General features: G+C 70.5%; 799 protein-coding genes, 10 tRNA genes, 1 other RNA gene, 1 pseudogene and 1 riboswitch (2 of these 812 only partly in view). Of the genes and pseudogenes, 356 read left to right on the forward strand and 455 right to left on the reverse strand.

The annotated features are described in order from the left end of the window. The 4 genes from pstS to pstB form a co-directional block, all read left to right on the forward strand. Positions 1–732, forward strand: the 3' portion of a protein-coding gene (gene pstS / locus ABG085_RS13565; protein ID WP_347976260.1) for a phosphate ABC transporter substrate-binding protein PstS. Its footprint begins 378 nt before the window's first position; only the last 732 of its 1,110 coding nucleotides appear in the window; its start codon lies beyond the left edge, outside the window; the stop codon is at positions 730–732. A gap of 76 nt (positions 733–808) precedes the next feature. Beyond that, a complete protein-coding gene (gene pstC / locus ABG085_RS13570; RefSeq protein ID WP_163620556.1) occupies positions 809–1,753 on the forward strand; it encodes a phosphate ABC transporter permease subunit PstC in 945 nt (314 codons plus the stop codon). 1 nt (position 1,754) lies between these two features. Beyond that, complete coding sequence (gene pstA, locus ABG085_RS13575) at positions 1,755–2,861, forward strand: phosphate ABC transporter permease PstA (RefSeq protein ID WP_347976261.1); 1,107 nt, start codon at positions 1,755–1,757, stop codon at positions 2,859–2,861. A 31-nt stretch (positions 2,862–2,892) separates the two neighbouring features. After that, positions 2,893–3,672 (forward strand): phosphate ABC transporter ATP-binding protein PstB, encoded by a 780-nt coding sequence (gene pstB, locus ABG085_RS13580; protein WP_163620554.1) that lies wholly within the window; start codon positions 2,893–2,895, stop codon positions 3,670–3,672. A gap of 155 nt (positions 3,673–3,827) precedes the next feature. On the opposite strand, the gene ABG085_RS13585 is transcribed toward pstB, so the two are convergent. The 7 genes from ABG085_RS13585 to ABG085_RS13615 all read right to left on the reverse strand — a co-directional run bounded on the left by ABG085_RS13585 (position 3,828) and on the right by ABG085_RS13615 (position 10,184). Next, complete coding sequence (locus tag ABG085_RS13585) at positions 3,828–4,715, reverse strand: aminodeoxychorismate lyase (protein ID WP_347976262.1); 888 nt, start codon at positions 4,713–4,715, stop codon at positions 3,828–3,830. Between the two features lie 615 nt (positions 4,716–5,330). Next, positions 5,331–5,969 carry a DNA-directed RNA polymerase subunit beta gene (locus ABG085_RS13590; protein WP_347976263.1) on the reverse strand — a complete coding sequence of 213 codons (639 nt, stop codon included), beginning with the start codon at positions 5,967–5,969 and terminating at the stop codon, positions 5,331–5,333. An 81-nt stretch (positions 5,970–6,050) separates the two neighbouring features. After that, on the reverse strand, positions 6,051–6,458 hold the full coding sequence (locus tag ABG085_RS13595; RefSeq protein ID WP_347976264.1) for a VOC family protein: 408 nt from the start codon (positions 6,456–6,458) through the stop codon (positions 6,051–6,053). Between the two features lie 65 nt (positions 6,459–6,523). Next, the gene (locus ABG085_RS13600; protein ID WP_347976265.1) at positions 6,524–6,931 is read right to left on the reverse strand and encodes a helix-turn-helix transcriptional regulator; all 408 of its coding nucleotides are present in this window, start codon (positions 6,929–6,931) and stop codon (positions 6,524–6,526) included. A 53-nt stretch (positions 6,932–6,984) separates the two neighbouring features. Next, positions 6,985–7,812: an anti-sigma factor gene (locus ABG085_RS13605; RefSeq protein ID WP_347979198.1), complete on the reverse strand. Its 828-nt coding sequence runs from the start codon at positions 7,810–7,812 to the stop codon at positions 6,985–6,987. Then, positions 7,812–8,414, reverse strand: coding sequence for an ECF RNA polymerase sigma factor SigK (sigK, locus tag ABG085_RS13610; RefSeq protein WP_347976267.1), 603 nt, complete (start codon positions 8,412–8,414; stop codon positions 7,812–7,814). Before sigK ends, ABG085_RS13605 begins: the two co-directional genes overlap by 1 nt. A gap of 39 nt (positions 8,415–8,453) precedes the next feature. Continuing rightward, positions 8,454–10,184, reverse strand: coding sequence for a cytochrome c biogenesis protein CcdA (locus ABG085_RS13615; RefSeq protein ID WP_347976268.1), 1,731 nt, complete (start codon positions 10,182–10,184; stop codon positions 8,454–8,456). Positions 10,185–10,390: 206 nt separating this feature from the next. Here ABG085_RS13615 and ABG085_RS13620 point away from each other — a divergent pair, with 206 nt between their 5' ends. Both ABG085_RS13620 and ABG085_RS13625 read left to right on the forward strand, forming a co-directional pair. Further along, positions 10,391–11,053 carry a fasciclin domain-containing protein gene (locus ABG085_RS13620; RefSeq protein ID WP_347976269.1) on the forward strand — a complete coding sequence of 221 codons (663 nt, stop codon included), beginning with the start codon at positions 10,391–10,393 and terminating at the stop codon, positions 11,051–11,053. Between the two features lie 192 nt (positions 11,054–11,245). Continuing rightward, positions 11,246–12,697, forward strand: a complete 1,452-nt coding sequence (locus tag ABG085_RS13625; protein WP_347976270.1) for a protein kinase — start codon at positions 11,246–11,248, stop codon at positions 12,695–12,697. A gap of 604 nt (positions 12,698–13,301) precedes the next feature. On the opposite strand, the gene ABG085_RS13630 is transcribed toward ABG085_RS13625, so the two are convergent. From ABG085_RS13630 to ABG085_RS13650, 5 genes are read right to left on the reverse strand one after another with little or no spacing between them, the layout of a single operon-like run. Beyond that, the gene (locus tag ABG085_RS13630) at positions 13,302–13,607 is read right to left on the reverse strand and encodes a hypothetical protein (protein ID WP_347976271.1); all 306 of its coding nucleotides are present in this window, start codon (positions 13,605–13,607) and stop codon (positions 13,302–13,304) included. Then, entirely contained in the window at positions 13,604–14,053 is a 450-nt protein-coding gene (locus ABG085_RS13635; protein ID WP_347976272.1) for a GNAT family N-acetyltransferase, read from the reverse strand. The genes ABG085_RS13630 and ABG085_RS13635 overlap by 4 nt, the downstream gene beginning before the upstream one ends. 28 nt (positions 14,054–14,081) lie before the next feature. Further along, positions 14,082–14,753: a DNA alkylation repair protein gene (locus ABG085_RS13640; RefSeq protein WP_347976273.1), complete on the reverse strand. Its 672-nt coding sequence runs from the start codon at positions 14,751–14,753 to the stop codon at positions 14,082–14,084. Then, a complete protein-coding gene (locus ABG085_RS13645) occupies positions 14,746–15,336 on the reverse strand; it encodes an isochorismatase family protein (protein ID WP_347976274.1) in 591 nt (196 codons plus the stop codon). The genes ABG085_RS13640 and ABG085_RS13645 overlap by 8 nt, the downstream gene beginning before the upstream one ends. After that, positions 15,333–17,699, reverse strand: a complete 2,367-nt coding sequence (locus tag ABG085_RS13650) for an efflux RND transporter permease subunit (RefSeq protein WP_347976276.1) — start codon at positions 17,697–17,699, stop codon at positions 15,333–15,335. Before ABG085_RS13650 ends, ABG085_RS13645 begins: the two co-directional genes overlap by 4 nt. A gap of 90 nt (positions 17,700–17,789) precedes the next feature. Between ABG085_RS13650 and ABG085_RS13655 the strand changes: the two genes are divergently transcribed. Further along, a complete protein-coding gene (locus ABG085_RS13655; RefSeq protein ID WP_347976277.1) occupies positions 17,790–18,746 on the forward strand; it encodes an EamA family transporter in 957 nt (318 codons plus the stop codon). A 115-nt stretch (positions 18,747–18,861) separates the two neighbouring features. Here ABG085_RS13655 and ABG085_RS13660 read toward each other — a convergent pair whose 3' ends face one another. Together ABG085_RS13660 and ABG085_RS13665 are read right to left on the reverse strand one after the other, a co-directional pair. Then, positions 18,862–19,257: a hypothetical protein gene (locus ABG085_RS13660; RefSeq protein WP_347976278.1), complete on the reverse strand. Its 396-nt coding sequence runs from the start codon at positions 19,255–19,257 to the stop codon at positions 18,862–18,864. Between the two features lie 57 nt (positions 19,258–19,314). Then, a tRNA-Thr gene (locus ABG085_RS13665) sits at positions 19,315–19,387 on the reverse strand. A gap of 267 nt (positions 19,388–19,654) precedes the next feature. Here ABG085_RS13665 and ABG085_RS13670 point away from each other — a divergent pair. The 3 genes from ABG085_RS13670 to ABG085_RS13680 all read left to right on the forward strand — a co-directional run bounded on the left by ABG085_RS13670 (position 19,655) and on the right by ABG085_RS13680 (position 22,334). Continuing rightward, positions 19,655–20,557 (forward strand): MetQ/NlpA family ABC transporter substrate-binding protein, encoded by a 903-nt coding sequence (locus ABG085_RS13670; RefSeq protein ID WP_347976279.1) that lies wholly within the window; start codon positions 19,655–19,657, stop codon positions 20,555–20,557. 87 nt (positions 20,558–20,644) lie between these two features. Continuing rightward, positions 20,645–21,682 (forward strand): ATP-binding cassette domain-containing protein, encoded by a 1,038-nt coding sequence (locus ABG085_RS13675; RefSeq protein ID WP_347976280.1) that lies wholly within the window; start codon positions 20,645–20,647, stop codon positions 21,680–21,682. Further along, complete coding sequence (locus tag ABG085_RS13680) at positions 21,675–22,334, forward strand: methionine ABC transporter permease (protein WP_347976281.1); 660 nt, start codon at positions 21,675–21,677, stop codon at positions 22,332–22,334. The genes ABG085_RS13675 and ABG085_RS13680 overlap by 8 nt, the downstream gene beginning before the upstream one ends. A 30-nt stretch (positions 22,335–22,364) precedes the next feature. On the opposite strand, the gene ABG085_RS13685 is transcribed toward ABG085_RS13680, so the two are convergent. The 9 genes from ABG085_RS13685 to ABG085_RS13725 all read right to left on the reverse strand — a co-directional run bounded on the left by ABG085_RS13685 (position 22,365) and on the right by ABG085_RS13725 (position 32,049). Further along, a complete protein-coding gene (locus ABG085_RS13685; protein ID WP_347979199.1) occupies positions 22,365–23,888 on the reverse strand; it encodes an alpha/beta hydrolase in 1,524 nt (507 codons plus the stop codon). 65 nt (positions 23,889–23,953) lie between these two features. Then, positions 23,954–25,156 carry a DNA polymerase III subunit delta' gene (locus tag ABG085_RS13690; RefSeq protein WP_347976282.1) on the reverse strand — a complete coding sequence of 401 codons (1,203 nt, stop codon included), beginning with the start codon at positions 25,154–25,156 and terminating at the stop codon, positions 23,954–23,956. A 152-nt stretch (positions 25,157–25,308) separates the two neighbouring features. Then, the gene (gene tmk / locus ABG085_RS13695) at positions 25,309–25,992 is read right to left on the reverse strand and encodes a dTMP kinase (RefSeq protein WP_347976283.1); all 684 of its coding nucleotides are present in this window, start codon (positions 25,990–25,992) and stop codon (positions 25,309–25,311) included. Beyond that, positions 25,989–28,709, reverse strand: a complete 2,721-nt coding sequence (topA, locus tag ABG085_RS13700) for a type I DNA topoisomerase (protein ID WP_347976284.1) — start codon at positions 28,707–28,709, stop codon at positions 25,989–25,991. Before topA ends, tmk begins: the two co-directional genes overlap by 4 nt. Positions 28,710–28,776: 67 nt before the next feature. Beyond that, entirely contained in the window at positions 28,777–29,094 is a 318-nt protein-coding gene (locus tag ABG085_RS13705; protein ID WP_347976285.1) for an Rv3654c family TadE-like protein, read from the reverse strand. Between the two features lie 156 nt (positions 29,095–29,250). After that, positions 29,251–29,706, reverse strand: a complete 456-nt coding sequence (locus ABG085_RS13710; RefSeq protein WP_347976286.1) for a TadE family type IV pilus minor pilin — start codon at positions 29,704–29,706, stop codon at positions 29,251–29,253. After that, positions 29,703–29,951 carry a DUF4244 domain-containing protein gene (locus ABG085_RS13715; RefSeq protein ID WP_347976287.1) on the reverse strand — a complete coding sequence of 83 codons (249 nt, stop codon included), beginning with the start codon at positions 29,949–29,951 and terminating at the stop codon, positions 29,703–29,705. Before ABG085_RS13715 ends, ABG085_RS13710 begins: the two co-directional genes overlap by 4 nt. 122 nt (positions 29,952–30,073) lie before the next feature. Continuing rightward, on the reverse strand, positions 30,074–31,114 hold the full coding sequence (locus tag ABG085_RS13720; RefSeq protein ID WP_347976288.1) for a type II secretion system F family protein: 1,041 nt from the start codon (positions 31,112–31,114) through the stop codon (positions 30,074–30,076). Beyond that, a complete protein-coding gene (locus ABG085_RS13725) occupies positions 31,099–32,049 on the reverse strand; it encodes a TadA family conjugal transfer-associated ATPase (protein ID WP_347979200.1) in 951 nt (316 codons plus the stop codon). Before ABG085_RS13725 ends, ABG085_RS13720 begins: the two co-directional genes overlap by 16 nt. Before the next feature lie 806 nt (positions 32,050–32,855). Here ABG085_RS13725 and acs point away from each other — a divergent pair. Beyond that, entirely contained in the window at positions 32,856–34,850 is a 1,995-nt protein-coding gene (gene acs / locus ABG085_RS13730) for an acetate--CoA ligase (protein WP_347976289.1), read from the forward strand. A gap of 199 nt (positions 34,851–35,049) precedes the next feature. Here the strand turns inward: acs and ABG085_RS13735 are convergent, their stop codons facing one another. Both ABG085_RS13735 and ABG085_RS13740 read right to left on the reverse strand, forming a co-directional pair. Beyond that, positions 35,050–35,517: a RidA family protein gene (locus tag ABG085_RS13735; protein ID WP_347976290.1), complete on the reverse strand. Its 468-nt coding sequence runs from the start codon at positions 35,515–35,517 to the stop codon at positions 35,050–35,052. Between the two features lie 2 nt (positions 35,518–35,519). Further along, positions 35,520–35,735 carry a DUF4177 domain-containing protein gene (locus ABG085_RS13740; RefSeq protein WP_163619321.1) on the reverse strand — a complete coding sequence of 72 codons (216 nt, stop codon included), beginning with the start codon at positions 35,733–35,735 and terminating at the stop codon, positions 35,520–35,522. A gap of 109 nt (positions 35,736–35,844) precedes the next feature. Between ABG085_RS13740 and ABG085_RS13745 the strand changes: the two genes are divergently transcribed. The 5 genes from ABG085_RS13745 to ABG085_RS13765 all read left to right on the forward strand — a co-directional run bounded on the left by ABG085_RS13745 (position 35,845) and on the right by ABG085_RS13765 (position 42,206). Then, a complete protein-coding gene (locus tag ABG085_RS13745; protein WP_347976291.1) occupies positions 35,845–38,670 on the forward strand; it encodes a transglycosylase domain-containing protein in 2,826 nt (941 codons plus the stop codon). Beyond that, positions 38,670–39,602, forward strand: coding sequence for a metallophosphoesterase (locus ABG085_RS13750; RefSeq protein WP_347976292.1), 933 nt, complete (start codon positions 38,670–38,672; stop codon positions 39,600–39,602). Before ABG085_RS13745 ends, ABG085_RS13750 begins: the two co-directional genes overlap by 1 nt. A 94-nt stretch (positions 39,603–39,696) precedes the next feature. Beyond that, the gene (locus ABG085_RS13755) at positions 39,697–41,283 is read left to right on the forward strand and encodes a hypothetical protein (RefSeq protein ID WP_347976293.1); all 1,587 of its coding nucleotides are present in this window, start codon (positions 39,697–39,699) and stop codon (positions 41,281–41,283) included. Positions 41,284–41,301: 18 nt separating this feature from the next. After that, a tRNA-Pro gene (locus ABG085_RS13760) sits at positions 41,302–41,375 on the forward strand. A 54-nt stretch (positions 41,376–41,429) separates the two neighbouring features. Then, on the forward strand, positions 41,430–42,206 hold the full coding sequence (locus ABG085_RS13765; RefSeq protein WP_347976294.1) for an HAD-IIB family hydrolase: 777 nt from the start codon (positions 41,430–41,432) through the stop codon (positions 42,204–42,206). Between the two features lie 131 nt (positions 42,207–42,337). On the opposite strand, the gene ABG085_RS13770 is transcribed toward ABG085_RS13765, so the two are convergent. Both ABG085_RS13770 and ABG085_RS13775 read right to left on the reverse strand, forming a co-directional pair. Beyond that, on the reverse strand, positions 42,338–43,735 hold the full coding sequence (locus tag ABG085_RS13770) for an alpha-hydroxy acid oxidase (RefSeq protein WP_347976295.1): 1,398 nt from the start codon (positions 43,733–43,735) through the stop codon (positions 42,338–42,340). Positions 43,736–43,746: 11 nt separating this feature from the next. Then, positions 43,747–44,523 (reverse strand): FCD domain-containing protein, encoded by a 777-nt coding sequence (locus ABG085_RS13775; protein WP_347976296.1) that lies wholly within the window; start codon positions 44,521–44,523, stop codon positions 43,747–43,749. A 179-nt stretch (positions 44,524–44,702) separates the two neighbouring features. On the opposite strand from ABG085_RS13775, the gene ABG085_RS13780 reads away from it, so the two are divergent. After that, positions 44,703–45,533, forward strand: a complete 831-nt coding sequence (locus ABG085_RS13780; protein ID WP_347976297.1) for a DUF1295 domain-containing protein — start codon at positions 44,703–44,705, stop codon at positions 45,531–45,533. An 18-nt stretch (positions 45,534–45,551) separates the two neighbouring features. Here the strand turns inward: ABG085_RS13780 and ABG085_RS13785 are convergent, their stop codons facing one another. The 5 genes from ABG085_RS13785 to ABG085_RS13805 all read right to left on the reverse strand — a co-directional run bounded on the left by ABG085_RS13785 (position 45,552) and on the right by ABG085_RS13805 (position 50,108). Next, positions 45,552–46,199 (reverse strand): thymidine kinase, encoded by a 648-nt coding sequence (locus tag ABG085_RS13785; RefSeq protein WP_347976298.1) that lies wholly within the window; start codon positions 46,197–46,199, stop codon positions 45,552–45,554. 51 nt (positions 46,200–46,250) lie between these two features. Beyond that, positions 46,251–46,688 (reverse strand): pyrimidine dimer DNA glycosylase/endonuclease V, encoded by a 438-nt coding sequence (locus tag ABG085_RS13790; RefSeq protein WP_347976299.1) that lies wholly within the window; start codon positions 46,686–46,688, stop codon positions 46,251–46,253. Positions 46,689–46,694: 6 nt separating this feature from the next. Further along, on the reverse strand, positions 46,695–48,194 hold the full coding sequence (locus tag ABG085_RS13795) for a malate:quinone oxidoreductase (protein ID WP_347979201.1): 1,500 nt from the start codon (positions 48,192–48,194) through the stop codon (positions 46,695–46,697). A 169-nt stretch (positions 48,195–48,363) separates the two neighbouring features. Continuing rightward, positions 48,364–49,434 carry an aspartate-semialdehyde dehydrogenase gene (locus ABG085_RS13800; protein ID WP_347976300.1) on the reverse strand — a complete coding sequence of 357 codons (1,071 nt, stop codon included), beginning with the start codon at positions 49,432–49,434 and terminating at the stop codon, positions 48,364–48,366. Positions 49,435–49,538: 104 nt separating this feature from the next. After that, complete coding sequence (locus tag ABG085_RS13805) at positions 49,539–50,108, reverse strand: dihydrofolate reductase family protein (RefSeq protein ID WP_347976301.1); 570 nt, start codon at positions 50,106–50,108, stop codon at positions 49,539–49,541. A gap of 97 nt (positions 50,109–50,205) precedes the next feature. Between ABG085_RS13805 and ABG085_RS13810 the strand changes: the two genes are divergently transcribed. Next, entirely contained in the window at positions 50,206–50,787 is a 582-nt protein-coding gene (locus ABG085_RS13810) for a TetR family transcriptional regulator (protein WP_347976302.1), read from the forward strand. Positions 50,788–50,912: 125 nt separating this feature from the next. Here ABG085_RS13810 and ABG085_RS13815 read toward each other — a convergent pair whose 3' ends face one another. Continuing rightward, positions 50,913–52,199, reverse strand: a complete 1,287-nt coding sequence (locus ABG085_RS13815; protein ID WP_347979202.1) for an aspartate kinase — start codon at positions 52,197–52,199, stop codon at positions 50,913–50,915. A 215-nt stretch (positions 52,200–52,414) separates the two neighbouring features. On the opposite strand from ABG085_RS13815, the gene ABG085_RS13820 reads away from it, so the two are divergent. After that, entirely contained in the window at positions 52,415–52,903 is a 489-nt protein-coding gene (locus tag ABG085_RS13820; protein WP_347976303.1) for a hypothetical protein, read from the forward strand. Positions 52,904–52,939: 36 nt separating this feature from the next. On the opposite strand, the gene ABG085_RS13825 is transcribed toward ABG085_RS13820, so the two are convergent. From ABG085_RS13825 to ABG085_RS13835, 3 genes are all read right to left on the reverse strand, one after another. Further along, the gene (locus ABG085_RS13825) at positions 52,940–53,869 is read right to left on the reverse strand and encodes a DMT family transporter (protein ID WP_347976304.1); all 930 of its coding nucleotides are present in this window, start codon (positions 53,867–53,869) and stop codon (positions 52,940–52,942) included. 146 nt (positions 53,870–54,015) lie between these two features. Next, positions 54,016–54,609, reverse strand: a complete 594-nt coding sequence (gene recR / locus ABG085_RS13830; protein ID WP_194413307.1) for a recombination mediator RecR — start codon at positions 54,607–54,609, stop codon at positions 54,016–54,018. Positions 54,610–54,612: 3 nt separating this feature from the next. Next, positions 54,613–56,937 (reverse strand): DNA polymerase III subunit gamma and tau, encoded by a 2,325-nt coding sequence (locus tag ABG085_RS13835; RefSeq protein ID WP_347976305.1) that lies wholly within the window; start codon positions 56,935–56,937, stop codon positions 54,613–54,615. A gap of 64 nt (positions 56,938–57,001) precedes the next feature. Further along, a riboswitch (TPP riboswitch) is annotated at positions 57,002–57,096 on the forward strand. Between ABG085_RS13835 and thiM the strand changes: the two genes are divergently transcribed. The 3 genes from thiM (at position 57,087) to thiD (ending at position 60,057) form a co-directional block, all read left to right on the forward strand. Then, entirely contained in the window at positions 57,087–57,905 is an 819-nt protein-coding gene (thiM, locus tag ABG085_RS13840; protein WP_347976306.1) for a hydroxyethylthiazole kinase, read from the forward strand. It overlaps the preceding riboswitch by 10 nt. Beyond that, entirely contained in the window at positions 57,902–58,582 is a 681-nt protein-coding gene (thiE, locus tag ABG085_RS13845; RefSeq protein ID WP_347976307.1) for a thiamine phosphate synthase, read from the forward strand. The genes thiM and thiE overlap by 4 nt, the downstream gene beginning before the upstream one ends. Next, positions 58,579–60,057: a bifunctional hydroxymethylpyrimidine kinase/phosphomethylpyrimidine kinase gene (gene thiD / locus ABG085_RS13850; RefSeq protein WP_347976308.1), complete on the forward strand. Its 1,479-nt coding sequence runs from the start codon at positions 58,579–58,581 to the stop codon at positions 60,055–60,057. The genes thiE and thiD overlap by 4 nt, the downstream gene beginning before the upstream one ends. A gap of 111 nt (positions 60,058–60,168) precedes the next feature. Here the strand turns inward: thiD and ABG085_RS13855 are convergent, their stop codons facing one another. The 4 genes from ABG085_RS13855 to pta all read right to left on the reverse strand — a co-directional run bounded on the left by ABG085_RS13855 (position 60,169) and on the right by pta (position 67,032). Next, entirely contained in the window at positions 60,169–62,694 is a 2,526-nt protein-coding gene (locus ABG085_RS13855) for a glycosyl hydrolase family 65 protein (RefSeq protein ID WP_347976309.1), read from the reverse strand. Beyond that, complete coding sequence (locus tag ABG085_RS13860) at positions 62,691–63,422, reverse strand: HAD-IA family hydrolase (protein WP_347976310.1); 732 nt, start codon at positions 63,420–63,422, stop codon at positions 62,691–62,693. Before ABG085_RS13860 ends, ABG085_RS13855 begins: the two co-directional genes overlap by 4 nt. Before the next feature lie 114 nt (positions 63,423–63,536). Next, positions 63,537–64,772 (reverse strand): acetate kinase, encoded by a 1,236-nt coding sequence (locus ABG085_RS13865; RefSeq protein WP_347979203.1) that lies wholly within the window; start codon positions 64,770–64,772, stop codon positions 63,537–63,539. A 115-nt stretch (positions 64,773–64,887) separates the two neighbouring features. Further along, positions 64,888–67,032 (reverse strand): phosphate acetyltransferase, encoded by a 2,145-nt coding sequence (gene pta, locus ABG085_RS13870; protein WP_347976311.1) that lies wholly within the window; start codon positions 67,030–67,032, stop codon positions 64,888–64,890. A 102-nt stretch (positions 67,033–67,134) separates the two neighbouring features. Here pta and ABG085_RS13875 point away from each other — a divergent pair, with 102 nt between their 5' ends. Next, a complete protein-coding gene (locus ABG085_RS13875; protein WP_347976313.1) occupies positions 67,135–67,806 on the forward strand; it encodes an NUDIX domain-containing protein in 672 nt (223 codons plus the stop codon). Positions 67,807–67,844: 38 nt separating this feature from the next. Here ABG085_RS13875 and ffs read toward each other — a convergent pair. Beyond that, positions 67,845–67,941: signal recognition particle sRNA small type (ffs, locus tag ABG085_RS13880), an RNA gene on the reverse strand. A 223-nt stretch (positions 67,942–68,164) separates the two neighbouring features. Between ffs and ABG085_RS13885 the strand changes: the two genes are divergently transcribed. The 4 genes from ABG085_RS13885 to ABG085_RS13900 all read left to right on the forward strand — a co-directional run bounded on the left by ABG085_RS13885 (position 68,165) and on the right by ABG085_RS13900 (position 72,849). Continuing rightward, a complete protein-coding gene (locus ABG085_RS13885) occupies positions 68,165–69,187 on the forward strand; it encodes an AAA family ATPase (protein WP_347979204.1) in 1,023 nt (340 codons plus the stop codon). 7 nt (positions 69,188–69,194) lie between these two features. Next, a complete protein-coding gene (locus ABG085_RS13890) occupies positions 69,195–70,454 on the forward strand; it encodes a DUF58 domain-containing protein (protein ID WP_347976314.1) in 1,260 nt (419 codons plus the stop codon). Further along, positions 70,441–72,720, forward strand: coding sequence for a DUF3488 and transglutaminase-like domain-containing protein (locus tag ABG085_RS13895; protein WP_347976315.1), 2,280 nt, complete (start codon positions 70,441–70,443; stop codon positions 72,718–72,720). The genes ABG085_RS13890 and ABG085_RS13895 overlap by 14 nt, the downstream gene beginning before the upstream one ends. A 41-nt stretch (positions 72,721–72,761) precedes the next feature. Beyond that, positions 72,762–72,849, forward strand: a tRNA-Ser gene (locus ABG085_RS13900). A 95-nt stretch (positions 72,850–72,944) separates the two neighbouring features. On the opposite strand, the gene ABG085_RS13905 is transcribed toward ABG085_RS13900, so the two are convergent. Then, on the reverse strand, positions 72,945–73,223 hold the full coding sequence (locus ABG085_RS13905) for a hypothetical protein (RefSeq protein ID WP_347976316.1): 279 nt from the start codon (positions 73,221–73,223) through the stop codon (positions 72,945–72,947). Positions 73,224–73,599: 376 nt separating this feature from the next. On the opposite strand from ABG085_RS13905, the gene ABG085_RS13910 reads away from it, so the two are divergent. The 3 genes from ABG085_RS13910 (at position 73,600) to ABG085_RS13920 (ending at position 76,274) form a co-directional block, all read left to right on the forward strand. Further along, the gene (locus ABG085_RS13910; RefSeq protein WP_347976317.1) at positions 73,600–73,875 is read left to right on the forward strand and encodes a hypothetical protein; all 276 of its coding nucleotides are present in this window, start codon (positions 73,600–73,602) and stop codon (positions 73,873–73,875) included. Between the two features lie 186 nt (positions 73,876–74,061). Then, on the forward strand, positions 74,062–74,874 hold the full coding sequence (locus tag ABG085_RS13915; RefSeq protein WP_347976318.1) for an alpha/beta hydrolase: 813 nt from the start codon (positions 74,062–74,064) through the stop codon (positions 74,872–74,874). Continuing rightward, positions 74,871–76,274 (forward strand): diguanylate cyclase, encoded by a 1,404-nt coding sequence (locus ABG085_RS13920; protein ID WP_347976319.1) that lies wholly within the window; start codon positions 74,871–74,873, stop codon positions 76,272–76,274. Before ABG085_RS13915 ends, ABG085_RS13920 begins: the two co-directional genes overlap by 4 nt. Positions 76,275–76,378: 104 nt before the next feature. Here the strand turns inward: ABG085_RS13920 and ABG085_RS13925 are convergent, their stop codons facing one another. From ABG085_RS13925 to ABG085_RS13975, 11 genes are all read right to left on the reverse strand, one after another. Beyond that, positions 76,379–77,725: a protein kinase gene (locus tag ABG085_RS13925; protein ID WP_347976320.1), complete on the reverse strand. Its 1,347-nt coding sequence runs from the start codon at positions 77,723–77,725 to the stop codon at positions 76,379–76,381. A gap of 177 nt (positions 77,726–77,902) precedes the next feature. Beyond that, positions 77,903–78,433: an ABC transporter substrate-binding protein gene (locus tag ABG085_RS13930; RefSeq protein WP_347976321.1), complete on the reverse strand. Its 531-nt coding sequence runs from the start codon at positions 78,431–78,433 to the stop codon at positions 77,903–77,905. 247 nt (positions 78,434–78,680) lie between these two features. Continuing rightward, positions 78,681–79,097 (reverse strand): arsenate reductase ArsC, encoded by a 417-nt coding sequence (locus tag ABG085_RS13935; protein WP_347976322.1) that lies wholly within the window; start codon positions 79,095–79,097, stop codon positions 78,681–78,683. Positions 79,098–79,141: 44 nt separating this feature from the next. Next, complete coding sequence (locus tag ABG085_RS13940; RefSeq protein ID WP_347976323.1) at positions 79,142–80,041, reverse strand: metalloregulator ArsR/SmtB family transcription factor; 900 nt, start codon at positions 80,039–80,041, stop codon at positions 79,142–79,144. 68 nt (positions 80,042–80,109) lie between these two features. Then, on the reverse strand, positions 80,110–80,280 hold the full coding sequence (locus tag ABG085_RS13945; protein WP_301112894.1) for a hypothetical protein: 171 nt from the start codon (positions 80,278–80,280) through the stop codon (positions 80,110–80,112). Positions 80,281–80,372: 92 nt separating this feature from the next. Next, the gene (locus ABG085_RS13950; protein ID WP_347976324.1) at positions 80,373–81,806 is read right to left on the reverse strand and encodes a glycosylase; all 1,434 of its coding nucleotides are present in this window, start codon (positions 81,804–81,806) and stop codon (positions 80,373–80,375) included. After that, entirely contained in the window at positions 81,803–82,849 is a 1,047-nt protein-coding gene (locus tag ABG085_RS13955; protein ID WP_347976325.1) for a glycosyltransferase, read from the reverse strand. Before ABG085_RS13955 ends, ABG085_RS13950 begins: the two co-directional genes overlap by 4 nt. Further along, positions 82,846–83,979 (reverse strand): glycosyltransferase, encoded by a 1,134-nt coding sequence (locus ABG085_RS13960; protein WP_347976326.1) that lies wholly within the window; start codon positions 83,977–83,979, stop codon positions 82,846–82,848. Before ABG085_RS13960 ends, ABG085_RS13955 begins: the two co-directional genes overlap by 4 nt. Positions 83,980–84,133: 154 nt before the next feature. Beyond that, on the reverse strand, positions 84,134–85,153 hold the full coding sequence (locus ABG085_RS13965; protein ID WP_347976327.1) for a glycosyltransferase family 4 protein: 1,020 nt from the start codon (positions 85,151–85,153) through the stop codon (positions 84,134–84,136). A 163-nt stretch (positions 85,154–85,316) separates the two neighbouring features. Beyond that, positions 85,317–85,829 carry an N-acetyltransferase family protein gene (locus ABG085_RS13970; RefSeq protein WP_347979205.1) on the reverse strand — a complete coding sequence of 171 codons (513 nt, stop codon included), beginning with the start codon at positions 85,827–85,829 and terminating at the stop codon, positions 85,317–85,319. Next, positions 85,829–87,142 carry an NAD(P)-binding domain-containing protein gene (locus ABG085_RS13975; RefSeq protein ID WP_347976328.1) on the reverse strand — a complete coding sequence of 438 codons (1,314 nt, stop codon included), beginning with the start codon at positions 87,140–87,142 and terminating at the stop codon, positions 85,829–85,831. Before ABG085_RS13975 ends, ABG085_RS13970 begins: the two co-directional genes overlap by 1 nt. 86 nt (positions 87,143–87,228) lie before the next feature. Here ABG085_RS13975 and ABG085_RS13980 point away from each other — a divergent pair, with 86 nt between their 5' ends. Together ABG085_RS13980 and ABG085_RS13985 are read left to right on the forward strand one after the other, a co-directional pair. Next, positions 87,229–87,579, forward strand: coding sequence for a metalloregulator ArsR/SmtB family transcription factor (locus tag ABG085_RS13980; RefSeq protein ID WP_347976329.1), 351 nt, complete (start codon positions 87,229–87,231; stop codon positions 87,577–87,579). After that, positions 87,576–88,265 carry an MIP/aquaporin family protein gene (locus tag ABG085_RS13985; RefSeq protein WP_347976330.1) on the forward strand — a complete coding sequence of 230 codons (690 nt, stop codon included), beginning with the start codon at positions 87,576–87,578 and terminating at the stop codon, positions 88,263–88,265. The genes ABG085_RS13980 and ABG085_RS13985 overlap by 4 nt, the downstream gene beginning before the upstream one ends. Positions 88,266–88,280: 15 nt before the next feature. On the opposite strand, the gene ABG085_RS13990 is transcribed toward ABG085_RS13985, so the two are convergent. After that, complete coding sequence (locus tag ABG085_RS13990) at positions 88,281–88,805, reverse strand: TetR-like C-terminal domain-containing protein (protein WP_347976331.1); 525 nt, start codon at positions 88,803–88,805, stop codon at positions 88,281–88,283. Positions 88,806–88,895: 90 nt separating this feature from the next. Between ABG085_RS13990 and ABG085_RS13995 the strand changes: the two genes are divergently transcribed. After that, the gene (locus ABG085_RS13995; protein ID WP_347976332.1) at positions 88,896–89,609 is read left to right on the forward strand and encodes an MBL fold metallo-hydrolase; all 714 of its coding nucleotides are present in this window, start codon (positions 88,896–88,898) and stop codon (positions 89,607–89,609) included. 27 nt (positions 89,610–89,636) lie between these two features. Here the strand turns inward: ABG085_RS13995 and ABG085_RS14000 are convergent, their stop codons facing one another. From ABG085_RS14000 to ABG085_RS14020, 5 genes are all read right to left on the reverse strand, one after another. Further along, complete coding sequence (locus ABG085_RS14000) at positions 89,637–91,031, reverse strand: FAD-binding oxidoreductase (RefSeq protein WP_347976333.1); 1,395 nt, start codon at positions 91,029–91,031, stop codon at positions 89,637–89,639. A 135-nt stretch (positions 91,032–91,166) separates the two neighbouring features. Then, positions 91,167–91,658 carry a bifunctional nuclease family protein gene (locus ABG085_RS14005; protein ID WP_163619229.1) on the reverse strand — a complete coding sequence of 164 codons (492 nt, stop codon included), beginning with the start codon at positions 91,656–91,658 and terminating at the stop codon, positions 91,167–91,169. Between the two features lie 87 nt (positions 91,659–91,745). Next, positions 91,746–92,609, reverse strand: coding sequence for an alpha/beta hydrolase (locus ABG085_RS14010; RefSeq protein ID WP_347976334.1), 864 nt, complete (start codon positions 92,607–92,609; stop codon positions 91,746–91,748). Beyond that, a complete protein-coding gene (locus ABG085_RS14015; protein ID WP_347976335.1) occupies positions 92,609–93,850 on the reverse strand; it encodes a glycosyltransferase in 1,242 nt (413 codons plus the stop codon). Before ABG085_RS14015 ends, ABG085_RS14010 begins: the two co-directional genes overlap by 1 nt. A gap of 69 nt (positions 93,851–93,919) precedes the next feature. Further along, positions 93,920–94,996 carry a class I SAM-dependent methyltransferase gene (locus tag ABG085_RS14020; RefSeq protein WP_347976336.1) on the reverse strand — a complete coding sequence of 359 codons (1,077 nt, stop codon included), beginning with the start codon at positions 94,994–94,996 and terminating at the stop codon, positions 93,920–93,922. 121 nt (positions 94,997–95,117) lie between these two features. Here ABG085_RS14020 and ABG085_RS14025 point away from each other — a divergent pair, with 121 nt between their 5' ends. Beyond that, complete coding sequence (locus ABG085_RS14025; RefSeq protein WP_347976337.1) at positions 95,118–97,907, forward strand: AAA family ATPase; 2,790 nt, start codon at positions 95,118–95,120, stop codon at positions 97,905–97,907. A 24-nt stretch (positions 97,908–97,931) separates the two neighbouring features. On the opposite strand, the gene ABG085_RS14030 is transcribed toward ABG085_RS14025, so the two are convergent. Further along, positions 97,932–98,237: a monooxygenase gene (locus ABG085_RS14030; RefSeq protein WP_347976338.1), complete on the reverse strand. Its 306-nt coding sequence runs from the start codon at positions 98,235–98,237 to the stop codon at positions 97,932–97,934. Positions 98,238–98,380: 143 nt separating this feature from the next. On the opposite strand from ABG085_RS14030, the gene ABG085_RS14035 reads away from it, so the two are divergent. The 3 genes from ABG085_RS14035 (at position 98,381) to ABG085_RS14045 (ending at position 100,589) form a co-directional block, all read left to right on the forward strand. Next, positions 98,381–99,412, forward strand: a complete 1,032-nt coding sequence (locus ABG085_RS14035) for an LLM class flavin-dependent oxidoreductase (RefSeq protein WP_347976339.1) — start codon at positions 98,381–98,383, stop codon at positions 99,410–99,412. A 121-nt stretch (positions 99,413–99,533) separates the two neighbouring features. Continuing rightward, entirely contained in the window at positions 99,534–99,890 is a 357-nt protein-coding gene (locus ABG085_RS14040) for an SPW repeat protein (RefSeq protein ID WP_347976340.1), read from the forward strand. A gap of 84 nt (positions 99,891–99,974) precedes the next feature. Next, positions 99,975–100,589: a helix-turn-helix domain-containing protein gene (locus ABG085_RS14045; protein ID WP_347976341.1), complete on the forward strand. Its 615-nt coding sequence runs from the start codon at positions 99,975–99,977 to the stop codon at positions 100,587–100,589. A 42-nt stretch (positions 100,590–100,631) separates the two neighbouring features. Here the strand turns inward: ABG085_RS14045 and ABG085_RS14050 are convergent, their stop codons facing one another. Beyond that, positions 100,632–102,326: a Na+/H+ antiporter gene (locus ABG085_RS14050; protein ID WP_347976342.1), complete on the reverse strand. Its 1,695-nt coding sequence runs from the start codon at positions 102,324–102,326 to the stop codon at positions 100,632–100,634. A 192-nt stretch (positions 102,327–102,518) separates the two neighbouring features. On the opposite strand from ABG085_RS14050, the gene ABG085_RS14055 reads away from it, so the two are divergent. The 3 genes from ABG085_RS14055 to ABG085_RS14065 all read left to right on the forward strand — a co-directional run bounded on the left by ABG085_RS14055 (position 102,519) and on the right by ABG085_RS14065 (position 104,314). After that, positions 102,519–103,445, forward strand: coding sequence for an AraC family transcriptional regulator (locus ABG085_RS14055; RefSeq protein ID WP_347979206.1), 927 nt, complete (start codon positions 102,519–102,521; stop codon positions 103,443–103,445). Positions 103,446–103,580: 135 nt separating this feature from the next. Further along, entirely contained in the window at positions 103,581–103,904 is a 324-nt protein-coding gene (locus ABG085_RS14060; RefSeq protein ID WP_347976343.1) for an ATP-dependent DNA ligase, read from the forward strand. A 74-nt stretch (positions 103,905–103,978) separates the two neighbouring features. Next, positions 103,979–104,314: a cupin domain-containing protein gene (locus tag ABG085_RS14065; RefSeq protein WP_347976344.1), complete on the forward strand. Its 336-nt coding sequence runs from the start codon at positions 103,979–103,981 to the stop codon at positions 104,312–104,314. An 18-nt stretch (positions 104,315–104,332) separates the two neighbouring features. Here the strand turns inward: ABG085_RS14065 and ABG085_RS14070 are convergent, their stop codons facing one another. The 5 genes from ABG085_RS14070 to erm all read right to left on the reverse strand — a co-directional run bounded on the left by ABG085_RS14070 (position 104,333) and on the right by erm (position 108,610). Further along, positions 104,333–104,842 carry a GNAT family N-acetyltransferase gene (locus ABG085_RS14070; RefSeq protein ID WP_347976345.1) on the reverse strand — a complete coding sequence of 170 codons (510 nt, stop codon included), beginning with the start codon at positions 104,840–104,842 and terminating at the stop codon, positions 104,333–104,335. A gap of 94 nt (positions 104,843–104,936) precedes the next feature. Then, positions 104,937–106,025 carry a crosslink repair DNA glycosylase YcaQ family protein gene (locus ABG085_RS14075; RefSeq protein ID WP_347976346.1) on the reverse strand — a complete coding sequence of 363 codons (1,089 nt, stop codon included), beginning with the start codon at positions 106,023–106,025 and terminating at the stop codon, positions 104,937–104,939. 86 nt (positions 106,026–106,111) lie between these two features. Further along, complete coding sequence (locus ABG085_RS14080) at positions 106,112–107,098, reverse strand: alpha/beta hydrolase (protein WP_347976347.1); 987 nt, start codon at positions 107,096–107,098, stop codon at positions 106,112–106,114. Between the two features lie 46 nt (positions 107,099–107,144). Next, positions 107,145–107,723 carry a dihydrofolate reductase family protein gene (locus ABG085_RS14085; RefSeq protein ID WP_347976348.1) on the reverse strand — a complete coding sequence of 193 codons (579 nt, stop codon included), beginning with the start codon at positions 107,721–107,723 and terminating at the stop codon, positions 107,145–107,147. Positions 107,724–107,845: 122 nt separating this feature from the next. Then, positions 107,846–108,610: a 23S ribosomal RNA methyltransferase Erm gene (gene erm / locus ABG085_RS14090; RefSeq protein WP_347976349.1), complete on the reverse strand. Its 765-nt coding sequence runs from the start codon at positions 108,608–108,610 to the stop codon at positions 107,846–107,848. A 305-nt stretch (positions 108,611–108,915) separates the two neighbouring features. On the opposite strand from erm, the gene ABG085_RS14095 reads away from it, so the two are divergent. Then, positions 108,916–109,899 carry an LLM class F420-dependent oxidoreductase gene (locus ABG085_RS14095; protein ID WP_347976350.1) on the forward strand — a complete coding sequence of 328 codons (984 nt, stop codon included), beginning with the start codon at positions 108,916–108,918 and terminating at the stop codon, positions 109,897–109,899. A 33-nt stretch (positions 109,900–109,932) separates the two neighbouring features. On the opposite strand, the gene ABG085_RS14100 is transcribed toward ABG085_RS14095, so the two are convergent. Beyond that, positions 109,933–110,334 (reverse strand): PPOX class F420-dependent oxidoreductase, encoded by a 402-nt coding sequence (locus ABG085_RS14100; protein WP_347976351.1) that lies wholly within the window; start codon positions 110,332–110,334, stop codon positions 109,933–109,935. A 73-nt stretch (positions 110,335–110,407) separates the two neighbouring features. Here ABG085_RS14100 and ABG085_RS14105 point away from each other — a divergent pair, with 73 nt between their 5' ends. Continuing rightward, positions 110,408–110,983: a DUF2510 domain-containing protein gene (locus ABG085_RS14105; protein ID WP_347976352.1), complete on the forward strand. Its 576-nt coding sequence runs from the start codon at positions 110,408–110,410 to the stop codon at positions 110,981–110,983. Positions 110,984–110,989: 6 nt separating this feature from the next. On the opposite strand, the gene ABG085_RS14110 is transcribed toward ABG085_RS14105, so the two are convergent. Both ABG085_RS14110 and ABG085_RS14115 read right to left on the reverse strand, forming a co-directional pair. Further along, entirely contained in the window at positions 110,990–111,694 is a 705-nt protein-coding gene (locus tag ABG085_RS14110; protein ID WP_347976353.1) for a CoA pyrophosphatase, read from the reverse strand. A gap of 45 nt (positions 111,695–111,739) precedes the next feature. Next, on the reverse strand, positions 111,740–112,513 hold the full coding sequence (locus ABG085_RS14115) for an IclR family transcriptional regulator (protein ID WP_347976354.1): 774 nt from the start codon (positions 112,511–112,513) through the stop codon (positions 111,740–111,742). A 173-nt stretch (positions 112,514–112,686) separates the two neighbouring features. Between ABG085_RS14115 and ABG085_RS14120 the strand changes: the two genes are divergently transcribed. The 5 genes from ABG085_RS14120 (at position 112,687) to ABG085_RS14140 (ending at position 120,151) form a co-directional block, all read left to right on the forward strand. Beyond that, positions 112,687–113,622, forward strand: a complete 936-nt coding sequence (locus ABG085_RS14120) for a sugar ABC transporter permease (protein ID WP_347976355.1) — start codon at positions 112,687–112,689, stop codon at positions 113,620–113,622. Next, positions 113,619–114,512 carry a carbohydrate ABC transporter permease gene (locus ABG085_RS14125; protein ID WP_347976356.1) on the forward strand — a complete coding sequence of 298 codons (894 nt, stop codon included), beginning with the start codon at positions 113,619–113,621 and terminating at the stop codon, positions 114,510–114,512. The genes ABG085_RS14120 and ABG085_RS14125 overlap by 4 nt, the downstream gene beginning before the upstream one ends. A gap of 57 nt (positions 114,513–114,569) precedes the next feature. Continuing rightward, entirely contained in the window at positions 114,570–115,856 is a 1,287-nt protein-coding gene (locus tag ABG085_RS14130) for an extracellular solute-binding protein (protein WP_347976357.1), read from the forward strand. An 82-nt stretch (positions 115,857–115,938) separates the two neighbouring features. Continuing rightward, positions 115,939–118,206 carry an FAD-dependent oxidoreductase gene (locus ABG085_RS14135; RefSeq protein ID WP_347976358.1) on the forward strand — a complete coding sequence of 756 codons (2,268 nt, stop codon included), beginning with the start codon at positions 115,939–115,941 and terminating at the stop codon, positions 118,204–118,206. A 64-nt stretch (positions 118,207–118,270) separates the two neighbouring features. Beyond that, positions 118,271–120,151, forward strand: a complete 1,881-nt coding sequence (locus ABG085_RS14140) for an alginate lyase family protein (RefSeq protein WP_347976359.1) — start codon at positions 118,271–118,273, stop codon at positions 120,149–120,151. A 103-nt stretch (positions 120,152–120,254) separates the two neighbouring features. Here ABG085_RS14140 and ABG085_RS14145 read toward each other — a convergent pair whose 3' ends face one another. The 3 genes from ABG085_RS14145 to ABG085_RS14155 all read right to left on the reverse strand — a co-directional run bounded on the left by ABG085_RS14145 (position 120,255) and on the right by ABG085_RS14155 (position 123,465). Then, positions 120,255–120,842 (reverse strand): hypothetical protein, encoded by a 588-nt coding sequence (locus ABG085_RS14145; protein WP_347976360.1) that lies wholly within the window; start codon positions 120,840–120,842, stop codon positions 120,255–120,257. Positions 120,843–120,858: 16 nt separating this feature from the next. Then, positions 120,859–122,004: a zinc-dependent alcohol dehydrogenase gene (locus ABG085_RS14150; RefSeq protein WP_347976361.1), complete on the reverse strand. Its 1,146-nt coding sequence runs from the start codon at positions 122,002–122,004 to the stop codon at positions 120,859–120,861. A gap of 195 nt (positions 122,005–122,199) precedes the next feature. Then, on the reverse strand, positions 122,200–123,465 hold the full coding sequence (locus ABG085_RS14155) for a M18 family aminopeptidase (protein WP_347979207.1): 1,266 nt from the start codon (positions 123,463–123,465) through the stop codon (positions 122,200–122,202). A 294-nt stretch (positions 123,466–123,759) separates the two neighbouring features. Between ABG085_RS14155 and ABG085_RS14160 the strand changes: the two genes are divergently transcribed. Continuing rightward, positions 123,760–124,761, forward strand: coding sequence for a lytic transglycosylase domain-containing protein (locus ABG085_RS14160; protein WP_347976362.1), 1,002 nt, complete (start codon positions 123,760–123,762; stop codon positions 124,759–124,761). Between the two features lies 1 nt (position 124,762). On the opposite strand, the gene ABG085_RS14165 is transcribed toward ABG085_RS14160, so the two are convergent. After that, complete coding sequence (locus tag ABG085_RS14165; RefSeq protein WP_347976363.1) at positions 124,763–125,314, reverse strand: NYN domain-containing protein; 552 nt, start codon at positions 125,312–125,314, stop codon at positions 124,763–124,765. A gap of 59 nt (positions 125,315–125,373) precedes the next feature. Beyond that, positions 125,374–125,718, reverse strand: coding sequence for a DUF2200 domain-containing protein (locus ABG085_RS14170; protein WP_347976364.1), 345 nt, complete (start codon positions 125,716–125,718; stop codon positions 125,374–125,376). A gap of 381 nt (positions 125,719–126,099) precedes the next feature. On the opposite strand from ABG085_RS14170, the gene trpS reads away from it, so the two are divergent. Together trpS and ABG085_RS14180 are read left to right on the forward strand one after the other, a co-directional pair. After that, positions 126,100–127,134 carry a tryptophan--tRNA ligase gene (gene trpS, locus ABG085_RS14175; protein WP_347976365.1) on the forward strand — a complete coding sequence of 345 codons (1,035 nt, stop codon included), beginning with the start codon at positions 126,100–126,102 and terminating at the stop codon, positions 127,132–127,134. 67 nt (positions 127,135–127,201) lie between these two features. After that, the gene (locus tag ABG085_RS14180; RefSeq protein WP_347976366.1) at positions 127,202–127,996 is read left to right on the forward strand and encodes a glycosyltransferase family 2 protein; all 795 of its coding nucleotides are present in this window, start codon (positions 127,202–127,204) and stop codon (positions 127,994–127,996) included. On the opposite strand, the gene ABG085_RS14185 is transcribed toward ABG085_RS14180, so the two are convergent. Next, complete coding sequence (locus tag ABG085_RS14185) at positions 127,948–129,609, reverse strand: alpha-amylase family protein (RefSeq protein ID WP_347976367.1); 1,662 nt, start codon at positions 129,607–129,609, stop codon at positions 127,948–127,950. The two genes, ABG085_RS14180 and ABG085_RS14185, sit on opposite strands and share 49 nt — an antisense overlap. Positions 129,610–129,787: 178 nt before the next feature. On the opposite strand from ABG085_RS14185, the gene ABG085_RS14190 reads away from it, so the two are divergent. From ABG085_RS14190 to ABG085_RS14200, 3 genes are all read left to right on the forward strand, one after another. Further along, entirely contained in the window at positions 129,788–131,290 is a 1,503-nt protein-coding gene (locus tag ABG085_RS14190) for a SulP family inorganic anion transporter (RefSeq protein ID WP_347976368.1), read from the forward strand. A 73-nt stretch (positions 131,291–131,363) separates the two neighbouring features. Beyond that, positions 131,364–132,227 (forward strand): endonuclease/exonuclease/phosphatase family protein, encoded by an 864-nt coding sequence (locus tag ABG085_RS14195; protein WP_347976369.1) that lies wholly within the window; start codon positions 131,364–131,366, stop codon positions 132,225–132,227. Next, positions 132,224–132,814, forward strand: coding sequence for a hypothetical protein (locus ABG085_RS14200; protein WP_347976370.1), 591 nt, complete (start codon positions 132,224–132,226; stop codon positions 132,812–132,814). The genes ABG085_RS14195 and ABG085_RS14200 overlap by 4 nt, the downstream gene beginning before the upstream one ends. On the opposite strand, the gene ABG085_RS14205 is transcribed toward ABG085_RS14200, so the two are convergent. Beyond that, positions 132,777–133,289, reverse strand: a complete 513-nt coding sequence (locus tag ABG085_RS14205; RefSeq protein ID WP_347976371.1) for a metallophosphoesterase family protein — start codon at positions 133,287–133,289, stop codon at positions 132,777–132,779. The genes ABG085_RS14200 and ABG085_RS14205 overlap by 38 nt on opposite strands. A 123-nt stretch (positions 133,290–133,412) precedes the next feature. Between ABG085_RS14205 and msrB the strand changes: the two genes are divergently transcribed. The 4 genes from msrB (at position 133,413) to ABG085_RS14225 (ending at position 136,311) form a co-directional block, all read left to right on the forward strand. Next, complete coding sequence (msrB, locus tag ABG085_RS14210; protein WP_347976372.1) at positions 133,413–133,880, forward strand: peptide-methionine (R)-S-oxide reductase MsrB; 468 nt, start codon at positions 133,413–133,415, stop codon at positions 133,878–133,880. After that, positions 133,877–134,431 carry a peptide-methionine (S)-S-oxide reductase MsrA gene (gene msrA, locus ABG085_RS14215; RefSeq protein ID WP_347976373.1) on the forward strand — a complete coding sequence of 185 codons (555 nt, stop codon included), beginning with the start codon at positions 133,877–133,879 and terminating at the stop codon, positions 134,429–134,431. The genes msrB and msrA overlap by 4 nt, the downstream gene beginning before the upstream one ends. Positions 134,432–134,582: 151 nt before the next feature. Further along, on the forward strand, positions 134,583–135,551 hold the full coding sequence (locus ABG085_RS14220; protein ID WP_347976374.1) for a hypothetical protein: 969 nt from the start codon (positions 134,583–134,585) through the stop codon (positions 135,549–135,551). Positions 135,552–136,107: 556 nt separating this feature from the next. After that, positions 136,108–136,311 (forward strand): cold-shock protein, encoded by a 204-nt coding sequence (locus tag ABG085_RS14225; protein ID WP_026059428.1) that lies wholly within the window; start codon positions 136,108–136,110, stop codon positions 136,309–136,311. A 70-nt stretch (positions 136,312–136,381) separates the two neighbouring features. On the opposite strand, the gene ABG085_RS14230 is transcribed toward ABG085_RS14225, so the two are convergent. The 6 genes from ABG085_RS14230 to ABG085_RS14255 form a co-directional block, all read right to left on the reverse strand. Continuing rightward, the gene (locus ABG085_RS14230; RefSeq protein WP_347976375.1) at positions 136,382–136,999 is read right to left on the reverse strand and encodes a GyrI-like domain-containing protein; all 618 of its coding nucleotides are present in this window, start codon (positions 136,997–136,999) and stop codon (positions 136,382–136,384) included. Then, entirely contained in the window at positions 136,996–138,081 is a 1,086-nt protein-coding gene (gene gnd, locus ABG085_RS14235; RefSeq protein WP_347976377.1) for a phosphogluconate dehydrogenase (NAD(+)-dependent, decarboxylating), read from the reverse strand. The genes ABG085_RS14230 and gnd overlap by 4 nt, the downstream gene beginning before the upstream one ends. A gap of 182 nt (positions 138,082–138,263) precedes the next feature. Further along, the gene (locus tag ABG085_RS14240) at positions 138,264–139,121 is read right to left on the reverse strand and encodes an SDR family oxidoreductase (RefSeq protein ID WP_347979208.1); all 858 of its coding nucleotides are present in this window, start codon (positions 139,119–139,121) and stop codon (positions 138,264–138,266) included. 153 nt (positions 139,122–139,274) lie between these two features. Next, positions 139,275–140,975 carry an AarF/UbiB family protein gene (locus ABG085_RS14245; RefSeq protein ID WP_347976378.1) on the reverse strand — a complete coding sequence of 567 codons (1,701 nt, stop codon included), beginning with the start codon at positions 140,973–140,975 and terminating at the stop codon, positions 139,275–139,277. Positions 140,976–141,093: 118 nt separating this feature from the next. After that, positions 141,094–141,654: a PadR family transcriptional regulator gene (locus tag ABG085_RS14250; protein ID WP_163619164.1), complete on the reverse strand. Its 561-nt coding sequence runs from the start codon at positions 141,652–141,654 to the stop codon at positions 141,094–141,096. A gap of 132 nt (positions 141,655–141,786) precedes the next feature. After that, positions 141,787–142,281 (reverse strand): DUF427 domain-containing protein, encoded by a 495-nt coding sequence (locus ABG085_RS14255; RefSeq protein WP_347976379.1) that lies wholly within the window; start codon positions 142,279–142,281, stop codon positions 141,787–141,789. A 141-nt stretch (positions 142,282–142,422) separates the two neighbouring features. Here ABG085_RS14255 and ABG085_RS14260 point away from each other — a divergent pair, with 141 nt between their 5' ends. Further along, a complete protein-coding gene (locus ABG085_RS14260; RefSeq protein WP_347976380.1) occupies positions 142,423–143,031 on the forward strand; it encodes an NAD(P)H-dependent oxidoreductase in 609 nt (202 codons plus the stop codon). 31 nt (positions 143,032–143,062) lie between these two features. On the opposite strand, the gene ABG085_RS14265 is transcribed toward ABG085_RS14260, so the two are convergent. Continuing rightward, positions 143,063–144,481 carry an NAD(P)/FAD-dependent oxidoreductase gene (locus tag ABG085_RS14265; RefSeq protein ID WP_347976381.1) on the reverse strand — a complete coding sequence of 473 codons (1,419 nt, stop codon included), beginning with the start codon at positions 144,479–144,481 and terminating at the stop codon, positions 143,063–143,065. Positions 144,482–144,633: 152 nt separating this feature from the next. Between ABG085_RS14265 and ABG085_RS14270 the strand changes: the two genes are divergently transcribed. From ABG085_RS14270 to ABG085_RS14295, 6 genes are all read left to right on the forward strand, one after another. Next, complete coding sequence (locus ABG085_RS14270; RefSeq protein ID WP_347976382.1) at positions 144,634–145,458, forward strand: ATP-binding cassette domain-containing protein; 825 nt, start codon at positions 144,634–144,636, stop codon at positions 145,456–145,458. Then, a complete protein-coding gene (locus tag ABG085_RS14275; RefSeq protein ID WP_347976383.1) occupies positions 145,455–146,126 on the forward strand; it encodes an ABC transporter permease in 672 nt (223 codons plus the stop codon). The genes ABG085_RS14270 and ABG085_RS14275 overlap by 4 nt, the downstream gene beginning before the upstream one ends. After that, entirely contained in the window at positions 146,123–146,848 is a 726-nt protein-coding gene (locus tag ABG085_RS14280; RefSeq protein WP_347976384.1) for an ABC transporter permease subunit, read from the forward strand. Before ABG085_RS14275 ends, ABG085_RS14280 begins: the two co-directional genes overlap by 4 nt. Positions 146,849–146,873: 25 nt before the next feature. Further along, positions 146,874–147,788 carry an ABC transporter substrate-binding protein gene (locus ABG085_RS14285; RefSeq protein ID WP_347976385.1) on the forward strand — a complete coding sequence of 305 codons (915 nt, stop codon included), beginning with the start codon at positions 146,874–146,876 and terminating at the stop codon, positions 147,786–147,788. Positions 147,789–148,092: 304 nt separating this feature from the next. Further along, positions 148,093–149,370, forward strand: coding sequence for a hypothetical protein (locus ABG085_RS14290; RefSeq protein ID WP_347976386.1), 1,278 nt, complete (start codon positions 148,093–148,095; stop codon positions 149,368–149,370). A 12-nt stretch (positions 149,371–149,382) separates the two neighbouring features. Then, positions 149,383–149,703 (forward strand): hypothetical protein, encoded by a 321-nt coding sequence (locus tag ABG085_RS14295; RefSeq protein WP_347976387.1) that lies wholly within the window; start codon positions 149,383–149,385, stop codon positions 149,701–149,703. Between the two features lie 15 nt (positions 149,704–149,718). Here ABG085_RS14295 and ABG085_RS14300 read toward each other — a convergent pair whose 3' ends face one another. Beyond that, positions 149,719–150,123, reverse strand: coding sequence for a DUF3054 domain-containing protein (locus ABG085_RS14300; protein WP_347976388.1), 405 nt, complete (start codon positions 150,121–150,123; stop codon positions 149,719–149,721). Then, the gene (locus ABG085_RS14305) at positions 150,120–150,863 is read right to left on the reverse strand and encodes a sulfurtransferase (protein WP_347976389.1); all 744 of its coding nucleotides are present in this window, start codon (positions 150,861–150,863) and stop codon (positions 150,120–150,122) included. The genes ABG085_RS14300 and ABG085_RS14305 overlap by 4 nt, the downstream gene beginning before the upstream one ends. Before the next feature lie 282 nt (positions 150,864–151,145). On the opposite strand from ABG085_RS14305, the gene ABG085_RS14310 reads away from it, so the two are divergent. Beyond that, on the forward strand, positions 151,146–151,367 hold the full coding sequence (locus tag ABG085_RS14310; protein ID WP_347976390.1) for a hypothetical protein: 222 nt from the start codon (positions 151,146–151,148) through the stop codon (positions 151,365–151,367). Positions 151,368–151,485: 118 nt separating this feature from the next. On the opposite strand, the gene ABG085_RS14315 is transcribed toward ABG085_RS14310, so the two are convergent. Both ABG085_RS14315 and ABG085_RS14320 read right to left on the reverse strand, forming a co-directional pair. Beyond that, a complete protein-coding gene (locus ABG085_RS14315; protein WP_347976391.1) occupies positions 151,486–152,424 on the reverse strand; it encodes an SDR family oxidoreductase in 939 nt (312 codons plus the stop codon). Between the two features lie 181 nt (positions 152,425–152,605). Beyond that, positions 152,606–154,024 carry an amidase gene (locus tag ABG085_RS14320; RefSeq protein ID WP_347976392.1) on the reverse strand — a complete coding sequence of 473 codons (1,419 nt, stop codon included), beginning with the start codon at positions 154,022–154,024 and terminating at the stop codon, positions 152,606–152,608. 181 nt (positions 154,025–154,205) lie between these two features. Here ABG085_RS14320 and ABG085_RS14325 point away from each other — a divergent pair, with 181 nt between their 5' ends. From ABG085_RS14325 to ABG085_RS14335, 3 genes are all read left to right on the forward strand, one after another. Beyond that, the gene (locus ABG085_RS14325) at positions 154,206–154,820 is read left to right on the forward strand and encodes a DNA starvation/stationary phase protection protein (RefSeq protein ID WP_347979209.1); all 615 of its coding nucleotides are present in this window, start codon (positions 154,206–154,208) and stop codon (positions 154,818–154,820) included. 109 nt (positions 154,821–154,929) lie between these two features. Continuing rightward, the gene (locus ABG085_RS14330; protein WP_347976393.1) at positions 154,930–155,301 is read left to right on the forward strand and encodes a hypothetical protein; all 372 of its coding nucleotides are present in this window, start codon (positions 154,930–154,932) and stop codon (positions 155,299–155,301) included. A gap of 55 nt (positions 155,302–155,356) precedes the next feature. Continuing rightward, complete coding sequence (locus ABG085_RS14335; protein ID WP_347976394.1) at positions 155,357–155,962, forward strand: ArsR family transcriptional regulator; 606 nt, start codon at positions 155,357–155,359, stop codon at positions 155,960–155,962. 27 nt (positions 155,963–155,989) lie between these two features. On the opposite strand, the gene fdhD is transcribed toward ABG085_RS14335, so the two are convergent. Both fdhD and moaA read right to left on the reverse strand, forming a co-directional pair. After that, positions 155,990–156,907, reverse strand: coding sequence for a formate dehydrogenase accessory sulfurtransferase FdhD (fdhD, locus tag ABG085_RS14340; protein ID WP_347976395.1), 918 nt, complete (start codon positions 156,905–156,907; stop codon positions 155,990–155,992). Between the two features lies 1 nt (position 156,908). After that, positions 156,909–158,087 carry a GTP 3',8-cyclase MoaA gene (moaA, locus tag ABG085_RS14345; RefSeq protein ID WP_347976396.1) on the reverse strand — a complete coding sequence of 393 codons (1,179 nt, stop codon included), beginning with the start codon at positions 158,085–158,087 and terminating at the stop codon, positions 156,909–156,911. 232 nt (positions 158,088–158,319) lie between these two features. Here moaA and ABG085_RS14350 point away from each other — a divergent pair, with 232 nt between their 5' ends. From ABG085_RS14350 to ABG085_RS14370, 5 genes are all read left to right on the forward strand, one after another. Continuing rightward, positions 158,320–159,765, forward strand: a complete 1,446-nt coding sequence (locus ABG085_RS14350; protein ID WP_347976397.1) for a cytochrome ubiquinol oxidase subunit I — start codon at positions 158,320–158,322, stop codon at positions 159,763–159,765. An 18-nt stretch (positions 159,766–159,783) separates the two neighbouring features. Continuing rightward, positions 159,784–160,821: a cytochrome d ubiquinol oxidase subunit II gene (gene cydB, locus ABG085_RS14355; RefSeq protein WP_347976399.1), complete on the forward strand. Its 1,038-nt coding sequence runs from the start codon at positions 159,784–159,786 to the stop codon at positions 160,819–160,821. 172 nt (positions 160,822–160,993) lie between these two features. After that, positions 160,994–162,769, forward strand: a complete 1,776-nt coding sequence (gene cydD / locus ABG085_RS14360) for a thiol reductant ABC exporter subunit CydD (protein WP_347976400.1) — start codon at positions 160,994–160,996, stop codon at positions 162,767–162,769. Beyond that, the gene (gene cydC, locus ABG085_RS14365; protein WP_347976401.1) at positions 162,766–164,457 is read left to right on the forward strand and encodes a thiol reductant ABC exporter subunit CydC; all 1,692 of its coding nucleotides are present in this window, start codon (positions 162,766–162,768) and stop codon (positions 164,455–164,457) included. Before cydD ends, cydC begins: the two co-directional genes overlap by 4 nt. 48 nt (positions 164,458–164,505) lie before the next feature. Beyond that, positions 164,506–165,450, forward strand: a complete 945-nt coding sequence (locus ABG085_RS14370; RefSeq protein WP_347976402.1) for a capsular polysaccharide synthesis protein — start codon at positions 164,506–164,508, stop codon at positions 165,448–165,450. Between the two features lie 33 nt (positions 165,451–165,483). On the opposite strand, the gene ABG085_RS14375 is transcribed toward ABG085_RS14370, so the two are convergent. From ABG085_RS14375 to ABG085_RS14400, 6 genes are all read right to left on the reverse strand, one after another. Beyond that, entirely contained in the window at positions 165,484–167,034 is a 1,551-nt protein-coding gene (locus tag ABG085_RS14375) for an SDR family oxidoreductase (protein WP_347976403.1), read from the reverse strand. A gap of 66 nt (positions 167,035–167,100) precedes the next feature. Continuing rightward, positions 167,101–167,700, reverse strand: coding sequence for a GNAT family N-acetyltransferase (locus tag ABG085_RS14380; protein WP_347976404.1), 600 nt, complete (start codon positions 167,698–167,700; stop codon positions 167,101–167,103). Between the two features lie 502 nt (positions 167,701–168,202). Next, on the reverse strand, positions 168,203–169,294 hold the full coding sequence (locus ABG085_RS14385; RefSeq protein WP_347976405.1) for an ABC transporter ATP-binding protein: 1,092 nt from the start codon (positions 169,292–169,294) through the stop codon (positions 168,203–168,205). Beyond that, positions 169,291–170,124 (reverse strand): ABC transporter permease, encoded by an 834-nt coding sequence (locus tag ABG085_RS14390; RefSeq protein WP_347976406.1) that lies wholly within the window; start codon positions 170,122–170,124, stop codon positions 169,291–169,293. The genes ABG085_RS14385 and ABG085_RS14390 overlap by 4 nt, the downstream gene beginning before the upstream one ends. Beyond that, positions 170,121–170,927, reverse strand: coding sequence for a molybdate ABC transporter substrate-binding protein (gene modA, locus ABG085_RS14395; RefSeq protein ID WP_347976407.1), 807 nt, complete (start codon positions 170,925–170,927; stop codon positions 170,121–170,123). The genes ABG085_RS14390 and modA overlap by 4 nt, the downstream gene beginning before the upstream one ends. A 1-nt stretch (position 170,928) precedes the next feature. Beyond that, complete coding sequence (locus ABG085_RS14400; RefSeq protein ID WP_347976408.1) at positions 170,929–171,321, reverse strand: TOBE domain-containing protein; 393 nt, start codon at positions 171,319–171,321, stop codon at positions 170,929–170,931. Positions 171,322–171,442: 121 nt separating this feature from the next. Here ABG085_RS14400 and ABG085_RS14405 point away from each other — a divergent pair, with 121 nt between their 5' ends. After that, a complete protein-coding gene (locus ABG085_RS14405) occupies positions 171,443–172,300 on the forward strand; it encodes a PHP domain-containing protein (protein WP_347976409.1) in 858 nt (285 codons plus the stop codon). Positions 172,301–172,434: 134 nt separating this feature from the next. Next, a complete protein-coding gene (locus tag ABG085_RS14410; protein WP_347976410.1) occupies positions 172,435–172,722 on the forward strand; it encodes a DUF1905 domain-containing protein in 288 nt (95 codons plus the stop codon). A 17-nt stretch (positions 172,723–172,739) separates the two neighbouring features. On the opposite strand, the gene arfB is transcribed toward ABG085_RS14410, so the two are convergent. Further along, positions 172,740–173,177, reverse strand: a complete 438-nt coding sequence (gene arfB, locus ABG085_RS14415) for an alternative ribosome rescue aminoacyl-tRNA hydrolase ArfB (protein WP_347976411.1) — start codon at positions 173,175–173,177, stop codon at positions 172,740–172,742. Between the two features lie 209 nt (positions 173,178–173,386). Here arfB and ABG085_RS14420 point away from each other — a divergent pair, with 209 nt between their 5' ends. The 6 genes from ABG085_RS14420 (at position 173,387) to ABG085_RS14445 (ending at position 178,760) form a co-directional block, all read left to right on the forward strand. Further along, positions 173,387–174,586 (forward strand): FAD-dependent oxidoreductase, encoded by a 1,200-nt coding sequence (locus tag ABG085_RS14420; protein ID WP_347976412.1) that lies wholly within the window; start codon positions 173,387–173,389, stop codon positions 174,584–174,586. 89 nt (positions 174,587–174,675) lie between these two features. Continuing rightward, positions 174,676–175,824 carry a ThiF family adenylyltransferase gene (locus tag ABG085_RS14425; protein WP_347976413.1) on the forward strand — a complete coding sequence of 383 codons (1,149 nt, stop codon included), beginning with the start codon at positions 174,676–174,678 and terminating at the stop codon, positions 175,822–175,824. Continuing rightward, positions 175,821–177,065 carry a gephyrin-like molybdotransferase Glp gene (gene glp, locus ABG085_RS14430; protein ID WP_347976414.1) on the forward strand — a complete coding sequence of 415 codons (1,245 nt, stop codon included), beginning with the start codon at positions 175,821–175,823 and terminating at the stop codon, positions 177,063–177,065. The genes ABG085_RS14425 and glp overlap by 4 nt, the downstream gene beginning before the upstream one ends. Then, complete coding sequence (gene moaC / locus ABG085_RS14435) at positions 177,062–177,556, forward strand: cyclic pyranopterin monophosphate synthase MoaC (protein WP_347976415.1); 495 nt, start codon at positions 177,062–177,064, stop codon at positions 177,554–177,556. Before glp ends, moaC begins: the two co-directional genes overlap by 4 nt. Next, a complete protein-coding gene (locus ABG085_RS14440; RefSeq protein ID WP_347976416.1) occupies positions 177,556–178,527 on the forward strand; it encodes an NTP transferase domain-containing protein in 972 nt (323 codons plus the stop codon). The genes moaC and ABG085_RS14440 overlap by 1 nt, the downstream gene beginning before the upstream one ends. Next, positions 178,527–178,760: a MoaD/ThiS family protein gene (locus ABG085_RS14445; protein WP_347976417.1), complete on the forward strand. Its 234-nt coding sequence runs from the start codon at positions 178,527–178,529 to the stop codon at positions 178,758–178,760. The genes ABG085_RS14440 and ABG085_RS14445 overlap by 1 nt, the downstream gene beginning before the upstream one ends. Before the next feature lie 136 nt (positions 178,761–178,896). On the opposite strand, the gene ABG085_RS14450 is transcribed toward ABG085_RS14445, so the two are convergent. The 7 genes from ABG085_RS14450 to ABG085_RS14480 form a co-directional block, all read right to left on the reverse strand. After that, positions 178,897–179,337, reverse strand: coding sequence for a molybdenum cofactor biosynthesis protein MoaE (locus ABG085_RS14450; protein ID WP_347976418.1), 441 nt, complete (start codon positions 179,335–179,337; stop codon positions 178,897–178,899). Next, positions 179,337–179,816 (reverse strand): MogA/MoaB family molybdenum cofactor biosynthesis protein, encoded by a 480-nt coding sequence (locus ABG085_RS14455; RefSeq protein WP_347976419.1) that lies wholly within the window; start codon positions 179,814–179,816, stop codon positions 179,337–179,339. The genes ABG085_RS14450 and ABG085_RS14455 overlap by 1 nt, the downstream gene beginning before the upstream one ends. Positions 179,817–179,844: 28 nt before the next feature. Continuing rightward, entirely contained in the window at positions 179,845–182,481 is a 2,637-nt protein-coding gene (locus tag ABG085_RS14460) for an FdhF/YdeP family oxidoreductase (protein ID WP_347976420.1), read from the reverse strand. Between the two features lie 37 nt (positions 182,482–182,518). After that, entirely contained in the window at positions 182,519–182,992 is a 474-nt protein-coding gene (gene lepB, locus ABG085_RS14465; RefSeq protein ID WP_347976421.1) for a signal peptidase I, read from the reverse strand. 77 nt (positions 182,993–183,069) lie between these two features. Next, positions 183,070–183,756 (reverse strand): DUF305 domain-containing protein, encoded by a 687-nt coding sequence (locus ABG085_RS14470; protein WP_347976422.1) that lies wholly within the window; start codon positions 183,754–183,756, stop codon positions 183,070–183,072. A gap of 100 nt (positions 183,757–183,856) precedes the next feature. After that, positions 183,857–185,767: a hypothetical protein gene (locus ABG085_RS14475; RefSeq protein WP_347976423.1), complete on the reverse strand. Its 1,911-nt coding sequence runs from the start codon at positions 185,765–185,767 to the stop codon at positions 183,857–183,859. Between the two features lie 17 nt (positions 185,768–185,784). Then, positions 185,785–186,630, reverse strand: a complete 846-nt coding sequence (locus tag ABG085_RS14480; protein ID WP_347976424.1) for a hypothetical protein — start codon at positions 186,628–186,630, stop codon at positions 185,785–185,787. Between the two features lie 251 nt (positions 186,631–186,881). Between ABG085_RS14480 and ABG085_RS14485 the strand changes: the two genes are divergently transcribed. Then, positions 186,882–188,321, forward strand: coding sequence for an APC family permease (locus ABG085_RS14485; protein ID WP_347976425.1), 1,440 nt, complete (start codon positions 186,882–186,884; stop codon positions 188,319–188,321). Further along, positions 188,318–189,064 (forward strand): helix-turn-helix domain-containing protein, encoded by a 747-nt coding sequence (locus ABG085_RS14490; RefSeq protein WP_347976426.1) that lies wholly within the window; start codon positions 188,318–188,320, stop codon positions 189,062–189,064. Before ABG085_RS14485 ends, ABG085_RS14490 begins: the two co-directional genes overlap by 4 nt. Positions 189,065–189,152: 88 nt before the next feature. Here the strand turns inward: ABG085_RS14490 and ABG085_RS14495 are convergent, their stop codons facing one another. The 3 genes from ABG085_RS14495 to ABG085_RS14505 all read right to left on the reverse strand — a co-directional run bounded on the left by ABG085_RS14495 (position 189,153) and on the right by ABG085_RS14505 (position 192,652). Beyond that, entirely contained in the window at positions 189,153–189,809 is a 657-nt protein-coding gene (locus ABG085_RS14495) for a DUF305 domain-containing protein (RefSeq protein ID WP_347976427.1), read from the reverse strand. A 100-nt stretch (positions 189,810–189,909) separates the two neighbouring features. Continuing rightward, positions 189,910–191,982 (reverse strand): helicase HerA-like domain-containing protein, encoded by a 2,073-nt coding sequence (locus tag ABG085_RS14500; protein WP_347976428.1) that lies wholly within the window; start codon positions 191,980–191,982, stop codon positions 189,910–189,912. Between the two features lie 13 nt (positions 191,983–191,995). After that, on the reverse strand, positions 191,996–192,652 hold the full coding sequence (locus ABG085_RS14505; RefSeq protein ID WP_347976429.1) for a phosphatase PAP2 family protein: 657 nt from the start codon (positions 192,650–192,652) through the stop codon (positions 191,996–191,998). A 131-nt stretch (positions 192,653–192,783) separates the two neighbouring features. Between ABG085_RS14505 and ABG085_RS14510 the strand changes: the two genes are divergently transcribed. Next, positions 192,784–193,284, forward strand: coding sequence for a nitroreductase family deazaflavin-dependent oxidoreductase (locus ABG085_RS14510; RefSeq protein ID WP_347976430.1), 501 nt, complete (start codon positions 192,784–192,786; stop codon positions 193,282–193,284). A gap of 8 nt (positions 193,285–193,292) precedes the next feature. Here ABG085_RS14510 and ABG085_RS14515 read toward each other — a convergent pair whose 3' ends face one another. Continuing rightward, positions 193,293–194,660, reverse strand: a complete 1,368-nt coding sequence (locus ABG085_RS14515) for a multidrug effflux MFS transporter (RefSeq protein WP_347979210.1) — start codon at positions 194,658–194,660, stop codon at positions 193,293–193,295. A gap of 352 nt (positions 194,661–195,012) precedes the next feature. Here ABG085_RS14515 and ABG085_RS14520 point away from each other — a divergent pair, with 352 nt between their 5' ends. Both ABG085_RS14520 and ABG085_RS14525 read left to right on the forward strand, forming a co-directional pair. After that, positions 195,013–195,720 (forward strand): DUF3105 domain-containing protein, encoded by a 708-nt coding sequence (locus ABG085_RS14520; RefSeq protein ID WP_347976431.1) that lies wholly within the window; start codon positions 195,013–195,015, stop codon positions 195,718–195,720. A gap of 7 nt (positions 195,721–195,727) precedes the next feature. Further along, positions 195,728–196,402: a DUF305 domain-containing protein gene (locus tag ABG085_RS14525; RefSeq protein WP_347976432.1), complete on the forward strand. Its 675-nt coding sequence runs from the start codon at positions 195,728–195,730 to the stop codon at positions 196,400–196,402. Positions 196,403–196,518: 116 nt separating this feature from the next. On the opposite strand, the gene ABG085_RS14530 is transcribed toward ABG085_RS14525, so the two are convergent. The 3 genes from ABG085_RS14530 to ABG085_RS14540 form a co-directional block, all read right to left on the reverse strand. Then, entirely contained in the window at positions 196,519–197,496 is a 978-nt protein-coding gene (locus ABG085_RS14530; protein WP_347976433.1) for a carbohydrate ABC transporter permease, read from the reverse strand. Next, positions 197,496–198,836, reverse strand: a complete 1,341-nt coding sequence (locus tag ABG085_RS14535) for a sugar ABC transporter permease (RefSeq protein ID WP_347976434.1) — start codon at positions 198,834–198,836, stop codon at positions 197,496–197,498. Before ABG085_RS14535 ends, ABG085_RS14530 begins: the two co-directional genes overlap by 1 nt. A 96-nt stretch (positions 198,837–198,932) precedes the next feature. Then, positions 198,933–200,276, reverse strand: coding sequence for an ABC transporter substrate-binding protein (locus ABG085_RS14540; RefSeq protein WP_347976435.1), 1,344 nt, complete (start codon positions 200,274–200,276; stop codon positions 198,933–198,935). A gap of 243 nt (positions 200,277–200,519) precedes the next feature. Here ABG085_RS14540 and ABG085_RS14545 point away from each other — a divergent pair, with 243 nt between their 5' ends. Further along, positions 200,520–201,569: a LacI family DNA-binding transcriptional regulator gene (locus ABG085_RS14545; RefSeq protein ID WP_347976436.1), complete on the forward strand. Its 1,050-nt coding sequence runs from the start codon at positions 200,520–200,522 to the stop codon at positions 201,567–201,569. A 10-nt stretch (positions 201,570–201,579) separates the two neighbouring features. On the opposite strand, the gene ABG085_RS14550 is transcribed toward ABG085_RS14545, so the two are convergent. The 7 genes from ABG085_RS14550 to rplJ all read right to left on the reverse strand — a co-directional run bounded on the left by ABG085_RS14550 (position 201,580) and on the right by rplJ (position 209,288). Beyond that, a complete protein-coding gene (locus tag ABG085_RS14550) occupies positions 201,580–202,686 on the reverse strand; it encodes a Gfo/Idh/MocA family oxidoreductase (protein ID WP_347976437.1) in 1,107 nt (368 codons plus the stop codon). Next, positions 202,683–204,539, reverse strand: a complete 1,857-nt coding sequence (locus ABG085_RS14555) for a DUF6807 family protein (RefSeq protein WP_347976438.1) — start codon at positions 204,537–204,539, stop codon at positions 202,683–202,685. The genes ABG085_RS14550 and ABG085_RS14555 overlap by 4 nt, the downstream gene beginning before the upstream one ends. 199 nt (positions 204,540–204,738) lie before the next feature. Further along, a complete protein-coding gene (locus ABG085_RS14560; RefSeq protein ID WP_347976439.1) occupies positions 204,739–206,079 on the reverse strand; it encodes an extracellular solute-binding protein in 1,341 nt (446 codons plus the stop codon). 94 nt (positions 206,080–206,173) lie between these two features. Further along, positions 206,174–207,097, reverse strand: coding sequence for a carbohydrate ABC transporter permease (locus ABG085_RS14565; protein WP_347976440.1), 924 nt, complete (start codon positions 207,095–207,097; stop codon positions 206,174–206,176). Next, positions 207,084–208,010 (reverse strand): sugar ABC transporter permease, encoded by a 927-nt coding sequence (locus ABG085_RS14570; RefSeq protein ID WP_163631350.1) that lies wholly within the window; start codon positions 208,008–208,010, stop codon positions 207,084–207,086. Before ABG085_RS14570 ends, ABG085_RS14565 begins: the two co-directional genes overlap by 14 nt. Before the next feature lie 331 nt (positions 208,011–208,341). After that, a complete protein-coding gene (rplL, locus tag ABG085_RS14575; protein WP_163619019.1) occupies positions 208,342–208,728 on the reverse strand; it encodes a 50S ribosomal protein L7/L12 in 387 nt (128 codons plus the stop codon). A 44-nt stretch (positions 208,729–208,772) separates the two neighbouring features. Then, on the reverse strand, positions 208,773–209,288 hold the full coding sequence (gene rplJ / locus ABG085_RS14580; protein WP_109211493.1) for a 50S ribosomal protein L10: 516 nt from the start codon (positions 209,286–209,288) through the stop codon (positions 208,773–208,775). Positions 209,289–209,697: 409 nt separating this feature from the next. Here rplJ and fdhA point away from each other — a divergent pair, with 409 nt between their 5' ends. Together fdhA and ABG085_RS14590 are read left to right on the forward strand one after the other, a co-directional pair. Next, positions 209,698–210,918: a formaldehyde dehydrogenase, glutathione-independent gene (gene fdhA / locus ABG085_RS14585; protein ID WP_347976441.1), complete on the forward strand. Its 1,221-nt coding sequence runs from the start codon at positions 209,698–209,700 to the stop codon at positions 210,916–210,918. A gap of 55 nt (positions 210,919–210,973) precedes the next feature. Beyond that, complete coding sequence (locus tag ABG085_RS14590; protein WP_347976442.1) at positions 210,974–211,372, forward strand: heme-binding protein; 399 nt, start codon at positions 210,974–210,976, stop codon at positions 211,370–211,372. A 30-nt stretch (positions 211,373–211,402) separates the two neighbouring features. Here the strand turns inward: ABG085_RS14590 and ABG085_RS14595 are convergent, their stop codons facing one another. Continuing rightward, positions 211,403–212,038, reverse strand: coding sequence for a VOC family protein (locus tag ABG085_RS14595; protein WP_347976443.1), 636 nt, complete (start codon positions 212,036–212,038; stop codon positions 211,403–211,405). Positions 212,039–212,180: 142 nt separating this feature from the next. On the opposite strand from ABG085_RS14595, the gene ABG085_RS14600 reads away from it, so the two are divergent. Next, positions 212,181–212,888 carry a YqaJ viral recombinase family protein gene (locus ABG085_RS14600; protein WP_347976444.1) on the forward strand — a complete coding sequence of 236 codons (708 nt, stop codon included), beginning with the start codon at positions 212,181–212,183 and terminating at the stop codon, positions 212,886–212,888. A gap of 30 nt (positions 212,889–212,918) precedes the next feature. Here ABG085_RS14600 and ABG085_RS14605 read toward each other — a convergent pair whose 3' ends face one another. The 6 genes from ABG085_RS14605 to ABG085_RS14630 all read right to left on the reverse strand — a co-directional run bounded on the left by ABG085_RS14605 (position 212,919) and on the right by ABG085_RS14630 (position 220,850). Continuing rightward, positions 212,919–213,422: a 2'-5' RNA ligase family protein gene (locus tag ABG085_RS14605; protein ID WP_347976445.1), complete on the reverse strand. Its 504-nt coding sequence runs from the start codon at positions 213,420–213,422 to the stop codon at positions 212,919–212,921. 49 nt (positions 213,423–213,471) lie between these two features. Further along, entirely contained in the window at positions 213,472–215,403 is a 1,932-nt protein-coding gene (locus ABG085_RS14610) for an ABC transporter ATP-binding protein (RefSeq protein ID WP_347976446.1), read from the reverse strand. Then, positions 215,400–216,317: an ABC transporter permease gene (locus ABG085_RS14615; RefSeq protein WP_347976447.1), complete on the reverse strand. Its 918-nt coding sequence runs from the start codon at positions 216,315–216,317 to the stop codon at positions 215,400–215,402. The genes ABG085_RS14610 and ABG085_RS14615 overlap by 4 nt, the downstream gene beginning before the upstream one ends. Continuing rightward, on the reverse strand, positions 216,314–217,270 hold the full coding sequence (locus ABG085_RS14620) for an ABC transporter permease (protein WP_347976448.1): 957 nt from the start codon (positions 217,268–217,270) through the stop codon (positions 216,314–216,316). The genes ABG085_RS14615 and ABG085_RS14620 overlap by 4 nt, the downstream gene beginning before the upstream one ends. A 66-nt stretch (positions 217,271–217,336) precedes the next feature. After that, positions 217,337–219,001, reverse strand: coding sequence for an ABC transporter substrate-binding protein (locus ABG085_RS14625; RefSeq protein WP_347976449.1), 1,665 nt, complete (start codon positions 218,999–219,001; stop codon positions 217,337–217,339). Between the two features lie 64 nt (positions 219,002–219,065). Beyond that, complete coding sequence (locus ABG085_RS14630; protein WP_347976450.1) at positions 219,066–220,850, reverse strand: amidohydrolase; 1,785 nt, start codon at positions 220,848–220,850, stop codon at positions 219,066–219,068. 166 nt (positions 220,851–221,016) lie between these two features. Between ABG085_RS14630 and ABG085_RS14635 the strand changes: the two genes are divergently transcribed. The 3 genes from ABG085_RS14635 to ABG085_RS14645 all read left to right on the forward strand — a co-directional run bounded on the left by ABG085_RS14635 (position 221,017) and on the right by ABG085_RS14645 (position 224,102). Further along, positions 221,017–221,703 carry a TetR family transcriptional regulator gene (locus ABG085_RS14635; protein WP_347976451.1) on the forward strand — a complete coding sequence of 229 codons (687 nt, stop codon included), beginning with the start codon at positions 221,017–221,019 and terminating at the stop codon, positions 221,701–221,703. A 159-nt stretch (positions 221,704–221,862) separates the two neighbouring features. Next, on the forward strand, positions 221,863–223,626 hold the full coding sequence (locus ABG085_RS14640; RefSeq protein ID WP_347976452.1) for an MDR family MFS transporter: 1,764 nt from the start codon (positions 221,863–221,865) through the stop codon (positions 223,624–223,626). 11 nt (positions 223,627–223,637) lie between these two features. Further along, entirely contained in the window at positions 223,638–224,102 is a 465-nt protein-coding gene (locus ABG085_RS14645) for a MarR family transcriptional regulator (protein ID WP_347976453.1), read from the forward strand. 18 nt (positions 224,103–224,120) lie between these two features. Here the strand turns inward: ABG085_RS14645 and ABG085_RS14650 are convergent, their stop codons facing one another. From ABG085_RS14650 to ABG085_RS14685, 8 genes are all read right to left on the reverse strand, one after another. Next, the gene (locus ABG085_RS14650; protein ID WP_347976454.1) at positions 224,121–224,417 is read right to left on the reverse strand and encodes a Dabb family protein; all 297 of its coding nucleotides are present in this window, start codon (positions 224,415–224,417) and stop codon (positions 224,121–224,123) included. Between the two features lie 42 nt (positions 224,418–224,459). Next, the gene (locus ABG085_RS14655; protein ID WP_347976455.1) at positions 224,460–225,467 is read right to left on the reverse strand and encodes a sugar phosphate isomerase/epimerase family protein; all 1,008 of its coding nucleotides are present in this window, start codon (positions 225,465–225,467) and stop codon (positions 224,460–224,462) included. A gap of 26 nt (positions 225,468–225,493) precedes the next feature. Then, positions 225,494–226,351, reverse strand: coding sequence for a sugar phosphate isomerase/epimerase (locus tag ABG085_RS14660; RefSeq protein WP_347976456.1), 858 nt, complete (start codon positions 226,349–226,351; stop codon positions 225,494–225,496). A gap of 123 nt (positions 226,352–226,474) precedes the next feature. Next, the gene (locus ABG085_RS14665) at positions 226,475–227,686 is read right to left on the reverse strand and encodes a substrate-binding domain-containing protein (protein ID WP_347976457.1); all 1,212 of its coding nucleotides are present in this window, start codon (positions 227,684–227,686) and stop codon (positions 226,475–226,477) included. 2 nt (positions 227,687–227,688) lie between these two features. Beyond that, entirely contained in the window at positions 227,689–228,780 is a 1,092-nt protein-coding gene (locus ABG085_RS14670) for an ABC transporter permease (protein ID WP_347976458.1), read from the reverse strand. Further along, complete coding sequence (locus ABG085_RS14675; RefSeq protein ID WP_347976459.1) at positions 228,777–229,877, reverse strand: ABC transporter permease; 1,101 nt, start codon at positions 229,875–229,877, stop codon at positions 228,777–228,779. Before ABG085_RS14675 ends, ABG085_RS14670 begins: the two co-directional genes overlap by 4 nt. Then, positions 229,874–231,451, reverse strand: coding sequence for a sugar ABC transporter ATP-binding protein (locus tag ABG085_RS14680; RefSeq protein WP_347976460.1), 1,578 nt, complete (start codon positions 231,449–231,451; stop codon positions 229,874–229,876). The genes ABG085_RS14675 and ABG085_RS14680 overlap by 4 nt, the downstream gene beginning before the upstream one ends. After that, positions 231,448–232,554, reverse strand: a complete 1,107-nt coding sequence (locus ABG085_RS14685) for a Gfo/Idh/MocA family oxidoreductase (protein ID WP_347976461.1) — start codon at positions 232,552–232,554, stop codon at positions 231,448–231,450. Before ABG085_RS14685 ends, ABG085_RS14680 begins: the two co-directional genes overlap by 4 nt. A gap of 113 nt (positions 232,555–232,667) precedes the next feature. Between ABG085_RS14685 and ABG085_RS14690 the strand changes: the two genes are divergently transcribed. Both ABG085_RS14690 and ABG085_RS14695 read left to right on the forward strand, forming a co-directional pair. Continuing rightward, on the forward strand, positions 232,668–233,861 hold the full coding sequence (locus ABG085_RS14690) for an ROK family transcriptional regulator (protein ID WP_347976462.1): 1,194 nt from the start codon (positions 232,668–232,670) through the stop codon (positions 233,859–233,861). A gap of 206 nt (positions 233,862–234,067) precedes the next feature. Beyond that, positions 234,068–235,093, forward strand: coding sequence for an NADP-dependent oxidoreductase (locus tag ABG085_RS14695; RefSeq protein ID WP_347976463.1), 1,026 nt, complete (start codon positions 234,068–234,070; stop codon positions 235,091–235,093). A gap of 113 nt (positions 235,094–235,206) precedes the next feature. Here ABG085_RS14695 and ABG085_RS14700 read toward each other — a convergent pair whose 3' ends face one another. Continuing rightward, positions 235,207–236,097 carry a LysR family transcriptional regulator ArgP gene (locus tag ABG085_RS14700; RefSeq protein WP_347976464.1) on the reverse strand — a complete coding sequence of 297 codons (891 nt, stop codon included), beginning with the start codon at positions 236,095–236,097 and terminating at the stop codon, positions 235,207–235,209. 71 nt (positions 236,098–236,168) lie between these two features. Between ABG085_RS14700 and lysE the strand changes: the two genes are divergently transcribed. Then, positions 236,169–236,924: an L-lysine exporter gene (gene lysE / locus ABG085_RS14705; RefSeq protein WP_347976465.1), complete on the forward strand. Its 756-nt coding sequence runs from the start codon at positions 236,169–236,171 to the stop codon at positions 236,922–236,924. A 7-nt stretch (positions 236,925–236,931) separates the two neighbouring features. Here the strand turns inward: lysE and ABG085_RS14710 are convergent, their stop codons facing one another. After that, complete coding sequence (locus ABG085_RS14710; protein ID WP_347976466.1) at positions 236,932–237,285, reverse strand: DUF1801 domain-containing protein; 354 nt, start codon at positions 237,283–237,285, stop codon at positions 236,932–236,934. 59 nt (positions 237,286–237,344) lie between these two features. Between ABG085_RS14710 and ABG085_RS14715 the strand changes: the two genes are divergently transcribed. Continuing rightward, complete coding sequence (locus ABG085_RS14715; protein ID WP_347976467.1) at positions 237,345–237,620, forward strand: acylphosphatase; 276 nt, start codon at positions 237,345–237,347, stop codon at positions 237,618–237,620. Between the two features lie 29 nt (positions 237,621–237,649). On the opposite strand, the gene ABG085_RS14720 is transcribed toward ABG085_RS14715, so the two are convergent. The 15 genes from ABG085_RS14720 to gabT all read right to left on the reverse strand — a co-directional run bounded on the left by ABG085_RS14720 (position 237,650) and on the right by gabT (position 251,817). Then, the gene (locus ABG085_RS14720) at positions 237,650–238,465 is read right to left on the reverse strand and encodes an amino acid ABC transporter ATP-binding protein (RefSeq protein ID WP_347976468.1); all 816 of its coding nucleotides are present in this window, start codon (positions 238,463–238,465) and stop codon (positions 237,650–237,652) included. After that, complete coding sequence (locus tag ABG085_RS14725) at positions 238,452–239,123, reverse strand: amino acid ABC transporter permease (RefSeq protein ID WP_347976469.1); 672 nt, start codon at positions 239,121–239,123, stop codon at positions 238,452–238,454. The genes ABG085_RS14720 and ABG085_RS14725 overlap by 14 nt, the downstream gene beginning before the upstream one ends. A 72-nt stretch (positions 239,124–239,195) precedes the next feature. Continuing rightward, the gene (locus ABG085_RS14730) at positions 239,196–239,996 is read right to left on the reverse strand and encodes an amino acid ABC transporter substrate-binding protein (protein WP_347976470.1); all 801 of its coding nucleotides are present in this window, start codon (positions 239,994–239,996) and stop codon (positions 239,196–239,198) included. A 117-nt stretch (positions 239,997–240,113) separates the two neighbouring features. After that, positions 240,114–241,175, reverse strand: a complete 1,062-nt coding sequence (locus ABG085_RS14735; RefSeq protein WP_347976471.1) for a DUF561 domain-containing protein — start codon at positions 241,173–241,175, stop codon at positions 240,114–240,116. 121 nt (positions 241,176–241,296) lie between these two features. Further along, positions 241,297–241,989, reverse strand: coding sequence for a 50S ribosomal protein L1 (rplA, locus tag ABG085_RS14740; RefSeq protein WP_163619959.1), 693 nt, complete (start codon positions 241,987–241,989; stop codon positions 241,297–241,299). Positions 241,990–242,003: 14 nt separating this feature from the next. After that, complete coding sequence (gene rplK, locus ABG085_RS14745) at positions 242,004–242,435, reverse strand: 50S ribosomal protein L11 (RefSeq protein ID WP_347976472.1); 432 nt, start codon at positions 242,433–242,435, stop codon at positions 242,004–242,006. Positions 242,436–242,539: 104 nt separating this feature from the next. Then, positions 242,540–243,685, reverse strand: a complete 1,146-nt coding sequence (gene nusG / locus ABG085_RS14750; protein ID WP_347976473.1) for a transcription termination/antitermination protein NusG — start codon at positions 243,683–243,685, stop codon at positions 242,540–242,542. An 85-nt stretch (positions 243,686–243,770) separates the two neighbouring features. Continuing rightward, positions 243,771–244,040: a preprotein translocase subunit SecE gene (gene secE, locus ABG085_RS14755; RefSeq protein WP_163619996.1), complete on the reverse strand. Its 270-nt coding sequence runs from the start codon at positions 244,038–244,040 to the stop codon at positions 243,771–243,773. Between the two features lie 82 nt (positions 244,041–244,122). After that, positions 244,123–244,195: transfer RNA gene (locus ABG085_RS14760), tRNA-Trp, on the reverse strand. A 174-nt stretch (positions 244,196–244,369) separates the two neighbouring features. Beyond that, a complete protein-coding gene (locus tag ABG085_RS14765; RefSeq protein ID WP_347976474.1) occupies positions 244,370–244,807 on the reverse strand; it encodes a pyridoxamine 5'-phosphate oxidase family protein in 438 nt (145 codons plus the stop codon). Between the two features lie 208 nt (positions 244,808–245,015). Beyond that, positions 245,016–246,377, reverse strand: coding sequence for an NAD-dependent succinate-semialdehyde dehydrogenase (locus ABG085_RS14770; protein WP_347976476.1), 1,362 nt, complete (start codon positions 246,375–246,377; stop codon positions 245,016–245,018). 40 nt (positions 246,378–246,417) lie between these two features. Beyond that, positions 246,418–247,980 carry an APC family permease gene (locus ABG085_RS14775; protein WP_347976477.1) on the reverse strand — a complete coding sequence of 521 codons (1,563 nt, stop codon included), beginning with the start codon at positions 247,978–247,980 and terminating at the stop codon, positions 246,418–246,420. Next, positions 247,977–248,897, reverse strand: coding sequence for a universal stress protein (locus tag ABG085_RS14780; protein ID WP_347976478.1), 921 nt, complete (start codon positions 248,895–248,897; stop codon positions 247,977–247,979). Before ABG085_RS14780 ends, ABG085_RS14775 begins: the two co-directional genes overlap by 4 nt. After that, positions 248,894–250,255 (reverse strand): NAD(P)/FAD-dependent oxidoreductase, encoded by a 1,362-nt coding sequence (locus tag ABG085_RS14785; RefSeq protein ID WP_347976479.1) that lies wholly within the window; start codon positions 250,253–250,255, stop codon positions 248,894–248,896. The genes ABG085_RS14780 and ABG085_RS14785 overlap by 4 nt, the downstream gene beginning before the upstream one ends. A gap of 200 nt (positions 250,256–250,455) precedes the next feature. Next, the gene (gabT, locus tag ABG085_RS14790) at positions 250,456–251,817 is read right to left on the reverse strand and encodes a 4-aminobutyrate--2-oxoglutarate transaminase (RefSeq protein WP_347976480.1); all 1,362 of its coding nucleotides are present in this window, start codon (positions 251,815–251,817) and stop codon (positions 250,456–250,458) included. Between the two features lie 92 nt (positions 251,818–251,909). Between gabT and ABG085_RS14795 the strand changes: the two genes are divergently transcribed. From ABG085_RS14795 to ABG085_RS14820, 6 genes are all read left to right on the forward strand, one after another. Continuing rightward, positions 251,910–253,445, forward strand: coding sequence for a PucR family transcriptional regulator (locus ABG085_RS14795; RefSeq protein ID WP_347976481.1), 1,536 nt, complete (start codon positions 251,910–251,912; stop codon positions 253,443–253,445). Positions 253,446–253,593: 148 nt separating this feature from the next. Then, the gene (locus ABG085_RS14800; RefSeq protein WP_347976482.1) at positions 253,594–255,015 is read left to right on the forward strand and encodes an FAD-binding oxidoreductase; all 1,422 of its coding nucleotides are present in this window, start codon (positions 253,594–253,596) and stop codon (positions 255,013–255,015) included. Positions 255,016–255,376: 361 nt separating this feature from the next. Continuing rightward, positions 255,377–256,675, forward strand: a complete 1,299-nt coding sequence (locus ABG085_RS14805; protein WP_347976483.1) for a sugar ABC transporter substrate-binding protein — start codon at positions 255,377–255,379, stop codon at positions 256,673–256,675. An 80-nt stretch (positions 256,676–256,755) separates the two neighbouring features. Next, positions 256,756–257,616: a sugar ABC transporter permease gene (locus ABG085_RS14810; protein ID WP_347976484.1), complete on the forward strand. Its 861-nt coding sequence runs from the start codon at positions 256,756–256,758 to the stop codon at positions 257,614–257,616. Positions 257,617–257,695: 79 nt separating this feature from the next. After that, entirely contained in the window at positions 257,696–258,514 is an 819-nt protein-coding gene (locus ABG085_RS14815) for a carbohydrate ABC transporter permease (RefSeq protein WP_347979211.1), read from the forward strand. 53 nt (positions 258,515–258,567) lie between these two features. Continuing rightward, positions 258,568–259,731, forward strand: coding sequence for a family 1 glycosylhydrolase (locus tag ABG085_RS14820; RefSeq protein WP_347976485.1), 1,164 nt, complete (start codon positions 258,568–258,570; stop codon positions 259,729–259,731). A 49-nt stretch (positions 259,732–259,780) separates the two neighbouring features. On the opposite strand, the gene ABG085_RS14825 is transcribed toward ABG085_RS14820, so the two are convergent. From ABG085_RS14825 to ABG085_RS14835, 3 genes are all read right to left on the reverse strand, one after another. After that, a complete protein-coding gene (locus ABG085_RS14825) occupies positions 259,781–260,470 on the reverse strand; it encodes a TetR/AcrR family transcriptional regulator (protein WP_347976486.1) in 690 nt (229 codons plus the stop codon). A 65-nt stretch (positions 260,471–260,535) separates the two neighbouring features. Beyond that, positions 260,536–262,083, reverse strand: coding sequence for a glucoamylase family protein (locus ABG085_RS14830; RefSeq protein WP_347976487.1), 1,548 nt, complete (start codon positions 262,081–262,083; stop codon positions 260,536–260,538). A 263-nt stretch (positions 262,084–262,346) separates the two neighbouring features. Continuing rightward, positions 262,347–263,825 carry a helix-turn-helix domain-containing protein gene (locus ABG085_RS14835; RefSeq protein ID WP_347976488.1) on the reverse strand — a complete coding sequence of 493 codons (1,479 nt, stop codon included), beginning with the start codon at positions 263,823–263,825 and terminating at the stop codon, positions 262,347–262,349. Positions 263,826–264,149: 324 nt separating this feature from the next. Here ABG085_RS14835 and aceB point away from each other — a divergent pair, with 324 nt between their 5' ends. Beyond that, a complete protein-coding gene (gene aceB, locus ABG085_RS14840; protein ID WP_347979212.1) occupies positions 264,150–265,790 on the forward strand; it encodes a malate synthase A in 1,641 nt (546 codons plus the stop codon). 110 nt (positions 265,791–265,900) lie between these two features. Next, positions 265,901–267,496, forward strand: a complete 1,596-nt coding sequence (locus ABG085_RS14845; RefSeq protein ID WP_347976489.1) for an isocitrate lyase — start codon at positions 265,901–265,903, stop codon at positions 267,494–267,496. Between the two features lie 92 nt (positions 267,497–267,588). Here the strand turns inward: ABG085_RS14845 and ABG085_RS14850 are convergent, their stop codons facing one another. The 5 genes from ABG085_RS14850 to ABG085_RS14870 all read right to left on the reverse strand — a co-directional run bounded on the left by ABG085_RS14850 (position 267,589) and on the right by ABG085_RS14870 (position 271,813). Continuing rightward, entirely contained in the window at positions 267,589–268,221 is a 633-nt protein-coding gene (locus tag ABG085_RS14850) for a response regulator transcription factor (RefSeq protein ID WP_347976491.1), read from the reverse strand. Next, the gene (locus ABG085_RS14855) at positions 268,218–269,420 is read right to left on the reverse strand and encodes a sensor histidine kinase (protein WP_347976492.1); all 1,203 of its coding nucleotides are present in this window, start codon (positions 269,418–269,420) and stop codon (positions 268,218–268,220) included. Before ABG085_RS14855 ends, ABG085_RS14850 begins: the two co-directional genes overlap by 4 nt. Before the next feature lie 157 nt (positions 269,421–269,577). Beyond that, positions 269,578–270,414 (reverse strand): ABC transporter permease, encoded by an 837-nt coding sequence (locus ABG085_RS14860; RefSeq protein ID WP_347979213.1) that lies wholly within the window; start codon positions 270,412–270,414, stop codon positions 269,578–269,580. Between the two features lie 35 nt (positions 270,415–270,449). Further along, the gene (locus tag ABG085_RS14865) at positions 270,450–271,364 is read right to left on the reverse strand and encodes an ABC transporter ATP-binding protein (protein ID WP_347976493.1); all 915 of its coding nucleotides are present in this window, start codon (positions 271,362–271,364) and stop codon (positions 270,450–270,452) included. Positions 271,365–271,468: 104 nt separating this feature from the next. Then, positions 271,469–271,813: a hypothetical protein gene (locus tag ABG085_RS14870; RefSeq protein WP_347976494.1), complete on the reverse strand. Its 345-nt coding sequence runs from the start codon at positions 271,811–271,813 to the stop codon at positions 271,469–271,471. 170 nt (positions 271,814–271,983) lie between these two features. Between ABG085_RS14870 and ABG085_RS14875 the strand changes: the two genes are divergently transcribed. From ABG085_RS14875 to ABG085_RS14885, 3 genes are all read left to right on the forward strand, one after another. Then, positions 271,984–273,222: a pyridoxal phosphate-dependent aminotransferase gene (locus ABG085_RS14875; protein WP_347976495.1), complete on the forward strand. Its 1,239-nt coding sequence runs from the start codon at positions 271,984–271,986 to the stop codon at positions 273,220–273,222. Positions 273,223–273,763: 541 nt separating this feature from the next. Further along, on the forward strand, positions 273,764–274,648 hold the full coding sequence (locus ABG085_RS14880; protein ID WP_347976496.1) for a hypothetical protein: 885 nt from the start codon (positions 273,764–273,766) through the stop codon (positions 274,646–274,648). A 344-nt stretch (positions 274,649–274,992) separates the two neighbouring features. Beyond that, positions 274,993–275,121: a hypothetical protein gene (locus ABG085_RS14885; protein WP_347976497.1), complete on the forward strand. Its 129-nt coding sequence runs from the start codon at positions 274,993–274,995 to the stop codon at positions 275,119–275,121. On the opposite strand, the gene ABG085_RS14890 is transcribed toward ABG085_RS14885, so the two are convergent. The 6 genes from ABG085_RS14890 to ABG085_RS14915 form a co-directional block, all read right to left on the reverse strand. Beyond that, on the reverse strand, positions 275,118–276,254 hold the full coding sequence (locus ABG085_RS14890; protein WP_347976498.1) for a UDP-N-acetylmuramate dehydrogenase: 1,137 nt from the start codon (positions 276,252–276,254) through the stop codon (positions 275,118–275,120). The two genes, ABG085_RS14885 and ABG085_RS14890, sit on opposite strands and share 4 nt — an antisense overlap. A 3-nt stretch (positions 276,255–276,257) precedes the next feature. Then, on the reverse strand, positions 276,258–276,662 hold the full coding sequence (locus ABG085_RS14895) for a MaoC/PaaZ C-terminal domain-containing protein (protein WP_347979214.1): 405 nt from the start codon (positions 276,660–276,662) through the stop codon (positions 276,258–276,260). Between the two features lie 5 nt (positions 276,663–276,667). After that, entirely contained in the window at positions 276,668–277,117 is a 450-nt protein-coding gene (locus tag ABG085_RS14900; RefSeq protein ID WP_347976500.1) for a MaoC family dehydratase N-terminal domain-containing protein, read from the reverse strand. Positions 277,118–277,280: 163 nt separating this feature from the next. After that, the gene (locus ABG085_RS14905) at positions 277,281–278,087 is read right to left on the reverse strand and encodes a sulfite exporter TauE/SafE family protein (protein ID WP_347976501.1); all 807 of its coding nucleotides are present in this window, start codon (positions 278,085–278,087) and stop codon (positions 277,281–277,283) included. Then, complete coding sequence (locus ABG085_RS14910) at positions 278,084–278,950, reverse strand: DUF2510 domain-containing protein (RefSeq protein ID WP_347976502.1); 867 nt, start codon at positions 278,948–278,950, stop codon at positions 278,084–278,086. The genes ABG085_RS14905 and ABG085_RS14910 overlap by 4 nt, the downstream gene beginning before the upstream one ends. A 186-nt stretch (positions 278,951–279,136) precedes the next feature. Then, positions 279,137–281,230, reverse strand: coding sequence for a heavy metal translocating P-type ATPase (locus ABG085_RS14915; protein WP_347979215.1), 2,094 nt, complete (start codon positions 281,228–281,230; stop codon positions 279,137–279,139). 380 nt (positions 281,231–281,610) lie between these two features. Between ABG085_RS14915 and ABG085_RS14920 the strand changes: the two genes are divergently transcribed. Next, a complete protein-coding gene (locus ABG085_RS14920; protein WP_347976503.1) occupies positions 281,611–282,993 on the forward strand; it encodes an alpha/beta fold hydrolase in 1,383 nt (460 codons plus the stop codon). Positions 282,994–283,013: 20 nt separating this feature from the next. Here the strand turns inward: ABG085_RS14920 and ABG085_RS14925 are convergent, their stop codons facing one another. Then, positions 283,014–283,508 (reverse strand): GNAT family N-acetyltransferase, encoded by a 495-nt coding sequence (locus ABG085_RS14925; RefSeq protein ID WP_347976505.1) that lies wholly within the window; start codon positions 283,506–283,508, stop codon positions 283,014–283,016. 89 nt (positions 283,509–283,597) lie between these two features. Between ABG085_RS14925 and ABG085_RS14930 the strand changes: the two genes are divergently transcribed. Then, positions 283,598–284,206 (forward strand): rhomboid family intramembrane serine protease, encoded by a 609-nt coding sequence (locus ABG085_RS14930; protein ID WP_347976506.1) that lies wholly within the window; start codon positions 283,598–283,600, stop codon positions 284,204–284,206. A gap of 16 nt (positions 284,207–284,222) precedes the next feature. On the opposite strand, the gene ABG085_RS14935 is transcribed toward ABG085_RS14930, so the two are convergent. Genes ABG085_RS14935 through ABG085_RS14965 form a run of 7 tightly spaced genes read right to left on the reverse strand, consistent with a single transcriptional unit; the run spans position 284,223 to position 290,861 of the window. Further along, a complete protein-coding gene (locus tag ABG085_RS14935; protein ID WP_347976507.1) occupies positions 284,223–285,863 on the reverse strand; it encodes a CDP-alcohol phosphatidyltransferase in 1,641 nt (546 codons plus the stop codon). Continuing rightward, positions 285,860–286,609, reverse strand: a complete 750-nt coding sequence (locus tag ABG085_RS14940) for a dihydrofolate reductase family protein (protein ID WP_347976508.1) — start codon at positions 286,607–286,609, stop codon at positions 285,860–285,862. Before ABG085_RS14940 ends, ABG085_RS14935 begins: the two co-directional genes overlap by 4 nt. Further along, positions 286,606–287,559, reverse strand: coding sequence for a lysylphosphatidylglycerol synthase transmembrane domain-containing protein (locus ABG085_RS14945; protein WP_347976509.1), 954 nt, complete (start codon positions 287,557–287,559; stop codon positions 286,606–286,608). The genes ABG085_RS14940 and ABG085_RS14945 overlap by 4 nt, the downstream gene beginning before the upstream one ends. Beyond that, positions 287,547–288,389: an SAM-dependent methyltransferase gene (locus ABG085_RS14950; protein WP_347976510.1), complete on the reverse strand. Its 843-nt coding sequence runs from the start codon at positions 288,387–288,389 to the stop codon at positions 287,547–287,549. Before ABG085_RS14950 ends, ABG085_RS14945 begins: the two co-directional genes overlap by 13 nt. Further along, positions 288,386–289,399 carry a glycosyltransferase family 4 protein gene (locus tag ABG085_RS14955; RefSeq protein ID WP_347976511.1) on the reverse strand — a complete coding sequence of 338 codons (1,014 nt, stop codon included), beginning with the start codon at positions 289,397–289,399 and terminating at the stop codon, positions 288,386–288,388. The genes ABG085_RS14950 and ABG085_RS14955 overlap by 4 nt, the downstream gene beginning before the upstream one ends. Next, the gene (locus ABG085_RS14960; RefSeq protein WP_347976512.1) at positions 289,396–289,791 is read right to left on the reverse strand and encodes a 6-carboxytetrahydropterin synthase; all 396 of its coding nucleotides are present in this window, start codon (positions 289,789–289,791) and stop codon (positions 289,396–289,398) included. Before ABG085_RS14960 ends, ABG085_RS14955 begins: the two co-directional genes overlap by 4 nt. Continuing rightward, positions 289,788–290,861 (reverse strand): zinc-binding alcohol dehydrogenase, encoded by a 1,074-nt coding sequence (locus ABG085_RS14965; protein WP_347976513.1) that lies wholly within the window; start codon positions 290,859–290,861, stop codon positions 289,788–289,790. The genes ABG085_RS14960 and ABG085_RS14965 overlap by 4 nt, the downstream gene beginning before the upstream one ends. 20 nt (positions 290,862–290,881) lie before the next feature. Between ABG085_RS14965 and ABG085_RS14970 the strand changes: the two genes are divergently transcribed. Both ABG085_RS14970 and ABG085_RS14975 read left to right on the forward strand, forming a co-directional pair. After that, the gene (locus ABG085_RS14970) at positions 290,882–291,721 is read left to right on the forward strand and encodes a CDP-alcohol phosphatidyltransferase family protein (protein WP_347976514.1); all 840 of its coding nucleotides are present in this window, start codon (positions 290,882–290,884) and stop codon (positions 291,719–291,721) included. A 4-nt stretch (positions 291,722–291,725) separates the two neighbouring features. Then, a complete protein-coding gene (locus ABG085_RS14975) occupies positions 291,726–292,154 on the forward strand; it encodes a hypothetical protein (protein ID WP_347976515.1) in 429 nt (142 codons plus the stop codon). 84 nt (positions 292,155–292,238) lie between these two features. Here the strand turns inward: ABG085_RS14975 and ABG085_RS14980 are convergent, their stop codons facing one another. From ABG085_RS14980 to ABG085_RS14995, 4 genes are all read right to left on the reverse strand, one after another. Beyond that, a complete protein-coding gene (locus ABG085_RS14980) occupies positions 292,239–293,609 on the reverse strand; it encodes an MFS transporter (protein WP_347976516.1) in 1,371 nt (456 codons plus the stop codon). A gap of 166 nt (positions 293,610–293,775) precedes the next feature. After that, positions 293,776–293,946, reverse strand: coding sequence for a hypothetical protein (locus ABG085_RS14985; RefSeq protein ID WP_347976518.1), 171 nt, complete (start codon positions 293,944–293,946; stop codon positions 293,776–293,778). A 139-nt stretch (positions 293,947–294,085) separates the two neighbouring features. Next, the gene (locus ABG085_RS14990) at positions 294,086–294,292 is read right to left on the reverse strand and encodes a hypothetical protein (RefSeq protein WP_163619865.1); all 207 of its coding nucleotides are present in this window, start codon (positions 294,290–294,292) and stop codon (positions 294,086–294,088) included. Positions 294,293–294,388: 96 nt separating this feature from the next. Next, the gene (locus tag ABG085_RS14995; protein ID WP_347976519.1) at positions 294,389–294,910 is read right to left on the reverse strand and encodes an SRPBCC domain-containing protein; all 522 of its coding nucleotides are present in this window, start codon (positions 294,908–294,910) and stop codon (positions 294,389–294,391) included. 96 nt (positions 294,911–295,006) lie between these two features. On the opposite strand from ABG085_RS14995, the gene ABG085_RS15000 reads away from it, so the two are divergent. Beyond that, positions 295,007–295,483, forward strand: coding sequence for a helix-turn-helix domain-containing protein (locus ABG085_RS15000; protein WP_347976520.1), 477 nt, complete (start codon positions 295,007–295,009; stop codon positions 295,481–295,483). A 54-nt stretch (positions 295,484–295,537) separates the two neighbouring features. On the opposite strand, the gene ABG085_RS15005 is transcribed toward ABG085_RS15000, so the two are convergent. The 6 genes from ABG085_RS15005 to ABG085_RS15030 all read right to left on the reverse strand — a co-directional run bounded on the left by ABG085_RS15005 (position 295,538) and on the right by ABG085_RS15030 (position 300,294). Next, a complete protein-coding gene (locus ABG085_RS15005) occupies positions 295,538–296,206 on the reverse strand; it encodes a DUF4166 domain-containing protein (protein WP_347976521.1) in 669 nt (222 codons plus the stop codon). After that, the gene (locus ABG085_RS15010; RefSeq protein WP_347976523.1) at positions 296,203–296,829 is read right to left on the reverse strand and encodes an SRPBCC family protein; all 627 of its coding nucleotides are present in this window, start codon (positions 296,827–296,829) and stop codon (positions 296,203–296,205) included. The genes ABG085_RS15005 and ABG085_RS15010 overlap by 4 nt, the downstream gene beginning before the upstream one ends. 101 nt (positions 296,830–296,930) lie before the next feature. After that, positions 296,931–297,004, reverse strand: a tRNA-Met gene (locus tag ABG085_RS15015). A 36-nt stretch (positions 297,005–297,040) separates the two neighbouring features. Next, positions 297,041–297,112, reverse strand: a tRNA-Thr gene (locus ABG085_RS15020). Positions 297,113–297,174: 62 nt separating this feature from the next. Beyond that, positions 297,175–299,223 carry a peptidoglycan DD-metalloendopeptidase family protein gene (locus tag ABG085_RS15025; protein WP_347976524.1) on the reverse strand — a complete coding sequence of 683 codons (2,049 nt, stop codon included), beginning with the start codon at positions 299,221–299,223 and terminating at the stop codon, positions 297,175–297,177. Positions 299,224–299,490: 267 nt separating this feature from the next. After that, complete coding sequence (locus ABG085_RS15030; RefSeq protein ID WP_347976525.1) at positions 299,491–300,294, reverse strand: inositol monophosphatase family protein; 804 nt, start codon at positions 300,292–300,294, stop codon at positions 299,491–299,493. 226 nt (positions 300,295–300,520) lie between these two features. Between ABG085_RS15030 and ABG085_RS15035 the strand changes: the two genes are divergently transcribed. Beyond that, entirely contained in the window at positions 300,521–302,107 is a 1,587-nt protein-coding gene (locus ABG085_RS15035; RefSeq protein ID WP_347976526.1) for an NAD(P)/FAD-dependent oxidoreductase, read from the forward strand. A gap of 131 nt (positions 302,108–302,238) precedes the next feature. Here the strand turns inward: ABG085_RS15035 and ABG085_RS15040 are convergent, their stop codons facing one another. Further along, on the reverse strand, positions 302,239–303,231 hold the full coding sequence (locus ABG085_RS15040) for a hypothetical protein (protein ID WP_347976527.1): 993 nt from the start codon (positions 303,229–303,231) through the stop codon (positions 302,239–302,241). Between the two features lie 250 nt (positions 303,232–303,481). On the opposite strand from ABG085_RS15040, the gene ABG085_RS15045 reads away from it, so the two are divergent. After that, positions 303,482–304,651 carry a M14 family zinc carboxypeptidase gene (locus tag ABG085_RS15045; RefSeq protein ID WP_347976528.1) on the forward strand — a complete coding sequence of 390 codons (1,170 nt, stop codon included), beginning with the start codon at positions 303,482–303,484 and terminating at the stop codon, positions 304,649–304,651. A 232-nt stretch (positions 304,652–304,883) separates the two neighbouring features. Here ABG085_RS15045 and ABG085_RS15050 read toward each other — a convergent pair whose 3' ends face one another. From ABG085_RS15050 to ABG085_RS15085, 8 genes are all read right to left on the reverse strand, one after another. Continuing rightward, the gene (locus ABG085_RS15050) at positions 304,884–305,441 is read right to left on the reverse strand and encodes a YbaK/EbsC family protein (RefSeq protein WP_347976529.1); all 558 of its coding nucleotides are present in this window, start codon (positions 305,439–305,441) and stop codon (positions 304,884–304,886) included. 57 nt (positions 305,442–305,498) lie between these two features. After that, positions 305,499–305,583 (reverse strand) — tRNA-Tyr (locus ABG085_RS15055). A gap of 121 nt (positions 305,584–305,704) precedes the next feature. Next, positions 305,705–306,646, reverse strand: coding sequence for a PfkB family carbohydrate kinase (locus ABG085_RS15060; RefSeq protein WP_347976530.1), 942 nt, complete (start codon positions 306,644–306,646; stop codon positions 305,705–305,707). Continuing rightward, positions 306,643–307,143 (reverse strand): FBP domain-containing protein, encoded by a 501-nt coding sequence (locus tag ABG085_RS15065; RefSeq protein ID WP_347976532.1) that lies wholly within the window; start codon positions 307,141–307,143, stop codon positions 306,643–306,645. The genes ABG085_RS15060 and ABG085_RS15065 overlap by 4 nt, the downstream gene beginning before the upstream one ends. A gap of 108 nt (positions 307,144–307,251) precedes the next feature. Next, a complete protein-coding gene (locus ABG085_RS15070; protein ID WP_347976534.1) occupies positions 307,252–308,163 on the reverse strand; it encodes a bile acid:sodium symporter family protein in 912 nt (303 codons plus the stop codon). Between the two features lie 138 nt (positions 308,164–308,301). Next, on the reverse strand, positions 308,302–309,249 hold the full coding sequence (locus ABG085_RS15075; RefSeq protein WP_347976535.1) for a sugar ABC transporter permease: 948 nt from the start codon (positions 309,247–309,249) through the stop codon (positions 308,302–308,304). 1 nt (position 309,250) lies between these two features. Then, positions 309,251–310,870, reverse strand: coding sequence for an ABC transporter permease subunit (locus tag ABG085_RS15080; protein WP_347976536.1), 1,620 nt, complete (start codon positions 310,868–310,870; stop codon positions 309,251–309,253). 95 nt (positions 310,871–310,965) lie between these two features. Beyond that, positions 310,966–312,192, reverse strand: a complete 1,227-nt coding sequence (locus tag ABG085_RS15085; protein ID WP_347976537.1) for an extracellular solute-binding protein — start codon at positions 312,190–312,192, stop codon at positions 310,966–310,968. Between the two features lie 276 nt (positions 312,193–312,468). Between ABG085_RS15085 and ABG085_RS15090 the strand changes: the two genes are divergently transcribed. Further along, complete coding sequence (locus ABG085_RS15090; protein ID WP_194413071.1) at positions 312,469–312,957, forward strand: YajQ family cyclic di-GMP-binding protein; 489 nt, start codon at positions 312,469–312,471, stop codon at positions 312,955–312,957. Positions 312,958–313,061: 104 nt separating this feature from the next. After that, positions 313,062–313,343, forward strand: a complete 282-nt coding sequence (locus ABG085_RS15095) for a hypothetical protein (RefSeq protein ID WP_347976538.1) — start codon at positions 313,062–313,064, stop codon at positions 313,341–313,343. 20 nt (positions 313,344–313,363) lie between these two features. Here the strand turns inward: ABG085_RS15095 and ABG085_RS15100 are convergent, their stop codons facing one another. From ABG085_RS15100 to ABG085_RS15115, 4 genes are all read right to left on the reverse strand, one after another. Further along, positions 313,364–314,470 carry a peptidoglycan-binding domain-containing protein gene (locus ABG085_RS15100; RefSeq protein WP_347976540.1) on the reverse strand — a complete coding sequence of 369 codons (1,107 nt, stop codon included), beginning with the start codon at positions 314,468–314,470 and terminating at the stop codon, positions 313,364–313,366. 165 nt (positions 314,471–314,635) lie between these two features. After that, positions 314,636–315,250, reverse strand: coding sequence for a hypothetical protein (locus ABG085_RS15105; protein WP_347976541.1), 615 nt, complete (start codon positions 315,248–315,250; stop codon positions 314,636–314,638). Between the two features lie 57 nt (positions 315,251–315,307). After that, complete coding sequence (locus ABG085_RS15110) at positions 315,308–316,525, reverse strand: HupE/UreJ family protein (RefSeq protein WP_347976542.1); 1,218 nt, start codon at positions 316,523–316,525, stop codon at positions 315,308–315,310. 152 nt (positions 316,526–316,677) lie between these two features. Further along, positions 316,678–320,652, reverse strand: coding sequence for a metallophosphoesterase (locus ABG085_RS15115; protein WP_347976544.1), 3,975 nt, complete (start codon positions 320,650–320,652; stop codon positions 316,678–316,680). 303 nt (positions 320,653–320,955) lie between these two features. Between ABG085_RS15115 and ABG085_RS15120 the strand changes: the two genes are divergently transcribed. After that, a complete protein-coding gene (locus ABG085_RS15120) occupies positions 320,956–321,711 on the forward strand; it encodes an alpha/beta hydrolase (RefSeq protein ID WP_347976545.1) in 756 nt (251 codons plus the stop codon). Positions 321,712–321,765: 54 nt separating this feature from the next. Here ABG085_RS15120 and ABG085_RS15125 read toward each other — a convergent pair whose 3' ends face one another. Further along, positions 321,766–323,784 (reverse strand): histidine kinase, encoded by a 2,019-nt coding sequence (locus ABG085_RS15125; protein WP_347976546.1) that lies wholly within the window; start codon positions 323,782–323,784, stop codon positions 321,766–321,768. After that, positions 323,781–324,434, reverse strand: a complete 654-nt coding sequence (locus tag ABG085_RS15130; RefSeq protein WP_347976547.1) for a response regulator transcription factor — start codon at positions 324,432–324,434, stop codon at positions 323,781–323,783. The genes ABG085_RS15125 and ABG085_RS15130 overlap by 4 nt, the downstream gene beginning before the upstream one ends. A 172-nt stretch (positions 324,435–324,606) precedes the next feature. Between ABG085_RS15130 and ABG085_RS15135 the strand changes: the two genes are divergently transcribed. The 3 genes from ABG085_RS15135 to ABG085_RS15145 all read left to right on the forward strand — a co-directional run bounded on the left by ABG085_RS15135 (position 324,607) and on the right by ABG085_RS15145 (position 326,270). After that, positions 324,607–324,990, forward strand: coding sequence for a hypothetical protein (locus ABG085_RS15135; RefSeq protein ID WP_347976548.1), 384 nt, complete (start codon positions 324,607–324,609; stop codon positions 324,988–324,990). Further along, entirely contained in the window at positions 324,987–325,694 is a 708-nt protein-coding gene (locus ABG085_RS15140) for a hypothetical protein (RefSeq protein WP_347976550.1), read from the forward strand. The genes ABG085_RS15135 and ABG085_RS15140 overlap by 4 nt, the downstream gene beginning before the upstream one ends. Positions 325,695–325,766: 72 nt before the next feature. Further along, positions 325,767–326,270: a hypothetical protein gene (locus ABG085_RS15145; protein WP_347976551.1), complete on the forward strand. Its 504-nt coding sequence runs from the start codon at positions 325,767–325,769 to the stop codon at positions 326,268–326,270. 223 nt (positions 326,271–326,493) lie between these two features. On the opposite strand, the gene ABG085_RS15150 is transcribed toward ABG085_RS15145, so the two are convergent. From ABG085_RS15150 to ABG085_RS15170, 5 genes are all read right to left on the reverse strand, one after another. After that, positions 326,494–327,642: an alpha/beta hydrolase gene (locus ABG085_RS15150; RefSeq protein ID WP_347976552.1), complete on the reverse strand. Its 1,149-nt coding sequence runs from the start codon at positions 327,640–327,642 to the stop codon at positions 326,494–326,496. 103 nt (positions 327,643–327,745) lie between these two features. Next, entirely contained in the window at positions 327,746–329,119 is a 1,374-nt protein-coding gene (locus ABG085_RS15155; protein WP_347976553.1) for an FAD-dependent oxidoreductase, read from the reverse strand. Between the two features lie 100 nt (positions 329,120–329,219). Then, positions 329,220–330,275 carry a polyprenyl synthetase family protein gene (locus ABG085_RS15160; RefSeq protein WP_347976555.1) on the reverse strand — a complete coding sequence of 352 codons (1,056 nt, stop codon included), beginning with the start codon at positions 330,273–330,275 and terminating at the stop codon, positions 329,220–329,222. Positions 330,276–330,324: 49 nt separating this feature from the next. Then, positions 330,325–331,113 (reverse strand): bifunctional demethylmenaquinone methyltransferase/2-methoxy-6-polyprenyl-1,4-benzoquinol methylase UbiE, encoded by a 789-nt coding sequence (gene ubiE, locus ABG085_RS15165; RefSeq protein ID WP_347976556.1) that lies wholly within the window; start codon positions 331,111–331,113, stop codon positions 330,325–330,327. 10 nt (positions 331,114–331,123) lie between these two features. Next, positions 331,124–331,828 carry a DUF402 domain-containing protein gene (locus ABG085_RS15170; RefSeq protein WP_347976558.1) on the reverse strand — a complete coding sequence of 235 codons (705 nt, stop codon included), beginning with the start codon at positions 331,826–331,828 and terminating at the stop codon, positions 331,124–331,126. Between the two features lie 22 nt (positions 331,829–331,850). Here ABG085_RS15170 and ABG085_RS15175 point away from each other — a divergent pair, with 22 nt between their 5' ends. Next, positions 331,851–333,149: a chorismate-binding protein gene (locus ABG085_RS15175; RefSeq protein WP_347976559.1), complete on the forward strand. Its 1,299-nt coding sequence runs from the start codon at positions 331,851–331,853 to the stop codon at positions 333,147–333,149. A gap of 43 nt (positions 333,150–333,192) precedes the next feature. Here ABG085_RS15175 and ABG085_RS15180 read toward each other — a convergent pair whose 3' ends face one another. The 6 genes from ABG085_RS15180 to ABG085_RS15205 form a co-directional block, all read right to left on the reverse strand. After that, a complete protein-coding gene (locus tag ABG085_RS15180) occupies positions 333,193–334,635 on the reverse strand; it encodes a family 1 glycosylhydrolase (RefSeq protein WP_347976561.1) in 1,443 nt (480 codons plus the stop codon). 118 nt (positions 334,636–334,753) lie between these two features. Further along, the gene (locus ABG085_RS15185) at positions 334,754–335,650 is read right to left on the reverse strand and encodes a permease prefix domain 1-containing protein (RefSeq protein ID WP_347976562.1); all 897 of its coding nucleotides are present in this window, start codon (positions 335,648–335,650) and stop codon (positions 334,754–334,756) included. Beyond that, a complete protein-coding gene (locus ABG085_RS15190) occupies positions 335,647–336,000 on the reverse strand; it encodes a PadR family transcriptional regulator (RefSeq protein WP_347976563.1) in 354 nt (117 codons plus the stop codon). The genes ABG085_RS15185 and ABG085_RS15190 overlap by 4 nt, the downstream gene beginning before the upstream one ends. A gap of 114 nt (positions 336,001–336,114) precedes the next feature. Next, entirely contained in the window at positions 336,115–336,978 is an 864-nt protein-coding gene (locus ABG085_RS15195) for a polyphosphate kinase 2 family protein (protein WP_347976565.1), read from the reverse strand. A 95-nt stretch (positions 336,979–337,073) separates the two neighbouring features. Continuing rightward, positions 337,074–338,897 (reverse strand): 2-succinyl-5-enolpyruvyl-6-hydroxy-3-cyclohexene-1-carboxylic-acid synthase, encoded by a 1,824-nt coding sequence (gene menD / locus ABG085_RS15200; protein WP_347976566.1) that lies wholly within the window; start codon positions 338,895–338,897, stop codon positions 337,074–337,076. Between the two features lies 1 nt (position 338,898). Then, positions 338,899–339,405: a PLDc N-terminal domain-containing protein gene (locus ABG085_RS15205; protein WP_347976567.1), complete on the reverse strand. Its 507-nt coding sequence runs from the start codon at positions 339,403–339,405 to the stop codon at positions 338,899–338,901. Between the two features lie 102 nt (positions 339,406–339,507). Between ABG085_RS15205 and ABG085_RS15210 the strand changes: the two genes are divergently transcribed. After that, complete coding sequence (locus ABG085_RS15210; protein ID WP_347976569.1) at positions 339,508–339,816, forward strand: DUF4229 domain-containing protein; 309 nt, start codon at positions 339,508–339,510, stop codon at positions 339,814–339,816. A gap of 410 nt (positions 339,817–340,226) precedes the next feature. Here ABG085_RS15210 and ABG085_RS15215 read toward each other — a convergent pair whose 3' ends face one another. Continuing rightward, positions 340,227–341,210, reverse strand: coding sequence for a 1,4-dihydroxy-2-naphthoate polyprenyltransferase (locus ABG085_RS15215; protein WP_347976571.1), 984 nt, complete (start codon positions 341,208–341,210; stop codon positions 340,227–340,229). 89 nt (positions 341,211–341,299) lie between these two features. Here ABG085_RS15215 and ABG085_RS15220 point away from each other — a divergent pair, with 89 nt between their 5' ends. Continuing rightward, positions 341,300–341,689: a VOC family protein gene (locus ABG085_RS15220; RefSeq protein WP_347979216.1), complete on the forward strand. Its 390-nt coding sequence runs from the start codon at positions 341,300–341,302 to the stop codon at positions 341,687–341,689. A gap of 159 nt (positions 341,690–341,848) precedes the next feature. Here the strand turns inward: ABG085_RS15220 and ABG085_RS15225 are convergent, their stop codons facing one another. Both ABG085_RS15225 and ABG085_RS15230 read right to left on the reverse strand, forming a co-directional pair. Next, the gene (locus ABG085_RS15225) at positions 341,849–343,003 is read right to left on the reverse strand and encodes an AMP-binding protein (RefSeq protein WP_347976572.1); all 1,155 of its coding nucleotides are present in this window, start codon (positions 343,001–343,003) and stop codon (positions 341,849–341,851) included. Positions 343,004–343,106: 103 nt separating this feature from the next. Continuing rightward, positions 343,107–344,036 carry a 1,4-dihydroxy-2-naphthoyl-CoA synthase gene (locus ABG085_RS15230; protein WP_347976573.1) on the reverse strand — a complete coding sequence of 310 codons (930 nt, stop codon included), beginning with the start codon at positions 344,034–344,036 and terminating at the stop codon, positions 343,107–343,109. Between the two features lie 76 nt (positions 344,037–344,112). Between ABG085_RS15230 and ABG085_RS15235 the strand changes: the two genes are divergently transcribed. The 3 genes from ABG085_RS15235 to ABG085_RS15245 are packed head-to-tail and all read left to right on the forward strand — an operon-like array spanning position 344,113 to position 348,242. Then, entirely contained in the window at positions 344,113–344,658 is a 546-nt protein-coding gene (locus ABG085_RS15235; protein WP_347976574.1) for a hypothetical protein, read from the forward strand. Position 344,659: 1 nt separating this feature from the next. Beyond that, positions 344,660–347,773, forward strand: coding sequence for an ATP-binding cassette domain-containing protein (locus ABG085_RS15240; RefSeq protein WP_347976575.1), 3,114 nt, complete (start codon positions 344,660–344,662; stop codon positions 347,771–347,773). Between the two features lie 25 nt (positions 347,774–347,798). Then, positions 347,799–348,242: a hypothetical protein gene (locus tag ABG085_RS15245; RefSeq protein WP_347976577.1), complete on the forward strand. Its 444-nt coding sequence runs from the start codon at positions 347,799–347,801 to the stop codon at positions 348,240–348,242. Between the two features lie 48 nt (positions 348,243–348,290). On the opposite strand, the gene metH is transcribed toward ABG085_RS15245, so the two are convergent. From metH to ABG085_RS15265, 4 genes are all read right to left on the reverse strand, one after another. Beyond that, positions 348,291–352,040, reverse strand: coding sequence for a methionine synthase (metH, locus tag ABG085_RS15250; protein ID WP_347976578.1), 3,750 nt, complete (start codon positions 352,038–352,040; stop codon positions 348,291–348,293). 211 nt (positions 352,041–352,251) lie between these two features. After that, a complete protein-coding gene (locus ABG085_RS15255) occupies positions 352,252–353,049 on the reverse strand; it encodes an LLM class F420-dependent oxidoreductase (protein ID WP_347976579.1) in 798 nt (265 codons plus the stop codon). A 63-nt stretch (positions 353,050–353,112) separates the two neighbouring features. Next, positions 353,113–354,075 (reverse strand): permease prefix domain 1-containing protein, encoded by a 963-nt coding sequence (locus ABG085_RS15260; protein WP_347976580.1) that lies wholly within the window; start codon positions 354,073–354,075, stop codon positions 353,113–353,115. 1 nt (position 354,076) lies between these two features. Then, positions 354,077–354,412, reverse strand: a complete 336-nt coding sequence (locus ABG085_RS15265) for a PadR family transcriptional regulator (protein ID WP_347976581.1) — start codon at positions 354,410–354,412, stop codon at positions 354,077–354,079. Between the two features lie 98 nt (positions 354,413–354,510). Here ABG085_RS15265 and ABG085_RS15270 point away from each other — a divergent pair, with 98 nt between their 5' ends. Together ABG085_RS15270 and ABG085_RS15275 are read left to right on the forward strand one after the other, a co-directional pair. Further along, positions 354,511–354,675 (forward strand): hypothetical protein, encoded by a 165-nt coding sequence (locus ABG085_RS15270; protein ID WP_347976582.1) that lies wholly within the window; start codon positions 354,511–354,513, stop codon positions 354,673–354,675. A gap of 25 nt (positions 354,676–354,700) precedes the next feature. Continuing rightward, positions 354,701–355,702 (forward strand): o-succinylbenzoate synthase, encoded by a 1,002-nt coding sequence (locus tag ABG085_RS15275; RefSeq protein ID WP_347976583.1) that lies wholly within the window; start codon positions 354,701–354,703, stop codon positions 355,700–355,702. Positions 355,703–355,871: 169 nt separating this feature from the next. Here the strand turns inward: ABG085_RS15275 and ABG085_RS15280 are convergent, their stop codons facing one another. Continuing rightward, positions 355,872–356,510, reverse strand: a complete 639-nt coding sequence (locus ABG085_RS15280) for a TetR/AcrR family transcriptional regulator (RefSeq protein ID WP_347976584.1) — start codon at positions 356,508–356,510, stop codon at positions 355,872–355,874. A 134-nt stretch (positions 356,511–356,644) separates the two neighbouring features. On the opposite strand from ABG085_RS15280, the gene ABG085_RS15285 reads away from it, so the two are divergent. The 3 genes from ABG085_RS15285 to ABG085_RS15295 all read left to right on the forward strand — a co-directional run bounded on the left by ABG085_RS15285 (position 356,645) and on the right by ABG085_RS15295 (position 362,401). After that, positions 356,645–359,662 (forward strand): MMPL family transporter, encoded by a 3,018-nt coding sequence (locus ABG085_RS15285; protein WP_347976585.1) that lies wholly within the window; start codon positions 356,645–356,647, stop codon positions 359,660–359,662. Next, positions 359,659–361,716 carry a YhgE/Pip domain-containing protein gene (locus tag ABG085_RS15290; protein WP_347976587.1) on the forward strand — a complete coding sequence of 686 codons (2,058 nt, stop codon included), beginning with the start codon at positions 359,659–359,661 and terminating at the stop codon, positions 361,714–361,716. Before ABG085_RS15285 ends, ABG085_RS15290 begins: the two co-directional genes overlap by 4 nt. Before the next feature lie 181 nt (positions 361,717–361,897). Continuing rightward, entirely contained in the window at positions 361,898–362,401 is a 504-nt protein-coding gene (locus ABG085_RS15295; RefSeq protein ID WP_347976589.1) for a nitroreductase/quinone reductase family protein, read from the forward strand. 142 nt (positions 362,402–362,543) lie between these two features. Here ABG085_RS15295 and ABG085_RS15300 read toward each other — a convergent pair whose 3' ends face one another. The 7 genes from ABG085_RS15300 to ABG085_RS15330 form a co-directional block, all read right to left on the reverse strand. Then, on the reverse strand, positions 362,544–393,977 hold the full coding sequence (locus tag ABG085_RS15300) for a hypothetical protein (protein WP_347976590.1): 31,434 nt from the start codon (positions 393,975–393,977) through the stop codon (positions 362,544–362,546). Between the two features lie 333 nt (positions 393,978–394,310). Then, positions 394,311–395,393, reverse strand: coding sequence for a c-type cytochrome biogenesis protein CcsB (gene ccsB / locus ABG085_RS15305; protein ID WP_347976592.1), 1,083 nt, complete (start codon positions 395,391–395,393; stop codon positions 394,311–394,313). Positions 395,394–395,398: 5 nt separating this feature from the next. Continuing rightward, positions 395,399–397,105 (reverse strand): cytochrome c biogenesis protein ResB, encoded by a 1,707-nt coding sequence (locus ABG085_RS15310; protein WP_347979217.1) that lies wholly within the window; start codon positions 397,103–397,105, stop codon positions 395,399–395,401. A 79-nt stretch (positions 397,106–397,184) separates the two neighbouring features. Continuing rightward, positions 397,185–398,081 (reverse strand): cytochrome c biogenesis protein CcdA, encoded by an 897-nt coding sequence (locus ABG085_RS15315; protein ID WP_347976593.1) that lies wholly within the window; start codon positions 398,079–398,081, stop codon positions 397,185–397,187. Beyond that, a complete protein-coding gene (locus ABG085_RS15320) occupies positions 398,078–398,716 on the reverse strand; it encodes a TlpA disulfide reductase family protein (RefSeq protein WP_347976595.1) in 639 nt (212 codons plus the stop codon). Before ABG085_RS15320 ends, ABG085_RS15315 begins: the two co-directional genes overlap by 4 nt. After that, complete coding sequence (locus tag ABG085_RS15325) at positions 398,713–399,342, reverse strand: histidine phosphatase family protein (RefSeq protein WP_347976596.1); 630 nt, start codon at positions 399,340–399,342, stop codon at positions 398,713–398,715. Before ABG085_RS15325 ends, ABG085_RS15320 begins: the two co-directional genes overlap by 4 nt. Positions 399,343–399,410: 68 nt before the next feature. Further along, positions 399,411–400,091, reverse strand: a complete 681-nt coding sequence (locus ABG085_RS15330; protein ID WP_347976598.1) for a DedA family protein — start codon at positions 400,089–400,091, stop codon at positions 399,411–399,413. Between the two features lie 182 nt (positions 400,092–400,273). Between ABG085_RS15330 and aspS the strand changes: the two genes are divergently transcribed. Next, on the forward strand, positions 400,274–401,614 hold the full coding sequence (gene aspS, locus ABG085_RS15335; protein WP_347976599.1) for an aspartate--tRNA(Asn) ligase: 1,341 nt from the start codon (positions 400,274–400,276) through the stop codon (positions 401,612–401,614). Positions 401,615–401,699: 85 nt separating this feature from the next. After that, positions 401,700–402,521, forward strand: coding sequence for a tyrosine-protein phosphatase (locus ABG085_RS15340; RefSeq protein ID WP_347976600.1), 822 nt, complete (start codon positions 401,700–401,702; stop codon positions 402,519–402,521). A 228-nt stretch (positions 402,522–402,749) separates the two neighbouring features. Here ABG085_RS15340 and ABG085_RS15345 read toward each other — a convergent pair whose 3' ends face one another. From ABG085_RS15345 to ABG085_RS15360, 4 genes are all read right to left on the reverse strand, one after another. Further along, the gene (locus tag ABG085_RS15345) at positions 402,750–403,001 is read right to left on the reverse strand and encodes a glutaredoxin family protein (RefSeq protein WP_347976601.1); all 252 of its coding nucleotides are present in this window, start codon (positions 402,999–403,001) and stop codon (positions 402,750–402,752) included. 43 nt (positions 403,002–403,044) lie between these two features. Further along, a complete protein-coding gene (locus ABG085_RS15350; RefSeq protein WP_347976603.1) occupies positions 403,045–403,338 on the reverse strand; it encodes a rhodanese-like domain-containing protein in 294 nt (97 codons plus the stop codon). An 89-nt stretch (positions 403,339–403,427) separates the two neighbouring features. Next, the gene (locus ABG085_RS15355) at positions 403,428–403,526 is read right to left on the reverse strand and encodes an AURKAIP1/COX24 domain-containing protein (protein WP_003792170.1); all 99 of its coding nucleotides are present in this window, start codon (positions 403,524–403,526) and stop codon (positions 403,428–403,430) included. Positions 403,527–403,663: 137 nt separating this feature from the next. Next, positions 403,664–404,392 (reverse strand): SDR family NAD(P)-dependent oxidoreductase, encoded by a 729-nt coding sequence (locus ABG085_RS15360; protein WP_347976604.1) that lies wholly within the window; start codon positions 404,390–404,392, stop codon positions 403,664–403,666. Between the two features lie 156 nt (positions 404,393–404,548). Between ABG085_RS15360 and ABG085_RS15365 the strand changes: the two genes are divergently transcribed. After that, positions 404,549–405,532, forward strand: coding sequence for an RNA polymerase subunit sigma-70 (locus ABG085_RS15365; protein ID WP_347976605.1), 984 nt, complete (start codon positions 404,549–404,551; stop codon positions 405,530–405,532). Between the two features lie 203 nt (positions 405,533–405,735). Here ABG085_RS15365 and ABG085_RS15370 read toward each other — a convergent pair whose 3' ends face one another. Both ABG085_RS15370 and ABG085_RS15375 read right to left on the reverse strand, forming a co-directional pair. Beyond that, positions 405,736–405,927 carry a helix-turn-helix domain-containing protein gene (locus tag ABG085_RS15370; protein WP_163618319.1) on the reverse strand — a complete coding sequence of 64 codons (192 nt, stop codon included), beginning with the start codon at positions 405,925–405,927 and terminating at the stop codon, positions 405,736–405,738. 109 nt (positions 405,928–406,036) lie between these two features. Then, positions 406,037–406,966: a TetR/AcrR family transcriptional regulator gene (locus tag ABG085_RS15375; RefSeq protein WP_347976606.1), complete on the reverse strand. Its 930-nt coding sequence runs from the start codon at positions 406,964–406,966 to the stop codon at positions 406,037–406,039. Positions 406,967–407,071: 105 nt separating this feature from the next. Between ABG085_RS15375 and ABG085_RS15380 the strand changes: the two genes are divergently transcribed. Together ABG085_RS15380 and ABG085_RS15385 are read left to right on the forward strand one after the other, a co-directional pair. Beyond that, positions 407,072–408,004 carry an ATP-binding cassette domain-containing protein gene (locus ABG085_RS15380; protein WP_347976607.1) on the forward strand — a complete coding sequence of 311 codons (933 nt, stop codon included), beginning with the start codon at positions 407,072–407,074 and terminating at the stop codon, positions 408,002–408,004. Next, entirely contained in the window at positions 408,001–408,807 is an 807-nt protein-coding gene (locus ABG085_RS15385; RefSeq protein WP_347976608.1) for an ABC transporter permease, read from the forward strand. The genes ABG085_RS15380 and ABG085_RS15385 overlap by 4 nt, the downstream gene beginning before the upstream one ends. A gap of 165 nt (positions 408,808–408,972) precedes the next feature. On the opposite strand, the gene ABG085_RS15390 is transcribed toward ABG085_RS15385, so the two are convergent. Continuing rightward, complete coding sequence (locus ABG085_RS15390) at positions 408,973–409,383, reverse strand: metalloregulator ArsR/SmtB family transcription factor (RefSeq protein WP_347976610.1); 411 nt, start codon at positions 409,381–409,383, stop codon at positions 408,973–408,975. Between the two features lie 121 nt (positions 409,384–409,504). Here ABG085_RS15390 and ABG085_RS15395 point away from each other — a divergent pair, with 121 nt between their 5' ends. The 3 genes from ABG085_RS15395 to ABG085_RS15405 are packed head-to-tail and all read left to right on the forward strand — an operon-like array spanning position 409,505 to position 412,016. After that, positions 409,505–410,917, forward strand: a complete 1,413-nt coding sequence (locus ABG085_RS15395) for a potassium transporter TrkG (protein WP_347979218.1) — start codon at positions 409,505–409,507, stop codon at positions 410,915–410,917. Continuing rightward, on the forward strand, positions 410,910–411,581 hold the full coding sequence (locus ABG085_RS15400; protein WP_163618314.1) for a TrkA family potassium uptake protein: 672 nt from the start codon (positions 410,910–410,912) through the stop codon (positions 411,579–411,581). Before ABG085_RS15395 ends, ABG085_RS15400 begins: the two co-directional genes overlap by 8 nt. Before the next feature lie 42 nt (positions 411,582–411,623). After that, positions 411,624–412,016, forward strand: coding sequence for a nuclear transport factor 2 family protein (locus tag ABG085_RS15405; protein ID WP_347976611.1), 393 nt, complete (start codon positions 411,624–411,626; stop codon positions 412,014–412,016). A gap of 15 nt (positions 412,017–412,031) precedes the next feature. On the opposite strand, the gene proC is transcribed toward ABG085_RS15405, so the two are convergent. The 3 genes from proC to ABG085_RS15420 are packed head-to-tail and all read right to left on the reverse strand — an operon-like array spanning position 412,032 to position 414,599. Then, positions 412,032–412,874, reverse strand: coding sequence for a pyrroline-5-carboxylate reductase (gene proC, locus ABG085_RS15410; RefSeq protein ID WP_347976613.1), 843 nt, complete (start codon positions 412,872–412,874; stop codon positions 412,032–412,034). Next, positions 412,871–413,581 (reverse strand): GntR family transcriptional regulator, encoded by a 711-nt coding sequence (locus ABG085_RS15415; RefSeq protein WP_347976614.1) that lies wholly within the window; start codon positions 413,579–413,581, stop codon positions 412,871–412,873. The genes proC and ABG085_RS15415 overlap by 4 nt, the downstream gene beginning before the upstream one ends. Before the next feature lie 16 nt (positions 413,582–413,597). Continuing rightward, positions 413,598–414,599, reverse strand: a complete 1,002-nt coding sequence (locus ABG085_RS15420; protein ID WP_347976615.1) for an ornithine cyclodeaminase family protein — start codon at positions 414,597–414,599, stop codon at positions 413,598–413,600. A gap of 257 nt (positions 414,600–414,856) precedes the next feature. Between ABG085_RS15420 and ABG085_RS15425 the strand changes: the two genes are divergently transcribed. The 12 genes from ABG085_RS15425 to ABG085_RS15480 all read left to right on the forward strand — a co-directional run bounded on the left by ABG085_RS15425 (position 414,857) and on the right by ABG085_RS15480 (position 426,610). Continuing rightward, positions 414,857–415,780 carry an ABC transporter permease gene (locus tag ABG085_RS15425; RefSeq protein ID WP_347976617.1) on the forward strand — a complete coding sequence of 308 codons (924 nt, stop codon included), beginning with the start codon at positions 414,857–414,859 and terminating at the stop codon, positions 415,778–415,780. After that, positions 415,777–416,685 (forward strand): ABC transporter permease, encoded by a 909-nt coding sequence (locus ABG085_RS15430; protein WP_347976618.1) that lies wholly within the window; start codon positions 415,777–415,779, stop codon positions 416,683–416,685. Before ABG085_RS15425 ends, ABG085_RS15430 begins: the two co-directional genes overlap by 4 nt. Then, a complete protein-coding gene (locus ABG085_RS15435) occupies positions 416,682–417,692 on the forward strand; it encodes an ABC transporter ATP-binding protein (protein ID WP_347976619.1) in 1,011 nt (336 codons plus the stop codon). Before ABG085_RS15430 ends, ABG085_RS15435 begins: the two co-directional genes overlap by 4 nt. Next, positions 417,689–418,534 (forward strand): ATP-binding cassette domain-containing protein, encoded by an 846-nt coding sequence (locus tag ABG085_RS15440; RefSeq protein WP_347976620.1) that lies wholly within the window; start codon positions 417,689–417,691, stop codon positions 418,532–418,534. Before ABG085_RS15435 ends, ABG085_RS15440 begins: the two co-directional genes overlap by 4 nt. An 11-nt stretch (positions 418,535–418,545) precedes the next feature. Beyond that, on the forward strand, positions 418,546–420,084 hold the full coding sequence (locus ABG085_RS15445) for an ABC transporter substrate-binding protein (RefSeq protein ID WP_347976622.1): 1,539 nt from the start codon (positions 418,546–418,548) through the stop codon (positions 420,082–420,084). A gap of 84 nt (positions 420,085–420,168) precedes the next feature. After that, positions 420,169–421,392 carry an amidohydrolase family protein gene (locus ABG085_RS15450; RefSeq protein WP_347976624.1) on the forward strand — a complete coding sequence of 408 codons (1,224 nt, stop codon included), beginning with the start codon at positions 420,169–420,171 and terminating at the stop codon, positions 421,390–421,392. Continuing rightward, a complete protein-coding gene (locus ABG085_RS15455; protein ID WP_347976625.1) occupies positions 421,389–422,153 on the forward strand; it encodes an aspartate/glutamate racemase family protein in 765 nt (254 codons plus the stop codon). The genes ABG085_RS15450 and ABG085_RS15455 overlap by 4 nt, the downstream gene beginning before the upstream one ends. A 58-nt stretch (positions 422,154–422,211) precedes the next feature. Beyond that, entirely contained in the window at positions 422,212–422,610 is a 399-nt protein-coding gene (locus ABG085_RS15460; protein WP_347976626.1) for a metalloregulator ArsR/SmtB family transcription factor, read from the forward strand. A gap of 1 nt (position 422,611) precedes the next feature. After that, positions 422,612–423,286 (forward strand): SRPBCC domain-containing protein, encoded by a 675-nt coding sequence (locus tag ABG085_RS15465; RefSeq protein ID WP_347976627.1) that lies wholly within the window; start codon positions 422,612–422,614, stop codon positions 423,284–423,286. Between the two features lie 145 nt (positions 423,287–423,431). Continuing rightward, entirely contained in the window at positions 423,432–424,544 is a 1,113-nt protein-coding gene (locus ABG085_RS15470) for an alpha/beta fold hydrolase (RefSeq protein ID WP_347976628.1), read from the forward strand. Between the two features lie 75 nt (positions 424,545–424,619). Beyond that, positions 424,620–425,591 carry a cation diffusion facilitator family transporter gene (locus ABG085_RS15475; RefSeq protein ID WP_347976629.1) on the forward strand — a complete coding sequence of 324 codons (972 nt, stop codon included), beginning with the start codon at positions 424,620–424,622 and terminating at the stop codon, positions 425,589–425,591. 92 nt (positions 425,592–425,683) lie between these two features. Next, positions 425,684–426,610 (forward strand): LLM class F420-dependent oxidoreductase, encoded by a 927-nt coding sequence (locus ABG085_RS15480; RefSeq protein ID WP_347979219.1) that lies wholly within the window; start codon positions 425,684–425,686, stop codon positions 426,608–426,610. A 13-nt stretch (positions 426,611–426,623) separates the two neighbouring features. On the opposite strand, the gene ABG085_RS15485 is transcribed toward ABG085_RS15480, so the two are convergent. Both ABG085_RS15485 and ABG085_RS15490 read right to left on the reverse strand, forming a co-directional pair. After that, complete coding sequence (locus tag ABG085_RS15485; protein WP_347976630.1) at positions 426,624–427,334, reverse strand: DUF2306 domain-containing protein; 711 nt, start codon at positions 427,332–427,334, stop codon at positions 426,624–426,626. A 112-nt stretch (positions 427,335–427,446) separates the two neighbouring features. After that, on the reverse strand, positions 427,447–427,878 hold the full coding sequence (locus ABG085_RS15490) for a nucleoside deaminase (RefSeq protein WP_347979220.1): 432 nt from the start codon (positions 427,876–427,878) through the stop codon (positions 427,447–427,449). A gap of 99 nt (positions 427,879–427,977) precedes the next feature. On the opposite strand from ABG085_RS15490, the gene upp reads away from it, so the two are divergent. Beyond that, positions 427,978–428,610 carry a uracil phosphoribosyltransferase gene (gene upp, locus ABG085_RS15495; protein ID WP_347976631.1) on the forward strand — a complete coding sequence of 211 codons (633 nt, stop codon included), beginning with the start codon at positions 427,978–427,980 and terminating at the stop codon, positions 428,608–428,610. Between the two features lie 55 nt (positions 428,611–428,665). Here upp and ABG085_RS15500 read toward each other — a convergent pair whose 3' ends face one another. The 4 genes from ABG085_RS15500 to ABG085_RS15515 all read right to left on the reverse strand — a co-directional run bounded on the left by ABG085_RS15500 (position 428,666) and on the right by ABG085_RS15515 (position 434,916). Continuing rightward, positions 428,666–429,973 carry a type III PLP-dependent enzyme gene (locus tag ABG085_RS15500; RefSeq protein ID WP_347976632.1) on the reverse strand — a complete coding sequence of 436 codons (1,308 nt, stop codon included), beginning with the start codon at positions 429,971–429,973 and terminating at the stop codon, positions 428,666–428,668. After that, on the reverse strand, positions 429,970–430,527 hold the full coding sequence (locus ABG085_RS15505; protein ID WP_347976633.1) for a hypothetical protein: 558 nt from the start codon (positions 430,525–430,527) through the stop codon (positions 429,970–429,972). The genes ABG085_RS15500 and ABG085_RS15505 overlap by 4 nt, the downstream gene beginning before the upstream one ends. A gap of 239 nt (positions 430,528–430,766) precedes the next feature. Continuing rightward, complete coding sequence (locus ABG085_RS15510; protein WP_347976634.1) at positions 430,767–431,087, reverse strand: DUF3467 domain-containing protein; 321 nt, start codon at positions 431,085–431,087, stop codon at positions 430,767–430,769. A gap of 91 nt (positions 431,088–431,178) precedes the next feature. Then, positions 431,179–434,916, reverse strand: a complete 3,738-nt coding sequence (locus tag ABG085_RS15515) for an AAA domain-containing protein (RefSeq protein WP_347976635.1) — start codon at positions 434,914–434,916, stop codon at positions 431,179–431,181. A gap of 155 nt (positions 434,917–435,071) precedes the next feature. Here ABG085_RS15515 and ABG085_RS15520 point away from each other — a divergent pair, with 155 nt between their 5' ends. Beyond that, positions 435,072–437,150 carry an NAD(+) synthase gene (locus ABG085_RS15520; protein ID WP_347976636.1) on the forward strand — a complete coding sequence of 693 codons (2,079 nt, stop codon included), beginning with the start codon at positions 435,072–435,074 and terminating at the stop codon, positions 437,148–437,150. A 195-nt stretch (positions 437,151–437,345) separates the two neighbouring features. Here ABG085_RS15520 and ABG085_RS15525 read toward each other — a convergent pair whose 3' ends face one another. Continuing rightward, complete coding sequence (locus ABG085_RS15525) at positions 437,346–437,924, reverse strand: hypothetical protein (protein ID WP_347976637.1); 579 nt, start codon at positions 437,922–437,924, stop codon at positions 437,346–437,348. A gap of 212 nt (positions 437,925–438,136) precedes the next feature. Here ABG085_RS15525 and ABG085_RS15530 point away from each other — a divergent pair, with 212 nt between their 5' ends. Beyond that, on the forward strand, positions 438,137–439,639 hold the full coding sequence (locus tag ABG085_RS15530; RefSeq protein ID WP_347976638.1) for a lipase maturation factor family protein: 1,503 nt from the start codon (positions 438,137–438,139) through the stop codon (positions 439,637–439,639). A gap of 83 nt (positions 439,640–439,722) precedes the next feature. On the opposite strand, the gene ABG085_RS15535 is transcribed toward ABG085_RS15530, so the two are convergent. After that, positions 439,723–441,255: an MFS transporter gene (locus ABG085_RS15535; protein ID WP_347976639.1), complete on the reverse strand. Its 1,533-nt coding sequence runs from the start codon at positions 441,253–441,255 to the stop codon at positions 439,723–439,725. Between the two features lie 202 nt (positions 441,256–441,457). On the opposite strand from ABG085_RS15535, the gene ABG085_RS15540 reads away from it, so the two are divergent. Next, on the forward strand, positions 441,458–442,015 hold the full coding sequence (locus ABG085_RS15540; protein ID WP_347976640.1) for a nucleoside phosphorylase: 558 nt from the start codon (positions 441,458–441,460) through the stop codon (positions 442,013–442,015). Positions 442,016–442,128: 113 nt separating this feature from the next. On the opposite strand, the gene ABG085_RS15545 is transcribed toward ABG085_RS15540, so the two are convergent. The 3 genes from ABG085_RS15545 to ABG085_RS15555 all read right to left on the reverse strand — a co-directional run bounded on the left by ABG085_RS15545 (position 442,129) and on the right by ABG085_RS15555 (position 447,372). After that, entirely contained in the window at positions 442,129–442,977 is an 849-nt protein-coding gene (locus tag ABG085_RS15545) for a GDSL-type esterase/lipase family protein (protein ID WP_347976641.1), read from the reverse strand. A gap of 184 nt (positions 442,978–443,161) precedes the next feature. Then, complete coding sequence (locus tag ABG085_RS15550; protein ID WP_347976642.1) at positions 443,162–446,167, reverse strand: AAA family ATPase; 3,006 nt, start codon at positions 446,165–446,167, stop codon at positions 443,162–443,164. Continuing rightward, positions 446,164–447,372 (reverse strand): exonuclease SbcCD subunit D, encoded by a 1,209-nt coding sequence (locus ABG085_RS15555; RefSeq protein ID WP_347976643.1) that lies wholly within the window; start codon positions 447,370–447,372, stop codon positions 446,164–446,166. Before ABG085_RS15555 ends, ABG085_RS15550 begins: the two co-directional genes overlap by 4 nt. Positions 447,373–447,492: 120 nt before the next feature. Between ABG085_RS15555 and ABG085_RS15560 the strand changes: the two genes are divergently transcribed. The 3 genes from ABG085_RS15560 (at position 447,493) to ABG085_RS15570 (ending at position 449,114) form a co-directional block, all read left to right on the forward strand. Next, positions 447,493–448,053: a hypothetical protein gene (locus ABG085_RS15560; RefSeq protein ID WP_347976644.1), complete on the forward strand. Its 561-nt coding sequence runs from the start codon at positions 447,493–447,495 to the stop codon at positions 448,051–448,053. A gap of 3 nt (positions 448,054–448,056) precedes the next feature. Continuing rightward, complete coding sequence (locus ABG085_RS15565) at positions 448,057–448,788, forward strand: alpha/beta fold hydrolase (RefSeq protein WP_347976645.1); 732 nt, start codon at positions 448,057–448,059, stop codon at positions 448,786–448,788. Between the two features lie 110 nt (positions 448,789–448,898). Beyond that, a complete protein-coding gene (locus ABG085_RS15570) occupies positions 448,899–449,114 on the forward strand; it encodes a hypothetical protein (RefSeq protein ID WP_347976646.1) in 216 nt (71 codons plus the stop codon). A gap of 4 nt (positions 449,115–449,118) precedes the next feature. On the opposite strand, the gene ABG085_RS15575 is transcribed toward ABG085_RS15570, so the two are convergent. From ABG085_RS15575 to ABG085_RS15595, 5 genes are all read right to left on the reverse strand, one after another. Then, positions 449,119–449,565, reverse strand: a complete 447-nt coding sequence (locus tag ABG085_RS15575) for a DUF1622 domain-containing protein (RefSeq protein WP_347979221.1) — start codon at positions 449,563–449,565, stop codon at positions 449,119–449,121. Between the two features lie 56 nt (positions 449,566–449,621). After that, positions 449,622–450,311 carry a hypothetical protein gene (locus tag ABG085_RS15580; RefSeq protein WP_347976647.1) on the reverse strand — a complete coding sequence of 230 codons (690 nt, stop codon included), beginning with the start codon at positions 450,309–450,311 and terminating at the stop codon, positions 449,622–449,624. Between the two features lies 1 nt (position 450,312). Continuing rightward, positions 450,313–450,552 (reverse strand): hypothetical protein, encoded by a 240-nt coding sequence (locus tag ABG085_RS15585; protein ID WP_347976648.1) that lies wholly within the window; start codon positions 450,550–450,552, stop codon positions 450,313–450,315. Between the two features lie 113 nt (positions 450,553–450,665). Further along, a complete protein-coding gene (locus ABG085_RS15590; protein WP_347976649.1) occupies positions 450,666–450,959 on the reverse strand; it encodes a GNAT family N-acetyltransferase in 294 nt (97 codons plus the stop codon). A 63-nt stretch (positions 450,960–451,022) separates the two neighbouring features. Beyond that, the gene (locus ABG085_RS15595) at positions 451,023–451,460 is read right to left on the reverse strand and encodes a nitroreductase family deazaflavin-dependent oxidoreductase (protein ID WP_347976650.1); all 438 of its coding nucleotides are present in this window, start codon (positions 451,458–451,460) and stop codon (positions 451,023–451,025) included. Positions 451,461–451,932: 472 nt separating this feature from the next. On the opposite strand from ABG085_RS15595, the gene ABG085_RS15600 reads away from it, so the two are divergent. From ABG085_RS15600 to ABG085_RS15610, 3 genes are all read left to right on the forward strand, one after another. Next, positions 451,933–452,667 carry a winged helix-turn-helix domain-containing protein gene (locus ABG085_RS15600; protein WP_347976651.1) on the forward strand — a complete coding sequence of 245 codons (735 nt, stop codon included), beginning with the start codon at positions 451,933–451,935 and terminating at the stop codon, positions 452,665–452,667. A 51-nt stretch (positions 452,668–452,718) separates the two neighbouring features. Further along, positions 452,719–453,729, forward strand: a complete 1,011-nt coding sequence (locus tag ABG085_RS15605; protein ID WP_347976652.1) for a DNA-3-methyladenine glycosylase 2 family protein — start codon at positions 452,719–452,721, stop codon at positions 453,727–453,729. 149 nt (positions 453,730–453,878) lie between these two features. After that, a complete protein-coding gene (locus tag ABG085_RS15610) occupies positions 453,879–454,301 on the forward strand; it encodes a VOC family protein (RefSeq protein ID WP_347979222.1) in 423 nt (140 codons plus the stop codon). Between the two features lie 161 nt (positions 454,302–454,462). Here the strand turns inward: ABG085_RS15610 and ABG085_RS15615 are convergent, their stop codons facing one another. After that, positions 454,463–455,380, reverse strand: a complete 918-nt coding sequence (locus ABG085_RS15615) for an aldo/keto reductase (protein WP_347976653.1) — start codon at positions 455,378–455,380, stop codon at positions 454,463–454,465. A gap of 97 nt (positions 455,381–455,477) precedes the next feature. Here ABG085_RS15615 and ABG085_RS15620 point away from each other — a divergent pair, with 97 nt between their 5' ends. From ABG085_RS15620 to ABG085_RS15650, 7 genes are all read left to right on the forward strand, one after another. Continuing rightward, positions 455,478–455,702 (forward strand): hypothetical protein, encoded by a 225-nt coding sequence (locus ABG085_RS15620; RefSeq protein WP_347976654.1) that lies wholly within the window; start codon positions 455,478–455,480, stop codon positions 455,700–455,702. Between the two features lie 205 nt (positions 455,703–455,907). Continuing rightward, positions 455,908–456,093, forward strand: a complete 186-nt coding sequence (locus tag ABG085_RS15625; RefSeq protein WP_347976655.1) for a DUF1918 domain-containing protein — start codon at positions 455,908–455,910, stop codon at positions 456,091–456,093. Positions 456,094–456,195: 102 nt separating this feature from the next. Continuing rightward, positions 456,196–457,230 (forward strand): ABC transporter substrate-binding protein, encoded by a 1,035-nt coding sequence (locus ABG085_RS15630; protein WP_347976656.1) that lies wholly within the window; start codon positions 456,196–456,198, stop codon positions 457,228–457,230. Positions 457,231–457,310: 80 nt separating this feature from the next. Then, a complete protein-coding gene (locus tag ABG085_RS15635) occupies positions 457,311–458,264 on the forward strand; it encodes an iron chelate uptake ABC transporter family permease subunit (RefSeq protein WP_347976657.1) in 954 nt (317 codons plus the stop codon). Beyond that, positions 458,261–459,253 (forward strand): iron chelate uptake ABC transporter family permease subunit, encoded by a 993-nt coding sequence (locus tag ABG085_RS15640; RefSeq protein ID WP_347976658.1) that lies wholly within the window; start codon positions 458,261–458,263, stop codon positions 459,251–459,253. The genes ABG085_RS15635 and ABG085_RS15640 overlap by 4 nt, the downstream gene beginning before the upstream one ends. After that, a complete protein-coding gene (locus ABG085_RS15645) occupies positions 459,253–460,005 on the forward strand; it encodes an ATP-binding cassette domain-containing protein (RefSeq protein WP_347976659.1) in 753 nt (250 codons plus the stop codon). The genes ABG085_RS15640 and ABG085_RS15645 overlap by 1 nt, the downstream gene beginning before the upstream one ends. A gap of 40 nt (positions 460,006–460,045) precedes the next feature. Next, complete coding sequence (locus ABG085_RS15650) at positions 460,046–460,828, forward strand: siderophore-interacting protein (RefSeq protein ID WP_347976660.1); 783 nt, start codon at positions 460,046–460,048, stop codon at positions 460,826–460,828. 10 nt (positions 460,829–460,838) lie between these two features. On the opposite strand, the gene ABG085_RS15655 is transcribed toward ABG085_RS15650, so the two are convergent. After that, positions 460,839–462,998: an alpha/beta fold hydrolase gene (locus ABG085_RS15655; protein ID WP_347976661.1), complete on the reverse strand. Its 2,160-nt coding sequence runs from the start codon at positions 462,996–462,998 to the stop codon at positions 460,839–460,841. A gap of 106 nt (positions 462,999–463,104) precedes the next feature. Here ABG085_RS15655 and ABG085_RS15660 point away from each other — a divergent pair, with 106 nt between their 5' ends. After that, a complete protein-coding gene (locus ABG085_RS15660) occupies positions 463,105–463,848 on the forward strand; it encodes an SDR family oxidoreductase (protein WP_347976662.1) in 744 nt (247 codons plus the stop codon). A 227-nt stretch (positions 463,849–464,075) separates the two neighbouring features. Then, positions 464,076–464,822, forward strand: a complete 747-nt coding sequence (locus ABG085_RS15665) for an NAD(P)H-binding protein (protein ID WP_347976663.1) — start codon at positions 464,076–464,078, stop codon at positions 464,820–464,822. Positions 464,823–464,846: 24 nt separating this feature from the next. On the opposite strand, the gene ABG085_RS15670 is transcribed toward ABG085_RS15665, so the two are convergent. From ABG085_RS15670 to ABG085_RS15690, 5 genes are all read right to left on the reverse strand, one after another. Then, positions 464,847–465,680 (reverse strand): aldo/keto reductase, encoded by an 834-nt coding sequence (locus ABG085_RS15670; RefSeq protein WP_347976664.1) that lies wholly within the window; start codon positions 465,678–465,680, stop codon positions 464,847–464,849. 70 nt (positions 465,681–465,750) lie between these two features. Further along, on the reverse strand, positions 465,751–465,996 hold the full coding sequence (locus ABG085_RS15675; protein ID WP_347976665.1) for a hypothetical protein: 246 nt from the start codon (positions 465,994–465,996) through the stop codon (positions 465,751–465,753). A gap of 85 nt (positions 465,997–466,081) precedes the next feature. Beyond that, entirely contained in the window at positions 466,082–466,807 is a 726-nt protein-coding gene (locus tag ABG085_RS15680; RefSeq protein WP_347976666.1) for a M23 family metallopeptidase, read from the reverse strand. Between the two features lie 5 nt (positions 466,808–466,812). Further along, positions 466,813–467,748: a phosphotransferase gene (locus tag ABG085_RS15685; RefSeq protein ID WP_347976667.1), complete on the reverse strand. Its 936-nt coding sequence runs from the start codon at positions 467,746–467,748 to the stop codon at positions 466,813–466,815. Then, entirely contained in the window at positions 467,745–468,374 is a 630-nt protein-coding gene (locus ABG085_RS15690; RefSeq protein WP_347976668.1) for a TetR family transcriptional regulator C-terminal domain-containing protein, read from the reverse strand. Before ABG085_RS15690 ends, ABG085_RS15685 begins: the two co-directional genes overlap by 4 nt. A gap of 99 nt (positions 468,375–468,473) precedes the next feature. Between ABG085_RS15690 and ABG085_RS15695 the strand changes: the two genes are divergently transcribed. Both ABG085_RS15695 and ABG085_RS15700 read left to right on the forward strand, forming a co-directional pair. Next, positions 468,474–469,508 carry an agmatine deiminase family protein gene (locus ABG085_RS15695; RefSeq protein ID WP_347976669.1) on the forward strand — a complete coding sequence of 345 codons (1,035 nt, stop codon included), beginning with the start codon at positions 468,474–468,476 and terminating at the stop codon, positions 469,506–469,508. 124 nt (positions 469,509–469,632) lie between these two features. Then, a complete protein-coding gene (locus tag ABG085_RS15700) occupies positions 469,633–471,363 on the forward strand; it encodes an amidase (RefSeq protein ID WP_347976670.1) in 1,731 nt (576 codons plus the stop codon). Positions 471,364–471,429: 66 nt separating this feature from the next. Here ABG085_RS15700 and ABG085_RS15705 read toward each other — a convergent pair whose 3' ends face one another. Further along, complete coding sequence (locus tag ABG085_RS15705; protein ID WP_347976671.1) at positions 471,430–472,497, reverse strand: methyltransferase domain-containing protein; 1,068 nt, start codon at positions 472,495–472,497, stop codon at positions 471,430–471,432. 129 nt (positions 472,498–472,626) lie between these two features. On the opposite strand from ABG085_RS15705, the gene ABG085_RS15710 reads away from it, so the two are divergent. Together ABG085_RS15710 and ABG085_RS15715 are read left to right on the forward strand one after the other, a co-directional pair. After that, positions 472,627–473,643, forward strand: a complete 1,017-nt coding sequence (locus tag ABG085_RS15710) for a helix-turn-helix domain-containing protein (RefSeq protein WP_347976672.1) — start codon at positions 472,627–472,629, stop codon at positions 473,641–473,643. Positions 473,644–473,684: 41 nt separating this feature from the next. Next, entirely contained in the window at positions 473,685–474,752 is a 1,068-nt protein-coding gene (locus tag ABG085_RS15715) for a C45 family peptidase (RefSeq protein WP_347976673.1), read from the forward strand. A 55-nt stretch (positions 474,753–474,807) separates the two neighbouring features. Here ABG085_RS15715 and ABG085_RS15720 read toward each other — a convergent pair whose 3' ends face one another. Then, the gene (locus ABG085_RS15720) at positions 474,808–476,295 is read right to left on the reverse strand and encodes an MFS transporter (protein WP_347976674.1); all 1,488 of its coding nucleotides are present in this window, start codon (positions 476,293–476,295) and stop codon (positions 474,808–474,810) included. 114 nt (positions 476,296–476,409) lie between these two features. Here ABG085_RS15720 and ABG085_RS15725 point away from each other — a divergent pair, with 114 nt between their 5' ends. Together ABG085_RS15725 and ABG085_RS15730 are read left to right on the forward strand one after the other, a co-directional pair. Next, a complete protein-coding gene (locus ABG085_RS15725) occupies positions 476,410–477,057 on the forward strand; it encodes a TetR/AcrR family transcriptional regulator (protein WP_347976675.1) in 648 nt (215 codons plus the stop codon). A 9-nt stretch (positions 477,058–477,066) separates the two neighbouring features. Beyond that, positions 477,067–477,909: a hypothetical protein gene (locus ABG085_RS15730; protein WP_347976676.1), complete on the forward strand. Its 843-nt coding sequence runs from the start codon at positions 477,067–477,069 to the stop codon at positions 477,907–477,909. A 34-nt stretch (positions 477,910–477,943) separates the two neighbouring features. Here the strand turns inward: ABG085_RS15730 and ABG085_RS15735 are convergent, their stop codons facing one another. Both ABG085_RS15735 and ABG085_RS15740 read right to left on the reverse strand, forming a co-directional pair. After that, positions 477,944–478,417: a GNAT family N-acetyltransferase gene (locus ABG085_RS15735; protein ID WP_347976677.1), complete on the reverse strand. Its 474-nt coding sequence runs from the start codon at positions 478,415–478,417 to the stop codon at positions 477,944–477,946. Further along, positions 478,414–478,800, reverse strand: coding sequence for an HNH endonuclease (locus ABG085_RS15740; protein WP_347976678.1), 387 nt, complete (start codon positions 478,798–478,800; stop codon positions 478,414–478,416). Before ABG085_RS15740 ends, ABG085_RS15735 begins: the two co-directional genes overlap by 4 nt. A 103-nt stretch (positions 478,801–478,903) precedes the next feature. Here ABG085_RS15740 and pgi point away from each other — a divergent pair, with 103 nt between their 5' ends. Then, entirely contained in the window at positions 478,904–480,586 is a 1,683-nt protein-coding gene (pgi, locus tag ABG085_RS15745; protein WP_347976679.1) for a glucose-6-phosphate isomerase, read from the forward strand. A 246-nt stretch (positions 480,587–480,832) separates the two neighbouring features. Beyond that, on the forward strand, positions 480,833–481,732 hold the full coding sequence (locus ABG085_RS15750) for a phospholipase (RefSeq protein ID WP_347976680.1): 900 nt from the start codon (positions 480,833–480,835) through the stop codon (positions 481,730–481,732). Positions 481,733–481,813: 81 nt separating this feature from the next. Here the strand turns inward: ABG085_RS15750 and ABG085_RS15755 are convergent, their stop codons facing one another. Continuing rightward, on the reverse strand, positions 481,814–483,004 hold the full coding sequence (locus ABG085_RS15755) for a DUF4232 domain-containing protein (protein ID WP_347976681.1): 1,191 nt from the start codon (positions 483,002–483,004) through the stop codon (positions 481,814–481,816). A gap of 116 nt (positions 483,005–483,120) precedes the next feature. Further along, a complete protein-coding gene (locus tag ABG085_RS15760; RefSeq protein WP_347976682.1) occupies positions 483,121–483,825 on the reverse strand; it encodes a DUF899 family protein in 705 nt (234 codons plus the stop codon). Positions 483,826–484,153: 328 nt separating this feature from the next. Here ABG085_RS15760 and ABG085_RS15765 point away from each other — a divergent pair, with 328 nt between their 5' ends. The 4 genes from ABG085_RS15765 (at position 484,154) to ABG085_RS15780 (ending at position 487,389) form a co-directional block, all read left to right on the forward strand. Then, on the forward strand, positions 484,154–484,726 hold the full coding sequence (locus ABG085_RS15765; RefSeq protein WP_347976683.1) for a YdeI/OmpD-associated family protein: 573 nt from the start codon (positions 484,154–484,156) through the stop codon (positions 484,724–484,726). 1 nt (position 484,727) lies between these two features. After that, the gene (locus ABG085_RS15770) at positions 484,728–484,901 is read left to right on the forward strand and encodes a hypothetical protein (protein ID WP_347976684.1); all 174 of its coding nucleotides are present in this window, start codon (positions 484,728–484,730) and stop codon (positions 484,899–484,901) included. After that, positions 484,898–485,644 (forward strand): SDR family oxidoreductase, encoded by a 747-nt coding sequence (locus ABG085_RS15775; RefSeq protein WP_347976685.1) that lies wholly within the window; start codon positions 484,898–484,900, stop codon positions 485,642–485,644. Before ABG085_RS15770 ends, ABG085_RS15775 begins: the two co-directional genes overlap by 4 nt. A gap of 329 nt (positions 485,645–485,973) precedes the next feature. After that, the gene (locus ABG085_RS15780; protein WP_347976686.1) at positions 485,974–487,389 is read left to right on the forward strand and encodes a DUF222 domain-containing protein; all 1,416 of its coding nucleotides are present in this window, start codon (positions 485,974–485,976) and stop codon (positions 487,387–487,389) included. Between the two features lie 115 nt (positions 487,390–487,504). Here ABG085_RS15780 and ABG085_RS15785 read toward each other — a convergent pair whose 3' ends face one another. Then, entirely contained in the window at positions 487,505–489,118 is a 1,614-nt protein-coding gene (locus ABG085_RS15785) for a sodium/solute symporter (protein WP_347976687.1), read from the reverse strand. Beyond that, on the reverse strand, positions 489,118–489,498 hold the full coding sequence (locus tag ABG085_RS15790; RefSeq protein WP_347976688.1) for a DUF485 domain-containing protein: 381 nt from the start codon (positions 489,496–489,498) through the stop codon (positions 489,118–489,120). Before ABG085_RS15790 ends, ABG085_RS15785 begins: the two co-directional genes overlap by 1 nt. Before the next feature lie 197 nt (positions 489,499–489,695). Between ABG085_RS15790 and ABG085_RS15795 the strand changes: the two genes are divergently transcribed. The 4 genes from ABG085_RS15795 to ABG085_RS15810 all read left to right on the forward strand — a co-directional run bounded on the left by ABG085_RS15795 (position 489,696) and on the right by ABG085_RS15810 (position 493,670). After that, complete coding sequence (locus tag ABG085_RS15795; RefSeq protein ID WP_347976689.1) at positions 489,696–490,943, forward strand: histidine kinase; 1,248 nt, start codon at positions 489,696–489,698, stop codon at positions 490,941–490,943. Further along, on the forward strand, positions 490,940–491,683 hold the full coding sequence (locus ABG085_RS15800) for a LytTR family DNA-binding domain-containing protein (protein WP_347976690.1): 744 nt from the start codon (positions 490,940–490,942) through the stop codon (positions 491,681–491,683). The genes ABG085_RS15795 and ABG085_RS15800 overlap by 4 nt, the downstream gene beginning before the upstream one ends. A 158-nt stretch (positions 491,684–491,841) precedes the next feature. Continuing rightward, entirely contained in the window at positions 491,842–492,192 is a 351-nt protein-coding gene (locus ABG085_RS15805; protein WP_347976691.1) for a DUF485 domain-containing protein, read from the forward strand. After that, positions 492,189–493,670, forward strand: a complete 1,482-nt coding sequence (locus ABG085_RS15810) for a cation acetate symporter (protein WP_347976692.1) — start codon at positions 492,189–492,191, stop codon at positions 493,668–493,670. The genes ABG085_RS15805 and ABG085_RS15810 overlap by 4 nt, the downstream gene beginning before the upstream one ends. Positions 493,671–493,725: 55 nt before the next feature. On the opposite strand, the gene ABG085_RS15815 is transcribed toward ABG085_RS15810, so the two are convergent. Continuing rightward, the gene (locus ABG085_RS15815; protein ID WP_347976693.1) at positions 493,726–495,525 is read right to left on the reverse strand and encodes a DUF2207 domain-containing protein; all 1,800 of its coding nucleotides are present in this window, start codon (positions 495,523–495,525) and stop codon (positions 493,726–493,728) included. 42 nt (positions 495,526–495,567) lie between these two features. Here ABG085_RS15815 and ABG085_RS15820 point away from each other — a divergent pair, with 42 nt between their 5' ends. Further along, a complete protein-coding gene (locus ABG085_RS15820; RefSeq protein WP_347976694.1) occupies positions 495,568–496,008 on the forward strand; it encodes a MarR family transcriptional regulator in 441 nt (146 codons plus the stop codon). A gap of 128 nt (positions 496,009–496,136) precedes the next feature. On the opposite strand, the gene ABG085_RS15825 is transcribed toward ABG085_RS15820, so the two are convergent. The 3 genes from ABG085_RS15825 to ABG085_RS15835 are packed head-to-tail and all read right to left on the reverse strand — an operon-like array spanning position 496,137 to position 498,831. Next, the gene (locus ABG085_RS15825) at positions 496,137–496,871 is read right to left on the reverse strand and encodes an ABC transporter permease (RefSeq protein WP_347976696.1); all 735 of its coding nucleotides are present in this window, start codon (positions 496,869–496,871) and stop codon (positions 496,137–496,139) included. Beyond that, a complete protein-coding gene (locus ABG085_RS15830; protein ID WP_347976697.1) occupies positions 496,868–497,815 on the reverse strand; it encodes an ATP-binding cassette domain-containing protein in 948 nt (315 codons plus the stop codon). Before ABG085_RS15830 ends, ABG085_RS15825 begins: the two co-directional genes overlap by 4 nt. A gap of 20 nt (positions 497,816–497,835) precedes the next feature. Next, a complete protein-coding gene (locus ABG085_RS15835; RefSeq protein WP_347976698.1) occupies positions 497,836–498,831 on the reverse strand; it encodes a DUF2804 domain-containing protein in 996 nt (331 codons plus the stop codon). A 51-nt stretch (positions 498,832–498,882) separates the two neighbouring features. Between ABG085_RS15835 and ABG085_RS15840 the strand changes: the two genes are divergently transcribed. Beyond that, positions 498,883–499,467, forward strand: coding sequence for a thymidine kinase (locus tag ABG085_RS15840; RefSeq protein WP_347976699.1), 585 nt, complete (start codon positions 498,883–498,885; stop codon positions 499,465–499,467). A gap of 87 nt (positions 499,468–499,554) precedes the next feature. Here ABG085_RS15840 and ABG085_RS15845 read toward each other — a convergent pair whose 3' ends face one another. The 3 genes from ABG085_RS15845 to ABG085_RS15855 form a co-directional block, all read right to left on the reverse strand. Continuing rightward, the gene (locus tag ABG085_RS15845; protein WP_347976700.1) at positions 499,555–500,010 is read right to left on the reverse strand and encodes an Hsp20/alpha crystallin family protein; all 456 of its coding nucleotides are present in this window, start codon (positions 500,008–500,010) and stop codon (positions 499,555–499,557) included. A 225-nt stretch (positions 500,011–500,235) separates the two neighbouring features. Next, positions 500,236–501,825, reverse strand: a complete 1,590-nt coding sequence (locus ABG085_RS15850) for an L-serine ammonia-lyase, iron-sulfur-dependent, subunit alpha (RefSeq protein ID WP_347976701.1) — start codon at positions 501,823–501,825, stop codon at positions 500,236–500,238. Between the two features lie 104 nt (positions 501,826–501,929). After that, the gene (locus ABG085_RS15855) at positions 501,930–502,298 is read right to left on the reverse strand and encodes a VOC family protein (RefSeq protein ID WP_347976702.1); all 369 of its coding nucleotides are present in this window, start codon (positions 502,296–502,298) and stop codon (positions 501,930–501,932) included. 123 nt (positions 502,299–502,421) lie between these two features. Between ABG085_RS15855 and ABG085_RS15860 the strand changes: the two genes are divergently transcribed. From ABG085_RS15860 to ABG085_RS15875, 4 genes are all read left to right on the forward strand, one after another. Further along, complete coding sequence (locus tag ABG085_RS15860; RefSeq protein ID WP_347976703.1) at positions 502,422–502,595, forward strand: hypothetical protein; 174 nt, start codon at positions 502,422–502,424, stop codon at positions 502,593–502,595. Positions 502,596–502,803: 208 nt separating this feature from the next. Beyond that, complete coding sequence (locus ABG085_RS15865; protein ID WP_347976704.1) at positions 502,804–503,115, forward strand: hypothetical protein; 312 nt, start codon at positions 502,804–502,806, stop codon at positions 503,113–503,115. A gap of 13 nt (positions 503,116–503,128) precedes the next feature. Further along, complete coding sequence (locus ABG085_RS15870) at positions 503,129–504,421, forward strand: cytochrome P450 (RefSeq protein ID WP_347976705.1); 1,293 nt, start codon at positions 503,129–503,131, stop codon at positions 504,419–504,421. Between the two features lie 83 nt (positions 504,422–504,504). Continuing rightward, positions 504,505–504,714, forward strand: a complete 210-nt coding sequence (locus ABG085_RS15875; RefSeq protein ID WP_347976706.1) for a DUF2188 domain-containing protein — start codon at positions 504,505–504,507, stop codon at positions 504,712–504,714. 36 nt (positions 504,715–504,750) lie between these two features. Here the strand turns inward: ABG085_RS15875 and ABG085_RS15880 are convergent, their stop codons facing one another. Further along, entirely contained in the window at positions 504,751–504,894 is a 144-nt protein-coding gene (locus ABG085_RS15880) for a hypothetical protein (protein WP_347976707.1), read from the reverse strand. A 152-nt stretch (positions 504,895–505,046) separates the two neighbouring features. On the opposite strand from ABG085_RS15880, the gene dinB reads away from it, so the two are divergent. The 6 genes from dinB (at position 505,047) to ABG085_RS15910 (ending at position 512,357) form a co-directional block, all read left to right on the forward strand. Further along, complete coding sequence (gene dinB, locus ABG085_RS15885; protein WP_347976708.1) at positions 505,047–506,243, forward strand: DNA polymerase IV; 1,197 nt, start codon at positions 505,047–505,049, stop codon at positions 506,241–506,243. Positions 506,244–506,271: 28 nt separating this feature from the next. Then, a complete protein-coding gene (locus ABG085_RS15890) occupies positions 506,272–507,162 on the forward strand; it encodes a zinc-ribbon domain-containing protein (protein WP_347976709.1) in 891 nt (296 codons plus the stop codon). Positions 507,163–507,246: 84 nt separating this feature from the next. Beyond that, entirely contained in the window at positions 507,247–507,963 is a 717-nt protein-coding gene (locus tag ABG085_RS15895) for a nitroreductase family deazaflavin-dependent oxidoreductase (RefSeq protein WP_347976710.1), read from the forward strand. 99 nt (positions 507,964–508,062) lie between these two features. Continuing rightward, positions 508,063–508,785: a TMEM175 family protein gene (locus ABG085_RS15900; RefSeq protein WP_347976711.1), complete on the forward strand. Its 723-nt coding sequence runs from the start codon at positions 508,063–508,065 to the stop codon at positions 508,783–508,785. Positions 508,786–508,965: 180 nt separating this feature from the next. Beyond that, positions 508,966–511,170: an alpha/beta hydrolase-fold protein gene (locus tag ABG085_RS15905; RefSeq protein ID WP_347976712.1), complete on the forward strand. Its 2,205-nt coding sequence runs from the start codon at positions 508,966–508,968 to the stop codon at positions 511,168–511,170. Positions 511,171–511,310: 140 nt separating this feature from the next. Further along, positions 511,311–512,357, forward strand: a complete 1,047-nt coding sequence (locus ABG085_RS15910) for a LacI family DNA-binding transcriptional regulator (RefSeq protein ID WP_347976713.1) — start codon at positions 511,311–511,313, stop codon at positions 512,355–512,357. 111 nt (positions 512,358–512,468) lie between these two features. Here the strand turns inward: ABG085_RS15910 and ABG085_RS15915 are convergent, their stop codons facing one another. Then, positions 512,469–512,942 carry a hypothetical protein gene (locus ABG085_RS15915; RefSeq protein WP_347976714.1) on the reverse strand — a complete coding sequence of 158 codons (474 nt, stop codon included), beginning with the start codon at positions 512,940–512,942 and terminating at the stop codon, positions 512,469–512,471. A gap of 249 nt (positions 512,943–513,191) precedes the next feature. Further along, positions 513,192–513,866, reverse strand: coding sequence for a TetR/AcrR family transcriptional regulator (locus ABG085_RS15920; protein ID WP_347976715.1), 675 nt, complete (start codon positions 513,864–513,866; stop codon positions 513,192–513,194). Positions 513,867–513,980: 114 nt separating this feature from the next. Between ABG085_RS15920 and ABG085_RS15925 the strand changes: the two genes are divergently transcribed. Continuing rightward, the gene (locus ABG085_RS15925) at positions 513,981–514,199 is read left to right on the forward strand and encodes a zinc-binding dehydrogenase (RefSeq protein ID WP_347976716.1); all 219 of its coding nucleotides are present in this window, start codon (positions 513,981–513,983) and stop codon (positions 514,197–514,199) included. Between the two features lie 93 nt (positions 514,200–514,292). Further along, the gene (locus tag ABG085_RS15930; RefSeq protein ID WP_347976717.1) at positions 514,293–514,787 is read left to right on the forward strand and encodes a DUF6326 family protein; all 495 of its coding nucleotides are present in this window, start codon (positions 514,293–514,295) and stop codon (positions 514,785–514,787) included. Between the two features lie 152 nt (positions 514,788–514,939). On the opposite strand, the gene ABG085_RS15935 is transcribed toward ABG085_RS15930, so the two are convergent. The 9 genes from ABG085_RS15935 to ABG085_RS15975 all read right to left on the reverse strand — a co-directional run bounded on the left by ABG085_RS15935 (position 514,940) and on the right by ABG085_RS15975 (position 521,321). Beyond that, a complete protein-coding gene (locus ABG085_RS15935; protein ID WP_347976718.1) occupies positions 514,940–515,299 on the reverse strand; it encodes a hypothetical protein in 360 nt (119 codons plus the stop codon). Between the two features lie 75 nt (positions 515,300–515,374). Continuing rightward, positions 515,375–515,821, reverse strand: a complete 447-nt coding sequence (locus ABG085_RS15940) for a hypothetical protein (protein WP_347976719.1) — start codon at positions 515,819–515,821, stop codon at positions 515,375–515,377. 174 nt (positions 515,822–515,995) lie between these two features. Further along, positions 515,996–516,751: a hypothetical protein gene (locus ABG085_RS15945; protein ID WP_347976720.1), complete on the reverse strand. Its 756-nt coding sequence runs from the start codon at positions 516,749–516,751 to the stop codon at positions 515,996–515,998. A gap of 56 nt (positions 516,752–516,807) precedes the next feature. Further along, positions 516,808–518,112, reverse strand: coding sequence for a HAMP domain-containing sensor histidine kinase (locus ABG085_RS15950; RefSeq protein WP_347976721.1), 1,305 nt, complete (start codon positions 518,110–518,112; stop codon positions 516,808–516,810). Next, entirely contained in the window at positions 518,105–518,782 is a 678-nt protein-coding gene (locus ABG085_RS15955) for a response regulator transcription factor (RefSeq protein ID WP_347976722.1), read from the reverse strand. Before ABG085_RS15955 ends, ABG085_RS15950 begins: the two co-directional genes overlap by 8 nt. Before the next feature lie 146 nt (positions 518,783–518,928). Further along, entirely contained in the window at positions 518,929–519,618 is a 690-nt protein-coding gene (locus ABG085_RS15960; protein ID WP_347976724.1) for a metalloregulator ArsR/SmtB family transcription factor, read from the reverse strand. Further along, entirely contained in the window at positions 519,615–519,974 is a 360-nt protein-coding gene (locus ABG085_RS15965; protein WP_347976725.1) for a hypothetical protein, read from the reverse strand. Before ABG085_RS15965 ends, ABG085_RS15960 begins: the two co-directional genes overlap by 4 nt. Beyond that, positions 519,971–520,423, reverse strand: coding sequence for an OsmC family protein (locus ABG085_RS15970; RefSeq protein ID WP_347976726.1), 453 nt, complete (start codon positions 520,421–520,423; stop codon positions 519,971–519,973). The genes ABG085_RS15965 and ABG085_RS15970 overlap by 4 nt, the downstream gene beginning before the upstream one ends. 181 nt (positions 520,424–520,604) lie before the next feature. Then, complete coding sequence (locus ABG085_RS15975; RefSeq protein WP_347976727.1) at positions 520,605–521,321, reverse strand: SDR family oxidoreductase; 717 nt, start codon at positions 521,319–521,321, stop codon at positions 520,605–520,607. Between the two features lie 267 nt (positions 521,322–521,588). On the opposite strand from ABG085_RS15975, the gene ABG085_RS15980 reads away from it, so the two are divergent. Then, positions 521,589–522,368 carry a methyltransferase domain-containing protein gene (locus tag ABG085_RS15980; RefSeq protein ID WP_347976728.1) on the forward strand — a complete coding sequence of 260 codons (780 nt, stop codon included), beginning with the start codon at positions 521,589–521,591 and terminating at the stop codon, positions 522,366–522,368. Between the two features lie 81 nt (positions 522,369–522,449). On the opposite strand, the gene ABG085_RS15985 is transcribed toward ABG085_RS15980, so the two are convergent. From ABG085_RS15985 to ABG085_RS16000, 4 genes are all read right to left on the reverse strand, one after another. Then, on the reverse strand, positions 522,450–523,046 hold the full coding sequence (locus tag ABG085_RS15985) for a class I SAM-dependent methyltransferase (RefSeq protein ID WP_347976729.1): 597 nt from the start codon (positions 523,044–523,046) through the stop codon (positions 522,450–522,452). Positions 523,047–523,329: 283 nt separating this feature from the next. Further along, positions 523,330–523,402: transfer RNA gene (locus tag ABG085_RS15990), tRNA-Arg, on the reverse strand. Positions 523,403–523,518: 116 nt separating this feature from the next. Then, complete coding sequence (locus ABG085_RS15995) at positions 523,519–523,914, reverse strand: MmcQ/YjbR family DNA-binding protein (RefSeq protein WP_347976730.1); 396 nt, start codon at positions 523,912–523,914, stop codon at positions 523,519–523,521. Positions 523,915–523,945: 31 nt separating this feature from the next. Beyond that, the gene (locus ABG085_RS16000) at positions 523,946–524,575 is read right to left on the reverse strand and encodes an asparagine synthase (protein ID WP_347976731.1); all 630 of its coding nucleotides are present in this window, start codon (positions 524,573–524,575) and stop codon (positions 523,946–523,948) included. Between the two features lie 103 nt (positions 524,576–524,678). On the opposite strand from ABG085_RS16000, the gene ABG085_RS16005 reads away from it, so the two are divergent. Both ABG085_RS16005 and ABG085_RS16010 read left to right on the forward strand, forming a co-directional pair. Then, positions 524,679–525,545, forward strand: coding sequence for an SDR family oxidoreductase (locus ABG085_RS16005; RefSeq protein WP_347976732.1), 867 nt, complete (start codon positions 524,679–524,681; stop codon positions 525,543–525,545). Positions 525,546–525,677: 132 nt separating this feature from the next. Then, entirely contained in the window at positions 525,678–525,869 is a 192-nt protein-coding gene (locus ABG085_RS16010; protein WP_347979223.1) for a hypothetical protein, read from the forward strand. Between the two features lie 127 nt (positions 525,870–525,996). On the opposite strand, the gene ABG085_RS16015 is transcribed toward ABG085_RS16010, so the two are convergent. The 5 genes from ABG085_RS16015 to ABG085_RS16035 form a co-directional block, all read right to left on the reverse strand. Then, complete coding sequence (locus ABG085_RS16015; RefSeq protein ID WP_347976733.1) at positions 525,997–526,941, reverse strand: aldose 1-epimerase family protein; 945 nt, start codon at positions 526,939–526,941, stop codon at positions 525,997–525,999. Between the two features lie 220 nt (positions 526,942–527,161). Then, positions 527,162–528,673: an L-arabinose isomerase gene (araA, locus tag ABG085_RS16020; protein WP_347976734.1), complete on the reverse strand. Its 1,512-nt coding sequence runs from the start codon at positions 528,671–528,673 to the stop codon at positions 527,162–527,164. Between the two features lie 114 nt (positions 528,674–528,787). Continuing rightward, positions 528,788–530,395: an FGGY-family carbohydrate kinase gene (locus ABG085_RS16025; RefSeq protein WP_347976735.1), complete on the reverse strand. Its 1,608-nt coding sequence runs from the start codon at positions 530,393–530,395 to the stop codon at positions 528,788–528,790. Next, on the reverse strand, positions 530,392–531,195 hold the full coding sequence (locus tag ABG085_RS16030) for an L-ribulose-5-phosphate 4-epimerase (protein ID WP_347976736.1): 804 nt from the start codon (positions 531,193–531,195) through the stop codon (positions 530,392–530,394). Before ABG085_RS16030 ends, ABG085_RS16025 begins: the two co-directional genes overlap by 4 nt. Positions 531,196–531,411: 216 nt before the next feature. Beyond that, positions 531,412–532,410, reverse strand: coding sequence for a LacI family DNA-binding transcriptional regulator (locus tag ABG085_RS16035; protein WP_347976737.1), 999 nt, complete (start codon positions 532,408–532,410; stop codon positions 531,412–531,414). 59 nt (positions 532,411–532,469) lie between these two features. Here ABG085_RS16035 and ABG085_RS16040 point away from each other — a divergent pair, with 59 nt between their 5' ends. Genes ABG085_RS16040 through ABG085_RS16050 form a run of 3 tightly spaced genes read left to right on the forward strand, consistent with a single transcriptional unit; the run spans position 532,470 to position 534,900 of the window. After that, complete coding sequence (locus ABG085_RS16040; RefSeq protein WP_347976738.1) at positions 532,470–533,408, forward strand: oxygenase MpaB family protein; 939 nt, start codon at positions 532,470–532,472, stop codon at positions 533,406–533,408. Positions 533,409–533,461: 53 nt separating this feature from the next. Further along, positions 533,462–534,313 carry an NAD(P)-dependent oxidoreductase gene (locus ABG085_RS16045; protein WP_347976739.1) on the forward strand — a complete coding sequence of 284 codons (852 nt, stop codon included), beginning with the start codon at positions 533,462–533,464 and terminating at the stop codon, positions 534,311–534,313. Beyond that, positions 534,310–534,900 (forward strand): DUF1992 domain-containing protein, encoded by a 591-nt coding sequence (locus ABG085_RS16050; RefSeq protein ID WP_347976740.1) that lies wholly within the window; start codon positions 534,310–534,312, stop codon positions 534,898–534,900. The genes ABG085_RS16045 and ABG085_RS16050 overlap by 4 nt, the downstream gene beginning before the upstream one ends. Before the next feature lie 46 nt (positions 534,901–534,946). On the opposite strand, the gene ABG085_RS16055 is transcribed toward ABG085_RS16050, so the two are convergent. Then, positions 534,947–535,972: a LacI family DNA-binding transcriptional regulator gene (locus tag ABG085_RS16055; RefSeq protein ID WP_347976741.1), complete on the reverse strand. Its 1,026-nt coding sequence runs from the start codon at positions 535,970–535,972 to the stop codon at positions 534,947–534,949. A 162-nt stretch (positions 535,973–536,134) separates the two neighbouring features. On the opposite strand from ABG085_RS16055, the gene ABG085_RS16060 reads away from it, so the two are divergent. From ABG085_RS16060 to ABG085_RS16075, 4 genes are read left to right on the forward strand one after another with little or no spacing between them, the layout of a single operon-like run. Further along, entirely contained in the window at positions 536,135–537,433 is a 1,299-nt protein-coding gene (locus tag ABG085_RS16060; RefSeq protein ID WP_347976742.1) for a sugar ABC transporter substrate-binding protein, read from the forward strand. A 58-nt stretch (positions 537,434–537,491) separates the two neighbouring features. Continuing rightward, positions 537,492–538,424 carry a sugar ABC transporter permease gene (locus ABG085_RS16065; protein ID WP_347976743.1) on the forward strand — a complete coding sequence of 311 codons (933 nt, stop codon included), beginning with the start codon at positions 537,492–537,494 and terminating at the stop codon, positions 538,422–538,424. 11 nt (positions 538,425–538,435) lie between these two features. Further along, on the forward strand, positions 538,436–539,332 hold the full coding sequence (locus ABG085_RS16070) for a carbohydrate ABC transporter permease (RefSeq protein ID WP_347976744.1): 897 nt from the start codon (positions 538,436–538,438) through the stop codon (positions 539,330–539,332). Then, a complete protein-coding gene (locus tag ABG085_RS16075) occupies positions 539,329–541,311 on the forward strand; it encodes a beta-L-arabinofuranosidase domain-containing protein (RefSeq protein ID WP_347976745.1) in 1,983 nt (660 codons plus the stop codon). Before ABG085_RS16070 ends, ABG085_RS16075 begins: the two co-directional genes overlap by 4 nt. 1 nt (position 541,312) lies before the next feature. Here ABG085_RS16075 and ABG085_RS16080 read toward each other — a convergent pair whose 3' ends face one another. Further along, positions 541,313–541,603: a DUF4287 domain-containing protein gene (locus ABG085_RS16080; protein WP_347976746.1), complete on the reverse strand. Its 291-nt coding sequence runs from the start codon at positions 541,601–541,603 to the stop codon at positions 541,313–541,315. A gap of 11 nt (positions 541,604–541,614) precedes the next feature. Further along, positions 541,615–542,019: a cupin domain-containing protein gene (locus tag ABG085_RS16085; protein WP_347976747.1), complete on the reverse strand. Its 405-nt coding sequence runs from the start codon at positions 542,017–542,019 to the stop codon at positions 541,615–541,617. 73 nt (positions 542,020–542,092) lie between these two features. Between ABG085_RS16085 and ABG085_RS16090 the strand changes: the two genes are divergently transcribed. The 8 genes from ABG085_RS16090 to ABG085_RS16125 all read left to right on the forward strand — a co-directional run bounded on the left by ABG085_RS16090 (position 542,093) and on the right by ABG085_RS16125 (position 552,158). Beyond that, the gene (locus ABG085_RS16090) at positions 542,093–543,082 is read left to right on the forward strand and encodes a DUF5937 family protein (protein WP_347976748.1); all 990 of its coding nucleotides are present in this window, start codon (positions 542,093–542,095) and stop codon (positions 543,080–543,082) included. A gap of 144 nt (positions 543,083–543,226) precedes the next feature. Then, on the forward strand, positions 543,227–544,474 hold the full coding sequence (locus ABG085_RS16095; RefSeq protein ID WP_347976750.1) for an MFS transporter: 1,248 nt from the start codon (positions 543,227–543,229) through the stop codon (positions 544,472–544,474). Between the two features lie 312 nt (positions 544,475–544,786). Continuing rightward, positions 544,787–545,773 carry an ABC transporter substrate-binding protein gene (locus tag ABG085_RS16100; protein ID WP_347976751.1) on the forward strand — a complete coding sequence of 329 codons (987 nt, stop codon included), beginning with the start codon at positions 544,787–544,789 and terminating at the stop codon, positions 545,771–545,773. A 93-nt stretch (positions 545,774–545,866) separates the two neighbouring features. Next, positions 545,867–547,405, forward strand: coding sequence for a sugar ABC transporter ATP-binding protein (locus ABG085_RS16105; protein ID WP_347976752.1), 1,539 nt, complete (start codon positions 545,867–545,869; stop codon positions 547,403–547,405). Continuing rightward, positions 547,402–548,484: an ABC transporter permease gene (locus tag ABG085_RS16110; RefSeq protein WP_347976753.1), complete on the forward strand. Its 1,083-nt coding sequence runs from the start codon at positions 547,402–547,404 to the stop codon at positions 548,482–548,484. The genes ABG085_RS16105 and ABG085_RS16110 overlap by 4 nt, the downstream gene beginning before the upstream one ends. Continuing rightward, a complete protein-coding gene (locus ABG085_RS16115; RefSeq protein ID WP_347976754.1) occupies positions 548,481–549,500 on the forward strand; it encodes a sugar ABC transporter permease YjfF in 1,020 nt (339 codons plus the stop codon). The genes ABG085_RS16110 and ABG085_RS16115 overlap by 4 nt, the downstream gene beginning before the upstream one ends. A 49-nt stretch (positions 549,501–549,549) precedes the next feature. Then, positions 549,550–551,079, forward strand: a complete 1,530-nt coding sequence (locus ABG085_RS16120) for a sugar ABC transporter ATP-binding protein (RefSeq protein ID WP_347976755.1) — start codon at positions 549,550–549,552, stop codon at positions 551,077–551,079. Then, positions 551,076–552,158, forward strand: a complete 1,083-nt coding sequence (locus tag ABG085_RS16125; RefSeq protein WP_347976756.1) for a LacI family DNA-binding transcriptional regulator — start codon at positions 551,076–551,078, stop codon at positions 552,156–552,158. The genes ABG085_RS16120 and ABG085_RS16125 overlap by 4 nt, the downstream gene beginning before the upstream one ends. Here the strand turns inward: ABG085_RS16125 and ABG085_RS16130 are convergent. Together ABG085_RS16130 and ABG085_RS16135 are read right to left on the reverse strand one after the other, a co-directional pair. Further along, positions 552,155–553,213: a potassium channel family protein gene (locus tag ABG085_RS16130; protein WP_347976757.1), complete on the reverse strand. Its 1,059-nt coding sequence runs from the start codon at positions 553,211–553,213 to the stop codon at positions 552,155–552,157. The two genes, ABG085_RS16125 and ABG085_RS16130, sit on opposite strands and share 4 nt — an antisense overlap. A 129-nt stretch (positions 553,214–553,342) precedes the next feature. Beyond that, a complete protein-coding gene (locus ABG085_RS16135; RefSeq protein ID WP_347976758.1) occupies positions 553,343–554,095 on the reverse strand; it encodes a DUF1684 domain-containing protein in 753 nt (250 codons plus the stop codon). A 173-nt stretch (positions 554,096–554,268) separates the two neighbouring features. On the opposite strand from ABG085_RS16135, the gene ABG085_RS16140 reads away from it, so the two are divergent. Beyond that, on the forward strand, positions 554,269–554,643 hold the full coding sequence (locus ABG085_RS16140; protein WP_347979224.1) for a helix-turn-helix transcriptional regulator: 375 nt from the start codon (positions 554,269–554,271) through the stop codon (positions 554,641–554,643). Between the two features lies 1 nt (position 554,644). Next, positions 554,645–556,021 carry a permease prefix domain 1-containing protein gene (locus tag ABG085_RS16145; protein WP_347976760.1) on the forward strand — a complete coding sequence of 459 codons (1,377 nt, stop codon included), beginning with the start codon at positions 554,645–554,647 and terminating at the stop codon, positions 556,019–556,021. Here ABG085_RS16145 and ABG085_RS16150 read toward each other — a convergent pair. Genes ABG085_RS16150 through ABG085_RS16160 form a run of 3 tightly spaced genes read right to left on the reverse strand, consistent with a single transcriptional unit; the run spans position 555,961 to position 557,870 of the window. Beyond that, positions 555,961–556,998 carry a glycosyltransferase gene (locus ABG085_RS16150; RefSeq protein ID WP_347976761.1) on the reverse strand — a complete coding sequence of 346 codons (1,038 nt, stop codon included), beginning with the start codon at positions 556,996–556,998 and terminating at the stop codon, positions 555,961–555,963. The genes ABG085_RS16145 and ABG085_RS16150 overlap by 61 nt on opposite strands. A gap of 8 nt (positions 556,999–557,006) precedes the next feature. Beyond that, a complete protein-coding gene (locus ABG085_RS16155) occupies positions 557,007–557,354 on the reverse strand; it encodes a sugar ABC transporter ATPase (protein ID WP_347976762.1) in 348 nt (115 codons plus the stop codon). A 42-nt stretch (positions 557,355–557,396) separates the two neighbouring features. Beyond that, the gene (locus ABG085_RS16160) at positions 557,397–557,870 is read right to left on the reverse strand and encodes an SRPBCC family protein (protein ID WP_347976763.1); all 474 of its coding nucleotides are present in this window, start codon (positions 557,868–557,870) and stop codon (positions 557,397–557,399) included. 468 nt (positions 557,871–558,338) lie between these two features. Between ABG085_RS16160 and ABG085_RS16165 the strand changes: the two genes are divergently transcribed. Next, complete coding sequence (locus ABG085_RS16165; RefSeq protein WP_347976764.1) at positions 558,339–559,439, forward strand: DNA polymerase IV; 1,101 nt, start codon at positions 558,339–558,341, stop codon at positions 559,437–559,439. A gap of 16 nt (positions 559,440–559,455) precedes the next feature. Here the strand turns inward: ABG085_RS16165 and ABG085_RS16170 are convergent, their stop codons facing one another. The 6 genes from ABG085_RS16170 to ABG085_RS16195 form a co-directional block, all read right to left on the reverse strand. After that, positions 559,456–560,595 (reverse strand): alcohol dehydrogenase catalytic domain-containing protein, encoded by a 1,140-nt coding sequence (locus ABG085_RS16170; RefSeq protein ID WP_347976765.1) that lies wholly within the window; start codon positions 560,593–560,595, stop codon positions 559,456–559,458. 1 nt (position 560,596) lies between these two features. Continuing rightward, on the reverse strand, positions 560,597–561,322 hold the full coding sequence (locus tag ABG085_RS16175) for a phosphonatase-like hydrolase (RefSeq protein ID WP_347976766.1): 726 nt from the start codon (positions 561,320–561,322) through the stop codon (positions 560,597–560,599). Next, the gene (locus ABG085_RS16180) at positions 561,319–562,455 is read right to left on the reverse strand and encodes a TIGR03364 family FAD-dependent oxidoreductase (protein WP_347976767.1); all 1,137 of its coding nucleotides are present in this window, start codon (positions 562,453–562,455) and stop codon (positions 561,319–561,321) included. Before ABG085_RS16180 ends, ABG085_RS16175 begins: the two co-directional genes overlap by 4 nt. Next, positions 562,452–564,215, reverse strand: coding sequence for an ABC transporter permease subunit (locus ABG085_RS16185; RefSeq protein ID WP_347976768.1), 1,764 nt, complete (start codon positions 564,213–564,215; stop codon positions 562,452–562,454). Before ABG085_RS16185 ends, ABG085_RS16180 begins: the two co-directional genes overlap by 4 nt. Further along, positions 564,212–565,042, reverse strand: a complete 831-nt coding sequence (gene phnC / locus ABG085_RS16190; RefSeq protein ID WP_347976769.1) for a phosphonate ABC transporter ATP-binding protein — start codon at positions 565,040–565,042, stop codon at positions 564,212–564,214. Before phnC ends, ABG085_RS16185 begins: the two co-directional genes overlap by 4 nt. A 65-nt stretch (positions 565,043–565,107) precedes the next feature. After that, positions 565,108–566,037 (reverse strand): phosphate/phosphite/phosphonate ABC transporter substrate-binding protein, encoded by a 930-nt coding sequence (locus ABG085_RS16195; RefSeq protein WP_347976770.1) that lies wholly within the window; start codon positions 566,035–566,037, stop codon positions 565,108–565,110. A gap of 174 nt (positions 566,038–566,211) precedes the next feature. Here ABG085_RS16195 and ABG085_RS16200 point away from each other — a divergent pair, with 174 nt between their 5' ends. After that, positions 566,212–566,964 (forward strand): GntR family transcriptional regulator, encoded by a 753-nt coding sequence (locus tag ABG085_RS16200; protein WP_347976771.1) that lies wholly within the window; start codon positions 566,212–566,214, stop codon positions 566,962–566,964. Between the two features lie 6 nt (positions 566,965–566,970). Here the strand turns inward: ABG085_RS16200 and ABG085_RS16205 are convergent, their stop codons facing one another. From ABG085_RS16205 to ABG085_RS16235, 7 genes are all read right to left on the reverse strand, one after another. After that, positions 566,971–567,834, reverse strand: a complete 864-nt coding sequence (locus ABG085_RS16205; protein WP_347976772.1) for an EamA family transporter — start codon at positions 567,832–567,834, stop codon at positions 566,971–566,973. A 255-nt stretch (positions 567,835–568,089) separates the two neighbouring features. Continuing rightward, the gene (locus ABG085_RS16210) at positions 568,090–570,714 is read right to left on the reverse strand and encodes a S8 family serine peptidase (RefSeq protein WP_347976773.1); all 2,625 of its coding nucleotides are present in this window, start codon (positions 570,712–570,714) and stop codon (positions 568,090–568,092) included. Between the two features lie 158 nt (positions 570,715–570,872). Then, on the reverse strand, positions 570,873–572,534 hold the full coding sequence (locus ABG085_RS16215; RefSeq protein WP_347976774.1) for an FAD-dependent oxidoreductase: 1,662 nt from the start codon (positions 572,532–572,534) through the stop codon (positions 570,873–570,875). Continuing rightward, positions 572,531–572,878 (reverse strand): UBP-type zinc finger domain-containing protein, encoded by a 348-nt coding sequence (locus ABG085_RS16220; protein ID WP_347976775.1) that lies wholly within the window; start codon positions 572,876–572,878, stop codon positions 572,531–572,533. The genes ABG085_RS16215 and ABG085_RS16220 overlap by 4 nt, the downstream gene beginning before the upstream one ends. 103 nt (positions 572,879–572,981) lie before the next feature. Next, positions 572,982–573,833 carry a hypothetical protein gene (locus ABG085_RS16225; protein WP_347976776.1) on the reverse strand — a complete coding sequence of 284 codons (852 nt, stop codon included), beginning with the start codon at positions 573,831–573,833 and terminating at the stop codon, positions 572,982–572,984. A gap of 1 nt (position 573,834) precedes the next feature. Next, positions 573,835–574,533 carry an iron-containing redox enzyme family protein gene (locus tag ABG085_RS16230; protein ID WP_347976777.1) on the reverse strand — a complete coding sequence of 233 codons (699 nt, stop codon included), beginning with the start codon at positions 574,531–574,533 and terminating at the stop codon, positions 573,835–573,837. Continuing rightward, the gene (locus tag ABG085_RS16235) at positions 574,530–575,672 is read right to left on the reverse strand and encodes a 3-oxoacyl-[acyl-carrier-protein] synthase III C-terminal domain-containing protein (protein ID WP_347976779.1); all 1,143 of its coding nucleotides are present in this window, start codon (positions 575,670–575,672) and stop codon (positions 574,530–574,532) included. The genes ABG085_RS16230 and ABG085_RS16235 overlap by 4 nt, the downstream gene beginning before the upstream one ends. Positions 575,673–575,810: 138 nt before the next feature. Between ABG085_RS16235 and ABG085_RS16240 the strand changes: the two genes are divergently transcribed. Then, positions 575,811–576,806, forward strand: a complete 996-nt coding sequence (locus tag ABG085_RS16240) for an NADP-dependent oxidoreductase (RefSeq protein ID WP_347979225.1) — start codon at positions 575,811–575,813, stop codon at positions 576,804–576,806. Positions 576,807–576,835: 29 nt separating this feature from the next. On the opposite strand, the gene ABG085_RS16245 is transcribed toward ABG085_RS16240, so the two are convergent. Together ABG085_RS16245 and ABG085_RS16250 are read right to left on the reverse strand one after the other, a co-directional pair. After that, positions 576,836–578,215 carry an MFS transporter gene (locus ABG085_RS16245; protein WP_347976780.1) on the reverse strand — a complete coding sequence of 460 codons (1,380 nt, stop codon included), beginning with the start codon at positions 578,213–578,215 and terminating at the stop codon, positions 576,836–576,838. A gap of 181 nt (positions 578,216–578,396) precedes the next feature. Next, a complete protein-coding gene (locus ABG085_RS16250) occupies positions 578,397–579,008 on the reverse strand; it encodes a TetR/AcrR family transcriptional regulator (protein WP_347976782.1) in 612 nt (203 codons plus the stop codon). A gap of 159 nt (positions 579,009–579,167) precedes the next feature. Here ABG085_RS16250 and ABG085_RS16255 point away from each other — a divergent pair, with 159 nt between their 5' ends. From ABG085_RS16255 to ABG085_RS16290, 8 genes are all read left to right on the forward strand, one after another. Then, positions 579,168–579,758 carry a hypothetical protein gene (locus tag ABG085_RS16255; protein ID WP_347976784.1) on the forward strand — a complete coding sequence of 197 codons (591 nt, stop codon included), beginning with the start codon at positions 579,168–579,170 and terminating at the stop codon, positions 579,756–579,758. Beyond that, complete coding sequence (locus ABG085_RS16260; protein ID WP_347976785.1) at positions 579,755–580,336, forward strand: GNAT family N-acetyltransferase; 582 nt, start codon at positions 579,755–579,757, stop codon at positions 580,334–580,336. Before ABG085_RS16255 ends, ABG085_RS16260 begins: the two co-directional genes overlap by 4 nt. 102 nt (positions 580,337–580,438) lie before the next feature. Beyond that, positions 580,439–581,152 (forward strand): alpha/beta hydrolase, encoded by a 714-nt coding sequence (locus tag ABG085_RS16265; RefSeq protein WP_347976786.1) that lies wholly within the window; start codon positions 580,439–580,441, stop codon positions 581,150–581,152. A gap of 137 nt (positions 581,153–581,289) precedes the next feature. After that, positions 581,290–581,538 (forward strand): hypothetical protein, encoded by a 249-nt coding sequence (locus ABG085_RS16270; protein WP_347976787.1) that lies wholly within the window; start codon positions 581,290–581,292, stop codon positions 581,536–581,538. Positions 581,539–581,663: 125 nt separating this feature from the next. Continuing rightward, positions 581,664–582,593 carry an ABC transporter ATP-binding protein gene (locus ABG085_RS16275; protein ID WP_347976788.1) on the forward strand — a complete coding sequence of 310 codons (930 nt, stop codon included), beginning with the start codon at positions 581,664–581,666 and terminating at the stop codon, positions 582,591–582,593. Continuing rightward, positions 582,593–583,327: an ABC transporter permease gene (locus tag ABG085_RS16280; RefSeq protein ID WP_347976790.1), complete on the forward strand. Its 735-nt coding sequence runs from the start codon at positions 582,593–582,595 to the stop codon at positions 583,325–583,327. The genes ABG085_RS16275 and ABG085_RS16280 overlap by 1 nt, the downstream gene beginning before the upstream one ends. Further along, positions 583,324–584,562 carry a sensor histidine kinase gene (locus tag ABG085_RS16285; RefSeq protein ID WP_347976791.1) on the forward strand — a complete coding sequence of 413 codons (1,239 nt, stop codon included), beginning with the start codon at positions 583,324–583,326 and terminating at the stop codon, positions 584,560–584,562. The genes ABG085_RS16280 and ABG085_RS16285 overlap by 4 nt, the downstream gene beginning before the upstream one ends. Further along, on the forward strand, positions 584,555–585,184 hold the full coding sequence (locus ABG085_RS16290) for a response regulator transcription factor (RefSeq protein WP_347976792.1): 630 nt from the start codon (positions 584,555–584,557) through the stop codon (positions 585,182–585,184). Before ABG085_RS16285 ends, ABG085_RS16290 begins: the two co-directional genes overlap by 8 nt. 47 nt (positions 585,185–585,231) lie before the next feature. Here ABG085_RS16290 and ABG085_RS16295 read toward each other — a convergent pair whose 3' ends face one another. Both ABG085_RS16295 and ABG085_RS16300 read right to left on the reverse strand, forming a co-directional pair. After that, positions 585,232–586,014: an alpha/beta hydrolase gene (locus ABG085_RS16295; protein ID WP_347976793.1), complete on the reverse strand. Its 783-nt coding sequence runs from the start codon at positions 586,012–586,014 to the stop codon at positions 585,232–585,234. A 2-nt stretch (positions 586,015–586,016) separates the two neighbouring features. Further along, the gene (locus tag ABG085_RS16300; protein ID WP_347976794.1) at positions 586,017–586,913 is read right to left on the reverse strand and encodes a hypothetical protein; all 897 of its coding nucleotides are present in this window, start codon (positions 586,911–586,913) and stop codon (positions 586,017–586,019) included. Between the two features lie 108 nt (positions 586,914–587,021). Here ABG085_RS16300 and ABG085_RS16305 point away from each other — a divergent pair, with 108 nt between their 5' ends. Both ABG085_RS16305 and ABG085_RS16310 read left to right on the forward strand, forming a co-directional pair. Next, complete coding sequence (locus ABG085_RS16305) at positions 587,022–588,212, forward strand: histidine kinase (protein WP_347976795.1); 1,191 nt, start codon at positions 587,022–587,024, stop codon at positions 588,210–588,212. Continuing rightward, complete coding sequence (locus tag ABG085_RS16310; RefSeq protein ID WP_347976796.1) at positions 588,209–588,817, forward strand: response regulator transcription factor; 609 nt, start codon at positions 588,209–588,211, stop codon at positions 588,815–588,817. The genes ABG085_RS16305 and ABG085_RS16310 overlap by 4 nt, the downstream gene beginning before the upstream one ends. Before the next feature lie 60 nt (positions 588,818–588,877). Here ABG085_RS16310 and ABG085_RS16315 read toward each other — a convergent pair whose 3' ends face one another. From ABG085_RS16315 to ABG085_RS16325, 3 genes are all read right to left on the reverse strand, one after another. Further along, positions 588,878–589,651: a hypothetical protein gene (locus ABG085_RS16315; protein WP_347976797.1), complete on the reverse strand. Its 774-nt coding sequence runs from the start codon at positions 589,649–589,651 to the stop codon at positions 588,878–588,880. Further along, positions 589,648–590,529: an ATP-binding cassette domain-containing protein gene (locus tag ABG085_RS16320; RefSeq protein ID WP_347976798.1), complete on the reverse strand. Its 882-nt coding sequence runs from the start codon at positions 590,527–590,529 to the stop codon at positions 589,648–589,650. The genes ABG085_RS16315 and ABG085_RS16320 overlap by 4 nt, the downstream gene beginning before the upstream one ends. 116 nt (positions 590,530–590,645) lie before the next feature. Continuing rightward, positions 590,646–593,633 (reverse strand): DUF5107 domain-containing protein, encoded by a 2,988-nt coding sequence (locus ABG085_RS16325; RefSeq protein WP_347976799.1) that lies wholly within the window; start codon positions 593,631–593,633, stop codon positions 590,646–590,648. A gap of 124 nt (positions 593,634–593,757) precedes the next feature. Here ABG085_RS16325 and ABG085_RS16330 point away from each other — a divergent pair, with 124 nt between their 5' ends. Beyond that, on the forward strand, positions 593,758–594,648 hold the full coding sequence (locus ABG085_RS16330; RefSeq protein ID WP_347976800.1) for an AraC family transcriptional regulator: 891 nt from the start codon (positions 593,758–593,760) through the stop codon (positions 594,646–594,648). Between the two features lie 93 nt (positions 594,649–594,741). Here the strand turns inward: ABG085_RS16330 and ABG085_RS16335 are convergent, their stop codons facing one another. After that, positions 594,742–595,728, reverse strand: coding sequence for an aldo/keto reductase (locus ABG085_RS16335; RefSeq protein ID WP_347976801.1), 987 nt, complete (start codon positions 595,726–595,728; stop codon positions 594,742–594,744). A gap of 122 nt (positions 595,729–595,850) precedes the next feature. Between ABG085_RS16335 and ABG085_RS16340 the strand changes: the two genes are divergently transcribed. Both ABG085_RS16340 and ABG085_RS16345 read left to right on the forward strand, forming a co-directional pair. Further along, on the forward strand, positions 595,851–596,735 hold the full coding sequence (locus tag ABG085_RS16340; protein ID WP_347976802.1) for a helix-turn-helix transcriptional regulator: 885 nt from the start codon (positions 595,851–595,853) through the stop codon (positions 596,733–596,735). Positions 596,736–596,881: 146 nt separating this feature from the next. Further along, a complete protein-coding gene (locus ABG085_RS16345; protein ID WP_347976803.1) occupies positions 596,882–597,820 on the forward strand; it encodes a LysR family transcriptional regulator in 939 nt (312 codons plus the stop codon). A gap of 20 nt (positions 597,821–597,840) precedes the next feature. Here the strand turns inward: ABG085_RS16345 and ABG085_RS16350 are convergent, their stop codons facing one another. Beyond that, complete coding sequence (locus tag ABG085_RS16350) at positions 597,841–598,887, reverse strand: LacI family DNA-binding transcriptional regulator (protein ID WP_347976804.1); 1,047 nt, start codon at positions 598,885–598,887, stop codon at positions 597,841–597,843. 171 nt (positions 598,888–599,058) lie between these two features. On the opposite strand from ABG085_RS16350, the gene ABG085_RS16355 reads away from it, so the two are divergent. The 7 genes from ABG085_RS16355 (at position 599,059) to ABG085_RS16385 (ending at position 611,097) form a co-directional block, all read left to right on the forward strand. Further along, a complete protein-coding gene (locus tag ABG085_RS16355; RefSeq protein WP_347976805.1) occupies positions 599,059–600,357 on the forward strand; it encodes an extracellular solute-binding protein in 1,299 nt (432 codons plus the stop codon). A gap of 70 nt (positions 600,358–600,427) precedes the next feature. Next, positions 600,428–601,312, forward strand: coding sequence for a sugar ABC transporter permease (locus tag ABG085_RS16360; protein ID WP_347976806.1), 885 nt, complete (start codon positions 600,428–600,430; stop codon positions 601,310–601,312). Between the two features lie 5 nt (positions 601,313–601,317). Continuing rightward, a complete protein-coding gene (locus ABG085_RS16365) occupies positions 601,318–602,184 on the forward strand; it encodes a carbohydrate ABC transporter permease (RefSeq protein WP_347976807.1) in 867 nt (288 codons plus the stop codon). Then, positions 602,181–604,826: a family 78 glycoside hydrolase catalytic domain gene (locus ABG085_RS16370; RefSeq protein ID WP_347976808.1), complete on the forward strand. Its 2,646-nt coding sequence runs from the start codon at positions 602,181–602,183 to the stop codon at positions 604,824–604,826. Before ABG085_RS16365 ends, ABG085_RS16370 begins: the two co-directional genes overlap by 4 nt. Beyond that, positions 604,823–607,054, forward strand: a complete 2,232-nt coding sequence (locus ABG085_RS16375; RefSeq protein ID WP_347976809.1) for a glycoside hydrolase family 3 N-terminal domain-containing protein — start codon at positions 604,823–604,825, stop codon at positions 607,052–607,054. Before ABG085_RS16370 ends, ABG085_RS16375 begins: the two co-directional genes overlap by 4 nt. Positions 607,055–607,270: 216 nt before the next feature. Then, positions 607,271–609,631, forward strand: coding sequence for a glycosyl hydrolase family 65 protein (locus ABG085_RS16380; protein ID WP_347976810.1), 2,361 nt, complete (start codon positions 607,271–607,273; stop codon positions 609,629–609,631). A 455-nt stretch (positions 609,632–610,086) separates the two neighbouring features. After that, positions 610,087–611,097 (forward strand): GGDEF domain-containing protein, encoded by a 1,011-nt coding sequence (locus ABG085_RS16385; RefSeq protein ID WP_347976811.1) that lies wholly within the window; start codon positions 610,087–610,089, stop codon positions 611,095–611,097. Between the two features lie 39 nt (positions 611,098–611,136). On the opposite strand, the gene ABG085_RS16390 is transcribed toward ABG085_RS16385, so the two are convergent. The 10 genes from ABG085_RS16390 to ABG085_RS16435 form a co-directional block, all read right to left on the reverse strand. Continuing rightward, positions 611,137–612,855 carry an IlvD/Edd family dehydratase gene (locus ABG085_RS16390; protein ID WP_347976812.1) on the reverse strand — a complete coding sequence of 573 codons (1,719 nt, stop codon included), beginning with the start codon at positions 612,853–612,855 and terminating at the stop codon, positions 611,137–611,139. Between the two features lie 84 nt (positions 612,856–612,939). Then, the gene (ppk2, locus tag ABG085_RS16395) at positions 612,940–613,782 is read right to left on the reverse strand and encodes a polyphosphate kinase 2 (RefSeq protein ID WP_347976813.1); all 843 of its coding nucleotides are present in this window, start codon (positions 613,780–613,782) and stop codon (positions 612,940–612,942) included. 288 nt (positions 613,783–614,070) lie between these two features. Next, positions 614,071–618,390 (reverse strand): GH32 C-terminal domain-containing protein, encoded by a 4,320-nt coding sequence (locus ABG085_RS16400; RefSeq protein WP_347976814.1) that lies wholly within the window; start codon positions 618,388–618,390, stop codon positions 614,071–614,073. 27 nt (positions 618,391–618,417) lie between these two features. Further along, a complete protein-coding gene (locus ABG085_RS16405; protein ID WP_347976815.1) occupies positions 618,418–619,425 on the reverse strand; it encodes a glycosyl hydrolase family 32 in 1,008 nt (335 codons plus the stop codon). Then, a complete protein-coding gene (locus ABG085_RS16410; RefSeq protein WP_347976816.1) occupies positions 619,425–620,357 on the reverse strand; it encodes a carbohydrate ABC transporter permease in 933 nt (310 codons plus the stop codon). The genes ABG085_RS16405 and ABG085_RS16410 overlap by 1 nt, the downstream gene beginning before the upstream one ends. Before the next feature lie 5 nt (positions 620,358–620,362). Next, positions 620,363–621,322 carry a sugar ABC transporter permease gene (locus tag ABG085_RS16415; protein WP_347976817.1) on the reverse strand — a complete coding sequence of 320 codons (960 nt, stop codon included), beginning with the start codon at positions 621,320–621,322 and terminating at the stop codon, positions 620,363–620,365. 74 nt (positions 621,323–621,396) lie between these two features. Beyond that, complete coding sequence (locus ABG085_RS16420) at positions 621,397–622,686, reverse strand: extracellular solute-binding protein (RefSeq protein WP_347976818.1); 1,290 nt, start codon at positions 622,684–622,686, stop codon at positions 621,397–621,399. Positions 622,687–622,733: 47 nt separating this feature from the next. Further along, a complete protein-coding gene (locus ABG085_RS16425) occupies positions 622,734–623,816 on the reverse strand; it encodes a LacI family DNA-binding transcriptional regulator (protein WP_347976819.1) in 1,083 nt (360 codons plus the stop codon). Positions 623,817–624,141: 325 nt separating this feature from the next. After that, positions 624,142–624,233, reverse strand: a tRNA-Ser gene (locus ABG085_RS16430). Positions 624,234–624,399: 166 nt separating this feature from the next. After that, entirely contained in the window at positions 624,400–625,965 is a 1,566-nt protein-coding gene (locus tag ABG085_RS16435; RefSeq protein WP_347976820.1) for a multicopper oxidase domain-containing protein, read from the reverse strand. Between the two features lie 204 nt (positions 625,966–626,169). On the opposite strand from ABG085_RS16435, the gene ABG085_RS16440 reads away from it, so the two are divergent. Genes ABG085_RS16440 through ABG085_RS16455 form a run of 4 tightly spaced genes read left to right on the forward strand, consistent with a single transcriptional unit; the run spans position 626,170 to position 629,938 of the window. Then, positions 626,170–627,045: a metallophosphoesterase gene (locus ABG085_RS16440; protein ID WP_347976821.1), complete on the forward strand. Its 876-nt coding sequence runs from the start codon at positions 626,170–626,172 to the stop codon at positions 627,043–627,045. A gap of 3 nt (positions 627,046–627,048) precedes the next feature. Next, positions 627,049–628,110 carry an FAD-dependent oxidoreductase gene (locus ABG085_RS16445; protein WP_347976822.1) on the forward strand — a complete coding sequence of 354 codons (1,062 nt, stop codon included), beginning with the start codon at positions 627,049–627,051 and terminating at the stop codon, positions 628,108–628,110. After that, on the forward strand, positions 628,107–629,288 hold the full coding sequence (locus ABG085_RS16450; RefSeq protein ID WP_347976823.1) for a sensor histidine kinase: 1,182 nt from the start codon (positions 628,107–628,109) through the stop codon (positions 629,286–629,288). The genes ABG085_RS16445 and ABG085_RS16450 overlap by 4 nt, the downstream gene beginning before the upstream one ends. Next, positions 629,285–629,938: a response regulator transcription factor gene (locus ABG085_RS16455; protein ID WP_347976824.1), complete on the forward strand. Its 654-nt coding sequence runs from the start codon at positions 629,285–629,287 to the stop codon at positions 629,936–629,938. The genes ABG085_RS16450 and ABG085_RS16455 overlap by 4 nt, the downstream gene beginning before the upstream one ends. 7 nt (positions 629,939–629,945) lie before the next feature. On the opposite strand, the gene ABG085_RS16460 is transcribed toward ABG085_RS16455, so the two are convergent. After that, complete coding sequence (locus ABG085_RS16460) at positions 629,946–630,557, reverse strand: GNAT family N-acetyltransferase (protein WP_347976825.1); 612 nt, start codon at positions 630,555–630,557, stop codon at positions 629,946–629,948. Between the two features lie 210 nt (positions 630,558–630,767). Here ABG085_RS16460 and ABG085_RS16465 point away from each other — a divergent pair, with 210 nt between their 5' ends. The 3 genes from ABG085_RS16465 to ABG085_RS16475 all read left to right on the forward strand — a co-directional run bounded on the left by ABG085_RS16465 (position 630,768) and on the right by ABG085_RS16475 (position 633,825). After that, positions 630,768–632,729 (forward strand): AarF/UbiB family protein, encoded by a 1,962-nt coding sequence (locus ABG085_RS16465; protein WP_347976826.1) that lies wholly within the window; start codon positions 630,768–630,770, stop codon positions 632,727–632,729. Between the two features lie 101 nt (positions 632,730–632,830). Then, positions 632,831–633,253 (forward strand): hypothetical protein, encoded by a 423-nt coding sequence (locus tag ABG085_RS16470; RefSeq protein WP_347976827.1) that lies wholly within the window; start codon positions 632,831–632,833, stop codon positions 633,251–633,253. 104 nt (positions 633,254–633,357) lie between these two features. Continuing rightward, on the forward strand, positions 633,358–633,825 hold the full coding sequence (locus ABG085_RS16475; RefSeq protein WP_347976828.1) for a hypothetical protein: 468 nt from the start codon (positions 633,358–633,360) through the stop codon (positions 633,823–633,825). Positions 633,826–633,839: 14 nt separating this feature from the next. Here ABG085_RS16475 and ABG085_RS16480 read toward each other — a convergent pair whose 3' ends face one another. From ABG085_RS16480 to ABG085_RS16490, 3 genes are all read right to left on the reverse strand, one after another. Further along, complete coding sequence (locus tag ABG085_RS16480) at positions 633,840–634,331, reverse strand: helix-turn-helix domain-containing protein (protein WP_347976829.1); 492 nt, start codon at positions 634,329–634,331, stop codon at positions 633,840–633,842. Further along, on the reverse strand, positions 634,328–635,821 hold the full coding sequence (locus ABG085_RS16485) for an MFS transporter (protein ID WP_347976830.1): 1,494 nt from the start codon (positions 635,819–635,821) through the stop codon (positions 634,328–634,330). Before ABG085_RS16485 ends, ABG085_RS16480 begins: the two co-directional genes overlap by 4 nt. Positions 635,822–635,907: 86 nt before the next feature. Then, the gene (locus ABG085_RS16490) at positions 635,908–636,717 is read right to left on the reverse strand and encodes a metalloregulator ArsR/SmtB family transcription factor (RefSeq protein ID WP_347976831.1); all 810 of its coding nucleotides are present in this window, start codon (positions 636,715–636,717) and stop codon (positions 635,908–635,910) included. A 233-nt stretch (positions 636,718–636,950) separates the two neighbouring features. Here ABG085_RS16490 and ABG085_RS16495 point away from each other — a divergent pair, with 233 nt between their 5' ends. Both ABG085_RS16495 and ABG085_RS16500 read left to right on the forward strand, forming a co-directional pair. After that, positions 636,951–637,646: a dihydrofolate reductase family protein gene (locus tag ABG085_RS16495; RefSeq protein WP_347976832.1), complete on the forward strand. Its 696-nt coding sequence runs from the start codon at positions 636,951–636,953 to the stop codon at positions 637,644–637,646. Between the two features lie 277 nt (positions 637,647–637,923). Continuing rightward, complete coding sequence (locus ABG085_RS16500; RefSeq protein WP_347976833.1) at positions 637,924–638,370, forward strand: DUF6069 family protein; 447 nt, start codon at positions 637,924–637,926, stop codon at positions 638,368–638,370. Between the two features lie 18 nt (positions 638,371–638,388). On the opposite strand, the gene ABG085_RS16505 is transcribed toward ABG085_RS16500, so the two are convergent. The 5 genes from ABG085_RS16505 to serS all read right to left on the reverse strand — a co-directional run bounded on the left by ABG085_RS16505 (position 638,389) and on the right by serS (position 643,660). Beyond that, complete coding sequence (locus ABG085_RS16505; RefSeq protein WP_347976834.1) at positions 638,389–639,711, reverse strand: LCP family protein; 1,323 nt, start codon at positions 639,709–639,711, stop codon at positions 638,389–638,391. After that, positions 639,711–640,976 (reverse strand): LCP family protein, encoded by a 1,266-nt coding sequence (locus ABG085_RS16510; RefSeq protein WP_347976835.1) that lies wholly within the window; start codon positions 640,974–640,976, stop codon positions 639,711–639,713. The genes ABG085_RS16505 and ABG085_RS16510 overlap by 1 nt, the downstream gene beginning before the upstream one ends. A 56-nt stretch (positions 640,977–641,032) precedes the next feature. Next, positions 641,033–641,117 (reverse strand) — tRNA-Ser (locus ABG085_RS16515). 354 nt (positions 641,118–641,471) lie between these two features. Continuing rightward, positions 641,472–642,380, reverse strand: a complete 909-nt coding sequence (locus ABG085_RS16520) for an HAD family hydrolase (protein ID WP_347976836.1) — start codon at positions 642,378–642,380, stop codon at positions 641,472–641,474. Further along, on the reverse strand, positions 642,377–643,660 hold the full coding sequence (serS, locus tag ABG085_RS16525) for a serine--tRNA ligase (RefSeq protein ID WP_347976837.1): 1,284 nt from the start codon (positions 643,658–643,660) through the stop codon (positions 642,377–642,379). The genes ABG085_RS16520 and serS overlap by 4 nt, the downstream gene beginning before the upstream one ends. 132 nt (positions 643,661–643,792) lie before the next feature. Here serS and ABG085_RS16530 point away from each other — a divergent pair, with 132 nt between their 5' ends. Continuing rightward, complete coding sequence (locus ABG085_RS16530; protein WP_347976838.1) at positions 643,793–645,154, forward strand: diacylglycerol kinase family protein; 1,362 nt, start codon at positions 643,793–643,795, stop codon at positions 645,152–645,154. Positions 645,155–645,216: 62 nt separating this feature from the next. On the opposite strand, the gene ABG085_RS16535 is transcribed toward ABG085_RS16530, so the two are convergent. The 5 genes from ABG085_RS16535 to ABG085_RS16555 all read right to left on the reverse strand — a co-directional run bounded on the left by ABG085_RS16535 (position 645,217) and on the right by ABG085_RS16555 (position 652,030). Beyond that, positions 645,217–646,146: a carbohydrate ABC transporter permease gene (locus tag ABG085_RS16535; RefSeq protein ID WP_347979226.1), complete on the reverse strand. Its 930-nt coding sequence runs from the start codon at positions 646,144–646,146 to the stop codon at positions 645,217–645,219. A 35-nt stretch (positions 646,147–646,181) separates the two neighbouring features. Beyond that, positions 646,182–647,153 carry a sugar ABC transporter permease gene (locus ABG085_RS16540; protein ID WP_347976839.1) on the reverse strand — a complete coding sequence of 324 codons (972 nt, stop codon included), beginning with the start codon at positions 647,151–647,153 and terminating at the stop codon, positions 646,182–646,184. A gap of 195 nt (positions 647,154–647,348) precedes the next feature. Next, positions 647,349–648,719 (reverse strand): extracellular solute-binding protein, encoded by a 1,371-nt coding sequence (locus ABG085_RS16545; RefSeq protein WP_347976840.1) that lies wholly within the window; start codon positions 648,717–648,719, stop codon positions 647,349–647,351. A gap of 28 nt (positions 648,720–648,747) precedes the next feature. Further along, positions 648,748–650,514, reverse strand: a complete 1,767-nt coding sequence (locus ABG085_RS16550; protein WP_347976841.1) for a glycoside hydrolase family 13 protein — start codon at positions 650,512–650,514, stop codon at positions 648,748–648,750. A gap of 439 nt (positions 650,515–650,953) precedes the next feature. Then, positions 650,954–652,030, reverse strand: a complete 1,077-nt coding sequence (locus tag ABG085_RS16555; protein WP_347976842.1) for a LacI family DNA-binding transcriptional regulator — start codon at positions 652,028–652,030, stop codon at positions 650,954–650,956. A 46-nt stretch (positions 652,031–652,076) separates the two neighbouring features. Between ABG085_RS16555 and ABG085_RS16560 the strand changes: the two genes are divergently transcribed. The 3 genes from ABG085_RS16560 to ABG085_RS16570 all read left to right on the forward strand — a co-directional run bounded on the left by ABG085_RS16560 (position 652,077) and on the right by ABG085_RS16570 (position 655,386). Continuing rightward, on the forward strand, positions 652,077–653,432 hold the full coding sequence (locus ABG085_RS16560; RefSeq protein WP_347976843.1) for a deoxyribodipyrimidine photo-lyase: 1,356 nt from the start codon (positions 652,077–652,079) through the stop codon (positions 653,430–653,432). 92 nt (positions 653,433–653,524) lie between these two features. After that, positions 653,525–654,166: an NAD(P)-binding domain-containing protein gene (locus tag ABG085_RS16565; protein WP_347976844.1), complete on the forward strand. Its 642-nt coding sequence runs from the start codon at positions 653,525–653,527 to the stop codon at positions 654,164–654,166. 149 nt (positions 654,167–654,315) lie between these two features. Further along, positions 654,316–655,386 (forward strand): LLM class flavin-dependent oxidoreductase, encoded by a 1,071-nt coding sequence (locus ABG085_RS16570; RefSeq protein ID WP_347976845.1) that lies wholly within the window; start codon positions 654,316–654,318, stop codon positions 655,384–655,386. Between the two features lie 160 nt (positions 655,387–655,546). Here the strand turns inward: ABG085_RS16570 and ABG085_RS16575 are convergent, their stop codons facing one another. Continuing rightward, complete coding sequence (locus ABG085_RS16575; protein ID WP_347976846.1) at positions 655,547–655,990, reverse strand: pyridoxamine 5'-phosphate oxidase family protein; 444 nt, start codon at positions 655,988–655,990, stop codon at positions 655,547–655,549. Continuing rightward, on the reverse strand, positions 655,987–656,970 hold the full coding sequence (gene pheA, locus ABG085_RS16580; RefSeq protein ID WP_347976847.1) for a prephenate dehydratase: 984 nt from the start codon (positions 656,968–656,970) through the stop codon (positions 655,987–655,989). The genes ABG085_RS16575 and pheA overlap by 4 nt, the downstream gene beginning before the upstream one ends. A 215-nt stretch (positions 656,971–657,185) precedes the next feature. Here pheA and pgm point away from each other — a divergent pair, with 215 nt between their 5' ends. Then, positions 657,186–658,829, forward strand: coding sequence for a phosphoglucomutase (alpha-D-glucose-1,6-bisphosphate-dependent) (gene pgm / locus ABG085_RS16585; RefSeq protein ID WP_347976848.1), 1,644 nt, complete (start codon positions 657,186–657,188; stop codon positions 658,827–658,829). 93 nt (positions 658,830–658,922) lie between these two features. On the opposite strand, the gene ABG085_RS16590 is transcribed toward pgm, so the two are convergent. Then, positions 658,923–659,204 (reverse strand): GlsB/YeaQ/YmgE family stress response membrane protein, encoded by a 282-nt coding sequence (locus tag ABG085_RS16590; protein ID WP_347976849.1) that lies wholly within the window; start codon positions 659,202–659,204, stop codon positions 658,923–658,925. Positions 659,205–659,383: 179 nt separating this feature from the next. On the opposite strand from ABG085_RS16590, the gene ABG085_RS16595 reads away from it, so the two are divergent. After that, on the forward strand, positions 659,384–660,298 hold the full coding sequence (locus ABG085_RS16595) for a PmoA family protein (protein ID WP_347976850.1): 915 nt from the start codon (positions 659,384–659,386) through the stop codon (positions 660,296–660,298). Between the two features lie 504 nt (positions 660,299–660,802). On the opposite strand, the gene ABG085_RS16600 is transcribed toward ABG085_RS16595, so the two are convergent. Genes ABG085_RS16600 through ABG085_RS16610 form a run of 3 tightly spaced genes read right to left on the reverse strand, consistent with a single transcriptional unit; the run spans position 660,803 to position 667,772 of the window. Next, on the reverse strand, positions 660,803–663,358 hold the full coding sequence (locus ABG085_RS16600) for a glycoside hydrolase family 3 C-terminal domain-containing protein (protein ID WP_347976851.1): 2,556 nt from the start codon (positions 663,356–663,358) through the stop codon (positions 660,803–660,805). Next, positions 663,355–665,727 carry an alpha-xylosidase gene (gene yicI, locus ABG085_RS16605; protein ID WP_347976852.1) on the reverse strand — a complete coding sequence of 791 codons (2,373 nt, stop codon included), beginning with the start codon at positions 665,725–665,727 and terminating at the stop codon, positions 663,355–663,357. Before yicI ends, ABG085_RS16600 begins: the two co-directional genes overlap by 4 nt. Continuing rightward, positions 665,724–667,772 (reverse strand): beta-galactosidase, encoded by a 2,049-nt coding sequence (locus tag ABG085_RS16610; protein WP_347976853.1) that lies wholly within the window; start codon positions 667,770–667,772, stop codon positions 665,724–665,726. The genes yicI and ABG085_RS16610 overlap by 4 nt, the downstream gene beginning before the upstream one ends. Positions 667,773–667,885: 113 nt before the next feature. On the opposite strand from ABG085_RS16610, the gene ABG085_RS16615 reads away from it, so the two are divergent. From ABG085_RS16615 to ABG085_RS16625, 3 genes are read left to right on the forward strand one after another with little or no spacing between them, the layout of a single operon-like run. After that, the gene (locus ABG085_RS16615; protein WP_347979227.1) at positions 667,886–670,528 is read left to right on the forward strand and encodes a glycoside hydrolase N-terminal domain-containing protein; all 2,643 of its coding nucleotides are present in this window, start codon (positions 667,886–667,888) and stop codon (positions 670,526–670,528) included. Further along, on the forward strand, positions 670,522–671,511 hold the full coding sequence (locus ABG085_RS16620) for a LacI family DNA-binding transcriptional regulator (RefSeq protein ID WP_347976854.1): 990 nt from the start codon (positions 670,522–670,524) through the stop codon (positions 671,509–671,511). Before ABG085_RS16615 ends, ABG085_RS16620 begins: the two co-directional genes overlap by 7 nt. A gap of 25 nt (positions 671,512–671,536) precedes the next feature. Beyond that, a complete protein-coding gene (locus ABG085_RS16625) occupies positions 671,537–672,142 on the forward strand; it encodes a DUF624 domain-containing protein (protein ID WP_347979228.1) in 606 nt (201 codons plus the stop codon). 634 nt (positions 672,143–672,776) lie between these two features. Here the strand turns inward: ABG085_RS16625 and ABG085_RS16630 are convergent. The 3 genes from ABG085_RS16630 to ABG085_RS16640 are packed head-to-tail and all read right to left on the reverse strand — an operon-like array spanning position 672,777 to position 676,526. Next, the gene (locus ABG085_RS16630; RefSeq protein ID WP_347976855.1) at positions 672,777–674,525 is read right to left on the reverse strand and encodes an ABC transporter substrate-binding protein; all 1,749 of its coding nucleotides are present in this window, start codon (positions 674,523–674,525) and stop codon (positions 672,777–672,779) included. 32 nt (positions 674,526–674,557) lie between these two features. Next, a complete protein-coding gene (locus ABG085_RS16635; RefSeq protein ID WP_347976856.1) occupies positions 674,558–675,514 on the reverse strand; it encodes a carbohydrate ABC transporter permease in 957 nt (318 codons plus the stop codon). A gap of 10 nt (positions 675,515–675,524) precedes the next feature. Beyond that, positions 675,525–676,526 carry an ABC transporter permease subunit gene (locus ABG085_RS16640; protein ID WP_347976857.1) on the reverse strand — a complete coding sequence of 334 codons (1,002 nt, stop codon included), beginning with the start codon at positions 676,524–676,526 and terminating at the stop codon, positions 675,525–675,527. A gap of 331 nt (positions 676,527–676,857) precedes the next feature. Here ABG085_RS16640 and ABG085_RS16645 point away from each other — a divergent pair, with 331 nt between their 5' ends. Next, complete coding sequence (locus ABG085_RS16645; protein ID WP_347976858.1) at positions 676,858–677,877, forward strand: LacI family DNA-binding transcriptional regulator; 1,020 nt, start codon at positions 676,858–676,860, stop codon at positions 677,875–677,877. Here the strand turns inward: ABG085_RS16645 and ABG085_RS16650 are convergent. Then, positions 677,870–678,541, reverse strand: a complete 672-nt coding sequence (locus ABG085_RS16650) for a rhamnogalacturonan acetylesterase (protein ID WP_347976859.1) — start codon at positions 678,539–678,541, stop codon at positions 677,870–677,872. The genes ABG085_RS16645 and ABG085_RS16650 overlap by 8 nt on opposite strands. Positions 678,542–678,590: 49 nt before the next feature. On the opposite strand from ABG085_RS16650, the gene ABG085_RS16655 reads away from it, so the two are divergent. Next, positions 678,591–680,378, forward strand: coding sequence for an ABC transporter ATP-binding protein (locus ABG085_RS16655; protein ID WP_347976860.1), 1,788 nt, complete (start codon positions 678,591–678,593; stop codon positions 680,376–680,378). A gap of 118 nt (positions 680,379–680,496) precedes the next feature. Continuing rightward, complete coding sequence (locus ABG085_RS16660; protein ID WP_347976861.1) at positions 680,497–681,597, forward strand: Gfo/Idh/MocA family oxidoreductase; 1,101 nt, start codon at positions 680,497–680,499, stop codon at positions 681,595–681,597. An 88-nt stretch (positions 681,598–681,685) separates the two neighbouring features. On the opposite strand, the gene ABG085_RS16665 is transcribed toward ABG085_RS16660, so the two are convergent. The 6 genes from ABG085_RS16665 to ABG085_RS16690 all read right to left on the reverse strand — a co-directional run bounded on the left by ABG085_RS16665 (position 681,686) and on the right by ABG085_RS16690 (position 689,205). Continuing rightward, the gene (locus ABG085_RS16665; protein WP_347976862.1) at positions 681,686–684,406 is read right to left on the reverse strand and encodes a Tat pathway signal sequence domain protein; all 2,721 of its coding nucleotides are present in this window, start codon (positions 684,404–684,406) and stop codon (positions 681,686–681,688) included. Then, positions 684,403–685,047 carry a DUF1961 family protein gene (locus ABG085_RS16670; RefSeq protein ID WP_347976863.1) on the reverse strand — a complete coding sequence of 215 codons (645 nt, stop codon included), beginning with the start codon at positions 685,045–685,047 and terminating at the stop codon, positions 684,403–684,405. Before ABG085_RS16670 ends, ABG085_RS16665 begins: the two co-directional genes overlap by 4 nt. After that, positions 685,044–685,925 carry a carbohydrate ABC transporter permease gene (locus ABG085_RS16675; RefSeq protein ID WP_347976864.1) on the reverse strand — a complete coding sequence of 294 codons (882 nt, stop codon included), beginning with the start codon at positions 685,923–685,925 and terminating at the stop codon, positions 685,044–685,046. Before ABG085_RS16675 ends, ABG085_RS16670 begins: the two co-directional genes overlap by 4 nt. After that, complete coding sequence (locus ABG085_RS16680; protein WP_347976865.1) at positions 685,925–686,896, reverse strand: ABC transporter permease subunit; 972 nt, start codon at positions 686,894–686,896, stop codon at positions 685,925–685,927. The genes ABG085_RS16675 and ABG085_RS16680 overlap by 1 nt, the downstream gene beginning before the upstream one ends. Before the next feature lie 66 nt (positions 686,897–686,962). After that, positions 686,963–688,510 carry an extracellular solute-binding protein gene (locus ABG085_RS16685; protein WP_347976866.1) on the reverse strand — a complete coding sequence of 516 codons (1,548 nt, stop codon included), beginning with the start codon at positions 688,508–688,510 and terminating at the stop codon, positions 686,963–686,965. A gap of 56 nt (positions 688,511–688,566) precedes the next feature. Further along, entirely contained in the window at positions 688,567–689,205 is a 639-nt protein-coding gene (locus ABG085_RS16690) for a DUF624 domain-containing protein (protein WP_347976867.1), read from the reverse strand. 447 nt (positions 689,206–689,652) lie between these two features. On the opposite strand from ABG085_RS16690, the gene ABG085_RS16695 reads away from it, so the two are divergent. The 12 genes from ABG085_RS16695 to ABG085_RS16750 all read left to right on the forward strand — a co-directional run bounded on the left by ABG085_RS16695 (position 689,653) and on the right by ABG085_RS16750 (position 705,869). After that, positions 689,653–690,954, forward strand: a complete 1,302-nt coding sequence (locus tag ABG085_RS16695) for an extracellular solute-binding protein (protein WP_347976868.1) — start codon at positions 689,653–689,655, stop codon at positions 690,952–690,954. Between the two features lie 74 nt (positions 690,955–691,028). Further along, positions 691,029–692,024 (forward strand): sugar ABC transporter permease, encoded by a 996-nt coding sequence (locus ABG085_RS16700; protein WP_347976869.1) that lies wholly within the window; start codon positions 691,029–691,031, stop codon positions 692,022–692,024. After that, on the forward strand, positions 692,021–692,965 hold the full coding sequence (locus ABG085_RS16705) for a carbohydrate ABC transporter permease (RefSeq protein ID WP_347976870.1): 945 nt from the start codon (positions 692,021–692,023) through the stop codon (positions 692,963–692,965). The genes ABG085_RS16700 and ABG085_RS16705 overlap by 4 nt, the downstream gene beginning before the upstream one ends. Positions 692,966–693,021: 56 nt before the next feature. After that, positions 693,022–693,681, forward strand: coding sequence for a DUF624 domain-containing protein (locus ABG085_RS16710; protein ID WP_347976871.1), 660 nt, complete (start codon positions 693,022–693,024; stop codon positions 693,679–693,681). 50 nt (positions 693,682–693,731) lie between these two features. Beyond that, positions 693,732–695,858 (forward strand): beta-galactosidase, encoded by a 2,127-nt coding sequence (locus ABG085_RS16715; RefSeq protein ID WP_347976872.1) that lies wholly within the window; start codon positions 693,732–693,734, stop codon positions 695,856–695,858. Positions 695,859–695,892: 34 nt separating this feature from the next. Continuing rightward, positions 695,893–697,176: an extracellular solute-binding protein gene (locus ABG085_RS16720; protein ID WP_347976873.1), complete on the forward strand. Its 1,284-nt coding sequence runs from the start codon at positions 695,893–695,895 to the stop codon at positions 697,174–697,176. Between the two features lie 100 nt (positions 697,177–697,276). Continuing rightward, complete coding sequence (locus ABG085_RS16725; RefSeq protein WP_347976874.1) at positions 697,277–698,797, forward strand: alpha-N-arabinofuranosidase; 1,521 nt, start codon at positions 697,277–697,279, stop codon at positions 698,795–698,797. Beyond that, positions 698,794–701,109 (forward strand): beta-galactosidase, encoded by a 2,316-nt coding sequence (locus tag ABG085_RS16730; RefSeq protein ID WP_347976875.1) that lies wholly within the window; start codon positions 698,794–698,796, stop codon positions 701,107–701,109. The genes ABG085_RS16725 and ABG085_RS16730 overlap by 4 nt, the downstream gene beginning before the upstream one ends. Before the next feature lie 97 nt (positions 701,110–701,206). Then, on the forward strand, positions 701,207–702,409 hold the full coding sequence (locus ABG085_RS16735; RefSeq protein ID WP_347976876.1) for a Gfo/Idh/MocA family oxidoreductase: 1,203 nt from the start codon (positions 701,207–701,209) through the stop codon (positions 702,407–702,409). Positions 702,410–702,438: 29 nt separating this feature from the next. Beyond that, positions 702,439–703,656: a dihydrodipicolinate synthase family protein gene (locus tag ABG085_RS16740; RefSeq protein WP_347976877.1), complete on the forward strand. Its 1,218-nt coding sequence runs from the start codon at positions 702,439–702,441 to the stop codon at positions 703,654–703,656. Positions 703,657–703,765: 109 nt separating this feature from the next. Then, positions 703,766–704,647, forward strand: coding sequence for a sugar phosphate isomerase/epimerase family protein (locus ABG085_RS16745; protein WP_347976878.1), 882 nt, complete (start codon positions 703,766–703,768; stop codon positions 704,645–704,647). Between the two features lie 10 nt (positions 704,648–704,657). Further along, on the forward strand, positions 704,658–705,869 hold the full coding sequence (locus tag ABG085_RS16750) for a dienelactone hydrolase family protein (protein WP_347976879.1): 1,212 nt from the start codon (positions 704,658–704,660) through the stop codon (positions 705,867–705,869). Here ABG085_RS16750 and ABG085_RS16755 read toward each other — a convergent pair. The 5 genes from ABG085_RS16755 to ABG085_RS16775 all read right to left on the reverse strand — a co-directional run bounded on the left by ABG085_RS16755 (position 705,787) and on the right by ABG085_RS16775 (position 714,038). Beyond that, the gene (locus ABG085_RS16755; protein WP_347976880.1) at positions 705,787–708,873 is read right to left on the reverse strand and encodes a glycoside hydrolase family 38 C-terminal domain-containing protein; all 3,087 of its coding nucleotides are present in this window, start codon (positions 708,871–708,873) and stop codon (positions 705,787–705,789) included. The genes ABG085_RS16750 and ABG085_RS16755 overlap by 83 nt on opposite strands. Next, positions 708,870–710,720, reverse strand: a complete 1,851-nt coding sequence (locus ABG085_RS16760) for a glycoside hydrolase family 3 N-terminal domain-containing protein (RefSeq protein WP_347976881.1) — start codon at positions 710,718–710,720, stop codon at positions 708,870–708,872. The genes ABG085_RS16755 and ABG085_RS16760 overlap by 4 nt, the downstream gene beginning before the upstream one ends. 44 nt (positions 710,721–710,764) lie before the next feature. Next, positions 710,765–711,688 carry a carbohydrate ABC transporter permease gene (locus ABG085_RS16765; protein ID WP_347976882.1) on the reverse strand — a complete coding sequence of 308 codons (924 nt, stop codon included), beginning with the start codon at positions 711,686–711,688 and terminating at the stop codon, positions 710,765–710,767. Further along, entirely contained in the window at positions 711,685–712,554 is an 870-nt protein-coding gene (locus ABG085_RS16770) for a sugar ABC transporter permease (RefSeq protein ID WP_347976883.1), read from the reverse strand. The genes ABG085_RS16765 and ABG085_RS16770 overlap by 4 nt, the downstream gene beginning before the upstream one ends. Before the next feature lie 92 nt (positions 712,555–712,646). Next, positions 712,647–714,038 (reverse strand): extracellular solute-binding protein, encoded by a 1,392-nt coding sequence (locus tag ABG085_RS16775; RefSeq protein WP_347976884.1) that lies wholly within the window; start codon positions 714,036–714,038, stop codon positions 712,647–712,649. 193 nt (positions 714,039–714,231) lie between these two features. On the opposite strand from ABG085_RS16775, the gene ABG085_RS16780 reads away from it, so the two are divergent. Beyond that, the gene (locus ABG085_RS16780; protein WP_347976885.1) at positions 714,232–715,257 is read left to right on the forward strand and encodes a hydroxyacid dehydrogenase; all 1,026 of its coding nucleotides are present in this window, start codon (positions 714,232–714,234) and stop codon (positions 715,255–715,257) included. Positions 715,258–715,341: 84 nt separating this feature from the next. Further along, positions 715,342–716,400 (forward strand): substrate-binding domain-containing protein, encoded by a 1,059-nt coding sequence (locus ABG085_RS16785; RefSeq protein WP_347976886.1) that lies wholly within the window; start codon positions 715,342–715,344, stop codon positions 716,398–716,400. Positions 716,401–716,510: 110 nt separating this feature from the next. On the opposite strand, the gene ABG085_RS16790 is transcribed toward ABG085_RS16785, so the two are convergent. Then, complete coding sequence (locus ABG085_RS16790; RefSeq protein ID WP_347976887.1) at positions 716,511–718,847, reverse strand: DUF1349 domain-containing protein; 2,337 nt, start codon at positions 718,845–718,847, stop codon at positions 716,511–716,513. A gap of 207 nt (positions 718,848–719,054) precedes the next feature. Between ABG085_RS16790 and ABG085_RS16795 the strand changes: the two genes are divergently transcribed. The 7 genes from ABG085_RS16795 to ABG085_RS16825 all read left to right on the forward strand — a co-directional run bounded on the left by ABG085_RS16795 (position 719,055) and on the right by ABG085_RS16825 (position 727,180). Then, positions 719,055–720,131: a LacI family DNA-binding transcriptional regulator gene (locus tag ABG085_RS16795; RefSeq protein WP_347976888.1), complete on the forward strand. Its 1,077-nt coding sequence runs from the start codon at positions 719,055–719,057 to the stop codon at positions 720,129–720,131. After that, complete coding sequence (locus ABG085_RS16800; protein WP_347976889.1) at positions 720,128–721,732, forward strand: FAD-dependent oxidoreductase; 1,605 nt, start codon at positions 720,128–720,130, stop codon at positions 721,730–721,732. Before ABG085_RS16795 ends, ABG085_RS16800 begins: the two co-directional genes overlap by 4 nt. A 10-nt stretch (positions 721,733–721,742) precedes the next feature. Further along, a complete protein-coding gene (locus ABG085_RS16805) occupies positions 721,743–723,026 on the forward strand; it encodes a sugar ABC transporter substrate-binding protein (RefSeq protein WP_347976890.1) in 1,284 nt (427 codons plus the stop codon). A 15-nt stretch (positions 723,027–723,041) separates the two neighbouring features. Continuing rightward, a complete protein-coding gene (locus ABG085_RS16810) occupies positions 723,042–723,998 on the forward strand; it encodes a sugar ABC transporter permease (RefSeq protein WP_347976891.1) in 957 nt (318 codons plus the stop codon). Then, positions 723,988–724,917: a carbohydrate ABC transporter permease gene (locus tag ABG085_RS16815; protein ID WP_347976892.1), complete on the forward strand. Its 930-nt coding sequence runs from the start codon at positions 723,988–723,990 to the stop codon at positions 724,915–724,917. Before ABG085_RS16810 ends, ABG085_RS16815 begins: the two co-directional genes overlap by 11 nt. A 94-nt stretch (positions 724,918–725,011) precedes the next feature. After that, complete coding sequence (locus ABG085_RS16820; RefSeq protein ID WP_347976893.1) at positions 725,012–726,046, forward strand: LacI family DNA-binding transcriptional regulator; 1,035 nt, start codon at positions 725,012–725,014, stop codon at positions 726,044–726,046. Positions 726,047–726,145: 99 nt separating this feature from the next. After that, entirely contained in the window at positions 726,146–727,180 is a 1,035-nt protein-coding gene (locus ABG085_RS16825) for a LacI family DNA-binding transcriptional regulator (protein ID WP_347976894.1), read from the forward strand. Here the strand turns inward: ABG085_RS16825 and ABG085_RS16830 are convergent. Further along, positions 727,177–727,341 (reverse strand): hypothetical protein, encoded by a 165-nt coding sequence (locus ABG085_RS16830; RefSeq protein ID WP_347976895.1) that lies wholly within the window; start codon positions 727,339–727,341, stop codon positions 727,177–727,179. The two genes, ABG085_RS16825 and ABG085_RS16830, sit on opposite strands and share 4 nt — an antisense overlap. Positions 727,342–727,686: 345 nt before the next feature. Between ABG085_RS16830 and ABG085_RS16835 the strand changes: the two genes are divergently transcribed. The 5 genes from ABG085_RS16835 to ABG085_RS16855 are packed head-to-tail and all read left to right on the forward strand — an operon-like array spanning position 727,687 to position 733,654. Beyond that, a complete protein-coding gene (locus ABG085_RS16835; RefSeq protein ID WP_347976896.1) occupies positions 727,687–729,045 on the forward strand; it encodes a Gfo/Idh/MocA family oxidoreductase in 1,359 nt (452 codons plus the stop codon). Next, positions 729,042–730,094 carry an NAD(P)-dependent oxidoreductase gene (locus ABG085_RS16840; protein ID WP_347976897.1) on the forward strand — a complete coding sequence of 351 codons (1,053 nt, stop codon included), beginning with the start codon at positions 729,042–729,044 and terminating at the stop codon, positions 730,092–730,094. Before ABG085_RS16835 ends, ABG085_RS16840 begins: the two co-directional genes overlap by 4 nt. Further along, positions 730,091–730,993, forward strand: coding sequence for a 5-dehydro-4-deoxyglucarate dehydratase (locus ABG085_RS16845; RefSeq protein ID WP_347976898.1), 903 nt, complete (start codon positions 730,091–730,093; stop codon positions 730,991–730,993). Before ABG085_RS16840 ends, ABG085_RS16845 begins: the two co-directional genes overlap by 4 nt. After that, the gene (locus tag ABG085_RS16850; protein ID WP_347976899.1) at positions 730,990–732,162 is read left to right on the forward strand and encodes a mandelate racemase/muconate lactonizing enzyme family protein; all 1,173 of its coding nucleotides are present in this window, start codon (positions 730,990–730,992) and stop codon (positions 732,160–732,162) included. The genes ABG085_RS16845 and ABG085_RS16850 overlap by 4 nt, the downstream gene beginning before the upstream one ends. Positions 732,163–732,190: 28 nt before the next feature. Then, positions 732,191–733,654 carry an aldehyde dehydrogenase (NADP(+)) gene (locus ABG085_RS16855; RefSeq protein WP_347976900.1) on the forward strand — a complete coding sequence of 488 codons (1,464 nt, stop codon included), beginning with the start codon at positions 732,191–732,193 and terminating at the stop codon, positions 733,652–733,654. 671 nt (positions 733,655–734,325) lie between these two features. On the opposite strand, the gene ABG085_RS16860 is transcribed toward ABG085_RS16855, so the two are convergent. Further along, positions 734,326–735,462 carry a glycerate kinase gene (locus tag ABG085_RS16860; RefSeq protein ID WP_347976901.1) on the reverse strand — a complete coding sequence of 379 codons (1,137 nt, stop codon included), beginning with the start codon at positions 735,460–735,462 and terminating at the stop codon, positions 734,326–734,328. Positions 735,463–735,564: 102 nt separating this feature from the next. Here ABG085_RS16860 and ABG085_RS16865 point away from each other — a divergent pair, with 102 nt between their 5' ends. Both ABG085_RS16865 and galE read left to right on the forward strand, forming a co-directional pair. Then, entirely contained in the window at positions 735,565–736,257 is a 693-nt protein-coding gene (locus ABG085_RS16865; RefSeq protein WP_347976902.1) for a ThuA domain-containing protein, read from the forward strand. A 491-nt stretch (positions 736,258–736,748) separates the two neighbouring features. Then, the gene (gene galE, locus ABG085_RS16870; RefSeq protein WP_347976903.1) at positions 736,749–737,726 is read left to right on the forward strand and encodes a UDP-glucose 4-epimerase GalE; all 978 of its coding nucleotides are present in this window, start codon (positions 736,749–736,751) and stop codon (positions 737,724–737,726) included. Positions 737,727–738,096: 370 nt separating this feature from the next. Here galE and ABG085_RS16875 read toward each other — a convergent pair whose 3' ends face one another. Beyond that, the gene (locus ABG085_RS16875; RefSeq protein ID WP_347976904.1) at positions 738,097–739,089 is read right to left on the reverse strand and encodes a LacI family DNA-binding transcriptional regulator; all 993 of its coding nucleotides are present in this window, start codon (positions 739,087–739,089) and stop codon (positions 738,097–738,099) included. Between the two features lie 164 nt (positions 739,090–739,253). Here ABG085_RS16875 and galT point away from each other — a divergent pair, with 164 nt between their 5' ends. The 3 genes from galT (at position 739,254) to ABG085_RS16890 (ending at position 742,764) form a co-directional block, all read left to right on the forward strand. Next, positions 739,254–740,414: a galactose-1-phosphate uridylyltransferase gene (gene galT, locus ABG085_RS16880; RefSeq protein WP_347979229.1), complete on the forward strand. Its 1,161-nt coding sequence runs from the start codon at positions 739,254–739,256 to the stop codon at positions 740,412–740,414. Next, entirely contained in the window at positions 740,411–741,607 is a 1,197-nt protein-coding gene (gene galK, locus ABG085_RS16885; protein WP_347976905.1) for a galactokinase, read from the forward strand. The genes galT and galK overlap by 4 nt, the downstream gene beginning before the upstream one ends. Positions 741,608–741,921: 314 nt before the next feature. Continuing rightward, entirely contained in the window at positions 741,922–742,764 is an 843-nt protein-coding gene (locus ABG085_RS16890; RefSeq protein WP_347976906.1) for an alpha/beta hydrolase, read from the forward strand. A gap of 57 nt (positions 742,765–742,821) precedes the next feature. On the opposite strand, the gene ABG085_RS16895 is transcribed toward ABG085_RS16890, so the two are convergent. From ABG085_RS16895 to ABG085_RS16905, 3 genes are all read right to left on the reverse strand, one after another. Further along, the gene (locus ABG085_RS16895; RefSeq protein WP_347976907.1) at positions 742,822–745,638 is read right to left on the reverse strand and encodes a lamin tail domain-containing protein; all 2,817 of its coding nucleotides are present in this window, start codon (positions 745,636–745,638) and stop codon (positions 742,822–742,824) included. Between the two features lie 208 nt (positions 745,639–745,846). Then, the gene (locus ABG085_RS16900; RefSeq protein ID WP_347976908.1) at positions 745,847–748,135 is read right to left on the reverse strand and encodes a glycoside hydrolase family 3 C-terminal domain-containing protein; all 2,289 of its coding nucleotides are present in this window, start codon (positions 748,133–748,135) and stop codon (positions 745,847–745,849) included. 61 nt (positions 748,136–748,196) lie between these two features. After that, a complete protein-coding gene (locus tag ABG085_RS16905; protein ID WP_347976909.1) occupies positions 748,197–748,352 on the reverse strand; it encodes a hypothetical protein in 156 nt (51 codons plus the stop codon). A gap of 110 nt (positions 748,353–748,462) precedes the next feature. Here ABG085_RS16905 and ABG085_RS16910 point away from each other — a divergent pair, with 110 nt between their 5' ends. Beyond that, complete coding sequence (locus tag ABG085_RS16910; protein ID WP_347976910.1) at positions 748,463–749,125, forward strand: TetR/AcrR family transcriptional regulator; 663 nt, start codon at positions 748,463–748,465, stop codon at positions 749,123–749,125. A 102-nt stretch (positions 749,126–749,227) separates the two neighbouring features. Further along, a complete protein-coding gene (locus ABG085_RS16915; protein ID WP_347976911.1) occupies positions 749,228–750,727 on the forward strand; it encodes a carboxylesterase family protein in 1,500 nt (499 codons plus the stop codon). A 35-nt stretch (positions 750,728–750,762) separates the two neighbouring features. On the opposite strand, the gene ABG085_RS16920 is transcribed toward ABG085_RS16915, so the two are convergent. From ABG085_RS16920 to ABG085_RS16955, 8 genes and pseudogenes are all read right to left on the reverse strand, one after another. Then, positions 750,763–751,218 carry a DUF559 domain-containing protein gene (locus tag ABG085_RS16920; protein WP_347979230.1) on the reverse strand — a complete coding sequence of 152 codons (456 nt, stop codon included), beginning with the start codon at positions 751,216–751,218 and terminating at the stop codon, positions 750,763–750,765. A gap of 318 nt (positions 751,219–751,536) precedes the next feature. Continuing rightward, positions 751,537–751,653, reverse strand: a pseudogene (locus ABG085_RS16925) (type IV toxin-antitoxin system AbiEi family antitoxin domain-containing protein); the annotation flags it as partial. A gap of 469 nt (positions 751,654–752,122) precedes the next feature. Beyond that, positions 752,123–753,109, reverse strand: a complete 987-nt coding sequence (locus tag ABG085_RS16930) for an LLM class F420-dependent oxidoreductase (protein WP_347976912.1) — start codon at positions 753,107–753,109, stop codon at positions 752,123–752,125. 240 nt (positions 753,110–753,349) lie between these two features. Continuing rightward, on the reverse strand, positions 753,350–754,276 hold the full coding sequence (locus tag ABG085_RS16935) for a site-specific DNA-methyltransferase (RefSeq protein WP_347976913.1): 927 nt from the start codon (positions 754,274–754,276) through the stop codon (positions 753,350–753,352). A 295-nt stretch (positions 754,277–754,571) separates the two neighbouring features. Continuing rightward, a complete protein-coding gene (locus tag ABG085_RS16940) occupies positions 754,572–755,621 on the reverse strand; it encodes a biotin/lipoate A/B protein ligase family protein (RefSeq protein ID WP_347976914.1) in 1,050 nt (349 codons plus the stop codon). Between the two features lie 219 nt (positions 755,622–755,840). Then, positions 755,841–756,167, reverse strand: coding sequence for a hypothetical protein (locus ABG085_RS16945; protein ID WP_163617748.1), 327 nt, complete (start codon positions 756,165–756,167; stop codon positions 755,841–755,843). A gap of 189 nt (positions 756,168–756,356) precedes the next feature. Further along, positions 756,357–757,958 carry a glycoside hydrolase family 6 protein gene (locus tag ABG085_RS16950; protein ID WP_347976915.1) on the reverse strand — a complete coding sequence of 534 codons (1,602 nt, stop codon included), beginning with the start codon at positions 757,956–757,958 and terminating at the stop codon, positions 756,357–756,359. 199 nt (positions 757,959–758,157) lie between these two features. Continuing rightward, positions 758,158–759,009 (reverse strand): alpha/beta hydrolase, encoded by an 852-nt coding sequence (locus ABG085_RS16955; protein WP_347976916.1) that lies wholly within the window; start codon positions 759,007–759,009, stop codon positions 758,158–758,160. A 102-nt stretch (positions 759,010–759,111) separates the two neighbouring features. On the opposite strand from ABG085_RS16955, the gene ABG085_RS16960 reads away from it, so the two are divergent. Both ABG085_RS16960 and ABG085_RS16965 read left to right on the forward strand, forming a co-directional pair. After that, the gene (locus ABG085_RS16960) at positions 759,112–759,588 is read left to right on the forward strand and encodes a MarR family transcriptional regulator (protein WP_347976917.1); all 477 of its coding nucleotides are present in this window, start codon (positions 759,112–759,114) and stop codon (positions 759,586–759,588) included. Then, entirely contained in the window at positions 759,585–760,946 is a 1,362-nt protein-coding gene (locus ABG085_RS16965; RefSeq protein ID WP_347976918.1) for an MFS transporter, read from the forward strand. Before ABG085_RS16960 ends, ABG085_RS16965 begins: the two co-directional genes overlap by 4 nt. A gap of 40 nt (positions 760,947–760,986) precedes the next feature. Here ABG085_RS16965 and ABG085_RS16970 read toward each other — a convergent pair whose 3' ends face one another. Together ABG085_RS16970 and ABG085_RS16975 are read right to left on the reverse strand one after the other, a co-directional pair. Beyond that, complete coding sequence (locus ABG085_RS16970; RefSeq protein ID WP_347976919.1) at positions 760,987–763,434, reverse strand: glycoside hydrolase family 2 TIM barrel-domain containing protein; 2,448 nt, start codon at positions 763,432–763,434, stop codon at positions 760,987–760,989. Further along, a complete protein-coding gene (locus tag ABG085_RS16975; RefSeq protein ID WP_347976920.1) occupies positions 763,431–764,198 on the reverse strand; it encodes a TetR/AcrR family transcriptional regulator in 768 nt (255 codons plus the stop codon). Before ABG085_RS16975 ends, ABG085_RS16970 begins: the two co-directional genes overlap by 4 nt. A gap of 196 nt (positions 764,199–764,394) precedes the next feature. Here ABG085_RS16975 and ABG085_RS16980 point away from each other — a divergent pair, with 196 nt between their 5' ends. The 7 genes from ABG085_RS16980 to ABG085_RS17010 all read left to right on the forward strand — a co-directional run bounded on the left by ABG085_RS16980 (position 764,395) and on the right by ABG085_RS17010 (position 774,998). Next, positions 764,395–765,924, forward strand: coding sequence for an ABC transporter substrate-binding protein (locus ABG085_RS16980; protein ID WP_347976921.1), 1,530 nt, complete (start codon positions 764,395–764,397; stop codon positions 765,922–765,924). Between the two features lie 63 nt (positions 765,925–765,987). After that, the gene (locus ABG085_RS16985) at positions 765,988–766,929 is read left to right on the forward strand and encodes an ABC transporter permease (protein WP_347976922.1); all 942 of its coding nucleotides are present in this window, start codon (positions 765,988–765,990) and stop codon (positions 766,927–766,929) included. Further along, on the forward strand, positions 766,926–768,833 hold the full coding sequence (locus ABG085_RS16990; protein ID WP_347976923.1) for a dipeptide/oligopeptide/nickel ABC transporter permease/ATP-binding protein: 1,908 nt from the start codon (positions 766,926–766,928) through the stop codon (positions 768,831–768,833). The genes ABG085_RS16985 and ABG085_RS16990 overlap by 4 nt, the downstream gene beginning before the upstream one ends. Further along, a complete protein-coding gene (locus ABG085_RS16995) occupies positions 768,830–769,693 on the forward strand; it encodes an ATP-binding cassette domain-containing protein (RefSeq protein WP_347976924.1) in 864 nt (287 codons plus the stop codon). Before ABG085_RS16990 ends, ABG085_RS16995 begins: the two co-directional genes overlap by 4 nt. Before the next feature lie 91 nt (positions 769,694–769,784). Then, positions 769,785–772,208, forward strand: coding sequence for a glycoside hydrolase family 3 C-terminal domain-containing protein (locus tag ABG085_RS17000; RefSeq protein WP_347976925.1), 2,424 nt, complete (start codon positions 769,785–769,787; stop codon positions 772,206–772,208). 118 nt (positions 772,209–772,326) lie between these two features. Continuing rightward, positions 772,327–773,457, forward strand: a complete 1,131-nt coding sequence (locus ABG085_RS17005; RefSeq protein WP_347976926.1) for a serine hydrolase domain-containing protein — start codon at positions 772,327–772,329, stop codon at positions 773,455–773,457. Positions 773,458–773,489: 32 nt separating this feature from the next. Continuing rightward, on the forward strand, positions 773,490–774,998 hold the full coding sequence (locus ABG085_RS17010) for a family 43 glycosylhydrolase (RefSeq protein ID WP_347976927.1): 1,509 nt from the start codon (positions 773,490–773,492) through the stop codon (positions 774,996–774,998). A gap of 222 nt (positions 774,999–775,220) precedes the next feature. Here the strand turns inward: ABG085_RS17010 and ABG085_RS17015 are convergent, their stop codons facing one another. From ABG085_RS17015 to ABG085_RS17030, 4 genes are all read right to left on the reverse strand, one after another. Continuing rightward, positions 775,221–776,717 (reverse strand): DUF1593 domain-containing protein, encoded by a 1,497-nt coding sequence (locus tag ABG085_RS17015; protein ID WP_347976928.1) that lies wholly within the window; start codon positions 776,715–776,717, stop codon positions 775,221–775,223. Continuing rightward, positions 776,714–777,790: a nucleoside hydrolase gene (locus ABG085_RS17020; RefSeq protein ID WP_347976929.1), complete on the reverse strand. Its 1,077-nt coding sequence runs from the start codon at positions 777,788–777,790 to the stop codon at positions 776,714–776,716. The genes ABG085_RS17015 and ABG085_RS17020 overlap by 4 nt, the downstream gene beginning before the upstream one ends. Before the next feature lie 116 nt (positions 777,791–777,906). After that, positions 777,907–779,157, reverse strand: a complete 1,251-nt coding sequence (locus ABG085_RS17025; RefSeq protein WP_347976930.1) for a D-arabinono-1,4-lactone oxidase — start codon at positions 779,155–779,157, stop codon at positions 777,907–777,909. A gap of 27 nt (positions 779,158–779,184) precedes the next feature. Then, positions 779,185–779,922, reverse strand: coding sequence for an FCD domain-containing protein (locus tag ABG085_RS17030; protein WP_347976931.1), 738 nt, complete (start codon positions 779,920–779,922; stop codon positions 779,185–779,187). Between the two features lie 145 nt (positions 779,923–780,067). Here ABG085_RS17030 and ABG085_RS17035 point away from each other — a divergent pair, with 145 nt between their 5' ends. From ABG085_RS17035 to ABG085_RS17080, 10 genes are all read left to right on the forward strand, one after another. Then, entirely contained in the window at positions 780,068–781,381 is a 1,314-nt protein-coding gene (locus tag ABG085_RS17035; RefSeq protein ID WP_347976932.1) for an extracellular solute-binding protein, read from the forward strand. A gap of 73 nt (positions 781,382–781,454) precedes the next feature. Next, on the forward strand, positions 781,455–783,134 hold the full coding sequence (locus ABG085_RS17040) for a hypothetical protein (RefSeq protein WP_347976933.1): 1,680 nt from the start codon (positions 781,455–781,457) through the stop codon (positions 783,132–783,134). A gap of 98 nt (positions 783,135–783,232) precedes the next feature. Next, positions 783,233–784,654, forward strand: a complete 1,422-nt coding sequence (locus ABG085_RS17045; RefSeq protein WP_347976934.1) for an MFS transporter — start codon at positions 783,233–783,235, stop codon at positions 784,652–784,654. Continuing rightward, entirely contained in the window at positions 784,651–786,402 is a 1,752-nt protein-coding gene (locus ABG085_RS17050; RefSeq protein WP_347976935.1) for a dihydroxyacetone kinase family protein, read from the forward strand. The genes ABG085_RS17045 and ABG085_RS17050 overlap by 4 nt, the downstream gene beginning before the upstream one ends. Next, positions 786,395–786,880 carry a ribose-5-phosphate isomerase gene (locus ABG085_RS17055; RefSeq protein ID WP_347976936.1) on the forward strand — a complete coding sequence of 162 codons (486 nt, stop codon included), beginning with the start codon at positions 786,395–786,397 and terminating at the stop codon, positions 786,878–786,880. The genes ABG085_RS17050 and ABG085_RS17055 overlap by 8 nt, the downstream gene beginning before the upstream one ends. After that, entirely contained in the window at positions 786,880–787,746 is an 867-nt protein-coding gene (locus ABG085_RS17060) for a triose-phosphate isomerase family protein (RefSeq protein WP_347976937.1), read from the forward strand. Before ABG085_RS17055 ends, ABG085_RS17060 begins: the two co-directional genes overlap by 1 nt. After that, complete coding sequence (locus ABG085_RS17065) at positions 787,743–788,537, forward strand: TIM barrel protein (protein ID WP_347976938.1); 795 nt, start codon at positions 787,743–787,745, stop codon at positions 788,535–788,537. Before ABG085_RS17060 ends, ABG085_RS17065 begins: the two co-directional genes overlap by 4 nt. Beyond that, on the forward strand, positions 788,534–789,418 hold the full coding sequence (locus tag ABG085_RS17070) for a phosphogluconate dehydrogenase C-terminal domain-containing protein (protein ID WP_347976939.1): 885 nt from the start codon (positions 788,534–788,536) through the stop codon (positions 789,416–789,418). The genes ABG085_RS17065 and ABG085_RS17070 overlap by 4 nt, the downstream gene beginning before the upstream one ends. A gap of 2 nt (positions 789,419–789,420) precedes the next feature. Then, the gene (locus ABG085_RS17075; RefSeq protein WP_347976940.1) at positions 789,421–790,176 is read left to right on the forward strand and encodes an SDR family NAD(P)-dependent oxidoreductase; all 756 of its coding nucleotides are present in this window, start codon (positions 789,421–789,423) and stop codon (positions 790,174–790,176) included. Between the two features lie 71 nt (positions 790,177–790,247). Next, the gene (locus ABG085_RS17080) at positions 790,248–792,026 is read left to right on the forward strand and encodes a hypothetical protein (RefSeq protein WP_347976941.1); all 1,779 of its coding nucleotides are present in this window, start codon (positions 790,248–790,250) and stop codon (positions 792,024–792,026) included. 94 nt (positions 792,027–792,120) lie between these two features. On the opposite strand, the gene ABG085_RS17085 is transcribed toward ABG085_RS17080, so the two are convergent. From ABG085_RS17085 to ABG085_RS17100, 4 genes are read right to left on the reverse strand one after another with little or no spacing between them, the layout of a single operon-like run. Then, positions 792,121–794,208 (reverse strand): beta-galactosidase, encoded by a 2,088-nt coding sequence (locus tag ABG085_RS17085; protein ID WP_347976942.1) that lies wholly within the window; start codon positions 794,206–794,208, stop codon positions 792,121–792,123. Between the two features lie 3 nt (positions 794,209–794,211). Continuing rightward, positions 794,212–795,741: a DUF4038 domain-containing protein gene (locus ABG085_RS17090; RefSeq protein WP_347976943.1), complete on the reverse strand. Its 1,530-nt coding sequence runs from the start codon at positions 795,739–795,741 to the stop codon at positions 794,212–794,214. A 44-nt stretch (positions 795,742–795,785) separates the two neighbouring features. Then, positions 795,786–796,862: a LacI family DNA-binding transcriptional regulator gene (locus tag ABG085_RS17095; protein ID WP_347976944.1), complete on the reverse strand. Its 1,077-nt coding sequence runs from the start codon at positions 796,860–796,862 to the stop codon at positions 795,786–795,788. 1 nt (position 796,863) lies between these two features. Next, on the reverse strand, positions 796,864–797,721 hold the full coding sequence (locus tag ABG085_RS17100; protein WP_347976945.1) for an NAD(P)-dependent oxidoreductase: 858 nt from the start codon (positions 797,719–797,721) through the stop codon (positions 796,864–796,866). A 141-nt stretch (positions 797,722–797,862) separates the two neighbouring features. Between ABG085_RS17100 and ABG085_RS17105 the strand changes: the two genes are divergently transcribed. Together ABG085_RS17105 and ABG085_RS17110 are read left to right on the forward strand one after the other, a co-directional pair. Next, complete coding sequence (locus ABG085_RS17105) at positions 797,863–800,475, forward strand: family 78 glycoside hydrolase catalytic domain (protein WP_347976946.1); 2,613 nt, start codon at positions 797,863–797,865, stop codon at positions 800,473–800,475. A 374-nt stretch (positions 800,476–800,849) separates the two neighbouring features. Then, positions 800,850–801,827, forward strand: a complete 978-nt coding sequence (locus ABG085_RS17110) for a sugar-binding domain-containing protein (RefSeq protein WP_347976947.1) — start codon at positions 800,850–800,852, stop codon at positions 801,825–801,827. A gap of 342 nt (positions 801,828–802,169) precedes the next feature. On the opposite strand, the gene ABG085_RS17115 is transcribed toward ABG085_RS17110, so the two are convergent. From ABG085_RS17115 to ABG085_RS17130, 4 genes are all read right to left on the reverse strand, one after another. After that, positions 802,170–802,832, reverse strand: a complete 663-nt coding sequence (locus tag ABG085_RS17115) for an aspartate/glutamate racemase family protein (RefSeq protein WP_347976948.1) — start codon at positions 802,830–802,832, stop codon at positions 802,170–802,172. 21 nt (positions 802,833–802,853) lie between these two features. Next, positions 802,854–803,768, reverse strand: coding sequence for a carbohydrate ABC transporter permease (locus ABG085_RS17120; protein ID WP_347976949.1), 915 nt, complete (start codon positions 803,766–803,768; stop codon positions 802,854–802,856). Between the two features lie 2 nt (positions 803,769–803,770). Next, positions 803,771–804,652 (reverse strand): sugar ABC transporter permease, encoded by an 882-nt coding sequence (locus tag ABG085_RS17125; protein ID WP_347976950.1) that lies wholly within the window; start codon positions 804,650–804,652, stop codon positions 803,771–803,773. Between the two features lie 65 nt (positions 804,653–804,717). Continuing rightward, positions 804,718–806,061 (reverse strand): extracellular solute-binding protein, encoded by a 1,344-nt coding sequence (locus ABG085_RS17130; protein ID WP_347976951.1) that lies wholly within the window; start codon positions 806,059–806,061, stop codon positions 804,718–804,720. A 243-nt stretch (positions 806,062–806,304) separates the two neighbouring features. On the opposite strand from ABG085_RS17130, the gene ABG085_RS17135 reads away from it, so the two are divergent. From ABG085_RS17135 to ABG085_RS17150, 4 genes are all read left to right on the forward strand, one after another. Beyond that, positions 806,305–808,296, forward strand: a complete 1,992-nt coding sequence (locus ABG085_RS17135; protein WP_347976952.1) for a beta-L-arabinofuranosidase domain-containing protein — start codon at positions 806,305–806,307, stop codon at positions 808,294–808,296. 5 nt (positions 808,297–808,301) lie between these two features. Continuing rightward, on the forward strand, positions 808,302–809,558 hold the full coding sequence (locus ABG085_RS17140) for a RuBisCO large subunit C-terminal-like domain-containing protein (protein WP_347976953.1): 1,257 nt from the start codon (positions 808,302–808,304) through the stop codon (positions 809,556–809,558). Then, complete coding sequence (locus ABG085_RS17145; RefSeq protein WP_347976954.1) at positions 809,551–810,822, forward strand: four-carbon acid sugar kinase family protein; 1,272 nt, start codon at positions 809,551–809,553, stop codon at positions 810,820–810,822. The genes ABG085_RS17140 and ABG085_RS17145 overlap by 8 nt, the downstream gene beginning before the upstream one ends. Positions 810,823–810,956: 134 nt before the next feature. Continuing rightward, the gene (locus tag ABG085_RS17150; protein ID WP_347976955.1) at positions 810,957–813,338 is read left to right on the forward strand and encodes a transglycosylase domain-containing protein; all 2,382 of its coding nucleotides are present in this window, start codon (positions 810,957–810,959) and stop codon (positions 813,336–813,338) included. 7 nt (positions 813,339–813,345) lie between these two features. Here the strand turns inward: ABG085_RS17150 and ABG085_RS17155 are convergent, their stop codons facing one another. From ABG085_RS17155 to ABG085_RS17170, 4 genes are all read right to left on the reverse strand, one after another. Next, on the reverse strand, positions 813,346–816,534 hold the full coding sequence (locus ABG085_RS17155; RefSeq protein WP_347976956.1) for a glycoside hydrolase family 2 TIM barrel-domain containing protein: 3,189 nt from the start codon (positions 816,532–816,534) through the stop codon (positions 813,346–813,348). Between the two features lie 174 nt (positions 816,535–816,708). Continuing rightward, positions 816,709–817,716, reverse strand: coding sequence for a LacI family DNA-binding transcriptional regulator (locus tag ABG085_RS17160; RefSeq protein WP_347976957.1), 1,008 nt, complete (start codon positions 817,714–817,716; stop codon positions 816,709–816,711). Between the two features lie 117 nt (positions 817,717–817,833). Next, positions 817,834–820,659 (reverse strand): family 78 glycoside hydrolase catalytic domain, encoded by a 2,826-nt coding sequence (locus ABG085_RS17165; protein WP_347976958.1) that lies wholly within the window; start codon positions 820,657–820,659, stop codon positions 817,834–817,836. 64 nt (positions 820,660–820,723) lie between these two features. Further along, the gene (locus ABG085_RS17170) at positions 820,724–823,411 is read right to left on the reverse strand and encodes a family 78 glycoside hydrolase catalytic domain (RefSeq protein WP_347976959.1); all 2,688 of its coding nucleotides are present in this window, start codon (positions 823,409–823,411) and stop codon (positions 820,724–820,726) included. A 267-nt stretch (positions 823,412–823,678) separates the two neighbouring features. Here ABG085_RS17170 and ABG085_RS17175 point away from each other — a divergent pair, with 267 nt between their 5' ends. The 3 genes from ABG085_RS17175 (at position 823,679) to ABG085_RS17185 (ending at position 826,901) form a co-directional block, all read left to right on the forward strand. Further along, positions 823,679–824,986 carry an extracellular solute-binding protein gene (locus ABG085_RS17175; protein ID WP_347976960.1) on the forward strand — a complete coding sequence of 436 codons (1,308 nt, stop codon included), beginning with the start codon at positions 823,679–823,681 and terminating at the stop codon, positions 824,984–824,986. A gap of 83 nt (positions 824,987–825,069) precedes the next feature. Further along, positions 825,070–825,990 carry a sugar ABC transporter permease gene (locus ABG085_RS17180; RefSeq protein ID WP_347976961.1) on the forward strand — a complete coding sequence of 307 codons (921 nt, stop codon included), beginning with the start codon at positions 825,070–825,072 and terminating at the stop codon, positions 825,988–825,990. Then, positions 825,987–826,901, forward strand: coding sequence for a carbohydrate ABC transporter permease (locus tag ABG085_RS17185; protein ID WP_347976962.1), 915 nt, complete (start codon positions 825,987–825,989; stop codon positions 826,899–826,901). The genes ABG085_RS17180 and ABG085_RS17185 overlap by 4 nt, the downstream gene beginning before the upstream one ends. 30 nt (positions 826,902–826,931) lie before the next feature. On the opposite strand, the gene ABG085_RS17190 is transcribed toward ABG085_RS17185, so the two are convergent. Continuing rightward, positions 826,932–827,714, reverse strand: coding sequence for a nucleotidyltransferase domain-containing protein (locus ABG085_RS17190; protein ID WP_347976963.1), 783 nt, complete (start codon positions 827,712–827,714; stop codon positions 826,932–826,934). A gap of 263 nt (positions 827,715–827,977) precedes the next feature. Here ABG085_RS17190 and ABG085_RS17195 point away from each other — a divergent pair, with 263 nt between their 5' ends. The 6 genes from ABG085_RS17195 to ABG085_RS17220 all read left to right on the forward strand — a co-directional run bounded on the left by ABG085_RS17195 (position 827,978) and on the right by ABG085_RS17220 (position 835,168). After that, positions 827,978–828,349, forward strand: coding sequence for an L-rhamnose mutarotase (locus ABG085_RS17195; protein ID WP_347979231.1), 372 nt, complete (start codon positions 827,978–827,980; stop codon positions 828,347–828,349). Next, on the forward strand, positions 828,346–829,512 hold the full coding sequence (gene rhaI, locus ABG085_RS17200; protein WP_347976964.1) for an L-rhamnose isomerase: 1,167 nt from the start codon (positions 828,346–828,348) through the stop codon (positions 829,510–829,512). Before ABG085_RS17195 ends, rhaI begins: the two co-directional genes overlap by 4 nt. Before the next feature lie 105 nt (positions 829,513–829,617). Beyond that, the gene (locus ABG085_RS17205; RefSeq protein ID WP_347976965.1) at positions 829,618–830,502 is read left to right on the forward strand and encodes an alpha/beta hydrolase fold domain-containing protein; all 885 of its coding nucleotides are present in this window, start codon (positions 829,618–829,620) and stop codon (positions 830,500–830,502) included. A 32-nt stretch (positions 830,503–830,534) separates the two neighbouring features. Then, entirely contained in the window at positions 830,535–832,571 is a 2,037-nt protein-coding gene (locus ABG085_RS17210; protein ID WP_347976966.1) for a bifunctional aldolase/short-chain dehydrogenase, read from the forward strand. A 118-nt stretch (positions 832,572–832,689) separates the two neighbouring features. Continuing rightward, positions 832,690–834,108 carry a rhamnulokinase family protein gene (locus ABG085_RS17215; RefSeq protein ID WP_347976967.1) on the forward strand — a complete coding sequence of 473 codons (1,419 nt, stop codon included), beginning with the start codon at positions 832,690–832,692 and terminating at the stop codon, positions 834,106–834,108. Between the two features lie 70 nt (positions 834,109–834,178). Beyond that, positions 834,179–835,168, forward strand: a complete 990-nt coding sequence (locus ABG085_RS17220; protein WP_347976968.1) for a serine hydrolase domain-containing protein — start codon at positions 834,179–834,181, stop codon at positions 835,166–835,168. Positions 835,169–835,191: 23 nt separating this feature from the next. Here the strand turns inward: ABG085_RS17220 and ABG085_RS17225 are convergent, their stop codons facing one another. Genes ABG085_RS17225 through ABG085_RS17235 form a run of 3 tightly spaced genes read right to left on the reverse strand, consistent with a single transcriptional unit; the run spans position 835,192 to position 838,497 of the window. Continuing rightward, positions 835,192–836,580, reverse strand: a complete 1,389-nt coding sequence (locus ABG085_RS17225) for a Gfo/Idh/MocA family oxidoreductase (protein ID WP_347976969.1) — start codon at positions 836,578–836,580, stop codon at positions 835,192–835,194. 41 nt (positions 836,581–836,621) lie between these two features. Next, positions 836,622–837,533 (reverse strand): carbohydrate ABC transporter permease, encoded by a 912-nt coding sequence (locus tag ABG085_RS17230; RefSeq protein ID WP_347976970.1) that lies wholly within the window; start codon positions 837,531–837,533, stop codon positions 836,622–836,624. A gap of 46 nt (positions 837,534–837,579) precedes the next feature. After that, positions 837,580–838,497: a sugar ABC transporter permease gene (locus ABG085_RS17235; RefSeq protein WP_347979232.1), complete on the reverse strand. Its 918-nt coding sequence runs from the start codon at positions 838,495–838,497 to the stop codon at positions 837,580–837,582. Positions 838,498–838,811: 314 nt separating this feature from the next. On the opposite strand from ABG085_RS17235, the gene ABG085_RS17240 reads away from it, so the two are divergent. Both ABG085_RS17240 and ABG085_RS17245 read left to right on the forward strand, forming a co-directional pair. After that, positions 838,812–840,128 carry an extracellular solute-binding protein gene (locus tag ABG085_RS17240; RefSeq protein ID WP_347976971.1) on the forward strand — a complete coding sequence of 439 codons (1,317 nt, stop codon included), beginning with the start codon at positions 838,812–838,814 and terminating at the stop codon, positions 840,126–840,128. Between the two features lie 119 nt (positions 840,129–840,247). After that, a complete protein-coding gene (locus tag ABG085_RS17245) occupies positions 840,248–841,897 on the forward strand; it encodes a hypothetical protein (RefSeq protein ID WP_347976972.1) in 1,650 nt (549 codons plus the stop codon). Between the two features lie 7 nt (positions 841,898–841,904). Here the strand turns inward: ABG085_RS17245 and ABG085_RS17250 are convergent, their stop codons facing one another. Next, positions 841,905–843,317: a cellulase family glycosylhydrolase gene (locus ABG085_RS17250; RefSeq protein ID WP_347976973.1), complete on the reverse strand. Its 1,413-nt coding sequence runs from the start codon at positions 843,315–843,317 to the stop codon at positions 841,905–841,907. A 160-nt stretch (positions 843,318–843,477) separates the two neighbouring features. Between ABG085_RS17250 and ABG085_RS17255 the strand changes: the two genes are divergently transcribed. After that, complete coding sequence (locus tag ABG085_RS17255; protein ID WP_347976974.1) at positions 843,478–844,479, forward strand: LacI family DNA-binding transcriptional regulator; 1,002 nt, start codon at positions 843,478–843,480, stop codon at positions 844,477–844,479. A gap of 112 nt (positions 844,480–844,591) precedes the next feature. Here ABG085_RS17255 and ABG085_RS17260 read toward each other — a convergent pair whose 3' ends face one another. Continuing rightward, positions 844,592–845,599, reverse strand: a complete 1,008-nt coding sequence (locus ABG085_RS17260) for a LacI family DNA-binding transcriptional regulator (protein ID WP_347976975.1) — start codon at positions 845,597–845,599, stop codon at positions 844,592–844,594. A gap of 80 nt (positions 845,600–845,679) precedes the next feature. After that, positions 845,680–847,938 (reverse strand): glycoside hydrolase family 3 C-terminal domain-containing protein, encoded by a 2,259-nt coding sequence (locus ABG085_RS17265; protein ID WP_347976976.1) that lies wholly within the window; start codon positions 847,936–847,938, stop codon positions 845,680–845,682. A 235-nt stretch (positions 847,939–848,173) separates the two neighbouring features. Between ABG085_RS17265 and ABG085_RS17270 the strand changes: the two genes are divergently transcribed. After that, positions 848,174–848,356: a hypothetical protein gene (locus ABG085_RS17270; RefSeq protein ID WP_347976977.1), complete on the forward strand. Its 183-nt coding sequence runs from the start codon at positions 848,174–848,176 to the stop codon at positions 848,354–848,356. Positions 848,357–848,380: 24 nt separating this feature from the next. On the opposite strand, the gene ABG085_RS17275 is transcribed toward ABG085_RS17270, so the two are convergent. From ABG085_RS17275 to ABG085_RS17285, 3 genes are read right to left on the reverse strand one after another with little or no spacing between them, the layout of a single operon-like run. Next, positions 848,381–849,226: a transglutaminase family protein gene (locus ABG085_RS17275; protein ID WP_347976978.1), complete on the reverse strand. Its 846-nt coding sequence runs from the start codon at positions 849,224–849,226 to the stop codon at positions 848,381–848,383. 52 nt (positions 849,227–849,278) lie between these two features. Continuing rightward, entirely contained in the window at positions 849,279–850,211 is a 933-nt protein-coding gene (locus tag ABG085_RS17280) for an alpha-E domain-containing protein (protein ID WP_347976979.1), read from the reverse strand. Further along, positions 850,205–851,995, reverse strand: a complete 1,791-nt coding sequence (locus ABG085_RS17285) for a circularly permuted type 2 ATP-grasp protein (RefSeq protein ID WP_347976980.1) — start codon at positions 851,993–851,995, stop codon at positions 850,205–850,207. The genes ABG085_RS17280 and ABG085_RS17285 overlap by 7 nt, the downstream gene beginning before the upstream one ends. Positions 851,996–852,193: 198 nt before the next feature. Here ABG085_RS17285 and ABG085_RS17290 point away from each other — a divergent pair, with 198 nt between their 5' ends. After that, positions 852,194–853,924: a molybdopterin-dependent oxidoreductase gene (locus ABG085_RS17290; RefSeq protein ID WP_347976981.1), complete on the forward strand. Its 1,731-nt coding sequence runs from the start codon at positions 852,194–852,196 to the stop codon at positions 853,922–853,924. A 25-nt stretch (positions 853,925–853,949) separates the two neighbouring features. On the opposite strand, the gene rocD is transcribed toward ABG085_RS17290, so the two are convergent. From rocD to ABG085_RS17325, 7 genes are all read right to left on the reverse strand, one after another. Next, positions 853,950–855,176 (reverse strand): ornithine--oxo-acid transaminase, encoded by a 1,227-nt coding sequence (gene rocD, locus ABG085_RS17295; protein ID WP_347976982.1) that lies wholly within the window; start codon positions 855,174–855,176, stop codon positions 853,950–853,952. Between the two features lie 20 nt (positions 855,177–855,196). Further along, on the reverse strand, positions 855,197–856,093 hold the full coding sequence (gene ddaH, locus ABG085_RS17300; protein WP_347976983.1) for a dimethylargininase: 897 nt from the start codon (positions 856,091–856,093) through the stop codon (positions 855,197–855,199). 151 nt (positions 856,094–856,244) lie between these two features. Then, positions 856,245–857,264 (reverse strand): NAD(P)-dependent alcohol dehydrogenase, encoded by a 1,020-nt coding sequence (locus tag ABG085_RS17305; RefSeq protein ID WP_347976984.1) that lies wholly within the window; start codon positions 857,262–857,264, stop codon positions 856,245–856,247. A 1-nt stretch (position 857,265) separates the two neighbouring features. Next, entirely contained in the window at positions 857,266–857,481 is a 216-nt protein-coding gene (locus ABG085_RS17310) for a helix-turn-helix transcriptional regulator (RefSeq protein WP_347976985.1), read from the reverse strand. After that, positions 857,481–857,915, reverse strand: a complete 435-nt coding sequence (locus ABG085_RS17315; protein ID WP_347976986.1) for a hypothetical protein — start codon at positions 857,913–857,915, stop codon at positions 857,481–857,483. Before ABG085_RS17315 ends, ABG085_RS17310 begins: the two co-directional genes overlap by 1 nt. Before the next feature lie 133 nt (positions 857,916–858,048). Beyond that, a complete protein-coding gene (locus tag ABG085_RS17320) occupies positions 858,049–858,651 on the reverse strand; it encodes a GNAT family protein (protein WP_347976987.1) in 603 nt (200 codons plus the stop codon). A gap of 148 nt (positions 858,652–858,799) precedes the next feature. Continuing rightward, positions 858,800–860,998, reverse strand: a complete 2,199-nt coding sequence (locus ABG085_RS17325) for an alpha/beta hydrolase-fold protein (RefSeq protein ID WP_347976988.1) — start codon at positions 860,996–860,998, stop codon at positions 858,800–858,802. Between the two features lie 366 nt (positions 860,999–861,364). Here ABG085_RS17325 and ABG085_RS17330 point away from each other — a divergent pair, with 366 nt between their 5' ends. After that, positions 861,365–862,816, forward strand: coding sequence for an alpha/beta hydrolase-fold protein (locus ABG085_RS17330; RefSeq protein WP_347976989.1), 1,452 nt, complete (start codon positions 861,365–861,367; stop codon positions 862,814–862,816). A gap of 63 nt (positions 862,817–862,879) precedes the next feature. Here ABG085_RS17330 and ABG085_RS17335 read toward each other — a convergent pair whose 3' ends face one another. The 10 genes from ABG085_RS17335 to ABG085_RS17380 all read right to left on the reverse strand — a co-directional run bounded on the left by ABG085_RS17335 (position 862,880) and on the right by ABG085_RS17380 (position 874,542). After that, a complete protein-coding gene (locus tag ABG085_RS17335; RefSeq protein ID WP_347976990.1) occupies positions 862,880–863,899 on the reverse strand; it encodes a LacI family DNA-binding transcriptional regulator in 1,020 nt (339 codons plus the stop codon). A 12-nt stretch (positions 863,900–863,911) separates the two neighbouring features. Then, positions 863,912–865,291: a cellulase family glycosylhydrolase gene (locus tag ABG085_RS17340; RefSeq protein ID WP_347976991.1), complete on the reverse strand. Its 1,380-nt coding sequence runs from the start codon at positions 865,289–865,291 to the stop codon at positions 863,912–863,914. A gap of 49 nt (positions 865,292–865,340) precedes the next feature. Next, entirely contained in the window at positions 865,341–866,852 is a 1,512-nt protein-coding gene (locus ABG085_RS17345; RefSeq protein WP_347976992.1) for an alpha-N-arabinofuranosidase, read from the reverse strand. Between the two features lie 49 nt (positions 866,853–866,901). Continuing rightward, positions 866,902–867,828 carry a carbohydrate ABC transporter permease gene (locus tag ABG085_RS17350; RefSeq protein WP_347976993.1) on the reverse strand — a complete coding sequence of 309 codons (927 nt, stop codon included), beginning with the start codon at positions 867,826–867,828 and terminating at the stop codon, positions 866,902–866,904. Beyond that, positions 867,825–868,778, reverse strand: coding sequence for a sugar ABC transporter permease (locus ABG085_RS17355; RefSeq protein WP_347976994.1), 954 nt, complete (start codon positions 868,776–868,778; stop codon positions 867,825–867,827). Before ABG085_RS17355 ends, ABG085_RS17350 begins: the two co-directional genes overlap by 4 nt. Before the next feature lie 72 nt (positions 868,779–868,850). Next, positions 868,851–870,209 carry an extracellular solute-binding protein gene (locus ABG085_RS17360; protein WP_347976995.1) on the reverse strand — a complete coding sequence of 453 codons (1,359 nt, stop codon included), beginning with the start codon at positions 870,207–870,209 and terminating at the stop codon, positions 868,851–868,853. 195 nt (positions 870,210–870,404) lie between these two features. Beyond that, a complete protein-coding gene (locus ABG085_RS17365) occupies positions 870,405–871,358 on the reverse strand; it encodes a 3-hydroxyacyl-CoA dehydrogenase family protein (RefSeq protein WP_347976996.1) in 954 nt (317 codons plus the stop codon). Next, complete coding sequence (locus tag ABG085_RS17370; protein WP_347976997.1) at positions 871,355–871,816, reverse strand: ribose-5-phosphate isomerase; 462 nt, start codon at positions 871,814–871,816, stop codon at positions 871,355–871,357. The genes ABG085_RS17365 and ABG085_RS17370 overlap by 4 nt, the downstream gene beginning before the upstream one ends. Positions 871,817–871,819: 3 nt before the next feature. Next, positions 871,820–873,568: a dihydroxyacetone kinase family protein gene (locus ABG085_RS17375; RefSeq protein ID WP_347976998.1), complete on the reverse strand. Its 1,749-nt coding sequence runs from the start codon at positions 873,566–873,568 to the stop codon at positions 871,820–871,822. Next, positions 873,565–874,542 carry a sugar phosphate isomerase/epimerase family protein gene (locus ABG085_RS17380; RefSeq protein ID WP_347976999.1) on the reverse strand — a complete coding sequence of 326 codons (978 nt, stop codon included), beginning with the start codon at positions 874,540–874,542 and terminating at the stop codon, positions 873,565–873,567. Before ABG085_RS17380 ends, ABG085_RS17375 begins: the two co-directional genes overlap by 4 nt. 155 nt (positions 874,543–874,697) lie before the next feature. On the opposite strand from ABG085_RS17380, the gene ABG085_RS17385 reads away from it, so the two are divergent. Continuing rightward, positions 874,698–875,738 (forward strand): LacI family DNA-binding transcriptional regulator, encoded by a 1,041-nt coding sequence (locus ABG085_RS17385; RefSeq protein WP_347977000.1) that lies wholly within the window; start codon positions 874,698–874,700, stop codon positions 875,736–875,738. Positions 875,739–875,882: 144 nt separating this feature from the next. Here ABG085_RS17385 and ABG085_RS17390 read toward each other — a convergent pair whose 3' ends face one another. The 3 genes from ABG085_RS17390 to ABG085_RS17400 all read right to left on the reverse strand — a co-directional run bounded on the left by ABG085_RS17390 (position 875,883) and on the right by ABG085_RS17400 (position 880,744). Further along, a complete protein-coding gene (locus tag ABG085_RS17390; RefSeq protein WP_347977001.1) occupies positions 875,883–876,242 on the reverse strand; it encodes a hypothetical protein in 360 nt (119 codons plus the stop codon). A 178-nt stretch (positions 876,243–876,420) separates the two neighbouring features. Beyond that, positions 876,421–876,825, reverse strand: coding sequence for a DUF4259 domain-containing protein (locus ABG085_RS17395; RefSeq protein WP_347977002.1), 405 nt, complete (start codon positions 876,823–876,825; stop codon positions 876,421–876,423). A gap of 55 nt (positions 876,826–876,880) precedes the next feature. Further along, complete coding sequence (locus ABG085_RS17400; RefSeq protein ID WP_347977003.1) at positions 876,881–880,744, reverse strand: bifunctional proline dehydrogenase/L-glutamate gamma-semialdehyde dehydrogenase; 3,864 nt, start codon at positions 880,742–880,744, stop codon at positions 876,881–876,883. 185 nt (positions 880,745–880,929) lie between these two features. Between ABG085_RS17400 and ABG085_RS17405 the strand changes: the two genes are divergently transcribed. Continuing rightward, entirely contained in the window at positions 880,930–881,835 is a 906-nt protein-coding gene (locus ABG085_RS17405) for a LysR family transcriptional regulator (RefSeq protein WP_347979233.1), read from the forward strand. A 36-nt stretch (positions 881,836–881,871) separates the two neighbouring features. On the opposite strand, the gene ABG085_RS17410 is transcribed toward ABG085_RS17405, so the two are convergent. Beyond that, positions 881,872–882,477 carry a hypothetical protein gene (locus tag ABG085_RS17410; protein WP_347977004.1) on the reverse strand — a complete coding sequence of 202 codons (606 nt, stop codon included), beginning with the start codon at positions 882,475–882,477 and terminating at the stop codon, positions 881,872–881,874. 286 nt (positions 882,478–882,763) lie between these two features. Between ABG085_RS17410 and ABG085_RS17415 the strand changes: the two genes are divergently transcribed. Next, positions 882,764–884,650: a diguanylate cyclase gene (locus tag ABG085_RS17415; protein WP_347977005.1), complete on the forward strand. Its 1,887-nt coding sequence runs from the start codon at positions 882,764–882,766 to the stop codon at positions 884,648–884,650. Here the strand turns inward: ABG085_RS17415 and ABG085_RS17420 are convergent. Continuing rightward, the gene (locus ABG085_RS17420) at positions 884,642–884,944 is read right to left on the reverse strand and encodes a hypothetical protein (protein ID WP_347977006.1); all 303 of its coding nucleotides are present in this window, start codon (positions 884,942–884,944) and stop codon (positions 884,642–884,644) included. The genes ABG085_RS17415 and ABG085_RS17420 overlap by 9 nt on opposite strands. A gap of 42 nt (positions 884,945–884,986) precedes the next feature. Here ABG085_RS17420 and ABG085_RS17425 point away from each other — a divergent pair, with 42 nt between their 5' ends. Continuing rightward, a complete protein-coding gene (locus ABG085_RS17425) occupies positions 884,987–885,244 on the forward strand; it encodes a hypothetical protein (RefSeq protein ID WP_347977007.1) in 258 nt (85 codons plus the stop codon). Positions 885,245–885,334: 90 nt separating this feature from the next. Here the strand turns inward: ABG085_RS17425 and ABG085_RS17430 are convergent, their stop codons facing one another. Further along, positions 885,335–886,093, reverse strand: a complete 759-nt coding sequence (locus ABG085_RS17430) for an EAL domain-containing protein (protein WP_347977008.1) — start codon at positions 886,091–886,093, stop codon at positions 885,335–885,337. 184 nt (positions 886,094–886,277) lie between these two features. On the opposite strand from ABG085_RS17430, the gene ABG085_RS17435 reads away from it, so the two are divergent. After that, on the forward strand, positions 886,278–886,583 hold the full coding sequence (locus ABG085_RS17435) for an ATP-dependent DNA ligase (RefSeq protein WP_347977009.1): 306 nt from the start codon (positions 886,278–886,280) through the stop codon (positions 886,581–886,583). Positions 886,584–886,644: 61 nt separating this feature from the next. Then, positions 886,645–886,956 (forward strand): hypothetical protein, encoded by a 312-nt coding sequence (locus ABG085_RS17440; protein WP_347977010.1) that lies wholly within the window; start codon positions 886,645–886,647, stop codon positions 886,954–886,956. A gap of 24 nt (positions 886,957–886,980) precedes the next feature. On the opposite strand, the gene ABG085_RS17445 is transcribed toward ABG085_RS17440, so the two are convergent. After that, positions 886,981–887,541 (reverse strand): thioesterase family protein, encoded by a 561-nt coding sequence (locus ABG085_RS17445; RefSeq protein WP_347977011.1) that lies wholly within the window; start codon positions 887,539–887,541, stop codon positions 886,981–886,983. A 170-nt stretch (positions 887,542–887,711) separates the two neighbouring features. On the opposite strand from ABG085_RS17445, the gene ABG085_RS17450 reads away from it, so the two are divergent. Together ABG085_RS17450 and cofE are read left to right on the forward strand one after the other, a co-directional pair. Next, a complete protein-coding gene (locus ABG085_RS17450; RefSeq protein ID WP_347977012.1) occupies positions 887,712–888,218 on the forward strand; it encodes a GNAT family N-acetyltransferase in 507 nt (168 codons plus the stop codon). An 82-nt stretch (positions 888,219–888,300) separates the two neighbouring features. Further along, the gene (gene cofE / locus ABG085_RS17455) at positions 888,301–889,077 is read left to right on the forward strand and encodes a coenzyme F420-0:L-glutamate ligase (protein ID WP_347977013.1); all 777 of its coding nucleotides are present in this window, start codon (positions 888,301–888,303) and stop codon (positions 889,075–889,077) included. Positions 889,078–889,157: 80 nt separating this feature from the next. Here the strand turns inward: cofE and ABG085_RS17460 are convergent, their stop codons facing one another. The 4 genes from ABG085_RS17460 to ABG085_RS17475 form a co-directional block, all read right to left on the reverse strand. Next, positions 889,158–890,018, reverse strand: coding sequence for a hypothetical protein (locus ABG085_RS17460; RefSeq protein WP_347977014.1), 861 nt, complete (start codon positions 890,016–890,018; stop codon positions 889,158–889,160). Next, the gene (locus ABG085_RS17465; protein ID WP_347977015.1) at positions 890,015–890,755 is read right to left on the reverse strand and encodes a response regulator transcription factor; all 741 of its coding nucleotides are present in this window, start codon (positions 890,753–890,755) and stop codon (positions 890,015–890,017) included. The genes ABG085_RS17460 and ABG085_RS17465 overlap by 4 nt, the downstream gene beginning before the upstream one ends. Then, the gene (locus ABG085_RS17470) at positions 890,743–892,008 is read right to left on the reverse strand and encodes a histidine kinase (RefSeq protein ID WP_347977016.1); all 1,266 of its coding nucleotides are present in this window, start codon (positions 892,006–892,008) and stop codon (positions 890,743–890,745) included. Before ABG085_RS17470 ends, ABG085_RS17465 begins: the two co-directional genes overlap by 13 nt. 134 nt (positions 892,009–892,142) lie before the next feature. After that, positions 892,143–893,018, reverse strand: coding sequence for an LLM class flavin-dependent oxidoreductase (locus ABG085_RS17475; RefSeq protein WP_347977017.1), 876 nt, complete (start codon positions 893,016–893,018; stop codon positions 892,143–892,145). A gap of 61 nt (positions 893,019–893,079) precedes the next feature. Here ABG085_RS17475 and ABG085_RS17480 point away from each other — a divergent pair, with 61 nt between their 5' ends. Then, positions 893,080–893,769, forward strand: a complete 690-nt coding sequence (locus tag ABG085_RS17480) for a pentapeptide repeat-containing protein (RefSeq protein WP_347977018.1) — start codon at positions 893,080–893,082, stop codon at positions 893,767–893,769. A 210-nt stretch (positions 893,770–893,979) separates the two neighbouring features. Here ABG085_RS17480 and ABG085_RS17485 read toward each other — a convergent pair whose 3' ends face one another. The 3 genes from ABG085_RS17485 to ABG085_RS17495 form a co-directional block, all read right to left on the reverse strand. Next, positions 893,980–894,993, reverse strand: coding sequence for a cytochrome b/b6 domain-containing protein (locus ABG085_RS17485; protein WP_347977019.1), 1,014 nt, complete (start codon positions 894,991–894,993; stop codon positions 893,980–893,982). A gap of 831 nt (positions 894,994–895,824) precedes the next feature. Next, positions 895,825–896,790 (reverse strand): electron transfer flavoprotein subunit alpha/FixB family protein, encoded by a 966-nt coding sequence (locus ABG085_RS17490; protein WP_347979234.1) that lies wholly within the window; start codon positions 896,788–896,790, stop codon positions 895,825–895,827. Between the two features lie 13 nt (positions 896,791–896,803). After that, the gene (locus ABG085_RS17495; protein ID WP_347977020.1) at positions 896,804–897,580 is read right to left on the reverse strand and encodes an electron transfer flavoprotein subunit beta/FixA family protein; all 777 of its coding nucleotides are present in this window, start codon (positions 897,578–897,580) and stop codon (positions 896,804–896,806) included. Between the two features lie 177 nt (positions 897,581–897,757). On the opposite strand from ABG085_RS17495, the gene ABG085_RS17500 reads away from it, so the two are divergent. Then, positions 897,758–898,294: a MarR family transcriptional regulator gene (locus ABG085_RS17500; protein ID WP_347977021.1), complete on the forward strand. Its 537-nt coding sequence runs from the start codon at positions 897,758–897,760 to the stop codon at positions 898,292–898,294. 247 nt (positions 898,295–898,541) lie between these two features. Here ABG085_RS17500 and ABG085_RS17505 read toward each other — a convergent pair whose 3' ends face one another. The 4 genes from ABG085_RS17505 to ABG085_RS17520 all read right to left on the reverse strand — a co-directional run bounded on the left by ABG085_RS17505 (position 898,542) and on the right by ABG085_RS17520 (position 902,300). Then, the gene (locus tag ABG085_RS17505) at positions 898,542–899,402 is read right to left on the reverse strand and encodes an enoyl-CoA hydratase (protein ID WP_347977022.1); all 861 of its coding nucleotides are present in this window, start codon (positions 899,400–899,402) and stop codon (positions 898,542–898,544) included. 178 nt (positions 899,403–899,580) lie between these two features. After that, positions 899,581–900,480, reverse strand: coding sequence for a 3-hydroxyisobutyrate dehydrogenase (mmsB, locus tag ABG085_RS17510; protein WP_347977023.1), 900 nt, complete (start codon positions 900,478–900,480; stop codon positions 899,581–899,583). A 41-nt stretch (positions 900,481–900,521) separates the two neighbouring features. Continuing rightward, positions 900,522–901,703, reverse strand: coding sequence for an acyl-CoA dehydrogenase family protein (locus tag ABG085_RS17515; RefSeq protein WP_347979235.1), 1,182 nt, complete (start codon positions 901,701–901,703; stop codon positions 900,522–900,524). A gap of 222 nt (positions 901,704–901,925) precedes the next feature. After that, positions 901,926–902,300, reverse strand: a complete 375-nt coding sequence (locus tag ABG085_RS17520; protein WP_347977024.1) for a YciI family protein — start codon at positions 902,298–902,300, stop codon at positions 901,926–901,928. A 200-nt stretch (positions 902,301–902,500) separates the two neighbouring features. Here ABG085_RS17520 and ABG085_RS17525 point away from each other — a divergent pair, with 200 nt between their 5' ends. The 4 genes from ABG085_RS17525 (at position 902,501) to ABG085_RS17540 (ending at position 903,920) form a co-directional block, all read left to right on the forward strand. Further along, a complete protein-coding gene (locus ABG085_RS17525; RefSeq protein ID WP_163620097.1) occupies positions 902,501–902,677 on the forward strand; it encodes a hypothetical protein in 177 nt (58 codons plus the stop codon). A 68-nt stretch (positions 902,678–902,745) separates the two neighbouring features. Further along, complete coding sequence (locus ABG085_RS17530; RefSeq protein ID WP_347977025.1) at positions 902,746–903,114, forward strand: VOC family protein; 369 nt, start codon at positions 902,746–902,748, stop codon at positions 903,112–903,114. A 15-nt stretch (positions 903,115–903,129) separates the two neighbouring features. After that, a complete protein-coding gene (locus ABG085_RS17535) occupies positions 903,130–903,477 on the forward strand; it encodes a hypothetical protein (RefSeq protein WP_347977026.1) in 348 nt (115 codons plus the stop codon). Continuing rightward, on the forward strand, positions 903,474–903,920 hold the full coding sequence (locus tag ABG085_RS17540) for a hypothetical protein (RefSeq protein ID WP_347977027.1): 447 nt from the start codon (positions 903,474–903,476) through the stop codon (positions 903,918–903,920). The genes ABG085_RS17535 and ABG085_RS17540 overlap by 4 nt, the downstream gene beginning before the upstream one ends. Before the next feature lie 46 nt (positions 903,921–903,966). On the opposite strand, the gene pulA is transcribed toward ABG085_RS17540, so the two are convergent. The 8 genes from pulA to ABG085_RS17580 all read right to left on the reverse strand — a co-directional run bounded on the left by pulA (position 903,967) and on the right by ABG085_RS17580 (position 917,048). Then, positions 903,967–909,699 (reverse strand): pullulanase-type alpha-1,6-glucosidase, encoded by a 5,733-nt coding sequence (pulA, locus tag ABG085_RS17545; protein WP_347977028.1) that lies wholly within the window; start codon positions 909,697–909,699, stop codon positions 903,967–903,969. A gap of 251 nt (positions 909,700–909,950) precedes the next feature. Continuing rightward, the gene (locus tag ABG085_RS17550; RefSeq protein WP_347977029.1) at positions 909,951–910,697 is read right to left on the reverse strand and encodes an aminoglycoside phosphotransferase family protein; all 747 of its coding nucleotides are present in this window, start codon (positions 910,695–910,697) and stop codon (positions 909,951–909,953) included. A 35-nt stretch (positions 910,698–910,732) separates the two neighbouring features. Then, positions 910,733–911,911 carry a thiolase family protein gene (locus ABG085_RS17555; protein ID WP_347977030.1) on the reverse strand — a complete coding sequence of 393 codons (1,179 nt, stop codon included), beginning with the start codon at positions 911,909–911,911 and terminating at the stop codon, positions 910,733–910,735. Positions 911,912–911,971: 60 nt separating this feature from the next. Then, entirely contained in the window at positions 911,972–912,424 is a 453-nt protein-coding gene (locus ABG085_RS17560; protein ID WP_347977031.1) for a hotdog fold thioesterase, read from the reverse strand. Positions 912,425–912,428: 4 nt separating this feature from the next. Beyond that, positions 912,429–913,619: a bifunctional 2-methylcitrate synthase/citrate synthase gene (locus ABG085_RS17565; RefSeq protein WP_347977032.1), complete on the reverse strand. Its 1,191-nt coding sequence runs from the start codon at positions 913,617–913,619 to the stop codon at positions 912,429–912,431. A gap of 103 nt (positions 913,620–913,722) precedes the next feature. Then, positions 913,723–914,622: a methylisocitrate lyase gene (gene prpB, locus ABG085_RS17570; RefSeq protein ID WP_347977033.1), complete on the reverse strand. Its 900-nt coding sequence runs from the start codon at positions 914,620–914,622 to the stop codon at positions 913,723–913,725. A 97-nt stretch (positions 914,623–914,719) separates the two neighbouring features. Next, positions 914,720–916,246, reverse strand: a complete 1,527-nt coding sequence (locus ABG085_RS17575) for an MmgE/PrpD family protein (protein WP_347977034.1) — start codon at positions 916,244–916,246, stop codon at positions 914,720–914,722. Positions 916,247–916,256: 10 nt separating this feature from the next. After that, a complete protein-coding gene (locus ABG085_RS17580; RefSeq protein ID WP_347979236.1) occupies positions 916,257–917,048 on the reverse strand; it encodes a GntR family transcriptional regulator in 792 nt (263 codons plus the stop codon). 165 nt (positions 917,049–917,213) lie between these two features. Between ABG085_RS17580 and ABG085_RS17585 the strand changes: the two genes are divergently transcribed. The 4 genes from ABG085_RS17585 to ABG085_RS17600 are packed head-to-tail and all read left to right on the forward strand — an operon-like array spanning position 917,214 to position 920,781. Continuing rightward, the gene (locus ABG085_RS17585; RefSeq protein ID WP_347977035.1) at positions 917,214–918,137 is read left to right on the forward strand and encodes an ABC transporter ATP-binding protein; all 924 of its coding nucleotides are present in this window, start codon (positions 917,214–917,216) and stop codon (positions 918,135–918,137) included. Next, positions 918,134–919,753, forward strand: coding sequence for a polyketide antibiotic transporter (locus ABG085_RS17590; protein WP_347977036.1), 1,620 nt, complete (start codon positions 918,134–918,136; stop codon positions 919,751–919,753). The genes ABG085_RS17585 and ABG085_RS17590 overlap by 4 nt, the downstream gene beginning before the upstream one ends. A gap of 16 nt (positions 919,754–919,769) precedes the next feature. After that, on the forward strand, positions 919,770–920,240 hold the full coding sequence (locus ABG085_RS17595) for a helix-turn-helix domain-containing protein (RefSeq protein ID WP_347977037.1): 471 nt from the start codon (positions 919,770–919,772) through the stop codon (positions 920,238–920,240). 10 nt (positions 920,241–920,250) lie between these two features. Then, complete coding sequence (locus ABG085_RS17600; RefSeq protein ID WP_347977038.1) at positions 920,251–920,781, forward strand: ribonuclease H; 531 nt, start codon at positions 920,251–920,253, stop codon at positions 920,779–920,781. Positions 920,782–921,050: 269 nt separating this feature from the next. Here ABG085_RS17600 and ABG085_RS17605 read toward each other — a convergent pair whose 3' ends face one another. From ABG085_RS17605 to ABG085_RS17615, 3 genes are all read right to left on the reverse strand, one after another. Beyond that, positions 921,051–921,413: a VOC family protein gene (locus ABG085_RS17605; RefSeq protein ID WP_347977039.1), complete on the reverse strand. Its 363-nt coding sequence runs from the start codon at positions 921,411–921,413 to the stop codon at positions 921,051–921,053. A 140-nt stretch (positions 921,414–921,553) separates the two neighbouring features. Further along, positions 921,554–922,036, reverse strand: a complete 483-nt coding sequence (locus ABG085_RS17610; protein WP_347977040.1) for an NUDIX domain-containing protein — start codon at positions 922,034–922,036, stop codon at positions 921,554–921,556. A gap of 20 nt (positions 922,037–922,056) precedes the next feature. Beyond that, positions 922,057–922,746 carry the 3' portion of an aldo/keto reductase family protein gene (locus ABG085_RS17615; RefSeq protein ID WP_347977041.1) on the reverse strand. The gene runs 324 nt beyond the window's last position, so the window shows 690 of its 1,014 coding nt (coding positions 325–1,014); its start codon lies off the right edge, out of view; it ends in the stop codon at positions 922,057–922,059.

Raw genomic sequence — 922,746 nt, forward strand, 5'->3', positions numbered from 1 at the left:
ATCTCGCCGATCGCCGTCATCTTCAACATCGAGGGCGTCGACTCGCTCAACCTCGACGCCGCGACCATCGCGGGCCTGTTCGCCGGCACCATCACGAACTGGAACGACCCGGCGATCGCCGCCCTCAACGAGGGCGTGACGCTCCCCGACCTGGCCGTGACGCCGGTGCACCGCGCCGACGACTCGGGCACCACCGAGAACTTCACCGACTACCTCTTCCAGGCCGCCGGCGACGTGTGGACGAGCGAGCCCGACGGCGTCTGGCCGCTCTCGACCGGCGAGGCCGCACAGGGCACCTCGGGTGTCGTCTCGGCCGTCGCGGGAGGCAACGGCACCGTCGGCTACGCCGACGCGTCGCGCGCCGCCGAAGAGGGCCTCTCGACCGTCGCCGTCAAGGTCGGCGACGAGTTCGTCGAGTACTCGCCCGAGGCCGCCGCGGCCATCGTCGACGCTTCGCCGTTCGAAGAGGGCCGCACCGAGGGCGACCTCGCGATCGAGCTCGACCGCACCTCGGAAGAGGCCGGCGTCTACCCGATCGTGCTCGTCAGCTACATGATCGCGTGCCAGGAGTACGCCGACGCGGCGGTCGCCCCGATCGTCAAGGGCTACCTCGAGTACGTCGCCAGCGCCGAGGGCCAGGAGGCCGCCGCGGCGGCCGCCGGCAACGCGCCGATCTCAGACAGCCTGCGCGAGAAGGTCAACGCGGCGATCGAGACGATCGTCGCCGAGTAAGACCCCGGTACCCGGCTCGGTCGCACGGCGACCGGGCCGGGTATCACCCTGAGAAGACCCGAATCAGAAGGACACCATGACCACGACGACCGCCCCGGCCGCGGGCAAGGTCAAGCAGCGGCCGGGCGACCGCTGGTTCTCGGGAACCGCTCTCGCCGCCGGCGTGATGATCCTCGTCACGCTCGCCGCCGTCGCGCTCTTCCTGATCATCCAGTCCATCCCCGGTCTGACCGCCACCAGTGAGACGGCGAGCATCCTCACCGGGAACTTCTGGCAGTACGTCTGGCCGCTCGCGTTCGGCACGGTCTGGGCGTCCTTCCTGGCGCTGCTGATGGCCGTCCCCCTGGCCGTCTCGGTCGCCCTCTTCATCTCGCACTACGCACCGCGCCGCCTCGCGCAGGGTCTCGGCTACATCGTCGACCTGCTGGCCGCGGTGCCCTCCGTCGTCTTCGGCCTGTGGGGCATCCTCGTGCTGGCCCCCGCCGTGCAGCCGGTGTACGCGTGGCTCAACGCCAACATGGGCTGGTTCCCGCTGTTCGGCGGCACCGTCTCCAGCACCGGCCGCACGATCTTCACCGCAGCGATCGTGCTGGCGGTCATGGTGGTCCCCATCATCACCGCGATCTGCCGGGAGATCTTCCTGCAGACCCCGGTGCTCCACGAGGAGGCCGCCCTTGCACTCGGCGCGACGCGGTGGGAGATGGTCCGCATGGCCGTCTTCCCCTTCGGCCGCAGCGGCATCGTGTCCGCCTCGATGCTGGGGCTCGGTCGCGCCCTCGGCGAGACGATGGCGGTCGCCATGGTGCTGTCCGCGACCGGCGTCGTCACCTTCCAGCTCTTCACCTCGGAGAACCCCAGCACCATCCCGGCGAACATCGCCCTGACGTTCCCCGAGGCGTACGGCACCAATGTCAACGTGCTGATCGCGACGGGTCTCATCCTCTTCATCGTCACCTTCGCGGTCAACGCCATCGCACGATGGATCGTGAGCCGCCGCGAGGCATTCTCGGGAGCGAACTGACATGACCGTGACAACCGCTCCCCCGACGGCGCCGCAGCAGGTGCCCGTGCGCGAGACCCCGCGGCTGACCAGCGGCCGCCTGCCGGTGTGGGCTCCGTGGGCCATCCTGATCGGCAGCCTCGCGGTCAGCGCCGTAGTCTTCGCGATCCTCGCCATGGGTTCGGGTGAGGACTTCAGCATCGCAGGATGGGCCGTCGTCGCCGCCCTCGTGTACCTGGCCCTGATCGCCACGACCTCCTCGCTCGTGGAGGGCCGCCGCAAGGGCGTCGACCGGCTCGTGACCGGCGTCGTGACACTCGCGTTCCTCGTCGCGATGGTGCCTCTCGTGTCGCTGGCGATCACCGTGATCGTCAACGGCGTCGCGGGCCTCTCGGCCGAGTTCTTCTCCTCGTCCATGCGCAACGTCGTCGGCGAAGGCGGCGGCGCGCTGCACGCCATCGTCGGCACTCTGCTCATCACGCTCGCCGCGGCGATCATCTCGATCCCGATCGGCATCTTCACCGCCATCTACCTCGTGGAGTACGGTGCCCGGAACCGGCTCGCGCGCGGCATCACGTTCCTCGTCGACGTGATGACCGGCATCCCCTCGATCGTGGCAGGTCTGTTCGCCTACGCCGTGTTCGCGCTGATCTTCGGGCCCGGCATCCGCATGGGCATCATGGGATCGATCGCGCTGTCGGTGCTCATGATCCCCGTGGTGGTGCGCTCGACCGAAGAGATGCTGCGCCTCGTGCCGAACGAGCTCCGTGAGGCGGCGTACGCCCTCGGGGTGCCGAAGTGGCGCACGATCGCGAAGGTCGTGCTCCCCACCTCGATCGCGGGCATCACGACGGGCGTCATGCTGTCGATCTCGCGCGTCATCGGCGAGACGGCCCCGCTGCTCCTCACCGCCGGCGTCGCCACGTCCATGAACTACAACCTCTTCGAGGGCCGCATGATGACGCTGCCCGTCTTCGTCTACACGCAGTACATGAACGCGGGCATCCCCGTCCAGGCTTACCACGACCGGGCCTGGGCCGCCGCTCTCGTCCTCATCGTCATCGTGATGCTCCTGAACCTCATCGCGCGCCTCGTCGCGAAGGTCTTCTCGCCGAAGCTCGGCCGCTGAGCATCCCCACCCGAAAGAACCGACAGGAATCATGTCCAAGAGCATCGAAGTCAACGACCTCAACGTCTACTACAGCGACTTCCTGGCCGTCGAAGGCGTCTCGCTCAACATCGAGCCGCGCAGCGTGACCGCCTTCATCGGCCCATCGGGGTGCGGCAAGTCGACGTTCCTGCGCACCCTGAACCGCATGCACGAAGTCATCCCCGGCGCCCGCGTCGAGGGCGAGGTGCTGCTGGACGGCGACAACCTCTACGGCGCCAACGTCGACCCGGTGCTCGTGCGCCGCCAGGTCGGCATGGTGTTCCAGCGGCCCAACCCGTTCCCCACGATGTCGATCAAGGAGAACGTGCTCGCGGGCGTCAAGCTCAACAACAAGAAGATGTCCAAGTCGGACTCCGACGCGCTCGTCGAGAAGTCCCTCATGGGCGCCAACCTGTGGAACGAGGTCAAGGACCGTCTCGACAAGCCGGGCTCGGGCCTCTCGGGCGGCCAGCAGCAGCGACTCTGCATCGCGCGCGCGATCGCCGTGTCGCCCGAGGTGATCCTCATGGACGAGCCGTGCTCGGCCCTGGACCCGATCTCGACCTACGCCATCGAGGAGCTGATCGGCGAGCTCAAGAACGACTACACGGTCGTCATCGTCACGCACAACATGCAGCAGGCTTCGCGCGTGAGCGACAAGACGGCGTTCTTCAACATCGCCGGCACCGGCAAGCCGGGCAAGCTCATCGAGTACAACGACACCACCGCGATCTTCACGACGCCGTCGGTGCAGGCCACGGAGGACTACGTCTCCGGCCGATTCGGCTGAGCCGACGACATCCCATCGACGAAGCCCCCGCCGCTCGGCGGGGGCTTCGTCATCGCGCGGCCAAGGCGCGGGTCGGGCGGGCGGGTCCGTCGCGCGGGGCAGGCGGGTCCGTCGCGCGGGGCAGGCGGGTCCGTCGCGCGGGGCAGGTGGGCTGATCAGTCGCGCGGGCTGAGCAGATAGCGATTGAAGGATGCCGTGAGGTCGGCGTCGACCGGGACGGCGGCGTCGTCGATCGCTGTGATGGGCGCCGCGAGACGCACGCTCGACACCAGCCACGCGGCATCCGCCTGGCCCAGCGCGCTGATCGGAATCGTCGCATAGCCGGTCGCGAGACCCTGCTCCTCGAGATGGGCGAACAGGCTCAACTGCGTCGTGCCGTGGAGGATGCCGCCGTTGGGCGCCGGAGTGACGAAGCGGCCGTCGAGCCGCAGGATGAGCGACGCGGTCGGGGCTTCGAGGACGAAGCCGTCCGAGCTCACGAACACGGCGTCGTCGGCTCCGCGCCGCTTCGCCTCGCGGATCGCCGCCATGTTGACCGCATACGACAGCGTCTTGGCGCCGAGCAGCAGCCACGGGGCCTTCGCGGGCGTGTCGATGCCATACCCCCGATCGAGCGTCACCACGCGGATGCCGTGCTCGCGCGCGACGGTGTTGTCGGCGGCGGCCGCCACGGTCACCCAGGCCGTGGGCGCGGGGCCGTGCTCGACGCCGCGGCTCAGGATGAGCTTGATCACGCCCTCGCCGTGGCGCGGCGCGTGCTGCGCGGCGACGTCCACGGCCTCCCGCCACTGTTCGAGGTTCGGGGGCGCCAGGTCACAGATCCGGGCTGAGTGCGCGAGCCGCTCGAGATGCGCCTCCGTCTCCTGCGCGTGCCCGTCGACGACCCCGATCGACTCGAAGATGCCGTCGCCCCGCTGCGTGCTCAGCTCGCCGACGCTGAGTGCCGGTGCCGAGGGATCGATGACGCGGAACGTGTCGGCGAAGTCCGACCGGGCATCCTCTGCTGCCGAGGGGTCGATGACGAGCGCGAAGAGCAGGGCCATGCCCCGAGCTTAGAGCGCAGGGAATGCCACGCCGGTCTCCTCCGTTACACTGGATCAGCCGGGCCGCAGTAACCCCGGGCTCCATCTTCTGCCGCTCCGAGCGGCCTCGCGCCGAGAGGCGTTCTGCGGCCCGGCACTTTCGTACCCGGGGAGATGCGCACCGCCAGCGGTGCGGAACGCCTCTCCGCGCAGCGGCATCAGCACTGCGGCGTTCTGCGGCCCGGCACTTTCACGCCCGGTGTTCCGCGCACTTCTGTGTCGGACATCCGCCCGCCGGCGCTCGGTCGCTCGCTCCCTCGCTCGCGCGTGCTGGCGAGTGGCCAAGACCCGCGACCTCCAGCCGCGCATCCTGGCGAGTCGCCACGCCTACGCCGCCAGGCCCCTCCCCCGGCGGCTCACCAAAACCCACCACGCAGTCGCCCGTGCTGGCGAGTAGCCAAATCTCGCGACCTCAGCCGCGCATCCCGGCGAGTCGCCAAATCCGCCATCGCCGACCCCGCCCCGGCGGCTCGCCAAAACCCACCACCGCAGACGCGCATCCTGGCGACTCGCCAAGATCGGCGATCGGAAGGGACACGGCGATCCGCCCCGTCGCGGCTGGAGGAAACGGATTGCTCAGGTGAGGGCGTCGCGGCGCCACAGCGCGGCGCAGGCTGTCAGGTCGGCGGCGTAGTCCGAGAGCCGCAGGGCGCGCGTGGTGAACGCCGACGCACGCTCGGGCTCGGTCGCCTCGTAGTCGTCGGCGAGATGCGTCGCGCCGGACGCCTGCACGCGGCAGAATGCGGCGGCGCGGTCGAGCGCGACGGCGAAGTCCCCCTCGAACAGTCCCCGCAGGATGGTGTCGACCAGGGCGACGAGCTCGTCGGGGCCGGCGGGTGACGGCGCACCGGCGACCACATCATCGGCGGAGGCGAGCTCGGCACGGCCGCGCTCGTACAGGAGCGCGGCCGTGCGCGGGTCGTCGTGGATCATGAGCTGCACGAGGTACAGCCGCCAGAGCGCTCCGGGGAGCGACTTCGCCGGCGAGCGCGACCACAGTTCGGCGAGGTCGTCGATGCCGTGCTCGTCGGTGAACGCGACGAGCCGGTCGACGACGTCGCCGTCGGGGTCGGCGCGCACCCGGGCCAGCAGGGCGTGCGCGGTCGTGTGCGCGACGCGCGAGACCTCCGCCGGATCCTCGGCCGCGAACACACGGTCGAAGAGCTCCGCCGGTCGGCGGACGGGCTTGTGGAACTCCCTGGACGAATCGCTCATCCCGTCCAGGCTACTCGCCGCCACGAGCACGGGCTCCCGCTCGAGGGCAGCCGCCCAGGGCAGGCACATGACGCGGTCCCCTCAGACCTGGTTGATGCGGATGTGGTTGCCGGCCGGGTCGCGGAACGCGCAGTCGCGCGGTCCCCAGCCCTGCTCCTTGGGCTCCTGCAGCACCTCGGCGCCGAACGCGCGCAGCTGCTCGAAGGTGGCGTCGAGGTCGCTCGTGGTGAACACGTAGGGCCCCGGACCCGACCCCTTCACGATGAGGCGGTGCAGCGACTCGCCGTCATCCGGCGACCGGCCCGCCGTCGGGTCCGACACGACGAGCGACAGACCGGGCTGACCGGGGAAGCCGAAGCTCACCCAGCGGTGACCGTCGTAAGAGACGTCGTTGACGACCTCGAGACCGAGGCCGTCGCGGTAGAACGGGATGGCGGCGTCGACATCGTCGACGGTGATGGGGCTGTAGGCCAGCGCGATGTTCGTCATGCCTGCCACGCTAGAGGCCTCCCCAAGGGCGCGCTTCTCCGATCCTGCTCAGTTGACACGACCGGTCAGGCGTACCGGGTCGGGCGCGTGAGGATCTTCGCGACGCACAGCGGCATCGCCTCGGCGGCGTCATGCGGCCGGGACCGGTACGAGCTCGGGGTCTCCCCCACGATCTCGCTGAACGTCGAGCTGAACGAGCCGAGCGAGGTCGCACCGACGGCGGTGCAGGCATCCGTCACCGACGTGCCCTCGCGCAGCAGCGCCATGGCGCGCTCGATCCGCCGGGTCATGAGGTACGCGTACGGGGTCTCGCCGTATGCCGCCTTGAACTCCCGCGAGAAGTGCGCCGGAGACATCAGGGCTTTCGTCGCCATCGTCGGCACGTCGAGCGGCTGCGCGTACTCGCGATCGATGAGATCGCGCGCACGCCGCAGGTGCGCGAGGGTCTGGGTCGTCTGCACGGCGGAAACCACGGGTTTCACGCTACCCGGATCGTCCCGTCGCGCCAGCCCGTCCGCGGCCCGGTTCAGGCGGTGGGGATGACCACGATGGGTTCGGACGACGGCTCCCCGGTGGGTGAACCGCCCTGCGGCTCGATCGTCATCGCGATCACGTCGCCCGGCTCGACCTCACCGTCGAGCAATGCCGTCGCCTGGCCGTCCGCGGACTCGAAGGTGCCTGCCGAGACCGCGTCGCCGCCACGCACGAACCACAGCTCGAAGCTCTCGTCGTCAGCGATCTGCGGAAGTCCCTGCGAGACCACCACGACCTTGCCGACCGACTCCGACCAGTGCGCCGTCGCCGTGCCGCCGTCGGTGACCTCGACCGTGGTCGACTGGGCGTCGGGGGCATCCTCGATCTGCTGGAGCGCGACGACCTCTGCCGAGCGGTTGAGGTAGTCGTTGATGGTTGCCGCGCCGAGCCCGAGGGCGACCAGCAGCACCAGCGATGCGGCGAGCCCGAGGATCCCGCGGGTCCAGCGCCGCCGCGAAACCGCCTGGATGACGGCCGTCGCGGGCGGCGGCTCGGCCGCCGGCTGCTCGTCGCTCTCCGACCACGCCGCGACCGGTTCGGCGGCCGCGGCGGCGGCCGCGTCCATCGCGGGCCGCTGCGGGGTCGCCGGCAGCTGCGGGGTGGCCGCGACACGGGCGAGCAGGGTCGAGCGCAGGGTCAGCGGGGGCAGCGCGTCGGAGACGGTGTCGGCGAGCGCGGCGGCGGTCGCCGCATCCGTGTCCACCAGATGCTGCCACTCGGGGTGCCGGCGTCGGGCGGCCTCGAACGCCTCCCGGTCGGCGGGTGACAGCGCGTTCAGCGCAGCGCCGGCGGCGAGCTCGGCGAACTCCTCCTCGTTCATCACGCGGTCACCCCCATCTCTGCTCTCAGGCGGGTTAATCCGTCCCGCATCCTCGTCTTGATCGTCCCCAGCGGCGCTCCCACCAGGGCCGCGATCTCGCTCTGACTGTAACCCCCGTAATACGCGAGGGTCAGCGCTTCCTTCTGGGCGTCGGGCAGCGCTGACAGCGCCGTCGCCACCCGCTCCCCCTCGATGCGCAGCTCGACCTGCTCCGCCACCTCGTCATGGGCCACCGCGAGGTCGCGGATTCCCGCTCGCACGTCGCGATCGGTGCTCGACTGCGAGGCCCGCACACGGTCCACAGCCCGGCGGTGCGCGATCGTGAGCACCCACGATCTTCCCTGACCTCTGTTCGGAGCGAACCGCGATGCGGATTGCCACACCTCCAGGAACACCTCCTGCAGCACCTCTTCGCTCTGGGCCCGGTTGACGAGCACACGCAGGATCAGGCCGAAGACGCGCGGCGAGAGCAGGTCGTAGACCCGGGCGAACGCCGCCTGGTCGCCGCCGGCGACGCGCTGCAGCAGCTCTCCGATGCGATCAACGGGCTCCGTGCCGTCCTCCGGCACGTCGATCCCGTCGATCACCATGTCCACCAGCATGCCCTACGTCCCCTCCCGACAACCTGACCGCACGCGATGTCAGCCGAACGTGAACGAATAGACCTCGACGCCTGGCGACACGATCACCTCGAGCACCTGGCCGGACGCGACGGAGCCGTCCGCGACGGCGTACGACCTGGGCGTTCCCGACACCGCCAGCGCTTGCTCGCGGCCGCCGTCGAGCCGTACCCGCACCTCCCCTTCGCCCGCGAGCACCATGCGCACCTCATCCGCATGGAACTGCAGACGGATGCCGCCACCTGCCGCCGCGGCGGGCGTGGCGTACTGCGTCTCGATGCGCCAGGCGCCGTCGAGGGCGAACGAATCCGCCGGCTGCTCGGCGGGCAGCCGGTACTCGCCCTCGCCGGCACGGTAGGGCGCGTCACCGCCGTAGTTGACGTCCTTCGCCGAACCGAGGAACGTCTCGCGCGTGCGCGTGCCGGCATCCGGCGTGTCGTCGGCGATGTCGGTCGGATCCGGCAGCGCGACGTCGGGGTCGGCATCCTGCAGCAGCTCTCGGATGAGCTTCTCGGTCGCGGCGTAGTTGCCCTCGCCGAGTGAGATGTGCCGTACCGTGCCGGACGCGTCGATGAGGTAGTGGGCGGGCCAGTAGCGGTTCCGGTAGTTCGTCCACGTCGACAGGCTGTTGTCGAGCGCCACCGGATACGTGATCCCGAAGTCGCGGGCGCCCGCCGCGACATTGGCGGTGTCCTTCTCGAACGCGTACTCCGGAGAGTGGATGCCGATCACCCGCAGTCCCGCGTCGCGATAGGCCTCGTCCCACGCCACGACGTGCGGGATGCTCCGCTGGCAGTTGATGCACGAGTATGCCCAGAAATCGATGAGCACGACCCCGCCCTGCAGGTCGTCGAGGTCGATCGGAGCGCCTTCCGGCGTGTTCAGCCACGCGTCGATGCCCCGGATGCCCGGCGCCGCCCCGCAGGACTCGAGCTCGGCCGCGCCGTTGGTGCACTGGTCGAGCTCGCGGTTCTCGTCCGTCACGAGGCCGCCGAGATCGAGCGCCCGGCGCGCGTCGGGGTTGTCGGTGAGCTGCCGCTGGATGCCGGCCGTGTAGTCGGGCACGAGCCGCTGCAGCAGCTGCGGGACGTTGAAGACCAGCCCGACCGCGAGCGCGAGCATCGCCACGCCGGCGGCGATCCGGAGGCCTCGCTCGTGAGTGCGGAAGGCGCGGATGCGCTCGACCAAGCCCCGGCCCGCCAGCGCGAAGAACAGCAGCGGGATGGCGACGCCCACGGCGAAGGAGAGGGTCAGCACCACGGTGCCGACGTCGATGCGGCCGGTCGAGCCGGCCACGATGATCGCCGCCAGCACCGGTCCGGCGCACGGCACGAAAACGGTGCCGAGGGCCAGCCCGACGCCGTAGCCGCTCCCGGAGTTCTGCACCTCCGAGCGTCGCGCAAGACGCTGGAACGGCTTCTCGAGCACCCGCTCGAATCCCGGGACGAGCAGGCCGATTCCGATCAGCACGAGTACCGCGATCCCCGCCCAGCGCAGCACGTCCTGGGGCAGCCCGAGCGCGCCCAGCAGGAGCGAGCCCAGCAGGGTGACCAGCGTGAAGCTGGTGACGAGCCCGGCGATGACGAGGTATGGCCGCCAGCGCGACGCCGGGGCCCGCCCGTCGGCCGCCTCCGAGGCGAAGCGGGCGGACTGCGCGCCGCCGGTCAGGAAGATGACCGGCAGCACCGGCAGGATGCACGGCGAGATCCCCGTGATGAGCCCGCCGAGCAGACCGATGATGACGAGCTCCATGAATCCCCCTTGGTGTCGAGGGTTGTTCGCTCCGCGGGCCGCTTCGGATTGGACGAGCGACGCCGAGCGCCCAGCGGCGGCATCCGTATTCGTCCAATCCGTTCCGGGAAGCCCTCCGAACAGTCCGTGCAGCCGCTCCTGCGGCACGCTCCCCGCACCGGGGGCCACCAGACCGCGGTCGCACGACCGCATGGAGGAGGAAGACAATGTCTCGCATCACCAGGAAGCGCCTCTCGGCCGGACTCGCGCTCGCCGTCGCCGCGACCTTCGCACTGTCGGCCTGTTCGATGGGCGGCTCGGCGGCCGAGCCGTCGGCAGAACCCTCGACACCGGCCATGGAGGCGAGCGAGGAGCCGATGGCCGTCGATCCCGCCGCGAACCTCGTCGGCCCCGGCTGCGCCGCATATGCGGAGGCCGTGCCGGACGGCGACGGGTCGATCGAGGGCATGTCGGCCGATCCGGTCGCTGTCGCGGCATCCAACAATCCGCTGCTCACCACGCTCGTCGCCGCGGTCAGCGGCCAGCTCAACCCCGAGGTCGACCTCGTGGACACCCTCAACGGCGATGAGTTCACCGTCTTCGCGCCCGTCGACGAGGCGTTCGCTGCCATCGACCCGGCGACCATCGAGGCGCTGAAGACCGACACCGCGACGCTGACGTCGATCCTGACGTACCACGTGGTTCCCGGCCAGATCGAGCCGGCCGACATCGCCGGCATGCACACGACGGTGCAGGGCGCCGATCTCGAGGTGACCGGAAGCGGAGACGAGTGGATGGTCAACGATGCCACCGTCATCTGCGGCGGCGTGCAGACCGCCAACGCCACCGTGTATCTCATCGACTCGGTCCTGATGCCTCCGGCACAGTGACCGCCGCCGGCTTCGGCCGGCAGGGGGGCGGTGAGGCCGCCGACGTCTGTGGGGTGACGTCGGCGGCCTCGTCGTGTCTTGCACGCACTCGCGGGAGAGTCAAGGGTGTGGGCCCAAAAAGGTGCGCTGTCTAACGTGATTCCTGGGCCTGGGGTTGCGCCGGAGGGGTGCGGACGCCAGGTGGGAGGACACGTGACAGACTTGCGCGCGTCGGCGGAGTTGTCCACCGGCGAGATCTTGGACGATCGCTACGTCCTGCACGAGCGCATCGGCGAGGGCGGCATGGCACGCGTCTATCGCGCCGAAGACACCCACCTCCAGCGCTCGGTAGCGGTGAAGGTGTTCCGCGAACCCACCGACGGCGTCGACTCCGTAGAGCGTGCCCTGTCGGAGACGACCCTCCTCGCTTCTCTGAGTCACCATTCCCTCGTCACCGTCTTCGACGCGCGCGTGGGCACCGGTGAGACCAGCTACCTGGTCATGGAGCACGTCGACGGCATCACCCTGCGTGATCTCATCGCGCGCGGGCCCGTCGATCCGAAGATCGTGGCATCGATCGCGATCGACGTCGCGGAGGGCCTGCACGTCGCGCACGAGCACGGGGTCGTGCATCGCGACATCAAGCCCTCGAACGTGCTGCTGTGGTCATCTCCCCGGCCTGGCTGGGAGTGGCGGGCGAAGCTCGCCGACTTCGGCATCGCCTACCTGATGGACACGGCCCGTGTGACCACCCCGGGAGTCATCGTCGGCACGATGGCGTACGTGGCGCCGGAGCAGGCGCAGGGCGTGCCGCCGGCGCCGGCCGCCGACATCTATGCGTTCGGCCTGCTGCTGATCGAGGCGCTGACCGGCGAACGCCCGTTCGGCGATGCCGAAGGCATCGGCACGGTGGTGGCACGGCTGTCGTCGGCGCCCAGTATCCCCGAGTCGCTCCACCCGTCGTGGCAGGGCCTCCTGCGCGGGATGACGGCGATCCGTCCGGACGACCGCCCCACCGCGATCGAGGTGGTGACGGCCGCATCGCGCCTGGCGGCCATGGAGAACACCATCGCCCGGGAGAGTGCCGACCCCTCGACGGCGCCCGTCGCGATACCGGTCACCGACCCCACGCAGATCATTCCCCCGCTCGCACTCGCCGCGGGTTCCACGGGCACGCCCGAGCGCGGAGCGCTCCGCCGCGATGCGCGCGTGGCCGCCCTGGCGTCGGGGTCTTCGGCCGGGACCGGTGAGGCGGCCGAGGTCGCCCCCGCCCTGCCGGACGAGGAGCGACGCCCCTCGCGTCGTGCCCTGGTGATCGGTGTGGTCGTCGCGGCGGCGCTCGCGATCGCGCTCGCGCTCGGCACGGTGCTGCTCGCGAACAGCTGGGCCGCGGAACCGGACCCGGCGTCCACCCCGCCCGCGGAGGAGCAGGCTCCGCCCGTACCGACTGAGGAGGCCCCGGTCACGCCCACGGAGGAGGCTCCGGTGCAGGAGGCACCGGTCAGCGTGCCCGCTGAGCAGGCCCCGGCCGGCGACCCGCCGCCGGCCGACACCACTGGCGGCGGCGACGTCAATGACAACAGCGGCCCGGGCAACAACAACGGCAACGGCAACGGCGGCGGCAACGGCGGGCGCGGGAACGGCAACGGCGGCGGCAACGACTGAGCGCCGCAGTCAAGCTCCACTGAGGTCGCGCATGGCTCTCGACCGCCCGTCGGGGCGGGATGACTTGCGGTTGAACTCGGTCAGCGGCTGGTCCCGCCCGCATGAACCGCACTGCTTCCTCATCGCCTCCTGGTCCTTTCCCGCGACGTCTCCAGACGAGCGACCCACAGCCTAGAGACGGGCTCCGACGCTCCGACCATCCGCGTGGCCTTGCTAGGGTGGAGGCGCCCCTATAGCTCAGTTGGTTAGAGCAACGGACTTCAACACAACAAAATGGAGCGCCAGCGCCGAAATGCGCTGGATGACCGCCGCTATATGCTGGAACACCCTGAGAGCCCGAGGTACTCGCCAAGTGTCTGAACGACACCTGGCAGTGAAAATCCGAGGGATTGGGCAATCAGCAGGTAACCGCAAGGGAACCTCAGAGACTACACGCGGCGCACCTGACCGGTCCGGCCGAAGGTGAAGATATAGTCCAGACTGCAAGCCGGAGACGGTGGCTGGGGAAACTCAGTGCAGCAGGTTAATCCGTGGGTCCAGGGTTCGAGCCCCTGTGGGGGCACCACACCGCTCGAGCCGCCGGAGCACTTGGCCGGCCCTGTTCTCAGCGTGCGATCGCGGCGGCGATCAGCCAGACCACGATGCTGAGCACCAGCGCGATGAGCGGGTACCAGAAGGCGGTGCGCTTGCGCGACAGCGCGACGATCCCCGCGACGCCGCCGATCACCGCGAAGGCGAGCGGCAGGTAGCCGCCGAGCACGATGGCGAGCGTGTTGTCGTAGGTGCCGATCGCCCAGAGCAGTGAGACGAAGAAGAGCACCACCGCCCCGCCGATGGAGAAGCCGATGAGCAGCAGCGTCGCGACGAGGTCGCCGGTGGAGCGCTCGGCGGGAGCATCCGCACCGGTCATGACGCCAGTCCGATCTCGTAGTGCACGAATCCGGTCGACGTCGCGACGCCGTCGTAGAGCCCGCGGGCCGTGGCATTGGACTCCTGCGTGAGCCAGTACACCTTTGCCGCGCCCTGCTCACGGGCCCAGTCGCTGACGTGGGAGATGAGCGCACGCCCGGCGCCGGTCCCCCGGGTGTCGGGGCGCACGAACAGATCCTCGAGGTAGCAGTACGGGCCCGCCGACCAGGTCGCCGCGTGCGTCAGCCAGTGCACGATACCGATCGCCTCACCGGTTTCGTCTGTGGCCAGCGCGCCATGGATCGGGAACTGCGGATCGAGGAGGCGGTGCCACGTCAGCTCGGTCTGCTCGTCCGAGAGCTCCGATTCATAGAACGCGAGGTAGCCGCGCCAGAGCGGCAGCCAGGCATCGCGGTCAGCAGGGACGAGTGGGCGGATCGCGGTCACAAGACCAGAGGCTAGCGTGTGGTGCGCCTCACGTGAGGGCGGAGCGCGCGGTTCGCCGCGCGTGCGCACTCAGATCGTCGCCACGACGGGCGAGGAATTCCTCGAGCCGAACCCGGTCGATCCGCCCGATCTCGCGCAGCGCCACTCCCACGTTCGTCTGGACCAGGTGCTCGGGGTCCGCGGCGAGCAGCTCGCAGAGGGCGAGGGGATCGTCGAGGTCGCCGGCGCGGATGATCCAGAACGCCGCGGTGATCGCCGTACGACGGTGCCACCGATCCTCCGACCGGGCGAGGTCGAACAGCACGTCGCGGGGCTTGTCGAGCAGATAGCCGCCGACCACGCGCGGCGCCCCACGGTCGATGTAGTCCCACGTGTCGATGCGGTCCAGGCGCCGCATCCAGAGGTCGTACAGCGCGGCGCGGTCGGCATCCGTCGCTCGGGCCTGGAAGTCGAGGATCGACACCGCCACCACGCGCAGCTCGTAGACATCGGAGTCGAGCAGCCGGTCGACCTCGGCCAGCGGCATCCGTGCATTCGCCTTGGCGATGTCGAAGACGGTGCCCATGCGCACACCGATGACCTCGGTGCGCTCGTCGGTCATACGCCGCTGGATCTTCGCCCGCTCATCGGCGGATGCCGCGGCCTCGAGCGCTGCGCGGACGCCCTCGGCCGTCGGTGGTCCGCCGGCGGGGTCACTCACCGCCGTCGAGACCGGAGTGGCTCAGCTCCGCCCCCGCGTGCGCGAGCTCAGCGAGTGCGGCGTCGCTCGATTGCGGGGCGACTCCGGCGACGAGGTCGGTGATGACCCGGACATGCCGCCCGTGCTCGATGGCGTCGAGGGCCGACGCGCGCACGCAGTAGTCCGTCGCGATGCCCGTCACGTCGACGTCGACGACGCCGTGTTCCTCGAGCAGGTGCGCCACGGTCACCCCGTCGTCAGTCGTGCCTTCGAACAGCGAATACGCCGGCCTGCCCTGACCCTTCTTGACGTGGTGCGTCACCGCCGACGTGTCGAGCCCGGGGTCGTACTCCGCGCCCTCGGTGCCGCTCACGCAGTGCACGGGCCACGTGTCGACGAAGTCGGGCTCGGGGCTGAAGTGCCCGCCGTTGTCGCCCTCACCGTGGTGCCAGTCGCGCGAGGCGACGATGACGGCGTACTCCTCGGCGTGCGTGACCAGGTACTCCGAGATGCGCTGCGCAACGGCATCCCCACCCTCTACGCCGAGCGCACCGCCCTCGGTGAAGTCGTTCTGGACATCGACGATGAACAGCGCCTTGCTCATGATTCGAGCGTACGCCTGTACTCCTCACGGGTGAGAGGGTGTCCGTCGTCGGCCACGAGTTCGGCATCCGTCTCGATCGGCAGCGGGGCATCGACGGCCTGCGCCGCTTCGACGGGCTCAGCGACCGGTGCGGCAGGCTGATCCGACCCGGTCCCCGCGCTCGCAGAAGGACCGACTTCCGGCTCCTGCCGCGCGAGCTTCGACGGCCACCAGATCGCTCGTCCGATGTCGTACGACAGGGCGGGCACGAGGAGCGACCGCACGACGAAGGTGTCGAGCAGCACACCGAACGCGACGATGAAGGCGAGCTGCACCAGGAACAGGATGGGGATGACGCCCAGTGCCGCGAAGGTCGCCGCCAGCACGAGCCCCGCCGAGGTGATGACGCCGCCGGTCGCGACCAGGCCCCGCAGGATGCCCGGTCTCGTGCCGTGGACGAGGGACTCCTCGCGCACGCGCGACATCAGGAAGATGTTGTAGTCCACGCCCAGTGCGACCAGGAAGACGAATCCGTAGAGCGGCACGGCGGGGTCGGCGCCCGGGAATCCGAAGGCGGCATTGAAGACGAGCGCACTCACCCCCAGCGCGGTGGCGAACGACAGGATCACCGTCGCGATGAGCAGCACGGGAGCCAGGATCGACCGCAGCAGCAGCATCAGGATCAGGAGGATCACCAGCAGGATGACCGGGATGATGACGGTCCGGTCGCGGGTCGACGTGTCGTTGGTGTCGATGTCGGTGGCCGTCTCGCCGCCGACGATCGCCGTACCCTCACCGAGCGCCTCATCGAGGTCGGCGCGCAGCTCGCGCACCGTGTCCTCGGCGGCGACAGAGTCCGCGGCATCCGTCAGCGTGCCGATCACCAGCACGTCGCCCTCCGAGACCGTCGCCTCCGGAGCCGGCGTGCCGGGCGGGCCGACAGCCGTGAGAACCGGCTCGCCGTCCTCGACCTCGACGGCGGCCTGCCCGGTCGGGGAGTCATCGGAGGCGACCGCCACGGAGTCGATGCCGTCGGACGCCGCCAGCACCTCGACGGCGTCGGCGAGGTCGTCCTCGGGGACGATCACGTACACCGGAGAGCCGGAGCCGGCCGGGAAGTGCTCGGCGAGCACGTCCTGGCCGTCGCGGGCCTCTGACGACCCGAGGACGAGATCGCTCGTAGGCACGCCGTCTGCCTTGAGCTGAGTGATCCCGATCGCGCCGGCGAGGAGCACGATCGTGCACGCGATCCACACGACGCGCGCGTTCCGCGCCACGAACCGCGCCTGCCGCGGCCAGAGGCCCTTGACGGGCTGCGTCAGGTCGTCGGGGATCATCGCGATCGGCTGCTTCGGGATGAACGGCCAGAACGCCGCACGGCCGCAGAGCGCCAGCAGCGCCGGCAGGAACGTCAGCGCCGAGAGCACCGAGAACGCGATGCCGATCGATGCGATCGGCCCGAGCGCCCGGTTGGTGGCGAGATCCGACAGCAGCAGGCACAGCAGTCCTGCGATCACCGTGCCGCCGGAGGCCAGGATCGGCTCGAACGCTCCGCGCCACGCCGAGAGCGTCGCATCCCACTTCGACGCACCTGTCGCGATCGATTCGCGGAACCGCGCCACGTAGAGCAGCGCGTAGTCGGTGGCGGCGCCGATCACGAGGATGAAGAGGATGCCCTGCACCTGACCGTTGAGCACCACGATGCCGGCGTATGCCAGCCACCACACCGTGAGCAGCGCCGCACAGAGCGCGAACAAGGAGGTGAGGAGCACCAGGACCGGCAGCAGCGGCGAGCGATACACGATCACGAGGATCAGGAAGACGGCGAGCAGCGCCACACCCAGAAGCAGCCCATCGATTCCGAGGAAGCCCTCGACGAGGTCTGCCGTGAATCCCGCCGGTCCGGTGACCCAGCCCTCCAGACCGTCGGGCAGCTCGTCGGCGACGAGCGTGCGCATCTCGTCGACGATCTCGCCCACCTCGCCGGCGGCATCGATGGGAACGAAGATCTGCACGGCCTCACCGTCGTCCGAGAGGATCGGCGGTGAAACGCCTTCCTGGACCCCGTCGATCGCCGCGATGTCGTCGGCGAGCGCCTGTACGTCGGCGACGTCGTCCTCCGACAGCTCACCGTCGCCGGTCACGACCACGACGGCGGGGATGCTGTCGTCGCCGAGGAAGTCCGTCAGCCTCTCGTTGACCTGCGTGGCATCCGCATTCTCGGGCAGGAAGCTCGACCGGTCGTTGGTCGACACCTCGTCGACCTTGCCGAAGTACGGCCCGCCGATGGAGCCGGCGGTCAACCAGATCAGCACGAGGATGGCCGGGATCCCGATGCGCAGCCAGCCGGAAGGGCGGCGGTGAGCGCGGTGAGGCGAAGACATATCGCTAGCTTATCTAGCGAAATAGCTTTTCAGGAAACGAAGTTCGGGCATTCGCCCTGCGCGCTCGTCCCGCTCCTATGCTGAGTCGCGATGCTCTCCGCCGTCCTCGCCCTGATCGGCGCCGTGGTCTACGGCTCCGCGGACTTCCTCGGCGGGCTGGCGGCCCGGCGACTGCGCTCGATCGTCGTCACCGCCGTGGCGGCGCTTTCGGGGTTCTTGGCGCTGCTGCTGGTGCAACCTCTCGTGGGCGGAGTGTGGACGACCGCGGATGTCGCGTGGGGCGTCCTGGCCGGCGTCGTCGGCGTCGTCGCGGTCGCGCTGCTCTACGCGTGCCTCGCGATCGGCCCCATGAGCATCCTGTCGCCGCTGACCGCCGTCGTCTCGGCGATCGCACCGATGCTGTGGGGTCTGCTCGTCAAAGGCGATGCGCTGGCGCCGATCGGCTACGCCGGGCTCGCCGTCGCCCTCGTCGCAGTGGTCCTCGTCGGCTTCATCCCGGGTGAGAGGATCGTGCGGCCCACGGCACGCGGGCTCGCGATGGCGGTCGGCGCAGGTCTCGCCATCGGCGCCTTCCTCATCATCATCGACCAGACCTCCGCCGGGAGCGGTCTGATTCCCCTCCTGACCAGCCGCGCCACCAGCACGGTCGTCACCGTCGCCGTGGTCGGCGCGCTCGCCGTCGCAGCAGTCCGGCGCGGCGCGCCCGCGCGTTCCGTCCTGCACGTCTCCGGTGCGCAGCTCGGCGCCGCCCCGAGCGGTCGCGCCGATCTGGAGCACGCGACGACCGAGCCCCGGCCCACGGTCACGACGGCGCGTCAGGCGTGGTCGCTCGCGATCGCGTGCGGAATCGCGGATGCCGCCGCCAACGCCCTCATGCTCCTGGCGCTGCGGACCGGAGACCTGGCGGTGGTCTCTGCGCTGACGGCGCTCTACCCCGCCGGCACGATCCTGCTGGCGGCCATCCTGCTGCGGGAGCGCGTCGCCGTCGTCCAGTGGGTGGGCCTCGGTCTCGCCCTCGCCGCCGGGGGCATGCTCGCGGTCGCGTAGGCGACGTACCGCGTCGATGCAGAGAATCGGAGACTCTTCGCGACACGCCGGCGGGCGGCATCCGTTCTTCGGCGTGCCGTCGAGAACCTCCGACGCCGTGCGGGCGCCTCTGCGGTCAGCCGCGTGCGAACAGCATGACGAGCGACGTCACCAGAGCGACGACCCCGAGGCCGAGCATCCCGACGGCGAGCAGTGCCACCGCGCGCACGGCCGGCGATCCCTGCGTCAGCCGCATGCGGTTGCGGGACCCCCGGCGGATGAAGATGTCGGTCATGTCGGCGTCGCCGATGTGGTGTTCCTGCTCGTGGGTCAGATGCGCCTCGCCCACGCCGCCGTCCTCGTCGAACCAGCGCACCAGACGACCGTGCTCGGACGCTTCGACGACGGCCCGCACCGGTACCCAGGTGCCGTCGAACAGGTACATGATGAGCGCGACTCCGGCGAGCAGCGCCCCCACGCCGAACCCGATCCACGAGAAGATCTCGGCGAGGGCGTCGATCGCCTGGGGCACCGCACCACCGTCCTTCGCATACGGAAAACGGCCGCTCCCGCGGCCGTTCCGGTTCTGAGCCACCTAAGGGAATCGAACCCTTGACCTATTCATTACGAGTGAATCGCTCTGCCGACTGAGCTAAGGTGGCGCGCCTCGCTTGCGCGATGCACAAGCAACGATCTTACAGGGTCTGTGGAGCGCTCGCGAACACCGAGGGGTGCACCGCGGACGACACCGTGGCGCGGGGGGCGCAGCGACGCGGGCAGCCGCTCGGTGTCGACGTGTTACGACCGGGTTCGGACGAGCGGCGTACGCCACGTAGGTTCGAACGCGGTCCGCGACGAAGCGTGCGCGGTCCGGTGGATCGAGCACGCGGTCACCCGCCAGACGGGCCTCGATCCACAGGAGCACGCACATGTCCACGCCCAAGAAGCTCACCGCAGCAGCAGCACTCGCACTCCCCCTCGCCCTCCTCCTCGCCGGCTGTGCCGGAAGCGGGACGGATGCCGCGGCCGACGCCCCCGCCGGCGACGAGGTCGTGCGCATCGGCGTCGTCGGCGCCGGGGACCCCTACTGGGAGACCTACACCGAGGCGGCCGCCGAAGAGGGCATCGAGGTGGAGCTCGTCGACTTCAGCGAGTACACGCAGCCGAACCCGGCCCTGTCGGCCGGAGAGCTGGACCTGAACCAGTTCCAGCACATCATCTACCTCGCCACGTACAACGTGCAGAGCGACGACGACCTGCAGCCGGTCGGTGCGACCGCGATCTATCCGCTCGGTCTCTACTCCTCGCAGTACGCCTCGGTCGAAGACATCCCCGAGGGATCGACCGTCGCCGTGCCGAACGACGAGTCGAACCAGGCCCGCGGGCTTCTCGTGCTGCAGTCGGCAGGACTCATCGAGCTCGAGGACGGCGGGTCGGTGTTCTCCACCGTCGCCGACGTGCTCCCGGAGTCGAAGGTGAAGGTCGAGGCGCTCGACGCCGCATTCACCGCGACCTCCCTCCCCGATGTCGCGGCCGCGATCATCAACAACGACTTCGTCGAGGATGCCGGCCTGAGCTTCGAGGATGCGATCGCCACCGACGACCCGTCCGACCCGAGCGCGTTCCCGTACATCAACATCTTCGCCGCCAAGGCCGAGGACGCCGACAACCCGACGTACCTCAAGCTCGTGGAGATCTACCAGAACACGCAGGACGTGCTCGATGGCGTCGTCGAGGCGTCGGGCGGCACCGCGGTCCTCGTCCAGACGCCCGTCGACGAGCTCCTCACGTCGCTCACCGACGTCGAGGACGACATCCGCGCCAACTCGTAAGCCCGCCACACCGCGGCACTCGCCTGTGCGGCCCGCCGGCGCCTCGTGCGCCCGGGCCGCACACGCGCGTTCCGCCGAGGAGCACCCATGACCCTCATCCGCCTGACCGGCGTGACCAAGACCTTTCCGGCATCCTCCAAGGACGGCGCGCCCGTCGTCGCCGTCGACGATGTCTCGCTCGACGTCGCACCCGGCGAGGTGTGCGGCATCATCGGGTACTCCGGCGCCGGCAAGAGCACCGTGCTGCGCCTGGTGAACGCGCTGGAGACGCCGACCGCCGGCACCGTCGAGATCGACGGCCGCGACATCACGCACCTTCGCGAGCGGGAACTGCGCGAGCTGCGCGGCGACATCGGCATGATCTTCCAGCAGTTCAACCTCTTCGACTCGCGCACCGTGGCGAAGAACGTCGCCTACCCGCTCGAGGTTGCCGGTCGCCCGCGGGCCGAGATCGCGGCGCGCGTCGGGGAGCTGCTGCGCTTCGTCGGGCTCGCCGACAAGGCCCGCAACTACCCGGAGCAGCTCTCCGGCGGGCAGAAGCAGCGCGTCGGCATCGCCCGCGCCCTTGCGACGAGCCCGCGGATCCTGCTCGCCGACGAGGCGACCAGTGCCCTCGACCCCGACACCACGAAGGAGGTGCTCGCGCTCCTCGCCCGCATCAACGCGGAGCTCGGCGTCACGATCCTCGTCATCACGCATGAGATGGACGTCATCCGCACGCTCGCCGACCGGGTCGTCGTGATGGAGAACGGCCGCATCATCGAGAGCGGCGCCGTCTTCGACGTGCTCTCGGCGCCCCGGCACGCGGCGACACGCAGGTTCGTCGCCAGCATCATCGAGGACGTGCCCGTCGGCGACCAGCTGCGCACGCTGCAGGATCGCCACCCGGGGCGGATCGTGACGTTCACCGTGCGCGAAGGCGACGTCACCCAGGCGGACGTTTTCGCCGCTCTCTCATCGCACGGCGTGCGGTTCGAACTCATCCACGGCGGGATCAACGACATCGCGGGGCGCGTGTTCGGGCACCTCACCCTGGCACTGACCGGAGAGCCGGATGCCGTGCAGCAGGCGATCGCCGCCGCTTCGGCGTTCGCGCCACTCATCGAGGAGGACGCCCGTGGATAGGCTCGTCGATCTGCTTCCCGAGCTCTGGGCCGCAACGGCGGAGACGCTGTACGTGGTGTCGCTGAGCCTGGTGTTCGGCGGCGTCGCAGGCCTGTTCGTGGGGCTCGCGCTCTATGCGACACGACCGGGCAGCCTCTTCCCGAACCGGTTCCTGTTCGGGACCATCAACGTGATCGTCAACTTCTTCCGCCCGATCCCGTTCGTGATCCTGCTCGCCGCGGTGCAGCCGATCGCCCGCAGCCTCGGAATCCCCGGGATCGGACCGGAGTTCGGCATCTTCGCGATCACCATCGCCTCGCTGTTCGCGATCAGCCGCATCGTCGAGCAGAACCTGCTCACGGTGCGTCCCGGTGTCATCGAGGCGGCCCGCGCCACGGGGGCGAGCCGCTCACGGATTCTCCTGCGCCTGCTCCCCCGCGAGGCACTCGGCCCCCTGATCCTCGGCTACACGTTCATCGTGGTGGCGCTCGTCGACATGACCGCGATCGCCGGTGCGGTGGCGGCCGGCGGCCTCGGCGAGTTCGCGATCGTCTACGGCTTCAAGCAGTTCAACCCGTGGGTCACGTGGGCGGCGGTGCTGGTCATCATCGTGATCGTGCAGGCCGTGCAGTTCATCGGCAATGCGCTGGCGCGTCGCGTGCTGCGCCGCTGACGGCTGAGGCGATCGCGCCGCTTCCGGCTCCTAGTCGCAGCGCAGGCCGTCCTCGGGCGGCGTGCCGTCGAGCAGGTAGGTCTCCACTGCCGAGTCCACGCACGAGTTGCCCTTGTTGTAGCCGGTGTGTCCCTCGCCGACGCGCGTCACGAGAACGCCGGACGACAGCTGCTCGGCCAGTGACACCGACCACTCGTACGGAGTGGCGGGATCGTTGGTCGTCCCCACCACGACGATCGGAGCGGCACCCTCGGCGGTGATGCGCTCGCGGACGCCCGTCGCCGGGTACGGCCAGACCTCACAGGGATCGGGGCTGCTCCAGTACGGCGCGATGGTCGGCGCCTCAGCCGCCAGCAGCGCCAGGGCGTCCGCCTGCTGCTGCTCGGTCGCGTCCACGGGATAGTCCATGCAGTTGTACGCGCGGAAAGCCTCGGTCGAGTTGTCGAGGTATTCGCCGTCCTGCCGGTTGTAGTAGAAGTCGGCCAGCTGGAACGCGAGGTCGGCGTTGCCCTGGAGGACCTCGGTGAGCGCCATCGTCAGGTACGTCCAGCTGTCCTGGGAGTACAGGGCCGAGACGATCGTGGTCATGAGCGAGTCTGCGCCGAGCAGGCGGCCGTCCGCGTTGGGGATGGGGTTGCTGTCGACCTCGGCGAGGAGCGTGCCGAGGTCGGTCATCGCCTGGTCGACGCTTCCGCGGAACGGGCACTCGTCGTCGTTCAGGCAGTCGGCCATATAGGCGCGCAGCGCCGACTCGAACCCGATCCCCTGCGTGATGCCGACGTCCAGTCCCGGGATCGACGGATCGATGGCGCCGTCGAGCACGAGGCGTCCGACCTTCTCGGGGAACAGCTTGGCGTAGGTCGCACCGAGGAACGTGCCGTACGAGTAGCCCAGGTAGTTCAGCTGCTCATCGCCCAGCACGGCGCGCAGCATGTCCATGTCGCGCGCGGAGTTGTCGGTCGTGATGTAGGGCAGGATGCCGTCGCTGCTCGCCTCGCACGCCTCGCCGAACGCCGTGTGGCGTGCGAGCAGCTCGTCGGCCCAGGCATCCGTCCCGCGCTCGTTCTCGGGGATGTCGAACAGGTACGCGTCCATGTCCGCCGCGTCGTAGCACGTCACGGCGGTCGACTCGCCGACACCGCGGGGATCGAAGCCGATGACGTCGAACTGCTGACGCACCGGGTCGCTCACCGCGAACGACACCGAGTCGCGGATCAGCGCCACCCCGCTGGACCCCGGTCCGCCAGGATTGGTCAGAAGAGACCCGATCGGCTCACCGCCGCCCTCGGCGCGACTGCGGATCAGCGAGAGCTCGATCTCACCCCGCGACGGATCGGCCCAGTCCAGTGGTGCCGTGACGGTGGTGCAGTCGAAGTCGCCGCTGCAGGAGCTCCAGTCGAGCGTCTGGTCGTAGTACGGCAGGAGCTCGGCCGGTACGCCGTCGGTGTCGGCCGTCTTGCTCGTGGTGGGGCGGGGCGCCGCGTCGGGGATCATGCTGGAGAGGCAGCCGCTCAGGGCGACGGATGCCGCGACGAGGCCCGCCACGACGGCCACGGCCTTCGTCCAGGTGCCGAGCCTGCCGGACTGCGGAGAGCCGGGTCGGCGGGGGCGGGTCGTGTTCACGGGATCCTTCCGCTCGCGACGGTGACGAGCATGCTCTCGAGGGCGAGTGCGGGGGCGGCGTTGAGTTCGAGGTTCTCACGGGTGACGCCGATGCGGTCCACGACCGTCAGCGTGCGTTCCGGCGTCCAGGCCGCGGCGAGCGCACGCAGGTCGGACTCGAGTTCCCGGTTGATGAGCACGGCGTCCCGGCCGAACTGCAGCATCAGCACGTCGCGGAACATCGACTCCAGGTCGGTCAGCACGCGATCGATGCCGTCGCGCAGGCTGCGCGTGGCCCGGCGCTTCTGCTCATCCTCCAGGGCCGAGAGCTGCGAGCGCACCGCCGGCGGGATCGCCGCGCCCTCGGCGATGCCGAGCGTGCGCAGGAGCGAGGAGCGCTCGGCTTCGTCGCGTTCGGCCGTGAGCGCCTTGGCGTCATCGGTCGCGGCCGAGACGATCGCGCCGGCCACCTCGACCGCGTCGCCGACCCCTCGCACGGCCAGCACCCCTCGCAGGGTGGCGTCGCGGCGTGCCCGGGCTGCGGCATCCGTCGCCAGCCGCTGGGCCATGCCGATGTGACGCTGCGCGTGCCGGGCGGACTGCTCGGCGATCGCCGGATCCACGCCGCTGCGCCGCACGATCAGCTCGGCCACGTCGGCGATGTCGGGCTCGCGCAGGCGCAGGGTGCGCACGCGGGAGCGGATCGTGGGCAGGAGGTCGGCATCGCTCGGCGCACAGAGCACCCACACGGTGCGCTCCGGCGGCTCTTCGAGCGCCTTCAGAAGAACGTTCGAGGTGCGCTCGGCCATACGGTCGGCGTCTTCCATGACGATGACGCGGTACCGGCCGAGCGAGGGCGAGAAGTACGAGCGCTCCACGAGGGCGCGCGCGTCCTTGATCGAGATGATGACGCCTTCGGTGCGCAGCGCCGTGAGGTCGGGATGGGTGCCGGCCAGCACCTGCTGCATCGCGCGCTCATCGCCCGGCTCGGCGATGAGCGCCGCCGCGAACGCGTGCGCCAGCGTCGAACGGCCCGAGCCGGGAGGGCCCGTGATGAGCCAGGCGTGGGTCATCGAGGCGGGATCGGATGCCGCCTCCCGAAGTGCCGCGACGGCCTCCGGCTGCCCCCACACATCGCCCCACGGGACGGCCGCTCCGCCGTCCGCGGCGTCGCGCACGTCGCGCTCGTTCGCGTTGGCGGGCAGGGTGGGGGCATCCATCCCGCCCAGCCTAACCGCGAGGGCTGACAGCGGGCGCACGAGGTGCCCCGGCTATGCCGGGGCGGCGGGCGGCCGCGGGGCCTGGTCAGCCGGGGCGGCGCGCGCCGGGGCACTCCGCTCTATCGGGGCCGGCGCCCGCCCGGAGGACCCGGCTATGCCGGGGCGGCGCCGAGCAGCCGCGCGACACGCTCCCGCACGGCGGCGGCGAGCTCCTCGGCCGGCCGGGACGCGTCCAGCACGAGGAAGCGGCCGGGCTCGGCATCGGCGAGGGCCAGGAACTCCTCCCGTACGCGCGCGTGGAAATGCTCCTTCTCGGCCTCGAGCCGGTCGAAGGGCTTGTCGTCGGCGTCGAGCCGCGCGCGGGCCGTCGCCGGGTCGAGGTCCAGGAGCACCGTGACGTCCGGAAGCAGGCCCTCCGTCGCCCACAGCGAGAGGTCGCGCACCTCGTCTCGGCCGAGCACGCGTCCGGCGCCCTGGTAGGCGACCGACGAGTCGAGGTAGCGGTCCTGGATCACGACCTCGCCCCGGGCGAGGGCCGGGCGCACGAGCGTCTCGATGTGGTGGGCCCGGTCAGCGGCGTACAGCAGCGCTTCCGCGCGGGGCGCCACCTCGCCCCGATGGTGCAGCACGATGTCGCGGATGAGCACCCCGACCTCCGTGCCGCCGGGCTCGCGTGTGCGCACGACGGTGCGGCCGGCATCCGTCAGCCATTCCTCGAGAAGCGCCGCCTGGGTGGTCTTGCCGGCGCCGTCACCACCCTCGAACGTGACGAACAGCCCGGCGGTGGCCGGTCGGCCCTCGGCGGAACCGGATCGCGGGGCCGGGTCCGCCGTCACTTCTTCGCCGCGGGCTTGCGGGTCGTGGTCGTGCGCCGCGCGGGGCGCTTCGCCGGACCCTTCGCCCGCTTGTCGGCCAGCAGCTGCACCGCACGTTCGAACGTGACCTCCATCGCGTCCTCGCCGCGCGGGATCGTCGCGTTGGTCTCGCCGTCGGTGACATACGGCCCGAAGCGGCCGTCCTTGAGTTTGATCGCCTTGCCGCTGGTCGGGTCGGCCTCGAACTCCTTGAGGGCCGAGCTCGCGCCGCGCGCACCGTACTTCGGCTGCGCGTAGACCGCGAGCGCCTCGTCGAGCGTGATGTCGAAGATCTGCTGCTCGCTCTGCAGCGTCCGCGAGTCGGTGCCCTTCTTGAGGTAGGGCCCGTACCGGCCGTTCTGCGCGGTGATCGGCGTCTGGGTCTCGGGGTCGATGCCGACGGTGCGCGGAAGGTCGAGCAGCTGCAGCGCCGTGTCGAGGTCGATGGTGTCGACCGACATCGACTTGAAGAGGGACGCCGTGCGCGGCTTGGGTGCCGCCTCCTTCTTCGCGCCGCGCTTCTTCGGTGCCGGCTCGGGCACGGCGACCGCGACGACCTCGCCGGTCGCCTCGTCGACCTCTTCCGCCGTGGGCGGGTCGGTCTCCTGCACATACGGGCCGAAGCGGCCGTCCTTCACGACGACGAGCTTGCCGTTGGCGGGGTTCTCCCCCAGCACGCGGTCGCCCGCGACCGGGGCGTCGATGAGCTCCTGCGCCCGCGCCGGGGTCAGCTCGTCGGGGGCGAGGTCCTCGGGGATGTTGACGCGCCGCGGCTCGGCATCCGGATTCTCCTTGTCGGGCACCTCGAGGTAGGGGCCGTACTTGCCGAACCGGAGGGTGGCGACATCGCCGATGGGCGTCGAGTTGAGCGCGCGGGCGTCGATCTCGCCGAGGTTGTCGACGATGTTGCGAAGGCCCACCTGGTCGTCGGACCCGAAGTAGAAGTCCTTCAACCAGTCCTGGCGCTTCTGCTCGCCGCGGGCGATCGCGTCGAGGTCGTCCTCGAGCGCCGCGGTGAAGTCGTAGTCGACGAGGTCGGCGAAGTGCTGCTCGAGCAGGCGCACCACGCTGAACGCGAGCCAGCTCGGAATCAGCGCCTGACCGCGCTTGGTGACGTAGCCGCGATTCAGGATCACGTCGATGATGCTCGCGAAGGTCGACGGGCGGCCGATGCCCTTCTCCTCGAGCGCCTTGACCAGGCTCGCCTCCGTGTAGCGCGGCTTGGGGCTCGTGGAGTGCCCCTTCGGCTCGACGTCGCGCAGGCGCAGCACATCGCCCACGGCCATCGCCGGAAGCGCCTGGTCGTCGGACTTGTCGGCGTCGCTGCGCTTCTCGTCACGGCCTTCTTCGTACGCCTCGAGGAAGCCCTTGAACGTGTAGACGGTTCCGGATGCGGTGAACTCGGCGCGACGGGCACCGGCCGCGACCTCGAGGGTCACGGTGGTGGTCTCGTACTTCGCATCGGACATCTGGCTGGCCATCGTGCGCTTCCAGATGAGGTCGTACAGGCGCAGCTCGTCGCGGTCCAGCTGTCCCGTGACCTCGGAGGGGGTCCGGAAGGTCTCGCCCGACGGGCGGATCGCCTCGTGCGCCTCCTGCGCGTTCTTGCTGTTGTTGCGGTAGGTGCGCGGGTTGAGCGGCACCGATGCGTCACCGTACATCGCGACCGCCTGCTCACGCGCGGCCTGGATGGCCTGCGTCGACAGCGCGGTCGAGTCGGTGCGCATATAAGTGATGTACCCCTTCTCGTAGAGCCGCTGCGCGACGCCCATGGCGTGCTTGGCGCTCATCGAGAGCTTGCGACCTGCCTCCTGCTGGAGCGTCGAGGTCGTGAAGGGGGGCTTGGGGCTGCGGGTGCCGGGCTTGGACTCGAGGGCGGTGACGGATGCCTCACCCGCCGCTTCGATCGCGGCGGCGAGCTCTCGCACCTGCGCCTCGTCGAGCACGACCACGGCCTTCTTCAGCTGGCCCTTGTCGTCGAAGTCGGTGCCGCGGGCGAGCACGGCGCCGTCGACGCGCGCCAGACGCGTGGAGAACGACTCGTCGATGCCCTGCGGGCGGTTGGGTGCGGCGAGCGCCTCGATGTCCCAGTAGGACGCCGACACGAAGGCCATCCGCTCGCGTTCGCGATCGACCACGAGCCGCGTCGCGGCGGACTGGACGCGCCCGGCCGACGTGCCCTGCTGCACCTTGAACCAGAGCACGGGGCTGACGTCCCAGCCGTACAGGCGGTCGAGGATGCGGCGGGTCTCCTGGGCGTCGACGAGCGCGAGGTCGAGCTCGCGCGTGTTGCCGACCGCGGCCTGGATGGCGTCCTTGGTGATCTCGTGGAACACCATGCGCTTGACCGGCACCTTCGGCTTCAGCGTCTGCAGCAGGTGCCACGCGATGGCTTCGCCTTCGCGATCTTCATCGGTGGCGAGCAGGAGCTCGTCCGCCCCCTTCAGCGCGCGCTTGAGCTCGGCGACCGTCTTCTTGCCGCGTTCGCTCTCGACGTAGTAAGGGTCGAAGCCGTTCTCGACGTCGATCGAGTACTTCCCGTACGCCTGCTTCTTGTCTGCCGGGATGTCGCGCTTGTCCGCGAGGTCGCGGATGTGGCCGACCGAGCTCAGCACCTCGTAGCCGTCGCCGAGATACCCCTGGATCGACTTCATCTTCGTCGGTGACTCGACGATGACGAGCTTCTTGCCTTCTGCCAACGGGGGCGTCCTTTCTTCGACGCAAACCATACACGCCAGTTCTCGGTACCGGCGCTGTGAGCCCGGATCAGGGTGGCGGCCCCGCGCGGGCCGAGGACCGAGCGGTGACCGGTCCGAGCTGCAGCGAGACGGTGATCGTCGCCACCAGTTCGTCGAGATCGCAGGCGTCCACGACCGCTCCGAATGTGCCCGCGACCTCCGCCGCGCGGGCGCACGGGATGCCGGGAACCGCGCCGGACGCCGCATCCGCGGCCGCCAGCGCGCCGGCGTCCGCCGCCGACGCGAGACGCTGCCCCGCGACGGCCGCAGCTCCCACCACCGCGAGGCCGGACGTGAGGAGTGCTGCGGCCGCCACGATACCCGTGACGGCGATGGTTCCCGGCATCAGGCGCCGCTGCCGTATGTGTGGACACCCGGACGGGGCGGGCGCGCGGCTCCGCATCGAGCGGCATCATGCACGGGGTGCGTGGCGGGGCAGCCGCCGACGCAGGGTGCTCGGCGGAGGAGCCGGGCGCGCTCGCACCCGCTCACAGCCCGCCCCTCACAGTCCGCCGCCCAGGGCGCAGCCGGTGGCCCGGATCTGGAAGCCGAAGAGGGCGGATGCCGATGCGCTCACGCACACCAGGTCGCCGCGTGGGGCGATCTCGACAGATGCCCCCGCCACCGACGCCGACACGGCATCACGCGCCCGCTGATCGGACTCGCCACGGGCGCTCAGGCGTGCGGCGTCGGCGACCGCGTCCTGCAGCCGCACCTGGCGTGCTGCCCCGGCGAGCGCGCCGACGCCGAGGACGAGCACCAGCGCGATGGCGGGCAGCGCGACCGCGAACTCGGCGACGACCGCACCGGTGTCGGCACCGCGCCGCAGGCGCTTATCGGCACTGGGCCGCAGGCGCTGGTCGACACTCGGCCCTAGCCGCTTGTCGACACCCGGCCGCAGGCGCTTGCCGGCAAGGCGCCGCAGGCGCTGGTCGTCGCCCAGCCGCGGACGGGTCATGCCACCGTGAGTGCGCGGCGCACGAGCTCCGTCAGGATGCCACGCACCTCGTCGCTGCGCATGATGACGACCAGGAGACCGGCGAAGGCCACCGCCGCCATGGTCGCGATGGCGTACTCCGCGGTCGCGGCACCGGCATCGTCGGCCGATCCGTGGCCGTGGCCGTCGCCTCGCGGGAGGAACAGCCGCTCGGCGCGTCGGCGGGTGAGACGCGGCACCGGGGTGGTGGCCCAGAGGAAGGACATGTGGTTCTCCGTTCGATGGAAGGGGTGTGCGGGCACGGTCTGGGGTTCGGGTGCGATGAGGAGGCCTGAGCCATGCGATGGCGATCTCGTGGGGAGCAGATCTACGGCGGCCGGTGCGGTGGTCACAGCGAGACCGACATCGTGGACATGACGCTCAGCATCATCGGCGCGACGCCGAGAAGGAGGAACGCGGGCAGGGTGCAGACGCCGAGCGGAAGAAGCAGCCGCGAGGACAGCCGGGCGACGCGCAGTCGTCCGTCGATGCGGGCGCGGTGGCGCGCGTGGGCAGCCGAGGCGCGCAGCAGCTCGACCGCCGGCACGCCGGCGCTCTTCGACAGCGCCAGCACCGCATCCACTCCGTCGGCCTCGTGACCCAGTGCGGCAGCGTCTACCCCTGCCGCAGCATCGCCGCGCGGTTCGTCGCTGCGTGCACGCGGGCTGCTCAACACGTGAGCATCACGCACCACCGCACGCGCGCGATCGATCGAGACCCCACCGGTCAAGGCGATCGCGATCAGCTCGGCATCGAGGCCCGGCACGTCGCCGGCGGACTGCGCACTGCGGACCAGCCGCGCCGTCCAGCGTTGCGCGACCACGATGAGAACGCCGCCGCCGGCGAGGCAGGCGAGGCCCAGCGGGTTCGTGAACAGGGTCCCGAAGGTGTCGAAGCCGAGCGCGGCGCCCAGTCCCACGGCGACCAGCGGCAGCCAGCTCATGAGTCGCGCCGTGCCGGCCGGCTCGGCCAGCGCGACGCGTACGTCGTCGGCGGCCTCGTGCGCGTCGCGCAGCGCGACCGCCAGCCCGCGAAGGCACTCCGCAAGGGGCGCTCCGACCACCAGGGCGACCTGACAGGCGATCCCCACTTCACGCCAGGCGCCCGCCCCTGCACTCGCGATCGCCTGTGGCAGCGGCACCCCTTCGCCGATCGACGAGGCCACGTGCTCGGCCGCGGGATCGCCGCTGTGCGCGAGATGCTCCCACGCCCGTGCCGGAGACACCCCGGCCTGCAGCAGCACGGCGAGCCGCAGCACCGTCTCGGCGACGTCCGCCACCGGCGATGAGGACGACCGCTTCGGCAGCGACCGCCGGAGCGCCGCGACGCCTCCTCGCCCGCTCCCCCGCCCCGCGTGCGGCGCGTGTCGCTCGTTCATTCCGCGTCCCATCGCGCCTCCTCGATCGCGAGGCGGCCGTCGCCGCCCACCACCGGATGCCCGGCCGACGCGATCCGACGCGCGCCGTTCGCGCCTCGTTCCACGTGCAGCACCAGTCCGATCGCACTCGCCGCCTGCCGGGCGAGCGCCCGATCGTCGAGCCCTGCCAGTGCGCCGAGCGCCTCGAGCCGCGCCGGCACGTCGTGCAGGCTGTTCGCGTGCACCGTGCCCGCGCCGCCGTCGTGGCCGGTGTTGAGAGCGGAGAGCAGCTCGCGCACCTCGTCCCCACGGCACTCGCCGACCACGAGCCGGTCGGGCCGCATGCGCAGCGCTTCGCGCACCAGGCGCGCCAGGCCGATGCCACCGGTGCCTTCGATGTTCGGCTGACGCGCCTCCAGACGAACGTGATGGGGATGCGCGATGCGAAGCTCGGCGACGTCTTCGATCGTGACGATCCGCTCGTGCGGCGGCGCCTCCGCGAGCAGCGCGGCGAGCAGCGTCGTCTTGCCCGCGCCCGCAGCTCCGGAGACCAGCAGGTTCACGCGCCCGGCGATCGCCTCGCCGAGCCGGCGGCGGACGGCGTCGCCGAACATGCCGGTGCGCGCCAGATCGTCGAGCGTCGCGACGTCGAGGCGGGGCACGCGGATCGACAGCACCGTCCCCTCCGGCGCGATGGGCGGCAGCACCGCGTGCACACGGATGCCGCCCTCCAGCCGGACGTCCACGCACGGCGACGCGTCGTCGATATGACGCCCGCCCGCGCCGATGAGGGCGACCGCGAGATCGCGCACCTCTTCTTCTGTGGCGCGCCACTCTCGCGCCGAGACGACTCCGGCGCCGCGATCGACGAACAGCCCCTCAGCGCCGTTGACGAACAGGTCGGTGACGTCGGGGTCATCGAGGTATGCCGCGAACGGCGCGAGTGACGGATGCCGCTCCACGGGCATCCGCGGCCTCCGCGGGGCCGATCGGCGGTCGCCCGACTGCTCGCCTCCCCGGGGCGCGGCGGCCTCTCCCAGCACGGCCTCATGCTGGCGAGAGCGGATGACGGTCGCGCCGGCAGGCGCGTCGAGCCGCAGAGGCACCCATGGCTGCCGCGATGAGCTACCCACCGCCGCTCGCCTCGCGCGCCCGATCGGCACCTCGGCCGCCACGGCCCGCGCTGCGTCGGCCGCGGTACCGGCACCAGCGCTCGACCCGCGAACCGCGTCATCGAGCGGGCGGGCGGCCGCGCGTCCCGACGAATGCCGGGCCGCGGCATCCCATCGATCCTTCGTCACCGCAGCGGCGGAGACCCCGACGCGGGGTCGGGCGACGAAGGGTGCGGACATGCTTCGACGCTAGAAGCGCCGCACGCAGAGCACCGGTCGAGCCGGAGGATCCGTGGATGAGCGGCGCAGAACCCGGCCTGGGGAGGAACGGGCGCACGGCATCTCAGCGGGACCGCTCCCAGAAAAGAGAGGCGGCATCCCATGGGGGGAATGGGATGCCGCCAAGCGCGGGCCCGAATTCGGGGGGTGACGTCGGGCGCCGCAATGCCAGAATCGATGTTCGGCCAACGGTCAGCATATGCGAGGAAGGGGCCCTCACAAAACGAAAAGGAGAGGATTCTCACTGATATATCGGTCGAGTCCAACATTGCGGGCGCTACCCACTATCGGGGGTAGCCGGTTCCGGCACTGCTGGGTACATTTCCTGGCAGACTCGCCGGCAGCCGTCGGCCTTCCTCAAGCCCGCAAAGGAGCGCGCTCCCATGAGCGAACAGTCCCCCCTCACGCAGTCCGGCAGCAGCCAGATCGACCATCTCCTGAACGAGGATCGACGCTTCGCGCCCACCGCCGATTTCGCCGACAACGCGGTCGCCACCGCCCAGCTGTACGAACAGGCGAAGACCGATCGGCTCGGCTTCTGGGCCGAACAGGCGCGCGACCTCCACTGGCACAAGCCCTTCACCGAGGTGCTGGACTGGTCGAACCCGCCGTTCGCCCAGTGGTTCGCCGACGGCGAGCTCAACGTCGCCTACAACTGCCTCGACCGCCATGTCGAGGCAGGCAACGGCGACCGCGTCGCGCTGCTCTGGGAGGGTGAGCCCGGCGACGAGCGTCGCGTCACCTATGCCGAGCTCACCGACGAGGTGAAGCGGCTCGCGAACGTGCTCGAGGGTCTTGGGATCGGACAGGGCGACCGCGTCGCGATCTACCTGCCGATGATCCCCGAGGCGGTCGCCTCGATGCTGGCGGTGGCGCGCATCGGCGCCATCCACTCCGTCGTGTTCGGCGGCTTCTCCGCCGACAGCCTGCGTGCGCGCATCGACGACGCCGGCGCCAAGCTCGTGATCACCGCCGACGGCGGCTACCGCAAGGGCAAGGTCTCGCCTCTCAAGCCCGCGGTCGACATGGCACTCGGCGACCGGGGCACGGGGGCGCAGGAGACGGTCGAGCACGTCCTGGTCGTCAAGCGCGGCGACAACGAGGTCGACTGGACCGACGAGCGCGATCTGTGGTGGCACGATGTCGTCCCGGCCGCGTCCGGCGAGCACGAGGCCCAGGCCTTCCCGGCCGAGAACCCGCTGTTCATCCTCTACACGTCGGGAACCACCGGAAAGCCCAAGGGCATCCTCCACACCTCCGGCGGCTACCTCACCCAGTCGGCGTTCACCAACAAGGTCGTGCACGACATCCACCCCGAGACCGACGTCTACTGGTGCACGGCCGACATCGGCTGGGTCACCGGCCACTCGTACGTCACCTACGGTCCGCTCGCCAACGGCGTGACGCAGGTGCTGTACGAGGGGACTCCGGATGCCCCGCACCCGGGTCGCTGGTGGGAGATCGTGCAGAAGTACGGGGTCACGGTGCTCTACACGGCGCCGACCGCGATCCGCTCGTTCATGAAGCTCGGCCGCGCCATCCCCCAGCAGTTCGACCTGTCGTCGCTGCGGCTCCTGGGTTCGGTGGGCGAGCCCATCAACCCCGAGGCGTGGATGTGGTACCGCAAGATCATCGGCGGCAAGACGGCGCCGATCGTCGACACGTGGTGGCAGACCGAGACCGGGTCGATCATGATCTCGGCGCTCCCCGGTGTCACAGAGACGAAGCCCGGCTCGGCGCAGGTGCCGCTTCCCGGCATCTCCATCGACGTCGTCGACGAGGACGGCACGCACGTCGGCAACGGCAACGGCGGTCTCCTCGTCGTCACGGAGCCGTGGCCGTCGATGCTGCGCGGCATCTGGGGCGACCCGGAGCGCTTCGTCGAGACGTACTGGGAGAAGTTCCAGAAGCAGGGCTACTACTTCGCCGGCGACGGGGCACGCCTCGACGACGACGGGGACGTGTGGCTGCTCGGCCGCGTCGACGACGTCATGAACGTGTCGGGGCACCGCCTGTCGACCACCGAGATCGAGTCGGCGCTGGTGGCGCACGAGGCCACCGCCGAGGCGGCCGTCGTCGGGGCCTCCGACGAGACCACCGGGCAGGCCGTCGTGGCGTTCGTCATCATCAAGCAGTCGTACCTCGACGAGCACGATGTGGAGGGTCTCGGCCAGACGCTGCGGCAGTGGGTCGGCGAGCAGATCGGTCCGATCGCCCGCCCGCGCGACGTCTACATCGTGGGAGAGCTGCCCAAGACCCGCTCCGGCAAGATCATGCGCCGCCTCCTCCGCGATGTCGCCGAGGGCCGCGAGGTCGGAGACACGACGACGCTCGCCGACACCGCCGTCATGTCGGTGATCTCGGCCCAGGTCAAGTAGGACCCCGGTCGTTGAGCGAAGGGCGCTCTGGCGCCCGCAGACGAAACGCTCCGGGATTGTGCGGAGACTCCGGGCGTTTCGTCTCGCTCGTTCCTCGCTCGCTCAACGACCGACAGCGGGCGAACAGAAGAGAGCGGATGCCGCAGCCCTGGGCTGCGGCATCCGCTCTTCGTTCGCGTCGTCTGACCGCGATGGTGCGTCAGGCGTACGAGAAGACGACCTCGACCTCGACGGGTGCATCGAGCGGCAGCACCGGGACGCCCACGGCGGACCGGGCGTGCGTGCCGGCGTCGCCGAAGATGTCGCCGAGCACCTCGCTGGCGCCGTTGATGACGCCCGGCTGGCCCGTGAACTCCGGGACGGAGGCCACGAAACCGGTGACCTTCACCACGCCGGTAAGCCGGTCGACTCCGCCGACGGCGGCCGCGGCGGCGGCGATGGCGTTGAGGGCGCTCTGGCGGGCGTATCCCTTGGCGTCAGCCGCGGGGACGAGGCCTTCGCCATCCCCCACCTTGCCGGTCGCCGGGAGGGCGCCCGACACCATGGGAAGCTGGCCGGCGGTGTAGACGAGATCGCCGTGCGCCTTCGCCGGCACGTACGAGGCGACGGGCGGGACGACGCCGGGAAGGGCGATGCCGAGTTCGGCGAGACGGTCGCTCACGCTCATGGTCATGCCCCCTCGAACTGCTGGGCGGCCTGGGCCGCGGCATCCAGTCCGGCGTTCTGCTGTCCGCCCCCGGCGGGGCGCTTGAAGTAGGCGACCAGGCCGCCCTCAGGACCAGGAACGACCTGGACGAGCTCCCAGCCCTGCTTGCCCCAGTTGTTGAGGATCGCGGCGGTGTTGTGGATCAGCAGGGGCGTGGTGAGGTACTCCCACGTCGTCATCGCGACTCCTCGGGTATGCGGAAAGGACGGCAGGTGAAGGCTGGGAAACACCCCGGCGGGCGCACGTCTCTGAGGGATTCGCCCAGGTATCTCCCCTACGATCAACCCTATGCCTGATACCAAACGCACGGCCACAGGTGTGCTCGGCGGCCTCGCCGGGCTCGTAGGCCTCAGCGCCGCAGCCGGTGTCCTGATCGCCGCGACCGTCACCCCCGCGGTCGCCATCACGAGCACTGCGGCCGAGCGCGCGATCACGATGTTCGACAATCTGCCGAGCTCGCTCGAGATCGACAAGCTCATGCTGCCGAGCAACTTCTACTACACCGACCCGGCGAGCGGGCAGCCGCAGCTCATGACGCAGTTCCTCGAGCAGGACCGCACGCCGGTCAACTTCGACCAGATCAACCCCGTCATGTATGACGCGCTGCTGTCCAGTGAGGACCCGCGCTACTACCAGCACGGCGGCATCGATCTCATCGGAACCACCCGCGCGCTGCTCTCCAACGCCGGAGGTGCCGCGGAGACGCAGGGTGGCTCGTCGATCAGCCAGCAGTACGTCAAGAACGTGCTGATCCAGAAGTGCGAGCAGAACGCCGCCACGGAGTACGAGACGAACGACGCCGGCGAGGTGGTCATCGACGAGGCGACCGGTCTGGCGAAGGAGAAGGTCAGCCGCGATCAGGCGCTGCTCAACTGCTGGGTCGAGGCGACCACGGCCGAAGGGGCCGAGGGTTACAGCCGCAAACTGCAGGAGATGCGCTACGCGATCGCGCTCGAGCAGAAGTACTCCAAGAACGACATCCTGCTCGGCTACCTCAACATCGCCAACTTCGGCGGCATCACGTACGGCATCGAGGCGGCAGCCCGCCGGTACTTCAACACCACTGCCGCGAATCTCACCGTTGCGCAGGCGGCGACGCTCGCCGGCATGGTGCAGAATCCGAACAGCTACCGCATCGACAAGGTCGGCGGATCGATCACCAGCTCCGACGGAACGACCTTCAACAAGGCACCGGACGGCGTGATCGACGAGGGCGCCAAGCTCGGCGTGCTGGATGACCTCGTCGCCTCCGGTGACATCACGGAAGAGCAGAAGCTCGCCGCCGCCGACGGATACACCTCGACGAAGGTGCGCCAGCTGTACGTGCTGAGTCGCCTGCTCGAGGACGGCAAGATCACGCGCGAGCAGTACGTCGAGGCGGCCGCCTGGCCGATCACGCCCAATGTCGTCGAACCGAAGACCGGTTGCGGGAATGCCGGCGGGGCCGCGTATTTCTGCCAGTACGTCAAGTACGTGATCCTCAACGACCCGGCGTTCGGAGAGACCGTGGAAGCGCGCCAGGACACCCTGCAGCGCGGCGGACTCAACGTCTACACGACTCTCGACCCGCGCATCCAGGGCCCCGCCGAGCAGGCGATGGCCACGTACGCGCCGACCAGCATCCAGATGCGGCAGGGGACGACCCAGCCGGAGGCGGGCCGCTTCGGCTCGACCACGGTCAGCGTCGAGGCGACGACCGGACGCGTCCTCGCGATGGCCCAGAACACGAAGTTCAGCGAGGATGCCGCCAACGCCCCGGACTGGAACTTCTCGTCGCAGGTGTATGCCGGCGACCAGACCTTCGGTGCCTCGACCGGCTTCAGCGCGGGATCGACGTTCAAGCTCTTCACGCTTCTCGACTGGCTCGAGAAGGGTCACTCGGTCAACGAGACGCTCAACGGCACGCTGCGCATCTTCAAGAAGCTGACCGTGTGCGGCGAGACCTGGAACAACACCGCGACCAAGCCCACCGGCAACTTCGGCAAGGATCCCGGGCGTATCGGCACTCCGATGCAGTTCACGGCATCGTCGCTGAACACCGGCTACTTCGCGATGGCCGAGAAGCTCGACCTCTGCGACATCGGCAACGTCGCCACGAAACTGGGCGTCATCGATACCTTCAACAACGCGCCGGTCAAGATGAGCGGCCTGAACACCGTCATCGGGACGGCGAACGTGTCGCCCCTCGCGATCGCGGGAGCCTACGCGACGGTCGCCAACAACGGTACGTACTGCCAGCCGCAGGTGATCGACCGCGTGACCGATTCCGACGGCAACGAGCTGCCGAAGCCCGAGCGCACGTGCAACCCGGTCCTCGATCCGAAGGTGGCAGCGACCGCGGCCTACGCGCTGCAGGGCGTGATGAACGGCGGGACAGGAAGCCAGGGCAAGCCGCGCGACAGCGTGCCGCTCATCGGCAAGACCGGTACCCATGAAGAGCTCCAGTCGTGGCTGGTCGAGTCCAGCACCAAGGTCGCCACGGCGACCTGGGCGGGCAACGTCCAGGGAGGTGGGGACATCTTCAAGACCTCCAACAGCAACGGGGTGCGCCTCTCCGACATCCGCTACCGCATCACCCGGGACGTTCAGGGCGCCGCCAATGCCGCGTACGGCGGCGAGCGGTTCGCGAGCCCTGACAACGACCTCATCAAGGTGCAGCTGACCGAGCTCCCCAACGTCGTGGGCCAGACGATCGACCAGGCGACGAAGACGCTGACCGACGCCGGGTTCACGGTCCAGGTCGGCGGGCCGGTCGACTCCAACCAGCCGGCGGGAGTCGTCGGCGCCCAGAACCCGGGAGCCGGCAGGGTCCCCGGTGGCAGCACCGTCACGATCAACCCCAGCAACGGCGAGGGCCTCACAGTCCCCGACGTCTCGGGTCGCTCGCTGGAGGACGCCAAGAAGGCCCTGCGCAGCGCCGGCTTCGGAAACGTCGGCGACGGCACCTGCACCGCTGACGCCGCCGCCGGTGCCCAGACGAGGGCGACTGCGACCAACCCCGGCGCCGGCAGCGTCGTCAACCGCAACACGGGGATCCTCGTCGACTACACCGCCGCGGCCTGCGGTGGTGGCGGTGGAGGCCGCGGTCCCGGCGGCGGCGGTGACGACGACTAGTGCCGCCCGCAGCAACTCGCACCGCCCTCACCGTGCTCGGCACGGTGGGGGCGGTCGGTGCAGGAGCCGCGATCTGGGGCATCGGCATCGAGCGCTACCTCTTCACCGTCCGCTTCCACGAGGTGGCTGTGCTTCCGGCCGGAGCCGCGCCGATCCGGGTCCTGCACCTGTCCGACGCGCACATGGCGCCCTGGCAGCATCGCAAGCAGAAATGGATCGCTGCCCTCGCGGAGCTTCAGCCGGACCTCGTGGTCAACACCGGCGACAACTTGGGCCACGCCGAAGGGCTTCGCGGCCTGCGCGAGGCGTTCGACCCGCTGCGCGGCATCCCGGGGGTCTTCGTCCACGGTTCGAACGACCATGCCTCCCCTTCGCCGCGCAACCCGCTGAAGTACTTCACCGGGCCGTCGAAGGTGAAGCACACGTCCGAGCCCCTCGACACCCAGGCGCTCGACGACTACCTGACCGATGAGCTCGGCTGGCTCGATCTCAACAATCGTGTCGGGGCGCTGGATGCCGCCGGCCGCCGCATCGCCGCCTTCGGCGTCAGCGACGCCCACCGCGGGTGGGACAAGCCCGAGCTGCTCCCCGGGCTGCTGTCGGAGCTGCGCAGCGACGAGTCCGCCGACCTCACGATCGGTGTCACCCACGCGCCGTACCGGCGCGTGCTCGCCGAGTTCGTCGACCTCGGCGCCGACGCCGTCTTCGCGGGCCACACCCACGGCGGTCAGGTGCGTCTGCCCGGCTTCGGCGCCCTCGTCGCCAACTGCGACATTCCGCTGAAGCAGGCGCGTGGACTCAGCACGTGGACGCACGGCGGGCGCACCGTACCCCTGAACGTCAGCGCCGGTCTCGGGCACTCGATCTACGCGCCCGTGCGGTTCGCCTGTCGTCCGGAAGCGTCGCTACTGACCCTCGTTCCTGGCGCGTAGCCTCGGTTCCTCCCCAGAAGGAGGTCGCGGGCGCTGGTCCACAGATCCGCTCGACGGACACTCGCGCGGGCCGGCGCTCCCGCAGTCTCGGTGTGTGCCGAAGAATCGCCGACCGCCTCTGAACTCCGCACCGCGACCCCTTGTGCTGCGGGTGCTGTTCGCCCGACTGCCCCTGCCCGCCTACGTGCTGATCTTCCCTGTGCTGATCCTGCTCCTGGCCCTCGACGTCGTGGCGCCGCCGCGGGCCGACGCCGCCGAGCGGGGCGTGGGATTCGGCACGTGGGCACCTGTCTCGGCGTACGGCTGGCACGGCTCGATGCTCATCGACGGCGTGCACACCTACTGCATCACTCCGGGTGCACCCGCGCCGACCGGACCGAGCAGCGACCACGGGATCAGCGGCTCGGCCGCGGGACTGTCGCCGCAGCAGCTCGCCGGGATCAACCTGCTCGTGTCGAGCTACGGACAGACGCAGGATCCTGTGCAGGCCGCTGCGGTGGCATGGGCGGTCAAGGCCATCGCGAATCGCGAGGAGACGCTCCACGCCTTCGGGTATCGCGGCGATTCGCTGGCTGAGGCGATCCATTGGACGCTCTCCGCGCTCGCGCCGCAGCACGATCGGGCCGTGCAGGAGCGTGCGGTCGCCTACTACGACGAAGCGCTCCGTGCCGCACACACCGCGACGGCGGCGAGCGGGAGCCTGGTGTTCTCGACGGATGCCGCCGACCACCGCAGCGGCACGGTGCGGGTGGACGCCACGAGCGCCGCAACCGGGACGGTGACACTGGTCAACGCCGTCTTCGCCGACTCGGGGTCACCGACGCGCGACGGGGCGTCCGTGGGAAGCGCCTACTCGATCCGGACGGTGCCGCCGGCAGAAGGGCGCGCGTACGCGGTGAGCGGCACCGGGCGCTTCCGAGCCGGCCTCCCCGCTGCGGTGCGCCACTACACGACGCCGGGTGGGCAGGAGACGGCCGGCCCTGCCGGCGTGATCGAGTTCGAGGTCGCGGGATCCGACGCCGTCCCGCGCGTTCCGCCGTTCTCCCCCAGCATCTCGACGCGGGTGCCCGCGCGAGAGACGGCGGGAGGCCCGTACCTCGACGAGGTGACCTTCACCGCGGACGCCGGCTCATGGCCGCGCGCGGAGGACGGGTCATACCTGCCGGTGACCGCCGGCGCCGTCGTGTACCGCACGGACGTGGAGCCGGTGCCCGGCTCGCCGGTCCCGGCCGCGGCATCCGTCGTCGGCACCCTGCGCGTGACGACCGATCCGCTGATCGGTCCGATGGGCCCGTACACGGTCACCTCCCCGTGGGAGATGAACACGCCGGGCTTCTACACGGCGGTATGGAGCGTGAGCGCCGCCGACCAGGTCGCCGCAGTCGTCGCCCACACCGGGCCGGATTTCGTCTGGATGGAGCGCTTCGGCGAGCCGTCGCAGGTCGCCGTCGTCGCACCCCCGTCCGCCGCGTCGACGCCCCCACCGCCCGCGCCGACGGAGACTCCTGCGCCCGACGGAGAGGTCGCTGCGAACCCGCCGTCGGCCGCGCTCGCCGCCACGGGGACGGACACCGCCGCCGTCCGAGGGCCTGCGGCCATCGCCGTGGCGCTGCTCAGCATCGGCATCGCGATCGTCGCTTCCCGTCGACCCCGGTTCGGAGCACGCCCCGTGATCAGGTAGACTCATGGGGTTGTCAAACGGGGTGTGGCGCAGCTTGGTAGCGCGCTTCGTTCGGGACGAAGAGGCCGCAGGTTCAAATCCTGTCACCCCGACATCGGAGAGGCTCCGCCGGAAGGCGGAGCCTCTCGCATGAAAGGACGGACACCGTGACCGACAATAACCCGCCCCTTCTCGTCGCCTTCGACCTCGACGACACCCTGGCTCCGTCGAAGAGCCAGATCGACCGGCGCATCGGCGAGCTGCTCATCGCTCTGGCCGAGCGGGTCGAGGTCGCGATCATCTCGGGCGGCCAGCTGGCCCAGTTCACGACGCAGGTCGTCGACCGTCTTCCGGATGCCTCCGCCGCCGCCCGCTCGCGGATGCACCTGCTGCCCACGTGCGGCACTCAGTACTACCGCCTGACGGAGGACGACGTCGTCACCGTCTACAAGCGCTCGCTGACCGACGACCAGAAGTCCCGAGCGCTCGCCGCCGTCGAGGGGGAGGCCCGTCGCCTCGGACTCTGGGAATCCGAGACCTGGGGCGACATCCTGGAGGACCGCGGCTCGCAGATCACGTTCTCGGCCCTGGGTCAGCAGGCGCCCGTCGCAGCCAAGATGGCATGGGATCCGACCGGCGAGAAGAAGAACGCCCTGCGGGCGGCCGTGGCCGCACTGATCCCCGATCTCGAGGTGCGCTCAGGGGGCTCGACCTCGGTCGACATCACGGAGCAGGGCATCGACAAGGCCTACGGCATGCGTCAGCTCGCCGAGCAGACCGGCATCGCCCTCGACGACATGCTCTTCGTGGGCGACCGCCTCGACCCGGACGGCAACGACTACCCCGTCCTGGCGATGGGCGTCGCCTGCCACGCGGTGGAGGGCTGGGAAGACACCGCCGTCTACCTCGAGCAGCTCATCCCCACGCTCCCCGTCCGCGTCTGAGATCGCCGGAGCGCTCCATCGCCGAGCGGCGCCTCCTCGCGCGCCCAGCCCGCGTTCGTCCCACTCGTTCCCCCGCCCGCTCAACGACCGGTTGAGGCAGCGGTCGTTGAGCGAGCGGAACGTCGAATGGATCAGCCCTGAGGGCGCGACGAGGTGCCCTTCGACGCGGTGGTCTTCGCGGGACGGGATGCCGCGGCATCCGTCTTCCCGTTCGCCGTCGTCCGCGGTGCCCGCGCGGCCGGACCCGACGCGACGCGCACGCGCGGGGCGCCACCACCGGCGGCCTCGGCCGGAGCTCCCGCGAGCGGCATGAGGCGCGTGAGCTGCGTGACATGCCGCGGCTCGAGCTCGGCGAGGGTCGAGACGCCGAGGAGCTTCATGGTGCGCTCGATCTCGCTGCGCAGGATCTCGATCGTGCGGTCGACGCCCTGTCGTCCGCCCGCCATGAGGCCGTAGAGGTACGCGCGGCCGATGAGCGTGAACTTCGCGCCGAGCGCGATGGATGCCACGATGTCGGCGCCGTTCATGATGCCGGTGTCGACCATGACGGTGGCGTCCTTGCCGACTTCGCGCACCACCTCGGGCAGCAGGCGGAACGGGACGGGCGCGCGGTCGAGCTGGCGCCCGCCGTGGTTCGACAGGATGATGCCGTCGACGCCCGCGTCGATGAGCCGCTTCGAGTCGGCGACGTTCTGCACGCCCTTGACCACGATCTTGCCCGGCCAGATGTCGCGGATGATCGCGAGGTCGTCGTAGCTGATCGTCGGGTCCATCGCGGAGTTGAGCAGCTCGCCCACGGTGCCGCCCGTCGTCGAGAGGGAGGCGAACTCGAGCTTCGGCGTGGTCAGGAAGTCGTACCACCACCACGGCCGCGGGATCGCGTTGATGATCGTGCCGAGGGTCAGCTGGGGCGGGATGGAGAACCCGTTGCGCTTGTCGCGCAGGCGTGCGCCCGCGACGGGCGTGTCGACGGTGAACTGCAGCGTGTCGAAGCCGGCGGCCGCCGCGCGGCGCGCAAGGTTGTACGAGATCTCGCGGTCGCGCATGACGTACAGCTGGAACCAGTTGCGTCCGTGGGGGTTGGCCTTCTTCACGTCCTCGATCGACGTCGTGCCGAGGGTCGAGAGCGTGAACGGGATGCCGGCGGCACCGGCCGCACCCGCACCGGCCGTCTCGCCCTCGGTCTGCATGAGCCGCGTGAAGCCGGTCGGTGCGATGCCGAACGGTAGCGCCGAGGGACCGCCGAGGATCTCGGTCGACATGTCGACGTGCTCGGCCGGACGCAGGATGTCGGGATGGAATTCGACGTCCTCGAACGCCTGGCGCGCACGGGCGAGCGAGAACTCGCCCTCAGCGGCGCCGTCGGTGTAGTCGAAGGCCGCCTTGGGTGTGCGGCGCTTGGCGATCGTGCGCAGATCGTGGATGGTGAGCGCCGCCTCGAGCCGGCGTTTGCGACCGTCGAGTTCGGGCTTCTTGAACTGCATGAGCTCGAGCAGCTCTGCGGGCTTGGGGAGTTGGCGCTGGACCATGGGAGTGCCTTTCAGGAGGTCGGATCCGTGGCGGCGGGTCCGGGGACGGAATCGGCGGCGGCGCGCGCGAGGCCCGCCGAGGCGTAGTAGCCCACGATGTGGTCGTGGACGAGGGTGCGGGCACGGAGGGCGTCGCCCGCGTCGACGGCGTCGAGGATCGCGTGGTGCTCGCGGCGGAGGCGGTCGGCAGCGGCATCCCATTCCGCGATGCCGGCGGCACCGGCCTGGACGTACGACTCGATCGCCGTGCGCAATCCCGCCATCATGGCGGCGATCACGACGTTGCCCGACGCTTCGGCGAGGGCCAGATGCAGCTGGGCGTCGAGTGCCAGGAACTCCGGCGCCGTGAGGTCTGCGGCGTCCATCGCATCGAGGATGTCGCGGGCCCGGGTCGTCGTCAGCGCCGGGTCGGTCGCGACCGCGTCCACGACAGCGGACTCCAGTACGAGGCGGGTCGCCACGACGTCGTCGAAGGGGAAGCCCTGAGCGGCGACCTGCAGCCGCAGCAGCGCCGACATTCCCCCCTCGGGCGTCGCGATGATGATCGCGCCCGACGTCGGGCCGGAACCGGTGCCGGTGCGGATGAGCCCCATCACCTCGAGCACGCGCAGCGCCTCGCGGACGCTGGAGCGACCGACGCCGAGGGTGGCCGCGAGCTCACGCTCGGGCGCGAGCCGGTCGCCCGGGCGGAGCGTGCCGTCGAGCAGGTCCGTCTCGATCTTCTCGAGGACGACACGCCAGGCGCGCGCCGGCGCGATCGCCGGCGGCGGGGTGGGGGTTCCTGCCACGGATCTCCTCATCGATGTCGGATCCGCCTGCCCTCCTCGATGAAGGCCAGGTGTGGTTCGGTCAAGAAAACGTGTGGTTCGGTCAAGATCGCCTGTGGTCAGACCACGATAACGTGTGGTCCGACCACAGACAACCCACGGTGACGCGGGATGTCGTCCTGGAGCGCTACTCTGACCCCATGGATCCCCTCCCCCTCGTGCTCATCGTCGCGGGCGTCGCTGCCGCGTTCTGCTGGATCACCTCCCTCATCACCAACGAGACGTCATGGATCGACCGGATCTGGTCGATCGTCCCGGTGATCTACGTGTGGATCTTCGCCGCTGCCGCCCTCGTCACAGGCGTCGATGCGGCCCGGCTGGTCGTGATGGCCGTGCTGGTCACCGCCTGGGGTGTGCGGCTCACCTTCAACTTCGCGCGCAAGGGCGGCTACACCGGCATGGAGGACTACCGCTGGGCGGTCCTGCGCGGGCGCATGAAGCGGTGGCAGTTCCAGGTGTTCAACCTGCTCTTCATCGTCGGATTCCAGAGTGCGCTGCTGGTGCTCATCTCGCTGCCGGCGTTCATCGCGTGGCAGCATCCGGTGCCGTTCAACGGATGGGATGCCGCATTCGCCGTCGTCTTCGCCGGGTTCCTCGTCGGTGAGACCATCGCCGACCAGCAGCAGTGGGCCTTCCACCAGGCGAAGAAGGCCGCCGGCGGCGCGCTGGAGCCCGGGTTCCTGACGACAGGGCTGTTCGCGTACAGCCGCCACCCCAACTTCTTCTTCGAACAGGCGCAGTGGTGGGCGTTCTACGCCCTCGGCGCGGTCGCCCTCGTCGCCGACGGCGGCAGCTGGCTCAACTGGACCATCGCCGGCCCGGCGCTGCTGACCGTGCTGTTCATCGGTTCGACGGTGTTCACCGAGTCGATCTCGGCCGGGAAGTACCCCGCGTACCGCGAGTACCAGCGCACCACGTCGATGCTGCTCCCGTTCCCCCGTCGCCAGGGGCGCGCGCCGGAGACCGCCTGACCGCCGCCCCGCCGAGAGTCACTCCAGGCGTCCGCCGGACGCGCGGAGGTAGTCCTCGGCGCAGAGGGACTCGTACGTGATGCGGTCGGCGGTGAGCTCGTCGATCGCCACCTGGTCGCCGTCGAAGACGAAGCGTCCCCCGACCAGACGTGCGTTGAAGAGCGCCTTGCGTCCGCATCGGCAGATCGTTTTGAGCTCCTCGAGGCTGTGCGCGAGCTCCAGCAGCCGGGCCGAACCCGGGAACGCCTGCGTCTGGAAGTCGGTGCGGATGCCGTAGGCGAGCACCGGCACGCCGTCGAACACGACGATCCGCAGCAGGTCGTCCACCTGTTCGCGCGTGAGGAACTGCGCCTCGTCGATGAGGAGGCAGGCGACGTCGACGTCGTGCTCGAGCGCCTCGGGAACCAGGGTGTCCGCCGCCTCGGCCTTGACACGCGCGCGGTGCTCGGCGAACAGAGCCCGGATGTCGTCGTCGGGCCCCACGAGGAAATCAACGGTGCGCTTGACGCCGAGGCGGCTGTCGATCTGATCGGCGCCCTTCGTGTCGATCAGCGGCTTGGCCAGCAGCACGTGCTGGCCGCGCTCCTCGTAGTTGTACGCGGCCTGAAGGAGCGACGTCGACTTGCCGGAGTTCATCGCCCCGTAGCGGAAGTAGAGCTTGGCCACGGATCGAGCGTAGTCGCTGGCGAGGCGACGCCTCTGCTCCGGTGGGCCCCGTCAGAGTGGGGGCGCCGCGCGCTCCCAGGGCTCGATCGCACCCGGCCGCTCCACGAGACTGGGCGACGGCGCAGCGACAGCCGGAAGGCGGGGCAGCCAGGCCGGGTCGCGCAGCGTCACCTTCGCCCGCAGATGCGCGAGCTCGAAGGCGAGCTGACCGGTGGTGACCGGGATGCCGGGGTTCGCAGCATCCGTCCGCAGCACGCGCGATCCGTCGAACGAGTACCCGCGGGTCATCGCCTCGAGGCGCACCGCGCAGAGGTAGTGGCCGATCGCATCGAGCGGCTCGTCGGCCGCCCGGAAGCGTTCGAGCTGCGGATGCCGCGTGTAGCCGCGTGTCGTGCCGGTGAGCACCCGCTGCGCGAGGAGCCCTTCACGCCAGCACGCCACGAGTGGCGCGCGATCGAGGACCGAGGGGTGCAGCGACCACAGCCTCATGGCCGGCTAGGCGGTGAGCGCGAGCGTCTCCGCGGTCTCGCCGAGGAGCTCCTGCGCGACCTCGGGACGCGCGTTGAGCGTGTCGCCGTAGGTCGGGATGAGCTCGCGGAGGCGCGGCTCCCAGGCGTCGATGCGGTCGGGGAAGCAGGTCTTCAGCAGCCCGAGCATGATCGACACCGCGGTCGACGCACCCGGGGATGCGCCCAGCAGGCCCGCGATGGTGCCGTCGGCGCCGGTGACGACCTCGGTGCCGAACTGCAGCACGCCGCCCTTCTCGGGATCCTTCTTCATCACCTGGGCGCGCTGACCGGCCTGGATGATCTCCCAGTCCTCGTCCTTCGCGGTCGGCATGAACTCGCGCAGGCTGTCGACCTTCTTCGCGTGGTTCTTCAGCAGCTCGCCGACGAGATACGTGATGAGGCTGGGGTTGTCCCACGCGACCTTGAGCATCGGGCCGAGGTTGCCGGGCCGCACCTGACCGACGATGTCGAACCACGAGCCGGTCTTGAGGAACTTCGGGCTGAACGTCGCGAACGGGCCGAAAAGCAGCGATGCCTCGCCGTCGACGACGCGCGTGTCCAGGTGCGGCACCGACATGGGCGGAGCGCCGACGGATGCCTGCGAGTACACCTTCGCCTTGTGCTGCGCGACCACCGCAGGGTTCGACGTCTTGAGGAACTGTCCGCCGATCGGGAACACGCCGTAGCCCGAGATCTCGGGGATGCCGGAGCGCTGCAGCAGCTTGAGCGCCCAGCCGCCGGCGCCGACGAAGACGAACTTGGCGCGGATCTCGCCGGGTGTCCGGCCGACAGTGCGGCGGTACTTCACGCGCCACGTGCCGTCGGGCAGGCGCTTCAGGCGGCGCACCTCGGTGTTGATGCGCACGTCGGCGCCGTTCTCGGCGAGCCGGTCGATGAGCTGGTGGGTCAGCGCTCCGAAGTCGACGTCCGTACCCGCCGGCATGCGGGTCGCGGCGAACGGCTCGCCCTTGCGGCGCTTCTGCATCAGGAGCGGCGCCCACTGGTTGATGACGCGGGAGTCCTCGCTGTACTCGATGCCGGCGAACAGCGGCTCGTCCTTCAGCGCCTCGTAGCGCTTCTTGAGGTAGGCGACATCCTTCTCGCCCTGCACGAAGGTCATGTGCGGGGTGGAGTTGATGAACGTCGACGGAGCGTCGAGCACGCCGGCTTCGACGAGCGACGACCACAGCTGACGGCTCTGCTGGAACTGCTCGTTGATCGAGATCGCCTTGGCGGGGTCGACGGTGCCGTCCTTGCCCTCGGGCATGTAGTTCAGCTCGCAGAGCGCCGCGTGGCCGGTGCCGGCGTTGTTCCAGGGGTTCGAGCTCTCCAGCGCGACGTCGCTCAGCCGCTCGAAGACGGCGATCTTCAGGTCGGGCTGCAGCTGCTGCAGCAGGGTGCCGAGCGTCGCACTCATGATGCCGCCGCCGATCAGCAGAACGTCGACCGTCCCCGTGGGGAGGTCGCTGTCGTCAGGGCTGGGCAGGGCGTCGGAGGGCGTTTCGGTCACCCAACGATTCTAGTTCGGCCGGAAAGCACCCCTGACCGGGCGCCGGCTTCTCCCCGGAAAGTCCTGCCGTTCTTGCCGCAACGACAAGGCGAGCGGATGCCGAAGGCACCGGCATCCGCTCGCTCTCGCGTCGTCGAAGGGAAGGTCAGACGCTGGCGCCCAGGTTGGCCGCGACGAGCTCCGCGATCTGCACGGCATTGAGCGCCGCACCCTTGCGCAGGTTGTCGTTCGAGATGAACAGCACGAGGCCCTTGCCCTCGGGCGCAGACTGGTCGGCACGGATGCGACCCACGTACGCCGGGTCGGTACCGGCCGCCTGCAGCGGCGTCGGGACCTCCTCGAGCTTGACGCCGGGAGCGCTCGAGAGCACCTCGCGGGCGCGCTCGGGAGTGATGTCGCGGGCGAACTCGACGTTGATGCTCAGCGAGTGGCCGGTGAAGACCGGCACGCGCACGCACGTTCCGGCGACCCGCAGGTCGGGCAGCTCGAGGATCTTGCGGCTCTCGTTGCGGAGCTTCTTCTCCTCGTCGGTCTCGTTGAGACCGTCGTCGACGAGGCTGCCGGCGAAGGGGATGACGTCGAAGGCGATGGGGGCGACGTACTTCTCGGGCTGGGGGAAGTCCAGCGCCGAACCGTCGCGGGCGAGCCGCTCCACATCGCCCTGAGCGAGCACACCCTCGACCTGGCCCAGCAGCTCCTGGACGCCGGAGAGACCCGAACCGCTCACCGCCTGATAGGTGCTCACGATGAGCCGCTCGAGACCGGCTTCGTTGTCGAGCACCTTCAGCGCCGGCATGGCGGCCATCGTGGTGCAGTTGGGGTTCGCGATGATGCCCTTGCGCGCCTCGGCGATGGCGTGGGGGTTGACCTCGCTCACCACGAGCGGAACGTCGGGGTCCATGCGCCACGCGCTGGAGTTGTCGATCACGACGGCGCCCGCCTCGGCGAAGCGCGGCGCGTGCGCACGGCTGCCGGTGGCGCCGGCCGAGAACAGCGCGATGTCGATGCCGTCGAGCTCGGCGGTGGCGACATCCTCCACGGTCACGGCCTGGCCCTGGAAGACGATGTCGGATCCGGCCGAACGTGCGGTCGCGAAGGCGCGGATCTCGCGCACCGGGAACCCGCGCTCCTCGAGAATGTCGATCATCGCGCCGCCGACCTGGCCGGTGGCGCCGACGATGGCGACGGAGAGTCCTGAATCGGAGATGCGGGTCATGGTGTTCCTCAGCGTGGGCACAAGCGTGAAGCGGACGCGCGGGCGCCTTCGAACGCGCGGGGTTGCCCGATTCTACCGCCCTGCCGCAGAAGCGAGGTTCGCCGTTACCGTCTGCGGTATTCGTTCACGACCACACCGGTCTCGAACGCGCGGGACCGCTCCAACGCGAACCGGGTCGGCGCGTACTGGCCCGCGAACAGAGGAATGCCGTCTCCGGAGACGAACGGGTTGACCTTCAGCACCAGTCGGTCGATGAGATCCACCAGCTGTGCGGCGAGCACACCTCCCCCGCACAGCCAGATGTCGCCGCCGCGCTGCTGCTTGAGCGCAGTGACGATCTCCCGCGGGTCGTCGTCGGTGATCCGGACGCCATCTGCGCCGGCCGGCGCACCCTGCGTACGGGAGAACACGATCTGCTCGAGGTGCGAGTACGGGCTGGGCATGTCCGGCAGACCCACGGCGTAGGTGTTCCAGCCCATCAGAACCGTGGAGATGGTGCCCCGGCGAACGTCGAGTCCGAGAGCCTGGTGGATCGGCTCGGGGATGGTGTCGCCCCACTCGGGGGTGAGGACCTCGGCGTGATCGCCTTCGCTCAGGAAGGATTCGAAGCCGTGCGTCGGCGAAGCGATCCGGCCGTCCAGGCTGACGGCGACGTAGTAGACGAGTTCTCGCATGTTTCTTCTTTCACGACATGTGTAGTGGTTACTCGATCACTGTAGTGTGGTGCGCGGCCATTCACAACACCTGTCGTGAACCAGGTACAGTGCACGCATGGCTCGAAACGATGCCCGCCGCGCGGAACTGGCCGACGCCGCGATCGCAGTGGTGGCCGATGAGGGCATGCGGGGCCTCACCCATCGCGCCGTCGATGCGCGGGCGGGTGCGCCGGTGGGCACCGCATCCAACTACTTCCGGTCACGAGACGCGCTGACGGACGCCATCGTCACGCGGATCGGGGAGAGGCTCACTCCGTCCCCGGACGTGCACGAGGAACTCGCGGCGCGGTTCCCCGGGCCCGAGCTCTTCGCGGACTACCTCCGCGACATCGTCCGCCGACTGCTGGGCGACCGGCAGGTCGCGCTGGCACTGTTCACGCTGCGCCTGGAGGCGGCGCGCAACCCCACCATCGCCGACCGCTTGGGCCGGTGGATGCGCGCGGGCTTCGAGGCCGATGTGGACTTCAACCGCGACGCGGGCCTACCAGGGGAGGCGTTCGACATCGCGCTGTTCCACTACGCGATCGACGGATTGATCCTCGACCGGCTCACAGTGATGATCGACCCCGAGACCTCCACCGACGCGATTGTCGACGCCTTCGTCGATGGGCTGCTCCGCGACAGGATCTCCCCCTGATGCCCGTGGCCGGGCGCATCCGCAGCATCGCCTGATCCTCGAGCGGCTGGGCGGACGCCGCAGCCGGCGCGGTCAGCGGTCGAAGCCACCGCGGACGGCGATGGGGTGCAGGCGTCGCCCGCGAGTCAGCGGCCCGAGCCGGCGTAGACGGTCGCCTCGATGTCGCCGTCGAGCCCGTACGCGGTGTGGACGACGCGCGCGGCCTCGGCGAGATCGTCGCCGCGCACCACGACCGAGATGCGGATCTCGGAGGTCGAGATCATCTCGATGTTGATGCCCGCGACGCTCAGCGCCTCGAACAGCGTGGCCGAGACGCCCGAGTGCGTGCGCATGCCGGCGCCGACGACCGAGAGCTTGCCGATCTGGTCGTCGTGGACGAGGTTCTCGAACCCGATGTCGGACTGGTCGCCGGCGAGCGCCTTCAGCGCCGTGGCCGCGTCCGTCTTCGGGAGGGTGAACGAGATGTCGGTGCGCCCGGTGGCCGCCGCCGACACGTTCTGCACGATCATGTCGACGTTGGCCCCGGACTTGGCGATGACCTTGAAGATCTCCGCGGCTTTGCCCGGCACGTCGGGCACGCCGATGACGGTGATCTTGGCCTGGCCGAGGTCGGTGGCGACCCCGGCGACGATCGGCTCTTCCATCTCTTCTCCCTTTTCGCCCTGGGGAACGCTCATCCCCGGGCCGAGCACATAGGTCCCCACGCTCGAACTGAACGTGGAGCGGGCGTGGATCAGCACACGGTGGCGGCGTGCGTACTCGACAGCGCGGATGTACAGCACCTTCGCACCGTTGGCAGCCAGCTCGAGCATCTCCTCTGCCGACACGACGTTCAGCTTCTTGGCCTTCGGCACGACGCGGGGGTCGGCGGTGAAGATGCCGTCGACGTCGCTGTAGATCTCGCAGACGTCGGCCTCGAGCGCCGCCGCGAGCGCGACGGCCGTGGTGTCGGAGCCGCCGCGACCGAGCGTCGTGATGTCCCGCGTGTCGCGGTTGAAGCCCTGGAAGCCGGCGACGATGACGATCGCACCCTCGTCGAGGGCCTCGCGCAGGCGGATGGGCGTGACGTCGACGATGCGCGCGGAGCCGTGGTCGGCGGTCGTGATCATGCCGGCCTGGCTGCCGGTGAACGAGCGCGCCTCGAAGCCCATCGAGTGAATGGCCATCGCGAGCAGCGCCATCGAGATGCGCTCGCCGCTCGAGAGCAGCATGTCGAGCTCTCGTGGGGCCGGGATCGGGGCGACCTGCCCGGCGAGGTCGAGCAGCTCATCCGTGGTGTCACCCATCGCGCTGACGGCGACGACGACGTCGTGGCCGGCGCGGCGCGTGTCGACGATGCGCTTGGCGACGCGCTTGATGCTCTCGGCATCGGCGACCGACGATCCGCCGTACTTCTGGACGATCAGCGCCACATCGAACTCCACGGGTAAATGTCAAAGGCGAGAACGGATGCCGCACCCGAGCTGAGGGACTTCACCCAGGGATCCATCTTACGGACGCGCTCATGCGCGCCCGGCCATGTGTCGCGCGCGCCCCGCGTCGTCGGGCGCAGCCGCCACCGCGGGGCGGCGCGGGTGGATCCGATCCCGTGCGGCGCGCCGGCGAAGGCCGCCGCTAGCATCCGAGCATGGAGCAGATCGAAGCGTGGTCGGAGTTCAACGTGGCGATGGCCGGCGCGACGGCGGCCCTTGCCGGTCTCGTCATCGTGGCGGCCAGTGTCAACATCGGCGACATCATCAAGGAGGCCTCCCTGACGGCACGGCTGGCCGCGGGGATCTCCGGCCTCGTGCTCGCGCTCATCGGCTCGGCGATCGGGCTGATCCCGGGGGTCGGCCTTCTCCCCTACGGTGTCGCGATGATCCTGCTCGCGGTCGTGGCAGGCGTGTTCCAGGCGCAGGCGGCACGGCGAATCTTCGAGAATCGGCATCCCGCCAACCGACTTCGCACCGCCAAATCGGCCGTGGGCTTCCTCGCTCCCGTCGTCTATGTGATCGGCGGCGGGCTGCTGGCGGCGGGCCGGACGGACGGCCTCATGTGGTTCGCCCTCGGCTCGATCGTCGCGATCGTGGCCGCACTGCTGGTGTCGTGGATCGTACTCGTCGAAGTGCTCCGCTGACCGCGATCACGGATGCCGGCGCTCGCGGCGGCACGATCAGCTGGGTCCGATCGGCGGAAGGTCGGCCACCGGCTTGCGGGCTCGCACGACGCCGCCGGTGGCGGCGAGCCAGCACCCGGCGACGACCAGCGGGAAGCCGATCAGGAGGCCGAGCGTCAGCGGCTCGCCGAGGATGAGGGTGCCGAGCACGATCGCCACGACCGGGTTGACGTAGGTGAACAGGGGCGCGCGTACCGGACCGACGCGCGCGATCAGCGCGAAGAAGGTGATGAACGCGAGAGCGGTGCACAGCACCGCGAGAGCGATCAGCGACACGGTGCCTTCCACCGTCGGCACCTGGTGCTGGGTGAGGAACGCGATGGGCGTATAGAAGATGCCGACCGCGAGGAGGGCGAGCGTGATGGAGCCGAGGGACGGCACGTCACGCAGCTTCGTCGCGATGACGAACGGTGCGATCGCGTAGAGCAGGGCGACCAGGAGCACCTCGCCGACCGCGATGAGTCCGGCGCCGCCCTCGATGGAGAGCCCCGGTCCTGCCACGATGACGAACACCCCGATGAAGCCGATGAAGAGCCCGATGCTGCGGGCGGGGCTCAGCACCGAGCGGTCGCCGCCGCCGAAGGCGATGATCGCGGCGAACAGTGGGACCGTCGCGACGAGCAGGCCGGTCAGGCCGGAGGGAAGCGTCTGCTCGGCGTGGCCGAGGAGGAGGAAGGGCCCCGCCATCTCGATGGCGCCGAACACCAGCACCCAGCCGATCTTCGCGAACGCGGGGCGCAGCGCCTTCTGCCGGATGGCGAACGGCAGCAGCAGCAGCGCGCCGAGGAGCGTGCGTCCGGCCACCACCGCGGCAGGAGAGTAGGACTCCACGGCGATGCTGATGAACAGATACGGGATGCCCCACAGCACCGCCATCGCCGCGAACAGCAGCCACGCACGCGTGTCGAAGCGCTGCGAGGAGTTCATGTGGTGGTGCCTCTCCGTGAAGAAATGGAGCCCGCTGCGCGGATCGCCCGGCCCCGACGCTCGGGATTCCAGCATCGGGCGACCGAGCGGTGAAGGGCGAGGCGGCCGACCGCCAATCTACGGCGGAGTTCCGACATCCTCCCGGGTCAGACCGACCGTCGTCCTTCGAACGCGCGCCCGAGGGTGACCTCGTCGGCGTACTCGAGGTCGCCGCCGACCGGGAGACCCGAAGCCAGACGTGTGACCGAGATCTCGAGCGTGTGCAGCAGCCGACTCAGGTAGGTCGCCGTGGCCTCGCCCTCGAGGTTGGGGTTGGTCGCGAGGATGACCTCCTGCACCGTGCCGTCGGCGAGTCGCTGCATGAGCTGGGTGATGCGCAGGTCGTCGGGGCCGATGCCGGCGATCGGGCTGATGGCGCCGCCGAGGACGTGGTACAGCCCTCGGAACTCCCGCGTGCGCTCGATCGCGGCGACGTCCTTCGCGTCTTCCACGACGCAGACGAGCGTCTGGTTGCGGCGCGGGTCGCGGCAGATGGAGCAGCGCTCCTGCTCGGAGACGTTGCCGCACACCTCGCAGAAGCGCACCCTCTCGCGCACCACGCTGAGCAGCTCGGCGAGATGGGACACGTCGAAGTTGGGTGTCTGCAGGATGTGGAATGCGATGCGCTGCGCCGACTTCGGACCGATCCCGGGTAGGCGACCGAATTCGTCGATGAGGTCTTGGACGATGCCGTCGTACATGGGCTAGCTGAACCTCGTCGGCGGCTCGTAGGGCTCCTCGCGCACGAACGTGGCGCCGAGCACCTGACGCACCACCGCCTCGCCGTAGCGCTGGACGCTGCCCGGCCGGGACGACGAGGGGGTGCGCGTCGCGGCGACAGAGGTCAGAGGCGGTGCGATCGTCGGCGGCACCGGGACGTCGGCGATGGCCTCCGGCTGGTCATCCTCGTCGCCCTCGAGCGAAGGAGCGACCTCGGTGCGCGGAAGCACCTCGCCCTCGCGGGGTGGCGCCAGTGTCGCCACGCGCGTCGCCGCCGCCGCTTCTTCGGGCTCGTCGTCGACGGCGAACTGACCGGGCGTCTCGACGGGCATCGCCGCCGGGCCGGGGTCGGGCGGTGGAGCGTCGTCGTCGGAGGGGATCGCGGCGACGGCCCAATCGGTCACGGGTGCGGCCGCAGCTGAGGCGGCGGACGGCGCGGCGGGTGACGACGGGCGAGATGCGCGCGCCGATGCCGGCCGGCCGGGCGCCGAGCCGCCGGGCGCCGAGCCGCCCGGTGCGGCGCGCGATGCCGAAACGGGTGCCTGAGCCGACGCGAGTGCCTGAGCCGAAGCGGGCGCCTGCGGGGCCGCGGCCGGTGCGGTCGCCGACGCGCGCGGCGCGAGCGCCTCCGCGGCGGACGACGCCCGCTGATCCTCAGGCCCGGGAGCCGGCGCGGCGTGACCGCCCGCGGGCCCGGCCGAGCCACCCGAACCGCCCGCGGCGGGACCGCCCGGGCCCCCGCCGGCATCGTGACGGGCGATGTACTTCACACGGATGCCGAGCACAGCCTGAATCGCCTGGCGAAGGTCTTCGCTCGGGCCCTTGCCTGCGGCGAGCTGTTTGAACTTGACGACGTCGCTCTGGCTGGCGAACGCGAGCGTGAGCACGTCATCGTCGAGCGCCGCGGTGCGCGCGCCCGACGCCAACATCCACGAGGAGCGGCTGACGTTCTCGAGGTGACCGAGCACCTGCGGCCAGGCTGCTTGCAGCCGCTCGAGCGTGACCGGTCCGGCCGGCACCGGCGCCGGCTCGGCGGGCGCGCCGGCCGCCGGCGCGGACTGTGTCGCGGTGGTCGACGCGGGCACGGCGGCGGGCGCAGGAGCGGTGGTCGGCGTGGCAGCGGGCGCGGCGGCGGCAGGCGCACTCACCGCAGCGGGCGCGGCGACAGCGGCGGGCGCAGCCGCAGGTACCGCCGCAGGTCCGCCGCCTGCTCCTCGTGCGAGCACGCGCGCGACCATGAGCTCGAGCTGGAGCCGGGGCGAGGTCGCGCCGGTCATGTCGTCCAGCGTGGCGATGACGAGGTCGGCGATGTGGGAGAGCCGCGACGTCCCGAAGGCGTCGGCCTGGCGCTGCATGCGCTCGAGGTCCTCGGTGGACACCCCGCGCAGCACCGCGGCAGCGCCCTGACCGGTCGCCGACACGACGATGAGGTCGCGCAGACGCTCGAGCAGGTCGTCGACGAAGCGTCGCGGGTCCTGGCCGGTCTGGACGACGCGGTCGACCGCGGCGAAGGCCGCTGCGGCGTCGGAGCCGGCGAACGCGTCGACCACCTCGTCGAGCAGCTCGGCGTGCGTATAGCCGAGCAGCGCGACGGCGCGCGCGTACGTCACCTTCGCGTCCTCGGATCCGGCGATCAGCTGGTCGAGCAGCGACAGCGTGTCTCGGGGAGATCCGCCGCCGGCGCGCACGACGAGCGGCAGCACGCCCCGTTCGACGTCGACGCCCTCCTGCCCGCACAGCTGCTCGACGTACTCGAGCATGGCTGCCGGCGGCACCAGTCGGAACGGATAGTGGTGGGTACGCGAGCGGATCGTGCCGATGACCTTCTCGGGCTCGGTCGTCGCGAAGATGAACTTGACGTGGTCGGGCGGCTCTTCGACGAGCTTGAGCAGGGCGTTGAAGCCCTGCGGCGTGACCATATGGGCCTCGTCGAGGATGAAGATCTTGAACCGGTCGCGGGCGGGTGCGAACACGGCCCGCTCGCGCAGGTCTCGGGCGTCGTCGACGCCGTTGTGGCTCGCGGCGTCGATCTCGACGACGTCGAGCGAGCCGCCGCCGCCGCGGCCGAGCTCGACGCAGCTGTCGCACTCGCCGCAGGGCGTGTCGGTCGGTCCCTGCGCACAGTTGAGGCAGCGCGCCAGGATGCGCGCCGACGTGGTCTTTCCGCAGCCGCGGGGGCCCGAGAAGAGGTACGCATGCCCGACCCGGTCGCTGCGCAGCGCCGTCATGAGCGGTTCGGTGACCTGCGACTGCCCGATCATCTCGCCGAACGACTCGGGTCGGTAACGGCGATAGAGGGCGGTGGTCACTCCCCCAGCCTACGGCGTGACGCCGACATCGCGGTGGCTGGTCGCGCCGCCTGCTAGATTGCTCGGCAGTGACACGGGGTGCCCGCGCGGCGGGCTGAGAACACACCCGTCGAACCTGATCTCGATCATGCGAGCGAAGGGATGTCGCGATGAACGCGCGCACCGAGACCCACCTGTCCGCCCTCTTCCCGGCGGCCGCGCTGACGGCGCTGCGCGAGGCCCCGCCTCTGGTGCAGTGCATCACCAACGCGGTGGTGACGAACTTCACCGCCAACGCCCTCCTCGCCGTCGGCGCGGCTCCGGCGATGTGCGACATCCCGGGTGAGGCGGGGCTGTTCGCCGGCGTCGCCGACGGCGTGCTGGTCAACCTCGGCACCCCGACCGCGGAGCAGCGCGATGCCGCCCGCGAGGCCGTGCGGCATACGTCGCGGTGGGTGCTCGATCCCGTCGCGGTCGGCGTGCTCCCCGTGCGCACGGCTCTCGCGGCCGAGTTGCTCGAGCACCGTCCGGCGATCGTCCGCGGCAACGCCTCCGAGATCCTCGCGCTGGCCGGTGAGGGCGCCGGCGGTCGCGGCGTCGATGCGACGGACGGAACGGATGCCGCAGCCGGCGCCGCGCGATCGCTCGCGCTGCGCACCGGCGGCGTGGTCGCCGTGTCGGGCCCGGTCGATCTCGTGACCGACGGCGAGCGGGTCGTGCGGATCCACGGCGGCGACGCGCTTCTCACCCGCGTCACCGGCGGCGGCTGCTCGCTCGGCGCGGTGATGGCCGCGCTGCTCGGCGTGTGCGCCCCGCTCGAGGCCGCCGTGGCGGCATCCGCTCTCTACGCGGTCGCCTCGGAACGCGCCGCGGCGCGGTCAGAGGGGCCGGGGTCGTTCGCCGTGGCGTTCCTCGACGCGCTCGACGCCGTGGCGGCGGCGCCCGCCGAACTCGATGCGCGCGTCGCCGACGCGCTCGTGGCTCGATGACCCGCGCTGCCGGGAGCCTCGCGGTGCATCTCGTGACCGACGACCGCCTGCCGTTCGACCGGCTGCTCGACGTCGTCGACGCCGCGGTCGGGGCAGGAGTCGACGTGGTGCAGCTGCGCGCCAAGTCCGTCAGCGCGCGCGAGCTGCTGCGGCAGGCGGTGGTGATGGCGGACGTCGTCGACCGCCGCTGCCTGCTGCTGGTCAACGACCGTGTCGACGTGGCCGTGGCCGCGCGCGATGCCGGAGCGCGCGTCGACGGCGTCCACCTCGGCCAGGGCGACCTCCCGCCCGAGACGGCCCGACGCCTCCTCGGGGCGCACGCCATCATCGGATGGACGGCGAACTCGCCGGAGCACGCGGCCGCGGCATCCGCTCTGCCTTCGGGCGTGGTCGACTACCTCGGAGTCGGCGTGATCCGGCCGACCTCCACCAAACCCGACCACCCTCCGGCGCTCGGCATCGACGGCTTCGCCGCGTTCGCGACGAGCACGACCGCACCCTGCGTCGCGATCGGCGGAGTGCGTGTGAGCGACGTCGCCCCGCTGCGGGAAGCGGGTGCAGCGGGCATCGCGGTGGTCTCGGAGATCTGCGCGGCCGCCGATCCCGCAGCGGCCTCACACGCGCTCCGCACCGCCGCCGACGCGCGCACGCTCGGCGCCGAGGCGGTGGCGCGGTGAGCGGGTTCGTCACGCAAACCGCGACGGCGACGACGCCCCAGCGCGGGCAGGCGATCCCGCGCGTGCTGAGCATCGCCGGCACCGACCCGACGGGCGGCGCGGGCATCCAGGCAGACCTCAAGTCCATCGCCGCGCTGGGCGGCTACGGCATGGCGGTGGTGACCGCCCTCGTCGCGCAGAACACGCGCGGCGTGCGCGAGGTGCACGTGCCGCCGGTGGCGTTCCTCGTCGCGCAGCTCGACGCCGTGTCGGATGACGTCGAGATCGACGCGGTGAAGATCGGGATGCTCCAGTCGGCCGAGATCATCGGCGCCGTGCGCGAGTGGCTCGACCGCGTGCGCCCGCCCATCGTGGTGCTCGACCCGGTCATGGTGGCCACGAGCGGCGACCGGCTGCTCGACCCCACCGCCGAGGACGCGCTGCGCGCACTCGCGAGCGAGGCGGACCTCATCACTCCGAACCTCGCCGAGCTCGCCGTGCTCGTGCGTCGCCCACGAGCGACGACATGGGGGCAGGCGCTCGCCGACGCGCGGGCCCTGGCGAGCGCGACGGGAACGGCCGTGCTGCTCAAGGGCGGGCATCTCGACGACGCCGACTGCCCCGATGCGGTCGTCGCGGCCGACGGCGCGGTCCACGAGGTGGGCGGCATCCGCGTCGCGACCCGCAACACACACGGCACGGGCTGCTCGCTCTCGTCGGCGATGGCGACCCTGCGCGCGGACGGTGCGACATGGCCCGACGCCCTGGTGCGCGCGAAGACCTGGCTCACCGGCGCACTCGCGCACGCCGATGCGCTGGGTGTGGGTGAAGGCAGCGGCCCGATCGACCACTTCCATGAACAGCGGGTCGCGGCATCCCGCCCCGCCGCGTCGTGGTCGGCACAGGCGTGGGAGGCCGCCATCACCGTGCGCGCCGACGTCGACGCCCTCGACTTCGTCCGAGGGCTGGCGGACGGCAGCCTGCCGCGCGCGACGTTCCTGCGCTACCTCGCCCAGGACGCGCTCTACCTCGGCGAGTACTCCCGCGTGCTGGCGAAGGCGAGCGCGCTCGCGCCGAGCTCCGAGGAGCAGGCGTTCTGGGCGCGCGCGGTCGAATCCTCGATCGTCGAGGAGCGACGGCTGCACGAGTCGCATCTCGGGACGGCCGCGGACACACCCGCGCCGCAGACCCTGGCCTACACGAACCACCTGCACGCCTCGACGCGGTCCTACGGGGAGCTCGTCGCCGCGCTGCTGCCGTGCTTCTGGCTGTACACCGACCTCGGCCTCCGCCTGGCGGCCCGGCGCCACGACGGGCACCCGTACGACGACTGGCTCGCGACGTACGGCGACCCGGGGTTCACGGCCGCGACCGCGCGTGCGGCAGAGATCGCCGACGCAGCGGCGCGAGAGGCCGGACCGCAGGAGCGCGCGCGCATGAGCGCCGCGTTCGCCCGCTCGATGGAGCACGAGCGGGAGTTCTTCGCCCGCGTGTGACCATCGGGCGCACGGCGGGCGCCCGCCCGACAGGCAGGAGATCCGGCGGAAGCAGGACGAATCGCCTCGGATCGCCCTGTTCTCGCCGGATCTCCCGTTCGCGCGGAGCGGTCAGGCGTCCGCCCCGTGCTCGACGTCCGCCGCGCCCACGATGATCGGGATCGTGGAGGTGACGGTCGGCACCGAGGCCGACAGCAGCGATCCGTCCTCCCGGCGGGCGTCGCCGAGCTCGCGGAGCGACGGACGCCCGGCGATGACGGGACCCTGTCCGTCGAGGCGCGCGACGATCTCTTCGCCCGCGCCGACGACGTAGCCGACACCGCGCACGCTGAAGCCGACGGGCTCGCCCTCGGTCGCGCGCACGCGCAGCTCGTCGCGGGTGACGGTGACGACCAGGCGCGTGCCGTGCCAGTGCAGCACGAACTCGAGCGACGGCCACGTGGCGGGCAGGCGCGGGTCGAACGACAGCTCGCCGAAGTGGTCGCGCATGCCCCCGAAGCCCGAGACCAGCGCCGTCCAGACGCCGCCCGCGGACGCCACGTGCACGCCGTCGGCCGCGTTGTGGTGCAGGTCGCCGAGGTCGACGAAGATCGACTCCCGGAAGTACTCCAGCGCCAGATCCTGATAGCCGACCTCGGCCGCGAGGATCGCCTGCACGACCGCCGACAGCGTCGAGTCGCCCGTGGTCAGCGGGTCGTAGTACTCGAAGTCGGCGAGCTTGTCTTCATCCGAGAAGTGGTTGCCCTGGAGGAACAGCGCGAGCACCACGTCGGCCTGCTTGAGCACCTGGTACCGGTAGATGACGAGCGGGTGGAAGTGCAGCAGGAGCGGGCGCTTGTCGGGCGGCGTGTTCTCGAGGTCCCAGATCTCCCGCTCCAGGAACACGTGATCCTGTGGATGGATGCCGAGTCCCGGGCTGAACGGGATGTGCATGGCCTCGGCGGCCCGCTCCCACGCCTCGGGCTCGCCGGGCTCCAGCGCGAGACGGTCGACCATCTGGCGGTAGACCTCGCCGTCGACGTCGGCCATGTCGCGCACGGTGCGCGCCGCGAAGCGCAGGTTGAACCGCGCCATGACGTTCGTGAACAGGTTGTCGTTGACGACGGTGGTGTACTCGTCGGGGCCGGTGACGCCGTGGATGTGGAAGGTGTCGCCCTCGCCGTCGACCACCCCGTCGTTCGAGCGCCAGAAGCCGAGGGTCGCCCACAGCCGCGCCGTCTCGACAGCGATGTCGACGCCCTCCCGGTAGAGGAACTCGTCGTCGCCCGTCGCCCGCACGTACTTGGCGAGCGCATAGCTGACGTCGGCGTTGATGTGGTACTGCGCCGTGCCGGCGGCGTAGTACGCGGATGCCTCTTCGCCGTTGATCGTCCGCCACGGGAACAGGGCTCCCGCTTCGTTCAGCTGGAACGCGCGCCTGCGGGCGGCGGGGAGCATGAGGTAGCGCATACGCAGGGCGTTGCGCGCCCACAGCGGCGTCGTGTAGGCGAGGAACGGGAGGACGTAGATCTCGGTGTCCCAGAAGTAGTGCCCGGAGTAGCCCGACCCCGTCATGCCCTTGGCCGGAACGCCCTGGCCGTCCGCGCGGGCCGTCGCCTGCGCGAGCTGGAACAGGCACCAGCGCGTGGCCTGCTGCAGGTCGCCGTGGCCGCCGATGCGCACATCCGAGCGCTGCCAGAACTCTTCCAGCCATGCCCGCTGCCGCGCCTCGATCGCCCCGACGCCCTCTGCGAGGGCGCGGTCGAGCGTCCGACGGCAGCGGTCGACGAGCTCGCGCGAGGGCACGCCGCGGGAGGTGTGGTAGCTGACGAGCTTGGTGACCCGCACCGGCACCCCGGCCTTGGCCTGCACACGGAACACGTTCTTGGCGATGTCGGGTTCGATGAGCGTGCGCGAGGTGTACTCGTTCTCGGTCTCGACCAGGTGGTCGGCGATCACGGCGACGGTCATCCCCGAGTCGGTGGCGCGGTACGACAGCGCCGAGCGCAGCTTGTCCTGCCAGTACTCCTGCGGCTGCAGCACCCGCTCGTGGAGCTTCTCGGTCTTGCGCGGGTCGAAACCGGCGCGCCTCGGCGCGGTGGGGGTTCCGCCGTAGACGTCCTCCCCGTCCTGCCGGTTGATCATCTGGCAGCTGACGGTGACCGGGGCGTCGGCGTTGAGCACCGTGACCTCGATCGTCATCACCGCGAGGTGCTTCTCTTCGAAGGAGACGAGCCGCTCCATGTCGATGACGACGTCCTTGCCCGACGGCGTCATCCATCGAACATGCCGGCGGAGCACGCCGTCGCGCATGTCGAGAGCGCGCTCGTACTCGCGGATGTCGGCCACATCGAGCGACAGCGGCTCGTCGTCGACGTACACGCGCATGACCTTCGCGTCGGGCGCGTTGACGATCGCCTGTCCCACCTCCGCGAAGCCGTACGCCTGCTCGGCGTGGCGGATCGGGAACGTCTCGTGGAAGCCGTTGATGAAGGTGCCCTGCTCGTGCGCGAAGCGCCCTTCGGGGTGATTGCCGCGCAGCCCGAGATAGCCGTTGCCGACGGCGAACAGCGTCTCGGTGACGCCGGCGTCGTCGAGGTCATACGACGACTCGACCAGTCGCCACTCGTCGACGGGGAAGCGGTCGCGGTCGATCATCGTACGAATTCCTCCAGGTCCTGGACCACGACGTGCGCCCCGGCGTCGATCAGGTCCTGCACACCGACACCGCGGTCGACACCCACCACGAGACCGAAGCCGCCGGCCGCCGCCGAGCGCACGCCGCTGATGGCATCCTCGACCGCGGCGCTGCGAGCGGGCTCGACCTGCAGCATCCGTGCCGCCTCCACGAACACGTCGGGCGCGGGCTTGGAGGCGAGGTGGTCGCGTTCGGCGATGACACCGTCCATCACGACCGTGAAGCGATCACGGATGCCGGCTGCCGCCAGCACCTCTTCCGCGTTCTTGGAGCTCGACACCACCGCGGCGGGTGTGCCGGCCGCGGCGAGCACATCGAGCAGGCGCAGGGACCCCGGATAGGCCTCGATGCCCTCGGCGCGCAGCACGCGCTCGAAGACGGCGTTCTTGCGGTTGCCGATGCCGCAGACCGTGTCTGCGGACGGCGGGTCGGACGGATCGCCCCAGGGCACCTCGACGTCGCGCGAGCGCAGCAGGCTCGCCACGCCGTCGTAGCGCTTCTTGCCGTCGAGGTGGTCGAAGTAGTCGCGCTCGGTGTACGGCGGGGTGATGTCCCAGGCGGCGAAGAGCTCTTCGAACATGGTCTGCCACGCGTGCATGTGCACTTCGGCCGTCGGCGTCAGGACGCCGTCCAGATCGAAGAGCACAGCGTCGAACGCGGTCAGATCGGGCAGGGCGTCGTAGGCCACAGAACCTCCGGGAGCGAGTGCGGGTGAGCTCGGCACTCCACGATGCGTATCTCAGCGAGCGTGCCGTTCAGCAAGCGTAATGCGGTCGGGCGCCGGGTCGACACCCCGCGAGGGTTACGGGCGGGCGACGCTCAGGGTCTGGCGCGCGATCTCGAGCTCCTCGTCGGTCGGGACGACGAGAACCGTCACGGCCGAGGCATCCGTCGAGATGATCCGGATGCCGCGCTCGGCGCTCTCGTTGCGCGCGTGGTCGATCTCGACGCCCGCGAAACCGAGGGTCTCGAGCGCCCCCGCGCGTACGCCGGGGGCGTTCTCGCCGACGCCCGCGGTGAACGAGATGACGTCGGCGCCGCCGAGCTGGGCGAGGTAGGCCCCGGCGTAGGAGCGCAGCCGGTGGACGTAGACCTCGAAGGCGAGCTGCGCCCGCGGCTCACGGCGTTCGACGGCGGCACGGATGTCGCGCAGATCGTTGGATCCCGCAAGTCCCAGCAGTCCGCTGCGCTTGTTGAGGAGGTCGTCGAGGTCGTCGACGGTCATGCCGGCGCGCCGCTCGAGCTGGAAGAGCACGGCCGGATCGATGTCGCCCGAGCGCGTGCCCATGACGAGGCCCTCCAGCGGCGTGAAGCCCATCGAGGTGTCGATCGACCGGCCCCCGTCGATCGCGGTGACCGACGCGCCGTTGCCCAGGTGGAAGACGATCTGCTTGAGCTCGCCGAGCGGCCGCCCGAGGAATGCGGCGGCCGCTTCGCTGACGAACTTGTGCGACGTGCCGTGGAACCCGTACCGGCGGATGCGATGGGATGCCGCGACCTCCGCGTCGATCGCGTACGTGTAGGCGGCGGGCGCCAGGGTCTGGTGGAAGGCGGTGTCGAAGACGGCGATATGCGGCACATCGGGGAACGCCGTGCGGCCGGCCACGATCCCCGCGAGGTTCGCGGGGTTGTGGAGCGGTGCGAGCACCGAGAGCTCGTCGATGTTGATCTCTACCAGCGGGGTGATGAGCGTGGGCTCGAAGAACCGCGCGCCGCCGTGCACGACACGGTGCCCGACGGCGACCGGCGGAGTCTCGGAGAGCGACGGACCGTGCGCCGCGAACGCCTCGAGCATGACGGCGAAGCCGGCGGTGTGGTCGGGGATCGGCAGCTCGCGCGTGCGCGTCGCGTCGAGCACGGCGGGCGCCGGCCCGGTTGCGGACGCGAGGGCCGCCGCATGGACGGTGTGACGGGCGACGCCCACCGGTTCGCCGATGCGCTCGACGAGGCCTGACGCGAGCGTGCGCTCGGTGTCCATGTCGAGGACCTGGTACTTGAACGACGACGAGCCGCTGTTGATGACGAGCACCGGGGTCATGCGGGTCACTCCCGGATTCCGGTCGTTGAGCGAGCGAGGAACGAGGGAGACGAAACGTGCTCGAGACGCAGCTGCGTTTCGTCTCGCTTCGCTCGCTCAACGACCGAGAGTGGCATCATTCCCCCTGCGCCTGGATCGCGGTGATCGCGATGGTGTTGACGATGTCGTCCACGAGCGCGCCGCGTGACAGGTCGTTGATCGGCTTGTTGAGGCCCTGCAGCACCGGTCCGATCGCGACGGCCCCCGCCGAGCGCTGCACCGCCTTGTAGGTGTTGTTGCCGGTGTTGAGGTCGGGGAACACGAACACCGTGGCACGTCCGGCCACATCCGAGCCGGGCATCTTCGCCGCGGCCACGGCGGCGTCGGCGGCGGCGTCGTACTGGATCGGCCCCTCCACGAGCAGCTCGGGCGCGCGCGAGCGGACGAGGGCGGTGGCATCCCTCACCTTCTCGACGTCGGCACCCGACCCGGACTCGCCCGTCGAATACGAGAGCATCGCCACCCGCGGCTCGATGCCGAACTGCGCGGCCGTCGCGGCCGACGAGATGGCGATGTCGGCGAGCTGCTCGCTGGTGGGGTCCGGGATGACGGCGCAGTCGCCGTAGACGAGCACGCGGTCGGCGAGCGCCATCAGGAACACGCTCGAGACCACCGAGACGCCCGGGCGGGTCTTGATGATCTCGAACGCCGGGCGGATGGTGTGCGCGGTCGTGTGGACGGCACCCGAGACCATGCCGTCGGCGAGCCCCAGGTGCACCATCATCGTGCCGAAGTAGGACACGTCGGTCACCGTGTCCGAGGCCTGCCCGAGCGTGACGCCCTTGTGGGCGCGCAGCCGGGCATACTCCTCGGCGAACTTGTGGACGTGGACGGGGTCCAGCGGCGAGAGCACCTCGGCGGCCCGGATGTCGATTCCGAGCTCGATCGCGCGCGCCCGCACCTCGAACGGCTCGCCGAGGATCACCAGGTCGGCGATGCCGCGCTTGAGCACCGTCGCCGCCGCGCGCAGGACCCGGTCGTCGCCGCCCTCGGGCAGCACGATGCGCCGGCGCTGCGAGCGCGCGCGCTCGATGAGCTGGAACTCGAACATCAGCGGTGTCACGACCGTCGCGCGCGCGAGGCCGAACGCCACGAGCAGCTCGTCGGTGTCGACGCTCTGCTCGAACAGGGCGAGAGCCGTGTCGTACCGGCGCTGCGAGTCCGCGGCGAGGCGGCCGCGGGTGCCCATGATGCGCACCGCCGTCTCGTAGGTGCCGAGCTCGGTGGTGATGATCGGCACGCTCGAGCCGAGTCCGTCGATCAGCCGTGTCACCGGCTCGGGCAGCTCGAACCCGCCGTTGAGCACGATGCCCGAGATCGAGGGGAAGGTGCCGGAGGCGTTGGCCAGCAGGGTGGCCAGCAGCACCTCGGAGCGGTCGGCGGGGATGATGACGACGGCGCCCTCGAGCAGGCGGGGAAGGACGTTGACCATCGACATGCCGGCGACGACCACGGCGAGCGCTTCGCGGGTGAGCCGGTCGGGGTCACCTGAGAGCAGCTCGCCTTCGACCGAGCGCATGATGCCGCGGATCGACGGGGCCACCAGATGGCGATCCTCGGGGATGGCCCACACCGGAACCGGTGACGCCGGCACGGTCGCCTCTCCGCGGTGGGTGTCGACCGAGCGGCGGATCGCCGCGATGGTCTCTTCGGCGCTGTCCGCCTCTGCACGGTTGGCGACGACGGCGAACAGCTTCGCGCGGCCGTGACGCAGCTCGGCGAGCGCGAGGTCGGCGATCTGACCCATCTCGTCCGGCGTCCGCGGGAGCGATGACCCGAGCTGCTCGGGCTGCGTCTGGTTCTGCGCGGAGCGGCCGCCGAGCACGAGCAGCACCGGCGCGCCGAGGTTGGCGGCGATGCGGGCGTTGTAGGCGAGCTCGGCGGGGCTGCCGACATCCGTGTAGTCGCTCCCCACGATGACCACAGCCTCGCACTGGGCCTCGACCGCTTTGTAGCGCTCGACGATCGTCGCGAGCGCGGCATCCGGGTCCTGCCGCACGTCGTCGTACGTGACGCCGACGCAGTCGTCGTAGGGCAGGTCGACGCCGTCGTGGTCCAGCAGCATCTCGAGCACGTAGTCGCGTTCGATCGTGGAGCGTGCGATCGCCCGGAAGACGCCCACGCGCGCCGTCGCGTGGCTCAGCGCATCGAGCACGCCCAGCGCGACCGTCGACTTTCCCGAGTGGCCTTCGGCCGAGGTGATGTAGATGCTCTGAGCCACCCGACCAGACTATGGGGCGAGCAGGATTCCGCGCCCTATTGGGCGGGCGGGATGCCGCGGCAGGCTGACAACGGGATCATGGGGCGCGATTACGCTCGAGGCATGCCTGAGCCGCGCCCCGGAATCGACGTCCCCGATCACCGCGGCCGCACCGGCCTCGACCGGGCGGGACGCGACCTGCAGCGCAACCCGGACGTCCGCGTGACGGACGTCGAGGTGCTGGCCTCGGCATGGCACGTGCTGCGGCGGACCACACTGGAGTACCGCGACCCGGCGGGCCGGTGGGAGACGCAGCAGCGCGAGACCTACGATCGCGGCAACGGCGCCACGGTGCTGCTGTACGACCCCGAGCAGCGCACAGTGCTCCTCACACGCCAGTTCCGCTACCCCGTCTACGTCAACGACCACGCCGACGGCATGCTCATCGAGACCGCGGCGGGGCTCCTCGACGACGACGACCCGGCGACGGCGATCCGACGGGAGGCCGCCGAGGAGACGGGCGTCGAGGTGGGCGAGCTCGAGCACGTCTGGGACGTGTACATGAGTCCCGGCTCGGTCACCGAGCGCCTGCACTTCTTCGCCGCCCGGTACGACGGCTCGACCCGCACCGGCGACAGGGGCGGCCTGCAGGAGGAGGGCGAGCACATCGAGCTGCTCGAGATCGGCATCGACGAGGCGCTGGCGATGGTGCGCGAGGGGCGGATCCAGGACGCGAAGACCATCATGCTGCTGCAGTGGGCGGTGCTCGACGGCCCCTTCGCCGCCGGCCCCTGAGCCTGTTCGAACGCTCGGTCCATCGAAGCGCCCGGGAAAATTAAGACTCTCCGCGAACCCGGCAGAGCCTGGTTACCCTTGCTACGTTTCCGTCCTGGGGGAGTTGGCCTGGATGCCGCCTCGCGGAGAGCTTCTGACAGTCTACCCGGTCCGCGCGGGGGTCACGTCACACCATCAGGGTCGAGCGTCGGCGGTGCTGGTGGCGGCCGCATCCCTGTAGGACGACGACCGGCGGGCCGCGGCATCCAGCGTTCTCCCAGTGCCGCGGCGGGTGCACGGTGGATAGGATCGATCCGTGGGCGAGGACGCCCTCACCCACCCGCCCACCGCCCGCTCGCGGGCGGAACAGGAGGCCTCGATGGTCGACACCGCGACGGATGCCCGAACCGGACCGGAGGCGCTCGCGGGCGCGCTCACCGCCGAGGGATTCGCCCGCATCACGGACGCGATCCTCGCTGCGGTCGCCACGGTGATCGACGGCAAGCCGGACGCGGTGCGCAGCTCCCTGGTCTGCCTGCTCGCCGAGGGGCACCTGCTTATCGAGGACGTGCCCGGCGTCGGCAAGACCATGCTCGCGCGGGCCCTGGCGACCTCCGTCGATGCCACGGTCCGCCGCATCCAGTTCACGCCCGACCTTCTGCCGGGAGACGTGACCGGTGTGAGCGTGTTCAATCCCGTGGATCGCGAATTCGAGTTCAAGCCCGGTGCCATCTTCGCCAACATCGTCATCGCGGACGAGATCAACCGCTCATCCCCCAAGACCCAGTCCGCACTCCTGGAGGCCATGGAGGAGCGGCAGGTGACCGTCGACGGCCGGACGCACTTCGTGCCCGAGCCGTTCCTCGTCGTCGCCACGCAGAACCCCCTCGAGATGGAGGGAACCTACGCCCTTCCCGAGGCCCAGCGCGACCGCTTCATGATGCGCATCTCGATGGGTTACCCCGACGCGCGGTCCGAAGCGCTCATGCTCCGTCAGCGCGACACCGCGAACCCGCTCGACCAGCTCGCGTCGGTCGTCTCGGCCGACCAGGTGTCGGAGCTGATCGGATGGGCGCGGGCCGTGCATGTCGCCCCGGCGATCGAGGACTACGCGGTCGCCCTGGCCCAGGCCACGCGCACCCACAGCGACCTGCGACTGGGCGCGAGCCCGCGCGCGACCCTGCAGCTCGTCCGCGCGGCCAAGGTCTGGGCGGCGCTCGACGGGCGCGGGTTCGTCATCCCCGATGACATCACGGCGCTCCTGGCGGCGGTGTTCGCCCACCGCCTCATCCCGACGCGCGCCGCGGGCGGCGCACGCGGCGGCAGCGCGGCCGACGCGATCGCGACGATCCTCGAGCGCATCGCGGCGAACGTCCGGGTGCCGATCGCCTCCCGTCAGTGAGACGACGATGAGACGCCTGTGGCCGCTGACCGTCCGGGGAACCGGAGCGCTGGTCCTTGCGCTCACATGCTTCATCGTTGCGAACGAGGCCGGGATCGTCGAGCTGATGTACTTCGGCATCCTGATGCTCGCCGTCGTCGCGGCGAGCATCGCGTCGCTGTACGTCGGCAGTCGCACCGACGCCGTGACGCGATCCCTCACGCCCGAGGTCGCCTCCGTCGGGCGCGACGCACGGGTGTCGGTGCGCGTCGAGGTGCGCACCGCGCTCCCTACGGCGCCCGGCACCTGGCGCGACACCCTGCCGAAGGGCCTCCGCGGCAAGGCGGAGGGCGCCTTCCCAGCGCTCGGGTCAGGCCTGCGCGGAGGTGAGCGCGGGGGCGTCCGCAGCATCGACCTCGCCTACACCTTCACCGGCGCGCGGCGCGGCGTGCACTCGATCGGCCCGCTCACCGTGCGAACCTCCGACCCGTTCGGGCTCGCGCGGCGCACCGTCGTCTTCAGCCAGCGCACGCCGGTCACCGTCGCGCCGGCGGTCGTCGACCTGCCGCCGCTCGTCGACTACGCCGGCGCCACCGGCGGCATGCTGCACACCACGACGGATCAGCCCGGCCAGGGCGCCGACAACCTGGTCGCCCGGCCGTACGCCTCCGGCGACTCGATGCGCCGCATCCACTGGCGCGCGACGGCGCACCGCGACGAGCTCATGGTGCGGCAGGAGGAGCAGGAGTCCACGCCCGAGGCGACCGTCGTGCTCGACCGGGCGGCGCTGCGCTGGTCGCCCGAGGCCCTGCGCGCCCCGGGGGCCGACGCCGGCTTCGAATCCGGGGTCTCGGCATGCGTGTCCGCGGTCGCCCGGCTCGTGCACGACGGCTACGCCGTGGAAGTGCTCGACTCGGAGGGCACGGTGCTCGTCGACCGCATCGACGGCGGTGACATGACCGAGGTGGATGCGATGCTCGTCCACTTCGCGACCATCACGGCGCACCGCGATGACGCGCTCCCCCGACTGCCGCGTCTGTTCGCCGGCCTCTCGACGGGACCCATCGTGTTGATCGTCGGCCGGCTCGATCCGGCCGACGCCGTGACGCTGGGATCCGTCGCCCACCACAGCACCCTGCCCCTTCTCCTGACGGCGTCGCCCATGGGCGACGCGCTCGACATCGCGGCCGACCACGGCTGGCATGTCGCCACCTTCGGTCCCGATCGCGACCTGGGCGTCGCGTGGGCGAATGCGATCGGCCGCGGGGTGCATCATGTCTTCGGCTGAGGCGGCCCGCGTCGCGCGCGGACGCGGCGGCGAGCGCCTGCTGACGATCTCGATCCTCGCGGCGCTCCTGGCGGCGCTGCTGCCGGTGGTGCGCGTCATCGAGCCGGGATGGTGGCTCATCGGAGCGCTGCTGCTGGCGGCGATGGTGCTCGCTGCGGGTTACACCGCCCGTCGGTATCGCCTTCCGGCCGTCGCCGTGACCCTGATCGAGGCAGCGGTGTGGGTCGTGTTCATGACCTTGGTGTTCCTGCGCGACACCGCGCTGCTCTGGATCATCCCCACGACCGACACCTTCCGAGTGGCCCCTCAGCTGGTCGAGGCGGCGATGGTCGAGATCACCGTCGGCGCGGCCCCGCTCGAGCCGACCCTGTCGCTGGGGTTCGTCGTGGTCGGGGCGATGGGCCTGCTCACGATCATCGTCGACCATGTCGCGGTGACCGCACGGATGCCGCTGCTCGCCTCTGTCGGCATCGTCGCGGTGTCGCTCATCCCGGCGATCGCGGCACCGAGCGACGTCGACGTCATCGGATTCGTGTTCCTCGCGGTGACGATCCTCTTCCTCATCCGATCCGAGACGCGCTCGCGGGAGAAGCCGCTCGAGCGCGAGGCCGAGCGGACAGCAGGAGTCCCTGCGACGGCCCTCGGCATCGGCGCGATCGCGATCGTCGTCGCCGTGGTCGCGACACCGGTGCTGCCCCAGCCGGGTGCGCGGGCGGGAACCGGAATGGGACCGGGACCTGGGATCGACGCGACGCTGCAACTCGGCGACGATCTGCGCCGCCCGCAGGAGGCGGAGGTTCTCCGGCTGCGGACCGACGCGCCGTCGGTGCCCTATCTGCGCGCGACGACGCTGTCGCGATTCGAGGGCGGGGTATGGGAGCCTGACCGTGCCCAGACCATCTCGCTCGGCTCCGAGCGGGCCTTCGGCGCGGTGGATGCCGATGCCGACGTCCGCCTCGGCGACTACACGGCGAAGATCGACGTGGTCAACCTCGACTCGCCATGGGCGCCGGTGCCCTACCCGGCCGTCGGTGTCGACGGCCTCAGCGCGGGCCTGTGGGGGGCGGTCCCGTACAACCACACGGTGGCTTCCACGAACAGTTCGACCCAGGGGCAGGCCTACGAGGTCGCCTATGCGCCAGCGCGGCCTTCGCTCGAGCAGGTGCGAAACACCACCTCGGTGGGGTCGCAGGTGCGCGATGAGACCACGGAGCTGCCCTCCGACATCTCTCCGATCATCGGGGAGCTCGCGCAGCAGATGACCGCCGAGGCGACCACCGACTACGACCGGCTGACGGCGCTGCAGCGCTGGTTCCGCGGCGGCGACTTCAAGTACTCGTTGGAGGCCCCCGTCGAGGAAGGCTTCGACGGCAGCGGTGCTGAGGCCGTCGCCCGGTTCCTGGAGGTGCGCGAAGGCTACTGCGTCCACTTCGCGTCGGCGTTCGCGCTTATGGCCCGCACCCTGAACATGCCCTCGCGCATCGTCGTCGGCTACCTGCCGGGGACGCCCACCACCGAGAGCATCGACGGCCAGCCGGTGTTCTCCGTGTACAGCTCGCAGCTGCACGCCTGGCCCGAGGTGTACTTCGACGGCATCGGCTGGATCCCGTTCGAGCCGACGTCGGGCCTCGGGGTGCCGACGACGTTCTCGTCCGAGGCGGCGCTGCCGGGCCAGTCCACGAATCCGGATGCCGTGACCCCGCAGTCCAGCGCCACACCCACGGCGCCGGGCGACCAGGCCCAGATCGACCTCGAGGAGGAGCGTCAGAACGCGAGCGGCGGAGGTGCGGCAGCCGGCCTCGACCCGCTCCCGATCCTCGGCGTCGTGGCGGCGCTGGTGGTGCTCCTCGCACTCCCCTTCCTCATCCGCGAACTGCGCCGGCGTCAGCAGGAAGCCGCGGCCCGCAGCGGCGATGCGGCCGCGGCGTGGCAGTCCGTCCAGGAGGCGGCCATCGACGTCGGCATCGCGGTGCCGGCCAGCGAGACGCCTCGCGCGTTCGCACGCCGCCTGGTCGAGGAGCACGGAGCTCCGGCATCCGAGATGAACACGGTCGTCCTGGCGATCGAGCGTGCCAGCTACTCGCGTGCCGGCACGCGCTCGCAGTGGATGGGAGATGCCGCCGCCGCCGCGGCAGGCTCCGTGCGAGCGGCGCTGCTGGCGTCGGTGCCACCGTCGCGCCGCATCCTCGCCCTGCTCGCGCCGCGATCGCTCATCATCCGTCCGGGCAGCGTCTACGCGGGAAGCGCCCCGGTTCGGGCAGGGTAGCCGCGCAGGGTAGGATGGTCGGCGGCCCTCCGGGGCCGCCTGGAGGATTCGCCTAGTGGCCTATGGCGCACGCTTGGAAAGCGTGTTGGGTGCAAGCCCTCGGGGGTTCGAATCCCCCATCCTCCGCCATCTGCAATCCGTGTGCCCTCACGGCATCGCGACCCGTCCCGGCCTCTTGCCCCACGCAGGTCTGCGGACGGAGGCCAACCTGTCGCGGTCGGCTCTCAGTCGCTTCGACGCGCACCGCCGACCAGAATCGCGTCCACCTCGTCGAGCGCCGCCTGCAGCGTCGGCAACTCGACCGCTTCCGGGCGGCCCTTCACGCAGAGCAGGTAGACCACCGAATCCTTGCACTCGAGATAGGCGAGAACCCGCCCCGGGTCGTCGGGGTCAGCCTCGGGATCGCAGGCGATCCATCCTCCCTCTCCCACCCAGACCAGTTCCGGTCGGCGTCGCCGGGGTGATAGCGATGCAGTCCGTCCCGCGGGGGCGTTGGTGTGCATGAGCGTTCCTCCCAGTACTGACGACGTCGCGAGGGAATGCCGCCACCATCGGGGATGGGAAGCACCGCTGACGAGGGGGTTGACGAAACGCCGAACGAGCGGAATCGTCGTCCGGGGACGAGGCGACGCTGCTCAGGCCCCACCGTCATAGGCGGAGGCTCCGCCCGGGGACGTGGCGTGCGCGGCAGTGGTTGTGATCTGCGCGGTGGCGTGACTCGCGCGGGTGCCTCGTCGGACACGCTCGGCTGTGTATGACCCGTGCATATCGTCGTGCCCGGGGGTACGAGTGCTGCGCAGGCGTAGCGTCGACCCCAGCCGGGCCTCGCAACTCCAGGAGCGTTCGCTCACAGCTCGGGATCTCATTGCGAGGGCCGCGATGCTCATCAACAAGGTCCGCTTCGACGGACAGACCTTCCTTCTCGCGCCGGATCAAGACGTGGACGCGCTGAAGACGGCGATCGTCACTGCGGTGCGCGAAGGCTCGGATTTCGTAGACTTCGCAACCGTGGGACACGGCACCATCTCGCTGCTGGTGACGTCTTCGCTGCCCGTGCGATTCCAGGTCATCGAACGCACCGAGGAGCAACTCCAGCTTCTCGAGGCAGAGCCGCCGCCCTTCGACGAAGACGCCTGGATCGAACACGGTTTCTGATTCGCGCTGAACTCGACACCGGGCGACGCGCCAGACAGCGGGCTCGAGCCCGCGCCGTTCCCCCACCCCTCGATTCGCTCCCCGGACGCAATCGGTCGAAGGCCGAGCGTGTGTTCGATCGGCAAGCGTCTACGATTCTGCTGGGCGCCTCTTTGCGCGCGACGGCGAGTCGGAACTGGAGCACACATGGCGGTCCTCGGTACGCGCGACGCGCTGCGGCGGAACAATGTGACGGTTTCCGGCGCCGCCGGCGGCCGCGCCATGATCTTCGCGCACGGGTTCGGGTGCAGCCAGGCGACGTGGGATCTCGTCGCTCCGCACTTCGAGACCGACCACAAGGTGATCCTGTTCGACCACGTCGGTGCAGGAGGTTCGGACACGTCGGCGTACGACCCGGGCAAGTACGACTCGCTGCACGGCTACGCCGAGGACCTGCTCCAGATCCTCGACGCGCTGGACGTCACGGATGTGGTGTTCGTCGGTCACTCCGTCAGCGCGATGATCGGGATCCTTGCCGCCAACCGCGACCCCTCGCGCTTCGGCGCACTGGTGCTCGTCGGTCCGTCGCCCCGGTACGTCAACGACGGCTCGTATCGTGGCGGGTTCGAGCCGGACGACATCACGTCGCTGCTCGACTCCCTCGACAGCAATTACCTGGGATGGTCCCGCGCGATGGCTCCCGTGATCATGGGGAACCCGCAGCGGCCAGAGCTGGGCGATCAGCTCACCGCGAGCTTCTGCGCCATCGATCCGGAGATCGCGAGGCATTTCGCCCACGTGACCTTCCTCTCCGACAATCGCGCCGACCTTCCGCTGGTGACCGTGCCGACACTGGTGCTGCAGTGCAGCGCAGACGCCATCGCTCCGGTCGAGGTCGGGCGATACATGCACGCGGCGATCGAGGGCAGCACGCTGTCGGTGCTCGAGGCGACCGGGCATGTGCCGATCCTGTCCGCACCCGATGAGGTGGTCGCTCAGATCCGCGGGTATCTCGGGTGACGCCGACGAATGACCCCGGGTGGTTCCACCACGCCCCCTGCGGCCTGATCGCCACCTCGCTCGAGGGCGTCATCCTCGAGGCGAACGACACGATGCTCGACTGGACAGGCTTCAGCTCGGAACAGCTCCAGGGCCGATCGTTCGCGTCGCTCCTGGATCCCGGTAGTCAGCTCTTCTACGAGACCAGGCACGCGCAGGCCCTGCCCTTGCAAGGCCGGCTGAACGAGGTCGCGCTGACGATGATCGGTGCGGACGGCACCCCGCTGCACGTTCTGATCAATTCGACACGCGACAGCGCGGCGGGGCTGATCCGCATCGCGGTGTTCAATGCGTCCGGGCGCATCGAGTACGAGCGGGACCTCCTGCACGCTCGGCGGGCGGCGGAGTCGTCGGAGGCACGGGTCCGGGTCCTCCAGGAGGTGTCGCGCACCTTCGGCGTCAGCGCGAGCGACGAGGACGTCGCGCATTCCTTCGCCGAGGTCGCCCGAACGGCGTTCGCCGCGCGCGACGCGGGAGTGCTGCTGCTCGACGACGACGGCGAATTGGCTCTGGTCGGAGGCACCAATCCGCTGGCCGGGCTCGTTTCGCCGATCGTCAGCCTTCGCAACAGTCCGGACGTGGTCGTCGTCGACGAAGAGACCGCGACCCGAGAATTCCCGCAGCTCGCCACGGCATTGCGCGCGACCCGGCTGGCGGCGGTCAGCGTGATGCCGCTGCTGGACGACCACCGGCGGCTGGGGATCCTGGTCTGCTTCTTCGGGCGCGCCCGGCGGTTCGACGACCAGTTCTTCGATCTGCAGAAGGCACTGGGGCGCCAAGCGTCGCAGACGCTGGTGCGCGTGAGACTGCAGCGCCAATTGGCGTTCCTGGCGCTGCACGACCAGCTCACCGGCGTCGCCAACCGACAGCTTCTCGAGCAGAGCCTCGCGGAGGCCCTGGAAGCGGCATCCGCGCGCGATGAGCCACTTGCCGTGCTGTTCCTCGATGTCGACGATTTCAAGTCGATCAACGACCGGTTCGGCCACGCCGTCGGCGACATGGTGCTCGTGGAATTGGCTCTCAGGCTGAGCGCCGGAGTGCGCTCCGAGGATGTGGTGGGCCGGATCGGCGGGGATGAATTCGTCGCCATCTGCGCGAACGCCGACGAGGCCGCTGCGACGAGCATCGCCGAGCGCATCCTGCGTCTCACCAACGAGCCCATCACGATCGCTGCGGGGCAGATCTCGGCGTCCGTGAGCGTCGGCGTCTCGATGTTCCAGCCCGGGGTGCACCCACGCCCCGCCCCCGAGCAGCTGCTCGTACGCGCCGACCGTGCGATGTACGAGTCGAAGGGCGCCGGCAAGAACCGCTTCAGTTTCGAGACGCCGCTCCGACTGCTCCCCACCGACGGCACGGCGTGAGGGACCGCTGAGCCCGCGCTTTCGGGATCATCCCGGCCGAACGGCAGAGGAGTCGCGGCGGAGCCGCCGCCCCCGGAGGATTTTGACGGGGTGAGTGGAGGCGGTCAGTCGTCGCCTTGTTCGTCGTCGTCCTGCTTCTGCTGCTCCTCGAGGCGCTTCTGCTCATCCTCGGCCTGTTTGCGCTGTTCCTCCTCCAGCTTCTTCTGCGCTTCCTCGGCCTCCTTCCGAGCTTCTTCGGCCGCTTTGCGCTCCTCCTTCGTCATGCCCGGGTCATCGACGACGGTGTCGTTGCCGGTGTCCTCTGCCGGCGGCGGAGAGTCAGACGGGTCGGTGACAGCGGGCACGGGCGCAGGCGTATCCTGCGGCCCGCCCGGCGCGATCGCACCGATGACCACCGCGATCACGAGCGCGACGGCGGCGAGCGCGCCCCCGATCATGGCGAGCAGACGCCCCCGCCGACCTCCGCGCACGGGCGTCCCGCTTTGCGCAGAGGCGACCGGCGCAGACGGTCCCCCAGCGGCAGCCGCCGCACCCGCCGCGGGCGCGACCAACGTGGCAGCGGTGAGGGGGACAGTGGCCGTCGTGCCTGGCGCAGACATGTCGACCGCGCCGGCCGGATCGGTGAGCGTGCCTGCTGCGGCCGCCACCTCGGCCGCGGTCGGCCGGTTCTGCGGCTCGGCATCCAACATGCGCGTCAGGAGGTCACGCCAGCGGAGATCCAGCGCCGCGGGAATCGCCGGCGGGTTCTCCACGCGCGCCACCGCAGCGGCCATCCCACCTCCGTGAGGATGGGCTCGCTCTCCGGTCAGCGCTTCCAAGAGCACGAGGCCGAGTGAGTAGATGTCCGACGCCGGAGCGGGCTCTCCGCCACGGATCTGCTCGGGCGCGAGATAGGCGACGGTCCCGACGACCAATCCGGGCGACGTCAGTCGCGACGCGTCGAGCAGATAGGCGATGCCGAAATCGGCCAGCTTCGCACGCGGGCGGGAGCCGGGAAGCTGAGCCGGACTCAGCAGGACGTTGGAGGGCTTGATGTCGCGATGGACGACACCGGCCTGATGCACGACGTGCAGCGCCTCCGCGAGCTCGGCACCCAGGTGTGCCACCGCATCGGGCGGCAGCGGACCGCGCTCGGCAAGCCGAGAACCGAGCGTGGGCCCATCGACGAACTCCATCACCAGATACTCCGGCTGACCGGGGGTCAGTCGAGCGTCGAACAGCGTCACCAGAGACGGATGATTGAGGGAGGCGAGCACGGTCATCTCACTGCGAGCCCGCTCCGACGAGGCTCCGTCCACACCGGGGCGGATGAGCTTGATCGCTACGGTCCGGCCGAGGGCGACATCCTCCGCGCGATAGACCCGCGCCATGCCGCCTTCGCCGACGCACTCGCCCAGCCGATACCGGCCGTCCAGCAGCGCGGCCGGCTCATCGCTGTCGGCAGCTGTCATCGTTCCTCCCACCGCCCACGCGGAACGCGGGCATCAGCGAAACTAGTCGATCACCCGTCGCCGCGCGTACCCGTGACGCCCATCCTCCTGCTGTCGGCATGCGAGAACCCCGGCACGGGCGTTCGCTCGTGCCGGGGTTCTCGTGTGAATCAGGCGCGTTTGCCCAACCCTGCCGTCTTACAGGCCGAGGCCCGTCAGCAGGCGGTTCAGCAGTGCGCTGATCCCCGTCAGCGGACCGTCGCGATCGAGGAGACCAGCGACGGCACACAGCAGGTTGCCGAGCAGGTTGCCCGCACCGGGGACCGCTGTGATGTCGAGATGGATCTCGTCGAGGTCGATCACAAGGCCGAGCAGGTCAAGGTGCAGCGGTCCCAGATCGAGGTCCAGAATCGTGCAGGCGTCTCCCACCTGCAGGCTGTCGATCACTGCGGTGAACGGTTCCGCCGTGATCGTCTCACCGTTGAGCACACCGTCGATCACACCGGTGAGCTGGAGTTCGCCGTCGACGACCTCAGCAGTCAGGTCGCTGATCTCACCGACGAAACCGGCTCCGGTGACGTCCAGAGCGGTGGGTGCGACGGCCTTCTGCGCAACCGAGTGGCTCGCGACCGGCGGCGCTGCACTGGCGGCTGCCGCAGGCAGCACTCCGAGGGCGGCAGAAAGGGCGAGGGCGATTCCGGCGCCAGCAACTTTGCTTCTGCGCAACATGGTTTGCACTTCCTTTCGTAGGCGGCCCCGCCTCCCCCATCGGGCTACGAGACCATCGGAGTAGCCACGCTAGGCGACCCACCCGGTGAGGTGAGGGGGCTACCGATCATGAGAAGCGGCGGGTACTATCCCCGCATCGACGTCCGTCTGGGCTCACCGAACGCCGCGGAGGCCCGGTGTGCGAGACGCTCCGCGGCGCGGTGCAGAACCGGGGCCGACGAGAGAGATGCTCCCTGCGCGTGACCTGTCACGCAGCGCCGCGCGCAGGCACGATCTCGGTGAGCAGCGCCTCCACTCGGCTGCGGATCTCATCGCGGATCGGACGCACCGCCTCGATGCCCTGCCCCGCCGGGTCGTCCAGTTCCCAGTCCTCGTAGCGCTTGCCGGGGAAGATCGGGCAGGCGTCGCCGCAGCCCATCGTGATCACGACATCGGACTCCCTGACGGCGTCGACGGTGAGCACCTTGGGGGTGCTGCCGGCGATGTCGATGCCCTCTTCCGCCATCGCCTCGACGGCAACCGGGTTGATGGCATCCTTGGGCGCGGATCCCGCGGACAGCACCTCGACATCGTCGCCGCCGAGGGCGCGGAGGTACCCGGCGGCCATCTGCGAGCGGCCGGCGTTGTGCACGCAGACGAACAGGACGGTGGGCTTATCGGTCACGGTGGCCTCGCTTTCTCTCTCGGAAAGCATAGACCACCATCTATCTATACCGCGAGACCGGCCGATGAACTCTCGGCGACGAGCTCGTCGAGCAGGGCACGCACTCGGCGGTCGATGTCGTCCCTGATCTCTCGAATCCGGTCAGGCGACTTTCCGACGGGATCGTCCAGCTCCCAGTCGACGTAGCGTCGGCCCGGGTAGATCGGGCACGCATCGCCGCAGCCCATCGTGACGACGACGTCGGCCGCTCGCACGGCTTCGTCGGTCAAGGGCTTCGGGAACTCGTCCCCGAGCGGGACGCCGATCTCATCGAGCACCCTCACGATGGCGTTGCGCACGTCGCCTGCCGGCTCGGATCCGGCCGTCGTCACCAGCACTCGATCGCCGGCCAGCTGGCGGAGGATCCCGGCCGCGATCTGCGATCGACCCGCGTTCTGCACGCAGACGAACAGGACGGAGGGAACGGCGCCCGGCGTCCCCTGAGATCGCTTCAGAGCGTCGAGTCGCGCCGCGGCGAACGCGGCCGTCCGACTCGCCAGCATCGGCGACTGCGACCGGCTGGCCAGCAGCTCATAGCTCTCCGCAACCTTGGCGTGAACGGTCTCCGGGCCGAAGACGCCGCGATATCTGAGGGCGAGATCCGCCGCGATCCGCTCCAGGTCGGGGTCCGTCGCCGGCCGCACCGCATCGCCGAGCAGGGCGTCGACACGCCCCGCGTAGTCGGGGGCGATCGAGTACCAGACGCGGCGCCCGTCGGGCTCACGGACGACGATCCCCTCGTCGCGCAGTGACTTCATATGGTGGCTGATCGTCGGCTGCCGAAGCTCCAGCGCCTCCGCGAGACGACTCACGAGGGCTTTCCCCTCCTCCGAATCGCGGATCAGCCGGAGGATGCGGGCACGCGTCGGGTCCCCCAGCGACGTGAGGCTCCCCATCTGATCCATAGACAGCAGTCTATCCAGCCGTGTGGCCGGGCAGGTCCGCCCAGACCAGGCAGGTCCCTGAGCGTCGGTCAGGGGCGGCTGTTCCGGCGGCCGGCCGCCCGCCGCACGAAGCCGAAGATCAGGGTGCCGACGAAGAGGATGACGCCGATGATCCCGAGCCAGAGCAGTCCTTCAAGAGCGAACCCCACGACCGCGAGGATCGCCCAGACCACGAGGAGGATCACGATCACCGTCAGCATGACCTCAGGGTACTCCTGCCTCCCTCGCACGTGTCTGCGCGGTGATCGCCCAGCGCCCTCGATGCGCTCACGGACGGAGGGAGCTGATCACTTCATCGATCGCGATCGAGAAAGACGCGGATGCGGTCATCCCCGACGCCCACGGGAATCCACAGCCTCCCCCGATGTGCGATAGCCCCGCAGGAGTACACGACCCGCGGCACGTACCCGTCCCGCATCCTGCGCGCCGGCTGCAGGAGTGGCTCTCGCAGCCGCCCCACCACGCGAGACGGGTCATCGAGATCGAGCAGGATGGCGCCGAGCGAATAGGTGCGCAACGGCCCGACGCCGTGCGTGAGGACCAGCCATCCACTCTCGGTCTCGATCGGCGCGCCGCAGTTTCCGAGCTGAACGAGCTCCCACAGCTCGGTCGGGCGATGGACGATGCCCGCATCGTCCCAGATGACACCGTCGACCGACGTCGCGAGAGAGATGTTCTCGCCGTCGGTGCGGCTGAGAGCGAGGTGGAGACCACCGACGAGCCGGGGAAAGAGCGCCATCCCCTTGTTGTGGGCTCCGCTGCCGGTCAGGCGGTGGATGGTGAACTCACGGAGATCCGGCGATGTGATCAGGCGAGGCGCGATGTCGCGTCCGTCGTACGCGGTGTAGGTCGCGCGATAGCCGGTGACCCCGTCGGCACCGGTGAAGCGAACGAATCGCGCATCCTCCATGCCGTGGTTCTCCTCGGCATCGACGGGCAGGAGCATCCGTCCGCTCAGCGGCGCGGCGGGCGAGAACTCAGCCCGGTATGCGGACGCCGCCATGTCGCGCATCGCCTGCGTCGGCCAACGACTGTCGGGACGGGTCGAGAGCTGGTCCGGAAGCTCGAGGAGGGCGTACTCCAGCTCGGCCACGGAGAACCTTTCGGGAAGATTGCTCAGCACAGCACTGGCCAGGTCGGTGAGATGGCCTTCATGCTCGAGCGCGCGACCGAAGTGCTCTCGCGACCACTCGGCGCCCTGCACCAGGGGAAGCGTCAGGGGCGTCGAGCGCTGCTCGAACGTCCAGCCTTCATCGGCGTCGATCACCGCTTCGGCGAATCCGATGGACGAGACGTGCCCTTCTCCGATGCAGCGCAAGGCGATGGCCACGCGCAGTTCGTTCGGACCGAGCCCGTCCTGCGAGGGATGCTCGACGGCGCTGGGGTTGCAGAGGGCCGCCCCTTCGACGGCATACTCCGCCGTGAACGCAGCCCCCAGCACCGCTCCCTGAGCATCCGTGAGAGGGGCGTGGCCCACGATGCGGCTGGCGACGGCGCGAGCATTCGCAGCCAGGAGGTCTGCGACACCCGTGTGCCTGGCCGAGAGCTCCCGGACGACGTGCGCCGCCATCTGCTCCGTCAGGGCAGCCGGCACCGCGAGCACTCGCGCGATGATCTGCGCGACGCGCGAATGCGACGAGCGCAGTCCCTCTCCAGGGAGGAAGAACCTGGCCACGACCCGGGCCGGATCGTGATCGAGGCCCGCAGGATGCTCGCGGATCGTCACGGCGCCACCCGTTCCAGCACCCCGAGACGGGCCGCCTGCTGGTACGTCCCGAGGGCTGCGATCGTGGATTCCGCCCCTCGGTTCGCGTTGCGCCCGCCTGCTTCCAGTCCGTCGAAGCCCGCTCCCGACTCCAGTTCGATCATGGGCGTGAGGGCGTCGTTGTCGCCCGTGAACCACGCCCACGCCGCTGCGACGCCGTCGCGCCACGAAGGCTCCGCGGTGAGGTCGAAGGCCCGGGCGCACGCATCCGCGATCGCGGCCACCTCGATGGGCTGCTGATCGAACTGAACCGACCGCTGCGCGGGTCCGCGGCCGCCGACACCCGTCACAGACAGGTGGCCGTCACGTGTCTCGACATGAAGCAGGAACCGCAGCATCGCGAGGCCGCGAGCCACGACCCGAGGGTCGTCCATCGCCGTACCCCCGGCGAGGAGGGCTTCGGGGAGCGCGCCATTGCCGTAACGGAGGCGCGGCTCGGGCCAGGGCCAGCGGGGGTCGGGTGGGACGGCGATCGAAGCGACGCCGTCCAGCAGCAATGCGCGCGCACAGAGATCGTCGGGGTCTGCGCCGAGCACGTCCACCGCTCCCAGCGTCGCGAACGCCATCGCTCGCCCGTGCGGTGATCTCGTGGACGCGGCGCGGTGGAACGCGATTCGGGCGCGGGAGCGATCCGAGGGGCTCGGGAGGTCGACGGATGCCGCACCGAGCGCGCGCACTGCGCGACCCCACCAGTCGCCGAGCGCGGCAGCGTCTGTCCACGTGCCGCCGGCATCCATGCGGTTGTGCACCCGGCCGTCGACGTCGACAGCGGCCTCGAGGAATCGGAGATACGTGCTGACGAGCCCGTCCAGTTCCGCAGGGCGCTCGGTCTCACGCAGCAGAACGACGAGAGCGCGAGCGACATCGTCGACGCAGTAGCCGTGATCCGGGCGGGGCTCATCCAGGAGCGCGTGCTCGAACAGTCCGTGACGGTCCGACATGGCCAGAAGGTGGGCGAAGACCGGAGAGCCGGGCGCGGCCCGGTTGCTGTCCCGACCGATCATGCCGCGATCGCCACCATGCGGTCGGCCAGTGCGCGGTACTGCTCGGCGACCGCGGGCCACGAGGCATCCTGCGTGTCGCGCAGTGCCGCGTCGTGCATCTGCTGGGCCGTGGCGTCGGCCGCGAGGATCGTTCGGATGGCCTCCGACATCGACTGCGGGTCCTGATGCCGAGCGATCATGCCCGCTCCCCTGCTCAGCAGCTCGACGGCGTGCGGGAAGCCTGTCGCCACGACGGGCACTCCCGCAGCCACAGCCTCGATCAGCACGCCGGACGTCGCCTGGTCGCGTGAGTCGTATGGCAGCAGGACGACGTCGGCCAGGGCCACCTGCTCGGCGAGCTGAGCGTCGTCCAGGTAACGGTCGTCGAGTGTCACGACATCGGCCAGGTCGAGGTCGTCGATCAGCCGCTGCAGCGTTTCGCGGTAGCGCTCGCCTTCACGGGCGAGCACCTTGGGATGCGTCTGACCGGCTATGACGTACTCCACCGGGGCACCGGCATCCTGCATCTGCGCCAGGGCGCGGATGCCCCACTCGATGCCCTTGCCGGGCGAGAGGAGTCCCCACGTGAGGACGCGCTTCGGCCCGCCGTCCTTCGTCACGTGGGCCCCACGCGACACCGGCACGCCGTGCGGGATGACCCGCACCTTGGATCGCTTGACGCTGTAGGTCCGCATCAGGATCTCACTGGCGTTGTCGGTCATCACGACGACGTTCGCCGCCAACTTGCACACCGTGTCGAGGACGACCCGCTGGTGGGCGGTCGGCGCGGAGAGCACCGTGTGCAGCACGACGATCGCCGGTGTGTTCAGCGATCGGAGCAACGGGATGATCTCGTCGCCGTCCGGGCCGCCGTAGATCCCGTACTCGTGCTGGACGATCGCGGCGTCGCACTCGTCGAGCGCACGGACGGCCGCGCGCATGGTCACCCGGTTGCGTGCAACCAGCTCCACCGTGCTCGGGATCCGGCCGACCTCTGGGGCACCCCGATGGCTGCCCATCACGTCGAGCACCCGAACGATCGTGGGTGTGTCGGGCTCGCCCGCAGCGAGAGCACCGGCCAGCGCCTCGGTGAACGTGGCGAGACCGCAGCGTGTGGGCGGATAGGTGGAGAGAAAACCGAAGCGGGTCATGATGACCATCTCTGTCGGCCCGGTGTCGATCGACCCCGAGGACTCGAGACGTCTGCCGACGGCATCCCTCGTGGAACTACGCCAGCGTCGCCGCGGTTCGGTTTACGCGGCCGGTGCAGCATGGCCACGCTTTGGTTCGCACCCTACACCACGCTCATGTAGGACTTCGGGGCGAGCCGAGGACCAGGTCGTACACCGCGAGGTAGCCGTCGACCATGCGCTCTACGTCGAACCGCTCGCGGGCCCTGGCGCGCACGGCGACCCGATCGAGCGCCACCGCGCCGGCGACGCGGTCGACGGCCGCGGCGACATCGTCGACGACGAAGCCGGTGACCCCTTCGTCGATGATCTCCGGCATCGAACCACGCCGGTACGCCACGACGGGGGTCCCGCATGCCATGGCCTCCACGACCGACAGCCCGAAGGGCTCGTCGAAGTGGATGGGATGCAGCAGCACCGCGGCCGACGTGAGCACGTCTGCCCGCTCGGCCGGGCCCACCGATCCGCGGTACACGACTCTGTCTCCGTCGACGTGGGGCTCGATGCGCTCCGCGAAGTACGCGGCATCCTGCACGATCCCGCAGATCACCAGCCGGCGCCCGACGCGTGCGGCGATCTCGATCGCGTCGGCGATGCCCTTGTCGGGGTGTATGCGCCCGAAGACGACGAGGTCGTCGCCGGGCGCCGCCGAGCTGTCGAGTTCGGTCATGTCGATGCCGTGGTGGACCGTCGCGACGTAGTCGAGGGCCGGCGAGCGGTCGGCATCCGAGATCGAGACGAAGGCGGATGCCGACCCTTCGTACGCCGGCAGGATCGCCTCTCCTGAGAAGCCGTGGATCGTCGTCACCATCGGTGCCGCCCACTGCGCACCGAACACGAGCGGCAGCCAATCGAGCTGGTTGTGCACGATGTCGAACTCCGCGGACCGCTCCATCGCGCGGGCGACATGCAGCGCCTCCCAGACCCGACCATCCATCTGCGGATCCTCGGCGTAACCGTGCGGTGCCACGAAATCGAGCCGCGCCGACGTCTCGGAGTCGGCGGTCGCGAAGAGCGTGACCTCGACTCCCCGGCGCACCAGCCCCTCGGTCAAGAGGCTGGTGACGCGCTCCCACGGCCCGTAGTGGCGCGGCGGCGTGCGCCACGCGATCGGTCCGAGCATGGCGACCTTCATGGTCACAGCTCCGTGGCGGCGTGTGCGGGATTCCAGCCACCTCGGGCCTCGATCATGAGCCGAGGCTACGCCTGTGTGATGGATCAGCGAAGCGCCGCACGAGCGGTAGATCGCCCGCATCGGTGCCCGCTGAGGGGGCGACGCATCGTCGCGTCATCCATCGTCACTCGTTCTCGACCACAGTGCTGCGACGCTCGATGAGCAGCGTGTCGCGCCAGGCACCGACGTGCGGACCGGCGCCGGAACGGGCGATCCGCTCGCGTCGCCCGACGACCCGGAATCCGGTGACCTCGTGCAGCCGCAGGCTCCCGCCGTTCTCCGGGAAGATGCTCGACTGGATCGTCCAGACGCCCGACGCTTCTGCGGCCACGATGAACGCCTCCAGCAGCAGACGGCCGATCCCCTGTCCCCGCGCGCTGCGGTCGATGTACACCGAGTGCTCCACCACACCGCGGTAGGCCGGACGCGAAGAGACCGCCGAACCCGCGATCCAGCCGAGAACGAGACCGTCCGCATCAACGGCCACGAACCGCAGGTCGCGAAGCCTGCCCCCATCGAAAGCCTCCCACGTCGGCGTGGCCGTCTCGAACGTCGCCTCGCCGTCCTGGATCCCCTGTGCGTAGATCGCCTCGACGACCGGCCAATCCTCCGGCACCATCTCGCGCACACCGATCATCAACAGCATCCACCCCCGCTGCCGGTGTCGGTCGAGCAGACGCCCGTCGCCGGGAGGACGAGCTCCACGTTGGACGCGGATGCCGTGTCCCCCGCGAGCCAGGCAGTGACAGAGCGCACCTGCTCGTAGCCGGTCGCCAGCAGGAAAGTCGGCGCACGGCCGTAGGACTTCATGCCCACGATGAAGAAACCCTGCTCGGGGTGCGTCAGCTCGCGGAAGCCGTGCGGCTCGACGGTGCCGCACGAGTGGACGTTCGGATCGATCAGCGGAGCAAGTCGCCGCGGCGCCTCGACGATCTCGTCGAGATCGAGCCGGATCTCTCGAAGGATGTCGAGATTCGGGCGGAATCCCGTGGCGTTGACCACGACATCGGTCGCGTGGGTGACGACCTCGCCCCGGCGGTGCCCGACCAGCTCTACGCGATCCGCGGCGCGGGCGCCGCGGATGATCTCGAAGCCGTCGAGCACGGTGATCCGACCGTCGGCGACGGCTCGATCGACTCTGCTGCCCAGCCGGGCGCGGTCGGCGAGCTCGTCATCGGCCGAGGACGACACACGGACCGCTTGGGCGTTGCGGATCAGCCACGTGATCGTCGTGCCCGGCTCCTGCCGGCCGAGTTCGGCGAGGGCGAGAAGGGTGTTGGCGGCGGAGTGGCCGGCCCCGACGACCGTCGTGTGGCGGCCTGCGAACGTGGCGCGGTCGCGCCCGAGGACGTCGGGCAGCGCGGGCGTGACGGCATCCGCGATCTCTGACATGCCCAGCAGCTCCAGCCCGCTCGAGGAGAGGGAGTTGGGCGAGAGGTAGGTTCCGGAGGCGTCGATGACGGCGCGCGCGGGAATGTCTTCGACCTCGCCGTCCGCGGTGCGGATGCGCACGGCGAACGGCGTGGCGGCGCGCGCGCGGGTGCGCGTCCGGTCCATCCCCTCACGCGTGACGCCGATCACCTCGACGCTGAGGCGCACCCGCGTCGCGATCTCGTCGACCTCGGACAGCGGCGCGACGTACTTCTCGACCAACTCGGCGCCGCTCGGGGCGCGCTCCGGATCGGGAACCTCCCACCCGCTCCTTTCCAGCAGGCGACGGGATGCCGGATCCACGAGGTGCTTCCACGGTGAGAAGAGGCGGGTGTGACCCCACTCACGCACGCTGGCCGCGGCCTCCGCGCCCGCTTCGAAGACCACGAAGTCGATGCCGCGTTCGACGAGGTTCGCGGCAGCCGCGAGCCCGATCGGGCCGGCGCCGATGATGGCGACGGGAAGCGTCGAAAGCCGATCGGCTTCGACCACCCGGGGTGTCAGATCAAGCAGAGTCACAGCATCCTCCAACGGATATCGATGAACGTCGATACCGAGTGTGAACCCATCTATCGACATCTGTCAATATCGACTAGCCTCGATATATGACCACGATGCTCGAGGTGACCGATGTCACCGCCGCTGCCTGCTGCACGCCTCTGGTGCGCGAACCGCTGAGCGCGGCGGAGGCTGAGCAGCTGGCCACGACCATGAAAGCACTGGCCGACCCCGCACGACTGCGCCTGCTGTCCATCGTGGCAGCCTCCGAAGACTCCGAAGCCTGCGTCTGCGACCTGATCGAGCCGGTCGGCCTCAGCCAGCCCACCGTGTCGCACCACCTCAAGGTCCTCACCACCGCCGGCTTCCTGACACGCAGCAAGCGTGGCACGTGGGCGTACTTCAAGCTCGTGCCGGGCGCCCTCGACCGCATCTCGCAGCTCCTCGTCGCCTCGTGAGCGGCACCGCGCGCGCCGCCCTGGGCGAGTTCCTCGGCAGCGCGGGGCTCGCCGCCGTCGTCGTCGGGTCGGGCATCGCCGCGCAGCGGCTCTCGCCGGGCGATGTCGGCCTGCAGCTCTTCGAGAACGCGTTCGCAACGGCACTGGGACTCACCGTGCTGATCCTGGTGTTCGCGTCCGTCTCCGGCGCCCACTTCAATCCGGTCGTGACGGTGGTCGATATCCTCCTGCATCGCCGCAGCTGGTCGACAGTCGCCGTCTACCTGCCCAGCCAGGTGCTCGGATGCATCGCCGGTGCCGTCGTGGCGAACCTCATGTTCGCCGAGCCCGCCGTCGCCTGGAGCACGACCGACCGCTCCGGATGGCACCTCCTCCTCGCCGAGGCGGTCGCCACAGCGGGCCTGATCGTCGTGATCTTCGCTCTGGTGCGCACCGGCCGCGGCCAGCTCGCGGCACCGGCGGTCGGCGCCTACATCGGCGCCGCGTACTTCTTCACGTCATCCACGAGCTTCGCGAACCCCGCGATCACCGTCGGCCGCATGTTCAGCGACACGTTCGCGGGCATCGCCCCGGCCTCAGCGCTGCCGTTCATCGCCGCACAGCTCGTCGGCGCGGCCGTGGGATGGGGTCTCGTACGCGCGCTCTTCCCCGTCGCGGTTCCCGAGCCGGTCGTCGCGCACGGCTGAGACCGGGCGGCTCCGTCAGCCGTCGAGCCCCCGCCGCAGCGCGGCGAGACCGTACTCGAAGGCCGCGTCGACGTCGCCGCCGAGGCGGAACGCCCCGGCGAGCTCCATGTAGATGAAACCCGTGGCCCACGCCGTGACGAGGCGCGCGGCGTCGAGCGCGTGCTCATCCCCCGCGACCCCGGCGGCACTGTCCACCATGATGAGACCCGCGCGGTCGACCAGCTGCTGCGGCGCCGCCGCCGCGAAGATCAGCCGGAAGCCCTCCGGGCGTTCGTGGGCGAGCGCCCGGTAGGTGCGCGCCAGCGCTTCGAGGGACCGATCGGATGCCTCGAGCCGGCGCGTCAGGTCCTCCACGGTTGCGGCCGCGACGGCCTCGACGAGAGCCTCACGGTCGCGGACCCGCTTGTACAGCGAAGGCGCACGCACCCCCACCCTCTCCGCGACCCGCTGCATGGTGAGGCCGGCGGGACCCGACTCCTCGAGGATGTCGCGTCCCGCGGCGACGATCTCGGCGTATGACGTGCGCTCCGGCGTCGGCATGCGGCATCCTTCCGTTAGCTATTGACATTAGCCATCATAGCTACGTATCGTAGCCATGCAACCACGAATCCCCCACCCGGAAAGATGGCCATGAAGCTCGCGCCCCACCTGCACCGCATCGGCAACGACATCGTCGCCGCGTATCTCGTCGTCACGGACGATGGCGTCACCGTCGTCGACGCCGGCCTTCCCGGTCACTGGAAAGACCTGGTGCGCGAGCTCGATGGACTCGGCTTGTCGCCCGACGACGTGAAGGGCGTCGTCCTGACCCATGGCGACAGCGACCACATCGGTTTCGCGGAGCGCCTGCGCCGCGACCACGGCGTGCCCGTCTACGTGCACGAGGCAGACGCCCGGCGGGCCCGTACCGGCGACAAGCCCAAGGTCTCCACCGGCCCGATGAAGTTGGGCCCCACCCTCGGCTTCTTCGCCTACGCGCTGCGCAAGCGCGCCATGCCCACGACGTACGTGTCGGAGGTCGTCGAGGTGCACGACGGCGACGTGCTCGACCTGCCCGGATCCCCCGTGGTCATCGGGATGCCCGGCCACTCCCCCGGCAGCATCGCCGTCCACGTCCCCCTCGTCGGCGCCGTGTTCGTCGGCGACGCACTCACGACCCGCCACGTGCTCACCGGCCGCGAAGGCATGCAGCCGGCCCCGTTCACCGACGACCCGCACGAGGCATCCGCGTCCCTCGACCGCCTCGCCGGCGTGGCGGCCTCGTGGGTCCTTCCCGGCCACGGTGCGCCGTGGCAGGGCTCTCCGGCGGATGTCGCGGCCGCCGTGCGGAGCAGAGCGGCCTGAGCCGCCCCGCTCGGTACGAAGCCCAGGTCAGACCGGGCGGGCGGCGGCGAACAGGTTCGCCGGGTCGTAGGCGAGCTTGAGCTCGCGAAGGCGCGCCCACGCCGGGCCGAAGGCGGCCGAGCGGTCAGCGTCCGGCTCCTCGATGAACGTCAGCGCCAGGGCATCGATGCGCCACGGCTCGAGCGCTGCGACGCCCGCGTGCACGGCCGCCGTGGCGGCGGGAAGCGCCTCGGGGACCGGCACCATCGAGATGGCGTGCACCAGGTATTCGCCTGCCAATGACGCGATCGCCCCGCCGCCGGCCGGGCGGCGGGTGGCGGCGCCGCCGAGGTGTCGCATCTCCTGCACGAAGATGCCCGGCGTCGCCGCCGCGGCGACGAATGCCTCGACGGCCGCGTCGGGAAGGTCGCCGAGCATCGCGTGGTGGTTGGCCGACGGCGTCGGCTCGGGCGGGTCCATGTGCACGCCGATCAGCGCGGGCGCGGGGATGCGCGCGAAGGTGTCGATCTCGGGCTGCAGCGCACGCAGCGGCTCGAGCAGAGCAGATGCCGCGGCATCCGTGTCTTCGATGGCTCCATCGATCACGACCACCGAGCGCCCCGAGAGGAAGGGCGGGAGGTCGGGAAGCGGCGGCAGGTTCAGGATGCGCAGGGTCGTCGTGGCGGTCTCTGGTGCGGACTTCGTCCACTCCGCCCACGCACGGGACACCTCGGCAGCGTGCGTTGCGTCCCACAGCAGCATGCCGGCGAAGATGTCGGCGAGGGGAAGCAGGTCGATCTCCATCGCGACCACGACGCCGAAGGCGCCGGAGCCGCCGCGCAGCGCCCAGAAGAGGTCGGGGTGCTCGTCTTCGCTCGCCCGCACCAGCGTGCCGTCGGCCGTGACGACCTCGACGGCGCGCACCGCGTTGACAGCAAGACCGTGCGCGCGGGCGTAGAACGACAGACCGCCGCTGAGCATGTACCCGACGACTGACACGTCGCCGGCGCTCCCGTGCGGCGCGGTCAGCCCGTGCGGCGCGGCCGCCTCGAGCACGTCGTTCCAGAGCGAGCCGCCCAGCACGCGCGCGGTGCGCGCCGTGGCATCCACCTCGACGCCGCGGAGTCCCCGCAGCGAGACGAGCACGGTGTGGCGCAGGTCGGTGCCCGCGAGCGCGCCGGCGCCGTGACCGGTCGACTGCGGAGCGATGCGCAGCCCCGACAGTGCCACGGCGTGCACCATGTCGATGACGTCTTCGGCGGACGCCGGAAGCGCGACGGCGAACGGATGCTGCGCCACGGCGGTGTTCCAGGGCGTGCGCGCCGCGTCGAACCCGGCGTCGCCGGGAAGCAGCACTCGGTCGCCGAGCGCGGCTCGCAGCTCGGCTGCCGCCGCCCCGGCCGCAGCCCGAGGGACGTCGATCGCAAGGTCGTTGAGGGACATGGGGATGCCTTTCGGTGAGCGGATCGCGACGGAGGGTCTCGACCGGCTCCGTCGTCGGGCCCAGCGCATCGGGCGCGGGCCACCCCACTGATGAGCACGGCAGGTCACCCCAGATACATGGGCGACGACGATCTCTCAGCTCTCGAAGTCCTCGGGTTCGACCTCGTCGAGGAAGCGCTTGAACTCGTCCAGACGCTGCGACGCGTCGGTCTCGGTCAGCACGTCCGGCACGCCGGCCTCGGCCAGGACCTCGTCTGCGACCCACATCGGCGCGCCCACGCGCGAGGCGAGCGCGATCGCATCGGACGGCCTGGCATCGACGATGCGGTCGCCGAGCGCCGTGGACAGCGTGATCTCGGCGAAGAATGTGCCGTCCTCGATGCGGGTCACCTCGACCCGCGTCGCCGAGGCATCCAGCGCGGTGAGCATCAGGCCCATGAGGTCGTGCGCGAGGGGGCGGGGAACGTCGGCGTTCTCGACCGCGACCAGGATCGAGGTCGCCTCGAGCTGACCGATCCAGATGGGCAGCACGAGCCCGTCGCCCGGGATCTGATCGACCGGCTTGAGCAGCAGGACGTGCTGCCCGGAGGCGTCGAGCGCGACGCCGGCCACGCGAACCTGAACCATGACGCGCCTCCTCTCGCCGCGGCATCCGACTGCGCCATCTTTCGTCTGGCCATCGTAGGCACGGCCGGGCACCATCGGACAGAGGGGTCACAGGCGTGTGAGGAAATCACGCAGCAGCAGGTTGACCTTCACCGGGTCGCGCGCCTGGGGCAGATGCCCGCCACCGTCGATGACGACGAGGTCGGCGCCCGTGATCTCGGCGGCGATCGGTCCGCGCCGCGGGTCCTGGCACATGTCGAGCGATCCCGTGATCACCAGCACCGGGCATCGGACCGCCTCGCAGATCGCCCGCGACGACGGGATGTCCGCGGCGAGGTATGTGGATGCGTACTCGAGGATCAGCATGTCGGCGCCTGCCCCCATCGACCAGTCGACGCAGTCCTCCACCTGCTTCGTGGAGTGCGGCTCGGGGAACATCTGCCCGAAGAAGAACTGCGACCAGTCAGCCCAGTCCTGCTTCCAGTAGTGGCGGTTCTGCTTCTGCCAGCCTTCGTACGAGTCGCGCGGCGCGTCGAAGTCGAACGCGATCCGGTGCGGCAGCGGCTCCGTCAGCCGTACGCCGGGGTTGATGGCGCACGCCCCGAGCACCCGCTCGGGACGCTGGCCGGCCATGATCAACGCGTGCCCGGCGCCCGTGCACACGCCGACCAGCACCGCCTGATCGGCGCCGATCGCATCCAGCACGGCCCACTGGCCGGCGATCACCACGTCATCGTCCATCTGATCGGCCGCGACGGGCGTGCCGCTCAGCCCGTTGCCCGGCGGGTCGCTCACCACCACGCGGAAGTGCCGCGCCAGGAAGGGGATCTGCGCCTTCCACGCCCGGCTGTGCACGATCACGTCGGGCATGAGCAGGTACACGGTGGGCGCGCCGTCGCCGTACACCTCGTAGTGGACGGCGATCCCGTCGCGGTCGACGAAGCCGCTCGTCGTCGGTTCGAGCGCGCGCATCAGATCAGCTCCGCCAGCATCGCGGCCGCTCGCGCCGCACCATCGGTCTCCACGGGGCGATACGAGACATCGCGCGACACCTCGGCCACGAGCGCCGCGGCGAGCGTGTCGGGGTCGCTGGCCTCTGCATAACGGATGCCGCGCCCGGCGCCGTAGTTCTCCAGCCGGTGACGCACGTGGAAGTTCTGCTCGAAGTGGTTCTCGAGCGGCACGAAGAGGAAGGGACGCCGGGCCGCGGCCAGCTCCATGCACGTCGTGAGCCCGCCCTGGACGATCGCGACGTCGCAGGCGGCCAGCGCCCGATACAGGTCCGGGACGAATCCGCGCACCCGCACGCCCTGCCTGCGGGGCAGCGACGCCGGATCGATCCGCGGACCCGTGACGACCAGGAACCGCAGCGCCGGCAGCAGGCGGCGCGCGAGGGGCACGGCATCCATGACCCTGCCGAGCAGTGCAGCGCCCACTCCCGAGCCGCCGACAGTCACCACGCACAGCACGTCGTCGGGACCGTAGCCGAGCCTCGCGCGCGTCCCGGCGCGCTCGTCGTCGGTCGGTGGCACGAAGCCGGTGATGTACCCCGCGAAGTCGAAGTGCGCCGCCGTCCAGTCCCGGATCGCGGGCAGCCCCGGCCCGAACGGCGCGTCCACGACGTCGTCGGGGTTGCCGACGAAGATCGAGCGGTCGCGCAGCCGCCGGTAGCGCGCCCGCTGCTCGAGCATCTCGGCGTTGTAGTCGGCGGTGAGGGCGGCCTCGGCATCCCCGCCGCTCGGCATCGGCAGCCATCCGACGAAATCCGTGAGCCACGCGAACGCGAACCGCTTGAGCTCCGGGTTCTCGTGCAGGAAGTAGTCGACGTCCCATGCCTCGTCGCCGATCACCAGGTCGTAGTAGGTGTCGTCGACGGCGTCGTTGAAGACCATGAAGTTGTTCACGAGGATCTCGTCCATGCGCCGGATCGCCTGGAAGGCGTGGAGGTCGTGGTCGGCGGACTCGTCCTCGATGTGGGCCGATTCGTTGGCGAGGAGTGCGGATGCCGGGTGCACGAGTTCCCCGGCATCCGCCAGCACGCGTGTGACCGGATGCTGCGCGAGCCAGTCGATCTGCAGGTCGGGGTGCAGCGCACGGAGCTCCTGCGCGATGGCGACGTCGCGGCGGGCGTGGCCGAGGCCGATCGGGGACGACAGGAACAGCGCCCTGCGCGGACGGCGCTGCGCCCGCACCCAGGTGTGGCGATTGCCCATGGCGGCCATCTCCTCGCTCGAGGCCTCACCCGCATTCGAGGTCAGTCTGCTCCTGTCCCCACGGCCCCGTCAGGGCCGCGCCTCGATCACGCGGTTGAACGGCGTCTCGGCGACGCTGCGGAACCGGGTGAATCCAGCCGCGGCGGTGACGTCGCGGATGCGTGCCGGACCCGCCTGCGTGCCGAGGGCGAGACCGACGTCCTGCGAGAGCGACGACGGGGTGCAGAGCAGCGTCGAGAACCCGTAGTACGCGCGCCCGACGGGATTGAGGTTGTCTTCGACGTGGTCGCCGGCCATCGGCTCGACGATCATCCAGGTGCCGTCCTCGGCGATCGCCTCGCGTACCCGCCGTGCGGCGCCGACGGGGTCGCCCATGTCGTGCAGGCAGTCGAACATCGTGACCAGGTCGTAGCCGCGGCCCCCGAACCCCTGCGCGGACGCGACCTCGAAGCGCACGTTATCGACGCCCGCCTCCGCGGCGCGGGCACGCGCCGTCTCGATCGATTCGGCGTGGTAGTCGGAGCCGACGAAGGTGGAGTCGGGGAAGGCCTGCGCGAGCAGGATCGTGGATGCCCCGTGGCCGCAGCCGACGTCGGCGACGAGCGCGCCGGACTCGAGCTTCTCTCTCACTCCGTCGAGCGCGGGGATCCACGAATCCACGAGGTTGGCGTGATAGCTCGGGCGGAAGAAGCGCTCGCAGCCGAGGTGCACATCCGCGCCGTGCTGGTGCCAGCCGTAGCCGGCGCCGCTGCGGGCGGCGTCCACGATGTGCTCGGTGTCGTGGACGGTGCCGAGCGCGATCTGGAAGAACCCGGGAAGGAACGCCGGGCTGTCGGGATCGGTCATCGCGAGGGCGTGCTCGGGCGGGAGCGTGTAGCGCCTTGTCGCCGGGTCGTAGGTGACGTAGCCCCCCGCGGCCTGGGCGTTGAGCCACTCTCGCGCGTACGGCTCGGCGGTCTGCGTGCGCTCGGCCAGCTGAGCCGGCGTGCTCGCTCCGTTCTCCACGAGGTCGCGGTAGTACCCGAGCTTGTCGCCCATCACGACGAGTGCGGCGTTGAGGGTCGCGCCGACCTCGTCGACGGCGCGGAAGACGAAGCTCATCAGCTTGTCGGTGTCGATCTGGGCGGGTGAGGCGGTGAGAGACATCAGCGGCTCCTTCGGTCGGTGGCGACGGCGTGATCAGCCCTCACCTCGACGGTAGGAATCTGGCGCCGCCCCCGCGTCCGGGGACCCCCCTAGTCCGGACCCCGGTCGTAGACTCGGGTCCATGCTGGTGGGTCGGCGGGCCGAGCAGCAGGAGATCGCCCGGCTCGGGGCCGCTGCGCGTCTGGGGACGAGCGGCGTGCTCGCCGTGCGCGGCGAGGCGGGTGTGGGCAAGACCGCACTGCTCGACGACGCCGTCTCGCAGCTGCACGGCATGCAGGTGCTGCGTGCGACCGGGCTCGAGTCCGAGAGCGAGATCCCTTTCGCGACGCTGCTGCAGCTGCTGCGGCCGGCACTCGGGGCGCTCGAAGGCATCCCCTCGATGCAGGCGGATGCCCTCGCCGCCGCGCTCGCACTCCCCGGGGCATCGGGGCCGGCCGACGGGCGCGACCGGTTCACGATCGGCGCGGCGGTGCTGAGCCTGGTCTGCCGGTTCGCCGAGGACGGACCGGTCGCCGTCGTCGTCGATGATCTGCACCTGGCCGACGCGCCGTCGTCGAGCGCCCTCGTCTTCGCCGCGCGACGGCTCGCCGCCGATCCGGTGGTGGCGCTGTTCGGCTCGAGGAGCCCCGAGGGAGACGGGCTCGTCTCGGGCCTTCGGACGCTGACGCTCGGCGGCGTCGATCTCGACTCCGCGCGGATGATCCTTCAGCGCGCGCCCGGCGCCGCCGTCGCCGACGAACGGGTGCGCATGCTGCACCGCGCGACGGAGGGCAACCCGCTCGCCATGCTCGAACTGCGCGCCGCCGACCTCGGCGTGGTCGAGAGCCTCGACACCGGGCTTCCGCTCCGGGTGCCGCGTGCGGTCATAGACGCGTTCGGCAGGCGGCTGGCGACGTTGGATGCCGGCTGCCGTTCGGCCCTCCTCGTCGCCGCCGTGTGCGGCGCCGACCTCCGCTTCGTGACCGACGCGTGCGAAGCATACGGAGTGGACGTGGCGCGACTCGACGCGGCCGAGGACGCCGGGCTGATCGGGGTGCGCGACGGGCACATCGGGTTCCGGCATCCGCTGCTGCGCGCCGCCGTGTACTCCGGGGCGTCCGCACAGGAACGCCGTGCCGCGCACCGCGCCGCCGCCGAGGCCGCGTCACCCGGCGATGTCGACCGGCGAGCATGGCACCTGTCGGAGGCGACCTCGCATCCCGACGCCGCGATCGCCGGACTCCTCGCCGAGGCCGGCGATCACGCCGTCGCACGGGCCGCGTACTCCGTCGCCTCGGGCGCGTTCGAGCGCTCGGCGCGCCTCACTCCTGAAGCCGGCACGCGCGCCGCACGGCTGCTCCGTGCCGCCGACACCGCCTGGGAAGCCGGCGACGGCGAGCGCGCCGTGTCGCTCCTGGACCGGCGTGCGCGGGACGCCGTTCCGGAGGTGGCCGGCAACGCCGAGGGCGGGGGTGGGGCCGGCTCTGCTGCCGACGGCGTCCGGGAGATCGAGCTGCGTGCGTCGGTGGCGGCGCGCACCGGATCGCTGAGGGAGGCGCTCGACATCCTGCTGCGTGCGGCCGATCACGCGGCATCGGCGGATGCCGCGACCGTCGCGCTGGCGGACGCCGTGCACGCCACCTACTACCTCGGGGACGCCCGCACGGCGTCGGTGCTGGCCGACCGGATCGCCGCACTCCGGCCAGAGGTCGAGACGACGAGGGCCCATGCACTCGGGCTGATGGCGTCGGGAATGGCGAAGACGCTCGCGGGCCGCGGCGGTGCCGACGAGATCCGTGCCGCCGTGCCGCTCCTCGAGACCGACCCTGAGCTGGGGCGGGATCCTCGCCGCCTGTCGTGGCTCATGCTGGCGCCCCTGTACCTGCGCGACGCCACCAGCGGGGTGCGGCTTCGCGAGCTCGTCGACGAGGTGCGCGGCGCCGCCGGGATCGGCGCGCTGCCTGCGCTGCTCTTCCATGTCGCGGTCGACCAGGCCACGACGACCGCCTCCTGGGTGCGGGCAGAGGCGAACTTCGCCGAGGCCATCCGACTCGCCACCGACACGGGTCAGACGACAGAGCTCGCGATGTCGCTGGCGGGGCTCGCGCGACTGGACTCCCGTGCCGGCCGAGCGGACGCGTGCCGCGCCCACGGTGAGGCGGCACGGGCGCACTGCGCGGCGCGCGATATCCACGTGGGCGAGGCCTGGGTGGGCCACGCGCTCGGTGACCTCGAGCTCTCGCTGGGGCATCCGGGGGTCGCGGCGGAGCTCTTCGCAGATCTCATCCTGCTGCTGGCACGCCTCGGACTCGACGACGTCGACCTCTGGCCCGGTCCCGAGTACGGCGATGCCCTGGTGCGCGTCGGGCGCCGGGAAGAGGCGCTGACGACGGCCACTTCGTACCGCACGCGCGCCGCGGCGAAGGGGCAGCCGTGGGCTCGCGCCCGAGGCGACCGGGCGATGGGGATCGCCGCGGCCGAAGACGATGCCGACGACTGGTTCGCTTCGGCGCTCGACTGGCATGAGCAGACGCTCGACCGGTTCGAGACGGCGCGCACCCGCCTCGCGTACGGCGAGCGCCTTCGCCGGGCGGGTCGGCGGAAAGACGCGCGCGTTCAGCTGCGGGCGGCATTCGAAGACTTCACCGAGCTGGGTGCGTCGGTGTGGCGCGACCGCGCCGCGACCGAGCTCACCGCGACCGGCGAACACGTCCGCGCCACCATGGGGAACGCGGTCGAGGACCTCACGCCGCAGGAACTCCAGGTCAGCGTGCTGCTCGCAGAGGGCCGCACGACCCGCGAAGCCGCGGCCGCCCTGTTCCTCAGCCCGAAGACCGTCGAATACCACCTGCGCAAGGCCTATACGAAGCTCGGGATCGGCTCACGCGCCGAGCTGACGCAGGCGCTCGCTGAGGTGGTGCATCGGGACTGACAGGTCGCGTCGCCTGTGCGCCGCTCAGCGCGGCGGAATGCCGGTGAGCGCCGACAGACCGTCGTTGACGCCGTAGCTCCTCACCTCTATGTCCGTCACGCCGTAGCCCCGCAGCCGCTCGCTGTGGAAGGCGAGGTAGCGATCGGCATCTTCTTTGGTCTCGAAGAGGTAGGCGCCGCCGGCGATGCCGGTCTCGGCATCCTCGGTCCAGACCTTGAACACGAGGCCCTTCTCGCCCGCGATGTCGCGGGCCAGCTCGCCGAATGCGGTGACCGCCTCAGCGCCGAACGGCCCCGCCGAGGGGAATTCGAACACCAGGAGATGTGCCATGTTTCGTCCTTCCGTCGGTGCGCTTCCGAGGTCCAGGCAACCACGAGGCGCCGACAACTCTTCCCGCGTGACGCCGCATGACGCGGGCACGGGACCACTGCATTCACCGGAATGGATGCTGCGCGCGTACCGTTGCAGTCGACATGCAGCGCTTCGGAACCCTCTCGTTCGGACACTACGGCCCGCTGGGCGGCGGGCGGCAGCTCACTGCCGCCGACTCGATGCAGCAGGCGATCGACCTCGCCCAGGGCATGGACGAGCTCGGCGTGAACGGTGCCTACTTCCGCGTCCACCACTTCGCACGACAGCAGGCGTCGCCGATGCCGCTGCTCGCCGCCATCGCGGCACGGACGCAGCGCATCGAGGTCGGCACCGGGGTGATCGACATGCGCTACGAGAATCCGCTGTACCTCGCGGAGGAAGCCGCCGCCGTCGACCTCATCTCCGACGGCCGGCTCGCACTCGGCGTGAGCCGCGGATCACCCGAGACCGTCGTGCGCGGCTACGAGGCGTTCGGGTACACCGGGTCGGACGACCCACGCGGCGCGGACATCGCCCGCGAGCACTTCGACCTGTTCCTGCGCGCCATCGACGGTGAAGGCCTCGCCGAACGCGACGCTTCGTCGCCGTTCGGCGGCGGGGGCACGGGTTTGCAGCGCATCGAGCCGCACTCCCCCGGACTGCGGTCCCGCGTGTGGTGGGGCGCCGGCAACCGCGAGTCCGCCGAGTGGGCGGGCCGCACGGGCGTGAACCTGATGTCGTCGACGCTGCTCACCTCGGCGGACGGCCGGCCCTTCGACATCCTGCAGGCGGAGCAGATCGACGGATTCCGCGCCGCGTGGCGGGAGGCGGGCCACGCCGGCGAGCCGCGCGTCTCGGTGAGCCGCTCGATCTTCCCGATCACCACCGCCGAGGAGCGCATGTACTTCGGCGGACGCCAGGACGGCGACCAGATCGGCGTCATCGACGGCCTCCGCTCGACCTTCGGCAAGACCTATGCCGGCGAACCCGACGAGCTGGTCGAGCAGCTCCAGAACGACGCCGCCATCGCCTCGGCCGACACGCTCATGCTCACGATCCCCAGCCAGCTCGGCGTGGAGTTCAACCTGCGGATGGTCGAGTCGTTCGCGAAGTACGTCGCCCCCGCGCTCGGCTGGCAGCCGACCCGCGTCTGACGCCGCCGTACGGGGCGCAGCGGATCGTTCGGGAGTGATCTTGACCGGTCGGTCAGTCAGGAATAGCGTGGAATCGACCCCCGATCGGGAGCCATCACCGTCTCCGAAGGAGGAGATTCCGATGAACAAGTGGACTCGTTGGGAGGACTGGGTCGCCGTGGTCGTGGGCCTCGTCGCCGCAGTGGCGGCCCTGCTCATGCCGCCGATGGGCGCCTCCATGCCATGGATGCTGATCGTCGGCATTCTGCTGATCGCCGCCGGCGTCATGAACCTCGCGATGCCGGGAATGGTCGCGATGGAGTACGTGCAGCTCGCGCTCGGTGCGGTGCTGTTCGTCGCTCCGTGGCTGGGTGGTTACGCCGGCATGGATTCCGCAGCCGCCTGGATCTGCTGGGTCGGCGGGGGGGTCGTGGTGATCGTCGCGGCCCTCGCCATCCGACCGGCCATGCAGACGCACGACCGTTCCCTCCCGCACTGAGGTGCCCTCCCCACTGACGTGCGCCGTCGAGACGGGGGCGCCGGAGACCGCCGGCGACCCCCGCGCCTTCCCTGAGGACCCGAGATGACGCGAAGCAGGGAGAGCCGGATCCTCATCCTCGATGCGGCCGAGCACCTCTTCGCCGAGCGCGGCTTCGACGCGACCCCGACAGGGGCGATCGCCGACCTGGCCGGCGTGCCCAAAGGGCTGCTCTTCTACTACTTCCCCAGCAAGACCGATCTGCTGCGCGCACTGATGCGCGAACGGCTCGACCTCGATCCCATCGACACCTCCGCGCTGATCGCGGAGGGCGATCCCGCGCAGTCGCTGCTCAACGTCACGGGAAGGCTCCGCGAACTGCAGGGCGAGTCGGCGGTGCGCCGCGTCATCGTGTGGAGAGAGCACCGGACGCACCCCGAGGTACGTGCGAGACTGCGCGACTACCGCAGTCAGCTGCAGACGATCGTGGAGCGCGTGCTCGGCGCGAGCATCCTGCATCCGATCGCCGCGCGACGCGTGCGAATCGCGGCGGAAGCCTGGGTCGCGATCATCACGACCCCGACACTTCCTGCCCACTCCGGCGATGAGGAGTCCGGGTCGGCGGCGGCGGGCGACGAGCTCGCCGGCCCGGCCGATGCCGCCGACCTGCCCGCACTCGCCGATCTCATCTCGGCCGGCCTGCGTGAGCCCGCGGCCTGAACTCCGCCTTCACACGGCGGGCGACCGCCGTCGGCCGCGGGATCAGTCGAGCGCCTCGACGCCGGTGATGCGCAGCTCCTCCACGTCGAGCCTGGTCTGGATCTGCGTCACCACGGCATCGTCCACGGCACCCTCGCGGCGCAGCCGATACAGCACCTCGCGCTTGCGGTCCAGGAGCGCGATGCGCAGTCGCGAGTACTCCTCGTCTCTCTCGCGCGGGGACGGCAGCGGGGCGGGCGGTTCGAGCACGGCAGTGGCCGTCGCGGCTGCCTCGGCCTCAGCTTCGGTCCCCTCGATCATCGTGTCGAGTCGGGAGATCGTGCGGTCGACCTGCGCCTGCTCCCGCGCCTGCACCCGCTCGTTGTTGCGCTCGAGGTACTCGTAGTAGTCGCGGGTGAGACGGTCGCGGGTCTCCTCGCTCACGCCATGGTCCTGGGCGAGCTCCTTCATCGCGGTCAGGGCGGCGCCTGTGATCGCGCGCTCGGCGAGCTCGAGCTCCTGCTGCATCGCCGTGTCGTCGGGAAGCCGCGCCCATCGCACGACAGCAGGCAGGACGGGTCCCTGCACGAGGAGGGTCAGCAGGATGATTCCCGCCGTGACGAAGATGATCTCGTCGCGCCCCGGCATCGGGTCTCCGGCTGTCGTCGTGAGCGGCACCGAGAGCGCGATCGCCAACGACACCGCGCCCCGGAAGCCGGCCACCGCGCTGACGATCCGCGCACGGTAGGTGGTGCGTCGCAGTCGCTGGGATGGCCGGCGATCCAGCAGGCGGATGATCATGACCGACGTGGTCTGGAAGACGAACCTCGCGATGAGGAGCACCAGCCACGACGCCAGGGTGACCACCACCAGCCAGCCGATCTCGCGTCCGGGGATCTCATGGGCGACGGCCTGCACCTCGAAGCCGATGAGCACGAACAGGGAGCCGTTGAGGAGGAAGGAGCCGAGGGGCCAAGTCCACGCGGCCTGGCGGCGCGACGCCGCCGTGCTGATCCGCGGCGTGATGTACGCGACGATGAGTCCGGCCACGACGACCGCGAGCACACCGGATGCGTGGACGAGCTCGGCCAGCAGGAACGCGGTGAACGGCACGAGCAGCAGGGCGATGTTGAGGTTCAGCGTGTTCCTGATGCGCCGCATGACGAGATACGCCACACCCGCGACGACGACACCGGCTGCCGCGCCGCCCACGTATGACAGCACCACCAGGCCTGTGACGTCGAGCGGGGTGTACTGGCCTCCGGCGGCGACCCCGACGGCGACACCGTAGATGACCAGCGCGGTGCCGTCGTTGGTGAGACTCTCGGCCTTGAGGTTCATGAAGTTGCGCCGCGGAAGCATGCGCCCGAGTGCAGCGACCGCCGTGGCGTCTGTCGGGGCGACGGCGGCGCCGAGGATGAGCGCGGCGTTCCAGGGCAGTCCGAGGGCGTAGGCGACGCCGGCGACGGCGAAGGCGCTGGCGACGACGAGCGCCGTGCTCATGAGGAAGATGCCGCGGAAGTCGCGCCGGATGGAACGCAGCGACGTCGTCATGCTCTCCCAGAAGAGCAGCACGGGAAGGAACAGCAGCAGCACCGTCTCGGGCGGCAGCTCGATCTCGCGCACCTCGGGGATGAATCCCAGCGCGAGCCCCGCCACGACGAGCAGCAGCGGGACGGCCACTCGGAGCTTCGGGGCCAGGATCGCACCGGTGAGGACGGTGATTCCGAGCAGGACGGTGACCTCGAGTCCATTCATGCGGGCTCCCTTCGGTGCAATGATCATCCAACCGCACCGGGAGCGACCGGATTCCCGGATGCCGCGGCCGGGTGTCACATCGGATGCCGTGCGCGTGCGGCTGGTTCTGGACGTCGCACCCGCTCGGGTTAGAGTGTCGGCACCGGACACGGCGGCATGTGCCCGGGATGCCGGGAGGGGCAGTTGGGCGAAGTGTTGACGCTCGCGTCGCGGGACGTCGGCGACGTCGAGTCGACGTGGCGCCAGTTCGTGCCGTCGGCCACCCTCCAGCGAGTGGATCCCCGCACGTTCGCGTTCTCGTGGACGTCCGCCGCGACACCGGGCTTCTCGGTCGTCAAGTACCGGCTGAACGCTTCGGTGCAGTCCGCCATCGAACCGGACAGTCAGCTGATGGCCTGTCGTGTGGCCTCCCGCGGCGGCTGGGTCGGAACGCCCCGCGGCGATCTGAACGCCGGGCTGCCGTGGCTCGCGCTGGACGGGCCGACGAGCGCACGCTGGCACACCCGCGCCGACGTGCGCGCGTTCGTGTTCGACCGCGCCGTGGCCGAGGAGGAGGCACGCCGTCTGGCCGGCGACGACCGCTTCACGCTGCGCGCTGCGACGACGAGCTCCGCCCCGATCGCCCGGGATCTCGCCGGGCACTGGGAGCGTGTGTTCCAGCACGTCGCCGGGTCGTTCTTCGTGCCGGGACTCACTACTCCCATGATCGAGGCGGAGCTCCGGCGCCACGCGCTGCACGCCACCCTCGCGGCGTTCTCCCCCGCCTTCGGCGCCGCCATCGAACGCTCCTCGCAGCGGCGCGCCGCCCCGCGGAGCGTCCGGCGGGCGATCGCCTACATGGAGCAGCACGCGCATGAGCCGATCACGATCGACGACGTCGCCGCGGCATCCGGGATCTCCTCGCGCGGGCTCCAGTACGCCTTCCGCCGCGCCCTCGATCAGACGCCCACGGAGTACCTCAGACGCGAACGACTGGCCGGGGCGCATGCCGAACTGCAGCAGGCCGCGAGCGTCTCGGAGGTCGCACGGCGCTGGGGTTTCGCGAGCGCCTCGCGCTTCGCCAAGCATTATCGCGACGCGTACGGCAAGTCGCCGCGGCAGACCCTCCACGGCGGCTGAAGACCCTCCACTTCGGCTGCGTCGGGTTTTCGTTTTCCGTGCCCCGCTTTCGCAGGGCGGTCCGCGGTGAGCCGGCGTCGAGCGCGCTGTCGCAGAGTCTCTTCGAGCGGGCACGCGGCTCGCCGAGGGAGGCACGTGGGCAAGTTCATCTACGAGGGCGGCGTCCGCACGGAGTTCGACGATCGCGTGCTCTCGCACCTCCAGGTCGCCATCGGCACGAAGCTCCGCCGGAACGAGCCGTTCTATTTCACGTGGCACGGTGACCCCAGCACGGGTGGCGGACGGACGACCGTCTGGGTGCACGCGGCTGCGAGCCTGGTCTTCACGTACTACGGCGGACGGTCGGCGAAGATCAACCGGACCTGGCTCGAGGCGCTGATGCGCACGGCCAACTCGCCGCTCGGGCTGCAGGTCGTCGCCGAGCCGCCCGACGACGGCGGAGCCGAGATGCTCGCCTGACCATGCCGGCTCCCTGTCATCGGGACGACCCGCACCGGTAGACTCCGGCCATCCGAGGCGATGGAGGCATGCGGATGCACAGCACGGATCTGGCCGACCTGATCGACGACCTCATGGCGAAGGCACGGGTGGCATCCAGCGGCCGCGCGGCGCGGACGATCCGCGGCGGCCACGAGAACGCCCTCCGGGAGACCGTGATCGCGCTGCTCGCCGGGCACGAACTCTCCGAGCACGACAGCCCGCACGAGGCCACGCTGCAGGTGCTGCAGGGCCGAGTGCGACTGATCACGGGCGACGATGCGTGGGAAGGGGCATCCGGCGATCACCTCACCGTGCCGCCGCAGCGTCACAGTCTCGCCGCGCTCGAGGACTCGGTCGTCCTGCTGACCGTGTCGAACCGCGTGCCGTGACCGATCGACGCCGGCCGATCAGGCGTCGAGCGTCGCCGCGAGTGCGGCGAGCGCCTCTCCGGTGACGCGCTGCGTCGTCCAGTCACCCATCGGCTCCGCGGCGATCGAGCGGTAGAAGCCGAGCGCGGGCTCGTTCCAGTCGAGCACCGTCCACTCGAAGCGCGAGTACCCGCGCTCGACGCACACGCCCGCCAGCGACGCGAGCAGCGCCTTGCCGTAGCCGAAGGCGCGCCGGCTCGGGTCGACGAAGAGGTCCTCGAGCCACAGGCCGTGCCGCCCCGTCCACGTGGAGTAGGTGACGAACCAGATCGCGATGCCCACGATTTCGCCGTCCCGCTCCACGACGTGCGCGAAGACCCGCGGCTCGTCGCCGAACAGCGCGTCTTCGAGCGCCTCCACCGTGTTCTCGACGGCGTCCGGCTCGCGCTCGTACACCGCCAGCGCACGAATGCACGCCAGGATCCCCGGCTCGTCGCCCGGGCGGGCCTCACGAAGGACGGCGCCATCGGCGAGAGTACGAGGAGTCACGCCTTCGAGCGTACCGAGAAGGCAGCCGTCGCCACGCCTCGTCCCCCACCGCGCCGGGCCCGCAGCACGACGCCGGGCGGCGGCATTCGTCCGTTCACGGCAGTCCGGTCACGGATACGCCGAGCCATTCGGCCAGCTCGGCGATCTCGGCGCGCACCATGTCGGACTCCTCCGGCTCGAAGGGGAGGAACTCGTGCACCGCGTTCACCTGGAGCACCTCGCGATCGCGGTCGACCTCGGCGTCGAGCATCCCGACGAAACGGTCGCCCATCAGGATCGGATGGGCGAAGAAGCCGTAGCGGCGCTGGGCCTTCGGCTTGAACTGCTCGAGCACGTACGTGAACTCGAACAGCTCCTCGAGGCGTCGGCGATCGAACAGCAGGCTGTCGTAGGGATTGAGGAACGCCACTCGTCCGCCCGCATCGTCGTCGTCGAGCGCAGCGAGCGCCTCGGGATCGACGCGGTACGCCGTCGTGCTGCCTTCGACGACGGCAGGCTCCCCGGTGTCTTTCGCGACGCCGCTCCAGTACCGGTGCGGCTTGGCCAGCCCGGCCGACTGCAGGCGGCGCTCCGCGAGCAGCCGTGCGGCCTCCTCGTCGTCGTACGCGGGCACGCTCCGCGGGTAGACGCGCTCGGCGAGATCCCACCGGCGGCGACGACCCTCGCGCCCGACGATGGCCACCTCGCCCTGGCGCAGCAGGAAGTCCAGCATGTGCGGCACCTGATTCGTCCCCGACCAGCCGTCGGGTGCCCGGCTCACCTGCGCGGTGTCGGGGATGTCGCTCGCGAGCAGGGGTCCCTCGGCGCGCAGGCGGGCGAGGACGTCGGCGCGGAACCCCGCGTTCGCCTCGAGCCACTGCCGGCTGCTCTCGCGCTGCGGCCAGTGCCGCATGCCCGGCAGCATCAGCGGGAGCACGCTCATCGGGCGGAAGGTGCCGTCGAACTCGAACAGCAGACGGTCGTCCTCGACGACCTTGCGCAGCTGACCGGGCTCGTACGACCAGCCGATGCGCGACCAGAGCACGGTGTGCTCGCACGGCGCGATCGTCGCGGTGGGGTCGATCTTGATGTACCCGAGCTGCTCGGCGACCTCGACGACGTCGCCCGGTCGCTCGGCGTCGAGCAGCTGCGCGCGCACCACGATGCGGCGCGCCTGATCGCGGGGGAGCCGATGCGGGGTCATCCCTCGACCGTAGCCCGGCCCGGGTTCCTGACGCATCGACCGACGGGGAGATGCAGTGGAGTCGAGCGGGCGCCTGACCGGCGACGTCAGCCGGTGGTCTCCGGCTCGAGCTGGAGTGCGCCGCGCAGCACGCGCGCCCACTCGGCATGGAAGGCCCGCGACACCCCGGCCTTGCGGAACACCGCGTCGAAGCCGTGGAACGCCCCCGGCACGACGGAGAGCTCGCACGGCACGCCGGCTGCGACCAGCCGATCCGCGTACGCGACGTCCTCGTCGTGGAAGAGGTCGAGCGTGCCCACCCCGATCCACGCCGGCGGCAGCCCGTGCAGGTCTTCGCGCCGCGCCGGAACGACGGACGAGCGGATGCCGGCATCCGCGGCACCGTCCGGCGGATCGGCGTCCGCGCCGAGATAGGCCGACCACGCGAACCGATTGCTCGCGGGCGACCACATCCGGAGGTGACGCGTATCGATGTCGTCGCGCAGCGCCGTGCGGTCGTCGAGCATCGGATAGGCCAGCAGCTGGAACACGGGCTGGGGGCCTCCCTCGTCATGCAGCCGCTGCGCGAGTCCCGCAGCGAGGCCCCCTCCGGCACTCGCGCCGCCGACGGCGATACGGGTCGGGTCGACACCGAATTCGGCAGCACGGGCGACGACCTCGCGGAACCCCTCGACGAGGTCGTCGAGTGCCGCAGGCGCCGGATGCTCGGGTGCCAGGCGGTACGACGCCGAGAACACGGCGATTCCGAGCTCGCGCGCGAGGGCGAGGTTGGTGCCGTCGTCCTGCTGCGGTGTGCCGAGGACGAGCCCGCCGCCGTGGATCCAGAACAGCGCCGGCACCGGTGCTGCCGCCGCCGAGCCGGGCTCCTGCCGCGGCCGGAAGACCCGGTAGGGTCGTTCGCCTGCAGGCGTGCGGAAGGGCACCGTCGAGACGTCGACGTCGGGTTGCGGCTGAATGCCGGGTGGAGTCATCCGGAACATCCACAGGGTGCGGGGTCCGGCGCTGAAGAGCGGCAGCCATCGCACGGCGGCGAGGTCGGGGTGGAAGGGTTCGGGTGGGGTCTTCGTCGACACCGGACGATGCTATCCGGTTATGGAGTCATCCGCGCACGACGCGATATCACACATGGGTCACGAGCGATGTCGATCGTCCCGAGATCTGCTCCAGCTCGAGGGGTCCGACGCCCTCCAGCAGCCGCAGTCCGCCACCGACGACGCTCGGCGAGATCTGCAGCGCCAGCTCGTCGATCAACCCTGCCGCGAGATAGGCGTTGGTCGTCGACGGGCCGCCCGCGACGTGGATGGGCAGCTCGCCCGCAGCATCGCGCGCCCGATCGAGCGCCGCGTGGATGCCGTCGGTGACGAAGTGGAACGTCGTCCCGCCGTCCATCTCGATCGACGCGCGCGGGTAGTGGGTCAGCACGAAGACGGGGCGGTGGTACGGCGGGTTCGGCCCCCACCAGCCGCGCCAGTCGCGGTCCCACTCACCGCGGACGGGGCCGAACATGTTGCGCCCCATGATGAACGCGCCGGCCGCGACGATCGCCTCCATCTCGGCACGGTTCTCGTCGGGAGTCTCGAACATCCACCGGTGCAGCGCGTTCTCGGGCACCTCGCCGAACGGGCGCTCCTCGGTCTGGTTCACACCGGCGCCGATCCCATCGAGTGAGATCGACATCGTGGCGACGACAGGTGACATGCGGGACCTCCAGCGATCGACGGCGCGTGACGCCGCCCACGCTAGCGGCACGCACCGACGGTCCGACAGGCCTCACAGGGCAACGGCATCCCCGTTTCCGCACGCACCCCGCCGCCACCGCGTCATGACCGCACGGCCTCCCACAGCCCGGCCCACTGAGCCGGGCGCAGGTCGCGCGGCAGGGCGCCGGCACCGACACCCAGATCCGCGAGCGCCCGCCGCACACGAGGCCGGCCGAGCCCCGAGGAACGCTGCACGATCGCGGCGAGGTCGCCGCCGCGCCCGGTGAAGACCTCGCGCACGAATCGGTCGTATGCCGCGCGGTCGCGCGGATCGATGAGCGGCGAGCCGCGCCGGGTGATGCCGAGGATGCCGCCGTCGACGCTCGGCATGGGGCGGAAGTGCCGAGCGGGCACGCGGCCGTGCACCGCGAACTCGAACCACGGTGCTGCCTGGGCGCTCATCATGGTGCCCCCGCCGACTCCCGCGCGCTTGCGGGCGACCTCCCACTGGGTGAGGAGCACGGCGTGCCGCCACCGGTCTCGGGTGAGCAGGCGGCGCAGGATCGGCGTCGTCAGGTGGTACGGCACGTTGCCGACCAGCACCGGCCGGTCGAGCGGATGCCGGAGCGCGTCGGCGTGGGCGATCCGCGCGTGGGGCAGCCGTCGGCGCAGCCGCTCAACGCGCTGCTCGTCGATGTCGATCGCTTCGAGATCGCGACCGAGGCCGGCGAGGGGAACGGTGAGCGCACCGTCACCGGCGCCGATCTCGAGGATCGGCCCGCGGGTGTCGGCGACGAGTTCGACGATGCTGTGGATCGTCGGGCGGTGGGTGAGGAAGTTCTGGCCGAGTTCGTGCCGGCCACCGTGTACGGAACGGTTTCGCATGGGAGGTGCTCCAAGAAGTAGGGGGAGCACCCCGACGCAGGCGTCGATCGAGGAGGCCATGGACGGCCAGGGAGGACGCGCGGCCGGGGTGCGAGGACATCCCGGACGACGGCGCGCGTTACGCGAGAACCAGCGAGCGCGCCGTCAGGCGCGGCGGTCGCGAATGTAGAAGACGCACGCCGTCATCGGCGCGCTGCAGATCGTTCCCATGCGCTCCATCGTATCCGGCACATCCGGATAGCACTCGTGACCGGGCAGTCGCAATCCCCCGGCGCTCGTTCTCGGCCGTGCGTATCGTCGCGCGCATGACACGATTCGGATACACGCTGATGGGCGAGCAGAGCGGTCCTCGAGAGCTGGTCCGCTACGCACAGGCAGCGGAGGACGCCGGCTTCGACTTCGAGGTGTCGAGCGACCACTACTCGCCGTGGCTGGTCAGCCAAGGCCATTCCCCGCACGCCTGGACGGTCCTCGGAGCGGTCGCGCACGCGACATCCCGAGTGGAGCTCATGACCTACGTGACCTGCCCCACCATGCGCTACCACCCCGCCGTCGTCGCCCAGAAGGCGGCGACGCTGCAGCTGCTGAGCGAAGGCCGGTTCATCCTGGGCGTCGGGTCGGGCGAGAGCCTCAACGAGCACGTCGTCGGGCAGGGCTGGCCGAGCGTCGACACGCGCCAGGAGATGCTCGTCGAGGCGATCGAGATCATCCGCGAGCTGCACACGGGCGACCTCATCACGTACGTCGGCGAGCACTTCCGGGTGGATTCGGCCCGGATCTGGGACGTGCCCGACTCCCCCGTCGAGATCGGCGTCGCCGTCTCGGGCGAGGAGGGGATCGAGGCCTTCGCCCCGCTCGCCGATCACCTGATCGCCGTGGAGCCGCAGGTCGAGCTCGTCGAGCAGTGGGACGAAGCGCGTGGCGCCGAGGGCGCCGAGGGCGTGTCGCGCAAGATCGGCCAGGTGCCGGTGTCGTGGGATCCCGACAAGGATGCCGCGGTGCAGCGCGCGCACGACCAGTTCCGGTGGTTCGGCGGCGGGTGGCCGGTGAACGCCGAGCTGCCCACGCCGGCGAGCTTCGCTGCGGCGAGCCAGTTCGTCCGGCCGGAGGACGTCGCCGGGTCCATCGCCTGCGGCCCCGACCTCGACGAGCTCGCCGAGAGCGTGCGGCCGTTCCTCGACGCCGGCTTCACCGACATCGCCATCGTGCAGATCGGGGACGAGCAGCAGGAGCGATTCCTGGCGGAGGTCGCCGAGCCGCTCCTTGAGCGGATGCGCGCGCTCGGCTGACCCACAGCCGCTGTCGTCGCTGCTGAATCGTCGCTACTGCTTCGTCGCGCGCTCGATCGACATGACGAGGATCACACGGTCCGCCTTGTCGCGCGGCGGCGTCTGGCTCGAGTTGCCGTAGCGGTTCTGGAGTCGCACGTAGAAAGCGCCCTCCGGGTCGGGGACGACCTCGACCAGCCGGCCGGCCACCTCCAGGTAGTGGAAGGGGTGCTCGGGGTCGACCATCGACAGCGACATCGACGGGTTGTGCTGGAGGTTGCGGTACTTCTGCCGGTAGTTCGTGTGGGTGAACCGGACGTGCTCGCCGTCGAACTCGAACCACATGGGGTTCACCTGCACGGTGTCGTCCGGCCGGATGGTTCCGAGGTGCGCATACACCGGGAGTTCGAGGAGGTGGCGTCGGTCAGCGGGGAGGATGTCGTCGACGGAAGGCATGCGTCCAGTCTGGCGTGCCCCGGCCACTCGAGGCCGCTCGCCGAGGTTCCGTGTCACGAACTACTCTCGGTTCATGGCGACGCAACCCGCACCCGGGTGGTACGACGACGGCTCGGGCAAGCAGCGCTGGTGGGACGGCACGCATTGGACCGAGGAATACATCGATCTGCGCGCGCCCGACATCGAATTGCGGACGGATGCCGGACCCGCCGCGGCCGGACCGGCGCTGCCCGGCTGGTACGACGACCAGCGCGGACGCACGCGGTGGTGGGATGGACGCCGCTGGACGGCCGATGTGCGCTACAGCGGTCAGGAGCAGGACTTCGCCGGCATCGTCATCGATGGGCGATGGATCCACTTCGGCGACCTGAGCCAGCCGGTCGCCGAGGTCGAGGCATCCATCGACTCCGGCGATGCGCTGCTGCGGCGTCCTGCCTTCACGCGAGCGGCCGTCGAGCGGCGGATGTTCGGCGCGAACGGACCCATCACGCCGCGCACCATCAACCGCGCGATCAGCCGCATGGCGCCGCACGTGGTGATCGCGGGCGCGCACGTGTGGGTCGCGCCCTACGCCACCGCGCACGAGACGGAGGCCCGGCGCTTCATCGCCTGGGTCAACACGAGCGCGCAGCACTACCGGTACCGCTGACTCCCGTCATCCCGGCAGCACGAGGGGCAGCTCGCGGGTGTCATCCCACGGCTCGCTCCACCCGAGGCGGTCGAACAGCCCGTCGAGCACCATTCCGGTGAAGCCCCAGACGAGGTGCTCCCCCGTCGCATGCCGCACGAGGAATCCCGGGCCGCGCCATTCCTGCCCGTCGCGGCGGATCACCGTCACGCCGCGGTTGGCCGGGTCCAGCAGGTCGGCGACGGGGGCCCGGAACACGGCGGCGGATTCGGCCTCGTCGACGACGCGGACGGGAGACGGATGCCGCCACCAGCCCAGCACCGGCGTCACGAGGTGCCGCGAGAACGCGAGGGAGATGTCGGTGAGCTCGCCGAGCACGTCGACGCCGGCAGGGTCGAGGCCGGTCTCTTCGCGGGCTTCACGGAGCGCTGCCGCGACCGGCCCGTCGTCGCCCGGGTCGAGACGCCCACCGGGGAAGGCGACCTGCCCGGGATGCGCCCGCAGCGTCGTCGCACGCGACAGGAGCAGCACGTCGAGATCGCGCGACACCGCCTGCGCCTCGGCGTCGTGACCGCTGGGAAACGCGTCGAGGACGCCGAAGAGCATGAGCACGGCGGCCGGGCGGGCACTCGGCTGCGGCGGCAGGTCGATCAACGGTCTGCGGTCGCCTGTGGGATCGGCGAGGGCGGCGAGTTGCGCCCGCGCGCTCCGGGTGGTCGGTTCGGCGCGCATTGGTTCAGGGTACGCCCGGTCGACGACACCCGGATCGCCCGGAACTCAGCCGGCGGGACCCTGGTACCCGAGGCCGGAGCTGATGCGGTCCGCGGTCTCGATGACGATCCGGCCGAGCTCCGCCTCACGGGTCTCGAGATCGATGGTCGATCGCGGCCCCGAGATGGAGACCGCCGCGACGATCCGTCCGGATTGGTCGAGGATCGGCGCCGCCACCGACGCCCGGCCGAGCACGAACTCCTCGACCTCGGTCGCGTATCCGCGGCGGGCGATCAGGGCGACCTCCCTGTCCAGAGTCTCGTGAGTGGTGATGGTCGCCTCGGTGTAGCCGACGAGCTCGGGGAGCAGGGCGTGACGGGAATCGCGCGATGTGCCGACGAGGGTCGACTTCCCGATGCTGGTGGCGTGCAACGGCACCCGCTGCCCCATCAGGGTGTGCGATTTGGGTGAGAGCGGACCCTCGAAGTTGCAGAGATAGATGAGCTCGGCGCCGCGCAGCAGCGCGAGATTGACGCCGAGACCGAGCTTGCCGGCAAGCCCCTGGGCGATCTGACGACCGACCCGATGCACGCGATTCTGGTTGATCGCGATGCCTGCCAGCGTCAGCAGCTCCGAGCCCAGGAAGTAGAGCGTCGTCTGTGCATCGCGCTCGACCAGGCCGCCGGCCTCGAGGGTGGCGAGCAGGCGGGACGCGGTCGACTGACCGATTCCGGCCGCCCGGGCGACGTCGCCCACGCGCATCGGCTCACCGCTCGCGAAGGACTCGAGCACGGAGATCGCCTTCTCCACGCTCTGGTTCGCGCCCTTGTCAACAGCCATGTGTCCTCCGGTTCGTCGTCGGCCCGTGAGGCTCAGTAAACCACATCCATGCACATAGTGCACAGCAGTTGCGAATAGTGCGCGGCTCGTGCACTCTGAAGGCGGCGTCGAAGGATGGCGCCGAGCCGGCGGCTCAGAGATGACGCTCCGGTCCGACTCTGCGAAGGACGACGATGACCACTTCCCGCGTGGCAGCTCCCGACGCTGCCGCTCGGCGCACGCGAGGCACCCCGCTCAGCGAGCGCACCTTCCTGGCCTTCCTGCTGCTTCCCGGGATCGTGCTGCTGTGCGCGATCGTGCTGTACCCGCTCATCCGATCGCTGATCTCCGCCTTCTTCGACGAGAACCTGCTGTACCCCGGCATGACGTTCGTGGGGCTCCAGAACATCATCGGCGTCCTCACCACCGAGTTCGGCCCGCTGCTCACGCAGACCCTCATCTTCACCGTCGGGGCCACCGTGGCGCCGTTCGTCATCGGACTCGCGCTGGCACTGGTGCTCAACCAGACCTTCCGCGGTCAGCGGTTCCTCCGCGGCGCGTTCCTCATCCCCTGGCTGATCCCCGGCGTCGTCGTGTCCTTCCTCTGGATGTGGATCTTCGACGCGAACTACGGCGTGCTCAACGGCATCCTCCTGAGCATCGGGGTCATCGACAGCCCGATCGCCTGGCTGTTCCAGACGGACACCGCGCGCGTCGCGCTGATCGTCGCCAAGACGTGGAACACCTTTCCCTGGATCATGGTGATGCTCCTCGCCGCGCTGCAGACGGTCCCGGCCGAGCTCCACGAAGCGGCGGCGATGGACGGCGCCGGCACGGTGCGACGGTTCTTCACCGTCACCTGGCCGCACATCCGCGGCGTCGCCGGCTTGGTGGTGCTGCTCGAGTTCATCTGGAACTTCCAGCACTTCGACACGATCTTCGTCCTCACCGGCGGCGGACCGGCGGGTACGACGAACACCTTCGCGACCGAGGTGTACGACACCGCCTTCAAGGGATACGACCTGGGTCACGCGGGTGCGCTGGGCATCCTCTGGATGGCGCTGCTCACCATCCTCGTCGTCGTCTACGTCTGGCTCTCCGAGCGCGGCGAGAAGGGAGCCCGCGGATGACCACCATCACCGCCACACCCATCACGGTCCTCGCCGAGGAGGCGCCGCCTCCCGGCGCCCGGCGTCGGCGCCGCCGCGTCCGTTGGGGAACCTGGATCACTCTGGCCGTGATCTCGCTCTTCGGATTCGCGCCCGTGTACTGGCTCCTCGCCACCTCGCTCACGCCCAGCGATCAGGTGTTCGCGTTCCCGCCGACGCTGTTCCCCAAAGAGGTGACGTTCTCCCACTACGCGACGGTGTTCGGAAACGAGGCGATCTTCGTCTACTTCCGCAACAGCGTGATCGTGTCGGTGATCACCGCCGTGCTCTCGGTGATCGTGTCGATGTACATGGGCTATGCGTTCTCGAAGTACCGCTTCGCGGGCCGCAAGTCGCTCATGTACTTCGTGCTGTCGAGCCAGATGTTCCCTCAGGCGCTGCTGCTCGTGACGCTCTACCTCGTCTTCGCACAGTTCGGCCTGCTGAACACCTACCTCGCACTCATCCTCTCGTTCACCACCTTCACGCTCCCGCTGTGCGTCTGGATGCTGAAGGGCTTCTTCGATGCGCTCCCCGACGACCTGATCGAAGCGGCGCGCATCGACGGCGCAGGCCCGTGGCGCATCTTCCACTCGATCGTCCTTCCGCTCGCCGCTCCTGGACTGGTCGCGGCAGGGCTGTTCGCCTTCGTGCGCGGGTGGAACGACTTCATCTTCGCGCTCACCCTTGCCGGCCCCGACCGGCAGACCCTTCCCCCAGGCCTCGTCAACACCTTCATCTCGGAGGCGAGCACGTCGTGGCCCGCGCTCATGGCGGCCTCGCTCGTGGTCTCGGTGCCCGTCTGCATCGCCTTCATCCTCCTCCAGCGCTTCCTCGTCGGCGGGATCACCGCCGGTGCGGTCAAGGGCTGAACCCCACGTTCGTTCCTCTCCCACCATCACCCGATCGCATTGTTCGAAGGAGAACTCATGGCAAACGACATCTCGCGGCGGTCTCTGCTGCGCTACTCCGTGTTGGGGCTCGGCGGGGCCGCTCTGCTCGGCCTCGCGGGCTGCTCGACCGGAGTCGCCGGCGCCCCGGTCACGACGCCCGGCGCAGCGGAGCCGACAGACTTCGCGTTCGCGTCCTGGAGCCTGTCCGAGGAGGCGGCCAAACCCACGATCGAGGCGGCGCTCAAGAGCTTCTCGAGCGCCGAGGGCATCTCGATCGACACCAGCGCGTACCCGTATAACGAGTACCTCAATCAGCTCACCCTGCAGGTTCGGGGCGGGCAGTTCTCGGGTGCGGCACAGCTCGACGTCGCGTGGCTGTCGGCCCTCGCGGCACTGGGAAAGCTGACCGACCTCTCCGCATACACCGGCGGCCGCGGCTACACGGATGCCGCACTGGGCGCCGGCACGTCGGGCGGCAAGCAGCTCGGACTCCCCTGGACCATTGGCGCGATCGGTCTCATCGGCAACGCTGAGCTGTTCGACAAGGCGGGAGCCTCGCTCACGCCCGGAACGATCGACGAGTTCGAGGACGGCCTCCGCGCGTTGAAGGGCATCGGAGTGATCCCGTACGCCGCGAGCACCAAGGCCGCGCAGCTGAAGGACATCGTCGTGTGGATGCAGACGTTCGGCTCGCCGATCATCGAGGACGGGAAGTCGACGATCGGTGACGACGCGTCGGTCGAGGCTGTCGAGTGGTACAAGAAGCTGTACGACGACGGCCTGATCGCGGCCGACGTCGACCGCGCGGCGGCCCGCACCCTCTTCTCACAGGGCGCGACCGCACTCTACGACGATGCGCCGGTCGGCAAGTCGTCGGTGGTTTCGCAGTCACCCGATGCCACGCTCGGCGACAAGATGACCCCCATCGCGCGACCCGTCCTCAAGGCGGGATCCACGCCTCAGCACGTGCTGTGGGGCCACCTCGTCGTCGTCGTCGACGGCGAGGGCGCCGGCACCGCCGCCGACTTCGCGCAGTGGCTCACGAGCGACCCTGAGCAGAGCGAGGAGTACTTCGCGGCACTCGGGCTGCCCCCGACCACCGAAGCGGCACTGGCATCCGACACGGTCACCGCGAACGCGTTCGTCCAGGCCTTCACCGAAACCGTCACGTCCACCGCGAAGTCGAGCCCGCTGTGGGAGTACCCGTCCTACGCGCAGATGGAGACGGCGATCGCCGAGCAGGTCCAAGCGGTCCTGATCGGCCAGAAGTCGGCATCCGACGCGATGAAGACCGCCGGCGACACGATCACAGGCCTTATCTGAAACCCCCTTCTCTCCGCCGGCCCGGGGTCGTCCCCGGGCCGGCGACCTCACCTGCCCCCAACCGCTACCCGCCGAAGGAACCATGCGCACTCAGAACGTCGAAGCCGATATCACCGTGGTCGGAGGCGGCCTGGCCGGCGTCTGCGCCGCGATCAGCGCGGCGCGGCTCGGCAAGCGGGTGGCGCTCATCGGGAATCGACCGGTGCTCGGCGGCAACTCGTCGTCGGAGGTGCGGGTCTGGGTCGTGGGTGCGACCGGCCACGGCGTGCAGCGGTTCGCCCGCGAGAGCGGAGTCATCGGCGAGCTCTACGTCGAGAATCAGTACCGCAACCCCGAGGGGAACCCGATCATCTGGGACGAGGTGGTCTTCGACGCGGTCCGGGCCGAGCCGAACATCACCGTCTTCCTCAACACCGACGTGCGAGAGGTCGACGCCGCCGACATCGACGGCGAGCGCGTCGTCACCGCGGTCCGCGGATGGACGATGGGATCCGAGACCCTCACGACCTTCACGAGCCCCTACTTCCTGGACTGCACCGGCGACGGGCTCGTCGGCCACCTCGCCGGCGCCGAGTACCGCATCGGGCGCGAGGCGTCGCACGAGTTCGGCGAGTCGTGGGCACCCGAAGAAGCCGACGGTGAGCTGCTGGGGTCGACGATCCTCTTCTACACGAAGGATCTCGGCCGCCCGGTGGACTTCGTGGCCCCGGACTCCGCGAAGGACATCACGAAGACCCCGATCCCCACGTCGCGCATCCTGCGATCGGGCGACAAGGGCGCCCATTACTGGTGGATCGAATGGGGCGGCCATCTCGACACCGTCCACGACAACGAGATCATCCGCGACGAGCTGCGCTCGGTCATCTTCGGCATCTGGGACTACATCAAGAACTCCGGGAAGTTCGATGCCGCGAACCTCGACCTGGAGTGGGTCGGCTCGCTCCCGGGCAAGCGGGAGTACCGCCGCTTCCTCGGCGACCACATGCTGTCGCAGAACGACATCCTCGACCAGATCGATCACCCGGATGCCGTCGCCTTCGGCGGCTGGTCGATCGACCTCCACCCGGTCGAGGGCATGTACGCCACGAAGGCCGGCGCCCATCAGCGGTACTCGAACGGGATCTACGGCATCCCGTTCCGCAGCTACTACTCGCGCAACATCGCCAACCTGCTGCTGGCCGGCCGCGACATCTCGGCGACGCACGTCGCCTTCGGCTCGACGCGCGTCATGGCCACCTGCGGCGCGGGGGGCGAGGCTGCGGGCACGGGCGCGTCGCTCGCGCTCGACCTCGGCGTGCGTCCGCGCGAGCTGGCGACGGCGCACGTCGAGACCCTCCGCCAGACGATGCTGCGACAGGATGCCTCGGTCTTCGGCATCCGCAATTCCGATCCGTCGGATCTCGCGCGCCGTGCCGTCGTGACCGCGTCGAGCACGGCCCGCACGCTGGACCCAGCAGAGCTCGCGCCGGGCGCCCGCGAGACGCCGTTCGCGCTCGAGCGGGATCTCGGGATCCTGCTGCCCGTCGACCCGAGACTCGACCACGTCGACGTCCTCCTGCACACGGAGCGCGACGTGACGCTCGGTGCGTCGCTGTGGACGACGGGGCACCTGCAGAACGCCGTGCCGATCGACGAGCGCGCGCGCGTCGAGGTCGAGGTCCCGGCCTCGCCTGAACCTCAATGGGTACGTCTTCCGCTCAGCTGGAACCCGGATGAGCCCGAGAGCGTCGTGGTGGTGCTCGAGGCCGCCGAGGGCGTGGCGGTTGTGCTGAGCGATGCGCAGATCCCGGGCGTGCTCGCGCTCCCCCATCGCCCGCAGGCCGACGGCGACGCGAACGTCGCCGTCGACGAGTCAGAGAGCGTCATCGCGTGGCCCGCCATCCCGCTGCGCGGCCGCACACCCCGCGTGCGGGTGAGCCCGGCGACCGACGCGTTCGACGAATCCCGGGCCGTCGCCGGGTACCAGCGTTTCTACGGCGGTCCGAACCTCTGGATGTCGCTGCCGAGCGGTGCAGATCCCGAGACCGCGGAGTCCCTCACGCTCGAATGGTCGGAGTCGCAGCGAATCCGCAGCGTCCGTCTCGTCTTCGACGACGACACGGACGTCGAGCTCAACACGCTGCACCACCACCGCACGCCCGATCGCATCTTCCCCGAGCTCGTGCGGGACTACGTGCTCGAAGTGTGCGAGGACGGCGGCGGCTGGCGCGAGATCGTGCGTGTCGGGGCGAACCGACGTCGGCAGCGGGTGCACGAGACATCCGCCGACGACGTGCAGGCGCTCCGCCTGCGCGTGCTCGCCACGAACGGCGCCCCGCAGGCACGTGTGGTGTCGATCCGCGTCTACTGAACCGGCGCGGACCGCCGCGCGCACCGAGCTCGCACCTCGAAAGCCCAACAGAAGGAGGAAACCGATGATCAAGGCTCGATGGCGAGCTTCGCTCGCCGCTGTCGCCGTGCTCGCGTTGGTGGGAGCGGCGCAGCCGGCGCTCGCACAGACCGGCGAGGACGGCACGTTCCGCGACGATTTCGACACGCTCGGCAGCGCGTGGACGAGCGCCGCCGGCGACTGGCAGGCGTCCGACGGCGCCGCCCGCGTCGTGACGGCGGGCTCGACGCGCGGATCGGTGCTGGCACTGACCGAGCTGGGCCTCGAGCCCGTCAGCACGGCGACCGCGACGTTCCGCACCGAAGGCGGCGGCGCGACGGCGTGGGCCGGCTTCACCGTGCACCGCTCCGGCACCACCGACGACTACACGCAGTCGGGCTACACCGTCCTCGTCCGCAACAACGGCGAGCTCGCGGTGATCAAGGCGGCCGGCAACTCGGCCGTGACGTACCTGGGGGCGACTCCCACGGCGGCACGGCCGGGGACCGACTGGGTCACGGTGACGGCTCGCCTGGACGGCGACCGGTTGGACGTCTCGATGGGCGGGGCGGCGCAGCCGCTTCTCTCGGTGACGGACTCCTCGTTCGACGACGGCGGCTTCTCGCTCGCCGCCCACCGCGATGTTCGGATGGTCGTCGACTCCGTGGAGCTGACCGGCGTCGCGGAGCGCGACGAGCCGGCACCCGCGGACTGCATCGCGTGGTCGGGCGAGCCCGCCGCGACGGCCGAGCGCGGCCTCGTGCTGAACAGTCCCGAGCGCATCGCCGAGGTCGCCCGTCGCGCGGACCACGGCGTCGAGCCTCAGGCGTCCGGATTCGATCTCCTCATGGCCGACGTCGCCGCCGGGATGGCGCGCACGCCGGCACCGCCGGAGATCTTCTTCGTGCCGTTCTTCTACAACAACCCCACCGCCCACCGGGCGGCCCGCGATGGACTGCAGAACGACGCGAACACCGCCTATCAGCTCGCGCTGGCGTACCGACTCACGGGCGACGAGAGTTACGGCTCACATGCCGCCCAGTTCATCGACGCGTGGATGGCCACGGTCGACTGCGTGCGCACCGGCGAGGACTCCGCGTTGGCGTTCAGCTACCACTTCCCCGCGTTCGTGTTCGCGGCCGAGCTGCTCCGCGGCACGCCGGCGTGGTCGGAGCAGGGAGAGCGCGCGTTCGCCGGCTTCCTTGCGGAGACGGCGACTCCGGTCGCCGGCTCGATCCTCCATCGCAGCAACAACTGGGGCAGCTGGGCGCTCGAGCTGACCGCGGCGAGCGCGGCGTATCTGGACGATGCGGCGGCGATCGAAGCCGCTTACACGCGGGCCACCGAGCTGATCGAGCACCAGATCGACGCGAACGGCCACATGCCCGAGGAGGTCACCCGCAACAACGGCGTCGGCGACTACGGGATCTGGTACACGCACTTCTCACTGCTGCCGCTTCTCCTCACGGCGGAGACGCTCAACGGCCACGGCCGCGATCTGCACACGTACGTCAACGCGAACGGCACCGGCCTCGCCGATGCCGTCGCGGCCGCGAGCTCGTGGGTCGCCGACCCGGAGAGCTTCCCGTACTACACCGGCGACGTCGCGAAGCTCGCCAACGTGCGGACGATCGACTACCTCCGAGCGGTCGGTGTGACGGCCCACAGCATGAGCTATTTCGAGCTTGCCGCGAACCACTACCCCTCGGCGATCCTCGACGCCCTGCTCACGGAAGAAGGTGCCATGACGACGATCCATTCGGCGCCGCACCTCAGTCTCACGCACGGCGGACTCGCGGACCCGTCACGACCGGGCGGCGGCCATGGACGCGCGCCCGACCACGCGGGAGTGCCCGGTCCGCCCGATCACGCCGGCGTCCCGGGGATGCCGGGTCACGCCGACGGAGGCGGTCAGCTGCCGGACTGATCCCACCAGCGAGCGGACGAGTCGTCGGTGACGGAGGCCGCCGAGATGAGCGAACGCCCGGGAGACGCCGATGCGTCTCCCGGGCGCCACGCGTCGAGTCGTGTCAGCGCTGCTCCTTGCGCAGCAGGACGCCCCGGGACAGCCCTCGCACGAGACGGAAGGCGACGAGCGCCGTCACGACCCACGGCCCGAGCACCAGGATGGGATCGAGCCAGGCGTGCTTCAGGTCGGCTCGCCCGCGCCCGAAGCGCGAGGCGAAGGGCCGGTGACCGCGCTCGCCCAGGATGCCGCTCTGGGTGATCGGGTCGTCGGGCCGCCGCGAGAAGAGCGACTTCACGTGGGCCGTCGTCGAGTCGACGCGATCACCGAGCACGAGCAGCAGCCAGTGCGCGGTCTGCCCCTCGCTGTAGGTGTCGTACGCGTAGCGGCGCACCTTGCCTGCGACTCCGCGCAAGGGCTGCGCCGTGCCGAATACGGGCGTGAGCCGCTCATGCTCGACGGACTTCTCGCGTCCGCCGCGACCGGGCTGGTCCTCGGGCAGGTCCCAGTGCGCGCCGGTCTCGATGCCGGGCTGCTCCCGGGGCACCGCGGGGCGCTGGGCGGGGTCGGCGTCGGCTCCCCAGCCGGGGATGCGGGCACGCAGATCGTCGGGGCTGGCCGGGGATCCCGGCTTGTTCGAGGTGTAGGGCATGTCGTCCTCCCAAGTCTCAGGACGCCGGAACGATGACCGGCTTGATGATGTCGTCGAGCTTCGTCGAGAAGAGGTGGTACCCCTCCGCGATGTGGTCGAGCGGGATGCGGTGGGTGATGAGGTCGCTCGGCCGCAGGTAACCGGCCCGGATGTGCTCGAACAGCCGCGGCCACTGCCGCTTCACCGGTGCCTGGTTCATCCGCAGCGTGAGGCCCTTGTTCATCGCGTCGCCGAAGCGCACGGCGCTGAACATCGGCCCGTACGCGCCCATGACGGACACGGTTCCGCCCTTGCGGACGGAGTCGATCGCCCAGTTCAGCGCCACCGGCGAGCCGCCCTGCATCTTGAGCTTCGCCGACGTCACGTGCTGGATCACGTGACCGTCGGCTTCCGCGCCGACCGCGTCGATCGCGGCATCCGCTCCCAGCCCGCCGGTCATCCGCTTGAGCTCACGCACGATGTCGCCGACCTGCGTGAACGCCACCGTCTCGGCGTAGGCGAACTCCCGGGCTTTCTGCAGGCGGTAGTCCAGATGGTCGACGACGATCACGCGTCCCGCGCCCATGAGCCAGCAGGAGCGCGCCGCCGCCAGTCCGACCGGACCGGCGCCGAACACGACCGCGGTGTCGCCCTCCGCGATGTCGGCGAGCTGCGCGCCGAAGTATCCCGTCGAGAACGCGTCGGTGAGCAGCAGCGCGTCCTCGTCGGCGATGTCGTCCGGAATCACGGAGGGTCCGACATCCGCGAACGGCACGCGCACCATCTCGGCCTGTCCGCCGTCGTAGCCGCCGGTGGAATGGGAGTAGCCGTAGATCCCGCCGATCGCCGTGGCGTTCGGGTTCACGTTGTGGCAGTTCGAGAACAGCCCGCGCGCACAGAAGTAGCACGAGCCGCAGTAGATGTTGAACGGCACCATCACGCGGTCGCCGACGCGAAGCCTCTCGACCGACCCGCCCACCTGCATCACCGTGCCGATGAACTCGTGGCCGAACGTGTGGCCGATCCGGGTGTCGGGCATCATGCCGTGGTACAGATGCAGATCCGATCCGCAGATCGCGGCGAGCTCGACGCGGACAATCGCGTCATTGGGATGCTCGATCTTCGGCTCCGGCTTGTCCTCGACGCGGAGCTTGTACGGTCCGCGGTACGTCATCGCCTTCATGCGCTCCTCCTGGGTCTTTCACGACACCCTCAGGGAGCCCGGGCGAATCCGCGGAGGGGGTTGCGTTCTCGCGCTCGAAGTGTCAGGAGGGCGGGGAGTGCCCCGGGCACGGAATCGGAGGTCCTGCGCGACACGCCGCGCGGGGCACCATGCTCCGGCGTGTTCGCACAAATGCTCCGATTCTGTGCGCCCGCCTCAGCCGCGGAAGTACGCCTCGGCGACGCGGGCGAGGTCCCACAGGTCGCTGACCCCGGCGAGCTCTCGGGCCGAGTGCATGGAGAGGATCGGGATGCCGACATCCACGGTGCGGATGCCGAGGCGCGTCGCGGTGATCGGGCCGATCGTCGAGCCGCACGGCACCGCGTTGTTCGAGACGAACTCCTGGCTCGTGACACCCGCTGCCGCGCACCACCCGTTCCAGGCCGCGGCACTCGCGGCGTCGGTGGCGTAGCGCTGGTTCGCGTTGATCTTGAGGATCGGCCCCGACCCGAGCACCGGCTGCACGACCGGGTCGTGCTTCTCGGCGTAGTTCGGGTGCACCGAATGGCCCACGTCGCTCGAGACGCACCACGACGCCGCCAGGGCGCGCAGCTGCTGCTCGCGATCGGCGCCGAGCGACAGCCACAGCCGCTCCAGCACGTCGGCGAGGAACGGCCCGGCCGCTCCCGACCGCGTGCCCGAACCGACCTCCTCGTGGTCGAAGACCGCGAGCATCGCGATGTGGTCGGCGTCGTGCCCCTCGGCCGCCCGCTCCAGGGCGACCACTCCCGCGTGCACCGACGCCAGGTCGTCGAGGCGACCGGAAGCGAAGAAGACGTCGTCGTGCCCGAAGGTCGCACCGCGCGCGGAGTCCGCGGTGACGATGTCGTAGCCGCGGATGCGGGCGACGTCGACACCGGCCTGAGCAGCGAGCTCGCCGAGGATGTCGGCCGAGTCGGCAGATCCCAACCCCCAGACCGGCTGCGTCTGCGACTGCTTGTCGAGGGCGAGATGGTCGTTCGCCTCGCGGTCGAGGTGGATCGCCAGCTGCGGCAGGCGCAGCAGCGCGCCCGTCGCGGTCAGCACGCTGGTTCCGTCGTCGAGCACGAGCCGACCGGCGAGACGCAGCTCGCGGTCGAGCCAGGAGTTGAGGAGCGGTCCGCCGTAGATCTCGACGCCCGCCTGCAGCCACCCGAGCCGGCCGGTCGTCGGCTTCGGCTTGAGCTTGAACGCCGGGGAGTCGCTGTGCGCCCCGAAGACCCGCACCCCCGTCGCGGCGGTCGCCGTCGGCGGCACCACCCACGCGATCGCTGCGCCGTCGCGCACCACCACGAATCTCCCGCCCGCGGGAGCGGGCCAGCCGGCCGACTCGTCGAGGCGCGTGAAGCCCGCGCCCTCCAGGCGATTCGCGACCTCGGCGGCAGCGTGGAAGCTCGACGGCGACGCCGCCACGAACGCGGCGAGATCCTCGGCGTGGGCCATGGCGCCGGTGTTGACGGGAGCAGTGGATGAGGGCACGGGCGAGCCTCCTCGATAGCGGTGCAGGGGTTCTCCGATCGTAGTTCGGAGCGCTCTTCGGCCCGTTCACGGCGCAGGATGCGGGCCATTGATCTGGCCTTTTCGAGCAATCCGCTCACATGTAACGTTCAGGTAACGCACCGGAACCGTCCAGAAACGCCGGGGAGACTCGGGGACTTGTGTCCGCCCGAACGGGCACGAGGCGCTGCACGATGGCGCATTTCGCTGATACGGAACCGGTCTTTCATGCGCAACCACATGCCCCTCCTGCCCAACCGCCGCACTGTCCGCCGCGCCGAACGCCGCCTCCGCCGCCGCCCGGTGCTGCTGGCCGCGACGCTCGCGATCGGCGTGCTGGCCACCGCCGGGTTCACCACGGCGGCCCCCGCATCGCAGGCCGAGGCATCCGGATCCGGCCCCCGCTTCGCGCTGGCGTCGTACACGACGTCGGCTTCCGCGACCGCCGACAAGGCGCCTGCGGCGTCCGCCGTCGAGCGGACCGTGACCGAGGCGAATGACGCCGTGACGGCGGCGACGGCCGTCGCCGCGGACATCGCCGCGTCGGGTCTCGACGTCGGCACCCCCGACACCACCGTCGACACCTCCGGGCTCGAGGCCGCCGTCGTCCAGCTCGAGCGCGCCCAGTCGCTCCCGGCGATGTACTCGACGGACTTCGCGGATGCCGTGACCACCCTCACCGCGTCTGTGGGCGAGCAGACGCAGGGCCTGCGTGGCCGCCTCGACGCCGCCATCGCGCTCAAGGCGCAGCAGGAGGCGGAGGAGAAGGCGCGCAAGGAGGCTGAGGCCGCCGCCGCAGCCGCAGCTGCTGCCGCCAAGGCCGCCGCCGAAGCGGCTGCAGCCGAAGAGGCCGCCAAGAAGTCGTCGTCGTCTTCGTCTTCGGTTTCGTCGGCGCCGCGGCCGGTGTACGCCACCGGCGGCGCCGTGGGCGGCACCAGCCCCGCCGACGCGCAGGCCACGGCCCGCGCCATGCTCGGCAACTACGGCTGGGGCGACGACCAGTTCGGCTGCCTCGTGTCGCTGTGGAACAAGGAGTCGGGCTGGAACTACCAGGCCTACAACCGCTCGAGCGGTGCCTACGGCATCCCTCAGGCGCTCCCCGGCAGCAAGATGGGCAGCGCCGGCGCCGACTGGCAGACCAACCCCGCCACGCAGATCGCGTGGGGCCTGGGCTACATCTCGGGCCGCTACGGCACCCCGTGCGGCGCCTGGGGCCACTCGCAGTCGACCGGCTGGTACTGAGTCAGCGCAGGAACACGGCCGGGTCGAACTGCTCGATCGGGATGACGCGCACCCGCGGCAGCGGAGCGTCGAAGGCTTCGGCGTCGTACTCGATGTCGAAGAACTCGACGCCGGGGATGCCGGTGAACTCGGTGCTGCGGAACTCGTGGAACGCGACGACGCCCACGCGCCGCCCGTTCGTGGCGAGCCGCGCGAGATCCTCGGCGAAGTCGCGGTCGTGGCTGACGAGGGCGACGTCGTCGCCACGGTCGGCGAGCGCCCGCAGCGTCCGCTGGATCGCGATGTCGACGATCTTCTCGTCGGCCGGGCCTGAGAGCGGCACCGGCTGGTAGCCGAGCGCGAGGAGCGCCTGCACGAACGGCATCGGCAGGTGCGTGCTCGCGTTGAGGAAGAAGAGGCCCTTCGCGGGCCGTTCCCAGCGCTCCGAGATGAATGCCAGCAAGCGGTCCCACCGCGGCCGCTCCTCCGGAAGGGGACGACGGCCCAGGATCGATCCGCCGAGGGTGGCGTCGATGTTCTCGCCGTCCACCAGCACCCAGCTGCTGCGCTCCATGCCGTTCTCCTCGATCGGGGTCGCTCCGAACGTAGCAGGGCCTCCGATGCCGGGCTCACTCACGCGGTGCGCAGGATCTTCGCCATCGCCTTTCCGCGGGCCAGCTCGTCGACGAGCTTGTCCATGTAGCGGATCCTCTGCATCAGCGGGTCCTCGATCTCCTCGACGCGCATCCCGCAGATCACGCCGGTGATGAGCGGTGCGTTCGGATTGAGTTCGGCGTCGTCGAAGAAGTCCTCGAGCGTCGTGTGCTCGGCGATATGCCGCTGCAGGTCGGCGTCGTCGAAGCCCGTGAGCCACTCGATGACCTGGTCGAGCTCCTGGGTCGTGCGCCCCTTCTTCTCCACCTTCGTCACGTAGAGCGGATAGAGCACGGCGAAGCTCAGCGAGAAGATGCGGTGCATCCCGCCAGGATAATCGCGATGGATGCCGCGGGAGCCGCCGCGAGCGGCGGGGATGCAGCGACGGTCCCGGTGGGTAGCCCTCCCACCGGGACCATCAGCACGTTCGCGGGAGTTTTGAACGGCGACCCGAACGCCGATCCTCGACCGCTTCGCACGGCACTGCATTTTGTTACCCCTTCAGCGTAGGCAGAGGCATCCTCCGGCACCTGCCCGTTGACATGCCACTCGCCGGCTGGTACGGCTGAGGACATGCGTTTCGCCGTCTCGTCCTGGTGGTGGCTGCACCGGCAGCCGTAACGCACACACGCGCGGGCTGCACGGCAGCCCGCGGACCCATCGGCGGCATCCCAGTCCGTGCAGCTCCTCGGTCAAGGAGCAGACATGGACTCGTTCACCGCCACCGCGGGCCGCATGCCGCGGCTCCGCGCTCGCATCGCCCAGCATCCGGAGCGCTTTCGCGTGCTCACCGGCGAGCGGCCCACCGGCCGCCTGCACCTCGGGCACTACTTCGGCACGATCCGGGAGCGTGTCCGACTGCAGACGGCGGGCGTCGACACCTTCGTGATCCTTGCGGACTACCAGGTCATCACCGACCGGGACACCGCCGGCGATGTCCGTGAGAACGTGTACAGCGCGGTCATCGACTACCTCGCCGCCGGCTTGGACCCGCAGGTGACGACGATCTTCGCCCACTCCGCCGTCCCCGCGCTGAACCAGCTGCTGCTCCCGTTCCTCAGTCTGGTCTCCGAGGCGGAACTGCATCGCAACCCGACGGTGAAGGCCGAGCTTCGCGCATCCGGACGCGCCCTCAGCGGTCTGCTGCTGACGTATCCCGTCCATCAGGCCGCGGACATCCTGTTCTGCAAGGGGAATCTCGTACCCGTCGGCAAGGACAATCTGCCTCACGTCGAGATGACCCGGACGATCGCGCGCCGCTTCAACGAGCGGTACGGCGACGTGTTCCCTGAGCCGGAGGCGCTGGTGACCGACGCACCCGAGCTTCCCGGTTTGGACGGGCGGAAGATGTCCAAGAGCTACGGCAACGCGATCGAGCTCGGGATGACGGCCGACGAGACAGCCGCCGCGATCCGACGAGCCCGCACAGACGCCGACCGCGCCATCACGTATGACCCCGGACGGCGGCCCGGGGTCGCGGGACTGCTGGCCACCGCGGCCGTCGTCCTGTCGCGCACACCGGATGAGATCGCCGACGAGATCGGCACCGCCGGCGCCGGCGCGCTGAAGACGTTCACGATCGAGGCCGTCAACGAGTTCCTGCGCGAGCACCGCGCACGTCGCGCGGCACTCACCCCCGACGATGCCGCAGCCGTGCTGCGGCGGGGAAATGAGCGGGCGGACGCCATCGCGACCGACACCCTGACCGACGTGCGCTCCGCCATGGGCATGACCTACTGATCGCCGATGCAGGTCGCGGGTGTCAAGCCCTTTCTCGGCGGCGGGCCGGACCGGTGTACTTCAAGGCATGCCGGACGCCACGCGGATCTCGGTCGTCATCCCCGTGAAGGACGACGACACCGAGCTCGCGCGGTGCCTGGGCGCCCTCGCCCGCCAGACCGTCCCGGCGGACGAGGTCATCGTCGTCGACAACGGATCGACGGATGCCTCCGCCGCCGTCGCGCGCGCCTTCGGCGCCCGCCTGGTCCGGTGCGAGACCCCGGGCATCCCCGCGGCGAGCGCCGCCGGATACGACGCGGCAGGGGGCGACGTGATTCTGCGCCTCGACGCGGACTGCGTGCCCGATGAGTCATGGACCGCGGCGATGGCCGCCGCCTTCGCCGCCCGTCCCGACGTCGCCGCGTTCACCGGGGGCGCCCGCTTCATCGACGGTCCGCCGCCGCTCCGGGCACCGCTCGCGACCCTCTACCTCGGCGCCTACGCCGCCGTGATGATCCCCACCCTGGGGCATCTCCCCCTGTTCGGCTCGAACCTGGGGCTGCGTCGTGAGGCGTGGCTCGGCATCCGTTCGTCCGTGCATCGCGATCCCGAGCTGCACGACGACATGGACCTCGCGTTCCACCTCGGTGAGCGAGGCCGTATCCGCCGGCTGTCAGGCGCGCGGATGGGCATCTCGATGCGGCCGTTCGCCCCCGGAGGGGCGTTCGGCCGTCGCGCGGTGCGCGGGCTGCGGACGGTGCTGGTGCACTTTCCGCACGACTTCCCGCCGGTGCGCTGGACGCGGCGGCTGCTGCGCCGTGTCCGCGCCCGCCGCTACGACACGCGGCCGTCCCCCGGCCGTGACACGCGCAGCCAGCGGTAGCCGTACGCCGGCACCTCGAGCTCCACGGCTCCGCGCTCGTCGAGCGGGATGCGGTCCGAGCCCAGCAGATCCACGAGCCGGGTGCCCTCCGGCTCATCCTTCAGGGCGAAGGTGGTCGCTGCCGGCACGTCGCTGAAGTTGTGGATCGCGATCATCCGCCCGACGTCGGCCCGGAGGGAGTGCACCAGCAGCGCGTCGACGGGCTGTTCCAGCACCTCGAACGCCCCCCATCCGAGCTCGGGAGAGATCCGGTACCGCGAGATCAGATCGCGGAAGAAGTGCAGCAGGGACTCCCGGTCCTCGATCTGATCCGCGGCGTTGACGTGCTGCGGCGCATAGCCGTCGCCGGGCGGCCGGGCGATCAGCCGCGACGGCGCGGCCTGCGAGAACCCGCCGTTCTTCTCCGCGGTCCACTGCATCGGCGTGCGCACGGCGCTGCGCCCCGGGATGTCGATGTTCTCCCCCATGCCGAGCTCCTCGCCGTAGAAGAGCACCGGTGTGCCCGGCAGCGTGAACATGAGGCTGTAGGCCATGCGGATGCGCCGCGGGTCGCCGAGCATCGGGGGCAGCCGGCGGGTGATGCCGCGGCCGAACACGCGCTGCCGCTCGTCCGGCGCGAACGCGTCGAACACCTCCTCCCGCTCGACGTCGGTCAGCTTGTCGAGCGTCAGCTCGTCGTGGTTGCGCAGGAAGTTCGCCCACTGCACGTCGTCGGGAAGCTGCGGTCGTGAGGTCAATGCCGTGATGAGCGGCGCCGGATCCTGCCGCGCGAGCGACAGGTAGAACGCCTGCATGCCGACGAAGTCGAACTGCATCGACAGCTCGCTGGCGTCGCCCCCGCCGAAGTAGGCGACCTGCTGATCGTACGGCAGGTTCACCTCCCCCAGCAGGATCGCCTCGCTCGAGCGGCGCTGCAGGAAGCGCCGGAAGTCGCGCAGCAACTCGTGCGGGTCGGGGATCTCGGCCCCCGGCGGCATCTCGAGGAAGAATGGCACGGCATCGACCCGGAAGCCCGATACCCCGAGCTGCAACCAGAAGCCGATCACGCGGGCGAGCTCATCGCGCACCGCGGGATTCGCGATGTTGAGGTCGGGCTGGTGCTCGTAGAAGCTGTGCTGGTACCACTGCCCGGAGGCATCGTCCTTGGTCCAGATGCCGTCGGCCTCGCCGGGGAAGACCGTGTTCTTCTGCCCCTTGGGCGGTGGATCGTCGCGCCAGATGTAGAACTCGCGATATTGCGAGTTGACACTGCGCTTCGCCTTGAGGAACCACGGATGCCGGTCGGACGTGTGGTTGACGACCAGGTCCACGATCACCCGCATGCCGCGGTCGTGGGCGGTGCGGATGACCTCCACGAAGTCGCCGTGACTGCCCAGCCGGGGATCCACGCCGTAGAAGTCGGTGATGTCGTACCCGTCGTCGCGATCGGGCGTCGGATAGAACGGCATCAGCCACAGGCACGTCACCCCCAGCTGTGCGAGGTAGTCGATCCGCTGCGCGAGACCCTGCAGGTCGCCTGTGCCGTCGCCGTCGGAGTCGAGGTAGGTCTCGACGTCGAGGCAGTAGATGATGGCGCTCTTCCACCAGAGGTCGCTCGTGTCGGTGATCTTCATCGCTTCCCCCTCGGGCGGGGCAGGATGCCGCATGTCGCGGCATCCGGGAGCGCGTGAGAGTCCGTGGAATCCATGCCGCGAGTCTGCCGGGTGGCCCGCCTCCCCGGCAGGCCCTTGAGATCCCCCGCGGTGTTGGATACAGGCGCGGGCGGATCCCGCGCGGCTAGAGTCGTCACCCGTGTCAACCGTCGCCGAATCCGCCGATCGCTACCGCAGCGAGCCCACCGTGCTCCAGACGCTGCACCGGCCCCGCCTTCTCACCCGCGAGGTGCTCGCCGGACTCGTGGTGGCTCTCGCCCTCATCCCCGAGGCCATCGCGTTCTCGGTGGTCGCCGGCGTCGATCCGCGGGTCGGGCTCTTCTCGTCGTTCGTCCTCTCCGTCGTCATCGCGTTCACCGGCGGGCGCCCCGCGATGATCACCGCCGCCGCCGGTGCGGTCGCGCTCGTCATCGCCCCGGTCGCACGCGAGCACGGCTCGGACTACCTCATCGTCACGATCGTGCTCGCGGGTGTCATCCAGGTGCTCTTCGCCGTGCTCGGAGTCGCGCGGCTCATGCGCTTCATCCCCCGCAGCGTGATGGTCGGGTTCGTGAACGCGCTGGCGATCCTGATCTTCCTGTCGCAGGTGCCGCAGCTGATCGACGTGCCGTGGGCCGTGTACGTGCTGGTCGCCGTGGGCCTCGGCATCCTGTTCGTCTGGCCGCGGATCACGCGCGCCATTCCCGCACCGCTCATCGCGATCGTGCTGCTGACGGCCGCCGTCGTCGTGTTCGGGCTCTCAGCCGTGCCCAACGTCGCCGACCAGGGCGAGCTGCCGCGCAGCCTTCCCGAACTGCTCATCCCCCAGGTGCCACTGACGTGGGAGACCCTCCAGATCGTCGCGCCCTACGCCTTCGCCGCCGCGCTCGTGGGCCTCCTCGAATCGCTGATGACCGCGAAGCTCGTCGACGACATCACCGACACCCGTTCCCGCAAGACGCGCGAGGCGTGGGGCCTCGGCGTCGCGAACATCGCCTCGGCGTTCTTCGGCGGCACCGGCGGCTGCGCGATGATCGGCCAGACGATGATCAACGTGAAGACCTCGGGCGGCCGCACCCGCATCTCGACGTTCCTGGCGGGGGTGTGGGTGCTGGTCCTCGTGGTCGCCCTCGGCGACATCGTCGGCCTCATCCCGATGGCGGCGCTCGTCGCCGTGATGATCCTGGTGTCGGTCTCGACGTTCGACTGGCACAGCATCCGGCCCGCGACGCTGAAGCGGATGCCGCTGAGCGAGACGTTCGTGATGCTCGTGACGGTCGTCGCCACCGTCTGGACCCACAACCTCGCCATCGGCGTGGTGCTGGGGGTGCTCGCCGCGATGGTGCTGTTCGCCCGCAGGGTAGCCCACTTCACCACCGTGAGCCGAACGGTCGACGGCGATACCGCGCGGTACCGGGTCGACGGCGAGCTCTTCTTCGCATCGAGCAACGATCTGACCACGCAGTTCGAGTACGCCGCCGATCCGGCGCATGTGGTGATCGACCTGTCGCGCACGCACGTCTGGGATGCCTCGACCGTCGCCGCACTCGACGCCATCGTCACGAAGTACGAGCAGCGCGGCACCACCGTCACGCTCGAGGGCATGAGCGACGCCGCGGCGTCCTTCCACGGCCGGCTGAGCGGTGGGCTCGGCTCTGTGTGAGGGGCTGGTGCCCAGAGAGCAGCCAGGACGCAAGCCCCTCCCGCCTCGCTGCGCGATCTGCCTACGGTGAGGGATGCACCGACGAGACACGACGGTCGACGCGCAGCCCGCCGTGCCTGTCGTCGGACCCGTGGAACCTCCCGCCCTGCACGTCATGACCTTCAACATCCGGCGGCGGATAAGCGGCCACTCCTGGCGCCGGGCGGACCGCTGGCGGCATCGCGCGCCCGCGGTTCGGGCCCTGCTCGAGTCGGAGCAGCCGACGATCCTCGGCATGCAGGAGGTGATGCCGGATCAGGCCGCGGCCGTGCTCGGCGCGCTGGGCACCCGCTACCGGTTCGTCGGCCGGGGTCACGGCCCGCGCGGGGCCGGGGAGGGCTGCCCGGTCTTCTTCGACGCCGACCGCCTCGAACTCCTGGACTGGGAGCAGAGCGCGCTCTCGGATCACCCGCGCGCCGCCGGCTCCCGCTCGTGGGGCAACCTCATCCCCCGCATCGTGGTGACGGCTCGCTTCCTCGACCGCCGCACGGGAGTCGCGCTCACCGCGCTCAACACGCACCTCGATCCCTTCTCCCCGCGCTCGCGCGTGCGCGCGGTCGACGTGCTCCGGGCGATGGCAGGCCGGGGTCCCAGCATCCTGACCGGTGATCTGAACGCGGGTGAGACGTCCCGCACCCTGCGCGCGCTGCTCGACGACGGCGGACTGCAGGATGCCTGGACCGCCGCGGCTCGCCGGGTGACGGCATCCGTGGGCACGTTCGCCCACTACCGGCCGCCGCGTCCCGCGCGCCCGCGGATCGACTGGATCGTCGTCACACCGGACGTGCGGGTGGAGCGGGCCGCGATCAACACCTTCCGGCACCGCGGCGTGTGGCCGTCGGACCATCTTCCGGTCCAGGCCGTCGTGAGTGTCCCGGCGCGGCAGGACGCCGCGTGAAGGCGCGCTTCCTCAGGCCGCCGCAGGACGTGGCCGAGTGGGTGGCCGACGCGGTCCGCCTGCTCGGGCCGCTGAGCGTCGTCGCGGCCTTCGTCTGGTGGAGCCCATCGGACGCCGGGATCCTGGCGTTGACGCTGCTGGCGCTGGTCGTTCCCCGGTTCGTCGGCGTGCGCCCGGCATTCGACGTCGTCTTCTGCCTCACGGTGCTCGTCGCGGCCTGGAGCAACGTGCTCGGTTTCTACGAGACGGTGCCGGGATGGGACCTCGTCGTGCACTTCGTCTGCACGGGCGTGCTCGCCGCCACGGCCTACGTCGTGCTGGCGAGGCTGGCAGTCGTGCCGGCGCCCCTCGCACCGACGACCCGCCCCGTCACGCCGATCGTGGTGGTCACGAGTCTCGGCCTGTCGCTCAGCGCCGTCTGGGAGATGGCGGAATGGGCCGGCAAGACGCTCGTCGACCCCACGATCTTCGTGAGCTACCAGGACACGATCGGCGACATGGCGGCCGGCGGGCTGGGCGCGATCGTCGCCGGCCTGGTCGTCGCGGGGGTCAGGCTGGTGGAGCGGGAGCGAGCTCCACGAGCCTGACGTCGCGCAGCTCGCCGGCGTCGACCGTGGCCGTCATCATCGTGTGCGCGGGCTGGCGGCGGCGGTCGGTCGGCGACCCGGGGTTCAGCAGCCGCAGGCCGCCGGGCGCCACGGTGTCCCACGGGATGTGGCTGTGGCCGAACACCAGCACCTCCGTGTCGGGGAACGCCGCCGCCATCCGCGGCTCGCGTCGCTGCGACGGCCCCGTCTCGTGCACCACGGCGAACCGCACGCCCTCGATCGTGCGGCGTGCCACCTCCGGCAGGCGGGCGCGCAGATCCGGGCCGTCGTTGTTGCCCCACACGCCGAGCACCTCGCTGTGGCGAGCGAGTTCGTCGAGCACGGATGCCGAGACCCAGTCGCCCGCGTGGATCACCAGGTCGGCGGCGTCGGCGGCGTCGAGTACGGCATCGGGGAGACGCCGTGCACGCCCGGGGATGTGCGTGTCGGAGATCAGCAGGAGCCGTGTCGCCATGGACCGATTCTCGCGGGTCTGGAGAACTCGAAGCTCGCTCTCAGGTTCGCGGGACCAAAACCGGTGCGGCATCCGTTCTTCCTCTATGACGCCGCAGCCAGCGACGTCATCCGAGGAGGAATCGTGAGCAACGACTACCGCAAGACTCCCGAGGCGCTCAGCCGCCTCACCGACACCCAGTACCACGTCACGCAGGAGGACGGCACCGAGCCGCCCTTCCGCAACGAGTACTGGAACAACCACGAGCCCGGCATCTACGTCGACGTCGTCTCGGGCCAGCCGCTGTTCTCATCGACCGACAAGTACGACAGTGGAACCGGATGGCCGAGCTTCACCAAGCCGATCGAGCCGGACGCCGTCGAGACCAAGAAGGACTGGAAGCTGCTCCTGCCCCGCACCGAGGTGCGGTCGTCGGGCGCCGGCAGCCATCTCGGTCACGTCTTCCCCGACGGCCCACGGCAGGCGGGCGGCCTGAGATACTGCATGAACTCGGCCGCACTGCGCTTCGTGCCCGCCTCGTCGCTCGACGACGAGGGCTACGGCGCCTACCGACACCTCTTCACCGCCCAGAACCAGGAGCACACATCATGACCAGCGGTCCCTTCGACACCGGCGAGATCACCCGCACCCCCGGCACCGAGACGGCAGTCCTCGCCGGCGGCTGTTTCTGGGGCGTGGAGGACCTCATCCGCCGCCAGCCGGGCGTCCTCGACACCCGCGTCGGCTACACCGGCGGCGAGAACGCGCACGCGACGTACCGCAAGCACCCGGGTCACGCGGAGGCGGTGGAGATCGTCTTCGACCCCACGAAGACGACGTACCGCGACATCCTCGCGTTCTTCTTCCAGATCCACGACCCGTCGACGCTGAACCGCCAGGGCAACGACATCGGCTCGAGCTACCGCTCGGCGATCTTCCCGCTCTCCCCCGAGCAGGAGCAGGTCGCCCGCGAGACCATCGCCGACGTCGACGCGTCGGGGCTGTGGCCGGGCAACGCCGTCACCACGATCGAGCCCGCGGGCCCGTTCTGGGAGGCCGAGCCCGAGCACCAGGACTACCTGCTGCGCATCCCCAACGGCTACACGTGCCACTTCCCGCGTGCCGGCTGGGTGCTGCCCAAGCGCGCTGACGCCACCGCGTGACGACGGGCCTGGTCGGTGACCGGGCTCCGCAGGCACGAGACGACGACGGATGCCGCGACCCGACGGGTCGCGGCATCCGTGTATCTGAGCCTCCCGCCGTCTCCTCATGTCAGCATCGCCACCAGTACGCGGCGCAAGGAGATGAGCGATCGTGGCCGAAGCAGCGCAAGCGCCCCTGCGGACGGGATGGATCGGTGACACATCCTGGGCGACGTGGTCGGCGATCCAGCTGGCACGCATTCCGAACGCCGCCAGATCCCGAGCGGCCGAGCGTGAGCGCCGGGCCCTCCAGAAACCGCCGATCGGCCTGCTGCGCAGCGACGACGCCGACTTCCGTGCGGCGGCGCGCAAGGTCGCCGCATATGCGCCTCGACAGTTCGGCCGTCTGAACGAGGTGCTCCTGCGCGGGCAATTCGTGCTGCGCGGCGACGACATCGCGACGCTGGACGAGCTCGTGCGCGAAGCAGTGCGGATCGCGGCGCAGGGCTTCGCCCGCCCGGGATCACCGGCTGCCGACATCGCGGCGCTCGTGGCCCGACTCGATTACGCGGAGGACTTCCTGAAGCGCCGCGAGGGCGAGCTCGCGCGGCGCAGGTACGCGCGGGGCCTGCTGGGCGGCGTCATCCTGACCTTCCTCGTTCTCGGGCTGATCGGCGGCGGCGGTGCGGCCGTCATCACGCTCTGGCGAGGGGGGCCGATTCCCACGGAACAGGCCGATGCACTGCGGGACGTGCTGGTCGCCGTGGGGGCGGGCGCCGCCGGAGCCTGCGTCAGCGTGCTCCTGCGGATGCACAAGCTGGGCGATCTCCCGATCGAGGTCGCCGCCGGAGGCGCCGCGCGCTACCGCATCTTCCTCGGGTGGTTCTTCGCTGCCGCGGTCGTGTTCCTCCTCAAGAGCGGGATCCTGGCCGCGACGGTGTTCACCATCCCCGAGGGACGGGTCGAGAGCTGGTTCTTCTGGGGTTCCGTCGGATTCCTCGCGGGCTTCAACGAGCGGTGGGCGACCAACCTCATCTCCCGCAGTTCCCGCGACGGGTCGGAGGCGGCACCGCCGGCCGCAACCCCTCCGGTCGCGGGCTCGACCCCGGCGGCGGGCACCACCGGCGGGCGTGCGAAATAAGCCCCGCGGGAACGCAGATTCCTCGGCTCCGTCGATTCCGGTACCCACACGTCGGCACTGGACAGACGAGCGTGCTAACCTGGAACGCCCGATCGGGCTGTTTTGTCGACATCCTCTGCCATCAACGAGGAATGCAGAGCTTCCGACGTCCACCGCCGAGTGCGGCTTCACTCCCATCGATTTCCGTGCCCCTCTCCTCCTCGTGAAGGCGCACCTTCTGAAAGTTCCTTTGACCTCCGTCACTTCCACCGCAGCACCAGCACATCCCGTGCTCGCCTGGCACCAGGCCGACCCCGACGTCTTCGTCGCGACGGCCGCCGGCGAGTATGCCGGATTCGTCGCTGTCGGCTCCCACGGCTTCGAGGCACAGAGCGCCCTCGGGTCGCCGCTCGGCGTGCACTCCACGCACCCGCAGGCGTCCGCGGCGGTCGCCGCGTCGTTCGCCTCGCACACCGTCGCACCCGCGCATCATGCGCGCCACACACGTCCACTGCGCGCTCGCGCGAGTGGCACCCGCGGCCGTTCACACGGCCCACGAAAAAGAAGGAAAGACACGATGGCCACTGGCACCGTGAAATGGTTCAACTCGGAGAAGGGCTACGGCTTCATCGCTCCCGACGACGGTTCGGCCGACCTGTTCGCGCACTTCAGCGCGATCACCGGCGAGGGCTTCAAGGAGCTCCGCGAGGACCAGAAGGTCGAATTCGACGCCGAGCGTGGCCCCAAGGGCATGCAGGCAGCGAACATCCGGCCGCTTTGATCTGTCGTCAGCCGGGGCCGATCTCTTCGGCCCCGGCTGACTGCCGACAGTCATCCGGCCGCTCGACCGGCTACGCCGGTTCGACCGGCTGGCGCAGGATCGTCCGCAGGCGCTCCGCTGAGGTGCGCCGCGGATCCGCCAGATAGATCTCGTGGTGCAGCCCCCGCATGCGCAGGCCCGCATCGGGGATGAATCGGCGGTGCATCTCGTCGAGCACCGGGGCCTCGTCGTCGTACGAGCCGACGTGAAGCGTCTGGACGCACGTCCCCTCGCTCAGCTCCGCCATGCGCAGCTGTTCCAGAGCCGGTGACGCAGCCTTCGCGGCCGCCGCCTCCCGCGCCCGCTCGAAGTGCGACATCTCGATCCACTCGGGGACGAGGCTCATCATCGTCCAGCTCCAGCGCGACTTGTCGCGCGCCGTCGTGAACGTGGTCATGTCTTCCGACCACCAGAGCCCCTCGAGCGGCATCACGACGTAGTCCTGACCGAGCTCGACCTTGCTCAGGAATTTCAGCTTGTACGCGACGGTGAACACCGCTCCGACCGCGGAGCCGTACTCCTCCGAGGTGTTCGGGTCTCCATGGCCGTCGATCATGACGTACCGCATCGGCGGCACGTCCATGATCTCGAACGCCCCGCGCGGTGCCGTGTAGGCGCTGATCGACTTCTTCAGGTCGACCTTCGTCACGCCGGACCGACCTGCGCGGACCCGCCGCTCGAGGACTCCGACTTGCGTCCGCCCGCTTCGAGCACATCGCCCGCCGGCAGTTCCTGATGCCCGCCGAACTGCAGCCGCATGGCCGACAGCACCTGATTGGCGAACTGGTCCTCGTCCCTCGAGGCGAAGCGTTCGAACAGGGATGCCGCGAGCACCGGAGCCGGCACCCCGGTGTCGACGGCGGCCTTGACCGTCCAGCGGCCTTCACCGGAGTCCGAGACCCGCCCCGCAAGGCCCTCGAGCGTCGGATTGCCCTGGAGCGCCGCCGCGGTCAGGTCGAGCAGCCACGACGAGATCACCGATCCCCGCCGCCACAGCTCGGCGACCTTCGGGGTGTCGATCGTGAACTGATAGAACTCCGGCTCCTCCAGCGGGGCGACCTCTGCCGAGTGCTCGGCCTCCTGCACCCCGGCATCCGCGTGCTCGAGGATGTTCAGTCCTTCGGCGAGCGCCGCCATCACGCCGTACTCGATGCCGTTATGGACCATCTTGACGAAGTGGCCGGCGCCGGACGGCCCGCAGTGGAGGTAGCCCAGCTCTTCGGGGGCGAAGTCTCCGGTGCGGCCGGGTGTGCGGCCCGCCTCGCCGCTGCCGGGCGCGATGGTCCGGAGGATCGGCTCGATGCGCTGGAACGCCTCGTCGGGACCGCCCACCATGAGGCAGTACCCCCGCTCCAGCCCGAAGACGCCGCCGCTCGTGCCGACGTCGACGTAGTGGACGCCGGTGCCCTTCAGCGCCGCCGCGCGCCGCACGTCGTCGCGGTAGTTCGAGTTGCCGCCGTCGATGATGATGTCGCCGGGCTCGAGCAGCGCGGAGACCTCGTCGACGACCTTCCCGGTCAGCCCTGCGGGGATCATCAGCCAGATCGCACGCGGCGCCTCGAGCTGCGCCACCAGTTCCGCCAGGCTTCCCGAGCCCACGGCGCCCTCCGCCACCAGGCCCGTGACGACATCCGCGCTCACGTCGTACACGACGCATTCGTGGCCGTCTCGCATCAGACGCCGGACGATGTTGCCGCCCATCCGGCCGAGGCCCACCATTCCCAGCTGCATCGCCGCTCCTCCACTCGTCCGTCGAGCCGAGGCTCGACCATCCGTTCTCGCAGTCTAGAGAGCAGCGGCGGTGCACCGGCCGATGCCTGCGACCATCGCCGGCTCGGACCGATGCCGCCGCCGCGGTCCCGCGCCATCCTCGGCGGATCTCGACCTGCGCCCGCCGCTCGCGCGGGACACCGTCACGGGGTCGGCGATCCGCCGGTCACCGCGAGCGTCTCACCGGCGACATAGCTGGATTCCGCGGACGCGAGGAACACGTACGCCGGCGCGAGCTCGGCGGGCTGGCCCGCGCGACCCAGCGGCGTCTGCTCGCCGAAGCTCTCGATCTTCTCCTGCGGCTGTCCCTCGGTCACCTGCAGCGGAGTCCAGATGGGGCCGGGCGCGACCGCGTTCACGCGGATCCCCTTCGGGGCGAGCTGCTGCGCCAGCGCCTTGGTGAACGCGTTGATCGTCGCCTTCGTCGAGGCGTAGTCGACGAGGATCTCCGACGGCTTGTAGGCCTGGATGGAGGTCGTGTTGATGATCGTCGAGCCGGGCTTCAGGTGCGGAAGAGCCGCCTTCGTGATCCAGAACATCGCGTAGACGTTGGTCTTGAAGGTGTCGTCGAACTGGTCGTCGTCGAGCGTCGCCAGATCTTCGTTGAAGACCTGCTTGCCGCCGTTGTTCACCAGGATGTCGAGTCCGCCGAGCCCGTCGACGGCGCGCGCGACGAGGTCGCGGCAGTAGCCGGGGTCGCGCAGGTCGCCCGGCAGCGTGAGTGCCGTGACGCCGGCGTCCTGGATGAGCCCGGCGATGCGCTGGGCGTCCTTCTCCTCCTCCGGGAGGTACGACATCGCCACGTCGGCGCCCTCGCGAGCGAAGGCGATGGCCGTCGCGGCGCCGATGCCCGAGTCGGCACCGGTGATGAGCGCCTTGCGGCCGGCGAGGCGCTCGGAGCCGCGATAGGTCTCCTCGCCGAGATCGGCCTTCGGCTCCAGCTCGGCGTCGAGGCCCGGTTCCGGCTGATGCTGCTTCTTCGGATCGAAGGCGGCGTACATCTCAGCGGGGTTGGTGAACGTGTACTGGTCTCGTGTGTCGGTAGCCATGCCGTCACGCTAAGCAGAAGGCCGTGTCCACGCTCCGGGGTTGCGCGCTCGCGGCAGACCGGTTACACCCGGCTCGCCGTCGCCGACCGGACACGGCCGCAGTGCTCAGCCCTGCGGCCCCTGGCGGCCGGAGAAGCCCGCGAACAGGGCGTGCAGGAGCGGAAGCAGTGACGCGATCATCAGCACCGTGCCGACCGTGAGATCTTCGGCACGCAGCACCGCTCCGCTGATCAGCAGGCCGGCGAACAGCACGGCCGAGACGACGCGGCGGCCCATCCGCTCGAGACGCCTCAGCCAGCGGTCGAGCTTCGGCACGTCGGCGACGAGCCGGCCATCCTCGATCCGCGTCACCATGTCGTCGAGCCGCCGCGGCAGCCGAGCGACGACGCCCGCCATCGACGCCGCCTCCTGCACGACGGCTCTGCCCATGTTGCCCCGCTCGTCCTTCAGCAGGCGATCGGCATACGGCTCCACGGCATCCCAGACGTTGAATGCCGGGTCGAGCGAGCTGCACATCCCGCTCGTGAGGGAGACCGCCCGGATGATCAGCAGGAAGTTCTCGGGAAGCTGGAACGGCAGCGACCGCACGACGTCGCCGAATTCCTTCGCGAAATCGCGGAACTCCCGCGGGTCGACCTGCTGCAGCTCCGCGAAACCCATGCCGCCGAAGCGCGCGAACAGCGTGGTCATCGCGCGCTCGAGCTCGATGGTGTCGGCGGACGGGAGCAGCACGCCGACCGCCCGGATGCTGTCGATCATCTGCCGGCTGTTGCGCGAGGCCACCGCGATCATGAGCCGCTGCAGGCTGTGCCGCAGCGTGTCGGGCACCTCGCCCATCATCCCGAAGTCGATGAAGGTGAGGGTCCACGGATGCCGGGGGTCGCCGGCTGCGCGCGTCACCGGGGTCACGAAGATGTTGCCCGGGTGCGGGTCGGCGTGGAAGAAGCCCCGGAGGAACAGCTGATCGAACATCACGTTGGCGAACTCGACCGCGACGGCGGCCGGGTCGATCCCCGCCGCCCGCAGGCCCTCGATGTCGTTGATCTTGATCGCGGTGACGTCCTGCAGCGTCAGCACGCGGCGGGTGGTGCGCTCCCAGGCGATCTCAGGGGCCTCGACGCGCGGGTCGCCGGCGACGTCGGCGGCGAACCGCTCCGCGTTCTGGGCTTCGTGGAGGTAGTCGATCTCCTCGCGGCTGGTGTGTGCGAACTCCTCCACGAGCTGCGGCAGGTCGACGTGGTCGCGCACGACCTTCACCCGGCTGAGCCAGCCGGCCACGCGCCGGAGCGCGGCGAGGTCGACGTCGACGATCGCCTCGATGCCGGGCCGCTGCACCTTGACGACGACGTCCGCGAACCCGGTCTCGGCGGCGTCGGCCGGTGTCAATCGCGCGCGGTGCGCCTGGCCGAGGGATGCCGCGGCCACCGGTGTCTCATCGACCCACTCGAACGCGCGGCTCAGCGGCACGCCGAGCTCCGCCTCGGCGAGCTCCCGGATGGCCGGGAAGGCGACCGGGGGAACCTCGTCCTGCAGGCCCTCGAGCTCCTTCGTGATCTCGGGGGGCAGCACGTCGAGACGGGACGACAGGAACTGGCCCACTTTGATCATGAGCCCGCCGTACTGGACCGCCAGCACGTGGAAGCGGCGCGCGATCGTGCGCAGCCTGCGGGTGCGGCCGCGGGCGGCGAGTGCTCCGAACCCGAACCGGGGCAGGAACAGTTCGTACCACCACGCCTGGACCATGTAGCGCCCGGCGAACCGCAGGATCCGGCGGTAGCGGGCGCGCGGGTTCCCGACGTCGGCCATCGAAGCTCCTAGGCGGTGCGGATCAGGTCAGCAGTGGTGCCGCGATCCCGGCCGCCCGGAATCCCGTGCGCCGGTGGGCGCACGGGTCGTGGTGCTGTGCCGGCACCCGGCCGGCCCGTCAGTCCTGAGCGAGGATCGAGTAGAGCTTACGCCGCGCCTCGTCCAGCACTTCGACCGCCTGCGCCACCTGTTCGGGCGTGCCCCCGCGTCCGACCTGAGCGGCCGCCTGTGCGAGCTTGGCGCCCGCCTTGGGCAGGGCGCTGGTGCGCCCCGTGTCGCGGGAGCCGAAGGACTCCCACGGCGCGGACTGTCCGTCGGCGGCCGCAGCCTCGGCGCGTCCCGCCTCGGTGAGCGAGTACGTCTTCTTGCCGTTCGCCTCCTCCGCGGCCACGAGGCCTTCGTCGGCGAGGAGCTGCAGGGTCGGGTACACCGATCCCGGGCTGGGCTTCCAGGCGCCGTCGCTGCGCGCCTCGATCTCCTGGATGATCTGGTAGCCGTGCATGGGCTTCTCGGCGAGGATCGCGAGCACCGCGGCCCGCACGTCGCCGCGCCCGACGCGCGGCGAGAAACCGCGCTCGAAGGCATCCTTCAACTGGTCCATGGCATCCCACAGACTGCCGGGCAGACCGGATCCCTGACCACTGGGACGGGAACCGAATCCGGGGAACGAACCGCTCATGACGACCTCCTGAACGAGTGTGTGCCGATATGCCGACGATACCTAGCGATATATCGCTCGACAAGGGATCGGGCTGGGTGTTCCCTGTGCAGATCGCGATGACGGATGCCTCAGCGGGGACGGCGCCGAGCGTCACCACCCCATGGAGCCGGGTTCCCCCTTGAACGGCCCGACGATCTCCGGGGTGATCCACCCGCCGTAGAACCGGCCGGGCTGCGGCAGCACCTCGACGCCGTCGATCGCGCACATGTCCATCTCGCGGGGGTAGACGGCCACCCGGCCCTCGAGGGACGCGAACCCCTCGGCGGGGCTCGGATACGTCCACGCCGCGCGCGGCCGCAGCTGACCCCCGCCGCGCACGTCGAAGTACCGGGCGCCGCCCTTGAACTCGCAGTGCGACGATCCCTCGCCCGGCGTCAGTGCGCCGGCGGCGAACGCGGAGATCGGCAGGTAGTAGACCGGCGGATGACTCGTCTCGAGCACGCGGACGACATCGTCCGTATCGACGATCACCTCACCGCCGAGGCGGATCACGGCACGTCGGGCGACGTGTTCGACGCGCGGCGGACGCGGGTAGTCCCAGACGGACTCCTGGCCAGGGCCGACCGGCGATGGCTCGGGCCTCATGTGCCACCTCCTGAGGGAGCAGCGGTTGGAGGGCAAGGCTACCCCGGCGCGACCGCCACTCACCTGTGGGTGACCCTGTCAAGGCCTCGCCGAGGACGCCGCGGGTTCCGTAGCGTGCCCCACGACGCGAAAGGAATCGACATGCTCCGCGCACTCGCACTGAACTGCACCCTCAAGACCTCGCCGGATGCCTCGAGCGGCGAACTGCTCGCCCAGCAGGTCCTCGACGCCCTCGCCGACCACGACGTCGCCGGCGAGCAGATCCGGGTGGTCGACTTCGACGTGCGGCCGGGGGTGGAAGCCGACATGGGCGACGGAGACCAGTGGCCGGGGATCCGCGAGAAGGTGCTGGCCAGCGACATCCTGGTGTTCGCCACGCCCACCTGGATGGGACACCTGTCCAGCGTCGCCCAGCGCGTGCTCGAGCGCCTCGACGCCGAGCTGTCCGAGACGGATGACGAGGGGCGCGCGATCCTCGCGGGCAAGGTCGCGGTGACGGTCGTCGTCGGCAACGAGGACGGCGCGCACGCCATCACGGCCGACCTCTACCAGGCTCTCGGCGACGTCGGCTTCACGATCCCCTCGCAGGGCGGGGTCTACTGGAACGGCGAGGCGATGCAGACCACCGACTACAAGGACCTGCCCGAGACTCCGGAGAAGGTCGCGTCGACGACGAAGACCCTCGCCCGCAACGCCGCCCATCTCGCGGGGCTCCTGAAGGAGCGCCCGTACCCCGCGCCGCCGCAGTGATCGCGGGCGCCGCCGCCCGGGGTCGGCGCGTTCAGCGCCCGAACTCCTCGAGCCAGCGCAGCCACACCTCGCTGATCGTCGGATACGACGGCACCGCATGCCACAGGCGCTCGATGGGCACCTCGCCCACGACGGCGATCGTCGCCGCGTGGAGCATCTCGCCGACGTCCTGGCCGACGAAGGTCGCCCCGACGAGGACGCGCCGCTCCTCATCGACGATCGCGCGGGCCCGCCCGCGGTAGTCGTCGGCCAGTTCGCTCGAACCCGCGAGCCACGAGAGGTCATAGTCGATGACGCGGATGTCGAGCCCTGCGGCGCGTGCGGACTTCTCGGTATGCCCGACCGACGCCACTTCGGGATCGGTGAAGATCACCTGCGGCACCGCGGAGTGATCTGCCGTCGCGACGTGGGCGCCCCAGGGAGCATCGTCGACCTCCGCCGCCTGCGCACGCGCGGCGATGACATCGCCGGCGGCACGCCCCTGGTACTTGCCCTGGTGCGTGAGCAGGGCGCGGTGGTTGACGTCGCCCACCGCGTAGAGCCAGTCCACGCCGCGCACGCGCAGGGTGTCGTCGACGTCGAGCCACGAACCGGGCTCGAGCCCGGCGGTCTCGAGACCGATGTCGGCGGTGCGGGGCACACGACCTGTGGCGACCAGCACCTCGGCCGCGCGCACCTCCGAGCCGTCCGACAGCGACAGCACGACATCGCCGTCACCGTCGCGCGACGCGCGCTCGACCTCGACGCCGGTGCGGACGACGGCTCCGGCATCCGTCAGCGCCTTCGCGACCGCCTCACCCGCGAAGGGCTCGACGCCGCCCAGCAGGCCGGACCGCGCGATGACCGTCACAGTGGCGCCGAACGAGGTGAAGAGCGTCGCCATCTCGCTGCCGACGACACCGCCGCCCAGCACCACGAGGGATGCCGGCACGTCTTGCACGCCGGTGGCCTCGCGACTCGTCCACGGCTGCACGTCGCGCAGGCCGGGGATGTCGGGGAGCAGTGCCGCCGAACCGGTGGACACGGCGACCGCGTGGCGGGCGACCAGCACCGTCTCGACGCCGTCCGCGTCGGTCACGGTGACCTCGCGCTCCCCGGTGAGCCGCCCGTGCCCGCGGACGAGATCGATGCCCGCCCCGTGCAGCCAGTCGACCTGGGAGGTGTCGTCCCAGTGATGCACGAGCTCATCGCGGCGGTGCAGGGTCGCCGCCACGTCGATCGTGCCGGTCACGGCCTGCGCGGCTCCGCCGACCGCCCGCGCGGCCCGCAGCGCCGCACCTGGACGCAGCAGCGCCTTCGAGGGGATGCACGCCCAGTACGAGCACTCGCCGCCCACGAGCTCGCTCTCGACGACGACGACCGACAGCCCGCCCTGCGTCGCCCGGTCGGCGACGTTCTCGCCGACGGGGCCGGCACCGATCACGATGAGGTCGTACTCGCGCGAAGTCATGCGCCCCAACGTAGCCGCGTCCCGCGACACAGGCGAGACGGATGCCGCCGCGCGGCGTGGCCGGCGAGCATAGCGCAGATCACGGCATCCGTCGCGTCCGCCATGATGTCGCCGGCCTGTGGTTATGTGGGAACCCCGGCCGAAAGGGCAGCATGGCGATCGAATTCCGCGGGGTCTCGAAGCGGTACCCGGATGGCACCGTCGCCGTCAACGACTTCAGCGTGCTCATCCCCGCGCACAAGACCACGGTGCTCGTCGGCTCGTCGGGCAGTGGCAAGACGACGCTGCTGCGGATGATCAACCGGCTCGTCGAGCCGAGTGCGGGCGTCATCACCATCGACGACGAGCCCATCTCGGGTCGCGATCCGGTCGCCCTGCGCCGAGGCATCGGCTACGTCCTGCAGAACGCCGGCCTCCTCCCCCACTTCTCGGTCGTCGACAACATCGCGACGGTTCCCGTGCTCAGCGGCGTCCCCCGTGCGAAGGCGCGCGAGCGCGCTCTCGAGCTGATGGATGTCGTCGGCCTCGAGCGCGGACTGGCCAAGCGGTATCCGAGCCAGCTGTCGGGCGGGCAGCAGCAGCGCGTGGGAGTCGCACGAGCCCTCGCCGTCGACCCCAACATCCTGTTGATGGACGAGCCGTTCGGCGCCGTCGACCCGATCGTCCGCAGAGAGCTGCAGACCGAGACCCTGCGCCTGCAGGGCGAGCTCGACAAGACCATCGTCTTCGTGACCCACGACATCGACGAGGCGTTCCTGCTCGGCGACCAGGTCGTGATCCTCGAGAAGGGCGCGCGCATCGCGCAGATCGGCACCCCGAGCGAGATCATCGAGAACCCGGCGAGCGACTTCGTCGCCGACTTCATCGGCGTCGAGCGGGGCGCGCGTGCCCTGCGGGCCAAGCAGACGGCGCACGGCACGGTGCTCGTCGACACCGCGGGGCGCACGCAGGGCGTGCTCGTGGAGGACGAGCCGTGAACTGGGTGCTCGACAACCTCGATCTGATCGGGGCACTGACCGTCGACCACCTGCGCCAGAGCGCGGTCGCGATCCTCGCCGGATTCGTGCTGTCCATCCCACTGGGGTGGCTGGCGTTCCGGTACACCAGACTGCGAGGCACCGTGCTGACGGTGATCGGGCTCCTCTATACGATTCCGTCGTTCGCACTGTTCGCACTGCTGACGCTGTTCGGCGTGCCGTACCTGTCCGAGCTGAACCTCATCATCGCGCTCACGATCTACGCCGTCGCCATCATGACCCGTTCGGTGACCGAGGGGCTCGCCTCCGTCGACCCGGTGACGCGCTCCGCCGCGGTGGCGGTCGGCTTCGGCGCATGGCGACGGTTCTGGACGGTCGACTTCCCACTCTCGGGCCCGGTCGTGCTCGCGGGCCTGCGGGTGACCGCGATGTCGACCATCTCGCTCGCGACCGTCGGCGCCCTGATCGGCGTGGAGAATCTGGGCTATCTCTTCACCAACGGGTCGCAGCGTCGCATCATCGCCGAAGTCCTCGCCGGCGTCGTCGCAGTCGTGGTCATCGCCGTGGTCATCGACGGGCTGCTCATCCTGGCGGGGCGCGCGCTCATGCCTTGGACGCGGCGCATCTCGCCGCCCAAGCAGGCCCGCCTCCGGGTGGTGACGGCATGAACCTGCTGGCCGAGGCGCTCGCCTGGATCTTCGCGCCCGCCCGGCTGACCGGCTCGCTGCCGCTGCCGACGGCCATCGCCCAGCACCTCGCCTTCACCTTCGGCTCCGTGGCGATCGCCGCGGTGATCGCGATCCCGATCGGATGGCTCATCGGGCACACCGGCCGAGGGCGCGAGCTCGCGGTCTTCCTGTCCGGCGCCGCCCGCGCCCTCCCGGCCCTCGGACTGGTCGTGCTGCTGAGCCTGCTGCTGGGCGTGGCGTTCAAGACCGAGGCGGCCGTGGCCACCTTCGTGGTGCTCGCGATCCCCTCGATCCTCGCCGGCGCGTACGCGGGCATCGAGGCGATCGACCGGACCGTGATCGACGCCGGTCGCGCAATGGGAATGACCCAGTGGCAGATCCTGTTCCGGATCGAGATGCCACTAGGACTCTCGCTCCTCATCGGCGGGCTGCGCTCCGCGACGCTGCAGGTGGTCGCCACCGTCACCATCGGCGCCTACATCGGCGTGGGCGGGCTCGGCTACTACATCCTGCAGGGCATCGCGCTGCGCGACTTCGCCGAGATCCTCGGCGCGTCGATCGTGGTCGTCGCGCTGGCCCTGGTGCTCGACGGGCTCTTCGCCCTGCTCGCCCGCGTCGCCGTGCCTCGTACGGACGGCGCCCGTAAACCCTCTCAGGGCGACGTCCCCGCGCTCGCCCGCGCCCCGCAGTTCTCCCGCTGATCCCACCACACCGGAGGTAACGAAAATGTCCACAGCACGCACGCGCCTGACCGCGGCGCTCGCAGGGACCGCCATCGCGGCGCTCGCGCTCGCAGGCTGCGCCTCGAGCGACCCGCTGAACGACGACAGCACCGACACGGGCGACACCGGCGACTCGTCGGCCATCGTCATCGGCTCGCAGGCCTACTACTCGAACGAGATCATCGCCGAGATCTACGCGCAGGCCCTCGAGGCCGACGGCTTCGAGGTCGAGCGCAACTTCAACATCGGCCAGCGGGACGCCTACATGCCGGCCCTCGAGGACGGCGAGATCGACCTGTTCCCCGAGTACACCGGCAACCTGCTGCAGTACTTCGAGCCCGACACCACGGCGACGACCTCCGAGGACGTCTACGCCGCGCTGCAGGAGGCCCTTCCCGAAGGCCTGACCGTGCTCGACCAGTCCTCGGCGACCGACCAGGACTCGTACAACGTCACGGCCGCCTTCGCCGAGGAGAACGGACTGACCTCGATCGCCGACCTCGCCGGGATCGATGGGCTGGTGCTCGGGGGCGCGCCCGAACTGGAAGAGCGCCCGTACGGGCCGACCGGGCTCCAGGAGCTCTACGGCGTGACGGTGTCGTTCCAGGCCACCGCCGACACCACCGTCGACGAACTGGTCGCGGGCAACATCCAGATCGCGAACGTCTACAGCGCCGACCCGCGGATCGAGACGGAAGACCTCGTGACGCTGGAAGACCCCGAGGGACTCTTCCTCGCGTCGAACGTCGTCCCGGTCGTCAACGCCGAGATCGCCGACGACATCGCGGACGTCATCAACGCCGTGAGCGCAGCGCTGACCCCCGAGGGTCTCGTCGCACTCAACGTCGAATCCACGGAGGAGCAGCGCTCGCCCGAGGACATCGCGGCGGACTGGCTCGCCGACAACGGCCTCAACTGACCGGACGCCCGACAGCTCGGCGCCCCTCGTGGATCCCTCCGGATCCGCGAGGGGCGCCGTGCTTTCACCCGCGCGTCGGCCGATCCGCCTGGGCGCCGTCGCCGGCGTAGGGCAGACTCGGAAGCCCGAGAAGAGGAGCCGCATGTCCGATCCCCGCCCCCCGCAGCCATCGGGTGAGCAGTCATCGGGCGAGCAGCCATCCGGCGAGCGGCCGCCGAGTGACGCGGCGCCAACGGGTCCCACCGCGGACGGCGCGTCGCCACGCCCGTATACGTCACCCTCCGCGGATGCTCCGCAGTACGCGATGCCCGCCTACGCCGTCCCGCCGCAGCAGACCACGCCGGCACCCGGCGACGCTCGCTCCGCCCCGTCGCCTGGTGCTCCGCCGCTCGCACATGCGTACGCCACGCCCGCGTATGCCGATCCCGGCGCCGCTGCTCGACCCGGTACGTACGCGTACCCCACCGCCTACGCTGCGCCTCCCGCCGCTTACGCGGCTGCCGGCGCCGCAGCGGCCGCCGCCGCTCTGCCGCCCTACGCTCGCGCTGCGTCCGCCCCACCCCCGTCCTATCCGGGCGCGCCCGCCTTCGGCACGGCACCGGTGAATGGATCGCTCCCGCCCGCAGGCACCGACACCAGGCCGAAGGGGCTCGCGATCGTCGCGCTGTCCCTCGCGGGCGCAGGTGTGCTCCTGATGCTCGTCGCAGCAGTCCTGGGCTCGGCGGGAGTCGGCTGGCTGTCTCCGCTGCTGCTGTTCGTCGCCTTCGTGCTCTCACTGATCGCGCTGATCAGCCGCAGGCAGGGCGGCAAGGGCTTCGGAGTCGGCGCGCTGCTGCTCTCCATCCTCGGCGGGCTCCTCGCCCTCGTCGTCGCCGTCGCCTGGGTCTTCGGCGCGTTCACCGGCGCCTCCAGCGGTGGCGACGACGGCTACGACACGTACACCGAGGAGGAGTACTCGCTCCCCGGGATCGCCGCGCCGGGCACGGACGGGCAGCCCGATCCGGGCGCGCAGTTCGCCCCGCCGGTGCAGGCGACGGTGACCGAGACGGCGTTCGGACGCGGGTACGACGATGTCTGGTGGTACGCGGTGATCGTCGACAACCCCAACGCGGATTACGTGTTCGACGCGTATGCGGAGGTCCACGCCTACGCGGAGGACGGGTCGATGCTCGGATCAGCGCCGGCATACACGATGCTGCTCTCCGGCAAGACCGCCCTCGTGGGCTACTTCTTCGATCTGAGCGACGCCGAGATCGCGCGCATCGACGCCGACCTGCCCGAAGCCTCGCAAGCGACGCTCTCGCCCGGCACGGAGACCGGGTCGTTCGGCGTGGAGGTCGACACCATCCCGGCCGACGCGGACGGTCCCGTCGCCGTGACCGGAACAGCGAGCGCGCACTTCGCCGAGGATCAGGAGTTCGTCGCCGTCACGGCGCTGGTGCGGGCGGCCGACGGAACCATCGCCGCGGCCACCAGCACCTACCTGGACGCGGTCCCCGGCGACGGCACGCCCGTGGCCTTCGAGGCCTGGTTCGAGGACCTTCCCCCTGGTGCGACGGTGGAGGCCCTCGCCCACCGATGACCCTCCCCAGCCATGACGCCGTACCCTGTCGTCATGGACATGGGCGAGATCATGCTGTGGGGCTTCGGCACGCTGGCCGCCCTGCTGCCCGTGTACTTCCTCTGGTTCGCGTTCGACACCCACCGCAGGCGGAAGCGGGGCGAGGTGCCCGCGCATTCATCCGGCGGACTGCTCGGCATCGACGAGTTCTTCCATCCGAGCGCCGAGAACGCCCGGGCGGTGTGGGAGGCCGAGCAGATCACCCCCGCCCCGGCTCCGACGCCCGGAGACGGCCCGGGCGTCATCGACGGCAACCGCATCGTGATCGAGACGGGCCTGCGCAAGAACGGCTAGAGCTGCTGCCCCGACTCAGCGCCGGCGGGCGCGGCGAACGGCGGCGGCGATGATGCGCCAGCCGACGAGGGCCGCGAGCAGCGTCAGGGCGGCGACGACGATGAACGCGATCGCGGTTCCCTGACCGGATGCCGCGCGCAGCAGCATCCCACCGGCCACGGTGACCGCCCACACGCCGAGACCGGTCCGCACCGGCGCCGCCGGTGCGCGCCACGCCCGCGTGACGAGCCAGCCCGCCGCGAGGCCGGCGAGGAAGGGCCATGTCGTCTGTCCGAGGCCCGTCCACACGTCGGAGTCGTGGCTCGCACGGCCGACCGCGGCGAAGGCGATCACGAGCACGACGTCGAGGCCGAGCGCGACCGCCACCGCACGCCGGGAGGGCCGCTCGGTCGCACGCGCGGTCGGGGCGGCGGCCCTCATGCGCGCACCGCCGGCCGGGGGGCGAGGCCCGGCGTGAGCGCTTCTCGCTCGTCGAAGACGAAGCAGTCCCCGCTCCAGTGGTCGCCGCCGACCTGCTCGAAATAGCCGAGAATCCCGCCGTCCAGCTGGTAGGCGTCCACGCCGGACTCGCGCAGGTAGATCGCCGCCTTCTCGCAGCGGATGCCGCCCGTGCAGTAGCTCACGACGGTCTTGCCCTCGAGGTCCGCCGCGGCGGCGGCTGCGGCATCCGGAAACTGGGTGAACCGCTCGAGGCGCCAGTCCAGTGCGCCGTCGAACGAGCCGTAGTCCACCTCGAAGGCGTTCCGCGTGTCGAGCAGCACGACCTCGCGGCCCTCGTCGTCACGGCCCTGGTCGAGCCAGCGGCGCAGCGTCGCGGGCGCGACCGATGGCGCACGGCCCGATTCGGGGCGGATGGTGGGGTGGTCCATGCGGATGATCTCGCGCTTCACCTTGACGAGCATCCGGCCGAAGGGCTGCGTCTCGGACCAGCTCTCCTTCGTCCTCAGCGCCGCGAACCGCGGGTCCGCACGCAGCGCGTCGACGAAGTGGCGCACCGCATTCGCATCCCCTGCGAGGAAGAGGTTGACGCCCTCCTCGGCGAGCAGGATGGTGCCCTTGAGCCCGGCTGCCACCGCGCGGTCTCGCAGCACCGGCTTCAGCTCGGCGGCGTCGACGATGCGGGTGAACAGATACGCCGAGACGTTGAGAACGGATGCCACTCCTCCAGCCTACGGACGCCGCGGTGTGAGGGCGCCCACCGCCGAGAGCCACCGACGGATGCGCAGCGCCGCAGACCACGCGCGGTGGCCACACGCGGTTCGGTGCGGGGCGCCGAGGCCGCGGCGCGCGGCGGTCGCGGCATCCGTCCGACGCATCCGCTCGCCGGGTCCCGGTAGTCCCTCGGCCGCGGGAGGTCAAGACCCTGGCCACTGCGCCCGCGTGCACCGCAGGGTGGGAAGGTACCTCGGCGACGCTGTGCGCCCGAACCCCTGGAGGAGTCCATGACCGACCCCACGATCCCCGAACCGCTGCCGGGTCAGACGCCGCCGGGCGAGATGCCTCCGGGTGCGCCGCCGGACCAGCCGGCACCCGATCAGCCGACCCCCGATCAGCCTGGGCCTGACCACCCGGCGGAGCCGCCCGCGCCGTGGCCGGAGGAGCCGCTCGCGCCGCACCCGGCTGAGCCGTCGTTCCCGCAGACACCGGAGACGCCGTTCCCGTAGCCGCACTGCGCCGGGTTGCGCCCACCTCTGCCGGAGCAGCCCCGTTCACTTGCGCTGAACGTACGGGTTCAGGTGCCAGGGGCGTACATACAGCGCAAGCGAAACGATTCACCCGTCGTCAAGGAGCAGGCGTTGTGGTGCGCTCGGCGAGCAGTTCCTCGGCCAGCTCCCACATGCGGGCACCGTCCGCCTCGTCGGAGAGCCGGGGATACGGCCGCTGCGGCGCGGCGCGACCGCCGAAGTGGAAAAGCCCCGAAGGACCGAAGAAGGCCGGCGGTTCCTCCCCGGGAGCGGTCGCCGCGAGCAGCGCGCACTGCGCGGCCTGCGCCGGAGTTCCCCCGAGTCGCTCGCTGAGTGCCCGGCCGACGCCGTTGCCCCCGCGCGCCCGCATCGCCGGAGCGATCGCGGTGCCGGGCACGACGCCCGGATGGCTGAACCCGACCGACACGCCCGCCCCGCTGGCGCGCGAGCGCCGCGCCAGTTCGTATCCGAACAGCCCGAGTGCCACCTTCGAGCCGCCGTACGCCCGCAACGGGCGGTAGCGACGCTCGCTCTGGAGGTCGTCCCATCGCACCCTCGAGACGCCGGCCGCGAGGCTGAGCTGCACGGCGACCCGCGCGCGCCGCTCCTGCAGCAGGGGCAGCAGCGCCGTCGTGAGCGCGAAGTGCCCGAGGAAGTTCGTCTGGAAGTGCAGTTCGAACCCGTCGACACTCACGTGGCGCTCGGGATCCCCGAGCAGCACGATGCCCGCGTTGAGCACGAGGATGTCGAGCGGCACGCGCTCGGCGCCCAGCGCGTCGGCGAGCGCGCGGACCGTCTCCAGGCGCGCCAGGTCGAGGTCGCGCAGCGTCAGCCGCGCGTCGGGAACCGTCGTGCGGATGCTCTCGATCGCGCGTTCGCCCTTCGCGCGGTTGCGCACGGGCAGCACCAGCTCGGCGCCCGCGGCAGCGAGGCCACGCGCGATCTCGACGCCGACGCCGTCGCTCGCGCCGGTGATCAGCGCGGTGCGCCCGCGCAGGTCGGGCATCGCCACCGGCGCTGGGAGCGTGCGAGACATGGGGCTCTCCGTTCGGCTGTCCGTCTGGAGGAGGCCGGGCGGATGCCTGTGATACCCGGCGACGCCGCGCTCACTCCCCTATCGTGGCGCCGTCCACGCGTCGATGCCACCGTGCCGGGAGCCTGCGCTCCGAAGCCGAACGCCACCCGCCGTCAGGGGCGCGTGGCCGCGTGTGCTGCGCTCACGCCTCGCTCAGCGCGTCCGGCACGGTGAGCGGCGGCACGCCGGCCTCCACCGCGCGCCCGGCCTCGAAGAGGAGATCCTCTCCGAAAGAGCGGCCGATGAGCTGCACGCCGGTCGGCATCCCGTCCGCTCCGGGTCCGGTCGGGAGCGCCAGAGCGGGCAGCCCGAGGAAGTTCGCGGCGACCGTCAGCCACAGGTCGCGCCAGGCGCGGTCAGCGGGTTCCTGCCCGCCGAGGTCGTGGTCGGGCTCGCGCATGCGCGACGTCGACACCGGTCCGAGAAGCAGCGGAGTCTCCCGCTGCAGGCGGCGCCAGTCGGCGGCGATCGCGGCCCGCCGCGCCCATGCCTCGGCGTACTCGCGCGCGGTCTCGTAGGGGCGGGCGGCCGCCGTGCTGTCGTGCAGGAACGAGGTCGCCGAGCGTCCGAGCGGCTGCCCCAGCGCGGCGGGATCGAGCGAGATCAGCATGTCGGTGCACGACAGCCGGCGCCAGAGCACGGCGGCCTCCTCGAGGTGCGGAGCCTCGATGTCGACGACCTCCCAGCCGGCGTGGGCGAGGGATGCCGCGGCACGGTCGATCCCCGCAGCAACCTCGGGATCCACTGCGTTTCCGCCGGGATCGCGCACCACGCCGACCCGGCGGGGCAGGTGGGGCGATGGCGGCGGCGCGGCCACGGACATCGGGTCGTCGGCATCCCACCCTTGCAGCACGCCGAGAGCGAGGGCGGCGTCGTCGACGGTGCGCGCGAGGGGGCCGTTCACCGAGAACTGCTGGAGCGTGAGTGCGACCGACTGCCCGCGGACGGCCGCACGCGGCACCCGGCCCCGCGAAGGGCGCAGGCCGACGACGCCGGCTGCGTAGGCGGGAAGACGCAGCGAGCCGCCGAAGTCGTTGCCGAGCCCGAGCGCGCACATGCCCGTCGCAACGGCGACGGCGTCGCCGCCGCTGGATCCGCCGGCGCTGCGGTCGCGGTTCCACGGGTTGACGGTGCGCCCGAACAGATCGTTGTCGGTGTCCCACCGCATGCCGAAGTCGGGCATGTTGCCGCGGCCGACGGGCACCGCCCCGGACTCACGCAGCCGCCGCACGATCGTGGCGTCGCGCTCCGGGACGGCGTCGGCGAGCCCACGCCAGCCATTCGTCGTCGCCGACCAGGTCAGGTCGATGTTCTCCTTCACCGAGAACGGCACTCCCGCCAGCGGGCCGGGGTCGTCGCCGGCGGCGAGAGCGGCGTCGACGTCAGCGGCGGCCGCGCGGGCACGATCGGCGAAGACGACGCTCAGCGCGTTCACTTCCGGATTGAGACGGGCGATGCGCTCGAGGTGGCTTTCGACGACGTCGAGGGCGGATGCTTCGCCGGCGCGCACGGCGGCGGCGATCTCTCCGGCGGAGGCGGGCACGGGGTGGGGCGAGGTCATGGCGATCCCATCCCACCATGCAGCGAGGCCGGGCCGCGACTAGCACGCGTCGGCCGGGAGGGCAAGCCCCGCGCGTACCGGCCCCCGCCTGGTTAGCTTCTAGGCATCCGCAGAGCCGAGCGGGTCCATCGACGAGGGTTTGCCGCGGCGGGCCAGCACGGTCCCCCACGGCGTGAGCCTCATGAACGGAGCGACAGTGGCGACGACCACCGCGAAGAAGAGCACCTCGCAGAGCGCGGCGAGCAAGAGCAGCGCGAGCGGCACGGCCAAGAGCAGGCGCCGTACGGCGCGCGGCGGAGTGGGCGCGGCGCTCACCCCCGAGCAGAACGCCGAGCGCGGATTCACGGCGTCCGAGACGCTCAGTGAGAACCTGCAGAAGGTGCTCGTCGACCTCATCGAGCTCTCGCTTCAGGGCAAGCAGGCCCACTGGAACGTGGTGGGCCGCAACTTCCGCGACACCCACCTGCAGCTCGACGAGATCATCGAAGCGGCCCGGGAGTTCGCCGACACCGTCGCCGAGCGGATGCGCTCGCTGCACGCCCTTCCCGACGGCCGCAGCGATGTCGTCGCACAGACCACCACCCTGCCGGAGTTCCCGCAGGGTGAGATCGCGACCGAGGAGGTCGTCGATCTCATGACGGAACGACTGGACGACGTGGCCGCCACGTGCCGTGACGTCCACGATGCCGTCGACGAAGAAGACCCCACGAGTGCAGACATCCTCCACGCCGTCCTCGAGCGTGTTGAGCAGCTTTCGTGGATGGTGAGCGCGGAGAATCGCACCCCCAGGCGATGATCCCAGGCGCCCCGACGCTGCCCGCCTCCTCCCCCAAGGACCGGCGGGCAGCGCCATGTCATGCGACATGCGTGAGGTGGGCGGGCCGCGCGCCGCTAGAGTCGTGCCCATGGCATCAGGCAAGCAGCAGCAGCAGCCGGAACCCGAACTGCACGGCGGGGTCCTCGCGGGCAACGGCAGTCCCGTCCTGTGGGGCTGGCTCATCGGACTCGTCGTCTTCGCCTTCGTGGCGGTGCCGATCTCGATCGCGGTGCGCTTCGCCACCCACCCCGCGACGCAGCAGCTCTTCGGCGGGCGCCTCGAGGAGGCCAGCAGCGCCGGCTACTCGACGTTCTGGTGGATCATCGCGGTCTTCCTCTTCGCGGTGCCTGTCCTGATCGGGTGGGGCGTCGCCAAGCTGTCGGGCCGGACGCTGGGCATCATCGTCGCGATCCTGGCCGTGTTCTTCATCGCGATCCTGATCTTCGGCCAGCTCTTCTGATCCGTCCCGCACCCGCGCGACCCGATCGACGGCAGGCTCCCGCGATAATGGGTGCATGACGGCCGGGTACAGCGCGATCTCGAGCTACTCCCGTGTCGAGATCATGCACCTGCTCCAGGAGCGTCCGCACCGGGCGATCGCGGAGCTGGTCGAGGCGACGGGCCTTCACGCCAACACCGTGCGCGAGCACGTGCAGCGCCTCATCGACGCCGGCTACGTGATCGCCGAGACCGAGCGGCGCACCACGCGGGGGCGTCCGCGCGTGCTCTACTCGGCGGCGACCGGCGCGGGCCAGGCATCCAGCCCGGTGGCGATCCGCCGCGCCGAAGCCGCGGCGCGACGCGGAGACCTCCTGCGCCGCGTGTACGGATCGGACACGGATGCCGAGCTCGGCGCCGACGCCCTCCACCAGCTCGACGCGCTCGTGGAAGACCTGAACGAGGCCGGTTTCGACCCCGCCGTTGACGAACGCGGGCTCACCGTGGATCTGACGCCGTGCCCGCATGCGCCCGCGGCCGATCATCGCGGGGTCCTGTGCGGCGTGCACGTGGGCCTCATGGACAGCGTGCTGGCGCAGGCCGGCGGGCCGCTGCGGGTCGAGGGCATCGCCGCCTCGTGCGATCCGACCCAGTGCGTCGTGCAGCTCACCACGCGCGCCTGAGCCGGGTCTGAGCGCGGCCCGAGCGGGTCAGAGCTCGGAGGGCGCCGGGACGCGCACCCGCTCGGGGTGCGAGTACACGTTCATCGACGTTCCGCGCACGAACCCCGCGAGCGTGAGTCCCGAGGAGGCGGCGAGTTCGACCGCGAGCGACGACGGGGCAGAGACCGCGGAGAGGATCGGGATGCCGGCCATCACGGCCTTCTGCACGAGCTCGAAGCTCGCCCGGCCCGACACCTGCAGCACCGTTCCGGTCAGCGGCAGCCGGTCTTCGAGCACCGCCCAGCCGATCACCTTGTCGACGGCGTTGTGGCGGCCGACGTCCTCGCGGAGCACCAGCAACTCGCCCGACGCGGCGTCGAACAGCGCCGCGGCGTGCAGGCCGCCGGTCTTCTCGAACACCGCCTGCCCGGCCCGCAGCGCGTCGGGAAGAGTCGTGATCACGGCCGCGTCGACGGCTGCGGCATCCGTCGCCACGTCATAGCGCGACTGCTTCTCGATCGCCTCGATCGACGCCGTGCCGCACACGCCGCACGAGCTGGTCGTGTAGAAGTTGCGGGCGATGTCGGTGACCAGCGACTCGAGCCCCGGCGCGAGTGCGATGTCGAGCACGTTGTACGTGTTCTCGGTCGACGCCGGAGTGCCGACCGCCGCCGGACCGATGGTCAGCAGCGGGGTGGCCGCGGCCGGACCGGTGCCCGGTCCGCCGCAGTGGATGGCCGAGCGGAGGTCTCCGCGCGCGGCGATGACGCCCTCCGACACGAGGAACCCCGCGGCGAGCTCGAGGTCGTGCCCGGGGGTGCGCATGGTGACCGTCAGCGCCTCGCCGAGGATGCGGATCTCGAGCGGCTCCTCGACGACGAGGGTGTCCGCACGGCGGCGCACGGCGACGTCGCCGTCGTTCAGCGAGATGCGGGTGACCGGCGTGCGCGTGGTGAGGCGGCCCATGTCAGCCGCCGATGGCGTTCATCCCACGGGCCGGCTGCAGGAACGACGGATCGTTGATCGCGTGACCGGGCAGCTTGCCGCGGACGCAGGAGCGCAGCATCCCGTCGATGCCGGCGTCGACCGACGCTTCGACAGGCTCGGCGACCGATCCGGCCACCGGTCCCTGAGCTTGTCGAAGGATCGGCAGCACGTCGTACTCGGTGGTCGAGAACAGGCAGTTGCGCAGCTGGCCGTCGGCCGTCAGCCGCAGGCGGTCGCAGTCGCCGCAGAACGGCGCGGTGACCGACGCGATGACGCCCACCGAGTGCGGCCCGCCGTCGAGCGTCCACCGCGCGGCCGGGGCGCCGCCGCGACCCGGCACCGGGGCGAGCGTCCACCGTTCGGCGAGCGCGGCGAGGATCTCGTCCTGCGTCACCATGCGCGAGCGGTCCCAGGTGTGACCGGCGTCCAGGGGCATCTGCTCGATGAACCGCATCTGCGCGTCGTGGGCGATCGCGAACTCCACGAGCTCGACGAGCTCGTCGTCGTTGACGTCGCGCATCGCCACCGCGTTCAGTTTCAGCGGCCGGAGAGCGGATGCCGCAGCCGCCGCGATCCCCTCCAGCACATCGTCGAGCCGGTCACGCCGCGTCAGTTCATGGAAGCGGTCGCGCTGCAGCGTGTCGATCGAGATGTTCAGCCGGTGCAGCCCGGCATCGATCAGGCCGGGGAGGAGTTCGGGGAGGCGGATGCCGTTGGTCGTCATCGCGATCTGCACCGGGGCGCCCGTGGGGCCGGTGATCGCGGCGAGGCGACGGACCACCTCGACGATGTCGGCGCGCAGCAGCGGCTCGCCGCCCGTGAGCCGGAAAGTGGTGATGCCGTCGGCCGCGGCGACGCGCGCGATGCGCTCGATCTCGTCCAGCGTCAGGATGCTGGTGCGGGCGAGCCACTCGTTGCCCTGTTCGGGCATGCAGTACGTGCAGCGCAGCGAACAGCGGTCGGTGAGCGAGATGCGCAGATCGCGGTGCACGCGTCCGTGCGTGTCGACGAGCGGCGCGCCGACACCCGTGGGGGCGTCGGCCGGTGCATCGCCGGCGGCGAACACATCCCTGCCGACGCGTTCCGCGGGAACAGCTGTGCCCCCCGCCGCCGGAGACAGCAGGGACCGTCGCCCGATCGTGACCGGGATCGCGGTCACGCGGGCGCCTCCGTTCGCTGTTCCCGGCGCGCCATGATTCGAGGGTAGTCGCGCCGCACCATGCGCGGCTCCGGTGCAGCCCGTTTATTCACGGCGGGGAACGCTCGTCACGGGCGTCGATTGCTGGGAACCTGTGGGAGGAGACGGCTTCCGGGAGCCCTCGCCCTGTGGTCTGACCACATGTTACTGTGGTCAGACCACACGGAATCCCGTAGCGATCGGAGAACGCATCGTGGATCTGCTGGACCCTCTGCTGCTGGCGCGCTGGCAGTTCGGCCTCACGACGCTGTACCACTTCCTCTTCGTGCCGCTCACCCTCGGCATGGCGCTGACGGTCGCGATCTTCCAGACGGCCTGGTTCCGCACCGGCAACCTGAAATGGCTCCACCTCACCCGGTTCTTCGGCAAGATCTTCCTGATCAACTTCGCGATGGGCGTCGTCACCGGCATCGTGCAGGAGTTCCAGTTCGGCATGAACTGGTCGTCGTACTCACGATTCGTCGGCGACGTCTTCGGAGCGCCGCTCGCCTTCGAGGGCCTGATGGCGTTCTTCTTCGAGGCGACCTTCATCGGGCTGTGGATCTTCGGGTGGGACAAACTGCCCAAGGCGCTCCACCTCGCGAGCATCTGGATCGCCACGATCGGCGCCTGGTTCTCGGCGTACTTCATCCTCGCGGCCAACGCCTTCATGCAGAACCCGGTCGGCTTCAAGATGGCCGAGGACGGCTCGCGCGCCGAGATGACCGACTTCCTCGCGGTGCTGACCAATCCGGTCGCGCTGGCCGCCCTGCCGCACACCCTCTTCGCCGCCTTCATGATGACCGCGGGCGTCATCGTGTCGATCTCGGCCTGGCATCTGCTGCGCAGGCAGAACGTCGACATGATGCGGTCGTCGCTGAAGTTCGGCCTCTGGGGGCTGATCGCCGCGTTCGCGGGCGTCGCGCTCTCAGGCGACCAGCTGAGCCTGGTCATGGTGGCGACCCAGCCCATGAAGATGGCGGCCGCCGAGGCGACCTTCAACACCGTGTGCGGCGCGGATGCCTCGTTCTCGATCTTCACGCTCGGCACACCCGACGGCACGAGCGAGCTGTTCTCGATCCGCGTCCCCTACCTTCTCGCACTGCTGTCGACGCACTCGCTGGACGGCTGCGTCGAGGGCATCAACGACCTCAACATGCAGTACACGACCGAGCTGTTCCCGCAGTTCGCCGACCAGGTCGACGGCAACTTCGCGCCGATCCTCTGGGTCACCTACTGGGCGTTCCGCTGGATGATCGGCCTGGGCGGCGTGGCCGCGCTCGTCGCGGTGGCGGGCCTCTGGCTCACGCGCAAGAACGCCAAGCGCGAGGTCCCCGCGTGGGCCTGGCGGCTGGCGATCTGGGCGTGGCCGGCGTCCCTCCTGGCGATCCTCGTCGGCTGGGTCTTCACAGAGATGGGCCGCCAGCCGTGGATCGTGTTCAGCCTGATGCTGACCGAAGACGGGGTCTCCCCCTCGGTGCCGGGATGGACCGTGCTCATCTCGCTGACCGCGTTCACCGTCATCTACGCCGCACTGGCGGTCGTCGAGTTCGGGCTCATCGTGAAGACCTCTCAGAAGGGCCCCGATCCTCTGCCCGGCCCGGATGACCCCGACCCGCGGGAACTCGCGGTCGAAGACACCCCGACGACGGTCTACTAGGAGCCCAGGAGAAACGTCATGGATCTCGCCTACCTCTGGTTCTGGATCGTCGGATTCCTCTTCGTCGGCTACTTCGTGCTCGACGGGTTCGACTTCGGCGTCGGCATGTCACTGCCGTTCCTCGGCAAGAACGACGTCAGCCGCCGCCAGGTCATCAACACCATCGGCCCGGTGTGGGACCTCAACGAGACCTGGGTCATCGTCGCCGGCGCCTGCCTGTTCGCCGCCTTCCCCGAGTGGTACGCGACGCTGTTCAGCGGGTTCTACCTCGCGCTCCTGCTGATCCTGCTCGCGCTCATCCTGCGCGGGGTCTCGTTCGAGTACCGCCATCAGCGCGATTCGCTCCGGTGGAAGAAGAGGTTCGACACGATGATCGTCGTCGGCTCCGCCGTGCCCGCGTTCCTGTGGGGCGTCGCGGTCGCCAACATCGTGCAGGGTGTGCCGCTGGACGCGGACCACGAGTTCGTCGGCTCTTTCCTGACCCTCCTCAACCCCTACGGGCTGCTGGGCGGACTCACCACCCTGCTGCTGTTCTTCACGCACGGCGTGTACTTCGTGGCGCTGAAGACCGACGGCCAGGTCGCCGCCGACGCCCGCCGGCTGGCGGGCCGCTCGGGCCTTCTCACGATCGTCGTGGCCGCGGTCTTCCTGGTGTGGACCGTCGGCATGGCGTTCGGCCAAGATCGCGAGTTCGCCCTGGCCACGGCGGCCCTGTCAGCGGTGGCGGCGGTGCTGCTCATCGCGTCGTGGATCTCCAATGCGCGCGGCCGCGAGGGCTGGGCCTTCGGCTTCGGCGCGTTCACGATCGTGAGCGCCGTCCTCGCCGTCTGGTTCGCCCTGTTCCCGTTCGTGATGCCCTCGACCGGCGATCCGGCCGGGTCGCTCACGATCGAGAACGCCTCCAGCACCGACTACACGCTGACGATCATGTCCTGGGCGGCGCTGATCTTCCTTCCGCTCGTGCTCGCCTACCAGGGCTGGACGTACTGGATCTTCCGCAAGCGCATCACCCGCTCGCACATCGAGAAGGCCGCCGCCGCGGGGCCCACCCACTGACCTGTCGAGGACGGATGCCGCGGCCCGCGGCATCCGTCCCCCACGCCGTGGCGGTTCACTTGCGCTGAACGTACGCGAAACGCCGCGCATCCCGTACGTTCAGCGCAAGTGAACCGGGGGGAGGGAGGCGAACACGGAGAGTGCGGAGCGGATCGGTAGGGTCGAAGGAGCGATGGACGAGAACAACGGCAGCGGCCCGGCGCAGACCTCGGGCAAGCCCGTCGACCCGCGGCTGCTGAGGTACGCGAGCGCTTCGCGGTGGTTCTTCGTCGCGGTCGGTGCGATCGCCGTCGCCCAGACGGTCGTGATCGTCGCATTCGCCTGGCTGCTGACGCGCGCGATCACCGGAGCGATCGACGGGATGCCGCCGGCCGACCTCCTGCCCACGCTCGGCGCCCTCGCCCTCGTGGTCGCGCTGCGTGCCGTGCTGCTGTGGACCCGCGAGGCCGTCGCCGCCCGCGCCGCCGCGCGAGTGCAGACGCAGCTGCGCACGGCGCTGGTCTCGGCGATCGGCGTCCTCGGGCCGGAGTGGCTCGGTTCACGCAACTCCGCCGCCCTCGCGATCACCGCGGGGCGCGGCCTCGACGCGCTCGAGGCGTACTTCGGCCGCTACCTGCCGCAGCTGGTGCAGACGGTCGTCGCCACGCCCCTGATCATCGCCGTGATGTGGTGGCAGGACTGGATCTCGGGGCTCACGGTGCTGCTCACCCTCCCCCTCATCCCGATCTTCATGGTGCTCATCGGCCTTGCCACACGCGCGGTGCAGCAGTGGCAGTGGCAGACCCTGCAGCGCCTGGCGTCGCGCTTCGCCGACACCGTGCAGGGGCTGTCGACGCTCAAGGTGTTCGGCCGCCAGCACCGCGCCGCGGCATCCATCGAGCGCGTCACCGACGACTACCGCCGCGAGACCATGCGCGTCCTGCGGGTGTCGTTCCTGTCGGGGTTCGCGCTCGAGTTCCTGGCGTCGATCTCGGTCGCGATCGTCGCGGTGTCGATCGGGTTCCGCCTCATCGACGGGTCGCTCACACTCGCGGTGGGCCTGTTCGTGCTGCTGCTGGCCCCCGAGGCGTACCTGCCGCTCCGGCAGGTCGGGGTGCAGTTCCACGCGGCGGCCGAGGGCATCGCCGCGACCGACGATGTGTTCGACGTGCTGGACGCCGCCCGCCGGCGCTACGCCGGCCGGGCTCAGGCGGCGATCGGACAACCACCGCTTCCGGTGGTCGAGCGAGCCCGGAACGAGGGAGACGAAACGCCTGGGGCGCACCGGAATCCTCTGATCCCGCGCCCGACCGCGGGCGGGCTTCTCGAGCTCTCTGCCGTGCGCGTGCGCCGCGGAGACAGGATGCTGCGACCCGTCGATCTGCGGGCCGCCGCGGGCACCGTCACCCTGATCGAGGGGCCGAGCGGCGCCGGCAAGTCCAGCGTCTTCGCCGCGCTGCGGGGCGCAGCGCCGTTCGACGGCGCCGCGGCCTGGAACGGCGTCGACGTGCGTGACCTCGCGCCGGCCGAGTGGCTCGCGTGGGCGGGTCAGCACCCGGGTCTGCTCGCCGGCACCATCGCCGACAACGTCAGCCTCGGCGACCCGGCGCCCGATGCCGAGATCGTGCGGCGCGCATTGGACCTCGCGTGCGCCGGGGCCCTCGACCCCGCTCTCGAACTCGGCGTCCAGGGCGCCGGCCTGTCCGGAGGGCAGGCACAGCGCGTGGCGGTCGCCCGCGCCGTGTACCGGCACCTGCGTGGGAACGCGCAGGTGATCGCGCTCGACGAACCGAGCTCGGCGCTCGATCCCGACACCGAGGGCCGGCTGTGGCGCAGCATCCGGTCTCTCGCCGACGCCGGCGCGACAGTGCTCCTCGTCTCGCACCGCACGAGTGCGCGCGAGATCGCCGACGATGTCATCCACCTCGCCCTTCTACCGGCTCAGGGACCGGCCGAGGTGCCCGCATGAGCGGGCGCGACGGCACCGGCCCGCCGGTGAGCGCCACGCACGTGCTGCGCCGCGCGATGCCGCCGGCCCGGCGGTTCGGATGGGCGCTCGCGGCCGGGTTCGCGTCCGAGGCGTCCGCGGTGGCGCTGCTCGCGGTGAGCGCGTGGCTCATCGTGCGGGCGAGCGAGCAGCCGCCCGTGCTGTACCTGTCGGCGGCGGTGGTCGGCGTGCGGTTCTTCGCGATCTCGCGCGCCTCCTTCCGCTACCTCGAACGGCTCACCGGCCATGACGCCGCGCTGCGGCAGCTCTCCTCGACGCGCGCCGACCTCGTGCGCCGTCTCGTTCCGCTGGCGCCCGACGGCTTGGCCCGCACCCGCAGGGGCTCCGTGCTGGGCGCGCTCGTGGACGACGTCGACGAGTTGCAGAATCTTCCGCTGCGCGTCGTGCAGCCGCTCGTGTCGTCGGCTCTCGTCGCGCTCGGCGCCGTCGTGCTCGTGGCGTTCGTGTGGTGGCCGGCCGCGCTGACCCTGCTCGCATGCCTGGCCGTCGCGGCGGCGATCGCGACACTGTGGGGCTGGCTCTCGGGGGCCCGCGCCGAGCGCGACATCGCGCCGCTGCGCGCCGCCCTCGCCGACGCCGTGCTCGATCACATCGGCAGCCTCGACGTCCTCACGGCCTTCGGCGCCGAAGGGCAGAGCCGTGAGCGGATCGCCCGGGCCGACGCCGACCTGCGCCGCGCCGTGGTCCGTCGGTCCGGCGCCCAGGCGGGGACCACGGCCCTCGTCTCGCTGCTGGCCGGCGCCGCGTCGATCGCAGCGGTGCTCGTCGCCGCGCCGGGCGTGGCATCCGGCGCGCTCAGCGGGCCGTCGCTCGCCGTGGTGGTGCTGGTGCCGATGGCCGTGTTCGAGGTGTTCGCCGCCGTGCCGATGGCCGCCTCCGCCTGGCGTCAGGTGCGGGCCTCGGCCGAGCGCGTCGCGGGCGCGCTGCCCGCAAGGCCGCCGGCGGAACTCGCGCCCGAATCCCTCCCGGCCACGGGCGAGGCTCCGGAGCTGGGCGACGGCATCCGGCTCCAGGCGGCGAACGTGCGCTGGCCGGGCGCGGCGCAGGCATCGCTCCACGACCTCGACCTCGCGATCCGGCCCGGCGAGCGCGTTCTGGTCATCGGTGCGAGCGGGGCGGGAAAGAGCACGCTCGCGCACACGCTGGTGCGGTTCCTCGACACGGACGGCGACTACGAGATCGGTCCCCGATCGGTGCACGGCTTGTCGCCCGACGACGTGCGGCTGACCGTCGGCCTGTGCGAGCAGCATCCGATGCTCTTCGACGAAGACATCCGGCAGAACCTCCTGTTCGCGCGCGAGACCGCGACGGATGCCGAGCTCGAGGCGGCGCTCGCCCGCGTCGGACTGGACGCGTGGCTGCGTGAGCGCGGCGGGCTCGGCGCGCGCGTCGGGGAACGCGGGGCCCTCGTGTCGGGCGGTCAGGCGCAGCGCATCGCCCTGGCCCGTGCGCTGCTGCGGGGCTTCCCCGTCCTGGTGCTCGACGAGCCGACCGCGGGCGTCGACCCCGAGGCATCTGATCGACTTCTCGTCGACCTCCTGAGCGCCGTGCGCGACGACCAGGCGATGGTGCTGATCTCGCACGTCGCCGTGCCCGACGAGCTGGTCGACCGTGTGGTGCGCCTGGAGGACGGCCGCATCACGGCCTGAGCGGCGGCGCACCCCGTCGGCCCCGGAGCGAGCCCCTAGGCTCGGACCGTGAGCGACGGCATCCCGAACCCGTTCGAGGGGCTCGAGGCGCAGCTGCGGCGCGCCGACCGCTTCCGTGACGCCGTCGACCCCGTCGCCGCGATCGCCGCCTACCGCACGTTCACCGACTTCCTCCGGCCCCGCCTGCCGGAGCTCCGGGTCGCTGCGGGCCTGCCGGAGCACACCGGCACCCGCAAGGACGGCCGGCTCCTGGCTCACCGCGACGGCGGCCGCGTCGACCCGTCGGCGCTGAATCTCTACACGTTCTGGAACCGCCCGCTCGACACCGCACCCCCGCTCGTGCAGGCGTGCATCCGCGAGATGACCCGTCTCCACGCCGACCTCCCGACACCGCTGACCGTGCTCGACGGCAGGTCGGCGCGCGAGCTGGTGGAGATTCCGGATGCCGTGGCCGACGCTCTCGAAAGCGATCACCCCGCGCACTTCTCCGACTTCGTGCGCGTCAGCGTGCTGGATCGCCTCGGCGGCATCTGGGTCGACGCCACGTGCTGGGCGCCCGCCCCGCTTCCCCAGGCGGTCGCTCCGCTCCTCACCGCCGGCGCGCTGTATCCCCGCTGGACCCGCCGCCAGATCGGCAACTGGTTCATCGCCGCGGTGCCGTCGACCCCGCTCATCCGCCTGCAGCGGCTCGCGCTCGAGGCGTGGTGGGCGTCGGGGGGCGGCATCCCGGACTACTTCCTCTATCACCGCATCTTCGAGGTGCTGTTCGATCTCGTGCCCGAGTTCCACGGGCAGTGGGATGCCGCACCCACGCTGTCGAGCGCGGCAAGTCACCTGCTGCAGCTGGGCATGATGCAGCCGTGGGATCCCGACGCGCTGCGATTCGTCGCCGGGGCCTCGATCGTGCAGAAGCTCAGCTACAAGTACGACGCCGTGCCGCAGGGCTCGGTGCTCGACCGCCTGGTCTCGCGCCGCCCGATCCTCGCCGCGTGACGCTCGGCGCGACAGCACAGGCAGCGGCACGGGTCAGGGTTCGCCGACGGGGCCGCCCGCCGCGGCCGTCGCGGTGATGCGCCGCGCCATGCCCGCGAAGATGAACCCGTGGAACGGCAGGACGGCGAGCCAGTACAGGCGCCCGGCCAGACCGCGCGGGAAGAACAGGGCGCGCTGGTCGTAGCGTGAGCCGCCGCGCGCCTCGTCGGCGGACGCCCGCAGCTCGAGCCACGCGAGACCCGGGACCTTCATCTCTGCCCGGAGGCGCAGCATCCGCCCCGGCTCCAGAGCCTCGACGCGCCAGAAGTCGAGCGCATCGCCCACGGCGAGCCGGTCACGGCTGCGACGACCGCGCGCGAGGCCGATGCCGCCGACGAGGCGGTCCATCCAGCCGCGGACGGCCCAGAGCACCGGCGAGGAGTACCAGCCGTTCTCGCCGCCGATCCCCACGATGACGCGCCACAGCGCGTCGGGGGATGCCGGAGTGTGCGCGGTGCGGATGTCGCTGAACACCACGCGCCCCGCCCAGTCGGGGTCGTTCGGCAGCGGGTCGCTGGGGGCTCCCAGCACGCCGGCATCCTGCCAGCTGGTCTCGATCGCGTCGGTCTCGAGCTTGCCCAATGCCAGCTGCACCGCCGTCCGGTACGACGTGAGACCGCCCTCCGGCGGCGGGATGAGATCGTCGATGCCGTGGTCCTTGACGATGCACTCGTTCTGCAGCGACTCGACGAGGGGCCGTGCGATCGACCGCGGGATCGGTGTGACGAGGTTCACCCAGTGCGACGCCAGACGGGGGGTCAGCACCGGCAGCGCGGCGATCGCGCGCTGGCGGAGCCCCGCCTCGACCGCGTAGCCGTTCATCATCTGCCCGTACCGCAGCACGTCGGGGCCGCCGATGTCGACGGCGCGGTTCACGTCGGCCGGCAGGCGCGCGGCGCCCAGCAGGTAGTGCAGCACGTCGCGCACGGCGATGGGCTGGATGCGGTTGCGCACCCACCGCGGTGCGGGCATGTACGGCAGCACCTCGGTGAGATGACGCACCATCTCGAATGACGCCGATCCCGACCCGATCACGACGCCCGCCTGCAGCACGATCGTCGGCACGCCGCTCTCGAGGAACGTCCGCCCGACCTCGACGCGGGACTGCAGGTGCGGCGAGAGCGTCACGCCGGTCGGGTGCAGGCCGCCCAGATACACGATGCGACGCACGGATGCCGCGGCCGCCGCCTGCGCGACGGTCTCGGCGGCGCGCCGGTCGGTGTCGGCGAACCGCTTGCCGCCCGTCATCGAGTGGACGAGGTAGAACACCACATCGACGTCGCGCATGGCCTCCTGCACCGGGCCCTCGGCGGCAGCGTCGCCGCCGACGATCTCTACGCGGTCGCCCCAGGGGAAGGCCGACGCCCGGGCGGGGTCGCGGGCGAGCACGCGGACCGCGTAGCCGGCGTTCAGCAGTCGCGGCACCAGCCTCCCGCCGATGTACCCCGTCGCCCCGAGGACGAGGGCACGTGGCGCGGTGCCGTCGGGGCGCGTCAGCGCCAGGAGAGCCGGCTCATGGCCGGTCGGTGCCGAGACATCGTCCACGGGGGCAGACTACGCGGGGGCACCACAGAGCCGGACGGGTTGACGTCCGGTCGGCCGTGGCGTAGGTCAGAGGCGCGTCCCGAAGACCTGGGTGCCCTCGGGCGACGGCAGCGGCTCGAACCCGACGCGCGGGTAGAAGGCGATGGCGCCGGTGTTGTCTGCCGAGGCGACGAGGTGAAGCCCGGGCACCCCGGCCTGCCGGAGCGCGTCTTCGAGCGTCTCGATGAGCCGGCGGCCGAGCCCCTGGCCCTGTGTCTCGGGCAGGAGGTCGATGTGCAGGTGCGCCGGATACTCATCGCCGAACGGCTGCGCTCCGCCGGCGCGGGCGTAGGCATAGCGGAGGATGCCGTCCTGCCGGGAGCCGCCGGCCGGCTGGGGGCGCGGCCAGCGTTCGGCGTGCCGCGGCCACCACTCGGCCCGGAACCACTCCTCGAACGCGGCCGAGTCCGGAGCGCCCACGATGTAGCCGACGACGCGGCCGTCGTCCGCCTCGACCACGAAGGCGAACTCGGGGTGACGCGCGGCATAGGGCAGGACGAAGATCTCGGCCCAGAGATCGTCGTCGTCGAGGATGCCGGTGGCGTCGGCTCCGGCATCCGCCGTCTTCAGGCAGATGTCGACGAGAGCCGGTTCGTCACCGGGGCGGAAGGGGCGGATGCGCGTCACCGGGCGAGTCTATGAGATGCGCCGGACAGCTGTCGTGGCACCGGTCGTCGACGAAGCGTCCCGGCCCGGCGCGGTCCCTCGGCTCGAGGCGTTTCGTCTCAGTCGCTGGCGCTCCCTCGCTCAACGACCGATGCCTTTCTCCCGGTCGTTGAGCGAGCGAGGAACGAGCGAGACGAAACGCGCCGAGCGTGCCGGCGACTCAGTGCTCGACGACCAGTCGCACGTCGGCCGGGACCTTTCTCCCGGTCGTTGAGCGAGCGAGAAACGAGCGAGACGAAACGCGCCGAGTGTGCCGGCGACTCAGTGCTCGACGACCAGTCGCACGTCGGCCGGGACCTTTCTCCCGGTCGTTGAGCGAGCGAGGAACGAGCGAGACGAAACGCGCCGAGTGTGCGGGCGACTCAGCGCTCGAGGACCAGTCGCACGTCGGCCGGGACCTTTCTCCCGGTCGTTGAGCGAGCGAGGAACGAGCGAGACGAAACGCGCCGAGCGTGCGGGCGGCTCAGTGCCCGACGACCAGTCGCACGTCGGCCGGGACCACGCGCAGCGTGATCGTGTCTCCGGGCGCGAGCCCCGCGGCGCGATCGGCGGCGACGTCCACCGCGACGTCGGGATCGGCGGTGCGTATCCGCACCCCGGCCGGCGTCTGCTCGAGGCGCACGATGCGTGCTGTCCACTCCCCCGCGGCGCGGGGCGGCCCGTCGATCACTCCGACGGCGCTCGGCCGGAATACCGCAGCAAGAGACGGATGCCGCGGCCCGGCCGGGTGGGGCAGCACCAGTTCTCCGGCACGCCAGGCCGACTCCGCGGGTTCGAGGGTCCCGACGACGCGATTCAGCCCTGCGACGGCCGCAGTGAACCGCGTCGCCGGGGAGGCGAGAACTTCGCGGACCGGCCCGCTCTGCGTGACGCGGCCCTCCTCGAGCACGACGAGGCGAGTCGCGAGAGCGACCGCGTCCACCGCGTCGTGGGTCGCGACGACGGCCGTCGTGCGCGTCGCCGCGAGCTGCTGGTGCAGCAGGGCGCGCACGTCGCCCGCGGTCTCGGTGTCGAGGGACGTCAGCGGCTCGTCGAGCAGGATGGCCGCGGGTGACGTCGCGAGCGCCCGCGCCAGCGCCACACGCTGCTGCTGACCGCCCGACAGCTGTGAAGGGCGCCGTTCATCGAGGCCCTCGAGCCCGACACGTCGAAGCCAGCCGGCGGCCCCGGCCGCCGCCGCAGCCTTCGTGGCGCCGTGCACGCGCAGCCCGAACGCCACGTTCCCGTGTGCACTCAGGTGCGGGAAGAGGCGCGGATCCTGTCCGAGCAGCACCACCCCGCGCGCCGCCGGAGCCGTCCGGAGGGACGACGTGCGATCGGAGGTGCGCCGGTCGAGCAGCCGGCCGTGCAGCCGTACCTCTCCCTCGTCGAACCCGGTCAGCCCGGCGAGCACACCGAGCAGCGTCGACTTGCCGGCGCCGCTCGGCCCCATGAGTGCCACCACCTCGCCCGCCGGCACGCTGAGCGCCACATGGAGTGCGAACGCGCCGCGATGGACGCGGACGCGCACGTCGAGTCCGGCAGGCGCGGCGGCGGCCGTGCTCGCAAGGCTCATCGTGGGGCCTCCGCGCGCCAGGCGCGCACGAGCAGCAGCACGCCGACGGCGGTCACCAGCAGCAGCAGCGAGAGCGCCACGGCGGTGCCCTGCGAGACGCCGGCGCCGTTGAAGGCCGTGTAGATCGCGAGCGGCATGGTCTGGGTCACGCCCGGCGCGTTGCCGGCGAAGAGGGCCGTCGCGCCGAACTCGCCGATCGCGCGGGCGAAGCACAGCACGATGCCGGCGACCAGGCCGGGCGCGGCGAGCGGCAGCGTCACACGCGCGAGGATCGTCCATCGTCCGGCACCGAGGCCCGCCGCCGCCTGCTCGAAACCGGTGCCCGTCGAGCGCAGCGCCCCTTCCAGGGCGAGCACGAGGAACGGCAGCGCGACGAAGGTCTGCGCGAGGATGACGGCGGTGGTCGTGAACGGGATGCGGATGCCCCATTCGGCGAGGATCCCGCCCAGCCAGCTGGTGCGACCGAAGAGGAACAGCATCGCGACGCCGCCGACCATGGGCGGCAGCACGAGCGGCACCGTCACCAGAGCCCGCAGCACGGCCGCCGTCCGCACGGTGCTCCGCGCGATGAGCAGGGCGAGCGGCACCCCGAGGACGACGCACACCATCGTCGCGACGGCGCCGGTCGCGAGCGAGAGCCCGAGTGCCGACAGCGCTTCCGGAGACGTGATGTCCGTCCACAGCGTCGACCACTCGACGCGCAGCACCAGTGCGCCGAGCGGCAGCACCAGCAGCGCGAGCCCGATGAGCGCCGGGACGGCGAGTACGCGGGGCACGAACCCGGCCCGCTCCTCCTGCGTGCGGGGGTCGCGCGCCGCGGCGACGGTCACGGCGCTCCGAAGCCGAGATCGGAAAGCACCCGTCGGCCCTCGTCGCCGAGCACGAACCGGACGAAGGCGTCGGCGGCTCGCGGATTCGCCGCCTCCTTCAGCGCGACGATCGGGTACCGGTTGACCACGGCTTCACTCGCGTCGACCTCGATCGCCTCGACGGCACTCGTGGTCGAGGCATCCGTCAAGTACACCAGCCCCGCGTCGGCCTCGCCGGTCGCGACCTTCGTGAGGACGGCGGTGACGTTCTGCTCGTAGCTGTCGACGCTCGCCTTCACGCCGGCGTCCGAGAGGAGCGTCGTCGATGCCGCCCCGCACGGCACCTCGGCGGCGCACAGCACCACGGTCAGATCGGGGTCCGAGAGATCGTCGAGGCCGTCGACGTCGCCGGGATCCCCCGCGGGAACGACGAGCGTCAGCGTGTTGGTCGCGAACAGCTCCGGATCGCTCGCGAGGCCGCCCTCGACGACCTTCTGCATGTTCGGCTCGTCGGCCGAGGCGAAGACATCGGCAGGCGCGCCCTCGACGATCTGCGTCGCCAGCGTGGGCGACCCGTCGTACGTGAGGGGCTGCACGCGGAGCGACGGATGCCGCTGCTCGAACTGCGTCGCCAGCTCGTCGAACGCCGCCTGCAGCGACGCGGCCGCGTACACCGTGAGTTCTCCGGACAGCTCGGGGCCCGCCGAGGTCGTCCGCGGAGACGTCGCGTCCGGATCCCGATCGACGGCGCCGGCGCAGCCGGCGAGTCCGAGCGCGAGAGCAGCGAGGACCGCTGCGGCGCGAATGGTGGCCCCGCGGCGCACGTCAGGCCTTCGGGGTCTCGACGATCACGGTGGTCGCCTTGACCACGGCGACGGCGAGCGAGCCGGGTTCGAGCCCCAGCTCGCGCACCGCCTCGGACGACATGAGCGAGACCACGCGGTGCGGGCCGGACTGGATGTCGACCTGCGCCATGACGCCATCGAGCTGCACCCGCGTGACGAGCCCGACGAAACGATTGCGCGCGCTCGAGAGCACGTCGGCCGGGTCGCCGGGCGCCGCGGCGAGCTCGACGGCTCGTGCGGCGAGCGCGTCTCCGGGGATCTCGATGGGCGATGCCCCCGTCGTCGGCAGCGTCCCGGCGTCGATCCACCGGCGCACGGTGTCGTCGCTCACCGCGAGGAGCCGCGCCGCCTCGGAGATCTTGTAGCTGGCCACAGCGCCACATTATCACCGCATCTGCGGGGCATAGCCGAGTTGTTCGCCGCATTCACGGACAAGGACGCGAGGATATCAGCGCGTCGGCGGGGCACCCGCGGCCGGGAGTACTCTCGGCGAGATGACGGCGACTCTTCCGGCCGACGCCCACGTGCACAGCGAGTGGTCGTGGGACTGCGGCTCGGATCCGGCCTCGCAAGGCGCGATGGTCCGCATCTGCGAACGCGCGGTCCGAATCGGACTCCCGGCGATCGTGTTCACCGAGCACCTCGACTTCGAGCAGGACTGGAGAGTCGAAGACGGCGACATCGGAGTGCACGCTCAGAAGTACGTCGATGAGCGTGGCCATGTGCGGCTGCCCGAGTTCGACGTCGAGGGCTATCTCACGGCGATCGAACGGTGCCGCCACGACTTCCCCGACCTGCGCATCCTCACGGGCGTCGAGTTCGGTCAGCCGCATCTGCGAGACGCGCGCGCCGCCGACCTGCTCTCCCGTGGCGTGATCGATCGCGTCAACGGTTCGCTGCACATGCTCCCCTTCCAGGGCGTCTATCGCTCAGAGCCGACCACGTTGTATCGCCACATGCCGGCGGACGACGTGATGTGGAGCTACCTCGAGGAGGTCCCGCGGATGGTCGCCGGGTCGGATTCGTTCGCGGTGTTCACGCACATCGACTACGCCGTGCGCTCCTGGCCGGTCGCGACCGCGGGACCCTTCGATCCGCGCAGGTTCGAAGAAGGCTTCCGAGCCGCGATGCGCGCCGTCGCGGAGTCCGAACGCGCCCTCGAGATGAACACCCGCCGGCTCTGGCCGTGGATCCCCCAGTGGTGGGCGGACGAAGACGGGCGTGCCGTCACGTTCGGCAGCGACGCCCACGGCCCCGCCATGCTCGCCGCCCACTTCCCGGAGGCGATGGCCATGCTCGAGCACTTCGGATTCCGCCCGGGGGCGCGTCCCGAGGATTTCTGGATCCGCTGACCTGGAAGGGTCAACGAGGTGCACCCGGCGGGAAGAGCACTGTCGATCTGGACGACGTTCGATCGTCATCCCCGTGAAGGGCCTCCGCCGGGACCATACTCTTCACAGCTGCGGCGGCCGAGATTGGAGCCATCATGTCGGACCACACCGGACCCCTGGACATCCGCTTCACCGCCACGCTCGGCAAAGCTCAGCCGGGAGACACGTGGACCTGCGTGAAGCTGCCCGATTCCGCGACGATCTTCGGTACCCGCGGACTCGTCAAGGTGGCCGGCACCGTGGACGGGCACCCCTTCGAGGGCGCCTTCATGGCGCTGGGCGACGGGACGCACAAGCTGCCGATCAACGCCGAAGTCAGAAAGGCGATCGGCAAGACCGACGGCGACTCCGTGGACGTCCACCTCACCCGGCGCCGCTCCTAGCGTCGACGCCGGCGTCCTCATTCGGCGGGTGGTCGCCGCAGCCGCTTGACGTCGGTGCGCCGCTTCTTCTCGCCCAGGCGCCGTTCCTTGGCGCCCCGCGTCGGCTTGGTGGGTCGTCGCGACGGCGAAGGCGGCCGCAGAGCGTCCGCGACGAGCGCGGCGAGCCGTGCGCGGGCGGCATCCCTGTTCCGCAGTTGCGCGCGATGCTCGGATGCCGCGATCGTCAGCACTCCGTCCACCAGCCGGCCGCTCAGCCGCTCGAGGAGGCGCTCGCGCTGCAGTGGGGACAGCACCATCGAGCGAGAGACGTCCCACACCAGTTCCGCACGGGAATCGGCGGTGTTCACGCCCTGCCCGCCGGGGCCGGACGATCGGGAGAACCGCCAGGACAGCTCGGACTCGGGGATCGTGACCCCATGGCCCACCCGTAGACCAGGGCGATGAGGGGCAGGCATGCCTCCATCTTCCTCCCCCGACTGACCGCACGGCGGGGCGCGCTCCGGTCCGCTGACGGGTCCGACGCGGCATCTTCGTGCGACCGCGGTCGCCGGCGCAAGCCCCCTCGCTTCTTGCACGTGCCTGCCTAACCTCGCGTGCAGGGATATCTCAGACGCGGCACCCGCGGACCACGGTCCACGTGGGTCGCCATCCGAGGGGAGGCAACATGTCCGAGCAGCAGGCGCATCACCAGGTGGTGGTGATCGGCGGAGGCAACGGCGGCATCTCGGTCGCCGCGAGACTGCGTCGCTCCGGCGTGGCCGACATCGCCATCATCGAGCCGCGCGAGCAGCACCTGTACAAACCGCTGTTCTCGCATGTCGCCGGCGGCACCGCACGCGCCGGCATCACCGTCCGCCCGCAGCGAGAGGTGATGCCGAAGGGCGTGGAGTGGATTCAGGATGCCGTCACCGCCGTCCAGCCCGACGCGAACGCCGTCGTGCTCGAGAGCGGCGACCGCGTCACCTTCGACCAGCTCATCGTGTGTCCGGGCATCCAGCTGGACTGGGGCCGCGTGCCGGGGCTGACGGAAGCGATGCAGACGCCGGCGGCGGCATCCCATTACGAGTTCGAGCTCGCGCAGAAGGCCTCGTTGCTTCTGCGCGACCTGAAGGAGGGCACCGTCGTCTTCACGCAGCCCGACGGCCCGGCGTCCTGCGCGGGCGCCGCGCAGAAGCCGATGTATCAGGCGTGCGACTACTGGCGGGCCACGGGGGTGCTGGACAGGATCCGGGTCGTGATGGTGGTGCCGACCGAGACCGCGTTCCTGCCGCCGTTCGATCGCGAGCTCGAGCGCAAGATCGAGGAGTACGGCATCGAGCTGCGCACCCGCTCGGTGCTCCTCCGCGTGGACCCCGCGGCACAGGAGGTCGTGATCGGCGGTCCGGACGGCCCGGAGCATCTGCACTACGACGTGCTCAACGTCGAACCGCCGCAGTCGGCACCGGATTGGCTCAAGGCGTCGGCGCTGCCGGCACCGGGCTCATCGGGAGGGTTCGTGGAGGTCGATCCGCGGACGCTGCGGCATCCGCGCTTCCCACAGATCTGGGCTCTCGGCGACGCCGCCGCGACCACCAACTCGAAGTGCGGGGGCGCGCTGCGCAAGCAGACATGGGTACTGGCCAAGAACCTTTCGAGGGTGCTCCGCGGGAAGGAGCCGAAGGCGAGCTACGACGGCTACGCGGTATGCCCGTTCACGGTCTCGCGGTCGACGGTCGTGTGGGCGGAGTTCGATGATCAGGGCAATCAGAAGCCCACCATCCCGTTCTTCCGGCGGATGTACCGCGAGAGCCGGCTGTCGTGGGTGTTCGACCGGCACGTCTTGCCCTGGGTCTACTGGAATCTCATCCTGACCGGGCGAGTCTGACCCTGCCGGGCGCCGACCGCCGTCGGTGCGTCGGACGCGATCACGCGAGCGCCGGCCGACCCCCGATGCGCGCGGCGTAGCCTGTGGATATGGCCTTTCCCCCACTCGTCGAGCCCCTCGCCGAGCTGAGCGACGCCGAGCGCACGCGCACCGCGCGCCACCGCGTGCTCGCCGGCTTCGGCGACGTCGCGCAGCGCCGCCTCGCCGCCGCCCACATCGCCGTCGTCGGTGCCGGCGGTCTCGGCTCGCCCGCCGTGCTGGCGCTGGCGGCCGCAGGAGTCGGCACCCTCACCGTGATCGACGACGACCTGGTCGAGGCATCCAATCTGCAACGGCAGGTGATGCACCGGGTGAGCGATGTCGGCGCGGCCAAAGTCGACTCCGCCGTGCGGATCGCCGCCGACCTCTCGCCCGCCACCGTGGTGCGGCCGGTGCAGGCGGTGCTCACGCCGGCCAATGCCCGCGAGCTGCTCGCCGGCGCGCACGTCGTCATCGACGGCACCGACACGTTCGAGACCCGCGAGGCGGTCGCGGCCGCGTGCGAGGACCTCGGCGTGCCGCTCGTGTGGGGCGTCGTGCAGGAGTTCCACGCGCAGGCGACCGTGTTCTGGTCGGCGCCGCCCGCCGGCGCGGTGCCCGTCCGCCTGGCCGATCTCTACCCGCCGGATGCCGGACGCGAGGCCCCCACCTGCGCACAGGTCGGTGTGCTCGGCGCGCTCTGCCTGCAGGTCGGGGCACTCCTGGCCGCCGAGGCCATCAAGCTCGTCACCGGCATCGGCGAGCCGCTCCTCGGACGCGTGCTCGTGATCGACGCGCTGCGCGGCCGGACCGACGAGGTGCCGCTCCGCCCTGCCGCCACGCACCCGGAGCAGCAGCACGTCCCTGCCGCACCGCCGGCAGCGGCGACTCCCCCGCCCGCCGGCCCGCCGAGCATCCCGCAGCTGAGCCCGGCCGAAGCCCTCGCCGCGCAGCGCGCCGGCGCCGTGCTGCTGGACGTGCGCGAGCCTTTCGAGACGGCCCGCGGCGTCATCCCCGGCTCGATGCTGCTGCCGCTCGGCGACGTGCTCGCCGAACCGCGACGAGTGGATGCCTCCCGCGTGGTGGTGGTGTGCCAGGTCGGCATGCGCGCGCAGCGCGCGGCAGTGGCCCTGCGCGGCGCCGGCATCGAGGCATCCGTCCTCGCCGGCGGCATCGACGCGTGGACCCGCGACGGTGCGCGCACGGCGGTCGACGCATGAGCGGCTTGCGCACCGTCGAGGAGCACCTCGCCGACGTGCTCGCGGCGGCCGAGCCGCTGGAGGCCGAGCGCGTCCCGCTCGCCGCCGCCCACGGTCGCACCCTGCGCGAGCCGGTGCGTGCGGCCGTCGACATCCCCGTCTTCGACAACTCGGCGATGGACGGGTTCGCCGTCCGCTTCGCGGATGTCACGGATGCCGGCCCCGGCGCGCCTCGAACCCTCCGCGTCGTCGCCGACCTGCCCGCCGGCACCGACGCCGACCCGGCGCTCGCCCCGGGCGAGACCGCGCGCATCATGACGGGTTCGGCGGTCCCGACCGACGCGGACGCCATCGTGCCGTTCGAGGACACCGCCGGTGGGCTCGCGGATTCCCTCGGCTCGATCTCGGTGCGGAGCGCTCCGCGAGCCGTCGGCGCGCACATCCGACGCGCCGGAGAGGACGCCCGCGCCGGCGACGAGGTCCTGTCCGCCGGAGAGCTGCTCGGCCCCCTGCAGCTCGCCGCCGCGGCGGCCGCGGGCGTCGCCGAGGTCGTCGTCGTACGGCGTCCTCGCGTCGCGGTCATCTCGACGGGCAGCGAGCTCGTCGAGCCCGGCTCTCCTCTGCGGCGCGGCCAGATTCCCGAGTCGAACAGCGTGCTCCTCGCCGCACTCGCCGCGGAGGCCGGCGCCGAGGTGGTCCGCCGCGCCAGCGTTCCCGACGAGGGCGACGCGCTCGACGCGCTGCTGGCCGAGGTGACGGATCCGGGGTCGCCCGATCGCGCCGACGTCGTCGTCTTCTCCGGCGGCGTCAGCGCCGGCGCGTACGAGGTGGTCAAGACCACGCTCGCCGAGACCATGGTCTTCTCCAAGGTCGCGATGCAGCCCGGCAAGCCGCAGGGCTTCGGCCGTCTCGAGGCCGGCACGCTGCTGTTCGGGCTGCCGGGCAATCCCGTGAGCGCGGCGGTCTCGTTCGAGGTGTTCGTGCGGCCGGCGCTGCTGCGCCTGCAGGGTCGCCGGGCGATCGGCCGCCCGGTCACCGCGCTCCCGGCAGGAGCCGGCTGGCGGACCCCGCCGGCGCGGCGCCAGTACCTCCCGGTCACGATCGACCGCTCGGACCCGGCCGCGTGGCGCGCCCTTCCGGCGACGAGCGGCGGCTCCCATCTCGCCGGCGGACTCGGCCGTGCCGAGGCCTATGCCGTCGTGCCCGCCGAGGTCGATGCGGTGGCGGCAGGCGATGTCGTCGATGTCATGCTGATCTCATGAGCACGCCCGAACAGCCGACCTTCACCCACCTCGACGCCGCCGGGAACGCGCGCATGGTGGACGTCACGCTGAAGCAGCCGACCGTGCGCTCCGCCACCGCCCGCGCATTCGTGCGCTGCGCGCCGGACGTCGTCGCCGCCCTGCGCGACGGGTCGGTGCCGAAGGGCGATGTGCTGGCGGTCGCCCGGATCGCCGGCATCCAGGCCGCCAAGCGCACGCCCGAACTGCTGCCGCTCGCGCACGTCATCGGCGTCCACGGCGCCGCGGTCGATCTGGCCATCGAAGACGGCGGTGTCGCGATCGAGGCGACCGTGCGCACCGCCGATCGCACCGGCGTCGAGATGGAGGCGCTGACCGCCGTGTCGGTGGCCGCTCTCGCCGTCGTCGACATGGTGAAGGGGCTCGACAAGGGCACGTCGATCGAGAGCGTCCGCATCGTGACGAAGACGGGCGGCAAGAGCGGCGACTGGCACCGCCCGGACGAGAGCTGATGTCCGGTCACGACCCGCACTCGCCTCTCAGCCTCGGCGCGATCCTGCTGGCCGGCGGCCGCGGCACGCGCGTCGGCGGGGCCGTGAAGCCGCTCTTCGAGATCGGCGGCAGCACACTGCTGGCCGCGGCGGTGACGGCGGTGACGGATGCCGGAGCCCGGCCGATCACGGTCGTGGCACCCGTCCTCGACGAGACGCTCCCCGTGGACTGGGTGCGGGAGGACCCGCCCTTCGGCGGCCCCGCCGCGGCGGTCGTGGCGGCACTCGATGCGTGGCCGGCGGAGGCGGACCCCGCGTGGACGCTCGTGCTCGCCTGCGACCTGCCCGGCGTCGGCGAGGCCGTGCGCCGCCTCGTGGACGACATCCCGCTGCTCCCCGCCGACACCGACGGCGTGTGTCTCGGCGACGCGTCGAGCCGCCCGCAGTGGCTCACCGGCGCCTACCGCACGCGGGCGCTGCGGCAGGCGGCATCCGTTCTTCCCGATCGGGGACGCGACCTTCCGGTGAGGGCGATCGCCGACGAACTCGCGATCGCCGTCGTCGCGGCGCCCGACGACCTGACCCGCGATGTCGACACGTGGGAGGATCTGAAGGAGGCCCGCGCTCGGGCCGATCGCGCGCATCAGGTCGATCGCGCGCACCGGACCGATCGCGCACCGGGCCGCGCCGCACCGTCCACGCCCGGAGGAGTCGTCATGAGCGAGCAGTCCCGCACCCTTCCCCCCGAGGCCCTCGACGCCTGGGCGGCTGCCCTGCGCGAGCGGTTCGGGCTCGCGCCCGAAGACGTTCCGGTGTCGCTCATCCTCGATCTCGCGCGCGACGTCGCACTGGGAGTGGCGCGCCCGGCGGCGCCCTTCAGCGCCTTCGTGGCCGGTCTCGTCGCCGGCCGCAGTGGCGGGTCCCCCGCCGACATCGACGCCGCCGTGGCGGCGATCACAGCCCTCGCCCGCGACTGGGAGCACGAGGCCTGATGGCCGTCGTCCGCTACTTCGCCGCCGCGCAGGAAGCGACCGGCCGGGACTCCGAGCACCGCACCGAGACGACGCTGGGCGAGCTGCGCCGCGCCGTGTCCGAGGAGTTCCCGGGGCTGGGCGGCATCCTGCCCCGCTGCGCCGTGCTCGTCGGCGGCTCACGCGTCGACGACGACACGCCCCTCGGCGACGACGACCTGATCGACGTGCTGCCGCCGTTCGCCGGCGGCTGATCCGGCGACACAGCGTCGGAGACGTCCGACGACACGCCGCGAATGGATGCTGTCACCCGGCGTGGCACCAGAGACCACCGACGTTGTGCTCGGCGCTGCGGTGTTCAGGCCCTGCGGCGGTGCGGCGGTGCGGCGCTCAGCCCCCGAGGCCCAGCCAGGTGGCGGTGCCGTCGGACTCGACCTGCTTCTTCCACACCGGGAGATCGGTCTTGATCGTCTCGATGAGCGTGCGACACACCTCGAACGCCTCCGCACGGTGCGCGGAGGCCACCGCGATCACGACGGCCGCATCGCCGACCTGCAGCGTGCCCACCCGGTGCGAGACCGCGACCAGCGCACCGGACGACCCGATCGCCGCTGTCGCCAGCCGTTCGAGAGCGGCTTCGGCGTCGGGATGCGCGGAGTATTCGAGGGCGACGACGGCGGTGGCGGCATCCGGATCGTGATCGCGCACGCGCCCCACGAACGTCGTCACCGCCCCCATGCGCCGGTCGTCCACGGCGCGCAGGTGTGCGTCGAGGTCGAGCGGCTCGGCGCTGATGGCCGCGACCCGCACGGCGTCGGTCGACACGGTCATCAGTGATCCCCTCCGCCGAGCTGGTCGAGCACATGCCTCGCGACCGACAGGACCACCGGCATCCCCGATCCCACGCCACCAGGTGACCCCGGCAGGTTGATGACGAGCACCCCGTGCGGGTCGACGACGCCGGCGACGCCGCGGGTGAGCATGCCGGCGGGCTTCTCGGCGGCGCCGCGCCGCCGCAGCTCTTCGGCGATGCCCGGAACCTCGCGCGTCACCACCCGGGCGGTTCCCTCCGGCGTCTGGTCTCGCGGCGAGACGCCCGTGCCGCCCGTGGTGACGATCAGCTTCACGCCCGCGACCACCTCCGCGGTGAGCGCGCGCTCCACGCTGTCGGCGCCGTCGGGGACCACGACGGCGTCCGCGCAGTCGAAGCCCGCCTCCCGCAGCGCGGACACCGCGATCGGTCCGCTCGTGTCGGGGCGGGCGCCTTCGGCGGAGCGGTCGGAGACGGTGATGACGGCGGCGCGGGTCATGCCTCCAGCCTAGGCACGCGCCGCCTCGTCATGCGCGGCGCTCGAGCCGCACGACCACCGACTTCGAGGTCGGCGTGCCCGACACGTCCGCCACCGAGTCGAGGGGCACCAGCACGTTCGTCTCGGGGTAGTACGCGGCGGCGTTGCCCCGGGGCGTGCGGTAGGCGACGATGCGGAACTCCTCGGCGCGACGCTCCTGCAGCACCCCGTCAGGACCGCGCCACTCCGACACCAGATCGACGACGTCGTTCTCGGTGAAGCCGAGGGCGACGATGTCCTTGGCGTTCACCAGCACGACCCGCCGCCCGCCGTGGATGCCGCGGTACCGGTCGTCCTTGCCGTAGATCGTGGTGTTGTACTGGTCGTGCGAGCGCAGCGTCTGCAGCAGCAAGCGCCCACGCGGGATGCGCGGATACTCCAGCGGGTTCACCGTGAAGCGCGCCTTGCCGTCCACCGTCGCGAAGCGGCGCGCATCGCGCGGCCCGTTGGGCAGGTGCAGTGTGCGGCCCTTGTCGATGCGCTCCTCGTAGTCGTCGAAGCCGGGGATCACCCGCGCGATGTGGCCGCGGATGAGCGCGTAGTCCGCTTCGAGCGCCGCCCAGTCGGCGTGCGGGACGTTGGACGGATGCCGCAACCCGACAGGATCCGGACCATCGGTGCGAGCCTCCTCACGCGGTGACCGCTCGGGGTACCCGAGGTCGTGCCGCGTGGCGCCGGCACCGTGCGTCGCGTCGGCACCGTGCGTGGCGACGGCACCGTGCGTCGCGTCGGCACCGTGCGTGGCGACGGCACCGTGCGTGGCGACGGCAGCGTGCGTGGCGACGGCAGCGTGCGTCGCGGCATCTTGTGCGACGAGCGGAGGAGATGTGTCCAGCGGAGGATCGGATGCCGCGAAACCCTCCTCCGCTCGTGGCATCTCCTCCGCTCGTGACGATCTGCCGACCGCGGCGCTGTCTCCGAACACCAGGCCGCTCAGACGGGCGACGATCGCGACCTCGCTGAGCATCTCCTCGGACGGCGGTGCGAGGCGGCCTCGGGAGGCGTGCACCGCGCCCATCGAGTCCTCGACGGTGACCCGCTGCTCGCGGCCCCCGCGGCGGTCGCGGTCGGTGCGGCCCAGGGTCGGCAGGATGAGCGCCCGGCGCCCGGTGACCACGTGGGAGCGGTTGAGCTTCGTCGACACGTGCACGGTCAGCCCCACGCGGGACATCCCCGCCTCGACGACGGCGGTGTCGGGGGTCGCCGAGACGAAGTTGCCGCCCATGCTCATGAAGAACCGCACGCGGCCGTCGCGCATGGCGCGGATCGCCCCGACCGTGTCGAAGCCGTGCTCGCGCGGGGCGGCGAAGCCGAACTCCGCATCGAGCGCGTCGAGGAACGTCGCGGACGGCTTCTCGTAGATGCCGACGGTGCGGTCGCCCTGCACGTTGGAGTGCCCGCGCACCGGGCACACGCCGGCGCCGGGACGGCCGATGTTGCCCTGCAGCAGCAGCATGTTCACCACCTCGCGCAGCGTCGGCACCGAGTGCTTGTGCTGGGTCAGTCCCATCGCCCAGCAGACGATCGTCGACTTCGATGTGCGCACCGTCTCGGCCACCCGGCGCAGCGCCTTCTCGGGAAGGCCGGTGGCGGTGACGAGCTCCCGCCACGAGGCATCCGCCATCGCCTGGCGATAAGCCTCGAAGCCGCTGGTATGCGCCGCCAGGAACTCGTGGTCGAGCACACCCCCGTCGGTCTCCTCGGCCTCGAGCAGGTGCTTGCCGATGGCCTGGAACAGCGCCTGATCGCCGCCGAGCCGGATCTGCAGGAACTGGTCGGCGAGCTTCGTGCCCCCGAACGCCACGCCTCGCACCGTCTGCGGATTCTCGAACCGCAGCAGGCCGGCTTCGGGCAGCGGATTGACGGCGATGATCGTCGCGCCGCGCTGCTTCGCCTTCTCGAGCGCCGAGAGCATGCGGGGGTGGTTCGTGCCGGGGTTCTGCCCGGCGATGATCAGCAGGTCGGCCTCGTGGATGTCGTCGATCGAGACGGTGCCCTTGCCGATGCCGATCGTCTCGGTCAGCGCCGATCCGGATGACTCGTGGCACATGTTGGAGCAGTCGGGCAGGTTGTTGGTGCCGAGCCCTCTCACGAGCAGCTGATACAGGAACGCGGCCTCGTTCGAGGTGCGTCCGGAGGTGTAGAACACGGCCTCGTCAGGGTCGTCCAGCGTCCGCAGCTCATCCGCGACGAGGGCGAGCGCGTCGTCCCACGAGATCGGGCGGTAGTGCGACGCGCCCTCTTCGAGAAGCATCGGGTGCGTCAGCCGCCCCTGCTGCCCGAGCCACCAGTCGTCGTGGCCGCGCAGCTCGTCCAGCGAGTGGGCCGCGAAGAACTCCGGCTCGACGCGCCGCAGCGTCGCCTCCTCGGCGACCGCCTTCGCGCCGTTCTCGCAGAACTCGGCGATGTGCCGCTTGTCCTCCTCGGGCCACGCGCATCCGGGGCAGTCGAAGCCGTCCTTCTGGTTGACGCGCAACAGCGTCTGCACCGACCGGGCCACGCCCATCTGCTCGTTCGCGATCTGCAGCGCATGCAGCACCGCGGGCACGCCCACCGCGACCTTCTTGGGCCGCGACGCGCGCACGCGCGTCTCGTCGATATCGACTCTCGGGGGCTTCGTCGCCATACCTCCAGGCTATGCCTCGCGCGGGGCTCCGGGGCCCTCAGCCGCCCCACCATGCGCGCGCCGTACCGCGCAGGTCGTCTCGCGTCACGGCGCCGTGACCCGGGGCCGACACCGACGCCCGGGAGTCGACCGACGCGGCCCGGTTGTCGCCCATGACCCACACCGCACCTTCGGGCACGGTCACGCGGAAGGGGATGTCGCCACCCGGGCGGACGGCGCCGGCATAGGCCTCCTGGATCGGCGCGCCGTTGAGCAGCAGCCGGCCGGTTCCCGCCTCGCAGCACACCACCACGTCGCCCGCGACACCGACCACGCGCTTGACGAGGAGCGCGTCCGGTGTGCCCGACCATCCTTCACGGTCGATCAGGAGGACGACGTCTCCACGACCGGCTGGACTCCACCGGTCGAACAGCACCGTGTCGCCGCTGTGCAGGGTCGGGTTCATCGAGTCGTTGTGCACGGTCGCCACGCCGAAGGCCGCGGCGAGCGCGAGCGCTGCAGCGGTGGGCAACAGAAGGGCTGCGAGCCAGACGAGCGTGCGTCTCCTGCCCGCGGATCGACGGACCGCTGCGGAGCCGGCGACGACCGTCACGGCGCCTCGGCGAGCAGCGTCGACATCGCGGTGATCTCGCGCTGCTGTTCGACGAGCACGTGCTTGCCGGACGCGCGCACATACGCATTGGATCCCTCGCGGACCGCGCTCTCCGCCATCTCGAGGGCGCCCTCATGATGCGCGATCATCAGCTCGAGGAACATCCGATCGGCCGCCACGCCGTCGGCTGCGTCGAGCGCTGCGAGCTGCTCGACGCCGGCCATGCCCTTCATCTGCGTGTGCGGGTGATCGCCGCACCCGGTCGGCACCGCTCCGGCGGCGGGCTGTGCGCCACCGTGGCCGTCATGGCCGCCATTCGAACCGCCGGCGGGGATCGCACCGCGCCACGCGGTCTGCCATGCCCGCATCGTCTCGATCTCGGAGGTCTGGTCCGTCACGATGAACTCGGCGAGCGCCCGCGTGCGCTCGCGGACCCCGGAGGCGGCCAGGACCAGGCTGCTGAGCTCGAGCGCCTGTTCGTGGTGCGGGATCATGCCCTCGATGTAGCAATGGTCCTCGACGGTCGGGTAGGCGGCGGTGGAGGCATCCGCCCTCGTGCCGGCAGGGGCTGCCTGCGGCGCTGATTCCGGACTCGTCGTCAGGCTGAGCCCCACCGCGCCGACCGCCACGGTGGCCGTCGAAAGTGCCAGCACGACTCCGAGGGCGGCGATACGACTGCGCATGGACGAGTCCTCTCAGATCCGGATGCCGCGGGCCGGGCCCTCCGCGACACGGGGCGTTCCCGTGGGGCGACGCGACGAGCACGTCGCCCCACGGGTGGGGTCAGGCCGCGTGCACCTTGGCCGCCTGCTGGCGCCGGAGGTGCCACGACGTGGCCGCCAGTCCGGCGCCTGCCGTCAGGAGCAGGAGGCCCGACAGCGCCCAGTTGTTCGCGTCGGTGCCGGTCGTCGCGAGTGCGCCGAAGATGGCCGCGGGCGACGCGGACGCCACCGTGAACGACCCCTGCGCGACGGCCGACGAGGTCTGCCCGGTCAGGACCAGCGAGTGCTCGCCGGCGGGTGTGTCGGACGGCACGATGAACTGCACGCTCACCGCGCCCTCACTGTCGGCGACGAACGTGCCGACGTCGACGGGGTCGGAGTGCATCACGGCGCTCACGGTCTCACCGGGGGTGAAGCCGCTCGCCGTCGCGGACTGCGCCGCACCCGGCGCGACCTCGGCACTGTCGAAGGTCACCGGCGCCGCTGCGGGCGCCGTCGAGCCGCCGTTCCCGTTCCCGTTGCCGTTGCCGTTCCCGTTGCCGTTCCCGTTGCCGTTCCCGTTCCCGTTGCCGTTCCCGTTCCCGGACTCGGTGGGCGTCGGCGTGGGCTCCGTGGTCGGCTCCGTCGTGGGGGTCGGCGTCGGCGACGCGGTCGGCGTCGGCGTGATGTTGGGGTTGGGCACCCCGCGCATGTCGCCGTTGACCCACTTGCGGCCCTCGGGGATGTTCGGGTTCTGCGCCGCGAAATCACGCGGGTAGAGGGTGAAGCCCTGCCAGTGGATCGGCATGGGGCTCTGGTCCTCGTCGCGGTTGATGTGGTGGAAGCCGACGTTCACCCATGCCACGGGGTCCTCGAGCGTCTCGCCGTCGGCGATGTAGTCGGTGACCATCTGCCCCGCCTTCGACGGGATGAGGTTGTGGCTGGCGTGGATCTCGTCCGACTTGGCCGACGTGAACGCGATGTCGTAGTCGGTCTCGGGGTTGAGGTTGTAGGCCTGGTCCCGCGGCACGATGATCTCGTACGAGCGGGCGTGCCCGTCGGCGTTGATGCTCTCAGGGTTCACCACCCGATAGGCCTCGCGGTTCGAGCCCATCGTCTTGGTCTCGTTCGTGATCTGCGTGAGCTGCGTCTCGAGGATCGCCGTGTGACCGGTGTCGCCCGTGGTCCCGTACTCGCCGGTCGGGGTGGTCGCGAACTTCTCGACCTGCTGGGTGGCGCCGGAGTCGAGCCCGAAGTCCACGCGCCAGAACGCCGAGTGATAGTGGTTGACCGCGAAGTCCTCCTGGCCCGGGGCGATCGGCCACCCCTGGTTCACGACGTCGACGTAGTCGTTGGGCGACAGATCGCCGGTGGCACCGAGGCGCACCGAGATCTCACCGTCGTCGTGGAACCGGTACTCGGTCTGGTACTCGTACCAGCCGATGCGCGACACGCTGTGCAGCACGAGGTCGGTGCCCTGCGCCGCATACAGCGCGTCGCGCGCGATGTTGGAGCGGTACGCGAGCCCCGTATCCTCTTCGCCGATGCACACGGCGGGGATCTCACCACGGGTCGCGTCGACCCACGCGCTGTGCACCTCGCCGACCGGGCAGTCGACAGCCTCGATCGCCTGCAGGCGGCGCCCGCCGACCTGGTAGGTGGTCACGTCGTTGTACTCGGTGGCGCCGGTGTCGTACGGCACGTTGAGCTGGGCGAGCGCGATCGAGTCGAGCACGAGGATCGGTGACGCGTCGTCCCGCGGCTGGTAGGCGATCTTGTCGAGCACGAGTCCGCGGTAGGTGTCGAGACGCCAGCACATCTGCCAGCTGGATCCGGACTCGAGGGTCTTCGAGACGAGGGAGTCGCCGGAGCAGGATGCCTCGGTGACCGTCTGGGCGGAGGCCGCGGCCGGCGCGGCCAGCACGAGGCCACCCGCCAGCAGAGCCATCGCGGTGCCCGCGCCGAGCAGCCGGCGGAGGGGGTTTCGTTTCATCGGGAGGGTCTCCATGGTCATGAGATGGACAGGACGGCCCGCGTCGACAGGTTGACGACGTAGGTGCTGGTGGTGAGGAAGGCGCCGCCGTCGACCTGGGCGAGCAGCTGCACGCACCGGTCGACCCCGCACGACTCGGCGCCGAAGGAGCCGGCATCCGTGACGAACGAGTGGGCGGTGAGGATGACCTCGGCGGATGCCGGGGTCAGGGCGGAACCACCGGTGAGGGCGGCGAACTCGTCGACGACCGGCTGGGCCGCGTCCGATTCGAGCAGCAGCTCCCACGCGAGCGAGGTCTCGGCGTCCGTCGGAGCGGGCTGGGTGCCTGAAGCACGGTCCACGGACTCGACCGCGCCGCTCGTCGCGTTGACGATCATGCTGACCGTCTCGTTGGTGGCGTAGTCGTAGTACAGCGAGATCAGGCGCCGCTGTCGGTCGGTGTACGCCTGCGGGTCGGCCACGTCGGTGGAGAGGAACTGCAGTCCCGGCTCGCCGAACACGTCCTCGCCGGCCGCGAACGCCGCGTCCTGGGCGCCGAGGAACCGCACGTACTCGACCTCGGCTCCCGACAGCGCGTCGTAGGCGGCCGCGACCGTCGCGGGCTTGGCGACGTCCTCGGCCTTCTCGGGGGCGTCCTCGTCCGTGCTGTCGGCGGCGATGGGGGTGGATGCCGTGGTCTCGGGCGACGAGGTCGCCTGCACGGCGGTCTGGGTCGCGAAGACGAGCGCGACGGCGGCGGCCGCCGCCGCGGCTGCGGAGGCGATGCCCAGGACGCGCGGTGTGAGGAGTCGGCCGCGGATTGTCGGCCGCTGTCGCGAAGGGGGCGGCGAGTCCCCTTCGGGAGAGAGCTGTTGTTCGGTCACAGGATTCCTTTCGAGGGCGATGACGCGGCTCGCACCCGCGTCGGGCCGATTCTTCGCCTGCGCCGTTTCGCCGTCGTACGAGGCCGCGAACGCCGAGCGAAATCCTGATGAGACGACGCCGGCCGATCCCCGCCCCCTGATCCCAGGTGATGTCACGCGGTCGAAACACGAGCCGCCGTTTACGGCAACGCGCGCCCGGTAGCGTCGCGGCCAGCCGCACCGCGGCGAGCGCCGGGCACCGAGGAGGACGCGTGAGCACTGCACTCGCGGACGCGATCGAGCAGGCGCGGCCGAGGAACGACCTCGGGTCCAGCTCGCCATTCGCGGGCCTGCGCCGTCGCCACGCCCATACGATCGACGTCGTCGCGCAGTCCGTGGCGGCCACCGCGCCCGCCGGCGTCCTGCTGATCCACCCCGCCGCCGCCTACGCCCGCAGCGGATCGTTCGCGTTCCTCGACATCGCGATCACGATCACCCTCGTGGTGGGCGTCGGCCTGGTGATCGGCATGTTCGCCCGCCGCATCGCGAGCACGGGCTCGCTCTACACCTTCGCGGCGCGGGGCCTCGGCTCCCACGTCGGCCTCGTCACCGGGGCCGCCCTCGGCATCGGCTACCTCGCCGTCGCGATGAACACGCTGGCGTCGGGCTCGCAGCGACTGGCGAACCTCCTCAGCGGGGGCACCGCTCCCCCGTGGCTCGTGACCGTCCTCATCACGGTGTTCGGCGGGATCATCGCCCTGGCCGTCGCCCGCGGACTGCGGATGTCGACCCGCATGCTCCTGGTGCTCGAGTCGATCGCCGTGATGACGGTACTGGTCCTCTCGATCGCCGCTCTCAGCCTCACCCGGTGGGATCTCGGGCTGCTCGTACCCCGCGCCTCGGACTTCTCGCTCGAGGCGATCATCACGGGCGTCGCCTTCGCCCTCATCGGCTTCGTCGGCTTCGAGAGCGGGGCCGCCCTCGGGCCCGAGACGCGTCGTCCTTTCGCGGCGGTGCCGCGTGCCGTGATGGTGAGCGTCGGCGCGACGGGGCTCGTCATGCTGGTCGGGACGGCCGCGCAGCTGTCGATCGTGGCGGAGCGGCCGGGTGCGGCATCCCTCGCGGCCGTGACCGGCCTCTCCGGCCTCATCGACGTCATCGTGGCGATCTCATTCCTCGCCTGCGCCCTGGCGATGACGAACGCGGCGACGCGGCTCGGGTTCGCGATGAGCCGCGAGGGTCTGCTGCCGATGGTCTTCGGCCGGATCTCGGGCCGTGGCGTGCCCGCGGTCGCCGGCGTGCTGTTCACGGCGGTCGTGACAGCGGTGCCTGCCGTGATCCTGGCGGTCGGCGGCAGCCGGCAGGATATGCGGATCGTCACCTCGCCCGCGGCGATCATCGGCTTCGTGCTGTCCTACGCACTGGTGTGCGCGGCGGCGCCGGTGTTCCTCGCGCGGATCGGCGAGCTCACCGTGCGCGCGGTGGCCATCAGCGCACTCCCCCTCGCCGGGCTCTTGTGCGTGCTGGGCTTCTACCTCGCCGCGACGCTGCGCGACAACCCCGGCGGGCTGGTGTGGGCGGCCGGCATCCTCGCCCTCCTCGTCGGCGCCGGCTCGGTGCGGCTGGCACGTCACCCACGCGTGGCCGCACGGATCGGCGTACACGACTGGCCGGTCGACGCGGACTGCATCGAAGGGCCGGCGCGGACGTGAGCGGCGCGGGTCTCGCGGGCGACTCGCGGCTTCCGGAGAAGGGCCTCGGCCTCGCGCTGGAGATCCTCGAACAGGTCGCCCGTGACGACCGCGGCGCGTCGGCAGCCGAGATCGCCCGTGCCGTCGGCGCACCACGGGCGACGGTCTACCGCGTGGTCAATTCACTGGTCCGCGACGAGTACCTCGTGCGGCGGCCGGACTTCTCCGGGTTCCTCCTCGGCACCCGCGTGCTCGAGCTCGCCGCGATCGTGGGTGCCCGCACTCGACCGACCCACGCGGCCGTCGTGGATCGCCTCCGCAGCGAGACAGGAGAGGCCGTGCATCTGTTCGCCTTCCACGGCTCCGGGCTGCTGGTACTCGACGAAGACCCCGCGCAGCCGCTGTCGGACCCCGATGCGCTGCTGGCCGACCCGACCCGATCCGCCATCGGACACCTCTGGCTGGTCGCCCACCCCGACCGCCGTCTTCCGCGGGCGCCGTCCTGGCGGGTCGACGCAGCGTCCGGCGATGTCCGGGCCATCCGCGAGGCGTATGCGGTCCGGGGCTACACCGAGCAGGTCGCGCTGCTCGACTCCGACCGCGGGTGCCTGGCCGTGCCGATCCACGACGACGCCGCCCGCCCGGTCGGAGCGGTGACCCTGTCGACCTCGATCTCGCGCCTCTCCGTCGCCGCACGCCACGTCGGCGCGCTTCGCGGGGCGGCGCAGGCGCTCGCTCTGCTCGGCACGCTCAGCGACTGGTGACGCGCCGCCCATTCCCCCACGAGAACGCGCCGCCGTCGGCGCGAAGGCGGGAGCTGCCGCGGCCCGCGGCATCCGTCACCGCCGGCGATCAGGGCACGGCGCCGAGGATGCCGTCGATGGTCGCCGCGTCGGACGCGGACTGCTCGAGCACGCGCTCGGCCGACTCGACGACGTCCGGATGCGGGTCGCCGTCGAGGATCAGGGTGACCAGGGCCACCATGCCCGCGTTCTGATCACGCAGGATCTCGGCGAACCGCCGTTCGGCGTCGGGGTGCGGGGCGTCGACGAAGCCCTGCAGCGTGCTCCAGGACGGCATGCCCGGCATCTGGGCGTGGTCGGAACCGTGCCCGGCGCAGGGGCCGTCGGCGGGCGGCTCGAGCGGGCGGGCGTCGGCCCACGACAGATACCAGGCACGTAGGTCTTCGAGATCTTCGGCGTCGCGCGCGGCGATCCCGGCGGCGAACCCGAGGGCGCCCGCCTCGATGCCGTCCTTGCGCTGCAGCGTCTCGGCGAGCTCCAGCTCCTTGACCCGGTAGTAGATCATCGCCTCGACGTAGCAGTAGTCGTCGGCGGTCACCGGCGATGCCGCTTCCGATGACGTGGCCGGCACCGACGCCGACATCCCGGGGTCCGCCTCGCCCGCCGCGCCCGCGCCGATCCCCGACGCCACCGCCAAGGCGATGCCGGCTGCTGCGGTCGCCACAGCGAGCGTCAACGCGACGACGGCGACAGCTCTGCGGCGCACGGGAACCTTCCGGATCGGGAGGGATCCGCCCACGCCGCGGCGTCGGCACGCTTCGCGCTGCGCGAGCTCGGGAACGTGCGCCGGCGGGGATCGGGGCCCTTCAGCGCCTGCCGGTGCCGAAGATCCCGCGGATCACTCCCCCGAGGATAGTCTGCGTCGACTTGGAGTTCAGGATCTGGTCGAGCGGCGACTTCTGGGTCGATCGCGACGTGCGCGTCGTGCCCGCCGTCTTCTTGAGCAGCCGCTCGTACTCCTGCTGCGCCTTCTTCTCGGCCGCGGCGCTCGCCTTGTCGGCGGCGGCCTGCTGCTTGTCGATCGCGGCCTTCTGCTTCGCATACTCTGCCTCGGCCTTCGCCTTCGCGAGGGCCGCGTCCTCCGCGGCGGCGGCATCGTCGGCGGCCCTCATCTTGGCCGCCAGGATCTCTCGCGCGGACTCCCGGTCGATCGCCGTGCCGTACTTCGCGAGCAGGGTGGATGCCTTCACCGCGGCGTCGATCGCCGGATCGGGCGTCGGCGACATCAGCCCCTGCGGGGCGCGCAGCCGCGTCCACGCGACCGGGGTGGGGGCGCCCTTCTCGCTCATCACCGTGACGATGGCCTCGCCGGTGCCGAGCTCCTGCAGCACCCGCTCGAGGTCGTACCCCGACTTCGGGTAGGTGCCGACGGTCGCGCGCAGCGCCTTCGCATCGTCGGGCGTGAACGCGCGAAGGGCATGCTGCACGCGCGAGCCCAGCTGGGCCAGCACGTCGGAGGGCACGTCCTTGGGGGTCTGCGTCACGAAGAACACGCCGACGCCCTTCGACCGGATGAGCCGGACGGTCTGCACGATGGCGGCGAGGAAGTCCTTCGAGGCGTCCTTGAACAGCAGGTGCGCCTCGTCGAAGAAGAAGACGAGCTTGGGCTTGTCGGCGTCGCCCACCTCGGGGAGGATCTCGAAGAGCTCGGCGAGCAGGTACATCAGGAACGTCGAGAACAGCGCCGGCTTGTCGATCACCCCGGGCACCTCGAGCAGGCTGATGATGCCGCGGCCGTCGGGCGCCGTGCGGAGAAAATCGGCCACGTCGAACTCGGGCTCGCCGAAGAAGACGTCGGCTCCGGCATCCGCGAAGGTGATCAGCTCGCGCAGGATGACGCCCGCGGTCGCCGCGGACAGCCCGCCGAGCTCCTTGAGCTCTGCCTTGCCCTCATCGCTGGTGAGGTGGCTGAGCACCGCGCGCAGGTCCGACAGGTCCACGAGGGCGAGGCCGTTCGCGTCGGCGTAGTGGAACACGAGACCGAGGCTCGACTCCTGCGTGTCGTTCAGGCCCAGCACCTTGCTCAGCAGCAGCGGCCCGAAGCCCGACACGGTGGCGCGCACCGGCACGCCCTTGCCGATGCCGCCCAGCGCGAAGTACTCGGTCGCCGACGCCTCCGGCTTCCAGTCCTGCCCGATCGCCTGGGTGCGCGCGAGCAGCTTCTCGCTCGGCTCCCCCGGTGTCGCAACGCCCGACAGGTCGCCCTTGATGTCGGCGGCGAACACCGGCACGCCCTTTGCGGCGAGCTGCTCGGCCAGCCCCTGCAGCGTGCGCGTCTTGCCGGTTCCCGTCGCTCCCGCCACGAGCCCGTGGCGATTCATCATGCCGAGCGGAATGCGGATCTGCGCCGACGGCACCGGGTCGCCGTTGAGCAGGGCGCCGAGGTCGAGGGTGGCCTCCTCGAACGCGTAGCCGGAGGTGATCTTCTCGACGTCTTTCTGGTCGAGTGGGCGGGCTTCCGTGAGAGAGATGGCCGGTTGAGGAGTTTGTTCCTGCGTCGCCGGGGGCGAGCTGGGCGCTCGCGCGGGCCCCTGGCTCGTGCCGCCGGATGGTTCCCCCGCGTTCGCACTGCCCGCCGAATCCGTGTCTGCGGGCCCGTTCTGAACAGCGGGCGTCGGCTGCGCCGACGCATCCTCCGTGGGGCCGGGCGTCGGCTGCGCCGACGCGTCCTCCGCGGGGCGGGGCGCGGGAGTGCCGGTCGCCTTCGCCTTGGCGGCGGCGGCCTCGGCGGCGGCGAGCGCCGCCCGGGCCTGCGCGGCCTTCAGCTGGGCTTCGGCCGCGTCCGCCTCGGCGCGCAACCGCGCGAGCTCGGCCTCGGCGGCCAGGATGGCCGGATCGGTCGCGGTGACGTCGGGCGCAGGCGAGTCGGGCGCGGTCATGCGCTCAGCCTAGTCACGCGCGTTTGGCCGGGACGCCCGTTCCCTCGCGAGCCAGCGGAAGGGCGAAGGCGGCCGCCACGAGCAGCGCCGCACCCGCGCCGAGCAGGGCGCCGCCGACGGTGTCGCTCAGCCAGTGCGCATGCAGGTAGGTGCGACTGAACGCCATCAGAAGGACCCACACCGCACCCACCACTCCCACCCACACTCGCGGGAAGATCACCGTGGCCGCCACGGCGATCGTGGCTGCGTTGGCCACATGCCCCGACGGGTATGAGCCGTAGTCCGACAGGACGAGGATGTCTTCGGGGCGCACCCGCCCGAACGCGTGCTTGAGCACCTGCACCCCCGCGGCCGACACCGCCTCCGCCGCCAGGAAGTATGCCGCCGCCCAAGGGCGTCTCAAGAGGATGAGCCCGATCGCGCCGCCGATGGGCACCACGAGGATGCCCATCCAGCCGGCGCCGACGAAGTTCAGGACGTGCGAGAACCCGGCGACCACGGGATGCCACCAGTCGGCGACGAAGCTGTTCCACGCCGTGTCGATCGCGAACGGCTCTTCGCCGCGCGAGAAGATCCACCAGCCCAGCAGGCACGACAGCACCACCAGCACAGACCCGGCGACCAGGTAGGCGATGACGGGTACCGCCACCCGCCGCTCTGTCGTGGTCATCGCCCTATTCTGCCTGCCAGCCGGCCGTATGCACCTCATCCGGGCTTTTTCCGCGCGCCGCCGTTCGCACCACGACGCCCATCGGCCGCTCCGACCGTGAGCGCGTCTGCGGCGTCCGGCAGGATGGGATCATGCCAGCACGGGTCGTCGACATCGTCCGCGCCATCATCGCGCCCCTCACCCGCACGCGGGTGTTCCGGCGGGTGCTGGGGCCTCTCCTGCTGCCACCGGTCGAGCGCTTCGTGGCGTGGATCTCGCACGGCCGCGTGCAGGTGAGCGCGCTCCTCGTCCCCTCGCTGGTGTTGCACACCGTGGGCGCGAAGTCCGGCGAGCCGCGTGACGCGGCGCTGATGTACACGCCCGACGGGCAGGGACGCGCGATCGTCGCGGGCACGAACTTCGCCGGCGCGCGGCACCCCGCGTGGACCACCAATCTGCTGGCCCACCCGGATGCCGCGATCACCGTGCGCGGCCGGCGCATGCTCGTCCACGCCACCCCGGTGCCCGACGCCGAGCGCGACGCGGTGTGGACGCGCATCGAGGCCCAGTGGCCCGGCTACCGCAACTACGAACGCGAGTCCGGCCGCACCGTCCGCCTCTTCCGCCTGCAGCCGGTGGCCGCAGCGGACTGAGCACCGGGTCAGGGCGCGAGGCGCTCCACCGTCCGGGGGCGGACGATCAGCCACAGCGCCAGCACGCCGACCACCGCGCACCCGACCATCACCGAGGCCATCGTGGTGGCCGTGATGCCGGCATCCTTCGCGATCCACCCCACCAGCGGCGAGATGAGGCCTGCGACGCCGAAGTTGGTCGCGCCGACGATCGACTGCGCGGTGCCGGCCGCCTTGCCGTGGCGGTCGAGCGCCAGCACCTGCACGCACGGGAAGGTGAAACCGCACCCGGTCATGAAGACGAACAGCGGGACGATCGTGCCCCAGAGCCCGAGGCCCAGCTGGTCGGTGACGATGATGGCGGATGCCGAGACCACCAGCACCGCCGTCGACCACGCCATCACCCACTGCGGGCCGAAGCGGGCCGCCAGCCGCGATGCCGTCTGCACGCCCAGCACGACGCCGAGCGAGTTGACGGCGAACATCAGTCCGTACTGCTGGGCGCTCAGGCCGTAGCTCAGCTGGAACAGGAACGACGAGCTGGACAGGTACGAGAACAGGCCCGAGAACGTCATGCCGCCGATGATGAGCACGCCGATGAACACGCGGTCGCTGAAGACGCTGCGGTAGCGCTGCCAGACCGTGGTGGCGCCCCGCTCGTGGCGGCGCGCGGGCGGCAGGGTCTCGGGCAGGAACACGATGGCCGAGACGAGCATGATCGCGCCGTACACCGCCAGCACCACGAAGATGCCGCGCCACGGCATGACGGCGAGGAGGGCCGAGCCGACGAGCGGCGCGAGCACCGGGGCGACGCCCGAGACGAGCGCGAGGCGCGACAGCATGACCACGAGGCGGCGCCCGCCGAACAGGTCACGCACGATCGCAGCGGCCACCACGCCGCCGGCGGCGGCTCCCGCGCCCTGCAGCACGCGGGCCACCGACAGCAGCTCGAGTGTCGGCGCGAGGGCTGCGCCGACGCTGGCCACGACGTGCAGCGCGGTCACCGCCAGCAGCGGCAGCCGCCGGCCGACCTTGTCGCTCAGCGGGCCGACGATGAGCTGCCCCAGCGCGAAGCCGATCATCGTCCCCGTGAGGGTGAGCTGGATCATCGCGGCCGTGGTATCGAAGTCGGCCTCGAGCACCGGGAACGCGGGCAGGTAGAGATCGATCGTGAAGGGACCGAGGGCAGTCAGCGCGCCGAGCAGCACGATGTAGAGGACCCGACGGCGGTGCGTGATCGCATCGCCCGGGTGCAGCACGATCGGCGCGGTGGCCGGGTTGCTGCCGAGGGTGCGGATCGCGCCGGTGGACGTCGGGTGCGGGTGCGGGTGCGGCTGCGGTTCGTGCGGCGTGCGGGCCTGGAGCTTCTGGACGGGGATGGAGGCGGTGTCGAGCAACAGTGGGCTTCGTTTCGTGGCGAGGTTTCGACGGGCGGCGTAGGAGTACGGCATCGACACCGGGCGGTGCAGGCGCACGGAGGGGAACCGAGGGGAACGAGGAGTCCGGCGCTGCCGATCGGCACCAGGACACAGAAGACGACCGCAAGGTCGAATCGATTCGAGATCCCATGATAACGGATGCCTCCCCTCTGCCGCACCCGCGATCCGTCGCGGCTGGCCGCCGCTGTCGGCGGCTTCCCAGGGCCCCGTCACATGCGCTCGCATAGGATGGGCACAACCCGTCGTCCGCGCTCCCGCGGCAGTTCGCGGGCGCCCAGACCCCTGTTATCGATTGGCAGAGATCACGAGCATGACCCCGACCTCCGACAAGCGCGCGAGCGGCAACCCGGCCACGCAGGCGAAGATCGACCTCACCGTCAAGCAGCAGCGCGAGCAGAAGCGCCAGGAGAAGCTCGCCGAGTACCAGAAGCAGCTCGCCAAACGGCGGCGCAGCAAGCTCGTGTGGTGGATCGTCGGGTCCGTGGCGGCCATCCTCGTCATCGCGGCGATCGTGGCCTCGATCGTCTTCGCGCCGGCGCCCGCGCCGACCTACGACCGGGGCGACAGCGATGGCAGCGGCATCGAGGGCGTCGAGACGTTCACCAACACGGCGAACCACGTCGAGGGCGATGTCGAGTACCCCCAGACTCCCCCGGCGGGCGGCGACCACAACGTCGCATGGCTGAACTGCGGCGTCTACACCGAGCCCGTGCCCAATGTGAACGCCGTCCACTCTCTCGAGCACGGCGCGGTCTGGGTCACCTACGACCCGGCACAGGTGTCGGAAGAGGAGATCGCCCAGCTCGAGGACGCGCTCCCCTCGACCTACACGGTGCTCTCGCCGTACAACGACATGGACAGCCCGATCGCCCTCAGTGCGTGGAACGCCCAGCTCAAGCTCGACTCCGCCGACGACGAGCGCATCGAGGAGTTCATCACGGCGTACTGGAACAGCACGAACGCTCCCGAGCCGGGCGCGGCCTGCACCGGCGCGTTCGAAGCGCCGGGTAAGAAGTAGGCGCGGCGTGCCGGAGGAGACGTCGACCGGGGCTGCCCGGCGATGGCTCGTCCCCGCCGTCGCGCTCGTCCTGATCGCGGCGCTCGCCTTCGCGGTCGGACGCTTCTCGACGTTCGGTTCGCAGTCTGCCGCGGCCACCCCCGGCACGGCCTCTGCGGAGGCCGGATTCTCCCGCGACATGCAGGTGCACCACGCGCAGGCGATCGAGATGGCGATGGAGATCTACGGCAAGACCGAGGACGAGGAGCTGCGCACCCTCGCCTACGACATCGCCACCGGGCAGGCGGGTCAGCGGGGTCAGATGTACGACTGGCTCGTGCAGTGGGGCCTCCCCCAGCGCGGCGGCCCGATGATGCAGTGGATGAACGTGTCCGACGAGCACGCTCACGACGGCGCGGCCTCCGGCCAGCCGATGAGCGATGAAGAGGCGCACGCGGCCATGGGCATGGCGTCCACAGAAGAGATCGCCGCGCTGAAGGCCGCCACGGGGCAGGAGGCGGATTGCCTGTTCCTCGCGCTCATGATCCGCCACCACGAGGGCGCGATCCCGATGGCCGAGGCGCTCCTCGACCTCGGCACCGACCCTCGCGCACTCGAGGTGGCGCAGGCGATCGAGAACGGTCAGACCGCCGAGATCGACGCGATGCAGTCGATGCAGGCGCGCCTGGGCTGCTCGGGCTGACGCGGGCCGCGCCCGAATGCCGGCAGACAGCGGGGCGCTCGGAGAACGCGGCCCCAACCGCGTATGCCGCGCCCGACCTCGTGCGTCGGGTCGCGGCATCCGTCCGCCCTGGTGTGTCAGCCCTTCGTCGCGCCCGCCATCAGGCCGCGCACGAAGAACCTCTGCAGTGAGAGGAACACGATGAGCGGCACCGCCAGCACGAGGAACGCGCCCGCCGAGATCAGGAACCACTGATCGCCCCACGACCCGGACAGCGAGTTCAGTGTCTGCGTCATCGGCAGCGACGAGGATGGCGCGAAGATCGTCGCCACGAGCAGATCGTTCCACACCCACACGAACTCGAGGATCGCGAAGGACGCGAGCGCCGGGGTCGCCAGGGGCAGGATGATGCGGAAGAAGATCTGCCCGTGACCTGCCCCGTCGACCCGCGCCGCTTCGATCACGTCGGAGGGGATCTCGGCGATGAAGTTGTACAGCAGGAAGATCGCCAGCGGCAGGGCGAAGATGACGTGTGCGATCCACATCGTCGCGAAGCTGCGATCGACCTCCCGCATCTCGAGGCCCGGGAAGACCGCGACGTCGCCGATCTCCAGCCCGCGCGAGAACAGGCTGAGCAGCGGCACCAGGGCCATCTGGATGGGCACGATCTGCAGCGCGAAGACCGCCACGAACAGCACGCCCCGGCCTCGGAAGTCCATCCACGCGAACGCATAGGCGGCCAGCGACGCGATCGCCAGGGCGAAGATCGTCACGGGGATCGTGATCGCGAGCGAGTTGAGGAACGACTCGCCCAGCGTCAGCGCCGTGCCGCCGGAGGTGAGGGCGGCCTGGTAGTTCCCGAGGGTGAAGTCAGGGTTGGTGAAGACCGTCCACCATCCCGACGACGCGGAGTCCGCGCCTGGACGGAACGACGTGATGAGCAGCCCGAGGGTCGGGATCGTCCACAGGAAGGCGATCGCGACGGCGATCACCGTCGCCACGGGCGACGTCATGCGCTTCTGCGCCTGCGCCTCGTTGCGACGGGTCTCGCGCGCGACCTTGCGCGCCGCCGCCCGGTCGAGCTGCGGGGTCGTCTTGTCGTCGACGGCGGTCATCACCGCACCTCCCTCTGTCGGCGGAGCTGTCTGACGTTGTAGATGATCAGCGGCGTGACGAACACGAAGATCAGCACTGCGAGCGCTGCCGCATGCCCGTAGCTCTGGAAGCGCTGCTGCTGGTTCACCATCTCGAAGCCCAGCACCGTCGAGTTGGACCGGCCGCCGGTCATCACCGCCACGATGTCGTACAGCTTGAGGGCCGAGATCGTGATCGTCGTGAGCACGATGACGATCGCCGTGCGGATCCCGGGCACGGTGACGTTGGTGAACCGCTGCCACGCGTTGGTGCCGTCGAGCTGCGCGGCCTCCATCTGCTCGGCAGGCACCGCCTTGATGGCGGCCGACAGGACCACCATCGCGAAACCGGTCTGCGCCCACACGAAGGCGAACAGCAGGCAGAACGTGTTCACGAGCGGCCAGACGTCGAGCCAGCGGACGGGTTCACCGCCGAACGCCACGACGAGCGCATTGAGGGTGCCGATCTGCTCCCCCTGCCGGTAGTCGTAGACGAACTTCCAGATCAGGCTGATGCTCACCGGCGCGATCGCGAACGGGATGAACACCAGGATCTTGAGGATCCGGTCGCCGCGCGCACGCTCCATGAACGCGGCGTACGCGAGTCCGACGATCGTCGCGAAGATGGGCGCGAAGATCGCCCAGATCAGGGTGTTGATGATCGACCAGAACCCCTGCGGGTTCGTGAACGCCCAGACGTAGTTCTCCATGCCGACGAAGTTCTCGCCGCTCTTGTCGAAGAACGACTGGATGATCGTCGCGATCGAGGGATAGATGAGGCCGATCAGGATCAGGATCGCCGCGGGCGCCAGGAACAGCGTCAGCTGGTACAGATATCCGGCGCCTTCGCGCGCACGGTAGTCGGCGTAGAAGAGCAGGCCGCCCGCGATGAGCGCGATCGGGATCACGTAGATGACCGCGTTCTGGTACGGCCGCAGCATCATGAACGCCAGCACCGGGATCGCGAAGCACGAGATCAGCCTCAGCCAGAAGTAACCCGTGCCCTTGCGTGGCGCGTACTCGATGAGCACCAGGAGAATCGCGACGACGACGCCGAAGACCAGGAGGACGATCGGGATCTGGACGAGGGGGCTGAGGTTGCCGATCCACTGGAAGAACGAGTTGAACGAGAAGCCCAGCGACGTCGGCGGCGCGTCAGGGGCGGGCGGGCTCAGGAACAGGAAGACGACGAGGGCGGCGATCAGGATGAAGCCGATCGTGATCACGATGCGCGTCGTCGCACGCGACGGCGGCTTGTTGCCGCCTCTTTCGGGCGGCGGAGTCGCCTTTGCCTGCTCCGCCGATGTTGCGGTCTGAGACATGTTCTGCCTTCCCCCGTCGACGCCGACGGATGACATCACCCCGGGTGCCGGGTCCGCTCCGCGAGCGGTGCGGTCCCGGCCCCGAGGTGTGGTGCGTCAGTCGTCGTAACCGGACTGGATGTCTTCCAGGACCTGCGGCGTCGGCTTGCCGTCGATCCAGTCGACCATGCCACGCCAGAACGACCCCGAGCCGACCGTCAACGGCATCAGGTCGGAGGCGTCGAAGCGGAAGACCGTCTCCGGGTCCTGCACCACCGTCATGGCGTCGGTGAGGAACTTGCTCGACGCCAGCGACGGGTCCGCGCCGGTGTTCGCCGAGATGGCGCCGCCGAGTTCGACCCGCGCGTCCGCCCACTCCGGGGTCGACATGTACTCGGCCACAGCCTGCGTGGCGGCGTCGTCCGAGAAGACGGTGACGAACTCGCCACCGCCCGATACCGAGAACGGCTCACCCTCGAATCCCGGCATCAGGAACGCGTACACGTCCCCGTCCTCGGCAACCTCAGGCGTCCCGCCTTCCGCCGTCTGCACCGCCAGGAAGTTCGCAGTGAGGAACGACGCCTGGTGCGTGAGAGCGCAGGTGCCGTTGGCGACCGCCGAGGCGATCGGGTCGCCGAAGGCCGTCGAGTTGATGCTCTTCACGTCTCCGAACCCGGCGTTGACGTACTTCGGGTCGAGCAGGACCTTCGCGACCTCGTCGAACGCGGCCTCGATATCGGGGTCGGTGAACGGGGTGTCGCCGGCGGCCCAGCTGTCGTACACGTCGGCGCCGGCCTGACGCAGCACGAGGTCTTCGACCCAGTCCGTGCCCGGCCATCCGGATGCGGCCTCGGACGAGAATCCGGCGCACCACGGCGGCTGGCCGGTCTTCTCCTGGATCGTCGCCGTGAGCTCGAGCAGCTCCTGCCACGTCTCAGGGATCTCGACGCCCCACTCTTCGAAGCTCTTGGGCGAGTAGTAGACGTAGCCCTTGACGTTCGCGAGCATCGGAGCAGCGTAGAAGGTGCCGTCGACCGAGCCGTAATCCTTCCAGGCGGGCGCCCAGTACTCGTCGACGTTGGCCGCGACCTCTTCGGTCCCCTCCTGCACCTCGCCAGTGTCGACGAGCGAGCGGAACAGACCGGGCTGGGGCACGATGGCGATGTCGGGCGCCGAACCACCGGCGACCTTCGTCACGATGTTGCCCTCGAAGCCCTTGTCGCCGGTGTAGACGACCTCGATGCCGGTGTCGGCGGTGAATGCGTCGAACGACTTCTGCAGATTGTCAGCCTCAGAGCCGGTGATGCCGCCGGAGATCTCGACGGTCTCGCCTTCGAGCGAGCCGTCACCCGCGTCGCCCTCGTCTCCGCCCTCGGCGCAGCCCGCGAGAGTCAGTGCCGCGACGGTGGCGAGCCCCAGCGCGATGTAGCCGTGTCGACGACGTGATCGCAGTGCAGTCATGTTCGTCTGCCTCCTCTTCGAGTCGCGGAGCCGCAAGGCATTGCGGCGCCGCTCGTATGGATCGGGAACCGATTCCATATTCACGGTAGGGGATGCCGCAGGGCGACACAACGTCCCCGGATCACAACTCGGTAAACACCGACCACCGGGGTGGCGTTTGCGGGGCGATCACGGCACAATGAGGCCCGGAACCGGTTCCACAATCCAGACGACGGCGGTGTCGTCGGAGGGGAGGAGGATCCGATGGCGGGCATCTCGGAGGTGGCTCGCGCGGCAGGCGTCTCGAAGTCGACGGCGTCCCGTGCGCTCACCGGCTCGGGCTATGTCTCGGCGGCGACCCGCGAACGGGTGAGGGATGCCGCGGCCACCCTGGGCTACGTCCCCACGACGAGCGCGGTGAGCCTGGTGACCGGCCGCACCCAGACCGTCGGCGTCGTGATGCCCTCGCTCGACCGGTGGTTCTTCGCCCAGGTGCTCGAGGGGATCCAGGACGCGCTGCTCGAGCGCAGGTTCGACCTGGCCCTCTACGGCGCACCACCGGACTCTCCCGCACGGCGGGAGATGTTCGAGCACTTCCTCGCGAGAAAGCGGTTCGACGGGCTCATCGCCGTGGGGATCGAGCCGAGCGCCCGCGAGCTCGAGCGGCTGGTCGCGTTCGGCAAACCGGTCGTCGCCGTCGGCGGCTACGAGGTCGGCACGAACGGGGTGTCGATCGATGACGAGGCCGCCGCCCGCATCGCCACCGAGCATCTGACCGGACTCGGACACCGAGAGATCGTCTTCCTCGGCGGCGACCCCGACGGGCGCCGGACGAGCTTCGGCGACGGCCGGAGGCTGGACGGCTACCGCAGCGCCATGCGCGACGCCGGGCTCGCGGCATCCGTCCGTCATGTCCAGTCCGAGGCCACCATGCCCGGCGGCTACCGCGCGGCGGTCGAGCTGCTGGGCGACCGCCGCACGCGCCCCACGGCGATCGTCGGGGTGTGCGACGAGGCGGCGGTCGGCGCGATCATCGCGGCGCGCAGGCTCGGCATCCGCGTTCCCGAGCGACTGAGCGTGGTCGGCATCGACGATCACCCCTACGCCGAGATGTTCTCGCTCACCACACTGCAGCAGCGTCCGCACCAGCAGGGCCGCGCCGCTGTGCAGCTGCTGATGTGGCAGCTCGACGATCCCGGCGCCCCGACCCACCGGCTCTACGAGTCGTCGCCGCTCGTCGCGCGGAACTCCACCGCTGCGGTCGACGACGACGCGTCCGCGATCATCGGCGTCGGCCCACGCGGCACGGCCTGACCCCGCGGGGTCAGAGCAGGCCGAGGTCGCGGAAGGTGCGGCCCTCCCAGGCGACGCGTTCGACGGCATCTTCGACGCCGAGCACGGTGCGGAACGTCTCGTCGCCGGATGCCTCGACACGAACGAGTCGGGGATCGATCGGGGTCGCCGGAGTCCCGGTGACGACCTCCTCGAGCACGCGCGTGAAGGCGCCGGTGCGACCGAGGGGCGCGAGCAGGTCACTGCCGTCGCGGATGTGGGCGGCCAGGTCGTCGAGGAGCGAGGTCCGATCGAAGGCGTAGGCGCGAGGCAGCGCCGCACCGTCGCGATGGACGTGGAGCGTGTCGAGCGTGTAGAGGTACACGAGGAAGCCGTGCGTGCCGCGCACCAGCACATACGGCTCGTGCCGCCGGACGGCGGTGGCCGCAAGACCGGCCGCGATGCGCGTGCCGTCGCGCAGTTCGATCACCAGCGACGACGTGTCGTCGGTGTCGATCTCGTTCGCCCGGCGCAGATCCGCGTCGATCGCCACGACGTCTTCCGGGGCTGCGGCTCCGGCGACGGCGAAGGCCGTCGCCACGGCGTGGGCGAGCGGGTTCGTCACCACGCCATCGGCGATCAGGCGGCCGTCGAGCTGACGGTGACCGGCCCACGGCGCGCGGCGCCAGTACTGCTCCGACCGGGACCACTGACCCACCGCGCCGACGTGCACGAGGTCGCCGATGACACCGGACGCCAGGGCGTCGGCGGTCGCCGGCACACCCGCGCTGCCGAGCGACTGGAAGCCGACCTGCACGGCACGGGAGGCGGCATCCGCCGCACTCAGGAGCGCGTGGTGATCGGCGACCGAGGGCACCGGCGGCTTCTCGAGCAGCACGTGGGCCCCGCGGGCGAGCGCGAGCCGCGCGAGCTCGGTGTGGGTGGGAATCGGCGTGCTGAGCACGACGATGTCGAGATCGAGAGCGTCGATCATCGACGTCGCATCCGCGAACACACGGGTCGAGGAGGGCACGTCGCCGCCGCCCCGGGGGTCGGCGACGGCGACGAGTTCGAGGTCGGGGCGGGCCAGCACGGCGTCGACGTGACTGCGGCCGTGCCCGTGGACGCCGGCGACGCCGACGCGAAGCGGTGGCGTCACAGCCCCGCCTCGGCGCGGAGCGCCGGAAGGGCGGCTTCGACCGCGGCGGCGTCGGCGAGTTCGTCGTCGAGGACGTAGGCGGTCAGCTCGAGGTTGAGCTCACCCCCTTCGGGGATCGTGCGCGGCTGGTCCCACGCCACGGAGGGACCGGCGCCGAGGTACTCGGCGAAGCGGACGAACCACGGCAGGCGCTCCTCGCCCTGCGTGAGCACGACCGTCGTGCCGCGCTCGGGGAACGTGAACGCGAGCCAGTCTGTCGCCGCGCCGTGCACCTCCCGCTCGGTATCGCCCGCCGGGCTGAACACCCGGGCGATCTCGGGGGCGAACCGCCAGAAGATCCCGCCGTAGCCCGCGCCGTCTCGGCCGTTCGTCGCCGGCGAGCCGAAGGTGATGGCGTCGAGCGTCGCCTTGAGGTGGCTGCGCCACCGCAGCGCCCAGCCGCCGGCGAGCTCGGCGGATCGCAGCTCCCGAACCTCGACGAGCTGCGTGGTGCCGTGCTCGTCGACCCAGCTGAGCCGCTCGTCGAGCGAGTGCCCGTCGATGTGCAGGCGGTCACGGCGCTGCCGGCCGTGGTTGGGGACCATGATCGACCCCTCGCCGCGCACATAGGTGCGACCGCCCCAGTACGACGTGCCGTTGACATCGGCGATCGCGAGGCTCACCCCCAGGTGGTGCGGGTGGTCGGTCGGCTCGGTGACGGAGAGCGGCGTGCCGGCGCGCGAGATGACGGCGTCGAGGTACGGACGAGGTGAGAGCACCGAGTCGACGTTCGTCCCCTCCTCGTACTGGGCGACCACCGTCGACCCCAGCCGAAGCACGGGGCGGGCGGGACCCACCCAGCCGCTGGCATGGGATGCCGGACCGGAACTCTGACGCGGCACCAGGACGGGCCGATAGAACAGGGCGTGGCCGGCGTTCTCGCCGTCCAGTGCTTGACGCATGCGATTCCAAGCCTGCCGCCCGATCTCGATCCGAGGAACCGACATGGTCGTCAGCGGAGGGGCGGCGAAACGGGACTGGGGGATGTCGTCGATCCCGACGATGGAGAGCTGTTGCGGAACCTCGACGCCGACTTCGCGCAGGCGCGACATCAGCCCGAGGGCGACGAGGTCGTTGAAGGCGATCGCGGCGGTGGCACCCGTCTCGAGCACGGCGTCGGCGGCGTCGTAGCCCGCCTCCATGCTCGATCCGGCCGGGATCGTGAGGAACTCGAGGTCGGGGTACTCGCGGGCGAGCTCCCCGAGCCCCTGGGCGCGCTGCTCGTTGGCGTAGCTGAGGGCGGGTCCGGCGACATACGCGATGCGCCGGTGGCCGAAGCCCCGCAGGTGCACGCCGAGCTCTTTGACGGCGGCGGTGTAGTCCACCGAGAGCTGCGCCGCCGCGGTGTCGTCCACGCGGCGGTTGACCACCACGACCGGCGTCGTGCGCTGGATCAGCTCGCGCAGCTCGGCATCCGGCATCCGTGGCGACACCAGCACGAGGGCGTCGCACTTGCTGCGCGCCTCTCCGGCGATGTCCGCCTCGACGCCGACCGCCTCGGCGCTGTCGGCCACGAGCACGCGGTACCCGTCGCGCGCCGCAGCGACCGTGAGCCCCTTGAGCACGCCCTGGAACATCGGGTTCTCGAGGTCAGGCACCAGCAGCGCGATGGTGTGGCTGCTCCCCCGCACGAGGCTGCGCGCGGCCTCGCTGGGCGAGTAGTTCAGGGCGGCGACCGCACGGTTGACCTTCGCGACGATCGCGGGGTCGACGGTGGCGACGCCGTTGAGGACGCGCGACACCGATGCCTGCGACACTCCTGCGTGCTGCGCGACCTGCGCCATCGTGATCGGGCGCGCTGTGACCTCGCTCAACGGATCCCCTCCTCTCTCAATCTTGGGCGTCGACGAGCCCGGTGCGGCGCATTCGCGCGTGCGACTTCGACCCGGCGGCGGTCGCCGAGCGGTTCTTGGCATGCCCGCCCGGGACCGGACCCCTCATCACTTCGGTCCGGCCCCGTGCGGTTCTGGGGACGACGGGCCGCGCCTCGGGTGGACGCGGCCCGGCCGTCGGCTAGATGGCGGCGTCGTCGAGAGCCTGCTGCAGCTCCGCGATGAAGCTCTCAGCGGCGTCCTCGGGCGTCTGCTCGCCGAACAGCACGCGCTGGGTGTGCTGGTCGATGATCGTCTCGATCGCGCCACCGCCCGGCGGGGTCGCCGGCGGGGCGTCGCCGACGCGCGGCGCGATCTCGTCGAGGAAGTCCACGACCTCCTGGTTGACCTCGTCGAGCTTGGGCGTGATGTACTCGCGGATCTTCTCGTTCGCAGGCACGCCGCGTTCGGCGAGCAGCAGGTCGGCCGCTTCCTCGCTGTTCGAGAGGAAGTCGAGGAACAGCGCCACCTCGGCGGGGTACTCGGTCTTCGCGGAGGCCGACCAGAACATCGACGGCTTGTAGTACGCCGCCGCGCTCTCGCCCTCGTCGGGCGTCGGCACCATCAGCGGCTCGAGGTTCTGACCGCTCGCCTCGCGCAGCGCGGCGACCTGGTTCGACCACCACGGACCGAAGACCGACTGGTTCGTCGCCGTGAACGACTCGGCGAGGCCGGCCGACTCGCGCTCGATCGTGGCCGAGGGGTCGGGGGTGCCGCCCGCCTCGGTGACGTCGAGCAGGTTCTGCCACCACGCGGCCAGCGTCTCGGCGGATGCCGTCACCTCGGGCGAACCGTCCTCGGCGTAGAGGGACTCGCCGTGCTGGCGCAGCCAGTTGTTGAGTCCGCCGTCCTCGAAGCCCCAAGACTGCGAGCCGACCACGGCGCCGCCGCTCTTCGCGGTGACCTCCTCGGCGATCTCGTTGAGGTCGTCCCACGACCAGGTCTCGTCGTCGGGCAGCTCGATGCCGAGGCTCTCGAGCAGGTCGACGTTCGCCATGTAGGTGTAGGAGTTGATGCCGACGGGGATGCCGTACTGCGTGCCGTCGAGGGCACCGGTGCCGAGCACGGCATCGGGGAAGTCCTCGGTCGGCAGCTGGTCGCCGAGGGTGCCGAGGTCGAGCAGCACGCCGTTGGCGGCGTACGTCGACAGCTGCTTCTCGTCCATCTGGATGATGTCGGGGGCGTCGCCGGCGGCGACCGTCGTCGCGAGCTTGTCCCAGTAGCCCGCCCAGTCGGTGTACTGGGGCTCGATGGTGATGTTCTCGTGCTCGGCCTCGAAGGCCGCGATGAGCTCCTCGGTGATCCCGTGGCGGACGTCGTTGCCCCACCAGGTGAAGCTGAGTGTCACGGGCTCGTCTGACAGGGTCGGGCCGGTGTCGGCGGGAGCCTCCGTCGGTCCCGCGCACGCCGTCAGCGTCAGCATCGTCGCTGCGCCGACGGAGGTCAGCAGCAACCAGCGCGGTGCGGTTGTGGTGCGTCGCATGTCTTGCATCCTTTCGACCGAAGTCGGTGTGTGGGTGTTGGTGCGTGTGATGAGGGTGGGCACTGGGCCCGCGAAGGTGTGTGTGACGCGGACGTCACTTGATCCCGGTCGTCGCGATTCCCTTGATGAGGAACTTCTGGCCGAACAGGAAGATCAGGAAGATCGGGATGAGCGAGACGACGCTCATCGCGAACATCTGGGCGTAGTTGGTCGTGCTCTGGGCGTCTTCGAACGACCGCAGCGCGAGCGGGACGGTGTACAGCTCGGGCTTGGTCAGGAAGATCAGCTGCGAGAAGAAGTCGTTCCACGTCCAGATGAAGGTGAAGATGGCGGTCGTCGCGAGGGCCGGCACCATCAGCGGCAGGATGATCTGCAGGAAGATGCGCGGGTGGCCGGCGCCGTCGATCCGGGCCGCCTCATCCAGCTCCTTCGGGATGCCGCGGATGAACTGCACCATCAGGAAGATGAAGAAGGCATCCGTCGCGAGCAGCTTCGGCACGATCAGCGGCAGGAAGGTGTTGATCCAGCCCAGCTGCGAGAACAGCACGTACTGCGGCACGATGATGACGTGGATCGGGAGCATGATGCTCAAGAGCATCACCGCGAACCAGAACCGCTTGCCGCTGAACGGCAGCCGCGCGAACGCGTACGCGGCCATCGAGCACGACACCAGGTTGCCGATGATGCACCCGAGCACGATCAGCGCCGAGTTCCACATGTAGACGTTGAACGGATACGCCAGGGCGTTCCACCCGTCCACATAGTTCGAGACCTGGAAGCTGTCCGGGATGATGCTGGGGTCGCGGAAGATCTCCTCGTTCGGCCGCAGCGAGCTCACGACCATCCAGATCACCGGATAGAGCATCGCCAGCGCGAGCGCGATGAGCAGCGTGTGCCGCACGATGCTCGCCATCGGCTTGCGGAACGGGCTGCGCCGGCGGGCGCGCGGTGCGCGGCCGGTGACGATCGTCTCGGTCGCGAGCGGGGCCGTCATGGCGGCGTCGTCAATCTTGGTCATCGTAGAAAACCCAAAACCTCGAGGTCCAGAACATCAGGACGGTCAGAATGCCGACGATGACCAGCAGCAGCCACGCCATGGCCGACGCGTAGCCCATGTTGTAGTTGGTGAAGCCCTGCTGGTACAGGTACAGCGTGTAGAAGAGCGTCGAGTCGACCGGGCCGCCCGTGCCGCCCGAGACGATGTACGCCTGCGTGAACGACTGGAACGTGCCGATCAGCTGGAGCACCGCGTTGAAGAAGATGATCGGGGTCAGCAGCGGAATCGTGATGCGGAACAGCTGCTGCCGGCGGCTCGCGCCGTCGACGTCGGCCGCCTCGTAGTACATGGTGGGGATCTGGCGGAGCCCGGCGAGGAAGATCACCATCGGCGAGCCGAACGTCCACACGTTCAGGATCATCAGCGTGCCGAGCGCCGTGTCGGGATTGGAGATCCACCCCTGCCCCTGGATGCCGAAGACGGCGAGCACCTGGTTCACCAGGCCGTCGACCCCGAAGATCTGCCGCCAGAGGATCGCGATCGCGACGCTCGCGCCGAGCAGTGAGGGCAGGTAGAACGCCGAGCGGTAGAACGCGAGGCCGCGAAGGCCCCGGTCGAGCACGATCGCAAGGAACAGCGCGACCGCGAGCTGCAGCGGCAATGAGATGAACACGTAGCTGAACGTGACCTGCAGCGAGGTGGCGAGCCGCTCGTCGGTCAGCATCCGCGAGAAGTTCTCGAAGCCGATCCACTTCGGCGGGCTCAGCAGGTTGTACCGCGTGAACGACAGTCCGAACGATGCGACCATCGGGCCGATCGTGATCAGCGCCAGCCCGACGAACCACGGCGCCAGGAACAGGTACGCGGCCTTGTTCTGCTTCTTGCCGTCGGACTTCGCGGTCTTCAGCTTGCCGAGCTCGCTGACAGCGCTCATGCGTCTGCTCCACGGGCACGGCCTGGCGGCCGTGTTCTGGGGCGGTGCGTCGTCGTCACCGTGTCCTCCGGTCTCGTCTTCGAGGGTGAGAATGCGCTTTCTGGAATGCGCTTTCTCATTCTTGCCAGAACGGATGCCGAAGCGCAAGTCCTACAGAAAATCAGGTGTGATTCGAGACCGAACCGTGAGAAAGGGATTTCGCAGATTGCGCAGTCTCAGCCGCTGGTCAGACGTTCCCGAGGCATGACCAAGGCCCCGGATGCGGGGCATCCCGGGCATGACGAAGGCCCCGGATGCGAGCATCCGGGGCCTTCGTGATTCGCAGAGCGGGTTACTTGAGGGTAACCGTCGCGCCAGCCTCCTGGAGGGCGGCCTGAGCCTTCTCGGCGGTCTCCTTGTTGGCGCCCTCGAGGACAGCCTTGGGAGCACCGTCGACGACGGCCTTCGCCTCACCAAGGCCGAGCGAGGTGAGCTCGCGGACGACCTTGATGACCTGGATCTTCTTGTCGCCGGCGGCCTCGAGAACGACGTCGAACGAGTCCTTCTCCTCGACCTCTTCGGCGGGGGCACCACCGGCGGGGGCGCCGGCGGCCACGGCCACGGGGGCGGCGGCGGTGACGTCGAAGGTCTCCTCGAACGCCTTCACGAACTCGCTGAGCTCGATGAGCGTGAGCTCCTTGAACGCGTCGAGCAGCTCCTCAGTGCTGAGCTTTGCCATGATGATTCTCCTTGATAGTGGTTTTGCTACGCCGAGGCCCGATGTCAGGCCGCGGACTCCTGCTTCTCGCGCAGCGCGTCGACCGTGCGGACGGCCTTCGACGGGAGCGCGTTGAAGACGTATGCCGCCTTGGTCATCGAGGCCTTCATCGCACCGGCGAGCTTCGCCAGCAGGACTTCACGGCTCTCGAGATCGGCGAGCTTGTTGACCTCGTCAGCGCTCAGGGGGTTTCCGTCGAAGAAACCACCCTTGATCACGAGAAGAGGGTGTGCCTTGGCGAAGGCACGAAGACCCTTCGCGACGGAGACCGGGTCACCGTGCACGAACGCGATGGCCGACGGACCCTTGAGGTCGTCGTCCAGCGACGTGATCCCCGCGTTGTTCGCGGCGATCTTGGTCAGCGTGTTCTTCACCACGGCGTATTCCGCGTCCTGACGAATGCTGTTGCGCAGCTCCTTGAGCTGGGCAACCGTCAGACCGCGGTACTCGGTCAGCAGAACGGCGGTCGAGTCCTCGAAGTTCTTCGTGAGCTCGGCGACCGATGCTTCCTTCTGCGCCATGGCCACTCCTTGTGGTGTACGAGACGCTCCGCGGTGGCGGGGCGCCGGCCGGAGGCATCCGGTCATCATCTCGTCGCGGCAACAAAAAAGCTCCGGCGCAAGCGCACGGAGCGGGATTCCTGAATCCAGGAGAATCGTTCGTGACACCTGCGCGGGCCCCTGCGTTGCAGAGCTTCGATCTCCATGCGTTCGCACACACGTCGATGACCGGCGGTCTTCGGCTCCCACAAGGGTACGCGATCCCCTCGCTCCCGCCAAATCCGCGCCGCCCCCTGCCGGCAGTGCGGCACTCGCCCCGCGCTGCCGACGCCCGGCCCCGTTGCGCACGGCGTCGCCGAGGTACAGGCTCGCATCAGAACCGGCACGACCGAGTCGCGCGGTCATGCGCCGCGCGACGGAGAGGACGAAGATGTCCGGCAACAGGGCGGTCGCCTACAAAGGCCCCGGCGAGGTCGAGGTCGTCGACACGGATTACCCCACGTTCGAACTGAAGGACGGTCCGGGCGTCAACCCGGCGAACGTCGGCAGGAAAGTGCCGCACGGCGCGATCCTCAAGACCGTGAGCACGAACATCTGCGGTTCCGACCAGCACATGGTGCGCGGTCGCACGACGGCGCCTGCCGGCCTGGTGCTCGGCCACGAGATCACCGGCGAGGTGGTCGAAGTCGGCCCCGACGTCGAGTTCGTCAAGGTCGGCGACATCGTCTCGGTGCCGTTCAACATCGCGTGCGGCCGCTGCCGCAACTGCAAGGAGGGCAAGACCGGCATCTGCCTCAACGTCAACCCCGACCGGCCGGGCAGCGCCTACGGCTACGTCGACATGGGCGGTTGGGTGGGCGGCCAGGCGGAGTACGTGCTCGTTCCGTACGCCGACTGGAATCTGCTGATCTTCCCCGACCGCGACCAGGCCCTGGAGAAGATCCTCGACCTGACGATGCTCTCCGACATCTTCCCCACCGGGTTCCACGGCGCGTACACCGCCGGCGTCGGCCCGGGATCGACCGTCTACATCGCGGGCGCCGGACCCGTCGGCCTTGCCGCCGCGGTGGGGGCGCAACTGCTGGGCGCGGCGGTGGTCATCGTGGGTGATCTGAACGAGGACCGTCTCGCACGGGCACGATCGTTCGGCTGCGAGACCGTCGATGTGTCCGCCGGCGACCCCAAGGACCAGATCGAGCAGATCCTCGGTGTACCCGAGGTCGACAGCGGCGTCGACGCCGTCGGGTTCGAAGCGCGCGGACACGGAGCGGATGCGTCCCACGAAGCGCCCGCGACCGTTCTCAACTCGCTCATGGATCTGACCGCGGCGGGCGGTGCGCTCGGCATCCCGGGCCTGTACGTCACCGGCGACCCGGGCGGGATCGACGAGGCCGCGAAGGTCGGGTCGCTGTCGCTGCGCCTCGGACTCGGCTGGGCGAAGTCGCTCTCCTTCACCACCGGCCAGTGCCCGGTCATGCGCTACAACCGCCGGCTTATGATGGCGATCCTCCACGACAAGGTCGCGATCGCCGATGCCGTCGGCGCCACCGCCATAGGACTCGAGGACGCCCCGCAGGGGTATGCCGACTTCGACCAGGGGGCGGCGAAGAAGTACGTGCTGAATCCTCACGGGTACATCCCGTCCACCTGACCACGAGCGGATTCCTCGGTCGAGGCATCCGCTCGCCGACGAAAGGAACACCACCATGTCCGTCACCCTCGAAGACGCCCGTCGCGTCATCGCCGCCGCGGAGAAGCGCGCCGACGAGATCGGCCAGCCCATGAACATCGCCGTGGTCGACGCGGGAGGCAACCTGGTCGCCCACGTCCGCCAGGACGGCGCGTGGATGGGCAGCGTCAACATCTCGATCAACAAGGCCTGGACCTCGCGGGCATTCGACATCGAGACGAAGGCCCTCGGCGAGAACTCGCAGCCGACGCAGCAGTTCTACGGCATACACGCCACCAACGGCGGCAAGGTCGCGATCTTCGCCGGCGGCGTCCCCCTCTCCCGCGACGGCGCCGTCGTCGGTGCGGTGGGCGTCAGCGGCGGTTCGGGCGAACAGGACCAGACCGTCGCGGAGGCCGGCGCCGCCGCCTTCTGAGGCACTCGGGGCGGCCGCCGTGGTCGTGCGCTACTCGCGCCACGGGCAGAGGTCGACCTTGTGGCCGTCGGCGTCCGCGAGCGTCCACCACTCCGGCGCGTGGGTGTCGTCGACGATCACGCCGCCGGCGGCGAGCGCCGCCTCGAGGCGCTTCTCGATCACATCGCGCGGAGCGTTGACGTCGAGGTGCGACCTGCCGCGCAGCGGCTTGTCGACGGGCTGGAACCAGATGAGCGGCCCTCGGCCGTCGGCATCGAACAGCACGCCGTCGCGCACCTCGCGGAAGCCCGTCGCGGCCTTCCAGAACGCCAGCGCGGCGCGGGGATCGGGCGTCGCCACGGCGAGCATGAGGTCCTGCATCCGCTCGGTCTCGGCGCGGATGTCGAGCTCGCGGGCCGCCTGGGAGATCTGCGCGGCGAGCGCGGCATCCTTCGCCGTCAGGCCGCCCGCCGAATGGGTGAGCAGCCGCACGCGCACGGTGGCGTAGCGCACGTCGACGTCGGGATGGTGGTCGGCCGCCTCGGCGAGATCGGCGATCGCGGCGAACAGCTGCGCCCCGGCCGCGAAGCTGCCCGTGCGGAACAGGGCGAAGGCGCCGGTCACGCGGGGACGCCAGTCCTCGACACCCGGGAACGCGCGGAACTCGTCTGACGTGATGGTGCTCATGATCCCGAGGATGCCACCGCCACCGCCGAACGCAACCCCTCTCGCCGCACGGATGCCGCGACCGGCGACGTCGCGGGACGGACCCCGCGCCGCAGGTGCGTCGCAGGCGGCGGATGTCGGGTCGGCGGCGTAGCCTCGGAGGGTGAACCCCGAGCACGCCGCCGCACGCCCTTCGGCGCTCGCGGCGCATGCCCCGGACGTGGCCGCCCGCATCGTCGCGGACTCGCGGGACCGCGTCGCCTGGGTGCGTGCACGGTCGCGCGGCATCACCGCGACCGATGTGGCGAGCCTCACGTCCGACCGGGCCATCGGCCGTGCCGCCGACGCCAAGCTGCTCGGCTCGGGTTTCTCGGGCAACGCCTACACCGCGCACGGACGTGCGCGTGAGCCCGAGATCGCCGGGTGGGTCGCCGCGACCCACGGCATCCAGCCCTCGTCGGCGCTCTTCCACGCCGTCGTCGAGAAGCGGCACCTCGCGACCCCCGACGGCATCGCCGTCGACGGGACGGGCCGCATCACCCTCGCCGAGATCAAGACGACGAACAAGGCCTGGCGCAGCATCCCGCGCTCGTACCTGCGTCAGGTGTGGTGGCAGCAGCACGTGCTGGGTGCCGAGCGCACCCTCGTCGCGTGGGAGCAGCACGACGGCTTCGTGCCCGTCGGCGATGAGCCGCGCTGCGCGTGGGTCGATCGCGACGAGGCCGAGATCGCGAAGCTCGTGCGCCTGGCGACCGCCCTGATCGACGAGCTGTACCTGCGCACGATGCGCTCGCGTCAGCAGCCGGAACGGATGCCTCAGCCGCCGACCACGCCGCGCGAGCCGTTCCGCGCGCTCGCCCTCGCCGACTGACGCGGCGGGCCGCGCCGGCTCGGCCACGCGTCATCGGATCGTGGTCACGCGCCGGGCATCGGCGTCCCACACCCGCGCGCCCGTCGCCTGCCCGACGATGTTCGGCGCCTTGATCAACCGCATGGCTGTTGCGAGCCGCGCGGCCGTGAGCCCCCGGGCCAGAGTGATGTGCGGCGTCCACCGGTCGACCCCGGTGTTGGAGTAGTGCGGCTCGGGCCGGCCGGCGATCTCTGCGACGACGCGGTGGATCGCCAGGAGCGGCGTGCTCACGACGACATGCCGCGCGAGCACGTAGCGATCTCGATGACCCAGGAGCACGACTCCCGCGAGCTCAAGGGCGACCGGGAGCAGGTCGGCGATGTCGTCGAACGCCGACGGATCGAGCCGGTCCCGCACCGCGAGCGTCAGGTGTGGACGGTTGCTCGGTGCGGGATTGCGTCCCGAGCTCGGCAGATCGGCCCCGAGCAGCCGATCCCAGTCTTCCCGGACCGCGCGGTCGAGCTCGGCATCTGGAATCAGTTCGACGCTGAACACGCCTCCATACTCCTCGAACCGACCGTGCCGCGCGATGAAGACCCGGCGCTCACCGTGCCTGTCCCGACGCCTCGACCTTCGCTTCCTCCACCGACGCGGCTTCCACATCGTCGCCGGCGACCCCGTCCGGGGCTCCCGCATCGATGCCTGCATCCTCGACCTCGGCGCCCGCCCGCTCCGGATCCCAGCCGGGCTTCGGCACCGAGTCGATGAGCAGCCGCGTGTACTCGTGCTGCGGGTGGGCGAGCAGCTCGGCCGTGCGTCCGCGCTCGACGATCTCGCCGCGACGCATCACGACGGTCTCGTCGCACACCCGCCGGACGACCGCCAGGTCGTGGCTGATGAACAGCACCGTGAGTCCGCGCTCCCGCCGGATGCGATCGACGAGGTCGAGCACCTGTGCCTGCACCGACACGTCGAGCGCGCTCGTCGCCTCGTCCATCACCAGCACGTCCGGCTCGATCGCGAGGGCGCGCGCGATCGCGACGCGCTGCCGCTGCCCTCCCGACAGCGTCCGGGGCCTCGCCGCCGCGTGCTTCTCGCCGAGCCCCACCTGGGCGAGAAGGTCACGCACCCGCGACCGCGACTCGGACGCGCTGAGCCGCTTCTCGCCGCCCGCGGCGCCGTGCAGGCGCAGGGCGTCCTCGATCGCGCGGCCCCCGGTGATGCGCGGGTCCAGCGACAGATAGGGGTCTTGGAACACCATCTGCACGCTGCGCGCGTGCGCCAGTCGCTCACGGCGGCCGCGGGGAACCGCCGTGCGTGCACGTGCATCGATGCGGATGTCGCCGCGGTCGGCGCTCTCGAGGCCCACGATCATGCGCGCCAGCGTCGACTTGCCCGAGCCCGACTCCCCCACCACGCCGAGTGCGCCGCCACGCGGCACGGTGATCGTGGCATCGATCACCGCCTGCACGGGCTCCTTCCCGCGGCGGTGATAGGTCTTGGCGATCCCGATCGCCTCGAGCATCGGCGCGTGCACGGACGACTCGGTCCGAGCGGATGCGTCACCGCCGGCATCCGCCGCATGGCCGTGCACAGATTCGGAGCCTTTCGACGACACGCCGGTGAGTGGATGCCGGCGACCGGTCTGTCGGGAAGAGTCTCCGACGCTGTTCCCGGCCAGCGTCCGCGGGCTCGCGAAGAGCGTCGGGGTCGCGGCGACGAGGCGGCGGGTGTACTCCGCATGCGGGTCGCGCAGCACGTCGCGTGCGCGCCCCTGCTCGACGATGCGCCCGCCGCTCATCACGTAGACGCGGTCGCAGAGCGAGGCGGCGAGGTTGAGGTCGTGCGTGATGAAGAGCATGCCCATGCCCCGGCGTTCGCGCTGTTCGCTGAGCACGCCGATGATCTCGGCCTGCGTCGTGACGTCGAGGGCGGTGGTGGGCTCGTCGCACACCAGCAGTCGCGGCGACGTGGTGAGCGCCCCCGCGATCATGACGCGCTGCAGCATGCCGCCCGAGAACTCGTGCGGATACTGCCCCAGGTGCTCCTCGGGGCGCGGCAGGCGCACCGCGGTGAGCAGTTCGACGGCGCGTGCTCTCGCGGCATCCGCCGACCATCCCTCGGCCAGCCGCAGCGCCTCGGTCAGGTGGTCGCCGATGGTGCGCATCGGATTGATGCCGGCGCGCGGGTCCTGGAAGATCATGGCGGCGCCGTGGCGACGGAGCCCGCGCAGCTGGGGCGCGGTGGCGGTCAGCACGCCCGCCCCGCCGAGCACGACGTCGCCTGTGGTGACGGCGCGCGCGGGAAGGAGCCCGAGCACGGTGCGGGCCGTGAGCGATTTTCCCGAGCCGGACTCACCGACGAGGCCGACCGTCTCACCCGCGCCGACCGAGAGCGAGATGCCGTGGAGCAGCCGCGCGCCGTCGGCGAGGTCGAGCGTCAGATCACGGATGCCGAGCAGCGCGCCGCCGTGCAGCGCAGGCGGCTCGAGGGCTCCGGCCGCGGCCGGCTCGGCGACGGAATCGTGTTCGTTCATGCCGGGATCTCCCCTCCGATGCGGTCGGAGACCTCTTCCCCGATGATGTTGACCGCCACGACGACCACGACGACGGCGACCGCCGGCACGATCGCGGGCAGGAAGTGCCCGCCGATGAGCCCGGCCTGCGCCTCGTTGATCATCGCGCCCCAGTCGGCGGTCGGCGGCTGCACGCCGAGGCCGAGGAACGACAACGCCGCCAGTTCCGCCAGGACGTAGCCGAAGTTCAGCGTCGACTGCGCGCCGACGATCGGGGTGACGTTCGGCAGCACGCGGCGCAGCGCGATCCACGGCCCGGAGAACCCCTGAACGCGGTATGCCGCGACGTACGGCCGGTTCCGCTCCGTGGCGACGAGCGACCGGGTCAGCCGTGCCACGAACGGCGCGTAGGCAATGCTCATGGCGATGACCGGCGCCACCAGGCCCTTGCCGAAGAGCGCCACCGCCATGATGGCGATCAGCAGCGACGGGAAGGCGAAGAGCACGTCGAACACGCGACCGAGCGCGGCATCGATCCAGCCGCCGCGCCAGCCCGCGAGAAGACCGAGCAGGATGCCGAGCACGGTCGACGCGATCACCACGAGGAGCGGCCCGAGCAGCGCCGTGCGCGCGCCGTAGATCAGGCGGCTGAGCGTGTCGCGTCCGAGGCCGTCGGTGCCGAGCCAGTGCGCGGCGCTCGGCCCGGCGTTGACCGCGGCGAAGTCGACGGCGTCGGGGTTGTACGGGGCGAGGAACGGCGCGAAGATCGCGGCCAGTGTCATCGCCGCGACGACGCCCAGCGCGATCGCCAGGGTGAGGCCGGCGCGCCGCCGGCGCGGCGCTCGCAGCACACCGACGGCGAGCGTCGCCGGACTCGTGCGCTTCGAGAGCGCGGCCGGAGCGCCGGTCGCGGGCGGAGGGGTCGTGGAGATCATCGGGCACCGGCTCCGGCAGCGGATCGCGGATCGATCCAGGGTTCGAGGACGTCGATCACCGCGTTCACGAGCACGAACGCGGTGACGACCAGGAGGACGATCGCCTGCACGACCGGGAAGTCCAGGCGGTCGACCGACTGCACCAGCAGCGAGCCGATGCCGGCCAGGCCGAAGGCCGCCTCGACGATGGAGCTCGACACGAGAAGCCCGGCCACCAGCATCCCGCTGACCGTGAGAATCGGTCCGACGGCGTTGCGGAAGACATGACGCCGCACAACCGTGCCACGCCGGATGCCGCGGCTGATCGCCACCTCGACGTGCTCGCGGTCGAGCTGGTCGATCATCGACGAGCGGGTCACCTTGCCCACGAGCACGACGAACACGATGGCGAGGGCGATCGAGGGCAGCACCAGGTGGTACAGCGTGTCCCAGAATCCGTCGCCCGAGCCGAACGAGGGGAACCAGCCGAGCTGCACCGCGAACACCGCGATGAGCACGATCGAGCCGACGAACGACGGGACGGCGCCGAGCACGGTGAGCCCGATCAGGATCGAGCGGTCGGCGACGCGCCCCCGCGAGAGTGCGGCGAGCGCGCCCGCGGTCAGTCCGACGATCGCGATCATCGTCCCTGCCATGACCACGAGGCCGAGCGTGACCGGCAGTCGCTCGCCGAGCACGACGGTGACGTCCTGCCGGTACTGCAGCGAGCGGCCGAGGTCGCCGTGCAGAAGCCCTCCCACCCACGTCAGGTACTGCTGCCACGGCGGCAGGTCGAGTCCGTACTGCGCGGTGATCTGCGCCACGGCCTCGGCGCTCGGCTTGCGCCCGCGCAGCAGGAACGCCACGGGGTCACCCGGCACCAGGAAACGCGAGAAGAAGACGAGGACGGATGCCAGGAACAGCGTGAGCAGCAGACCTCCGAGCTTGCCGGCGATCCGGCGTACGGCGGTCATGATGCGACGCCGTCCGCGAACGAGGCCGGACGGGGCCCGGCAGTCCGGGCCGGGCTGCCACTCAGGTCACCGGGAGCCAATGGTCGCCGCCCACGGGTAGTAGAGGAACGCCACCGACGGTGCGACGCCGGTCACGCGGTCGCTCAGGAAGACGGTCGTCGGCCCCTCGAACAGCGGCAGCCAGGGCAGCTGCTCGTTCGCGATGCGCTGAGCCTGAGCCGTGATCCCGCTGCGCTGCGCCGGGTCGTCGATCGCCACCGCCTCGTCGACGAGCGCATCGAAGTCCGGATCGCTCCAGCCGCCGTAGTTGCTGAACTCCCCCGTTCGCAGCACGCCGTACATCTCGAGAGGGTCGGGACTCGAGAGGTACCAGGAGGTGTAGAAGAGGTCGACGCCGTCACGCGCGGCCGGGTCCGAGAACAGGGCGGTGTACGCGCTCGGGCTCACGGTCTGGATCGTCGCCTTCAGCCCGATCGCCTGCGCGGCCGCCGCCGCGCCCTGCGAGATCACCGCGAAGTCGTTGCCGAGGGGTGCCGTCGCGATGACGATCTCCTCACCGGCCACGCCCGCGTCGTCGATGAGCTTCTTCGCCGCCTCGAGGTCGTACGGGTACTCCTCGAGCCCGTCGAACGCGTCGTCGAGCGCCGCTTCGCTCGCGCCCACCCACACCGACTCGGTGGTGAGCGCGTTGGTGACCTCCCCGTAGCCCTGGGCAGCGGCATCCAGGATCCCCTGCCGGTCCATCGCCAGGAGCAGGGCCTCGCGCACGCGCTCGTCACCGAGCGGGCCTTCGAGATCGCTCACGATCAGGCTGCCGACGGCCGTGTTGAGCCCGAAGTAGACGTCGCCCTTGCCGGAGCCCTGCAGCTGCGCGATCGCGTCGGGCGGGAGCATCCAGCCGCCGTCCACTTCGCCGGACTTCAGAGCATTGACCCGGGCGTTGGGGTCGGTCATGAAGAGCACCTCGACCTCGCCCGCCCGGGCGCGAAGCGCCTCGTCCCAGTAGTCGTCGTACCGCGTCAGCGTGACCGATTCGCCGGACTTCCAGGCCGTCAGCTCGAAGGGCCCGGTGCAGTTCACGAGGCCGGTGGAGTTGCCGTAGTCGGCGCCCTTCTGGGCCAGCGTCGCGGCAGACTCGACGACGCCGGCCGAGCCGCCCATCGCGAGGTTGAACTGGGAGTCGGGCCGCGTCATCGTCACGGTGACCTGGCGATCGCCGGTCTGCTCGATCGCGGCGACGTTCTGATACGCCGAGTACCACGACGAGCCCACCTCAGGGTCGAGATGGCGGCTCATCGACGTGACGACGTCGGCGGCGGTGAGCGGCGTGCCGTCGTGGAAGGTGACGCCCTCGCGGATCGTGTACACCCAGGTCTCGGGCGACGGATGCTCGAACGACTCCGCAAGGCCCGGCGACAGTGTGTAGTCGGGATTGAGGCGCAGCAGCGACTCGCACACGTTCGCGAGCACCTGGTTGTCGGCGTAGTCGAACGCGTAGGCGTAGTCGAGCGAGTACGGCTCGGAATAGCTCACCCAGGTGAACGAGTCGATGTCACCGGACGGCGCAGCCGTCTGCGCGGTGAGCTCCCACTCGGGCGCGGTGGTCGCATCGGGCTCGGCCTCGCCCGGGCTGCACGCCGAGAGGACGAGCACGCCCACGAGGCCGGCAGCTGCCAGCGCGGCGGGGCGATGGACGGCGGATCGACGGGCGGTGCGTCGAGTGGGGATCATGGTGCTCCTCGGGTGCGGACGTCGGTGTCGGGTGGAGAAGGATCGGGTGCGATGCGTGGCCGGGTCAGCCGTGGCTCGCGACGTGCGTCGGGATGGCCCGCCCACCGGTCTCGGAGGCATCCGACGGGGCGTCGGATCCCGGCCATGCATCCTCGCGGGCGTAGACGCGCTCGCCGTCGATCCAGGTCGAGACGACCTGGCACGCGTACAGCTCCTCCGCCGGGACGGCGAACGGGTTGGGATCGACGACGACGAGGTTCGCCAGGTAGCCGGTGCGGAGGTATCCGGTGTCGTGGTCGCGGTGATTCACGTAGGCGGTGCCGGACGTGTACGCGGCGAGCGCCGACGCGAGATCCAGCCGCTGATGCGCGCCGCCCAGGGGCGCGGCGTCCGACAGCGGCGCGACCCGATTGACGGCGATGTGCACGCCTGCCAGTGGATCGGCGCTCGAGACCGGCCAGTCGCTGCCGCCGGCGAGGCGCACGCCGGCGCGCTGCAGATCGCCGAACGGGTACTGACGGGATGCCGCCGACTCGGCGAGGAACGGCAGTGTCAGCTCGTCCATCTGGTCTTCGTGACACGCCCACAGCGGCTGCATGTTCGCGACCGCCCCCACCGCCGCGAAGCGCGGCACGTCGGCCTCGTCGATGACCTGGATGTGCGCCAGGTGGTGACGCCCGTCCGTGTCGCCGTTCGCCGCGGCCGCCGCCTCGACCGCGTCGAGCGCCTCCCGCACGGCCCGGTCGCCGAGAGCGTGGAAGTGCAGCTGGAACCCGGCCGCATCGGCCGCGGTCGCATACTCGCAGAGCTTCTCGGCGGGGATGAACGACAGTCCGCGGTTCTCGGTGTCGTGCCCGTGACCGTCGCGGTAGGGCTCCAGCATGGCGGCCGTGTGGTTCTCGGCGACGCCGTCGACCATGAGCTTGATGGAGCCGAGCGAGAACCGATCCTCGCGGCCCAGCGCGGCGATCTCGTCGCGGAGGCGGATCATCTCGTGGAGCTGCTCGATGCCCTCGGCCCGCTCCCACCACTGCGCCCCGACGACGTGCGCCTTGAGCGTGCCCTCGGCGAGTGCCCGCCGGTAGGACGCGAGTCCGCCGGCGATCCCCGGGAAGTCACCGACGAGGGCGTCCTGCCATCCCGTGATGCCCTGCGCGAGCAGGTCTCGCTGCGCCCGCAGCAGCCCGGCGTACGCGAGGTCCGCGGAGACGGTCGGACGCACGGCGGCGAAGAGGTCGGTCGCCCCCTCGTGGAACGTGCCCGCGGGGAAGCCGTCCGCCTCTCGCTCGATGCGTCCGTCGGCAGGGTCGGCGGACGCGGCATCGATGCCGGCCACGCGCATGGCGGCGCTGTTCGCCCAGGACGAATGGTGGTCGCGGCTCGCCAGCAGCACGGGCCGGTCGGGCACGATGGCGTCGAGCGCGTCCCGCGGCGGTGCGCCGCCCGCGAAGTGATCCATCGACCAGCCGCCGCCGACGATCCATTCGGCGTCGGGATGGTCGGCGGCGTAGCGGGCGATGGTCGCGAGGGCATCGGCGGCATCCTCGGAGCCCGTGAGGTTGCACTGCAGCAGCTCGACGCCGCCCGACATCGGGTGGATGTGCGCATCCTGGAACCCCGGCGCCAGCAGCGCGCCGGCCAGGTCGACGACGTGGGTGTCGGGACCGATGAGCGCGGATGCCGCGTCCTCGCTGCAGACCGCGGCGATGCGTCCGTCCCGCACCGCGACGGCGAGACCGGTCAGCGCCTGCTGGGTCCCCGCAGTCACGAGGTCGGAGCTGAACAGCGCGCCTCCGGTGAACACGGTGTCTGCGAACGGCGTCTGTGCGTCAGCAACGGCAGCGGCCACGGAACTCTCCTTCGTCATCGATCGGGGTTGCTTGACGATAGGCGCATGTCATCGCCGCTGTCAACACCGTTGACCGCGCTGATGACACGGCCGGTAGGCTGGGCGCGTCACGGCGTCGAGACGCGGCTCCGTGGAACGATGGACGGCGAGGACGAAAGCGGGGATCATGGCGGCACGCAGCGGAGCGACCTCCGAGAAGGCCGGCGGCAGGCGGCTGGATCGAGCGACGATCATCAGCGCCGGTCTCGAGCTCGCCGAGACCACCGGCTCGGCATCCCTGTCCATTCGCGATCTCGGCGCGAAGCTCGGCACCGACCCGACCGCCGTCTACCGGCACTTCCGCAGCAAGGACGACCTCATGGGGGCGCTGCTCGACGAGCTCACCGTGCGCAGCCTCGCCGCGGTGACCGCGCCCCCAGAGGAATGGCAGGAGCGACTGCGCCAGTTGGCGTCCGCCACGCTCGACGAGCTCTCGCGCTATCCCACCATCGGCCAGGAAGCCATCGTGCTCACCACGCACGGGCCGGGCGAGCTCGATGCGATCGAGTTCATGCTGGACGCCTTCTCACGCGCCGGCCTCACGGGAGAGCACCTCGTGCAGCACTACGCCTTGATGGCGACACACGTCCTCTCATCCGCCGCGGGCGTTGCGCGGGCGCAGACCGCGCGTGCCACGTCGGCGCCCGCAGAGTCGAGTCCCTGGTTCGAGGGTCCTCTGCTGGTCGACCCCGTCCAGCACCCCCACATCGCACAGATCTCTCCGCAGCTGCTCGCTCTCGAGGATCGCGAGCTCTTCGCCCTCGGCGTGGAGTGGATCATCCGCTCCGCCGAACGCTCCGCCCTGTCCGCCTGAGCAGCGGCGGCACGTGCATCTGACCTTCTCCCGCACCGATAGTTGACGCACGTCAACCATCGGCGTATAGTTGACCCATATCAACTGTTGACCTGCGTCAACCACTCTTGCGTCATCGGCGCCGCACATCCTCGATCAACATCAGCGAGAAGGATTCCCATGGCTACGTCCACCCCCGCGACCGGGTCGGTCGCCACTGCCGCCGCCGGCAGCACGAACTCGGAAGAGAAGCGTCAACACCGCAAGGTGCTGCAGGCGCTCACGGGACTGCTGCTCGGCATGTTCGTGTCGATGCTCGCGTCGACCGTCGTCTCGACCTCGCTGCCCGTCATCGTCCACGATCTGGGCGGCGACCAGGCGGCGTTCACCTGGGTCGTCACCGCGACCCTGTTGACCACGGCGATCTCGACGCCCGTCTGGGGCAAGCTCGCCGACCTGTTCAACCGCAAGCTGCTGATCCAGATCGCGATCGTGATCTTCGTGCTGGCCACCGCTGCCGCGGGCTTCTCGCAGGACCCCGGCACGCTCATCGCCTTCCGCGCGGTGCAGGGCATCGGCGCCGGCGGTCTCGCCGCGCTCAGCCAGGTGATCATGGCCGACATCATCAGCCCGCGTGAACGCGGTCGCTACATGGGCCTGTTCGGCGCCGTGATGGCCGTCGCGACCGTCGGCGGCCCGCTTCTCGGCGGACTCATCACCGACACCATCGACTGGCGCTGGAACTTCTTCATCGCGCTGCCCTTCGCCGTCGCCGCGCTCATCATGATGCAGCGCACGCTGCACCTGCCGGCGCGCCCGAAGGTGAAGGCCCGCATCGACTACTTCGGCATCGTTCTGCTCTCGACCGCCGTGTCGCTGCTGCTCATCTGGGTCACCAACGCGGGCAAGGACTACGACTGGTGGAGCACCGAGACGATCCTCATGGTCGGCGGGGCACTCCTCGCCGCCGTGGTGTTCGTGATCGTCGAGCTGCGCTCCAAGGAGCCGCTGATCCCCCTGACGATGTTCCGCAACCGCACCTTCACGCTGGCGGTCATCGCGTCGATCTCGATCGGCATCGCGATGTTCGGCACCTCGGTGTTCCTCAGCCAGTACATGCAGCTCGCCCGCGGCGCCACGCCGACCGAGGCCGGCCTGATGACCATCCCGATGATCGCCGGCCTGCTGCTGGCGTCGATCGTGATCGGCGGCCTCGTCACCAAGCACGGCCACTGGAAGCCGTACCTGATCGTCGGCGGCGTGCTGCTGATCGCCGGGTCGTTCCTGCTGTCGACGATCGAGTACGACACCAACTTCGTGCTGGTCTCGCTGTACATGTTCCTGCTCGGCGCGGGCGTCGGCATGACGATGCAGAACCTCGTGCTCATCGTGCAGAACACCGCGAAGCCCAGCGAGATCGGCGTCGCGAGCTCGGGTGTCACGTTCTTCCGCAGCCTGGGCGGCACGATCGGCGTCTCGGTGATGGGTGCCGCATTGGCGACATCGGCGACCGACCTGTTCGCGCAGCGCAAGGAAGAGATCGGCGCGGCCATCATGACGCTGGGCGAGAAGGGCGCCGCCATCGCGGCGCAGCTCCAGTCGGGCACCATCCCGCAGGTGTCGGCCTTGCCCGAGGGGATCCGCGTGATCGTCGAGGACATCTACGCGCAGGCCATCGCCCACTCGTTCCTGATCGCCGTGCCGCTGGCCGTCGTCAGCCTGATCGCGATCATCTTCCTGCCGAACAAGCCGCTCACCCGCATGACGACGAGCGAGCGCGTGCAGGCCAGCGAGGCCGACCTCGCGACCGTCTCGGTCGCCGAGGGCATGGACGCGCTGACCGCCACGGCGACGGTGAAGACGCAGGATGCCGAGTCCTCCGCATCCGCTGCGCCCGAGCAGTCGCGCCCCGCGGCCGACGAGGCCCGGTCCACCCGGCGCTAATGTCGAACACGATGACCTCCCCCGACACTCGAGAGGCGCGCACCGAAGCGGTGCGCGCCCTCGAGGCGGAGTTCGGCGAGCTGATCAACCGCTTCCGGCGGATCATCACCGAGAACGCGAACCGCGTGAGCCCCGGCATGCTGCCCGGCGCCTACAAGGTGTTCACCACCATCGTCCGCCGCGAAGGCATCACCCTCTCGGCGCTCGCCGAGGCCCTGACGGCCGACAAGGGCCAGATCAGCCGAACGGTGCGCGAGCTCGAGCAGCTCGGCCTGATCGAGCGCACGCCCGACCCCGATGACGGCCGGTCGAGCCTGCTCTCCCCCACCCCGTTCGGATTGGAGCGCCTTGCAGAAGCCCGCGCGCCGCAGGAGAGCCTGCTCGTCGATGCCCTCGAGGAGTGGCCGGTCGACGACATCCTGAATCTGACCCGCCTGCTGCACGCCCTCACGCTCGGCGAGCGCCCGGCCTCCTGAGTCGGCGCCGGACGCCGGCTAGAGACGCGTGAAGTCGTACTCCTGGAACGCCTCGACCTCAGGCACCCACCGGCTCTCGACGAAGTCGACGTGCGCCGGGTGCGTGTTGTAGGCGTCATAGGCGTCCTGGTCGGCGAACACCATCGTGAACTGATGGGTGAGCTCGCTCTTCGGGCTCACCTGGCGGTTCACGGCGAACTCGGTGACGCCGGGGATCGCGGTCAGCGTCCGCCGGCCGGTCTCGACGAACTCGCGCTCCTCCTCGGAACCGGGCGCGTGGACCAGCCGGAAGACGACGGTGTGCTCGATGGACATGTGCTCCCCTGTGTGGTTGAGGACCGGTTGGTTTGAGAAGGCCTATTGGTTCGAGAAGGCGGCATCGAACGAGGCGTCCGGCGCCTTCCACAGCAGCGACCGCACGAAATCGAGCGCCTGTGCGGCCCCGTGCAGCCGGTCCATGCCGGCGTCCTCCCATTCGATGGAGATGGGGCCGGTGTAGCCGATCGCATCGAGCGCGCGGAACGAATCCTCCCACGGCACGTCTCCGTGGCCGGTCGAGACGAAGTCCCAGCCCCGTCGCGGGTCGCCCCAGGGCAGGTGCGAGCCGAGCACGCCCGCACGGCCGTTGCGGGGCCGCATCCGTGTGTCTTTGCAGTCCACGTGATAGATGCGGTCCTGGAAGTCCCAGATGAACCCGACGGGATCGATGTTCTGCCACATCATGTGCGACGGGTCCCAGTTGAAGCCGAACGCCTCGCGGTGGCCGATCGCCTCGAGGGCGCGCACCGAGCTCCAGTAGTCGTACGCGATCTCGCCGGGGTGCACCTCGTGCGCGAAGCGCACGCCCTCCGCGTCGAAGACGTCCAGGATGGGGTTCCAGCGGGCGGCGAAGTCCTCGAAGCCGCGCTCGATGACCTCCGCCGGCACCGGCGGGAACATCGCGAGGTACGGCCAGATCGACGACCCGGTGAATCCCACGACGACGTCGATCCCGAGCTTGCGCGCCACCCGCGCGGCGCGCTTCATGTCTTCGGCGGCGCGCTGCCGCACGCCTTCGGCATCGCCGTCGCCCCACACGTAGTCGCGCAGGATCGCCTGATGGCGGAAGTCGATCGGCGCATCGCACACCGCCTGACCTCCCAGGTGGTTCGAGATCGCGAAGGCCGTGAGACCGTGCCGGTCGAGGATCTCGCGCCGTGAGGCGACGTACGCGTCGTCCTCGTCGGCGCGCTTCAGATCGAGGTGATCGCCGGATGCCGCGATCTCGAGCCCGTCGTACCCCCACGACGCCGCGAGCCGCGCCACCTCCTCGAACGGCAGGTCGGCCCACTGCCCGGTGAACAGGGTGACGGGGTGCTCGGCCATGGACTCCTCCTCGAGTCGTACGACGGTCAGTGCTGCGCCTGGAGCGCGCTGAGGTACCTGAGCGACCGCTCCGCCAGGTCGTCCTGACTCGACGCGAGCGGGCGCCAGACCGACGCGGCCACGGCGATCGTGGCGTTCTCACCGGTGAAGCTCTCCAGCCCCAGGATGCCTTCATACCCGGCTTCGTCGAGCGCCGCCAGCGTCGCCGGCCAATCGGTGTGGTCATCCCCCACCGGTCCGCGATCGCTCCCGCACACCTGGACGTGCGCGATGCGCCCGGCGGCCGACCGGATGGCGGCCTCCGGGCGCTTCTCCTCGATGTTGAGGTGGTAGGTGTCGAGCGCCAGTCCGAGTCCGCTGCCGAGCAGCGGGCCCAGGGCGTCGAGCGCTTGCTCGACGGTGTTGATCACGCTCGTCTCGTAGCGGTTCAACGGTTCGACGGCGAGCGCGAGCCCCTCCGCGGCGGCCTCTTCGACGAGCGGCTCGAGATTGCGTCGCAGCTGGGCGACCACTTCGGTGCGCTGGTCGCCGGTCATGCGCCAGGTCACGCCGGTCGGGGCGTAGAAGGGACCGGCGACGACGGAAGCCCCGACCCGGCGGGCTGCGGCGAGACAGGTGCGCAGGTATGCCTGGGTGGCGGCGACGTTGCCCGCGCGATCCACGAGGGACCGGCCCGGCCCCATCGCGCCGATCACGACGGGCTGCAGCTGCAGCGACTCGAGCAGATCACCGGTGCGGCCGGCATCCCAGTCGCCCGCGTTCTCGAGCGGGAGCTCGATCGCCCCGAAGCCCATGCGCGCGATCTTCGGCGCGAGCTCGGCCAGGGAGTCGTCGGTCAGTGGCGAGGTCCACACCCACGTGTTGACACCGATCGTGCGCTGCATGCTCTTCTCTTCGTTCGTTCGGTGGGCAGCGAGACCGTGTCCCACTTCCTGTCGTTCCGACGACCCGGAAAGCGGTGTCATCGGGACATGATCGGCAGGAAGTGGGACACGGGGTGTCGCGGGTTACGGGATCTGGCGCTCCTGCCAGACATCGGGGTAGCCCGGCAGGTTCTCGCCGCCGAACTTCGCGTAGTGACCGTCGGGCATGCCGTCGTTCGCCTCGAGCCACTCATCGAGCTCGCCTGCCTCGATCGGCACCTGCGGGAGCACCCACTCCTTCGGGACCTCCTCGCCGGCGAAGATCTTCTGCGCCGCCAGGAGCGGCGTGCGCCACTGGAAGTTCGAGTACACCGGTGCAAGACCGGTCAGCTCCGTCTCCTTCCACTTGCGCAGGAAGCTCATCTCGTCCTCACCGGTCATGACCGGGTAGTCCACGCCGGCGTCCTCGAACGCCTCGATGGCGGCGACGGCGCCGTCACCGGCATCCATCCAGATGCCGTGCACGTCGCCCTTGGCGAGCTCGTCGCTGATGAAGCTCTTGATCTCGGCCGGGTCGGCGCCGGTGAAGTGGTCGACCGCCTCGATGCCGGCCTCTTCGAACAGGTGCTCGGCTGCCGCCCAGCGCTGCTCGAGCACGTCGACGCCCGGGAGGATGCGGAGGCCGATGACCTTGTCGCCCTCCTCCAGGTTGTCGATGAGGAACTCCGCCGTGTCGATGCCCCACGCGAACCCGCCGATGGGGTGGATGAACGTGACCGGGCAATCGGTCTCGACGCCGCGGTCGAACACGATCACCGGCTTGCCGGTGTCACACGCACGCTCGACAGCCGGCGTCATGGCCGCGGTGCTGTTGGGCGAGATGATGAAGACGTCGCAGTTGCCCTCGGAGATGAAGTAGTCGATGTCGGCGATCTGCGTGTCGTCGGAGTCCTGCGCGTCGCGGGTCTCCATCTCGCTGATGGCGCCGGCCTCCTGCAGCACCTCCAGCTGCTGGTTCATGGTGATCCAGCCGGTCTGGCGCCACGGGTTCGAGATCGACGCGTTGGCGAAGCAGGCCTTCTTCGGCCCGGTGCTCGCATACTGCGACGTGTCGACCATCTCGGCGTCGATGTACTGCAGGTACGGCTCGTCCTCCGGCCCTTCGGGCACGACTTCGCGCTGTGCCATCTGGGTGTCGAACAGCTCCTGGTCGAACCATTCGTTCGCGCCGCCGTCGTCGCTCGGCTCGGCCGAAGAGTCCGGCGGAGCCACGTTCGGATCGGTCGTGCAGCCGGCCAGGGCGAAGAGGCCGACGAGCGCCACCGATGTGGTGGCGATCTTCAGTGATCGTCGCATTGCTAGTCTCCTCTGTTTCTGTGGTGTGAGTTCTCAGCGACGCCCTCCGCAGCGAGGGCAGGTGATGCGGACACCTCGGCGCCCACGGGCGCGTCTGGTTTCTTCCCCAGGTCGGGAGAAGTCGGTGGGGCCCCGCCGCGGCGGCGGGAGCGGAATACGAGGCCCGAGTAGGCGACGGCGGCGATGATGATGACGCCCTGCACCGCGTCGCGCAGCGACGAGGGCACCCCGGCGATGTTGAGCAGCAGGAACAGCGCCTCGAGCACGAAGGCGCCGGCGACCGCGGCGACGATCCAGCCCCGGCCGCCGCCGAGCACGACCCCGCCGAGCACCACCGCGGTGATGGCGATGAACTCGTACCCGCGCCCGACGGAGGGATGCACGCCGGCGTAGCCGACCAGCAGCACGGCCGAGACCGTCGCCGAGAGCGCCGAGATCATGAAGGCGCGTGTGGTGACCCACCAGTCCCGGGCACCGGAGTAGCGCGCCGCACGGGCGTTGTCGCCGATCGCGATCAGCAGCTTGCCCAGCGGGCGCTTCGTGATCAGGATGCCGAGGGCGAGCCACGCGGCGAGGATCAGGACGGACCACGGAAGGAAGTCGATGAACGGGATGTCGCGGATGCCGCCGCGGCCGATCTGGCGGAAGCTGTCGGCGGGGTTCCCGGTGGCCGCGCCGCCGGTCCACCACAGCACCAGCCCCAGCAGAGCCAGCATCATCCCGAGGGTCACGATGAAGGACGGCACCTTGAGCAGCGTCGTCAGCAGGCCGTTCACCAGCCCGACGAACAGGCCGATCACGATCATGAGGCACAGCACGGGAATCGTGCGCGAGTCGTCCTCACCGACGAGGTTGCCCGCGATGATGACCTGCGCCGTGATGAGCGAGCCCTGCGACAGGTCGAACTCGCCGGCGACGATCACGAAGTACTGCCCGATCGCCACGATCGCCACGGGCGCGACGCGCTGGATGTAGCGCATGATCTGCCCGGGCTCGGCGAAGTCGGGGTTGAGCACGATGACCGCCGCGAGCAGGATCACCAGCAGGAGGAAGACCGCGCCACGGGGGCTGACGAGCGTGCGAAGGAAGTTCATCGCGTGCCACCTTCCGTCGTGGGACCGGCATCGGTCGCGCCCGCCTCCGCCTCGAGGGCGTGGGATGCCGCTGCCATCGCGGGCGCCGCGGCATCGGCCGCGGCATCCCCGCCCGTCCTGGTTCCGCCGGGACCGAAGCGGGCGCGGCGGCGCACGATGGCGCGGCGGCTGTACACGGCGACGGCCGCCACGATCACGACGCCGCGGACGACGTCCTTGAGGAAGGGATTGACCTGCATGACGCTCATCACGTTGTCGACGACCGCGAAGATCGCGACACCGCCGATCGTGCCCCAGATCGAGCCGCGCCCACCGAGCAGCAGTGTTCCGCCCAGCACCACCGCCGCGATCGACAGCAGTGCGTAGCCGCCCTGCTGCCCGACGGTGGGGCTGCCGACGCCGAGCCGGCTGGCCAGCAGCAGACCGGCGAGGCCGGCGAACACCGAGCAGAGCACGTGCGCGGCGATGAGCGGCGGGCGGGTTCGAACGCCCGAGAGGCGCGCGATCTCGGGATCGCCGCCGACCGCGAAGAGGTGCGCGCCGGTACGCGTGCGATCGAGCAGGAACCAGACGAGCACGGCGAGGGCGAGCATGATGATCGTCGACACCGGCACAGGACCCACACCGGTCGCGCCGATGGTCTGGAACTCCCACGGCACCGCACCGGCGCTGCCCTGGAAGTTCGTGTTGAGCACACCCTGCAGGATCAGCCCGACGCCGAGCGTCGCGATGAAGCCGTTGACCTTGAGCACGGTCACGATGAGGCCGTTGGCCAGGCCGATCGCCGCGCAGACGAGGAGTGTGAGCGTGACGGCCCACGGGATGTTCGCCGCGTTGCCGTTCATCGTCGTAGCGGCGATCAGGCTCGCAAGGCTCATGACGTAGACGACCGAGAGATCGAGCGAGGCGCCCAGGATGACCAGCGTCTGTCCGATGGCCACGAGGCCCAGCACGCTCATGCCGGTGAGGATGTCGCGGATGTTGCCGGGGCTGAAGAAGCTGCGCCCGACGGTGGCGACGAGGATCGCGCCGACGATGATGACGATGACGAGGATGCCGAGGACGATGGCGGTCTGGTCGACCCGGATGCGCTTCATCGCGCACCTCCCTCGGTCTCGATGCGGGGATCCGCGATCACGTCGTCCGGCGTCTCCTGCGATCCGGTGGCGGCGGTGAGCACCTCGTGCTCGGCCGAACCGGCCGGAAGCTCGGCGACGAGCTCGCCGTCGCGCATGACGAGGATGCGGTCGCTCATCCCGATGATCTCGGGCAGCTCGCTCGACACCATGAGCACGGCCTTGCCCTCGGCCGCGAGCGTGCGCATCAGCTCGTAGACGGCGACCTTCGCGCCGACGTCGATGCCGCGCGTCGGCTCGTCGAACAGCACGACCTGCGGATCGGTGACGAGCCACTTCGCGAGCACGACCTTCTGCTGGTTGCCACCGGAGAGGAAGCGCACCTCCTGATCGACTCCGCGAGATGACACCTCCAGAGAGCTCAGGATGCCGGGTACGGCCTTGCGCGCCGCTCCCGTACGCCCCGTGAAGACGCTGCGCACGACCAGCAGGGCGTTGTCGAGCACCGACTGCGACAGCGCCAGTCCCTGCGCCTTGCGGTCTTCCGTGACGAGAGCCAGGCCCGCCTTGACGGCCGCACGGGCGCTCTTGAGCCGCAACGACCGGCCGTCCAGGATCATCGTGCCCCGCGTGAAGGTGTCCACGCCGAAGATCCCCTCGACGAGCTCGGTGCGGCCCGAACCCTGCAGACCCGCCACGCCGACGATCTCGCCGCTGCGCAGCACCAAGCTGACACCGTCGACGTAGGCGTTGCCGCAGCCGCGGAGTTCGAGCCGCGGGGATCCGACCACGGTGCCCTCGACCGCACCCGGGAAGTAGGACTGGATCGGGCGGCCGACCATGCGGCGCACCAGCTCTGCGCTGGTGAGGTCGGCTGCGGCATCCGTCGACACCAGCGCGCCGTCCTTCAGGATCGTGATCCGGTCGCAGAGGTCGAAGATCTCTTTGAGGCGGTGCGAGACGTAGACCACGGCCACGCCGCGGGCCGTCAGCCGGCGGATGATCGCGTACAGCAGCTCGACCTCGTGGTCGCTGAGCGCCGCCGTCGGCTCGTCCATCGAGATGACGCGGGCGTCGAACGACAGCGCCTTCACGATCTCGACGATCTGCTGCTCGGCGACGGTCAGGGATCCCACGCGCGCCGCCGGGTCGATGAACGTGACGCCGAGGTCTTCGAGCAGCGCGCCGGTGCGACGCACCATCGCCTTCTTGTCGATGAAGCCCGCCCGGCGCGGTTCGCGACCGAGGAACACGTTCTGTGCGACGGTGCGCTCAGGCAGCAGGTTGAACTCCTGGAACACCGTCACGAGACCGGCGTCCATCGCCTGGCGGGGGTGCGTGTACGCGACCTCACGGCCCTCGAACTCCACGGTGCCGGCGTCGGACTGATGCACGCCCGCGATGATCTTCATGAAGGTCGACTTGCCGGCGCCGTTCTCGCCGACGAGGCCGTGCACCTCGCCACGACGGACATCCATGTCGATGCCGGTCAGCACGGGGACGCCGAAGAAGCTCTTCGAGATCCCGCGCGCGCGCAGCACGACGTCGGTCCCTCCCTGCGGCAGCGGGGTATCGGCGAGCATGGTCTCGCTCATGAGGTCACCTCGATCCAGGACTGTGAATGGGCCGCCTCCAGGACGGCCTCGGTGAGCACGGCGGCGCGCAGGCCGTCCGCGAAGGTGGGGAGGCCGTCCGGCGCCTGGCCGGCGATCGCGCTGTACACATCGGCGACGAAGCCGTCGAACGCGTCCTGATAGCCCATCGGATGCCCCGCGGGCACACGCTGCAGCCGGGCCGCGTCGGGATCGGCGGTGGCGGGGTCGCGCAGCATGAGCCGGGAGCCCTTGCGTGCGCCGATCCACAGCTCCTCGGGTCGCTCCTGATCGAAGCGGAGACTGCGCCGGCTGCCGTGCAGCTCGATGACGAGCGCGTTCTTGCGGCCCGGCGCCATCTGAGACACCAGCAGCGTGCCGAGAGCACCGGAATCGGTCTCGACGAGGAGGGCAGCGATGTCCTCGTTGTCCACGCTCCGGCCGGCCCGCTCGTGGAATATCCGGCGCGTGCGGGCGGCGAGGCGCACGATGCGCTCGCCGGCGACGAACTCGACCAGGTCGCACAGGTGCGAGCCGATGTCGGCGAAGGCGCGCGACGGACCGCCGGTCGCGGCATCCGCCCGCCAGTCGTCGTCGTTCTGCCGCAGCATCCAGTCCTGCAGGTATGAGCCGTCGAGCGTCAGCAGAGTGCCGATGCGCCCCGAGGCGACGCGCGCGCGGGCCTCACGCACCATCGGGTGGTAGCGGTACACGAACGGCACCGCGGCCACGACTCCGGCATCCTCCGCGGCGCGCGCGAGGGCCCGGGCGTCGGCGACGGTGGTCGCGAGCGGCTTCTCGCACACGACGTGCTTCCCCGCGGCGAGCGCTGCGGCTGCCAGCGGTGCGTGCGTGGCGTTGGGCGTGCAGATGTGGACGACGTCGACATCGGATGCGGCGAAGACCCCGGCCGCCTCGTCTTCGACCCGCGCGACGCCGAGCTCTCGGGCCACGGCCTCGGCGCGGCCGCGGCTGGAAGACGCGACCACGGTGAGCTGCGCGCCCGCGCGCCGTGCGGCAGCGGCGTGAACGCGCCCCATGAACCCGCCGCCCACGAGTCCCGTGCGCACTGTGTCGACATCGATGTCGATGACTTCCGTAGTCATCCCGTGATCATGTCACGGGGACGCCGACTTTTGCTAGCACTTCGACAAAAGTGATCAGGCCGTGATGTTAAGTCACTGGCTCCGGCACCAAAAGCGTGTGCTTTACTGTCGCCATGGTCGACGCAGTACGCGGCAGCGGCGCCGCCGGCAGCAACGGCGCGGGCGAGATCTTCCAGATCCTCCGCGACGGCCGCGCGCGCACGAAGGCCGAGCTCGCGACCCTCACCGGCCTCGCCCGCTCCACCGTCTCGAGCCGTGTCGACACCCTCCTGGCCGCCGGTCTGGTGCGGCCCGCGGGCGAAGCCGCCTCGACAGGGGGACGCCCGCCCGCCCGTGTCGCGTTCAACCCGATGGCGGGCATCGTGATCGCCGTGGACCTCGGCGCCACGCACGCCACGGTCGCACTCGCGGACCTCGCCGCCAACATCCTCACCACCAACACGCATCCGCTGGACATCGCCGACGGACCCGAGACGGTGCTCGACACCGTGATCGCCGAGGGCGCCGCGCTGCTCGAGGCGCGCGGCATCGCGGCGTCGCAGGTGGTCGGCGTCGGCATCGGGGTGCCCGGGCCCGTCGAGCACTCCACGGGCCGCCCGACGAATCCGCCCATCATGCCCGGCTGGGACCGGTTCGACGTGCCGCACTACGTGCAGCGCACCTTCGACGTGCCCGTCCTCGTCGACAACGACGTGAACATCCTCGCCCTCGGCGAGCAGGCCCTCAGCTGGCCGGGGGTCGCCGACCTCATCTTCGTGAAGGTCTCGACCGGCATCGGCGCCGGCATCATCTCGGGCGGTTCGCTGCAGCGCGGCGCCCAGGGCTCCGCGGGTGACATGGGGCACGTGCAGGTGCCCTACAGCCACGACTCCCCGCGGCCGCCGGGCGACCAGCGCGACCTCGAGGCGATCGCGAGCGGCACCGCGATCGCTGCCGACCTGCGCGCTCAGGGCATCGACGCCGCCGGAAGCTCCGACGTCGTGGCTCTCGTGCGCGCCGGCCATCCGGCGGCGATCACCGCGACACGGCAGGCGGGCCGCGAGGTCGGCGAAGTGCTCGCCACGGTGGTCAACATGCTCAACCCGTCGGTGATCGTCATCGGCGGCAGCGTGGCCCGCGCGGGCGAGCACCTGCTCGCCGGCGCCCGCGAGGTCGTGTACCGGCGCTCCATCCCGCTGGCGACGCAGCATCTGGGAATCGTGCAGTCTCAGGCCGACGAGACCGCCGGCGTCCTCGGTGCCGCGATCATGGTGATGCAGCAGGTGCTCTCGCCCGAGGCCGTCGAGCGCCGGGCGCCGCGAGCCTGACACCGGCGCACCGACGGGAGGACGGATGCCGCGTCCCGCGTCGGTGCGCGGCCGACGCTCGTCCGGCGGTGCGTCTCGTGAGCGCCGGTGCGTTCGCGGCACGGTAGCACCGGCGTAACACGGGTGAGACGAACGCACGGTTGACTGGGCTTCACCGGGTCACGATTCTGGTGCCGATGACGGCACGCCCGCGGAAGGAGTGCGTCATGAGGATCCGACCGCTGCGATCGACACCCGATGCGCCGCTCGCGCCGGTGGCTGAGCCGCCCGCGGCGATGCGGGCGGTGGTCGTGGATGCTCCGGGCGAACCGGACGCGCTGCGCGCGGCATCCGTTCCCGTCCCCTCCCCCGTCCTCAGCGAGCTGCTGGTGCGGGTGGTCGCCGCGGGGGTCAACCCGATCGATGCCAAGACGCGCGCCGGCGCCGGCGTGTCAGGTGCGATCGAGGCCTACCCGGCGACGCCGGGCTACGACTTCAGCGGAATCGTCGTGAAGAGCCCGTACGAGGCGCACGCCTTCCCGCCCGGCACCGAGGTGTTCGGCATGGCGTCGTTCCCGCGGACGGGCGGCACGTACGCCGAGTATGTCGTGGCGCCGTCGCTGTCGGTCGCGCGCAAGCCCGCGGCGCTCTCGCACGTCGAGGCGGCGGGGGTGCCGCTCGCCGCGCTCACCGCCTGGGGGCTGGTCGTCGAGACCGCGCACGCGCATGAGGGTCAGCGCGTGCTGATCCACGCCGGCGGCGGCGGGGTCGGCCACTTCGCCGTGCAGTTCGCCGCCTACTTCGGCGCTCACGTCACCGTCACGGCATCGGCACGCAACGCCCCGTGGCTGCGCGAGCTCGGCGCCTCGGTCGTCATCGACTACACGACGACGAGGTTCGAAGAGGTGGTGGGCGAAGTGGATGTCGTCATCGACCTGGTCGGCAACGTCGGCGGCGACACCGGCACCCGCTCGCTGACCGTGCTGCGACCCGGCGGGCTGTACGTGCTCGTGCCGACCGGCTCGTGGCCGGGCTACGCCGACGCCGCGGCCGACGCCGGGGTGCGGGCCACGTCGTACAAGGTCATCCCCGACGGAGGCGCGCTGGCGACCATCGCCCGCCTGCTCGACTCGGGCTCGGTGCAGGTGTACATCGAGCACGTCTTCGAGCTCGACGAAGCGCCCGAGGCGCACCGCGCGATCGAGACCGGCCACACCCGCGGCAAGGTCGTCCTCCGCGTCAGCGACGGCTGAGCGCGCCGTCCCCTTCACCCCTCCCCCGCCACGCCGCTGCCTGAATCGGTTCACTTGCGCTGGATGTACGCCAAAACGCCAGTTCGGCGTACGTTCAGCGCAAGTGAACGCCATCACGCCGACGCGAGCACGCGGCGGCCCTCGGTCACGATCGTCTCGGCGATCGCGTCGAGGAGCGGAGAGCGCAGGTTCCACTGCTGCCAGTGCAGCGCGACGTCGACGGGCGGGCCGCCGAGCAGCACGAGCTCTCCCCGGTCGAGCGCGTCGTGGGACTGGAAGCGCGGGAGCATGGCCCAGCCGAGTCCGAGCCGCACGGCCGTCGCGAAGTCGTTGGAGGCCGGCACGTAGTGCCGCGGCGGATGCGCGGGATCCACGCCCTGCTGCGCGAGCCACTCGTTCTGCAGGTCGTCGCGGCGGTCGAAGTCCACGAGCGGCGCCTCCGTCAGCGCCGCCCGGCGATCGCCTCCCAGCCACCGCTCGACGTATGACGGCGTGGCGACGGCCTCGTAGCGCATGGCGCCCAGCGCCGACGAGCGGCATCCTGCCACCGGCGCGGCGCGCGAGGTGACCGCACCCATCACGGTTCCCGATTCCAGCAGTCCGGCGGTGAAGTCCTGGTCGTCGCGATGCAGATCGAAGACGACGGGATGCCGCTCCGCCAGCCGTGCGAGCGGCTCGAGGAACCACGTCGCCAGCGAGTCGGCGTTGACCGCGAGCGGCACGCTGGTGAGCGCCGTCTCGCCGTCATCCGCGCCGAGCTCGGCGAGCGCGTCGTGCTCGAGCAGCGCCAGCTGGCGGGCGAGGCGGATCACCGACACACCCGCCTCCGTCGGCCGCACCGGCTTGGATCGCACCAGCACGAGACGCCCGAGCTGCTCCTCGAGCGCCTTGATCCGCTGGCTCACCGCCGACGGCGTGACGTGCAGGCGGCGGGCGGCCGCGTCGAGCGTGCCCTCGTCCACGACGACGGCCAGGGTCTCGGCGAGTTCGGATGGGATGCGCATCTTCAGTGTGGCTAATGGTACTGAAGATCCATGAGCTGGACTACGGAAGCCCCGGCTCGTACCGTCGAAGAGTGCTCACCCCTCTTCTCGCCGGCCTCGGACTCGGCTTCTCGCTCATCATCGCCATCGGCGCACAGAACCTCTTCGTGCTGCGCCAGGGCTTGCGCCGCGAGCACGTGTTCGCGGTGGCGGCGATCTGCGCGATCTCGGACGCGATCCTCATCGCCCTGGGCGTCTCGGGCATCGGCCTGGTGCTGGAGGCGGTGCCGTGGCTGGTCGATGTGGTCCGCTGGGCCGGCGCATTGTTCCTGGTGACGTACGGCGTGCTGGCCGCACGGCGCGCCTGGAAGCCCACGGGCGCCGCGCTCGGCTCGGGGGACGCGCCGGATGCCGGTGTCGACGTCGAGCCCGCGCTTCGCTCGGGAGCGCCGTCCACGGCTGCCTCCCGGCACGCCGACGGTCCCCACGACGCGCAGCCGGCCCACGGGTCGACCGTGGGGACGACCTCGCGTCGAGCCACTCCGGCCCGCACGGCGCTGCTCTCGGTGATCCTCACCTGCCTCGCGCTCACCTGGCTCAACCCGCACGTGTATCTCGACACGGTGTTCCTGCTCGGCACGGTCGCCAGCACGCACGGCGACGCGCGCTGGCTGTTCGCCGCCGGGGCGATCGCCGCGAGCCTGATCTGGTTCTTCGGCCTCGCCTTCGGCGCGCGACTGCTGAGCCGCTGGCTCTCGACTCCCCGCGCATGGCGCATTCTCGACGGGGTGATCGCCGTCGTGATGATCGCGCTGGGCGTCTCGCTCGTGCTCCCGACCGCCGGCTGATCGGGGCTCAGCCCTCGATCTGCTCCTTGCGGGCGGTCACGAGGGTGCGCACGACCTCGTCGGGCAGCGGGTGCTCCGGCTGATAACGGATCGTCCCCTTGTCCAGCCCGATCCCGGGATGCCCCGCCAGCGCGTCGGCGACAGCCGTCACCGCCGCCGGGCTGAACGGGTACACGCCGATGTGCTTCTTGGCGCGCATGACCGACACCAGCGGCTTGCCGCGGTACACCAGCGCCGGCATCCCGTATCCGAGCCCCTGTTCGGCGTCGGGGGCGACGTCGCGGGCGATCTCATAGATCCGCTCGACGGAGGACCGGTCGGCCGGGTCGAGTTCTGTGAGGAGGTCGTCGACGGTTCCCATTCCGGCATCCTGTCATTCCGCTCTCGCCCGCGACACCCCGCGCGCGGCACGATGGAGGCATGAGACGCGTGCACGTGATGGTTCGCGGCGAGGTGCAGGGCGTGGGGTACCGCTACACGATGCGCATGATCGCGCGGGACGCCGGGCTCGCCGGCTGGGTGCGCAACCGCGCCGACGGCTCGGTCGAGGCCGAGCTGGAGGGCACGCCCGACCAGGTCGACGAGGTGCTCGCCTGGATGGCCGAGGGACCGCCCGGCGCGCGCGTCGATTCGGCGACGGTGACGGATGCCGAGCCCACCGGGGAGCGCGGCTTCGAGGTGCGGCCGACCGGCTGACACGCACCCTGGGCGCGCTCGGCACGGCCTCAGTCGTCGAGCGGGTGGAGGATGCGGTCGACGAAGCGACGCGTGCGCTCCTCCTGCGGGTTGGTGAAGAGCTGCCTCGGGGCACCGCGCTCGACGATCACGCCGTGGTCGAAGAACAGCACCTCATCGGCGACCTGGCGCGCGAACCCGAGCTCATGCGTCACGATCACCATCGTCCAGCCCTCGTCAGCCAGTTCCTTCAGCACGACCAGCACCTCGCCGACGAGTTCGGGATCCAGCGCACTGGTCGGCTCGTCGAAGAGCAGCAGCTGCGGCCGCAGAGCGAGCGCGCGGACGATTCCGACCCGCTGTTGCTGACCTCCCGACAGCTGGAACGGAAAGGCGTCGCGCTTCTCCGTCAGCCCGACACGCTCGAGAAGTGCGTCGGCCCTGGCGATCGCGTCCGCCTTGGGCACACGATGGGCGTGCACCGGCCCCTCGATCACATTCTGGAGCACCGTTCGGTGCGGAAAGAGGTTGTGGTGCTGGAAGACCATCGCCGAACGGTCTCGCAGCGCCGCGCGATCGACCTTCGAGATGCGAGCCGAGAAGTCCAGCAAGGGGCCGCCGTCGAAGTCCACGACGCCCGCGTCAGGCGTCTCGAGGCCGTTGAGCGAGCGCAGGACGGTGGTCTTCCCCGACCCGCTCGGACCGATGAGCACCAAGACCTCGCCACGCCGCACGGAGAAGTCGACACCGTCGAGCACGCGATTCGAGCCGAAGCTCTTCGTGAGGCCGCTGACCTCCAGCAGAGGCCGATCGTCGGCCGGCGACGGCGGCGCGAGCGGATCGGCCGGGAACTCAGTGGGCGACATATCGGTCGAGCCTCCTCTCCACGGCGCTCTGCCCGGTCGAGAGGACCAGGCAGAAGATCCAGTAGATGAACGCGGCCTCCAGATAGATCACCATGAACTCGAACGTGAACGCAGCGATCTGCTGGGCCTCACGGAAGAGCTCCGAGACCAGGATCAGCGATGCCAGCGAGCTGTCCTTCACGAGCGAGATGAAGGTGTTCGACAGCGGTGGCACCGACACGCGCGCCGCCTGCGGGAGCACGATGCGTGCGAGCGTGCGCCCGTGCGAGAAACCCACCGTGTGCCCGGCCTCCCACTGTCCTTTGGGCACCGACAGGATCGCCGCGCGGATCACCTCGGCGGCGTATCCCCCGACGTTGAGCGAGAAGGCGATGATCGCGGCGGGCCACGGATCGATGACGACGCCGACCGATGGCAGCCCGTAGAAGATCACGAAGAGCTGCACAAGCAGCGGCGTGCCGCGGATCACCGAGATGTAGAACCTGGCGATGTTCGACACGACGGGGTTCGACGACAGCCGCATGAGCGCCACAGCGAGCGCCAGCACGAGTCCGATCGCGAACGAGGCCAACGCGAGCGGGATCGTGCCCGTCAGGCCTGCCCCCAGCAGCGGCAGGAATGAGTCCACCACCAGCGTCCAGGTGTTCCCGTCATCCATTGACGATCCCCTCCCCGCAGTCGGCGGGCCGCCCGCGCCGCATCCGACGGCAGGCGGTTCACGCCGGATGGCCTACTGAGTGACGTCGGCCCCGAAGTACTTGTCGCTGATCTCTGCGAGCACGCCTTCCTCACGCAGCTCGGCGAGCGCTTCATCCACCGCGTCGACGAGGGCGGTCTTGTCCTTGGTGAAGGCGAACGCGTTCCGTGCGGGGTCGTCCGTCTCCGCCGCGATCTTGAGACCGGTCGGGCCCTCGCTCTTCTCGTAGTCGAGGAAGGTGAGGTTGTCGTTGATCGTCGCGTCGACGCGCCCCTGCTGCAGCAGAGCGACGGCCTGAGCCCACCCCTCGACGGCCTCGACGGTGGCGCCGCTCTCCTGGGCGAGCTCGTACCAGTTGCTCTGGAGCGACTGGGCCGTGGTCTTGCCTTCGAGGTCGGCGAAGCTCGTGATCGAGTCGTCGTCCTCGAGCACGACGATCACGCCGGGCGAGACGGTGTACGGCTCGCTGAACAGGTACTTCTCCTCGCGCTCGGGGTTGATGGACACCTGATTCGCGATGACGTCGAAGCGCCCGGCGTCGAGGCCCGCGAAGATCGCATCCCACTGGGTCTCCTGGAACTCGACCTCCAGTCCGAGCTTGTCTGCGACGGCCTCGGCGATCTCGACGTCGAAGCCGACGAGCTCGCCCGACTCGTCGTGGAACGTGAACGGGCGGTAGGTGCCCTCGGTGGCAACCGTCAGCGTGCCGTCAGTCACGAGGCCGAGGTCGTCGCCTTCTGCGGTCGACGCAGGATCGGCGGAGCCGCCGCTGCACGCCGTGAGAGCAAGGGCGGCGGTGGCTGCGAGAACGAGGGCGGCGAGGCGACGCGGCATGAGTGGTTCCTGGGGTCGTGGCGGCGGAAGGGCGATCCGCGGGGACGTTCCAGTACAACACGGCCCACGGCGCCCTGGGCAGCCGTGTGACGCTCCGTTGCTGACCCGGGGGGCGTCTCACCGCGTGTCGGGGCCGCCGGGGAGGCCTTCCGCCAACTCAGCGAAGACCTCCGCCGCATCGTCGCTCGTCGATAGGCCGGCTGCCTGGCCCGCCCACAGTGACACGAGGTCGCCGTCGCCGCGTCGCCCGGCCTCCGCACGGAACTGCCCGGTGAGCCAGTTCTGCGGGGGGAACGGCGCGATGACGCCGGACGTCTCGATCGTGCGCATCGCGCGGTTCGGGATGCCGCGAGCCAGCCGGCCGCTCATCGCCCGCGTGAGAACGGTGGCGGTGTCCGCGGCACCCTGAATGGCTTGGCGGTGCGCGTCGGTCGCGGCCGACTGGCGCGTGCGGAGGAACGCCGAGCCGACCTGCACGCCCGCAGCGCCGAGTGCGAACGCGGCGGCGACGCCCCGCCGATCGGCGATGCCGCCCGCCGCGATCACCGGGACGTCCACCGCGTCGACCACCTGAGGCACGAGGGCGAACGTGCCGACGAGCGAGTGCTCGGCCGGTTGCCGGAACGAGACGCGGTGACCGCCGGCCTCTGCGCCGGTGGCGACGATCGCGTCGACGCCGGCAGCGCCGAGCGCGACGGCCTCCGCGACGGTGGTCGCGGTGCCGATGACACGGATGCCGCGGCTGCGGGCCGCGGCGAGGAGCTTCTCGGACGGCACGCCGAAGACCACGCTCAACGCCGCGGGCGCCGCATCCAGCACCGCGGTCAGCTGGGAGTCGAGGTCGGGCAGGAACTCGATCGGCGGCGTGGGAGGCACGAGGCCGACCTCGTCGTACAGCGGCGTGAGCGCCTCGATGGCGGGGGCCAGGTCGATTTCGCCCGGCGTGATCTCGTCGCCCGTCGGAAGCCAGAGGTTGACGGCGAACGGACGCGAGGTCGCGGACCGCAGTGCCGCGATGGTGTCGCTGATGCGGTCGGCCGAGTAGCCGTAGAGTCCGTACGATCCGAGTCCTCCGGCCTCGCTGACCGCAGCGGTCAGCTCGACCGACGACAAGCCGCCGAAAGGTCCCAGCACGATCGGCGCGTCGATCCCGAACAGGTCCTGCAGCGTCGTGGCCATACCCCGACGCTACCCCGCTCGCCGGTGGCTGGGCACCTGCGTGCGGCAGGACGAGAAGGGCGGTACGACGAAGGGGCCCCACCCGAAGGTGGAGCCCCTTGCGTGCGAATCCGACGACGCGTCAGACGATCGCGTTGACGTCCAGCGGGATGCCGGGGCCGAACGTGGTCGACACGGCACCCTTCTGGATGTAGCGACCCTTCGAGCTCGAGGGCTTCAGGCGCACGATCTCTTCGAGCGCGACCTTCAGGTTCTCGTCGAGCTGCTCCTCCGAGAAGGACGCCTTTCCGACGACGAAGTGCACGTTGGCGTGCTTGTCGACGCGGAACTCGATCTTGCCGCCCTTGATCTCCTCCACGGCCTTGGCCGGGTTGGGGGTCACGGTGCCGGTCTTGGGGTTCGGCATGAGGCCACGGGGGCCGAGCACCTTACCCAGTCGACCGACCTGGCCCATGAGCTCGGGCGTCGAGACGGCCGCGTCGAACGCGGTCCAGCCACCGGCGACACGCTCGATGAGCTCGGCGCCGCCGACCTCGTCCGCACCCGCGGCGATCGCGGCCTCAGCGGCCGGACCCGTCGCGAACACGATGACGCGGGCGGTCTTGCCGGTGCCGTGCGGGAGGATGACGGTGCCGCGCACCATCTGGTCGGCCTTGCGGGGGTCGACCGAGAGCTTCAGCGCGACCTCGACGGTCGAGTCGAACTTGGCCGAGCCGGTCTGCTTCGCGAGCGCGACGGCTTCGGTGGGGCTGTAGAACTTGTCTGCCTCGATCTTGGCAGCAGCGGCCTTGAAGGCCTTGGACTTGGTAGCCATGTTTCCTCTTCCCCTCAGTCCTCGACCGTGATGCCCATGGAACGGGCGGTGCCGGCGATGATCTTCGAGGCGGCCTCGATGTCGTTCGCGTTCAGGTCGGGCTGCTTCGCCTCGGCGATCTGACGCACCTGCTCCTTGGTGAGCTTGGCGACCTTGACCGTGTGAGGGGTGGCGGAGCCTCGCTGGACGCCCGCAGCCTTCTTGATGAGCTCAGCGGCCGGCGGGGTCTTCAGGATGAACGTGAAGCTGCGGTCCTCGTAGACGGTGATCTCCACGGGGATGACGTTGCCGCGCTGCGACTCGGTCGCGGCGTTGTACGCCTTGCAGAACTCCATGATGTTGACGCCATGCTGACCGAGCGCGGGCCCGATCGGCGGCGCCGGGTTGGCGGCGCCGGCGTTGATCTGAAGCTTGATCAGGCCGGTCACCTTCTTCTTCGGTGCCATTCTTCTTTCCTTTCATTCGAGCGGATGCCGTATGCCATCCGTTCTCCCGCGCACTCGGCGTTTCCGAGCAGCGGTTCCCCCGGGAAGACCCGGGAAGTCTTGTGTCAGAGTTTGGTGACCTGGTCGAAGCTGAGCTCGACCGGGGTCTCGCGCTCGAAGAGCGAGACGAGGACCGTGAGCTTGCCGCTCTCAGGCTTGATCTCGCTGATCGTGCCGGGCAGGCCCGCGAACGAGCCCTCCTTGATCGTGATGGTCTCGCCGACCTCGAAGTCGACCTCGGCCGGGATGACGCGGGTCGCGGCGGCGGCGCCCTTCTTGGCCGCACCGCCCTTGGCGCCGGCGACCTCCTTGACCTCGACGAGGCTCTTCAGCATGTTGAAGGCCTCCTCGAAGCGCAGCGGCGTCGGGTTGTGGGCGTTGCCGACGAAGCCGGTCACGCCGGGCGTGTGACGCACGACCGACCAGGTGTCCTCGTTCAGGTCCATGCGCACGAGCACGTAGCCGGGGATCCGGACGCGCGTGACCATCTTGCGCTGACCGTTCTTGATCTCGACGACGTCCTCCATCGGGACCTCGATCTGGTAGATGTCGTCCTCGACCTCGAGCGTCGACTTGCGCTGCTCGATGTTGGCCTTCACCTTGCGCTCGAAGCCGGCGTAGGAGTGGATGACGTACCACTTGCCCGGGAGGGTGCGCAGCTCGGCGCGGAACGCCTCGTAGGGGTCCTCGTCCTCGTCGTCCGAGTCCTCGTCGGCGTCGTCCTCGAGCTCGGGAGCCTCTGCGGCGTCAGCCGGGGAGACCGATGCCTCGACCTCGTCCACGACGGCGGCTGCGGCATCCACCTCTTCGACGAAGTCCTCGTCGAGCTCGGGCTCGTCCTCGTCGCCGTTCACGTCGGGACCGTCGTACGGGGTCACCTCGTCGGCGGCCTCGGCCGCGCGCTCGGCGACCTCCTCCGCGAGGGAGTCGTTGATCACCTCGGCTGCCGCCTCGGTCTCTGCCGTCTCGTCAAGATTGAGAGCGTCGTTCACGATCGCGTCCGCCTCCGGGTCGTCGATGTCGATGTCGTCCAGGTCGGCGTCGTCTTCGTCTTCGTCACCGTCGTCGACGATGTGGATCGCGACGTGCTCGGCGGCCTCGACGGACCGCTCCTCCGCCGCGAGGACGTTGCCCTCCTGGGCTTCGTCGTCCTCCGAGGACTGCTCTGCGGCGGTCGCCCAATCGGCGTCGTCGACATATCTTTCAGTCACGTGAGTTCTCTTCCGTTCCGTCCGCTGCCGGACCTGCGGTCCGCCCGTGTCGTGGCTCCTGGCATCAGGCCGAAGCGCTCGGGGATCAGGCGGGCACTCCGAAGACGTACGTCGTGATCCACACGAACAGCACGTCCAGGCCGTAGACGAGTGCCATCATGACGACGACGAAGCCGAGCACCACCGCCGTGTACTTCAGCAGCTCCTGGCGCGTCGGGGTGACGACCTTGCGGAGCTCGGCGAAGACCTGACGGACGAACAGGGCGATACGAGCGAAGACGTTGGGCTTCTTCTCGCGGGGTGCTGCCGTTCCCTCAGCGGGGACGACCTCGCCCTTCGGCTCGTCCTGAACCATCGATGCCACCTGATTACCTTCCGTGAGCCGACACGGGTCGACCACATTTTGTTATCAACGCAGGATGTGTTGCGCTGACGCGCAGGGCGGACAGGAATCGAACCTGCAACCTGCGGTTTTGGAGACCGCTGCTCTGCCAATTGAGCTACCGCCCTAGAGACCCGGAGGTCTCGTGAAACCCGCACTCTTCCCCTCTCACCGCGGTTTGAGGATCCGCGCCCGACAACGGGCACGGCGAAAGAATGCAGACTTCAACTGCACGTTCCAGTGTACGGCATGCCCGCAGGACCCGCGAACCGAGGGCACTCCCGGGCGGGGCGCCCGGCGGGTCAGTACTGCTGCACGCCGTAGCGGTCCGGCTCGGGCGCACGCTCTAACGCGCGGCCCGACAGCGAGGTCGGCTCGACGCGCACATAGGTGTACTTGAGCGTCGGAATCCAGGGGCGCAGGCCCAGCCCGTCCGCGCGCTCGACGTCCTCCGAGCGCTCCAGCGGATGGGCGCGACCGCGGAGGATCACGCTCCAGGCGTCGGTGTCGGTGTGGTCGTCGACCTCGAAGAGCACCTCGTCGTTGACGGTCAGCTCGAACAGCTTGCTGCCCTGGGCCGTGCGGAACAGCAGGCTCCGGCCGTCGACGACGTAGTTCACGGGGAAGATGTCGAGCACGTCGCCGACGTGCGTCACGAGGCGCCCGAGCTCCTGCGTGCGCAGGCGCTCCCAGCACTGCTCGTCGGAGAGGGCGACGACGGGATCCGGTGTGTCTGCCATGACTCCATCCTCGCGCTCCCGAGTGTCCTGCGACACCCCCGGATGGCGGCAGCGCGGAACGGCGGCGCCGGCCCGCCGCGAGCCGCGCGCCGCGCGCCGCGAGGCCGCGAGCCGCGAGACCGCGAGACCGCGAGACCGAGGACTCCCGCCGAGACCGAGAGCGATGCCCTGCGGTTCGACGGGAATCCCCTGTCTCGACGTCGGCGGGTCAGACGCCGACGCGGATGAGCTTCTTGTTGACGAACTCGTCGGCGGCGAGCAGCCCCATCTCGCGCGCCGTGCCGGAGCGCTTGACGCCGCCGAAGGGCAACCCCGGCTCGTCGGCGAGCACGACGTTGACGTAGACCATGCCGGCGTCGATCTTGTCGGCCACCCGCTTCGCCTGCTCCTCGTCCGTCGTGAAGACATACGACCCGAGGCCGTAGCTGGTGTCGTTGGCGAGCGCGACTGCGGCGTCCTCGTCGGCGACCCGGTAGACGACGCCGACGGGGCCGAAGAACTCCTCGCGGTACGCATCCATGTCGCTCGTGACGTCGGTGAGCACTGTACCGGGGTAGAACGCGCCGTCGCGCGTGCCGCCGGTCACGAGGGTGGCGCCCTGCGACACCGCCTTCTCGACCTGCTCGGCCAGGCGCTCCGCGGCAGTCAGCGACGAGAGCGGGCCGAGCACGGTGTCGTCGGCGAACGGATCGCCGACCTTAGCGCCCGACATCGCCGCCGTGAACTTCTCGAGGAAGGCGTCGTACAGGCCGTCGACCACGATGAAGCGCTTGGCCGCGTTGCACGACTGCCCGGTGTTGTCGAGGCGCGCGGCGACCGCGGCCTCCACGGCGCTGTCCAGGTCGTCGGTCGAGAGCAGGATGAAGGGGTCCGACCCGCCGAGTTCGAGCGCCACCTTCTTGAGGTTGCGCCCCGCGATCTCGGCGACCGCGGCACCGGCGCGCTCGGAGCCCGTCACCGACACGCCCTGCACGCGGCGGTCCGCGATGATGGTGGCCGCCTGGTCGTTCGTCGCGTAGATGTTCGTGTACACGCCCTCGAGCCCGGCGTCGGCGTAGATCGCCGCGATCGCGGCAGCCGATTCGGGGCACTGGGGCGCATGCTTGAGGAGGATCGTGTTGCCCACCACGATGTTGGGCGCCGCGAAGCGGGCGACCTGGTAGTACGGGAAGTTCCACGGCATGATGCCCAGCAGCACGCCGAGAGGCGTGCGGCGGATGACCGCGGTCCCCTCGCCGTCGATGTCGATCGGCTGGTCGCCGGTGATCTTCTCCGCGTGGTCGGCGTAGTACTCGGTGATGTCGGCCGCGAAGTCGACCTCGCCGAGTGCGGCCTCGAGCGGCTTGCCCATCTCGCGCACGATGATCGCGGCGAGGTCGTCGCGGCGCTCGCGGTGCAGGTCGGCGACTTTGCGGATGCGCGCGGCGCGCTCGGCGACCGGCTGATCGCGCCAGGTGCGGTAGGCGGCATCCGCCTGCGCGATCGCGGTCTCGAGAGCCTCGTCGGTGATGGTCGGATACGTGGCCAGGGTCTCGCCCGTGGCCGGGTTGACGACGGCGTAGTCGGTCATTCTTGCTCTCCGATCGGATGGATTGTGGTCAGTCTGCCTGTCAGCGGCGGGCGCGGCGAAGGCTTTCGGGGGCATCGATACCGAGTGTCTCACCGCGGAAGAACGCCGGACGCTTGATCGCCTGCCAGATCATGATCACGACACCGACCAGGATGACGGTCACCCCGAGCACGAACACCAGGCCGAGGCCGAAGATGCTCGATCCGCTGCCGTACGCCGGGTCCATCGAGTCGATGAGCGTCGTGACGAACAGCACCGCGAGGATCGCCCCGCCCACCAGCGGGAACAGGAAGGTGAAGAAGAAGCTGCGCACCGAGTCGAACCACTGCTTGCGGAAGTACCAGACGCACGCGAACGCGGTGAGGCCGTAGTAGAAGCAGATCATCATGCCGAGCGACAGGATGGTGTCGGTGAGGACGTTCTCGCTCACCACGCGCATGACGGCGTAGAACACCGACGCCACGATCGCCGAGACCACCGTCGCGTAGCCGGGCGTGAAGAAGCGGGGGCTCACGCGCGCGAACTTCTTCGGCAGTGCGCCGTAGTGGCCCATCGCCAGCAGCGTCCGCGCCGGGCCGACGGCCGTCGACTGCAGCGAGGCGGCCGAGCTCGACAGCACGGCGAGCGACACCAGGAACGCCAGCGGGCCGAGGATCGGATCGGAGAGCGCGAAGAACACGTTGGCCGAGATGTCCTCGTTCGCCAGCCCCAGCGGCCCGTTGCCGACGCCGGCGAACATGATCAGGCCGATCGAGAGCAGCAGGTACAGGGAGACCACGATGACGACGGTGAGCATCGCCGCGCGACCCGGGGTCTTCTCGGGGTTCTTGGTCTCCTCGTTCATGGTGAGGACGACGTCCCAGCCCCAGAAGATGAAGATCGAGAGCGACAGGCCGGCGGCGAACGCGCTGAACGTCGGCACCTCGAACGGGTTGAACCACGACCACGAGAACGCGGTCGGGTCGGGCGCCTCACCGTCGACCGCCTTGATGATCGCGACGACGGCGAAGAGCACGAGCACGACGACCTGGAAGCTGACCAGGACGTACTGGAACTTCTGCGTCGTCTGCATGTCGCGGTAGGAGACGAGCGTCGCGCCGAGCATGAACAGCAGGCACACTGCAACGTTGATGAACGGGTTGAACGCCAGGTCGGCGATGTCGGGGTTGCCCGTGAGCTGCGAGATCAGCAGGAACAGGAACTCCACCGCGATGCCGGCGAGGTTGGACAGCACGATCACGGTGGCGGCGATGAGACCCCACCCTGTCATCCAGCCGATCCACGGGCCGAAGGCCCGCACACCCCACGTGAACGAGGTGCCCGAGTCGGGCATCGCACGGTTGAGCTCGCGGTAGCCGAACGCCGTCAGCAGCATCGGGATGAAGCCGACGAGGATGATCGCGGGCACCTGGGTGCCCACCACCGCGACCGTCGGGCCGAGCGAGGCGGTGAGCGTGTAGGCCGGGGCGATCGTCGAGATGCCGATGACCACGGCGCCCACGACGCCGACGGCGCCGGCGCTCAGGCCCTTCTTGGACAGACCGCGGGCCTCGGCGGCGGAAGCCGGTGGCGCGACGGCGCCGGTGTGCTGGGAAGCGCTCATGCGCGTTCTCCTTCTTCGGCGCCGACGCGCGACAGTGCGCGGGCGCTCTCTTTGTCGTAGGTGCGGGGCACCACGACCATCGGGACGGGAAGCTCGTGCAGCATCTTGGCCGCGGTCGAGCCGAGGAACAGGCGCCGGTGCTGCGCGAGGCGGCTGGAGCCGACGACGGCGAGCTCGCCGGGCTCCCAGGCGAGGTGGGCGACGGCGTCTTCGATGCTCTCGCCGCGGGCGACGACCACCTCGGCGTCGAGGTCGGCCGGGAGCGCGTCGAGCGCCTTGCCCAGCACGTCGTCGGCGTGAGCCGCTCCGGCGATGCGGATCACGCCGGTGTCGACGCTGGCGGGCAGGTCCACCGACACCAGCGACAGCAGCCGCAGCGATGCGCCGGTCGCGGTGGCGATCGCGACGCTCGCGTCGAGCAGCGCGCTCGCGCCGGGGCGCGTGCCGATCGCGGCGGTGACGCGACTGACGCCGGTGACCTGCGTCCGGCGCGTGCCCTCGGGTGCGAGTGCGACCGCGACGTCGGCGGAGTGCAGCAGCTCGGTGGCGACGGTCCCCAGGCGGTGTCGGCCGCGGAGTCCTCCGTTGGCCGCGCCGACGACGATGAGGGATGCCTCGAACTCGTGCGCGGCCGCGATCAGGCCCTCGGCGAACGAGTCGCCGAACCGCACGTGCGAGCTGTGCGCCACGGCATCCGGAATCGACGTCGCCGCCTCGGCGAGCCACGTTTCGGCCTGCCCCTGGAGGTAGCGGTCGTAGCCGGCGTCGGGCGGGGTGATGACGCTGCGGTCCTCCCCCGGCAGGACGAGCACCAGGTCGAGTGCGCCCCCCGTCGCGGCGGCGAGACGCACGCCCAGCGCGACCGCGTCGGCTCCGGCATCCGTCGCGGTATAGCCGACGACGATGCGCGCGCTCATCGGCGCGCCGCCTCGACGATGTTGGCCGCGACCAGGCGACCCATGCGGATGGCGCCGTCGACGTGCTGGTAGCCGGCGCCGGCCATGTCGCTGCACGCGAAGTGGATCCGGCCGACGGGGGTGCGGAGGTCGGCGCCGTAGCGCGCCAGACCGCCCAGGTCGAAGCTGGCGGCGTACGCGCCGCGCGTCCACTCCTCGGCGCCCCAGTCGCTCTCGAAGTAGACGAGCGGGTTCTTGGCCTCGGGTCCGTAGTAGTGCGACAGCGACTCGAGGATGCGCTCCTTGCGCTCCTCGGCGGAGACGCGGAACAGGTCATCGGCGTTGCGGTCCGAGACGAAGCCGACGAGGGTTCCACGGTCGTCGCCGTGGTTGGTGTTGTCGTATGCCTCGTGCGAGATCTCGTACGGGCTGAAGGCGGTGCCCGACAGCCCCTGCTCGCGCCAGAACGGGCGGTCGTAGACGGCGTGCACCTTGATGACGAAGCCCATCGAGATGTGCTGGTGCATCTGCTGCTTCAGGCGAGGCAGCGCGGGCTGGAACTCGATCCACGGGTAGAGGATCGGCGCGTGCGCGAGGATGACGAAGCGCGCGCGCACCGCGAGGCCGTTGTCGGTGACGACGCGGACGCCGTCGTCGGACCAGTGCACCTCGGTGACCGGCTGACCGAGGATGACGTCCTCGCCCAGGCGCTCGGCGAGGAGCAGCGGAACCTGCTGCAGGCCGCCGACCACGCGCTCGTCGAGGATGAAGTCCGCGTCGACGAGGTGCGAGAAGCTGCCCGCGCTCGCCGCCATGAGCAGGGCCTGCAGCGCGGAGAACGCGTACGCGGGCTTCGTGAGCATGGCGCCGGCGATGAAGAGCGCGATGTTGTCGCGCGCCTCCTGGTCGTCGGTCTGCTCCTCGAGCCACGCCTCGAACGAGATGCGGTCCAGCGCCTCGGCATCGGGGTGCTCCCACGGCTTGTCGGGGTCGACCTGCGCGACGAGCCCGTCGAGCACGTCGATGAGCCGCACGATCTCCTTCTCGGTCTCGGGCGCGACCGGGAAGATCTCGCCCGTGAACCGCTGGAGCTCGCCGTCGCGGCCGATGTAGAGGGAGTCGCCCTCGCGGTAGCGGCTGTAGGTCTCGAGGCCCAGTTCGGCGAGGGTCTCCTTGAGCGCGTCCTGGTCGGGCGAGACCCACTGCCCGCCGACCTCGAGCATGGCGCCGTCGATGACGTCGGTCCAGAGACGCCCCCCGACGCGGTCGCGCGCCTCGAGCACGACGACCGAGAGGCCGGCCTTCTTCAGCTCGTTGGCGGCGGTGGTGCCGGCGGCGCCGGCGCCGACGATCACGACGTCGCGGGTCAGCTCGGTCATTCGGACTCCTTCGTCAGGCTCTGCGCCAGAGTGAGCGCGAGAGCGGGGGTGTGCAGCAACCGTGTCCCGAAATCCACCGCTCTGGGGCCCTGTTTCGGGTGAAACCGGGACATGAGGGCGAGAAATCGGGACATCGTGCCAGAGCGGGCGGGGATGGATGCCGCGGCCGGGCGGATCTGCACCGGCCGCGGCATCCGGAATCAGCTGTCGGCGAGCGCTGCCGCGACGACGTCCAGGCCCTCGTGGAGCAGGTCGTCGGTGATCGACAGCGGCGGCAGGAAACGGATCACGTTCCCGTAGGTGCCGCAGGTGAGCACGATGACGCCCTGTGCGATGGACGCCTTCGCGACCGCGGCGGTGAGCGCGGCATCTGGCTCGCCCGTCGCGGGGTCGACGAATTCTGCGGCGATCATGGCGCCGTGGCCCCGCACGTCGCCGACGCGCGGGTCGGCGGCCTGCAGCTGCTGCAGGCGTCCCTTGAGGAGCGTCTCGATCTCGCGCGCCCGCTCGAGCATGCCGTCGTTCTCGAACACGTCGATCGCCGCGAGCGCCGCAGCGCAGGCGATGGGGTTGCCGCCGTAGGTGCCGCCGAGGCCGCCCGCGTGGGAGGCATCCATGATCTCGGCCCGGCCGGTCACGGCTGCCAGGGGCAGTCCGCCGGCGATGCCCTTGGCGGTGGTGATGAGGTCGGGGACGATGCCGAACACCTCGCTCGCGAACATGCGGCCGGTGCGGGCGAAGCCGGTCTGGATCTCGTCGGCGATGAAGACCACGTTGTTGGCCCGGCACCAGTCGACGAGGGCGGGGAGGTAGCCCTCGGCGGGGACGATGAAGCCGCCCTCGCCCTGGATGGGCTCGATGATGACGGCGGCGAGGTTGTCGGCGCCGACCTGCTTCTCGATGACGGAGATGGCCCTCTTCGCGGCCTCGGCGCCGGTGAGCCCGTCACGGTACGGGTACGACAGGGGTGCCCGGTAGACCTCGGAGGCGAACGGCCCGAACCCGCTCTTGTACGGCATGGCCTTCGCGGTCAGCGCCATCGTGAGGTTGGTGCGGCCGTGGTAGCCGTGGTCGAACGCGACGACGGCCTGCTTGCCGGTGTACTTGCGGGCGATCTTGACGGCGTTCTCCACCGCTTCGGCGCCCGAGTTGAACAGCGCGCTCTTCTTCGCGTGGTCGCCCGGCGTGAGGCGGTTGAGGGCCTCGGCGACCGACACGTACGAGTCGTACGGCGCGATCATGAAGCACGTGTGGGTGAACTGGGCCACCTGCTCCTGCACCGCCTTGACGACTTTCGGGTGCGCGTTGCCGACCGTGGTGACGGCGATGCCCGAGCCGAGGTCGATGAGCGAGTTGCCGTCGGCGTCGACGATCACGCCGCCGCCGGCGGCGATGGCGTGCACCGGTGCCGTGTGGCCGACGCCCGCCGCGACGGCATCGGCCTTGCGGTCGATCAGCTCGAGGGAGCGAGGACCGGGGATGCTGGTGACCAGGCGACGCTCCTGCGGAAGGGTCGGACCGCCGAGGGGCGTTTCGGTGACGATGTCGGCTGCGCTGCTCATGGTGGGGAGCGTATGTCGCGCGCCGGAGAGCTCGCACCCGCCCGACTGTACATTCTGCTCACTCGTCTGTACGGCACGTACACTCGGGGACCATGGACGCCGATGCCCCCACCCTCCGTGCGCTGCTCGCGCGGCGCGATCTGCGGCTCTCACTGGCCGGGGACGATCTAGAGCCGGGCGCTCTGGACAGCGCACTGGACAAGGCGATCCGCTGGGTGCACAGCTCGGATCTCGCGGACCCGACGCCGTTCCTCTCGGAGGGTCTCGTCCTGCTGACCACCGGTACGCAGTTTCCCCACGGCGACGACGCGCCGGACGTCTACCGCGCGTACGTCAGCCGCCTCGCAGCCCGCGGCGTGGTCGGTCTCGGGTTCGGCACCGAGGTGGCGCGCGCCGGCATCCCGCCCGCCCTCGTGGACGCGTGCCGGGACGAGCGGATGCCGCTGTTCGAGGTGCCGTACCGCACGCCGTTCATCGCGGTGGCCCGCGCCAACGCCGAGGCGATCGCCGCCGAGGCCTACGCCCGCCGCAGCTGGGCGCTCGCCGCGCAGCGCGCCATCGCGCTGGCGGCACTGCGCCCCGACGGCCTCGGCGCCACCGTGGCCGAGCTCGCCAAGCAGCTCGACACCTGGGTGGGCATGTTCGACGCCGCCGGCGAGCTGGCGCGCGAGCACCCCGCCGGTGCGCTCGACGCCGACACGGCGGCTGCGCTGCAGCGGGAGGTGACGGGCGTGCTGCATCGCGGAGCCCGGGCCGGGTCGTCGCTGCACATCGGCGAGACGCCCTTCACGCTGCAGACCCTGGGCCGTGGCGGGCATCTCCGCGGCGTGATCGCGATCGCCGCCGGTGACCTCGATCAGGAGGGACGGGTCGTGGTCACCGCCGTCATCGCGATGGCGGGCCTCGCCCTCGAGCAGCAGCAGGGACTGGGTCGCGCCCGCAGCGCGCTGCGCGCGGGCCTGGTGCAGTCGCTCCTCGGCGGCGACCCAGGGCTCGCCCGGCGCACCTCCCGCGAGCTGTGGGGGCCGCTTCCGGCAGCGCCCGTCATCGTGGCGGTGACGGATGCCGCCGCAGCCCGCGTCGACGGCATCGCCGAGCTGCTCGAGCTCTGGGCCGACGAGAAGCGCGGTGGGCTGTTCTTCGGGCGCGGGGACGACGGACTCGTGCTCGTGGTGCCGGCGGACGACCCCTCGAGCCTCCACGACCTCGTCGACCGCTTCGACGTCCGCATCGGGATGTCGGACCCCGCGGCCTACGACACCTTCGCCGCCGCGCTCGGGCAGGCGCGCGTCGCCCGCGACCGCGGTGTGGGAGCCGTCACGGCCTTCGCCGAGGTCTCGCGCGGCGGCGTGCTGTCGGCCCTGACCGACGACGCGCGGGCGCTCGCGCGCGCCGAGCTGGCGCCGCTGTACGACCACGACGCCGCACAGGGGACCCACCTCGTCCAGACGCTGCAGGTCTGGCTCGACGCGGACTGCTCGCACGAGGCATCCGCTCAGTCCCTCGGCGTGCACCGCCACACCGTCCGCACCCGTCTCGCGCTCATCGAACGGGTGCTCGGCCGCGACCTCTCGTCGTTCGCGACCCGCGCCGAGCTGTGGGCGGCGCTGCGCGCCCTCGACGCCTGAGCCCCCTCGAGGCGTCCACGGGCCGTCTCGCTCGGCGTCGAGATCGGGCAAACTCGTTCTGGACGCCGGGGCACCCTGTCGCGGTCCGACCGATACTCGCGACAGATCATCGGGACGCCGCACGGGCAGGACGCGCGAGGATGGGCGCATGCCTCTGAGCCCCGTGCGCAATGGTGACGTGTCGTGGTGGTGGCGCGACCTCGGCGGCCTGCCGACCCCGAGACCGCCGCTGCCCGGCGACCTCGACGCCGACGTCGCGATTGTGGGCGCGGGCTACACCGGCCTCTGGACCGCGTACTACCTGAAGCGCGAGCAGCCGTCCCTGCGGGTGGTCGTGCTCGAGCAGCGGTTCGCCGGATTCGGGGCATCCGGTCGCAACGGCGGATGGCTCACGAACACCGTGACCGGCGGGCGCGAGCGCTACGCCGAGACCCATGGTCGCGACGCGGCGATCGCCCAGCAGCGCGCCCTCAACGAGACGGTCGACGAGGTCATCGCCGTCGCCGCCCGCGAGGGCATCGACGCCGACATCGTCAAGGGCGGCGAATTCGGCGTCGCCCGCACGCCCGCACAGCTCGCGCGCCTGCGGGCGAGCGCGGAAGCCGAGCAGTCGTGGCCCCATACCGATGTGGAGGTGATGGATGCCGCGGCCGCGGCATCCCGCATCCGCATCGCCGGCGCGCTCGGCGCCACCTGGCACCCGCACTGCGCGCGCGTTCACCCGGGCAAGCTCGTGCGCGGGCTCGCCGAAGCGGTCGAGCGACTCGGCGTGCCCATCTACGAGCAGACGCAGGTGCGCGAGATCTCGGCGGGACGGGCGGTCACCGACCGGGGCACGGTCCGGGCGGCGCACGTGCTGCGGGCGACCGAGGGCTTCACGGCCGACCTCCGCGGCGAGCACCGCACCTGGCTGCCCATGAACTCGTCGATGATCGTGACCGAGCCGCTGCCATCGGCGTTCTGGGAGGCCGTCGGCTGGAACGGCCGCGAGACCCTCGGCGACTTCGCCCACGTCTACATGTACGCGCAGCGCACCGCCGACGACCGCATCGCCTTCGGAGGGCGAGGCGTGCCGTACCGCTACGGGTCACGCGTCGACACCGACGGCACGACGCAGGAGCGCACGATCCGGTCGCTCGCGGGGCTGCTGCAGGAGTTCTTTCCTCAGGCCGCGGGCGCTTTCTCTTCTGAGGCCGCGGGCGCTTCGTTCCCGATCGCCCACGCCTGGGCGGGGGTCCTCGGAGTGCCGCGCGACTGGGCCGCGACCGTGGTCCACGACCGGGCCAGCGGCCTCGGCTGGGCGGGCGGCTACGTCGGGACCGGCGTGACGGCCACGAACCTCGCCGGCCGCACCCTCGCCGACCTGGTGCTCGAGCGCGACGCCGAACTGACCCGGCTGCCGTGGGTCGGGCACAGCGCGAAGCGCTGGGAGATCGAGCCGCTGCGCTGGACCGCCGTCAACGCGATCTACACCGCGTACCGGATGGCCGACCGGCTGGAGGCAGCCGGTCCCTCCGACCGCACCGCCTGGCCCGCCCACGTCGCGGACGTCGTCGCCGGGCGCCACTGACGCACGCGCGCCGCCGCACGGCGCCCCACAACCCGTCGCTCGGAACAGGTGTTCGGGCGCACGCAGGACGATCCGCCCGAAATCCCCCTGCCTCCGCCAGAACACCTGTTCTCGGGGACAGCCTGTGGCGACCTCCCCCGGCTGTCGGCGCCCGCCGCTAGCACCTCGCAGCATGCCGCGCCAGGCCGTTCGTCGGCGCGCCGGGCGGAGGCATCCTGCCTGATGAGGCGATTCTCATCCCTAATACCTTTCATGTGTCAGGTATTAGCGCTATCGTCAGAGGGCGGCGCCCTGTGCGCCGACACAGCGGAGGCAAGGACGCCGCGCGGAGCGGCGACGACCGATGGAGGCGTCAGGACCGATGACACGATCAGTACGCAGGACCTCACGATGGGCGGCGGTCGGAGCGACCGCGCTCGTGGGCGCGTTGGTGCTCGCAGGCTGCGGGCGCACGGACGACGGTGGTGGCGGAGGAGACGGCGGAGGCGGCGAGGCGATCGACGACTCCCCTGCGTCGGGCACCGTCGAGGTCTGGGCGATGGGCAACGAGGGCGAAGTCCTCGACGAGCTCGCCGCCCAGTTCGAGGAGGAGAACCCGGATGTCACGATCGAAGTGACGGCTGTGCCGTGGGAGAGCGCCCACGACCGCATCGCGACCGCGATCGCCGGCGGCGAGACCCCCGACATCACGATGCTCGGCACCACCTGGGTCGGCGAGTTCGCCGCGACCGGCGCCTTCGAGCCCACGCCCGACGGCCTGGTGGACGAGTCGTCGTTCTTCGAGGGCTCGTGGGACACCGCCGTCGTCGACGACGTCGCCTACGGCGTGCCGTGGTACGTCGACACGCGGGTGCTCTACTACCGCACCGACTTCGCCGAGCAGGCGGGTGTCGAGCCGCCGACGACGTGGGATGAGTACAAGGAGTTCACGAAGGCCCTGCAGACGGCCGGCGCCCAGTGGGGCGTCTCGCTGCCCCCGGGCGGATTCGACTCGTGGCAGTACGTGACGCCGCTGGCGTGGCAGCAGGGCGGCGACATCCTCAACGACGACGGCACCGAGTTCACGCTCGACAGTCCGGAATGGGAGGAGGCCTTCGCCTTCTACACCAGCTTCTTCGAAGAGGGCATCGCCGAACCGCGTCGCCTCGAGGGCGGCGAGATCGAGCAGGCCTTCATCAACGGGGAGGTCGGCGCCTTCTACAGCGGCCCGTTCCACGTGAGCCTGCTGCTCGACCAGGGCGGCGAGGAGTTCGCCGACAAGTTCGGGGTCGCCATGGTGCCGGGCGCCGACAGCCGCACCAGCTTCACCGGCGGCGGCAACCTCGCGGTGTTCGAAGAGACCGACAACCGCGACGCGTCGTGGAAGTTCGTCCGGTGGCTGAGCGAGCCCGAGACGCAGATCGAGTGGTACGACATCTCGACCGACCTCCCGAGCGTCCAGTCCGCCTGGGACGACCCGACGTTCGCCGAAGACCCGTACCTCAGCGTGTTCGGCGAGCAGCTGCAGGACTCGAAGGCGCCGCCGGCGATCGCGACCTGGGCGCAGGTGTCGGCTGTGATCGACCAGGAACTCGAGAAGGCCACGCGTGGTGAGACCACACCCGCCGACGCCGTGGCGACGATCCAGCAGCAGGCATCGTCGATCGGCACCGGAGAGTAGGCCCGAGCGTGGCCACTCTCGCACCGCCGGCCACTCGCCGTGGCGCTCCCCCTTCGGGGGCGTCACGGCGGGCCCGGCGCATGACCCTCACGGCGTGGCTGTTCGCCGCACCGTTCGTCGTGCTGTTCCTCGTCTTCATGGCGGGGCCGATCATCGCGTCGCTCGGCATGAGCTTCACCGACATGACGACGCGCGACCTGCAGACGCCGTTCCAGGTCGACCTCGTCGGGTTCGACAACTACGTGCGGCTCTTCCAGGACCCGCGGTTCCTGCGGTCCCTGGGCAACACGCTGACCTTCGTGATCGTGGCGGTGCCGCTGACCATCGCTCTGGCGCTGGTCGTCGCCCTGGCGCTCGACAAGGGCATCCGCAAGTTCCGCACCGTGTTCCGGGTGGGTTTCTACACGCCCGTAGTCACCAGCATCGTGGCGATCGCGATCGTGTGGCGCTTCATCCTCCAGCCCGACGGCCTGCTGAACGGCTTCCTCGCCTGGTTCGGCATCCAGGGTCCGGATTGGCTGCAGTCGACCACCTGGGCGCTGCCGTCACTCATCATGATGGCGGTCTGGCGCAACATCGGCACGCTCATGGTGATCTTCCTGGCCGCCCTGCAGGGCGTGCCCCGCGAGCACCACGAGGCGGCGATGGTCGACGGCGCGAACGCCTGGCAGCGCTTCTGGAGCATCACGATCCCCGAGATGAGACCAGCGCTGCTGTTCGCGGCGGTCATCACCGGCATCGGGTTCCTGCAGTTCTTCGAGGAGCCGTTCGTCATGACCCGCGGCGGCCCGCTCGACTCGACGCTGTCGACCGCGATGTACACCTACCAGCAGTTCGGCTTCGGCAACTACTCGTACGCCGCTGCCGCGAGCTACGTGCTGTTCCTCGCGATCGTGCTGCTCTCGCTGATCCAATTCCGCCTGCTCGGAAGGAGGGACTGACATGACCGCGGTCGCACCCGTGCCCGTCGCGGCGCCCGGCTCCGAGCCGGCGAGGCCGGCACGCCGCCGACGCCGCCGGATGGAGGGGCGCACCCGCTGGTGGCTGTACATCGTCCTCGGCCTCGGCCTGGTGGCGATGATCATGCCGTTCATCTGGATGATCCTCGGCGCGTTCAAGACCGATGCCGAGATCCGCCAGTACCCCACGGACTTCCTTCCCAAGGAACCCACGCTCGACAACTTCGTGACGCTGTTCGCGCGCCTCGACTTCGCGACGTTCTTCTTCAACAGCGTCGTCGTCGCCGTCTTCGTCACGCTCGGCAACATCGTCTTCTGCTCGATGGTGGGCTACGCGCTGGCCAAGCTCGAGTTCCGCGGCAAGAAGCTGCTGTTCGCGCTGGTGCTGTCGACGCTGATGGTTCCGGGCGTGGTCACCTTCGTCCCGCTGTTCGTCCTCACGGCGAACCTGGGGCTGGTCAACTCGTATCCCGGGCTGATCCTGCCGTTCCTCATCACCCCGCTCGGCGTGTTCCTCATGCGGCAGTTCATGCTGGGGCTCCCCGACGAGCTCATCGAGGCGGCGCGCATCGACGGCGCGGGCGAATGGCGCATCTTCCTGCGCGTCATCATGCCGCTGTGCGGGCCGGCGATCGCGACGCTGACGATCCTCACGTTCCTCGCGAGCTGGAACAACTTCCTCTGGCCGCTCGTCGTGGCGACGACCGAGGACATGTACACCCTCCCGGTGGCGCTCGCGCTGTACTCGGTCGGGCAGAACGCCGCACGGTACGGCCTCATGATGGCCGGCGCCGTCGTGGTCGTCGTGCCCGTGCTGATCGTGTTCGTCGCGCTGCAGCGCTACTTCGTGCAGGGCATCTCGCTCACCGGCATCAAGTGAGATGACGGATGCCGCGGCATCCGTCATCTCGAAACGAAAGGATCATCGACACGATGGACTTCCCCGAAGGGTTCCTGTGGGGCGCGTCGACCGCGGCGCACCAGATCGAGGGCGGCAACGTCAACTCGGACTGGTGGCAGCGGGAGTGGGGGCACCTGCCGGGGCCACCGGTCGAGGCGCCGTCGGGCGACGCGGCCGACAGCTACCACCGCTACCCCGAGGACATGGCGCTGCTCGCCGACGCGGGCCTGGCCGCCTACCGCTTCAGCATCGAGTGGGCGCGGATCGAGCCCGAGAAGGGCTGGGTCTCACGCGCGGCGATCGACCACTACCGCCGCATGGTGGCGACGGCTCGCGACCTCGGCCTCGAGCCGGTGATCACCCTCCACCACTTCACCAATCCGGCCTGGCTCGCCCGGGAGGGCGGGTGGCTGACGGATGCCTCGGTCGACGCGTTCCGGCGCTATGTCGAGGCCGCCCTTCCCGTGCTCGAGGACGTCGAGCTCGTCTGCACCATCAACGAGCCCAACATGGTGTCGGTGCTGGCCGACCCCGAGGTGGGCTTCCCGTCGATCGGCCTGCCGCCCGGCGTTCCGGACGTGACGGACCGGCTGATCGCCGCGCATCGGGGCGCGCGCGAACTCGTCCGGTCGGCGGGTGCGCGGGCGGGCTGGTCGGTCGCGACGCAGGCGTATCAGCCCGAGCCCGGCGCCGAGCAGGTCGCCGCGGACTACGGCCGATCGCGCGAGGACGTCTTCCTCGACGCCGCGGAGGGCGACGACTGGATCGGCGTACAGGCGTACACGCGCACGAAGATCGGGCAGGACGGTCCGCTCCCGATCGCCGACGACGCGGAGCGCACCCTCACCGGGTGGGAGTACTTCCCGCCGGCGGTCGGCGACGGCATCCGCAACGCCTGGGCGCGGGCGAAAGCCCCGGTGTACATCACCGAGAACGGCATCGCCACGGCCGACGACGCCCGCCGCATCGACTACACGACCGGGGCGCTCGAAGCGGTGCGGGAGTGCATCGCCGAGGGCATCGACGTGCGCGGGTATCTGCACTGGAGCGCCCTCGACAACTACGAGTGGGGCAGCTTCCGGCCGACGTTCGGGCTGATCGGCTGGGACCCCGAGACATTCGAGCGCCGGCCGAAGCCGAGCCTCGCGTGGCTCGGTCGGGTCGCGCGCGCGAACGGCCTGCCCGCCGGTCGCTGAGCAGGCCGAGCGAGACGAGACGACCCGGGCCGGCGCCCGTGCGCTGCGCTCAGAGCGTTTCGTCTCGGTCGTCTCGCGCTCGCTCGGCGGCCGGGTCGGGGACCCGGTGGGCGGGGGCCGGGTGGTCGGGGATCAGGTAGCCCCGGACGAACTCCTCGAAGAGCGGCACCATGTCGACCGACTCGTCGAGCAGCCACTGCAGCTGGATGCCGTCCATGACGGCGCTGATCAGGCGCGCCGCCAGGTCAGGGTCGACATCGTCGCGCACCTCGCCGGCCTCCTGGCCCGCGCGCAGGAGGTCCCCCGCACGCTGGGCCGTTGAGCGATAACGGTCGGCGAACTGCTCGTGCGAAGGATGCTCCGAGTCGGTCGCCTCGGCCGACACGATGGCGTACAGCGAGGTGAGCCCGCGCGTGGTCTTGTTGTACGCCACCACCCGTTCGGCCTGCTGGATGAGCGTGTGCTCGGCGGGGTCGCCCGCGGCGGCACGCACCTTCTCGTCGCGCTGGCGCAGCACCTCGGCGAACAGCTCCTCCTTGTCGGCGAAGTGGTGCATCAGCCCGGCCGGCGTGAGCCCCACGCGCTTGGCGATCTCGCGCAGGGATCCGCTGTGGAAACCGGTGCGGGAGAACACCGCCAGCGCCTCGTCGACGATGGCCTGCCGCCGCGCCTGCCCCTTGGCATAGCTGCCCCGCGGGCCGCGCGGCGCCGCCTTGTCGACCTGCTCGTCCGCGGTCACCCTTGCCTCCCGTCCGCGCCGGCGCCACACTCCGGCGGGTCACTCATCGCTGCCGCGGGCGCCGCTCACCACGTCGACCCGAAGTCCTGCTGGCGCATCGCGGGCCGCAGGAGCCGCTCCATGTCACGATCCACGAAGTAGTCCTTCAGCGTATCCCCGGTGAGGGCGTTGCCGATCGCCGCCATGATCATGGCCTGGTCGAGCGACAGGTACCGCTCGGCGATCGTGCCGCTGCCCGTCGCGACGGCGTCGTAGAAGCCCCCGGGGCCGTACGCGGCGAGGTCGGTCTCGATCCGGCTGAGGTTGTCGATGGCGCCTTCCCGGTCGTACGGCAGCGCGAGGAACGCCGCGTGCGGCGTGACGACGCCGTCGCCGTACTCAGGATCGGGGTTCGTGCCGGTGCTGCAGCCGGGGTGGTCGACGTCGATGTCGGTGTGCTCGACATCCGAGAAGTAGCCGTCCGAGCGCATGCCGGCGATGTCGACGCCGTACTCGGAGTAGCCGCCGAACGGGTTGCTCGCGGGCGAGAAGCCCCAATAGCCGTAGCCCGCGTCCTCCAGACCGTGGTGCTCCTGCACCGCGACCGTGATGGGGTGGTTGAGGCGCCACGAGCGCGGCCCCCAGGTCGTCTCGGGTACGAGCAGGTCGGGCATGAGCGCCTCGAACATGCTGCCGCCCCAGGCCGGCACGAACGACATGCCGGCGTAGGAATACACGCCCTCCCACACCTGGAAGCCGTCGTACGTGCGGTACTCACCCGTGGGCAGCTGCTCCTGCCAGTCCCAGTCGCAGCCCGGCGGCATGGTGCGGTGCGTGCCGTAGAGCGCGGTCGGCGGGATCTGTCCGTTGGCGATGCCCAGGTACGTCGCGATCCGGCTCTCGCTCACGGTCGTGTCGTAGTGGTGGCAGGTGTAGTACGCGGTCTCGCCGGAACCGTTGTACATCGGTGCCGCGACACTGCAGTCCGGGGGCGGCACCTCCCAGAACCCACCGCGGTTGGTGCCGGCCGGCAGCCCGGGAGCGCCCTCGGGGTTGAAGAAGGCCGAGAAGTCCATCGTCCGGTACAGCGCGTCCGCCTGGGCCGCGAGCGAGGGCTCCGCCTCGCGCACGATGCGCAGCGCCGAGGCCAGCCAGCCGTTGTCGACGGTGCTGAGGAACGGGTGCACCGGATCGCCGGAATCCGGCCACGTCGTGAGCTTGGCACCCGTCGCCGGGTCGTACCAGTTGTAGTACATGCCGCTGGCGTCGTTGCGCTCCAGCGTCTCGAGGGTGTCGAGAGTCGTCGCGATGCGGTCGTGCGCCTCGTCAGCGCCGATGATGCCGAGGTCGCGCGCGGTCACGGCCGACCACAGGTAGCCGCCGATGTTGGTGGGAGACGTGTAGGCGCCGACGGTCTGCAGGTCGCCCGTGACGTTGTCGGAGGGCAACCCCGTGGCCTCATCCGTCATGGCATCGAGAGATGCCCAGGTGTCTTCGGCCCACCGCTGCAGCGTCTCGTTGCCGGGTCTGCCGCCGCCGTCGCCCTGACCGCCGACTGCCTGGGCCGATCCGCCGACCGTCAGTCCCGCGACCACCAGTCCGGCCCCCGCCACCGTGCTCACCCATCGCTTCATCGCGCTCTCCTCGTCGAAAGCGGCTCCGTCGGACGGAACCGTCGGTGCGCAAAACCTAACACGCGGCAGGTATTGGCTGAACCCCCGGCATCCGGTCTCTCATGCGCTTCTCACGCGAAGGGACAGCGCCCAGCGCCCTTGCCCGGAACAGGTGTTCCGGCGCATGCAGGACGATCCCGCCGGGTTTCGCCTGTCTCCGCCAGAACACCTGTTCTCGGCAAACCTGCGTGGCGACGTGTGTGGCGAGCAGGTGCCGGGCGGCATCAGCGGGGAGCGTGGGCCTCGAGGAACTCGTACACGTCGGTCGTGTCGACGCCGGGGAACGACCCGGTCGGCAGGGTGGCGAGCAGGGTGCGCGGGGTGCGCACGTTGGGCCACGACTGCTCGCGCCAGGCGGCCTCGAGCTCGGCCGGCGCGCGGCGGCAGCACGCCTCGACCGAGTGGGTCGAGACGCCACGATTGGGTGTGTCGCGGCCGAGGAACCACTTGGTGTCGTCGAACCGCACGCCGACGCTCACCGAATGCGCGCCCTCGCTCGACAGCTCGACGCGCGCGGTGCACCAGTACGTGCCGTTGCCGGTGTCGGTGTACTGGTAGTACGGGTTGAAGTGGTCGTCGACGTCGAAGACGACGCGCGAGGTCCACTTGCGGCAGCACATCTGCCCTTCGATCGCGCCCAGGCGGTCGGTCGGGAAGTTGACGTCGTCGTTCTCGTACACCTTCGTGATGACGCCCGACTCGTGCACCTTGAGGAAGTGCACCGGCAGGCCCAGGTGCACGGTCGCGAGGTTCGTGAAGCGGTGCGCGGCGGTCTCGTACGACACCGAGTAGGCGTCCCGGAGATCCTCGATCGAGATCGAGCGGTCCTTCTTCGCCTCCTGCAGGAACGGCACGGCGTGCGCCTCGGGGATCAGGAGGGCCCCCGTGAGGTAGTTCGTCTCCACACGCTGGCGCAGGAAGTCTGCGTACGAGGTCGGCTCGCGGTGCCCGAGGATGCGACTCGACAGCGCCTGCAGCACCGCCGTGCGCGGGTCGCCCTTGGTCGTGAGGCGGCTCGAGAGGTACAGGCGGCCGTTCTTGATGTCGGCCACCGACCGGGTCGTCTGCGGCAGGTCGGACACATAGTGCAGCGTGAAGCCCAGGTGGGCGGCGATGTCGGATGCCGTGCGCTGCGTCAGCGGACCACCCGGGTGGTCGACGGCGGCGAGGAGCCTCCGCGCCTGCTGCTCCAGCTCGGCGAAGTAGTTGTTCTGCGTGCGCATGAGCTTGCGCAGCGCCACGTTCGCACGGCGGGCCTCCTCCGGCGTTGCCGCGCGCTCGTCGCGGAGACGCTCGATCTCACCCTGCAGCGCGAGCATCGCCTTCAGCGCCTCGGTCGGCACGGTCTTGCCGATGCGGAACGGCGGGATGCCGAGCGCCTGGAACGTCTGGCCGCGCATCGCCCGCTCGAGCGAGATCTCGAGCGTCGCGCGCTCGTCGAGCGGTTCGGACTCGAGGATCGCCTCGATCGACGAGCCGAGCGCCCGCGCGATCGACTGGAGCAGCGTGAGCTTGGGCTCGCGCCGGCCGTTCTCGATCATCGACAGCTGGCTCGGCGCGCGCTCGACGGCAGCGGCGAGCTCTTCGAGCGTCATGCCGCGGTCGGTGCGCAGCTGCCGGATGCGACGGCCGATGGTGAGGGGATCCACCTCTTCATCGTCGGGTACTTCACCGCGCAACTCGGGTGTGAACGTCGTCGTCATGAGCCGATTCTGTCACGAAAACAGAAATCCTCGAAAAGTTCACACGGCGAATCGTCGGTTCGACCCCCGAACTTCACCGCAGAGTGGTGTCACGACAAACCGACGGTTGATCCAGAACGCGGATCACGGAATGCCTCCACCCGGCCCACACGCCGGGTGCGGCATCCCACATCTCCACACTCCCCCCGGTCGTCGAGCGAGGGAGCGCCAGCGACCGAGACGGAACGCCTCGAACCCACCGAAGACGTTTCGACTCGCAAGCTCGCTCAACGACCGGGACCGCACAGACAGGACAGGGACATGACACCTGCAACCGCCACCCCGATGCGTACGCGCACCGGCCCCATCCCCACCCAGATCCACGAGCCGTCGATCGAGATCGCCGGCCGCATGCAGCCCCGGTACGACGAGGTCCTCAGCCCCGAGGCCATCGCGTTCCTCACCGAGCTGCACCAGCGCTTCGGCGCCCGCCGGCACGACCGCCTCGCCGACCGCATGCGCCGCCGCTTCGAGATCGGCAACGGGCACGACCCGCAGTTCCGCGACGACACCCGCCACATCCGCGAGGACTCCGAGTGGTCGGTCGCCGGTGCAGGTCCCGGACTCGAGGACCGCCGCGTCGAGATCACGGGCCCGACCGACCCGAAGATGACGATCAACGCGCTCAACTCCGGCGCGAAGGTGTGGCTCGCCGACCAGGAGGACGCCACCAGTCCCACGTGGAAGAACGTCATCGAGGGCCAGCTGAGCCTGCGCGACGCGATCCGCGGCGAGCTCTCGTTCACCAGCCCCGAAGGCAAGCGCTACGAGGTCACCGCCACCGAGACGCCAACCATCGTGATGCGGCCGCGCGGCTGGCACCTGCCCGAGCAGCACATCCGCTTCACCGACCGCACCGGCCGCACGATGGCCGCGTCGGGGTCGCTCGTGGACTTCGGGCTGTACTTCTTCCACAACGCCGAGCGACTGATCGCGAACGGCCGTGGGCCCTACTTCTACATCGCCAAGCTCGAGTCGAGCGAGGAGGCGAAGCTGTGGGACGACGTCTTCACCTTCAGTGAGAAGTACATCGGGATCCCGCACGGCACGATCCGGGCGACCGTGCTGATCGAGACCCTGCCGGCGGCGTTCGAGATGGAGGAGATCCTCTTCGAGCTGCGCGACCACTGCGCGGGCCTGAACGCCGGCCGCTGGGACTACATCTTCTCGATCATCAAGAACTACCGCGGCCGCGGTGCGCGCTTCGTGCTGCCCGACCGCAGCGAGGTCACGATGACCGTGCCGTTCATGCGCTCGTACACCGAGCTGCTCGTGCAGACGTGCCACAAGCGCGGCGCCTTCGCGATCGGCGGCATGAGCGCCTTCATCCCGAACCGGCGCGACCCCGAGGTGACCGCGACGGCGTTCGAGAAGGTCGCCGCCGACAAGAAGCGCGAGGCCGGCGACGGCTTCGACGGCACGTGGGTGGCCCACCCCGACCTGATCCCGGTCGCGCGGGCCGAGTTCGACGCGGTGCTGGGCGATCGCCCGAACCAGCTCGACCGTCAGCGTCCCGAGGTCCGTGTGAGCGCAGCCGACCTGATCGACGTGCACATCGGGCGTCCGGTCACGGCGGCGGGCGTGCACGCGAACGTCTCGGTGGCGATCCGCTACCTCGAGGCCTGGCTGCGGGGCCTCGGCGCAGTGGCGATCGACAACCTCATGGAGGATGCCGCGACGGCCGAGATCTCGCGCTCGCAGGTGTGGCAGTGGATCCACCAGGACCGCACCACGGACGACGGCACCGCGATCACCCGCGACTACGTCGAGGGCCTGATCTCCCAGGTGCTGGACGAGGTCCAGCGCAGCGAAGGCGACCGCTTCGACGACGCGGCGGAGATCTTCCGCGATGTCGCCCTCGGCCAGGACTTCCCGGCGTTCCTGACGCTGCCCGCCTACTCGCGCTTCCTGATCGAGACCGACTGACGCGTCATCCGTGTCCCGATTTCCCCCGCTTGCGACCGCGCGAGCGGTGGAGATCGGGACACGACGACCGCTTATCGGGACACGAACACCCCTATCGCAAAGGACACACCATGACCGCGTACGAAGACGACATCGAAGCCATCCAGGCGCTCAAGGAGCTGCACGGCTCCAGCTGGGACGCCATCGACCCCGAGTCCGCCGCTCGCATGCGGGCGCAGAACCGCTTCCGGACGGGACTCGAGATCGCCCAGTACACCGCCGACATCATGCGCCGCGACATGGCGGAGTACGACGCCGACTCGTCGGTGTACACCCAGTCGCTCGGGGTGTGGCACGGCTTCATCGGCCAGCAGAAGCTCATCTCGATCAAGAAGCACCTCAAGAGCACCAACAAGCGCTACCTCTACCTGTCGGGCTGGATGGTCGCCGCGCTCCGCTCGGAGTTCGGCCCCCTCCCCGACCAGTCGATGCACGAGAAGACCTCCGTGCCGGCGCTCATCGAGGAGCTCTACACCTTCCTGCGCCAGGCCGACGCCCGCGAGCTCGACCTGCTCTTCACCCAGCTCGACGGGGCACGTGCCGCCGGCGACGAGACCGCGGTGGAGTTCATCCAGTCGCAGATCGACAACTACGAGACCCACGTGGTGCCGATCATCGCCGACATCGATGCCGGGTTCGGCAATCCCGAGGCGACCTACCTCCTCGCGAAGAAGATGATCGAGGCGGGCGCCTGCGCCATCCAGATCGAGAACCAGGTGTCGGACGAGAAGCAGTGCGGCCACCAGGACGGCAAGGTCACCGTTCCCCACGAGGACTTCATCGCGAAGCTCAACGCGGTCCGCTACGCGTTCCTCGAGCTCGGCATCGAGAACGGCATCGTCGTCGCCCGCACCGACTCGCTCGGTGCCGGCCTCACCCAGAAGCTCGCGGTCTCCCAGCAGCCCGGCGACCTGGGCGACCAGTACAACTCGTTCCTCGACGTCGAAGAGATCTCGGAGGGCGATCTGGGAAACGGCGACGTGGTGATCAAGCGCGACGGAAAGCTGCTGCGCCCGAAGCGTCTCGCCAGCAACCTCTACCAGTTCCGCCCCGGAACCGGTGAGGAGCGCGTCGTGCTCGACTGCATCACGTCGCTGCGCAACGGCGCCGACCTGCTGTGGATCGAGACCGAGAAGCCGCACGTCGAGCAGATCGCCGGCATGGTGGACGCGATCCGCAAGGAGATCCCGAACGCGAAGCTCGTCTACAACAACAGCCCGTCGTTCAACTGGACGCTCAGCTTCCGCCAGCAGGCCTACGACCTGCTCGCTGAGCGGGGCGAGGATGTCTCGGCCTACGACCGCGGCGACCTGATGAACGTCGACTACGACGACACGGAGCTCGCGCGACTGGCCGACGAGAAGATCCGCACGTTCCAGCGCGAGGGTTCCGCGCGCGCCGGGATCTTCCACCACCTGATCACACTCCCGACGTACCACACGGCGGCGCTGTCGACCGATGACCTCGCCAAGGGCTACTTCGGCGACGAGGGCATGCTCGCGTACGTGAGGGGGGTGCAGCGCCGCGAGATCCGCGAGGGCATCGCCACGGTCAAGCACCAGAACATGGCGGGCAGCGACATCGGCGACAACCACAAGGAGTACTTCGCCGGCGACGCGGCCCTCAAGGCCGGCGGTCAGCACAACACGATGAACCAGTTCAGCTGAGTCCTGCCGCAAGACGGCAGAAGACGACGGATGCCGCGACCCAGCCGGGGTCGCGGCATCCGTCGTCCGTCCCCCGTCGTCCCGTCCCTCCGCTACCCGAGGAGGCCGCGCTCCATCGCAAGCGTCACCGCGCGCGTGCGGTCGGCGACGCCGAGCTTCTCGAAGATCTTCAGCAGGTGGGTCTTGACGGTGGACTCGCCGATGCCGAGCGTCACCGCGATCTGCTTGTTGCTCTGCCCGGTCGCGACGAGCCGGAGCACGTCGAGTTCGCGCGCCGTGAGCACGACCGCCGGCTCCGGCCGCCGCATCCGTTCGACCAGGCGCACCGCGACCTGCGGCGAGAGCGCCGACTGTCCGGCCGCCACCGAGCGGATGCCGGCCACGATCTCGGCCTGCGGTGCGGCCTTCAGCAGGTATCCCGACGCGCCCGCCTCGATCGCCGCAAGGATCTGGTCGTCGGATTCGTAGGTCGTGAGGATCAGGACGCGGGGCGCCGGGTCGCCGGCCTCTCCCCCGGCGATCCGCGCGGTCGCCGCGACACCGTCCACGCGGGGCATGCGCAGGTCCATCAGGACGACGTCGGGACGCGTCGCCGCGGCGAGCCGCACGGCTTCTTCACCGTCGGATGCCTCGGCCACGACCTCGAAGCCGGGTTCGTCCGAGAGGAGGCCCGACAGCCCGGCGCGCACCACGGGGTGATCGTCGGCGATGAGCAGCCGGATCATGCGACGCCTCCTGAGACATCGTCCACGGCATCCTGACCTGCCCTGGGAAGATGCACGCGCAGCGCCGTCCCCCGCCCCGCTGTCGAGTCGACCTCGAAGGTGCCCCCGGCCAGCGCGACGCGCTCCCGCATGCCGTCGAGACCGAACCCCGCGCCGGGCGCGGCGGGCTCGAACCCGCGGCCGTCGTCGGCGACCTCGAGGGCCGCGCCGCCCCCGGCGTCCACGCGGACGCGCACGCGCACCAGGTCTGCGGCGGAATGCTTCGCGGCGTTCGACAGCGCCTCCTGCAGGCAGCGCAGGAGCACGACCTGCGTCTCGCGATCGAGCTCGCCCGCCGCATCGGCGGTGTCGAGCTCGATCGCTGCACGGCCCTGAGCGCGGAAGCGCTCCACCAGCCGCTCGACCGCAGCGGCGAAAGCCGGCTCCCGGGGCACGGCGGCCGTGCGGGCGACAAGGGCCCGGGCCTCCGCCAGAGCGTCGCGGGCGACCTGCTCGACGGTCGCGATCGTCGCGGCCGCGGCATCCGTCTGCCCCTCTCGCGATTGCCGGCCGGCGCGCTCGGCGAAGATCACGAGGCCGGCGAGCGTCTGCGCGAGGGTGTCGTGGATGTCGCGGGCCAGCCGTTCACGCTCGGCCGAGGCGCCGCGCTCGCGGCTGAGGGCCTCCACCTGTCCCTGCGCGGCGGTGAGCTCGGAGAGCAGTCGCTCGCGCTCCTCGCCGTACTCGGCGATGCGGGCGATCCACAGGCCGATGGCGATCGCGAACGCCAGCGAGAAGACAGCGGTCGTCGCGCCTGCCAGCACCGAATCGGCATCGGCGCCGTTGCCGATGATCACGCCGACGAACACGCTGCCGGCGATGACGGCCGACCCGCCGATCCCCCGCTGCCGCGAATCGCCGATCACCCACACGAGCGGGTAGGCGAGCGTCTGCAGCATGGCCATGAAGGGCGCCGCGCCGACGCCGATGCCCACCGCGACCGCTGCGACGGAGAGGAACGCGGGGTAGCGCCACGCCGCGCGCGGCGGTTCGACGGCGGCGCGGCCCACGAAGGCGTAGCCCGCCACGAAGATCACGATCGCCGCGAGACTCACCGCGGTGCGGGCGGGCGTGGGCGGCGCGAAGAGGAACACCACCGCGAGGGCGATCACCGTCGCCACGATGGCGACGATCGCATCCCACCGCCGCTCACTCAACATGCTCCGCCACCCTCGCTTCCCTGCGTTCGTCTCCCCCGCCCCGCGTCGAACCTGCCGGGGCACGCACCGTCAGGCTAGCGGCGCGAGCCTGCCCCGCGCCCGGCGCGAACCGGTCCCGCGCGCGGGTAGAACCAGACTCCGCGGCGATCGGGCGAGGTCAGGCATCGCGGCGCATCCACCGGAAGGTGACGCGGGAGAGCACCAGCCCCACGACCAGCCACACGGCGAGCGCGATCACGACGCCGGCGAGATCCCACTCGCCGTTCTGCTCGAGCGCCGCGTACTCCTCGGGCAGGAACACGGCACGCATGCCCTGCGCCATCCACTTGAGCGGGAACAGCCCGGCGACGTTCTGCAGCCAGTCCGGCAGCTGCGAGAACGTCAGGTACACGCCGGAGATGAACTGCAGCGCGAGCGCGATCGGCACGACCACGGCCGTGGCGCTCTTGCCGGTGCGTGGCACTGCCGACAGGGCCACGCCGAGGAGCGCCGACGTGGTGATGCCCAGGACGAACACCCAGGCGAACGTCGCCCAGCTCTCGGCGGAGGTCGGAAGCTCCACGCCGAGCACCAGCGACGCGAACGCCAGGAGCAGCGCGGACTGCAGGACACCGGTCACCAGGACCTGCCCGATCTTGCCGAGGAAGTAGCTCACCGGCGACAGCGGCGTGCCGCCGAGGCGCTTGAGCATGCCTTCGGAGCGCTCGATCGCGATGTCCATCGCGAGGTTCTGGAAGCCCGACAGCAGCAGGCCCGCCGCGATCATGCCGGGAAGGTACAGCTGCGCCATCGGGATGGCCGGCACGCCGGGGGCGATCTGCACGTCGCCGTCCGAGCCGAAGGCCACGCTGAACAGCCCCAGCATGAAGATCGGGAACAGGAAGGTGAAGAACAGCGTGTCGCCCGAGCGGAAGTACTGCACCAGCTCGAAGCGGGCGCGCCAGACGCCCACCGCGAAGACGCTGCGCCGTCGTGAGTGATGCCGCGCCGGCATCGGCCGGCTCGGCGACGTGCTCCGTGTCGTGGTGCTCATCGCTCTTCCCCTCCGATCGCGACGGCATCGCCGATGCTGTCGACGGATGCCTCGGCCTCGGCGACGAGCGCCAGGTAGATGTCCTCGAGACTCGGCCGCACGATCTCGAGCTCGTCGGGCGCGCCACCGAGCCGGGCGGCCAGCGCCGTCGCGAACCCGAACGGGTCGGCGGTGCGTTCCTGCCGCGGCATCCCCTGCTCGTGCCACTTCACGATCGGCATCCGCGCCTCGTCGCCGCCGAACCCCGCGACCGGGCCGATCGCACGCATGCGCCCCGCCGCGATCACGCCGACGCGATCGGCGAGCTGCGCGGCTTCGTCGAGGTAGTGCGTGGTGAGCACGATCGTGGTGCCCTCTGCCTGCAGACCGCGGATGAGATCCCAGAACTCTCGGCGTGCGTGCGGGTCGAACCCCGTCGTCGGCTCGTCCAGGAACAGCAGCTCCGGCCGGCCGATGATGCCGAGCGCGACATCGACGCGCCGCTGCTGCCCGCCCGAGAGCCGCGAGATGCGCGTCTTCGCCTGGGTCTGCAGGCCCACGGCCGCGATCACCTCGTCGACGTCGCGCGGGTGCGGGTAGAACCCCGCGAACTGCCTCAGCTGCTCGCGCACCGTCGCCATACCGGACTGCGCCGTCGACTGCAGCACGATGCCCAGCCGCGCCTTCAGATCGAGCCCGCCCGTCGCCGGATCCATCCCGAGCACCTCGACATCACCTCCGGAGCGGCGCCGGTACCCCTCGAGGATCTCGACCGTCGTCGACTTGCCCGCACCGTTCGGTCCGAGCAGCGCGAAGGTCTCGCCTCGCTCGATCTCGAACGACACGCCGTCGACCACTGCTCGGTCGCCGTACGTCTTCCGCAGATCGCGCGCCCGCACCGCGACCGCGCCCGCACCCTCATCCGTCTGCATGCCTCCAGCCTCGCCGCCGCAGCAGACCGAGACCAGCCGTCATCCGCTGGAGCAGGCATCCCCCATTCGGTGGATGCCGAGGCCGCGGTGCGCCGGCGACCGGGTCAGCGTCCCGGCGCCGGAGTGGGCCCGGCTACCGTGACCGCGACGCCGGACGCGGCATCCGCTCGCTCTTCGGCGCGGAGCAGGCGCTGACCGCGGATGCCGCCCGCAAGCGCCCAGGCGAGCAGCCAGACGCCCGACCCGATGGTGATGACGGCGGCGGCGCGCAGGCCCGCCTCGGGATCCAGCAGCACGACGAGGGCGATGAGCGACAGCACGCCGCCGAAGATCGCGCCCGTGGCGCCGACCCTGGTGAGCACGCAGCCGCGCGCGAGCCACCACGCGATCCCGCCCGCAGTGACGAGCACGAGCGCGAGCACGACGGCTCCCCAGATCCAGGCGTCCACGAGGCACAGGCTACCGCGCACCGGTACAGCCCGGAAGGGCACGCTCCACGGAATGGGACGGGCCGCGCTCCGGACGCTCCGTCGCGCCTGTCGCGCATCGCGCACACTCTCGGGCCGCACGGGCGTGATTGGCCGCAGACCGCGACGCGCGCTCGGACTACGCTCGAACCGTGACAGAACGCGCCCCGCTCACCCGTACGCCCTCGCTCTCCCGCAAGCTCAGCGCCATCGCCGAGTCGGCGACCCTCAAGGTCGATGCCAAGGCCAAGGCCCTGCAGGCCGCCGGCCGGCCGGTCATCTCGTATGCGGCCGGCGAGCCCGATTTCGCGACGCCGCAGTTCATCGTGGATGCCGCCGCCGAGGCGCTGCACAACCCCGCCAACTTCCGCTACACGCCCGCCGCGGGTCTGCCGGCCCTGCGCGAGGCGATCGCCGCGAAGACGCTGCGCGACTCCGGCCTCGAGGTCGACCCCTCGCAGATCATCGTCACCAACGGCGGCAAGCAGGCGGTGTACCAGGCCTTCCAGACCGTGGTGAACCCCGGCGACGAGGTGCTGCTGCCGGCCCCGTACTGGACGACCTATCCCGAGGCGATCGCCCTGGCCGACGGCATCCCCGTCGAGGTCTTCGCCGGTGCCGATCAGCACTACAAGGTGACCGTCGAGCAGCTCGAGGACGCCCGCACCGACCGCACGGTCGCGCTCGTGTTCGTCTCGCCGTCCAACCCGACCGGGTCGGTGTACACCCTCGAAGAGACGCGGGCGATCGGCGAGTGGGCCGTCGAGCACGGCATCTGGATCATCACCGACGAGATCTACCAGAACCTCGTCTACGCGCCCGACGGCTCGGACGCTCCGGTGAAGGCCGTCTCGATCGTGGAGGCGGTTCCGGATGCCGCGGCCCAGACGATCCTCGTCAACGGCGTCGCCAAGACCTACGCGATGACCGGCTGGCGCCTCGGCTGGATGGTCGGCCCCAAAGAGGCGATCAAGATCGCCGGCAACCTGCAGTCGCACCTGTGCTCGAACGTGAACAACATCGCGCAGCGTGCGGCGCTCGCGGCCCTCACCGGCCCGCAGGACGAGGTCGAGCAGATGCGCCAGGCCTTCGACCGCCGCCGCCGCACGATCGTGTCCGAGCTGTCGAAGATCGACGGCGTCGAGGTCCCCACGCCGCTGGGTGCGTTCTACGCGTACCCCGACGTGCGCGGCCTCCTCGGCCGCGAGTGGGCCGGTTCGACGCCGACCACGTCGCTCGAGCTCGCGGACCTCATCCTCGAGCAGGCCGAGGTCGCGGTCGTCCCGGGCGAGGCCTTCGGCCCCTCGGGCTACCTGCGCCTGTCGTACGCGCTCGGCGACGACGCCCTCCTCGAGGGCGTCCAGCGTCTGCAGCGCCTCTTCGCCTCGTAGCCCCACACTCTCGAGCGAACGCGGATGCCTCGGTGCGAGGCATCCGCGTTCTTCGTTCGGTCCCGTAGGTCACCGCCTGCACCTCAGTCAGGTGTCCGCACCCGCGATTTTGGCGAGTCGCCAATGGTGCGCTCCGAGCGCCGCGAATATGGCGAGCGCCAGGGAGCGCCGAGTACAGAGCTGAGCAAAGGGGGGCGTTCCGCCAAAAACGACCACCGCAGACAGCTCTGTTTGGCGAGTCGCCAAGAAGCGCGGAACGCCGAGCTGAGCAAAGGGGCGGCAGGCCCCTCGCCAAGAACGACCACCGCAAACAGCTCTGTCTGGCGAGTCGCCAGGAAGCGCGGAACGCCGAGCTGAGCGAGCGCGGCAGGTCATTCGCCAGGAACGACCACCGCAGACGGCCGAATATGGCGAGTCGCCGAAAAGCCAGACAATGCATGGAGCGAGGGAGCTCTCCTCCCCAGGCGGGCACGCCCGCTGTTCGTCCGCAGAGTCGGGCAGACGGGCCGTCGTTGCGAGCGCCAGCATCGACCATCGACACATGAAGACGCCGTCGCTGCCACCGCACCTCGTGCCCGCGTTCACTCTTCGCGAAGGCCGAGAAGCCGGAGTCGCCGAATTGCAGCTTCGCAGCCGCAAGCTGCTGGCGCCGTTTCACGGAACCCGTGCTGTGCGTGAGGTGGACGGGTTCGTGCGCCTCCGGCTCCTCATGCGCGTCCTCCCTTCGCATGCCTTCGCCTGTGGCCCCACGGCGGCGGCCCTGCTGGGCTTCCCGTTGCCTGCCGCCGTTCGCCGTGACGCATTCGGCCGGCCGACCATCGCCGTGTCATATCCGCGAAACCGCATCCGGGGACGTGGTGTCCGCGGACGGTCATTGCAGATCGCGGAGACCGAACTCGAGATGCGGCGAGAGATTCGTGTGACCCGCAACACCCGGACGTGGCTGGACCTCTCCGCCGAGCTGGACCTGCCCGCCCTGGTCGCAGTCACTGACTTTCTGATCTCTCGCCGCCGACGCCGCTGCACGCGAGAGGAATTGGCCGCTGAGCACGCCGCTTCGCCGCACGCTCCGGGCGCTCAGAACCGTCGGCGGGCCCTAGACCTCTGTACGGAGCACTCGGAATCGCCACGCGAGTCGGAGCTGCGGTGCGCGCTCGAGCAGGCGGGATTGCCTCGCCCAGAGTGCAACGTCGAGATCTACGACGGTTCGCGTTTCGTCGCTCGCGTCGACATCCTCTATCGCGATCAGAAGCTGGTAGTCGAGTACCACGGGGACTACCACCGCGACCCCGACCAGTGGAGCCGCGACGAGATCCGGCGTGCCGAACTGGAATCCCTCGGATACCGCGTCACGGTCGTCACACGGCGGGACTTCGACGACCTGGCTGCGCTCGCAGATCGAATCCGCCGACTTCTGATGGCGTGAGCCGCGCGGACGAGTCGCCGCGGCCGGCGGGTTCCCGCCCGCCCAGTCGTGCCAGCGTCCTATCCGCGCGCTATGGCGACTCGCCAAGAAGCGCGCACCGCTGGCGTTTGTGGCGACTCGCCAAAACCACTCACGGAGGCCGGCAGCTCTGGCGACTCGCCAAAAACTCGGTGAAGTCGGGACCCCCCGACTGTTCGTGCGCACCGCCCGCTTCCGTGACTCGCCAGAAACGTCGTCCCGCAGCGGCATTTGTTGGCGACTCGCCACGAACGCGCCGGCATTCGTCGACCCGTCGCCCGCTCGTTCGTCGTCCTTGGTGAGGACGATCAACGAAAGGACACCCCATGGGACGGCGAATCGACCTGGTGATGGAGTGGGCGGCGGCGCTGGCGAACCTGATGCCCGCGCACCGCACGCTGCTGCTCGCAGACGACGAGGGGCACCGCGCGGACGGCGAAAGGGGCTGCGGCTAGAGCTCCACGTTGACCAGCACCGGCTCGGGCTGCAGGATCAGCCCGAACTCGGACTGCACGCGGCCCTGGATGAAGCGGGCGAGCTCGGCGAGCTCGGCGGCGGTCGCCGTGCCGCGGTTCGTCAGGGCGAGGGCGTGCTTCGTCGACAGGCCGGCACGCGAGCGGGGCAGCTTGAAGCCCTTGCGCACGCCGGCGTGCTCGATGAGCCATCCGGCACTGACCTTGACATCGGACTCGACGGTCGGCGCCGGCGGCACGTAGCCGTCGAAGCTCGCGAGCGGGATGACGAGCACCGGGTCGAGGTCGGGGTGCACCGGCCAGCGCGGGCACTCGTCGGGGAGCGTGCGGGCGAAGGATGCCGACACCACCGCGTTCTGGAAGAACGAGCCCGCACTGTACGTGTCGGGGTCGTCGGGATCGAGCACCATCCCCTTGCTGCGGCGCGTCTCGAGGATGCGCTCGCGGACCCACGCCAGTGTCACTTCGTCGTCGGGCCCGAGCCGCAGCGCGGTGCGCAGCTGGTCGCCGGCGATGCGGCGCGCCCCATGGCCGATCTCGGGGAGGTCGAGGGTGACCGTCAGGATCACCGCCCGCCGCGCGGGCGCCGAGCCGTAGTGGTGCTTCAGCACCGACGTGCGGAAGCCGAGCCCGAGCTCGGCGGCCGGCACCGTCGAGACCTCGCCGGTGGACTCGTCCAGCAGCTCGACTTCACTGAGCGTCTGAACGATCTCCTGGCCGTAGGCGCCGATGTTCTGCACGGGAGCGGCGCCGACGGTGCCGGGGATCCCCGACATCGCCTCGACGCCGCCGAGGCCCTCGGCCACCGCGTAGGCGACGAGCGCGTCCCAGTCGTGGCCCGCCTGCACGCGCAGGCGCACACGTCCGGCCAGGGGCGACGGCATCCGTTCGATGCCGTTCGTGAGCACGCGCACCACGGCGCCGTCGAACGGCTCGTCACCGGCGAGCAGGTTCGAGCCGCCGCCGAGCACGAGCCACTCGTCGCCGGACGCCCAGACGTCGCGGAGGGCGTCGACGAGCTCGTCGGTGGTGGGCGCGTCGATCATGCGGGTGGGCGTGCCGCCGGTGCGCAGGGTCGTGAGCCGCGACAGCGGGATCGGGGTGACGTCGGGCATGCGTCAGATCGTCCGCACGCGCACCTGCGCCTTGACCAGCACCGTCGCGCCGTTGAACGACACGGTGAGGTCGACGCGCGCCGACTCGTCGTCGACGGCGCCGACCTTCGCGACGACGGTCACGTCGGCTCCGGTCTCGGCGTCGACCACGACGGGCTTGGTGAACCGGACGCCGTAGTCGAGGATGCGGCCGGTGTCACCGAGCCAGGGCTCGATCGTGCCGACGGCGAGGCCCATCGTGAGCATCCCGTGGGCGAGGACGCCCGGGAGCCCCACGGCGGCGGCGACGTCGTCGCGGTAGTGGATGGGATTGAAATCCCCGGATGCCCCGGCATAGCGCACGAGGGACTCCCGCGTGAGATGCACCGTGCGCTCGGCGACGACGTCTCCGACGGTGAGGTTCGTCAGCGCGCTCACTGCTCGCCCTCCCCCACCAGCAGGATGGACGTCGCGGTGACGACGTGGTCGCCCGCGGCATCCGTGATCTCGGACTCGCTCGTCACCATGGCGGCCGCTCCCATCGCACGGATGCCGGTGACAGCGAGCTTCGCGGTCAGCTCGTCGCCCGCGACGATCGGCCGGGAGTAGCGGAACTTCTGCTCGGCGTGCAGCACGTTCTTGAGGACGATGCCCGAGTCGGGCTCACCGAGCAGCTGCTTCAGCGTGGACTCGGCGACGACGATGGCGAAGGTCGGCGGGGCGACGACATCGGGGTAGCCGAGCGCCTGCGCGGCGGCGGGATCGAGGTGCTGCGGGTCTTCGGCGAAGACGGCGCGCGCGAACTCGCGCACCTTCTCACGGCCCACGAGGTAGGGGGTCGTCGGCGGGAAGTCGCGGCCGACGAGCTCGGGGTTCACTGGCACCACGCCATCCTACCGAGCGGCTTCCGCCGGACCGGACGGGAGCGGGCCGGCGTCAGCCGTCGAGCCAAGGGATCCGCGGCGAGACCAGGGCCACCGCCCCCGGTTTCGGCGCGAGTGCTCTGTCTCGCCGGCGATCCGCTGGACTGACGCCGCGGACGGCCGGTCACGCCCGGCGCGGACGCCCGCGCCAGGCCCGCAGCGCCATCTGCACGGCGATCACCACGAGGTAGACGGCGAACAGCGCGTTGGCCACGAACGGGTCGAGGAGCACCGCGGCCCACGCGCCGAGCGCCGTCGTCGTGCACGCGGCGACACCCACGATCGCGGCGGCGACGAGGTCGACGTTGCGTCGACGCATGTTGCCGACAGTGCCCGACACGGCCGTCGGGATCATCATGAGCAGCGAGGTCCCCTTGGCCACGAGGTCGCTGGTGCCGAACAGCACCATGAGGGCGGGGACCACGATGATCCCCCCGCCCACGCCGATGAGGCCCGACAGGATGCCGGTGACCACGCCCAGGGCGACCAGTGCGGCGCCGCTCAGCACGGTGAGGGTGAGCTCGGCGTCGCGCGACGGGATCACGACGAAGAGGCTCACGATCACGGCGACGAGGAACCCGACGAAGGCCCACCGCAGCACCGTCAGCGACAGTCGCGGGAGCAGCCACGTGCCGATCTGCGCGCCGAACACGGCGCCGGCCGCGAGCAGCAGCGCCGGGATCCAGGCCACCGAGCCGTGCACGGCGTAGGAGATCACGCCCACGGCCGCCGTCGGGACGATCGCCGCGAGCGACGTGCCGGCGGCGAGGCGCTGGTCGAAGCGGAGCAGCAGCACGAGGAAGGGCACGATCACCGTTCCGCCGCCGACGCCGAACAGGCCGGAGAGCAGCCCTGCGAGCAGTCCGATCCCGACGCAGACGAGGTAGAAACGGAGGTCGTGCGGAGGGCGCTCGGTTTCGGGCGCGGTCATTCGTACGAGAGGTCGTCGATCACCCACGCGCCGTCGGCCTGGACGAGCGTGTAGTAGTACACCGTCGAACCCGGCGACGGGTCTGCCGGCTCGCCGTTGGCGTCGACGAGTGCCGTGAACGTCTCATTCGTCGTCACAGCGATCTCGTCGCCCAGAGTCTCGACGTCGGTGATCGTGACCTCGTAGTCCTCGAAGTTCTCGTCGAAGCGGACGGAGTCCTCTTCGAAGGTGACGCAGTCGGTGAAGCCGCTCTGGGTGCGGAAGTCTTCGGTGGTCGAGGCGGTGAACGTCTCGCAGTCGCCGTCCTGCCAGGCCTCGTCGTACAGCTCGACCGTGGCGACCGCTGAGCGCTCGTCGTCGGACTGGGCGCCGCCGGCCTGGCTGGAGGACGAAGTGGCCGAGAGGAAGAGCAGCGGGATGACCACGGCGGCCGCGATCACGATGCCGAGCAGCACCACGCCGAGAACGACCCAGACGATCCAGAGCTTCGACTTGCGCGGCTCGGTGGCTGCGGTGAATCCTCCGCCGGCAGGCGCACCGGGCGCACCGGGGTACATGCCCTGCGGGTATCCCGGGGCGGCAGGCGGATACTGCTGCGCGGCGGGGTAGCCGGGCTGGGCGGCGCCGTCGGGCTGGCCGGCCGGTCCGGGGACCGCGCCCGCGTCGACCTGCGCGGCGGTCTCGCTCGCTCCCACCGGCTGCTGCTGCTCGAATCCGAGCTGGGCGGCGACGATCTCCGCCTCCGTGGGGGCCGGCGACGACTCGGCGTCGGGCTGGGCGACGTGCTCCGTCCACTGCGTCCCGTCCCACCAGCGCAGAGCGCCGTGACCGTCGTCGTACCAGCCGGGAGGAGTCGTCTTCATTGTCAAACCCTATCGCCGCGCCCAGCGCCCGCCCACAGCGAGCCACAACTCCGCATGGACCGGATGTCACGTCGAGCCGTTCGCCGGATCGGCACCGTTCGCGTCCGTCGCAGTGCCCGACGAGGAGGAGTCGAGGCCCGCTGATGAGCGGATGCCGGCGGTTGCGGCATCCGCTCATCCACGGTGTCAGCGGTCGAGGACGGCCTGGGTGCTGCGCTCGGGGGTCAGGTCGAGCCGGCGCAGCAGCTGCGCGTTCACAGCGACCACGACGGTCGACAGCGACATCAGGATCGCGCCCACCGACATCGGCAGCACGAATCCGATCGGAGCGAGCACACCCGCCGCGAGGGGCACCGAGATCAGGTTGTACCCCGCGGCCCACCAGAGGTTCTGCGTCATCTTGCGGTAGCTCGCACGCGACAGTTCGATGACTGACAGCACCGACCGAGGATCGCTCGACGCCAGGATCACGCCCGCCGACCCGATCGCGACGTCCGTGCCGGCACCGATCGCGATGCCCACGTCGGCGCGGGCCAGCGCGGGGGCGTCATTCACGCCGTCTCCGACCATCGCGACCTTGAGGCCCTCGCCCTGCAGCTCCGCGACCTTCCGCTCCTTGTCTTCGGGACGCACACCGGCGAAGACACGGCGGATGCCGAGAGCCTCGGCGACCGCGCGGGCGACGGGCTCGGCATCCCCGGTGATCATGACCACCTCGACGCCGAGCTTCTGGAGCGCGGCGACGGCGTCGCGCGATTCGGGTCGGATCTCGTCGGCGAGTGCGAGCCCGCCGACGACCTCGCCGTCGCGCACGACATGGAGGATGATCGCCCCCTTCGCGCGCCACTGCTCTGCGGCGGCGACGTCCGCACCGCCCACCTCCTCGAGCAGGCGCGGGCCGCCCACGCGGACGACGTGCCCGTCGACGTGCGCGGTGATGCCGACCGCGGGCGACGACTCGAAGCCGGTGGCCGCGGCGAGCGCCAGTCCGCGCGCCTGGGCGGCACGGACGATCGCCCTGGCGAGCGGGTGCTCGCTGTCGGCCTCGGCGGATGCCGCCAGTGCCAGCACCGCGTCGGCGTCGAGCGCAGCGGGGGTGGAGGCGGTCGCGACATCCATCACCGTCGGCTCGCCCTTGGTGAGGGTGCCGGTCTTGTCGAACAGCACCGCGCCGATGGAGCGCATGCTCTCCAGCGCCAGCCGGTCCTTGATCAGCACACCACCGCGCGCGGCGCGCTCGGTCGCGATCGAGACCACCAGCGGGATCGCGAGACCCAGCGCGTGGGGGCAGGCGATCACGAGCACCGTGATGGTGCGCACGACCGCCTCGTCCGGCATCCCGAACGCACTCCACACCACGGCGGTGAGCGCGGCCACGCCGAGCGCGAACCAGAACAGCCAGCCCGCCGCGCGGTCGGCGAGGCGCTGTGCGCGCGACGTCGAGTTCTGGGCTTCGGCGACGAGCCGCTGGATGCCGGCGAGCGTGGTGTCGTCCCCCGTCGCGGTGACCTCCACCCGCAGCCCGGAGTCGGTCGCGACCGTGCCCGCGGTGACCTGGTCGCCCGTGGTGCGGGCTACGGGGCGGGATTCTCCGGTCACCATCGACTCGTCGAGGTCGGCGCGTCCGTCGACGATGCGACCGTCGGCCGGAACGCTGCCGCCGGGGCGGACGACGACGACATCGCCGACGCGCAGCTCGGAGGGCGGCACCGTCACGACGCGGTCGCCCTCGACGCGCTCGGCCTCGTCGGGAAGGAGAGCGGCGAGCGAGTCGAGCGCCGACGTCGTCTGCGCGAGCGAGCGCATCTCGATCCAGTGGCCGAGCAGCATGATCACGATGAGGAGCGCCAGCTCCCACCAGAACTCCAGCTCGTGGTGGAGCAGGCCGAGGCTCGCACCCCACGATGCGAAGAACGCCACGGTGATGGCGAGGCCGATGAGGAGCATCATCCCGGGCTTGCGGGCGCGGAGCTCCGAGACGGCGCCGGTGAGGAACGGCCAGCCGCCCCAGAAGTACATGACCGTCCCGAGCACCGGCGAGATCCAGCGCACGAGCGACACGTCGGGGAGCGTGTAGCCCAGCACCATCGCGAACATGCCCGAGAACAGGACGACGGGCACCGCCAGCACCAGGTTGATCCAGAACAGCCGCCGGAAGCGCGCGACGTGGTCGGCGCCGTGACCCGCGTGGCCCCCGTGCGCGCCGTGCGCGCCGTGCGCACCGTGGTCGGCGTGAGCCACTGCGGTGTGGTCGTGGGCGGAGTGGTCGGCGTGAGCCATGGCGCCGTGGTCGTGCGCGAGGTGGGCGTGGGGGTCGGCCGCCTGCGCGTGGTCGTGGTCGGCGTGCTGGTGGCCGGCTTGGCGCAGCCCCGGGTGGTCGTGGTCGGCACCCGTGGTGGGCGGCGTCATCGCCGCGTGGTCGTGTCCGGAGTGCGCGGAATGATCGTGGCCGGCGTGCGGCTGTTCGGCGTGCGCGACGGCGCTCAGGTCGCGGTCGCGATTCGGATCGGTCACAGCGGTTCTCCTCATCGGTACGATGTCATTCATACCCCCTAGGGGTATCAGAGTCAATCGTCGGCCACCTCGACGTATTCCCCTGTCGCGGATGTCGGAGGATCCCGCCACACTGGCTGCACCTCTCATCACGCGAAGGAGCGGACGTGGACATCATCCTGGTTGCAGGACTATGGATGGGCGGATGGGCGTGGTACCAGGTCGCACCCGCCCTCGAGGAGGCCGGCCACCGACCGGTCGCCCTGACGCTTCCCGGCATGGAGTCGGCCGACGCGGACCGCTCGGCGATCACTCTCGACGACCATGTCGCAGCCGTCGTGGCGGCGATCGACGCAGCGCCCGGCGAGAAGGTGATCCTCGTGGGGCATTCGGCAGGGGCCGGCATCGTCTATGCGGCAGCCGACGCCCGGCCGCACCGGGTGGCCCGGCTGATCCTGATCGGCGGCTTCCCGACGCCTGACGGCGCGCCGCTCCTCTCCGGCTATGAACCGGTCGGCGGCGAACTGCCGCTCCCCGATTGGAGCGAGTTCGACGAGGCAGACCTCCGCGACCTCGGTGAGGGCGGCATGGCGGCGTTCCGCGCGTACGCGATCCCCTCACCGGCCGGCGTGGTCACCGGCATCCAGCATCTGCACGACGACCGGCGCCGCGCGATCCCGGTCACCGCGGTGGCCACCGAGTACAGCGTCGCCGACCTGCGCTCCTGGATCGACGAGGGCGCCGCGCCCGTTCAGGAGTTCGCCACCATGGAGGACGTCACGTTCCTCGACCTGCCGACCGGGCACTGGCCGCAGCTGACCCGCCCGCAGTCGCTCGTGCGTCTCATCCTCGCCCAGCCGCCCCTCGGCGACGGCACGATCGCACCCGAGGTCGAGACGATCAGCGCGCAGACCTTCCACGCGTCCGAGGGCGTCGAGGACTGGCGCGTCCTCTACTGGGGTGCGCACGCGTTCTTCCGCGCCGGATCACTCGCGCAGGGCGCCCGCCTCGTCGCCGAGATCGTGCCGATCGCCGAGGAGCTCGATCACTTCCCCGACATCGACCTGCGCCCGGAGGGGGTGTTCGTCAAGACGTTCAGCCGGCCCGACGGGGCACTGAGCAGGGCGGATGCCGACCTTGCGGCATCCGTCTCCCGCGCCGCGCGTGACCTCGGCCTCGAGCCGGACCCCTCCGCGCTGACGGTCGTCGGCATCGCCGTCGCGCAGGGTCCCGACGCCCACGTGCGGCCGTTCTGGAGCGCCGCCCTGGGCTACGACCCGCTCGGCGCCGAGGACGCCATCGACCCGCTGCGTCGCAATCCGCACGTGTGGTTCCACCCGCTCGCGCCTCCGAAGCCCGGTCGCGGCCGCACGCACATCGACATCTCGGTGCCGCGCGACCAGGTGCAGGCGCGCATCGCCGCAGCGCTGGCCGCGGGCGGACGAATGACCGACGACTCCCACGCGCCCAACTACTGGACCCTGACGTCCCCCGACAACCACGGCGTCGACATCGCGGCGTGGACGGACGACTCGGACTTCCCCGGCTGAGAGCCTGCGGCGCCCCGCCGTCAGCGCACCATGCGTGCGTCGACGAGCGCCGGGATGCCCGGATACGCCTCCTCCACGCCATCGAATTCGAAGCCGTTGCGGCGGTAGAACGCGATCGCCCGCGGATTCTCCTTCGCGACCCACAGCACCGCGGGCTCGTCGCCGAGCACTTCGTCGAACAGCGCCTGACCCGCTCCGTGTCCGTATTCGGCCGCGAGCACGTAGAGCATGTAGAGCTGGCGCTCGCGCGGAGGGTCCTGACCCTCTGTCGCCGTGCTCGGACCGGCCGTCGCGAGCCCGATGATCCGGCCGTCGCGCTCCGCGACGCGGACGCGCCAGTCGTCTCGCGGATTCTCCAGCAGCCGACGCCAGAGCGCGCGGCGGGCCTCCACGTACTCCTCGTCGAAGAACCCCTCGGGCAGGAGATGCGTATAGGTCTCGCGCCACGTCACGACGTGGACATCGGCGATCTCCGCTGCTTCGCTCAGCTCCGGGACCCGCACGGTGAACGTCATCCCGCCATCCTGCCAGGCAGCACGGCACCGGCCCGAGCGCCGCGGACGTCCGTCACGCGGCACATTCCCGCGGATGCGACGATGGGCAGGTGACGAGCGCACCTTCAACGCCCTCCCGCGGCGGCACCATCGTGGCCCGGATCGCTCAGCCGCTGCTCCTGCTCGCGATCATGTGGGTCGTCCGCGTGCTCGACGATCTGCTGCCCGGCGACGCGAACGGCGAATTCGGTCTCCGGTCGTGGGCGCTCGACGGACTCGACGGCGTGCTGTTCGGCCCGGGGTTGCACGCGGGATGGTCCCATCTGCTCGCCAACAGCGTCCCGTTGGTCGTCCTCGGGGTGCTGGTCGCGCTGGACGGCGTCGGCCGGTTCTGGGCGGTGACGGGCATCATCGCCGTCGTCGGCGGGCTGGGCACCTGGGTCTTCAGCGCGCCGGGAGTCGTCACCGTCGGCGCGTCGGGGCTGGTGTTCGGGTACTTCGGCTATCTGCTGATCCGGGCCTTCGTCGCGCCGTCGCTCGGCCACGGCATCCTCTACGCGCTCATCGCCACCGCGGTCGCCGTCCTGTACGGCGGCAGCATGCTCGCCGGGGTCTTCGGGGCGCCCGCGGGGGTGTCGTGGCAGGCCCACCTCTTCGGCGCGATCGGCGGAGGCGTCGCCGCGATCCTGATGCGGCCGAGACGCGCCGTCGCACCCTGAGACGCCACGGACGCGCTCAGTGCGGAGACCGGAAGGCCGTGAAGAACCGGTCGCGGAAGGCATCCATCCGCCACACCGGTGAGTCGGCGGCGGGCTGCAGACCCGGCTCCCAGCCCCACGCTGTGATCGCGTCGAGCACGGCGGGGTCCTTCGTGATGATGCTGATCGGCACGTCGCGGTCGGCATCCTCTCCGCTGACGATCGCAGCCGGCTGATGATCGCCGAGCGCGACGACGACCAGGTTCGAGTCATCGACGTTCTCGAGGAACGAGAACATGGCGCCCAGGGCGTATTCGATCGAGAGTCCATAGAACCGCCGCACTGTCTTCGGGTCCTCCCAGACCTCATTCGCGGGTCGGCTCGCCTCGGGCTGCCCGGCGAAGATCGAGCCGTCTCCGATCTGCGACCACGCGACGAGCTCCGGCAGCGGGGCCCACGGCGTATGCGACGAGACCAGGTCGATCTCGGCCATCACCGGTTGGCCGGCAACGGCGAGCTCGTGGTCGGCGAAGTGCTTCCACGTGTACTGATCGGGGATGCGCGCGTATCCGAACCGGGGCCCGCGATAGCCGACGTTCGTCGCGTCCAGCAGTGTGCCGAACCGGTAGAAGTCCCGACCGACCGGCCAGTCCTGCGTGTTGGACGGCACGTCGCTGACCGTCCGCCACCCGCCGGCTGCGAAGGCACCGCTGAGCGTCAGGCGGTCGCTGCCCACCACCTCGGTGTAGACCGTCTGCGAGTCGATCCAGACTCCCGTCTGCAGCGTCGCGTGCGCGAGCCAGCTCGCACCGCCGTAGGTCGGCGAAGTCAGCCAGGCGCTCTCGGCGACATACCCTTCGGCGGCCAGCGTGCTCTCGCCCCGGCGCAGCAGCGCGTTGACGCCGTCCGACACGCCGTCGCCCTCCAGCGCGACCCTGCCGTAGCTCTCGATGAACGCGAACACGACGTTCTTGCCTCGGAGGGCGGTGAGCAGCTGGTCCGCGTCGACCTCGGCGAACGGGTCGTCGGCGATCGCCGTGGCGACGACCTCCCGCGCGTGCAGTGCAGCGACGGTCCGCGACACCGCCGAGCCGATGGCCCCGGTGGATGCCGCAGCCGCCGACGGGTTGGGCATGCCCAGCGGTGGTGCCAGGGCGGCGACGGCGACCCATCCGGCGGTCATGGCGGCGAGCGCGGCGCGGCCCCGTCCTTCGTCCCTGCGCACCGCGGCGTCCACGCGCAGCGCGGCCCACGCGAGCGCGGTCGCCACCCCCGCGACCAGGACGGCCGCCGCAGCGACGAGGGCGGTCGCGGGTGCCGCGCCGATGGCCGCCGCGACGACCCCGTACGCGTCGCCGAGCTGCTGCCAATCGAGGGGCACGAAATGGATGCCGAGCGCGGCCTCGTAGCCGACATCGATGCCCGCGAGCACCACCGCCAGGCAGACGAACAGCCCGAAGGCGGCCGCGAGCACGATGCGCGGCCGGGCCCACGGCACGAGCGCGAGGACGAGGAGGATCACGATCGACTCGACCGGTATCCGCAGCAGGGCGAGCACCGACCCTGCGACCAACGCCCCGGGTACGAGCGGCAGGACGAGAAGCACGGCGACGGCTGTGGCGACCGCGAGGCGGCCCCGCCATGCCCGCGACCCCGCGCCGGCGAGCGGACGGTTCACGGGCGTTCGGCGGCGACCGGCTCCCGCCCGGGTTCGGCGCTCTCGGGCTCGAGCATGCCGAACCGGTCGGAGAGGGCGTAGCGCAGCAGCACCACATCGCCGATCCGGCGGGTGTCCGCGAGCCGGGCCCGGCGCGAGGCGGTCCAGGGGAACGCTCCCGATCGCACGACCCGCGGCGCGCGGTCTTCACCGACGAAGAACGGCGCGACGACGAGATGAAGCTCGTCGACGAGGTCCGCGCCGAGGAACTGCGTCAGCACGGTGCCGCCGCCCTCGACCATGAGGCTCCGGACGCCGCGGTGCGCCGCGAGATCGTCCAACAGCGCGGCCATCATGACGCAGTCGTCGCCGAGTCCGACGACGATCGCGCGCTCGCCCAGCCGTTCCTGCAGCTGCGCCGCCCGGGACTGCGGGCAGTAGACGATCCGCGGCCCCTCCCCCGTCGTGAAGAAGGCGGCGTCGGCGGCCAGGTCGCCGCTCGAGGTCACCGTCACCTTCACGGGAGACTCCCGGCGCCCGGAGGCGAGCCGGCGCGCGCGCCGCGCGGCGTCCCGCACTAGCAGCCGCGGGTTGTCTCGGCGCACCGTCGAGGCGCCCACCATGATCGCGTCGTGCAGTGAACGCACATCGTCGACGCGGTCGAGGTCGGCCGCGTTCGACATCGCCAGCCGGTGCGGCTCAGCGCTGTCGAGATAGCCGTCGATCGACATCGCGCAGCTGAGGGTCACGTAGGGTCTCTCGCTCATACGGGTCTCCTCCTCTCGATCATGCTCCTCCGGCGAGACGAACGGAAGCGGTCCCCCAGGAGGGCCACGGCACCCGGCGCGACGGCGACGATCGTGAGCACGCCGAACGCCGTGGAGACGGCGACGCCGGCGCCGGCGCCCAGCCCGGCGAGCGCGAACGCGGCGGCGGCGACGGCCTCGCGCGGCCCCCAGCCTCCGACATTGACCGGGATCGCCGCAGCCGCGAGCACGATCAGAGCGACCACTGCGAGATCGGCCGGGTCGGCGTGGACGCCTGCGGCGAGCCCCGCCACCACGAACGTGGCGGTGTGTGCGGCCAGGACGACGACCGATGCCGCCGTGATCGCGAGCAGCGTCAGCGGCCGCGAGAGCACGGGCCGCAGCATCCGGTACTCGCGGGCCAGCGCGGCGCGCCCCCGCGGAGTGAGCGCCACGATGGCGATGCCGGCGACGATGAGCAGGGCGACCGCCCCGCTGATCCACGCGAGCGGGGCCAGCGGCGACGTCAGGCCGAGCGGCAGCAGGATCGCCAGCGTGAGGACGAGCTGCACGAGCTGCCCGGCGATGCGCTCGGCCGCCACCGCGCGGGCAGCGAGATCGAGGCGATCGTGCATGCGTCCCTGGACGTACGCGCGCTGCACGTCGCCCACAACGCCGCCGGGCAGCACCATGTTGAGGAACTGCGACCGGTAGTACGCGGCGAAGGCGTCGCCCCAGGCGAGCGGCAGCCCGAATCCGGTCGACATCATCCGCCACCGCCAGGCCGCCGCAGCGGTGGCGACCGCGGCGAGCGCGACGGCGGCGACGATCGTCCAGGGTGAGACCGCCGCGAGTCCGTCGAGAAAGGGCGCGGCGCCGACGACGGCGGCCGTCCCGACCAGCACCGCGAGCGCGGCCACGATCCGTGCACCGGATCGCAGACGCGGCGACATGCTCATCACCCAGGCCACGCCAGCAGGTCCTCGTGCGACACCATCACCCGCAGCCGGCCGGCGGCCGCCTGCGCCAGGCGAAGCCGGCGGTACGCCTCCGCGTCGTCCACCAAGTCCGGCCGCCATTCGACGGCGGCGTCGATCCACCCGTCCAGCCATTCGCTCGTCAGCGCGCTGTCTCGTCCCTTCAGGCGCCAGGGTGTCGGCACCGTGCGGACGTTCCATCCGGCGGCGGCGAACAGCTCGGCCGTCGCGGCGACGGCATCGGGTCCCAGCATCCGTCGCCCGTCGGCGTCCCGTCGCTGGTGGTCGTCGAAGGCGGCGCTGAGGACCTGTTCGACGGCATCCAGCCGCGCGGACGGGCGCAGCGTCACGACGCCTGTGACGGTGAGGCTGAAGAGCGCGGGAGTGTCCGCGGCGACGCATGCCGCGACGATGTGCGCGGCCTCCGCATGCGTGATGACGTCGAGGAGGGCGGATGCCGTCACCGCCGCTGCGCCGTCGAACGCATCCTTCGGCAGCTCGGCGAGGTCTTCGACGACGACGTCCGCGTCGATCCGACAGCCATCGGCGTCGACGACGGCATCGAGGTCCACGTGCTCGACGATGTCGGCGTCCCCGTCGCGCAGCACCCAGCGCTGCCGGCCAGGCAGCTGCGGTGCGAGCCAGCGGGTCATCGAGCCGGTGCCCGCGCCCAGGTCGTGGAGCACGAGGGGGGCGGCCGCGCTCGGGCGACGGGCGGCGAGCAGCCGGCCGAGTTCCCGGGCGAGCTCCGTCGACCGCGCGGCGTCGTCGGCCGGCGCCCGCAGTGCGAGCCAGTCCGGTGTCGCCGTCGACATCGAGGTCATGCCGCCTCCAGCACGTCGGCGACGCGCGCGACGGCGTCGCTCCACGTCGGCAGGGTGGCGCGGGCCGTGAGTGCTTCGCGCCGCAGTCGGGCCCGCAGCGGCGGGTCCGACATCCATGCCTCCAATGCCCCGGCCAGTGCAGCGGGGTCGTCGGGCGGCACGACGAGTCCGCCGCCGCCGGTGAGAGCCTCGGGGATCCCGCCGGTGTCGGCGCCGATGACGGGCAGTCCCCGCGCCCGCGCCTCGCCGATGGCCATGCCCCAGCTCTCGACACGGGACGGTGCGACAAGCAGCGCGCTGCGCTGATACGCCTCGGCGAGCGCATCGTCGTCGAGCACGCCGGCGATGCTGACCCTCCCGTCGAAGGCGGCGGCACGGTCGGCGATGGTCGCCGCGAAGTCCGGGAACGGCTCGGCGGATCCGACGACGGCGCACGTCCAATCGGCGGTCGGCAGCCGCGCGAGCGCATCGAGCAGCGTGTCCTGACCCTTGTGCGGCGCCAGCACCCCGACGCAGAGCAGATCGTTCTCGTCGCGCGGCGTGACGGCGTCGGCCCGGTCCACGCCAGGAACGGCGACCGTGACCCGCGAGGGACCGACCAGCCCTCGTCGAGCCAGCTCGTCCGCGGTCCAGTGACTCGTCACGACCACGGCGCGGGCGACCCCCAGCGCTCGTCGCTCCGCCTCGGCCGCGGCATTCGTGGCATCGGGGAAGGCCGTGACCACCATGTGCGCGAGCAGCACCACGCGCAGGCGCGGCGCGTGCTCCTCGAGCGCGGCGGGCGTCCATCCCCCCACGAGTCCGTCCACCAGCACCAGGGCACCGTCGGGCGCATCGCGGAGAGCGGATGCCGCAGCCGCCGCATCCGCCACCTCCTGCGTCGTCACCTCCCAGCCGCGCGCGCGCAGTCCGTCCCGGATGTGCCGGTCGTACACGTTGCCGCCGCTGACGCGACGGGGGTCGTCGACCCCTTCGGGGACGAGGAAGCGGACCGAGGGTCCGCTCGTCACAACGCCACCTCGTAGGAGGCCCAGGCGACATGGGACTCGTGCAGCGTCACCATGATGCCGGTCAGGGGCGACGCGCCGACCGCGCCGTCGCGCACACGCGCCGCGAGGCGGTCGCCCACGATCTGGCACAGCCGCTCGGTCGTGGTGTTCAGCCCCTCGAAGTCCGGCTCGTCGTCGAGGTTGCGGTATGTCAGCGCGCCGACGATCTCGCGGACCACCTCGCTCGCACGGCCGATGTCCACCACGACGCCATCGGCGTCGAGCTCGTCGGCGCGGAAGGTCGCGTCGACCAGGAAGGTGGCCCCGTGCAGCTGCTGCGCCGGGCCGAAGACTTCGCCGCGCAGGCTGTGGGCGATCATCAGATGGTCGCGGACGGTCACGCTGAAGGTCACTTCGACTCCCTTTCGTCGCTCAGCGCCTCACCGGCGCTGCTCCAATCGATCGTGTGGCACAGCTCGCCGGCCGTGCCCGCAGCGAGGGAGGCGGTGATCTCCGGCAGCTGTCGCCACGACGATCCTCCACCCAGCAGCAGATCGAATGCGGGATCTTCGAGCAGCCGGAGCGCCACCGCCAGCCGGTCACGGGTGGTGCGGCTGCCACGGCGACGCGGTGAGACGGCGCCGACCTGGCTGGAGCGGATCGTCAGCCGGCGCGAGTGGAAGTCGGCGCCGAGCTCGATCGGCACGGCCCGGCTGCCGTACCAGCTGGCGACGACCACCTCGCCGTCGGTGGGCGCCAGCCGCAGCGCGAGCTCGAGTCCCGTGCCGCTGCCGCTCGCTTCGACGACGACGTCCGGCTCGAGCGGCTGGTCCTCCGCGTCCGGGCCGAGCACGAACCTCACCCCGAGGGCTCGAGCGATCGCCGCCTTCGCCGGATCGACGTCGACGAGCGTGACGTCGGCGCCCGGGATGCCGCGCGCCACCCGCGCGATGGCGCATCCGATCATGCCGGCCCCGACGATGACCACGCGGTCGCCGATCAGTGGGGCGGCGTCCCACAGCACATTGACCGCCGTCTCGACCGCGCCGGCCAGCACCGCTCGACGGGGCGGGACGGATTCCGGCACGGCGACGAGCGCATCCGCCGCGACCACGTACCGCGACTGGTGCGGGACCAGGGCGAACACCGTGCGGCCCTGCAGCGATGCCGGGCCCTCCTCGACGGTGCCGACATTGAGATAGCCGTACTTCACCGGGAAGGGGAAGTCGCCGCCCTGGAACGGCGCTCGCATGCGGGTCCGCTCCGACTCCGGCACCTCGCCGCGGGCGACGAGCGCCTCGGTGCCGCGGCTCACACCGGTCCAGAGCGTCCGCACCGACGCCTCGCCCTCGGCCGGGCGTGGCAGTCCTTCGGACCGGAACTCGCCCTGCCCGGGACCGATCGTCCACCAGGCGATCGCGGCATCCGGAGCATCACTGTGAACCGCGGCGGGTGTCTGCGTCGTGTTCCCGGTGACCGCCATGAGGAATACACGGAGCGCGCATGGGAAAAGTTCAGTGGTCCGCAGGGCTTTTCGCCGCATGGGCTCAGCCGTGGTGGTGGGTCGCGGCCGGGACGGTGGGCCTCGTCGCGATCGGCGTGGCCGTGCCGCTGTCGGCCTTGGCCGTGACGGTGGGGTTCGCCTACCTGGTCGTTTCGACGATGCTGCTGACCGTCGCGCTGCGCCGTCGGGGCGCCGGTCGGTTCGGACCTGCGAACGCCGTCACCGCCACCCGCTCGACGCTCGTCGGCCTCGTGACCGCCCTGACGGTCGCTTCCCTGGAGGGCACGACCGGGCCCACGCCGCCGGACGCTTCGCTCGACGCGCCGGCGGCGGGCGGTGGGGCCGTGGGGACCACCGTTCTGCTGGTGTCTCTCGTGGCCTGCGCGCTCGCGCTGGACGGGGTGGACGGGTACGTCGCCCGCCGCACCGGCAGCGAGAGCGAGCTGGGCGCCCGCTTCGACATGGAGGTCGATGCCTTCCTGCTGCTCGTGCTGTCCGTGTACGACGCGCGGTATGTGGGCTGGTGGGTGCTGTCGATCGGTCTGCTGCGCTACGCCTTCGTCGTGGCGGGCGCGCTGCTGCCCTGGATGCGCCGGACCCTGCCGCCGAGGTACTGGCGCAAAGTGGTCACCGCGGCCTCGGGGATCGCCCTCGCGGTCGTCGCGGCGCAAGTGCTGCCGTCGACCGCCACCCTGGCCGTCGCCGCCGCGGCCCTCTTGCTGATGCTCGAGTCGTTCGGCCGCGACGTCACGTGGCTCGTGCGGATGAACCTCCGCAGCCGCGCCCTCGTTTCCCTCGAGAAGGCGTCGACGACCTCACCTCCACCGGAGAGCAGATAAGACCATGACCGAATCCACAGAGACCACCGGACGCGTGCTCTGGACCATGCGGATCCTCAGCGCGATCGCGCTCCTCGCGGCAGGTGGGATCCACCTGTTCCTCGTGTTCAACGGCGTCGGCGGCTTCCTGGGGGTGATGTTCGTCCTCAACGCCGTGGCGGCGCTCGTGCTCACGATCGGGATGGTGGCGCTGCACGGCCGCCTGTTGCAGGTGGCGACGGTGCTGAGCCTGCTCTTCCTCATCGCCACCCTCCTCGCGCTCATCCTCGCGCTGACCGTGGGGCTGTTCGGCATCACCTCCACCTGGGACTTCACCCTCGTGCCCGAGACCATCATCGTCGAGTCCATCGGGGTCGTGATCCTGGCGATCACGACCGTGCTCGTGCTGCGCCGGACCCCGGCCACAGCGGGAACGAGGCGGCAGGGCGTCTGAGCGCCGTCGCGCGCGCTCGGCTCGAGACGGCGGAACGCCCCGTCACAACGTGACGGGGCGTTCGACTGGCCGAGGACCCGCCGGTCAGGCGGAGGTGGGCACCTTCTCGGCGGCCAGCTGTTCCTCGTCGATGCGGTCGAGATCGTGCAGCGACGATCCCTTGGTCTCGCGCATCGACAGCGCGGCGATGAGCGTGACGCCCGCCGCGATCGCCAGGTACACGGCGACCGGGACGTACGACCCGGTGCTCGACAGCAGCGCCGTGGCGATGATCGGTGCGAGCGAGCCCGCGATGATCGAGGTCACCTGATAGCCCAGCGAAACGCCCGAATACCGCATGCGCGTCGGGAACATCTCGGACATGATCGCCGGCTGCGGCGCGTACATGAACGCGTGGATGAAGAGGCCGAGGCTGATCGCCGCGACGATGATCACGGGATTGCGCGTGTCGAACATGGGGAAGGCCACGAAGCCCCATGCGGCCGCGCCGACGGTGCCGATCAGGTACACCGGCTTGCGGCCGAGCCGGTCGGTCAGACCGCCGATGAGCGGGATGACGATCATGTGCACGATGTGCGCGATGACCAGGAGCCCGAGGATCTCGGAGGTGTCGACCTCCAGGGCGACCGCCAGGTAGGTGATCGAGAACGTCACGACGAGGTAGTACATGATGTTCTCGGCGAATCGCAGGCCCATGGCCGTGAGCACGCCGCGCGGATAGCGCTTGATCACCTCGAGCACACCGAAACGCACGGCCTTGGACTGCTCGACCTGCTTCTGGACCTCCACGAAGATCGGCGCGTCGGTGACACGTGTGCGGACGTAATAGCCGACGGCGACGATGACGACCGAGAGCCAGAAACCGATGCGCCAGCCCCAGGCGAGGAACTGCTCCTCGGTCAGGGTGCGGCTCAGGACGAGCAGCACGACGGTGGCCAGGAGGTTGCCGATCGGCACTGCGGCCTGCGGCCACGATGCCCAGAAGCCGCGCGTCTTGTTGGGCGAGTGCTCCGCGACCAAAAGGATCGCGCCGCCCCATTCGCCGCCCACCGCGAAGCCCTGCGCGAAGCGCAGAGCCACGAGAAGGGCAGGCGCCCAGTAGCCGATCATGTCGAACGTGGGCAGGCACCCCATGAGGAATGTGGCGATGCCCACGAGGATGATCGCGAACTGGAGCAGCTTCTTGCGCCCGTACTTGTCGCCGAAATGCCCGAAGACGATGCCGCCGAGCGGCCGGGCGATGAAGCCGACGGCGTAGGTGACGAACGCCGCGATGATCGGCGCGTACGGGTCGTCCGACGGCGGGAACATGATCTTGTTGAACACGAGTGTCGCCGCCGTGGCGTAGAGGAAGAACTCGTACCACTCGACGACGGTTCCGGCCATCGAAGCCGTGACGACCCGACGCAGACTCGATTGCTTCATCGTGTCTGGTGATTGCTGCGTGGATGCCATGCGCTGATACCTCCTTGTAGAGCGCGGACACGGCTGGGGGAAGCCGCTCTGCGGGACGATACCTGACGCGCGATTCAGGTTTCAAGGGGTCTCAAGCGGTTGTGGATGAGAAGTTCCGCCGAACTTCTCATTCCTTGCCTCCGCAGCGCTCCCTACAGCTCGGCCCTCAGTCCCACGAGGCGACCAGCATCCACTGGCCGTCCACCTCTTCGACGTCCATGACGCGCGTACGGTGATCCACGTCGCTGCGCGCGGTGAACCGCCAGCTCTGGAAGAGCAACCCGCCGTCCGACCGCGTCGGGGTGTCGATGATGCGCCAGCGTTCGCCATCGACCACGAGACGAACCGGCCGGTCATGCTCGCACCAGACTTGGACATCTTCTCGACTTGCCATCCTCATGACGTCCTCCTTGATCGAATCTATGTTCGATACTAGGACGCGCGCAAGGCGGCCCGCAAGACCGGGAGCGACGACCTCAGGCCGTGGCGGAGCCGGCGTCGGCGCTCGCTTCGACCGCGGCGAGATGGATCGCGGCGACACCCTCGCGCAGCGCGCCGACCGGCGCTTCGACGGTCTCGTAGTGCGACGTGAACCCGTTCTCGTCGACCACGGTGATCGTCACCAGCACGTGGCCTCGGCGCGGCAGCTGCGACGAGGTACGAGCGAGTCTTTTGGTCTTCATGTCGCCTCCGCGTCTCACCGTAACGGCAACCGCCGACACCCGCGCACTCCATGCGCGGGTGCCGGCGACTCCTACGGCGTGTCGGGCGCTACGCGGCTACCCCGCCGCGGCAGAGGCGCGCGAGGCGGCCACCTGACGGTGCAGCTCGTCGTGATCGTCCGTCGTCAGGGCCTCGTTCCCGTCGAAGACGTACGGAGCGCCCCGCCCGGTCTCGATCAGCGCCTTGAGGCTGCCGTTCACGAACATGCCCCAGGCGTTGGTGCAGATCTCGTAGCACTCGTCGTCCGCGGTGAGGCCTTCATGGGTGAAGACGACCTGGGTGCGGCCGTCCACCTCCGTGATGTCGAAGCGCACCGTGCTGCCGTTCCATTCCTGCTTGTCAGCGACGAAGTCGAGGTAGCTCCCCGTGACCAGCCACGAGACACGGCTGGCGGGCTCGAGCTCGGTCACCCGGAAGCCGCTGTAGTGCAGCCCCGGGACGACGTAGACGAACTCGTCGTCGACGGCCGTCGTCGAGCCGGTGATGCGTCCCCACCAGCTGGAGACGTCGTTGATCGCATCGAACGCCGCCTGCGGCGAGGCGTCGACGGTGATGGTGGTCGTGAAGTTGGCAGTCATGTGCATGCTCCTCTGCGTGCTGCTCGGGGGTGACTTGCGTGATGCAAGCGACCATAGCGCTGGCTGCTTGCATCACGCAAGTGTTAGATTCGAGGCATGTTGGGCAAGACGTATGACTCCCAGGTGTGCTCCATCGCGCGATCGCTCGAGCTGGTCGGCGAGCGGTGGAGTCTGCTCATCATCCGCGACGCCCTGTTCGCCGGCGTGACGCGCTTCGGCGACTTTCAGCACAACCTGGGGATCGCCAGCAACGTGCTCGCCTCCCGGCTGGAGTCGTTCGTGGCGAGCGGCATCATGGACCGTGACGGCGCGGCCGACTACGTCCTCACGCCGAAGGGCCACGACCTCGCGGTCGCGCTCATCGCTCTCACCGAGTGGGGAGACGAGTGGGCCTCCTCCGTCGAGCCGCCGATCCTGTACCGGCACTCCCGCTGCGACGGAGCGGTGCATGCCGCCGCCGCGTGCGAGTCGTGCGGCGTGGTTCCGGCCGACGAGATCGGGGTCCGCATCGGCCCCGGCATGCCGCCGGAGTACCTGGCCGCACGGCGGGGCGGTGCTCGCGCGAAGGCATAAGACGGATGCCGCGGCCGCAACTTCGAGCGCTACCCGCGGTTCACGCGGGCTGTGTCACGTGCGCGCCTCGTGCCGGCGGGGCTTGAGGCGCGCGGGCGCGTCGACTGCCGGCATCCATTCGCACTGGAAGCTGCCGCGATAGCCGAACAGGAAGCCGAACCAGCGGTTGTGCACCTCGAGGTCGACATGGAACCGCTCGTCGGCGTCGTCGTAGTACTCGCGCAGATGCGCGCGGCCGCTGAAGATCATCGGGAACCGGAAGCCGACCAGGCCTTCGTAGAAGCGCTGCGCACCGGAGGTCAGCAGCAGCCCACCGCGTTCGTCCACGCGCAGGTCGAGATCGACGGCGAGGTGCTGGTGCGTGCCGAGATAGTCGACGACACGCCCCTTGTCGAGGATCATCGTGGCGTCGAATCTGCGGCGGCGAGAGCCGATGCGGTACTCCCGGACGAAGGTGACGGTCTCGCGTCCGAGCGGGTCGCGATAGGGATAGTTCTCGATGACGAAGGGGACGTCGACGCCGGTGTCGGGGATCAGGATGTTGCGAAGCCGCCCGATCTGCAGGAACGGGATCGTCCACCACGGACCCCGCCGGATGATCGCCATCACGCCCCGGCCGACGCAGGCCTCCCCCGCGTCGAGGCCGACGCCGAAGCGCCGCTTCATCATCGGATGCAGGCGGTCGAAGTCCGCGCCGAGCGCGCGCTCGAAGATGGAGGTCATACCGCCGCTCCCGGGTCGGGCAGGGCCGCCAGCGTGGCGGGTGCATCCTGCAGATGGTCCGCGCGGCGCCGCCCGGACACCGGTGCGCGGCGGCAGCGCGCCGCACGAGGTCGATCCGCACGCCACCACCACAGCACGCTCCAGAAGGGCCACCGCTCGGGCGGGACGCCGGTCTCCAGCCAGATGCGGAGCCGGTCGAAGCTCCACGCCGTGGCCCAGCCGAGCAGAGGGCGGACGACGACGTCCAGGATGCCCCACCCGGGGCTGTAGTCGTACCCGGTGACGAACGTGATCCCCCGCTCGTGCGGGACATAGCGCCAGTACCCGCGTCCTGCCCGGATCGGCGACAGCGGATCGTCGGTGTGGAAGCGCAGCGCCGACGTCCGCACACCGTCCGGGCGCTGCGTCTCGCCGATGCTCACACCGGTCCCGCGGATGCTGTGCCCGGGCGCACGGCGTTCGTAGGCGAAGGTCGTGGCACCGGCATCCGTCACTCCGTCGGGCGTGATCCGGGTGAACCTGACATCCCACCGGACGTGCTCGGCGGGGTCTTGCGTGGCGGCCCACACCGCCTCGAGGTCGGCGGCGATCATCGTCTCCACATAGATGCCGCTGCGACCCACACGACGACGCTACGGCACGATCTCCGCTGAGCCGACTCGCCCACCCGTCGCACGGGCAAGAAGAAAGCCCCGGAGAATCGGCGAGATTCCGGGGCGATCCGTAGCAGGAGCGGGGCTTGAACCCGCGACCTCACGATTATGAGTCGTGCGCTCTCACCAACTGAGCTACCCTGCCGCACGGCATCCGTGGTCATTCGAATTGGATGCTGCGAGCCCCGAGTCAGGATTGAACTGACGACCCCTTCCTTACCATGGAAGTGCTCTGCCACTGAGCTATCGGGGCGTGCTGCCTGCGAGCAGGCAACTAGAAGAGGATACCAGAGGCCCGGCATCCTTCCGAACCGGTCAGCCCACCGTGTGGGTGCCGTCGGTGTACTGCTGAAGCCACGGCCACGGGTCGATGGCGGTGGTGCCGTTCTTCAGAAGCTCGAAGTGCGTGTGGGCCCCGTACGAGCGTCCGGTGTTGCCGGTGTGGCCGATCACGGTGCCGACGGTGACCCGCTGACCCGGGCTGACCTGCAGCGAGCCGTACTGCAGGTGCGCGTAGTGGCTCGAGATGAGCTGGCCGTCGACGATGTGGTCGATGGTCACGTGCACGCCGTAGGCGCCACCGGCCTCCGACGCGATGCGGACGGTGCCGTCGGCGATGGCCTGCACGGGGGCGCCGTTGCCGGGCGTGAAGTCGATGCCCTCGTGCATCCGGCCCGAGCGCATGCCGAACCCGTACGACATCGTCACACCCACCGAGAACGGCCACTGGATGTTCGAGTTCGGGTTGTTGCGGAACAGGTTCGAGAAGTTCTTGATGCCGGCCTCGGACGCCAGCTGGGCCGTCGTCGTGGTCGTGTAGTTGCCACTGCGCTCGAGGGTGTCGTTCTGGACGTCACCGGGAGCCACATAGGCCTGGATCTCGGCTTCGTCGATCACCGGTGCCGCGTTGTCGCCGAGGGCGACGACGGACAGCGATGCGTCGGTGCCGTGCATCGCGGCGACCGCCTCCGCCGGCGTGGTCATGGCGACGGCCATGAGCCCGACGATCCCCAGCACGCCCACCGAGAACGAGGCTGTGGCAGTGCGCTTGAACGCGGCGCCGCGGCGAGCAGGAGCGCTGCGGGTGGCCGCATGCGGGGCGGGCTGTGCGTCCCCCGCGGGCTGCGCGTCGGGCTGTGCCTGCTGGACGGGGGTCTCGCCCGTGAACGCGAACAGTCGCGAGGCGGCCTCGAATTCGTCGACATCGGATGCCGCGGGCTGAGGGATGGGCCCGGTGAGAGGTCCGACGCGCTCGGGCCGGGGCTGCTCAGCGTGCGTCGGCGCCGTCGGCGCGTCGGCCGGCCGAGCCGCGGAGGCGGAGGTCGGCGCGGCGGTCGTCGGCGACGGGACGTCGACGCGCGGCGCAGGAGCGGCAGGGGATGCAGCAGCCGGCGCCATCGGAACTGCGGGCTGGGTGGTCGTCTGGTGCGCGGCGGCGCGGCGGCGTCCGGGCACCGTCCGCGGCGGGACAGTGGTCTGCGCCTCGGCCTGGGGCGCTGCGGTCTGCGGCCCGGCGGTCGTCTGCGGCTCCGCGAGCGTCGGCTCGGCCTGCGCATGCGGCGCGGCGGTCTGCGCGGTGTGGACCGGTTCGGCCGCGGCCGTCGACGCGACGGTGGCTGCGGCGTCGGCCGCCAGAAGCTTCGCGAAGGTCTCGGCGATCCACGTGGAGGCGGTCTCGCCGGCGGGGGCCGGAGCGGCCGGCTCGGCGGCAAGGGTGACAGCCTCGACGGGGGCCGCAGCCTCGACGGCGGGTGAGAGCAGCTCGAACGGCTCGGCGGGCACGAGCACGGTGTCGAGCAGCGGTGCCGGCTCTTCGCGCGTGGGCAGCGCCGCCTCGAAGACGGCTGCCGCGCGCTCCGGCGCGGCGGGCGTCTGCGCGGCGATGGGCGGGACGTCGACGACGGGCTGCGCACCTGTCTGGATGCGGCGGGTGCGGCGGCTCACGTGCTCGGCGGGAGCGGCCGGCGCCGCCGGCACGGCGGCCCGGGCGCGGGCGCGAGGAGCGATCGGGTCGATGACCGGGCCGGAGGCCACGGGGACGTCGACCGACGACGGGGCCGGTGCCACGGGGGCCGGGGCGGCGAGCGCAGGGCCCGATGCCACGGGAGCGGAATCGACGTCGGGGAGCACGGGAGCGACAAGAGCGTCCGCGGCCGACAGCGACGGTCGCGGCGCCGGAACGTCGGACGCGGGCGTCACGTACGACGACGCCGGGGCCTGCGGGGCGGGCGGGGCTGCGGCATCCGTCCGCTTCGGGTCGACCGAGCGACCCCAGACCACCGCGGGGCGCTCGGGAGTCGCGCTCGCCGCCTGACGCCGCACTGTGGCACGGCCGGTCCCCGGGGTCTCCGACGTCGCCTGCACAGGCGTGGGAGAGGTACGGCTGGATCTGCGCGTGGGCGCAGGCTCAGCCAAAGGGGAGTCGAAAGGCAAAGCGGAGTCGGGCTCTCGGGTCGTGCCGCGAGGGGGGGTGCACGCAGCAAGGCGGTCGTTCGGGCTAGGACCACCTCCGCCGTTCGGGCGGCGAAGGTAACGATCGGGTAAACACTACCCCGGGCGTGCTGGGAATGCCATGTGCGACTTGGATTTCATGACGCGCGTTTCGTGAAAGTTCGATGAGAGACGCCCGCCTCAGACCAGTCCGGCCGCCTCTGCGAGGCGGTCGAAGATGGCCGGAGTCGCCGCCACGACCAGCGGTCCGCGGGTGCCGCCGTCAGGCTCAGCCCGACCGAAGCGGCCACCCGCCTCGGTCACGATCAACGAGCCTGCGGCGAGGTCCCACGGTGCCAGTCCGCGCTCGAAGTACCCGTCCAGACGCCCGGCGGCGACGAACGACAGGTCCAGCGAGGCGGCCCCGCCACGGCGCAGGTCGCGGGCGAGTGACGGCATCACCCGGGCGATCAGCTCGAGGTCGCCGGGGCGGGTGGCCGGGTCGTACCCGAAGCCTGTCGCGAGGAGCGCGCCCGCGGGTCCGACCTCGGGGTTGACGGCGAGCCGGCTCACGCCCAGCCACGCACCTTCCCCCCGTGCTGCGTGAAACACCTCCCCGCTGACCGGCGCGTAGACGACACCCGCGAGCGCCGTCCATTCCCGAGGGTCCGGCTCCCCGTGGACGGCCGCGATGCTGACGGCGTAGGTGGGGATGCCGTACGCATAGTTGACGGTTCCGTCGATGGGATCGACGACCCACGTCACGTCGCCGGCGCCCCGCTCGGCACCGGACTCCTCCCCGAGGAAGCCGTCGTCGGGTCGCGCGGCCTTCAGCCGTGCGCGGATCAGCGCTTCGACCTCGCGGTCGGCCTCCGTCACGATGTCGGCGAGCGCCGACTTGGTCGCGGCGATGGCGACACCGGCCTCGCGACGCACCCGGGCGAGCTCACCGGCTTCGCGGGCGATCTCCATGGCAAGGGATTCGAGGTCGTGCTCGAGGCTCATGCCTCCACGGTATCCGGGTCGGCCACGGCGACGCCCGCCTCCCGATGAAGCGCTGCCCCACAGGTCAACCGCGGCTCTACAGGAGGTTGGAACGACTCAACCTCCTGTGGAAACCCGGTTGACCTGTTGGGGTGAGGCGAGACCCATGTTCGGCGGCGCCTCGGGTCCGGCGGCAAACGGCGGGCGACGCTCGCGCGAGGGCGGGCGGCCTCGGTAGCGTGACCCCATGGCCGCTGCCGTCCGCTCCCCCGTGTACGACGCCGCCATCGTCGGAGGCGGCCACAATGCCCTCGTCGCCGCGGCGTACCTGGCCCGCGCGGGACGATCGGTCGTCGTGCTCGAGCGGCTCGACCACCTCGGCGGCGCCGCGGTGTCCCAGCAGCCGTGGCCGGGCGTCGCCGCACGACTGTCGCGCTACTCCTACCTCGTGAGCCTGCTGCCCCGCCGCATCATCGACGACCTCGGACTCGGCATCCACCTCCGGCGCCGGCGGTACTCCTCGTACACGCCCGATACACACGACCCTTCGCGAGGCATCCTGATCGACACGGCGGATGCCGCGGCCACCGCCGACGCCTTCGCCCGCGTCACCGGTGGTGCCGGCGAGGCGACGCGGTTCTCGCAGTTCTCCGAACGGCTCGAACCGGTCGCCCGGCTGCTCTTCCCGTCGATGACCGAGCCGCTGCGCCGAGGCGGAGAGGTTCGTGCCGCACTCGCGGACGACAGGCTCTGGCAGGCACTGTTCGAGCGCCCGCTGGGCGAGCTGCTGAGATCGTCGCTCGACACGGACATCGCCCGTGGCATCGCACTCACCGACGGACTGATCGGCACCTTCGCGTCGGCCGACGACGAGAGCCTGCGACAGAACCGCTGCTTTCTCTACCACGTGATCGGCGGCGGCACCGGCGACTGGGACGTGCCCGTCGGCGGCATGGGCAGCGTGTCAGCCGAGCTGGAGCGCGCCGCGAGAGAGGCGGGCGCCGAACTGCGCACCGGCGCCGAGGTGGTGGCGGTCTCGCCCGACGGCGCGATCACGCTCGACGACGATTCGACGGTGCACGCGCGACTGGTGCTGAGCGGCGTCGGCCCGGCCGTGCTCGCGCGGCTTCTCGCCTCCGGCGGCGCCGGCGTTGGGGCCGTACCCGCGCCGGAGGGCGCGCAGCTCAAGGTCAACATGCTGCTGCGGCGCCTCCCCCGCCTCCGCGACGATCGGGTGGCGCCCGAGGCCGCGTTCGCCGGCACGTTCCATGTCAACGAGACCATGTCACAGCTCGAGAGGGCGCATGCGACGGCCGTACGCGGCGGCATCCCGGATCCGCTGCCGGCCGAGATCTACTGCCATTCGCTGACCGACCCGTCGATCCTCGGCCCCGAGCTGCGAACATCGGGTGCGCACACCCTGACGCTCTTCGGTCTGCAGGTGCCGCATCGACTGCTCGAGGGACGGGACACGGATGCCGCGCGCGCGGCGCTCCTCGATGCGGCTCAGCGCTCGCTCGACACGGTGCTGGCCGAGCCCATCGCCGACTGCCTGCACGAGGCGCCCGACGGGTCGCCGTGCGTCGAGGCACGGACCACGGCAGACCTCGAGAGCACCCTCGGGATGGTGGGGGGCGACATCTTCCACGGTGAGCTGTCGTGGCCGTGGGCGGGTGACGACGATGCCCTCGCCACGCCCGCCGAGCGCTGGGGCGTCGCCACCGAGCACCCGATCGTGCTCGTGTGCGGCTCGGGTGCGCGCCGGGGCGGCGCGGTGAGCGGGCTGGGCGGCCACAATGCCGCGATGGCCGCTCTCGAGCTTCTGGCGCGCTGACCTCGCGCGGCACTGAAATCAGCGCGCCTCGACTTCATGTGCTCTCGCCCAGGGCACACGATGGGTGCGTCTCAAGCACGTGCTCTCGGCGAGATCACATGATGTCGACGTGCCACACAGCGCGGGCGCGGCTACGGGCGCGGCGGCAGCGGCGGAGGCGGCGGGTAGCCCTCGTATCCGACAGCCGGGGCGGGCTGCGCCGGAGCGATGGCCTGCGGCGGGGCCGGGGCGGCCTGCGGCTCGACATGCGCCGCCGGCGCGATCGCCGTGAAGACATGCGCGCCCGGCGACGGGTGGCCGGTGTAGTAGGCGTTCCAGTCGGGCGAGCCGTCGGGAAGCATGGGCAGTGGCGTCACCGCGTCGACGTACGTCGGCCACGGCAGGAGCTCCTGCGCAGCAGGCACGGTGGACGCGGCCGGAGCGGCGGGCGCGGCGATCGGTGCGTGAGCGACCTGGGGGCGCGGCTTCTTCGGCGCGAACAGGACGTTCACGAGCGGCACGAGCGCCGTGCCGAGCGCCGCGAGGATCGCGATGGCCACCACGATGCGCCAGTAGACGCCGGCGAGCGCGAGCCACTCCCCGAACGCCAGCGGGATGATCAGCAGCACCGCCAGGGCGATGACGAGCGCGATGGTGACGATCGTGACCGTGCGGGTGAACGGCGTGTCGTAGCGCTGGAACGCCTTGAGGTAGAAGCGCACGTGCAGCAGCACCAGCTGCAGGATGAGCACGATCAGCAGGAATTGGATGAAGCGAGAGAATCCGAGCCAGGGGAAGCGCTCCGGCATCCAGATCATGATCGCGCCGAGCAGGAGGGCGATGACCCACGAGGCCATGCTCGCCAGGGCGAACCACGCGGGGCGACTGGGCGCGAGGTGCGCGTCGAGGATCGCGACGCCGGCGAAGCCCGCCAGCAGCAGGATCGTCAGGAAGGCACGGCCGACGATGTCGTTCGCGTCCCGCGTGCCCAGCAGCACCCACAGCACGCAGACGATCGCGGCCGCGATGAGCGCGCCGATCGCCACCCAGATCGCGGCGCGCAGCAGCGACGAGCGCGAGCTGTCCGCATGCGCCGCCTGATCCGTCGTCGGGGCGGGCGTCGCATACGGGTCGGGCGCGGTCATGGCGTTCCTCTCGTGACGCGGGCAGAGTGCCTGCACGCCCATCCTGACATGTCGCGCCGCACCGTGTGGAGGCCGATCCGGGCGGTGATGCGAGGCTCGGAGCAGTCGTGGGACGAAACCGCGGATGCCTCCGCCCGCGGCGCGTCCGAGCCGTTCATGACACTTCGATGAGAAGCCTCAGCAAGCGCTTCCCTTGCACTGCGGGATGCGCTGGCATGTGAGGACCACGTCATACAGAACTGGAGACACCGTGCAGAGAAGCAGAAGAGTCACCCTCGCCGCGCTGACGAGCGCCGTCCTCGTGGGCGCGGCGGGCATCGTCGCCGCGCCCGCCGCGCAGGCCATCCCCGTCAATTCCCACTGCGGAACAGAGTCGGCGGGCAACCGGTCCGCGTTCGTGACGCACGATCAGCTGACGAAGGAGCTGGAACGCATCGAGACCACGACCGGAGGGGTCGTCGATGTCTCGGTCGCCGGCTACAGCAACGAGGGTCGCGAGATCTATCAGGCGCGAGTGGGCACCGGAGACACGGTCGTCCTGGTGCAGTCGCAGATCCACGGGAACGAGAACCACGGCACGGAAGCCCTGCTCTCGCTGCTCAAGGAGTTCGGCGGCAACACGGCGGCCGCGGCGGAGATCCGCGAGAACGTGACGATCGTCGCGATCCCCCGCCTCAACGTCGACGGCGGCGAGCGCGACACCCGGCAGAACCGGATGAGCTGGGACGAGGTCGTCGAGGACTTCCCGCAGCTCGCCGGAGTGGACCCGGCGTGGAACTATCAGCCGGCCGTTCCCGGCTTCGACGTCAACCGCGACTTCAACCCCGACCTGGACTACGTCCCACTGCCCGAGGACTTCCCCGGCAACAGCGCCGACACCGGCTGGTACATCACGCCCGAGGCCCAGACCGTGCGAGACGTGTACGCGGGCCTCGAGACTGAGTTCGGCATCGTCGACTACTTCGTCGACCTCCACAACCAGTGGCCGTGCTACGCCCAGGAGGGCACCGGCGACATGTCGCCGCTGTCGATCTCGGCGCGGTTCATCGCCGACCCGTCGGAGTTCGGCGACTGGCCGAACTTCGACTACGACGCCTCGCGCCGCGCCAATGTCGCGGTCTACGACGCCCTGCAGGCCCACGGCGAGTCGGCGTTCGGCGACCTCACGCTCTACCCGCAGGACACCAACCTTCCCGGCACCGCGCTGGGCTCGTTCGCTCTGCGAGGCAGCGCCACCATCCTGTTCGAGACCTCGAGCAACACCCAGTCCGACGGCCAGAAGCGCAACGGCTTCCTCGCGAAGCAGGTCGAGATCGGAGTCCGCGGGCTGATCACCGCGGTGGCCGACGGCTCCATCGAGTCCCTCGATCCTGAGGCGTACGAGGAGATCCCGGAGCGCATCTTCCTCCCCGCCGACTGACGCATAGCAACGTCGAGGGCCGTCCGGTCTGCATCCGGGCGGCCCTCGCGCACGAGGTCTCCGCCCGCTTCGTCGCCGACCCTGCTGCCTCGATCGCTGAGCCTTGCCTCGATCGCTGAGCCTGGTGCTTCGGTCGCTGAGCCTGATGCTTCGGTCGCTAAGCCTGTCGAAGCGCCCCTCGACGGACGCAGTGGCCGGAACCGGCCGTCGCCCGAATCCCGCAGCTGGCGCCTTACTCCGTGGTGCGTCCGAGGCCTTCGACCAGTTCAGCGCCCGGCAGCGCGAGGAGAGCGCGGCCCGGCAGGAACAGCTTGCTCCCGCGCACTCCCCCGCCGATGACCACCTCGGGCGCGGCTGCGACGGCCGCGTCGACGAAGATCGGCCAGTCGGCGGGAAGCCCGATCGGCGCGATGCCGCCGTACTCCATGCCGGTCAGCGCGACCGCCTCGTCCATGGGGGCGAAAGACGCGCTCCGCACGTCGAGCCTCCGGCGCACGACCCCGTTCACATCGGCCCGCGTCGTGGCGAGCACCATGCACGCCGCGAACCGCACCTCGCCGCCGCGCTTGCCCTTCACGACGACGCAGTTGGCAGAGGCATCCGGCGCCACGCCGTACCGCTCGCAGAACGCCGCCGTATCGGCGAGAGCCGGATCGATCGCAGCAACGCCCACGCTGGCCGCAACATCCGGATCGAGGTGGATCAGGCCGTCCGCGACGGCGGGACTGATCAGTTCAGGATGCCGCGTCGCGGCCTCCGCGGTGAGGGTTCCGGTGGCGGTCCAGGTCATGGCCACCAGGCTACGACCCGGAAACCACGAAGCGCCCCACGAAGGGGCGCTTGCAGTTGGTGGCGAGTGAGGGATTCGAACCCCCGAATGCTGAGCAGTCTGATTTACAGTCAGATCCCTTTGGCCGCTTGGGTAACTCGCCAGGCGCACCCGTCCGACTTTTCCAGACGACCGGAGGCGCGATCCACAATGTTACTCGTAGATGCGCGAGGTCAGAAATCCGCCTTGTCGGCGGCGGCGCGGCGTCTCCTGATCAGAGCCGTTCAGGTGCCGATGCGGTCCAGATCGATGCCGCCGAGGGCGCTCGGAGTGCGCAGCAGCGCTCCCTCGAAGCGGCACGTGGCGGCCGCGGCATCCATTGCGGACTGCAGCACCGCCTCCCACTCGACAGTGTCCACCGGCGTGCCGTGGACGAGCGCCGCGACGGTCGCGGCGAACGCGGCGTCGCCGGCGCCCATCGTGTCGACGATGCGTCCCGGAAGGTTCGAGATCGGCCGCGTCACGATCACCTCGCCGGCCTCGATCGTGGCGCCGGCCGCGCCTTCGGTCGCGAGCACAGCCCGGGCGCCGAGGTCGATGAGGCGGGCGCGCAGCACGTCGAGGCGGTCGCCGTACAGCAGGGCGGCGTCGTCCTCGCCGACCTTCACGACCGCGGCGTCGGCCGCCAGCCGCTCGAAGCCCCGCACGAACTCGGCCTTGTCGTGGAGCATCCCGGTCCGCGGATTCGGGTCGACGGCGACCGGCACTCCGCCCTGCCCCTCATCGCGCGCGAGCGCCCGGGCCTGCGCGATCCCGTCCACCAGTTCGGCGGTCTGCTCGGCGTCGTCGAACGCGAAGCAGCTGACGACCACGAGATCGGCATCCGCGAATGCCCTCCGCTCGTCGTCGCCGAACCTGATGCGGCGCCGCTGCGCCGCCTCGTTGAACTCGTACACGGGCTCACCGCCGCCGGAACGCGTGCTCACGGCACGCGCCGTGCCGAGCAGCGACGGCGTCGCGATGAGGTCGACGCCGAAGTCGGCGAGGTAGCGCCGCACCCGCGACGCGGGCTCGTCGTCACCGAGCATGGCGACGAGCACGGCGGGCACGCCCAGCTGCGCGAGCCCGACGGCGACGTTGAGCGCGGCGCCGCCGACGAACTCCCGCACCCCGTGATCATCGCGCAGCTCGTCGATGAGCGCGTCGCCCACCACGACGACGGTCATCGCGCGACGCCCGCCGTCTCGAGCACCCGACCGACGAAGGCCTCGGTGCGCCGCCGGGTGCCGTCGATCTTGCGGTCGACGCTCGCCCGAACCTCGTTCGGCGCGAGGGGCGCGGCGAGCCGCACGTTCTCATGACACGACAGGTCGGCGCAGATGTACGTGCCGACGCTGTCGCCGTGCGCGCCCGCCTCACCCGCTTTGCGGGCCGTGTACATCACGACCTGGTCGGCCGGCTGCATGGTGTGGCACAGGTTGCAGAGCGCGGCGCGCGCGTGCGAGGCCCCTTCGGCGCCGCGCAGCACGATGGCGACGGCCTCGCCGTCGACCTCGGCGATCAGATAGCCGCGGCCCCGCGTCCGGGGATCACGCCACGCCAGGAAGTCGAGGTGATCCCAGTCGGTGAGCAGAAAGTCGGCCGGCAGCGTGACGAGCCGCAGTTCGTCGGACGTGGCGTTCACGAACGACGAACGCACTTCTTCTTCGGTCAGTGGGCGCATGGCACCTCCTCGCCCGCCCAGTCTACGAACGACGGTCCCCACGCCCACCCCCCTCGCCGGGGAGCGGTGATCGACGCCGTACGGCGGAGGCATCCGTCCGCCCCGCTCTCAGGCGGACGCGGCCGGGGCTGCGGTGTCGTCGACCGGGTCGGACGCGGTGTCGTCGGCCGCCCCGGAGCGGCCGCGGATGAGGAAGCCGAAGCCGAACGCGATGAAGAACATGAGCACGCCGTACACCGCCGCCGGCAGCGACAGTTCGACCGAGCCGAGCACCGTCTGCGCGATGACGATCGCGAGGGTGGCGTTGTGGATGCCGATCTCGAACGACGACGCGATCGACTGCCGCTTGCCCACCCTGACCAGCCGCGGGGCGAAGTAGCCGACGGTCAGGCTGATGAGGCAGAAGACGATGGTGATCAGAGACAGCCGCCCGAAGTTCTCGAGCAGCAGCGCCCAGTTCTGCGCGACGGCGCCGACGATCACGACGACGAGGATGATGACCGACGCGATCCGCACCGGCTTGTCCATCGCCTTCGCGAAACGCGGCCAGAAGTGCCGCACGATCATGCCGAGGGCGACCGGCAGCAGCACGATCGCGAAGACCTCGACGGTCTTCGCCCACTGCAGCCCCAGCTGATCGTCGAAGGGGTTGAAGTACAGGATCGCGAGGTTGGTGATGAGCGGGAGCGTGAACACCGCGATCACCGAGTTCACGGCCGTGAGCGAGATGTTCAGGGCCACATCGCCGCGGAACAGGTGACTGTAGAGGTTGGCGGTGGTGCCGCCCGGCGAGGCCGCGAGCATCATCATGCCCACCGCCAGGATCGGCGGCAGCTGGAATGCCAGCACGAGCCCGAAGCAGATCAAGGGCAGCAGGATCAGCTGGCACAGCAGCGCGACGATCACCGCCTTCGGCTGCTTGAGGACGCGGGCGAAGTCGCCGGGAGTGAGGCTCAGGCCGAGGCCGAGCATGATGATGCCGAGGGCTACGGGCAGCCCGATGGTGGTCAACGCTGACATGGGACTCAGTGTGCAGGATCCTGCGACTAGGTGTCACCGACTGTCCACAGCCCGAGCGCGGCGTACCGCGGGCACGCGGGCGCGTCAGAACGGGCAGAGCGGATGCCGCGGCATCCGCTCTGCCGATTCGGGGTCGTCTCAGCCCTTGGTCGCGCCGGCGGTCAGTCCGCCCACGATGTACTTCTGCAGGAGCAGGAACACCACGACCACCGGGATCGCCGCCATGACGGCACCCGCCGAGAACGCCGACCAGTCGGCGTAGCGGGGGTTGGAGACCAGCTTCGTCAGCCCGACGACGAGGGTCTGCTTCTCGGGGTCGATCAGCATGACGCTCGCGATGACGTACTCGTTGACGATGCCGATGAAGGACAGCAGGCCCACCACCGCGAGGATCGGCGCCACCAGCCGCAGGATGATCGTGAAGAAGATGCGCGCATGGCCGGCGCCGTCGATCTTCGCCGCCTCGTCGAGCTCCTTGGGGATCGTGTTGAAGAACCCGTACATGAGGTACGTGTTGACCCCCAGCGCACCGCCGAGATAGATGAGGATCAGGCCGCTGAGCGTGTTCAGGCCGATCGCCGGGAACCAGTCGCCGATGGCGCTCATCATGAGGAAGATCGCCACCACGGCGAGGAGCTGCGGGAACATCTGCACCACCACGATCGTGATCAGGCCCACGCGGCGGCCCGCGAAGCGCATGCGCGAGAACGCGTACGCGGCGAGCGCCCCGATGAACACCATGACGAAGCCGGTGATCGTGGCGACCAGGATCGTGTTGAGGAACCACATCGGGTACGGGATCTGCGGATCGGTCAGGATGCGCACGTAGCTGTCGATGCCGATCGCCGAGAACAGCTGGTTCGAGCCCGTCAGGGTGCCCTGCGGGTTCAGCGACGCCGAGAGCACGTAGAGCAGCGGGAAGATGGCGAAGATCGAGACCACGATCGCGACGACATGGCGCCACCCCGTGTCGGCGAACCACCGGCCGAAGGAACGGCGGCGCTTGGTCGGCTCGTACGCCGTCGCCGTATCCGTCGCGTTCTCGGCGACGGTCTGGTCACTGTGTGACAGTCGGACCTCGGTCATGTCAGTTCAACTCCTCGAGGGCCTTGGTCTTGCGGAAGCTGACGATCGAGATCAGGGCGACCACGATGAAGATGAGGATCGTGAAGGCGGATGCGAGGCCGTAGTCGCGGTTCTCGCCGGTGAACGCCACCTTGTAGACCATCGAGATCAGGATGTCGGTGTGCCCGACGCGGATCGCCGTGTCCTCCATGCGCGGACCGCCGCCGGTGAGCATGTAGATCAGGTTGAAGTTGTTGAAGTTGAACGCGAACGACGCGATCAGCAGCGGGGTCACCGTCACCAGCAGCAGCGGAAGCTTGATGCGGCGGAAGATCTGCCACGGGTTCGCACCGTCCATCACTCCGGCCTCGTTGACCTCGTCCGGAATGCCCTGCAGCGCGCCCATGCACACCAGGAACATGTACGGGAAGCCCAGCCACAGATTCACCAGGAGCACCGAGACCTTGGCGAGCCACGGGTCGGTGAGCCACGGGATCTCGGCCCCGCCCAGGAGCACCTGGTTGATGAACCCGAAGCTCTCGTTCATCATGCCCGCCCACACCAGGGCCCCCAGGAAGGCGGGGAACGCGTACGGCAGGATCAGCATGATCCGGTAGGTGTTCTTGAAGCGCATGCCCTTGTGGTTGAACACCAGCGCGAGCAGGAGGCCGAGGAAGAAGGTGGAGGCCACCGACACCGCGGCGAACACGAAGGTCCACGCGGTCACGGAGAGGAGCGGGCCGCGGATGGAGGCATCCGTCACCGCTTTGACGAAGTTCTCGAAGCCGACGAAGACCTGCCAGCCCGGAAGCAGCTCCTCCCCCTCGGCCGAGACGAACGCGCCCTCACCGTTGTCGGTGTAGACGGTGCCCGTGGTGGTGTCGGTCATCGTGCCGGCCGCCGCGTCGTACTCGAGGGTCGAGACGTACAGGTAGCCCTTCTGGCCGTCCTGCGTGCGGATCGCGCCGTCGTTCGGGTCGTCGCTGTACGGCACGGCGAGCGCCTCGATGTCATTGCTGCGTGAGAGCACGTCCGCGAACTGGAGCGTCGTCCAGCCGTCGACGGCGACGGCCTTGCCGCCCTCCATCGTGACGTCGTCGACCGGCTCCAGCGGCTGCAGGTTGGTGCCCAGCGAGACGTCGCCGTCGGTGGGGTCGGTCACGAGCAGCCCGAGCTCGCCGACGCGCTCCACCACGGTGACGTCGAACGTCGGCGAGTCCTCGACGCGCACGAGCGAGGACCGCATGAGCGAGGCGACGGCCTGGTCCTTGCTGCCGTTGTGGCCCGTGCCGTAGTTGGTGAAGCCGATGTAGCCCGTGTAGACGAGCGTGAAGATCTGGAAGACGATGAGCAGGAGGATGCCCGGCGTCAGGTACTTGGCGGGGATCTGCTTGCGGGAGAAGTAGATCCAGTTCACGAGGATCGTCACGGCCGCGACGAGGGCGAGAACGAGCCACTCGTTGTGCAGGAACAGCACGAACACCGCGAACACGGCGACGGCGTCCACGATCGCGAGCAGCGCGATCTTGAAGATCAGCCAGCGCAGGCGGCCGCCGGCGGCATCGGCCATGCGAGCGGCGCTGCGCTGCCGTGGGCTCGGAGGCGCCGTGTCTTCGGACGCCGTCGTGAGGGTGTCGGTCATGCTTCGTCCTCGTCGTGAGTAGTGCCATGACCGGGGCGGGTGCGCGAGCACCCGCCCCGGTCACCGTTGCGGTCCGCGGGACCGCGACGGACTGCTTACTGGATGGCGGTGGTCACGTCATCGACGAGCTTCTGCCACGTCGCGGTGGGGTCGGCGCCGTTGATGATCGCAGCCTCGGCCACGCCCCAGAACTCCCAGACCGCACCCATCTGCGGGATCGCGGGCATCGGGACGGCCTCGGCGCCGACGGCCTGGAAGCCGGCGACGATCGGGTCGGACGCGGCCGCGTCGGCGGCAGCGGTGAGGGCGGGCAGCACGTTGCCGGCCTCGAACAGCGACAGCTGGACGTCCTCGGTGCCGATGTAGTTGACCAGGAAGTCGTTCGCGGCGACCTTGTTGTCGGACTCCGAGCTCACGAAGAAGCCCTTGACACCGGCGAACGGCTGCGCCGGGGCGTCGGTCGGGCTGGGGATGACGTCGATCGCGACGTTGATGCCGCCGTCGACCGCCGCACCCACGTTCCACGGGCCGGTCAGCCAGAAGGCCGCCTCACCCGCGAGGAACTTGTCCTTCGCGATCTGGCCGTCGATGTCGGTGTTGAACGCACCGGCGGCACCCTGCGCGCCGAGCCACGTGGCGAACTGGAAGCCGCCCTCGTTGCCCATCTGCAGGTCGGTCGGGTCGTAGTTGCCCTCGGCGTCGGTGCCGAACACCGGTGCGCCGAACGCCGTCTGGTACGGGTACAGGTGGTACGGGTTGCCCTCGACGCCCTGCTCCACGACGAACGGCGTGGCGAGGCCTGCCGCGGTGCCCTTGGCGATCATGTCGTCGAAGCTCGCAGCGGCCTCGGGGATGAGGTCGGCGTTGCGGAGCACCGCGATGTTCTCGACCGCGTACGGGAGCATGTAGGTCGTGCCCTCGTAGGTCGACGCCTGCAGCGCGACGGGAGCGTAGTCGGCTGCGGTGTCGCCGAGCTCGATCGGGGCGACCACGCCGTTCGACGAGAGCTCGCCGAGCCAGTCGTGCGCGCCCATGACGACGTCGGGTCCGCGGCCGGTGGGCGCCTGCTGGATGAAGTCGTTCTTGATGTTGTCGACGTCCTTGCCGACGAGGTCGACCTCGACACCGGTCTTCTCGGAGTAGGCCTCCGCGGCGTCCTTCAGCGCGTCGACGCGTTCGGTGTCGACCCAGACGGTCAGTGCCGTCGATGCGTCGCCCTCATCGCTGTCGGCGGGGGTGCCGCTGCCGGCGCAGCCGGCGAGGACGATGGATGCGACGGCCAGGCCGCCGAGAGCGAGCCAGCTCTTCTTGTTCACCTTCATCGGTGCAGTGCCTCTCTGGAGTACTGAGTGAGTTCGGCCGCGTTGCCGATCGCGACAGTGCGGCTGTGACTCGTGCTGCGAAATGCAAGCGCTTACATTCTTACCTTGCGCCGCGAAATCTGGCAACACGGGCTTCGGATCGATATCCGGCTGTGATAAAACGAGAAGATTTGGAATCGCTTGCAGGCGCTTTCCCGCGTCTGATCGGCTCGGGCTCGCGGGGACACCGCCACGACACCGGGGCGCAGCATCCGCTCGGCCACTAAACTTCCCCGCATGGCAGATTCCTCGTTCGACATCGTCAGCAAGGTCGACCACCAGGAGGCGGAGAACGCCCTCAACCAGGCGCGCAAAGAGATCGAGCAGCGCTACGACTTCAAGGGCACCGGCGCCTCCGTGGAGTGGAGCGGCGAGTCCGTGCTCATCAAGGCGAGCACGGAGGAGCGCGCGAAGGCCGTGCTCGACGTGTTCCAGTCGAAGCTCATCAAGCGCGGCATCTCGCTGAAGAGCCTCGAGTCCGGCGAGCCCTTCGCCAGCGGCAAGGAGTACCGGATCGTCTCGACGATCAAGGACGGCATCTCGTCGGAGAACGCGAAGAAGATCTCCAAGATCATCCGCGACGAAGGCCCCAAGGGCGTCAAGTCGCAGATCCAGGGCGACGAACTGCGCGTGCAGTCCAAGTCCCGCGACGACCTGCAGGAGGTGCAGCGCCTGCTGAAGGCCGCCGACCTCGAGGTCGACCTGCAGTTCGTCAACTACCGCTGACCCGCTGATCCGAGCGCCGAGGGTCGCGACGCCGACAGCCACTTCTCTAGTTTGTCTAGCGATTCGGGACTACTCTCGATAGACCGACGGAGACGGGGTGCACCGTGGCAGAGATCACAAGGGCTCGCGTGGATGGTCAGGCGTTCATCCTCGACCCCGGCCAGGACGTCGGCGAGCTGAAGCGACTGATCGTGGAGGCGGTGCGGCATGGGGGCGGGTTCGTCCAATTCGAGACGATCGGAAGATCGACCATCACCGCGCTGATCACCCCTCATATCGGGGTGCGGTTCGAGCTTCTCGAGCGATCCGACGAACAGCTGATGGAGTGGGCCGAGAATCCGCCGAGCATGGATCCCGGCCACGACGTCTACGACGATTACTACTGACGACGCCTGTCGGTGATCGCTTATCCGTCGGAGCTCGATGGGCTGGGCGTAGGAGTCGCCTGCTGGAGTTCGGAGATCGCCTGCTCGAACGCGGCGATGGTGGCGGCATCCACGGTGCCGGTCGGCTCGACGCCCAGCTCGACTTGGAACGCGGCGACGGCTTCGGTGAGTTCGGGGGTCCAGACGCCGTCCACAGGGCCGTCCCAGAAGCCGGTCAGCTTCAAGGTCTGCTGCACGGCAGCCGTCGATGCCACGGCATCCTGCGCGGCGACCCCGCCCAGCGCGATGAGCTCCGCCTGGAGCGCTTCCGCGGTCGCTTTGTCGACGGTGCCGGTGACCGGCAGCTCTTGCGCCTCCTGCAGGCTCTCGACCGCCTCGACGGTCAAGGGACCGTAGATGCCGTCGACGGCGCCGGTGTAGTACCCCGCGGTCGTCAGCTCCTGCTGGAGGGCGGTCGTGTATGCCCGGACGGCTGCCTCGGCCTGCTGCTGCTGCTCGTCGGCGAGGCATCCGGCATCGGCGAACAGCCGCAGCCATGCCATCTCCAGCTCGACCGCGGCACTGTTGAACAGCTCCGACGCATCGGACAGAGGTGTGTCGTCGGTGACGGCAGACAGCGCGGCGTCGAACTCCGACTCCGCCTGGTCGACGCGGTCGACGGTCGCGGCGGGAGCCAGCGGCGACGCGGACGGCATCGCTGTGTCGACCGGGGCGGGTGTGCCGGTGGGGCCGGCCTCGGCTGCGGCGAGTTCTGCGCGGGCGTCGGCGAGCTCCTGCTCCGCCGATACGAGGTCCGCCTGCGTGTCGACCGCAGCCTGAGCGCTGTCGAGCGCGTCATCACGAGGTTCGACGAGATCGGCTCCCGCAGTCCGGACGTCGCCGACCGTCGGCGCGGTCTCGTTGAGCACATCGCCGTAGCGGTCGAGCGCCTCGATGTAGCTCTCCCCCGCCTGGCAGAACTCGTCGGATGCCGCATCGAACGCGTCCTGGGCTTCGGCCACCGCATCCTCGCTCGCCGACACCTTGGCTTGAGCACGCTCGACATCGCTGACTTCGCCGGCGCATCCCGCAAGCGCCACCGCGGTCACCGCGACCGACACGACCGCGATCGACACGCGCGTTCCCATCCCAGGCATCGGTCCCTCGATCCATCTCGCGTGCGGCCATCATGGCACCCCGCCGCCCGCCCGCAACGACTTCGGCTGCGACGCGCCGACCGACGGGGTGAGAACGGATGCCGCGGCCCGAGCTCTTCGCAGCGACGATCCGGCCGCTCCTCCGCCGGCTGCGCCTCAGGACAGGAGCGCGACGAGCTGCGCCTTGCTCAGGCGCGAGTACCCCGTCTTGCCGGCCGCCCGGGCGCGGTCCCGCAGCGCGGCGACCGTGAGCGATGAGAGGTCGGATGCACTGTGCCGGCCCGTGGCGGAAGCCGCTCGCGAGGACCTCGCACGCGGTGCGGCGGGAGCGTCCTCGCCGATGGCTGGCGAGTTTGGAGCTTTCGCGCGGGACGCGGGTCGTGCGGGCGCCTTGCGCGCCGACGCCTTGGCCGCCTGCGATAGCTGTGCGAGCTGGTCTGCCTCGGCGTTCACCCGCGCCGCTTCTGCCGTGGTGCGCTCGGCCTCTGCCCGCAGACGGGCCTTCTTCTCGGCCTTGGCGACCGCTTGGGCCGTCGCCTTCACGAGCTTGTCCGCCGCTCGCGTGGCACGCTCGGCAACTTTGGCGGGCTTCTTTCGCAGCGCTTTCTTCGAGACATCGGCGGCGTCTCGGGCGTCTTCGGACAGCTGGCGCAGCTTCTTGGCGCTCTTGCCAGGCAGAGCCTTGGCCGCCTTCTTCGCCTGCTTGGCCGCCGCCGCGGCGTCGTCCATCGCGTCCAGCGCCTGGCGTTGTGCCTTCGTCGTCTTGGCCATAGCCGCACCTTAGCGCGGGTGGGTCAGCGGACGCCTCGGTCACCGCTGCTTTCCGGTCTAGCCGATCCCGAGCAGGCGCTCGACGAACCAGACCAGCCCCACCACGGTCACGCCCGCGGCGATGACGACTCCGACGACCAGACCCGTTCTCGGGGCCGCCTTGCGGACCGCCAGCAGGATGGGGAACGTCACGACGATGATCGCCACCTGCACGGCTTCGATCCCCAGATTGAAAACGAGCAGCGCACCGAGCAGCGACCAGGACGAGGGCTCGTGGATGCCGAGGGCGCCGGCGAAGCCGACCCCGTGGAGCAGCCCGAATCCGAAGACCACGGCGAATCGTGCCATCTGGGTGCGGTCGAACCCGGTGTCGGTCGGCGATGCGTACAGCTGCGCCGGCTCTCGGCGCTGACGCCACACCCGCCAGAGATACCAGCAGCCGACCACCGCGATCGACAGCGCGATGAGCGGCTCCACGAGCGCGGCGGGCAACGACACGATCCCCAGCGCGGCGAGGATGAATGTCACGGAGTGCGCGACGGTGAAGGCCGTCGCCGCCAGCACGATGTCACGCAGACGGCGGGAGCCGACGATGAGGGCGAGGAGGAACAGGATGTGGTCGATGCCGAACAGCAGGTGCTCGGATCCGAGCACGAAGAACCGCCCGAGTCGTTCGAACAGCGCCTGCTCCGTGCTGAACGCCGGCTCCTGGCGCGTCAATGTCGCACTGCCCGAGGTGTGATCGACGGCGTACTCGACGATCGTGACGGTGCCCCGCACGAAGCCCTCCTCGTCGGGAAAGAGCGCGCTGCGCAGCTCGTGCGCGGCAGCCTGCTCGCAGACGTAGTCGAGCGTGAGCACGGCGTACGGCACGTCGTGCCGCTCGGTGACCCTCAGCGCGCCGGTGCGCTCCGGCACGCACGGGACGTCGTCCGCCGAGACCTCGAGACGTTCGGTCACGTAGTCGACGATCGCCTCGGGATGCGCGTTGAGCGCGTCAGCCTCTTCGCCGGTGCCGAAGACGTCCATGCCGTCCTCGAAGAACTCCGGCGCGTCCTCGGCGTCGGACACGGACAGCACCAGCAGGTCGTACTCCAGTCCGATCTCGGCACGGACCACCCCCGGCACCGGTGCCGTCGCATCCACGTACACGGTCGTGGTGAACCCGTGGCCGTGGGCAGAGGCAGGAGTGAAGAGGACGGATGCCGCAGCGGAGGCGACGGCGATGGCGATGGGGATCGCGGCCAGCCGATGGCGGCGTATCAGCGCGGTCAAGCGGGCTCCTTCACAGACAGGGTGATGCTCGTTCATGCAGATGAACGGCGTGGGATCGCGGGGAGAACACCTCGGAATCCTCGGCCGTCGGCGCGCGGGAGGGCCTGCTCCCCGCGGTGCAGCGGGGAACAGGCCCTCTCGAGGGTCTCCGCCTACTCCGACGAGGGAGGCGTCTGCTCCACCGTCGGCGACGGCTCCGGGGCGGGAGTCGTCACCGGGCTCGGCGTGGGCGTCGGGGTCGGCGTCGCGTACGGCGCCAGCTCAGGAGTGACCTGCCTCTCAGCTGTCGCCTTGTCGCCGGTCACGAACACGCTCGGCAGTGACGGCGTCTCGCCGCCGCCGACCGACCGGGCCACGACGAACCACGCGTAGGCGGTGTTCTTCTTCAGGCCCGTCCACGTCACTGAGGCCACCTGACCCGAGGCGGCGGTCGTCTCGCCGATGACCGCGATCGGGTTGTAGAGCGCGAGCGAATCCGTGCGGAAGCTCGTCGTACGCGAGGTGAGATCGACCGGCAGCACCATGTTGTCGGCCTCCGGCAGGTACCGCAGCGCCGGGTCGTACTCGTCGGCGCCGAACTCGCCGAGGAACGGCGAGTACGTGTCGACGAGCATCTCCGACCGGTCCACGTCGAACTGCAGCAGACGCAGGAAGCTGGCGCCGAAGCGCAGCTTGTCGGTGGGCGCGTATCCGCCGATCCCGGTCAGGCCCAGCTGCTCGGCAGAGACCGTGAACGCCTGGTAGTCCGCGAGCAGCTCGACGACTCCGTGGCCGACCTGGCCGACCTCGGGCTTGACGTTCGTACCCAGGCCGTGGATGTGCCCCGCGAGGATGAGGAACACGTTCGGGTTGGGTTCGACGATCTTCTTGTACAGCAGAGCACCGTCGGGAGCCGCGTAGCCGGAGTTGCGTCCGTCGGTCTGAGCGCTCGCGGCGAGGTAGTCGTGCGAGAGCAGGATGCCGTTGCGATCCGGGTAGCGAGCGAAGATCTCCGCCGCCCACGCTGTCTCCTCGTTGGTGACACCGTAGGACAGCCCTACCGCGACGAAGTCGAGGCCGCCGGCCGAGAACAGGGTGTAGTTGTTCTGGTTGTCGCCCTCGCGCCACGGTCCGCCGTACTCGGCGTCGATCCACGCGTCGTCCGCCGCCTCGTAACGGTCGGGGCCGAAGTACTGGTTGTACAGGGCCTCGGGGCCGTTCTCGGTGCCGGAGCGGTTGTCGTGGTTCCCCGCGATCACCTGATTGGTGACCCCGGCGTCGTCGAGAATCGCCTGCTGACGCGATGACACCTCGAACTCGCCGATCACCTGCTGCATCATCGCCTCGTCCGCGGGCGTGCGGATGTTGTTCTCGATGATGTCGCCGGTGTGTGCGACGTACTCGATCTTGCGGTCCGCGGCGTTGTCGGCGATCCAGCGGGTGGTGTCACCGTACGCCTTCTCCCAGATCGCACGCTCGGCCGCCGTCTCCTGCTCGACGGCCCCCTCCGACAGGTACTGTGTGTCGGTGAAGTGCGCGATCGAGAAGTCGTACGACGCGGGGTCGGCGAAGCCCTCCTCGCCGGGGTCGATCTCATCGGCGAAGGGATCCTCACCGGTGATCATGACGTGCACCTGCTGGCCGTCGATGTAGCGGGCGTCGACCAGCGAGGTGAGCACCGTGTTGCCCTCGAGGGCGCCTCGCGAGCTGGCGAGGACGTCCCACGCCGCCGCCTGGAGGTTCCAGGCGCGCAGCGCGACGACGCGGGTCGGGTCGATGACCCCCTCCCAGCGCAGCACCGGATCGGCGACCTGTCCCTTGAGCTGCACGTCGAACCGCTGGTACGTCACGTCGCGGCCCACCGGCGAGTCCAGCGTGACGCCGTCACCCGGGGCCAGCGACTTCGTGGAGCCGATGTTCGACTCGCCGGCGACCCCGAGGCTGGTCGGCACGTCGGTCGAGGTGCCCTGCCATCCCTGGTTGGGCGTGAGGATCTCGGCCTGCGAGAAGGTCGCCGTGACGTCACCGCCGTCGGGCTCGCCGACGGTCGCGCCGAGCGTCACCGATCCCGAGACTCCGCCCGTGCCGGTCGTCGGCGTGAGGTCCGTCGGCACGTCGGGGATGCCCGCCGACGAGAACGCCACCTCGCGCTGCGCCGAGTTGCCGAGCGAGTCGGTCGCCGTCACGGCGATCGTGTGCTGACCGGCCGAAAGGCCCGGTCCGACGAGATCGCCGAGGGCGACCGGGGCGCCGTCGAGCGTGAGCTCGGGCGTACCCATCAGACCAGAGGCGTCCTCGAGCTGCACGTCGAGCGCCACCGCCGAGGTGATCGTCGTACCGACGGCAGGAGTGCTCGACGAGATCACCGGAGCGGTGTTGTCGGTCAGCAGCTGGCGCGTCGCGGTCTCACCGGTGGTCGACGTGGCGGCGATCGTGTGAGCACCGTCCGTGAGGGAGGCGGTGTCGACCTCTGCGCGCAGGCCCTGTGCCGAGGCATCCGTCACCAGGAAGTGGACGTCGATCTCGGCGAACGAGTTGACGTTCGAACCGCATGTGCCGTCTCCCATCGCGTACGACGCCTTCAGGCGCTGACCCGTCGCGGTGCCGGCGGCCGGCGTGAGCGCGAGGTTCGAGATCGTGAAGTCGTCGCGGTTGCAGCCGGTCTCGGTGGTGCCGGTCACGACGTCGATCGTGTTCCAGCCGGGCAGCAGCCACTCGTTCGGGATGACGATGTCGACCCGCTCGCCGACGTGGACGCCGCCGAGCAGCTGAGGGATCCCGTTGACGTAGAGCATGTTGGCGAACACGTCGTCGATCGAGTTGGTTCCGACGTCGAAGCTGAACGTCGCCTCGCCGGAACCGAGGGTGGGCAGGGTCGAGACCGCGGGAGCGTCGATCGTCCAGCTCGTGTCGGCCCGGGCGAGGGCGGTCGTCGAGGAGCCGCAGTTGCCGTCGCCCATCGAATACGACGTAGCGACATTCCGACCGGCAGCGGTGCCGTCGCTGACCTGCAGTGCGAGCTCGGTGACGGTGAAGTCGTCGAGGTTCGCGCCGCAGCTCGAGCTCACGTCGCCTGCGACGATGGCTACGGCGTTGTCACCCGGAACGAGGTAGCGGTTGGGAACCGGCACCTCGACCCGCTGGTTGACCCAGTCGCCGAGGATGTCGACTTTGTGCCCGTTGACCAGCAGGTGGTTCTGGTACCGGTGCTCAATCGAGTTCGAGCCCACCGTGAACGCGAAGATCGACGACCCGGCGCCGAGCGAGACCGCCGCGGGAGCCGGGGCGCCGTCGACCGTGAGGGCGCTCACGCCGCCGTCGCCGCTCGCTGGCAGCGACGCCGAGACGGTCTGCACGCCGCGGGTCAGGGTGCCGTCTTCCGGCGAGACCTGCGGAGCGCCGACCGGCGCGTTGTTGACCGAGACGGCGTGCGCCACGGTGCCGCCCGCGGCGGTCGTCGCGACGATCTCGTGCTGTCCATTGGCCAGCGCGGTCGTGTCTACGTCGGCTGTCAGGCCGGTCGAGGCGAGCGGAGCGCCGAGCACGAAGAACGACAGCTCCGCGTGGGTGATGTCGCCTGTCTGCGTGCCGCAGTCTCCGTCGCCGAAGTTGAGCGTGAACGGGTTGTCCTCACCGTCGGCGACCTCGCCGAGCAGTTCGAGGCTGACGTCCGTGACGACGAAGTCGTCGTAGTTCACGCCGCATGCCGCATCCGCGGTGCCGGCGAAGATCTCGATGGTGTTCTCGCCCGTGACGAGCCAATCGTTCGGGATCGGGATGTCGACCCGCTCGGATACCCACGTGCGGTCCTGATCGATGCGGTGCCCGTTCACGATGAGGTAGTTCGCGTACGACAGGGCGGCCGAGTTGCTGCCGACGTCGAACAGCAGGTGCGACAGGCCCGGTGTCGGCGACACAGTCAACTCCTGGCCGTCGATCGTGAGGTTCGTCACGGGGTCGCCTGCGGTGGTCGCGTCCGAGGCGACGGTGACCGTCCCCTCGACCCAGGAGCCGTCCGCCGGCGTCAGCGTCGGTGCGACGGGAGGTGCCTCAGGGCTGGGCTTCGCCGTGGAGAGCGGTGCAGCGGATGCCGCGGGTGCCGCCAATCCGGTGACGAGGAGCGCGGCCGCGATGCCCGCAGCCGTCACCCTTGTCTTCGTCCAGTGTGTGCGTTGCGCCCCGCTGGGGTCGGGGCGTCTCGAACTCGGCCGCATGCGCGCGCCGTCCTTTCCTCTGGGAGTGGAGGGCGCACGACTCCCGGTGGGGACTCGGGGTGCACGCCCGCTCGACACGCTGGCCGCGCCGGGTGAACGCCAGGAGAGCGGAAAGCGACGAGCAGGCGGCGGAAATGGGGCTTGTCAACGGCTCCCGGGCCGGCGTGAGCACGCCGTAGCATGACCGGATGGCGTCGGCGGAGCAGAGGGCACGGGTCACCACGGAGCGAGACGTCCATGCCTGACCGGGCGCGACCGGCCCAGTGGCGCGTCGATGTCGGAGACCTCGTGTTCCGGGTGCTGTCGTCCGTCGCACCGGAGAGCCGCGAACCCGCGATCGTGCTCGTGCACGGCATCGGCGTGTCCCACCGCTACCTCTCGCGGCTGCACGACGAGCTGGCGGCCCGCCGTACCGTCTTCTCGATCGATCTGCCGGGCTTCGGCGGGCTCCCGAAGCCTCGCCGCGACCTGGACGTGCCCGAGATGGCGCACGCTCTCGGGCAGGTCGTGGCGGGACTCGGCGTCGGACCGGTGGTGCTCCTCGGCCATTCGATGGGATGCCAGTGGGTCGTCGAAGCGGCTCTCCAGCGCCCCGACCTCGTCACGACGGTGGTGGCGATGGGGCCGGTCGCAGATGACCGGCACCGGACCATGATCGGCCAGACGCGCGCGCTCGCGGTCGACACCCTGGGTGAGCCTCCGTCAGTGAACGTGATCGTGTTCACCGACTACCTGCGCTGCGGAGTCCCCTGGTATCTGACGCAGTTGCGGCACATGCTCGCCTATCGGCTGGAAGAGCGCGTGCCCGACCTCGCCGTGCCCCTCCTCCTCATCCGGGGCGGCGCCGACCCGATCGCCGGACTCGAATGGTGCCGGCGGCTTCGCCGGAGCGCTCCGACAGCTCAACAAGTGCTCATCCCGCGACACCACCATGTCGCACAGCACTCGTCACCGAAGGCCGTCGCCTCGGCGATCCTGACGCTCGCCTCGTGAGGCCCGCCGATCTCGAGGCCGACACTCCCGTTCGCCGACCACCGGAGGCGCGCCTCACGCGGGAAGGGGCAGTCGCGCCGCGACGGTCCAGCCGCCGGGCGACGGCCCGACTTCGACGGTGCCGCCGAGCTCTTCGACACGTTCGGTGAGTGAGCGGATGCCGACACCCGGCGAGAACCCTGCGTCCGGCGTCCCGTCGTCGCGCACGACGGCCTCCAGCGTCCCTGACCGGGCCGACAGCGCGACGACCACCCGGCTGGCGGTCGAGTGGCGGTTCGCATTGGCGATGGCCTCGACGACCACCCGGTACGCGGCGAGCTCGACCGCCGGCGAGATCTCGGGCAGCGGACCGATTTCGAGCGTCACCGGGAGCCCCGCCAGATGCCCCGCCTGCTCGCGCAGCGCACCGACGAGACCGTCACCGTCCAGCGCGACCGGTCGCAGGCCGTACACGACACGGCGCACCTCGGCGAGCGCTTCGCCGAGGTCGTCACGAGCCTGCGTCAGCATCGAGTCGGCGCGCGCGGGTTCGTCGGGCACGAGGTTGCGTGCGGCGTCCACGTGCAGCGCCGCGCTCGTCAGCGTCGGGCCGAGACCGTCATGCAGGTCCCGATGCAGCGCCTTGCGCTCGGTCTCGCGCGCCTCCGCCGTCTGCGCGCGCGCGATACGCAGCTCGGCGACGAGCCGCTGCTCGCGCAGCACGAGCGCAAGCGACGGCGTGAGCAGCTCGAGGGTCCGACGGTCGGCTTCGTGGAGCCGCACCTCGCCCGCTCGCAGCGTCACGACGAGCACAGCGTCCCGGCCCAACGGAAGGGAATCGTGGGCGGCGTCCGCGGGATCGACACCGTCTGCCGCAACGACTCGACCGCCCGCGTGCACGGCGATCCGCGGCATCCGCAATGCCTGGCGCAGCTCGTGCAGCACCTCATCGAGCGTGTCCGCACTGATCGCCGCGCCGACCCGCCCCGCCGTTGTCGCAGGATCGTCGCGGGTGCCGTAGAAGAGCCGGCCGATTCCGCGCTGCGCCAGCAGTCGGAGGGGGTTGAACAGGAGAGCGACCAGCACGGCGGCGACCACGGCGACAGTCCGATCCGCGTCGGCCGGCACCACCAGCGTGAGTGCGGCCACGAGTCCTGCGTAGAGGGCGACGACCACCGCGATGACGCTGCCGTAGACGAGCGTGCGCGACAGCACCACCCGGATGTCCAGGAGTCCCTCGCGGACGATCGCGATCGCGATCGCGATCGGCACGAACACGGTGCTGAACAGGAGCACGATCGGCCCGTCCCCGGTGACGAACCGCTGCAGGTTGAAGACGGCGATGGCGAGTATGGCGAGCATGAGCCACATGACCTGTCGCCGGGTGCGCGCATCGCCGCGCACGAAGCGCACGATGAGGGAAGCGACGGCGATCGGCAGGACCGCGAACCCCACGACGAGGCCCACGGCGTCGAGCGTCTGGGGATCCAGGCCCGCGATCGCCAGTATCGACATCGAACCCGGTTCACCCGGAATGGCCTCGAAGGGACCGACTACGGTCGACACGAGCACCCAGGCGATGGCGACGGTGAAGTACACCGCGGCCCAGCGCCACCGCCGCGAGAGCAGCCTTCCATCGGGGTAGTACAGCAGCGCGAGCATGAAGAGGGCGGGAAGCCCGAGCGTCCACGCGCCCAGGTACACCGTCGTCAGGGTTCGCGTGGTCCATTCCGGCCAGCCCTGGTCCAGCCCGAGCGTGGCGATCGGTGCGACAGCCGCCGAGACGAGGTGCCCCATACCGGCGACGGCCATGAGCACGCCGACCGGATGCCGCGGCCGGAACCATGCGATGAAGAGCCCCGATGCGGCGAGGGCGACGCCGACCACGAGGTTCGAGGCCGTGTACGAGCTCAGCCATTCGTCGAGGGACATGCCGGCCACGATGGCGGCGACGACGGATGCCGCAACCAGTGCCACCATGCCGCTCCACGCGACGACGACTCCGGCGCGCCGGACGGCGGGAGCCGCGGTACTGGCGGCGGCCCCGGCCGGATCGAGCGGTGCGCCCGCGTAGGCGGGCTCGGGCGTCGTCACGTCCGCCTCCCCAGGCCCGCGTCCCTTGCCGTCACGATCGCCTCGGCACGGGTGGCCACGCCGAGCTTGAGGAAGATCGCCGAGACGTGGTTGCCGACCGTCTTGGGCGCCACGCCCAGGCGCTCCGCGATCGCCGAGTTCGAGAGTCCCGCAGCGATGAGGTCCGTCACCTCGAGTTCGCGCGCCGTCAGCTGCGGCAGGGACGATCCCGCCGGCGTCGGTGCGATGTGCCGCAGCACGCGGGAGGCTACGGAACTGCTGAAGATGGCCTCCCCGGCCGCGACAGCGCGGATCGCACGCTCGATCTCCTCCTGCTGCGCGCCCTTCAGCAGGTAGCCGCGCGCGCCGGCGGCGAGCGCGTCGGCGATGAGTGCGTCCTCGTCGAACATCGTCAGGACCAGGACGGCGACCTCCGGGTAGTCCTGAGCGATGCGCCGGGTCGCGGCGACGCCGTCGGTGCCCGCCATGCGCAGGTCCATCACGACCACATGCGGACGGCGAAGCGCGACCTCGCGCACGGCCGCCTCGCCGTCGTCGGCCCGACCGACGACCTCGATGCCCGGCAGCGTCTCGAAAAGCGCCGCCAGACCGGCCAGCACGACGGGGTGGTCGTCCACGAGGACGACCCGCGTGACGCCATCGCCGGCCATGGCTTGATTCTGCCGCTCTGCCGCCCCGGCCCCTAGGGGTACGCCCCCAGGCCTTCCGGGAGATCTCCCGGACACCGCCCGGCGGTCCGGCCTGTGCCCTCAGGCCCGGAAGCCGCGCGACGACGACGATGTGGCGTGCGGCCGAAGCGCGGTCCGCAGAACGGAGCAGCTCATGTCCACCCCGTCCGTCTCCACCCGACGTCCTCGCGTGGGCGTCCTCCGCACCGGCCTCACCCTCGCCGGCCTGCTCGGTGCGCTCGACATCGCCGGCGGCATCATGCAACTCGGCGGGGCCGCCCTCCTTCCGACGGCCGTCGCCGTGCTGATGATCGCCTTCGGCGTGGCGACGCTCGTCCTCGTCCCGTTCGCCTGGCGCGGTTCGGCGTGGGCCGGCTGGACCATCGTGGGCGTGAGGATCCTGTCGGCCATGACCGGTCTGCCGGCATTCTTCGTCCCGGGCGTTCCGGCGGGCGCCGTGGTCGCGGCATCCACCGGGCTCCTCCTCGCGGTGATGGTCGCCACGCTGATCGCTCTCGGCATCGAGTCGCGGCGATGAACGCCGTCGACACCGCGGCGGGCGTCACGCCACGCCGCGCCGACCTCCGCACGTTCGATCGCGTCGTGGCTGCGGCCCTGATGCCGGTGGGGCCGGCGGCCGTCGCCGTCATCCGGTTCGTCATCCCCTTCGAGCCGGTCGGGGAATCCGTCACTGCAGACCCGGATGCGCAACGACTCGTGATGGCGCTGGGCGTCGCCGCGACGTTCACGATGGTTCCCGGTCTGTACGCGGCACTCCGGCTGCTGCGCCGGGGATCTCCACGTCTCACCGCGTGGACGGCCGCGATCCTGGTGCCGGCCTACCTGGCGATGCTCGCCGGGGGCATGGACGCGGCGACCATGGCCGCCTACGACGCCGGCTTCACGCCCGCCGAGATGGACCGTCTGAACATGGCCATGTGGATGCTGCCGTCGACGATGGTGTTCGGCGTGGTGTTCGTCATCGGCCACATCGTGGGCACCGTGCTGCTGGGCGTCACGATGATCGTCAGCCGCACGACGTCGATCCTCGTGGGCGTGGCGATGGCGATCTCGCAGCCGCTCCACTTCGTGGCCCTGGTGGTGTTCCAGAGCCGCATGCTCGACCTCATCGCCTGGGGCACGACGTCCGTGTGCATGGGCGTGCTCGCCTGGCACGTGCTGCGGACACCGAACGATGAGTGGGATCTGCCACCGCTGCCGGCGCGCCCCGCACGGCGGTGAGCCTGAGGAGGAGGGGACGGATGCCGCGGTCCGCGGCATCCGTCCCTCGCACCGTCGCCCTACACTCGGGCCATGCGCTTTCTCCGGGCCGTGCTGTCGGCCGTCGTCGCGACGCTTCCTGTGCTGGTCATCCTGCTCATCCCGACATTCGTGCGCGCCGATACCGGAGACACCGCATACACCGGAGTCGGCGGCACCCTTCTCAACGGCCTCTTCATCGCGGCGATCATCCTGATCCCCACGGTGAACGGGTGGCTGGACCCGGAGGTGCCGGCGTGGACGGCCGCGACGGCGATGGCCGCGACGGCCCGCGTGTGGCGCAGCCGGATCTGGTTCGCGCTCCTCGCGGTGCTCGCCCTGCTGGCGATCTTCGCCGCGGGCCAGACCGCGGCCTACCTCCTCAGCCAGAGCTCGCCGGCGGTCGTCGACGGCGAGCTCGACTACAGCCGCTTCCTGGCGCAAGAGCTCGTCGTCTACCTCGCCGGTTACGTGCTCTCGCTCACGACGTACGTGCTGCTCATCCGCGTGCTCGCGCGCGGCACCGAGGCGCCGAAGAAGACGTCGAAGCGGCGGTAGTCGAGCGGGGGGAAGCAACGTAAAAGGCCCCGGGTGCTGGGGACACCCGGGGCCTGACGTCGCCTGCTCTCGCTACCAACCCCCCGGTCAGCGGCGCTGGACGACGGTTCGGGAAGGATTCTTGGGGAGGGCCTTCCCTGAGATGCTGGGGACATCTCCCTTAAAGGGTAACCCGGCTCGCAAGGTGTGTGCTGTCCCCTCTTCGGGGGACATTTCGCGTCCGTCAGTCCGGTACGGCGTAGCCCGTCACCCAACGGTCGAGAGCATCGTACGCCCGCTCGCGCGGTTCGTCACGCGACAGGAAGACGTCGTGGATGGCGTCGCGGATGCGTGAGATCGTCACGAGCTCGCCGATCTTCGTCGCCGCGCGGGCGATGTCGTCGACGACCAGCACAGAGTCGGTCGACGTCATCGATTCGCGCCATGAGAGCGGTGCCGTCGAAGCCTTCGAGAGCAGCACCATGGCGGGACAGCCGACGTCGACTCCCGCCGCGACGCGGCGGTGCCCGGCCATCACGGCGGACAGCCAGCCGGGTGCCGTCGGAAAACCCCGGTCAGGCCGCCACAGCGCGCGATGGTCCGCGTGCGGAAGCGTGCCGATCTCCTCCTGCGCGCGCGTGTAGAAGCCGAAGTCGACGGCCGGCTGCGTTCCCCGCGGATCGATCCGGGCCCGCATATCGACCAGCGGTGCGAGCGCCTGCCGGCCCAGCGGGCCGAGCTGCAGCTCGAGCCACGGGCTGTTGAGCACGAGGGCGTCGGCGAAACCCGGATGGCGGGCGGCCCAGAGAGTGAGCGTGAGACCCCCGGTCGAATGTCCCATCAGCACGAGCCGGCGGCCGCGGCGCCGCTCATGCCTGTCCGGTTCCTGCGGCTGCACGTTCGGCGCGGCCGCAGGCTGTTCGTGCGTCCGCTGCGCGCCCGCAGGCTGTGCGTGCGTGCGCGCAGCGAGAGCGGACAGGACGTGCGCCTCATGCGGGGCCGCCGTCTGGGCCGCGGGGGCAGGATGTCCCATCGCCCGCAGAGCGGCGCCGATGTCGGCGTCGTAGTCGTCGAGCGAGTCGATGTAGCCGGGAGCCTGGCCATCGCGCAGGCTCCGACCGTAGCGGCGCAGGTCGAGCGCATAGAACCGTGCGCCGCGTCGCGTCCAGAACTCCGCGAGTTCGCGCTGGAAGAAGTAGTCCGACCAGCCGTGCACGTACAGCACATCGACATCCCGCAGCGACGCGAACGCGGTCGTCACCGGATTCGGGATGCTGCGCACCAGCGTGGCGACGAGCGCCCCGTGCTCCCCGGTCACGCCCAGCGGCAGCGTCAGCTGCTCGAACGGCTTCCCGAGGATGTCGGGGACCCACGCCGCAGTCGTCCCGGCCATGGCCTCAGCCTACGGGGCGACCCGCTTCGACAGGCTCAGCGACCTCGTGGGAGAGGCCGTCGACCTGTCGGGCAGGCTCGGCAACCTGATCCGGCGGACGCGCTCACTCGCCGCGCGAGATCGTCACCATCTCGTCGCGCGGAACGACCTTGACCCGCGCACGCTCGTGCGGCGCGCCGAGCGCCATCTCGTGCTGGTCGAGGCGGTGCCAGCCCTCCAGGTCGGTCCACGCTACGCCGCGCGAGGCCAGCAGCTCGGGGATCGACTCCTCCGACGGGTCGGCCGGCTGCCACCACGTGCCCTGATCGTTGATGAGGTGGCGGATCGTCTCCATCGCATCGGACTTGGTGTGGCCGATGAGACCGACCGGTCCGCGCTTGATCCAGCCGGTGGCGTACACGCCGTTGACCCGCTCGTTCGAGTCCTTGCTCAGCACCTGGCCCTCGCGGTTCGGGATGACCCCGTGCCGCTTGTCGAACGGCACGCCGGGCAGCGGCGAACCGAAGTAGCCGACGGCGCGGTACAGGGCCTGGATCTGCACCTCGCGCATCTCGCCGGTGCCGACGACGCCGCCTTCGCCGTCGGGGCGCGTGCGCTCGTAGACGAGCGCGCACACGCGCCCTTCGGCATCCTTCTTCACCTCCACGGGCTTGGCGTAGAAGTGCAGGTGCAGGCGCCGGGACGCCGTGCCGCCGGCGTTGTTGACCGAGTCGCGCTTGCGCCACGACTGCAGCACGCGGTCGATCACCATGACCTGCTTGTTGCTCGCGATGGCGGCACGCGCCGCGTCGTCGTAGTCGAAGTCCTCGTCGTAGACGACCATGTCGACGTCGCGCAGCTCGCCGAGTTCGCGGAGCTCCAGCGGCGTGAACTTCACGTTCGCGGGCCCGCGGCGGCCGAAGACGTGCACGTCGGTGACCTTCGACGCCGCGAGACCCTCGTAGACGTTGTCGGGGATCTCGGTGGGCAGCAGGTCCTCGGCGTGCTTGGCGAGCATGCGCGAGACATCCAGGGCGACGTTGCCGTTGCCCAGGACCGCGACGGATGCCGCATCCAGCGGCCATTCGCGCGGCACATCGGGGTGCCCGTCGAACCAGCTCACGAAGTCGGCGGCGCCGTAGGAGCCGGCGGCGTCGATGCCGGGGATGTCGAGGTTCGTGTCGCGGATGGCGCCGGTGGCGAAGATCACCGCGTGGTAGTGGTGCTTGAGGTCGTCGAGGGTGATGTCCTCACCGAAGCGCACATTGCCGAAGATGCGGATGTCGCCGCGGTCGAGCACCTCGCGCAGGGCGGTGATGATGCCCTTGATGCGCGGGTGATCGGGGGCGACGCCGTAGCGGACCAGCCCGTACGGGGCGGGGAGCTGCTCGAACAGGTCGATCGACACGTCGAACCTGCGCTCGGCCTTGAGCAGGATGTCGGCGGCGTAGATGCCCGCCGGTCCTGCACCGACGATCGCCAGCCGGAGCTTGGTCATGGTGGTCCTTTCGGGAAGCGCACCCCGCATGGGGCTGGTCCCTGAGCTTGTCGAAGGGCTCGAAGCCGAGGCCTTCGACAGGCTCAGGGACCGGGAACGTCTAACTGGAGCGGTCGGCGACAGCCTGAGCGAATCGGGTGAGGGCTTCGCGCACGGCGCCGTCGGGGAGGGGGTCGAGCGCCTCGATCGCCTGGCTCGACCAGGCGTGGGCGAGATCGAGGGTGGCCGCGGTCGCCTCGTGATCGCGCAGCTGGGCGAGCGGCTCGTCGAGGATCGAGGGATCCGCGCCGTCGGCGATGCGGGCGACGCCGTCGTCGATGCGGGCGCGCAGTTCGACGGAGGCCGCATCCTTGCGCTCTCCGAGCACGAGGTACGGCATCGTCGGCACGCCGGCGCGCAGATCGGTTCCGGGCACCTTGCCGGTCTCGTCGGGGTCGGCGGACAGGTCGATCACGTCGTCGAGCAGCTGGAACGCGACCCCGGCCTTCTCGCCGAAGGTCATCATCGGGGCCTCGAACTCTTCGGGCCCGTTCGAGAAGATCACGCCCGACTGCGCCGCGGCGGCGATCAGCGAACCGGTCTTGTCGGAGAGCACCTGCAGGTAGAACTCGACGCGGTCGTCGGTCTCGGACGGACCGACGGTCTCGTGCATCTGCCCGAGCACGAGACGCTCGAACGTGTCGGCCTGCAGCCGGATCGCACGGTCGCCGTGGCGCGCCATGATCTGGCTCGCGCGGGAGAACAGCAGATCGCCGGTGAGGATCGCGACGTTGTTGCCCCACACCGCGTGGGCGCTGGGCACCCCACGACGCTTGTCGGCGGCATCCATCACGTCGTCGTGATACAGCGAGCCGAGGTGGGTCATCTCAAGAGCCGTGGCGGCATGGATGACTTCGTCGGTCGCACCGTCGCCGAGCTGGGCGGTCAGCAGCGCGAGCATCGGACGAACGCGCTTGCCGCCCGCGTCGTACAGGTAGCGGCTGGTGGCGTCGGCGAGGGTGTCTGCCACCCGCAGCTCGCGCTCGAGCGCGCTGTCGACGCGCTTCAGGCCTGCCTCGACGGTCTTGAGCAGAGTGCGCGATCGCGCTCCGGCGAAGATGCGGTCGGTCAGGCCCAGCTTGCCCGCGATATGGGAGCCCGGCGCTGTCGGTGTCACACGCCCAGCCTACCGGGGGCTCGTTTCGTCCCGGTCCCCCGGGCGCCGATCAGCGGGAGACCGGGGGTTTCGTCGTCCCTGCCGCGGGCTTCACGGGCTTCGTCGCACGGTGCAGGGCGACGATGCCCATCGAGAGATTGCGGTGGGCGACGTCGGTCCAGCCCGCCTCGCGGATCCAGGCGGCCAGCGTTCGCTGGTCGGGCCAGTCGCGGATCGACTCATTGAGGTAGTCGTACGCCTCGGCGTTGGAACTCACCGTCTTCGCGACCACCGGCAGCACGCGGTCGTTGTAGAAGCGGTACAGCCCGTTGAACGTCTTGGACGGCGGCTGCGAGAACTCGCAGATCACGAGCCGCCCGCCCGGCTTGGTCACGCGCAGCAGCTCGCGCAGCGCCTTCTTCGGCTCGTTGACGTTGCGGAGGCCGAACGACATCGTGACGGTGTCGAACTCGTCGTCGTCGAACGGCAGCGCGGTCGCATCGGCCTGCACGAACGACAGATTGCGGATGCCGCCGCCCGGCGCCTTCGAACCGTGGCGGCGCTCCCCCTCGGCGATCATGCCGGGTGAGAAGTCGGCGGCGACCACCTCGGCCCCGCTTCCGGCGAGCGCGACGCTCGACGCGCCGGTGCCGGCGGCGAGGTCCAGGATGCGCTGCCCGCGCCGCGGGTGGACGGCGCGAGTGGTCGCGGCGCGCCAGAACCGGTCGTTGCCCATGCTCAGCACGGTGTTGGTGCGGTCGTAGCCGGCCGCGACCTGATCGAACATGCCGCTCACACGCGACGGATCCTTGTGCAGGTCGGCGCGGTTCGGCTCATGGTCGGAGGGGTGGGATGCCACGGCTTCGAGTCTAGGCCGCGCTGCCGGGGCGGGCGGGGTCGGGGCCGGCAGGTGCAGGGGCGGCGGGTTCGTCGGCGTCGGTGAAGTCCGCGGGAGCGGGCTGCGGCACCGGCGGCAGCGCGGCCAGGCGGGCGAGCCAGCGCTGAGCGGTCTCGTCGTCGAACGGAGGGAGGCCGTCGCGCACGCGCCCTTCCAGGTCGACCGCGACGGACTCGAGCCTCTCCACCAGGTCGAGCGGGTAGCCGTAGGCGACGCGGTGCTCGTCCCACTCGTCGCGGTCCTCGATGTAGACGTCGCCGGGGCTGCGCAGCACACCGTCGCGGTCGAGGTACGGTGCGGCCGGCTCACGCCGGACGACGTCGAGGTCCATGTCGATCCCGGTCGGAAGGCCCGCATCCCAGCGCACATCCCAGGCGATGTCGATGTACACGCGCGTCGGGTGCGGGGCGGCGTTGTGCGTGTACGCGAAGTCGCCGCTCGGCGGGATCAGGGTGACGCTGTCGTGCTCCGCGGCGAACGCGCGGGCCGGTCGAGCGTTGTTCCAGCCGGCGGGCTGCCCGAGCCAGTCGCCCCAGCGATCACTGCCGAGGTAGATCTCGTCGTTGACCCAGTGGGCGCCGCCGTCCCATTTGCGCCAGCGGAACTGCAGCGCCGTCCCGACGGCGGGTCGGTCGGGACGTTGCGGATGAGGCTGGTCGTCGGCGTCGGCGGTCACCTCGCGAGTCTAGGCTGGAGGCGTGACATCTGCGCTCCGCCCGCCCCAGCTGGTGGTCGAGACTCGCGAGATCGAGCACGTCGACGACCTGCTGACGTATGCCTCTGCCGACGAGCCGCTCGCGTGGCTGCGCAGAGGCGACGGCATCGTCGGCATCGGCGTCGTCGGCGGCTATGAGCGCGGGCCGCACGGGGCGACCGGCCCCGACCCGGCGGATCTGTCCAGCGCGGCCGACGCCTGGCGGCAGATCGCCGCATCGGCGGAGATCGACGATCCGCTCGGTCTTCCCGGCACCGGCCTGGTCGCGTTCGGCACGCTCGTCTTCGACGAGCGGTCGTCGGCGGCCAGCCGTCTCATCGTCCCGCAGGCCGTGGTCGGCCGTCATCATGGACGGTCGTGGGTGACGCGGATCCGCCCCGCGTCCGACGCACCGCAGGATCCTCCCGTGGAGCCGTCGCCGTACGGCCCGTACTGGTCGGCGACGCTCGGCCCCGGCACCCTGAACCCCGCCGGCTACCAGGCAGCGGTGCGACAGGCCGTCGACGCGATCGTGCGCGGCGAGCTCGAGAAGGTCGTGCTCGCCCGCGACCTCGTCGGCACGATCCCCGCGGGCGCCGACCTGCGTCGGCTCGTCCGCGCCCTCGCCGACGACTACCCAGACACCTGGACCTTCGCCGTCGACGGGCTCATCGGCGCGAGCCCCGAGACGCTGGTGACGGCCTCGCGCGGCGTGGTCACGGCGCGCGTGCTCGCCGGCACGATCCCGCGCGGCACCGACGCACACGACGACACCGCGGCATCCACCTCCCTCGCGCACAGCGGGAAGGACCTCGACGAGCACCGCTACGCCGTGCAGAGCGTGCTCGAGACGCTCCGCCCTCACGTCCGTCACCTGCGCGCGGACCCCGAGCCGTTCACGCTGAAGCTGCCCAACCTGTGGCACCTCGCGACGGATGTCGCCGGAGACCTCGCCGACCACGCATCGGCGCTCGATCTCGTGGCGGCCCTGCACCCGACCGCGGCGGTGGCGGGCACCCCGCGGAAGGCCGCGCTCGACCTGATCCGCACGCTCGAGCCGTTCGACCGTCGGCGGTACGCCGGCCCGGTCGGCTGGGTGGACGGCGACGGCAACGGCGAGTGGGCGATCGCGCTGCGGTGCGCCCAGATCGGCGCCGAGCCGGCGCGGAGCCGCACCACCTCCAGCGACACCATTCCCGTCGTCGCCCACGCCGGCGCCGGGATCGTCGCCCAGAGCAACCCCGAGACGGAGCTGCTCGAGACACGGGTGAAGTTCCGGCCGATCGTCGACGCGCTCGCCTGAGCGCCCGCTCACGGGTGCGCGGTCGGGCGCTCCGCTGCCGATCTCACGCGGGAATGGTGCCGCTCCGCGCCAGCTGCCCGTACCAGAGCCCGCTGTCCTTGACGGTGCGCTCGAGCGTGTCGAAGTCGACGCGCACGATGCCGAAGCGCTTGGCGTACCCGTAGCCCCACTCGAAGTTGTCGAGCAGCGACCACACGAAGTAGCCCCGCAGGTCGACACCGCGCCGCATCGCCCGGTGGGCAGCCGTGAAGTGGCGCCGCAGGTAGTCCAGCCGCTGCGGGTCCGGCACCGAGCCGTCCTCGGCGACCTCGTCGTCGAACGCGGCGCCGTTCTCGGTCACCATGAGCGGCTGATCCGGGAACTGCTCCGACAGCGACACCAGCAGCTCCTCGAGCCCCTCGGGTGCGATGTTCCAGCCCATGGCGGTGTACGGGCCGGGCTGCTCGACGAACTCCACGGCCTGGTCGCTGCCCGGCCAGGCCGTGCCGCCCGCAGCGCCCTTGTGGCCGTCGTTCATCTGCTTCGCCGAGACGCCGTCCCACAGTCGCACGGTCGCCGTCGAGTAGTAGTTGACGCCGAGCACGTCGATCGGCTGGTGGATGGCCGCGAGGTCGCCCTCCTGCACGAACGACCAGTCGGTGACGGATGCCGTGTCCTCCACCAGATCCGCCGGGTACTCGCCCCGCAGCATCGGGTGGGTGAACGCCCGGTTGGCCAGCGCGTCGATCCGCCGCATCGCCTCGGCCGCGCCGTCGCCCTGGCCGCGCAGCACGTGGAAGTTGAGGGTGACCGAGTACTGCGGGTCGCCGGCCGAGGTCGCCCGGAGCGCCTGCACGGCACGGCCGTGCGCGAGGTTCAGGTGGTGCACCGCGGCGAGCGCCGCAGCGGGCTCGTGGCGCCCCGGCGCGTGCCCGCCCTGGCCGTAGCCGAGGTACGCCGAGCACCAGGGCTCGTTGAGCGTCGTCCAGGTGTGCACGCGATCGCCGAGCGCCGTCCCCATGATCTCGGCGTAGCGCTCGAAGGCGTCGGCCGCCGCGCGCGACGCCCACCCGCCGGCATCCTCGAGCCGCTGCGGCAGGTCCCAGTGGTAGAGCGTCGCGACGGGACGGATGCCGCGCTCGAGCAGTCCGTCGACGAGCCGCGAGTAGAAGTCGATGCCGGCCCGGTTCACGGCACCGGTGCCCGTCGGCTGGATGCGCGGCCACGCGATGGAGAAGCGATAGGCGCCCAGGCCGAGCTCGGCCATGAGGTCGAGATCGCTCTGCCAGCGGTGGTAGTGGTCGCAGGCGACGTCGCCCGTGTCGCCGTTCCACACCTTGCCGGGTGTCTTCGAGAACGTGTCCCAGATCGACGGGCCGCGGCCGTCCTCGTCGAACGCGCCCTCCACCTGGTACGAGGCCGTCGCCGACCCGAACGTGAAACCGGGAGGGAAGACGAGGCCGGAGTCGCGATAGTCGGTGGCTGCCTGGGTCTGGATCGAAGTCACGCTGTTCACTCTGTCACCTCGGGCCGGCCTGTCGCGAACCCGTGGGTGCGAGCATCCAGCGAGCCGAAACGCTCGAGCCCGGCGCGGGGTCAGGGTCGTTTCGTCTCGCTTCGCCCGCTCAACGGCCGGAGGTCCTGTCGGGGGTGAAGAGCATGCGCGCGAGCAGGAGCATCATGCCGGCGAAGCCGGCGACGAAGGCGACCGGCGCCCACCACCAGCCGACCGTGAAGACGAGCACGGCGATCACCGCGAACGTGACGAGCCAGATGACGGCGGTGTAGACGCCGAAGCGGGCCGCGGTCTCGGGCTCGCGCTCGAACCGGTTGGGCGGCTCGTTGCGCAGCGCCTCGCGGGTCCATGCCTTGTGACGATTCGTCTGGGTCGCACCGAGGAACGCGAACAGCACGATCGACGCGATCACTCCGAGAGCGGCGAACACGACACCCCACACAGGCAGCGCGCCCGCCACCACGAGCCCGGCGAACCCGAGCCCGTACGCCCCGAGGAAGGTGGCCAGAGCGTAGGAGGCCGCGCGGTTCTGGGGCATCGGGTGGCTCGTCGTCGTCTCCTGCGAGAGCGAGTCCCCGACGATCAGCGCCAGCGCCGTCGAGGCGAGGCCGAAGATTCCGATCAAGGCACCGACCGGGATCGGCAGCACTCCGACGGCACCCACGACCCCGAGCGCAATGGTGGCCACGGCCACGGCGGACCATGTGACGACCCGTGCGACGAAGGCGGGCTTCGGGCGCACGCGGTGCCGCAGCTGCTGCGACGCGTAGTCGGTCGCGCGCGTACGGGGCGAGGCATCCGTCGTGTCCTCGAGCAGCGCGCGAACGTCGCCGAGCTCCGTGATCGCCTCGCGGGCGGCGTCGGCAGGTGCGGCCCCTGCCGCCTCGAGCTCGGTGGTCCGGGCGACGAGGTTGGCGCGGACCTCCTCCTTCAGATCCTGAGCGTCGGGTGTCATCTCGACACCCTGGAAGGCTTCGTCGAGGAGACGGTGGATGTCGGTGTTCATTGCTGGCTCTCCTTCACGTCGAGCAGTGAGTCGATGATGCGCCGGGTCGCGGTCCAGGCCGCGACGTTGCTGCGGAAGACCGCACGGCCGGCGTCGGTGATGCGGTAGTACTTGCGACGGCCGCCCTGGGATTCGTCGCCCCAGTAGGACTCGACGAGTCCGTCCTTCTCGAGGCGGCGGTAGGTGGCGTACAGCGTCGCCTCTTTGATCTCGTGGGCGCCGCCGGTCGCATCGCGGATCGCCTTGTAGATCTCGAAGCCGTACGCGTCGTCGCGGCGGAGCACACCGAGCACGATCGTGTCGGTATGACCGCGCAGCAGGTCGGCCGCGAACGCGTCGTCTTTTGTCATGTCAAGTACTGTATCACATCAAGTACCTATGACCGTCGACTACTTGATCAGGTCGATCGCAACCTGATGCGAGTGGTGCTCGCCAGGCGCGCCCTCGGCTCGCGAGGCGAGCCCTCAGCTCGCGGCGAGCCGCTTCTTCTCGGCCTCGACGTCGAAGGTCGCCGGCGGCCAGTGCGGGTCGATCTCTTCGAGCGCCTCGAGCAGCAGGTGCTGCACCGCGAGGCGTGCGTACCACTTGCGGTCCGCGGGCACCACGTGCCACGGCGCGTGATCGGTCGAGGTGCGGTCGAAGACGGTCTGGTACGCCGCCATGTACGACGGCCACAGCTCGCGCTCGTCGACGTCGCCCGGGTTGTACTTCCAGTGCTTGTCGGGCCGGTCGAGCCGCTCCATGAGCCGCGACTTCTGCTCTTCGGGAGAGATGTGCAGCATCACCTTCACGACCCGCGTCCCGGTGTCGGTGAGGCGCTTCTCGAACTCGTTGATCGCACCGTAGCGGCGCTCGATCTCGTCGGCCGGCGCGAGCTCGCGCACCCGGCCGATCAGCACGTCCTCGTAGTGCGAGCGGTCGAAGACGCCGATGAGGCCCGACACCGGGACGCGCTGCTCGACGCGCCAGAGGAAGTCGTGCTCGAGCTCCTCGGGGGTCGGCTTCTTGAACGCCGAGAGCACGACGCCCTGCGGATCGACCGAGCCGACGACGTGCCGGATGATCCCGCCCTTGCCCGCGGAGTCCATGGCCTGCAGCACGAGCAGCACCGCGGCATCCGTCGCATCCACGCGACTGCGCGCGAACAGCCGCTCCTGGTATTCGTCCAGCTCGTCGGCCCCGGTCTTCAGGTCTTCGGCGGCGTGAATCTTGTCTTTCGCGTAGCCCGGCGTCGAGCGGGTGTCGACGTCGGCGAGGACGAAGCCCTCGCCGACCCGGAGGAGATCGGCGACGTCGCCGATCCAGTGCTTCTGACTCGAGGCGATCATGGAGCCATCATGGCCTGCGGCAGCGGACGGCGACCAGGATTGAGGGCGGCGCCGCGCCGAATGCGCGTGGCGCAGTTGCGCGGACCGAGGCGGGCTCAGCGCCCGAGCGGAACCTCGATGAGCTGGCGTCCCTCGACCGGCGAGGTGAGCGCCTGGTCCAGCGCCGACCGCGTCGTGACGCGGCGGTACTCCCAGCCGTAGGCGAGCGCGAGCTGCTCGAGGTGCACCGCGTGCGGCGTGTAGAGCACGCGGTCCATGACGTCGGAGCCTGCCACCGCGGCCACCTCGAGCCCGTCGAAGATCGTGCCGCCGCCGTCGTTGCCGACCACCAGCTGCAGGCGGGGCTCCTCCTCGAGCGGCGGCAGAAGCAGCGCGCCGACGTCGTGCAGCACGGCCAGGTCGCCGAGCAGCACGCGCGTGACGCCGGGGCCGCCGGCGGACTGGCTGGCCAGTGCGATGCCCGTCGCCGTGGCGATCGTGCCGTCGATGCCGGCCAGGCCGCGATTGGCGTGCACCGGGATCTTCTTGCCGGGCAGCACCTGATCGGCCACCCGCACCAGCCGCGACGAGCCGAAGACCAGCCGGTCGTGGGGCCAGGTCGCCCGCCAGACGGCGTCGACCAGCGCCGCGCGATCGAGCGGTGCGCGGATGACCTCGAGCTCGGCGGCGATGGCGCCCAGCCGCTCCTCGGGAACCGCAGACGAAAGGCCGTCGGCGTCGGGAGCGGGCGGAGTGAGATCGACGGATGCCGCGCGCGACGCCTGCAGCCACTCCCCCAGCCATGCGCGGTCGGGGTCGCCGGTCGCGACGGCGATGCGGTCGGCGGCGAACGTCACGCCGTTGAGGTTGAGCGGCTCGCCGGGCCCGCGCACGGCGACGATCTCGACATCCGGATCGGACAGCAGCGCCGCGGCCTCGCGGCTGAGGGTCGGGTGTCCGAGCACGACTACGCGCTCGATACGGCCGCCGAGCTCAGGGTCGCGCAGCAGTTCGCGGTACCCGTGCACGAGGTGGCGCCCGAAGCGCGCCCCGCTCACGATCTCGGCGATGAGCGGCCAGCCGCCCACGTGCGCGAGCTGCTCCGCGTCGGGGCCGGCGTCCGCGCCGGCCAGAACGATGGTGCGCGGGCCTCGTTCGAGGACGAGCGGCGCATCCTCGGGCTCGGTCGGCACGTCGGCCTCGCCGATCCCGCCACCGCCCTGGTAGAGCGCTCCGGATGCCTCGTCCTCGGCCTCCGGCTCCACCGGCGGCCCGTCGGGGTCGTCGTCGGCCGTCGTCTCGAGCTCGGTCGCCGGCACGCCCATCCAGTCGGGCAGCGCTCCCGCCAGCGGCTCGCGGTACGGCAGGTTCAGGTGCACGGGTCCCGGCGCGCGCGTCCCCGCGCCCAGGGCGGCGGCAAGGGCCTCTTCGGCGAGCGCCCGCAGCATCGCACTCTGCTCGTGCGTGCCGTCGGGGTCGACGATCTCGGGCACCGGCAGGTCGGCCTCGAGCCGCACCGTCGGCGCGAACATCCCGGGCTGGCGCGTGGTCTGGTTGGCACCGACGCCACGGAGCTCGGGCGGCCGGTCGGCGGTGAGCAGAAGGAGCGGCACGCCGGCGTGATGCGCCTCGAGGGCGGCCGGCAGCAGGTTCGCGACGGCCGTGCCCGACGTGCAGACCACGGCCGCCGGCATCCGTGTCTCGCGTCCGATGCCGAGCGCCGTGAAGCCGGCGACGCGCTCGTCGATGCGCACGTGCAGCCGGACCGCGCCGCGCCGCTCGAGTTCGGCGGCGACCAGGGCGAGCGCCTGCGACCTCGAGCCGGGGCTGAGCACGACGTGGCGGACGCCCAGCTCGACGAGCCGGCACAGCAGCGCCGCGGCGGCGTCGGTCGCGGGCGCGGAGTCGAGCGCGCCCTCGGCGCGGGGCGTGCCCGTCACGTCAGCCGATGGCCCCGCGCTGACCGCGGGCGTCGTCATCGCCCTCGGCGGGCCGGATCGGCGGCTTCGACTGCGGCGGGGTTCCCGGCGCGGGTGCACCACCGGCGGCGGCCGTTCCCGGCGGGGTGCCGCCCGGAGCGGTGGGGTCATCGGATGCCGCGGGCCCGCCCGGCGGGTTCCACCGAGGGTCGTCGCTCTCGGCGTCGAGGTGTGCGAGCTCCTCTTCGAGACGGCGGATGCGCTCGTCCTGATCGCTGATGCTGCCGATGCGACCGAGGAACTCGGGGTCGTCGTCGGGCGCGCGGCGAGCGGCGACGGTCGAGGCGCGCATGCGCCCCACGATCAGCCAGAGGATGCCGCCGAGGACCGGGAGCAGGACCACGATGAGGAGCCACACGGGCTTGCTCACTCCGCGGTGACGGTTCGGGGGCTGGACCGCGCAATCGACGATGGTGAAGACCCAGAACGCGGTCGCCACCAGGGCCAGAATCAACAGCACCCGAGGCATCTTCCCATCCTAGGCGGGCGGGGGCCGCCGTGGGCGCTTCGCTGTGGGTCCGTGACGCAACCGTCGCCGAACCCGCCGGCGGGGCGAACGTAGGATGGACGGATGAAAGTGCGCTCGGCCATCGTCTACTCGGTGCTGCGGCTGCTGGCGTTCCTCGTGCCGTTCGGCATCCTGATGCTGTTCCCGATCATGCAGAAGTATTACTGGCTCGCCGCCATCTTCGCCGCGCTCATCGGCCTGAGCCTCTCGGTGCTCTTCCTGCGCAAGCCGCTGGAGGACGCGACCGCAGGCCTCGCCGAGCGCCGCGACCGGTCGCGCGCCCGGGCTACGGACGAGCAGGCGGAGGATGCCGCGGCCGACGCGGCCGCCGACCCCGGCACTCCCGACACCCCCGAGACGCCCAAGTCCTGAACTCCCCCGACGATCCCTGCCCCCCACCAACAGGTCAACCGCGCTTCCACAGGAGAGTGGAACGGTTCAACCTCCTGTGGAAGGCCGGTTGACCTGTTGAAGCGACGCGACCCCAGGGCATATCGCGACTGCAATGGGCGCGGGCACCGGCAGTCCGCAGCGAGCGGATGCCGCGGGTCACGGCATCCGTCTCAGCCGATGCTGCCCGCATCCGGAACGGCGGGCGCTCCCTGCCCCCAACAGGTCAACCGCGGTTCCACAGGAGAGTGGAACGGTTCAGCCTCCTGTGCAGGGCCGGTTGACCTGTTGAAGCGACGCGACTCCCGGCCGGACGACGACCGCAGTCGGCGCTGCAGCGCGCCTCCCGCCGACTCGAAGGGTGACGGATGCCGCGGCCCGCGGCATCCGGTTCAGCCGACGAAGGCCCACATCAGGAAGGCGCCGTAGGCGACCGACGTGAGCGAGGTGAGGCCGAGGGCGACGACGAGGTCGCGCGGGTCGCGGTAGGTCCACACGATGAGGATCGCGGGCAGCCCGGCGAGCAGGGCGAGGAGCGTCAGCCAGGCGATCGGGTAGCCGATCCAGGCGAGGAACGCCGCGATGAGGAACGCCGCCAGCACGAAGACGGTGAACAGCCAGCGTGTGGCGGTGCGGCCGATGAGCACGGTGAGCGTCTTCTTGCCCGCGACACGGTCCTGGTCGATGTCGCGGAGGTTGTTGGCCAGGAGCACCGCGCAGGCGAGGAGTCCGACGCCGACGGCCCCGAACCAGGCCTCCTGCGGCAGCGCGAGCGCCTGCACCCACGTGGTGCCGAGCGTCGCGACGAGGCCGAAGAACACGAAGACGACGAGCTCGCCGAGCCCGTAGTAGCCGTACGGGCGCTTGCCGCCGGTGTAGAACCACGCCGCGATGATGCAGACGGCGCCGACCGCGAGGAGCCACCACTGCTGCGTGCGGATCGTGATCGCGAGACCGGCCAGCGCCGCGATCGCGAAGAAGGCCAGTGCCACCAGCAGGACGCTGCGCGGCTTGACCTTGCGCGACGCGGTCAGGCGGGCGGGCCCCACGCGGAAGTCATCGGTGCCGCGGATGCCGTCGCTGTAGTCGTTGGCGTAGTTGACGCCGATCTGCAGCGACACCGAGACGACGAGGCAGAAGAGCGCGATCACCCAGTGGAAGACGTCGGTGACGAGGATCGCGGCGCCGGTGCCGACGAGGATCGGCGTCACCGCTAGCGGCAGGGTGCGCAGGCGCGCGGCTCCGACCCAGTCGCCGACCGTGGGTTTCGCGACGTGCGCGGGGTCGCGCGATACGCGCGCCTTCTGCGGGTTGCCCCGCGGGTGCTGCTTCTTCGCGCCCGCGGCGCCACGCTTCTTGCTGGAGGTTGCTGCCACGAATGCACATCATAGGGCTCGCACCCATGACGGCGCGCACTCGGTCAACCCCCCTGTGGATGTCGGACACCGCCACCATCATGGCCGCCATGTTGAGCATCGGATCCGTCGTCCTCACGGTGGAGGACATCGGCCGTGCCGGGGACTTCTGGCGCGCCGCCCTCGGATATGCGAACCGCAGCGAGCCCAGCGACGACTGGGTCATCCTCGACCCGCCCGGCAAGGCCCACTGGGCCGCACCGGGCGCGAGCCTCGCGCTGTCGGTCACCGGATACCCGCAGCACTACCCGCCGCGCATCCACCTCGACCTGTACGCCGAGGATCAGGCCGCAGAGATCCAGCGACTACTCGGGCTCGGCGCTCGCGAGGTGGACTGGGACGGCTACCCCGAAGACGCCGACTGGGTCGTGCTCGAAGACACCGAGGGCAACAGGTTCTGCGTCGTGCAGACCGGGCCGTACCCCGATTCCGGGTCCTGAGCGAGGCAGTGCCGACGACCGAGACCATGAGCTCCGGTCGTTGAGCGAGGGAGCGCCTGCGACCGAGACGAAACGCCTCGAACGTCGCGTCTGCGCCGGGTGCGGGCGTTTCGTCTCGCTCGTACCTCGCTCCTCGCTCAGCGACCGGGGGTGCGCAGGTCAGTGCAGGGCGATCACCGCGCGACGGATCGCCTCGCGGTCCGGCTTGCCCGAAGGCAGCGTGGCCAGCTCGTCGACGAGCACGAGCCGCGACGGGCGCGCGTGTGCGCCGATCTCGGCCTGCACGGCGGCACGCGCCTCCTGCAGCTGGACGGCTTCGCTGCGGCGCAGCGCCTCGCCGCGGGAGGCGACGACGACGGATGCCTCGCCCCAGCGTTCGTCCGGAATCCCGACGACGACGGCGGTGTCGAGTCCGGGGATCCCCCGCACGATCCGCTCGACGCGGTCGAGCGAGACGTTGACGCCCCCCGACACGATGACGTTGTCCAGGCGGCCCCGCACGCGCAGCACGCCGTCGTCGAAGATGCCGGCGTCACCGGTGCGGTACCAGCGCGTGCCGTCGCGCTCGCGGAGGAAGGCGGCATCCGTCCGCTCCTGGTCGCCGAGGTACCCCTCGGCCAGAGTCGGTCCCGACACCTGCACCTCGCCGTGCTGGATGCGCAGCCGCACGTTCGCGAGCGGCACGCCGTCGTAGACGCAGCCGCCGCTGGTCTCGGTGGAGCCGTAGGTGCGGACGATGCGCGCCCCCGCAGCCTCGGCGCGTTCGAGCGTCGCCGCCGGCAGCGCCTGGCCGCCGACCAGGATCGTCTCGAACGACCGCAGAGCCGCCAGGACCCCGCTGTCGTGCTCGGCCGCGTCGAGCAGCTTGGACAGCTGCGCCGGCACGAGCGACGTGTAGGTCGGCACGCGTTCGCCGCGGTCGGTCGACACCATCAGCAGCGCCGCGGCCGCGAAGGCCTGCGGCGTGAACGCCCCCGCGAGGATCGCCGGCTCCCGGTCGGCGACGAGCGAGCGCACGAGCACCTGCAGCCCCGCGACATAGCTCGCGGGCAGAGCGAGAAGCCACGCGCCGTCGCCGATGCGGTCGGCGGTCGCCAGTGCGCTCGCGGTGAGGGCGTCGCGGCTGAGCACGACGCTCTTCGGGATGCCCGTGGAGCCGGACGTCGTCACGACCACCGCGGTGCCGGGGCGGACCTCGGCGGGCAGCCCCTCGACGAGGCCCAGGCTCAGCGCCGGACCCGCACCGTGCAGCGCCCCGCGCAAGGCTCGGAGGATCTCGCGCGGATCGTCGCCGACAACGGGTTCGAGCTTCATCGGTCTGCAGAACTCCACGGATCGGGGGTCGCCTGGGCCCACGTGGGGCCGAGCGGGGCGCGGTGCAACGCGATGCGTGGAGTTCTGCAGATCGCGATCAGCATCAGAAGTGCCAGGGGTAGGGCGACCAGTCAGGGGCGCGCTTCTCGAGGAAGGCGTCGCGGCCCTCGACGGCCTCGTCGGTGCCGTAGGCCAGGCGGGTGGCCTCGCCGGCGAACACCTGCTGGCCGACCATGCCGTCGTCGACGGCGTTGAACGCGAACTTCAGCATGCGGATCGCGGTCGGCGACTTGGTGAGGATGGTCCGCGCCATGGCGAGGGCCTCCCGCTCGAGGTCGGCGTGCGGCACGACGCGGTTGACGGCGCCCATCTCGTACGCGCGCTGCGCGGAGTACTCCTCGGCGAGGAAGAACACCTCGCGGGCGAACTTCTGCCCGATCTGACGCGCGAAGTACGCCGAGCCGTAGCCTGCGTCGAACGAGCCGACATCCGCGTCGGTCTGCTTGAACCGGCCGTGCTCGGCCGACGCGATCGACAGGTCGCACACCACGTGCAGCGAGTGCCCGCCGCCCGCCGCCCAGCCCGGGATGACGGCGATGACGACTTTGGGCATGAAGCGGATCAGCCGCTGAACCTCGAGGATGTGGAGGCGACCGGCTCGAGCGGACGCCTCGGCCGGAACGGATGCCTCGTCTTCGGAGTACTTGTACCCATCGCGCCCGCGGATGCGCTGGTCGCCTCCCGAGCAGAACGCCCAGCCGCCGTCCTTCGCGCTCGGCCCGTTGCCGGTGAGCAGCACCACTCCGATGCGCGGATCCTGGCGCGCGATGTCGAGCGCGCGGTACAGCTCGTCGACGGTGTGCGGGCGGAAGGCGTTGCGTACCTCCGGACGGTGGAAGGCGATGCGGGCGATGCGCCCGTCCTTCGAGACGTGGGAGGTGATGTCGGTGTAGCCGCCCGTCTGCCCGTCGCTCTCGCCCTGGCCCGGTGCCGGCGACCACTCGTCCTCGTCGAACAGTTCCGAAACGCTCACCCGGCCAGCCTAGAGCCGCGCGTCGGCGAGCGTCATCGGGCAACCGGACGAGGCCGCCCGCAACTACCCTGGATCGGTGACCCCGACTCTTCGCACCGTCGCCGCTGCCGCGGCATCCGCTGCCCTGCTGTTCACCCTCGTCGCCTGCGCCGGCAGCCCGGACGCGACCCCCACGCCGACGGAGACCAAGACCGTCGCGATCCTCGACAGCGCCTGCGCCGACGACGCGGGGATCACGGTGGTGGTGGACGCGTCGACCCTCGAAGACGGGGACAGCAAGGAGTGGTGCATCGGCACCGACGAGACACTCGCCGCCGCGGACGCCCTCACCCTCGTGAACGTGTCGACCGAGGGCACCGAGGAGTACGGCGACCAGGTCGTGTGCCGCGTGAACGGCGTGCCTGCCGAAGACGTCGCGATTCCAGCCCCGGACGGCGCGGAGTACTTCGAGACCTGCGAGTCGATGCCTGCCGCCTTCGCGTACTGGGGGCTCTGGGTGAAGCCCGCGGGCGGTGAGTGGGCCTACGCCGAGGAGGGCCTCTCGACCCTCGAACTCGAGCCGGGCGAGTCGCTCGCGCTGCTCTACACGCTGAACGGCGAGCCGGCCGCGCCGACCTCCTGAGATGACCTTCCGACCCGGTCCTCTGCGTGCCGCGGCGATCCTCGCCGCAGGGTTCGTGGTGGCCCGGGTCGTGTACCGCGTCCTCTTCCACGGCGCCGACGGCGACGGCGCGGTGCTGCTGGACCTGCCGGCCGTGCGGCTGCCCGCGCCGTTCGCGCACGTCGTGCTGCTGGGTCCCGTCACGGTCGATGGATTGTGGGATGCCGCAGCCGGCGCCCTCCCCATCGCCCTGTGCATCCTGGCGTTCGGGGGGCTGAACGCCCTCGTCGACCTCAACCGCGTGTTCGCGCGCGCGTCGCGCCGTGGCCCGCTCCGGGGCCTCGCCCGCGCCCTCGCCATCGCGGGCGCGACGCTCCCCTCGCTCGCCGACGGCGCCCGCGCGGTGCGGTTCGCGCAGCGACTCCGGGGCGAGCGCGGCGGACCACGGATGCTGCTGCCGCTGCTCGAACGCACGCTCGAGCGCGCCGGGGGCGTCGCGGCGGCGCTCGAGCTGCGCGGGTTCGCCGGACGCGGGCTCGACGGCGACTGCCTCGCACCGGTCGAGGCGCACGACGTCGAGATCGGGTTCGGGACGGCGGGCCGCGGCATCCGTCTCCCGCCGGAACTCGTCCTCGATGCCGGCACGCTGACCCTCGTGTCGGGTACGACCGGGTCGGGGAAGTCCACGCTGCTGCGGGCGATCGCGGGCCTGCACACCCACACGGACGGCGGCTGGATCGCCGGCTCGCTGCGGGTCGTCGGACACGAGCGCGTCCGGGTGCCCCCACGCGACCTGGCGCAGCGCGTGGGCGTCGTGCTGCAGCATCCGCGCGAGGCGTTCGCGACCGAGCGCGTCCGCGACGAGATCGGGCTCGCGCTCGAACTCCGCGGCGTCGCACCGGTGATCGTCGCCACCCGAGCGGCCGAGGCGGCGGCGCGGGTCGGCGTGACCGCGCTGCTCGACCGCCCCACGCGAGGGCTGTCGGCCGGTGAGGCGACGCTCGTCGCGATCGCCGCCGCGATCGTCGAGCATCCGATCCTGCTGCTGGTCGACGAGCCGCTCGCCGACCTCGACGCCGACGCGCGTGGGCGGATCGCGGAGCTGCTCGACGCCCTGGCGCACGAGGCGGGCATGTGCGTCATCGTCGCCGAGCATCGGATCGCGACGCTGTCGGGGGTCGCCGACACCGTCCTCCGCATCGACGGTGGCGTGGTGCGGGCCGCGGGAGCGGCCGGTGAAGGTTGGCGGTCGCCCGCGGAACCGGACGCGTCCGGATCGGAGCACAGCGCGAGCGTTCGGGACTCGTCGTTCGCGCCCTGGGCGCCCGCCGGGCAGTTCGAACCCCGAGATGCCGCGCGAACCGCGCCGCCGACCGGGGCGGCGCCGTGCCCGTCGACGGCGCAGCCCCGGCGGTCCGCAGAACCCGTGCTGAGAGCCCGCGGCATCACGGTGAGCCACCGCGGCACGGTGGCCGTGTCGGCGGCCGACCTCGATCTGCAGGCAGGTGAGATCGTCGCACTCATCGGGCCCAACGGCGCCGGCAAGTCGAGCCTGCTCGCCGCGCTGGCCCTGCCCGACCGCAGGATGCGGGTCGCGTCGTCCGGACGGGTGGCGCTGGTGCCGGATGCCTCCGACGACCTGTTCGTCGTCGACAGTGTCGTGGCCGAGTGCCGCCGCGCCGACCGGCGGGCGGCTCACCGTGCCCGGCACGGCGAGCGCGGCGTCGGCCCGGAATCGGCGGGCTCCCCCATCGGCGGACCCACCCAGGCGGGACGACGCCTTGTGCCCAGCGCGGACGCCACGGCCGCCCGGTTCGCCGGCTTCCTCGGCCTCGACCCCGCGGGCGGCGAGTTCGCGGCGCGGATGGCGGCGCATCCGCGTGATCTCTCCGTGGGTGAGCGGCGCTGCCTCGCCATCGCCATCCAGCTCGCGGACACACCCACCGTGCTGCTCGTCGACGAGCCCACGCGAGGCCTCGACCCCGGCGCGCGGGGTGTGGTGTGGCGGGCGATACGCGGACTCGCCGAATCGGGGACCGCGGTGCTCGTCGCCTCGCACGAACCCGAGTCCGCAGCCCTCGCCGACCGGGTGATGTCGATGGAGGCCGGCGTGCTGTCCATTGGGAGCACTGCCGCGTCCCGTGCCATCACTCCGCCTGAACACCGAGTCACGTCACCGGCTTCGGGCGCGCACGCACCCTCGGCGCGGGATCACACGGAGTTGCGGACGGCCCCACCACCCGCGGTCCGCCAGCCCAGTCACGCGGAGCCGCGGACCGCCCCACCACCCGTGATCCGGCATCCCGGTCAGCCACCACGATCCCCGCGCGCGCGATCCGCTGCGCGCACGCTGGCGCCGCTCGCCCTTGCCGTCGCCAATCTCTTCGCGCTGGCGGCGTTCTGCTGGCCCCTCGTCGCGACCGCCGTGCCCGAGCAGGCGCATGCCGCCGTGCCGATCGCCGCCTTGGCGCTGGCGCCGCTGGCGGCGCTCGTCGTGATCGCGACGCTCGACGGCACGGTGCGGTCGAGCCATATGCTCGCGCTGCTGGGCACGCTCGCCGCGATCGGTGCCGCGGTGCGCATCGCCGGCACCGGCGTCGGCGGCGTCGAGGCCGTCTTCATCCTGCTGATCCTGGCCGGCCGAGCCTACGGCGCCCGCTTCGGAATGCTGCTCGGGATGGCGACCATCGCCCTGTCCACCGTCATCACCGGCACGTTCGGTCCGTGGACGCCGTTCCAGATGTTCGCGTGCGCGTGGGTCGGCGCCCTGGCGGGGTTGCTCCCCCGCCGTCTCACCCGCGTCACCGAGATCGCGATGCTCTGCCTCTACGGCGTCGTCGCGTCGTACGGCTTCGGCCTGCTCATGAACCTGTGGTTCTGGCCCTTCGCCGTGGGGTCCGGCACGGGCATCTCGTACGACGGCGGCGCGCCGCTCGACGTCAACCTCTCGAGCTTCCTGCTGTACTCGCTCGTCACCTCGACGCTCAGCTGGGACACCCTCCGCGCCGTCACGACCGTCATCGGTCTGATCGTGGTGGGCCGGCCGATCCTCGCCGCCCTGCGCCGGGCGAAGCCGCTGGCGCCGCACACGCAGCACGCGTCCGCTCCTCGAGAGCGAGCATCTGCCCTATCGTGAAGGTCACGTGCCAGGAGGAGCCCACGTGACCACAGCGATTCCCGCGACAGCGACCTCGACCCCGGCGTCGAATCTCAGCGGCGCCTACCTGCCCGAGATCATCTCGCTCGCGAAGCGGGGACTGTTCTGGGCAGTCCTCTACGGGCTGTTCACGCGCGGCTCGCAGGGTGGCTGCGTCACTGCCACCGCCGCCGACGCCGCAGCCACCTGCTACACCGCGACACTCGAGCCGTCGCCGGTGGTGTGGGTCGCGATGGCCGTCGTCTTCGTCATCTCGCTGAGCCGGGCCTCTCGGGCCACCGAGACCTCCGTCGTCGTGCGCGTGCTCCGGCGGGCCGCCACCGCGATGTGGGCTCTCCCGCTCCTCGCGGCGGTGATCGGCCTCGTGACCTTCTTCGCCGCCGATCCGGCCGCCTGGGTGCACACCACGCCGCCTCCGAACGTCACCGTCGAGATCACCACGCAATGAAACGACGGATGCCGCGGGCCGCGGCATCCGTCTCCTTCGCGTCGCAGGTCAGACCGAGAAGTACTTCGCCTCGGGGTGGTGGAAGACGAAGGCGTCGGTGGACTGCTCGGGGTGCAGCTGCAGCTCTTCGCTGAGCTCGACGCCCATGCGCTCGGGGCGCAGGAGCTCGACGACCTTGCGGCGGTCCTCCATGTCAGGGCATGCCGGGTAGCCGAGTGAGAAGCGGGCGCCGCGGTACTCCAGCTTGAACAGGCCGGCGGTCTCGGCCGGGTCCTCTCCCGAGAAGCCGAGCTCGGAGCGGATGCGGGCGTGCCAGAACTCGGCGAGCGCCTCGGTCAGCTGCATCACGAGCCCGTTGAGCTCGTAGTAGTCGCGGTACTTGTCTCCGGCGAAGAGCTTCGCGGTGACCGAGTCGATGTGCGCGCCGGCCGTGACGAGCTGCACCGGCAGCACGTCGACGGCGCCCGACTCGCGCGAGCGGACGAAGTCGGCGAGGCACAGGTGACGGTCGCGGCGCTGGCGCGGGAAGTGGAATCGCAGTCGCTCGGTGCCGAGCTCCCCTCCACCCCCGGAGCCTGCGGCGTGCCCATCGATGCTGCCGCCGTCGGGCGCCAAGAGGCCTGCCGCTCCCAGCACGCCCGCCGGGTCGTCGCCGTGGTGCAGCACGACGACGTCGTTGCCCTCCGACACGACCGGGAAGTAGCCGTACGCGACCGACGCGTCGAGCATGCCCTCGCCGAGGATGCGGTCGAGCCAGTAGCGCAGCCGCGGCCGCCCTTCGGTGTCGACGAGCTGCTCGTACGTCGCGCCGTCCTCACCGCGGCCGGGCTTCAAGCCCCACTGCCCCATGAAGGTGGCGCGCTCGTCGAGGAAGGCGGCGTAGTCGTGCAGCGCGATGCCGCGGACGATGCGCGTGCCCCAGAACGGCGGAGCGGGCACGGGATTGTCGGATGCCACATCCGAGCGCGTCGGCATCGCCTCGGGCTCGGTGAGCGTGAGCTTCGAGCCGGCCGCGTGGCGGCGCTTCTTCAACGCCGGAAGCCCGACTGAGGCCGGGTCGGCGCCGCGCGCGATCTTCACGAGCGGCTCCATGAGCGCCAGGCCCTCGAACGCGTCGCGGGCGTAGCGCACCTCACCGTCGAAGAGGCTCGCCAGGTCGTCCTCGACGTAGGCGCGGGTGAGCGCCGCGCCGCCGAGGATCACCGGCCACTTCGTGCCGAGGCCACGGGAGCGGAGCTCTTCGAGGTTCTCCTTCATGACGACGGTCGACTTCACGAGCAGGCCCGACATGCCGATGACATCGGCGTCGTGCTCCTCGGCCGCGGCGATGATGTCGGCGATCGGCTGCTTGATGCCGAGGTTCACGACGTCGTACCCGTTGTTGGTGAGGATGATGTCGACGAGGTTCTTGCCGATGTCGTGCACGTCGCCGCGGACCGTCGCGAGGACGATGCGGCCCTTGCCCGAGGCATCCGACTTCTCCATGTGCGGTTCGAGCAGCGCGACCGCGGTCTTCATCACCTCGGCGGACTGCAGCACGAACGGCAGCTGCATCTCGCCCGCGCCGAACCGCTCGCCGACGATCTTCATGCCCTCGAGCAGGTGGTCGTTGATGATCTGCAGCGGGGCGAGCCCGCCCTCGCGTGCGAGGTCGAGGTCGGCCTCGAGGCCCTTGCCCTCGCCGTCGATGATGCGGCGCTCGAGCCGCTCGCCGACCGGCAGTGCGGCGAGCTCGGCGGCGCGCTGGTTGCGCAGCGCCGCGGTGTCGACGCCGGCGAAGAGGTCGAGCATCCGTGCCAGCGGGTCGTACGTGACGTTGCCGTCGGCGTCGTATTCGCGGCGGTCCCACACGAGGTCGAGGGCGACCTTGCGCTGCTCATCGGAGATCGAGGCGAGCGGCACGATCTTCGCCGCGTCGATGATGCCCGAGGTCAGCCCGGCCTCGGCCGCCTCGTGCAGGAACGCCGAGTTCAGCACGCTGCGCGCGGCCGGGTTGAGCCCGAACGAGACGTTCGAGACGCCGAGGGTGGTGTTGATGCCGGGGTACTTCGCCGTGATCTGCCGGATCGCCTCGATGGTCTCGATGGCGTCGCGGCGGGTCTCCTCCTGGCCGGTCGCGATCGGGAACGTCAGGCAGTCGACGATGATGTCGCTGACCCGGAGGCCCCATTCGCCGACGAGCTCGTCGATGAGCCGGGTGGCGATCTGCACCTTGCCCTCGGTGGTGCGGGCCTGGCCGTGCTCGTCGATCGTCAGCGCCACGACGGCGGTGCCGTGCTCCTTCACGAGCGGCATGATGCGCCCGAAGCGGGAGGTCGGGCCGTCGCCGTCCTCGTAGTTCACGGAGTTGACGACCGGGCGCCCGCCGATGAGCTCGAGACCCGCCGCGATGACCGCCGGCTCGGTCGAGTCGATGACGAGCGGCAGCGTCGACGCGCTCGCGAGGCGCGACACGACCTCGCGCATGTCGGCGGCGCCGTCGCGGCCGACGTAGTCGGTGCAGACGTCGAGCAGGTGCGCCCCCACGCGGATCTGGTCGCGCGCGATCTCGACGCAGTCGTCCCACCGCTCCTCGAGCATGGCCTCCCGGAACGCCTTCGAGCCGTTCGCGTTGGTCCGCTCGCCGATCGCGAGGTACGACGCATCCTGCTGGAACGAGACGTGCTGGTACAGCGAGGCGACGCCGGGGTCCACGGTCGTTGAGCGAGCGAAGCGGGACGAAACGCCCTGAGCGCCTGCGGAATGCTCGGCCCGTTTCGTCTCGGTCGCTGGCGCTCCCTCGCTCAACGACCGGGAGGGGGCGTCGCGGAAGGGGCTCAGGCGCTCGACGACCGCGGCGAGGTGCTCGGGCGTCGTGCCGCAGCATCCTCCCACCAGCCCGAGTCCGAACTCGCGCACGAACTGCTCGTGCGCCGTCGCGAGCTCGGCGGGCGACAGCGGGTAGTGCGCGCCGTTCGCCCCGAGCACCGGCAGCCCGGCGTTCGGCATGCACGCGACCGGCACGGTGGCGTGCTTCGACAGGTGCCGCAGGTGCTCGCTCATCTCGGTCGGACCGGTGGCGCAGTTGAGGCCGATCGCGTCGACGCCGAGCGGCTCGATCGCGGTCAGCGCCGCGCCGATCTCGGACCCCATGAGCATGGTGCCGGTGGTCTCGACCGTCACCTCGACGAAGATGGGCAGACGGATGCCGCGGCTCACGATCGCCTGACGGCAGCCGTTGATGGCGGCCTTGGTCTGCAGGAGGTCCTGCGAGGTCTCGACGAGGAACGCATCGGCGCCGCCGTCGATGAGCCCCTCGGCCTGCAGCGCGAACGTCTGCTTCAGGTTGTCGTAGGTCGTGTGACCGAGGCTCGGGAGCTTCGTGCCCGGGCCCATCGAGCCGAGCACCCAGCGCAAGCGCCCGTCGACGGCCTCGGCCGCCTCGACGCGCTCGCGCGCGATGCGGGCCCCGGCGGCGGCGAGCTCGGCGATGCGGTCGTCGATGCCGTAGTCGCCGAGGTTCGACCAGTTCGCGCCGAAGGTGTTGGTCTCGACCGCGTCGACGCCGACCTCGAGGTACGCGTCATGGATCGCGGCGACGACGTCCGGGCGCGAGACGTTGAGGATCTCGTTGCAGCCTTCGAGGCCCTGGAAATCCCCCTCGATCGACAGGTCGTAGCGCTGCAGCATCGTGCCCATGGCGCCGTCGGCGATCACGACCCGCTCGCGCACGCCCTCGAGCAGCTGCTGCGAGCGCTCCGGACGCGGCACGCCGTCGATGTCGAGGGCGAAGCGGGGTGCGGTGGAGACAGCGGTCACCCGCGCGAGTTTAGTCGCGGCATCCGTCCCCGCCGCCGTCCGTGACGCCTTGCGACGGCCGCCCTGCTCCGTACGCGGAGCCCACCCCGTCGGCATGTTCCGATCGATGGCCTTCATGTCCCGAAATCGGTCACAACGAGCGGCGGGAACGGAAGAAATCGGGACATGCTCAAGGAGACGTCGGTGGCGACGGGACCGGGGGCGTCCCGACTCAGGCGTTCTTCGAGTCGCGCCAGCGCAGCCACGACCGGATGAGGTCGTAGTCCCAGTCCGGGCCCTGGAAGGCGAGGGTGAACAGGCGCACACCGGCGTCGTACAGTTCGTCGGCGAAACCTTCGCCACGCTGGTGCAGCTCGTTGGAGATGACGAGGCCCGACGTGTCGCGCTCCTCGCGCTCGGCCCACCGCTCGATGACGTCGAGCTTGTGGGGCAGCTCGTCGGGGCGCACGAAGCTGTGCCAGATGTCGGCGTGCCGCGCAACGAGGCGCAGCGTCTTCTGCTCGCCCTTGCCGCCGATCATGACGGGGATCTCGCGGGTGGGCGCGGGGTTGAGCTTCTGCCAGCGGGCCTCGATGCGCTCGAGCCCGGCGGCGAGGTCGTCGAGCCGCGAGCCGGCGGTGCCGAACTCGTACCCGTACTCCTCGTAGTCGCGGGCGAACCAGCCCGAGCCCGTCGCGAAGATGAAGCGGCCCACGCGGTCCTTCGCCGAGATGTGGTCGACGGTGCGGGCCATGTCGGCCTGCAGGTCGGGGTTGCGGTAGCTGTTGCAGTTGACCAGCGCCCCGAACTCGACGCGCTCGGTCTGCTCGGCCCAGGCGGCGAGCATGGTCCATGACTCGAAGTGCAGGCCGTCGGGGTCGCCCGACAACGGGAAGAAGTGGTCCCAGTTGAAGAGGACGTCGACGCCCATCTCCTCCAGACGCAGGACGGCGTCGCGGAACGCGGAGTACGGGGCGTGCTGGGGCTGCAGCTGCACGCCGAGCCGTACGGGTGTGTCGAGAAGAGGCATGGGCATCAGCCTAGAAGGAGGGGAGGGGTGCGAGGCGCACTCCTCCCCTCCTTCCTCTGTCGGTCACCGACGGGGCACTCCACCCCGCCGCGCCTTGATCGCGACGTCGATGATGTCCCATGCCGCGATGCCCGCGATCACGAAGCCCGTGATGACGTACATGATCGCGCCGACCTCGGTTCCCGGGATGATCGTGGCGAACCACTCGGGGTTCAGCAGCTCGCCCCGGGCGAGAAGCACCAGAGCGGGCACCGCGACCGCGAGAGCCAGCACGGCGTTGAGCACCGCGAGCGGAACCGTCCAGCGCCCTCGGAAGTACACCGCGATGCTCAGCGCAGCCTCGAGCGCCATCAGCACGAAGAGCGCCGCGTAGACCCACGGCCACAGGTCCGGGTTGAAGAACGACAGTCCGGGCTCGGTCGGGACGAAACCGATGAACCGGTCCCACAGCAGTGCGCCCACCGCCACGACGAGGAAGACCAGGCTGGCCACCATGTCGCCGAATCCGGCACCGCTCTGCCGCGGCTCGGGCAGCATCTCGGGCTTCCAGAATCCGGCGTAGGGCTTGCGCATGCGGGTGCCGGTGCGCTCGAGGATCACGACGATCAGGATCGTCCAGAAGAAGATGTGCATCGCGACGTTGAGCATGGCCACGACGGTCGTGCCGATCACCTCGCCGATATCGGCCCCCGACAGGGTCTGGGCGATCGCGATGCCCAGCCCTGCGAAGGGGATCACGATCCACAGCAGCAGCTTCGTCAGCCGCCACCAGTCGAGGTAGTACTGCGGCCCGACCAGGTAGAGCTGCCGGTCGGTGTACTTCGCGGCGAGGATGTCGGGGTCGCCGAGTTCGACGAGGACGGCGCGCTCGGCCTGTTCGCGCTCCTCGCCCTCGGCCACGCGGGCATCGACCTGGTCGTCGATCGAGGCGCGCAGCTCTGCGGCGAGGTCGTCGCGCTGGTCCTCCGGAACGGTCCGCATCGCGGCGTCGACATAGCGGTCGGTGAAGGTGATGGTGCCGGTCATGTCAGTCCTCCTGGGGAAGGGCGTCGATCGCGGTGGCGATCGCGCGGAAATCGTCGGTGAGTGCGGTCGCGAGGCGCTTGCCCGCGGCGCTGGTGCGGTAGAACTTGCGTGGCCTCGCCTCGTCGGTGTTCCACTCGCTGGTGAGGTGGCCCTGCTTCTCGAGGCGACGGAGGAGGGGATACAGCGTGTTCGCGTCAGTGGGGAAGCCATGTGCCGCCAGCTGCTCGAGCAGGCCGTACCCGTACCCCGGGGACTCGAGCAGCCGCAGACAGGCCAGCACGATGGTGCCGCGCCGCAGCTCCTGCAGGTGCGTCTCGAGGATGTCGGATTCGCTCATGTCTCACACTGTACTGTGCGTCACACACTATCGTCAATCACACTTTAAAGTTCGGCGCCAACCTGTCATGCTGACCGGAACGCGAGAGAGGGACTGCGATGTCGGAGAAGCCCAGCCGCTGGATCCGCCTGAAGTGGGCCGTCTTCGGCAAGCCGGTGACCTACGAGGAAGTCCGCAACGCGGAGTCGTCGCAGTTCCGCGACGCGCGTGTGCTCGCTCAGACCGAGATGCGAAACCATCGTTTCCAGGCCGGGCAATTCTGATCCGCCCACGGGGCAGGATGAAGCGGTGACGACCCCGCACTCCCTTCCCCCGCTCGACGGCCTCTTGGCGACGGCGCACGTGGTGGCACTGCCGCTCGCGACCAGGTTCCGCGGCGTCGACGTCCGCGAAGCGCTCCTCTTCGAGGGCCCCGAGGGCTGGGCGGAATTCTCGCCGTTCGCCGAGTACGACGACGCGGAGGCATCGACGTGGCTCGCCGCGGCCATCGAGGACTCACAGATGCCGCGGCCCGCCGCTCGCCGTGAGCTCATCGCCGTCAACGCCACCGTGCCGGCGGTCGCCGCGGCAGACGTCCCCGCGGTGCTCGCACGCTTCGACGGCTGCCGCACCGCGAAGGTCAAGGTCGCCGAGGCCGGTCAGCTGCTCGCCGACGACGTCGCCCGCGTCCGCGCCGTGCGCGAGCTGATGGGTCCCGAGGGCCGCGTGCGCATCGACGCGAACGGCGCCTGGAACGTCGACGAGGCGGAGCGTGCCCTGCACGCCCTCGCCGAGTTCGACCTCGAATACGCCGAGCAGCCGTGCGCGAGCGTCGACGAGCTCGCCGAGCTGCGGCGACGCGTGAAGTACATGGGCATCCCGATCGCCGCCGACGAGAGCGTGCGCAGAGCCGCCGATCCGCTGGCGGTGGCGCGCGCGGGCGCGGCAGACCTCCTGGTGATCAAGGCGCAGCCGCTCGGCGGGGTGCGTCGCGCACTCGAGATCGTGGCGGAGGCAGGGCTTCCGGCCGTCGTCTCGAGCGCCCTGGACACCTCGGTCGGGCTGTCGATGGGCGTGGCTCTCGCCGCAGCCCTCCCCCAGCTCGACTACGACTGCGGACTCGGGACCGCGTCGCTCTTCACCGCCGATGTGGTGGACCCGCCGCTGGTCCCGCGCCACGGTTCGCTGACGGTGGGCCGGGTCACGCCGGACGCGGCGCTGCTCGACGCGCACGCGGCATCCGCCGACCGCCGCCAGTGGTGGCTCGACCGCCTGGCGCGCTGCTACGAGGTCCTCGCCTTCGCGCGCTGAATCGGAGCGCGAAGTGGCGGTTCGGCGCGTTTCGTCTCGCTTCGCTCGCTCAACGACCGGGAACCAATTCCGGTCGTTGAGCGAGGGAGCGCCAGCGACCGAGACGAAACGCCCTGACCCGACCGGCCGCCGCTGACCCCGCTCGACGACCGCGCGGCGACGCGTGGAGTCAGAGGGGGTCGACCAGGGCCGTCGACACGCGCGCGGTGCGCTCGTTGACGAGCTGCTGCAGCTCCTCGGCGCTGAGGCCGGTCATGATGCCGAACGCCGACGTGTCTTCCCAGGTCTGCAGGATGATGCCGGCGAACTCCGTCGCCGGCAGCCGCAGCCGGAACCCGTAGGTGCGGGCGAGCTCGTCGATGAACGAGCCGACGCGCTCCACCATCCCCGTCTGCCAGGCGATGTACGTCTCGGCCAGACGCTGGTCGCGCATCGCGCGCGTGCGGATCTCGCTCGTCAGCAGGATGCCCTGCTTCTTGTCGAACGCGACGTCGAGCAGCTGGCGCACCAGCGCGCCCGGCTCGAGATCCTCGCCCCGCTCCTGCAGCACGGCGACGCGCTTGGCGACCTCGTCGATCTTCTCGCCGGCGACGCGCTCGGTCAGGGAGAGCATCAGCTCGTCCTTGGTCTCGAAGTTCGAGTAGAACGCGCCGCGCGTGAATCCCGCGCGCTCGCAGATCGCCTCGACGGATGCCGCGTCCAGGCCGACCTCGGCGAACACCAGTGCGGCGGCATCCAGCAGCTTCTGCCGGGTCGCCTCACGGCGCCGCGACGTTCCGGCCACCTCCACCAGGGGGGTGTCGCTCATGGGGGCCTCCTCCCAGCCAGTCTCACACGCACTACTCAGGTTCGGGCGGGCAACCCGCCTTACGATACACTCATGTATCCGATACAGCGCTGTATCGACACTTCCCGAAACCCTCATCCGTAACCGGAGGCGCTGTGTCGACCCTTCTCTATGCGCTCGGCCGCTGGACGTACCGCCACCCGTGGCGTGTGCTCGTCTCGTGGGTGCTGCTGCTCGCGCTGGCCGGTGGCGGCGCGCTGGTGTTCATGAAGGGCACCGACAACTCGTTCTCGATCCCGGGCACCGAGGCCCAGGAAGGCATCGCGCTGCTGGACCGCAGCTTTCCGCAGGCGAGCGGCACGAGCGCGCAGCTCGTCATCGTCGCCGCGGACGGCGAGCAGGTCGATGAGGAGCCGTACGCCACGGCGATCGACGACACCGTCGCCCACCTCGAGGACCTCGACGGCGTGATCGCCGTCACCGACCCCTTCAACGAGATGGTCACGGGGATGGTCTCGGAGGACGAGTCGGCCGCGATCATCCGCCTGCAGTTCGACGGCCAGGCGACCGATGTGTCGGATGAGACGAAGGAGGGCCTGGAAGACGTCGCCGACGATCTGCGCGAGACCCTGCCCGAGGGATCGCAGGTCGCCATGGGCGGCGACCTGTTCTCGACCTCGGTGCCCGCACTCTCGCTGATCGAGGCCGTGGGCGTGCTCATCGCGCTGTTCGTGCTGATCGTGACGTTCCGCTCGTTCGCGGTGGCGTGGTTCCCGCTCGTGTCGGCGCTCATCGGCGTCGGCCTCGCAATCGCGCTCATCTACGTCTCCACCGCGTTCGCGTCGATCTCGTCGACCACGCCGATGCTGGCGATCATGCTGGGGCTCGCGGTGGGCATCGACTACGCCCTCTTCATCGTCGCCCGGCATCAGGACCAGGTGCGCGCGGGCGTGGAGCCCGAGGAGTCCGCCGCGCGGGCCACCGGCACGGCCGGCTCGGCCGTCGTCTTCGCCGGTGTCACGGTGCTCATCGCGCTCATCGGCCTCGGCTTCGCCGGTATCCCGTTCCTCACGACGATGGGCATCGCGGCCGCCGTCGCCGTCGCGATCGCCGTGATCGTCGCGATCACCCTGACCCCCGCACTGCTCGGCTTCGCGAAGGACCGCGTCGCCGGCTGGGGCCACGGCCGGAAGCGCCGGGGGATGCCTCTCCCCCGCCGCTCCTCGGAGGCCCAGGGCGTGTCGACTCGCAAGCTCGCTCAACGGCCGGGTGGCGATGACGCGGAGACCTCGGATGCGCTGAACGGACCTTCGTCGGAGCAGGCTCAGAGGCGCGCGCGAGCGGCCGCCGAGACTGCGGAGACGCGCGAACAGACCACAATCGCAACCGCTCTCTCACCGGAGGCGGTCGACGCGACCCACGCTCCCGTCAAGAAGACGAACCGCTGGGTGGAGCTGGTCACGAACCACCCCGTCATCACGACCATCGCGGTGGTGCTGACTCTCGGGGTGATGGCGATCCCCGCCGCGAGCCTCGGCCTCGCCCTGCCGAACGCCGGACAGCAGCCCGAGTCGAGCCAGGCGCGCCAGGCCTACGACCTCACCGCCGAGCACTTCGGTCCGGGCGCCAACGGCCCGCTCATCATGACGGGCACCATCGTCACCTCGACCGACCCGCTCGGGCTCATGGCCGACCTCGCCGACGAGGTCGAGAAGGTCCCCGGCGTCAAGGAGGTCGCGCTCGCGACGCCGAACGAGACCGCCGACACAGGCCTCATCCAGATCGTGCCCGAGACCGCTCCCGACGACCCGGCGACCGCCGAGCTCGTGCGTGCGCTGCGCGATCTGGCCCCGGAGCTCGAGGACGAGTACGGCGTCGACCTGAAGGTGACCGGGTTCACTGCCGTCGGCATCGACATCTCGGACCGCCTGGGCGCCGCCCTCCTGCCGTTCGGCGTCTTCGTCGTGGGACTGTCGCTGGTGCTGCTCATGATCGTGTTCCGCTCGATCTGGGTGCCGATCAAGGCCGCCGTCGGCTACTTGCTGTCGGTGCTCGCCGCCTTCGGCGTCGTGGCCGCCGTGTTCGAGTGGGGGTGGGGCGCCGAGCTGCTGCACGTCGACCGCACCGGTCCCGTCATCAGCTTCATGCCGATCATCCTGATGGGCGTGCTGTTCGGGCTCGCGATGGACTACCAGGTGTTCCTGGTCAGCCGCATGCGCGAGGACTACGTGCACGCCCGCCGCGCCGCCGCCGGCCACTCGACGCGCAGCCGCCGGGACATCGCGCTCGGTGCCGTGCGGTCGGGCTTCACCGCTTCGGCGCGCGTCGTCACCGCGGCCGCCGTCATCATGTTCGCGGTGTTCGCCGCGTTCGTGCCCGAGGGCGATGCGTCGATCAAGCCGATCGCACTGGGCCTGGCCGTCGGCATCGCCGTGGACGCGTTCCTCGTGCGCATGACGCTCGTGCCCGCCGTCATGGCGCTCCTCGGCGACAAGGCGTGGTGGATCCCGCGGTGGCTCGACCGGATCCTCCCCCACTTCGACATCGAAGGCGAAGCGGTCGAGCGGGAGCTCTCGCTCGAGGCCTGGCCAGAGCCGAACACGACCGCCGCAGCCGTCGGCGAGGGCGTCGGCGTCCGTGCCGACGCGGGCGGCTCGGCCGGCGAGGTCGTGCTGTTCGAGGATGCCGCCTTCCGCCTCGAGCCCGGCGGCACCCTGATCGCCACCGGCGACCCGCGTGCGGCACGGGCGTTCGCGCTGACCCTGGCCGGGCGGCTCGCGCCGAGTGACGGCCGGCTGCGCGTGGCCGGTCACCTGCTGCCCGAGCGGGCGGCCTGGGTGCGCGCCCACGTCGGGCTCGCGCTGCTCGGCGACGCCGAGGAGCGAGTGCCGGCGCTCCGGCGCGCCCTCGCCGGCAAGGCGACGGTCGTCGTCGTCGAGGGTGTGGACGCCCTCGACGCGGCCGAACGCGACCAGGCGGGCGCGCTGCTGCGCGATGCCGCCGAGGCGCTCCGCCGCGGCGATGCCGACGGCGTACTCACGCTCATCGTGACCTCGCGCACCGAGAGCGCCGCGCTCGCACTCCTCGCCGACGCGCACCGCCCCGAAGTGGCGTCGCTGGCGCTGCACTCGGGCACCCCCCTGACCACCCCCACCGCAGAGGTGAACGCATGACCCCGAACTGGATCACCACGGCCGTCGAGCGCGCGCGCTCGCGCCGGCCCGTCACGTGGCTGACGCTCGTCGGCGTGCTGCTGCTGCCCGTCGTCATCGGCGGCATCCTGGTGGCCGCGCTGTACAACCCGGTCGAGCGCCTCGACAGCCTCACCGCCGCGATCGTGAACGAGGACGAACCCGTCACGATCGACGGGCAGACCGTGCCTCTCGGACGCCAGCTCACCGCCGGCCTGGTCGAGGGATCGGACGAGCTCGACAGCAACCTCACCTGGACGATCTCGAACGAAGAGGATGCCGCGGCCGGCCTCGCCGACGGCACCTACGCCGCGGTCATCACGATCCCCGAGAACTTCTCCGCCGCCGCGACGTCGACGGCCCCGGGCTCGACGCCCGAACAGGCCACCATCGAGGTCACGACCCCGCCCGACAGCCTCATCGTCGACGACGCCATCACCGCGCAGGTCGCGACGGCCGCAGCGTCGAGCATGGGCACACAGCTGTCGAGCGTGTATCTCGAGAACGTGTTCCTCGGCTTCACGACGCTGGGCGACCAGCTCGGCACGGCGGCCGGCGGCGCCGCACAGCTCGCCGACGGCGCGACCCAGGCCGCCGAGGGCGCCGCGCAGCTGCCCGACGGCATCTCGCAGCTCGCCGACGGCAACACGCAGCTCGCGGACGGCGCGGCACAGCTCGCCGACGGCGCCGGGCAGGTCGCCGGTGGAGCGACGTCGCTGCAGTCCGGCCTGACGACGATCGCCGGCAAGACCCGCGAGGCCGCGGCCGGCGCGCAGCAGCTCGCCGACGGCGTGAACGGCGGGGCCGCACAGCTCGAGTCCACCGGGCTCGTGCCCGACCAGCTCTCCGCCGGAGCCGGGATAACCGCGACACTCGCCGGGGACACTGAGACGGCTGCGAGCAAGACCGTCGAGCTCGCCAACAAGTGCCTTGCCGTCAGCACCGACCCGCTCTTCTGCCAGGATCTGATCACGCAGGCCACCATCACCCAGAGAACAGCAGCAGGCGCCGAGCAGGCTGCGCAGGGCCTCTCCGGTGGTCTGACAATGTTCGATCAAGAGGCTACGGCGCAGTTCGCAGCGCAGTTCCGGCAGATCGGCACTGGCGTCTCGACGCTGGGCGGCGGGCTGACTCAGCTCGCCGGCGGCATCGACCAGTCCGCCGCGGGCGCGGGCCAGCTCGCCACCGGCGTCAGCGGCATCCAGGACGGTGCCTCCGGCCTGGCCGACGGTGCGACGCAGCTCGCCGACGGTGCGACGCAGGCGGCCGACGGCGCGACCAGCCTCGCGGACGGCGTCTCTCAGCTTGCGACCGGCACCTCGGAGCTCGCGAGCGGCCTGACGACGGCATCCGAATCCCTGCCGTCGTACACCGACCAGGAGGCGACCGACCTCGCGTCCGTCGTCGCCGACCCGGTCGAGGCCGACGGCGTGGGCACCTCGCTCTTCGGCGCGTCGGCGGTCCCGCTGCTCGCGACCCTCGCACTGTGGTTCGGCGGGCTCGGCACGTTCATCGCGCTGCAGGCCGTGTCGCGCCGCGCGCTCACGTCGCGCCAGCCGTCGGCGCTGCTCACGCTGCGGTCGTTCGCTCCGGCGGCCGGCCTCGGCGCGCTGCAGGGCGCGCTCGTCGCGGGCGTCGTCCAGCTCGCCGCGTCGTACGGCTGGGCCGAATGGTGGGCGCTCTTCGGCGTGTCCGTCGTCGCGGGCATCGCGTTCGCCGCCGTGAACCAGGCGCTCGTCGCGGTGTTCGGCGGAGCCGGGCGCTGGATCTCGGCGCTCATCGGCGTGCTGACCGTCGCGACCGGCGTGGTCTCGACCGTGCCGGGCGTGCTCTCGAGCGTCGCCGGCCTGATGCCGACCTCTCCGGCCTACAACGGCATGCTCGCCGCGCTCACCTCGACCGCGGGCCTCGGCGCCGCTCTCGCCGGCCTGGTGATCTGGACGCTGCTGGCGCTCGTCGCGACGATGATCGTCGTCGCTCGCCGCCGCAGCACCTCGGCGCGCGCGCTGCTGAACGCGACCCCCGCCACCGCGTAGGTCCTCCGCAGGAGAATCCGCGCTCCGCAGGACGGATCCCCCCGGGGGCGGCCTGGGGAAGCAGAGTTCTCCTGCGGAGGCGCGGCGATGCCGCGGCCTGCTCGAACGGCCGGGGCCGCGAGCGGAGAAGATCGGCCGATCGGCCGATGCGCCCGCGCGGAGACGCGGCCATGATCGGCATGTGAGCACCGCATCGCCTCAGACTCCGGCATCCTCGTCCGCGGGATCCGCGCGCATCCCTCCGCGCTGGTTCATCCGCACCGCGTGGGTCGTGCACCGCGCCATCTACAACGTCACGGGTGGACGCCTCGGTCTCCGGCCGCCGACCTCGAAGGTCTGGGGCATGATGCGCCTGCACACGATCGGCCGCCGTTCCGGAGCGCCGCGCGTCGCGATCGTCGCCTATGTCGAGGACGGCCCCGACATCGTCACGATGGCCATGAACGGGTGGGGTGATCCGCCGCCCGCGTGGTGGCTGAACCTGCAGGCCCGGCCCGCGGCATCCATCGATCTTCCCGGCGAGCGACGCGACGTGATCGCCCGCGAGGCACACGGCGAGGAGCGCGAGCGTCTGTGGAACGTGTTCCGCTCACTCGAGGGCGGCGACGACCTCGACGCGCACGCGGCGACCCGCAGCCGCCAGACGCCCCTCGTCGTGCTGGAACCCGCCCGCAGCGACCGCTGAGCCGCGCCCCTGCCGCACCTCCGCGGCGAGTGTCTGCCTCGCGGGCCAACGCGAACCCGCGCCAGGCGGGCTGTCGGCATGACCGGCGGGGTCGGGTCCCTCGGGGGAGAGTGAGACCCGACCCGCCGGAGCCGGCGACTGATCAGGGCGATCCGTCGTCGGTCTTGATCGTGACCAGCCCCTGCGCATCGGCGAGATTCGCCCCGGGTGCGGGCTGCAGTGTCACGATGAATGCTTCGTCGAACTCCTTCATCGCGTCTCCGCGGACGGTGAAGGTGATGGTGGCGGTCGTCGCGCCGGCGGCGAACGACACGACCCCTGAGGTGGCGCCGGTGACGTCCACGCCCCAGGTCACGGCGTTCGCGAGGAGGGTGTCGACGCTCCAGCCCACCGACAGCGCCGATCCGGCCTGGTCGCGGGTCACGGTGAGCGTGACGGTCTTGGTCGTGCCGGCAGCCCCCTCGGTGACGGTCGCATCCGAGATGCGTACGGCCGCGGCCGCGGGCGGAGACCCGGTGTAGAGGGGGTCGTCGGTGCGGAGGCGATAGTCGGCCGCGGATGCCGTCACGCCGGCGCCGAAGGCGAACAGGCCCTGCCTGCCGTCGGTGAGCGGCGAGTTGTACGCGTGCGACGCGAGCACCTGACCGCTCAGCGTGACGGTCACCACGGTGGCCTTCAGCACGAGGTCGAGCACGTAGTCGGTGCCGGCCACCAGCGTCCGGGCGATCACCAGGTCGATGGTGCGGACGCCCTTCGCCACGTGGCCGATCACCACGCGCTGCCCGCCGACGTCGATGCCGACGAACTTGTAGTCGGTCGACGAGTACCAGTCGAACAGGATGCCGGTGATCCCGGCGGCGCGGAGCGTCGCCGTGAGCTGCACATAGCCGGCGGGCCCGAACTGCTCGACCGCTGCGTAGGTCGAACCCCCGGCAGCCGGGATGCCGAGGAGCGCCGTCGCGGTGCCGGTGGCATCCGTCGTCCCCTGGAGGCGTCCGCCGACCGTCGTCCACGTTCCGGTCACGGCCTGCTGCGCGGTCGGCCCGCTGCCCTCGAAGAAGTCGGTGCGGTCGATCGTGATCTCCGCCGCGATCACGGTGAGCGCGATGTTGTCGAACCAGCCGCGCGCCTGATCGGAGCCGAAGCCCACCAGTCCCCGGTTCAGCGCGACCTGCTCGCCGCCCAGGACGCGCGGCGCGAACGTGTGGGAGAGGGCGTTCTTGCCGTTGACGGTGACCGTCACGACGAGTCCGTTGATCACGACGTTGAGGTCGTAGAACGTTCCGGCCTTCACTCCGCCCGGCACCGACGCCTGCGCGAGCACCGCCCAGCCCCACGATGCTCGCTGGCCGATGACGACCTTGTTCGTCGACTGATCGATGCCGGCGAACTTGAAGTCCATCGGGCCGAAGTAGTCGAAGACGACGTAGGCGTCGGCCTTCCAGCCGGCGACCGGCTTGTCCATCGAGATCTTGGCGGACAGTTCGTAGTAGACGCTCTGGTAAGCGTCGGAGTACCAGACGGCGAGCGCGTCGCCGGTGCTGTCGGCGGCGGTCACCTTGAGGATGCCCTGCTGCACGGTGAACACACCGGAGTCGGTCGCGAAGCCCTGCATGGAGCCGTCGTTGAAGTCGGCCCCCCGCACCGTGTCGCGCCGGCCGCCGGGGATGTTGCCGGCCTGCGGGTCGGTCGGGCCGCCCGTCTGCGTCTGCCAGTGGGCGTGGTCGGACTGCCGGATGAGGCCCAGCTCGCCGAACGGCTCGCCGTTGCGCGCCTGCTCGCTGCCCTCGTCGCTCCACCTCGTCATGTCGACGCCCTGGCTGCGGCTCAGCGCGTACAGGAACTCGGGAAGCTGCGGCGCGTTCTGGCGGCTGACCGTCGCGATGCCGAACGGTGAGAAGGGCACGATGTAGCTGTTGAACTCGCCGACCCAGTCGATGAGGCGGTCGCCACCGGTGTTGCCGATGAGGATGTCGAGCCCGGCGCCGCCGTACACCCGGTCCTGGAAGCTCGAGTTGACGCCGTCCGGGATGTCGTTGAGCCACGAGTCGCCCGGCTGCGTGCAGGTGCCGTTCGGCAAGGAGGCGAGGCATCCGGAGTGGAGGTCGTCGTCGGCGTTGTGCAGGTCGTTGCCCCAGCCGCCCCACAGCGTGTCCTGCCCGGTGCCGCCCACGAGCCAGTCATTGCCCAGGTCGCCGAAGATCACATCGTTGCCGTCGGTCGCCTGGGTGGTCTTCCAGCTGATGCACAGGCCCTGGTTGTCGACCGCGATGCACGCGCCCTTGCCGTCGGCGCCCTTGTAGTAGTCGCCGGTGAGGTCCTGGTTGTTGAGGAAGAAGTGGTGCGGGAACTGCGCGATCGGTGCGCTTCCGGTGCAGGTGTGGCCGCTCGGCGAGTAGGAGGTGCAGCCCCAGACCCCGCCCGTGGCACTGAAGAGGATCGTGCGACGCGGGTCGTACTCGTTGTAGAGGTAGAACTCGCCCAGCCGCAGCTCGTTGTGGTTGTTGGCGTGCCACGGGTTGGTGTCGGCGCCGAAGTGGAGCACGTCGCCGGGGTTCCACGGGTGGGCGAAGTCGATGTATTCCAGGCCGATCGGGTCGCCGTCGGAATCGAAGTGCTGCGCGAAGCCGCTCGCGCCCCCGACGCCGATGGCCTCGGCGCCGCTGATCGCGTCGTCGCCCGAACCGCCGTGGATCCAGTCGCCGCCCCAGCCGCCGAAGATGATGTCGTCGGAGTTGTTCGCGTCGTAGGTCGGCTGGTTCGCGACGTGGTGCTGGCTCTGGTTGGTGTCGGGGCCGAGGTTGTAGACGGTGAGGTCGACCGACTTGACCAGCTCGCCCGCGATGTTGATCGTGGCGGTCTGCACCTGGCCCGGCGTGTAGATGAACTCCCCCAGCACGTCGCCCTGGCTCGTCTTGGTGTCGGGGTCGACCGTGCGCAGCTTCAGGATGCCGAAGAGCGGCTCAGCCTCCTCGGCGCAGACCGCCGCCGAGGCGACGGAGCAGCCCGTGTTGCGGCTGGTGAAGATCCGGCCGTCGTCACCGAGGATGCCGTCGGAGCCGGTGCCCCCCGAGATCCAGTCATTGCCCCAGCCGCCGATGATGTCGTCGTTCTGCGCGTCGCCGAAGACGATGTCGTGGTCGGCGCCGCCGTAGACCGTGTCGTCGCCGGTCTCGCCGTGCACCTCGTCGCGGCCGCCGGTCTGCGCGCCGCCCCCGTTCGGGAACGCGGTGTTGCGCCAGGTGCCGGACGCGGTGTCGAGCACGAGGGAGCACGTCGGCTGCGTCGGCGAGCCGTTGCAGTCGGCACCCGCACCGAGGCCGAAGTTCTGCGGCAGGTAGTCGGGACCGCCGACCGTGTAGTCGAGCAGGTGCACACCGCGGACCACCAGACGCTGTGTGCCGGCCGAGGCGCCGCCGTACGTGTCGTAGACGAAGGTCACGTAGTTCGCGCCGCTCGTCGGCGGCACGCCGACGTCGCCGTCGTTCGCGTTGCCGTTGACGTCGTTGTGGTTCGTGCCTACGATGCGGACGACCCGGCCGTTGTCTCCGACGATCGTGTCGGCGTCGCGCGCATCCATGTTCTCGGGCGCGGTGCTGTCGGCGAGCGAGCCGCCGGTCACCGGTGTGCTGGCGAGGTTGCCCGCGCCCGTCGTCTGGTCGTTGATGCCGATGCGGCCTCCGGCGCCGCCGAAGAGGATGTCGGCGCCGCGGTCGTCGCCCGTCGTGTAGTTGTGCAGCGTCGCCGTGGGTGTGACGGCGAGGCCGTCGGGGCGCTGGTCGGGGGTGATGAGGCTGAAGAAGTCGCTCGAACCGCCGAGGATGTCGTCCTGGCCCAGCCCGCCGAAGACCACGTCGTTGCCGGCGTTGCCCTCGAGGTAGTCCTGCCCGTCGGTCGCCGCCTCGGTGGAGGCCACGACGACCAGCACGCCGGTGTAGTCGCAGACGATGGCCACGGCCGCACCGGGGTTGCTGTCGTAGCAGCCGAGCGGGGTGCGCGAGGCGCCGACGTGGCTCGCGTCGCGGGCGTCGTCGATCCACCGGCGGTGTGCGCTCTCGATGCCGCCGTCGCCCTGCAGGACGTCGTCGCCGAGCTGCCCCAGCACGATGTCGTTGCCCGCGCCGCCGGCCAGGTAGTCGTTGCCCCACGTCGCCGCCCACTTGTCACCGCGGTCGGAGGCGACGTCGTGGAACAGGTGCGTCACGTCGTACTCCGCCCACCACGGCGCCCCGTCGGGGTCGCGGTACGGACGCGGGGTGCCGTCGACGAGCAGCACACCGGAGTTGTTCTCGGTGGGCACCGGCGCGCCGTTGCAGAGGTTGGCCGGGTTGGGGATGTCGCTGCGGCTGTAGAGCAGCGTGCCGCAGAGCGTCTGGAACCGCGGGCTCGTCCAGTCGCCGAGCGTGCGGTCGAACCAGACGGCATCGCCGAAGAGGATGTCGTCGGCTTCGTCGCCGTCGATCAGGTCGTGGCCGGCTCCGCCGACGAGCACGTCGCGCCCCAGCCCGCCGTACACGGTGTCGTCTCCGCCCTTGTCGAGCCGCACGCTGCGGATCGCGAGCACCCCGACCGAGACGCCCGGGACGCCGGTGAGCGAGGTGGTCTGGATCTTCTGCGGCCGTGCGTCGGGCTCGTTCGGGTCGGCGACGTCCTGCGTGATGACGCCGTGGTCGCCGAAGACGATGTCGTCGTACGCCCACTCGGGCTGGCCGTTCGCGTTCACGACGAACGAGCCGAGGCCGAGGCCCGGAGCGCCCTCGCCGAAGATCACGTCTGCGCCGGCGTTCTGCAGGTCGTCGACGATGCCGGCGATGCCGCCCGGGGCGGGGATGATCGTCGTGCCGTTCGGGATGACGCCTGCGCCGGTGACGGAGGGCAACGGACTGCGGTTGACGGTCGCGATGTCGAGAGCGCGGGTGAGCACGTCGACGTTGACGCCGGAGTCTCCGTAGATGTGGTCGACACCGCGCTGACCGCGGATCTCGTCGTCACCCGAGCCGCCGGCGAGCTGGTCTCCGGCCTGGCTGCCGATGATGAGGTCGTCGCCGAGCCCGCCGTAGGCGGTGATGCCGACGGTCGGCAGGATCGTCGGCGGCAGTTCGGCGAAGAGTCCCGACGCGTCGATGATGTCGTTCCCGGCGTGGTCGTACGGGTTGGCGAGCCCGAAGACCCACTCGTCGTCCTCGTTCTGCCCGTCCGGGATGTGGGTGAACGGGTCGAACGGCTTCGGGCCGAACTCCATGCCGAAGGTGTCCCCCGGGTTGCCCGAGTACCAGACGCCGTCCTGCGACGTGTCGCCGTAGATCACGAGCGGCGAGCCCGGGCCGGCGGTGTGGGTCTGGTCGCACCGGACCGCGTCGTCCTCGACGCCGTCGGACTGCTGGGCGATCTTGAACAGCATCGCGTCCGCGGCCCGGTTGCAGACGGTGATGATGTCGCCGCCGATGAGCAGGCCGCCGCTGCGCGAGGCGTCCCACGCCGTGATGGTGAGGTTCGGGCGGTACCAGTGCGCGATGCCCGCGGCATCCAGGAACATGCTCGGCGCGAGCGCTGCGCCCTTGAGCGTCATCGTGTCGCCGTCGATGGCGTCGACCGTGAAGGCGCCGCCGAAGCCGCTGATCTTGATCTGCATGCCGGCGCGGAAGCCCGCCCAGCCCCCGGCGCGCACCAGGGAGGACGCGTGCACCTCGATCGGGCCGCTCACCTCGACCTTCAGCGGAGCGACGACGCTCACGTCGGTGGAGACGACGGCCGGGCCGGTCGGCACCACGGCGCCCGCCGCCTCGCCGACCGGGACGAGCGGAGCGCTCAGGATCATGACCGAGCCGATGCCGCAGCCCGGGAAGGAGTCCATGTACGGGCAGGGCGCGTCGGCGAAGCCGAGGATCATCCGGGTGAAGGTCTCGCCCGCGAGCTGGATGTGCTGGAACGCGTGCAGGTACGGGTCGCCGGCGTAGTAGCCGCTGCCCGGCAGCCGTCCGTTGAAGGCCCAGTTCAGACCGTCCTGGCGGGTGAGCACGAGGCCGGCTCCCGGGTGCTGCGCGAGCTGCCCGGCCGTCGGCGCGGTGCGGATCATGTCGAACACGGTCTGCATCGGCGAGTTGCCGCCGCCGTGGATCGTCGTGAGGCCGCCGTGCGGACCGGGCACGAACACGTTCTGCGATCCCAGAGCCTTGCTCGGCAGCAGATCGCCGCGATCGAGCGTGAGCGTCCGCCCGTCGACCGAGATGCCCATGAGACGCCACTGGCCGTCGATTCCGGCGATCCGCACGAGCTGGCCGACCACGAAGCCGTCGGCGACGAAGCTGCCGCTCGAGCGGGTCACGGTGCCGCCCGCAGCGCCCCCGGCGATCGTCACCGGCGTCGTGATCGTCACCGGGACGTCGGCCGCCGTGACGGTCGCCGTCGCGGCCACCGGCAGCGTTCCGGTGAGGAACTTGAGGTACATCACCGTGCTGTCTGTCGTGTCTTCCGGGTGGTCGTCGCCGAAGCCGGTGACGAGGAAGGTCGACACCCGGCCGCCCTCGGTGATCGTCACGGTCTGACCGACGAGGAAGCCCTGCGCCTTCCAGTCGAACGGGGTCGGACGCGTCAGCCGGTGCGTCGTACCGGCCGGGATGCCGCTGCCCGCGCCCTGCGGCGTCAGCGTGACGGCACCGGTCGCCTTCACCGGCACGTCCGGCTGGAGGGTGCCCTGCACGTCGAGGCGGTCGTTGCCGGAGCCGAGGAACAGGTTGATGACCTCGATCGTCGACTTGCCGGCATCCGTCGTGTAGCCCGTACCGTCGAACGACACCGAGCCGAAGCTGATGCCGCCGGGGAAGATCTGCGGCTCTCCGAACGTCTCGTTCTGCGTGCCGCCGTACGAGCTGCCGAAGTCGAGATCCTTCGCCATGCCGAGGCCGCGCAGCGTGGTGGAGGTCATCGCGCCCCAGTTGTTCGCCACGCTGGAGTCGCCATAGATGTTGAGCACGTCGATCTGCTTCGACTCCGGCGCCTGGGTGGCGATGGCGAAGAGCGGGCCGTCCTGCTCGCCCGGAAGCTTGAGGCCGAGCTCGAGCGACCGGTCGGCGCCGGTGACGCCGCCCTCGACCGCGAGCGGGCCGCGCAGGCGCGTCAGCAGGTGCTGGGTCGCGGGGAAGGTCTTCACGCCCTGCCGGATGAGGGGCTGGTAATACCCGGTGTCGCCCTGCAGCTCGATGCGCTGGTCGGTCATCCAGTTCGCCGTCGTGAAGACGGCCTGCGCCGCGATGCGCGTGACGGTGAGCGGGCCGACGAGGCTGCCGAACGAGTCGCCCCACAGCGACAGGCCGAACTCGAGCTGCTGGTCGTGCGCGGTGTTCGTGCCGCGGATGTTCTGGATCTTGCCGATCGCGCAGCGCCCGAAGCCGTCGCACACCTTGACCCACTGGCCCTCGAGGAAGCCGTCGGCCAGCCAGCCGCCGGCGCTCCGCGTGATGCGCCAGCGGTTCACGAGGTCGTCGCCCGGGGTCAGCGCGATGCCGCTGACGGCGCCGCTCCACTTGCCGCGGAAGGTGAGGGCGTTGATGGTCGTGGCCTCTGCTGTCGCACCGGAGCAGTTGAGGGCCGGGCTGACCTGGAACGAACCGGCCGACACCGCGCCGATGACGGTGTAGACGCCGGTGCAGGCACCGAACGTGAGCCGCATCCCGGTGGTGATGCCGTCGTCGATGAAGCTGCCGGTGTCGCTGCCGTTGGTGCGGCTGACCGTGCTGCCGGCGAAGCCCAGGTTGCCGAGGAAGAGGCGGGACGGGATGTCGCCGCCGATCTCGACGTAGTCGAGCGGGGTGACGGCGACGCCGTTGATCTTGACGACGTCGACGAGGCCGTCGGGCGTGATCGCGACGTTCACGTTCGCGGTCGGCTTGGTGGTGAGGCGGATGATGTACTCGTCGTTCGCGCCGCCTTGCACGATGACCGTGTCGGTGCCGGTCGGGATCGTGACCACCTGCGCCGACTCGTCGTCGTAGACCAGGACGTCGGTGCGCTGGATGCCGCTGCGCAGGTTCGGGAACCGGTAGGCGTCCGTCGCGCCGGCCTGGCCCCACGTGATGACGGCGGTCGTCGGGTCGCCGGCGACCGGGTTGTTGCGGGCCCGCAGCGTGAGGCGCACCGCGATGTTCCAGTTGGAGTGGTCGAACGTGAGGAGGTATGAGGTGCCGCCGTCGGCCTCGTGGACGAGCGTCCAGCGCGCACCCAGGGCGGCTTCGGCCGCCGCGTCGTCGATCTGCAGGATCCGCTGGCTGTCGGCATCCATCGTGATCTTGACCGTGATCACGAGGCCGCAGCCCGGGTTCGCCGCGGGGCACGGGTCTTTGGCCAGCTGCACCAGCACGTCATCGAGGCGCTGGGTCGCCGCATCCCCTTCGATGACCACGCCGCGATCGTCGAGGACCGTGGTGCCCGGCTCGACGTGGGTCACGTACACGCCCGGGGTGTCGTCGTCGTACACCCGCACGTTGACCTGGCGGACCGCGGCGCCGTGGAACTCGACATCCACGCCGGGGTTCTGCGCGATCACGGAGTGCTGCACCACCACTGTGCGGTCGCCCTCGGAGCGTCCGTCGTCGACGGCCCGTACGTAGACACGCTGCGGCATGCTCCAGTTGGAGCCGTCGAAGGTCAGCACCACCGCACGGCCGGCTTCGTCGACGAGCACGCCGCCCCGGATGTAGTGCCGCTGGAAGTCGCCGCCGCTCATGCACTGGTCGCCGTACGGGAAGGTGTCGACGCACAGCCAGATCGTGTCGGCAGGCCCGTCGGTGAGCCCGTAGCCGGTCGGGTTGTCGAAGGTGTCGCGCGCCTCCTCATCGGGGGATGCCGCGGCCGAGACGGTCACGTACACCTGGTGCTGCGGGGCATGGCTGAGTTCGACCGTGTAGTAGGCGGTCTGCGTGATCGGGCCGGACGTCGTCCCCTCGCGCACACTGGTCGAGGTGCCGGGCTCCTTGATGACGACGACGCCGGTGTTCCCGGTCGCGAGGTTGTACGGCACGCCGTCGACGACGATGCCGTCATAGCGCGGGTCGTCGGAGCGCACGATGTGGTCGACGGCGCCCGAGAGGCCCTCGAGCTCGCGGGTGACGATGTCGGCGGTCACGTCGCCCGCGACCGAGATCTGGTCGCTGCCCAGGCCGCCGATGACGCGGTAGGCCACACCGAAGGCCGTGGAGAGGACGAAGAACTGGTCGTCACCCTCGAGGCCGTCGATCTCCAGGACCTCGATGGTGGCGTACTTCACGTTCAGGCCGGCGCCGTAGATCGCCTTGTCGGTGATCGCGAAGTCGTCGGCGAACTCGGTGCCGAGGATGACGAGCTTGTCGAACCCGGTGCCGCCGTCGACGTTGACCGGAGCGTTGACGTTGTACTGCACCTCGTCCTCGCCGCCGCCGGCACGGATGTCGAGCGGCCGGCTGGTCGAGAACCCGAGGCCGATCACCGGCACCGCGACGCCGTTCGCGTCGAGCGGGATGACGTCGTCGAGCCACTTCGTGTTGTCGAGGTCGATGCTCGGGTTGCCGGGCGTGGGAGTGAAGGTCGTGTGCGCGTCGGCGTTGTTGCAGGTGCCGTCGTCGTTGTTGTCCTTGCGGAATCCGGTGTAGCCGTCGGCGTCGGCGGCGTTGCAGACCCCGTCGTTGTTGGAGTCGACCGGGAAGAGGTCGGTGCCGGGCACCACCGTGAGCGTGACGTCCGCGAGCGTGCAGAGGCCGTCGCCGGTGGCGTCGGTGTCGCACACTGCGGCGATCGCGAAGGCCCGGACGATGAACAGGTCGTTGTCGTCGTCGCCGTTGAGCTGGATCTCGGCCTGGTTCGAGTAGACGACGAACCGGTCGTTGCCGGTGCCGCCGGTGGCCAGCAGCGGCGCGTGCGTCCCGGGGCTCAGCCAGCCGCGCGTCGTGGGCACGAGCGACGGGAAGGTGTCGGCCGGGAGTAGCGCGCCGCCGTCCGGAGCCGGGTCGCTGTCGCGCTGCGTGCCGAAGATCTGCCCGATCTGGAACGCGTCGTTGCCGGCGCCGCCGTCGAGGGTCATCGTCGCCTGCGTGTCGTCGACGTAGAACGCGTCGTTGCCGCCGAGGCCGTAGACCGTGATGCGGCCGTTGAGCGCCCGGTCGTAGGTGATGCGCTGCACCTTCGCGCTCGGCTCGTTGCCCTGCGTGCGGTCGCGGTAGAGGCCGATGCCGCCGTCGGTGCTCTCGTTGCCGGCCAGCAGGGCGATGTACGCCGGGTGGTCGGCGGGGTCGCTCGGGGCGCTGCAGACGGCCGCGCCGCCGACCGCCGTCACCGCGAACGGCGATTCGTTGTCGATGCAGGTCAGCGCCCGCAGCAGCCAGATGTCGTCGGCGCGGAGCCCGGTGTTGTGCGCCGGGTCGAGGTCGTCGAAGCCGTACACCGCGAGCTCGTCGACACCCTGATTCGCGGGGCCGGAGTCCAGCACCTGGATGTTGTAGTTGCGCACGTTGCCGTGACTGCCGTTGGTGTGGACGGCGTAGTGGTCGCTCTCGCCCTGACCGTCGAGCGTCAGCACGTGGCCGGCTCCGGTGCCGCCGGTCGCGGGGCTCGTGACGACGTTCATCGACTGCAGGTAGTAGACCGTGAGGATGTCTTCGCCGTCGGCGGTGTTCGAGGCACCCGAGCCGTTGCCGTGCACCGTCGTCCTCGCGCCGAGGAAGATGTAGCCGTCGTCGCCCCACTGCTCTTTGTTGAGCCCGGGATCGGAGGTCTGTGCCCGGTCGAGTCCCGACCGGTCGCCGAGCACGATCACGTCGACGTCGCTGCCGCCCCAGACGTTCGTCTGGCGGCCGGGTACCGGGTTGACGCTCGAGGGGGTGCAGGTGCTGAGCGGGTCGTCGCCGGCGCCGGCGTCGGACACGACGCAGTCGGCGACGATGCGGCCCCGCAGGATCATCGACGTGCCCCACTCGGCGGCGCCGCCGCCGGTGTCGAGGTTGCCGAAGTCGCCGCGCATGTCGATCGAGAGATCGGCCAGGACCTGGCTGTTCTGGTGGAGCGTGATGTCATCGCCGACGCGGAGTTCGACCGAGCCCTGCTCGGCGAAGATCGTGCCGTGGGGGATGCCGCGCGGGGCGTCCGCGTCGTTCTGCGGTCCGCGCGTGTTCGATTCGGCGAACCGGGCGGTGCCGGCGGCCACGAGGTACAGGTCTTCGTCGAGCTGCACGGACTCGCGGACGGTGAGCCGGATGTCTCCGGTGAGAGAGTGGGCGAGCACGAGGCGCAGGTACGCGTCGGTCTCGGTGTAGTAGATGCCTGTGGTTGCCTCCAGGCCGACGTCGTCGCCGGCCGCGGCCAGTGCGGGATCGGACTTCCAGGGCGAGTTCGGGTCGTCGCCGCAGTTGAGCCAGGTGCACGCGAACGGGGGCGCGCGACCGGAGTCGACCATGACGTCCTTCGAGGTCAGACCGATCGAGCCGCCGTTGGCATCGATGTCGACGGCGTCGCCGCGGACGTTGTCCTCGTCAGGGTCGAGCTTCGCGTTCAGGATGCTGCCGCCCGTGGTTCGCAGGCCCACATTGCCCGTCGCGAGCGACGAGCTGCCGCCGGTGAAGATCTCCCAGATCGGCATGTCGCCGGTGAGCTCGTCGAGGAAGATGCCCTCGGTCGAGCCGCCGCCGATCGCGGCCGCGGTGTCATGGGCCTTCAGCACGCCGCCGCCGATGCCCGTCGGCTGGTTGACGGCGGTGTTGATCTCCAGCCAGTTGCTCGGGACGCCGATGCCTCCGAGCACGCCGCCCTCGCCGGCGTACATGGTGATGTTGACACCTGTGACGTCGATCGTCGGCCGGCCGTCGGCATCCAGGATCCGCCGCGGCGAGTGCAGGATGACGTCGCCGTTCGTCGAGTGGATGTGGCCGACGAGCATGTCGCCCTCGATCTCGGTCGCGGTGATGTTCCCGTTGGTGCGCAGGAAGATCTGCGAGACGTTGACCGCCATCCCGGGGTCGTCGACCGGTCCGGCGTGGCCGGCTCCGCCGGTCCAGGCCGAGTCGACCTGCGCGACGATGTGGACGGTCGTGTCGGGAGTGTCGGCGGTGACCGTGTGCGTGGCGCTGTCGATCTGCGTCGTGAAGCAGGTCTTGGGCTCCTCGCCGCCGGTGGTGACGTGGCAGACGTCGATGTCGTCGCCCGCGCGCAGATCGCTGAAGTCGTAGGTGGACTCGATCTCGCCGTCGACGTCGGTGCCGAGCGCGCGGAGGATGTGGGCGAGGTTCGGGTCCGACACGTCGGGCCGGAAGTGCGTCTCGTACGATCCCGAACCGCTGCCGCAGTTGCCCGGATACGCGCCCGCGCACAGGCCCCGGTCGTAGGAGAGACCGTCGTTGATCAGCGGGGCGTAGGTCGACGGGAATGTGAAGCCGTAGTACGTCGACAGGTTCGACGGGTGGTACAGGTCGACGACGACGAGCACGAGACCCGTCTGCCCGTCGCCGTTCTTCGAGTCGTTGAGCACCACGTCGACGTCGTCGCCGGCGCGGACACGGTCGATGACGATGATGCCCGGAGTGCCGAGCGCGACGACGGCCGGATCGATGCGGCGGAAGTAGGTGAGGTCGACGACCGCGTCCTTGCCGGCATCCACCGTGACGACAGGCAGCTTCCTGCACGGCGCGGCACCGTCGCAGAAGTCCGCGTCGGGGTGGATGTAGTCGACGAGCTCGACCTCGATCGGGTTGCGCTCCGGGTCGGGGTTCGCGTGCGTGGGGCTCTGGTGGCCGATGTCGCCGCGCGGGGCGTCGAGGGTGAGGACGTTCGTGCGGATGAGCTCATGCCCGGAGCCCGACAGGATGTCACCCGACGCGTTGAAGATCCACGTCTTGCCCAGCGGGTTCTCGATGTAGTCGTCGAGGCGGATGAACGGCTGACGCACCGGGCACACGAACGCGCATGAGTTGTGCACCTTCACCTCGGTCGGCGGGAAGGTGTACTCGATGTCGAAGTCGAACGTGCTGCCCGGCGAGGCCTCGGGCTGGGCGACGACCGCGGCGTCGGGGATCTGCTGCACGCGGATGTCGATGCGGGGCGGGTTCAGCGAGTTGACCACGTCGATGATGTTCGTCACCAGATTGAGGCTGGACGCGTTCAGGATGCGCACGAAGTCCCACGTCTGCTGGAATTCGAAGCTGCCGTCGACGCCCCAGATGATGCCGTCGGGCACCGAGAGGCCCAGCGACGCCAGGTTGTTCGCGAGGAACCGCGCCTGGGCTCCGTGGTCGTAGACGATGTCGTCGACCGTGATCGTGCTGCCGGTGAGCTGGCCCGTGGTGTGGGTGTCGGTGAACGGGTTGTCTTCGAAGCAGTGACCCTGATCGTCGCAGACGCGCACGTTCGAGATCGCGATGATCGTGCCGTCGGCGGCGATCTCGAGCACCGGGTTGGGCTCGCCCAGCATGATGACACGGCTCTCCCAGAAGATGTCGCGTCGCAGCGGTGCGTTGTTGCCGGTCTCGAGCCCGTCGTTGCCGACGTCGAGCAGTCCGCCGTCGGTCGTCGCGTGACGCCGCAGCTGCGCGATCTGGTCGTTGACGGCGACCGTCAGGTCGGAGGTCGTGATGGTCGCGCCCGATCGGCCGATCACCTTGGCCTGCATGGCCTGCGGCTCGTCGGCGCCGTCGCCGACGATGTTGTGGATCTCGAAGATGCGAGCGTACGAGTCGGTGCCGCCCCCTCCGCAGTCGCACTCGGCGAACGCGTCGGCGTTCAGGTCGACGCCGAGCCATTCGGCGAGGATCGCGGTGTCGACGTGGCCGGTGAGCTGAAGGCCGGCGACGAGGTACGTGCGCGTGTATCCCTCGATCGCGATCTCGGAGTCTGCGTCGGAATCGGCTCCCAGCGCGATCGCGTAGGTCTTGGTGTGCGCGTACGCGTTCATCTTGTCGACGAACGCGCCGATGCGGACGTGCCGTGCCGTGATGACCCCGCCCGCCTCCGTCGTCGTGTCGGCCTTGTCGTCGCCGATGCCGACATACACGTTCGCCTCGGTCTCGGCCGACGCGCCCAGACCGCCCACGTCGGCGATCGAGTCGGCGAAGCCGTCGACGGAGGTGTGCGACTCGACCGCCACCCGGTTCGCCCCACGGAGGGTGCCTGCGGTCACCGTCTTGGTGTCGTAGGCGGCCCAGGCCGAGGTCGATCCGAACGAGCCGCCGACGAAGCCGCCCTGCTGCGTGTTGGCGTACACGCGCGGGCGCAGGTCGCTGTTGGCGGCGATGAGGATGTTGCGGGATGCCTCGACCTCGGCGCCCGCCGCGATGGTCACGGTGTTGGTGACGGTGGTCTTGGAACGCGCAGCCGAGTCGCCGATCGAGATCGCGCCGCCGCCGGCATTGCCTGCGACGCCCTTGGCGAGCGCCGTGCCGTTCGTGGTGATGGTGACGTCGCGGCCCTTGACGTTTGCGCTCGCCTCGACCGTCGCCGAGATGACGAGCGTCGTCGTGGCGTCGGAGGACGCCGTCGACACGTTGATCGCGCCGCCGCCGCCGCCTGCGGCGGTCGCCGAGATGACGCCGTCGCTGGAGCTCGCTGCTCCCGACGGCCCGCCGATCCCGTCGAGCTTCTGCGAGCCGGTCCCTGCCGACAGCTGCAGCACCAGTCGCTGCTCGCCGCTGCCGGCGCTGGAGAGGTCGAGTCCCTCCACCCGGAAGATGTGCGGATAGCCGCCGCCGTCGCTGAGGTTGATCGCGGTGCCGCCGAGCGTGAGCGACAGCTGGAACGTGGATCCGTTCGCGCCGACCACGTAGTAGCCGTGGCCGTCGTCGAGATTGCCGATCTCGAAGTCGCCGTCGGCGTCGAGACGGTGGCGGGTCAGCTTGCCGTTGGGGCTCTGGTCGGCGGTCAGACCGATCGCGATGACGGAGCCGCCGAAGGTGTCGTTCCCGCCGAGGCCGGCCGGCGACGACTGGCACCCGTTGCCGTGCTCGTCGATGCCCACCGCGCGGCAGTAAGTGGCGGCGAGTCGGAGGTGCTGACCGTCGTTGCGGATCACGTAGTAGTACGTTCCGCTGGACAGCCCGCCGATCGCGCTGCCGCCGGTCGCGGTGTAGTACACGCGGGTGCCGCTGGCGGGCACCGTGTCGTCGATCGTCTGGTTGCCGTCCTGGTCGGTGCTGACATTGATGACGTTGCCCGAGACCGCCGTGCTCGAGAACAGACCTGCCGGCGGGGCGGTGTGGTACGTCACGTACTGCCCGTTGCTGAAGCCCCCCGAGATCTTGTCGTCCGTGTCGTCGATGTCGCCGCCCGTGATCACCTGCGGCGGGTGCACCACGTCGACCGACGTGGACTGCAGCTTGATACGGAAGACGTCGATCACGTAGACCTTGTAGACGCCGCCGGCGACGAGGCCGCCGATCGCTCCGCCGGTGGGCTGATAGACGACCAGGTCACCGGTCTTGAGGTTGTGGGCGCGCCCGCCGAAGTCGATGATGTCGGTCGCCGGGTCGACGGTGGCGCCCTCGACCGTGTCGGGGGTGGCCGGGTTGTCGAAGATGAACGAGACGCCGAGCATGAGGGTTGTCGCGCCGGTCACGATGACGTTGACGGTGCGTCCTTCCAGGTTCGGGACGATCATCGTGCCGCCCTGCGAACGGTAGATGACGACCTGACCGTCGTACGCGTTGTGCACCTTGCTGAAGGTGATCATGTTCGACGACACCGCGGCGCCGTCGAAGGTGCCGTCGGAGGCGTCCGCCGGCTTGACGTTGCTCGTCGCGTCGAGCGTGACATCGCCGGTCGTGCTGGTGATCGACGACCCGCCCGTGATGGTCGCCCGCACCGTCGGGTTCATCCATGCCGACGCACCGAACAGGTTGATGTTCAGGAGGCCGCCGCTGCCGCTCGACGTCGCAGCGTCCGCGTCGTTGAAGCTCTCGGCCTTCGCTGAGATGTCACCCGACACGATGATGACGGACGAGGATCCGCCGAGTGTGACGGCGACGGTGGGGGTGCCGGTCGCGGTCGACGACGAGTCGCTGATCGACAGCACCCCGCCACCGGCATTCGCCATCCCCGCGAACGAGAGATCCTGCGCCTTCGCGAGGACGTCCAGAGCGCCGGCTCCGCTCCCGGTGCCGACCCGCACGTGACCGAGCAGGTCCGCGCGCGTGGTGCCCGACGCATCGGCGGTCGGGTTCGCGTCAGGGGCGATGCTGGCGAGGAACGCACCCTGCGTGCGCTTGTAGCTGGCGATCGCCGAGTTGTACGAACGGGCGCGCAGGGCTGCGGTGGCGGATGCTGCGGCCAGCGTGGCTCCCGCCCCCACCGTTGCGATCGTCGACGCGTGCGCCTGCGCCAGCATGGTCACGCTGCTGATGGCGAGCCCGATGGAGAACGTCACCGACCCGGCGGACGCGCTCACCTCGTTGCCCGTGAGGTAGTTCGCGCCGTCGAAGTTGTGCCAGGCGAGGACCGCCGCGTTCCCGAGCGTGCTTCGGACGAGTCCGGTGCCCGAGATCGACGCCGCGGTGTGCGTCTGGTCGCTCGCGGTGACCGAGCCGCCCACGCCCGAGGCGAGCGCCGAGATGGCCATCGCCTTGTACAGCGCCGACACCGCGATCCGCGCGTCGGCGAGCACCGTGACGTCGCCCGCGGTCTGCAGGTCCCCGCCCACGCGGGCCGTGACGGCCACCGAAGCGATCGCCTTGAGCGTGGCACTCGTGAACCCGAGGCCGATGGAGCCGGCCGCCGAGCGCCCCTGGATGCGAGGGTGTGCGTCGGCGCGGGCCGTCACGGTCGCGCTCTGGATCGTGCCGGATGTCCCGTCGAAGTACGCGTCGACGGTGCCGCCCGAGGTCGCCGCGCCGATCACCACTCCGATGCCTGCGAGCAGGCCCGCCGAGAGCGACAGGGCGTCGACCTGCGCGTCCCCGAACGACCGAGCGAGCACTCGAAGCAGGGACGAGGCGCTGATCTGCGTGCCGCCGCCGACGCCGGCGACCAGCACCGGGGAGTTCGTCGCCTTGGCCTCGGCTCCGCCGATACCCGCGCCCAGTCCGATCGAGCCGAGCGTCGCGCGTGCGAAGGCCGGCGCCACGCTGTGGGAACCATCCGAGATAGCGCCGTTCGCGTCATTGATGACGCCGAACGTGTAGCTCGGCGAGAGCAGGTTGCCTGCCGCGTCGACGTTGGCCCGCGCGACCAGTTCGACCAGGCCGCCCGACAGCGAGCCGCCGCCCACCGTGTACGCCTTGACGGTGGGGCTCACCGTCGCGTTCGACGTCGTCCAGCCCGCCGCCGCGCCGGCCGAGAGGCCGAAGCCCTTCGCATCGGCGATGGCGATGGCGATGGCGGCGGCTACGAACGAGATCGCGGCGCTCCCCGCATCCACCTGTGCCCGATCGCCCAGGTACGCCAGCACGGTCGGAGACGACACCGCCGTCGCGTCGGTGCCGGCGATGTCCAGGCCGAGACTCACGGTGAGCGATGCCGACGAGGCGAGCGGCTGCGATGTGTGCGCGGCCGTGACCGTGACCGGGCCGGTCGTGGTCACGCTGGTCGGGTCCGTCGCGTCGGCGGCGCTCGTGCCGGCCTTCGGGCCGATGTACGCCGCGGTGGTCGTGGAGTCCTCGGCGTACAGCTCCACGCCGGCTCCGCCGATGAGCGAAACTCCGACCGCGGCGCTGGCGACGCTCGGGCTGCTGGTGCCGCCGGCGGTCATCGTGACCGATCCCGCGGTGACGTCGGCGCGGTCGTCGATGTGGGCGGCGATGAGACCGGCGGTGTACGCCTCGAGGTGCACGAACGAGATGTTGATCGGCGCGACCGTGATGCGGGTCGCCGTCGCGGTGGACACGGCCGTGCGGGTCGCGGTCATCGTGAGCGCCCCGGAGCCGAGGGTGACGGTCTCGTCGTCGCCGATGTACACCTCGGTGGTGCCGCCTACCCGCGACACCGGGTTGGTGACGAGGATGTTGGCGAAGGCGGCGAGACCCACCATCTTCGCATCGGTCACGGCGTCGGGAGTCGCCGTGGCGGTGATCGTCAGCGAGCTGCCCGAGACCGTCTTGCCGTTGCCGACGTAGGCGCGTGTGTTCCCCTGCGAGCGGGCCTCGGGCTGCAGCAGTTGCACGGCGAGCGTGCCGCCGGCGACGCCGCCGACGTTGGCTGTGGCGTCGTCGTCCGAGGTCGCGGCGATCGTGACGGCGCCCGAGACGATCGCGCCGCCCAGCGCCGCCTCCGTCGTCGCGCCCACCTCGGCGCGGGCGTACGCGACCGCGACGCTCAGGCCGAACCCGATGCTGATGATCTCTGATGCGTCGGCGACGGCCGTGTTGTGCGAGTGGGCGGTTGCCGAGGCAGAGAATCCGCCGGTGACCTGCCCGGCGTAGACCGCTCCGGTGCGCCCGTTGACCGCAGCCTTGGGGAGCTGCACCGTCACGGCCACGGCGCCCACGGTGGGCGCGTTCGAGTCCGACGTCGCGTCGTAGGTCGAGTCGGCGGTGACCGTGAACGCGCCGCTGGTCATCGCCGTGCTGCTTGCCGCATCGCCGCCGGCGATCGTGTCAGCAGAGACTGTGGCGGTCGTGGCGATGCCCGCCATCGCTCCGAGGCCGGCTGCGATGAAGAGGCTGTGGGCGTCGGCCTTCATGATCGCATCGGCGTCGATCGTGATCGATCCCGAGCCGCTGACGGCGCCGTTCAAGAGAGCCCGCACAGCACCCGACACGGTCGCCTCGATCACGACGAATCCCGCGGCGATACCGCCGCCGGCGATGCCCTGCAGCGTGCTGCGCGCGAGGTTCTGCTCGCCCGAGAAGGTCGACAGCAGGGCCTTCACGGTGACGGCGCCCGAGACGTCGACCGACGCCGCCGAGCCGAGGATCGCGAGCGTCTCACCCGAGACGATGGCGCGCGAGCTGACGCCGGTGACGCTGGCCCCCGCCGATACGGTCGCGGACTTCGTCTCGGCGACGGCCTGGTTGCCGGCTTGCGACTGGACGAACAGGCTCGCGGTCTTGGTCGGCGTCGACAGGATGTCGCCGTCGAAGCGCGCCGTTGTCGCGGCTGCCACCTCCGCCAGTGTGATCTGGACCGCGACCGCCGCGGCGATGCCGGCACCGATCGCGAGCGTGTGGGAAGTGGCGCGGTTCGTCGAGGTCGCCTGCACGATGACGGGATCACCGGGTGCACTCACCACCGAGCCTGCCTTGACCTCGGCCAGGGTTGCCGCCGCGGCGGTGATCTCCGCGGTCGAGGCGTTCACCGCGGCCCCCGCGATGCCGCCTATGCCGACCAGCACGACCTCGCTCGTCACCCGGTTGGCGCTGCTGGCCTGGACACTCACGCCGGCGTTGCCTGTCGCGTCGCCTTCGACGGAGGCGGTGGTCGCACCGGCGACTGTGGCGGTCGGCACCGAGACGGCCGCGCCGCCGAGGAGCCCGCCGCCGGCGAGGTCGGTGTGGACTTCGGCGGTGTGGCCGGACGTCGCCGAGAACGAGATCGCGCCGGAGCTCGACATGAGCTGGTCGTTGTTCGCGTCGGACGAGGTGGCGGCGACCATGGCGGCCGACGTGATGACGGCGGTGAGCACGTTCACGCCGATGCCGACGCCGAGCGAGCCGGCGACGAGCAGGACCTTCGCCTGCGCGAAGTTCTGGCCGTTCGCGGTCACCTGCACCGAGCCCGACGAGACGACGTCGCCGTCGAGCGCGGCGACGAGCGCGCTGCCCAGCCGCGCGTCGGCGAACACGACGGCACCCGAGAACGCCATGCTCACCTGGATGCTGTTGACGAGCGCGATCGCCTCGTTGCGGCCGGGCTGGCTGGCACTGACCACGACGGCGCCGGTGGCGGTGATCGACGCGGGTCCTGCGACCCGCGCGGCGACCTCGGCACCGTCGGTGACGACGGCGATGGCGACGGAGGCGTTGAAGGCGGCTCCGGCCACGCCGATCACGTCGACCTGCGCGGATGCCTGCTGCCGGCCGCTGACGGTCACGCTGACGTCGTTCGCCGAGACGCTTCCGCTCAGGAGTGCCGTGGTGTGCCCCGAGACGGTCGCGATGGGGACCATCGCCGTGATGGCGGCGCCACCGATCGAGACGCCGGGTGTGTACGCCCGGACCGCGTTCGTGGCCGATGCGCTCACGGTGACGTCTGCGGTCGGCACCGCGGCGAGGCTCAGGCTTCCCCCGAGCTCGGCCTCGGTGTCGCGATCGCTCGTGGCGACGAGCACGGTGACCCCGACGGCGAGTGCGCCGGTCGAGACGTTGACGGCGAGAGGCGCAATGGTGGAGCGCTCGGCGGACGCTGCGACGATGACGTCGCCGTCGACCGTGCCGGTGGCGAAGGATTCGGCACGGGTCACGCCGGAGTAGGTGATCACGGCGACCACGCCGCTGAGTCCGACCGCGATGCCGCCGGCGACGCCGATCGAGAGGACGGTGGGAACGAACCGGTCGGAGGCCCGCACCTCGAGGCCGCCGATGTGGTCGAGAACGACGGCGCCGACCTCGGCCAGCGCGTTTCCGTCGATCGTGATCACCGCGACCGAGACGCCCGCTGCGCCGGCGCCGACGGTGATGCCGATCGCGTAGACCGACACCTCGCGGTCGGCCCGCGCGTTGACGAACAGCCCGGCGTCTGCCCGGTCGATGAACGATCCGGTGTCGACATGGGCGGTCTGGGCGGCGTGGTCGTTGAGCACGGCGACCTGCCCGGCGATCGCGATGAACCCGCCGGCACCCGCGACGCCGATCTGCGTGGTGCGCTCGGTCGCGAGCGCCTTCACGTCGATACGACCGGGTGCGTCGACGTGCGCTCCGCTGTAGATTCCGGCGTCGGTGTCGAGCCCGATCGTGAGCACCGTGACGCCCGCGCCGATCGCGCCGATGCCACCGGCCACGGCCCCCGCGAGGGCGAAGACCACGAGCTCATCCGTGGCGATCACGCTGACATCCGCGGACTGCGAGTGGACGCTGCCGTAGATGCCCGCCGACGTTCCCGACGGCGGTGCCGGCTGCGTGAAGCGCTGCGTGGTGGGCGACGTCTGGCTGGACGACGCGCCGACGGCGGTGCTCGTGCCGGCCATGGTGTCGTACACCCGGTTCTGGTACGGCGTGCTGCCGGGGCCGGACGGCGCATCGCCGAGGATCGACTTCCAGCCACTGGCCCCACCACCGGCGACCACGTTGTCGGCGTCGCCCTGCGAACTGCTGCCCCCGTAGTTCGTCGGGTCGGAGTCCTCGATGAGCGACCAGTCCGCGGCCGACAGGTCGGGCTGCGCGCCCTTGCTCACGCGCTTGGCGGTGTAGCGCTGCCCGTCGAAGGTGACGACGTCTCCGGTGTTGTACGAGATCGACGAGCTCCAGGTGCCGCGGTCGGGTCCGTTGCCGTCGCTCGAGTACGAGCTCGTGGGCTTCGTCCCGATCGACCACACCGACACCGCCCCGGCGGCCCCGACGAAGCCGGCGCCGACGCTCATCGCGTACGACTGGACGTGCTTGACGCCCAGCGCGTTCACGGCCACGTCGCCCTTTGCCCAGACGTCCGTTCCGGCGGCGAGGTACGCGGTCACGTTGATGCTCGCGACGCCGATGTCGACGCCCCCGGCCGCGCCGACGAACCCGCCGGCGGCACCGCCGGCGAAAGTGACCGAGTCGAAGCGGTCGGCCGCGGTGACCGAGACGCCCTGCTGAGCGGATGCCGCCGAGACGGTGCCGGCCGCGTTGACGGTCGTGGCGAGATCGATGTACGCCTGCGTGTCGACGGTGAAGATGTTCACCCCGACGTTCGCGGTCACGCCGACGAAGCCCGCTCCGACGCCTGCGACCAGGCCGAACAGGCTCTCACGGGAGACGGCCTGGACGGCGAGGCCGTGGAACTCGCCGAACGAGGCGAAGTCGCCCGCTGCGATGAGCCCGTTGCTCACGCCGGCGAGGCCGGCGGCGCCGTGCCCGCCCACCACGATGGTGTTGAACTGGCCGATGACGGCCTTGGTCGTCTTGTCGACGACGGCGACGCCGACCCCGACGCCGACCCCGACGTAGCCGGCGGCCACGGAGGCGGTGACGAGGATGAGCCGGTCGTCCGACCGCGCGAACACGCCGATATCGCCCGTGGCGCGGAGCACGACGTGGTGTCCGGTGCGGGCGATGGTGGATGCCGTGACCACGGTGACGCCGACCGTGCCCGCCACGCCCACGGTGCCGCCGCCGGCGGCGGCGTTGACCGAGACGATGGTGAGCGACGAGTCGGCGACCACGACGATGTCGTCCCGCGCGTTGACGACGGCGTTGTCGCGGATCTCCGCGGTCGTGGTGAGGTCGATCACGCGGACGGCGGCCGAGGCTCCGACCCCCGCCGTGCCGCCGATCGCCAGGGCTGCGGCGAGACCGAGGGTGCGGAACGAGCTGGATGCCGAAACCAGCACCGACTGACCCGTTCCGGCCGACGCGGCGTCGTTGACGCTGCACGTGACGTTGCCGCAGTTGATGAGCGCGGATGCGCCGATCCAGGCGTTCACATCGACCGTCGCGACGGTGACGGAGCCGGAGAGCGTGACGGCCGCGGTGCCCGCGCCGCCCGCCGAGATGCCGATGCCGGCGAGGTAGGTGCTGTCGGTGGCGGTGACGGCCACGCCGGCGAATCCGCTCTGCTGCGGCGTGACGTTCGCCTGCGGTCCGAGGGCCGAGGCATCCGCGGCCGGCAGCGAGCCGGAGGGGACGATGCTGTGGGAGCGGCCGGCGCCGGTCGAGCTGAACACGATCGGCACGATCGGCCCCGCGACGCCGTTGCAGTCGTCGGCGAGTCCGGTGGCCTCGCACTGGGTGCGGGCGAGCTGGAAGTGATCGGGGTCGTCGTCCACGACGTAGTACGTCGCGCCGTCGACGAGGCCGCCGATCGGGGTGCCACCGCCGGCGCTGTAGATGACCGGGTCGCCGACGTCGGCGGTGATGTCGTACGGGAGCACGAGGTAGTTCGTGCCGACGGCGAACTGGGCGGTGAAGCGCGGCGACACATCGGACGGGAGGCCGGGCTGGGTGGTGGGCACGAACCGCTGGTTCTCGCCCATCTTCGCCCCGGCGGGAAGGCTGAGTCCGGTGACGAGGAACCCGGCCTCGCACGAGAATTCGTCGGAGCCCGGCGAGAGCGGAGGCCCGCGCTTGAGGCACAGCTTGATCGCGGTGCTCGAAACGGGCAGCACGTAGTAGGTCCCGCCGTCGGTGAGTCCGGTGATCGGCGCACCGCCGCCGGCGTCGTACACGACCTGCTGCCCGGACTTGAAGCCGTGCTGGTAGCCGAGGTTGATGGTCGCGCCGTCGGCCTTGAGTCCGCCGCCGTTGATCGGGCTCTGCGGGTACGGCGTCGGGTAGCCGCCGAGGGTGGCGCGCGGGTCGAAGCGCGTGTCGGTGCCGTTCGTGTCGAACGGGCCCGAGGCGACCGTGGTGTGGGTCATGTGACCGGCGATCGCGCGAGAGGTGACCCGGGCGCCGTCGCCGATCCAGGACTGCGTCGTCTTGGTCACGACGGGCACTGCGACCCCGGCGCCGACCGCCGCCGTTCCGGCGACCGAGATGTTGCCCGCGATCGTGAAGAGCGTGAAGTCATCGGATGCCGCGACGATGACGTTGCCGCCGGCCGTGACGAGGGCGGATGCCCCGATCCACGCCTTCGTCGTGACGGTCACGACCGGAACGGCGGCGTTCACGGTGACCGCGGCGGTGCCGCCGACCGAGCCGCCCGCCGAGATCGAATCGATCTGCTCGGACGAGGCGGCGCTGACCACGACATCCCCGTTGGCGTTCACGACGCTGCCGCTTCCGATGGAGGCCTGGGTGGTCTTGTCCACCACTTCGACGTCGACCCCGACGCCGACGCCCGCGGTGCCGCCCACGGCCAGCACCCCGGCGAGCGCCAGCACGGTGGTGTGGTCGGATGCCTCGACGACGACGTTCTGCGTGAGGGTCGCGCCGGTGTTGGTGCACGAGACGCCGACGCAGTTGACCCTGGCGCCCGAGCCGATGCTCGCCGTCGTCGTGTCGGTGAGCACGTTGACGGTGACCGACCCGCCGACCCCGACGTTCTGGCCGCCGGCTCCGCCCACGGCGAGCAGCAGGTAGTCGCCGACCTGCTCGGCCTTCACGAGGGTGTCATCCGCAGCCTGAAGGTCGGCACCCGCGAGGATGCTCGCGGTCACGTCGTTGTCCCGCACGTGTACGGTGACGGATGCCCCGATCCCGGGCCCGCTCGTGGACACCGCGAGGTTGCCGCTCGAGAGGGCCGCGTCCACGGTCTTCTTCGCGTGCACCGTGATGTCGTCTCCTGCGCGCAGGACGGCCTGTCCGATGCGCGCGAGCGTCTGCGGGTCGCTGCCGCCCTGGTTGGCCACGACGACGAGCACGGCGCCGGAGGCCGCCACGGAACCGGCGCTGGCGGCACCGGCGACGGCGAGGACGAACCAGTCCTCGATCGACGTCGCCTCTACGCTGACGCTGCCGCCGGCGCGCACCACGGCCTGGTCGGCGATCCAGGCGCGCACATCGGAGTTCGAAATCTCGACCACGACGGTGATGCCGACGCCCGCCGAATCCTTGCTGAGACCGAGCGCCCCGCCCACGTCGACGACGGTGAGCGAGTCGCTCGCCGACACGGCGACGTCCTGCCCGGCGCCGCCCGCGGGGTTCTCCTGGTTGACCTCGGCTGCCGTGCCGATCCAGGCGCGGGTCTGCAGGTTGAAGATGTTGACGATGAACGCGCCGACCACGGCCGCACCGCCGGACGAAGCCGCGCCGGAGATGGCGATGTTCGTCACGGCCGGGAAGTCGATCTTGCTTCCGACCGGTTCGGGCACGTCGGGCACCAGCGGGTCGAGGGTCGTGCCGGCAGTGACCGCGACAGCGCCCGTGGCGTCGACGGCGGTCGGGCTCGCACCGCTCGAGTCGATCCACGCGCGCGTGCCGATCTCGAGGTAGTTCACGAGGAACGCACCGCCGACGGCGGCATCCGACCCGGTTCCCAGGGCACCCGAGATCGCGAGGTTCTGCAGCCGCAGGGGCTGGCTCGCGGTCACGGTCACTCCCCCGGCGGGGGCGTCGATCTCGGCGCCGACGCCGACGGAGGCTTCGGTGGTGAGCAGCAGGATCTGCACGGCTGCGCTGCCGGCGACCGAGGTGCTCTTGCCGCCCGCGGCCGCGAAGGACCAGACGATGAAGTCGTTGTGCGTGCCGTCCGGCGCGACCGCGGCCACCGTCACGCCGGTCTGGCCGGTGACATGCGCGCCGCCGCCGACGACCGCGCGGTTGGCGGCATCCTGCACGTTGAGGCCGATGGTGGCGCCCACGCGCGTGCCGCCGTTCGTGATGTCGATGGCCGTGCCGATCGCGAAGACGTAGGCGCGCTGGGCGAGGAGCGAGCGCACCACGACATCGCCGGTGGATGCCGTGACGACGACGTTCGCCGCGATGCGCGCGGTCGATGTGGCCACCAGCCAGTTCACGCCGACCGCGGCAGCGACGGCGGTCGTGTCGTTGCCCCCGCCGCCGTTGGCGGACTGCCCGGACTGCCCGGCCTGCTGGGTGTTGGCGCCCTGGGCGCCGTTCTGGCCGTTCGTGCCGCCGTTGGACGACGGCACGCCCGCGGTGTCGTCCCGGGTGCCCGCGGTGTTCGGGTTCTTGTCGCCGTTGACCGCCTCGGTGGACTTCTGGTCGCCGGTCTTGGTGTCCTCGGCCTCGGCGCCTTGAGCACTCGCCTCGACCTTGGTCTCAGTGAAGGTCAGCGAGTCCGCCACGACGGCGACAGAGGCGGCCGACGCGTCGCGGGCGAGCTCGGCGAGCGTGTCCCAGCCGACGATCGCGTTGATCGCGATGATGGCGCCGACGGCGGCGCTCTTGCCGGCGGCCTTGGCGTTGCCGTCGGTCCGCACCCGCAGGTGGTGCGTGGCCTTCACGCTGAGAGCGCCCGTGATCGCCGTGGCGGTGCCGGATCCGAGCCGTGAGGTGACGTCGTCGTCGACGCTGATGACCAGCGCCACGACCGGCGCGATCGCCGACGCACCGGTGGAGGCGCTGCCGCCCTCCGCCATGGTGATGAGCTCGCGGAAGCCGAAGGCGTCGATCGTGAGGCCGGTTCCGCCCGTGAGGACGGCGCCGTTCTCGACCTCGGCGCGCACGTCGCTGCCGTCGATGACCTGCAGCACGAAGACGGCCCCGACGCCGGTGGCCTTGCCCACACTCGCCTGCGACGTCGCGGTCGCGGCATCCCTCTCGTTGCTCTCGGCGGTGATGGCGGATGCCGCCGACGAGAGCGTCACCGTCGCACCGGCCGGCAGGAGGGCCTCGGTCTGGTTGCCGAGGACGTTGATCGCGAGGGCTCCGGCCACGCCGACGCTGTCGGCCTTGCTGGCCCCGGCCCGTGCGATCGAGGTGATCTCGTGCTCGAAGAGCCGGAACAGCTGGTCGTCGGTCGGGGCGGCGGGCAGGCGGTCGCCCGACCCCACGGTCACCGACTGGAGCTCCCACTCGTGGCTGCCGTTGCGCTTGTAGAAGCCGGGGGTGTTCGCGCCGTCCTGCCTGGTGAGCGAGAACCAGTCGCCCTCTTCGAGCTCGTCCTTCGGCAGGTCGTCCTTCTTCGCGTACACGGCGGCCGTCTGGAACACCCAGATCGTGCCGATGTACTTCCAGACCGAGTTCGCGGGCTGCCCGTCCTTCTCGGCGGTGAGCAGGAACATGTCGCCATCCGACGGCGAAGCCGGCAGCTCGTCGCCGGCGGTGATCGCGCCGGGCGTCGAGTTGGTCCAGCTCGAACCGTCGAAGGTGTAGATGCCCTCCTGGCCCGATTCCTTGACGTAGGCGGTGTCGTTCTTCGACGGACCGGGCAGCTGCTCCCCCTCGTCGACGATGACCCAGGCTTTCTTCGCGTCGTCCCAGCGACGAACGACGTCGTCGGTGTCGCCGTCGAGCATGCCCGCTTCGACGACCAGCCCGGTCGCTGTGATCGTCGACGCGCCTGTCGTGGCCCGCACGGTGATCTCGACCGCCTGGACGGCGACGCCCGCGCCGATGCCCACCGAGCCCTTCGCCGCGCTGTCGCCGCGGGCGTCGGCCTTCGCGTCGATGTCGGCGAGCGCCCGCAGGCTGACCACGCCGCCCGAGGAGACCGTGATCCCGTCGGCGAACCAGGCACGTGCGGTGGGCGAGACGACGTTGATCGCGATCGCGCCGGCGATCGAGAGCGAGCTGCCGTTGTTGTCGTTGGTGGCCGCCTTCGGCGTCGACGTGGTCGACGTCGACCCCGCGCCGTTCTGCTGCTTCGTGGTCTTCGCCTGGCCGAGGTTGGCATCGGCCTTCTGGTTGACGTCCTTGCCGCCCTGGTCCTTGCCCTCCGAGGGCGCGGCGCCCGACGTCGCCGCCTTGGCGGTCGTCGTGGCGTCGACGCGCTGGTTCGCGGTGAAGGAGGCTGCCCCGGTGGTCGTGAGGCTGCGGGCACTGCCGGCGGAGGCCACGAGGTCGTCGAGGATCGCAAGGGCGAGGGACACTCCGATGCCCGCGGAGGTGCCGGCGACCGTCGACCCCTTCGCGGTCGTCGCGGCGGTGACGGTCTGGGTGGCGGTGGCGGCGATGCTCGACGCGGTGAGCGGAGCGGTGCCGGCGCCGATGGCGGCGGTGGTGTGGACGGTCGCGAGGACGATGGCGACCGCGGGGACGATGGTGACGCTGCCGCCTGCTCCACCGGCTTCCGCATCGGTGGTGAACGTCACTGCGTGCGTGGCGGTGATGCTGAGTGCGCCTGCACCGGTGAGCGGGGGTCCGCGCGTGCCGTTGGCCACGAGGGCGATGCCCGCGTACACCTCGTGGGTCACGAGGTTGAGCCCGAGCGCGGCGCCGATGCCGACCGTGCCGTCGCCGGACTGGTCGGCCTTGCCCGATGCCTTGTCGGTGCTCTTCGAGCCGGCGGTGAAGCTCGCCGTCCCGCCGGTGAGGATCACGCCCTGCAGCGGCTGGTCGACCGGCTGCGGCGCGGGGTCGTTGCTGGCGTCGAGCACGGCCCGCGTGTCTTCGTCGATGATGTTCATCGCGAAGGCCCCGGCGATGCCGAGCGTGCCGCCCGCGCCTGTCGCGCCGGCCTGGGCGGTCGCCTCGAACACGTGCGCGTCGTCGGGCCCGTCCACCTTGACGTTCGCCGTCACGGCGAGTGACTCCGCCTGCAGCGACGCTCCGACCCCGAGGCCCGCCTCGTTGATGAGGCGCACCTTATTGACGGCGACGGCGGCGCCGATGCCCACGGTGGTCGAGTCTGTTGCGGTGCCCTTGGCGATGGCTGTGGCATCCGTGTTGTTCGAGGCGACGAAGGTGACCGCGCCGCCCGTGATGAGCGTGGATCCGGCGAGCAGCATCGCGCGAGACACCGACGTGACCAGGTTGATGGCGATCGCCGCCGCCACCGACACCGACGTGCCGTCCTCGTTCTTCTGCTCGGGTGTCGCCGTGCCGCCGTCGGCGCCGCCCTTGGTCTTCGCGCCGGCGTCGGCGAGCTTGGTGTCGGACTTCGTCTTCACGTTGTCGTTCGTCGCGTTGCCGCCCGTGCCCTCGCCCGGTGCGCCCTTGGCGCTCGCCTCGGCGGTCGTGGTGGTCTTCGAGACGGCCTCGGCCGTGAGCGACACCGGGCCGCTGGCCGAGACGTCACGGGCGATGGATGCCTCGGCCTCGTGATCGACGCTGGCCAGGGCGAACGAGATCGTCAGCGCGAGCGACGAGCCGGTTCCGGCCTTGGTCGCGCCGGTCGCGGACGTCGTCGCCTTCGCGGTCTGCGACGCGGTCGCCGCGAGCGAGGCGAGCGTGAGCGCCGTTCCGGTGAGGACGCCGGCGAAAGTGCGGACGTTGTGGACGGCGATGCTCGCCACGCCCGTGAGCGTCGCGCTCGTTCCGCCGTCCGAACCGCCGACGGTCTCAGTGGTCGCGTCGTCAGAACCCGTCGCGGTCAGTGTGAGGGCGCCGATGCCGGTGGGCGTCGCCCCGGCTGCCACCGCGGCGATGATGTCGTCGCGGATCAGACTGAGCGCGACCGATGCGCCCGCGCCCACCGCGCTGCCGTTGTCCCCGCCGAGCTCCTGCTTTGCCGTCGCCTTCGCGGTGCTCTTGTGGCTGCCGCGGGCCGTGACGGCGACGGCGCGGTTCGCGAACGATCCGGCGCCGTCGATCGTCGCCGAGGTCAGCGCGTCGATCTTCGCCAGGGCGAATGAGCCCGCCACGGCGATCGATCCGCCCGAGGTCTTCTTGCCCGAGACCGCCGTCGCCGTGAACGAGGAGTCCCCGGCGTCCGGCCCCTCGGCGGCGATGGTCAGGCCGCCCGCGGCATCGAGGGCGCCGCCCTGCACGAAGGCCCTCGTCGCGAGATCCGTGATGAGCAGCGCGACGCCGATGCCGACGCCGTTTCCGCTCGCCCCGCCGGTGCCGGTCGTGGTGCCGCCGTCGCCGGTGACCGCGATCGTGTTCTTGCCGCGCGCCGTCACCTTCTGCGCGCCGGTCGTCGTGACCTTGGCGCCCACGATGCGACCGGTCGTGTGGGTGCTCGTCAGCGCCATGCCGAACGCGCCGGCGACGCTGAGCGCGCCGTCGCTCGTGCTCGCCTGGCCGTTGCCGCGGTCGGCGTCGTTCGGACCCTTGTTGCTGTTGTTCTGCGAGGCGCCTCCCGGGCTCGCCTTGGCGGTCGCCGTGACGGTCGCCGTCTGCGACGCGAGGATGTCGAGCGATGCCGCGGAGGTGCCGGTCGCGTTGGTGGAGTCGATCGCGGCATCGGTCGCCTGCACGAGTCGCGCGAACGCGATGCCGGCGCCGCTTCCCGCCTCGTGCGCGTCACCCACCGCGTTCAGCGTGGCGGTGTTCGCCGCCGCGATCCCGAGCGCTCCCCCGATGATCATCCGGGCGTTGCCCGTCACCTTGCCGATCGCGCTCGCCGTCACGCTCAGGATCGCCACCGCGGCGTCGAAGCTGCCGCTCACCGGATCCTCGTCCTTGGACGGGTCGGTCTGCGGCGTCGCTCCGACGTCCACTGTCGAGGTGGCCGAGATCGTCGCCGCGCCGTCGATGTCGACGACCGCGTCGCCGTCGATGGTCGCGGAGGCGTTCGAGGTGACGAACGCGGCGTCGCCATAGTCCTTGATGAGGGTCACGGGTCCGACGACCGACGAGGCCGTCGCAATGAAGGCGCCGGTGGCGGTGATGGCCGCGGCCCCGCGCACGGCGACGATCGCGTCGGCGTTCGCGAGGATGAGGTAGGCGGTGCCCGCGGTGGCATCGGGCACAACGGTGGCCGTCGCCGTCAGCGTGATCCCGCCGGTGGCGGCGCCGCCGTCACCCGTCGCATGGAGCTGGCCGCCGTCGATGATCACCGAGGCGTCGGCGTCGTGGTCGAGGCATTCGGTGATGCTGAAGTCGTCGAAGTCCGTGCAGTCGGCCACATTGACCGGGATGCCGTCGGTGTTGCTCTCGGAGGCGGTCAGCGTGATGTCGCCCGCGCTCAGCGAGCCGGTCACCGTGATCGCCTCGAACTCGGCCACGAACGCCGCGAACCCCAGGATGATGACGTCGACGATGGTCAGCGAGTCGCGCCCGCCGCCGCCCGTGATCTTGAGCACGGTGCCCGTGCCGACCGGGGCCGCGAACGTCGTCGTCTCGAAGGTGCCGTTGGCGCTGCGCAGCTGCAGCTGTCCGGCGGCGGGTCCCGCCTCGAGGATCGCCTCGTCGTCGTCGTCGGCGAGCGCGAACTCGACGCCGGCGCCGGGGTCGTTATCGGCGACGATCGGCTCGATGCCGGCGTACTCGACGCGCGTCGCGCCGAAGTGCATCACGCCGCTCGAGCCGTCCGTCGGCTGCGAGCTGAAGCCGCCGCCGCCGCGGGTGGCGAGCGTGTCGAAGCCTGCCGCACCGTCGAAGCCCACCGTGATCGCGGGGTTCGCACCGCCGAAGTCGATCGTGAACGTGTCGTCGCCGGAGGTGCCGGTCACGCGGATCTCGGAGATCTCGGACAGCGAGCGGGTGACCCCCTCGAACGAGACGGTGCCGTCGCCGTGGAAGACCAGTGATGACGCCGTGCCCGACATCGTGAGCACCCACGGGGCGGGTGCCGGCGGCGCTGCAGGTGCCGAGTCGGCAGGCGCCGGCTCGGACGGCGCGGGGCCGGAGGGCGCGGGATCGGTCGCGGGCGCCGGGTCGACGACCACGGGCTGAGGCGCGGGGTCGGACGGCGCGGGCTCCGGTGCCGGCGCGGGCGCGGGATCGGGGGCCGGCTCCGGCGCAGGCGGAGGGTCGGCGGGCGCCGGCGTCTCGGCCGGAGCCGTGTCGGCCGGGGCCGTCTCGGTCGGCGGTGCGACGTCGGTCGCGTCGAACGGCCGCACGTTCAGGGCCGCGGGCTGCCCGATCATCTCGGGTGCCGGGGTGGACGCGCGTCCCTCGGAGGGCGCCGCAGCGACGAGTGCTGAGGTGGGCGCCGGGTCGGCCTCGCGGGCGAAGGGGGCGGTCGTGGCGGGGGTGGCGTTCGCGTTCGCGGGCACACCGAAGGGGATCGCGATGCTCACCGCGACGGCGATCGCCGTCGCGTACGCAAGCATGGCGAACGCCGCGCCCCGAGAGCGCTTCGTCCCCTGTCCCCAACTCATGACGCGCCTGTCGCTCGAATGACGAAACTGACAACAACGCGCCGGTGCACTCGTTCCGCTTGGCGGCTCCCCCGAACCCCGGCGATGACACATGCATCGAACCCCTGCCCGGTCACCGCCTGCGCGCACCCGAGTGCGAAGCGGACGGCGAACCGAACAGGCGCAAAGCTAGCGCCGCCGCGACGACGGCGTCAAGGGGCTGCGCAACATTCCCCACGCCGCCGTTCATGCCCGCGGGGGAATGTGGCGCCGATCAGCAATTCGGCGCCGGTGCGACGCCGGCGATCAGCTCAGGCCGGAGTAGGCGTGGAGGCCCTTGAAGAACATGTTGACGATGGTGAAGTTGAAGATCACAGCGGTGAAGCCGATGATCGAAAGCCACGCCGACCGCGACCCGCGCCACCCGCGTGTCGCGCGTGCGTGGATGTACCCCGCGTAGAGCACCCAGATCACGAAGGTCCAGACTTCCTTCGTGTCGAAGCCCCAGTAGCGACCCCACGCGTCGTTGGCCCAGATGGAGCCCGCGATGAGCGTGAACGTCCAGAAGATGAAACCCAGGATCGCGAACCGGTAGGCCAGCGATTCGAGGGCCTCGGCGCTCGGAAGCGTCTGCAGGAACCGGGGTCCGGTCTTCGCGGTGGACCCGGCAGAGCTGTCGGCCGCGTCCTGAGCGCGGGCTGCCACGGCAATCCTCGCCTCTCTCCGCGCCTGCATGAGCTGCAGCACCGACAGGCCGAACGCGAGGGCGAACAGGGCGGTCGCGAGGGATGCGACGAAGACGTGGATGACGAGCCAGACCGACTTCAGCGGATCCATGAGCGGCACGATGTCGGTGTAGAACCAGATGGCCGTCCCGCCGAGCAGCACGACGACGAGGCCGGTGATGAACGTGCCGAGGAACCGCAGGTCGTAGCGGAAGAGCACCCCGAGGTACACCGCCACGATCAGCAGCGTCCCGGTGAGCGCGAACTCGTACATGTTCGACCACGGCACCCGGCCGGCGGCGATGCCACGCGTCACGTCACCGCCGAGATGGAAGAGGAAGCCGAGCACCGTCAGCGACGTGCCGATGCGCGCCCAGACCAGCCGCGAGCGGCGGCCGACGGGGGCGTTCAGCGCGTCCTCCGACGCCGCCTCCTGCGCACGCATCTGCTCGATGATCCCGGTGCGCGCCGACCCGCCGCCGGCGGCGACGAGCTCACGGTCGCGCGCCGTCTGGGCCGCGGCATCCTTCGCCTCCACAGCGACGGCACCCCGCCGCGCCAGGTCGACCGCATACGTGATGAACGCCAGGGCGTAGATGGCGATGGCCGTCCAGACCAGCAGCACCGAGACGGAGTCGAGGGTGAGGGGGGAGGCGTCGGGCATGGTCCTCAGTCTACGTCGGGGGTGGTTTCGGGCCGGGCGGGGCGGGCTCCGGCCGGTTCACGGTCTGCGAGCGACGCGAGATGCCGCTGGGCGAACTGCTCGACGGCGCCGTCGAGCGCGGGGTCCTCACCGCGGGCGAGACCGGCGTACTCGAGCTGCACGGTATGGCCCTGCGGCGTCGCGCGCACCCACATCCGCCGACGCGGGATGAACAGCGCGGCGAGGAGGCCCGCGGTGGCGAGCACCGCGAACACCAGCACCCACGTGGCCGCCGCGTCACGGTGGATCGACAGCGACACGTAGCGCTTGACCGAGTCCTGGAACCCGGCCGCGCCCTCGGGCGCCTCGTTCTCGAACGTGACGGTCCCGAGCCCGTCGGGCAGGTCGACGGTCTCGCCGGGCTTCAGCTCGAGCGACTCGGCGCCCGAGTCGCCGCCCGCGAGCTGCGTCATCTCCGCGGGATCGAGCGTGTAGACCGACTTCGGCACGCCGCCGTCGATGCCGAGGTCGCCGGCGTAGACCCAGAACGTGAGCATCGGGTACTCGAGGTCGCCGTACACCGACGTGAGGGCGCCGTTGGTGAGCTCCTGGGCCGTCGGATAGAAGAAGCCCACCATGCCGACCTGCTCGCGCAGCCCGTCGGGCACCTTCACGACGCCCTGCGAGGTCATGTTGTTGTCCTGCGGCAGGAAGGGCACCGGCTCGGAGAAGACCACGTCGCCGTCGCTGTCACGGACCGTGATGGTCGGGGCGTAGCCGTTGCCCATGAGATAGACCTTGTCACCCGCGATCTGCAGCGGGTGGTTGACGCGCACCTCGCCCGTGCCGGCGTCGGCGTCCGGGAACTGGGTCGACAGGTGCGCGACGAAGTCGCCCGCCTGGCCCGCACCCTGCTGGCCGGGTGCCACGTACGACAGCGAGAAGTCGTCGAGAGTGAGCGCGTACGGCGTGAGGGCGTCCTCGTCGACGAACCGGCCCGGGTTGAACGAGGTGTAGTCGAGCATCGTGTTGACCCAGGTGCGGCCCTCGATGATGACGGTCTGCCCGGTGTAGGTGAACCCGCCGCCGATGCCGACGGCCAGCAGCACGCCCACCAGCGAGGCATGGAAGACGAGGTTGCCGGTCTCGCGGAGGTAGCCGCGCTCGGCCGAGACCGAGAACGCCCTGCCGCCGTCGTACCTCGCGACGCGGTAGCCGGCCTTGCGCAACTGCTGCTGTGCGGCGTCGACGGCCGCCCCCGCGGCGGCTGCGGCATCCTGATCGGCCTGGCACTCGAGGATCTCGGAGCGATGCACGTCCAGCCGCGACAGGCGCGCGGGTGTGCGCGGCGGCTGCGCGCGCATCGCCTTGTAGTGGTGCTTCGTGCGCGGGATGACGCAGCCGACGAGCGAGACGAACAGCAGGATGTAGATCGCCGAGAACCACGGCGACGTGTACACGTCGAACAGGCTCAGGTTGTCGAGCACCGGCGCGAGGTCGGGATTGTCGACGAAGTACTGGCGCACGCCGTTCGGGTCGGCGCTGCGCTGCGGCACGAGCGACCCGGGCACCGCCGCGATGGCGAGCAGCAGCAGGAGCACGAGCGCGGTGCGCATCGAGGTGAGCTGGCGCCAGCCCCACCGCAGCCATCCCACGACGCCGAGCGCCGGCTGGGTGATGCCATCGGGGGCGGATGCCGGGTCGGCCGCGTCCGCGTGATCGGCCGGACGCAGCGGGTCGGCCGCCGCCGACCCGGTCGCCGTGCCGGTCGAAGCGGCGGAGCCGGTCGGGACGTCAGGGCCGGTCGAGGCGTCAGAGCGGGGCCGGGACACTGGCGAACACCCCCTGGAGCTGGGCCATGACGGCGGTCCAGACACCGGTCACCATCAGGAGGCCCAGCACGATGAGCAGCACCCCGCCGATGACGTTCACGGCGCGGATGTGTCGGCGGACGAACGAGACCGAGCGCGTCGCCCAGCCGAAGCCGAGGGTGAGCAGGAGGAACGGGATGCCGAGCCCCAGCGAGTAGGCCACGCCGAGGAGCGCCGCGCGCGCCGCCGACCCGGAGTCGAACGCCATCGTGAGGATCACGGCGAGGGTGGGGCCGATGCACGGCGCCCAGCCGATGCCGAGCGCAATGCCCAGCAGCGGCGCGCCGATCAGCCCGAGGTTGCCGCGCACCTGCGGCCGCGTGATGCGCTGCGCCATGCCGAACCAGCCGATGAAGACGAGGCCCATCGCGATGATGACCACACCGAGGATGCGGGTGATGAGGTCGGCGTACTCGAACAGGAAGCGCCCCAGCGTGCCGCCGAGCATCGCCATGCTGACGAAGACGACGGTGAACCCGGCGATGAACAGCAGCACGCCGAGCACGAGGCGCCCGCGCCCGGGTTCGATGACGTCCGCGGGTTCGGCGCGTTTCGTCTCGGTCGCTGGCGCTCCCTCGCTCAACGACCCAGGGCTCTCGGTCGTTGAGCGAGCGACGAACGAGCGAGACGAAACGCCTCGGACCTTCGAGGAGCCCTCCGCCGCGGCATCCGTTCCCACGCGCACCGGTCGTGGGCTCACCGCGCCGCCGATGAAGCCGAGGTACCCCGGAACCAGCGGAAGCACGCACGGGGAGAGGAACGAGATCGCGCCCGCGAGGACCGCGATCGGGATCGCGATGAGCAGCGACCCGTCGGCGACCAGCGCGCCGAGGTTCACGACTCCTCCAGCGTCTCGCGCACGATGGTCTCGAGGATGGACGCGTCTTCGATCTGTCCCACCAGGCGGGCGGCGACCCGGCCGTCCTTGTCGAGCACGAGCGTGACCGGCACGGCGTTCAGCGGGGTCTCACCAGCGAACGCGAGTTTGATCGACCCGTCCTCGGTCGCGAGGGCGCTCGGGTAGGAGACGCCGTACGTCTCGGCGAAGGCGCGTGACGCCTCGGCGCCGTCGTAGAGGTTCACGCCCAGGAACGAGACATCCTGCCCCTCGAACGCCGCGTCGGCGGCGGCGAGCTCGGGCGCCTCGACCCGGCACGGCGCGCAGCCGGCGTACCAGAAGTTCACGACCAGCACGTCGCCCGCGTAGTCGGCACTCGACGCCGTGCCGCCGGTGTCGAGGACAGCGTCGAACTCGACCGGCTCCGTGCGCTCGTCCGTCGAGATCTCGTCGACGGCGAAGCCGTCGGCCGCGACGAAGCCCTTGTTGTCACCGGAGCGGTACTGCTCGGCGAGGGGATCGCTCGTGCACGCGGCAAGTCCCGCGATCAGTCCGACGACGAGCAGAGCGGATGCCGCGGCCTTCGCCCTGCGTCTCGTCCCGCTTCGCCCGCTCAGCGACCGACGCCCGGTCATACCGCCCCCACATCCACGGCGCCGGCCGTCGACGCCGGCTCGGCGTAGGCGATCTCGGTCCACTTCTTGTCGACCATCTCGAAGCTCGTCACGCTCGACAGCGCGCATCGTCTCTCGCGGGGGTCGTGCCGCAGCGGCAGCGCCGCGACCGCGAGGTGCGTGATCCAGATCGGCAGCTGATGCGACACGATGACCACGTCGCCGGCGTCCGCGGCATCCCATGCGTGCGTCATGGCCGAGTTCATGCGGCCCACGACGTCCGCGTACGGCTCGCCCCAGCTGGGCAGGGCCGGCTTGCGCAGATGGCGCCAGTTCCACGGGTTGATGAGGGCGATCGCCATGCGCTTGCCCTCGAAGACGTTGGTCGGCTCGATGACGCGCTCGTCGATGACGGGGTCCAGGCCGAACATCTCGGCGAACGGCTCGGCGGATTCCTGGGTGCGCTGCAGCGGCGAGCAGACCAGCGTCGAGACCGGTCGCTCGAGCGAAGCGACGTACTCCGCGGCCTGACGGGCCATGCGGCGGCCGTCCGCGCTGAGGCCGTATCCCGGCAGTCGCCCGTAGAGCACGCGGGCGGGGTTGTGAACCTCCCCGTGGCGCACGAGATGAAGGCGAGCTGCGGGCACCGCCCCAGTCTACGTGGGGCTCGTCTATGGGCCGGCTGAGCGTGCTCCCAGGTTCCGACGCCTCGCACTCAGTCGAGCTCGGGCTCGCCGCGTCGATCGCGGGAGTCGCGTCCGGCGAGCGCCTCGCGCACGCGCACCCAGACGAACCACGCGAAGGCCGCCGCGGCGACGGCGATCACCACGTACTGCAAGATGTCGGCATAGCGCTCGACGATGTGCCAGGACTCGCCGAGGAAGTACCCCGAGAACACGAAGATCGAGTTCCAGAGCAGGCTGCCCGCCGCCGTCAGCAGGGCGAACCGCCACACCGGCATGCGGGTGATGCCGGCCGGGATGGAGATGAGACTGCGGAAGATCGGGATCATGCGCCCGAAGAACACGGCCTTGCCGCCGTGCCGTTCGAACCAGGCGACCGTGCGGTCGATGTCTTCCGGCTTCAGGAGCGGCATCTTCGCCGCGATCGCCCGCAGCCGCGCGACGCCCAGCCAGGCGCCGAGGCCGTACAGCAGCAGCGCCCCGATGATCGAACCCGCGGTCGTCCACACGAGGGCCTCGATGACGGTGAACGAGCCACGGCTCGCGGCCAGTCCCGCCATCGGCAGGATCACCTCGCTGGGCAGCGGCGGGAAGAGGTTCTCCATCGCGATCGCGATGCCCGCACCGGCGGGCCCGATCACATCCATGAGCGAGACCGCCCAGTCGGCGAGCGTGCTCAGCCAGGATCCGTCGTTCGTCTTCACGGTCGTCATTCCGGGTTCCAGATCTGTGGGCGGGCTCGAGGATGGCGGCGGCCGTGCCGTGAGGGCGACGACTTCTCCACGCTAGGCGGGGCGGGTGAATCGTTCCTGGGTGCCAGCCCCCGAATCCCTCAGGGGGTCGCCCGCGGGCTCCGGGCATGGGCACGAGATGCCGCGACGTAGACTTGTCGCTCGTGACCGAACGCGTTCTCGTCAACCAGCTCAAGGGCCTCTCCGACGGCCCCGTCTCCGTCTCCGGATGGGTCGAGACCGTCCGGGATCAGAAGAAGGTGCAGTTCGTCATCCTTCGCGACGAGACCGGGGCGGTGCAGCTGGTCAACCCGGCGACGCGGCCGGCAGAGGACGGGTCGGAACAGGATGCTGCAGCCCTGGCCCTCACGGACCTCATCTCGAACCTCGCCACCGGCACGTTCCTGACGGTCGCGGGTGAGCTGAAGCACGACGAGCGCGTGAAGCTCGGCGGCGTCGAGATCAAGATCGGCGCACTCGACATCGCGGCCGCCGCTCTCCCCGAGACGCCCATCGCCGCCGACAGCGGCATGGACAAGCGCATGGACTGGCGCTTCCTCGACCTCCGCCAGCGCCGAAACAACCTCATCTTCCGCGTGCAGACGACCCTCGAGCACGCCTTCCGCTCGTATTGGATCGACCGCGACTACATCGAGGTGCACTCGCCGAAGCTCATGGCCTCGGCATCCGAGTCCAACGCGGAGCTGTTCTCGCTCGAGTACTTCGGAGACCAGACGGCGTACCTCGCGCAGTCGCCGCAGTTCTTCAAGCAGATGGCGCAGGTTGCCGGCTTCGGCAAGATCTTCGAGATCGCTCCGGCCTTCCGCGCCGACCCGTCGTTCACCTCGCGCCACGCCACGGAGTTCACCTCGGTCGACGCCGAGATCAGCTGGATCGACTCGCACGAGGACGTCGCCGCGATGCAGGAGGAGCTGCTGCAGACCGCGTTCCAGGCGGTGAAGGACAAGCACGGCGCCGAGATCGAGGAGCTGTTCGGCCTCGAGGTGCAGGTGCCGGCCATCCCCTTCCCGCGCATCCCGCTCGCCGAGGCGCGCGAGATCGTGAAGAGCCGCGGCTACGAGATCCCGCGCACCGACGGCGACCTCGACCCCGAGGGCGAGCGTCAGATCTCGGCCCACGTCGAGGAGACGTACGGACACCAGTTCGTGTTCATCACCGACTACCACCCCGAGATCCGCGCGTTCTACCACATGCGCGACGAAGAGACCGGCCTGACGAAGTCGTACGACCTGCTGTTCAAGGGCGTCGAGATCACGACGGGCGCGCAGCGCGAGCACCGCGTCGACGTGCTCATCGAGCAGGCGAAGGAGAAGGGTCTCGGTGCCGAGCACCTCGACTTCTACTTCGACTTCTTCCGCTACGGCGCCCCGCCCCACGGCGGCTTCGGTATGGGCCTCGCGCGCGTGCTCATGCTGCTGCTCGGCGAGTCGTCGATCCGCGAGGTCACCTACCTCTTCCGCGGTCCGACGCGCCTCGCGCCCTGATCCCGGACGCCGGCCCACACCCGCCCCTGACCGGGACGGCGCGGGGCCGACCAGCGCGTACACGCGGATGTGGTAATCCTCGAGAGTGACGATCACCCTCGACGGACTCCAGAACTTCCGGGACCTCGGCGGCCTCCCCCTCGCAACAGGCGGCAGCGTGCGCCCCACCGTGCTCTACCGCTCCGAGGGGCTCATCGGCCTGACCGACGCGGGGGTGGCGGACCTCTCGGCGAGCCCCATCGGCGTGATCGTGGATTTCCGCACGCCGATGGAGCAGGCCGCCGCGCCTGACCGTCTGCCTGCCGACCGCGCCCTCGATGTGGTCGAGCTCTCCGTCCTCGAAGGCGCGCTCACCGGCGCTGCCGGCGCCGCGGCGCGGGCCGACGGCCCCATCGACACCGGCATGGCGAAGCAGATCCTCGCGACCCTCCCCCGCCTCGGCGAGCTCTACGTCCAGATGCTCGAACACGGCGCGACCTCGTTCGCCGAGGCGGCCCGCCGCATCTCGGCACCCCGACGGAGCGAGGCGCCACAGGACGCGGGGACCGTCGACGGCCACGCGTCCGCGGTCCTGATCCACTGCACCGCCGGCAAGGACCGCACCGGCGTGGCGGTGGCGCTCATCCTCGACGCGGTCGGCGTCGACCGCGATGCGGTGATCGCCGACTACGCCGTCTCGGAGCGCAACCTCGCCGGCCCATGGGCGGACCGCATGCTCGCCGGCATCGAGCAGATGGGCGCGCCGCTGACGCCCGAGATCCGCGAACTGGTCACCGGCACGCCTCCGGCGGCCATCGCCCAGGCGCTGTCGTGGATCGACGAGCACGGCGGCTCGGCGGCATACCTGCGGTCGGGCGGCCTCACCGGCGCCGAACTCGACGCCCTCCGCACCCGCCTCGCCGGCTGACCCCGCAGCATCCGTAGCGAGCCGTCCTCACCCGCGCCGTTCCTCATCTGAGGAGCAAGAGCGGATCGCGCCCCGCGACCTTCTGATCCTCATTCGAGGAACAGCCCCGGAATGCGGGCGGCTATCCGGCGGGTCGTCCCGCATCCCGGCTCACGTCCTCAGCTGAGGAACACGGATGCCGCGGCCCCACGCGCCCGCCGGGACGGTCGTCGCGCGCGAGCAGGGACGTCAGCGGGCGGCGGCGAGGGCCGCGCGCAGGCGGTCGGGCGACACACGCCAGTGGCCGTGGAGCTCGCCGTCGATGAGCACGACGGGGATCTTCTCCCACCACTGCGCGTAGAGCGCGGGGTCGTCGGCGATCGAGAGCTCATCGAGGTCGACGGCGTCCTCGGGGAGTTCGGCGACGACCGTCTCGACGACCTCTCGGGCGACGTCGCACAGGTGGCAGTCCGGCTTGCCGATGAGGGTGATGGTCGTCATCGCGGCACCGCCGTCACACCGATCGCCGTCTGGCCCGTCGCCGTCACGCCTCGACCGGGTAGCCGGCGGCGATCCACTCGTTCGTGCCGCCGTCGACGTTGGTCGCGTCGTAGCCGCGCGCCTCGAGCGCCTCGACCACGCGGCCCGAACGGCCGCCGATCGCGCAGATGACGTCGAACGCGCCGTCGGGCAGCTCGTCGAGCCGGCTGCCGATCGCGGACATCGGGATGTTGACCGCACCGGGAACGTGCCCGGCGGCGAACTCGTCGACCTCGCGCACGTCGATGAGCGGGGTGCCGGCGCGTTCACGCAGCTGCTGAACGGTGATGGACTTCATGTCGGCCTCTCGGGTCGCGGCTCCGCACGGCGGAGCAGGGGCATACACGAAGCGCCCGTCCGAAGACAGGCGCTTGGTGCGGATGCCGCTTACTTCTTGTTGCGGCGCTGGTGGCGAGTCTTGCGAAGCAGCTTGCGGTGCTTCTTCTTCGCCATGCGCTTGCGGCGCTTCTTGATGACAGAACCCACGGAAAACCTCACTATGTCGGGGTCTGGGCGCGGCGTGTGCGGCGCCCGGGAACGAGCAGATACGAAAAATGCCTCGGATCAGTCTAGCCGACGTCGGCGATCGGCCGTTGCAGGGCTTCGGTGACGGGGGCCCCGGCTCATACTGCCGGTTCGAGCAGCGCCGCATTGGCCCGCTCGAACGCCTTGAGCTGTCCGTTGTTCCAGCCTTGCTCGAACTGGACCGAGACCGGGTCGGGGAAGATCTCGTCCGCTCCGCGCGCGAGCCCGTCGTAGATCGCCGCGGCCACGACCGACGGCGCCGTCTTCGGGATATCGAGAGCGCTCGTCATGTCGGTGTCCATCGGTCCGGCGAGCACCGCGTGCACGCGGATGCCCCGCGCAGCCAGCAGTCCGCGCTGCGCTTGCGACACCGAGAGCAGCGCGGCCTTCGAGACGGAGTACGAGGCCATCACGGGGAGGTTGGCCAGGGCGGCGATCGACCCCACGTTCACGACGGCGCCGCCGCGGGCCGCGAGCGAGGCGACGAGGGCGTTCGTCAGGCGCACCGGCCCCAGCAGGTTCACGCTCAGGTGCTCCTCGAGCACGCCGGGATCGGTGAGATCGTCGAACAGACCGAGGGCGGCATTGTTGATCAGGATGTCGACATCGGGGGCCTGCGCGGCGACGTCGTCGATCGAGCCCTGGTCCGCGACGTCCAATTCCAGGCGCGTCACGCGCGCATCCGGATGCGCGAACACCGTGCGGGAGGCGGCGTACACGCGCGCCGCGCCGCGTTCCAGCGCACCGTCGACGAGCGCTCGGCCGAGTCCGCGGCTCGCGCCGGTGATGAGCAGGGTCCGCCGTTCGAGAGCGTGTTCATTAGGCATCGCAGTCTCCTTCCAGAAACGATTCGCTCATGCAGACGCACCGAACGAGTCCAACTGGTCACCGCCCCGGGATGCCGCGCGACCGATTCCCGGCGGTCGCGGTGTCGACAAGAGTGTGGAACGGGACGATGATCCCGATGGGGAAGGCGAGGCGTCATGACCGATCACCTGCTCAGGGCAGCGCGCGCGGGCGACCGCGCGGCGTTCGACGCACTCGTCGATGAGCATCGTCGCGAACTGCACGTCCACTGCTATCGCATGCTCGGCTCGGTTCAGGATGCCGAAGACGCGGTCCAGGAGACGCTCCTGAGCGCATGGCTCGGCCTGGCCGGATTCGAGGGCCGCTCATCGGTGCGCACATGGCTGTACCGCATCGCGACCAACCGCTGTCTCAATCTCTTGCGTGCCGGTCGGCGAGCGCCCCAGCCCGCCGACCCGGCCGCACTGCCGACGGCGCGCGGCGAGGTGATGTGGCTGCAGCCCTACCCGGATTCCCTGTTCGACGACATCCCCGACGACGCTCCTGGGCCGGAGACCCGCTACGAGTCGCGGGACGCCATCTCGCTCGCCTTCACGCGGGCGCTGCAGCTCCTGCCTCCGTCGCAGCGCGCGGCGCTGCTCATGCGCGATGTGCTCGGGTACCCCGCTGCCGAGGCCGCCGAGTTGCTGGGCGTCTCGGTCGACGCACTGAACGGCTCGCTCAAGAGGGCGCGCGCCGCGCTCGCCACGACGCCCGCCCGCAGGGATGCAACCACCCCGGATCCCGAGCTCCTCGAGCGGTTCGTGACCGCCTTCCTGTCCGACGACGTCAGCGCCCTCGTCGCGCTCATGACCGACGACGTGTGGGTGCGCATGCCGCCGCTGCCGTACGAGTACCACGGCCCCAGCGCCGCAGCGGCGTTCTTCGGCGCGGTCGCCGACCATCGGCGCACCATCGAACGGATGGTGCCGACGTCCGCGAACCGTCAGCCTGCCTGGGGCGAGTACGCGCGGGATGCCACCACGGGATGCCTCCGGCTGGTCGGCGTCCTCGTGATCGGCGTGGCCGGTCGCCGGATCGATGAGCTCACACATTTCGACACGTCGGTCGCTCCCTTGCTCGGGCTGCCGCGGAGTGTCGCGTGGCCTGAGCGTCAGTGACCTGACGCCTCAAGCGCTTCGCGCATCGCGGCCAGACGTCGATGTCGGGTTCGAGTCGGTCGCCGGTGCACCCCACGTCTTCCGGGCCTGGGCGGACGGCGCACGGGACGAGGCGGACTCGGCGCTCGGACGGAGCGGGGACATTCCTTCCGCAACGGCTCCTCGCGCGGGCAGGGGCCACCGTCGCAGACTGACGGCGGTTCTCAGCCGACGTCGGCGATCGGCCGTTGCAGGGCTTCGGTGACGGCGGACTCGGGCACCCGGTAGCTGCGGCCGAAGCGGACCGCGGGCAGTTCTCCGGAGTGCACGAGGCGGTAGACCGTCATCTTGGACACGCGCATGAGCTCCGCGACCTCGGCGACCGTGAGGAAGCGCACATCGGACAACTCAGCCATGTCGATTCCTTCCCCAGAAGTACTGCAGTCACTCTAGAACGCGCGGGACCCGTGTGTAAATACGGTGCCCCTGTGAACTCTGTGACAGCTGGGGCCGATGTGATCCGCGTCAGGACTCGGGGCGCTGGCGGGCCTTGCGGTCGTGCGCCTCGCGCGCCGCCAGGCGCTCGAGCTTGCGCGCGTCGCGCAGGGCCTTCTCGGCCTGCCGCACGGCTTTCTGCGCCTCGCGGAACTTCTTGTCGTCGGCGATCTCGCCGTCGTCGATCGTGACCCACTTCTTGCGCTCGCCTCGGCGACCCTCCTCCGCAGCGGCGATGTAGGCGGCGACGCCGTCGAGCCCGCGCTCCAGTGCGAAGGAGAACGGGTCCGAGTCATCCAGAAACGCCCCCGCCTCGATGGCGGCCCGCAGCGACGGATACGCCTCGGCGGTGATCAGCGCCCGGAACATCGCGTCCTCGTTGCGGGCGATCGTGTCGCTGCCGACGCCCTGCTCGCGTTCCACGCGGGCATACCCGGCCAGCACCGTGCCGGCCCAGTGCGCCGTGCCCGTGACCAGCAGCATCACGGCCAAGCGCTCCTCGTAGGTCAGCGGGGTGTCGTCGAGCGCGCTGATCCCGGCATCCATCCACGCGGCGCTGTTGGGCGTGGCCGGAACGCCCGAGATCGGGATGTCGAGCACCCAGGGGTGCCGCAGGTAGTGCTGCAGCTGCTCGCCGAACAAGGCCTCGAGGCGCTCGCGCCAGCCGCCCGCCTCCCGCGTCGCCTCCGACGGCGAACCGGTCGCCTCCTCCTGCATGAGCAGCACGAGGTCTTCCTTCGCGGTGACGTACCGGTACAGCGACATGGGCGTGAAGCCGAGTTTCGCCGCAACCGCCGCCATGGAGACGGCGCCGAGACCCTCGGCATCCGCGATCTCCATCGCCGCCTCGACGATGCGCTCGACGCTCATCTCGCGCTTGGGACCACGCTGCGGACTGGCGGCGACGCCCCACGCGAGGGCGATGCCCCGCGGAAGCTCGGGCTCGACGGCGTCGGTCATCTCGTCAGTCTAGGACTGTTTATCACGTAAACAGTGTGTTACCGTCATAAACAGTTACTGGCATACACAGTTTCGTCCATACACAGATACATGAGAGGAAGTCCCATGCCCGACCGCACCGCTCCGCCGGTCATCGTCGTCGAGGGCCTGCGAAAGACGTTCGGCCGCCAACGCGTCCTCGACGGTCTCGACCTCCACGTAGGCCGTGGCGAGGTCTTCGCGCTGCTGGGCCCGAACGGCGCCGGCAAGACCACGACCATCAACATCCTCACGACGCTCGTCCACCCCGACGCCGGCACCGCCACGGTCGCGGGCATCGACGTGGCGCGCGATCCCGAGCAGGTCAAGCGCCGCATCAGCCTGACCGGCCAGGCCGCCGCCGTCGACGACGTCCTCACCGGCACCGAGAACGTCGTCCTGATGGGCCGTCTGTCGGGGCTCTCCCGGCGCGCGGCCCGCCGCCGCGCCGCGGAACTGCTCGAACGGTTCGGGTTGACGGATGCCGCATCCCGCCGCGTCGGCACGTACTCGGGGGGCATGCGGCGACGGCTCGACCTGGCCCTCAGCTTCGTCGTCGCACCCGAGGTGCTGTTCCTCGACGAGCCGACGACCGGACTCGACACGCGCAGCCGCCGTGAGCTGTGGGACGTCATCCGCTCGCTCGCCGACGCCGGCACCACGGTCTTCCTCACCACGCAGTACCTCGAGGAGGCCGACCAGCTCGCCGATCGCATCGCCGTGCTCGACCGCGGCATCGTGGTCGCCACGGGAACCGCCGCCCAGCTCAAGTCGCGCATCGGCGGCGACACGGTCGAGCTGCACGACGCCCACGGCGACCTCGTGCGGGAGGTCGCCACCGACGGCTCGGTGACCGGACTGCGCCGGGCGCTCGACGTGCTCGACGAGTCGGGTGCCGAGGGCGTCGTGACGCTGCGGCGACCGAGTCTCGACGACGTGTTCCTCGCACTCACCACCCCCGACGCCCGCGGCGAGCGCGCCGACGCGCCCCGGGCCGACACCCTGAAGGAGATCGCATGACCACCGTGACCGCCTCGCCGACCGTCCCCGCGCTGCGCCCGCGGGTGGCCGGCCTCACCGCCGAGGGCGTCTTCGTCGGACGCAGCCTCCTGCACTCGCTGCGCGACGGCGAATCGCTGCTGATGGCGATCCTGCTGCCCGTGATGCTCATGCTGATGTTCACGTGGGTGTTCGGCGGGGCGATCGACCCCACCGGCGACTACGTCAACTACGTCGTGCCGGGCGTGATCCTCACGTGCGCCGGGTTCGGCGCCGCGTCGACCGCCGTGTACGTGGCCGGCGACATGAAGGCCGGCATCATCGACCGGTTCCGCACGATGCCGGTGCGCGCGAACGCCGTGCTCACCGGTCACGTCGTCGCGAGCCTGCTGCGCAACCTCTTCGCGACCGCGATCGTGATCGGCGTCGCGCTGCTCGTGGGGTTCCGCCCGACGGCAGGCTTCTGGGGCTGGGTCGGCGCGGTCGGGGTGATCGCTCTCTGGATCCTCGCGATCACGTACCTGTTCGCGGCGATCGGGCTCGCGTCCGGCAGCCCCGAGGGCGCCAACGGCTACGGCTTCATCATCCTGTTCCTGCCGTACCTCTCGAGCGCGTACGTGCCCGTCGAGACGATGCCCGAGTGGCTCCAGGGCGTCGCGCAGTATCAGCCGGTCACGCCGATCATCGAGACGATCCGCGGGCTCCTGATGGGAACGCCCGTCGATGACACCGTCGGCTGGGCGATCGCCTGGTGCCTCGGCATCCTCGTCGTGTCGTTCGTGTGGGGTGCCTGGCTGTTCCGCCGCAAGGCCGGCCGCCGGTAGGTCGGGTACCGCTCAGCCGGGGTCCCGCTGCGCGGGGACATCCTCCAGCTGGGTCCGGTTGTTGAGCGAGCGAAGCGAGACGAAACGCCCCGAGCCGACGACAAAGGTCGCCTCAGAGCGTTTCGTCTCGTCGCTGCGCTCCTCGCTCAACGACCGGACGGCAAGTCACCGGCCGGGCAGGCGCTTGAAGGCGTTCTCGAAGGCGTGCTTCGCGGATGCCGCGGCCCGGCCGACCACCTCGGCCGCGTGGGCGGCGGAGTCGGGCAGCGCCGCAGCGGCCCCTTCGCCGGCATCGCCGGCGTCGCCGTCGAGGAACGGCACGAGCCAGTCGTCGACCTCGTCCAGTGGCTCGGCCGAGAGGCTGTAGTAGCGGTGCTGCCCCTCTTCGCGGACCGAGACGAGGTGCGCGTCGCGCAGCACCTTGAGGTGCTTCGACACCGTCGGCTGGCTCGCGCCGAGCTCCGTGACGATGTGCGACACGCTGGTGCCGCGCTCTCCTGCGGACGATCGATCGAGCAGCAGTCGCAGGATGTCGCGACGTGTTCCGTCTGCGATCACGTCGAAGATGTCCGCCATGTGCTCAGATTAGTCGGGAGCCCTGCGGAGTACCATGATCACGACCGCCGGCGGTTCAGCCGTTTCGCATCAGGAGGATTCCCGTATGACGGATGGCAGGCGAGCCGCCCCCGTCTCGGGCATGGGCCGCCTGCGTGTGCTCGGCCACGCGTTCATGGAATTCTTCCGCGACCTGACGCAGCGCTCCCCCGCGCGGTTCGCGATCCTCATCTTCCTCTCGCTGATCCTGCTCTTCACGGGACTGTTCTCCCTGCCGGTCGCGGCGGCGAGCGGGCAGGTCACTCCCTTCGCCGACGCTTTCTTCACGGCCGTGTCCACCATCTGCGTCACGGGACTGGCGACCGTCGACATGGCCACGCACTGGTCCGCGTTCGGGCATGTGCTGGTATTCATCGGCGTCCAGATCGGTGCGCTCGGCGTGCTGACGCTCGCCTCCATCCTCGGCCTCGTGATCTCACGCCGCCTCGGACTGCGCGCCAAACTCATCGCCGCGAGCGACTCGAACCCGCTCCGCACCCACGGCGGGCCGGTCAACGAGGGCCAGACGGTGCAGCTCGGCCAGATCGGCAGCCTGCTCGCGACGGTGGCGCTGTCGACCCTCGTCATCGAAGGGATCATCGCGATCCTCCTCTATCCGGGGCTGCTGCTGGCGGGCGTCCCGTGGAACGTCGCGCTGTGGGAGGCTCCGTTCTACGCCGCGATGTCGTTCACGAACACCGGCTTCACGCCGAACGCCGAGGGCCTCGAGCCCTTCCGTCACGACTACTTCTTCCTGACGGTGCTCATGGCCGGCGTGTTCCTCGGCTCCATCGGCTTCCCTGTGATCTACACCCTCCTGCGGCAGCGCTGGCGGGTGCGGCGGTGGTCGCTGCACGCGAAGCTCACCATCATCACCACGGTGGCGCTGTTCTTCCTCGGCGGCGCGGTGTTCCTCGTGCTCGAGTACGACAACCTCCTCACCCTCGGCACGAACGACGCGTGGGACACCACCTTCCAGGCGTTCTTCCTCTCCGCGATGACGAGATCGGGCGGCTTCGCGATCCTCGACATCGGCGAGCTGAATCAATCCAGCCTGCTGGTGGCGTGCATGCTCATGTTCGTCGGCGGCGGCTCCGCGTCGACCGCCGGCGGCATCAAGGTCACCACGCTCGCGGTGATCGCGCTGGCCGTCGTGTCGGAGGCGAAGGGACGCGCGTCCAACCAGGTGTTCGGCCGGCGCATCCCCAGCGATGTGCTGCGCGTCGCGCTGTCGGTCGTGGCGTGGGGCGCGACGATCGTGGCCGTCGCGACGATCATCATCACCCAGATCACCAAGGCCGATCTCGGTGACGTGCTGTTCGACGTCATCTCGGGGTTCGCGACCGTCGGCCTGTCGACGGGGCTCACCGCCGAGCTGCCGGATCCAGCGGTTTACGTGCTCGCGATCACGATCGTCATGGGTCGCGTTGGTACAGTGACTCTCGCCGCGGCCGTGGCCGCGTCATCCCGTTCGCAGCTGTACTCGCTGCCTGTGGAAAGGCCCATCGTTGGTTGAGCGCATCAGGGGCGACGCCCCCGTTCTCGTGATCGGACTGGGGCGCTTCGGCGCTGCCTGCGCGGGAGAGCTCGATCGGCTCGATCGCGAGGTGCTCGCGATCGACGACAGCCTCGACCTCGTGCAGAAGTGGTCCGAGCGCGTCACCCACACCGTCCAGGCCGATGCCCGCAACATCGACGCGCTCAAGCAGATCGGCGCGCAGGACTTCTCGGTGGCCGTCGTCGCCGTCGGCTCGTCGATCGAGGCATCCGTCCTCATCACGGCCAACCTGGTCGACCTGAAGGTGCCGCAGATCTGGGCGAAGGCGGTGTCGCAGTCGCACGGCAAGATCCTCGCCCGCGTCGGCGCCAACCACGTCATCTATCCCGAGCGCGAGGCCGGCGAGCGCGTCGCCCACCTGGTCAGCGGCCGCATGCTCGACTTCATCCGCTTCGACGACGATTTCGCCCTCGCCAAGCTGTATCCGCCGAAGTTCATCCGCGGCGTCGGCCTCAACGAGTCCGGAGTGCGCACCAAATACAACGTCACTGTCGTCGGCGTGAAGAGCCCGGGCAAGCCGTTCCGCTACGCCGAGGCGAACACCGTGGTGACCAACCACGACCTCATCATCGTCTCGGGCACGAACTCCGACATCGAGCGGTTCGCCTCGCTCGAGCGCTGAGGCGCTCTGTCGGATGTCCCCGCCGCGCGGCATACTCGCGGCATGACAGAGCGCAACACGACGGAGGCCGCGGCCCGGCGATGGGTCGAAGCGTACGAGAACGCTTGGAAGACGAACGAGCCCGACGACATCCGGGCCCTCTTCACCGACGATGCCGCGTACTACACCCAGCCATGGGGTGAACCGTGGGCCGGGGCCGACGCCATCGTGGCCGGCTGGCTCGAAGCGCGTGACGAGTCGGGCACGTACGAGTTCGAGTGGGAGATCGCCGGCGTCGACGGCGATCGCGTCTTCGTGGACGGGCGAACGGACTACGCGCCGAACGACGAGCTGCCTGACGGGCGCCGCTACCGCAACCTCTGGGTGATCGACCTCGACGAGGACGGCCGGGCGCGTTCCTTCACCGAGTGGTACATGACGCAGCATCGCGACTGATCCGCCCCCGAGAGCTCACCCGCCCTGCGCGAGTTCCCGCGCACGCGCGAGCGCCGCGTCGGTCGCCGCCACGAAGACGTCGTCCAGGCGCGCCTCCTGGAACACGGCGATCGCCCGCTCCGTGGTGCCCTTCGGACTCGTCACCCGTCGACGCAGCTCGGCAGGGTCGTCACCGGATGCCTCGAGCAGCGCCGCGGCGCCGATGAAGGTCTGCTCGGCCATGAGCCGCGCCTCCGCCTCCGAGAACCCCTTGCCGAGCGCGGCCTTCGTGAACTCCTCCACGAGGAGGAAGAAGTAGGCCGGACCCGAGCCGGAGATGGTCGAGAGCGCGTCGATCTGCGTCTCCGGCACCTCGATGACGGTCCCCACGGTCTCGAACAGCCGGCGGACGGTGGCGACGGCCGCCTGGTCGGCGAGCGATCCGGCCGCCAGTCCGGTGACGGCGCGCCCGACGAGCGCGGGCGTGTTGGGCATCGAGCGCAGCACCGCGACGCCCTCGCCGAGGAGCTCCTCGAACGTCGCGATCGTGACGCCGGCGGCCAGGCTCACGACGATCGCGCCGGGGCGCAGGGCCGGGGCGATCTCCCTGAGGAGGTCGGGGACCATCGCCGGCTTGACACCCACCAGCACGACGCCCGCGGCGGCCGCGGCATCCGTGTTTCCCGTCGGGTGCTCTTCGAGGGCGATGCTCGACACGCCCACGAGACCATCGAGTTCGGCGGCCTTGGCGCGCGAGCGGTTGGTGGCCGTCACTCCCCCGGCCGCGAGGCCGGAGCGCGACAGGCCGCGGGCGATCGCCCCGCCCATCGAGCCGGCGCCGAGGATCGCGATGGGCGGGAGGGCGGGGATGTCCGTCATCCCGCCATCCTAGGAGGCCCCTCGTCGCGCCGGGCGCTGCGCGTGGAGTCGTCCAGGATGATCGACAACGACGGCTCCCGGCCCTTCTCGATGTGGGAGAACGCCAGGCTCTCGGCCAGCCGATCGTTGCCGGCGGCGATCGCGGCGAGCAGCTCGTCGTGCTCGTGCGACTGCACCGCCGGATCGCGCCCCGCGCCCGTGAGGTAGAACAGCCACGTCATGCGCCCGAGGACCGCGCGCATGAGCGCCGAAAGCAGGCTGCTGTCGGCGACGTCGACGATGCTGTCGTGGAACCGCGCATGCGCCTCCGCGATCGCGAGGCGGTCGCCGTCGGCCACGGCGCCGTGGGCGAAATCGAGCGAGGCGTCGAGCCGCGTCGAGTCGGCTCCGCGCAGGACGTTCTGCGCCGCCCGGCGCGCGGCGAGCGTCTCGAGGCTCAGACGCACGTCGAACAGCTCGTTGATCGAGCGATCGGTCCAGCCCTCCACGCGCGCACTGCGCCGCGGAGCCGTGCGGACGAACCCGTCGTTGTCGAGCCGTGCGATCGCCGCGCGGATCGGGATGCGCGAGACCTGCAGCTCGGCGGCGAGCCGATGCTCCTTGAGGGCCGAACCCTCCTCGAACCGCCCCACGATGATGCCGCGGCGCAGCGTCTGGTACGCCTGCGCCGCCAGAGATTCATCGGTCGCCACGAGCGTGTCGGTCATCGCGCCCTCGATTCGGTCATTCGCGGATCGTGACCATCGTGCCAGCACCTGCGGCGGCGGCGCGCCGCAGGATGTGATCTGCGGCGGCCAGATCCTGCAGACCGATCCCCACCGAATTGAAGATCGTGGTGTGCTCCGGAGAGGTGCGCCCGGGCACGAGACCCTCCAGCACCTCGCCGATCTCGACGATGTCGGTCTCGGCGAGGGCGCCCGACGCCACGGCGTTGCGCACGTTGCCAGAGTCCGCCCAGGCCACCTGGCGGCTGTCGACCGCGACGACCGCCGCCCGGGCGAAGACGCCCGGCTCGAGCTCGCTGTAGGCACGTCGCGGCGGGGAGCCGACGGCGTTCACATGCACTCCCGGCGCCAGCATGCCCGCGCTGAGGATCGGCGAGAGCGAAGGGGTCAGCGTGCAGACGATGTCGGCCTCCCGCACGGCGTTCGCCGCGGACGCGGCGGCGACGGCCGGGATTCCGAGAGCGCGCAATCCGTCCGTCGCGCTTCGGGCGCGGTCGGCAGAACGGGACCACACCCGGATCTCGTCGAGCTCGAACGCCCGATGGAGCGCCGCGGCGTGCTCGATCGCCAGGGCGCCCGAGCCGAGCAGGGCCACGGTCCGCGAATCCGGGCGGGCGAGCGCGCGCGTGGCCATGGCCGTCGCCGCCGCGGTGCGGATCCTCGTGAGCGCCCGGCCGTCGACCATGGCGAGGCACTCCCCCGTGTCGGCGGCATACAGGCTGACCGTGGACCGCTGCGCCGGACGCCCGAGTTCGCGGTTGCGCGGGGCGTCTGCCAGCACCTTCACGGCGAACAGCCCGAGGTCGGGAGCGAACGACAGCATCGGGACCACGGCCGGCGAATCGGCGGCCGCCGCCGACGGGTCGCGCAGCGGCACGGGGGCGGGCTGAACGGCTCGACCGGTCGCCAGCTCTCGGTGGACACGCTCGAGGGCGGAGAGCAGCCCCTCCCAGTCGACGAGCCGTTCGACGTCGGTGGACGTCAGCGTGCGTGTGCCCATCGAGTTCCTTTCTGTATCCCAAATGGAGCCTGTGCGAACAGGTTAGGGGATGACGAGCGATGACATGCAGCAGCCCTGCGGGCTGGGTGGCCCCCGCAGCGATGACTCTGCGGCCCGTGTTTTCAAGGAAATACAAGCGCAGGACAGTCGATGAGATGCTCGCAGAGTTTCACCTGTCAGTAACTCCACGTCACGCCGATGAAACATCCATCCCCGATTCTGTATACCGAATCGTCCAATCGAGGGAAGGCAGCGGAATGGGAAAGGTGCTCGGGCATCGCGCCGTGCAGTCCCTGGTCACGATCTTCATCGTCGTGACCATCGCGTTCCTGCTGGGGCGCCTGAGCGGCAGTCCTGCGGCGCTGCTGCTCGGCGACACGGCGACGACCGAGCAGATCGACGCGCTCGACAGCGAGCTGGGGTTCGATCTGCCGTTGTGGCAGCAGTACGTCGACTACCTCGCGGGAGTGTTGACCGGCGATTTCGGCGACTCCTACCGGCAGCCCGGCGTGTCGTCCATGGAGCTGGTGCTCGAGCGTCTTCCCGCATCGCTCCAGCTCGGCGCCGTGGGCCTCGTGCTCGGGGTGCTCCTCGCAGGGTCTGCCGCGGTGCTGATCCAGCTCACGGCGAGTCGGACGCTGCGCACCACGTTGCTGGGACTCGGCTCCGCTCGGCAGGCGATCCCCGACTTCTTCTTCGGCCTGCTGCTCGTGCTCGTGTTCTCGGTCGCCCTGGGCTGGCTCCCCTCGCTGGGCAACCGCGACCCGCTGGCGATCGTGATGCCGGCCGCCACGATCGCCACTGCGCAGTTCGTCGTCTACCTGCGACTGCTCGACAACTCCCTGGGCGAGCAGTTCCAGCTCGACTACGCACGCACGGCCCTCGCCCGTGGCGAGCGTCGCTCGCATGTCGTCCTCGCCGAACTGCTCCCCAATGCGGCGCTGCCGGTGCTCACGATCGCCGGCATCAGCCTCGGCGCTTTCCTCGGCGGGCTCGTGATCGTCGAGAACGTCTTCGCCTGGCCGGGCATGGGGCAGCTCATGCTGAGCGCGGTGTACTCGCGCGACTTCCCCGTCGTGCAGTCGGGGCTCATCGTCGTCGCCCTTCTGTTCATCATCTGCAATGCGCTGGTCGACGTGGTCGGCGCGTTGCTCGACCCGAGAGTGAGGCGGGCCGCATGAGCACCACGGAGTCCGATCGCATCGCCGCCGTCCCGGCGCCCGACACCGCCGCACGCTTCCGCTTCCCCACGTTCACCGGGCTCGAGCGTCTGGGGTTCGGGCTGCTGGGGCTGGTCGCCGCCTATCTCTTCGTCGTCCCGCTGCTGCCCGGCTACGACCCGTACACGCAGGACCTCGGCGCGACGCTCGTGCCGCCGTTCACCGACGCCCAGCACCTGCTCGGCACCGACATGCTCGGCCGCGACCTCGCGAGCCGCCTCGCCCTCGGCGGGCAGGTGTCGCTCGGGATCGTGATCGTCGTCGTGGTGTTCAACGCGCTGATCGGCATGGCGACCGGCATGATCGCCGGCTACGCGGGCGGCCGGCTCGACAACGCCCTCATGGCGTGGGCCGATGTGCAGCTCGCGATGCCCGTCATCCTGGTCCTCATCGCGATGTCGGCGGCGCTCGGCCCGAGCGTATGGCTCATGATCGTGACGCTGGCCGCGACCTTCTGGGTGGGATACGCCCGTGTCGCCCGCAGCACCGCGATGTCCTTGCGGGAGCGGGATTTCGTCGTGGCTCCCCGCATCCAGGGAGCGACACCCGTCTGGACCGTCACCACCCACATCGCACCCCACGTCAGCGTGCAGATGCTGATCCTGGCCTCCGCCGACATCGGCGGGGTGCTGCTGCTGACGTCCTCCTTCGACTATCTGGGCCTCGGCGTCCAGCCGCCCACCCCCTCCTGGGGTCTGCTCATCAGCGAGGGCCAGAAGTACGTCCGCGATGCGCCGTACCTCGCGATCGTCCCGGGCATCGCGATCTTCCTCGTCGTGATCGGGACCAACCTCGTGAGCCAGCGCTTCACGGCCGAGCGAGAACTGCACACGCTCCGCCGCCGCAAGAGAAAGGCCACTCGATGACCACTCGAGAACTGCTGCGCGTCGACGACCTCGTCGTCGGGACCCGCGGCCGCGACGGCGAAGTCCGCATCGTCGACGGCGTCTCCTTCAGCGTCGGCGAGGGTGAGGTGCTGTGCCTGGTCGGAGAGTCCGGCTCGGGCAAGAGCCTGACCATGGCCGCCGTGCTCGGCCTTCTGCCGGCCGGCGTGGAGGTGCTGGGCGGGTCGGTCTCGTACCGCGGCCGGGATCTGCTCGGAATGCCGGAACGCGAACTACGCGCGCTGCGGGGTGACGAGCTCGCGATGGTCTTCCAAGACCCGATGACCGCGCTGAACCCGGTGAAGCGCGTCGGGGCGCAGATCGCACGTGCCGTGCGGCTGCACGGAGAGCGGCGGTCGGCGGACCAGGTCGACGAGCGCGTCGAGGAGCTGCTGCGCTCGGTCGGCGTCCCCGATCCGGCCGAGCGGGCGCGGGCATACCCGCATCAGTGGTCGGGCGGGATGCGCCAGCGCGCCGTCATCGCGATGGCGATCGCCCATGATCCGCGGCTGCTGGTGGCCGACGAGCCGACGACCGCACTGGACGTCACGATCCAGGCGCAGATCATGCAGCTCCTCGCGGACGCACGTCGGCGCAGCGGCGCCGCGATGGTGCTCATCACGCACGACCTCGGTCTGGTCGCACAGACCGCGGACGAGATCTGCATCATGTACTCCGGCCGGATCGTCGAACGCGGCTCCGTGTGGGACATCTTCGACAGGCCGCGGCATCCGTACACCGCAGGGCTGCTCGCAAGCCTCCTCGCGGTGGATCGCCGATCGGGCCGCGCGTACGCGATCCCCGGCTCACCACCGGCACCCGCCGCTCGCCCGCAGGGCTGCGCATTCGCCCCCCGGTGCGAACTGGCGGCGAAGTCCGAGGAGTGCCTCGGCACGCAGCCCGGTCTGGTCCCCCTCGCGGACGGACACGCCGCCGCCTGCCACCACGTCGGCAGCGTGGGCGAGTTCGCGCGGGCGGTCGCCTCGTGAGCGCGCTGCGCTCGGTGGATGCCCCGGTCCTCGAGATCGACGACCTGCACGTGCACTTCACGCGCCGAACGGGACTGTCGCGCCGGCACGTCGTGAAGGCGGTCGACGGAGTCTCGCTCACCCTCGCCCGCGGCGAGACGCTGGGGCTGGTCGGCGAGTCCGGCTGCGGCAAGTCCACCCTCGTACGGACGGTCTTCGGCTTGAACACCCCGGTGTCGGGCACCATCCGGGTGCTGGGCGAGAAGCTCGACGAGCTGCCGCCCGCGCGGCGCCGCGCCGTGCAGAACCGCGTTCAGCTCGTCTTCCAGGACCCGTACTCGTCGCTCGACCCGCGTCTGAGCGTCCACGACATCGTGGCCGAGCCGCTGCAGATCGTCGGCGCCTACTCCAAGGACCGCGTCGTCGAGCTGCTGGCCGACGTCGGGATCGGGGCCGACACCCTGCGGCGCACGCCGGCGCAGTTCTCGGGCGGGCAGCGCCAGCGCATCGGGATCGCCCGCGCGCTCGCCCTGCGGCCGGAGGTGCTCGTGCTCGATGAGCCGGTGTCGGCGCTCGACGTGTCGGTGCAGGCGCAGGTGATCAACCTCCTGACCGATCTGCAGGAGAAGCACGGCCTGTCGTACCTCTTCATCGCCCACGATCTCTCGGTGGTCCGCTATCTGGCCGACCGCGTCGCCGTGATGCGCGAGGGGCGGATCGTCGAGCAGGGCGACACCGACCGCGTCTTCGAGACGCCGCGGCACGAGTACACGCGGACGCTGCTGTCCGCCATCCCGATCCCCGACCCGCACCTGAGGTCGGACGCTCCACCCGCACCGCACCGCATCGCCGAGAACAGCTGAAAGAGGATCCCATGTCACGCACACCTACGACCCGGCTGCACCGCGCAGCACGAGGCGCCGCGATCGTCGCGGTCGGCGCCCTGGCCCTGGCGGGCTGCGCCGCGACCGGAGGAACCGGCGCCGCCCCGGGCAACGAGCTGACCATCGGAGTCGTGACCGAGCCCGAGAACTCGCCCGACCCCATCGTGGACGGCTCGCTCGCGGGCTACAACATCTACTACAACCTGTTCGACCAGCTGACGAAGCTGGACGAGGAGGGTGCCATCCAGCCCTCGCTCGCGACCGAGTGGTCGTCGAACGACGACTTCACCGAGTGGACCTTCACGATCCGCGACGACGTCGAGTTCCACGACGGCACGCCGCTGACGGCGGAGGACGTCGTCTTCACCTACGAGACGGTGCTCGCCACTCCCGACTCCGACAACCTCGGCTACATGGGGATGCTCGAATCCGTCGCTGCGACGGATGCCACGACGGTCGTGTTCACGCTCAACTCGCCGTTCTCGCCGTGGCCGTCCATCACGACGGCCCAGTCGATCGTGCCGCAGGAGGTCTATACGGAGCTGGGCTCGGAGGAGTTCGCCCAGGCACCGGTCGGAAGCGGTCCCTTCTCGTTCGTCAGCTGGACCCGAGGAGTGGACTACGTCCTCGCGGCCAACGACGAGTACTGGGGCGGCGCACCCGAGGTCGAGACGCTCACCTTCCAGACGGTCGCCGACGAGGAGGCCCGTCTCAACGGCGTCATCTCGGGCAGCCTCGACATCGCCCTCATCTCGCCCAACCAGGTGTCGGCGATCGAGGGCAGCGGCGTCGACGTCGCCTCCCGCCCCTCCAACGGCGCGACGTTCCTCGGCATCAACTCCACCACCGGACCGCTCGCCGATGCCCGCATCCGACAGGCCGTCTGGCACGCGATCGACGGCGAGGAACTCGTGAGCGCCGTGCTCGCCGACCGCGCCGTGGCGAACGACCAGATCGTGGCCCCCAACGTCACCGGCTACGTCGAAGACGCCGAAGGCCCCGCATTCGACCCGGAGCTCGCCGAGTCCCTCCTCGCCGAGGCGGGGTACGACGGCACCCCGATCGCACTGGAGTACGCGACGGACGGACGCATTCCGATGAGCGCCGAGATCGCGCAGGCCGTGGGCGGCTACCTCGAGACGGTCGGCATCACCGTGGAGCTCGTCGGCATGGACCAGGCGAGCCTCTCCAACCGCATCTACGGCACCGTCGACATGGCCGGGCTCTACCTCAACACGTGGGCGCCTTCGACGATGGACGGCGACATGCCGATCACCAACATGTTCGCCGGCGGGCAGAACGACTACGCCAAGAGCCCGGAGACGGCAGCCCTGGTGGCGGAGCAGCGCACCGTCGCCGGCGCGGATCGGATCGAAGTGTTCGACCGGCTCGCAGCGGCGAACTTCGCATCGGCATATCTCATCCCGCTGTTCACCCCCGTCGCCGACTACGCCGTCGCCCCCGGCATCGACTGGACACCGCGGGTGGACGGCGAGTACTCCCTCGCGGACGTGACCTTCGCCGACTGACCCGCGCAGAGCCGGCCGGCCGCACCCGGCCGGCCGGCTCTGCCACGCCCCGACCCCGACCCTCATCCGAGAAGCGAGCGCCCCATGCCGACCACCGTCCTCCGCAACGTCCGCCCCTGGGGCGGCGCTCCCGCCGACGTCGTCCTCGACGACAGCAGGATCGTCGACATCGCGCCGGTCTCCTCCGAGACCTTGCCCGCGTCCGCCGAGATCGTCGACGGCCGCGGCGGCATCCTCCTCCCGTCCTTCAGCGACGTGCACGTGCACCTCGACTCGACCCGGATGGGACTGCCGTTCCGCGAGAACACCGCGGGCGACACGCGCTGGTCCCACATCATGAACGACCGCGCGAACTGGCGCACCGCCGAACTGCCGGTCGCGGAGCGCGCCACGTACACGCTCGGGCGCATGATCGCGCAGGGCGTCACGCGCGTCCGCAGCCACGCACAGATCGACGCCGACTCGGGCCTGGAGAAGTTCGAGGGCGTGCGGGCGGCGCGAGAGGCCCACCGCGAGCGCGCGGACGTGGAGATCGTGGCGTTCCCCCAGGTCGGCATCCACCTCGAAGAAGGGGTGCCCGATCTCCTCGACGAGGCTCTCCGCGACGGCGCGGATCTCATCGGCGGCATCGACCCGTGCGAGATCGACCGCGACCCCGTTCGTCATCTCGACACCGTCTTCGACCTCGCCGAGCGACACGGCGTGGGCATCGACATCCATCTGCACGAGGGCGGCTCGATGGGCCTGTTCTCGCTCGATCTCATCGTGGAGCGCACCCGCGCCCTCGACCTGCGCGGGCGCGTGACCGTCTCGCACGCCTTCTCTCTCGCCTCCGGTACGCCCGCGGTCTCCGACGCGATCGACGCCCTGGCTGAGCTCGACATCGCACTGACCACGATCGCGCCGAAGGGCTCGCTAGCCGTCCCCCTGGACCTGCCCCTGCAGGAGCTCCTCTCGGCGGACGTGCGCGTGGGCCTCGGGATGGACGGGCAGCGGGACTACTGGTCGCCCTGGGGCAACGGCGACATGCTCGAGCGCACGTGGATGCTGGCGTACACGCAGGGGTACTCGCGCGACGACCTGATCGAGTCCGCGCTCGCCGTCGGCACGTGGGGCGGCGCCGGAGTGATCGACGCCTCTCTGCGGCGGGTCGGTGCGGACGCCCGGCCCGGCGTCGACGTCGGCGACCCGGCCGAGCTGGTGGTGCTGCGCGGCGAGACGCCGACCGCCGCGGTGATGGACCGGTTCGCGGAGCGCACGGTGATCCACCGCGGGCGCGTGGTGGCGGCCGACGGCGAACTGCGATGACCACGGCCGCCACCATCCTCGTGGTGAACTGCAACACCGACGAGGCGATGACCTCCGCCATCACCGGGATCGCCCGCGACGCGGCCCGCGACGGCACCCGCATCGTCGGCATCGGGCCGTCCTGGGGCCCGCGGTCGGCCGAGGGATACCTCGAGAGCTTCGCCACGGCGGTGGCCACGATCGATGCGGTGCTGGCGTACGAGCAGCCTTTCGACGCGGTGGTGATGGCCGGCTACGGAGAGCACGGCCGCGAGGGCATGCGCCAGGCGGTGCGCCAGCCGGTTGTGGACATCACCGAGGCCTCGGCGTATGTCGCGTGCCTCGTCGGACACCGGTTCGGGGTCGTCACCACGGTCTCGAGCGCCATCGCCGGCATCGAGGACAGTCTGCGCAGCGCCGGCGTGCGCGATCGGTGCGCGGGGATCATCGCCAGCGATGTCGCGGTCTCCCACATCGCCGACGAGCCCGAGACCACGAGGTCCGCGCTGCTGCGGGCGGCGCGTGCCGTCGTCGCACGGGGTGCGGACGTGGTGGTGCTCGGCTGCGCGGGATTCGCCGGCCTCGACGACGAGCTCGAACAGGCGCTGGGGCTCCCCGTCATCGACGGGGTGGCCAGCGCCGTCGCCCTGGCGGAATCGCTCGTGGCCCTCGGCAAGCGCACGAGCACGGCGGGGCCGTACGCGCCGCCCGACGAGGCAAAGCAATGGCTCGGACCGCGGCCGGGTCGGTTCCGCGAGCTCCCGTCCGTGGCGGCACAGTGAGCGGGCAAGACCTGACATAGCTCTTGACTTATATAAGTCGTGGAGCAAGTATGGAGTCGTGCACGCACTCGACATCCTCGGCGATCCGGTTCGCCGGCGCATCCTCGAACTCCTGGCGGAGGGCGAGCGCAGCGCCGGCGAGATCGGCGAGGACGTGCAGCGCGAGTTCGGCATCTCCCAGCCCGCCGTCTCGCAGCACCTGCGCGTGCTGCGGGAGGCGGGATTCGCGACCGTGCGCCCCGAGGGCGTCCGGCGGCTCTACGCGATCGCGCCCGAACCCCTCGAGAACGCGGCAGCGTGGTTCGACCCGTTCCGGCGCTTCTGGCAGCCCCACCTCGACGCGCTCGGCACCGAGCTCGCACGGGGCCGCCGTCAACGGCGGCTCGCGGCCGAGGAGGAGCCGCAGACGGATGCCGAGCCCGATGAATCCGACACGACCGACCCCCAGGAGGAATGACATGGTCGACGTACAGCACCAGCTCGACGCGGTGAGCCGCGAGATCGAGACCGAAGAAATCGACGGCTTCCCGGCGCGCATGCAGACGCTCGCGCAGACGTATCCGTCCCCCATCGACGACGTGTGGGACGCCGTCACCACCACGGAGCGCATCGCGCGCTGGTTCCAGCCGATCTCGGGCGATCTCGTCCTCGGCGGCCGCTACCAGATCGAGGGCAACGCGGGCGGCGAGATCCAGGAATGCGCGCCCCCGGCGAACGGCTCGGCCCACTTCAAGGCCACCTGGGAGTACGGCGGGGGCGTGACCTGGCTCACGGTGCGGCTGACGGCGCAGGGCGAGGACGCGACACGGTTCGAGCTCGAGCACATCGCGCGCACCGACGACGTCCCCGCCGAGTTCTGGGACACGTACGGTCCCGGTGCCACCGGTGTCGGGTGGGACGGCGGCCTCCTCGGCCTCGCCCTCCACCTCACCGGCGGCGACGGCCCCTCTCCGCAAGAGGCCGAGGCCTGGGCGTTCACCGACGAGGGCAGGTCCTTCTACCGCGGCGCCGCCGACGCCTGGGGCACCGCCCACGCCGCCGACGGCACCGACCCTGCGGCAGCCGCCCGCGCGGCGGACAACACCTACGCGTTCTACACCGGAGAGCCCGCCCCCGCGACGGCCGAGGACTGAGGCGGGCGCCCCGCACGCGCGGGGGTGACGGATGCCGCGGCTCGCGGCATCCGTCCCCGTTCCGCACGTTCGCCACGGCGGTGACCGGTCTATTCTCGGAGTGCGGGGACGCAGGGGCTCCCGCAGGACGTGGGAGGCTTCCGACATGACCCTCTTCGACGGCATCGAAGCGCGCAGCGTGGAGACGCCGGGACTGACCGTCAATGTGCTCGAACGCGCGGGCGACGACCCCGCGACCCCGCCGGAGCGGACCGTGGTGCTGATCCACGGCAACGTCTCGTCGGCACTGTTCTGGCAGGAGCTGATGCTCGATCTGCCCACCGACCTGCGGGTCATCGCGATCGACCTGCGCGGATACGGCGGCACCGAGCACGCACCCATCGACGCCACGCGCGGGGTGCGCGACTTCAGCGACGACGTCGCCGCCACGCTGCAGGCGCTCGACATCCCGACCGCGCATCTCGTCGGCTGGTCGATGGGCGCCGGCGTCGTCCTGCAGTACGCACTCGAGCACCCTGCGCTGAGCCTGACCCTGGAATCCCCCGTCTCGCCGTACGGCGTCGGCGGCACCCGTCGCGATGGGACGCGCCTCACCGACGACGACGCGGGCTGCGGCGGCGGGACGGTGAACCCCGACTTCGTGCAGCGCCTGATCGACCACGACACGACGGCCGACTCGCCCACGTCGCCGCGGAGCGTCTTCCGGTCGGGGTATGTGGCTCAGGGGTACCAGAGCGAGCACGAGGACGTGTGGGTCGAGTCGATGCTGATGACGTCGACCGCCACCGGCAACTATCCGGGCGATGCGGTGGCCAGCGAGAACTGGCCCGGCTTCGCCGCAGGCCGCATCGGCGTGGTGAACACCATGGCCCCGGGGCATTTCGACGTGTCGGCGATCGTCGATCTGCCGGAGAAGCCGCCGATCCTCTGGATATACGGCACCCTCGATCCGATCATCTCGGACGCGTCGCTGTACGACTACAACAATCTCGGCAAGCTCGGCATCGTGCCGGACTGGCCCGGCGACGAGGTCGCTCCACCGCAGCCGATGGTGTCGCAGACGCGGGACGTCCTTGCACGCTATGCGGATGCCGGCGGCGAGGTGACCGAGCGGAGCCTCGAGGGCGTCGGCCACACCCCGCACCTCGAGCGGCCGGCCGAGTTCCGCCACGCGCTGCTGGAGGTCATCGGCTACGTGGGTCACCGCCACGATCCCGCGCCTCCGACCGAGGCGATCATCCTCCGCTCGTCCGACTGACATCGCGAGACGCCACGCACCGGGGCAGCGGAGGCGGCGCACGAGCAGCGCGGCGGCGTCCGTAGACTCGTCGGCATGAGTGCTTCCGGTGGCAGCAAGGCGATCCTTGCGGCGTTTCTGGCGAACATGGGCATCGCCTTGGCGAAGTTCATCGCCTGGTTCCTCTCGGGCTCGGCCTCGATGCTCGCGGAGGCGATCCACTCGGTCGCCGATTCGGGCAACCAGCTGCTGCTGATGCTCGGCGGGCGCAAGGCCAAGAAGACGGCCGACCGCGAGCACCCCTTCGGCTACGGCCGCGAGCGATACGTCTACGCGTTCGTCGTGTCGATCATCCTGTTCTCGGTCGGCGGCCTGTTCGCCATCTACGAGGGCGTCGAGAAGCTCACCCACCCGCACGCGCTGGATGAGAGATGGTGGTGGCTGCCGATCGTCGTGCTCGTCGTCGCCATCGGCCTCGAGTCGTTCTCACTGCGCACCGCCGTACGCGAGAGCAATCATGTGCGCGACCGCGGCCAGTCGTGGGTGTCATTCGTCCGCCACGCGAAGGCCCCTGAGCTTCCCGTCGTCCTCCTCGAAGACATCGGCGCGCTCATCGGCCTGGTGTTCGCGCTCTTCGGCGTCGGTCTCACCGTGATCACCGGCAATCCGCTCTTCGACGCGCTGGGCACGCTGATGATCGGCACGCTGCTGATCCTCATCGCCATCGTGCTCGGCATCGAGACGAAGAGCCTCCTCGTGGGCGAGGGCGCGACGGATGCCGATCACCAGCGCATCGTCGCCGCCATCACCAGCGGGCCCGAGGTCAAGAAGCTCATCCACATCAAGACGCTCTATCTCGGCCCCGACGAGCTCCTCGTCGCGGCGAAGCTCGGCCTCGCCGCCGACGCCACCCTCGAGCGCATCGCCGCCGACATCGACAAGGTCGAGGCGCGGGTGCGGCAGGCGGTGCCGTCGGCCCGGGTGATCTACCTCGAGCCCGACATCTACCGGCCGGACTCCGACCCCGCGCCGCCCACGTCGCAGTTCGTCATCAGTTCAAGCGACTGACGCTTCCCCCTCCCGAGGGGTCCCGTCCGTCGGGGGAAACACCTCCCGACCGCATCCCTTACACCGCCCGCGAGACAGCACAGGGACCGATCATCGAGTACTGCATCTTCACCGAGCCTCAGCTGGGGGCCACCTACGCCGACGAGCTCGCCTACGCCCAGACGGCGGAGCGGCTGGGCTTCACCGGGTACTTCCGCTCGGACCACTACCTGAGCGGGATGGGCGACGGCCTGCCGGGACCGTCGGACGCCTGGACGACGCTGGCGGGCCTCGCTCGCGAGACCTCGCGGATCCGGATCGGCACGCTCGTCTCGCCCGTCACCTTCCGGCACCCCGGCTCGCTCGCGATCCAGGTGGCTCAGGTCGACGCGATGTCGGGCGGGCGCGTCGAGCTCGGGCTGGGAGCCGGCTGGTTCGAGCGCGAGCACCAGGCCTACGGCATCCCGTTCCCCGCCAAGAGATTCGACCTGCTCCAGGAGCAGCTCGAGATCGTGACGGGCCTCTGGGGGACGCCCGTCGGCGGGGCGTACAGCTTCAGCGGCGCCAACTACCGCTTGACCGAGGCACCGGCCCTTCCGAAGCCGGTACAGCAGCCGGTGCCCGTCATCATCGGCGGCGGTGGCCCCCGGCGCACCCCCGACCTCGTCGCGCGCTTCGCCCGCGAGTACAACATCGGCTTTCCCGAAGACCACCAGATCGCGGAGCGCATCGACAACCTGCGCGCCGCCTGCGAGCGCATCGGCCGCGACCCGGCCACGGTGCGGCTCTCGGTCGCGATGTCGACCTTCGCCGGGCGCGACGACGCCGAGATCGCCGCGCGCGCCGAACGGATCGGAAAGACGATCGCCGAGGTGCGGGACGGCACGAACATCGTGGGCGACGCCGCGGAGATCGGCGAGCGCATCGCGCTGTACCGGTCGTTCGGCATCGAGCGCGTGTACTTCCAGCTGCTCGACCTGCAGGACGTCGCCCACGTCGAGTACCTCGGCGCCGAGGTGCTGCCGCACCTTCCCCGCTGATCCCGCCGCCGCCTCAGACGGGCAGGCGGTACGAGGGCAGCCCGCGGCGACGGATGAGCCATTCCGCGAACACGAGGTTCGGCAGCCAGGCGATGAACGGCACGGCGGCGTAGGCGTTGGCGAAGTCGGGAGTCTGCCCGAACAGGAGCGGTCCGAACACCAGGAGCGGCAGCCAGATCCGCAGCGTCACGGCGGAGTACGTCAGGGCGTAGTTGCGGATCATCCACGCCCGGTGAGTGGGCACATCGCCGCGCCGGATGGCGCGGTACGCCCGCCAGCCGGTGACGAGCCACAGCACGGCCAGCGTGCTGAAGCCGAAGAACCCGACGAAGCCGGCGCTGCTCGTCGGGGCGATCACGAGACCGCCGAGGCTGCCGACGGCCACGCCGACGAGATACACGCGACCGATCCAGCGGTGCAGGCGTGGCGCACGGGCCCGCAGACCACGCCAGAACTGCAGTGCCCCGAGCACGAGCGCCGTTGCGCCGCCGGCGATGTGCACGTAGAGCGCCGTCTGGATGAACGGCGGCTTGCCGACGTAGTCCTCGGCGAGCCCGGGGCTTTCCGCGAGCGTCTCGAGCGAGGCGGTGAAGTACGGGACGGCGGCATACGCGACGATCGCGATGGCCGTCAGCAGGACGAAGGTCCAGCCGATGCGGGAGCGGATGCCGCCCGGCCGCGCGAGCGCGGGTGCGGTGCGGACGGGTTCGATGAGGCGGGTCACGAGCGTCACGCTAGGCCCGCACGGGCGAGCCGCAGCAGGGTGCTGTCCCCCGCATCCGCCGCGGCTGTCCCCCCGGATCAGCCCGTGCTCTCCGTCGGGATGCGGGGGCGGGTCAGCGTCGGGCGTCGAAGAAGGCGCGCAGGAGAGCGGATGCCTCGGCCTCGCGCACGCCCGCGACGACCTCGGCCCGATAGGGCAGGCGCCGGTCGCGCACGACGTCGTACACCGATCCGGCCGCGCCGGCCTTCTCGTCCCAGGCGCCGAAGACGAGCCGCGAGACGCGCGACTGCAGCACGGCGCCCGCGCACATGACGCACGGCTCCAGCGTGACCACGAGCGTGCAGCCCTCGAGGTTCCAGGCACCGCGCTCCGCGGCCGCGGCCCGCAGCGCCACCACCTCGGCGTGCGCCGTCGGGTCGTGCTCGAGCTCGCGGAGGTTGCGGCCCTCGGCGATCACCGCGCCCGCGGCATCCGTCACCACCGCACCGACCGGAACGTCGCCTGCCTCGCCCGCCGCTGCGGCGAGCGCGAGCGCGCGGTCCATGGCGGCGAGATCGGCGGGAGCGGGCTGCACAGCACGAGCGTAGCCGCCCTCGCACCACCCGCCCCGGGTTCGGAGGCGACGACGCACTAACCTGTCTCTATGCGCCTGCACGTCGCCGACCACCCGCTCATCACCCACAAGCTCACGGTGCTGCGCGACCAGCGCACCTCATCGCCCGTGTTCCGTCAGCTCACCGAGGAGCTCGTCACGCTCCTCGCGTACGAGGCGACCCGCAATGTCCGCGTGGCGCCGATCGAGATCCAGACGCCGGTGACCACCACGACCGGCGTGAAGATCAGCGAGCCCCGCCCGCTGGTCGTGCCCATCCTGCGCGCCGGCCTCGGCATGCTCGAGGGCATGGTCAAGCTCATCCCGACCGCCGAGGTGGGCTTTCTCGGCATGGTGCGCGATCACGAGACGCTCGAGCCGTCGACCTACGCCGAGCGCCTGCCCGACGACCTGAGCGACCGGCAGTGCTTCGTGCTCGATCCCATGCTCGCGACCGGCGGCTCGCTCGGGGCCGCGATCGAGTTCCTCTTCCAGCGCGGCGCGCAGGACGTCACCGCGATCTGCATCCTCGGCGCCCCCGAGGGCGTCGCCGCGATCGAGAAGCAGGTGGAGGGCCGCGATGTGACCCTCGTGCTCGGTGCGATGGACGAGCGGCTCAACGAGCACGGCTACATCGTCCCCGGCCTCGGCGACGCCGGCGACCGGCTGTACGGCACCGTCTGAGCCGAGGCTCGGCCCTTGGGGCCGATGCGCGCGCCTGGCGACCCCTGTCTGCGAGTCAGACGATCGGCACCCGGCGGGCGTCCGATCCCACGACTGCATCGACAGTCGTCCGTACCGCAGCGGCACCCCGTCCCACCACGGCGACCGGAGTGAAGGGGCGTCCGTTGAACCGCGTCGCCGTGACGGTGGTGTAGGCGCCCATCGTCGGGCTCACGAGCAGGTCTCCGACGTGCAGCTCGGGCAGCAGCACCTCCCGCGCGATCACGTCCGACGAGTCGCAGGTCGGTCCGGCGAGCGTCGCCCAGCGGTGGTCGCCCGCGTGTGCGCCGGCGGAGAGCCGACCGGTCCAGGGATCGGTGCTGGTCAGGTCGCGCGCCGCGAACACGAGCGGGTGCACGTCTTCGGTGAGCACGTTCGAGTACGAGCCGTAGAGGCCGTCGTCCAGGTAGTACCACCGTCCGTCGCCACGCTCGGCAATGCCCACCACGCTCGTCACGAGGGTCATCGCATCGGCCACCATGACCCGGCCGGGCTCGGCGATGATGTCGAGCCGGCGAGCGTGCGGGGCGAGCACCGGCCGCAGCACGGCGGCGATGTCGTCGATGGCCGCTGATTCCGCGTCGTACGAGGCGGGAAACCCTCCGCCGATGTCGAGCGTGTCGAACTGCACGTTGCAGCGCCGTTCCAAGATCCCCATGAGCTCCAGCGTGTCGGCAGCGGCGGATGCGAACCGGGCCGGATCGTCGAGCTGGCTGCCCACGTGATAGCTGAACCCGGCCACCGTCACGCCGGCGGCGAGCGCGTTCTCGACGAGACGCGCGGCCTCGAAGGGGCCGACGCCGAACTTCGTCGACAGATCGCTCTTCGCGTGCGGGCTGCGGTACGCCAGCCGCACCAGCAGCCGCGTGTCAGCCGGCGCACCTCGGAACTTGTCGATCTCGACCGGGTTGTCGACCACGAACGTGCGCACTCCGGCGGCGAGGGCCTCGGCGATCTCGGCGGGCTTCTTGATCGGATGCGTGTGGATGATCCGCGACGCGTCGACGCCGCGGCGGGTCAGCATCCCGAGCTCCTCGCCGGTGGCGATGTCGAACCCGCACCCGGCGTCGTCGAGCACGTCGAGCACGGCGTCGTGCGCGAGCGCCTTGACCGCGTAGTGGAACCCGACGAACGGGAGAGCCTCGCGCAGCCGCCGATACTGGCGGCGGACCCGATCCGGCTCGAGCAGCAGGAGCGGTGTGCCGTGCCGGGCGACAGCGGCGCGGGCGGCCACCGACGACAGCAGAGCGGATGCCTCGGCCCGCCGTCGATCGCCGAAGGCGGGCGTCGTGCGCGGCTCGCGCCGCAGCGCGGAGAGGTTCATGTCAGCGCCTCCCTCGTCCGGCGGGTGCGGCGTCCGTCGCGCAGCCCGGTGCGTGCGGTGATCGTGAACGCCCCCGCGGCCACGGCATAGAACACGGCGTCGGCGGCGACCTTGCCGAGGAGCATCCCCCAGACCGGGTCGGGCACCAGCCAGAGGCCGAGCATGAGCGCTGCGGGACGAACCAGGAAGGTGTCGAGCAGCTCGGCTGCGCCGAACTCGGCGACCAGCAGCACGCCGGTGCGCCCCAGGGCGCGGCGGCGCGTCGCCGTGACCGGCAGCTGCTCGACGTAGATGGTGACTGCGAGGACGGCGTAGAAGCCGACGATCTCGCCGAGGAGCGCCGCGAGGGCGATCAGCGGGGCCGCGTCGGTCCACAGGGTGACGAGCAGGCCCGCGATCACCATCGTCGCCGTGCCGGTGATCTCGGCGGGCAGGTAGCGGGCGATCCAGAACAGCAGCCCGCGACGGGACTGCACGGCGCCGGCTGACGCAGCCGGATCGGCCGCCGTGGGGGCGATCCCCGCCTGCGCGGCCGGCCGGTCGATCGTGGTCATGGCGTCCCCCTCCGTCTGACAGAGGAGGGAGCATCGACGATGATACGGCGGGCGGGCGCGACGGCGCCCGACATGGAAACGGCGCGACACCCGCCCCTCGCCGAACGGATGTCGCGCCTGCACGCCTTCTGGCGCTTGGTAAGGCTACGTGGGGTCGGATTCAGACCCCAAAGGGGTTGACATGCTGAGCACGGCGGACTACTCGCGCCCGCGACAGCAGACGGCCGATGGATCGGCGGTCAGTCCCCCAGCGGTGGCTCCTGCGGGTTGCGGCGACCCGTCTCGCGCTCCCAGAACTCGAGCTGCTGGGTGAGCGCCTTGGCGAGCTCGAACACCTGGTCGGGCGGGATCCGGATGCGGCTCACCACGCGGGCCGGCACCACGGTGTGACGCTGGCCGGTCTCGGCGTCGACCTGCTCCCGCGGCGGCTGCGCGAGGGTGAGGAAGTCCATCACGAACACCGTCGGCGTGTGCCAGACGTTCGCGAAATCGGCATAGGCGCCGCCGATGAGCTCAGGTGGGAGGTCGATCTCGAACTGCTGCGCTGCGTCGTCGGCCATGCGGGCTCCTGTTCGGGCGGCGTCTCTCGCGGTGGCCTGCGGGAGAGGCTCGGGCTGTCGTGTGCGACGTGTGCGCGAGTCTACGCGGCGCTCAGCCGCGACCGACGAGCCGCGCGAACCCGCTGAGCCGCGCCACCCCCTCCGGGGTGTACGGCAGGTCGTCGAGGAGCCCCGGCGAGTACACCAGGAAGGCGGTGTGCATCGCGCGCGAGATCGCCACGTTCAGGCGGTTGCGCAGGAGCAGGAACTCGAGCCCGCGCGGCGCATCGCGCCCGCTCGAGGCTGCGAGCGAGACGATCGCGACAGCCGCCTCCTTGCCCTGGAACTTGTCGACCGTGCCGACCGGAACGTCGGGGAACCCTGCGGCGGCGAGGGCCGCCTCGACCGCCACCTGCTGCGCGTTGTACGGCGTGACGACGATGAGATCGGACTGCTCCAGCGGCCGCGGCGGCAGCGCGACCGAGGCGCCGTCGCTGTCGTCGGTGGCGGCATCCGTCCATTCGCGGCCGATCAGATCGGTCACCAGCCGCGCCACCTCGGCCGCTTCTTCGAGCGACTGGGTCGCGTTGCCGTGGTGACGCAGCGCGATCGGGACGAGCCCGGGGCGGATGCCGTCGAGCCGGCGCAGCGCCGTCGAGGGGTGGGCCGCCAGCTCGCCGCGGTACGAGAGCGTCGACACCGGCGCGGCGACCTCGGGCCGCATCCGCCGGGTCTCGGCGAGGAAGTAGCCGTACTCGGGCGGGATGACGTCGGCGCCGTCCATGACCCAGCCCAGCGCCGACGTGTCGACGGGGGCGGGGTGCGTGCCCTGGCTCACCTGCGGCAGCTGCTGCGGGTCGCCCAGCAGCAGCAGGCGCGGTGCGGCGAGCGACACCGCGATGGTCGAGGCGAGCGAGAACTGCCCGGCCTCGTCGACGACGAGCAGGTCGAGGCTGCCGCGCGGGACGCGGCCCTCGTGGCTGAAGTCCCACGCGGTGCCGCCGATGACGAATCCGGCTGCCTCGTGCTCGGCCGTGAACGCCGCGACGCCGTTCTTCGGGAGCACCGTGAAGGCGTGGGCGGCCGACGGGTCCTTCGGAGCCTTGCCCACCTGCGACGCGGGAACGCCCGCGTCGATCACGCGCTCGAGGAGGTGCTCGATCGTCGCGTGTCCCTGCGCCACCACGCCGACCTTGTAGCCGTGATCCCGCACGAGCCGCGCGATCACGTGGGAGCCGACGTAGGTCTTGCCCGTGCCCGGAGGGCCCTGCACGGCGAGGTAGCTGCGGTCGAGCGCGCGCACCGCACGCGCGATGGCCTCGACGGCGTCGTCCCCGGCGACGGGCAGTGTGCTGCCCTCCGGTGCCGGCGCTCCCGCAGGGCGGAGGACCGGGTGGAGCAGGCGCGGCGGGCGGCGGCACAGGATGTCGGTGGCCGGGTCGGCCGGAAGCTCCGGCGCGGCGTCGATGACGGCATCCGCCCACGCGTCGATGGCCGCCTGCTGGTTGCCCGCAGCGGGAGGCGCCTGCGGCGTGAGCGCCAGAGGCAGCCGGTCCCAGGTCTCACCGTTGACGGCGGTCTCTTCGATCACGGCGCCGTCGTCGAGCACCTCGAGCACGGTGACCGAACGGTAGGAGTGGATCCACCGGGGCGACGCATCGAATTCGTAGGGCGCCGGCAGCTCGTACAGCGCGAACGGGTTCGTCCCCTCGCTGATGCGGGTGCCCGGCGCGAGGTCGCCGCGCAGCTCGACCACACGACGCTCACCGCCTCGGCCGCTCTCGAGGAAGTGCCAGTCCTCGCGGACGCGGCTGCGCGCCGGATCGATCGTCACCACGTCGCGTGTCTCGTCCCACAGCGAGACCGGCTCGCGTAGACGCAGGAAGTGCGTCGCCCAGAACGACTTCGCCTCTCGCGGGTAGTAGTCGATGGCGGCCGCGCCGAGCCGCAGCGTCCGGGCGGGCACCGAGTCCTCCGGGTGCTGCAGCGCCAGGGCGTCGAGGACGGTCGCGCGGGCAGACGGCTCGTAGGCGCGCTCGTCGGGCTCGGGATTCGGCGAGGGTACGAGGGCCGCTTCGCGGGCACGGTCGACGAGCCAGTCGCGCAGGCGCCGCGTCGACACGCAGTCGTAGCGGTTGTAGTCGGCGAGGTCGTCGAGCACGAGCGCCGCCTCGGCCACGGCACCGTCGGCCTCGAGCGCCCGGGCCTCGACGTAGCGGACGATCGAGTCGTCGCCCTTCTGCACGTCGCTCGTGCGCACCTCGTCGCCCATGTAGAGCGGCTCGAGCTTCTTGATCGAGTACGAGCGCGATCCGACCCGCAGCGCGCGGCGCACGATCGGGTACAGGTCGACGAACACGCCGTCGCGCAGCAGCCGGTCGACGTCGGCCTCGCGCACCCCGTGCCGTGCCGCCATCGCGAGCAGATGCGAGGGCTCGTACGGCGCGTAGTGGTAGATGTGCATGCCCGGGAACTGCTGCCGTCGCAGGTTGACGATGTCGAGGAACGTCTCGAGCGCGCGCTTCTCGTCGGCGAAGGAGTGCGCCCACAGCGCGGTGTACTGCTCGCGCGTGTCGACCCACCCGAAGAGGTAGTCGATGCCCCACTGCGTCGGTTCGCCCGGCACCGGCGGCTCGGTGTGCAGCGGGTCGCCCTCGAAGTCGAAGAACAGATCGCCGTGATCGGGCCGGGGCAGCGCCCCCAGCGCCTGCGGCGCCACGACCTCGAACACCGGGATCGGCGGCGCCTCGATCGGCGGCACCTCGGCGAGGAGCACACCGAGGCTGCCGTCCGCGACGGCGGTGTGCGCACCGGCGCCCTCGACCCCCGTGGTGACGTCGGGCGCGATCGCCGCATCGACGGTCACCGCGTGCCGGGCGGCCGGCTTCGGAGCCACGAGCGGCGGCGTGCCCGCCGGGCTCTCGAGCTGCAGGCGGGCCTGTGTGCGCAGCGACGCGAAGACATCGGGGTTCATCCCCACCGGCCCCGCAGACGCCTGCGCGAGCTGCTCGATCGTGTCGATGCCGGCGGCTCGCAGCCGCTCACGCTGCACCGGTCGCATGCCCGCGACGAGGAGCAGATCACGGGATGCCACGACCTCCGCGTCGCACGTCGCACAGCGCCCGCAGGCGACGACGCCGAGCTCGCCGCGCGGGTCGCCCCACGCGATCGGCTCGCCAGCGGCGCCGGACTCGAGACGCCGGTCGGCGATCAGCGCGGCCAGCCGCTCGCGCCGGAGGCGGAAGACGGGAAGGAGGTCGTCGACCTCGTGCTCGCTGACGCTGCCGTCGCCGAGGAGCAGCTGCACACGATGGGAGCGAGGCACACCGAGGCGGTCGAGCTGGTCGACGTAGGCCGCGAGCTGCATGAGCGCGGTGACGCGCGCGTGGCGTGCGAGCTTCGTGTCCTGCACGATCCACGGCCGGTCCGCTCCCCCGGACCCCGCCACGGTCGCCGAGCCTGTCGAAGGGTCGCGGACGAGGAAGTCGGCGAAGCCCACGAACGAGTCGGTCGAGAACGCCGCCTGGTAGACGACCTCCGCGTCCGACGCGAGCGCCGCGTTCGTTCGCGCGACCGCATCCGCGAGGGCCGCGGCATCGGACGATCTCACCTCGGGGATCTGTGCCACCCGGTCGCCGTACCGCGCGACGTAGTCGGCGAGCACGTTGCGCTCATGCACGGTGCCGAGGCGTCCCGCGCGCTCGAGGGTGAGGTCCTCGGGCTCTTCGACCGCCGGGACACGCCCCAGCCGCGCGTCGATCGCACGGAGCCACGCGAACTCGCATTCGGCGGCCGCCTTGAGATCGCTCGCGCTCCAGACGATCCGGCCTTCGTCCTCGATGTATCGCATGCACGCCCCTTCCTTGACGACCCTAGCCGCGGCATCCGACACCCCTCGAACCGGTTTCGCATCGGCCGACGAGCGCGGATTCACGGCAGGGAGCAGCACCATGCGAGATCCGGAACCCCGGCGGTCCCCGCGCGCCACCTGCCAGACTGGAGCGCATGAGCCTGCCCTTCGAGAGCGCGTATCGGCACGGGTTCGCCCGTGTCGCCGCCTGCACGATCCCGGTCTCGATCGCCGATCCCGCGGCCAACGCCGCGGCGGTGCTCGCCGCAGCGCGGGAGTGCGATGCGGATGCCGTGGCCGTCGCGGTCTTCCCGGAGCTGTGCCTCACCGGCTACGCCATCGACGACCTGGTGATGCAGGACCCCGTGCTCGACGCGGTGATCGCCGCGGTCGAGCGGCTGGTCGAGGCATCCGCGGATCTTCTGCCGGTACTCGTCGTCGGTGCGCCGCTGCGCCACCGCAACCGCCTCTACAACTGCGCGCTCGTGATCCACCGCGGCGAGCTGCTGGGCGTCGCGCCGAAGTCGTACCTGCCCACGTACCGCGAGTTCTATGAGCGGCGCTGGTACGCGGCGGGCGACGACCAGGGCGACCAGGACATCCGGGTGGGCGCCCTGGAGGCGCCCTTCGGGCCCGACCTGCTGTTCGAAGCGCTCGACATCCCCGGCCTCGTCGTGCACGCCGAGGTGTGCGAAGACGTCTGGGTGCCCATCCCGCCGTCGTCGGGCGCCGCGCTGGCAGGCGCGACCGTGCTGCTCAACCTCAGCGGCAGCCCGATCACGATCGCCCGCGCCGAGGACCGCAAAGACCTCTGCAAGTCGCAGTCGCTGCGCTGCCTCGCCGCCTATGCGTACGCGGCGGCCGGCGGCGGCGAGTCCACGAACGACGTCTCGTGGGACGGCCAGACCATGATCTACGAGGGCGGCAACCTGCTCGTCGAGACCGAGCGCTTCCCCGACGGGCCGCGCCGCTCGGTCGCCGACGTCGACCTCGACCGCCTGCGCCAGGACCGCCTGCGCCAGGGCACCTTCGACGACAATCGACGGACGACGCACGCGGATGCCGCCTTCCGCACCGTGCACTTCCGGCTCGACCCGCCGGCGACCGACGTGGGCCTCCGCCGCAGCCTCGACCGCTTCCCGTTCGTGCCCGACGACCCGGAGCGCCTGGCGCTGGACTGCTACGAGGCCTTCAACATCCAGGTGTCGGGTCTCGTACAGCGCATGCGCGCCATCGGCGGGCCGAAGCCGGTGATCGGCGTGAGCGGCGGGCTCGACTCGACCCACGCTCTGCTCGTGGTGGCACGCGCCATGGACCTCATGGGCCGCCCGCGCAGCGACATCCTCGCCTACACCATGCCCGGGTTCGCGACCAGCGAGCACACCAAGTCCAACGCCATCGCACTGGCCGAGGCGGTCGGGGCGTCGATCGAGACGATCGACATCCGCCCGCTCGCCATCGAGATGCTCGAGCGCCTGGACCACCCGTTCGCCGACGGCGAGCCGGTGCACGACATCACCTTCGAGAACGTGCAGGCGGGCCTTCGCACCGACTACCTCTTCCGCCTGGCCAACCACCACGGCGGCATGGTGATCGGCACCTCGGACCTCTCGGAGCTGGCGCTCGGCTGGGCCACCTACGGCGTCGGCGATCACATGAGCCACTACGCCGTCAACACGGGCGTTCCCAAGACGCTGATCCAGCACGTCATCCGCTGGGTGATCTCGCACCGCGCAGACGAGGGCGGCTCCACCGAGCTCAGCGACCGCGCCCGCGAGGTGCTGCAGTCGGTGCTCGACACCGAGATCTCGCCCGAGCTCGTTCCCGCCGGCCAGGACGGCAGGATCCAGTCGACCGAGGACCGCATCGGCCCGTACGCCCTGCACGACTTCACCCTGTACCACGTGCTCCGGTTCGGCTTCCGCCCGTCGAAGATCGCGTACCTCGCCGCGCACGCCTGGGGCGATCCGGAGGTCGGCGCGTGGCCTCCCGGGTTCCCCGACGAGGACCGGTACGCCTACGACCTGCCCACCGTCGCGAAGTGGCTCCAGGTGTTCCTCCAGCGCTACTTCGCGTTCGCGCAGTTCAAGCGCTCGGCGATCCCGAACGGCCCGAAGGTGTCACCGGCGGGCTCGCTGTCGCCGCGGGGCGACTGGCGTGCGCCGTCCGACGGGAACGCGCGTGTGTGGCTCGCCGAGCTCGAGGCCGCCCTCCCCGAACTCGTCGAGGGCTGAGTCGGCGGATGCCTCGGCCCGAGGCATCCGTCACCACCTGGTCGGCCTGTCGCCGGAGCGGCGGCCCGCTTGCCGAGATCAGGTGATCTGGCGCAGACAGGAGCATCCCGCCGGAATCGGCCTGCGTACGCCGGATCACCTGTTCCGGGGAAGCCGACGGGGCGCCCCGAGCCCGGGACGACAGCGGGCGGAGGGTCAGGCGGGCGCGTGGGTGTAGGCGAGCGTGATGACCCAGCTGTCCCGCGACAGGTCGGCCAGCTGGTAGAACACCTTCCGGTCGGGGATCCACCCCTTGGTGAGCGGGGTGTCGAGGCGCACATGGTCGGCCGCGACGCGCGCTCCCCGCCCATCGGCGTCGCGCACCGCCTGCACCCGCGTCCAGTGGGCGATGAGCTTGCCGAGATCGCTCTCGTCGAACAGGTGCGAGTGGCGCCTCATCAGGTGCAGCTCGGCGTCGTCGGGGTGCACGTCGCGCAGGTCGAGCCCGAGCATCACGTCGGGATCGGTGACGGCGACGACGGTGGCTGCGCGGAAGTTGACGTTGCGGATCTTCAGCGGCAGCTCGGCGCCGCCCACCTCGGCGATGAGCTGGGTGTGGAAGCCGAACGTCCGGGGCGCCTCGCGCTCGACGCGGACGGCCTTCGGTTCGACGCCGAGCTTCGCGGAGACGATCTCCTTCGCGAGCAGGCGCTTGCGGTCGTGGTCGGGAAGCTTCGGATCCCAGCCCAGCCGCGCCGTGATCCCCGCCGGAGTGTCGAGAAGCACCGATTGCATGATCCACCTCATTCTCCGCGGCCCATCCGCCCCTCCATCCTGTCCCGCAGCCGCGCCGGCAGGAAGATCGCCACGCCTTCGGCTCCCTGCCGGGCGCGAGGGGCCGGGTCCGTCAAGCCCCTGTCGGCTCCGGCAGGCGGTGGAATCATGAGCCCCATGGCCAGGCGCACGACGGGGACCGGCAGCGGTCCGAAGCAGGTGAGGCCGAGACCGTGAACGGTTTCGCCGCCGTCGACTTCGAGTTCGCCCGCCAGGTGCTGCAGCGAGGCATCGCGGCGCTGTTCGTGGTCGCGTTCGTGTCGACGCTGAACCAGTTTCGCCCCCTCCTCGGCGAGCACGGGCTGCTTCCCGCGACCGAGCTCCTCGCCTGGGCGCGCTCCTCGAAGCGCGGGCGGCGGCTGCTGCGTCCCACGCTGTTCCGTCACGTGCGGTACACGGACCGGCGGCTCGTCGCGCTATGCACGGCCGGCATCGTGGTCGCGGCGGCGCTCGTCATCGGCATCCCTCAGCTCGGTCCGCCGTGGGTGCCGATGGTGTGCTTCCTCGCGCTGTGGCTCGGCTACATGTCGATCACGAGCATCGGCCAGACCTTCTACGGCTTCGGCTGGGAGATGCTGCTGCTCGAAGCGGGTTTCCTCGCCGCATTCCTCGGCTCGGACTCGCAGCCGCCGCCCACCGTCGTGATCGTGCTCTTCTGGTGGCTCGTGTTCCGCCTGGAGTTCGGCGCGGGCATGATCAAGATCCGCGGCGGCCGCGAGTGGCGCGACCTCACCGCCCTCATGTACCACCACGAGACGCAGCCGGTGCCCGGCCCGCTCAGCCGCCAGGCGCACCTGCTCCCGGCGTGGTTCCACCGCGTCGAGGTCGTGGGCAACCACTTCGCCCAGCTCGTCGTGCCGTGGTTCCTCTTCGCTCCGCTGCTCGGCCTGTGGGTGCCCGGCCCCGTGCCCGCGATCGTCGGCGCGGTCGCGGCGGCCATCGTGATCGCGACGCAGCTGTGGCTCATCGTCACCGGCAACTTCGCCTGGCTCAACTGGATCACGGTCGTGCTGGCGTTCTCGGCGATCGGCGTGCCCCTTCGACAGGCTCAGGGGCCGCAGGATCCTTCACCGGTCCCTGAGCCTGTCGAAGGGCCATGGATCATCGACGGGATGCCGCTGTACTGGCTCGTCGTGAGCGGCGCCGTGGGCGTGCTCTACCTGGTGCTGAGCTGGCAGCCGCTCCACAACCTCTTCGCGCGCCGCCAGCTCATGAACGCGTCGTTCAACCGCTGGCAGCTCGCGAACGCGTACGGCGCCTTCGGCACGGTGACCAAGCAGCGGATCGAGATCGTCGTCGAGGGCACGATGGACGAGGATCCGGCAGGCGCGACCTGGCACGAGTACGGATTCAAGGGAAAGCCGGGCGACCTGCGCCGGATCCCCGGGCAGTACGCCCCGTACCACTTGCGGCTCGACTGGCTCATGTGGTTCCTGCCGCTCGGCCACTCGCTCGACGACTGGTTCACGGCGTTCCTGGTGAGGCTGCTGGAAGCGGATGCCCCGACCCTGCGCCTGCTCGCCCACGATCCGTTCGACGGGCAGCGCCCGCGATGGGTGCGGGCGGTGTCATACCGCTACCGGTTCACCACGCGTGCGGAGTTCCGCGAGACGCGCACGCGGTGGGCGCGCGACCGGCGACGTCCGGTCATGGGGCCGGTGTCCCTCCGCCGCTGAGCGCGCACCGGGCTCGGCGCTCGGGGGTCACGACACGCGGCATCGCCCGCCACGTCACCGCGCGTCGTGACACCTGCGACGTTCTAGGGCACCGGGGAGTCGGTGGCCGACGAGCGCGAGCCGTTCTTGCGGCGGGCCGTCAGGTCGACGATCGACACGATGAACGCCAGGGCGAGGAAGAGCGCGACCGACAGCATCCCGAACGCGTACGCGTCGTGGTAGACCACCAGCTCGTCGTGCGTACCGGACTCGCGATAGATGGCCGAGTAGAACAGCGACAGTGCGACCGCGGTGCCGACGGCCGCGCCGATGCGCTGGCCGAGCTGGCCGACGGAGCCCGCGACGCCGCCCCGCTTGACCGGGATCTCGGCGAGCGTGAGCGTCTGGTTCGGGGCGATCACGAGGCCGCCGCCGGCGCCGCCGACGGTCATGATCGCGGCCATGAGGTACGGGGTCCACGCAGGCGGGGCATACAGTGCCGCGAGCATGAGGCCGCCGACGCAGGCGAGCATGCCGACCAGACCCCACACCACCACGACGCGGCCGTGGCTGCTCACCAGGTTTCCGCCGACCCACGACGTGACGGCGCTCGCGAGCGCGAAGCCGATGGAGACCATTCCCGCGTACACGGGTTCGAGACCCAGTCCGATCTGGAGGAACAGGGTCGTCACGAGGAACATCGCCGGCGCCGCGGTGAAGTACGCCGTCTGCAGGAGCGTGCCGTTGCGATACGACGCGATGCGGAACAGCTTGAGCGGGATGAGCGGGCTGCGGCCTCGCCCCGCATAGTGACGCTCCCAGGCGACGAACGCGGAGACGAACAGGGCGAACGCGACGAGCAGCCACCACCGTGCGGGGTTGTCGGTCGGCGCGCCGGTCGTGAAGAGGAACGGCCACATCAGCGAGACGACGCTGGCGCCGAACAGCAGCACCCCGACCGGGTCGAGCTGCACACGGCGCTGCGACCGCGTGCGGGTGTCGGGCAGCAGCCACAGTGCGAGGCCGATGGCGGCGAGACAGAGGGGCACGTTCATCCAGAAGATGAGCCGCCAGCCGTCGGTCGGACCGCCGAGGGCGATGAGGAGCCCGCCGAGGGTCGGGCCGAAGGCGGTCGCGACGCCGATCGTCGCGCCGAACAGACCGAATGCGCGCGCGCGTTCCCGGCCCTGGAACAGCTCCTGCGCCATGCCGAGCACCTGCGGCATCTGGATGCCGGCGGCGACGCCCTGCAGCAGCCTGCCGACGAGCAGCACGGTCGCCGTGGGCGCGAGGGCGCAGATCACGCTGGTGATCGTGTACAGCGACAGTCCCACGATGAACAGGGTGCGGCGCGAGCGCTGGTCGCCGAGGCGTCCCATGGGCACGAGCACGAGTCCGAAGGTGAGCACGAACCCCGACACGATCAGCTGCAGCTGCGTCGAGCTCGCCCCGAGCACCTCGCCGATCGACGGCAGGGCGACGTTCACCTTGGTCATGTCGAGGATGGTGATCGCCGCCACCGAGACGCAGACCCAGAACGCCCGCCAGCGCGCAGCCGGTGAGATGGGGATGACGGCGGTGGTGGCCGGCACGGCGCGGGCCGTGCTCGTGGTCTTCGGTGAACGCGACTCAGGCATCTCGTTCAGGCTAGCCGTCATCCCCCCGGGCGGCGCGGGGCGGGGTTGCGGCATCCGTGTCCCGGTACGTACGTCGGGCTCGGCATCCGTGTCCCGGTACGTACGTCGGGCTCGGCATCCGTGTCCCGATTTCTCTCGCCGGCGGCACCCCCAGCACTGGTTTCTGGGACGTGCTCCCAAGAAAGCGGGACATGATGGGACGGTGAGACTCCTCGTCGCCGCCCTCGCCTCCGAACTCGTGGCCTTTCCTGATGACCTCGCCGGCTTCGACCGACTCGTCACCGGCCCCGGCAAGCTGCAGGCCACCTACGCACTCACGCGGGCGCTCGACGCCACCGCGTACGACGAGATCGTGGTGGTCGGCACCGCCGGCGCGATCGACGCGCGGCTCGACGCCGACGTGTACGAGATCGCTGCCGCGCTGCAGCACGACGTCACCGACATCGACGGCATCGTCGGCCAGCATGTGTCGCTGCCGCCCCGCGTCGAGCTCGACGCGGAGGGCGTCACGATCGCGACCGGCGATCATTTCGTCGACGATGCCGAGGCCGTCGAGGTGATCCGGCCCCTCGGCGCGGGCCTGGTCGACATGGAGACGTACGCCTACATCTGGGTCGCCCAGCGGTTCGGAGTGCCGATCCGCGTGCTGAAGGCGGTGTCTGATCGCGCGCAGGACGGCGCGATCACCGACTGGCACGCTGCGGTGACGGCGTGCAGCCACCAGCTGCGCGACCGCGTCCGCGCGGACTACGGCGTCTGATCCCGCGCAGCCGGCGCCGGGTCAGACGCGCCCGGGCTGTGTCCACGACCTCTCCGCTCGCAGCTGAGGCGTCGGGCAGAGCCCAGGGCCCGCATGGGCACGGCCGCGGCGGCTCACGACACCCATTGCGTCTTCTGCCACGTGAGGGCGGCGAGCGTGGCCTGGCCCGACAGCGACGGGTGGAAGTAGTCGCGCGTCGACAGGTCGGACTTCACGAACGCGTAGTTCGCGACGGCGAACCCGTCGAACCGGCACTTGGCCGTCGCGGCGCACACCTCCGACAGCGCCTGGTTGTACTCGTTCACGCGCTGCTGCACCGCCGTCCGGCGCTGGACGTCGGCGGTCCTGGTGCTGCTCGGGTTGGCGAGCATCGACTGGCAGGTCTGCAGGATGCCCCACGCGAACCGCGCCGAGATGCTCGACTTGTTGAGGTCGTAGAGCCGCTGCAGGCTCGGGATGCTCGCGACGAAGATCTCCGGCGACGCCCCGCCGGCCGCCAGCGTGGTCAGCGCCGTCTGCACGTTCGCCTTGAACGTCGCCGTGGGTGTCATCGCCGCGACCGTCCGGGTGCAGGCGTCGTTGGCGCCGATCTCGATCGTGACGTACTGCGCCGCCTGAGCGACGGCGGCCTGCGCCTGCCCGGGCAGCGCGGCCGAGGCGGCACCCGACACCGCGTTGTTGGACGTGACGAGCGCCGTCGCGCCGGCGGCCCGCAGGCGGAGGAAGTGCGAGTTGACGGACGCCGTCGAGCCGGTGGACCAGCTGTTCGCCGGACACGAGGTCAGGCTCGAGCACGTCATCGCGGCCTGGGTGATCGAGTCGCCGAGCGCGGCCATGCGCACGAGCTGGGAGGGCGGCGGAGCGGCGTGGGCGGCGGATGCCGTGCCCAGTGAGCCGGCGAGAAGGAGAGCGGATGCCGCGATCGCGGCGAGGGCGCGGCGCGCCCGGGTGGTGGAACGCATGTCGACTCCGTACATCGTGGTGACGGGTGGGCGCGGCGAAGGGCCGCGGCCGGTCGGAGCCGGCGGTCGGGCAGGACCGCGGAATCCCCCAGGAGTGCGATCTGCCGCGAACGATACACCAGCGCATCGCGCGGGCGACAGTGGGAGTTTTCCCGCCGGCTCGCGGCGTCGGCGCAGAGCTCGGTCAGACGCGGGCGACGTCGTCCTGGGTGATGACGCTCGGGCCCTGGGGCGTGGCTTCGACGGCGAGCTGTGCGGGCAGCTGCTCCTTCATCGCGGCGACGTGGCTGATGACGCCGACCATGCGTCCTCCCTGGCGGAGCTCATCGAGCGTGCGCATGGCCAGGTCGAGGGTCTCCTCGTCGAGCGAGCCGAATCCTTCGTCGACGAACAGCGTGTCGAGACGGATGCCGCCGGCCCGCGCTGTGACCACCTCGGCGAGTCCGAGCGCCAGTGCGAGCGAGGCCAGGAAGGTCTCACCGCCCGACAGCGACTGCGCGGGGCGTGCCTGACCGGTGAAGGCGTCCATGATCTCGAGGCCGAGTCCCGAGGCCGCTCCGCGTGCCGCGCGGGCATCGGTGTGCTGCAGCCGGTATCGCCCCGACGACATGTCACCGAGGCGCAGGTTGGCCGCCGCGACGATCTCTTCGAGCTCGGCGGCGAGCACGAACGTCTCGAGGTCCATCTTCATCGTGTTGGGTGCTCGGCCTGCGACGGTGTCTGCGAGCCGGGCGATCGCCGCGGCGTCGGCGGCCCGTGACGCCACGCCGGCGTAGGCCTCGTCGATCTGCTGGCCCAGATCGCGCAGGCGCTCGACGACGGTGTGCGCGTCGCGTTCGGCGCGCAGCGCCGCCGTGCGCGCCGCGTCGGCGGCGTCGAGCGCATCCCGCGACGCGACGGTGTCGACCGGTTCGTCGGGCGCACCCGCCAGTTCGAGTTCGAGCTCGAGCACCCGCGCCCGTGTCGCCGCGAGCCGGGTGTCGTGCGCCGAGATCTTCTCGGCCAGCGCCTCGGTCTCGGCGGGTCCCATGAGGGCGGCCATCGCCGCTGCGGCGTCATCGAAGACGGATGCCGCGATCCGCTCGTCCGCGTCGGTCCGCGCCTGTGCGGCCCGCGTCGCAGCCCGTTCGACGTCGGCCCGCGCGTGGGCGGCGGCTCGCGCCGCGTCCCGAACGGCGGTCGCCTGCGCGACCCGCTCAGCCACGCTCGCGTGATCGCCTCGGGCGGCCTCCACCGCCCGGCGCGCGGCGTCGACGGTCGAGGTCAGCGCGGCGATCCGGGTGCGCGCCGCGGCGAGGCGGTCCACGAGGTCCGCACGGGACGTCTCTGCTTCGGCGTCGAGCGCCGCGAGCTCGGCACGACGGGCGGCGAGCGCGTCGCGCCGTCCCACCGCGTGCTCGGCGGCGGCGAGCTCTTCGGCCGCGGTGGCCAGCTGCGCGCGCAGCGCCTCGGCCGGCTGGCCGCCGGCGCGCGCCGCCGCCGCGGCGTGACGCTCCCGCGCCGCCTTCGCCGCGTCGGCGGCGATGCGTTCGCGTGCCGCGGTCGTGTCGCGCTCCGCCTCCGCTGCGGTGAGCATGTCGTCGGTCACCGGATCGTCGGCCGGCTCTGCGGGTGCGGGATGCGCGGTCGCGCCGCACACGGCGCAGGGCTCACCGTCGACAAGCGTCGTCGCGAGCTCGCCCGCATACCCGTCCAGACGGCGCTGCAGCAACCGGGCGACGGCTGCCGCCGCCGCAGCGGCGGCTGCGGAGGCATCGCGGTGGGCGATCTCGGCTTCGCGCTGCGCGGCCGCCAGCTGCTCCGCCTCGACGGCGGCGGCGAGCCGGCCCGACGTCTCTTCGTGCCGCACACGCGCCGGGTCACGATGGGCGGCAGCCTCGCGCTCCGCCTCGAGCTCCGCGTCGAGGCGCGCGAGCTCCGCCGGCACCTCGGCACGCTGTGCGTCGAGCGCGACGATGTCGGTCTCGAGCCGGGCGGCTTCGGCGGAGGCATCCCTGACCCGCTCCTCGCCTTCCACCAGCGCCGTCTCGTGCGCGAGCGCGGCAGTCCACACAGCGAGTTCCCCGGTGAGGCGCTCGACCACTTCGGACAGGTCGGCGGCGTGCTCGTCGTCGGTGCCGGCCGCCAGGCGCTCCCACGCGTCATCCGCCGCAGCGGCCGCAGCGGCGCTCGACACCGCCGCCTGGTCCGCGCTGAGCGCCGCGTCCAGAGGACCCCTCAGCACCTCGGCCGACCGGGCATGCCGCAGTCGCCGCCGGTCGTCCGCGATCTCGGCGGCGGCCGCCTCGAGCGTCGTGAGGCGCTCGCGCGCTCGACCGAGCTCGGCCTGCGCCTTCGCCAGTGACACCCGGTCGGCGTGCGCCGCTTCGGCCGCCGCCCGCGCGTCGTCTGCGGCTGCCCGCTCACGCGCGAGCGTATCGAGGCGGTAGGCGGCGCGCTGCGCGCCGAGGTCGACCGCGGCACGGCGGGCCGGCAGATCCCGTGCCGGCACCTCATCGTCTCCGTCGAGCGCCGGCTCGTGCGTCGCGATGAGGCGCTCCGCCTGGTCGAGCAGTGTCCGAGCCCGCTCGCCCAGCGCGTCGAGCTCGTGCTGCGCGGCCTTGCTGCGCTCGCCCAGCTCCCGCGCGTACTCCTCGTAGCGCCGCGTTCCGAACAGCGCACGGAGCAGCGACTGGCGCTCGGTGCCCGAGGCGAGCAGGAAGCGCGAGAACCGGTTCTGGGCCAGCAGGATGACCTGCTGGAACTGCTGGGCGTTGAGGCCGAGCACGTCGTCCAGCAGCAGGCCGACGTCGCGCGGCTTGCCCGCCCGCCCGACCCAGGCGCCGTCGACGAGCTCCTCGAGCTCGGCCCGGGTGGGCTCGGTGGTGAGTCCCCCGCCCCGGAGGGACGGCCGCAGGTACTCCGGGGCACGGGTGACCCGCCAGCGGCGATCGCCGACCGTGAACTCCAGACGCACCTCGGTCGGGTCCCCGGGCTCGCAATGGTCGCTGCGCAGCCGCTTGTCGCCCGACTCGTAGCGGGGCACGCTGCCGTACAGCGCGAAGCAGACGCCGTCGAGGATGCTCGACTTGCCGGCGCCGGTGCGTCCCGAGATGAGGAAGATGCCGTCGCCCTCGAACGCCTCGAAGTCGACGCTCTGGCGCTCGCGGAAGGGCCCGAACCCGGTGAGCTCGAGGCGGTGCAGCCTCACGCCTTCGCCTCCACCCGGGTGCGCTCGTCCAGCAGCTCGCCGACGATCTCGGCCTCACGCGCCGATGCCCCCTCGCCCTCGCGGACGTGCGTCAGGAACGCGTCGATGAGCTCGGCCTCGTTGCGAGCGGTGCGCACGCGCTGCGCATAGGTGCGGGCGTCGTCCGTGCGCGGTGCCGCCGGCGCGTGGCGGACTTCGGCGCAGTGGGGGAAGCGCGCGAGCAGCCGGCGCATCGGATCCCGCTGCGGCAGCGGGTCGGTGTATTCGGCGCGCACCCAGTCGCCGACGTGACCGGCGAAGCGCTCGTCGGCGAGCAGCTCGTCGAGCGTCGCCGTGAGCGTCACGAGCCTCCGGGGCACCGGCAACGGCAGCCACCCCGCGATACCATCGGTGTCGCCCTCCGGCGCGCCAGCGACGGCGCCCCCATGCCCCTGGCCCTCCGAGACGAGCCCGTCCGCGCCGAGTTCGACGAGCCACGACCCGCGGGGCTTGTGCCCCTCGTCGAAGCTGTAGTGCAGGGGCGCTCCGGCGTACCGCACGCGGGGCGACAGGCGCTGGCGGCCATGGATGTGACCGAGCGCCACGTAGTCGACGCCGTCGAAGGTCGACAGCGCCACGACGTCGAGCCCGCCCTGCTGGATGTCGCGCTCGAGGTGAGGTGTCGGCTCGACCCCCGCCGCGAAGCAGTGCGCGACCGCGATGGACCGGCCGCCGCGGGCCGCGGCATCCGTGCGGATCAGCTCCATCGCGCGGGCCAGCACATCTGCCTGCGTGCGCACGCCGGGCCAGGCGCTCCGCAGCAGCACCGGCTCGAGATACGGGATGCCGTACACGTGGACCGGCCCGTGCTCGTCGTGGACCGTGATCGGCGTGCCGATGGTCGCAGGATCCGTGACCACGTGCACGCCGTCCCGCAGGAGCGCCGCCTGGAAGCCGAGTCGTGCCGCCGAGTCGTGGTTGCCGCTGGTGACGACGACCGTAGCGTCGGCGTCGGCGAGACCGCGCAGCGTCTCGGAGAGGAGCGTGTAGGCGCCGGCGGCGGGCGTCGCCGAGTCGAACACGTCGCCCGCGACGATGACGAGGTCGACGCGATGCTCGCGCACCTGTGCGACGAGGGCCTCGAGCACACCGCGCAGCGCATCGAGCGTGGCATGGCCGTGGAACGACCGCCCGATGTGCCAGTCCGAGGTGTGCAGGATCCGCATGCTTCACACGGTACGTTCCGCCCCGGACATCACCGCCGAGGCAGGCCGCAGACAGCCCACCCCGCGTCTCCCCCGGCGAGGCGCCGCCCCACAGCGGCGACTCCCGACGTATCGTGGAACATGGCGCACAACGCAGACACCGCTCCCCGATCGACCGTGGTGGCCCTCGTCGGAGCGGGCAGCGAAGAACTGCTGACCGGCCTCGCCGACGTTCCGGCACTCGTCGCGCTGTCGCTGCGCGAGGCTCAGCCGGCCGTCGCGGCCCACCTGGTGGCCTCCGTCTCGACGCCGTACGTGGTGCACGATGCCGATCCGCTCGAGCACGTCGCCGCCGCGTGGGTGGAGCTGTACGAGGAGCGCTGCACGCTGGGGTCCCTCGAGACCGAGGTCGACGCGCTGCTGTCGCTCTTCGAGACGGGCGAGGCGGTCATGCCGGACTACTACGTCGTGGCGGGCCCCGAGGCGATCGAGGGCACCTGGCGGCACTGGTGGCTGGGCGCCCTGGCGCACCATGCCCCGTCGCGCGTGCTGCCGGTGGAGGCGTCGGGTTCTGCGCTGCGGGCTCGTCTGCGCGCCCTTCCCGCGTCGCGGCCCTGGCCGGAGCCGTCCGCGTGGCTGCCCCGCGTGCACTTCGACATCCCCGATCGGGTGGGCCTGCGCGATCAGCCGGGCGCCGCCTGACCGATGCCGGAGGTGGAGGAGTTCGCGCATGCCGGCGCGACGATGATCGCCGAGCGCCGAGGGGCGGGGCGCCGCGTGTACGTGCTCGTGCACGGCATCGGAATGGGCCGCACCGTCTTCGCCGACCTCGCCCGCCACCTGGGCGACGGCGAGGTCATCGCCCTCGATCTTCCCGGATACGGCGAGGCGCCCGAGCCGGCCCGGGTGCTCACGATCGAGCGCATGGCGGATCTCGTGGCCGCGTATCTGCGCGAGCGGGTCGGCGTCCCCGCCATCGTGATCGGGCATTCGATGGGGGCGCAGATCGCGCTCGAGGTCGGGGTGCGGCATCCGTCCGTCGTCGACCGCATCGTCCTCGTCGGGCCGACCGTGGATCCTGCGGCCCGCACGGGCCCGCGGCAGCTGTGGCGGCTGCTGCGTGACATCGCCGTGGAGAGTCCCCGAGTGATCGTCGCGGGCGCACGGGAGTACGTCCACGCGGGCCCCCGGATCCGCGCGAAGTTCCGCGCCATGCTGTCGCACCGCCCCGAGGACGTCCTGGCCCGGGCCCACGTGCCGGCGCTGGTGCTGCGGGGCGAGGACGACCTGGTGGCGCCGCCGGAGTGGTGCACCCGCGTCGCCGAGACCCTGCCCGACGGACGGCTGGCGGAGGTGCCGGGGCATGGCCACGAGACGATGATCCGGGATGCCGCGCCTGCCGCCCGCCTCATCCGCACCTTCGCCGGAGCCGCCTGACACCCGGCGCGAGACCGCCGCTCTGCGACGGATTCCTGCCATCCGGACGCGACCCGGCAATGTCGGAACCCCCGCGTAGGTTCACTCTGTCGGAACCAACGGAGGAAACCATGTTCGCTGTATACGCCGCCGAACAGCAGTACCGCCACGACACCTGGACGCGGGAGCGCGAGCACGCCCTCATCGCCGCCATTCGCGAGCGGAAGATCGCCGCCGTCGAGCGGATGCCGACACCACGTGCCCCGCGCCCCGCACAGGTCGCCTGGCCGCGGCCGATCGGCCTGCACGCGGCCGAGAAGTGCACCACCGCGTGCGCGGTCGCGTAGGGTCCTAGCCGACGCGCGGGTCCGGGTCCGCGGATCCGCGCGCGGCGGGCGCCTGCCGCCCGGCTTCGCGATCGCGAGCCACCGCGTCGCCGATCATCTGACCGCCGCTGCGCAGCAGCGCACGACGCCACGGGAGCGTGCCCTCGATCTCGACCTGGATCGAGATCGACAGGACGACGCGGATCAGGACGATCAACCCGAGGATGGCGGCGTCTTCGAGCGACGGCTTGGAGGTGATGGTGCGGATCAGGTCCGCGGCGACCAGCACCTCGAGGCCGAGCAGGATCGCCCCGCCGAGCGTGGTGCGCAGCACGGTGAAGGCCGCCTGCCCGCCTTCATGACGTGCGAGCGAGCGGGCCCCGAGAACGAGCGCGATCACCGATCCGACGATCATCGCCGCAGCGCCGACCGCCTCGAATCCGACGGCGACGACGGTGAACAGCTCCTCCATCTGCACGCGCCCAGCCTAGGGCCGGGCGCGTGCGCGACGGAGCGGGAATCGCGGTGTCAGGCCGACGGCCCGCGTCCGGAGTCGGCGGGTCCGTCCGCGTCCCCGGTCGAGACCTGGCGCGCCAGCTCTTCGATGTCGTGCTCGGGAAGCTCGACGCCCGCCTGGGTGAGACGCTGGCGCAGCACCTCGGCGATGCGCTCCAGCGGCTCGCCGCCGACGTCGGAGCGCGTCTGCACGACGATGCCCGCGACCTTGTCGACGTCGGACGCGTTGTTCTGCGCCATCGCCGGCAGCCGCTGCTCCTGCTCGCTTCCGAGGGCGCCGGGAGTGCGCTGAGCCTCACTCACGGTGAGGGTGTCGCGACCGGCGTCATGGCCGTGGTGATCCGCCGCATCGACGACGCCGATCCCGACGGCTTCGTGGCTCGGCTCACCGCTGAGCGCTCCCTCCGAGGGCCCGGTGGCCGCTGCTCCGCCGGCCTGTCCGGCCGCCGGCTGCTCTTGGGCCGCCGCGTCCACTCCCGCTGCCATCGGCGTCTGCCCGGCTGCGGTCTCCTGCCCCGACGACTCGGTCCACGCCTGAGCCGGCTGGGCGTCCGGCCCCGGCTCACCCATCGCCGGGGCGGTGTCGGTCTGCTGGTCGCGAACGGCGTCGTCGCTTCCGGGCGTCTCGGTCGCGCCGCCGCCGTCCTCCCGATCCGGGTAGTTCACTCCCGGCTGCTCGTACTCATTGCCTGTCGTGCTCATCTCAGGGTTCCTCTCCTCGTCCGCCGTCGGTCGCCAGGTCGGGGTCGGCGCCCTGCCGGGCCGCCTCCCCCTCCACCGGGTCGTCCGGCTGCAGCGCGGCATCCGTCAGCAGCTCGGCATCCGTCGTCGCGGCACTGCGCTCGCGGGACTCCTGATCGTCGACGCCCTCCCAGCCACCGGCTGGAGCGGCATTGATGACGCCTTCGGGAAGCTCCTGGTCGTTCGACCGATCGCGATCCATCGCGGACTCCTCTCGTCTTCCCCCAGCTTCGCCGGGCGGGGTGCGCGGCGGCATGGGCTTGACAAGGGATGGACGATGCACGAAGGGCGATCGGCCGGGAGCGGCCGACCGTGTCAGGAGCGGGCGCGCAGGATGCCGCGGTGGCGGGGGTTCTCCTCGAACCAGTCCGCGACGTACCAGCACACCGGCACGACCTCGCGATCGCCGGTCTGCTCGATCTCCCGGACGGCACGGCCGACGAGTTCGCCGGCGTAGCCGTGCCCGCGGAAGGTGGGGACGGTGTAGGCGCGTGTCATGGCCACGGTGTGTCCGTCGTCGCGGTAGTCGAGGACGCTCACGAGGTCATCGCCCCGGTGCAGGGTGTAGCGCGACGCGTCCGTCTCTTTGGTGAAGCGCAGCTCGGTCACCCGCACAGGCTACGCCCGCCCTCCGCCATCGGGATCAGCCGCTCGCCATGTCGCGGAAAACGCTCAGGCGGCGCCCTGCTGGCCCTCAGGCGGAGGCGCATCGAGAGGTTCGACCCGCAGCAGGCGGAACTCGTGGCGCCGGAGCACAGCGAGCAGGACCCGCGCCGCGGGACCGAAGGCGCGCCGGCCGCGATCGGTCGGAAAGGGTTCGACGGAGACGATGCGGTACCAGCGACGACGGTGCAGCACCTCGCCGCCGCCGGCGACGATGTTGCGGTACCAGTTGACGCCCGGTCCATAGGTGAGCTCGGCGACGAGTCCGTCGGCGACATCGGCCAGGATGAGCGGCGTCTCGAACGTCCTGCCGCTCTTGCGGCCCGCGTGGCGCACCAGCGAGAACGGGCCGCGGCCGGCCCTCGCCATATCGAGGGTCAGCGGGTTGAGGCGTCGCTGGATGACCGAAAGCCACCAGCGCGTGAGAGCGCTTTGCTGCTGTGCCACGTGCCACAGTCAACCGCGCGATCGGCCGGTCGCGAGACCTCCGCGCCGCGGACTGAGCAATCTGTCACATTCCGAAACGATCGGGGCTCCGCATCCGTGCGATTTGACGTTTTCCGACAAAGTCCGTCATAATCGGCCACATGACTGACAACGCGCTGTATCTGTCCGCCCGGGAGGCGAACAGGACTGCCGGCATGATGATGGCCGGTCGCGTTGCCATGTGTTGTCGAATGTGCCACTAGCACGGTGACCCCCGTCGGACTCCTCCTCCGCTTCTGAAAACGGATTGCACGGAGTCCCCCGAAGCACCGGTTTCGTGCGTCGATCACGCGCACCCGGATCCGCTTCGCACATCGCCCACCGTCGGGCACAGGCCTTCATCGGCCGACGGCCTCATCGCCTCCGACGATCCGGGCCGCAGCACATCCAACCCGGTTCCGCTCTCCGGGTTCCTCCCGCAAGGACCATCATCATGTCGACCACCGCTCTCCTCGACCGTCCCACTCCCGTCCGTCACCTCCGCGCCGTGAACCACCCGGCCGTCGCCGAGACAGCCGAGGCCGCCGCGACCCCGGCGGCCCCCTCTCGCGCTCTCCCCGCCGGCACCGCGCCGCGCGGCTTCGCCCTCTACGTCGGCCTCGACGAGGCCAAGGCCGCCGCGTCCGGTGTGAGCCTCGGCGTCCTCGTCGATGCCCTGCGCCGCACCATCGCCGAGCTCGCGCCTTCTGCCGAGACCTACGCCACCGTCGCCCTCGCGCCGGTCGGCGCCGGCGGACGCGACGTCGACGTCGTGCGCCTCGCCCTCCACGAGCCTTCTGCCGTCGCCCGCACCAAGCAGGAGGAGCCGGAGGACGAAGACCCGTCGGCCGGCGGCGTGGTCGTCGACATCTCGCGCAAGCGCGTGCTCATCGACGGCGAGTCGGCCGCCTTCACCTTCAAGGAGTTCGAGCTGCTGCAGTACCTCGTGCTCCGCGAGGGCCGCACGATCGAGCGCACCGAGCTCGTCACCTCGCTCTGGCAGGGCACCACCGACGACGACGCCCCGGGCGAGCGCACGATCGACGTGCACGTGCGGCGTCTGCGCGCCAAGCTCGGCCGGTACGAAGACATCGTGCGCACGGTGCGCGGCGTCGGCTACCGCTTCGACCGCCACGCCGACGTCGTGATCCGCTACGGCCACGGCACCCCGTCACCCGACCGCTTCTGACCGCCGCCGGTCCGGCACGGATGTCGGAGGCCGGGGCGTAGGGTGGGCCGCATGACCACCTCGCTCTCGCGCATTCCTCGGACGAGGGATGCCGAGCGCTTCGGTCAGCGAGCCGCCTCGAGCCGCGACCCCCGCCCCGACGCGGGCCGGCCGCTCGAGACGGAGTATCGGCCGCGGCATCCGCTCGATCTGCGCCGCACCGTGCTGTACCAGCGGCGCGGCGCCGGCGACCCGACGATGGCGGTCTCGGGCGCCGTCATCTGGCGGGTGAGCCGAACGCCGGCGGGCATCGCCACCCTCGCGATCCGCGAGACCCACCCGGGCGTCATCCGCGGCGCAGCCTGGGGACCCGGACGTGAATGGGCGCTCGCGCAGCTGCCCGCGCTGTGCGGCGAAGAGGACGACGCCGCAGGCTTCGATGCGACGCGGCATCCGCTGATCGCGGACGCCCACCACCGCAATCCCGGACTCCGGCTGTCGCGCACCGACCTCGTGTTCGACGCGCTGGTGAGCGCGATCTTCGAGCAGAAGGTCACCGGCATGCAGGCGTTCGCCGCGTGGCGGCGCGTGGTCACGTGGTGCGGCGAGCGTGCCCCCGGACCGACGCCGTCGCCCATGTTCGCGCCGCCGACCGCCGACGGGTGGCAGCACGTGCCGTCGTGGGTCTGGCACCGCGCCGGGCTGGAGCCGCCGCAGTCGAAGACCATCGTGCGCGCGGCCCGCCGCGGCGACGCGATCGCGCGCACCGTCCTCGCCGCCGAAGACGGCGAGGCCGTCGATCGCGTGCTCGTGAGCCAGCACGGCATCGGTCCGTGGACCTCTGCCGAGACCCGTATCCGGGCACTCGGCGACCCCGACGCCGTGAGCGTCGGCGACTATCACGTCGCCCACGAGGTCGGCTACGCGCTGACGGGCCACCGCGTCGACGACGACGGGATGCTGCGGCTCCTGGCCGATTGGCCGGGCCAGCGGCAGCGGGTGATCAGGCTGATCGGGGCGAGCGGCGTGCGGGAGCCCCGCCGTGGACCGCGGCTGCACCCCGAGGATCACCGCGACCGCTGAGTCGCCGCATCCGGAGGCCTGCAACGGCGCCTCCGGATGTTCGACGCCGCGTCACCCGGCGTCCCTTGCGGATGTCGGAGCCCCGGACGACACTGGGACCCGCCACGCGGCCGGGCGCGGCATCCATCGACCAGATCCAGGAGATCGACATGCCCAGCCTCAACCCGTACCTGTCGTTCAAGAACGAAGCCCGCGAGGCGATGACGTTCTACCAGTCCGTCTTCGGCGGCGATCTCACGATCGACACCTTCGGCCAGTACGAGGGCATGGTGCAGGATCCCGCCGAGAACGACCTCGTGATGCACGCCCAGCTCGAGACCCCCGACGGGTTCACGCTCATGGCGGCCGACACCCCGACGGGCATGACGTACGAGAAGCCCGCGGGCATCTCGGTGTCGGTGAGCGGCGACGACGAGGCGGCGCTGCAGGGATTCTGGGACAAGCTGGCCGACGGCGGCACCGTCACGATGCCGTTCGACACTCCCCCGTGGGGCGGCCGGTTCGGCATGCTCACCGACCGCTACGGCATCGACTGGATGGTCGCGGTCAACGCGACGCAGCCTGACGCCTGAGGCTCAGGCGTCAGGCGGTCAGGCGGTCAGGCGTCCTGACGGTCAGGCGTGGCGGTCAGGCGTCCTGACGGTCAGGCGTCCTGACCGTCCGTCCTGGCGGTCAGGCGTCCTGGCGGTCAGGCGTCCTGACCGTCCGTCCTGGCGGTCAGGCGTCCTGACCGTCAGGCGTACTCGCTGTCGTCGATCGTCGACGGCGCGGGGCCGAGCGCCTCGAGCTCCGTCCAGAGGTCGTCGGGGATCGGCGTCGCGGCGAGCTGCTCGAGCTGCGCGAGGCGCGCGGCCGACGACAGGCCCACCACGGTCGAGTCGACGAGCGGGGATCGGAGCGAGAACTGCAGTGCGACGGCCGGCAGCGTCACGCCGAACGACGCGCACACGCGTTCCAGCCGCGAGACCCACTCCTGCAGCTCGGGCGTCGCGGGGCGATAGCCGTACATCGCACCCTCGCGCGGACCGGTGGCGAGGATGCCGGCGCCGAACGGTGCCGCGTTGAACACCGTCATCCCGCGCTCCCGGGCGTCGGCGAAGACCGGCGCGGCGGAGCTGTCGACGACGGTGAAGCGGTTGTGCACCAGCACGGCGTCGAAGAGGCCCGTTCCGACGTAGCGGGCCATGAGTCCCACCGGTCCCGCGGCGACGCCGATGGCATCGACCCTGCCCGACTCGCGCAGCTCGATGAGGCCCTCGACGGCGCCACCGCGGCGGATCGCCTCGTCGAAGGTCACCGTGTACGGATCGTGGAGGTGCAGCAGCGGCAGCCGATCGACGCCGAGGCGCGTCACGGTCTCGTCGAACGAGCGCAGCACGCGGTCGCGGTCGAACGCGCCCGTCTCGGGATCGGCGTCGACCTTCGTGATGACGCGGGTCTCGGCATCCGTCCCGATGCGTGCCATCGCCAGCCCGAGCACCGCCTCAGACCGACCGCCCGCGTAGTTGTTCGAGGTGTCGAGGAAGGCGTGCGTCGAGGCGAAGAGCTGCTCCGCGAAGGCGACGGCGGCGCCTTCTTCGGGTGAGCCCGGCGCCGTGTTGCGGCCGAGGCCGGAGGTGCCGAGGGTGATCGGGCTGACGTTCAGGGTCATGGCTTCCGTTCCGTGTGCGAGATCTCGACCTCCAACCTATCCAGAGGAGGGAGGGCAGATGCGCCCCGGCACACGATCGCGCCCCTAGGCTTTCGACATGACCACCACGCGGAAGGGCTGGACCCGCGGCCACTCGGGCTGGGCGCTCGGAACGGCCCTCATGTTCACACTGGGGATCGTGTTCGGGCTGATCTGGGGCAGTGTGCTGCTGGGCGTGGTGCTCGCCGCCGCGGTGTCGATCGGGTGGCTCATGGCGTACGAGTCGTGGCGCGGGCGCAGCGTCGGCCTGGAGAACCGCGACGACGACGGCGCGCAGCTCTAGCCCCGACGACGGCGCGAGCTCAGCACCACCGGAGACACGCGGCTCCAGCCCCGCTGAAGACGCGCAGGTCTCGCCTCGCCGGGAGTGCGCTGCTCTCGGCGCAGCCGTGATGTACCCCGCATCCGAAACCGGCCCGACCGGCTCCACGGACGCCCTACCCATCGGGGCCCGAGCGTCGTATCGTGTGCGCCAGGAGGTGGTCCGCATGCAGGCGAGTGTCGGCGACCGCGTGGTCATCCACGGCCGCATCGTAGGAGCGGCAGAGCGCTCAGGCGAGGTGATCGAGGTCCGCGGCAGCGGGGAGAATCCGCTGCTCGTGGTGCGCTACGACGACGGGCACGAGGCGATCCTGTCGCCCGGAAGCGACTGCGAAGTCCGGCACGCGTCCTGACCGGCGGCCGGGACGCAGGCAGCGGAATTCCGCGGCGCCGGCGTCGCGGGAGCGCACCTTATCAAAATCAGGCGACCGCGTGCTTAGGATAGCCTTACCTACATGCACAAGAGATCGCGCCTGCTTCTGCCCGCCGCTGCTCTGAGCGTCACCGCTCTCGCCCTCACCGCCTGTTCGTCGCCGTCCGCGACCGAAGAACCCGCCGCGGCTGCCGAGCCGGCGACCGTCGTCGTCGAGAACGCCAAGCCCACCCTGGTGCTGGTCGAGCGGGACGGCGAGTCGTCGTACCAGGAGGACACCGAGGTCGATCGCGAGGCCGTCGAGGTCGAGGCGAACCCTGCCTCGGTCGTCACCTTCGACATCGCGACCCTCGACACGCTCGACGCGATCGGCGCCGGCGACGCGGTGGTCGGCATCCCCGACGCCGTGCTCCCCGACTACCTCTCGGAGTACGCCGACCTCCCGAAGGTCGGCACGCTCTTCGAGCCCGACTTCGAGGCCGTCGCCGAGCTCGAGCCCGAGCTCATCGTGACCGCCGCGCGCAGCACCGGCCAATACGACGAGCTGTCCGAGATCGCCACGACGATCGACCTCACCGGCGCCTACGCCGGCACGTTCGACCCGAGTGCCGGCCTCGAGCGGGCCGCGCAGCTGGGCGAGATCTTCGGCAAGGAGGACGAGGTCGCCGAGCTCACCGCCGGCATCGACGAGCTCGTCTCGACCGTCGAGTCAGACGCCGACGGCACCGCGCTCGTCCTGTCCGTCTCGGGCGGCGAGGTCGGCGCGTTCGGCGAGGGCTCGCGCTTCGGCTACTTCTTCGACGAGCTCGGCTGGACCCCGGCGGTCGTCGCCGCGGAGCTTCCGGGCGCCGAGGGCTCGCCCCACGGCGACACCGTGACGAACGAGTTCATCCTCACCGCGAACCCGGACTGGATCTTCGCGTTCGACCGTGGCGCTGCCACCGGCGAGGGTTCCAGCGCCGAAGAGACGCTCGACAACGAGCTCGTCGCGCAGACCACTGCCGCGCAGGACGATCACATCGTGTACCTGCCAGCCAGCGAGCTCTACATCGTCATCAACGGCCTGACCGCCATCGAGAACGTGCTCACGTCGGTGCACGAGGCCATCGCCGGCTGAGCCGTCATGCCGCACGTCGTCCGAGTGGGGAGCGCGGAGTCCTGAGCCGCCTCTCCCCCACGCTCTGGATCGTCGCGGGGGTGGCCGCGGTGGCCGCCCTCGCGACGATCTCGCTGTTCATCGGCGTCGCCGAACTCGACGGATTCATCCTCTTCGCCAGCCGCATCCCGCGCACCGTCGCTCTCGTGCTCGCCGGCGCCGCCTTCGCCATCACCGGCCTCATCATGCAGCTGCTGGTGCGCAACCGGTTCGTCGAGCCCGGTACGACGGGGGCCACGGATGCCGCGAGCCTGGCGCTGCTGGCCGTGTTGATGTCGGTTCCCGGCCTGCCGATCTGGGGCAAGGCGATCTTCGCCACGGTCGGCGCCCTCGTGGGCGTGTTCGGCTTCCTGGCTCTGGCTCGCCGCATCCCGTCCCGCTCGAGCGTGCTCGTGCCCATCGTGGGCATCCTCTACGGCGGCGTGATCGGGGCCGTCACCACGTTCGTCGCCTATCGGTCGAACATGCTGCAGGAGCTGCTCAGCTGGGGCGTCGGCGACTTCTCGAGCATTCTGCGGGGCCGGTACGAGATCCTCTACCTCGCGGCGGCCGCGGCGCTGATGGCCTGGATCGCAGCGGACCGCTTCACCGTGGCGGGCCTCGGCGACGACGCCGCGCGCGGTCTCGGCCTCGACACCCGTGCGGTGATGGGCGTCGGGGTCACGATCATCGCGCTGGTCACCGGCATCCTGATGGTCGTCACCGGCGCCCTTCCGTTCCTCGGGCTGATCGCGCCGAACATCGTCAGCCGCCTGATCGGCGACAACATGCGGCGCGCGGTCCCGCTGGTCGCGCTGCTGGGCGCCGCGATCGTCCTGCTCTGCGACATCGTCGGGCGCGTCGTGCGCTTTCCGTTCGAGATCCCGATCTCGCTCGTGATGGGAGTGCTGGGCGGCGTCGTCTTCCTGTGGCTGCTGCTGGGGACGGCGAAGCCGGTGGATGCTGCGGCGCAACGCCGTCCGCAGACCCCGGCCCGACAGGAGGCGCCGCGATGACCGCGACGTTCCTCGACGGCGCCCGCCGCGCGACCCGGAGCCTGCGGCATCCGACCGGCGCCCTCTGGGCGCTCACGGCACTCGCGGTCGCGATCGTGCTCGTGTTCCTCCTCACCGACCTGCCGGGCAAGTGGGAGTACGCACTGGGCCTTCGCACCCGCACCATCGCGGGCATGGTCATCGCCGCGGCGGCGGTGGGGGCATCCACCGTCCTCTTCCAGACGATCACCGCCAACCGGATCCTGACGCCCGGCATCATGGGCTTCGACGCCGTGTTCCTCGCGGTCCAGACCCTCGTCGCGTTCGCGATCGGGCCGGCGCTCCTGATGTCGGCGCCGCCCCTCGCGTCCTGGCTGGTCGAGCTCGTGCTGATGGCAGGGTCGATCGTGCTGTTGTACTGGTGGCTGTTCCTGCGACGCCGCCTCGACCTTCACGTGATCGTGCTCGCCGGGCTCGTGCTGGGCGTGCTGTTCCGCTCGGTCACCGGGTTCCTGCAGCGCCTGCTCGACCCCGACACGTTCGCGATCCTGCAGGATCTGACGTTCGCGAGCTTCACGTCGGTGGATCGGGAGCTGCTGCTGCCCACCGGCGTCCTCGTGGTCGTGGCGCTCGCCTCTCTCTGGCCGGTCCGCCGCGAGCTCGACGTGCTGTCACTCGGCGAGAGCACCGCCATCTCGCTCGGCGTCCCGCACCGCCGCGTGGTGATGCACGTGATCGTGGCGATCGCGGCGATGGTGGCGGCATCCACCGCGCTGGTCGGCCCGGTGACCTTCTTCGGTCTGATCGTCGCGAACCTCGCGTACGGCGCGGTCGGTCACCGTCACCTGCGCAGCGTCCCCGCGGCCATCGCCATCGGCGTGATCGCACTGGTCGGCGGGCAGCTGATCCTCTCCCGCCTGCTCGGCTTCGGCACCGAGCTTCCGGTCGTGATCGAGTTCGTCGGCGGCCTGTTCTTCATCGTCCTCGTTCTCACCGGAAGGGCCCGCTGATGATCCGCACCGACTCGGTGGTCAAACGCCACGGCGCGCTGGTCGCCGTCGACGACGTGTCGATCGACATCCGACCCGGCGTCACCGCCATCATCGGCCCGAACGGCGCCGGCAAGTCGACGCTGCTCGCCGCCGTCGGCCGCCTCGTCGGCACCGACGGCGGCGTCATCACCGTGGACGGCCTGGACGTGACCGCCACCAAGTCCCGCGAGCTCGCGCGGCGCCTGGCGATCCTGCGGCAGGACAACCACCTCGCGATCCGCCTCAGCGTCGAAGACCTCGTCGCGTACGGGCGCTTTCCGCACGGCGGCTCGGGACGCACCGCCGACGACCGCGCCCACGTCGACCAGGCGATCGAATTGCTCGACCTCGACGAGGTGCGCGGGCGCTTCCTCGACGAGCTGTCGGGCGGGCAGCGCCAGCGCGCGTTCGTCGCCATGGCGCTCGCACAGGACACCGACCACCTGCTCCTCGACGAGCCGCTCAACAACCTCGACCCGCGCCACGGTGTGGCGCTCATGAAGCTCGTGCGCCGCCTCGCCGACGAGCGCGGGATGACGGTGGTCGTCGTGCTGCACGACATCAACGTCGCCGCGCAGTACTCCGACGACATCGTCGCGATGCGGGCCGGCCGTGTCGTGCACCACGGAACCGTGGCCGAGGTCGTCACCGAGGACCGCCTCGCCGCGCTGTACGACACTCCGGCACGCGTCGTCGAGATCGCCGGCCGCCCCATCGTGCTCTGGGAATGACCCGAGCGCCCCTCCCCGACTCCATCGAAAGAGAGAACCCATGACCTCCGCCTTCTCACTCGAGCCCACCGGCCTCGAGCTGCGCTTCCGCCGCGTGACCCTCGCCGCGCGGGAGTGGCTCACCCCCTCGTACGTGCGCGTGCGCCTGCAGGGCGATGAGCTCGCCGGATTCGCCTCGCTCGGCGCCGACGACCACCTCCGCATCTTCTTCCCCGACGGCGACCCGCAGTCCGTCGAAGAGCTGCGCGCGGCTCCGAGTCGCGAGTACACGCCGCTGGCGTGGGGCGAGGGCTGGCTCGAACTCGAGTTCGCGATCCACGGCGATCCGACGGCGGGCACGGCGGGCGTCGCGGCGGCGTGGGCGGCGACCGCGCCGCTCGGCGCGCTCGCGGGCGTGGGCGGGCCGCGGGGGTCGAAGGTGCTCACGGGCCGCCCCGACGCCTGGTTCCTCGCCGGCGACGAGACAGCCGTGCCGGCGATGCGCCGCTTCTCCCGTGCGATGGATGCCGACGCGGTCGGACGCATCCTGGTGGAGGTGACGGATGCCGCCCACGAGCTCGCCATCGACGCTCCGGCGGGCGTCGTGGTCGAGCAGGTGCACCGCGACGGCGCTCCGGCCGGTGCGGCGCTCGCGGCGCGACTGGATGCCCTCCACTCCGACGACCGGCCGGCCGGCTCGGTGTTCGGGTTCGTCGCGGCCGAGCAGTCGATCGTGAAGCCCGGTCGCGCGCTGCTGCTGGACCGGTGGGGCCTCAGCGCCGAGCACGTGATCGTGAAGGGCTACTGGAAGCGCGGCGAGACCGAGTACCACGCCCCGCACTGACCGGGACGCGTCAGCCGAGGAGCTCGGGCCGCGCGAACTCCTCGCCGTGCACGTGTTCGGCCAGGAACGCGAACACCGTCTCGTACCAGACGACGGCGTGCTGGGGCTTGAGCACCCAGTGGTTCTCGTCGGGGAAGTACAGGAAGCGGTGCGGCATGCGGCCCTCGTCGTCGGCATGGTGCTCGGCCAGCTCCGACCACAGGCGCAGCCCCTCCCCGATCGGCACGCGATAGTCCTTGTCGCCGTGCACGACGAGGAGCGGGGTGCGGATGTCGCGCACGAACTGGTGCGGTGAGTTCTCGATCATCGCCTCGGGCGTGAAGATCCGCTGCCAGTACTCGGAGCTGTCGGTGGTGCCGGCGAACTGGTCGAGCGCCCACAGGCTCGCGTGCGTCACGATCGCACGGAAGCGGTCGGTGTGTCCCGCGACCCAGTTGGCCATGTAGCCGCCGAACGAGCCGCCCATCGCCGCCGTGCGGGTCTGATCGATGTCGTCGCGGGCCTCGACGGCGTCGGTGATCGCGAGCAGGTCCGTGTAGGGCTTGTCGCCCCAGCTGTTCCAGCCGCGGGCGATGAAGTCCAGGCCGTAACCGGTGGAGAGCCCCGGATCCGGCAGCAGGACGGCGTAACGGCGGGCGACGGCCAGCAGCGGCGCCCAGCGCCAGCTCCAGGCGTTCCAGCTGTTGAGCGGCCCGCCGTGGATCCACAGCAGCAGCGGCGCCGGAGCGTCGGCCGACGCGCCGTCGGGCAGGAGCAGCCAGCCGCGCACGCGGGCGCCGTCCTCGGCGGTCGTCTCGACCTCGGTGATCGAGCCGGGTGCGGCGGGGCTCGCCGCGGGCGTCGCGAGCGGGGTGGCGGTGCCGTCCATCAAGATGCGGACGGGGTGCGGCGGCACGACCCACGACGAGCGCAGTGCGACGAGGTCACCCGTGGTGCGGTCGACCGCGACCCCGGAGTACGCGAAATCGTCGTCGGTCAGCCGCTCGGCTGCGCCGCCGTCCAGCGGGAGGCGGAACACCGGCCCGCGGCCGTTCTCGTCGGCGGTGGCGATGAGCGCGGCGTCGTCGGCGGCGAACGCCAGCGACGATGCCCAGCGATCCCAGTCGGCGACGATGCGCCGGGCGCCGCTGCCGTCGAGGTCGGCCACCCACACCTCGTAGTCGGTGGGCGCCGTGGGAGTGCTCTTGACCGTGCGCAGGTACGCGAGGCGCGTGCCGTCGTGGCTCACGGCGGGCATCTCGTAGTCCACGTCGACCTCGTCGAAGAGGGTCGCGCGCTCGCCGGTGGCGGTGTCGATCGCCACGATGACACGGCGGCCCGCGCGCTGCTCGCGCTGCTCGACGGATGCGATCAGGGTGGCGCCGTCCGGGGTGAGCGCCGCCTCGGCGTGGTCGGCGGAGCGCCCCGGCTTCGGCGTGAGGTCGCGGGGACGCGGCAGCGTGGTCGGGTACGGCTTGTCTTCGGTGGCGGATGCCGGCGCGTCGGCGTCCGCGCCGGGTGCGGCATCCTGCGCAGCCTCTTCCTGCGCAGCCGCGACGTCGGCCGCCGCTTCGTCGACCAGGGCGGCGATGGTGTCCTCGAGCGCGTCGACGTCGATCGACAGCAGGTGCGGCTCGGCGGGTCCGAGGTCGTGGTCCCAGAAGCGCACCGGGTAGGTGTCGTGCAGGATGGCCGACACCTTCTTCTCCTTGCGCTTCGCGCGCAGCGCCGCCTCGCTCTCGAGCGTGTCGCCGCCGGGAAGGAGGGAGGCCGAGATCACCACGCGGTCCGACGCCTCGGCGGTCGCCGTGATCGCTTCGACTCCGCCCGCCAGCCGCGTCACCGGGCGGGCTTCACCGCCGGCGGCAGGAAGCAGCCAGAGCTGGCCGGATTCGTCGTCGGCCTCGCCCTCGGAGTCGGGACGGGCGGAGACGAACAGGATGTCGCCGCTCGCGGTGAACGCGGCGCCTGCCTCGCCCTTGGCCGACCGCGTCAGCCGGCGCGGCGTGCCCCCGCCGTGCGCAGGCACCGCCCACAGCGCCCGCTCGTAGCCGGTGCCGTCCTTCTTGAGCGCCGCCACCGTGAGCACGGCGGTGCGCCCGTCGGGTGAGAGGGCGAGCGCCTCCACGCGGGGAAGCGCGATGTAGTCGGCCAGCGAATCGAACGGAGTGGAGTCGGTGGGGGTCGCCATGGATCCACGCTAACCGACACCATCAGAGGAACGAGCGCCGCTCTTCCGCCTGTGGATGAGCGCGGCGAGTGTGCGCATGATGGTGTCCGGGTCGAAGGGAGTGGGCATGAAGGTCGTTGTCGCCGGAGGTACGGGTGTCGTCGGGAGCCGGGTCGTGGAGGCGCTGCGCGCAGACGGGCACGATGCGGTACCGCTGAGCCGACGCACCGGGGTCGACCTCACCGCCGGCGGCGGGCTCGACGCGGCACTGCGCGGGGCCGACGCGGTGGTGGACGCCGCCAACATCACCACGCTGTCGGCGGAAGCGGCGATCCGGTTCTTCGAGACGGCGACGGGCAACCTCGTGGCGGCATCCGCGCGTGCGGGAGTGCCCCACCTGGTGCTGCTGTCGATCGTCGGCATCGACCGGATGCCGTACGACTACTACGCCGGCAAGCTCGCGCAGGAGCGTGTGGTCGAGGCCGCGGACGTTCCATGGACGATCCTGCGGGCGACGCAGTTCCATGAGTTCGCCGGTCAGCTGTTCGACCGGGCGAAGCTGGGTCCCCTGCACGTCGCCCCGCGAGCCCGCGTGCAGCCGATCGCCGCGCGCGATGTCGGCGCGCGCCTCGCGACGCTCGCCGCCGGGGCACCGCAGGGCCGGGTGGCCGATCTGGCCGGGCCGCGCGAGGAGGCGCTCGACGAGATGGTGAAGGCGTACGCGCGTCGCACCGGCCGCCGCGGGTGGATTCCCTCCGCGAGCCTTCCGGGTGCGCAGATGAAGGCGATGCGCGCGGGCCTCGCCCTGCCGGGAAGCGACGCGGTACTTGCGACGCAGACGTTCGCCGACTGGCTGCGCGAGCTCGGCTGAGGCAGGCGTATCCAGGTCGGGGGCGGCGCCCTCTGCCCCTTCGAGGCCGTGCGCTCGCCGTACCGACCCCGTGAGCGGCTCGTGCCCGTACTCTCCCCCGAGCGGGCACGAGCCGCTCGTATCTTCAAGCCCTGATCGGCCTTCTCCCGGGCGGATACGCTGGGCGTGGCACGACCCCCGAGCCAGGTTGAGACTCTGCAGCACGTCGACACGCGCAGGAGGATCCCGTGAGACTCGCCATCGCCGGCGGCACAGGCATGACGGGCGAGCATGTCGCCGCGGTCGGGCGCGAGCGCGGGCACGGGGTCACTGTGCTGTCACGGCGGACCGGCGTGGAGCTCTTGAGCGGCGCCGGCCTGGCGGGCGCGCTCGACGGGGTCGACGCGGTGATCGACGTCACGAACGTCGTGACGGCGAAGCCCGACGTCTCCGTGATGTTCTTCGCCGGGGCCACCAAGAACCTCCTGGCGGCGGAGCGCGCAGCGGGCGTGCCGCACCATCTCGCGCTGACGATCGTGGGGGCGGAGGCCGCCCCCGACGGCTACTACGCGGGCAAGCTCGCGCAGGAGCGGCTGGTGGCCGGCGGCGACATCCCCTGGACGATCCTGCGGACGACGCAGTTCCACGAGTACGCGGCGATGACGTTCCACCGCGTCCACGCGGGCGCGCACGTCGCACCGTCGGGACGCGTGCAGCCGGTCGCGGTGCGGGAGGTGGCCGCGCACCTCGTCGACCTCGCCGAGGGTGACCCTGCCGGCAGGGCGACCGACCTCGGCGGTCCGCGGGAGGAGAGTCTCGCCGACATGGTGCGCCGGTACGCCCACGCGATCGGCTACCGCGGGCCGCTGCCGATCGTGAACACGCCCGGCGCGCTCGGCCGCGCCTTCCGCTCCGGCGCCCTGTTGCCGCGCGCCGGCGCGCTGCGGGGCACGCAGACCTTCACGGAGTGGCTCGACGCCCTTCCCGACGCGTGAGCCGCACGGGAATCGCGCGCGCGGTCACATCTCTTCGTGGGTGAGGGGATCGCCGTCCCACAGCCGCCCGCGCTCGAGCGCGGACACCGCGGCCACCTCGTCGTCGGTGAGCGTGAAGCCGAACACGTCGGCGTTCTCACGCTGACGATCGGGATCGGCCGACTTCGGGATCGGAGTGCTGCCGAGCTGCGTGTGCCAGCGCAGCACGACCTGCGTCGGCGTGACGTCGTGGATGTGGGCCAGCTCGTGGATGATCTGCTCGGTCAGCAGCTCGCTGCGGCGCGCGAGCGGGCTCCAGCTCTCGGTGCGGATGCCGTGCGTCCGGTGGAAGGCGCGCAGCGCCTCCTGCGGGAAGTAGGGGTGCAGCTCCACCTGGTTCACGGCGGGGACGACCCCGGTCTCCTCGATGAGCTCGGTGAGGTGGCCCTCGGTGAAGTTCGAGACGCCGATCGACCGGACGAGGCCCTGCTCGCGCGCCTCGATCATGCCGCGCCAGGTGTCGACGTACCGGCCGACGCTGGGGTTGGGCCAGTGGATCAGCTGGAGATCGATGCGGTCCAGGCCCATCACATCGAGCGATCCCTTGATGCTGTCGATGGCCTGCTGACGGCCGTGGTGCCGCCCAGGGATCTTGGAGGTGACGAGGAGCTTGTCGCGGTCGACTCCGCTGCGGCGGACGGCTTCCCCCACTTCGCGCTCGTTCTCGTAGTTGACGGCGGTGTCGATCAGCCGGTAGCCGTCCTCGATGGCGGCGACGATGGCATCGATGCCCTCCTCGCCGCGCAGGTTGTAGGTGCCGAGTCCGAGTTCCGGAAACCAGGCGCCGTCGTTGAGGATCACGGTGGGGATGGCGTTCATGACTCCATCCTGGCCCTGTGTCGCACCCTGGCGCTGCGGCGGCGTGCCGGCGCGTGACCGGCGCGCGGAGTCACGGGCGGTCGTCCACGTCGAGGGTGCCCTCGGTGGCGGCGCGCTCGTCGGCCTCGGCACTGTCGAGCCGGTCGTCGTCCAGGTCGGGATCGAGTGGCCGGTCGTCGTCACCCTCGAGGATCGGGTCGAGGATGCCGTCGCCGTCGTCGCCGCCGTCGCCGCCGCCGTCGAGTGCGGTGTCGTCGTCGAGCACCGCGTCGTCGTCGTCGCCGATCGGGCCCAGGTACGGGGTGGGGTTGCTCATGGTCTGCTCCCTTCGCTGCCCCGAAAGTACGGCGGTTCGACGTCGGGCGGAGGGGGCTTGCGGCGTGAAGCAGGAGGCGGTATCGCTACGCGGCCGAGCTGCCGCCCGCACCGGCCGCGGTGTCGTCATCGATGGAGCGGATGCGCTCACGAGAACCCGGGATGCCGCGCGCCACGCGCGTCCACGAGCCGTCATCGGCCCGCACGTCGTAGGCGGCGAATGCGCACGCGACGCCCTTCGCATTCATCAGGTCGGCGGAGTCCATGAGCTGGAAGTGCAGGTGCGGCGAGGTCGAGTTGCCGGTGTGACCCACGTTGCCCAGCACGTCGCCCGCCGCGACCCGGTCGCCCACTCGCACCTGCACGCTCCCCGGCCTGAGATGCGCGAAGCCCGCGTACACGTCGCCGGCGCGCAGGATCGCGTGATTGCCGAGGACGGCCGGGATCCTGTCGGGCCGGAAGGTCATGCCGTTCCACACCATGCGCGCGACCTCGCGGAACGGGTTGATCCATCGCCGCTCGCGGACGCCGTCGGAGGCCGCGACCACCTCGGCGTCGAACGGCGCGTGGATCCCCGCGTTCCACGCGTAGCACCCGTCGGTGCGCCCGCCCACGGTGGAGGCGGTGAAGGTCGAGGCGGGGTGGACGTGCACGCCCGGCCGGTCGTCGACCTTGACGAAGTCGAACGCGTAGCGCTGCCCGAGGATGTCGACCCCGTGACTCGGGATCCGGGCGGCCGGCGTCGTGACGGCCATCCAGCCCTCCCCGCGCAGCGGGAACTCCACCACCACCGGGTCATCGAGCTCGCCCACGGCTCTCAACCCTCCCAGCGTTCGCGCACCCAGTCCAGCGTCACGATCGCCTGGTCGCGCTGGAACCTCCGCAGGGTCGGCATGCTCGGCGGATCGGGCCGGAGCGATGAGCCGAGGAACAGCCCGGCGAAGCCCGCGAGCACCCGCGTGGCGGCACCCGCGGCCATGCCGTCGAAGACCGGATGCCGCGAGACGATGCCCTCGATGTCGGCGTCGGGGTCGTAGTACCGGACGTTGATGAGCAGCGACAGCGCGTCGAACCAGGGCACGCCCCGCGCACCCCACGGCCAATCCACGAACACGACGGAGTCGTCCTCGCGCAACAGGATGTTGTCGGCGCGCGTGTCGAAGTGCACGAGCCGGTCGCCCCGGACGTCCGCGACGGCGCGGGCCGCGGCATCCGTCAGCTCCTCGTGGTGTGCGCGGACGAAGTCGTCGATTCCGCGCGGCAGCGGCGGCAGCGTCGAGGTGTCGATGGCCCGCCAGAGGTCCGCGTCGCCCGCGATCGCGTCGGCGAGCTCGGACACGGCGGCGTCGAGCGGCAGCGGCGTCGATCCCATCACGTGCAGGGCGTCCAACACGGCTTCCAGCTCCCGGGGCTGCCAGGGAGTGGACGGATGCCGCGCCTCGACGTCTTCGAGTACCAGCGCTACCCAGTCCTCGTGCTCGACGAAGCCGAGGAGCGCCGGGGCGGGGATCGCCGGCGGCAGCGATGCGGTGACGGCGGCCTCGGCGCGGTGGATGCCGGGCGTATCGGGGTTGACCGAGAGACCGGCGCTCTTGACGAAGGCGCGACGGCCGGACGCCGTGACGACGCGGTCGGCCGACCCCGGCGAGTATCCGCCGGACTGCGAGTGCGCCGCCGCAACCGGCTCACCGAGCACGCCTTCGATCGCCGCGCGGAGCGGAGGAGGGATCTCGTGCCACTGGACGCGGCTCATGCGCCGACCGGCACCGATCCGGGCCGCGCCCCCACGAGCGCCTCGGCGGCGCGGGCCGTGCGTAGAGCGAAGCGCGTCGTGTCGGTGCCGCGCGCCAGCGACTGGGCGTTGAGCCCGTCGATCATGCCGATGAGCTCCCACGCCACCTCGCCGGGCTCGGTCGTCGAGAAGGCGCCGGTGCGGCATCCGTCCGTCACGATGCCCTCGACCAGCGACTGCCAGCGCTGCATCTGCGCGCGCACGGCGAGCGCCAGGGGCTCGTTGCGCCGGGCCATCGCCCAGCCCTCGACCCAGACGACGGTCAGCTCGTCGCGCCCGCCGTCCATCAGCGTGTCGATGAGCGCGCCGAGTCGCCCGGCCGGGTCGGCGATCGTGTCGACGACCTGCTCGACCTCGCGCACCTCCTCCTCGACGAGGTCGGCGTACACCCGGGCGATGAGGTCGTCCATGGACGGCTGGTAGTGCGCGACCAGGCCCGAAGCGACCCCGGCTCGCTCCGCGACGGCGCGGAGGGTGAGCGCGCTGAGGCCGTGCTCACGGGCGATCTCGGTCGCGGCGGCGACTATCTCGGCGGCGCGCTCGGCGGGGGCCTTGCGGGTGCGCGGCCGTGACGATGTGCTTGACATGGTCTCGCCAGCATAGATATCTTCTCTATTGATCGACAGATCAATTACGAACATCGCGACGCCGGACTCCCCGTGAGCCGTGCAGAGATGAGGGCGACGATGGCCTGGAGGATGCCGCACGAGGGCGATCCGCACGAGCGCACGTGGATGGCGTTCCCGAACGACGGGCAGACGCTCGGCGACGACCCCGCCGAGCAGGACCGCTTCTACGCCGCGTGGAGCGCGGTCGCCAACGCCGTCGCGGACTTCGAGCCCGTCACGATGCTCGTCGATCCGTCGAAGTCTGAACGTGCGCGGCGCATGCTCGGCGAGGGCATCGAGATCGTCGAGACGCCCGTGGACGAGTTCTGGTTCCGCGACCACGGGCCGACGTTCGTCGTCGACGACGAACGCCCCGGCATGCTCGGCGCCGTCGACTGGGTGTTCAACGGTTGGGGCGCCCCGGAGTGGGCGTCGTGGACCAAGGCCGCCGAGCACGCGCGCTTCGCGGCCGGACTCGTCGGCGCGGAGCTCGTGAGCTCGCTGCTCGTGAACGAGGGCGGCGGCATCCACGTCGACGGCGAGGGCACGGCGCTCGTCACCGAGACCGTGCAGCTCGACCCTCGCCGCAACCGCTACGCCGACAAGGCACGCGTCGAGGCGGAGCTGCACCGCACGATCGGCGCCACGAAGGTCATCTGGCTGCCGCGGGGCCTGACGCGCGACTACGACGAGCTCGGCACCAACGGCCACGTCGACATCGTCGCCACGATCCCGACGCCCGGCCGTCTCCTGCTGCATGCCCAGCAGAACCCCGAGCACCCCGACTTCGAGGTGTCGCGCACGCTGCGCGCGTTCCTGTCGGAGCAGACGGATGCCGCCGGCCGCGCGTTCGAGATCATCGACCTGCCCGCTCCCGAGACGCTCCGCGACCACGAGGGCTTCGTCGACTACAGCTACGTCAACCACCTCGTCGTGAACGGCGGCGTCATCGCCTGCGGCTTCGGCGAAGAGCGCGCGGACGCGCGGGCACGCGACATCCTCGAGGCGGCCTACCCGGGACGCCGGGCGGTGACGATCGACGCCCGCCCGATCTTCGCGGGCGGTGGCGGCATCCACTGCATCACCCAGCAGCAGCCGGCGGTCGCCCGATGACCCGCGTTGTTCGAGGCGTTTCGTCTCGGTCGCTGGCGCTCCCTCGCTCAACGACCGGGGTTCCCCGGTCGTTGAGCGAGCGAGGAACGAGCGAGACGAAACGCGCCGAGCACGGAGCACACCGATGAGGCGCCGCTTCCCCGTCGTCGAGGCGACGATCGCCGAGCTCCGCTCCGCGCTGGAGTCCGGCGCGGTCACCGCCGTCGAGCTGCTCGACGCCTATTCGGCCCGGATCGACGCCTACGACGCCCCGGGAACCGCGACGGCCCTCAACGCGGTGGTCGTGCGCAATCCCGACGCGCGAGCCGAGGCCGCGGCATCCGATCTCCGTCGCGCCGAAGGACGCACGCTGGGGCCGCTCGACGGCATCCCGTACACGGCGAAGGACTCGTTCCTGGCGAAGGGTCTCACCGTCGCGGCGGGTTCGCCCGCGTTCGCCGACCTCCTCGCCCAGCGCGACGCGTTCTCGATCGAGAGGCTGCGGCAAGCGGGGTGCGTGCTGATCGGGCTGACCAACATGCCGCCGATGGCCAATGGCGGCATGCAGCGCGGCCTGTACGGCCGCGCCGAGAGCCCGTACAACGCCGACTACCTGACCTCGGCGTTCGGGTCGGGATCCTCCAACGGCTCGGGCACCGCCACCGCGGCCTCGTTCGCCGCCTTCGGACTCGGCGAAGAGACGTGGTCGAGCGGCCGCGCCCCGGCGTCGAACAACGCGCTCTGCGCGTACACGCCCTCGCGCGGCGTGATCTCGGTGCGGGGCAACTGGCCGCTCGTGCCGACCATGGACGTCGTCGTGCCGCACACCCGCACGATGGCCGACATGCTCGAGATCCTCGATGTGCTCGTGGCCCACGACCCCGAGACGCGCGGCGACTTCTGGCGCGCGCAGCCCTGGATCCGGATCCCGGATGCCGCGGCCGCGCGTCCCCGCTCGTACCCGTCGCTCGGCTCCGCCGACGCCGCCGGCGCCCGCGCGACGCTCGCCGGCCGGCGCTTCGGCGTGCCGCGGATGTACATCAACGCCGACCCGGATGCCGGCACGAACCCCGGCGGCGGCATCGGCGGACCCACGGGCACCCGTGTCGAGACCCGCGCCTCGGTCGTCGCCCTCTGGGAGACGGCGCGCCGCGACCTCGAGGCCGCGGGCGCCGACGTCGTGGAGGTCGACTTCCCCCTCGTCACGAACTACGAGGGCGACCGTCCCGGTGCGCCGACCATCCTGACGCGCGGGCTCGTGACCCCCGAGTTCCTGCACCGCGAGATCGTCGACCTGTCGGCGTGGGCGTGGGACGACTTCCTGCGGGCGAACGGCGACCCGGCGCTCGATCGCCTCGACGACGTCGATCCCGCCACGATCTTCCCCCACCCGCCCGGCGCGCTCCCCGACCGCTACACCGGGTTCGACGACGACATCGCGACCTATCCGGCGCAGGTGCGGCAGCATCCGTACGCCTCGTTCACTGACATCCCGGAGATCGAAGGCGGGGTGCGCGGCCTCGAAGAGACCCGTCGCCGGGATCTCGACGAGTGGATGTCGGACCTCGGCCTGGATGCCGTGCTCTTTCCCGCGGTCGCCGACGTCGGCCCCGCCGACATGGAAGTCAACCCGGCCTCGGCTGATCTCGGCTGGCGCAACGGCGTGTGGGTCGCCAACGGCAACCTCGCGATCCGTCACCTGGGCGTGCCGACCGTCACGGTGCCGATGGGCACGATGGCCGACATCGGGATGCCGGTGGGCCTGACGATCGCCGGGCGCGCGTACAGCGATCCCGACCTGCTCGCCTGGGCCGCCGCGATCGAAATGCTGCGGCCTCGACGGACCGCGCCGCCGCGCACCCCCGAACTCGACTGACGATGGCGGCGGCCCCCGTGGGGACCGCCGCCATCGGCGTCTTCGTCGAGATCGACGCGGAGTGCCTCAGCGCTTCGCCTCGATGATGAGGTTGAACGGCGTCTCAGCGACCACGCGGACCCGTGAGAATCCGGCTTCGTTGAGGACTTCCGTCAGCCGCTTCGGTCCCGCCTGCGCGCCGAGCACGAGCTCGCCGCCGTCCGCGATCGCGTGCGCGGTGCAGATCATGCTCGATGCCGCGTAGTACGTCTGCCCGACGATGTGGAAGTTGTCCTCCAACCGGTCGGCCGCGTTCGGCTCCACCAGCAGCAGGGTGCCGTCGGACGTCAGCGCGTCCGACGCGTGCCGCAGCACGCCGACGGGATCGCCCATGTCGTGCAGCGCGTCGAAGAAGCAGATCAACCCGAATCCGCGGGCGTCGTACTCCTTCGCGCTCGCGCGCTCGAACACGGCTCGCTCTCCCAGGCCCGCTTCGCGGGCGTTGCGCCGCGCCTCCGAGATCGACGGCGCGTGGGTGTCGAATCCGTGGAACCGCGAGTTCGGGAACGCCTCCGCCATGAGCACGGTGGTGTGACCGTGGCCCACGCCGACGTCGGCGACGGCGATGCCGCGCTCGAGCGCCGCCACGACGCCGTCCAGCGCGGGCAGCCACTGCGACACCAGGCTCGCACGGTAGCCGTTGCGGTAGAACGCCGCGGTGCCGTGGGCGAGACGCGGATCGTGGTCACCCCACGCGATGCCCTCGCCGGTGCGGAAGGCGTGCAGCGCCTTCGCCTCGTCGCTCCACATCGCCGCCGGCGTGTTCCAGGCGGGCGGCAGGTAGACGGGGCTGTTCTCGTCCGCCAGCACGAGGGCCTGCTCGGGGGTCAGCGCGAAGGTGCCGTTGTCGGCGTCGTACGCGACATATCCGGCCGCGGCCTGCGCAGACGCCCAGTCGCGTACATAGCGCTCGGCGCACTGCGTGCGCTCCGCCAGCTGTGCGGAGGTGAGCGGGCCGGCCTCGGCGAGCGCCTGGTAGAGGCCGAGGCGTGCGCCCAGGCTCACCATCACTCCGAGGTAGCCGGCGCCGAGGTGGTCCACGGCGCGGAGCACGAAGGCGTTCAGCGCGGTCTCATCGACGGTGGTGGTCGTCATGTCATCGGTTCCTGTCTGTTCGATCGACGGTGTGATTCCATGCTCGGGATGCGGGGCCGCCGCGTTCAGAGGCATCCCGACCCTCGTTCGGTCCATTCGTGCCACGATGTGGTGCGAGGAGGCCGTGGGATGCCCGCACGCACGCTCGACGTGAGCATCGTCGCGCTGCCCGACACCGGGGTCGCGACGCTGTTCGGTGTGCTCGACGTGCTCAACTCGTTCGACCTCATGGGCATCGGCGATGCTGCCGCGCCCGCGCCGTTCCGGGCGCGGATCGTCGGCGCCGCGGCAGGCCCGCTCATGGGAGTGAGCGGCGTGCCGGTGCCGGTGTCGGAGGCCGTGGGCGAGATCGCCTCGACCGACATCGTCATCGTGCCCTCGGTCGTGCTCGGCGCGGGCGGCTGGGAGAGCGGCCGCTATCCCGAGCTCGTCGAGTGGGCGGCGCGCATGCACGGGCAGGGTGCGCTGCTGTGCTCGGCCTGCTCGGGGATCTTCCTCCTCGCCGAGACCGGCCGGTTCGACGACCACGACGTGACGGTGCACTACGACTACGCGCCGCAGCTGCGCGCGGTGCACCCCGAGGTGCGCGTGCACCCCGAGCGAGCCCTCCTGGTGACCGGGACGCGAGACGAGCTGGTGACCTCCGGGGCGTCGACGACATGGCACGACCTGGTGCTCTACCTCACCGGCCGCTTCGCCGGCGCGGCCGTCGCCCAGGAGACGGCCCGCATGTTCGCCCTTCAATGGCACCAGGACGGCCTCGCCCCGTACATGGTCTTCGAGGGGCGCACCGACCACGGCGACGCCGTCGTGGCCGACGCACAGGATTGGCTGCGCACCCACTTCTCGGTCGCGGCACCGGTCGAGCAGCTCGTGGTGCGCTCAGGGCTCGCCGAGCGCACCTTCAAGCGCCGCTTCACGGAGGCGACCGGTGTGAGCCCGTTGTCGTACGTGCAGCGGATCCGCGTGGAGGAGGCCAAGCGCCGTCTCGAGCAGACCGAGGACTCGGTCGAAGCGATCGGCTGGCACGTAGGCTACGAAGACCCCGCGTTCTTCCGCCGCCTGTTCAAGCGGGTCACCGGCGTTCCGCCGGGGGTCTACCGCAAGCGGTTCCGCGTGCCCGTCATCACTGCCGACACCCGCTGAACACCCGGCGCCGGCCGAGCGCGATCACTCCAGGAGCCTCGATGCAGCTTCGCACCGCCATGTCGACCTCGCGCGATCCGGTCGCGCGCGGCCGCGAGCTGGGCACGGAGTTCGCGCCGCAGTTCGCGCGGACGCAGGCCCTCTACCTGGACCACTTCGACGAACTGGGGATCAGGGCGGAGGTGGTGCGCGGCATCGCCGAACGCAGCCGGGCCGCCCTCGCCGCATGGGCGCCGGGCCTCGCAGCGGAGGCCGACGCGATCGCCGACGCCGCGCAGGTCGAGCGCTGGCGCGTGGCGGCCGTGGGCGCACGCACCGAGATCCTGGCCGCGGCACCCCAAGCCGTCAGCGAGTGCTCGACGGCCGTCCACGTCGGGCCCGGCCAGGCGGCCGAGTCGATCCAGACCTGGGATTGGCACGACTTCCTGGTGCCGGAAGGTCTGCTGTGGGAGTTCCCGTCAGCGGCGGGCCTCGACGTGAAGCTGTTCACGGAGTTCGGCACGGCCGCGAAGATCGGGGTCAACAGCGCCGGGCTGGGGCTGCACTTCAACATCCTGTCCCACGTGTCCGACTCGGATGCCGGAGGCGTTCCGGTCCATGCGATCGCGCGGCGCGTCCTCGAAGAAGCGCGTTCGATCGACGATGCGCGTCGCGTCGCGGCGAGCGCGACGGTGAGCGCCTCCACGGTGCTGACCGTCTTCGAGACCGGTCCCGCCGGCTCTCGCGCCGCCTCGCTCGAACTCTCCCCGGCCGGGGTCGGCGTCGTCGATCCCGAGGCGGACGGCTGGCTGCTCCACACGAACCACTTCCTGGACCCGGAGCTGTGCGGTGGCGACACCATCCCCGCTGACTCCACCACGCGGGAGCGCTTCGCGCACCTCGATGCCGTGCGCAGTGCGCTCGCCGGCCTGAGTCCCGCCGCGCGCGCCGTCGCCGCCTGCGGCGGGCAAGGCGCCGACGCGGACATCTGCATGACCCCCGACCCTGCGCTGCCGCGCGTGGAGCAGTGGGCGACCCTGCTCACGATCGCTGTCGACACCGAGGCCTTCGCCCTCGACGTCTTCCCCGGCCGCCCCGACGAGGCGGCCGCAGGCCTCACCCGCTTCTGACCCGGGCTCGGGGCGAGCCTCCGGCGTGGAGGGCCCGGCCCGGCAGCGGGGAAGGTCAGCGCAGGCCGGAGCGCAGGTCGTCCCGGGCGGGGCTGATCGCGGCGCTCGCGTCAGGTTCGTCGGAGGCGGCGGCCGCGGCATGCGTCCCCTCGCCATCGTCGGTGTGCAGTGACGGGGGCGCCGCGGCATACGCGTCGGACAGCTCACGGTAGGGCTTCGAGAAGAAGGCCAGCAGCACGACGAGCAGCAGCACCAGGCTCGCGCCGACGAAGGCGAGCGCCATGCCGCGAGCCTCGCCGTCGCCGAGGAGCCAGCCGAAGGTGTCCTGCCCCTGCGGCGACTCCATGTACGGGATGAGCCAGAACTGGGCGATCGGTCCGATCAGGAACGCCGAGACCGGCGCGGCGGCGGACTCCACGCTCGCGGCGAAGCCGAAGACGCGTCCCTGCTTCTCATACGGCACGACGCGCTGCACGATCGTCTGCTCGGAGGCCTCGGCGATCGGCATGAGCGCCATGAAGATCAGGATGCCGAGGGCGTACAGCCACCACCACTCGCGGATGGCGAAGGTCATGCCGAGCAGCGCGATGCCGATGTTGACCAGCAGCAAGGTGCGCACCGGGTTCTTGCCGAGTCCGAACTTGGCCACCAGCGCCCCGCCGATGATGAAGCCGAAGCTGGTCACACCGAGCACGATGCCCCACGCCTCGACCGAGAACAGCGTCAGCCCGTACGGGTCCATGAGGGCCATGAAGACGCCGCCGACGAGGTTGTTGAACGTCGCGAACAGGATGAGCGCGAGCAGCCCCGGCACCGCCATCACCGCGGGGATCACGCCGCGGAAGCTGAAGCCCGCAGGCGCCACGCCCTCCACGTGGACGACGCCCCGCTCGGGGATGGGCACGAACAGCAGGTGCACCAGCGCGACGCCGGTGGCGGCGATGGCGATGGCGACCGTCCAGCCCATGCCGAGCAGACCGATCGACAGGCCGGAGAAGACGCTCGTCACCATGAACGCGATGCCCTGCACCGCGCCCACCAGGCCATTCGCGCGATCGCGGCGCTCTGCGGGCACGAGCAGGGTGACCGTCGTCGACAGCGCGATGTTGCGGAGGTTCTCGACGACCCCGCCCACGAGGATGACGCCGGCGAACGCCCAGAACCAGGGTCCGGTCCAGTCGAGCAGCGCGCTCTCGGGGATGGTCAGGAAGATGAAGCCCGCGAGCAGATAGGCGACCGTGGTCACGATGCTCGACAGCAGCATGACGGCCTTCTTCTTCATGCGGTCGACGATCACGCCGAACACCACGCCGAACACGGCGACGAGCAGCATGTACGAGCCGCCGATGATGGCCGTGGCGAGCACCGACTGCGTTTCGAGATACACCCAGAACGTCAGGGCGAACCACAGGAAGCTGCTGGTCACGTTCGCGAGGGCCGTGTTGACGAGCACCTGGTAGAACGCGCGCAGCGTCCGCGTGTCAGGCTGCGGCTGGAGCGGCTCTGCGGGTCCGGCGGGTCCGGCGGGGCTCGGCTGACTCATGGTGCTTCCTTCGGCGTGTTCTCGGTCGGGGAGGGCGGAGCGAGCGGCTAAGCTCAATGTGGACACCGTTCACATTGGATGTTCACACGGTACACACCCGGGCAGGAGGGCGCAATGACTTCACCTCTGCGCACGTATCATCACGGCGACCTCCGACATGCGCTGATCGGCGAAGGGCTGCAGCTCGCCCGCACCGGCGGGCCGGCCGCCGTCACGCTGCGTGAAGCCACTCGCGCCGCCGGCGTCTCGCCCAACGCCGCGTACCGGCACTTCACCGACCGCGACGCCCTGGTGCGGGCGGTCGCCCGTGAGGCGCAGCTCGCCCTGGCCGGCGCGATCACCGCGCGCGTCGAGGCGACGCCGGCCGACCTCGCGCCGGCGGCAGCCGCCGTCGAGCGGCTCCGCCGCGTCGGCACCGCGTACATCGACTTCGCGCGCGCGGAGCGAGGTCTGTTCGAGACCGCCTTCTTCACGCAGGACACGCACGCCAACGACGCCATCGTGACCCTCGACGACCAGATCGTCGCGCCCTTCCGCCTCCTCATGGACACGCTCGATGCGATGGTGGATGCCGGGGCCCTCGCGCCCGAGCGCCGGCCCTACGCCGAGTGGGCCTGCTGGTCGGCGGTGCACGGCTTCGCCGACATCGCCGTGCACGGCCCGCTGCGGTGGCAGCCGGAATCCGTCGTCGATGCCCTCGCGGCCGCCGTCGTGGAGGCCGCGATCACCGGCGTCCGCGGGACGCCGGCCCCACCCTCGTAGACTGCCCGCATGGCCGACACCGCGGCGCCCGGCGCAGCCCCGCGCTCCTCACTGGTGCACCAGGCGCTGTGGTGGGCGGCCGACTACCTCTATGCCGGGCGGCGCCAGCTCGCCGTCCTGTCGCTGCCGTGGTCGATCGGCCGCCCCCGTCCGATCCCCGCTGCGTGGCGGCAGGGCGATCCGGAGCTTCCCGAGGTGTACCTCGTTCCCGGCGTGTACGAGCACTGGACCTTCCTCCGCCCCCTCGGCGATGCGCTGGCGGCGGCCGGCCACCGGGTGCGCGTCGTGCACGGGCTCGGCGTGAACCGCCGCAGCATTCCCGACACCGCCGACCGCCTCGAGCGCATGCTCGCCGCCACACCGGCGCCGAGCGCCGGGATCGTGCTCGTCGCGCACAGCAAGGGCGGGCTCATCGGCAAGCACGTGCTGGTCACCTCCGGCGCGGCGATCGAGGCGGCGAAGGCCGCGGATGCGGGCGAGGACCCCACGGATGCCGCCGCCGCCGCCACGCCGCGCACCGGCACCCGCCCGCTCGGGCTGCTGGGGATGGTGGCGGTGGCCACGCCCTTCGCCGGTGCTCGGCGGGCGCGGATCTTCGTCGATCCGAGCATCCGCGCGTTCCTCCCCGACGACGAGACGATCGTCATGCTCGGCCGCGAGACCTCGATCAACGGGCGCATCGTGTCGATCTACGGTCCGTTCGACCCGCACATCCCCGAGGGCAGCGCCCTCGACGGGGCGACCAACATCGCCGTGCCCGCGGCCGGGCACTTCCGGGTGCTGGCCGCGCCGTCGACCCACCGTGCGGTCATCGACGGCATCGCACTGCTCTGCCAGCGCGACGGGGCCTGAGCAGGATCACACGGCCGCTCGTCGGTGCCGACGGCTACCGCTGCGAGGGGGTCCAGATCAGCGTGTGGCCGGTGGCGCTGAACGTCTCGTTGCCGGCGAGCTTGCCGGTCGTGGTCGCGGTGCGCACGAAGCCGAGCGACTCGTAGAAGATGCGGGCGGCGTTGCCGTCGAGCACCTCGAGCTCGACCGGCCCACCCGCTCGCGCGAGGAAGTGCTCGACGAGCGCGCGGCCGATCCCGCGGCGATAGAGCGCGGGGTCGACATAGATCCAGGTGATCTCGCCGCCCTCGTCCCCCACACTGCCGGCGATGAACCCGGCGACGCGGCCCTCGGACTCGGCGACCCACACCTCGCCGTCGAAGAGCCCCTCGTTCTCGTACGTGTCGGCCAGGCTGAGGTACGCCTCGAGAAGCCCCGCTCCGCGCAGCTCGTCGAGGCGGGCGGCGTCGTGGATACGGGAGATGTCGTCCCAGTCCCGCGACTCGTACGGACGGATGCCGACGGTCACAGCGCCTGCGCCTGGGGCTCGTCGCCCGCGACGGCCTCCGCCGCCCCGCGCCAGGCGCGCAGCACCTCGACGTGCCGCAGCAGGAAGGCGCGCTCGTCGAGCCGCTTGCGGCGCAGCCACCCGGTGACCTCGTCGTTGCTCTTGCTCGCGTTGCACGAGCGGCAGGCGGGGACGACGTTCTCGAACGTGTACCGGCCGCCGCGCGAGATGGGCAGGACGCAGTCCTTCTGGAACGGGCCGGCCTCGGTGCCGCAGTAGGCGCACGAGGCCCAGGCCTCGAGCAGCGCCTCCCACTCGTCGAGGGTGAGGTCGTTGTCGGCGGCGGCGACCCGCCGCGCCCGGCGCCGGGCCGCGCGGGCACGTCTGGACTGACTCACCGCCATGATCGGAGCCTAGCCCGCCGACCGACGCCGGATCACAAGCGGCACGGGTCGTCGGTGAGCAACACGAAACCACGGCATCCATCGGCGCGAGTACGTTAGGGGCGTGACCGCTCCCGTCGATGCCACCACCACGTCCGCGTGGACCGAGCTCAGCTCGATCCGCGACTCGTTCATCCCCGATCTGCGCGATTGGTTCGCGATCGACCCGCGCCGCGCCGAGCGGCTGAGCTTCGAGCTCGCCGACCTGCACGTCGACCTGTCGAAGAACCTCGTGACAGACGCGATCCTCGCCGCCCTCGTGCGTCTCGCCGAAGAGACCGGTGTCGCCGAGCGCTACGCCGCGATGATCGCGGGCGAGCACATCAACACCACCGAGGACCGCGCCGTGCTGCACACCGCGCTGCGCCGTCCGCCCGGCGCGGAACCCGCCCTCGTCGTCGACGGGCAGGACATCGACGCCGACGTGCAGTCGGTGCTCGCCGCGATGACGGAGTTCTCGACCCGCGTGCGCGACGGCGAGTGGACGGGCGTGACCGGCAAGAAGGTCACGCACATCGTCAACATCGGCATCGGCGGCTCCGACCTCGGCCCCGTCATGATCTCGGCCGCCCTCGAGCCCTACGCGACCGCCGGCATCGAGGCGCGCTTCGTCTCGAACATCGACCCGACCGACCTCGCGCAGAAGACGAAGGGCCTCGACCCCGAGACGACGCTGTTCATCGTCGCGTCCAAGACGTTCACGACCCTCGAGACCCTCACCAACGCGCGCCTCGCCCGCGACTGGCTCTGGGCCGGTCTCGAGGCATCGGGGGCGATCGACGGCTCGGATGAAGCGAAGACGGATGCCGTCGCCCACCACTTCGTCGCCGTCTCGACGGCGCTCGACAAGGTCGCCGCGTTCGGCATCGACCCCGTGAACGCCTTCGGGTTCTGGGACTGGGTCGGCGGCCGCTACTCCGTCGACTCGGCCATCGGCCTGTCCCTCATGATCGAGCTCGGCCCGGACGTCTTCCGCGACCTGCTCGCCGGCTTCCACGCGGTCGACGAGCACGTCCGCACGACCCCGCTCGAGCGGAACGTGCCAGTGCTGATGGGCCTGCTGAATGTCTGGTACTCGAACTTCCTCGCCGCCCAGTCGCACGCGGTGCTGCCGTACGCGCAGCAGCTGAGCCGCTTCGCCGCGTACCTGCAGCAGCTCACCATGGAGTCCAACGGCAAGTCGGTGCGCTGGGACGGCTCCCCGGTCACCACCGACACCGGCGAGGTGTTCTGGGGTGAGCCGGGCACCAACGGCCAGCACGCGTTCTACCAGCTGATCCACCAGGGCACGCGCCTCATCCCCGCCGACTTCATCGCGTTCGCCAACCCGGCCTATCCGCTGGCCGACGACGGCCGCGACGTGCACGGGCTCTTCCTGTCGAACTTCCTCGCCCAGACGAAGGCCCTGGCGTTCGGCAAGACCGCCGCAGAGGTCGAGGCCGAGGGCACGACGGGCGCGCTCGTCGCGGCCCGCACCTTCGCGGGCAACAAGCCGACGACGTCGATCTTCGCGCCCGCCCTGACCCCGTCGGTACTCGGCCAGCTGGTGGCCCTCTACGAGCACATCACCTTCACGCAGGGCGTGATCTGGGGCGTGAACTCGTTCGATCAGTGGGGTGTCGAGCTCGGCAAGCAGCTCGCCCTGCAGATCGCTCCGGCCATCGAGGGCGACGAGTCGGCGATCGCCGCGCAGGATGCCTCGACCCGCGCCCTGCTCGCCTATTACGCCGCGCACCGCACGGCGTAGCGCCTCGACCTGGAAGGGGGAGGATGCCGGATCTCCGGCATCCTCCCCCTTCGTCATGTCCGCGGCAATAGACCTTCGCATGCCTCGGATCAGGCCTTTCGGGGAAAACCGCTCCCACGATTCGTCCAGGAAAACACCGGGAGTCGCACAGACGGCATGAGGCAGACTCGGGGGCTTGTGCGTCCGACCCGACGGCGCACGGCGCCGAATCCCGCGGCGCGCAACCCGAAGGATCGTACGTTCGTCATGCATTCAGATACGTCACACACGACTGCCCGCCGCCGCCGCTTCCTCATTCCCACGGTCGCCGCCGGCGCCGCCCTCGGCGTCGTGGTCACCGCCGGGCTCACCCTGGCCTCCCCGACTCTGGCGGCCGCCGCACCGCTGGCCGCGTCGGCCATCGCCTCGGCCGCCGCTCCCGAAGCCACCGCCGAGACCCTCCGCGACATCCGTGTCGACGCGCAGGGCACGCTGCTCACCGCCCGCGTCGCCCTGACCGAGGCCGCCGCGCTGAGCTCCGACATCACCGCGTCGGGTCTCGACCTCGGCATCGCCGACACGTCGGTCGACACCGCCCCGCTCGAGGAGGCGACCGAGCGACTGTCGAAGCTCGATGTCGTGCCCATGCTCCTGGTGCCCGGCCTCGCCGCCGACGCGGCCGGCGTGACCGACAAGATCTCGGAGCGCGTCGCCGAACTGCGCGAGCACCTCGACGCCGCCAAGGCGCAGAAGGCCGCCGAAGAAGCCGCAGCCGCCGCTGCTGCGGCCGCCGCCGCCGAGGCGCAGCGCCAGGCCGAGGCCGCCGCTGCCGCCGCCGCCGCCCTGGCTGCCGCGAACACCGTCGAGGGCGCCAAGGCGACCGCCCGGCAGATGGCCGCGTCGCAGTACGGCTGGGGCGACGGCCAGTTCTCCTGCCTCGAGTCGCTCTGGACCAAGGAGTCGGGCTGGAACTACCAGGCCTACAACTCCGGCAGCGGCGCGACCGGCATCCCGCAGTCGCTCCCCGGCAACAAGATGGCCAGCGCCGGTGCCGACTGGCAGACCAACGCCACGACGCAGATCGCCTGGGGCCTCGGCTACATCGCGGGCTCGTACGGCTCCCCCTGCGCCGCGTGGGGCCACTCGCAGGCCACCGACTGGTATTGATCCGCGCCGCTCGGTCGCCGAGCGCGCGTGTGAAGCGAGACGCGGATGCCGCACCCGGCCGGGTGCGGCATCCGCGTTCCGTCATTCCGAGGGGAACGGGTTCGGGTCGATCGCCCACGCGGTGATCGCGACAGTCGAGCCCTCCACGATGTCGAGGTCGAAGCCCAGCCCCCACGAGCCGCGTTCCATGCCGGCGGTCGGGGCGGCGTAGATCGTCTTCGTGACGAGCGCGCCGTGCGGCGACGCCGCATCCCACCCGAGGGACGTCACGGCGTACCCGCCGGCGGGCACCTCGAGGCGCTGCGGGCCGAAGTCCTGCGTCATGAACGAGCCGCCTCGCTCGATCGTGACCGCGAGCAGGTGCTGGTTCTGGTCGCCGAACGCCACGTCGGGGTAGCCCTCGATGACGCACGGCTCCTCCGAGAAGTTCAACAGCCGGATCGGCAGGCCGCGATGTCCCGTCGCCGCGTCCGGTTCGCCGAGCAGCAGCGTCGCTTTGTCGGGCGTGCACCACTGCGGGTCGAGATCGCCGGATGCCGGAGCCGCCGTGGGCACCGGCTCCCCCGGTGCGTTCGGGTCGGGCAGCGCGCCGAAGGTGTTCTGCGCTTCGATCTCGCGCTGGGCGTCGACCTCGGCCTGGATCGCCGCGGTGCGCGCCTGGTCGGCCAGGACTCCGCCCGCGACCACGGCCACCACCGCGACGGCTGCGGCCGGCAGCAGCCAGCCCGGGCGCCGGGCCGGGGCTGCCGCTCCGGTGTCTGCGCGCGCCGCCGCGGCGTCGGCGTCTGCGGGTGCGGGAACGGGTGCCGGTGCGCGGGCGACGAGGCCCGGCATCCATCCGACGACCAGACCCCAGAGGGCGCCGGCCGCGGCTGACACGCCGAACTCACCCACCAGGAGTCCGCGGAGTCCGGACAGCTCGACGGAGCTCCACGCGGAGGCGACGTCGAACGCGAGTCCGACGAGCGCACCGGCGGCGACGGCGGCGAACCACGCTCCGACGAGCGGTGCGCCGTGGCGCGCCGCGAGCGCGGTGAACAGCGCGTGGCAGAGCGTGACGGCGAGCGCGCCGCCCAGCACGGCAACGATCATCCATCCGCCCACCGGGCCCCACAGCAGCGACGGCGGAACGAGGTCGGGCACGAGGGTGCCGAGCTGGGACGCCCCGCCGGGGAGCTGTGAGAACGCCCATCGGACGCCGACGACCAGGATCCAGAGTGCCGCGGCGAGCACGCTCGATGCGAGCAGGCGGCGAGTGGTGAGAGTGCGCATCGCCTCTCATACTGGCGAGCCCCACCCGCATCCGCGAAACCCCGGCGCGTCGCGCCGACGTCTCGGTGCGCGGGCGGTCACCCGGCCGCACTCGCCGGGCACGGCATCCGTCGTCCTCAGTCCCGAGCCCGGCCCGGCCCGTACAGCTCGGCGACCTTCTGCGAGGTGAACCAGCCGTCGTAGGCCGCGGACTTCGGCCACCCCTCGGGCGAGTCCTGCCAGTCCTCCTGCCGGCCGTAGGGCAGCAGGTCGATCAGCGGGAAGGTGTGGGTCAGCTGCTCGGTGCCGCGACCGTCCGTGTGCCACGTGCGGTACACGGTGTCGCCGTCGCGGAGGAAGACGTTCACCGCGAAGCCGCCGCCGGCAGGGGCGCCCATGTCGGCGCCGAACGAGCTGTCGGCCGTCGAGTACCACTCCATGCGGTTGCCGGCCTTCTCCTTGTACGCCAGCGCCTCGTCGATCGGACCCTGCGTCACGATGACGAATCGCGCGTCGTACGGCTCGAGGAACTCCAGGCGGGTGAACTGCGACGTGAACCCGGTGCAGCCGGGACAATGCCATTCCTTGCCCTCGAACCACATGTGGTTGTAGACGATGAGCTGGGAGCGGCCCGCGAAGACGTCGGCGAGGCGCACCGGCCCGTCCTTGCCCACGAGCGTGTACTCCGGCAGCTCCACCATCGGCAGCCGCCGTCGCTGCGCGGCGATCGCATCGAGCTCGCGGGTGGCGGCCTTCTCGCGAACGCGCAGCTCGGCGAGCTCGCGGCGCCACGTCTCGGCGTCGACGACGGGCGGAAGGGCGGACGTGGTCGTGGTCTGCATCGGAACCTCCGAGTGTGCGAGTGCGTATGTTCACACTGTACACATCTGGATGCCGGCGTCAAGGGTGCTCGCGCGAACGCAGGCGCGCCCGCCCGTCGCCAATCCACGCGTCGCCGGCGCGTACCTCGGCGCACATCATGTGCTCTCGCCGAGTGCGCGCTATGCGCGCGCGGAGCGGGCGTCTTCGGCGAGGTCACACGATCTCGACAGGATGCCGACGGTCGCAGCATCCGCTTCACCCGGGCGTTCCCCGGGTCACCTCGCGCCGTGGGGGCGCACGATCTGGAGTCGCGGAGGCGGTGTCGCTCACCGCGGCTAGCATTCCGCTATGGCCTCTCATGCCGACAAGCCCGTGCTGCACGTGGATACCGCGGCGGAGTGGGAGAGCTGGCTGGAGTCCAACCCCGACCCGGACGGGGTTCGACTGCGACTGCGCAAGACGGCGACCGCCAAGCCGGGGATCACGTACGCCGAAGCGCTCGACGTCGCACTCTGCTTCGGCTGGATCGACGGGCAGAAGCAGTCGCTCGACGCGGACTACTTCCTGCAGGCGTTCACTCCGCGACGATCGCGCAGCATGTGGTCGAAGGTCAACATCGGGCACGTGACGCGACTGATCGAGGAAGGCCGGATGCGGCCTGCGGGCCAGCAGGAGATCGATCGGGCGAAAGCGGACGGGCGCTGGGATGCCGCCTACCGCCAGCGAGACGGCGACGTCCCCGCGGAGTTGCAGGCGGCCCTCGACGCCGACCCCCAGGTCGCTGCCGCCTTCGCGGCGCAGTCCGCGCAGAACCGGTTCGCGATGTCCTTCCGCGTGGGGAATCTCAAGCGCCCGGAGTCACGCGCTGCCCGCGTCGCCCAGTACGTCGAGCTGCTCAAGCGGGGCGAGTCGATCCACTGACGTGACCGTCGATGGCCTCACCATCTCCGCCGCCACGCCGAGGCAGCCGCTGCCACCTGCCGAAACCCATCGACTTCGGGCGATTGTGGACAACGACCGACAGGGCCAGAAAGATGAGCTGATGGCGCTCTCCTCTTCTGACACTGCTGGTGGGGTTGCGGCGGTGGAAGCGTGACCGGCACACGCTCGTTCGTCGTCACCGGCGCGAGCGGCGGAGTCGGCAGCGCGATCGCCGAGCATCTGGCCTCACTGGGTCACGTCGTCGTCAACCTCGACCCCGATGCCGACCCGCGGCGATCCGCCTCGCGAACGCACCATTACCCCGGGAGTGCGGGGAACCCGGCCGACGCCCTGGCGGCTGCCGAGCTCGCAGAGAGCCAGGCTCCGCTGGCCGGGTGGGTCAACAACGCCGCAGTGTTCCGCGACGCCAGCCTCGCCAGCGCCTCGGCGGGTGAAATCGAGGAGCTCGTAGCCCTGAACCTGAACATGGCGATCACCGGCTGCCGGATCGCCATTCAGCACTTCCTGGCTTGCTCCCGTCCCGGGTCGATCGTGAACGTGTCCTCACACCAAGCCCAGCGACCGGTACGGGGAGCACTGCCCTACGCCACCGCGAAAGCCGCCATCGAAGGACTGACCCGCGCGGCCGCAGTCGACCACGGCCCGCAAGGAATTCGGGTGAATGCCGTGGCATTGGGCTCCATCACGACGCCACGGTACGAGCAGTACCGCCAACTGCACCCTGAAGCTGATCAACAGATGGCTGCTCTGCACCCGATCGGCCGTATCGGCCAGCCGCACGACGTCGCACACGCCGTGGCTTTCCTTCTGTCGGAGGCGTCTGACTTCGTGACGGGCGTCGTACTGCCCATCGATGGCGGCCGGGGCGCGCTCGGCCCCGACCCGGAGAGCACCTAGCGCCGTGGGCGCCGCTCCAAACTCACAGGAAATGAATCACAAAAAGATAACGACAGACACTTCCCTTCGTTACCTCGCCGTTATAGAGTGCATGCACGGTAGTTGTTTTGCTGTGGCAGCTACCGGCATGTGATTGCAGGACACTCTTGGTGCAAGGGACAAGGGCCGGTCGGTAGCCTCTCCGACCGGCCCTTACTCTTGCCGTCGCGCAACGCCTCTCCTCCCCAGCCAGGGCGACACACGCACTCGCGCCGGTTATCCACAGAAAAAGCTCTTGACCAGCATTTTCTTACCTCTCTGATGTCGGAGCCCCTCGGCATGATGGAGGTATGAACTTCCCGCTCGCCGACCTCCAGGGCATCGCCGCACTGCTTGGCGGCGCGCTCGCGGAGCCGCTCGATCGAGACGGGCAGCGCAGCCTCAGCGACGAGCAGCTCATCGCCGCGCTGAAGATCACGGAAGAGATCGGGCGATGGACGGATGCCGCCCGCCTGGGTCTCGCCGGAGAGGTCGGGCGCCGCAGCGAACCCGGCGCCGCGGATGTCAGCCTGACGACCACGTACGGCTGCGACACCCCGATCGATCTCCTCGAGCGTGCGATCCACGTGTCGAACGCGACGGCGCGGGCGCGGCTGCGGACGGCACGGGCGATCACGAACGGGATGACTCTGACGGGGCAGACGAGGCCCGCCCCCTTGGACCACGCACGTCGGGAGTTCGCGGCGGGACGCCTCAGTCTCGACGCCCTGACCACCATCGCCGACGGCCTGCGCCCGCTCCAGCGGCGATGCGGCGCCGGCGAGTTGGCTGCGGCCGAGAGCGAACTCGTGCGTGCTGCCGTCGGAGAAGGCGGTGACCCGCCGTGCAGCGTCTATGAGCTCAGGATCATGGCCCAGACCTGGGCACTGTTCCTCGACCCCGATGGAACCCTGCCCGACGAAGACTCCGAGCGCATGCGCACCTTTCGCATCGGGCGGGAGCGCAACAACCTCTTCCCTCTGCACGGCAACGTCACCGCCGACATCGCGGCCGCGCTGCAGCGTCTGCTCGACGCCCACCTCAACCCCCGCGTCCAGGACCGCGCTCCCCGCTTCGCCGACGTCGACACAGGCATCGACGGCGACTCGCCCGACGAGCACGTCCACGACCCGCGCACCGCCGATCAGAAGCGCCACGACGCGTTCGCCGGCATCCTCTCCGCTGCCGCGTCCGCAGCAGAGAGCCCGACTCTCGGCGGCGCGGCGCCGACGCTCGTCGTCACCATTGCCGAGAACCAGCTCGACCGAGCCGACGGCGTCGCCTTCGTCGACGGCCCGGACGGCGAGGTCCCGGTCCCGGCGACCTTCGCACGGCAAATCGGATGCCACGGCACAATCCATCGCGTCAGGCTCGGTCCGAACGGCTCGATCAAGGCCCTGTCGGTGCTCGATCGCGTCTTCACGCACTGGCAGCGGAAGGCGATCACCGCCCGCGACGGCGGCTGCGTCATCCCCGGCTGCCGCGTTCGCGCCGCCTGGTGCGAAGTGCACCATGTGACAGGCCATGCGCACGGAGGCCCAACGGACGTGGCGAACGGCGTCCTGCTCTGCTGGCACCATCACCGCACCATCGAGACCAGCGGGTGGGAGATCCGGATGGTCGACGGCGTGCCGCAGGTGAGGCCGCCGACCTGGATCGATCACCGAAGACCATGGCGATCCACGAACCGGGTGCTCCACGACGATCTGCGAGCGAGATCGGCCTAGCGGGCGCGCGGCACAACAAGGCTCCCGACGGCAGGGTTCGACCGCAACATCTCGGCCGCACGAACAAGGGCCGGTCGGGAAACCGCCCGACCGACCCTCGTACCTGCGCGAACTCCTAGTGGTTGACCGCCTTCTCGGCACCGATGCCGGTGAGCGAGCGCACCTCCATCTCGGACTGCTTCCTCGCGTCCTCCGGGGTCTTGTCGAGCACGCTCACGATCCAGCCCAGCAGGAACGCGAGCGGGATCGAGATGATGCCGGGGTTCGACAGCGGGAACCAGGCGAAGTTGATCGCCTCGGTCTTGAGCATCGACGTCTCAGAGCCCGACACGACCGGCGAGAACACGATGAGCAGGATCGCCGAGGCGAGACCGCCGTACATGCTCCACAGGGCGCCCTTCGTCGTGAAGCGCTTCCAGAAGAGCGAGTACACGATGGTGGGCAGGTTGGCCGACGCCGCGACGGCGAAGGCGAGCGCGACCAGGAACGCGACGTTCTGGCCGTTCGCGCCGATGCCGCCGACGATCGCCACGATGCCGATGATGACCACCGTGCGGCGCGCGACCTTGACCTCGGCGCCCGGCTCCGGCTTGCCCTTCTTCACGACCGACGCGTAGATGTCGTGCGCGAACGAGGCGGCTGCCGTGATGGTGAGGCCGGCGACCACCGCGAGGATCGTGGCGAACGCGATCGCCGAGATGAGGCCGAGCAGCAGCGGTCCGCCCAGCGAGAACGCGAGCAGCGGTGCCGCCGAGTTCGGGCCGCCGGGTGCGGCGGCGATGACCGCCGGGCCGACGAGGGCGGCGGCGCCGTAGCCGAGCACCAGCGTGAACACGTAGAAGATGCCGATCAGCCAGATGGCCCAGACCACCGACTTGCGCGCCTCCTTTGCCGTGGGCACGGTGTAGAACCGCATGAGCACGTGGGGCAGTGCGGCCGTGCCCAGCACGAGGGCGAGGCCGAGCGAGAGGAAGTCGATCTTCGCGACCTCAGACACGCCGTACTTCAGGCCCGGGTCGAGGATCGCCGGGTTCTCGGCGACCGCGACGGCCTTGTCCAGAAGCGCGGAGAAGTCGAACCCGTTGAGCGCGAGCACCCAGACCGTCATCACACCGGCGCCGGCGATGAGCAGCACCGCCTTGATGATCTGCACCCACGTGGTGCCCTTCATGCCGCCGATGAGCACGTAGAGGATCATGAGGGCGCCCACCACCGTGATGACGAGAGCCTGACCGAGCTGGTCGCCGATGCCGAGCAGCAGCGAGACCAGACCACCGGCACCTGCCATCTGTGCGAGCAGGTAGAAGAAGCAGACGACGAGCGTCGTGGTCGCTGCGGCGATGCGCACCGGGCGCTGCTTCAGGCGGAACGACAGCACGTCGGCCATCGTGAACTTGCCCGTGTTGCGCAGGAGCTCCGCGACGAGGAGGAGGGCCACCAGCCAGGCGACCAGGAACCCGATCGAGTACAGGAAGCCGTCGTAGCCCGTCATGGCGATCGCGCCGACGATACCCAGGAACGACGCCGCAGACAGGTAGTCGCCGGCGATGGCCGCGCCGTTCTGGCCACCGGTGAACGACCGCCCTGCGGCGTAGTAATCCGCGGCCGTCTTGTTGTTCCGGCTGGCGCGGAACACGATGACCATCGTCACGGCGACGAACGCGCCGAAGATGGCGATGTTGAGCCAGGGCTCACCGGGCGAGGTGCTCGCCGCTTCGAAGCGCAGCATCAGCGGGCCTCCTCGTTCTTGAGAGCGTCGGACACGAAAGTGCCGGTCTCGATCTCGTCGCGGATCTCCTCCGCGAGCGGGTCGAGGTTGCGGTTGGCGTAGTGCACGTACCAGGTCGTCACGGCGAAGGTGGTGACCACCTGTGCCATGCCGAGCACCATCGCGATGTTGACGCTTCCGAACACCCGGGTGGACATGAAGTCGTGCGCATAGGTGGCGAGCAGCACGTAGGCGAAGTACCAGGCGAGACAAGCGCCCAGAACGGGGAAGACGAAGCTCCGGTGGGTGCGCCGAAGCCGTTGGAACTCGGATGATGATTGGACCGCGCCGTAGTCGACCTCTGCGAGGTCTACGGCGGCGCGTGGGGCTTCGTTGCCCATGGCGTCTCTCCTTCGAGGGGGGGTCGGCGGACCGTCGGCCGCGCCGCTGCGTTGACAGTGCGACCATGGTCGCGCGCGGCCGGGCGTGCCGGGGGTGGCCGCCGTTCGTCGTCGGTGAGCGGGGTCCACGGTGCGACGAACGGCGGATCGACGACGACGAACGACAGCGACGAACGACGGCGGCTACGCTGGCGTGCATGCCCGAGTCGATGCTGCTCGCCGCTGCCGCCGGCGCCGTCGCCGGGGCACTCGCGGTCGGCGTGGTCCTTCTGCTCCGGCGGATCGTCGTCACCTCGAAGGATCTCGGCACCGACGTCGAGCAGGCGACGTACCAGACGCTGCACCTCGCGAGCCGCGCGGCCAAGCACCTCCGCGGCGGCATCGCCGAAGGCGACGCGACGCGTGCCGGGCGGCACCTGCGCGCCCTTCTCGGGTGCGAGACCCTGGCTCTCGTCGACTCGGCGGGCCATGTCACGGTCGAGGGCGACGACGCCGTCCGTGAGGTCGCCGGACGCCTGGCGGCCGAGGTGCGCGCCTCGAACCGTCCGCAGCTGCAGCGGCGCATCCGGATCGGCGACCGGGAGACGGATGTCGTCGCCGCGCCGATCCTCGCGGGCGGCGCGCCCGCCGGGGCCATCGTCGCCTTCGCCCCGCGTGTGCGGGCGGGTCTCGTACGCGCGACCGGCGAGGTCGCGGACTGGGTCGCGGCGCAGGTCGAGCTCGGCGAGCTCGACGCGTCGAGAGCGGCGCTCGCCGAGGCCGAAGTGCGCGCGCTGCGCGCGCAGATCAGCCCTCACTTCATCTACAACTCGCTGAACGCGATCGCCTCGTTCATCAACACCGACCCGGCCAAAGCACGAGAGCTGGTTCTCGAGTTCGCCGACTTCACCCGCTACTCGTTCCGCCGCCACGGCGACTTCACCACGGTGGCCGAGGAGCTCCGCTCGATCGACAGCTATCTGAAGCTCGAGCGCGCACGATTCGGCGACCGACTGAAGGTGACGCTGCAGATCGCGCCGGAGGTCCTCTCGACGGTCGTGCCGTTCCTCTCGATCCAGCCGCTCGTGGAGAACGCGGTGAGGCACGGGCTCGAGGGCAAGGAGGGGGGCGGACGCATCACGATCGAGGCATCCGATCAGGGCGCGTTCGCCGAGATCAGCGTCGAGGACGACGGCGTCGGCATCGACCCCGACGCGCTCGAACGTGCGCTCGCCGGCGCGGCGACCGGCCAGCACGTGGGCCTGCGCAACGTGGACGCGCGCCTGCGACAGGTGTACGGCAACGAGCACGGACTGGTCGTCGAGACCAACGTGGGTGCCGGAACTCTGGTGCGGATGCGGGTGCCGAAGTCGCAGCCGGGCCGTGTCGCGGCAGCGTCCGGCGCTCCCGGCCGGATACCGGCATCCCCCGCTCCTGCCGGCACGGAAGGGAGGCGGGAACGGTGATCTCCGTGCTCATCGCCGACGACGAACAGCCCGCGATCGACGAGCTCGCGTTCCTGCTCGGGCAGGACGCGCGCATCGGCGTCATCCACCAGGCGGCGTCGGGCGCCGAGGCGATCCGGCTCCTCACGCGCGAGCCCGTCGACGCCGCATTCCTCGACATCCACATGCCCGGCCTCAACGGCTTCGATCTCGCCCGCGCGCTGCAGCGCTTCGAGCGCCGGCCGGCGCTCGTCTTCGTCACCGCCGACGAAGAGAGCGCCCTCGAGGCCTTCGACCTCGCCGCGGTCGACTATCTGCTCAAGCCGGTGCGCACCGAACGGCTGCACCGCTCGGTCACCCGCATCGTCGAGGCGATCAAGTCTCAGGCGGCGCCGTCGACGGATGCCGCGGCCTCCGCGAAACCCGAGATGATCGCGGTCACTCTGGGCGGCACGACGCGCATGATCCGGCGCGACGAGGTGCGCTACGTGCAGGCGCAGGGCGACTACGCCCGGCTGCACACCGAGGAGGCGAGCTACCTCGTGCGGGTGCCGATGTCGGACCTCGAACGGCAGTGGGCCGACACGTTCGTGCGAATCCACCGCTCGTACCTCGTCGCGATCCCGCATCTGGCCCGCCTGCGGCTCGGCGGCGATCACCCGAGTGTCGTGGTCGGCGTCGCCGAACTGCCGGTGAGCCGGCGCCTTCTGCCGGCTCTGCGCGATCGACTCGAGTCGACGACGATCCGGCCGCGGACATGACGTCCCGCGCATCGCACGGCGGCGCCGGCGAGGACTCCGACTCTCACGCCGGCGGCCAGCTGTCCCGAGACACACCCGGCTCGCACGCCGCCGCGGATGACGTTCACCCCGACCGCGCGGCGTCATCCAGTGCTGCGGCAGCACCCCAGCGCGTACGCGTGACCGCACCGCGCGCCGGCTCGCCCGCCGCCTCTGCCCGGCCGGTGTCGCGCAACGCCGCCGAGGCGCCGACGAGCGACATCGCGGGAGTGTACGTGCGTTCGCTGATCCGCTCGCAGCTGCGCCTCGGGGTCGTGTTCGCGGTCGGATTCGCCGCGGCGACGGCACTGTTCGTGCTGGCGATCGCCTTCGTGCCCGAGCTCGACACGACGTTCGTGCTCGGCGTGCCGGCGTCGTGGCTGCTGCTCGGCGTGGGCGTGTACCCGCTGGCCATCACCGTCGCCGCGCTCTATCTGCGTGCGGCTTCGCGCAATGAGGCACGCTATCGGTCGCTGACGGAGGACGAGTGAACCCCGCCATCGGCTACACCGCGATCGCCGCCGTCGCGATCGTGTCGGCGCTCATCGGCTTCTACGGTCTGCGGGTCTCCCGCACGACGAGCGACTTCTACGTGGCGAGCCGCACGGTGCGGCCGTGGTGGAACGCGTCAGCCATCGGCGGGGAGTACCTGTCGGCGGCGTCGTTCCTCGGCATCGCGGGCCTCATCCTGCTCACCGGATCGGCGGCGCTCTGGTTCCCGATCGGCTACACGGCCGGGTACCTCATGCTGCTGCTGTTCGTCGCGGCGCCGCTGCGCCGCTCGGGCGCCTACACGATCCCCGACTTCACCGAGGCGCGGCTCGACTCGCTCTGGGCGCGCCGCGTGACGAGCACGCTCGTCATCGTCATCGGCTGGTTCTACATCGTGCCGCAGCTGCAGGGCGCGGCACTGACCGTGCGGATCACCACGGGTCTCCCGGCCTGGGTCGGCTCGCTCGCCGTCGCGGTGATCGTCGCCGTCGTCGTGGCAGCCGGCGGCATGCGGTCGATCACGTTCGTGCAGGCGTTCCAGTTCTGGCTGAAGCTCACGGCGCTCGCGATCCCGGTGATCGCGATCCTGCTCCTCGTGGGCGATGTGCCGCCCGCCCTGCCGCCCGTCGAGGCCTTCCCTGCGAGCGCCGGCCCGGGCGACCTCGAGGTGTACCGGACGATCTCTCTCATGGTGGCGCTGCTGCTCGGCACCTTGGGGCTCCCCCATGTGCTGGTGCGCTTCTACACCAACCCGGACGGGGTGGCAGCGCGGCGCACGACCGTCATCGTGCTCGTGATGCTCTCGGTCTTCTACCTGTTCCCCACGGCGTTCGGGCTGCTGGGGCGGGCGTTCGCCCCCGATCTCGCCGCCTCGGGCGACGCCGACGCGCTCATCCTGCTGCTGCCCGGCCGGCTCGTCGCCGGGCCGCTCGGAGACCTGCTCACGGCCCTCGTCATCGCCGGCGCGTTCGCGGCGTTCCTCTCGACGTCGTCGGGTCTCGTCGTCTCCCTCGCCGGCGTGATCAGTCAGGACCTTCTCGGCGGCAGCGTCCGGGGGTTCCGCATCGCTGCCGTGCTCTCGTCGTTCGTCCCGCTCGTGGTGGCCCTGGCCACGGAGTCGGCGGGGCTGGCCGGCAGCGTCGGACTCGTCTTCGCGTTCACCGCATCGACGCTGTGTCCCGTGCTCCTGCTCGGCATCTGGTGGCGCGGCCTCACGGCGCGCGGCGCGATCGCCGGCATGCTCACCGGCGCGGTGCTGTCGGGCGTCGCGATCCTCGGAGGCGGGATCATCTCGGCGTGGCTGCCCGCGCTGCGCCCGTTCCTCGAGCAGCCGGCGGCGTGGACCGTGCCGATCGCGGTGCTCGTGATCGTGCTCGTCTCACGCGGCGACCGCCGCGGGATCCCGCGTGGCACCGACCTGTTCCTCGCCCGGCTGCACACGCCGGAAGGGTCCCGGCGCGTCGGGCTCGACGGCTGACCGCCCTTCGACAAGCTCAGGGACCGGGAGCCGACAAGCAGCGCCGCCGCAGGCGTCACACGCCGCCGCCGCCTCCGCCGCCACCACCACCGCCGGCGGAGCCGCCGCCCGACGAACCGCCCGACGACGAGGACGCCGAGGCCGACGACGACAGCGTCGAGATGCCGGCCGAGAACGCCGCGGCGTTGAACCCCGTCGAGCCCGCGTACCAGCCGGGTGAGTTGCCTTCGCCGTAGAGCACGGCGATCTCGTCGGCCCACTTCTTCTCCTGGCCGAAGACGACCGCGTACGGGAGCAGCTTCTCGTACAGCTTCAGCTTCACCCGCGGATCGGAGATGTCGACCGGCACCCGCTCGGCCCCATGCGGAGACTGCAGCATGCGGATGCGGTCCGCCTCCGCCCATTCGATGAACTGCTTCAGCCCGTGCAGGTGGTCGCGCACCTCCGCGCCGGCGGCGGTGAGGGGCTTGCGCGAGACCATGCCGCCCACGACGACCACGACGAGGAACGCACCGACGATCAGCAGGATCGGCACCAGCGGTGAGACCCAGGCGACCATCGCCGCGATGCCCGACAGCAGCACCAGCCCCGCCGAGATGATCGCGATCGCCACCGGCCACGCCCTCGCACCCGCGGGGACGGCGCGACGGAGTCCGCGCGTCGAGAGCTCCGACGTCGCAGCCCTGAGCACCGACTGCGCCGTCGACGAGAACCGCGTGTCGGTGCGCCCGAACTCGAACTCCTCACCGGGCACGCCGTTCGGGAAGAGGCCGGGAAGCAGCATCCGTCCGTCTCCGTCTGCGAGCGACGGGTCGACGAGCACGGCCTTCAGCCGGGTGCCGCCGAACAGCTTCGCCGGGCCCTCTTCGATACGGATGCTGCCCACCACCGCCTGCTCGAGCACCTCAGCGGGGATCGCCTTCGTCGTGTGACCGAGAAGCACCGCGCTCTCGAGCGCGTCGATGCCGCGCGGCGGAGTGTACTCGGCGATGATCACGGGCCGGCCGGGTTCGTCCTGGAGGTGCCGCGCGCGCGTGCGGGCCGCGAGGACCACGGCGGTGCCGAGGCCCAGCAGCGCCACCAGCGCCTGCAGCCAGCCCCACGGCGAGGCGAGGTACGACGTGTCGAATTCGGTGAACGTCTCGGGCTCGAACCCGATGGCGATCGTCATCGTCTGGTACGGCTGCACGTCCGAGACGGATGCCGTGACCGCACCGTCGACCTCCGAGATGTCGCACCTGCGGGTGTCGTCCTGGTAGCCGACGTAACAGGCCTGCGCACCCGTGCGTGCGGCATCCAGCTCGTCCGGCATGGTCACACGGGCAGTGACGCGCCCGAACGGCTGCGGCCACGCCGTGCCGTTCACATCCCAGTAGAACTCGTCCGACCCGGTGTCGGCGAAGTGGCGGGTGGCGTTCTCGAGCGTGTAGGTGAAGACGTAGGTCTGACGGCCGTGGACGAAGTCGTCGGCACGCGAGGTCATCAGGAAGAGGCCGTCCTCGGTCTCGGTCTCGGCCTCGCGCGGCGCCCCGTTCTCGTCGGTGAGAGAGACCAGCTGGGGGTCGAGCGGCGCCCCCTGATAGCTGTCGGGGATGGCGCGGCGCATGCCGCGGTTCTGGTCGGACTCGGGGAAGATCGCCACGAACGTCTCCACGACCGTGAGGGTGCTCGTGCCGTCGTCTGCGCGGCCGAGCTGGTACTCGACATCGAGGCTCTCGAACGAGAAGTCCTCCACATCCGCACGGGCGGAAGGAGCAGCGACCGCTGCGAGCACCGCGCCCGCGAGGAGCGCGAGCAGCAGCCCCACGACGGCGAGACGACGCGCGCGCCACGACGCGATGGTGGAAGACGACATGCCGCCAGCCTAGGGTCCGCACCCTGCCCTACTCTTGACGGTATGACCGACCGCCGTCTCGCCATCGACGCCTGGGAGAGCCTCTTCCGGGCCCAGCACGAGGTGTTCGGCGACATCAACGGCGACTTCGACGACGAGAAGCTGAGCCAGGCCGAATACGACGTCCTCCTGACCGTCACGCGCTCCGACGACCTCACCGCGCGCCTGCGCGACGTGACCGCCAACATGCTCATCAGCCAGCCCAGCGTGTCGCGTCTCGTCGACCGCATGGTGGCACGTGGGCTGCTCACCAAGTGCGCGGATCCTGACGACGGGCGCGGGGCGCTCGTGCACGCGACGGATGCCGGGGCGTCCCTGTTCCGCCGCATCGCCAGTGCCCACGGCCGGGCGATCGCCGAACGGATGTCGCTGCTGTCGGACGCGGAGCTCGCCCAGCTGCGCGAGCTCACGGCCAAGCTCCGCAAGCCGCAGCCCGGCTGCTGACTCCCAGCTCGGTCGTTGGGCGAGCGCAGCGAGACGAAACGCCCCAGCCGGCGTCGCACGTCGGCTCACTGCGTTTCGTCTCGCTCGTTCCTCGCTCGCTCAACGACCGTGGGCGCCGTCGCGGCTCCTCAGGGGGTGCGCCGCCGGAGCGTGAGCGATGCGAGGACAAGCGCTCCCGCGGCGAACGCGACCACCACGAGGAGCGGCCCGAAGACATCCCATCCCTCGTCGCCCGCAGTCACCGCGTTGATCGTGTCGATGGCGTAGCTGAGGGGCAGCACCTTCGAGATCTGGTACAGCGCCTCGGGCATGTCTTCACGCGGCATGAAGAGGCCGCCGAGGATGATCTGCGGGAACACGATCAGCGGCATGAACTGCACGGCCTGGAACTCGGTCCGCGCGAAGGCGCTGGCGAGGAGTCCCAGCGCGCTGCCGAGGATCGCGTCGACGACCGCCACGAGGCCCAGCTGCCACAGCGGTCCGTCGACATCGAGCCCGCACACCCACACCGCGAAGGTGACGGTGATGACGGCCTGCAGCGTGGCCATCAGGGCGAACGCGAGACCGTAGCCGAGGATGAAGTCCGCCTTGGCGATCGGCGTCGTCATGAGCCGCTCGAGGGTGCCCGACCGCCGCTCGCGGAGCGTCGTGATGGAGGTGATGAGGAACATCACGATGAACGGGAAGAGCGCGAGGATCGGACCGCCGAACTGGTCGAACACGCCCTCCTGTTCGCTGAACAGCCACGCGAACAGCCCGACGAGGATGCTCGGCGCGACGAGCATCAGAGCGATCGAGCGCGGATCGTGGCTGAGCTGGCGGAGCACACGCCCGGCCGTCGCGAAGGTGAGCGTGCCGTTCACGAGCCGCTTCCTTCATCCGCGGACTGCCCCGGCGGCGGCTCCTGCGCCGGCGCGTGGGGATGCCGCGCCTGCTCCCGCGCCTCGCGACGCGTGAGTGGGTGCGGTTCGGGGTCGTCGACCTCCGCGCGCGAATCCTCAGCCCCATCCGGTCCCCGTGCCCCATCCGGTCCCCGAGCCCCATCCGGACCTCGAGCCCCATCCGGTCCCTGAGCCCCATCCGGTCCCTGAGCTTGTCGAAGGGCGTCGCGTTCGATGAGCGTGAGGAACGCGGCATCCGGATCGGTCGTCCCGGTGTCGGCCAGCAGTCCGTCCGGCGTCGTGTCGGCGATGATGCGTCCCGCTCTCATCAGGACGAGGCGGTCGCAGCGCAGCGCCTCGTCCATGACGTGGCTCGAGACGATGAGCGTCGCGCCGGCGTCCGCGAGAGCGCGGAACACCTCCCACAGCTCCGCGCGCAGCACCGGATCGAGCCCGACCGTCGGTTCGTCGAGCACGAGCAGCTCGGGGGCGCCGAGCATCGCGACGGCGAGCGAGACGCGGCTCTCCTGCCCGCCGCTGAGCGAATCGATGGTCTGATCCCGCTGCTCTTCGAGCCCCACCTGCTCGATGACCCGGTCGACGTCGCTGCGCGGCGCGCCGACGAGGCGCGCGAAGTACCGCAGGTTCTGCTCGATCGTGAGGTCGCCGTACACCGACGCCGCCTGGGTGTCGTACGCCACCCGCCGCCGCAGCGCGCTCGATCCGCCCGGCTCGCCGAGCACGGTCACGGTGCCGCCCGCGATCTTCTGCACGCCCACGATCGAGCGCATCAGCGTCGTCTTGCCGCATCCGGACGGCCCCATCAGCCCGGTGATCTGCCCGCGCGGGATGTCGAGGTCGAGCGCCGTGAAGACCTCGGTCTTCCCACGTCGCACATGCAGATCACGCACGCTGACGGCATCCATGGGCTCAGGTTAGACCCGCGTCACCAGCGGTTGTGGACCTCCTCTGCCCAGCCCAGGATGCCGTCGAACCTCACGACGTCGCCGCCGGGCACCGCGAACGTGCCCGCCCAATGGCCGAAGCACTGGTCGGTTCGTGAGGCGACGACGCCGAGATTCGTGCGGGTCACCTTGTCGTAGAAGGGCGTGAAGGATGCCGTGAGCCCACCGCCGGTGACGCGCCACGGCCTGCGCCACTCGGCGATGTCGTAGTCCCACTCGAGCTCATCGTGGATCTTGTGCAGCCGTCCGTCCACCAGCACGGCGTTCTCGGTGGAGCCCGTGCCCTGGGTCCAGCGGCCGCCCACCTGGATGCCGATCGTGCGCCCGCCCGACGTCCCGGAACCCGCACCCCAGTTCCAGCGGACGTCGTACGGCCAGCGACCACGACCGTGGTCGAGCACCGCCCACGACTCCCCCGCCGGCACGTCGTGCGTGACGCCGTCCACGGTGACCGATCCGGAGGCGGGACGGGCGACGTCCTTGACGGTGTACTGGAAGCGCGTCGCGCTCCACGGCACCACGACGGCCAGCCGCTCATGGCCGGCCGGCAGCGCGGCGAACACGTCGAACGAGGCATGCGGAATCCGGGCTCGCAGCCGTGTGCCGCCCTCCTCCGGAAGGACCTCGATCTCGAGGTCCTTCGCGCGAGCGCGGGCCGGCCCGCTCTCGACGGCGGCCGCAAGCTCGAAATCCCGCGCCGGGATGACGGTCGCGCCCTTGCCCCACGTGCGCTCGGTCGCACGGTCGAACACCCACACCTCGTGCACGGCGGCGTAGTCGATCGACGACACCGTGAGCGCGAGGATGTGCGTCGGCGTGGTGACGTTCCAGTACTCCCACCGCTTGTTGCGCCCGCGTCCGCGCCCGATGCCCGCCGTGTCGACCACAGGCCGGCGCGCCCAGCCGATCGCCTCCGGGTTGACGCGGCCGTTCGGCAGGGTCAGCGACACGGGGACGGTCAACTCGCGCTCGGTCATGCCGGGTCCTCTCAGGGTCGTTCGATCCTAGGCGGACGTAGTCTGGGCGCCATGCACACGCGCACCCTGGCGAGGCTGCAGGTCGTCGCCGGCCCCATGTTCGCGGGCAAGTCCGAGGAGCTGCTGCGGCGCGTCCGCCGCGCACGCATCGCCGGGCTGGCGGTCGACGTCGTCAGCCACGCGCTCGACGATCGCCGCGGCGAGGGACAGGTCAGCTCCCACTCCGGCCTCAGCGTGCCGTCGCGGTCGGTCCCCGACGTCGAGACGCTGGTCGCCTCGGTGCGGGGTCGCGATCTCGATCTCGTCGCCATCGACGAGGCGCAGTTCTTCGGTCCGGGCCTCGTCGCCGCCGTAGACGCGCTGGTGACTGAGGGAGTGGACGTCGTGGTCTCGGGCCTCTGCGTCACCTTCGACGGTCGACCCTTCGAGCCGCTGCCGGCCCTCATGGCGATCGCCGAGGACGTGCTCAAGCTCACTGCGGTGTGCGCGGTGTGCGGAGAGGATGCCGCGTTCCACCAGCGACTCTCGTCGGGCGATACCGGCGACCCGCTCACTCCGACGACCGAGCAGATCGGTGGCATCGAGTCGTATCAGGCGCGCTGCCGCCGCCACTTCACGGGCGCCGCGCAGTCCTGATCGCGCAGAACGACGGATGCCTCGTCCCGGCCGGGACGAGGCATCCGTCGTTCTCTGCGGAACTGCTTGCTGCGCAGCCGTGCGCGACTACTGCTCGATCGGCTGCGGAGCGTCGTTGGACTCGTGCGCCTGGATCGTCGGCGTACCGCCCTCGGACATCACCTCGATCTTGCGCGGCTTGGCCTTCTCGCTCACCGGGATCGTCACGCTGAGCACACCGTTGTTGTAGTTGGCCGAGATGCGCTCGGTGTCGATGCCCTGGCCGAGGTTGAGCTGACGCAGGAAGCTCGCGGCCTCGCGCTCGCGGGTGATCCACTTGACGTCGTCGCCGCTGTGCAGCGTGCGCTCGGCGCGGATCGTCAGCAGCTGGCCGTCGACGTCGATGTCGACCGAGCCCGGGTCGATACCGGGCAGATCGGCGGTCAGCACATAGTGGTCGCCGTCGCGGTACAGGTCCATCGGCATGCGCCGGGGGCCGCGCCGCTGGTCGAAGAGACTCGACGCCAGACGGTCGAGGTCACGGAACGGGTCGTAGGTGGCCATGGGAATCTCCTCTCTGTCTTGGAGTTGAGCCCACTCGGCTCAACTACGTACAGATTAGCACTCGGCATGGGAGAGTGCTAACAGTCGGAGCGTTCGCTCAGAACGAACACGGCCCCGTCTCGTCTCTGCGTTTCGACTCGCAAGCACGCTCAACGACCACGTTCCTCGCTCGCTCAACGACCGGTCGTTGAGCGAGCGGAGCGAGACGAAACGCCCAAACGGTTGTCAGCACTCGATGACATTGACCGCGAGACCGCCTTCGCTCGTCTCCTTGTATTTGTGCGACATGTCGATGCCGGTCTGCCGCATGGTCTCCACGACGGCGTCCAGCGAGACGTAGTGCGACCCGTCGCCGCGCAGCGCCAGGCGGGCGGCCGTCACCGCTGTCGATGCGGCGATGGCGTTGCGCTCGATGCACGGGATCTGCACGAGGCCGCCGACCGGGTCGCACGTCAGCCCCAGGTGGTGCTCCATCGCGATCTCGGCCGCGTTCTCGATCTGCCGGTTCGTGCCGCCCATGACCGCGGTCAGTCCCCCAGCCGCCATCGCGCAGGCCGAGCCGACCTCGGCCTGGCACCCGCCTTCGGCGCCCGAGATCGACGCGTTGGCCTTGAACAGCGAACCCAGCGCGGTCGCCGTGAGGAGGAAGCGACGGATGCCGCGGCGGCGGTTCGCCTCGGCCACCTGCTCCTCGTCCCAATCCACCCCCGGCTCGGCGAGCGCGTGCTCGCCGTGATAGCCGAGCAGCGCGCTGCCGACCAGCTCGCCGTACGGGGTGACCGCGTTGCCCGCGCCCAGGCCGGAGTCCGCCAAGAACCGCCACCAGTACATCGCCACAGCGGGAAGGATGCCGGCCGCGCCGTTCGTCGGGGCCGTCACGACCCGGCCGCCCGCGGCGTTCTCCTCGTTGACGGCGAGCGCGAAGGCGCCCAGCCACTCCCCCGGCAGCTCGCGGCGGCCGTCGGCCTCGGCGGCCTCGAGCTGCGCGCGGATCGAGGCCGCACGACGCTTGACGCCGAGCATCCCGGGCAGCACACCGCCGGCATCGAGGCCGGCCTCGACGCACGCCGCCATGGCGTCCCAGATGGCATCGAGCCCGGCGGCGATCTCCTCGTCGGGGCGCCGCGACGCCTCGTTGATGCGCGCGGCCTCGGCGATCGTGATGCGGCGCTCGTCGCAGAGCGCCAGGAGCTCCTCGGCGCTCGAGAAGTCGAGCGGGTACGCACGAGCTGTGGCGCGCGGCGACGGCTCGTCGCCCTCGCGGCGGATGAACCCGCCGCCGACGGAGTAGTAGGTCTCGCGGGCGAGGAGTCCGGCATCCGTCTTCTGTGCGAGGGGCGCAACGGACGACGCTCCGGTCTCACGCACTCCTGCCACGGCCGTGGGGCGCGCCGGGCCGTCGTCGGGCGACGCCCACGCCTCGAGCGTCATGGCGTTCGGGTGCCCCGGCAGCCGCGTGCGCGGCGCGAACACGATGTCGCCGCGGGCGAACGGCACGGCGCGCACGCCCGCGAGGTCGAGCGACTCCCCTTCTGGCCAGGCGCTCCACGCCGAGCGCACGGCATCCGGGTCCACCGTCTCGGGTCGGAGCCCTCGCAGTCCGGCGACGACCGCGTCCGGCGTGCCGTGGCCGATGCCGGTGGCACCGAGCGAGCCGTACAGCGTGCAGGTCACCCGCCCGACCTGGGGCAGCACGCCGGTCTCGCGCAGGCGGACGACGAAGTCCTGGGCGGCCCGCATGGGTCCGACCGTGTGGGAGCTCGAGGGTCCTACGCCGATGGAGAACAGCTCGAACGCCGAGACGTAGGCGTTCATCACCACCAGGCTAACGCCGCTGCCGGTGCGAATTGCATGCCGTTACCGAGTCGTGAGCGACAGGATGCCTCAACTTGAGGGGTTCCACGGTGCAGTGTGACACCTCACTCCCGGCGATGAAATGACACGAGACCCACGGTGTTCCCCTCCGAGTCCTCCACGAAGGCCTGCCACTCCTCGTGGCCGGCCGGACCCAGCGCGTCGTCCTCGTGGGTGAAGATCACGTGCGGAGCGGTGACGACGCGGGCGCCTTCCTGGACGCGTTCGACAGCGACTCGCACGTCGTCCACCCGCAGATAGATCAGTGCCGTCGGCGCACCTCGTTCCAGCAACAGGCGGACGCCGTCGAGGTCGAAGAAGAGCAGTCCCGGCGGATCGAACCGCGCCGTGGGCGGCACACCGAGGAGGTCCGTGTAGAAAGCGGCGGCGCGCTCGAGGTCGTCAGCGTGCTGGGCGACCTGGACGAGTCTCATGGCGCCATTCTGCGTCACGCGCGTACCGCCGCACCATTGCCTCTGGCGGATCCGGCGGTGGTGCGATAGGCAGGGAGGAGCCCCGCGCAGACATGGCGGAGGCGACACGAGAGAGGACGCGCGATGCTCTTCGTTCTTTACCTCATCCTGCTCCTGGGCGGCATGTACCTGGTCGGCTCGGCCTTCGCGGCCCCCTTCCTGCCGGCCCTGGTGTTCGTCGCCGGAGTGCTGTGCATCTCACTGGCGGTGGCTCTTCCCATCGCGGCGCAGCGGATCGACAGCGACCCCCGGGAGTAGCCCGCGGCGCCGGCCGACGAGGATCACCGTCTGCCCGATTCGCTGGCCTGGCGGGCGGTAGCGCCTGGGCGTCGTTTGTCAACCCCGGCGGTGCCCGGCTCGTCCTCGGTGAGAATCGACTCGCTGCATCAGCGTGGAGGCACCGACATGAGAACAGCGACTTCCGCATCGCCGTGGTCCGGCACCGGACAGGAGAGGTGAGCGAACGATGGTGATGCTCGAACCCCAGATTCGTCCGACAGGACGACAGTACGACTTGCAGCGCGTGGATCAGTCGACGTGGATCATCCGCGACGCGCATGTCCCCACGACCGACGCGAGAAGTGTCGTCGCCTGCATCAGCGAGGCCCCGCTGGAAGGCGTCGACGTGCTTTGGCTGCACCCGCTCGGTCTGCCCACTCGCTACGGCACCGCTGATGCGGTGCTGCGCGACCTCATCCGCCACGGTCGCCGGAGCACAGGGACCACCCGGCCCATACCGATCCCGCATCGTCCTCCGATGAAGCCCGAGCGTCGCTGATGCGGCCGGCGCGATGACGCGTCCGCTCGCCGACGAGTCGCTCTCCGTCCTCGCCCACGGCTACGACTTCGGCGAGCGCGTGTGGCGGCGCTTCCGCGAGGGTGCGCGGTCTGCACCCCTGCGACTGCTGGGCCGGGACGCACTCCTCGTGCGAGGCACCGCGGCGGTTGAGCTGTTCTACGACGAGACGCGAATCGCCCGCCACGGCGCGATGCCCGCGATCGTGCAGGAGACGCTGTTCGGACACGGCTCGGTGCACAGCCTCGACGGCGACGAGCAGCGCCACCGGAAGGCGACGTTCGTGGACATCGCCTACGACGATGCCGAGGTCGAACGTCTGCATCCGCTGCTCGAGCGGGAGTGGCGTCATGAGCTCCACGCGTGGCTGGACGGCGGCGACCGCACGGCCTACGACGCGGCCGTCGGAGCTCTGGGTCGGGCGATCATGACGTGGGCCGGACTGCCGGGCACGCCCGCGGCGAAGACCCGCTGGTCGGCGCGCCTGGCGCAGATCGTCGACGGCTTCGGCGCGCCCTACTCCCCCGCGTACCTCGCGGCAGTCGGCAATCGCATCTGGTCGGACCGGCACGCGCGGCGCCTCATTGAGGCGGTGCGCTCCGGCGACCTCGCTGCCCGAGAGGGGACGGCTCTTCGTTCCTGGGCCTGGCACCGCGATCGCGCGGGCGAACTGCTGCCTGCGCATCTCGCGGGAGTCGAGCTGCAGAATACGATCCGTCCCACGATCGCCGTCGCGCGCTTCGTCGCCTTCGCGGCGAAGGAGCTGCACGACCGGCCCGAGTGGCAGGCTCGCATCGCCGCCGAGACGGCGGAGCGGGAGACCCTGGTGGGGGGTCCTCTCGCGATCATGTTCGCCCAGGAGATCCGGCGGACCGCACCCTTCGTGCCGATGCTCCCCGGATGGGCGACCCAGGACATCGACCTCGACGGGCAGCACCTCGCCGCCGGCGGGCGCGTGCTGCTCGACATCCTCGGCACCGACACGGACGCCGGTTCGTGGGAGAACCCGGCCACGTTCGATCCCGAGCGCTTCCGCGGCGCCGAAGACTACGAGGCGCTGACCGCCTTCATCCCCCACGGCGGTGCCGGTGTGGCGACCGGCCACCGCTGCCCGGGCGAGAAGATCGCGATCTCCGGACTCGCCACGGCGATCGCCGTGCTGAGCGACCCCGGGCTGACCGTCCTCGACTCCGGCCTCACCGTGAACCGTCGCCGGCTTCCGACGATGCCGAAGTCCGGAGCGCACGTGCGGGCCGGCGGAGCAGCGTCTCGCTGCCCGGTCCACTGACGGCGGGGTTCGGCATCCGTCCCCGGGGTCAACCCGCTCCACGCACCGCTCCGGGCCGCCGAGGATAACTGACAGGAGAAATCATGGCCGAGACCGAGCACACCGTCATCACCCGTTCGAATCGCGGACAGTGGGAGGTGTCCGTCGCCGAGCGGCCCGACCTCTCGCAGAGCTTCTCGAGCCGCGAAGAGGCGGTCGATGCGGGACGCACGACCGCCGACGAGCTGAGCTGGCGTCACATCGTGGAGGATGCGGAGCCGACCGGCGTGATCACCGACCCGGCCGACGACTGACGCACCGCAGCGCGTCCGGACGGCGCCCCGCAGGGTTCAGGGCATGGGGAAGTGATGCTCTTCTGCGCGACGGACGTCGGCGAGGGTCGCCTTCCAGGTGGTTCGCCGCGGGCGGCGGCGGTCGAAGAGCTTCCTCAGGGCCTCTCCGACGGAGCGGATCGCGGATCCGAATGTGATCATGGCTGCTCACCTTCAAGCAGTGGCGGTTTGTCTGTGGAACAGGGATATCCCCTGCGCCCGCCACCGTCTTGGGGCTTGACCCGCCTCATGAGTTGTGGTGTCGCCGGTTGGTGCGATGATCCGCACCAGGGACGAGCGGCGGGGAGGGCGGGATGCGGGGCGAGGCGACCGTGCTGCACGCCGATCTGGACGCCTTCTACGCCTCGGTCGAGCAGCGCGACGCGCCCGCGCTGCGCGGCCGGCCGGTCATCGTCGGCGGTGGCGTCGTGCTGGCGGCCAGCTACGAGGCGAAGGCCCGCGGCGTGCGCACCGCCATGGGCGGGCGGCAGGCGCGGGAGCTCTGCCCGGATGCCGTGATCGTACCGCCGCGGATGGACGCCTACTCTGCAGCCAGTCGCGACGTGTTCGCGATCTTCCGGGATACGACCCCGCTCGTCGAAGGCCTCTCCATCGACGAGGCGTTCCTCGAGGTCGGCGGGCTCCGGCGCATCGCGGGCTCCCCCGAGCAGATCGCGGTGGGACTGCGTGCACGGGTGCGCACCGAGGTCGGACTCGCGATCTCGGTCGGGGTCGCCCGCACCAAGTTCCTCGCCAAGGTCGCGAGCGCGGTGAGCAAGCCCGACGGGCTGCTCGTGGTGGAACCGGAGCGGGAGCAGGCGTTCCTGCTCCCGCTGCCCGTCGAACGGTTGTGGGGTGTCGGCGCGGTGACCGCCGAGAAGCTGCACGGGCTCGGCATCCATACCGTCGGCGAGTTGGCCGAACTCGAAGCGGCGACCGCCGAGAGGCTGCTGGGAAGGGCGGCCGGCGCGCACCTGCATGCACTCGCCCGCCTGCGGGACCCGCGCCCGGTCGACTCGACGCGCCGCCGCGGGTCGATCGGCTCGCAACGCGCCCTTGGCAACCGCCCTCGCTCGGCCGAAGAGCTGGACCTCTTCCTCACGCAGATCGTCGATCGGCTCGCGCGCCGACTGCGCGAGCGCGACCGGGTCTGCCGCACGGTCGTACTGCGCCTCCGGTACGGCGACTACGCGAAGGCCACCCGCTCGCGCACGGTCCGGTTCCCGACCGATCGCACCTCGGTGCTGCTCGGCGTCGCACGCGCACTACTCGCGGCCGCGCAGCCCGAGATCGCCGAACGCGGCATCACCCTGATCGGCATCTCGCTGTCGCAGCTGGGGCGCGCCGACAGCATCCAGCCCGAGCTGCCCATCGACTGGGACGACGGCGAGCGCCTCGACACCGTGCTCGACGCCGTGCGCGATCGCTTCGGTGCGACGTCGGTCTCGCGGGCCGCGCAGCTCGGTCGCGACCCGGGCTGGTCGACGCCGCTGCTGCCGGAGCACGAGTGATGTCGCCGGCCGCGAATACCCTGCTGGCATGGCAGAGCGTGTCGAACTGTGGTGGGCTCGCCGCCAGTTCTCCAAAGGCGCGGAGGTGCCGTACCCCGTCGGCAGCTACCGGGAGGCCTGGGCGCCGTTTCCCGCCCTCATCCGCCAGTATCACCCCGAGCTCAACGCCGGCATCGTCCTGAGCCAGGTTCCCCCGGCCGCCGACGTGCTGCTGCTGTGGCAATGCGAGGCAGGGCACAAGTTCGCGGCCACCCCCGACGAGCAGCGCAACCGCCCCGGCCGTGAGCGCCGCCGGTCCGCCTGGTGCCCGGACTGCGCGGACCTTGCCCGGCCTGCCCGGGCACTCCCGATGCGGGAGGTGGTCACGGCGCCCGGCTCCCCCGTGCCGGCCGCGATCGCGAACCCGGTCGACCGCGCCGTTCTCCGGCAGAAGTTGCCGAAGCGAAAGCAGCGTGTGTGCCCCAAGACGCCCGACGTGCCGGTCGGCGAGCCGTTCCACTCGGAGTGTGCGCCGAAGCCGGCGTCGGCGATCGAGGCCCAGCTGCGCGCCGACCTGTTCGCACGCCTCGGGGTGACGCAGGGGATGAACGCGGTACGGGTCGCGCGGCCGTTCTTCGACCACGTGGAGGTGTGGCCCGACATCCTTCTTCCGGAACTGCGCGTCGCCATCGAGTACGACAGCACCGGCCGGCATGGCCTCGAGCACGTCGGCAAGCGCGAGGACGCCGACCGCCGCAAAGGCCGCGCGCTGCGCGCGGCGAAGTGGGAGGTCGTACGGATCCGCACCGGCAAGCTCGAACCACTCGGCCCTCACGACTTGCAGCTGGCGACCTGGAACAGGAAAGGGCTCGACCGCCTCGTCGACACGTTGCGGGACATCCGCGGTCCACTGCTCGTCGACCCGTACCTCGCCTGGTGACTCGGGCGTCGGCCGGAGAATCCGCATGGAGCGGCTGTCTGACGGGCGGGTGATCCGGCCGCGGATTCGTCGTAGTGTGGGCGCGTGTCGATCGTGACGATCGTTCGGAGCGCCGTGGGTGCCGCGTTGCTGGTCAACGCCGTTCCGCACGGCGTGAGCGGTGTCCAGGGCCGGCCGTTCCCGAGCCCGTTCGGCGATCCTCCGGGCGTGGGGATGTCATCTCCACCCGTCAATGTCGGCTGGAGCGCGGCGAACGCGATCGCAGGCGCGCTGCTCCTGCGTCGTGGTCTCCGCTCACCGGCGGAAGCCGTCGGAGCAGCCGTCGGTGCCGTCGCAATGGCGATCGTGGTGTCGTATCACTTCCGCGAGGTGCTGGCCGGAGGCAGAGGTCTCCGGGGCATGCGTCTGGCGAAGGGCGGTTCCGGCCCGCCGCGGAGTCTCGTGAAGGCGACTGAACCGATCGCGAAAGCCTTGGCCGGGCGACGCGTATTCCCGCTGTTCGCGGTCGTCCACCACCGTGGACGCAAGAGCGGAACCGACTATGCGACTCCGGTCGCCGTGGTGCCGACGTCGGATCCGAACATCGTCTTGATCGGTCTGCCGTGGGGACGGAGGACGAACTGGGCAGGCAACGTCGTCGCCGCGGGGAGCGCAGACCTCACCTGGAAGGGCGCCCTGCACTCGACGACTTCGCCCCGCATCATCGAACCCGCCGAGGCCGAAGCCCTGGCCACGCGATGGTTCCGCCCCATCGTGAAGCACATGCCGGCCGCCATTCTGCTCCGGCGTTCGCACCGCTGACCCGGCCGCATTCTCCTCTCGCGGGGGGTGCCTGTGAACCCCCTGCCCTGATCCGCCGACGACTGCCGATGATGGCGGCGTTCAAGCGAGGGTAAGGCAGTGGCAGCGAGAGACGACGACAGCGGCCCGCGACAGCGGAGAAGAAAACCCACCCGCGCGGACCCCGGCCGTGCGATGGCGTTCAGCGACGCCGTCATCGCGATCGTCATCACACTCCTCGTCCTCGACCTTCGGCCGCCCGACGCCGAGCCCGGCGAGTTGCTGCCTGCGCTGCTGGAGGAGTGGCCGACCTACCTGGCGTACGCAGCCTCCTACACCTACCTGGCGGTGATCTGGCTGAACCACAAGGCCGCCTTCACCCGGATCCGGGAGATGGACATCGGCCTGCAGTGGGCGAATCTGGGAATCCTCGCCGCGCTCGCGCTGGTGCCCTGGCCGACAGCCGTGATCGCCGAGACGGCCCGAACCGGCAACATCGACGACGAACGGGTGGCGGTCGCGCTGTACGCGATCGTCGGCGCACTGCTGTGCCTGTCCTGGCTGGTGTTCTTCTCCTATTTGGCGCGGCACCCCGACCTCACCAACGAGGAGGTGGACGACTCCTACTTCGCGCGCGAACGCCCCCGCGCCCTCATCGGAGTAGTCCTGTACCTGGCGGCTGGAGTGGCAGGCGTCCTCCTCCACCCCCTGGTCGCATCAGTCGTCTTCCTCCTGCTGCCCGCGTTCTACGGGTTCACCAGCCACGGACACGACCAACGGCCCGCGTTCCTCCGCGCCGGCGATGACAAGGGCAGAGGAAACACCCGCCCGAGTGGTTCGTGACGCTCTGCTGGACGCTGTGAATCGGCTATTGCAACGTTGTAGTACACCGGTGTAGCTTCACTCGTACTACACCGGTGTACTACCTCGTCATCTCAGCCGCAGGAGGCTGCTCTCGGGGAGCGCGTGCGCCGAGCAGCGGGTGCGGGGTTGCCGCTGCATCCTTCGAAGAAAGGCTGTTCAATGAAGAATGAAACCGGGATGCGGTGGCCACGTGGCCTACGAGCTCGGGCAGCGACGGGGCTCGTTCTCGCCGCGTCGCTGGTAGCGCTGACGGCGGCCCCCGCCTCAGCCGCTCCTGATCCGTGGGAGTCGCAGTCGGGGATCTATCACCGCTTCACGGTTCCCAAGTCGAGTGTTCCGTCGAATGCCTGCGGCAACTCGACGGGTGCCGGCGCCGAGATCGAGGGCGATTTCGGACCGTCGAAGACGTGGGCGCGAATGGGGCTCGACGCGAGCGGCTCGAACTGCGCCGCGAACATCGGGCCGCTCCAGCCCGGCCTGTACCACTACCAGTACGTCGCCACCATGGCCGACCGATCGAGGGTGCCCTTCCGCGCGCCCGACACCCCTGTCGAGGTGACGTCGCACCCCGAGTGGAACACCCTCTTCGTCCCCGGGCCCGAGGTCGCCTGGATGGACGACGTCGCCGTGGGCGGCGGTTCCGTCGCCGAACTCACGTACCAGTCGCCCGTGACCCAGTCCGAGCAGTCGGTGGCGGTGTGGACGCCGCCGGGGTACACCGCCAAGGCGGCCAAGGCGCTCCCCGTGCTCTACCTGCTCTCCGACCAGGGTCAGTCCTTCCGCGAATGGCTCGAGCTCGGCCGCGCGCGCCAGATCCTCGACAACCTCGCGGTGAACGGCGACCTGACCTCCATGGTCGTCGTGATGGCCGACGCCGGCGATGCCGACCCGGGGACGGAGCTCCTGGACGGGATCGTCCCCGCCGTCAAGTCCGCGTACAACGTGTCGAGCAAGGTGAAGGAGACCGCGATCGCCGGCATCGGCCGCGGCGCGTCGCAGGCGCTCGAACTCGCCGTCGCCGGGCCCGGCGTTTTCGGTTCGGTCGGCTCGCTGTCCGGCTACCTCTCCGAAAGCACCGCGGTCACGGCCGAGCTCGCTCGCAGGATCAATGCCAAGACCGATCTGCTCCGCTTCTACGTCGGCAACACGCTCGACCCGAACTACAACGGCACCTACGAGGCCATGACCGCGCTTCGGCAGGCGGGTCTTCGGCTCGAGTTCGACGGTGTGCACCCCGAGACCGGCGGGGTATGGGACACCTGGCGTGAGAACCTGCGTGACTTCGCATCGCGTGCCTTCACGCCGAGCGTCGAGGACCACGGCCTCAGCGAGGGTCACCGACCGCGCACCGAGCCGTACACCGCGCCCGGCGCGGGGAGCATCACGACCCCGCACATCGACGAGCACGGCATGGTCACCTTCGAGACCGGCACCCAGTGGGCCGACGCCGAAGACGTCGTGCTGTGGGGCGACTGGGCTCCGAACGGGCAGTGGCTCCGCATCCCGCTCACCAAGGAGGGCGACCGCTGGCGCACCACGATCGGACCGATCGACGGCTACTACTACTGGCGCTACGAGGTGAACGGCGTACCCTTCCACGACCCTCAGGACACGAAGAACGTCGTGAATATCGAGAGCCAGCTGTTCGTCCCGGGCGGCGTGCGCACGCCGCTGCTGGCGGACGCCGCGGCCGAGGACAGCGGACAGCTCGAGACGCTCACCTACAACGGTGCGTTCGGCGCCTCGAAGCTCAAGGTGTGGACGCCGGTCGACTATGACCCGAACCGGGCCGAGCCGTATCCCGTCCTGTACCTGTACCACGGCTTCGCGCAGAACTACGCCGCGTGGACCGAGATCGGCAGGGCGAGCCAGATCCTCGACAACCTCTACGCGCAGGGCGAGATCAAGCCCATGGTCGTGGTGATGCCGGGGTACTCAGGTGCGCCCTTCGACATCTGGAACGAGCTGTCGGGCAACGTGATGCCGCTGGTGAAGTCGCAGTACAACGTGTCTGATGACCCGGCGCAGCGCGCCATGGCGGGCCTGTCCTGGGGCGGGTTCCTCACCCACGGCACGCTGGTGAACCACCCGGGTCAGTTCGGCTACTACGGGATGTTCTCGCCGCCGTTCACCGCCGCGACGCTCGATCCGTCGACGCCCGGTGGTCAGACGGCCATCGCGACCACGAAGTCGGTCACGCTGTTCGCGGGCGACGTCGACACCGGTGCCGTCAACGCGATCAACGGCATCGAGTCGTCGATGAGCGCCAACGGGATCCCGGTCGTGAAGACCGTCGTTCCGGGACCGCACGGCTTCGACGTCTGGTGGCAGGGTCTCATCGACTTCCTGCCGCGGCTCTTCTAGCCGATCGAGAGGTGCGGGGGCCGGACATCGACGGCCCCCGCACTCCGCTCTCTGCGGTCCGGCATGCAGTGCCCGGTCGAGCGGCAGCGAGGCCGCGCTGTAATACGCTGACCACTGACCCGACGGGAGGCGGTGGCGCCGTGGCACGCAAGGCGAGCGGATCCGCGACGATCCGGGATGTCGCGGAGCTTGCAGGCGTGTCGATCAAGACCGTCTCCAACGTGCTGAACGGCTATCCCTACATCCGGCCCGAGACCGACGAGCGCGTCCGCAACGCGATCCGCGAGCTGCGCTACCACGTCAACGTCTCGGCGCGGAACCTCAGCCGCGGACGCACCGGCGTCATCGCGCTCGCGCTGCCCGCCCTTCGGGGCGTCTACTTCGCCGAGCTCGCCGACACCATCATGCGCGAGGCCGCGAAGGTCGGGTTGACCGTCTTCATCCAGCAGACCAACGACGAGCGGGATCGCGAATTGAGAGTGGTCAACGGCAGCTACCGCTCGATGGTCGACGGTGTCATCTATTCACCGTTGGCATTGGGACAGCAGGATGCCGCGCTCTTCGACGTCGACTTTCCGATGGTGCTGCTCGGCGAACGTGTTTTCGACGTCGGCGTGGACCACGTGACGATGCACAACGTCGCCGCCGCGAGGGCTGCCGCGGAACACGTCATCGCGCGCGGGGCACGCACCATCGTGCCGCTCGGCGCGAAGGAGGATCAGTCGACGAGCAGCGGCACGCTGCGCATGGAGGGCTTCCTGCAAGCACTCGAGGCGCACGGGCTCGAGGTCGACCCCCGCGCGATCATCGGAGTGCCCGACTACTTCCACGCGACCGGGGCGGCGACCATGGCCGAGATCCTCGACCGCGGCGTCACGCCCGACGCCGTCGTCGCCTTCACCGACACCCTCGCGCTGGGCGCGCTTTCGACGCTCACCGATCGAGGCTTGCGCGTGCCCGACGATGTGCAGCTCATCGGCTTCGACAACATCGAAGAGACCAGCTATTCCAGTCCACCGCTGACAACGATCGACCTCGGTCGCGAGGCCGTCGCCGCCACCGCTGTCACCCTGCTCGAGGAGCGCATTCGCCTTCGGCTCGACGGCGTCGGGAAGGATGACCAGCCTGCTCCCCGGAAAGTCGTCGTCGACTTCCGCCTGGTCGAACGACAGTCGACGCTCAGCTGATCCGGCAGGTGCCTGGCCGGGGTCGGCATGTGCGTGTCGCCGTCCTCAACCGTGCTGCGGCCGATTGCGACTCGCTCTGCGGGCTGGAATCGGATGCACGTCTGACGCGATTCAGCCCCGTTGACCTGCGAGTTCATCGAGGAAGGTCGGCAGGAGGTTCACGAGCTCATCGTTCCGTTCGTGCAGCTCGTAATCACCGTGCGGATACTCGAGCGTGACGATCAACGGGTCATCGTTGCGGCTCGTGCCGTGGCTGACGTAGGGGGCATGCCGAATCTTCACCGAGCGCAGGTCCCGCCGGGGGTGGACGGTCGTTCCGACGTCATCGATGGCCTCGCTGAACCGCTCCACCTCAACCACCTTCGTTCGGGTGAGAGCGAGGATCTTGTAGGTCGTGTCGCCCAGATCACTGAGATCGACCTCGGCCCAGATGATGTCTTCGCCACCGACCGACAGCACGAGTGCGGACAATGCGGAGTGGAGCGCGACCCCGTTGCGGCCATGCATCGCGAGGCCGCCCCACACGTCGTTCGTGCGCTCAAGGAGAGCGTTCAGCGCTTTCGCCTTCTCATGGTCGTCCGTCATGGCACGAGACTGTCAGATAGGGCGGCAACCCTCCACTCCCGCACGTCGAGGTAGTGCCACAGGTTCCTCGGGATCGGCCTACGACATCGCCGGGCTAGGCCCAGCGTGCGAGATCGTCGGCGCGAACGGCGTTGTCGCTCCGACCCGCACGACAGCGGTGGAGTTCCCACCGCTCAGGACCTGGTCGTCCATGAACCCACCCTAGGTGTGCCCGAAAAGCAGGGCTGCGCGCGCGTTCGATGAGCGTTGCTATGCGGGCGCTCTGTGCGGCTCGAGGGCGGCGAGGACGAGGTCGAGCCCGAAGATGAACTCCTCCGTCGGGTCGTAGCCGACAGCGACGAGCTCCGCCGCCGACTCGTTGAGGTAGGGGAACTCGTCGGGCGGAAGCTGTGGGAGGTAGACCTCCTCGGTCATGTCCGCCAGCTGGTCGGCGGTGTCGAACGGCAGGGTGGCTGCCTGCAGCGCGTAACCGTAGACATAGCTGTTGATCAACCAGTTGGCGTGCGTCGCCGTGATGACCGAGAAGCCGGCCCTTCGCAGGCAGGCGGTGACCGCTTCGCGGTGGCGGAGGTTCGCGGGCCCCGGCGTGGTGCGCGACTCCATCAGGCCGATCGCCCACGGGTGGCGTGCCAGAACCTGTCGGGTGGATTCCGCCTCCCGTCGCATCGCCGACTGCCAGTCGGTTCCTTCCGGCGGGAGCTCGATCTCCGCGAACACGATGTCGATCATGGCGTCCAGCAGCTCGTCCTTGCTCGCCACGTAGTGGTAGAGCGACATCGCGCCCGCGCCGAGCACGCCGGCGAGCCGGCGCATGCTCAGCCCATCGACGCCCTCGCGGTCGGCGAGCCGGACCGCCTCGACCACGACCCGCTGCTTGCTCAGCCCCTCGTCGGACGCGACCTGGCGTTGTCCACTTGCAGGCATGGTCTCCTCGCTCGATCGAACGGCTTGACAATCGTACAGTGTACGCGCATAGTACAGCGTACGACGTACAGTGTACGAGTCGGCGAAGGTCGCGGCTCGGATGAGGAGGCCTCTGTGGGAATCGAACAGCGATCGGATCCGGAGAACCGAGCGGAGCTGAAGCCCTTCACGTCGATCGGAAAGCGCCCGGATCTGCTGACCCCGGCCGATCTCCTCAGGACAGGGCAGGTCACCCCCGTCTTCGACCGCACCAACCCGCTCGAAGAAGCAGCCGACGCCCTCCGCTGCGTAGCGGCCGGGCACACCCGAGGGAAGGTCGTGATCACCGTCTGACGACCGGACCGACGAGAACGACTCAGCCCCTAGACGTACCGCCCGACCTGCCGCCATTCCGGCGGACGGCCGGCCCTCTCGAAAGAAGAACCGATGACCATCCCAACGAAAAGCCCGAACCCTCTCGGCAGCCCGCCGGTCCCCGTGCAGGCGAAGCTCGCCGCCGCATGGACCAGTTTCATGTTCCTCTACATCTACGTCGACTTCTTCAACCTCTACAAGCCCGGCGTCGTCGACGGCATCCTGAATGGCTTCGTCTGGAGGTTCAACGTCAGCCCGACGTTGTTGACCATCATGCTGGCGTCCGTGGCGGTGCCGGCCCTGATGGTGATGCTCTCGATGACGCTGCCCGCCCGGGCGAACCGCGCCACGAACCTCGTCGTGGCATCGCTCTACATCCCCTACTCGCTGTTCAACGCGGCAGGGGCGTCCTGGGACTGGGCCTTCTTCTACGCCCTCTCCATCGGAATCGAGGTGCTGCTGCTGGCCTTCATCCTGCGCTCCGCCTGGACCTGGCCCCGAACGCACTCCGACACTGCGGAGGTCGCGGCGGCGGCCGACCGCCTGCGACAGGACCTTCGGCAGTAGATATCCCCCCGAAAGCCCGACGGCGTGAAACCCTCGCCGCGGACACCGGGTCAACCGTGACCGACTCACTCGCGGTGTGCACAGAGAGCCTGCTCACTGTCGGTCCGGTGTCCGCGCGCGGGGCTCACTGTCGCTCTGCGAAAACTGGGGAACTACGGGAGATCGAGCTCTCGCCGCGCATTCTCCAGCGCTGCCACGTACGCATCCTTTTCCCCCCTGCCTCCCGGTCGCTCGCGCCCGATGATGTAGCCCTCCTCGGCGACCACCTCGCGCGTCTCGGCGTCGGCGCGGCGAGTGAGCGCCGCGTCCAACATCGCATCGAACCGTGCCGCCTCCCCGAGTGCCTCAACTGCTTCCAAGGTCGAGCCGACCGCGCCTCGCGTCTGGGCGTCGGCAGCCAAAGCCTTGTTCGACTTCCGGTAGCTCAGCACCGCAACGATCAATGCGCCGACACCTGTCAGCGCACCCACCAGCGAGCCGATGCTCGAGATCCAGTCCGTTACCGATGGCATGGCGCAACGATATCCACCCGCTTCTCGAACGGGCGGCGTGAGGCGCGATCTGGGGCGTCCGCCGCGTGCGACGGCCTACTCGAGACCGCGGGCAGTCGCCTCTTCCTCGGACTCCAGCATCCGTGCGAGCGCCGCGAGGTCGGCATCCAGGCTGCGCTGGACGTCGTCGCGCATCTGGTCGGCGTAATCAGCCGCACGTGGACCGGCGAGCCATGCGCGCAGCACGAGCGCCGACCCGGACTCGGAAGGCACGGCGGAGTGGTGCACGGTGAGCTCGGCATCGTCGAGGATCGTGGTGTCGGCGTACAGACGGCCCTCGACGTACTCCGCCACGACGAAGGGCGCCTCGTGCCCACCGCGCACCTTCAGCACACCCCTTGCCCCCACAGCGAACGGCTCATCGAGTCTCAGGTACTCCATTCCCGCGGCCCACTCCGGGTGCGTCGCAAGGTCCCGCCAGCGCGCGACGAATCGCTCCGGGGAAACGGAGGAGGACAGCTCGGTTCGCGCGATCTCGATCACACCAGGACCCTACTGGTGACCCCCGACACGCCTCGACGCCTTCAGCGCCCGCGGGTCGCAGGCGCTCGACTCCGCTCGGCGCACTTCCCACCCTGCACGACGGCAGCTGAGGCGGAGCAACGAACGGGCCGCCCGACCCATGTGGTCGGGCGGCCGCCGTGTCTCACGCGGTGCTCAGTCGTCGCTCTCGGCCCCGGCGGCCACCACCGTGAACTCGGCGTCCAGGTCGATCTCGACGAACTCTCCGGCCTCGGTCAGAACCGTGACGTCCCACGGCGACGTGCTGTCGTCGTCGGCCTCGATCTCCACGATGCGCCCGTCGGCTTCGGCGAGCGCCGCATCCACGATGGCCGCGATCGCGTCGGCGTCGAGGACGTTCTGGGGCGCGGTGTCATCGGACTCCGCGGACTCGGTGGACGTGACGGATGCCTCGCCCGAGGCGTCGACGCGCACCTCGGTCTCGGCGCCGTCCTCGGCCTCGAGCGTCACCTCCGCGCCGCCGTCGCGCTTCAGGTCGATCGACACCGGCTCGCCCTCACCGGCGGCGGACGCGGCGTCGATCATCGCGACGAGGTCGTCGGCGGAGGCGGAGCCGAGATCAGACAGGTCGCCGCCGGCGCTGTCGTCGACGGCGCTGTCATCGCTCGAGTCGTCGTCGCGGGAGTCTTCGTCCCGGTCATCCGACACCGACGACGTGGTGTCGTCGTCGTCGACCTCGTCCGCGATCGCCGCACCGACGGCGACGCCGCCACCGGCGAGGACGGCCGCCGTGAGCACGGCGCCTCCCGCGATCAGCAGGCCGCGGTTGCGGCGGCGCTTCGGAGTGGGAGCCGCCGGAGCGGGCGTCGGAGTCGCCGCGACCACCTCGGTCTGCTCGGCGTCGGCGGGGCGGGCGGGGGAAGTCTCGGGGGTGCTGTTCTTGTCATCCATGCTCCGATGGTGCCGAGCGGTCGCTGAAGCAGGCCTGAAGCATGCTGAAGCCGCGTTCAGGATGCCGCGGGAAGCACGACCGAGAACCGCGCGCCGCCGAGCGGCGAGTCCTCGACGCCCACGCTGCCGCCCTCGGCCTCCGCGATCGCGCGGACGATCGCAAGGCCCAGCCCACTGCCTCCGGCGTCGCGTGCACGTGCCTCGTCGAGGCGCACGAAGCGCTCGAAGATGCGCTCGCGCTCTGCGGCCGGAACGCCCGGGCCGTCGTCATCGACGGTCAGCAGCACCTGCCCGTCACGCTCGAGCACCCCGAGTGCGACAGCCGACCGCGCGTGACGCGCCGCGTTGTGGGCGAGATTGCGCACCAGCCGGCCCAGGAGGCGGACGTCACCGCGCACCCGCGCGGCATGGACGCCGGACCCGTCGACCTTCACACCCCCGGCGCGGAGCCGCGTGATCTCCGCGAAGGCGAGGTCGTCGAGGTCGACGGCCCCCTGGTGGATCACCGGACTCTCGTCGAGCCGGGTCAGCAGCAGCAGCGCGTCGACGAGCTCCTGCATCCGCAGTCCTTCGTCGTGGACGACCCCGGCAAGATCGTCGATGGATGTCGCGTCGGGATGCAGCTGCGCCAGCTCGGCGTGCTGGCGGATCGTCGCGAGCGGGGATCGCAGCTCGTGCGAGGCATCCGATACGAACCGGCGCTGCGCGGCGGCTGCGGCATCCAGCCGCGCCAGCATTCGATTCATCGTGCCGGCGAGCGCGGCGATCTCATCGCCCGATGCCGGCACGGCGACGCGCCGGTCGAGGCGATCGGCGGAGATGTCGTCGACTTCTGCGCGGATGCGCTCCACCGGGCGGAGTGCACGTCCGACCACCCACCAGGTGATGGCGGCCACCAGTGCGACGACGGCGACGACGGCGACGGCGAGCAGCACCGCGACGGTGGCCAGGGTGCTCTGGTCGTCCTCGACCGACACGGCCAGGAGCAGCGCGTCGCCGTCGTCCAGGTCTTCGCGCACGACGACCAGCGGTTCGTCGTCGTACGTGATCGCGGTGGTGCCGTCGGTGTCGGGCAGGTCGCCGCTGTCGGCTTCCTCGGACGTGGCGACCACACCCCCGCCCTCGTCGAGCACCTGCGCGATGTCGTCGTCGAGCTCGGTCACCACTGCCGGTCCTTCGGCGTCGATCCGGGCCGCGAGCTGCTCGGCGCGCGTCTCGGCAGCACGCACGGTGGCCTCATGGATGCTGACGGACAGGATGCCGTAGAAAGCCAGCGCCCCCACCACCAGCGCGGCGGCGACGACCAGCGTCGAGGCCGCGGTGATGCGTGTCCGCAGCGAACGGCGACGCCGCTCAGCCACCGTCGGCCGCCAGACGGTAGCCTGCGCCGCGGATGGTCTCGATCGCCGCTCGGCCGAAGGGTCGGTCGACCTTGCGCCGCAGGTGTCCGACGTAGACCTCGACGATGTTCGGGTCCCCCTCGAAGTCGTCGTTCCAGACTCCGGCGATGAGGTCGCGCTTGGAGATCACCTGCCCGCGGTGACGCATGAGGTGCTCGAGCACGGAGAACTCCCGCGACGTGAGGTCGACGTCGGTATCGCCGCGCCGCACGGTGCGGGATCCGGGGTCGAGCCGCAGGTCGCCCGCCTCGAGCACCGTCGGGCGCTCGACACCGCCCCGGCGGATCAGGGCACGCAGACGGGCGACGAGCACGGCGAACGAGAAGGGCTTGGTGACGTAGTCGTCGGCGCCGGTCTCGAGCGCCTCGATCTGGTCCCACTCGCCGTCCTTCGCCGTGAGCATGAGCACCGGCGTCCAGTTCTCCTCGGCCCGCAGCGCCTCGCAGACCTTCCATCCGCTCATGCCGGGCATCATCAGGTCGAGCACGATGGCGTCGTACGCGGTCTGCCGGGCACGCCATAGTCCGTCCACGCCGTTGTGGGCGACGTCCACGCCGAAGCCCTCCGCCTCGAGTCCACGACGGATGCCGTCGGCAAGGCGCACCTCATCATCCACCACGAGAATCCGCATCGGCCCCAGTCTGGCCCTCGCCGCCTGAATCCCGCCTGAAGCGCGGCGCTGCACCATGTCTTGCTCGCCAGCGTCGTCCAGCTTCTTCGGGGATAGAGCGCAACGGAGCCGAGTGCCGCGCGCTCGTCACCGTCCGCGCTCGGCGCTCAAGACGCGTCGATGCCGAGTGCGGCGAAGTGCTCGCGTCCGCGAGGTGTGATCGTCAGTGCGCGGTCGTCGCGGCGCCGCCCGAGCCACCCTGCTTGGAGCATGCCGGCGAGGATCGCCGCGCCGAGCCGCCCGGCGATGTGCGGGCGGCGTTCCGTCCAGTCCAGGCAAGGGCGCACGATCGGGCGGGACGAAGAGGTGAGCGTGACGGGTATGCCGAGGGCGGCGCCGACGGTGCCGACATCCGCCGCGAACAACCACGATCCGTCGTGGTCGGTGATCCACCCGTCCGCGATCGCGCGGTCTGCGATGGCGATTCCCAGGTCGCCTGCAAGGTGGTCGTAGCAACGCCGCGCCCGCCGCAATGCGGTGCGTCGATCGTGGGCGGAGAGCGAGGAGACCGGATCCTCGCCAGAGAGCCGAAGGAGACTCTCGACGGCGTCCGCTACGGTCTGATCGGCCAGTCGCGCTTCCCGCGCGCGACCCACATTCTCGATCTCGATCAGCCCCGCCTCCTCGAGGCGAGCGAGGTGGGCGCTCACCGTCGACGGGGCGACACCGATCCGGGCGGCCAGCGCACCAGCGGGCAATGGTGTCCCGCCGAGGAGTTCTCGAAGCACGCGCAGCCGCGTCGGCTCGGCAAACGCTCGGCCGAGCTCGTCGAGCGACGGGCGCGTGCGATCGGTCATGCCAGTGCCCTCCGGGCGCCCTCGATGTCGTCCACCACGAACACCTTGCGGTTGTCATGATCACTGTATTGGGCGTGGACGCGGATCTCCGCTGCCGCCAGAGCCGTCATCATGATCCCCAGTGCCCCTGGCCGATCGGCCGGTAGCGCAGCCAGCACGACCTGACGGCTCTGCCCGCCGAGGATGCCCGCGGTTTCGAGCGCACGGAGCGCCGCTTCCCCGTCCTCGACCAGATAATGCGCGACGTCCCCCCATACTCCACCGCCTTCCAGCCCCACGCCTGCCGAGCCGAGGACACCGCCGATGCGCCCGACATCCGACGCGATGTCGTGCACCGGGATGCTGATGTCGTTCATGCGGCGACCTCGACCGTGATGTCCATTTCGACGGATGCCGTGAGCGAATGCGCGATGAAGCATTCGGCGTGCGCCTCGTGCATCAGCCGGACGATCGTCTCAGTCTCGGCCTGTCGGACCGTGACCGTCGGGCTGAGCACGATCTCCGTGATCCGCATCGGGCGTGCTCGAAGAGGCATGATCGCAGTCGCCTCGTCGCGATAGTCGATCACGTCCACTCCGGCTCGAGCAGCCACGGCGAGGAACGACAGCAGTTGGCATGAGCTGGCCGCCGCGAGCACCAGCTGTTCCGGATTCGGAAGCGCGGGATCCCCGCGGAACGCCCGATCCGCGCTGACGGACATCGAGGTCTCCCCGGCGGATACTCGGTGTCGGCGGTCGTATTCGGCATACCCGGCGCCGGTCGACCCGGACCAGCTGACTGTCGACTCGTAGACGTGAGCGTTCATGCTCTCACGCTACGGGCGAGACATTTCGGCGCACACCGAAACGTGGCCACCACGGGAATCAGCGCGGCAACTCCGCTTAGGAGCACAAGGCAGACAGCCAAACGACGGCGGAACCCCTGCGTATCCTGTGGCGGGTTCTCGGCTTCGGTCCGACTCGTCGAGCAGTCCTGAATCCCGCCCGCTACATGCCTCCGGCGATGCGCACGGTCGCCCCGGTCGCATAGCTGGCTTCCTTCGAGAGAAGCCATATGATCGCGGCGGCGATCTCATCGGGCTGGCCGGCTCGCCCCAGCGGGAGCCCAGTTGCGACCTTCGCGGGGCGTTGCGGGTCCTGATGAAAGTCCGTCCACACTGTTCCGGGCTCGACGCAATTGACACGGATGCCTGCGGGACCGAGTTCTTTTGACAGCCCGACAGTCAGCGCGGCAACGCCTGCTTTCGCGGCAGCGTAGTGGACGTAACTGCCGGGGCTGCCGATCGTCGCCGCAGCGGAACCGACCAGGACAAGGGCACCCTCGGTTCGTTGAAGATGCGGGATCGCTGCCCGACAGGTCAACACCGCGCCGAGAAGGTTCACCTCCAGATCGCGGCTGATGGCCTCGGGATCGAGTTCGACAAGGCGACCCACGGCCCGCACCGCGCCGGCGTTGGCCACCACGCCATCTACCGGCCCCAACTGCGACGCTGCGCCGTCGAGGAAATCGGCGAGGGAGTCGGCTTGCGTCACATCGACCTGGATGGGCACCGCGCGCCCGCCTTTCCGCTCAGCGTCAGCGGCGACGGCGAGAGCAGCATCCCGGTCTGTGTGGTAGCCGACTGCGACGGCGCCGCCGGCGGCAGCGAGTCGAAGAACGGTCGCGGCGCCGATGCCTCGGGATCCCCCGGTGACGGCGGTCACCGAATCATACGAACTCACCTGTGCATCTCCCTCGTGCAGCGACCTTCCGCCGACTCCTCCAGAACCAGCCCTTCGCATTCTGCATCACGCGACGACACGAATGCCGCCCCGGCCGGGCAGGGCGACGACCTGGCTCTATGGCTCGGGGTTTCTGCGGCGGTGGTCGCGACGACCAAGCCAGTACGACTGGCTCCCGGATGACTCCATGGCCACTAGGTCGGGCGGGGACTGATGGCCCGCTCGGGAGGCAAGCGATAGTGTGCCGCCATGGGCGAACTCCCGGAACACGTCGCGGTCAACCGTGAGTACTGGGACAGCATGGCTCATGAGTGGGTCGCGGCGGGTGAGCGATCGTGGAAACAGGCAGAACCCACGTGGGGCGAATGGGGCATCCCCGAGAACCAGCTCCGGCTGCTCCCCGACGACATGACCGGGTTGCGGGCGATCGAACTGGGCTGTGGCACTGCCTACGTGTCGGCCTGGATGGCGCGGAGGGGCGCGTCGGTCACAGGGATCGACAATTCGGCCGAGCAGCTTCGCACTGCCCGGCGACTCTCCGAGCAGCACTCGATCGTTCTCGAACTCATCCACGGCAACGCGGAGGAGGTCGCCAAACCCGACGACTCCTACGACTTCGCGATCAGCGAATACGGCGCGGCCATCTGGGCCGACCCGTACAGGTGGATACCGGAAGCGCACCGGCTGCTGCGGCCCGGAGGGACGCTGGTCTTCCTCGGCAATCACGTGTTCGTGGGCCTCTGCTCGCCCGTCGACGGGTCGTACCCGATCACCCGCCGGCTCGAGCGGCCCTACTTCGGCAGCCATCGTCTGGACTGGCGAGAAGCAGCAGATGACCCCGGCGGCATCGAATTCACCCTGACCTTCTCGGAATGGATCAAGCTGTTCCGTGCCACCGGGTTCGAGATCCTCGATCTGACCGAGATCCAGGCTCCTGCCGATGCCACGGGGTTGCGATCAGGCGTCACAGCAGAGTGGGCACGGGAGTTTCCCCAGGAGCATGTCTGGACACTTCGCAAAGAACTCTGACCCAGAATTCCTCGCTCACCGTCCCCTTGCGTGCGACGACCGCGAGCGTTCTGGGCGCTCCGTGACCGGTCGTTCATCACGTCAGGACGCGCTGATGATCAGGTACCGCTCATCTGCGATGGGTCCACCCCAGTAGGACGGGTCATCCAGTATGCGGAGCGCCACATCTTTGCGCTGATCGGTGACGAGTCGGAAGCACTCGTCAGCAGTCAGGCCGACTCCCGTGTGCCAACGACCTTCGATGAGGATCAGCACGCCGTTCGGGGTGAGGAGCGCGATCCACTTCTTCAGCGCTGCAGCAGGATCGTCCATCGCCCACAGGACATGGCGGCACAGGACGACGTCGAATCTCCCCTCCGGCAACGGGGGCTCGGCGGCATCGGCCACGACGAACTCCGGCCGTGGGATCGTCTGCTCCGCCTTTGCTCGCGCTCGGCGAATCATCTCGGGCGAGAAGTCCACACCGCTCACGAGGTGCCCGCCTTCCGCGGCCAGAAGGAGCGACAGGGCGCCCGTGCCACACCCGAGGTCGGCGACCCGCAGCCCGCGACCGTTGATCAGGGGGATCAGCAGATCTGCCCAGGCTCCGCGCACCTCGGGATCCCGGAGCCCGTGATCGGCCGCATCATCGAAGGCCACCGCCTCGGCATCCCATAGGGCTCTCGCGTCGTCCGTCATCCCCCAATGGTTCCACTCAGCACCGACCAGACACAGGATGAGGCAACCTGCATCCGGCCGACCGTCGCGAACGCCGCGAGCGGTCCGACCTCCGCGTGGGCTGCACGCCAAGGACGGAACTGGTGCACACATGCGTGCACACATCGAACGGCGATCCGTCTAGATCTGGTGCGGCGACGTCAGATGGTCAGGCCGGGCAATCGAAAACGGATCTCGCCTCGCCAGAAACACGAAAACCCGCGGAGATCCGCGGGTTTTCAATGCTTACTGTCTCAACACAGTGTGCGCCCGAAGAGACTCGAACTCCCAACCTTCTGATCCGTAGTCAGATGCTCTATCCATTGAGCTACGGGCGCATGTTGTTCGCAGCAGCGCACAACGTCGTCAAGAATACCCCACGCTCCCCCGGGGCGCGAATCGGCGGCAGGATGCCGGGTTCCCGGGCGTGTTCGCCGGGCGCGAGCCTGATCGCTCAGGCGTCCCGCGCATCGAGCGCACGCAGCTGACGCTGCAGGGCGACGATCCGGTACGACGTGTCGAGGAGTTCGCCGAGGAGCTCCCAGTCACCGGCATCTGGTTCGATGCGGAGGGCGAGCCAGCCGTAGGCGCCCTCGTAGGGCGGCACGAAGACGTCGTCGCGTTCCAGGAGCACAGGCCGCTCGAGGTCGTCGGGCACGAACAGCACCGCCGGTTCGGCGGCGGAACCGACGATCGCGAACTGGCGCTTGCCGGCGCGAAACGTGCAGCGTCCGTGCGAGATCGCCTCCACGGCTTCGGGATAGGGCATGCACAGCCCTCGGACGCGGGCGACGAGCGGGTGTTCGGGCGGGAACCACATCGGATGGGTCGGAGCCGCGTCGCCGTTCACAGGCCGAGCGTAGCGTCGGGGAGATCGAGTGTCAGGAGTCGAGCTCTGTGACGTCGATGCCGGAGATGCGCGGTGACGCCGCTGCCGGCTCGGCGGCGGGGTCGGCATCCGTTTCCGCCTCCTCGCGGTGACGCTTGTGTGCGGCCAGGCGCGGGATGTCGACGAGGCGGATCGACTGCATGCGTGCCGCGCGCATCCGCTCGTAGTCGGGGTCGAGATCCGGGCGCATGCCCTCGACCCGCAGGCGGCGCTGCAGGTTGGCCTCGACGTCGCCCCACGCGGCGTCGCGTGACTGCTCGATGAGGGACCGCACCACATGCGGATCGTCGGCCATCCGCCGGAGCGCATGCGCGACCCCGGAGTACTGCCGGCCGCGCCTGCGGAGGTTGCGCGTATCGCGATCGCGATAGTCGTGCGTGCCGTCGGAATCGGTGAACTTGCCCCACGCCTTCTTGCGCTGGCGCCTGACCAGCTCGGCGGCCTCATCCTGCTCGTCGGCGAGGGCGATGAGCGTCTCACGGGCGAACGGCGTGAAGGCGACGACATCGAACTGCTCGTCGTGCGCGATCGTCTCGACGAGGATGCGGTTGCGTATCGCCAGGCGCGCTGCGGCGGACGCGATGGACACCCCTTCGGCGATCGCCTCTGCGGTCTTGCCCATCGCACCTCCCTTGGAAAGGCTAGCGTCCGAAGCGGCCTCCCGAGTCAGCGAGAATCGTAGACACGGCCCGTCGACGGCGACGGCCGGAAGCGAGAGGCAGGCCGTGGCCCGAACAACTCACCGAGCGCCGACGCGACGACTGGATGTGCGGGGACGCACCACCGTCATCACCGGCGCGGCCGCCGGCATGGGCGCGGAGGTCGCCCGCCAGCTCGCCGCGCGCGGGGCGCACGTCGCGCTGCTCGACCGCGACCCCGATGGGCTCGCCGCGGTCGCCGCGAGCCTGGACGGCACCGGGCACACCTCGCACGTCGTCGACCTCACCGACGACGAGGCTGTGGCAGCCGCCGCCGCCGAGGTGGAGGCATCCCATCCCCATGTCCAGTCGCTGGTGACGTGCGCCGGATCGTCGATGCTGGGTGGCATCGACCAGCTGACCATGGCCGAGATGCGCTGGCTCATGGACGTCAACCTCTGGGGCACGGTCAACGTCACGAAGGCGCTGCTGCCGGCGCTGCGTCGCGAGCCTGCCGCCCACATCACGCACCTCGTCTCGATCTACGGTCTCGCCGCGCCGGCGGGGCGCATCCCGTACGCGATGAGCAAGTTCGCCGTGCGCGGGTTCACCGAGGCGCTGCGGCACGAGCTGGAGCGCTCGACCGTCACCGTCGGGGCGGTCTATCCGGCGGGGGTGAAGACCGGCATCATCCTGCGCGGTCGGTACGCGGCCGCGATCGATCCCGCGGTCGCCGATCGCGCCGCCGCGGCGCAGGCTGCGATGTACCACACCGAGCCCGCGGATGCCGCGGCGCGCATCGTCGAGGCGACCATCGGGCGTCGTCCGCGCACGATGGTCGGGCGCGAGGCGCGACTGGTCGACGTGCTCACGCGCGTGACGCCGACCCACTACTGGGCGCCGATGCGTCGCCCCCTGCGCGACGCCATCGACACCACGACGCCGATCCGCTGACGCAGCCGGGGCACTCGGCATCCACCGCTCCACGTATCAAGCGGTTCGCCGTTATGCAACCCCCAACTCCGTGCCGATGCCCCGGCGTAGCGTCGATGTCACCCGCTCATGAGAGGAGCGATCGTGGGATTCATGGACGACGCGAAGCAGACGGCCGAGGCCGTCGGCGAGAAGATCAAGGACGCGTGGGAAGACACCACGGATCGAGCCGGCGACAAGGTCGATGAGATGAAGGCCGACGCCGAGGTCAAGAAGGCCGAAGCGGAGCGCGACTCGGTGAAGACGCGCAACGACATCAAGGAAGACCTGCGGGACAGCACCTGACCCGCTCACGGTGAAGGCGGAGCCGACCGGGGGGCCGGCTCCGCCTTTGTCGTGAGTGCTGGGGGAATCACCCCAGACGCGCGACGGCCGGGCACAGCGACGAGGCTGCCCGGCCGATCGCGGTGGATCAGCCGATCGCCCCGATCCGCCAGGCGGCGGTGACGGATGCCGCGGGCTCGATCACGATGAGCCCCGCGTCATAGTCGTACGACCCGGCGTTGAAGGCATCGGGCGCGCAGGTCATCGGCTCGACGGCGAGGCCCAGCCGGCTCTGCGCGGCGTCGGGCTTGTCGGCGGTGTGGACCTGCACCCACGGGCATGCGGCATCCCATGACATCTCGACACCGGTGCCGGACGGCGCGGTCACGCGCACGGTGGCGTTGGCGTCCGCATCGCGCACCAGGCCCGAGTAGGCGTGGTCGATCTCGACGGCTCCGATCTGACGCGACGAACGGAAGTCGAAGCGCTCCGGATCCTCGGCGTCGACCGCCACGAGGTCGGTCGGAATGAGGCGGTCGGGCGTGACCGAGAGCACCTGCGTGGCGGGGAGCTCGAGCGTCCAGCCGTCGACGCGGCCGTCACCGGCGACGAGGTACGGGTGGGGTCCGGTGCCCCACGGCGCCGGCTCGTCGCCCTCGTTGTGCGCGGTGACGGACTGCGTGAGCCCCGCGGGGCCCAGTGAGAACGTCGTCGTGACGACGAGGCGCCACGGATAGAACGTCTGCGGCTGGATGACGGCGGCCAGGGTCACATGGTCAGGCCCCTTGTCCACCGCCTCGAAGTCGAGCCACGTCGCCAGACCGTGCAGCGCGTGCGAGCGCGCAGGCTCGGTGAGGGGCAGCTGGAAGTCTCGGCCGCCGAACGAGTACTTGCCGTCGACCACGCGGTTCGGCCACGGGGCGAGAGTCGCGCCGCGGTGCGCGGGGCGCACCTCATCGGCCTCGAACGGCACGACGAGGTCGCGGCCGCGATACGTGAGGGAACGGAGCGTCGCGCCGACGCTGGCGACGACGGCTTCGTAGTCGCCGGCGCGGAGCGCGTGCTGGGTTCCGGATTTGGGGGGACGTGCCATGGTTCGGATCCTCTTCAGGTGCAGGGAAGTTCGCCGCAGATCACAGTACCGGGAACGCTCCCAGCCATGATCCTCGCCGGCTTGGGGAGGAGCCCCGTCGCTCGCGGCGCGTGGAACGGCGCGACGCGGTTCGGGGCGCACCCCGCTCGTTCGGGGCGCACCGCGTGCGCCCCGAACGGACGCCATGCGCCCCGAACCCCGGACGACAGGGCCCCAGGGCTCACAGACCCTGCGCGAGACGGTAGTACGCCTGGTTCCAGCGCAGCTCCCGCTGGAAGCCACGCACCGTGGTGTCGTCGTCGATGACCACGAGCTCGGTGCCGGCGATGTCGGCGAAGTCGCGGAACACCTCGATGCCCACGGCCGTGGTCATGACGGTGTGGTGCGCAGCACCCGCCGCGAGCCAGCAGCCTGCGCTGGTCGCGAAGTCGGGAGCGGGCTTCCAGACGGCGCGGCCCACCGGAAGCTTCGGCAGGTCGGGGGCGTCGACGTTCTCCACGACGTTCGCGACGAGGCGGAACCGGTCGCGCATGTCGCTCATCGCCACGACCAGCGCGGGGCCGGGGTCGGCGGTGAAGACGAGACGCACCGGGTCGTCCTTGCCGCCGATGCCCAGCGGGTGCACCTCCAGGCGCGGCTTCGCGGTGGTCAGCGACGGCGAGACCTCGAGCATGTGCGCGCCGAGGATCTTCTCGTCGCCGGCGACGAGGTCGTACGTGTAGTCCTCCATGAGGCTCGCGCCGCCGGGCAGGCCCGCGCCCATCACGTTCGCGACGCGCACCAGGATGGCCGTCTTCCAGTCGCCCTCGGCCCCGAAGCCGTAGCCCTCGGCCATGAGTCGCTGCACCGCGAGGCCGGGCAGCTGCTTCAGCGCGCCGAGGTCCTCGAACGAGGTCGTGAAGGCGCCGAAGCCGCCCTCCTCGAGGAACGAGCGCAGCCCGACCTCGATCGCCGCCCCGTCGCGCAGCGACTGGTGGCGGTCGCCGTCCGGTCGCAGCTCGGGCGCGACGCCGTACGACTCGAGGTACTCGGCGACCAGGGCGTCGACCTCGGCGTCGGTGGCGGCATCCACCCTCTCCACCAGCTCGTTGACGCCCCACGTGTTCACCTGCACGCCGAACCGCAGCTCGGCTTCGGTCTTGTCGCCCTCGGTGACCGCGACGTAGCGCATGTTGTCGCCGAAGCGGGCGAGCTTGAGTGAACGGGATGCCGCCCAGCCGGCGGCCGCGCGCTGCCAGTCCTCGACCTGCTGCCGCACCGCGGGGTTCGACACGTGCCCGACGACCGTCTTGCGGGCGACGCCGAGGCGCGTCTGGATGTACCCGAACTCGCGGTCGCCGTGCGCGGCCTGGTTGAGGTTCATGAAGTCGAAGTCGATGTCGGCCCACGGCAGCTCGACGTTCGCCTGCGTGTGCAGGTGCAGGAGCGGCTTCTGCAGCGCGTCGAGTCCGGCGATCCACATCTTCGCAGGGCTGAAAGTGTGCATCCACGCCATGACGCCGATGACGTCGTCGCGCGCGTTGACGTCGAGGGCGAGGCGGCGGATGGAGTCGGAGTCCTTGAGGACGGGCTTCCACACGACCTTGACCGGGAGGCCGGCGAGGCCCTCAGCGACGGCCTGCGACTGCTCGGCGACCTGGCGCAGGGTCTCTTCGCCGTACAGGTTCTGGCTGCCGGTCACGAACCAGATCTCGTAGCCGTCGAGCGAGGTGGAGAGGGGTGTGCGGGTCATCGTGGTTCCTTCGGTTCGTTCAGGTCCGAGGCATCCGTGTCCCACTTTCGGTCGATAGAGCGGCCTCTAGCGGCGAGAAGTGGGACACGAAGGCGGGAAAGCGGGACACGGGGGTCAAGTCAGAGCGGTGACGGCGGTGGCTTCAACGGCGAGGCCGGCACGGTAGCGGTCCAGGTAGGCGGCGAAGCCGGCGACGTCGCCGGGATCGGGCTCGGCGGTCGCGATCGCGGCGCCGGCGAAGACCCGGTCTTCGAGGTAGGCGGCGAGGCTCAGCTCGGCGGCGTGCGGGAGGTAGGCGGCGAGCACGGCGATGCCCCACGCGCCGCCCTCAGACGCCGTGTCGCCGACCGACACCGGGGCGCCGAGCGCTCCGGCGAGGAAGCGCTGCGCGACACCGGCGGTGCGGAACATGCCGCCGTGGGCGAACATCCGGTCGAGGCCGACACCTTCGTCGTCGAGCACGCGCATGCCGAGGGCGAGCGTTCCGAAAACCCCGTAGAGCTGGGCGCGCATCGCGTTGGCGAGGGTGAAGCGGCTGTCGGGGGTGCGCACGAACAGCGGGCGGCCCTCGGTGAGACCGGCGATCGGCTCGCCGGCGAGGTGGTTGTAGGCCAGCAGCCCTCCGGCATCCGCGTCGCCCTCGAGCGCCTCGCGGAACAGGACCTCGTAGACCGCGTCGTCGCCGAGCGGCGTACCGGATGCCTCGGCGAAGCGCGCGAACATGCCGGCCCACGCCGCGAGCTCACTGGCGCCGTTGTTGCAGTGGACCATCGCCACGGCGTCGCCGGACGGGGTCGAGACGAGGTCGAGCTCGTGGTGCACGCGTTCGAGCGGCCGTTCGAGCACGACCATCGCGAAGATGCTCGTACCCGCGCTGACGTTGCCGGTCCGCGGGGCGACCGCGTTGGTCGCGACCATGCCGGTGCCGGCGTCGCCTTCGGGAGCGCAGAACGGGATGCCGGGGCGCAGGGTTCCCGACGGGTCGAGCAGCGCGGCACCCTCGGCCGTCAGCGCGCCGGCGGGAGCACCGGCCACGAGCACGCGGGGCAGCAGCTCGGCGACGTGGGCGACGGGCAGCCTTCCGGCCGTCGGCCCCTGCGCCTGTCGGAGGGCGTCGTAGCGCGCGAGCATCCCGGCGTCGTAGTCGCTCGTGGCGGAGTCGATCGGGAACATGCCCGACGCGTCGCCGACACCGAGCACCCTCTCCCCCGTCAGGCGCTGGTGGACATAGCCGGCGAGGGTCGTGACGAAGCGGATGTCGGGGACGTGCGGCTCAGCATCCAGCACCGCCTGATGCAGGTGGGCGATCGACCAGCGCAGCGGGATGTTCACGCCGAGCGCGTCGGTGAGCTCCGCCGCCGCGGGGCCGGTGTTCGTGTTGCGCCAGGTGCGGAACGGCACGAGCAGCGTGCCCGCCTCGTCGAAGGCGAGGTAGCCGTGCATCATCGCCGAGACGCCGATCGCGCCGAACGTCTCGGGCGCGGCGCCGTGGCGCTGCTGCGCGTCGGCGACGAGGTCGGCGTAGGCCGCCTGGAGCCCGGACCACACCTCGTCCAACGAGTAGGTCCAGAGGCCTGCCTCGTACCGGTTCTCCCAGGCGTGCGAGCCCACGGCGAGCAGGTTCGCCGGGTCGTCGGCATCCACGAGGCACGCCTTGATGCGGGTGGAGCCCAGTTCGATGCCGAGCGCCGTGCGCCCGGCGCGGATCGCCCCGGCGCTCATCGGCCGCCCTCTTCCCCGCGCTCGGTGGACGCGTCAGCGCGCTCGTCGGCCGCGTCACGGCGCTCGTCGGACGACTGGCCGTAGACGTTCTGGTAGCGATCGAACAGGCGGTCGATCGCGTCCTGCGGGATGGGGATCAGCGGGCCGGCCTCCCGCGCGTAGTGCACGGTGCGGGCGACGTCTTCGACCATCACCGCGGCCTTCACCGCATCCTTCGCCGACGTGCCGATCGTGAACGGACCGTGGTTCTGCATCAGCACCGCGCGACTGCGGTGTCCGGTGAGGGTCTCGACTATGCCGCGGCCGATCGAGTCGTCGCCGATGATGGCGAACGGGCCGATGGGGATGGGTCCGCCGAACTCGTCGGCCATGGCCGTGATGACGCAGGGGATCTCCTCGCCGCGCGCCGCCCAGGCCACAGCGAACGTGGAGTGCGTGTGCACGACGCCGCCGACCTCCGGCATGTTCCGGTAGACGTAGGCGTGCGCCGCGGTGTCACTCGACGGGCTGCGCTCGCTGCCGGGCGTGCCGGGCACGACGTTGCCGTCGAGGTCGCACAGGATCATGTTCTCGGCAGCGAGGTCGTCGTACGAGACCCCGGACGGCTTGATGACGAACAGGTCGGCGCCGGGGACGCGCCCCGAGACGTTGCCGCCCGTCCAGACCACGAGGCCGTAGCGCACGAGCTCGCCGTGGAGCTTCGCGACATCGGCCCGGACGGCGGCGATGGATGCCTCGACCTCGGGGGTGAACGCGGATGCCGGGGTCGCCGGATCGGGGCTTGTCACGGGGTCCTCCATCGGGTCTCGTGCTGACGCGGTTCATCGGCTCGCAGTGGGGATGATGTTACCGGTAACAATCCCTGCTGCCAACCCTGCCTGGAGCAGCCGCGTCAACGATTCAGGAACATCGGCGGATGTTCGCCGCGCGACCGCGGAATGTCGCGGGCTCCGGGCCTGGAGGATTCAGTTCTCCTGAATTCTCGACGCCGCCGGCGCGGGAGAGTTCGACGGTGGTCAACGAGGCGGGGCCGTTGAGGCGCGGACGACGAGCCGCGGCGCGGCAGGCCCCGGCGCCCCGGCGCCGAGCACCGCCGCGACAGCCCGGCGCGCCTCGCCCGCCAGGTCGAGCCCCACCGTGGTGAGCGCCGGGCGGTAGAACGCGGCATCCGGGTTGTCGTCGAAGCCCACGATGCTCACGTCGCCGGGCACGTCGACGCCCGCCTCGCGGAGTCCCGCGATGAGGCCCAGCGCCATCTGGTCGTTGGCCACCGCCACCGCCGTCGGACCTCCCGCGCGCACGGCCGCGGCGACCTCCGCAGCGAGAGCGGCGCCGGCCGCAGCGGTCCAGTCGCCGCTCCAGTGCGGCTCGCTCCCGAGCCTGGCGTCCTCGAGCGCGCGGCGCATCCCCGCTTCGCGCGAGCGCGCCTCGAGCCACTCCTCGGGTCCGGCGACCCGGCCGATGCGGCGATGCCCGAGGTCGACGAGGTGCGAGATGGCGAGAGCCGCGCCCGCCTCCTGCTGCTCGGCGCCGGGTCCGGTGTGCAGCGCGGCGATCGCGACCCCTGGGTGCGCGCCCGTCAGCGCCGTCAGCGTGGCCGCGTGCGGCGCGAGCACGATGAGCCCGTCGACGCCCTGGCCCAGCAGGCGATCGGCCGCATCGCGGACGGATGCCTCGTCCGAGGCGTCCGCGTACGCCGTCGCGATCCACCGGCCGGCGTCGCGCGCCGCCGCCTCGAGCGCGGCGATGCCGACCGCCGGTCCGTACAGCGTCGCGTCGGAGGCGATGACCCCGAGCGTGCGGGTGGTGCGGGTGCCGAGCGTGCGGGCGGCGTTGTTCACGCGGTAGCCGAGGTCGGCGATCGCCTGCAGCACGCGGTCGCGCGTCTCGGGTCGGATGTTCGGGTGCTCGTTGAGCACGCGCGACACCGTCTGCGTCGACACTCCTGCGGCACGCGCCACCTCGCGCACGCCCACGCGCACGGGATCGGCGGGAAGCGGCCGCGTGTCGTCCATGGCGCACACCCTATCCGCCACCCGGCGCCCGGCATCGCCGGAGGTGGCACGCTGGAGGCATGGGTGCAGACGCTCCGAAGACGCGACGACCGGCGCTGCGCGCCCGGTTGCTGACCGCTCTCGCCGGCGATCCCGACGGCACGCCGCCGTGGGTCCGGGCCCTGGCCGACGGCGACGACGCCGGGTACTTCGCAGACGGCGGCGCGGTGTGGACGGTGCACGCCGGCACGGGAACCTTCATCGCCGGCATCCGCGCCCTGCTCATCCAGGCTCTCCATCCGGGGGCGATGGCGGGCGTGCACGACTTCTCGCGCTACCGCGACGACCCGATCGGGCGCCTCACCGGCACGGTGCGCTGGATCATCTGCGTCACCTACGGATCGACCGCGCAGGCGGCGCGGGAGACCCAGCGCGTCGCGCGGCTGCACGAGCGGGTGCAGGGCTCGTACGAGTCCGTCGCGGGCCCGCGCGACTACTCGGCGGGCGACGCGGACCTCGTCGAGTGGGTGCATCTCGCCTTCACCGAGGCGTTCCTCGGCGCGCACCAGCGGTGGGGCGGACCCATCCCCGGCGGCAGCGACGCGTATGTCCGCGAGTGGGCGCAGGCCGGTCGCCTGATGCGCCTCACGAATCCACCGCTGACCGAGGGCGAGCTGCACGCCCGCATGGACGGGTTCCTGGCACGCGGCGAGCTCCGCCGCGACGCCCGAGTGGACGACGTGGTGCGGTTCCTCCGCGCGGCGCCCTTCACCGGCGTCATGCGCATCGCCTACCGCGTGCTCTTCGCCGCGGCCGTCGCCAGTCTGCCGCGCCGGTACCGGCAGCTGCTCGGCCTGCGCCGGTCTCCCCTGCCCGTGGTGACCCTCACCCGCATCGTGCTGGCGGTGTCGGCGAAGGCACTCGAAGAGGGCCCGCGCGCGCAGGATTTCGCCCGGCAGCGGCTCCGCCGGCTCAGCGGCGCGCGGCCTGCGGCGCCGGATGCCGCGACCGCCCGCTGACCTCATCCCCGCCCGAGGGCCCCGACGCGCTGTGTGCATGGCACGCTGGAATCATGCGCATCGCCCTCACCGGCTCGTCCGGAAAGCTCGGCACCGTCGTCGCCCGCGAACTGCGTGCGGCCGGCCATGACGTCATCGGCCTCGACGTGGTCGGAACCCGCGGTCCTGGCTTCGTCCAGGTCGATCTCACCGACTACGGCCAGGTGATCGACGCCCTCACCGCAGTCAACGATCGCCACGAAGGGGTCGACGGGGTCGTGCATCTCGGGGCGATCCCCGCCCCCGGCATCCGCTCCGATGTCGCGACCTTCCACAACAACATGACCGCGACGTTCAATGTGTTCTGGGCGGCGGTGAGGCTCGGCATCCATCGCCTCGTGTACGCCTCGAGCGAGACCGTGCTGGGTCTGCCGTTCGACGTCGCGCCGCCGTACATCCCGGTCGACGAGGAGTACCCGCCGCGGCCCGAGTCGGTGTACTCGCTCGTGAAGACGCTCGAGGAGCGGATGGCGGTCGAGCTCGTGCGGTGGCACCCCGAGCTGTCGATCACGGGCCTGCGGTTCTCGAACGTGATGGTTCCGGAGGACTACGCCGCGTTCCCGTCGTACGACGCCGACGCAATGACCCGCAAGTGGAACCTGTGGGGCTACATCGACGCCCGGGACGGCGCGCAGGCCGTGCAGCGCGCGCTCGAGGTCGCGCCGCCCGGCTTCGAGACGTACATCATCGCCGCGGCCGACACCGTGATGTCGCGCCCCAACGCCGAACTCGTCGCCGAGGTCTTCCCCGGCGTCGAGACCCGCGAGTTCGGCGAGCACGACACCCTGCTCTCCATCGACAAGGCCCGGCGCGTGCTCGGGTACGCCCCGCAGCATTCGTGGCGGGATCACGTCACGGGGTCATGAGCGAGGGGCCGCGCGAAGCCGCCGAACGCTACCGCTTCGAGAAGTGGCAGCGTGAGCAGGGCTTGTCATCGGACGAAGAGGATGCCGCAGACGCGGCCGCGCCGCCGGCACGGGGCTTCTCGGCGGCCGAGCGGGCGGCAGTCGTCGAGAACGCGATCCAGCAGGCGATCCGCCGAGGCGAGTTCGATGATCTGCCCGGCGCCGGCAAGCCCATCCCCGGCCTCGGCGAAAGCCACGATCCGGACTGGTGGATCCGCCGCAAGATCGAGAGCGAGCAGCTCACCGGCCTCGGTCCGCCGGCGCTCCGGCTCCGCGTCGAGAACGCCGAGCTCGACGCGCGCCTCGATGCGCTGAGCAGCGAGGCCGACGTGCGCGACGCGCTCGAGGACTTCAACCGCCGCGTCGTCGAGGCCCGGCGGCAGCTGCAGGGCGGGCCGCCGGTCGTGACCCCGACGCGTGACGTCGACGCCGAGATTGCGGCATGGCGCGAGCGCCGCACCGCGCGGATCACGGCGCAGGCGCAGGCGAAGACGGATGCCGCAGCCCGCCGCCGCAGCCCGTGGTGGCGTCGCCGCGGGCGCGAGTAGCCGCTCGCCGCGTCAGTGACGCGGGGCCATGCAGCCCGCCGCCGCGTCAGCGGCGCGGGATCGTCGAGCCGCGGATGATCAGGCGCACCGGAAGGTGGTGGGTGCCCTCGCCGATGTCCACGCCGTCGATCGCGTCGAACACCCGTTGCGCCGCCTGGCGTCCCAGCTGCTGGAGGTTCGCGTCGATGCTCGTCAGCTCGGGGCGCGAGTTGGTCGCCAGCACCTCCCAGTTGTCGTAGCCGATGACGGCGAGATCCTCCGGCACGCGACGGCCGAGGTCCCGCGCGGTGTCGAGCGCGCCGCGCGCGAGCTGGTCGGAGCCGCAGAAGATGGCGTCGACATTGGGATGCCGTTCCAGCAGCATGGCCGCGGCATCCCTCCCCCAATGCTCGGTCCACTCGGAGAACATCGGCTCTCCTACGAGCTCGAGGCCGGCCGCGTCGAGCGCTGCCCGCGCTCCCGCGATGCGATCCTGTGCGGCGGCGTAGGCGGGGTCGCCGGTGATGTGGGCGATGCGGGTGCGGCCGCACGCGATGAGGTGCTCGACGGCCAGCCTGCCGCCCGCGTAGTTGTCGGGGGTGAGCGAGAGGTCGCGCGGGTCGTCGGACGGCGCGTACGCATACACGACCGGCACCGGGATCTCCTGACCCAGCGACGGGCGGGGGTCGGTCTGCCGGCCGACGACGATGATGCCGTCGACACGCCGGCTCAGCAGCGCCTTGAGGTGGTGCTGCTCGCGGATGGCGTCGCCGCGCGCGTCGCAGAGGAACACGTTGACCTTTCCGGCACCGAAGGCGTCCTCGGCGCCCATCAGGATCGGAATCATGAAGCGGCCCTCGAGGTCGCTCGTCAGCAGCCCCACGGTGCCGGTGCGCCCGGCAAGGAGGCCCCGCGCCATGGCATTGGGGGTGAACGACAGCTCTTCGGCGGCATCCATCACCCTCCGTCGAGTGGCGGGAGCGACGTCCTCCCGGCCGTTGAGCGCCTTCGACGCTGTCGCGATCGACACTCCCGCGCGCCTCGCGACATCACTCAGCGTCGCGCTGCGTGCCCCGGACTCGTTCGCGGCCATCACCCCTCCTCGTTGCGGAAACGTTATCGAAGTAGCGTCTTGACCGCTCGTCAACTCACACGATACCGTGCCGAAAGCGGTTTCGATGATTTCGAAACCCATCACGGCAGCGGCACGGCGATCCCGCACGCGCACGCTCGAAGACGAGCCAAGGAGACTGCAATGACCAACACCCGACGTCGCGCCGCCGGCTGGCGCGCGGCGACCGCACTCCTCCTGTCAGGCGCCCTCATGGGCCTCGCCGGCTGCGCCGGCGGTGGCGCGGCGACGCCTGCGGAGGACATCCCGGCCGAGGGGACGGACGACGGGACGACCCTCACGCTCTGGACCCGCGCACCCCTCGAGAAGCAGGCGAACCTGCTTGTCGACGCCTACAACGCCTCGCACGAGAACCAGGTGGAGCTGACCGTCGTGCCCAACGACGACTACGTGGCGAAGGTCGGCGCCGCTGCCGGCTCAGGCGGGCTGCCCGACCTGTTCGCCGCCGACATCGTCTACGTCCCGAACTGGGTGGAGCAGGGCCTGTTCCAGGACATCAGCGCCCAGGTCGACGGCCTCGACGAGAAGGACCAGATCAACCAGGGCCACCTCTCGGCCGGGACGGACACCGACGGCAAGGAGCACGTCCTGCCCTTCGTGCTCGACCTGTCGATGCTGTTCTGGAACAAGGAGCTGTTCGAAGAGGCCGGACTCGACCCCGAGAAGGCGCCCGCCACCATGGCGGAGTACGCCGACGCGGCCAAGAAGATCCAGGCACTCGGCAAGGACGGCGTGTACGGCACCGCGACCGGCCTGAACTGCGGCGGATGCCTCGTCTTCACGTGGTTCCCCGGCATCTGGGCGTCCGGTGAAGAGGTGCTGAGCGACGACGGACACGAGTCGCTGCTGGCGAACGACGCCGCCAAGGAGGTCTACGACACCTGGCGGGATCTGTGGGAGTCGGGCGCCGTGCTTCCCAGCTCGCAGGACGAGGCGGGCCCCACCTGGACCGCAGGCTTCACCGAGGGCAACGTCGGCCTGATGTTCTACCCCGCGACGCTGCTGTCGTCGACCCCGTTCGACGCGGGCGTTGCCGGCATCCCGGGTGTCGACGGCGGCGCCTCGACCTTCGTCGGCGGGGACGGCATCGGCATCTCCAAGGACTCGGAGAAGGCCGCGCAGGCGTGGAACTTCCTCACCTGGCTGATGTCGGAGGATGCGCAGGTCGAGGTTCTAGCGAAGAACAACGACGTCGTCTCGCGCGCGGACCTCGCCGACAACGAGTACGCCGCGAAGGACCCTCGGCTCGTCACGATCAACGAGGTGGCCGCGCAGGGCGACACGCCCGTCGCGCTGAACTTCCAGCAAGCGTTCAACGCACCCGGCAGCCCCTGGCTGGAGCTCGTGCGCAACGCCGTGCTCGAAGGCACCGACACGGTCGACGCCGACAACGACGCCATCACCGAGATCCTCGCGCAGTGAACCGCGGCGGTGGCCCGGGCGACCGGGCCACCGCCCCCATCCCCGGAGAACGAACGCCATGTCCGCCGAGACGCTGAGTCCGCCGACGAGTCCGCCGACCGCCCCCTCCCCGCCGCACCGCGCTTCGCGCGCCCGGCGCGAGGCGCTGCGCGGGTGGCTCTACGCATCCCCGACGACCCTGTTCGTGGTGTTCGTCTTCCTGCTGCCACTGCTGCTGGTGCTGCACATGTCGGCGTCGGACTGGCCGCTGCTCTCGGGCAACCAGGGCTGGAACCTTCCCGAGAACTACGTCGACGCCGTCGACCACCGCCTGTTCTGGGACGCCATCTGGTTCACCCTGAAGTACACGGTCATCACGACGATCCTGCTCATCGGCCTGGGGCTCGGGCTTGCACTGCTGGTGCAGGAGTCCACCCGGTGGAAGTCGCTGCTGCGCACCTCGTTCCTCGTGCCGAGCGCACTGGGTCTCGCCTCGGCATCCCTCCTCTTCTACGTGCTCTACTCCCCGTACGCGGGGCCGTTCGCCGACCTCATGCAGTCGTGGGGCTTCACGTTCCTCGGCACACCCGAGGGGGCGCTCTGGTCGACCGTGTTCCTCATCGTGTGGCGGTACGCCGGCTTCTACATGCTGCTCATGCTGGTGGGCCTGCAGGCGATCCCCGACGACGTCTACGAGGCGGCGCGCATCGACGGCGCCTCGGCGTGGCAGACCTTCCGCGGCATCACGCTTCCGCTGCTGCGTCCGACGTTCGCACTCACCATCGTGCTGTGCGTCACCGGCTCGCTCCTGGCGTTCGAGCAGTTCTACATCCTGACCAAGGGCGGACCCGACAACAGCACCATGACGATCGTGCAGCTGATCTACAACGTCGCCTTCCAGGGCCAGAACGATCTCGGCATCGCCGCGGCGCTGTCGGTGATCGTGCTGCTGGCTCTCATCGTCATCAACATCTTCCAGCTGCGCGCGTTCCGCCGCACCGACGAGGACTGAGGAAGCCCGCCATGTCCGCACAGACGCTTCCGTCCTCCACCCGCCTCATCGAGGTGCAGCCGCCGCGCCGCCGCGCCCGGCGCTCCCCCGCGGCGCGCATCGTCTTCGGCATCCCGTACGCGGTGCTGACCACGGCGCTCGCCATCATGTTCCTCTACCCGCTCATCTGGACCGCCGTGTCGTCCGTGGCGCCCCGAGCCGGCACCAGCCAGCCGGAGGGCTGGGGATTCGGCAACTACGCGGCCCTCGCCGACTACCAGGCCGGCATCTGGGTCTATCTCGGCAACTCGACCTTCGTCGCGCTGCTGACGGTGCTGCTGACCCTGGTCGTCTCGACTCTCGGCGGCTACGCCTTCGCCCGGTTCTCGTTCCCGGGGAAGAACCTGCTGTTCCTCACGGTGCTCGCGATCCTGATGGTGCCGTACACGACGCTGCTCATCCCGCTCTACGTGATCCTCAACGCCGTCGGCCTGAGCAACTCCCTGGTCGGCGTCGCGATCGTGCTCACGATGTTCCAGCTGCCGTTCTCGATGTTCATGATGCGGATCTCCTTCGAATCCGTTCCTCGCGAGCTCGACGAAGCAGCGCTGGTCGACGGCGCGACCACCTTCGGGGCGCTCCGGCTCGTGCTGCTGCCCGCGGTCAAGCCGGGGCTCATCACGGTCGGCATGTTCGCCTTCCTCGCGGCCTGGAACGACTTCATGGCGCCGCTCATCCTGATCACCGACACGAACCGGATGACGCTGCCCCTGGCCGTCTCCAACCTTCGCGTGCAGGTGCAGGGCGTCATCGACTACGGCGCGACGGAGGCGGGAGTGGTCGTGCTGGCGCTGCCCTGCATCGTGCTGTTCCTCGTGCTGCAGCGCCACTACGTCCGCGGATTCATGTCGGGAGCTTTCAAGGGATGACCATGCAGACCACCACCACCGCGCCCCAGGCGCCCGTCGCTCCGGCGCACGGCCGCCTCCGCCCCCTCGGCCAGGAGGAGGTTCGCATCACCGGCGGCTTCTGGGGTGACCGGCAGGCCGTCAACGGCCGCAACACGCTCGCGCACATCGAGAGCCGCCTCGAATCCGAGGGTTGGCTCGGCAACTTCGACCGCGCCGCCGCCGGCACGCTGCCGGAGGGGCGCCGCGGACGCGAGTTCTCGGACTCCGAGGTGTACAAGTACCTCGAGGCGCTCGCGTGGGAGATCGGCCGCACCGACGACGCCGACCTCGAAACGCGGCTGCGCGCCGTCGTCAGCCGTGTCGCCGCGGCCCAGGAGGCGGACGGCTACCTCAACACCATGTTCGGGCGCCCGCGCCAGGGGCCCCGGTGGTCCGACCTCGAATGGGGGCACGAGCTGTACTGCCTCGGCCACCTCTTCCAGGCGGCGGTTGCCCGTGAGCGCACGCGGCCGGGTGCGGACGACGGCCTGCTCCAGGTCGCCGTGCGCGCCGCCGACCTCGTGTGCGCCGAGTTCGGGCCCGGTGGCCGCGACGCGATCTGCGGCCACGCCGAGGTCGAGGTGGGACTCGCCGAGCTGGCCCGGGCGACGGGCGAGCCCCGCTACCTCGAGCAGGCGCGCCTGTTCGTCGATCGCCACGGCCGCGGCACGCTCCGTGACATCGAATGGGGCCGCAAGTACTTCCAGGACGATGTTCCGGTGCGCGATGCGACGGCTCTGCGCGGCCACGCAGTGCGTGCGAACTACCTGGCGGCGGGCGCCGCCGACGTCGCCGTCGACACCGGTGACGCCGAGCTGCTCGGGGCGCTCCGCGGCCAGTGGGACCGTACCGTCGCCCGGCGGACGTACATCACCGGCGGCCAGGGTTCGCACCACCAGGACGAGGCGTTCGGCGAGGACTGGGAGCTGCCGGCCGACCGCGCCTACTCCGAGACGTGCGCGGGCGTCGGCTCGATCATGTTCTCGTGGCGCCTGCTGCTCGCGGGCGGGGATCCGCGCCATGCCGACCTCATCGAGCGAACCCTGTACAACGTGGTCGCCACCTCCCCCGCGCCCGACGGCCGCGCGTTCTTCTACGCGAACACGCTGCACCAGCGCGTGCCCGGCGTGCCCGCCGACGGGGATGCGACCTCGCCTCGCGCATCGTCGTCGCTGCGCGCCCCGTGGTTCGAGGTGTCGTGCTGTCCGCCGAACGTCGCACGCACGCTCGCGAGCCTCGACGCATACCTCGCGACCGCCGACGACGACGGCGTGCAGCTGCACCAGTACGCGCCGGCGAGCGTGCGCACCACGCTGCCGGACGGAAGGGTCGTCGCGTTCGACGTCGCGACGGAATATCCGGCCTCGGGGCGGATCCGCGTGACCTCGAGCGCGTCGTCCGGAGCCTATGGGCGCGTGGGCGCAGCCGCGGCCGACGCGCCCTGGACCCTCACGCTGCGCGTGCCCTCGTGGGCCCGGGGCGCCCGTCTGCGCTTCGCTCCCGCGAACGGCGGTCCGGCCGAGGAGCGCGAGGTCGAACCCGGAGCGGTGGAGATCCGCCGAGCGTTCGGTGCGGGCGACATCGTCGAACTCGAGCTGCCGATGACCCCGCGCATCAGCAGTCCCGACCCCCGCATCGACGCGATCCGCGGGTGTGTCGCGATCGAGCGCGGCCCCGAGGTGTACGCGCTGGAGTCCGTCGATCTCGCCACGGCGGGTGCCGCTGACGTCGCCGACGTCGTCCTCGCTGCCGGCACGAGGCCATCCGAGCGCGACGGGCGCGTCTGGATCGACGTGATGTCCGTCGGCGCGGACGACTCGGCGGCGACATGGCCCTACGCCGGCGGCGGGGCGGCGCCGAGGGGCGCCGCATCCGTCTCCGTACCCCTCGTGCCGTACCACGAGTGGGCCGAGCGGGGACCCTCCACGATGCGCGTGTGGATCCCCGCGGCGACCTGACCTAGGGGTTCGGGTTCGTCGCCTTGCCGTCGAGCCAGAGGGTGTTCGACGGGTCGGAGTGGGCGGTGCCGGTGCCGACGTGCTTGTCGCTGATCTGCGGACCCTTGGTGATGACGTGGACGAGGGCCATCGCGTGCCCGCGGCCGAGGCCGTAGTCGGCGGCGAGCCACTCGACGATCGGCGCGGCCTTCGTGCTCTCGTCGAAGCCCTTCTCGTGCGCGAGCTCCACGAACTGCCGCGGCGTGAGGCCGGTCTTGGTCTCGATGTTGTCGAGATATGCCTGGAACGTCATGTCGTCTCTCCTCAGTTGCCGGTGGGGATGTCGAGCACTCCAGGGGCATCCTGCCACTCCTGGATGATGCGGTCCGACGCGTGGATGCAGAGCACCCGCAGCCGGTCGGTGCCGCTGTTCTTGAACCCGTGCCAGGCGCCGGCGGGCGCGGTGGCGGTGTCGCCGGCGACGGCATGCAGCACCTTCTCGTCGATCGTGATGCGTGCCTCACCCTCGAGCAGCACCCAGGTCTCGGGGTACGGATGACGGTGGATGTCGGGGCCCTGCCCCGGCTCGTTGTCGACGAAGAAGTACGACACGCCGGCGCCGTGCTCGGCGCCCACGAACGTGCGGGTGCGACTCGCTCCCCTGCGGAGCTCGTCGGCCCGAACGATGGGGGGAACCACCGCGGGAGCGGTGGGGAATTCGATGTCCATGACTTCCTCCTGCGACCTCGTGGACGATGGTTTCAGCCTGTCGCCTCGGCGAGGAGGCCCATAGAGTTTCGATGTGGATCGAAAGTTCGTCGACTTCCAGCTGGCACCGGACGACCTCACCGCGATCCGGTTCGGCGTCTCGCCGGGTCACGAGCTGTGCCACGCCGTGCGCACCCTGCTCCGGCCCGACGAGTACCCGCTGCAGTGGGGATGGATGCGGACGGCCCGCAGCGCGATCCCGCGCGAGGACTTCGAGGTACTCGCGCTCTTGATCCGCGACGAGGGCTACTTCCCCGACTTCTTCACGACCACGCCGACGTGGGAGCTCACCCCGGAGGCCGAGGCCGAGCGGCTGCGCGACATCGACGACGAGCGCTTCCGCGTCGACATGACGAAGGTGCTGGTGCGCACCGAGGGCGCCCGGCAGGCCGCCGTGCAGCGCATGCTCGATCACCCCGACCGCGCCCGCGCCATGATCGCCGAGGCATGGCTATCGGTGTGGAACACGGGCATCGCTCCGGTCTGGACCCAGCTCGAGCGGCTGCTGCGGGCAGATATCGCCGTGCGCTCCCGTCGCATCGCCGAGAGCGGCATCGGCGCCATGATCCAGACGCTGCACGACCGCGTCGAATGGCACGACGGCGCGGTGCGCGTCGCGATGCGGATCTGGAGCGAGGTCGTCGACTGCCGCGGAAGCGGGCTGGTGCTCGTGCCATCGGTCATGGGGGCGACCGGATGCTTCGTGCTCACCGAGCCGCCGGCGCAGCCGACGCTGTTCTACCCGGCGCAGGGGGTAACTGCGAGCTGGGCGCGGGACCCCGCCGGCGTGACGTCGGCGCTCGGTGCGCTGCTGGGGCCCGCGCGCGCCCGCATCCTCCTCGACGCCCACGAGCCGCGGACCACATCCCAGGTGGCGCGGGACACCGCGCTCGCGATCTCGACCGCCTCGCACCACCTCGGCGTGCTGCGGGATGCCGGATTGCTCGCGAGCACGCGGGACGGCGCCCGCGTGCTGCACCGCCGCACCCCGCTCGGCGAGGCCATGGTCGGCGCCGTGCTCTGACACCGCGGCCAGGCACCGCTCAGGTGGCCCCCGGTAGACTGGCCGGGCCATCCTCGATGTGCATCTACCTGTCTGCGGCCTTCTGCCGCTGCGGACAAGGCGGCACGCAATGCCGCCGTTGCGGCCGGAAAGCCCCGAACCACGATGCACACGACCCTCACCGACACGCGACAGCGCCCTCCGCACACCGCCCGACGCCCGAGCCTCATCCGCGAAGCCGGCTATGCGTACTTCCCCGTCGCACTGATCGCACGCCTGCCGTTCGCGATGATGGTGGTCGGCATCCTCACGCTCGTCGTGGCGGCGCGCGGATCGCTCGCTCTGGGCGGCGTGACCAGCGCGATGACCGGCCTCGGCACCGCCCTCGTCGGCCCGCTCCTGGGTGCCGCCGCCGACCGCTTCGGCCAGCGCCGGGTGCTCTTGATCGCGGGCGTCGTCAACAGCGTCCTGCTGGGCGCGTTCGCGTGGCTCGCCTTCGCGCCCGTCGGGGATGTCGCCCTCCTCGCGGTCGCGTTCTTCATCGGCGCCTCGATGCCCCAGGTCGCGCCACTCTCGCGGAGCCGCCTCGTCGGCCTCATCGCGCGGGCGTACCCGGCGGAGCGCCGCACGTCGACGGTGAACGGAGCGATGGCATACGAGTCGGCGGCGGACGAGATCGTCTTCGTCTTCGGCCCCGTCATCGTCGGCCTGCTCGCGACCACGCTCAACCCGGCGGCACCCGTGATCGGCGCCGCCGTGCTGGGCCTGGTCTTCGTGACCGCGTTCGCCCTGCACCCGACCGCTGCGAGGGCCGCGGCATCCGCCGATGGCGTCCGCCCCGAGCAGGCGCCGCTGCGGGAAGTCTTCCGGGCGCGTGTGCTCGCACCCGTCGTCGGAGCGCTGGGCATGGGCCTTTTCTTCGGCGCGATGCTGACGTCGCTCACCGCGTTCATGGCGGAGCGCGGCGTGCCGGAGCAGGCGGGACTCGTTTACGGCGCGATGGGCATCGGATCCGCCGCGCTCGCCCTCGGCGTCGCCCTGTTCCCGGCCGCGTTCACGCTGCGCGCGCGATGGCTGACCTTCGCCGGCGTCCTCGTCGCGGGCGCGGTCTGGCTGCCCTTCGTCGGCACGGTCGGTGCGATGGCGATCTGCCTGCTCGTGATCGGCGTGGGCATCGGTCCGACGCTCGTGACCCAGTACAGCCTGGCGGCCGCCTTCAGCCCTCGCGGTCGCTCGGCGACCGTCATGACGATGCTCGGCTCGGCGGTCGTCGTCGGGCAGTCCGCAGCATCCGCCGTCACCGGCCTCGTCGCCGACGGCGCGGGGGCCGGGACCGCCCTCGTATCGCCGCTGCTCGCCGCCACCGTCGTCCTCGGTGCGGGCGTCTGGAACGCGGTCGCCTCGCGGCGCTGAGCGCGGGAGCACCGGCGGATAGCGGTGTCCGCCTTGGTCGACTTGTGAACGCACTCATCCGCTCGCGCGGCCACCACGGCCTCGATCACGAGCGGTCGACCGCGATGTGATCCCTCACTTTTGGCTCCCGGCGGCGGAATCACGCGCTTCGGCGACCGTGGCACCCACCCGCGTTACGCAAATGTTACCGCTCACATCTTGCGCGACAGTGGAATGTGAAGGCTAACATTCAGGCGGACGGGCAGCACCAGTGCAGCCCGGGGCACAGTGATACCGGCGTCGATGCCGGACCCGAACGAGGAGGTTTTGGGAATGAAGAACAGGATTCTCGCCGGTGCAGCGCTTCTGGGAGCGTTGGCACTGGTGGCGACAGGCTGCGCGAGCTCGGGCAACGGAGCAGGCGCGAGTGGCGACGGTGGGGACGAGCTCGTGACGGTCGGCTTCGCTCAGACCGGGTCGGAGTCGGGCTGGCGCAGTGCGAACACCGAGTCGATGAAGGAGGCGTTCTCCGAGGACAACGGCTTCGAGCTCATCTTCAACGCCGCCGACAACGACCCGGCGGCGCAGATCGCGGCGGTGCGCGACTTCATCAGCCGGGGCGTCGACGCGATCGTCATCGCCCCCATCGTGGAGGACGGCTGGGACGACGTGCTGCAGGAGGCGTCGGATGCCGGCATCCCGGTCGTCCTCGAGGACCGCACGGTCAGCTCGTCCGACGATCTGTACGCGAGCTGGGTCGGGCTGGACTTCAAGAAGGAGGGCGTGACGGCCGGCGAGTGGGCCGCCGAGAACTTCGGTGACACCCCGACGAAGATGGTCGTGCTCGAGGGCACCACCGGCTCCGCGCCGGCGAACGACCGTGCCGAGGGCTTCAACGAGGCGATCGATGGCACGGCGATCGAGACGATCGACTCGCAGACGGGCGACTTCACGCGCGACGGCGGCAAGACGGTCATGGAGGGCTTCCTCCAGAAGTACGGCGTGGACGGCATCGACCTGCTCTATGCGCACAACGACGACATGGCGCTCGGCGCGATCGAGGCGATCGAGGCAGCAGGCGCCGTTCCCGGCGAGGACATCAAAATCATCTCGATCGACGCGGTGCATGACGGTATGCAGGCCCTCGTCGACGGCAAGATCAACTTCATCGTGGAGTGCAACCCGCTGCTCGGCGAGCTCGCCGCCGGCCTCGTGACCGACGTGCTCGAGGGCAACGACGTCGAGAAGGAGAACTACGTCGAGGACCAGTCCTTCACGCAGGAGCAGGCCGCCGAGGTCATCGACTCCCGCGCGTACTGATCCCCGTCCCCGCGTTCGTCGGGGACCGGCTTCGGCTGGTCTCCGACGGACGTCGGACTCGAAACGAAAGCCCGGACGAGACAGAAGACACGGATGCGCATGACCGTCAACGAAGACACCCCCGCCGTCGCGATGCGGGGCATCACCATCAGCTTCCCGGGCGTCCTCGCCCTCGACGACGTCGACTTCACGCTCCGCCGGGGCGAGGTCCACTCCCTCATGGGCGAGAACGGCGCAGGGAAATCGACCCTCATCAAGGCGCTCACCGGCGTCTACCAGATCGACAGCGGCACCATCGCGGTCGATGGCGAGGAGCGGGTCTTCTCCGCCACCGCCGACGCGCAGACGGCCGGGATCTCCACGGTCTATCAGGAGGTCAACCTCTGCGCGAACCTCTCGGTCGGTGAGAACGTGATGCTCGGGCACGAGCCGCGCGGCCGGGCGGGCATCGACTGGAAGGCGGTCCACCGGCTCGCCGCCGAGCACCTCGCCGGCTTCGGCCTCACCATCGACACGCGCTCGATCCTCTCCAGCCACTCGATCGCGATCCAGCAGCTCGTGGCCATCAGCCGAGCCATGGTGCTGGACGCGAAGGTGCTCATCCTCGATGAGCCGACCTCCAGCCTCGACCGTGGCGAGGTCGAGCGCCTGTTCGCAGTCATCCGCGAACTCCGCGACCAGGGCGTCGCGATCCTGTTCGTCAGCCACTTCCTCGAGCAGGTCTACGAGATCTCCGACCGCATCACCGTGCTGCGCAACGGCCGGCTCGTCGGCGAGCACCTCGCGGTCGATCTGCCGCGCGACAGCCTCGTGAGCCAGATGATCGGACGGGAGCTCGACGAGCTCGCGGCCATCTCGCGGACGGCCGATCGCGTGATCGACCGGACCGCGACGCCGGTTCTCCGCGCCACGGGCATCGGACGCCGAGGGATGCTGGAGCCCGCCGACCTCGACATCTACGAGGGCGAGGTCGTCGGCCTCGCCGGGCTTCTCGGCTCGGGCCGCACCGAGCTCGTGCGCCTGCTGTACGGCGCCGACAAGGCCGACACGGGAACCGTCGAGATCGGCGGTCGGCCGGCTCGGCTCACGTCGCCACGACACGCGATCGACCACCGCATCGCGTTCTCGTCCGAAGACCGCCGGGCCGAGGGCATCATCTCCGACCTGACGGTCGCCGAGAACATCGTGCTCGGCATCCAGGCGAAGCGCGGATGGATGCGGCCGGTACCCCGTGCCGAGCGCGACCAGGTGGTCTCGGAGTACATCGCGGCGCTCGGGGTGCGGCCGGCAGACCCGGACATGCTCGTGCGCAATCTGTCGGGCGGCAACCAGCAGAAGGTGCTTCTCGCGCGCTGGCTGGCGACCGCGCCGCAGCTGATCATCCTCGACGAGCCCACCCGCGGCATCGACGTCGGGGCCAAGGCCGACATCCAGCGCAAGGTCGCCGAGCTCTCGGCGCAGGGCCTGTCTGTCGTGTTCATCTCATCCGAGCTCGAAGAAGTGCTTCGATTGGCACAGCGAGTCGTCGTCATGCGCGATCGACGCCGCATCGGCGAACTGGACTCCAGCACCGTCGACCTCGATCTGCTCATCGACTACATCGCCAATGAGGGCGAGGGGAGCGCAGCGTGAAGAAGCTCGTCACACACCGGCTGTTCTGGCCGGTCATGGCCCTGCTCGCACTGATCGTGGTCAACACGATCGCGCGGCCGCAGTTCATCAGCGTCACCGTGCGCGACGGCGAGCTCTACGGCGCGCTGATCGACATCCTCCGCAACAGCGCCCCGCTCATGCTGGTGGCCCTCGGCATGACGATCGTCATCGCCACCCGGGGCATCGACCTCTCGGTCGGCGCCATCATGGCCGTCTCGGGGGCGGTCGCGCTCACGATCATCGACACCTCCGGCGATCCCGGCGGCGGCGCCACCGTCGCTGTCGCCCTCCTGGTCGGCATCCTCGTGGCCCTCGTCCTGGGCGTGTGGAACGGCTTCCTCATCGCCGTGCTCGGCATCCAGCCGATCATCGCGACCCTCGTGCTCATGCTCGCGGGCCGCGGCGTGGCCCTGCTCATCACCGACGGATTCATCACGACGGTCACGAGCGCGCCCTACAAGTTCATCGCGACCGGGTACGTCATCGGACTCCCGTTCGCGCTGTTCATCTCGGTCGCGGCGATCCTCGTGATCTCGCTGCTGGAGCGCCGCACCGCGCTCGGGGTGCTCACCGAGTCCGTCGGCATCAACCCCGAGGCGAGCCGGTTGGCGGGCGTCCGCGCCCGCGGCATCGTCTTCGGCGCGTACGCCGCGAGCGGCGTGCTGGCCGGCATGGCGGGCGTCCTCTACAGCTCGAACATCATGGCGGCCGACGCCAACGCCGCAGGGCTGTACATCGAGCTCTACGCGATCCTCGCCGTCGTGCTCGGCGGCACGTCGCTGATGGGCGGCAAGTTCACGATCGCCGGCACGGTCGTCGGCGTTCTCACGATCCAGACGCTCGAGTCCACCATCCTGTTCCTCGGCGTGCCTTCTGCGCAGGCGCCCGTGTTCTTCGCGGCGGTCGTGGTCGTGGTCGTCCTCGTCCAGTCGCCGCGGCTGCACCGATTCGCCCGGGGGCTGTTCGCGGCACGCCGCCCCGACGGCGGCGGTCCGAGCGCGCCCCCACCCACACCCCCGACAACGACGGAGCAGACGAAGGCGGAGGCGGTCCGATGACCACGACGACTCAGACCGAGGCGGGGCGTCCGACGCTCGCCGACCGCTACGCGACCTTCATGAGCCGCCACTCGTCGCTCATGCCGACGTTCGCGGCCATCGTGATCCTGATCGTGCTCCTCGTGGGCGCGCAGATCGCGTTCGGCAACTTCATCACGCCGCGCAACATGTCGGCGCTGCTGCTGAACAACGCCTACCTGCTGATCCTCGCCGTCGGGCTGACGTTCGTCATCCTGACGGGAGGCATCGACCTCTCGGTGGGCTCCGTCATGGCGTTCACCGGCATCCTCTGCGCGAAGCTGCTGGCTGAGGGGCTTCCGGCGATCGTGGCCATCCCGCTCATGCTGCTCGGGGGCGCGGCCATCGGCCTGCTGATCGGCGTGCTCGTGCATTACTTCGACGTGCAGCCGTTCATCGCGTCGCTGGCGGGCCTGTTCCTGGCGCGCGGCCTCGCCTTCGTGGTCAGCCTCTCGTCCATCCGCGTCGAAGACCCCGCGGTGCTGTGGCTGCAGCGCACGCGGCTCACGGTGGGCGACTGGTACCTCACGCCGACCGGCATCCTGGCCCTCCTCATCGTGGCGATCGGCGTCTTCGTGACGCAGTGGACGCGCTTCGGGCGCACGATCTACGCCATCGGCGGCAACGAGCAGTCGGCGCGGCTGATGGGTCTGCCGGTCGCTCGGACGAAGATCCTCGTCTACGTCATCAGCGGCGTCTGCGGCGGTCTCGCCGGCCTCGTCCTCACGGCCTATTCGGGTGCCGGATATCCGCTCAACGGCGTGGGCACCGAGCTGGACGCGATCGCCGCGGTCGTGATCGGCGGCACGCTGCTGACGGGCGGGTCCGGCTACGTGATCGGCTCGATGATCGGCGTGCTCGTGTACGGCGTGATCAAGACCATCATCGCGTTCATGGGTGCGGAGCAGTCGTGGACCCGCATCATCATCGGCGGGCTGCTCCTGGTCTTCATCGTCGTGCAGCGGTTCATCGTCACCCGGTCGGAACGTCGCCGGTGACCCGAGTGCCATGAGCGGACCCGTTCGCGTCTCGCGACATAATGGCGGGATGGACGAGCGGCGTCCGCTCATGGAACTCACCGGGGCGACGGTAAGGTTCGGCGCGGAGACCGCGCTCGACGACGTGCGCTTCCGTGTGTTCCCCGGCGAGGTGCACTCGCTCATGGGAGAGAACGGCGCCGGCAAGTCGACGCTCATCAAAGCCCTCACGGGGGCCCTGCACCTCGACAGCGGACGCATCGAGCTCGAGGGGAACCCCGTCCGCTTCGCCACTCCGGCCGATGCGCTGCGGGCGGGGATCAGCACGGTCTACCAGGAGATCGACCTGCTGCCGAATCTCACGGTGGCCGAGAACATCTGCCTCGGTCGAGAGCCGCGCCGCTTTGGCACCATCCACTGGTCGGCGATGCGCGAGCGTGCCGCAGAAGTGCTGTCGGGGCTCGGGCTGACGATCGACCCGGCGTCGATGCTGGGAAGCCATTCGCTCGCCGTCCAGCAGCTCGTCGCCATCGCCCGGGCGATCTCGATCGACGTGCGGGTGCTGGTGCTCGACGAGCCCACGTCGAGCCTCGACATCGACGAGGTGGCCGAGCTCTTCCGCGTCATCCGCGACCTCAAGGAGCGCGGCGTCGCCATCATCTTCATCTCGCACTTCCTCGACCAGGTCTACGAGATCGCCGACCGCATCACCGTCCTCCGCGGCGGCAGGCTCGTCGGAGAGTACGTGCCCACCGAGCTGCTGCGGATCGATCTCGTCGAGAAGATGCTCGGACGCAGCGTCTCCGACCTCGGCACACGCGACCGTGTCGACGCCGCGCCGGACGAGGCATCCGCTCTCCTCACCGCCGAAGGCGTGACGGTCGCTCCCGGCATCGCCGACGCGGACATCGACCTGCGCGAGGGCGAGGTGCTCGGGCTGGCGGGACTCCTCGGCTCGGGACGGACGGAACTGGCGCGCGCCCTCACGGGAGCCGACCGGCTGGACGCCGGGATCATCACGATCAGCGGCCGGCGCGTGGATCCGCACAGCCCCCGCGAGGCCATCGCGTTCGGGGTGGTCTACTCGTCGGAGAACCGGCGCACCGAGGGCATCATCAGCGAGCTGAGCGTGCAGGACAACATCACCCTCGCGCTGCAGGCCGAGCGGGGAGTGTTCCGGCGCCTGCGGGATCAGCGGCGCCGGGAGCTGGCGATGAGCTGGATCGAGGCGCTCGACATCCGGCCGGCCGATCCCGACCGTCCCGCGGGCACGCTGTCGGGCGGCAACCAGCAGAAGGTGCTGCTGGCACGCCTGCTCGCGCTGTCTCCGCGCGTGCTCGTCCTCGACGAGCCGACGCGCGGCATCGACGTCGGGGCCAAGGTCGAGATCCAGAATCTCGTGGGCGAGCTCGCCGACAACGGGCTGTCGGTGGTGTTCATCTCGGCGGAGCTCGAGGAGGTGCTGCGCGTGGCGAGCCGCGTCGCGATCCTCCGCGGCGGCCGCGTCGTCGACACCCTCCCCTCGGAGACACTCACCGTCGAGTCGCTCATGGCGCTCGTCGCACAGGCCGACGACGCCGACGACGAGGCGGTGCGATGACCGACGACAAGCCGGCGCGGTCCGCGAACATCTTCGACGTGGCGCGGCTCGCGGGCGTCTCGCACCAGACGGTCTCGCGTGTGCTCAACGACCTGCCCAACGTCCGCCCCGCCACGCGCGCACGCGTCGAGCAGGCGATCGCGCAGCTGCGGTACAGCCCCTCCCCCGCCGCACGGGCTCTCGTCACGCGCCGCACCCGCACCATCGGGCTCGTCGCCCCGGGCGTCTCGGACTACGGGCCGACGTCGGTCGCGACCGCCTTCAACTTCGCCGCCCGGGCCGAGCGCTACAGCGTCGAGACGGTGAGCGCGCTCGACCCCGACCCCGCCGCCGTGCGATCGGTGATCGAGTCGCTGCTCCGCCAGCGCGTCGACGCGATCGTGCTGATCGTGGTGGATGTCGGTGTGCTCGAGGTCGTGCGGGGCCTGGATCTCAGCATCCCGGTCGTGGCCGCCGCCGCCACGGCCCGACGCAGTCCGCTGATCGTCTCGATCGACCAGTACCGCGGTGCGCGCTCGGCGGTGCGGCACCTTGCCGAGCTCGGCCACACCCGCATCCTCCACCTGGCCGGACCGCAGCGCGCCCCCGACGCCCTCGAGCGCATCCGCGGGTGGCGCGACGAACTCGCCTCCCATCGCCTCGAAGTCGTCGAACCGCGACACGGCGACTGGTCGGCCGCGAGCGGCTACCGCCTCGGCACCGACCTCGACATCGCGCCCGGCACCGCCGTCTTCGCCTCGAACGACCACATGTCGATCGGCCTGCTGTCCGCGCTGCGGGAGCGGGGGCTGCGGGTGCCGGAGGACATCAGCGTGGTCGGCTTCGACGACGTGCCCGAGGCCGGCTACCTCTACCCCGCGCTCACCACCGTGCGTCAGGACTTCGCGAGCCTCGGCGAGCTGATGATGCAGAAGGTGCTCATCGCGGTCGAGGAGCCCGACAGCGTCACCGAGGACACGCCGCTCCCCACGCACCTGATCGTGCGCAGCTCGACCCGCGCGCAGGCGGGCGCGTCGGCGCGAGCACAGCCGCCCGCCGACGGCGTCCCGCCCTCGGCGGGAACCGCGGCAGCACCCTAGGGCGTCGCGTCGGCGAGGAGCCGTCTGATCTCGGCCATCGCCTGCTCGGACTGCGCGAGCAGCGCCCGCAGCCGCTCGGCCGTCTCGCCCGGGTCGACGGAGGTGACCGATTCCGCCTCGCCGGTGACTTCGGCCGCCGGGCCGCCGACATCACCGGCGTCCGCCGTGGCCGCGACGCCGGCGTTCACCGCACCCGCGACCGCACCGGCCGCGACGCCTTTGGCCGCATGCTGGGCGATCGACGGCTGCGCGGCCTCCGCGGACGGCACCCCGGCAGTGGCTGCGTCCGACTGCTCTCCGCTCGGGTCGGCGGCGGCATCGGCATCCGTCTCCGTCTCCGTGGTCTCGCCCTTGCGGGGCCCGAGGAAGAGGTTGGCGAGGTAGCCGGTGAACGTTCCGAAGATGCCGACGCCGACGACGATGATGAGCGTGCCGATGATGCGGCCGCCATTGGTCACCGGGAACCGGTCGCCGTAGCCGACGGTCGAGATCGTGACGAGGGTGTACCAGAGCGCATCGGAGGCGGACGTGATGTTGGCGCCGTCGGCGTTCTCCTCGACCGCGAGGATCGAGATGCTGCCGAACTGCAGCACGAGCACGCCCATCAGGAGGAGGGTCATCAGCGCGCTGTTGGCGCGGTCGTGGACGAGCGTCGCCCACACGGTGCGCGGGCCGAGCTCGCGCAGCAGCCGGAACACCCGCAGCAGACGGAAGAGGCGCAGGACCTTGAACTGCGGGAACGGCAGGCTGGCGAGGAGGTCGGCCCAGCCGAACCCTCGGAAGAAGTAGCGCCCCGGCGACGGCGCGGTCGAGATCCGGTAGATGAAGTCGCCGAGGAAGATCGCACTGAACAGCGCGTTCATGACCGAGAGCACGAGCTCGAGCGCCGAATCGCCCGCGATGACGTAGACGAACACCAGGTTCACGATCGACAGGATCGACAGCGCACCGATGAAGATCTCGTACGCGGTGTTCTTCAGCTCGGCGCGCGCCGCCGCGCGCGCCTGCGCACGCTGCTGGGACCGCTTGCGGATCTCGGAGAGGGAACGGGCCATGTCGGCTCCTCGGCTCGGGCCATGCCGGACACACTCCGGCTGCGGCCCCATTGTCCTCGCCCCGATCGCCACGGCGCGACCGGCACTCGGCCGGCCGACGCGATGCCGCGCGGCGAACGCGGCGGGAGCTCAGTCGACGACGGTCGCGCGCTCCCCCGCCTCGACGCGCACGGGGAGGCGGTTGTTCGCCGACGGCAGCGGGCACACGTAGTGGTCGCTGAAGGCGCACGGCGGCAGGTAAGCGCGGTTGAAGTCGACGGTCACCGTGCCGTCGGCCGCGGGCGGGTCGATCTCGAGGAAGCGGAAGCGGTACGCGTCGACGTTGCTCGTGGCGTCCGCGATGACGGCGCTCAGACCTTCGGCCGGATCGCCGGTGACGGTGAGCTCGACCTGCGCGCCGCCCACCGCGAGCGCGATCGTCCCGACCGCGGGCTCTTCGCGCTCGTACCCGTCGACACTCCTGATGACGGTGATCTGCCCCTCGTCCGCCGGACGGAACACACCGGTCACCGCCCACGCGTCGTCGTGAGGGAACGACAGGATGCCGCGCAGCCGCGTGCGCCCGGGGGTCTCGGGGTCGAACACGCGCAGCGCCGGCGCGCCCTCGCGGCTGATGGCCTTCAGACGCAGGCGCCCGACGTCGAGGTGCTCCCCCGGCGCGAGCACGATCTCGTCGGCTGGGGCATCCGGGGCGTCCGCGCGCAGCCCGGTGCCGGCCACCCGTCCGTCCACCGCGCGCCAGAGGCCCGGTGCGTCGTCGTATGCGCGGGCCTCGTCGTCGAGCCAGTGCGTGTGCCGGAGGGCGGCGACGCCGTGGTCGGACGAGACGGCGCGCCAGCGCGCGTCGGTGACGGTCTCGGGGGTGCTCGTGGGGAGGGTCATGCAGGTCCTTCGTCCGGGGAGGCGGTGGGGTCGGCCTCCATCCCAACACGCCCCAGGCAGGCGCATTCCCGCGGCCGGCCTCCGCGCGTCACGCGGCGTCACCGACGCTTACCTTGCAGTTCTAGGTAACTTGTACTTCTATGTACGTAGGACTTCTACGCATGGAGGATGAGATGAAGATCGGCAAAGACCTCGTCGCCGCTGCGGCGACGCCGATGGTGCTCGGCATCCTGGCCGACGGCGAGTCGTACGGCTACGCGATCCTGCAGCGCGTCGGCGAGCTCTCGGGCGGCGAGCTGGAGTGGAGCGACGGCATGCTCTACCCGCTGCTGCACAGGCTCGAGCGCCTCGGGCACGTGGAGTCCTCGTGGGGCGCCTCCCCCAGCGGCCGCCCGCGCAAGCACTACCGCCTCAGCAGCAGCGGCCGCGCGGCGTTCGCCGAGCAGCGGCAGCAGTGGGCCGTGGTCAGCCGGGCGCTGCAGCGGGTGTGGTCGGATCGGGACGGCGGCACCGACTTCGCCGGCGCACCGGCGTTCGGAGGTGCGTGAGATGGCGGATCACCTCGAACCCCGCATCGAAGACCAGATCTCGGCGTGGCGGGCCTACGTCTCGCGCCCCGAGGCGATGGACGGGCGCGACGTCGACGAGCTCGAAGACCATCTGCGCGGCCAGATCGACCGGCTCGCGGCATCCGGTCTCGACGCCGACGAGGCCTTCCTCGTCGCCGTGAAGCGGCTCGGCGGGCTCGACGACCTGTCGCGCGAGTTCGCCCGCGAGCATTCGGACCGGCTGTGGAAGCAGCTCATGATCCCGGGCGAGTCCCGCGCGCCGCGCACCGGCGGGCTCGTGGTCGCCGTCGGGCTCGCGATCGGCGCGGCCGTGGCGATCAAGATCCCGGCACTGTTCGGCATCCGCTTCGGTGAAGACGGCGACTTCTACGCGCGTTTCGCCGCGCTGCTCGTGCTGCCGTTCCTCGCGACGTACTTCCTGGTGCGTCGCAGGGCGTCCGTGCCCACGATCGCGATGGTCGGCGTGCCGTTCGCGATCGCCGCCATCGTGATGGCGGTCTATCCCTTCGCGCCGGACGGCGCGACGCTCGTGCTGGCCGCGACCCACGTCGCCGTTGCGCTCTGGATCGTGACGGGCATCGCCTACGTCGACGGGCGGGTGCGGTCGAGCCGCTCCCGCATGGACTTCATCCGCTTCACGGGCGAATGGCTGGTGTACCTCGCCCTCATCGCCCTCGGCGGCGGCGTGCTGGTCGCCCTCACGCTGGGCGTGTTCTCGGCGATCGGCCTCGACGCGGAGTGGTTCGTCGAGGAGTTCATGGTGCCGTGCGGGGTCGCAGGCGCGGTCGTGGTCGCCGCGTGGCTGGTCGAGGCGAAGCAGAGCGTGATCGAGAACATCGCGCCGGTGCTGACGAAGCTGTTCACACCGCTGTTCACCCTGCTGCTGCTCGCCTTCATCGTCGCCGGGTTCCTGCAGGGAAGCCTCGTCGACGGCGGCGACGCCGAGGCGTTCGGCCAACGAGACCTGCTGATCCTCTTCGACATCGTGCTGGTGGTCGTCGTGGGACTGCTGCTGTACGCGCTGTCGGCTCGCGAGCCGCTCGCCCCGCCGTCGTGGTTCGACCGGCTGCAGCTGCTGATGGTCGTGGCGGCGCTCGTCGTCGACATCATGGTGCTCGTGGCGATGATCGGGCGCATCGCGGAATTCGGGGCGAGTCCCAACAAGCTCGCCTCGCTCGGGCTCAACGTGATCCTCTTCGCCAACCTCATCGGCGCAGCCTGGCTGCAGCTGCGCTTCACGATGCGCCGCGCCCCGTTCGAGCGGTTGGAACGGTGGCAGACCGGCTTCCTGCCCGTCTACCTGGCGTGGGCGTCGATCGTCGTCGTGGCGTTCCCGCCGCTGTTCGCGTTCGCGTAGACCACGCCGGGGCCCGGGCGGGCCGCGATGGCCTCGAGCAGCACCTCGTCCCAGCGGGTGAGGAACGCCGGCAGGCCGTAGTGCGTCAGGGCGTGCTCCCGCGCCCGGGCGCCCACCTCCATCGCCCAGTCCGGCTCCTCGAGGAAGGCGCGAGCAGCCCTGCGCAGATCGTCGACGTCCGTCGAGACGACTCCGGTGCCCGCCGCCACGGCACGCACCGCCTCGGTCGTCGCGAGCGCGACCACCGGCATCCCGAGATGCATCGCCTCGATCAGCGACAGGCCGAGCGAGGTCCACCGGAACGGATGCAGATACACGCGTCGCCGGGCGAGCTCGGCGTGCAGACGCTGGGGCGCCAGGCTCTCGAGCCCCACGATCGCGGGATCGTCGTCGAACGCCTCCGCGAGCCGGCCGGCGTCGATGCCGAACACGTCGAGCGGCGCCTCACGGGTGAACGCGGGCAGGAGGTCCGTGCCGGTCGCACGCCACCGTCGCACCGGCTCGTTCACGACGACGCCGATCCGGGCCAGCTCACCGGAGTAGAGCGGACCCGGATCGGGCACGCCGTGCTCGACGACCGTGGTCGGCGCCACGCCGTTGTCCCAGAACAGCCGGTTGAAGTGGGTGACGTGGACGATCGGGATGTCGCGCTGGTCGGCGAGCGGATGCCGCGTGGTGAACGCCGCCGGGCCGGGTGTGTTGTGCTCGAGATAGACCGCGGGAAGATCGCGGCCCGGCACCCGGCCCGTCAGCGTCTCGACCAGCTCGATCTCTTCCGGGCGCTGCAGCACCACGGCGTCGATGTCTTCGGCGCGCAGGGCGTCGAACGCGACGGCGCGGGCGCGCCGCCACCCCCAGCCGCTGACCCCGTCGTCCTCACCGGGACGGACGTCGCGCACCGGCAGGAGGTACTCGTGCTCGCCGCGGACGAAGGCGTCGGTGTAGCCGCCGTGGATCGGCCAGAGGAGGATGCGCACGCCGGCGCCTAGTAGTCCTCGGGCGCGAGATCGCCCTGCCCCGCGTCGCCGAGCTCCGCGAGTTCCGGGCTGAAGCCCTGGGTGTCGGGCTGCAGCGCCGCCGACGGCAGATCCTCACGCGGCACGTCATCGCCATCGGAGGGCAGATGCGCCGGGTCGTCGCCGGTCGCCGTCTCGATGTCGGGGTCTTCACCGGCGTCGAGCGCCGTCGTACGATCCCACTCAGCCTGCGCGGGGTCGCGCGTCGGGTCGGGTTCGATGGACGTGTCACGGTCGCGCAGCGGCTGCACGCCGACCTGCTCCCCGACCTGGCCGTCGGGTGCCCGCGGAATGTCGGCGGGAAGACTGTCGGACATGGGGTTCTCCTCTTCTCGAGCGGGATTCAGACGCGCGGCGGATCAGACCTCGCGGGTGGACCCGCCGTGGATCTCGCCGCGCCAGCCGCCCGTCTCGCGACCGCGCTCCTCGATGAACTCCTTGAAGCGCTCGAGGTCCTTCTTCGCAGCGCGCTCGTCGATGCCCAGCGCGGCGCCGGTCTTCTCGGTGAAGGACTCGGGCACCCACGTCATCTCGAGGGAGACCCGGGTGCCGTCGCCGGCGGGCACGAAGCTGACGCGACCGGTGTGGAGCTTCTCACCGTGGCTCGCCCACGAGATGTGGTCGTCGGGAACCTGATCCGTGATGGTGGCGTCGAACTCCCGCTCCACCCCGCCGATGTTCACGACCCAGTGGGTGCGCTCGTCGTCCAGCTGGTCGATGCGCTCGACCGCGGACATGAAGCGCGGGAACTCCTCGAACTGGGTCCACTGGTCGTAGACGGCCCGGATCGGGGCGTCCACGTCGATCTCTGCTGTCACAATGCTGGTTGCCATGACGGCTCCTTTCACTGGAACAGCCACCGTACGAACCCGGCGCGCACGCAGACACGGGGTTGACTCCGCGGAGGGCCGCAGGTAAGGCCGACTGGGCGACCGCGTCCCGCGACGCGGCCGACCGGCTCGTCGCAACCGAGCGAGCTTCCGGAAGCGAGGCCTCTCGCCGTTCCAGACCCTCCGCCCCTTCGCCCCCGCCCCTCCGCCTCTTCGCCCTCCGCCCCACCGCCCCACCGCCAACAGGTCAACCGGGCTTCCACAGGAGGTTGAAACCACTCAACCTCCTGTGGAATCGCGGTTGACCTGTTGAGCGACCGGTTCGACAGGCAAACCGGCAGCCGTGGCAGCCCAGGGCTGGAGCCGTCCCGGGCACGGGCTATGGACCCTCCGGATCCCTCGCCCGCCTGTGCGGCGTGTCGGCGATGCGGCCTAGTCTCGTCTCATGCGCCGGTCGCGAGAGGCGGGGTCATGAATGCGGATGCCGCGGGGCCGACTCGCGCGGCCAAGCCCTGGGTGCTGCACGTGGACCTCGACCAGTTCATCGCCGCGGTCGAGGTGCTGCGCCGGCCGGAGCTCGCCGGCAAGCCCGTCATCGTGGGCGGCCGCGGAGACCCGACCGAGCGCGCGGTCGTCTCGACCGCATCGTACGAGGCGCGCGAGTTCGGTGTCGGCTCGGGCATGCCGCTGCGGATCGCGGCGAGGAAGGTGCCGGATGCCGTCATCCTGCCGGTCGACGCACCGCTGTACTTGGCGGCATCCGAAGAGGTCATGGCCACCCTGCGCGCCCAGCCCGGCGCCGTCGTGCAGGTACTCGGGTGGGACGAGGCGTTCGTGGGCGTCGAGACCGACGACCCCGAGATGTACGCCCGGCGGCTGCAGCAGGACGTGCTCGACCGGACGCGTCTGCACTGCTCCGTCGGCATCGGCGACACGCTCGTGCGGGCCAAGGTCGCGACGGGCTTCGGCAAGCCGCGCGGCACCTTCCGGCTGACGGCCGAGAACTGGCTCGAGGTGATGGGCGAACGTCCGACGATCGAGCTGTGGGGCGTCGGGTCGAAAGTGTCGAAGCGGCTCACGCTGCTCGGCGTCCGCACGGTCGCCGAGCTCGCCGTCGCGGACGAGACGGCGCTGACCGGCGAATTCGGACCGCGGATGGGTCTCTGGTACCGGCAGCTCGGGCGCGGCGACGGCTCGGCCGTCGTCGACGACACCCCCTGGGTCGCCCGCGGACACAGCAAGGAGACGACGTTCCAGACCGACATCGTCGACCCCGCCGAGATCGAGGCGGCCGCCGGCACCCTGCTCGACCAGGTGCTTGACGAGGTGGCCGCCGACGACCGGCCGGTCGTCGGTCTCGGGCTCAAGGTGCGCTACGCGCCGTTCCTCACCAAGACCTTCACCAAGAAGATCCCCTCGACCTCCGACCGTGCCGTCGTGCGCGCCCGGACGATGGAGCTCGTGGACAAGATCGAGCCCGGCCGCCCCATCCGCCTGCTCGGCGTGCGCGCCGAGATGGCGATGCCCGACGACGCGCGCGAAGGGCACACGCCGACCCGCAGCGGATGGTGACGTCGGCGGCGCCGGGTCAGAGGCGGGGGTCGATCGCGACCCGCACGTCGGCACCGGCGGCCGCGCGCTCGAGGGCGTCGTCGAGCTCCGACAGCGGATGCGGCCGGCCGACGAGCTGTGCGAACGGGTAGCGGTGCGCGTGCTCCTCGAGGAACGCCACGGCGCCCGCCAGATCCGCCGGATCGTAGTTGTGGACGCCGCGGACGGTGGTCAGGTTCCGCACCGTGCGCTCCGGGTCCAGCGCGTACGCGGGGCTGGGCGAGACGCTGCCCACGAGCACGACGACGCCGCCGACGCCGATCTCGTCCAGCGCCGACGAGACGGCCGCGGCGGCGCCCGACGCTTCGATGGCGATGTCGAGCTCGCGCGCACGCAGGCGCCGCAGCGCCCGGCCCAGGGCTCCCGCCTCCGCGGGGTCGATCATCGCCGCGGCCCCGAACGACCGCGCGAGCGTGCGCCGCGCCGGGTCGGGATCGGCGACGATCACCCGGGCGCCGGCGCGCGACGCGATCGCCGTCGCGGTGAGCCCGATGAGTCCCGCGCCGGTCACCAGCATGGTGGCGCCGTCCACGTCGACGATGTCGCCGGCGCGGTCGACCGCGGCCCATGCGGTTGCCGTCGCGCATGCCGCCGGGGCCAGCACGGCCGCCGGGATCGACTCGCCGACGCGCACGATCGTCGTGCCGGCGCGCAGGTGCACGTGCGTGGCGAAGCCGCCCGAGAGCTCCCAGCGCGCGACGAGGCGCTCATGACCGTACTTGCGCAGCTCGCGGCACTTCTGCGGCAGGCCCCGTCGGCAGCGGTCACAGCGATCGCACGACGCCATGATCGACCACACCACCCGATCGCCGACGCCGATCGCCACACCGTCGGCGCCCCGCACCTCGTCGAGCACCGCGACCACGCGGCCGACGTACTCGTGACCGAGCACCAACGGCGTCGGCGCCTTGCGATGCCCCGACACGGTGTGCACGTCCGAGCCGCAGACGGTCGCCAGTTCGAGCTCGACGAGCACGTCGCCGTCTGCGAGCCGCACACCCGGAACGGCGATGGCCTCGTGCGGGCGACCGGGCCCGAGCCACACCATGGCGGTGGCGGGCGGCGTGAGGCGCACGTCGCGTGAGGCGACCACCGGCGCCACGGCCGCCGACGCCACGTCAGGCGTCGATTCCGAGCAGGGCCGGCAGGGCCGACACGTCGTCGATCACGGCATCCGCGCCCGCGGCGGTGAGCGCGGCCCGGTCGTGCGCACCGGTCAGCACGCCGACGACGAGACCCGCGCCGGCGGCACGACCGGAGGCGACGTCGCTGGTCGTGTCACCGACGACGACGACGGATGCCACCGACGACGCCTGCGACCGGATGACCGCCGCCAGCACGAGGTCGGGGGCGGGGCGGCCACGGCCCACGTCGACGGGCGACAACGCCGCATCCACCAGCGCCCGCCAACCGAGTCCGTCCAGGATCGCGTCACGGGTGGTCGGGGCGAACCCGGTCGTGAGCACCACCGAGACGCCCGCCGCCCGAAGCTGTTCGAGCGCCTGCCGGGCTCCCGCGATCGGCTCGACGCCCTCTTCGGCGATGAGGTCGGCATAGGCGCGCTCGAAGGCCGCGGTGGCGTCGACCGCGCGGGCCGTATCGCCGCCGGAGAGGTGCGTGAAGACGTCGATCTTGGACTGGCCCATCGTGCGTCGCACGTAGTCGAGGGCCTCGGGCCACGGCATCCGCTCGGCGACGCCCGTCTCGTTCGCGGCGCGCTCGAACGCGCGCTCGACCACACCGTCGTCGCGCACCGTCGTGCCGGCCATGTCGAGCACGACGAGCTCGACGGGAACGGCAGGTCGGGAGAGCGTGGGGGTCTCGGTGGTGACAGGGCTGGTCATGGGCGGATTCCTTCCGGGGTGAGGACGCCGGCGTCGACGCCGAGGCGGGGGGCGAGGGCGGTCTCGGCGAGGCCGAGTCCGGTGGTCATGCCGATGCCGGTGGTCGCGGCGAGGGCGAGCACGCCGGGCTCCGGTTCGGCGACGAGGAAGTCGTCGGGGCCGCTGGCGTACACGCCCTGCCACCGTTCGAGCACCGACGGCCGCGCACCGAACAGGGCCTCGAACTCCTCGAGCAGCAGGTCGGCGGCGGCCTCGGGCTGGAACGGGGCGACGCCCACGCCCTTGTAGTGGGTGTCGCCGACGATCATCGACCCGTCGGGAAGCTGCGTGTACATCTGGTTGAGGTCGAGCGCCGCGAGGTCGGGCCGCTCCGCGTGCAGGCGCTCCCGCAACGCGGTCGCCTCGGGCAATGCCGCGAACCTGCCGTACCGCACCAGCGACCAGCCGGTCAGCAGCGGAGCCGAGACGGATGCCGCTCCCCCGCGTACGCGCAGCATGTCGAGGCCGCAGCGCACGACGCCGACGGCTTCGGCGAGGTCGGGAAGGAGCTGGTCGATGTCGTGGTTCACGGCGACGACGACGAGTCCCGCGTCGATGCGACCGCGGGTCGTCCGGACGCGCCCTGTCTCGACGGCGCCGACCGAGGTGCGCGTGCGGAACTCGACGCCGAGCGTCTCGAGATGCGCGCGGATGGCGGCCGCCGCCGTGCGCGGGTCGGTCTGCAAGTCGGGTTCGACCCACGCGCCCGCCACCGCGACGCCCGGGCGCACCGACGCCCGGCTCTCGAGTTCGCGGGCCTCGAGGAGCTCGATCCCGCCGGCGCCGGCCGCCGCTTCGAGCAGCGCGAGCTCGTCCGCGTGGCGGGCGACGACGAGGGTGCCCGACTCGCGCAGCCAGAACCCCGCGTCGCGGGCGAGGCGCAGCCACAGGGGGCGCGACGCGTCGGCGTATTCGCGGGCGGGGCCGGTCTGCGCGCCGATGCAGAGGTGCCCGAAGTTGCGCACGGTGGCGCCAAGGGCCTCGGGTGCGCGCTCGATGACGACCACGCGCTGCCCGCGGCGCACCGCGGCGTACGCGGCACCGAGCCCGACGATCCCCGCGCCGACGACGGCGACGTCGAACCCACGATTCATCGGAAGACCTTCCTCATCCACATCGCGATCCCCTCGATCACGAGCACCGTCACCAGGATCATCAGCACGATCGCGGTGACCATGCCGTAGTTCGCGCCCTGGCTCGCGTTGAGCAGGTAGTAGCCCACCCCGCCGCCGCCGACGATGCCGAGGATGGTCGCCGCGCGGATGTTGGTGTCGAGCAGGTAGAAGGTGTGGCCGACGAGCGCCTGGGCTCCCTGCGGCACGGTGGCACCGCCGTACACCTGGAGCCGTGTCGCACCAGTGGCGAAGAGAGCGCGCTCGGGCCCGCGGTCGACCTCCTCGAACGAGTCGGCGATGAGCTTGCCGAGCAGGCCCACGCCACCGACTGCGAGCGCGATCGTGCCGGCCTGCATGCCGAGGCCGGTGATCACGATGAGCACGATCGCCAGGATGATCTCGGGGATGCCGCGGATGCCGACCAGGGCGAAGCGGGCGGCGCCGCGGATGCCGCCGTTCGGGGCGACGTTGCGTGCGGCGAACGAGCCGAGCAGGAGTGACGCGCCGAGCGCCAGCAGGGTGGCGGCGAGCGCGATGGCGATCGTCTCGCGCAGGGCCTCGAACATCACCTCGGCGCCGTAGACGCCGAAGGTGGGCGGCCAGAACTGCACGGCCACGGCGGGGATCTTGGCCCAGAACGTCAGGAAGTCGCCCCAGTTGATCTGGCACACCCAGACGCCGGCGATCACGATGGCCGCCGCGAGCCAGCCGGCGGCCACGTTGCGCACGCGCTCCGGCGTCCACGGCCGGCGCAGCGCCGTCTGCGGCGACTGTGCCCATGCGGCGCGTTCGGCCCAGCCGGCGGCCAGGCGCGGGGCGGGACGCCGGGCCGCGGCATCCTGCTCGCGCACGAGCCGCCGGCCGACGAGCCGATCCGCCCACGAGCCGCGATCGCCGACCCGCCCGAGCATCGCCGCGCGCACGGCGCTCGAGACGATCTCCATCACGACGCACAGCACGAAGATGACGAGGGCGATGCCGAGGCCGAGGCCGTAGTTCAGCGACTTGAACGCGTACGACATCTCGAGGCCGAGGCCCGCCACGCCCACGTAGCCGAGCACCACCGACCCGCGCAGGTTGATGTCGTTGCGGTGCAGCACCGTGGCGACCCACGACGGGAGCACCTGGGGCAGGATGCCGCCGAAGAACTCCTGCATGCGCGTGCCGCCCGCGGCGCGGATCGCGAGGCGCGGTCCCTCGTCGATCTGCTCGATCGCGTCGGCGAACATCTTGGAGATCATGCCGATCGAGTGGATGCCGATCGCGAGGATGCCGGGAAGCGCGCCGAGCGAGAACATCAGCACGAACACCATGGCGAGCACGACGTCGGGAACCGCCCGCGCGAGCACGCCGGCGAAGCGGGCTGCGGCGCGCCAGCCGTTGCCGGGCGTGGTGTTGGACGCGGCGAGGTAGGCGATCGGCACCGACAGCGCCGCGGCCAGCAGCGTGCCGGTGAGCACGAGCCCCAGCGTGAGGGCGATGAGCCAGGCAAGCTCCGCCGGCTCGGGGAACGACAGCGCGCCGACGCGGGCGAAGAAGCGCTCCGCGTTGCCCCAGCTGGCGATCATGTCGGGGATCGAGATCTGCACCTCGCCCAGGGCCGCGACGGAGAGGGCGAGGAGCGCGAGCAGCGTCACCCCGGCGGCGATGCGCTCGGGCGAGACGCGACGCTTCGGCGCCCGCTCGAGGAGGGAGGGCGAAGGGTGCGCGACGCGCGGCCGCTCGACGGTGGTGGTCATCGCGCCGGCTCCGCGGCGGCCTCTAGCAGCAGCTCGTCCTGGACGGCGCGCAGTTCGGCGGTGCTGGTCGCGACCCGCCCGTAGATCTCCATGACCTGCGTCTTGGACAGGTCGCGGGTCGGCAGGTCGAGGACGACCTGGCCGTGGCGGAGGCCGACGATCCGGTCGGCCCACGAGATCGCGAGATCGACCTGGTGCAGGCTGCACACCACGGTGAGCCCCTCGTCGGCGGCGATCTCGCGGATCAGCGCCATCACCTGGTCGCTCGACTCGGGGTCGAGCGAGGCGACAGGCTCGTCGGCGAGGAGGACGCTCGGATTCTGCATGAGCGCGCGGGCGATCGCCACGCGCTGCTGCTGGCCACCCGAAAGGGTGTCGGCGCGCTGGTAGGCGCGATCGAGCAGCCCGACGCGGTCGAGATGTCCGAGGGCGGCCAGCCGGCGGGCCTTCGAGTACGACCACAGTCCGAGTCGCGGGCCGCGAACGCCGGCCAGCGACCCGGTCAGCACGTTCTCGAGCACCGTCAGCGACGGCACGAGCTCGAACTGCTGGAAGATGAAGCCCACGCTCGAGCGCAGGGCGCGCAGGCGCCGGCCGGAGAGGCGGGGCACGTCCTCGCCGAGCACCTCGACGGAACCGGAGGTCGGAACCTCCAGCCCGTCGAGATGCCGCAGCAGGGTGGACTTGCCCGAGCCCGAGAGACCGAGCAGCACGACGATCTCGCCGCGGTCCACGGTGAGCGAGACGCCATCGAGGGCGGTGGTGGCGCCGAAGCGCTTGACGACACCGTTCAGTCGGACGACCGTCTCGGGTGCGGTGGTGTTCATGTCTGCTCGGTCCTCGTCCATGTGGTTCGGAACAGCGGCGTGCGGTTCAGATCAGCGCGTGCGGATCAGCCCTGGCACTGGGTGGCGTCGGTCTTCTCGCAGATGTCGCGGATCAGGTCGTAGTACGCGTCGTCGACCGGCTTGGTCTCGAAGAAGACGCTCCGGAACCCGTCCGAGTCGGCGCTGTCGACGCCGCTGGCGATGATGTCGTCGATCGTGACCTCGGCGAGGATGCCGACCAGCTGGTCCTTCACGTCGTCCGGCAGCGTGTTCGAGTACACCAGCGGCGCGCCGGGGACCATGGTCTCCTCGATGATGCGCACCTTGTCGGACTTCTCGACCTCGCTGTCCTCCGCGAAGCCGGCCTCGCACTCGACACCCTCACCGGTCTTCTGCACGCTCACGTCGTGCTTGCCCGCGAACACCGGCGTGACGTCGGTCTCGGGGTCGATGCCCTCCTCGAGGAGGTTGTAGGACGGGAACAGGTAGCCCGAGGTCGACGACGGGTCGACGAAGCAGACCTTCTTGCCGGCGAAGTCGGCGAGGGACTGGATGTCGCTGGCCGTCGGCACGATCGCCTGCGAGAAGTACCCGGGCTCCTGGCCCTCTTCGGTGACGATGGACGAGATCGGGGTGAGCTCGGCCCCGTTGTTGGTGGCCGTCACGTAGGTGAAGCCCGAGAACGAGGCGACGTCGATCTTGCCGGCGATGGCCGCTTCGATGAGCGCGGCGTAGTCGGTGGACTCGTGGTACTCCACGGTCTTGCCGGTCTCCTGCGCGATGTAGTCCATGAGCGGCTGGTAGTTGGTCTCGGTGTCGGCCGAGTCGGGCACGACCCCGAAGACGAGGGTCTCGGCGTCGACCGCGTAGCCGGCGGTCGTGGCGGTGTCTTCTTCAGTGGTGGCACCGGCGGTGCCGGAGCACGCGGACAGACCGAGAGCGAGGAGTGCGGCGCCGGCGAGTGCGATCGACGCGTTCTTTGCACGGAGGTTCATGACAGCCTTTCGGGTGAGGGGAGGGATGAAGAACCTCCAGAACTCTCGCACCCCGGCATTCGAGAAATGTACCTACGTAGTCAATGTTCAAAGGTTGTTCACCTAACTCGACGCCAGAAGAACACTCGGTGCCGCACCGCCTGGGGGCACCGCGACCCTGAGTAGTATTCCCATGTGGCAGACACGGTATACAAGCTGATCGCAGACGACCTGCGCGGACTCATCGTCAGCGGCAGGCTCGCGCCCGGCGACGATGTGCCGACCGAGGCCGAGCTGGCACAGCGCTGGAACACCTCGCGCGGCCCCATCCGCAACGCTCTCGCCACCCTGCGCCACGAGGGGCTCATCGAGACCACCCGCGGGCGACCGGCTCGCGTCACCGCCCGCAAGGCGCACCAGGCCGTCGACGTCTCGATCCCTTTCACACGCTGGGCCCGCGACATCGGCGCGGTTCCCGGTGCGCGCACGCAGGAGGTGAGCCTGCGGCGAGCGGATGCCGAGAAGGCGGCGCTCCTCGGCATCGCGGAGGGCGACCTCGTCGTCGACGTGCTGCGCCTGCGACTGCTCGACGGCCGCCTGACCATGCTCGAGCGCCTCACCTACATCGAGCCCGTCGGGCGGGTGCTGTTCGGCGTCGACCTCGACACCGTGTCGATCACCGAGTACCTCGAGGAGCACGGCACCGGCTCGGCCGATGTGGACCACGAGATCGATGCGATCGCGGCGGACGAGACCGACAGCCGCCTGCTCGAGGTGCCACTCGGTTCCCCCGTGCTGCGCCTGCGCCGCGTCACGCGGGATGCCGCCGGACGCACGTTCGAGGCATCCGACGACCGCTACCTGAGCGATGTGGTGCGCTTCACGGTGTCGGCCTCCGGGCGCTCGCGCCAGGGCGACGCGTACGTGCGCCCGCTCGGCAGCGCCTGACCCGACTCACACCGCGAGCAGCGCGATCCCGGCCACGACCACGGCCGATGCGGCCAGGCGCGCACCCGGGCGCGCCTCGCGCAGCACGAACGCACCGAACAGGCTGACCAGCACCACGCTCACCTCGCGCATCGGGGCGACGATGGACACCGGCGCGATCGTGACGGCCGCGAGCACCAGGATGTACGACAGCGGAGACAGGATGCCGAACACCAGCAGTCGCCGCCAGTCCCGTCGCAGCGTCCGCAGGCCTTCGGGAAGACGTCGGCCGAGCAGCGCGGTGAACACCGGGACCTCGAGGGCGGTGCAGCCGACCATGAAGGCGACCGGCGAGATGCTCCAGGTGCGCAGCGCCTGGGCGTCCCACAGCGTGTAGGCGGCGATCGCCGCCCCGGTGAGGAGCCCGAACATGAGGGCGGGATCGAACCGTCCGGCGTGCGTCGAGCTGCCCCGATCGATGAAGCCGATGCCGATCACGCCCACGATGATCGCGGCGACGCCGACGAGCGCGATCGGCGACGGGCGTTCGCCCAGCACCGCGACCGCGATCACCACGGTGATCAGCGGACCGCTCCCCCGCGCCGTCGCGTAGACGGTGGAGAGGTTGCCGACGGCGTAGCCCCGCTGCAGCACGAGCATGTACGCCACGTGCAGTGCGGCCGACACGGCCACGCCGATCGCGAACCCGTGCAGGTCGCCGGCGCCGATCCCTCCGGTCCGCGGCACCACCGGCAGCCACAGCAGGGTGCTCGCGACCGACCCGGCCCACAGGAACGGCAGGCCGGAGCGGCTGGCTCCATGCGCGATCACGTTCCACGACGCGTGGGCGACGGCAGCGGCGAGGACGAGCAGGATGGCGAGAGTTGACACGCGGGACCCTTCCGCTCGCCGCGGGCGCGACGAACAGGGTCCTCCGGGCTTTTGTCCTGTCAGATGACGGCCCGCCGCACGGGCGGCGGATCGTGGCGCCGCTCGGACCAGGCGAGCCGAGACTCCGGAACCCTAGGCGCTATCACGATCACCGTAGCAGGCTCCTGGCGGGTGTCCGCAGCAGCGGCGGCGCGCTGCGAGACACCTCGACGCACGTGGGGGCCCGGCCTTCCGGCCGGGCCCCCACGTCGCGGCTCAGGCGGCCGCGTTGATCGCCTCGTACAGGTTCTTGAACGAGGTGAGCGCGCTCTGCGACGGGTTCGCCGCCGTGCGCTCGGCCTCACCGGCCTGGATCACGGCGCCCACCGTGGAGTCGGCTGTGCCGTCCCCGTTGGTGTCGACCGGATCGCTCAGCGCGATGGACCCGTCGGCGACGTTGAGCCACAGCGACAGCAGATGCGCGTCGAACTGGTTCTCCGCGTTCTTCGTCTGCTTCGGCCACAGCGCCGACACCGCCTCCGGGATGGTCGTCAGCGGCACCTTCTCGTCGAACACGGCGCTGAGCACCCGCACGACCGAGAGGAGGCACAGCTTCTCGTCCACCGTGTGCAGCGCGCTGCGCTTGTCGCGGTAGTCGGTCTGCCACACGCCCAGCGTTCCGGCATCGGTGCTGGTGCCGAGGATCACGACCTGGACATCGTCGGATGCCGAGCCTCCGTCGTCGTCCGACACCTCGACGCCGGTCGTCGCAGCGCACGCGATCGCGTACGTGTGCGGTGCGGCATCCGTCACATCCCGAGGCTGGATGCTCGGGCTCGGGTCCGCGTCGACGGCCGGCGGGTTCACCAGGCTCGTGTGACTGGCCGTCGCGCCGTCACCGTAGTCCCACGCGAACACGAGGTCGTCGCTGCCCGGGTCGGTGCCCCGCGCCTCGAAGGCCACCGGGTCACCGGCGGTGCCGAACACGATGTCCTGGCCGTTCCACGACGTCGTCGGCGGTCCGGTGATCTCGGCCGTCGGGGCGACGTTGGACACCGTCGCGGTGCCCGCGTCGGAGCCCGCGCCGCCGTCGTTGTCGGTCACCGTGAGGGTGACCGGGAACGAGCCGTCGTCGCCGTAGACGTGCGTCGCCTCGACCGATGTGCCGGTCACGGTGGCGGCCGTCACGGTGCCGTCGCCCCAATCGACGCTGGCCGTGTGCGTGTCGTTCACACCCGGGTCGGCGAAATGCGCGGCGAGCGTCACGACGTCGTTCTCGTCGGCTGCGGTGACCGAGTCGACCACGACCGCCGGAGCGACGTTGTCGACGTGCAGCGAGAACGAGGTTTCTCCCGTCTCACCCTTGTCGTCCGTCGCGGTGATGGTCACGGTCGCATCGGCGGGTCCGTCCGGGGGCGTGTACGACCACGACCACGTCGAGCCCGAGGGCGTCACGGTGCCGATGCTCGCAGTGAGCGCGGTGATGGTGCCGTCGGCATCCGTCGCCGTTCCGGAGTTCGTCGCCTGCGACCCCTCGTCGACCATGACCGCCGCAGCGTCCGCGGTGACCACGGGGGCCGCGTTCGCCGACTGCAGCGCCGCGAGCAGGTCGAGGCGCGGCGTCGTGTTCGTCGTCGTCCCGGCCGCGTTCGTGGTGTACGTGATCGGCACGCCGGTCGACGTGATGTCGGCCAGCAGGTTCGCGATGGGTCGCGACGGGTAGGCCGAGCGCAGCACGGCCAGCGCACCGGCGACGAACGGAGTCGACATGGACGTGCCGCTCTTGCTGCCGTACACGTCGTCGTCGATCGAGGAGTCGATCGACGAGCCCGGGGCCATGACATCGATGAGCGGACCGCGGTTGCCCGAGTTCGTCGTCGTGTCGTCGTCGTTGGTGCGGCCGACGGTGAACGCCGTCGAGATGCAGCCGGGCGCGCCCACCGCGTTGAGGAACGAGTTGTTCCCGGAGGCGATGACCGTCGCGATGCCGGCAGCGAGGTTGCTGTCGATCGCGGCCTTGCGGCTGTCGCCGTCGCAGGCGGACGAGTTGTTGCCGCCCCCGAGGCTCATGTTGCTCGCCACGACGTTCCATGCCGGGTTCGCCGCCGCCTGGCCTCGCACCCAGTCGAGTCCCTGGATCTGATCCGAGACGTACGACAGCACGCAGGGTGCGGGGTTGGGTGCACAGTCGCTCGCGACGTTGACCCGCGTGAACACCTGCACCGCGATGATCTGCGCGTCGGGCGCGACCCCGTTGCCCGGCGGCGAACCGCCGGCGTCGTCGGCCGAGCTGCCGGCCGCGATGCCCGCGACGTGGGTGCCGTGGTCGCAGATGTTGCCGCCGCCGTCCACACAGGTCGCGTTGTTGTCGCTGTCGATGTCGGCGGAGGTGTCCTCGGTCGTGCCGTCGGGGCAGAGGCTCGCCTCGTCGCCGTCGCCGTCATCGTCGTCGGGGTCCGAGAAGCAGTGCTGGGCGACGATGCGCGACCCGAAGAACGGGTGGTCGGCGTCGATGCCCGAGTCGAGGATGGCGACGGTGGCACCAGCCCCGGTGTAACCGAGCGCCTGGACGTCGTCGGCGTTCACGACCGCCAGCGTGTTGGCGAGCGCGGGCGGATCCGCGAAGTCCTCCACCACTCCGACGACGTGCGGATTGTGGCGCAGTCCCTTCACTGCCGGCTCCGGCACCTCCATGATCACGTACGGCATCGTCGCCGTCTTCTTCACATCGGTCGCTCCCCCGGCGACTCCTCGCACGACCTGGTCAGCCGACGCCTTGCGGTCGAGCTGCACGATGACGCGCACCCGATCCGGCGGGGCGGCGTTCGCGGGTGGCGCGAGCGCCAGCACACCGAGCGTCACCGCACAGGCAGCGAGTATCGAGACGATCCTGGACCTCATGATGGTTCCCCCCATCAGTCGGCGCACCCCGGTTCCGGGCGCACGCCCGGTGGTACCTCCACCACCGCAGAAGAGGGCGCGGCGACCCCGGTGATACCCGCCGAAGTCGGCGGGCCCCGCTCACCGTCGAGGCCGGCGCGACGCGCGCCCGGCCCGGCTCAGCGGAAGTCGGCGAGCGCGCGGTGCACCGATGCGACGGCGCTGGAGCCCTCGCCGACCGCCGCAGCGACGCGCTTCATCGAGCCGCGGCGCACATCGCCGGCTGCGAAGATCCGCGGCACGGACGTCTCGAACGGCAGCGGCTCCCGCCCGAGGCCCTGCCAGCGCTGAAGCGCCTGGACAGAGACGTCGGTGCCGGTGCGCAGGAACCCGTCGGCATCGCGGTCGAGCTCGGCCAGCCACGCCGTGGCGGGTTCGGCGCCGATGAAGCAGAAGAGCCCGCGCGCCGCGACGTCCCCGACGGAATCGATGCTCACGCGCTCGAGCGCGGATTCGCCGCCGAGCCCGACGACGCGCGAGCCGGTGTGGACGTCGATCCGCGGGTCTTCGAGCAGGCGGTCCACGAGGTACGACGACATCCGGCTGCCGAGGTCGGAGCCGCGCACCACCAGGTGCACGGGGCATCCGTTCGCCGCGAGGTACAGCGACGCCTGGCCCGCGGAGTTCGCGCCGCCCACGACCACGACCGGCGACTCCAGCACCTGGCGGAGCTCCAGCGGCGTCGCGGCGTAGAAGATGCCGGCGCCCTCGAACTCGTTCCACCGCTCCAGATCGAGCGTGCGATATGCGGCGCCGGAGGTGACGATCACGGTGCGGGTGCGGATGAGGCGCCCATCGGTGAGGGCGATGTCGATGTCGTCCCCGACAGGGCGCAGGTCGACGGCCTCGCAGGGCGCATAGACGCGCACCCCGAACTTCAGCGCCTGCAGCGAGGCCTGGCCGATCAGGTCGCCGCCGCTGACCCCGAACGGGAAACCCAGGAAGTTCTCGATCCTCGACGTCGCCGCCGCCTGCCCGCCCGGGGCGACGGCATCCAGCAGCACCGTGTCGAGACCTTCGGACGCACCATAGATCGCCGCGGCGAGCCCGGCGGGCCCGCCGCCCACGACGACGAGATCCACGACCTCGTCGGCGCGCGCGTGATAGCTCAGCCCCAGGCGCTCCGCGACCGTGCCCGGCGTCGCGCGGGGCATGGGCTCACCCTGGATGAACGCGACGGGAAGGTCGTCGAGGGTGATCCCGTGCTCGCCGAGCGCGCCGAGATCGCCCGGGCCGAGCTCGACCGCCGTGTGGACGAGGTCGAGCCTCTCCGCGAAGCGCCGCAGCGTCAGGAAGTCGCGTGACGAGCGGGGACCGACCAGCTTGAGGGTCAGCGCGGCCGGTCCGCGACGGAGCATCTCGCGCCGGGCCCACAGCGCCTGCAGCACGATGTCGCAGAGCTCGTCGTCCTCGGCCATCAGCAGCCGCAGCCGTGCCCGGTTCACCCGCAGCATCCGGCCCGCTTGCGACGCGCGAGCCGAGAGGAACGCCCCCTGCCCGTTGAGCAGCCCCAGCTCGCCGACGAAGCTGCGCGGGCCCATCGTGCCGACCACCGTCTCGTCGACCCAGCCGAACGCGACTCGGACGATCTCGACCTCGCCGGTGTCCACCAGGATCAGGTCGTAGTCGAGATCGCCCGCCTGGAAGAGATACTCGCCCTCCGTGACATCGTGCGGCTCGCCGAACGCCAGCAGCCGCTGCCACTGCGCCTCCGACAGCGCGGGCTTCGTCATCCGTTCGATCTCTCGCTGCTTCGCCGGCGAGACCTCGCGCGCGCTCATCGGTGGATCAGCTCCCGCCAGTCGGCCGGCAGCCTGTCCGCCGGACCCGGCGATGGCTGAAAGTCGGGTCGGGCCACGGGCGGCGCGAGTTCCGGACCGTCCACGTAGTCCGCATCGATGTAGTCCCAGAACCAGCTCTCGCCCGGCTCGAAGCTGCGCACGTAGCGGTGGCCGCTGGAGCGGAAGTGCGCCGTCGCGTGCTGCGCGGGCGACGTGTCGCAGCATCCGACATGTCCGCACACGGCGCATCGCCGCAGGTGCACCCACCAGCCGCCGACCGCGTCGCAATCGGCGCAGCCCTCGCCCGAAGGCGGCACGGTGGGGTCGATCTCATCCAGGCTCATCCGCCTGCCTCTCGTCCGGCGCGTTCCAACGGTGCGATGCTAACGCCCCCGCGAGGTGCGCGGCCGAGATCCGCCATGCCGCCGGTGCCCCGAAGCTCCGGAGTCAGTCGAACACGGCCGCCGTGTCGCGCGGGTAGGCGCCGCCGGCGAGCTTCACGAGCCGCGCGTGGGCGTACTCGCAGACCAGCGCGTGGCGGTAGACCATGCGCGGCACGTCGACGTTCGAGTCCATCCAGAGGCTCATGCCGGCGAGCTTCCAGTGCCGGAACGTCTCGTCGTCGCACACCAGCGCGAGGATCTCCAGGAACGAGTCGTCGAACCGGATGGAGTGCACCGCGCGGCGGTACTCCTCGACGGTCAGCGCCATCGAGAACGGGATGTTCATGAAGCACAGTGCGGTCTGGATGTCGAGGTTGAGCAGGCGGTGGCGCCGCCGTTCGGCGTCCAGGGGCGGGACGTCGAGCTGCGCGAAGTCGAGGTGCTCGGGCCGGGTCAGCGGGATGCCGTCCAGGGCGATGAGCACGTCGTAGACGTTGACGTCGTGCTCCACCACCGCCGAGTCGCCCAGTCCCGCGAGCGTCTCGGGCCGCAGCGTCACCGGCTCCATGTCAGCCGAGGTGTTCCGGATGATGAAGTTGACCAGATTCGTCTCGATCACGAAGTGCCGGATGAGCAGCTCCACGGCATCCGGCGACACGAACCTGCGGAGGAACCAGACGCACAGGGTGTCCATGGTCCGCAGCGGCATCCAGCGAAAGGGCAGCACGCGTTTGACGATCGAGACGAGTGCGACGAGCACGCGGGAGAGCACGCGCGCGACCGGATAGAGCCAGCGTCGTGACAGCCGCCGCTGGTCGTCGATGATCTGCCGCACCAGCGCGCGATCGAGCGGCACCGACGGATCGGCGTAGATCGCCTCCCACATGCTGGGGTCGGATCGCACGAACTCCGGCACGTCAGCGATCCAGTTCCTCGAGCTGCAGCGCGTAGAGCCGGGCGACCACCTGCGCGCAGCGGACGATCTCGTCGGCCGCCCGGTCGTCGATCGCACCCGAGGTCAGGATGGCCTCGAGATTCCCGGTGTGCTCGGCGTCGGCATCCTGGTGGTAGCGCATGAAATGCACCTGATTGTCGGCGAGCCCGAGCACCTCCTGGAAGCGGGCCGCCCACCCGGCGGCGCGCTTCGCGCCGAGCCCTTCGATGATGAACATCGCCCCCAGCAGCCCCACCGGATTCGGCCGGGCGGCGTAGTGGAACATGTACCCTGAGAGCGCCTCGGAGCCGACGTTCTTACGTCCGGCGCGCAGCTCGTCGAGAGAGCCGCCGATCGCGACGTAGTCCCGCTCGATCATGAGGTAGTCGCGGTGCTCCTCCTCGGCATGGCGGATCGCTGCGGAGCGCAGCTCGAAGTGGTCGATGTCGAAGCTGGCGGCCGCACGAGAGATCCACGGCGATCCGTCGACCACCTGCTGGCGAAGATTGAAGAGCAGCCGCCGGTAGTCGTCGAGCGTCACCGTCCCTTCGGCGAGCCGCGCGAGGAGCGGCACGGCATCGAGACGCTCCTCGAGCTCGACCCAGACGTCGGCGAGCCGTTCGAACAGCGTTTCGGCGCCCGCAGGCGTCACCTCGGTGGCCGCAGTCGTGGTGGTGCTCATGTCGATGCTCCTTGCTGATCCGGTGGGGCGACCACCGTGAGGTGGGCGAAGGCGAACGAGAATCGTCCCGACTCGGGCACCGCGAGCAGCACCGTCTCGCCGGGCGCGAACCGCCCGGCGTGCCAGGCCTCTTCGAGGGCGATGAAGATGCTCGCGGATCCGGTGTTGCCGCGGGTCTCGAGGTTCGAGAACCAGCGGTCTGTGTCGAGCGTGGGGATGCGGCGGCGCAGCGCCTCGAACGCGACGTCGCGGAACATGTTGGTGCTGTAGTGGCAGATGACGTGGTCGAGGTGTCGCACGTCGACGAGCCCGATGGCGACGAGCTCCTCGAACTGCCGGATCCCGGCATCCGCCAGGTCATCGAGCATCCCCACGTCCTGACGAAGCAGGAACATCCCGGCGGCCTCGGCGTCGGCGATGCCGACGTCCTGCCAGGTGCCGCCCACGGCCGGCTCGGGGCCGACCATCCCGGCGCGCATGCACACGTCGTACTCGTGGGCCAGGGAGACGTGACGCACCCAGTCGACCCGCAGCGAGGGCTTGTCGGGGTGCGGCTGGAACTCCACGATGACGGCGCCGGCGCCGTCCGACAGCATCCATCGGAGGAAGTGGGAGTCCATGCCGGCGCGGATGCCGTCGTAGCGCCGCTGCCGGAGGCTCCGGCTCGGCAGCTCCGAGCCGACGACGGCGGCCCGCGGATGGTCACCGAGGCGGATCTTGCTGACGGCGGCGTCGAGCGCTGCCAGGCTCGACGCGCAGACGCCCGATGCCGACAGCAGCTGCATCGGTCCGCCGCCGAGGCGTCCGTGCACCATCGAGGCGAATCCGGGCACGAGGACGTCGCCCATCGTCGTCGCGCACGCCAGCATGCGGAGGTCGGTCGCATCGATGCCGCGATCGTCGAGCGCCGCACGGAGGGCCTTCACGGCGAGCTCCTCGTTCAGCTCGGTCGGTTCACCCTGCTCGTCGAGCGCATAATGCCGCTGACGGATGCCGTTGGCCTCCAGGACGCGGCGGCGGATACGCGCCGTGACGGGGTCGTCGCCGCCGAGCCGGGCCACGATGCCGTCGTTGTCGACGGGCGCACCCGGCAGATACCGGCCGAAGCCGGTGAGGTAGGCAGTCGCCGTTGCGCCCATGGTGATGACACTAGGGGCACAACCCTTCCGTCTCTTTCCTTCGCGCGTGAGAATTACCGAGCGCTCTCATTTTTGAGTACACTCTGTTATATAGAGGTGACCCGAACGCCTCCCGACGAAGAGGAGTACGACACAGCTATGAAGGCGTTCGCCGTTTCTGCATACAAGGGTCCCCTCGAGCCGATCGAGGTGCCCGAACCGCACGTCGGGCGCTCCGACGTGCTCGTTCGCGTGCGCGCCGCCGGGGTCAACGTCCTCGATGAGAAGATCCGGCTCGGCGAGTTCCGGCAGATCCTGCCGCACGCGTTTCCGCTCATCCTGGGCCACGATGTCGCGGGAACGGTGATCAGGGTCGGCGCGGACGTGCGGGGCCCCAAGCCCGGCGACACGGTCTATGGCCGCGCGGACGACGATCACATCGGCACGTTCGCCGAGCGCATCGCGGTGAACGAAGCCGACGTCGCAATCGCTCCAGTCTCCGTCGACATCGCGGCGGCGGCCTCGCTCCCCCTGGTGGCGCTGACGGCGTGGCAGGCGCTGGTGGAGCGCGGCCGGGTTCGACCGGGCCAGAAGGTGCTCATCCACGGCGGCGCCGGCGGGGTCGGGTCGATCGCGATCCAGCTGGCCAAGCACCTGGGCGCGACGGTCGCCACAACGGCCGGCAGCGCCGATGCACCGTTCGTGCGCGATCTGGGCGCGGACATCGTCATCGACTACCGGTCCGAGGACTTCGTGCAGCAGCTCAGCGGCTTCGACCTCGTGCTCGACGGCGTCGGCGGCGAGAACCTGGAGAGGTCGCTGCGCATCCTGCAGCCCGGCGGGCGAGCCATCGGCATCGCGGGCCCTCCCGACCCGCAGTTCGCACGGGATGCCGGACTCAACCCCCTCGTGCGGCTCGCGATCCGCGGCCTCAGCCGGAAGGTGCGCAGGCACGCGCGAAAGCTCGGCGTCGGCTACGAGTTCCTGTTCATGCACGCCAGCGGCGAGCAGCTGCGTGACATCAGCCGATTGGTCGACGAGGGCGTGCTGCGGCCGATGGTCGGACGAGTGCTCCACTTCGACCAGACGGCCGAGGCGCTCCGCCTCGTCGCGGCGGGCGGCTCACGCGGGAAGACCGTCGTGAGCATGCCGTAGCTGCGCTGGGCGGCGCCCTCCGGCATCCGTCAGCCCGCGCGTCGCGGCCACAGCAGCGACGCCAGGCCCGTGAGGAGCGCTACGGCGGCGGCGAACCAGTAGCCCGAAGCGAACGCGGCGAATCCTGGAGCCACGAGGGCCGCGGCCGCCACGCTCGACACGGCCGAGACCCCTGCAGCGGCGCCGAACTCGTGGAAGGTGCTCAGCGCGCCCGACGCGACGCCGGCCTCGGCCGGCTCCACAGCGGAGAACATGCTGCCCGACGCCGCGACGAACACCGCGCCCACGCCGAAGCCCGCCACGCTCGTGCCGACGATCAACGCCGTCATGGAGAAGATCCCTGCCGCTGCCGCGAGTCCCGCAGCAGTGATGAGCAACCCCGTCACCGAGACCGTCCGCACGCCCCACCGCGGGATGATGCGGCCGCCGAGCGTCGCGCCGAGGATGGTGGCGGCCGCGACGGGCAGGAACGACAGCCCCGTCTCCAGCGCGGTGAATCCATGGAGGTGCTGGAGCGAGAACGAGCCGAGGAAGAAGACCGAGATCATCAGGGCGGCCGCGACGAAGATCAGCCCCAGCCCCCGCAGCACCGGTCCTCGTCCGAGCATCGCCGGTTCGATGAGCGGGGCTGCGACGGTGCGGATCCGCCAGGCGAAGAGCGCGTATCCCACCAGCGCGGCGCAGACCGTAATCACGGTGGAGGCGCTCAACCAGCCGTCATCACCGGCCGCGGCGAGTCCGTACACCGCGGCACCCGTCGCCGCCGTCACCAGCGCCGCGCCGAACACGTCGAGGCGGCCGCCCGATCCCGGCAGCGATCGGACCGATCGCACGAGCCCGATCAGCAGCAGGATGCCGACGGGCACGTTGACGAAGAACACCCACGGCCACCCCGGCCCGGCGGTCAGCAGACCACCGAGCAGCACGCCGATCGCGGCGCCCGCGCCGCCGAGGGCCGACCACACGCCGAGGGCGCGGGTGAGCTCCGCGCCCGCGAACGTCCGCACGATCACCGACAGGGCGGCGGGCGACATCGCCGCTGCTCCCACGCCCTGGAGCGCGCGGGCGAGCAGCAGCATCTCGCCGCTTCCCGCGAGCCCGGCGAGCAGCGAGGCCGCGACGAACACCGTCAGGCCCGCCACCACCACACGGCGCGGACCCAGGATGTCGGCAGCCTTGCCGCCGAGCAGCATCAAGCCGCCGAACACGAGGGCGTAGACGCTCGCGACCCACGCGACGGTGGTGCGGTCCAAGCCGAGATCGGCCTGCATGTCGGGCAACGCGATCGCGACGACCGTGACGTCGACGATCAGCATCAGCTGCGCCACCCCCAGGAGGGCGAGGATCCGCCAGCGGGACGGATCGGCGGCGGGAAGGGCCTTCGCGGCCGCGGAATCTGAGGTGTGCACGACGACAACCTTTCTAAATCGAACAACGGTGTACGAGTACGGTAAACCGTACACGCGTGTTCGACAAGAGGCGTGGTGCCGGCTGGGACAGGGTGGGCGGGTGCCCGGCGCTGGGCGCGCCGAGCGTCGGAGACCGCCCCGACCTCATCCGACACCCGCGAGCGCGAGCCGATCGAAAGGGTCAGACGGCGAGCGCGGCGAGGCTCGTGTCGCGCACCAGAGCGGGCGCCTCTTCGGCGGTGATCTCGCCGCGGTGAACGGCAGCCGACGCCCCGTGCAGGATCGCCTGGATGACGCTGATCTGCCAGTCGATGGGCATGTCGGGGCGGAATTCGCCGGCGTCGCGTCCGCGCTCGAGCAGTGCCCGCACGCGAACCGCGGGCTCGTCGTGTGCACGGCGGATCTGCTCGGGCGGCAATGCTTGAGACGCCGCGACGACGACGGCACCGAACCGGTGGGTCAGATGCCAGGTGGCCTCGAGCAGGCGACCGAGAGATTCGCGAGGGTCGCCGTCGAGGTCGAGGTTCGCCAGTGCCTCCTCGGTCTGCGAGATCGCGCGGTCCACGACCTCACGGATGAGGCTCGCCCGAGAGTCGAAGTGACCGTAAAGGGTCACCCGCCCGACGTTCGCCGCCTTGGCGATATCGTTGACGCTCGCGTCAGGGTCGACGGCGAGGAGCCTCGTGGCGGCGGCGATGATGGCCTCGATGTTGCGCACGGCGTCCGCCCGCTTCGCCCGATCGTGGGCGGACGCACCCGCAGGTGCAGGGACCTTCGTTCCCGCTGCGGCCACGGTGACCTCCCAAATCAGACAGTCACGTGCACTTTAGCCTGCTGGCGCGTCGCCATCGGCTCGTTCACCGAGGTGGGCGGGAAAGGCTTCCAATAACTCGAACACTGGCGTACAGTTTAGTAATTCGTATATCGGTGTTCAAGAAAAAGAGGATTCGAGATGGATGCCGTCCTCACGCAGGAATCGACCGACCGCGCACGGCCACCCCGACGTGCAGGTGCGTGGTGGCAGGTGGCGTGGCCCATCGCACTCGCGGTGCTGGTGGCCGCCGCCACCGCTTACGGGTTGACTGATGGCCGCGACGTCGCCCCGGTGGTCGCGGCATCCGGTCTCGTCTATCTCGCTGCGGCCGCCACGCAGCGGCGGTGGGCGGCGTGGGTCGCCTTCGGCATCGCGTTCGCCCTCATCTCGCTGGACAAGTTCGCAGATCTGGATGCCATGCCGTGGCTGCTGGTGCTGGCCGGAGTGCTGGTCGTCGTCGGACCCGCGTCCCGCCGCGCCCATCCCTGGTGGGCGCTGCCGCTGCAGACGGCGGCGATGCTCGTGCTCGGCGCGACCGCCGTGGTGGCCCTGCGGCTCGAGCCGACCGTCGGCGGTCTACTGGTCGCGGCCGCACTGCTCGGTCACGCAGCGTGGGACGTTCACCACCATCGCACCGGACGCGTCGTCGACCATGCCCTCGCCCGCTTCTGCGCGGTGCTCGACGTCGCGGTCGCGGTCCTCGTCGGCGTCGTCACCCTCACCGCATGACGACCGCCGAGGCAGCGCGCCGACAAGCGCTGCGGATCACCACCGACGCCGGGGTGCTGCTGCGCCGACCGTGCGAAGCCGACGCCCCGGGGGTCTTCGCCGTCCACGGCGATCCTTCCGTCTACCGCTTCGACCCGCAGGAGACGCACGCCGACGTCGAGCATTCCGCGCGGTTCCTGGTGCCGATACTCGACCACTGGGCCGAGCACGGGTTCGGCTACTGGACGGTGCTCCTCCCCGCTGCGGACTGGCCGGAGGGCGTGCCCGGCGCCGACGTCGCCGACGGAGCCCGGGTGTTCGCCGGTCTCGGCGGCATCCGGCATCACACCCTGGATGGCCGGCCGGTGCTCAATGTGTACTACCGCTTCGCCCCGGCCGCACAGGGACGAGGACTGGCGCGCACCGTCGTGGAGCAGGCGCTGGCGTTGGCGCCCCTCCTCGCGCCGGGCACCGACGTCGTGGTGCGCACCCGCCCGGCGAACGTCGTCGCACGCCATGTCGCCGAGCGCGCCGGCTTCGTCGACGAGGGTCTGGAGCCCGGCACCACCGACATGCAGCTGCTGCGCCGCCGCTTCTGACGGCCGGCGCCGCCGGGACGGACGTCGGGCGGAATCGCGACGTGGGTCGGCGGGTGCATCAGCGGTGGGAGGATCGGTAGTCGCTGACAAGAAGGAGCAACCATGCCCGCACCCACCGTCGTCCTCGTCCACGGAGCCTTCGCCGAATCGGCGAGCTGGAGCGGCGTCATCGCCGCCCTGCAGAGTCGCGGCGTCAACGCGATCGCGACCCCGAACCCGCTCCGCAGCGTCACGACCGACGCCGCGAACGTGCGCAGCGCCGTCGAGTCGATCGGCGGCCCCGTGCTGCTCGTCGGCCACTCCTACGGTGGCGCCGTGATCACCGAAGCCGCCGTCGGCAGCGACGCAGTCGCGGGCCTCGTCTACGTCGCCGCGTTCGCCCCCGACCACGGCGAGACCGCCCTCGGCCTGACCGGCCAATTCCCGGGCAGCACGCTGGGCGAGACCGTCCGCGCGTACCCGCTGGGCGACGGCACGAACGACCTGATCGTCGACCGCGAGCTGTTCCCGAACCAGTTCGCGGGCGATGTTCCGCTCGAGGACGCCAAGATCGCCGCGGCGACCCAGCGCGCCATCCGCGACTTCGCCCTCGGCGAGCCGCAGCCCGCCGAGACGCCGGCGTGGAAGACCCTCCCGTCGTGGTTCGTCTTCGGCACCGGCGACAAGAACATCCCCGCCGAAGGACTTCGTTTCATGGCCGACCGCGCCGGTTCGCGCAAGACCGTGGAGATCGAGGGAGCGTCCCACTCGGTGATGGTCTCGAACCCCGGCGCCGTCGCCGACCTGATCCAGGACGCGCTCGCCCACCTGTCCTGAGCCGCACGTGACGGTGGGATCCGCCCCGGCGGATCCCGCCGTCAACCGATCGATCGATCACCGGCGCAGCCGCTGCGTCCTCGAGACGGAGCCGATCGCCGGATGTGCCCGCGCCCGCTTCACGGGAGCGTCGAAGCATGGCACAGAACGACTACTCCTCCACCGGCGCGGACAGGGGCGCACCGCTGGACGGCGCGGCCCTCGTCACCCGCCGACTCGCGGGATTGCTCGGCCGGCTCGCGAAGGCCCTCTCGCACCGGCGGCGCCCGACGGATCTGACCAACGAAGAGCACCTTCAGCTGCGGCTGGCCGAGAGGCAGCGGCGCGAACGCGAGTACGCGGCGCTGATGCTGCTGCTGGCGACGACGTCGGGAGCGCTGCGATGATGCGCCGGCTCTCGCCGGCTGATCGCGCATCAACCGAACGGTGGAGCGTGGAATCATCCGGCGCCGCCCGCCCTCTCAGCCGACGTGGTGACGCGAGTGCCGGCACGGGGCGCCAGCCTGAGACCATGCCCATCGCTCAGATCGCCGGACTCCGCAAGGGGTACGCCGGCCGCACCGTGCTCGACGATGTGACGTTCGCCGTGGAACGCGGGGAGATCTTCGGCATCCTCGGGCCGAACGGTGCCGGGAAGACCACGATCGTCGAGATCCTGGAGGGACTTCGCCGTCCCGATGCGGGGTCGGTGCGCGTCCTGGGGATGAACCCGTGGAAGGAGCGGCGCCGGCTGAGCGAGTCCATCGGGGTGCAGCTTCAGAGCGCCCAGCTGCCCGACAACATCAAGGTCGCTGAGGCGCTGCGGTTGTACGCCTCGTTCTACGCGCGCCCGACGGACTGGCGCGTGCTTCTCGAGGAATGGGATCTCGTCCGTCTCCGCTCGGTGCGGTACGCGAAGCTCTCCGGGGGTGAGCGCCAGCGACTGATGATCGCCCTGGCGCTCGTCGGGCAGCCCGAGATCGTGTTCCTCGACGAGCTCACCACGGGGCTCGATCCGAACGCGCGCCACGCGACCTGGGAACTCGTGCGCCGCCTGCGCGACACCGGTGTGACTGTCGTGATCGTGTCGCACCTCATGGACGAGGTCGAGTATCTGTGCGATCGGGTCGCCATCCTCGACGGCGGAGCGATCGTGGCGGTCGACTCACCCGCCATGCTCACCGCTCGGCTGGGCGGCGAGAGGACGATGCGCTTCGTGCTCGCCGGGGGCGCGTCCGCCACCCTTGACACGGACTTCCTCCACGGGCTGCTCGGCGTGATCAACGTGCGGCGCCTGGGCCGCTCGGTGACCGTCACCGGAAGCCGGGACATCGCCGCGCGCGTGGAGGCCGCGCTCGCCGAGCATGAGGTGCCGATCACCGATCTGCGTGTCTCCGACACGACGCTCGAAGACGCGTTCATGTCATTGGCCGACCGGTCGAGCGACGGAGGTGCTTCCTGATGTCCACGATGGCGCGGCGCGATGCCCGCTCCCACGTGTCCGCGACCGCCACTCTCGCAGCGATCGAGGGGAGGCTGCTCCTCCGAGATCCGGCATCCCTCTTCACCGTCGCGATCCCGGTCTTCCTCCTCGTCGTGTTCGGCGCGTCCAGCGGGGCGGGCGCGACGGCGGTGCTGCCGACCACCCTCGCGACGGCGATCGGCCTGTTCGGGCTGTACCTCGTGCCGACCACCCTCGCGACGTACCGGGAGCGGGGCATCCTGCGCCGGCTCTCGGTGACTCCCCTATCGCCCGCGCGGCTGCTCGGCGTGCAGCTCCTGTTGCAGACGGTGCTCGCACTGGCGAGCTGCACCCTTCTCGTCGCGGTGGGAGCGGCGATGGGGGCGGCGCTCCCGGTCGACGTGGTGGCATTCGCAGCCGCCGTCGTACTAGGGCTCGCGTGTCTCCTCTCCTGCGGTCTCCTGATCGGCGCCGTCGCACCGAACGGCCGTGCGGCCAACGGCATCGGCGTGCTGCTCTACTTCCCGCTGGCGTACCTCGGGGGTCTCATCCTTCCTCCGCCGCTCATGCCTCCCGCCGTTCTCGCGATCGGGGCGTTCACTCCCCTGGGGGCCCTCCGCGACGCGTTGGCCGCAGCCTGGGACGGCGGCGGCAGCGCGCTGTCGCTCGGGGTGATGGCCGCGTACGCTGTCTGCGTCAGCCTCGCCGCCGTCACACTGTTCCGCTGGGAGTGATCGCGATCCCGCAGTCGAGCAAGCTCGAAGAGCGCCACAACCGCATCGAACGGATGCTGGCTGTGGCGCCCTACGTGCTGCTGCTCGTGCCGACGGCCGTGACGACGGTGCTCGGCGCAGAATGGCCGGACGGCCTCATCACCCTGGGCGTCGCGGCGGTCGCGGCGCTCTGGCTGTGGCTCATGGCGACACGACGCGAGCCCGGGGTGATCTTCTTCATCGGGCTCCTCGTGCTGATCGCGATCCTGGGGTGGCGCAACCCCTGGTTCGCCGGCCTGTTCGGTTTCACCGGCTACCTCTACGCGTGGACGGTGCTCCGGGGCGCGTGGCGCTATGCGGGCGTCACCCTCACGGCGATGATCAACGTCGCCGCTCTCATGGGCGATGTCCTGAGCAGTCCGCTCCAGTTCGCCGCGTATGTGTCGTTCGTGGTGCTGACCGTGCCGCTCGTGGTGCTCTTCAGCATGATGGGCGACGTGACGGCGGAACGCAGCGCCGCGTATCAGCAGACGGTGGCCCAGCTGCAGGACGTGATCGCTGAGAACGCCGAGCTGCACGAGCGGCTCGTCGCGCAGGCCCGCGAGGCCGGCATCCGCGAGGAGAGGCAGCGCATGGCGCGCGAGATCCACGACACCCTCGCCCAGGGATTCGCCGGCATCGCGACGCAGCTGCAGGCCGCGCAGCGCGCCGGGATCGCGGGCGACGACCTCGCCTGGCGTCACCACCTCGACCACGCGATCCGGCTCACGCGCGACGGGCTGGAGGAGGCCCGACGCTCTGTCCGCGCGATCGGCCCCGCACAGCTCGATGCGACGCTGCTGCCCGATGCCGTGGCCGCGATCGCGGCGGAGTGGAGCGATCGGAACGGCGTCCGCGCGACGGTGTCGGTGACGGGCGACTCGCGCCCCCTGCATCCGGAGGTCGAGGCCACCGTGGTGCGCATCGCGCAGGAGGCGCTTTCGAACTCGGCCAAGCACGCCGACGCCAGCCGTGTGGGTGTCACCCTTTCGTACATGGACGATCAGGTGGCCCTCGACATCCGGGACGATGGCGTGGGATTCGATGCCGCGCAGAAATCCGGCGACGGGCGTTTCGGTCTCACGTCCATGCGGCAGCGTGTGGCTCGGCTGGGCGGGGACCTGGAGGTCGAATCCGCGATCGGCTCCGGCACGGCGATCTCGGCCACCCTGCCCGCCATCGGCGCGCGCACCTCGGAGGAGGGATCGCATGCCTGACGTCGCCATCCGCCTGCTGATCGCCGACGACCACCCGGTCGTCCGCGACGGGCTCCGCGGCATGTTCGCGGGCGACCCGCGATTCGACGTGGTGGGTGAGGCGAGCGACGGCGCTCACGCCGTCGAGCTCGCACGCGCGCTCGACCCCGACGTCGTGCTGATGGATCTGCGGATGCCGCGTCTGGACGGTGTCAGTGCGATCCGGCGCCTGCGCGAGCTCGGGATCGCCGCCCGCGTGCTGGTGCTGACGACCTTCGACACCGACAGTGAAGTGCTGCCGGCGGTCGAGGCGGGCGCGACGGGCTACCTCCTCAAAGACGCCCCGATCGACGACTTGAAGCGGGCCGTCGAAGCGTCGGCGCGAGGTGAGTCGGTGCTCTCGCCCACCGTCGCCACCCGGCTCATGCACCAGGTGAGGGAGCCGGGATCGCCGATCAGCGATCGCGAACTGGAGGTGCTCTCGCTCATCGCCCAGGGCCGATCGAACAGAGAGGTGGCGGCGGAGCTCTTCATCAGCGAGGCGACCGTCAAGACGCATCTCCTCCACGTCTACGACAAGCTCGGCGTCAACGATCGCGCCGCCGCGGTGGCGGTGGGATTCCAGCGAGGGCTGCTGACGTGACCGCGCGGCTCGGCCTCGGTCTCGCCGGGAGCTCGAGGTTCGTCGCTTCAGCTGTCGCGCCCTGCCTCAGCGGAACGGGAGATCGGCATCCGCCGAAGACCCCTGCGGCCGGCGAGGAAGTCGGCGGCGAGGCGGGCGCATTCCTCCGGGTGCTCGTGCAGGAGGAGGTGCGTGGCACCCGGCAGCACCGCGAGGTGGCCGTCCGGGAGCGCACGATACAGCTCGATCGTGTGCTCGAGGGCGACGAGGTCGTCGTCGGCTGCGGCCACCAGTGCCGGACAGGTGATGCGGCCAAGCTCGCTCGCCGTCAACGGCTCTTCGTCGCGGGCGGCGGCCGCGATCTTGGCGGCGACGGCGGGGAAGTGGTCGATTCCGTCCGGCGAGACCTCGCCGTAGGCGTGCACGATCTCGGCCGGCCAGTCAGCCGTCGCAGCGGGCCGCACGAGAAGTCCGTCCGCATCGAACCACCCGCTGAAGAGCACGAGCGCGGTCACCAGCTCCGCTCGGCGCGCGGCGACCCGCAGCGCCACCGCAGCGCCGGCGCTGTATCCGACGACGGCCACCGGACCGCCGACGACCGCCTCGATGAAGCGGATCGAGTCGTCTGCCATGACCTCCAGCGTCAGGGGCCCCTCGACATCGGCCGTGCGGCCGTGTCCGCGCCGGTCGAGCAGGAGCAGCCGGTACTCCGATCCGAGCGCCGCCAGATTGTCGTCGAAGTCGCGGGAGTCGCTGAAGCCTCCGTGCATCATCAGGACGGTGGGACCGGCGCCGCGCTCCTCGAACCAGAGGTCGACGTCGCCGAGGGGAATCCTGCTGCTCCCGCTCATCGTCAGCTCCACATCGCGACGGTTGCGACGATGGCCGTCACGCCGATGACGACGTCGATGACGATGCACGCCTCGGCGAACCATCGCCACACGACCACGTTCCTGCGATGAAGCACGACATCCCAACCCGCGTGCAGCAGCCAGCCGATCCCGATGAGGATGCCGGCGGCCTCAGGGGTGACGAACACGGCGAGTGTCGCGAGAGCCGCATAGGCCAGCGCGCCGGCGGCGTGGAGCGTGAGCAGTCGTCGATCGCGGAACTGGCGACGAGCGAGGCCGATGACGAGGTACTCCGCGCCGAGGACGACGAGCGCCCAGGGCGGCGCGACGTCGGGGTTCAGGATCTCACCGAAGGTGAGCAGCAGCGCGAGGAGCGTCGGCCATCGGCGCGAGAGACGACGGGGACGGATGCCGGAGCCGGGCGCTTCCGCGATCGGCCGGCCGCGTCCGGACGCGAGGTCGCCGGGCAGGATGGCGACCAGCAGCGCGATCGCCGGGACGACGAGCACATGGCCGAGGAGCACGGCCGTCGGACCGGAGATCCCGCCCAGCCAGAACGGCAGGAGCGGCAGGGCGAAGGCAGTGCCCGTGACGATCACCATGCCGAGGATGGAGCGGTTCGAGCGGCCGCGCGCGAGCATCCAGACGGCGGTGCCCGCGCAAACATCGAAGGTCATGACGACGGCGACACCGGCGGGGTGGGCGAGGACGGACGACCACCCGAGGAGACTCAGCACGAGCGACGTGACCTGGTCGACGAGGATCATCGACACCGTCGCGGCGGCGAGGATCTCGAGGGCGCCGAGGAGCGCCCCGAGGAACGGAGTCGTACGGGCGCCGTCGCGGCGCCGCGGGAGTGCGGATGCGGATGCGGATGCGGAGAAGTGTGGTGTGGACATGACCCCAGCGTCGGTCGGACCGGCGAACGGTCCTACGGGAGCGATGCACGCGATTCCGTGGACATCGCACGGTCGGAACGTGCACCGGCCGACGGAGAATCTGTCGATATGGGCATCGCGGCGCACGGCGGACTCGACGACCGCCGGGTGGTCAGGGCTCGTGCACTCACCCTCGCGTGGCTGGCCGGCGCCGTCGTGACCAGCGTGCTCATGCCGGGTGTGGGACTGATCCGAGAGCCGCGGCCGACGTGGATCGTGCTGGGATCGATCGGCACGCTGTGCTTCGCCGTCACACAGGCGGGGGTGCTCTACGGGGCTGTGGCGCCCGGCGGAGTTCGGGGCAGACCGGGGTGGACCGCGGCGTTCGTCATCGCCACCGGGCTGTCGATCGCACTGGTCGCACCGGTGGCGGCGGGCACCTGGCAGTCGTGGGCATGGATCGGTGCGGCCGTCGTGGGGACGCTTCCCGTCCTGCTGCGACCGCGATGGGTCGTGGTCGCCGCCGCGGCCGTGTGCGTCATCGGCGCGGCCGTCGCCTCACTCACCGGCGGGCGGGCCGGTCAGGCGCTGGTCATCGTCGCTGTGATCGGGGCCACCTCGGCCGTCGTCAACCTCAGCGTGCTCTGGCTCTGGCGTGTGATCGCGGATGCGCAGGCGGGCCACGTGGCGATCGCCGCGCTCGCCGTCAGCGAGGAGCGGCTCCGGTTCGCCCGTGAGGTGCACGACATCCTCGGTCACACCCTTACGGTCATCGCCCTGAAGGCCGAGCTGCTCGAGCGCCGCTCGTCGGCGGCGCGCCCGGCGCCGCCGAACGCCGCAGGGCGCACCGCCGGCGTCCGGGATCCGAGTGAGGCGGCCGAGATCCGGCGGCTGGCCGCCTCCGCCCTCGAAGAGATGCGGGCCGCGGTCGCGGGGTCGCGATACGTGGAGCTGGTCGACGAGATCGACGCCCTGCGCCGGGTGCTCGAGGCCTCCGGAGTGCGGTGCACGGTGCGTGTCGAGGGTGATCCGGCAGGACGACGCCTCGCGACTCTCGCACCGATCGCTCGGGAGGCCGTGACGAATGTGCTGCGGCACAGCCGCGCGTCCTGGTGCGAGATCGCGCTGATGACCGTCGACCGCCGAACAGTGCTGGTGGTGCGCAACGACGGCGCCGCGCACGGCGCGACGCACCGGGACTCCGCCAGCGGAGGCCTTGCCGGAGTCCGCGAGCGGCTTCGGGAGGAGGGCGGCGTCCTGACGATCGTCCAGGACGACGACACGTTCGAGCTGCGTGCAGAGCTGGGAGCGCCCGCGTGATCCGTGTACTGCTCGCCGACGACGAGGAACTGATCCGCGCCGCCCTGGCGGTACTGCTCGACCTGGAGCCCGATATCGAGGTCGTCGCGCAGGCCCGTGACGGTCGGTCCGCCATCGAGTCGGCGCTGCGGCACCGACCGGATGTCGCCGTAATGGACCTCGAGATGCCGGAACTCGACGGCATGCGGGCCGCTGCCGAGCTGGAGCGGGCGCGCCCCGAATGCGCGACGGTGATCCTCACGGGCCGTGGACGACCCGTGCATATGGCGGCAGCGCTTCGTGCCGGGGCACGCGCCTTCGTCGTGAAGGGTGCTCCGGCATCGACCCTTGCGGATGTGATCCGGCGCGTCCACGAGGGCGGGCGCTACGTGGATCCCGTGCTCGCCGCTGAGGCGCTCACCATTCCATCCTCTCCGCTGACTGAGCGGGAGACCGAGGTCCTGCAGCTCACCGGTGACGGCCTGGACGTCGGGGGCGTCGCGGCACGCCTGCACCTTGCCCGGGGCACCGTCCGCAACCTGCTGATCTCGGTCCGCCTGAAGCTGGATGCGGCGAGCTCCCCCGACGCCGCTCGCATCGCCCGCGACGCCGGGTGGATCCGCTGATCCAGCCGGTGGACGGACGTCGGTCACCCGCGTCCCCGCGGAGCGCCGAGGCCGTGGGCGTCAGACGTTGCGTCGCTTGACAGCGATGGCAGCGGCCACCAGCCAGGCGGCCGTCCACAGCACGGTGGCGACGATGAGCGTGAGCGGGTCGAGCTGGCCCTGCGCACTCGTGAGGGAGACGAGCGTGGTGAGCGATGATCCGGGGATGGACTTCCCGATCAGGTTCACGGCATCGACGGGAATGAGGCTGAGGAGCAGGGGCACGAGGTAGAAGAAGCCGAGGATGACTCCGAGGGCTCCGATCGAGGAGCTCACGATCAGGCCGGCGGCGACGCCGATCAACGCACCGCACGTTTCCGCGAGGGCGACATCGAGCAGCACCCGGATCACCTCCGGCGACCACGCGCCCAGTCCTCCGCCTCTCAGGACGTCGGCAAGAGCGAACGTGCCGAGGGACGTGACCAGGGAGACGGCGAGGGCGATCGCCGCCACGAGCGTGTACTTCGCGAGCACCACGGGTGTGCGTGCGGGAACGACGCTGTATGTCTGGACCGCGGCGTTGCTCTCATAGTCGGATGTCGCCGTCATGATCCCGACGAGGATCAGGATGATGAACGTCGCGAACGAGGAAGGCGTCGCGGTGTCCAGGACCGCGGCCGCATCGACGGGTCCGGACGCCGCTGACGCCCAGATGAGGGTGACCAGGAACGGTGCGACGAGGGCGGCGGCGATCAGCCACTTGGTGGCGCGCAGCCCGGCGAGCTTGATCCCCTCCGATCGAAGTGTGCGGGCGAGCGTCACGCGATGGTCGCGGGCAGTCGGGGCGACACTCATCGCGACTCCTTGTCGGCCGGCTCCCCCGCGGCGAACTGCTGTTCTCCCTCGGTCAACGACAGGAACGCGTCTTCGAGAGAGCCCTGCTGCGAGACGAGCTGGTGCACGGGGATCGCGTGGGCTGCGGCGAGGTCCCCGATGGCTTCAGCGCTGATGCCGGTGAGCACCAGTGCGCCGTCGGCTGCCGTGCTGTCCACCAGCCCTCCGTTCGCGGTGAGGATGCCGGCCAGGTCCGCGCCGCGCGGTGAGCGGACGAGGACCGAGGAGCGGGTGGCCTGCGCGATGACGTCCGCGATGGGTCCGTCCGTGATGACGCGCCCTCTGCCCATGACGATGACCCGGTCCGCGGTCAACGCCATCTCGCTCATCAGATGGCTGGAGATCAGGATCGTCCTGCCCTCCGCCGCCAACGATCGGGCGAGTTCCCGCACCCAGTGCACGCCGTCGGGATCCAGCCCGTTCACCGGCTCATCGAGCACGAGCGTCGCCGGGTCGCCCAGCAGCGCGGCCGCGATGCCGAGCCGCTGACGCATCCCCAGCGAGTAGGTGCCGATGCGCCGGGACGCGGCATCCGTCAATCCGGTCATCGTCAGCACCGCGTCGACGCGGCCGTCGCCGATGCCGTTGGTCGCCGCCAGCGCGCGCAGATGTGTCCGGCCCGTCCGGCCCGGGTGCACGGCGGTCGCATCCAGCAGCGCCCCCACCGTCGACATCGGTGCCGGCGAGCGTGAGAACGGGGCACCGTCGACCAGCGCCGTGCCGGAGGTCGGCCGGTCCAAGCCCAGGATCATGCGCATCGTGGTCGATTTGCCGGCCCCGTTCGGACCGAGCAATCCCGTGACGCTGCCGGGGCGCACGGTGAAACTGACGTCGTCCACGGCGACGCGATAACCGAAGTGGCGCGTCAGCCGAGTCACCTCTATCAACCTGGGCTCCTCCTCGGTCACGCCCAGCCTACGTTCACCGCCGCGCCCGGCGGCGACGACAGGCCCGGTCAGTCCTCGGTGGTCTCGCGGGCGAACAGCAGGAGCTCCGGGAGGCTCGTGGCGAAGTAGTCGATCTCCCCGCCGGCGTGACGGGCCACGGGCGGAACGTGCTGAAGACGCGCCTCGCCCAGCGTCGAGGGCGGCTCGGTCTGCGGCAGTCCGTTGGCCGCGATCACCGCATCCCACGCCGCGATCGCCTGCCCTTCGCCGCCCTCCCACGGATGGAACGATCGCGTCGTCAGGATCTCGAGCGCCCGCGCCTCCTCGCCGGCGTCGACGAGCAGCTTCACGTACTCGATCGTCAGGTCGTCTCTGGTGAGCAACAGGTCCTCGACCGAGCGCAACCGGATGAAGCGCTCCGCCGACGACTGCCCGATCCGGATCGCGAGCTGGTCCTGCTCGTACCGAAGGCGGGCATCGTCGGGCGCGGCAGTCACCGCACGCTCGTAGAGATCCCAGGCCCGGGCGTCGTCGTGACCGATGTTGTAAGCGGCGAGCGCGGCATTGCGGAAGAGGACGGCGTCGACGCGTCCGAGGGTGATCGCCCGATCCCAGTGCGCGCCGGCCTCGGGGCGCCTCCCGTGCGCGTAGAGCAGCATCCCGATCAGCGAATGCGCCACGGCATCCTCCGGGTCGGCTGCGAGCGCCGCCTCGAGCGCGTCGAGCGCATCCAGCCCGAAGGGGAAGCATCGCGTGAGGTCGGCGCCCTGGGCGCGCTCGCGCTCCTCCGCGGCCCGTGCGGACTCTCCGCGTGCCTCGTGGACCGCGGCGGCGATGTAGTGCGCGATGGGGCGGACGTTGCCCGACCACGCGGCCGCTGCCGTGGCGGCCCACTCGAGCACCTGGAGCGCCTCGTCCAGTGCTCCGGCATTGCGCAGGTCCAACGCGACGTCGAGCAGCAGCCCGGCCTCGTCCGTCAGGGGTCGACCCGCGAGCGCCCTGATAGTGGCGTCGAGGGGATCGGCCTCGAGTGCCCGCAGCAGGACGGCTTCGGCATCCGTGTCTGCTCCGGAACGGCGGAGCAGGATCGCGCGGAGGGCGACACGGCGCGCGTCGTGGCCCACCACGCCGTCAAGGGTGTCGAGGACGCGCAGAGCGGCACGGTTCTGGCCGCGGTACGCCAGCGATTGTGCCAGGGCGAACCCCGCTGCCGCCGCCCAGGTGCCGTCCCAGCCGGCCTTGCCGAAGGCCTGCTCGGCCTCGGCGATCCGCCCGAGCCGCCGCAGCACCAGCCCGTGCAGGTAGAACGCCTCGGCATCCACCGGGTTCGCGTTGCGACGGGTGAGCCGCGCCAGCGCCGTCTGCACCCGCCCGAGTGCCGTGACGTAGTCCCCGGCGCGATAGTCCCGGTCGGCGAGCGCGAGGTTGATGCGGATGTCACCGGGATCGCGCTCGAGGCCCGCGTTCCAGTACGCGAGCGGCGAGCGCGTCGGGTGACGGTACTGGCTGAGGTGGATGCCCGTGAGGTAGAGCTCCTCGACGGAGTCGATCGCGTCGGGAGCGGGGGGCTCGTCGGCGACCCAGGGGTCTTCGTCACCGACGACAGTCGGGCTCCATCGCACCAGGAGCTGTCCCGCCGTGGTCAGCAGCTCCGCCGCGATCGCCTCGTCGCCGTCGAATCGCATGTCGGTCTCGAGCCGGAACGGCACTCCCGGATCGATGTCGACGTTCTGCGAGGCGAGCACCTCGCCGTCGCGGACGATTCTCGCAAGGGCGCCTCGGTGCGGTCGCGTCACCGCGAAGGTCGCCGCCCACGTGCCGTCGCGGTCGACGTGCACCGCCGCGTCGGGGGTGGCCTGGTGCGCCGTCCCGATCGCGGGGATCGGGTACCAGTACTGCGTGAACACCTTGGTCTCGCCGGGGAGCAGCCAGCTGAAGTCCGGCTGGTTGTCGGTGTAGACACCGGCCATGAGCTCGACGTAGGGGCCGTCGCAGTCGGTGAGCTGCGCGTCCCACGCCTGCCCGAGCGGCCCGGTCCCCCACGTCCACTGCTTCTTGCCGGGCGACACGCGACGCTCGGCCCAGTGCACGAAACCGGCGCCGGCGGCATGGTCGTACCCGCCGAAGAAGTCCTGGCCCGAGTCGACAATCATGTACGACGTCGGCACCGGGATGTTCTTGTACCAGTCGATCCGGTTCGCACCGGGGTCGGCCTGCGCGAGCGCCGGATAGTCGACGCCATAGTACGGCCGGTCGGCCTCAGGGAAAGCCGTCAGCGCGCGCCGCGCGTGATCGGCGACGTAGCGCACGTCCTCCGGGAAGAACGACTGGTAATCGTCGTGGACGAGCGCCGCGACGTTCGCCCACCAGAGGAACGTCTGGCGCTCGTCGGTCCGGTTGTGCAGGCGGACTGCGAGTTCGACGACCGAGCTGCCGGCGCGCAACCGCACGCCGTGCTGCGCCGACATGCGGGCGAACGGGTCGTGGTCGTGGCACCACACCGTCACGGTGCCGTCGTCGTCGTATTCGATGGATGCCTCGACGGGGAGGTAGGTCGCCGGCCGATGGTGCTGCGGCCAGTTGAACTCGACGCCGCCGCTGATCCACGGGCCGGCGAGCCCTACCAGCGCCGGCTTGATCACGTTGTTGCGGTAGAAGAAGTCGTAGCCCGTGGTCTTGTCGTAGCCGACGTGGATCCGACCGCCCAGCTCGGGGAGCACGACCAGGCGGACGTACTCGTTCTCGAGATGGATCGCATCCCAGTCGCGCAGCGTCGCCTCATCGGAGACGCTCTCGGTGAACGGCAACGGATACACCCTCCCGCTCGACCCCTGATACACCCGGTGGTCCAGGAACATCGGGTACCGGCTCGGCTCACCCGGCTCGTAGGTGCGGATGGTGAGCGGCTCGCGCCAGGCGACCGCACCGCCCCGCCGGATCACCGCCTCGAGCTCGGTGGGGGCATCGGGAAGCCGCAGCTTCTCATCGGGATCGTGCGACGTACCGAGGACCGTGGCTGTCTCCACGGCGTCGACGTCCGTCCGTTCAGCGGTCATCACTGACCTCCTCGGGGAGACTGCGGCGGAGTGCCGGGTTGCGGGATCTCTCGCGGAACTGAGCGAGCGGATACGACGCTACGAGCCGCCCGCACGCGGCGGTATGGTGAGAACGAGGGACTTCATGGACGAAACACCGATCGCCGGCGCACCGTTCTATCGCACGGAGGGCTTCGAGAACCAACGGCTCTGCGTCGTTCCCCGGCCCCAGATCGCGGCGGCGCTCGAGCGTGAAGGCACGCGGCGCATGACCGTCACGGATGCCGGATACTTTCCCACTGCGAGAGGGCACCGGCGGATCCGCCCGAACGGCGCGGCCGAGACCATCGTGATCCTGTGCGCCGCCGGTGCCGGCATCGTGCGGATCGCCGGCACGGCGTATGCGCTCACGCCGGGCACCTGCATCACCATCCCCGCTCACCAGTCACACGAGTACCAGGCGTCGCTCGATGATCCATGGACGATCTGGTGGATGCATGTGCGCGGCACGGACGTCTCCGAGCTGACCGGGCCGCTGCTCGGCATCCCCCGCCCGCTCACCAGTCTGCGCGCGATCGACGGCGTCGCTGCGCTGTTCGACGAGCTCGTGAGCCTGCTCGAGCGACGCCACTCCCCCGCGCACCTGCTCGCGGCCTCGGGCGTGGCGTGGCAGCTGCTGACGCGCGTGGTCGCCGACAGCATTCTTCCGGCGGACGGCTCGCCCCTCGAACGAGCGATGCACTTCCTCGAGGCGCGCGTCGACAGCAACATCCAGGTGGGCGAGCTGGCCGCGATGGTGGGCATGTCGCCCTCCCACCTGAGCGCGCTGTTCCGCCGGGCGACCGGAAGCGGGCCCGGCGCGTTCCATACCTCGGTGAAGATGGCGCGCGCCCGGAGCCTGCTCGACACGACGACGGCGAGCATCGGCGAGATCGCCACGGCCGTCGGCTACGCCGACCCGCTGTACTTCTCCCGCCACTTTCGCCGGGTGCACGGCGTCAGCCCGACCCAGTACCGGGCGCAGCACAAGGGCTGACCCGAGCTGCGCGCCGACGATAAGGCGCGAGCCTGACCCGGACTCCGTGTCGCGCGCAACGGTCCGAGCCGCACCTTCCGGCGCGTCCCCGGGTCAGCGAGCGACCATGCGCATTCCCGATTCGTCGTAGCGGTCGCCGGCGACGCCGAGCCGCTCGACCAGCGCGTTGAGATCGGCGATGTCGTCGGCCGACAAGCCGACCGTCGTCGCGGCGGCGTTCTCATCGATCCGCGAGCGACGGCGCGTGCCGGGGATGGGGACGATGTGCGGACGCTGCGCGAGCAGCCAGGCGAGCGCCACCTGCGCCGAGGTGGCGCCGCGCGCGGCGGCCAGGGCGGTGACGTGGTCGATGAGCGCCTGGTTCGCCGCGAGGTTCTCGGCCTCGAACCTCGGGACATGCGCCCGGATCTCGCCCGCCTCGAAGGTCGCGTCCGGGGTGACCGTGCCGGTGAAGAACCCCTTCCCGAGGGGACTGAACGGCACGAACCCGATGCCGAGGTCGTCGCACACCGGCAGCACCTCGACCTCGGGGTCACGGGTCCACAGCGAGTACTCGCTCTGCACCGCCGTCACCGGAAACACCGCGTGCGCCCGGCGGATCGTCTGGGCACCCGCCTCCGAGAGGCCGAAGTGCTTCACCTTGCCCGCCGCGACCAGCTCGCCGACCGTGCCGGCGACGTCCTCGATGGGGACATCGGGGTCGACACGGTGCTGGTAGAACAGGTCGATGGTCTCGACGCCGAGGCGCTGCAGAGAGGCGTCGGCCACGCGGCGGATCTGTTCCGGACGCGAGTCGGTGCCCTGCATCCGCCCCTCGACGATGTTCCATCCGAACTTGGTCGCCACGACGACCTGCTCGCGGATCGGGGCGATCGCCTCGCCCACGAGCTCTTCGTTGACATACGGGCCGTACACCTCCGCCGTATCGATGAAGGTGAGCCCCTGTTCGACCGCGTATCGCAGCACGCCGATCATGTCGTCGCGGTCTCCGGGGTTCGGGCCGTACGACATCGACATGCCCATCGCTCCCAGTCCGATGGCCGAGACCCGAAGTCCCTGGCCGAGTTCCCTCGTGTGCATGATTCCTCCGGTTGTCGAACTGCATCCATTCAACGCGCACCCGTGCTCGTGCGGCAGTGGCAGGTGTGACCGGTACCGGCAGTACCCCCTCCAGGCCAGGAGACGGGCGTACGGTCGAGGACATGGATCACCGGAGCGAAGCGCGCGAGTTCCTCACCACGCGACGCGCACGCATCACGCCCGACCTCGCGGGGCTGCCCGCTTTCGGCGGCAACCGACGCGTGCCCGGGCTCCGCCGCGAAGAGGTCGCCCTGCTGTCGGGAGTGAGCGTGGACTACTACACGCGCCTGGAGCGCGGCGACCTCTCCGGCGTGTCCGACACCGTGCTGCAGTCTCTCGCCCGGGCGCTGCAGCTCGACGACGCCGAGACCGCGCACCTGCACGACCTCGCCCGAGCCGCCAACGCGTCGCCCGTCGCCCGCAAGCCGCGTCAGACGACGACGACCGTGCGTCCCAGCATCCAGCGACTCCTCGATGCCATCACCGACGCGCCCGCGATCATCCGCAACAACTACTACGACTATGTCGCCGCCAACCGCCTCGGCCGTGCGCTCTACTCACCGGTGTTCGCCGAGCCGGCACCCAACAGCGCCCGGTTCGCGTTCTTCAACCCCGCCGCGCACGAGTTCTACCTCGACTGGGACAAGGTCACTCAGGAGTTCGTCGCCGCCATGCGCGGCGACGCCGGCCGCAACCCGTTCGACAAGCGGCTCAGCGACCTCGTGGGCGAACTGTCGACGCGATCCGAGAGATTCCGCACGTTGTGGGCCGCGCACGATGTCCGTTACCACCGCACCGGCGTCAAACGCCTTCATCACCCCGTCGTCGGCGACCTCGAACTCACCTACGAAGCCTTCGAGCTGCCCGCCGACCTCGGCCTGCAGCTGTCGACCTTCACGGCCGAACCGGCCACACCCTCCGAAGACGCGTTGAAGCTCCTCGCGACCTGGGCTGCCACTACCGACGCCCCCGCATCGCGGCCCGCGACACTCCACCGCGACGGCTGACCGACCGTCCGGATCTCAGGGCGGCGGGGGTCGGGCCCAGAGGGGGCGGTGTCGCCCTCGCCATCGACCAATCCAATCGCACCTTTGCAGATATAGACTCGGTCGATACTCGATGGCGGTGACCGGGAGTGGATTCCGAGGACGACATGAACGCTGAAGCGCCCTTGTCGCGTCTCGACCTGAACCTGCTCGTGGCGCTCAACGCCCTCTTGAGCGAACGCAGTGTGAGTCGCGCGGCGGATCGGCTTCACCTCAGCCAACCCACTCTGAGTGCTTCGCTCGCCCGGCTGCGGACGCACTTCGGCGACCAGCTGCTCGCCCGCCGGGGCAACACCTACGACCTCACGCCACTCGGCGCGCGGCTCGCCGAGCTCGTTCCGACCGTTCTGGAGGGGGCGCGCCGCATCTTCGAGATCGAGGCCGACTGGAACCCGGCGGGCTCGACGCGGGAGTTCTCGATCTACCTGTCGGATTACGGCATGGCGACGATCGCTCCGGTCGTCGCGCGGCTCAGTCACGGCCTGGCTCCCGACATCCGCTTCCGATTCCTGCTGCACACCCCTGCGATCGTCGACGACGCGGCGGAACGCCTGCGCTCCGTCGACGGCATCGTCCTCCCCCACGGCTTCCTGTCGAATCTGCCGTTCACCGATCTGTGGCGGGACGAGTGGGTGGTCGTCGCGTCGGAAGATCACCCCGCCGTCGGCCGCGGACTGTCGCTCGACGACCTCGCGAGCGCGAGCTGGGTGCTCACCTACCAGACACGCACGGCGTTCACGTCCGCCAGCCGCCAGCTGCAGCAGCTGGGGCTGGAGCCTCGGGTCGAAGTCGTGGTCGAGAGCTTCCTCGCGGTGCCGCAGTTCGTCATCGGCACGAGCCGGCTGGCCATGGTGCAGCGCGGTATCGCCCGGCTGATCGAACGGTTCGACGGCGTTGCCCTGCTCGACCCGCCGTTCGAGGCGACCCCCCTATCCAACGCGCTGTGGTGGCATCCCGCGTATCGGAACGACCCCGCCCACGCGTGGATGCGCGAGATCTTCGTGCGCGCCGGCGGCATCCTGAGCGAGCAATCGGCCGAGGGCTGACCGAATCCCGCGTGCGCCGATCAGCCTCGCTGCGTGCTGCGCCGCTCGACCAGCGTCGGCACGAGGCGGACGGCTTCGTGCTCGTGGTCGGCGTCCTCGAGCTCCTGCATCAGCAATCGGATGCCGGTCGCCCCGAGTTCCTCGCCCGGCTGACTGATCGTCGACAAAGGCACGGGGGCGTCCCAGGCAGCCTGGTTGTTGTCGTACCCGATGACGCTCACGTCGTCGGGCAGGCTGATCGCGGGTGACTCGGCGAACGCCTGCAGAATCCCCGCCGCGAGCAGATCGGATGCCGCGACCACGCCGTCGATCTCGCCGGCGGCGACGCGCGGGGCCAGAGACCGACCGACGTTCCAGCCGTCGGCACGGTTGATCCAGTCCGGCTGGACCGCATCGACGGGAGCGAGCCGGACCTCGGCGAGGGCGCGCAAGAAGCCGTCGCGTCGATCGGCGACGGGCTGAAGCGAGGCCGGCCCGCCGACGAACACCAGACGACGACGCCCCTGATCCAGCAGGTGCTTCGTCGCCAGCTGCCCGCCGAACGCGTTGTCGATGAAGGCGCTGCAGAACTGCGCCGAGGTGTCGTGGTAGTTCAGCATCACGAGTGGCGTGCGGCCTTGAGCGCGGGAGGCGATCGCGCGGAAATGCTGGGCATCGTTGAGCGTCAGCAGCGACCCGAGAACGAGCGACTGCTCGAACACCGCGAGCGCTCGCCGTTCGCGTTCGAGCTCGCCGCCGCTGTTCGCGAGGATCACCGACGCCCCCAGCTCCCCGGCGTGCGTCTCGGCGCCCTGCGCGATGTCGACGAAGAGCGAGTTGCCGAGATCGGAGAGCGCGAGTCCGACGGTGCGGCTGCCGCCTGCGGCGAGCGACCGCGCGGCACCGTTCGGCACGTACCGGAGCACGGCGATCGCGCGCCGCACCTTCTCCTGGGTCGACGGTGAGACCCGCTCGGGGTGATTCAGCACATTCGAGACCGTCGAGGGCGACACACCGGCGAATGCTGCAACGTCATCGATCCCCACGGAATCGGCGGGCCGCCGCCTCAAGGTCGTGGTCGAGATCACCCCATGATCCTACGCACATGATTGCAGCGCTCCATAATGCGGCCGAAGGCGGTATCGAATCGGTCGATAACCGCTATCGAAGATGCCATGCGGCGCTGGCTTTGCCGCGATGAACGCCGCTCCTACTGTCGATTGCAGCGCTTCAATAGAGGCCGCATTCAAGGAGGAACTGTGACCACAGCACGTACCAAGGCGAGCCGTCTCGCCTTCTTCGGCGCCGCGATCGGCGTCACGACTCTCGCGCTCACCTCGTGTGCGGGCGGCGGCGAGGCAGCCGCGCCGACCGAGTTCTCGTACCTCTCGTTCGCCGAGAACACCAGCATCCAGGACACCCTCACGACTCTCAGCGAAGACAGCTGCGCTGCCGAGAACGACGCTCTCCCGTTGAAGGTCAGCACCCAGCCTCAGGCGAGCTACGACCAGCAGCTCCAGCTCCTCGCCGGCCAGAACGCGCTGCCGTCGCTGTTCGCCAGTGGCAACTCGCCCCAGGTCGCGAAAGACCTGCAGACGGGTGACAAGCTCGTCGACATCGCCGCCGAGCTCGACGACCTGGATGCCGCCGACGACATCCTGCCGGCCGCTCGTTCCACGATCGAGGCGCTCTACGGCGGCGAGGTCTTCGTGCTGCCGACCGAGTTGAACGTCGAGGGCATCTGGTACAACAAGGCGATCTTCGCCGAGCTCGGCATCGAAGAGCCCACGACGTGGGACGAGCTCACCGACGCCGCGGCGACGCTCAACGAGGCCGGCGTGATCCCGTTCTCGGCTGACGGTCAGGACGGATGGCCGCTGACGCGCCTCGTCGGCAACTACCTCTATCGCTCGCTCGGTCCCGACGCGCTGCAGAAGGTCGCCGACGGCGACGCGGAGCTCACCGACCCGGAGTACGTCGAGGCAGCCGCCGCCGTGGCAGAGCTCGGTGCGGCCGGCTACTTCGGCCCCTCGGTCGGATCGATCGACTACATGACGGCCGTCAACCAGTTCCTCACGGGGCAGGCGGGCATGTTCTACATGGGCAGCTGGATCCTCGCGAACTTCAATGACGAGGCCCAGAACCAGATCGGCGCAGACAACATCGGCTTCATGCCCTTCCCCGAGATCGAGGGCGGCGCGGGCAGCAGCGACCAGCTCGCCGCCAATGTCGGGGTGCCGCTGGCGATGTCGCAGGAGAGCTTCAACGACGAGACCGCCGCATGGCTGGGCTGCATCGCCGAGAACTTCGGCTCCGAGTCGCTCGGGTCGCAGGGCGTCATCACCGGCTTCGCGACGAACACGCCCGTCGAGGGACTGCCGCCGCTCACGGAGATGATCCAGGAGAAGATCGCCGCCACCGAGCAGAGCGTGCTGTGGTTCGAGGCGCTGTTCGACGCCAAGGCCGCGACGACGAGCCAGTCGAACGCTTCTCAGCTCGTCACGGGTGCGATCAGCCCTGAGGAGTTCATGGGCCTCGTCCAGGCCGACCTGAAGTAGCAGCACCCCCCGCTGTGGCCGGGCGGGCATCCGCCCGGCCACAGCCATGATCCAACGGAAAGCACTCATCGTGAACCGCGTACTCGGCGACTGGCGCGCCATCACCATCCTGCTCGGGCCTGCCCTGCTCGTGTACACCCTCGTCATGCTCGTCCCGATCTTCTGGTCGCTCGGCTACACGGTGTTCGAGGGCAACCCCATCCTGGGCTTCACCTTCGTCGGGTTCGACAACTTCGCCCAGCTCTTCACCGACCCGAAGGTGGGCGACGCGCTGTGGTTCACGATCAGGTACGCCGTCGTGCTCACGCTCCTGCAGGTGCTCTTCGGGTACGGGCTCGCCCTGATCTACGTGTTCTGGCTGCGCAAGGCGTCCGGCGTGATCCGCACCCTCGCGTTCTTCCCCGTCGTGCTTCCGACGGTGGCAGTCGCCCTGCTCTTCCAGGAGCTCTTCAAGATCGCGCCCGTGCAGGGGCTGGTCAACGACATCCTCAACGTGTTCGGCATCGCCTCCGTCGACTGGTTCGCGTCATCGGCGACGGCGTTCTGGGTGATGATCTTCATGGACCTCTGGCGGTCGATGGGGTTCTACGCGGTGCTGCTCTACGCGGGTCTGGTCGACATCCCGGACGACATCTTCGAATCGGCGCGGCTGGACGGCGCTTCCGGCTTCCGCCTGGTCTGGCACATCGTGATCCCGCTGTCGCTGCCCGTGCTCCTGTCGTCGATCATCTTCAGCATCAACGGCACGCTCAAGGTGTTCGACTCGATCCTCGCGCTGACCGGTGGCGGGCCAGGGAACACCACCACGCCGCTCACCCTGTACATGTTCCAGACGTCCTTCACATACGGCGAGTACGGCTTCGGCAGCACGATCGCGCTGCTGCTCACGGTGCTCTGCCTGGTCGTGACGATCTTCATCTTCCAGTCCAACCGCCGCGATCTGACCAAGGACTAGCCGCCATGACGACCTCAACCGCTCACCACCCCGGCCGCGTGCGGCGCGCATTGGCCAAGGTGCCGATGTGGATCATCCTCGGCATCCTTCTCGTCGTCGTGGTCTATCCGCTCTTCTGGATGCTGACCGGCTCACTGAAGACGCAGGACGAGTTCCTCAACAACCCCACCTGGGCGCTCCCCGAGGACTGGACGAACTTCAGCAACTACGTCGAGGCGTGGACGGTCGGAAATCTGGACGTCTACATCCGCAACAGCATCGTGGCCGTCTTCCCCTCGCTCTTCCTCACCATCGTGCTCGGCGTCGCGGCAGGGTTCGCCCTCGAGGTCATGGTGTGGAAGGGACGGGGCCCCGTGCTCCTGGCCTTCCTCGTCGGCATCATGATCCCGGGCCAGATGATCCTGCTCCCGCTGTTCACGATGTACTTCCGTACCGGGCTGACGGGCACGCTCTGGCCGCTGATCATCACGTACACGGCGATCGGCCTGCCGCTCACCGTCTTCATGATGGCGACGTATTTCCGCAGCGTCCCGCGCGAGATCTTCGAAGCGGCGACCCTCGACGGCGCCAGCATCTACCGCACGTTCTTCTCGATCGGCTTCCCGCTGGTGCGCAATGCCGTCTTCACGGTCGCGCTCGTGCAGTTCTTCTTCATCTGGAACGACCTGCTGATCGCGCTCACCTTCACGACCAGCGACGACCTGCGCACCATCCAGGTGGGGCTTCTCAACTTCACAGGCCAGTTCGGCCAGATCCAGTACGGCCCGACGTTCGCCGCGATCTCCATCAACGTGATCGGCACCCTCGCCATCTACCTCTTCCTCAACCAGCGTGTGATGAAGGGTCTGACGGCCGGGTCGGTGAAGGGATGACCGCGGCGGACCTGCGCATCGAGCACCTGGACGATCCGCTCGGCATCGGCTCGACCGAGCCCCGGCTGAGCTGGAGGGCCACGACAGGACAGGCCGCGTACGAGATCGAGATCCGTCACGGCGACGGCGACATCGCGACCTCGGGTCGGGTCGACTCGACCGCCTCGCATTTCCAGTCCTGGCCGAGTCGCCCGCTCGCCTCGCGCGAGACCGCTGACATCCGAGTCCGGCTGTGGGAGGCCGACGGCGTCGGGCCCACGGCGTGGAGTGAGCCGCTCCGCGTGGAGGCCGGCCTCTTGGCGAGCACGGACTGGACCGCGGATTGGGTGAGCCCCTCGACCGCTGCCTCGCACGACGGGGCGAGGCCCGCGTATCTCCTGCGTGCGACGTACGACGTCGTCGGCGAGGTGCGCCTCGCCCGGATCTACGCGACGGCACACGGCGTCTTCGATCTCGAGATGAACGGATGCCGCGTGGGCGACGACGTCCTCGCGCCCGGGTGGAGCAGCTACCGCCATCGCCTCAGGTATCGCACGCGCGATGTCACTTCGGTGCTCCGACCGGGGCGCAACGCCGTCGGTGTCTGGCTCGCCGACGGGTGGTACCGCGGGCGGCTCGGTTTCAACGGCGGTCTGTGGGACAACTACGGCACGGACGTGGCAGCACTGGTCCAGGTGGAGGTCGAGGACGACCTCGGTCGCCGCACGGTTCCGCTCACCTGGTCCTGGGCGCCTTCTCCCATCACCGCCACGGGGCTGTACGAGGGCGAGTCGCACGATGCCCGCCTCGACATCGCACACTGGTCCGAGCCCGACTTCGACGACGCGGCATGGATTCCGGCGAGCATCCTCCCGCCCCAGGCGGCGACCGGAGCCCTCGAGTCCCCCACCGGTCCCCCGGTCCGGGTCGTGGACGTCCTCACCCCGACCGAGATCGTCACGCGCCCCGATGGCCGCATCCTGATCGACTTCGGCCAGAATATCGCCGGCAAGATCCGGCTCGGCGTCGCCGGCTGCGACGGCACCCCCATCGAGATCCATCACGCCGAGGTGCTCGAGAACGGCGAACTGGCGACGCGCCCGCTGCGCAGCGCGGCATCCGTCGACGTCTACACTCCCCGAGGCGACGAGCCGTCGACGTGGACACCGCGGTTCACGCTCCACGGCTTCCGCTACGCGGAGGTGCGGGGCCTGCCGGCCGGCGGGACGCTCCTCTCTGCGGAAGGACTCGTGGTCCACTCCGACATGACCCGTGCCGGCTGGTTCTCGACGAGCGATCCCCTGCTCGACCGGTTCCACCAGAACGTCGTGTGGAGCATGCGCGACAACTTCGTCGACCTGCCCACCGACTGCCCGCAGCGTGACGAGCGGCTCGGCTGGAGCGGCGACATCCAGGTCTTCGCGCCGGTGGCGACGTATCTGTACGACTCAGCGGGAGTGCTGCAGAACTGGCTGCGCGACCTCGCGTCCGAGCAGGCGGAGTTCGGCTCGGTCATGAACTTCCATCCCTGGATCGAGTGCGGCTTCCCCGGGGATCCGGCCGCAGCCTGGGGTGACGCCGCGGTCATCGTGCCGTGGGAGCTGTATCGCAGCACCGGCGATGTCGGCATCCTCCGCGATCAGTTCGAGAGCATGCGCGCGTGGGTCGAGCAGGTGCACGCCCTCACCGGGCAGACCGGCCACTGGAGCACCGGCTTCCAGCTCGGCGACTGGCTCGACCCCGCGGCACCGCCGGACCGCCCGGGCGATTCGCGCACCGATCCCCGTCTCGTCGCGACCGCGTACCACGCGAAGTCTGCGCGCCTGGCGGCCGAGGCGGCGCACCTGATCGGACAGCCGGATGCCGCAGCCGACCTCGGCCGCATGGCCGAGCGTGCCGTCGCGGCGTTCCGTGAGCACTACGTCTCGCCGGCCGGCCTCGTCGTCAGCGACACCGTGACGGCGCTCTCGGTCGCCATCATCTTCGACCTGCTGCGGGATGACGCCCAGCGGCGGGCGGCCGGAGCTCGTCTGGCCGAGCTCGTCCGCGAGGGCGACCACCGGATCCAGACCGGCTTCGTGGGCACGCCGCTCGTCTGCGACGCCCTGGCGACCACGGGCCACGCCGACACCGCGTACCACCTGCTCCTGCAGACGGAGACGCCGTCGTGGCTGTTCCCGGTGACGATGGGGGCGACGACGGTCTGGGAGCGGTGGGACAGCCTGCTCCCGGACGGCTCGGTGAATCCGGGCGAGATGACGTCCTTCAACCACTACGCGCTGGGCGCGGTCGCCGACTTCCTCCACCGTGTGGTGGGCGGGCTGCAGCTGGTGGAGCCGGGCTGGTCGCGGGTGCGCGTCGCTCCTCAGCCGGGCGGCGGGCTCGAGTCGGCGTCCACGGCGCACCTCTCGCCCTTCGGATTGATCGGGGTACAGTGGCGGCGTGCCGACGGGCGCCTCGTCGTCGAGGTGGATGTGCCGCCGGGCGTCACCGCAGAGATCGTGCTTCCCTCTCCGCAGGCCGCGCCGATCGAGGTCGGCGAGGGCGTGCACCGGTTCGCGTGCGCCTATCGACCCGCCGACGCAGACCCACCGCGCCCGCGCCGCTGGAACATCCACAATCCTGAGGAGCGACGGCAGATGATCGAAGCGGGTGTGCTGTGAACCGAACCGGAGCCATGGAACCAGGCCTCACCCTCGAGCAGGCTGCGAGCCTGCTCTCGGGGCTCGATATGGACACCACCCGCGCCCTTCCGGCCCTCGGCGTGCCGCCCGTCAAGATGACGGACGGGTCCAACGGGCTGGCGATGAACCTGCCGCACTTCGCGGGCAAGGTCGCCGCAACGTGCTACCCGACGCTGTCGGCAATGGCCCCGACATGGGACGTCGACCTGGTCACGCGCGTCGCGGAGGCGATCGCCGTCGACGCGCGGAAAGCCGGCGCGCAGGTGCTGCTCGGTCCGGGCATGAACATCAAGCGCTCCCCGCTCGGTGGCCGCAACTTCGAGTACTTCTCCGAGGACCCCCATCTGACGGGCCGGCTCGCGACCGCGTTCGTGCGCGGGGTGCAGCGGGCGGGGGTCGGCGCGTGCGTGAAGCACTTCGCGGCCAACAACCAGGAGACCGACCGCATGCGCGTGAGCGCCGACGTCGGGCCGCGGGCGCTGCGCGAGATCTACCTCCGCGCCTTCGAGCAGGTCGTGACGGAGGCCGAGCCCTGGCTCGTCATGGCGTCGTACAACCGGGTCAACGGCACCTATGCCACTCAGCACAGGTGGCTCCTCACCGACGTGCTGCGCGACGAGTGGGGTTTCGAAGGCGCGGTCGTGTCGGACTGGGGCGCGGTCGACGACCGTGTCGCTGCGCTGGCCGCCGGCCTCGATCTCGAGATGCCGTCGACGTCCGGCGCCTCCGACGCGCTCGTGCTCGCTGCCGTCGAGAACGGCACCCTCGACGAGGCGACGGTGCGAGCATCCGCTCAGCGCATCGTCGAGCTCGCCCGCAAGGCCGCGACATCCGCTCGCCGTGACGATCACGCTGCCGAGTCATCCGCCGTCGATCTTGGCGCCGCGGCGCTGGCGACGGAAGCGGCCGAACGCGCCGCCGTCTTGCTGCGCAACGAGCGTGGTGTCCTGCCGCTGCGGGCGGACGCGACGGTGGCCGTCGTGGGCGCCTTCGCCCAGGCTCCGCGTTTCCAGGGCGGCGGCAGCGCCGGCGTCAACGCGGCGCAGCCGCCCGCAGCCCTCGTCGACGCCCTGGCCGCAGCGCACCGCGGTGTCATCACCTTCTCACCCGGATACGCGGACGAGGGAGTGACGACGGATGCCGATGCCCTCGCCCGAGCGAAGGCAGCCGTCAGCGCGGCCGATGTCGGCGTCGTCGCCGTGGGACTGCCGGAAGCGGCCGAGAGCGAGGGCTACGACCGCACCACGCTCGCACTCCCCGGCGCCCAGCTTCGACTGCTCGAGGAGCTCGTCGACGCCGGCACGCCTCTGGTCGTGGTCTGCATCGCCGGCGGCGTCGTCGACCTCGAACCCTGGCGGGAGCAGGTCGACGCCATCATCCTTCCGGGGCTGGCCGGCCAGGGGGTCTCAGAGGCGCTGGCGCGCCTCCTCACCGGCGCCGTCTCGCCGTCGGGGCGTCTGGCCGAGACGATCCCCCTGGCGCTGTCGGACACCCCGAGCCACCTCTCGTTCCCGGCAACCTCCGAGAGCGGCGCCTACGGCGAGGACATCTTCGTCGGCTACCGCGGCTACGACGAGCTCGGACGCGACGTGGCGTTCCCCTTCGGCCACGGACTCACCTACTCGGAGTTCGCATACTCCGACGCCGCGGTCCGCGCGACGGAGGACGGGTGGGAGTGCTCCCTTGTCGTGCGCAACATCGGCGGGTTCGCCGCCCGCGACGTGGTCCAGCTGTACCTCGGCGCGCCGACAGATGCCGCACGGCGTGCGCCCAGTGAGCTGATCGGATTCGGCGCCGCTGAACTCGCCCCCGGTGAGTCGACCCGGGTCGTCATCCAGGTCGGGCAGCGGGCGTTCGCACGCTGGGATGAGCCACGCGGCTGGGTGACGGATGCCGGAACCCACGCCCTGCGCTTCGCCCGGTCCTCCCGCGACATCATCGCGACGGTGGACCTGGAGGTCGCCGCATCCGGGGCACCGGCTGAGCTCACTGCGGAGTCGACGCTTTCTGAGTGGCTCGACCATCCGGTCGTGGGGCCTCGGCTGCTCGCGCGCGTCGGCGAGCTCGACACCGTGGGCAACACCATCGGACTGCTCAGCGACCCGACGGCCCGGCTGATGATCGGCGGACTGCCCATCAAGCGCCTCACCGTCGACGCCGGCAACGTCCTCTCATCCGAGCTCCTCGACGAGGTCCGACGCGCCTAGGTGCTGTCCGATCGCGCCAGTCGGGCTGCGAGCGCATGTCCACCTCGCGCACGATCGTCGCGGCCTCCGCATCCAACGGCACGTCCGATATACCGATCCGGCGCGCGGACACAACCCCTTCGAGGCATCCATCTGCTTTCCGCACAATGGCAGCATGTCTCCCCCGCTTTCGCTCTCGACCCTCAGCGCCAGAAACGACGGAGGCTCGGCGGTCGGATGAGCGGGCATCGGGCGTTCGACGTCGCTCCGTGGGGCATCGGGTGGTCTGAATGGACCGCGTCGCACCAGGCGAGACGGGAGTCGGTGTTCGCGCTCTCCAACGGCTATCTGGGCTGGCGGGGAACGCTCGAGGAGGGCGACCCCTGCGAGGTGCCGGGCACCTATCTGAACGGCGTGTTCGAGCGGCACCCGATGCCGTACGCCGAAGACGGGTACGGGTATCCCGACTCGGGCGAGAGTGTCATAAACGTGCCGGATGGCAAGGTCATCCGGCTCCTCGTCGACGACGAGCCGTTCGACATCCGCACCGGCGAGTTGCACCGGCACGACCAGTTCCTCGACTTCCGCGCGGGCACACTGCGGCGCGAAGCGCACTGGACCTCGCCCGACGGGCGTACCGTGAAGGTCCGCTCCGAGCGCCTGGTGTCGCTCACCCACCGGGCCGTGGCGGCGATCAGCTACGAGGTCACGGCGGTCGATGCAGCGGTGGATCTCACGGTGCTGTCGGAGATCGTGGCGAACGAACCGCTGCCCGAGGTGCATCCCGACGAACGGGTGATGGCCGCCCTGCGCGGGGCGCTGAAGCCCGTCGACCAGTTCGTCGTGGAAGGCCGGGCAACGCTCCTGCATCGGACGGAGAGCAGCCGCATCGGCGTCGCCGTGTCGATGGACCATCAGGTTCTCGCGGGCGGACCGGTCACGGTCGAGACCGAGGCGTCCGACACGCTCGCCCGCACCACGGTGTCCACACGTCTTGCTCGGGGCGACAGCATCCGGATCGTGAAATTCGTAGGTCACGAGTGGTCCGACTCGCTGACCGATGCCGCGTTGCGCGATCGCGTGGATGCTGCGGTCACGACGGCGACGCACCTCGGGTGGGAGGCGCTCGCCGAACAGCAGCGCGAGTACCTCGACCACTTCTGGGCATGTGCCGACGTCACCGTCGAGGGGGCGCCGCGTCTGCAGCAGGCCGTGCGGTTCGCGCTGTTCCAGGTGCTGCAGGCGGCTGCGCGGGCGGAGGTGCGTTCCATCCCGGGCAAGGGTCTCACCGGGCCGGGCTACGAGGGGCACACGTTCTGGGACGCCGAGGCGTACGTGCTCCCGGTGCTCACCTACACGCTGCCGGACGCGGCGCGCAACGCGCTGCGGTGGCGTCACTCGACTCTGGATCATGCGCTGCGGCGTGCGAAGCAGCTGCATCTCGCAGGGGCGGCCTTTCCGTGGCGCACGATCGACGGCCGGGAGTGCTCGGGCTACTGGCCTGCGGGGACGGCCGCGTTCCACATCAACGCCGATATCGCAGCAGCGGTCATCCGCTATGTGAGGGCGACCGGAGACATCGAGTTCGAACGCGAGACGGGGCTCGAGATCCTCACGCAGACGGCCCGGCTCTGGGTCGCGCTCGGACGCTGGGATCCGCAGGGAGTCTTCCACATCGACGGCATCACCGGACCCGACGAATACTCCGCGCTGGTCGACGACAACATCTTCACCAACCTCATGGCGCAGCAGAATCTGCGAGGTGCGGCGGCGGCCGCACAGGCCCACCCGGAAGCAGCGCGCAGCCTCGAGGTCACCGACGAGGAGATCGAAGCCTGGACGGCGACGGCCGCCGCGATGGCCGTGCCCTTCGACGACGAGCGCGGCGTGCACCAGCAGTCTGCAGGTTTCACCGATCGCGAGCGCTGGGACTTCGAGCGCACCGAGGAATCGCAGTATCCGCTTCAGGACCACTTCCCGTACTTCGACCTGTACCGCAAGCAGGTGGTCAAGCAGGCAGACCTGGTCCTGGCGCTGCAGTTCGCGCCGGAAGCATTCTCCCCCGACGAGACGGCTCGCGCCTTCGCGTACTACGAAGAGCTCACCGTGCGCGACTCGTCCCTGTCGGCATCAGCCCAGGCCGTCGTCGCCGCCCGCGTCGGCCACCTCGACCTCGCGATGGCGTATCTGGCCGAAGCGGCCACCATCGACATCGACGATCTGCGCGACGATGTCGACGACGGGCTTCACATCGCGGCGCTCGCGGGCGTATGGACCGCGCTGACCGCCGGCTTCGGTGGCATGAAGCACGGCGAGTCGGGTCTGCAGTTCTCACCCCGGCTCACGGCGCCGCTCACCCGACTGGACTTCGGCATCCGTATCGGACGACAGACGCTGCGCCTCGAAGTCGAGTCGGATCAGACCACCTACACCCTGAGCGACGGCCCGGCCCTCAGCATCCGCCACTTCGGCACTCCCGTGCTCGTCGAGCCGGGCTCTCCGGTGACGCTGACCACACCAGCGATCGCAGACCCGGGGCCTCCACCCTCACAGCCCGCCCGTCGAGCGCCGGAAGATCCCGGCTCGCGAGCCCGGTGATCTCTGCGTGCCCGCAAACTCGCGAGCGCCCCGGATCACGCATGTCGAGTGAAGCTGCGACGACACGCTGGGGATGCATACGCGCCCGTCTCGCCTGTATCGTTCGAGCACCGGCTCGCTCGACGCCGCCGCCGCCGGAGGGAGGATGCGTGGAACGACGCAGCGCAAATGCGCTACCAGCGGGTGTTGTGCGCTTGAAGCGGTCGGGCGTCATTGCCGAGGCGAATCACTGGTTCACGGAGTGGTACGGGACCAGCGCCGACGAGATGGTCGGCAGGTCGGTTGACGAGCTTCTCGTCCACGCACCCGGTGATCTGCTCCCGGCCGACGCCGGGCCGGGCCCGTGGATGATGGTCCACGCCCGCGATCGCGGCCGGGCGGTCATGGTGAGTCGCCACCCGCAGCCCGAAGGGGACTTCCTCGTCATCGAGGAGGCGTCGGAGAGGTTCCGCGCATTGACCGACCTGCGCCGGCGCTACGCGCTCGCAGACCGCACCCGCACCCGGCTCCAATTGGTGATGGACTCGTCGATCGCGTTCTCGTCCGCGACGACCGAAGAGCGCCTCGCGGAGATCCTCGCCGACACGACGGCCAGGGCCTACCGCGCCGAGACTTCGGCGGTCTACCTGGTCGAACCAGACGGAACGTATGCGATCGCCGCCGGCACCGACCCCTTCGACGGTCGGTTCGACCCCGCGCCGCTCTTCAGGTCCGTGAGCGCAGCACGGCGGGTTCAGAAGGTCCTGGATGCTGATACGGGCGAGCGGATCGCCGCCGGGCTCGGACCCGCGATGACCGCGGCCGGCGTCCGGGCGTTCATCGCCGCGCCGCTGCACCATGAGGATGCGGACTTCGGCGTGTTCGTCAGCTGGTTCCATCACGAGCGGACATTCGACGACGAGGCGAAGCCGCTGGCGGAGGCCTTGGCGGGCCAGGCCGCACAAGCGCTCGCCACGCTTCGACTGCAGGCCCAACTCGCGCATGCCGCGAGCCACGACCAGGTGACCGGCCTCCCCAACCGGCGGCTCCTGGAGACTCAGATGGACGAGATCGTCGGCTCTTCACGGTGCGCGGTGCTGTTCATCGACCTCGACGATTTCAAGGGTGTGAACGACCAGCTCGGCCATCAGGCCGGCGACCGGATGCTGAGGGAAGTCGCACAACGCCTGCTGGCCGGTGTGCGCGCCGGTGACCTCGTCGCGCGGTACGGTGGCGACGAGTTCGTCATCGTCTGCGAGATCTCGGAGCATGCTGACGCCATCGAACTCAGCGAGCGGATCCTCGATCTGCTCCGCGGGGATCTGGCGCGGCCGGTCACCCATCAGCGATTGAGCGCGAGTATCGGAGTCGCGATCGCCCCCGAGGGCAGCACCTCGCCCGCCGAGCAGCTGATCCGCCGCGCAGACCTGGCGATGTATGGCGCAAAGGCCGCCGGCGGAAACAGGATCGCGCTCGCCAAGAACTGAGACCCACGCCAGCGAGCGCACGAGCGCAGCGTGGCGATCTCAGTGCGACTCCCGCGAGACCTTCGATCCGCTGGAGCCCACCAGGAAGTCGAGGTCGGCTCCGGTGTCGGCCTGCATGACGTGGTCGATGTAGAGCCGCTCCCAGCCGCGGCGGGGGTTAGCGAAGCCTTGCACGGTCGCGTCGTTGATGCCGCGCGCCGCGAGTTCGTCGGCGGGGACTTCGACCTCGAGGCGGCGGTTGCGCACGTCGAGGCTGATCCAGTCGCCGGTCTCCACTCGCCCGAGCGGCCCGCCCGCGGCGGCCTCGGGCGTGACATGCAGGATGACGGTGCCGTAGGCGGTGCCCGACATCCGTCCGTCGCAGATGCGCACCATGTCGCGGACGCCCTTCTCGAGCAGCTTCTTCGGCAGCGGCATGTTCGACACCTCGGGCATGCCGGGGTAGCCCATCGGGCCGCAGCCGCGGAGGATCATGACCGAGTCCTCGTCGATGTCGAGGTCGGGGTCGTCGATGCGGGCGTGGAAGTATTCGATGGAGTCGAACACCACGGCACGGCCGCGGTGCTTCAAGAGGTGGGGCGACGCGGCGGCGGGTTTGATGATCGCGCCGCCCGGGGCGAGGGATCCGCGCAGCACGCTGATGCCCGCGGCCGGAATGAGGGGTGCATCGCGGGGTGCGATGACATCGGCGTCCCAGATCCGCGCGTCGTCGAGGTAGTCCACGAGCGGACGACCGGTGATGGTCAGTGCGGTGGGGTCGAGCAGATCCTTCACCTCGCGGAGGACCGCGAGGAATCCGCCGGCCCGGTACAGGTCGTCCATCAGGTAGCGGCCGGCCGGCTGCAGGTTCACCAGCAGCGGCACCTCCGCGCCGACCCGGTCGAAGTCGTCGATGGTCAGATCGATCCCCAGCCGACCGGCGATGGCGAGCAGATGCACGACCGCGTTGGTCGAGCCGCCGATCGCGGCGAGCGCGACGATCGCGTTGTGGAAGCTCGCCTTCGTGAGGATCGTCGAGGGGCGGCGGTCCTGTTCGATCAGCCGCACCGCGAGCCGTCCGGTCTCGTGCGAGGCCTCGAGCAGCCGGCTGTCCGGCGCGGGTGTGCCGGCCAGGCCGGGGATGATCGTTCCCAGCGCCTCAGCGACGAGGGCCATGGTCGACGCGGTGCCCATCGTGTTGCAATGACCCTTCGACCGGATCATCGACGACTCCGACCGGGCGAACAGCGCCTCGCTCAGGGTGCCGGCACGGACCTCTTCGCTGAGCCGCCAGACATCCGTTCCGCAGCCGAGCGCCTCGCCGCGGAAGTGGCCGGTCAGCATCGGACCGCCCGGAATCACAACGGCAGGAAGATCGACGGATGCCGCGGCCATCAGCAGCGCCGGAATCGTCTTGTCGCAGCCCCCCAGCAGCACGACGCCGTCGATGGGGTTGGCGCGCAGCATCTCCTCGGTCGCCATCGCCATCATGTTGCGCCACAGCATCGCCGTCGGGCGCACCTGCGTCTCGCCGAGCGAGACCACCGGCAGATTCAGCGGAATCCCGCCCGCTTCGTAGATGCCGTTCTTCACCGACTGCGCCACCTCGTCGAGGTGCGCATTGCACGGGGTCAGGTCGGAGGCGGTGTTGGCGATGGCGATCTGCGGCCGCCCGCGGAACGCGGTGTCAGGCAGACCCCGCCGCATCCACGCCCGGTGGATATATGCGTTCCGATCGTCACCCGAGTACCACTCGGAGCTCCTGAGGTCGGACGCCATTGTTTACCAACTTTCGGAAAACGAGCTTATCCAGACACACCGGGAGAGATTAGGGGTCAACGCAAGCGCCGTTCACCCCGCACCTCAGGACCGCTTCGTCTGGGTCTTGAGGAGTCGGGCGGCGATGTCGGGAACGTAGCGGAACTGCTCGACGGGGGGTCGCTTGTAGTCGTTCGCGTCGGGTCGATCGGGGATCGAGACGTCATCCAGCTCGAGACGCTGATACGGGATGCTGCTGAGCAGGTGTGCGATCACGTTCAGCCGCGCGCTGCGCTTGTCATCGCTTTCGATCGTCCACCACGGCGACTCAGAAGTGTCAGTCGCCGCGAACATCGCATCCTTCGCTCGTGAGTAGTCCTCCCACCTCAGGATCGACTCGAGGTCGGTCGGAGAAAGCTTCCAGCGACGCATCGGGTCATCCAACCGCGACGCGAAGCGCGACTGCTGCTCTTCGTCCGACACCGAGAACCAGTACTTCACCAGGATGATCCCGTCCTCGATCAGCAGGCGTTCCACGATCGGACACTGGCGGAGGAAGGCCTGGTACTGCTCCTCGGAGCAGTAGTCCATGACGCGCTCCACTCCCGCGCGGTTGTACCAGGACCGGTCCATCAGGACGATCTCACCCTTGGTGGGAAGCCGTTCGATGTAGCGCTGGAAGTACCACTGACCGCGCTCCTTCTTCGAAGGCTTGGGCAGGGCGACGACGCGCGCATGTCGGGGATTCAGGTATTGCACCACCCGTTTGATCGCACCGCCCTTGCCCGCGGCGTCGCGACCCTCGAAGATCACCAGTACGCGCGCGCCGGTCGCTGCGACCCACTGCTGCATCTCGACGAGTTCGACCTGCAGACGTTTCAGCTCAGCCTCGTACAGTCGCTTGGGGAGGCGTTTTGCCGAGGGCTTGGGCGCCTTCTTCGTGGACATTCAGTTCGTCCGGGGTCGCGCGGTGCGCGCCTTGGTCGTGGTTCCGCGGTTGTGCATGATCGCCTTCGATTCCCGGCGTCTTGTTCGCCGCGCCGCCAACACTACGCAGACGGCACCGTGTTCAGGCGGGTGTTGACAACCCCGTTCGACGCGTAGGCGAACGGCATGTCGCAGTCGCAGTTCCGCCACGACGTAGGGGTGTCCGGACCCGGGCTCATGACGTCGGTGCGGAGGGCCCGCCATCCTCCCGTGCTCAGTCGGGAGGATGGCAAGCCCGACACACCGCGACTACTCCATCGTGGGGACGTTGATGTCGTCCACGCTGATGTGCCCCCACCCGCCGGTGGCGCGATCGACGATCTCGATATAGAGGTCCTCGCCCAGGTGCTCCGCCAGGTCCAGGTCTCGCCGCTGGTATTGAGCGCGCAGCGCCTCCTGCTCGTTTCCGGATACCTTGGCGAGCATCGCTCCGTCGGATGCGCGGATGACGGCCACGTAGAGGTTGTCCGGGTCGTAGCCGCCGGCGGTGAGCAGGTCGATCTGGCCATCACCGCCGAGGGTGAAGGTGGCGGATCGCAGGGCGCCGGTGCCGGCGTCGCCGACGGCTTCGTCGAAGCCCCACAGGTGGCAGCGGTCGGTGCTGCCCCAAGCGTTTGCCTGTCGGAACGTGCCACCCCATCCCCAGTCGTCGGCGTTGGTCACGGTGGCGTTGCTGAAGGCGTTGCCCTCGAGGATCATCCAGTCGCTGAGATCGCACGAAGCGAAGTCTCCATTGGGAAGTCCGGCTCCTTCGGGCGTGGAGGGCTCGTCGAAGTGCGAGGGCGTGACGGGGCCGAAAGCCCCATCGAGGTTCCAGACCTCGAGGGACTTGATCTGGACCTTGGCGTCACCCAGAACCCGCAGTCCGACCGCGTCGGCGAGTGTCGGGTAGACGCGGGTCGTCAGGGACTTCCTTCCGTCGACGTAGGCCTCCACGACGGAGCGGTCGACGTAGACGTGCATCGTGACCTTGCCGTTGGCGCCGACGACGAACTCGCCCGAGTTGACACCCTTTCGCGTGTCCGGATCCAGGCTGGAGAAGTTGCGATCGACGGCGAGCATGTTCTCTGCCGGGTCAACGGTCAGGATCGTGCGCTCCGCGCCATCGGCGCTGCGCCGCACCTCCAGGCCGACGGCCGAGTCGGTGCCCTTGACCTGCAATTCGACCTTCACCTCGAGGAGGTCGGTGAGCTGATCCTGGGTGTTGGCCAGGGCGGTGTTGGCCTTCGCGACGGTGGTGTTCTTGAGGTCGACCACCTGCTGAGCGCGCAGCGACTCGAGTTCCTCGATCGGTTCGATACCGACATCACCGCTGGGGAGGATCCCCAGCGCGACGGGCAACCCCATGGAGTGGGCCCACCCGGCGCCGTAGTGGTCGGTTTCGCTGCGCCCGTCCTGGGTGATCGTGAAGAGGATCGTGCGGCCGTCGGGGTCGACCATGCCGGAGGGGCCGGTGAAGTGCTCGCCGTAGTCCCACATGCGTGGCTCTTCGTGGTCGGGCACGAACGAGAACGTGTCGCGGTCCCATTCGCCCACCCAGTAGTAGGTGTTCTTCGCCGTGTCGATGTTGTACCCGTCGAACCAGGGGTTCACGACCAGGACGTGCTTCTCCTCGCCGTCGACTGCTCCGACGGGGAGCAGCACAGGCAGCTCCCACACCTGCCCCGTTTTGGGGTACTTCAGGGCGTCGCCGATGAAGAGGGGATTGCGGTACTCCCAGTTCACCAGATCACGGGACGTGTAGAGCAGGGCGGTTCCGCCGACGCGGGTGTCCCCGTCGAGGATGCCCGAGCCGACGATCTGGTACCAGATCGGCTGCCCGTCCGCGGCGGTCTCCTTCCATACGAACGGGTCGCGGAACTGTCCGAACCACGGGGTGCCCACCGGGGACGCCAGATCGCGCGCCTGGGTCGTGACGGGCGCGGGTTCCAAGCGCCATTCCGTGAGATCGCTGTTCGCCGCTCCGTCCACAGGCCACGCCAGCCCGGTGGCCTGATTCGGCACGGCCGCGTCGTTGCCGGCGGTGTAGAACAGCACAGGCTTCCCGTCGGCGTCGAGGGTTGCGCTCCCCGACCAGACGCCGTCCGGTGTGACGGGCGCAGTCGGGGCGATCGCGACGGGCAGGTCCTCCCAATGGACGAGGTCGTCGCTGACGGCGTGCCCCCAGTGGATCTGGTGCCAGTACGGTCCCTGCGGGTTGTGCTGGTAGAAGATGTGGTACTTGCCGTCGTAGAAGACCGGCGCATGCGGCTCGTTCATCCAATGCTCCGGAGGCAGGAAATGGTACTGCGGCCGGTACCTGTCACCGTCGAAGCGGACGCGGGACGGCGTGATCGCCGGCGCGGTCGCGTCTGCACCTGCGTCGGCGGCAGCAGCGATCTCATCGGCACCGAGAAGGGCGTCGGTCACCGTCAGTTCATCGATGGCCCCGTTCCACATGTTCGCGCGGAACACGCCGTTGATCACCGCGGCGTTGTTGTGGCGGCCGATCAGCAGCGGCCGCGAATCGGCGGCGAGGATGCGGGTGCCTTTGCCGATGTTCTTCTCAGCGACCTGTTCCCCGTTCAGGTACAGGCGGATCAGTCCCGTGCCGGCATCGTACGTAGCCGCGACATGGCTCCATTCATAGGTGGGGAGCACGGCGTCGTCGCCGACGCGGAGGGTGTGCCAGTTCACGCCGTCTCCGAGCTCGAGGCCCCACGCGCCGTGTCGGTACATGCCCAGCAGGTAGCCGGTCTTGGCCTTGGCGTCGTGCTGATTGACGATGGCGGAGGCTTGGCCGAGGTCGCCCCACTCGTAGGAGCGCGGGGCGACCCACGCTTCGATGCTGAGTGTGCTGCTGGGGACGAGCGCCGCAGTCCCCGCCCGCTCGATGGATGTCGAGTAGCCGTCGAACAGCAGCGCACCGTCGACGACGCCGGCGGTCCACAGCGGGTCGCTGTCAGGCTTGTCCGCAGCATCATTGAACACGTAGGCGACGGCATCGGGGGTCGCTGCCCCACCGGCGGCGGTCGTGCCGGATCCCTCGTCGAACGACCAGTGCATCGGGTCGTTGAGGAGGGTTCGGATTCCGTCGGCGTTGAGGTGGCCGATGGTCGAGTTGTCCACCAACCGCAGGCGGACCACGTCGCCGCGGTGCGCACCGAGGTCGATGGCAACCGGCTGATACGTGTCGGTCGCCTGGGGAACGCCGACGCGTGCGAGCTCACTGCCGTCGGTGTCCGAAATGATGGCCGCGTACACGTCGGGGTTCTTCGATCCGCCGAGGAGGAGCCGAACCTCCGCGTCCCCGCCGACGCGGAATCGGGGTGAGGTGAGGGCGCCGATGGCGGCATCCGAGTCCAGCGCGCCACCCCACAGGTGGTACGTGCCCTCCGCCTCGAAGGGGTGGCCGTCCGGGGTGGACGTGGCGTCGGAGACGTGTGCCGCGCTGAACGCGGCTCCTTCTGCGGTCCAGCCGTCGAGCGTTCCGGTTTCGAAACCGGCGTTGTCGAACTCGTAGCCGAGAACCTCGACGTTGGTGTCGAATGCGTCGACGTTGATGTGTCCCCATCCGCCGGTGGCGGTGTCGACGACCTCGAAGTACAGGTCCTTTCCGAGGTGGGCGGCAGCGTTCCATCGCACCAGCGAGTAGCTCTCGGAGTCCGCGAAGCCCGTGTTGGTCGCCCGCATGAGTTCCGCTCCGTCGGATGCGCGGTGGAGGGCGACGTAGAGATTGTCGACGTCGTTACCCCCTCCGATGAGGAACTCGATGGTGCCGGTCCCGGTGAGCGTGAAGGTGGAGGAGCGCAGCGTGCCGGTGCGCGCGTCACCTCCGACGCTGGCACCCCAGAGATGATGAGTGCCGCCGTGGTTGAATGGCCCGCCCCATCCCCAGTCGGTCGCGCTGCTGACGTGCGCGTCGGTGAAGGCATCCCCGCTCACGACGTTCCAGCCGGTGAGGTCGCCGCTCTCGAATCCAGGATTGATCACCTGGGTGACCGACGTCTCCGTGTAGGTGCGGACGTCGTCCAGGTTGATATGCCCCCACCCGCCGGATGAGTTGTCGACGACTTCGAGATAGAGATCCTCGCCGAGCTCCGCGGACACATTCCACACGACTCGCGTGAGCGCTTCCGAGTCGGCGAACGAGGTGTTGGTCGCGCGTCGGATCTCGGTGTCGTCACTGGCGCGCCGCAATGCGACATAGAGGTTGTCGATGTCGTTGCCGCCGCCGATCAGGAAGCTGACCTCACCGATTCCGCCCAGGGTGAAGGTCGAGGACCGCAGCTTCCCTGTCGGTGCATCGTCGCCGGCTGCCGCGCCCCACAGATGGTAGGTGCCATCGGGGTTGAAGCAGCAGCCCCAGCCCCAGTCGGTCGCGTCGCTGACGTGCGTGTCGGTGAACGCGTTCCCCTCCGCCGCCGTCCAGCCTGTGAGGTCGCCGGTTTCGAAGCTCGGGTTTTCGATGGTGTTTGCTGCGGCGGTCGCCGCGAGCGGTGCCGTGAAGCTCAGTGCCCCCACGGCGAGTGCGGTTGAGAGTGCGGCGGCGAGAGCGCGCCGTGGCGCACTCATCCTGGTTGTCCTCATGTCCATCTCCTTCGACGGCGGGGTGGTTCAGGTCGCGTGGGGGGTCGCTGCGGGAACGCGCAGCGCACCGTGGTGGATGTGGTCGAAACGGCCATCTGTCACGCGCAGATTGCCGTCGGCGCCCCACGAGACCGGCAACGGGTCCGAGAGTGCGCCGACGAAGTCGCCGGCCGGGTCGACGTGGAGGAAGGCGAACAAGTACCAGCGACCATCGCGGTGCCTGACCAAGCGACCTGCGTACAGCGATTCGTCGGTGAGACGCGCGGCCCGGCGGATGTCATAGGGACCCTCAGCACGGTCGATCGGTACCGCCCACACTCCCCCGGCGCTGTCGCGTCGTGACGCACTCAGTTCGCCGGCCAGACAGCTGAAGATGAGAACGTGGCGACCGTCGATCTCGGCGACCTGGGGGACTTCCAGCTGTCCGAAGCCGGCTCCGGGATCGGACCACGGCGGCTGCACCGTCCAGGTGGAGAGGTCTGCGGACGTGGCGTGTCCGATGACACCGCGCTCGTCTGCGGCTCCGTGCTTGCTGCGGGCCGTGACCAGCATCTGCCATCCCGGAATGCCGGGCGCTTCGAACACCCACGGGTCGCGCCACGCCTCGTCGAACCAGTCGCCGGAGTCGAACTTCTCATACCAGCGCGGGTCTGCCTCGGCGATCGCACCAGGCTGCTTCTCCCAGTGGTACAGATCCGTGGAGGTCGCGACGCCGACGCGCTGGATGGTGCCGGCGTCCGCGCGGGACGTACCGGTGTAGAACATCCGCCAGACACCGTCGTGGCCCTGCACGACAGAACCCGTCCAGGTGGTGAAGTCATCGAATGCCGGGCCGTCGGCGGCGATCAGCGCGTCGGGCACCTCTTGCCAAGTCCGAAGGTCGTCCGAGACTGCGTGCCCGACAGTGACATGGAAGTGTCGGCGGTTCGGGTCGTGCAGGGCGCGGGAAGCTTTCAGATAGAAGACGTGGTAGTCCGTACCGTCGTCCGCGAACCACATGTCCCATGTCCATGCGTCGGGAAGTGTGAATGGCATCAGCCTTTAACTCCTGAGGATGCGATCGAGTTGATGAAGGACTTCTGGAATGCGATGAACAGCGCCACGACGGGGATCGTGATGAGCGATGAGTACGCCATCACCTGACCCCACGACACGTTGAGTTGGAAGAAGTACTGAAGGCCGACCATCACCGGGCGCAGCTCTTCGCTCTGCACGACCATCAGCGGCCAGAGATAGGAGTTCCATGCCGGCAGGAAGGTCAGGATTGCGACCGTGGCGATGGCGGGGCCGGACAACGGCATGACGATGCGGCGGTAGATGCTGAACCACCCCGCCCCGTCAACACGGGCGGCCTCGTCCAGTTCCTTCGGGATGGAGGAGAAGTACTGATAGAAGAGGTACACCGAGAACGCGTTGGCGATGAACGGGATGATCTGCACGTGGTAGGTGTTCAGCCAGCCTTGGCTGAATGCGAGGCTGAACCCCTCGGCCTCGAGCGAGGGCAGCTTGTTGACCCACCACAGCAGGGGCAACGCGAGCGTCTCGAACGGCACGATCAGCGTGGCCAGGATGAGGGTGAGGACGAGCCCCCGGCCTCGCCACCGCAGTCGTGCCAGTGCGAACGCGGCCATGCTGTTGATGAGGATGCCGAGTACCACGGTCGTAGCGGCGATCAGGATCGAGTTCGCAAGGAACTGCCAGAACGGCACCCGGTTGAAGACACCCTCGTAGTTGTCGAGGGACACATCCCCGACCGGGGCGAACGCCCGCCAGGATCCGAGGTCGGCGAAGATCTGCAGGTCCGGTTTGAACGACGAGACCGCCATGAAGACGATCGGCAGGGCGAAGAACAGCACCAGGGCGCTGCGCAACAAGGTGATGCCGACCGCGCGGCCCCGACCGGGGCGGGCGACCCGCGGCTGGGTGTCGGTGACGTCGGGAAGCACGAGGCGCTGTGTAGCGGACATCGCGATCAGCTCCTTTCGCGGGTGAGGTAGCGCTGGATGCCGGAGACGATCAGGACAAGCACGAAGAACACGAGAGAGATGGCGGACGCCAGTCCCGTCTGCAGCTGCTGATATCCCGTGCGCACCGCTTGGTAGACGACCGTGGTCGTGGTATCGAGCGGCCCGCCATCTGTCATCACCGCGATCTGGGTGAACAGGCTGAATGCGGCGATGGTGATCGTGACGAGGATGAGGGTGGCCGTCTGTCGCAGCCCCGGCCAGGTGACGTAGAGGAACTGCTGCCACCTGCTCGCCCCGTCGATCTCGGATGCTTCGTACAGTTCTGCAGGAATGGTCTGCAGGCCGGCGAGCCAGATCACCATGTGGAACGCCACGCCCTGCCAGATCGACATGAACATGATGGCCGGCATCGCCCAGACGGGATCGTTCAGCCAGTCGATCGGGGTGTACGTGCCGAAGCTCAACGCGCCGAGCACCTGGTTGATGAGGCCGTCCTTCTGGTACATGAAGCGCCACAGCAGCGAGACGACGACCATCGAGGTGACGACGGGCAAGAAGTACACGGTGCGGAAGAAGTTCGTGCCGCGAACCTTGGCATTCACGAGCAGCGCCAGCAGCAGCGCGAAGCCGGCCTGAACGGGAACCACCACGATCGCGAAGTAGAACGTGTTGCGCACCGATGCCCAGAACACCGGATCGGTGAAGAGGTACGCGAAGTTGTCCAGCCCGACGAACCGACCGGGACGGGGCGAGATGAGCCGGGTATCGGTGAATGCGAGCCCGAATGCCAGCACGATCGGAATGATGAGGAACAGGATGAACAGGACGATCGCGGGGCTGATCATCCAGGCGGCTGCGGATCGCTCGCCTCTGAGCGCCCGGGACCTGGTCCGCTTCACGGGCGGGTCGGGAGGAGTGTCGATCGACTCTGCGCGGGCAGCGTCGAACGTGCGGAATGTGGTCATGGTGGTACCCCTGTCGGTCCGTGGGTGCGGTGCGCGTGTGCAGCACCGCACCCACGGGATGGCGACGTTCTAGATCAGAACGTGTAGCCGCCGTTCTGCTCGATGTCGCGGTCGATGTCCGTGACAGCCTTGTCGAGGATCGCCTGCGCGTCGCCGCCCGCCAGGATGTCCTGCGTGGCCTTCTGGAACACCGACGAGATGTAGGGGTACGCGGCTGTCTCCGGTCGGACCACCGCGAACTGGTTCGCGAGCTCGAGGTAGATGCGGCTGTCGCCGCCCTCTGCATACGCGGGGACCTCCTCCGCTGCGGCGAGTGTTCCCGGGATCAGCCCGGTTGCCTCGGCGTAGTCGACGAAGTACTCGGTGTCGTGTGCGAACTCCAGGTAAGCCTGAGCGCCCTCCACCTCGTCACAACTGCTTGTCAGGCCCCACTGCCACGATCCCGCTCCGATGGTCGGCCCGTTGCCGAAGTCCGGCGGCGGCAGCACCACCGCGTCGTCGAACGCTTCACGAACGGTGGTGTCGGCCCAGTTGCCGGTGTAGAGGATGCCGCTCGTTCCGTTCACCCAGTCCGCTGTGGCATCCGTGCCCGATGTCTGCGCCATGTAGCCGCTGTCCACGAGGCCGCGGAACCAGGTCGCCCACTCCAGCGCCTCGGGGCCGTTGAGGGCGCCATCGGCGGTTTCGAAGGTGGAGCGGTCGATCAGATCGCCGCCGAAGCTCTGCAGCAGCGGTGAGTAGGCGTAGGGGATCCATTCGCCGCCGCCGCCGGTGCCGAAGTCGACCGGATAGTCGAACTGGCCCAGCGCGTCTATCTTGGTCAGCGCTTCGTCGAACTCTTCGCCGGTCCAGGGTTCGTCGACCGTCGGGATGCGGACTCCGGCGTCGTTGAGCGTCGATTCGCGGCTGAACATCGCCAGCGCGACATCGAAGAACCCGTACGCGTAGACCTCGCCGTCGATCTTGCCGAGCGTGCCCGGCAACTGACCGTCGTAAGTGTCGTCGGGGAGCCCGAGCGGCTGGATGTAGCCGGCCCACGCCCAGTTGGCGACGTTGGGTCCGTCGATGTCGACGATGCACGGCAGACTGTCGGACGTCGCTGCCGCGACCACGGCGTCGTTGTAAGCGTCCTGTGGGAAGTCGGTGACCTTCACGACGTAGTCGTCCTGGCTGCCGTTGAAGTCGTCGACGATGGTGTTGATGACTCCGAGCTCGGCGTCGTTGCCGCCGGCATGGGTCCAGAGGTCGATGGTGGTTGCACCATCGGACCCGTCGCCGGATCCTCCTGCGGCGCAGCCCGCTGTTGCGACGACCGCGAGGGTCGTTAGGCTAGCCGCAACGATGCGGCCGATTTTTCGGGACACTGATCTCTCCTGTTCGGGTGGTGATTGTCTTGCGGTTCATCGACGGATCAGGCGTTGCCGCGCCTGTCAGCCGGTTGGTGCCACTCTCCCGGGCTCGAATCCTGGGAGGGTGGCGCTACCGAGTGCCGGTGGATGACCGGTCCTCGGATGCGCGTCTTCGGTGCAGCGGTGGGTGCGCGACCCGTCGAGATCTGGTGGAAGAGCTGCTCGGCTGCCCATACGCCCATGTCGTAGTGAGGAAGCTCAACCGTTGTGAGGCCGGGGTAGAGCCCGTCGGCGATGAAGTCCTGGTTGTCGAAACCGACGATCGACACGTCCTGCGGGATCCGCAGGTGCAGCTCGGCAGCAGCGCGGTACACGCCCATCGCGAGGCGGTCGTTGAAGCAGAAGATGCCGGTCGGGCGGTCGCCGTTCTCCAAGAGGCGTCGTGCGGCCTGGTAGCCGCCCTCGGGATCGGCGTCGGCGGCGATCACCTGGAGGTCCTCGTGGGCGAGCCCCCACGCTGCGGCGCGTCGACGGAAACCCTCTTCGCGGCCGAACGCGGCGGGGATGTCATCGATGTCGTTGATGAACGCGACCCTGCGGTGTCCGGCCGCGAGGAGGACCTCCGCGGCATCTTCGCCGCCGGCGGCCTCGTCGGGCACTGCCCACGCGACCGCGGGGTCGGCGCACGAGGCGTTGATGAGCACTGTGGGCACACCGGCGAGTTTCGCGGGCAGCTCCACCGGGCGGTGGTACATCGCCGCATAGAGGATGCCGTCGACCTGCCGGCGAAGAAGGGCGTCGATCTCGCGTTCCTCGACGGCCCGTTCGTAGCCGGTGTTGACCACGAAGACCACGGAGTCATGACTGGTCGCCACATCCTGAGCGCCGAGGATGATCTTCCCCGCGAACGGTGTCGTGGCGATCTCGTCGCCGATCAGGCCGATGGTGTGCGAGCGCTGGGTGCGGAGGCTCTGCGCCAAGATGTTCGGGGCGTACCCCAGCCGCGCAGCCTCGGCCAGCACACGTTCACGGGTCTCCGGATGTATCCGCTTCCCAGGGACGTCGTTGAGCACGTGCGAGACCGTCGTGATCGAGACGCCCGCCGCTGCCGCGACCTGCTTGATCGTCACTCTGTTCTGCGCCATTGCTTTGCCCAATCGTTTTGCCACCCTCAGTATGTGCATCGACGCCGTGCGGCGTCAAGTACGAAAATGAAGGTGATCGAATCGTTACCGACCGCGATGCGGCGCTTGCGATCGTCGGATGGGACGTTCGTGCCTCAACGATTTCGACGGGCCGCCAGCAGGCCCAGCTGACGACCTGCCGATCGACGGCGTCGGACTGGCGATCCGTGGCGACCAGCGCGTCATCGCCCACGTCCTGCCCACATCTAGGAAGGAATCAACCAGATCGAGAAGGAACGAATCCGCGAGATCTCGCCCAGGAAGGACGCCGATACCGGCGGGAATATGGCGGAGACGGAGGGATTTGAACCCTCGGTCCCCTTACGAGGACTCCACCTTAGCAGGGTGGTGCACTAGGCCTGACTATGCGACGTCTCCAGGCATCCGGGCGCGAACCGCGGATGCACCCAGCAATCATAACCGAGACCGGCGCCGCTTCTTGCACCCCCGAATCCCGACCGACGCGAGGCCTGGCCGCCGACGCTGGCAGCCGACCGGCGCCACACGCCGACCGGGCGGCCCCGGAGTGCGCGCTACCGACCGCTCAATGCGCGTGGCCATCCGAACCCACGGTTTCGGCGTCGCTACGGGGACCACGCTCGCTCACGACGAACTGGGTCATGAGTCCTTCGTCCTCGTGAAGGAGCAGGTGGCAGTGGATCATGTACGGATTCTCGTCGTCGGCGTAGTCCTCGAACCGCATCATGATTCGGTACTGCCGACGCGGCTCCAGATAGATCGTGTCCTTCCATCCCATGAGCTCCGGCGGGGGTGGGTCCCCGTCGATGTCCAGCACCTGGAACTGGACGTCGTGCACGTGCCAGTTGTGCGGAAAAAGGTCGCGGTTCGTCACATTCCACAGCTCAGTCGATCCCACCTGCATGACTTCCGCTCGACCCATGTCCATGCGGCGTCCGTTGATCTCGCGGTTCTGGACGTCGAATGTCCGCTCGTAGTCGGCTTCCGATGCGGTGTGGCGCTCGATCGTCGAGAAGCGCTCGGCCAGCTGCGCGGAGGGCTGCAGTGCGGCTGCCGCTCTGAGCAGCAGGACATCGTGTTCGTCCGTGCCCCCGTAGGCGAACGGAACGGCGACGTCGCCCAGGTCCGGTGGCCGAGACCGGAGCATCGTCTGCGAGCCCGGATCCAGGCGCACCACGATCTCGGCACGCTCGCCGGGAGACAGCCGGACGTGATCGGTCGGATGGGGCGCTTCCAGCAGACCCCCGTCGGTCCCGACGAGGGCGAACTCCCGCAGGTCGTCGAACGCGAAGTCGTACGTGCGGGCGCTGGAGCCGTTGAGGATTCTCAGCCGCACCAGCTCGGTGGTCACGTCGAGGACAGCGCCCCAGGCGCCGTTCGTCAGGATCATGTTCCCGAGCAGCCCCACCTCGTTCCCCTGTGAGTCGAGCTCGAACTCGCCGTCGGCTTGGAGCTTCGTGTCCTGCACGACGAGTGGGATGTCGTCGACGCCGTACTGCGACGGCAGACCGTGTGCGCCGGAATCGGCGTCATCGAGGATGAACATGCCCGCGAGGCCGCGCACGACGTGTTCCTCCGTGGCTCCGTGCGGGTGCGGGTGGTACCACAGCGTCGCCGCCGGCTGGTCGATCCGCCAGGTCGGGCGCCACCCGCCGTCGGGCTCGATCGGCTGATGCGGGCCACCGTCCATGGCTGCGGGAAGATGCATGCCGTGCCAATGCACCGTGGTCGTCTCGGGCAGCCTGTTCGTGACCTCTACGGCGACCCGCTCTCCTCGCGCGGCCCGCAGAGTCGGGCCGAGATAGTCGCCATTGAAGCCCCACGTGGGCGTGGAGACGCCGTCGACGAACTCCATGGTTCCTTCATCCGCTGTCAGCGAGAACACGCGCGTCCCGTCGACGACCCTCGACTCAGCCAGCGGCGGGATCGGCAGCGGGCTCTCGAACGCCGGCACGCCCGGGCGGAGAGCGGAGCCGTCCGACGCGCTGGGGCCGACCGAGCATGCGGCGATCACACCCGCTGCCGTGAGCACGATGGCGCCGAGCAGGATCGCCGGCCCGGTGACCCTGCGGGGATCCCGGGATGCCGCGGGCTCTCCCGCGGGCGGAGTCGTTAGCGACGTAATCGTCATGGTGGGGAACGATACGAACCCCGCCGCCTGCGCCGAGTCCGTACGCGGTCGACACGTCCCGTCGATGATGCGACACCGCCGCAGTACGCGGGGAGCGTCTCGTCTGTCGCCTCCGGACGACTGTCACCCGGTCGCCCCGCGCCGTAGGCTCCGTGGCGCCAGAGAGCCTGGGCCCCACCTTCACCGACTTCCGAGGAGGACCCCGTGAACTCCACGATCCGAATCCTGCATCTGTCCGACACCCACGTGCCTGCCGGCGGAAGCGCCCTGGACGGCAGTGATCCGCTGGCTGCGCTCGATCGGCTCCTGACCGACGTCCGCCACATCGAGGCGCTGGATCTGGTGCTGGTGACCGGCGACATCGCGGATGACGGCTCCGCCGACGGCTGCATCGCGGTGCGCCGACGAGTCGCGCGCTTCGCCGCCGCGCGTGGCGCGGCACAGGTCTACCTCCCTGGCAACCACGACACGCGAGAGGGCTTCGCGGAGGCGTTCGGCTCAGGGCATCTCAGCGCCTCCGGCCGAGACCTCTCGTCAGCTTCGTTCGACGGACCGGAAAGCGCGGCGGTCAGCCATCATCGCGGCGTGCGCGTCGTCACCCTCGACAGTGTGGTGCCGGGCGAGGTCCACGGTGAGCTCGGCGCGGCTCAGCTGGATTGGCTGCGCGGCGTCCTCAGCCGACCGGCGCCGCAGGGCACGATCATCGCTCTGCACCACCCGCCGATCCCGTTCGTCGAGTCCCCGTACCTCTCCGGTGTCGGCCTGCGAAACCCCCGCGCTCTCGAGGAGGCCATCGCAGGAACCGATGTGCGCGGCGTGCTCTGCGGCCACTTCCATCTGCCGGCAGGCGGCTTCCTCGGAAGCGTTCCCGTGTGGGTGTCCGCGGGGGTGGCGACGCGAATCGACGCCACCGCGCCGCGCGATACGGTGCGCTTCGCCACGGAGTCCGGGGCGACCGTGGTCGGGCTCACCCACGGAGGCGGCCCGTACTTCCACGTCCTTCAGCCGCACGAAGGTGAGAGGAACGGCCAGACCTTCACGCTTGCCCCCGAGCTCGCGGACGCGACGAACGGGAGGTGAACGATGTCGGGGCGAGCGATCGTGGTGGGAGCAGGGATCGGTGGTCTTGCGACCGCCGTGACGCTGCGCAGACAGGGCTGGAATGTCGCAGTCCTGGAACGTGGCCACGGAATCCCCGAAGGTGGAACCGCACTGGGAATGTGGCCGGAGGCGATGTCCGCCCTCGACGAGCTGGGCGTCGGAGAGTCGGTGCGCCGGCACTCGGTCCTCAGTCGCGGGGCCACGATCCTCGAGCCGAGCGGCGGCGTCATCGCGCGAATCCGCGACGACCGGCACGCGCACCTCATCTCACGAGCACGCCTGCTGACCTCGCTCCACGCCGAGCTGCCGCCGGGCACCGTGCACTGGGACAGCCCGATCGCCTCGGCGCTCGACCTGCCGGACGCGGACCTGATCGTCGGCGCCGACGGCATCCACAGCGCCGTGCGATCGACGATGTGGGGCCGGAACGCGGAACGCGCGCTCGGCACGGTCGCCTTCCGTGGCGTTCTGGAGGGCGAGGTCGCCGAGGTGACGGAGACCTGGGGCGACGGCGCGCTCTTCGGCATCACGCCGTCGAGTGACGGCCAGACGAACTGGTTCGCCTGCGTGCGTTCCGACGACAGCGCAGCGGCGGCATCCGACGTCGCGGCCGGGCTCGCAGATCGCTTCGCCGGCTGGCACGCTGCGGTCGCCGACATCGTGGGCCGCCTGGAGAACGACGCGATCGATCGTCGCGAGCTGTTCGACGTGTCCGTCCGCCATCCCTACGTCTCGGGTAACGTCGCGCTGGTCGGCGATGCCGCCCACGCGATGGCCCCCAATCTCGGTCGCGGCGCATGCGAGTCCCTGCTCGACGCCGTCACCCTGGCGCGCGCGGTCGCCGGCGAGCCCGACGTGGCGTCGGCGTTGAGGTCCTACGACCGCGCGCGGCGGAGGCGAACTCAGCGCATCGTTCGCGCGGCGCGGACGGTCAATGGGATCTCGACGGCACGCAGGGGCGTCCGACTGCGCAATGCGGGGATGCGGATGCTGCTCCCGACGTCGCGACCAGCGGCACTGCCTCGACCTACCATGTCAGCATGATCGACGACGATCCTGAAGCGCGGCGCGTCGACGGGGGTCCGGCGCCATGGGTCTTCGACGTCCTCCTCGGCATCGGCGTGACCCTGACCGTATCGCTGTTCATCGCTGCGGATGTCGGTGAGAACGAGCCCGACGGATGGGCGTACCTCTGGGCGGCGGGTCTGGGCGCGCTCATGCTTGCTCGCCGGCGCTACCCCGTCATCGTCGTGCTGTTGTCGGCCGGCGGAGTCATCTCGTATTACGCGGCCGGCTACCCACCGATCGGCGTGGCGGTGCCGCTGGCCGCGGCGGTCTTCTCGGCCGCCGAGTACGGGCGCATCGGTGCGGCGATCGCCGCCTCAGCCGCCGTCATCGCGATCTCAGTCGTCTACCGTCTCGCCGTCGGCCAGGATCCCGCGCTCGTCGTCTACGACCTCCCCGGTCACGCTCTGCTCCTCGCCGGCGCCGTCGCATTCGGCGACAGCGTCCGATCCCGCCGTGAACTCCGCCGGAAATCCGAGCAGATCGCAGAGCTCACCGTCGAACGCTATGCGCGCGCGGCGGAGCAGCGCGTCATGGCAGAACGGCTCGAGATCGCCAGAGAACTGCATGACTCGGTCGGACATGCCCTGACCGTCGTCACGCTGCACACCCAGGTCATCGAGGAGGCTCTCGGCTCCGACGACGCCGAGGTGCGGCGCTCGCTCGACGCGATCGCCGACACGACCACCGCGACGTTCGCCGACGTGCGTCGAACCGTCGCCAGCCTGCGGAAGGGAGGCGTGCCCTCCCGCTCCCCGCTCCGGATCTCGGATCTGGAGTCGGCGGCACTGCCCGCCAGGCAGGCGGGGATCGACGTGAGGATCCGCGTCGGCCTGCGCTCCACGCCTTCACCCACGGTCGAGGCGGCCGTGTACCGGATCGTGCAGGAGTCGATCACGAACGTCGTCCGTCACGCCGCCGCGTCTCGCGTCGACGTCGACATCGAGGAGGGGGACGACGGGATGCTGGACGTCAGCGTCGTCGATGACGGCAAAGGCTCGGAGAAGGCTGCGCCTCACCCACCGGCTGACCACGGGACCGGCCTTGCGGGGATGCGGGAGAGGGCGCACCTTCTCGGTGGAACGTTCTCGGCCGAACGCCGTGGCTCCGGTTTCGCGGTGAAGGCTTCGATCCCCATGGAGGTGGTGGAGAGGTGACCACGGTCGTACTGGTCGACGATCAGGATCTGGTCCGCGCGGGCTTGCGTGCGCTGCTCGCGCGCGACGAGTCGATCCACGTCGTCGCGGAAGCGACGGACGGGCGTCGCGGCATCGAGGCTGCTCGCAAGCACAGACCCGACGTGGTGCTCATGGATCTGCGCATGCCGGTGATGGACGGCATCGAGGCGACCCGCGCGATCGCGGCCGACGAGGTACTCGCCGACACGCATGTCGTGGTGCTTACCACCTTCGACGACGACTCCGACATCGTGGAGGCGATTCGAGCGGGAGCAGTCGGCTATCTGCTGAAGAACACACCGCGCGACGAGCTGCGCGACGCGGTGGCGCGCGCAGGGCGGGGCGAGCGCCTGCTGTCTCCGGCGATCACGCAGCGGCTGATGGACATGATCGCCTCGGGTCAGGCGGCGCCGGTCCCCGATCCGCGCCTGACTCTTCTCAGCTCGCGCGAACTCGAGGTGCTGACCCGCATCGGGCACGGCGACACGAATGATGAGATCGCCTCGACCTTGCATCTGAGCCCGGCGACGGCGCGCACCTATGTGAGCCGCATCCTCGCCAAGCTCGGCGCGCGTGACCGCCCCGAACTCGTCGTGATCGCGCACAGATCCGGTCTGGTCATCTCCTAGCCCGGGCTCACACGACCGGACGGCGCATGAACCACGTGGGGGCACCGAGGACATCCGCCTCGTCGACCACGACATAGCCGAAGCGTTCGTAGAAGCCGACGGCTTCGGGCCGGTCGGTCTCGAGATAACCCTCGACACCTGTCGCATCGAGCCTCTGGACATGGCGCAGCAGGAGAAGTCCGCCGATGCCCCGGCCGCGGAGGTGCCTGTCGACGGATACGGGACCGAGATGGACGTGCGGCTCGTCGGGGTCGTGGCGTGCCCATCGCCGGTTCCACGAGAGCAGACGCGACGCCGTGCCCGGGCCGTAGGTCAATGCCCTGCCCAGTAGACGCAGTCGCGTGGTCGCCGGGGGGCGGCAGTGCCCGGGAGGTGCCCACGCTGCGATGCCTGCGAGCGCTTCGCCGCGGTGGACTCCTTCGATCCGGAGCGAGGGAGAGCTGCGCAGAAGCGTTCGCATCAGCTGCGCGTGCCGGTGCGCTCTCGAACGGTCGTCTCCCCCGTATGCCATGACATGGACCGGGTTGTCGGCCATCCCGCGGCCGAGCAGTTCGGCGGCCGCTTCGCGATCGGCACCGCTGACGGGGTGCACGTACAGATAGGGCTGTGACATCTCCATGTCGGGCCTTCCCACGGGGTCGGTGAAACCCCATCGTGGGTCGGATACACCGCTGCATGATGCCCGTCTCGAACGACTTCCTGAAGGACCCGGAGCGGTGTGAGGGTCGATGAGGGATGACGTCCGTTGTCTCCCCCCGAGGGTGTCGCTTCCGTCGTCCGGGACGAACGCTTGTGGTTCGCCCCGACTCGATCGAGAAAGCGTCCGCCCATGCTGGCTTGGCTCCTTGCATCCGTTCTGATCGTCGTCTACGTCGCTGCCCTGGGCGTGACGGTTCGGTGGCTCGTCGGAGCACCCGTGGGCGTGACGCGAACCCTGGTGACGGGCGTCGTCGGGTTCTTCGTCGTCGTTCCCCTCCTCTTCGTGCTGCTCGGCGGGAGCGGCCTCGTCGACCCCGACGGCGTGGCGGACGGCGACGTGACTCCCGGAGATGTCGTCGTAGGAGCCGTTGCGGCGCTCTGGGTGCTCGCACTGGGTGCGGCCTTCCTCGCCGCGTTGGAGTTCCTCTGGCCCTCCCACCGCAGCCAGGGATTCCTCCCGCGCCTCAAGGGTGGCCGCGATCGCGTGCGGCGAGCCGTCCGCTACGTCCACATCCTGCGCGTGGCTGTGCGGCACGGTCTCGGTCCACTCCTGCGCGGTCGGGATGTCAGCGCACAAGAGATCGGGCCGGCGCTTGTCGCCGCGCTGAGCGACGCGGGGGTGACGTTCGTCAAGCTGGGACAGGTGCTGGCCACCCGCAAGGATGTCGTGCCCCCGGAACTGGCGCGCCATCTCGCCGCGCTGCAGTCCGACGTCGCTCCGGAGGACTGGGGTGCCGTCGAGGCCGTGATCGGGCGGGATGTCGGCGCGCCCCTGTCGGCGAGTTTCTCCTGGATCGATCCGACCCCCCTCGCGGCGGCTTCGATCGGTCAGGTTCACGCGGCGACGCTCCGCACCGGGGAGACGGTGGTGGTCAAGGTGCAGCGACCGAACGTGAGAGCCCAGGTGGAGACGGACATCGACATCGCACGGCGGATCTGCCGACGAGTCGAGCGGCGGTCGACGACCGCCCGGCGCATGCAGATCGCGCGACTCCTGGATGAGCTCGCCGCATCGCTCCGAGCGGAGCTCGACTACCGCATCGAGGCGAAGAATCTCGCCCTGCTTCGCAGTGCGGCGGAGCGCCGCTCGGACAGCGTCCGCATCCCGAAGCTCTTCCGGACGCTCACGACGCGTCACGTCCTCACGATCGAGCGGATGGGTGGAACCCCGCTGGCCCAGGCCGGCCCGGTGGTGGAGGGACTGCCGCCGTCGGCGCGGCACCGGCTGGCGGCGGCGCTCGTCGATGAGGTTCTCGAGCAGATCCTCGTCGACGGCGTCTTCCATGCCGATCTCCATCCCGGGAACATCATGGTCGCCGACGACGGAACACTGTCGTTGATCGACTTCGGCTCGGTCGCCGTCATCGGGCGGGAACAGCGAGACCTGCTGGCCGCCCTGCTCGCCGCCTTCGAGGCGGAGGACGCCCGCTCCGCCGTCATCGCGATACGACACCTGACTCTGGCAGACGAGCTGCGCTACGGCGGCGCCCTGTTGGAAGATGTGGGCGAACTCTTCACCGTGCTGGCCATCGAACGGGACACCACCGCTCTGAGTGAGCGCCTGCTGCGTCTGTTCAGCCGGCATGGCCTGGCGGTTCCCGGAGCGCTCGCCGCCGCGGTGCGCACCATGGCGGCGCTCCAGGAGGCCATCGCGATGCTCGACGGCCCGGCGGACTTTGCCGATCTCATCCTCAGCCGCGTCCATCGCGTCGCGGCGAGTCGGCTCGACCCTGCACGCCTTCAGAAGCTCGCCACGGCGCAGAGCCTGGCTCTCGCCCAGTTCGCGCGACGGCTCCCCGACATCCTCGACGCCTCGATGGAGGCGCACGCGTCGCGTGTCGCATCACGACGAGCGGGGGAGAATGAGGCGCGCATCTGGATGCTGCGGGTCATCACGGGACTGGGCGGCTGCGCGGTGTCGATCTGTCTCGCCGCCGGCGCTGTCGCCCTCGTCCTCAGCCGCGGCGGACCCGCGCTGCCCGGAGGCATCCCCATCTTCCCGCTGATCGGCGCAACGATCGGGGCCATCGCGCTCATCGTCGGCACGCGCTCCGCTGTGGTGCTGAGCAGGCTCATCACCGTGCGGTCGTGAGCGAGCACGTCGATGAGCGACGATCCGGTGTCGCCCCGGGGCGACAGGAGCACCGACCCGGGCCGACGAGCGCTCGCACGCCCGGTTTCTACCCTGACGTCATGACCGAGTCGAACACCCCACGCCATGCGAACGAACCGTCGCCCCGCCGTGCGCGCATCAACTGGGCCGCCGTCGTGGGGTTCGGCATGCTGGGCCTGCTGTGGCCGCTGCTGCGCCTGGTCGGACTCGATTCCATCGTCGGCGGATTCGGCACTGCCCTGATCGCATTCCTCGGCACCTTCGCGGTCTGGGTCCTCGGGGCGGGATTCGGCGATGTGCCCCGCCCGGTCATCACCTTGACCATCTCCGGACTGCTGTTCGGCGTGCTGCTGACGGTTTCCACGCTGGTGATGGACGAGTGGCCGGACTACAGGCTCGGACTCACCGTCCTGGCTGCCGTCATCGAGCTGGGCCGCGCGGCGGGGTTCGGCGCGCTGAGCGGTCTCACGGCCAGCGCGATCCAGCGGTCGCGAAACCGTTGAGCGCAGTCGGCCCGACACTGTCGACATCCGTGTCGTCATCGTGCGACTGAACTGTCGCTCCCGAGACGACGAGGGCGCAGGGCGGCCAAACCTACCGTGACACCATGACGCACAACACACCACGGCCCACTCCGCCCGCAGCGCAGCAGCGCGCTCTCGGGCTCCCCGTCATCGCGCTCATCGGGCTCGCAGCGATCGCTCTCCCCCGTGCCATCCTTCACGATCTCCACATCATCAGCGACTCCGGGCCGCTGACCTGGAGCCTGGCGTTGGGGCCGGTGGCCGTCTGGGTCGCCGTCGCCGTGACCAAGCGAGTGCCCAAGCCGTTCCTGACGGTTCTCGTCATCGGGATCTTCTACGGGATCATGCTCGTCATCACGCACCAGCTCCTCTGGGACTATGCGTACGAGGGCGATCCGCCCACGCTCGGCAACAGCAGCATGGCCGCGGTGATCCCGCGTCTCTTCGCCGTTCCCAGCGGGCTCTTCGCGGGAGCACTCACGGGTGCGGTCGGCGGACTCATCGCCTGGGGGATCCAGGCCGCCCTCACGCCGAAGGCACCGCGCGCCTGACGTGCCGCCCGGCCTCAGATGAGGTGGGAGACGCGTCGTCTCACGTCAGGGTCCACTGCTGCCATCTCCTGGGTGGCGGGCGTGCGCGCAGCCCCGGTCGCCCGCCGGACGGCTGAATCGTCCGGCGTGGCCCCGGCCGGCGCCGGCCGCCGCGCCCAGGTACGGAAGGCCTCGATGATGATCATCGCGTCGGCGCCCGCAGGTGCGAGTTCGTACTCGTACCGAGGGGTGGCGCCGCCGGAGTAGGCTGTTCGCCGCAGGAGACCGTGCTCGACCAGTCGCTCGAGACGCCCGGCGAGGATGTTGCTCGCGGCGCCGGTGAATCGCCGCATCTCGCCGAAGCGGCGGTGACCGCGTGCGACGGCACGCAGTACGTGGAGCGCCCACCTGTCACCGAGCAGGTCGATGGCGGCCGCGGTGTCGAAGGAAGACTCATCCTGATGGGCGGCGCCGTACCGGATCAGCGCCCGTTCGTCCTCGGGGCGGGGTGATGGTGCTTCGCTCATCTCCGCTCACCCGCGTCCACGCGAAGGGTCGCCCTGCTGGTGCCGAGAACGCGGACTGCGACGATCGCCATCGTCGAGAAGGTCGCTGCGCCCAGGATCCCGATCGCAGACAGGGACGCGGTGAACGCCTCGCGAGCGGCGGCGGCGAGTCCCGCATCGCCGAGCGAGAGCGCTCCTGTCAGGGATGCCAGAGCGACGGTCGGCGCCTGAGGCTCGAGGCCGGCGAGCGTGAGGGAGTACACCCACGTCGCCAGGCTGCCGACGACGGCGATGCCCATCGCCACGCCGAGTTCGCCACTCGTCTCGTTCACCGCGGCCGCCGCGCCCGCCTTCTCCGGGTCGACGGCTCCGAGCATGAGCGAGCTCAGGAGCGCCATCGGGAAGGCCACCCCGAAGCTGGCGAGGCACAGCCCGGCGACCAGTGCGCCCGGAGTCGGGAGGACGGGTATCGCAGTGATGACCGCGAATCCGGAACCCGCGACCGCCAACCCGATCGCGGCGACCGACGTGATCGACATCCGACGAGCGATCGCGGGCGCGATCTGGAATCCGGCCAGCATGGCGACACTCTGCGGAACGAGCCACAGGCCGGCGGTGAGCGGATCGTAGTCCAGCACCGACTGAAGGTAGACCGCCGCAACCAGAGAGAGGCCGGCCATCACCACCCCGGCGAGGAGCACGATCAACAGGGAGCCCGTGAAAATCCGGCTGCGGAAGATCCTGAGGTCGAGCAGCGGCGATGAGAGTCGCCGCTGACGCCGTACGAAAACCGCGCCTGCGGTGACTCCGACCGCGATCGCGAGGGCTGGAATCGCGGCCGATCCGCCTGCGCGAGCGAGTTCCTTCACACCCCACACGACGGGCAGCACGGTCGCAAGCGACAGCGCCACGCTCACGATGTCGATCCGTCCGGACTGGGGCGCTCGATACTCCGGCAGCAGCACCGGCGCCGTGATGAGGAGTACGAGCATCACGGGCACGCCGAGGAGGAACACCGAGCCCCACCAGAAGTTCTGCAGAAGCACGCCCCCGACGATGGGGCCGACGAGGATCCCGCCCATGAAGCACGCGAACCAGATGCCGATGGCCGTCGTCATCTCACGGGGGTCCGGGAACATGTTCCGGATGAGCGCCATCGTCGATGGGGCGATGGTCGCGCCCGCGATGCCGAGGATCGCGCGCGCCGCGATGAGCTGCTCCGGGCTCGTCGCGAAGGCAGCGAACGTCGAGGCGACAGCGAACGCGGCTGCGCCGATCAGCAGAAGCCGCCGTCTGCCGATGCGATCGCCAACGTTCCCCATCGTGATCAGGAACCCGGCGAGCAGGAACGAGTAGATGTCGAGGATCCAGAGCTGTTCGATGGCGGTGGCGTCCAGCGCCTGGCTGATTTCGGGCAGCGCGAGGTACAGCACGCTGACGTCGATGGAGATGAGCAGTGTGGGAAGGCCGAGTACGGCGAGGCCGACCCACTCGCGTCTGGTGGCGGTCATGAGTTTCCTGGGACAGAAGGTGAACGGACGGGTGGTTGCGGGGAGCGGCCCGCGCGCCGATGTGCGCGGGCCGCTCCCTTCGAGGCTCACCGCACGGCGGCGAGGGCGGACTCGAGGGCGTCGAAGTACGCGTTGTACCCGGCGACGGTCGCGTCGTACTGCTCCGCGGTGAACCCGGCGGTGCCGGTCTGTCGCAGCGTCATCTCGGTCGCGCCGTCCACCTCCGTGAAGTCGACGCTGATGGGGTCGCCTGCCGCCTCGGCCGGGTCGTCCGTCATCGTGAAGACGAGCCGGTGGGGCCGGTCGATCACGAGATAACGGCCACCCCAGTTCATGCTGAGGTCGCCCGGCAGGTGCATGGCGACGCTCCACTCGCCGCCCTCGCGGGCGTCGAGGGCGACGCCGTCGAGCGGGACCTCTGCCTCGTCTCCTCCGAACCATGCGGCGAACCGCTCCGGTGTGAGCCATGCGTCGAAGACGGCATCGGCCGGGGCCGTGAAGCGCCGAGTGATGGTGATGGTGTCACGGGTCATGGGTTCCTTCTTTCCTGTTTCTTCTTCGGGTGCCGCGATCGGCAGGGTCACGGATGCTGCCAGCTGGCGTTCCAAGGCGTCGAAGCTCTCCTGCAGGAACGCGTCGTACCCGCGCAGCCACAGGACTGCCCCGACGAGCGGTCGCGCGTCGAGGGAAGCAGGGCGAAAGCGTCGGTCCCGCGTGCGCGAGACCAGGCCGGCCCGTTCCAGCACCTGGAGGTGCTTCGACACTGCTGCGAGGGACAGGTCGAGGGGCTCGGCGAGTTCGCCGACCGTCGCGGAGCCCTCCGTCAGGCGCTCCAACAGGAAGCGTCTGGTGGGATCGGAGAGCGCTCCGAACGTCCTACTCAGCTCGTCTCTCATCGCGACCTCGCCTTCTTCAACCAACTAGTTCAGAACCGATTGGTTGAACTTACAGCGGTTTGCGGCGACGGTCGACGGATTCCGAAAACTGTCGCTCCTCAGCGACGCAGGAGTCGACAGGAGGCGACAGCGAACCTCCGCCCCCGTCGGATTCCACGACGAGGACACTCATCTAGCGTGTGCCGGACTCGTGCGACCGAACCCGTCGGTCACGCATCCGGAAGGAGAGTCAGATGCAGTTGATCGTGAATGAGTTCCTGAGCCTGGACGGTGTGATGCAGGGTCCGGGTGGCGCTGAGGAGGATCCCTCCGGAGGGTTCGACCGCGGCGGGTGGATCGTGCCGTTCGCCGCACAGCCGAAGTGGGGCGAGGTGGTCAGCGGCTGGTTCTCGCGCGCCGAAGCCATCCTGCTGGGCCGCTCGACGTACGACATGATGCATCCGTACTGGAGTCAGGTCGACGATCCCGAGAACTCGGTCGGCATCGCGTTGAATTCGTTGCCGAAGTACGTCGTGAGCTCGACGCTCGCAGGGCCGTCATGGCGCGGAACGCAGGTGCTGTCCGGAGATCCGCTTCAGGAGATCCGTCGACTGAAAGAGATTCCGGGCGGCGAACTGCAGGTGCACGGCAGCTGGCGGCTCGCCCGGACTCTGCACGAAGCCGGCCTTGTGGACGAGTACCGCCTCCTCGTCTTCCCTGTCGTGGTGGGGACGGGGAAGCGCCTGTTCGACACGGGCGGGCCGGCGACGGGACTCACGGTACGGGAATGCTCGACGCTGGACGAGGGCACCGTCTCCTACGTCCTGACGCCCACGGAGTATCGGCGCGGGGGGCTTGCTGTCGTCGACGGCAGGGAGGTTCTCCTCGATCCCTCCCCCGATTCCACCGCGGGGCACGAAGGTCATCGCGGTGAGCCGGTTCCCGGCTGACGAGACGTCCACTCTCGGCGCCGGCCGATGCCGAGGAGGGCGCTCCAGGCCGGAGCGTCCTCCTTGCTCGCAAGCAAGCTTCTCGGTGAACCGGGTCAGCGTGCGGCGGCGCCGTCCCCATGCCGGTGGAGCTGTCGTTCCGGGTCGACAGGAGGGTGGATCGAGGGCGACACCGGGATCCGCTCTGCGTGGGATTCACCGACGAGAGGCGGGAGATAGCGTGCCCGACACGACGAGGCATCCTCGTCGACTCCCACGTGAAGGAAGGAGCAGTCTCATGACGAACCAGCCACTCCCGCAGGCACCCACTGCGCCGCGGACAGACAAGAGGTACCGCCTCGCCGTCGTCGTCTTGGCCGCATTCGCCTCCATCGCCGTCTGGGGCGTTGCCGTGCTGACAGGTGTCGACCTCGACGTGAACAGCCCAGCTGTGGGCACGCTGCACCTCGACGCCCTCTTGGTGCTCGTCACCGCGCTTCCGCTCTCTTTCGCGGCGTGGGGCGTCCTCGCGCTCCTCGAACGCTTCCGCCAGAACGGCATCCGCGCGTGGCGGATCACCGCGGTCGTCGTGCTCCTCGTGTCACTGCTTCCGCTCCCGTTCCTCGACGCGACGCCCGGTACGAGAGCCGCACTGGCTGCCATGCACCTCGTGTCGGGGATCATCCTCATCATCCTGCTGCCGCGCCGTCCGAAATCCATCCGTCGGGACACCGACGCTGCGTGACAGGATCGTCGGCCGCGCCTACTTCTGCCGCTGGGTGCAGGTGATGTCCTTGGCGGTCTGCCCCGCGATGTCGGACGGCAGCTCGACGCGCGTCTCCGCCGCCGGCGTCTCAGCCGTGGCCGGTGTCTCCGCGGTCGGCGGCGCCTCCCCCGCAGGCTCGGTGGCCGCCGGGGTGGGGGCCGTCTCCGGCTTGACGGCCTCACCCGTCACCTCGACGCCATAGCCCTGGCTGGCATCGCCGGTCAGCGTCAGCGGCTGGTTGGCCTTCAGCGCGTCGAACAGCACCTTCGCGGCATCCTTCACCGGCATCACGCGGCTGCCACCGGCGCCCGATGCGTAGACCGTCGGGTACTGCACGAACACGATGTCCTCGTACGGCACGTCCTTGGCGGCCATGGCGATCTGCACCATGAGCGTGGGGTTGGTGAGGCCCGAGCTCAGCACGAGCTGCTTCTGCTGCACCTGGTTGATGGCGGTCGTCGCGAGGTTGAGCAGCGTCGCGGGGTTCGCCAGCACCGAATCGGACTGCAGCTTGCGCACCATCGACGACATGAACTGCTGCTGGTTCGAGATGCGGCCGAGGTCGGAGCCGTCGCCGATGCCGTGGCGGATGCGCAGGAACTGCAGCGCCTGCTCGCCCTCGAGCGTGTGCGTGCCTGCGGTGAGGCTGAGGCCGGTGTTGTCGGGGTCGCTGATGTCTTCGGCGACGCACACGTCGACGCCGCCGATGGCGTCGGACATGTTGATCACGCCCGCCCAGCGGATGGCGGCCGCGAAGTCGATCTCGTCCTGGATGAGCGACTCGACCGTCAGCACCGTGCAGGCGAGTCCGCCGTACTGGTACGACGCGTTGATCATCTGCGACGACATCGCCGAGTAGCTGCCGCTGCTGTCCTCCTTCGGGCACGACGGGATCGATACGAGCATGTCGCGCGGGAACGACACGACCGTGACGCGGCGCGGCTCGTCCGAGATGTGAACGAGCATCGTGACGTCGTTGCGCTCGCCCTTGGTGTCACCTGCACGGCAGGCCGAAGAGAGCCGGGCGTTCTCGCCCTCGCACGAGTCGGTGCCTGCCACGAGGATGTTGACGCCGCCCTCGATCGCCCCGAGCGACGGCGGCAGCGGCTTGTCCCCGTCGAGCACGACCGCGTTCGCCGTCACCGTCTGCGTGGCGTCCCACACGTTGTAGGCCGCGATGCCGGCGGCGCTCACCCCGAAGACGCCGAGCACGACCCCCAGCATGGCGACGAGCGTGACGAACGGATGCCGGGACTTCAGCGCACCGTGGCGCGCAAGGGGCGCCCGGCCCTCTCCCGAGGGCCGCTTCGACGCCGCCATCAGCCGTTGGCCCTGACGTTGCCGGCGGAGCAGGTCTGGTCTGCCGCGGACTGGCCTGGGATGTCGTCCAGCGCGACGGCTGCCTCGGTCGGCGCCGGCGTGGCGCTGGTCCCGGGCGTCGGAGCCGTCTCGGTCGGCTGCGGGTCGACGGTGACGACCCCGCCGGTGTTGTTCTGGTCGTTGGTGAGGTCGATCGGCTGATTGGCTGCCAGTGCCGCCCAGAGCTTCTCGGCGAGCTGCTCGTCGGGGACGACGCGGTTCGCGTCGGCGGGGTCGGTGGCCACCGGGAACTGCACGAAGTTGATGTCCTCGAAGGGGACGTCCTTGATCGCGAGTGCGATCTGCGCGAGCGTCATGGGGTTGGTGAGCGACTCGCTCGGCGTGATGTTGTCGACAGCGGTCGTGGCGAGCTTGTAGAGCGTCCCCGGATCGGAGAGCACGTCGCTGCTCACGAGCTTGCGGGCGAGACTCGACATGTACTGCTGCTGGTTCGAGATGCGCGCGAGGTCGCTGCCGTTCTCGAGGCCGTGCCGGGTGCGGAGGAACTGCAGCGCCTCCACACCCTGGATCGTGCGGGGCCCGGGACCCCAGTTGATGCCGGTGTACTTGTCCTTGATGCCGCCGTTGCCGATGCAGACGTCGACGCCGCCGATCGCATCGGTGATGTTGATCACGTTGCCGAAGCTCACCTTGGCGGCGAACGGGATGTTCTGACCGCTGATGTCGCTGACGGTCTTCGCCACGCACGACAGGCCGCCGTACCCCCACGCCTCGTTGATCTGCGTCTTCGACACCGGCGACGTCGTCGAGCCGTCTTCACGCGTGCACGACGGGAGGGGGATCATCAGATCGCGCGGGAACGACACGACCGTGACGCGGCGCGGGTTGTCGGAGATGTGAACGAGCATGTTCACGTCGTTGAGCTGATTTCCGGCGTCGGCACCCGTGCAACGCGCGCCGAAGAGGTACGCGTACTCCTCTTCGCACTCGTCGGTGCCGACGAGCAGGATGTCGACGCCGCCCTCGATCGCCCCGATATCGGGCGGAACCGGTCCTTGGCCCTCGAGCTCCACGGCGCCGTCGGCGAAGCTGGTGACGACGTCGGTGGCGGCATACGCCGCGACTCCGGCGCCCGACACGAGCACCACCGCTGCGACGATGCCGACCAGCTTCATGATGAAGCCGACCGGGCTCGGAGACGACAACTCACCGTGGCGAGCCACCGTGCGGCGGCCCCGCCTCGTGGGCTTGTGCGTCGAGCTCACTCGGTTCCTCTCACGGATGCTGCGGTCTCACGGTCGCCCCCCGGCACATCACTCTGCGGAGGGTGTGGGATTCGAACCCACGGGACATTGCTGCCCACTGGTTTTCAAGACCAGGTCCATCGGCCGCTCGGACAACCCTCCCGGCGAACGCCACCTCGAAAGGAGGCGTCCGTCGAACAGGCGTCGAGTCTAGCCGACAGCACTGTCGGCACATTCTCCCAACGGCGGCTGGCAATCCTCTGAGGAACGCGCCTTCCCGGGCCGGGCCGGTCGTTGAGCGAGCGAAGCGAGACGAAACGCCTCGAGCCGACGTCTTGCGCCGGGTTCGGGGCGTTTCGTCTCGCTCGTTCCTCGCTCGCTCAACGACCGAGAGCACGGCCCCGGTCGTTGAGCGAGCGAAGCGAGACGAAACGCCTCGAGCCGACGTCTTGCGCGGGTTCGGGGCGTTTCGTCTCGCTCGTCCCTCGCTCGCTCAACGACCGCGGGGAACGAAGGTCAGAGGCGGCGGAGCACCTCGGCGACGCCGCCCTCGTGCACCGACGACGTGGTCTCGCCCGCGGCATCCCGGACCTCCTGCGGCCCCTGGGCCATCGCGACCGCGCGGCCGCCGTTGTCGAGCGCCCAGCGGAACATGCCCACGTCGTTGCGGCCGTCGCCGATCACCAGCACGTGGGCCGGGTCGATGTCGAGCTCGGTGCGCACCAGCTCGAGACCGGTGCTCTTGTCGATGCCCTGCGGCGCGATGTCGAGCCACGCCGTCCAGCCGACGGCGTACGAGACGTGGTTGAGTCCGATGCGGGCCACCAGATCGACGAAGTCCTGCTCGCGCTTCTCGGGCGAGACGACGACGATGCGGCAGACCTGCTGGGATCCGAGCTCTTCGAACGGCACGCGGCGCGCGTTCGTCAGGTTCCAGTCCTCGAGATACTCGGTGTACAGGCGCCGGCCGTCGGGGAGCTCGACGAGATAGCGGGCATCGGGCAGGTGCTCGCGCAGCTGCTCGAGTACGGCGCTCGGATCGAACGTCTCGACGTGCCAGCGGTCGTACCGCAGCTCGTCGGCCTCCACGCGCTTGAGCACGACGGCGCCGTTGGAGCACACGACGAACTCGGGGGCGACGCCCAGCACACGCATGATTCCGCGGGTGCCCTCCCAGCTGCGACCCGTCGCGATCATCACCTCGTGCCCCGCGCGGTGCGCATGTTCGACGGCGTCGACGACGCCGGGGCTCAGTGACTCGTCCTCGAGGAGCACGGTGCCGTCGATGTCGAGCGCGATGAGCAGCTGCTCGGTGGCGACCGCAGGGTTCTCGGTGTCACGCGCGACCCGCTCGACGAGCTTCGCCGCCTTCTTCGGCGCGACGACCTTGATCGACCCGGTCGCGGGCAGATGCGCGTCGGTCACGCGATCGGCTCCATGACCTCGAGTCCGCCGAGGAACGGTCGCAGCACCTCCGGCACCGTGACCGAGCCGTCCTCGCGCTGGTGCGTCTCGAGCAGGGCGACGATCCAGCGGGTGGTGGCAAGCGTGCCGTTGAGCGTGGCGACCGGCTGTGTCTTCCCGGCGCCCTTGCCGTCGACCGCGGGCGTGCGGTAGCGGATGTCGAGCCGCCGCGCCTGGTAGGTCGTGCAGTTCGAGGTCGAGGTGAGCTCGCGGTACGCGTTCTGCGTCGGCACCCACGCCTCGACGTCGTACTTGCGGGCGGCGCTCGCACCGAGGTCTCCCGCGGCGACGTCGATCACGCGGTACGACAGGCCGAGGTCCTGCAGCATCCGCTCCTGCAGCTCGACGAGGCGCAGGTGCTCCTCCTCCGCCGCTTCGGGCGTCGTGTAGACGAACATCTCGAGCTTGTTGAACTGATGCACGCGGATGATGCCGCGGGTGTCCTTGCCGTACGACCCGGCCTCGCTGCGGTAGCAGGTCGACCAGCCGGCGTAGCGCTTCGGCCCGCGCGAGAGGTCGAGGATCTCGTCCATGTGGTAGCCGGCGAGCGGCACTTCGCTGGTGCCGACGAGGTAGAGGTCCTCGTCGTCGAGGTGGTAGACCTCGGCGGCGTGCTTGCCCAGGAATCCGGTGCCGCGCATGACCTCGGGGCGCACCAGCGTCGGCGGGATGATGGGCGTGAAGCCCGCCTGCAGCGCGCGGTCGAGGCCCAGGTTCATCATCGCGATCTCGAGGCGCGCGCCGATCCCGGTGAGGAAGTAGAACCGGCTGCCCGAGACCTTGGTGCCCCGCTCCATGTCGATCGCGCCGAGCCGCTCGCCGAGCTCGAGGTGGTCGCGCGGCTCGAAGCCGAAGGCGGGGACCTCGCCGTGCGTGCGCAGCGTGACGAACTCGTCCTCGCCACCCGCGGGCACGCCCTCGATGACGATGTTCTCGATCGCTGAGAAGGCTTCGGTGGATGCCTCCTCCGCTGCCGTGACCGCGTGCTGGGCCTGCTTCACCCGCTCGCTGAGCAGCCGGCCTTCGGCGACGAGGGCGGCCTTCTCCTCTTTCGGGGCCTGCGCGACGCGCTTGCCGTGCGCGTTCTGCGCCGCGCGGAGCTCTTCGAACGTCGTGATCGCCGCACGCCGTGCGCGATCGGCCTCGACGGCGACGTCGACGGTGTCGGGCGACTCGCCCCGCGCCTCCTGCGAGCGCTTGACCAGCTCGGGATTGTCGCGAAGCAGCACGGGATCGATCACTCTGCAAGCTTAGTCGGCACCCCCGCGGCGGCACTCCCGCCGGCTCGTTCGGCACCATGCGGAGGCCCCCTGCCGCACGGACGGGCACGCCGTGCGAGCCGGATGGGCGTTTCGCGTCCTACTCTGGACCACATGGCGGTATCTGGATCGGGCGAGGACGCGACAGCCGACGACGACCTCACTCCCCACCCGGCCGACGCGATCTACGCCGACGGACCCAGCACCGACGAGCTCGACGTCGCTGCCGCGGAGGTCGAGGCGCAGGTCGAGGAGTCGGCCGCGACGCCCACGCCGGGGGGCGAGGAGGGCGCGGATCCCGCCGAGGATGCGGCATCCGTGCCCGGCGACCGCCGGGAGCACGACGCCCCCGACCCGGCCGCGGCAGCGAAGCCTGACGACGTCATCCGCGAGCCCGACGACATCGAGGCCGACACCGCCGACGGCGAGACCGGCTACGCGCGCCGCGTGGACGCCGCGGGGCGGACGCGTCCGATCGAGACCGACGGGGAGCGCCCCTCACCCAAGGCCGCGCTGGTGTACAACCCGATCAAGGTCGACGCCGACGTGCTGCGAGAAACGGTGACCCGCCTCTCGGCGGACGCCGGATGGAGCGAGCCGCTCTTCTACGAGACGACGGTGGACGATCTCGGCGACGACGTCACCCGGCAGGCGCTCGACGAGGGCGCCGACGCGGTGCTCGTGGCGGGCGGCGACGGCACGGTGCGCGCCGTGTCGGAGGCGATGAGCGGCAGCGGTGTGCCCCTGGCGATCGTGCCCAGCGGCACCGGCAACCTGCTCGCCCGCAATCTGAGGCTGCCGCTGACCGAGCCGGACGCGATGGTGCAGGCCGTGTTCGACGGCGACACCGTCCCGATGGACGTCGGCTGGACCGAGCTGAGCCGCCCCGACGGCACCACCGCCGAGCACGCCTTCGTGGTCATGGGGGGCATCGGACTGGATGCCGCGATGATCGCGAACACCAACCCGCAGCTGAAGAAGACCGTCGGCTGGGTGGCCTACGTCGACGGAGCGGCGCGGGCGCTGCCGAGCGCCAAGCCGTTCCGCGTCGTGTACGAGCTGCCGGGCCACCGGCTGCACTCCTCGCGCGTGCAGAGCGTGCTGTTCGCGAACTGCGGCAAGCTTCCCGCCGGCCTCGACCTCATCCCCGAGGCCTCGATCACCGACGGCGCGCTGGACATCGTGATCTTCCAGCCCAAGGGGCCCTTCGGCTGGCTGTTCGTCTGGCGCCGCGTGGCGTGGGACAACAGCTTCCTCCGCCGTTTCCGGACCGGCCGCCGCGTGCTGTCGCTGCGCACCAAGGACAACGCCGTCGTGTACTCCCGCGGCGCCGGCATCGAACTGGCGACGCACGACGCGCAGCCGGTTCAGCTCGACGGCGACGAGTTCGGCGAGGCGCTCTCGGTCAAGACCCGCGTCGAGCCCGCAGCGCTCCTGATGGTCGTGCCCCAGGGCCACAGCACCGACGGCCTCTGACGACGACGGATGCCGCGGGCCGCGGCATCCGTCAGCCATCGGTCGCTGAGCCCGCCGGGCGGTCAGCCCTTCACGGCGCCGCCGAGCCCCGCCGACCGCAGGAACACGGACTGGAACAGCAGGAACATCGCGATCGGGATGAGCGTCGCGATCGCGAGCGCCGCGAGGAACACGTCGAGCTCTGTCTGCGACTGCACCGCCGGCAGGCGCACCGACAGCGGCTGCACCGCCGGGTCGGGGAGCACCAGCATGGGCCAGAGGTAGTCCTTCCACGCGGCGATGATCGCGAACACCGACACGACGCCGAGGATCGGCTTCGACATCGGCAGGACGATCGACCAGAACAGCCGGAAGGGTCCGGCGCCGTCGGTCTTCGCGGCCTCGAAGACCTCGCGCGGCAGATTGTCGAAGAACCGCTTCACGAGCAGGATGTTGAAGGCGTTCGCACCCATGGGAAGCCACACCGCGAGGTAGTTGTTCAGGAGGCTCACGTCGCCCAGCAGCGGCGGGTTGACGATCGTGAGGTACAGCGGAACGAGCAGCACGATCCCGGGGATGAAGAGCGTCGCCAGCACGAGTGCGCTGAGCACCGGCGCGTAGCGAGGCCGCAGCACCGAGAGGGCGTACCCGGCGGTCGTCGCGATGAACAGCTGGGTGAACCACGCCCCGAGCGCGATCACGATCGTGTTGAAGAAGTACTGATCGATGTGGATGTCGTTCCACGCGGTCGACAGATTCTGCCAGTCGATGCCGTTCGGCCACAGCGCGAAAGGCTGCTGGAGGGTGTCCTGCGTGGGTGTCACGGCGGACTTCGCGAGCCACAGGATCGGACCGAGACCGGCGATGACGAGCGTCACGGTCAGGAAGACGTGGGTCAGCGACATCCCGAAGCGCGTGCGCCGCTGGTGGCGCTCCGAATCCGAGACGATCGTGCGCTCGAAGCGGTCGTGCATGTCGCCGCGCCTGCCCCAGCGGCGCACGAGGCGCCGCATCTCCTCTCGGCGCGTCTCTCCGGCGATCGACGTGGTCATGAGGTGCTCCAGCGGTTCGTGAGTTTGAAGTACAGCCATGACAGGACGGCGAGCACGATCGCGAGCAGCACCGACACCGCGGTCGCCTCGCCGTAGTCGCCTCCGAGGCTGTTGCGGAACGCCTTGTCGTAGATGTACAGCAGGATCGTCTTGGTCGCGCCGGCCGGCCCGCCGCCGGTGAAGAGGAACGGTTCCAGAAACACCTGCGCGGTTGCGATGACCTGCAGGATCAGCATGATGAAGAGGATGCCGCGCAGCTGCGGCAGTGTGACATGCCAGACCTTGCGCCAGATGCTCGCACCGTCGACCTCGGCCGCGTCGTACAACTCGGCCGGCACCGACAGGAGCGCGGCGAGGTAGATGATGATCGACCCGCCGGCCGCCGCCCACGTCGCCTCGAGCACGAGCGACGGCATCGCCTGCACCGCCGACGAGAGCCACGGCTGCGGAGGGATGCCGACCCAGCCGAGCACCGTGTTGAAGACACCCGACGGATCGGCGCTGTAGAAGAACTTCCAGAGCAGCACCGCCACGACCGGCGGGATCACGACGGGCAGGTAGGCGAGCGCTGAGTACAGCCCCTTGCCGCGGCGCACCTCGCTCATGAGCACCGCCATCAGCAGCGGCAGCGGAAACCCGAACAGCAGCGCCAGCACCGCGAAGTACACGGTGTTGATGACCGCGCGTCCGAGTTCGGGGTCGGTGATCACCGCGACGTAGTTGTCGAAGCCGACCCACTCCGCGACGATCAGGTTCGTCTTCTGCAGGCTCATGACCACCGACTGCACGATCGGCGACCACGAGAAGAAGAAGAACACGAACACCATCGGCAGCACGAACAGCAGGTTCGCGAGGCCACCGCCGCGGTACCAGGTGAGCGGGGTGCGCCGGGCCCGTCGACGCGCGGGCGGCGCGGCGGGCGGTGGGGCGGCGGCGGGTGCCGGGCGCTCCGGGAGGGTCGCGGTCATCGTCGGCCTTTGCTGTGGGTGTTGTGCGGATGTCCGGGGCGTTTCGTCTCGCTTCGCTCGCTCAACGACCGAGTCCTCCGAGGAACGAGCGAGGATTCCGGTCGTTGAGCGAGCGAGGAACGAGCGAGACGAAACGAGTTCGGGAGATGCCGCGGCCCGGCGGCGAGGTCGGGCCGCGGCATCCGGAATCCGCTGCTACTCGTCGAGCAGCGCCTGGGCGTCCGTCTGAGCCTGCGCCAGCAGAGCGTCGATGTCGGCGTTCTCGTCGGTGAGGACCGTCTGGACGACCGTGTCGAGGAGAGCGTAGACCTCCTGCGTCTTCGCCTTCGCCTCACCGACCGGGGTCTGATCCCAGATCGCGTCGGTGAACGGCGTCATCTGGTCGCGCGGGACGTTGATGTACGGCTCGATCCACGTCAGCGACTCGTCGTAGAGTTCACGGCTCAGCACCGGAAGCAGCGGCGTGCCGACCGCCTGGTCCGACTCGCTCAGCGCCTTGGCGTCGGCGACCGCCGCGTCCTCGTCGAGGAGCTTCTGCATGTAGTACCAGTCGATCCACGTGATGCCGGCGGCCTTGGTCTCGTCGTCGATCGTCGGGCTCATGACCGCGATGTCGCCGCCGCCCAGCGGGCCGGCGTCGTCGCCCTCGAGCGGCAGCACCGTGATGCCGTAGACGTCGGGGTCGAGGCCGAAGTCGCGCACGAGCGCCGTGTAGATGTCGGACCCCGTGGTGTACATGCCCACGTTGCCGGCCGCGAACTCCTGGTTGATCGTGCCCCAGTCGAGGTCGACCTTGGACCCGAACGAGTTGTCCTCCCACTTCAGTGCGTGCAGGAACTCCAGCGCGGCCTTGGTCGCGTCGTTGTCGATCGTCGACTCGGCGGTGCCGTCGGGGTTGTCGGTCTGGGTGCGCCCGCCGCGCGCCGCGGTCGCGACGGTCAACTGCCACCCGCCGGTGTTGTTGGTCGCCATCTGCGAGTAGCCGGCCTTGCCGGTCGCGTCCGTGATCTGCTGGGCGTACTCACGGACCTCGTCCCAGGTCGTGGGCGGCGAATCCGGATCGAGACCGGCGGCCTCGAACAGCTCCCGGTTGTACGAGAGCGCGTTGGCGTAGGCCTGGCGCGGGAAGCCGTAGTAGTGGCCGTCGGCGCCGGTGACCGCGTCGAGGATGATGGGGTTGAAGCTGTCGGTGTAGCCCAGCTCCTCCATCTCGTCGGTGACGTCCATGAGCTGGTCGTTCTCGAGCAGCGTCTTGGCATCGGTGAACGGCACGGTGAACACGTCGGGAAGGCTGCCGCCGGCGAGCTGCACGGCGAAGGTGGGCCCCTCCCACTCGTACTCGACACCGATGATGTCGATGTCGGGGTGCTCCTCCTCGAACTGCTTCTCCTGCTCGGCGAACGCCTCGTAGGCGGCTTCGTCGGCGCCGGGCGGGAACGTCGCGACGCGCAGCTCGGTCTTTCCGCTGCTGTTGTCGTCGCCGCCGGCTGCCGAACAGCCGACGAGCGCGCCGACCGTCGCCGCTGCGGCGACACCGGCGAGCAGGACCCTTGCTGGTGACTTCATCGTCTTTCCTTTCTGGGGGAGTTCCGCGTCAGCCTCTCGACGCGGACTGCTCCGGATTGATGGTGGTGCGTGCGGGGTGAGGGACGTCGGCGGAGGGCTCGAGCCGCAGCCACGCCGCGGCATCGCCCGGCAGCAGCCCGCCCTCGAGCGCCGTGCTCGAAAGGAGTACCGTCGCGCCGGGGGGCAGCGCGACCGGGTCTTCACCGGTGTTGACGATGCACGCGAAGCGATCGCCACGCCGGAAGGCGAGGATGTCGACGGGACGCGCACCCGGCGGCGAGGCGGTGGCCGCCGGCGCGTCGTCCCACCACTCGAGGGGCCCGTCGCCCAGCTCGGGCAGCTCGCGCCGCAGGCGCAGCGCGCTCCGGTACAGGTTCAGGGTCGACGCCGGATCGGCCTCCTGGGCGGCGACGGTGAGCGCACCCCACCCCTCGGGCTGCGGCAGCCACGTGGACGTGGCGTCCGGGCTGAAGCCGAACGGTGCGTGGTCGCCGGCCCATGGCAGCGGGACGCGGCATCCGTCCCTTCCGGGATCCGTCCCGCCGGAGCGGAAGTGCATCGGATCCTCGATCAGCTCGAGCGGCAGGTCCTCGACCTCGGGGAGCCCGAGCTCGTCGCCCTGATAGATGTACAGGCTGCCGGGGAGGGCCGCGACCAGCAGCGCCGCCGCGCGAGCCCGGTGCAGGCCGAGCTCGGGATCGGTGGGCACGCCGAAGCGCTTCTTCAGGAAGGCGAACGCGGTGTCTTCGCGCCCGTACCTGGTGACCGGGCGGGTGACGTCATGGTTGCTGAGCACCCACGTCGAAGGTGCGCCGACGGGTGCGTGAGCCTCGAGCGTCGCGGTGATCGAGTCGCGGAAGGATGCCGCCCCCCACGGTCGCGCCAGGAAGTCGAAGTTGAACGCGGTGTGCATCTCGTCGGGCCGCAGGTAGTTCGTGAATCGCACGATGTCGGGCACCCAGATCTCGCCCACGAGCACACGGGTACCCGGGTAGGAGTCGGCGATCGCACGCCACGACCGGTACACGTCATGCAGCTCGTCGCGATCCTCCGTCGGGTGCTGCCCAGGCCCGTGCTTGTCGCCGACCTCCGGCAGGTCGGCATCCTTGATCAGCAGCGCCGCCGAGTCGATCCGCACACCGGCGACGCCACGGTCGAACCAGAACCGCAGGATGTCCTCGTGCTCGCGCCGCACATCGGGGTGGTTCCAGTTGAGGTCCGGCTGCTCGGGAGTGAACATGTGGAGGTACCACTCCCCCGCGGTTCCGTCGGCGTTCGTGGTGCGCGTCCACGTCTCGCCCTGGAAGCTCGAGACCCAGTGCGTCGGGATCTCGTCGCCGTTCTCCCCCTTGCCCGGGTGGAACCAGAAGCGCTCCCGCTCGGGGCTGCCCGGCCCGGCGGCGAGCGCGGCCTGGAACCACGGGTGCTGATCCGAGATGTGGTTCGGCACCACGTCGATGATGGTGCGGATGCCGAGGGCCAATGCCTCCTGGATCAGCAGCTCCGCCTCTTCGAGCGTGCCGAAGCGCGGGTCGATGTCGCGGTAGTCCTGCACGTCGTAGCCGCCGTCCGCCAGCGGGCTCGGGTACCAGGGGTTGAACCAGATGGCGTCGACGCCGAGGTCCTTGAGATAGCCGAGGTGCGCCCGCACCCCCGCCAGGTCGCCGGTGCCGTCGCCGTTCCCGTCCGCGAAGCTGCGGACGTAGACCTGGTAGATGACGGCCGACCGCCACCACAGCGGGTTGTCGCTCGCGGGAACGGCTCGTTCGTCGCGGGTGAGGACCTCGGTGTCCACGTGACTCCTCGTCGATGGGGAAAGGGATCGATGCGACGAATGTATTCCGCGGACGGCTTGAGTGCAACTCTTCGACAGAATTATGCAAGATCACGATTGAGCATCGGGTTCGGTTGTGATCGGGTGACCGCTGCGCGGATCATCCTCCGGCGCGCGTCCCGCTCCGACGACTCGTCGACGTCGACTTCGTCGGCGGCGACTTCGTCGCGGCGCCCGCCAATCCCGAGCCCGCGCGCTCTACGGATGATCCCGCTCCGCTGGCTCCGCGCCGGGTGCAGGCGCTCGGGTGCGGGAGCCCTCGACCCCGGTCGTTGAGCGAGCGAGGAACGAGCGAGACGAAACGCCCTGGACACGACGCCGCAGCGAGGCTTGAGGCGTTTCGTCTTCGGGCGCCAGAGCGCCCTCCGCTCAACGACCGGGTGTGTCGCCGAACGCGGGCTCAGGCGGCGGGGCCGGTGGAGGCGCGCAGCACGAGTTCGGGCTCGAACAGGAGCTCGTCGCCGGGCTCGGTCGTTCCGGCGATCTGGGAGAGCAGGAGCTCGATGACGGTGCGCCCCATCGACTCGATCGGCTGGCGGACGGTCGTGAGCGGAGGCTCGGTGCAGCTCATGAGGAACGAGTCGTCGAAGCCCACGACGCTGACGTCGCCCGGCACGCGGAGGCCATGACGACGCGCGGCGCGCACGGCACCGAGGGCGAGGGGATCGCTGGCGCACACGATCGCGGTCGCGCCGGCGGCGAAGAGGCGCGAGGCCCCTGCCTGACCCGATTCGAGGGAGTACAGACCGCGCACCACGAGGGAGTCTTCGAGTGGTGTGCCGAGTCGCTCCAGGAGCGGCCGGGCGGCGGCGAGCTTGCGCTGCGAGGGGATGTGGTCGAGCGGACCGAGCAGCAGTCCGATGCGGCGATGGCCCAGCTGATGGAGGTGCTGGATCGCCTGCTCTGCGGCCGCTCCGTCGTCGGTCGAGACCGTGGCGAAGTCGAGGGCGTCGATGCGCGCGTTCACCAGCACGGTCGGCAGGTGCACCTGCCGCAGGCGCTCGTAGTGCTCGTGCGCGGCATCCGCCTGACTGTAATTGCCCCCGAGGAAGATCACCCCCGACACCTGCTGCTGCAGCAGCAGGTCGATGTAGTCCGACTCGGTGATGCCGCCCGCGTTCTGCGTGCACAGCAGCGGCGTGTAGCCGTTCTGCGTCAGGCCGCCCCCGATGATCTCGGCGAGCGCAGGAAAGATCGGGTTCTGCAGTTCGGGCAGCACCAGGCCGACGAGCCGGGCTCGTTCGCCACGGAGCTTCGTCGGACGCTCGTAGCCGAGCACGTCGAGAGCGGTGAGCACGGCCTGCCGCGTGGCATCGGACACTCCGGGCTTGTCGTTGAGCACGCGACTGACGGTCGCTTCGCTGACCCCGACCTTGCGCGCCACTTCGGCGAGACGCTTCGACATGCGCTCAGTGTACGCAAGAACTTGCAGGATTCCGCAAGCACGCGCAAGCGATGAACGCCGATCCACCGGCACCTGTCAAGACCGCCGTGCCGGTGCGCTCGCGCGGCAGGATGGCGGCATGCCCGGTCCCTCGATCGTCTGGTTCCGCGACGATCTGCGCCTCGCCGACAACCCTGCACTCCGCGCAGCGCTCGATCGCGGTGAGCCCGTGATCGCGCTGTACGTGCTCGACGAGGAGAGTCCCGGCATCCGTCCCCTCGGCGGCGCCGCCCGCTGGTGGCTGCACCACTCCCTCGCCTCGCTCGGCGACCGGCTGCGCGAGCGTGGCGGCACCCTGGTGCTGAGGCGGGGTCCTGCCGATCGTGTGGTGCGCGAGACGGTGACGGATGCCGCGGCCGGCGCCGTCTTCTGGAACCGGCGCTACGGCGGGCCCGAGCGCGAGGTCGACGCCGGCCTCAAGTCCGCGCTCCGGGACGACGGCGTCGAGGTGGCCTCGTTCGCGGCGTCGCTGCTCTTCGAACCGTGGACCGTGAAGACCGGTGCCGGTACGCCGTTCTCGGTGTTCACGCCCTTCTGGCGCGCCTGCCTCGCGCTCCCCGCACCGCGCGCGCCGCTGCCCGAGCCGCGCGAGGTCGGTGGACCGCGCCGGGCTCCGGCATCCGATTCCCTCGACGAGTGGGCGCTGCTGCCCACGCGGCCCGACTGGGCGTCCGGACTGCGCGAGACGTGGGAGCCGGGCGAGCCCGCCGCACGCCGGCGGCTGCACGAGTTCCTGCACGACGACCTCGCGCACTACGACCGTGCGAGGGATGAGCCGTCGGCCGGTGCGACCTCGCTGCTGTCGCCACGCCTGCGCTGGGGCGAGCTCAGCCCGCACACGGTGTGGCACGAGACCGTCGCGGCCGGAGAGGGAGGCAGGTTTCTCTCCGAGCTCGGGTGGCGCGAGTTCGCGTGGCACGTCCTCTTCCACCACCCCGACCTCGCGACCCGCAACCTGCGGCGGGAGTTCGACGCGTTCCCGTGGCCCCGTCTGAAGCCGACCCACCTCGACGCCTGGCAGCGCGGCCGCACCGGCGTCGCCCTCGTCGACGCGGGCATGCGGGAGCTGTGGCACACCGGATACATGCACAACCGGGTGCGCATGGTCGCGGCATCCTTCCTCGTCAAGAACCTGCTCATCGACTGGCGGCGCGGCGAGGAGTGGTTCTGGGACACCCTCGTCGACGCCGACGGTGCCAACAACCCGTTCAACTGGCAGTGGGTGGCGGGGTCGGGCGCGGACGCGGCGCCATACTTCCGCATCTTCAACCCGCAGCTGCAGGCGAAGAAGTTCGACGCCGACGGACGCTACGTGCGCGAATGGGCGCCCGAGCACCTCGACGAGCGGCCGCCCGAGCCGATCGTCGATCTGGGCGACACGCGGAGGGCCGCGCTCGACGCGTACGAGCACGTCAAGCGCACCCCCCGCGGCTGAGTCGGCGCCCGTGATCCGGGCGTGGCCTCTCGGTTTCGCGCGTCGGACCCGCGCCGGGAATTCGCGCGCCGCCACCGGAGTTGCCGACCGTCATGACAACGATCGGAATCATCGGTGCAGGACACATCGGCAGCGCGCTCGCCCGCGCCTTCTCGGGACTCGGCTACGACGTCGTGATCGCCAACTCGCGCGGGCCTGAGAGCCTGGCCGGCCTGGTCGCCGAGCTCGGACCGAAGGTCACCGCCGCGAGCGCCGTCGACGCGGCCACTGCCGGCGACATCGCCGTGGTGACCGTGCCGCTCAAGTCGCTGAAGGATCTGCCGGTCGAGCCTCTCTCCGGCAAGATCGTGCTCGACACCATCAACTACTACTTCGAGCGCGACGGGCACATCGACGCCCTCGACCGCGGTGAGGCCACGACGTCCGGCCTCGTGCAGTCGCACCTTCCGGCTTCGAAGGTCGTGAAGGCGTTCAACCAGATCCTCGCCGCAGACATCAACACCACGGGGCTGCCCGCGGGCACCCCGAACCGTCGCGCCCTCGGCACCGCGAGCGACCACGAGGACGCCGTCGAGCTCGTGACGGGCATCTACGACGCCCTCGGATTCGACACCGTGAGCGCCGGACCGCTCAGCGAGTCGTGGCGGCTCGAGCGCGACCGGCCCGCGTACACGGCGCGCCAGACCGCCGCAGAGCTGCGCGAGAACCTCGCGCAGGGCAACCGCCTCCCTTGACCCGCCACGGTCGTTGAGCGAGCGAGGAACGAGCGAGACGAAACGCCCAGAGCCCAGCACTGACCCTGGACTCAACGCGTTTCGTCTCGCTTCGCTCGCTCAACGACCGGAAGGAATAGAGCTGATGCCGCAGCGGGTTGTCGCAGGGGATGAGTACCGCCATCTCCACCCCGGCCCTGTCCGTCCTCGACCTCGTCCCGGTGCGCACCGGTCAGACGAGCGCGCAGGCGGTCGCGGCATCCCTGTCCGTCGTCGACGCCGCTGATCGGCTGGGCTATCGCCGTTACTGGTTCGCCGAGCACCACAACATGCCGGCCGTCGCGTCGACGACGCCGCCCGTGCTCGCGGCGGCGGCTGCGGCACGGACCTCGCGCATCCGCCTCGGCTCGGGCGGTGTCATGCTGCCGAACCACTCTCCGCTCGTGGTCGCAGAGCAGTTCGCGGCGCTCGAAGCGCTCGCCCCCGGCCGCATCGACCTGGGGCTCGGCCGCGCACCGGGGTCTGATCCGGTCATCACGCAGCTGCTGCGCCAGAGCGGCACCACGAGCGACGTCGAGCGCTTCCCCGACCACGTGCGCGACATCATCTCGCTCGTCGCTCCTGATGGCGCCTCGCTGCGCTTCACGTCAGGCGGCACCTACGACGTTCACGCGACACCCGCCGCGACCACGACGCCCGAGGTGTGGCTGCTCGGCTCGAGCGACTACTCGGCGCAGCTCGCGGCGTCCCTCGGCCTGCCCTATGTCTTCGCCAACCACTTCTCGGGCGAGGGGCTGGAGCGAGCTCTCGACCTCTACCGGACGGCGTTCGTGCCGTCGGAGACTCTCGCCGCGCCCCGCACCTTCCTCACCGCCAACGTGCTCGTCGCCCCGACGGCCGAAGAGGCCGAGGCCCGCGCCCTGCCGAACCTGCGCATGACTGCGCGCCTGCGCACCAACAAGCCCCTCGTGGCACTCGAGACCGTGGAGCAGTCGATCGCCGGTGCGGCGGATTTCGCCGGGCTCGGCGACACGTTCATGGCCTCGGCGCGGGCGAAGTGGTTCGTCGGCACCGCCTCGGCCGTGGCATCCGATCTGCGTTCCTTCGCCGCGCGGCACGAGGTCGACGAGGTCATGATCTCGCCCATCGCCGGTTCGTACGAGAACGAGCCGATGGATGCCGCCCCCGGCCGCCTGCAGACGCTCGAGCTGCTCGCCGCCGAGCTCGGCCTCGCGTCCTGATGTAGGCCCTTCGCGAACTCAGCGGAGCGGGATTCTCCGGAGAGCGCGCGGGCTCGGGACTGGCGGGGCGCCGCCGGCGAAGCCGACGCCGCCGGGTACGCGCGCCGGAGGAGGATCCCGCGCAGCGGACCCCGAGACCCCAGCCGCGGGTCCGAGTCCGTTACCAGGCGACGAGCTTGTGCGGGGTGACCTCGACGAGCACCGAGTAGCGCTCGGCCATGGTCGCGGTCGTGAGCCCGAGCCGCTGCAGCCATGCGTCGTACTTCGCCGTGTAGGCGTCGCCGATGCGCTCGACCCACGCGCTCGACGGCTCGGGAGAGATCGCGGCCGTACCGCGCAGGACGGTGAGCTGCTCGCCGTCGGCTCCGGCCTCCAGATGCAGCAGGACGCGGTCGTTGGCGCGGAGGTTGCGCACCTTCGCCGTCTCGGGCTCGCTCATGATCAGCGCGCGCCCGTCGCGCCACAGGAACCAGATGGGCACGGCGTGCGGGAAGCCGTCGCGCCCGATCGTGCCGAACCAGGCGACCTGCTCGGTCTCGAGGCGTCGGAGCGCGCGGGCATGGACGTCGTTCGCCGGGTCGAAGGCGAACGCCGGCGCGGTCATTCCTGCACCTCGGGCTCACCCGAGATCAGGCCGCGCAGCCAGTCGCGCGCCTCGACGAACACGTCGTCGGCGTACCGCTCGGGGTAGCGCACGACGGCGCGGTCCGCGCGCGGGTACGACCCGAGGAACGTCACCCGCGGGCTGAAGCGGCGCAGCCCCAGGAGGGCGTCGGCCATGCGCTCGTCTTCGAGGTGGCCATCGGCATCCACCACGAAGCGGTACCGGCCCAGCTCGTCGCCGATCGGGCGGGAAGCCAGCAGCGACAGGTTGATCCCTCTCGTCGCGAACTGCTCGAGCATCTCGAGCAGGGCGCCGGGGTGGTCGTCGGGCAGCTCGACGATGAGCGAGGTCTTGTCGGCACCGGTCGGCGGCGGAGGCACGACCGTGCGGCTCACGAGCACGAAGCGGGTGACCGCGTTGGGGTTGTCGCCGATGTTCGAGGCGAGCAGCTCGAGCTGATGATGCTCGAGGATGCCGGGCGGGGCGATCGCGGCATCCGCGTCACTGGATCCGTCGAGAAGGCTCATCGCGCTGGCGACGTTGCTGGCCGCGGGCACATGGGCGTGGGCCGGCAGCGCGTCCGAGAGCCACTGCAGGCACTGCGCATAGGCGACGGGGTGCGCCGCGATGAGCGACACGTCCTCGAGCCGCGCGCCCGGTCGCCCGACCAGCACGAACTCGACGGGCACGAGGTACTCCCCGACGATGCGGAGGCCGGGCACCGTCGCGAGGGCATCCTGCGCGGTCGACACCCCACCGTCGACGGAGTTCTCGATCGCGATCATCGCGGCATCGGAGCGGCCCTCGACGACGTCGGCGAGCGCCTCGCCGACATTGCGGACCGGCCGCCACTCGTGGCCGCGCGCCTCGGGAACCTGGGCGAGCGCCGCCTCGGTGAACGTGCCCGCCGGGCCCAGATAGCTGTAGGTACGGCGGGTGGGAACGGGAGCCTCGGCGGAGGCGACGACCTCGGAAGTCACGCGTGCCAGCCTAGCCCGGGCCATGTGGGCGGGCCCCGCAGCCGACCCGTCGACATCACATCTCGTAACGGACGCCGGATCCCGGCGCCGGCGTGCCGGGACCGCGTGATTCCGCGCCGGATTCGTCCGCACGGACGATCCGTTCTCCTGAGCAGTACGTGGGACGAGTGTCATCGGCGGTGCGCGAGCCTCGGCGGGAGGGCAGACTGGGACGCATGAGTCGCGCAGGACAGCCCGCCGAAGCATCCGATCTCGTCGACATCGATGAGGTGATCTCCGCCTACTACGACATCACCCCGGATCCGGGCGTGCCCGAACAGCGGGTGGTGTTCGGCACGAGCGGCCACCGGGGCTCGTCTCTGACGGGCAGCTTCAACGAGACCCACATCCTCGCCACGACGCAGGCGATCGTCGACTACCGCCGGTCGCAGAGCATCGAGGGCCCGCTGTTCATCGGCCGCGACACCCACGGCCTGTCGCTGCCCGCCGAGCGCAGCGCCATCGAGGTGCTGGTCGCCAACGGCATCGACGTGCGCGTCGACGCCCGCGACTCCTGGGTGCCGACTCCCGCGCTCAGCCACGCCATCCTCACGTACAACCGCGGAAAGGATGCCGCCGACCCGAGCCGCTCCGACGGCATCGTGGTGACGCCGAGCCACAACCCGCCGCGCGACGGGGGCTTCAAGTACAACCCGCCGAACGGCGGACCCGCCGACACCGACGCGACCGGATGGATCGCCGACCGCGCGAACGAGCTCATCGCCGCGAACCTCGAAGGCGTGGCGCGTACGCCGTTCCGCGACATCGACGCCGACACGCTCGGCGAGTACGACTTCCGCGACGCGTACGTGCGCGACCTGCCGAACATCATCGACGTCGAGGCGATCCGCCGCGCGGGCGTGCGCATCGGGGCCGACCCGCTGGGCGGCGCCTCGGTCGAGTACTGGGCCCTGATCGCCGAGGTGCACGGGCTGGACCTCACAGTCGTGAACCCCGATGTCGACCCGACCTGGCGCTTCATGACGCTCGACTGGGACGAGAAGATCCGCATGGACCCGTCATCGCCGTCGGCGATGGCCGGACTGATCGGCCGCCGCGACGAGTACGACATCCTCACCGGCAACGACGCCGACGCCGACCGCCACGGCATCGTCACGCCCGACGCCGGGCTGATGAATCCCAACCACTACCTCGCCGTCGCGATCGACTACCTGTACTCGCACCGCCCGGAATGGCCGACGGATGCCGCGATCGGCAAGACGCTCGTCAGTTCGATGATCATCGACCGCGTGGCCGCATCGCTGGGGCGCGACCTGCTCGAGGTGCCGGTCGGCTTCAAGTGGTTCGTGCCCGGCCTCCTCGACGGCTCGGTGGCGTTCGGCGGCGAGGAGTCGGCGGGCGCGTCGTTCCTGCGCCGCGACGGGAGCGTCTGGACGACCGACAAGGACGGCATCCTGCTGTGCCTCCTCGCCGCCGAGATCCTCGCGGTCACCGGCAAGACGCCGTCGCAGCGCTACGCGGAGCTCGAGGCCGAGTTCGGCGCCTCGGCCTACCAGCGCGTGGATGCTCCGGCATCCCCTGCCCAGAAGGCCGCGCTCGGAAAGCTCGCACCGGAGGCGGTGACGGCGACCGACCTTGCCGGGGAGCCGATCACCGCGAAGCTGTCGCACGCGCCCGGCAACGGGGCCGCGATCGGCGGTCTCAAGGTGCAGACGGAGCACGCCTGGTTCGCCGCGCGCCCCTCGGGCACCGAGGACGTCTACAAGCTCTACGCCGAGTCGCTCCGCGGACCCGAGCACCTCGCACAGGTGCAGGCTGAGGCCCGCGAGGTGGTGTCGCAGGCCCTCGCCGGCGCCTGAGCACCCCGCCAGCCGGCCGCAGACAGACGAATCGCCCGAACCCACGCGAGGGACGCGGGGGTTCGGGCGACGTGTGTCCGGCCGCGGAGCCGGTCAGGAGCGCGTGACGCCCCGGCGACGCGTGAACAGGACGTACAGTCCGAGCACGATGATCGCTCCGAGGATGGATCCGATGATGCCCGCCGGCTGCAGGAAGCCGCCGTTCGGGTCGCTGCCGAAGATCAGGAAGCCGAGGAAGCCGCCGACGAACGAGCCGACGATTCCGAGCACGATGGTCAGCAGGATTCCCATGCTCTGCTTGCCGGGGATGACGGCGCGAGCGATGAGGCCGGCGATGAGGCCGATGATGATGAGGCCCAGAATTGTCCAGAGCATTGTTTCTCCTTCGTCTCGTGGACACTGCGGGGGGTGCGGTGTCTCGGGTGAGATGTCACGACGCTAGCGCCCCCGCGAATCACGATGCTCCCCCTACCGCCGCCGCGCGAAAAGCGCTATACGCGCGACGCTCGCGCGACGGGGAAGCGTTTTCCAGTGATCTGCGGCACAATGAACGGGTGCCCGACCTGACGCTCCGCCTCGATGAGGCCGACCTCACCGTGACCTCCGCCGGCGTGGACATCGCCCGCTACTCCTTCGCGCCAGGAGGTGCACCCTCCGAAGGTCCGAAGCCGTTCCTGCACCCCGTCCGCGCGCTCGACGGCGCGCCGCTCACGGCCTACCGGCCGTGGGACCACCGCTGGCACAAGGGCCTGCAGATGACGTGGACCCACGTGTCGGGACAGAACTTCTGGGGTGGCAACACGTACCGTCCCGAACACGGCGACTACGCCCTGCTCGACAACGTCGGCCGCATGCGCCACGACGGGTTCGCGGCGATGACGGCGGAGGGATCCGAGGTGTCGTTCACCGAAGACCTCACCTGGATCACCGCGGGCGGCGAGGACTGGATCGCCGAGACGAGGACGCACCGCTTCCACGGCGTCGACACCGCGCGGGGCCTCTGGGTGCTCGACTTCTCGACGACGCTGCGCAACGTCTCGGGCCGCGACCTCGAGTTCGGCAGCCCGACCACGCAAGGCCGCCCGAACGCCGGCTACACCGGCTTCGTGATCCGGATGCCGCGTGCCTGGACCGGGGGCCGTGTGCTGGCGGGCGGGCTCCCCGACGACGCGGGTGCCGACGCCGTGATGGGTCTCGAAGCCCCGTGGGTCGCGGTGTCGGGAGAGCACGACGAGTACGACGGCGGCGGCACGGTGCTCGCCTTCGCCGGCGCGTCGACCGGCGGGCCGGCGATCCGGTGGTTCGTGCGCAGCGAGCCCTTCCCGATCCTCGCGCCCTCCCCCTCGTTCGACAAGCACATCGTGCTCGCACCCGGGGCCGAGCTCTCGCTCGCGCACCGGCACGTCTTCGGCGACCGCATCTGGACTCCCGAGGAGACGCGGGCCCTCGCGGCCGACCTCGCGCCTTGAGGGCGCGGTTCGCGCCGGGTGCAGGCGTTTCGTCTCGCTCGTTCCTCGCTCGCTCAACGACCGGGAGAAGGTTCCTCGGTCGTTGAGCGAGGGAGCGCCAGCGACCGCGAGCACAGTTCCGGTCGTTGAGCGAGGGAGCGCCAGCGACCGAGACGAAACGCCCCGAACCGAACCGATACGCCGGGTGCACGCGTATTGGTCTCGCTCGTTCCTCGCTCGCTCAACGACCGCGAGCACAGTTCCGGTCGTTGAGCGAGGGAGCGCCAGCGACCGAGACGAAACGCCCCGAACCGAACCGATACGCCGGGTGCACGCGTATTGGTCTCGCTCGTTCCTCGCTCGCTCAACGACCGCGAGCACAGTTCCGGTCGTTGAGCGAGGGAGCGCCAGCGACCGAGACGAACGCCCCGAACCGAACCGATACGCCGGGTGCACGCGTATTGGTCTCGCTCGTTCCTCGCTCGCTCAACGACCGCGCGGCGGGAGGCCGGGATCGCGCTGACGTCAGCCCGGCATGACCTCCAACTGCGCGCGGACCGGGAGATCCCATGCCGAGGGGCCTGCCGCGATGACGTACGACCCCGGCTGGACGCGGAGGGCGCCGGCGTGGACCCAGTCGTCGACCGCGCCGGGAAGGCGCAGGTCGTCGTCCCACACCGCGAGGCGGCCGGGCGAGAACGAGAGCTCGACGTCGGCCACCTCGCCCGGCGCGAGCCGCACGCGGCGGTACGCCACCAGCACGCGGCGCGGGGTCGGGATGGCGAAGCCCGCCGACGGCAGCGCGTACAGCTGCACGAGCTCCTCGGCATCGCGGTCGCCGGTGTTGCGCACACGCACCACCGCGCCCACGGCGGGCTCGTCGGCGCGCGGTGCGAATCCGGCGTGCCGGTGCGTCGCGGCGGGCGCGGTGACAGCGGCATCCTGAACCGTCACCGACTCGTACGCGACGGTCGTGTAGGTGAGCCCGTGACCGAAGGCGAACGTGGGCGCCTCGGCCTGGTGGCGGTACGTCGCCCCCTGGCGGAGCGTGTCGTAGTCGAAGAGGTCGCCCGCCTGCTCCTCGGTGGCGAGCCAGCTCTGCGACAGGCGTCCCGACGGCTCCCTGTCGCCCGCGAGCACGTCGATGACGCCGTGCCCGAGCTCCTGCCCGCCGTGGCTCGACCACACGACGGTGGTGGCATCCGTGTCGTCCAGCACGTACGGGTAGCTCGACACGATCGTGAGCACGGCACGCGGGTTGGCCTCATGCGCGACGCGCCACACGTCGGCGGCCGCCGCGGGCAGCCGCAGGTGCGGCCGGTCCTCCGTCTCGCGGCCGGCCAGATGCGGGTCGTTGCCGACCGCCACGATGACGGCATCGGCACGCGCGGCCGCCTCTGCCACCGCCGACGCCCCCGAGCGCACGATGCGTACGCCGAACCGCTCGGCCTGGTCGAGGGTGACGGCCTCGGCGCCGAGCAGCCCCGAGTCGCGGAAGGTCCGCACCCAGCGCCCCGAGCCGAGGTGCAGGAGCGACCACGTGCCGTCGGCGTGCAGGTGCCGGCGGAAGCTCTCCTGCACGACCCAGCCGCCGACCCGCTCAGCGTCGGCGCGCATCGGCCAGGCGCCTCCGGTGAGCAGCAGTCCGCTCGCGTGGGAACGCAGGGTCAGGATGCCGTCGCCCCAGTCCGTCACATCGAACAGGGCATCCGCGCCAGCGCCGGCCGCCGACGCCTCGACGGTCGCACCGTCGGCGGCGGCGACGACGAAGCGGGCGTTCGAGGCCGCGCGGAGTGCCACGGTGTCGGCCCCCGTGACGACCTCGGCCTCGCCGAAGCGCTCCGCGGCCGCCGCACCGATCCCGACCGCGTACGGCGGCGTGCCGGCGTACCAGTCCGTCAGCACCGCGTCGGCGAGCGGTCCGACGACCGCGACCCGCTTCGCGTCCGAAAGTGGCAGCACTCCGTCGTCGTTCCGCAGCACGACGACGGAGCGCGCCACCGTCTCTCGGGCGAGCGCACGCGCCTCCGGCGCGTCGATCGCCCCGACGCCGATGCCCGCATAGGGGTCGTCGGCGCCGTCGAACTCACCGGTGCGGATGCGCAGCTCGAGCAGCCGCACCACCGCCCGGTCGATGTCGTCCGTCGTGAGGAGCCCGGCGCCGAGCGCCTCGCGGAGGTAGCCGATGGTGGGCTCCGCGTTCGCCTCGTTGTCGGTGAACGAGTCGAGTCCCGATCGCACCAGAGCCGCCGCCGCGTGGACGTGGTCGGGCTGGGCGCGCTGGGTGGTCACCAGGAAGGTCGGGGCACCGGCATCCGACACCACCGCGATCGACTCGTCCGACCACGACCGGGCCTCGGCGACGAGCTCGGGCTGCGTGTGGGCGGGGACGCCGTTGACCTGGTTGTAGGCGAGCATGATGCCGCCGGCGGCGCCCGCCTCGAGGGCTCCGCGGAAGGCGGGCAGCTCCTCTTCGTGAAGGGTGCGCAGCGACATCTCGGACGACGTCGTGGAGCGGTCGGTCTCGTTGTTGTAGGCGAGGAAGTGCTTGAGCGCGGGCACCGTGCGCCAGACCCGCGGGTGGTCGCCGCGAAGGCCCTGCGAGTAGGCGGTGCCGAACTCGGCGGTGACGTGCGGATCTTCGGAGTAGCCCTCTTCGTTGCGCCCCCACGCCGGGTGACGCAGCGTGTTGACGACCGGCGCCCAGACGTTGAGGCTCACCATCGGGTTCTCGGCGCGCTTTGCGCGCACCTCGACGGCGGCGACCTCGCCGACCTGGCGTACGAGTTCGGTGTCCCACGTCGCCGCGAGCCCGACGGGCTGCGGGAACACCGTCGCGCGACCGAGCCACGCCGCGCCGTGCAGCGCCTCGCAGCCGGTGTGCCACGCGGCGACGCCCAGCCGCTCGATCGCGGGGGCCGCCTGGTGCAGCATCGCGATGCGCTCGTCGGGCGTCAGCCGGTCGAGCAGGTCGCGGGCCCGCACGGCCAGCGGCTGGTCGACCTGCCGGAACACCGGGGTGTGCTCGGCCGGGTGCTCCGCGATCGGCCGCGTCCCGGCATCCGTCATGGTCTCATTCATCGCTCGTCCTCGATCTCGATGCGGATCTCTCCGGATGCTTCGGCCCGAGCGGTCTGCTCGCCCACCTGCAGCGCCCAGGGCGCGTGTGCGTCGTCCGACGAGGCGATGATCGCGGTGCCCTCGCGGCGCACGCGGAACGTCGTCGCGCCGACCCCGTCGATCGAGCCCTTGGCGTCGTGACCCGGCACGCGCGTGACGGCGTCGTAGCCGTCGGGCAGCGCGAAGCAGCGCAGCGTGACGCCGTCGGACCAGTCGTAGTCGGGACGGCTGTCGTCGGCGCCGAAGGGCAACACCGTGCCCGGGCGCACGCGCAGCGGCACCGAGTCGTAGCCGTGCGTCTCACCGACCCATCGTCGGCCGTCCACGACGGAGCCGTCGACGAGCGAGGTCCACTGCCCCTCGGGCACGTAGTACTCGACCGTGCCGTCGGCGGTGAACACCGGTGCGACCAGCAGCGAGTCGCCCAGCATGTACTGGGTGTCGGCGTCGAAGCCCGAGCGGTCGCCGGGGAACTCGAGCGCCATCGGGCGCATCATCGGCGTTCCCTCGTGATACGCCTGCTCGGCGGCGCCCGCGAGGTAGGGCATGAGCCGCATCTTGAGCTTCGTGAAGGTGCGGGCGATGTCGACGGCCTCGTCGTCGAACGCCCACGGCACGCGCACCGACGACGAGCCGTGCAGGCGCGAGTGCGACGACAGCAGCCCGAAGGCCAGCCAGCGCTTGAACAGGCCCGGGTCGGGCGTGCCCTCGAATCCGCCGATGTCGTGGCTCCAGTAGCCGAAGCCCGACATCGCGAGCGAGAGCCCGCCGCGCAGCGACTCGGCCATCGACAGGAACGTCGAGTCGTTGTCGCCGCCCCAGTGCACCGGGAACTGCTGCGAGCCCGCGGTGGCCGAGCGGGCGAAGACGACCGCGTCGCCGACGCCGTGGTGGCGCTCGAGCGCGCGGAAGACGACCTCGTTGTAGAGCTTCGCGTAGTAGTTGTGCATGCGGTGCGGGTCGGAGCCGTCGTGCCACACGACGCCCTCGACCGGGATCCGCTCGCCGAAGTCGGTCTTGAACGCATCGACGCCCTGGTCGAGCAGACCCTGCAGCTTCGCGACGTACCAGTCCGCGGCATCCGGGTTGGTGAAGTCCACCAGGCCCATGCCCGCCTGCCACATGTCCCACTGCCACACGCTGCCGTCGGTGCGCAGGAGCAGGTAGCCGTTCTCGGCCGCCTCGCGGAACAGGGCGGACCGCTGTGCGATGTAGGGGTTGATCCACACCGACACGTGCACGTCGCGCTCGTGCATGCGTGCGATCTGGCCGACCGGGTCGTGGAAGGCGCGGGCGTCCCACTCGAAGTCGGTCCACTGGTACTCGCGCATCCAGAAGCAGTCGTAGTGGAAGACCGACAGCGGGATGTCGCGCTCGGCCATGCCGTCGACGAAGGCCGTCACGGTGTCTTCGTCGTAGCTGGCGGTGAAGGATGTCGTCAGCCACAGCCCGAACGACCACGCGGGCACGCGCGCCGGGCGCCCGGTGAGCGCCGTGTAGCGACGCAGCACGTCCTTCGGCTCGGGACCGGCGATCACGTAGTACTCGAGCGATTCGCCGTCGACCGAGAACTGCACGCGCGAGTTCACCTCGCTGCCCACCTCGAACGAGACGTTCGCGGGGTTGTCGACGAAGACGCCGTAGCCGCGGCTCGTGAGGTAGAACGGCACGTTCTTGTACGCCTGCTCGCTCGAGGTGCCGCCGTCGGCGTTCCACGTGTCGACGGTCTGGCCGTTCTTCACGAACGCCCCGAACCGCTCGCCGAGGCCGTAGACGCGCTCACCCGGCTCGATGCTCAGCTGCTGGTGTACCCAGGTCGGCTGCGTGCCTCCGGCGGCGGTGCCCGCTGTGCCGGCGGTGCCCGGCGTGCCGGTCGTGCCGTTCTTGCCGCTCGTGCCGGTGAAATGCCCGATGGACCGGGGCAGCGAGCTGGTGAGCACGCGCCCGTCGCTCTCGAAGTCGACGCGCCACTGACCCGCCGCCCGGACGACCCGCGCGGTCAGCGGACCGGAGCGCAGGACGCCGGCCTCGTCGTCGATGGCGATCTCGGGGCGGAAGCCCTCTTCGCCGAACACCTCGAAGTCCGGCCCGCGATGCACCGCACCCTGGTGCCGCTCGACCCGCACCTTGACGACGCCGGGCGCCGGCGCCGAGAAGGTCACCGTGAGCATCGCGCGGTTCAGGGTGTCGCCGCGGTCGCGGATGACCGCGGTCGGCGCGTAGACCGTCATGGTGCCCGCCGCCTCGTCGTGGCGGATGTCGTCGACCTCGACTGCGTACAGCGGGGCGAGCCCCGGCCGGGTGAGCCAATAGCCATCGGTGAACTTCACTCTGCGTGCCTTTCGATGAGCACCATGGCGGCGCCGGGGGCCAGAGTGGCCTGGCCGTCGACATCCGCGTCCGACAAGAGATCCCGGTGGGGTCCGGGCACGGTGACGTGCCGCGTCCCCTCACCGTGGTTGAGCAGGAAGAGGGCGTCGCCGCGACGGATCCCCTCGACGTCTTCGGGCAGCACGCGCTCCGGCACGACGCCGGTCACGCCTGCCGCGTCGAGGGCCTCGTCGAGGACGGCGGCGAGAGCGGCATCCGACAGCACGGCGCCGAGGTACCAGGCCGTGCCCTCCCCCACGCGGTGCCGCGTGATCGCGGGCGCGCCGGCGAGGTGCCCGCCCTCGAAGCGCGCGAGCACCTCGGCGCCGTCCGCGCGCAGGCGTTCACCGAGCACGGATGCCTCGGCCCTCGCCGGGCCGGTCGTCCAGGCGGATTCCGCCGCGACGGGCGTGGGGGCGTCCGGCAGGCCCACCCACTCCTCGCCGCTCACGCCGACGAGGTCGCGCAGCAGCACCGGCGAGCGTCCGGTGAGGATCCCCGCGTTCGCGTCGGCGACACCGGAGAACGGCCCCACCACGAGGCTCGCACCGCGCTCGACCGCCGCGCGGAGGGCGGTGGCGGCATCCGTCTCGACGATGTACGAGTGCGGCACGAGCACCGCCGCATAGGACGACAGGTCGGCGCCCGGCTTCACGAGGTCGACCGCGATGCCCCGGCGCCACAGCGCGCGATGCCAGCGCTGCACCTGCTCGAGGGTGCGCAGGCGCTCGGTCGGCCGCCCGGGCTCCTCGGCGGCCCACCACGAGGGCCAGTCGAAGAGGACGCCGACGGATGCCGCCACCCGCCCGCCGACGACCGGCCGCAGCTTCTGCAGGTCGGCGCCGAGGGCGCAGGCGCTCGCGAACACCTCGGTGTCGGCGCCGGCGTGCGGCAGCAGCGCGGAGTGGAAGCGCTCGGCCCCGGTGCGCGCCTGGCGCCACTGGAAGAAGCAGATCGCGTCGGCACCGCGCGCGACCGCCTGGAGCGAGTCGAGGCGCGCGCGGTCGGCGGTCTTGGGCAGGTTGTGCGGGCGCCACGAGGTCGCACTCACCGCCTGCTCCATCAGGGCCCACGGCCGCCCGCCGCCGAGCGAGCGCATGAGGTCCTGCACGAGGGCGATGTCGGACGACGCGGTCGCCGAGCCGTGATCGGGGTACTGGTCGTCGGCGATGACGTCGACGTCGGCCGCCCATTCCCAGAGGTCGGTGAGCGGCTCGAAGCCCATGAAGTTCGTCGTGATGGGCTGCGTCGCCCCGGCCGCGCGGATCGCATCGCGCTGCTCGGTGAACACGCGCTGCAGGGCCCACGAGGTGTAGCGGCGGAAGTCGAGCGACTGCGCCGGGTTCACCAGATACGGCATGCGGCGCGGCGGCAGGATCTCGTCGAAGTCGCGGTAGCGCTGGGCCCACACGAGCGTGCCCCACGCGTCGTTGAGCGCCTCGATCGTGCCGTAGCGCTCGCGCAGCCACAGCCGGAACTCGCGCGCCGCCTCGTCGCCGAAGTCGATCTGGCCGAACTCGTTGCCGACGTGCCACATGCGCACCGCGGGGTGGTCCACGTAGCGCTCGGCCATCGCGGTCGCGATGGACAGCGCGTGCTCGCGGTACACGCGCGACGCGGGCGTGAACTGGTTGCGCGATCCGGCGACGAGGCGCACGCCGTCGGGGTTCACCGGCAGCGTCTCGGGGTGGAGGATGCCGAGCCACGGCGGCGGCGAGGCCGTCGGGGTCGCGAGGTCCACGGCGATGCCGTGCGCATGCAGCAGATCGAGCACCTCGTCGAGCCACCCGAAGTCGAGTTCTCCGGGCGACGGCTCGAGGCGCGCCCAGCTGAAGACGCCGACGGTCACGAGGTTGACGCCCGCGCGGACCATGAGCTCGGCATCCTCGCGCCAGATGTCACGCGGCCACTGCTCGGGGTTGTAGTCGCCGCCGAAGCAGAGGCCGAGCTCACCGGCGAGCTCGCCGAAGGCGTCGACGCGACGGGGGTGCAGGGTGGCGGCCATGGAGCGGGGAACCTCTTCGCTGAGTTTCGTCGTGGGCGATGTCGTCGGATCAAGAAGTCGGAGCGGACTTTCGAAGCGCTTCAACACCGAGAACATATACTAAGGCTGTGACGATGTCCACGCGCCGCGATGACGCGGCCCCGCCGGCCCGCTCGGAGGCTCTGCACGTGCTCCGCGCGTCGGCGCCGGCAGCCCGCTGGCTCGAGGCGTACCCAGTGGGCAACGGCCTGCGCGGCGCGATGTGCGCCGGACTCGCCGGGGGCGACCGGCTGTGGCTGAACGACATCACCGCCTGGTCGGGGCATGCCGAGGCGGATCCGCTCGAGGGCGTCACCGCGCGTGGCGCCGAGGGCCTCGCCGCCGTTCGCGCGGCGATCGACGCCGGCGACCTCGGCACTGCGGAGGCGCTCCTGCAGCGGCTGCAGACGCCGTGGGTGCAGGCCTACCTGCCGCTCGGCTGGATCGACATCGAGGTGGTCGGTCCAGGTGGCGCGGGCTCGGGGCGTTTCGTCTCGGTCGCTGGCGCTCCCTCGCTCAACGACCGGGAACGGGACCGCGAGCGAGACGAAACGCCCCGCGTTGGCCCGGTCGTTGAGCGAGCGAGGAACGAGCGAGACGAAACGCCCCGGACCTTCGAGCGGCGCCTGGACCTCACGACCGGCGTCGCGACGCATTGCTACGACGGGGTGACCCACCGCACCTGGGCGGACCTGGCGACCGGGCTGATCATGCACGAGATCACGGCCGAAGAGCCGATCACGGTGCGGCTCCACGTGGGTTCGCTGCTGCGCGCGGCGTCCGCTCCCGCGGACATGGACGGCGACCTCGTGACGCAGTGGCTGCTTCCGGTCGACGTCGCACCCGGGCACGAGCAGCCGGCCGAGCCGATCCGCTACGACGCGGCCGGACGCCGCGGCGCGATCGTCGTGCGGTCGCTCGGCGCGGCCGACGTGACCGACGGTGTGCTCACGACCGCCGCCGCCGAGACGCAGCTGTTCGCCGTCGCCACGGCCACCGCGCCCTCGTTGCCCGGCGAGCCCGCCGATGACCGCGCTGCGCGGCAGCGGGCGCAGGACCTGCTCCGCGGCATCCCGGATTCCGGTGACGTCGCCACCGCCGCGAACGAGCTGCTCGCCGCGCACAGCGCCGCGCACGGCGCGCTCTACGAACGGTGCGCGCTGGAGCTTCCGGCTGCGCCCGGCGCCCACAGCGTCGACACCGCGGAGCGCGTGCGACGCGCGCAGGATCACGACGATCCTTCGCTCGCGGCGCTCGCCTTCCATTACGGGCGTTACCTGCTGATCGCGTCGTCGCAGCCGGGAGGCCTCCCGATCACCCTGCAGGGCCTGTGGAACGCCGAGCTTCCGGGCCCGTGGTCGAGCGCGTACACCCTCAACATCAACACCCAGATGGCGTACTGGCCCGCCGAGACGACCGGCCTCGCCGAGTGCCACGAGCCGTTGCTGCGGTTCACGCGGCGCCTCTCCGAGACCACCGGCCCCGCGGTCGCGCGCGAGCTCTACTGCGCGGACGGCTGGGTGGCGCACCACAATTCGGATGCCTGGGCGCACGCGGCACCCGTGGGCGCAGGACGCGGCGACCCCGCCTGGGCGAACTGGTCGCTGGGTGGCGTGTGGCTCGCGCTGCACCTGTGGGAGCACTACTCGTTCAGCCGCGATCGGGCCTTCCTCCGCGCGGAGGCGTGGCCCGTCCTCGCGTCGGCCGCGGCGTTCGCGCTGTCGTGGATCCAGACCGACGGCGAACGCGCCTGGACGAGCCCGTCGACCTCGCCCGAGAACCACTACGTCGATGCCGACGGCCGCGAGCGCGGTGTCGCCGTCTCGGCGACGATGGATGTCGCCCTGCTGCGGGAACTGGCGGCCGTCTGCCGCGCGGGTGCCGACGTGCTCGGCCCGGTGGTGGCCGGCGACGAGGCGTGGATCGCGCTGCTCTGCGAGCGCACCGGCATGCTGCCCACGCCACGGGCATCGGCGCGCGGGGACCTGCTCGAGTGGGATCGCGAGCGCACCGAGGCCGAGCCCGAGCACCGGCATCTCTCCCACCTCATCGGCCTGTTCCCGCTGGCGCAGATCACGCCGGAGGCCACGCCGGAACTCGCGCATGCGGCATCCGCATCCATCCGCCTGCGAGGCGCCGAGTCGACGGGCTGGGCGCTCGCGTGGCGCGCCGCCATGCAGGCGCGTCTCGGCGACGGCGCGGCCGTGCACACCCAGCTGCGGCTGGCGCTGCGCCCCGCGGACGGCGAGTCCGGGGCGCACCGCGGCGGGCTCTATCCGAACCTCTTCAGCGCCCACCCGCCGTATCAGATCGACGGCAACCTGGGCGTGACCGCGGCGATCGCCGAGGCCCTGGTGCAGTCCTTCGACGAGCCCGCGGGGCGCGAGGCTCCCGGGTTCGGGGCGGATTCGCTCCCCCGGGGCGCGGATTCGCCGCCCCAAGGGACGGAATCCGCCCCGAACCGCCCGGAGATCGACCCCGCCCGCGTGCGGCTGCGGCTGCTGCCCGCGCTCCCGCCGGCCTGGCCCGACGGCGCCGTGCGCGGCATCCGCTCCCGCGGCGACGTGTCGGTCGACGTGGAGTGGGCCGGCGGACGACTCGTGCGTGCTCGGCTTCGGGCAGGCGCGCAACCGACGACAATGATGGTGCACGGGCCGGACGGTTCGCTCGGCACATTTGAGCTCACCCCCGGAACCACGCGGGTGATCGAAGCAGCAGAACGGGGAACCTCATGGTGACGATCGCGGACGTCGCACAGGCGGCGGGCGTGTCGATCTCGACGGTGTCGTACGTCATGAGCGGCAAGCGGGCCATCTCGCAGGAGACGCGCGACCGCGTCGAGAAGGCCATCGACAACCTCGGCTTCAGCCCGCACGCTGGCGCCCGCTCGCTGGCGTCGCGCTCGACGAACGTCATCGGACTCCAGGCGCCGCTGCGCACCGGCGTCGACGTGCACGTCGTGATGCAGATCGTCACCGGCGTGGTCACGCAGGCGCGCAAGCACGGCTACGACATCCTGCTGCTCGCGAGCGACGACGCCAAGGCGCTGCAGCGGGCGGCGAAGGGATCGATGGTGGACGCGCTGCTGGTGATGGATGTCGAGTCCGACGACCCCCGCATCGACACGCTGTCGCAGCTGGGGCATCCGAGCGTCCTGATCGGCCTGCCGGAGGGCCGTCGCGCGATCCCCTGCGTCGACTTCGACTTCGAGGCCGCCGGCTGGCTGGCGGTGGACCGTCTCGTCGCACTGGGGCACCGGCGCGTCGCCCTCATCGGCTCGCCCCCCGAGGTCATGTCCCGCCACACGTCGTATGCCGACCGCCTGGCGCGCGGCTTCCTCGCGGCGTGCGAGGCAAACGGCGTGACCGGCACCGTGCACGCGTGCCCCAGCAGCGCCGAGTCGGTCGCTACCGTCGAGGCCGTGATGGCCGAGAACCCCGACATCACCGGCTTCTTCGTGCACAACGAGGGCGCGCTGCCGCACGTCGCGACGACCATCGCGCAGCGCGGTCACACGCGCGGCGACGACCTCGCCGTGGTCGCCCTGTGCCCCGACGACGTCGCCCGCTCGGTGTCCGGGCTCGCCGACAGCATCGCCGTGCCGGCGGAAGCCATCGGCGCGGCGGCGACCGACATGATCTGCGAGATCCTCGCGAACGGCGCGAAGCCGGCGGTGCGGCTGCTGCCGCCCGCCCTCACCGGAAGCACCACCGCCCCGTGACCGCGAACCGGGCCGGGTGACGCGCATGCGGATCGACCCCGACAGCCGCACCCTCGGCGGCTTCTCCACGTTCCTCACGTTCGTCGCGCTCAACCTCCTGTACATCCTGCTCTGCCTGCCGATTTTGACGATCGGCGCCGCCACCAGCGCCCTCTACGAGGTCACGATCCGCTACTCCGACGACGAGAGCGGACGGCCGCTGAAGGACTTCTTCCCCGCGTTCCGCGCGAACTTCGCGCGGGCGACCGTCCTGATGCTCTGCCTGCTCCTGCCGGCGGCGCTGCTCGGCTTCTCGAGCGTGTTCTGGTTCGCGCACCCCGCGCTCTTCGCCGGCGTGGCCGGTGTGGCCGCGGTCATCGGCGCCGTGTACCTCTTCGCCGCGTTCCTCTACGCGATGGCGCAGGTCGCGTTCTTCGACAACACGGTGCGCCAGACGCTCAAGAACGCGCTGCTGCTGCCCGCGGCGGAGCCCGTCCGCACGCTCGGCGTGCTCATCATCCCGGTGACCGCTGTCGCGCTCATGATCCTGTTCCCGCCGGCGGCGATCCTCGTCGGCACGATCGGCTTCTCGGTCGGCGCCTACGCGACCGCGTTCCTCTTCCGCAGCGTCTTCACCCGCCACGCCGCCTGACACCGCCTCCTTCGGCCCTCCGCCGACGGCGGGCTCCGCAGCCGGGCGTCGGGCGCCGCAGCCGGGCGCCGGGCGCCGCAGCCGTTCCGCGGATCCCGAATCCCCTGTCTCACCGAGACAAGGGAGTCTCGGTGAGACCCAGGACCTCGCCCCCGGTGTCGGCGGGAATCCCCGGCTTCGACGACGCGCACCCCGGTCGGGCATCAGCGTGCGCGTGCGCGGCATGGGGACACCGGAGGCTGGGCTTCGACAAAGCACGGGCCCCGGCATCCGTGTCACTCACCCCTCCTCATCTGAGGACAGGACCCGAGATGCGGACGGTTCATCGGGGACCGCTCCTCACCTCGGCAAGGATCCTCAGACGAGGATGCTTGCGAGCCCGGGGCCCACGGTCCTCAGGTGAGGACCTGTGCCGAATTGCAGACCGATACGCGCGGATACCTCCTCATCTCGGCACACGTCCTCAACTGAGGATGAGAGAAGTCCCAAGGAAACGGATGCCGTATCCCCGGCAACGACGAAGGGCTCCGGATGCCGCACCCCCGGCAAACACAAAGGGCCCGGGATGCGGCCGCCCGGGGCACGACGAAGGGCCCGGGATGCTGCATCCCGAGCCCTTCGCGTCGTGCGGGTGTCAGCCGGCGAACTCCTCCGCCACGGCGACGCGCGCGTCGTTCTGCGACTTCGCGTTGTCCATGTCGAACTCGAGCACCTGCTCGTAGCCGAGGCCGTTCGCGGTCTCGATGAGCTCGTCGCGGAGCGACTCGAACTGCGCCTCGCTGTCGGCGAAGACCATCTGCCACGAGAGCTGCTTGATGATCTCCTTGACCTGGTTGCGGAGCGTCTCGATCTCGGAGCTGTCGGCCGGCGCGGTGTAGCTCGCACCCGGGGCGACGAGCACCTGGTCGTTCGTCTGCAGGTACTCCATCGTGGAGGTGGCGCCGCCCATCTTGCCCGACCAGTCCTCGGTGAGGGGGTTGGCGATCGACGCCTGGTAGGTCGGCCAGAACGTGTAGCTGTACGGCAGCCCGGTCTCGGTGTCGACCTCGATCGGGAGGACAGCGCTCAGGTTGAGGGCCGAGACGCCGTCGGCGTAGTCGCCGCCGCCCCACTCCTCGGGAACCGTCGCACCGCCCTCGAGGAAGACCTGGTTGCCGAAGTCGGTCAGCTCCGGCTCACCGGCGTCGTTGACGTCCCAGGTGAGACCCTGGGGGCCGGCCGATGCGCCGGTCTGGCTGCTGTTGGCATACGCGCCCTCGGCGGAGTACAGCCAGTCGATGAACGCCGCGATGCGCTCAGGGTCCTCGGCCTTCGAGCCGATGGCGAACACGGGCTTGCCGCCGTACGCCTCGGCGCCGTACGAGAAGATGTTCTGGTCTTCGAGCGGCACCATCTGGAAGCCCTTGCCCGCGGCCATGTTCTCTTCGGTGTTGTACGCCGACTGGCCGAGCCACGGCCACCACGAGAACAGCACCTGCCCGTTCTGGAACTTCGAGAACAGGGTGTCGTAGTTCTGCGTCGTCGACTCGGGGTCGACCAGGCCCAGCTGGTTGGCGTCGAAGTACAGCTTCAGGTTGCGCATGTACTCGCTGTCGGGGTCGAGGATGCTCTGGTAGTCCGAGCCGTCGGCCTTGGCCAGCACGAAGCCGATCTCGTCGTAGCCGTAGAAGCAGGCGGGCTGCTTGGCCGTGACCATCATGTTGCCGTCCCAGTCCTTGAACAGCGAGAAGGCGTAGGTGGGCTGGCCGTTGTCGGCGGTGGGGTGGGCCGCCTGCATGTCGGCGAGCACCGGGAGGAGGTCTTCGAGGGTGCCGATCCGGGGGTAGCCGGCCTCCTTGTAGTAGTCCCAGCGCACGTACGGGCCGAACGTGGGGTTCAGGCCCTCCGACGGTTCGGTGGGCTTGAGCGACGAGACCGAGGACGGGAAGCCGTAGACGCCGTCCTTCCCGTCGTTGAGCTTCTCGACGGCCGCGTCGAACTCGGCGACGTTGTCCATCGCGCCGTAGTAGTTTGACGAGTCCTGAACGAGACCGCCCTCGATGAGCTCGTCGAGCTTCTCGCCCTTGTCGGTGATGATCAGGTCACCCAGGTCGCCGGCCGCGACGCGGGTGTTGTAGAGGGTGTCACCGCCGCCCGCGACGTTCGGGGCGATGATGTTCAGCTTCATGTTGAACTTGTCTTCGACGATCTTGGCGAACCAGCCCTGCTGGATGCCCATGTAATTCGCGAGACCGTCGAACACGTCGATCGTGATCTCCTCGTCCCACTTCTCGGGGAACTCGTCGATCGCGCCCTGCTCGGCACCGCCCGCACTGCAGGAGGCGAGCGACCCCGCGGCGAGCAGCGCCACGAGTGCCAGGGACACCTTCTTTCGAAGCTTCATTGCTTTCCTTTCTTGGTGGTGCGTGGTCGCCGTCAACCCTTGACGGCGCCCAGCATGATGCCCTTCACGAAGAAGCGCTGGAACAGGGGGTAGATGAAGATGATGGGCAGCACGACCAGCACCGAGACGGTCATGCGTATCGAGGTCGGCGTCTGCTGGGTCGCCACCCCGGCGATCTGCCCGAGATTGCCGCCGGCGTTCTGCGCGGCCTGGGCGAGACTCGACGCCTGGTTGATGAACATGTACAGCAGGTACTGCAGCGTGTACAGGCTCTGATCGGTGATGTAGATCAGGGTGTCCTGGAAGCTGTTCCACTGCGTGACCGCGCTGAAGATCGCGATCGTCGCGAGGATCGGCGTCATGTTCGGCAGGTACACGCGGAAGAACACCTGCAGGATGTTGGCGCCGTCGACCTCGGCGGCCTCCTGCAGCTCCCGCGGCATCGACTCGACGTAGGTCTTCGCGAGGATGACGTTGAACGGCTGCACCACGAACGGCAGCACGTACACCCAGAAGTTGTTGGTCAGCCCCAGGGTCTTCATGATGATGAACACCGGGATCAGACCCGCGCTGAAGTACATCGTGATGATGAGGAAGCGGTACCAGAACTTGCGTCCCCACATGCGGGTCTGCGTGAACATGAACCCGAGGAACGCGGAGGCCAGCACGGTGAGCACCGTGCCGATCACGGTGCGCCCGACGCTGACCACGGCCGCCATCGGCAGCCCGGGCAGCTGGAACACCTGACCGTAGTTCGACAGGTGGAACCCGACCGGCCAGAGGCGCACGTCGCCCAGCGCCGAGACGTCGTTGGCGCTGACCGAGTTGATGATCAGGTAGTAGAAGGGGTAGGCGCAGATGAGCGCGAACAGCAGGAACAGCGTGTAGTTCCCGATGCGGAACAGGATGTCGCCGGCCGAGGCGCGGTAGCGCGCCGAGGTGTCGCCGCGCTTGGTGGTGGTGAGCGTCTTGGTCATCGTCGTCGTCATGGCCGGCCCCTCACACGATCGATTCGCCGCGGACGCGCTTGGAGACCGCGTTGACGGTGAGCAGGAGGGCGACTGAGATGAGGCTCTTGAGCATGCCGATCGCGGTGGCGAGCGACAGGCTGTTGCCCGTCATGCCGATGTTGTAGACGTACAGGTCGAGCACCTGGATCCACTCCTTGTTGAACGCGTTCTGGAACACGTAGTACTGCTCCATCCCGTTGTTCAGGATGTTGGCGATCGACAGCAGCAGCAGCACGAGGTAGGTGGGCATCAGCTGCGGGAGCGTGATGTAGCGCATCAGCTGGAAGCGCCCGGCCCCGTCGATGCGGGCTGATTCGTACAGCGACTGGTCGATGCCGGCGATCGCGGCGAGGTAGATGATCGCGCCCCAGCCGAGGCCCTTCCAGATGCTCCAGAGCGTCATGGTGATCCAGACGTTCTGGTCGCTGTCGAGGAACTTGATCGGCGTGGTGATGAGGCCCGCGTCGTTGAGGACGTCGTTCACGAGCCCGGAGCTGGAGAACAGCGAGAAGGCGATCATGTAGACGAGCACCCACGAGATGAAGTTCGGCAGCGCTGTGAGGGTCTGCACCGAGCTGCGGAACCAGGGCGCCTTGATCTCGTTGAGCAGGATCGCGAAGAAGAGCGGCAGGACGGATGTCGCGATCCCCAGGAAGCTGATCGCCAGGGTGTTCATCAGCACCTGGCCGATCTGGGCCATCTGCGTGGGCGAGCTCACCAGCATCTGGAACCACTGCAGGCCGACGAACTCGCTGCCCTCGATCCCGAGCGCCGGCTTGTAGTCGTACAGCGAGTAGATCCAGCCGTACAGCGGCAGGTACGAGAACAGGAACGCCAGGACCAGGAAGGGGACGATGCAGAGGAACAGCGTGAACGAGGTCCGGCTGCCTGCGGGCCGCAGCCGGCGGCCGCGGCGCTTCTTCGCGTTCTGATCGAGGTTGTGGACGGCCGCCTCCTGGAAGACCGTCTGCGCCTGCGCCTGGGTGGTCATCGGACCGTGACCGGGGGCCGGACCACCGAGGTCGCCGCCGTCTGAGCATGACGCCGTCCCATGTCACTCCTTCGTGTACGTGGCTGCCGCTCCGTCGAGGGGGCGGAATCCGAGGTTCGTTGTCGAACCGCTTCGATTTCGAACCGCTTCGATTGAAGAGTAGGCGCGAGCACGTGATTCGTCAAATGTCTGGCCGTAACGCCGAGGTAACGATCGCCATCGCCTCCGGCGCGGCGACCACCCTATGGAAAGCGCCTACCATGGTCGCATCGGACGCGCGGGGGCGTTCGTCCCCGGTCAGGCGCCGGGTGAGAGAGACGGAACAGGCGAGATGAAGCGAGTCGGCATCCGCGATGTCGCCGAGCGCGCCGGCGTCTCGATCAGCACCGTCTCGAACGCGCTCAACCGGCCGCACATGGTCAGCGAGCGGCTGATCCATCGCGTCAGGTCGGCGGCCGACCAGCTCGGCTACGTGCCTCTGCAGGCCGCGCAGCAGCTGCGCGCGGGACGATCGGGCCTCCTCGGCATGACCGTCATCAACATCGCCAACCCGTTCTTCGCCGACATGGTCGCCGGCGCCGAGGACGCCGCCTCCGCCGCCGGCCTGCGTGTGCTCGTCGGCAACTCCGGCGACGACGCCGCCAAGGAGCGCGACCACCTCGAGCTGTTCGAGCGCGTGCAGGTCGAGGGCGCCCTGGTGAGCCCGTTCGGTCCGCTCGCGCCGTGGCTGGACCGACTGCGCGGCCGCGGCATCCCGGTCGTCATGGTCGACGCCGTCGACGACACCGGCGAGCTGCCCTCCGTCTCCTTCGACGACATCGCCGGCGGCCGGCTCGCCGCACAGCACCTGCTCGACGCGGGTCGCCGCCGGCTGGCGTTCGTGGGCGCCCGCGAGGACGTCCGTCAGGTGCGCGAACGCCTGCAGGGCGCGCGACTCGCCGTGACGGCGCAGCCGGGCGCGTCCATCGAGCCGATCTGGACGGCGCGCACCACGTCCGCGGCCGGCCTCGCCTACGGCGCGGAGCTCGCCACCCGCTCCCCCGCCGACCGGCCCGACGGCATCGTCACGTCGAACGACCATCTCGCGATCGGCCTCGTGCACGGCCTCATATCGCACGGTGTGCGCGTCCCCGAGGATGTCGCCGTCGTGGGCTACGACGACATCGAGTTCGCGGCGATCGCCGCCGTGCCGCTCACCTCGGTACGCCAGCCCGCGCGGGAGATGGGCCGCACCGCGGCCGAGATCCTGCTGGCCCGCATCGCCGGAACAGCCGGCGCCGAGCTCGGCAACGTGGTGTACCAGCCCGAGCTCGTCGTGCGGGAATCGACCCGCGGCGCAGCCGTCAGCTGACGAGCTGCGAGCCTCGCGCGGGCCCATCGCCGTCCCGCCGCTCGATGGCGCGCAGCGAACGCCCCACGTAAGCCGCGATGCGGCGCGCGCCCTCTTCGCGAAAGTGCGTGTCGTCGGCGAGCCCGTCTGGCCACAGCGGATGCTCACCCGGCGCGAAATGCGAGAGGAGAGCGGCGGATGCCTCGGCCCCGAGGTCTTCGTAGAGCCACGTGGTGAACACCGTCAGGTCGATGAGCGGCACGTCGAGGTCGTGCGCCACGTCCCGCACGGCGTTGGGGTAGTCGCCGTGCGTGGGAGTCACCCGGTCGCCCTCGAACCACCGCCGCTCGACGGACGTGCACAGCACGGCGACGGCGCCCCGGCCGCGGACGTCGTCGACCATGCCGCGCAGGTTCGCGGTGTAGCCGGCGCGCGCGGCGAGCTCGGGCAGCTTCTGGTCGTTGTGCCCGAACTGGATGACGACGGTGTCGCCGGGCTCGACGCCGTCGACGAGGCGCGCCCACGATCCGTCGGCGAGGAAGGACGCGGTGGTGGCCCCGCCGTAGGCCAGGTTGCGCACCGGCGCCTCGACGACGGGCTCGATGTACGAGCCCCACCCCGTCATGGGCAGCTCCTCGGGTTTCGCGGGTGCGACCGTCGAGTCGCCTGCCAGGTGGTACGTCATCTCCGGCCCTTCCGGCCGCTGGTCGCGGCATCCTCGGTACCATTGCATCATGACGCAGAAAGCGTTTACCGGCGCCATCCGCACGATCTCCATCGCCCAGGGCCCTCGACCCGGGCGATCGGTGCTGCGCCTGCTCGCGCGGCGTCCGGGCCGCATGACGATCGCGATCCTCGCGTTCGCCTGCAAGGAGATCCCGCTGTGGTTCCTGCCGGTGGTGACCGCGCAGATCATCGACCTCGTCGCGACCGGCGGCGAGGTGTCGACGGTGCTGATCTGGTTCAGCGTGGCGGCGGTGCTCCTCGTGCAGAACTACCCCATGCACATCGTCTACACCCGCAACTTCATGACGGTGGTGCGCGACACCGGCGCCGACCTCCGCAACGCCCTCGCCGCGCGGCTGCAGAGCCTGTCGATCGGGTACCACACGCGGGTGAGCTCCTCGATCGTGCAGACCAAGGTCGTGCGCGACGTCGAGAACGTCGAGCTCATGCTGCAGCAGGTGACGCACCCGCTGCTGTCGGCGACCATGGTGCTCATCGGCGCGATCGTCATGACGGCGATCGCGGTGCCGCAGTTCCTGCCCGTCTACGCCCTCGCGGTGCCCATCGCCCTGGGGCTGCGCGCCGCCCTCAGCCGCCGTTCGCGGGCGCGCAACGAGGTGTTCCGCCGCGAGGTCGAGGGGTTCGCCGCCCGTGTCGGCGAGATGGCGTCGCTCATCCCGGTCACCCGCGCCCACGGCCTCGAGCGCACCGCCGTCTCGCGGGTTCAGGCCGGCGCCGACGGCGTGCGGCGCGCGGGCCTCGACCTCGACATGCTCAACGGGCACGTCGCGTCGATCTCGTGGGTCGCGATGCAGCTCCTGGGACTCGGATGCCTCGTGCTCGCGGCGATCTTCGCGCTCACCGGCATCCTCCCCATCACGCCGGGCGAGGTCGTGCTGCTGTCGTCGTACTTCACGCTGCTCACGTCGGGACTGACGGCGCTGCTGATGCTCATCCCGGTCGGCGCGCGCGGGCTCGAGTCGATGCGGTCGATCTCGGAGGTGCTGCAGGAGCCCGACCTCGAGCAGAACGAGGGCAAGAGCGCGGTCGCCCGGGTGGGCGGCCACCTCGAGCTGCGGCACGTGTCACACCGCTACGACGGCGCCGACCGGGATGCCGTCCACGACGTCTCGCTCGACATCCCGCCCGGCGAGACCGTGGCCTTCGTGGGCTCGTCGGGCTCGGGCAAGTCGACGATGCTCAACCTCGTGCTCGGCTTCGTGCGCCCGACGTCCGGACGCATCCTGCTGGACGGCGCCGACATGCAGGACCTCGACCTCCGCACGGTGCGCCAGTCGGTGTCGGTGGTGCCGCAGGAGTCGGTGCTGTTCGAGGGCACGATCCGCGAGAACATCGCCTACGGCCTCGACGACGTGTCGGACGAGAGGCTCCGCGCGGCGCTGCGCGACGCCAACGCCGCCGAGTTCGTCGACCGTCTGCCCGAGAACTGGGACACCGTCGTCGGCGAGCGCGGCGCGCGGCTCTCGGGCGGGCAGCGGCAGCGGCTCGCCATCGCGCGGGCGCTCGTGCGCGATCCTCGGATCCTCCTCCTCGACGAGGCGACGTCGGCGCTCGACCCCGAGTCGGAGGAGCTCGTCAAAGAGGCGCTCAACCGCCTGATGAGAGGCCGTACGACCCTCGTCGTGGCGCACCGCCTGTCGACCATCCGCCAGGCCGACCGCATCGTCGTGCTGGAGCACGGCGAAGTCGTCGAGATCGGCGCCCACGACGAGCTGCTCGCCGCGGGCGGCCGCTACGCCCATCTCCACGCGACGCAGTCCGGCCTCGCCCGCTGAGGGTTCCAGTCCGCCGGGAAGCGCGAGTGGGATAGCGCTTTCCGATTCGACCGCCTACCCTGGAGATGGCGGATGCCGCGCGACGCGGCATCCGTTCCCACCCGTTGAAGGAGCCACCGTGACCGACACCCTCCGCTGCGCGATCGTCGGAACCGGAGCGATCGCCCACGCCCACGCTCAGGCCATCGCGGCGTATCCGAATGCGCAGCTCGTCGCGGTCAGCGATCTCTCCCGCGAGTCCGCGTCGGCCTTCGCGGACAAGTTCGGCGGTCCCACGGTGTACGAGGACCTCGACAGCCTGCTCGAGGCGGAGCACCCCGACGTCGTGCACGTCTGCACTCCCCCGGTGGCCCACCGCGACCAGGCCGTCGCGGCATCGGCCGCCGGCGCGCACGTCATCGTCGAGAAGCCGCCGGCGCCGAGCCTCGAAGAGCTCGACGAGATGCGCGCCGCGGCATCCTCGGCGGGGCGCGAGCTCGTCGTGGTGTTCCAGCAGCGCACGGGCACCGCCGCCGCGCACGTCAAGCACCTGCTCGACGACGGCGCCTTCGGGCGCCCGCTCATCGCCCAGTGCCAGACGCTGTGGTTCCGCGATCCCGCGTACTTCGCGGTGCCGTGGCGCGGCAAGTGGGAGACCGAGGGCGGGGGCCCGACACTGGGCCACGCCATCCACCAGATCGATCTGCTGGCCTTCCTCCTCGGAGAGTGGGAGAGCGTGCAGGCGCGGCTCTGGCGCCTCGATCGAGAGACGCAGACCGAGGATGCCTCGACCGCGACCGTCGCGTTCGCGAACGGCGCGATCGCCTCGGTCGTCACGAGTGCCGTGTCACCCCGCGAGACCAGCTCGATCCGCATCGATACGCAGCGCGCGACGATCACCGTCGACCACCTGTACGGACACGGGCACGAGAACTGGCGCATCACTCCGGCCCCCGGCTTCGAAGACCAGGCCCGCGACTGGGCGCTCCCCGACGCCGAGGAGCCCAGCAGCCACGACGTGCTCATCCGCGACGTCTTCGACGCGCTGCGCGCCGGCGGCCCCCTCCCCGCGGTCGGCGACCAGCCCGCGCGGTCGTTCGAGCTCGTGGCGGCGATCTACGCCTCTGCCGCCGGCGACGGCGCGGTCGTGACCCCGGACGCGCTCGCCTCCCACCCCACGCACCGGCGCGGCTTCGCCAGCCCGGTCGGCGACCGCCGCGGACCGGCCGCCACGCCGTGACCGCGACCGAGCGCGGCTGACCCCACAGGCCGACGGTCGCCCCACTCACCCGGCGTGGGCGGATCCGCCGCCCGCACCCGGGGATGCGCTACGAGCGCCCGGGCAGGCGGTCGCCGATCAGGGCGAGGTTCTGGATCGCGGCGAGGCCGTACTGCGCCACGTCGTTCGTGCCGACGCTCGGCGCTTCGTCCACGGGGTTCAGCACCGCAGGACCGTCGATGCGGCTGAGCACGAAATCGCGCCGGTGCACCAGCCACTCCCCGATGCCCTCGAACGCCTGCCAGGCGGCATCCGCCATCTTCTCGTCGCCCGTGCTCGCCGCGGCGTAGGCCGTCAGACGGCTGTGCGCCTGCTCGAGATGGATGCCGGTGAGCCGCTCGCCGACGGCCGCCACCTGCTCCTCGGGCGAGGCGAGGTAGAGACGGCAGTACTCGAGCCACGCCTCGCGGAATCCCGGGACGTCGACCAGGTCGATGAGCTCGCTGCACACCTCGACGAGGCCGAACACGGCGCTCAGGTGCGACACTGCGACGCGGTCGCGTGACGTGTCGAAGCGACCGGTCTCGATGTCGTACAGCGCTTCGCCGGTGAGGAAGCCCTTCGGCAGCGAGCCGATGTCGGCCATCGTGCCCAGCAGCCGGTCGCGCGAGCGTTCGTCACCGGTGCGCTCCCAGTCTGCGAGCCACGTCGCGGCGAGCGCTCCCCAGTCGGTGCCGAGCCCGACGGCGAGCGCGCCGCGATCGGGGCGATAGGTCGCCGCATCGGTGCGCACCTTGCGCGTGGGGTCGGTGTCGACGAAGCGCTCGTCGCTGTCGCGCAGCTCGGTGAGCAGGTCGCCGACCCGCTCGTCGGCGGTGAGGAAGTAGAAGATGCGCCGATAGATCGGGCTCGAGATGCGCAGCTGCTTCGCGCTGCAGCCCCAGTGCTGCACGTTGTGGCGCGAGCCGAGGCCCTGCCAGCGGCCGAGGTGATAGACGTCGACCTCGCCGGTATGCCGTGTCATCGCCTCCGCGAGGCGGAACACGTCGGCGCGTCCGGTGCGCAGGTAGGAGTACCAGAGCCAGAGGTCGGGAGACAGCTCGCTGTTGTCCCACGCGTAGCCGCCGACGTCGTAGCGCCACACATGCCGGTCCAGGTCGTAGGCATGCATCACGTCGCCGAAGTTCCAGAAGCCGTACCAGCGACGCTGGTCGATCTGACCGAGATAGAACTCGAGGAGGAAGTCGATGCTGTCCTCGATCTCGGCGCGCGCACTTGTCGAGCGATCGACCGGTGCCCAGTCCCCGAAGACGCCGACCGCGTGCAAGTGGGCGGGCGTGGGCTGGAGCAGCGGCGGGCGCTGCACCGCCGCGACGGCTGCCGCGACGTCCTCGATCGCGGGCGTCGCCGCGTACGCGAAGAGCGTCAGCTCGTGGGTGCGGGCCACGCCGTGGGCATCGCCGAAGCCCGGCTCGTAGTCCTCATACGTGACCTCGAGCCCTTCGAGCTGGGTGGCGAAGTCGTCCTGTCCGAGCCCGTCGTGGTAGAACCGCACGTCCATCGGCTGCGCCTCCGGCGCATACAGCCAGGCCGTGAGCTCGGCGCGGTCCCCGGTCGCGCGCCGGAGGTCGAGCTGGCCGGGATGCGACTGCCAGAACGAGCGGATGCCGATCCCGAACCCGCCCGTGGGGTCGCTGATCGCGACGTAGCCCTCCGCGCGGGTGCCGGCGCCGGCGTCGATCCACGCGTGCCCCGGCGCGGTGCGCTTGCGGATGCCGAACCCGTCGGCGCTGAGCTGGGTGAGGGTCAGATCGCCCCACGCCGGGATGAGCTCGAGACGCTCGGACACCTGCGGGTTCCACTGCGCGAGCGGCGGGGTGGCCTCACCCCGGACCTGTGCGGCGCGCACCTCGGCACCCGGATCGCGGCGAAGGCCGGTGAGGCCGCGGACGGCCTCGGCGAAGAAGCCGCCGTCCGCACCGGCGAGCCGCACATGACGATCGTGCAGCGCCGCCCGCAGTGGAACGTCCGCGCGTACGCCGAGCCCGGCGAGGAAGTCGTGTTCGGCGTCGCCGTTCCACACGACGCTGTGGACCAGGCGCACCTCGGCCGCTCCCGCCATGACCACGAAGCGGACGGTGAACGGCAGCCAGGCCCTGTCGGCCTGCTCCTCCTGGTGCACTCCCTCCACCCGCACCACGGCGCGCACGGGGCCGTCCTGCTCGACCTCGACCGCCGTGACCCGCGAGCGGAAGGCGCGCCGCGGGCCGGACCCGCCGTCTTCGCGCACCTCGTCCTGCAGCAGGCTCACGAGGCGGACGTCCTCCGAGACCGTGCGACCGTCGCGCACGAGCCGGCGCGCGATCGTGTCGACGGGGCCGTGCGCGGGCAGCGCGAAGGCGATCTCGAGCGTCCCGTTGGCCACGACGACTTCGTCCTCGTCGTGGCGGACCGTGACGCGGGGCGCGGCCGATTCCTGCCCGCTCGCCCCCTCGCCGTCCGACACGGAAGCCGCGATCCCCGACACGACCTCGTAGTCGACCGGCGCGTCCAGGGCGCCGATCGCCACGCCGGCCCACTTGACCGAGCCGTCAGGCCACGTCGCGAGGGGCCAGAACTGCGAAGCCACCTCGGCGCCCACCGACGCCTCGGCCCCTGCATCGGACCCGGAGCCCGCCGAGGGCCCCGCGATCTCGCGCAGCCTCAGCTCCGTGACCGAGGCGACCGCGCCTCGAGGCAGCGGCACCCCCCAGGTCGCACCGCCCGAGAGCCGGTCGGGCGGCGCGTCGTCGAGCCAGCGAAGGGGGACACGGACAGCGGAGCCGGTCACAGTGAGTGGACCTCCAGGTTGCGGTAGTGGGCGACGAGGGGAGACATCTGGCGGAAGCCGATACGCCCCCCGCGGATGCGCGGACCGGTCGACTCGTCGTCGGTCCAGGAGAAGAGCGGGAGGCCGTCGATCGAGAACGCGACGCTCGCGGCGTCTTTGACGACCTCGATGCGGTAGAACGCGTCACGCGCGTCGACCACGGGCGGCAGCGGGTCGGCGCCCTGGCACACCAGGTGGAACCCGGGCGATTTCCGCAGGTTGCACGTGTGGAAGGCTCGCTCGTTCTCCCAGCGGCGCCGGAAGTACGACACGTGCAGCGTCCGCAGGTCGCTCGAGTGGTACTGCGGGTATGCACCAGAGCGCGCGGCGACGCCTTCGTCGAAGATGCCGCCGCCGTCGATCGCCGCCGCGCCGAAGAACAGCATCGCGAGCCCCGGCTCCTCACGGGGCGAGAACTCCCACGTGATGCGGATCCGGTCGCCGAACACCTCCGGGCACCACAGCGTCCAGTGGTCGTCGAAGCCTCCCGAGCTCGACAGGCCGACCGCGCCGTCGTCCGCGCGGACGGCGACCGGTCCCTCAGCGATCCATCCCTGCAGATCGGATGCCGCGGCGAGCGGATTGCGGTAGAGCAGCGTCATCCCTTCACCGATCCGATGAGCATCCCCTTCGCGAAGTGCTTCTGCAGGAACGGGTAGAAGAGCACGATCGGCAGCGTCGCGACGATGATGACCGCGAACTTGATGCCCTGCGCGGGCGGCAGCTGCGTCGGATCCTGCTCCACCACCGACAGGTCGGTCGCGACGGTCACCTGGCGCAGGAACATCTGCAGCGTCCACATCGAGTTGTCGTTGAGGTACAGCAGCGGCGACATGAAGTCGTTCCAGATCCCCACGGCGTAGAACAGCGCGAACGTCGCGAGGACCGGCTTCGACAGCGGCAGCACGATGTTCCACAAAGTCTGCAGCTCGTTCGCGCCGTCGATCTTGGCGGACTCCTCCAGCTCGGCGGGAAGCTGCTGGAAGAAGTTCTTGATGATGATGAGGCTGAACGGGTTGATCGCCATCGGGAGGATCAGCGCCCAGTAGTTGTTGAGCAGACCGAGGTCCTTCACCACCAGGAAAGTCGGGATCATCCCGCCCCCGAACACCATCGTGAAGACGATCAGTGACAGGATCAGGCGCCCGCCCGGCAGGTTCGCCTTGCTCAAGGGGTACGCCATGGTCGCGGTCAGCATCAGCTGCACCAGCGTGCCGACCGCCGTCACGGCGATCGTCGTGATGAGTGCCCGGATGAAGGCGGGGCTCGTGAAGATCGCCTCGTACGCGTCGAGCGAGAAGGTCTCCGGCCACAGGAAGAAGGAGCGCGTCGCCAGTTCGGCCTCCGTCGCGAACGACCCTGCGAGGACGTAGATGAACGGCACGAGCGCGACGATGCCGATCGCGATGAGGAGCACGGCGTTGAAGACGTCGAACACGCGACCGGCGGGAGTGTTGAACCGGTACTTCTCGCGAGCCATCAGAAGATCCCTACCTGGTTGAAGCGCTTGGCGACCCAGTTCGCGCCGAAGATGAGCACCACGCCGACGACCGCCTTGAACAGGCCCACCGCAGTGCTGTAGCTGTAGGAGCCCTGCGTGATGCCCATGAAGTAGACGTAGGTGTCGAAGACGTCGGCCACCGAACGGTTGAGCGAGTTGGTCATGAGGTAGATCTGCTCGAACCCGGTGTTGAGGATCTGGCCCATCTGCAGCACGAGCATGACGATGATCGTGGGCATGATCGACGGGATCGTGATGTGCCATACCCGCTGGAAGCGGCCCGCGCCGTCGATGATCGCGGCCTCGTACTGCGCCTGGTCGACACCCGCGAGTGCGGCCAGGAAGATGATGGTCCCCCACCCGGTGTTCTTCCAGATGTCCTGCAGGACGATGATCGGCCGGAACCACGCCGGATCGGCCAGAAAGTTGATGTCGGTGCCGAGAACCCCGTTCACCAGCTGGAACAGCGGGCCGATGTCGAGCGCGAACAGCAGGTAGGTCAACGACGCCACCACGGTCCACGACAGGAAGTGCGGCACGTAGATGAGCGTCTGCGTGGTGCGCTTGAGAATCGTCACGCGCATCTCGTTGAGCAGCAGCGCCACGATGATCGTCAGCGGGAACGCGATCAGCAGCGACAGCAGGGCGAGGATGATCGTGTTCCCGAGCAGACGGGGGAAGTCGGGGCTCGCGAAGAAGTCCTCGAAGTGCGCGAATCCGACCCAGGGGCTGTCGGCGATGCCGAGGAACGGGACGTAGTCCTTGAAGGCGATGATCGCGCCGTACATCGGCCAGTACCGGAACAGCAGGAAGTAGACGATGCCGGGGACGAGCAGCAGGTAGAGCCACTTGAACTGCGTGAATTGGACGCGCACGCCGCGACGGCGCCGGCTCTGCTTCTGAACGGTCAGCGTCTCGGTCGCCGTGACGGCGGTGTCGAGCATTGCCATGGGGAGCCTCTCGGTCAGTGCCGGGGATGACGGGCGCGCCGGCGCCCGTCATCCCCGGCCCGGCGATCAGGAGTCGGCGTCGGCCAGCTCGTTGATCTCGGCGATGATGTCGTCGCCGCCGCTGGAGCGCCACAGCGCGATGGCGTCCTCGAGCCCGTCGAGGTCGATCTGACCGGCGATGTACTGGATGCGCGCATCGGCGACGATGGTGTCCAGCTGCGCGCCCTTCGACACGTACGTCGGCGACACGTACGGCGCTGCCGGGTCGAACTGGGCCGATTCGAGGTCGGACGCCTCGATCTGCTTGCGCTTGTCGTACATCTCCTGCTCGTAGTCCGACGGCTGCTTGGGCAGATACCCCTGGAAGCCGTTGACGTTCATGCCGAGCTGGGCGTAGGCGCCGACGGTGTCCTTCAGCGCCTGCGGTGCGTCGTCCACCGCCACGGCCAGATCGCCGTCGAGGGTGTAGGTGAGGTCTTCGATGCCGTTGTTGAGGATGGGTCCCGCCTCTGCCGAGTTGAGCTCGTTCAGCACCTCGAGCACGCCGCGCAGCTCCGCCTCGGTGCGCACCTGCGCCTTGGGGACCGCGAGGAAGCCGCTGTAGCCGGAGGTGGGCAGCGCGTACAGCTCGCCGTCGGGGCCGGTCAGGTTGCCCGTGACGTCGACGAAGTTCTCGAAGTTCTCGGGATCCGACTGCTTGACGAGGCTGATCAGCTGTCCGACGCGTGAGTGGACGTCGATGATGATGCCCCCCTTGCCGGTGAGGAACGGCTCGTTCCATTTCGCCGAGTCGAACGTGGCGTAGTCGGGGTTCACGACACCCTCCTCGACGAGCTGCCGCTCGAACTGCACGGCTTCGAGCCACTCGTCGGTCGTGAAGTTCGGCACGAGCTCGTCGTCGCGCTCGGTCCAGCGGGTACCGGCGCCGTACCAGGTCTCGATCGCGTCCCACGGGCTGTTCGTGCCGATGGTGCCGGGCCACTTCGGGATGATGAGACCGTAGGTGTCGTCCGCGCCGTTGCCGTCGGGATCGTCCTCGGTGAAGGCCTTCGCGATCTCGTAGAGGTCCTCGGTCGTCTCGGGCAGCTCGAGTCCCACGTTCTCGAGCCAGTCCTTGCGGATGATGACGGCCTCGCGCATGACGTCGCGGGCGCGGAAGACGCCGTAGACCTTGCCGTTGACGCTCGACGCCCGCTGCACCTCGGGGAAGGTGGTCTCGAGGTTCTCGTAGTCGTCCAGATACTCGGTGAGATCCCAGAACGCGCCGGCCTCGGCGTTGCGCACGAAACCGGGGTCCTTGCCCTGGATCACCATGACCTGGGGAAGATCGTCACCGGCGAGCGTGATGTTGACCTTGTCGCCGTAGGAGGCGTTCGGCACCCACGTCATGTCCAGATCGACGCCGATGACATCTTCGAGGGCCGTCTCGATCTCGTTGTCCTCCTCGGGGGCGTTGGTGCTGAGGAACGGCGCCATGATCGACAGGCTCTCGAGCTTCGCGGCATCCGCGCCGGTCGCCTCATCGTCGCCCGTGCTGCTTCCGGAGCACCCCGTGAGGGCGAGGGCGGCGACGACGGCGAGGCCGACGCCGACGAGTGGCTTGCTGTGGTTCATTCGGAACTCCTTCGTTCGGGGTGGGGCATTTCTCTGGGGGAGGGGGACGGAGAGGATCAGGAAGAGGGGGATGCCGCGGCGGCGCGGTCGGCGACGGCGCGATCGTTGGCGGTGAAGAACGAGATGCACAGGACCGTGCTCAGGGTCAGCCACCCGCCCACGGTCAGGAAGGGGACGACGCCGGGAAGGATGCTGCCGACGCCCGCGATCGCGACGGCGCCCAGCAGCACCAGCACCACGTGGAGGATGTTGCGCACGGCCCAGCGGCTCGCGGTGAAGAGGTAGGCGCCGAGCGGAAGTTCGTAGTGGACGTAGAGCGGGACGGCGACGGCGGTGATCAGGAAGGCGGCGGCCAGGGCGACGACGGTCGTGACACCGAGCACCGAGCCGAGGGCCCCGGCGGCGAACTGCCCGGCGACGCCGACCGCCAGCATCCCGGTCACGAGGAATCCGGCACCGAGCGCGACGTTCGACTTCCGCAGGTCGCGACGCCATGCGGCGGCGAAGGTCCGCGCCACCGGGAACACCTCGCCGCGCAGGCGGCGCCGTGTGAGGTGCGCGGCGGCGGTGCTCGCCGGCACGATGCCGAACACGATTCCTCCGGCGAAGGCGAACACCCACCACAGGGCGTTGACGTACGCCATCCACCACACCCAGTCGAAGACGGCGTGGGCACGCACGGCCCACGTCGGCATGGCAGACGCAGACTCCGTCATCACATCTCCATCGTTGTGGGCGAGGGCGCCGACCTGGAATACGTTTTCCGGGGCCGAGCCACGAGTACCGTAAACCTCCGCCGCGAGCGGAGTCAACTCGATGCGCCTCAGAGAGTGAAACGTCTCATGCAAATCTCAGAAACGTTTCGGGGCGGACACCCCCGTCCGCTCCGATGGCGCAGCCGGATGCCTGGTCAGCGACTGGGACCGTGCACGGCCCCCGCGAGCACGGGCCGAGTTCGCCGTTACTGAATCGTTCTAATTTCTCGAGACGATCGCTTGCGAAACGTTTTTAGACGGGGTACCGTAGCGGGCAAGCGCTTTCCAGCACCGCACGTTCTGCACCCGGATGCGCCGACACCGCACACACAGACGACGAACGTCTCCCGCGGACAGCGAACGCAGACGTTCACAAGGAGGACAAGGATGTTCAGCAAGAAGCGGGCACTCGCCGTAGCCGCGATCGCGGCCGGCGCCGCCCTGGTGCTGGCCGGCTGCGCCGGCGGCAGCGAAGAGACTCCCGACGCAGCCCCCACGTTCGACCCGAACGAGGAGGTCACCCTCGACCTCGCGTTCTGGGGCAACGACGTGCGCGCCGACCTCTACAACCAGGCGATCGACGCGTTCAACGAGGAATACCCCAACATCACGGTCAACGCCACGTTCCTGACCTTCCCCGAGTTCTGGGAGAAGCGGCAGACCGAGGCTGCCGGCGGGAACCTCCCCGACGTGATGCAGTTCGACTACTCGTACCTGCGTCAGTACTCCGAGAACAACCTGCTGCTCGACCTCGACCCCTACCTCGGGAACATCATCGAGACCGACCCGCTGCCGGAGAACATCCTCGACATCGGCGTCGTCAACGACACGACGTACGGCATCACCACCTCCACCAACGCGTGGGGCCTCTTCACGAACCCGGTCCTCCTCGAGCAGGCCGGCGTCGAAGAGTTCGAAGGCGGAAGCTGGGAGGACTACGCCGAGTGGATGGGCGAGGTCACCGACGGCGGCGGCGGCGAGTTCTGGGGTGGCGGCGACTTCACCGGCCGCATCCAGAACTTCGAGCTGCAGCTGCGCTCCGAGGGTGAGAACCTCTTCAACGAGGACGGCACGCCGGGCTTCGACGAGGAGCGCCTCACGGAGTTCTGGGAGTCCGGTCAGGACGTCCGCGACGGCATCGGCATCCCGCAGCAGCGTGTCGAGGAGGTCCTTCCGAAGGGCGCCTTCGACAGCGCGCTGACGGCCAGCGAGCTGACGTGGGACAACTTCGGCGCCGGCTACCTCGCCGGCCTCGGCGAGGGCTACACCGAGCTCGGCCTGATCGCTCCCCCGGTGACGGAGGAAGGCGCGAAGGACCTCTACCTGAAGCCCTCGATGCTCCACACCATCTCGGCCGGCACCGAGCACCCGGAGGCGGCGGCGACGCTCGTCAACTTCCTCGTGAACTCCCCCGAGTCTGGCGAGATCTTCGGCACCAACCGCGGCCTGCCGGCCTCGGAGACCGCCCTCGAGGCCGCCCAGCTCGACCCGCTGAGCGAGCAGGTCAAGGAGTACGAGGCCTCGATCGCCGACCGCCTGGGCGACGCCCCGCCGGTGCCGATCGTCGGCTACGGCACCCTGGAGGAGAAGTTCCGCCAGCTGGGCACCGAGCTCAACTTCGGCACGGTCACGGTGGATGACGCGGTCTCGCAGTTCTTCGCCGAGATGGACGTCGTCCTCAACCAGTGACACCCTTCCGGGTCCGGGCGTACGATGCGCCCGGGCCCGGAACACCACTCCATGAATCTGTATCGGAGAGTCTCGTGAGCACCACAGCGACCAGAGTCATCGTGACCGGTGAGAAGTCATCGCGCCGGTCCCTGTTCCGGAAATCCCGGCCGGAGCAGGTGAACCGCGGCGGTCAGCGGCAGCGTGCCGTGAAGGAGACCCTCGTCGGGTACGGGTTCCTGATCCCGTGGCTGGTGGGATTCTTCGGGCTCACGCTGATCCCGATGGCGTACTCGCTGTACCTGTCGTTCACGAGCTACAACATCTTCTCGCCGCCGAAGTGGATCGGCCTGGACAACTACGTCCGGATGTTCACCACGGATCCGGCCTTCATGCAGTCCGCGCAGATCACGCTGATCTACGTGCTCGTCGGCACCCCGATCATGCTCGGCGCCGCGCTCGGTGTGGCGATGCTGCTGAACTACCGCAGCCACGGCGGCGGATTCTTCCGCTCGGCGTTCTACGCTCCCTCGCTGATCGGCGGATCGGTGAGCGTGGCGATCGTGTGGCGGGCGATGTTCGCGTCCGACGGGCCGGTCGACGACGGCCTCTCCGCGATCGGCATCGATCTGGGCGGCTGGGTCGGAAACCCCGCCCTGGTGCTGCCGATGATGATCCTGCTCGCGGTGTGGATGTTCGGCGCCACGATGGTCATCTTCCTCGCCGGCCTCAAGCAGATCCCGAGGGAACTGTACGAAGCCGCCGAGATGGACGGCGCCGGTGCCTGGCACCGGTTCCGCGCCGTCACCCTGCCGATGCTCAGCCCGGTGATCTTCTTCAACCTGCTGCTCGGCCTGATCGGCGCGTTCCAGGTCTTCACCGCCGCGTACATCATCTCCAACGGCACCGGCGGCCCGGCCGGGATGACGAACTTCATCACCCTGTACCTGTACAAGCGCGGTTTCAGCGACGGCCAGATGGGCTACGCCGCAGCCATCGCCTGGGTGCTGCTGATCGTCGTCGCGATCATCGCCTTCATCCTCTTCCGCACCCAGCGCAGCTGGGTCCACTACGCCGGAGACAACCGATGAGCACCACATCCTCGTTCGGCGAGAACGCCCTCGTCCTCACCGAGAACCAGGTCGACCCCGACCCGAAGACCTCGACCACCCCGCAGGCTCCGCGCCGCAGGGTCAAGCGCAAGACGTGGCAGACCGTGATCTGGTTCGTCGTGCTCATCACGATCACCGCGGTCGTGCTCTACCCGCTGGTCTGGCTGCTGTTCTCCACGTTCAAGCCCAACAGCGAGTTCGGCTCCAACATGGGCCTGCTCCCCAACGCGCCCACCCTCGACAACTACACGAAGGTGTTCGAGGGCATCGCCGGTGTCCCGATGTGGCGGTTCTTCCTGAACTCGTTCATCATCGCCGCGGGCTCCGTCATCGGCGTGCTGCTGTCGTCATCGCTGGCCGCCTACGCGTTCGCCCGCATCCAGTTCAAGGGCCTCAGCATCCTGTTCGCCGCCATGATCGGCACGCTGCTGCTGCCGTTCCACGTCGTGATCATCCCGCAGTACATCATCTTCAACAATCTCGACATGGTCGACACGTTCTGGCCGCTGCTGCTGCCGAAGTTCCTCGCCACCGAGGCGTTCTTCGTCTTCCTGCTCGTGCAGTTCATCCGCCAGATGCCCCGCGACATGGACGAGGCCGCCCGCATCGACGGTGCCGGCCACGTGCGCATCTTCTGGTCGATCATCCTGCCGCTGATCAAGCCCGCCCTGATCACCTGCTCGATCTTCGCGTTCATCTGGGCCTGGAACGACTTCCTCGGACCGCTGCTGTACCTCACCAGCCCCGAGAACTACCCGCTCCCGGTCGCGCTGCGCCTCTACAACGACCAGACCTCGGTCAGCGACTACGGCGCCACCGTCACCGCCTCCTTCATCGCCCTCATCCCGATCCTGCTCTTCTTCCTCGTGTTCCAGCGCTTCCTCGTCGACGGCGTCGCCACGCAGGGCCTCAAGGGCTGAGCCGGGCCTCGCACGACCCCCAAGCACCACGCACCACGCACCACGCACGAGAAGGGATGCCGCAGCTCATGGACCGCAAGACACTCCGCGCCGCACGCCGGGCCGACGCATCCGGCAGCGGGCCCACGCTCGAAGAGCGCGACCCGGTCCGCTACCCGGGTGCGAAAGGGGCGTTCGCGCTGTTCGGCGAGGTGCTGCTCACCGGCCTGCTCGTCACGGTCGCTGGTCTGCTCGTCGTGACCCTGCCCGCGGCACTGGCCGCCGGCATCCGTCATCTGCGTCGCTATGCCGGCGCGGAGCAGTCGCACGTCCGCACGTTCTGGCAGGACTGGCGCAGGGCGCTGCCCGGCGGGGTCGTGGTGGGGATCGTCGCCGTGGCGCTCGCCGTGCTGCTGCTGCTCGACATCGACCTCGCGAACTCCGGCGCACTCCCCGGCGGCCCCCTCATCGCCGTGATCGGCTGGGCCGGACTGCTGATCGCGGCGGTCGCGGTGCTGCTGGCAGCGGGAGCCTGGACCCCCGAACGCGGCTGGCGACCGGCGGTCCGCGGCATCCCGTCGTCGATCGCGCGCGACCCGATCGGCGCCGCGTATCTCGCGGCCGCGGCGGTGCTGGTCGTCGTCATGACCTGGATGCTCGCCCCGCTCGTCGTCGCGGGACTGGGCTGCGCGGCCTTCGCCGTGATGGCGGTCCCCGCCCGGCGCGGCCGCCGCTGATCCACGCCCACCTCTCCCCCTCTCCCCCAAGCCAGAAGAAGGAGCTCGACGTGCTGTACGGCGCCGACTACAACCCCGACCAGTGGCCGGAGGAGGTGTGGGACGAGGACGTCCGCCTCATGCAGGAGGCCGGCGTCAACATCGTGAGCCTCGGCATCTTCGCCTGGTCTCGCATCCAGCCGTCCGAGGACGTGTGGGACTTCGCCTGGCTCGACACCGTCATCGGCAAGCTGCACGCGGGCGGCATCTCCGTCAACCTCGCGACCGCGACGGCCTCTCCCCCGCCGTGGGTGAGTGCGACGTACCCCGAGACACTCCCCGCCGACGAGTCGGGCGCCTCCTACTGGCCCGGCAGCCGCCAGCACTTCGCGCCGTCGTCGCCGACCTACCGGCGCCTGGCCGGCGAGCTGGTGCGCCGGCTCGCCGAGCGCTACGTGCACCACCCCGCCGTGGTGATGTGGCACGTCGGCAACGAGTTCGGCTGCCACCTCTGGATGGACTTCTCGGATGCCGCGCGCGACGCGTACCGCGGATGGCTCGTGAAGCGGTACGCCACGATCGACGCGCTGAACGACGCGTGGGGCACGAGCTTCTGGTCGCAGCGCTACGGCGGCTTCGACGAGATCTTCCCGCCGCGCCTCGCCCCGTACAGCCACAACCCGTCGTCGATGCTCGACTGGCGCCGCTTCACGAGCGACATGCTGCTCGAGTGCTACCTGATGGAGCGCGAGATCCTCCTGGCGGCCGGCGCGACGCAGCCGATCACGACGAACTTCATGGGTCCGTTCAAGCCCGCCGACTACCGCAAGTGGGCGCCGCACATGGACGTCATCGCCGACGACTGCTACCCCGATCCGGCGAACCCGCATCGGGTGCGCGACGCCGCGTTCCAGCGGGATCTGATCCGCTCGCTCAAGCCCGGCGTGCCGTGGCAGCTCTGGGAGCAGGCGACGGATGCCGTCAACTGGCGTCCCGCGAACGCCGGCAAGCAGCCGGGGGCGCTGATGGCCGAGACCGCGCAGTCCGTGGCGCGGGGCGCCGACGGCATCATGTTCTTCCAGTGGCGGCAGTCCCGCGCGGGGAGCGAGAAGTTCCACTCGGCGATGCTTCCGCATGCGGGCACCGAGACCCGGACGTGGAACGCGGTCACCGACCTCGGCGCGCGCCTGGGTGCTCTCCCCGAGCTTCCGGCACCGGGCCGCGACGCGCAGGTCGCCCTGGTGTTCGACTGGGAGAACTGGTGGGCGGTCGAGGAGCGCGACCACCCGACGCAGATCGACTACCTCGCGCTGATCCTGGAGTGGTACGGCGCGTTCCACGCACGCAACATCCAGGTCGACATCGTAGGTCCCGAAGAGGTCGACCGCGCCTACGACCTGGTCGTCGCACCGGCCCTCTACCTGCTGCGCGATGAGGGCGCCGCGGCGCTGACCCGGTTCGTCGAGGACGGCGGCACGCTGCTCACCGGACCCTTCACCGACATCGTCGACGCCCACGACCAGTTCCGCGACGGCGGGTTCCTGACCCAGCTCGGCCCCGTGCTGGGTCTGCGCTTCGAGGACTTCGGCGCGCTCGCCGGCGCTGCGGCGAGCGCGAGCGGCGTGGGCGCCCTCCAGGCCGAGACCGCTGCCGTATCGGGCCCTGCCCGTGCCGTCGCCGGTGCTGAGGCGACGTTCCGGCTCGGGGGCACGGCGCAGTCCGGCCGACTCGTCGCGGAGTCCGTGCACGCGACCGACGCCTCGGTCGTGGCCGCGTTCGACTCGGGGCTGCAGGCCGGCGCGCCGGCACTGACGCGCCACCGGTTCGGCGCCGGTGAGGCCTGGTACGTCGCGACCCAGCCCGTCGGCAGCACGCCTTCGGCCGCCGCGCGGGGTTCGGACGCGCTCGACGCCGTCGTCGCTGCCGTGGTCGAGGCATCCGGTGTCCGGCCCGTCGTCGAGGGCCTGCCCGCCGGCGTCGAGGCCGCTCGCCGCGGCGACCTCGTCACGCTCATCAACCACGGTGACGCCCACGTCGAGATCGCGATCGCGTGCACGGATGCCGAGACCGGCCGCGCCGTCGAGCGCGTGGCGCTCGACGCACAGGGCGTCGCGTTCCTGATCGCACCCGCCGTCCCATCCCGCCTCGCCACACCCGCCGTCGAACCTTCGGCGCGCGAGTCCGTGCCGAGCTTCTGACCTCCCCCACTGCCCTTCGAGACTGGAGACATCCATGCCCGCACCCCGTCTGCTCGCCGCAGCCGCCCTGACCGCGAGCGCCGCGCTCGTCCTCGCCGGCTGCGCCGGCGGCGCGTCGTCCGACGACACCGCCGCGTTCGACCCCGACAAGGAGGTCACGCTCGACTTCGCGTTCTGGGGCAACGACGACCGCGCGACCCGTTACGACGACCTGATCGCGGCGTTCAACGAGGAGTACCCGAACATCACGATCAACACCTCGTTCACCGACTTCCCGAGCTTCTGGGAGAAGCGGCAGACCGAAGCTGCGGGCGGCGGGCTCCCCGACGTCTTCCAGTTCTCCGACAGCTACCTGCGCCAGTACGGCGAGTCGGGCAACCTGCTCGACCTCGCCGAGGTGTCGGACTACATCGACACGACCACGTTCGAGGAGTCGCTCCTCGGCACCGGCGCGCTCGACGGCGTGCAGTACTCGCTCCCCACCGGCTACAGCCTGTGGGCGAACTTCGTCAACGACGACCTCGTCGCCCAGGCGGGTGTCGAGGCGCCCGAAGCCGGCACGAGCTTCGCCGACTTCGACGAGTGGATGGCCTCGGTCACCGACGCCACCGGCGGCACCGTGTACGGCGGCACCGACTACACCCAGCGCATCCAGGTGTTCGAACTGGTGCTCCGCGCCGACGGCGGCAACCTCTACACCGATGAGGGCGAGCTCGGCTTCACCGAGGACGACCTCCGCGAGTTCTGGGAGTCCGGCGCCGAGATCCGCGACGGCGTCACCGTGCCGCAGCAGAAGCTCGAGGAGCTCTCGCCCAAGTCGGGGTTCGGCGCCGCGATCACCGCGAGCGAGATGAGCTGGAGCAACTTCCTGGGCGGCTACCTCGCCGACTCGGGCTCATCGTCGATCTCGATCGTCGCTCCTCCCACCGCGAAGGAGGGCGCGAAGGACCTCTACCGCCAGGCCGGCCTCCAGGTCGCGATCGCGAAGAACACCGAGCACCCCGAGGCCGCCGCCCTGTTCCTCGACTTCGTCGTGAACAGCCCCGAGGCCGGCGAGATCTTCGGCACCACCCTCGGGTTCCCGGCCTCGTCGTCGAAGCTCGAGGGCGCGACGCTGGAAGGCCCCGACAAGCAGGTGGCCGACTACATCGAGTCGGCGGCCGACCGCATCGGCGACGCCCCGCCGGTCCCGGTCGTCGGCTACGGCTCGCTCGAGCAGACCTTCTGGGACCTCGGCAAGTCGATCGGCCTGGGCGCCCTCTCGGTCGACGACGCCGTGACCCAGTTCTTCGCCGAGGCCGACGCCATCCTCGGCTGAGCCTGAGCCCAGCGCTGATCGCTCCGCAAGCGACGACGGATGCCGCGGCACGGCCTCGTGCCGCGGCATCCGTGTCTCCCACCATCCCGAGAGGATCCCTGTGACCGACGCCTCCGCCCGCCTCGACCCGCACTACGAGATCGCCGGCATCGACCGCCGCCTGTTCGGCGGGTTCGTCGAGCATCTCGGCCGTCACATCTACGACGGCATCTTCGAGCCCGGGCATCCGTCGGCCGACGACGAGGGCTTCCGCACCGACGTGATCGACCTCGTGAAGGAGCTCGGCGTCTCGACCATCCGCTACCCCGGCGGCAACTTCGTCTCGGGCTACCGCTGGGAGGACGGCATCGGGCCGAAGGCCGAGCGCCCGCGCCGGCTGGACCTCGCGTGGCACTCGACCGAGACGAACGAGGTCGGGCTCCACGAGTTCCAGGCGTGGCTCGACCGGGTCGGGAGCGACCTGATGCTCGCCGTGAACCTCGGCACGCGGGGAACGCAGGAGGCGCTCGACCTGCTCGAGTACGCCAACGCCGACGCGCAGACCGCGTGGACCGACCGGCGTGCGGCGAACGGACGCGAGACGCCGTTCGGCGTGAAGATGTGGTGCCTGGGGAACGAGATGGACGGACCGTGGCAGCTCGGTCACCGCAACGCCGATGACTACGGCAAGCTGGCGTCGCAGACGGCGAAGGGCATGCGGATGCTCGACCCCGCCGTCGAGCTCGTCGTGTGCGGCTCGTCGGCGCGGGCGATGCCCACCTTCGGCTCGTGGGAGCGCACCGTGCTCGAGCACACCTTCGACGACGTCGACTTCATCTCGTGCCACTCCTATTACCAGGAGCACGACGGCGACGCGCAGGAGTTCCTCGCGTCGGGCGTCGACATGGCCAAGTTCATCGAGGCGGTGGTCGCGATCGCCGACACGGTCGCCGCCACGAAGAAGAGCGAGAAGCGCATCATGATCTCGTTCGACGAGTGGAACATCTGGTACCTGCACGACGACGAGGGCGGCCAGAACGACAAGCCCGAGGAGAAGGGCTGGCCGGTCGCACCGCGCCTGCTGGAGGACCGGTACAGCGCGCTCGACGCCGTCGTCTTCGGCGACCTCATGATCACGCTGCTGCAGCACGCCGACCGCGTGCGCTCGGCGTCGCTGGCCCAGCTCGTCAACGTGATCGCGCCGATCATGACGGAGCCGGGCGGACCCGCGTGGCGTCAGACGACGTTCTTCCCCTTCTCGATCACGTCGCGCCTCGCACAGGGGCGCGCGCTGCGCGTGCCGGTCGCCTCGAGCACGTTCGCGAGCGAGAAGCTCGGCGAGGTGGCCACCCTGAACGCCGTCGCGACCATCGACGACGACGGCGTGTCGCTCTTCGTGGTGAACCGTTCGACGACGGATGCCGCGGACCTACGTGTCGACCTCGCTCCGCTGGTGCGGGACCTCGGGCGTGACGTCGCCGTCGTCGAGTCGCACCTGCTGCACGAGGACGACGTGTACGCGGCCAACACCCTCGACGATCCGGAGCGTGTCGGCGTGCGCGGCGCCGAGGCATCCGTCGACGGCGAATCGCTCTCGGTGTACCTGCCCGCCGTGTCGTGGGCGGCGGTGCGGCTCGCATGACCAGCGCTCCCGGTGCACCGGCGATGTCCGGACACATCGCGCTCCCCGCACCGCTGCGGCTCGACGCGACCGGCGTCGCTCGCGCCGAGCGGCGCCCGCGCATGGCGAACACCGAGGACCCCCGACCCGGGCTTGCGCTGACCAGCCGCGCGCTCATGCGGGACGGGCGCCCGTGGCTGCCGGTGTCGGGCGAACTGCACTACACGCGGGTTCCGCGCGAGCGATGGACGTCGCGGCTGCGGCTCATGCGGTCCGGCGGCATCTCCGTCGTGTCGACGTACGTGCCGTGGCTCCATCACGAACCGGTCCGGGGCGAGGTGCGCTTCGACGGACGGTTCGATCTCGCGGCGTTCGTCGATGCCGTGCGCGCCGAAGGGCTCGAGATCGTGCTGCGCATCGGCCCGTGGGTGCACGGCGAGATGCGCAACGGCGGATTCCCCGACTGGGTGCAGCAGGCGCCGGTGCAGCACCGCACCGACGACCCGGCGTACCTCGATCTCGTGCGGGAGTGGTTCGGGCGCATCGCCCGCGCCCTCGACGGGCGCTGCCGCCCCGACACGGTGCTCGCGATCCAGCTCGAGAACGAGCTGTACGACCAGCCGGGCCATCTCGTCACCCTCAAGCGGCTCGCCCGTGAGGCAGGCCTGTCGGCCCCGCTGTGGACGGCGACCGCGTGGGGCGGCGCCGATCTTCCCGATCCCGAGGTGCTGCCGCTGTGGGGCGGCTACGGCGACGGATTCTGGGTCGACCCCGGCGAGCCGTGGGATCCGACTTTCCGGGCGCACTACTTCTTCTCCGACACGTGGGACGACCCCGGCATCGGCGCCGACGTCCGCGGCGCCGAGGCGACCGGCGGCGCCGCCGAGCTGTCGCCGTGGTTCCCGGCAGCCACGTGCGAGCTCGGCGGCGGCATGGCGACGGCGTACCACCGCCGGCCGCGTCCCGACGCCCTCGACATCGCCGCCGTCGCGCACGCCAAGCTGGGCAGCGGATCCGCGTGGCAGGGCTTCTACATGTACGCCGGCGGCACGAACCCCGGGCCGGGACTCGAGGAGACCCAGGCCACGGGGTACCCCAACGACATGACGCGGCTGAGCTACGACTTCCACGCGCCGATCGGCGAGGCCGGCCGCACCGCCCCGAGCCACGCCGCACTGCGGCTGCAGCATGCGTTCATCGAGGCGTTCGGGGAACGCCTCGCTCCGATGCCGGCGCACCTTCCCGCGGAGCGCCCGTCCGGCGTCGAGGATGCCGAGACGCTGCGGTGGGCCGTCCGTGCCGAGGACGGCGCGGGCTTCGTGTTCATCGGTTGGCATCAGCCGCACGTGCCGCTGTCGACCTGCCGCGCCGCGCAGTTCCGGATCGAGACGCCGGACGGTGTCGTCACGCTGCCGAGCACGCCCGCCGACATCCCACCGGGCACGCTCGCCCGGTGGCCGCTCGGTCTCGAGGTGGGCAGCGTCAGGGTCGAGTGGGCGACGGCGTCGGCGGTCACCGTGCTGCCCGGGACCCCGGCATCCGGATCCGTTCCGACCCTCGTCCTGATGGAAGACGCCGGAATCCCGGTCGAGATCGCGCATGACGGCCTCGCCCACCGTGTGACACCCGGGCCGTCGCCGCTGCGCATCGAGGAACCCCATGGTGCCGCGCTGGATGTGCTGGTCCTCCCCGCCGCGGATGCCGCGCGGGTCTGGGTGGTCGACGCGGCAGCCGGCGGACGGCGGCTGTTCGTCGGGTCGGACGAGCTGATCTGGGACGCCGCCGGCAGCGTGTCGGTGCGGGCCGGCGGGCCGGCACCCGACCTGCGGGAGTACACCGGAGGCGCCTGGCGCGAACTCGCGTGGGAGCAGGACGGCGGCGCCGCCGTCGTGGAGAGCGTTGCGGTCGAGGCGGTCCGAGAGCCCTCGATGCCGTCCGGCCGCTACGGGTCACGCGATGGCCGGCCGTCGGCGCCGGATGACGCGGTGCTCGAGGCGCACGCGGCGGTGTACCGCCTGGACATCCCCGAGTGGGTCGACGAAGACGCGGTGCTGCGGATCCGCTGGGCCGGCGACATCGCGCAGCTGCGCGTCGACGGGGTGACGGCCACCGACCGGTTCTGGGACGGCTCCGAGCTCGTGGCGAACCTGCGCGACATCGGCGCCTCCCGCTCGACGCGCGTGGAGCTGCACGTGCTGCCGCTCCGCCGCGACAGCAGCGTGCACCTGCCCGCCGACGCCGCCACCCGCCTCGTGGCATCGGGCGACGGCCTGTGCGCAGTGGACGCCGCAGAGATCGACCAGCGGGCCCGCTGGAGCGAGGCGCTTGCATGACGCCCGATCGCGTGTCACACTATTGGAAAGCGTTTACCCACCCCGCAATCCGTGGTGGCGGGTACCCCACAGCCTTCAGAGCAGAAAGCAGGACCCCATGACCGACACGACACTCGCTCCGGCCTCGGCCGAGGCATCCGCTCGTCCGCAGGTGCGCGAGATCGGCATCATCATGAACGGCGTCTCGGGCCGCATGGGCTACCGCCAGCACCTGGTGCGCTCGATCCTCGCGATCCGCGACCAGGGCGGGATCGAGCTGCCCGACGGCACCAAGGTGACCGTCAAGCCGCTGCTCGTCGGCCGCAGCGAGGCCAAGCTCGCCGACCTCGCCGCCAAGCACGGCATCGAGGACTACACGACCGACCTCGACGCCGCCCTCGCCGACCCGCGCTGGGAGATCTACGCCGACTTCCTCGTCACGAAGGCGCGTGCGTCTGCGCTGCGCAAGGCGATCGCCGCCGGCAAGACCATCTACACCGAGAAGCCCACGGCCGAGACCGTCGACGAGGCGCTCGAGCTCGCGAAGCTCGCGCAGGAGGCGGGCGTCAAGACCGGCGTCGTGCACGACAAGCTCTACCTGCCGGGCCTGCAGAAGCTCAAGCGCCTCATCGACTCCGGCTTCTTCGGCCGCATCCTCTCGGTGCGCGGCGAGTTCGGCTACTGGGTGTTCGAGGGCGACTGGCAGCCCGCGCAGCGCCCCAGCTGGAACTACCGGGCCGAGGACGGCGGCGGCATCATCGTGGACATGTTCCCGCACTGGAACTACGTGCTCGAGAACCTGTTCGGCGAGGTCAAGTCCGTCTACGCCCAGGCCGCCGTGCACATCGCCGACCGCTGGGACGAGAAGGGCGAGCACTACACCGCCACCGCCGAGGACGCCGCCTATGGCATCTTCGAGCTCGAGGGCGACATCGTGGCGCAGATCAACTCGTCGTGGACCGTGCGCGTGAACCGCGACGAGCTCGTCGAGTTCCACGTCGACGGCACGCACGGCTCGGCCGTGGTGGGCCTGTTCGGTGCGAAGATCCAGCACCGCAACGCCACCCCGAAGCCGGTGTGGAATCCCGACCTCGCCGACGACCACGACTACGACGCCGACTGGGCCGAGGTTCCGACGAACGACGTGTTCCAGAACGGCTTCCGCCAGCAGTGGGAGGAGTTCCTCGTCTCGTACGTCGAGGGCACCGACTACGAGTTCGACCTCCTCTCGGGCGCGCGCGGCGTGCTGCTCGCCGAGGCCGGCCTGCAGTCGAGCCGCGAGGGCCGCAAGGTCGAGCTGCCGACCCTGTCGCTCGACTGACCGACCTGCTGACAGAACGGAACTGGCGGATGCCGAAACTCACCCTGCTCTCCGACGCCGGGGCGCTCTCCGCGGTCGAGCTGAACGAGTCGCCGGGCTACACCAAGCCCACCAGCCCTCTGCGCAGCCGGGTCGCCTACGCCGCCGCACACGTCGTGCCGCAGACCTGGGCCGACAACACCCCCGGCCGGCCCGCCGAGGTCGATTGGGATGCCACGCTCGACTTCCGTCGCGCGGTGTACTCCTGGGGTCTCGGCGTCGCCGACGCCATGGACACGGCGCAGCGCAACATGGGCCTGGATGCGGCCGCGACGCGCGAGCTCATCGCCCGATCGGCGCAGGTCGCCCGCGAGGAGGGCGGCTCGGTCGTCGTCGGCGTCAACACCGACCACGTCGACGCCGAGCGCATCTCGGTCGACGAGGTCATCGACGCCTACAAGCAGCAGCTCCACTTCACCGAGGAGCAGGGCGCAGGCCCCGTGCTGATGGCCTCGCGTCACCTCGCCCGGGCCGCCGAGTCCGCCGACGACTACCGCCGGGTGTACCGCGAGGTGCTCGGCTCGGCGACGACCCCCGTCGTGCTGCACTGGCTCGGCACCGCGTTCGACCCGGTGCTCGAGGGGTACTTCGGCTCGCCCGACTGGCGCGAGGCCTCGGCGGTGCTGCTCGAGGTCATCCAGGAGAACGTCGACAAGGTCGCGGGCGTCAAGATGAGCCTGCTGGATGCCGCATCCGAGGTGTCGGTGCGCGAGCGCCTTCCCGAGGGCGTGCGCATGTTCACCGGCGACGACTTCAACTACGTCGGACTGATCGGCGGGGCCGACGTCCCCGATGCCCGGCAGCCGGAGCGCGACGCGGACAGCACCCGCCAGCACTCCGACGCGCTGCTCGGCGCGTTCGCCGCGATCACGCCGGTCGCCTCGGCGGCCATCCAGGCGCTCGACGCCGGCGACCCGGCACGGTACCTCGAGATCCTCGAGCCGACCGAGGAGCTGAGCCGCCAGGTCTTCGCCGCGCCGACGTTCTACTACAAGACCGGTGTCGCGTTCCTCTCCTGGCTCAACGGCCACCAGCCGGCGTTCCAGATGGTGGGCGGGCTGCACTCGGCACGGAGTCTCCCCCACCTGTCGCGCATCGTCGAGCTGGCGAACTCCTCGCTCGCGCTCGAGCGGCCGGAGCTCGCGATGATCCGCTGGCACGGCATGCTGCGCCACAACGGCATCGACGTCCCCGGAGTGATCGCATGACCGCCGCCGAGGCATCCGTGTCCCGAAATCTCCCCCTCGTGTCCCGATTTCGGTCGGTGCGCGGCGCCATGAGCGAGCGAAATCGGGACATGGCAGAAGGGAACGCACGATGACTGCTGTCGACCCGCGCCTGTCGATCAACCAGGCCACGATCAAACACGCCGATCTCGCCACCGCACTGCGCGTGACGGCCGAGGCGGGCGTCGAGGCGATCGGCCTCTGGCGCGAGCCCGTGCAGGAGGTCGGCCTCGCGACCGCCGCGAAGATGCTCGCCGACTCGGGCCTGCGCTTCACGACGCACTGCCGATCCGGCTTCTTCACGATGCCCGAGGGCCCGGCGCGCCGCGCGTCGATCGACGACAACCGCGTCGCGATCGAAGAGGCGGCGACCCTCGCCGCTGCGGGCGCCGAGGGGTCGACCGCGATCCTCGTGCTCGTCGCGGGCGGCCTCCCCGAGGGGTCTCGCGACCTGGTCGGCGCCCGTGAGCGGGTGCGCGACGCGATCGGCGAGCTGGCTCCGGATGCCGCGGCCGCCGGTGTGACGCTCGCCATCGAGCCGCTGCATCCGATGTACGCCTCCGACCGCTGCGTCGTCTCCACCCTCGGGCAGGCGCTCGACATCGCCGCAGACTTCGACCCGGCCGTCGTCGGGGCCACCGTCGACACCTTCCACATCTGGTGGGACCCCGACGTCCTCGCCTCGATCGAGCGCGCGGGCCGCGAGGGCCGCATCGCGACGTACCAGGTGTGCGACTGGAAGACCCCGCTCGCCGCGGACGTGCTGCTCAGCCGGCACTACCCGGGCGACGGCGTCATCGACTTCGGCTCGCTGACCGCCGCCGTCGAGGCGACGGGCTACGACCGCGACATCGAGGTCGAGATCTTCAACGAGGAGATCTGGGCCACCGCCCCGCTCGTCGCGGTGCAGCGCGCGGCCGCCGGGTTCGCGGCATCCGTCTCGCCCCACCTCCGCACCCGCGTCGCGAGCTGAGCACTCGGCCATGAGCACGGGAGCGCTCGCGGGATACGCCGACTGGCCGGCGTACCTCGCGGGCGCTTCGGCGTTCGTGCCGGTCGGTCTCGACGGATGCCGCAACGCCGGCGGCGAGGGCGGCACAGCTCCGCCAGGGCTCGACGCCTCACCAGGGAACGGCGTCGCGACCGGAGCCCACGCCCGCCGCGCCCTGGGCGAGGTGCTGGGCGTGCGCGCGGCGAGCGCCGCCGACCTGAAGGTCGACCGCGAGTGGGTCGCCGACGGCGTGCGCGGCCGTGAGCTGAGCTGGTGGCTCGGCTTCGGCCCACGGACGCGCGCCTACCTGCTCGAACCCGCCGAGCACGACGGCGATCTCCCCGGCGTGCTCGCGCTCCACGCGCACGGCGGCGTGCGGTCCACCGGAGCCGAGCAGCTCGTCGACACGGGGCGGGCACCCAGCCCCTCCGCGGCCCGCCTGCGCGCCCGCTGCTACGCGGGACGCACTCCCGCCAACGACCTCGCCCGGGACGGCTTCGCGGTGCTGGTGCCCGATGCGTTCTCGTGGGCCAGTCGTGCGTTCGACCTGTCGTCGCCGCCGGAGGTGCTCGCGCGCCTGGGTGCGGCACTCGACGCCCTGCACCGCGAACGCCGCGAGACGCTGTCGGCCGACGAGCGCTTCGACGAGCTCTCGTCGCTGCACGAGTACGGCATCGCGAAGGCCGCGGGTGCACTCGGCACGACCTTCGCCGGCGCCGTCGCCACCGACGATCTGGCGGCACTGGACGTGCTGGCGGGCTGGCCTGGCGTCGATGCCGGACGCCTCGGCGCGATGGGCTTCTCGGGCGGCGGCGGCCGGGCGCTGTTCGCAGGGGCGCTCGACGGCCGGGTCGCGGCATCCGTCGTCGCGGGCATGATGGCGACCTCTGCCTCGCTCATCCCGGACTACCTCGACACCCACTCGTGGCTGCTGCACAGCCCGGGTCTCGCGGCGCGCTTCGACCTGCCCGACATCGCGGCCCTCGGCCGCCGGGTGCTCGTGCAGTACGGCGAGCGCGACGAGCTCTTCCCCCGGCAGGGGATGACGGATGCCGACACCCGGCTCCGCACCCTGCTCGGTGCCCGCTACACCGGCGCGTTGCACGACGCCGGGCACGAGTTCACCGCCGCGATGCAGGACGAGGCGCGGGCGTTCCTGGCGCAGGCGCTCCTCCCACCCGCGCGCGGCGATACCGCAGCGTGACGATCTCGAAGGGGCGGAGTTCGAGCGCGACGGACGAAGGCTCGGACGCTCCGAGCGGGGGTTCGAGCGGGCGCTCGAGCAGGTCGGTGCGCTGCACGCCCGCGACGCGGAACGAAGCGCGGACCGTCGTCCGCCGTCGACCCCCGGACGCTTCGTAGAGACGCACGACGACGTCTCCGCTGCGATCATCGGCGAGCTTCACCGCCTCGATGAGCACATGCGGGTCGGTGCAGGTGACGAGCGCCTCCGCAGGGCGGGACGACCGCACCGGACGCACCGGATGAGCGAGGCGCAGGCCCTCCTCGCGCGCATCGGCGATATCGGCCGCCGGGCGCAGCGAGAACCGCACCCGATGCCGTCCACGGTCGGCTTCCGGATCCGGAAAGCGGGGTCCCCTGATGATCGACATCCCGATCGTCGTCGTCGTGCCGCCGTCCGTTCTCGTCCGCCGATGCACCGAGTGCCCGTGCGTGGAGTCATTGGCGATCGCGACGCCGTAGCCCGGCTCGCCGACGTGGATCCAACGCTGTCCGGACACCTCGAACCGCGCGGCATCCCACGAGGTGTTCGTGTGAGTGGGCCGCGCAAGGTGACCGAACTGGGTTTCGCTCCGCGCCTCCTCGGCATGGACATCCAGCGGGAACATCAGCTTCAGCAGGCGCCCGCGGTGCTGCCAGTCCACGTCGAGGGCGATGTCGACCGCCGCCCGTCCGGGTGCCAGTGTCAGCTCCTGCGTGAGGGAGGAGGATCCGAATCGCCTGACGCATCTCACCTCGACCGCGCCGTCCTCCGTGACGACGTCCAGCTGCTCGAGCTCGGCGAGATCGACGGCGCGACGGAGGTCGCCGCGCTCGATGTCCCAGGCGTCCCACTTGCCGGGCGCGTCCCGGTGCAGCCGCAACAGGGCGGCCGCCTCGCCGGCGGGGATCGCCTCGCGCCCGTCCGGCCCCTGCAGCGACACCAGCAGTCCCCGCCTGTCGACCACCGCCCGGACGATGCCGTTCGTGAGCACCCACCCGTCGGCGGTCTCCTCGAACCGTGCCGCCTCGGCCACGCGGGGTGATGCGGCGACCGTGTGCGGCGGCACACCGGCCAGCCAGACGGCACTGGCGTTCGCGTGCAGCAGCGGCGTGTCCTCACCCGGGACGCCGAGAGCGTCCAGGCTCGCCGCCACCATGCCCTCGAGCTCTCGTCCCATGGCCGCGTGGTCGGCCTCGGCCTCACGGTGCACCCAAGAGATCGAACTGCCCGGCAGGATGTCGTGGAACTGCAGCATCAGCACCCGCTTCCACAGGCGGTCGAGCGCGTCGTAGGGATAGCCGGCCCCCGCCTGAACGGCGGCGGTGGTCGCCCACAGCTCCGCCTCATGGAGCAGCTCCTCGCAGCGGCGGTTGCCCTGCTTCGTGCGCAACTGACTCGTCAGTGTGCCGCGGTGGAGTTCGAGGTACATCTCGCCGCGCCAGACCGGGAGTTCGTCCACCTCCTGAATGGCAGCGGTGTAGAAGTCGCCAGGGCTTCCGAGGCGCACGCGGGGAGAGCCCTCCAGGTCCGCCTGCCGGCGGGCAGCCGCGAGCATCTCGCGTGTGGGCCCGCCGCCACCGTCGCCCCAGCCGAACGGCGCGAGCGAGACCGTGCCCGCGTCGTGGTCGCGATAAGTGCGCTCGGCGTGTGCCAGTTCCGCCGCGGACAGCTCGGCGTTGTAGGTCTCGATCGGCGGGAAGTGCGCGAAGATCCGAGTGCCGTCGATGCCCTCCCAGGCGAGGGTGTGGTGCGGCATGGCGTTGGTCTGGTTCCACGAGATCTTCTGCGTCATGAACCAGTCGACGCCGGCGAGCTTCATGATCTGCGGGAGCGCTGCCGAGTAGCCGAACGTGTCGGGCAGCCATACCTCACGCGTCTCGAGACCGAACTCCTCGAGGAAGAAGCGCTTGCCGTGCACGAGCTGCCGCACCGTGGCTTCGCTTCCGGGCATGTTCGTGTCGGGCTCGACCCACTGGCTGCCGACCGGCACGAACTGGCCCGACGCCACCTTCTCGCGAATGCGTGCGAACAGCTCCGGGTACGACTCCTTGACCCACGCGAGCTGCTGCGCCGAAGAGCACGCGAAGCGGAAGTCCGGATGCTCGTCCATCAGTGCGAGCGCGTTCGAGAACGTTCTGGCGCATTTGCGGACGGTCTCGCGCACCGGCCACAGCCACGCGGTGTCGATGTGCGCGTGACCGGTCGCCAGTACCGTGTGGGCGCTGGCCGCGGCCGGAGCCGCCAGCGCCGGCGCGAGGGCGCGTCGGGCGAGGAGCACGGTGCCGCTCACGTCGTCCGGATCGATCGCGTCCATCATCCGGTCGAGCGCGCTCCACAGCTGGAGGGCGCGCGGACCGTCCGCCGGCAGCTGCTCCGCGAGCCCGCGGACGACCTCGATGTCCTGCAGAAGCTCCCACACGCCGACGTCGACGAGCGCGATCTCCAGCCGGCGGAGCCGGTACAGCGGCTCGACGCCGGCCGTCGCCCTGTCGCCGAGGCGCGTCGATCGCCAGTGCGATTCCGGCGGGATGCCGGGATTCCCCGCGAGCTCGAGGAAGTAGTCGATCTCTGCACCCACGACCGGCAGATGCGAGTTCCGGGGCGACACCGCCTTCACGACGGTGCCGTCTGGCCGGAAGGCGAGACCCTCCGCCTGGAACCCCGGCATGAGCCCGTCGAAGCCCAGATCGACGACGACCTCGGGGCGATGCCGGGCGTCCCGTGGCCACTCGCCCGGCAGGGTGCCGCGCACGCGCAGCCACAGGGTGCTCCATGGTCGTCCCCACGGCTCCCCCACCGCGATCGGCGCGTACCGCTGACGCGCCGCGTCGGCGAACGGGACGGGCTCTCCCGGCGCCTCCCACGCGAGGAGCTCGAGCGGCGCGGTCCGCGTGTGGACGGCCGCCGTCAACGACTCGCCGACCAGCCTGTCGAGCCGCTCGGCCACGCGGTCCGGCTCCGTCCGCCACCCCCCACGCCTCATCGCGTGACCGCAGCCGGAACGACGCGGTGGCCGAACGCGAAGAGCGGATCCACGGTGTCATGCGGCACGTCTTCGCGCGATCGACGCACGGCCTCCATCGAGCGCGGAATCTCGAACGGCAGGCTGCCCCGAGGGCGGATGACGCCGCTGAGCGCCGCGACGAACGCCTCGTCGCCGGTGCCGAAGCTCGCCGTGAGAACGCGTGCGATCCGGGCCATGGGTTCGAGGATCGCCGGGCGCTCCAGCGACACGTCGATCACCAGGGGCACCTCGGCGGCGATGGCGGCGAGTCGCGCGACCAGTCCCGGGCGGAACTCCAGCGAGCCTTGATGGAACAGCGATTCGAAGAGCAGATCGTCGCGCGGCTCATACGGTGCGGCGAGTCGCACCACAGCGATGTCGGCGTCCCCCGGATGATCGACGACCGTTCCGAGCGCCGCCGCCGCCGCGTGCGACAACCCCTCGACATACACACGCGCGTCCGCCGAGAGGGGCAGCATCGACCCCTCGTCCTGAAGGACGGCGAGCGATTCGCCCTGCGCCCGGAATCCGAGGGCGCGGAAGTCGGCGTTGCCGACGATCCGCTCGGCCTCTTCTTCGTCCACGAAGGGATCGTCGAACAGCCCGAGGCGGAACTTGAGCTCGAGGATCCGACGGGCGGACTCATCGATGCGCGCCTCCGGCACGCGACCGTCGCGGACGAGCTCGCACAGGATCTCGACGCATTCCTCGCCGCCGAACTGGTCGCATCCGGCATCCAGGATCGCCAGCATCCGCTCGGCCGGGCCGAGATGCTCGACGCCCCACGCCTTCGCGGGCAGCGCCTGCCCGTGGGCGACGTTGTCGTTGACCAGCTCCCAGTCCGTCACCACGAGACCGTCGAACCCGAGCTGCTCGCGCAGCAGACCGGTGACGATGCGACGGTTGAAGCCGAAGCCGACCGCCGGCACCGGCCGGCCCTCGAGCTCGAGACCGACCGGCATGCCGTAGTACGGCATCATCCCAGCGGTGCCGCACGCCACGGCCGCGCGGAAGGGTGCGAGGTGCAGGTCGAAGGCACCGCCGGGGTAGACCTGCTCCCTTCCGTACGGGAAGTGCGCGTCCTCGCCGTTCTGCTGGGGGCCTGCTCCGGGGAAGTGCTTGGTCACGCATGCCACCGATGACTCATCGATCTCGGTCCCCTGGAACCCCTCGATGTAGGCGCTGAGCGCCCGGGTGGTCCGTTCCGGATCGGCCCCGAACGTGTGCAGCTGTCGCCCCCAACGCGGCTCGGTGGCGAGATCGACCTGCGGATGAAGCGCCATCCGGATGCCGACGGCGAGGTACTCCCGGCGTGCGACGTCGGCGAACGCCCGGATGTCGTCGTCGTCGAGTCCGGCGAGACCGAGCGGCTCCGGCCACTGGGAGAAGGCGCCGGCGGTGAAGGACGTGCCGGCATTCTCGACGAACGCGTGACGCGGGTCGGTGCTGATCGTGACCGGGATGCCGTGGGGCGTCTGCTCCGCAAGCCGCTGGAGGGCGTTCGCCCACCGTGCGGCATCCCGGCCCGCTCCCAGGGCGTGGACGTTGAAATGGTTGAGATGCTTCTCGAGCACGACGGTGCGCGTCGAGGACTTGCTCAATGCGCCCGGGGCATCCAGGAGCGTCCCGTTCGGTCCGCTCTCGATGACCGTGTGGAACATCAGGCCCACCTTCTCCTCGATGGAGAGACGGCCGAGGAGGTCGGCCGTCCGTGCGGCCGGATCGAGCCGAGGGTCTTCGTACGGATCCAGCACGCCGTTGCCGTTGAGGTCTCGCCAGGGGGTCGCTGCGGGGATCGGGGTGGTCGTGGGGACGGGCGCGGGCACGGGCACGGAGGTCCTTTCTGCGGGGGCGAGGGGCGGCACGGGCCTCAGCCCTTGAGACCGGTGAAGCCGATCCCCCGGACGATCGACCGCTGGAAGATCAGGAAGATGATGATGGGCGGGATGCTGGCGATGAGCAGCCCCGAGATCAGATACGCGGGGTTCGTCGCCTGCGCCAAGCGCGGCAGCGCGACCGCCAAGGGCTGGGTTTCCGGGTCCGTCAGGACGATCAGCGGCCAGAGGAACTCCTTCCATGCCGACATGATCGACAACAGCGAGACCACGGCGATGATCGGCCGTGACATCGGCAGGACGATCCGCCAGAAGACGGTGAACCAGCCGGCGCCGTCGATCTGCGCGGCCTCGAAGAGCTCCCGCGGGATCTCCTCGAAGAACTGCTTGACGAGAAGGATCGTGAACGCGTTCGCGCCTGCGGGGAGCCAGACCGCCCAGGGTGTATCGGTGATGCCGAAGCCGAGGAGCGGGAGGTCGAGCACCGTCAGGTACAGCGCGATGAGCGTGACGGTGGCCGGCACGAACAGGGTGACCAGGAACGCGCCGTAGACGAACCGGCCGTACCAGGGCCGAATCACCGCGAGGGCGAACCCGGCGGTGGTCGACACGACGAGCTGGACGACCCACGAGCCGAGCACGAGCACCACGGTGTTGCCGAGGTACTGGCCGATGTCGAGCAGGTTCCACGCCGTGGGGATGTTCTCCCACAGCGCCGGTTCGGGAATGAGGCTCAGCGGCCGATTCACCAGATCGCTGGTCGTGGAGATCGCCGCGCGCAGCATCCACACCAGCGGGATCGCCCCGAAGCCGATCAGCCCGGCGAACAGGAGGATGTGCACCAGTCGCCATCCGGTCCCGACGGCGGGGCGGCGCCAGTCATGGGCTGAGAGGATGCCGCGGTCACGGGGCTCGCCACGTGTCCGCCGTCGGCGGGCGGTGAGGGTCGGCGCGGTCATCGGGTGCTCCAGGATCGGGTGAGGCGAAGGTAGACGGCCGACACGAGCACCAGGACGATCGCCAGCAGGACGCTCAACGCGGTCGCGACGCCGTAATTGCCGAACAGGAACGCGTAACGGTAGATCATGAGCATCACCGTGACGGTGGCGTTCGCCGGTCCGCCGTCGGTCATGACGTAGGGCTCCGTGAACACCTGGATGGCGCCGATGATCTGCAGCAGAAGCAGGATCAGGATGACGCCGCGCATCTGCGGCAGGGTGACGTGCCAGACCCGCCGCCATACCGATGCGCCGTCGAGCTCGGCAGCTTCGTAGAGCTCGGTGCTCACGCCGGTGAGGGCGGCGAGATAGATGAGGATGGCGGTGCCGGCGCCCGACCACGTCGCGACGATGACCAGGCTCGGCATCGCGAGTTCTGCGGATTGCAGCCACGGCAGGGGCCCGAGTCCGACCACCGCGAGGAGGCTGTTGGCGACGCCCGACTCTCCGGGCGCGAAGAACACCTTGAACAACAGCACGGCCACGACCGGCGGGATGACGACGGGAAGGTAGGCCAGCACGCGCGCCACCGTGCCGCCACGGCGCAGCTCCGACATGAGCACCGCGCAGAGGAGCGGGATCGGCAGCCCGATCGCCAGCGAGAGCACGGTGAACCACAGGGTGTTCAGCGCAGCCGTGGGCAGGAGGGGGTCGGCGAACAGGACCTCGAAGTTGCGCCAGCCGACCCACTCGGCGGGGGTGACGAGATTGGTCTGCTGGAATGCCAGCAGCACGCTCTGCGCGATCGGCCACCACGCGAAGTAGGCGAACACGACGAGCGCCGGCAGCAGGAAGATCAGCCCGGCCCAGGCTGCGCGGTGACGCATCGACATCGTTCGGCGTGGAGGCCGGCGCGCCGGGCGGCCCGCCGGGGCGGCACGGTGCGTGACCGTGCCGCCCAGGCGCTCGGGAGCGACCGTCATTGCGCGTGCTGGGCGAGGATCGTCTCGACCCGGCTCTCAGCGTCGGCGAGAAGGGCGTCGATGTCCGCGTTCGGATCCGTGAGGACCGCCTGGACCACCGGGTCGAGCGCCGCGTAGATCTCCTGCGACGCCACCACCGGCTCGGGCACGTACTCGAACTCCGAGAGCGACGCGACGTACGGTGCGAAGTTCTCGACGGGGACATTCACGAACTCATCGATCGCGTCCCGATAGGCCGCATAGGTCTCGTCACTGAAGATCGGCAGCACCGGTACGCCGACGGGCAACCCATCGGCAGCCGACGCCTCGGCGATCTCGGCGGCCACATCGAAGTCGTAGTTCGGACGGAGTGCCCGGAACTCGATCCACTTCACAGCGGCCTCCTTCTGAGCCTGGGTGGCGGTGGCGCTCACCATGAGCACCGTGGCACCTGCCAGAGTGGCGTCCGCGCCGCCCTGCGGCATGGGCCCGGCTCCGAACGCGTCCGGATCCCCGCCCTGCGCGATGTAGTTGGGGTACACGTCCGGCGGTGCGGACACCCACATGCCGACGTTCCCGGCCGTGAAGTCGGCGACGAGATCCTCCTGCTTGCCCAGGACGTTGTCTCCGAGCGAGTCATCCTCCCACCGCATCTGCTTCCACAGCTCCAGCACGTCGCTCGCGGGATCGTCATCGAAGGACGCCGACCACGTGCCATCCGCGCCCTGCTCGATCATCGAACCGCCGTTGGTGTACGTGTAGCCGGTCAGGTGCCAGCCCCCGCTGTTGTTGGTGCTGATCTCGCCGAAGCCGGTCTTGCCGGTCTTCTCCGAGATCTGCGCGGCATACTCGCGTACCTCGTCCCAGGTGGTCGGCGGAGAATCCGGGTCCAGTCCCGCCTGCTCGAAGAGATCACGGTTGTAGACGAGGCCGAACGCATAGCTCTTCTCCGGGATGCCGTAGACGGCGCCGTCCCGCTCGAGGAACTGCATCACCCGGGGGTTCAGCTCGTCGAAGCCCTCGATTTCGTCGGTGACGTCGGCCAGGTCTGCGACCTGCCCTCGTTCGATGAGCGCCGGGGGCTCGGTGAGGGGCACACGAAGCAGCGTCGGCGCGCTGCCGCCCGCGAGCCGCGTGGCGAAGGTCTTCGCATCCCACGGCACATCGGACGCTTCGATGGTGATGTGGGGGTTCGCCTCTTCGAACTCCTCGACCTGGCGCTCGAAGAGGGCGAGCGCCGCGGTGTTCGTCGCCGCCGGCTTGCCCATGATCGTGATCGTCACGTCCTCGGGCTCACCGGCCGTGGTCGGATCGGGGTCGCCGCCCGACGTGCTGCTGCAGGCCGCTGTGCCTGCGAGCAGCGGAACAGTGATGAGCGCGGCGAGGAGCCGGCGCGTTCGCTGGTGCATGTTTCCTCCGATAGGGACAGGTGCGGCGGTGCCGCGGTTTCGCGGACGGCGGGATCAGAGGATCCGGTCACACTCCGTCGTGCGTCGTGGCCAGTATGTGTGCTGACTTTGCGTTACGCAAGCATTTCTCTCATTTTCTTAACTCCAACTTTAAAAGTTGTGAAGTACGGGTTGATTGTGATGTGATCTCGGCATGGCATCGATGTCCCCCAGCCGCCCCGCAGCGCTCGTTGCGATGGGCGCCTCCGCATTCGCGGACCTGTTCGACCCACCGCGGCTGGCGGCGCTGCGCGAGCTCTCGCGGATCGACGACCCGGTCCGCGTCGACGACCTGACGTCGCCGGACGTGCTCGCCCGCCTGCGCGACGTCGAAGTGCTCATCACCGGGTGGGGCGGGCCGCGGCTCGGACCGATGCTGCTGGCGACCGCTCCGCACCTCCGCGCGGTCCTGCACGCCGGAGGATCCGTGAAGGGTCAGATCAGCCAGGCCTTCTGGGACGCCGGCGTGCTGGTCACCAGCGCCGCGGACGCGAACGCGATACCGGTGGCGGAGTACACGGTGGCCACGATCCTGCTGGAGGCCAAGCGGGTTCCGGCATACATCGACGGCTATGCCCGCACGCGTGATGTCGCGGGTACGTGGCGACATGACCTTCCGCCCGCCCTGGGATTCGGAGGCACGGTCGGCATCGTGGGACTCTCGCGGGTGGGCAGGCGCGTGGCCGAGTTGCTGCGTCCCTTCGATTTCCGGGTGCTCGCCGCAGACCCCCTGCAAGATGCGCGGGGTGCCGCACTCGCGGGCGCGCAGCTCACAGGGCTGGACGATCTCATGGCGCAGAGCGACATCGTGACGATCCACGCACCCGAGCTCCCCGAGACGCGGCATCTCATCGATGCGCGGCGTCTGGCCCTGCTGCGGCAGGACAGCGTCCTCATCAACACGGCGCGCGGCTCCCTCGTCGACGGGGAGGCCCTCATCGCCCGCTGTCGGGAGGGCACGCTTCGTGCCATCCTCGACGTCACCGAGCCGGAGCCGCTCCCTGCCGACTCGCCGCTCTTCTCGACCCCCGGCGTGGTGCTCACGCCGCACATCGCGGGCGCCATGCATGCCGAGACCCACCGGCTCGCCGATGCCGTGCTGGAGGAGCTGCGGCGGATCAGCGAATCCCAGCCACCGCTTCACCGTGTCGACCGACGGAGCCTCAGCCACATCGCATGATCGATCCTGAGCGATCTCGAGAATCCTGTGAGTTCTCGTGAGGAACGTTAGTCTGAGCGTGGCTATGGCGACGGGAGGGGCGACATGCTCGCAGCGGAACGACGCGCGCGCATCCTCGAGCTCGCGCAACAGGACGGCGCCGTCAGCATCTCGCGGCTGACAGCGGACCTCGGCGTCTCGCACGTGACGGTGCGGCGGGATCTCGACACCCTCGTCGCCGAGAAGGCCCTCGACAAAGTGCGTGGCGGAGCGATGCTCCCGGCCGGACATGCCCCACCGCCCCGCACATCGTCGGCGACGATCGGCGTCGTCGTCCCGACGTCGTACTACTACCGCTATGTCGTCGACGGCATCGGCGATGCTCTCGAAGGGGTCGGCGAGTTCAAGCTGGTCATCTCGGAGTACGACCTCGAGGTCGAGTATCGACTGATCGAGGAGCTGGTGGAGGCAGGCGTCGACGGGCTGCTGTGGGTTCCGACGGTGTCGGAGCTCGAGGAAGCTCCGGAGTTCGCCGCCTTCACGTCCGCGCTGAGCGTCCCCGTCGTGTTCGTCGAACGCGAGACTCCGGGCGGCGGGCTCGCGATCGTCTCCTCGGTCCGTTCGGCGCACGAGCGCGGCGTCGTCAGCGCGCTCAGGCACCTGCGCGAACTCGGCCATCGCCGGCTCGTCATGGTCAGCCGCGGCAGTTCGCAGAGCGCCGAGTTCGTGCGACGCGGCTGGCGCGATGCGGTCGAGCGACTGGGGTTCGATCCTGAGAGCGTCATCCTCGGACCGCGGGAGCTGGGAGCCGGCCCGACGTGGGAGCGTGGGAGCGCGGATGTGGTGCTCGACACGGTGGAGAGGCTCGGTGCCACCGCGGTGTTCAGCCACGGCGACGAGAATTCGCTCTTCGGGCTGGTGCAGAATGCCCGCAGCCGCGGACTCTCCGTGCCTGAGAAGCTGTCGATCGTCGCCTACGACGACGACGTGTCGGCGCACGCCGACCCTCCGATCACCGCTGTCGCGCCGGACCGACGCCGGGTGGGGGCGCACGCGGTGCGCATGCTGCTGGATCTGATCGACCATGGCACGGCCGAGCCGCCTTTGCAGCTTCAGGTCGATCCCCGGCTGATCGTGCGCGCGTCGACCGCGCCGCCGGCCTGATGCGTCGCCCGCGTGACGGTGCCGGGTTCGCGGCCGCCGTGCCGCAGGACTGACCCCCGGGGAGACGTGGGTGCGGACGCGCTCCCGCCCGCGGTCCGCACCCAGACGGCTCACTCGCCGTCGACCCGGATCACCAGCACCTCGCTGCGCGTCGCACCGGCGGGGTTCGAGAACTCGACGACGTAGCGGTGCTCGCCGGCCGCGCGTCCCTCGAGAGGCACGTCGACGCGTTGCGCAGCCGGGCTCGCCGGCAAGAGGGAGCCGGAGGCGACCTCGGCGTCGTTCTCGAACAGGCGCCATGCGCTCGCGTTGGTGCCCCACCACAGGTTCGCGGTGACGGTGAACGTGCCGTCGCCGTCACGGTTGGCGGCCGAGAGACGCGGGACGCCGGGTGCGGCATCCGTCACCTTCACAGTGAGCGGCGACGGACTGGTCACGCCCTGCGAGTTGATCGCTTCGGCGGTGTAGACGTACTCGCCGTTCCCCCGTCCCGCGAGGGGCACCACCACGGACTGCGCCGCCGGTCCGGCGGCGGCCAGGTCTGCCGTGTGGATCAGCGCGCCGTTCTCGTAGACCTTGAGCCGAGCCGCGTTCGGACCCCACCACATGTTCCAGCGGAGTTCGAAGTTCCCGTCATGCAGCCCGTGCGCCCATCCGCTCGTCGACGACAGCACGCCGGGAGCCGGCGGAGCCGTCTCGGTGTCGGGCGGGAGCGGGGGTTCCTGGGCCAGGCATTCCTCGTACTCGTCCGGCGTGGGTGACCAGCGGAACCAGTCGAACGCTCCGGTGATCTCCGCGGCGGCGGTCGACCCGCGGAAGGCGAACGGTCCGACGTGCGTGAAGGGCGCATCAGCCACCAGGATCGGACGACCGAACGCCGAGAAGGCTGCGCCGTCGTACGACACCGACGCCGTGATCTGCGTGCCGTCGCTCGTCAGACGCAGCCAGATCTTGGTCGCGCCCGCCACCGCGGGCGGGGAGGAGTCCTGGCGGTTGGATCCGTTGCGGTGGTACACGAACTCGACCGTGCGGCCGGGTGTCGCTCGTCCGAGATCGAACTTGGCGTAGTGGGTGTCGGTCGCGTACAGCAGCAGGCCGGCCTGCTGGAACGGCTGGGTGGGGTCGATCTCGACGGGGGCAGTGAGCTGCCACGGACCTTCTGGAAGCTCCTGCTGGAGCAGCGGCGCCGCGGCCACCCCGCCGGAGTAGGTCGGGATGGCGAGCTTTCCGTCCACCACGGCGTGACGCGCCGACTGCTCACGCACCACGCGGTCCCACACATCTCCCAGGCCGCCCTGGAATTCGTCCGAGCCCTCCGCCGCGCACGTCTCGAACACCGGGTTCTCAGGATCGACCGGGAACTCTCCGGGGACCTCCACGACCGGCTCGGCGCCGTCCTTGGCCCATGCGATCGTCGCGCCCAGGCGGTCACCCGACTCGTAGAACAGGTACGTCTCGTCCTGATGCGTCACGATCTCGGGGGACGCCACGCGGCCCACATCCGCGCCGAGACCGCTCGCCTGGTGAAGGACGATCGGCACCTCGCCGACGTCACGGAGTGTCTTGTCGATCGTGCGCGCGTAGCTCTTGCCGCTCGACGCGTGGTACACCACGTACAGCTGACCGTTCCACTCCCAGAGATTGCCGGCGGAGACGTTCTGACCCTCCTCCGGGCCAGGGGCTACGACGTAGTCGGGGTCAACGGTCCAGGTGATCCCGTCGACGGACTCAGCGAGGCGGATGCGCCGGATGTTGTCACGCTCGTTGCCCATGTAGAACATGCCGTACGCGAAGCCCGAGGCGGGGTCCGGGTGCTCGAAGACCCTGGCGTAGCTCGTCTCGGTGACGTTCGGTCCCCCCATGGCATTCGAGACCACGATGTCGCCGTACTCGAAATGGATGCCGTCATCCGACGTGGCATACCGGGTGACCGAGTTCTCGCCGTGGAAGTACATGAACATCTTCCCGGCCTCCTCGTTCCAGATCGCGTCCGGACTGGAGGTGTGGCTCACGTCGTAGTGAGGCAGCCACTCGCTCGCGATGATCGGGTTCGACCCGTATTCGATCCACGGGCCCTCGAGGCTGTCGGCGTACATCAGGAGCACGCCCGCGGGCGAATCGTGCGGTGCCGTGTACAGGTACCACTCGCCGAGGGGGTTCTCGAAGTGCGCTCCGGCGTGGAAGACGCTCGGGAAGATGTACTCGTTCGTCGGGTTGTAGTCCATCTGGGATTTGTCGGTGATGACGCCCTGGTAGCCGAATTCCGGCCAGCCCTCGGGCGGCGGCGCCACTGCCGTCGACACCATCCCGTTCGCAGCTGCGGGTGCGCTCGGCCCCGCCGGTGCCGCGTAAGCGGACGGGGCCACCAGCGCCCCGACCACGAGGGCTGCCGTCGCTGTCGCCAGCGCGGCGATGACGCTCGAGCGGCGTCTCGCGGTTGTTCTCATCCGTATCTCCCTTGATGCGTCACCGCCGTCGCCGTGCCCGTTTTGACACGTCCCTGCGGTCTGTGCGTATACTCGGCGGCACCTGCTAATGCGCATTACCACCGACGGTTCGCTATGCTAATGCGTATAACCCGCTTCGGCTAGAGATTTCTCGCACCGAGGGTCAGGCAGGTACGGCGAGGACGCCGTCTCACCAGAGGAAGATCGATGACGACACCACCGAGCGCGCACGGGCGCATCACCCAGCGGCGCATCGCCGAGCTCGCCGGCGTCAGCCAGGCGACGGTCTCGCTCGTGCTGAACGGAAAGGCCGATGCGTCGACGCGCATCCCGGAAGAGACGCGCCGTCGCGTGCTGGACGTCATCAACAGCACGACTTATGTCCCCGACCCCGCCGCCCGGCGGCTGGCCGGCGTGGGGAACAAGATCATCGGCGTGTTCACCTACGAGCCGGCGTTTCCGAGCGCCAGCCTCGACTTCTACGCGGCTCTGCTGACGGGGATCGAGTCCGAGGCCGAGGTGCTCGGCTGCGACCTGCTGCTGTTCACGAGCGCGCCGGTCGAGGGTTCCCGGCGTCGCCTGTTCCATGAGAACAACCGTCTGCGACTGGCTGACGGCTGCCTGCTGCTCGGACAGGAGATGGACACCGAAGAGCTCGAGCGGCTCGTCGCGAGCGGGTTCCCCTTCGTGGCCATCGGCCGTCGCGAGGCGGAGGGCGTGCCCTATGTCGCCGCCGACTATGTGACGGGCACAGCGGCGCTCGCCGCTCGTGCCATCGAACTCGGACACCGCCGCTTCGCATATGTCCATCCCGACAGCCGAGGCGAGTCGGTGCTCGACCGTCAACGCGGCTTCCGCGCCGAGCTCGAGCGCAGGGGCATCGCGGCCGACGACGCGACCACGTTCATCGCGAGCGCTGGGGAGGATGCCGCGGCTGACTGGCGGCAGGTGCGCGCCTCGGGTGCGACGGTGCTCTTCGTCGAGAACCCGACCTATGCGATCGGGATGTTCCCGCACATCGTCCGGGACGGCCTGTCGGTCCCCGACGATCTCTCGATCGTCGCGCTGGCCGATCCCTCGCGCTCATCCGAGAGCGACCTCGACTTCACACGACTCAGCCCTCCGCGCACACGGCTCGGCTCGGAGGCCCTGACCCTGCTGTCGCGCATCCTCGATCCGTCCGCCGAGGTCGACGCGTCGGAACTGCGCATCACCCTCGACTGCACCGTCACCGACGGAGCCACCCTCGCCCGCCCCCGCACCGCTCAGGAGACCACCCGATGACCGAACTTCGCACCGAGATCCTCATCGTCGGAGGTGGCCTCGGCGGCGTCGCCGCGGCACTGGCGGCACTCGATGCCGGCCGGCAGGTGGTGCTCAGCGAGGAGTACCGGTGGCTCGGCGGACAGCTCACCAGCCAGGCGGTGCCGATGGACGAGCACAGCTGGATCGAGCAGTTCGGAGCCACAGCCCGGTACCGGCGGGTGCGCGACGGCATCCGTGACCACTACCGGCGCTGGTACCCCCTCACCGCCCGGGCCATGGCCGACCCCACACTCAACCCCGGCCAGGGCATGGTCAGCCGGCTGTGCGCCGAGCCCCGCGCCGGTGTCGCCGTCATCGAGGCGCTGCTCGCCCCGCACCGGGCGGCCGGGCGGCTCACCCTCATCCAGCCCGCGGTCGCCGTCGCCGCCGACGTCGACGGCGACCGCGTCCGGGCCGTGACCCTCCGGCGTCTCGATGACGGCTCCGAGGTCGTGGTGGCGGCGGATTACGTCATCGACGCCACAGAGCTCGGCGATCTGCTCCCCCTCACCGGCGCCGAGTACGCCACCGGATTCGAGGGACGGTCGGATACCGGCGAACCCAGCGCACCCGACGAGCCGCAGCCGGCAAACCAGCAGGCGTTCAGCTGGTGCTTCGTCGTCGACCACGTGGACGGGGACCACACCATCGATCGCCCGGCCGAATACGACATGTGGCGCACCCAGCAGCCGTCGTATTGGGGAGCGCCGATGCTGTCCCTCACGGGGCCCGACCCCCGCACCCTCGAGACGCTCACGCGCACCTTCACCCCTCACGCCGCTCGACCGGCCGTCCTGGCGGATCAGGGCAAGGATCCCGGCGATCGCGAGCTGTGGACCTTCCGCCGCATCCTCGCGCGCGACAACTTCACACCGGGCGCGTTCCCCAGCGACCTCGTGCTCGTGAACTGGCCGATGATCGACTACCTCGGCGGCACACTGGTGGATGTCTCGACCGAGGAGGCCGAACGGCACAAGAGCCGGGCACGCCAGCAGTCCCTGTCGATGCTCTACTGGCTGCAGACCGAGGCTCCCCGGCCCGACGGCGGCACCGGCTTTCCCGGACTGCGGCTGCGCGGCGACGTCACCGAGGGTCCTGACGGACTTGCGATGGCTCCCTACATCCGGGAGTCGCGCCGGCTGCTCACGGAGCAGCGCGTGACCGAGCACGACCTCTCGATCGCACTCCGCGGTCACGGGCGGCCCTTCACGACCCCGGAGTCCGTCGGCGTCGGCATGTACCGGATCGATCTCCACCCCTCGACCGGCGGAGACAACTACCTCGACGTGGCCAGCGCGCCCTTCGAGATCCCGCTGGGCATCCTGATCCCGCGGCGGCTCGAGAACCTGCTGCCCGCCGGCAAGAACGCCGGCACCACGCACATCACCAACGGCGCACTCCGGCTCCACCCCGTGGAGTGGAACATCGGCGAGGCCGCCGGGTCGCTCGCCGCCTTCAGCCTGCATCGCACGACCACCCCCCGTGCGGTGCGGAACACTCCTGCGCTCCTGCAGGAGTTCCAGTCCCTGCTCACTGACACCGGCGTCGAGCTCCACTGGCCCGACGTCACCGGCTACTAGGAGAATCCGAATGAGATCAGCAAAGCCGCTGACCGCCGCCGCCCTGCTCGCGGCGACAGCGTTCGTCGCCACCGCCTGCGCGGGCGGCCCTGCCCCCGATGCAGAACCCGCAGAAGACATCGATCTGCGCATGACCGTGTGGACCTCTAACGAGGATCACCTCGCCCTGTTCGACTCGATCGCCGACGAGTACATGGCCGACCATCCGGAGATCGCGTCCATCACGTTCGATCCGCTGCCGTTCGACGACTACACCTCGACGGTCACGACGCAGCTGGCCGGCGGCAACGCACCAGACCTGGCGTGGATCCTCGAGAACGCGGCACCGGACTTCGTCTCGAGCGGGGCGCTGGTGCCGCTGGACGAGGTCCTCGAGTCGACCGAGGGCTACGAGTTCGACGACCTCGCCCCGAGCGCCACCGCGCTGTGGGAGAGCGAGGGCGAGCTGCTCGCCTACCCGTTCAGCACGTCGCCGTTCGTCGTGTTCGCCAACGATGATCTGCTGGCCCAGGCCGGGCAGCCGGCATCCGCCCAGCTCCTCGCCGACGGCTCGTGGACGTGGGAGGACGTCGATGCCATCGGTGCGGCCGTGCGCGAGGCCACCGGAAAGGCCGGCTTCGTCGTGCGCGACTTCGACTACCTGAACTGGGACTACCTCAGCACCGTCTGGAACGGCTGGGGCGCTGCGCCCTGGACCGAAGACGGTGCGACGTGCACGTTCGCGGACGACGAGATGGTGGAAGCGTTCGAGTTCCTGCACGGCGCGGCCTTCACCTCGCAGTCGATGCCGGGCCCCGGCACGACGGCGGACTTCTTCGCCGGAGAGGCCGCCTTCACCGTGACGCAGATCTCACGGGCGAACCTGCTCGCTGAGGGCGGCTTCGCGTGGAACCTGCTGCCGCTCCCGGAAGGTCCCGTGGGCGAGTACGCCGTCACAGGCCAGGCGGGTATCGGTGTGATGAGCCAGGGTGACAACACGCAGGCCGCCGCGGAGTTCCTCGCCTTCTTCACCAACCCCGAGAACGCCGAGAAGCTGGCCGCCTACTTCCCGCCCCCTCGCACGTCGCTGCTGAACGCCGAGACGCTCGCCGCCGCCAACCCGCTCCTGAGCGAGGAGCAGATCGAGTCGGTCGTCGTGCCCGGCATCGAGAACGGGCAGGTGCGCCCCAGCCACACGGACTCGGCCGAGATCGGGCAGCAGGTCCGCGCCTCGCTCGACGACCTGTGGGTGGCGGACGCGGACATCCCCGCCGTCCTCGAGTCGACCTGCTCCGCGATCGAACCCCTCCTGTAGCGGGCGAAGGACGACATGACCGTCACAACGGACGCACTCCCGGGCCGCACCGCGCGGCCCGGGGGTGCCCCCGGCCCGGCGCGACGACCGTGGTTGACATACCAGCGACGCGACGCGCTCACGGGGTACCTCTTCATCGCACCGCAGCTCGCCGGCATCGTGCTGTTCGTCCTCGTGCCGCTGGTGCTCGTCTTCTACTACTCCTTCCACGAGTGGAACGTCCTCGCGGGCACCTTCACGTTCGTCGGGCTCGAGAACGTCGAGAAGCTGTTCAGCGATCCGCAGCTCGCGCCGGTGCTCACTGCCACGGGTGTGTTCTCAGTCGGGCTCGTCGTCTTCAATCTGACGCTGGCGCTTCTGCTCGCGGTCATGCTCAACCGGCGGTGGCGCGGCATCACGGTCTTCCGCACGATCTTCTTCTCTCCGGTCGTCGTCTCACTGGTGGCCTGGACGATCGTGTGGGGCTTCCTGCTGCAGGACAACGGCGGCATCAACGGCCTGCTGGCGATGGTCGGCATCGAGGGCCCCAACTGGCTGCGCGAGGGCCCGACGGCGATGCTGAGCGTGATCGTCGTGCAGGTGTTCAAGAATGTCGGCCTCAACATGGTGCTGTTCCTCGCCGCGCTCCAGGGCGTGCCCCGCGAACTGCAGGAGGCTGCGCGCGTCGACGGCGCGAACGATCGCCAGATCTTCAGCCGCATCGTGCTCCCGCTCATCTCGCCGACGATCCTGCTCACCCTCATCATCACGATCGTCGGCTCACTGCAGGTCTACGCCCAGATCGCGGTCCTCACGCAGGGCGGCCCGGGAATCTCCACCACGGTCCTCGTCTACTACCTCGTCCAGCAGGCGTTCGACTTCCACCACTTCGGGTACGGCTCGACGCTCGCGCTCCTGCTGTTCCTGATCGTCCTGGTGCTGACCATCGCCCAGTGGCAGCTGCGCAAGAGATGGGTCTTCTATGAGAACTGACACGGCTCCGGCGGCCGAGCCGGCGGCATCCCTCATCCCGAACCTCGACGAACTCGCCGACCGCCCCTCGCGGGCACCCCGGCGGCTGGCGCCCGCCTGGAAGAAGGTGATCTTCTACGGCGCGCTCTGTCTCATCGCCATCCCCTTCGTCTTCCCCACGTGGTGGATGATCACGTCGTCGCTCAAGCCGGTCAACGAGATCTTCGCGTTCCCGCCGTCGCTGTGGCCCGCCGATCCGACCCTCCAGGCCTACGTCGACGCGTTCACCATCCAGCCGTTCGCGCGGCAGTACTTCAACAGCGTCTACATCGCCGTGCTCGTGACGGCCGGCACGATGCTGGTCGCGGCGCTCGCCGGCTACGCGTTCGCCCGCATCAAGTTCCCCGGTCAGAACCTGCTGTTCATGGTGGTGCTGGTCGGCCTGCTGATCCCCAGCGAGGTCACGATCGTCCCGCTGTTCCAGATGTTCAACTCGTGGGGCATGGTGAACACCCATTGGCCGCTGCTGCTGGTGACCACCTTCGGCGCCCCCAGTGTGCTGGCGACCTTCATCATGCGCCAGTTCTTCCTGACGCTGCCGGTGGAACTGGAAGAAGCAGCCCGTCTGGACGGGCTGGGCCGCTGGTCGATCTGGTGGCGCATCGCGCTGCCGCTCTCGAAGACCGCGCTCGCGGCGGTGGCGATCTTCACCTTCCTGCACGTCTGGAACCTCTACCTCGAGCCCACCGTGTATCTGCTCTCACCCGAGCTCTTCACCCTGCCTCAGGCGCTCACGCGATACACCGACGCGTACGGCGGCGAGATGTGGAACGTGCAGATGGCCGCCTCGACGATGACGGCGCTCCCGGTGCTCATCGTGTTCGTCTTCGCGCAGAAGCAGTTCGTCGAAGGGCTGGCGCAGACAGGGCTGAAGGGGTGATCCCGCCGGGCGCCCGTGTCGAGCCCATGATCGACGGTAAACGCTTGCTCGCGGATCCCGCCGAACCGGACAGACAGGGCTTAGACTCTGGCCTGTGAGCGACATCATCGCGCCGACCCGAGGCGCCGCCACCCTGCACGACGTCGCCCGTGAGGCAGGAGTCTCGCTGGCGACCGCTTCGCGCGTCCTCAACGGCTCGACCCGCAAGGTGGCCGAGAGCTACCGCGAGCGCGTCGAGGCCGCCGCCGAGAAGCTCGGCTACTCGGCGAACCTCTCGGCACAGGCCACGGCGCGCGGCACATCGGCGATCGTCGCGCTGCTGGTCGCCGACATCGCCGACCCGTACTTCGGCCAGCTCGCCTCGGGCGTCGCACGCGGCGCCGACGAAGCCGGGCTCGTCGTCACGATCGCGATCACCGAGCGCGACCCGCAGCGCGAGGTGAAGCTCGTGCGCGCGCTCCGCGGTCAGCGCCCGCGCGGACTCATCCTGGCCGCATCCCGTGTCGAGGGACCGGACGCGGTCGGCCTCCAGGGCGAACTCGACGCCTTCGCGAACATGGGCGGCCGCGTCGTCGTGGTCGGCCCGGGCGGCGGCGACGCGCGATCGGTCGCCGTCGACAACCACGGCGGCGCGCGAGCGCTCGGCGCCGAGCTCGCCGGTCTCAGGTACCGCGAGGCCATCGTGGTCGCCGCATCCGAGGGGATCCGCACCTCGGACGATCGCCTCGCCGGCTTCACCGAGGGCTTCACCGGGGCCGGCGGCGCCATCCGCGACGTGCGGCGGTCGGGCTTCACCCGAGATGCGGGCTACGCGGCCGCATCCGACCTCCTCAGCGGCGACGTCCCCGCAGGCACCCTCATCTTCGGCATCAGCGACGTCGTCGCGATCGGCATCATGTCGGCCGTCCGCGACGCCGGACGCCAGGTCGGCGCCGACATCGCCGTCGCCGGCTTCGACGACATCGCCACGGGTCGCGACATCCGTCCCGGCCTCACGACCGTGCGCGTGCCGCTCGAGGATCTCGGATACCGGGCGCTGCAGGCGGCGACCGACCCCGGGTGGGAGGCCGCCGAGCCGCAGCTGCCGCTCGAGGTCATCGTGCGCGGCAGCACCCCGCCGCGCGACTGACGCTCCGCCGGCGGCGAGCGAGATCGCCGCGTGCGCTGAAATCGCTCAGGAAACGTTCCCCGGTAGGCTGAGCGCGCCGTGCGAGCGAAGGAGTCACGGATGCCTCGACTGCCCCGCGCCGATGGAATGACGCGCGTCACGATCGCCGACGTCGCCGCCCGCGCCGGGGTCTCGCTGTCCACCGTGTCGCGCGCGCTGAACGGCAATCCGACGGTGGACCCGGCACTGGCCGAGCGGGTGAAGGATGCCGCGGCCGCCCTGGACTACACCGCGAGCCCCGTCGCGCGCAGCCTCGTGCTCGGCCGCACGCAGACGGTCGCCGTCATCGTGCCCGACCTCGGCAACCCGACCTTCCAGGCGATCCTGCGCGGGCTGAGCCGCGCCGCGGCGGCCGACGACTACCACGTGCTCGTGGCCGACTCCGCGGAGTCGGTCGAGGAGGAGCGCGTGCTCGCCGGCGCGACCCGACGACGCACCGACGGGATCATCCTGTGCTCCCCGCGCCTGCCACAGGACGAGCTCGACCGGCTCGTCGGCGGGCTGCGGCCCGTCGTGCTCATCAACCGCACGTCCGGCGAGGTGCCGTCGGTGCGCGCCGACTACGGCGGCGCCCTGGCCGACGAACTCGCCCACCTGCACGAACTCGGCCACCGGCGCATCGTGTTCCTGGCGGGCGCGCCACGCAGTGTCGCGAACGCCGCCCGGCTCGAGGCGATCGCCGCGTTCGTCGCCGCTCACCCCGACACCGAGGTCTCGGAGATCCCGTGCGGCGTCGACTTCGAAGCCGGTGCCGCTGCCGGCCCCGCCGTGCTCGCCTCCGGCGCGACCGCCGCAGTCGCCTTCAACGACCTGGTGGCGATGGGCCTGCTCAGCGCCGTGCAGGCGAGCGGATGCCGCGTCCCCGGCGATCTCTCCATCGTCGGCTTCGACGACATCCCGTTCGCGCAGTACACGACTCCCCCGCTCACCACGGCGGCGGTTCCCGCCGCCGAGCTCGGTGCTCAGGCATGGGAGCGGATGCGCGAGCTGCTCGAGGGCGCCGAGCCGGGGCATCCGCTCACCGTCCTGCCCACGCTGACGGTGCGCGGCTCGAGCGGTCCTGCCGGGGCGGGCGCCGCGTCCGCCGGCGGCTAGGGATGGGTGACGGCGGGCTCGTCCGGGAGATCACCGCCACCGACGTTCTCCGAGCGCGCGGCGTCTTCGCGCACCTCGTCCGTGACGGCATCCGTGGGTGGCGCGTCGTCTGCCGCGGCGTCGTCGGAGTGCTTGTCGTGCGGCTTGTTCAGATCGCTCATCTCTTCGCCTTTCTTTCGCTCCAGCCTGAGCCGCCGTGCGGGGCCGCTCCAGCGGGTTGACAGGTCGTGCGGGTCCGGGTCACGGCGGGGGCGGGTCGGCGCCGGCGCATCCGGCCGCCTCCGCTCCCCCACCGTTGGCCCGGAACAGGTGTTCCGGTGCAGACAGGCCGATCAGCGCCAGTCTGACCTGCGTGCGCCGGAACACCTGTTCCGGGCAACACCTCCCCCCCAGAACTCCTGTTCCGGGCAACACGTGCCCGCCCCGGAACACCTGCTCCGGGCAACACGTCGCCGCACCGCATACGCCGCGTGATATCCTGAGAAAACGTTTCCTGAAGGAGTGAGATGAGCCACCGCCGGTACGCCCTCGTCGGTGCGGGACACCGCGCCCAGATGTACGTCGACGCCATCGTCGGGCGGTACTCCGATGACGCGGTGCTCGTTGCGATCTGCGAGCCGAACCCGGTGCGCGCGCAGTACTACGTCGACCGCGTCGTCGAGGCCGGCTTCCCTGCGCCGGCGGTCTACGGACCCGACGACCTCGAGGCGATGATCAGCGCCGAGCGTGTCGACCGCGTGGTGATCTGCGCGCGCGACGACCTGCACGCGCCGCTGATCGTGCGGGCGCTGGATGCCGGAGCCGACGTCGTCGTCGAGAAGCCGCTGACCATCGACGGGCCGTCGGCCGCCGCCATCGAGGACGCCATCGACCGCACCGGCCGCGAGGTCGTCATCACCTTCAACTACCGGTACTCGCCCCGCAACTCCGCGCTCCGTCAGGTCATCCAGGACGGCACCATCGGCGACGTCACGAGCGTGGACTTCTCGTGGGTGCTCGACACCAAGCACGGCGCCGACTACTTCCGCCGCTGGCACCGTGAGAAGGAGCACTCGGGCGGTCTGCTGGTGCACAAGGCCAGCCACCACTTCGACCTGGTCAACTGGTGGATCCGCTCGGCACCGCGGCGCGTCTTCGCCTCGGGCGGGCTGCGCTTCTACGGCGCCGAGAACGCCACGGCACGCGGCATCCATGACCGTCCCGCCCGTGGCACCCACGACGGATCCGATGCCTTCGAGCTCGACCTGCGCTCCGACGAGCGCCTCAAGGCGCTGTACCTCGACGCCGAGCAGCACGACGGCTACCTGCGCGACCGCGACGTGTTCGGCGAGGGCATCACGATCGAAGACAACCTCGCGCTCGTCGTCGACTACGCCTCCGGCGCGACCCTCAGCTACTCGCTGAACGCGCACTCGCCCTGGGAGGGCTACCGCGTCGCGGTCAACGGCACCCTCGGTCGCGCCGAGCTCGAGGTCGTCGAGCGCGGCGCCGTGCTCGCCGACGAGGGGCTGCACCCGGTGCTCGACCCCTCCGCCGTCGACGCCGGATCCTCGGGGTCGCTCCGCCCCGAGGGTGAGCGCCTCATCGTGCAGAAGCACTGGGAGGCCGCCTACGAGGTGCCCATCGTCGCCGCCGGAGAAGGCGGTCACGGCGGCGGCGACGCACTGCTGCTCGCCGACGTCTTCGAAGGCCCCGGCGACGACCCGCTCGCCCGCCCCGCCGACTGGCGCGACGGCGTCCGCTCCATCGCCGTCGGCATCGCCGGCAACCGCTCCCTCGAGACGGGCCTGCCGGTGCAGGTGGCCGAGCTCGGCATCCGCTTCCTCGCCGCCGACGGCGCTCCCGCCGTCGCCGTCCGCGCATGAGCCGCATCGCCGTCACCGGCGGCGCCGGGCGCCTCGGCCGCAGCCTCGTCGCGGGGCTGGCCGGCGCCGGCCACGAACTGGTGTCGCTCGACCGCGCCGTCTCGGACGCCGTCGAGCTGGCGGACGTCGAGCAGGTCGCGGTGGATCTGACGGATCCGGATGCCGCGTCCCGCGCGATCACGGCCGCCCGTGCGGACGCGCTGATCCACCTGGCTGCGATCGCCGTGCCGTTCAGCGCACCCGAAGACGTGATCCTCCGCACCAACGCCGCCCTCGCGCTGAACGTGATGTCGGCGGGCGTCGCAGCAGGCGTCCCGAAGATCGTGGCGGCGTCGAGCCCGACCGTCCTCGGCTACGGCGCGCCGAGAGGGTGGCTTCCCGACCGCTTCCCGCTCGACGAGGAGACGGTGCCGAAGCCCTGGAACGCCTACGCGCTGTCCAAGCACCTCGCCGAGCAGACCGTCGCGATGCTCGCGCGCCAGACCGGCGACGCGACGCGGTTCGCGGCCTTCCGCCCCTGCTACGTCATCGCGCCCGAAGAGTGGGACGGCGCGCCCACCCAGCAGGGCCACACGGTGGCCGAACGTCTCGACGACCCTGCGCTGTCGGCGCCCGCCCTGTTCAATTACGTCGACGCGCGGGATGTCGCGACCTTCATCGACACGCTCCTGGTGGCGCTCCCCGAGATCCCGAACGCCGAGGTGTTCTTCGTCGGCGCCGACGACGCGCTGGCCCGCCGCCCGCTCGCCGAGCTGCTCCCCCAGTTCGTGCCGGGCACCGATCAGCTCGCGGCGGAATTGACCGGCACCGCGCCGGCGTTCTCCAACGCGAAGGCCCGCCGCGTGCTCGGCTGGCGCCCCGCCCACACCTGGCGCGGCGAACTGGGCGAGACCGACGCCGACGCCGGGTTCGAGGCGTTTCGTCTCGCTCGTTCCTCGCTCGCTCAACGACCAGGCACGGACGCCGACCCCCGGTCGTTGAGCGAGCTTGCGAGTCGAAACGCCCCGGACGCAGATTCCGCCTCAACCCGAAAGGACGTGCTGGCGTGAACTTCGACGGCATCCTCTTCTTCCCCGTCACCCCGTTCGACAGCGGCGACCGCGTCGACGAGGACCTGCTGCGGCAGCACCTCGACACGACGCTCGCGCACGCCCCCGGCGGCGTCTTCCCTGCGTGCGGCACGGGCGAGTTCCACGCCCTCTCCACCGAGGAGGCCACGCGCGTGGTGCGGGTGGCGACCGAGACGGTCGCGGGGCGCGTACCCGTCGTCGCCGGCACCGGCGGACCCCTCGGCCACGCCACCACCCTCGCCCGGGCGGCCGCCGACGCCGGCGCCGACGCGCTGCTCGTGCTGCCGCCGTACCTGGTCGGCGGTCCCCAGGCGGGACTCGTCGCCTACGTGGAAGCGGTGGCGGCGGCATCCGATGTTCCCGTCGTGATCTATCACCGCGGCACCGCGCAGTATTCGGTCGACTCCGTGCGCCGGCTCGCGCAGAACCCCAAGGTCGTCGGCTTCAAGGACGGCGTGGGCGACGTCGGCCTCGCGCAGCAGATCGTGCGCGCCGTCGCCGCCGAGGGGCGCGACGACTTCGCGTTCTTCAACGGCCTCCTCACGGCGGAGCTGACGCAGGGCGCGTACCGCGGGATCGGCATCCCGCTGTACTCGTCGGCGGCGTTCGCGATGATCCCCGAGGTCGCGAACGCGTACTACCGGGCGTACGTCGACGGCGACGAGGGGCGCCGCGCGGCGCTGCTCGACGGCTTCTACTCGCCGCTCGTGAAGCTGCGCGACGAGACCCCGGGCTTCGGCGTCTCGCTGATCAAGACGGGCCTGCGGCTCGGCGGTCTGCCGGTCGGCTCGGTGCGTGCGCCGCTGGTCGACCCCACCCCGGCGCAGGAGGAGCGCCTCGCCGAGATCCTCGAGGCCGGGCGGGCGCTGCTCTCATGACGAACCCTGCGAAGGCCGGCGTGCTGGCGGATGCCTCGTCCGCGGCCGCGCTCGGCGCGAGTGCGGCGGCGTTCGACGGTGCCCCGACGATCGCCGCCTTCGACGCACGGCTGCTCCGGGTGCCGCTCACGCGCCCGTGGGGCGCCGACGTCACGTCGGTCGGCGTCATCGCGACGCACGTCGTCCGGTCGGACGGCGCGGAGGGCTGGGGGTTCTCGTGGACGCCGCAGATCGGCGCCGAGGCCGTGCACGCCCTGCTCGCGAACGACATCACCGCCTTCGCCATCGGCCGGCCGGCCGATCCCGGCTCGGAGTGGCTCGCGCTCTGGCAGCACCTCCACGAGGCCGGCGGCGGCGGGATCACCACCATCGCGATGGCCGGGCTAAATCTCGCCCTGTGGGACGCGGCGGTGAGGGATGCCGGAACGTCGCTCACCGGCTTCCTCGGCGCCCATCGCAAGAGCGTCCGGGCCTACGGCTCGGGCGTGAACCTCCACTACACGCAGGACGAGCTGGTCGCCCAGGTGCGGCGCTGGGTCGATGCCGGGTTCGATGCCGTCAAGGTCAAGGTCGGAAAGCCCGACGTCGCCGAGGACCTCGACCGCCTGCGAGCCGTCCGCGAGGTGCTCGGCCCCGATCGCGCGCTCATGATCGACGCGAACCAGCGCTGGGAGCTCGAGCGCGCCACGAGGTCGCTGGAGGTGCTCGCCGAGGTGTCGCCGGCATGGATCGAGGAGCCGCTGCGCGCCGACGACCTGCACGGGCACATCGAGCTCTCGCAGCGTCTCGCCGCGTCGAGCGGCATCCCTATCGCGGTGGGCGAGAACCTGCACAACGTCTTCCGGTTCGACGACTTCCTCCGCACCGGCGCCGCACAGATCGTGCAGCCCAACATCGTGCGGGTCGGCGGCATCACCCCGTTCCTGGGCATCGCCGCGATCGCCGCCGAGCACGGCGCAGCGGTGCACCCCCATCTGCTGCCCGAGCTGTCGGGCCAGCTCGCCCTGTGCCTGCGCGCCGTGCCGGGCGTCCCCGAGCCGATGACCGAGGACGTCGAGGACGCCGGCTTCGGCGCGCTCGGCGCTCTCGTCGACGATTCGCCCGTGCGCATCGTGGACGGCATACTCACCGAGGTCGACCACGCCGGTCTCGGCATCCGCTTCTCATGACCGAATTGCGAGCCTCCGGAGGACTCTCATGACCACCGCCATCACCACCACCTCAGCCACCGAGCTCGATGCCCTCGCCGCTGCCGCCGCTGCGGCGGCCCCCGTGTGGCGGGCAGCGGATGCCGCGACCCGCGCGTCGTGGCTGCGCGCGGCGGCCGACGCGCTCGATGCTCACATCGACGAACTCGTCGTGATCGCCGATGAGGAGACCCGCCTCGGCGAGACCCGTCTGCGCGGCGAAGTCGGACGCACCACCGGCCAGCTGCGCCTCTTCGCGAGCGTGGTCGAGGAGGGCTCGTACCTCGAGCTCACCGTCGACGACGCCGACGCATCGGCCGCCCCGCCGCGGCCGGAGCTGCGCCGCATGCTCGTGGGCGTGGGCCCGGTCGCGGTGTTCTCGGCCTCCAACTTCCCGTTCGCGTTCTCGGTCGCCGGTGGCGACACGGCGTCGGCGCTCGCGGCCGGCAACCCGGTCATCGTCAAGGCGCACTCGGGGCACCCCCGCCTGTCGGAGCGCACGGCCGCGATCGTCTCGGCCGCGCTCGTGGCGGCAGGTGCGCCCGAGGGCTCGCTGGCGCTCGTCGAAGGTCGCGAGGCGGGCAACGCGCTGGTGCAGCATCCGGTGATCCAGGCGGCCGGCTTCACCGGCTCGCTCACCGGCGGTCGCGCCCTCTTCGACCTCGCGGCGGGGCGAACCGACCCGATCCCGTTCTACGGCGAGCTCGGCTCGGTGAACCCCGTCGTGATCACCTCGGCGGCGGTCGCCGCACGCGGCGAGGCGCTCGCCCAGGGGCTCGTCGGATCGTTCACCCTCGGCGTCGGGCAGTTCTGCACGAAGCCCGGCGTGGTGTTCGTGCCCGCCGATGCGGGCTTCGAAGAGCTCGTCGCCGGCTTCGCCGCCGGAGCGGCCGGCGGGCCACTCCTCACCGACCGCATCACCGACGCCTTCCCGGCCGGCATCGAGCACCTGGAGTCCGACCCGTCGGTGTCGGTCGTCGCGCACGGGCTTCCCGCCGAGGCGGGTGCGGCGCAGCCGGTGGTGCTGACGACGGATGCCGCAGCCGTCGCCGCGCGCCCCGAGACGCTGCTCGAGGAGTGCTTCGGCCCGGTCACGCTGCTTGTGCGGTACTCCTCGGCCGAGGAGCTGCACGCGGCGCTCGAGGCGGTGCCCGGATCGCTCACCGCGACGCTGCACTCGGAGCCGTCCGACGAGGTGGCGGACGTGCTCGAGGTGCTCACCCGCAAGGCCGGGCGCGTGCTCTTCGCGGGCTGGCCGACCGGCGTCGCGGTGACGTGGTCGCAGCAGCACGGCGGCCCCTGGCCCGCGACGACGTCGCTGCACACGTCGGTGGGCGCCACGGCGATCCGCCGGTTCCTCCGGCCGGTGGTGTTCCAGGACGCCCCCGAGGCGCTCCTGCCGCCGGTGCTCCGCGACGAGTCGCTCGAGCGCCTGCCGCACCGCCGCAACGGCGTCCTGCAGACGGGGCGCTGAGCCGGGCGGCCCTGACCGGATCGCTCTCCGAGCCTGTCGAAGGGCGCCCAGGGAGCAGGGTCGGCGCTTCAGGACCCCAGACGCGTTTCGTCTCGCTCGTTCCTCGCTCGCTCAACGACCGGCGGTGACGGCGTGCGCCCACCGCCGGCGTAGCCCTCACTCGGCAAACGACCGGATCCCGGAGCACGCGGATCTCCGACGCGTTTCGTCTCGCTCGTTCCTCGCTCGCTCAACGACCGGCGGTGACGGCGTGCGCCCACCGCCGGCGTAGCCCTCACCCGGCAAACGACCGGATCCCGGAGCACGCGGATCCCCGACGCGTTTCGTCTCGCTCGTTCCTCGCTCGCTCAACGACCGGCGGTGACGGCGTGCGCCCACCGCCGGCGTAGCCCTCACTCGGCAAACGACCGGATCCCGGAGCACGCGGATCTCCGACGCGTTTCGTCTCGCTCGTTCCTCGCTCGCTCAACGACCGGAACCAGCGGAGCGCGTGGAAGTCCGGACGCGATCCGTCTCGCGGCGCCAAGGACCGCAGGCCCGGAGCACCGGGACTGCGGACGCCGTCGATCTCGCTCGAAACACGCGGGAATCCGGTCGTTGAGCGGAGGGCGCTCCAGCGCCCGCAGACGAAACGCCTCGAACGTTCACGACACCGGGGATCGGGTGCGCCGTCAGCGGTCAGCGACCGCCCGCGCGAGCTGCGCGCCGGCCCGCTCGAGCCAGTGCCCGGCATCGGCCATTGCCGCGGCGCCGGAGCCGGCGAGCTCGGTGAGCGACGCGGTCGCGGCGAAGCCCGCGACGTCGGCATCCGCCGTGATCCGACCCGCGACCAGTGCGACCGGCACGCCCGCCGCCGCGGCGATCGCCGCCACATGCGCCGGAACCTTGCCGCCGGCCGACTGGCCGTCGTAGGAGCCCTCGCCGGTGACCACCGCGTCTGCGCCGGCCACCGCCGCGTCGAGGCCGACGAGGTCCGCCACCGCAGCCGACCCCGGCACGAGCGTCGCGCCCCACGCCAGCAGGCCGAACCCGGTGCCACCGGCGGCGCCTGCGCCCGCGGCATCCGCATCCGTGCCAGCGAACGCGGCCAGCCCTGCGAGCCGCGCGAGTCCGGCGTCGAGCGTCGCGATGTCGTCCGCCGCCGCGCCCTTCTGCGGGCCGAACACCGCCGCCGCGCCCCGCACGCCGAGCAGCGGGTTCGTCACGTCGCTGAGCACCGTCGCACCGTGAGACGGGAGCGGCGCGAGTCCCGACAGGTCGGCCGCCGACACCGTGCCGAGCCCACGGGCACCGTCGGCGATCGGCGAGCCCGCGGCATCCGTGAATCGCGCGCCCAGCGCCGTGAGCATGCCCGTGCCGCCGTCGGTCGACGAGCTCGAGCCGATGCCCAGCGCGAGCCGCGACACCCCGTGGGCGAGGGCGTCGGCGATCGCCTCGCCGAAGCCGCGCGTGTGCGCATCGAAGGCCCGCAGGCGCGGCGTGGTGCCGAGCAGCTCGATGCCGCTCGTGTTCGCGAGCTCGACGACGCCGGTCCCGCGTGGCGCGTCGGGGCTCGGCGGGAGGAGGACCCAGGATGCCGTCACCGCCGAGCCCTCCGGACCGGTCACGGTCACCGGCATCCGGCGTGCCCCCGGCACGGCCGCGGCGAACGCGTCGACCGTGCCCTCTCCGCCGTCAGCCATCGGCAGCAGCCGCACGTGGTCGGAGGGGCGCTCGGCGCGCCATCCGGCGGCGAGCGCTGCGGCCGCGGCCGCGGCTCCGATCGTCCCCTTGAACGAGTCGGGCGCGATCACGACGGTGCGGGTCATGGCGTCATTCTCCTCGGGCGTTCGGGCGCGTCACTCGCCGCGAGTGACGACGGGGCGGAGACATTCATGCGGGAAAGCGTTATCCTGCCGAACATGGTATCCATGGACTCTGCGGAAACCCAGCCCGAGCGCCCTCGCGCGACGATCGCCACCGGCACCGGGCGCTACGCCGACCCGTGGCATCCGTTCCCCGAGACATCTGCGCGCATCGCCGCAGCCCTGCGCGACGACGGCTGGGACGTCACGAACGACGACGACGTGGACCACGCCCTCGCCCATCTCGAGGGCGTCGACCTGCTCGTCGTGAACGCCGGCGACCCGTGGCGCCACGGCGACGTCGAGCTCGAGCACTTCGCCGACCCCGCCGCGGATGCGGGACTGACGGCCGCGATCGCCCGAGGCATGGGTATCGTCGCCGTGCACGCCTCGCTGTCGACGCTGCGCGACCATCCCGCCTGGCGTGAGGCCATCGGCGGCGAGTGGGAGCCCGGACGCTCCTGGCACCCGCCCATCGCGGACACGCACGTGCGGATCGTCGACGCCTCTCATCCGGTGAGCAACGGGATGCCGGGGATCGACGTATTCGACGAGCGCTACAGCGACCTCGCCGTCGACGACGGAGCCCGTGTGCTCGCCGAGCACGACGTGGACGGCACCGCCCACGCGGCGGTTTGGGCGCGCGAGCAGCCGACCCGCGCGGTCGTGTCGTCGCTCGGTCACGACGCGCGCGCGTACGACTCCCCCGAGCTCGTGGCGCTGATCCAGCGCGCGGCGCGCTGGGCTGCCCGCCTCTGACCCGCGGCATCCGTCGCTCGCCTGACGCCTGCCCCCGACGCCGGACGTCCTCGACAGAACGCCGGCCGCGGCATCCGCCTCTCGGCTGAGGCCTGCCGCCGACGCCGGACGTCCTCGACAGGTCAACCGCGCTTCCACAGGAGAGTGAAAGGAGTCAACCTCCTGCAGAAGGCCGGTTGACCTGTCGGAACGCCCGCTGGGCCACCCGCGTCTGACCCGCGGCCGGCGCCGACGCCGGACGTCCTCGACAGAACGCCGGCCGCGGCATCCGCCTCTCGGCTGACGCCTGCCGCCGACGCGGGACGTCCTCGACAGGTCAACCGCGCTTCCACAGGAGAATGAAAGGAATCAACCTCCTGTAGAAGGCCGGTTGACCTGTCGGAACCCGGGCCGCGGCATCCGTCCGTCCCTGTCGCGCGACAGGGACGCCACACCGGAGCGGGCAGAATGGAACGCGACGCCGCTCGGCGACCCGAACCCCACGGAGTGACATGACCTGGCTCGTGACCGGAGGCGCCGGCTACATCGGCGCCCACATCGTCCGCGCTCTCGCCGGTGCCGGGCTGACGCCCGTCGTCATCGACGACCTCTCGAGCGGACACGCGACGTTCGTGCCCGAGACCGTGGCGTTCGTGCGCGGCTCGATCCTCGATCGCGAGCTCGTCGAGCGGACGCTCCGTGAACACGCGGTCGACGGGGTCATCCACCTCGCCGGGTTCAAGTACGCCGGCGTCTCGGTGCAGCGCCCGCTGCACACCTACGCGCAGAACGTCGAGGGCACGCGCGTGCTCCTCGAGGCCATGCAGGCGGCGGATGTCGCGAACCTCGTCTTCTCGTCGTCGGCGGCCGTCTACGGCACGCCCGACGTGCCGCTCGTGACGGAGGACCTGCCCAAGCGCCCGGCGTCGCCGTACGGCGAGTCCAAGCTCATCGGCGAGTGGCTCATCCGCGACCAGGCGATCGCGACCGCCGCGTCGGAGCATGCGCTCCGCTACACCGCGCTGCGCTACTTCAACGTCGTCGGCTCGGGCGACCCCAGCGTCTACGACACCAGCCCCCACAACCTGTTCCCGCTCGTCTTCGAGGCGCTGATCGAGGGGCGCACCCCGCGCATCAACGGCGACGACTACGACACCCCGGACGGCACGAACGTGCGCGACTACGTGCACGTCGCCGACATCGCGGCGGCCCACGTCGCGGCGGCGCAGCGCCTCCTCGCGAACCAGCCGATCGAGCCGGCGTACAACCTCGGCTCGCAGAACGGGCTGAGCGTGCGCGAGATCATGGACGCGATGGCCCGCGTGACCGGGGTCGACTTCACGCCCGAGATCGCCCCGCGCCGCGCCGGTGATCCCGACCGCATCGTCGCCACCGGCGAGCTCGCGGCGCGCGACCTCGACTGGAAGAACCGCTACACGGTGGACGAGATGGTCCGCTCGGGCTGGGAGGCCCGCCGCGCCGCTCGCTGAGCCCGGTCGTCGCTGACCCGAGCGCGACGTGGCACGGCGCAATTCCCGGCGACTCGCCAAAAGGTCCTCATCCACCGCATGCTTCCTGGCGACTCGCCAAGAAGCGCAGCAGAAACCCCAGATCTTGGCGACCCGCCGACGACGCCAGGCGACGCGACACAACCCCCGCTGAGCGCACGTTTGGCGACTCGCCAAGAGACGCAACCAGCACCCGCAGACCATGGCGACTCGCAAGACGCGCCGACGATGTGGCTCCGCGCTCGGCGCACCGGGCGCTCGGCGCGCCGGGCGACGCGGCGCCGGCGAGGTGCGGGCGACGCGGTGCCGCGACGTGCGGGCGACGCGGTGCCGGCGCGGTGCGTGGGCGAAGTCAGCGGGCGGGCGCGGTGCTCGCGCGCACGACGAGCCGCGTCGGCACCGTCTCGAACGCGGCAGGTGCGCCGGCCTCGATTCCGTCGACGAGGGCTGCGACCGCACGCGCGCCGAGGGCGTCGAAGTCCTGGTGCACCGTGGTGAGGGGCGGACGGTAGTCGGCGGCATCCGCCACGTCGTCGAAGCCGACCACGCTCACGTCGCCCGGCACCGCGCGGCCCGCCTCGGCGAACGCGCGCAGGAGGCCGAGCGCCATCTGGTCGTTGGCCGCGAAGACGGCGGTGACGTCGCCATCGACGAGAGCGGATGCCGCGGCGAAACCCGACGCCGAGGTCCAGTCCCCCCGCACCACGGCGGGGACACGCGCACCCGAGGCTTCCAGCGCCTCACGCCAGCCGCGCTCGCGCTCGGCAGCGGCGAACGAGCCCGCGGGGCCGGCCAGATGGTGGACCGTCGCGTGCCCGAGTTGGAGGAGGTGGCCCACGGCCACGCGCGCGCCGCCGGCGTGATCGGTCTCGATGACGCCGAAGCGGTCGTCGCGCGGCGAATCGACCACCACGAGCGTCAGTCCGGCCGCGTGGAGGTCGGCCTCCCGCACCCGCTCGGTGGCCTCGTTCAACACGATCGCGCCGTCGACGCCCTGGTCGGAGAGGCGCTCGAAGGCGTCCGACACGTCGCCGTCGACGCCGAGCGTCACGACGGTGAGGGCGTAGCCGCGGGCGGCTGCGGCATCCGCCACCGCCTGCAGCATGCGGAAGTTGCCGACCGAGGCGAGCGTCGACACGACGAGCCCGATCGTCTGCGTGCGCCCGGTGCGCAGCGCGCGGGCGGCGCGGTGCGGGCGGTAGCCGAGCTCGGCCATGGCCGACTCGATGCGCGTCCGCGTCTCGGGGTCGACGCGGGGGCTCCCGTTGACGACGCGTGACACGGTCTGGCCGGAGACGCCGGCGCGCGCCGCGACATCGGCCATCGAGACCCGTCTCGCCGTCATCTCCCCCGCTTTCCTGCCCCTGAAGGGCCGAGCATGTCCCGGGCGTCAGCTCTGTCGGAACTCCGCATCACTCGTCCATGTTGACGCTAACATAGCGTCGTTGGTAGCGTGTTGACGTGAACACAGCTGAGTTTGGGTCGAACGGCGCCGTCCGCGCCGCCGACATCACGACGCAGACGCTCGGCGCCGGCGTCGTCAAGCGCTCGACGCACCTCGCCGATGGGCGCGAGCTCATCTACTACGACGACCCCGGCACGACGCTCGGCGCCGAGCGGGCGGTCGACGCCCGGGAGCTCGCCCCCCGCCCCGACACCGCGACGATGCGGCGCGATGTGCTGACGGGCGACTGGGTGTCGGTCGCGGCAGCGCGCCAGAACCGCGCGTTCCTTCCGCCGGCCGAGCTCGACCCGCTCGCCCCGCAGACACCGACCAACCCCTCCGAGATCCCGTCGCGCTACGACGTGGCGGTCTTCGAGAACAAGTCGCCGTCGTTCGGCCCGGCACTCGCCGTCGCCCACGGCGACGCACCGGCCGGCACCGACGCTCCGCGCGATCTCGACGACCTCGTCGCTCCCGGACTCGGCCGCACGCGCACGAGCGTCGGTCGCTGCGAGGTCGTGTGCTTCAGCCCCGAGCACTCCGGCTCGTTCGGCTCGCTCACCCCGACCCGGGCGCGCACGATCATCGAGACCTGGGCCGACCGCACGGCCGCACTGTCGGCGCTGCCCGGAGTCGAGCAGGTCTTCCCGTTCGAGAACCGCGGCGAGGCGATCGGCGTGACGCTCCCCCACCCGCACGGGCAGATCTACGCCTACCCGTACATCACGCCGCGCACGACGAGCCTGCTCGCGTCGATCGATCGCGAGGGCCCCGACCTGTTCGCGCGCATCCTCGACTTCGAGCGTGCCGGCGAGCGCGTCATCCTCGAGGGCGAGCACTGGACCGCGTTCGTGCCGTTCGCGGCGCGCTGGCCGATCGAGATCCACCTGCTGCCGCACCGCCACGTCGCCGACTTCGCCGAGACGACGGATGCCGAGCGCGACGAACTCGCACCGCTCTACCTCCGGCTGCTCCGCGGCGTCGACGCGGTCTACGACTCCCCCACTCCCTACATCGCGGCGTGGCACCAGGCGCCCGTGCACCGCGGGCGCGACACCGCACGCCTGCACCTGCAGCTCACGTCGCCGCGCCGCGCGGCCGACAAGCTCAAGTACCTCGCCGGATCCGAGGCCGCCATGGGCGCCTGGATCGGCGACATCCCACCAGAGACGGCCGCCGCAAGGCTGCGCGAGGCCGTCGCGTCCGTTCCCGAGGAGACCCTGTGACCGCCACCGACACCCGCACCGCCGAAGCCGCCCGCGCGCTCTTCGCCGAGCGTTTCGGCATCGAGCCCGTCGGCACCTGGTCGGCCCCCGGCCGCGTGAACCTCATCGGCGAGCACACCGACTACAACGACGGGTTCGTGCTGCCGTTCGCGATCCAGCACCGCACCCACGTCGCCCTCGCGCCGCGCACCGACGGCCTGTTCCGCGTGCGCGTCGCGTCGACGTTCGACGACACGACGGCCCAGGTCGAACTGGGCGAACTCGACGCGCTGTTCCCCGGCCGGCGCGACGACGTCCCGGAGTGGGCCCGCTATCCCCTGGGCGTGGCGTGGGCGCTGCTGGCGGCATCCGGTAGCGATCCTTCCACCGTCACCGGCGTCGACCTCGCGTTCGCCTCGAACGTGCCCATCGGCGCCGGCCTGTCGTCGTCGGCGGCGATCGAAGGTGCGACCGCCGTCGCCCTCGCCGAGACGTGGGGCGTCGACCTCGACCGGGTCGCGCTCGCGAAGGTCGGCCGCCGCGCCGAGAACGAGGCCGTCGGCGCGCCCACCGGCATCATGGACCAGATGGCGTCGCTGCTCGGCCGCGCCGACGCCGCGATCTTCCTGGACTGCCGCTCACTCGACGCGCAGGTGATCGATCTCGGCTTCGCGGACGCCGGCCTCGAGCTCGTCGTCATCGACACCGGCGTGAAGCACTCGCACGCGACCGGAGGCTACGGCGAGCGCCGCGCGGCATGCGAGCGGGGCGCCGCAGCGCTCGGCGTTCCCGCGCTGCGCGACGTGACGCCCGCCGACCTGCCGCGCCTCGCCCAGCTCGTCGACGACGTGACCTTCCGCCGCGTCCGCCACGTCGTGACCGAGAACCAGCGCGTGCTCGACACCGTCCGCACCCTGCGCGAGCACGGGCCCGCCGCGATCGGCGACCTGCTCGTCGCCTCGCACGCGTCGATGCGCGACGACTTCGAGATCTCGGTGCCCGAGCTCGACACGGCGGTCGAGGCCGCGCTCTCGGCCGGGGCCGTCGGGGCGCGCATGACCGGCGGCGGCTTCGGCGGCGCCGCGATCGCGCTGGTGTCGCACGACCGTGTGCAGGCGGTGACGGATGCCGCCACCGCCGCGTTCGCCGCGGCGGGGTTCGCTGCACCGACGATCTTCACGGTGACCCCCTCCGCCGGCGCGGCCCGCGACTGAGCTTCTCCGCCCGAGATTCCGGAAGGTCCGGGGCGTTTCGTCTCGCTCGTTCCTCGCTCGCTCAACGACCGGGTTCTCGATCGCTCAATGGCGGGCTCCTCGATCGCTCGACGACAGCGCGCGTGGTTCGGTCGTTGAGCGAGGGAGCGCCAGCGACCGAGACGAAACGCCCCGAGTGCGGCGCCGACACTCCATGGCTGAACGCCTTGTGAACGCTCGCGACGCACCTGCGCAAGGACTGGCGATGACGGATGCCGCGGCCTAGCGTCGAACCCAGGGCCGCGGCATCCGTTCGCGGCGCGGAAGGAGCGATCGTGGCGTACATCACCGTCGGAACCGAGAACTCGGTCGACGTCGACCTCTACTACACCGACCAAGGGCCCTCCGATGCCCAGCCGGTGGTGCTGATCCACGGCTTCCCGTTGAACGGCGAGTCGTGGGGCAAGCAGCAGGCCGCGCTGCTCGATGGCGGGTTTCGGGTGATCGCGTACGACCGCCGCGGGTTCGGCGCGTCGACGAAGGCGGGGACGGGCTACGACTACGACACGTTCGCGGCCGACCTGCATGCGCTCATCGAAGACCTCGACCTGCGCGACGCGGTGCTCGTGGGCTTCTCGATGGGCACCGGCGAGATCGCCCGCTACCTCTCGCGCTACGGCAGCGGCCGCATCGCCAAGGCGGCGTTCCTCGGCTCGCTCGAGCCGTACCTGCTGAAGACCGACGACAACCCCGACGGAGCGGGTCCGCAGGAGTTCTTCGACGGCATCGCCCAATCGGTGCGCGACGACCGCTACGCGTTCATCACCGGGTTCCTGAAGGACTTCTACAACCTCGACGACAGCCTCGGCACTCGCATCTCGCAGGAGGCCGTGGACGCCAGCGCGCAGGTGGCGAACCTCGCCGGCAACACGGCGATCGCCGCCGCACCGCTGACGTGGCCGACGGACTTCCGGGCCGACATCGGCGCCGTCGACGTGCCGGCGCTCATCCTCCACGGCACCGCCGACAACATCCTGCCGATCGACGTCACCGCGCGCCGGTTCAAGGAGCTCCTGCCCGACGCGACGTACGTCGAACTCGAGGGCGCCCCGCACGGGCTCCTGTGGACGCACGGCGCCGAGGTCAACGAGGCCCTGCTGGCGTTCCTCCACAGCTGACCGCACGACGCGACGGATGCCCCGGCACCAGGTGCCGGGGCATCCGTCGTTCCGGCGTCAGGAGTGCACGCGGCGGCGGCGCAGCACGACCGCGAACGCGCCCGCGGCGATGAGGGCGGCGGCGAGCCCGGCGGTCGCTGCCAGCCCCGAGCCGTCGGCCCCGGTTGCGGCCAGGGGGCCGGTCACGGTCACCTCGGTCCAGCCGATCACGTTGCCGTCGGCGTCCAGCACGACCAGGCGGTGCTCGCCCGGGGCGACGCCCGCGGGCAGGGTCACCGTCACCGTGCCTGCGGCGCTCACCACGTGGGCACCGAGCAGGATCGGGGTCGAGTGCAGCCACACCCACACGGTGTCGCCGGCGTACTGCGTGCCCACCGAGAGCGTCACCGTCTGCCCGGGCGCCGCCGTGGTGGGTGCGTCGACCGACCCGCGGGTCGGGTCGGTGAGCTGCCCGTCCGCCACCGGTCCGGGAGTTGCGGGCGCACCCGGGGTCGGGGTGGGACCGCCCGGCGCACCGGGCTCACCCGGCTCACCCGGGCCACCGGTCGACGGGCACGGCAGGGTGCCCGCACGCAGCGAGTGGCCGTCGGTGTCGCCGTCGTCCGCCCACACGACCTCCTGGAAGCCCTCCGCGCACGTGGACGCGGGCGCCACGGCCATGCCCTCGTTGTTCAGGTTCGCCATCCCGGCCGGCCGCACATAGGAGTGCGCGACGTCGAAGTCGCCGTCGACCACGGTCAGGAGGTTGTAGACGCCGCCGCAGCCGTCGTCGCACAGCGCCCACAGCGCCCCACGATCCGAGTCGTACGCGACATCCATCGACCACGGCAGGCCGGAGCTCTCGACCTTCACCTCGACCGGTGCCGCACCGGCGGCGAGCGAGAGGAAGTGCAGTGCGCCCGTGGCCTCGACGGCCGTCACGAACAGGCCGGGCGTGGCATGGGCGGCAGCCGCGTAGGGGACGCCGTCGACCATCCAGCCGGACTGGACCAGGAACCCATCGGGCACGTAGGTGATGCCTTCGAGCCCGAGGTTCGTGCCGGTCGACACGAAGCCGTTCACGTCCCACTCGTGGGTCGCGACGAGCTCGGTCGTGGCCGGCGTCACGGCACCCACGTCGAAGCGGGCGACCTTGTTGTACGACGTGGACTTGGCGCGACCGTTGTCGCGCTCGGAGGTGATGTAGGCGGCGCCGTCCGGGCCGATCGTCACTCCCTCGGCATCCAGTTCGCCGCCCCCGTCGGCGAAGCGGAGCGGAAGGCCACCGTCCCACTCGGGGAACGCCGCGTACACGCCGTCGACCTTGTGCATCTTGAAGAGGCGGCCCTTGTTCATGACGACCCAGAGGGTGCTCGGGTCAGCCGGATCGAAGGCCGCGCCCGACACATCGCCCTCGTCGTTCGCGTCGAGGTCGGTGAAGGCGTCGACCGCGTCCACGACCGACACTTCGGCCGCGCCGGGCCACGCCTCGGTGACGAGCCCGGGGCACGCGTTCGCCGCACCCCAGGTCGCGGTCGGGGTCTCGATATACGAGACGGTGCCGAACAGGTCGCACCGGCTGTACGAGGCGATGCCGTCCTCGTACCAGGTGTGGGCGACCACGCTCGCGCCGTCGACGGCCCGGCGGATGGTGAGCGAGTCGGCGCTGTCGAGGCCGACGATGTCCTCGCCGACGTAGAAGGCGCCGGCCGCGACCGTCGTGTTCGCGGGAACGGTGTGCACCACCCCGCCGTCGGAGTCGACCAGCTCCCAGCCCGAGATGTCCGCCGTCTCCGCACCGGTGTTGAGCAGCTCCGCCTTGCCGCCGACGTTGGAGACCTCGTTGAGCACGACCGCCGTGGTGAGGCGCCGCGACTTCGTCTCGCACGACGAGCTGTTGTCCTGTCCGAAGCTGTTCGCGGTCACGCGCCAGAAGTCGTCGGACGCGTCGGGGCATGCGGCGAACGCGCGCGCGTCGGACTCGTACGTGTCCGACACGCCGCCGTCGCCGTCACCGTACGCCTGCTGGTCGATCAGCTGGCGGGTGGCCGCGTCGGCGCCGGGGCCGTACAGCTTCACGGCGTCGCCCTCGCCCGAAAGGCCCTTCTTCGAGCTGAAGGCGACGTAGCCGCCGGCGGGGATGATCCACGAGCCGGCCGGCTCGAACGAATCGCCGTCCCACACCTTGAGGTCCGCCAGGGTCAGCGGCGAGGCGCCCGTGGCCGCACCGCTGTCGGTCTGGTGCCAGCCTTCGATGGTGACGTCGTGGGAGCCGGTGTTGACCAGCTCGACGGCGTCGCCGAAGCCCGGATTGCCCGGGTCGTCGTCGTTGAGCGAGGCGATCTCGTTGATCTCGATGTCGTCCCAGTTCGGGTCGAGCGCCGGCGCGGGCGTCGGTGTCGGCGTCGGTCCCGGCGTCACCGTGCACACGTCGGCGGCGGCCGGGCTCGGCGTCGTGGCCTGGAAGGCGCCGACCCCGTCGGCGCAGCGGCCCCACGTGGTCGCGTGGACGCCGGCCGGCCACGTGGCGGTGTCGACGAGGGTCGCGGAGTCCGGCAGATAGAGGTTGGCCTCGTCGCCCTTGCCGAATCCGGCCGCGGTGTAGTCGAGCCTCACGAAGCCGCCGGGCTGGACGGTGGTGCCGGCTGCGATCGGCTGAAGGTGGGTGGCGTCGTCGAGGCGGGCGTTGTCGGAGAGCAGCCAGCCCGAGATGTCGACGGCGCTGCTGCCGGTGTTCGTCAGCTCGATCCAGTCCTCGGGGTCGGAGCTGACCTCATTGATGCGGATCTGGTCGCCTACCGTCGCCGACGCGGGCGCCGCCGCGAACACGGTGAGCGGGACGAAGCCGATGAGCGCGGCCAGGGCGGCCGCGATGGCGCGGTGATGCGTGTGCACGGGGGGTTCCTCGCGAGTCGTGCCGGCCCCAGACCGGCATCCGAATGGACCCCTGGAGCGTCACAGCGCGGGGAGAACGAGAGGTGAACGACGCGCGAACGTCGGGAGTATGAGGCGCCAATGCGGGACGCGACCGCGCGCGGCGCAGCGGCATGACGCGACGACGGATGCCCCGGCACAGCCTGTGCCGGGGCATCCTGTCTGGCGTTCAGGCCTGGGGCGCGCCGCCGGCGTTCGCCATCGCGATGAGGCCGTCGATCATCTCGGCGCTCGTGCCCGCGCCGTCGCCGCCGCCGAGCGCGCCCATCATGCCGATGCGGCCGATCGGGAACGACTCCATCATCTTCGACATGTCGACGCCCTCGGGCATGATGGACGCCGCACTCTGGTCGAGACCGCCCATCATCTGCGCGATCGCGGCCTGCACGACGGGGCCCGCGACCGGGTGGCGCAGCACCTCGCCCATCGACGACGTGCGCGACAACGGCAGGGTGAACTCGTCGCCGGTGACCGCCACCGAGACGGTCGAGCGGATGTCGCGGCTCGAGGCCGCGACATCGACCGTGTACTCGCCGCCCTCGACGACCCAGCGGTCGGCGCGGATGTCCCAGTACGCGAGGTCCTTGCGACGCACCGTGAGCGTCACGACCTGGGTCTCGCCCGGCTCGAGAGCGACCGAGGCGAAGGCCTTGAGCTCCCGCGGCGCGCGCTGCACCGACGAGCCCGGCAGCGACGTGTAGACCTGCACGACCTCGCGGCCCGCACGGTCGCCGGTGTTCGTGACCGCGACCGTCACCTCGACGTCGCCGTCCGCGTCGACCGCGGCTGCGGCATCCGCGTACGAGAAGCTCGTGTACGAGAGGCCGTGACCGAAGGGGAACGCCACCTCGAGTCGGCGCGCGTCGTACCAGCGGTAGCCGACGAACAGGCCCTCGCCGTAGCGGGTGTGCGAGAACTCGCCGGGGAAGTCGAGGAACGCCGGGGTGTCCTCGAGGCGCACCGGGATCGTCTCGGTGAGCTTCGCCGACGGGTTGACCTCGCCGAACAGCACGTCGGCGCTTCCGCCGCCGCCCGCCTGGCCCAGCAGCCAGGCCTCGAGGATCGCGGGCACCCGTCCGGCGAACGGCAGCGCCACGACGCCGCCGTTCGAGAGCACGACGACGGTGTTCGGGTTGGCTGCGAGCACGGCGTCGAGCAGCTCCTGCTGCGGGGCCGGCAGATCGATGTCTTCGCGGTCGTAGCCCTCGGATTCGAGACGGGCCGGCAGGCCGAGGAACACCACGGCGACGTCGGCAGCGGATGCCGCGGCCACGGCCTCGTCGCGGAGCGCCGCGGTCTCGTCCGCCGAGACCTCGAGCGCGTTGCTGAAGCCCTGCGCGTACGCGACCTCACCCGTCGAGAGCGCACGGATCTCGTCCAGGGCGGTGTCGAGGCGCGTGGGGTTGATCATCGACGATCCGGCGCCCTGGTAGCGCGGCTTCTCGGCGAACTCGCCGATGACCGCGAGCTTCGCGTCCTTCGCCAGCGGCAGCACGCCGTCGTTCTTGAGCAGCACGATCGAGCGGCCGGCGGCCTCGCGCGCGAGCGCGTGGTGCGCGTCGACGTCGAGCGGTCCCGCGACCGCACCGGCACCGTCGGTCGCCTTGCGCACCAGGTCGAGCACGCGGCCGGCGGCGACATCCACCACCGACTCGTCGAGCGAGCCGTCCTGCACGGCCGCGACGATCTGCGCGTCGGTCGCGCCGTTCGACGAGGGCATCTCGAGGTCCATGCCCGCGGCGAGACCCGGCACACGCTCGTTGACCGCGCCCCAGTCCGAGACCACGAGGCCCTCGAAGCCCCACTCGTCGCGCAGCACCTGCGTCAGCAGCCACGGGTCCTCCGACGCGTACACGCCGTTGATGCGGTTGTACGAGCACATGACCGTCCACGGCTGGGCATCCTCGACGACCCGCTGGAATCCGCGCAGGTAGATCTCGCGCAACGGGCGAGGGTCGACGTCGGAGGACGACCGCATGCGGTCGTTCTCCTGGTTGTTGGCGGCGAAGTGCTTGAGCGAGGTGCCGACGCCCTTCGACTGGATGCCGTTCACGATCGCGGCGCCGAGCACGCCCGACACGATCGGGTCCTCCGAGAGGTATTCGAAGTTGCGGCCGCACAGCGGCGAGCGCTTGATGTTGATGCCGGGGCCGAGCAGCACCGCGACGTTCTCGATCGAGGTCTCGGTGCCCAGCGCCTCGCCGACGCGGTGGATCAGGTCGACATCCCACGACGAGCCGAGCCCGACTGCGGGCGGGAAGCAGGTGGCCGGCACGCTGTCACCGATGCCGAGGTGGTCCCCGCCCTCGCGCTGCTTGCGCAGACCGTGCGGGCCGTCGGTGACCATGATCGCCGGCACGCCCACGCGCTCGACGGGCTTGGTGTACCAGAAGCTCGCGCCGCTGGTGAGCGACGCCTTCTCTTCGAGGGTCAGTTCCGTGACATCCGGGATGCTCATCGGGTTCCTTTCGTGGGGAATGCGGGTCGGGGTTCGGGTCGCGGGGCGCCCGGGGTTCAGGTCAGCGGACGGCCTTGATCGGCCAGATCGCGAAGATCGACCACATCAGCCACCGCAGGCCCTCGACCAGTGCGGGCGGGTCGTCATTTCCGGAGGCGGTCGCGACGAAGGTGTTGGTGGTCGCAGGAGCGACAGCGGTTTCAGACGGCGCTGTCATGGGCGGATCCTTGCTTTCGGGTAGCGAGCGACTCGACGATGAGCCACTCGCGGAAAACCTTATGTCATTTGGTTTTGAAAAATCAAGCGTTGTTCGGGTTTACTTTCCCTATGAGAGACAGCGGCACGGGGCGACGAGGCTCCTACGCGAAGGGCGTCGCCAAGCGCGAGGAGATCCTCACCCGCGCACTCGACGTCATCGCCCGCGAGGGGTACAGCGGGGCCTCCATCAAAGAGCTCGCGGATGCCGTCGGCCTGAGTCAGGCCGGATTGCTCCACTACTTCGGCAGCAAGGAAGAGCTCTTCACCGAGATCCTCCGAAAGCGCGACGAGCTGGACTCGGTCGATCAGGGGTTCGCCGGCGATCTGCAGCAGGGTCTGGCCGCGGAGACAACGTCGCTTCCCGACATCCGCGAGGGCTATCTCAGCGTCATCCGCCACAACGCCGACGTCCCCGGCCTCGTGCATCTGTTCGCCCGCCTGTCGGTCGACGCCGCCGATCCGGGGCATCCGGCCCACCAGTTCTTCGTCACGCGCGGCGAGAGCCTGCGCGACTTCTTCGCCACGGCCATCGCCGCCCAGCAGTCGTCCGGCGCGATCACCGATCGGGTCGACGCCGACACCCTCGCGCGGATCTTCCAGGCTGTCGCGGACGGCCTGCAGGTGCAGTGGATGCTGGAACCCGAGGTCGACATGGCCGCCACGGTCGACGCCTTGTTCGACCTGCTCACGCCTCCCGCCGCGCGCCCCGACGAGCCGGGCTCGGCCCCGTAACGATTGCGCATCACCCCTTCGCAATGAAACCGAACGTCGCTAGGTTTCAGTCTCGCCGGGAATGTACGAACGACATCCAACAGCGGCGCTAGGAGAGAGTGCATGACCGACACCACGGCGATCACCCGCTACGCGGAGGCCGACACCGTCACCGGGAGGGTGCGCGGCCTGTGGCGGGGCGAACCGGGCGCCGGCGGTTCCGCCGCCTTCCTCGGCATCCCGTTCGCGAAGCCCCCCGTCGGGCCGCTGCGGTTCGCCGCTCCCGTGCCCGTCGAGCCGTGGGAGGGCGTGCGCGACGCGCTCGAGTTCGGGCCCACTGCGCAGCGGGGCGACCCCGGGATCACGCTCATTCCTGAGCCGTCGATGCCCGGTGACGCGACGCTCAACGTCAACGTCTTCACGCCGGTCACCGGACCGACGGATGCCGCGCTGCCGGTGCTCGTCTGGATCCACGGCGGCGGCTTTATCTCCGGGTCGCCGGCGAGCCCCTGGTACGACGGCCGGTCGTTCAACCGAGACGACGTCGTGACCGTGACGATCTCGTACCGGTTGGGCTTCGACGGGTTCGGGCACATCGACGGCGCCCCGTCGAACCGCGGAGTGCGGGACTGGCTCGCCGCACTCCAGTGGGTGCAGGACAACATCGCCAACTTCGGGGGCGACCCGTCGCGCGTCACGATCGCGGGCCAGTCCGCCGGTGGCGGCGCAGTGCTCCGGCTGCTGGCGCTGCCCGCCGCCCAGCACCTCTTCCACTCGGTGTGGGCTCTCTCCGCCGCCATCGCCGACGTCTCGCCCGACCGCGCCCGCGCCGCGTCGACGAAGCTCGCTGCGCTCGCGGGCGTCGCACCGACGCGCGAGGGCTTCGCCTCCGCGTCCGAGGCGACGCTGCAGGTGCTGCAGTCGAAGGCCACCGAGCCGGACTCGGGCGACCGCCTCGCCGGCGTGCGAGGGCTGCTCGAGGACGGTCTCTCGTGGGGACCGATGATCGACGGCGACCTCGTCCCGGAGCCGACGATCGCCGCCCTGCGCTCGGGTGTCGGCGCCGACAAGCCCCTCGTCCTCGGCACGACGGACGACGAGTTCACGATGGTGCTCGACTCGGCGCAGCGGAAGCTCCGCTTCATCCCCGCATCCCTGGCCTTCGCGAAGCTCGAGGTGCCGCGCGAGCGTCGACGGGCCTACCTCGCCGACAACGCGGCCCAGCGTCGCCTGGGGACCGCGGCGGTCCTCGGGCGCTACGTCACGGACGTGGTCTTCCGCTCGACCGTGGTGAAGGTCGCCGACGCGCGGGGAGCCGCACCGACGTGGGTGTACCGCTTCTCCTGGCCCTCACCGACGCGGCGGTGGGCCCTGCACTGCCTCGACGTGCCGTTCTGGTTCGACTGTCTCGACGAGCCGCACGTTGCGGCGATCGCCGGCGACGCTCCCCCGCGCCGGCTCGCCGCCGCCATCCACGGCGCCGCCGTCGCGCTCGTCCGGGGCGACGACCCCGGCTGGCGCGCCTGGTCGGACGCGCCCGGAACCACGCGCGTGTTCGGGGGCGAGGCATCCGTTCCCGACGTCGTCGCCGACGGCTACCGCAGCGTCCGCGCCCTCGTCTGACCGGCCGGGGTCGGGCCGCCGCGCCTGTCAAGAATTCAGGAGACACGCCGCAGCGGCCCACGGGAAGCGGCGACCGGAGTCCGATTCTCCTGAAAGCTTGACGAGGCGCTTCCGCGTCGCGCCAGCCCGCGCAGGGCTGCCGAGACGACCTCGGGGCTCCACATGATGTCTTCGGCGATGGGACGGTAGGTCGCGTACCCGAGGATGGCCGCCGCCTGGTCACGACGGCGATCGCGCCGTTGGGCGTCCCACGTCGAGTGATGAGCCTGGCTGTCGCATTCGACGATCAGCCAGCCCTCCACGAGGAAGTCCACGATGCCGACACCCGGGATCGAGACCTGCACCTCGAACCGCAGGCCCGCCGATCGGAGCATCAGGCGAACGAGCGACTCGGGACCCGACTGGCACCGCGCATCCAGCAGTCGCCTGATCACCGCGTACCGGCGAGGAAGCACCCGGAACAGCTCGTCGAGCTCATCCGAATCCAGCACGCCGGTATTCAGAGCGGAGTCCAGCGTGGCGACCGCGGCGCGCGCCGGCTGACATCGAACCGCCTGGGCGAGCGCATCGAAGAGTTCCACCCGCGTGGATCTCGGGTGCGGGCATCGATGCAGCCGACCCCAATGCCGTCGCAGCGCGCGGCCGACCGACCTGGGTCTCGACGAGTTCGCGGGGAGGTGGACGTGAAGGGCCGCGGTGTCCAGAACGAAGACGCCCAGTTGAGCCAGCGCGCTCGTGCAGGCCACCCGTCCGCTCACGCGGCAGGCGTCGACGACCTCGGGCGCAGCGTCGGGCGTGAGGTACACCCCCGTCCGGGCGCGGAGCAACCGGCCGTCCCGCACCGCGTTCCGAAGCGCTCGATCGCTCCAGCCGGCCTCCACGAGATCGGACCGGCGGAACGAAGGGCAAGCGGGTGCGAGCGGCATCCGCCCACAGTGAAGGACGGCATCCTGTCGGATGACGGATCTCCCGGCGAATGTGGACAACTGCGCCCGAACCTCCGTCCGGGGAGGAAGGGCGAGAACCGGCAAGGATTCAGGAAAAACCGCCCGCAGGCGGTGCGGTGAGCACCAGGATCGCCGGTTCTTCCTGAAGTCTCGACGGCGGCAGCGCTTCGCACGAGTGCCACGCGCAGCACCGCAAGGCCGCCCGGCGGCGGGCGCCGCGCGGGGAGCCGTGTCGAGGATTCAGGAGAAACGCCGACCGGCAGCGCCGCCAGCCAGCCCGCTCGCCCGATTCTCCTGAATCCTCGACGCAGACGTCAGCTGAGCGCCCACGCCCGACCTGCCGGAGCATCGAGGCGGCGCGCCGTCGAGTATTCAGGAGACTCGCCGCAGTCGCCCACCTGAAGCGGCGACCGGCGACGGGTTCTCCTGAATCCTCGACGACGGAGGGTCAGGCGAGCGCGCTGACGACCTCGCGCTCGAACAGCTCGACGCCCGACAGGTCATAGGCCGCCTCGGGGAAGTAGTGGATGGCGTAGGCGATGCCGTGGCGCTCGCGCTCGGCGAGACGCTCGACGACCTGCTCCACCGCGCCGAAGGCGGGTGAGGTCACGTAGTCGTGCTCGATCCGGTCGGCGCGCTCCTGGCCGACGTGCGGCAGCAGCCGCTCCTTGACGACGGCGAGGCGCTCGCGCGCCTCGGCCTCGGTCGCACCCACGATGGTGTTGAAGTTCGAGCTGCGCGTGATCTCCGAGAAGTCGCGGCCGAGCGCGTCGCAGTGCTCGCGCAGGACCGCGCTCTTGCGGTCGATGTCTTCGAGCGACCCCGCGTAGTTGGTGTACGAGGCGTACTTCGCCGCGATCTTGAGCGTCACCTTCTCGCCGCCGCCCGCGACCCAGATCGGGATGCCGCCGTCCTGCAGCGGCAGCGGCTGCACGATCGCGCCGTCGACCTGGTAGTGCTTGCCGTCCAGGGTGGCCCGGCCGGTCGTCCACGCCTGCTGCATGATGTCGACGCCTTCGCGCAGCATGCGCAGCCGCTCGGGCACCGGCGGGAAGCCGTAGCCGTACGCCTCCCACTCGTGCTCGTACCAGCCGCCGCCGATGCCCATCTCGGTGCGCCCGCCCGAGACGATGTCGACCGTCGCGGCGACCTTCGCCAGATAGGCGGGGTTGCGGTAGCCCATGCACGTGCACATCTGGCCGAGCCGGATGCGGTCGGTCGTCGCGGCGAACGCGGCCATGAGCGTCCACGCCTCGTGCGTCGCCTCGTCGGAGTGCACCGGCGTGGTGTGGAAGTGGTCGTACACCCACAGCGACTCCCACGGGCCCTGGTCGGCGCGCTGCGCGAGCCCCTTCATCACGGCCCAGTGCTCAGCGGGGTCGATGCCCACGAGATCGAATCGCCAGCCTTGGGGGATGAAGGTTCCGAAGCGCATGCTGCTCAGCCTATGGGGATGACGGATGCCTCGCCCTTGCGCCACCGGACCCTCGTCGCCGGAGCGGCGAAAGGGTATATTTCCGCCCCTCCGGCGCAGCATCGCCCTGCGAAGACGTGCCCGCTGCGGCGTCCGCCCTCCGGCACAGCATCGCCCTGCGAAGACGTGCCCGCCCGCGGCGTCCGCCCCTCCGGCTCGGCACCGCCCCGCGGAGACGTGCCCGCCCGCGGCCTCCGCGCCTCAGCCGGCGGGGACGACGCGGGCGTGCGGCATCCGCTCGCGCATCACGGCGACCGCTTCGGGGTTGTGGTCGACGAGCACGGCGTCGCGACCGAGCGCCGAGGCGACCGCGCCGGTCGTGCCGCTGCCCGCGAAGAAGTCGAGCACGCGATCGCCCGGCCGCGACGAGGCCTGCACGATGCGGCGGAGGACGCCCTCGGGCTTCTGCGTCGGGTAGCCGGTCTTCTCGCGTCCGGTCGTCGGCACGATCGTGTGCCACCACACGTCGGTCGGCAGCTTGCCGCGCTCGGCCTTCTCGGGCGTGACGAGCCCGGGCGCCATGTAGGGCTCTCGGTCGACGGCCTCGGAGTCGAACCAGTACGCCTTCGGATCCTTGACGTAGACGAGGATCGTGTCGTGCTTCGTGGGCCAGCGCTTGCGCGTCTTCGCGCCGTAGTCGTAGGCCCAGATCAGCTCGTTGAGGAACCGCTCGCGCCCGACCAGCGCGTCCATCAGCACCTTGGCGTAGTGCGCCTCGCGGTAGTCGAGGTGCAGGTACAGCGTGCCGTCGTCGGCGAGCAGCCGCCATGCCTCGAGCAGCCGGGGCTCGAGGAAGCCCCAGTAGTCGTCGAACCGGTCGTCGTACGCGCGGAGGTCGCCGCGGATCCGCTCGTACTCGCGCCCGTGGAACCCGCGACGCACGATGCCGGGAGCCGTCGCGGGCTGCTCGGAGCCGGACACGGGGGACGGATGCCGCGACCTGGCCGTCTCGATCGAACGCTCCTGCGGGCGACCGGTGTTGAACGGCGGGTCGAGGTAGATGAGGGTGAAGGCGCCGTCGGGCAGCCGCCGGATGACCTCGAGGTTGTCGCCCTCATGGATCTCCACCGACCCGGGAGCCGCGGCCGCGGCCGGAGCGGCGTCGGGAACAGGGGCGGCGCCGGGCACTGGGACCGCGCCCGCAACCGAAGCGGCGGCAGCACCCGGAGCCGCGTCCGCAACCGAAGCGGCGCCGGCAACCGGAGCGGCGCCCGCAACCGAAGCGGCGCCGGCCGGAGCCGCGCCCGACAGCGGGGCCGCGCCCGCAATCGGAGCAGCGCCCGCAACCGGAGCCGTACCCACACTTCGTGCTGCGCCGGAAGCCGTTGCGCTCCCGAGAGCCGTCGCGCTGCCGGGCGCCGTCGCGCCGCCGGGGGCCGCGGCATCCGTTCCGCCCACCGCCGAGCTCACGCGCACCGGCCCGTCACGGGACGCGGCGCAGCCACGCGTCGGTCGCGAATTTGGACTCCACGAGCGCCTCGGCCTCGGCGTACTCGTCGTCGGTGATGTGACCGGGCACGGCGCCGTAGAGGTTCGCGAACGTCTCCTCGAGCTTGGCGATGATGGCCTCGCGGGGCAGGCCGGTCTGGCGGCGCAGCGGGTCGACGCGCTTGGCCGCAGAGGTCGTGCCCTTGTCACTGAGCTTCTCGCGGCCGATGCGCAGCACCTCGGTCATCATCTGACCGTCCATGTCGTAGCTGAGCGTCGCGTGGTGCAGCACTCCCCCGTTGGCGAGCCGCTTCTGCGCCGCGCCGCCGATCTTGCCCTGGGGCGAGGCGATGTCGTTGAGCGGTTGGTAGGTCGCCTCGACACCCAGCGCCCGCAGCGCCTGCAGCACCCAGTCATCGAGGAACGCGTACGAGTCGGCGAACGTGAGTCCGGCGACGAGGGATGCCGGCACGTAGAGGGAGTAGGTGACGATCGAGTTGGCGCCCATCATCATGGCGCCGCCGCCCGAGATGCGGCGGACCACGTCGAAGCCGTGCCTCGCGGCTCCCTCGGGATCGACCTCGTTGCGGAGGGACTGGAACGAGCCGATCACGACGGCGTTCTCGTCCCACTCCCAGATCCGCAGCGTCGGACGCCGTCGGCCATCGCCGACACGGCCGGTGAGGACCTCGTCGAGCGCGAGGTTCATGCGCGGCGAGACGGGCTTGTCGTGCACGATCTCCCAGTCGAAATCGCGCCAGCCGGGCGCGGTCACGAGGGCCCGGCGCACCGCGGTGCCGACCGCTTCGGGGGTGAAGCCCAGCAGCTGCGCCCCGCTCGGAAGGTCCGATCGCACGGCGGCGGCGATGGTCGCGACGTCCGACTCGATCGGCAGTCCGTTGACGGCGGCGTCGATGTCGTCGAGCGCGTCGTCGGGTTCCAGGAAGAAGTCGCCCGCGAGGTGGAAGTCCGCGATGCGCCCGTCGCGCTCCTCGAGGTCGACGACGACGAGCTTTCCGCCGGGCACCTTGTATTCGCCGTGCATGCGTTCAGCCTATTGCCGGGGCGCCGCAAGGCCGGGCGCCACCCAGGGCAAGGAGGCCGGGCGCCACCCAGGAGCCGGAGCCGGGCGCCACCACCCAGGGCACGGAGGCCGGGCGCCACCCGGGAGCCGGAGCCGGGCGCCACCCAGAGCGCGCAGGCCGGGCGGCCACCCAGGGCGCGCGGGCCGGGCGCCTCCCGAAGGCGACGCCCGGCCGACCGATCAGTTGATCCCGGGGATGACCAGCCACCGGTTGACGAGCACGATCCACAGCGCGATGACGGCGAGGGCCGCGATCGCGATGCCGATGCCCTGACGGCCGCGGAGCAGGAGCCCCACGACGATCACGATGAGCGTCGCGATCGCCAGCACGAGCGACCCGAACGGGATGCCGGGGAGGAACAGCGACAGGATGAAGAGCGCCGCGACGACGATCTCGATGATGCCCACGACGGTGTTGCCCTTGCCGCGCACCCGGAGGATGCCGTCGAAGAGGGCGAGCGCGCCGCCGATGAGCGCGATGAGCAGGAGCCAGCTGAGAGTGATCAAGGTGGGGGGAACCTTTCGCGAGGGATGCCGCGGCAGCCACCGCGGCGCCGGTCAGCCTATCGACGCGCGCCCCCGGGCCTCGGAAGCGGGCTGGGGCTGGACGCGACACCCGCGGGACTGGTAAGAGGCGGCGACGACGGGGCGAGGCATCCGTCGTCGCCGCCTCTCAGGAGTGCAGCGCGCCCCTCGCTATGAGGTGCACGCCCTCCCGTCGAGAAGGAACTGCCACGGCGTGCTCGCCGCGCCCTTCGCGTGGATCACGGTGTCGGGCGCGTTGCCGCCCTTCTTGGTCGCCCCCGAGACGCTCACCGTGCCGTCGGCCTGCGTGACGGTGGCGCGCGTGGCCTTGGTCACGGTCTGCCCGTCGGGTACGGCGAACGCGAGCGTCCACCGGTCGGCGACGGCGCCCGACAGGCGCACCGTCGCCGAGAAGGCATCCTCGTCGCCGTCGGCGACCCACTCGACGTGGCAGTCGAGCGGCGCGATCGGCGGGTTCGCGAAAGCGATGAGCTCGCGCGCCTGCTCGACGAACCACTGACCGGCCGCGGGATCCTCCATGCCGCGCTCGGGATCGAGCGGACCCGCCGTGCCGCGGTAGCACTTGCCGTCGGACTCGACCGGCACCTTGATCCACAGGTACGCGTCCACGAGGGGCGTACCCGTCGTCGTGTCGGGGCGAGTGCCCAGGCCGCGATCCGGCGGGTTGCACCAGTCTTCGTGCGTGTCGCCGTACTGCCCTTCGTGGTTCCAGGGCCCGAGGCCGTTGCGGCTGGTGTCGATGACGAAGTGCGTGCTCGCCTCGACGCCGCCCAGGATCGCCGCGTAGCGCGAGTCGACGCCGCTCGTGTTCAGCGCCGGGTCGGCGGCATCCGCGCTCCATTCGCCGTACGGCGACATGCCCACACCCTGCCAATCGGTCGCGGGGCCGCCGTTCCAGTACTGGTTGCCGCACGAGCCGAAGTCGCCAGGGTTGACCTGCGTGGCGTAGGCGATGCACTGCGACACCCAGGTGCCGTACGCGGTGTTGTTCGCGGTGAACTGGTAGTTGGACGCGTTGAGGAAGAACCCGTCGGCGTCCTGCACACCGGCCTTGATCAGGCGGTCCGAGATCTCGCCGACGTTGAGCCACGCCGAGCTGGTGCCGTCGAGATAGACGGATGCCTCCGGCAGAGCGCCGATCGCATCCACGGCGTGGTTCAGCTGGGCGAAGCGGTCAGCCGCGGCGGTGTCGGCGGGCACCTCGGCCGGCTGGCACCACTCCATCTGCCCGTCGAGCGTGACGTAGTGAGGGATGATGCCGAGGCCGTCGGGCTCGAGGATCACGGTGGCGGGACGATCTCCGATGCCGGCGGCGAACCCGTCGATCCAGGCGTTGTACGCCGCGGTGTCCGCCGCTCCGCCCGCCGAGTACTGCGCACAGTCGCGGAAGGGCAGGTTGTACGCGACGAGCACGGGCATGCGGCCCTGCGCGGCGGCAGCGGTGACGACGTCGTCGACGGCCGCCTCGACCTCGGCCGGCGTGCCCGAGGTGAACCAGTCCGCGGACGGGATCGAGCCCAGCAGCTGGGCGTCGTCCCGTGCCTGCCCGCTCAGAGACTGGGCGGCTTCGAGGGTCGTGCTCCACGGGTTGACGTAGAGCTCTGAGCCGACGAGGTCGCCGTCCGGTTCGTCGGCGGCGGCCGAGGTCGCGCTCAGCGGCACGGCGAGCCCGACCGCGAGTGCGGCGGCGGCGCCCAGTGCCCAGGCCCGCTGTGGGGGCCGCGCGCGGAGGCTGGCGAATGGGTGGGTCATGTGGATCTCCTGGTCGTCGTCGACCTCCGGGCACCGTCGCCCGGGGAGCGGCACTGCGGGACCGACGGCTCGCCGAGCATCCGAGCCCGGCGTGGGAGCGCTCCCACAGTGACCACTGCGGCCAGGATGACTCATCCGGCGCCGGTCGTCAACGGTGGAATCGGCCGGCAGGAGGCGGCGATCGGGGCGGCGGTCCGGATCAGACTCTCGAGGGAGCGATCCGCTCGAGCCACGCGAGCAGGTCGGCGCGGACGTCCTGCTGCATGACCTCGTTGAAGATCTCGTGCCGCGCTCCCGGGTAGACGAGCGTCGTCACGTCGGTGAATCCGGAGCGGGTGCGATACGCATCGGCGAGCCGGTGCACGCTGCGCGGACCGCCGACCGTGTCGTCTCGACCGACCATGAGGAGCGTCGGGATGTCGCGACCGAGGTTGCGGCGGGGAAGACCGTACATGCGGAGTGAATCCAGCACCCCGATCAGCTTGATCGGGTCTTCGCTGGTGGTGAGGGGATCGTCGAGGAAGGCCCGCCCCACCGAGAGGTCGCTCGAGAGCCACTCGGTTCCCGTCGCGTCGGGACCGGCCCACGGCTTGTTGAGCCCACTCGTGTGGATCGACCCCGGCATGCGCAGCGCGGAGCCGGTCAGCACCAGTCCGTCGTACGCCTCGGGGTGGGCGTTCACCAGCATCTGGGCGAGCACGGAGCCGCCGGAGTGACCGAGCAGCACGATCGGCAATCCGGGGTTCTCGGCGTGGATCTGCTCGGTGAACTGCCACATCGTGGCGAGCGCCGCGCGCAGGCCGCCGGGACCGAGGTGCCCCAGCAGGGCGACATCGCCACGGTGCTGCTGCATGCCGGTGCGACCGTGGCCGCGGTGGTCCGCGGCCCACACCGTGTAGCCGCGCGAGGTGAGCGCGTCGATCAGCACGGCGTACCGTCCGGCATGCTCGCCGACGCCGTGCAGCAGCTGCACGACCGCCCGCGGTTCGGTCTTCGCCGGATGGACGTCGAAGAAGATCGTGATGCCGTACGCATCGATGAACTCGGGCATGCGCAGAAGTCTAGGTGCGAGACACCGAAGCCCCGCGCACACGCTCGTCGCGGCACCGTGGACTTTATTTAGCAAAGCTAATAAGCTAGGCTAAGCAACCGGATGAGCAACGAGACCCTGACGACCCCCACACCCGCTCCCGCCGCCGCGGGAGACCACCCCGACCTGTCGCCCGCCGCATCGCAGCTCCGGATCGCGACGTTCCGCCTCGCCCGGCGCATGCGCACGCAGCGTGCCGTCGACTCCATGAGCGACGGCCAGTTCGCCGTGCTCGCAGCCCTGCGCGTCCACGGCGCCCACACCCTCGGCGAGCTCGCCGAGCGCGAGCGCGTGTCGGCCCCCTCGATGAACCGCACGGTCAACTGCCTGCAGGAATCCGGCTACATCGTCCGCGCCGCCGACGAACGCGACGGCCGCAAGGTGGTCATCTCGCTGACGCCCGACGGCGAAGCCGTGGTCGAAGAGACGGCCCGCCGACGCGACGCGTGGGTCGAGGCATCCCTCGCCGAACTCACGCCCGCCGAGCGCGACACCATCGCCGCAGCCGCCGAGATCATGCAGCGGATGGTCGCGCGATGAGCGCCATGTTCCGTTCGTTCTCGGCCTTCAACTACCGCGTCTGGTTCATCGGCGCCCTGGTGTCGAACATCGGCGCATGGATGCAGGCGACCGCCATCAGCTGGGTCGTGCTGACCGAGCTGACGTCCAACGACGCCGCCGCCATGGGCGTGACGATGGCGCTGCAGTTCGCTCCGCCGTTGCTGCTGGTGGGCGTCACCGGGCTCGTCGCAGACCGCTTCGACCGCCGCAAGCTCCTGCTCCTCACGCAGAGCCTGCTGCTGCTGCTCGGGGTCGCCATCGGGGCGCTCATCTTCGCCGGCGCGATGACGCTGCCGATCATGTACGGCTTCGCGCTCGCCCTGGGCGTGGTCGCGGCCTTCGACAACCCGGCACGACAGGCGTTCGTCTCCGACCTCGTCGCGCGTGAGAACGCCTCCAACGCGGTCGCCCTGAACGCGGCGTCGTTCAACGGCGCGCGCATGATCGGCCCCGCCGTGGCGGGCATCGTGATCGTCGCCATCGGCACCGGATGGGTGTTCGTGGCGAACGCCGTGACCTTCCTCGCCATGCTCGGCGCCCTGGTCCTGATCCGCACGAACGAGCTGGTGCCGCGCGTGAAGGCGCCGCAGTCGTCGCGCCTCGCCGACGGCGTCAGGTACGTCGCCCGCCGTCCCGACTTCATCGTGACCTTCGCCATGGTCTTCCTCATCGGCGCGTTCGGCATGAACTTCCCCATCCTCGCGTCGACGATGGCGGTCGAGTTCGGCAAGGAGGCCGACGGCTTCGGTCTGCTCAGCTCGATCCTCGCGATCGGCTCGGTCGCCGGCGCGCTGCTGGCCGCCCGTCGCGATCGGGCGCGCCTGCGCGTGCTCATCGTGGGCACGGCGATGTTCGGGGTCGCGGCGCTGGTGTCCGCGTTCATGCCGACGTACTGGCTGTACGCGGCGACGCTGGTGTTCACGGGCTTCTCGGTCGTGACGATGATGGCGACGGCGAACGGCTACGTGCAGACCACGACCGACCCGGCGCTGCGCGGTCGCGTGCTCGCGCTCTACATGGCGATCCTCATGGGCGGCACGCCGATCGGCGCGCCGATCGTCGGCTGGGTCGCCGCTGAGTTCGGCCCGCGCGCCGCGATCCTGGTCGGCGCTGTCGCCGCCTTCGTCGCCTTCGCGATCGGCGCCACGTGGCTGCTCGTCTCGGGTCGCCTGCACCGCCACGAGCGCAAGCGGTTCCGCCTGACGCTCGACGAGACGCGACCTCTCAGCGTCGTCGTCCCCGAGGAGTTCAGCGACGAGGTCGCCGGCACCACGCCGATCCCGCTGCCCCGGGACGACGACGACGAGATGCCCGCGCGCACCCGCGCCGCGAGCTGACCCCTCCCCCGCTGTCCGCGGAGTGCGATGCCCGAGGGGCTCAGCCTGACGCCGGCCCCGAGATGGCGAGCGACGCCGTCGCGGGTGGGAGTCCCTCGGCGGTGACCGTCACGGTCACCCGGCCCAGCCCCGTCGGCCGCACGATGGCGAGCGCACGCCCGTCGAAGGTCGTGACCGACGGACCCGCGAACGACTCCTCCGTGCGGATGCGGCCGGTGCCGAGGCCCACCAATTCGGCATCGCCCTCGACCGACACCGTGATCAGGCGATCGGCGTCGGACGCGACGACTCCCTCGACGTCGGCAAGCGAGACAGCCACGAACCCGAGGCCGTCCACCGTGATCTCGGACCGCTCGACGGATGCCGTGAGCACGGGCTCTCCGGCCGTGCGCAGCGCCGTCCGGCCGACCTCGCGGCCACCGGTCCGCCCGATCGCGACCAGCTCGCCGGGGCGGTACTCGGTCTCGAACCGCGCGCGGAACGCCTTCTCGGCCCCGACCTCCGCCACGCCGAGCGAGACGCCGTCGCGCAGCAGCTCGACCTCCTCGGCGGGGGCGTACACGTCGACCGTGACGGGGGCGCCGGGCTCGGCATCCCACGTCCACGACGACACCGAGTCGTCCCACGACCACGGCGTCGTCGCGGTCGGTCGGCCGTGGTGTCGCGGCGGATGCACCGTCAGGTACGGCTCGGTGCGCAGCCCGAACACGATCTCGCGGTAGTACGAGACCGGGCGGCGGTGCCCGGTGATGTCGATGTCGCCGCAGCCGGCGAGCAGGTGCGGGTACGGCCCTGCCGTGCCGGTCGGCTCGTAGCCGGGCTCGTCGGTGTAGTCGACGCGGCCGATGCCGGCCTCCCCGAGATAGTCCCAGCCGGTCCACGTGAAGTCGCCGATGACGTGGTCGAGGCGCTCGACGAGCTCCCACATCTTCTCGATGCGCGACGGGAACGTCTCGGATCCCACGATGACGCGGTTCGGGAACAGCTCGCCGTCGAGCTCGTAGCGCGACTCGGCGTAGTTGAAGCCCACGACGTCGAGCACCGATGCCGATTCCTCGGTCGACCGCGTCACGAGCTCCGACGCGTTGGCCGCGGCCATCATGTCGCCCATCGCCGCCATCATCGTGTTCGGATCGGAGGCGTCTGCCGGGGCCTCGTCGCCGGGCGCGGCATCCGTCTCGAAGCCGCCGAGGTTCGCGATGATGCCGTTGATGCCGTTCGTCACCAGGCGGGTGTCGTCGAGGTCGCGGATCGCCTCGGTGAGGCGCCGGCTCCACGCGGACCCGGCCGGCGTCGCGAGCTCGAGGATCTCATTCCCGATCGAGTACATGATGACGCTCGGGTGGTTCAGGTCCTTCGCGACGAGGGCGTCGACGTCGTGCCGCCAGCGTTCCGCAAAGCCCGGAGCCGCGTCGAAGGCGACCTTCGAGCGGGTCCAGGTGTCGGTGAGCTCGTCCATCACGAAGACGCCGTGCCGGTCGCACGCGTCGAGCATCGCGCGGCTCATCGGGTTGTGCGCGCTCCGCAGCGCGTTGAAGCCCGCCTCCTTGAGGAGGCGCACGCGGCGGTCCTCGGCATCGGCGAAGGTCGCCGCCCCGAGAGGCCCGCTGTCGTGGTGCACGCAGGCGCCCCGCAGCTTCACGGTCTCGCCGTTGATCCGCAGTCCGCGCCGCGCATCGACCTGCAGGCGACGGATGCCGAAGGCCGCGGCATCCGTGTCGATCACGTGCCCGTCCTCGTCGGCGAGGCTGGTGCGCACCCGGTAGAGCGAGGGCGACTCGTCGCTCCAGAGCGCGGGGTCTTCGACGGCGAGGCGCACGCGCGCCACCGCCTCGGAGCCGGGCAGCACCGTCACCGGCGCCGTGCCCGACGCGACGTCGGTGCCGCCCGGACCCAGCACGGTCCAGGTGAGGCGCAGCGTGCGGGTGCGGCGCGAGCCGTTGCGCACCGTCGTCGCGATGCTCGCGATCGCACGGTCGGCGTCGATGTCGGGCGTCGCCACGCGCGTGCCGTCGAGCGGGAGGTGCACGGGGTCGGCCACCACGAGATGCACGGGGCGATAGATGCCCGCTCCGGAATACCACCGGCTGTCGCGGTGCACGCGGGCCTCGACGGTGATCCGGTTCTGTTCCCCGTAGCGGAGGTAGGGGTCGAGCACGGCCTCGAACGCGTTGTAGCCGTTCGGCTCGTGCACGACCGCGTCGCCGTTGAGGAAGACGACCGCGTCGCGGTAGACGCCCTCGAACTCGAGCCGCACGGTCTTCTCCCGCCAGGCGTCCGGCACCTCGAACGTCTTCGCGTACTCGAACACGCCCCCCGGCACGTAGCCGGTGTGCACGCCCTGGTCGCTGTCGGCCGAGCGGGGCAGATCCCGCACGGCGTCGTGCGGCAGTCGCACAGGCCGCGGTGCGGACTCGGCGGTCGCAGCCTCGAACGCGCCGAGCTTCGGGCCGACCGTCCAGCCTTCGAGGAACAGCTCGCGGATCATGCCTCGTCCCCCTCAGCGGCCTCGTCGGTCGCCGGCAGCACGGCCCCGGGCGCCTCGACGGCGTCGACGGATGCCTCAGCCGCCGACCGCGCGTCGAGCACCTGCTCCAGGCCGACGAGGTCGTACCCGCTGACCATGCTGCGGAACGCCTCGGCGAGCGCCTCCGCCATGTCGGTGGACTGAGGGTCCAGCAGCCACTGCACCTGGAGCCCGTCCATGAGGGCGATGGTCGCGACCGCGGCGCGGCCCGGGTCGACGCCGGGATTGAGGCGCCCCGCCTCGGCGACGCGCCGGAAGGACGCGGTGATGCTCTCGCGCACCGATTCGTAGCGATTCACGAAGTACGCATGCGCGGGATGAGCCGGAGAAGTGGCTTCGGCCGACAGCGTGCAGTAGAGCTCGACGACCCCCGGGATCGACGCGTTGTGCTCGGCGAGGGTCACCAGGCCGCGCAGCGCCTCGATGCCGTCGGGCAGGTCGAAGTCGACGAGTGAGCGCGCCAGCTCGTCACGGTGATCGAGCACCGCCATCAGCAGGGCGCTCTTGCTGCGGAAGTGGTGCAGGAGTCCGGCCTCACTCATGCCCACGCGCTCGGCGACCTCTCGCAGGGAGCCCGCCCGATAGCCGGACTCGGCGAACACCTCGAGGGCCGCGTCCAGGATCGCCGTGCGGGTCGCCGCGGATTTCGCATACTCGCCGCGCGGCTTGCGCATCCTCGTGGGAGCGGTCCCTTCCCGCTTCGCGGCGGAGGTGGTCTCGGTCATCGTCTCACCGTATCCCCGGGTCGTCTCGCGCACCTCCATCGGTGCCCGCCGGGGTCCTTCCTCTCCGTTGTATAACGAATTCCGAGTGATCGCTAGTTTTTTGTTCTAAAAACCTAGCGCTCACTCGATATTGCTGTTAGCGTCTCCCGGCAGTAGGCGATCCGCAGGGGTATCGCCACAGATGAAGGGACCAAGGATGTTCCGTTGGAAGGCCACAGCAGCCACCATCGCGATCGCCGCGATCGCCCTCACCGGCTGCGCCGGTGGCGGGGACGACTCCGGCACGAGCGATTCCGGCCGAGCCGACCGGCTCACCCTCACCGCCATCATCGGCCCGACGAGCTACGACATCGGTCAGGGCGCCGAGTACGGCAACCGCAGCCCGTTCTTCCAGGCGGTGTTCGACACGCTGCTGCAGAAGAACGGCGAGGGGGAGATCGAGCCCTGGCTCGCCACCGACTGGGAGTACAACGAAGACAACACGGTGCTCACGCTGACGCTCCGCGACGACGTCGAGTTCACCGACGGCACTCCCCTCGACGCGGAGGCCGTGGTCGCCAGCCTCGAGCGCTTCCGCGACGGCACCGCGCCGCAGGCCGCGACGCTCGCCGGCAAGGAGTTCGCCGCGACCGACGCCACCACCGTCACGATCACCCAGCCCGCCCCCGATCCCTCGCTCGTCAACCTCCTGTCGATCGCGCCCGGGCTGATCCAGGCGCCCTCGACGTTCGACGACCCCGACTCCGCGACCGAGCCGATCGGCTCCGGCCCCTACGTGCTCGACACGGCCGCCAGCGTCACCGGCACCACGTACGTCTACACCGCCAACCCCGAGTACTGGAACCCCGACGTCGTCAAGTACGACAACCTGACGATCAACGTCATCGAGGACCCGACCGCCACCCTCAACGCCCTCAAGGCGGGCGAGGCCAACGGCGCGAAGATCGTCAACAACGACACGATCCCCGAGATCGAGGCATCCGGCTGGACCATCGAGGCGAATGAGCTGGACTTCCAGGGCCTGCTGCTGTTCGACCGCGCCGGCACGATGGCGCCCGAGCTGGCCGACGTCAACGTCCGCAAGGCGATCAACATGGCGTTCGACCGCGAGGCTCTCCTCGAGGCGCTGCAGGCGGGTTACGGCACGGTGACCGAGCAGGTGTTCCCGACCACGTCGGTCGGCTACGACGAGGCGCTCGACAGCACCTACGAGTACGACCCCGAGGGCGCCAAGGAGCTCCTGGCCGAGGCCGGCTACCCGGACGGGTTCACGCTGAACATGATGTCGACCGCCGCCTTCCAGACCACGTTCGACCTCGTCGCGCAGCAGCTGGCCGACATCGGGATCACGGTGAATTACACCGACCCCGGGACCGGCAACTTCATCACCGACATGCTCGCGCCGAAGTACCCGGCGACGTGGATGGCGCTGGAGCAGAACCCCGACTGGCAGCTGATCAACTTCATGATCGCGCCCGAGGCGACCTTCAACCCGTTCGGCTCGCAGGACCCGCAGGTGGACGAATACATCAGCACCATCCAGAACGGCACGCAGGAAGAGGCCGACCAGGCGACGAAGGACCTGAACGCCTGGATCGTCGAGAACGCCTGGTTCGCCCCGTTCTTCCGGGTGCAGGGAACCTACGCGGTCGACGCCGACACGGACCTCGAGTTCTGGCCGTCGAACGCCTACCCCTCGATCTTCGGATTCTCGCCGAAGAACTGAGTCCTCGCCCCGCCCGCGCGTCGCGCGCGGGCGGGGCGACACCACCCACGGGAAGCGACAGACATGCTTGCATTCATCTTCAGACGCCTGCTGTCCGGCGTCATCCTCATCGCGGTGATCTCCTTCCTCGCGTTCCTCCTCCTCTACGCGGCCGGCGGCGACATCCCCCGCCGCATCCTCGGAGAGAACGCGACCGCCGACACCGTCGCAAAGAAAGCCGAAGAGCTGGGCCTCGACCGGCCGCTGCTCACGCAGTACTTCGACTGGCTGACGTCGGCGTTCACCGGCGACCTCGGCCGCAGCTGGTTCACGGGTGAGCTGGTCACCACGAGCGTCACCAATCGCGTCGCCGTGACACTGTCGATCGTGATCGGCGCGACGGTGATCTCGGCGATCATCTCCGTCGTCGTGGGGGTTCTGGCCGCCCGGCGCGGCGGGGCCGTGGACGGCACCGTCCAGGTGTTCTCGCTCATCGGCTTCGCGATCCCCGGCTTCCTCATCGCCCTCTTCCTGGTGCTCGTCTTCGCGATCAACCTCGGCTGGTTCAAGGCGACCGGCTACGTCCCGCTGACCACCTCGGTCGCAGGGTGGCTGTCGTCGGTCACGCTGCCGATCATCGCCCTGTCCATCGGCGCGATCGCCACCGTCACACAGCAGATCCGCGGTTCTGTCATCGACGCCATGTCGCGCGACTACGTGCGGACGCTCCGCTCGCGCGGGCTGAGCACCAACTCGGTGGTCTACCGCCACGTGCTCCGCAACGCCGGCGGCCCTGCCCTCGCCGTGCTGGCCGTGCAGTTCATCGGCCTGCTCGGCGGCGCGGTGATCGTGGAGCAGGTCTTCGCCATCCCCGGCATGGGTCAGCTCACCGTCCGGGCGACGACGCTGGGCGACATCCCCGTCGTCATGGCCCTGGTGATCGTCTTCGCGATCATCGTCGTCGTCGTGAACCTCCTCATCGACCTCGCCCAAGCGGCGCTGAACCCCAAGGTGCGACTGTCATGACCGCTGTCGACGTTCCCCTCGCCGTCCCCGTCGCGCCGGTGCGCGTCGCGCTCTGGCGACGTCTCGTGCGGCGCCCCCTGGGCCTCGCCTCCCTCCTCTTCCTCGCGTTCGTGGCGGTCATCGCGATCATCGGACCGTGGATCGCCCCGCAGGACCCCAACTACGCCGACATCCGCAACGTGCTCTCGCCGCCCAGCGCCGAGCACATCCTCGGCACCGACGGCAGCGGTCGCGACGTGCTGTCGCGCCTGCTGGTGGCGACGCAGATCAGCGTCTCCGCCGCCCTCCTCGCTCTCGTCGTCGCCGTCGTCCTCGGCGTGACCAGCGGCCTCATCGCGGGCTACTACCAGGGCTGGTTCAACAGCGCCGCGACCTGGGTGACCGAGCTGAACATGGCGCTTCCCGGCATCGTCGTGCTGCTGGCAGCCCGGGCGGTGCTCGGCCCCTCGGTGTGGATCTCGATGTTCATCTTCGGCATCCTGCTCGCCCCGGCGTTCTACCGCCTCGTATACGCCTCGGTCACCGCGGTGCGCTCGGAGCTGTACGTCGACGCCGCACGCGTCTCGGGACTCAGCGACACCCGCATCATCGGCCGCCACGTGCTGTCGGTCGTGCGCGCGCCCATCATCATCCAGGGCGCGATCATCGCGGGCATCGCCATCGCGATCCAGTCGGGGCTGGAGTTCCTGGGCCTCGGCGACATCAGCGTCCCCACGTGGGGCCAGATGCTCAACGACGGATTCAAGAACATCTACAAGGAGCCCATCCTGATGCTCTGGCCGTCGCTCGCGATCGGGCTCACGTGCATCGCGCTGACGCTCCTGGCCAACGTGATGCGCGACGAGCTCGAGCGCACGGTGTCGGTCCGGCGCAAGCGCCGCCGCGCCGTCGCCACCGCCACCGGCTCCATCGCCGCCGTCACCACCTCGATCTCGACCGGCGGCGGAGACGTCGTCGACCTCGACGAGCCGCCGATCTTCGAGAGCTCCGGCGTCATCGTCCACCAGGACGACGTGCGCAGCAAGGCGACCGAGAAGGTGCTCGAGGTGCGCGATCTGCGCGTCGGCTACGACCAGCCGGACGGCTCGCACATCGAGGTCGTCCACGGCGTCTCGCTCGACATCCGCAAGGGCGAGGTGCACGGTCTCATCGGCGAGTCGGGCTCGGGCAAGACCCAGACGGCGTTCGCTGTGCTGGGCCTGCTGCCCCGCGGTGGTCACGTCACGGCCGGTTCGATCCTCTACGAGGGCACCGAGCTCGCCGACGGCGACGACCGGGCCTACGCCGGCATCCGCGGCCAGCGCATCGGCTACATCCCGCAGGAGCCGATGTCGAACCTCGACCCGGCGTTCACGATCGGCACCCAGCTCGTCGAGCCGCTGCGTAAGAACCTCGGGCTCTCGAAGAAGGCCGCGACCGACCGCTCGCTCGAGCTGCTGGCCCGGGTCGGCATCCCGAACCCCAAGCGCACGTTCGACGCGTACCCGTTCGAGGTCTCCGGCGGCATGGCGCAGCGCGTGCTCATCGCCGGCGCCGTCTCGACCGACCCCGACCTGATCATCGCCGACGAGCCGACCACGGCCCTCGACGTGACCGTGCAGGCCGAGGTGCTGGAGCTGCTGCGCGACCTGCAGGCCGAGCGGCACATGGCCATGCTCCTGGTGACCCACAACTTCGGCGTCGTCGCCGACCTCTGCGACCACGTCACGGTCATGCAGAGCGGCCTGTTCGTCGAGCAGGGACCCGTGCGCGCGATCTTCAACGACGCGCAGCACCCGTACACGCGGGCACTGCTGGACGCGATCCTCGACGAGGGTCCCGCCCGCGGCCCGCTCGTCGCAGCATCGTCACGCACGGTGCCCTCGAGCACAGTGCCGTCGACCGAGAAGGGAGCACGGGCATGAGCACTTCGACGCCGCAGACGCCGCTGCTCGACATCAAGGACCTCGTCGTGGAGTACCCGGGCAAGGGCTTCCGCGCCCAGCCGTTCCGGGCGCTCAAGGGCGTCTCGCTCGACATCCTGCCGGGCGAGACCGTGGGGCTGGTGGGCGAGTCCGGATCGGGCAAGACGACGCTGGGCCGGGCGGCCCTGGGCCTCGCACCCGTCACCGAGGGCTCCATCACGTACGAGGGCAAGGAGATCGCCCACCTCAAGCGGCAGGCGCGGCGCGCGCTCAGCTCCGAGATCCAGGTGGTGTTCCAGGACCCGTACTCGTCCCTCAACCCGTCGATGACGATCGAGCAGATCCTCACCGAGCCGCTGACCGCGGCCGGCGTCGCCGGGAAGGAGGCGAAGACCCGCGTGCACGACCTGCTCGACCAGGTCGGCCTCCCCGCGGACTCGCGCGGGCGCCTGCCTCGCGAGTTCTCGGGCGGCCAGCGCCAGCGCGTCGCGATCGCCCGCGCCCTCGCCCTGCGGCCGCGCCTCATCGTGTGCGACGAGCCGGTGTCGGCGCTCGACCTCTCGACCCAGGCGCGCGTGCTCGACCTGTTCATCGACATCCAGGACCGCACCGGCGTCGCCTACCTGTTCGTGACGCACGACCTCGCGGTGGTGCGCCACATCAGCCACCGGGTGGCCGTGATGTACCGCGGCGAGATCGTCGAGTCGGGCGACGGCGAGCGTGTCACGTCGCAGCCGGAGCACCCGTACACGCAGCGCCTGTTCATGGCCGCTCCGGTCCCCGACCCCGACAAGCAGCAGGAGCGCCGCATCGCCCGGCGCGCCCTGCTCGCCTCCGAGGCGGCCGCCGGCGCCGTCTGACGACTCGGATGCCGCAGCCCGGCCCGTCCCGTGGGTGGCGGGCTGCGGCATCCGTCCTCCTGACCCTCCTTTCGAGAAAGAACCTCCCCCGATGACCGACATCGCCACGCACCCCGACGCGGTGCGCCACCTCGCTCCCCTGCTCGATCGCCTGACGCTCGAGCAGAAGGCGGCGCTCGTGCAGGGAGCCGACTTCTGGACCACCGTCCCGCTTCCCGAGATCGGGCTGCGTGCGATGACCCTGTCGGACGGCCCCGCGGGCGTCCGCGGCCCGCGGTGGGACGAGCGCGAGCCGTCGCTGAACCTGCCGTCGGGGTCGGCGCTGGCGGCGTCGTGGGACGTGGACCTGGCGTACCGGTACGGGGCGGCCGCGGCATCCGAAGCCCGCCGCAAGGGTGTCGACGTCGTGCTCGGCCCGACGATCAACCTGCATCGCTCTCCCCTCGGCGGCCGCCACTTCGAGTGCTTCAGCGAAGACCCGGAGCTCAGCGCGGAGCTCGCCGCCGCCTACGTGCGCGGCCTGCAGGACAACGGCGTCGCGGCGACTCCGAAGCACTATGTCGCCAACGACTCCGAGACCGACCGCTTCACCGTCGACGTCCAGGTCGGCGAGCGGGCGCTGCGGGAGCTCTACCTCGCGCCGTTCGAACGCGCGGTCGAGGCGGGCGCCTGGACCCTCATGAGCGCCTACAACGCGGTCGACGGCGTCACGATGAGCGAGAACGACCTGCTCGAGACGCCGCTCAACTCCGAGTGGGGCTTCGACGGCGTCGTGATCAGCGACTGGACCGCGGTCCGCTCGCTCGACGCGGTGCCCGCCGCGCAGGACCTCGCGATGCCCGGCCCCGCCCCCGCATGGGCCGACCTCGTCGCGGCGATCCGCGACGGGCGGCTGAACGAGGCAGACCTCGACCGCAAGGTGCTGCGCCTGCTGCTGCTCGCGGAGCGGGTCGGCGCACTCGGCGACGCCGCCCCGATCGAGCCCGCCCCGCTCGACGGCCCCGCCTTCGCGCGCGCCGCCGCGATCGAGGGCACCGTGCTGCTGCGCAACGAGGGCGTTCTTCCCGTGGATGCCGCCTCGCTCGGTCGCGTCGCCGTGATCGGTCAGAACGCGCGCGAGGCCCGGACGCAGGGCGGGGGAAGCGCCACGGTGATCCCCGAAGCCGTGGTCTCGCCGCTCGACGCGATCCGCGCCGCCCTTCCGGGCGCCGACGTGCGGTACGAGATCGGCGCCGTCGTGCAGGAGGGCGTCGCCGACATCCCGCTGGCACACCTGCGCAACCCGGCGACGGGCGAGGCCGGCATGCGCGTCGCGTTCTTCGACGCCGACGGCACCGAGCTCTTCGCCGAGAATCGCCGCTCGACCGCCCTGGTCTGGTTCGGCGGCGACGCCCCCATCGCGGCGAGCGCGACCGTCGTGTTCGAGACGCTGTACACCCCCGCGGAGTCCGGCGACATCGAGCTCGGCTTCGCCGGCGCGAACCCGGGCCGGCTGTTCGTCGACGAGCGCCTCGTGCTCGACGACGCACCCGTGATCGAGGGCTCCGACCTGGGCGCCGCGTTCCTCAACCCGCCGTCCCTCACCGCGACGGTGGCCGTCGAAGCCGGCCGCGAGACGGCCGTGCGGGTGGAGTTCACGCGCGCCGCCGCCGGTGCGCTGTCGGGCGCGCTCAGCGCCACGCTCGGCATCGCCCCCGAGCGCACCGATCCCGCAGCGCTCATCGCCCGTGCGGCGGCCGAGGCCGCGGCATCCGATATCGCCATCGTCGTGGTCGGCACCAACGCGAAGGTCGAGTCGGAGGGCTACGACCGCACCAGCCTCGACCTGCCCGGCCACCAGGACGACCTGGTGCGCGCGGTCGCGGCGACCGGCACGCCGACGGTCGTCGTGGTCAACGCGGGCTCGCCCGTCGTGCTCCCGTGGGCCGACGACGTCGCGGCGGTGGTGCAGGGCTACTTCGGCGGGCAGGAGTTCGGGCACGCGATCGCCGACGTGCTCACCGGCGCCGCCGAGCCCGGCGGTCGCCTGCCCACGACGTGGCCGGCCGCGCTCGCGGACGTGCCCGTCACCGAGGTGGTGCCCACCGACGGCCGCCTCGAGTACCGCGAGGGCCTGCACATCGGCTATCGCGCGTGGCTGAAGACGGATGCCGAGCCGGCGTTCCCGTTCGGCCACGGCCTCGGCTACACGACCTGGTCGTGGGGTGCGGCGCACCGCCAGGGCGACACCCTCGAGGTGACGCTCACGAACACCGGCGATCGCGCCGGCAAGCAGGTCGTGCAGGTGTATGCCGAGCGGGCCGGCTCCGCGGTGGAGCGCCCCGTGCGCTGGCTCGTCGGGTTCGCGACCGTGCAGGCCGAGCCGGGCGAGACCGTCACCGCGCGGATCGCGGTGCCGGAGCGACGCCTCGCGCACTGGGACGGCGAATGGGTCATCGAGCCCGGCGAGTACACGCTGCGCGCCGGCGCCTCGGTCGCCGACCTGCCGCTGTCCACACCGTGGAAGATGGGCTGAGCGAGCTTCCCGGCGTCCCGGGTGCGCGGCGGACCGAACGCCGCGCATCGCCCCGCGCCCGCCCTCGACCAGCTCGTCTCGACCACCGCGCCTCTCCCACCGCGCCGAAAGGAATCCGATGAAGGACCTCACCTCCGAGCGGCTGCAGGGCCGCGCCGACGAGCGCCTCGGCGAGATCGTCGCCCGCCTCGACGGCTACCTCGCCGCAGACCCGGATCTGTCGTTCCAGGTGGCCGCATTCCACGACGGCGTCGCAGTACTGGATGCCTGGGGCGGCCCGCACCTCGCCGAGGACTCGGTGATGGTGCCGTACTCGGTCACGAAGAACACCATCGGCCTCTCCGTCGGGCTTCTGGTGGAGCGCGGCGAGCTCGACCTCGACGAACGCGTCGCGCACTACTGGCCCGAGTTCGCCGCGAAGGGCAAGGGCGCCGTCACGGTGCGTCAGCTGCTGTCGCACCAGGCGGGCATCCCGCAGGCGACCCCTCCCCTCACCTGGGAGGAGCTGCTGGATCATCACGCCGCGGCCGAGCGGCTCGCCGCCAGCCCGCCGTTCTGGCACCCCGGCTCGGCCTTCGGCTATCACGCCGTCACGATCGGCAACCTCGGCGACGAGCTCGTCTTCCGCGTGACCGGCCGCACGCTGCACGAGTTCTACGAGCAGGAGATCCGCGCTCCGCACGGCATCGACTTCTTCCTCGGCCTGCCGGCCGGCCACGAGGACCGACTGGTGCCGGTCCTGCCGATGATCCGTCCCGTGTCCGACACGACGGCGATGCAGCCGACCGCCATCGGCCTGCACACCTGGGTGACACCGGGGCCGCAGGTCGATCTCGCCAACGAGGAGGCGAGCTGGCGATACGGCCATCCCTCGGGTTCGGGCACCGGCACCGCGCGCGGACTGGCACGCCTCTTCGCCGCCGCCGTGACCGGCGTCGACGGCAACGCGCCGTTCCTCTCCGCCGACACCGTCTGGCAGATCGGCCAGCAGCAGGTGCACGGCATCGACGAAGTGCTGGGGCTGCCGGATCGCGCCCACGCGATCGTCTTCCAGAAGTCGACGTCCACGGTCGCGTTCGGCGGTCCGCGCGCATTCGGCCACGACGGCGCGATGGGCGCGCTGGCCTGCGTCGATCCCGACACCGGCATCGCCTTCGCGTGGACCATCGCGCGGGGCGCATGGCCGGGCGGCGCCGACCCGCGCGCGGCCGCGCTCGCCGCCGAGCTCGGCCGCATCCTGCCGGCCTGAGCCATCCACCCCGCCCGATCCGAGAGAGACCCGTGACGACGCTGCACAACCCGCTGATCAACGGCTTCCACCCCGACCCCTCCGTCGTGGCCGTGGACGGCGTGTACTACCTCGCGACCTCGACGTTCGAGTACCTGCCGGGCATCCCGATCCACCGGTCCACCGACTTCGAGACGTGGGAGCTCATCGGGCACGTCGCGACGCGACCCGGACAGCTCGGCGTGGACGCCGTGCCGACGGGCGGCGGTGCGTGGGCTCCGACGATCCGCCACCACGGCGGCGTGTTCCACCTCGTCATCACCGATGCGATGGGGCGGGGCATGCTGCACTTCACGGCGACGGACGCCGCCGGGCCCTGGAGCGACGGCGACCTCCTGCGGAAGGCGGACGGCTCCGGCACGATCGAGGGCATCGATCCCGACATCGCCTGGGATGCCGCGGGCACCTGCTACGTCACCTTCTCCGGCCTGCAGCTGAGCGGCGCTCTGGATCCGAACCAGCCGGCGCACCTCGGCATCCAGCAGGTGCGGGTGGATCTCGCATCGCATCGGGCCCTCGAAGAGCCGCGCTCGCTCTGGTCGGGCACGGGGCTGATGTTCCCGGAGGCGCCGCACCTCTACGAGATCGAGGGCGCGTGGTATCTCCTGATCGCGGAGGGCGGCACCGAGCGCGGTCACGCCATCTCGATCGCGCGGGGCGAGTCGCCCACCGGGCCGTTCACGGGAGCCCCGGACAACCCGCTCGTCTCGGCCCGGTCGACGCCGCGCCCGATCCAGAACACCGGTCACGGCGACCTCGTGCGCGGCCCCGATGGCGAGTGGCTCTGCGTGCTGCTCGGCGTGCGCCCGCGCAGCGGCACCCGTGCCTTCTCGGCGCTCGGCCGCGAGACCTTCGTGACACCGGTGACCTGGACCGGCGGGTGGCCATCGATCGCGCCGGTGGAGCTCGCCCCGCGTGAGGGCACGCACGTCGAGATCGACTTCTCGGAGCCTCTCGACGGCGAGTGGATCGCGGTCCGCCGGCTGCCGGCCGACGTCTCGGCCCTCACCGACGGACGCCTGGTGCTGACCGCGGACGGCAGCACCCTCGCCGACCCGCAGCCGGTCTTCGTCGGACGCCGTCAGGAGCACCTGACCAACGAGGTCACGGTGGCTCTCGACGTCTCGAACGGCGTCGGCGGGCTCGCGGTCCGGTACGACGAGAGCTTCCGCATCGAGCTCGAGGCCGGTGGCGGGGCGATCACCGCCCGTGCAGTGATCGGCGGCTTGCGGCAGGAATGGGCGCATCCGCTGCGGGGCGGATCGGTCGCCCTCCACCTCGCTTCCCGCAGGCCGGTCGGCGGGGGCGGCATGCTTCCGACCAGCGACGTCTTCCATCTTTCCGCGACCGTCGACGGCGAGCGCATCGAGCTCGCCCGGATCGACGGGCGCTTCCTGTCGTCGGAGGTCACCGAGTCCTTCACCGGCCGCGTCATCGGTGTCTACGCCGTCGCCGGCGAGGTGGCCGTGTCGAGCTGGGTGGCCGACGGCGACGACGACTGACGGATGCCGCGCACGGCGCTCGTCGCCTTCACGGCGCCCCGGCGACCCCGGCCCGTTCGGGGGGGGTCGCAACACGCGGCATCCCACCCCTCGTCGCGGCATGTCGTGCCACCCGAAGCCCGAGCCCGATCCTTCGCGGGTCGCAACACGCGACATCGAGCCCGCTGTAGCGGCGTGTCGTGCCACCCGATGCCCGAGCGGCGACGCGAGACGGTCGAGGCGCTAGGCGGCGGTGACGGTGAGGACCACGCGCTGGTACGCCTTGAGCGGGTACTCGGCGGCGTCGTCCGACGCCTCGGCGATGACGTGGATCGTGTCACCTGCGTGCGCGTCGGCCGGTACCTGCACGGTCGTCTCGGGCCCGTCGACGGCGGCGAGCGCGGCATCCGTCGTCCCTGCCTCCCCGTAGATCCACCAGCGCACCTGCACGTCGTCGCCGTCGGGATCGTCGACCCGCGCCGACAGCCGCACGTCCTGGCCCGCTGCGACGCGGAGGTCGATGCCCTGCTCGATCGCGAGCGCCGGGTGGTGGTTGGCGTCTTCGAAGCGGGGCGTGACGCTCCAGCGCAGGCGCGCGGCGAAGTCGGCCTGCGCATCGGCGAACCAGCGCACCACCGACCCCTCGTCGCCGCGGGGACGACTGTTCGCCCAACCGCCGCCGGGATCGAAGGCCGCGTCGGCGAGACCCCAGGTGTCGGCACCCTCCGACGTCTGCTCATACCTGCCGCCCCACCCGCCGTACGACGGATGCTCGTGCCCGCGCAGGCCGGGAATCAGCAGGTTCAGCATGTTCGTGCTGTCGCCCTCCGAGATCCACTCGCCCGCGGGCTGCGGGTCGATCCACACCTTGTACCCCTGCGCGCGGAGCTCGTCGGCGGACAGTCCCGACAGGTGGAAGTAGTCGGTCATGTCGCCCGGCACCATCTGCCGCCCATCGCCCCAGACGCGGTACAGCGCGCCGAGCGGGCCGACGCTCGTGACGTTGTCGCGCATCCACTCGGCGCTCAGCAGCCGGTGATCGGCGGCGGGGACGGTCCAGCGTGCCATGTAGCCCCACGCGAGCGTGGCGACCTCGATCACCCGGATGCCGGGCCACACGGGCGCGATGTAATCGTCGAACGTACCGTCCTGCGAGGCGAACTTGGTGATGACCGCCTTCGCCGACACGGCGGCGTGCACGGCTTCCCACTCAGGGGTGTCGCGGAACCGCTCCTCGATCGACCGCAGCGCACGGGCGACGGTGCTCGGCCCCGCCCACAGCTGCAGGAAGACGGGCCCGGGGCGATCGTCCAGCAGCACGTCGGCGATGAGACGCGACCCGGGCGTCTCGGCAGAGGTGTCGCCCTCGAAGTCGACGTTGCCCTCGCGGATCACCGACCGCAGCCGCTCGGGGCTCGGGAAGCGCGGGTCGTGCGCGACGAGATTCGCGTGCGCCTCCGCGTACGCGTCGACCGCGTCGTCGATGAACCTCTCGCCGGGCGCCCACCGCCATGACGTCTGCGGCTCGTCGTACTCGCGGTCGGGAAGGAAGAAGGTCGTGCCCGCTCCGTCGCCCCGCCAGTGGAACCGGCTGCTCGCGTAGATCAGGCCCTCGATCTCGACCTCGTTGCCGTAGAGCAGGAACCGGATCATCGAGTTCAGGTCGTCGAGCTCCGGATCGGCGGTGACGATCGTCCGCGGCCGGGGAATCGTCGACGCGAACGGTGCGGGCGACGTCATGAGAGCACCCCGGGCTCCCCCGGGGTGACATGCGGGGCCGCCTGCCACCGCTCGAACTCGGCGAGCTTCAGGTACATGTCCTCGAACATCAGCCGCGTGTCGACCCACGTGTACACCCGCATCGGACGACCGCCTTCAGCGTCGCGGTACGCCCCGTCCTCGCCGAGCGCCGGCGTCGGTCGCTCGACGTAACGGCTCGAGGAGGGATCCGGCTCGAACACCGACTGCAGCGCGGTGAGCAGCACCAGCGGGGAGTCGCCCAGGGCATAGGTCTCCGACGCACCACCCGCGTGGGACGCGACCATGGCGCACACGTAGGCGACCTCGTCGTACAGATAGCGGCCGAGCGGTCCCGCCGCCGCGACCCGGAGTCGCAGCTCGGCATCCGACACGAGGCACTGCCGGTAGACGTCGCGCGGAACCTGCCAGAGCGGGATCGTCGAGTCGTTGAACACGACCTGCGCGGCGACCGGGTCGATGAGCAGGTTGTACTCGACCGACATGGGGTCGGGCGGCGGCACGGCGAGCCCCTCGTGCTCGGCCCCGCCGATCCACACGAGCGTCAGTCGCTCGGCGATCCGCGGGTCGGTGAGGTACGCCGAGGCGATGTCGGTCAGGCCGCCGCCGGCGACGTAGAAGAGCGGGCTCGAGACGTCGTCGCGCCGGGCCTCGGCGATGATGGCGTCGACGGCCGGCGCGGGCTGCGGGGTCGAGCGGTCGGGCAGGGGGTCGTCCGACCCCGCGACGATGACCTCCGTGGACGTGAGCCCCATCCGCGCGAACACGTCACGGGCGACGGCTTCGGCGTTCTGCGCGCTGCGGCCCGACGAGTCGAACGGGTCGTCGCCCCGCAGGTGCGAGGCCACGACGAGCCGGATGTCGACGCTCGTCGAGAGGAGGTGATGCACCAGCTGGTAGAGGTCGTCGGGGTCGCCCGCGAAGTCGTTGTCGATGATGACGCGCGCACGCGGTCGGCCGGCGGGCGGGATCTGCTGCCACGGCGTCTCGCCCAGGCTCCAGGTGCGGGCGGGGCGGTCGGTCGGGCGGATGCTCCCGCTCGGAATCTGCGTCATCGTCGACTTCCCTTTCGTCGCGGCGTCACGAACGATCTCGTCGGAAACTGTAACACCGGTTGACCAATCGCGATCATCTGCGTGACGTGGGCCGTGACCCGCGCGACGTGCCGGCGTCAGCGCCGCTCGCGCACCCCGACGCGCTCGAGGTGCGCGTTGGTGAACCGCCCGTCGGGGTCGAGACGCTCGAAGACGGCGCGGGCATCGGCCAGCCGCGGGTGGACCCGCTCCATCGCGGCACGGTCGAAGCCGTGCAGCTTGCCCCAGTGCGGCCGCGCGTCGAACGGCTCGAGCGCCGCCTCGATGCGCCCGAGCGCGGCAGCGACCTCGTCCGGGTGGTTGAACCACGTGAAGTGGATGATCACGACGTCGCGGCGGTAGGCCGGGCTCAGCCACAGCTCGTCGGCGGCGGCGGTGCGCAGCTCGGTCCAGATGAGGTGAGGACGGATGCCGTCACCGAGCGCGCGCACCGCGTTCAGCGCGGCGGGCGCATCGGCGCGGGCGACGAAGTACTCGCTCTGGATCTCGTCGCCGAACGAGGGCTGGGCGTCGAGGCGGAAGTGCGGCAGCCGCAGCATCCAGGGCCCCGGGACGCCGGCGAGTTCGGTGACGTTGTCCTCGACCCCGAGCGGCGAGTCGCCGGTGAGCGCGCGCACGCCGTCGAAGATCGTGTCGGGCACGAGGTCGTCGTCGGCGTCGAGGCGCGTCTTGATCCACACGTAGCCGACCGACGGCTCCTCCCACCGGGAGAACACCGACACGCTGTAGCCGGCCGAGGTGAGCTCGTCGTAATGGGCGAGCGCGGCATCCCAGCTCACGCCGGTGTAGATGTCCTGACGGACGCGGAAGGCGGGCTCGATGTCGAGCGTCAGCGACACGACGATGCCGTAGGCGCCGAGACCGACGACGAGCGCGTCGAAGTCGGGATCCCCCCGGCGCACCTCGTGCACCTCGGCGTCGGCGCCGACGTAGCGCAGGGCGCGGACGGATGCCGAGAGCACCGGATTCGCATCGCCCGATCCGTGCGTGCCCGTGGCGGTCGCGCCGCCGACGTTGATGTGCGGGAGCGACCCCATGTTGCGCAGCGCCCAGCCGCGGTCGTCGAGCCACACCGCCAGCACGCCGTAGCGGATGCCGGCGGGCACCGTCACCGTCCGCGCGGCCTCGTCGAGCTCGAACTCGGCGGCGAACCCGGTCACGTCGACGAGCGTGCCGGTCGTGTCGGGCAGATCGGTGAACGAATGGCGCGTGCCCAGGGCACGGACGCGCCCCGGCTCGCGGAGCACGCGGCGCACGTCGTCGACCGACGTCGCGTCGACGATCCGCGGCGCGGTGTACTCATAGGTTCCAGCCCAATTGCGCGGCATCGCGCCTCCTTACGGCTTGATGCGGATTCAGGGAGCGGCTTCGGCGGCGAGGCGCTGCGACGCGGTCGCCATGTGGGTCGCCATGGCGGAGGCCGCGGCATCCTCGTCCCCCGCCTCGATGGCCCGGAAGACGGCAGCGTGCTCGTCGACGGCGATGCGCGCCTCGGCGTCGTCGTGCACTGCACGGTCGGCGTACACCTGCAGCAGCGAGCGCACGACGTGCAGCAGGTCGACGAGCGTGTCGTTGCCGGCCGCGGTCGCGAGCGCGTTGTGGAAGTCGAGGTCGGCCCGGGCGAAGGCCTTCAGGTCGCTGACGCCGCCGCGCATGCGGGAGAGCGAGCCCGACAGGGAGGACAGATCGGATGCCGCGGCCCGGCCGGCGGCCAGCCGGGCGACGTAGATCTCGAGCCCCGAGCGCAGTTCGAGCAGCTCTGCGGTGTTCTTGCTGCCGATGAGCAGCCCCCAGCGGAGCGTCTGCGGCAGCAGTTCGCTGGCCGTGCCGCGAAGGTAGGTACCCGAGCCGGGGCGGACGTCCACGATGCCCAGGATCTCGAGTGCGGCGAGGGCCTCGCGGACCGCCGAACGCCCCACGCCCAGCGTCGAGGCGAGCTGCCGCTCGGGGGGCAGCCGCGTGCCGGCTTCGAGGTCGCCGGTCGTGAAGAGGTCCATCAGGCGACGGGCGACCTCCGACACCGGCGTACCGCTGGGCAGCGCGCCGAGCGCGGCGGTGATCTCGGCCGAGCGGTCGTCGGGGTAGGCGGGCATGCGAACAACCTACGGCAGTCGCGTGAGATCTGGGATTGATTTCGGTCAACCGGTTTGTCAGACTGTGGCGAGGCGACGTCAGTCGCCTTTCTCACGGCATGGTGAGAAATCGTTTCCTGAGACTCGAAGACGAGAGGCGACAACGATGACGTTCCGGAGCAAGAAGCCCATGGCCGCGACGACGGGGGTGGCTCTGGCAGCCCTCGTCGGACTGACGGGATGCGCCTCGAGCGCGCCGGCGAGCACGCAGCCGACCCTCGACCCCGATGAGGAGGTGTCGATCACCTTCACCTTCTGGGGCAACGACGTGCGCGCCGAGCTCTACAACGAGGCGATCGCCGTCTTCGAGGAACAGCAGCCCAACATCGACGTCGACATCATGTTCCTCGCGCCGACCGATTACTGGGAGAAGCGTCAGATCGAGGCGGCCGGCAACGGCCTGCCCGACGTCGTGACCATGGACCTCGCCTACCTCCGGCAGTACTCGCAGAGCGGGTCGCTGCTCGACCTCGAGCCGTACCTCGGCACCATCATCCAGACCGACACGATCGAGCCGCAGGTGCTCTCGGCCGGCGTGGTGGATGACGTCACCACCGCCGTGCCGCTGTCCACCAACTCGTGGGGCATGTTCCTCAACACCACCCTGCTCGACGAGCTGGGCGTGGAGCCGTTCACCGACGGCAGCTGGGACGACTACTACGAGTGGATCGCCGAGGTGAGCGACGCGGCGGCGTCGGCCGGCGTCGACGCGTGGGGCGGCGTCGATCCGACGACCCGCATCGAGAACTTCGAGCTGCAGCTGCGCGCAGAGGGTGCGAACCTGTTCGACGAAGACGGCACGCCCGGCTTCGACGAGGACCGCCTCGCGGAGTTCTGGGACTCCGCCTCGGCCGCCCGCGAGGGCGGTGAGTTCGTTCCCCAGCAGCGGATCGCGGAGGTGCAGCCGCTCACGGCCTTCGACAGTGCGCTCAGCGCGAGCGACGCGACCTGGGACAACACCGGCGCAGGCTTCCTCGCGAACCTCGGGGAGGGCTACGAGATCCAGCTGATCGCTCCCCCGCTCTCGGTGAAGGAGGGACAGGACCTCTACCTCAAGGCGTCGCAGATGTACTCGATCGCCGCGAACTCCGAGCACCCGGCCGCGGCGGCCACGCTGATCGACTTCCTCATCAACTCTCCTGAGTCCGGCGAGATCTTCGGCACCAACCGCGGTCTGCCGGCCTCGGAGACGGCACGCGAGGCCGCCGATCTCGACGAGCTGAGCCAGACGATCGCCGACTACGAGGCATCCATCGCCGACCGTCTCGGCGACGCTCCGCCGGTGCCGATCGTCGGCTACGGCTCGCTGCACGAGAAGTTCCGGGAACTCGGCGAGGAGCTGAACTTCGGCACGATCTCGGTGGACGATGCGGTCGCGCAGTTCTTCGCCGAGATGGACGTCGTCGTCAGCAGCCAGTAGTCCACGCGATGCGGAGGCCGGCCGCCACGGCCGGTCTCCGCTCCCGTTCGTCACCGACCCGGAGGACCCTCGCGTGCCCACGTCCGATCCGCTTCCCGATCCCCTCGACCGCGCGCCGGCATCCCGGCCGTCGCTCGGCATCCAGGGTCCCGTCGTCGCCTTCCACGACCCGTGGGCGGGCGACGCCTCGGACGCCGTCATGCGCACGGGCACCGGCATCCCGATCGCCTCGCAGGATCCCGCGCCGACGCCCCGGGAGTTCGTGTCGGCGCTGCACGAGCTCGGCGCGGACTTCTACGTCCATCACGTCATCCCGCCCGTCGACGACCACGCCGCCCTGCTGCGAGACCTCGACGAGGCCGGAATCGACGTCGTGCTGGGCAACGAGTACGGCAACATCAACGGTCCCTACGTCGACGGCACCAACCGGTTCGACCTGTCCGCGCAACTGGTTCGGGATGCGGCGGCCTCAGGCCGGCTCGCCGGCGTGCTGTACGACGAGCCCGAGCACCTGCAGATCCACGCCGAGCAGTACCGGCGGGACGCGCACCTGCCGCATTTCGGCCAGACCGCGGGGCTCGACGCGGAGGATGCGATCGGCGTCATCGACGCCGCGGTGCGGGCCATCGTGCGAGACGTCGACGCGGCGACGGCGCAGGGCGGGGGCGCTCCGGTGCCCGTGCTCGCCGAGCAGGTGTTCCCGGTCATGTTCCACACGCTCGCGCGGGCGGGGATGACTCCGGCGCCGAAGGTCATGAAGGAGTCGTTCCAGCCGCTGCAGCTGGGCACCGCCCTCGGTGCGGCGGTGCAGTACGACCGCGAGCTGTGGATCTGCGCCGACCTGTGGGGCCCCGACATCGGGCCGTGGCTCACCCGCGCCCCCGGATTCCCCGGCCACTCGCCCGCGGAGTTCGCCTCGGCCCTCCGCCTCGCCTACCTCTTCGGACCCACACGGCTGTTCGTCGAGAACATCGACGTGCTGGTGCGCCACCGCGCATCGGGTGCGTTCGAGCGCACCGCCCATGGGGAGGTGTGGCGCGAGTTCGTCCACGACTTCGTGCCGCGGCATCCGCTCCACTGGAGCCACCGCGATGCGCGTGCCGACATCGCACTCGTCCACGCCGACGACAGCGACTTCGGGCGCGGCCACCGGCCGTTCGGCAACCGCGACGCGACCGCTCCCGCCACATCGCGCAGCGTCTTCGCCGCGTGGCACGCGCTGAGTCACGGGCAGCTCCCCGACCATGGCAGCTGCCTGCACATCCCGGGATACGAGTTCCCGCGCCATGAGCTGGACGCGGTCCCGCGGTCGCAGTTCCCGCTCGAGACGGGAGCCGCCGCGCAGACGCACCTCCACGGCCTTTTCCAGGCGTCGCGAAGCGTTCTCGTGTTCGACGAGCACGTGCGATCCGATCAGCTCGCGGGCGCCGGACTCGTCGTCGTCGCCGGCAGCCGGCTTCCCCCCGCCACACGGCACGCGCTCCGGGCACGGGCGCAGGCCGGAGCGACCGTGCTCATCGCCGACTGGCTCTGCGGCGGGGAGTACCCGGCGACCGAGCGCGTCGGCGACGGGAGCTGGGTCGTGTACGAGAGCTTCGACGACCCCGACGCGGAAGAGGCGATCGCCGCCCACGCGGGCTCTCCCGACGTGTGGACCCAGCGCTTCGGCGATGCGGAGCTGCGCATCCGCGCCGCGAGCGCGGGCGGTGAGACGCTCGAGTTCGAGATCGCGCACGCCTCCGTCCCCGGGTGAGTTGACTCCGGCATCCGATGTTCCGCTTGCAATTGGTCAACCGGTTTGCCACAATTGACGCGAATCACCTCGATCGCCGTCGACGAGCAGGAGTCACTGTGGACCAGAACCAGAACACCGCGGAAGCGCCGACCGTCGCGCGCTCGACCATCCGCAAGGTGTCCATCCGCCTCGTGCCGTTCGTGGCGCTGATGTTCTTCATCAACTACCTCGACCGCACTGCGATCGGGTTCGCCGCCCCCAACGGCATGAACGACGACCTCGCACTGAGCGCCGCGCAGTTCGGCTTCGCATCGGGCGTCTTCTTCATCGGCTACATCCTGCTCGAGGTGCCGTCGAACCTTGCTCTGCACAAGTTCGGCGCCCGGCGCTGGCTGTCGCGCATCATGGTCAGCTGGGGCATCGTCGCGCTGCTGTTCACCTGGGTGCAGAACTTCGAGCAGCTGGTCGTGCTCCGCTTCCTCCTCGGCGTCGCCGAGGCCGGGTTCTTCCCCGGCGCGATCCTGTTCCTCAGCCTCTGGGTGCCCGCGCAGTACCGCGGCCGCATCCTCATGCTCTTCTACCTGGCCCAGCCCCTCACGACGGTGATCGGTGCGCCGCTCGCCGGCTGGCTCATCCAGCAGAACGAGGTGTTCTTCGGCCTCGAGGGCTGGCGGTTCATGTTCTTCGGCGTCGCCATCCCGGCCATCGTCGTCGGCGTCATCGCGTGGTTCTACCTCAAGGACAAGCCGACCGACGCCAAGTGGCTCACCCGCGAAGAGCAGGTCTGGCTCACCGATGCCCTCGACCGCGAGAAGGCCGCCACGCAGAAGAAGGAGCACGGCCACGTCTCGGCCCGCTTCGCCTTCAAGAGCGGTCGCGTGTGGGTGCTGTCGTTCATCTACTTCGGCTTCATCTACGGCCTCTACGCGCTGGCCTTCTTCCTCCCCACGATCATCGAGGGCTTCCAGGAGCAGACCGGCCAGACCTTCGACGTGTTCCAGAAGGGCCTCATCACGGCCATCCCGTACCTGCCGGCCGCGATCATCATGTACTTCTGGTCGCGGGATGCCTCCAAGCGCGGCCTCAAGACCTGGCACATCGCGATCCCCGCGCTCGCCGGCGCCGTCAGCATCCCGCTCGCCCTGTTCGCGGGCTCCCCCGCCGCGACCATCGCGGTCATCACGATCACCGCATCGGCGATCTTCGCGGCACTCCCGAACTTCTGGACGCTCCCCACCCGCTTCCTGACCGGCGCCGCCGCGGCTGCCGGAGTCGCGCTCATCAACACGATCGGCAACCTCGCCGGGTTCTCGGCGCCGTTCATCACGGGCGCCGTGCGCGACTGGACCGGCGGCTACGAGATCCCGATGTTCATCGTCGGCTTCGTCATGCTCGTGTCGGCGGTGCTGATGGTGCTGCTCGCCCGCAGCAACCGCATCAACCCGGTCACCGTCGACGACGCGGCCGCCGACGACGTGCCCACGGTGGACGCGGCCGTCCTCGGTGCGGCTGCCGACCCGAAGGGCGACGCGCGATGACCCGACTGTGGAACGAGCCGGCGGACTTCGCCGACGAGATGATCGACGGCTTCGTCGCGGCCAACGCACGCTACGTGCGCCGTGTCCCGGGTGGCGTCGTGCGCAGCACCGCATCGCCTGCGGGCCAGGTCGCGGTCGTGATCGGCGGCGGCTCGGGCCACTACCCCGCCTTCGGCGGACTCGTCGGCCCCGGCCTCGCGCACGGCGCGGCGATGGGCAACCTCTTCGCCTCGCCGTCGACGCAGCAGGTGTTCTCGGTCGCCAGGGCGGCCGACAACGGCGGGGGCGTGTTCTTCAGCTACGGCAACTACGCCGGCGACGTGCTGAACTTCGACGCCGCGCAGGAGCGCCTGCGCGCCGAGGGCATCGCGTGCGAGACCGTCACGGTGACCGACGACATCTTCAGCGCGACGGCGGACGAGAAGCACAAGCGCCGCGGCATCGCCGGCGACCTCACCGTGTTCCGCATCGCCGGAGCCGCGGCGGCTGCCGGCGCGGACCTCGCGGAGGTGGCGCGCCTGGCACGTCACGCCAACGAGCGCACGCGATCGTTCGGCGTCGCCTTCACCGGCTGCACGCTGCCCGGCGCCGAGCAGCCACTGTTCTCCGTGCCCGAGGGCCGGATGGCGATCGGCCTCGGCATCCATGGGGAACCCGGCATCGACGAGACCGACATCCCCACGGCCGACGGCCTGGCGGAGCTGCTCGTCGAGAAGCTCCTCGCCGAGGTGCCGGATGGGGTCGACGCGGTCCGGGGGGCCCGCGTCGTCCCCATCCTCAACGGACTCGGCTCGCTCAAGTACGAGGAGATGTTCGTCGTCTACCGACGCATCGCAGAGCTGCTCATCGACGCGGGTCTCGAGCTCGTCGACCCGCATGTCGGCGAGTACTGCACGAGCTTCGACATGGCCGGCACCTCGCTCACCCTGTTCTGGCTCGACGACCAGCTCGCGACGCTGTGGCAGACCCCGGTCGACACCCCCGCGTACCGGCGCGGTTCGGTCGCACCGCAGGAGCGAACGGATGCCGCAGCTTCGGCTGCCGCCGTCGCCGACGTCATCGAGCCCGGCGACGAGGCCTCCCGTTCCGCCGCCGAGACCGTCCTCGCCGCCGTGCGCACGATCGCCGAGACCGTCGACGCACACGTCGACGAGCTCGGTCGTCTCGACGCGATCGCCGGCGACGGCGACCACGGCATCGGCATGCAGCGCGGTTCGCGCGCCGCGCTCACCGCTGCGGCCACCGCGGCGGATGCCGGCGCAGGCGCCCGCACGACGCTCGCCCGGGCGGCCGACGCGTGGGCGGACAAGGCCGGCGGCACGTCCGGCGCGCTGTGGGGCGTCATCCTGAACGCGATCGCCGCGAAGCTGGGCGACGAGGGCCGCCCCGACGCCGCCGCCGTGGCTGCGGGGGTCGCCGCCGCATCACGCGGCGTCACCGACTACGGCAAGGCAGAGGTCGGCGACAAGACGCTCGTCGACGCACTCGTGCCCTTCACCTCGACGCTGACCCAGGCGGTCGATGCCGGCGCGAGTCTCACCGACGCCTGGCGGACGGCCGCGGACGCGGCGACCCGGGCCGCCGCCGCGACGGCCGACCTGCTCCCCCGCATGGGCCGCGCCCGCGCGCACGGCCAGAACAGCGTGGGCACCCCCGACCCGGGCGCGATCTCGCTCGCGCTCATCGTGACCGCCGTGGGCGAGCTGCTCGCGGCCCGGAATTCCCCGAAGGAGAACGCACATGCCTGAGTCCCAGAACGCAGAGCCGCTGCGGATCGTGATCGGCGCCGACGACGCCGGCTTCGACTACAAGGAGATCCTCAAGAAGGACCTCGAACAGAACCCCGGTGTCGCCTCCGTGATCGACGTCGGTGTGGACGCCGACGGCCACACGCCGTACCCGAAGGTCGCCATCGAGGCCGCCCAGCAGGTCGCCGCCGGCACCGCCGACCGCGCGCTGCTGATCTGCGGCACCGGGCTCGGCGTCGCGATCGCGGCGAACAAGGTCTCCGGCATCCGTGCCGTCACGGCCCACGACTCGTACTCGGTCGAGCGCGGTGTGCTCTCCAACAACGCCCAGGTGCTCACGATGGGCCAGCGGGTCGTCGGCGTCGAGCTCGCCCGCCGCCTGGTGCGCGAATGGCTGACCTACCGCTTCGACACGTCGTCGGCGTCGGCCGACAAGGTCGCCGTCATCGACGAGTACGAGACCACGGGTTCCTGCTGATGCCGCAGGTCACGGTGGGGGTGAGCCTGAAGACGTACTTCGGGCACGAGCGGGCAGGGGCGTGGTTCGCCGACGTCGCTCGCCACGCCGGCGCGCACCCCGCCGTGGCATCGGGCGCTGTCCGGTTCTTCGTGATCCCGACCTACCTCCAGATCCCCTCGGCGATCGAGGCGTTCGCCGGCACCCCGGTGCTCGTCGGCGCGCAGGACGTCTCCCAGTTCGAGCCCGGCGCGTACACCGGCGAGGTCGCCGCCGCCGAGCTCGCCGAGGTCGGTGTGGCGGTCGCCGAGATCGGGCACGCCGAGCGCCGCCGCCTGTTCGGCGAGACCGACGCCGTCACCGCGGCCAAGGCGGCTGCGGCCCTCGCCCACGGCATCACGCCGGTGCTGTGCATCGGCGAGGCGGACCGCCTGGACAGCCCCGCCGCCGCGCGGGCCAACGTCGAGCAGCTCGCCGCCGACCTCGAAGGCGTCCTCGCCGGCCCGGTCATCGTCGCGTACGAGCCGGTGTGGGCGATCGGCGCCGCCGAGCCGGCTCCCGACGACCACATCGTGACCGTGACGCGCGCCCTTCGCGCCGCGATCGACGCCGACGCCGACCGCGCGGGCAGCGTCGTGATCTACGGCGGCTCCGCCGGCCCGGGTCTTCTCACGCGCCTCGGCGACAGCGTCGACGGACTCTTCCTGGGCCGCTTCGCGCACGAACCCGACGCCCTCCTCGCAGTGCTGGACGAGGCATCCGCTCTCGCCCGTCGGTCGTCGGGTGAGGAGCGCAGCGACGAGACGAAGCGCACCGGGCAGCTGGGAGACGTTTCGTCTCGCTTCGCTCGCTCAACGACCGGACACGGCGCAGGGGGCGGCGCATGATCGGCCTCGGCACGTACGCCTTCTTCTGGCAGCACTCCGACAGGGTCCCCGCGCCGCTGTCGCTCGTGGGCGCGTTCGAGGCGACGAAGGCCCTCGGCGTCGACCTCTTCCAGATCTGCGACTACGCCCCGCTCGACGCGATGGACGACGCGGAGCTGACGGATGCCGCCGCCGCCGCCCGCGAGCTGGGTCTCACGATCGAGCTGGGCACGAAGGGCATCGAGCCCCACCGCCTCGCGCGCTTCCTCGAGCTCGCCGGCGTCTTCGACGCCCGGCTCGTGCGGAGCATGCTCTCCTCCCCCGACAACCGCCCGACACTCGCGGTGGCCGAGCAGTGGCTGCGCTCGGCGCTGCCCGCGTACGAGGCGTCCGGAGTCGACCTCGCTCTCGAGACGTACGAGCAGGTCTCCACCGCCGACCTCGTCGGTCTCGTCGAGCGCATCGACAGCCCGCGCCTCGGCATCTGCCTCGACCCGGCGAACGTCGTCGCACGCCTGGAACTGCCGCGCGGCTGCGTCGAGGCCACCGCGCCCCACGTGAAGAACGTCCACGTCAAGGACTTCGCGTTCGCCCGCCAGCCCGGCTGGGTGGGCTTCACCTACGGCGGCGCGCCGATGGGCGAAGGCCTGCACGACTACCCCCACCTGCTCGAGACCGTCGGGCCCCGCGAACGGGGGGTCAACGAGATCGTCGAGCACTGGCTCTCCTGGCAGGAGGACGCCGAGACCACCATCCGCACCGAGCGGGAATGGACCCGCCGAACCATCGAATATCTGAGGAGCACGACATGAGCACCACCTCGACAGTCCCTTCGACGAGCTCAGGCACGTACAAGATCGCCGTCGTCGGCGCCGGCGGCAAGATGGGCATGCGCGTGTCCGACAACCTCGTCAAAACCGCCCACCAGGTCGCGTACGTCGAGAACTCGCCCGCGGGCCAGCAGCGCACGATCGACGCCGGCCGTGAGCTGACGGATGCCGCGACCGCCGTCGCCGACGCCGACATCGTCGTCCTGGCCGTGCCCGACCTGGCCCTCGGCCCGGTCACCGCCGACCTCGTGCCGCAGCTCAAGTCGGGCGCGATCGTGCTCACGCTCGACCCCGCCGCCGCCTACGCGGGTCTGCTCACGACGCGTGAGGACGTCATCCAGGCCGTCGCCCACCCCTGCCACCCGTCGATCTTCCTCCAGCGCCAGACGCCCGAGGAGTGGGCCGACACCTTCGGCGGCATCGCGGCCCCGCAGGACGCGATCGCGGCCATCGAGTCGGACGACCCCGAGAAGCAGGCCATCGTCGAGGCGACGGTCCGTGCCATCTACGCGCCCGTGATCGACGTCCACTGGGTCACCATCAAGCAGCTCGCACAGCTCGAGCCGACGCTCGTCGAGACGGTCGCGTGCATGATCGGGGCGCTCCTCAACGAGGCCCTGCAGGAGGCCGTGAACACCATGGGCGTTCCCGAGGCGGCGGCCCGCAGCATCCTGTACGGCCACACGCAGGTGGCGCTCGCCAACGGCCTGCGCGGCGACAACCCGTTCTCGGACGCGTGCCTCATCGCGATGGACTACGGACGCGAGAGCATCGTCAAGGAGGACTGGAAGAAGATCTTCCGCGACGACGAGCTCGACAAGAACCTCGCGCGCATGCTGCACCTCGACCACATCGAGCGCTGACCGTGGGACAGCTCGAGGGCAAGACCGCGCTGATCACCGGCGCGGCGCTGGGCATCGGCCTGGCCGTCGCCACCCGGTTCGCGCGCGAGGGCGCGCGCGTCGTGCTCGCCGATCGCAACGGCGAAGGCGCCGCGCGTGCCGCCGCCGGGATCGGCGACAGCGCGCGGGCCGTCACGATGGACATCTCGGATGAGGACGCGGTCGCCGCGGGCTTCGCCGAGATCGAGGCCGCGGGCTGGGCACCGGACGTCGTCGTCGCGAACGCCGGCGTCCAGCTGTTCGGGCAGGACGCCCAGGCGGCCGAGCTCGACCTCGACGTGTGGCGGCGGACGATCGACATCAACCTGACCGGCACGTTCCTGACGGTCAAGCACGCGGTGCGCTCGATGCTGCCGCGCGGCGGCGGGTCGATCATCCTCACCGGCAGCCCGACGGGCGTCAACGGCGAGGGGAAGGATTTCACCGCGTACAGCGCGTCGAAAGCCGGTATCCACGGCCTCGGCCGCACCGTCGCCGCGGCTTACGCGTCGCGGGGCATCCGGGTGAACACGGTCCAGCCGGCCTACACCGAGACCCCGCTGGTGTCCGCCATCAGCGAGGACCCCGAGTCGCGGGCGGCGATCATCGGCCGCATCCCGCTCGGGCGCGCAGGCACGCCGGACGACGTCGCGGGGATCATGGTGTACCTCGCCGGCGACGACGGAGCGTTCGCCACAGGTGCGCTCTTCGCCGTCGACGGCGGGATGACGACGATCTGACACCGCTCTTTGCGTCACGGCCGGCGGCGTCACCACCGCGGGCCGTGACAGACCGGGCGAAGACGGGCAGGATGACGAACGTGTGGAGCGGCGAACAGGATCGAACCTGGCACAGCGGCCCGTGGTCGCTGGAACTGCGCGGCGACGAGTTCGCAGACCTCGCCTACCGGGGCCATGTGGTGCTGCGGTCGGTCCGGGCGGTCATACGCGACCGCAACTGGGACAGCGCGGCGCTGGTCGTCGACCGCGTCGACGAATCCGGCATCGCACTGACGCTGCACGTGCACTCCGAAGGGCTCGGCTCCGACCTGCGCGGCATCGTCCGCGCCGAGCTGAGGGGGCCGGGCAGGCTGCGGCTGCTCGCGGACCTCGAGTCGGCCACCGCATTCGAGACCGCTCGGACCGGCCTGGTGGTCCTGCACCCGCCCGCGCTCGCGGGAACCGCGCTCCACATCCGCCACTCCGGCGGGGCCGTCGAGCATTCCCGGTACCCCGTCCCCATCAGCCCGCACCAGCCGGCGTTCGACATCGCCGGGCTCTCCTGGTCGCACGGCGGTCTCGACGTCGACCTGCGCTTCGCGGGCGACGTGTTCGAGATGGAGGACCAGCGCAATTGGACGGATGCCTCGTACAAGACGTACAGCCGTCCGCTCGCGCTGCCGTTTCCCTACACGCTCGAGGCGGGTGAAAGGGTGGTCCAGTCGATCGACGTGTCGGTCTCGGGAACGCCGGCGCCGACCGCCCTCCCGCCCGTGACCCGCCTCCGACTCGAGGAGGGCGCCGCGCTGCCCGCCATCGCCGTGTCGGCATCCACGGCGCCTGATCCGACCCCGTCCCCTGCCGTCTCGCCCGCCGGAGCGGACAGCGGTGCCTGGCCCGCCGCGGTGCTCGTCGAGCTCGACCTCGCCACGCCGAACTGGCGTGCGGCGCTCGACCGGGCGGCGACACGCGCTCGGCCCCTCGACATCCGGTTCGTCCTCGCCGACGACGACCCCACGAGCATCGACGAAGCCGCTCACGCGCTTCACGGCCTGCCGATCGCGCGCGTCACCGCGTTCTGGCCGACGGGACCGGCGCGGCATGTCTCCGACCTGGAGGCGATCGCGCTCCTGCGCCACGCGCTCACGGAAGCCGGCGTGGACGCCCCCATCGTCGGAGGCGTGCGGTCGCACTTCACCGAGCTCAACCGCGAGCACCAGCGTCTCCCTCGACGGCTGGATGGTCTGGTGTTCAGCAGCACGCCGCTGTTCCACAGCCTGAGCACGGCGCAGCTGGTCGAGTCGCTGCCGATACAGCGCCTCGTCGCGACACAGGGCGTCGAGCTCGCCGCCGGCCCGCCCGTGCACGTCGGCCCGATCTCGCTGCGCCCCCACTTCAACGACGTCGCGACGACGCCCGCGCGGCTGCCCGAGCACGACGACCTCCGCGACGGCTACGGGTCGGCGCTGACGGATTCGGCGGACCCGCGCCAGTCGGCCCCCGAGCTGGCTGCGTGGACCGTCGCGAGCGCCGCCGCCCTCGCGGTGCCGGGGGTCGCGACACTCGCGTACTTCGAGGAATGGGGGCCGCGCGGGGTCCGCGCCCCGGACGGCACGCCCTACCCGGTGTTCGACGCCGTCACCGCGCTCGCCGAGCTCTCGGGGAAGCGGGGCCTGCGCGGCGACTCCCCCGACGGCCTCGTGTGGGCGGTGGGCGCACGCACCGACGACGGTGACGCCGTCCTGGTCGCCAACCTCGACCGTCGGACACGATCCGTGGAGGTCGAGCTGCCCGGTGGCGAGACCCGCGTCGCCGACGTGCACGCCGGCACCTTCCGTCGGGTCCGACGGATCTCTCGAGGTCCGGCGTGAAGACCCGGGTTCGAAGCGGTCCCTGACGCATCCTGAGCCGCCCGGAACCAGCGATCGCGCCCGGGTTCTCCACCGACTGCACGCTTGTCGCGCTTCAGGCCTCGCGCCAGACGCGCACGTCCCACGGTTTCAGCGCGACCCGCGACCCCGCTGCGTGCACGGCGTCGTCGATGACGGATGCCGCATCCCGCGCCACCTCCACCGTGCGACTCTCCGGCGACCAGTTGTGCACCACCCACACCCGCCCGCGAGTCCCGTCGAGCGAGTGCGCCGTGACCGGGGCGGGACGCGACACGAGGATCGGCGGCGTCCGGGCCGGTCCCGCCGCCTCGGATACGACCCACGCCAGCAGGCCGCGGTCGAGCAGCGTGCCGACCACCGTGATCGACCCCGCCCCGACGTCGCGTCGCGTCACGGCCGCCCACCTGCCGAAGAGCTCGTGCCGGTACCCGAGCATCACCTCGGCACCGGACGGTTCGAGCCCGTCGACCCACCCGCCCGCCGAACCGACCACGTTCCCATCGCGCACGACGTCGACCGGCCCGGCGAGGGCGGCGAACTCCCGGTAGCCGATCCCGGCCGCCGGTCCGACGATCGCAGGCGCCCGCACGGCGCGCATGCGGCCCTCGTCGTCGCCGTACCCGGTGCGTGGGCCGATCACGAGCCGCCCGCCGAGGCGGGCGTACTCGACGAGCGTCTCGAGCGTCGGATCGGATGCCGCGATCAGCCCCGGCACGACGAGCACGGGGAAGCGCCGCACGAGGTCGGCCGCCTCGGGCAGCTGCCGCTCGTTCACGTAGCCCACCTGCAATCCGGCGTCGACGGCCGCGCGTCCGAATGCGCCCACGATCCGTGCGTAAGAGCCGCGGTCGGCATCGGCGCCGTGGGCGAGCGGCGGCTCGAACGCCATCATCCACTCGCTGTCGTGCGCGTACACGAGGCCGACGTCGGCGGCGGGTTCGGCATCCGTCAGCCAGGGCGCCGCCGCAGCGAACTGCCGGCCGATCGCAGCGATCTCGGAGTGGATGCGCCCGGGTTCGAGGTCGTGACCGAGGATGCCGCCCCAGTGCACCTCGGCGCCCGAGTGCAGCGTGTGCCAGTGCCAGTACGACACGAGCCGGGCCCCGCGCGCGACGAGCAGCCACGCGGCCTGGGCGAGCTGCCCGTCGTACGGCGGACGCGTGAGCCAGGCAGGGCCGATGGAGGCGGCACCGGTCTCCGTGACGAGGAACGGTCCCTGCCGGGTCGCCCGCATACGGTCGGCCATGAGCACGAGCTGCGGCACATCGTCGGCGTACCACTGGCCGCCCGAGCCGTCGCGCTCGAGGTCCAGGGCGTCCTGGGCGAGGTAGTAGGCGTTGCCGCTCGCGACGTCGAGCCTCGCGCCGACGGCGACGTCGTCCATCGCGGGCCGCTGGTAGGCGATGCAGGTGGTGAGGAACGTGTCGTCGGCCACGAGCGGGCGGACGAGGTCGGCCTGCCAGCCGATGAAGTCCGCAGTCAGCTCGGCCTGGAACCGCCGCCACGCGAGGTCGTACGCGGGCGTCGTGTTGCCCGACGGCGCCCACAGCTCGTCCCATGCGGCGATGCGGTGCGACCAGTACGTCAGCCCCCACGCGCGGTTGAGCGTGTCGACATCGCCGTAGCGGTCGGCGACCCACTCGCGGAACCGCCCGACGACGTGGTCGTTGTGGATCAGATGCAGGCCGGCCTCGTTGTCGAGCTGCACGCCGATGACCGCCGGGTGCCGGCCGTGCCGGCCGATGACGGCGCGGATGACACGCTCGGCGTAACCCCGGAACAGCTCCGAGGTGTAGTCCACCTCCTGCCGGCCGCCCCACGGCACGGCGCTGCCGCCCTTGCGCACCACCGCGAGCTCGGGATGTGCGTGCGCGAGCCAGGGCGGCACGGCGTAGGTAGGCGTGCCGAGGATCACGTCGATCCCGTGCGCGTGCGCCGCGTCGAGCACGGGCGTCAGCCACTCGAGATCGAACTCGCCGTCGCGCGGTTCCCAGGTGGACCAGACCGATTCGCCGACGCGGATGCAGGTGATGCCGGCATCCGTCATCAGTCGCAGGTCGGTCTCGAGCCGCGACGGGTCGGGCAGGTACTCGTTGTAATACGCCGTCCCCAGGCGCGGTCCTCCGCGCCAGGCTCTCAGGCGACCGGATGCCGCGACCACCCGTCAGCCCGCCACGCGCGTGATGCGCAGCGCCAGAGCCTCGCCCGCGGGCAGCTCGACCGCCGCGGAGGCACGATCGTAGGCGTCGTTGCGCTGCACGTCGTCGAGCGTGAAGCGCCGGCCGACGGGCGTGATCGTCATGTTCCAGGTGTCGATGACGTCGACCTCGAAAGCATCGCCCGGCTCGGGCCGCTCGCCCGGGAACCCGATCGGCAGCCGGAAGTGCCACGTCGCCGGCGCCGACCGCCCGAGGTACTGCACGTAAAGACGGCGCGGGATGCCGGCAACATGCGCCGGGTCGTCCCACTTGTCGATCGGATCCAGCCCGGCGCCGTCGACCTCTTCCAGGACGCGGCGAAGGAACGCCAGCCGCGCGGGCGATGCGCCCCGGAGCGGCCCGCCCTCGACCATGTGCAGACTCCCCGACTCGGTCGCGAAGCTCTCGCCGTGCGAGGCGTAGCACCCGGCCACGGTGGTGATCCAGAACTGGTGCACCAGCTCCTCGGCGCTGAGGTGACCCCACCGCTCGGGGATGTCCCCCTCGTACTTGATCTCGTCGAGGACGACCGGCTTGCCGTATACGTCGCGGTACAGGTTGGCGCGGCCGAAGTCCGTCGTGGCCGAGCCGTTCTGGAGGGACGCGTGGGTCACCCACGGCTGGTTGTTGTCGTACAGCTCGATCCAGTTGTGGATCGAGCGAAGATGGTCGGAGGGGTCGATCTCGGCCAGCAGCGCGCCGGTGCGGTCCCAGCGCTCGGCCGGGCGCTCCAGCTGGTCGAACTCGTTGCAGAGCGACCACCACACGTGGGGATAGGCGCTCAGCCGCGCCACGAGGTAGCGCAGGTAGACGGCATCCTCCTCCTCGGTGAGCTCGTCGAGACCGAACTGGCCGCGGTCGTAGGCGTTGTAGATGAGCACGTCGGCCTGGATGCCGCGCTCGCCCAGCACCTCGACGGCGCGGTCGAGGCGCTGGAAGAACTCGGGCACCGGCTTGGTCACGTCCCAGCGTCCGTCGGTCCTCTCGAAAGGCATCAGGCGCGGGACGTGCTCGATGTAGCCGCCGCCCTGCGGGAAGACCATGAACCGGAACTTGTTGAAGCCCGCCTCGGCGATCGCATCGACGGTCGATGAGAACAGCGGCTCGTCCTGGTGCAGCCAGTTGTACGCGGTCGCTCCGACCGGGCGGAACGGCGTTCCGTCGGCGTGCGCGAAGTGGAAGCGGTGGGCGACGCGGACGGGGCCGTGGTCCGCGCCACGTGAGACCTCGAAGGTGCCCGAACGGCGGGAGAGTGCGGCATCCGCGCTCTCGGTCGTCCACGACCACTCCCCCTCCAGATCCGGAGCGAAGCGGACCCGGTAGGTGGTGCCGCCGTCCCAGAAACCGGGCACCACCCGTTCGGCACCCGATGCTTCGTGCCGGACCCGCAGTGCGAGCGGTGTGCGATCGGCCGGGATGAGGTCGGCGCCCTCGAAGGTCAGCTCGATCGGCCGGTGGAGCTCGGAAGACTGGGGAGCGCGATGCGCAGAGGACACGGGGATTCTCCTTCGATGTCGTATCCGTGGGCGGTGGTGCGAAGTCAGGGAGTGAGCCGGCGAGAGCTCTCGCGCACGATCAGCTCGGGGGCGAAGACGCGCTGCCCGACGGCCCCCTCATGCTGCGCCGACGCGGTCCCGGCGGATGCGCCGGTCTCGCGCCCGATCGCCTCGAAGAGGAGGTCGACGGCCGCGGCGCCGAAGTCGCCGTGGCGGGCACGGACGCTCGTGAGCGGGATGAGGGACGCCTCGGCGAACTCGTTGTCGTCGTAGCCGACGAGGGCCACCCGGCCGGGCACCGAGACGCCGCCGGCGACCAGCGCCTGCAGCACGCCGAGGGCCAGCACGTCGTTCGCGGCGAACACGCCGTCGGGGCGGTCGGCAGCAGAGCGGGCGGCAAGAGCGGCGCCCACGGCACGGCCGGCTGCGATCGAGCGCTCCGCGACCTCGATGACCTCCGGGCCGCCGACGCCCGGGTGTGCATCCGTGGCCTGCCGCACGCCGTCGAGCCGGTCGGCGACCTGCTGCACCGGCAGCGGGCCGCCGACGAACGCGAGGCGGTGGCATCCCTGCTCGATGAGGTGCTCGGCTGCCTGACGCCCGCCCGACACGTCGTCGATGGACACGGACGGCTGACGTTCGTCGCACGCGCGCCGGCCGACCAGCACCGACGGCGTGCCGCGCTCGCGCATCGCAGCGAGCCGGCTCTCGATCGGCTCGAACGACGACACGAGCAGGCCGCGGACCTGCCGCTGCTCGAATGCCTCGAGGTAGGCGTCCTCGCGCTCGGGGTCGCCGTGGGAGTGTGCGAAGAAGACGGTCATGCCGAGCCGCTCGGCGCGGTACTCGACCTCCTGCGCGATCTCACTGAAGTGCGGATTGCTGACGTCGGGCGAGAGGTACCCGATGAGACTGCTCACCCCGAGCCGCAGCTGCCGCCCGGCGCTGCTGGGGACGAACCCCAGCTCGTCGATCGCCTCGGCGATGCGCCGCGCCCGCTCGGCGGAGACGCGATCGGGGTGGTTGAGGTACGCCGAGACCGTGCCGACGGCCACGCCGGCACGAGCGGCGACCTGTCGGATGCCCGGCCGAGCGCCCTGCCCCATCCCCTGCCGCGGCATGTCAGCGCCAGTCGTGCTCGGCGGCGAAGCCGAGTCGCTCGCGGATCTTGCGGGTCGACATGAGCGACTCGAACTCGCCGAGATCGTCGGCGGCCGGGGTGCCCGGAAACCAGCGCGCCGCGACCTCGCGCGACGGCTGCGTGTTGCCCGATTCGGGAGCGGCCACGTTGTACACCTCGAAGCCCGGCTGTGCTGCGGAGAGCGCCATCGCGACGGCCAGAGCGCCATCGCGCGCGTCGATCCAGGAGCCGACGAGATCCCGGCGGTAGTCCGGCTCCGTTGCACGGTCGAACGTCGCGTACTCGTCCTCAGCCACCACGTTGGTGAACCGCAGGGCGGTGATCGAGGTGTCGGGATGCCACCGAGCGAGCTGGGCCGCGATCGCCTCCTCGGCCACCTTGCCGAGCCCATACGTGTTGTTCGCGCTGGTGTAGGCCTCGTCGACGGGGAGCGACGGTGGCGCCTCCTCGAACGGGAAGCCCATGGCGGTGATGCTCGATGCCAGCACGATCGTGCGGATGCCCGCGCGATGGGCGGCGAACAGCGCGTTGAACGAGACGGTGATGTTGTTGTGGAAGGTGGCGGCATCCGGCACCAGCCCGTTCACCGGGATCGCCGCGAGGTGCACGAGGGCGTCGAGCCCGTCGTGACGCGCGGTCACGGAGAGGAACGCGTCGAGCGTCTGCCCGAAGTCGGTGAGGTCGACGCGCGTGAAGCCCGGCCCCGGTGTTCCGGCGAGATCGAACCCCATCACGTCGTGGCCGGCGGCGCGCAGCCGCTCGACCGTTGCCCGCCCGAGCTTGCCTCCGCTGCCGGTGACGCCGATCCGCATCTCGTACCCCTCTGTGCCGCAATCCATCGTTCGACTTGAAACGTTTCGAACGGAGTGACACACTCACTGTACACACCAAACCGAAACGTTTCAGTTCTGCTCGCCGTCGCGACTCCTGGGCACTCCCCACGCGGCTGCGGCTGGCGAGCACACCGAGAGAGGCCACGGATGTCCGTCACCGTCGACGCACCCCGCATCGAGCACCATCGCGAAGCCCTCGGGATCGGCGAGCGGATGCCGCGCCTCTCGTGGCGCGTCTCCGCCGCGCCGTCCGGCTGGCGGCAGACGGCATACTCCGTCGAGGTCGACCGCGGCGGCGACGTCACGACGTACGTGGTCGACTCGCCCGAGCAGGTGCTCGTGGACTGGCCGGCCGACCCCCTGCACTCGCGGGAGATCGTCACGGTGCGCATCGCCGTCAGGGGCGAGGACGGCGCGTGGTCGACGGCATCCGCCCCCACCGTCCTGGAAGCGGGACTGCTCGAGCCGGCCGACTGGGTCGCCCGCCCCGTGGGTGCGACACGCAACGAGAATCCGAACACCGACGACCGGCGGCCGTCACTCGTCCGCCGCGCATTCGCGGTGCGCGACGACATCGTGCGCGCGCGGCTCTACGCGACTGCGCACGGCGTCTACGAGGCCGAACTCAACGGCGAGCGCGTCGGCGACGACACGCTCTCGCCCGGGTGGACCGTGTACGGCCGGCGCCTGCGCTACTACACGTACGACGTCACCGGCCTGGTGCGCCCCGGGGCGAACGCGCTCGGCGCCTGGCTCGGCGACGGCTGGTATCGCGGGCGGCTCGGCTGGCGCGGCGGCTTCCGCAACGTCTACGGATACGACCAGTCCTTCCTCGGCCAGCTCGAGCTGACCTACGCGGACGGCAGCCGCGAGGTCGTGGCGACCGACGTGTCGTGGCGCTCCGCGCCGAGCCCGATCCTGCAGAGCGGCCTCTACGACGGCGAAGACTACGACGCGCGCGAGGAGCAGCCCGGCTGGTCGACGGCGGACTTCGACGACTCGGGCTGGGAAGGGGTGCAGTTGCGCCACCGAGACCCCGCCACGCTCGTCGCACCGACGGCCCCCCCGGTGCGGGCCACCGAGGAGCTGCGCCCCGTCGATGTGCTCACCGGGCCGAGCGGCTCGCGCATCCTCGACTTCGGGCAGAACCTCGTCGGCCGCGTGCGCATCCGGGTCTCGGGCGCCGCCGGCACCACGGTGACGCTGCGCACCGCGGAGGTGATGCAAGACGGCGAGATCTACACGCGACCGCTCCGAGCGGCGCGCTCGACCGACAACTACACCCTCGCCGGCCGCGACGTCGAGGAGTGGGAGCCGCGGTTCACCTTCCATGGATTCCGCTACGTCGAGGTGACGGGGTGGCCCGGCGACCTCGATGCCGATGCGGCGGCCGGCGCACTGGTGGCCCGGGTGTACCACACCGACCTCGAGCGCACCGGATGGTTCGAGTCGTCCGACCCCGCCCTCAACCGCCTGCACGAGAACGTGGTGTGGGGCATGCGCGGCAACTTCGTCGACATCCCGACCGACTGCCCCCAGCGCGACGAGCGCATCGGCTGGACCGGCGACATCCAGGTCTTCGGCCCCACCGCCTCGACGCTGTACGACGTCTCGGGCATGCTCTCGGGCTGGCTGCGCGACCTCGCGATCGAGCAGCTTCCCGACGGCACCGTGCCCTGGTACGTGCCCGTCATTCCCGCCGTCGACAAGTGGACGCCGATGCGACCGGGGGCCGCGTGGGGCGATGTCGCGACCCTGCTCCCGTGGACGCTGTACGAGCGCTTCGGCGATGTCGGCGTGCTGCGGTCGCAGTTCGACAGCGCCCGGCGCTGGGTCGACCTGCTCGAGCGCCTCTCCGGCCCCTCACGGCTCTGGGACTCCGGCTTCCAGCTGGGCGACTGGCTCGACCCGGCCGCCCCGCCGGACGACCCCGCCGACGCGCTCACCGACCGCTACCTCGTCGCCACCGCCTACTTCGCCAAGTCGGCGCGTACGGTCGCGCGCATCGCGGAGGTGCTGGGGCTCGGCGACGAGCGGGCGCACTACGACGCGCTCGCCGACGAGGTGGTGGCCGCCTTCGACGGCGCCTACGTGAACGACGACGGCACCATGACGAGCGACGCCCAGACCGCGTACGCCCTCGGCTTGCGATTCGACCTCATCACCGACCCGCAGAAACGGGATGCCGCGGCCTCACGTCTCGCCCGGCTCGTGCACGAGGCGGGCAACCGCATCGCGACCGGCTTCGTCGGCACGCCGCTCGTCTCTGATGCCCTGAGTACGGGCGGGCATGTGCCGACCGCCTACGATCTGATCCTCGAACGCGAATGCCCGTCGTGGCTCTACCAGGTGGAGCAGGGGGCGACCACGGTGTGGGAGCGATGGGATTCGCTGCTGCCCGACGGCACCGTCAACCCCGGCCAGATGACCTCGTTCAACCACTACGCGCTGGGCGCCGTCGTGGACTGGATGCACCGCGTCATCGGCGGCCTCGCCCCCGACGCCCCCGGCTACCGGCGCATCCGGTTCGCTCCGCGCCCCGGCGGCGGGCTCACCTCCGCCTCGGCCCGCCAGGTCACCGCCTACGGCGAAGCGGCGATCTCGTGGCGCATCGCCGACGGGCGGCTCCGCGTGGAGGCCACCGTGCCCGTCGGCGCCGAGGCCGTCCTCGACCTCGAAGGCGCAGCCGAGGAGCCTCTGACCCCGGGCACGCACATCCGTGTTGTGGAGCTGCCGGCAAGGGCCGCCGTCCCGGTCTGATCCCGGCGCACCCTCCCCGGCCCCCCGCTCACACCCGGCGCATTTCGGCGAGTCGCCAAGCCACGCCGTGCGAGGCCGGCATGTTTGGCGAGTCGCCAGCCGCGCCGTGCGAGGCCGGAATGTTTGGCGAGTCGCCAGCGGCGGGGCGGACGACACCCTCGGACTGAGGCGTCGTTGGACGGATGCCGCGACCCCCCGCAACTGCAAACCACCCGAGACGCCACGCCGCCCTCAAGTCGCCAAGAAACGCCGCCGCTCACGGCGGATTGTGGCGACCCATCACGGGCGGCGGCACTGGTGCGACGCACGAATAGTGAATATCCTTTCGTTAGCGAATCCGAATACACACTCGGATCGCCACGATCGGAGACGCCGTGCCCCTGACGCCCTACACCCGGCCCGCAGACGGCCACGTGCGCCTGCTCACCAAGGTCGCGCGCATGTACCACGAGCGCGGCGTGCGCCAGGCCGACATCGCGGCCGCGCTCAATATCTCACAGGCGAAGGTCTCGCGTCTGCTCAAGCGCGCGGAATCCGTCGGCATCGTGCGGACGATCGTCACCGTCGCGCCGGGGGTCTACGCCGAGCTGGAAGAGCAGCTCGAGGAGAAGTACGGGCTGGCGGAGGCAGTCGTCGTCGACGTCGACCACGACGCCGACGAGGGCGAGCTGCTCGCGTCGCTCGGGGCCGGAGCGGCCGCCTATCTGGAGGCCACGCTCTCTGGGGGCGACCGGATCGGCGTCTCGTCGTGGAGCCAGACGATCCTCGCCATGGTCGACCGCATGCGGCCCTTCACCGTGCGCGGGGCGACGGAGGTGGTGCAGCTGCTCGGCGGCGTCGGCGCCCCCGAGGCGCAGAGCCACTCCAACCGCATCCTCGGCGAGCTGGCCCGCACGCTCGGAGCCGAGCCTGTCTACGTGCAGGCGCCGGGCATCGTCGGAGACCCGGCGATCCGCGACAGCCTGCTGCGGGATCCGTCGATGCAGGAGGTCGCACGCCACTGGAACGAGCTCACCATGGCGATCATGGGGATCGGCAGCATCGAACCGTCCGACGTGCTGGCGACCAGCGGCAACGCATTCGCCGCCGAGGAGCGCCGCGACCTGCTCGACCAGGGCGCCGTCGGCGACATCTGCCACCGCATCTTCCGCGCCGACGGCTCGCTCGTGCGCGGCGCCGTCGACGACCGCATCATCGCGATCACCGTCGAGAACCTGCGGCGCATCCCGCGTCGCGTCGGCATCGCCGGCGGAGACCGCAAGCTCGAGGCGATCCACGGCGCGCTCGCCGGCGACTGGGTCACGACGCTCGTGACCGACCTCCGGTCGGCCGAGTCCCTCGCCGCGCGCTGACCGCGGGGCCCGCGCCTCCCCGTCGGTCATGGCGTTTCGTCTTCGGGCGCCAGAGCGCCCTTCGCTCAACGACCGACGCCCTCCCCCTCAACCCCGGTCGTTGAGCGAGCAAGACGTCACGCGTCATCCCGGTCGTTGAGCGGGCAAGATGTCACGCCTCATCCCGGTCGTTGACCGAGCAAGACGTCACGCCTCATCCCGGTCGTTGACCGAGCAAGACGTCACGCCTCATCCCGGTCGTTGAGCGAGCAAGACGTCACGCCTCATCCCGGTCGTTGAGCGAGCGAGGAACGAGCGAGACGAAACGCCCCGAACACGGCTGCGACGCCGGACTTTTCGGCCTCAGCGCGTGGCAAGCGACGCCGCGAGACGCTCGACGCCCAGCCGCGGACTGGTGAGCACGGGCACGTCGACCGAGACGGCCTCGGCGGCGGTCGCCATCGATGCCTGGGCCAGCACGACCACGTCGACCTCGGCCGCACCGCGCTCGATGGCGGCCGCGACGAGACGGTCGTGCGTCGCCCGGTCCCCGCTCGCGACCGCCGCGAAGGCACCCTCGATCACCTCGCTCGAGAACTCCGGCTCCACGCCGGCGAGCGCCGCGCGCTCCTGCAGGAGCCGCAGCGTCGGGCCGCAGGTCGTCGGCAGTGTCGCGAGGACCCGCACGCGGCGTCCGGCCCGCACCGCGGCATCCGCCATCGCCTCGTCGACACGCAGCACCGGCACCCCTGCGGCCGCGGCGGCGGGCGCGGCGAGCTCCGAGATCGAGGAGCACGTGAACATGACGGCATCCGCTCCCCCGGCCGCAGCCGCGCGCACGAGGTCGTCGATTCGTTCGGGCACCGACCCCGCTCGCTCCTCGTCGCCGAGGTCGGCGACGATGCGGTCGTCGAGGTAGTTGACGATCGTCGCATCCGGCAGGAACTCGGCGGCCAGCGACCCGAAGGGGGCGATGTTGACGGCGCCGGTGTGCAGGAACGCGATGCGGGGTGCGGACGAGGTCATGGAAACAAGCCTTCCAGCTTCTCAGCCCTTGAGGGCGCCACCGGCCATGCCGGCCATGATCTTCTTGTTGAGCGTCAGGAACAGGATCAGCAGCACGACGATGTTGATGCTCACGGCGGCGAACAGCGGACCGTACTGGGTCGACCCGTACTCGTCGCTCAGGCTCAGCAGACCCACCTGGATCGTCGCGAGATCGGGCCGCGTGGTGAAGGTCAGCGCGATGAGCAGGTCGTTCCACACGCTGAAGAACTGCACCAGCGCGACCGTGATGATCGAGTTCTTCATCATCGGGATGCCGATCACGAAGAACGATCGCAGCGGCCCCGACCCGTCGACGGTCGCCGCCTCGAAGATCTCGCGCGGCACCGACCGGAAGTAGGTCGCCATGAGGAACGTCGTCAGGGGCAGGCCCATCACGGTGTACGTGATGATGAGCGGCCACAGCGTGTCGGTGATGCCGATGCGGAAGTAGGTGATGAACAGCGGCACGAGGATCATCTGACCCGGCACCATGATGCCGGCGAGGATGTAGAGGAGGACCCCGTTGCGGCCCTTCCAGATCATGACCTCGAGCGCGTACCCCGCGGCGACGCCGATGAACACGATCAGCAGCACCGAGGGGATCGTGACGAGCACGCTGTTGAGCCAGTTGCGCGCGACGTTGCCGTTCGTCAGCGCTGTGACGTAGTTGTCGAAGTTCCACGTCTCGGGGAGGGACAGCGCGGGGTTCGAGAGGAACTCGGACTGCGTCTTGAACGAGCCCAGCACCATCCAGACCTGCGGGTACAGCACCACGATCATGAGGACAGCGACGAGGATCCACACCGGGAGCCGTCGCAGGGCCTTCGTGAGCCCGCGCCGGGTGCGATTCGGACCCGTCTTGCGGACCGTGGGGGTGGCGACCGTATACGCGGTGTCGGTGTGCGTCAGAGTCATGTTCAGACCTCCGCCTTGCGGCGCGACGATCGGAAGATCGCGAGAGTGAAGACGAGGCAGAGCGCGGTGAGGATCACCGCGATGGTGGATCCGTAGCCGTACTCGGCGTACTCGAAGGCGGTTCGGTACATGTACAGCGTCATCGGCGCGGTCGACGTGCCGGGTCCGCCGCCGTTGAGTGCGAGGAGGCTGTCGAAGACCTTGAGCGTCGCATTGAGGCTGAAGATGATCGAGGACAGCAGGATCGGCAGCGACAGCGGCACGACGATGTGACGGACCAGCTTGAACCCGTTGGCTCCATCGAGCCGGGCCGATTCGATGACCTCTTCGGGGATGTCGAGCAGGCCGGCGTAGAGAAGCACGGCGTAGAAGCCCATCGAGCTCCACAGCGTCATCGCGATGGCCGTGGTCATCGTGCCGACGGTCGACGCCAGCACCTCGACGCTCTCGCCGCCGAAGAAGTTGATGATGTCGTTGATCGGACCCTGGTTCTCGCCGACGGCCACGAAGCTGCGGAACAGCATCGCCACGGCCACGGTCGGGAGCACGGTCGGGAAGAAGACGAGCGTCCGTACGAGAGTGGAGCCCTTGCGGAGGACGAAGACGTAGAGGAGCGCCAGCGCGTAGCCCAGGGCGACCTGGAGGGCGGTGGCCACGATCGCGAAGAAGACGCTCACCCACATCGACTGGAGAGCGGCCGGGTCGGTGAAGAAGGTGGTGAAGTTCTGGACTCCGACCCACTCGAAACCGCGGAGGGAGTTGCCCTCGAAGAACGAGAGGCCGAGCGACCAGCCGACCGGCACCACCTTGAGCAGGGTGTACAGCACGAGGGCCGGTGCCAGCAGGATGAAGATCGTCTTCCGATCTCCGAAGATCGAGTTCATCTGCGAACTGCTTTCTCTCGGGAACCGGCTCCCCGGGCGACTGCCCGGGGAGCCGGTGAAGGGTCTCAGCCGTTGGCGTCGATGCTCGCCTGCAGCTGGGCCATGTAGTCCTCGGCGGTCATCTGGCCGGTGGTGAGGAGCGTCGCGTTCGTCGACGCGAGCGAGTTGCTCTTCGAATCCATCAGGGCCTCGAACCACAGTACGGTCTCGTCGATGCCCGCGATCCGCTCCTGGATCTCGGCGGTGTTCTCCGAGATGTCGGTGACCTCGCCGTTCACCTTGAAGCCCGAGATGACGCCGGCATCCTGCAGTGCCTGCTGGCCGTAGTTCTCGGCGATGCAGCTCACCCAGTCGACGACCTTCGGGCCGAACTGCTCGGCGTTGATGATCATCGGAGCGCCCGCGTTGGCCGCGTACTGGTCGATCGAGCCCTCGCCACCCTCGACCTCGGGGAACGGCATGAAGCCCACGTTCTCGCCGCCGATCTCATTGCGCTCGGGATCGTTGATCGCGCTCAGCAGCCACGAGCCGTCGTACGTCATCGCGGCCTGGCCGGTGAGGAACATGTTCGACGAGGTGTCGCCGTCGCGGGTCGAGAAGCCCTCGCCGAAGTAGCCGGCCTCGGCGAAGTCGGCGAGCGCCTGCGCGCCGGCGACGTACTCCGGGTCGGTGAGCTTCGCGTCGCCGTCGCGGACGGCGGCCATGGCGTCGGGCCCGACGTTGCGGAAGATGTACATGCCCATGATGCGCGTGAGCGGCCATCCGTTGGCGCCGGCCTCGGTCATCGGCACGACGCCGGCGCCGGCGAGGGTGTCCGCCGCCTCGACGAGCTCATCCCAGGTCTGCGGCTCTTCGATGCCGTTGTCGGCGAGGATCTCCTTGTTGTAGAAGATGCCCTCGATGTTGTACTGGTACGGCATCGAGTACACGCCGCCGTAGACCTGCTCGACGGTGGAGGCCGCGGCCGGCAGCACGTTGTCCCATGTGCCGGCGTCTTCGAGGGCGGCCTTGAGATCACCGACGAGGCCGGCGGCGTTCAGATCCCCATCGGGACGGATGAGGGCCGTTCCCGCGATCGTGTGGGTCGGCAGTGCGCCCTGGCTGGCGAGCAGCGTGACCTTCTGGACGGTGTCGGCCTGTGCGACCTTCTGGTGCTCCAGCGGGAGCGCCTCGTTCTCGGCCTCGCACGCGCCCTCGGAGAGGGCGGTGAGCTGCTCCTCGAGCACGGGGTTCTCGTTCGCCGTCATCACGGTGAACGTCTCGGGGTCGGTCCCGCCGGCGCCCGCACCGCCCTCCGAGGAGCCGTTGTCGGTGCCGGCATCTCCGCCGGCGCAGGCGGCCAGCGGCAGCACCGCGGCGAGTGCGATGCCCAGCGCCGCGATGCGGCGACGGTTGCTGCGTGTGTTCATAGCGTCCTCCTTGACGACGACCATGCGGGTGAAAGGTACGAGCACGACAGTAGGCACGATTTCCACGTGTGTCAACAGTCAGTACTGAAATTCTATTCACTTTGAGACGATTCAGGGGTTAGACTGCATTTCCATGCAGCGTTGCGAGAATTTTCAGCGCTGTCTAGTCTGACCCGCATCGTCGCCGGCTTGCCGCGATGCCGGGACGAGCACGAGACTGAACGCCACTCGGAAGGAACCGCCATGACCGCCACCACCGCGATCCGGGCTCATGCCCGGCTGCGACCTCTGGGCGCCGAGAGCGCGCGCTGGACGAGCGGCTTCTGGGGAGACATCCACGACCGCACGCGCGACGTGACGATCCCGCAGATCTGGTCTTCGCTGAGTGACCCCGCCATCAGCGCCGGCCTCACGAACTTCCGCATCGCCGCCGGCCTCGAGACCGGAGAGCACTCGGGCCCGCCGTTCATGGACGGCGACTTCTACAAGTGGCTCGAGGCGGCGATCGCCCGCCTCGAGACCGACCCCGACCCCGAGTTGGCGGCGCGCATCGAGCAGATCGCGCAGCTGATCGCCTCGGTGCAGCGCGACGACGGCTACCTCCATACGCCGACCATCATCTCGAGCCGCAACCACGAAGACGCGATCGCGCTGGCCGACCGGTTCAACTTCGAGACGTACAACCTGGGCCACCTCATCACGGCAGGTGTACGTCACCACGAGGTGACCGGATCGACGACTCTGCTGGATGCCGCCCGCAAGGCCGCGGGCTTCCTCGAGGATCTCGCGACGAACAAGCCGCTGGAGCTCGCCCGCAGCGCCATCTGCCCGTCGCACTACATGGCTGTCATCGACCTCTACCGCGCGACCGGCGACGAGCAGTACCTGCGCCTGTCGGAGGCGTTCGTCCGGGTGCGCGATGACTTCGAGGGCGGGGACGACAACCAGGACCGCCTTCCCGTGCGCGAGCAGACGGTCGTCGCGGGGCACGCGGTGCGGGCCAACTACCTGTACGCGGGACTCGCGGATCTGGTCGCCGAGACCGGCGACCACGAGATCGAGGCCGTGCTCGAGCGGCTGTGGCGCGACGTCGTCGACACCAAGCTGTACATCACCGGCGGCGCCGGCGCGCTCTATGACGGGGCATCGCCCGACGGCTCGCCGTGGCAGCACCAGATCAGCCGCGTGCACCAGGCATACGGCCGCGCGTACCAGCTGCCGCACACCACCGCGCACAACGAATCGTGCGCGAACATCGGGCTCATCCTGTGGGGTGAGCGGATGCTGTCCCTCACCGGCGATGCGCAATACGCCGACGTCATAGAGCAGGTCGCCTTCAACAGCCTGCTGTCGAGTATCAGCCTCGCCGGCTCGGAGTACTTCTATACGAACCCGCTGCGCCAGGTGCGCGAGCTGCCCTATCCACTCCGCCGCCCGGGTGACACGGCCCTGCACCCCACCCCGCCTCCGCCGCCGTCGGACGAGCGGCTGCGCGAGTCGTATCTCAGCTGCTTCTGCTGCCCACCCAACATCGCGCGCACACTCGCGAGGTTCCATGAGCGTGCGGCATCCGTCGGCGACGACGGACTTTTCGTGCACCTCTACGGAGGCAGCGCGCTCGACATCACGACCGACGACGGCCGTCGGCTCGCCCTGCGCGAGGACGGTGACTACCCGTGGTCGGAACGGCTGACCTTCACGGTGACCGCAGCCGCGGGCGGCGGCATCCCTCTCCACCTCCGCATTCCCGGCTGGTCGTCCGGAGCGACGATCACCGTCAACGGCGACTCGGTGGCGGTGTCGGCACCCGGCACGTACACCCGCATCGAGCGGGAATGGACGGAAGGTGACGTCGTCGAGCTGACGCTGCCGATGCCGGTCCGCGTGCTGCGCGCTCACCGTCTCGCCGAGGAGGCCACGAACCAGGTCGCCGTGCGCCGCGGTCCCGTCGTGTACTGCGTCGAGAGCGCGGATCTGCCCGAAGGCGTGGTGCTGGAGCAGGTCGCGCTGCGGCGCGGCGGCGCATTCACGCCCGTCGAGACGGACGTCGCCGGCCACCGCGTGGTCGCGCTCGAGACCGAGGCGCTCCTGCTGCCCGGCACCGCCGAGACCGCGCTGTACGACGACGTCGCCGACACCGCTCTCGCCACCGCGCCCGCGCGGCTCGTCCCCTACTACGCGTGGGGCAACCGCGGCGCGGGCGAGATGTCGGTGTGGCTGCCGTTGGTGTGGTGACGCGCATGTCAGTTCAGCACGTCACAGCGACCTACGTCATCGAGACCTCGCTCCCCCTGCGGCACGCGGCGGAAGTGCTGGCGGGCGAGCAGTCCACGGGCACGTTCGTGCGGGTCGAGCGCGAGTCGGACGACCTGCGGGCCCGATTCGCGGCCCAGGTCGAGTCGATCGAGGAGCTCCCCCTCACCGGCGCCTCGCCGCTGCCCGGCTCTGTCGGCGACCCCGCCTCGCGCCGGCGCGCCCGGCTGCGCCTGCGCTTTCCGCTCGACAACTTCGGTCCGTCGCTGCCGAACCTCCTCGCGGCGGTCGCGGGCAACCTGTTCGAGATCAAAGAGCTCTCGGCCATCCGCCTCATCGACCTCGACCTGCCGCCGGCGTTCGCCGAACGCTACCCCGGTCCCGCATTCGGGGTCGAGGGCACCCGGCGACTCGTGGGCCGGCCGGACGGCGCGATGATCGGCACGATCGTCAAGCCCAGCATCGGGCTCGCGCCCTCCGAGCTCGCCGAGGTGGTCTCGGAGCTCGCCGAGGCCGGCATCGACTTCATCAAGGACGACGAGCTGCAGGGCAATGGCCCGACCTCGCCGCTCGCCGCCCGCGTGGCCGCGGTCATGCCCGTCCTCGAGCGCCACGCCGATCGCACCGGCCGCAAGCCCATGTACGCGTTCAACATCACCGACGACATCGGGCGGCTCGAGGCGAACCACGACCTCGTCGTGGCCGCCGGGGGCACGTGCGTGATGGCCTGCATCAACCTCGTGGGCCTGCCGGGCCTGGAGTTCCTGCGCCGGCACAGCGTGGTCCCGATCCACGGGCACCGCGCGATGTTCGGCTCGTTCGGACGCTCGGAGCAGGTCGGGATAGGGTTCCGTGCGTGGCAGAAGCTCGCGCGCCTGGCGGGTGCCGATCACCTGCACACGAACGGCATCAGCAACAAGTTCTACGAGACGGACGACCAGGTGCTCGACTCCATTGCTGCGGTGCGCGAGCCGCTCCTCGGCCTCACGCCGACGCTGCCGGTGCTGTCGTCGGGCCAATGGGGCGGCCTCGCACACGCCACCTACGCCGCGGTGGGCACCACCGACCTGCTCGTGCTCGCCGGTGGCGGCATCCATGGTCATCCCGACGGCGCCGCCGCGGGAGTGGCGAGCATGCGTGAGGCGTGGGCCTCGGCGGCGCGGGGCGAGAGCGCCGACGACGCCTACGAGAACTCCTTCGCGCTGCGCAGGGCGGCGGAGCTGTTCGGTCCCGTCCGTGCCTAGGGCGCGCGTCGCCTTCTACGGCGACGACTTCACCGGAAGCGTCGACGCGCTCCTGCAGTTCGCACGGCGCGGCTGGACCGGACGCCTTTTCACGCGACTTCCGGATGCCGCAGTCCTGGCACGCGCGGCCGCCGAGGTCGACGTGGTCGGGGTGGCCGGGATCTCGCGTTCCCTGTCGCCCGACGACATGGACGCCGAGCTGCGGCCGGTGCTCGCGGCGTTCGCGACGCTGGCTCCGGACCTCGTGCAGTACAAGGCGTGCTCGACGGCCGACTCGTCCCCCCGGGTGGGGAGCCTGGGCCGCGTGATCGAGCTCGGCCGCGACGTCTTCGGCGAGCGCCCGGTGCCCATGCTGTTCGCGCAGCCGGACTTCGGCCGCTACACCCTGTTCGGCCAGCACTTCGCGGCCGAGCGCGGCACGGTCTACCGGCTCGACCGGCAGCCGACCATGTCGCGGCATCCGTCGACGCCGATGACCGAGGCCGACCTCGCGATCCACATCGGGCGGCAGACGGAGCTCCCGATCGGCTCGGTGCCGCTGCTCGCGTTCGACGACCTCGCGCCGCGACTGCGCGATGCGCCGCACGCAGCCCTCGTGCTCGACGCCCTCACTGACGAGCACCTCGTCGCGGTCGGCAAGGCGCTCGGCGCGCTGCCGAGGCCGGTGTTCGCGATCGGGTCGGGCGGTCTCTCCCACGGCATCGCCGAGGCCGCCCCCGGTGACGGACCTGTGCTGCCGACCTCGACCACGGCGGCCGGTCCCGTGCTGGTCGTCTCGGGCAGCCGCTCCGCGCAGACGCGACGGCAGGCGGATGCCGCGGCCGCCGCGGGCTGGCTGGTCCGGCCCCTCCCCCTTCGCGCCTCCGAACGAGACGTCACGGCGGCCGAGGTCGTCCGCGTGCTGCTCTCGGGTCGCGGTGTCGTGCTGACCTCCGACGACATCGACGCCGCAGCAGCGGGTGAGCGCCCCGTGCTGGAGGCGATCGCGGAGGCTGCGGCATCCGTCATCTCCATCGTCGCGCGTGACGGCGCATCGCGGCGCGTGATCGTGTGCGGCGGCGACACGTCGAGCCGTGTCACCCGACTGCTCGGGGTCGAGTCGCTGTCGATCGCCGCGAATCCGTGGGCCAATATCGTGCTGCTGCGCGCCTGGTCGGGCGATGCCGCGATCGACGGGCTGGAACTGCTCCTCAAAGGCGGTCAGGTCGGCTCGGACACCCTCTTCACCGACATCGCCGGACTCGGAGACGACCCGGCGCGATAGGTCGCCGGTCCCGCCGCGATCGATGCGCCGTGCTGTCCGACGGGAATCGCCGGATGTCGCGGCGCACGCGTCAACCCGTCGCGAAATCGCGGGCGGTCTGCGATGCTTTCCTCCACCGGACATTGGACGCCGTCGTGAAGCCAACAGGGGTTTCTCCACAGACCGCGGGCCTGCCGCCGTACAGGCGCACACTCGCGGGGGTCCTCGGCGGCCTCGTCGGCCTGGTGGTGCTCAGCGTGATCGCCGGATTGCTGATCGTCGCTCCCCTGGCCCCGGTGATCGCGATCTCAGGGCACGCGGCGAGCACGGCCGTTTCGATGTTCGACGGGATGCCGAGCTACCTCGCGATCGACCGGCTCATGCTGCCGACGACGATCTACGCGCGCGATCCCGCGACCGGACAAGACACCGAGCTGACGTCGTTCTACGACCAGAACCGCGTTCCCGTGGCGTTCGACCAGGTCGCGCCCGTCATGTACGACGCGATTCTGGCGTCCGAGGATCCCCGCTACTACCAGCACGGCGGTGTCGACATCCTGGGGACCACCCGCGCCCTGATCCGGAACGCGCAGGGCGGCGCGGTCCAGGGCGGCTCCTCGATCAGTCAGCAGTACGTCAAGAACGTGCTGGTGCAGCGGTGCGAGCGTGACGCCATCGCGACCGATACGCAGACGCGCGACGAGGTGCTGCGGGACTGCTGGCTCGACGCGACGCAGGCCCGCGGGGCGGAGGGGTACGAGCGCAAGCTCCAGGAGATCCGCTACGCCGTCCAGGTCGAGAAGGAGTACTCCAAGAACGACATCCTGCTGGGCTACCTGAACATCGCGAACTTCGGCGGCACGACCTACGGCATCGAAGCCGCGGCGCGCTACTACTTCAGCACGACGGCGGCGAACTTGACACTGGTACAGGCGGCGACGCTCGCGGGCATCGTGCAGAACCCCAACACATTCCGCATCGACCGGCCCGCGGGGTCCATCTTCGGAGCGGACGGGAGCACCTACAACAAGGTCGCCGACGGCACGATCGAGGATGTGACACCGGGGACTCTCGCCGGCTTGGACACGCTGCTCGCGGAGGGCACGATCACGCCCGAACAGCACCTCGCCGCCGGAGATGCGTACAGTGCGACCAAGGGGCGCCAGCTCTACGTCCTCGACCGGATGCGCGAGGACGGCCGCATCACCGCGGAACAGTACGTCGCGGCCGCGGTGGAGCCGATCGCTCCGGCGCTGCAGCCCGCGCATGTCGGGTGCGTGGCGACCTCGGCGCCCTTCTTCTGCCAGTACGTGGTCAACACCCTGCGCTCCGACCCGGACTACGCCGCGGCGTTCGGCGAGACCCCGCAGGAGCGACAGAAGTCGCTGACTCGCGAGGGCCTGAACATCTACACGACGCTGGACTGGCGCCTGCAGAACGCCTCGCAGGAGGCGATGCGACGGTACGCGCCCGAGACCGTCCCCGGCATGGACTTCGGGTCGGCAGCGGTCAGCATCGAGGCCAACACCGGGCGCATCCTCGCCATCAGCCAGAACAACCGGTTCACGGAGGACCGCGACGTGTCCGCCAGCGACCCGGCCTATACGTCGCTCGTCTACGCGGGCGACCTCGCGCACGGCGTCTCCACGGGATTCGAGACCGGATCGACCTTCAAGCTGTTCACCCTCGTCGACTGGCTCGAGAAGGGCCACACGCTGTTCGAGGGCGTCAACGGCAGCCTCCGGGCCATCCCCCGCCTGCAGGATCGGTGCGAAGGAACGTGGATCAACCGCGAGAACCACGTCGTGCGCAACTTCGGCAACGTGCCCGGCTACACCGGGACGCCGATGCAGTTCACGGCGCAGTCATTGAACAGCGGCTTCCTGGGCATGGCCGAGCGGCTCGACCTCTGCGACATCGAGAACGTCGCGGCCCGGATGGGCGTGACGCGCGGCGACGGCGCACCGGTGGACGTCGACGGCGCAGCCGCGATCATCGGCACCAACAACATCGCACCGGTCGCCATGGCAGGGGCGTTCGCCACCGTCGCGAACAACGGCGTGTACTGCGTGCCGCGGGTGATCGAGCGTGTGGTCAACGCCGATGGCGTCGAGCTTCCGGTGCCGGGGGACCGGTGCTCGCAGAGCATCAGCCCCGAAGTGGCTGCGGCGACGGCGTTCGCGCTGCAGGGCGTCATGGTTCCCGGCGGCACCGGATCCGGCGGCAACCCGAACGACGGCACGCCGATGCTCGGCAAGACCGGCACCCACGAGCAGATCCAGACCTGGCTCGTCGAGTCCAGCACCCGAGTGACGACCGCGGTGTGGGTGGGCAACGCCGACGGGAAGGCCGACGTCTTCCGCGTCGCGCACAACGGCCGCATCCTGTCGACGATCCGTCTGCCGATGGCTCGCGACATCCAGAGCGTGGCCAACCAGCTCTACCCCGGCGGTTCCTTCGCCGTGCCTCCCGGCGAGCTGCTGCGGCGCGCGCCGGCGCCCGCGCCGACCCCCCGTCCTGATCCGAACGACGGCTGATCCACGTTCAGCGTGATTCGAGCCGCACGCTCCACGCGGTGCGCTCGCGCGGGATCCGGTACCGCTCGGGGAGAGCCGGACCGACGGATGCCGAGCCCAGCCCCTGCTGCGCGTGATCGATGTTGAGCCACACGCGCCCCGAGTCGACCAGCTCGTGCGGTCGGGACGCACGGTCGAGATCGTGCGAGGTCCAGCGGCGGGCGGTGAAGTCGAAACGCGGACGCCCCTCGACCCGCAACGAGGGGATGCCGGGACCGGCGACCTCCAGCCAGCGCGTGTGCACGTGGTTGCCGTTCTCCTGCGGCACCGGGTAGCGCACCTGCAAGTCGTCGATCGAGCGTTCGAACCGCCCGACGCGCGATCCTTCGTAGGAGTCGGCGTACGTCTCGCCGGGGCCCCTGCCGAACCACGCCGCACGCTGCGCAGCACCCGGCAGCCCGAAGAGAAGGCCCAGTCGCGGTACCGGGATGTCCCGGTGCATGTACGGCGTATCGGCCCACGGCCCGACGAAGTCGACCTCGACGTCGAGCACGAGCCCTTCGCCGTCCGGGGCCCACGTCATCGTCCACTCCACCCCGTGCGGGTGCGTCCGCGGTGCCGTCCGCCCGCTCACCCGCAGCCGCCCGTCGCCCACGGCGACCTCGTCCACCCGGTGCAGCAGCCGGTGCAGCATGGTCTTGCGCCACACCGCCGCCATGTTGTTGAGGTCGCCCTGCCCGTGGTCGTTCTCGGTGGGTGCGCGGTACAGGTCCAGCACGGGACCGTCGATCTCGAGGTCGCCGAGCCGTACCAGGCGACCGGTCGCAGCGTCGAAGCGTCCGGTCCCGAGTGCGATGGCGGAACCTCGACCCGGGTCAGGTGCGGCGTCGTCATCGCGCCAGTCCTCCGCAGTGCGCACACCGCCCGCAGGCACGACAACGACCGGTGCAGGCATCCCCCGCCGTGACGGCACCTCGCCGCCGAGGGGCGCGGTCGCCGCCTCGCCCGGCAGCACCGCTGCGGCGACGCGCTGGCTCCAGGCGATCACGTGACCCGCCGAAGCCCAGGCCGCTTCGGCGGCGAGCGCGGCCTCGACCGTCAGCACGATCTCGCCGGCTCCGGATGCCTCGGCGTCGGCGATCGCGGCGGTCGCGGCATCCGGGATCTCCGCCTCCACCGTCTCGCCCGACGCCACCGTCGTCGCCGGAAGCTTCCCGCTCGCCACGGTCTCGCCCGCGGCCTCCACGCACCAGCGGAAGACCAGATCGGAGGTGTTCGCGCAATGGCGGTTGTTCACGATGCGCACACCGCGACCGTCCAGTCCGATCGACACCGGCTCGTGAGCCTTGGCCAGCTCGACCAGGCCCGGAGTCGGCGTCCGGTCGCTGAACACGAGCCCGTGCAAGCTGAAACGACCGCCGCGGGGCTCGTACTCGACGTCGTCGCCGTGCATCACGAACGGCACGCCGTCGGCGGTCACCGCATGGAAGCCGTGATCGATCCACTCCCACACGAACGCACCGCACAGCCGGTCGTGCGCGTTGATGATGCGCCAGTAGTCCTGCAGCGAGCCGGGGCCGTTGCCCATCGCGTGGGCGTACTCGACGAGAAGGAACGGCAGCCCGCGCCGACGCTCCTCGTCGGCCTCGGTGACGCCATCGGGCAGGGGCGCGACCGCATCCGCGTCGCCGAACACCATGCCGTGCATGCTGAGCCGGCCGCCGCGCGGCTCCTCACGCCGGCCGATCTGCTCGAGCAGGTCGAGCGACGGGTACATCAGCGAGTAGAAATCGGAGTCCCGATAGCTCGGGTCGCGTTCGTACAGCACCGGACGCGACGGGTCGCGCTCATCGAGCCACGCTCGCATGTCGCCGAAGCCGTCGCCGGTCATGCTCTCGTTCGCCAGCGACCACACCACGACGCTCGGGCGGTTCTTGTCGCGCTCCACGGTGCGCCTCAGGCGATCCATGAGGGCTTCGCGCCACTCGGGCAGGGCAGGTGGGTTGTGCGCCCATCCCTCGTAGATGAAGCCATGGGTCTCGAGGTCGACCTCGACCACGACCCACAGGCCGTATTCGTCGCAGAGCCTCAGGAACTCCGGATGCGGCGGGTAGTGGCTCGTGCGCACGGCGTCGATGTTCGCGCGCTTCATCATCACGATGTCCTGGATCATCGTGTCGCGATCGAGCGCACGTCCGGTGTCGGGGTGATGCTCGTGCCGGTTCACCCCGCGGAACGTCACCGGGCGTCCGTTCACGGTGAACACGCCGTCCACGATCTCGACCCGGCGGAACCCCACGGCCAGCTCGACCACCTCGCCGCTCGAGCGCAGCGTTCCGCGGTAGAGGCACGGGCTGTCAGCGCTCCACGCCTCGACGGCGACCGTCGCGGTCTCTCCTGCGGACATCCGGATGCCGAGCTCGGGGATCTCGACGACGGCCTCGGCGGAGGCATCCACCCGCAGCGTGCCGAGCCCCGTCGCGGCGTCGTAATCGGCGTGCACGAAATGGTCGTCGATGGCGCCGGCCGGGCGCGCGAGCAGCTCGACATCGCGGAAGATGCCCGGGAGCCACCACATGTCCTGGTCCTCGAGGTAGGTGCCCGCCGACCAGCGGTGCACCCGGACGCACAGCACGTTGCGGCCGGGACGCACCGGCGCGTCGAACTCGAACGGCAGCCGGCTGCCCGTCGACCAGCCGAGGTCGGCGCCGTTGAGCCACACCTTGGCGCACGACTCGACGCCTTGGAATCTCAGCACCGCGGGGCCGAAGTCGGCCGCGACGTCGAAGACGAGCCGGTAGTCGCCGGTGGGGTTCTCGGTCGAGACCCGCGGCGGATCCAGCGGGATCGGGTACGCCGTGTTCGTATAGAGCGGCCCTTCCTCGGTGCCGAGCATCCGCCGGGCCGGCCCGCCTGCGAGGGGCGTGAACTGCTCGAGCACCCAGTGCGACGGCACCGGCATGATGTCCCACGCGGCGTCGTCGAAGTCCTCGGCGAGGAAGGCGTGCCCGGTGCCCTCGGCAGTGGGTGAAAGGCGGAAGCGCCAGGTGCCGTTGAGGCTCTGCACGGCCGCATCGCTCAGCGCGTCGGCCCGCGGTGACCGTCGTCCTGCGCCCGGCAGAACGCTCTCCCAGTAGCGCTCGCCGTCGGGAAGCCGAGCCGGAGCGGATGGTCCAGTGGAGACGGCGTGCTGCGGCACGGGGCTCTGCATATCCATAGGAGATTGCATATCCATTCTCTCTTGAATGTGATTGCAGTCTAGCTCAGTGAGGAGTCGCCGCGCCCAGGCGGGACCTGCTTCGAGTGCCGCCACCTGCTCGAGCTCCTCGAGGTGGCCCACGCCCGTCGCCGGCGCCGGAGCGGACCACCGATCCGCCGGCAGATGCGTGACTCAGCCGGCGGTCGACTCGCGGACGACGAGCTCGGGCTGGAAGCGCACCGTGCGCTCGTGCTCACCCTCGGGCGCCTCGATGTCTTTCAGGAGCAGGTCGACGGCGGTGTAGCCGATCAGATGCGCCGGCTGGCGGATCGAGCTCAGCGGAACCACGGTGGCGGACGCGAAGTCGATGTCGTCGTAGCCGATGAGCGCGATGTCGCGGGGCACCTGCAGGTCGGACATGAGGGTGAAGGCCTGCAGCGCGCCGACCGCGAGCAGGTCGTTGGCCGCGAACACCGCGTCGGGACGATCCGCCGCGGTCCGGCCGCGCAGCAGCTCTCCCGCCTCGCGCCCTTGCAGCACCGACAGGGCGGACATCTCGATGACCTCGAGGGCTGCGCCGGGCACCTCGGCGATGGCGCGTCGCGCGCCCTCGAGGCGATCCGCCACCTGGCGGATCGAACCCGGACCGCCGATGAAGGCGACGCGCCGACGGCCGGTCGACAGAAGGTGCGACACCGCGAGGTAGCCGCCTTCGACGTCGTCGACGGAGACCGACCCGAACCCCCGGGCGGAGTCCTCGTGGTCGACGAGCACGACCGGGACACCGCCGGTGCGGAGTCGCTCGAGCCGCCCGAGGTCGCCGTCGACCGGTGTCACGAGCACGCCGTTGACCCGCTGCTCGCGGAACAGCTCGACGTAGGCGTCCTCGCGATCGGAGCGCTCGTCGCTGTTGCCGAGCAGCACGCTCATGCCCGCCTCGGCGGCCCGGTCCTCCGCGCCGCGCGCGACTTCGGCGAAGAACGGGTTTCCCGCGTCGAGCACGATGAGCGCGATGCTGCGGCTGCGCCCGGCCCGCAGCTGACGCGCGGCGTCGTTGCGCACGAAGCCGAGCTCTGCGATCGCCTGCGTCACCCGCTCGACGGTCGCCGGCGACACCTTCTCGGGCCGGTTGAGCACGTTCGACACCGTGCCGACGGAGACGGATGCCGCAGCCGCGACGTCCCGCACACTCACCACCATGGCACTCCTCCGACTTCCTGCCGCTGTCCGCGAGTGTAGGGCACGGCTGCCCCGCGGCACCGCCGGGCCGCAGGAGGACCCGCCGGGGAGGCGGTCGCCCGCCGGCCCGGCGCCCGGTCAGGCATCCACCATCGCCTCCTCGCGCTGCGCCGACAGCTCGGCGAGACGCTCCCCGATCAGGCGCTGGGTATCGGGACCGGCGTGCATGAACAGCGCCTCGCCGAGCTCGCGGCGCGTGGACCACTTGGTGTGGGTGCGGAAGGCCTGCGCCGCATCAGGGTTCTCCGCCTCGAGCACCTCGACGATCGCACGGTACGCCTCGCGATCGTCGATCACCTCCGCCAGAGTCGACTCGAGGCCGACGCGGGTGGCGGCGACCGGCGGTGCGGCATCCTCCACCTCCCACTCGTGGCTGCCCGAACCGACCTCGAGTTCGCGCCCGTCAGGGAGCACGACCACCGCCGTCGTGTTCGGCGGGACGATCGCCTCGACGCGCACCACGCCGTCCTGCCGCGTCCAGCCGGCGCGGGCGGTGCCGTAGGGGGTGAGGTGCTCGGCCCACGCGTGGTCGAACTCGGCGAGGGGATGCGGCTGGATGCGCAGGCGTGCGTACGCCGGCTCCTCCGGCGCGAGACCGGCCACGACGCGGTGGAGCCAGTCGCCGATCGCGCCCAGCGCATAGTGGTTGAACGACGTCATCTCGCCCGGGTTGATCGAGCCGTCCGGCAGCATCGAGTCCCAGCGCTCCCAGATGGTCGTCGCACCCATCGTCACCGGGTACAGCCACGAAGGGCTCTCGGTCTGCGTGAGCAGGCGCCGCGCCGTCTCGAGGTGCCCGGTGCGGGTGAGCGCGTCCTGGATGATCGGCGTGCCCACGAATCCGGTGCCGATACGGTAGCCCGACAGGCGCGTGAGCTCGGCCAGCCGCGCACCGAGCGCCTGCTGCTGGTCGGCGGGAGCGATGTCGAACACGATCGCCATCGCGTACGCGGTCTGCGCGTCCGACATCATGCGTCCGCGCGGGGTCACGTACTCGGCGAGGAACGCGGTGCGCACCTCCTCGGCGATCGCGGCGTACTGCCGCGCCTCGTCGTCCTTGCCGAGAAGCGCCGCCGCGCGGGCGACGGCATCCGCCGACCGGAAGAGGTATGCCGACGCCACGATGTCGGCATCCGTCTTGGCGTTCGCCGGCAGGTGCGGGGGCGCATCGGGGTCGAGCCAGTCGCCGAACTGGAACATGCCCTCCCAGAGGCGACGCGGTCCTGCGAGCTCGATGAGCGCGTCGGCCCAGCCCTTCATGCTCGGGTACTGGCGCTCGACGGTGGCGACATCGGCGTAGCGCTCGTGGAGCACCCACGGCACGATGGTCGCCGCATCCCCCCACGCGGCGGCGGGCCGGGCGGCACCGAGCACGTTCGGCACGACGAACGGCACGACGCCGTCGACCTGCTCCAGCGCGAGGTCGCGCAGCCACGAGTCGAGGAACCCGCGCACGTCGTACAGGAACGACGCCGTGGGTGCGAACACCTGGATGTCGCCGGTCCAGCCGAGGCGCTCGTCGCGCTGCGGGCAGTCGGTCGGCAGGTAGAGGAAGTTGCCGCGCAGCCCCCACACGATGTTCTCGTGCAGCTGGTTGACCAGCCGATCGGATGCCTCGAACCAGCCGGTGCGCTCCATGTCGCTGTGGATCACTACTGCCGTGACGGCCGCCGGGTCGAACTCTCCGGGCCACCCCTCCACCTCGGCGTAGCGGAACCCGTGGAAGGTGAACTCGGGCTCCCATTCCTCGACGCCCTCGCCGGCGAGCGTGTAGCGGTCGGTCGCCGCGGCGGCGCGCAGCGGCCGCGTTCCGAGCTCACCGTGCTCGAGCACCTCGGCGTGCTTCAGCGTGACCTCGGCGCCCGCCGGACCCGACACCCGGATGCGCACGCGCCCGACGAGGTTCTGCCCGAAGTCGAGCACCGTCCTGCCGCTCGGAGTCGTGATGACCTCGCGCACCGCGAGCTCGTCGAGGCGGCGCACGAACGGCGACACGCGTGCCTCGGGCGCGCGGATCGCGTCGAGCTCGGCGACCGGCGCCCAGCCCCCGGCGTCGTAGCCGGCCTCCGCGAAGCCGCTGCCCCCGGCGTCGACGAGCGCGCGACGGGCGTCGTAGTCCTCGCCCGCGTACAGCCCGCTGGCGGTGAGGGGTCCGGTCGACGCCTGCCACGAGGCATCCGTCGTCACCCACTCGCTCGATCCGTCGGCGTACTCGACGAGCAGCTGCGCGGCGAATCGCGGCTGGTCGCCGTAGAGCGGCCGGGCGTTGTCGCGGAACCCGAACCGCTCTGTCGCCCAGGCACCGGCGAGCCGCACGCCGATCGCGTTGGGGCCTTCGCCGACGAGAGCGGTGACGTCGGTCGTCTCGTGGATCGTGCGCTGCTCGTACGGCGTCCAGCCCGGCTTCATCACCTGGTCGTCCACGTCGACGCCCCCGATCGCCACCTGGTACACGCCGACCGCGGTCGCGTAAAGAGTGGCGCGGGCGACCGGACCCGTCGCCTCGAACTCGGTGCGGAGGTATCCGGGCTGCGCAGTCTCGGACGGCGCGGGAAGCCCGATGGTCGCGGCCCGCCACTCGTCGGCGCCGAGGAAACCGGCCACGACGCGGCGCGGCGCGCTCCACTCGCCTTGCACGCCGTCCTCCCCGGTCACCCGCACACGGAGCGACGCCTGCTCGCGCGGCGCGAGGGGAGCGAAGGGCCAGGCGAGGCGCGTGGAGGCGCGCCCCTCGACACGGTGAGTCGACGGCTCGCCGTCGCGCGTGATCTCGATCTCGGCTCCGGCCTGCAGCCAGCCGGGCGTCGTGGTCTCGGTGCGCCAGCCCAACTCGGGGACGGGCGACGCGACGACGTCGCTGCCGTGCGGGGCGTCGATGATGATGTGCGGAACGGGGCTGCTCATGGCACTCCTTGGGGGAAGGTCGGTGTGGTGTGGATTGTGCGGGTGGCGTTGACGGATGCCGCGATCAGGCGGGCACGACGGCGCCGGGTGCCGCGACCGCAGGTGCGGTGACGACGATGCGGTGCGTGCCGTGGCGGAGCTCGGCGGGCGCCGGGGCGGCGCCCACGGTGACGGTGGATTCCGCCGTGACGGGGAGATCGAGCAGGGCGCGCGCGCCGAACGGCACCTCGAGCGTGGCCTCGAACACTCCGCCGTCGACGCGCCACTCGATCGCGAGACGGCCCTGCGGGGTGTCGATCGACGCCGACGCGTGATCGAGCCCGACCGCCGGCCGCGGCGCCACGTGCACGGTGCGATACCCGGGGTCGTCGGCATCCGGAGCGAGCCCCGCCACCGTGCGATACACCCAGTCGATCATCGCCCCGTAGGCGTAGTGGTTGAACGACAGCATGCCGGTGTCGTCCTGCGAGGCGTCCTCGGTGGGGAGGGCGTCCATCGCGCCGGAATGGATGCTGCCGTCGGGCAGGATCGCGTCCCAGCGCTCCCACACCGTCGTCGCGCCGCGATCGACCTGATAGAGCCAGGAGGGCGCCTCGCGGCGCAGCAGCATGAGGTACGCCTCGTCGAGGTGGCCGCTGTGCGACAGCGCGAACAGCACGAGCGGCGTGCCGAGGAAGCCTGTCGCGATCCGGCCGTTCTCACGGCGGACGTTCTCGGCCAGCCCCGCGGCGATCTCGGCGCGGCGGTCGTCGGGCGCCAGCCCGAACTCGAGCGACATCGCCGCGCCGCTCTGCGTGAGGATGGCCTCCTCGCCCCACCGCGCGAACGTCGCCGCGCCCACGCGGTCGGCCAGAGCGTCGTACTCCGCGGCGCTCGCCTCATCGCCGAGGATGCGCTCGGCGCGGGCGAGCAGACGGGCGGAGTGCGCGTAGAACGCGTTCGACACGAAGTCGCTCGAGACCTTCGCCTCCCACGGCCGGTCGCCGGGCGCGTCGGGGTCGAGCCAGTCGCCGAACTGGTAGTCGCCGGCAGGGAGCACGACGTCATCCCCGGCGCGACGGCGCAGGTGCTCCACCCAACGCCGCATGCTGCGTCGCTGGCGGACGAGCACCTCATCCGAGCCGTACGACTCGTAGACGGCGAGCGGGATGATGGTGGCGGCATCCGCCCAACCGGCCCGGCCCATGTTCGGCGTCTCCACGCCGCCCATCAGCATGTCCTGCGGGCGGATGATGTCGGGCACGACGGCCGGCACCCCGCCCTCGTCGGTCTGATCGATCTCGAGATCCTTCAGCCACGAGAGCCAGAACGCCTCGGTGTCGAGGAGCGTGTTCGCCGTGGCCGCGAAGGCCTGGGCGTCGCCTGTCCAGCCGAGTCGCTCGTCGCGCTGCGGGCAGTCGGTCGGCACCGACACGAAGTTGTCGCGCTGCGACCAGAACACGTTTGAGTGGAACCGGTCCAGCGCCGCGTGCGACGAGGAGAACGTGCTGCGGGGGGCGAGGTCGCTCGAGATCGCGACGGCGGTGGCCGACACCACCTCGGCGCCGTCGACGTCGGCGTAGCGGAACCCGTGGAACGTGAACGCCGGCTCGAGCGTGTGCTCACCGTCGCGATCGAGCGTGTAGACGTCCGTCGCCTTCGCGGACCGCAGGGCCTTGACGTGCAGGTCGCCCGAGGGCTCGAGCACCTCGGCGTGGCGCACGGTCACGACGTCGCCGACTCGGCCGCTCACCACCAGCCGCACCCAGCCCGACACGTTCTGCCCGCCGTCGAGGCGCGTGCGCCCTTCGTGATGGCTCAGTGCCATGGGCAGTTCGGCGACGACCCGGACGGGCGGTGCGGAGCGCGGCTCGAAGCGGGCAGGGTCGACATCGATGACGGATGCGGCGACCCACGTCTCGTCTGCGAAGCCCGGGTCGTGCACCGCGGGGTCGTCAAGGCGCAGGTCGGTCACGGTGCCGTCGTAGATGCTGGCGCTGCGCACGGCTCCGAAGCCGGCCCGCCATGAGGCATCGGTCTTCGCCACGATCTGGCCGTCGGCCTCGAGCTGCGCCAGTGCGCCGGTGCGGTCGCCGTAGATCGCCTGGCGCCGCGCGAAGCCGAAGCTGCCGCGGTACCAGCCGTCGGCCACGGCGAGGACGATGACGTTCACTCCCTCGCGCAGCAGCGGCGTGACGTCGACCGTGTCGAGGAGGATGCGCTCCTGGTACGACGTCCAGCCGGGCGTCAGCAGCGCATCGCTCGCGCGTTCGCCGTTGATCCACGCATCGACGAGGCCGAGGGCGCTCAGGCGCAGGCGCGCGGACGCCGGAGCGCGATCGAGCACGAACTCGGCACGGAGCAGGGGGACGGGTCCGTCCGCCGGCGTGTCGGTGCCGATGACGGATGCCTCCAGGTCGGCTCCGTCGACGCCCGCCTCCACCACGACAGGCTCGCTCCAGCCGGTCCAGCCGGTCGTCGTCGCCAGGCGCACAGCGAAGGCGCGGCGCTCGCGGGGAGCGAGGGATCCGGGTATCGCGACACCGGCCGTGCGCGTGTCGGCGACCGGCTCGGCCGGCGTCGGCTCCGCGCCTTCAGGCCCCTGGGCGACCTGATAGCCGACGATGCGCGCGCGGGGGTCGTCGGTCTCCGCACGCCAGCTGAGGCGCAGGCCGTCACGCGGAATGCCGAGGAGTCCGCGCCCGTGCTGGGTGCGCAGCGCGACCACGCGGGTCGCGGCATCCAGTGCCGAGGGAGAGGGAAGAGCCGCCATGGCTGAGTCCTTTCGGCTGTCGGCAGCATCGCCGACCAGCGTCACAATCGTGAAACGATTCATGCTTATCTGTCAACCGCAGTGTAGACCGTTACACGATTGTGATGCTCGGGCGTATGCCGATGGTTGACCTCCGGAGCGGAACGGACGTACCTTACGAGGGTTGAATGGTTTCAATGCCCGAGGCATGAAGATCCACTCGGCGAAAGCACCAGGGATTCCGGCAATGTGGGCGGATCGTCCGCTCAGCTTTACAAGGAGGTAAAGATGAAGAGCTCCCCGACCAGGAAAGTCCTCCTCGCAGGTGCGGGCCTCATGGCACTGAGCCTGCCGCTGGCGGCGTGCAGCGGCGGCGGCGGGTCCGAAGACGGCTCGGTCGAGATCACGTATCTCACGCAGAACGCCGAAGCGAACGTCGCTGCGGCCAACGCCCTCATCGAGGCCTTCGAGGCCGAGAACCCCGACATCTCGGTCAAACTCGAGACGCAGCCCGCCGGCACGGAGGGCGACAACCTGATGAAGACCAAGCTCGCCACCGGCGAGATGGAGGATGTCTTCCACTACAACTCGGGCTCGCTGTTCCAGGCGCTGAACCCCGACCAGAACCTCGTCCCGCTCGACGATGAGGACTGGCCGGGCGACCTCATCGACACGATGACGGCTGTCGTCTCGACCGACAACGGCGTCTACGGCGCACCGTGGGGGGCCACCCAGGCCGGCGCCGTCGTCTACAACAAGGCGATCTACGCCGACCTCGGCCTCGAGATCCCGACGACGTGGGAGGAGTTCGCCGCGAACAACGAAGCGGTGAAAGCCGCCGGCATCACCCCGGTCATCCAGACCTACGGCGACACCTGGACGAGCCAGCTGTTCGTGCTGGGAGACTTCGGCAACGTGCTGGCGGCCGACCCCGACTGGGCCGAGGAGTACACCGCGGGCAACCGCAAGTACGTCGACGAGCCGGCCCTGGCGGGCTTCGCCAACCAGCAGGCGGGCTTCGAAGCCGGCTGGTGGAACGAGGACTTCGGCTCCGCGCTCTTCGACGACGGCGCCCGCATGATCGCCACCGGTGAAGGCGCGCACTACCCGATCCTCACCGGCATCGTCTCGACCATCGCGCAGAACAACCCCGATGAGCTCGAGAACGTGGGCGTCTTCCCGCTGCCCGCTCAGGACGCGGCCGACACGAAGCTCACGGTCTGGCTGCCGAACGCGATCTACATCCCGAAGACGACCGAGGGCGACAAGCTCGAGGCCGCGAAGAAGTTCGTGGCGTTCACGCAGACCGAAGCCGGCTGCGAGGTGCAGAACACCGCCATGGTGCCCAGCGGCCCCTACGCGAACGCCTGCACCCTGCCCGACGACGTGCCCGGCCTGCTGAAGGACATGCAGGTCTACTTCGACGAGGGCAACACCAACCCCGCGCTCGAGTTCCTGTCGCCCATCAAGGGACCGAACCTCGAGAACATCACGGTGCAGGTCGGCTCGGGCATCAGCTCTGCCGAGGACGGTGCCGCCCTCTATGACGAGGACGTCGTCAAGCAGGCCCAGCAGCTGGGCCTCGAGGGCTGGTGATCCGCGCGCGGGTCTGAACAGCATCCGTTTCCGGGGGTCGCGTCGTCCGCGGCGCGACCCCCTTTCACATCAATGGAGATGACATGACGACGCTCGCACCCGCGCGGCCGGAGAAGACCGCCGCACCCCCGCCGCACAAGCGGCGCACGATGAGGAGCATGTACCCGCTGTGGTTCTACATCCCGGCGGGGATCCTCTTCGTCGTCCTCTTCGCCGTGCCGACCTTCGCGTCGTTCTACTTCAGCCTCACCCGCTGGTCGCTCTTCGACGTCGAGTTCATCGGCTTCCAGAACTTCGTGACGTTCTTCACCGAGCCGATGCTCTACCAGAGCCTCATCAACACCTTCATCTACGGCTTCATCACCTCCGGCCTGAAGGTCGTGCTCGGACTCGCCCTCGCACTGCTGCTGACGGGCTCGATCCTCGGCCGCGGCTACCTGCGGGCCACCATCTTCTTCCCGGTGCTCGTGTCGACGATCGGCGTCGGCATCACGTTCAAGGTCCTCATGGACCCCTTCGACGGCCTCATCAACAAGTCGCTCGCGGCCATCGGCATCGAGGGGCCTGCCTGGCTGACGGATCCCTCCCTCGCGCTGTACTCGGTGTCGCTCGTCGACGTCTGGCAGGGCGTCGGCATCGCGACCCTCATCTACATCGCCGGGATCGTCGCGATCCCCCAGGAGTACTTCGAGGCCGCCCGTGTCGACGGCGCCGGCGCCTGGAAGGTTTTCCGCAACATCACGCTCCCGCTCGTCGTGCCCGCGACCGGCACGGTTGTGCTGCTCTCGCTCATCGGCGGCCTGAGGTCGTTCGAGCTGATCTGGGCCATGACCCGAGGCGGCCCCGGATTCTCGAGCGACGTGATCGCCTCGGTCATCTACAAGCAGTACCAGGCCGGCTTCTACGGCCTGTCGACGGCGGGCAACGTCGTGCTCTTCGTCATCGTCACGGCGATCGTCGTGCCGATCTTCTACTTCATCAACCGTCGGCAGGTGGAATCATGACCGTCACGCGCGCCATCACGACCGCGGACGCACGCGCCGTCCGACGCGCCGTCCGCCAGGACCGTCGTCCGCTCACGCTCCGGAAGTTCCTGCGCAAGTACGTCGTCGGCGTCATCGCGATCTTCCTGTCGATCGTGGTCTTCATCGTGCCCTTCGCGTTCATCTTCCTCACCGCCGCGAAGAACCCGCAGGAGGCCTCGCTCTTCGAGTTCTCACTGCCCCAGCAGGGCTGGTTCCTGTGGGAGAACTTCCTCACGGTGCTGCAGACACGCGACTACATCATCCTGCGCGCCTTCTGGAACAGCACCGTGCTGACAGTGGTCAGCGTCGCGATCATGGTGATCTTCTCGGCCGCTGTCGGGTACGTCCTGCAGCGCCGCAAATCGCGCTGGAACGCCATCGTCTACTTCCTGGTGTTCGCCGGGCTCATCGTGCCGCCGGCCGTGGTGCCGACGATCTGGGTGCTGCAGGGCCTCGGGCTCTTCAAGACGATGCCGGGCATGATCCTCATCGAGGCGGCCTTCGGCCTCTCGTTCTGCATCCTGCTCTTCCGCGCATTCGTCTCGACGATTCCGCGGGAGCTCGACGAAGCGGCCATCATCGACGGAGCCGGACCCATGCGACTGTTCTTCTCGGTCGTGATGCCGCTGCTTCGCCCGGTGATGATCACGATCATCGTCGTCCAGGCGGTGCGCGTCTTCAACGACTTCACGGGTCCCCTGTACTTCCTCCCCGGCGATGCGAACGCGACCGTGCAGCTGACGCTGTACAACTTCCAGAGCCAGAATCTGAGTCAGTGGAACCTGCTGTTCATGGACATCCTGCTCATCACGATCCCGCCGCTGATCATGTACATCTTCTTCAACCGGCAGATCGTCGCGGGCCTGACCAGCGGAGCGGTCAAGGGGTGATGGGACGTGCGCTGCCGAGCACCCGTGGGTTCACCAGAACTCCGCGGGCACCGTCCCGCGGAGCCAGGCGAGCTCGTTGTCGCGGATGAAGATCGACAGCGTCTCCTCCGGAGTGAGACCACCGCCGAGCCATTCGAACAGGATGCCGAGCAGTGCTTCTCCGGATTCCACATCCGGATCGGCGAGAGCCCGTTCCCACGCCTCGACGAACCCGCCGGGCGTGGGGACGGACCGCACCAGCTTCGAGATGTACTTCGGGCCCGGCATCATGACGTGCGCCGCAGCCAGTGCCGCGCGTGCCGCCGCGAGGGTCAGGTGCAGTCCCGCGTGGCGGCGCAGGAACTCGTCGTCGCGCTCGACCGCCTGACGGAGGAAGTAGCCGCCGTACAGCCGCGCCTGCGAAAGGTGGGAGCGCACGCGTTCGTCCCACACGTCGTCGGGCAGGGTCACGATCCGCTCGAGCGTCTGCTCGATCCCGGGAAGCACGCTCCAGGCGACGCGGGCGTCGCGGAACGAGGCGCGCGTCGGGTCGTCTGCCTGCTGGGCCGCCGTCTCGAGGTACGAGGGGCTCGCGAGCTTGATGTCGATGTACGAACCGGGATAGTCCACCCCGTACCGCTCGATCCAGGCGAATCGTCCCGCCGCGGTCTCGGCGGCGAAGCGCTCGTCGTCGACGACGAAGTACACGTCGACGTCGGAGTCCGACCGCTCGCGCCCCTGCGCGACCGACCCGATCGCCACGACCGCCAGAGCGCCGGGCTGCTCGCGGACCGAATCGACATAGGCGCCCAGCGCCCGTTCGTGCTGCTCCACGTGTGCTCCCTCGCATCGGGTCGGGCACCACGCTACCGACACCTAGACGACCGACAGCCTACGATGGGATGGGAAACGCTTTCCGGTTGCGAGTGTCGAGAAGATGTCGTATCGTTGAAACGATTCAGCAACCGGATGGCCCGTCAGCGTCGACACCACGGCCGCACACGAAGGAACACCACGCCATGACGAGCGAGACCACACCGGCCGGACACGGGCGTCCGGAGGCCTCACCCAGCGCGCCGGCGCACCAGGGCGCGGGCGTGCGAAGGGTCTGCTTCCAGCTCCTGGTCCACCCTGAACTGCTCGACGAGTACGTCGCCCGCCACACCCCGGTCTGGCCCGAGATGCTCGCCGAGATCGAGGCCTCCGGCCGCCGCAACTACTCGCTCTTCCTGGGCGAGGGCGGGCGCCTCATCGGGTACTACGAGACCGACGACGACGAGGCGGCCCAGGCATACCTCGCCAACTCCGAGGTCGCCGGCCGCTGGGAGGCCGAGATGGGCCGCTTCTTCGTCGGCCTCGACGGCCGGCCCGATCAGGCGGCCACCCCCCTCACCGAGATCTTCCACCTCCACGACCAACTCGCCGCAGCTTCGGCCGCGGCATCCGACAACGAAAGCACCGCATCATGACGACGCTGTCACCCGACATCCTGTCCGCCCTCGAAGGCCAGGGCATCGAACTGCCGAGCTGGGCGTTCGGCAACTCCGGCACGCGCTTCCGCGTCTTCACGACGGCGGGGACGCCCCGCGACCCGTACGAGAAGATCGCGGATGCCGCGCAGGTCAACGCCTACACGAAGCTCGCGCCCAGCGTGGCCCTGCACATCCCGTGGGACAAGGTCGACGACTACGCCGACCTGCGCCGTCACGCCGAAGACCTCGGCGTGAGCCTCGGCACCATCAACTCGAACACCTTCCAGGACGAGGACTACAAGTTCGGGGCGCTCACGCACCACGACGACCGCATCCGCAACAAGGCGATCGACCACCACCTCGAGTGCATCGACATCATGGATGCCACCGGCTCGCGCGACCTGAAGATCTGGCTCGCCGAAGGATCGAACTACCCGGGGCAGGCCGACATCCGTGCGCGTCAGGACCGCCTGCAGGACTCGCTGCAGAAGATCTACGACCGCCTGTCGGACGAGCAGCGCCTCGTGCTCGAGTACAAGTTCTTCGAGCCGGCGTTCTACCACACCGATGTTCCCGACTGGGGCACGTCCTACGCGCAGGTCGTGTCGCTCGGCGACAAGGCGATGGTCTGCCTCGACACCGGCCACCACGCGCCGGGCACGAACATCGAGTTCATCGTCATGCAGCTGCTGCGCCTCGGAAAGCTCGGCTCGTTCGACTTCAACTCGCGCTTCTACGCCGACGACGACCTCATCGTGGGCGCCGCCGACCCGTTCCAGCTGTTCCGCATCATCTTCGAGGTGGTGCGCGGCGGCGGCCTCAACAACCCCGACGTGGCCTTCATGCTCGACCAGTGCCACAACGTCGAGGACAAGATCCCCGGCCAGATCCGCTCGGTGCTGAACGTCCAGGAGATGACGGCGCGCGCTCTGCTCGTGGACCGCGACGCCCTCGCCGCGGCGCAGCAGGCCAACGACGTGCTCGGCGCCAACGCCGTCTTCATGGACGCGTTCTACACCGACGTGCGTCCCGCCCTCGCCGAGTGGCGCGAGTCGCGCGGACTCGCCGCCGACCCGATGGCCGCCTACGCGGCATCCGGCTACCAGCAGCAGATCGCCGCGGACCGCGTCGGCGGCACGCAGGCCGGCTGGGGCGCCTGAAGCCGTAACCCAGACCCACCGGGGGTGCGGGATGCCGATCCCCGCTCCCCCGGTGCACCACCTCGATCCCGGCACCGATGCCGGGCCCGGACCCGAAGGATCCAGATGAGCGAGCCCTACTCCGCCGCCGACGGCCTCGTGCGCGTCTACCCTGCGCGTGAGCCCCACGGCACCGGACTCGTGTGGGCGCACGGCGGTGCGTTCGCGTTCGGCGACCTCGACATGCCCGAGTCCGACTGGGTCGCCGAACAGCTCGCGGCCCGCGGCACGACGGTCGTCTCGGTCGACTACCGCCTCGCCCCCGTTCCGGAAGGCTGGGATGCCGCCGGCCGGACGGGCGGCGGCGACCACTACCCCGCGGCATCCGATGACATGCTCGCCGCCTGGTCGTGGACCGTCGACAACGCGGGCCGCCTCCGGATCGATCCCGAGCGGCTGGCGATCGGCGGCACCAGTGCCGGGGGCAACCTCGCCGCCGGGGCGACGCTGCGCCTCATCGAACGGCGCGCGGTGACCCTTCCGGCCCTCGTGCTCCTCGCCTACCCCACGTTGCTCGCGGTGCAGCCGGCACCGGACGCCGCACTCCGTGCCGCGCTCGACGCGCAGCCCGAGGCCGACCGGTTCCGGCCGGAGATGGTGCGCGCCATGTACGAGAACTACCTCGGCGGCCCGATCGACGACGCGCCGCTCGCGGCGATCCCCGGGAACGCTCGCGCCGACGACCTCGCGGAGTTCCCGCCCACACTCATGGTCAACGGCGACGTCGACGAGCTTCGCGTCTCGGGTGAGGCGTTCGCCGCGTCGCTGCGGGCCGCCGGGCGTCCGATCGAGGTCGTCACCGAGCCGGGCACCGATCACGGTCATCTGAACCGCCCGCAGGAGCCCGCGGCATTCGTCACCCTCGATCGCTTCGCGACCCGCCTCGCCTCCCTGTCCCTCGCCGGTGCTCGCCCCGCAGCACCCGCCTCCGCTCCCGCCTCACTCGCCTGAGCGACATCAGCCACCCCAGAAGGAATCCAGCCATGACCAACCCGGCCGTCTCCGATCTCATCACCCGGTCCAACCGCCTCGGCGCAGACCCCAAGAACACGAATTACGCCGGCGGCAACACGTCGGCGAAGGGCACCGAGACCGACCCGGTCACCGGTGAGCCCGTCGAGCTGCTTTGGGTCAAGGGCTCGGGCGGCGACCTCGGCACGCTGAAGGAGCCGGGCCTCGCGGTGCTGCGCCTGGACCGCATGCGCGCCCTGGTGAGCGTCTACCCCGGCGTCGAGCGCGAGGACGAGATGGTCGCCGCGTTCGACTACTGCCTGCATGGCAAGGGCGGCGCCGCGCCGTCGATCGACACTGCGATGCACGGCCTTGTCGATGCCGCGCACGTCGACCACCTGCACCCCGACTCGGGCATCGCGATCGCGACCGCCGCCGACGGCGAGGAGCTGACGTCGAAGATCTTCGGTGAGAAGGTCGTATGGGTGCCGTGGCGGCGCCCCGGCTTCCAGCTCGGCCTCGACATCGCCGCGATCAAGGAGAAGAACCCGCAGGCGATCGGCTGCATCCTCGGCGGGCACGGCATCACGGCGTGGGGCGACACGTCCGAAGAGGCAGAGCAGAACTCGCTCTGGATCATCGAGACCGCCGCCGACTACATCGCACGCAACGGCAAGGCCGACCCGTTCGGAGGAGTCCGCAGCGGCTTCGAGGCGCTGCCCGAGGCCGAGCGCCGCGCCAAGGCCGCCGCGCTCGCGCCGACGGTCCGCGGCCTCGCGTCGACCGACAAGCCGATGGTGGGCCACTTCACCGACTCGCCTGAGGTTCTCGACTTCCTCGCGTCCGAGAAGGCCCCGGCCCTCGCCGAGCTCGGCACCAGCTGCCCCGACCACTTCCTGCGCACGAAGGTCAAGCCGCTCATCCTCGACCTGCCCGCCTCGGCTTCCGTCGAGGACTCGATCGCGCGGCTGACGGAACTGCACGAGGCGTACCGCGCCGACTACCAGGCGTACTACGACGCCCACGCGACCGCCGACAGCCCGGCGATCCGCGGCGCCGACCCGCTCATCGTGCTCATCCCGGGCGTGGGCATGTTCTCGTACGGCGCCAACAAGCAGACCGCGCGGGTCGCCGGCGAGTTCTACGTCAACGCGATCAACGTGATGCGTGGCGCGGAGGCGCTGTCGACCTACTCCCCCATCTCGGACGCCGAGAAGTTCCGCATCGAGTACTGGGCCCTCGAAGAGGCGAAACTGCAGCGCATGCCGAAGCCGAAGACCCACCAGGGCCGTATCGCACTGGTCACGGGCGCGGCATCCGGGATCGGCAAGGCCATCGCGACCCGCCTCGCGGCCGAGGGCGCGTGCGTCGTCATCGCCGACCTCGACCTCGAGAAGGCGCAGGCGGCTGCCGCCGAGCTCGGCAACACGGATGTCGCCATCGGCGTCGCCGCGAACGTGGCCGACGCCGACGCGATCCAGGCCGCCTTCGACGCCGCAGTGCTCGCGTTCGGCGGTGTCGACCTGGTCGTCAACAACGCCGGCCTGTCGCTGTCGAAGCCGCTGCTGGAGACCACCGAGAAGGACTGGGACCTGCAGCACGACGTGATGGCGAAGGGCTCGTTCCTCGTCTCGAAGGCCGCCGCGAAGATCCTCATCGAGCAGAAGCTCGGCGGCGACGTGATCTACATCTCGTCGAAGAACTCCGTCTTCGCAGGCCCGAACAACATCGCATACTCGGCGACCAAGGCCGACCAGGCCCACCAGGTGCGCCTGCTCGCGGTCGAACTCGGCGAGCACGGCGTGCGCGTCAACGGCATCAACCCCGACGGCGTGGTGCGCGGCTCGGGCATCTTTGCCTCCGGCTGGGGCGCCAACCGCGCCGCGACCTACGGCGTCAAGGAAGAGGACCTGGGCCAGTTCTACGCGAACCGCACCATCCTCAAGCGCGAGGTCGTGCCCGAGAACGTCGCCGATGCCGTGTACGTGCTGACCGGCCCTGAACTCAGCCGCACCACGGGCCTGCACATCCCGGTCGACTCCGGCGTCGCCGCCGCGTTCCTGCGATGACCCCGCGTTCTGTGCGTTTCGTCTCGGTCGCTGGCGCTCCCTCGCTCAACGACCGGGCCCAGGTCTCGGTCGTTGAGCGAGCGAGGAACGAGCGAGACGAAACGCTCGGGGGTACTCGATGACAACGGGCGGCGTGGTCGCTGCAGTCGATCTCGGCGCCACCAGCGGACGCGTCATGCTCGGCCACGTGGACGACGGGATGCTGCGCCTCGAGCAGGTCGCGCGATTCCCGAACGGTCCGGTGCCCGGGCCCGACGGTCTGCACTGGGACTTCTCCGCGCTGTACCGCCACATCGTCGACGGGCTCACCGAGGCGTTCCGACGAGAGCCGGGCATCGCGAGCATCGGCATCGACTCGTGGGCGGTCGACTACGGCCTCGTGCACCGCGACGAGCTGCTCGCCGAGCCGTTCCACTACCGCGACGAGCGCACCGAGCGAGGGGTTGCGGCGGTCCACGCCGAGGCACCGTTCGAAGAGCTCTACCGCCGCAACGGGCTGCAGTTCCTGCCCTTCAACACGCTGTACCAGTACGCCGTCGAGGCGCGACTCTCCGATGCCGACGTGTCGCTCCTCATCCCCGACCTCATCGCGTTCCTCCTCACCGGGGTACGTGTGGCCGAGCGCACGAACGCCTCGACCACGGGTCTGGTCGACGTGCGCACCGGCGAGTGGGACCTCGAGCTCGCCGCGCGACTCGGGATCCCGGCATCCGTCCTCCCGCCGTTGGTCGATCCGGGCGAGCATCTCGGCACGCTGCACGGTGAGGCGCGTGAGCGCGTCGGCGCGCCGCTCGAGGTGATCGCGGTCGGCTCGCACGACACGGCCTCCGCCGTCGTCGCGGTGCCGCTGAGCACCCCCGACGCGGCGTACATCTCGTGCGGCACATGGGGCCTCGTGGGTGTCGAGCTCGATGAGCCCGTCGTCAGCGACGCGGCGCGCGAGGCGAACTTCACGAACGAGGGCGGCGTCGACGGGCGCGTGCGCTTCCTCCACAACGTGACCGGGCTCTGGCTGCTCAGCGAGGCGGTGCGCACGTGGGAGGCCGAAGACGGCGCGGCGATCGATCTTCCCGGATTGCTGGATGCCGCAGCCCACGTCGCGGGCGACGTCCCGCTGTTCGACGCCAACGACCCGCGACTGTCGGCCCCCGGCGACATGCCCGCGCGCATCGGGGCCGTGCTCGCCGAAGGCGGCAGCCCGGCGCCGGCGACCCGCGAGGCGTTCGCGCGCACGATCGTCGAGAGCATCGCCCAGGCGTTCGCCGACGCCGTCGCGACCGCGGGCCGGCTCACCGGCCGCGAGATCGACGTGATCCACATCGTCGGCGGCGGGGCCCTCAACCGGCTGCTGTGCCAGGCGACGGCGGACCGCTCGGGGCTTCCCGTCCTCGCGGGTCCGGTCGAGGCGACCGCGCTCGGCAATGTGCTCGTGCAGGCACGGGCGCACGGCTGGTTCGGGCCGGACGCGACCCTGGACGATCTGCGCCGCGCGGTCTCGGCCGTCGCGGCTCCCGTACGTTACGAGCCGCGCGCGTAGTCCGTCGAACGGCAGGCGCCTGACCTGGTGCCGCAGACGTCCACCGCGCAGCAGCTGAAGGAGAGAGCACGTGACCGCATACGCAGCGGCGTTCGACTGGGCGCGACGGCAGGTCGACCAGGGGCGCCTGCCCACGGCGGTCCTGGGCGTCGCCACCCCCGACGGCGTGGCCGCGCTCGACGCGTTCGGCGCGACGGACGGCCGCCGGGCCACCGTCGACGACCCGTACTGGCTGTTCTCCATCACCAAGGTGCTGACGGGCCTGACCGCGGCGCGCGCCATCGAGCGCGGGCAGCTCACCACCGAGACGCCGCTGTCGTCGGCGATCCCCGAGTTCGGTGCCGGCCGCGACGACGTGGTGCGCCTGGGCCACCTCGCCAGCCACACCTCCGGCATCCGTGAACCGTCTCTCGACCCTGCCGAGGGGCTGCGCGCAGCGCTGCTGGCACCGGGTCGCGATTTCGCCGCCGGCACGGCATCGCGCTACTCGACCGTGGCGTTCGACGGCATCGCCGAACTGGTGCGGCAGCGCACCGGGCGGACATGGGATGCCGACATCGCGGCGTGGGCACCCGCGCTCGGCGCGACCGGGCTCACGCTCGACCCTGCCGCCGACCCGCACCGGGTCGTCGATGCGGAGCGTCTCGGTCTCGACATGCGCGGGTTCGCGAGCCACCGCAACCCCGGCGCCGGCATGATCGGCACCGCCGGCGACCTCCTCGCGCTCGGATCCGCGCTGCTGCGGATCGGACGGGGCGAGCGGGACGGCGTGGTGCAGCCCGCGACGCTGGCGATGATGCTGCGGCCGCTCACCGGCGACATCGCCCGTCTCGAGCCCTACCCGGCCCAGCGCGGCCAGGACTGGGGCTTCACCTTCAACCTCCGCACGCGAGCGCCCGGCCTCATCGACCGCGACGTCTTCGGCCACGGCGGCTGGGCAGGCACGGAGTTCTGGGTGCACCCGACCGCCGGCGTCGCCTACGTGCTGCTCACGAACCAGGCCGAACGGCCCGGCGTCGACGCCGACGAGCTCGACAACGCGGTGGTGTCGGGCGTCTGAGCCGCTGTCAGTCGGTGGCGCCGTCAGCTGCCCGCCGCTGTCGCCGCCGGCACGGCATCGGCTCGGGGGCCGAAGCCCAGATCAGCGACCCGGACGACCTGACCCCTCTCGAGTGAGCGGTTGCCCGCGAGTCCGACCGCGACCGCGGTGACGCCGTCGCGCCAGGTCGCCGCGTGTCCGAGCGGATCCTCCGCCGCCCCGCGGAACACCTCCGCCAGCAGGCGCGCGTCGCCGCCGCCGTGGGCCCCGTCACCCTTCGGGATCGCGACTTCGCGGGCTGGGCCGAAGTGGCTCTGCACGACGAGCCGCTCGCCCACCGCACGCACCGCAGCGCGCCCCACTCCGTCCGGCGTCGCGCTCGGGTCGACGATCGCCGTAGGACGACCGGAGGCAGCGAGCAGCACCTCGCCGCGTTCGACGACGCTCAGTTCCGCTCGGCCGTGTGTGCCGTTGATCGCGACGGTGTAGCCCTCCCATGGCGCGTGCGCGTTCAGTGCATACGACATCGAGGCTCCGCGGGCGTAATCCACGACGAGCGACAGGTTGTCTTCGATCGTGATGCCGGCGTCGAACACGTCGCGATCACGCAGATAGCCGTCGTGCGCCTCCTGCTCGAAGTACAGCCCGCGCAGGGCAGGATCCTCCCGAAGGTCGAGGCTGAACGCGTCGCGCAGCGGCGAGTCATCGGATCCGCGGATCGGGCGCGGGCCCAGTCCGCGGCGCGCGGCGTTGTCGGCACCGTAGAAGCGCAGTCCGCCGCTGGCGAAGACCCGCGTCGGCTGGTCGTCCAGCCACCAGTTGATCAGGTCGAAGTGGTGCGAGGCCTTGTGGATGAGCAGGCCGCCTGACTGCTCCTTGTCGCGGTGCCACCGGCGGAAGTAGTCGGCCCCGTGCGCCGTGTCGAGCACCCACTCGAAGTGCACCGACGTCACCTCGCCGATCTCACCGGAGCTCACCACCTGCTTGAGCGCGGAATTGCGCGGGGAATACCGGTAGTTGAACGTCATGGTGACGGCCCGGCCGCTGCGCTGTACGGCATCCGTGATCCGCCGCACCCCGTCCACCGTCGTGGTGAGCGGCTTCTCGACGACGACGTCCGCGCCCGCAGTGAGCGCGGCCACGATGTTGTCGGCATGCGTCCAGTCCGGCGACGTGATGATGACCCGGTCGATGCCGAACTCGGCGATCGCTTCAGCCAGGCTCTCGGGGGCGAAGCGCGGCGGCTCGGCGACGCCGCTGGTGCGCAGCCGCTCGGCGTACCAGTCGAGGCGGCCCGGGTTCGTATCGCACCACGCGACCAGCTCCGCCACCTCGGCATGCGGACCGATGATGGCATCGAGGTACATCTGCGCACGGCTGCCGGTGCCGACGATCGCGAAGCGGGTGCGTGGATGACGAGAGGCGCCGGTCACGGGGCACCCGTCCAGCTGCCGACCGCTCACATCATTCGCGCTCACTTGATGCCCGTCGTCGCGAAGCCCTTGACGAGATACCGCTGGCCGAGCAGGAAGGCGAGGAAGAGCGGAATCAACGACACGACTGACATCGCGAACATCGCGCCGTAGTTCGACGACGACTGCGCGTCGATGAACCCCTTGAGCGCGACCGAGACGGGGAAGTTCTCGCGCGTGCGCAGATAGATGAGCGGCCCGAAGAAGTCGCCCCACGTCCAGATGAACGTGAAGATCGCGGTGGTCGCGAGGGCGGGCACCATGAGCGGGAGCGTCACCTGGCCGAAGATCCGCGCGTGCCCCGCGCCGTCGATGCGGGCAGCCTCGAAGATCTCCTTCGGCAGTCCGCGGATGAACTGGACCATCAAGAAGATGAAGAAGGCGTCCATCGCAAGGAACTTCGGGACGATGAGGGGAAGGAACGTCTCCAGCCACCCCAACTCGCGGAAGATGATGAACTGGGGCACGAGCACCACGTGGAAGGGCAGCATGATCGTGCCGAGCATGATCGCGAACCAGGCGTTGCGGCCCCAGAACTTCAGCCGTGCGAAGGCGTACGCAGCAAGCGAGCACGAGACCAGGTTCCCGATGATCGCGCCCACCACGAGGATGCTGGAGTTGATCAGGAAGCGCCCGAATGGAAGCTGCTGCGACGTCCAGCCGTGCACGTAGTTCTCGAGTGTCAGCTCGGTGGTGAAGATGCCGAGGTCGGTGAAGATCTCGCTGTTGGGCTTCAGCGAAGACACCACCAGCCAGATGAGCGGGTAGATCATCAGCAGCGAGAGCGCGATGAGTCCGGCGTGCTTGAGCACCGACTGCACCGCGCCGGAGCGCCGGCGACGGCGTATGCGCAGGGCGTCCTCGTCGAGGGGTGGCGATGCGACGGGAGTCGGAGCCTCGTCGAGTGCGGTCATGGCGGATGGTCCTTCGGAGAGTGGGGCGGATGCTGGCGGGCGCAGTTCAGTCGTCATAGAAGACCCAGAACTTCGAGATCCAGAAGTTGAACGCAGTGAACCCCGCGATGACGATCAGCAGGAACCAGGCCATCGCCGAGGCGTAGCCCATGTTCAACTCGGTGAACGCCTCCTTGTACAGGTAGAGAGTGAAGAACATCGTCGAGTCCGACGGTCCTCCCGTGCCTCCCGAGACGATGTAGGCCTGCGTGAAGGACTGGAACGCGAAGATGATCTGAAGAACCAGGTTGAAGAAGATGATCGGGGTCAGCAGCGGCATGGTGATCGAGAAGAAACGTCGCACCCGCCCGGCGCCGTCGACCTGAGCCGCCTCGTAGTACATCTCCGGGATCTGGCGCAGACCCGCGAGGAAGATCACCATCGGCGACCCGAAGGTCCACACGTGGAGGATGATGATCGTCGCCAGCGCATAATCCGGATGGGAGATCCAGCCGGGGCCCTCGATGCCGAACCACGCGAGGAAGGCGTTGACGATGCCGTCCTTGCCGAACACCTGGCGCCACAGGATCGCGATCGCGACGGATCCGCCGAGGAGGCTCGGCAGATAGAAGATCGAGCGATAGAACGCCAGACCCCGCATGCCGCGATCCAGGAGCACCGCGACGGCGAGCGCCAGGGCCAGCTGCAGCGGCACCGACACCACCACGTAGGTCAGGGTCACACGCAGCGAGTTCCACAGACGCGCATCGCCCATCATCTCGGCGATGTTGTCGAAACCCGACCACCGTGGCGGCTGCAGGAGGTTGTAGTCCGTGAACGCCAGCAGGAGCGAGGCGATCATCGGTCCGATGGTGAAGACGACGAGACCCACGAGCCACGGGGCGAGGAAGAGGTAGCCCGCCTTGTTGTCGGGGTTCTTGGACCGAACGCCGCCATTCGCACCACGCCGGGCGTTGATCGCGATCTGGCGCAGCTCACCGATGCTGCTCACGAAGACCTCCTTGTCACGGTAAGCGAGAAACCGCTTTCACCGATTGCTCAGTATTACCCGACGAACTCGGCGACGTCAAACGGCGCGCGTCGCGTAATCCCGGGGCTCGCATCTACAGCACCCCTGCATCGACTCGATAACGGGGATACGACAACAATTGACAGAGCGCAATCGCCTTTGCTACTTTCCGTGAAAGCGATTTCTCGACCGCTTCTCGACGGCTGAGGCTCTCGAGGCGATGTGCCGCCGACGACGGTGCGCACGCGATACCTGACGAAAGAGGCGCAATGACGCGTAAAGCACGATCCGCCGGGATGCGGGTCACCCTGGGAACGACCCTCGTCGCGACGCTCGCACTCGCGGGCTGCGCGGCCGGCGGCGAGACACCGCCCTCCTCCGACGGCTTCGACCCTGAAGAGGAGATCGAGCTCCACATCGCTTGGTGGGGCAACGACGAGCGCTCCGCGATCATGGCGGAGGCCATCGATCTGTTCGAGGACGAATACCCGAACATCACCGTGGTGGAGGAACCCGTCGGCGCCCCCGATGACCTCTTCAACCGCCTCGCCACGGACTTCGCCTCCGGAACCGCTCCGGACGTCTTCGCCTTGGGCGGCGCCAAGCCGCAGGAGTACGGCGATGCCGGCGCGCTCTTGGATCTGTCGACGGTGAGCGAGCAGCTGCCGACCGAAAACTACCCCGACTTCACCCTCACCAACGCGACGGTGGACGACACGCTGTATGGGCTGCCTACCGGCGGAAACGCGATCGGCGTGCTGATCAATCCGGCGATCTTCGAGCAAGCGGGCGTCGACCTGCCCGACAGCTCATGGACATGGGAGGACTTCGTCGAGACCGCCGATGCGATCTCGGCGGGTGCGGGCGACGGGATCGTCGGCCTCGATCTGCGGATTCAGGACATCCTGGGCACGTACGTGGCGCAGTACGTGGACACCGGCATCTACGACTGGGACGGGGAGCTGGCTGTCGACGCCGAGACCATCCAAGCCTGGTACGAGATGGAGGAGGAGCTCGTTGCCGGCGGTGGGCTGCCCGATCCCTCGGTGATCGTCGAGCACTGGAACGTCACGCCCGACCTCACGCTGTTCGGCACTGGCCGGGCGGGGATGACCTTCGCCTACAGCAACCAGATCGCGACCTACGCGGCCGGGGCCGGCGGGGAGGTCGAGATCCTGACGCCTCCGACGTCGACCGACTTGTCAGGCGTGGCCGTGCTGCCCTCCCAGTTCTGGTCGATCGCATCGAGCACCGAGCACCCTGAGGCGGCCGCACTCCTCGTCGACTGGCTCCTGAACCAGCCTGAGGCGGCCGAGATCATCCTCGCCAACCGAGGCCTGCCGTTCAATCCCGATACCCTTGCGGTCGTCGAGCCGCTGCTCGCACCGGCCGATGCCCAGTCCGCGGAGTACCTGCAGACCGTGCTGGATGTCGGCGTGGTCGCGCCGCCGCAGCCGGCAGGGGGTGCCATCCTCAATGAGCTGTCGCAGCGCATCGAGTCCGACATCCTGTTCGGTAACACACCGGTCGAAGCCGGCGCGCAGCAGTGGGTCGATGAGCTTTCGGCCTCGCTCGCGGCCGACTGACCGACACAGTGTGATCTGGGCGGCTCCGCGTATGCGGAGCCGCCCAGATCGGCGAACGGATGCCGCAGGGCGGCGCCAGCCGGCAGACGCAAAGGCACGCGGAGACACAAGGGGGCACGATGACCGCGATCGACGAGGCGTTCGCACGCCTGCGGGCCGGCGACCCACTCACGCGCGCCGGCATCGGGGAAGGGCATCCGCTCCATAGCGATCTGACCCGGCGGGGCATCTCGTTCGCGGCGCTGGGGGGACGACTCGAGGAGCGCTGGCACCGAGCGTTGGCTGAGTTGGCGGAATGCGTGAGCCCGATGCGAGGTACGCCCGCGCTGCACGAGGGGGGCGTCTACCACGGTGCCTGGCTTGAGAGCACCGCGACCATCAGCGCCGAGCTCCTGGACCGGTTCGCACCGTCGGTCACGCGCACCACCCACCTGCTCTTCGCCGAGCACCAGCGCGCCGACGGGCTGCTCCCTTACAAGGTGACCGATGCCGGCCCGGCGTACTCGCAGATCCAGACCGTCACGCCCCTCGCGCGCTCCGTCTGGAACCACCACCTCCTGACCGGCCGCGAGGGCGCGCACGACCTCGTGTACCTCCGCCGCATGTACGACGCGATGGCCCGCAACGACGCGTGGTTGGCGGAGCATCGCGACACCCGCCGCACGGGGGCGGTCGAAGCATTCTGCACGTTCGACACCGGCCACGACCTCTCGCCTCGCTTCTGGCACGTTCCGGAGCGCTGCTTCGAGGGCGACGCTGCCCGCTACGATGCCGAAGTCCCCGGGCTGCCCTTCATCGCCCCTGACCTCACGGCGAACGTCGCCGCGCAGCGAGCCGCGCTCGCGCTGATCGCCGTCGAGCTCGGTGAGGATCCCGAGCCCTGGCGAGAGAAGGCCGAGGCCTCGCGTGCTGCTCTATTCGAGGAGTGTTTCGACCAGGGCGACGGCTTGTTCTTCGACCGCCTCGCCGACGGCACGCACCTGCGCCTCGCCTCCGACGTGCTGCTGCGGGTGCTGGCCTGCGGCATCGGCGACGATCGGCTCTTCGCCGACGCGCTCGAGCGCCACCTGATGAACACACGGCGCTTCCTGTCGCGCGCCGGCTTCACGTCCATCTCGATGGACGATCCCCGATTCGACGGCGACCACACCCGCAACTCCTGGGCGGGGCCGGTCAACTTCCTGACGCTCATCCGCGCCGCCCACGCCTTCGAGGCCCATGGCCGTATCGCCGAACTCTCACTGGTGCACCGCAGTGTGCTGGCCTCGGTCGCCGGCCACGACCGCTTCCCCCAGTGCCTCGACCCGTGGTCCGGTGACGCCGGGTACACCGAGAGGTACTCCCCGGCGATGCTGTGGCTGCTCGACGCGCTGGAGCGCGACTGCGGGATCCTCGCTCGTCCGGACGGCGAGGTCTGGCTCAGCGGCATGGCACCGACGCGCCTCGACCATGACCGGTCCGCCCGGGCCGTCGCGTCGGCGCGCGTCGTGGGCGGCTTCCGCTACGAACTCGCGGCCGACGATTCATCGGTGCACGTGCACCGCGACGGCGCGGCGTGGCTGCGATTCCCGCGCGGCTGGCGGGTGATCCTCGACACCGACGGCGAGGTGTCGGGAGTCGTCGGGATGTCGCCGTCGAACGTCGCGGGGGAGCTGCAGACGGAGACCTCGTCTCTAACCGTCACGCTCGCCCCGAACGAGCGCGTGGCCGTGGCGTCGAGCCGCATCGTCGCTCGCACCGCGCCGGGATTCACTCCGCCTCGGCACTGAGGCCGTACTAGGCACGCAGATGCGCACGCAGCACCTCCGACAGTCCTGCTCGCTGGTCGCATGCGTCGAAGCGGAACGATCCCGCCAGCTCGCGCACCTGCTCGAGGTCGGCGCCACGGAACCGGTCTGCGAACTGCTCCGCCAGCGGCTCGGCCAACAGGATGTGGCGCACCAGCACCGCGATGTGCGGCTGGCGGCCCCACGGATACGGCGCGTAGTCGGGGAACTCGCGGTCGAAGAGCGCATCGATCGGGTCGAGGACCTCGCGGATGCCCGCATCCGATCCGCCCCACGAGTCGATGCCGAGCCGCCGCTTCTTGTCGACCAGGTCGCCGACGAGCTGCAGGTACGCACTCTCAGGAGATGCGGTCACAAGTCCCTGCAGCCCGATGTCCTTGTACGTCCACAGCGCCCAACTGGCGCCGTGCTGGCGATAGACCTCGAGCTGATCCTGCAGCAGCTGCAGGCGCCAGTGGTCCTGGGAGCGATCCGACGAGTACACAGGCCCGAACTCGCCGATCCAGATCGGCGTGCCGGTGCGGCGCATGTACTCGGTGCGCCGCAGGAACGTCTGCTCGACGACGGAGCGATCGAAGTACTCGCCGCGCGTCACGCCGGGGTAGGCGGTCGCGCTGGTGATGCCCGGCAGCGCGTAGTCGTGGGCGGTGTAGACGGTGTTCGGCATGGGCTCGGCCCGCGCGTCGAGGAAGGAGAAGTCGGTCGAGTAGCGGTTGCCGTCGAGGAAGAGGACGTGGCCGGGGTCGACGGCGCGGATCGCACGTTCGAGCCGCTCGTAGAAGACCGGCAACACCTCGCCGGTCGGGTCGCTCGGCTCGTTGATCGGGTTGTAGCCGGCGACCTCGGGGCGGTCCTTGAACCGATCGGCGATCGCCTCCCACAGATGCACGACCCGATCCTGGAAGTGTCGCTGGTTCCAGAATTCGGCGATGTGGGTGGGATTGTCACTGTGCCAGTGCTGGTTCTGCCGACCAGGAAGAGCGTGCAGGTCCAGGATCGAGTAGATGCCGTGGCGCGCAAGCAGGGTCACGACACGGTCGAGCCGCTCGAAACCCTCCTCGTTCAGCTCGAACGGGACGGCGTCGTCCTCGAAGTGGCGGTAGTTGAACGGGATGCGCACGCTGTTGAACCCGAGCGCCGCAAGGTGCGCGGCATCCACCTCGTCGAAGAAGTCCCGCGAGAAGGCGTCGAAGAACGCATCGTAGGCCTCGCGGCCCATGCGGTCGAGCATGAGACGGCGGATCGCCTGCTCGTTCCCCGGGTAACCGGTGATGAAGTTCTCCATGTTCATCCAGCCGCCGAGACCCACTCCCGCCAGCCGCACCGGGGCACCGCCGGCGTCGACGAGGTCGGAGCCCCGCACAGCGAGGAAGTCGAGCATCGCCGTCCGATTTTGTTGCATGGGCCGAGTGTACAAGAAATCGCTTTCTCGACAAGCCTTCGAAACACCATCCCAGTGCGTCCGGAACCGTGGATTCTCCGGTGAAAGCGGTTTCGCACAGATAGGATGAGCCCAGGGCGTGCAGCCCGACGGCGTTACCGACATCACGAAAGGGGTCCGCGTGGTCAGACGCACCAGAGCGACGACGATCGCCGAGGTCGCGCATCACGCCGGGGTCTCCCCGGCCACCGTGTCGCGCGTGATGAACGACCGCTTCCTGGGCGAACCGAAAATCGCCGAGCGGGTGCGCGCGTCCGCCCGCGAGCTGGACTACTCACCCAACCACCTGGCGCGCAGCTTTGCGCTCGGGCAGACCAACGCCATCGGGTTCCTCGTACCCGATCTGGGGAACCCGTCGTTCCAAGCCGTGCTGTCGGGGCTGAGCAAGGCCGCGGGCGACGAGGGCTATCGCGTGCTGGTCGCGGATTCGGCGGAGTCTGCCGAGGACGAGCCGCTCCTCGCCGCCGAGATCCGCCGGCGGTGCGACGCGCTCGTGCTGTGCGCACCGCGAATGGCCGAGGAGGCGCTGGTGCGTGCCACTGAGTCGCTCGGTCCCGTGGTGCTGATGAACCGGTCGAGCACTTCAGTCACCGCTCCGACCCTCTCGGTCGACTCGCGCAGCGGGTTCGAGGCCCTCGCTCGCCACGTGTACGCACTTGGCCACCGCCGCCTAGCGTACGTCGAAGGGCCAGCGGGGGTAGCGAACGAGAAGCGGCTACGTGGCCTCGCCGACTTCCAGGAGTCGGTGAAGGGGGTGACCGTCGAACGAGTCACCGGCGGCGCGGGCAGCGAGCACGGTCTCGCCGCAGTCGACGCCGTCGTGCGCACGCGGGCGACGGCGGCCCTCGCGTTCAACGATCTCGTCGCCGTCGGCCTCGTGCACGGACTGGTCGAGCGCGGCGTGCACGTCCCCGACGACATCTCGGTGACGGGGTTCGATGACATCCCGTTCGCGCGTTTCATGTCGCCGTCACTGACGACCGCGTCGGTACCCCACGAGGTTCTGGGCGCCCTTGCCTGGGCGCGGATGCGGGCGCTGATCGAGGGTTCGACACCCGATCACGACGTCGTCTTCCAGCCCCGGCTCGAAGTAAGGCGTTCGACAGCGGCTCCGGGCAGATAGCCGGCGCTCGGTCGCCCCGCCGGGTCCGTCGCGACGCGGATGATCAGCTCCGGTCGGTGATCCTTCGCGCACGGTGATGCCGCCCGTCAGGCAGCCGATTCGGCGGGGCCCGTCAGGGCGCCGACGTCGACGTCCGCACCTTCAGCTCGATCTCGAAGCCCTCGTGCACCGGCTCCGTACGCCCGGCGAAGCGCTCGAGGAGCATCTCGACGGCCCTCGCGCCCATGGCCTCGCCCGGCTGGTGCACGGTGGTGAGGCCCAGAGCGGGGTGGGATGCCATCGGCACGTCGTCATAGCCGACGACCGAGAGCGGCCGCCCGAGCTCGGCGGCGGCGCGCATCGCGCCGAAGGCGAGCTCATCGTGAGCCGCGAACACCGCCGTCACGGGCGTGCCCGCCTCCAGCGTGCGCCGCACGACCTCGTAGGAGTTCCCTTCCCCTTCGTCGGTGCGCCAGACGACGGCGCGGTCGCGGTGGCCCGCGGCTTCCATCGCCGCGGCATACTCCCGCAGGCGCACGCCGTGCGGAAACGGCTCGGCGTGGTCGGACTCGGGCAAGGTGAGATGGGCGATGTGCGTGTGCCCGAGGGCCAGCAGGTGCTGCATCGCAGCCTGCGCCCCGGCCGCGTCGTCGCCGGCGACCACGTCGTAGCGGTCGGACGTGTCGTGGCGTCCGAACATCACGACGGGGACCGACGCCGAGATCCGCTCCAGCCCCGCCTCGTCGACACGGGGCGAGACGGCGATGAGGCCGTCGACCTGGCGGTCCACCAGCGCCTCGAGAGCGCGCAGCCCTTCCCGTGAAGCCGCCTCGGCAGGGGCGATGATGAGCTGGTACGGCGTGCCCTCGAGTGCGCCCGTCGCACCCCGCACGATGCGCGCGAAGAAGTGGTTCGCGAGGTCGGGAAGCTCGATGCCGAGGGTGTAGGTGCGCCCGCGCATCGCCCGTGCCGCGATCCGCGGGCGGTAGTTCAGCTCGGTCATCGCCGCCGTCACGCGCGCGCGCATCGCATCGCTGACGCCGTACGCGTCACGCAGCACCTTCGACACGGCCGCACGCGACACGCCTGCCGCCAGCGCGACGTCTTCGATGGTCGCCGCACGCGGTCGAGGGACACTCATGAGACGAGGGTAGTGGCGGGGGGCGCAGCGACGCCGGAGGGGACGGCGCGCGCTGTCACCGCCCTCTCCGGCGCCATGGGCTACTTCACCGAGAAGGACGCCTCGGCCTCGGCGCCGACCGAGCCGCCGACCGTCACCGTGTAGGTGCCGGGTGCGGTCGACCATGCCGACGCGTCCGCGTCCCAGTACTCGAGCAGGTGCATGTCGGCGAGGTCCTCGGCCGACAGCGTCACCTGCACGTTGCGGTGCTCCCCGGCCGCGAGCGTCACGCGCTCCCAGCCGATCAGCCGCTTCGAAGGCTCACCCGAGGCGTCGGGCAGCTCGAGGTAGACCTGGGCCACCTCGGTGCCGGCGACGTCACCGGTGTTGGTGAGCTTGAACCGCACCCGGATCTCTTTGTCGCCCGTTGTCGACTGCGGGGTCACCGTCACCTTGTCGTACGAGAACTCGGTGTAGCTGAGACCGTGTCCGAACTCGAACAGCGGCTCGATGCCTTGCGCCTCGTACCAGCGGTAGCCGACCTGCAGGCCCTCGCTGTAGTCCACCTGGCGGATGCCGGATGCGTCCAGAACGCCGGGGTACTGCGCCTCCGAACCGGCGGTCGGCGTGTCGGCGAGCGAGACGGGGAACGTCATCGGCAGCTTTCCCGAAGGGTTCGCATCTCCGTACACGAGTGCCGCGAGAGCCGGGCCGAACTGCTCACCCGAGTGCCACGCGTGGAACACGGCGTCGACGTCGTCGATCCACGGCATCTCGACTGCGGAGCCCGCGTTGATGACTGCCACGGTGGAGGGAGCGGATGCCGCGACCGCCGCGATGAGCTGGTCGCCGTTGCCGTCCAGCCGGAGGTCGGGCAGGTCCTGACTCTCGCCCATCGTGTAATGGCCGAACACGATCGCGACATCGGCAGCGGATGCCACCGCGGCGGCCTGCGCCGCGTCGGCCCCGTTGTCGTACACGACCTCCCCGCCGGCCTGGGTCACGCGCTCGGTGAGGGCGGAGAGCGGGTCGACGAGAGCGTTGCAGTTCAGCACGGGTCCGCCCGGGCCGAACGGGAAGTCCCAGCCGCAGCCGGTCTTCGCGCTCACGTCGCCGGTCGGGACGCTCGACGCGGTCTGTCCGATGACAGCGACGGTGAGATCCCCCGCGGTCAGGGGCAGGGCGCCGTCGTTCTTCAGCAGCACCGTGCTCTGCTCGGCGATCTCGCGGGCGAGCGCCTTGTGCTCCGGCGTGGAGACGTCGGCGACGGGCGTCGCGGGCACCGGGTGGTCGAACAGACCTCCCCCGATGTAGGAGCGCACGACGCGGAACGCGGCTTCGTCGATCCGCTCCTGCGTGATCTCACCGGCGGCCAGTGCGGCATCCAGACGTGCGGGCGTGAACCAGCGCGGCCGGTTCAGCTCCTGATCGAGGCCGGCGTTCAGCGAAGGAGCGGTGGAGTGCACCGAGCCGAAGTCGCTCATCACGTAGCCCTCGAACGGGTAGTCCTGACGCAGGCTCGTGGTGAGGATCTCGTTCTCGCACGCCCAGGCGCCGTTGACCTGGTTGTACGAGCACATGAGGCTGCCGGGATCGCTCTTGCGCACGGCGATCTCGTACGGCAGGTCGTAGATCTGCTTGAACGTCCGCTCATCCATGTTCGACGAGCTGGACTGCCGGGCGAGTTCCTGCTCATTCGCCACGTAGTGCTTGAGGTTCGCGATCACCGGCTTGTCCGGGTTCCCGTCCTCGAGGCCACGGACGTTGGCCGCAGCCATGAGACCGGAGAGCACGGGATCCTCGCCGAAGTACTCCGACCCCCGGCCCGACAACGGCGTGCGGCCCGAGGCGATGCCCGGTCCGAGGACGACGGCACTGCGCTTGTCGAAGGACTCGCTGCCGTGCGCGGTCGCCTTCTGCTCGCCGAGCTCGAGGTTCCACGTCGCCGCGACGGCGATGGGCCCGGGCCACGCGGTGGTCCCTGCCGATTGGTAGACGCCGTCCGGGCCGTTGGCGTAGACGACCACCGGCGTGCAGGCGACCTGTGCGGGGTACACCACCGGCGCCTCACCCGCGAACCCGGGATTCCACGTCGTGCGGACGGGGTCGTTCGCCGGCTGCTCGACCAGCCAGCGGTACTTCTGGTGCTGCGAGCTGGCATCGAGCAGCGCCTGGGCCCGTTCGTCGGCGGACTTCGACGAATCCATCCACGGCACCGTCGCGCAGTCCACCGCGGCGGCCGGCGCGGCGACCGCGACCACCGCCCCCGTGCTCACCAGCGTGGCGCCCAGCAGCACCGCGATCACACGTCGACGCCCGCGCGTTCGGCGCGGCCGTCGGTCTTTCTCGGACAACGTCATCGTCGTTCCTCTCCGTCGAGGAGCGATCCGTAGACCGCTCTACATGTGTAGACCGCTCTACGGTGACACGCGGCATGCGTGACGTCAAGGTTCTGCTCGCACGACCCAAGAGCGGACCGGTGGATGCCGCGGCCGCGAGCGGCGCCCACCTCGGTCGCCCTCACACCCCGTCGGGCGCAGCGGTGCGATGTCAAGACCCCGTCCCCGGGCATCCTTCCGGGGCTAGCGTGTCTGCATGGACGAACCGCGAACCGAAGACCAGACGCCCGGCGACGGCACCCCCGGCGACGAGAGGCCCCGCAGCGGCGACGAGAACCCGGTCGGCGGCGACGAGACCACCGAAGAGCAGCTGGAGGCCGACAACCCCGTCGAAGCCGACACTCTCGAGACCCTGGATCCCGACAACCCCCCGGCCTGACCAAGCGGTCGGTGACGACCGCCCCTACGCCTCGCGGGTGATGGTCACCTTGACGTGCAGGTTGCTCTTGAAGGGTCCGGCGTAGACGCCGCGCAGCGGCGGGACGTCGCCGTAGTCGCGTCCACGACCGACCAGCACGTGCCGGTCGCCGATCTCGATGTTGTTGGTGGGGTCGAAGCCCTGCCACTCCCCCGCGAACCACTCGATCCACGCGTGCGACTCGCCGGTGACGGCGACGCCGACCTCGGCCGACGGCCGCGGGTGCAGGTAGCCCGAGACGTAACGCGCCGGGATGCCGACCTCGCGCAGGGCGCCCAGGGTGACGTGCGCGATGTCCTGGCAGACGCCCTTGCGCGCCTCCCACGCCTCGCTCGCCGTCGAGTGCACGCCGGTGATGCCGTGCATGTACTCCACGGCGTCACCGACCGCGACCGAGATCGCGTGTGCCGCCCGGCCGGGGTGGTCGTGCTCGGCGGCGATGCTGCGCGCGAGCTCCGCCACCTCGGCGTGGGGGCGCGTGCGCCCGGTCTGCGACAGCTGCTCGACCGTCTCGATCGAGCGGGACGACTCGCGAGCGAGGTCATCCCACGTGAGGTCGATGTGCTCGAGCGGACGCGGGCGCACCTCGACCAGCGAGCGGGCGGTGATCGTGAGCGACGAGTGCGGCGACAGCACGTCGAATGCCGCGACCCTCGTGCCGAAGTAGTCGACGTACTGGTTGACGGATGTCGACGGCTCGATGTCCAGCGACGAGTTCAGCACGAACTGGCTGTCGGTGGAGCCCGGCAGCATGCGGGCCTCGTTGTACGAGGCCGTCACGTCGCCGAGATAGCTGAAGCCCGTCTGGTGCTCGATGCGGAGTCTCTTCATGATCGCCGCCCCGGTCGCTGTGGTTCGACAGGCTCACCAACCGGTCGAAGGGTCATGAGATCTCTCCGATCCAGCTGGGCTCGGCCTGGGTCGGGAAGAACCGGCCGCGGATCGCCTCGGATGCCTCGCGCGTGACCGTCTGCACGCGGTCCATCTGCGTCGGCAGCTCGCCGAGGATCTCGGAGATGGGCCGGTACTCGAGATCGTTGCGGATCTGACCGAGCGCCCGCAGCACCGTGTTCGAGTGGCCGACCCGGTCGGCACGGGGGTCGATGGCGCTCATGCACTCCTCGGCGCGCTGGATCGAGTAGATGATCGAGCGCGGGAACAGCCGGTCGAGAAGGAGGAACTCGGCCGCGTTGCGGGCGCTCGGCATGCCGCGATACGTGCGGAGATACGCCTCGTACGCGCCGCACGAGCGCAGGATCGTCGTCCACGACGGACCGGATGCCTCGGTCAGCGACCGCGTCGCGAGCAGGCGCGCCGTCATGTCGGTGCGCTCGATGCTGCGGCCGAGCGTGAAGAACTGCCACGCTTCGTCCCGGCTGGTGGACGAGTCCACGATGCCGACGGCGAGCGCCGCGCGCTCGCGCACCCACTGGAAGAACTCGTGCACCCGGTCGTTCTGCAGGCGCCGCGGCATCCGTGCATTCGTGGTGTTGAGGGTCTCCCACAGCTCCGACGAGACGATCTCGCGCGCTCGCCGGGCGTTCTCGCGGGCCGCGGTGAGGGCGTAGGCGATGCTCGACGGGTTCATGCGGTCGACGGCGAGACGTGCCAGCACGTCTTCGCGGCGGACGTGCTCGACGCCGGGCGGCGGGGCGGACCCCATGACGCTGAGGAGCGACCGGCACGCGGTGTCCTCGTCGATCCACGGGTCTTCGAGCAGGAGCTGCAGGTGCACGTCGAGGATGCGCGCCGTGCCGTCGCTGCGCTCGATGTACCGCCCGATCCAGAACAGGCTCTCCGCGATGCGACTCAGCATCCCCGCTCACCACCCGACATGTCCCGATTTCGGTCGTTGCCGCGCTCTGCTGCGGAGGATTCTGGGACATGCTCCGCCGGGATCGGGACACGGCGGGGGGAGGAGACGGATGCCGCGACCGCACCCTGCTGCTGTTGCTGCTGCTCCTGCTGCTCGACGCGCGAGCGCGGGCGGTCGTGCGGCGAGTGGGTCGGCTCGGTCTGGGGGTCGTAGATGATCGGGATGGCCGCGGTCACCGTCGACGCCTGGTCGGCGACGAGCTCGGGCACGCCGCGGCCGTGGCCGTACTCGACCTGCCCCGGTGCGGAGCCGCCGACGATCCACGTGTCCTTCGAACCACCGCCCTGGCTGGAGTTGACGACGAGCTGGCCTTCCGGCAGCGCGACGCGGGTGAGGCCTCCGGGGAGCACCCACACGTCCTCGCCGTCGTTGACCGCGAAGGGCCTCAGGTCGGCGTGGCGCGGGCGCATGCCGTCCTCCACGAGGGTGGGGATCGTCGACAGCATGACCACGGGCTGCGCGATCCAGCCGCGAGGGTCGGCGCGCAGGAGCTGCCGGAGCTTCTCGAGCTCGGCCGGCGAGGCATCCGGTCCGACGACCAGCCCCTTGCCGCCAGAGCCGTCGACCGGCTTCACCACGAGCTCGTCGAGCCGGTCGAGCACCTCTTCGAGGGCCCCCGGGTCTTCGAGCCGCCACGTGTCGACGTTCTTGAGGATCGGCTCCTCGGCCAGGTAGTAGCGGATGAGGTCGGGCACGTAGGTGTAGAGCAGCTTGTCGTCTGCGACGCCGTTGCCCACCGCATTGGCGATCGTGACGTTGCCCAGGCGTGCGGCGAGCATGAGCCCCGGCGCACCCAGCATCGAGTCGGCGCGGAACTGCAGCGGATCGAGGAACTCGTCGTCGACCCGGCGGTAGATCACGTCGACGCGCTTGGGTCCGCGGGTGGTGCGCATGAACACCTTGCCGCCGATGCAGAGCAGGTCGCGGCCCTCGACGAGCTCGACGCCCATGAGCCGTGCGAGCAGCGTGTGCTCGAAGTAGGCGGAGTTGTAGACGCCCGGGGTGAGGACGACGACGTTCGGGTCCTCGATGCCGGCCGGGGCCGAGGCGCGCAGCGCCGCGAGCAGCTTGTTCGGGTAGTCGCCGACCGGACGCACCCGCATCGAGACGAAGAGCTCGGGCAGGGTCTGCGCCATCACCCGGCGGTTCGAGATGACGTAGCTGACGCCCGACGGCACGCGCACGTTGTCTTCGAGCACGCGCATCTCGCCGTGCTCGTCGCGGATCAGGTCGATGCCCGACACCTGGATGCGCACGCCGTTGGCGGAGTGGATGCCGGCGGCCTGACGATAGAAGTACTGCGAGCTCGCGATCAGCCCGGCGGGAAGCACCTCGTCGCGCACGCAGAACTGGTGGCCGTAGGCGTCGTCGAGGAAGGCCTCGAGCGCCCGCACCCGCTGCTTCACGCCGGCCTCGATACGCGACCACTCGTCGAACGTGATCACGCGGGGCACGGCATCCAGTGGGAACGGCCGCTCCTCGCCCGCGAAGTCGAACGTCACGCCCTGGGCGAGATACGAGCTGGCGAGCGAGTCGGTGCGGCCGCGCAACTCGTCCTGGGTCATCTGGGCGAGCGCCTGGTACAGCTCTCGATAGGCCTCGCGGGACTCGGCCGGTGCACCCGGGTGAGCCGGGTTCCCGAACATCTCGTCGAACGCGGGAACCCCCGAGGGCGTCTTGCGCGGCGCCAGCGTGGAGCCGTAGCCGTCGAACAGATCACCCATCCGGACAGCCTAACCGGGACCGTGTTGCCGCGGTGTTTCGACGGATGCCGGGGGCCGTCGCGGGGTGCGATCCCCGGCGATGAGGTGACATCGGGCGCCGGCCGCGCCCCACCTGTGCCATCGGGCGGAGGAGGGTCTGTAAGAACCCCGTAATCCCGACACCGCCCGCCGCGCGCCCGCGAACCATACGCTGGCACCATGGCTGCGACCCGATCGGCCGGACCTGCACCGGCCCCCCTGACGTGGGTCGCGGGCGTGGCCGCCGTGCTGCTCGCGGCGGGGCTCGGCGAGTTGGTCGCCGTCGTCGTCAACCCCGCGTCCAGTCCGGTGGCCGCGATCGGCGCCGCCCTCATCGACATCGCCCCGCCGTGGGCGAAGGACACCGCGATCGCGCTGTTCGGCACCGCCGACAAGATCGCCCTGATCGTGGGCATCGCGCTCGTGATGCTCGCTCTCGCCGCACTCGCCGGCTGGCTCCAGTCGCGCCGGCCACCGTGGGGCGTCGTCCTGATCGCCGTCTTCGGCATCACCGGCGCGCTCGTGGCCGCGACCCGACCCGGCGCCGGCGCGCTCGCCTGGCTTCCGGCGCTCGTCGCCGGTGCGGTGGGCGCCGTCGCTCTCTGGCTGCTGGTGCGGCTCCTGGATCCGACGGCCGCACCGCACCGCGCCTCGGGCCGGCGCCAGGACGCGGAGGCCGCGACCACGCGCGCAGCTTCTGATCCGCCGGTGCGGATGGATGCCGCGGCGCCCGCTGCTGCGACATCCACACCCGGCGCCTCACCCGACCTCCCCGCCGATGCGGATCCGGGCCGCCCGGCCGGCACCACCACCCTCGACCGCGACCCGAGGCCGCTCGAGCCGCCCAGCCGCCGCACGTTCTTCGCGTGGGCGGGCGCCGCGGCGGCGGCCGGCATCCTCGCGACGGTCGTCGGCGTGCGCGGCGCGACGTCTGCGACGGTCGCGGCCGTCCGGCGGGCCGTGAAGCTCCCGCAGCCGGCGGTCGAGGCAGCCGCCGTGCCCACCGGGGCGGAGCTCGACCTGCCGGGCCTGGCCGACGTCGTCACGCCGAACGACCGGTTCTACCGCATCGACACCGCCCTCATCGTGCCCGAGGTCGATCCGGCCGACTGGCGCCTGCGCGTGCACGGCATGGTGGCGAACGAGTTCGAGCTGACGTGGGACGAGCTGCTCGCGCTGCCGGTGGAGGAGTCGTGGACGACCCTCGCCTGCGTGTCGAACGAGGTCGGCGGCACGCTGATCGGCAACGCCCGCTGGCTGGGGTACCCGATCCGCGAGCTGCTCGCCCGGGCACGGCCCACCGCGGATGCCGACATGGTGCTGTCCCGGTCGATCGACGGGTTCACGGCATCCACTCCCCTCGAGGCCCTCACCGACGACCGCAACGCCATCCTCGCCGTCGGCATGAACGGCGTCCCGCTGCCGACGGAGCACGGCTTCCCGGTGCGCATGGTGGTGCCGGGCCTCTACGGCTACGTGTCGGCGACGAAGTGGGTCGTCGATCTCGAGGTGACGCGGTTCGATCTCGCCACCGCGTACTGGACGACGCGCGGGTGGTCGGAGCGGGGCCCGATCAAGCTGCAGTCCCGCATCGACGTGCCGCGTGGCGGCCAGGACCTGAAGGCCGGGGAAGTGGTCGTCGCGGGCGTGGCGTGGCAGCAGCAGGTGGGCGTGGAGGGCGTCGAGGTGCGCATCGACGAGGGCGAATGGATGCCGGCGACCCTCGCGACGGCCATCTCGGACGACACGTGGGTGCAGTGGAGCTTCCCCTGGACCGCGACGCCGGGCGACCACGTCATCCAATGCCGCGCCACGAGCAAGGCAGGAGAGGTGCAGACCCCCGAGACCGCGCCGGTGGTTCCGGACGGGGCCACCGGCTGGCACTGGCGCACGGTGTCGGTCTTCGACTGACCGCCGCAGCGGGCGCCGTTCCGGGTCAGGCGGCGAGCACCACGCGGAGCTGCTCGACCGCCCAGTCCAGCTCGGTGCCGCGGATGACGAGCGGCGGCGCGATGCGGATCGTCTGGCCGTGCGTGTCCTTGACGAGGACACCGCGGCCGATGAGCCGCTCGGCGATCTCGCGGCCGGTGCCCACGGCGGGGTCGATGTCCACGCCCGCCCAGAGTCCCACGACGCGGATCTCGGTGACGCCGTGGCCGACGAGCCCCTGCAGCCTCGACTCGAGGTGCTCACCGAGGAGCTTCGCGCGACGCTGGAACTCGCCGGTCTGCAGCATCTCGACGACGCGCAGGCCCACGGCCGCCGCGAGGGGATTGCCGCCGAACGTCGAGCCGTGCTCGCCCGGGCGGATCACGCCCAGCACGTCGCGGTCGGCGGCGACGGCCGAGAGGGGAAGGATGCCGCCGCCCAGCGCCTTGCCGAGCAGATAGACGTCGGGCACCACGCCTTCGCGGTCGCACGCGAACGTCTCGCCGACGCGGCCGAGGCCCGACTGGATCTCGTCGGCGATGAGCAGCACGCCGCGGCGGGTGCAGATCTCGCGGACCTTACGGAGGTATCCCTCCGGCGGCACGACGACGCCGGCCTCGCCCTGGATCGGCTCGATGAGCACGGCGACGGTGTCAGCGGTGATCGCGGCGTCGATGACGGCGGCGTCGCCGAAGGGCACCGAGACGAATCCGGGGGTGAACGGCCCGAAGTCCGCCCGCGCCTGCGGGTCGTCGCTGAAGCCCACGATGGTGGTCGTGCGGCCATGGAAGTTGCCGTGCGCGACGATGATGCGCCCGGCATCCGGAGCCACGCCCTTCACCCGACGGCCCCACGCGCGTGCGACCTTGATGCCGGTCTCGACCGCCTCGGCGCCGGTGTTCATCGGCAGCACCAGCTCCTTGCCGCACAGCGCGGCGAGCGCGGCCGCGAACGGGCCGAGCCGGTCGTTGTGGTACGCGCGACTGGTGAGCGTGAGACGGTTCAGCTGCTCCTGTGCGGCGGCGAGGAGCGCCGGATGCCCGTGCCCGAAGTTGAGCGCCGAGTAGGCCGACAGCAGGTCGAGGTAGCGCTTGCCCTCGACATCCGTCACCCACGCGCCCTCGCCGCGGGAGATCACCACGGGCAGCGGGTGGTAGTTGTGCGCGACGTGCTCCTCTTCGGCGGCGATGATCTGGCTCATCGCCGCGTCGACCGAGGGGATGGTGGCGGTCATGGTGCTCCTCTTTCCCGCCGTCAGCGCCGCAGCTCGAGCGTGCAGCACTTGATGCCGCCGCCGCCGAGCAGCAGCTCGGACAGGTCGACGAGCACCGGGTTGTAGCCGCGCTCGCGCAGCTGCGCCTCGAAGCCCTTGGCCCGCGGCGAGATGATGACGTTGCGGCCGTCGCTGGCCGAGTTGAGGCCGAACACCGCGCCGTCGGCGTCGGCGACGCGGATCGCGTCGGGGTAGCGCTCGGCGAGGATCGCCTGGCTGCGCTCGTCGAACGCGTGCTCGAGGTAGGCGATGTTGGCCTTCTCGACGCCGCCCGGACCCTCGACCGGATCGAGCACCGAGATGGCGGTGTCGAGGTGGTAGAACCGCGGATCGACGAGGTTGAGGCTGATGACCTCCTTGCCGAAGACGTCGGCGAGCTCGCGGTGGCTGTCACCCGTCGAGCGGAAGCCGGTTCCGGCGAGGATCGTGTCGCCCACGAGGAGGAAGTCGCCTTCGCCCTCGTTGACCTCGACGGGCTCGGCGACCTCGAAGCCGTTGGCGCGGAACCAGTCCATGAACGCCGGACCCTCGGGCACGCGCTCCTGGAACCGGAACTTGGCCCCATAGGCGACGTTGTCGATGACGAAGCCGCCGTTGGCGGTGTAGACCATGTCGGGCAGGCCATCGATGGGGTCGATGAGGTGCACCTCGTGCCCGAGCGCGACATAGGTGTCGTACAGCGCCTGCCACTGCCGCACCGCGAGGGCGGTGTCGGTCGGGTTCGTGGGCACCATCCACGGGTTGATCGTGTAGCTCACCGTGAAGTGCTCGGGGCGGCACATCAGGTAGCGGCGGACCTGCTGGATGCGGCCTCCGTCGGCGGCGGGCACGGCCGCTGAGCCTGTCGAAGGGGCGGGCGCGGTGTTCTGCGTGGACATCTTGCTCCTGTACGAGGGGCGGCGGACGCTGTCCAGGGGCCCGGCGGAGCTGCGGAAGCCGGCAACCGGGCACGCCGCGACCATTCTCTCACGAAGGTTGTGCGCGCCCTGGGAGCCGGTCACCCGTCCCGTTCACGCGCGCGCCGCAGCATCAGCCCGCCGTCACGACCACCTTGCCCACCACGTGGCCGGCGGCGACGTGCGCCAGGGCGGCGGGCGCGTCGCCGAACACGAACGTCTGCTCGATCACCGGGCGCAGCGACCCGGCAGCGGCGAGCGCCACCAGTTCGGACAGCACCTCGGGCTTCGCCGTCGCGGCGAGCGGGCGAAGAGGCCGTCGCGAGCCGATCGACAGGAGAGCGGCGCGCATGATCCTGCCGATCGGTCCCAGCACACGACCGCCCTCTCCCGACACCAGCACGACCCGGCCGCCGTCGCGCGCGAGGCGCTGCAGCACGCGCAGCGGCGCGGTGCCGGCGATGTCGACGACCACGTCGAACGTGCCGTCCTCGAGCTCGGGAGCACCGGGCTGCACCCGGTGATAGTCGAATGTGCGCGCGGCGCCGAGTCCCCCGACGACCGCGCGGCTGCGCTCGCCGCACAGCGCCCAGACTTCTGCGCCCCGCAGCGCGGCCAGCTGCACGACGAACGTGCCGACGCCGCCCGAGGCGCCGATGACGAGCACGCGATGACCGGATGCCGCATCCCCGCGGGCGAGCGCCTGCCACGCGGTTCCACCCGCGACAGGCAGCGCCGCGGCCACGCCGGGCGCGAGCGCCCCCGGCCGGGACACGAGCCGGGAGGCCGGTGCGAGGGCGTATGCCGCCAGTCCCCCACCGGCGGGGAGCTCGCAGACCACCTCATCGCCGACGGAGACGCCGGTCACGCCGTCGCCGATCGCGACCACGGTGGCCGCGGCATCCATTCCGCGCACGGGCTGGCGCGGCCGGTGCAGAACGAACGCGAGACGCACGAGGAGGGGCTCACCGCGCATCACGCGGATGTCGCCGTTGTTGAGGCCCGTGGCGCGCAGCCGCAGCAGCACCTCGCCGCGTCCGGGCGCCGGGACGTCGACCGTCTCCCGCCTGACGGCGTCGGCCTCGCCGTAGCGATGCTGGGTCCAGGCGGGCATCGTGTCGGTGCCGAGCGCCGTGGGGGTGTTCGCGGACATGTCATTCCTCCGGGTAGTCGAAGAGGTCGTCGAGGCCCACGCCGAAGGCGCGGGAGAGCTGGAAGGCGAGCTCGAGCGTGGGCGAGTACCTGCCCTGCTCGATGGCGATGAGGGTCTGCCGGGTCACGCCGATCCGGCGGGCGAGCTCGGCCTGCGTGATCCCGGCCGCCTCGCGCACGGCGCGGATCGAGTTCGTGACCTTGGTGGGCTTGACCATCAGACGAGCCCGCGCCGGTAGGCGATGACACTCGCGATGCCGCCGATGATCGACGAGACCGCGAAACCGAAGAACATGGTGTTCGCGATCCAGAACCAGTCCGCCTCGAAGGCGCACAGGACGATGACGCCCAGTCCCGCGATCACGAGGAACGCCTGCCCGACGCGGGTCGACATGTGCGCGATGTCGCGGTCGCGCTGATCGCTCTTGCCGACGCCCTCAGGATCCCTCAGACCGGCGAGCATGCCCCACACGATGCTGAGCACGATGGCGCCGACGATGCTGGCCCCGATCGTCCACAGCATGATCGGCACCCAGTCGACGTCGGTGAGCGGCCCGCCGGCGGCCTGCTGCAGCACGATCACGACATACACACCCATCCCGATCACGCTGACGATGAGGCTCGCCCAGATGTTGCGCTCCTCGTAGACCATGGCTCCTCCAGCGTTGTGTAAAAGATTCTTGACACTGAACGTAGACCCACCCAGACGGTGTGTCAAGAATTTTTTACACTGGGTGATGGCGGATGCCGCGGGCAGCGGCATCCGCCATGACAGCCGTGGCCGGCTATGCGAGCGTCGAGTGCGCCGGCAGCGCGTCCCACTCCGCCCGGAGCACACCCATCACGACGGAGTCGTAGCGCGCACCGCGCACTTCGCGGGCGTCGCGGAAGCGCGCCTCCTCGACGAAGCCGAGCCGGTGCCCGACCCCGAGCATGCGGGCGTTGCCCGACCAGGTGGAGTAGTCCAGACGCACGACCTCGGTCGTCGCGAAGAGGTAGTCGGTCCAGATCCGCAGCGCCTCCGTGCCGACGCCGCGGCCCCGGGTCGCGGGGTCGTAGACGGTCAGGCCCATGCGGCGCCAGTCCGACTCCTCGGACTCCCAATGCCACGAGATGGAGCCGACCATGGCGTCGGGCGCCTCTTCCATCACGATCACCGCCCGGGCCAGGGGCGATTCGGCGGCGTACTCCCCCGACGCGATGCGACCGCGGAACCGATCGAGGCGCTCGTCGATCTCGGAGGCCGTGAGCTTCGCGAAGTACGGCCCGTCCCACCGGTGCCAGTCCTGCTCGGGCTGCAGCCAGCGGCGGTGCGCCTCGAGGTCGCCTTCCTCGTAGGCACGCACGGCGACGCCGCCGCTCCGGCCGATCACTCGATATCCGCTCACCCGCGTCAGTCTCGCAGGATGCCGCAGCCCGGCGCGATCAGCACACCGCGCAGCACCGCCGCCTCCGAGCGTGCGAGGGGCGGCGGTGCTGCGTCCGATGGGCCGGCCTCCGCGTCGGGCGCGCTGCGCGCCCGACGCGGAGTCCCGGTCACCCGTTCGGGTCCTGGAACAGACGCGGAGCCAGATCGATCAGGTTCTTCTGCCAGACGTCCCACCCGTGAGGGCCGACCGTCACGCCGTCGAACTCGTACTCGATGCCCAGCTGGTCCAGCACCGGAAGCGAGCTCATCACCGACCCGTACGTGAAGTCCGTGATGTCACCGGTGTAGATCCGATACAGCTCGGTGCCCGCATTGATGGCTGCGGCATCGACGCCCGCCGTCCCGCCGAAGCCGGCCGCGAACGTGCCGATCCAGGCGAACTCGCCGGGGTGCGCCTTCAGCACCGACACCGTCCGCGCGCCGCCGGCCGACAGTCCGGCCAGCGCCCGGTCGAGGGGATCGCTGCTGACGTTGTAGCGCTCCTCCGTCACCGGCACGACGTTCTCGAGCAGCTCCCGTGGGTAGTTGCTGACGTTGCCGTTGGGCATCACGACGACCATCGGCTCGATGGCGCCGTCCAGCGAGAGGTTGTCGAGGATCTGTCGCGCACGGCCGACCTCCACCCAGTCGGTCCAGCTCTGACCGCCGCCGTGGTTGAGCACGAACAGCGGATAGGGCTCGGCGCGGTCGGGGTCGTACCCCGGCGGGGTCCACACGTACGCGTTGCGCTGCTGACCGGCCACGGTGCTCTGGTAGGTCATGACCTCCAGGTTCCCGCCCTGTCCCTGGGGTACGTCGGCGAGCAGGCGCGAGCCTTCGCCGGGGACGAGGAAGGTGCTCCACGCCGGTTCCGACGTGACCTTCGTCGGGTTGGACGTGTCCTTGACGGACTGGCGATCGACGATGAGCCGGTAGTGGTAGAACTTCTCCTCGAGCGGGCCGACGGTCGCCCTCCAGCGGTCACCGACCTTGTTCATCTCCACGCGCAGCCAGCTGCCGCCCGGCGCCCAGTTCGCCCACACCGAGACGTACTCGGCGTCGGCGAAGTCGGTCGTCGTCTCGAAGGTCACGAAGTCGTCCTCGGTGAGCCAGGGCGTGGGCGTCGTGCCCGCGGCCGGCGGCTCGAAGCGCTCCGTGAGCGCGGTGTGCCCCTCGCTCATCGCGGGGTCCGAGGCCGCACCGGTGAACAGCCGGGGCGCGAAGTCGATGAGGTTCTCCTGCCAGGCGTTCCAGTTGTGCCCCGCATCCGGGTTCACACCGTCGAACTGGTAGTCCAGCCCCCGGGCGTCGAACTTCTCGAACGAGTCGTACACATCGTTGTAGGCGATGTCGGTCTTGTTGCCGACGTAGACGCGGAACAGCTCGGTGCGGTCGTTCATCCTGTCGACGGGGATCGCATCGAGGTCGCCGAAGCGTCCCGCACCGAAGGTGCCGATCGCGTCGAACTCGCCGGGGTGCTCGCTGAACACCTCGAACGCCTGCCCGCCGCCCATCGAGAGGCCTGCCAGGGCCCGATGGTTCTTGGAGGGCGAGACGTTGTAGGTGCGCTCCACGGCCGGGACGATGTTCTCGAGCAGCTCCGCCGAGAAGTCGTCGACATTGCCGTTGCCCATCACCACGAGCATGTCCTCGAGCTGTCCGGCCAGCCACAGGTTGTCCAGGATCTGCTCGGCGCGCCCCACCTCGACCCAGTCGCGGTAGCTCTGGCCGCCTCCGTGCTGGAGGTACAGCACCGGGAGCTTCTTGCCCTTGGGCGTGTACGTCGGCGGAACCCAGACGAGCGCCTGACGCTCCTCGCCCGCGACCGCGCTGTCGTACGACAGCGTCTGGATGACGCCGGCCTGCTCTGGGGCGTCGGCCAGCAGCGCTGCCGAGTCGCCCGGGATGAAGAACGTGCTCCACTCCGGTTCGGATGCGACGCTGGTCGGGTTGCTCGTGTCCTTCAGGACTTTGCTGTCGTCACCCGTGACCTGGTAGTAGTACAGGCCGGGCTCGAAGGGTCCGTACGTCGCCGTCCAGTTCGCGCCGCTGCGCTGCAGTCCGATCTGCGCCCAGTTGTGCGAAGGCCCGAAGTTGCCCTCGACGACCACCTGCGACACCGGCCCCACCGCGGCTTCGACGGCGGCGTTCGGCACGGCGATCCGCAGATAGCCGCCTTCCTGCTGCGCGATCCACGGGTCCGCCGCGCTGGCCGGCGCGGCCGCCATCAGCCCGGCGAACGCCAGGACTGCGGCCGTGACGACCGCGACGGCTCGTCTCGCTCTCCCGAACCGGCCCGAGCGCCGGTCCTCGGATGTGATCTCCATCGATTCCTCATCTCGTGTGACTCGACCGACTCCAGGAGCTCGTTGACCCCGGGGTCGACTGGCTGAGACGGGCAGGCACACGGCGACGTGCGCATTTACAACGTAGTAACTCCCGTCTCCGCTCACTCTTACAGAGCCACTCGCATCCGGTCAAGAGAAATGTACAACGTCGTAAAGATTAACTTTACAACGTCGTAAACCGGCGATAGCGTGGCCCCGCCGAGCGGGACCGCCCGGCGCTCAACGGCCATTCGAGGAGGAACGGTGGAGAGTATCGCGCAACAGCGCAGACCTGACGCGGGGGTCCCGCACGAGGTCCAAGAGGACCGAATCTTCGGCAGCCGGCGCCTGAGGGCACTGGCCGTCGTGATTCTCGCGTGGGCCATGCTGCTCACCATGGCGCCGGGCACGGCCCGAGCCGCCGAGGGGGATCTGACCCCCGGCCCGACGATCATCGCGGATCCGGAGTCGCCCACCGGCTACACCGGGCGCTTCGTCTACTACAACCCCGACGCGACCAGCGTCCGCTTCGTCGCGGACATCATGCTGCGCAACTGGGAGGACCGCACGGACACCACCGTGTACAGCCCGTGGGACTACCGCCCGGGACTCATGCGCGGCGGCGGCGCGTACGACGTCGAGATGACGAACGCGGGCGGCGGGTACTGGGTGGCCGAGGTGCCGCTCGCGGCCGGCGTGAACCAGTACTGGTTCTACGTGAACAACAACACGAGCCTGTGGGTGGCAGACCCGGCGAACTCGCCGATCTACGCGCCCGACGGGCTGACCGGCACGGCTCGGCGCGCGTTCAACAAGGTGTTCGTCCCGTACGACGCGGCCAAGCAGGACTACGAGCCCCTCGCCGCGCGTCAGATCGAGCTCGAGCGGGCCGATTCCCCGAAGGGCACGTGGAGCTATGTCCCGTTCGAGGTCAACGGCACGACGCGCACGATGGGCGTCTACCTCCCGCCGGGTTACGACCCCGACCGCGCCGAGCCGTACAAGACGATCTACATGCAGCACGGTGGCGGCCAGGATCAGTCCGACTGGATGAACATCGGCGACGTCCCGGTCATCATGGACAACCTCATCCAGGACGGCGACACCGAGCCCGCGATCGTCATCACGACGAACACGAACTACCTCGGCGCCGCCAACCAGGGCTACCCCAACCTGCGGAACGTCGTCATCCCGTTCGTCGAGTCGAACTACAACGTCTCGACGGACGCGATCGACCGCGCATTCGCGGGTCTGTCGGCCGGCAGCTTCGTGACGCAGAACCTGATCAACTTCGATGCCGACGCGTTCGGCTACTACGGGCCGTGGAGCGGCGGGGCGAGCGTTCGCACCACGACGCCGAACCTGGCGGCGCCCTACATCCTGTACGGCGGCGGGCTCTGGGACTTCGGCCTGCCGAACGCGAACACGGTCGCGGCACTCGACAACGTCGGGTTCGTCGAGAACGTGGTCGTGGCCGGTGCGCACGACTTCAACGCGTGGAACCAGCTGTTCACGACGTTCGCGCGCGACTACCTCTGGCACCCGGAGGCGTTCATCAAGGATGAGATCGACACCCTCAAGGCGAGTGTCGCGGGCACGGCTCTGAACGGCGGGAACAAGAACGCCCTCACGGTCAAGCTCGATCAGGCTCTCAGCCTCGTCGCCAAGGGCGACAGTGCGGGCGCCCTCGAAGTGCTGAACGGCTTCGTCGCCCAGGTGGACGGCTTCACCGCCGCCGGGAAGCTGACGGCGGATCAGTCCGCCGCGCTGCTTCCGGTCGCCCAGAAGATCCTCTTCAACGTGGGTTACTGGCAGTAGTCACTCACCGACGCGGGTTGCCGGCAGAGCCTCTCTGCCGGCAATCCGCGTTTTCGCCGGCCGTCAGCCGCGGGGCGATGGCGCGGGCTTCGCGGTCGAGTCGCGGACCACGAGCCGTGTCGCCAGCTCGATGCGGGTGACCTCCGGCCGGGACTGTTCCAGCAGCTGGAGCACGAGGCGGGTCGCCTGTTCGGCCATCTCACGGAGGGGCTGGTGGACCGTCGTCAGCCGAGGGTGGGCCAGCTCGGCGATGGCCAGGTCGTCGAAACCCACCACCGAGAGGTCGTGGGGCACGGTCATCCCCAGGGCCGCCGCCGCATGCAGCACGCCCAGCGCCTGCGCGTCGTTGCCCGCGAAGATCGCGGTCGGCGGATCGGCCAGTCGCAGCAGCTCGCTCGCATGCCGTTCCCCGCCGTCCCGCTGGAAGTCCCCGAAGCGGACCCATTCCGGCGCGATCGGCATGCGCGCCGACGACATCGCCGCGCGGTAGCCGTCGAGCCGCGCCAGCGCGCACATCACCGATTCCGGACCGGTGATCGCCGCGATGCGGCGGTGTCCGAGCTCCAGCAGGTGCCTCGTCGCCGCCAGCCCGCCCGACCAGTTCGCCGAGCCGACGGAGGGGATGTCCTGGGCGGGGTCGCCCTCGGGATCGATGATGACGTAGGGGATGCCGCGTGCGGTGAGCCTCTCCCGCCCTTCCGGCGGGATGCCGGCGAAGAGCAGGATGATGCCCGTCGGCGCGCGGCGCACGACCGACTCCAGCCACTCCGGTCCCGGCGCGTGGCGGTCGCCGCTCACCGAAAGGGAGACGGCGAGTCCCACCGCGGCGGCGCTCTCGCGGACGCCTTCGAGGATGGCGAGCGCCCACTCCCCCTCGAGCTCGTGCAGAACGACCTCGATGTACTCGCGCCGCTGTCTGCTCTTCCTGCGCCGGTACCCGCTCTCGCGGAGGTGCTCCTCGACGAGTGCCCGCGTCGCCGACGACACGTCGGTCGCGCCGTTGAGGACCTTCGAGATGGTCGTGAGCGACAACCCGGTCTGAGCAGCGATCTCGTTGAGCGTCACTCGCTGGGTTCGTGCCATGTCGCCGCCCGGCTAGCTCGTCGCGCGCCGGAGTATCGTCGCCAGGTCCTCGCGGATGCGGCACTGGCGGAACGAGAACGCGTCGGCGAGTGCCTCCGCCTCGTCCGGCCCGACGCCCTCGAACGCACGGGCGAACTCGTCCACCAGGGCTTCCGCGAGCATCACGTGACGGACGTGCCCGTGGATCCACCGGCGCGCACCCCACGGGTAGGGCTGGAAGTCCGGGAACTCCTCCTGGAAGAGCCGCTCGATCGGCTCGAGGATGTCGCGGACCCCCGCGTCGGTCGAGCCCCACGAATCGACGCCGAAGCGGGCCTTCCTCTCGAGCACCGGCGCGATGCGCCGCAGGTAGGCGGAGTCGGGATCCACCGTGACGACCCCCTGCAGGCCGATGTCCTTGTAGGTCCACAGTGCCCAGCTCGCGTCGTGGCGGTCGAAGATCGCGAGCTGGTCCTCGAGCAGGCGATACCGCTGCTCATCACGCGCGGGGTCGCCGGTGTAGACCGGTCCGAACTCTCCCACCCAGATCGGCGTGCCGGTCTCGCGCATGTACGCGGTGCGTTCGAGGAAGGTCTGCTCCACGCGATCCCTGTCGACGTACTGCCCGCGCGAGATCCCCGGATACGGGCCGCCGTCCACGAACCCGGGCAGGGCGTAGTCGTGCGCCGTGTACACGCAGTTCGGGAGCGGGTCCCCCAGCTGGTCGAACTGGGTGGAGTAGCGGTTGCCGTCGAGGAAGAGGATGTGATCGGGGTCCACCGCGCGGATGGCGGCCTCGAGCCGGCGATAGAAGGGCCCGATCGCCGTGCCTTCGACATCCCCGGGCTCGTTGACCGGGTTGTAGCCGGCGACCCAAGGGTTGCCGCGATAGTGATCGGCGATCCTCTCCCACAGGTGCACGACGCGGTCCTGGAACTGCCGCTGCGACCAGAAGTGCGCCCACTGGGTCGGGTTGTCGCTGTGCCAGTGCTGGTTCTGGGCCCCGGGAAGGGCGTGGAGGTCGAGGATCGTGTAGATGCCGTGACTCGCGCACGCCTCGACGACCTGGTCCAGCAGGCGGAAGCCTTCGTCCCGGATGACGAAGGGCTCTGCGTCGCTCTCGAAGTGATGGTAGTTGAACGGGACGCGGAGCGAGTTGGCTCCGAGCGACTGGAGGAACGCGGCATCCTCCGCGGTGAAGAACGCCGCCATGAACCTCCCGAAGAAGCGCTCGTACGCCTCTTCCCCCAGCACGCGACGAAGTGCCCGACGCTGCTGCGACTCGGCGCCCGCGTAGCCGGTGATGAAGTTCTCCATGTTCATCCACCCGCCGAGCCCGAAGCCCTTCAGCGTGACAGGCTCGTCGCCCGCCACGATGCGGGTTCCCTCGACGCGGAGCACGTGCTGCGTCATCCTCATTCCTTCCTGCGTGGGTGCGGCCGGCGCGCGTGGGGCGCCGTGCTCAGTCGAATGTGAGAACCGTCCACGAGACGGGAGGGAGTGTGACGGTGATCTTCCCGTCGTCGGCGTGGACGGACGAGTTGGTCCTAGGGGCCACTCGTTCGGGATCGTCGAGCGTGTTGGCGGCGTGGATGTCGTCGTCGAAGAGCGAGACCGCGGTGGCGTTCGAGACGCGGCCGAGGGCGACGACGTCGACCTCGAGGGACACCTCGTCCGCGAGGCTGCGGTTGACGATGAACACCGTCGTCCCGCCGCCGCTCTCGTCGTGGGTCGCGACCGCGTCCACGATGGGCACGTCGCCGTACAGCTGGGTCGAGTAGGTCGGGCTGTCGAGCTTGAGCTCGAGGGCGACGTCCCGCGCCAGACGCGACGTGAGCGAGAACGGATAGAAAGTCGTCTGGCGCCACGCCGGTCCCCCGGGCTCGGTCATGATCGGTGCGATGACGTTGACGAGCTGCGCGAGACTCGCGGCCGTCACGCGGTCGGCGTGGCGGATGAGCGAGATCATCAGGCTGCCGAAGACGACGGCGTCGAGCACCGAGTAGGAATCCTCCAGCAGCCGGGGAGCGACCGGCCACTGCGCGACATCGGTGATCTTGTCGACCTCGTTGAACCGCGACTGGTACCAGACGTTCCACTCGTCGAACGAGATGTCGATGGTCTTGTCGCTGTGGCGGAGCGCCTTCACGTGGTCCGCCGTCGCCACGACGGCGTCAATGAACCGGTCCATGTTCACCCCGGAGGCCAGGAAGCTGCCGTAGTCCTCGCCCTTCGGCTCGTAGTAGGCATGGCACGAGATGTAGTCCACGTGGTCGTACGTGTGGCTCAGCACCACGCGTTCCCAGTCGCCGAAGGTCGGCATCTGGGCGCTCGAGCTGCCGCAGACCACGAGTTCGAGATCCGGATCGATCTGCCTCATGGCGCTCGCCGTCTTGGCAGCGAGCTGCGCGTATTCCTCCGCCGTGCTGTGGCCGAGCTGCCACGGCCCGTCCATCTCGTTGCCCAGGCACCACATCCGGATGTCGTGGGGCTCGGCGTGGCCGTTCTCGACACGCCTGTCCGACCAATGGGTGCCCGACCGCAGGTTCGCGTATTCGAGGACGTCGAGTGCTTCGAGGATCCCCCGCGTCCCGAGGTTCACGGCGTACATCAGCTCGCTGTCGACCTTCTTCGACCAGCTTGCGAACTCGTCCAGCCCGATCTCGTTGGTCTCCGTCGAGTGCCACGCGAGATCCAGCCGCCGCGGCCGCGCCTCGCGCGGTCCGACGCCGTCCTCCCAGCGGTATCCCGACACGAAGTTGCCGCCGGGATAGCGGATCGTCGTCACCCCGAGCTCGCGCACCAGCTCGATGACGTCGGTGCGGAAGCCCTCCTCGTCCGCGCTCTCGTGTCCCGGCTCGTAGATGCCGTCGTAGACGCATCGCCCCAGGTGCTCCACGAACGAGCCGAAGAGTCGTCGATTGATGGGGCCGATCGTGAAGTGCGGGTCGATGGTGAGATGTGCGCGGATCATGCTGCTCTTCCAGGAAGCGGGGGAAACGGGTCTCGGGGCGGGCGCGGGGTCATTTCAGGCTTCCGATCGCGAGCCCGCCACGCCAGTACTTCTGCAGTGCCAGGAACGCGATGATCAGCGGGATGACCGACACGAGCGAGCCGAGGATGATGATGCTCCAGAGCGTCTGCCCGCCTGCGGCGCCGTACGTGGACGCGGTCGACTGCCAGACGCCGATGCCGACCGTGACGGGGAACAGCCGGTTGTCCGAGAGCATGACGAGCGGAAGGAAGTAGTTGTTCCACACGGCTACGACCGACAGCAGCAGCACGGTCACGATCGCGGGCCGCAGCATCGGCAGTGCGACCCGGAAGAACGTGCGGAACTCCCCCGCGCCATCCACGCGGGCGGCGTCGAGGAGCTCGTCGGGCACGGCATCGCGCGCGTACACGTTCATGAGGTAGACGCCGAAGGGGTTGAGCAGCGAGGGGAAGATCACGGCCCAGACCGTGTTCGTCCAGCCCACCTGCGCGAACAGGACGAAGGTGGGGATCACGAGAGCGGTCGTCGGCACCATGACGGCGCCGAGCAGGATCGCGAAGGCGGCCCGGCGCCCCGCGAACCGGTACTTCGCGAAGCCGTACCCTGCGAGGACCGCGAGCACCGTGGCGCCCAGCCCGCCCAGGACGGCATAGAGGGCGGTGTTGGCCAGCCATCGCCCGTAGATCCCTCCGCCGTACGTGAACAGGTCGACGAGGTTTCCGAGGTAGTTGATGTCTTCCGCGAACCACAGGGCATTCTCGCCCCCGAACAGGCCGGCCGCGGTCTTGGAGCTGTTGACGATCAGCCACCAGAACGGCACCAGGAAGTAGACCACGAGCAGCGCCAGCACGATGTTCAGCGACGCACGCCCGCGGGTTCGCGGGGCCGACCGTCGCTCGACGAGCTTGCGCGGCTTGCCGCGGGGCTCGGTGATCTCGATAGGCGTGGCACTCATTCGAAGAAGCTCCCTCGCTTGCGGGTTGCGAACAGGAAGATGTAGACGCAGACGAAGACGACGGCACCGAGGGCGAACGAGATCGCCGCGCCGTAGTTGTAGTTCGCCAGTGAGAACGCCTGATAGAAGGCGTAGATGTTGGGCGTGAAGTCGTTCGGGATGGATCCTGCCGCCAGCTCCTGGAGGATCTTCGGCTCATTGAAGAATTGCAGGGTTCCGATGAGGGCGAACACGAGAATGAGCAGGAGTGCCGGTGAGAGGAGGGGGATCTTGATCCGCCAGATGATCTGCCACTGCGAGGCGCCGTCGATGCGTGCCGCCTCGTACAGGGTCGGGTCGATCCCCTGCAGCGCCGCGTAGAGGATGATCATGTAATAGCCGGCCCATTGCCACGTGACGATGTTGAGGAGGCCGTAGAAGATCAGGCTCTTGCTCAGGAAATCAGGAGCCTCAGCTCCGAAAATTCCGAAAATGTCCGCGAGCGGGCCGAAGTTCTCGCTGTAGAGGAACCCCCACATCAGCGCGCCGATCACCGTCGGGATCGCATACGGCAGGAAGATCATGAGCCGCGAGAACCGGGCGAACCGGGTCACGATGATGTCGAGCATCAGGGCGATGGCCAGCGAGATCGCCATCTGCAGCGGAATCAGCACCACCGAGAACCGGATGACGAACCAGACGCCGTCGAGGAAGTTCGGATCTGTGAACGCCTTGGCGTAGTTGCCGAAGAGGACGAACCGGGTGCCGCCGATGAGCGACTTCTGGAAGAGGCTCAAGTAGAGCGCGTAGCCGATCGGCAGCACGAGCAGAGCCAGGAAGATGATCCCGAACGGTCCGACGAAGAGCCATCCGAAGAGGTTCTGACGAGCGGCGGTCGAGCGACGACCGCCCTTCTTCGTGAAGGGGCTCGACCCCTTCTTCGTTGGGGGACTTGCGGTTGAGGTGGTCATGATTTCTCCGGGTCAGAAGGGAATGACCGGGGGGCCGGTCCGCGCGAGCACGGACCGGCCCCCCGTGCCATGTCACTCGACGGTGAAGCCCTGCTCCTCCGCGTAGGCCACGACAGCCTCCTGGAGCGCGTCCGCGGCTTCAGAGCCCGTAGCGGATCCGTCGTTGATGTTCTGGATCTGCTCCGTGAGGGTCGAGTAGTAGAACTGCTGGAGCGGCGTGTAGACCATGCCCTTGTAGGCATTGGCCGCCGGGACATAGACCTCCTTGTTGGCCTGCTGGCCGCTGAAGAAGGGCACCTCGTAGTCCTGGAACGCCGGATCCTCCAGCACGTCCACGTTGAGCGGGAAGATGATCTGGTCCTGCCAGCCCTGATCGAGCGACGCCTGGTCCGCATAGACCCCGAACGCCACCTTGGCTGCCAGCTCAGGGTCGTCCGCCTGGCTGCTCACCGAGAACGCCGAGCCGCCCCAGTTGATCGCGACGGGGTCGGCCGGATCCCACTGCGGCAGCGGAGCGGTCGCCCACACGCCTTCGTCCGCACCCTCGCCGACGCCCGCGCCCTGGAGGTAGCCGGGAGCCCAGGCCGCCGAGAGGTACGTGGCGTAATCGCCGCCGATGACGCCGGCGATGTACTCGGGAGTGAACTGGTCCTCCGTGCCCACGAGGCCCTTCTCGACGAGGCCCGCCCAGTAGTCGAGGACTCGCTTGATCTCCGGGCTGTTGAGGTTGATCCCGATCTGACCCTCGTTGGCGGGGTCGTACGTGAACGGCTCGGCGCCGGTCTGGTACATGTACGCCGTCACCGCTGCGGGCTGGTTCGCAGCGAAGCTCGCGAAGACCGGACCTCCGGCATCCTTGACCTGCTGCGCCGTCGCCTCGAACTCCTCCCACGTGGTGGGCGGCGTGATGCCGTACTGCTCGAAGACGTCGGTGCGGTAGATCATGCCCATCGGGCCGCCGTCGATCGGAGCGCCGTAGACGCCGTCGCCGACAGAGACGTCCTTCCACGCGCCCTCGCTGAAGTTGTCCTTGACGTCCTCATAGCCGAGGTCGCTCAGGTCGACGAGGGCGTCCTGGGCCTGGAAGACCGCGATCCGGTCGGCCTCGACCATCATGACGTCGGGCGCGCCGCTGCCGCCCGAGATCGCCGTCTGGAACTTGTCGTACGCGTCACCGCCGGCGCCGGCGTTGGTCCAGCAGACCTGGACGTCGTCGTTCTCTTCGTTGAAGTTGTCGACGACGGTCTCGGAGTTCGGGTACCACGCCCACAGGGTGACGACGGGGGCGTCGGGGTTCTTGATCTCGTTGGAGCAGTTGGATGCATCTCCACCGCCGCCGTTTTCGTCGCCGCCATCTCCGGCGGTGCAGGCAGTCAGGGCGCCGACCAAGGCGAGCGCTGTGACTGCAGCAAGGACAGGCTTCGTCTTCACTGGAGTTTCCTTTCGGTATTGCTGACTTCTTCGTCGGTGCACGACCGCTGCGAGATCCGCCCGCTCGGGTAAGCGAGTCCGATCCGGCTCTGGTCTACAACGTTGTAGAGCAACGTTGTAGACACTTTTCCACCGCCCCCGATGACTGTCAAGGGCCGGACGAAATTTTCTCGGCGGGCGGCGAAAGTTCTGCGATCAGTAGTCGACGGGCGCGTCGCCGAGCCGGGCGAGGAGGTCGCGCAGGGCGGCATAGGCCTCGTCGCGGTACGCCGCCAGGTCGGGCGCCCGCTCGGCCGGAGTCGCGAGGAAGCCTCGGCCCGATTTCAGGCCCTTGTCGCCGCGCGCCACTCGCTCCCGGAGGATCTCGGGCTCGGCGAAGCGGTCGGGATAGGCGCTGTGCAGCGAGTCGTAGCAGAACTCGTAGACGTCGAGCCCGGCGATGTCCGCGATTGCGAAGGGCCCGAAGAAGGGCAGACGGAATCCGAACGTCGTCCGGGCGATGAGGTCGATGGCCTCCGGTGTCGCAACCCCCTCCTCCACGAGCCGGGCGGCCTCGCCGAAGAGCGCATACTGCAGCCGGTTGAGCACGAAGCCGGTGACATCGGTGATCGGCACGCCGACCTTGCCGCACTCCCCGAGGAGCTCGACGATCTCGGTCACCGCATCGGGCCGGGTGCCGGCGTGCGGGATGACCTCCACGCCGGGGACGAACGGCGCGGGGTTGCTGAAGTGCACGCCGAGGAAGCGCTCGGGCCCGGTGACGGCCTCGGCCAGGGTGCCGATGGAGATCGTCGACGTGTTGCTGCCGATGGTCGCGCCCGGCGGGCAGTTCGTGCTGATCCGACGCAGGGTCTCGTGCTTGATGGCCACCACCTCGGGCACGGCCTCCTCGATGAAGTCCACGTCGGCGACGGCATCCTCGATGGAGGGAGCCGCCGTCACACGGGCCGCGATCGTCTCCCGGGCGTCCGGCGGGAAGAGCCCCCGGGCGGCGTAGTCGTCCGCCTCGCGGATGACGCGCTCGAGATTGGCGGCCGCGAGCTCCGCGGTGACGTCCGCGAGGACGACGTCTCTTCCGGCGAGCGCGAGCACCTGGGCGATGCCCCCGCCCATGTAGCCCGACCCCACGACCGCGACTTTGCCGATCATCCTTCGTCCTCCTCGAATCGCTCGATCAACTGCACCTTCTTCGCCGACGGCGACGTGGGGTCGAAGTGATGACCCAGCCACTCGACGACGAGCTTCTTCGCGAGCTCCAGCCCGATGACGCGCGCGCCGAGCGTCAGCACCTGCGCGTTGTTGCTCTTGACGGACCGCTCGACGGAATAGCTGTCGTGTGCTGTCACCGCGCGGATGCCGCGCACCTTGTTCGCGGTGATCGCCACCCCGAGGCCGGTTCCGCAGATGAGCAGCGCACGATCGGCCTCGCCCCGCGCGACCAGCCGCGCGGCCGCGACGGCCACGCGCGGGTACGGGGTGGAGTCAGCGCTCGCGACGCCGACGTCGATGACATCGCTCACGCGCGGGTCGCTCGAGAGCAGCTCTCGCAGCACTTCCTTGTATTCGTAGCCGGCGTCATCCGCGCCGACGACGATCTTCAGACCCATGTCTCACTCCACTTCCGTGCCGGCGTCCGCGGCGTGCGCGACCGCGTCGGCGATGACCCAGAACGATGTGGCACCCGGGTCGGGATGCCCGACGCTGCGCTCCGCAAGCGGGCGCGCGCGCCCGAGGCGAGGAGTCATGGCCGACGTCGCGTCCGCCCCCTCACGCGCGGCGGACGCGGCGACGGCGAGCGCGGCGGCGAGCTCCTCGCCTGCCGTGACGCGTGCCGTCAGGGCCTCTTGGAACGGCCCCATCGCATCGAGCATCGTCTTGTCGCCGAGCTTCGCCCCGCCGACCTCGCCGACCCGCCGGCACGCGGCGGCGACGGCGGCCGCGACATCCGCCGAGGTGTACCGATCGCGGTCGCCGAGCGCCAGCCCCAGTTCTGCGAGCGCCGCACCCCACAGGGCTCCGGACGTGCCGCCTGCGGTCTCCGACCACGCGTCGCCGGCTCTCTCGAGCAGTTCCCGCACGCCGATCCCCTCGTCCACCGCCCCGCTCGCATCGACGGCGGCATGGAGACCCCGCATCATCCCGATGCCGTGGTCGCCGTCTCCGGCGACGGCGTCGAGCTCGCCGAGGTGCTCGACCTGCGCCCCGACCGCGTCCCGCGCCTGCTGCAGCATCCGCCGGACGGTCAGCGCCGCGCGGCGGGAAGCCTCGGTGGCGACGGATGCCGCGACCCGCGTCGCCGGAGCCGCCTCGGCATTCCTCCGGGGCGTCGCCCCGTCCCGGCGAAGCCCACGGGAAGCGGTCCCCGCGACGGAACCCTTGCGGAATCCCGGAGCGGACGCAGGTGCCCGCCACAGCTCCTCCAGTTCGTCGTCCAGCCACAGCACGGTGAGCGACACCCCTGCCATGTCCAGGCTCGTGACGAACTCGCCGCACTCGGGCTCGACGATCTCGATCCCCCGACTCTCGAGGTGCTCGGCGACGAATCCGAAGAGGACGAAGAGCTCTTCGTACTTCACGGATCCGAGTCCGTTCAGAATGACGGCGGCCCGCGTGCAGCCTTCGGGTCGCTCGGCGAGCAGCGGCTCCGCCAGCGTGACCGCCAGGTCGGGGGCCGTCTGGAGAGGCACGTCCCGCACGCCCGGCTCGCCGTGGATCCCCAGCCCGATCGACATCACGCCGTCCGGGACCTCGAACAGCGGGTGGTCCGCCCCCGGCAGGGTGCAGCCGGCGAACGCGACGCCGTGGCTGCGCGTCCTGCTGTTGGCGTGCGCCGCGAGGCGCTCGACCTCGTCGATCGAGTCACCGCGTTCGGCCGCGGCGCCGGCGACGTGGAAGACGCAGAGGATGCCGGCGATCCCCCGGCGCTCGTCGCGCGCGTCGAGCGGAGCACTCGCGACGTCGTCCGTGATGAGGACGGTGCGGGCGTCGACGCCGTCGGCGCGCAGCCGGCGTTCCGCTTCGCCGAAGTGGATGACGTCGCCCGCGTAGCGGCCGTAGGTGAAGAGCACCCCGCCTCCCGCGTCGGCCGCGCGGGCGACGCGCAGCGCCTGAGCCGTCGACGGAGAGGTGAAGATGTTGCCGCACACGGCGCCTGCGGCGAGGCCCGGGCCGACGAAGCCTGCGAATGCCGGGTAATGTCCCGAGCCGCCGCCGATGAGCACCGCCACCCGGCCGGGCTCGAGCGGCTGTGCGCGCACGACGCCGCCGTCCACGAGGGCGACCTCCTCCCGGTGGGCGGCGGCGAAGCCGCGAAGCGCGTCCGCGACGAAGGCATCCGGGTCGGAGAAGATCCGCGTCATGCGGACACCTCCCCCTGGTGCGCCTGACGCACGCGGCTGGTTCCCGGTGTGTACCCCCGGCGGGGAAGGACCCGGCCGCGCAGGTAGTCGCGGTTCGTCGCACTCACGCTGAGCCCGTCGCCGCCGTAGTGCTCGACGCAGATCACGCCCTGGAAGCCGTTGCGCAACGCGATCTTCACGGCGTCGCGGTAGTTGATGACGCCGAGCTCGAGAGAGGTCGGCACGGTCGAGAACAGGCCGGCGGCGGCATCCTCGTCGCGTGTGTAGTTCTTGACGTGCCAGAAGTTGGCGTACGGCATCGTCGCCTCGGCGATCGCCCGCCAGTCCTCGACGGGCTCGTGGAGGCGGATGAGGTTGCCGATGTCAGGGTTGAGCCCGACGACATCGAGGCCGATGTCCTCGACCAGCCGCACCGCCGACGCCGCCGTGCCGAGGAAGGTGTGCTCGTACAGCTCGAGCGAGAGCAGCATCCCCAGTTCGCCGGCGTGGCGGCCCAGCTCGCGGAGGCGGGTCACGGCCAGCGCCCAGGCCTCGTCGTCGTCGAAGGGATCGCGGTGGCCCTCGACGGTCCAGAACCAGAGCTGCGCCCGCTGTTCCGGGGTCAGTGCCCGATGCAGGCCGACCGACACCACCCCCACGCCCAGTTCGGCGGCGACATCGAGGGTCCGGTGCGCATACGCGAGGTGCTCGGCGCCGTGTCGCTCGTCGATGACGCTGCGCCGGATCGCCGAGAGTGACACGGCCGTGAGTCCGGTGGATGCGAGGCATTGGCCGAGATCGCTGGCCTGCTGCGGTGAAAGGTCGCCGTATCTCACCCAGGAGTCGGTGAGATCCACCTCGCCGAAGCCGGCGTCGCTGACCTCGAGGAGGTCGGCGCGCCAGCGCTCGATCGGCGAGCCGGGCTCGCCGGTGGGATGGGCATCGCCCTGGGAAAGCATCGCGGCCGCGATGGGCCAGTCGTTCGCCGTCAGCATCGTGGGTCCTCCGTGACTCGCACATCGGCACGATACACTAGGTTTACAACGTTGCATTGCGCGGAGACATCCTGTCCTCACCCCCTCTTCGGGACCGGTCGCCGCATGCGCGGACGCAGTAGAGTGCAGGGAGCGCACGGAAGGCTGGGGCACCGATGGGACCGACGATGCACGACGTCGCCCGGGTGGCGGGCGTCTCGATCAAGACGGTGTCGAACGTCATCAACGACTACCCCCATGTGCGGCCCGGCACGCGCGACCGCGTCAATGAGGCGATCGAGCAGCTCGACTACCGCCCGAACCTCTCCGCCCGCGGCCTCCGCTCCGGGCGGACGGGCGTCATCGGGCTGGCTGTCCCCTCGCTCCGCGAGAACTACTTCGCCGAGCTCGCCGACGAGGTGATCCGGGCGGCCGAGAAGCGCGGCCTGGGTGTCATGGTCGAGCAGACGAGCGGCGACCGCGACACCGAGCTCCGCGCCGTCACGGGCAACCGGCCGCGCTTCCTCGACGGCATGCTCTTCAGCCCCGTCAGCCTCGGCCAGGAAGACGCAGAGGCGCTCAGCGGCGACGGACCGCTCGTTCTGCTCGGAGAGCGGATCTTCGGCGGACCGACCGACCACGTCACCATGCACAACACCACGTCGTCGCAGGCCGCGGTGGAGCACCTCCTCGAGATCGGCCGTCGTCGGATCGCGCTGATCGGCGCAGACCTGGAGGGCGGCGACGAGGCGAGCTCCGCGAGCCTCCGCCTGAAGGGCTATCTGCGCGCCCTCGAACAGGCCGGCATCGAGCTCGACCCGGCTCTCGTCCGTCCGACGTCGATGCACCGATGGAACCGGGCAGGCGGCGCCGCCGCCACGCACCTCCTGGTGAAAGAGGGTGTGGAGTTCGATGCGGTGTTCGCCCTCAACGACACGCTCGGCCTCGGCGTGCTGCGCGCGCTCCGCGAAGAGGGTCTTCGCGTGCCCGACGACGTCGCCGTGATCGGCTTCGACAACATCGATGAGAGCAAGTACTCCGTCCCGTCGATGTCGACCGTCGACACCGGCCGCGCCGAGATCGCCGCGATCGCCGTCGATCGGCTCATCGAGCGCATCAGCGAGAAGGGCGAGCGGCGCCCGCCCGAGACGATCAAGCCGGCGTTCCGCATCCTGCCGCGGGAGTCGACCGGATTCCCCGGCACCGAGGCTGACTAGCCCGCCTCACCACGGCGCCGGTCGAGCGATGACGGATGCCGCGGCCTGCGGCATCCGCCGTCCCTCAGATCACCTGTCTGAAGGTGCGGTGCAGGTTTGCCGAGCGGTCGGCGATTCCGACAGAACTCGAGCCACGACCGAGGCCTACTGAAGACCGCGTTGACCCGCCCTCACTCCGAGCCAGTAGATCCCGGCCCCGGCGTAGCCGAGAACGGCGCTGGCAACTGAGAAGGCGTCCGCAGTCTCGGCATCGGCGCCGACGTACAGCCCGCAGCCCGCCAGCACGGCGCCGAAGGCCGCCGAAAGCCCGGCCCAACCGATCCACGGTGCAGCGGCTTGGGGCACACCCCACCATGCATCGTCGGATTCACGAGTAACGGGAAGCCCAATGCCGATGTAAGGGTTGCGCCGCCAACGGCGCAGGCGGATCAGGACGTACTGAATGAGACACAGGACCGCGCCGAGGGCGAAGCCGACGCAGAAGACGATGAGTTGATCACTCATCTGTGGAACGCGCCCATGTCACGGGTCCCTATCTCCCGGTCCACCCAAGCCAGGTTCACGCCCGATTCCAGTTCACGGAGCGAGACGAAACGACCATCGGCGGCGCGCAAGGACGCCGCCGGGGATTGCACGCTTGAGATCGCAGTTTCAGGGTGCGGTCGAGGTTTCCGAAGAGGTTTCAGCGGCGCGTGAGCGCGTCCAACAACCGCGCATTCGCGCTCTGCCAGTTCTGTGCATCGCTCTCGGCCCAGAGCTCGGCGAGCTCACCGTCCGCCGAGGCCGCGACGGAGACGGCGCGCTCGGCCGCTCTCACGAGGCGGCCAGAGGGCTTGCGGGCCCGGCGGACGAAGCTCTCGACGCTCTCGGTGTAGGCGTCCGACTGGGTCGGACGACCGATCCCGTGCGCCACGACCTCTGCCGCTGCGATCGCGATCGAGGCGGTGTCCGCGTCAAGTGGTTCCCGACTCGCGAGCGCTTCGCGGAGTGCATCCTTGACGACGTTCCACCGCTTCTGCTCATCGAGTTCCCATGCGAAATCTGCCGCGACGTCGTTGCCGAACGGCTCCCCACTCCACGTGCCCATGGCGGGATACTAGCGATCAGCAGCAGCCCCGAAGGCCTCGGTGAGGTAACAGTTCTCAGATCACGGCCTCGAAGGTGCGGTCCGGATTGCCGAAGCGATGCGCCGTGATGGTCACGGACTGCTCGCGCAGGAACGGGAGCAGCTCGAGGCGCCCGGCCGTCGTCACCTCGTTGTCGTAGACGGCGAGGTCGGGGTCTCCGCCCACGGCCCGGGCCACCGTCGTGTGCAGGGCGGCGACGGAGTCCGCCGGTCCGATCAGGCGCACCCGCGAGGGCCGGGGTGCCGGGCCGGCGTCGGCGACGGCGGCCAGCACATCCTCGTCGGCGGTCAGCCGCTGCAGCCACTGATCGTCGGTCTCGACGTAGACGGCGACGTCCTCGTCCGCCAGCACGCGGCGCACAGCAGCGGGCAGCCCGACGGGGGCGCTCAGCGTGAGCGCCGATCCGGCGCGCAGACCCGCGACCACCACCCGCAGCACGGCCTGCCACGAGGCGTCCGCCGTCGCCCGCAGCGCTACCGCCGGGATCGGGCGGTACCGGAACAGGTTGCGCTCGACGCCGAGGCCCGAGACATCCTTCACCTGGCCGAACTCGCGGTCCCACGCGATCGCGTCCGAGAGGGCGCCACGGCGCAGCCACTCGAACGCCTCATAGTCCAGTGACGGCTGGGCCGCCTCGATCAGCGTGGCGATCCGGCTGTCGAGTCCGCGCAGGTGCAGCGTCGCCGACGCCGGCGCGCCGGAGGTGGGCCGCCAGCGGCCGAGTCCGACGAGGTAGTTCGGCCCGCCGGCCTTCGCGCCGGCTCCGACCGACGAGCGCTTCCAGCCGCCGAACGGCTGGCGCTGCACGATCGCACCGGTGATGCCGCGGTTGACGTAGAGGTTGCCGGCCTCGACGCGATCGAGCCAGAGCGCGAGGTCGTCGGGATGCTGCGTGTAGAGGCCGGCCGTGAGTCCGTACGAGACGGCGTTCTGCAGCTCGATCGCCTGCGCGAGCGACGAGGCGTGCATGATCCCGAGCACGGGCCCGAAGAACTCCTCCCGGTGGAAGCGCGACCCCGGCTGCACGCCGGTGCGGATGCCGGGGGTCCAGAGCCTTCCGGCGTACTCCGGCGGACCGTCCACGCGTCGCGGCTCGACGAGCCAGGACTCCCCCTCGTCCAGCGTCGTGAGGGCCCACTGGAGCTTCCCGCGCGGCACCTCGACGACGGGCCCGACCTCGCTGAGCGGGTCGGACGGCGCGCCGACGCGGAGCGAGGTTGCGGCATCCACCAGCTGACGCGCGAAGCGCTGCGAGTGGCCGACGGGTCCCACGAGGATCGCGAGCGACGCCGCCGAGCACTTCTGTCCGGCATGGCCGAACGCGCTCTTGATGAGATCGGATGCCGCGAGGTCGAGGTCGGCGGTCGGCGTGATGATCATGGCGTTCTTGCCGCTGGTCTCGGCCAGGAGCGGCAGGTCGGGCCGCCACGAGCGGAACAGCGCCGCCGTCTCGAACGCACCCGTGAGGATCACGCGGTCGACGTCGGGATGCGACAGGAGCGTCTGCCCCAGACCGCCCTCGTCGATGTCGACCAGGGCGAGGACGTCCCGCGGGACGCCGGCCGCCCACAGCGCCTCGGCCACGACGGCCGCGCAGCGCCGCGCCTGCGGCGCCGGCTTGAACACGACGCCCGAGCCGGCGGCGAGCGCGGCGAGGACGCCGCCCGCGGGGATCGCGATCGGGAAGTTCCACGGCGGGGTCACGACGGTCAGCCGCGCCGGTTCGAAGACCGCACCGCTCACGCGGTCGAGCTCGCGGGCCGTGGCGGCGTAGTAGTTGGCGAAGTCGACGGCCTCGCTCACCTCGACGTCCGCCTCGGCGAAGACCTTGCCGGTCTCGGAGGCCGCGACCTCGATGAGCTCGCCGCGGCGGGCCTCGAGCGCCTTCGCTGCGGCGGTGAGCACACCCGCGCGATCGGCGGCGGGCAGGGCGCCCCACGCGGGTGCGGCGGATCGCACGCCCGCCACGATCGCCCGCAGCGCGGGCTCGTCGGTGACGCGCGCGGCCGCGATGGTCGCGTCGCCGGCGCGCGAGGTCTCGATGCGCGACAGGATGTCGCGGGCCCATGTGCGGTTGGCCGGCAGCGCCGGATCGCTGTCGGCGGTGTTGCGGAACCCCGGGGCGCCGGCGGCCCGCATCCCACCCTCGCGGGGCGCGAAGACCGCGGTCTCGACGAACGCCTCGGCGCCGAAGACCTGCTCGGGGACGGCCCGTTCGAGAGGAGCGGTGTCGCCGGGCACGGCCGATCGGGCGATTCCGATCACGGCCTGCGTGAGACCGGCCTCGTCGGAGGCGGCCGCGGCGCGGCGCAGGCGCGCCTGCGCGCGAGGCGACTCTGCGCGGTCCGTGGAGCCCGTTCCGCCGGCCTCGGCGAGCGCGGCCGCCTCTGCGCGGCGGTCCTGCGAGCGGTGAGGGCCGGACCTGAGCCCGGGGTCGTCGGCGCGGGCGAGCGAGGCCAGGAAGCGGTCGCGCTCCCGTGCGAACATCGCGGGGTCGTCGGCGAGATCGAAGGCGGCGGAGAGGAAGTTGTCGCTCGAGGCGTTCTCCTCCAGCCGCCGCACGAGATAGCTGATCGCCACGTCGAACTCGTCGGGGCGCACGACCGGCATGTACAGCAGCACATGGCCGACCTCGCTGGCCACCGCCTGCACCTGCCCCTGCGCCATGCCGAGCAGCATCTCGAACTCGACATCGGGCGACGCGCCGGCGGCGCCCGATATCGCCTGTGCTGAGCCCGTCGAAGCATCGGGAGTGGTCGCCGATCCTGTCGAAGTGCCCTTCGACGGGCTCAGGGACCGGGATTGAAGGCTCATCCCGCGGGATCGGGCGAGCAGCCAGGCGTACGCGATGTCGAAGAGATTGTGGCCGGCGACGCCGATCCGCACGGCGGCGGTGTGCTCCGGGCGCAGCGCGTAGCGCAGGCACCGGATGTAGTTGGCGTCGGAGTCGACCTTCTGGTCGTAGGTGGCCAGACTCCAGTCGTGCATGACGGCTTCCACCCGCTCCATGGCGAGGTTGGCGCCCTTCACCAGCCGCACCTTGATGCGCGCGCCGCCGGCCGCGACCCGCTGCCGGGCCCACGCGGTGAGCAGCTCGAGCGCCGGAAGGGCGTCGGGAAGGTACGCCTGCAGCACGATGCCGGCCTCGAGCAGCCGCAGCCGAGGGTCTTCGAGCAGCCGCGTGAACACCGCGATCGTGAGATCGAGGTCGCGGTACTCCTCCATGTCGAGGTTGATGAAGGTGCCGTCGGTGGCCGCGGTGAGATACAGCGGCCGCAGCCGCTCGACGACCTTCTCGACGACCTCGTCGAACGCCCACATCGAGATGTGGCTCACGATCGCCGAGACCTTGACAGAGACGTAGTCCACATCGGGCCGGCGGATGAGCTCGTGGATGCCCTCCAGTCGGCGCAGGGCCTCCTGCTCGCCGAGCACCGCCTCACCCAGCAGGTTGAGGTTCAGCCGCGCGCCGCTCTCGCGCAGCGCCGCGATCGCCGGCCCGAGCTTGTCGGGCCGCGCGTCGACGACGAGATGGCCGACCATGCCGCGCAGCACGCGTCGTGCGATCGGCACCACCGGCGACGGCAGCACGGGGGCGACGGCGCCGCCCACGCGGACCGCGCTGCGCAGGTGCCACGGCAGAAAGCCCGGCACGAGGGGGGCCACACGCTGCAGATGGGATGCCGCGGCCGACAGGCTCTCGGGCCGCATCACGCCGTCGACGAAGCCGATGGTGAAGGGCAGGCCGTTGGGATCTTTGAGCACACCGGCGAGGCGTTCGGCTGCGGGATCGACCTGGGCCTCGGCGCTCTCGGCGACCCATCGCTGCGCGAGCGACACCGCCTCGGCGGCCAGGCGCCCCTCGGGTCCCTCTTCCATTCGCACTCCAGATGTGACGTCGTTCGAATCCCTGAGACCAGCCTGCACCCCGATGTGCCCAGCCGGCGCGTCCGTGGGCACTCTGCCGTCGACTTGCTGCATGAGGTCCAGGCTGAGGCATCCGTTCATTCGTGAATAGCGATCATCTACGATCTGTATTGTTCGGATTCATCGATGGGATGCTGTTGTTCGAGCTGCGACGGTTGCGACTGCTCCACGAACTCGCGCTGCGAGGCACGCTGGCCGCGGTGGCGGAGGCGCTCGCCTACAGCCCGTCGACGATCTCGCAGCAGCTGGCGCAGCTCGAGAAAGAGGCCGGCGTGGTGCTGCTCGCGCCGGACGGCCGCAGGGTGCGGCTCACCGAGCACGGCCGCATCCTCGCCGCGCACGCCGCCCGCGCGCTCGACCTCGACGAGCGGGCGCGCGGCGAGCTCGAGTCCCTGCACCCGGGCCTGGCACCGGTGCGCGTCGCCGTCATGCAGACCGCCGCCCTCGCGATCGTTCCCGCGGCGCTGGCGCTCCTGGCCGAGCGCGCTCCGCACCTGCGTGTCGAACTCGTCGAGATGCCGCCCGAGCGCGGGCTCTTCGAGCTCACCGCTCGCGGAGTGGATCTCGTCATCGCCGAGCAGTACCCCGGACACACGCGCGCTCACACCGAGGGTCTCGACCGCGAGACGCTCGGAACCGATCCGATCCACCTTGCCGTGGCATCCGCCGACCCGGCCCGTTCCCTCGACGACCTGCGCGACCGGCCGTGGGTGATGGAGCCCGCCGGCACCGCCGCGCGGCTCTGGGCGGTGCAGCAGTGCCGCGCCGCCGGGTTCGAACCCGACGTGCGCTACGAACTCGCCGATCTCTCGGCCCATGCGCGGCTGGTCGCCGCCGGGCAGGCGGTCGCGGTGCTGCCCGACCTGCTGTGGGAGGGAGCGGCGGCGCCAGTGACCCTGCTCGATCTGCCCGACCTTCCCACGCGCGAGATCTTCAGCGCGCAGCGCACGGCATCGCAGGCTCGGGCCGGCATCCTCGAAGTGCGCCGCGCGCTGCGCGACGCGTTTCCTGGCCGGGCGGATGCCGGAGCCCCCGGCCGCTAGGCGGTCGAGGGCTCCGGCGGCCGTACCGGTCGCCGGTCAGGTGCGATCGGTGCGGGTCTGCGGCGCCGGCGGCCGGGTGATGGGGTCGCCGGAAGCCGTGGTGCGGTCGTCGACGGTGTTCGCGTCACGCACAGCATTGCGGTCGTCGACGGTGTTCGCATCGCGGACGGTCCGCGCGTCGTCGACCGTGTTCGCACTGCGAGTGGTCGCGTTTCCGTCTGCATCGACGGCGGTGGCGGAGTTCGACCGGCCGTCGTCGCCCACATAGGGATCGACGTCGTCGGCCTTGCGCAAGGTCTCCGCCTGTCGCTGTCGCAGCTTGTCTGCCTCGCCGCTGTGCTCATCGATCGTGCCGGCGCGGCGCTCGGCGTCGATGGACGCCTCGGCGGCGCGGGCCTTCGCCGCTTCGGCCGCAGCCGAAGCGGCAGCCGCGTCCGCTCGCGCACGGGCGGCCTCGGCCTCGTGCTCACGTGCCTTCAGGTCAGTCTCCCGCGCGTCGGCCCGCAGCTTCTCTGCGCGATTGTGCTGCTGCTCCTGGCGCCGGGCGCGACGCCCGCGCGCCGTCACCAGCAGCGCGACGACGACGATCACGAGCACGATCGCGATGCCGACGATGATCCAGATCAGGGTGGTCGTGTCCACGGCCCACTCCCCCTCCCGCGCCGACGTTCGCCGACGCCCTCGATCGTCCAGGCAACCGCACCTGTCCCGCCCCGGCAAACGGCTTGCGCGGTGGTGCGCAGTGCGCTAGCCGCGTGGGCGCGCCTGAGGGGCTTCGATACCCGGAGCACCCGGCGCATAGGATGGGTTGCCTCGCCAGCGCAGTTCCCCCCGTCCCCCCGAATGCACCGAAGGTCATGCGTTGACAGAACTCTCTTCCCTCCTTTTCGACGGCGATGGCTCAAGCGAAGCCGCGGAGCTCCTCAGGATGCGAGAGTGCGCGACAGAGTCGCTGCGCACCATCGGCCGGATCCAGTCCCACGGGATGCTCTTCGGCATCGACGAGGCCACCGGCGTCGTCGTCGTCGCCAGTGAGAACGTCGAGCGGTGGCTCGGCCGCGACCTGCGCGAGTCGGGCAGTGACGCCCTGCTCGCCGCCATCCGGCACGGTGTCGCGATCGACCCCGTGCGCGCCGAGTTCGAAGGCGCGCTGTATGACGTCATCGCGCATCGCGGAACGACACCGCTCCTCGTCGAACTCGAGCCCATCGTCCCCGACCTCGATTACGTCCGCACCGGCGTGGTGAGCGCGATCCAGCGCCTGGCCGGCCTTTCCGATCCCGACGAGCTGCGTCGACAGGCCGCTCGCGAGATCAAGGACATCACAGGGTTCGATCGCGTGATGTGCTACCACTTCCACGACGACGGCCACGGACAGGTCGTCGCGGACGAGCGCGAGCCCGACATGGAGCCGTATCTCGGCCTGCACTTCCCGGCATCCGACATCCCCTCCCAGGCACGCGCGCTCTACATCGAGAAGCGCTCACGCGTGATCGCGAACACCGAGGACGCGGGACTTGCCCTGCAGACGCTGCTGCCGGAAGAGGAAGCCGTGGATCTCGGCGCGACCGAACTGCGCGCGGTCTCGCCCCACCACCTCCAGTTCATGCGGAACATGGGTCAGGTCTCGACGGTGTCCTTCGGCGTCCTCATCGAGGATCGCCTGGTCGGGATGTTCACGTGCGCGCATCGCTCGCCCCGTCGCATACCGGTGCTGCTGCGCCGGGCGATCGAGGTGATGGCGGCTCAGGTCGGCACTCAGCTGGCCGCCGCCCATCAGATCCACCGGCTGCGCCGGCAGCTCGAAGCCCGCGAGCGCCGCCTGTCGATCATCGCGCCCCTGTACGGTCGCAGCGACGTCGGCGCGGTCCTCATGACAGGCGAGCGCACGGTGCTCGACGTGGTGCCGTCGGATGGCGCGCTCCTCCGCATAGACGGAGCTGTCCACACCGTCGGCGTCGTGCCATCCCCGGACCGCCTGTTCGCCGCGCTCAGCGCGCTCGAGCCGGGAAGGCTCGTCTGGGAGGCGCTGCCGCTCGAACACCCCGAGCTGGCGGTGGAGTCGCCGGGAGTGGCCGGCCTGCTCATCGTCCCGCTGGGCGGCGACGGCGACACGCTCGTGTTCTTGCGCGGTGAGGTCGCGCATTCGATCGACTGGCTCGGCGATCAGCGCTCAGAGAACCGGGATCATCCGCTCTCGCCGCGCCGATCGTTCTCGGCCTGGCGCGAGAGCGTCACCGGGCGCAGCCTTCCCTGGGGCGAGCACGCTCAGGACGCGCTGGACCTGGGCGAGGAGATCCGCGTGGCCATGACGGCGCGGACGCAGGCCGAACTTGCCGAACTCGCGCTGCGGGACCCGCTGACCGGCCTGCACAACCGTCGCTTCCTCGACGACCGCCTGGAAGAGCTCCTGCAGGCCCCCGACCGGCCGGTCGCCCTCGTGTTCCTCGACCTCGACGACTTCAAGGTCGTCAACGACACCTACGGGCACGAGATGGGCGATGCGGTGCTCGCCGCGATCGGCAAGCGACTGAGCGGCGTCTCCCGCGCCTCGGACGCCGTGGTGCGTCTGGGCGGGGACGAGTTCGTGATGGTCTGCGTGGGCGCCGGAGCCGCCGAGGCCGCCGCCATTGCGGGGCGCGCCGTGGAGGCGATCAGGCAGCCCATCATGATCCGGGGCACCGAGATCGCCGTGAACGCCTCGGCGGGCGTCGTCGGGGCGGAGCCTGGCGCCGCCCCGGGCGAGCTGCTGGTCGCTGCGGACGCCGCGATGTATCGCGCAAAGCGCGACGGGGGCGGCCGGGTTTCAGCGTGAGGGGAGCTCCGGCTCCGGCACGAGGCGCAGCCCCGTGGAGGAGTTCGCGGTGTCGACGAGGTCCTGCAGCCACAGCCGGTTGATGTCGGGCATCGGGCCGTCGTACTGGAAGCGCAGAGTGGTGACGGGTGAGATCCACACCGCCTGCCGTGCCGACGTCTGCTGGTCGACCAGCGAGAACGACAGGTTCTCGCGTCGACGCAGCTTCGCCATGATGACGAGCTCGATATGCGCAAGCGCCCGGTCCTCGATCTCGAAGGATGCCGGTGGGGAGCCGTAGTGAAGTGTGCCCACCGGTCGATCCTAACCGGCCCCGTCGGCAGGTACTGTAGGGCCATGGCGATCGTGAACCGGCTGACTGTCGACGGACGCGACTATTTCCTCCCCGACCCCGTCTCGGAGCTCAAGGGCAAGATCCTCGAGGCGATCAAGGCGGGTGGCGGGTATGTGAACATCCCCCCGCTGCGCGGCGGCCCGGGCGTAGACATCCTCTTCTCGCCCGGAATGCCCGTCACCTGGTCGCAGTTCGAGGTCGGGGACGCGGGCGCGACGGCGGATGACCCCTCCGACGACGCCGGCGACTACGGGCTCTGACGAGCGACCTCTGACCGGGGGCCTCTGACCGGCGACCTCTGACCGGGGGCCTCTGACCGCCGACCGAGATGGCGGCCGCCGCGGCCGCTGTCAGACGCGGGCGAGCAGCTCGTCCATCTCGACCACCGACAGCGGCAGCCCCAGAAGGTAGCCCTGGCCGCGGTGGCACCCTCGCGCCACCGCACGCTCCAGGTCGGCGACGGTCTCGATTCCCTCCGCGACCACCCGCCAGCCGTGGTCGCTGCTGCTCTCGACCACGGCGGCGATCGCGTCATCCGCTTCCGCATCCGTCCGCTGCGTGAGCGACCGGTCGATCTTCACCTCGTCGATGGGGAGCGCCTCGAGCATCTCGACCGTGGTGTCGCCCGCGGCATAGTCGTCGACCGAGATCGCGACGCCGACCGAGTGGAGCGACTGGATCGCCGAGAGCATCGGGGGGCGCAGCTGCGGTGACGGCGCCTCGGTGATCTCGATGGTCATGACCGCCGGGTCGAGGTCGAGTTCGTCGAGTCGGGCGAGCACCGTCTCGGCATAGTGCGACGAGAAGTGCGCCGGGGAAGCATTGACGGCGAGGGACAGCGGGTGCCCCTCCGCACGCCAGCGGGCGATCTCGTCTGCGGCGCGCGAGAACACCTGCGCATCCATCTCATCGAGGAACTCCCCAGCCTCCGCCAGAGGGATGAACCGTTCGGGCGAGACCGCGCCGAGAAGCGCATGGTTCCAGCGGCAGAGCGCCTCGACCGCGACGGGCACAGGCGGTGACGCCCCCAGCGCGGCACGTGTCGCGACGAGGTCGTACTGCGGTTGGAACGCGACCCACAGCTCGCCGGCTGAGAGCGCCGAACGCAAGTCCCGAGTGAGTTGAGGCGAGCTGACCATTCCACCAGATTCGACGAGTCGATAGATTCGCGCAACACCAGACACGAGCGCTCGAATTAGTTATACTCCGCGTCAGCAGCCTCTCGCGGCCGAATCGAAACCGAGGAGCACGTCTGCGTGGCCGACTCGCCCCGCGCCGACTACTCTGGAGGCGATGGGCACGCTCACCTACGATTCACGGGTCACCGTCTCGTTCGACGACCGCATCCTCGCGCACCTGCAGGCAGTCATCTGGGCCAAGCTGCGACGTGGCGAGGCGTTTCCGTTCACCTGGACGGACCCGATGCGCAGCGGCCTCGGCCGCACCTCGATCTGGCTCAGCCCGAACGTCACGCTGACCTTCGAGTACTTCGGCGGACGGCAGCCGCGCCTGAACCCCGCCTGGGTCGAGGCGCTCACCAAGGCTGCCAACTCCCCCGGCGGGCTGACGATGGTCCCCGAGCCTGAGCCTCCCACTTAGCCGATCGCGCGAGTTCCGTCAAGAGGCAGTGCCGCGAATGACGCCTGCTTAGCGTCTTCGTATGACACAGCACGCCGAAGACCTCGACACCAGCTGGGCGGTCCATTGGACGCGACCTCAGCGAGGAGAGTGGCGGGCCGACCGCCACGGACGCGTCGTCGGCGAGGTGAAACGCGACGGCGAAGCGTACGTCGCCACGCGCGGCAGCCGCACGCTCGGCACGTACCCATCCCTCGGCGCGGCCCTCGACGCCGTCGATCACCGCCCTCTCAGCACGGTGCAGCCGGATCGCTTCTGGACACTCGTGCTGACCACCATCAACGTCGGCATCATCGCCGCCATCGGGCTGGTGGCCACCGCCCTGCTGCGCTGACAGACAGCGCGCCCGACTCGGGAATCAGCTCCACACGCTGGGCGCCTCGGCACGGGTGGGCGGAAGAGCGGATGCCGCAGCCCAGTCGTGCACCCATTCGTCGACCTCGGGCACGCCCTCGGGACGCCCGATCGCGGCGAACAGCTCGTCATGCGACAGCGTGCCGCCGGAGCGCTTCATCATGCGCGCCCGGATGATGGCCCGGGCGTAGACCTCGCCGTCGACGACCGCGCGATGCTCGAGGTAGACCGCCTTGTCGTCGTGGCCGATCATGCGGGACTCGACGTCGAACCGCTGCCAGAGGTTGAGCGACTTGCGGAACGTGACGGTCTCGCTCGACACGACGGCGTACCACCCGCGCGCCTTCATGACGTCCCACAGCCCGGTGCGCACCAGGAGATCCCAGCGGCCGAGGTCGAACAGCGACAGGTAGCGGCCGTTGTTCATGTGGAGCAGCAGGTCGATGTCGGTGAGGAGCGTGGTCAGCCGAATCCGGCTGATCCCGGTGGGCGCGAGGCGCCCGCGACGACGCAGGCGCCGGCGCGCGGTCAGCATCACGAGCAAGGTCCGCCACATCACGTTCACGAGGTGCGATGGTAGCGATCCGCGACGGGTCCGCCGATTCGATTGTCGAATTCCGACATCTGCGCGGTGCTGATGCCTGCGAGACCGGACGGCAACACGTCTCGCCACCCGGTGTTCACCCGCCGTTCGCCGGATTTCAGGTCTCGCGCCGACGCGCGTAGAGTCTGGCCATGGAAGCCGAAACCCAGACCGACATCGTCGTCCGTCCGGTGCGTGACGTCGACGCGGAGGCCCTTGGCCGCGTACACGCGACCGCCTGGCACGAGACGTACGACCACCTGATCAGCAAGGCCGCCCTCGAGGCGGTCTCACCCAAGCGCCTCGCCGAGCTGTGGACCCACTGGGCGGTCCAGGGCCCCGAGTTCAAGATGTTCGCCGCTCTCGTCGGCGGCGAGATCGTCGGATTCGCCGGCTCCGGCCCGGCCCGGGACAAGGACGCGCCGCGGTTCCGCGAGCTGTACTTCATCTACCTGCTGGACGCCTTCCACGGCACCGGCATCGGGCAGAAGCTCTTCGACGCCGTCGTGGAGCCGGCCGAGGGCGTGTACCTGTGGGTCGCCGACGACAACCCGAGGGCGCACCGCTTCTACACGCGCAACGGCTTCACGCTCGACGGGGCCTCGCACACCGAGCCCTTCCTCGGCGAGACCCTCACCGAGGTGCGCTTCGTGCGCTGATCCACCGCTGTCCGCTTCGCAGCGAGGGGCATGTCCGGTTCGCCGGGCATGCCCCCTCGCCGTTTTCGGGAAGACTGGAGCCATGCCGTTCCGCACCGCGCTCACCGTCTGGCCCCTCGAGGGCATCCCCGAGATCGAGGCCGGCGCCGACCTCGTCGACGTCATCGTGCGTGCCGCGGGCGACGAGCTCGCGGACGGCGACATCCTCGTGGTGACCTCGAAGATCGTGTCGAAGGCCGAAGACCGCTTCGTCGTGGCAGATGACCGCGAAGACGCGATCACGTCCGAGACCGTGCGGGTCGTGGCATCCCGCACCACCCCGAACGGCTTCACGACGCGCATCGTCGAGAACCGCCTCGGCATGGTGTCGGCGGCGGCAGGCGTGGATGCGTCGAACACCCCGGACGGCACCGTGCTGCTGCTGCCGGTCGACCCCGACGCGTCGGCTCGCGCGATCGCGGCCGGGCTGCGCGGGCGGCTCGGCGTCGAGGTCGGCGTCATCGTGTCGGACACCCTGGGCCGGGCGTGGCGCGAGGGCCAGACCGATCACGCCATCGGCGCCGGCGGCGTGCAGGTCTTCGAGGACCTTCGCGGCGGGACGGATGCCGAGGGCCGCCCGCTCGTCGTCACGATGCCGTGCGTCGCCGACGAGCTGGCCGCGGCGGCCGATCTCGTCAAGGGCAAGGCGGCGCGGCGTCCCGTCGCCGTGGTCCGCGGGCGCGGCGACCTCGTCGGGGCTCTGGATCTTCCCGGCGCGCGGTCGATCGTGCGCCCGCTCGAGCGCGACATGTTCCGCCTGGGTGCCGACGAGGCCTATGCCGAGGGGTTCGCCGCGGGAGCCGCCGCCTCCTCGGCCTGACCTGTCGGCCCGACCGAGCGACGGACCGGGACGCCGCCGCAGAGCCGCGACGACGTCCCGATGCCGAGTAGTCCAGTGCGTCAGCGCCCGGCCTTCAGCACGGCCTGGCCCGCCGACACCTGCACGCGGACCGTGCTGGACGCGCCCGGGGTCGAGCCGATCTCGTTCTCGAACTCACCGGCCGACACGTCCGACGTGACGTCGTACTCGCCTTCCGGCACGGTCATCCGCAGCGTGCCGGCGCTCACATCGGCCTCGATCACGTCGGGTCCGTCCCCGGTGAGAACGGCGTCGAGCGAACCGGCGCTGACCGTCAGCTGGGCTTCGGTCACGCCGTCGAGTTCGAGCGTGCCGCGTCCGGCGCTGACGTCGGCTCTCAGCGACTCCGCCGATCCCGACACGTCGAACGACCCGGCCGCGAGCGAGAGGTCGAGCTCGCCGAAGTCGCCGTCGGTGACGAATTCACCGGCCGCGAGCGAGACGTCCGCGTCGAGGCCCTCGAGGGCGGCGGGCAGCAGCAGCACGGCATCCGCTCCGCCGTCGCCGAACCAGCCGCGCCAGCCGAACCATCCGAGCCGATCGGGCGATGCCACCTCGAGCGTGTCGCCCTCGCGCTCGAAGCGCCAGTTCTCGGCGCCCCACGAGCTGGTGACCTCGAGCTCGGCCTGCTCCACGTCGGTGAACTCGACGCGCAGTGTTCCCGCGGCGGCGTCGATGTCGAGCTCGCCGACTCCGGCGACGTCGAGGGAGCGCGTCGAGGTGTGGACGGATGCCGATGCGATCGTCCCGAACAGGGCCGACGTCATCGTGCCCAGCAGCACGACCGCGCCCAGCACGATGATGACGATCGCGACGACGCGCGACCCGCCCGCAGGCGCCTGGGGCGCGTCGGCGGGGCGTTCGGGAGCGGCAGGAGGCGGAGGCGTCATGGTGGTGCTCATCGGTTCGTTCCTGTCTGCGGCCCGCGGCCGCCCGGTGTCTGCGAAGGAAGTGTCTGTGACGGAGGTGCCGGCGGGGGAGGCGGCGTCCCGCCGCCGTGCTCGAGGTGGGCGATCGCCGCGAGCACGCGGCGATTGCCCGACTCGTCGGGTTCGAGGTTCAGCTTCTGGAAGACGGCGGTGATGTGCTTCTCGACGCTGCCCTCTGTGACGTGCAGCGTCTTCGCGATCGCCTGGTTGGAGCGGCCCTCCGCGATCAGCGCGAGCACCGACGCCTCGCGGTCGGTGAGGCGCAGCATCCGTTCGTCCCGCGTGCGGCGACTGAGCAGCTGTGCGACCACCTCCGGGTCGAGCACCGTCGCACCGGCGGCGATGCGCTCGATCGCCTCGAGGAAGTCGGTCACGTCGGCCACCCGGTCCTTGAGGAGGTAGCCGAGCGCCCCGCCGCTGGACGAGATGAGGTCGGCGGCGTAGCGCTCCTCGACGTACTGCGACAGCACGAGCACCGCCAGCTCGGGCAGCCGTGCGCGCAGCGACAGCGCCGCACGGATGCCCTCGTCGGTCCACCTCGGCGGCAGGCGCACGTCGAGGATGCACAGCTCGGGGGCGGTACGGTCGACGGTCTCGTCGAGGCGTGAGGCGTCGGGGAGGGCGGCGACCACCTCGTGGCCGGCGTCTTCGAGCACGCGCACCAGGCCCGCCCGCAGCAGGGCCGAGTCTTCGCAGATCAGGACGCGCATGGGATGCTCACCTCCACGCTCGTCGGTCCGCCGGCCGGACTGTCGATGCGGGCCTCGCCACCGGCCGCCAGGACGCGGTTGACGATGCCGTCGAGACCGCCGCCGGCGATCACCCGCGCACCGCCCACGCCGTTGTCTTCCACGCGGGCCCAGAGGGTGCCTGGCTCGCGCAGCCGCGCGACGACCCGCACCTCGGTGGCGCGCGAGTGCTTCGCCGCGTTGGTCAGCGCTTCGGCGATCACGAAGTACGCCGCCGCTTCGGTCTCACGGCTGCAGCGGCCGTCGAGCCGCACGTCGGTGTGCACCGGCACGACCGAGCGCGCCACGAGCGCCGAGAGGGCGGCGTCGAGACCGCGATCGTCGAGGACGGACGTATGGATGCCGCGGGCCAGCTGCCGCAGCTCGGTGATGGCCGCCTTGGTCGAGGTGTGCGCCTCGGCGATGAGCGCCCGTGCGGCCTCCGGGTCGGCGTCGATCTTCTGCTGCGCAAGGCCCAGCGTCATGCCGACCGACACCAGCCGCGGCTGCACGCCGTCGTGGAGGTCGCGCTCGATGCGCGTGCGCTCGACGTCGGCGGCCCGCACCGCACCGGCGTGCTGCTGGCTCGAGACGCGCGCCTCCGCGGCGAGCTGCGCCTCGCGGGACGGCACCATGACGGCGCGCGCGATGATGCCGTGGAGCACACCGAGCCCGACCAGGCCGGCTGCGGCGACGAGCACTGCGATGATGCCCACCGGCACCGCCCACGCGAGCGGGACCTCGATGCCCGTGCGTGCCAGTCGCACCGCGCTCGCCTCGGCGAAGAGCGGCGTGAAGGCGAGCACGGCGCCTGAGACCAGGAGTCCGGCGAGGGCCACCACGACCCACCCGAGGATCGTCGCGATCGCGAGGTTCGCGATCGCCCGCCAAGTGAGGGGGTCGATCGCCTGCATCCAGATCGTGCGCATCGCGCCGCCGAATCCGGGTCGTCCGCTCCTGCGCGGACGGAGCACCGGGAGCCCGAAGCCGTAGAGGCCGTCGACCCGCTGCGTCTCGAGCCACCCGAGCGCGAACAGCACGTAGACCAGGCCGACGAGCACGAGCAGGCCGATGCCGAGGACGAACACCAGGGCGACGCCGACGCCCAGCAGCGAGACGACGAGCGAGAAAGCGGCGACGCCGATCACGCCCAGCGCGGCGAGCTGCGCGATGGCGCCCGCCACCTGGGCGGGTCGCGTCACCGGGTGGACGGCAGAAGAGTCCGAGGAGGTCATGCCCCTTACGGTAGGCGCGTGAGCCGCCGAGCGCGCCCGAGGCAGCCGGAGTCTTGTCTTCGGGTTATCCCCCACCCGCCGCCCGGCCACACGATGGGCGCATCTCCCGGGGCGGCCGTGCAGCGTTCATGACCTCAGCGCAGCTGGCCGAGGGCCCGCTCATGCACGCGGGGGTCGGAGCCCATGCCGGCAGGCGACTCGGGACCGTAGACGATGAGCTCGTCCACACCGAGGCCCGCCGCATGCTCTGCCGCCGCGATGAAGGCGTCGACATCGGAGGTCGGGCGCACGCGGCCGAAGCCCAGCAGCAGCGAGCGTCGCACGGTGGACGGGTCGCGACCGACACGGTCGCACTCCGCGGCGAAGCCGGTGGCCTGCTGCGCGATCAGCTGCCAGTACTCGTCGGCGTCGAGCTGCGTCGACCCGGGCCCGCCGTAGGTGTTCCACGTGTCGGCGTACCGCGCGGCCAATGCCAGCGCGCGCGGTCCGTGAGCGGCCAGGAGCAGCTCAGGCGCGTCCACGCCGTCCGGGCGGCCCGTCGTCTCGAGGCCGGTGAACGACATCCTCTTGCCCTGCCACTCGGTGGCGCCGTCGAGCACCGCCCGATAGCCCTCGACGACGTCGGCGAAACGAGCCGACATCTCGCCCAAGGTCGAGTTCTCGCCGCTATCGGCGAGCTCGCACGGGGGCGCTCCGAGGCCGAGCCCGAGCACCAGTCGCCCTTCGGAGATGTCCTGGACGGTCATCGCCGCCCGCGCGAGTGCGACCGGCCGGCGGAACACGGCGGAGGCCACGAGGGTCCCCAGCCGGATGCGCTCGGTGACCCCCGCCGCCGCCGTGAGGGTGGTGAATGCCTCGCCGAGCCACTCGCCGCGGGCCGTCGCATGGGTGAGATGGTCATAGGTGTAGGCGACGTCGTAGCCGACCTCGTCGGCCCAGCGGTACCAGCGCGCCTGCGCGCGCCACGGGCCCACCGGAGGAATCACCAGACTGATGCGGCGCAGGGTCATGCGACCCAGGATGGCACGCGGCGGCGGTCGTCGTGTCGTGACGGCGGGCTAGGGTGCAGGGGTGGCAATACGGACCAAGGCGTCGCGCAGAGGCAAGGGGACGCAGGCTCCCCAGTTCGACTTCGACGAGAGCGTGCTCTCAGACCTCGCCGTCGGCGACCCGGCGTCATTCGGCTCCGCGGGCTTCGAGGGCGTGGCCTACGCCGATGTCGTCCGCGAGGAGTGGGAGCTCCGCGTCGGCGACACCGTCGAGGGCACACGCTTCGACGGCCTGGCCGTCGGCAGCTGGACGCTGCGCGGCGCGCACATCCTCGAATCCGTGATCACCGGGGCGGACATCCCCGCGGTATCCGGCGCCCGCAGCGGGTGGCGCGACGTCGAGGTGCGCGACAGCAGGTTCGGATCCTTCGAGGCGTACGACGCGTCGTGGCGCGGCATCCGATTCACCCGCTGCAAGCTCGGGTACGTCAACCTGCGCGCCGCAGAGCTGCTCGACATCGCCTTCATCGACTGCACCATCGACGAGATCGATCTGATGGATGCCGCGGCCCGCCGCGTCGCCTTCGAGGCCACCCGCATCGCCACGCTGAACGCGAGCGGCGCGCGGTTCACCGACGTCGATCTGCGGGGAGCCGAGATCGCTCAGGTGGTGGGCCTGGAAGGCCTCCGCGGCGCGACGATCTCGCCCGATCAGCTTCAGTTCATCGCACCGGCGCTCGCCGATCTCGCCGGCATCCGCGTCGACGGCTGACGGCGGTCGCTGCCCTCGAGACGGCGCTCGGTCGTCCCGACGCTTCCGCCCCGGTGTTGAGCGAGCGGCGGAGGGGCCAGCGAAACGCCTCGACCGCGACACAACGCGTCGGTCGCTGGCGCTCCCTCGCTCAACGACCCGCAAGTGGGGCCCGGTCGTTGAGCGAGCGAGGAACGAGCGAGACGAAACGCCTCGGGCGTCAAGCGGACGTCAGCGCCCGGAGACCTTGCCGAAGAGACGGGCGATCGGCGCGAGCACGAGTGGGCGAGCAGCGATCCAGGCAGCTGCGATCACCACGAGCGAGGCGACGAAGAACCAGAAACCCGTCCAGTTGGCCGCGTAGGCGTCCGGGTCGGCCGACCCCTGGGCGGCGTACATGTGGTTGAGGTTGCGCAGCGCGCCGGTGGCGAGCACGAGGAAGACGTGCACGGCGATGAACGCCACGAAGTAGAGCATCACCGGGAAGTGCACGGCACGAGCCCACTCCACCGGATACGCCTTGTTCAGCCCGGCGGCGTTCTTGGGCCACACGCCCGACATCCGCACGCCCGTGATCACGGCCAGCGGCGCCGCGATGAACACTGTGGCGAAGTAGGCGAGCTGCTGCAGCGCGTTGTAGTTCACCCACCCGTTCTCGGTGGGCCAGTCGAGCGACACGTACTGCAGCGCCGCCGAGAGGGCGTTCGGGAACACCTCCCACGACGTCGGCACGATGCGCATCCACTGCCCGGTCACGACCAGCAGCACCACGAACACCACGCCGTTGACCAGCCACAGGATGTCGAGCGACTGGTGGAACCAGAGGTTCAGGCTGATCTTGCGTCGATTGTTGTTCCGCGGCGACCAGAACGCGGTCGGCCGCTTCTCGGTGCGCACGCGCAGACCCGACCGGATGATGAGCACCATCAGGAAGAAGTTGAAGAAGTGCTGCCATCCGAGCCACGCCGGGAAGCCGACCGGCGCTCCCTCGGGCAGGTGGTACTCCCCCGGGTACGTCGCGAGGAAGTCGGCACCCCACTGCGTGCTGAGCAGCCAGCGCACCGCGAACACGGCCATCGCGGCGGCGTAGAGGAGGCCGGCGCCCCCGACGATCACGGCGCCCGCCCACTGGCCTCGGGTGAAGGGGCCGATCCGCTTCGGCTCCGCCGCCGGCGCGCGGCGCGTGCGTGCGGCCGCGCCCGCCCACACGGTGCGCGGGAACGGCAATGGCTGCGACAGGGGCACCCCGGTCACCGTGCCGGAAGCGGCCGGAGCGGCGGGCGCTCGTGGAGCGAGCGACGCTTCGGTGTCCGACGTTGAGACGTCGCGAACCTCGAGCTCGGCGTCGGTTCTGGGCGTTTCGTCTCGCTCGTTCCTCGCTCGCTCAACGACCGGGACCGCTGCGACGCTCGGTGCGAACCCGGCGGGCGGCCAGGGCTCGCCGCCCGGCACGCGCGGCAGGCCTCGACGCAGAGGGCGGGCTGCGCCGGCGGATGCCGCGGCCACCGGTTGCACGTCGACCCCCGGCGTTTCGTCTCGCTCGTTCCTCGCTCGCTCAACGGCCGGAGCCTGGGCCGCGACGCCGGCCACGCCCGCACCACCGGTCCCTGAGCTTGTCGAAGGGCCGTCCGCCACGGGGGCTTCGACAGACTCGGCAACCGGGGCCACAGCAACCGGCCCGTCGTCGTCGGGTACCGGCGCGATGCCGGCGGGCGGCCAGGGCTCGCCGCCCGGCACACGCGGCAGGCCACGACGCAGAGGGCGGCCTGCGCCGGCGGATGCCACGGCCACCGGTTGCACGTCGACCCGGGGCGTTTCGTCTCGCTCGTTCCTCGCTCGCTCAACGACCGGAGTCTGGCCCGCGACGCCGGCCACGCCGGCACCACCGGTCCCTGAGCTTGTCGAAGGGCCGTCCGCCACGGACGCTTCGACGGACTCCGCGGCTGGAACCGTCTCCGGCGAAAGGCGCCCGTCGCCGTTCGGCACCGGCGCGGTACCGGCGGGCGGCCAGGGCTCGCCGCCGGGCACGCGCGGCAGCCCGCGCCGCACCGTGGAACCGAACGTCGCCATCCCCGGTTACGCCTTCTTCGCCTCGAGCGCGGCGATCAGCTGCGGCACCACGGTGAACAGATCGCCGACAACGCCGAAATCGGCGATCTCGAAGATCGGGGCATCCGCGTCCTTGTTGATCGCGACGATCGTCTTCGCCGTCTGCATGCCGGCCTTGTGCTGGATCGCGCCCGAGATGCCCAGCGCGACGTACAGCTGCGGTGCCACCGACACCCCGGTCTGCCCGACCTGGTACGAGTACGGCACGTAGCCGGCGTCGACCGCGGCGCGCGACGCGCCGATCGCTGCGCCGAGCACGTCGGCGAGCTGCTCCACGAGGACGAACTTCTCGCCGGATCCGAGCCCGCGGCCTCCGGAGACGACCTTCGTCGCACCGCGCAGCTCCGGACGCGTCGACGACACCACGGTCTCGTCGACCGACGTCACCGTCGCCGCACGGCGTCCCGAAGGGCGCACCTCGAGCGGCTCGGCCTCGACACCGGCGACGGCGTCGGCGCGGGCATCCACCGATCCCTGACGGATCGTGATGACCGGCGCACCCCACGTGACGGCGGCGTCGACGTTGTATGCGCCGCCGTAGACCGAGTGGTGTGCGATCACGCCTTCGGGGTCGCGCGAGACGCCGACGGCATCCACGGCGAGACCCGACCGGGTGCGCGCGGCATACCGGCCCGCGACCTCACGGCCTTCCACCGAGTGCGAGACGAGGATGGCGTCCGGTCGCACCTCGTCGGCAGCCGCCGTCAGCGCGTCGACCGCCGTGGCGCCGAGTCCGTCGCCGGGAGCGGCGACCAGCACCGACGCGGCGCCGAGGGCTGCGGCATCCGTCGCCAACGCGGCGTCGCCGACGATCACCGCGACCGGCGTGCCCACCGAGGCGGCCGCGCCCAGCACCTCGGCCGCCGACTTGGCGAGCCCGCCCGAGGGGGTCGTGTCGAGGAACACCAGGATCGAGTCATCTGCAAACGTCATCACGCACGCACCCTCACGCAAGCCGGTTCTGAATGAGGAAGTCCGCGAGCTTCTGACCCGCGTCGCCCTCGTCGACGATCTTCACGCCGGCCTCGCGCGGCGGCTTCTCACTGAGCGCGATGACGATCGACCGGGACGCGGCCGGGTCATGCGCGTCGATCTCGAGCTCGGCGAGCGACAGCGTCTCGAACGGCTTCTTCTTCGCCGCCATGATGCCCTTGAAGTTCGGGAAGCGCGCGTCGGGGAGCGCCTCGGTGATCGAGATCACCGCGGGAAGCGGCGCCGTCACCTGCATCGTGGCGCCGTCCGAGGCGCGAGCGCCCGAGACGGCATCGTCGCCGATCTCGACGGCGCTCAGGTAGGTCGCGCTCGGCACATCGAGGATCTCGGCCACCATCGAGGGGATGACGCCGCCGGTGCCGTCGGTCGACTGGTTGCCGGCGATCACCAGGTCGAAGCCGGTCCGCTGCAGCGCGGCCGCGAGCACCTCGGCGGTCAGTCCGAGGTCGGCGCCGAGAAGGGCCTCGTCGACGACCTGCACGGCCGACGCGGCACCCATCGCGAGTCCCTTGCGCACGGTCGCCGACGCGGACGCCGGGGTCATCGAGAGCACCACCACCTCGGTGCCGGGCGTCTTGTCGGCATACGACAAGGCGACCTCCAGCGCACGCTCACCGATCTCATCGAGCACCGTCTCGCTCGCGCCGCGGTCGGCCAGACCGGTCTCCAGCGACAGCTTGCGATCCCCGTAGGTATCCGGGACTTCCTTGACCAGGACGACGATCTTCATGACGATCTCCTCACGCTGCGCACGAGTCTAGGGCGCGCCGCGCAATGTACCCAATCGCAGGGAATGCACCGACAAGACCTCCCGCTGACCCGGTGTGTGTATACATAAACGCCCGTTCGCGGCATCCGAATCCGACTCATCCACTGCCTACCGGTACGGTGAAAGGAGGAGGTCGTCATGGCAGCACCCAAACGTCTTCCGGTCGACCCGATCGCCGAAGCCAAGCGCCAGTGGATCGCCCATGGCTGGGAACCCGCCGCGGCCGGCATGACCGCCGTGACGTCGATCATCCGGGCGCAGCAGCTCCTGTTCGCGCGCATCGACACCGCGCTGCGGCCCTTCGGACTCTCGTTCGCGCGATACGAGCTGCTGCGCCTGCTCGGCTTCACACGCGAGGGACGGATGCCGATGGCCAGCGCCATCGCCCGCCTGCAGGTGCATCCGACCAGCGTGACGAACACCGTCGACCGGCTGGCCCGCGACGGTCTCGTCTCGCGGGAGCCGCACCCCGGCGACGGGCGCGCCGCCATGCTCGTGCTCACCGACGCCGGCCGCGAGCTGGTGGAGCGCGCCACCGCCGCCCTCAACGCCGAGGTGTTCGAAGACCCCGGGCTCACCGACGCCGACACGACAGAGCTCGTGCGGATCATCGCGCGCTTCCGCAAGGACGCCGGCGACTTCACCGAGCCGAAGCCCCAGCCCGACCCCCTCTGACTTTTCGGTCGTTGAGCGAGCGAAGCGAGACGAAACGCCCCGAACCGAACGGATACGCCGGGTGCAGGCGTTCGTAATCCCGGTCGTTGAGCGAGGGAGCGCCAGCGACCGAGACGAAACGCGCCGAACCGAACGAATACGCCTGGGTGCAGGCGTTTCGTCTCGCTCGTTCCTCGCTCGCTCAACGACCGGGAGAACGTTCCTCGGTCGTTGAGCGAGGGAGTGCCAGCGACCGAGACGAAACGCGTCAGCGGCCCGTGAACCCGGGGGCGCGCTTCTCGCGGAAGGCGGCCATGCCCTCCTTCTGGTCGGCGGTGTCGAAGAGGCTCGCGAACACGTGGCGCTCGAGCCGGAGGCCCTCGGCCAGCGACGTCTCGAGCGCGGCGTCCAGCACGGCCTTCGCGGCATACAGCGACGGCAGGCTCTTCGCCGCGATGCTGTCGGCCGTCTTCTGCGCCTCGGTGAGCAGGTCGGCGGCGGGCACGACGCGCGAGACGAGTCCGGAGCGCTCGGCTTCGGCGGCATCCATCATCCGTCCGGTGAGGATCAGCTCGGCGGCCTTGTAGGGGCCCACCGCGCGGACGAGCCGCTGCGAGCCGCCCATGCCGGGGATGACCCCGAGGTTGATCTCGGGCTGCCCGAACTTCGCAGTGTCGGCGGCGAGGATGATGTCGCACATCATCGCGAGCTCGCATCCGCCGCCGAGCGCGTAGCCCGAGACGGCGGCGATGACGGGCGTGCGCACGGCGGCGAACTGCGCCCAGCCGCCGAAGTGGTCGCCCATCAGCATGTCGAGCCCCGACTTCGACTCCATCTCCTTGATGTCGGCGCCCGCGGCGAACGCACGCTCCGATCCGGTGACGACGATCGCGCCGATCTGCTCGTCGGCATCGAAGACGGATGCCGCCGCCACCACATCCCGGCACACCTGCGTGTTCAGCGCGTTGAGCGCCTCCGGCCGGTTCAGCGTGATCCACCCGACCCGCCCGCGCGTTTCGACCAGGATCGTTTCGTACACGATCGTCTCGTGCCCGGTCGTCTCGTGCTCGGTCGTCGGCGGAGTCGTCTCGTGCTCGGTCGTCGGCGGAGTCGTCTCGTGCTCGGCCATGGGGGCTCCGTTCCCGTCAGGGGGACGCGCGTCCCCGCTTCTCGATTGCATGTCCCGATTCCCGGTCATCATGTCCCAGATTCGCCTACAAGACGCCGCGCGTACGCAAGAAATCGGGACACGCGAGCACAAGGACAGGGCATCGGGTGGACCGGGAGGTGCGTCCGGCCACCCGGGGTCAGGCGGACTCGGCGCGGATGGTGTTGATGATGCCCGAGAAGTCCTGCGACGCGCCCTCGCCGGCGGCGTACTGCGCATAGATCTCGCGAGCCAGCATGCCCATGCGCGCGTCGACGCCCGTCGCCGAGATCGCGTGCTCGGCGAGGCCGAGGTCCTTGTTCATGAGGGCGCCGGCGAAGCCGGGCTGATAGTCGCGGTTCGCGGGGCTGGTGGGCACCGGCCCCGGCACCGGACAGTTCGTCGTGAGCGCCCAGCACTGACCCGACGCGTTCGACGCCACGTCGAACAGCGCCTGGTGCGACAGCCCGAGCCGCTCCCCCAGCACGAACGCCTCGGCGACCGCGATCTGCGACACGGCGAGGATCATGTTGTTGCAGACCTTCGCGGCCTGCCCCAGCCCCGCACCGCCGCAGTGCACGACGCGGCGGCCCATCGCCTCGAGCAGCGGGCGGGCCGCCTCGAAGTCCTCGTCCGTCCCGCCGACCATGAACGCGAGCGTGGCGTTCTCGGCGCCGACGACTCCCCCCGACACCGGGGCGTCGAGCGCTCGGTGCCCGGCCGCCTCGGCGAGCGCGTGCGCGGCGCGGGCCTCGTCGACGGCGATCGTCGAGCAGTCGATGAACAGTGCTCCGGATGCCGCGACCCCGAGCAGCCCCGTGGTGCCGCCCTCGCCGCGGTAGGCGTCGAGCACCTGCGCACCGGTCTGGAACATCGTGATGACGACGTCCGCGCCGGTGGCGGCATCCGTTCCCGATTCCGCGACGGCGAGTCCCGCCGTGCGTGCCGTCTCGACGGCGGCGGGCATGACGTCGAAACCCCTCACCTCGTGGCCGGCCGCCGCCAGGTTCTTCGCCATCGGCAGGCCCATGTGGCCGAGCCCCAGGAATGCGATCTTCATGTCGGATCTCCTCGTCGGTGTTCTGGAACGATCGACGATGGTCAGTGCGCGAGCAGCTGTCGTCCGATGATCACGCGCATGATCTCGTTGGTCCCCTCCAGGATCTGATGCACGCGCAGATCCCGCACCACCTTCTCGATGCCGTAGTCGTGAAGGTAGCCGTAGCCGCCGTGCAGCTGCAGCGCCTGGTTGGCGACGGTGAAGCCGGCGTCGGTCGCGAACCGCTTGGCCATCGCGCACTGCTGCGACGCGTCGGGCTCCTTCGCGTCGAGCGCCGCGGCGGCGCCCCGCACCAGTGCCCGCGCGGCGTGCAGCTCGGTGGCCATGTCGGCGAGGGTGAAGACGACCGCCTGCTTCTCGGCCAGCGGTTCGCCGAACGTGAAGCGCTCGTGCACGTAGCGCACGGCGCGATCGAGAGCCCACTGCGCGCCGCCGAGCGAGCAGGCGGCGATGTTGATGCGGCCGCCGTCGAGGGCCGACATCGCGATCTTGAAGCCCTCTCCCTCGCCGCCGAGGATGTTCGCCGCGGGCACGCGCACCTCGTCGAGGATCACCTGGCGGGTCGGCTGCGCGTTCCAGCCCATCTTGTGCTCGATCGCGCCGAACGAGAGTCCAGGGGCGTCGGCGGGGACGAGGAACGCCGTGATGCCACGAGCCCCGGGTTCGCCGGTACGCGCCATGACGATGTAGACGGATGCCTCGCCCGCACCCGAGATGAACTGCTTGACGCCGGTGAGCACATACTCGTCGCCACCGTTCTCGCCCCCACCGTTCTCGCCGGGGACCCGGATGGCGCTCGTGGTGATGGCCGCGGCATCCGACCCGGCACCCGGCTCGGTGAGGCAGTAGCTGCCGAAGCCCGACATCGAGGTGAGGAGCGGCAGCCACTCGGTGCGCTGCGCGTCGCTGCCGTACGTGTCGATCATCCACACGACCATGTTGTGGATGGAGATGTAGGCAGCGATCGCGGGGTCGCCCTTCGCCAGCTCCTCGAAGATGGCGGCGGCGTCGGAGCGCGACAGGCCGGACCCGCCGAGATCCTCGCGGACGTAGATGCCGCCGAGGCCGAGTTCGCCGGCGCTGCGCAGCGTGTCGCGGGGGAAGAAGGACTTCGCGTCCCACTCCAGTGCGTTCGGCGCGAGCTCGTTCTGCGCGAAGTCGCGGACGGCATCGAGGATCGCGTCGCGCTCCTCGGTCGTGAGGCTCGAGGTGAGGGGGGTGATCGTGGACACCGTTGCTCCTTCAGGGATGCAGCACGCCCTCGTGGGGCATCCTGATCAACGCGATCGTGCCGACGTTGGCACATCGGCGATTTTACATGGACTTCCAACTATCTGGTAGGTAAACCATCGAATCGCGCGGAGGCCATACGTCCGCGCACCCGCAGACGCGCCGAAAGGGCGGCTCCCCCAGTAGCCGCCCTTTCGAATCCCGGATGCCGCGGCTCAGACGTCCGCGTGCGCGCGGGAGTCTTCTGCCGCCGCGTCGGCGTCTGGCCACACCATGAACGGCCGCAGCTCGAGCTGGCCGTTGCGGGCCATCGGATGCCGCGACGCGATCTCGATGGCCTCGTCGAGGCTGTCGACCTCGAGGATGTCGAAGCCGCAGATGACCTCGGCGGTCTCGACGTACGGGCCGCGCGCCGTGAGCACCTTGCCCCCGCGCACCTTCACCACGGTGGACTCCGTCTGCGGGGCCAGCACCTCGCCGATGACGCGCTTGCCGCTGGCGTCGAGGGGATCGACCCACAGGTCGACGTCGGACTCGTCGGATTCGGCGTCGGGCTCGAGCGAGGTGACGACGAACATCATGTACTTCATGGTGTGATCCTTCCGTTGCGGGCGGGCCGGCGCCAGCCTCACTCGGGTCGTCGCACGGGGGCGGGCGATGTCGACACTTCTTCCGAGAATCTTTTTGCGACATCCTGCGGGTGATCGCGGCACGAGCGTCATCCTCGCGGCGGACCAGGATGCGACTCGCGAGGGACGCCTCGCGGCCGTCGCCTCCGTAGCGTCGAAGCATGGCCAGCACCACGTCGATCCCCGTCGCCCGTCACCGCGAGCTCTCCCCTGCGGTGGCGCTGCTGCTCACGATCGGCGGCAACATCCTCGTCATCGCGATCGCCGCCGTCGCGGCGGCCGGCGTCGCCGTCGCAGCCGTCGCCGTCTTCGGCCCCGCCGTCCTCGACGCCCTCTGACCACGCGCTCCGATCACCCGCATTCTGGCCACTGTCGGGGAAGGGCCGCGCCGCGCTAGCCTGCGCGTGTGAACGAGCGCGCCGTCCCGATCCTCCTCAGCCGCGACCTCCGCGAGACGCTTGCGTTCTTCGAGACGCTGGGTTTCGAGAATCGCGGGGCACCTCCCGAGGAGTGGCGGTACCTCATCATCGGTCGCGGTACCGCCGAGCTGCACTTCGTCGAGGATCCGTCGGTCGATCCGCTCCGCACCTCGTCGATGTGCTACCTCTATGTGGACGATGCGCAGCAGCTGTTCGACGAGTGGCAGGACGCGGTCGAGCCCGACCCGGCGACCGGCAGCCGCATCGAGGCGCCGATGAGCACCGAGTACGGCATGCGCGAGTTCGCCGTCGTCGACCGGAGCGGCAATCTCGTCCGCATCGGAAGCCCGCTCTGACGCTAGGCTCGCGCCATGACGGACGTCGCGACGAAGCCCCGGCCCGGCACGAGCCTGCGAGGCTTCTCGGCCCCCATCCTGCTGGTCGGCGCCCTGATCGTCGTACCGGTGACGCTCGGGCTGCTCACCACCAGCTGGTCGGCACCCGACCCCGAGGCGTACGTGCGCATGGCGTTCGCGAGCGTGGCGGGCGGGACGCTCGCGATCGCCACGGTGCTGGGGTTGCTCGTCGACCGCATCATCCGCCGCGCGACGGTCTCGACGATCGCGATCTTCGCCGTGATCGCCCTGATGGTCGTGCCCTACGAACTCGGTGTGCTGTCGCGCGCCGCCGACACACTCCTCTTCAACCTGAGCCTGTGACGCCGAGGCGCTCCATCGTGGCCGCCGGGCTCATCGCGTCGCTGGCGCTCGCCGTGCTCGCGGTCACCGGCTGCGCAGACGGCGGCCCTGGCGGCGACGGATCCGAGGCCGACAGCACCATCCAGGGCATCCCCGACGGCTGGGACGGCCCCGCCCCCGATCCCCTCACCGGCCAGCCGTCCGCCGGCTGGATCGACGACGACGAGTTCGCGGTCATCACGATGGGCAGCGGCAGCTGCCCGCCCGTCCCTTCCGAACCCGAGGTGGTGAACCCCGGCGCGGTGCGCATCGAGTTCGGTCCATCGCCCCACGAGGTCTGCACGGCGGACATGTCGCCGACCACGCACGTCTTCGCGCTCTCCGACGAGCTGACCGAACGGCCGATCACCGTGACCGTCACCTACACCGACTATGACGAGGTGTACGAGCTCGCGCTTCCGTAGCCGGCAGTCCGGTGCCCGCCCGTCGCGACGGGCGGGCACCGGATGGTCAGCGCCGCTGGGTCTCGACCAGCACCACGGCGGTGCGGGCAGGCACCGTGATCGTCCCTGTGGCGGCATCCCACGTCGTGGTCTTGACGACGGGGTCGGAGCCGTCCGCGAGCGCGGGTGCCAGTGAGAACTTGCGACCCTCGAGCGCTTCGACCGTCTGCGTCGTCGGCTCGGTCCCGGCGTTGAACACCACGAGGGCGCCCTTCAGCTTCGGGTCGACGTCCTCGCCGACCACGTCGTCGATGAGCATCACGATGACGCCGGGAGCGGCATCCGTTCCGCTGTTCGGGAACGAGACCTTCTGCCCGATGAGCTCGGCAGACCCGAGACGCAACAGGCCCACCTCGTCGCGCACCCGCAGCAGGTCGAGAGCGGATGCCTCGGCCGTGGCGATGTCGAACGCACCGGGCTTGTTCGCGGGGTCGGCGAGCAGCGGCCGGAGGTCGTCCCAGTGGTCGCCGTTGTCGGCCTCGCGCGGCAGCCCGGAGCCGAAGGTCGACTCCTGTCCGGTCCAGTCGATCCGGTTGAACCAGTCGCCGGAGTTGTAGCTGTTGCGGTCGAGAGACTTGGAGCGCAGCAGCTCGGTGCCGGCGTGCCAGAACGACGGGGTCTGGGCGTAGGTCGTCGTCGCGAGCGACAGCGTGTTCATGCGCACGCGGTCGGCCATCGGCGTATCGGCCGGCAGCTTGAGGACGCCGAGGTCGTACAGCGTCTCGTTGTCGTGCGCGTCGACGTACGTGATGACCTCGTCGGGCTGGTCCGCGTACCCGGCGGGTGAGCCGTTGTAGTCCAGCTCGTCGCCCGCCCTGAGCGTGCCGTCCGACGACGTGAACGAGAAGTCGCGCAGGTTGCCCGCGAGCCCGAGCTTGACGAGGTCGGTCTTGTGGGCGAGATCGGCGAACGGATCACCGGGCGCCGACTGGTCGCTGCCGTTGGGGTCGGTCGCGAGGCCGGTTCCGAAGCCCTGGTAGAACTTCGAGCCGGCGTCGACCGGGCTGCCGCCGTGGACCGCGTCGCGGAGACGGTCGGTGAAGGTGCCGATGCCCGTGCCGCCGAGCTGCCCCTGTGTGGCCTGCTCGAACAGGGCGTTGTTCGCAACCTCGCCGAAGTTCCAGCCCTCGCCGTAGAGGTAGATCGCCTTCCCGTCGACGCCGTCCTTCTTGAGGGTGAGCTCGTCGAGGGCGTCGCGGATCGCCAGCATGTTGTCCTTCGAGTGGTGGCCCATGAGGTCGAAGCGAAAGCCGTCGACCTTGTACTCGCGGGCCCACAGCACGACGGAGTCGACCATCAGCTTCTCGGCCACCTCGTGCTCGGTCGCCACGTTCTGGCAGCAGGTCGAGGTCTCGACGCCGCCGGCGATGTTCAGGCGCTGGTAGTAGCCGGGCACGACCTGGTCGAGCACCGAGGTGTCGGCCTGTCCCGACGACGACGTGTGGTTGAACACCTCGTCGAGCACGACCTGCAGTCCCATGCCGTGCAGCGCGCCGACCATCGAGCGGAACTCCGCGACGCGCGCGCCGCCCTCCGGGTCGACCGCGTACGAGCCCTCGGGAACCGAGAAGTGGTACGGGTCGTAGCCCCAGTTGAAGCCGTCGGCGTCGACGATCGGCTCGATGCACGCCTGCTGCTCGGTGCTGTCGGCCGGCATCGAAGCCAGGTCGCAGTCGGGCACCGCCTGCTGGGTGCGGTCCTCCTGGATCGTGGCGATGTCGAAGGTCGGCAGCAGGTGCACGGTGTTGATGCCGGCGTCCGCGAGCTGTCGCAGCTGCGCCGTCCCCGCGCTGTCACCCGCGAACGCCCGGTACGTGCCGCGCTCGTCCTCGGGCACCGTCTCGTCCGAGATCGAGAAGTCGCGCACGTGCAGCTCGTAGATCGCGCGGTCGACCGGGCGGTCGATGACGGGCGCCTTCGTCTTCTCCCATCCCTTCGGGCGCCAGTCCTTGTCGTCGAGGTCGATCGCGACCGACCGCTCGGAGTTGGTCGTCAGCGCGACGGAGTACGGGTCGGTGACCTGGTTGGTCTCGATCGCTCCCGTGGTGGGTGCGTAGACCACGACCTCCCACAGGTACTCGTCGCCCTTCAGCGCCTTCCCGCCCTTGACGGTCCAGATTCCGGATGCCGCGTCCCACGTCGCCTCGTGGCGCACGGGCTCCTCGTCGGCGGTCCCTGAGCCTGTCGAAGGGTCCCAGGTGAGCAGCGTCGCGCTCTGGGCGGTCGGCGCCCACAGGCGGAACGTCGGCTTGTCCTTCGCGAAGGTGACGCCGAGGTCGGCGTCGGCGACGGCATCCGCGTAGAGGTCGTCGAGCACACCCGGGATCTGCACCCCGGTGAAGGCGCGCACGGTGCCGTCGGCGTCGCGCTGCGACACCAGCAGCTGGCCGCGCAGGAGGGCAGCGGCATCCGTTCCGTCCGGCACGCGCAGGGCGACGTAGCTCGTGAGGGCCGGGAACCGCTCCTGCTGCGCCTCAGTGAGATCACCGTCGACGCGGGTGAGGTCGATCGTGTCGCCGCCGGTCACCTCGCCGTCTTCGAGAGCGAGGGATGCCGCCGCCGACGCGTGCAGCTGCCACGACGCCTCGGCCGGATCGGCGCCGAGATCCGCCGGCCACGCGAGCGTCTCTTCGTCGATCCAGTGCGCGCGCTCCTCGCCGAGGCCCGGAAGGCCGTCGCCGATCTGCAGCACGTGGGTGGCGACCGTGTAGCGGAAGAGCACCGGCACGCCGTCCTCGGCGGTGAACGAATAGTTCGAGCCGCCCGGAGCGCCGCCGACGCCGTAGTTCTCGCTCCAGCTCATGCCATGCGCGACCTTGCCCTCGTACGCACCGGCGGGCAGGTCGAGGGTCAGCTCGTAGACGCCGTCCTTGTCGCCGTCGGCCATGAGGCTCGCGAGGCAGTCCGGTGCCCAGTCGCCCGCGCAGCCGCTCTCGCTCTGGTGCGAGCCCGGAACCGTCACGATGGGGCCTTCGGCGGTCGACTGCACGATGTTCGTGCGCGGGTCGAAGTAGAACGAGATCGGGCCGCCCGCGTGTGTGATGGCGATGTTCGGTCCGCCCGGCACGCCGTTGGCGCCGTAGTTGATCGTCCACGACCCGTCGATCGCGGCCTTGTACTCGTAGTCGCCCGGCTCCAGGTCGAACGCGCCGGCCCAGATGCCGTCGGCGCGCAGCGTGAGCTTCGCGGCCTCGCAGCCCGGAGCCCAGTCGCCGGCGCAGCCCATCTCGGAGTTGAGGCTGCCGGGCACCGTCACCATCGAGATCGGCGACTCCGGCTCCTCCGGCACGTCGAGCGTCACAGCGTTGCCCACAGAGGCGTAGGTCGACGCGGCGGCGTGGGCGCCGGCGGCATCCGTCGTCACGGCGCGGTATTCCACCAGCGTGCCGCCGGGGAGGTCGCCCAGGGTGTGGAAGACGCGGGGGTCGGTGTCTTCTGCCGTGCCGAGCTTGTGCCACTCGTCCGAGCCGACGACCCGCCACGCGAAGCTCGTCTCGGTCCAGGTCGAGTCGTCGACATCGGCCGAGACCGGCGCCGAGCCGGTCACCGCAGCGCCTGCGCCGGGCACCGACACGGTGACGGCGAGCGGCGCGTCGGGCGCGGTCACCGGCCGGTCGGCGCGGTAGACGACGGCTGACAGAGCCGGGACGGTGACGGATGCCGCGGCCGCGGCATCCGTCGAGATCCCGTTGGTCGTGCCGTACACCGGCGCGAACGACGCGCCGTCGGTGAGCGTCGTGAGGCTCACGGTCTTGTCGGAGGCGGTGTTGTTGAGGGCGACCAGGTACTCCACCTTCTCGACGCGGTCCACCCGCGAGAAGGCGTAGACGCCGGCGCCGCTGTCGGCGTAGCGCTCGATCTGCGCACCGGTGACGAGCGCCGGGTGCGCTTCGCGCAGCGCGGCGAGGTCGGCGATCCGCTCGTAGATCGGCGCGGAAGTGTCGTAGCGGTCGACGGAGCCGGCGGTGGCACCCGTGATGAGGTTCTGGTTCTGGTACGCGGCGACCTGCGTCGCGAACATCGTCTGGCGGGCGTCCTTGTCGCCGCCGGTACCGGCGAAGCCCTGCTCGTCGCCGTAGTAGACGACGGGCTGGCCGCGGCCGAGGAACATCAGGTCGTGCGCGAGCAGATCGCGCTCGTAGGCGTTCGGCGTCGACTGCAGCATGTAGCCGACGCGACCCATGTCGTGGTTGCCGAGGAACGTCGGCAGCGCCGTCGCCGATGAGTCGGGCGTCGTGTACCAGTCGTCGCCGGCGTAGAGGCTCTGCAGCCCCTTCGCGCTGTTGCCCGACGCGAAGCTCACGGCCGATGACTGGAAGGTGAAGTCGAGCACGCTCGACATGTCGCTGTCGCGGACGTACGGCGAGAGCTTGACCGGGTCGGCGTCGTAGACCTCGCCGAACATGAAGAAGTCGTCCTTGCCCTTGACGTCGCGGGCGTAGTCGAGCACCTCGGTGGTCCACTGCTCCCAGAACTCGAAGTTCACGTGCTTGGCGGTGTCGATGCGGAAGCCGTCGATGCCGAGGTCGATCCAGTCCTGGTACACGTCGACGAACCCGTTCACGACGGTCGGATGCTCCGTCATGAGGTCGTCGAGACCGTCGAAGTCGCCGTACGTCACGGACTCGCCCGTCCAGGTCGAGTTGCCGCGGTTGTGGTACAGCGTGGGGTCGTTGAGCCAGGCCGGGGTCTTCGCGTCCTCGCCGCCCGGGGCGAACTTCGGCGTGTACGGGAACGAGGTCGCGGGGTCGAGGGCCGGGAACGAGCCGGTGCCGGCGTGGGTGGCGGGGTCGAACACCGTGCCGGCGGCATCCGTGTAGGGGCTCGTCGTCTTGTCGATGTAGGAGTACTGGCCCTCGGCGTAGTCGATCACGTCGGCCGTGTGGTTCGTGATGATGTCGAAGTAGACCTTGATGCCCTTGGCATGCGCCTCTTCGATGAGCGCCTGGAGCTCGGCGTTGGTGCCGAGGTGCGGGTCGATCTGCGTGAAGTCGGTGATCCAGTAGCCGTGGTAGCCGGCGCTCGCGTTCGCGCCCTCGCCCTGCACGGGCTTGTTCTTGAAGCTCGGCGTCAGCCAGATCGCCGTCGTGCCCAGGCCCTCGATGTAGTCGAGTTTCTGGCGGAGGCCGGCGATGTCGCCGCCCGTGTAGAAGCCCTTGTCAGTCGGGTCGTACCCGGTCGCGAGGCGGTCGCCCGTGAGCCCGCCCTCGTTGTTCGACGCGTCGCCGTCGGCGAAGCGGTCGGTCATGACGAAGTAGAACTGCTCCTGGCTGCCCGGCTGTCGCACCGGAGCGGCGACGAGGGCGTCGTCGTCGGCGGTGTACCCGGCGCGGAGGCTCTTCACCTCGACACCGACGCGGTGGGTGGTGTCGTCGAACACGAAGCGCAGCGTCGCGGGACCGGCCACGGTCAGCGGGATGTTGTCGTTGCCGCCGTTCAGCCCGTACGCCTCGTCCCACGCGTCGTTCACGGCGACCTTGTACTCGTACGACCCGGCGGGCACCTGGAACTCGGCGGCGTAGATGTTCGCCGTCTCAGTCGGTGCGAGTTCGGTCGCCGCGCAGGCGGGCTGCCAGTCGTCGGGGCAGCCCAGCTCGGACTGCAGGTTGCCGACCAGCGCGAAGGTGCGCTCGGCGGCCGCAGCGGGGGCGATCGCGACCGCTCCCCCCGTCACGACGAGCGCTGCTGCGGTGAGGCATGCAGCGAGGATGCGGGCACGGGCTGAGGTCGACTTCGACACAGGAGCTCCTGGATGAGGCGGCACGGCGACGTGCCTGGATGGCGCAATGTGCGGCCGACACTAGCACCGGGCTTGCGAGAACTGCAAGCGCTTACATGATGAGAAGGCTTTCATGGAGCGGATGCCGGAGGCCGAGGCATCCGTTCGGTTCCGGTTCTCGCAACCGCTTGCACCGCGGGATTGCGCGCTCCCACCGGTCGTTGAGCGAGCGAGGAACGAGCGAGACGAAACGGTGCCGCGCGCGGTCCGCTTCAGTAGTCCCGCATTCGCGCGCGGAGCACGTCGAACTCGCAGCCCGGCACATCCGGATCGAAGCCGTGCTCGATCAGCCAGCGCGACGCGGTCAGGCTGCGCAGCGACCACCAGGCGCGGATCACCTCGCGGTCCGCGTCCTGGCCGTAGCCCGCGAGCAGATCGTCCAGGCGCTCCTCGTGCCCGAGCGTCAGGATGGCCAGATCGAACATCGCGTCGCCGGGCGCCGCCTCGGACCAGTCGATGATGCCGGTGACCTGGTCGCCGTCGACGAAGACGTGGGTGATCTGCAGGTCGCCGTGCATGAACACGGGCTTCCACTGTCGCAGCGCGCCCTCGGCGATCTCGCGGTTGCGCCGGATCACCTCGGCGGGCAGAACGGCGTGCTCGAGAAGCCACGCGGACTCCGTTTCGAGCTCCGCCGCCAGGTCGTCGAGCCGGGGCCCCGGCCACGGCGGCAGCGGCGCGTCGTGCAGCCGCCGTATCGCGGCACCCGCAGCGGCCCACGCCGTCGACGACGCGGGCGACGGTTCACCGAGGATGCCGAGCGCGGTGCCGGGAACCGCGGCGATCGCCAGCACGGGCGGCTCGCGCCAGAGGACCGCCGGCGTCGGGATCGGCGCCAGCGCCATCGCCCGCACCTCGATGTCGGCATGCGCCGGGTCGGCGTCCACCTTCAGGAAGACGTCGCCGACGCGCAGCGTCGCCCGCTGGCTGTGGGCGACGACGACCTCGACCTCTTCCATACCGGCCATCCTGGCAGGGCCGGAAAGTCACACCGCTACAGGCGCTCGATGATCGTCGCGTTGGCCATGCCGCCGCCCTCGCACATCGTCTGCAGGCCGTAGCGGCCGCCGGTCGCCTCGAGCTGAGCCACGAGCGTGCCGAGCAGGCGCGTGCCCGATGCGCCGACGGCGTGCCCGAGCGCGATCGCGCCGCCCCACGGGTTGAGCTTCGCCGGGTCGGCGCCGAGTTCGCGCTGCCACGCCAGCGGCACCGATGCGAACGCCTCGTTGACCTCGTACGCGTCGAGGTCGTCGAGACCGAGACCGCTGCGCTCGAGGATGCGCTTGGTCGCGGGTATCGGACCGGTCAGCATCATCATCGGGTCGTCGCCCACCACGGCGAACGAGTGGAAGCGCGCCCGGGGCGTCAGCCCCAGCTCGGCGGCCTTCTGCTCGCTCATGATGAGGACAGCGGATGCCGCATCCGTGAGCGGCGACGAATTGCCGGCTGTGATGCGCCAGTCGAGGTCAGGGAACCGCGCGGCGAGCGCGTCGGTGCGGAAGGCGGGCTTCAGGCCTGCCAGCGACGCGGCCGTGGTTCCCGCCCGCACGGTCTCGTCGAACGCGACCGCGTCGGGGGCGCCCGCGAGCACCGGGACGACCTGCGAATCGAACGCACCCCGGGTCCAGGCATCCGCCGCCCGTCGATGCGACTCGGCCGAGAAGGCGTCGAGCTCCTCGCGGCTGAAGCCCCATCGCTGCGCGATGAGCTCCGCCGACACGCCCTGGTTCACGAGGCCCTCGGGATAGCGGCGGGCGACGCCGTCCGACACGGTGCCGCCGTGGGCCGACGAGCCGAGCGGCACCCGGCTCATCGATTCGACGCCGGCCGCGATCACGATGTCGTACGCGCCGGCGATCACGCCCTGTGCTGCGAAGTGCGCCGCCTGCTGGCTCGACCCGCACTGGCGGTCGATCGTCGCGGCCGGCACGGTCTCGTCGAAGCCGGCGGCGAGCACGGCCTGCCGGGCGATGTTGAGGGCCTGGTCGCCGATCTGGCTGACGCAGCCCATCAGCACGTCGTCGATCTTCCGCGACTCCAGCCCGTTGCGTTCGAGCAACGCCGTGAGCACTCCGGCGACGAGGTCGACCGGGTGTACGGCGCTCAGCGCGCCGCCGGGCTTGCCGCGACCCGACGGGGTGCGGACGACGTCGACGATGACGGCCTGTGGCATGGGGACCTCCTGCTCAAGAGCCTAAGACGGTGCGGATGCCGCGGGCCGCGGCATCCGTGATCAGCCGCGCGTATCCGGCGTCGCGTACGTGCTGCGCTGCTCGATGACGGCGAGGGTGCAGCGCGAGATGCACACGAGCTTGCCGGCGGCGTCGACGATGCGGATCTCCCACACGTGCACGCGCCGGCCGATGTTGACCGGCGTCACGGTCGCCGTCACCCAGCCCGACGAGATCGGGCGGATGTGGTTGGCGTTGATCTCCTGCCCGACGACGTGGAACCGCTCGCGGTCCACGGCGAGGTAGCCCGCCCACGACGCCAGGGTCTCGGCGAGCGCGACGGAGGCGCCGCCGTGCAGCACACCCGCGGGCTGCACCGTGCGGTGGTCGACCGGCATCCGTCCCACCAGGGCGTCGTCGCGGATCTCGACGATCTCGATGCCGAGGTTCTCGATGAGCGTTCCCGCCGCCATCGCGCCCAGATCGACGGCATCCGCACCGTGCCAGAGGGCCATCGGGTCAGTCCGCCGATTCCTCGTCGCGGTCGGCGGCCGCGAGGGTCGCGGCATCCGGAACGTAGCCCTCGATGTGGCGCTCGTCCGGGCCGTTGTACGCCGACAGCGGGCGGATGAGCGCGTTCGAGGCCAGCTGCTCCATGATGTGCGCGGTCCACCCGGTGACCCGGGCGGCCACGAACAGCGGCGTGAAGGTCAGCGTGTCGAAGCCCATGAGGCTGTAGGCCGGTCCCGACGGGTAGTCGAGGTTCGGGTAGATCCCCTTGCGCGAGACGAACTCGGACTCGAGGGTGTCGTAGAGCGCCGCGACATCCGGCCGGTCGTAGTGCTCGACGAGGGTGTCGAGCGCGGCCTTCATCGTCGGCACCCGTGAGTCGCCGCGCTTGTAGACGCGGTGGCCGAAGCCCATGATCTTGCGCTTCTCGGCGAGCGCCTCATCGAGCCACGGTCCGACGTTCTCGGCGGTGCCGATCTCGTCGAAGATGTGGAGCACGGCCTCGTTCGCGCCGCCGTGCAGCGGCCCCTTGAGCGCGCCGATGGCACCCACCACTGCGGAGTAGAGGTCGCTGAGCGTCGAGGCGATGACGCGGCCTGTGAACGTCGAGGCGTTGAACGAGTGCTCGGCGTACAGGATCATCGAGCGGTTGAACGCGTCGACGACGACCTCGTCGGACTCCTCGCCGAAGGTCATCCACAGGAAGTTCGCCGCGTAGTCGAGGTCATCGCGCGGCGCGATCGGCTGCTGACCGCGACGGCGGCGCTGACCGTAGGCGACGATCGCGGGAAGCACGGCGAACAGCCGGACGCTGCGGGCCAGGTTCTCCTCCGCGCTGCCGCTCACCTCGAGCACCGAGCCGGTGCCGGCGAGGTCGCGGGCGCCGATGAGGCTCACCGCCGTGCGCACCTCGTCCATGGGGTGCGCGTCGATCGGCACGAGGTCGATCGCGGCGCGAACGTCGGCCGGCAGCGGGCGGTAGGCCCGCTCGGTCGCACGCAGCTGCGCCAGCTGCACCTCGGTCGGCAGGTCGCCGTGCCACAGCAGGTAGGCGACGGCCTCGAACGACTGCGTCGCCGCGAGCTCCTGCACCGGATACCCGCGGTACAGCAGCGAGTTCGTCTCGGGGTTCACCTTCGAGACCGCCGTGTAGTCGACGACGACTCCGGCGAGCCCCTTCTTGATGTCGGGTTCGGTCATGATGACTGCTCTCCTTCGGAGTGCGGCATGTCCCGGAATCGGTCGTTCCGCGGGTGCGGGAGCGACCGATATCGGGACATGCGACGCGGCGTTCGGGACATGATCAGCGCTCGATCTGGAAGTTGAAGACGTCCTGGTCGAAGTGGTTGTACTGCTCGTAATCGATGAGGTCGTAGAGGTCGGCCCGGTGCTGCATCTCACCCAGCTTCGCGGTGAGGTGTCCGTCTTCGACGAGCGTATCGAGTGCACGGGATGCCGCGCCCATCGCGATGCGCAGGAGCGACACCGGCCAGATGACGATGTTCACGCCGACATCGCGCAGCTGGTCCGCCGAGAAGAGGTCGGACTTGCCGAACTCCGTCATGTTGGCGAGGATCGGCACGTCCACGGCGGCACGGATCGCGGCGAACTCCTCGAGCGTCCGCATCGCCTCGGGGAAGATCGCGTCGGCCCCGGCGTCCACGAGGGCCTTCGCACGATCGATGGCGGCATCCATCCCCTCGACGGCGCGGATGTCGGTGCGCGCCATGATGAGGAAGTTCGGGTCGCGCCGGGCGTCGGCCGCGGCGCGGATGCGCTTGATCGCGGTGTCCTCGTCGACGACGGCCTTGCCGTCGAGATGGCCGCAGCGCTTCGGGTTGATCTGGTCCTCGATGTGCGTGCCGGCGATGCCCGCGTCTTCGAGGGTCTGGATCGTCCGGGCGACGTTCATGGGCTCGCCGAACCCGGTGTCGGCGTCGATGATCGCCGGCAGGTCGGTCATGCGCGCGATCTGCTGGCCTCGGCCGGCGACCTCGGTGAGCGTCGTGAGGCCGATGTCGGGCAGGCCGAGATCGGCGCTGAGCACCGCGCCCGAGATGTAGACGCCCTCGAACCCCTTGCGCTCGATGAGCCGGGCGCTGAGCGGGTTGAACGCGCCCGGGAAGCGCAGCAGCTCGCCAGTCGCGAGCCTTTCGCGAAACGCGCGGCGCTTCTCGTGCGCCGGGACAGTGGAGTACAGCATCAGACGTTCCTCGTCGGCTCGGAGCGTTTCGTCTCGGTCGCTGGCGCTCCCTCGCTCAACGACCGCGTTCCTCGCTCGAAGCGAGTCGAAGCGCGCATCAGAACAGGCCCTTCGGGGCGGGGGCAGCGGCGAGCACGCCGAAGTCGGCGACGATCGTGAGCTGCTGCACCTCTTCGGAGGTGAGCTCGGGCAGGCGCTGGGCGAGGTCGAGGAAGCGCTCGATCTCGTCGGCCGTGAGCACGGGCTCTGCCAGCAGGCGGAACTTGCGCACGTAGTCCTCGCGGGCGAACGGCCGCGCTCCCAGCGGGTGCGCATCGGCGACGGCGATCTCGTCGATGATGGTCTCGCCGTTCGTGAGGCGGATCTCGACGCGGCCGCCGAACGCCTTCTCGTTCGGATCCTCCGAGTGGTAGCGGCGCGTCCACTCCGGGTCTTCGGCGGTCGTGATCTTGTGCCACAGCTCGACCGTGTCGGCGCGGCCCGCGCGCTCAGGCGCGTAGGAGTCGACGTGGTGCCAGCCGCCGTCCTGCAGCGCGACCGCGAAGATGTACGGGATCGAGTGGTCGAGCGTCTCGCGCGACGCGTGCGGGTCGTACTTCTGCGGGTCGTTGGCGCCCGAGCCGATGACGTAGTGCGTGTGGTGCGAGGTGTGCAGCACGATCGCCTCGACGTGGGCGGGATCCAGAAGCTCGGGGTTCTCGCCGTGGAGCTTGCGGGCCAGGTCGATCCAGGCCTGCGCCTGGTACTCGGCCGAGTGCTCCTTCGTGTACGAGTCGAGGATGCCGCGCTTGGGCTCGCCCTCCCCCGGCAGCGGCACCTCGTAGGAGGCATCCGGTCCGTCGAGCAGCCACGCGATCACGCCGTCTTCGCCTTCGTAAATCGGCGACGGTGACGTCTCGCCGCGCATCGCGCGGTCGACGGCTTCGACCGCCATCTTTCCGGCGAAGGCGGGCGCGTGCGCCTTCCACGTCGAGATCTCGCCCTTGCGGGACTGGCGGGTCGCCGTGGTGGTGTGCAGCGCCTGGCCGACGGCCTGGTAGATCGTCTCGACGTCGAGGCCGAGCAGCGTGCCGATGCCGGCGGCGGCCGACGGGCCGAGGTGCGCGACGTGGTCGATCTTGTGCTTGTGCAGGCTGATGGCGCGCACGAGGTCGATCTGGATCTCGTAGCCCGTCGCGAGTCCGCGCACGAGCGCGGCGCCGTCGGCGCCGACGTGCTGGGCGACGGCCACGATCGGCGGGATGTTGTCGCCCGGGTGCGAGTACTCGGCCGCGAGGAACGTGTCGTGGTAGTCGAGCTCGCGCACAGCGACGCCGTTCGCCCACGCCGCCCACTCGGGGCTCGTCTTGCGGTCGAGCGCGCAGCCGAACACGGTCGCGCCCGAGCCTCCCACCGATACGGCGTGGTCGAGAGCCTGCTGGCGTGCGGCGCTCACGGGAGCGCGGGTGAGGGATGCCGCGGCCACCGCGGCGTTGTCGATCACGCGGTTGACGATCATGTCGACGACGTCGGCGTCGACCTCCACGGGATCGGCGGCGACTTCGGCGATGTGCCACGCGAGCTGACCCTCGCGGGCGAGGTTCTCGTCGCTGCGGTGGACGCGGAGGTGATGGATGACGGTCATGACAGGCCTTTCAGTGGTGCGGCCCTTCGACGGGCTCAGGGACCGAACGGGGCGCGGGGGCCGCACCGGTCGCTGAGGCTGTCGAAGCGCCGAGGGATTCGAGGATGCTGTGGAGCGCGTTGTGCAGGTGCACGTGCGTGGCGTGCGCAGCGAGATCCGCGTCGCGAGCGCCGATCGCGGAGGCGATCAGATGGTGCTCGGCGACGGATGCCGCGAGCCGGGCGGGATTGTCGCGCGCGAGTCGCCGCACCCGGACGAGGTGGGTGCGCACGGTGCGCAGGGCTGCGGTGAGGTAGTCGTTGGCGACGGCGGCATCGAGCGCCAGGTCGAACCGCTCGATGAGCGCGTAGTAGGCGTCGGTGCTGCTGACAGCTGCCGGGCCGTCGACACCGTCCCGGCGCTCGGACCCGGCGGCGACGTCAGCCTCGGATGCCGGGGACGCGCCGGAGGGGGCGCCGGCACCGTCGAGGTCGACGCGGGCGAAAGCGCGGGCAAGATCGGCGAAGGCCACGGCATCCCCTCGCTCGGCGGCGAGGCGTGCAGCGGACTCTTCGAGCGCCCGGCGCACTTCGAAGATCTCGCGGATGTCGTCGGCGTCGATCGCGGTCACGACCGTCACCCGCGGCGACTGCTGAGCCACGAGTCCGTCGGCCGCCAGGCGACCGAGCGCTTCGCGCAGCGGGGTGCGGCTGACGCCGAGACGCGCGGCCTGCTCGACCTCGCCGAGCACGGCCCCCGGACGCAGGACACCCGACTGGATCTCATCGAGGAGAGTCGCGTAGGCGCGGTCGCTGGCCCGCATCCGCATCACCTCCTCGTTCCACATCTCGGCCAGTGTATACATAAACCGGCGGTTACGCACCGATCCTCCCCTCACACGCGGCGAAGGTATACAACGCCATCGCCGGGCGTGAGGAAAGCGTGAGGAGTATTCACGAATTCATGAATTCGGCGTAGCGTCAGCGCCATGTCGACAGTCATCCGCACCAGCGGCCTCACCAAGCACTACGGTCGCGTCCACGCCCTCGACGGGCTCGACCTCACCGTCGACGAGGGCCAGATCCACGGCTTCCTCGGGCCCAACGGCGCCGGCAAGTCCACCACGATCCGGGTGCTGCTGGGGCTCGCGCGCAAGACGGGCGGCGAGGCATCCGTCTTCGGTCAGGATCCGTGGCGCGACGCCGTCGCCCTGCACCGTCGCATCGCCTACGTCCCCGGCGACGTCAGCGTGTGGCCCAACCTCTCGGGCGGCGAGGCGATCGACCTCATGGCGCGGCTGCGCGGCGCCGCACGCCACGACAAGGCGTACATGGCCCAGAAGGAGCGACTGTCCGAGGCGTTCCAGTTCGACCCGCGCAAGAAGGGCCGCGCGTACTCGAAGGGCAACAGGCAGAAGGTCGCCCTCATCGCCGCCTTCGCCGTGCCGGCCGACCTGTACATCCTCGACGAGCCGACGAGCGGCCTCGACCCCCTCATGGAGGTGATGTTCCGCCACGAGATCGCGCGGGTGCGCGCGGCCGGCGCGACCGTGCTGCTGTCGAGCCACATCCTGTCGGAGGTCGAGCAGCTGTGCGACCGCGTCTCGATCATCCGCGCCGGCCGCATCGCGGAGGCCGGCACGCTCGCCGAGCTCCGCCACCTGACCCGCACCGAGGTGTCGTTCCACGGGACGGATGCCGCGGCCGCCACGGGCATCCCCGGCGCCCACGACGTCGTGGTCGAGGAGGGCCGCGTCGCGTTCACCATCGACAGCGACGCCGTGGCAACCGCTCTCCCCGCGCTCGCGGCCCGCGGTGCCGCGGGCCTGCGCATCGCCCCCGCCTCGCTCGAGGAGCTGTTCCTCCGCCACTACGGCGACGAGCTGGCCGACATGAACGGCGACGGACGATGACCCGATTCCTCGCCCTGCTCGGCCAGCGCATCCGCCGCGACTGGGTGCAAGTGCTGCTGTGGGCGGTCGGCACCGGACTGCTCGCCTACGCGTCGTACGTCGGCGTGGCCGACGCCTACGGCACCGACCAGGACCGCACCTCGCTGCTCGCCGCCGCCCTGGCGAACCCCGTGATCCTGCTGTTCCGCGGCCTGCCGTCAGGCACCGATCAGGGCGCGTTCATGGTCTTCCTCATCTTCCCCTGGCTCGCGATGCTCGCCGCGTTCATGAGCACGTTCCTCGCGGTGCGGCACACGCGCGGCGACGAGGAGTCCGGCCGCGCCGAACTCGTCGCGGCCACCCCCGCCTCCCGCACGCTGCCCTTCGTCGCGACGGCGACGCACGGGCTGCTCGCCAACGCGCTCCTGGGTGCGCTCACGGCCGGCGCGTTCCTCGCGGTCGGCCTCGATGTCGAGGGCGCGGCTCTCGCGGGTGCCGCCGTCGCCGCGGTCGGCGTGACCTTCCTGGGCGTGGGGCTCCTTGCGGCGCAGCTGATGCGCACTTCGCGCGGCGCCAACGCGCTGGCCGTGTGGACGCTCGTCATCACGTTCGTGCTCGCGGGGATCGGCAACGCCATCGGCACGCCGAGCGACGACCTCACCCGCATGGAGAGCTCCTGGCTCACCTGGCTCTCGCCCTTCGGATGGGGCGAGAACACGCGGGCCTTCGACGAGAACCTGTGGTGGCCGGCCGGGCTGGCGCTCGGGGTCGGTGTCGTCCTCATCGTGGTGTCGGCGGCACTCGTCTCGGCGCGCGATCTCGGCGGCAGCTTCATCGCCGAACGACAGGCGCGAGCGGATGCCTCGGCCGCCCTCTCGACCCCCTCCGGCCTGGTCTGGCGCCTCACGCGGGGCGCCGTCCTGGGCTGGGTCGTCGGCGGGCTCATCGTCGGCCTGCTCTCGACCTCGCTCGCCTCGATCGTGCAGGAGGTCGGCGCCTCCAACCCCGCCGTCGAGAACATCCTTCGCCAGATCTCGGGCGAGGGCAGCATCGAACAGGGCACCGTGACGACGTTCTTCACCATGCTCGGGGTGCTGGCCGCCTGTGCCGCCGTGCAGGTCGTGTGCCGTGCGCGGCAGGAGGAGGCCCACGGCACCGCCGAGCCGCTGCTCGCCGCACCCGTCGGCCGGGTGCGGTGGCTCGCGGACTACCTCGTCATCGCCCTGCTCGCGATCGTGCTCGTGGTCGCCGCGGCCGTCGGAGGTGCGGCGATCGGCATCGCCTCGCAGGACGGCGACATGGATCTGATGCGCACGGTCGTCGTGGTCGGCGCAGGACAGGTGGCCGGGGCATCCGTGTTCCTGGTCGTGACGGCGCTGGCCTTCGTGCTCGTCCCGCGGCTGACCATCCCGCTCGGCTGGACCCTGGTCCTGCTCGGGATGATGCTCGGCCTGTTCGGCCCGCTGTTCCTGTTCCCCGACTGGCTGGTGCACCTCTCGCCCATCGCCGTGACACCGACGATGGTGGGCGACGAGGTCGACCTTCGCGGGCTGTGGTGGCTCCTGCTCGCCACGGGCGTCGGTGCCGCCGCGTCGCTCGCTCTGATGCACCGCCGGGAACTGGAAGCGGGAGGATAGTCAGCGAGGGGGCCAGGTGACCAGCGAGCATCCGGGTGTCGACGCAGCCGAGCAGGCTGCGGCGATGCTGACCACGGCGGGCATGGCCCGCATGCCCGCGCGCGTGATGATGGCCCTCGTCGGCTCACCCGACGAGGGCTACACCGCGGCCGAGCTCGGCGACCGTCTCGGCGTCTCGGCAGCCGCGGTGTCGGGCGCGGTGCGGTACCTGGTGTCGATGCGGCTCATCCAGCGGCTGTCGCGAGCCGGAGACCGTCGCGACCGGTACGACCTCACCGACGACGCATGGTCGGGCATGATCACGGCCAACGCCCCGCTGTACGCGGCGCTCGCGGCGCACATCGACAGCATCGCCGACGACAACGACGGCGCACCCGTCTCGGTCGCGCGGGCGCGTGACGTCGCCGACTTCCTGAGGTACCTTTCCGAGCGGATGCCGCACCTCGCGGAGGAATGGCGGGCCGAGCGCTCGTCGGGCGCACGGTAGCCTTGCCCGAGTGACCGACGCGCCCCGCTACATCGTTGCCACCGACGGAGCCTGTAAGGGCAACCCGGGACCGACCGGCTGGGCCTGGGTCGGCGAGGACGGCCACTGGGCCGCCGGCGCGATCCCGCTCGGCACCAACAACGTCGGTGAGCTGATGGGCCTGCTGAAGGCGATCGAGGACCACGCCGACGTGGAGAACCTCGTGGTGCAGGCCGACTCGAAGTACGCGATCGACACCTACACGAAGTGGATGGACGGCCACCGCCGCCGCGGCTGGAAGACCTCGACCGGTGCGCCTGCCAAGAACGTCGACATCCTCGAGCAGCTCATCGTCGCCCGCGATGCCCGCCGCGCCGCCGGCCTGCCCGACGTCGTGCTCGAGCACGTGCGCGGCCACTCCGGCCACGTGCTCAACGCCTGGGCCGACGAGCGCGCGGTGCGAGCCTCGGAGCACGCGGCGAAGGGCACGGCGAGCGCCTGGTCGTCGCTCGGCGCGCAGGACCCGATCGACGTCTCGACCCGCCCCAAGAACGGCCGCTGAGCCCCGTCCTTCCGTAGGGGCATCCTCAACTGAGGATCTGAGCCGAGATGCGGGTCGACTCGCTCGGAAGCTCCCTCATTCCGGCAATCCTCCTCAACTGAGGATGCGGATGCCGATTCAGGGCGCAGACGACGGCTCACAGTCCGGACGCGGGCCCAGGATCCGGACGCGGGCCCAGGATGCTGACGCGAGCTCGGAACCCGGACGCCAGCCGACCAGCCGGACCTCAGCTGAGGAACGACGGGAAGGCCGGCGGTCGACGCAGGGCGTCAGGCGTCCGTCGTGCCCTCGTAGAGGCCGATCGCGTTGCCGTCGGGGTCGGCGATCACGGCCCACCAGCTCGTGGGAGAGATCTGGTCCTTCTCCATCAGCACCGTGGCGCCGGCATTCTTCGCCGCCGCGACCGTCTCGTCGATGGAGTCGACCTCGACGTACGAGCGGGGCTGCGTGAAGCCCTCCTCGCGCGGCGCGAGGCCGCCGCCCGAGATCTTGTTGGGCGCCTGCCACATGGGGTAGCCCTCGAAGCCGGGCACCTCGGCGATCTGCCAGCCGAACAGGCCGGAGTAGAACTCGGCCGCCTTGCCGAGGTCGGTGACGGGGATGTCGATGTGCGTGATGTCGCCGTGAGCCATGGGGTTCCTCTCGTGCGGATCCGACCCGGACAGTCTCCGCCGCCCTCACGGCCCCCGCAAGGGCCGCTCGCCGCTGCCGCGCCGATCGGAACGGTGCCGTCCGAACAAGCCGCCGGCGGACTCGGTCGTACCCGAACGGCTCAGCGACCCGACGAGGCAGCCTCCGCGAGGTGCTGCTCCAGCGCATCGATCGCCGGACGCTGACCCTTCACGAGGCGCTCGCGTGCGGCATCCGTATCAGTCCATTCCACGCGGTCGACCTCGGGGAACGACGCCGTCCGCCCCGAGCGCGGCGGCCACTCCAGCTCGAACTCGCCGAACGCGAGGCCGTCGAGCGAGAAGCCGCTGCCGTCGGCGACGAACACCGTCACCCGTTTGCCCGACGAGTACGCGAACGTGCCGAGCTCGGCGTACGGGGGCTCGGGCGGATCGATGCCGAGCTCCTCGCGGAACTCGCGGCGCGCGGCATCCAGCGCGCTCTCCTCGCCCTCGGCGAACTCGCCCTTGGGGACAGACCACGCGCCGGCATCCTTGCTCGCCCAGAACGGCCCGCCCATGTGCGCGATGAGCACTTCGAGGGAGGGCGCGAGCCGATAGAGCAGGATGCCGGCGCTGGTGATCACGGTCGTGGGCTGCCGAGACCTCAGACCACGCGGGTCTTCGGCGAGACGGTGTAGGTGTCCTCGGGGTCGTCGTAGACGACGCCCGAGAGGGCCGTGTCGATCGCGGCCATGGTGTCGGCGTCGAGCACGACGCCCGAGGCCTTGACCGTGTCGGAGAGCTGCTCGGGACGGGATGCCCCGACCAGCGCCGACGCCACGTTCTTGTTCTGCAGCACCCAGGCGATCGCGAGCTGCGGCAGCGACAGGCCCGCTTCCTCGGCGACGGGCTTCAGCCGCTGGACGGCCTCGAGCACCTCGTCACGGAGGAACCGCTGGATGAACTGCGCGCCGCTCTTCTCGTCGGTCGCGCGCGAGCCCTCGGGCAGCGGCTGACCGGGCAGGTACTTGCCCGAGAGGACGCCCTGTGCCATCGGCGACCAGACGATCTGCGAGATGCCGAGCTCCTCGGAGGCCGGAACCACCTTGCCCTCGATCACTCGCCAGAGGGCCGAGTACTGCGGCTGGTTCGAGATGAGCTGGATGCCGTAGCTCTTGGCGAGCGTGTGCCCCTCGCGCAGCTGCTCGGCCGTCCACTCCGAGACGCCGATGTAGAGCGCCTTGCCCTGCCGCACGACGTCGGCGAACGCCTGGAACGTCTCTTCGATCGGCGTCTCGTAGTCGTACCGGTGCGCCTGGTAGAGGTCGACGTAGTCGGTGCCGAGGCGGCGGAG

The sequence above is a fragment of the Microbacterium sp. ProA8 genome, assembly GCF_039905635.1.
Lineage (GTDB): Bacteria > Actinomycetota > Actinomycetes > Actinomycetales > Microbacteriaceae > Microbacterium > Microbacterium chionoecetis.

Bases quoted from the DNA above. Each gene is read 5' to 3' on its own strand.
- pstC (WP_163620556.1), top strand. From the start codon at position 809: ATGACCACGACGACCGCCCCGGCCGCGGGCAAGGTCAAGCAGCGGCCG.
- pstA (WP_347976261.1), top strand. From the start codon at position 1,755: ATGACCGTGACAACCGCTCCCCCGACGGCGCCGCAGCAGGTGCCCGTG.
- pstB (WP_163620554.1), top strand. From the start codon at position 2,893: ATGTCCAAGAGCATCGAAGTCAACGACCTCAACGTCTACTACAGCGAC.
- ABG085_RS13585 (WP_347976262.1), bottom strand. From the start codon at position 4,715: ATGGCCCTGCTCTTCGCGCTCGTCATCGACCCCTCGGCAGCAGAGGAT.
- ABG085_RS13590 (WP_347976263.1), bottom strand. From the start codon at position 5,969: ATGAGCGATTCGTCCAGGGAGTTCCACAAGCCCGTCCGCCGACCGGCG.
- ABG085_RS13595 (WP_347976264.1), bottom strand. From the start codon at position 6,458: ATGACGAACATCGCGCTGGCCTACAGCCCCATCACCGTCGACGATGTC.
- ABG085_RS13605 (WP_347979198.1), bottom strand. From the start codon at position 7,812: ATGAACGAGGAGGAGTTCGCCGAGCTCGCCGCCGGCGCTGCGCTGAAC.
- sigK (WP_347976267.1), bottom strand. From the start codon at position 8,414: ATGCTGGTGGACATGGTGATCGACGGGATCGACGTGCCGGAGGACGGC.
- ABG085_RS13615 (WP_347976268.1), bottom strand. From the start codon at position 10,184: ATGGAGCTCGTCATCATCGGTCTGCTCGGCGGGCTCATCACGGGGATC.
- ABG085_RS13620 (WP_347976269.1), top strand. From the start codon at position 10,391: ATGTCTCGCATCACCAGGAAGCGCCTCTCGGCCGGACTCGCGCTCGCC.
- ABG085_RS13630 (WP_347976271.1), bottom strand. From the start codon at position 13,607: ATGACCGGTGCGGATGCTCCCGCCGAGCGCTCCACCGGCGACCTCGTC.
- ABG085_RS13645 (WP_347976274.1), bottom strand. From the start codon at position 15,336: ATGAGCAAGGCGCTGTTCATCGTCGATGTCCAGAACGACTTCACCGAG.
- ABG085_RS13650 (WP_347976276.1), bottom strand. From the start codon at position 17,699: ATGTCTTCGCCTCACCGCGCTCACCGCCGCCCTTCCGGCTGGCTGCGC.
- ABG085_RS13655 (WP_347976277.1), top strand. From the start codon at position 17,790: ATGCTCTCCGCCGTCCTCGCCCTGATCGGCGCCGTGGTCTACGGCTCC.
- ABG085_RS13670 (WP_347976279.1), top strand. From the start codon at position 19,655: ATGTCCACGCCCAAGAAGCTCACCGCAGCAGCAGCACTCGCACTCCCC.
- ABG085_RS13675 (WP_347976280.1), top strand. From the start codon at position 20,645: ATGACCCTCATCCGCCTGACCGGCGTGACCAAGACCTTTCCGGCATCC.
- ABG085_RS13690 (WP_347976282.1), bottom strand. From the start codon at position 25,156: ATGGATGCCCCCACCCTGCCCGCCAACGCGAACGAGCGCGACGTGCGC.
- ABG085_RS13705 (WP_347976285.1), bottom strand. From the start codon at position 29,094: ATGCCGGGAACCATCGCCGTCACGGGTATCGTGGCGGCCGCAGCACTC.
- ABG085_RS13710 (WP_347976286.1), bottom strand. From the start codon at position 29,706: ATGACCCGTCCGCGGCTGGGCGACGACCAGCGCCTGCGGCGCCTTGCC.
- ABG085_RS13715 (WP_347976287.1), bottom strand. From the start codon at position 29,951: ATGTCCTTCCTCTGGGCCACCACCCCGGTGCCGCGTCTCACCCGCCGA.
- ABG085_RS13720 (WP_347976288.1), bottom strand. From the start codon at position 31,114: ATGGGACGCGGAATGAACGAGCGACACGCGCCGCACGCGGGGCGGGGG.
- ABG085_RS13725 (WP_347979200.1), bottom strand. From the start codon at position 32,049: ATGCCCGTGGAGCGGCATCCGTCACTCGCGCCGTTCGCGGCATACCTC.
- acs (WP_347976289.1), top strand. From the start codon at position 32,856: ATGAGCGAACAGTCCCCCCTCACGCAGTCCGGCAGCAGCCAGATCGAC.
- ABG085_RS13735 (WP_347976290.1), bottom strand. From the start codon at position 35,517: ATGAGCGTGAGCGACCGTCTCGCCGAACTCGGCATCGCCCTTCCCGGC.
- ABG085_RS13740 (WP_163619321.1), bottom strand. From the start codon at position 35,735: ATGACGACGTGGGAGTACCTCACCACGCCCCTGCTGATCCACAACACC.
- ABG085_RS13745 (WP_347976291.1), top strand. From the start codon at position 35,845: ATGCCTGATACCAAACGCACGGCCACAGGTGTGCTCGGCGGCCTCGCC.
- ABG085_RS13770 (WP_347976295.1), bottom strand. From the start codon at position 43,735: ATGGTCCAGCGCCAACTCCCCAAGCCCGCAGAGCTGCTCGAGCTCATG.
- ABG085_RS13780 (WP_347976297.1), top strand. From the start codon at position 44,703: ATGGATCCCCTCCCCCTCGTGCTCATCGTCGCGGGCGTCGCTGCCGCG.
- ABG085_RS13790 (WP_347976299.1), bottom strand. From the start codon at position 46,688: ATGAGGCTGTGGTCGCTGCACCCCTCGGTCCTCGATCGCGCGCCACTC.
- ABG085_RS13800 (WP_347976300.1), bottom strand. From the start codon at position 49,434: ATGACCCGCATCTCCGATTCAGGACTCTCCGTCGCCATCGTCGGCGCC.
- ABG085_RS13805 (WP_347976301.1), bottom strand. From the start codon at position 50,108: ATGCGAGAACTCGTCTACTACGTCGCCGTCAGCCTGGACGGCCGGATC.
- ABG085_RS13810 (WP_347976302.1), top strand. From the start codon at position 50,206: ATGGCTCGAAACGATGCCCGCCGCGCGGAACTGGCCGACGCCGCGATC.
- ABG085_RS13820 (WP_347976303.1), top strand. From the start codon at position 52,415: ATGGAGCAGATCGAAGCGTGGTCGGAGTTCAACGTGGCGATGGCCGGC.
- ABG085_RS13825 (WP_347976304.1), bottom strand. From the start codon at position 53,869: ATGAACTCCTCGCAGCGCTTCGACACGCGTGCGTGGCTGCTGTTCGCG.
- recR (WP_194413307.1), bottom strand. From the start codon at position 54,609: ATGTACGACGGCATCGTCCAAGACCTCATCGACGAATTCGGTCGCCTA.
- thiM (WP_347976306.1), top strand. From the start codon at position 57,087: ATGAACGCGCGCACCGAGACCCACCTGTCCGCCCTCTTCCCGGCGGCC.
- thiE (WP_347976307.1), top strand. From the start codon at position 57,902: ATGACCCGCGCTGCCGGGAGCCTCGCGGTGCATCTCGTGACCGACGAC.
- ABG085_RS13855 (WP_347976309.1), bottom strand. From the start codon at position 62,694: ATGATCGACCGCGACCGCTTCCCCGTCGACGAGTGGCGACTGGTCGAG.
- ABG085_RS13865 (WP_347979203.1), bottom strand. From the start codon at position 64,772: ATGACCCCGGTGCTCGTCATCAACAGCGGCTCGTCGTCGTTCAAGTAC.
- ABG085_RS13875 (WP_347976313.1), top strand. From the start codon at position 67,135: ATGCCTGAGCCGCGCCCCGGAATCGACGTCCCCGATCACCGCGGCCGC.
- ABG085_RS13885 (WP_347979204.1), top strand. From the start codon at position 68,165: ATGGTCGACACCGCGACGGATGCCCGAACCGGACCGGAGGCGCTCGCG.
- ABG085_RS13890 (WP_347976314.1), top strand. From the start codon at position 69,195: ATGAGACGCCTGTGGCCGCTGACCGTCCGGGGAACCGGAGCGCTGGTC.
- ABG085_RS13895 (WP_347976315.1), top strand. From the start codon at position 70,441: ATGTCTTCGGCTGAGGCGGCCCGCGTCGCGCGCGGACGCGGCGGCGAG.
- ABG085_RS13905 (WP_347976316.1), bottom strand. From the start codon at position 73,223: ATGCACACCAACGCCCCCGCGGGACGGACTGCATCGCTATCACCCCGG.
- ABG085_RS13910 (WP_347976317.1), top strand. From the start codon at position 73,600: ATGCTCATCAACAAGGTCCGCTTCGACGGACAGACCTTCCTTCTCGCG.
- ABG085_RS13915 (WP_347976318.1), top strand. From the start codon at position 74,062: ATGGCGGTCCTCGGTACGCGCGACGCGCTGCGGCGGAACAATGTGACG.
- ABG085_RS13925 (WP_347976320.1), bottom strand. From the start codon at position 77,725: ATGACAGCTGCCGACAGCGATGAGCCGGCCGCGCTGCTGGACGGCCGG.
- ABG085_RS13930 (WP_347976321.1), bottom strand. From the start codon at position 78,433: ATGTTGCGCAGAAGCAAAGTTGCTGGCGCCGGAATCGCCCTCGCCCTT.
- ABG085_RS13940 (WP_347976323.1), bottom strand. From the start codon at position 80,041: ATGGATCAGATGGGGAGCCTCACGTCGCTGGGGGACCCGACGCGTGCC.
- ABG085_RS13945 (WP_301112894.1), bottom strand. From the start codon at position 80,280: ATGCTGACGGTGATCGTGATCCTCCTCGTGGTCTGGGCGATCCTCGCG.
- ABG085_RS13955 (WP_347976325.1), bottom strand. From the start codon at position 82,849: ATGATCGGTCGGGACAGCAACCGGGCCGCGCCCGGCTCTCCGGTCTTC.
- ABG085_RS13960 (WP_347976326.1), bottom strand. From the start codon at position 83,979: ATGACCCGCTTCGGTTTTCTCTCCACCTATCCGCCCACACGCTGCGGT.
- ABG085_RS13965 (WP_347976327.1), bottom strand. From the start codon at position 85,153: ATGAAGGTCGCCATGCTCGGACCGATCGCGTGGCGCACGCCGCCGCGC.
- ABG085_RS13970 (WP_347979205.1), bottom strand. From the start codon at position 85,829: ATGATCGGTGTGCGCGAGATGGTGCCGGAGGATTGGCCGGTCGTCGAG.
- ABG085_RS13980 (WP_347976329.1), top strand. From the start codon at position 87,229: ATGACCACGATGCTCGAGGTGACCGATGTCACCGCCGCTGCCTGCTGC.
- ABG085_RS13990 (WP_347976331.1), bottom strand. From the start codon at position 88,805: ATGCCGACGCCGGAGCGCACGTCATACGCCGAGATCGTCGCCGCGGGA.
- ABG085_RS13995 (WP_347976332.1), top strand. From the start codon at position 88,896: ATGAAGCTCGCGCCCCACCTGCACCGCATCGGCAACGACATCGTCGCC.
- ABG085_RS14000 (WP_347976333.1), bottom strand. From the start codon at position 91,031: ATGTCCCTCAACGACCTTGCGATCGACGTCCCTCGGGCTGCGGCCGGG.
- ABG085_RS14005 (WP_163619229.1), bottom strand. From the start codon at position 91,658: ATGGTTCAGGTTCGCGTGGCCGGCGTCGCGCTCGACGCCTCCGGGCAG.
- ABG085_RS14010 (WP_347976334.1), bottom strand. From the start codon at position 92,609: ATGCGCGCGCTCGAACCGACGACGAGCGGCTTCGTCGACCGCGACGGG.
- ABG085_RS14015 (WP_347976335.1), bottom strand. From the start codon at position 93,850: ATGGGCAATCGCCACACCTGGGTGCGGGCGCAGCGCCGTCCGCGCAGG.
- ABG085_RS14020 (WP_347976336.1), bottom strand. From the start codon at position 94,996: ATGTCTCTCACCGCCTCACCCGCCCAGATCGACACCGACAAGCTGATG.
- ABG085_RS14025 (WP_347976337.1), top strand. From the start codon at position 95,118: ATGCTGGTGGGTCGGCGGGCCGAGCAGCAGGAGATCGCCCGGCTCGGG.
- ABG085_RS14030 (WP_347976338.1), bottom strand. From the start codon at position 98,237: ATGGCACATCTCCTGGTGTTCGAATTCCCCTCGGCGGGGCCGTTCGGC.
- ABG085_RS14035 (WP_347976339.1), top strand. From the start codon at position 98,381: ATGCAGCGCTTCGGAACCCTCTCGTTCGGACACTACGGCCCGCTGGGC.
- ABG085_RS14040 (WP_347976340.1), top strand. From the start codon at position 99,534: ATGAACAAGTGGACTCGTTGGGAGGACTGGGTCGCCGTGGTCGTGGGC.
- ABG085_RS14045 (WP_347976341.1), top strand. From the start codon at position 99,975: ATGACGCGAAGCAGGGAGAGCCGGATCCTCATCCTCGATGCGGCCGAG.
- ABG085_RS14050 (WP_347976342.1), bottom strand. From the start codon at position 102,326: ATGAATGGACTCGAGGTCACCGTCCTGCTCGGAATCACCGTCCTCACC.
- ABG085_RS14065 (WP_347976344.1), top strand. From the start codon at position 103,979: ATGCACAGCACGGATCTGGCCGACCTGATCGACGACCTCATGGCGAAG.
- ABG085_RS14075 (WP_347976346.1), bottom strand. From the start codon at position 106,025: ATGACCCCGCATCGGCTCCCCCGCGATCAGGCGCGCCGCATCGTGGTG.
- ABG085_RS14085 (WP_347976348.1), bottom strand. From the start codon at position 107,723: ATGTCACCTGTCGTCGCCACGATGTCGATCTCACTCGATGGGATCGGC.
- erm (WP_347976349.1), bottom strand. From the start codon at position 108,610: ATGCGAAACCGTTCCGTACACGGTGGCCGGCACGAACTCGGCCAGAAC.
- ABG085_RS14095 (WP_347976350.1), top strand. From the start codon at position 108,916: ATGACACGATTCGGATACACGCTGATGGGCGAGCAGAGCGGTCCTCGA.
- ABG085_RS14100 (WP_347976351.1), bottom strand. From the start codon at position 110,334: ATGCCTTCCGTCGACGACATCCTCCCCGCTGACCGACGCCACCTCCTC.
- ABG085_RS14105 (WP_347976352.1), top strand. From the start codon at position 110,408: ATGGCGACGCAACCCGCACCCGGGTGGTACGACGACGGCTCGGGCAAG.
- ABG085_RS14110 (WP_347976353.1), bottom strand. From the start codon at position 111,694: ATGCGCGCCGAACCGACCACCCGGAGCGCGCGGGCGCAACTCGCCGCC.
- ABG085_RS14115 (WP_347976354.1), bottom strand. From the start codon at position 112,513: ATGGCTGTTGACAAGGGCGCGAACCAGAGCGTGGAGAAGGCGATCTCC.
- ABG085_RS14120 (WP_347976355.1), top strand. From the start codon at position 112,687: ATGACCACTTCCCGCGTGGCAGCTCCCGACGCTGCCGCTCGGCGCACG.
- ABG085_RS14125 (WP_347976356.1), top strand. From the start codon at position 113,619: ATGACCACCATCACCGCCACACCCATCACGGTCCTCGCCGAGGAGGCG.
- ABG085_RS14130 (WP_347976357.1), top strand. From the start codon at position 114,570: ATGGCAAACGACATCTCGCGGCGGTCTCTGCTGCGCTACTCCGTGTTG.
- ABG085_RS14135 (WP_347976358.1), top strand. From the start codon at position 115,939: ATGCGCACTCAGAACGTCGAAGCCGATATCACCGTGGTCGGAGGCGGC.
- ABG085_RS14140 (WP_347976359.1), top strand. From the start codon at position 118,271: ATGATCAAGGCTCGATGGCGAGCTTCGCTCGCCGCTGTCGCCGTGCTC.
- ABG085_RS14145 (WP_347976360.1), bottom strand. From the start codon at position 120,842: ATGCCCTACACCTCGAACAAGCCGGGATCCCCGGCCAGCCCCGACGAT.
- ABG085_RS14150 (WP_347976361.1), bottom strand. From the start codon at position 122,004: ATGAAGGCGATGACGTACCGCGGACCGTACAAGCTCCGCGTCGAGGAC.
- ABG085_RS14155 (WP_347979207.1), bottom strand. From the start codon at position 123,465: ATGGCCCACGCCGAGGATCTCGCCGCGTTCGTGGCGGCGTCGCCGTCG.
- ABG085_RS14160 (WP_347976362.1), top strand. From the start codon at position 123,760: ATGCCCCTCCTGCCCAACCGCCGCACTGTCCGCCGCGCCGAACGCCGC.
- ABG085_RS14165 (WP_347976363.1), bottom strand. From the start codon at position 125,314: ATGGAGCGCAGCAGCTGGGTGCTGGTGGACGGCGAGAACATCGACGCC.
- ABG085_RS14170 (WP_347976364.1), bottom strand. From the start codon at position 125,718: ATGCACCGCATCTTCTCGCTGAGCTTCGCCGTGCTCTATCCGCTCTAC.
- trpS (WP_347976365.1), top strand. From the start codon at position 126,100: ATGGACTCGTTCACCGCCACCGCGGGCCGCATGCCGCGGCTCCGCGCT.
- ABG085_RS14180 (WP_347976366.1), top strand. From the start codon at position 127,202: ATGCCGGACGCCACGCGGATCTCGGTCGTCATCCCCGTGAAGGACGAC.
- ABG085_RS14185 (WP_347976367.1), bottom strand. From the start codon at position 129,609: ATGAAGATCACCGACACGAGCGACCTCTGGTGGAAGAGCGCCATCATC.
- ABG085_RS14195 (WP_347976369.1), top strand. From the start codon at position 131,364: ATGCACCGACGAGACACGACGGTCGACGCGCAGCCCGCCGTGCCTGTC.
- ABG085_RS14205 (WP_347976371.1), bottom strand. From the start codon at position 133,289: ATGGCGACACGGCTCCTGCTGATCTCCGACACGCACATCCCCGGGCGT.
- msrA (WP_347976373.1), top strand. From the start codon at position 133,877: ATGACCAGCGGTCCCTTCGACACCGGCGAGATCACCCGCACCCCCGGC.
- ABG085_RS14225 (WP_026059428.1), top strand. From the start codon at position 136,108: ATGGCCACTGGCACCGTGAAATGGTTCAACTCGGAGAAGGGCTACGGC.
- gnd (WP_347976377.1), bottom strand. From the start codon at position 138,081: ATGCAGCTGGGAATGGTGGGCCTCGGCCGGATGGGCGGCAACATCGTC.
- ABG085_RS14240 (WP_347979208.1), bottom strand. From the start codon at position 139,121: ATGTACGCCGCCTTCGATCCGAAGAAGCAGCATCAGCCGGAACCGGGC.
- ABG085_RS14245 (WP_347976378.1), bottom strand. From the start codon at position 140,975: ATGGCCGACGTCGGGAACCCGCGCGCCCGCTACCGCCGGATCCTGCGG.
- ABG085_RS14250 (WP_163619164.1), bottom strand. From the start codon at position 141,654: ATGAGCGGTTCGTTCCCCGGATTCGGTTCCCGTCCCAGTGGTCAGGGA.
- ABG085_RS14255 (WP_347976379.1), bottom strand. From the start codon at position 142,281: ATGAGGCCCGAGCCATCGCCGGTCGGCCCTGGCCAGGAGTCCGTCTGG.
- ABG085_RS14260 (WP_347976380.1), top strand. From the start codon at position 142,423: ATGCTCCGCGCACTCGCACTGAACTGCACCCTCAAGACCTCGCCGGAT.
- ABG085_RS14265 (WP_347976381.1), bottom strand. From the start codon at position 144,481: ATGACTTCGCGCGAGTACGACCTCATCGTGATCGGTGCCGGCCCCGTC.
- ABG085_RS14270 (WP_347976382.1), top strand. From the start codon at position 144,634: ATGGCGATCGAATTCCGCGGGGTCTCGAAGCGGTACCCGGATGGCACC.
- ABG085_RS14280 (WP_347976384.1), top strand. From the start codon at position 146,123: ATGAACCTGCTGGCCGAGGCGCTCGCCTGGATCTTCGCGCCCGCCCGG.
- ABG085_RS14285 (WP_347976385.1), top strand. From the start codon at position 146,874: ATGTCCACAGCACGCACGCGCCTGACCGCGGCGCTCGCAGGGACCGCC.
- ABG085_RS14290 (WP_347976386.1), top strand. From the start codon at position 148,093: ATGCCCGCCTACGCCGTCCCGCCGCAGCAGACCACGCCGGCACCCGGC.
- ABG085_RS14295 (WP_347976387.1), top strand. From the start codon at position 149,383: ATGACGCCGTACCCTGTCGTCATGGACATGGGCGAGATCATGCTGTGG.
- ABG085_RS14300 (WP_347976388.1), bottom strand. From the start codon at position 150,123: ATGAGGGCCGCCGCCCCGACCGCGCGTGCGACCGAGCGGCCCTCCCGG.
- ABG085_RS14310 (WP_347976390.1), top strand. From the start codon at position 151,146: ATGACCGACCCCACGATCCCCGAACCGCTGCCGGGTCAGACGCCGCCG.
- ABG085_RS14315 (WP_347976391.1), bottom strand. From the start codon at position 152,424: ATGTCTCGCACGCTCCCAGCGCCGGTGGCGATGCCCGACCTGCGCGGG.
- ABG085_RS14320 (WP_347976392.1), bottom strand. From the start codon at position 154,024: ATGACCTCGCCCCACCCCGTGCCCGCCTCCGCCGGAGAGATCGCCGCC.
- ABG085_RS14325 (WP_347979209.1), top strand. From the start codon at position 154,206: ATGAACGGAGCGACAGTGGCGACGACCACCGCGAAGAAGAGCACCTCG.
- ABG085_RS14330 (WP_347976393.1), top strand. From the start codon at position 154,930: ATGGCATCAGGCAAGCAGCAGCAGCAGCCGGAACCCGAACTGCACGGC.
- ABG085_RS14335 (WP_347976394.1), top strand. From the start codon at position 155,357: ATGACGGCCGGGTACAGCGCGATCTCGAGCTACTCCCGTGTCGAGATC.
- fdhD (WP_347976395.1), bottom strand. From the start codon at position 156,907: ATGGGCCGCCTCACCACGCGCACGCCGGTCACCCGCATCTCGCTGAAC.
- cydB (WP_347976399.1), top strand. From the start codon at position 159,784: ATGGATCTCGCCTACCTCTGGTTCTGGATCGTCGGATTCCTCTTCGTC.
- cydD (WP_347976400.1), top strand. From the start codon at position 160,994: ATGGACGAGAACAACGGCAGCGGCCCGGCGCAGACCTCGGGCAAGCCC.
- cydC (WP_347976401.1), top strand. From the start codon at position 162,766: ATGAGCGGGCGCGACGGCACCGGCCCGCCGGTGAGCGCCACGCACGTG.
- ABG085_RS14385 (WP_347976405.1), bottom strand. From the start codon at position 169,294: ATGAGCCTTGCGAGCACGGCCGCCGCCGCGCCTGCCGGACTCGACGTG.
- ABG085_RS14405 (WP_347976409.1), top strand. From the start codon at position 171,443: ATGACGGCGACTCTTCCGGCCGACGCCCACGTGCACAGCGAGTGGTCG.
- ABG085_RS14410 (WP_347976410.1), top strand. From the start codon at position 172,435: ATGTCGGACCACACCGGACCCCTGGACATCCGCTTCACCGCCACGCTC.
- arfB (WP_347976411.1), bottom strand. From the start codon at position 173,177: ATGCCTGCCCCTCATCGCCCTGGTCTACGGGTGGGCCATGGGGTCACG.
- ABG085_RS14420 (WP_347976412.1), top strand. From the start codon at position 173,387: ATGTCCGAGCAGCAGGCGCATCACCAGGTGGTGGTGATCGGCGGAGGC.
- ABG085_RS14425 (WP_347976413.1), top strand. From the start codon at position 174,676: ATGGCCTTTCCCCCACTCGTCGAGCCCCTCGCCGAGCTGAGCGACGCC.
- glp (WP_347976414.1), top strand. From the start codon at position 175,821: ATGAGCGGCTTGCGCACCGTCGAGGAGCACCTCGCCGACGTGCTCGCG.
- moaC (WP_347976415.1), top strand. From the start codon at position 177,062: ATGAGCACGCCCGAACAGCCGACCTTCACCCACCTCGACGCCGCCGGG.
- ABG085_RS14440 (WP_347976416.1), top strand. From the start codon at position 177,556: ATGTCCGGTCACGACCCGCACTCGCCTCTCAGCCTCGGCGCGATCCTG.
- ABG085_RS14445 (WP_347976417.1), top strand. From the start codon at position 178,527: ATGGCCGTCGTCCGCTACTTCGCCGCCGCGCAGGAAGCGACCGGCCGG.
- ABG085_RS14450 (WP_347976418.1), bottom strand. From the start codon at position 179,337: ATGACCGTGTCGACCGACGCCGTGCGGGTCGCGGCCATCAGCGCCGAG.
- ABG085_RS14455 (WP_347976419.1), bottom strand. From the start codon at position 179,816: ATGACCCGCGCCGCCGTCATCACCGTCTCCGACCGCTCCGCCGAAGGC.
- ABG085_RS14460 (WP_347976420.1), bottom strand. From the start codon at position 182,481: ATGGCGACGAAGCCCCCGAGAGTCGATATCGACGAGACGCGCGTGCGC.
- ABG085_RS14470 (WP_347976422.1), bottom strand. From the start codon at position 183,756: ATGCGCAGTCGTATCGCCGCCCTCGGAGTCGTGCTGGCACTTTCGACG.
- ABG085_RS14475 (WP_347976423.1), bottom strand. From the start codon at position 185,767: ATGAAACGAAACCCCCTCCGCCGGCTGCTCGGCGCGGGCACCGCGATG.
- ABG085_RS14500 (WP_347976428.1), bottom strand. From the start codon at position 191,982: ATGACCGCGCCCGACTCGCCTGCGCCCGACGTCACCGCGACCGATCCG.
- ABG085_RS14505 (WP_347976429.1), bottom strand. From the start codon at position 192,652: ATGACCACGACAGAGCGGCGGGTGGCGGTACCCGTCATCGCCTACCTG.
- ABG085_RS14510 (WP_347976430.1), top strand. From the start codon at position 192,784: ATGCCAGCACGGGTCGTCGACATCGTCCGCGCCATCATCGCGCCCCTC.
- ABG085_RS14520 (WP_347976431.1), top strand. From the start codon at position 195,013: ATGACCCCGACCTCCGACAAGCGCGCGAGCGGCAACCCGGCCACGCAG.
- ABG085_RS14530 (WP_347976433.1), bottom strand. From the start codon at position 197,496: ATGACCGCCGTCGACGACAAGACGACCCCGCAGCTCGACCGGGCGGCG.
- ABG085_RS14535 (WP_347976434.1), bottom strand. From the start codon at position 198,836: ATGTCTCAGACCGCAACATCGGCGGAGCAGGCAAAGGCGACTCCGCCG.
- ABG085_RS14540 (WP_347976435.1), bottom strand. From the start codon at position 200,276: ATGACTGCACTGCGATCACGTCGTCGACACGGCTACATCGCGCTGGGG.
- ABG085_RS14545 (WP_347976436.1), top strand. From the start codon at position 200,520: ATGGCGGGCATCTCGGAGGTGGCTCGCGCGGCAGGCGTCTCGAAGTCG.
- ABG085_RS14560 (WP_347976439.1), bottom strand. From the start codon at position 206,079: ATGCGACGCACCACAACCGCACCGCGCTGGTTGCTGCTGACCTCCGTC.
- ABG085_RS14565 (WP_347976440.1), bottom strand. From the start codon at position 207,097: ATGACCAAGATTGACGACGCCGCCATGACGGCCCCGCTCGCGACCGAG.
- ABG085_RS14570 (WP_163631350.1), bottom strand. From the start codon at position 208,010: ATGAGCGCTGTCAGCGAGCTCGGCAAGCTGAAGACCGCGAAGTCCGAC.
- rplL (WP_163619019.1), bottom strand. From the start codon at position 208,728: ATGGCAAAGCTCAGCACTGAGGAGCTGCTCGACGCGTTCAAGGAGCTC.
- rplJ (WP_109211493.1), bottom strand. From the start codon at position 209,288: ATGGCGCAGAAGGAAGCATCGGTCGCCGAGCTCACGAAGAACTTCGAG.
- fdhA (WP_347976441.1), top strand. From the start codon at position 209,698: ATGTCCGGCAACAGGGCGGTCGCCTACAAAGGCCCCGGCGAGGTCGAG.
- ABG085_RS14590 (WP_347976442.1), top strand. From the start codon at position 210,974: ATGTCCGTCACCCTCGAAGACGCCCGTCGCGTCATCGCCGCCGCGGAG.
- ABG085_RS14595 (WP_347976443.1), bottom strand. From the start codon at position 212,038: ATGAGCACCATCACGTCAGACGAGTTCCGCGCGTTCCCGGGTGTCGAG.
- ABG085_RS14610 (WP_347976446.1), bottom strand. From the start codon at position 215,403: ATGAACGAACACGATTCCGTCGCCGAGCCGGCCGCGGCCGGAGCCCTC.
- ABG085_RS14615 (WP_347976447.1), bottom strand. From the start codon at position 216,317: ATGATCTCCACGACCCCTCCGCCCGCGACCGGCGCTCCGGCCGCGCTC.
- ABG085_RS14620 (WP_347976448.1), bottom strand. From the start codon at position 217,270: ATGACCGCCGTACGCCGGATCGCCGGCAAGCTCGGAGGTCTGCTGCTC.
- ABG085_RS14625 (WP_347976449.1), bottom strand. From the start codon at position 219,001: ATGATCCCCACTCGACGCACCGCCCGTCGATCCGCCGTCCATCGCCCC.
- ABG085_RS14635 (WP_347976451.1), top strand. From the start codon at position 221,017: ATGGCGGCACGCAGCGGAGCGACCTCCGAGAAGGCCGGCGGCAGGCGG.
- ABG085_RS14640 (WP_347976452.1), top strand. From the start codon at position 221,863: ATGGCTACGTCCACCCCCGCGACCGGGTCGGTCGCCACTGCCGCCGCC.
- ABG085_RS14645 (WP_347976453.1), top strand. From the start codon at position 223,638: ATGACCTCCCCCGACACTCGAGAGGCGCGCACCGAAGCGGTGCGCGCC.
- ABG085_RS14650 (WP_347976454.1), bottom strand. From the start codon at position 224,417: ATGTCCATCGAGCACACCGTCGTCTTCCGGCTGGTCCACGCGCCCGGT.
- ABG085_RS14655 (WP_347976455.1), bottom strand. From the start codon at position 225,467: ATGGCCGAGCACCCCGTCACCCTGTTCACCGGGCAGTGGGCCGACCTG.
- ABG085_RS14660 (WP_347976456.1), bottom strand. From the start codon at position 226,351: ATGCAGCGCACGATCGGTGTCAACACGTGGGTGTGGACCTCGCCACTG.
- ABG085_RS14665 (WP_347976457.1), bottom strand. From the start codon at position 227,686: ATGCGACGATCACTGAAGATCGCCACCACATCGGTGGCGCTCGTCGGC.
- ABG085_RS14670 (WP_347976458.1), bottom strand. From the start codon at position 228,780: ATGAACTTCCTTCGCACGCTCGTCAGCCCCCGTGGCGCGGTCTTCCTC.
- ABG085_RS14675 (WP_347976459.1), bottom strand. From the start codon at position 229,877: ATGAAGCGCATCCGGGTCGACCAGACCGCCATCGTCCTCGGCATCCTC.
- ABG085_RS14680 (WP_347976460.1), bottom strand. From the start codon at position 231,451: ATGAGCGAGACCATGCTCGCCGATACCCCGCTGCCGCAGGGAGGGACC.
- ABG085_RS14685 (WP_347976461.1), bottom strand. From the start codon at position 232,554: ATGACTACGGAAGTCATCGACATCGATGTCGACACAGTGCGCACGGGA.
- ABG085_RS14690 (WP_347976462.1), top strand. From the start codon at position 232,668: ATGGTCGACGCAGTACGCGGCAGCGGCGCCGCCGGCAGCAACGGCGCG.
- ABG085_RS14695 (WP_347976463.1), top strand. From the start codon at position 234,068: ATGAGGATCCGACCGCTGCGATCGACACCCGATGCGCCGCTCGCGCCG.
- ABG085_RS14700 (WP_347976464.1), bottom strand. From the start codon at position 236,097: ATGCGCATCCCATCCGAACTCGCCGAGACCCTGGCCGTCGTCGTGGAC.
- ABG085_RS14710 (WP_347976466.1), bottom strand. From the start codon at position 237,285: ATGGGAACCGTCGACGACCTCCTCACAGAACTCGACCCGGCCGACCGG.
- ABG085_RS14715 (WP_347976467.1), top strand. From the start codon at position 237,345: ATGAGACGCGTGCACGTGATGGTTCGCGGCGAGGTGCAGGGCGTGGGG.
- ABG085_RS14720 (WP_347976468.1), bottom strand. From the start codon at position 238,465: ATGTCGCCCACTGAGTTCCCGGCCGATCCGCTCGCGCCGCCGTCGCCG.
- ABG085_RS14725 (WP_347976469.1), bottom strand. From the start codon at position 239,123: ATGGATGACGGGAACACCTGGACGCTGGTGGTGGACTCATTCCTGCCG.
- ABG085_RS14730 (WP_347976470.1), bottom strand. From the start codon at position 239,996: ATGCCGCGTCGCCTCGCCGCCCTCGTTCTCGCAGCCACCGCCGCCCTT.
- ABG085_RS14735 (WP_347976471.1), bottom strand. From the start codon at position 241,175: ATGGCCACGACGCTGCAGGACCTGTTCGGGATCGACGCGCCGATCGTG.
- rplA (WP_163619959.1), bottom strand. From the start codon at position 241,989: ATGGCTACCAAGTCCAAGGCCTTCAAGGCCGCTGCTGCCAAGATCGAG.
- rplK (WP_347976472.1), bottom strand. From the start codon at position 242,435: ATGGCACCGAAGAAGAAGGTGACCGGCCTGATCAAGCTTCAGATCAAC.
- secE (WP_163619996.1), bottom strand. From the start codon at position 244,040: ATGGTTCAGGACGAGCCGAAGGGCGAGGTCGTCCCCGCTGAGGGAACG.
- ABG085_RS14765 (WP_347976474.1), bottom strand. From the start codon at position 244,807: ATGGCAGACACACCGGATCCCGTCGTCGCCCTCTCCGACGAGCAGTGC.
- ABG085_RS14770 (WP_347976476.1), bottom strand. From the start codon at position 246,377: ATGACCGACTACGCCGTCGTCAACCCGGCCACGGGCGAGACCCTGGCC.
- ABG085_RS14775 (WP_347976477.1), bottom strand. From the start codon at position 247,980: ATGAGCGCTTCCCAGCACACCGGCGCCGTCGCGCCACCGGCTTCCGCC.
- ABG085_RS14780 (WP_347976478.1), bottom strand. From the start codon at position 248,897: ATGAGCGCGCGCATCGTCGTCGGCTATACCGCGACGGATGCCGGAGCC.
- ABG085_RS14785 (WP_347976479.1), bottom strand. From the start codon at position 250,255: ATGACCGAGCTGACCCGCGACGTCGTGATCGTCGGCGCCGGCGCCGCC.
- gabT (WP_347976480.1), bottom strand. From the start codon at position 251,817: ATGAGCAGCGCAGCCGACATCGTCACCGAAACGCCCCTCGGCGGTCCG.
- ABG085_RS14795 (WP_347976481.1), top strand. From the start codon at position 251,910: ATGGACGCCGATGCCCCCACCCTCCGTGCGCTGCTCGCGCGGCGCGAT.
- ABG085_RS14800 (WP_347976482.1), top strand. From the start codon at position 253,594: ATGCCTCTGAGCCCCGTGCGCAATGGTGACGTGTCGTGGTGGTGGCGC.
- ABG085_RS14805 (WP_347976483.1), top strand. From the start codon at position 255,377: ATGACACGATCAGTACGCAGGACCTCACGATGGGCGGCGGTCGGAGCG.
- ABG085_RS14810 (WP_347976484.1), top strand. From the start codon at position 256,756: ATGACCCTCACGGCGTGGCTGTTCGCCGCACCGTTCGTCGTGCTGTTC.
- ABG085_RS14815 (WP_347979211.1), top strand. From the start codon at position 257,696: ATGGAGGGGCGCACCCGCTGGTGGCTGTACATCGTCCTCGGCCTCGGC.
- ABG085_RS14820 (WP_347976485.1), top strand. From the start codon at position 258,568: ATGGACTTCCCCGAAGGGTTCCTGTGGGGCGCGTCGACCGCGGCGCAC.
- ABG085_RS14830 (WP_347976487.1), bottom strand. From the start codon at position 262,083: ATGAAGCGATGGGTGAGCACGGTGGCGGGGGCCGGACTGGTGGTCGCG.
- ABG085_RS14835 (WP_347976488.1), bottom strand. From the start codon at position 263,825: ATGACGACGACGTTCACACCCGAGTTGCGCGGTGAAGTACCCGACGAT.
- aceB (WP_347979212.1), top strand. From the start codon at position 264,150: ATGCGTACGCGCACCGGCCCCATCCCCACCCAGATCCACGAGCCGTCG.
- ABG085_RS14845 (WP_347976489.1), top strand. From the start codon at position 265,901: ATGACCGCGTACGAAGACGACATCGAAGCCATCCAGGCGCTCAAGGAG.
- ABG085_RS14850 (WP_347976491.1), bottom strand. From the start codon at position 268,221: ATGATCCGGCTGCTCATCGCCGACGATCACCCCGTGGTGCGCGCCGGG.
- ABG085_RS14855 (WP_347976492.1), bottom strand. From the start codon at position 269,420: ATGTTGAGTGAGCGGCGGTGGGATGCGATCGTCGCCATCGTGGCGACG.
- ABG085_RS14860 (WP_347979213.1), bottom strand. From the start codon at position 270,414: ATGCCGGCGCGGCATCACTCACGACGGCGCAGCGTCTTCGCGGTGGGC.
- ABG085_RS14865 (WP_347976493.1), bottom strand. From the start codon at position 271,364: ATGCAGACGGATGAGGGTGCGGGCGCGGTCGCGGTGCGGGCGCGCGAT.
- ABG085_RS14880 (WP_347976496.1), top strand. From the start codon at position 273,764: ATGAAGACGCCGTCGCTGCCACCGCACCTCGTGCCCGCGTTCACTCTT.
- ABG085_RS14885 (WP_347976497.1), top strand. From the start codon at position 274,993: ATGGGACGGCGAATCGACCTGGTGATGGAGTGGGCGGCGGCGCTGGCG.
- ABG085_RS14890 (WP_347976498.1), bottom strand. From the start codon at position 276,254: ATGCCCGACGTCACCCCGATCCCGCTGTCGCGGCTCACGACCCTGCGC.
- ABG085_RS14905 (WP_347976501.1), bottom strand. From the start codon at position 278,087: ATGACCGCGCCCGAAACCGAGCGCCCTCCGCACGACCTCCGTTTCTAC.
- ABG085_RS14910 (WP_347976502.1), bottom strand. From the start codon at position 278,950: ATGAAGACGACTCCTCCCGGCTGGTACGACGACGGTCACGGCGCTCTG.
- ABG085_RS14915 (WP_347979215.1), bottom strand. From the start codon at position 281,230: ATGGCTCACGCCGACCACTCCGCCCACGACCACACCGCAGTGGCTCAC.
- ABG085_RS14925 (WP_347976505.1), bottom strand. From the start codon at position 283,508: ATGACGTTCACCGTGCGGGTCCCGGAGCTGAGCGAAGCAGCGGAGATC.
- ABG085_RS14940 (WP_347976508.1), bottom strand. From the start codon at position 286,609: ATGAGCGAGAGACCCTACGTGACCCTCAGCTGCGCGATGTCGATCGAC.
- ABG085_RS14950 (WP_347976510.1), bottom strand. From the start codon at position 288,389: ATGACCTCGATGTCGACGGCGACACCGGACTGGCTCGCACTGCGGGCG.
- ABG085_RS14965 (WP_347976513.1), bottom strand. From the start codon at position 290,861: ATGGCGGTCACCGGGAACACGACGCAGACACCCGCCGCGGTTCACAGT.
- ABG085_RS14970 (WP_347976514.1), top strand. From the start codon at position 290,882: ATGGGAAAAGTTCAGTGGTCCGCAGGGCTTTTCGCCGCATGGGCTCAG.
- ABG085_RS14975 (WP_347976515.1), top strand. From the start codon at position 291,726: ATGACCGAATCCACAGAGACCACCGGACGCGTGCTCTGGACCATGCGG.
- ABG085_RS14980 (WP_347976516.1), bottom strand. From the start codon at position 293,609: ATGGCATCCACGCAGCAATCACCAGACACGATGAAGCAATCGAGTCTG.
- ABG085_RS14990 (WP_163619865.1), bottom strand. From the start codon at position 294,292: ATGAAGACCAAAAGACTCGCTCGTACCTCGTCGCAGCTGCCGCGCCGA.
- ABG085_RS14995 (WP_347976519.1), bottom strand. From the start codon at position 294,910: ATGACTGCCAACTTCACGACCACCATCACCGTCGACGCCTCGCCGCAG.
- ABG085_RS15000 (WP_347976520.1), top strand. From the start codon at position 295,007: ATGTTGGGCAAGACGTATGACTCCCAGGTGTGCTCCATCGCGCGATCG.
- ABG085_RS15005 (WP_347976521.1), bottom strand. From the start codon at position 296,206: ATGACCTCCATCTTCGAGCGCGCGCTCGGCGCGGACTTCGACCGCCTG.
- ABG085_RS15030 (WP_347976525.1), bottom strand. From the start codon at position 300,294: ATGAGCCTCGAGCACGACCTCGAATCCCTTGCCATGGAGATCGCCCGC.
- ABG085_RS15035 (WP_347976526.1), top strand. From the start codon at position 300,521: ATGGCCGCTGCCGTCCGCTCCCCCGTGTACGACGCCGCCATCGTCGGA.
- ABG085_RS15040 (WP_347976527.1), bottom strand. From the start codon at position 303,231: ATGACCGCGCCCGACCCGTATGCGACGCCCGCCCCGACGACGGATCAG.
- ABG085_RS15050 (WP_347976529.1), bottom strand. From the start codon at position 305,441: ATGACCTGGACCGCCACCGGAACCCTCACCGCGGAGGCCGCGACGCGG.
- ABG085_RS15060 (WP_347976530.1), bottom strand. From the start codon at position 306,646: ATGACCGTCGTCGTGGTGGGCGACGCGCTCATCGACGAGCTGCGCGAT.
- ABG085_RS15065 (WP_347976532.1), bottom strand. From the start codon at position 307,143: ATGCGCCCACTGACCGAAGAAGAAGTGCGTTCGTCGTTCGTGAACGCC.
- ABG085_RS15070 (WP_347976534.1), bottom strand. From the start codon at position 308,163: ATGTCAGCGTTGACCACCATCGGGCTGCCCGTAGCCCTCGGCATCATC.
- ABG085_RS15075 (WP_347976535.1), bottom strand. From the start codon at position 309,249: ATGACCGAGGTCCGACTGTCACACAGTGACCAGACCGTCGCCGAGAAC.
- ABG085_RS15080 (WP_347976536.1), bottom strand. From the start codon at position 310,870: ATGACCGACACCCTCACGACGGCGTCCGAAGACACGGCGCCTCCGAGC.
- ABG085_RS15085 (WP_347976537.1), bottom strand. From the start codon at position 312,192: ATGAAGGTGAACAAGAAGAGCTGGCTCGCTCTCGGCGGCCTGGCCGTC.
- ABG085_RS15090 (WP_194413071.1), top strand. From the start codon at position 312,469: ATGGCAGATTCCTCGTTCGACATCGTCAGCAAGGTCGACCACCAGGAG.
- ABG085_RS15100 (WP_347976540.1), bottom strand. From the start codon at position 314,470: ATGGGAACGCGCGTGTCGATCGCGGTCGTGTCGGTCGCGGTGACCGCG.
- ABG085_RS15105 (WP_347976541.1), bottom strand. From the start codon at position 315,250: ATGGCCAAGACGACGAAGGCACAACGCCAGGCGCTGGACGCGATGGAC.
- ABG085_RS15120 (WP_347976545.1), top strand. From the start codon at position 320,956: ATGCCTGACCGGGCGCGACCGGCCCAGTGGCGCGTCGATGTCGGAGAC.
- ABG085_RS15130 (WP_347976547.1), bottom strand. From the start codon at position 324,434: ATGGCCGGCGATGGCGTCACGCGGGTCGTCCTCGTGGACGACCACCCC.
- ABG085_RS15135 (WP_347976548.1), top strand. From the start codon at position 324,607: ATGTCCACCCCGTCCGTCTCCACCCGACGTCCTCGCGTGGGCGTCCTC.
- ABG085_RS15140 (WP_347976550.1), top strand. From the start codon at position 324,987: ATGAACGCCGTCGACACCGCGGCGGGCGTCACGCCACGCCGCGCCGAC.
- ABG085_RS15145 (WP_347976551.1), top strand. From the start codon at position 325,767: ATGCGCTTTCTCCGGGCCGTGCTGTCGGCCGTCGTCGCGACGCTTCCT.
- ABG085_RS15150 (WP_347976552.1), bottom strand. From the start codon at position 327,642: ATGGCCGGGACGACTGCGGCGTGGGTCCCCGACATCCTCGGGAAGCCG.
- ABG085_RS15155 (WP_347976553.1), bottom strand. From the start codon at position 329,119: ATGACCAAGCTCCGGCTGGCGATCGTCGGTGCAGGACCGGCGGGCATC.
- ABG085_RS15185 (WP_347976562.1), bottom strand. From the start codon at position 335,650: ATGAACACCGACATCCACCGTCTCCTCGACGAAGCCTTCCAGGGTGTC.
- ABG085_RS15190 (WP_347976563.1), bottom strand. From the start codon at position 336,000: ATGACAAAAGACGACGCGTTCGCGGCCGACCTGCTGCGCGGTCATACC.
- ABG085_RS15195 (WP_347976565.1), bottom strand. From the start codon at position 336,978: ATGATCGCCTCGAGTCAGAAGCACTGGATCGGCGACGTCGCCGATCTC.
- ABG085_RS15205 (WP_347976567.1), bottom strand. From the start codon at position 339,405: ATGCCTCGGGTGCTGTTGATTCTGGCCCTGGTGGCGACCGCGTTCTGG.
- ABG085_RS15210 (WP_347976569.1), top strand. From the start codon at position 339,508: ATGAAAGTGCGCTCGGCCATCGTCTACTCGGTGCTGCGGCTGCTGGCG.
- ABG085_RS15220 (WP_347979216.1), top strand. From the start codon at position 341,300: ATGTTGAGCATCGGATCCGTCGTCCTCACGGTGGAGGACATCGGCCGT.
- ABG085_RS15225 (WP_347976572.1), bottom strand. From the start codon at position 343,003: ATGAAGCTCGAACCCGTTGTCGGCGACGATCCGCGCGAGATCCTCCGA.
- ABG085_RS15240 (WP_347976575.1), top strand. From the start codon at position 344,660: ATGACCTTCCGACCCGGTCCTCTGCGTGCCGCGGCGATCCTCGCCGCA.
- ABG085_RS15255 (WP_347976579.1), bottom strand. From the start codon at position 353,049: ATGCCTCTTCTCGACACACCCGTACGGCTCGGCGTGCAGCTGCAGCCC.
- ABG085_RS15260 (WP_347976580.1), bottom strand. From the start codon at position 354,075: ATGACCGGCACCATCACCTTCACCGACCGCTATGTCGACGCCGCGATG.
- ABG085_RS15265 (WP_347976581.1), bottom strand. From the start codon at position 354,412: ATGAGCGAATCCGACATCCTCGAGACGCACCTGCAGGAGCTGCGGCGC.
- ABG085_RS15270 (WP_347976582.1), top strand. From the start codon at position 354,511: ATGTCGGAGAAGCCCAGCCGCTGGATCCGCCTGAAGTGGGCCGTCTTC.
- ABG085_RS15280 (WP_347976584.1), bottom strand. From the start codon at position 356,510: ATGAGCGACACCCCCCTGGTGGAGGTGGCCGGAACGTCGCGGCGCCGT.
- ABG085_RS15290 (WP_347976587.1), top strand. From the start codon at position 359,659: ATGACCCCGAACTGGATCACCACGGCCGTCGAGCGCGCGCGCTCGCGC.
- ABG085_RS15300 (WP_347976590.1), bottom strand. From the start codon at position 393,977: ATGCTTGCGTACGCGACGGCGATCGCCGTCGCGGTGAGCATCGCGATC.
- ccsB (WP_347976592.1), bottom strand. From the start codon at position 395,393: ATGCCCGACGCCTCCCCCCTCACCCTCGACTCCGTCTCGGTGCTGCTG.
- ABG085_RS15320 (WP_347976595.1), bottom strand. From the start codon at position 398,716: ATGACCGGGCGTCGGTCGCTGAGCGGGCGAAGCGGGACGAGACGCAGG.
- ABG085_RS15330 (WP_347976598.1), bottom strand. From the start codon at position 400,091: ATGACGACCGTGAAGACGAACGACGGATCCTGGCTGAGCACGCTCGCC.
- ABG085_RS15345 (WP_347976601.1), bottom strand. From the start codon at position 403,001: ATGACGACCATCACCCTCATCGGCAAGCCGGACTGCCACCTGTGCGAC.
- ABG085_RS15350 (WP_347976603.1), bottom strand. From the start codon at position 403,338: ATGAAGTCCATCACCGTTCAGCAGCTGCGTGAACGCGCCGGCACCCCG.
- ABG085_RS15360 (WP_347976604.1), bottom strand. From the start codon at position 404,392: ATGCCTAATGAACACGCTCTCGAACGGCGGACCCTGCTCATCACCGGC.
- ABG085_RS15365 (WP_347976605.1), top strand. From the start codon at position 404,549: ATGACCGATCACCTGCTCAGGGCAGCGCGCGCGGGCGACCGCGCGGCG.
- ABG085_RS15370 (WP_163618319.1), bottom strand. From the start codon at position 405,927: ATGGCTGAGTTGTCCGATGTGCGCTTCCTCACGGTCGCCGAGGTCGCG.
- ABG085_RS15375 (WP_347976606.1), bottom strand. From the start codon at position 406,966: ATGACCGACGCCGTCGAGCCCGAGCTTCCGCGGGGCATCGCCCTCGCG.
- ABG085_RS15380 (WP_347976607.1), top strand. From the start codon at position 407,072: ATGCCCGACCGCACCGCTCCGCCGGTCATCGTCGTCGAGGGCCTGCGA.
- ABG085_RS15385 (WP_347976608.1), top strand. From the start codon at position 408,001: ATGACCACCGTGACCGCCTCGCCGACCGTCCCCGCGCTGCGCCCGCGG.
- ABG085_RS15390 (WP_347976610.1), bottom strand. From the start codon at position 409,383: ATGGCGGACATCTTCGACGTGATCGCAGACGGAACACGTCGCGACATC.
- ABG085_RS15395 (WP_347979218.1), top strand. From the start codon at position 409,505: ATGGGCCGCCTGCGTGTGCTCGGCCACGCGTTCATGGAATTCTTCCGC.
- ABG085_RS15405 (WP_347976611.1), top strand. From the start codon at position 411,624: ATGACAGAGCGCAACACGACGGAGGCCGCGGCCCGGCGATGGGTCGAA.
- proC (WP_347976613.1), bottom strand. From the start codon at position 412,874: ATGACGGACATCCCCGCCCTCCCGCCCATCGCGATCCTCGGCGCCGGC.
- ABG085_RS15415 (WP_347976614.1), bottom strand. From the start codon at position 413,581: ATGACCGACACGCTCGTGGCGACCGATGAATCTCTGGCGGCGCAGGCG.
- ABG085_RS15420 (WP_347976615.1), bottom strand. From the start codon at position 414,599: ATGGGCACACGCACGCTGACGTCCACCGACGTCGAACGGCTCGTCGAC.
- ABG085_RS15425 (WP_347976617.1), top strand. From the start codon at position 414,857: ATGGGAAAGGTGCTCGGGCATCGCGCCGTGCAGTCCCTGGTCACGATC.
- ABG085_RS15430 (WP_347976618.1), top strand. From the start codon at position 415,777: ATGAGCACCACGGAGTCCGATCGCATCGCCGCCGTCCCGGCGCCCGAC.
- ABG085_RS15435 (WP_347976619.1), top strand. From the start codon at position 416,682: ATGACCACTCGAGAACTGCTGCGCGTCGACGACCTCGTCGTCGGGACC.
- ABG085_RS15445 (WP_347976622.1), top strand. From the start codon at position 418,546: ATGTCACGCACACCTACGACCCGGCTGCACCGCGCAGCACGAGGCGCC.
- ABG085_RS15450 (WP_347976624.1), top strand. From the start codon at position 420,169: ATGCCGACCACCGTCCTCCGCAACGTCCGCCCCTGGGGCGGCGCTCCC.
- ABG085_RS15455 (WP_347976625.1), top strand. From the start codon at position 421,389: ATGACCACGGCCGCCACCATCCTCGTGGTGAACTGCAACACCGACGAG.
- ABG085_RS15465 (WP_347976627.1), top strand. From the start codon at position 422,612: ATGGTCGACGTACAGCACCAGCTCGACGCGGTGAGCCGCGAGATCGAG.
- ABG085_RS15470 (WP_347976628.1), top strand. From the start codon at position 423,432: ATGACCCTCTTCGACGGCATCGAAGCGCGCAGCGTGGAGACGCCGGGA.
- ABG085_RS15475 (WP_347976629.1), top strand. From the start codon at position 424,620: ATGAGTGCTTCCGGTGGCAGCAAGGCGATCCTTGCGGCGTTTCTGGCG.
- ABG085_RS15490 (WP_347979220.1), bottom strand. From the start codon at position 427,878: ATGGACCGCGCGCTCGCGCTCGCCGCAGCGGCGGGCGAGGCAGGCGAC.
- upp (WP_347976631.1), top strand. From the start codon at position 427,978: ATGCGCCTGCACGTCGCCGACCACCCGCTCATCACCCACAAGCTCACG.
- ABG085_RS15500 (WP_347976632.1), bottom strand. From the start codon at position 429,973: ATGAACCTCTCCGCGCTGCGGCGCGAGCCGCGCACGACGCCCGCCTTC.
- ABG085_RS15505 (WP_347976633.1), bottom strand. From the start codon at position 430,527: ATGACCACGATCGACCGGCCGGCCGCGCAGGCGGGGATCGCCCCCACG.
- ABG085_RS15510 (WP_347976634.1), bottom strand. From the start codon at position 431,087: ATGGCCGACGACGCAGCGCAGCAGTTCGAGATCGACCTCCCACCTGAG.
- ABG085_RS15515 (WP_347976635.1), bottom strand. From the start codon at position 434,916: ATGCGATACATCGAGGACGAAGGCCGGATCGTCTGGAGCGCGAGCGAT.
- ABG085_RS15520 (WP_347976636.1), top strand. From the start codon at position 435,072: ATGAGCCTGCCCTTCGAGAGCGCGTATCGGCACGGGTTCGCCCGTGTC.
- ABG085_RS15525 (WP_347976637.1), bottom strand. From the start codon at position 437,924: ATGCAATCGGTGCTTCTCGACACTCCGGCGGGGATCACGGCGCGGCTG.
- ABG085_RS15535 (WP_347976639.1), bottom strand. From the start codon at position 441,255: ATGCCTGAGTCGCGTTCACCGAAGACCACGAGCACGGCCCGCGCCGTG.
- ABG085_RS15545 (WP_347976641.1), bottom strand. From the start codon at position 442,977: ATGCGTTCCACCACCCGGGCGCGCCGCGCCCTCGCCGCGATCGCGGCA.
- ABG085_RS15555 (WP_347976643.1), bottom strand. From the start codon at position 447,372: ATGCGGATCCTGCACACCTCGGACTGGCACATCGGGCGGTCGTTCCAC.
- ABG085_RS15560 (WP_347976644.1), top strand. From the start codon at position 447,493: ATGGCGCACAACGCAGACACCGCTCCCCGATCGACCGTGGTGGCCCTC.
- ABG085_RS15565 (WP_347976645.1), top strand. From the start codon at position 448,057: ATGCCGGAGGTGGAGGAGTTCGCGCATGCCGGCGCGACGATGATCGCC.
- ABG085_RS15570 (WP_347976646.1), top strand. From the start codon at position 448,899: ATGTTCGCTGTATACGCCGCCGAACAGCAGTACCGCCACGACACCTGG.
- ABG085_RS15575 (WP_347979221.1), bottom strand. From the start codon at position 449,565: ATGGAGGAGCTGTTCACCGTCGTCGCCGTCGGATTCGAGGCGGTCGGC.
- ABG085_RS15580 (WP_347976647.1), bottom strand. From the start codon at position 450,311: ATGAGCACGACAGGCAATGAGTACGAGCAGCCGGGAGTGAACTACCCG.
- ABG085_RS15585 (WP_347976648.1), bottom strand. From the start codon at position 450,552: ATGGATCGCGATCGGTCGAACGACCAGGAGCTTCCCGAAGGCGTCATC.
- ABG085_RS15600 (WP_347976651.1), top strand. From the start codon at position 451,933: ATGTCGACCACCGCTCTCCTCGACCGTCCCACTCCCGTCCGTCACCTC.
- ABG085_RS15605 (WP_347976652.1), top strand. From the start codon at position 452,719: ATGACCACCTCGCTCTCGCGCATTCCTCGGACGAGGGATGCCGAGCGC.
- ABG085_RS15610 (WP_347979222.1), top strand. From the start codon at position 453,879: ATGCCCAGCCTCAACCCGTACCTGTCGTTCAAGAACGAAGCCCGCGAG.
- ABG085_RS15615 (WP_347976653.1), bottom strand. From the start codon at position 455,380: ATGACCCTGAACGTCAGCCCGATCACCCTCGGCACCTCCGGCCTCGGC.
- ABG085_RS15620 (WP_347976654.1), top strand. From the start codon at position 455,478: ATGACCACCACGCGGAAGGGCTGGACCCGCGGCCACTCGGGCTGGGCG.
- ABG085_RS15625 (WP_347976655.1), top strand. From the start codon at position 455,908: ATGCAGGCGAGTGTCGGCGACCGCGTGGTCATCCACGGCCGCATCGTA.
- ABG085_RS15630 (WP_347976656.1), top strand. From the start codon at position 456,196: ATGCACAAGAGATCGCGCCTGCTTCTGCCCGCCGCTGCTCTGAGCGTC.
- ABG085_RS15640 (WP_347976658.1), top strand. From the start codon at position 458,261: ATGACCGCGACGTTCCTCGACGGCGCCCGCCGCGCGACCCGGAGCCTG.
- ABG085_RS15645 (WP_347976659.1), top strand. From the start codon at position 459,253: ATGATCCGCACCGACTCGGTGGTCAAACGCCACGGCGCGCTGGTCGCC.
- ABG085_RS15650 (WP_347976660.1), top strand. From the start codon at position 460,046: ATGACCTCCGCCTTCTCACTCGAGCCCACCGGCCTCGAGCTGCGCTTC.
- ABG085_RS15655 (WP_347976661.1), bottom strand. From the start codon at position 462,998: ATGGCGACCCCCACCGACTCCACTCCGTTCGATTCGCTGGCCGACTAC.
- ABG085_RS15660 (WP_347976662.1), top strand. From the start codon at position 463,105: ATGAAGGTCGTTGTCGCCGGAGGTACGGGTGTCGTCGGGAGCCGGGTC.
- ABG085_RS15670 (WP_347976664.1), bottom strand. From the start codon at position 465,680: ATGAACGCCATCCCCACCGTGATCCTCAACGACGGCGCCTGGTTTCCG.
- ABG085_RS15675 (WP_347976665.1), bottom strand. From the start codon at position 465,996: ATGAGCAACCCCACCCCGTACCTGGGCCCGATCGGCGACGACGACGAC.
- ABG085_RS15685 (WP_347976667.1), bottom strand. From the start codon at position 467,748: ATGAGCCGCGTCCAGTGGCACGAGATCCCTCCTCCGCTCCGCGCGGCG.
- ABG085_RS15690 (WP_347976668.1), bottom strand. From the start codon at position 468,374: ATGTCAAGCACATCGTCACGGCCGCGCACCCGCAAGGCCCCCGCCGAG.
- ABG085_RS15695 (WP_347976669.1), top strand. From the start codon at position 468,474: ATGGCCTGGAGGATGCCGCACGAGGGCGATCCGCACGAGCGCACGTGG.
- ABG085_RS15700 (WP_347976670.1), top strand. From the start codon at position 469,633: ATGAGGCGCCGCTTCCCCGTCGTCGAGGCGACGATCGCCGAGCTCCGC.
- ABG085_RS15705 (WP_347976671.1), bottom strand. From the start codon at position 472,497: ATGACGACCACCACCGTCGATGAGACCGCGCTGAACGCCTTCGTGCTC.
- ABG085_RS15710 (WP_347976672.1), top strand. From the start codon at position 472,627: ATGCCCGCACGCACGCTCGACGTGAGCATCGTCGCGCTGCCCGACACC.
- ABG085_RS15715 (WP_347976673.1), top strand. From the start codon at position 473,685: ATGCAGCTTCGCACCGCCATGTCGACCTCGCGCGATCCGGTCGCGCGC.
- ABG085_RS15720 (WP_347976674.1), bottom strand. From the start codon at position 476,295: ATGAGTCAGCCGAGCCCCGCCGGACCCGCCGGACCCGCAGAGCCGCTC.
- ABG085_RS15725 (WP_347976675.1), top strand. From the start codon at position 476,410: ATGACTTCACCTCTGCGCACGTATCATCACGGCGACCTCCGACATGCG.
- ABG085_RS15730 (WP_347976676.1), top strand. From the start codon at position 477,067: ATGGCCGACACCGCGGCGCCCGGCGCAGCCCCGCGCTCCTCACTGGTG.
- ABG085_RS15740 (WP_347976678.1), bottom strand. From the start codon at position 478,800: ATGGCGGTGAGTCAGTCCAGACGTGCCCGCGCGGCCCGGCGCCGGGCG.
- ABG085_RS15750 (WP_347976680.1), top strand. From the start codon at position 480,833: ATGCATTCAGATACGTCACACACGACTGCCCGCCGCCGCCGCTTCCTC.
- ABG085_RS15755 (WP_347976681.1), bottom strand. From the start codon at position 483,004: ATGCGCACTCTCACCACTCGCCGCCTGCTCGCATCGAGCGTGCTCGCC.
- ABG085_RS15760 (WP_347976682.1), bottom strand. From the start codon at position 483,825: ATGCAGACCACGACCACGTCCGCCCTTCCGCCCGTCGTCGACGCCGAG.
- ABG085_RS15765 (WP_347976683.1), top strand. From the start codon at position 484,154: ATGGCCTCTCATGCCGACAAGCCCGTGCTGCACGTGGATACCGCGGCG.
- ABG085_RS15780 (WP_347976686.1), top strand. From the start codon at position 485,974: ATGAACTTCCCGCTCGCCGACCTCCAGGGCATCGCCGCACTGCTTGGC.
- ABG085_RS15785 (WP_347976687.1), bottom strand. From the start codon at position 489,118: ATGCTGCGCTTCGAAGCGGCGAGCACCTCGCCCGGTGAGCCCTGGCTC.
- ABG085_RS15790 (WP_347976688.1), bottom strand. From the start codon at position 489,498: ATGGGCAACGAAGCCCCACGCGCCGCCGTAGACCTCGCAGAGGTCGAC.
- ABG085_RS15795 (WP_347976689.1), top strand. From the start codon at position 489,696: ATGCCCGAGTCGATGCTGCTCGCCGCTGCCGCCGGCGCCGTCGCCGGG.
- ABG085_RS15815 (WP_347976693.1), bottom strand. From the start codon at position 495,525: ATGTCGTCTTCCACCATCGCGTCGTGGCGCGCGCGTCGTCTCGCCGTC.
- ABG085_RS15820 (WP_347976694.1), top strand. From the start codon at position 495,568: ATGACCGACCGCCGTCTCGCCATCGACGCCTGGGAGAGCCTCTTCCGG.
- ABG085_RS15830 (WP_347976697.1), bottom strand. From the start codon at position 497,815: ATGGATGCCGTCAGCGTGCGTGATCTGCATGTGCGACGTGGGAAGACC.
- ABG085_RS15835 (WP_347976698.1), bottom strand. From the start codon at position 498,831: ATGACCGAGCGCGAGTTGACCGTCCCCGTGTCGCTGACCCTGCCGAAC.
- ABG085_RS15840 (WP_347976699.1), top strand. From the start codon at position 498,883: ATGCACACGCGCACCCTGGCGAGGCTGCAGGTCGTCGCCGGCCCCATG.
- ABG085_RS15845 (WP_347976700.1), bottom strand. From the start codon at position 500,010: ATGGCCACCTACGACCCGTTCCGTGACCTCGACCGTCTGGCGTCGAGT.
- ABG085_RS15850 (WP_347976701.1), bottom strand. From the start codon at position 501,825: ATGAACGCCTACGTCTCGGCGTTCGAGCTGTTCTCCATCGGCGTAGGA.
- ABG085_RS15855 (WP_347976702.1), bottom strand. From the start codon at position 502,298: ATGAGACTCGTCCAGGTCGCCCAGCACGCTGACGACCTCGAGCGCGCC.
- ABG085_RS15860 (WP_347976703.1), top strand. From the start codon at position 502,422: ATGCTCTTCGTTCTTTACCTCATCCTGCTCCTGGGCGGCATGTACCTG.
- ABG085_RS15865 (WP_347976704.1), top strand. From the start codon at position 502,804: ATGGTGATGCTCGAACCCCAGATTCGTCCGACAGGACGACAGTACGAC.
- ABG085_RS15870 (WP_347976705.1), top strand. From the start codon at position 503,129: ATGACGCGTCCGCTCGCCGACGAGTCGCTCTCCGTCCTCGCCCACGGC.
- ABG085_RS15875 (WP_347976706.1), top strand. From the start codon at position 504,505: ATGGCCGAGACCGAGCACACCGTCATCACCCGTTCGAATCGCGGACAG.
- ABG085_RS15880 (WP_347976707.1), bottom strand. From the start codon at position 504,894: ATGATCACATTCGGATCCGCGATCCGCTCCGTCGGAGAGGCCCTGAGG.
- dinB (WP_347976708.1), top strand. From the start codon at position 505,047: ATGCGGGGCGAGGCGACCGTGCTGCACGCCGATCTGGACGCCTTCTAC.
- ABG085_RS15890 (WP_347976709.1), top strand. From the start codon at position 506,272: ATGGCAGAGCGTGTCGAACTGTGGTGGGCTCGCCGCCAGTTCTCCAAA.
- ABG085_RS15905 (WP_347976712.1), top strand. From the start codon at position 508,966: ATGAAGAATGAAACCGGGATGCGGTGGCCACGTGGCCTACGAGCTCGG.
- ABG085_RS15915 (WP_347976714.1), bottom strand. From the start codon at position 512,942: ATGACGGACGACCATGAGAAGGCGAAAGCGCTGAACGCTCTCCTTGAG.
- ABG085_RS15920 (WP_347976715.1), bottom strand. From the start codon at position 513,866: ATGCCTGCAAGTGGACAACGCCAGGTCGCGTCCGACGAGGGGCTGAGC.
- ABG085_RS15930 (WP_347976717.1), top strand. From the start codon at position 514,293: ATGACCATCCCAACGAAAAGCCCGAACCCTCTCGGCAGCCCGCCGGTC.
- ABG085_RS15935 (WP_347976718.1), bottom strand. From the start codon at position 515,299: ATGCCATCGGTAACGGACTGGATCTCGAGCATCGGCTCGCTGGTGGGT.
- ABG085_RS15945 (WP_347976720.1), bottom strand. From the start codon at position 516,751: ATGGATGACAAGAACAGCACCCCCGAGACTTCCCCCGCCCGCCCCGCC.
- ABG085_RS15955 (WP_347976722.1), bottom strand. From the start codon at position 518,782: ATGCGGATTCTCGTGGTGGATGATGAGGTGCGCCTTGCCGACGGCATC.
- ABG085_RS15960 (WP_347976724.1), bottom strand. From the start codon at position 519,618: ATGACCGATCGCACGCGCCCGTCGCTCGACGAGCTCGGCCGAGCGTTT.
- ABG085_RS15965 (WP_347976725.1), bottom strand. From the start codon at position 519,974: ATGAACGACATCAGCATCCCGGTGCACGACATCGCGTCGGATGTCGGG.
- ABG085_RS15970 (WP_347976726.1), bottom strand. From the start codon at position 520,423: ATGAACGCTCACGTCTACGAGTCGACAGTCAGCTGGTCCGGGTCGACC.
- ABG085_RS15980 (WP_347976728.1), top strand. From the start codon at position 521,589: ATGGGCGAACTCCCGGAACACGTCGCGGTCAACCGTGAGTACTGGGAC.
- ABG085_RS15985 (WP_347976729.1), bottom strand. From the start codon at position 523,046: ATGACGGACGACGCGAGAGCCCTATGGGATGCCGAGGCGGTGGCCTTC.
- ABG085_RS16000 (WP_347976731.1), bottom strand. From the start codon at position 524,575: ATGGGCAAGACCGCAGAGGCGATCGCCGAAGGGGTGTCCATCGCGTCC.
- ABG085_RS16010 (WP_347979223.1), top strand. From the start codon at position 525,678: ATGGACGACGCGAAGCAGACGGCCGAGGCCGTCGGCGAGAAGATCAAG.
- ABG085_RS16015 (WP_347976733.1), bottom strand. From the start codon at position 526,941: ATGGCACGTCCCCCCAAATCCGGAACCCAGCACGCGCTCCGCGCCGGC.
- araA (WP_347976734.1), bottom strand. From the start codon at position 528,673: ATGACCCGCACACCCCTCTCCACCTCGCTCGACGGCTACGAGATCTGG.
- ABG085_RS16025 (WP_347976735.1), bottom strand. From the start codon at position 530,395: ATGAGCGCCGGGGCGATCCGCGCCGGGCGCACGGCGCTCGGCATCGAA.
- ABG085_RS16030 (WP_347976736.1), bottom strand. From the start codon at position 531,195: ATGGAGGACCCCGTGACAAGCCCCGATCCGGCGACCCCGGCATCCGCG.
- ABG085_RS16035 (WP_347976737.1), bottom strand. From the start codon at position 532,410: ATGGACGACACGCGGCCGCTTCCCGCCGATCCCGTGCGCGTGGGCGTG.
- ABG085_RS16040 (WP_347976738.1), top strand. From the start codon at position 532,470: ATGGGTGCAGACGCTCCGAAGACGCGACGACCGGCGCTGCGCGCCCGG.
- ABG085_RS16045 (WP_347976739.1), top strand. From the start codon at position 533,462: ATGCGCATCGCCCTCACCGGCTCGTCCGGAAAGCTCGGCACCGTCGTC.
- ABG085_RS16050 (WP_347976740.1), top strand. From the start codon at position 534,310: ATGAGCGAGGGGCCGCGCGAAGCCGCCGAACGCTACCGCTTCGAGAAG.
- ABG085_RS16055 (WP_347976741.1), bottom strand. From the start codon at position 535,972: ATGGCCGCGAACGAGTCCGGGGCACGCAGCGCGACGCTGAGTGATGTC.
- ABG085_RS16060 (WP_347976742.1), top strand. From the start codon at position 536,135: ATGACCAACACCCGACGTCGCGCCGCCGGCTGGCGCGCGGCGACCGCA.
- ABG085_RS16065 (WP_347976743.1), top strand. From the start codon at position 537,492: ATGTCCGCCGAGACGCTGAGTCCGCCGACGAGTCCGCCGACCGCCCCC.
- ABG085_RS16070 (WP_347976744.1), top strand. From the start codon at position 538,436: ATGTCCGCACAGACGCTTCCGTCCTCCACCCGCCTCATCGAGGTGCAG.
- ABG085_RS16075 (WP_347976745.1), top strand. From the start codon at position 539,329: ATGACCATGCAGACCACCACCACCGCGCCCCAGGCGCCCGTCGCTCCG.
- ABG085_RS16080 (WP_347976746.1), bottom strand. From the start codon at position 541,603: ATGACGTTCCAGGCATATCTCGACAACATCGAGACCAAGACCGGCCTC.
- ABG085_RS16085 (WP_347976747.1), bottom strand. From the start codon at position 542,019: ATGGACATCGAATTCCCCACCGCTCCCGCGGTGGTTCCCCCCATCGTT.
- ABG085_RS16095 (WP_347976750.1), top strand. From the start codon at position 543,227: ATGCACACGACCCTCACCGACACGCGACAGCGCCCTCCGCACACCGCC.
- ABG085_RS16100 (WP_347976751.1), top strand. From the start codon at position 544,787: ATGAAGAACAGGATTCTCGCCGGTGCAGCGCTTCTGGGAGCGTTGGCA.
- ABG085_RS16105 (WP_347976752.1), top strand. From the start codon at position 545,867: ATGCGCATGACCGTCAACGAAGACACCCCCGCCGTCGCGATGCGGGGC.
- ABG085_RS16115 (WP_347976754.1), top strand. From the start codon at position 548,481: ATGACCACGACGACTCAGACCGAGGCGGGGCGTCCGACGCTCGCCGAC.
- ABG085_RS16120 (WP_347976755.1), top strand. From the start codon at position 549,550: ATGGACGAGCGGCGTCCGCTCATGGAACTCACCGGGGCGACGGTAAGG.
- ABG085_RS16125 (WP_347976756.1), top strand. From the start codon at position 551,076: ATGACCGACGACAAGCCGGCGCGGTCCGCGAACATCTTCGACGTGGCG.
- ABG085_RS16130 (WP_347976757.1), bottom strand. From the start codon at position 553,213: ATGGCCCGTTCCCTCTCCGAGATCCGCAAGCGGTCCCAGCAGCGTGCG.
- ABG085_RS16135 (WP_347976758.1), bottom strand. From the start codon at position 554,095: ATGACCCTCCCCACGAGCACCCCCGAGACCGTCACCGACGCGCGCTGG.
- ABG085_RS16140 (WP_347979224.1), top strand. From the start codon at position 554,269: ATGAAGATCGGCAAAGACCTCGTCGCCGCTGCGGCGACGCCGATGGTG.
- ABG085_RS16145 (WP_347976760.1), top strand. From the start codon at position 554,645: ATGGCGGATCACCTCGAACCCCGCATCGAAGACCAGATCTCGGCGTGG.
- ABG085_RS16155 (WP_347976762.1), bottom strand. From the start codon at position 557,354: ATGTCCGACAGTCTTCCCGCCGACATTCCGCGGGCACCCGACGGCCAG.
- ABG085_RS16160 (WP_347976763.1), bottom strand. From the start codon at position 557,870: ATGGCAACCAGCATTGTGACAGCAGAGATCGACGTGGACGCCCCGATC.
- ABG085_RS16165 (WP_347976764.1), top strand. From the start codon at position 558,339: ATGAATGCGGATGCCGCGGGGCCGACTCGCGCGGCCAAGCCCTGGGTG.
- ABG085_RS16175 (WP_347976766.1), bottom strand. From the start codon at position 561,322: ATGACCAGCCCTGTCACCACCGAGACCCCCACGCTCTCCCGACCTGCC.
- ABG085_RS16180 (WP_347976767.1), bottom strand. From the start codon at position 562,455: ATGAATCGTGGGTTCGACGTCGCCGTCGTCGGCGCGGGGATCGTCGGG.
- ABG085_RS16185 (WP_347976768.1), bottom strand. From the start codon at position 564,215: ATGACCACCACCGTCGAGCGGCCGCGCGTCGCGCACCCTTCGCCCTCC.
- phnC (WP_347976769.1), bottom strand. From the start codon at position 565,042: ATGAACACCACCGCACCCGAGACGGTCGTCCGACTGAACGGTGTCGTC.
- ABG085_RS16195 (WP_347976770.1), bottom strand. From the start codon at position 566,037: ATGAACCTCCGTGCAAAGAACGCGTCGATCGCACTCGCCGGCGCCGCA.
- ABG085_RS16210 (WP_347976773.1), bottom strand. From the start codon at position 570,714: ATGAGGTCCAGGATCGTCTCGATACTCGCTGCCTGTGCGGTGACGCTC.
- ABG085_RS16215 (WP_347976774.1), bottom strand. From the start codon at position 572,534: ATGAGCGCGCGCGAGGTCTCGCCGGCGAAGCAGCGAGAGATCGAACGG.
- ABG085_RS16220 (WP_347976775.1), bottom strand. From the start codon at position 572,878: ATGAGCCTGGATGAGATCGACCCCACCGTGCCGCCTTCGGGCGAGGGC.
- ABG085_RS16230 (WP_347976777.1), bottom strand. From the start codon at position 574,533: ATGAGCACCACCACGACTGCGGCCACCGAGGTGACGCCTGCGGGCGCC.
- ABG085_RS16235 (WP_347976779.1), bottom strand. From the start codon at position 575,672: ATGGGCGCAACGGCGACTGCCTACCTCACCGGCTTCGGCCGGTATCTG.
- ABG085_RS16240 (WP_347979225.1), top strand. From the start codon at position 575,811: ATGAAGGCGTTCGCCGTTTCTGCATACAAGGGTCCCCTCGAGCCGATC.
- ABG085_RS16255 (WP_347976784.1), top strand. From the start codon at position 579,168: ATGGATGCCGTCCTCACGCAGGAATCGACCGACCGCGCACGGCCACCC.
- ABG085_RS16260 (WP_347976785.1), top strand. From the start codon at position 579,755: ATGACGACCGCCGAGGCAGCGCGCCGACAAGCGCTGCGGATCACCACC.
- ABG085_RS16265 (WP_347976786.1), top strand. From the start codon at position 580,439: ATGCCCGCACCCACCGTCGTCCTCGTCCACGGAGCCTTCGCCGAATCG.
- ABG085_RS16270 (WP_347976787.1), top strand. From the start codon at position 581,290: ATGGCACAGAACGACTACTCCTCCACCGGCGCGGACAGGGGCGCACCG.
- ABG085_RS16275 (WP_347976788.1), top strand. From the start codon at position 581,664: ATGCCCATCGCTCAGATCGCCGGACTCCGCAAGGGGTACGCCGGCCGC.
- ABG085_RS16280 (WP_347976790.1), top strand. From the start codon at position 582,593: ATGTCCACGATGGCGCGGCGCGATGCCCGCTCCCACGTGTCCGCGACC.
- ABG085_RS16290 (WP_347976792.1), top strand. From the start codon at position 584,555: ATGCCTGACGTCGCCATCCGCCTGCTGATCGCCGACGACCACCCGGTC.
- ABG085_RS16295 (WP_347976793.1), bottom strand. From the start codon at position 586,014: ATGAGCGGGAGCAGCAGGATTCCCCTCGGCGACGTCGACCTCTGGTTC.
- ABG085_RS16300 (WP_347976794.1), bottom strand. From the start codon at position 586,913: ATGTCCACACCACACTTCTCCGCATCCGCATCCGCATCCGCACTCCCG.
- ABG085_RS16305 (WP_347976795.1), top strand. From the start codon at position 587,022: ATGGGCATCGCGGCGCACGGCGGACTCGACGACCGCCGGGTGGTCAGG.
- ABG085_RS16315 (WP_347976797.1), bottom strand. From the start codon at position 589,651: ATGAGTGTCGCCCCGACTGCCCGCGACCATCGCGTGACGCTCGCCCGC.
- ABG085_RS16325 (WP_347976799.1), bottom strand. From the start codon at position 593,633: ATGACCGCTGAACGGACGGACGTCGACGCCGTGGAGACAGCCACGGTC.
- ABG085_RS16330 (WP_347976800.1), top strand. From the start codon at position 593,758: ATGGACGAAACACCGATCGCCGGCGCACCGTTCTATCGCACGGAGGGC.
- ABG085_RS16335 (WP_347976801.1), bottom strand. From the start codon at position 595,728: ATGCACACGAGGGAACTCGGCCAGGGACTTCGGGTCTCGGCCATCGGA.
- ABG085_RS16340 (WP_347976802.1), top strand. From the start codon at position 595,851: ATGGATCACCGGAGCGAAGCGCGCGAGTTCCTCACCACGCGACGCGCA.
- ABG085_RS16345 (WP_347976803.1), top strand. From the start codon at position 596,882: ATGAACGCTGAAGCGCCCTTGTCGCGTCTCGACCTGAACCTGCTCGTG.
- ABG085_RS16365 (WP_347976807.1), top strand. From the start codon at position 601,318: ATGACGACCTCAACCGCTCACCACCCCGGCCGCGTGCGGCGCGCATTG.
- ABG085_RS16370 (WP_347976808.1), top strand. From the start codon at position 602,181: ATGACCGCGGCGGACCTGCGCATCGAGCACCTGGACGATCCGCTCGGC.
- ABG085_RS16380 (WP_347976810.1), top strand. From the start codon at position 607,271: ATGAGCGGGCATCGGGCGTTCGACGTCGCTCCGTGGGGCATCGGGTGG.
- ABG085_RS16390 (WP_347976812.1), bottom strand. From the start codon at position 612,855: ATGGCGTCCGACCTCAGGAGCTCCGAGTGGTACTCGGGTGACGATCGG.
- ppk2 (WP_347976813.1), bottom strand. From the start codon at position 613,782: ATGTCCACGAAGAAGGCGCCCAAGCCCTCGGCAAAACGCCTCCCCAAG.
- ABG085_RS16400 (WP_347976814.1), bottom strand. From the start codon at position 618,390: ATGAGGACAACCAGGATGAGTGCGCCACGGCGCGCTCTCGCCGCCGCA.
- ABG085_RS16405 (WP_347976815.1), bottom strand. From the start codon at position 619,425: ATGCCATTCACACTTCCCGACGCATGGACATGGGACATGTGGTTCGCG.
- ABG085_RS16410 (WP_347976816.1), bottom strand. From the start codon at position 620,357: ATGTCCGCTACACAGCGCCTCGTGCTTCCCGACGTCACCGACACCCAG.
- ABG085_RS16415 (WP_347976817.1), bottom strand. From the start codon at position 621,322: ATGACCACATTCCGCACGTTCGACGCTGCCCGCGCAGAGTCGATCGAC.
- ABG085_RS16425 (WP_347976819.1), bottom strand. From the start codon at position 623,816: ATGGCGCAGAACAGAGTGACGATCAAGCAGGTCGCGGCAGCGGCGGGC.
- ABG085_RS16435 (WP_347976820.1), bottom strand. From the start codon at position 625,965: ATGACGATTACGTCGCTAACGACTCCGCCCGCGGGAGAGCCCGCGGCA.
- ABG085_RS16445 (WP_347976822.1), top strand. From the start codon at position 627,049: ATGTCGGGGCGAGCGATCGTGGTGGGAGCAGGGATCGGTGGTCTTGCG.
- ABG085_RS16450 (WP_347976823.1), top strand. From the start codon at position 628,107: ATGATCGACGACGATCCTGAAGCGCGGCGCGTCGACGGGGGTCCGGCG.
- ABG085_RS16460 (WP_347976825.1), bottom strand. From the start codon at position 630,557: ATGGAGATGTCACAGCCCTATCTGTACGTGCACCCCGTCAGCGGTGCC.
- ABG085_RS16465 (WP_347976826.1), top strand. From the start codon at position 630,768: ATGCTGGCTTGGCTCCTTGCATCCGTTCTGATCGTCGTCTACGTCGCT.
- ABG085_RS16470 (WP_347976827.1), top strand. From the start codon at position 632,831: ATGACCGAGTCGAACACCCCACGCCATGCGAACGAACCGTCGCCCCGC.
- ABG085_RS16475 (WP_347976828.1), top strand. From the start codon at position 633,358: ATGACGCACAACACACCACGGCCCACTCCGCCCGCAGCGCAGCAGCGC.
- ABG085_RS16480 (WP_347976829.1), bottom strand. From the start codon at position 634,331: ATGAGCGAAGCACCATCACCCCGCCCCGAGGACGAACGGGCGCTGATC.
- ABG085_RS16485 (WP_347976830.1), bottom strand. From the start codon at position 635,821: ATGACCGCCACCAGACGCGAGTGGGTCGGCCTCGCCGTACTCGGCCTT.
- ABG085_RS16490 (WP_347976831.1), bottom strand. From the start codon at position 636,717: ATGAGAGACGAGCTGAGTAGGACGTTCGGAGCGCTCTCCGATCCCACC.
- ABG085_RS16495 (WP_347976832.1), top strand. From the start codon at position 636,951: ATGCAGTTGATCGTGAATGAGTTCCTGAGCCTGGACGGTGTGATGCAG.
- ABG085_RS16500 (WP_347976833.1), top strand. From the start codon at position 637,924: ATGACGAACCAGCCACTCCCGCAGGCACCCACTGCGCCGCGGACAGAC.
- ABG085_RS16505 (WP_347976834.1), bottom strand. From the start codon at position 639,711: ATGGCGGCGTCGAAGCGGCCCTCGGGAGAGGGCCGGGCGCCCCTTGCG.
- ABG085_RS16530 (WP_347976838.1), top strand. From the start codon at position 643,793: ATGGCGGTATCTGGATCGGGCGAGGACGCGACAGCCGACGACGACCTC.
- ABG085_RS16535 (WP_347979226.1), bottom strand. From the start codon at position 646,146: ATGCGGCGCCTCGTGCGCCGCTGGGGCAGGCGCGGCGACATGCACGAC.
- ABG085_RS16540 (WP_347976839.1), bottom strand. From the start codon at position 647,153: ATGACCGCGACCCTCCCGGAGCGCCCGGCACCCGCCGCCGCCCCACCG.
- ABG085_RS16545 (WP_347976840.1), bottom strand. From the start codon at position 648,719: ATGAAGTCACCAGCAAGGGTCCTGCTCGCCGGTGTCGCCGCAGCGGCG.
- ABG085_RS16560 (WP_347976843.1), top strand. From the start codon at position 652,077: ATGCCCGGTCCCTCGATCGTCTGGTTCCGCGACGATCTGCGCCTCGCC.
- ABG085_RS16565 (WP_347976844.1), top strand. From the start codon at position 653,525: ATGACAACGATCGGAATCATCGGTGCAGGACACATCGGCAGCGCGCTC.
- ABG085_RS16570 (WP_347976845.1), top strand. From the start codon at position 654,316: ATGAGTACCGCCATCTCCACCCCGGCCCTGTCCGTCCTCGACCTCGTC.
- ABG085_RS16575 (WP_347976846.1), bottom strand. From the start codon at position 655,990: ATGACCGCGCCGGCGTTCGCCTTCGACCCGGCGAACGACGTCCATGCC.
- pgm (WP_347976848.1), top strand. From the start codon at position 657,186: ATGAGTCGCGCAGGACAGCCCGCCGAAGCATCCGATCTCGTCGACATC.
- ABG085_RS16590 (WP_347976849.1), bottom strand. From the start codon at position 659,204: ATGCTCTGGACAATTCTGGGCCTCATCATCATCGGCCTCATCGCCGGC.
- ABG085_RS16600 (WP_347976851.1), bottom strand. From the start codon at position 663,358: ATGAATGAGACCATGACGGATGCCGGGACGCGGCCGATCGCGGAGCAC.
- ABG085_RS16610 (WP_347976853.1), bottom strand. From the start codon at position 667,772: ATGGCCGCCACCCTGCACCCCCGTCGCGTCGACGCCTTCGGCGAGCTC.
- ABG085_RS16615 (WP_347979227.1), top strand. From the start codon at position 667,886: ATGTCCACGCGCCGCGATGACGCGGCCCCGCCGGCCCGCTCGGAGGCT.
- ABG085_RS16620 (WP_347976854.1), top strand. From the start codon at position 670,522: ATGGTGACGATCGCGGACGTCGCACAGGCGGCGGGCGTGTCGATCTCG.
- ABG085_RS16625 (WP_347979228.1), top strand. From the start codon at position 671,537: ATGCGGATCGACCCCGACAGCCGCACCCTCGGCGGCTTCTCCACGTTC.
- ABG085_RS16630 (WP_347976855.1), bottom strand. From the start codon at position 674,525: ATGAAGCTTCGAAAGAAGGTGTCCCTGGCACTCGTGGCGCTGCTCGCC.
- ABG085_RS16635 (WP_347976856.1), bottom strand. From the start codon at position 675,514: ATGACGACGACGATGACCAAGACGCTCACCACCACCAAGCGCGGCGAC.
- ABG085_RS16640 (WP_347976857.1), bottom strand. From the start codon at position 676,526: ATGACCACCCAGGCGCAGGCGCAGACGGTCTTCCAGGAGGCGGCCGTC.
- ABG085_RS16645 (WP_347976858.1), top strand. From the start codon at position 676,858: ATGAAGCGAGTCGGCATCCGCGATGTCGCCGAGCGCGCCGGCGTCTCG.
- ABG085_RS16650 (WP_347976859.1), bottom strand. From the start codon at position 678,541: ATGACGTACCACCTGGCAGGCGACTCGACGGTCGCACCCGCGAAACCC.
- ABG085_RS16655 (WP_347976860.1), top strand. From the start codon at position 678,591: ATGACGCAGAAAGCGTTTACCGGCGCCATCCGCACGATCTCCATCGCC.
- ABG085_RS16670 (WP_347976863.1), bottom strand. From the start codon at position 685,047: ATGACGCTGCTCTACCGCAATCCGCTCGCCGCGGCATCCGATCTGCAG.
- ABG085_RS16675 (WP_347976864.1), bottom strand. From the start codon at position 685,925: ATGGCTCGCGAGAAGTACCGGTTCAACACTCCCGCCGGTCGCGTGTTC.
- ABG085_RS16680 (WP_347976865.1), bottom strand. From the start codon at position 686,896: ATGGCAATGCTCGACACCGCCGTCACGGCGACCGAGACGCTGACCGTT.
- ABG085_RS16685 (WP_347976866.1), bottom strand. From the start codon at position 688,510: ATGAACCACAGCAAGCCACTCGTCGGCGTCGGCCTCGCCGTCGTCGCC.
- ABG085_RS16690 (WP_347976867.1), bottom strand. From the start codon at position 689,205: ATGCCGACGTGGGCCGTGCGTGCCCACGCCGTCTTCGACTGGGTGTGG.
- ABG085_RS16695 (WP_347976868.1), top strand. From the start codon at position 689,653: ATGTTCAGCAAGAAGCGGGCACTCGCCGTAGCCGCGATCGCGGCCGGC.
- ABG085_RS16705 (WP_347976870.1), top strand. From the start codon at position 692,021: ATGAGCACCACATCCTCGTTCGGCGAGAACGCCCTCGTCCTCACCGAG.
- ABG085_RS16710 (WP_347976871.1), top strand. From the start codon at position 693,022: ATGCCGCAGCTCATGGACCGCAAGACACTCCGCGCCGCACGCCGGGCC.
- ABG085_RS16720 (WP_347976873.1), top strand. From the start codon at position 695,893: ATGCCCGCACCCCGTCTGCTCGCCGCAGCCGCCCTGACCGCGAGCGCC.
- ABG085_RS16730 (WP_347976875.1), top strand. From the start codon at position 698,794: ATGACCAGCGCTCCCGGTGCACCGGCGATGTCCGGACACATCGCGCTC.
- ABG085_RS16735 (WP_347976876.1), top strand. From the start codon at position 701,207: ATGACCGACACGACACTCGCTCCGGCCTCGGCCGAGGCATCCGCTCGT.
- ABG085_RS16740 (WP_347976877.1), top strand. From the start codon at position 702,439: ATGCCGAAACTCACCCTGCTCTCCGACGCCGGGGCGCTCTCCGCGGTC.
- ABG085_RS16745 (WP_347976878.1), top strand. From the start codon at position 703,766: ATGACTGCTGTCGACCCGCGCCTGTCGATCAACCAGGCCACGATCAAA.
- ABG085_RS16750 (WP_347976879.1), top strand. From the start codon at position 704,658: ATGAGCACGGGAGCGCTCGCGGGATACGCCGACTGGCCGGCGTACCTC.
- ABG085_RS16755 (WP_347976880.1), bottom strand. From the start codon at position 708,873: ATGAGGCGTGGGGGGTGGCGGACGGAGCCGGACCGCGTGGCCGAGCGG.
- ABG085_RS16765 (WP_347976882.1), bottom strand. From the start codon at position 711,688: ATGACCGCGCCGACCCTCACCGCCCGCCGACGGCGGACACGTGGCGAG.
- ABG085_RS16770 (WP_347976883.1), bottom strand. From the start codon at position 712,554: ATGCGTCACCGCGCAGCCTGGGCCGGGCTGATCTTCCTGCTGCCGGCG.
- ABG085_RS16775 (WP_347976884.1), bottom strand. From the start codon at position 714,038: ATGCACCAGCGAACGCGCCGGCTCCTCGCCGCGCTCATCACTGTTCCG.
- ABG085_RS16780 (WP_347976885.1), top strand. From the start codon at position 714,232: ATGGCATCGATGTCCCCCAGCCGCCCCGCAGCGCTCGTTGCGATGGGC.
- ABG085_RS16785 (WP_347976886.1), top strand. From the start codon at position 715,342: ATGCTCGCAGCGGAACGACGCGCGCGCATCCTCGAGCTCGCGCAACAG.
- ABG085_RS16790 (WP_347976887.1), bottom strand. From the start codon at position 718,847: ATGAGAACAACCGCGAGACGCCGCTCGAGCGTCATCGCCGCGCTGGCG.
- ABG085_RS16795 (WP_347976888.1), top strand. From the start codon at position 719,055: ATGACGACACCACCGAGCGCGCACGGGCGCATCACCCAGCGGCGCATC.
- ABG085_RS16800 (WP_347976889.1), top strand. From the start codon at position 720,128: ATGACCGAACTTCGCACCGAGATCCTCATCGTCGGAGGTGGCCTCGGC.
- ABG085_RS16805 (WP_347976890.1), top strand. From the start codon at position 721,743: ATGAGATCAGCAAAGCCGCTGACCGCCGCCGCCCTGCTCGCGGCGACA.
- ABG085_RS16810 (WP_347976891.1), top strand. From the start codon at position 723,042: ATGACCGTCACAACGGACGCACTCCCGGGCCGCACCGCGCGGCCCGGG.
- ABG085_RS16815 (WP_347976892.1), top strand. From the start codon at position 723,988: ATGAGAACTGACACGGCTCCGGCGGCCGAGCCGGCGGCATCCCTCATC.
- ABG085_RS16825 (WP_347976894.1), top strand. From the start codon at position 726,146: ATGCCTCGACTGCCCCGCGCCGATGGAATGACGCGCGTCACGATCGCC.
- ABG085_RS16830 (WP_347976895.1), bottom strand. From the start codon at position 727,341: ATGAGCGATCTGAACAAGCCGCACGACAAGCACTCCGACGACGCCGCG.
- ABG085_RS16835 (WP_347976896.1), top strand. From the start codon at position 727,687: ATGAGCCACCGCCGGTACGCCCTCGTCGGTGCGGGACACCGCGCCCAG.
- ABG085_RS16840 (WP_347976897.1), top strand. From the start codon at position 729,042: ATGAGCCGCATCGCCGTCACCGGCGGCGCCGGGCGCCTCGGCCGCAGC.
- ABG085_RS16850 (WP_347976899.1), top strand. From the start codon at position 730,990: ATGACGAACCCTGCGAAGGCCGGCGTGCTGGCGGATGCCTCGTCCGCG.
- ABG085_RS16855 (WP_347976900.1), top strand. From the start codon at position 732,191: ATGACCACCGCCATCACCACCACCTCAGCCACCGAGCTCGATGCCCTC.
- ABG085_RS16860 (WP_347976901.1), bottom strand. From the start codon at position 735,462: ATGACCCGCACCGTCGTGATCGCGCCCGACTCGTTCAAGGGGACGATC.
- ABG085_RS16865 (WP_347976902.1), top strand. From the start codon at position 735,565: ATGGACTCTGCGGAAACCCAGCCCGAGCGCCCTCGCGCGACGATCGCC.
- galE (WP_347976903.1), top strand. From the start codon at position 736,749: ATGACCTGGCTCGTGACCGGAGGCGCCGGCTACATCGGCGCCCACATC.
- ABG085_RS16875 (WP_347976904.1), bottom strand. From the start codon at position 739,089: ATGACGGCGAGACGGGTCTCGATGGCCGATGTCGCGGCGCGCGCCGGC.
- ABG085_RS16900 (WP_347976908.1), bottom strand. From the start codon at position 748,135: ATGAGCATCCCGGATGTCACGGAACTGACCCTCGAAGAGAAGGCGTCG.
- ABG085_RS16905 (WP_347976909.1), bottom strand. From the start codon at position 748,352: ATGACAGCGCCGTCTGAAACCGCTGTCGCTCCTGCGACCACCAACACC.
- ABG085_RS16910 (WP_347976910.1), top strand. From the start codon at position 748,463: ATGAGAGACAGCGGCACGGGGCGACGAGGCTCCTACGCGAAGGGCGTC.
- ABG085_RS16915 (WP_347976911.1), top strand. From the start codon at position 749,228: ATGACCGACACCACGGCGATCACCCGCTACGCGGAGGCCGACACCGTC.
- ABG085_RS16930 (WP_347976912.1), bottom strand. From the start codon at position 753,109: ATGCGCTTCGGAACCTTCATCCCCCAAGGCTGGCGATTCGATCTCGTG.
- ABG085_RS16940 (WP_347976914.1), bottom strand. From the start codon at position 755,621: ATGCACGGCGAATACAAGGTGCCCGGCGGAAAGCTCGTCGTCGTCGAC.
- ABG085_RS16950 (WP_347976915.1), bottom strand. From the start codon at position 757,958: ATGACCCACCCATTCGCCAGCCTCCGCGCGCGGCCCCCACAGCGGGCC.
- ABG085_RS16955 (WP_347976916.1), bottom strand. From the start codon at position 759,009: ATGCCCGAGTTCATCGATGCGTACGGCATCACGATCTTCTTCGACGTC.
- ABG085_RS16960 (WP_347976917.1), top strand. From the start codon at position 759,112: ATGAGCAACGAGACCCTGACGACCCCCACACCCGCTCCCGCCGCCGCG.
- ABG085_RS16965 (WP_347976918.1), top strand. From the start codon at position 759,585: ATGAGCGCCATGTTCCGTTCGTTCTCGGCCTTCAACTACCGCGTCTGG.
- ABG085_RS16970 (WP_347976919.1), bottom strand. From the start codon at position 763,434: ATGATCCGCGAGCTGTTCCTCGAAGGCTGGACGGTCGGCCCGAAGCTC.
- ABG085_RS16975 (WP_347976920.1), bottom strand. From the start codon at position 764,198: ATGACCGAGACCACCTCCGCCGCGAAGCGGGAAGGGACCGCTCCCACG.
- ABG085_RS16980 (WP_347976921.1), top strand. From the start codon at position 764,395: ATGTTCCGTTGGAAGGCCACAGCAGCCACCATCGCGATCGCCGCGATC.
- ABG085_RS16985 (WP_347976922.1), top strand. From the start codon at position 765,988: ATGCTTGCATTCATCTTCAGACGCCTGCTGTCCGGCGTCATCCTCATC.
- ABG085_RS16990 (WP_347976923.1), top strand. From the start codon at position 766,926: ATGACCGCTGTCGACGTTCCCCTCGCCGTCCCCGTCGCGCCGGTGCGC.
- ABG085_RS16995 (WP_347976924.1), top strand. From the start codon at position 768,830: ATGAGCACTTCGACGCCGCAGACGCCGCTGCTCGACATCAAGGACCTC.
- ABG085_RS17000 (WP_347976925.1), top strand. From the start codon at position 769,785: ATGACCGACATCGCCACGCACCCCGACGCGGTGCGCCACCTCGCTCCC.
- ABG085_RS17005 (WP_347976926.1), top strand. From the start codon at position 772,327: ATGAAGGACCTCACCTCCGAGCGGCTGCAGGGCCGCGCCGACGAGCGC.
- ABG085_RS17015 (WP_347976928.1), bottom strand. From the start codon at position 776,717: ATGACGTCGCCCGCACCGTTCGCGTCGACGATTCCCCGGCCGCGGACG.
- ABG085_RS17020 (WP_347976929.1), bottom strand. From the start codon at position 777,790: ATGACGCAGATTCCGAGCGGGAGCATCCGCCCGACCGACCGCCCCGCC.
- ABG085_RS17025 (WP_347976930.1), bottom strand. From the start codon at position 779,157: ATGCCGCGCAATTGGGCTGGAACCTATGAGTACACCGCGCCGCGGATC.
- ABG085_RS17030 (WP_347976931.1), bottom strand. From the start codon at position 779,922: ATGCCCGCCTACCCCGACGACCGCTCGGCCGAGATCACCGCCGCGCTC.
- ABG085_RS17035 (WP_347976932.1), top strand. From the start codon at position 780,068: ATGACGTTCCGGAGCAAGAAGCCCATGGCCGCGACGACGGGGGTGGCT.
- ABG085_RS17050 (WP_347976935.1), top strand. From the start codon at position 784,651: ATGACCCGACTGTGGAACGAGCCGGCGGACTTCGCCGACGAGATGATC.
- ABG085_RS17055 (WP_347976936.1), top strand. From the start codon at position 786,395: ATGCCTGAGTCCCAGAACGCAGAGCCGCTGCGGATCGTGATCGGCGCC.
- ABG085_RS17060 (WP_347976937.1), top strand. From the start codon at position 786,880: ATGCCGCAGGTCACGGTGGGGGTGAGCCTGAAGACGTACTTCGGGCAC.
- ABG085_RS17065 (WP_347976938.1), top strand. From the start codon at position 787,743: ATGATCGGCCTCGGCACGTACGCCTTCTTCTGGCAGCACTCCGACAGG.
- ABG085_RS17070 (WP_347976939.1), top strand. From the start codon at position 788,534: ATGAGCACCACCTCGACAGTCCCTTCGACGAGCTCAGGCACGTACAAG.
- ABG085_RS17080 (WP_347976941.1), top strand. From the start codon at position 790,248: ATGACGAACGTGTGGAGCGGCGAACAGGATCGAACCTGGCACAGCGGC.
- ABG085_RS17095 (WP_347976944.1), bottom strand. From the start codon at position 796,862: ATGCCGCGGCAGGGGATGGGGCAGGGCGCTCGGCCGGGCATCCGACAG.
- ABG085_RS17100 (WP_347976945.1), bottom strand. From the start codon at position 797,721: ATGGATTGCGGCACAGAGGGGTACGAGATGCGGATCGGCGTCACCGGC.
- ABG085_RS17105 (WP_347976946.1), top strand. From the start codon at position 797,863: ATGTCCGTCACCGTCGACGCACCCCGCATCGAGCACCATCGCGAAGCC.
- ABG085_RS17115 (WP_347976948.1), bottom strand. From the start codon at position 802,832: ATGACCTCGTCCGCACCCCGCATCGCGTTCCTGCACACCGGCGCCGTC.
- ABG085_RS17120 (WP_347976949.1), bottom strand. From the start codon at position 803,768: ATGACTCTGACGCACACCGACACCGCGTATACGGTCGCCACCCCCACG.
- ABG085_RS17125 (WP_347976950.1), bottom strand. From the start codon at position 804,652: ATGAACTCGATCTTCGGAGATCGGAAGACGATCTTCATCCTGCTGGCA.
- ABG085_RS17130 (WP_347976951.1), bottom strand. From the start codon at position 806,061: ATGAACACACGCAGCAACCGTCGCCGCATCGCGGCGCTGGGCATCGCA.
- ABG085_RS17135 (WP_347976952.1), top strand. From the start codon at position 806,305: ATGACCGCCACCACCGCGATCCGGGCTCATGCCCGGCTGCGACCTCTG.
- ABG085_RS17140 (WP_347976953.1), top strand. From the start codon at position 808,302: ATGTCAGTTCAGCACGTCACAGCGACCTACGTCATCGAGACCTCGCTC.
- ABG085_RS17155 (WP_347976956.1), bottom strand. From the start codon at position 816,534: ATGGATATGCAGAGCCCCGTGCCGCAGCACGCCGTCTCCACTGGACCA.
- ABG085_RS17160 (WP_347976957.1), bottom strand. From the start codon at position 817,716: ATGGTGGTGAGTGTGCGGGACGTCGCGGCTGCGGCATCCGTCTCCGTC.
- ABG085_RS17165 (WP_347976958.1), bottom strand. From the start codon at position 820,659: ATGAGCAGCCCCGTTCCGCACATCATCATCGACGCCCCGCACGGCAGC.
- ABG085_RS17170 (WP_347976959.1), bottom strand. From the start codon at position 823,411: ATGGCGGCTCTTCCCTCTCCCTCGGCACTGGATGCCGCGACCCGCGTG.
- ABG085_RS17175 (WP_347976960.1), top strand. From the start codon at position 823,679: ATGAAGAGCTCCCCGACCAGGAAAGTCCTCCTCGCAGGTGCGGGCCTC.
- ABG085_RS17180 (WP_347976961.1), top strand. From the start codon at position 825,070: ATGACGACGCTCGCACCCGCGCGGCCGGAGAAGACCGCCGCACCCCCG.
- ABG085_RS17185 (WP_347976962.1), top strand. From the start codon at position 825,987: ATGACCGTCACGCGCGCCATCACGACCGCGGACGCACGCGCCGTCCGA.
- rhaI (WP_347976964.1), top strand. From the start codon at position 828,346: ATGACGACGCTGTCACCCGACATCCTGTCCGCCCTCGAAGGCCAGGGC.
- ABG085_RS17205 (WP_347976965.1), top strand. From the start codon at position 829,618: ATGAGCGAGCCCTACTCCGCCGCCGACGGCCTCGTGCGCGTCTACCCT.
- ABG085_RS17210 (WP_347976966.1), top strand. From the start codon at position 830,535: ATGACCAACCCGGCCGTCTCCGATCTCATCACCCGGTCCAACCGCCTC.
- ABG085_RS17215 (WP_347976967.1), top strand. From the start codon at position 832,690: ATGACAACGGGCGGCGTGGTCGCTGCAGTCGATCTCGGCGCCACCAGC.
- ABG085_RS17230 (WP_347976970.1), bottom strand. From the start codon at position 837,533: ATGACCGCACTCGACGAGGCTCCGACTCCCGTCGCATCGCCACCCCTC.
- ABG085_RS17240 (WP_347976971.1), top strand. From the start codon at position 838,812: ATGACGCGTAAAGCACGATCCGCCGGGATGCGGGTCACCCTGGGAACG.
- ABG085_RS17245 (WP_347976972.1), top strand. From the start codon at position 840,248: ATGACCGCGATCGACGAGGCGTTCGCACGCCTGCGGGCCGGCGACCCA.
- ABG085_RS17250 (WP_347976973.1), bottom strand. From the start codon at position 843,317: ATGCAACAAAATCGGACGGCGATGCTCGACTTCCTCGCTGTGCGGGGC.
- ABG085_RS17260 (WP_347976975.1), bottom strand. From the start codon at position 845,599: ATGAGTGTCCCTCGACCGCGTGCGGCGACCATCGAAGACGTCGCGCTG.
- ABG085_RS17265 (WP_347976976.1), bottom strand. From the start codon at position 847,938: ATGACGTTGTCCGAGAAAGACCGACGGCCGCGCCGAACGCGCGGGCGT.
- ABG085_RS17270 (WP_347976977.1), top strand. From the start codon at position 848,174: ATGGACGAACCGCGAACCGAAGACCAGACGCCCGGCGACGGCACCCCC.
- ABG085_RS17275 (WP_347976978.1), bottom strand. From the start codon at position 849,226: ATGAAGAGACTCCGCATCGAGCACCAGACGGGCTTCAGCTATCTCGGC.
- ABG085_RS17280 (WP_347976979.1), bottom strand. From the start codon at position 850,211: ATGCTGAGTCGCATCGCGGAGAGCCTGTTCTGGATCGGGCGGTACATC.
- ABG085_RS17285 (WP_347976980.1), bottom strand. From the start codon at position 851,995: ATGGGTGATCTGTTCGACGGCTACGGCTCCACGCTGGCGCCGCGCAAG.
- ABG085_RS17290 (WP_347976981.1), top strand. From the start codon at position 852,194: ATGGCTGCGACCCGATCGGCCGGACCTGCACCGGCCCCCCTGACGTGG.
- rocD (WP_347976982.1), bottom strand. From the start codon at position 855,176: ATGACCGCCACCATCCCCTCGGTCGACGCGGCGATGAGCCAGATCATC.
- ddaH (WP_347976983.1), bottom strand. From the start codon at position 856,093: ATGTCCACGCAGAACACCGCGCCCGCCCCTTCGACAGGCTCAGCGGCC.
- ABG085_RS17305 (WP_347976984.1), bottom strand. From the start codon at position 857,264: ATGTCCGCGAACACCCCCACGGCGCTCGGCACCGACACGATGCCCGCC.
- ABG085_RS17310 (WP_347976985.1), bottom strand. From the start codon at position 857,481: ATGGTCAAGCCCACCAAGGTCACGAACTCGATCCGCGCCGTGCGCGAG.
- ABG085_RS17315 (WP_347976986.1), bottom strand. From the start codon at position 857,915: ATGGTCTACGAGGAGCGCAACATCTGGGCGAGCCTCATCGTCAGCGTG.
- ABG085_RS17325 (WP_347976988.1), bottom strand. From the start codon at position 860,998: ATGGAGATCACATCCGAGGACCGGCGCTCGGGCCGGTTCGGGAGAGCG.
- ABG085_RS17335 (WP_347976990.1), bottom strand. From the start codon at position 863,899: ATGGCACGAACCCAGCGAGTGACGCTCAACGAGATCGCTGCTCAGACC.
- ABG085_RS17340 (WP_347976991.1), bottom strand. From the start codon at position 865,291: ATGACGCAGCACGTGCTCCGCGTCGAGGGAACCCGCATCGTGGCGGGC.
- ABG085_RS17345 (WP_347976992.1), bottom strand. From the start codon at position 866,852: ATGATCCGCGCACATCTCACCATCGACCCGCACTTCACGATCGGCCCC.
- ABG085_RS17350 (WP_347976993.1), bottom strand. From the start codon at position 867,828: ATGAGTGCCACGCCTATCGAGATCACCGAGCCCCGCGGCAAGCCGCGC.
- ABG085_RS17355 (WP_347976994.1), bottom strand. From the start codon at position 868,778: ATGACCACCTCAACCGCAAGTCCCCCAACGAAGAAGGGGTCGAGCCCC.
- ABG085_RS17365 (WP_347976996.1), bottom strand. From the start codon at position 871,358: ATGATCGGCAAAGTCGCGGTCGTGGGGTCGGGCTACATGGGCGGGGGC.
- ABG085_RS17370 (WP_347976997.1), bottom strand. From the start codon at position 871,816: ATGGGTCTGAAGATCGTCGTCGGCGCGGATGACGCCGGCTACGAATAC.
- ABG085_RS17375 (WP_347976998.1), bottom strand. From the start codon at position 873,568: ATGACGCGGATCTTCTCCGACCCGGATGCCTTCGTCGCGGACGCGCTT.
- ABG085_RS17380 (WP_347976999.1), bottom strand. From the start codon at position 874,542: ATGCTGACGGCGAACGACTGGCCCATCGCGGCCGCGATGCTTTCCCAG.
- ABG085_RS17385 (WP_347977000.1), top strand. From the start codon at position 874,698: ATGGGACCGACGATGCACGACGTCGCCCGGGTGGCGGGCGTCTCGATC.
- ABG085_RS17390 (WP_347977001.1), bottom strand. From the start codon at position 876,242: ATGAGTGATCAACTCATCGTCTTCTGCGTCGGCTTCGCCCTCGGCGCG.
- ABG085_RS17395 (WP_347977002.1), bottom strand. From the start codon at position 876,825: ATGGGCACGTGGAGTGGGGAGCCGTTCGGCAACGACGTCGCGGCAGAT.
- ABG085_RS17400 (WP_347977003.1), bottom strand. From the start codon at position 880,744: ATGGAAGAGGGACCCGAGGGGCGCCTGGCCGCCGAGGCGGTGTCGCTC.
- ABG085_RS17415 (WP_347977005.1), top strand. From the start codon at position 882,764: ATGCGAGAGTGCGCGACAGAGTCGCTGCGCACCATCGGCCGGATCCAG.
- ABG085_RS17425 (WP_347977007.1), top strand. From the start codon at position 884,987: ATGGCGATCGTGAACCGGCTGACTGTCGACGGACGCGACTATTTCCTC.
- ABG085_RS17435 (WP_347977009.1), top strand. From the start codon at position 886,278: ATGGGCACGCTCACCTACGATTCACGGGTCACCGTCTCGTTCGACGAC.
- ABG085_RS17440 (WP_347977010.1), top strand. From the start codon at position 886,645: ATGACACAGCACGCCGAAGACCTCGACACCAGCTGGGCGGTCCATTGG.
- ABG085_RS17450 (WP_347977012.1), top strand. From the start codon at position 887,712: ATGGAAGCCGAAACCCAGACCGACATCGTCGTCCGTCCGGTGCGTGAC.
- cofE (WP_347977013.1), top strand. From the start codon at position 888,301: ATGCCGTTCCGCACCGCGCTCACCGTCTGGCCCCTCGAGGGCATCCCC.
- ABG085_RS17460 (WP_347977014.1), bottom strand. From the start codon at position 890,018: ATGAGCACCACCATGACGCCTCCGCCTCCTGCCGCTCCCGAACGCCCC.
- ABG085_RS17465 (WP_347977015.1), bottom strand. From the start codon at position 890,755: ATGCGCGTCCTGATCTGCGAAGACTCGGCCCTGCTGCGGGCGGGCCTG.
- ABG085_RS17470 (WP_347977016.1), bottom strand. From the start codon at position 892,008: ATGACCTCCTCGGACTCTTCTGCCGTCCACCCGGTGACGCGACCCGCC.
- ABG085_RS17475 (WP_347977017.1), bottom strand. From the start codon at position 893,018: ATGACCCTGCGCCGCATCAGTCTGGTGATTCCTCCGGTGGGCCCGTGG.
- ABG085_RS17490 (WP_347979234.1), bottom strand. From the start codon at position 896,790: ATGACGTTTGCAGATGACTCGATCCTGGTGTTCCTCGACACGACCCCC.
- ABG085_RS17495 (WP_347977020.1), bottom strand. From the start codon at position 897,580: ATGAAGATCGTCGTCCTGGTCAAGGAAGTCCCGGATACCTACGGGGAT.
- ABG085_RS17500 (WP_347977021.1), top strand. From the start codon at position 897,758: ATGGCAGCACCCAAACGTCTTCCGGTCGACCCGATCGCCGAAGCCAAG.
- ABG085_RS17505 (WP_347977022.1), bottom strand. From the start codon at position 899,402: ATGGCCGAGCACGAGACGACTCCGCCGACGACCGAGCACGAGACGACT.
- mmsB (WP_347977023.1), bottom strand. From the start codon at position 900,480: ATGAAGATCGCATTCCTGGGGCTCGGCCACATGGGCCTGCCGATGGCG.
- ABG085_RS17520 (WP_347977024.1), bottom strand. From the start codon at position 902,300: ATGAAGTACATGATGTTCGTCGTCACCTCGCTCGAGCCCGACGCCGAA.
- ABG085_RS17525 (WP_163620097.1), top strand. From the start codon at position 902,501: ATGGCCAGCACCACGTCGATCCCCGTCGCCCGTCACCGCGAGCTCTCC.
- ABG085_RS17535 (WP_347977026.1), top strand. From the start codon at position 903,130: ATGACGGACGTCGCGACGAAGCCCCGGCCCGGCACGAGCCTGCGAGGC.
- ABG085_RS17550 (WP_347977029.1), bottom strand. From the start codon at position 910,697: ATGGAAGAGGTCGAGGTCGTCGTCGCCCACAGCCAGCGGGCGACGCTG.
- ABG085_RS17555 (WP_347977030.1), bottom strand. From the start codon at position 911,911: ATGCCACAGGCCGTCATCGTCGACGTCGTCCGCACCCCGTCGGGTCGC.
- ABG085_RS17560 (WP_347977031.1), bottom strand. From the start codon at position 912,424: ATGGCCCTCTGGCACGGTGCGGATGCCGTCGATCTGGGCGCGATGGCG.
- ABG085_RS17565 (WP_347977032.1), bottom strand. From the start codon at position 913,619: ATGACCGAACCCGACATCAAGAAGGGGCTCGCCGGAGTCGTCGTCGAC.
- prpB (WP_347977033.1), bottom strand. From the start codon at position 914,622: ATGCTGTACTCCACTGTCCCGGCGCACGAGAAGCGCCGCGCGTTTCGC.
- ABG085_RS17575 (WP_347977034.1), bottom strand. From the start codon at position 916,246: ATGACCGTCATCCATCACCTCCGCGTCCACCGCAGCGACGAGAACCTC.
- ABG085_RS17580 (WP_347979236.1), bottom strand. From the start codon at position 917,048: ATGCGGGCCAGCGACCGCGCCTACGCGACTCTCCTCGATGAGATCCAG.
- ABG085_RS17585 (WP_347977035.1), top strand. From the start codon at position 917,214: ATGTCGACAGTCATCCGCACCAGCGGCCTCACCAAGCACTACGGTCGC.
- ABG085_RS17590 (WP_347977036.1), top strand. From the start codon at position 918,134: ATGACCCGATTCCTCGCCCTGCTCGGCCAGCGCATCCGCCGCGACTGG.
- ABG085_RS17605 (WP_347977039.1), bottom strand. From the start codon at position 921,413: ATGGCTCACGGCGACATCACGCACATCGACATCCCCGTCACCGACCTC.